This is a genomic window from Streptomyces sp. NPDC107765 (genome assembly GCF_055657085.1).
In genome coordinates this window covers 114946-931642 of the sequence record NZ_JBVKBL010000002.1, presented here as the reverse complement: position 1 = coordinate 931642, position 816697 = coordinate 114946, and the positions used below count along the sequence as shown (strand labels likewise).

Below are 816697 nucleotides of genomic sequence, written 5' to 3'. Positions count from 1 at the left end.
GGTTGATAGGCCAGATATGGAAGCGCCGTAAGGTGTGGAGTTGACTGGTACTAATAGGCCGAGGGCTTGTCCTCAGTTGCTCGCGTCCACTGTGTAGGTTCTGAAGTAACGACCGTTGAGTCATGCTCCGGTTGGTTAACTTCATAGTGTTTCGGTGGTCATAGCGTTAGGGAAACGCCCGGTTACATTTCGAACCCGGAAGCTAAGCCTTTCAGCGCCGATGGTACTGCAGGGGGGACCCTGTGGGAGAGTAGGACGCCGCCGAACAAATTTTGAAATAGCCTCGTCCCGAGTTGAAGTAATTCAACTCGGGACGAGGCTTTTTTGCGTTTCAGGGAGCGTTGCGTGGGTGTGTGACCGTCGGCCGGCGGGCCGGGGCGTGGGGGTGCGGTGGCAGGTCGTGGTGCTGGCGGACGTGTGTGACGTAGATCGTCGTTGTGTTTCTAGGTCGCGTGACCTAGTCTCGGGGTTGTGGACGATGACATCCAGCTTGATGTGACGGGCCCGGTTCTTGTGGTGGGCGGCTACGGGACCGTTGGCGGGGATTTGGCGCGGTTGGCGGCGGGTTCGTGGCCGTTGCTCCTGACGGGGCGTACGCCGGAGCGTGGGCAGGCGCTGGCCGAGGAGGTCGGCGCGTCGGTGCGGCGGTGGGATCTGAGTGATCCGGAGCCGTTCTCGGCGAGGGTGCGGGCCGTGATCAGTACGGTCAACGACCCTGAGGACCGGGTGCTGTTGGCGGCGCTCCGTGGTGGTGTGCCGTATGTGGACATCACGCGGTGGACGGCGCGGTTGCAGCGGGCGGTGGCGGTGGCGGCGGTGCACCCGCCGAAGGCGCCGGTGCTGTTGTCGTCGAGCTGGATGGGCGGGGTGACGGCGCTGGTCGCGGCCGCGCTGGCGGCCGAGGTCGGCGGGGCGTCGGCGGTGGAGATCGCGATCCGGTACGACCTGAAGGACCGGGCGGGCACGGACTCGGTGGAGTTCATGGACCGGCTGGGGCTGGACTACGAGGTGACCGAGGGCGGTCAGCGGCGGATGATCATGCCGTTGTCCGGGGCCGGTTATGTGGCCATCGGGGAGCACCGGACGAAGGTCGCGCGGATCGACACGCCCGAGCAGTTCACGTTGCCGCTGGTGCTGGGGGTGGACACCGCCCTCACGCGGATCGGGTTCAGTGCCAACTCGTCGACGTCGACGCTGCTGGCGCTGAAGAAGACCGGGTTCTTCCGGTGGGGGCGTGGCGAGAAGTTCCAGTCGACGCGGCGTTCGATGCTGTACTCGCCGGGCGAGGGCGGCAGTGCGTGCCTGCGGATCGATGTGCGCGGGCGGGGTGGGCAGCGGCGTACGGCGGTGCTGACGGATCCGGCCGGGCAGGCCCATCTGACGGCGCTGGGCGGGCTGTTGGGGCTGCGCCGGGTGCTGGGTGAGGACGGGGCGGCCGCGCCGCGCGGGGTGGTGTTCCCGGAGATGACGCCGGTGCCGCAGGACGTCGTGGCGGCGCTGGAGAAGGCGGGCGTCGGGGTCGAGCTGTCATGAGCGAGGAGAAGGACGGCGGGGCCGGGAAGGGCTCGACGCTGACGCGGCAGGGGAGCATCCGGCGGACGAGTCTGCTGGACGCGGCCGAGGCCGTGCTGGTGGCCAAGGGGGCGGATGCCTCGTTGCGGGCGATCGCCGGTGAGGCCGGGGTGCGGGTCGGGCATCTGCAGCACTACTTCCCGACCCGGGCCGATCTGATCAAGTCCGTGCTGGAGCGGGCGTTGGAGCGTTCGCTGGAGCGGCTGGCGGAGACGACCGGGCTGCGGATGGTGCGGGACGACCCGTCGGCCATCGAGCTGTCGGAGGGGCACACGAACCCCGACGAGGTGGTCGGGGTGGTCCTGGCCGAGCAGGAGGATCCGCAGCTGGTCCGGCTGTATGTCGAGGTGTGGGCGCTGGCGGCGCGGGACGACGAGATCGCCACCGTGGTGCGGGAGTTCTACCGGAAGTACGTGGCCCATGTGGAGGCGTACGTCCAGCAGGGTCGGCCGGACTGGCCGGGTGAGTTCTGCCGGGCGCGGGCGGAGACGTTCGTGGCGCTGGTGGAGGGGGCGGCGCTGATGCGGTCGGGGATCGCCGGCAGCCGGTCGTCCGCGATGGATGCGCAATTGGCGCAGTTTGCCGTGCAATTGCTCCGGGACTGAGCGTTCCGGGGTCAACCAGGGGGAATCAGGGGGAAGTACGTCATGACCGTAGTGGTGGATCTGGCCGAGCTGGCGTCGACGGCGGGGTTGGAGCAGGAGCTGGACCGGCTGGCGAAGAGCCACGGAATCATCCGTACCCGGCAGTTGAACGGGCAGGAGACCTGGACGGTGCTCGGGGCGGCGCTGACGCGGGAGTTGTTGAGTGATCCGCGGCTGTCCAACGACGTGCACCGGCATGCGCCGCACGGTGCGCTGGTGCCGGGGTTGGCGGTGATGCTGCTGGAGCAGGACGATCCGGATCATGCGCGTCATCGTCGGCTGGTGACCGCGGCGTTCGCATCGCGGGCGGTGCGGCAGTTGGAGCCGCGGATCGCGGAGATCACCGACCAGTTGCTGGACAAGCTGGGGGACCGCGGTACGGCGGACTTCATCGAGGAGTTCACGTATCCGATGCCGCTGGAGGTGATCTGCGAGCTGCTGGGGGTGCCGGCGGAGGACCGGGAGCCGTTCCGGCAGTGGGCGATGGACATCTCGGCGGCGCCGTCGCTGGAGGCGATGCAGTCGGCGGCCGCGGAGCTGTTCGGGTACTGCATCGGGCTGATCGGGGCGAAGCGGGAGCGGCCGACCGAGGATCTGCTGAGTGAGCTGATCGCGGCGCGGTTCGAGGACGGGGGTGCGCTGAGTGATGAGGAACTGTCGTCGTTCGCGGCGGTGTTGCTGATCGCGGGGCATGACACGGTCACGAATCTGCTGGCCAATGCGCTGCACGATCTGCTGACGCATCCGGAGCAGCTGGCGGCGCTGCGGGCGGATCCGTCGCTGGTCGGTGCGGCGGTGGAGGAGGCGTTGCGGTTCCGGGGGTCGGCGATGACGACCGTGAACCGGGTGGCGCTGGAGGACGTAGAGGCGGGCGGGGTGGTGATCCGTAAGGGGGAGCTGGTGCGGTTCCTGCTGAACGCGGCGAACCGGGACCCCGAGGTGCGGGCCGATCCGCATGCGTTCGACCTGGGTCGGGCGACCGCGCAGCATCTGTCGTTCGGGGTGGGTCCGCATTTCTGCCTGGGGCAGCGGCTGGCCCGCCAGGAGGCGACGATCGCGCTCACCGAGATCCTGCGGCGGTTCGGCACGCTGGAGCTGGCGGTGCCGGCGGAGGAGGTGCGGTGGTTGCCGTCGGATGCGATCCGGGGGCTGGTGGAGCTGCCGCTGCGGTATGCGCGCTGACGGGTCGGCGGAGGACGGGAGTGGGAACGGTGGGGGGTAGCGGGATGGTGGAGATCCGGGTCGATCGGGACGTGTGTGACGGGCTCGGGCAGTGTGCGCTGGTGGCGCCCGAGGTGTTCACGCTCGATGACGACGAGCAGCTGGTGGTGGCGCCGGAGGTGCCGGAGGGCCTGGCGGGCAAGGTGGCCGCCGCGGTGCGGGCGTGTCCGGTGCGGGCGCTCGTGGTCGAGGGGGCCTGAGCGTTGCGTGAGGTCGTCGTGGTGGGGGCGGGCCTGGCGGGGGTGCGGGCCGCCGGGGCGCTGCGGGACGGGGGGTTCGACGGCCGGCTGACGGTGGTGTCGGACGAGCGGGAACTGCCCTACGACCGGCCGCCGCTGACGAAGCAGGTGGTGGCCGGGACGATGACCGGGGACGACATCCGGCTGGCGGGCGACGGCGAGTTCGGCGCCCGCTGGATCCGGGGGACCGCGGCCGTCGGGCTGGACCGGGAGCGGCGGCGGGTGCGGCTGGCCGATGGTGCGGAGCTGCCGTACGACGGGGTGGTGCTGGCGCCGGGTGCGAGGGCGCGGGAGTGGCCCGGTGCCGGGGTGCCGGGCGGGGCGCTGACGGTGCGGGGGCTGGCGGACGTCCGGCGGTTACGGGCCGAGGTGGACGGCGGGGCCGATGAGGTGGTGATCGTCGGTGCCGGGTTCGTCGGGGTGGAGCTGGCGTCGTCGCTGAGCGGGCTGGGGGTGAAGGTCACGCTGGTGGAGCCGTTCGGTGCGCCGTTGCGGGCGTTGGGCGGCACGGTGTCGCAGGTGGTGACGGAGGCGGCGGGCCGGGCGGGCGTGGCGTTGCGGCTGGGCGTGGGCGTGCGGGATTTCGCGGCGGCCGGGGACGGCCGGGTGCGGGCGGTGGTGCTGGCGGACGGGGCGGAGGTGTCCGCGGCGCTGGTGGTGGTGGCGATCGGGATGGTGCCGGCCACGGGGTGGCTGGCGGGGTCGGGGCTGGCGTTGCCGTCCGGGCGGATCCACTGTGACGAGCGGCTGTTCGCGCGGGCCGCGGGTGGTGTGGGTGGTACGGCGGGCGCGGGTGCGGCGGATCCGGCGGTGGTGGTGGCCGGGGACGCGGCGTGGTGCGAGGCGGTGCGGACGGCGGAGGGGCCGGTTCCGTTGGAGCACTGGAGCAATGCGGCCGCGCAGGGGGAGCTGGCGGGGCGCAATCTGCTGGCGGGGCCGGCGGCGGCCGAGCCGTATGCGCATGTGCCGTCGTTCTGGACGGCGGCGTTCGGTCTGCGGATCCGGTCGGTGGGGCTGCCGGGGACGGGTGACCGGGAGGTGGTGGAGGCCGGGTCCGCGGCGGAGGGGGCGGTGCTGGTGGCGCACTACCGGGGCGAGCAACTGGTGGGTGCGGTGAGTGTGAACCAGGGGAAGCTGCTGCCGGGGTATGCGCGGCGGTTGAATTAGGCGGCCGGGTCGGTTTTCGGGCGGCGCCCGGAACGGAAAACAGGCCCGCGGGTATGTGAATCCCACGTTAAGTTTTTCATTACCACGGAACCTTTTGAGTTGACCCCGCGGGGAAGAGATTGGGTCACGTGACCTATCGCACATTTCCGTGACGCTTCTGGGGAGCTCTGGTAACGTTTTTATCGCGCCTCCGGGAGAGGCGGTGCAGGTTCTTTCGGTGGGCCACGACGAGGTGGTCGCCGACGTATTGCGGCCTGTTCCTGTGTAAGCAGGTATCGGGGGGATCATTTGCTACGGGGGATGGCATGTGTCACGCGTTCAGCGATGTCTGAAGCGATGTCTGAAGCAATTTCCGTAACGACGTCAGGTGGCCGGGCTTCCCGTTTCCCGGGAGAGTGCCCCGGCGTTCAGCGGCCCAGGGCCGAGTGTGCCGCGCTGCCGGCCGCCGCCTCCTGCCGGGCGTACTGAGCAGAATTTTCCGACGGTTTTCCGGTAATTCATTCCGGCTTTGCGAAGCCGTTCTGCGTAAAACCGCCGTGGGCTCAGTCATGTCCTCTCACCGCACTTTCCTGCCGGTTTTCGGCCGGTCGACGAAACGTGCCGCCAGGTAATTTCCGCTGCCGTTTTCCAGCATTTTCCATGGCCGGTAAAAGGTGGCGTGCAGAGTGCTTACGAAACGAGGAGAGAACCATGCAGAACCCTTACGAGGCAGACCGGATCCACGACATCGTCCGCGAGGGACTGGCGCAGGTGCTGGGCAGCAGCGTCGACGAGATCACCGCGGACGCCACCCTCGTCTCCGACCTCGGGGCCGAATCCCTCGACCTGGTCGAATTCCGCTTCGAGATGGAGACCAAGCTCGGCGTGGCACTGCCCAAGTCCAATGTGCTCGACCAGCTGGCGTCGGCGCTCGGCGGGTCGGAGCAGCTCTACGACGAGCGCGGCGGGATCTCCGAGCTGGCCGCCGAGGTGCTGCGGCGCAGCGCGTTCGGCTACAGCGAGGAGCAGGTGCACGCGGGGATGCGCCCGTACGAGGTCGCCGCGGCGGCCACCAGCGCGCACTGGGCCGCGTTCACCCACCGCATCTTCGACCACCTGCCCGAGGTCTGCACCGAGTGCGCCGCCGACAAGGCGCAGATCGCGCCGTCCGGCAAGGTCCAGTGCGCCGGCTGCGGTGCCGCGCTGGAGCCGGCCGCCGGTGACGAGGTGATGGCCGAGGGCGTCCGTGCGGCGCTGGCCGCCCTGGGGCACGCCCAGCCCGTCGGCTGACCCGAGCCGGCCGCCGCCGAAGCCGTTCGACGTGCGAAAGGAAAGCAAGTGAACCCCCATATACCCACCGGGGCCGGTCATGAGGTCGTGGTGACCGGTATCGGCCTGGTGGCCGGTCGACTGACCGACCCCGAGGCGCTGTTCGACCATCTCGCGCAGGGGAACACCCTCATCGCCGAGCACCCGCTCCACAAGGAGTGGGGCGTGCCCTGCGCCGTCTCGGCCCACATCGACCCCGAGGTGCGGCGGTCCCTGGAGGAGGCGGTGCCGCCGGAGGCGGGCCCGCTGGGGCCGGCCGGCACGCTCGCCTGGCACGCCGCCGCCCAGGCCTGGGAGCGCAGCGGGCTGCCGCGGCGCCTCGTGTCCGAGCGCGGCGGTGTCTTTCTGGCCTGCAACCGCATGGTGATGGAGCCCGCCGAACTCGTCTCGCTGGCCGGTCATGTGGACTTCGAGGCGGGCGCGTTGGACCTGGACGGCTACCTCGACGCGGGCGGGCCGGACCCGCGGCGGTACGAGCGGGTCCAGCCGGACACCGCCACCGCGCGGCTGGCCGACTGGTTCGGTGCGGCCGGGGTGCTGGAGACGCACGCGGACGCCTGTGCCGCGGGCGGGATGGCCATCGGCAGTGCGTACCGCTACATCCGCAGCGGCACGCTCGACGTGGCGCTGGCCGGCGGTGCGGAGAGCCTGACGACGCTGTCCTCGGTCGCCGCGTTCTACGGGATCGGTGCGCTGGCGCCCGCCGGGGAGCGGGACGCGGCGGAGCTCAGCCGACCGTTCGACAAGGACCGTTCCGGGTTCGTCATCGGTGACGGCGCCGCGTTCCTGGTGCTGGAGTCGCGGGCGCACGCCGAGGCCCGGGGCGCCCGGGTGCTGGCCCGGGTCGCCGGTTACGCCGGGGTGACCGAGGCGGTGAAGATGACGTCCAGCTCCCGCGACGGCTCCGACTACGCCACCTGCATCCGGGCGGCGCTCGCGGACGGCGGGCTGACCCCGGACGACATCGACCACGTCAATGCGCACGGCACCTCGACCGAGGCCAACGACACCTGTGAGGCGGCGGCGCTGCACACCGTGTTCGGGGAGCGGGTGGGCAGGATCCCGGTCACCGGCAACAAGTCCGCCATGGGCCACTCGCTGGCGAACAGCGGGGCGGCCGAGGCGGTGCTGTCCGTGCTCAGCCTGCAGCGGCAGGCGGTGCTGCCGACCCTGAACTTCCACGAGCCGGACGAGGTGACAGCCGGCCTGGACATCGTCACCGAGCAGCGGCACACGCCGGTGACGGCGGTGCTGTCCAACTCCTTCGGCTTCGGCGGGCAGAACTGCTCGCTGATCCTGGCGCAGGCGGGGTGAGCGGAGCGATGACGAACCTCGATGCGGTGCGGTTGACCGCACCCGGCTTATACACCGCGGCGGGCGCGGACCCCGCGTCGCTGTGGGAGGCCCTGGTGGCCGGCAAGGACACCGGCCGGCCCTACGAACTGCTCGCGGACGCCTGGCCCGGCGCGGGCACCGCCTTCCTCGTCGACGACCCGGACGCGGCGACGCTCGGGGTGCACCGACGGGTGCTGCGCACCTCCGAGAAGCAGGCCCGGATGGCGCTCTACGGGGCGCGGCTGGCGCTGACCGGACCCTCGGTGACCGGCCCGGTGGGCGGTGAGGGCTGGGGTCTGTACCTGGGACTGCCCACCGTCGACGAGCAGTTGCTGCGGTTCTCCGCCCTCGACGGTCTGCGGCGGGCGGCGGACGACTCGCCCGGTGCCGTCGCGGCGCTCTACGGCCGGGAGGTCCCGCCGTTCAGCGGGCTGTCCCACCTCAACAGCACGGCCGCCGCGCACATTTCGGCGACGTTCGGGCTGACCGGGGCGATGGCCGCGTACTCCCCGTTCTCCGATGCGGGCCTTGCGGCCCTGGTCGACGGGGTGCTCTCGGTCGCCGAGGGCGAGAACGAGGCGGCCGTCATCGGTGCGGTCAGCCCGAAGGTGCATCCGCTGCTGTTCCCGCAGTACGAGGAGCTGGGGTGGACCGGTGCCGCCCCCGGGGAGGGGGCCGCGTTCCTGGTCGCCCGGCGCGCCGAGGACGTACCGGCGGCGCAGGACGGGCCGGCGGTGCGGCTGGCCGGTTACGGGCGCGGGTTCGGTGCGGACGGTGCGGACCGTGCCGAGGCGCTCACCGAGGCGGTGCGGGCGGCGCTGGCGATGGCCGGTACCGACGCCGCGGGGATCGGCTGGGTGCTGCCGGACGCCGGCTGGACGGCGGCCGGCGAACAGGCCCAGCGCGCCGCGCTCGGCCAGGTCTTCGGGCCGGCCGGCGGATGGCCCGCGGTGGGCGGGGCCGAGCGCGCCACCGGTGTGCTCGGGCCCGCCCATCCGCTGGCCCACGGGGTGCTGGCGCTGCACGGGCTGGCCACCGGGCGGCTCCTCGCGGACGACGGGGAAACCGTCCGCGAGGAGCCGCTGCCGGTCTCCCGGGCGCTGGTGCTGGCCTGCGGCGCACGCGGTCAGGTGTGTGCCGTCGTACTGGAAGGAGCCGGATCATGAGCCGCCGCGTCGTGGTGACCGGACTGGGTGCCGTCTGCGGACTGGGGCTCGACTGGCAGACCATGTGGGAGGGCCTGTGCGAGGGCCGCTCGGCGATCCGTGGCTGGCAGCCGCCGGGCGTGGACGACTTCCCGGTGCGCTATGCGGCGCCGGTCGACGACGCGGCGTTCGCGGCGCGGTACGGGGCCGACGCGGACCCGGCGGAGCCGCTGGAGCGGCGGGTGCGGTTCGGGCTGGCGGCGGCCGGCCAGGCGCTGGCCGACGCCGGTCTGACGGCCGGGGACGGTGCGCGGCCGGCGGGCCGGATCGGCACCGCGGTCGGCTCGGGCGTACCGGAACGCGATCCGCTGGAGCTGCTGCCGGCCCTCGGCGAGGACGGGCAGCCCAGCTGGCAGGCGCTGTACGCGCGGCGCGACGAACTGGACCGGTCCAGCGGCCTGTTCTGCACCAATGACGCGCTGGCCGCGGGGATCGCGGCCCGGCACCGGCTGCGCGGCCCGGCGCTGAACTTCAGCACCGCCTGCGCGGGCGCCACGCACGCCATCGGGCACGGGTTCCGGATGATCCGGCGCGGTGAGGTGGACGCGATGGTGGTGGGCGGCGCCGACTCGGTGCTGAACCTGCCCACGATGACCGGGTTGCACCTGCTGGGGGCGCCGTCCACGTCCGAGCTGTTCGGGGACCGGCTGTGCCGGGCCTTCGACCGGGACCGCAGCGGTCTGGTGGCCGCGGAGGGTGCCGCGATGCTGGTGCTGGAGAGCGAGGAGAGCGCCCGGCGGCGGGGCGCGACCGTCTACGCCGAGCTGGCGGGGTTCGGCAGTTCCCTCGACGCCTATCAGGTCACCGCGCCGCATCCGGACGGCGCGGGCGCGGCGCTGGCGATGCGCCGGGCGCTGGCCGACGGCAAGGTGGCCCCCGAGGCGGTGGACTCGGTCAATGCGCACGGCACGTCCACGCCCCTGAACGATCCGATCGAGACCCGGGCGATCAAGGACGTCTTCGCCGGTGGCGAGCACTACCGGAAGCTGGCGGTGACCGCCAACAAGACGATGCTCGGGCATCTGATCGCGGCGGCCGGCGCGCCCGAGCTGATCGCGACGGTGCTGTCCGTGCGCGACGGCATCGTGCCCCCCACGCTCAACCTCACGAACCCGGACCCGGCCTGCGATCTCGATTACGTCCCGGACAAGGCCCGGCACCAGGAGGTGTCGGTGGCAGTGAGCAATTCCTTCGGCTTCGGCGGCCTCAACGCCAGTCTGGTGGTACGCGGTTATGACGACTGACCTCCCGAGTACGAACCCCTCGGACGAGCTCCACGACAACAACACCGACCCCCACACCCCCCACGCCTCCGACACCCCCGACGTCTCTTCTGCGTCCTTCGACCCCGACGCGGTCGTCGTCACCGGCATCGGCGCGGTGCTGCCCACCGGGCGCGGCCCGGAGGCGCTGTGGTCGGCCTGGCGGCAGGCGCAGCCGGCGCTGTCGCCGTACCGGGACCCGTACGTGCGGACCCGGAAGATCAGCCACTTCGGGCATGTGCCCGAGGCGCTCCAGGAGGAGAGCCGGGACAGCGTCCCGCACAAGCTGCGCAAGTTCGGGACGCCGTTCACGTTCAACGCGGTGCTGGCCGCGCAGGACGCGATGGCGGCGGCCGGGGAGAGCTGGCAGCAGGTGCCGGAGGAGCGGCGCGGGCTGTACGTGGCGCAGGACGACTCCACCGACCTGAGCGCGGCGGCGTTCCACAAGGCGCTGGACAACGCCCGGACGGACCACTCGCCGGAGGCGGGGGTGAGCATGACGCGGCTGGTGGCGGAGGCGTTCGGCAACGCGGCCACCTTCAACCCGTTCACCGTCATCCGGGCGCTGAACAACAACACCCTCGCGCTGATCAGCATCGCGCAGCGCTTCCGGGGGGACTGTGCGGCGTTCGTCCAGGACGCCGGGGCCGCGCTGGGCGCGCTGCAGCGGGCCGCCTTCACGCTGCGCGAGGGGACCTGCGACACCGCGCTGGTGGTCGGCGCCGGCAGCTACAACGAGCCGCTGAAGCTGGCCGCGCAGTACCGCGCCGGCCATCTGACGCCCGGTGGCTCCGACGGGGCGGCGCTGCGCAGCTTCGACGCGGAGCGGGACGGCACGGTGCTGGCCGAGGGTGCGGTGGCGCTGGTGCTGGAGCGGGCCGGGGACGCGGTGGCGCGCGGGGCGCGGCCGCTGGTGACGTTCCTGGGGGCGGCGCTGCGGCCGGCGGTGGACAGCGGCGTGGGCCCGTCCGCGCTCGCCGAGGGCCCGCGCGGGCTGCTGGCCGAGCACGGTCTGACGCCCGACACGCTGGGTGCCGTCCTCGCCGACGGCAAGGGCACGGTCCGGCACGACGCCGCGGAGGCGGAGCTGCTGCGGGCGCTGCTGAAGGACAGCGGGGTGCCGGTCGGCTCGCTGCGGCCGGTCACCGGCACCCTCGGTGCCGCCGGGCCGCTGGCCGAACTCGCCCTGGCGCCGCACCTGTTCGCCACCGGGGAGCTGCCGCAGATCGCGCATCTGCGGACCCCGCCGGACGACGGCACCGACTTCGTCATGGGCGCGCCCAGGAAGCGGCGGATCGACTCCGTGCTGAGTCTGCACAGCACCTTCAACGGGTTCGCCGGCGCCCTGCTGGCCCAGCGGCCGCACACGGACTGACGCACGAGGGGACACCAACACATGTCGCAGTTCACCGAGTTCGTGCAGCCTCAGATGGGCCGGATCTTCACCGCCCTGGGGCTGGACGTGGAGTACGTCCGGGCGGAGGGCAACACCCTCCACCACCGTGACGAGCAGGGCGCCGAGGTGCCCGTCCTGGACCTGATGGGCGGCTACGGCTCGCTGATCCTGGGCCACAACCATCCGCAGATCGTCGCCCATGCGCACGAGCTGCTCGACCAGCGGCGGGCCGTGCACGCCCAGTTCTCGCTGCGGGAGGAGGCCGGCCGGCTCGGCGCCGCGCTCAGCGACGTCGTCCGGCGGGAGACTGCCGTCAAGGAGCCGTACGTCGCGACGTTCGGCAACAGCGGCGCCGAGGCCGTCGAGGCGGCCGTCAAACACGCCGAGCTGGTCCGGGTCCGCGCCGTCATGGAGCTCGCCGGGACGGTCGCCGCCAACGTGGAGCGGGCGCGGGAGGCGGTCGGCCGGGGCGAGGCCGTCGTCGACGAGGACGCCTTCCGCGCCGCCGCGGTGCGGGAGCGCGCGCCGGAGGGCCAAGGCATCGAGGCGCTGCTGGCGGCGGTCGGGGCGCACAACGCGGCGGCGCTGGCCACCCGGCCGCTGTTCCTGGCGCTGGAGCGGTCCTTCCACGGCAAGCTCGTCGGCAGCGTCCAGCTGACGTACAACAGCGGCTTCCGGGCGCCGTTCGCCAACCTGGGGACGCGGGTGCGGTTCGTGCCGATGGACCGGCCCGAGCTGCTGGACGACATCGCCGCCGAGGAGCGGGTGACGCTGCTCGACGTCGAGACCGACGGCGGGCGGGTCCACGTCGTCGAGCGGGACCTGCCGGTGATCACCGCGTTCCTGGTGGAGCCGGTGCAGGGCGAGGGCGGCATCCACGCGCTGACCGTCGAACAGGGCCGGGCCATCCGGCTGTTCTGCAACAAGGTCGGCACCGCGCTGATCATCGACGAGGTGCAGAGCGGCCTGGGCCGCTGCGGCGCGTTCCTCGCCAGCTCGCTGATCGGACTGCGCGGCGACTACTACACGCTGTCCAAGTCGCTCGGCGGCGGCCTCGCGAAGATCTCCGCGATGCTGGTGCGGAAGTCGCTCTACCAGGGCGAGTTCGACATCATCCACAGTTCCACGTTCGCCATGGACGACTTCTCCTCGGCCGTCGCCCGCAAGGTCGTCGAGCTGCTGGAGGCCGGCGACGGACAGCTCTACCGGCAGGTCACCGAGCGCGGCGAGAAGCTCACCGCGATGCTGGAGGACCTGAAGGCCGCCTACCCCGACGTCATCGAGGATGTCCGCGGCAAGGGCCTGTTCCTCGGCGTGCAGCTGCGCGACCAGGGCGGGGCCCGCTCGATGGTGCTGCGCGGCAGCGCCTACACCGGGTCGCTGGGCTATCTCCTCTCCGGCTACCTGCTGCGGCAGGAACGCATCCGGATCGCGCCGACCGGCAGCGCCGGCAACGTGCTGCGCATCCAGCCGTCCGCGTACCTCACCGACGAGGAGATCGAGCAGCTGCGCGGGGCGCTCACCCGGCTCTGCCGGATCCTGCGCTACGAGGACACGCTGCACCTGGTCCACCCGGCCAGCGACCGCCGGATCCCCAAGCCGCGCGCCGAGATCCGGGACTTCCGGGGCGCGCTGCCCGGCTACGAGCAGGGTGCGCCGCGGCCGGTGACCGGGCCGGTGCGCAAGGTCGCGTTCCTCAACCACCTGATCGAACCGGCGCACCTGCGGCAGGTCGACCCGGCGCTCGCCGACCTGAGCGACGCCGCGCTGCGCTCGTTCGTGCTGGGCATGGACCCGGTCAAGAAGGCCGCGCCCTATCCGGGCGTACGGATCGACTCGCCGCTGGGCAGCGCCGTGGAGTTCGCGCTGTACCCGCTGATGGTGTCGTCGGAGCAGATGGGCGGCTACCTGGCGTCCGGTGACGTGGCGGGGATCCGCGCGGACATCGAGGAGCGGGTGCAGGCGGCCCGCGAGGACGGCTGCGCGGTGGCCGGCCTGGGCATGTACACCTCGATCGTCACGCACAACTGCACCTCGCTGAAGGTCCCCGGCATCGCTCTGACCAGCGGTAACGCGCTGACCGTGGCGATGGGCGTGCAGGCGATGGAGCGGGGCGCGGCCGACCGGGGCTGGAAGGTCGAGGACGCCACGCTGGCCGTGGTCGGTGCGGCCGGCAACATCGCGTCGGTCTACAGCCAGCTGTTCGCCGAGCGGCTCGGCCGGATCGTGCTGGTCGGCAGCCGCCGCGACGGCTCCGCCCGGCGGCTGGCCCACACGGTGCACGGCATCTACCAGGAGTGCTGGTCGCGGATCGCGGCCGGCGGCGAACTGGCCGGCATCCCGGCGCGGCTCGCGGAGGAGCCGCTGATCACCAAGTGGCTGGCCGAGGGGCCGGGCGGCGACGACGCCGGGCGCGGCCGGGCCATCGCCGAGTACCTGACGGAGCGGTACGGCAGCGACCCGTTCCTGACCGTCACCCAGGACAGCGCGGCGCTGCGCGAGGCGCAGCTGGTGCTGGCCGCCTCCAACAGCCCCGAACCGTTCCTGACCGGCGAGCACTTCGCCGACGGCGCGGTGATCTGCGACATCGCGGTGCCCAACAACGTGGTGCCGGGCGTGCCCGAGCAGCGGCCGGACCTGGCGTACATGCTCGGCGGGATCGTCGCCACCCCGAACGGCGAGAGCCTGCACCCGTCGGCGCGGGCCTTCCTGGAGGCCGGCCAGCTGTTCGCCTGCATGGCGGAGACCGCGCTGATGGGCCTGGCCGGCCTCACCCACCACTACTCGTACGGGAACATCAGCCGCCAACAGGTCATCGACATCGCGGCGCTGGCCGAGGCACACGGGCTGCGGCTGGCCGACTACAAGAGCGCCCACTCGGTCTGAGGACCGGACGTGACGGACCTGCGGGAGGACAACATGGAATTCGAAGGCCAGGTGGCGCTGGTGACCGGCGGCAGCCGGGGCATCGGCCGGGCCATCGCCCTGAAACTGGCGGAGGGCGGCGCGGACATCGCGCTTAACTACCGCAGCGCGACCCGCGAGGCGGAAGCGGCCGCCGAGCAGATCGCCGCACTCGGCCGCCGCGTCGAGCTCTTCCAGGGGGACGTCTCCGACCCCGACGTGCCGCAGCAGCTGGTAGCGGGCGTACGGGCCGCCTTCGGGCGGATCGACGTGCTGGTCAACAACGCCGGCATCACCCGCGACGAGCTGCTGGTCAACCAGAGCCTGAAGGACATCGAGCAGGTGCTGGCCACCAACCTGGTCGCGCCGATGCTCACCGTCCAGGCCGTGGCGCCGCTGATGATGCGTCAGCGCTACGGCCGGATCGTCAACATCTCCTCGTCGGCCGCCTCCAAGCCGGGCCGCGGGCAGTCCAACTACGCGGCGGCCAAGGGCGGCCTGGAGGCGTTCACCAAGGCGATGGCGGTGGAGCTGGCGTCCCGCGGGATCCTGGTCAACGCGGTCGCCCCCGGCGTCATCAACACGGAGATGACCGACGCGATCCGCAGCCACGGCGAGGACGAGATCATGCGCCGGCTGCTGGTGAAGTCCTACGCCGAACCCGAGACCATCGCCGACGCCGTGGCGTACCTGGCCGGCCCGCGCAACACGTACGCGACGGGCGAGGTGCTCCACATCGACGGCGGCCTGAAGATGGCGTGAGGGGACCACGATCATGACCGATGACATGACAACGGCCGGGATCGCCGGCCTGCCGGGCGGCGGCCCGGTGCCCGGCGAACTGGCCGGGAAGACCGCGGTGGTGACCGGCGCGGCCCAGGGCATCGGCCGGGAGACGGCCCTGCTGCTGGCCGAGGCCGGCGCCGCCCGGCTGATCCTCCTCGACCGGGACGCCGGGCAGCTGGAGACGGTCGTCAAGGAGGCCGCCGACCTCGGCGCCACCGCCGTGGCCGTCGCCGCGGACCTGCGCGACCGGGAACTGGTCCGCACCCGGCTCCGCGCCGAACTCCGGGCCGCCGGCACCCTCGACATCCTCGTCAACAACGCCGGCGTGGCCGACGAGAACGGGCCCGACGACGAGACCACCTGGCTGCGGGTGCTGGACATCAACCTGCACGGCACCTTCGCGGTCACCGCGGCCTGCCTGGAGTACCTCGTCGACCACGGGCGGATCGTCAACGTCTCGTCGATCCTCGGCAAGGCCGGCAAGATGCGGAACACCGCCTACTGCGCCTCCAAGCACGGCCTGATCGGCTACACCAAGGGCCTCGCCCTGGACCTCGCGGCCCGCGGCATCACGGTCAACGCGGTCCTGCCGGGCTGGATCGACACGCCCATGCTGCGTCGCGAACTCACCGCGCAGGCCGAGGAGATCGGCGCCGACCCGGCCCGGATGCTGCGCCAGGCCCGCAAAAGCATCCCGCTGCGCCGGCTCGTCGAGGCGCGGGAGGCCGCGGAGCTGATCGGCTTCCTGGTGTCCGGCCGGGCGTCGGCGATCACCGCGCAGAGCCTGACCGTCGACGGGGGCTACACCCGTGGAATGTAGCCGGTGGCTGCGCCGGCTGGGCCCGGCGCCCGCCGCGGACGGGGCACCGCCGGCCGCCCGGGTGGTGTGCTTCCCGCACGCCGGCGGTGGCGCGGCCGCGTTCCGGCCGCTCGCCAAAGCGGTGGCGGCCGCCACCGCCGAGGCCGCGGCCGGCCCGTACGAGGTGCTGGCGGTGCGCTACCCGGGCCGCCACGACCGCCTCCGCGAGGAGCGCCTGGAGGACCTGCGCGAACTGGCGGCCCGGGCCTGCCGGGGGCTGCTGCCGCTCACCGGACGGCAGCCCCTGGTCCTGCTCGGGCACAGCATGGGCGCGCTGATCGCCTACGAGGTGACCCGGTTGCTGGAGGGGGCGGGCGCCGGCCGGCCGGTGCGGCTCGTCGTCTCCGGCGCCTGGGCGCCCTCCCAGGTCCGCGGCGGCACCGTCCACCTGCGCGACGACGACGGGCTGATCGAGGAGATCCGGCGCACCCGGGGCACCGACCCCCGGGTGCTGGACGACCGGGAGCTGCTGGCCATGGCGCTGCCCGTGGTCCGCAGCGACTACAAGGCCGTCGAGACCTACCGGCACCGCCCCGGCCCGCCGCTGGCCACCCCCGTCACCGCCCTGGTCGGGGACGCCGACCCGCTGGTGACGGTCGACGACGCGGCGGCCTGGCGGGCGCACACCGCCGGGGATTTCCGGATGCGGATCTTCCCGGGCGGCGACCACTTCTACCTCACCCGGCACTGGCCCGATCTGGCGCGGGCCGTCGTCGGGGCGCCGGACCCGCAGGCGGCGGACCGGCCGGCTTCAGACCGGCAGGGAGCGGTGCGGCCAGCGGGCCCGGGCCTGCTCCGGGGAGCGCAGGGTCGCGAGTGTCAACAGGCCGCGGGTCCGGCCCGCCTCCAGCAGGTCCGGTAGCGCGGGCAGCGGCGCGAGGGCCGCGATGTCGTCCAGGACGAGGGTGAGTGGTGGGTCGAGCCGACCGGCGGATGACCGTTCGGCCATGCGGCGGCCGTGCTCGACCACGTACGAGAGGAGTGCGGTGAGCAGCGGCATCGCACCCGGGTCGGTACGCGGATCCTCGACGGGCTCGCCTACCACGTAGAGCGTTCCCCCTTCGTCGATGAATGATTCGAGAAGCAGCGAATCGGCGCGCAGCGGATTGCAGGCGTCGCGGATGTGGATCGACGACAGCGCACCCAGCGCCCGCCCGACCAACTCCTTGGCGACCTCCCGGCGTTCGGCGTGCGCGGTGAGCACCGACTCCAGCTCACCGGCCTGCCCGGCGGACGCCTGGGCGCTGGTGCGCAGGATCCGGACCGGCTCCTGCGCGCCGCCCGCGGCGTGCGCCCAGCGGTGCAGCTGCCGGAACGGCCGGCCGTCCACCGCCGCGGCGTGCAGCCAGCAGCGCAGCAGCGTCTGCGCGGCGTCCGCGAGCGCCGAGTCCAGGGAGCCGGCGGGGCGTACGGGGGCCAGCAGGGCGGCGGCGCGGGCGGTCGCGGTGGCGAGGTCCTCGCAGCCGGCGGTGGGCGACCAGCGCATCCGGGCCGGGGTGTCGAGGCGGTGCGTGGGGTCGTAGGTCAGCAGCGGGCCGAGCTTGGCGCGGGCGTCCTTGGTCCCGGCCCACAGGGCGGGGTCCGTGGTGGCCACGACCAGGGCGCCGGGCGCGGCGGCCGCGACGGCACCGGCGGCACTCCGCGCGGCGGCCCGGTCGGCGGTGAACTCGACGCGGGGCAGCGCCGGTTCACCGGGCGCGGCGACCGCACCGGGCGCGCCCGGGGACGCGGTGCGCTGCTCGGGGACCGGGCCGGGCGGGGCGGGGGCCGCCGCATCGGCCGGTGTGACGGGAACGGCCGGCGGTTCCGGAGCGGCCGGTGCCTCCTGGGCGGCCGCGGTCGGTACGGCCGGGGCTTCCGGGGCGGCCGGTACGGGCTGGGCGACGGGGGCGGCCGGGGCGGCCGCCGCGACCGGAGGGGCCGGTGCGTCCTCGACGAGCCCCGCCCGCGCCGCCCTTGCCGCCGCCCGGGCCTTCGCCCGGCGGACGGCCCGTACGGAGCGGTAGCGGGTGACCGTCCCCATCGTGAAGATCGTCAGGACGAGCAGGACCATCAGCTCGCCGATCAAGATGCCCCAGAACAGGCCGTACCCGGAGAGCTGGCCCTTGGGGGTGCCCGGCCAGGCGGCGGCCATGTCGTGCGGCGCGGACACCAGATGGCGCAGGGCCAGCGGGGTGCCGGAGTAGTCCACTCCCCTCGGCCAGGCGCCGTGCGCGAACAGCCCGGCCAGCCCGGTCGCCGTCCACACGAGCAGGGTCAGGCCCAGCAGGAAGGCGAGCAGCCCGACCAGCAGGGAGTCCGGGATGCCCCGCCCCCGCCCGCCGCCGTACCGTTCGCCGTGCCGTTCGCCGTGGCGTCCGTCGTACCGTTCGCCGTGCCGTCCGTCGTAGGGTCCGTCGTCGTCGTATCCGCGCGTCACGCCACCGTCTCGCTCGACTCGTCTCTCCACCGGCGCTCCCTCGCCATCGCCCGGGCGCGCTCCTCGGCCTCCGCGTCCGCCGCCGCGTCGAGGGCGGCCCGGGTGTCGTCCGCCGGCAGCGGGGACGACTCGGTCATCGCCCGGTCGGTGTAGACCAGCGGGCGTTCGGCCTCCGTGATGAGGTGCTTGACGACCTGGACGTTGCCGTTGACGTCCCAGACCGCGATACCGGGCGTCAGGGTCGGGATGATCTCCACGGCCCAGCGCGGCAGGCCCAGCACCCGCCCGGTGGCCCGCGCCTCGTCGGCCTTCTGCGCATAGATGGTCCGGGTCGAGGCCATCTTCAGGATCGCCGCGGCCTCCCGCGCCGCCGCGCCGTCCACCACGTCCGACAGGTGGTGGACGACCGCCACGAACGACAGGCCCAGCCGGCGGCCGAACTTCAGCAGCCGCTGGAAGAGCTGGGCCACGAACGGGGAGTTGATGATGTGCCAGGCCTCCTCGACCAGGAAGATGCGTTTCTTCCGGTCGGGGCGGATCCAGGTGTGTTCCAGCCAGACGCCGACGATCGCCATCAGGATCGGCATCGCGATGGAGTTCCGGTCGATGTGCGAGAGGTCGAAGACGATCAGCGGGGCGTCCAGGTCGATGCCCGCCGACGTCGGCCCGTCGAACATGCCGCGCAGGTCACCGTCGACCAGCCGGTCCAGCACCAGCGCCACGTCCAGGCCCCAGGCCCGTACGTCGTCTATGTCGACGTTCATCGCCTCGGCCGACTCGGCCTCCGGGTGCCGCAGCTGCTCGACGATGTCCGTCAGCACCGGCTGCCGGTCGGTGATCGTCTCATTGACGTAGGCATGGGCGACCTTGAGGGCGAAACCGGCCCGCTCGTCGAGGCCATGGCCCATCGCCACCTCGATGATCGTCCGCAGCAGGGCCAGCTGGCCGGTCGTGGTGATCGACGGATCGAGCGGATTGAGCCGGATGCCGCCGTTGAGCGCGGCGGTCGGGTCCAGCCGGATGGGAGTTATCCCCAGCTCCTGGGCGATCAGGTTCCACTCGCCGACGCCGTCCTCGCCCTGCGCGTCGAGCACCACGACCTGCCGGTCCCGGAACCGCAGCTGCCGCAGTACGTACGTCTTCTCCAGCGCGGACTTGCCGTTGCCGGACTCGCCGAGCACGAGCCAGTGCGGGGCCGGCAGCTGCTGGCCGTACAGCTGGAACGGGTCGTAGATGTAGCCCTTGCCGCTGTAGACCTCACGGCCGATGATCACGCCGGAGTCGCCGAGGCCGGGCGCGGCGGTGGGCAGGTAGACCGCCTGGGCCTGGCCGGTGGAGGTGCGTACCGGCAGCCGTGTCGTCTCCACCTTCCCGAACAGGAAGCTGGTGAACGCCTCGGTGAGCGCTCCGAGCGGATCGAGCATGGCCATGACGTACGCGCCTCCCAGCGGCTTAGCGGCGGATCCCGGTCGCGAACGGCAGGGTGTTGACGAACGCCCGGTGGTGCTCCCGGTCGCACCACTCCAGCTTGAGGTAGGACTTGCCGGCCGAGGCCCGGATGGTCCGCTTGTCCCGGGCCAGTGCCTCCGGTGACCGGGACGAGACGGTGAGGTAGCCGACGAGGTTGACGCCGGCCGCGCCGGACGCCAGGTCCTCGCCGCGCTGGTCGACGCGGCCGTGGTGGGCGACGTCCCGCGGGTCGACCACCCGGTTCATCTTCGCCGCGCGGCTCGCCTCCGCGTCGTCGTTGGTCTTCTCCGTCAGCATCCGCTCGATGGCGACCTCGGTGGGCTCCAGGTCCATGCAGACCGCGACGGTACGGATCACGTCCGGGGTGTGGACCAGCAGCGGCGCGAGGAAGTTGACGCCCACCGGGGTCAGCGGCCACTCCTTGATCCAGGCGGTGGCGTGGCACCAGGGCGCCCGGGTCGACGACTCCCGGGTCTTCGCCTGGAGGTACGTCGGCTCCATGGCGTCGAGCTCGGCCGGCCAGGCGTTGCGCTTGCTCATCGCCTGGATGTGGTCGATGGGGTGGTCCGGGTCGTACATCGAGTGCACCAGGGACGCCAGCCGGGCCTGGCCGAGCGGCTGGCGGACCCGGATGTCGGCCTCGGCGAGCCGGGCGCAGATGTCGGTCAGCTCACGGGCCATCACCACCGCGAGCCCGGCGTCCCGGTCGAGCTTCTTGCGCAGCAGCCCGCCCTGGTGCATCCGGGCGGCCCGCGCCATGGTGTGCGCCTCGGAGGCCAGCTCGCGGGTGTAGTGCATACAGGCGACGAGGTAGGCGCGGTGCTGTTCACTGCTCGTCGACACCATCGACTGGAGCTGGTCGTAGGAGTCCCGCAGCCACTGCGGGGAGGTGCGGTCGCCGCGCTGGGCGACGTCCTTGGCGTGCGCGTCCGGGTCGGCCGGGAGGGTGCGCGCCAGCATCTGCAGCCGCGTCACGAAGCCGTCGCCGTTGGCCACGTGCTTGAGCAGCGTCCCGAACCGGTCGACCAGCGCCTCCTGGTCCTCGCTGTCCCGCAGCCCGACGCCCGGGCCCTCGATCTCGATCGCGGCGGTCACCGTCCGCCGGTCGGCGTGCAGCAGCACCGCGATCTCGTCCGGGCCGAACGGCGCGCTGAGCCAGTTGATCCGGCCGATGCCGGGCGGCGGGCCGATCTCCACCTCGCGGCCGTCCAGCCGGGTGCCGGCCTCCGCCGCGCCGGAGCGGTAGACCGCGCCGCCCTTGCGGACCGTGCGCCGGAAACTGCGCCGGATCTCGAACCACCGGTAGAACGTGCGGCCCTTGTACGGGACGTAGACGGCGGCCAGGCCCAGCATCGGAAAGCCGGTGAGGCTGACGATCCGCAACGGCAGCATCGGGACCAGCAGCCCGCACATCATGCCGAGGAACGCGCCCGCGATGATCAACGCGATCTCGCCGGTCTCGCGGTTCTTGCCGACGATCGCGTTCGGCCGGGCGCGGCCGATCAGATACGTACGGCGGGGTGTGACCGGGTGGGACTGGGTGCTCAACGCCCGTCACCTCCTGCATTCTTGCCGGTGCGGGCGCTGCTGCTCGGGCCGGGGCCGGGATTCGTACGGGGAGCGGGGGCGGCGGGGGACGGGCCGCGGCCGCCGCCGGTGCGGGAGCTGTGCGCGGCGACGCCGCCGGAGACCGCGTCGGCCGGCCGGGACTGGCCGCCCTGCGCGCCCTGCTGGCCGCCGCCGTCCCCGCCGGAGCGGCGGGTGCTGTGCGTCTTGATGCCCTGCGAGACCAGCGCGGCGGGGGAGCTGAGCACCGCGGCGGCGGCGTTCTCCGCGCCCCGGCTCATCCGGTTGTTCCGCGAGGCGGCGATCTCGTCGCCGAACCCCGGGACGAACCGGTAGATCACCGCGCTCGCGAAGATCGCCAGCAGGATGATGGCGAGGCCGGAGACCACCGCGGAGATGGCGTTCGGGCCCTTGTCGCCGGAGAGCGCCCCGGCGATGCCCAGCACGATCACGATCACCGGCTTCACCATGATCACCGCGATCATGATGCCCGCCCAGCGGCGCACGTGGCCCCACATGTTCTTGTCGACCAGCCCGGCGTACACCACCGTCCCGAGCAGCGCCCCGACGTACAGCAGCGCGGCCCGGATCACCAGCTCCAGCCACAGCACACCGGCGGCCAGCACGGAGACCAGGCTGACCACGATCAGCATGATCGGCCCGCCGCCGATATCGGTGCCCTTGGTGAGCGCCTGCGAGAACGACCCGAAGAAGGTGTCGGTCTGCGCGCCCGTCCCCTTCGCGATGATCGCGGTGACCCCGTCCGTCGCCGACACGACGGTGTACAGGATCAGCGGCGTGAACGCCGACGCCAGCACCGTCAGCCACAGGAACCCGACCGCCTCGCTGATCGCCTCCGTCAGCCGCACCCCCCGCACCGCCCGCTTGGCCACGGCGAGCAGCCACAGCACGAGCGTGAGCACGGTGGACGCGGCGAACACCACGGCGTACTGCCGCAGGAACGCCGCGTTCGTGAAGTCCACCTGCGAGGTGGCGGTCACGGCGTCGGACAGCTTGTTCACGATCCAGGCGGCGGCTTTGGCACAGCCTTTGGCCAGGGATTCGAGGGGGTCGAGGGGGTTGGAATCGGTGAGACCACCGCCCCCCGGGTCCGGTGTTCTGCTGCCGCCCGAGCGCTGCTCGCAGAGCTCCTTGGCCTTGTCCGTGAGCAGATTGCAGGCGCCTTCGCTGGGTTTGGGCGAAGGCGCCGCGAACGCCCGGGCGGAGAGGAGCACCAGAGTGACCTGAAGGCCGGTCAGCGCCGAGGTGACCGCGAGAGCCCGGCGTCGGTTGTTACCTCGCATAGGTGAGCCCTCCGAACCCTTGGACCGCCTTGGACATGTCCTTGGCCGTCGAGGCGGTCTGGTCGCCACCGACCGGAGCCGGCCCGTCCTTCTGCGTGAAACCGGCGACCTTCCAGTCGCCGTTCACCCACTGGAGCTGCATCGTGGACGTGTACCAGCTCTCCGCGACCGGATTCTGGGACCCCTGCCCGGCGATGCCGAACAGGAGGGAATACCAGACCGCGACCTCGGCGGTGCCGTCCTTGAACTTCTCCGTCTTCGTACCGACCGGGTTCGCCCGGGAGACGAAGGTCGTCCCGTCCGGCGCGGTGCCGTTCGCCTTGAGCCCGATGCGGCCGAGGAACTTCGGGTCCGTGTAGACCTTGCGCAGGCTGTCCTTGCGCGCCTTGGCAGCAGCGGGGGTGTAGACGGCATCGACGATCGCATCGCGCCGGTCCGACGCGTACATCCCGTTGCCGGACAGCGCCACCACATAATTCGCTGCCGCCGACTGCGCCCCCTGTTCCGTCTTCGGGAAGCCCGCGGCGATGCCGCCGTTCTTCGTGGTGACGGGCTTGGTGCCGGTGGGGGTGGTGGGGCGGGCGGGGCCGGGGGCGTTCTTGGGGGAGTCGGCGGAGGTGTCGGAGCCGGTGCTGCCGCTGCCGCCGCGGTTGGCGAAGGCGATGGCCGCGAGGAGCAGGACGATCACGCCGACGACCGTGATGAGGTTGCGGCTGGACAGCCCGGTGCGGGGCCGGCGCCCCGGGCCGTAGGGGTCGGCGCCGCTGTCGGGAAGTCTGGTGCGGGTCTGGCCCGTCTCGGGGCCGCGGTGGCCGTCGCCGCCGTAGCCTCCGTCGTCGCTGAGACTCATCGCCCCTGTGCCCCCTCTGCCTCGACCGCGGTCGCCGTCCGTGCCGTCGTTGTGCCGCCCTCATATGACCGTAGCCGCGCGGGCGGCAGCTCGGGCGCGGGGATACGAGTACATCTCACGGTGACGATTCCTCAGATGCGGTGCCGCGGAGGCGAATGGGGGACTGTGGGTTATTTGTGCTCATCGCCTCGCTCCGCGTCGGCCGTCGCCCTCTTGCGCCTTTTCGGGCCTTGGTTCCCCCGGATCCACCTGTCCCCGTCCGGCGGGCAGCCCAATCGGCCCGCTGGTGGCGGGGGTGCGAAGGGCGCGCGGCGGGCCCGGCGGGCCGGGGTGAGTGGGCGTCAGCATGGGGACTTCACAGGTGGCCTTCGCAGGGGAGGTACGGCCGGGTGGAAGCGGGCGGGGGCACGGGACGGCGGAGAGAGGACGGGCGGGGGCGCAGGGGGCGGCGGCGGGAACGGACGCCTGCCCGGCTGCGCCCAGGCGTGGCGGTCCGCACCGCTCCAGCCCTGGACCCCGCCCTGCCCCCCGGGGCCTCGCCCCCGGCGCCCTACACCGCCATCCCGTACACGATGGTGAACAGCGTCCCCAGGGAGCCGATGATGAAGACGCCGGTCAGGCCGGCCACGATCAGGCCCTTGCCCTGTTCGGCGCTGAAGGTGTCGCGCAGCGCGGTGGCGCCGATGCGCTGTTTGGCGGCGCCCCAGATCGCGATGCCGAGGCACAGCAGGATCGCCACCGCCATGACCACTTCGACCATCACGCGGGCCTCGTTGCCCAGGCTTCCGAACGGGCCCCAGTCCGGGGCGATTCCGCCGATGATGGTGGTGATGTCGCCCTTTTCGGCTGCAAGGACCATGTGTGACATCTGCGCCATGTGTGAACTCACCGCCCCTTATGGGTTGTTGATGGTGCCACTGCGCCGGCCGGCGCAGGTCGGCCGCTCTCTTCGCCCTCTATCTTCGCTGACAAAGACGCCGTCAGAAGTCGACTTGACGCCTTTCTTCGACGGATCCCATGGGGGTGGCGTGTACGCGCGGGTGCGGGCCACCCATTGAGCCGACGGTTCTCACTGTGTGTATCACGGGTGATAACCGCGAGCAATGATCATCGGTGCGGCGGGGAGGTGCCGCGGACGGCTACGTCGTCGCGTGCGTCATGGCGAAGATCATGACGAGGGCCACCAGGTGGATGGCGAACAGGAAGTACGCCACCCGCCACCACAGGTGACGGTTCATCTGCCGCTGATTGTTCGGGTCCATGGCTCTCGTCCTGGTTCGGGTGTCCTGTGCAGTGTCGCTCATCCGGCGGTGCGCCGGGCGCCGCGAGGGGCGGATGTGAGCGGGATCGCGTCCCGGGCGGCGCGCCCCCTGCGCCGCCGGTGTGACGCGCGACGCGCAGCGCACGGCCGGAAAAAGGCAGTGAACCGGGCCTGGATGGGGGAGGGTTGGAGGGTGCGGAAATTCTGGGTGGCCGGTGGGCTCGGGTCGGGGCTGGTGCTCCTGCTCGGGCTGCTCGTGATCGGTACGTACGTGGCGGCGGCCGGGCTGGCCGGGGTCGGCGGGCGGGCGCTCGGGCTGGCCAAGGGCGCGGTGCCGGCCGCGTACCAGGACCTGGTGCAGAAGTGGGGCACGCTCTGCCCGGCCATAAGTCCCGCGCTGCTGGCGGCGCAGCTCTACCAGGAGAGCGGGTGGAACCCGAAGGCGCAGAGCCCGGCGGCCGCGCAGGGCATGGCGCAGTTCATCCCGGGCACCTGGCAGACGCACGGGATCGACGGGAACGGTGACGGGAAGAAGGACGTCTGGGACCCGGAGGACGCGATCCCGTCGGCCGCCTCGTACGACTGCGAGCTGGCCAGTTACGTGAAGAAGGCGCCGGGCGACGCCACGCACAACATGCTGGCCGCCTACAACGCCGGCGCGTACCGCGTCATCCAGTACAACGGCGTCCCGCCGTACCGCGAGACCCAGAACTACGTGAAGACGATCACGACCCTGGCCAAGAGCTTCGAGGCGCCGCGCGGGCCGGTGGCGCCGTCGCGGCAGGCGGCCGGGGCCATCTACTACGCCCAGGACAAGCTCGGCACGCCGTATCTGTGGGGCGGCACCGGTACGGCCGCGCAGGGCGGGCGGTTCGACTGCTCCGGGCTCACCCAGGCGGCGTACCACTCGGTGGGCATCGAGCTGCCCCGGGTGGCGAACGACCAGTGGAACGCCGGGCCCCACCCCAAGCGCAGCGAGCTGCTCCCGGGGGACCTGGTGTTCTTCGCGTACGACCTGAACGACCCGCGCTCGATCCACCACGTGGGGCTCTACGTCGGTGGCGGGTACATGATCAACGCGCCGTACACCGGGGCGGTGATCCGGTTCGACAAGATCGACACACCGGACTACATCGGGGCGACCCGCGTCACCTCGGATGGCGCAAAAGCGCTCCCCGCTGCGAACGCTGCGTGAACATAGGGCCCTGAACTGCAGTAATGAGTCAAGCTTCGATAACGTCCTGGTGATCATCCGGTGGAGAGTGGAACGACCGGGGCGGTCATCACGTTTCCTGGACGTGGGGACGTAGCAGCTCGCAGCAGCACACGCTCGACGACCACGGGGGTTGGCAGCACACGGACGGCGCACGCGCGCGCGAAAGATAAGGGGCCGCGGTAGATGGCTGGACTCGCATTCGAGGGGCCGAACCCCGACGTCGACGTGCTCGACGGCATCAACGGCCTCGCGAAGGACGCGCCCCACTGGGTCAACAAGGCCATGGAGTACATCGGCGAGTACGGCATCATCGCCGCCCTCGCGGTGCTGTGCCTCATCGCCTGGTGGTCCGCGCGCCGCCGGCCGGGCGCCGCCGGTGCCGTCGCCGGCCTGGTGTGGGCCCCGCTGGCGGCCGGCATCGCCCTGCTGGCCAACATCCCGATCCGCGAATTCGTCGAGCGGCCCCGGCCGTTCAAGGACCACGCCGGACTGGCGGTGCTGATCCCCGGCAAGAGCGACTTCTCGTTCGTCAGCGACCACGCCACGCTGACCATGGCGGTCGGCGTCGGACTGTTCATCGCGCACCGCACCTACGGCCTGATCGGCATCGCCCTGGCGCTCGCGGAGGGCTTCTGCCGCGTCTACATGGGCGTCCACTACCCGACCGACGTGATCGGCGGCTTCGCGCTGGGCACCGCCGTCGCCCTGCTGCTCGCGCCGCTCGCCCAGGCGCTGCTGGTGCCGCTGACCACCGCCGTCGGCCGCTCGAAGGTGTACCGGCTGGTCCGCGCGCCCGGCGTGCCGGTGGACGGCCGTCCGGGCCAGGACGGCGAGGGCAGCCGGGTGGTCGCCACCGGACCGGCGCTGCCGCGCGGCCCCAAGGAGCGGGACAAGGACCTGGCGGCCTGACGGGCGGCCCACCGGCCCGGCTCCCCTCGGGGAACGAAGACCTGGCGGATGAGGACGGCCCGGCCCCGCACGGGGTCCGGGCCGTCCTCATGTCCGCCGGCGGGCTCAGAGCGCCTGCGGGAAGGTGCTGAACAGCCGCTGCGGATCGTAGGTCTTCTTGACCTGGGCGAGCCGTCCGGCGGCCGCCCCGTAGTAGGCGGTCTTCCAGTCGGTCAGGTTCGGGTCGGTGTAGTTCTGGTACGCGGCGCCCGAGGAGTACCGGTGCATCGCGGCATGGAAGGAATCCAGCCACGCTGTGCGGGTGCCGGGCGAGCCGCTCGCCGGCCAGGACGTCAAGTACTGGGCCAGGAACCGCGATCCGCGGTGCACGAACGCGGTGTCGGTGCGGCCCACGCGGTTGACCGCCCCGCCCAGCGCGGTCAGCGCCACGTTCCCGGCGACGCCCTTGCGGCCGCCGCGCTCGATCTGGTCCATCAGGGTCCGGATGCCGGTCGCCGACAGCGAACGGTCGAAGAAGTGCGAGCGGGCGGCGTAGGTCTCGCGGCCCAGCTGGCCGCTGCCGGTGTGCCCGGGCAGCGAACCCGGCATGTGGCACTGCGCGGACGTCTTCGACGAGCAGCCCGCGTAGCTCTCCATGGCGTCCAGATAGCCGATCGGGGTCAGGTGCACGGTGGACGCCGGGCCGGGGCCGCCCGCCTGGTCGGCGAGCCGGTCCACGGCGTTCTTCAGGTCGCCGTACGTGCCCAGGGAGAACGCCGCCACCGACACGGCCGGGGTGCCGCCCGGGCGGGCGTCGAGATGGCAGGCGGACCATATCTCGTCCGCCTGCACTGGCCCCCACTTCTGCCAGGACGCGACCACCTTCGCCGCCTTGGCCCACGGCCAGGTGATGTACGCCATCACCGCGCGCGGCGCCGGATGCGTACGGAAGCGCAGCTCGGTGACCACGCCGAAGTTGCCGTTGCCGGCGCCGCGCAGCGCCCAGAACAGGTCGGCGTGCTGCTTGGCGTCGCAGTCGACGGTCTTCCCGTCCGCCGTCACGACGGTCGCGCCGACCAGGCTGTCGCAGGTCAGCCCGTACGCCCGGGAGACCACGCCGTGGCCGCCGCCGAGCGTGAGCCCGGATATCCCGACGGTGGGGCAGGAGCCCCCGGGTATCGTCACGCCGTGCGCCCCGAGGCCCTGGTAGACGTCGATGAGCTTGGCGCCGGCGCCGATGCGGGTCACGCCGCCGGACGGCGCGCCCACCTTCGCCAGCGCGGAGACGTCGATGATGAGCTTGCCGTTGCCGCTGGACCAGCCCGCGTAGGAGTGGCCGCCGCTGCGGATCGCCACCTGGGTGCCGTACCGCCGGGCGAAGGCCAGGCATTCGGCGACGTCGGCCGGGTGCTTGACGTACGCGATCGCCGACGGCTTCAGGTCGTCGTAGCGGGTGTTGTAGAGCCGCCGGGCGGCCGCGTAGGCGGCGTCCGAGGCGCGGACGAGCTTGCCGTCCAGGCTCTTGCCGAGCGCCGTCCAGGAGGCCGGTGTGGCCCGGCCGGCGGCGATCCGCGCCGGTACGGAGGCCGCGTTGGTCTGCACGGCGTCGGAGCCGGCCGTGGCGGAGGAGGAGGCCGCGCCCGTCCCGCCGCTCTTGTCGTCGCAACCGGTGGCCCAGACGACCGAGGTCGCCGCGAGTCCGCCGCCGGTCTGCAGGAGTGTGCGCCGCTTCACTGGGATGGATCCCCCTCGATGTCGAACGGTCCCGCCCCGTCCGCCGGTGGCCCGGCTGGTCCTGCGGGGCTGTCACGGGACCGCTGTTGCTGCTGCTGCCCTCACTAGGCAGATGCGCAGCGGGCGTTGGGGGTTCCAGGAACGGATTCCCTCATTCCACGGGGTGTCCGGGGCGGGGCCCGTCGCCGGCCTCCGACAGGTGCCGCTCCGCGTCCGTCCGCGCCTGCGAGCGGGCGCGCCGGGCCGGCCCGCGCCAGCCGCACTCGCAGCGGGCCGTGCAGAAGGAACCGCGTTCGGTGGTGGAGGTCGTATGCAGCGCTCGGTCGGGCACCCGCGTCACGCTACGCGCCTTGGATGTCGCCAGCGTGACGAGCCCCCTCAACGGTCGTTGAACGGATCGGTCGACGGAACGTCAGGCGCACACGGGCGGGACGTCGGACCCTCCCGAGCGGACCGGCCGGCCAGGCCGGTCCCGAAGACAGCGGCCGAGGGGGCTCGTACGCGATGGTGGTGCAGGACAGGCGGGGCGGCCGGACGGCCGCCGTGGCCCTGGCGTGCGGGACGGGTCTGGCGGTCGGGCTGCTGACGGCGGGCTGTTCCTCCGAAGGCGCCGCGGCCGACGACCACGAGCCGCCCGGCGGGTCCGCCGCCGCGGTCGCCACCCGGGTCCGCGGCAGCGCCGACGCCCTGCTCCGGGCCCGCTCGGCCCGGGTCCGTACGGCCCTGGAGACGGACAGCGGCGGCACCCGCGTCGCCATCCGGGGCACCGGCGGCTACGACTTCACCACCGGCACCGGACGGCTCGTCGTCGTCCTCCCGGACCCGGCGGACCGGCCCGGCGAGGGCCGCCAGCCGATCACCGAGATCCTCGCGCCCGGCGCGCTGTACATGAAGAACCGGGGGGCCGGGGTGCCCGCCGACAAGTGGGTGCGGGTGGAGACCGCCTCGCTGTCCGACGGCAACCTCGTCACCGGCGGCGCCACCGATCCGCTCGCCGCGGCGGAACTGCTGCGCGGCGCACGGCAGGTGACGTACCAGGGCGAGGAACGGCTGGGCGGTGTGCCGGTGCGGCACTACACCGGGACCACGGACATCGCCGTGGCCGCCCGGGCCGCCTCGGCACGGACGAAGCCGGCGCTGGTCGCCGCGGAGAAAGGCTTCACCACCGGCGCGGTGCCGTTCGACGCGTATCTGGACGACGCGGGCAGACTGCGCAAGGTGCGCGAACGCTTCCATTTCGCCAATGGCGCGCCCGAGGGGGCGTCGGTGACGTCGACCACCGAACTGTCCGGATTCGGGACGCCTGCGGTGGTCCGCCTGCCGGACCGCCGCGACATCTACGCGGGAAAAATCGCGTCCGCCGCCCCGTAGGAGCCCCACCCTTCCGTCCGGCGGCCGGGAGCGGAAATGGTCCTTCCGTGCCATGCGCGCGGTGCGGGCCCGTCCCTACGCTGGCGGTACCACCGCATGCGGGCGAGGCGCCCGGAGGAGGAGGTGTTGTCCGTGGCCGGCCACCGCCAACCGACGGCCTGGGACCACGTGGCCCTCGTGGAGATCGACCTGACCGGTGAGTTGATGATCGCGGCGGCGACCGCGAGCGAGGACCGGCTCAGTCCGGACCGGATCGACGAGGTGCTGGACGTGGAGGCGGACGGGGACGGGGGCGGCGGCGGGCCGTCCGGCGCCGCGGGCCGTGGATAGCCCGCCGTCAGCTCCGCAGCATCCGCTCGATGGCCTTGGTGGCCTCCTGGACCTTGGCGTCGATGGCCTCGGGCCCCTTCACCGCCGCGTCGGCGACGCAGTGCCGCAGGTGCTCCTCGAGGAGCTGGAGCCCGAAGGACTGCAGGCCCTTCGTGCTCGCCGAGACCTGGGTGAGTATGTCGATGCAGTAGACGTCCTCCTCCAGCATCCGCTGGAGTCCGCGGATCTGGCCCTCGATGCGGCGCAGTCGCTTGAGGTGTGCGTCCTTCTGCTGTGCGTAGCCGTGGACGCCGTGCGCCGGGCCGGTCTCTGCGGTATCCGTCACGGTCCGGGGGTCGGATTCCGGCTGCGCGGGGTGGCCGGCCGCGGCGGCTGCGGTGCGGCCGGTGGTGTCGGCGTCCGTGGTCGTCATGGCCGTCTCCCGTGGTATTTAGGCGATCTATATACCCCTGGTGGGTATATGGTACCGAACTTTGCGGGCACTCGCGGTACCCCGTGCAGAGCATGCTGCCCGATGGGCGACACTGAAGGAATGCCGGTTAGCAGTGGCTGGATGATGCGCCTAGCATCAACTCGACCGAATCCGATGCACCCCGAGGATTTCACGTGCGTTTTCGTCTGACCCCCAGGGAGACGAGCTTCTACGACATGTTCGCCGCCTCCGCGGACAACATCGTCACGGGCTCGAAGCTCCTGATGGAACTGCTCGGGGCGGACGCCTCCGCGCGGACCGAGATCTCCGAGCGGATGCGAGCGGCGGAGCACGCGGGGGATGACGCGACCCACGCGATCTTCCACCAGCTGAACTCCTCGTTCATCACGCCGTTCGACCGCGAGGACATCTACAACCTCGCCTCGTCGCTCGACGACATCATGGACTTCATGGAGGAGGCCGTCGACCTGGTCGTCCTGTACAAGGTCGAGGAGCTGCCCAAGGGCGTCGAGCAGCAGATCGAGGTGCTGGCGCGGGCGGCGGAGCTGACCGCCGAGGCCATGCCGAACCTGCGGACGATGTCGAACCTCACCGAGTACTGGATCGAGGTCAACCGCCTCGAGAACCAGGCCGACCAGATCCACCGCAAGCTGCTCGCGCACCTCTTCAACGGCAAGTACGACGCCATCGAGGTCCTCAAGCTCAAGCAGATCGTGGACATCCTGGAAGAGGCGGCGGACGCGTTCGAGCACGTCGCCAACACGGTCGAGACCATCGCGGTCAAGGAGTCCTGAGCCCAGGCATGGACACCTTCGCGCTCGTCGTGACCATTGCGGTCGCGCTCGGTTTCACCTACACCAACGGCTTCCACGACTCGGCGAACGCGATCGCGACCTCGGTCTCGACCCGGGCGCTGACCCCGCGGGCCGCCCTGGCGATGGCCGCGGTGATGAACCTCGCCGGTGCCTTCCTGGGCAGCGGCGTCGCCAAGACGGTCAGCGAAGGGCTGATCGCCACCCCGCACGGTGACCAGGGCATGGGCATCCTGTTCGCCGCGCTGCTCGGCGCGGTGGCCTGGAACCTCGTCACCTGGTACTTCGGCCTGCCCTCGTCGTCCTCGCACGCGCTGTTCGGCGGCATGGTCGGCGCCGCGCTGGCCGGCGGGACCACGGTCATCTGGTCCGGGGTGATCGAGAAGGTCGTCCTGCCGATGTTCATCTCGCCGGTGATCGGCCTGGTGCTCGGCTATCTGGTGATGGTCGTCATCCTGTGGCTGTTCCGGCGGTCCAACCCGCACAAGGCCAAGCGGGGCTTCCGCATAGCGCAGACCGTCTCGGCCGCCGGCATGGCGCTCGGGCACGGCCTGCAGGACGCGCAGAAGACCATGGGCGTGGTCGTCATGGCCCTGGTCATCGCCGACGTCGAGGACAAGGACGCGGCCATCCCGATCTGGGTCAAGCTGGCCTGTGCGATCACCCTGTCGCTCGGCACGTACGCGGGCGGCTGGCGCATCATGCGCACCCTGGGCCGCCGCATCATCGAGCTGGACCCGCCGCAGGGCTTCGCCGCGGAGACCACCGCCGCGTCGGTCATGTACACCGCGTCGTTCATGTTCCACGCGCCGATCTCCACGACCCACGTCATCACCGCCGGGATCATGGGCGTCGGCTCGACCAAGGGCTCGCGCGCGGTCCGCTGGGGCGTGGCCAAGAACATCGTGATGGGCTGGTTCATCACGATGCCCGCGGCGGCGCTGGTCGCGGCGCTCGCGTACTGGCTGATCCGGCTGGTCTTCGGCTGACGCACCGGCCGGTGAACGCACCGGCCACCACACAGCAGTGGGCCCGCCCCCCGGGAAGGAGGGGCGGGCCCTTCGCCTTGCGGTGGCACCGCCATGCAGCACCGCAGGACGCTCGGGGGCGGCCGGCCGGACGGGCCTAGCCGAAGCGGCCGGAGATGTAGTCCTCCGTGGCCTGCACCGACGGGTTGGAGAAGATCCGCTCGGTCTCGTCGATCTCGATCAGCTTGCCGGGCTGGCCGACCGCCGCGAGGTTGAAGAACGCCGTGCGGTCCGAGACCCGCGCCGCCTGCTGCATGTTGTGCGTCACGATGACGATCGTGAAGCGCTCCTTCAGCTCACCGATCAGGTCCTCGATGGCGAGGGTGGAGATCGGGTCGAGGGCGGAGCAGGGCTCGTCCATGAGCAGCACCTGCGGTTCGACGGCGATCGCGCGGGCGATGCACAGCCGCTGCTGCTGGCCGCCGGAGAGGCCCGAGCCGGGCTTGTTGAGGCGGTCCTTGACCTCGTTCCAGAGGTTGGCGCCCTTGAGGGACTTCTCGACGACGTCCTTGAGCTCGCTCTTCTTGTACGAGCCGTTCAGCCGCAGCCCGGCCGCGACGTTGTCGAAGATCGACATGGTGGGGAACGGGTTGGGGCGCTGGAAGACCATGCCGACGGTGCGGCGGACCGCCACCGGGTCCACCCCGCTGCCGTAGAGGTTCTCGTCGTCCAGCATCACCTTGCCCTCGACGCGGCCGCCGGGGGTGACCTCGTGCATCCGGTTCAGGGTGCGCAGGAACGTCGACTTGCCGCAGCCGGACGGGCCGATGAAGGCGGTCACCGTGCGCGGCTCGATCGTCATCGAGATGTCGTCGATGGCCTTGTGGCCGCCGTAGTACGCGGAGAGGCCGCTGACGTCGATTCGCTTGGCCATGGAAATCACTGCTTCTTTCGCGGGGGTACGTCTGGTCGCTGTCTTGGCCGCGTCAGCGACCGGCGTGCTGGGGGGCCTTCCAGCGGGCGATGCCGCGGGCCACCAGGTTGAGGATCATGACGAAGGCGATGAGGACCAGGGCCGCGGCCCAGGCGCGGTCGTAGGAGGCCTCGGAACCCTGCTGCCACTGCTGGAACACGTACAGCGGGAGCGACTGCTGGGCGTCTTCGAAGGGGTTGTTGTTGATCGTCTTCGCGCCCCACACCAGGAGCAGGACCGGGGCGGTCTCACCGGTGATGCGGGCGATGGCGAGCATCACGCCGGTGGTGATGCCGCCGATCGACGTCGGCAGGACGACCTTGAGGATGGTGCGCCACTTGGGGACGCCCAGGGCCAGCGAGGCCTCGCGCAGCTCGTTGGGGACGAGCTTGAGCATCTCCTCGGTGGAGCGGACCACGACCGGCATCATCAGGATGGCCAGCGCCATCGAGCCGGCGAAACCGGACGGGCCGAAGCCGAGGATCAGGATCCACACGGACAGGATGAACAGGCCGGCGACGATCGAGGGGATGCCGGTCATCACGTCGACGAAGAAGGTGACGGCCCGGGCGAGCCGGCCGCGGCCGTACTCGACGAGGTAGATCGCGGTGAGCAGACCGACCGGCGCGGCGATCAGGGTGGCCAGGCCGACCTGCTCCAGGGTGCCGATGATCGCGTGGTAGATGCCGCCGCCGGGCATGGCGTCCGGCAGGGTGCCCATCGAGTGCGACAGGAAGTAGCCGTCCAGGACCTTGCTGCCGCGGGCGACGGTCTCCCACAGCAGGGAGGCCAGCGGGACGACGGCGAGCAGGAAGGCGACCCAGACCAGGCTGGTGGCCAGCCGGTCCTTGGCCTGCCGGGTGCCCTCGACGGCCGCGGACAGCACGAAGGTGCCGGCGATGAACAGCAGGGCGGCGATCAGGCCCCACTGGATGGTGCTGTCCAGTCCGGCGGCCAGCCCGATGCCGCAGCCCGCGCCGACCGCGACCAGCGCGAGCACCGGCGGGGTCCAGCGGGGCAGCCGGGCCTGCTTGAGGGAGACCGGGAGCGGGGTGTCGCCACTGGCGACCGTACGGCGGTCGGTCATGACGCTCATGCCGTTACCTCGCTTCGCGAGGTATCGCATGCGCGAGACACGCACCTCTCGATGATTCGTTCGCTGCGCTCACTCATGCGGCGGCTCCCGAGTACTCCTTGCGGCGGGCGATGATCAGGCGGGCCGCGCCGTTGACGAGCAGCGTGATCACGAAGAGGACGAGACCGGAGGCGATCAGGGCGTCCTGGCCGAACTGGTCGGCCTCGCTGAACTTGCTGGCGATGTTCTGCGCGAACGTGCCGCCGCCCGGGTCGAGCAGGCTGGCGCTGATCAGGAAGCTGGGCGAGAGGACCGTGGCGACGGCCATGGTCTCGCCGAGCGCGCGGCCGAGGCCGAGCATGGAGGCGCTGATGACGCCGGAGCGGCCGAAGGGGAGCACGGCCATCCGGATGACTTCCCAGCGGGTGGCGCCGAGGGCCAGTGCGGCCTCCTCGTGCATCCGCGGGACCTGGAGGAACACCTCACGGCTGACGCTGGTGACGATCGGCAGGATCATGATCGCGAGCAGGATGCCGACGGTGAACAGCGAGCGGGCGGCGCCCTGGGAGTAGCTGAAGATCCCGGTCCAGCCGAGGTAGTCGTCCAGCCAGCTGTAGAGGCCGGACAGGTGCGGGACGAGGAACAGCGCGCCCCACAGGCCGTAGACGATGCTGGGCACGGCGGCGAGCAGGTCGATGACGTAGCCGAGCGGCGAGGCCAGCCTGCGCGGGGCGTAGTGCGAGATGAACAGCGCGATGCCGACGGCGACCGGGACCGCGATCAGCATGGCGATCACCGAGCTGACGACCGTGCCGAAGGCGAGCACCGCGATGCCGAACTTCGGCTCGGTGCCGGTGGCGTTCCAGTCGAACGTGGTGAGGAAGTCGGCCTTGTCGCCGGAGATGGCGAGCACGGACCGGTAGGTGAGGAAGACCGCGATGGCGGCCATGATCACCAGCAGGGCGATGCCGGAGCCCCGGGAGAGCCCGAGGAAGATCCGGTCGCCGGGGCGGACGGCCTTGCCCGAGACGGGGGAACGCACGTCTTCGGGTGGTGGCGGGTTGTCGGCTATGGACGAAGCAGTCATGGATTCTCCGGTCTGCGGAGTCCGCGGGGGACTCCAGGTGCGGCGGTGCACCGGACGGGCGGCGGCCCGGAAGGGGCCCTCGTCAAAGGGCCCCTCGGGTCGTGTGGCGACGGTCGGGCCGCCACCCGGGGTTGGTCAGGAGAGCGTCTTGACGGTCGCGCGGACCTTGTCGGCGATCTCGGTGGGCAGCGGGGCGTAGCCGAGGGCCTTCAGCGCGGCCTGGCCGTCCTTGCTGGAGACGTAGGTCAGGAAGGACTTGGTGGCCGGCAGGGTCTCGGCCTTGTTGCCCTTGTCGCAGGCGATCTCGTACGTCACCAGGGTGATCGGGTAGGCGCCCTCGGCCTTGGTGGTGTAGTTGAGCTGCAGGGCCAGGTCGTTGCCCTTGCCGACCTGCTTGGCCTCGGAGATGGCCTTGGAGGCGTTGTCGACCGTGGCCTCGACCGGGGCCTTCGCGCCGGTGTTCAGCTTGACCGTGGGGATCTTGCCGGCGGTCGCGTAGGACAGCTCGAAGTAGGAGATCGCGCCGCTGGTCTGCTTGACCTGCGAGGAGACGCCGGCCGAGCCGGACGCCGCCTGGCCGCCGGTGCCCTCCCACTTCTTCGCCGGCTCGTGCTTCCAGTCGCCGGGCGCGGCGCCCTTGAGGTACTTGGTGAAGTTGTCGGTGGTGCCCGAGTCGTCGGAGCGGTGGAAGGCCTGGATCTTCAGGTCCGGCAGCTTGGCGCCCGGGTTCAGCTTCTTGATCGCGGCGTCGTTCCACTTGGTGATCTTCGAGTCGAAGATCTTCGCCAGGGTCGGGGCGTCCAGGACCAGGTTGTCCACGCCGGGGACGTTGTAGCCGACCGCGATCGGGCCGCCGACCATGGGCAGGTCGACGGCCTGGCCGCCCTTGCAGACCTGCTTGGACTTGGTGACCTCTTCGGGCTTGAGGGCCGAGTCGGAGCCCGCGAAGGCGGTCTGGCCCTGCAGGAAGGTGGTCACGCCGGCGCCGGAGCCGGTCGGCTGGTAGTTGATCTCGGTGTCCTTGCAGGCGCCCGAGTAGTTCTGCACCCAGACGTCCATGGCGTTCTTCTGCGCGGAGGAGCCGGACGCGAGCAGCTTGCCCTTGCCCTCGCACTTGATGTTCGCGGACTTGGCGGAACCGCTGCCACCGCTGCCGCCGGTGGTGTCGTCGGAGCCGCACGCCGTCAGGGCCAGGGCACCGGAGACGGCGAGAGCGCCAACGGCGAGGGCGCGAACCCGGTTCTTGCGCTGAAGCTTCACTGTCGGGAATTCCTTCCTGGGGCGCGCCGCATCGTCGGCGTGCGAGGTGGTGTGCTGTGTGGTGACCGCCGTGGGGGTGCGGCTGAGGCTTGTTCTGCGCCGTGTCGCGCTTGCCTTCCGGGCATGACGCGCACTCGGTACGGCCGAAATTAGGCAGATGAAGTGAAGCGACCGATGGAGGAGAGTGAACGCACGGTGAACCTCGGCCATCGGCTGGGTGCGTGGAAAGAAGTGCTCGCGCACCCGTACTAAAGGGCCCGTCGCTCTGTTGAATTACCGGCCGGTATGGCAGCATCCGCGCCGGAGAGTTGACGCGAATCGGTGCGGAACGACCGGAGGTGGCTGGTGGGGAGCCAGGGGGCACGGCAGGGCGTTCGGGACGTACGGGGTGAACGGCGTGAACTGGGCATAGAGGGCGAAGCGGCCGGGCCGGCCGTCGCGGGCCGCCGGCTGGCGGTGTGCACCGCCGTCGTCCTGTGTGTCACGGGGCTGCTGGGTGCCACGGCGTCCACCGCGTACGCCGACGACCCGAAGGACCCGCCGGCGGGCTCCGGGCGGGCCTCGGGGGCCCCGGACGACGCGGACGCCGGCGCCCGCCACCTCGACGACGTGCGCAAGAGGATCGACGCCCTCTACCGCCAGGCCGAGCAGGCCACCGATGCCTACAACGCCGCCAAGGAGCAGGTCGAACGCCAGCAGAAGGAGATCGTCAAGCTGGCCCGCACCATCGACCGCACCCAGCACGACCTGGCCGCCCTCAAGCGGCAGGCGGGTGCCCTGGCCAGCGCGCAGTACCGCGGCGGCGGGCTGCCGGCCGAGGCGAAGCTGTTGCTCAACGCCGACCCGGAAGCGTTCCTCGACAACGCCACCCTGGCCCGCAAGGGCCAGCTGGCCGCCAAGCGCGTGATCGGTCAACTCGGCCGTCTCCAGGGCGATTTGCAGAACTATTCCCACGCCGCGACCGACCGCTGGGAACGGCTGGAGGCGAACCGCAAGAAGAAGGACAGCGCCCGCAAGGACATCGAGAAAAAGATCGACGCGGCAAAGGAGCTGGAATCCCGGCTGGCCGCGAAAGAAAAGGCCCGGCTGCAGAAGCTGGAGGACGAAGCGGCCTTCCGGGAGCAGCAGAAGTGGCTCGACTCGGGCGTACTGGACGAGATCAGCAACAATGCGTCGGCGGCCGGCCGCAAGGCGATTTCCTACGCCACCGCACAACTCGGCAAGGATTACGTGTGGGGCGCCGTGGGCCCCAACACCTTCGACTGCTCCGGGCTCACCCTGCGGTCCTGGCAGCACGCCGGGCGGACCATTCCGCGGACCTCGCAGGAGCAGTGGCGGCAGCTGCCGCACGTCGCCGTCCGGGACATGCGGCCGGGCGATCTGATCATTTATTTCTCCGACGCCAGCCATGTCGGGATGTATCTCGGCGACGGCGCGATCGTGCACGCCCCGCGGCCCGGCCGGCAGGTGACGATCGCCGGGGCCGGCTCGATGCCGATCCTCGGGGTGGTCCGGCCGGACGGTGACCCGCATGACGCGGATCACGTCCGCGATAAATGACCGGATTGTTTCCTCTCCGAGAGTTGTCGGCTTGTCGCCGATTGCACTCAAGCGGGGTGATATTCGTCATTCCGCATTCCCCCCGGCCCAGGTCAAATGCCTTATCGGCCGCGGCATATGACGATGGCCGATTGCCGACGGCCATTCCATACCGCTCCGTTCTGGCGCTATGGTCGCCTCTCAGTGCCCGGTGCGTGCCCGTTCGATCGACCGACGAGCGGAGCTCCAGCCGGCACCGTGGTGCGCCGGTCGGCGCCCATGCGCCCCTCGGGGGGAGGGAAGGAAGCAGACCGATGCCCGTACCCGTACCGCACCAGCGGACGGTCGTGCTGCCGCACCAGGCAGGACCGGTGGACGACGCCTGCGCGCGGACCGCGCGGGTCGCCGGCACGCCGGGCGCGGGGGACCCGACGGACCGGGGCCCGGACGCCCCGGAAATCGAACAGCGACTTTCGGCCGATCACGGCCCGGCGCAGCAGGGCCTGACCCTGCTCCTCATCGGCGAGGACCCCAACAGCCACGTCCCCGAGATGTGGGACTGGGCCGGCCGCAAGGTACGGCTGCGCACCGCCCGCAACCTCACCGAGGCCGAGCGGCTGCTCACCGACGACGTGCACTGCATCCTGCTCGACCTGCCGCCGGCCGAACCCGCCGACCGCGCCGCGGGCGAGCGCGGCACCGCCCCTGGCACCGTCCCTGGCGACGCCCTGGGCATGCTGCGCGACGTCCTGCGGATGGCCCCCTCGCACGCCGTCCTCGTCCTCACCTACGAGACGGACGCCGAGCGCGCCGCCGACGCCGTGCGCGTCGGCGCCCAGGACTACCTCTTCCGCGACGAACTGGACGGTGCGGTCCTCAGCCGCGCCGTGCGCTACGCCGTCGAACGCAAACGCGCCGACCTCGCCCAGCGCCAGCTCACCGAATCGCGGATGCTCGCCCAGGAGAACGCCCGGCTGGAGCGCGGCCTGCTGCCCACGCCGCTGCTGGACGGCTCCGACCTGCGGTTCGCCGCCTGCTACCGCCCCGGCCGCAGCCGCGCGCTGCTCGGCGGCGACTTCTACGACACCGTGCGCACCGCCGACGGCACCGTGCACGCCATGATCGGCGACGTCTGCGGCCACGGCCCGGACGAGGCCGCCCTCGGCGTCGAGCTGCGGATCGCCTGGCGTGCGCTGACCTTCGCCGGGCTGTGCGGCGACGAGCTGCTCGCCACCCTCCAGAAGGTGCTGGAACACGAGCGCGCCGACGACGAGATCTTCGCGACGCTGTGCACCGTCGACATCTCCGCGGACGGCCGCCGCGCCGGACTGTGCCTGGCCGGCCACCCCGCGCCGCTGCTGGCCCGGGCCGGCGAGCGCCCGCAGCTGCTGCCGTACGAATGCGGCGGCCCGGCGCTCGGCCTGCTGCCGGAGGCCCGCTGGCCGCGCCGCCAGGTCGAGCTGGGCGGCTCCTGGAGCCTGATGATGTACACCGACGGCCTGATCGAGGGCCGGATCGGCGAGGGCAACCAGCGGCTCGGCCAGGAGGGCATGGCGGAGCTCGTCGGACGGCAGATGGAGTCCGGCCTCCAGGGCGACGCCCTGCTGGACGCGGCCGTCCGGGAGGTACGCGACCTCAACGGCGGCGAGCTGACGGACGACGTGGCCGTGCTGTTGCTGGACCGCCACTGAGCGGCTGGATCAAGGGGGGCGGGACCGGGGCCCGGCACGCGGCCGGGCTGCCGCGGTCGCCCGCGGGGTCGCTCAGCGCCCGCCGTTGAACGGCCCGTACGGCCCGTCCGAGCTGGAACCGCCGCGCCGCGGCCCGCGGCCGCCGCCGCCGGATACCGCACGCAGCGCCGGCCGGACGTCGACGGTGTAGACGATCACCGCGATCACGCCGATGATCGGCAGGAACGACATCACCGGCAGGATGAACAGCAGGGCCGTGGCGATCGCCAGGAAGATCAGCCACATGCCCTTGGTCTGCTTGCTCGCCGCGCGGTAGGCGTCCTCGCGGCGCACCGCGGCGTCGATCAGCATCACGGCGGCATAGATGCCCAGGGCGAGCTGCGCCCAGCTCAGAATCGACTGGAACCCGTAGATCAGCACGCCGTCCTCCGCCCGTTCGCCTGCCGTGTGGTCTGGTGCAGTGGTCTCGCTGCCCGGCCCTCGGGGCCAGGGGGCTGCTGGCTGCGGCCCGTGCCGCCCCACCGTACCCGCACAACGGGCCGGGCACGCCAGGTGTGCCCGGCCCGGCCGTGATCCGCGCCTCAGCGCGCGGTACGCGGCCGTGCGCTCACTTCGCGGACGGCGGGGTGCTCTTCTTCACCGGCGCGGGCGCCGGCTTGCGCTGCGCGACCGGCTTCTTCGCCGCGGCCGGCTTGTTCTGGGCCGAGGGGGTGGCCTTGGCGGACGGGGTGGCCTTGCTCGCCGTCCTGGAGCCGTTGGCCGTGCCGGTCTTCGCGGTGCTGCTCTTGGCGGCGGGCTTGGCGGCCGGCTCCGGCTCGATCGCCACCGCGACGTCCTCGGTGCGGTTGGCCACCTCGCCGCGCCAGGTCGCCACCGCGCCCCGGCCGCGCTCGGCCAGCTCCTCGTAGCCCTCCCGGGCCTTCACCGCGGTCTCGGCGACCCGGCCGACGCCCTGCAGCGCCAGCTCCTGCGCCTGGTCGCGGAACTTCTTGAAGTCGCCGTCGAGCGACTCCAGTAGCTCGGCCAGCTTCTCCTGCGCGTCCTTGGCCTGCTTGGTGACCAGCGCCTGGACCTCCTTGGGATCGGTGCTACGGACGGAATCGAGGCGCTTGGGCGCCTCGGCCTTGAGCCGCTCCACCAGCTGCGGCACCTCGCCGAGCTTCTCGGCGGCCAGATCGATGGTGCCGGCCACGGCGTACAGCGGGGTGGCGTCGGTCAGGACCTTGCGGAGCTCATCGGTGTTGATGGCCATGACGTGGTTCCTCCTGGAACGAATCGGTTGCTCAGGTGGCGTGCGGGCCGTCGTCGGCCTCGGTCTCATGGGCGTCCGCTTCGCGTCCGTCCGCATGGCCGCCCGCTGCCCGGTCCTCGCGGCTGACGAGCCCGTTCTCCTTGCGGAAGGACTCGTAGATCTGCAGCAGGACCTGCTTCTGTCTCTCGTTCAGCGCCGGGTCGGTGAGTATCGCGGTCTGCACCTCGACCCCGTCCAGACCGCGCCGCTCATCCAGGATTCCGGCCTGGACGTACAGCGTCTCCGCGGATATCCGCAGCGCCTTGGCCAGCTGCTGGAGGATCTCCGCACTGGGCTTGCGCAGGCCGCGCTCGATCTGGCTGAGGTACGGATTGGACACCCCGGCGGCATCCGCGAGCTGCCGCAGGCTCAGCTGCGCGGTGCGCCGCTGCTCCCGCAGGAACTCGCCGAGATTGCCGACGTTGAGTGATGCCATACGTCGATGGTGCCTCGCCGTGCTAACTATTGCAAGCAAGCGCTAGCAAAAGTGGTACGTGCGGGAGGACAGCGTTCGACGGCGGACCCGGTCGTTCAGGCTTCCTTGTCAGCGCACCTGGTCGCTCTTCGGCCCGATGCCTTTGGTCCTGGTCGGGGTTCCGTCCGGGGCGAACGAGTCGTGGAAGGTGAAGGCGTGCGGCGCGGAGCCGTGGTCGCGGAGGTGCTCCAGCCGGGAAACCCCGTCCTGCCAGGTGGGTATCACGTCGTCGGGGACCCACCAGAACACGTAGTTCGGGTGTTCCGTCCTCTCGAACCAGTCGTAACGCCTGTTCAGCGCCGCACGGTGCAGGCCGGTGTAGACGGCGTCGAAGGCGGAGCGCGGGTCGGTCCAGAGGGAGAGGGTGGCGGCCAGGGCGGTGGTTTCCGCCGTACGGCCCTTGCCGTACCAGGTCGGTACGGCGAACTCTCCCCATGCACCCCAGTCCGCCCCGAAGAGCAGGCCCCGGTCACCGTCTGCCGCTTCGGCATGTGCGAGGTACCCGGGGTGCTGACTGATCTTCCGGTAGACGGCCTCGCCGATGTCGTAGAACTCGTGCGTGAGAGGTGTGGGATCGGCGAGAGGTGACTTCAGGACGCCGAATGTGTACAGCGCGAGATGGGGCATGCGTCTCTCCCTGGTTGGGGGTGCCTGGTGTGGACCCGGTTCGGCGGCTTACGCACGAAAGAAACCCCTGCGCGACCGTGGGCAACCGCCGAAGACCAGGTGAAGGTAGCTGCCTGTGCGGGCCCTGTCGAAGTTGCGTTTTTCCTGTCCAAGTGGCTTCCCGCACCGGCCATTTGCGGGGGCTGGGTGACTGGGTTCGCTGTCGAAGGACAGCGAAACCAGGACGCACACCGGTCGGGAAATGGCACCCACACCGACCCACACCGGTCAGGAAACAAGAAGCACGGCCCGCCGCCCGCCCGTAGCGTGAGCTGCAGGTCGCAGTACCGCAGCCCCGCAGCCCCGCAGCCCCGCAGTACCGCTGTTCCGCAGTTCCAGCAGATGGAGAGACCGATGAGCATGGCCCCGAGAGCGGACGCGCAGTCGTCGGCGCCGCACGTTGCCGACCGTCACGAGTGGATCCGCGTGCACGGCGCACGCGTGAACAACCTCAAGGACGTCAGCATCGAGATACCGAAGCGCCGGCTGACGGTGTTCACCGGCGTCTCCGGCTCGGGCAAGAGCTCGCTGGTGTTCGACACCATCGCCGCCGAGTCGCAGCGGCTGATCAACGAGACATACAGCGCCTTCGTGCAGGGCTTCATGCCGAATCTGGCCCGGCCCGAGGTCGACGTCCTCGACGGGCTGACCACCGCGATCGCCGTCGACCAGCAGCGGATGGGCGGCGACCCGCGCTCCACCGTCGGCACCGCCACCGACGCCCACGCGATGCTGCGGATCCTCTTCAGCCGGCTCGGCCGGCCGTACGTCGGCCCGCCCGGGGCGTTCGCCTTCAACGTGCCCTCGGTCAGCGCGTCCGGTGCGATCAAGGTGGAGCGCGGCGCCAAGAAGGCGGAGAAGGTCACGTTCAACAGGGTCGGCGGTATGTGCCCGCGCTGCGAGGGCCGCGGATCGGTCTCCGACCTCGACCTCACCCAGCTCTACGACGACAGCAAGTCGATCAACGAGGGCGCGTTCACCGTCCCCGGCTACACCGGCGGCGGCTGGAACTCCCGGCTGTACGCGGAGTCCGGCTTCTTCGACCCGGACAAGCCGATCCGCACGTTCACCAAGCGGGAACTGCACGACCTCCTGCACCGCGAGCCGACCCGGATGAAGATCGCGGGCATCAACATGACCTACGAGGGTCTGATCCCGCGCATCCAGAAGTCGATGCTGTCCAAGGACAAGGAGGCGATGCAGCCGCACGTCCGGGCGTTCGTGGAGCGTGCGGTCACCTTCGCCACCTGCCCCGAGTGCGACGGCACCCGGCTCGCCGAGCACGCCAGGTCCGCCAAGATCAAGAAGCTCTCCATCGCGGACGCCTGCCGGATGGAGATCCGGGACCTGGCCGACTGGGTGCGCGGGATCGCGGAGCCGTCGGTGGCGCCGCTGCTCACCGCGCTGCAGCAGACCCTCGACTCGTTCGTCGAGATCGGCCTCGGCTACCTCTCGCTCGACCGGCCCGCGGGCACCCTCTCCGGCGGCGAGGCGCAGCGCGTCAAGATGATCCGCCACCTCGGCTCCTCGCTCACCGACGTCACGTACGTCTTCGACGAGCCGACCGCGGGCCTGCACCCGCACGACGTCCAGCGGATGAACGGCCTGCTCCTGCGGCTGCGGGACAAGGGCAACACGGTGCTGGTCGTGGAGCACAAGCCGGAGGTGATCGCGATCGCCGACCACGTCGTGGACCTCGGCCCCGGCGCCGGCACGGCGGGCGGCACCGTCTGCTTCGAGGGCACCCTCGACGGACTGCGCGGCAGCGACACCGTCACCGGACGCCACCTCGACGACCGCGCCGGGCTCAAGGACTCGGTGCGCGAGCCCACCGGCACCCTGGAGATCCGCGGCGCCACGGCGAACAACCTGCGGGACGTCGACGTGGACCTCCCGCTCGGCGTGCTCTGCGTGATCACCGGCGTCGCGGGCTCCGGCAAGAGCTCCCTGGTGCACGGGTCGATCCCGGCCGCGGAGGGGGTGGTGGCGGTGGACCAGACACCGATCCGCGGCTCCCGGCGCAGCAACCCGGCGACGTACACCGGACTGCTCGACCCGATCCGCAAGGCGTTCGCCAAGGCCAACGGCGTCAAGCCGGCGCTGTTCAGCGCCAATTCCGAGGGTGCCTGCCCGACGTGCAACGGCACCGGCGTCCTCTACACCGACCTGGCGATGATGGCCGGCGTCGCCACCCCCTGCGAGGACTGCGAGGGCAAACGGTTCGACGCGGCGGTCCTCGACTACCACCTCGGCGGCCGCGACATCAGCGAGGTGCTCGCGATGCCGGTGACCGAGGCCGAGGAGTTCTTCGCCGACGGCGAGGCCCGCACGCCCGCCGCCCACCGGATCCTGCGCCGGCTGTCCGACGTCGGCCTCGGCTACCTCACCCTCGGCCAGCCGCTCACCACGCTCTCCGGCGGCGAACGGCAGCGGCTCAAACTGGCCACGCACATGGCCGAGAAGGGCGGTGTCTACGTCCTCGACGAGCCGACCGCCGGCCTCCACCTCGCCGACGTCGAGCAGCTCCTCGGCCTGCTCGACCGGCTCGTCGACTCCGGCAAGTCGGTCATCGTCATCGAGCACCACCAGGCGGTCATGGCGCACGCCGACTGGATCATCGACCTCGGCCCCGGCGCCGGCCACGACGGCGGCCGCGTCGTCTTCGAAGGCACCCCGGCGGACCTGGTCGCGGGCCGCGCCACCCTCACCGGCGAACACCTCGCGGACTACGTCGGGGGGTGACGGGGGGCGGGCAGAACGGCCGGGACCCTCGCGGGGGCGTGCAGGGGGTCGTGTGGAGGGGGCCGTGTGGTGGGTTCGTGGCACGGCTTCCCGAAGTCTCCAAAACCGCCCGTGACCTGGGCAAATGCTCGATAATGGAGCCCTGCCGACAGATCACGACAACAGGAGTGAACCCTTGGCCACCACCCCTGGCACCACCCCTGACACCACCCCGGAGACCCGGCCGGAGACCCGCCCGGACGCCCCCGCCGCCGGCGCCCGTTTCTCGCCGCTGCAGGACCTGATGTACGGCCACATATACGCCGACGCCGTGCGCGCCGTCATCGTGCACCGCATCGCGGACCTCTTGGCCGACGGCCCGCGGACCGCCGAGGACCTGGCCGAGCGCTCGGGCACGCAGGCCGTACCCCTGCGCCGGATCCTGCGGATGCTCGCCACCCGCGGGCTGTTCCGCGAGGAGGACGGGGCGTTCGCCCTGACGGAGAGCGGGACGGGCCTGTGCGCCGATGTGCCCGGCTCCCAGCGCGCCACCGCCTTGCTGTTCACCGACGAGATGTTCCGCCGGTCCGCCGAGAACATCGCCGACACCCTGAGAACCGGGGAGCCCGGCTTCGAGACCGCCTACGGCGTCCCCTTCTTCGCGCACCTGTCCGCCACGCCCGACAAGAGCCGGCTCTTCGACGCCGCGATGACCTCGCGCACCGGCCAGGCGAACGAGGACATCGCCGGCGCCTACCCGTTCCCCGACAGCGGCACGGTCGTGGACGTCGGCGGCGGCCGGGGCGGCCTGCTCCGCGAGGCCCTCACCCGTTCCCCGGGCCTGCAGGGCGTCCTCTTCGACCGCCCCGAGACCGTCGCCGACCACCTGCTCGACACCGAAGAGCTCGACGGTCGCTGGCGCACGGAAGGCGGCGACTTCTTCACCGCCGTACCGAAGGGCGGGGATCTCTACCTGCTCAAGAACATCCTGCACGACTGGCCCGACGAGGACTGCCTGCGCATCCTGCGCACCATCCGCCGGGCCGTGACGCCCGGCACGCGGCTGCTCGTCATCGACGCGGTCCTGCCCGCCGACGGCTCCCCGCACCCGGCCCTCGCCCTCGACATCGTCATGCTCATGGTCGTACGGGGCCGCGAACGCACCGCCGCCGAGTTCGAGGACCTCCTCACCCGCTCCGGCTTCCGCCTCCGCCGCATCCTGGCGACCCGCGCGATGTCCTCCGTCATCGAGGCCGAGGCCACCGGCGAGGCGGTGCCGGACTAGGACGCGGTGCCGGACTAGGACGCGGCGCCGGACTAGGACGTGGTGCCGGACTAGGACGTGGACAGCGCGGCGAGCGCGGTCCGGTAGGCGTCCAGGGCGGGGCGGGGCTCGCGGCCGAGGAACGTACGCAGCGCGTTCGCCTCTATGCCGGAGCCGTCCAGGAAGCCGCCGGCGATCGCCGAGTACGTGCCCACCAGCATCGGCACCTGATACGGCAGGGCCCCGCCGGACCCGGCGAGCGCCTCCCGGGCCGCGCCGAGCGAGCCGGGTTCGTACGAGCCACCCACCGCGTCCGCCAACTCGGCACCACCCAGCGCACGTTCACCCACCAGCTCGTACACCCGCCCGGCGTGCCGCGCCGGCTCGGTCGCCACCCGTGCCGCCACCGCCGCGAGGTCGGCACGGGCCACCGCGGCCAGCCGGCCCGCGCCCAGCGGTGCCGCGATCGTGCCGTCGGGCCCCGGGGCGGCGATGGCGGCGAGGAACTCGGCGTAGAGCCCGTTGCGCAGCACCGTCCACGCCAACGGGCTGCGCGCGAGGCGGCGTTCGGTCCAGCGGTGGGCCAGCGCGTACGCCAGGTGGTCGCCGTCGCCGCTGAGGCTGGTGTAGACGAGGTGCCCTACGCCCGCCTTCTCGGCCGCCGTGATCGCGGCGTCGTGACGGGCGATGACGACGTCGTCCTCGCCGTATCCGGCGGAGATGAGCAACAGGGTGTCCACGCCGGTGAAGTCGAGGGAGGACGGGTCGTCGAAGTCGATGCGGCGTTGGGTGGGTTGGGTGGCCCGGGTGGGGTGGATGGCGTTGGTGGCCTGGGGGGCGCCGGTGGAGTGGGTGGTGCCGGTGGCGGTGGACCCGTTGACGGCGGACCCGGTGACGGCGGAGCCGGGGGTGCGGGTGCCGAGGACAACGTCGTTCCGGTCGGCCAGTTCCGCGGCGACGAGCCGGCCGAGGGCGCCGTTGGCGCCGGTGATCAGAATCATGGGATCCCCCTCCTGAGCTGTGTGGTCCCATCATCGAGAGGGCAACCCGAGCGCGTAAGGAGGCACTTTGATGTCAGTAGGGCACACGGGGGTAACCACCTCGGCGGAAGCGGAAGCGGACCCGGAACCGGAATCGGAATCGGAATCGGGGTCGGAATCGGGGTCGGTCGGGCCCGTGATCGTGTGTGAGACACCCCAGGACGAGTGCGGGGTCCGGGACGTACTGGACCGGCTCGGGGACAAGTGGTCCGTCTACGTGGTGGTGGAACTCACCCCCGGCACCAAGCGGTTCAAGGAGTTGCAGCGCGCCATCCCCGGCAACATCTCGCAGCGCATGCTGACCCTCACCGTCCGGCGCCTGGAGCGGGACGGGCTGGTCAAGCGGACCGTGTACCCCACCGTCCCGCCCCAGGTCGAGTACGAGCTGACGGACCTGGGCCGCAGTCTCACCCACCTCGTGAAGGCTCTCGCGGACTGGTCGATCGCCCACCGCCCGGCCATCGCTGCCTCCCAGGCGGCCTGGGACGCCGCACACGCCGCACACGCCGCACACGCCACGCAGGACGCACACGCGGATCGCTGAGGTGCCATCGTGGCACCGGTTGACGTCGATTGGCGCTGGTCGGCGCTGGTCGGCGCCGTGATGGCGCCACTGTTGCGCCATGAAGCTTGCGGTGGCGCCACAGTGGTGCCATGATGGCGTCATGGATCTCACGCCGTACGTGGACAATCTCCGGCACGAGCTCGCGGTCGCCGCGGACGCCGGAGGTGACGAAGCCCGGGCCCTGGCCGAGCGGCTCACCGCACCATTGGAGTCGGCCGCCCGGCTCACCCTGCTCAACGCGCTGTCCGCGGCGATGGGCGAGGTCACCCGCGATCTGGCGCCGGGCTCGGTCGACGTACGGCTGCGCGGGCTCGACCCCGAGTTCGTCGTGACCCCGCCGCCGGGGCAGGAATCGTACGCGGATGCCGAGGAACAGGGGGGCGGGCCGGGCGGGACCCCGGCGGCGCCGGCCCAGGTGTCGACGGCCCCCGCAGAGGCGGAGGAGGGGGGCACGGCCCGGATCAACTTCCGGCTGCCCGCCCACCTCAAGACCCGGATCGAGGACGCCGCCGGCCAAGAGGGGCTCTCGGTCAACGCCTGGCTCGTGCGGGCCGCGGCCACGGCGCTGGAGCCGGGCGATCGCGGCCGTCCCGCCGCCCGCCGCCGTCATTCGGGTTCCCAGGGTTACACCGGCTGGGTCCGCTAGCTAGCTAGCCGGCCGTTCGGCGGCCCCTTGCGGCCCCTTGCGGCCCCTTGTGGTCCCTTGCGGCCCGCTGTCCTTGGCGGGTGCCGCGGGCTGCGTCCCTCCTGGGTTCCTCCTGGGTCGATGCTGCCGGGCGCCATGATGACACCACAGTGGCGCCACGCCATGCGCACGTACATCGCTGAGCCTCGCCGCACCTCGCCGCATCTCGCCCGCACTTCGCCCCGCCCCGTCCCACCCATCGGCGGGACACCGCCCCCACCCGCCACACCCACACCCACCCCGCCCACACCAAGAGGACGGAACAGCCATGCCTCATTTCGACTTCGACACGCCCGAACCGGTCTCCGCCACCGTCGAGTTCGACATCGGGACCGTCCGGATCATCGCCGGCAAGCGCACCGACACCGTCATCGAGGTGCTGCCCGCTGACGCGGCCGACGCCCTCGACGTACGGGCCGCGGAGCAGACCAAGGTCACCTGCGCGGGCGGAACCCTGCAGGTCAAGGGCCCTCGCAAGCGCTCCCTGTTCGGCCGGAGCGGTGCGCTCGACGTACGCATCGAGCTGCCCGCGGGATCGGAGGTCCACGGCACCTCCCCCATGGGGGACTTCCACTGCACCGGCCGCCTCGGGGAGTGCCGGATCAAGACCTCCTACGGTGACGTCCACGTCGACGAGGCCCACACCGCTTTCCTGCGGACCGACCTCGGCGACGTCCATGTGAGCCGGGTGACCGGGGACGCCGAGGTCATCGCAGCCGGCCGGATCGAGGTCGGGGAGGTCGAGGGCGCGGCGACCGTCAAGAACGGCAACGGCGCGACCACGATCGGGGAGGTCACCGGCGATCTGACGGCCAACTCGTCCAACGGCCGGCTCTCCGTGGGTGTCGCACACGGCGGCGTCGAGGCCAAGACGGCCCACGGGAGCATCCACATCGGCGAACTGGTACGGGGCCGCTCCAACCTGCTGACCGCCACCGGCGACATCGAGGTGGGCATCCGCGCCGCCACCGCCGCCTGGCTCGATGTGCATACGCGGCTCGGCGGGGTGCGCAACACGCTCACGCCGTTCGACGGCCCCGGCGCGGGTGAGGAAACGGTCGAGGTCCGTGCGCGCACGGGCGTCGGCAACATCGAGATCCGCCGCGCCTGATCACCGGACCTGATCACCGGACCGCTTCCCTCAACAGCGGTTCTCGCTACCGGTTCTCCTCGACGAAGTCCTCCACAACAGAACAGAGAGAGAAGGAAGTGACGTGACATGACGTCCACGCCCCCGATGACCACGGCCCCGATGATCACGGCCCCGGTGACCACCGCCCCCGCGATCACCGCCGCCGGGCTCACCAAGTCGTACGGCGACAAAACCGTCCTCGACGGCATCGACCTCCGCATCCCCGAGGGCACCGTCTTCGCCCTCCTCGGGCCCAACGGCGCGGGCAAGACCACCACCGTCCAGATCCTCTCCACCCTCCGCACCGCAGACGCCGGCCGGGCCCGCGTCGCGGGACACGACGTGCGCGACGCGGCCGACGCCGTACGGGCCGCGATCGGCGTCACCGGCCAGTTCTCGGCCGTGGACAATCTCCTCACCGCCAGGGAGAACCTGCTGCTCATGGCGGATCTGCACCACCTCGACCGCCGGGAAGGCCGTCGGCGCGCCACCGAACTCCTGCGCCGTTTCGAACTGACCGAGGCGGCCGGCAAGCCCGTCGCCACCTTCTCCGGTGGCATGCGCCGCAAGCTCGACCTGGCGATGACGCTGGTCGGCAACCCCCGGATCATCTTCCTCGACGAGCCGACCACGGGCCTCGACCCGCGCAGCCGGCGCACCATGTGGGACATCATCCGCGGTCTGGTCGCCGACGAGGGCGTCACCATCTTCCTCACCACGCAGTACTTGGAGGAGGCCGACCAACTCGCCGACCGTATCGCCGTATTGGACGGCGGGAAGATCGTCGCCGAGGGCACCGCGGAGGAGCTCAAGCGCCGTATCCCGGGCGGTCACATCCGCCTACGGTTCGCCGACGCGCACGCCCTCGAAGCGGCCGCCGCCCTCTTCGACCCCGGCACCGCCGGCTTCAACCCCTCATCCCCTTCCGGTTCCGGCTCCGGTTCCGCTTCCGGTTCCGTCGGCCGGGACGCAGAAGCGCTCACCCTGGACGTGCCCAGCGACGGCAGTGTCCCCGCCCTGCGCTCCGTGCTCGACGCGCTGGACGACGCCGCGATCGAGGCGGAGCGGCTCACCGTGCACACGCCCGATCTCGACGACGTCTTCCTCACCCTCACCGGCCCCGCCGCGTACGGCCCCGACGCCAACTCACAGAAGGAACAGACCCGATGAGCACGCTGTCCTACGCCGCGCGGGACTCCGTGACAATGCTGCGGCGCAACCTCAAGCATGCCCTGCGCTACCCGTCCATGACGGTGTCGGTCGTCGCGATGCCCGTGCTGATGCTGCTGCTGTTCAACTACGTTTTCGGCGGTGCCCTCGGCGCCGGTATCGGCGGCACGCCCACCGGTACCACCGACTACATCGACTACGTGGCGCCCGGCATCATCCTGATGGCGGCGACCTCGGGCGCGGTGGCCACCGCCGTCTCCGTCTGTGTCGACATGACGGAAGGCATCGTCAACCGGTTCCGGACCATGGCGATCTCCCGGGCCTCGTTCCTGACCGGGCATGTCGTCGGCAGCGTGATCCAGACGATGGTCAGCATCGCGCTGGTGGTCGGGGTCGCCCTCCTGATGGGCTTCCGGCCCGACGCCACCCCGGTGGAGTGGCTGGCGGCGGCCGGCATCCTGGCCCTGCTCACCCTTGCGCTCTCATGGCTGGCGGCGGCGATGGGTCTGGTGGCGAAAAATGCGGAAACAGCGAGCAATATGCCCATGCCGCTGACGTTCCTGCCGTTCCTCGGCAGCGCGATCGTCCCGCCGGAGTCGATGCCCACCGGGCTGCGCTGGTTCGCCGAGTACCAGCCCTTCACCCCGGCCATCGAGACCCTCCGCGGCCTGCTGATGGGCACCGGGATCGGCACGAGCGGCTACCTCGCCGTCGCCTGGTGCCTCGGTCTCAGCCTGGTCGGCTACCTGTGGGCGCGTACGGCCTTCAAGCGCGGCGTCGCACGCTAGCCGCCCGCGACACCCGCTGCCCACCCGCCGCGACACCCGCTGCCCACCCGCCGCGACATCCGCCGGGGCCCCTCACCTCACGAGAACTCCCGGAGCACCGCGGTGTACCGCCCCGCAACACACCACCCGTTACGGCACACCACCCCTCACCACAGGAGGACGAAGCCCCATGCACAACGAACCGCCGACTTCCCCCACCGGGCCCACATCGCAGCAGGGACCGGCACAGGAGCCGACCCGGAAACCGGCACAGGAGCCGACCCGGGAACCGGCCCGGGAACCGGAACCGGCCGCGGCGCAGGAACCGGCGCAGATGCCGGCATCCGCCCCCGTCACCCCCGCCCCCGCCCCCGCCTCAGCTCCCGCCCCCACCCCCGCCCCCCTCACCGACCTGCCCCTGACCCGCCCCACCGGCTGTCCCTTCGACCCGCCCGCCGAACTGGCCCGGCTGCGCGAAGAACAGCCGTTACGGCGGATGCGCTACCCCGACGGCCACGAGGGCTGGCTGGCCACCGGCCACTCCGCGGTCCGGGCGATCCTCGCCGACCAGCGCTTCAGCTCCCGCTACGAACTCATGCACCTGCCGATACCGGGCGCGCCCCCGTCACTGCCCCCGGCCCCGGTAGGCGACCTCACCGGGATCGACGCACCCGAGCACACCCGCTACCGGCGGCTGCTGATGGGGAAGTTCACGGTCCGCCGGATGCGTGAACTCACCGCCCGCGTCGAGGAGATCACCGCCGAGCACCTGGACGCCATGGAGCGCCGGGGCGGCCCCCTGGACCTCGTGGAGGCGTTCGCGCAGCCCGTTCCCGCGCTGATGATCTGCGAGCTGCTCGGGGTGCCGTCCGCCGACCGCGACGTCTTCCAGCGCCACACGGCCCTGGTGACCGACCACGGCGTCACCCAGGAGGAACGGGCGGCGGCCTATCAGGCGATCCAGGAGATCCTGCACGAACTGGTGGTGGCCAAACGGGACCGGCCCACCGACGATCTGCTCGGCGACCTGGCGCAGAGCGGCGAACTCAGCGACGAGGAACTCGCCGGCATCGGCACCTTCCTGTTGGGCGCCGGCCTCGACACCACCGCCAACATGCTCGCCCTCGGCACCTTCGCCCTGCTGACCCACCCGGAACAGCTCGCCGCGCTGCGCGCGGACCCGGAGCTCGCCGACCGGGCCGTGGAGGAGCTGATGCGCTATCTGAGCATCGCCGACATGGGGCTCCGCGCGGCCCTGGAGGACGTCGAGGTGGCGGGGCAACTGATCAGGGCCGGGGAGTCGGTGACCGTCTCGCTCCAGGCAGCCAACCGGGACCCGGCGCGGTTCCCCGCCCCCGACACCCTTGACCTGCACAGGAAGGCGACCGGGCACCTGGGCTTCGGCCACGGCAGCCACCAGTGCCTGGGCCAGCAGCTGGCCCGCGTCGAGATGCGGGTCGCCTTCCCGGCACTGCTCACCCGGTTCCCCACGCTGCGGCTGGCCGTCCCACCGGAGGACGTACCGCTGCGCACCGCCTCGAACATCTACGGCGTACACCGGCTCCCGGTCACCTGGGACGAGGACTGAGCCCTCCCCGGCACGTTGCCCGCTCCTGTGGTCCCGGCTTACGGCGGCGCACGCCGGGCCCGCCTTAGGAACCCCTCCCGGCCCGGCATCCCGCTCACTCCGGGCCGGTTGAGGGCCCCTTCCGGCCCGGCATCCGGCTCACTCCTTGAGCCAGAAGCTGGTGGCGTCGAGCCAGGCGTCGAGCAGCGCCTCATCACCGAGGACCTCGACGCCGGCACCGGCGCCCCCGGGGACGAACCGCCGGCCGTAGACGAACAGCAGCAGGTCGGCCAGGGGGCCTTGGGCGGTGGCGGTGGCGGTGGTCGGGCCGCCGCCGCGGCGCGAGGTGAGCGTGTCGCCGCCCAGACCGACCAGCCATTCCGCGCCGGCTTCGGGCGCCGTGTCGGTGGCCCGGAAGCACAGGGTCCGGCCGCCGGCCAGGAGGGCGGGCAGGTCGGGCCTGGTCTCGAATACGGGGGGCAGGTGGCCGAAGCTCATCCACTCGTCCAGGGCGTCGATGGCGACCTCGTCGTCCACGGTGAAATCCGCCCCGACGGCGAACGCCGCGTCCGCGCGGTGCACCACCGTCTCGTGGGTCATACGGCGGGCCCAGAAAACCGGCGTGCCACCGGGGGCCACGGTCCACACCGCGGCCTCCGGCCCCGCTGTCCGCAGCGCGTCCGCCAGTTGCCCGGCGCCCTCGGTGAGCCACGCGGCGAGTTCGGCCGGGTCCTGGTCCGTCGCGTCGGAGACGTTGTTGATCCGCTCCTCGGAGACCGGCCCCACGGCCCGGGTCCGGATGATCGTCTCCACCCAGCGATGCGTTTCGCCGAGGTGGCGCAGCAACTGAGCGAGGTTCCATCCAGGGCAGGCCGGTACGGGGGCGGACAGTTCGGCCCCCTCGACGTGGGACACCAACAGGGCCGTCTGTGCGACGATTTCGGAACAGTGACGGTCAAAACTCATCGAAGCCATCGAAGCCGTCGAAGGGGGCATGGCGCCACGATAGGACGCCACCGGACCGACCCTCACCTGATTTCCCACCGGCGGTCCCGCCGGACGGCGCGGGCACCCGCCCCGTACTCCCGCGCCCCCCGTATCGCCGCGTCTCTTACCCCCGCGCCCCGTATCGCCGTGTCCCCTACGCCCGCGCCCCGTACCCCGGCGCCTGCGTGCCGAGGCACACTCCGGGGGAGAACCCGCAAGGAGGCCCCGCGAGAAGGCCCCAGGAGAAGGCTCCGCGAGGCGACCCCGCGAGAAGGCCCTCAGGGAAGGCCCTCACGAAAGCCCTCTGGGCCAAGCAGCGCGGCGGCGCTATCCCGGCCGGGTCCCGACGATCACCGTGGCGTACAGCTCCTCCGAGCGGACGATCCGCGGGCGCAACCCCGCACCGGTGAACGCCTCGACGGCCCGCGGCGCCTGCCGTTCGCTCGTCTCGACCAGCAGATGGCCGCCGGGCGCCAGCCACTGCGGCGCGGCCCCGGTCACCCGGCGCAGCACGTCGAGCCCGTCCTCTCCGCCGTCGAGCGCCACCAGCGGCTCGTACTCACGGGCCTCCGCAGGCAACAGCGACACCTCTTCGGTGGGTACGTAGGGCACGTTGGCCACCAGGACGTCGACGCGGCCGCGGAGCCCCGGCGGCAGCGGGCGGAAGAGGTCGCCCTCGTAGACCTCGCCCCCGACGGGCCCGACATTGCGGCGGGCACAGCGCACCGCGGCGGGCTCGACATCGGCCGCGTACAGCTCCACCCGCTCCAGACCGGCGGCGAGTGCGGCGCCCACCGCTCCGGTGCCGCAGCACAGATCGACGACCACGGTGGGCCGCCGACGCGCCCCGGACTCCAGGTCGACAGCCGGGCGCCGCAGGTCGAGCGCCTGCTCCACGAGGAACTCCGTACGACGACGCGGCACAAAGACACCGGGGTCGACGGCGATCCGCAGCCCGCAGAACTCCGCCCAGCCCAGGACGTGTTCCAAGGGCTGGCCGAGGGCTCGGCGTTCCACCATGGCGGCGAGCTCGTCGGGCGTACGGGCGGTGTCGCACAGCAGCGCCGCCTCGTCCTCGGCGAAGACACAGCCGGCGGCACGCAGCCTGGCAACAACGTCCGTCCCCGGGCTGCAACTTGGGACCTGTGGTGAGAGGTCAGGACGAGACAAGGGTTCTGACGAAGTGCGTGAGGGGCCTGAAGGATCAGAGAACCGCGAAGAGTCAGCCGACCCTGAAGAGGCTGAAGAGGCTGAAGAGCCGGAAGTACCTGAAGAGCTGGAAGGAACTGAAGGGCTTGAGGGTCGTGACAGATGCTGTGGCGGCATGGGTGGTGAGCCTTTCGGGGCTGCCGAGGGCGGGCCTGGCTCACCTGTGCCGGAAGGTCACCTGAGGCGGTGGACCACGCGGACGGGAGACGGGCGCGCCTGCCTGGACTGGCGGGGTATCGGTCTCACCTCCTCGGTCGCTCCACTGCTGGGACGGCACAGATTACCTGACGGCGTGTGAGCGGGTGTCACCCGTTCGAACTGATTTTCAGGAAAGTACTTGTCAGAATGGAAAGTGCTTGGCACGCTGAAAACACGAAGCCGAAGAGCGTTCGTCGGGGGAGACGAATCCACGACGAGCCGCGACGAACAGCGACGAAGCAACGGCTGACCAACGGGGAAGTACGGGGACGTCAGGGGGGACTGACATGTCGGAGCAGGTATACGCATCCGAGGACGCGGCGGCCGCGCTGGCCCGCGCCAAGGAGTTGAGCAGTACGGTCCGGGCGAGCACGAAGTGGTCCGTCCGCTATCAGGTGATCTTCGGCTGCGGGTCCGGAGTGATGGTGCTGGCCCTCGGGTTGCTGGGACAGCCGTACGGAGTGGCGCTCAGCGCCATCTTCTGGTGCGCCACCGTGGGCGGACTGTCGGTGTACGCCGCCCGGCAGCGGGTCGCCCGGCGCGGCTTCGACCGCTGGCGCAACGGCCTGATCATGGCCTGGGGCCTGCTCTACAACGCAGTGCTGGTGCCGGGCATGATCTGGTTCCAGGGCGTCACGGCATGGTGGGTGGCAGGAGCAGCCCTGGTGGCCCTTCCGGGGCTGATAGGCGGATATGCGGAGGCCCGCCGGTGAGCACCTCGCGGCAGTCGCCCCAGGGAGCCCATCCGCGGCACGGGCTCGACGAGGTCATCCACGCGCCCGTCCGCTTCTCCATCGTGGCGACCCTGGCGCCCGCCGACAAGGCCGAGTTCGCCTTCGTCCGCGATACCGTCGAGGTGAGCGACTCGGTGCTCTCGCGCCAGATCTCCACCCTGGAGAAGGCCGGCTATGTCGCCGTCACCAAGGGATACGTCGGCAAGCGCCCGCGCACCTGGCTCGCCCTGACACCCGACGGCCGCGCCGCGTTCGCCGCCCACTGCCAGGCCCTGCGCGCAATAGCCGAGGGCACCGGCTGACGAGGGAGGCTACCGGTCGACGGGGACAGGTGACGGGTGACGCGCGAGAGGTGACGGGCGACGGGAACGGGTGACGGGCGAGCGGAGACGACCGCTGAGCCGGCACCGCACCCGTGACGCCGCGCCTGTGACTCCGCGCCCGTGGCTCCGCGCCCGTAACCCGGCGTACCTTGCCTGCCCGCGACGCGCTGGCACCGGCCTGGCCCCGCGACCTGGTCCGGCGACCCGGCACCGCAACCTTGCAAGGCCGACACCGGGTCCGGGGCCTCGGACGTGGACGGAGGTCGCGCCCGAGATCGATGCCGCCCCAACGCCGTGTTGACTTGGAGCGCACTCCAACTCCTACCGTCCAGACCGGGATTGATTGCACGACCAGCCCGTCCAGGAGGTACAGCACTATGACCACGACGACCATTCCCCCGCGCCAGCTCGGTGAGCTGGAGGTATCCGCGCAGGGCCTCGGCTGCATGGGGATGAGCCACGGTTACGGGGAGTCGGACGACGCGCAGTCGATCGCCACCATCAACCGGGCCCTCGACCTCGGCGTCACCTTCCTGGACACCTCGGACTTCTACGGCGCGGGGCACAACGAAGAGCTGATCGGCCGGGCCATCGCCGGGCGGCGGGACGAGGTCGTGCTGGCGACGAAGTTCGGGTTCGCCAACCGGCTCGGCGAGCCGACCGCGATCCGGGGCGACGCGGCATACGTACGGCAGGCATGTGACGCGTCGCTGCGGCGGCTCGGGGTCGACCACATCGACCTCTACTACCAGCACCGGGTCGACCCCCAGGTGGCGATCGAGGAAACCGTCGGGGCGATGGCCGAGCTCGTCGCGGCAGGCAAGGTGCGCCACCTCGGGCTGTCCGAGGCGAGCGCGGCGACGCTGCGCCGGGCACATGCGGTGCACCCGATCGCCGCGCTGCAGAGTGAGTGGTCGCTGTGGACCCGGGACTTGGAGCACGAGGTCGCGCCGGTCTGCCGGGAGCTCGGGATCGGCCTGGTGCCCTTCTCGCCGCTGGGGCGCGGGTTCCTGACGGGGCGCTACACCAGCGTCGAGGGGCTGGCCGAGTCGGATGTGCGCCGGACCCAGCCGCGGTTCGCCGACGGCAACCTGGAACACAACCTGGCCATCGTCGAGAAGCTGAACGAACTCGCCGCGCAGAAGGGAGTCACTGCCGGGCAGCTCGCGCTGGCCTGGGTGCAGCACCGCGGGAACGACGTGGTGCCGATCCCCGGCACCCGCCGGCAGAAGTACCTGGAGGAGAACATCGGAGCACTCGCCATCGAGCTCTCCGCCGAGGACCTCGCCGCCATCGACGCCGCGGCCCCGGCCGGCCAGGTCGCCGGAACCCGGTACGACGAGGTGAGCCTGAGCTTCGTAGACGGCTGACCGGTCGGGGGCGGGCGGGCCTCATCCGGCTCCGCACGCTGGTCCCGCAGTCTCTCTACGCCGGCGACATCACCTCGTAGAGGTTGCCGGAGTCGTCGGCGAAGAACAGGCCGCGGGGGCACAGCGGGTGGTCGGTCCGGCCGTTGTCCGGGGTGGCGGGGCCGTTGCCGTAGGGGATGCCCGCTGCCTCGATGCGGGAGAGGATCCCGTCGAAGGTCTCGGGGTCCACGTCGAAGGCGAGATGGTGGCCTTCGGCGTCCGGCACGGTCATGAAGTCGAGGGTGAGCGTCTCGTTGACCCGAACCGGCGCAAAATGCCCCAGCCGCCCGGCCGGCGGAAGCTCCGCCAGCCCCATGACCTGCGCAAAGAACCGAGCAGCCGCCCGGTGGTCAATGGCCGGAACGATCGTGTGGTTGAGGGTCACGGGCATGTGCGGCTCCTGAGAGTCGAGATCGGACGACCGCGGTCGCTGGTCGGTGTCGGGAGCGGTGTGCCCCGTTGGCCGGGGCGGGCGTTACGTGTGGTTGCCGGGGTGGGTGAGGGTGCCGTGGAGGAGGACGGTGATGAGTTCCTCGCTGGTCAGGGGGGTGTCGGCCTCTGAGACGGGGGTGGGGAGGCGGGTGAAGAGGAGGCCCAGGAAGGCACCGGCGACCTTCTCGGGGGCCAGTCGGAAGGCGTCCCGGTCCGGTTCGATCAGCTCGGTGACGGCTTGGCGTAGCGCGGCGGCGGACCGGGCCCTTGGGTCCTCCGGCGGTCCGTCCGTCTTGGCCCCGGCCTCCGGCGCGACGGTCCCGGGCTCGCGGCCGCGGCCGCGGAGGTGACCGGAGGCGTGCAGGGCGCCGACGACCGTACCGATCCGCTCCATATGGGCGCGCAGCGCCTCGGCCGCTTCCGTCAGCCGGGCGGCGAGCGGCTCGTCCAGGGAGACCGAGGCCAGTTCGCGCAGGACGTGGTCCGTGCTGACCGCCTCGCGGACGCAGGCGTCCAGCACCTCGTCCTTGTCCTTGAAGGCCCGGAAGATCGTTGCCTCGCCGATACCCGCTGCGCGGGCGATCTGGCTGGTGGTGACGGCCGCGCCGTACTCCGCCACCAGCGGCAGCGCGGCGGCCACGATCATGGCCCGGCGCTGTTCCACACTCATGCCGGGTGCGCGCCGGCGTGCAGGTTGTGGGGTCATGCGTCCAGGGTACGGAGTGAGTGCTCACTCCGTCAATCGTTCGCCACCCACGCCGGTCCGCGCGCTGCGCATGGTCGCCGTTCGCTCCTTAGACTTCTTGCAGCGGATGTCTTGCAGCTGATGTCTTGCAGCGGATTTCCTGCAGCGGGTCTTGCCGATTGTGGAGTGGGTGCTGCCGGGGCGCCGGGGTGTCCCGGTGTGGGTGTGCTGGCGCGGGTGCTTCGGGGCGGGTGCTCTTGTCGTCGTCGTGCGGAAGGCGGCGTGTCATGGATTGGAAGCTCGAACTGGTGCCGGTTCCGGTGGCCGATGTGGAGCGGGCCAAGCGTTTCTACAGCGAGCAGCTGGGCTTCGCCGTCGACCATGACGTCTCGGTCGGTGGCCAGGCGCGCATCGTGCAGCTGACGCCGCCCGGGTCTGAGTGCTCGATCGTCATCGGTGCGGGTATGGGGGTTACCGACGTGCAGCCCGGTTCCGTGCAGGGCCTCCAGCTGGTGGTGTCCGATGTTGCGGCGGCCCGGGCACAGTTGGTCGAGCGGGGCGTGGCTGCGAGCCCCGTGCAGCACGTCGAGGACGGTGCGTTGGCCGATGGGCCCGGCGGGACGTGGAACTCGTTCGTCTACTTCACCGACCCCGACGGCAACGGCTGGTCGTTGCAGGAGGGGCCCACCGGCGACGGGCAGGGGCTCATCGAGGAGGGGTAGGAGCCCCGGCGGCCGGGAGGGTGCCAGGCGTGGTGCGTGGTGGGAGGGCTCACCGGCGGCCGAGAGGGGGCGTAGGGGGCGGGTGGGCTCACCAGTGACTGAGCAAGGCTCACTGGCGTCACGGCGGGCTCACTGGCGTCCGGGAGGGCCCAGGTGACGGATAGGGCGCCCCGGCAGGCGGCAGGCGGCAGGCGGCAGGCGGCTGCCAGCTGGCGGCTGGTTGGGCTCAGCCCCCTCCCAGCGCCGCGGCTTCCCCCGGGTTTCCCACCGTCCTTCTCACCACCCTTCGCCCCGCCCCTCGACCCACCCTCGGTCCGCCCTTCGATCCGCCCCGCGATCCGCCTCCCCGACCCGCCTTTCCCATCCGAAGTCGTGTCTACGATCGGGGGATGGCGACGGTTCGGGAGCAGGAAGCGTTTTTGCGGGCGTTTCACGCGGCGCACCCCGCGGTGACTGTACGGACGATGGCGCATGGGCGGGCCGAGGACGGGCGGTCGAGTTACGAGATCCTCCGGGACCGGGTGGCGGCCTGCGACAGGGTGCTGGATCTCGGGTGCGGTGACGGTCTGCTGCTCGAACTCCTCGCCGAGCGGGGAGAGCTGGGAGAGCGGGGAGAGCGGGCCGACCGGGAGCTGGCCGGACTCGATCTGTCTGCCGAGGAGTTGGCGCTGGCCCGTCGCCGCCCCGGTGTCCCCCGCGCCGACCTGAGGGCCGGGCGGGCTCAACAACTCCCTTTCGAGGACGGCCGGTTCGACGGCTGTGTGTCCCATATGGCGTTGATGCTGATGGGTGACGCCGAGCAGGTCGCGGCCGAGGTGGCACGGGTGCTCGCGCCCGGGGGCACGCTGGCGGTCGCCCTGGGTGGCGGTGCGGACAGCGACGAGGCGTATGCGGCGTTCCTGCGAGTGGCCCGGCCGCTGTTCGCGGCCGCACCCGCCGACCAGCGGATTCCTTCGCTCGGCGACCGGCGGCTGCGGAACCGCGAGGGGTTCGACGCGGTGTTCGGCCCGGCCGGATTCGGGCCCGTGCGCTGGGAGACCGTACGAATCGATCTCACCACACCGCCGGAGCGTGTCTGGGCGACCATGGGCGGCTTCTACGATCTGGGGCCGCTCGACCCCGCCGTCACCGCGGAACTACGGGCCCGCTTCGAGAGGGAGGCGGCGGCCCTGGCGCTGCCGGACGGCCGGATCCCCTGCGCGATGCGGGTGCATATCGCCACGGCGGTGCGGGGCGCGTGGTGACGTGGGGGTGTGGTGACGTGGGTGTGCGTAGTGACGAGGTGATGTGTGCGGGGCGGTGACGGCTCACCCGGCCCGCGGCGTGCGGGCCTCTGGCCAAGCCCCGGCTACCTGCCGCAGAGTCCCCGGCTGCCTGCCGCGAGCCTCCGCCTGCCTGCCGCCACCCTCCTCACCTCCCGACACCCCAAGGCCCCAACGCCCCCACACCCCCACACCCCAACCGCCCCTACCCCGGATGCCGTTGACCGTAAGTGGCCTCCAAGTGGGGCATGTGGGCGGTGCCCCAGGCGCCGAGGGGGGCGAGGGCCTCGTTGAGGGAGCGGCCGGCCTCCGTGAGGGAGTATTCGACCCTCGGCGGCACCTGGGGGAAGGTCTCGCGGTGCACGATGCCGTCGGCCTCCAGCTCGCGCAGCTGCTGGGTCAGTACCTTCTCGGTGATCTTCGGCAGGCCGCGGCGCAGTTCGCCGAACCGTTGTGGGCGCTCGGCCAGCGCCCACAACAGCAACACCTTCCATTTGCCGCCGATGACGTCCACCGCGGCGTCCAGCCCGCATTCGTACGGCTTGTTGCGTGCGCTCATGACCGGTCCAGCTCCCCCTGATGGCGTTCTGACGAGTTCCGGCGGGTTCTGGCGCGTCCTGAGGTGCCTGACGGTGCCTGGCGGTCGATGCCTGACGGTGCCTGGCGTTCGGTGCCTGACGGTGCCTTGCGGCGCCTGACGGGTCCTGACGAATCCTGGCGTGTCCTGACGCGTGCCGCTCGCCGGAGCAAGTAGCAAGTAGCAAGTATCCAGGACCGGAGGGTGGTTGGTGGGCGACGGTCGGAGTGCCCCTCACAGTCCCTGGGCGGCCATCCACTCCGGGTCCGGATCGATGGTCTGGAGGACCTCGATCAGGGTGCCCTCGGGGGCCCAGACGTTGAAGCGGCGCTGTCCCCAGGGCTCGTCGCGCAGCGGTACGGCGATCGGCACCCCCTTGTCGCGCAGGGTGGCCTCCTCGGCCGCGGCGTCCTCCACCAGGAAGCCGAGGAGGGCGCCGGCGGTCTTCTGGTGGCGGAAGTCCGACGGCATGGCCTCGTGTCCGCGCAGGGTGAAGTCCAATGCGCAGTCGGGGTGTTGGGGGTGCTGAAGGCTGGCGTACCAGTCGAGTTCGACGAGTGGCTGGAAGCCGAAGTGGTCGACGTAGAAGCGGGTGCTGACCGCGACGTCGTCGGTGAGCAGGGCGGTGCCGAACTTGGCGAAGCGCATAAGGATCCTCTCCTGGCGCGGCCGGGCGGTCCGGCGGCGCGGTGGTGTGCCACCGGATCGGGGCGGTCACGGCCACCACCGGTGCAACGACTCCAGTTGTAGTACTCTGGATGTAGTGGTTGCAAGGGGTTTTCGGAAATTCGGTCGGCGACGTGTGAGGTGGGCGAGATGGTGCGCAATCCGGAGCGGCGGGCGGCGTTGGTGGATGCCGCGATCGAGGTGCTGGCGCGGGACGGTGCGCGCGGGCTCACCTTCCGGGCCGTCGACGCGGCCGCGGAGGTGCCCGGCGGCACCGCGTCCAACTACTTCACCAGCAGGGACGATCTGCTGGCCCAGGTCACCGGGCAGATTCACCAGCGGATCGCGCCCGACCCGGACGAGGTCGCCGAGGTGATGGCGGCGCCGCGCGGCCGGGCGCTGGTGGCCGACCTGATGCGGTGGATCAACCGCCGGGTGACCGAGAACCGCACCGGCTATCTGGCGATGCTGGAGCTGCGGCTGGAGGCGACCCGCCGCCCCGAGCTGCAGGCCGAGCTGACCCGGGTCATGCGGGCGACGTTCGACGAGAACCTCAGCTTCCATCTGGAGAGCGGGCTGCCCGGTGACCCGACCGCCGTGACCCTGATGTATCTCGCCATGACCGGGCTGATGCTGGAGCAGCTCACCCTGCCCGGGGTGGTGCCCGCCGAGGAGACCGACGGGCTGATCGCGGCACTCGTCGACCGCACGATCGGGCCGGAGGGGGCGTCCGAATAGCCCCGAGTGGCGGAGTTCCCCAGGCCGGGTCCCTCGGCCCCATGAGGGCGCGCCCTACCCCCGTAAGGGTGCGCCCTGACTCCCGTAAGGGTGCGCCCTGACTCCCGTAAGGGGTGCGCCCCGACTCGACCTAGCCCCCGTAAGGGCGCGCCGTGCGGGCCTCGCGGAGGGCCAGGGCCCACCACTCCAGCTGGCGGAGCAGGGCGCCGGCGGCCTTCTCGGCGGGGGCCGGGTCGTGCAGCCGCCCCTCGTCGTCGAAGAGGTTGCCGGCCAGCGCGAAGCTCACCGTTTCGCGCACCGTCGTGGCGTGCAACTCGGCGAAGACCAGCCGCAGTTGCTCGACGGCGCGGAGGCCGCCGGAGATCCCGCCGTACGAGACGAAGCCGACCGGCTTGGCCTGCCACTGCGGGAACAGCAGGTCGATGGCGTGCTTGAGCGGGGCCGGGAAGGAGTGGTTGTACTCCGGGGTGATCACCACGAACGCGTCCGCCTCCTCCACACGCTTGGCGAAGGACTCGTACTCCTCGCTGCCGTGCCGCAGCTCGTACGGGCGGACCTCGGCCAGATCGATCACGTCGAGGTCGACATGGGCGCGGGTCTCCGCCTCTCGGGTGAACCAGTTCGCGATGACGGGCGCGAACCGGCCCTCCCGGGTGCTGGCGACGATGACTGCGAGGCGGTAGGCGTGCTCAGACATGCGGGTCCTCCGTGGCGGGTGGCCGGGTGGCCGGGTGGTGGACGGCGGGCTCGCCGTCGGGACCCGACGCTAAGACCTCAAGCGAAGTTGAGGTCAAGCGCGCCCGGGACCGCCGCCACGGAGGCTGGGGCTATGGAGGTCGGCGACACGGAGACCAGCGCTACGGGACCGCCGCCACGGAGGCAGGAGCCATGTCCGTGGCGCCATGCAGGTCGGCGCCACGGAGAGCCGCCCGGGGGGCCCTCCCTGCGGCCATTTCCGCGGCCACTCCGCGCGGATCACCCCACGCCGATCGCCCGACGCCGGCAACTCGACGCAGATCACTCCACGCCGAACAGCTTCAGCAGCTCCGTCTTCTGGAACATCTGCGCCGTCTCGATCGCCGACGGCGCGCCCGCCGACGGGTCGGCCCCGTGCGCCATCAGCACCTTGACGACCTCGTCGTCGCCCTTGAACACCGCACCGGCCAGCGGCGTCTGGCCGCGGTCGTTGGGGCGGTCGGGGTCGGCGTCGCGCTGCAGCAGCGCCTCCACCGTCGCCGGGTGGCCGTGGTACGCCGCCAGCATCACGAGCGAGTCGCCCTTGTCGTTCGTCAGGTTGGCGGGCACGCCGGCGTCCACGTACGCGGCGACGGTGTCGGTGTCTCCGTGCCGCGCCAGGTCGAACACCTTGGACGCGAGCTGCAGTACCTCGGGGTCATGCGCATGCTCGATCGACTCGGGCCCCTGCGGCTGGGGATTCGCGTCGCTCATGGTCGCCGGCCTCCTGCTGTCGTGGGTGGTACGTGCATGATCGGTGCGGGACGAGTGCGCGGTACTGCGAGGTGCCTGCGTGGCACCTGCGCGGTACGTCCTTGATACCTGTGCGGTACCTGCGTGCACTTGTTCCTGCACTGTCATCGCCACTTTATGCAGGCCACTGCCCTTCCGGCAGTGCCAGCGCACCCGGCGCCGGCGCCGACCCCAGCAGAGCCGGCGCCAACCCCAGGGGAGCCGGCGCCAACCCCAGGGGAGTCCCCACCAGCACGCCGCGTCAGACGCACCACGTCAGCCCGTTACCTCGGAACGCACCGCGTCATCCCGTTGCGTGAGAAGGCCGCATCAGAACGCCGCGCGGATCTCTCCCACCCGGACCCCGCCGCCCAGCAGCGGGACCTCCGCCAGACGGGAAAGCACCGGCGCGTCGACGCCCATCAGGCGGAGGGTGCGGGCGAGGACCGGGCCGAGGGCGCGCCCGGCACCGTCGTCGATCTTGAATGCCAGCGCCCGGCCGTCCGGCAGGGCCACCGCCTGGACCGCCTCGGCGCCCATCTTCGACAGCGTGCCGGGCAGCTCCTGCATCAGCCAGGTGTCGGGGCGGCGGGTGCCGGCGACGTACTCCGGGTGGGCGCGCATCGCGTCCGCCACCTGCCGCTCCGGCGTGCCGGGGTCCGCCAGTACGAAGTGCCGGAAGGCGCGGGCCAGGCCCGTCAGGGAGAGCGAGAGCAGCGGGGCGCCGCAGCCGTCCGTACCGACGTGCGCGACGTCCTCGCCGCTCGCGCCGCGCACGGCCTCGTCCACCAGTTGCTGCAGCGGATGCGTCGGGTCCAGATACGAGTCCAGCGCCCAGCCGTTGCGCGCCGAGGCGGCGAGCATCGCGGTGTGCTTGCCCGAGCAGTTCATGGCCAGCCGGTCGCGGACCTGGCCCGCGGCGAGGTACGACTCCGCCTCCTCCGGGTCCAGCGGCAGGTCGGGCGGCGTCTGGAGCTGGTCGGCGGTCAGCCCGTGCTCGGCCAGCATGGTCCGGACGAGATCGAGGTGGAAGGACTCGCCGGAGTGGCTCGCGGCGGCCAGCGCCAGCCGCTCGCCGGACAGCTCAAGGCCCGCCCGCAGTACGGCCGCGGCCTGCATCGGCTTGTTCGTGGAACGCGGGAAGACTGGTGCCGCCACATCGCCCAGCGCCGTCTCGACGCTGCCGTCCGCCGCCAGCACCACCAGGGAGCCGCGGTGCCGGCCCTCGACGAAACCGGAGCGCACGACCTCGGCGAGGACCGGGGAGACGTCCTCCGGGGAACGCGGGGTCGGTACGGATATCGGGGTGGGCGAGGACGAGGTCATCGGCAGCCTTCCGGACGGGGACGGGGGCCGACCCGCGTCCGGAAGGCTTGTGGCCCGTCAGGACAGCAGGTCGTCCACTTGTGCTTCGCCTTCACGGTACCTGCGGGCGATTTCCGCACTGCACTCGTCGGTGGTGCGCTGCAGCGACTGCCGGCGCTGCGAGACCTGGCGTTCGTAGCGGATCAGCCGGCCCATCGCCTCGTGCAGCTCCTGGTCGGTCCGCGCGGTGAGGTCGGACAGCTCGACCTCGCCGAGCATCTCGTCCGCCATCCTGCGGTACTCCTCGCTGTGCGGTGTGCCGAGCGTCACATGGCGGGCCGACGAGCGGTGCCGCGACGGCAGGTCCGTCAGGATCTCCGGCAGCCGGTCCAGCAGCGGCGAGTGCTGGGCGGTACGGCGGGCGATCTCGGCCCGCAGGATGTCGATCCGGCCCTGCAGCAGCCGCCGCAGATAACTCAGATCGGCCTCCTCCTGCTGCGAGTCCCGGCGTACGACCCGCAGCTCGGGCAGCCCCAGTCCGGAGAGATCGGGTGTGGTGGCCGGGCGGCAGCGGTCGCGCTGCTGCGGGGGGCGGGGGTGCTGCGCCTGGCCTGCCTGGAGCATGGGGCCGTCCTTGGTGCCGGCCGGCTCACCGGGAGCCGCTGCCGTGGTCGTCGTGGTCGTCGTGGTGGATGTGGTGGCTGCGGGGGCGGTGGTGGGAGATGAGGTGGTGGTCGTTGATGCGGTGGGGGCCGCCGGGGCGGCAGGTGCCGTCCGTCCGGTGCCGGAAGCGGTGGTGGCGGCTGGCGCCGGTGGTTCGGTCGGTTTCGTACGGGCGCTCGGTGTCGTACGGGCGCTCGGTACGGGACCGGGTGTCTGTCCGGCGCCGGCAGTGCTCATAAATGGTTCCGTCCCCTCGTCCGGGCCGCGTCCAGGGCATGTTGTCCATGAAACGCACCACGTGCACGCATCGTGCCACTCTGTGCGGTCCTTCTGCAGGGCCATGGCACCCGAACGGCCCCCGTGGGGGCACGGCTGTCCGAAGCCGTACCGCCGACCGGCATGATGGCGGGTATGCGAGCCGTGGTGCAGAGAGTTGACGGTGCCCGCGTCGAGGTGGCGGGCGAGACGGTCGGGGAGATCGTCGGGGAGGGGCTGTGTGTACTGGTGGGCGTCACCCACGACGACACCCCGGAGAAGGCGGCACAACTCGCCCGCAAGCTGTGGTCGGTGCGGATGCTGCAGGGCGAGAAGTCCTGCTCGGACACCGGGGCGCCGCTGCTGGTGATCAGCCAGTTCACTCTCTACGGTGACGCGCGAAAGGGCCGTCGTCCCACCTGGAACGCCGCGGCCCCCGGCCCGGTCGCCGAACCACTGGTCGACGAGGTCGTCGCCCAGCTACGAGCGCTGGGCGCCCCTGTGGAGACCGGCCGCTTCGGCGCACAGATGAAGGTCTCACTGACCAACGACGGACCGTTCACGGTCCTGGTCGAGGTGTGAGGGCGGGGACCTGAGGGGCGGGCGAGGCCCGAGGGCCCCGGGGGAGGGCGCTCTCAGGGGGCGCCCTTAGGGGTTTCCATTAGGGGCTTCCCTCGGGGGAACGCCCTTGGGGGCGTCCAGCGGGGGACTGGTACCCGTAAGGGGGAGTCGAACGGATTCCCTAGGGGACGCGAGGGCCCCCTGCGGGGCCACAACGTGGCGGGGCGGGCGGCTATTCCCGGGCCGCAGGCGGCGAACGCGGTGGGCCAGGTGGGAAGTTCCCGGGCGCACGCATCGAACGTGGCGGGGAGAGCAGGCCGTTCCTGGCCGCGCGCAGCGAACGTAGCTGGGAAGGTGAGGTCTTCCCGGTCGCCTGGCCGACTCCCCCCTCCGGCAGCCCCTGCAGCCCCCTCAGCCCGCGCAGGCCCGTAGCTCCACGGCCCCCACAGCCCCGTTAGCCCCCGCAGCCCCGCAGCCCCCACGATCCCCACCGGGCCTACTCCTACGTGGTGGGCCGGGTGAGGCATCCCAGGCACCCGACCAGCCCCCTGTAGTCCCGTAGCCCCGCAGCCCCCGGCCCTACGGCTGCACCACCACCTCCTGGGCCGCTGCTGTGCCGCCTGCGGTCAGTTGGGCGTCCACGGGGACGTTTCGCTTGACCAGGGCCAGGGCGATGGGGCCGAGTTCGTGGTGGCGGGCAGAGGTGGTGACGAAGCCGAGTTGGCGGCCCTCCTCGCCGTCGGCGGCGAGCCGGATCGGGGCGCCGTGCGGGGGCAGGTGCACCTCGCTGCCGTCCAGGTGCAGGAAGACCAGCCGGCGCGGCGGCTTCCCCAGGTTGTGGACCCGGGCGACGGTCTCCTGGCCGCGGTAGCAGCCCTTCTGGAGGTGCACGGCGGTGCCGAGCCAGCCGAGCTCGTGCGGGATGGTGCGGTGGTCGGTCTCCAGGCCGAGCCGCGGGCGGTGCGCCTCGACGCGCAGCGCCTCCAGGGCCAGCACGCCGATCGCCGGGCCGTGGGTGTCGGCGAACGCCGACAGCTCCGCGCGCGGCAGGAACAGATCACGGCCGTGCGGCGTCTCGCGGACGACCGTGCCCTCGGGGACCTCGGCGATGGACCCGGCCGGCAGGTGGACCACCGCGATCTCGTCGGTCCGGTCGGCGATCTCGACCCGGTAGAAGAACTTCATGCTTTCCAGGTAGGCGATCAGCGCCTCCTGGCCACCCGGCTCGGTGTGCATCCACGTCGTTTCCCCGTCGTCGACGAGGTACAGCGCATGCTCGATGTGGCCGTGCGCGGAGAGGATCAGCGCCTCCGTGGCGTGGCCGGGCGGCAGTTCGCTGACGTGCTGGGTGAGCAGCAGGTGCAGCCAGCTCAGCCGCTCGGGGCCGCTGACGGTGACCACGCCGCGGTGCGAGAGGTCCACGAAGCCGGTGCCGTCGGCGAGCGCGCGCTGCTCCCGGAACAGGTCGCCGTAGTGCGCGGCAACGCCTTCGTCGGGGGCCTCGGCAGGGACGGCGCCGGGCAGCGACAGCAGCGGGCTGACGGGTGATTGTCGCAGCATGGGCCCAGCCTACGACGCGGTCGCGGCTTTCGGCCGGGGCGGTCTCAGCCCTCGTCGCCGGCGGCCTTGGCGCGGCAGTCCGCGCACCGGCCGAAGATCGCGAAATGCTTCATATCGGTCTCGAAGCCGAACTGTTCGCGCAGCGTCGCGGTGAACGGCTCGGCCACCGACAGGTCCGCCTCGATCACCTCGGTGCAGTCCCGGCACACCAGGTGGATGTGGTGGTGGCGGTCGGCGAGGTGGTACGTCGGCGCGCCGTGGCCGAGGTGGGCATGGCTGACCAGGCCCAGCTCCTCCAGGAGCTCCAGGGTCCGGTAGACCGTGGAGATGTTCACGCCGCCGGCCGTCTTGCGCACCTCGGTGAGGATGTCGTCCGGGGTGGCGTGCTCCAGCCTGTCCACGGCCTCCAGGACGAGCTGCCGCTGCGGGGTCAGGCGGTATCCGCGCCTGCGGAGGTCGCTCTGCCAGTCGGTGGTCACCACACCGCCAGTGTAGGAGGGTGGACGGCGACGGGGTATGCGCCGCCGTCAGCCACCGCCCGCCTGCCTGCCGCGCCGGCCGCCCGCCCGTAGCCGCTCCGGAGGAGATCCCGGGGACGAACGGGTCGGCGAGCGCATTGCCGACCGGTGCCCGGCGCCGACGACCGCGGCCAGGCCGACGTCCGCGGGCGGCAGGGCCCGCGGTCGTCGCAGCGCGTCAAGCTCGTCGTGCGGGCCGGTCAGCCCTGGTACGGAGTGCCGTCGGGGTTGAAGAAGGAGACCCCGTCCGGCATGTCGTCGGGCAGGCTCTCGGCCCACTCCTTCAGGTCGGCGACCTTCTTCAGGTGCGCGGACATGTACGGCCGCAGCGGCACGTCCGGGGTCGACTTCTCGCCGACCCACATCAGGTCGCTGTTGACGTAGCCGTAGAGCCGCTTGCCGCCGCTGTACGGGCCGGCCGAGGCGGTCCGCGCGATGGCGTCGGTGGCCAGGTCGATCTGCGGCTTCTGGTGGGCCAGCTCGCCGTACCAGACCTCGACGACGCCCTGGTCCCGGATCATCACGACCTCGACCTTGCGGTCCGCGTCGACGCGCCAGTAGCCGCTCTCGCTCTCCAGCGGGCGGACCTTGTTGCCCTGGGAGTCGAGCACCCAGCTGTGCGAGTGGTACTCCAGGAAGTCACGGCCGTCGTGGGAGAAGGTGACCTCCTGCCCGAAGTTGCACTTCTCGGCACCGGGGAAGTCGGCGACGCCGGCGCCCTCCCAGTGGCCGAGGAGGAAGGCGAGCGGCACCAGGGCCGGGTTCAGGTCGGAGGGGATCTCGATCATGAGAGCTCAGGCGATCTGTAGAGAGGGGAAAGGGGTGTCCGCGTGCGTCAGCGCTGGCCCTGGTACAGCTTCGCCCAGGTCAGACCGGCGAACGCGATGACGCCGACGGCGACCAGAACCAGCAGGGTGGTGAAGAATGCCTCAAGCACGGGCGCGCTCCTTGGACGGAGTGAGGATGTAACGGACCGCTTGCGAGTCTAGTCGGCGGCATCGGCCACGGCGCTGTGAGGTCTGCCGCCCGCCCGCGCCTACTCTTGGCCCCATGGCGAAGAAGCTCGTGATCAAGGTGACGGCGGGGGCGGATGCACCCGAGCGGTGCTCGCAGGCGTTCACGGTGGCGGCGGTGGCGGCGGCCAGCGGCGTCGAGGTGTCGCTGTGGCTGACCGGGGAGTCGGTGTGGTTCGCGCTGCCCGGTCGGGCGGCGGAGTTCGAGCTGCCGCACGCGGCACCGCTGCCGGAGCTGATCGACGGCATCCGCGCGGGCGGCGGCGCGATCACCGTCTGCACGCAGTGCGCGGCCCGTCGCAACATCGAACAGAAGGACCTGATCGAGGGCGCGGGCATCGCCGGGGCCCAGGTCTTCGTCAGCGAGATCATGCCCGACGACGTCCAGGCGCTGGTCTACTGAGCACGGTCTCCTGACCGCGGTACCGCACGGTCTCCTGGCCGCGGTGCCGCACAGCCTCCTGACCGCGGTGCCGCGGTGTCCTGCCCGCGCGGGAGCGGACGGGACCGCCGAGTGCGCCTGTCCACCGCGGGTGCTTGTGTATCGCCGGTGCCCGGCTACCGCGGGTGCTTGTCGTCGCCGCGGTCGTCGAGTTCGCGCCACCAGCGGTCCGATTCCGGGTCGCCGGACTCGTCCCACCAGCGTTCGCCGGGCTCGCGGCGGTTGCCGATGATCGCCGCGACCGGCGGGATGACCATGGCGACGACGCACATGCCGACCGCGACCGGCACCGACCACAGCCGGACCACGCCCCAGGCCAGCACGAACAGCACGAGGCACACGCCCATCAGCACGAAGTACCGGCGATGACGGCGCTCTGCGGGCGACCGTTGGTGCGCGTACACAACTCCACGGTAAATCCGCGGGGGACCGGAAAGAAGCCGGGGCGCGGCCCGGTTCGTGGCCCGGTTCCGGGCCGGAGCAGCGCGAAGGGCCGCACCCCCGCCAAGGCGTCCAAGCCTCGGGGGTGCGGCCCTCACGGCCGTACGGAAGGTACGGACAAGGGTCGCCGTCAGACGGCGATGGCGACCTCCGCCAGCCCGCCCTTCTGGGCGACGACGGTACGGTCCGCGGTGGCGCCGGGGACGAGCGCGCGCAGCGTCCAGGTGCCCTCGGCCGCGTAGAAGCGGAACTGTCCGGTCGCGGAGGTGGGAACCTCGGCGGTGAACTCGCCGGTGCTGTCCAGGAGTCGGACGTAACCGGTGACGGGCTCGCCGTCGCGGGTCACGCTGCCCTGGATCGTGGTCTCACCGGGCTTGATGGTCGAGGCGTCCGGGCCGCCGGCCTGTGCTCCACACATAGGGGTACTTCCTTGAGGGGTTCGGGGGAGAAGCCTTGTTTACTTGTTGGCGCCGAGCTCGATCGGGACGCCGACCAGCGAGCCGTACTCGGTCCAGGAGCCGTCGTAGTTCTTGACGTTGGTCTGGCCGAGCAGCTCGTGCAGCACGAACCAGGTCAGCGCGGAGCGCTCACCGATCCGGCAGTAGGCGATGGTGTCCTTGGTCAGATCGACCGACTCCTGCTCGTAGAGGGCCGTGAGCTCCTCGTCCGACTTGAAGGTGCCGTCGTCGTTGGCGTTCTTCGACCACGGGATGTTGCGGGCGCTGGGCACGTGGCCGGGGCGCTGCGACTGCTCCTGCGGCAGGTGCGCGGGGGCGAGCAGCTTGCCGCTGAACTCGTCGGGGGACCGCACGTCGACCAGGTTCTTGGTGCCGATCGCGGCGACGACGTCGTCACGGAAGGCACGGATGGAGGTGTCCTGGGCCTTGGCCTTGTAGTCGGTGGCCGGGCGCTGGGGGACCTCGGAGCCGTCGACCAGGTCGCGGGAGTCCAGCTCCCACTTCTTGCGGCCGCCGTCGAGCAGCTTGACGCTGTCGTGGCCGTAGAGCTTGAAGTACCAGTACGCGTAGGAGGCGAACCAGTTGTTGTTGCCGCCGTAGAGGACGACGGTGTCGTCGTTGGCGATGCCCTTCTCCGAGAGCAGCTTCTCGAAGCCCGCCTGGTCGACGAAGTCGCGGCGGACCGGGTCCTGGAGGTCCTTCTTCCAGTCGATCCGGACCGCGTTCTTGATGTGGTTCTTGTCGTAGGCCGAGGTGTCCTCGTCGACCTCGACGATCACGACCTTCGGGTCCTCGAGGTGGGCCTCGACCCAGTCGGCGTCTACGAGGACGTCGCTACGGCTCATGTTCTTCTCCTCCGGGGCAGTTACGGGGGCGGTTGGGGAAGTGGCACGCGGGTACGCCGGGCACGCGCCGGAGGCTTCCGGACGGCCCATGACGATCGTCGGGGCGCCGGAGCGGCGCGGTGCGGGGGACACGCGGGGGATTCGGCCGGAGCGGCCGGCCGGCCGGGCGAGGGGAACACCCCGTGCTCTGACGAGCCTGGGGGAGGGCGCACCCCGTCAGACAGGGCGACAGAGCATGGCGGCGACGCGGCACAGGTCCACTGCCCGCCGCTTCGTGAGGACCGCCAGTCCCCGCGGACGGGAACGGCTCAATGCGCTCTGCATGGCACCGATCGTAGGGACGCGGGGCCGGGCATGTCACCGGCGTGTCGAATGGCGAGACGCGTCTGTCCGTGATGTGGGACGCAGGGCGTGAACGAGCGGCCTCCGGGCGGGCGCCGGAGGCCGTTCGGTGGTGGGGGGTCTGGGGTGCGGACCCGGCTGTCTCAGGAAATGGACGGCCGGGTGGTCGGGCCGGGTGGTCGGGCCGGGTCGTCGGGCCGGGCGGCGGGCCGGTGGGGCGGCCCGCGGCGGGTGCCCCGGGTCAGCCGGGAAGCTTGACGTCCGTACCGGAGGCGGAGATCGACAGCCCGTCGGCCAGCGTCGCCACCTTGTCCAGCTTCAGGTTGCCCGGCAGCTGGTCCAGCTTCCAGTCGTGGTCGGTCTGGGCCCGCACCTTCGACTCGCAGCCCGGCAGCGCCCGGCACATCGCGGGCAGCCCGTCGGCCCGCAGCCGCACGGTGTTGCCGTGGACGATGCTGATCGAGCCGGTCACGTCCAGCGAGCTGAGGAGCGGCAGGTTCGGCGAGATCTTGACCTGGCTGCGGCCGTTCTTCTCCCCGGCGTAGGTGATCTTGACGCCGCCGCCCGCGGCCCTGGTGAGGTCCGCGTAGCTGATCCGGGCGTTGCCGGTGGCCGTGGCCGCGCTCTCGATGGACATGTAGTCGCTGGTCAGCGCCACGTCGTGGAACTGCGCCGACAGCTTGTCGATGCGCAGCGCGTGGCCGTCCGCGCGGGCCTCGATCCCGCCGAGCTCGGCGTCCACCTCCTCCAGGTCACGCCCGACGACCTGGGTCAGGAACGGGAAGCCCTTGATGGTGACGTCCGGGGTCCGGTCGAGTCCCTGGCTGCTGCGGATCTTCTCCGCGGCCTTGTCCTCGACGAGATTCACCGCCACCCGGTCGGCGGCCACGAACAGGCCGCCGAATATGACGACGAGGACCAACAGCACCCGTAGTGCGCGCATCGAACCACTACCCCCACACTGGGCCGGCACTGCCCGGCCGGCCCGTCGCTTGGCGTGCAGGCCCCCTGCCTGCGCTCCGGACGCCTACCCAGGGCCTGTCCGGTGGATCAGACCCTAAACGACGCCCTCCCCAAAGGGGAGCGGCGGCCGCCGGCGGGCGCGAGAAGCGCTCACCGGCGGCCGCCGCCGAGTGTCGGTGCGGCCCCGTCGGGCTAGCCCAGGGCCCGCCCCAGGACGTAGACCGCGGGGGCGGCGAGGGCCAGGGGGAGGGCCACGCCGGCCGTCATGTGGACGAAGCGCGACGGGTAGTCGTAGCTGGCCACCCGCAGGCCGATCAGGGCGCAGCCGCCGGCCGCCAGGCCCAGCACGGCGCCGGACGTGCCCAGGCCGGTCAGCTGGCCGGCCGCGATGCCGGCACCGGCCGCCGCCGCCAGGGAGATCACGACCGAGACGGACGAGGGCAGCGGCAGCGCCCGGGCGAGCGTGGCCACCGCGACCGCGGCGGCGCCGACGACCACCGCGTGCGGGTTGCCGGCCAGGTGGCCGGCCGCGAGCACCGCCAGCGCGGTCGAGGTCAGGCCCGCGGTCAGCGCGTACATCCGCTCGTCCGCGCTGCTGCGGTTGCGCAGCTGGAGGATCAGGACCAGCAGGCACCACACACCGAGCGTGCCGATGCAGACCAGGGGGGCGCTCGCCCGGTCCGTGGCCAGCAGCGCCGCGTCGGTGGCCAGCCCGGCCAGGAACGCCAGCGCGATGCCCTGGCGGGCCGGCCACATGCCGTTCAGCCGGAACCAGCCGGCGGCGGTGACCGCCTGGAGGAGGACCACCGGCACCGCGAGCACCGGCCGGGCCAGCGGCGCGGTCAGGGCCAGCAGCAGCGCGAGGACGGCGGTCAGCGCGGCCGGCTGGATGCCCGGCGGGATGATCGGCGAGCGGCCCTCCAGGCGGGCGCGCTGGTTGGGCGCGAGCGGCGCGGCGGGCAGCGAGGGCGGGGCGGCCGCCATGGTGGCGGTCGCGGCCGGCTGCCGGTCGGGCGGCGGCGCGGCGGGCCCGGGCTGCTCCGGTCCGGGCCGGTCGTGGCCGTAGCCGGGCTGTTCGGGTCGGTACCCGGGCTGCCCGTACGGGTCGCCGTAGGCGGCCTGGTGGGCGTGCGGCGCGGCGGCCGGCTGGGGCGCCGGCTGGTGCCCCGGCTGCCCGTAGGGGTCGGGGCCCCCGTACTGCTGCTGGTAGGGCGCGGGCTGCCCGTAGGGGGCCGGCCGGCCGTAGGCGTCCTGCGGGGCGTAGGGGCCGGACTGCCCGGACTGCCCATAGGGGTCCTGCGGGGCGTAGGGGTCGTGCGGCTGGTACGGGTGGTGGCCCTGCGGCTGGTGGTCGCTCATGATCGGCTGCTCACCCTCCCGCGAACGGCGGCAGGACCTCGACGGTGCCGCCCTCGGCCAGCGGCACCCGGGCGTGGTCGCGGGTGCCCACCGGATCGCCGTCCACCAGGAACGAGCAGCGCATCAGCACGCGCGCGAACTCGGGGTTCGCGGCGTGCGCGGCGCGCGCCGCGTCGAGCGCCTCGGCGAGCGTCGCCGCCGTATAGGGCTCCTCTGCCGTGCCCGCGGCGGCCTTGGCCGCGGCCCAGTAGCGCACGGTGCCAGTTGTTGTCACGGCGGCCTCTTCGTCGTGTCGGTCGGGGGACCGCCCTCGGTGGCGGCGGCCCCGTCGTTGCCGCCTCCATGATGGCGTACGCGGCGGCCGGGGCCGTCCGGGACGAGTCCCGGTGACGGCTTTCGTCCCGCTCCTGGCGGCCTTTCGGAAATTCGATTGCCGAAGGCAAGTGTTCACTTAGGCTCATTGTGTGTTGGTACGACTCGCGCGGGGGCATTTGCGGCCCCACAGGCGCTCGATGACCCTGATCGTGCTGCTCCAGCTGATCCAGACCCTGGCCACCCTCTACCTCCCCACCCTCAACGCCGACATCATCGACAACGGTGTCGTGCGGGGTGACACGGGCTACATCTTCCGTACCGGCGGATTCATGATCGCCGTCACCCTGCTGCAGATCGTCTGCGCGATCGGTGCCGTCTACTTCGGCGCCCGCACGGCCATGGCGCTCGGCCGGGACGTCCGCGCCGCGGTCTTCGACCGGGTCCAGTCCTTCTCCGCCCGCGAGGTCGGCGCCTTCGGCGCCCCGTCGCTGATCACCCGCACCACCAATGACGTCCAGCAGGTCCAGATGCTGGTGCTGATGACGTTCACGATGATGGTCTCCGCGCCGATCATGTGCGTCGGCGGCATCGTGATGGCGCTCAACCAGGACGTGCCGCTGTCCGGCCTCCTGCTGGTCATCGTCCCGGTCCTCGGGATCCTCGTCGCACTGATCGTGCGCCGGATGCGGCCGCTCTTCCGCGGCGTGCAGGAGCGCATCGACACCGTCAACCGCGTGCTGCGCGAGCAGATCACCGGCATCCGCGTGATCCGCGCGTTCGTCCGCGACCGGCACGAGCGCGAGCGGTTCGCCGGGGCCAACACCGGCCTCTACGACGTCTCGCTGCGCGCCGGCCGGCTGATGTCGATGATGTTCCCGCTGGTCATGCTGATCGTGAACCTCTCCAGCGTGGCCGTCGTCTGGTTCGGCGGGCTGCGCATCGACAGCGGCGGGATGCAGATCGGCGCGCTGACGGCCTTCCTCAGCTATCTGATGTACATCCTCATGTCGATCATGATGGCCACGTTCATGGTCATGATGCTGCCGCGCGCCGAGGTCTGCGCCGAGCGCATCCAGGAGGTGCTGGCCACGGACTCCAGCGTCGTCCCGCCGCAGAACCCGGTCACCGCACTGCGCCGCCGCGGCGAACTGGAGCTCCGCAACGTCGAGTTCCGCTTCCCCGGCGCCGAGCAGCCGGTCCTCAAGGACATCTCGCTGACCGCCCGCCCCGGTGAGACCACCGCCGTCATCGGCTCCACCGGAAGCGGCAAGTCCACCCTCCTCGGGCTCGTGCCCCGGCTCTTCGACGCGACCGGCGGCACGGTCCTCGTCGACGGCGAGGACGTCCGCGGCCTCGACCCCGAGACGCTGGCCGGCGCCATCGGCCTGGTCCCGCAGAAGCCGTACCTCTTCTCCGGGACGGTGGCGAGCAACCTCCGCTACGGCAATCCGGACGCCACCGACGACGAGCTGTGGCACGCCCTGGAGATCGCCCAGGCCCGCGACTTCGTCGAGCGGATGGAAGGCGGCCTGGACGCGCCCGTCGCGCAGGGCGGCTCCAACGTCTCCGGCGGCCAGCGGCAGCGGCTGGCGATCGCCCGCGCGCTGGTCCGCCGGCCCGAGATCTACCTCTTCGACGACTCGTTCTCCGCGCTGGACTACGCCACGGACGCCGCACTGCGCGCCGCGCTCTCCCGCGAGACGGACCGGGCGACGGTGGTGATCGTGGCCCAGCGGGTCGCCACCATCCGCGGCGCCGACCGGATCGTCGTGCTGGACGAGGGCCGCATCGTGGGCACCGGCACCCACGCCGAGCTGATGGCCGGCAACGAGACCTACCGGGAGATCGTGCTCTCCCAGCTCACCGAGCAGGAGGCGGCGTGACCACCGCGGACAAGGGGACGGCCACCCGCGCCGACGCCCCGGCGGCCACCGAGGGGACCCCCACGGCGGCCCCGAGACGAGGGCCGGCCCCGGCGGCCGGCCCGGCCCGCTTCATGGGCGGGCAACCCACCGAGAAATCCATGGACTTCAAGGGCTCCGGCACCCGCCTGCTGGCCCAGATGCGGCCCGAGCGCGGCATGATGTCCGTGGCCCTGCTGCTGGGAGTGGCGAGCGTGGCGCTGACCGTCGTCGGCCCCAAGGTCCTCGGCCACGCCACCGACCTGATCATGTCCGGCATCATCGGCCGCCGGCTGCCCGAGGGCATCACCAAGGCCCAGGCGGTGGCCCAGCTGCGGGCGCACGGCCAGGGCGGGCTGGCCGACATGCTGGGCGCCATGCCGTTCGTGCCCGGCCAGGGCATCGACTTCGGCGCGATCGGCGTGGTCCTGCTGTGGACCGCCCTGATCTACGCCGCGGCCTCGCTCTTCGGGTTCGTCCAGGCCCGGATCGCCACCAAGGTCGTCCAGCGGACCGTCTTCCGGCTGCGCGAGCAGGTCGAGGAGAAGCTCGGCCGGCTGCCGCTGAGCTACTTCGACAAGCAGCAGCGCGGCGAGGTCCTCTCCCGGGCCACCAACGACATCGACAACGTCCAGCAGACGCTCCAGCAGACCCTCAGCCAGATCGTGAACTCGCTGCTGACCATCGTCGGCGTGCTCGCCATGATGTTCTGGATCTCCTGGCTGCTGGCCCTGGTCGCGCTGGTCACGGTCCCGGTCTCGGTGGTCGTCGCCACCAGGATCGGCAAGCGGGCCCAGCCACAGTTCGTCCAGCAGTGGAAGACCACCGGCAAGCTCAACGCCCACATCGAGGAGATGTACTCCGGCCACAGCCTGGTGAAGGTCTTCGGCCGGCAGAAGGAATCCGCCGAGCTCTTCCGCGAGCAGAACGAGGCGCTCTACGAGGCCGGCTTCCGGGCCCAGTTCATCTCCGGCATCATCCAGCCCGCGATGATGTTCATCGGCAACCTGAACTACGTGCTGGTCGCGGTGGTCGGCGGGCTGCGCGTCGCCTCCGGGGCGCTGTCCATCGGCGACGTCCAGGCGTTCATCCAGTACTCCCGCCAGTTCAGCCAGCCGCTGACCCAGGTCGCCTCGATGGCCAACCTCGTCCAGTCCGGCGTCGCCTCCGCCGAGCGGGTCTTCGAACTCCTCGACGCCCGGGAGCAGGACCCCGACCCCGAGCGGCCGGCCCGCCCCGCACACGTCCGCGGCCACGTCGGGTTCGAGTCCGTCTCGTTCTCCTACGCCGAGGACAAGCCGCTGATCGAGGACCTGTCGCTGGCCGTCCACCCCGGCCAGACGGTCGCCATCGTCGGCCCGACCGGCGCCGGCAAGACCACCCTGGTCAACCTCCTGATGCGGTTCTACGAGGTGCGCGGCGGCCGGATCACCCTGGACGGCGTGGACATCGCCGCGATGTCCCGCGAGGAGCTGCGCGCCCACATCGGCATGGTCCTCCAGGACACCTGGCTCTTCGGCGGCACGATCGCGGAGAACATCGCCTACGGCGCACCGGCCGGCACCTCGATGGACAAGATCGTGGCGGCCGCGAAGGCCACCCACGTCGACCGCTTCGTGCGCACCCTCCCCGACGGGTACGACACCGTCCTCGACGACGAGGGCAACAACGTCTCGGTCGGCGAGAAGCAGCTGATCACCATCGCCCGGGCCTTCCTCGCCGAGCCCGCCATCCTCGTCCTCGACGAGGCCACCAGCTCGGTCGACACCCGTACCGAGGTCCTCATCCAGCACGCGATGGCCCAACTGCGGTCCGGACGCACCAGTTTCGTGATCGCGCACCGCCTCTCCACCATCCGGGACGCCGACACCATCCTCGTCATGGAGAACGGCGCCATCGTCGAACAGGGCAGCCACGACGCCCTGCTGGCGGCCGACGGGGCCTATGCCCGGCTGTACGCGGCCCAGTTCGCCGAGGCGGTGGCGGAGGCCGACTGACCCGGCCGCGCGCCGACCGCTCCCTTACCGCACCCGCGCCCGTATGACCTGCGAGTAAACCCAACTCCCCCTGGAGATCGCGGATTTATGTGTAGGTCATACGGGCGCGCCGCTATCGTGTGGTCACCACGTGACGCACGGCGACGATGTGCTGCACGGGGTCCGGGAATGATCCTGGACGCCGTTGCCCGCAAGGGAGTTCCCGCAGGGGGGCCGACGGGCGACGGCTGCTGCTTGGGGTGAGTGGTGCCTCCCATGAGGCCGGATCCGCCGCAGAGCACGTACCCGGCCGCCGCCGCCGCGCTGCGCGTGCGCGTGGTGAGAGGGAACGCTCCACGCCAAGAGGGTGCGGACGATGGCGTGCGCACGGCGCCTCAATGCGGCCCGGTACGGGAGACGGCTGTTCATGGCCACCAAGGAGTCCGCCGCGCCCTTGCGGATCATCTACGGCGACGACGCCGGCGACGCCCGCACGATCACGGCGTTCGCCTCACTGTCCGTCCATCTGGACGACCTCGCGGCCGCCAAAGGGGAGCTGCTGCGATTCCGCGCCTCCCTGGAGGAGGACCCCGCCCTGCGCCTGCCGATCCATGCCTCGCTGCACGCCCAGGACCTCGCCGCGGGCCGCGGCCGCCACCTCTACCGCCCCGGACTGACCGGCACCGACCGCGACGCCCACCTGGCCGCCTGCCGCGGGGTGATCCGGCGCGGCCTGGAAACCGTGGCCGCCGTTCCGCGAGCGCGGGTGACCGCCGTGTACCGCGAGACGGACGACTACGGACGCGACCGCCCGGCCCTCCAGCGCGCCTGGCTGGCCCGGGTCAACGCCGAACTCGCCGCCGCGGACGAGTACGGCGTGGTGATCGTCGACGGCGACGGGACCGACACCTGCCTGGTCGACGCCTACCACGCCCTGCCCGAGCGCGACCGCCGCGTCGTGGGCGTCCCGCTCTTCGAGTCGGCCCGGATCAACTACTTCCTGCAGGCCGCCGACCTGCTCGCGTACGCCGCCTACCAGAGCGTCGCCAAGCGCCCGGAGCGGGAGTTCCTGTGGGACTGGTTCGGCGCCGCCCTGCCGTGGGCCGACGGCCCCACCGCCCGGTGACCGGTGCCGCCCGGCCCGCAACCAGCGAAGAACGACGGAGGGTTCATGTCGAAGTCCGAGGCGCGAGCGCCGATCACCGTGGAGTGGGGCAAGGAACAGGTCGTGGTGTCCGACGTCGCGCGGGAGCTGCCGGGCGCCTCGCACGTCGACGACCGGATGAAGCTGGTGAAGGCCGGACAGGAGAGCGCGCTGGCCTCGCTCCCCGAGGACGCCTGGCACGCGCTCGCGCGGGCGTCGGTCGCCCCGGAACTCGTCGCCGTGCAGTTGCGGCAGCCGGGCGGCTCGGACGGCAGCCTGCTCCTGGAGGAGCACGTCGACGGTGCCACCCTCCGCTCCGTGCACACCAGGGTGTGGCTGACCGAGCTGTTCCCGGGCATCCAGCCGCGCACCGGCCAGGAGGTGCTGGACGTCGATGATCCCCAGGTCACCGGCATGGACGCGGACGGGCGGCCGCAGGCGATCCTGCGCTACGAGTACCGGGACCTCGCCCACCTCCGGCAGCACATCTGGCAGACCATCCACGCCACGTTGCACATCAACTCCTACGAGGAGTCGATCCTGGCCCGGCGGGTGACCCGGGCGCTGATCGTGCACCCGGTCGTCATCGCCTTCACCGACGGCACCGAACCGGTGCACGCGCTGGTGGCCAGGGACGGCATCACCCGGCTGGCCAGCGCCTGGAAGGTGATGGCCGGCTCGGGAGCCACGAAGGAAGCCGCGGCCGACGCGGCGACCGAGACGCTGCTCGCCGAGCGCAAGCAGCCGGCCAACGAACCGCTGAAGTCGCGGACCCAGCGGTGGGCGCTGGGCCGGGAACAGCGCCGTGAGCTGCTGCGGGAGGAATTCGGCAAGGAGTCGGGCGGCGAGGTGCCCTCGCTGCGTGCCATCCAGATCGCCCAGACGTACGTGGTGCCGGCCCACATCGTCGTGGGAACCCAGGCGCACGAAGGCGGCATGCTGCCGGCCGCCGATGTCTTCGACGACGCCCTGCGCTCGATCCTCGCCTCGGTCCATGTGGAGTTCAAACCGTGGGACGCGGCGGCCCAGAACCTGGAGGTCGCCACCCGCGCGCTCAAGCTCGTCGTCCAGACCCGGGCACGCGAGTGGGGCAACGAGGAGCAGCTGGGCGAGGTGTACGCGCTCGCGGTGGGCCGCCGCCCGGCCGCCGACACCCCGGCCATCTTCCGCGACCCGGGCATCCCCGGGACGCCGCTGTGGCGCGCCGTCTACCTCCTCCACGTGCTGACCCGGGCGGAGCTCTACGCCGAGCTGCGCGGGCGGGCCAAGGAGATCAAGAACGAGCGGCGGATGACCGCCAAGGGCTATGCGGGGCTCCTGGGCCCGGTGGTGGACGAGCCGTGGCGCGCGGAGAAGAAGGCGGCCGTCAAGCAGGCCCGGAAGGCCTGGAGCAACGGCGGTGTGCTGTGCAAGGCCGTGCTGTCCGGCGGCTGGATCCCGGTGCCCACGGACGACTTCACCAGCCTGGTGGCGCCCGCCTTGAAGGGCGACGTCAACGCCCGCTGCACCCTCGCCCTGGCCGGCGGCACGGCCCTGATCGCGGACAAGCTGATCACCAGCAACGTCGGGTCGGCCCTGGGCACCCGCCGGGAGCCGGGGAAGGTGCCCTTCCGCGCCGATGCCCATCTGGTCGTCGGCGGCCTGGCCGCCGAGGGCAATGAACGGGGCCTGTGGACCCTGGCGCTGGCGGCGCAGCGGTTCGAAGCGGGCCGGCTGCCGCGCAACGCCGGTTCGCGGCAGGAGTTCGGGCTGCCCGAGGAGGAGGCGGGGGACGGGGCCTACCAGCACGTCGCGGTGGACCTGGCGGCGCCGGACCGGATCCGCCGGCACGGCGGGGACGAGGTGCCGCTGCTGCCGTGGGACGTCGTCTACGCGTCGGACGAGGCCAGGGCGCGCAAGACCATCGCGGACTCGATGCCGTCCGCGCCCCGGCCGGGGGAGCGGGCGGACGAGGGGGAGCCCGCGACCGACCCCGCGGCCGAGCCCGCGGCGGGGCCGGATGCCGAGGTGGCGGACGAGCGTCCCGTCGGGGCGCGGATCGCCGATCAGCGCAGGGCGCTGGGACTCGCGCTGAGCGGCGCGGAGCACGCGCTGGCCAAGCTGCGCGAGCTGGGCCAGGGCCGGACCTATCCGCCGCTGTTCACCGACGCCGACGAATGGCACGAGCTGCGCGAGGCCGCCATCCGGGTCCACCACCAGATCGACAACCACCGGCCGCCCTCGGACGAGGAGGAGCCGGCCGAGGACGGCACCGGGACCGACGACTGAGGCGCGGCAGGTGTGCCGTTCCGCGCACCCGTGCGCTCCCCGTGCGCTCCCCGGCCCCGGGAACGGCCGCCCGTCGCCGCCCGTCCGCCGCCCGCCGGGCCCGCCGCGTCCCGCTGCACGGACAGGTCATGTCCGCATGCCGGGACGCCACCGCGGGCGGACCGGGGCGGCTCGGGGGCCGGTCAAGCGCTGGTCGAAGGCGGCGGGCGGGGTGGCGGCGGGGGGCCTGTGGAGCCTGCCAACTCGCCCTCGCGCGGGGCCGTTCAGGGGATCCGGGAGACCGCGGTCCGAGCCCCGGCGGCCGTCAACGGGGACACGCGATGACCACTCGAAGTGATCGACGGAACACAAGAAGGTGCAAAATCGGCCTCGGGTCCGGTACCCATCTGAGCTATTCTGCTGGGCAAGAAGGATCCGGGCAGCGTTGCCCCCGGGTCCTTTTGTGCTTTCAGCCACGTTCCGCGCGGCTGCGAGAACCGTACGAAGCAGTGCCGCAGACACCCGGCAGAGCCGGGAGATGCCCCCCGTCGCAGGGACCGAGGAGGAACCAGACGTCATGGGCGAGCGAAGCAGGCAGAACCGCGAGCAGAAGAGGATGCAACACCCCGAGAACCGGGTAGGTGGTCGCAGGTGAGCTCCCTCCTGCTGCTGACCAATGCACTCCAGCCGTCGACGGAGGTGCTCCCGGCGCTCGGGCTGCTGCTGCACAGCGTGCGGGTGGCCCCGGCCGAGGGTCCGGCGCTCATCGACACCCCCGGCGCCGACGTCATACTGATCGACGGCCGGCGTGACCTTCCCCACGTCCGCTCGCTGTGCCAGCTGCTGCGGTCCACCGGCCCCGGCTGCCCGCTGATCCTGGTCGTCACCGAGGGCGGCCTGGCCGCCGTCACCGCCGACTGGGGCGTCGACGACGTCATGCTGGACACGGCCGGCCCCGCCGAGGTCGAGGCACGGCTGCGGCTGGCGACGGGCCGCCAGCAGATCACCACCGACGACGGGCCGATGGAGATCCGCAACGGCGACCTCTCGGTGGACGAGGCCACCTACAGCGCCAAGCTGAAGGGCCGGGTGCTGGACCTGACCTTCAAGGAGTTCGAGCTGCTGAAGTACCTCGCGCAGCACCCGGGCCGGGTCTTCACCCGCGCCCAGCTCCTCCAGGAGGTCTGGGGCTACGACTACTTCGGCGGCACCCGGACGGTCGACGTCCACGTCCGCCGGCTGCGCGCCAAGCTCGGCCCCGAGCACGAGTCGCTCATCGGCACGGTCCGCAACGTCGGCTACCGCTTCGTCACCCCCGAGAAGCCCGAGCGCTCCGCGGAGGGCGGCGGCAAGGCCAAGGACGACGGGGCGAACGGGACGAAGCCCGCCGAACCCGACCGTACGGCGGGCGCTGCGCAGAGCCGCACCACCGCCGACGACGCGGGCCCGGCCCCGGCCGCCGCCGCGACCGCCGACTCCACAGGCCCACGGCCTGCCCGTAGGTAGTACCACCCGCGTAGACTGCCGCGCGTGGCCAAGGTGACGCGGGATGATGTGGCAAGACTGGCGGGGACGTCCACCGCCGTTGTCAGTTACGTCATCAACAACGGACCCCGGCCGGTTGCCCCGGCCACGCGCGAGCGGGTGCTCGCCGCGATCAAGGAGCTCGGCTACCGGCCGGACCGGGTCGCGCAGGCGATGGCGTCCCGCCGGACCGACCTCATAGGCCTGATCGTGCCGGACACCCGGCAGCCGTTCTTCGCGGAGATGGCGCACGCCGTCGAACAGGCCGCCGCCGAGCGCGGCAAGATGGTGCTGGTCGGCAACGCCAACTACCTCGACGAGCGCGAGGTGCACTACCTCCGGGCGTTCCTCGGCATGCGGGTGGCCGGGCTGATCCTGATCAGCCAGGGCCCCAGTGAGCACGCCGCCGCCGAGATCGACGCCTGGGACGCCCGGGTGGTGCTGCTGCACCGCCGGCCGGACGCCATCGACGACGTCGCCGTGATGACCGACGACATCTGGGGCGCCCAGCTGGCGACCCGGCACCTGCTGGAGCACGGGCACCCGTACGTCGCCTTCCTCGGCGGCACGGAGGAGACCCCCAAGTCCGGCGACCCCGTCACCGACCACGTCGAGGGCTGGCGGCGCGCCATGCTGGAGTCCGGCCGCTCCCCGGACGGCCACTACCACCAGGCCGCCTACAACCGCTACGACGCCTACCAGGCCGCGCTGAAGCTGCTGGCCGGGCCCGAGCGGCCACCGGCCATCATGTGCGCGACCGACGACCAGGCCATCGGCGTGCTGCGGGCCGCCCGCGAGCTGCGCATCGACGTGCCCGGCGAGCTGGCGGTGGCCGGCTTCGACGACGTCAAGGAGGCCGGGCTCACCGACCCGCCGCTGACCACCGTCGCCTCCGACCGCCAGGCGATGGCCCGGGCCGCGGTCGACCTGGTCCTGGACGACGGGCTGCGGGTGGTCGGCTCCCGCCGCGAGCGGCTGCGGCAGTTCCCGTCGCGGCTGGTCGTCCGGCGGTCGTGCGGCTGCGGCGGCTGACCGCGCGCGACGCCGCACCGGGCCTCTTCACACCGGCCCTCTTTATACCGGGCATATCTACTTCTGTCGGGTCTCTCACGGCGTTCTCAGACGGTTCTCATGCACCACACGCACAGTCATCTCATGACCGACAACTACCGCCGAAGCGGCGATGACATCCATCAGCAGGGGTACGCGCAGGGCCACGCGCACAGGTGCGGGCAGGGCTTTCCGCCGCCCCCGTACGCACCGGGGCACGGCGACGCGCCCGGTGCACCCGGTGCGGCCGCGGCGCCCGGTGCGCCACCGCGGGCCCGTAAGCCGGTCGCGCTGATCTCGGCGGTCGCGCTGGCCTCCGGCCTCATCGGGGGCGGCAGCGCGGCGCTGATCGCCGGCGCGACCACGCAGGCCACGCAGAACAGCGTCGGCACCCCGCTCGTCAACGCGGGCAAGAACAGCGGCAGCGGCGTCTCGGCGGTGGCCAAGGCGGTCAGCCCGTCGATCGTGGAGATCAAGGCGCGCACCACCGAGGGGGAGTCCACCGGCTCCGGCGTCGTGCTCACCCGCAGCGGCGAGGTCATCACCAACAACCACGTGGTCGCCGGCGCCGACACGGTCCGGGTGACCTTCAACGACGGCAGCCGGAAGACCGCCAAGGTCGTCGGGACCGACCCGGACAAGGACCTGGCGCTGATCAGGGTCGAGGGCGCCAAGGGGCTCACCCCGGCCTCGCTCGGCGACTCCGACAAGATCGCGGTCGGGGACGGCGTGGTGGCGATCGGCTCGCCGGAGGGCCTGACCGGCTCGGTGACCAGCGGCATCGTCTCCGCACTCAACCGCGACGTGACCGTCCCCAAGCAGGACGGCGGCCGGGGCCGGCAGGGCGCCCCGGACGACGGCGGCGGCTGGCCGTTCGAGTTCGGCGGCAACCAGTACAACGGCGACACCGGCTCCTCCAAGACCTCGTACAAGGCGATACAGACCGACGCCTCGCTCAACCCCGGCAACTCCGGCGGCGCCCTGATCAACTTCCAGGGCCAGATCGTCGGCATCAACTCCGCGATGTACTCGCCGAGTTCGGCCAACAGCAGCACCGCGGGCAGCGTCGGCCTGGGCTTCGCCATCCCGATCAACACCGTCAAGGCCGACCTCGACTCGCTGCGCGGCGGCGGCAGCGGCGGGAGCAACAGCGGCGTCTGACAGGCCGGCCGGCCGCCTGCCGTGCCAGGCTGAGGACCAGCCGTCCGTTTCCGTATCCCAGCCGAGGTATCCACGCACATGAGCCCCGCCGAGCACGGTGACCACCCCGCCCGCATCCTCATCGTCGACGACGAGCCCGCGGTCCGCGAGGCGCTGCGGCGCTCGCTCGTCTTCGAGGGGTACGGGACCGAGGAGGCGGTCGACGGTCTGGACGCGGTCGACAAGGTCGCCGGCTACGACCCCGAACTGATCGTGCTGGACGTCCTGATGCCCCGCATGGACGGACTGACCGCCGCCCGCCGGCTGCGGGCGGGCGGGGTGACCGTGCCGATCCTGATGCTCACCGCCCGCGACACCGTCGGCGACCGGGTCACCGGCCTCGACGCCGGTGCCGACGACTACCTCGTCAAGCCCTTCGAGCTCGACGAACTGCTCGCCCGGATCCGCGCCCTGCTGCGCCGCAGCTCCTACGCGGCGGGGGCCGGCGCGCAGCCCACCGAGGACGAGACGCTGGGCTTCGCCGACCTGCGGATGAACCTGTCCACCCGCGAGGTGACCCGCGGCGGCCGGCCGGTCGAGCTGACCCGCACGGAGTTCACCCTGCTGGAGATGTTCCTCGCGCACCCGCGGCAGGTCCTCACCCGCGAGCAGATCCTCAAGGCCGTCTGGGGCTTCGACTTCGAACCCACCTCCAACTCCCTCGACGTGTACGTGATGTACCTGCGCCGCAAGACGGAGGCGGGCGGCGAACCGCGCCTGGTCCACACGGTGCGGGGGGTCGGCTACGTCCTGCGAGGGGAGGGCGGGGCGGAATGAGCACCGGCCGTCCGGGCGCCAGAACCCAGCTCGGAGCTCGCTTCGGGCGGCTTCCGCTGCGCTCACGACTCACCCTGCTCACTGCCGCTGCGGTGGCGGTGGCGGTGGCGGTTTCTGCGCTGGCCTGCTGGCTGCTCACCCGCGCGCAGCTGCGCGACGAGGTGGACAGCTCGCTGGAGAACGTCACCGTCCCTGTGAACTACCTGCAGGTCACCTACGCCAACTGCCAGCCCACGGATCCGACCGAGAACAAGAACGCCCCACCGTCGTACTACAACGTCCAGATCGTCCAGGTCGACGGTTCCCGCTGTGTGGGGCCGAATTCCCTGCCCGTACGAGTACAGCGTGCGGACCTCGCGGTGGCGCGGGGTATGCAGCGGGACACCCTGCATGACGCCGTCACCACGGACGGCGCGGACGTCCGGGTGCTCACCAAGCACATGAGTGTCCAGGGCGTGCCGTTCGCTGTGTCCGTCTCGCGCCCGCTGAGCGAGACCAACGGCGCGCTGAACACCCTCGCGCTGCTGCTGGCGGCCGTCGCGGGACTGGGCGTGATCGGCGCGGGCACGGCCGGGCTGGTCATCGCGCGCTCCGGCCTCAAACCCGTCGACCGCCTCACCGCTGCCGTCGAGCACGTCGCCCGTACGCAGGACCTGGCCATCCGCATCCCGGTCGACGGGGAGGACGAGATCGCCCGCCTGTCCCGTTCCTTCAACTCCATGACCTCCGCGCTGGCCGCCTCCCGCGACCTCCAGCAGCAGCTGATCGCGGACGCCGGCCACGAGCTGCGCACCCCGCTGACGTCGCTCCGTACCAACATCGACCTGCTGGTGCGCAGCGAGCAGTCCGGCCGCCCGATCCCGCCCGCCGACCGGGCGGCCCTGCTGGCGTCGGTGAAGGCGCAGATGGGCGAGCTGGCGGCGCTGATCGGTGATCTTCAGGAGCTGTCCCGGCCGCCCGAGCCCGGCCAGAGCGCGGTCGGAGTGGTGGCGCTGCACGAGATCGTCGGCTCGGCGCTGGAACGGGCCCGGCTGCGCGGCCCGTCGCTGACCCTCACCGCGGACGTCGAGCCCTGGTACGTACGCGCCGAGGCGGCCGCGCTGGAGCGTGCGGTGGTCAACCTGCTCGACAACGCGGTGAAGTTCAGCCCGCCGGGCGGCACGGTCGAGGTCCGGCTGGCCGGCGGTGAGCTGACCGTGCGCGACCACGGCCCGGGCATCCCGCGGGACGAACTGCCGCACGTCTTCGAGCGGTTCTGGCGCTCGCCGTCCGCCCGCAGCCTGCCCGGCAGCGGGCTGGGCCTGTCGATCGTGGCGCGTACGGCGGAGCAGGCGGGCGGCGCGGTACGGCTGCGCTCCGCCGACCTCGGCGGCACCGAGGCGGTCCTGACCCTGCCGGGCGCACCGACCCCGCCGCCCGGCCCGCCGGAGCCGCCCGCGCCGAGCTGAGCGGGCCGCGCCGAGCTGAGCGGGCCGCCGCCCTACGTCACTTCTTCTTGCCGGCCGCGTCCCCGAACGGCAGGTTGGTGCCCGAGAGCTCGGCCCGGATGCCGTCCCGTTCGACGGAGATGTTGCGCAGCCGCACGTCACCGGGGGTCTTGGGGAGCTGGAAGGAGAGCGACAGCCGGTCCGCGAGCTGCGGCTTGGTCAGGCCGCTCAGCGCCCCGAGGATCTTCGGGTCGATGCCGACCTTCTGCAGCAGCCAGGGGTGGTCCACCACCACGTCGACGAGGTTGACCTTCATCAGCTGGTGGACGAAGCGCGGCGACCCGGTCAGCTGGTGCAGCTTGTCGTCGCTGCGCAGCGCTTCGTCGAGGTACTGCTTCGGGATGCCGATCCGCTCGGCGATCGCCGGGATGCTCAGCATCGCCTTGGCCTTGGCGGCCTGCCGGCTGAGTTCGGCGGCGGCCTTGCGGGTCAGCCGCAGGCCGTCCGCCTTGCCGGTGCCCGGCCGGTAGACGGCGACGTCGCCGATGTCCAGCCGCATCCGGCTGATGTCGGTGGACACCCCGCGGTCGCCGGCCCGCCGGATGCGCGCCTCGGCCCGGACGCGCAGCTCGTGCCCGGCGATCGGCAACTGCCCCTCCGCGCGCACCGCATCGTGCCCCAGCTCGCTGAACTTCACCTGGGACGCACCGAGTTCACGGTTCATGTCGTCGAAGGCGAGCAGTACGTCACCGTGCATCGAACCGATCGTGGCGCCCTTGACGGAGCTGGGCAGATCGCCGTCGAGGCGGACGTCGTGCGCGGTCGCCTCGAACTTCGCCAGCGAGACCCGGTCGGCCGCCAGGTCGGGGATGGTGACCTTCACCTGGTCGACGCGCTTGTCGAGGACCTGGGTGAGGAACGGGAAGCCCTGGATGTCGACTTCGGGCGTGGCGTTCAGATGCAGCGCGGCCTTGAGCTTCTCCGCGGTCTTGTTCTGCGCGTACAGCACCGCGAACCGGTCGAAGAGCGTGAGGAAGGCGGTGCAGACCAGCACCGCGACCAGCAGCTTCACGGTGATCGGGACGGCGGCGAAGCGGCTGATCCCGCGCTTGGCCCGGCGGTGGTTGGGCGGCGACCAGACCTCGTCCTCGTCCTCGTCGGCGCGCAGCCCGAGGCCCAGCGGATCGTCGCTGTCGTCCCGCTCGTTGAGGTACCCGCGGCGGCGCGGGCCGCCGGCGTACGCCGAGGGGTCGTACTCCGGTCCGGTCTCCGCGGCGGGGTCCGGCTCGGGGTCGGCGAGGGCGGCCAGATCGGCGTACGGGTTGACCGGGGAGAGCCTTCTGGTGTCGCCGGCGGGGTCGTCCTGGGCGCCGCTCGTGACGGGGGTGTGGGGGCGGTACGAGGCGGCGGGCTCGGGCGAGGGTGAAGATATGCGTGTGGGGGTTCGCATCCGTACATCCCACCACGATCGGGTCCCTCGAACGCAAGTCGTACCGAAGGTATGTCGGATACGCGAAGCTTGTCGTGGCGATCTTGAGGAAATTTTTCCGCGACCCCGGCTGTTGCTGAACTACCGTCAGCACTCTTGGCAGGCCTGTACTTTCTCCGTACTTCGTCCTGCTTCCCCGCACCTCGTGCGCTTACCGATCTGATCTCCCGAAGGTGGCCCCATGATCGTGGTAACCGGAGCAACCGGCAACATCGGCCGCAGCCTCGTCGACCGGCTCCTCGCGGACGGCGCCGCCGTACGCGCCCTGACCCGCGACCCGGCGCGCGCCCAGCTGCCCGCCGGGGCGGAGGTGGTACGCGCCGATCTCACCGGCAGCGCCGCCGACTTCGGGCCGCTCCTCGACGGTGCCGACGCCCTCTTCCTCAACCTGGCGGCCGGCGGCGACCGGGCCGCGCTCGCCCTCGTCGAGGCCGCGGCCAAGGCCGGCGTCCGCCGGATCGTCCTCAACTCCTCGATGGCGGTGACCGACACCCCCGCCGACGACACCAACTTCATCGCCCGGATGCATGCCACGCTGGAGCGCGCGGTGCGCGACTCCGGCCTGGAGTGGACCTTCGTCCGCGGTGGCAACTACGCCACCAACGCCCTGGCCTGGGCCCCGGCGATCCGCGACTCCGGAGTGGTCCGCGACGCCCACCCGGGGGCCCAGGGCGTGCCCGTCCACGAGGCCGACCTCGCGGACGTCGCCGCCGTCGCCCTCCTGGACCGCACCGGCACCCACACCGGCCAGGCGTACCTCGTCACCGGCCCCGAGCCGCTGACCGTCGCCGACCAGGTCGCCGAGATCGGCCGGGCGATCGGCCGCGAGACCCGGGTCGAGCAGATCACCGAGGAGGCCGCCGCCGAGGCGATGTCCGGCCCCCACCTGCCGAAGGAGGCGGCCCTGGAACTGGTCCGCATGTTCGGCAGCACGGTCGACGCCCCGGCCTTCCCGGTCTCCGACGCGGTCGAACGGGTCACGGGCCGTCCCGCCCGCACCTTCGCGCAGTGGGCGCGGGATCACGTGGCCGACTTCTCCTGACCCCCATGTACCCGGCCGCCCCGCCGCGGGGCCCGCTCGCCGTTGCGCGCGCCCCGCTGGTGGAGCACGGCCAGGGGCAGCATCACCACCGCCCCCACGAAGAAGTACGTGTTGATCGCCATCTCCGTCCAGAACTCCCCGGACGCCGGATCGGCGGGGCGCTCCGCCAGCCCCAGCAGGCCGTACGGGGTGAGCCCGGCCGCCGTCGTGAGGTTCTCGACCAGGCCCGGCACACCCCGTACGACCAGAAGCACGGCGCCGCACCACAGCGGCACCGTCACCAGCCGGCCCGGCAGCCGCCGCCCCCACGGCCGCACCGTCGCCAGACTCACCACGGCGCCGCCCGCCGACATCGCCACGATCAGCCCGTCGTAGGCCAGGAACACCCACACCGGCACGGCGTCCTCCGCGCCCATCGCCGCCCGGTAGTCCACACCCATCCACACGTGCCACACGAACGACGCCACGAGCCACCCGAACGCCCCGTAGGCATTTCGCTGCGCTTTGCGGTGCCTCCCACGTACCTGGCCGTCCCGCCGTGGTGGTTTCTCGTCGTTGCGCTTTGCGGCGCCCCCGCACGTGGCTGTCTGTCCCGCCGTCGGGGTTGTTCGCCGTTGCGCCTGCGGCGGGCTGGTGGGTGTCGGGTGCGGTGACGGGCCTCCGGGGCCGGTTGTGTGGACTGCTGACGCTTTACGCTCCGCTGCGCTCCGCCTTCGCTCTTTATCGAGCCCTCGGATGCGAAGCCCACACAACCGGCCCCTCCGGCCCGTCCCCTCCCGTTTGGGGGAGTGTGCGGGTGAGTGGGGGCGCGCGTCGTTGCCCGCGCACCTGGTGTCATGTGGTCTTGGGAATGCCTCGCCCCGCCCACTGGGTTGTGGCCCGCAGGGGGCCCTCGCGACCCTTACGGGTTCTGTTCGACCATCCCGTAGGGGTACCCAAGCCCCCTTGCATGCCTCAACGTCCACCCCCACGCACCGCATTCCTACTCCCCCAACGGGAGGGGACGGGCCGGAGGGGCCTTGTTCGTGGACGTAAAGCGTCAGCAGTCCACGAACAAGGCCCCGGAGGTCCGTCACCGCACCCGACAACCACCCAGCCCGCCGCAGGCGCAACGGCGAACAACACCCGCGGCGGGACAGACGAGTACGTGCGGGGCGCCGCAAAGCGCAACGGCGAGCGCGCCCCGCGGCGGGACGGCCAAGTACGTGCGGGGCGCCGCAAAGCGCAACGGCGCGCCCCGCGGCGGGACAGACAGGTACGTGGGAGGCGCCGCAAAGCGCAGCGGAACGGCGCCGCAGACAACCACGTGGGAGTTACTTCACCACGTGAATGCGGTCCGCCTTAGGCGGGTTCAACGGGGAGGACGCCGATGAGTGGGCCGTCAGGTATGCCGTGAAGGCGTCCAGGTCGGACGGGCCGACGTACTTGTTCTTGGCTTCCTTGAAGGCGGGGAAGCCGTCGCCGCCGCCGGCGAGGAACTCGTTCATCGCGACGCGGTAGGTCTTGGCCGGGTCGAGGGCGGCGCCGTTCAGGGTGACGGAGTCCTTGACGATGCGGTCGGCGCCCTTCTTGGTCATGTCCAGGGTGTAGGCGAGGCCCGCGGAGACCTGGAGGATCTTGGGGGACGCCTCGTTGGGGCCGCTGACCTGCTGCTGGAGGGCGGTCAGCAGCTGGGCTCCGGTGAGGTCGACGACGTTCATCATGTTGGTGAAGGGCTGGACGGTGAACGCCTCGCCGTAGGTGACGACGCCGTCGCCCTCCGAGCCGGACGCCGGGTAGGCGAGGTCGGAGCGGATGCCGCCGGGGTTCATCAGGGCGAGCTGGGCGCCGCCCTTGTCGGCGGCCTTGGTCGCTTCGAGCTGGGCGTCGGCGATGACGTCGCCGAGCGGGGACTCGGGGGCGTCCGCGCCGCGGCCGGCGATGTCGGCGGCGATGTGGCCGACCGGGCGGCCCGCGACCGGCGCGGCCAGCTTGTTCCAACGGGCGATCAGGGACGTCAGGTCCGCGGCCTTGGGCTGGGTGCGGTCGACCACGTGGTTGACCGCACCGGGCGCCTTGACGCTGGTGCGGACGATGTCGTGGGTGCGCCGGTCGTAGGTCAGCTCGGTGTCGGTGTAGAGCTTGCCGTAGGACGCGGCGGAGGTGACGGTGCGCGGCCGGCCCGACGGGTCGGGGATGGTGCAGGTGTACGCCTGGTGGGTGTGGCCGGTGACCAGGGCGTCGACCTTGGACGTGACGTGCTTGGCGATCTCGGTGATCGGGCCGGAGATCCCGTCGCCGGGGCCCGGGCTGTCGCAGTGGTAGTTGTACGAGGTGGAGGCGGGCAGGCCGCCCTCGTGGATGAGGGCCACGATCGCCTTCACGCCCTGCTTGTTCAGGACCTTGGCGTACTTGTTGATCGTCTCGACCTCGTCGTGGAACTTCAGGCCCTTGACGCCGTTGGCGCTGACGATGTCCGGGGTGCCTTCGAGGGTCACGCCGATGAAGCCGATCTGCACGCCCTTGTGGCGCCAGACGGTGTACGGCTTGAGCAGCGGCTTGCCGGTCTTCTCGTCGGTGACGTTGGCGGTCAGGTACGGGAAGTCGGCGCCGGCGAACTTCTTGCCGTCCTCGTAGCAGCCGTCCTTGGGGTGGCAGCCGCCGTTCTGCAGGCGGGTCAACTCCGCCCGGCCCTCGTCGAATTCGTGGTTGCCGACGGAGGTGACGTCCAGGCCCAGCTTGTTCATGGCCTCGATGGTCGGTTCGTCGTGGAAGAGGCCGGAGAGCAGCGGGCTGGCCCCCACCAGGTCGCCGGCCGCCGCCGTCACGGAGTACGGGTGGCCCTTGCGGGCCGTGCGCAGGGACTGGGCCAGGTACTCGACGCCGCCGGCCGGCACGCTCTTCTTGGTGCCGTCGGGCTGCAGTTCCTCGACCGTGCCGGAGGAGCCCTGCGGCGGTTCGAGGTTGCCGTGGAAGTCGTTGAAGGAGAGCAGCTGGACGTCAACGGTGCGGCCGGTGTGGCCGGAGTGACCGGTGCGGTCCGGGTGCACGGTCTCCGCCCCGGCCGGCAGGGCGGCGACGGTGACGCCGATCCCGACGGCGGCGGCCAGTGCGGCCGAACCGGTCCTCAATCTGCTGATGGCGCGGCGCCGTTGCGGTGTCGCTGGCATGGGTTCCCCTCCTGGATGGTCCTGAGCGGACCGCAGCTTATTGTTGACGCGCGTAGCGCAACAGGGGGTGCCGGGTTACGGGACGGTTGCCGGTGAGCGCCGGACCGGCGGGCGGCACCGGCGTGGCCCGGCAGGCGGCACCGGCGTGGCCCGGCGGGCAGATCGGGGCGGCCGCGCCCTGATGCCACTGCGGGACCCCGGCAGGGTCGTACGCTGCACACATGACTGACGCTGCACAGGAGATGGGCCGGACCGGCCGCAGGATCCAGGTGGTCGACGAGGTCGCGCCGGAAACGGCCGAGGCCGTTCTGGAGCTGATCGAACGGGCCGCGCGCACCGACGGGCAGCCCGCGGTGTCCGAACAGGGACGGCTGCAGCTGCGGGGCGGCAAGCGCCCGGGTGTCGCGCATGTGCTGGTGTACGCGCACGGGGAGGCGGGCGAGGAGCTGCTGGTCGGCTACGGCCAGCTGGAGGACACCGACCCGGTGGAGGCGCCGGCCGCCGAGCTGGTGGTGCACGCCGGGCACCGCGGCCGCGGGCACGGCCGGGCGCTGGGCACCGAGCTGCTGGAGCTGTCCGGGCGCCGGCTGCGGGTCTGGGCGCACGGCGGGCACCCGGCCGCCCGGCACCTCGCGCAGACCCTGGGCCTGACGATGTTCCGCGAGTTGCGGCAGATGCGGCGCTCGCTGGGTGACCTGGAGCTGCCCGAGCCCGTACTGCCCGAGGGCGTGACCGTACGGACCTTCCAGCCGGGCATCGATGACGCGGCCTGGCTGGAGGTGAACGCGGAGGCCTTCGCGCACCACCCCGAGCAGGGCTCGCTGGCCCAGCGCGACCTGGACGACCGCAAGGCCGAGGCGTGGTTCGACCCCAAGGGCTTCTTCCTGGCCGAGAAGGGCGGGCGGCTGGTCGGCTTCCACTGGACGAAGGTGCACGCCGAGGAGGGTCTGGGCGAGGTCTACGTCCTCGGTGTCCGGCCGGGCGCCCAGGGCGGCGGCCTCGGCAAGGCGCTGACCTCGGTCGGGCTGCGCCACCTGGCCGGGCAGGGGCTGCCGACCGCGATGCTCTACGTCGACGCCGACAACGCGGCGGCGGTGAGCGTCTACGAGCGGATGGGGTTCGTCACGCACGAGACGGACCTGATGTACCGGTCGGAGACCTGAGCACCGGCGGGCGGGTGCGCGCGGGCGGGGCGGTCCGACCGGGCGGTCCGGCCGGGGGCCGCCCCGCGCGTCGGGGCTAGCGCCGCTGCGCCCGCCATTCCCGCGCCAGCATCGCGTAGACGACCTCGTCGGACCAATCGCCGTCGAGGAACTCGTTCTCCCGCAGATGGCCCTCCCGGCGCATCCCGAGCCGTTCCAGCAGCCGGGCCGAGGCGGTGTTGCGGCCGTCCAACTCGGCCTGGACGCGGTGCAGCCGCAGCTCCTCGAAGCCCAGCGCCAGCAGCGCCCGGGCTGCCTCGGTGGCGTAGCCCCGGCCGGCGTGCGCGGGGTGGAAGACATGGCCGATGCCGCCCTGGCGGTGCTCCCGGCTTCGGAGGACGAAGCTGACATCGCCGACCAGCGTGCCCGTCTCTCGGACCACCACGGCGAGTTGGAGGAAGTCGCCGGAGTCGCGCAGCGTGGTGCGGCGGGACTTGGCCGCGACCGAGGCCCGGGAGCCGGCCTCGTCCAGGGGGCCCCAGTAGAGGTAGCGGCAGACCTCGGGGAGGCGCTGGTAACTGTGGATCGCCGCGAAGTCGTCCTCGGTGACCGGACGCAGGTCCAGGCGGGGGGCGCGTATCGGGTAGGCGGGCGTGTAGGGGAGCGGTGTGGCCGCGGGCGCGGGGGGCGTGGACACGCCGGTCAGCGTACGGAGCGGAGTCGGCGGTCGCAGCCGGGTTTCCGGGCCGGTGCCTGGCGCCGCTCGGGAAGCGGCCGGGGCCGGCTGCGGGTCGTCCACAGCTGCTCATCACCGCCAGTCAGCACCTGTCCCCGTCGGTAACGGAACGGCCGGAAGACGCAGAACGACCCCCGGACGGCTCTGTGCGCCCGCCTTTTCCCTCTGCCGGGTACGCCGTCATCATCAATCTCGTTTTCTTTCCGGCTCTTTCTCCGGGTCTTTCGGTTGCCTTCGGTGGCCTTCTGCGGTCTTTTCGTGGTCTTCCTTTGCTGGTCTTCCCCGGTTTTCCGGCGCCTTTCCCAGGTGTTTCTCGGTATGCGCCGGTCCGGTCCGGCGATCCGGGACGGGGCCCGGCGCAGCACCGGGGCCCCTCGACTGGCGGCCCGTCAACTGCCGCTCGCCCGGCGGGCCGGCACGGCGTGACGGGCGGGGGCGGCGCGATGACGGCCTTGCGGGAGCTCATGGGTTTCTGCTCGCTCGATGGGTTTCTTTCGCATTTCCCGGTCGCGGCCCTTTCGCCGCGAAGATCTTTCGTTCGAATTCCTTTGCTGTGGCGCGGAAGGGTCTGCGCGAGAAATCGGATGCGCCCTCGACGTGCATGAGGTCGTGCTCAGGGAAGCCGGGGCTATTTCTCCTGGGTAACGGTTGCGGCGACCGGGTGGCGACGTGGTGACAGCGCGACGGTGTGGTGACACAGTGTCGGCGGCACCGCACAGCCCGCCGCCGGGTGCCGCCCGCGGCCCGGCCCCCGGCCCCGCGCCGTAGCGTCCCGCTTGCTTCTGCGCCATATCCGCGTTACCGCTGATTCAAGGTCGGTTGCGAGCATCGCTGAATGCAGCCCGCTGTGCCGAACCTCCCCAACCCGAGGCTCCGTCTCGCGCCGCCACCTCCTGACGCGCCTGGAACCCCCGGAACGCGGAAGAATAAGGCCATGAACCAGCAGCCCAGCGCTCAGGCACCGGTCCAGCCCGAGATGCCGGCCACCAGGCCCCCACAGGCCCCGGCCCCCTCGGCCCAGCCTTCCGTGGGCTCCATCGCCGCGCACCGGCCGCACGCGGTCCGCGGGACGGTGCCGGGCCTGGAACCCGACCTCGACGCCGACCCGGACGCGTACGTGGACCAGGGCGTGGTGGGCGTGGACGGCGCGGAGCTGCCCGCCGACCGCTTCCTGGACCGGGAACGCAGCTGGCTGGCGTTCAACGAGCGGGTGCTCGAACTCGCCGAGGACCCGGCCACCCCGCTGCTCGAACGCGCCAACTTCCTGGCGATCTTCGCCAGCAACCTCGACGAGTTCTTCATGGTCCGGGTCGCCGGACTCAAGCGGCGGATCGCGACCGGCGTCGCCACCCGCTCCGCCTCCGGCCTCCAGCCCCGCGAGGTGCTGGACCTGATCTGGACCCGCTCGCGCGAGCTCATGGCCCGGCACGCCGCCTGCTTCCAGCAGGACATCGCCCCCGACCTCGCCGACCAGGGCATCCATCTGATCCGCTGGCCGGACCTGACCGAGAAGGAGCAGGCCCGGCTGTTCACCCTGTTCCGCCAGCAGATCTTCCCGGTGCTCACGCCGCTGGCGGTGGACCCCGCGCACCCCTTCCCGTACATCTCCGGCCTCTCGCTGAACCTGGCCGTCGTCGTCCGCAACCCGGTCAGCGGCCACGACCACTTCGCCCGGGTCAAGGTCCCGCCGCTGCTCTCCCGCTTCCTCGAAGCCTCCCCGCAGCGCTACGTCCCCATCGAGGACGTCATCGCCGCCCACCTGGAGGAGCTGTTCCCGGGCATGGAGGTGCGCGCGCACCACATGTTCCGGGTGACCCGCAACGAGGACCTGGAGGTCGAGGAGGACGACGCCGAGAACCTCCTCCAGGCGCTGGAGAAGGAGCTGATGCGGCGGCGGTTCGGCCCGCCGGTCCGGCTGGAGGTCGAGGAGTCCATCGACCCCGCGGTGCTCGACCTGCTCGTCCAGGAGCTGAAGATCTCCGACGCCGAGGTCTACCCGCTGCCCGGCCCGCTGGACCTGACCGGGCTGTTCGGCATAGGGGCGCTGGACCGGCCCGAGCTGAAGTACCCCAAGTTCGTCGCCGGCACCCACCGCGACCTCGCCGAGGTGGAGTCGGCCTCGGCGCCCGACATCTTCGCCGCGCTGCGTGCCCGCGACGTCCTCCTGCACCACCCCTACGACTCCTTCTCCACCTCCGTGCAGGCGTTCCTGGAGCAGGCCGCGGCCGACCCCGACGTCCTCGCCATCAAGCAGACCCTCTACCGCACCTCCGGTGACTCGCCGATCGTCGACGCCCTGATAGACGCGGCGGAATCCGGCAAGCAGGTCCTGGTGCTGGTCGAGATCAAGGCCCGGTTCGACGAACAGGCCAACATCAAGTGGGCCCGCAAGCTGGAGGAGGCGGGCTGCCACGTCGTTTACGGCCTGGTCGGCCTGAAGACGCACTGCAAGCTCTCCCTCGTGGTCCGCCAGGAGGGCGACATGCTGCGCCGCTACTCCCACGTGGGCACCGGCAACTACCACCCCAAGACGGCCCGGCTCTACGAGGACCTCGGGCTGCTGACCGCCGACCCGCAGGTGGGCGCCGACCTCTCCGACCTCTTCAACCGGCTGAGCGGCTACTCCCGCCGGGAGACCTACCGCCGCCTCCTGGTCGCCCCCAAGTCGCTGCGCGACGGTCTGATACAGCGGATCACCAAGGAGATCGCGCACCAGCGCGCGGGACGGCCCGCGTACGTCCGCATCAAGGTCAACTCGATGGTCGACGAGGCCGTCATCGACGCGCTCTACCGCGCCTCGCAGGCCGGCGTGCCGGTCGACATCTGGGTGCGCGGCATCTGCGCGCTGCGCCCGGGAGTGCCCGGCCTCAGCGAGAACGTCCGGGTCCGCAGCATCCTCGGCCGCTTCCTGGAACACTCCCGGATCTTCGCCTTCGGCAACGGCGGCGAGCCCGAGGTGTGGCTGGGCAGCGCCGACATGATGCACCGCAACCTCGACCGGCGGATCGAGGCGCTGGTCCGGGTCACCGACCCGGCGCACCGCGCCTCCCTCACCCGGCTCCTGGAGACCGGTACCTCGGACACCACGTCCTCCTGGCACCTGGGCCCGGACGGCGACTGGACCCGGCGCTCCGTGGACGCGGACGGCGCGCCGCTGCGCAACGTACAGGAAATGCTCATCGACGCCCGGAGGCGCCGGCGTGGCCCAGCGACCTGACCAGCGGACCGGGGGGCCGGCCGGTCTCCTCGGCACCGGATGCGAGCCCGGCGGGGCGGCCGGCGCCCGTGCCGCGGTGGTGGACGGACCCTACGGACCCTACGGACCGTACGGACCGTACGATCCATCGGAGCCGTACGACGACCCGGCGGCCGGCACCGGACCCGCCGTCGGCCCGCACCTCGCCGGGCGCACCGCCGAGGACGTGCTCGCCGGCTACCTCCACCAGCAGTCCGCGGACTTCCTGCGCAGTCTGCGGCTGCACCGGGAGAGCGGCCCGGACGCCGAGGGCGCCGGCGCGGCCGCCCGCCGGCTGCGCCGCGCCGCCCGCCGGATCAGCGCCACCCTGCACACCTTCCGGCCGCTGACCGAGGAGGTCTGGGCCGACCAACTCCTCGCCGAACTGGGCTGGTTGTCCGGCACCTTGGCCCGCGAACAGACCTGTGCGGCCCGCCGCGACCGGCTGATGGCCGCCCTGACGCGGCTGACCGGCCGCACCGACCGCCCTGACCGCCCTGAACGCAGCACCGACCGCGCCCCGCGCACCGGCCGCGGCGTACGGACCGGCCGCGGCGCCGAACCGGCCGCCGGGACCCGCTCCACGGGCGTCCGCACGACGGAGGCTTCCGGTACGGACACCGGCTCCGGCACCGGTTCCGACACCGGCTCCCTCGAAGGGCGCGACACCGCCGTCCCGGACGCCGATGCCGTCCTGGCCGCCGGTGCCGCGCGGGCCGGGGCGCTGCTGGACCGCCAGCTCACCCTCGCCCGTACCCGCGCTCACACCGCCGCGCTCCAGGCCCTGGGCTCGTCCCGTTTCCACGCCGTCGCCGACTCCGTCGCCGTGCTCGCCTCCGAGGTGCCACTGACCCGCGCGGCCGCGGACGTCCCGGCCGCCGAGGCGCTGCCGCCGCTCGCCGAGCAGTCCGCGCGCCGGCTCGCCGAGGCGGTCGGCGGGCTGCCGCTGGTCCGCGCCGGACAGCCGTACAACGCCGAGGCGCTGGCCGACGGCGCCCGCCAGGACGCGCCCTGGCACCAGGTCCGGGTGCTGCTCCGGCTGAGCCGCTACGCCCAGGAGGTGCTCGTCCCCGAGTACGCCGACCCCCGCCTGGCGGAGGCGGCCCTGCTCCTGGAGGGCCACCGCGACGCCGCCGAGGCCGCCGCAGCGGCCGCCGCCGCGGCCCGCACCCCCCGCATCGCCCCGGCCACCGCCTACGCCCTCGGCGTCCTCCACGCCGACCAGCGCCACCAGGTCGAGGCGGCCCGCTACGCCTTCGGCCGCGTCTGGCTGTCCCGGGAGAAGGCCCTGAAGGGGGTGGAACGATGACGGGACCTGGAGAGCCCCCGGCCCACAAGCCGGACACCCGCAAGCCGGACGCCCGCAAGACGGTGCAGGCCGCGGGATGTGTGCTGTGGCGCCGCCGCCCCTCCGCCGAGCACGGCCTGGAGATCGCGCTCGTCCACCGGCCCAAGTACGACGACTGGTCCCACCCGAAGGGCAAACTGAAGCGCGGCGAGGACGCCCTGGCCGGAGCGGTCCGCGAGGTGGCCGAGGAGACCGGCATGGACTGCCGCCCCGGCGCCCCCCTGCCGACCTCCTACTACTTCGCCAACGGCCGCCCCAAGCAGGTCCGTTACTGGGCCGCCGAGGCGATGGGGGGAGCGTTCACGCCGACCGACGAGGTCGACCGGCTGGAGTGGCTCCCCCCGGAGGAGGCCCGCCACCGCCTCACCCAGGAACGGGACCGGCCGTTGGTCGACGCGCTGCTCGCCGCACTGCATCTGGCGTGAGGGCGGGCCGGTTCAGCGGCGCCGCAGCGCCGGGTCCGTGACGGCCGGAGGCAGGTAGTAGTTGTCGATGCGGTTGAGGTCGGTGCCCGGGGGGACGATGGCGTCGATCCGGTCCAGGACGTCCGCGTCGAGGGTGATGTCGGCGCCGTCCAGCAGGCTCTCCAACTGGTCGAGGGTGCGCGGGCCGATGATGACCGAGGTCACCGCCGGGTGCGAGCGGACGAACGCGGTGGCCAGGTGGGGGAGGGTGAGGCCGGCGTCGGAGGCGACCTCGGACAGGGCGCGGACCGCCTCGGCCTTGCGGGCGTTCTCCGGGACCGCCAGGTCGAACTTCCGGCTTTCCAGGGCGGCCCGGGAACTGGCCGACAGATCGCGGCCGGAGAGCCAGCCGGCGCTGAGCGGGCCCCAGGTCAGCACGCCCATGCCGTAGCGCTGCGCGGTCGGCAGCACCGCGTTCTCCGCCCCGCGCGCCAGCATCGAATACGGCGGCTGCTCGGTACGGAACCGGACGTGGCCGCGGCGCTCGGCGGTCCACTGGGCCTCGACGATCTGCTCGGCGGGGAACGTCGAGGTGCCGATGGCCCGCACCTTGCCGGAGCGGACCAGGTCCGAGAGCGCGGACAGGGTCTCGTCGATGTCGGTCGTGGGGTCGGGGCGGTGGACCTGGTAGAGGTCGAGGTGGTCGGTGTCCAGCCGGCGCAGGCTGTCCTCCACGGCGCGCACGATCCAACGCCGGGACGCCCCGCCGTGGTTGGCGTCCGGGCCCATCGGGTTGAAGAACTTGCTGGCCAGTACGACGTCGTCGCGGCGTCCCTTGAGGGCCTTGCCGACGATCTCCTCGGACTCGCCCGCGGAGTACATGTCCGCGGTGTCCACGAAGTTGATGCCGGCGTCCAGTGCGCGGTGCACGATGCGGACGCAGTCGGCGTGGTCGGTGTTGCCGAGGGCGCCGAGCATCATCGCGCCCAGCGCGTACTCGCTGACCGAGATGCCGGTGCCGCCGAGGATCCTGCGCTGCATGAGCTGCTCCCTGTCCGTTGTCGGTTCGTTCTGACGACCGCGTGCGCCCCAGACTGCTGGGGCCGGCCGGAGCGGACCAGGCCCGTCGCAGCCTGGGTCCGGCGGAACCACCCATGCGGCGCCGCGCGCATACTGGACGGATGCTGCACGCGGAAATCGAGATCAGCTCGTTCCTCAAGGCGCGCCGCGCCGCGCTGGACCCGGCCGACCTGGGCCTGCCGAGCGGGATCGGCCGCCGCCGGGTGCGCGGGCTGCGGCGCGAGGAGGTCGCCCAGCTCGCCGGCATCAGCGTCGACTACTACACCCGCATCGAGCAGGGCCGGGCGCCCGCCATCTCCGACTCCGTCCTGGACGCCATCGCGCGGGCGCTGCGGCTGTCCGGCGGCGAGGTGACGTACCTGCGCAACATCGCCGTGCCCCGGCGGCGGAGCGAGGCGGACTGCGCGCCCCGGGCGGTCCGCGGCCAGACCGTACGGCCGGAGATCCGGCAGCTGCTGGACGCCATGGCGAGCACCGTCCCGGCCATGGTCATCGGCCGCGGCCTGGACATCCTGGCCTGGAACGCGCTCGGCGGGCGGATCGCCTTCGACCTGGACGCGCTTCTCCCGGACCGGCGGAACACCGCACTGCTGGTCTTCCTGGACCCGGCGGCACGCGCGCGGCACCCCGACTGGGAGGACAAGGCCGTCGAGGTGGTCGGCAATCTGCGCGCCGACAGCGGCCGGCACCCGGACGACCCGCGGATCTGCGACGTCGTCAATGAACTGCTGGCGCGCAGTGCGGACTTCCGGCGGCTCTGGGAGGCCCAGTCGGTGCACGAGTGCCTGCGCGGCACCAAGCGCCTGCGGCACCCGGACGTCGGCGAGCTGGAGATCACCTTCGAGAGCTTCCGGCTGACCACCGACCCGGACCAGGCGCTGGTCACGTACACGGCCCCGCGCGGCTCGACGACCGAGCGGCGGCTGCGCGAGCTGGCGGCCCGGCCCGCCGCGGCCCGCGGGCCCAAGGCCAGGCCGCTGGCGGTGTGACCGCAGCGCCGGGCCTGATGCGCGCGGGTGCTACCCGCGCGGCGCCAGCGCCTCCCAGCGCACGGTGACCTCGCCCTGGCGCCGCCGCCGTGGGTCACCGGCCAGCGGCCAGTCCGCCGCGAGGGACGCCACCGCGGCCCGCCACCGCTGCCGCGCACCGAGCGCGCCCAGCGGGGCGGCGGCCGCCCAGGCCCGGTCGAAGTCGCGCAGGAAGGCGTGCACCGGCTCGCCCGGCACATTGCGGTGTATCAGCGCCTTGGGGAGGCGTTCGGCCAGGTCGGAGGGGGTTTCCAGGGTGCCGAGCCGGGCCGCGAAGGTGACCGTGCGGGGCCCTTCGGGGCCCAGCGCCACCCATACGTGCCGGCGCCCTATCTCGTCGCAGGTGCCCTCGACCAGCAGCCCGCCGGGGGCCAGCCGCGCGCACAGCCGCCGCCAGACGGCGGCCACCTCGTCCTCGTCGTACTGCCGCAGCACGTTCGCGGCCCGTATCAGGAGCGGCGCCCGCCCCCGGTCGCCGGGCAGCGGCACCTCGAAGCCGCCGTGCAGGAAGTCCAGCCCCGGCTTCTCGTACGGGCGGGCGGCCGCCACCCGCGCCGGGTCGATCTCTATGCCGACGACCCGGGCGTCGGGGCGCACCGTGCGCAGCCGGCCCAGCAGCTCGACCGCGGTCCAGGGCGCGGCGCCGTAGCCGAGGTCGACCGCGACCGGGTCGGCCGAGCGGCGCAGCGCGGCGCCGTGTTCCGCGGCGATCCAGCGGTCCATCCGGCGCAGCCGGTTGGGGTTGGTGGTCCCGCGGGTCGCGCTGCCGACGGGCCGGGTCGGCGCGGGGTGAGCGGGGGCGGGGCGGCGGGGCATGGCTTCGAGAGTATGGGGAGCCGGGGACCTCCTTGCCCCGCGGTCACGTGCGATCGGTCACGTGCACCGAACGGTCACACTTTGGCAAAGTGCGACGATGGGCCGCCGGACGGAAATGGATGGCCCTGATGTGTTGTTGCAGCAGGTCGGTGGCGTGCCGCCGCGCCCCGGCTAGGAGGTAGCTCGACGTGAGCCCATATGTGTCCCGGCTCCGCAGCCGTCCCCATGGGCCGTTCCCGGGACCGTCGCGGCTGCGTCTGCCCGGTGGCGCGCGCCGTCCGCGCCGGGTGGCGATGCTCAGCGTCCACACCTCCCCGCTGCACCAGCCCGGCACCGGCGACGCCGGCGGCATGAACGTCTACATCGTCGAGCTCGCCAAGAAGCTCGCCTCGATCAACATCGAGGTGGAGATCTTCACCCGCGCCACCACCGGCACCCTCCCGCCCGCGGTCGACCTCGCCCCCGGCGTCCTCGTCCGCCATGTCGACGCCGGCCCGTACGAGGGCCTGGCCAAGGAGGACCTGCCCGCCCAGCTGTGCGCCTTCACCCACGGCGTGATGCAGGCCTGGGCCGGCCAGCGCCCCGGCTACTACGACCTGGTCCACTCCCACTACTGGCTCTCCGGCCACGTCGGCTGGCTGGCCGCCGAGCGCTGGGGCGTCCCGCTGGTGCACGCCATGCACACCATGGCCAAGGTCAAGAACGCCGCCCTGGCCGTCGGCGACACCCCCGAGCCGGCCGCCCGGGTCATCGGCGAGACCCAGGTCGTCCGGGCCGCCGACCGCCTGATAGCCAACACCGACGAGGAGGCCGACGAGCTGATCCGGCATTACGACGCCGACCGCGGCCGGGTCGCGGTCGTCCACCCCGGCGTCAACCTCGACCGCTTCCGGCCGACGAGCGACGGCATCGCCGAGAGCCGGGCCGCCGCCCGCGCCCGCCTCGGCCTCCCCCAGGACGCGGTCATCCCGCTCTTCGCCGGCCGCATACAACCCCTCAAGGCCCCCGACATCCTGCTGCGCGCGACCGCCGCCCTGCTGGCCGAGGACCCCTCGCTGCGCTCCCGGCTCGTCGTCCCGGTCGTCGGCGGCCCCAGCGGCAGCGGCCTGGCCAAGCCCGAGGGGCTGCAGAAGCTCGCCGCCCGGCTCGGCATCGCCGACCTCGTGCGGTTCCGCCCGCCGGTCGGCCAGGAACAGCTCGCCGACTGGTACCGCGCCGCCTCCGTCCTGGTCATGCCCTCGTACAGCGAGTCCTTCGGACTGGTCGCCATCGAGGCCCAGGCGTGCGGCACCCCGGTCATCGCCGCCGCGGTCGGCGGGCTGCCGGTGGCCGTCCGCGACGGCGTCAGCGGCTTCCTCGTCTCCGGCCACGACCCCGCCGACTACGCCCGCGCCCTGCAGCGCTTCCTCCGGGACCCGGACCTCGCCACCCGCATGGGCGCCGACGCCGCCCGGCACGCCCAGTCCTTCGGCTGGGACACCGCCGCCGCGGCCACCGGCGACGTCTACACCGCGGCCATGCAGGAGCGGCGGCGTCACCTACGATCGGCCCATGGCTGACGACCTGCCCCAGGCTGACGACGCACGACCGGCGGACGACGTACGCCCCGTTGCGGACGTACGCCCCGCGGACGCACGACGGGTGATCGAGACGGCGCTGGCCGACGCCGGCCTGGACTGGGAGTCCCCGTCCGACGGCGCTTACGTCGTCAAGCTCCCCGGGACCCGCAAGCTGTCGACGACCTGCTCCCTCCTCGTCGGCCGGCACTCCCTCTCCGTCAACGCCTTCGTCGTCCGCCGCCCCGACGAGAACCACGAGGCCGTGCACCGGTGGCTCCTGGAGCGCAACACCCGCCTCTACGGCGTGAGTTACGCGATCGACAAGCTCGGTGACATCTACCTCGTCGGCAAGCTGCCGCTCGTCGCGGTCACCCCGGACGAGCTGGACCGCATCCTCGGCACCGTCCTCGAAAACGCCGACGGCAGCTTCAACACCCTCCTCGAAATGGGCTTCGCCACCGCGATCCGCAAGGAGTACGCGTGGCGGGTCTCGCGGGGAGAGCCGACGCGGAACTTGGATGCGTTCACGCATCTCACGCGGGAGCGTTGAGCCCCACGTACCCGTCTCTCCCGCCGCGGGGCTCGCTCGCCGTTGCGCTTTGCGGCGCGCCGCACGTGGCTGTCTGCTGCGCCGCGGGGGTCGCTCACCGTTGCGCCTGCGGCGGGCTGGGTTTGTGGTGGGTGCGGTGACTGGCCTGCGGGGCCTTGTTCGTGGACTGCTGGCGCTTTACGTCCACGAACAAGGCCCCTCCGGCCCGTCCCCTCCCGTTGGGGGAGTGTGCGGGTGAGTGGGGGCGCGCGTTGTTGAGCGAGCATCTGGTGGCGTGGGGTTTTGGGAATGCGTTGCCCGGCCCGGTTGGTTGTGGCCCCGCAGGGGGCGCTCGTAACCCTTACGGGTTCTGTTCGAGCATCCCGTAGGGGTAGCAAGGTCCCCTTGCATGCCTCAACGCCCGCCCCCACGCACCGCATTCCTTCTCCCTCAACGGGAGGGGACGGGCCGGAGGGGCCGGTTGTGTGGACGTAAAGCGTCAGCAGTCCACACAACCGGCCCCGGAGGCCCGTCACCGCACCCACCACAAACCCAGCCCGCCGCAGGCGCAACGGCGAGAAACAACCGCGGCGGGACAGACAGGTACGTGGGCCATTGCCGGAACGGCAACAAAGCTTGCCGGTGCGCCCCAGTCCGCCGCATCGTCGGGCTCGTGGGCGGCTGACCCCACACGACCCGGAGGGACGGAAGCGATGAGTGGCGACAACCACGGGCACCACCACGGCCACAATCTCGGCCACGGCGACGACTTCGACTGGGCCGCGATGGCCGATCTGCTGGAGCTGGAGGGCGAGATCCACAGCCCCTATGTGCGCCAGGCGTTCGAGGAGCTGAAGCAGCTGAGCCCGCGCCGCGTACTGGACATCGGCAGCGGCCCGGGGGTCGCCGCCTGCCGGCTCGCGGCGCTGTTCCCGCAGGCCGAGGTCACCGCGGTGGACGGCACGCCCGAGCTGCTGGTCCGCGCGCGGGAGCGGGCCGAGCGGCTCGGGGTGCCGCTGCGGACCGAGGTCGCCGAATTCCCGGCCGGCCTCGCCGACCTGGGGCCGGCGGACCTGGTGTGGTCCGCTCAGGTCGTGCACCACGTCGGCGACCAGCAGGACGCCCTGAACCGGCTGGCCCGACTGCTCACCCCCGGCGGTGTCCTCGCCATCGTCGAGGGCGGTCTGCCGCCCCGCTGGCTGCCGCGCGACCTGGGTTTCGGCCGCCCCGGCCTGCAGGAACGCCTCGACGGTGCGACCGCGCTCCGCTTCGGCCGGATGCGGGACGAACTGCCCGGCTCGGTGGCGGTGGTCGAGGACTGGCCGGGCATGCTGCGGGCCGCGGGGCTCACCGGCGCCCGGAGCCGGACCTTCCTCGTGGACCGTCCGGCCCCGCTGGCGGACGGCACCCGGCAGTTCGTACGGCGGTCCCTGGAGCGCTGCCGGGACACCCTCGCCGACCACCTGGACGCCGAGGACCTCGCGACCCTGGACCGGCTCCTCGACCCCGCCGACCCGGCGGGCGTCGACCGGCGCCCGGACCTGTTCCTGCTGACGGCGAAGACCGTGCATTACGCGTCGTCGCCGGAGTGAGCTGACGGGAAGAGGCGCTGCCCGGCCGGTCCCCCGTGGCCGGCCGGGCAGCTGAGGTGCGCTCACGGTACGAACCGCACCTCCGGGTGGCGCGCCGACGGCCGGTCCAGCAGACCGCCGTCGCCCCGTCCGCGCAGCCACCGGTCGAAGAAGGCCGAGACGTACGCCCGCTGGGCCGCGACCGCCCGGGCCGGCCGCACCGCCCCGATCATCTTCGCCACCTCGGCCGGGGACAGCCCCACCTGCCGGGCGACCTGCGGGATCAGCGTCTCCGCGTCCGTGTACGTCGCGTGCCGGCTGCCGCGCAGCGTCAGGTCCCGCAGCCAGGCGCCGCCCCTGCCCCGGCTGTGTTCCCAGACCGCGCCCCAGGAGGCCACCGTGTGGTGGGTGTCGCCGTCCATGCCCATCAGCAGCAACGGCCGGTCGACGCCGTCCCGGCCGACCGTCGACGGGTTCGACGGGTCGTCGTCCCGCTGGGTGTAGCCCATCACCCCGTCCAGGTTCGCCGCGGCCCGGATCCGCCGGTCGTCGTGCATCGTCTGCGCGGCGGTGAACCCGCCGGCCGACTGCCCGAACATCCCCACGGCGCCCAGGTCCAGCCCCCCGCGCAGCCCGCGCGGCAGCGGGGAGTCGTCCCCCCGCCGGCCCAACTCGTCGAGCACGAACCGGGTGTCGGCCACCCGCACCGCGCTGACCTTCCGCAGCAGTTCCGTCATCCGCCCGGCCTTCTTCGCCTTGGCCGCCTCCGCCAGCATCACACTGCGGGCCATCCGACCGCCCGGGAACTCCACCGCCGGCGCCTCGTAGGTGTGGTCGACGGTGACCACCACATAGCCGCGGGAGGCCAGTTCGTCGCAGAGCGTGCTGCCGAACCCGCGCGGATCGCCGGCGCCGGGGGAGTAGAGCACCACCGGCAGCCGCTGCCCGGGCCGCCGCGCCGCCACCGGCGCCCCCGTGTGCGCGGCGGTCCGGGTGGCCTGCCAGGCGACCTTCCCCGGCGGTATGTGCTCCGAGAAGCTGTTCATCCGGTCGAACGCGGCCGCCTCACGCGGCGTCAGCTGAGCGGCACGCGGATATCGCCCGGCCCCCGCGCCGGCCGGATACCGAACGCTGACCATCACTTCCCGGTACCGGTGCCCCGGCGTCCCGCCACCCCACGGATCGCGCCGCTGACGGTCGATCAGGTGCAGGGCCACCGTGCCGACCTGCTGCCGACCGGTGGGCGCGGGAAGGGTCATGGGCGCGGTGGAACGACTTCCGCCGGCGCCGGCGGAACGGGCCGCCGCCGTCGGTGGCGCCTCCCCCGGGGCCGTCCCGGCCACCGCGGCCGCCCCTCCGGCCACCAGTGCCCCACCCATCACCAGCACGCCGACCGCCGTGCCCCACCGCGCCACCCGTCGCTCCGCACCCGCGCCCATGCCCCACTCCCCGTCCGTTCCGCCGGATCATCCGTACGCCCGGACCGCTCGCCGGCCCGCCCGTACACACCACCAGCGTCCCGAAAGGTCCCGCCCGGCTCGACCGTGCAGCCACGTCTCTTGGGGGTGGGGCTACCACGAACCTCGCGTGGCCAAAGGCCCGGCGCGCCTCGTCGCCCGGCGCCGGGTCACGGCACCTCGCAGCGCACCAGCGCGCGGGCGAACGGCTCGCCGGTGGCCTTGGCGTAGGCCAAGCGCGCGCGTACTTCGGCGAGGGTGCGGGGGCGGTAACCGGGGCCGCCGCAACAGCTCTTGTGGAACCGGACGCCGGCGTTCAGCAGCACCGAGAGCACCCGCCAGCCCGCGGTGTCACGGCGCTTCGGCGGTGCGAACGCGGAACCGACGTGGATCAACGGCTGTGCGCAGCGCGGACAGCGGCGTTCGTGGTCGCCTGGATACGGCTGCTTGTAGGAGGCCCGGCAGGGGAGGCAGACGTACGACGTCTTGGACCGGGTCATGGCTTCGGCGTGCAACATGGCCGCGACGCTAGCCCCGGAGGGCCAGGAGGAGCGACGGATTTCCGGCGCACCGGCCCGCCGTTACGCGACCTGTTCCCCCGTCGCCGGAGCCGCGGCCGGTGCGGTGGTCGAGGCGGAAGCAGGAGTGGGGGGAGCGGAAGCGGGAGAGGAAGAGGAAGTGCTGGTCGTGGCCGCTTGGGCCGGGAGGCTCCGTAGCAGCAGGCCGTAGCCCAGGGCAGCCACCGTGCCGACCACCGCGCAGCCGGCCCAGAGGGTGTCCGCGCCGTAGTGGTCGATGACCGTGCCGCCGATCAGGGGGGCGGTCAGGGAGGCGACGGACCAGGACAGGGCGTACATGCCCTGGTAGCGGCCGCGGCCGTGTACGGGGGAGAGGCGCACCACCAGGCCCATCTGGGTGGGGGAGTTGATGATCTCGCCGAGCGTCCAGACGGCGACCGCGAGCGCGTACATGGCGACCGAGCCGGCCAGCGCGGTCAGTCCGAAGCCGTAGCCGGCGAGCAGTGCCGAGCCGATGAGCAGCGTCGCGGGGCTGCGGTGCTCGATGAAACGGGTCACCGGGATCTGGAGGAGGACGATCAGGATGCCGTTGACCGCGATGACGGCGCCGAAGTCCGCGCTGGAGAAGCCGTCCCGGCCCATCGAGACCGGCATGGAGACGTAGGCCTGCTGGAAGAGCAGGGCCAGCAGGAGGTTGAGGCCGACGACGGTCATGAAGCGGCCGTCGCGCAGCACGGTCAGCATGGAGACCGGTGCGGCGGACGCGCCCTGACCGGCGGGGTCCTGCGGGCCGGCCGGGGTGTCGGCCGTGGGCCGGGACTCGGGGAGCTTGACGAAGACCACCAGCGCGCAGGTCAGCACGAGCGCCGACTCGCCCAGGAAGAGGGCCAGATAGCCGTGCTGTGCGATGAGGCCGGCGGCGGTGGAGGAGACGGCGAAACCGAGGTTGATGGCCCAGTAGTTGAGCGAGAAGGCGCGCACCCGGTCCTCGGGGGCGACGATGTCGGCCATCATCGCCTGGACGGCGGGGCGGGAGGCGTTGGTCGCCATACCGACGACGCCGGCCACCACCGCGATGGCGACCGGGTCCTCCATGAAGCCGAGCACCGCCACGGACACCGACGTCGACAGCTGCGCGATCAGCATCGTGGGCCGCCGCCCGAGCCGGTCGGTCAGCACCCCCGCGCCCACGGAGGAGATCACCCCGCCGAGCCCGTAGAGCGCGCCGACCAGGCCCGCGTACGAGGCGGAGTAGCCGCGCTCGACGGTGAGGTAGAGGGCCAGGAACGTCGCGACGAACGCGCCCAGCCGGTTGATCAGGGTGCTGGTCCATAGCCACCAGAACTGCCGGGGCAGCCCGGAGACGCTGTCGACGGCGGCTCGCCGGAGGGCGGACCACCGGCCCGGGCGGGACGCGTGGGGTGGAGTGGGCGTGGGCATGACAGTGATCCCCCGAGTGGTGTGCGGCGACGCGTCGCGTGGTGGGTGCGAGGCGGTCGGCGTCCGGCTCATCGCCGGATATGTAAGTGGTGCCGACCGCATGCGCAACCTACATACCGCCACGCCCCGGCCACCAGTCATTTGACGAAAAGCGTCAAACGTCACGCGGAAGACCAGGTCCTGGACCCGGGCAAGGCGGTATCCGGATTTCGATTACGCTCGACGGCATGGCCGACGCACCGTACAAGCTGATCCTGCTCCGCCACGGCGAGAGTGAGTGGAACGCGAAGAACCTGTTCACCGGCTGGGTGGACGTCAACCTCAACGAGAAGGGCGAGAAGGAGGCGGTCCGCGGCGGAGAGCTGCTGACCGAGGCCGGCCTGCTCCCCGACGTCGTGCACACCTCCCTCCAGAAGCGCGCCATCCGCACCGCGCAGCTGGCCCTGGAGGCCGCCGACCGCCACTGGATCCCCGTGCACCGTTCGTGGCGCCTGAACGAGCGCCACTACGGCGCGCTGCAGGGCAAGGACAAGGCACAGACCCTGGCCGAGTTCGGCGAGGAGCAGTTCATGCTCTGGCGCCGCTCGTACGACACCCCGCCGCCGGCGCTCGCCAACGACGCCGAGTTCTCGCAGTTCGACGACCCCCGCTACGCCACGCTCCCGCCGGAGCTGCGCCCGCAGACCGAGTGCCTCAAGGACGTCGTCGTCCGCATGCTGCCGTACTGGTTCGACGGCATCGTCCCGGACCTGCTCGCCGGTAAGACGGTCCTGGTCGCCGCCCACGGCAACAGCCTGCGCGCCCTGGTCAAGCACCTCGACGGCATCTCCGACGCGGACATCGCCGGCCTGAACATCCCCACCGGCATCCCCCTCTCCTACGAGCTGGACGCCGACTTCCGCCCGGTCACCCCCGGCGGCACCTACCTCGACCCGGAGGCCGCCAAGGCCGCCATCGAGGCCGTGAAGAACCAGGGCAAGAAGAAGTAAGCCCACACGATCAAGCCCCCTGCCTGCGGTTTTCCCGCGGGTGGGGGGCTTGTTCGCGTACGGGGGTACGGGGGCGTCGTCAGACGCGCTCGCCCGGCAGGTGGCGGGGGACGGTGACCAGGCCGTAGATGACCAGCAGGGACATGGCCATCACGAAGATCGACCAGTACGGGAACGCCGACAGGAAGATCAGCTGGCCGACGAGGCAGGCGGAGGCCAGCACGATGCCGGTGATCCGCGCGGCCCGCGCCCCCAGGAAGACGCCCAGGCTCGCCAGGACCTGCGCGACGCCGATGACGATCCACACCCAGCCCCAGACGGCGAAGTTGAAGATCAGCAGGCGGTTGCCGTGATTGGCGGTCGTGGAGTAGTAGCCGCGGTCGAGCAGGGCGACGAAGCCGGTGATGAGGTCGAACAGGCCGCTCAGCATCAGCAGGATGCCGGCGAACGCGACCCAGTGGGACCGTTCGGCGGGCGGTACGCGACGGGTTTCCGGCGCGGGCTGACGCGACTCCATGTACCCCATCCCGCCGGGCGGAGGGCGGCGGCGCAACCGGCGGCGAGCCGTTGGGGCGAGGCCCGGGCGGCGCCCCGGGGGACGTCCGGGGCGTGCGGGGGCAGCATGGAAGGGAGGGAAGGGGGTCGGGGGAGGGGCGGGCGGTAGGCATCCGCGACGGGAAGGATGAGAGCGATGCCCAAGTTCATGGACATCCATCGCAACATGAAGGGCCTCACGGCCGATCAGCTCAGAGAGGCGCACCAGGCGGACCTCGACATCCAGGGCGAGGAGGGCGTGACGTTCGAGCACGCCTGGGCCGACACCGACTCCGGTGAGGTGTTCTGTCTGTCGGAGGCGCCCTCGGCCGAGGCCGTCCAGCGCATCCACGAGCGCGCCGGACACAAGGCGGACGAGGTCCACCGACTGACGCTCAGTGTGTGACCCGCACCACGGGCCCCGGCCGGTATCGCTGCCGGCCGGGGCCCGGGTGGCGCCGTGCTGTCGTGATGAGGGGCTGTCGTGACGGGCCGCTAGCAGCCGCCGCCGCACTGGCAGGGGCCGCCCGACTGGCAGCCGCAGCTACAGCCGGAACCGCAGCTGCACCCGGCGAGCAGCGGGAGCTGCGGACGGTCGCCGGCCGTCGGGGTGTGCGGGGACGCGGGGTTCGGAGAGTCCGCCATGAGTGCCATGCATTGCCTCCTAGGGTCACCTGACGCCATTGCATGCCCGCGCGCCGAGGCGCGTCAACGGCGCGTGGAGGCACACCGCAACGGCGCACGGTGGCGCGCGGGCAGACCTACCGGGCGGACCGCGGGCCTATGCGGCCCCGGCCGGCCCGGCAGCTCCCCGCGCCCGACCGGCGTCACGGACTACGCGCCCTCGACCGGCGTCGCCGGGGCGATCTCGTCGGCGTGCTCACCGGTGACGAGGTAGACCACCCGCTTGGCGACGGACACCGCGTGGTCCGCGAAGCGCTCGTAGTAGCGGCCGAGCAGGGTCACGTCCACGGCCGTCTCGATGCCGTGCTTCCAGCGGTCGTCCATCAGGTGCTGGAAGAGCGCGCGGTGCAGCAGGTCCATCGCGTCGTCGTCCTGCTCCAGCTGGAGCGCCAGGTCGACGTCCTTGGTGATGATGACCTCGGCCGCCTTCGCCATCAGGCGCTGCGCCAGCTGCCCCATCTCCAGGATGGTGGCGTGCAGATCGCGCGGCACGGCCGTCTCCGGGAAGCGCAGCCGGGCCAGCTTGGCCACGTGCTGGGCCAGGTCGCCGGAGCGCTCCAGGTCGGCGCTCATCCGCAGCGAGGTGACGACGATCCGCAGGTCGGTGGCGACCGGCTGCTGCCGCGCCAGCAGGGCGATCGCCCGGGCCTCCAGGTCGCGCTGGAGGTCGTCGACCTTCTCGTCGCCGGCGATGACGTGCTCGGCCAGCTTCAGGTCCGCGTCGAGTATCGCCGTGGTGGCGCGCCCGATCGCGGAGCCGACGAGCCGGGCCATTTCGACCAGGCCCTCGCCGATCGAATCCAGCTCCTCGTGGTACGCGTCCCGCATCTGTGTCCTTCTCTCGCGTCGAGTGTCGTGTGTCGCGTGGGGTGGGGGGAGTGCGGCGGTGGGTCCCGGCGGTGGTCCGGTGTCCACGCTCTCACGGTCCGTGTCCGCGCGGGTACGCTCCCCGGGCGGCACCGGCCCGTCACCCGGACCGCACCCTCACCCTGCGGCCGGATCGCGACCTGCGGTCCCACCGGGGGTGAACCGCCGCCGACGCCAAGGTGAACTCTGGGCGACCGGCCACCGCCTCCGGGGCGGCCGCCCGCCCGGCGCCGGCATCCGGAGTGAACCCGCGCGGACGCCACGGTGAACTCTGGGCGACGGCTGCTGGAGCAGCGGCTCGCGAGGCTGGGGGAGTGTCGGACCCGGCACATACTCTGGAGTCATGAACGTGGATGCGGCCGTCGCCGCAGTGGCAGCGATCGCCGGGTTGTGCACCGGTGTCTTCGCCATGCTGGCGTTCCGCTGGAGCGAGCGCGACCAGGCCAAGCCCACCCGCTCCTCGCTCCACACGGACGCGGTGCTGCCGCCCGGCGTCGACACCGTCCTGTCGGTGCTCCGCTCCTCCGCCGTGGTCCTCGACGAGGCCGACGCGGTCGTCAAGGCCAGCTCCGCGGCGTATGCGCTCGGGCTGGTCCGCGGCGGCAAGCTCGCCGTCGAGCCGATGATGCAGATGGCCCGGGACACCCGCAGGGACGGCGAGATACGCCAGGTCGAGCTGGACCTCCCACGCCGGGGCACCGGCCGCGGCGAGGCGCTCGCGGTCTCCGCCCGGGTCGCCCCGCTCGGCTCCCGGCTCGTCCTGCTGCTGGTCGAGGACCTCACCGAGGCCCGCCGCATAGAGGCGGTCCGCCGGGACTTCGTCGCCAACGTCAGCCATGAGCTCAAGACGCCGGTCGGCGCCCTGTCGCTGCTCTCCGAGGCCGTGATGGACGCCAGCGACGACCCCGAGGCGGTCACCCGGTTCGCCGGCCGGATGCAGAACGAGGCCACCCGCCTGACCAACCTCGTCCAAGAGCTGATCGACCTCTCCCGGGTCCAGAACGACGACCCGCTGGAGGACGCCGAGCCGGTCCGCGTCGACGAGCTCGTCGCCGAGGCGATCGACCGCTGCCGCCAGCAGGCCGGCGCCAAGCAGATCACCATGGCCACCGGAGGAACCGCCGAGCTGAGCGTCTGGGGCAACCGCGGCCAGCTCGCCGCGGCCCTGGGCAACCTCGTCGAGAACGCCGTCAACTACTCCCCGGCCCGCACCCGCGTCGGGATCGCCGGCCGGCGGATCTCCGCGCCCGGTGGCGACCTGATCGAGATCGCCGTGACCGACCAGGGCATCGGGATATCCGAACGGGACCGGGACCGCATCTTCGAGCGGTTCTACCGCGTGGACCCGGCGCGCTCCCGCGCCACCGGCGGGACCGGCCTCGGCCTCGCCATCGTCAAGCACGTGGCCGCCTCGCACGGCGGGGAGGTCACGGTGTGGAGCGCTGAGGGACAGGGCTCCACCTTCACCCTGCGTCTCCCGGAAGCCGGGGCCGTACGCGACCGCGAACGGCCCGACGACCTCTCCGCGGAGGGCCTCGACGACGAGGACCGCCCGTACGAGACCTTCAACGATCCGCTCCCTGCCCACCCAGCCCCGGAGGTCCTTCCGTGACCCGAGTGCTCGTCGTCGAGGACGAGGAATCGTTCAGCGATGCACTGTCGTACATGCTCCGCAAGGAGGGCTTCGAGGTAGCCATCGCGGCTACGGGCCCTGACGGACTCGACGAGTTCGAACGCAACGGCGCCGATCTCGTCCTGCTGGACCTGATGCTGCCGGGCCTGCCCGGCACCGAGGTCTGCCGCCAGCTGCGCGGCCGCTCCAACGTCCCGGTCATCATGGTGACCGCCAAGGACAGCGAGATCGACAAGGTCGTCGGCCTGGAGATAGGAGCCGACGACTACGTCACCAAGCCCTTCTCCTCCCGCGAACTGGTCGCCCGCATCCGCGCCGTGCTGCGCCGCCGAGGCGAGCCGGAGGAGGTCGCCCCGCAGGCCCTGGAGGCCGGCCCGGTCCGGATGGACGTGGACCGCCACGTCGTCACGGTCTCCGGCGGCAAGGTCGACCTCCCCCTGAAGGAGTTCGACCTCCTGGAGATGCTGCTGCGCAACGCGGGCCGGGTGCTGACCCGCATGCAGCTGATCGACCGGGTCTGGGGCGCCGACTACGTGGGCGACACCAAGACCCTCGACGTGCACGTCAAGCGCCTGCGGGCCAAGATCGAGCCCGACCCGGGCGCGCCGCGCTACCTCGTCACGGTGCGCGGGCTGGGCTACAAGTTCGAGCCGTAAAGACACCCTCTCGGGGGCGCCGGTGACCGCCGCACGCAGGTGCGCGCGCGGCGGCGTGCCGGAGTACGCGTCAGGGGCGCCCATCCGGGGGGATGGACGCCCCTGACGCGTTGTCCGGGCCCCCGTAAGGGCCGTGGCTCAGTGCGCGCCGTGCACCGAGGCCGACGGCTTGGGGGAGAGGGAGCTCGCTCCGGCCTTGGGCTTGCCGGACTCCGACGGCGAGGCCGACTCGGACGGCGAGGCAGAGCCGGACGGCTGCGGCACCACGGCCGGTCCGTAGCCCTGGAAGTAGCTCTTCGCCGGGACGACGTACGCGCCCAGCTTCACCTTGCCGGCGGAGCTGAAGCTGAACGTCAGCGGCTGGAGGTTGCCGTCCTGGACGGCCTCCCGGCCGCTGGCGAGCACAGCCGAGGCGTTGCCCTGGCCGCCGATCACGACGGAACCCCCGGCGGGCACGGTGATCGCGCCCGCGGAGCCGCCGGCCGGCGTCAGCTTGGCCGACTGGCCGGTGCCGTTGACGGAGATGGCGGTCAGCTTCTGGTCCTTCGCGCCGTTGTTGAAGACCGTCGCGGTGACCACGGCCGGGCCCTTGGCGTTCAGGTCGGGCTGGGTGACCACGGAGGCGTTCTGGATCTTGATGTCGCCCGCGGAGGTCGCGGCGTTGTCCGGCTTGACCTGCAGCGTCTGGGCGTCGTTCCCGGCCCCGCAGGCGGACAGCGAGGCGATCGAGAGCGAAAGGACGGTGGCGGCGAGGACGCCGCGTCGAAGGCTGCGGCTCACGGCGGCGGCATCTCCTTGACGAGCTACGGCGGCCGAACGTTCGTGCCCGGTCGCGGATGGACGGCTGGGGCGGGCCTGCGTACGCGTCATGACGACGGGTACGTAAAGCCGCCCTAAGGGTGTGTCAGCGCCGCTAGGTTACCGAGCCGTCCCCGCGCCGCCGCACCCGACCCGCCCCCAGCGGGATCACGGGCCCCCGGCCCGCGCGCGGCCCGGGCGAAGCCGGCCGTGGATCGGGGCCCCGGCCGGCGAAGGGGCGGGATTCTGCAGCCGCCCGAGCGGAAACACCCGCGCGGGCGCGGAACACCCGGCGACAACCGCGATGAAGGGACACCGACAACACGTCGGAATATCCCGGGCGGCCGTTCGGGTGCCGGCCCGCCGAATCCGCGCCACTTTCCCCGGCCGAAAAGGAGTATTCGAAGGGAATGTGAAGGCCCCGCGGAATTGATCACACTGTTCGGCCGCCGGGCGGTGATCAATTCGGGAATCGGTCGGGAGAGGCCCCGAGCAGCCGAACGGAGTAGCGGAACTCGCTCATGCGGATCCGTGCAAAACGGTACTTTCGACCTGCCGATCAAGGGCTCCCAGGTGTGTGACGGGCACGTTTCCGCCCACCCGAGAAGCCCCTCCGACCTGCGAATTCCCGCGTCCAGGACCCCCTCGAAGCACGTTCCGGTCACTGTTGTCAAGCCCCGAGATATGCCCTGACCTGCGAAAACGCCATTCAGAACGGTCCGTTCCCGTGTTAGCATGGATAGCCACGGAAGGGGTACCTGTCACATGACGTTCAAGGTTGGCGACACCGTGGTCTATCCCCATCACGGGGCCGCGCTGATCGAGGCCATCGAAACTCGCCAGATCAAAGGCGTGGACAAGACCTACTTGGTGCTGAAGGTCGCCCAGGGCGACTTGACTGTTCGTGTGCCAGCGGACAATGCGGAGTTCGTCGGCGTACGCGACGTGGTTGGTCAGGACGGGCTGGACCGGGTCTTCGAGGTGCTGCGCGCACCGTATGCCGAAGAGCCCACGAACTGGTCCCGTCGCTACAAGGCAAATCTTGAGAAGCTCGCTTCCGGCGACGTGATCAAGGTCGCCGAGGTTGTGCGTGACCTGTGGCGGCGCGAGCGGGAGCGCGGACTCTCCGCAGGTGAGAAGCGGATGCTCGCCAAGGCTCGCCAGATCCTGGTGAGCGAGCTCGCCCTCGCCGAGAACACCAACGAAGACAAGGCCGAGGCCCTGCTCGACGAGGTCCTCGCGTCCTGACGACGCTGTCCGGCGCCCCGCCGACGCAGCGACGAGCGACGTAGCAATGCCGCGGTGCCCGAGTGACGACCGTCCCCTGTGGAGGGTCTGTTGCCGGGCGCTGCGGCATATCTGGCGGTGAATGCCGACGGTGAAAGCCGGCTGTGAAGAGCGCGCTGTGAAGATCACGCCATGACGGACCGGCGGTGAAACGGGGCCGGACCGTGAAAGGGCGGGCTGCCGACGGGACGCCGGGCCCACCAGGTGTGCCGGGCCCGGGATCTGCCCCGACCGATGTCACGGAAGGGTCCGGTCAAGGCGTCGTACCCGGCACTCCCCCAGCTCTTACGGGCCGGGGTTCTCCCAGGCCATACCCACCCCGTCCGAGGAAACAAACCTGTCTGCCCCAATTCCGGGCTCGCCCCGGACTCCGGAGCCATCGATGTCAGATCCCACCCGCCCGATCCGCACCGCCGTGGTGATCCCGGCCGCCGGCCGCGGTGTCCGGCTCGGTCCCGGCACCCCCAAGGCGCTGCGCGCGCTGGGCGGCACCCCCATGCTGGTGCACGCCGTCCGCGCGATGGCCGCCTCCCGGGCCGTCTCCCACATCGTCGTGGTCGCCCCGTCCGACGGCGCCACCGAGGTCGACCGCCTGCTGCACGAGTACCCGCTCGCCGAGCGCACCGAGCTCGTCGTCGTCCCCGGCGGGCAGACCCGCCAGGAATCCGTACGCCTCGGCTTGGCCGCGCTGCCCGAGGGCATCGACGTGGTGCTGGTGCACGACGCGGCGCGCCCGCTGGTCCCGGTCGACACGGTCGACGCGGTGATCGCGGCGGTACGCGCCGGAGCGCCCGCCGTCGTCCCCGCCCTGCCGCTCGCCGACACCGTCAAGCAGGTCGAGCCGCAGCCCCAGGGCACCCCCGAGCCGGTCGTCGGCACCCCCGAGCGGTCGCTGCTGCGCGCCGTGCAGACCCCGCAGGGCTTCGACCTCGCGACCCTGCGCAAGGCGCACGACACCGTGGTGGAGGGCGAGGGCGCCACCGATGACGCCGGACTGGCGGAGCGGCTCGGCGTACCCGTCGTGGTCGTCCCCGGTCACGAGGAGGCGTTCAAGGTGACCCGGCCGCTGGACCTGGTCCTGGCCGAGGCCGTACTCGCCCGGAGGAGGGCCACCGATGGCTATGTCTGAGCAGATCCCCGCCGCCCCGCTCGTCCCCCTCGTGGGCATCGGCACCGACGTGCACGCCTTCGAGCAGGGCCGTGAGCTGTGGTGTGCCGGGCTCCTGTGGGACGCCGCGGAGAGCGACGGCTACGGGCTGGCCGGCCACAGCGACGGCGACGTGGCCGCGCACGCCGCCTGCGACGCGCTGTTCTCGGCGGCCGGCGTCGGCGACCTGGGCGCGCACTTCGGGACGAGCCGTCCCGAGTGGTCCGGCGCCTCCGGGGTGACCCTGCTGGCCGAGGCCGCCCGGATCGTCCGCGCCGAGGGCTTCGCCATCGGCAACGTGGCGGTGCAGGTGATCGGCGTCCGCCCGAAGGTCGGCAAGCGGCGCGACGAGGCGCAGAAGGCACTCTCGGCGGCCGTCGGCGCGCCGGTCTCGGTCTCCGGGACCACCTCGGACGGGCTGGGGCTGACCGGCCGGGCCGAGGGCCTGGCGGCGGTCGCCACGGCCATCGTCTTCCGTACTACGGCCTGATCCGGCCACGGTGTCATCGGGAAGGCACGGGTCCGATCGGCCCAACAGCGGCCGGTCGGACCGGTGGCGGCCGGCGGGAATGCCGGGCGGGGCAGGGGTGTTGAGGGAGGATCGGAGTGTTCGTGTCCCTCGGAACGGCCCGCAGGAAGGACCCCTCGTGACTGCCACCCTGTCCGACGACCTCAAGAAGCTCCTTGACACCCCGGTCTTCGTGACCGTGGCGACGATCCAGCCCGACGGCAGTCCCCAGGTCTCGCCGGTGTGGGTGAAGCGGGACGGCGACGACCTGCTGATCTCGACGACCGTCGGCCGCCGCAAGGAGGCCAACGTCCGCCGGGACCCGCGCGTCTCGGTCGTCGTCCAGCCCTTCGACGCCCCGTACACCTACGCCGAGATCCGCGGCACGGTCTCGCTGACGACCGAGGGCGGGCCGGAGCTGATCGACGAGCTGTCGCTGAAGTACACCGGCAAGCGCTATGCCGAGTTCAACCCGGAAGCGGGCAAGGACGCCCAGCGGGTGGTGGCCCGCATCACGCCGCGCAAGGTGGTCGGCAGTATCTGACGCCGCCCGTGGAGGACGGAAGCGCCCGCGGGCAGCCTCGATTTCGGGCCTTACTTCCGGCAAAACGGACGGATATGACGGTTCTGTGTCCCCGTGGCCGATCCGTCGCGGGGCACTGCCGGGTTCCGACTACCCTGGTTCCGTGACGATTCGCCTGTACGACACCAGCGCCCGGCAGATTCGCGACTTCACCCCGCTCACGCCGGGCTGCGTCTCGATCTACCTGTGTGGTGCGACCGTGCAGGCCGCCCCGCACATCGGGCACATCAGGTCGGGGCTGAACTTCGACATCATGCGCCGCTGGTTCGCCCACCGCGGCTATGACGTGACGTTCGTGCGGAACGTCACGGACATCGACGACAAGATCATCGCGAAGTCGGCGGAGCAGGGCCGCCCCTGGTGGTCGATCGGCTACGCGAACGAGGTCGCCTTCAACGAGGCGTACGACGCCCTCGGCTGCCTGCGCCCCACCTACGAACCGCGCGCCACCGGGCACATCCCCGAGATGATCGAGATGATGCGCGGCCTGATCGAGCGCGGCCACGCCTACGCCGCGGACGGCAACGTCTACTTCGACGTCACGTCCTTCCCGGAGTATCTCCAGCTCTCCAACCAGGAGTTGGACAAACTCCGCCAGCCGTCCGGCGAGGGCGAGACCGGCAAGCGCGACTCCCGCGACTTCGCCATGTGGAAGGCCGCCAAGGAGGGCGAGCCCAGCTGGGAGACGCCCTGGGGCCGCGGCCGGCCCGGCTGGCACCTGGAGTGCTCGGCGATGGCCCACAAGTACCTGGGCACCGCCTTCGACATCCACGGCGGCGGCGTCGACCTGGTCTTCCCGCACCACGAGAACGAGATCGCGCAGGCCAAGGCGTTCGGCGACGACTTCGCCCGGTACTGGACCCACAACGCCTGGGTGACCATGGGCGGCGAGAAGATGTCCAAGTCGCTGGGCAACTCCCTGCTGGTCTCCGAGATGGTCAAGCGCTGGCGCCCCATCGTGCTGCGCTACTACCTCGGCACCCCGCACTACCGCTCCATGATCGAGTACAGCGAGGACGCGCTGCGCGAGGCCGAGTCGGCGTTCGCCCGGATCGAGGGGTTCGTCCAGCGGGCCGTCGAGAAGGCCGGCGTCGTCGAGCCCGCGGCCGAGGTCCCGCCCGCCTTCGCCGAGGCGATGGACGACGACCTGGGCGTCCCGCAGGCGCTGGCGATCGTGCACACCACCGTCCGCCAGGGCAACTCCGCGCTGACCGCCGACGACAAGGAATCGACGGTGGCCCGGCTCGCCGAGCTGCGTGCGATGCTCGGCGTGCTCGGCCTGGACCCGCTCGACGAGCGCTGGTCCGGCGGCGGCACCGACCGCGGGGAGGACCTGCACGGCGTCGTCGACTCCCTCGTCCGCCTCGTCCTCGACCAGCGGCAGTCGGCCCGCGCACGCAAGGACTACGCCACCGCCGACGCCATCCGCGACCAGCTCCAGCAGTCCGGCCTGGCCATCGAGGACACCCCCGCCGGCCCGCGCTGGTCGCTGTCCTGACCCCCCGCGCGCCCGTGGGCGGCCCACCGGATTCGCCCTTCCCGGCAGACACGGGCGACACTCATTCCATACGTACGTACCCACTCCACGTCGCGAGACGTCGAGAGCAGTGAAGAAACAGGTGACCCATGGCCGGCAACAGCCAGCGCAGGAACCGCCGCACGTCCAACAAGAAGGGCGCCCAGGTCGGCAGCGGCGGTAAGCGGCGCCGGGGCCTGGAGGGCAAGGGCCCGACCCCGCCCGCCTCCGCGCGCAAGGGACACGTCAAGAACCGCGTCGCCAACGCCAAGGCGAGGCACGAATCCAAGCGCCCGGCCCCGCGCCGGGGCGGCGCCAAGGGCACCGCCGAGCTGGTCGTCGGCCGTAACCCGGTCGTCGAGGCGCTGCGCGAGGGCGTGCCCGCCACGACGCTGTACGTCCAGCAGTTCATCGACAGCGACGAGCGGGTCCGCGAGGCCCTCCAGCTCGCCACGGACCGCGGCCTGAACCTCCTGGAGGCGCCGCGCCCCGAGCTGGACCGGATGACCAACGGCCTCAACCACCAGGGCCTGGTCGCCCAGATCCCGCCGTACGACTACGCGCACCCCGAGGACCTCGCCGCGGCCGCCTTCGACGCCGGCGAGGACCCGCTGATCGTCGCGCTGGACGGGGTCACCGACCCGCGCAACCTCGGCGCGGTCGTCCGCTCCGTCTCCGCCTTCGGCGGCCACGGTGTGGTCGTGCCGGAGCGCCGGGCCGCCGGGATGACGGCCGGCGCCTGGAAGACCTCCGCGGGCACCGCCGCCCGCACCCCGGTCGCCCGGGCCACCAACCTCACCCGCGCCCTGGAGTCGTACCAGAAGGCCGGTCTGACCGTCGTCGGCCTGGCCGCGGACGGCGACACCGAGCTGCAGGACCTGGACGTCCTGGACGGCCCGGTCGTCATCGTCGTCGGCAGCGAGGGCAAGGGCCTGTCGCGGCTGGTCGGCGAGACCTGCGACCTGCGCGTGCGGATCCCGATGCCGGGCGGCGCGGAATCGCTGAACGCCGGTGTCGCGGCCGGCGTCGTGCTGTGGGAGGCGGCCCGCCGGCGCGCCTGACCGGCCCACGGCCCGGGGGCGCGTACCTCTTGCGTACCCGCCCCCAGGGCCCGCGCCTGCGCCCCCCGTCCCCGGCCACCCTGGGGCACGGCCTGACCCTCCGTGGGCCTTTTGCGCGCTCATCCCGCATCCCGTGATCTTTTGACGGGTCTCGGACAGATCGACCCGGTCAAGGCAGTGTCTTAACCGCGGGTCACTCGGTTAGATGAGCGTGGACACCAGAACACCCCGCACGCCTCCGGGGGGACGCTCGCCGGGCTTCGATGACGAGCCGGGCCTGAGCTCGGTCAAGGTGCCGTGCGATCCCGCGCAGGTCATCGTCAACCACGCCAGCTTCCGCGTACAGCTCGCCGCGCCCGCGGCGGGTGACGCCCTGGCCGACACCGCGCGCATCCCCGCCGTCCGCGCACCGTCCTCCGGTGCCAGACGCCGGGCACCCGTGGTGTGGAGCGGCCGCACCACACCGGGCGGCACGGCCGGCGCCACCACCCAACTCCTGCACGCGGTGCGCAACGCGGGCATCGGCCTCGACGGCGGCCCCGGCGACGACGTCGGCACGACCCAGGTCCTGCCGCGGGTCCGGCTCGACGAGTCCGCCCCCGCCCAGCGGACCGTGATCGGCCAGCGCGGCCCCGTCGAACCCGACCGCACCCTGCTGCGCGGCGTACGCCCCGTGGGCAGCGCCTACGCCGACAACAACGGCGAGCCGCCCTACCGCAACGCCTACGGCGGCCGCGGCCCCGCCGAGGATGGCTACGACGACGACCACTTCGAGGCCCGGGACCCGTACGACACCGGGTCCCGCCGTCGTGGCGCCGACTCCGTCCGGCACGCCTACTACCCGGGTCGCCGGATGAACCTCGGCGTGGTCCTCCTCCCGCTGCGGATCTTCCTCGGCCTGATCTCCGTCTACGCCGGCATGGGCAAGCTCTGCGACCCCGTCTACTTCGACGGCGGGGAGCGCGGCTCGATGGTCAAGTGGCTGCTGTCGCTCGACCCGTGGGCGCTGGCCGTACCGCTGCGCGACTTCGCCGTCTCGCACCCCGTGGGCGCCGGTCTGACCGTCGCCTTCCTCCAGGTCGTCGTCGGCGTCCTGACCATCTGCGGACTGTGGCAGCGGCTCGCCGCGTCGATCGGTGCGCTGCTCTCCGCCGCACTGCTGATGACCGTCAGCTGGCGCACGGTCCCCGCCTACGACGCGCCCGACATCATCTACCTCGCCGCCTGGAGCCCGCTGATCATCGCGGGCGCCCCCGTCTACTCCATGGACGGCCGGCTGGCCGGTGAGGCGTGGCGGCGGCTCGGTCCCCGCGTGGAGGTCGCCGACCTGCGCCGCCGGGTGCTGCGCCGCGGCGCGATGATGACCACGATGGTGGCCGGACTGACCCTGCTCATCGGCTCGCTGCTCGGCGGCGCCGTACGGTCCGCGACGGTCACGCCCGTGCCGAGGCCCGGTGAGCCCGCGATCAACAACCTGCCCGGCTCGCCCCTGCCCCGCCCCGGCAAGAACACCACCCGGCCCGGCCGGCACCACCCCGGTAGCGGCGCCTCCCGCGCCGGCACACCGTCCGCGGGCGCCTCGCACAAGGCCCACAAGCCCCGCCCGTCCGCGTCGACGCCGGGCGTCGGCCGCTCGACGGGGGCCACCAGCGGCCTCTCGCAGCAGCCCGGCGCGACCACCAGCGCCCCGCAGCAGACCGTTCCGACCCGCGCCCCCGCCCCGTCCCACGTGGCCCCCTCCGCGGGCGGCACCGGCGGCGGCACGACCGGCACGGGCTCCACGGGCTCGGCCGGCTCCGGCGACTCCGGCGGCCGCGGCAGCACCCTGGGCGGGTTGCTGGGCTGAGCTTCTGGTCAGGGGGCTCCTTGCCGCCCACCGCCCCCTGGGTCTTCGCCGCTGCCCGCCCCCTTCGGGGGGTGGGCAGCGGCATGTGGGGCCGGGATCACGGATCACGGGCCCCTGAGGGCCAACCAGTGGCGGGCTCCCGCGCGGGGAGCCACCGTCCGGACCATCGACGGTCCGGACCATCGACGGCACCGGCAAGCGGCGCACCGCGACCCGGCTGTTCGTGACCGGCGTGTTCGCCTTCGCGTCGAAGAAGAAGACCGGCGCACTGTCCCTCGTGGTCCGTGCAGCGGACGGGAACAGCGCAACGGTGAAGGTCCCGGCGAAGAAGGCGCAGAACGTCATGGCCTGGGCCGTCGCGTTCCACGCCCGGCACGCCTGGTCCGAAGCGAACGGCTGAGGCGCACCGGCCGCCCCGGACAGCTGCGCATGGCCCCGCAAGGCGCCGCGTACGGCCGTCAGGGGCCCGTACGCGGCGAGGGGGAGCCGGGAGTCGACCGGCGGGCGTCAAAGGATGCAGCGGCCGCTCAGGGGTGTTCAGGCCGCGTAAGGGTGCCGTGCGGGTCAGCTGCGGCCTACCGGGCCACCAGCGAGACCCTCAACGCCCCTGCGCGCTCAGCTCCTTGGCGGCCTCGGTGAGGTCCTTGGCCGTGTCGATGGCGCGCCAGTACGCGCCGTGTGGAAGCGGATAGCCGGCCAGTCGGCGTTCGCGGGCCAGGCGCGGGAAGGTCATGCGCTCGTGGTCACCGCGTACCGGCAGCAGGCCCGTGAAGGCGGCGGAGAAGACGTAGACGCCGGCGTTGATGAGGTACGGGGAGGGCGGCGCCTCGATGAAGTCCAGTACGTGTCCGAACGCGTCGGTCTCCACGATTCCCCAGGGAATGCGGGGGCGGGCCAGCGCCAGCGTGGCCTCGGCGTCGCGTTCGTGGTGGAAGGCCGCCATCTCGCGCAGCGGGAAGCGGGTCCAGATGTCGCCGTTGGTGGCGTACCAGGGCTCCTCCGGGCGGGGCAGCGAGCCGGCCGCGTACTTGAGGCCACCACCGCGGCCCAGCGGCTCGTCCTCGACAACCGTCGTGACGCGCAGGGGGAGTTGTGCGTGGTCCAGCCACTCCTGGAGCACTTCGGCGAGGTGGCCGCAGGAGATGACGACGTCCGTCACGCCCTCTTCGGCCAGCCAGTTCAGTTGATGGCCGATGATCGGGGTTCCGGTGCCGGGAATCTCGACCATCGGCTTGGGGCGGTCATCGGTGTACGGGCGGAGACGTGAGCCCTGGCCGCCGGCCAGGACCACGGCCTGCGTGGGGTACGAATGCTGGACGCCTGTCATGCTTCGCACCTTATGGGGTGCGAGGAACGGTCGGTGACTGAGCGGTGCGGGGAAAGGTCAGTGGCTGAGCGGGGTGGGAACGGTCACTGGGCGGCCGCGACGCCGGTGGCGAAGGAGGTGTCGCAGACCGGGCGGGAGTAGGCCTGGGCGCGGTGCGCGGCACCGTACTTGGCGACCGCGGCGCGGCCGAGGTCACGGGCGATCGAGGCGCAGTGCCTGGCGAGCGAGGGGTGCTTGGTGGTCGCCTTCTGGAGGTCGGTGAGGGCGACGCCGGGGTCCTTCTCCTGGAGCTCCACCAGGAGGCGCTTGCGCAGGGCCTCCTGCGGGGCGACCGGGTTGGCCTTGGTGGAGGCGCTCCCGGAGGACGCGGTCAGCATCTGGGAGTCGGTGGCCGTCGTCGCCCACGGGACCCGGGTGACCGCGAGGGTCCCGGAGAGTACGAGGACGACGGGGAGGACGAGGGCGAGGGTTCTGCCGATGCGGCGGGCTGCGGAGTTCACGGTCGTGATGGTAGCGAGGAGTGATGATTTGGCGACATTTGGTCACCTTATCGAGCGACGTAATGCCTCGTCGGTCGAGTAGTGATGTTGACGCACTGGTGCGAAAAGCCCGTTCTGTCCCCACTGGTGCAGGCGCCGTACGGCCGTGAACGCAGCGGTGGCGGTGCCGGGTCCTACCCGCCACCGCCACCACTCACACGCACACCCGCGCCGGGTTCACGGCCCGGTGCGACTCACACGCGTCACACCCGCTCCGGGTCCACGGCCCGGTGCGATCCGCGCGGCGCGTTGCCGCTCAGTCGGACAGGCGCTCCCCGGACGACGTCGAGAACACATGCGTCTCGCCCGGCCGCGGCACAACGTGCAGCTGGGTGCCCTTCTCCGGTACCTGGCGGCCGTTGACGCGGACGACCAGGTCCTTCACCTCGCCGCCGACCTCCGCGGTGCCGTACACATAGCCGTCGGCGCCCAGCTCCTCGACGACGTTGACGGTGACGGCCAGACCGGCCGGGGCGTCCGCGCTCTCCTTGGATAGCGACTTCGCCGCGGCGCCGTTCTGCTCGACGATGTCGAAGTGCTCGGGGCGGACGCCCACGGTCACCGTGCGGTCACCCTTGTCGGCGGCCGCGGTCAGCGCCTCCCGGCTCACCGGTACGACACTGTTGCCGAACTTGACCCCGCCGTCGGTGATCGGCACCTCGACGAGGTTCATCGCCGGGGAGCCGATGAATCCGGCCACGAAGAGGTTCGCCGGCCGGTCGTACATGTTCCGCGGCGAGTCGACCTGCTGGAGCAGCCCGTCCTTGAGGACCGCGACCCGGTCGCCCATGGTCATGGCCTCGACCTGGTCGTGGGTGACGTAGACCGTCGTGATCCCCAGTCGGCGCTGCAGCCCGGCGATCTGCGTACGGGTCTGCACGCGCAGCTTCGCGTCCAGGTTGGACAGCGGCTCGTCCATCAGGAAGACCTGCGGCTCCCGCACGATCGCCCGGCCCATCGCGACCCGCTGCCGCTGACCACCGGACAGTGCCTTGGGCTTGCGTCCCAGGTACTCGGTGAGGTCCAGGATCTTCGCCGCGTCCTCGACCTTCTGCCGGATCTCGGCCTTCGGCACGCCGGCGATCTTGAGGGCGAAGCCCATGTTGTCGGCGACGGTCATGTGCGGGTAGAGCGCGTAGTTCTGGAACACCATGGCGATGTCCCGGTCCTTGGGCGGAAGGTGGGTGACGTCGCGGTCCCCGATGCGGATGGCGCCCCCGTCGACGTCCTCCAGCCCCGCGAGCATCCGCAGGGAGGTGGACTTGCCGCATCCGGAGGGGCCGACCAGGACGAGGAATTCGCCGTCCTCGATGGCGATGTCCAACTTGTCGACGGCGGGCTTGTCGGAACCCGGGTAGATCCGGGATGCCTGGTCGTAGGTGACCGTAGCCATGGTGATGAGTCCCTTCACCGGCAGGAACGTGCCGGACGATCCGAGTAAAAGGAGTGGTTTAGTCCACTGATGCGGACTTCCCCGTGACGCTACCCGCGACGGCCCCCGCTGTCAGTAGTCCAGCCCCACCAAATTAAGGAGCCGGGCACCCGGCCCGCCTGGGTACACTTCTTCCGGCACGCCTCCTTAGCTCAGCTGGTCAGAGCACCGCTCTTGTAAAGCGAAGGTCGTCGGTTCGAATCCGACAGGGGGCTCTGAGTGTGGACGAACAGGGATGAACGGGACGAAGCCCCGGGCCGGTGGTGGCCTGGGGCTTTGTGGTTTTCGTCAGGCGTTCGGGTGCGCTTCCGGAGCCGGCCGGGACGGGGCGTGGGGGCGTTGAGGAGTCGCTCGTTGCGGCGGGTTGTGGGCGGGGTGGCGGGGTGCGCGGCGTAAGTTCGCCGGCATGGTGACTTCGATGACGCATGAGGACTACGAGCGGCGGCTGGAGCGGGCGGGGCGGGCGGCGGCCGTTGCCGGGCTGGCCGGGCTGCTGGTGACGCCGGGGCCGGATCTGGTGTGGCTGTGCGGCTACCGGCCGCCCGCGGTCACCGAGCGGCTGACGGCACTGCTGATCGAGCCGGGGCGGCGCTCGCGGCTGCTGGTGCCCGTATTGGAGCAGCCGGATGCGGAGCACTCCGTCGGGGCGGCCGCGCTGGACGTGTCCGGGTGGAGCGATGGTGCGGACCCGTATGCGGAGCTCGCCAAGTGGATGCGTCCGGAGGGGCGTTACGGCGTGTCCGACGCGACCTGGGCGCTGCATCTGCTGGGCCTCCAGCGGTCGGTGCCGGGGGCGGCGTACGCGGCGCTGACGGAGGTGCTGCCGATGCTGCGCGCCGTCAAGGACGCCCACGAGGTGGCGCTGCTGGCGGCCGCCGGGGCGGCCGCGGACGCGACGTACGAGAAGATCCTGGGCGTTCGCTTCGAGGGGCGGCGGGAGTCGGAGGTGGCCGCCGACCTGGCCCGGCTGCTGATCGAGCACGGGCACAGCCAGGTGGACTTCACGGTCGTCGGGTCGGGCCCCAACGGCGCCAATCCGCACCACGAGGCGGGGGAGCGGGTCATCCAGGACGGCGACATGGTCGTCCTCGACTTCGGGGGGCTGAAGGACGGGTACGGGTCGGACACGTCACGCACCGTTCACGTGGGCGAGCCGTCCGCCGAGGAGCGCAAGGTGCACGACATCGTGCGGGAGGCGCAGCAGGCGGCCTTCGAGGAGGTACGGCCGGGCATCGCCTGCCAGGACGTCGACCGGGTGGCCAGGAGGGTGATCAAGGCGGCGGGGTACGGCGAGTACTTCATCCACCGGACCGGGCACGGCATCGGGGTCACCACGCATGAGCCGCCGTACCTGGTGGAGGGCGAGCATCTGCCGCTCGTACCGGGGATGTGCTTCTCGATCGAGCCGGGGATCTATCTGCCGGGGCGGTTCGGGGTGCGGATCGAGGACATCGTGACGTGCACGGAGACGGGCGGCCGGCGGCTGAATGAGACGGCGAGGGGGATGGTGGTGGTGCGGTAGGGGGAGGGTGGGGCCCGGCGGCCGAGGGGCGGGACCGGGCCCCGTCGGTCTGCGATCTCAAGTTCCCGTGGGGACAACCGTTGGGGGTCGTGGGGACAACCGTTGGGGGTCGGCGGGTGGAGACGGCGGTTGAGGGCGAGGGGGAGGGATGGGCGGGGGCCGATGATCGAGGGGACTTCGCGCTGGTCAGGGGGCGTTGTCAGTGGGGTGGTTCACGATGGGTGGTGACGGGTTCCGGCGGACGGGTTCCGGCGGACGGGTTCCGGTGACGGATTCCGGCGGCCGGATTCCGGTGGAGCGTGACGGGTTGCGTTGCGGGTGCGGGACGGGCGACGCGTAGGCGGTCGAGGGTGAAAGGGGTGAGCGCGTGGCCGGGCGCGGTAAGGAGACGGTGCGGGCGGTGCGGCGTCCGGAGGTGCGGCTGCCGGAGCTGGTGGCGTACGACGGCGGGGAGTTGGAGGAGGACGGGGATTACGACGGGCTGGAGTTCGCGGACGCCGACTGGGCGCGGCAGTCGGCGCGTGGCGCGCGGTTCATGGACTGTGCGCTGCGTCGTTGCGGGCTCGACGAGACGGTGCTCGGCCGGGCGCGGATCATCGACAGTGTGTTGAGTGGGGTGCGTGGGGTCGGGACGGACCTGTCCGGGGCGGCCCTGCGCGATGTCGAGGTCTCGGACGCCAGGCTCGGCGGGACGCAGCTGCACGGGGCGGTCCTGGAGCGGGTGGTGGTGCGCGGCGGGAAGATCGACTTCCCGAATCTGCGGCGCGCGAAGTTGCGGGACGTCGCCTTCGAGGGATGCGTCCTCATCGAGGCGGACTTCGCGGGTGCGGAGCTGGAGCGGGTCACGTTCGACGACTGCACCTTGGCGCGGGTCGATTTCTCCGAGGCGCGGATGAAGGACGTCGATCTGCGCGGCGCGGCGGCGGTGGACATCGCGCGGGGGATCGACCGGCTGTCGGGCGCGGTGATCAGTACGGCCCAATTGATGGATCTGGCCCCGGCGTTCGCGGCGCAGGTGGGGGTGCGGGTGGAGTAGGGGAGGGGGAGGGGAGGGAATAGGGGGAGGGGAAGAGGGGGCGCTGGCGGGCGGGTGTTTTGGGGGACCCCGCGCTCGATGTTCCGTTCGCGTGGCTGGTGGCTGGTGGCTGGTGGCTGGTGGCCGGTTGTCTGGGGCCGGTTCGGGCGGGTTCGTGACCGTTTCGGGTGGCTGGTGTTCGGTCGGTCCGGTGGGGGTCAGACGCGGGGGAAGCGGGACTGGAGGTCCCAGATGGCGGGGTTGTCGCCGAGGCCGTCGTGCATGTCGGTGAGGTCGGCGATCAGGTCGTGCAGGAAGTCGCGGGCCTCGCGGCGGAGCGCGGCGTGGTTGAAGGTGAGCGGGGGCTCGTCGGCCGGCATCCAGTCGGCCTCGACGTCCACCCAGCCGAAGCGCCGCTCGAAGCGCATCCGGTCGGCGGATTCCGTGAAGTCGAGTTCGGCGTGGACCGGGCGGGCCGAGCGGCTGCCGCGGGGGTCGGTGTCGAGCTGCTCGACGATGTCGCACAGCGCCCAGGCGAAGTCGAGGACCGGCACCCAGCCCCAGGCGGTGGACAGTTCGCGGTCCGCCGTGGTGTCCGCGAGGTAGACGTCGCCGCAGAAGAGGTCGTGGCGGAGCGCGTGCACCCCCGCGGTCCGGTAGTCCGTCTGCGGCGGGTCCGGGAAGCGGCGGGAGAGGGAATAGCCGAGGTCGATCACGCCTTGATGGTGTCACGCCGGTCGGGCGGCAAACGTTCGCACCGTACCGACCGGGACCGGCACTGACTGGGACCGCTCGCGGTCCCCGCCCCCGTGCCCGTGAGGCAAGCCAGGGCACCACCCCACAGGTGACATCCGCGCCCAGATGGTCCCGACGTCATCGCCCAAAACGATGGCCGACACCCTGGCCGGACGTCACGGACGCCGTCAGGGAAGCAGGCGTTGTTCCTTGGCTACGGAGACCGCGCCGGCCCGGGTGTCCACGGAGAGCTTGTCGTAGATGCGGCCGAGGTGGGTCTTGACCGTGGCCTCGCTGATGAACAGGGCGCGGGCGATCTCCCGGTTGCTCAGTCCCCGGGCGAGCTGGCCGAGGATGTCGAGCTCGCGGTCGGTGAGGGTGGGGCGCGGGCTGCGCATCTGGGCCAGTACCCGGTGGGCGACCGGCCCGGAGAGCGTACTGCGCCCCGCGGCCGCGGCCCGGATGGCGGCGAACAGTTCCTCCGGTCGCTCCGCCTTGAGGAGATAGCCGGTGGCACCGGCGTCGATGGCGCGGGTGATGTCGGCGTCGGTGTCGTAGGTGGTCAGGACGAGGACGTGGGGGATCGGGCCGGTCGGGGGGACCGGGCCGGTCGGGTGGGTCGGGCTCGTCGAGCCGGTCGGGCGGGGTGGTTTGGGAGAACTGGTCGAGCTGGTCGGCCCGGTTGGGCCGGTCGAGCTGGTGGGGCTGGTACCGGCGGGTGTGGTTTTGGTGGGGCGGGTGGTCGGCGGAGTGTGGGTGGCTGAGGTAGTACCCACGGGGTTGGCGGTTCCGGCGGTTTCCCGGGCGCCCGCTGCCTTTACGGTGTTGCCGCCCTTGGCGTCCTCCCGGGCGCGGGCGGTGATGCGGCGGGTGGCTTCGATGCCGTCGATGCCCGAGCCGAGTTGGAGGTCCATCAGGACGACGTCGGGGCGGAGCGCGGCGGCCAGCGCCACGGCCTCCTCGCCGTCGCCGGCCTCGGCGATGACCTCGATGCCGGGGGCGCTGCTGAGCAGGGCGAGCAGCCCGGCGCGGACGACGGCATGGTCGTCGCAGAGCAGCACGCGTACGGGGGTGGGCGGCGCTTCGCCTGTGGAGGAGGTCGCGGAGGAGGTCATGGCGTGCGCTCCAGGGGAACGGCGGCGGACAGGACGGTGCCCTCGCCCGGTGCGGATTCAATGGTGAGCGTCCCGCCGAGCTGCCGCATCCGGGCGTGCATGGCGGGCAGGCCGTGGCCGCGTCCTTGCGCGGCGGCGGTGGTGAAGCCCCGGCCGTCGTCGGCGATGTCGAGGACGACCTGGTCGTCCAGGTAGCTGAGGGTGAGGGTCACGGTGCGCGCGGCGGCGTGCTCACGGACGTTCGCGAGGGCGCCCTGGGCGATGCGTAGCAGCGCGGACTGGACCCGGTCCGGGAGCGGTACGGGGGTGCCGTCCTGGTGGAAGCGCACGCTCAGCCGCCCGTCGGGCTGCCCGCGGCCGCCCGGCCCGCCCGTAGTGGCGCCGGTCGTGGGCCCCGTCGTGGGAACGGGCGTCGGTCCCGTCGTGGGAGCGGTCGTCGGTCCCGTCTCGTGAACGGACGCGTCGCCGGTCGGGGGACCCGTCGTAGGACCGGACGCGTGACCGTGCGGGGGACCCGTCGTGTGACCAGACGCGTGACCGGTCGTGGGACTGGTCGTGGGACTGGTCGTGCGGCCGGTCGTACGGGTGGCCAGTCGGCGGAGGGCCTCCGGGAGGGGGGTGCCGCCGGCCAGGTCGGCCGGGGCGAGGTCGTGGACGAAGCGGCGGGCCTCGGCGAGGTTGCGGGCGGTGATCTCAGTGGCCGTACGTAGATGACCGCGGGCGGTGGCCGGGTCGCTGTCCCAGGTCCGGTCGGCGGCCTGGAGCAGCATCTGCTGGCTGGACAGGCCCTGGGCGAGGGTGTCGTGGATCTCCATGGAGAGGCGCTGTCGCTCGGCGAGCGTGCCCTCGCGCCGCTCGGTCGCGGCCAGTTCGCGGCGGGTTCGCAGAAGATCGTCGATCAGTGCGCGCTGGCGGGCCGCCTGCCGCTCCATGTGGACGAAGACGGCGGTGGCGAGTGCGGCGACGGCTGGCGGGGCGAGCACCAGGATCGGGTCGAATTCGGCGGACAGCCGGAGTTGGGCGGCCACGACGAACGCGGTGAGCAGGCCGACCAGCGCCGATGCGGCACCGGCCGGCAGCGTCCGCAGGCCCGTGTAGAAGAGCGGCACGGCGCACCAGGCGAAGCTCGGCGCGAGCAGGACCACGACGACCCAGACCGTCACGACCGCAGCCAGCCAGAGCAGCCGGCGGGTCTCGGTCTGCCCGGCGTCTCGCGTAGGGGGCCTACGGGGCCTACGGAGCGCACGGGGCGGGCGAGGTGTATCGGACGTGCGAGGTGTACCGGGTGTGCGAGGTGTACCGGGCGTGTGGGGCGCGCGGGGGCGGTGGCCGAGGGTCGGGCCGAGGACGTGGAGCAGGGCCAGGATGATGCTGAGGGCGATGATCCACGGGGTTCGGGGTTCTCCCGGGTGCCGCAGCAGGAAGCGGGCGAGAGAGGCGGCGAGCAGCAGGAAGAACGTCAGGTGCAGCACCGGGCCGAACCAGCGGGCGTCGGGGTCGCGGCCCGGGTCCGGGGCCCTTCCCGGGACTGCGGTCGAGCCCGGCCCCGGCGCGGCGGTCGCTCCCGCGTCCGGGGCGGCGGTCGAGCCCACGTCCGGCGTTGCGGTCGAGCCCGCGCCCGGGACGGTGGCCGACCCCGGGTCGGGAACGGTGACCGCGTCCCTGTTCGCACCCCCGCCCGGGCCTCGGTGCACGCCCCCGCCCGGGTCTCGGTACACGGCCCTGCCCGGGTCCGGGTCCACGGCCCTGCCCGCTTCCCTCTCCCCGTTCGCGCCCCTGTCCGGCGGCTGCTGAGTGATGTGCACCGTGGTCTCCTCGTAGGCCGACGTCCTTCAGACGGGCCCTGGCCGGGCGCCGACCTCGTGGTCGTCACCCGGGTAGTCGTAACCCGGGTGGAGCGGCGCCCGCATCAACCGATCGGTCGACACCGGTATCCCCCATCATGCACGTCGATCCCGGCCGGACCGCCGATCCGGGCGGGCCGGCCTTCCTCCGACGATGAGGGCATGAATCCGAAAACTCCCTTCCGCTCTCCCAAGGTCTCCCCCGAGGTCTCCGACAAGGTCTCCCGCGAGGTCTCCGACAACGCCTCTCACGAGGTCCCTCGCAAGGCCTCCCGCAAGATCCCTCGTAAGGTCTCCGCGATTGGCGTCGTCGCTGCGGCCGGCGTCGTCGCGACCGCCCTGGTGGGCGCGGGTGTCCTCGGCGGCGCCTCCGCGACCGCCGCGCCCTCGTCCACGCACTCCGCCGCCGCGTCCACGGCTTCCACTGCGTCCTCGACCGCGAACGTCGGCAAGGGCCTCACGCGTACCACCACCCACCTCACCCTCGACGCCGCCACCAAGGCCGCCCAGGCCGCGTTGAAGGCGGCCGAGAAGGCCGGGCAACGGGTCTCGGTGACCGTTGTGGACCGCAACGGCAGCACGCTGGTCGCGCTGCGGGGTGACGGCGCCGGGCCGCAGGCGTATGAGTCGGCGACCCGGAAGGCGTTCACTGCGGTCTCCTGGAACGCCCCCACCTCCGAACTGGTCAAGCGCCTCGACCAGGCCCCGACACTCAAGGACATCCCCGGCACCCTCTTCCTGGCGGGCGGTGCGCCCATCCGGGACGAGGACGCGCCGATCGCCGGGATCGGGGTGGCGGGGGCGCCGAGCGGAACCCTCGACGAGCAGTTCGCCCAGGCCGGTGCGCACGCCCTCGACGGGTAACCAGCCCAACGGGCAGAGCGGCGGGCGGGCCGCAGGGCGGAACGAACCGCCGCGGGGCCACGTCAGCCCCCGCGGCCCCGTGACGACAGCACCAGCACCAGCACCAGCAGCCGCACCCGCCCCCTCGGCCCGGTTACGGCATCGTCAGGACCCGTGGCCCGTCCTCCGTCACCGCGATCGTGTGCTCGAAGTGGGCGGCCCGGCTGCCGTCCGCGGTGCGCAGGGTCCAGCCGTCGCCGTCCGTGACGTAGGCGTCCGTGCCGCCGGCGAGGAACATCGGCTCGATGGCGATCACCAGGCCGGGGCGCAGTACGAAGCCGCGGCCCGGCCGGCCGTCGTTCGGGACCGGCGGGTCCTCGTGCATCTGCCGGCCGATGCCGTGGCCGCCGAAGTCGCGGGAGATGCCGTAACCGGCGGCGCGTCCGATGCTGCCGATCGCATGGGAGACGTCGCCGATCCGGGCGCCCGGTACGGCAGCCGCGATGCCGGCTGCGAGCGCCCGTTGGGTGGTGTCCATGAGCCGTTCGTCCTCGGGGCGCGGGGTGCCGACCGTGAAGCTGATGGCGGCGTCGCCGGCCCACCCGTCCACCACCGCGCCGCAGTCGATGCTCACCAGGTCGCCGTCGCGCAGCCGGTATCCGTCCGGGATGCCGTGCACGATCGCGTCGTTGACGGACGCGCAGATGACGGCAGGGAAGGGCGTGGGCGCGAACGACGGGCGGTAGCCGAGGAAGGGTGAGGTGGCGCCGGCCTCGCGCAGCACCGCCCGGGCGACCTCGTCGAGGTCCAGCAGCCGCACGCCCGGCGCGGCGGCCGCGCGCACCGCGGCCAGTGTGTCGGCGACGACCCGGCCGGTCAGCCGCATGGCGTCCACCGCGGGCTCCGTCTTGATTTCCACCATGGATGACCTCCGCAGGGCAGGGGGTGGCTGAACCGGTATTTCTTTACCGGTAATTGTTTACCGGTATTAGTATCACGGGCATGGTGCGGACTCCACTGACTCCTTGGGAGCGGGAACGCGGTGAACGGCTCGGCGCGCTGCTGCGGGTGGCGCGTGGCGGGCGGAGCATGGTCGAGGTCGCGGCGGCGGCGGGACTGTCCGCCGAGACGCTGCGGAAGATCGAGACCGGCCGGGCGCCCACCCCGGCGTTCTTCACGGTCGCGGCGCTGGCCGGCACGCTCGGACTGTCGCTGGACGAGGTGGCGGTGCTGGCCACGCCACCCGAACCGGCGGAGGGGGAGGGGGACGGACAGGGGGACGGCGCGGCTGCCTGAAAACAGCCGCCTGAAAACAACCGCCTGAAACAGCCGCCTGAAACGCGCGCAGGGCCGGCCCCCCCGAAGGGGACCGGCCCTGAAGCAGGCCCGGATCTGCGCGCCCGTGCGTCCATGCCTCGGGCGCTGACCACTGAGATGCGGACCACTCAGCCGCAGACGCGTGGACGTGCACGTGTACGTGGACGTGGATCACTCAGCCCGTACCGCGCCGGTGTGGACCGCTCAGGCGCAGCCCGCGCGGACGTCTTGAACTCGGACGTTGCGGACGTCTTGAGCTCAGACGTTGTCGACGACTCAGACGTTGACGCCGAAGTCCTTCGCGATGCCGACCAGGCCCGAGGCGTAACCCTGGCCCACGGCGCGGAACTTCCACTCCGCGCCGTTGCGGTACAGCTCGCCGAAGACCATGGCGGTCTCGGTGGCCGCGTCCTCGCTCAGGTCGTAGCGCGCGATCTCCGCGCCACCGGCCTGGTTGACGATGCGGATGAAGGCGTTCCGCACCTGGCCGAAGTTCTGGCTGCGGTTCTCGGCGTCGTAGATGGACACCGGGAAGACGATCTTGTCGATGTCGGCCGGCAGTGCCGCCAGGTTGACGTTGATCTGCTCGTCGTCGCCCTCGCCCTGGCCGGTGACGTTGTCACCGGTGTGGACGATCGACTGGTCCGGCGTGCTCTTGTTGTTGAAGAAGACGAAGTGCTGGTCGGAGTAGACCTTGCCGGTTCCGTTCACCGCGATCGCGCTGGCGTCGAGGTCGAAGTCCGTGCCGGTGGTGGTGCGGACGTCCCAGCCGAGGCCCACCGTGACGGCGGTCAGGCCCGGGGCCTCCTTGGTGAGCGAGACGTTGCCGCCCTTGGACAGGCTTACAGCCATGGGGATGTCCCTTTCCTAGTCAACGCGTCGAGTCGTCGGGCTCCGTGCTGGCACGAAGCTACCGTCACCCACCAGAACGTCGTCGGGGGACCGTGAGGTTCCAGGTCTCTTTACTTTCTTTGCCCAATCCTGATGCCTTGGCCCCATCCTGCTGCCGGCCCCCATGCGCCACCCCGGTGTCCGTGCGGCGCCCTGCGCTGTTTGACCGCTCGTAGGCGGAATCTGATGTGCGGCCAGCTCAAGGCGTGCCAAAAGCGGGTGACGGTGCGGTCGGATCCGCGGGATCATAGGGACATGTCCGGGCCCCATGTCATCCGCGGTTCGGTCGTCCTTCCCGAGGCCGAGCTCGTCTGGCGATTCTCGCGGTCCTCGGGTCCGGGCGGCCAGCACGTCAACACCAGCGACAGTCAGGTCGAGCTGCGCTTCGACCTCGGCAGCACGCAAGCGCTGCCGCCGGTGTGGAAGGAGCGTGCGCTGGAGCGGCTGGCCGGCCGGCTGGTCGACGGCGTGCTGTCGGTACGCGCCTCCGACCACCGCTCCCAGTGGCGCAACCGCGAGACCGCGGCCGTCCGGATGGCCGCGCTGCTCGCCGAGGCCAGCGCACCGCCGCCCAAGCCGCGCCGGAAGTCGCGGATCCCACGCGGCATCAACGAACGGCGGCTGCGCGAGAAGAAGCAGCGCGGTGACACCAAGCGCGGCCGCTCGGGCCGCGACTGGACCTGAGCGGCGGGACCGCCCGCCTGCCGCAGCCCGCCGGCCCGCTTTCCCGGGCCTGCTCTCCCCGGCCCGCCGGGCCCCGCCCCCCTGCCTCCCGACCCGGCCTCCCGCCCCTCACCCCAACTGCCGGTACCGCCCCCGGAAGTACGTCAGCGGTCCGTCGTCCTCGTTCGGGATGCCGGTGGCCAGTACCCGTCCGATGACGAGGGTGTGGTCGCCGGCCGTGACGCGCTGCTCGGTGCGGCACTCCAGGGTCGCCAGCGCACCGCCGATGAGCGGGGCGCCGGACGCTTCGCCTCGTACGTGCGCGATGTCCTCGAAGAGAAGCCGGTCGCTGATGCGGCCCTTCATGGCGAATCGTCCGGCGATCTGCCGTTGATGTCCCGAGAGTACGGAAACGGCCCACAGGGGCTGCTCCGCCAGCAGGTCGTCCATCCGGGAGCCGTTGCGAACGCTCACCATCACGAGCGGCGGGTCGAGCGACACGGAAAGGAAGGCGGTGGCGGTCATGCCGGCGTCTTCGCCGCGCGGCCCGGCTTCCGGGTCGTGGGCGGTGATCAGTACGACGCCGGCGGCGAGCCGGGACAGGGCGGCGCGGAACTCGTCGTCACTCACCCCCACAGCATGCGGGATCGGCGCGCCACCCGGCGCGGAGGCCGGCGCGACGGTGGGGGCGGCGGTGGCGGCGGGCCGGGCGGCCGCCGCATCGACAGGGGTTTCCGTGAACACGCCATGAACGCTAACTTCCCGACGTCCGGGCACGCATCGGACCCCGGGACCACCCGCGTCCTAGGTCCAGCGACGGAGGTCGTATACAGGTGGCATAACCCTCGGAATTTGCGTTCAGAAAGTGTAGAAAGAGTGAAGGCAGGTTCGCTGGGACGGGGTGGTGGGGCAGGGTCAACGCTCGCTCACCGCCTGTGACTTGAGTCACAGCGGCCTCTAATTGTTGACCCTGTGTACCGAGTGAAGAGCTCACTGTGATTCAGTGAGCGTGGAATCGGACGACAAGAATCGTGGAGTCTGCTGTCGAGGTCTCAGGGGAGCGAGCGATGGAGACCGAGTCGGAGCCATACGTCCGTCTTGCGACCCTGCGGCAGCTGCACCGAGTGGTCGCCGAACTGAACACCGCACGCAGCCTTGCGGACACCTTGCAGACCGTCGCCGACGGCGCCGTCAACGGCCTCGGCTACGAACTGTCCGCGGTCAACCTCGTGCGGCCCGACGGCGACCTCGTGGTGGCCGCGGTCGCCGGCAGTGCGGGCGCCGAGGCCCTGATGGCCGGCCGGGTCGGCTCGCGCTCCTCCTGGGACCGCCGGCTGTCCATGGGCGAGCGGTGGGGCGACCTGTGCTTCATCCCGTACACCGAGGGCTGGGTGCTGGACGACGACGACGTACCGCAGTGGCACACGGCCGGGCCGGCACCGCGCTTCCCCGACGAGTGGCACCCGATGGACCGCCTCTTCGCGCCCATGTACACCGCGGGCAACGGCGGCGGCGAACTGCTCGGCGTGATCTCCGTCGACCGCCCGCGCAACGGCCGCCGCCCCGGCCCCTGGGGCCAGGAAGCGCTGCAGATGTACGCCTTCCAGTCCGCGATCGCGATCAGCAACGCCCGGCTGCGGGCGAACATGCAGCGCGCCCTGGTCCGGCTGGAGCGCGAGCAGCAGGCCCTGCGCGCCAGCGAGGAGAGCTTCCGGCAGGCCTTCGAGTACGCGCCGAGCGGGATGGCCGTGGCCGAAATGGGCGGGGACCAGCACGGGCGGCTGCTACGGACCAACGACGCGCTGTGCCGGCTGCTCGGCCGTACGGCCTCCGGGCTGCGCCGCTACTCCTTCTCCGACCTCGTCCACCCCGAGGACATCGGCACCCTGCTGCGCACCTCCGCCGAGGGCGGCCGCGCCGAGCTCCGGCTGGCCCGCCGCGACGGCACGTACGTGTGGGTCTCGCTGCGCAACTCCGTCGTCGCCGACACCACCGACGGTCCCCGCTACCTGCTCACCCACGTCGAGGACATCGAGGAGCGCAAGCGGCACGAGCTCCAGCTCGCGCACCGGGCCAGCCACGACTCGCTGACCGGCCTGCCCAACAGCGCCGAACTGCGGACCCGGCTCGGCGCCCGGCTGTGTTCCCGGCCGGCCGGCTCGCTGGCGGACGCCTACGCCTCCTCGGGCGGCGCGGACCCGCGGGACCCGCACGGCTTCCGGCCGGACGGCAAGGAGCCCTTCGACGGCGTCGACGGCTTCGAGGGCAAGGCCCCGGTCCCGTTCGACCACCATGTCCACCTCGTCGCCCCTGCGGACGGGCCGGCCGACGACGGCTCCAAGGGGCTCGCGGTCCTCTTCTGCGACCTCGACGGCTTCAAGTCGATCAACGACCGCTTCGGGCACAACACCGGCGACGCCGTGCTGATCGAGGTGGCCCGCCGGCTGACCAGCGGCGTACGCGACGGCGACACGGTCGCCCGGCTCGGCGGCGACGAGTTCGTGGTGCTCGCCGACGGTCTCGGCACGGCCGACGCCCAGGACCTCGCGGTGCGGCTGCGGAACGCGATCATCCCGCCGATCCGGGTGGAGGGCCGGGCGGTCCGGGTCGGCGCCAGCTTCGGCATCGGCTGGGCGAGCTGCGGGATGACCGCCGAGGAGGTCCTGGAGTCGGCGGACCAGCGGATGTACGTCGAGAAGCGCTCCCGGTCGAAGGCGAACCGGCGGGCGGCGGGCTGACACCGGACGGCGGGCTGACCCCGACGGCGGGCTGACCCCGGGCGCCGCCCGCGGGTGCCGTGCGGCGGACCGGGCGGGGGCTGTGCGGTGGCACGCGGGCCCCGCGCGGCGCATCTCACATCCGCGGCCCGTCGGCCCCCGCACCAGCAGTTCACCGATCCGTAGCGATCTTGTGGCCCGCCGGGCTCGGTGTGGTCCGGACGCGAGGGGGTAGGCTGCGCCGATGCGGCGCGGCGCCGCCGGGGGCCCGGACCAGGATTCGCGCAGAAGACGTCTGCGCACGCGTACCGACCGACGCGTTCATGACGCGCACACATCGCTTGGGAGTGACACGGAATGACGGCCGGCAACAACGGCGCGGACACGCCGGAGAACGACGACCCCTTCGCCTACCTCTACCGCGCGGAAGGCGGCGAGGGCGGGGCACCGGGCTCGCCGGGCGCCGGCGGGGCGGCCCGGCAGCCGGGAGTGCCGCGTACGTCGTACAACCAGGTGCGGGCGGTCGGCCAGCGCCAGTACGGCCAGCAGGCCCAGCAGCCGGTCAGCTACGGCCAGCAGAACGCGACCTACGCCGCGCCGGAGACACTGCCCGGCGGCGACCGCACCCGTGCCGTGCCGTCGCCCGGCCACGGCGCCGAGCCGGAGCCGCGCCGCCGCAACGGCCTGCTGATAGGCGCGGTCTCGGTGGTCGCGGTGGTCTGCATAGGCATCGGCGTCGCGATGCTCACCAACAACGGCGACGACACCAAGAACGCCAACGCCGGCAAGTCCGGCCCGACGGCCGGCGACACCGTCAAGCCGAGCGAACAGCCCCACAGCAAGCCCAAGCCCGGCGAACTCCCCAAGGAGGACGCCGGCAGCCTGCGACTGGACGGCGGGGCGACCACGGCGAAGGACGTGCCCGGGGCCCGCTCGGCCGGCGGGACGTACATAAGCGGGATGAACACCCCCGGCGCCTCCGCCACATGGACGGTCGACGTGGACACCGCCGGCCGGTACAAGCTCTGGGTCGGTTACGGCGTGCCCGGCAAGGACGCCAACCTCACGCTCGGCGTGAACGGCAAGCCGGAGAGCCGCCCGGTCAACATGGGGAACTTCGCCCACGGCCCCGAGGGCGCCTGGGACAAGGGCTGGACCAGGACCTGGTCGTACGTCCAGCTCAACAAGGGCACCAACACCCTCAAGCTGTCCTGCGAGAGCGGCAACCAGTGCGACGTGAACCTGGACCAGGTCTGGCTGGCCAGGAGCTGACGGGTAGGTGCGGGAGGGGCCAGCCTTCGGCAGAAGGGGACATTCTCCTGTCGAAGGCCGAGCGAGTCGACAACCCTTGACCGGAACCGGTTGACAAGAACGGTTGTCGACGAATTCGAGGCGAGCTAAATGCGGCCGCCCTCAACGCAGGCCGCTGCTACCCAGCCTGGCCTGTTTCCCCAAACCACCTTGAGCCAGTCGTTGTCCCGCGGGCCTCCGGGCCAGCAGGAGTAGGCGCCACCGTTGTGGTTCCTCGTGCACGGCATCGAGGTGCAAGCAACCTTCGCCTCGGGGTTGTTGATGGTGGTGAGCTTCGCTGAAGAGGTGCTTGCGCCGGCGCGGACGGCGAACTCGTGAGACTGCTGCAACCGCGGTGCGTCACGCCACGTGGGGATGGTCCGTCACCACCACGCCCCCCAGCAGCTCCTGATACGTCGCCCGGTCGAACTCGCCGGCTGCCGGGGCCCGGACCGTGGCGGCGGACAGGGCCACCGCGCGGGCGAGGCGTGCGGGCCACGGCAGGTCCTCCACCAGGCCGGACAGCAGGCCGGCGACCGCGGAGTCGCCGGCGCCGGTCGGATTGCCGGCGAACCGCCGGGGCGGGGCGGCCTGCCAGGCGCCGTCGGCGGTGACCGCCAGCATCCCCTCCGGGCCCAGTGACGCGGCCACCGCGTGCGCGCCGCGGCGGCGGGTGTCGCGGGCGGCGCGCAGCGGCTCGGTGCTGCCGGTCAGGGCGGCCAGCTCGTCGGCGTTGGGCTTGGCGAGGTCGGGGCGGGCGGCCAGACCCCGGCGCAGCGGTTCGCCGCTGGTGTCGAGGAGGACGGGGACGCCGGCGGTGCGCGCGGTGCGGGTGAGGCGGGCGTAGACGTCGACCGGGACGCCCGGCGGCAGGCTGCCGCACAGGGCCACCGCCCGGGCGTCGCCCAGCAGTTCGCGGTAGGTGCCGAGGAAGGTGTCCCATTCGGCGGGGGAGACGGTCGGGCCCGGCTCGTTGAGCTGGGTGGTGTCCCCGGTGGTCGCGTCGACGACGGCGACCGTGCGGCGGGTGGCGCCGCCGACCGGGACCAGGGCGTCGGTGACCGCCGTCTCGGCGAGCAGGGCGCGCAGCGCGTCCCCGGTGCCGCCGCCCGCGAAGCCGGTGGCGACCGTGCGGTGGCCGAGCGCGGCCAGCACCCGGGCGACGTTCACGCCCTTGCCGCCGGGGCGCTCGGACACCTCGGTGATCCGGTTCGTGCGGTGCGAACGGAGCCGAGGCACGCGGTAGGTGATGTCCAGGGCGGCGTTCAGCGTGACCGTGAGGATCATGGTCGCCCCTCCGGGCAGTCATGGCCGGGCGGCGGCCTGGGTCGGGCAACCGCGCACGGCGGTGGCATGCGGACAAGTGCGCGAGCGATCATGCCATCGTCGGTGGCGGTTGGCCCAGACCCGCAGCTCACCTCACGCGCTCTGCGGCCGCACCACCCACTCGCCCCGGCGCATGACCCCGACCAGGGCGAACGCCGCGTCCAGCACCACCAGGTCGGCGTCCTTGCCGGCCGCCAGGGAGCCGGTGCGGTCGTCGATGCCCAGCAGGCGGGCCGGGGTGGCCGACAGCGCCTGGACGGCCTGATCCACCGTCAGGCCGTCGACGAGGACGGCGCGTTGGAACGCCCGGTCCAGGGTGAGCGTGGAGCCCGCGATGGAGCCGGCCGTGGGGCCGTCGCTGATCCGGGCCACCCCGTCCCTGACCTCGACCTGCATGGGCCCGAGCGGATACATCCCGTCGTCCATGCCGGCCGCGCCCATGGCGTCCGTGATGAACGCGACCCGGCCGCCGCCCGCCTCGCGGACGGCCAGCTGGAGCATCGCGGGGTGCAGATGGGTGCCGTCGTTGATCAGCTCGACGGTGATCCGCTCGTCCTCCAGGAGCGCGGCGACCGGCCCCGGCGCCCGGTGGCCGAGCGGCGGCATCGCGTTGAAGAGGTGGGTGGCGACGGTGGCGCCCGCGTCGATGGCCTGCCGGGCCGCCTCGTAGGACGAGTCGGTGTGGCCGACGGCGGCGATCACCCCGGCGTCGGAGAGCAGCCGCACGGAGGCCAGACCGCCGGGCAGTTCGGGGGCGACGGTCATCATCGCGGCGGTGCCGTGGGCCGCGTCGAGGAGCTTGCGGACGTCGGACGGGTCCGGGTCGCGCAGCAGTCCCGGCTGGTGGGCGCCGCAGCGCTGCGGGGAGATGAACGGGCCCTCGAAGTGGATCCCGGCCAGCTCGCCCTGCTGGACCAGCTCGGCCAGCACCCCGGCCTGCCGGGCGAGTTCGGACAGCTCGCCGGTGACCGTGGAGGCGACCATCGAGGTGGTGCCGTGCCGGCGGTGGGTCTCGACGACCGTCATGCACTCGCCGGGGTCGGCGGACGAGAACGAGCCGCCGCCCCCGCCGTGCACGTGCACGTCGACGAAGCCGGGCACGACCAGGTGGCCGGTCAGGTCCACGGCGTCGCCGCCGCGGTCCTCGGCCAGGTCGGCGTCGCGGCTGTGGACCGCGGCGATCCGGCCGCCCTCGACGATGATCCGGCCGCGCTCGACGACGCCGGACGGGCGGGCGATCCGGGCGCCGGTCAGGACGGTGCGCCGGGGACCCGCGGCCGGCTGCACGGACAGTTGCTGTGCCATCAGGCGGTTACCTCCGTGGAGAGAAGATCCCGGGCGAGGAGTCCCGCGCCCAGGCATCCGGCGGCGTCCCCGAGGGCCGCCGGAACGATCGAGGGGAGCCGCTGGAACGTAACGCGCCGCCGGACCGCTTCCCGCAGAGGCGTGAACAGCGTGTCGCCCGCCTCGGCCAGTCCGCCGCCGATGATCAGCACCTCCGGGTCGAGCAGGGTCAGCCCGGTGACCAGGCCGTCGGCCAGTGCGTCGACCGCGTCCCGCCACACCGCCAGGGCCCGTTCGTCACCGGACGCCACGGCCTTGGCCGCGTCCGCCGCGCCGGCCCCGGGGTCGCCGCAGGCCGCCGCCCAGTCCCGGCCGACCGCGGCGGCCGAGGCCAGCGTCTCCAGACAGCCCCGCTGCCCGCAGCCGCAGGCCCGCCCCCCGGGCCGTACGACGATGTGGCCGATCTCGCCGGCGCTGCCGTGCGCCCCGGCCTCGATGCGGCCGCCGATGCCGATGGCGCCGGCGATGCCGGTGCCCAGCGGGACGAACAGGAAGCGGCCGGCGTCCCGGCCGGCGCCGATCCGGCCCTCGGCCAGGCCGCCGGTGCGCACGTCGTGACCGAGCGCGACCGGGATCCGGCCGAGCCGCTCGGAGAGCAGCGCCCGCAACGGGACGTCCCGCCAGCCGAGGTTCGCGGCGTAGACGGCGGTGCCCGAGGTCTCGTCGACGATGCCGGGGACCGCGACGCCGGCGGCCTCGGCGGGGGTGCCGAAGCGGGCGGTGCCGAGGTCGCGGAGCTCGGCGGCGAAGCCGAGGATCGCCTCGACCACCGCCTCGGGGCCGCGTTCGCGGCCGGTGGGCCGCCGCGCCTCGTAAAGCAGGGCGGGCGGTGTCTTCCCGGACGGTGCGGGATCCACCCCTACGAGGGCGGCCTTCATCCCGGTGCCGCCCACATCCAGGGCGATGACATGTCTCACGGGAACAGTTTCGCGCGATGCGCCCCGAAAGGTCTAGTCCACTCACCGGTCCGGTCCGGGTGAAGGAAGTGTGGGGAGCCCGATACCGAAGGGCAATCACCTGTGGTGTAGACCTTGTATCGGACGCGGGCGGAAACTCGCTGTTCACGCCGGGCGAGGGCGATCCCCGAGACGGTGTCGAGGAACCCGGCAAGCACGGAATTTCGGGACAGGAAAAGGGCGGTAACAGCGGGTGCAGCGGCGGTACTTGAGCCTGGCGGCGGCAGCAACGGCCACCACCATGACACTGACACTCACCGGCTGCGGCGGCGGATCGGGGGACGGCGACGTCACCCTCAAGCTGATCGCCGCGGACTACGGTGACAGCGAGGCCAACAGCTCCCAGCACTACTGGGACCAGCTCGCCCGCGCCTTCGAGAAGAAGAACCCCGGCATCAAGGTCGACGTCGAGGTCGACAGCTGGACCAACGTCGACAAGCACGTCGAGGACCTGGTCAAGGCGGGCAAGGCCCCCGACCTCGCCCAGATAGGCGCGTACGCCGACTACGCGGCCAAGGGCAAGCTCTACAGCGCCGACCAGCTGCTCTCCATACCGGTCCAGGCCGACTTCACCCCCGCCCTCGCGGAGGCCGGTGAATACCACCGCGTCCAGTACGGCCTGCCCTTCGGCGCCAGCACCCGGCGGCTCTTCTACAACAAGAAGCTGTTCACCCAGGCCGGCATCACCAGCCCGCCGGAGACCTGGGACGACATCGCCCACGACGCCGCCCTGCTGAAGTCACACGGCGTCAAGATGCCCTACGCACTGCCGCTCGGCCCCGAGGAGACCCAGGCCGAGACGCTGATGTGGATGCTCAGCGGTGGCGGCGGCTACACCGACAGCATCGGCAAGTACCAGATCAACTCGTCCGAGAACATCAAGACCTTCAACTGGCTGAAGAACGACCTCGTCGGCAAGGGCCTGACCGGCAGCGACCCCGCCAAGCTCAACCGCGAGGACGCCTTCGCCGGCTTCGCCGCCGGTGACGTCGGCATGCTCAACGGCCACCCCACCCTCATGAAGCAGGCCGAGGCCAAGGGCATCGACTACGGCACCGTCGACCTGCCCGGCGTCAAGGGCCCGGCCAAGACCACCATGGGCGTCGCCGACTGGATGATGGCGTTCAAGCAGAACGGCCACCGCGCGGAGGCCGGCAAGTTCCTCGACTTCGTCTACAGCGACAAGAACGTCGAGAAGTTCTCCGGGCAGTACGGCCTGCTGCCCGTCACCACCTCCGCCTCCCAGGCGATGATGGCCGACGACCACTACGCCAAGCTGCACAGCTTCCTCAAGCAGCTGGCCGGCGCCGAGTTCTACCCGGCGGACAAGACCTCCTGGCCGCTGGTCTCCAAGACCATCAAGGCCAGGATGGGCGCCGCGGTCGGCCCGGACGGCAACCCGTCCGGCGTGCTCACCGACATCCAGAACACCGCGGACGCCGAGGACAACAGCGGCGAGTGACACCGCCCGCGGGGACCGGGCCACCCGCCCGGCCCCCGCCCGTCCGACCGTGCGCTTATCGTGGGAACGTGATGACGAGCGGCACCGGCAGTACGGACGACCCGCAGGCCACCGGCGGCGCGGGCGGGTCCGGGCTGTCCGCCCGGGACGAGGCGGTGCTCGCCGTCGAGCGCCGCTCCTGGCCCGGCCCCGGCCCCAAGGAACGGGCCATCCGCGAACGCCTCGGCCTCTCCCCGACCCGCTACTACCAGCTCCTCAACGCCCTGCTGGACGACCCCCGCGCGCTCGCCCACGACCCGGTCACCATCAACCGCCTGCGCCGGATACGCGAGGCGCGCCGCGCCCGCCGCTGACCGGACCCGCCCGCCGCACCCGCCCGCCGCGGCACGCACACGCTTGACGCGGCACGGACGGCGCCGCGACCCGTCGGCCCGATGCGCCCGTGCACCGGCCGTACGCCCGCCCACCGCCGGTAGGGTCGGCGGCATGGGCAGCCCCCCGAACGTGCCGAATCCCGTCACCCCCGCCGGCCGCGACGGCCTCGCCGCGCTGCTGGCCCACCCGGAACGCGCCGTCGTCGCCCTCGACTTCGACGGCACCCTCGCCGACATCGTCCCCGACCCGGAAAAGGCCCGCGCCCACGACGGCGCGGTCACCGCCCTCGGGCGCCTCGTACCGCACCTGCGCGCCGCCGCGGTGATCACCGGCCGCCCGGCCACCGTCGCGGTCCGCCTCGGCGGCTTCGCCGCCGTCCCCGGACTGGACCACCTCACCGTCCTCGGCCACTACGGCGCCGAGCGCTGGGAGGCGTCCACCGGCACCGTGCACGCCCCGCCGCCGCACCCCGGCGTCGCCGCCATACAGGCCGAACTCCCCGGCGTCCTGGACACCTCCGGCGTCTGGCACGGCACCTGGGTCGAGACCGCCATCGAGCGCAAGGGCGGCCGGGCCATCGCCATCCACACCCGCCGCGCCGACGACCCCCAGGGCGCCTTCGAGCGGCTGCGCGCACCGCTCACCGCGCTGGCCGAGCGCCACGGCCTGATCGTCGAACCGGGCCGCCTGGTCCTCGAACTCCGTCCGCCCGGGATGGACAAGGGCGTCGCGCTCGCCGACTGGATCCGCGAAACCGGCGCCTCGACGGTCCTCTACGCCGGCGACGACCTCGGCGACCTGGCCGCCTTCGCCGCCGTCGAAAAACTCCGCTCCGAGGGCCTGACCGGCCTCCTGGTCTGCAGCGGCAGCAACGAGGTCACCGAACTCGCCGACCGCGCCGACCTGGTCGTCGCCGGCCCGGCCGGCGTCGTGGATCTTCTCGGCGCGCTGGCGAACCGCCTCACCACCGACTGACCCCGGCACCGCCTGACCACCGGCACCGCCGGGGCCCGCCCCGCCGTGCCCCGTCCCGCCATGTCCCGCCCCGCCGGGGCCCGGCCCGCCATGTCCCGCCCCGCCGGGAATACCCCGCCCCACCGCTTCGTTGTGGCCCCGCAGGGGGGCCTCGCGTCCCCTAGGGGATCTGTTCGACCCCTCCCTAAGGGATCCACCTCCCCCGGGGCCGGGCCCGGTGGGGCCCCAGGCCCCACCACGGCTGCCTCGCCCCTACCCCCCGCCCTACCTCCCCGACCGCTCGATCCCCAGCACCGCCTCCGCCGTCGTCCAGTCCCGTGCGATGGCCTGCTGGGCCTTCGTCAGGTCGGCCTTGCCGGCGCAGATCGCGGCCTTGAGGCGGTTCTCCACCGCGTCCTTGGGGTTGTTGGGGCCGGCGCCCGGCCGGTGTCCGGGCGACGGCGGTTCGACCCAGAGGTTGCGCGGATCGTTGGGGTCGCCGCCCAGCTGGAGGCTGATGAGGTGGTCGTACTCGGCGTCGTGCAGCGGGCCGGTATAGCCGTACGACGCGGCGTTGGCGTTCTTCTCCCGGCCGGTGATGTTCACCGGGGGCCGGATGTCCTTGGTGTAGCCGCTCCGGCAGATCGTCGACCTGAGGGTCGCCGCGGTCACCTTGGGGTTCGTCGCGCCCGGTGTGCACTTCGGGTCCGGCAGCGGCTGCCGGCCGGCGGTGTGGCGGACATGACAGCTACCGGGGGCGGGCTGCCGCTGCACGGTGTACGCACCCTGGGGGCCCGGCCCCACGGCTATCGCCCCCGACGGCGCGGCGGGGGACGACGCCCCCGAACTGCCCGAACCCCCCTTGGCGTCGGGATGGGTCCGGGCGGACGAACACCCGCCGGCCGCGAGGACCAGCACGGCGACGGCCGCCAGCGTGGACGTACGGACCGTGGACTTACGGACGGAAAGCGGCAGGGCACGCGCGGAGTTCGGCATGGAGAAAGAACTACCCCACCGCGGCCCACCACAGCCCGCGCCCCGGTGGCACCGACCTGAACAGCGCGTGGTGCGGGCCAGTGCCCGCCGCCCCAGCGCGCCCCGCGCCGCCCCCGCTCACCCCTGCCGCAACGCCCCCAACTGGTCCAGGAACCAGCGGGCCGGCGGCAGCGCGGTGGCCGCCGCGGCCAGCCGCTCGGTGCGCTCCGCCCGCTCCCCGGCCTTCATCGACAGCGCCTCGTGCAACGCCCGCGCCGTACCGCCCACGTCGTACGGATTGACCGTCAGCGCCGCGGCCCCCAACTCCTCGTGGGCGCCGGCCTCCCGCGACAGCACCAGCGCGCAGCCCTCCTCGGACACCACCGGGATCTCCTTCGCGACGAGGTTCATCCCGTCCCGGATCGGATTGACCAGCGCCACGTCCGCCAGCCGGTACGCCGCCAGCGACCGCGCGAAGTCGTCCTTCACGTGCAGCACCACCGGCCGCCAGCCGGCCGTGCCGAACTCGGCGTTGATCTCCTCGGCCAGCCGCCCCACCTCCGCGGTGTACTCCCGGTACACCGCCAGGTCCTGCCGCGAGGGGTACGCGAAGGCGACGTGCACCACCCGCTCCCGCCACTCCGGCCGGTCCACCAGCAGCTCGCGGTAGGCCAGCAGCCCGCGCACGATGTTCTTCGACAGCTCCGTGCGGTCCACCCGCACGATGGTCCGGCGCGCCGCCCCGTCCGGGCCGGTGCCGATCTGCTCGCGCAGCGCCGCCAGTCGCTCGTCCACGTCCGCCCGCCGCGACCGCTCCCGCAGGAACCCGGCGTCCGCCCCCAGCCCGTACACCCCGAGCCGGGTGCCGCCGGTGCCGCCCAGCACCTCGGCGCAGCAGGCGCTGAACGCGTCCGCCCAGCGGTGCGTCAGGAATCCCAGCTGGTCGGCGCCCGTCATCCCGCGCAGCAGCTGCTCGGCGATCCCGTCCGGCAGCATCCGGAAGTACTCCGGCGGCGCCCAGGGGGTGTGCGAGAAGTGCGCGATCTTCAGGTCCGGCCGCAGCGCCCGCAGCATCCCCGGCACCAGCGCCAGGTGGTAGTCCTGCACCAGCACCGCCGCGTCCCGGCCCGCCTCGTCGGCGAGCGCCTGCGCGAAGGCGTGGTTGTACGCCTCGTACGCCCCCCACTGCCGCCGGAACTCCGCGTCGAAGACCGGCTCCAGCGGCGTCTGGTAGAGCATGTGGTGGACGAACCAGAGCACCGAATTGGCGATGCCGTTGTAGGCGTCGGCGTGCACATGGGCCGGGATGTCCAGCATCCGGACGCGCTGTCCGCCGGTGTCGGCCGGGTCCAGCGCGCCCCCGGCCCGCCGCGCCGCCTCCCGGTCGCCCTCACCGAGCGCGGCACACACCCACACCGCATCGGTCTCGGGACCGATCGCCGACAGCCCCGACACCAGCCCGCCCCCGCCCCGCTTCGCGGTCAGCGCCCCGTCGTCGCCCAGGGCGTACGAGACCGGTCCGCGATTGGACGCGACGAGAACCTCGGCACCTGCGTTCACCACACTGCGCTCGGAGACCATGTCGCGAGGTTAACCAGTGACAGATCCGTGCAAACGTGCGACGCGGGTCAGGCCGCCCGCCTGGCCGCGTATTCCGGGATGTCGGCCATGGGCGGCCGTTCCTCGGTGTCCACGTCCGTGGTGCGGGGCACGAAACCCGCGTCGCCGCGGTCGAACTGGGTGAGCCGCGGCCGCACCAAGTGACCGCGCGCGAGCCGGAGTTGGGCGGTGCGGTAGATCGCGGCGGCCATCCGGCCGAGGGCCTGGCCGTCCTGATGGCGGTGCTTGCGTACGCCGACGTCCACCTGGGCGAGCGCGTCCAGGCCGACGGTGTGCAGCGCGTCGACGAGCAGACCCAGTTCGACGCCGTAGCCGACCGGGAAGGGCAGCCGCTCCAGCAGGGCCCGGCGGGCCGCGTACTCGCCGCCCAGCGGCTGGACGAAACCGGCCAGCTGCGGCCAGTGCAGGTTGAGCAGCGGACGCGCGACGAGTTCGGTGACCCGGCCGCCCTGGCCCGGACCCGCGCCCGCGCCCCCGGTCTCCAGCGGGCGGTCGTACATCGCCTTGACGAACTGCAGGTCCGGATCGGTCAGCAGCGGCCCGACGATCCCGGAGACGAAGGTCGCGGAGAACTCGCGCAGATCGGCGTCGACGAAGCAGATGATGTCGCCGGTGGTCGCGAGCAGCGAGCGCCACAGCACCTCGCCCTTGCCGGGGACGGCGGGGATCCGCGGCAGGACCGCGTCACGGTGGACGACCTTGGCGCCGGCCGCCGCCGCGACGTCGGCCGTCCGGTCGGTGGAGCCGGAATCCAGCACCACCAGCTCGTCGACCAGCGGGACGGCGTCGGTCATCAGCTCGGCACGGATCGCCGTCACGATCGTGCCGACGGTGGCCTCCTCGTCCAGTGCGGGCAGCACGACACTGACCGTCCGGCCCGTCTGGCGCTTGGCCGCCAGCAGCTGATCCAACGGGCGATCGGCAGCCGACCAGGAGCGGCTGCGCAGCCAGCGCTCCACCTCTTCCAGCACGTCTACGACTCCTCGGTGGCCGCCGGTGCAGCGGTCGTCAGGTGATCCATTGTGTGATCCATCTCGCGGTTCGGACGACTATCTCAACCGTCAGTTCCTTCGGTTACAGTCTTGAACAACGCGGATGACCCTCGCATGTCGGGGTCGCCACGCGACAAACGCCTGGGTTTCGGCCCAGCGCCATACCGCTCATCCAGAGGGGCAGAGGGATACGGCCCGTTGAAGCCCCGGCAACCCTCCAGTCGGTCTCGGCGTGTGACGCGCGCGAGGCTCCCGGCTAGGGAAGGTGCCAAATCCGTCTCGCGACGAGATGCGCCGCGAGGAAGATGAGGAGAAAGGGCCTCGCCTCCATGGCTGTGCAAGTCACCGAAACCGCCGGAACCGCTGCCACCCCCGCCCCCGTCGCTCTGGGCCCCGCCGTCGCGCTGTCCTGCCGGGAGTGCGGTGAGCGCTTCGACCTCGGCCCGATCTTCGCCTGTGCCAGCTGTTTCGGGCCGCTCGAAGTCGCCTACGACCTGCCGAGCGGCGACCCTGAGGCCCTGAGGAAGCAGATCGAGGCCGGCCCGGACAACATCTGGCGCTACGCCCCGCTGCTCCCGGTCCCCGCCGACGTGGCCGAGAAGCCGAACCTCAACCCCGGCTTCACCAAGCTCGTCAAGGCCGACCGGCTCGCCGCCGAGCTCGGCGTCACCGGCGGCCTGTACGTCAAGGACGACTCCGGCAACCCCACCCACTCCTTCAAGGACCGGGTCGTCGCGATCGCCGTCGAGGCCGCCCGCGCCTTCGGCTTCACGACCCTGTCCTGCTCCTCGACCGGCAACCTCGCCGGTGCGGTCGGCGCCGCGGCGCGCCGCGCGGGCTTCAAGTCCTGCGTCTTCATCCCGCACGACCTGGAGGCCGGCAAGGTCGTCATGGCCGCGGTCTACGGCGGTGACCTGGTCGGCATCGAGGGCAACTACGACGACGTCAACCGCTTCTGCTCGGAGCTCATCGGCGACCCGCTCGGCGAGGGCTGGGGCTTCGTCAACGTCAACCTGCGGCCGTACTACGGCGAGGGTTCCAAGACACTGGCGTACGAGATCTGCGAGCAGCTCGGCTGGCGGCTGCCGGACCAGATCGTCATCCCGATCGCGTCCGGCTCCCAGCTGACGAAGATCGACAAGGGCCTCAAGGAGCTGATCGCCCTCGGGCTGGTCGAGGACAAGCCGTACAAGATCTTCGGCGCCCAGGCGGAGGGCTGCTCGCCGGTGTCGACGGCCTTCAAGGCCGGGCACGACGTCGTGCGCCCGCAGAAGCCGAACACCATCGCCAAGTCGCTGGCGATCGGCAACCCGGCGGACGGCCCGTACGTGCTGGACATCGCGCGCCGTACGGGCGGTGCGGTGGAGGACGTCAACGACGAGCAGGTCGTGGATGCGATCAAGCTGCTGGCCCGCACGGAGGGCATCTTCGCGGAGACCGCGGGCGGCGTGACCGTCGGCGTGACCAAGAAGCTCATCGAGGACGGTGTGCTCGACCCGGCGCTGACCACCGTTGTCCTCAACACGGGTGACGGTCTGAAGACACTGGACGCGGTCGCGCCGACCACCGGGCCCACGGCGACGATCCGTCCGAACCTGGATGCGTTCCGCGCGGCCGGCCTGTCCGGCTGAGCCCGCGCCGCTCTTCGCACCCGTACTCCGTAATCCCTGTCCGGAAGGCAGAACCATGAGCGTCAAGGTCCGCATCCCCACCATCCTCCGCACGTACACCGGCGGCGAGGCCGAGGTCACCGCCGAGGGCGCGACCCTCTCCGAGGTGATCGCCGACCTGGAGAAGAACCACCAGGGCATCGCGGCCCGGGTGCTCGACGACGCCGGCAAGCTGCGGCGCTTCGTGAACGTCTACGTCAACGATGACGACGTCCGCTTCGAGCAGGGCCTCCAGACGCCGACGCCGGAGGGCGCGGGCGTCTCGATCATCCCCGCGGTCGCCGGAGGGTGCTGACCTTCCGTCCCGATTCTTGATCCGCGGCCCCTCCTGGCGCGCGGGATCATCCGGACGTTGATCGAACAGGCGTGGATTTGCGCCATCTCTTCCCCCGCTTGACCGGAATTGCCCCGTCCATCGAAATCGGACGGGGCAATTCCGTTTCGTGAAAGGGGATAGCATTGTGGCGATCTCCTCGGTGTATATGTCCCGGGGTATGCCGAGCGCATAAGAAACCGTGCCGAGTTGTGCTCAAAGTGTGTGCGGCATTTGTCGGTTAGGCACGTCTATGCCCGGCCCGGGTTGCCCGGGAGAATCGCGATTTCGCCGCATATAGCCGATTCTCCGGTGCCAGAATTCTCGTCCGATTGACCTGTTGCGCTGGGCATCGGTCCAGATACATTCAGCGGCGGTCGACGCGTTCCGGCGCACACCCCACGGGCCTTTCGCGGGGTGAGGTCTGACCCGGGTCCGCGGAGTGCGGTCCTGCGCAAGGGCCAGTAATAGGGGAGTTAGGCATGGCTCAGGGCACCGTCAAGTGGTTCAACGCGGAGAAGGGGTACGGCTTCATCGCGGTCGACGGTGGTGCGGATGTATTCGTCCACTACAGCGCGATCCAGATGGACGGCTACCGCACCCTTGAGGAGGGCCAGCGGGTCGAGTTCGAGATCTCGCAGGGCCAGAAGGGGCCGCAGGCGGACATGGTCCGGGTGGCCGGCTGAGGCGCCGACCGACTGCTGCGTTGTGAAGGCCCGTACCCCTGAAGGGGTACGGGCCTTCTGCCGTGCGACCCAAGGGGCGGACCTCCCGGCTGCCGCCCCTCGACGGGTGGCCACGCCCTGAACGGCTTGCACTCACATGCCCCGAGTGCTAATCATTGCGTTAGCACTCTCCCAGTGAGAGTGACAACGAAGGACCGGGTCGGTGAGGCCCGCAGGCCGGGTGGGGCAAGGAACCACACAGGCTTGCAGGTCGTCCGTCGCGGGCGCCAGCGCGGTCCGGAGCAATCCACCCCAGTCCGGGAGGACCACTTCACATGGCCAAGATCATCGCGTTCGACGAGGAGGCACGGCGCGGTCTCGAGCGCGGGATGAACCAGCTCGCCGACGCCGTCAAGGTCACCCTCGGCCCCAAGGGCCGCAACGTCGTCCTCGAGAAGAAGTGGGGCGCCCCCACGATCACCAACGATGGTGTGTCCATCGCCAAGGAGATCGAGCTCGAGGACCCGTACGAGAAGATCGGCGCCGAGCTGGTCAAGGAGGTCGCGAAGAAGACGGACGACGTCGCCGGTGACGGCACGACGACCGCGACCGTCCTGGCCCAGGCCCTGGTCCGCGAGGGCCTGCGCAACGTCGCCGCCGGTGCCAACCCGATGGCCCTGAAGCGCGGTATCGAGAAGGCCGTCGAGGCCGTCTCCGCCGCCCTGCTGGAGCAGGCGAAGGACGTGGAGACCAAGGAGCAGATCGCCTCCACCGCCTCCATCTCCGCCGCCGACACCCAGATCGGCGAGCTGATCGCCGAGGCCATGGACAAGGTCGGCAAGGAAGGCGTCATCACCGTCGAGGAGTCCCAGACCTTCGGTCTGGAGCTGGAGCTCACCGAGGGTATGCGCTTCGACAAGGGCTACATCTCGGCGTACTTCGCCACCGACATGGAGCGTATGGAGGCGTCGCTCGACGACCCGTACATCCTCATCGTCAACTCCAAGATCGGCAACGTGAAGGACCTGCTGCCGCTCCTGGAGAAGGTCATGCAGTCCGGCAAGCCGCTGCTGATCATCGCCGAGGACGTCGAGGGCGAGGCCCTGTCGACCCTGGTCGTCAACAAGATCCGTGGCACCTTCAAGTCCGTCGCCGTCAAGGCCCCGGGCTTCGGTGACCGCCGCAAGGCCATGCTCGGCGACATCGCCATCCTCACCGGTGGCACCGTCATCTCCGAGGAGGTCGGCCTCAAGCTCGAGAACGCCGGTCTCGACCTGCTCGGCCGCGCCCGCAAGGTCGTCATCACCAAGGACGAGACCACCATCGTCGACGGTGCCGGTGACAGCGAGCAGGTCCAGGGCCGGGTCAACCAGATCCGCGCCGAGATCGAGAACAGCGACTCGGACTACGACCGCGAGAAGCTCCAGGAGCGTCTGGCGAAGCTGGCCGGCGGCGTGGCCGTCATCAAGGCCGGTGCCGCCACCGAGGTCGAGCTCAAGGAGCGCAAGCACCGCATCGAGGACGCCGTCCGCAACGCGAAGGCGGCCGTCGAGGAGGGCATCGTCGCCGGCGGTGGCGTGGCCCTGCTGCAGGCCTCCTCGGTCTTCGAGAAGATCGAGCTGGACGGTGACGAGGCCACCGGTGCCGCGGCTGTGAAGCTGGCCCTGGAGGCCCCGCTGAAGCAGATCTCGGTCAACGCCGGCCTTGAGGGCGGCGTCGTGGTGGAGAAGGTGCGCAACCTGGCCGTCGGCCACGGTCTGAACGCCGCCACCGGCGAGTACGTCGACATGGTCGCCGAGGGCATCATCGACCCGGCCAAGGTCACCCGCTCCGCGCTGCAGAACGCCGCCTCCATCGCGGCGCTCTTCCTCACCACCGAGGCCGTCATCGCCGACAAGCCGGAGAAGGCCGCCGCGGCCGCTCCGGGCGGCATGCCGGGCGGTGACATGGACTTCTGATCCACCGCGCCGGACCTCCGGCCCGCTGGACCAGAACGCGCTGATCCTCCCGGATCACCCGTCCTGAACGTCGGGGCGGCACCCTCCTCCCAGGGGGTGCCGCCCCGACGGCGTTTGCGCCCCGGCCCGCCGCCGTGCCCTGAGCTTCTCGGGGTGAGGACGGCACGGCGGTTACGCTGTGCACCGGATCGGCTATGAACAGTCACGGTCAAGGGTCTCGGGGTGGCCGCGCCCCCTGTGATCGCAAACGAAGGAGTGTTCGTGCGAGCCAGGGTGCGTAGAGGTCTGATCAGGTCCGATGTGGGCGGCAACTGATCATGTCCGGGCAGGAGCGGAACGCGAACCGGCAGGGGGGACGGGCGCGAGGCGATGACCATGCGGTGCCGCCGCGGCACGCGGGGGAAGCGGCTCTGCGGTACGCGGGAGAAACGGCGCAGCGGCACGCGGGCCGGTCCGGCGATCCCGGCCGCCGGGACGTGTGGGCGGCCCGGCTGCTCGCCGTGGCCGCCGTGCTCTACAACGGCTGGCTGCTGGAGTTCGTCCTGCCGACCGGCCTCGACCCCCGGCACTCGTACGTCAGTGAGCTGTACGCCGCCGACCAGCCGCTGCGCGGTCTCTTCGGCGGCATCGAATGTGTCTGCGCCGTCCTGGTCGTCCTGGGGGCGCTGCTGGCGTACGGCCCGGCGGCGGGCCGCTGGTCCCGTGCCGGGTGGGCGGCGCTGGCCGGTCTCGGGCTGTCGTCGCTGGCCGACGTGGCGCTGCCGATGCGCTGCGCGCCGTCACTGGAGCCCGGGTGCGAGGCCGTGCATCCCTGGCACACGGCCACCAGCGCCCTGGCCCACTTCTTCCTCTTCGCGTCGATGGCGCTGCTCAGCCGCGCCGCCGTGGCCGAGCGCCCGCACCGGCAGCTGATCCGCCGGTGGGGGCCGCGGGTGCTGGCGCTGGCCCTGCCGGCCGCCGTGTGCACCGTGGGCCCGCTGTTCGGCCGGCCTGGCTGGCACGGCGTCCCGCAGCGCATCCATCTCGTGCTGGTGGGCGTGTGGTTCGCGCTGCTGGCCGCCGAATCACTCCGGTCGGCCGCGGCGGCCCGGGCGTCCGTGGCGCCCCCTGCGGAGATCCCGGCGCCTGCGCCTACTCTCTGAGCGGTCGTCACGCGAGGCCTGGGGAAGGCCGTTGAGCGGCTGGTATGTGAGGGGCGGGGGCGGGGGCGGTACAGGCCGGTTGTCACGCGGCGCCGGGGGCCCCACCGATCAGCCGTCGCGTCGCGGCGGGGCGCACACGTTCTCTTTGCGCCACCTTCACCACTCCACTACAACCCTCTTTCTCCCTCGCGGGTCTCCTCAACGCTCAACGGCGCCACCCCAACTGCCCCCGCACACCTGGGAGATCGAGCCCCGCATGGCCCACCACCTGCGTACGACCCTGGCCGCCGCGGCCGCCACCGCGCTCGCCGCCGGGCTGCTGACCGTCGCCACCGGCACCGCCTCGGCGGCGGGCCGCGCCGACGCTCCCGCCGCCGCTGCCAACGGCCGGCAGGGCGACTTCAACGGCGACGGCTACCGCGACCTCGCCGTGGCCGCGCCCGCCGCGACCGTCGACGGGAAGCAGCGCGCCGGCGCCGTCACCGTCTTCTACGGCTCCGCGCACGGCATCGACGCCGCCCGGCACGCCACCCTCACCCAGAACTCCCCGGGCGTTCCGGGCGCGGCCGAGTCCGGCGACCTGTTCGGTGGGAGCCTGGCCGCCGGCGACTTCGACTCCGACGGCTTCGCGGACCTGGCCGTCGCGGCGCCGTACGAGGACGTCTCGGGCGATGTCGACGGCGGGACCGTTCAGATTCTGTGGGGCGCGTCCGGCGGCCTCTCCGGGAGGGGCAGTGCCACCCTCGCCGACCCGGCCCCCGCGCAGCACGACCGCCTCGGTGCGGCGCTGGCCGCCGGCGACTTCGACCGGGACGGCAGGGCCGACCTGGCCGTCGGCACCTCGTCGTCCAAGCTCCACGTCTTCAAGGGCGGTTTCAGCCGGGCCGGCACGCCCGGCGCCCACACGGCCCTCTCCCTGCCGATCCTCGGCGAGGCCACCAACGGCATCCTCAACCTGACGGCCGGTGAGGTCACCGACCAGGGCTACACCGACCTGGTGGTCAGCGCGTACGACAACCGGAGGCCCTACGTCAACGTCAACTACTACCTGCCGGGCACCCCGTCCGGGCTGTCCGCGGCCGCTGCCAAGCGGCTGCCGGCCGGCCTCATCACGGCCATCGGCGACGTCGACGGCGACGGCTTCGGCGACCTGGTCACCGGGATGATGTTCGAGGACATCCCCGGCGGTGTCACGGGCGGCAAGGTCAATGTCATCCACGGCTCGGCCGGCGGCCCGCGCGTCGACCGGATCGACACCCTCACCCAGGAGTCCGGTGCGATCCCCGGCAGCTCCGAGAAGGGCGACAGCTTCGGCTACGAGGTCAGCCTGGGCGACATCGACGGCGACGGTCGGCAGGACCTGGCCGTCTCCGCCGCGAAGGAGTCCATCGACGGCGTGCGCAGGACCGGCGCGGTCACCGTCCTGCACGGCTCCCCCTCCGGCCTCGACACCGGCCACCGCGTCCAGTACTTCCACCAGAACTCCCCGGGCGTCCCCGGCGCCAACGAGAAGGACGACCTGTTCGGCGGTGAGGTCTTCCTCTCCGACCTCAATGGCGACAAGCGGGCCGATCTGATGGTGGGCGTCACCTACGAGAACGGCGGCGACGGTGCGGTCATCACCCTTCCCTCCGACGGCAGCCGCCTCACCACCACCGGCTCCCGCTACATTTCCCCGTCGGCGGCGGGCGTCTCGACGGCGGGTGCGCCGCAGTTCGGCAGCGTGACGGCGGGCTGAACCTGGCGGACAAGTGGTGGGCGGTGGGCGGTTTCGGCCGGCCGGGCGGTGGGCCGCAGGCAGTGGCGATCGTCAACCGCAGAGGGTGGTCTCACTCCTTCGAGGGTGGCGGATGTCCGGAGCTCCTGGTATTTGACCGAACCGATCGATGACTGCGCGCCGGACGCGTACGCTGCTCCGACGATGACCGAGTTTGTCGAAGAAGTCCGTTCCCGTGTGGTGCGCCTGCTCCGAATGGCCAACACCACGGACGACCGGCTGCGCAAGCAGATCATCGCCTACGCCGACGCGACCCCCGAGCCTCCGCTGATGGGCGCGGACGGGATCGGCACGACGGGTTGCCCCCGCTGCCGCCGCACGATGTGGCAGCAGCGGGACGCCGAAGGGCCCGTCTGGGTCTGCGCGTTCTGCGGCCACGTCGAGGCGGTGGCCTCCCGCACACACGAGGGCTCCGAGGCGTAAGGAAGCTGTCTCCCTCCTTACGTTCCGGCAGTTGCCCGGGTGGTGGCGGACGGCGCGGCGGGGGCCGCAGTCTCCGCAGTCGCCGTTTCCCCTGTTTCTGCTGCTTGCGCTGCTTGCGCTGCGTGCGCCGATTCTGGCGCTTCCGGCACTTCCGGCGCTTCCGGCGTGTGCGGTGGGGCGTTGAGGTCGGTGCGCATCTGCTTGCTGAAGCCGAAGAGGTACGTCGCCAGGAAGCCGGTCAGATAGCCGACGGCCAGCCCCGTCGCGTAGACCGCGAGTGTGGTGACGATGCCGTGGTTGCCCTGGACCAGGGGGGAACAGCGCCCAGCCGGAAGGGCCGATGGCGGTGGCGCCGACGGCGTCGCCGAGCTGGTGGAACAGGCCGATGAACCCGCCGCCGAACGCGCCGCCGAGGCAGGCGGTGACGAAGGGCCGCCCGAGGGGCAGCGACACGCCGTAGATCAGCGGCTCGCCGACGCCCAGGAAGCCCGCGGGCAGGGCCGACTTGATGGTCGTACGGACCGAGCGGTTGCGGGGGAGGCGGACGTAGACGGCGAGGGCGGCGCCGACCTGGCCCGCGCCGGCCATGGCGAGGATCGGCAGCAGGACGGTGTAGCCCTGCTGCTGGATGAGGGTGGCGTGCAGCGGGATGAGGGCCTGGTGGAGGCCCAGCATGACGAGGGGGAGGAAGAGCCCGCCCAGCAGGAAGCCGGCCGCCGCGCCGCCGTGCGCGAGCAGCCAGGTGGCGAAGGTACCGGTGGCGGTGGCGGCCGCACCGGCGACGTACATCAGGCCGAAGAGCGTGACCAGGCCGGTGACCAGGACCGTCAGGGTGGGGGTGAGGAGGACGTCGAGCGCCTCGGGGATTCTTTTGCGGCAGTGCTTCTCCACCTGCACGGCGAGCAGCGCGGCGGCCAGTGCGCCCAGGACGCCGCCCTGACCGGGGGAGAGGTGCCGGCCGAAGGCGGTGATGTGGGCGACGCCGGGGAAGACGATGACCGCGGCGACCGCACCGCCGAGCACCGGTGTCCCGCCGAACTCCTTGGTGGTGTGGTAGCCCACGAACACCGCGATCAGCGACATGAAGCCGGAGGCGATGGCGGTCAGCGCGGGGACGACGGACGGCAGCCAGCCGAGGTTGGTCAGCAGACCGTTGATCCCGGCGACGATGCCGCAGCCGATCAGCGCGGGGATCAGCGGGACGAAGATGTTCGCCACCCGGCGCAGGAACAGCTTGACCGGGGTGGCGTTCCGGGCCTTCCGGCTCGCCTTCAGCGCGGCCCCCTGCGCGGCCAGGTGCTCGGCGGTGGTGGGCGGTGCGGTGCTGGCGAGTTGTGCGGTGCTGGGGGGCCGTGCGTCTGGCGGGGGCAGGGGTTGGGGAGTTGGGGGCTGGGGGGTCGGGGGCTGGGCGGTGGCTGTCGCGGTCTCGGGTTCCCCGGGGGTGGTTTCCGGTTCCCCGGCGTCGGTTTCCGGGTCCGTGGTGCCGCGGGCCTGTTCCAGCAGGGTTTCGAACGCGGGGGTGATCCGGGCGACCGCGCCGGGTCCCAGCACGATCTGGTACGTGGACCCGTCCTCGACCACTCCCATGACGGCGGGCAGCGCCTTGAGGTCCTCGCCCTGGACCAGGGAGCGGTCCCGGATGCCGAGGCGGAGCCGGGTCATGCAGTGGGCGACGGAGGTGATGTTGGGGGCGCCGCCGACCAGTGGGAGGAGCGCGGCGGCGGTGGCGCGGTGGGTCTCTTCGGACATGTGCGGTGCCTTGCTGTGCGGACGAACCGGGGGTGGGGTCGGCGCGGGCGGGGCGAAGGGGCGGACGGGTGACCGGAGGGACGAGGGCGCCCGCTGCCCGGGCGGCGCGAGCCGCCGCCGGAGGGCGGACGGCAGGGGCGCCGGGCGGTGGTCAGCGGGCCCGGGCTGCTTCCAGGGCCGCGCGCAGATGGCCGTCGGAGGCGGCGAGGAGGCGGGCGGCGGTGGGGCCGTCGACGCCGGCGAGCACGGTGAGGATGGCGTTCTTCACCTCGCCGTCCGTTATGGCCAGCGCGGTCTCGATCTCGGCGTCGGTGGCGCCGGTGGCGAGCGCGACGATCCGCCGCGAGCGGGCCCGCAGCTTGTCGTTGGAGGCGCGGACGTCGACCATCAGGTTCCCGTAGGTCTTGCCCAGCCGGATCATGGTGATGGTCGAGAGCATGTTGACCACCAGCTTCTGCGCGGTGCCCGCCTTGAGCCGGGTCGAGCCGGTCAGCAGCTCGGGGCCGACGACGATCTCGATGCCGTGCTCGGCGGCCGCGGCCAGCGCCGAACCGGCGTTGCAGGACAGGCCGATGGTCAGGGCGCCGCGGGCCCGGGCGTGCTCGACCGCGCCGATCGCGTAGGGCGTGCGGCCGGAGGCCGAGATGCCGACGACGGTGTCCCGCTCGGTCAGCCCGATCGCGGTCAGGTCCTCGGCGGCGAACTCCTTGCTGTCCTCGGCGCCTTCGACGGCCTTGACCAGCGCGGACGGGCCGCCGGCGATCAGGCCGAGGACCTCGGAGGGGTCGGTGTTGAAGGTCGGCGGGCATTCGCTGGCGTCCAGCACCCCGAGCCGGCCGGCCGTGCCGGCGCCGGCGTAGACCAGCCGGCCGCCGTGGGCCATCCGGGCGGCGGTGGCGTCGATGGCGGCGGCGATCTCGGGGAGCCGGCGGGCGACCGCGGCGGGGACGGTGGCGTCCTCGTCGTTCATCGTGCGGGCGATGTCGAGGGTGGGGCGGCGGTCGATCTCGGCGAGGTCGGGACGGAACGCCTCGGTGGTGAGGCCGTCCAACTCGGCACGCAGATCGGCGTAGTCGGGGTGGTCGGCGGTGGAGGTCATGGCTCGGCGGCTCTTTCCGGGTCGGGCGCACGCCGCCCCCGTGCGGCGGGCGGCGGTCAGGGCTGGTGGCGGTGGGCCAGCGCCTCGTAGGAGGCGGAGAGGGCGGGGGCGGCGGTTTCGTACGTCCGCTGCGCGACGCCTATGAACAGGCAGTCCACGACCAGCAGTTGACTCGTCCGGGAGGACATCGCGGCCGGGCGCAGCTCGCTCTCGCGCGCGGTGGAGGTGGTCAGGATGTGGTCGGCGTACGCGGCGATCTCGCCGTCCGGGCGGCCGGTGATGGCGATGGTCGTCGCGCCGTGGTCGAAGGCCACCCGCAGTGGCTCTATGACGTCGGTGGTCCGGCCGGAGTGGGTGATCGCCAGGGCGACGTCACCGGTCCGCATCTGCACGGCGTTCGTCACCGCGAGGTGGGGGTCGGCGTGCGCATGCGCGATCAGGCCGATGCGCAGCAGCTTCTGGGCGAGGTCCTGGCCGACGAGGTTGGACGCACCGATGCCGTACACGTCGATCCGGCGGGCGGAGGCGAGCGCGGCGACCGCCGCTTCGAGCTGGGTGACGTCCAGCGCGGCCGCGGTGTCGGCCAGACACTGCTGCTCTTCCTGCGCCAGCTTGGCGACGACGTCGACCAGGGAGTCGTCGACCGCTATGTCGGCGGTCACCGCGGGCGCGCCGCCGGCCGCCTGCTGCGCGGCGAGCGCGGCGAGCGCAAGTCGGAGGTCGCGGTAGCCCGGATAGCCGAGCAGCCTCGACGTGCGTACGACGGTGGCTTCGCTGGTGCCGGTGCGCTCCGCGAGGCCGGTGACGGTCAGTGCGGCGCAGCCGGCCGGGTCGCTCGCGACGGTCTCGGCGACCCGCTGCATGGAGCGGGTCATCGTCGGCGCGAGGGTGCGGACCTTGGCGGCCAGCGCCGCGGGGGCGGGTGGGGCCGGGGCCGGTCGGGTCTCGACGGCCACGTCCTTGAAAGTTTCCTTCAGGCTGCTGCTCACGCTTGAAAAGTAATTTCATCACCGGCGTCGCGTCAATACCCTCCGTGAGGGCTGTGGACAACGCCCGGCCTCCGCCGCCCGGCCTGTGGACAACGCCGAGCGGCGTCCGGCGCACGGGAGACAATGGGGGACATGGAGCTGGAACAGGCATTGCACGCCGCGCGGGCGCTGGTGCTCGCCGACCTGATGGCGGACGAAGTGGCCGACGCCGACATCGTCTCCCTCGTGGAGGATGCGGTCGTCCACCGCCGGTGGTGGGTGGAGCAATGGCCTGAAGGCGCGGCGTTCGTCGCGGGACTGATCGCGCAGGACGTCCAGGACGCCCTCCTGGAGCGGTACGGCCGCTGGCCGCTGTGCCCGGTGTGTACGGAGTCGGGCAACCCCCATGCCCTCGATGTGGAGCCGGAGTTGGGGCCCGACCCGCACTGGGTCTGCCCCAAGACGGCGGTCGCCGTCGCCCCCGTCGGCCGGCTCCGCGCCCCGGCGGAAGGCTGAGGTGGCCGTTGGCGATCTACATAGACCCGCCGATATGGCCGGGGCACGGCCGGATGTGGTCGCACCTGGTCAGCGATGTGTCCTTCGCCGAGCTGCACGCCTTCGCCGCCCGCATCGGCGTGCCCCGGGGCGCCTTCGAGCGCGACCACTACGACCTGCCGGCCGAGCGGTACGGCGATGCGGTGCGCGCCGGGGCCGTGGAGGTCGGCAGCAAGGAACTGCTCCGCCGGCTGACGGCCGCCGGCCTGCGCCGGCCCAAGCACCGGCCGGCGCGCATGCCGTAGGGGCGTGAGGGTCATTCGCACGTGAGCCGTACGGGCGCGAGCCGTACGGGCGCGAGCCGTGCGGAGGCGAACCGTACGGACGCGCGCTGTACGGACCACGGCCCGGCGCGCCTGTCGGTGCGCCGGGCCGTTGGACCGCTGTCGCAGAGGTCCGGAGCTGCCTCGCGGTCTGTCTCCGGAGCCGCTTCGCCGCCCCTGGAGCTGCTGCTGCTCCGCCGTCCCTAGAGCTGCTTCGCGGTCTCCGGGACGGCCGTCGTGGCGGGAGTCGGGTCCGCCGCCCCCGAGGACGTGCCCGCCGCACCCGACGACGCGACCAGCCGTGAATGGCTCGTCGTGCGGTGCAGTCGGAAGGCGACGGCGGTGGTGAGGACCGCGACCGCGGCCAGCGCCGCACCCGTCCAGGCCACGGACGGGTAGCCCCAGCCCGCGCCGATGGCCAGGCCGCCGAGCCAGGGGCCGACGGTGTTGCCGATGTTGAAGGCGGCGGTGGTGGTCGCGCCGGCCAGCGTGGTCGCGGCGTTCGCCACGTTGAACATCCGGGCGTTCAGGGCCGGGGCCGTGGCGAACGCGGTCACCCCGAGCATCAGCGACAGCGCGATCGCGGCCACCGGGCTGTGGGCGGTCAGCGCCAGTACGGCCAGCACCACCGTGGACGCGGAGATGCCGCCGAAGAGCGTCCCGAAGAGGTGCGCATCGGCGACCCGGCCGCCGATGAACGTGCCGATCAGCGCGCCGACACCGAACAGCGCGAGCACCGTCGGCACCCAGCTCTCGGCGAGCCCGGCGGTGTCGGTCAGCAGCGGCGAGAGGTAGGAGAACAGCGCGAAGACCGCGGCGCCGTTCATGGCGGTCGCGGTCAGCGCCAGCCAGACCTGCTTGTCCTTGTAGATGGTCAGCTCGCGGCGCAGCTGCGGGCGGTCCGCGCCCGTCGGCACGCTCGTCCGCGGCACCAGCGCGACGACGCCCAGCAGCCCCACCGCGGCCAGCCCGGCCACCGCCCAGAAGGCGGCACGCCACCCGGCGTGCTGACCGAGGAGGGCGCCGGCCGGGACGCCCGCGATGTTGGCGATGCTCAGCCCGCCGACCATCACGGCCATCGCCCGGGCCCGCGCGGTCACCGGCACCAGCGAGACCGCCACCGCCGCACCGACCGCCCAGAAACCGGCGCAGGCGAGCGCGCTGACCACCCGGGAGGTGAACAGCACGCCGTACGTGGGGGCCAGCGCGCCCGCCACCTGGCCGAGACCGAAGGCCGCGAGCAGCGCGATCAGCGTCGTACGGCGCGGCAGGCGGAGGGTGGCCGCGGCGAGCACCGGCGCGCCCACCACCATGCCGATCGCGAAGGCGGACACCAGGAGCCCGGCCTGCGGAATGGAGACCCTCAGGTCACGGGCCAGGGGCTGGAGGATCCCGGACAGCATGAACTCGGACGTGCCGAGGGCGAACGCGGACCCATCTCTACGTGTCTAAAGCTGCACCTAGAGCTAGCGCTCTGACCTGGGGAAACGTTGGAGGGCCTCACCTTGGGAAGGTGAGGCCCTCGCTTCGTTGACCACCGTCAGCCCATGAATGTGACCACATCAGGACGCTTCGCAGAGAACTCGGTAGATCTCTGGAGCGGGCGGCCGATGGGACGGGTTGCGGCTCATCATCTGTTCGATGAGTGGGCCCAGGGGGCCCGGCACCGTGATCGGCCGGTGTGGTGTGTCCACGATGGCTTGCCGTTGTTCTTCTCGGCTGGCGTCGTCCGGGTAGGGCACGTGCCGCCAACCGGTGGCAGAGATGAAGAACGACGCACCGAGCGCGTACACATCAGCCGGCGCGGTGGGGACAGCGGTTCCGGTCTCCAGGATGCTTCGGGAGATCTCCGGAGCCTCGTAGTGGACCAGGCACCCTCGATAGCTGAAGTCATATCGCTCGGGGATCTTGCCGCCTTGTGCCAACGCCAAATCAATGAGGGCTGTGCGGGTCGGGCCCACCACGAAGTGGTTGGGTTGCACATCGCCGTGCACCCATCCGGCGGCATGGAGGTCGGCCAGGGCCGCGACGCATGAAAGCACTTCGGCAAGGCTGGGTGCGGTGGCCTCACTGGCACGCCGGTGAGGCTCCCAGAGATCAAACAGCGATCGTCCTTTCCGCCAGGGTTGAGCGCTCCATGTGCCCTCTTCCCACTCGCCACAGTGGATTTCGTCAGAGGCGTTGAGCTGGCGAAGGATGGCGGCTTCGCGTGCGGGAGCCAAAGCCGTCCACGCGTGCGTTTGGCTGCGATAGCCGAGTTTGACGGCGAAGCGTCCGGCAGGGGCCTGGACATCCCACACTGTGGAACCCCGCCTGTTGACCACCAGTCGTTGACTTACGGGTGGCACGATGCTTCGGACGTGCTCAGGGAGATCAAATGGCTTTGAGTTAGGCATTGTTGGCCCTCTCAGCAGTCGGGGCCGACCCCAGTAAAAAGAGGGTCGGCCCCACGGGATGAGGAAGACTACCGGCGGTCAGCTGTGGTAGTCGCGTCCGTCGTCAGAGTCGCCGGTCGGCGGGTTACCGCCCTGTCCGTCGTCCTCGTCCCCTCCCCCACGAACGGTGGCAGCGCGCTTCAGTGCTTCTTTGAGCGTCAAGGCTATTTGCCTCCTCGGTTCACCGGGCCGGGGTCTTTCCCTGGCCCGCCGTGCACTTGCTCACCCGCCCGGCCGCGCGTGCCCGAGCAGGAACCACGACCCGCGGAATCCTTGGGTTGGGGGGCGGCAAATTACGTGGGCCGCATCCCGCCAACACAGATCGGGCAGTTGGGGTTATCGCACTTGGGTTGCACTCTATTACCTCTCTTTCTGGCTAGTGGGGCGTCCCTACTGAATGCCTCAATCTGGCTTGTTCTGTAGGGACCGGATCTTCGGCGGTCGCTCAGCAGACTCGACAGCAACACTGAGCGACTGCTTCGCGCTCCCCCTTGCGTCCCTGGCACTACGAGAGACGGGGGCCGGGAGAGTGTGTGGGCCCTCCATGGGGAACGCGCTCGGCTTCAGGCCGAGGGTCTTGGCGGCACTCGATTGCTGAGGAATCGAATGCATTACGGCTCTGGCCTGAGTCGAGCGAGACAGTCAGGTCATGGCGTTCGCACCGGTATTCGCACTCGCCGACCGGGGTTAGATCATGTCCGCCTTTAGGGCACAGCATGGGGTCAGCGCCCCGCACAAAGACTGCCAGTAGCCGCGAGAGTCAAAACGATCACGCTGGAACCCCACGTGAGCAGCACGAAGACGCCACCCCAGAATGTGCCGTCGCTAGTAACTTTCCAGCCCCTCAGCACTTTTTGAGCCCTCGGAAACCAGTGAGGCTTTCAGCCTCGGCCGCAGATGCGGGCCGGCAGGATCCCTGTACGGCGTCCCACGGTGCACCCACCGACCTGCTCAAAACGAGGCACTCGCCGTGTATCGCCCGGATCCGCCCAACCTTGCAATTGCTCATGTCCACTACGACATCGCCGCATGAGAAGGGCTGTTCTGCCACCTCGTTACCTCCTTGGGGCGGATTGCTTGCCCCGCTGGTATTCCGGCGGGGGGCTTGCGGTGGCCCGGAACATCTACGACGGGGGGCGTTTGTGTTCCGGGCCGTGCCCTGACCGTGCCGATTGCCTGTTCGGGGATCGGCCAGGGCGCCCGCCGCAGAGGGATGGCGGGCAGTCTGGTGCCGCTCCGCCCCGTGGGCTGGGCATGGGAGGCATGGCGCCCACGAGACGGAACGGAGGGAAGCCGGCGGCCGGTCGGTGCTGTCCTGGTCCCGTGGACCGCCGGGGTTCAGGGATGGCCGGGTGACCCGCGGGGATCGACGACGCGGAGCAGAGTCTCGATGGCCTCGGCCATCGCCACCAGGCCCATGTCTGCTCGGCCGTACAGAGCCTCGGTGAGGTGCTTCACGGCCAGTGCGACCGATTCGTCATCACAGGCGCCAGCGCGTTGGCGGACTATGGGCACCAGGACGGCGGCATGTACCCGTAGACGGGGGCGTGAGCGGTCGTCCAGGGGCCGGGTTCGATCGAGGACATGCTCGACGGTTTCGCGCGGCACGGACCAGTTGATGCGCATCAGTGCCACCCCCAGGTGTCCGTGTGCTGCTCGGTGTGGCCGATCACCGCGCCGACCGGGGCGGCGGCGGTTGTCCAGCCCGGCGCGTCGGGCTGGTCGATCTTGGACGGAGCGGGCGTGCCGTGGGCGTCTGCGCAGCCAGCGGTGATCGTGACCGGCGGTGTCGTCCACTCAAGGCCGCCACCTTTGGGCCGGGCACTCATCCGCGCGCGGCTTTCTTAGCGGCCTTCCGCTTCTCAATCGCCTGCTCCAGCTGGATGGCGTAAAGCTCCACCTGGCCGGGGGCCATGCGGAGTACCGAGGGCTCGGTACGTCCGTCCTGGTGATGGACGTCCACGGGGAGAAGAGCTAGTTCCGAACGGGAGTCGTAGACGAGGTCCCGGGGCTCGATCGTGATGTGTGAGATCACGGTGTATCTCCTCATCGATAGTGGGGAGGTCCGTCAGTTCGCGGGGGTGCGGACGGGGCGTGTGAGCACCAGGTTCGCCGTCCAGACGGAAACCCTGAAAGGTCAGGTGGGTTACCCAACTTGGGTAACATCAAGGGCGGTTAGGTGCCATCGACGGTCCGTCGGCCAGACTCCGCGGGAGTGTGCCCCATGCCTGAGTCATCTCCTCCGCCGGAGCTCCCTGGTCGGCTCCTCCGTAGCCCAGAGATGATCGACGCTTGCAGACATCGTGACTTCTCTGTCGTCTTCCGCCTGGTCAAGAAACATGCAGGGATCTATCCGTCGATGGTCGCCAGACGGTGTGAGCTGACGCCAAGTCGGGTGGGGGAGGTGATCGCGGGCAAGCGTCGGCTGCAGCACATCGAAGTTGTCGAACGCATCTCAGACGGGCTGCGCATTCCCGGGCACATGCTTGGGCTCGCTCCACGCCCGTGGGAGACGCCCCTGACTCTCTCCGGGGTGGACAGAGAACTGCCGGTAGCAGTCTCGAAGCCACCTCCGCCCCCCTCGCTACCCAGTAGCGAGGTAGACAGCATCCTGGCTCTGGCCGCTAACGGCACTGCCAGTCGATCGACCTTGCAGGCACTCCGGTCGTCCATCCGTGACTACTGGAAGCGCGACGACGAACACGGCGGAGAGGCGCTGCGGCCGGCTGTCTTCGGGCAGCTTCGCTATGTCGAGACCCTGCTACAAGGTGCTGCAAGGGGGCCAGAGACATGCGAATTGCTGAGCGTCGGAGCTGAACTTGCCCGGCTTACCGGGTGGACCCACTTCGACGCCTGTCAGTACAGCCAGGCGAGTGTCTACTTCAGGCGGGCTCTTACGTTCGCGAAAGACATTGACGACCGTCAGTTCATGGCAAATGTCCTGGCCTGCATGAGCCTGCAAGCGACCTACCAGGACCGCCCGGCCGATGCCCTTGCCCTGGCTACCGCAGCCCAAGATCATGCGAGGGCGGCTCAAAGCACTCCGCGGGTGCTGTCCATGCTCGCCATGCGTGAGGCTTTCGCGCATGCCACGTTGGGTAGTCACGACGGCACGCACACTGCCATCTCAGAGGCGCACAGGCAGTTCGGCCAGGTTGGCGATGACGACGCGGATCCGCCCTGGGTGACGTACTTCGACGAACACAAGCTGACCGTGGACACCGGTATTGCGCATGGTCGACTCGGCGAGGCGAAGATTGCGGAGCCGCTCATTGCCCAAGCACTTCGGCGTGAGAGCAGTACGAACCAGCGTGGCCGTGCGTTTCACACGTTCTGGCTCGCTCGAGTCCAGCTGCAACAAGGAAAGCTGGACGAGGCGTGCCACACGGCCATCGACGCACTGACCCCCGCTTCAGCCGTGACATCAGAGCGAGTCACGGGGCATCTCCGAGAGTTCCACGTGCAGTTGTCGCCACATCGGAGGGAGCCTGCGGCCGTGGCCTTCGAATCTCGGCTGCGGCAGTTGTTGCCAACCGGTGTCAGCGGATCGCCTCATCCATGAGGACGTACAGAAGTCCCACCAGGGAGCCGCTGCTGACTACCTCACGACGGTCAATCATGCCGCGCACCTGGTCAAGAGGTACCCATTCGATGCGGTCAGACTCGTTCTTCTCTGTGGGCGGCCCGATGTGGGTCGCTCCGTCTGCTCGAAAGACGTAGTGCTGGGAGTCTGTGATCCCGTTCGCTGGCTCCGCATAGATCAACGGCTTCATAGGGCCGGGACGCCAGCCGGTCTCCTCTTCCACTTCGCGAGCGGCGGCCTGTTCGGGAGTCTCCCCGGCCTCTATCAGGCCCATGGGCAACTCCCAGGCCCATGAATCGGTGATGAACCGATGGCGCCACATCATGAGGACTTCACGGCGAGCATTCACTACGGCAGCAACTGCGAGGTGCCGCAGGCGCACGACGTGATGTTCCCAGCGTCGCCCGTCAGGCTGCTCGACATCAACGAGGCAGAGGTTCACCCACTGGTTGGTGTAGATCTGCCGTTCCCCATGGGTCTTCCACAGCATGGATGCCGCCCCTTCTCGCGTGGTGCCCTAAGCATCCCAGAGCAAGGGCCTGGTCCGGGACGGGATGAGCCCTAGCGCGTTCCGCCGAAAGCAGCAGACTTCAACGACGGTGAACTTATTCGAATAAGAGGTTGTCCGCCGCCCACCTACCACGCATGCTTAGTACTTGTTCGGATGAGTATCGGGCTAGCGGCTCGAACTTGTCGTCAAGCATGCGAAGGAGTCTGGAATGAAGTCTGTGTCTGTGCGTCTGCGGTCGGCACTGGTCGTCGGTGCGGTGACGGTGGCGGGCCTGGGTGTGGGTGCGGCAACTGCCTCGGCGGCTCCGGCCCCTGAGGCGAAGGCGTCTCAGGCTGCGACGGGGGTCGAGGCCGGCTCTACCGCCACGGTGACCGTGGACGGGTTGCGGTTGCGCTCGGCTCCAAGCTTCAGCGGCTACACAAGGGGCTTACTGTTTGGCGGTGATCAGGTCTTCATCCGCACTACGTACGCCTCGGCATACAACCCCAATTGGGTTGGCGTGGTGTTGAGCCAGCGGAGCGCTGGGGGCCTGCCGTATGAGACGCGTGGGTACGTCTGGAAGGGCTACCTGCGGTAAGCCCTATGTGTAACTGCGTGGCCCTCTTCCGCTTCGGCGGTCGGGGGCCACGCCCGCATGACGGATTACCTTCCGGGCGGCCGGTTTTTCAGCAGGTGGAACTTCAGGTGCGGACTATTCTCACTGAGTGGAATGCCCGGGAATAGCCCGTTGGCAAATGCTTGCGAGCCGCTGCCCTGCCTGTTTTGCTTGATAGTTCGCCAACGAGGGCGAGACCAATGGGAGTTGCGCGAGAAGCGGGGGTGGATGGCCGTGAATGCGGCGGAGCGTTGGGGTGAGGAAGACGATGACGCCGTGTGGGTGCGTGGTCAGGATTACCTTACTGGCTTGGGCGATGCGCAAGAGGCTGCTGAGATGTTTAACAAAGCAGCAGCTCAAGCGGGTTACGGCGAGCTGTTGCGGGCCTCCCCGCATGCGGGCCCGCGGGGCGAAGGTCAGGTCTGGATCGCTCCTCGGGCTGCGCGGTTGGTCGCGCGGCTGCTGGTGGAGTGGGACTACGGGGGAAAGCGGTCGGCGTAGCGGGCCCACTGGCGGCTTTGGGGCTAGCCCCCTCAGGCCCGACGGCCGGTCGGCGCGCCCTCGACTGCCCGCGCTGAGCGGAGCGCCCCCACGGTGGCCAGCCACATCGCGGCAGCAGATAGCTCCCCCTCAGCCACGCCAGGGAGTTCGGTCCGCTCACGCTCCTGCATCCGTGACGGTGGCGGTACGGCGGCCCGCCCATTGCCGGGGAGACGGGCGGCGACCGGAGGCGCGGTACCCCACCTCCCTCCCGTAGCCAGCCTCATTTGCGGGACCGCGGAGCCGCTGCGGTCGGCAATGTCGGGGCCACGTAAACCGCTTAGGGATTCCGTTGGCGTGAACCACAGAATCGAGATTGGGGACGAAGTGGCGTTAGGTCGTTCTTTTAAAACTCGGGAGGGCAGTGAGGTGCACGTAGAAGAAGACGCGAGAGGAGTGCGCTGGATTGTCTGCGCAGGGTGCCGCAAACGGATGATCGTCACGGGCTTCGGATCTCCCCGATCAAAAGCGGAGCGGCACGCACGGACGTGCCGCCGCTGAAGCGCGAGAGCGCACTGCTTCGCATGCGGGCTCGCTCGTCCTCCTGGAGCCTCTGCGGGCAGGAAAACGCCCCCGCCGGCTGGTTGCCGGTGGGGGCTTCGTCCGCCTCAAGGCGGCCTCGGCGAAACGGGCGGCGGGCGCCCGGGCGGGACCGGCCGAAGGCCGCACGCCCGGCCGGAGCGCCCGGACCGCCCGGCGCGCCGAAGGCGCGCCCTTGAGTAAGTGAAGAAGATTTACACCGATCAACCGCGAGAGCGGGGGCGCTTACCTGCTACTCGCTCAGGGGCGATCTGGTAGACGAGTCGGCTCCGGGAAGCGGGGGCGTGCAGCTCCTCGCACATCAGCGGCCGGTCATCGGGGCCGTAAGTGACGCGATACGTGACCACGATCGGGGTGGCGTCCGTGAGCGCGAGGACCTCTCGTTCGTCCGGGAGCGGTGTCCGTGCGGTCACGAACTCGCGCCATGTCAGCTCTCCGGCTTCGGCGAGACGGGCGTAGATGTCGGGCAGGGGGGCGTCTGGCGCCTCGGCCAACTCGGGGAAGTCCGAAGCCACGTCCATAGGGATGATCACGCGCTGACAGAAGCGCGTCCCGGTCTCCGGGTCACTCAGCAAATGATCACTACTGAACGCATCGGCAGCGTCCTCCTCCCGCCGCTCGAAAAGCTCCGCATACACGCCTACGAGGTGAGTGCGGGTAACGCCTGGGTCCTCCTTCGTCGTCATCTCTGGGACGCCGAAACGCTTCCCTGATCGCGTGATGGTGCGGGCAAGGGTCGCTGCTGGGGCGCTCTGGGTGCGCACATAGCTCCCTCGGCCGCGGTAGCTCTCTACCAGGCCCATCGTCCGGAGCTCGCTGACTGCCGCTCGCGCCGTGGACCGGCTGATGCCATAGCGCTCCATGATCTCGGTTTCGCTGGGCAGCTTGCTGCCGGGCTCGTACTCGCCCGTCCTGATCGCCTGCGCCAGCCGGTCGGCCACCTGCAAATAGAAGGCCGTAGGTCGGATCAGATCGTCTGGCATCGCTGCCCCCTGCGCCGTTGTGAGTCCTCTATGGGTGCCTATCACTTGTCAGGATAAGGGGTTGCCTACCTTCGTCAAGGTGGCCCATGCTGGCACTTATTCGAATAAGAGACGGGCTAACAGGTAGCCCGTCTCGGAACCAGATTGGAGGCGAACGTCCATGCAGACCATGCCCATTGACGTGGCACGACTCGGCACGTTCCTGTGCGTTGTACCGCCGGAACCCCGGGTGAACCCCGACACGGGAGAGGTGCGCAAAGACAGGGAGGGCAACTCCCTATACGTGGTCGGCGTCGCGGTCCGACAGAAGGAACGGCGTCGGGCGGACGTCATCGAAGTCGTGGTCCCCGGAGAGCCGCGCGGGCTCGCTGAAGGGATGCCGGTCCTGATCACGGACCTGGTGGCAACGTCCTGGGCCATCGGCGACCGGTCCGGCATCAGCTTCCGTGCCTCCGCAATCACCCCGGTCGGTCAGGCCGGCGGTCCTGCGGCCGGAGCTCCGACCAACCGCGGCAAGTCCGGAGGGGACTCCTGATGGCGGTCAGCCACGTGAGCGAGAAGGAAGTCAAGCAACTGATGGCCCACCTGAAGGTACTTGGCGGGGTCACCCCCCTCCTCGACGTGGTGGTGGACCTGCCCACTGTGCGGTGGTTGCTGGGACTGGCAGCGCAGAACGCTGAGTTGGTCGTGAGCCACGCTCGGAACGTTCTGGTGGACCTGGAGCGCGACGAAGAAGGAGGCAAGTAATGCTGGGCTCCTTGATCGTGTGGTTGGCTTCGGCGCTGCTGATCATCGGCGTTCTCACGCAGCGATGGTGGGACCCATTGCTAGCCAGATCGGGGATCGACAGGAAGGCGATACCCCTGCGCTGGTACTTCGTCGGCTTCCCCGCCACGGCGGTACGGATGCGGTGGCGCTGGAAGCAAGTCTGCTTGATCAACGATCTCTCGATCAGTCGGCGGCCCTCGCGCGTGGCTGTGGGTGAGGTGGCGGTCAAGGGCACTGCCCTGCGTCCGATTCCGCCAAGCCTGGGTCTGCCGCGAGTGACGAAGACGGGCCTCGTCGTCCGTGTGCGCCTGAATCCGGGCCAGACTCCGCAGCCGTTCTTGGCGGCGGCTGAGGCACTGGAACACGCATGGCGGGTGCACCGCGTACGGATCACCTCGCCGCGCCGTGGCGAACTGATCGTGACGGTGACAGCCGGCGATTCCCTTCGGGGCAAGGGCCCACAGATCGACCGAACACCGGAACGGCTGCTGGCTGCCCGTGTCGGCCGGATCGAGGACGGCGGCGCATGGATGCTGGATCTGCGGCAGGTGCCTCACTGGCTGATCGTCGGCGCCACACAGTCGGGGAAGTCCACCTTGCTGGCATCCCTCGTGCGCCGTCTGGCACCGCAGCCGGTGGCCCTGGTCGGCATCGACTGCAAAGGCGGCATGGAGCTGGGCTTGTTCGAGTCGCGCCTGTCGGCACTGGCGCGCGATCGGGCCGAAGCCGTTCGGCTGCTCTCCGCCCTGGTGGACGAGATGCAACACCGGATGACGCTCTGCCGGGCCGTACGGGCGCGATCGGTATGGGAGCTGCCAGACAGGGAGCGGCCCGTACCCCTCGTGGTCCTGGTGGACGAGATCGCTGAGCTGTATCTCTCCGACGGTTCCCGCGAAAGCCGTGACGAAGTAGCGCAGTGTTCAACACTTCTGCTGCGCATCGCACAACTCGGGGCCGCACTGGCGGTCCACCTGATCGTCGCCGGTCAGCGTGTCGGCTCGGACCTGGGGCCCGGCGTTACGGCTCTGCGGGCGCAGTTGGGTGGCCGTGTCGCCCACCGGGTGAACGATGCCGCAACGGCGGAAATGGCGCTGGGGGACCTGTCGCCGGATGCCATCGCGGTCTCTCAATCGATCACCCCGGATGAACAGGGCGTCGCCGTGACCACCGTGGGCGCTCGATGGATGCGCGCCCGCTCGGACCTGGTCACCACGGAAGAAGCCCGGTCGGCCGCGGATACCTACGCGGACCTGACGCCAGAACTCCCCGACCTGGTGGACGCCGTGGAAGGAGGAAAGCGGCTATGACACAGAACCAGATCTACGGGACAGCAGTGTTCACCGCGATCATCGTGATCATGCTGGTCCGGTCCGGAGAAGTGCGCTGGTGGCAAGCGTTCAGCGCGGGCCTCCTCGGCTTCTGCCTGGCGCTGACTCCAGTAGGCAGCATGCTCTTCTGGGCCTTCAGCCTCGTGGCGGGACTCTTCGGATGAGGATCACCGGGTTCCTCAAGTTCATGGCAGTGGTCATCTTCATTGGCGTCCTGATCGGGACGCTGCACAAGGGGAGCTGACCAGCACAAGTAGCAGGCTGGGCGGCCGTCCGTCCTTCACGTTCCAGATTCGGCCCGTATGGACTGGCGGCCCCCTGCTCTGACAGCACGTGGCCGGCCTAAGGGTCTCGGCTATAGCCCGGGACAACCCTTCGCCGTCGTCTCCCCTACCTCCCAGGTCAAGGACCCCTCTCCTGTGCCCGAAGCATCAATCCTCCCTTGCCATAAAGAAGTTTTGGCCGGGGCAGCGCCCCTTGGAAGGTCACCTCCATGCGTCACCCGAACACCGCTTCTAACCCCTTCAGCGACGATGACGCGCGCCGCGCAACTCTCGCCCTGGATCAGCGCCTACGCGCCCTGTCTGAGACTGAGCGAGACATGGTGCGACTCGTCACTGATCCTGGTTTCGACCGCTGGTTGCAACAGATCCACAACATCGGTGGCTGTGCTCATCCCATTTACCTCTCAGGACGCACGACCCTCCGGGACGTTGAGACGGGCGAGATCCTGCGCCACTACGACACCAGCGAAGAACCCGGCGGGCGGCTGGCTGTGCGATGCCGAAACCGCCGAGAGACACGCTGCCTGCCGTGCTCGCGCCTCCACGCTGGAGATACGTTTCACCTCGTCCGCTCCGGTCTCTCGGGCGGCAAAGGCACCCCGGAAGCTGTCCGGGATCACCCCCGGCTATTCGTCACCCTCACGGCGCCGTCTTTCGGCACTGTCCACCACATCGTCGACGGAGGGCAGCAATGCCACCCCCGCCGCAACGTAGGCCACTGCGAGCACGGGCGCTCGGCCGGTTGCGGGCTGGTACACGGGGAGCGCGACCCACTGGTGGGACAGCCGTTGTGCCCGGGGTGCTATGACTACACATCCCATGTGCTCTGGCACGCGCACGTAGGACCGCTCTGGAACCGGTTCTGTGAACGGGTCCGGCGCCTATTGGCTAAGTCCATAGGTATCCCACAGACCAAGCTTCGGCATCACGTCCGGGTCTCCTTCGCCAAAGTCGCCGAGTACCAGCAACGAGCCGCAGTGCACCTTCACGCCGTGATCCGGCTCGACGGTCCTACCGGCCCGGACACCTCGCCACCCGGCTGGGCGACACCAGACCTGCTCGAAGCAGCCGTGGACACAGCGGCAAAGACGGTGACGGTGCCTGCTCCGTACTCGGCTGCTGTGGGTGAGTGGACGGCGGAGTGGGGTGAGCAGTTGGAGATTCACGAGATCCGTGCGTTCGGTGACGCCACCCCGATGACCGATGACCGAGTAGCGGCCTACGTCGCCAAGTACGTTGGCAAATCTGTCTCTGATGCCGGCGGGGTAGACACCCGGATCAACTCGGAAGCGGAGATCCCGTACGCGACTCAGAACGCCCACTTACGGGCGCTCATGGGTACGTGCTGGCGCCTCGGCGGCCTGGTTGAACTGGAAGACCTTCGCCTTCGAGCATGGGCTCACACGCTCGGCTTCCGAGGGCACGTACTTACCAAATCGCGGCTTTACTCCACCACTTATGCAGATCTTCGGGCCGCTCGGGCTGATCACGCTTCCGGCGTCGGTGGGCAAGACCTCGTAGCCGACTTCGAGGCTGAGTCTCAGTGGCGATACGTCGGTTCCGGGCACTCACCTGCTGCGGAAGAGATTGCCCGAGGGGTGGCTGAAGACCAAGCGCAACTTAGGGAGATTGCCAGAGAACTTCGCTCGCAGTGGCCGGCAGATGAAGGGGGGTTCACATGACCCAAGTCAAGATCATCTGGACCGTCGGCAAGACCTTCACGGCTGCTGAGCGCGAGCGACTGCTTCGCCTTCTCTTCAAGAGTCGCCAGCGATCCGATGAAGTTTCAGATTCCCAGCAAAACGTCAAACAAGAGGAATAGACTGGCAGTTGAACGTAGGTGCCCCGGCAGCGGCTGCCACCGCCCCGGGGCTGGCCGACTGCGAGGAGTCGACTTGCGTAATTCAAGCACACTTCAGCGCGCTGCCATCGATGTGGTAGAGCAGACCACTCGTCCCCGGCTTCGGGCCGTCGTCTACCTGCGGGTCTCGACTGAACAGCAGACCCGCGGATACGGCATTGCCAAGTCTGAACGGAAGACTGCTGCGTACATCCAAAGCAAGGGTTGGGAGCAGGTCGACAGGTTCGCCGACGAGGGGATTTCAGGCTCCCGAGAGATGGGGAATCGCCCTGATTTCGACGCATTGATGGAACAAGCGGTAAAAGAGCCTCGCCCCTTCGATGTTGTCGTAGTCGAAGAAGGGCGCGCGATCGGGCGCACTGGACGTGCCTTCTGGCGCTGGGTCTGGGCCTTGGAAGACATCGGGATTTACGTCGCCATTGTTGATGGTGATATCTCGAACACGACAGTCGAAGGGCGTCGAGAGATGCGACGCGCGGCTGACTATGCAGAAACTGAGTGGGAGACTATCCGAACTCGCCTACAGGGAGGATTGCAAGAGAAAGCGGAAACCGGGGGGTGGACCGGTGGAACGGTTCCCTATGGCTACCGAATTCACCTGCAAGGTCGAAAAGGGGAGTCCCATCTAGTTATTGATTTCAAGGAAGCCCGTTGCCTGCGCCGGGCTCGGGAGTTGTTCGTTCAAATGCCACTCCCTAGCTGGCGTCAACTGGCCTTGAAGATGAACGCTGAGGGGTGGAGGGACCGTAAGGGGCGGCCCTTCAGGTACACACATCTCCGGGCGCGGCTGCTGTCGGAGACTTTGCTCGAATCCAGGTACGTCTTCCGTAATGTGAAGCGACGCCACAATCGCGCGAAAGTGAATCCTGACGGTACGCCTATGTTCGGCGATACGGTTGCAATTCCGCTAGACCCGATTTTCGCTGCATGGGAAGTCGAGGAATTGCGTCGGGCGGCTGCTCGCTGCGCGTCAAAAAAGACTGGAACTCGGCATGCGTACCCGCTAAGCGGCAGAGTCGTCAATTCCTACGGCGGCTGCGAAAAGGGGTACATTGGCGCTTCGCGTGAGGGTGAAAGAAGCCTGCGTTGGTACCGATGCTCGGGTAAAGATGAGGCGTACGCTGGCGCCGAGGTCTGCAAGTGCTCGATAGTAAATGCGAGCCAGCTTGAGTCGGTGGTTTGGGGGGAGGTGCAGCGACTTCTAGGAGATCCCGCAAGGCTGATGGCTATGGCCGGCGAATGGGAGAGCGTAACAGCCGAACAGCGCGATTCTCATGACAAACGGATCGCTGAGCTGGATCACCAAATCCAGCTGCAAAAGAAGGCGATTTCGGCTGTTGTGGCTGCGGCGGCCAAGGAGGCCGTGAAGAATAACTCTGATCCGGAATCGGAGATCGCGGGTGCCTCGCAGATCTTGCGTGAAGAGTTGAAGAACCTAGAAGCGCTCCGTGAAGAGGCTGTTGAGTGGCGAGGGGAGGTTGTTTCAGCTGAACAGCGTACGGAAGAAATCAAACGTCTGGCTAATGCGGCGCGCGAAAACCTCGCCGACATGACTCCGGGAGAGAAAGAACAGTTCATCGACCTAATGGATCTGCGTGTGTCCTTCACCGGGCCCATCCCAAAGGGGCGAGAAGGGCAACCCTGCAAGTTGGATGCATGGTTCCGTAGTCGGGGCTTCCTGGTTCCCGATCAGCTCACGGACGAGGACTGGGCGGCGATTGAGCCGTTGATGCCGGGAAAGCCTCGGACGTTCTCATACCGTCAGCTCTTTGATGCGGCCTTCTACAAGGCCCGAACTGGAATCCGTTGGGATGAGCTGCCAGCGAAGTACGGGAATCACGTGACGATTCACACGCGGGTGTCCAAGTGGCTGAAGTCGGGGCAGTGGGATCGTGCTGTTGAAAGGCTTGATTTTTCGACAGGTTCGCCCCTGCCTGCCCGCGTGCTGCTGCCACCAATGACGATCACGGGTCGTATCGATCCGCGTGTGATCCCGTGGAGTGCAGGAACTGACACGTCAGGCACGGTTCGCGAAGACGGAGAGGCCGAGGACGTGGACGGCGATGGGCAGTCGGGCACGGTCGGACGGTGCGGGAGCTGGCATGTCAGCTACTAACAACGATAGGACGCCTTACATTCCCGCCGCCGGTGATCGATTGCCCGGGCGGTCCGCCGACGCCGCCCTTCCGGTCAGCCGCCGCCGGACAGCAGGTCCAGCTCCGTCGCCAGGTTGCGGCGGGCCAGGTGTTCCCACCGGTCGTAGCCCTGAGGGGTCCTGAACAGGCGTGGCAGGGCCAGGAGTTGGCGCAGTACGGCGGAGCGGCCGGCCGCGAAGTCCGCGTCGGGCACGAAGGCGTACTCGTCGCGGACCGAGGCGGCGTAGGCGGCGTACGCGTCGGGCGAACCGGCGAGCACCGCGAGATCGGCGTCACACAGCACCTCGCCGTCCGGGTCGTCGGGCGCCGGGTCGTGGGTGACGGTGAGCCGCACCAGCCGGGCCACCTCGGCCGTACGGGCCGCGCCGACACCCAGTTCGGGCAGCGCGCGCTCGGCCAGGGCCGCGCTGCGCTCCTCGTTCTCCGAGCGGTCCGGCCGGTAGACCGCGTCGTGGAACCACGCCGCCAACTGGACGACGGGCAGGTCATCGGCATGCTCGGCGAGTTCGTCGATCCGGTCGAGGACCGCGGCCAGGTGCGCGACGGTGTGGTACCGCCGCTGCGGCTCGCTCCAACGGGAGAGCAGATTGTCCGCGTAGGGGGTGGGGTCGGGCGCCGGGGTGCCTCCGGGCGCGGCGGACCTCCTTGTGCCGCGGGCCGCGGCGACCGTGGCGGCCCAGCGCGTGCGCAGCTCCGGTACCGGGTCGATGGTGCTGCCTGCCGTACGGGACACGGACGTCATGCGAATCATTGTGCCTTGCGCCTGGCGACCCCGTAGGCTGGGAATATTGGACTAGACCTGTTGGGTGGTGTGCGGATGCAGGGCTTCCGCGCCACTTGTCGCCGAAGGATTGGGGTCATATGAGCAAGCGCGCACTCCTTGAGGTGATCGCGCTCGGCCCGCAGGACGCGGTCGCCGCCCAGGAAGGCGGTGCCGACCGCCTGGAACTCGTCACCGACATGGCGGCCGACGGGCTGACGCCCGCGACGGCCACCTTCGCGGGGATCCGGGCGGCGGTGGACCTGCCGCTGCGGGTGATGCTGCGGTTGGCCGACGGGTTCGCTGCCGGCGATCTCCCGGCGCTCTGCGGCCGGGCGGCGGCCCTCCGGGAGGCGGGGGCCGAGGAGTTCGTCCTCGGCTTCCTGACGCCGGACGGGCGGCCGGACCTCGCCGCGGTGACGGCGCTGGCCGACGTGATCGACGGCTGCCCCTGGACCTTCCACCGGGCCATCGACCGGGCCGCCGACCGGGACGCGCTGCGCAAGGAGCTGGCCGGCATGACGAGCGCCGGGCCCGACACGTATCTGACCGCCGGCGACCCCCGGGGCGTGGCGGCCGGTCGGGCGGTCCTGGTGACCGAGCAGGCCCGTACGGCCGCGGGTGAGCCCGGGTACGCGCCGCGCATCCTGGTGGGCGGCGGCCTCGGCCTCGACCACGTCCCGGCGCTGCGCGCGGCCGGCCTCGACGCCTTCCACATCGGCGGCGCCGCCCGCCCCGACGGCTGGTCCGCCCCGGTGGACGCGGCCGCGGTACGGCGGTGGCGCGAGGCACTGGACCAAGAGGCGGAGCGGCCGGTTCCGCTGAGGTGAGCGGAGGGGCGGGGTGAGCGGAAGGGTCCGGGCGAGCGGGCGCACGACTTAAGGGGGTATCCCTTGCGGACGTGCCTCTCGTGGAGGTGCCTCATACGGAGGTGTCGGAGGTGTCTCCTGCGGAGGTGTCTCTTGCGGACGCGCCTCCTAGAGGCGTGCCGCCGGAGCCCCGGCCTCCGACAGGGGAGCGGAACCGGGTGACGGAGCAGGTGCGGCTGCCCCATCCGTCTCGGCCGCGCCGGCCGCCGCGGGTGCCGCCGGAGCCCCGGCCTCCGACAGGGGAGCGGAACCGGGTGACGGAGCAGGCGCGGCCGCCCCAGCCGTCTCGGCCGCGCCGGCCGCCGCGGCCGACCCGGCCGTCCGTCGGCGGGTCGCGACGGCCGCCAGGGCGACCGCCACCAGGCCCAGAGCGGTCGAGGTGAGCGGGAACCACCGGGCGCCGAACGCGGTGAGGGCGAGACTGCCGACGCCGCCCGCGGCCGCCATGCCCAGATAGAGCGCGCTGCTGTTGAGGGAGATCAGCAGCGGCGCGTTGGGCGGGTCCAGGGAGGCGAGACGGTGCGGCAGCGCCACCGAGACCGCCCATCCGGCGAGCGGTGCGAGTGCCGCGTACACCAGCGCGCCGGGCATCGTCGCCGAGACCCAGGGCAGCGTGAGGAAGGCGAGGGCGGCCAGCGAGCCGCCGGTGAGCAGGACGGTCCGGACGCCCAGCCGGTCGACCGCCCGGCCGCCCAGCCAGTTGCCGGCGATCGAGGCGAGGCCGGACACCAGCATGATCAGGCTGAGCCGGCCCGCATCGCCTCCGGTGGCGGGGCGCACCACCGTGCCGAGGTAGATGTAGACCGTGTTGAAGGCCAGGAAGAACACCAGCGTGGTGGCCGCGGCGGCCAGCACGTTCCCGTTGCGCAGCGGTGCGAGGCGGGCGCGCAGGCCGGGTGCGGTGGCCGGCGCCGGCAGGTCGCGCAGCAGCAGGACGAGGCCCAGGAACGCCGCGGCGCCCAGTGCGACCACCAGCCACATGGTCAGCCGCCAGTCCGTCCGTCCTATGTAGGTGCCGAGGGGCACGCCGAGCGCGGTGGCCACCGTCATGCCGCCGAGCACGGTCGCCAGCGCCCGGCCGCGCCGCTCGGCGGGTACGAGCGTGGTGGCCACGGCGTTGGCGGTCGGGGTGTACAGGGCGGCACCGGCCGCGGCCAGCACCCGAGTGGCCAGCAGGAGGGGGTAGTTGGGCGCCAGGGCGCTCAGCGCGTTGGCGGCCGTGAAGAGGGCGAGCGCGGTCAGCAGGACGCGGCGGCGTGGCCACCGGGCGGCGGCGGTGGCGAGCACGGGGGCGAGCACGGCGTAGGAGAGGGCGAAAACGGTGACCATCTGGCCGGCGGCCGGCACGGAAACGCCCAGGTCATGGGCGATCAGTCCGAGGATGCCGGCCATCACCATGGAATCGGTGCCCATGGCGAAGGTGCCGAGGGCGAGCAGGAGCAGGCGGAGACGCACGGGTGTCCTTCCCGGTACGAACGGGGACGTGGGGATGCGTAACTACGCAGCGACCGCACGCGAAGGGACGTGGCGACGTGGGCGCGGCGTGAGTTTGATGTGCGTCAAACACTATTGATTGTTGGATGGATGTCAAACAGATTGGCCGGGGAAATACAGTGGGGCGTGAACGAGCGACGGAAGGAGGCCGGACGGCCGTGGTGAGTGGCGTCGGTACGGACGGCGGTGACGGCACGCTGCTGGCGCAGCCGGAGACCGAGGACATCCAGCTGGTGAAGGTGCTGCACGCGCTCGGGGACCCGGCCCGGCTGCATCTGCTGCGGATCTACGCGAGCGGGCAGCAGTACGACTGCTCGTCGGAACGGCTGGGCCTCGGCCATCTGCACAAGTCGACCGTCTCGCACCACATGCGGACCATGCGCGAGGCCGGGCTCACCTCCACCCGGGTCGTCGGCCGCAACCGCTATGTGCAACTACGCCGCGCCGACCTCGACGCGCGCTTCCCCGGCCTCCTGGACGCGCTGCTCCACTCCGTCGAGGAGGAGGACCTGTTGGGGTCGGGCGACGACGGGGCCTGAAACGAGGACCCGGGCCCGGTGGCGCTGCGGCGGCCGGCCCGGTGCCGCGGTCTGCGTCCGGGGCCGGCCGGAGCCACGGACCGCGCGGGCCGGCCGGTGCCGCGGCGGCCGACCCCGCGGAATCGCCCCTGGGCCGGCCGTCGTGGGGGGCTCTAGGCGGGCCCGTCCGCCAGCTGCTCCGGCAGCGGCGCCGCATGGACCACCGTCAGGCCGGAAACCGGGCGGGTCAGGCAGACGTACAGGCGGCGCAGGCCGGTCCGCTCGTCCGGTTCACCGTCGACGATCGCGGCCGGTTCGTCCAGCACCACGTAGTCGTACTCCAGACCCTTGGCGAGCGTGGCCGGCACCAGCGTCAGCCGGGAACCGGCCGAGGTCTCCTCACCCGGGGCCAGCACGGTCACCCCGTTCGCCTCCAGCGCCGCGCGCAGCTCCGGAATGCGCGCCTCCGCCGCGATCAGGCCGATCGAACCCTCCTTCGTCAGCGCCTCGTCGCAGGCCGCGAGGGTCGCCGCGGTCAGCTCCGCGGCCTCGACCCGACGGATCGCGAAATCGCCCGCCGACTCACGGATCGAGGTGGCCTCCGTCAGATCCGGCGCGATGGCCGGCAGCAGCCGGGACGCGTACGCGATCACCTCGCGCGGCACCCGGAAACCCTGCGTGAGCTCCTCGACCGCCGCCCCCGGCTTGCCCAGATGGGCCAGCGCCTCCTCCCAGGTGTCGGTCGCCCACGGCGTCGTCCCCTGGGCGATGTCACCGAGGATCGTCACCGAACCCGTCGTGCAGCGCCGGCCGACCGCCCGGTACTGCATCGGCGAGAGGTCCTGCGCCTCGTCCAGCACCACATGGCCGAGCGAGTGCGTGCGCTCCACCAGGTCCGTCGCCTCGTCGATCAACACCGCGTCCGCCGCGGACCACTTGGCGCTCTTCACACTGCGCGCCGGTTTGGTCCACAGGATCGTCTTCTGCTCCTCGGGGGAGAGGATCCCCTCGGCCTGCTCGGCGAGGAAATCGGCGTCGCCCAGCAGCCGCAGCACCAGCTTCGCCGGATCGACCGGCGGCCAGACCTCCTTGACCACGGCCTTCACGGCGGCGTTCCGGGCCACCGCGTTCTGCACCCGGTCGTCCGGCGCCTCCCCGGCCTGCTCCATCCGCACCAGGACGGCATGCGCGATCCGCTGCGGAAGCGCCTCCCGGGCCGCGCCGTAGCGGATGTCGCGCGCCATCAACTCCTGCACGATCTCCTGCAGTTCGTACGCCGGTACGCGCCAGTGGCGGGAGCCGCGGACCACCACGCAGGGCTCCTGCGGCAGCGTGATGTGCGAGCGGACGGCCCGCCGCAGGACCTCCGCCATCCGCGCGTCCCCCTTGACCGTCGCCGCGGCCGCCTCGTCCGTACCGCGCACCTCGACATGTCCCACCAGGTCGTCGACCGTGGCCTGCTTGACCTCCAGCTCGCCCAGCGCCGGCAGCACCTGCTCGATGTACTGCAGGAAGGAACGGTTCGGGCCGATGACGAGGGTGCCCGCCCGCGCCAGCCGCTCGCGGTGCGCGTACAGCAGATACGCCACACGGTGCAGGCCGACCGCCGTCTTTCCGGTGCCCGGCGCCCCCTGCACACACACCGAACCGGTGATGCCGGCGCGCACGATCTCGTCCTGCTCGGGCTGGATCGTCGCGACGATGTCCCGCATCGGGCCGACACGCGGCCGCTCGATCTCCGACTGCAGGAGCCGGCTGGTCCGCTCCAGTTCTGCGGGGTCGGTGAGGTGCTCGTCCTCGTAGGCGGTCAACTCGCCGCCGGTGTAACCGAAGCGGCGGCGCAGCCTGAGGTCCATCGGGTCCTTCTTGGAGGCCCGGTAGAACGGCTGGGAGACGGGCGCGCGCCAGTCGATGACCATCGGGTCACCGTCGGCGTCGTGGACGTGCCGCCGGCCGATGTAGAAGTTCTCCCCGTCCGCCCCCTCGGCGAGGTCGAGGCCCGGGGCGTGGAGGTAGTCGAGGCGGCCGAAGAAAAGCGGGGTGTGGGAGAGGTCGGCGAGCGCCTTGATCCGGGCTTCGATCTCGCCCTGGAGCACCTCGGCGTTGACCCAGTTCGCGGTGACGTCCGCGATGTTCAGCGACTCGGCGTCGGCGCGCATGGCACGAAGCGCGGCGCGGGAAGCGGCGAGATGGGCGCGTTCGCGCCGGAGCGGCTCGTCGTCGGACAGGTCGTGGGCGTGCGAGGGCACGGCGTTGCCTCCGGTGGCGGTACTGCGGCGGGCGCGCCATGGTGCGCGGGCGCGGCGGGCCGGGGTCGGTGCGTAGCGCAGGTCATGCGATGCGCGGGTCAGCGGCGTGAAGCGAAGGCCGGCCGGTTTCCGACCGGGCGGCGGCACTCCTCGGCGGGAGGCAGGCAGACGCGCGAGTGTAGTCAGGGGTGGGTGGGGGCGCCAACGAATTATTGCCGAGGGGGAGAGCCAGGGGCTGCGGGGCCGGGGGCCGGGCCCAAGGGACGGGGGACCGAGGGCGGGGGCCGAAGCACGAGGGCGGGGGCAGGGGCCGGGCCAGGGGCAGGTGCGGCGTCCGCGCTGTCCGCGGGGCACGCGTCGGGCGGTCAACGTCGTGCCTCCGGTTGCCGGGTGGTCAACGCCGTACTCCGGGTTGACGACCCCTACAACCGTGGGTCTCCCGTAGGGGTTGGAGTGGGTCTGGAGACTGACGTCAGGCCCGCCGAGGATCGACCCGTGGACCGATGTCCGGCAATCGCGTCGAATTCATCATGGACCCATGAGCAGCGCAACGATTCCACCCGCATCCGTCCCGTCCCTCCCCTCCCTCGCATCCGCCCCTCTCCACCAGGCCAAGGGCGCCACGGCCCTCGGCGCGGCCCCGGCCGCCGGCGCCGCCCCGGCGGCCGGGCACCGACACCTGGTGGGCAACGCCCTCCGCGCGATAAAGGTCTTCGCCACCGCGGCCTTCAGCGTCGTCGTCCTCGGCGAGTACGCGGACGACCACCGGGCCGCGGGCTGAGCACCGGGGGCGAAGCCGCGGGGCGACCCCCGGCCCGGGCTGATCTTGTTCGACGCCGTGACGACATCCGGATGACCGGAAACCGTTACGGCCTGCCGGTCCCGATCCACTAGCGTCGGCGCGGAGTGCGCGCTCAGGGCGACGAGGCGAGGCGACGAGAGGGGACAACGGGTGTCTTCCGCCGACGGTACGCGGACGGAGAGCGAAGAGACCGAAACGCAGGGGGAGGGGAAGGGGAGGGGCCCCCGAACCAGCACCGACGAGACCCCGCCCCCCAGCCCCAACCCCGACCCCAACCCCAGCCCTACCAACACCGGTCCTACCAACCCCACCCCCACCGGTACGAGGCCCAGCCGTACCCCCACGACGCCCACCCCCACACCCAACCCCCGCCACCTCCTCTGCGCCGCCGCCCTGTTGCTCGTCTCGTTCGTCGGGCTGTGGGTGCTTTACGAGGTGCAGCCGCTGCCGATGTCCGACATAGCGGTCTACCGGGCCGAGGGGGAGGCCGCCGCGAGTGGCGGTGATCTCTACGGCTTCACGGTCACCAAGTGGGACCTCCCGGCCACCTACCCGCCCTTCGCCGCTCTCCTCTTCATCCCGACGACCTGGCTCTCCCTCGGCACCCTCAAAATCGTCTGTGTGCTCGTCAACGCCGGGCTGCTCGCCCTGCTGATCCATCTCTCCTGCCAGGCCACCGGTGTGCGCCGGGCCGCGCACACCGCGCCGGCCGTACTGGCCGCCACCGCGCTCGGCCTCTGGCTCGAACCGGTCTTCCAGACGTTCGTCTTCGGCCAGGTCAATCTCGCCCTGACCTGCCTGATCCTCTGGGACCTCGCCCGCCCGGACGGCGCCCGCGGCAAGGGCTTCGCCACCGGCATCGCGGCGGGCATCAAGCTCACCCCCGCGATCTTCGCCGTCTACCTCCTCATCACCGGCCGGGTGAAGGCCGCCTTCAGCGCCCTCGCCGGGTTCCTGGTCTCGGTGCTGCTGGGCTGGCTGGTGCTGCCGGACGCCAGCGTCGAGTTCTGGACCCGGCGGATGTTCGAGACCGACCGGGTGGGCAAGGTCTGGATCGTCGACAACCAGTCCCTCCAGGGCCTGATCAGCCGCGTCCTGCACAACCCCGAACCGGGGCTGTTGTGGGCGGTGCCGGCGCTGCTGACCGCGGCCGCCGGGCTCTACGCCGCACGCCGGGTGTATCTGCGCCGCGGCCTCGACACCTGGGGCGTGCTGTGTACGGCCGTGACGGCGCTGCTGGTCTCACCCATCAGCTGGTCGCACCACTGGGTCTGGTGCGTACCGCTGCTGATCGGCCTCGCCGCCCGCGTCCGTCGGCACCCCTGGCGGCGCGCCCTGCTGGCCGCCGTCACCCTCGCCTTCACGGCCCGCACGATGTGGATCGTGCCGCACCGCGGCGACCTCGATCTGCACTTCTCCTGGTGGCAGCAGCCGCTCGCCGCGCCGTACCCCCTGCTCGGGCTGGCGCTGCTGGCGGCCCTGATCTGGTGGACCCGGCGTACGGGGAACGCGCCGGGAGGGGCGGGAGAGACGGGAGAATCGGGGCAGCCGGGAGCGTCCGCGCCCCGCCACATCCCGTCCCCGCGCGCCGACCAGGATCTGACGGCACGAACCGCCCAGACAGCCCGGACCGCGTGGGCCGCCTGGACCGACCGGCACCGCGCCGCGTGAGCCCGGGCCGGGGGACGCCCCCAGGGACGCCCGAACGTCCTGACCGTCCCCCCTGCCGGTTCCGCCCACAGGTCCTCGCCCCGGCCGGTTCCGCCTACGCGTCCTCGTCCGCCGCCAGCAGTTCGTCCGCGTCGACGATCCGGTACGCGTAGCCCTGCTCGGCCAGGAAGCGCTGGCGATGGGCGGCGAAGTCCTGGTCGATGGTGTCGCGGGCGACGACGGAGTAGAAGCGCGCCTCGTGGCCGTCGGCCTTCGGGCGGAGCACCCGGCCGAGTCGCTGGGCCTCCTCCTGGCGGGAGCCGAAGGTGCCGGACACCTGGATCGCGACCGTCGCTTCGGGCAGGTCGATGGAGAAGTTCGCGACCTTCGAGACGACCAGTACCGAGATCTCGCCCTCCCGGAACGCGTCGAAGAGCTTCTCCCGCTGGGCGTTGCTGGTCTCGCCCTTGATCACCGGGGCGTTCAGATGCTCGCCCAGTTCGTCCAGCTGGTCGATGTACTGCCCGATGACCAGCGTCTGGTCGCCCTGGTGGCGGCGGACCAGCGCCTCGGTCACGTACTGCTTGCTGGCCGTGGTGGCGCAGAAGCGGTACTTCTCCTCGGTCTCGGCGGTGGCGTACGCCAGCCGTTCCGACTCGGTGAGATTGACGCGTACCTCGACGCAGTCGGCCGGGGCGATGTAGCCCTGCGCCTCGATCTCCTTCCAGGGGGCGTCGAACCGCTTCGGGCCGATGAGCGAGAACACGTCCGACTCCCGGCCGTCCTCGCGCACCAGCGTCGCGGTCAGCCCCAGCCGGCGCCGGGCCTGCAGGTCGGCGGTGAACTTGAAGACCGGCGCGGGCAGCAGGTGCACCTCGTCGTAGACGATCAGGCCCCAGTCCCGGGAGTCGAACAGCTCCAGGTGCGGGTAGACGCCCTTCCGCTTGGTCGTCAGCACCTGGTACGTGGCGATGGTGACCGGCCGGATCTGCTTCTTCGTCCCGCTGTACTCGCCGATCTCGTCCTCGGTCAGTGAGGTGCGCCGGACGAGTTCGTGCTTCCACTGCCGCGCCGAGACCGTATTGGTCACGAGGATGAGCGTGGTGGCCTTGGCCTGTGCCATGGCGCCCGCCCCGACCAGCGTCTTGCCCGCGCCGCACGGCAGGACGACGACGCCCGAGCCGCCGTGCCAGAAGCCCTCGACGGCCTGCTGCTGGTACGGCCGCAGTGCCCAGCCGTCCTCGCGCAGCTCGATCGGATGCGCCTCACCGTCGACGTAACCGGCGAGGTCCTCGGCGGGCCAGCCCAGCTTGAGCAGCGTCTGCTTGATCTGGCCGCGCTCGGAGGGGTGGACGACCACACTGTCCGGGTCCAGCCGGGCGCCGACCAGCGGCTGCACCTTCTTGGAGCGGAGGATCTCTTCCAGCACCGGGCGGTCGGTGGTGCTCAGCACCAGCCCGTGCGTCGGGTGCTTGACCAGCGTGAGCCGGCCGTAGCGGGCCATCGTCTCCGCGACGTCGACGAGCAGCGCGTGCGGCACCGGGTACCGCGAGTACTGCACCAGCGCGTCCACGACCTGCTCGGCGTCGTGCCCGGCGGCCCGCGCGTTCCAGAGCCCCAGCGGCGTCACCCGGTACGTGTGGATGTGCTCCGGCGCCCGCTCCAGTTCGGCGAACGGCGCGATGGCCCGCCGGCAGGCGTCCGCCAGCTCGTGGTCCACCTCCAGCAGCAGCGTCTTGTCGCTCTGGACGATGAGGGGTCCGTTCACGCGCCTCGCCCTTTCCGTTCGGTGTGCGGCCCGGGACGGGAGCGTCCTGTGCGGCCAAATCTCCAGTGTGCCCCATCGGCGGGGAAGCGAGGGAGGTGCGGCGACCGCAGGCCGGGCGGCCCGGCCGGTCAGCGGTGGAGGGGTGGGCCCTGGGCGGTGAGGAGGGCCCGCCAGGTGGGGGCGTCGGCGACGCGGGTGGCAGCGGGGCACCGCACCGTGGCCTGATGGCCGCATGCCGGAAGCTCGGCGCGCGGGAGGTCCTCGGCCCGGGCAGCCGGACACAGCACCCACGTGCACTGCGGCTGGTCGCGCTGATCCCCAGCGGCGCTGTTCCCAAGCGGTGCTGACCGAAATGGCGTTGAGCCGACACGGCGCTGATCTGCAACCGTGCTGATCTGCCACCGCGCTGAACCCCAACCGCGCTGAACTGTCTGCCTCACACCACGTCGTCCGCGAGTTCCGCGACCCCGGTGATCCGGTGCAGCGGATAGGTGCGTACCTCGTCGGCGGTGTGGTCGTACGCCGTGACGAAGCCGCCCTCCACCCGCACCGGGGCGATCACCCGCTGGCTGGCCGCACCGTCCGCGTTGACGTAGCCGATCCACAGGGCCGAGTTGGTCAGCACCGCGGCCTGCATCGTGGCGAGGGTCTCGGCGCAGGTGGTGCGTGGGAGCGTGCCGGGGGCCGGGACGGGGGCGTGCACCGGCTTGCGTTCTGCCGTGGCGGCGAGGTCGCCGGCGCGGATGGCGCGCACCGCCGCCTCCAGGAGGGTGCCGTCGGGCGACGGCGGGCCGTCCGGGACGGGGGCCGGGGCGGTCCGCGGCGGGGTGCGGTACGAGTCGGCGCGGGCGATCAGGACGTCGCCGGCGGCGGACTCGGCGGCCGGGGCGTAGCCCATCGCCCGTAGCCCGTCGAGGAGTTGCTCGGGCGCGGTCTGGGCGGCGAGCACGGTGGGGGCCAGCCGGCGCAGGCGGAGCCCGGCCGCGCGCCGGTCGGCGAGGATCTCGGAGAGCAGCGCATCGTCGTCGCAGCGGACGTAGGCGGCGGCCGCGCCGATCCGCAGCCGGCCGTGCTTACGGGCCACGTCGTCGATGAGGTAGGCGAGCGGCTGGGGTACCGGTGTACGGGAGTGGCTGCTGAGGAAGTCCTGCAGTTCGGCGGCGGAACGGCCGGCGTCGAGGGCGCGCCGCACCGAGGCCGGGGTGAAGCGGTAGACCGTCGCACCGCCCTTGGACTCGATGTCCGCGAGGACGTCCAGCGCCTCGGCGAGCGGGCGCTGCAACGGGCCGGGGGCGACCGCGGTCAGGTCCGCCTGGAGGAGGACGTGGTCGAGGGGTTCGGGGAGGAGAGGGGCCAGCAGGGCGGCGGCGCGGGTCGCCGCGGCACCGATCTCGGCCCCGGACGCCACCCCGCCCCCGGATGTCGCTCCGGCCCCGGACGCTGCTCCGGCCGTCAGGGGTGATGCCCCAGCTCCGGCTTCCGTCCACGTGCCGGTTTCCGCCCACGTGCCCGCTTCTGTCCACATGCCGGTTTGCGGCCCCGCCCCGGTTTCCGGTCCCGCCCCGGCCTTCGCTCCCTCCGCGCCGATCAGCGTCCGGCCGTGGGTGGCGAGTGCGCCGCGCCCGGTGATGCCCAGCAACTCGGCTTCCTCCAGGGCCCATTGGGCCAGGCGTGAGCGGAGGTCGTCGGTGCCGGCGGGCCCGGCCTCGGCGGCCCCGCCCGTCGTCGATCCCGCGCCCCCGCCCGTCATCGGTCCCGCAGCCCCGCCCACCATCTGCCCGGCAGCCCCGCCCGCCATCGGCCCCGCAGCCCCACCCGCCGCCGGGCCCGCCCCGCGCAGCGGACGTTCCCAGCGGAGCCGGGAGAGCACCGTCGCCGCCGGTACGGACGTGCCGGGCGGCAGCGTGGCGAGCAGGGTGAGGGCGCGGCGGCGGACCTCCGGGGCCGGGGAGCGGTCCAGGTGCGGGCCGAGGGCGGCGAGCGCGCGCCCCTTCGCGTCGGCGGTGCCGACCACGCCCGAGGTGCGGGTCGCGGCCAGCCAGCCGGCCGCCAGTCGTGCCCACCGCTCGTGATCGGGCAGCTGCCGCCACTCCTCGGCGGCGGGGGTGGCCGCGTACCGCTCGTCGGCCTCGCCGTCGGAGGCGATCAGCCCGGCCGCGTAGGCGAGTTCGAGCCAGAAGGCGGCGAGCCGTTCGGTGGTGTCCAGGGCGGTGGCGGTGCGCTTGAGGTCGCGGACGCTCATCCCGCCGGCGCGCAGTACGGGCGGGCCGCCCAGGTCCCACTCCTTGAGCAGTTCCTCGACGGTCGCCAGGGCGGTGAACGCCTGGCTCGCCGCGGCGTTGTCCACAAGCTGTGGATCGCGTTCCGTCGTGGGCGTGAGCGCCGGCGGGACCGGCTCCGGGCTGCGGTGCGCGCGCCCGCCGCGCAGATGGAGCGCCGCCTCCCGCGGCAGGACGACGTTGCGGGCGCCCGCCGGGAGCAGCAGACCGCGGTCGAGCAGCCACTGCAGATGGGGGGCCGGGCGGTCGGTGACCGCGCCGTACGGCGGGCCCCACAGCAGCTTGTCGAGGACGGCGACGGACTCGGCCGGCGCGGTGTCCAGCAGCGCGGCCATCCGCTCCCGGTCGCGGAACAGCGCGGTCAGCGCGGCGACCGCGGAGACCGGGTCGTGGGTGGTGGGCAGCCCGGCCGCGGCCAGGATCTCCTGCAGCCGCCCGGGCGACATCCCGGCGGCGGCCTCGGCGACGGTCGGGCCCAGACCGGTCGGTGAGGGGCGCGCGGCGCCGGGCGCCAGCAGCTCCCGGGCCGTCCGCACCAGCCGCAGCCGGTCGTCCGGCCCCCACACCAGGGCCTGCCCGCGCAGCTCGGCGACGGCCCGGGGCAGCGCGGCGGCCACCGCCTCGTCCCCGGCGTCCCCGCCCATCAGCGCGCCCAGCGTGTCGTACGGGCACGGGTCGGGCGCCACCGCCAGCGCCTCGGCGGTCTGCAGCGCGAACCGGTCGAGCCGCTCCACCGCGCGGACCACCGATGCCCGGGTCCCGGCCCGGGTCGCCAGCTGGGTGACGTCGCCCGGCACCGGGCTGAGCAGATCGGGCCGGGCCCGCAGCAGCCCGACGAGCCCGCTGTCACTACGGGTCCGCAGCTCCTCGGCGAGGGTGCGGGGGGTATCGGTGGTCATTCGTACAACGTTAGCGGGGCGATCGGGCCAGGGGCAGGGAGCGGCGGCGGGGTACCGGAGGATCCGGCGCCGGGCCGCTCGCGGCGGATCCGCCGGCGCCCCGCCGCCGCTCCGGGCCGGGCGGCGGCCGGCGCGGTACCGTCGGGGGAGCAACCAGCGGACGCCGCAGGGGATTTCGTGGGGATCGAGAGTGAGCAGCTCGTCTTTGACTATCTGAGCCGGGTCGGTGACCTGGCCCAGCAGCGGGGCCTGCCCCCTGCCGCGCGGATGCGGCTGGTGTCGGGGCTCCGGACACAGATCGAGGCGCAGAGGGCCGACTCGGTGGTGGGTACCAAGCGGATGCTGGCGCGGCTGGGCACGCCGGAGGCGTTGGTCGAGGCGGCCGGCGGCGCCCCGGCGGCGGCCGGTACCCCGCAGCCGGACCCGGCCTCGCCCGCCCCGTCCGCCTCGCCCGCCCCGTCCGGCCCGTCCGCCCGGTCCGCCGCCCGCGATCGGCTCGACGCTTTGACGGCCTGGCGCGACGGACTGCTCGCCAAGGCGGCGCCGAAGGAGCGGGCGGCGGACGGCGACGGGACGGCGACCGGCGACGGCGCGCCGCGGAACGGCGACCGGCCGGCGTCCGGCAGGAGAGGTCTCTTCACCAAGGGTGCGGCGTCCGGCAAGGTGCCCGGCCCGCGCGCCGGTGAGCCGGAGTCCGCGCCGTCCGTCGGGCTGCCGCCGCACCTCGCCGGCGCGGACGAGCTGGGTGACGGGCAGGATGTGCCCGACTGGTGGCGGGTGGAGCCGGGGCCGTACGGGCCGGGGGAGACCGTGCCCGGTTTCGTGGGCGGGATCGAGATCCCGGAGATATGGCAGCACCCGAAGGGCGACCCCGCCGGGCGGCGGCCGTCGCTGCGGAAGGACGGCGCGGACGCGGACGACGACGCGGACGGCGGGGACGCCCGGACCCGTACGGAAGACGGTGCGGACGGGGGCGCCGGCGGCGACGGGGAGGCGGTGGAGGCCGTCCGGCCGGTGCCGCTGCGGGCCTGGCTCAGCCCGGTGCCGGCGCTGGCGGTGGTCCTCCTGGTGGCCGGGGCGGTGCTGGGGTCGTGGCTCGCGCTGGCGGGCGGCTGGGGGCTCGCCTACGTGTCGCGGCGGCTCAGTCCGGCCGAGGCCAAGTTCGCGGCGCTCGGCGTGCCCGGGACCGTCGTCGGCGGTCTGCTGGTGTGGCTGTGGGGCCGGTTCGACGGGCGGTGGGGCGAGCCGATCGCGCAGGGCCGGCTGGGCCAGGAGCTGATCGATGCGCTGCCCGGTGTGGTGCGGGTCGCGGCGGTCGCCTCGGCGCTGTTCCTGCTGTGGCGGATGCGGCGGACGGTCCGCTAGCGGCGCAGCGGCCGCCGTCGCGGACCTCCGGCCGGCCGGATCCAGGACGTCGGGGCCGGATCCAGGACGTCAGCTCCGGAACCACGACGTCAGGTGGGGTGAGGCAGCGTGACGCGCAGCCACCGTCCGGCCGCCGCCGGCCCCCGGGCACAATGGCGGGCATGGCTGCGTACCCCTTGACGGTCGGATTCGACCTCGACATGACGCTGATCGACTCCCGCCCCGGAATCAAGGCCGCCTACGAGGTGCTGTCCGCCCGGACCGGCACCCATGTCGACGCCGAGGCCGCGGTGACCCGGCTCGGGCCGCCGCTGGAGGAGGAGATCCGCCGCTGGTTCCCCGCGGAGCGGGTGGCGGAGATCTGCGAGGTGTACCGCGCGCTGTACCCGGAGTACGCCATCACCCCCACCCCCGCGCTGCCCGGCGCCCACGAGGCGATCGCCGCGGTGCAGGCGGCCGGCGGGCGGGCGATCGTGGTGACCGCCAAGTACGAGCCGAACGCCAAGCTCCACCTGGCCCACCTGGGCCTCGAACCGGACGCGGTGATCGGCTCGCTGTGGGCGGAGGCCAAGGCCGAGGCGCTGCGCGACCACGACGCGACGGTCTACGTCGGCGACCACACCGGTGACGTGCGCGGCGCGCACACCGCGAAGGCGCTGTCGGTGGCCGTGGCCACCGGGCCCTGCGACGCGGCGGAGCTGCGGGCGGCCGGCGCCGATGTGCTGCTCGCCGACCTGACCGAGTTCCCGGCCTGGCTGGCGCGTTACCTCGCGGAGGGCGCAGCCGGCGCTGAGCCCTCGGCGGCCGCCACCGCCTGACGCCGCTGGACCACCGCGGAGCGGACCACTCCGCTCGCGGCGACCAGGAAGCCGGCGCCCATCAGCATGCACAGCCAGTAGAAGCCCCACGGCAGCGGCGTGGTCCCGAGGAACAGCGGCGTCACGGTGGCGAGAGTGGCCAGCGCGCCAACTAGGAACATGATCGCGCCGATTCGGACCAGCAGATCCCCTGCGCGGGGCGTTTCGTCAGACACCTGACCAGGGTAAGTCCGCACCGGAAGCACAGAGGATCCACCCGGCGGCGTCTTGTCACCGGCCGGGGGACCATTAGCCTTGGTGGTGGCGGGTCCTGCGGCCCGCTGCATTGCTATCCAGACCGTTTTTTCTTCCGCGCTTCCGCGGCGGACCAGCCCAAGTTTTTTCCAACGAGTACGAGGACGAGGACAGACGTGCCTACCGGCAAGGTCAAGTGGTTCAACAGTGAGAAGGGCTTCGGCTTTCTCTCCCGCGACGACGGCGGTGACGTCTTCGTGCACTCGTCGGTGCTGCCCGACGGTGTAGCCGCACTCAAGCCCGGCCAGCGCGTCGAATTCGGCGTCGTCGCAGGTCAGCGCGGCGACCAGGCGCTGACGGTGACACTCCTCGACCCCGCGCCCTCGGTGGCCGCCGCCCAGCGCCGCAAGCCCGACGAACTCGCCTCGATCGTCCAGGACCTCACCACGCTCCTGGAGAACGTCACCCAGCAGCTGGAGCGCGGCCGCTACCCCGACAAGGTGCACGGCGCCAAGATCGCCGGCATGCTGCGGGCGGTCGCCGACCAGCTGGACGTCTGACCCCGGCGGACCGCCCGGCACACCTCACACGAAACGCAGCGCATCGCGGCCGAGGGGCGGCACCAGCCCCTCGGCCGCGGCGCGCGTGAGCAACCCGCGCACCGCGGCATAACCGTCCTCACCGAGGTCGGCGGTGAACTCGTTGACGTACAGCCCGATGTGCTGGTCGGCCACCTTCGGGTCCATCTCCTGCGCGTGCTCCAGCACGTACGGCCGGGACGCCTCCGGGTCGTCCCAGGCCATCAGCACCGACGTCCGGATCGCCGCCGCGAGTTCCCGCAACGCCCGCTCGCCCAGCGACCGCTTGGCGATGATCGCGCCGAGCGGGATCGGCAGCCCGGTCGTGTGCTCCCAGTGCTCGCCCATGTCCGCCAGGCACACCAGCCCGTAGTTCTGGTACGTGAAACGGGCCTCGTGGATGACCAGACCGGCGTCGACCTTGCCGTCCCGCACGGCCGGCATGATCTCGTGGAACGGCAGCACCACGATCTCCCCGACCCCGCCCGGCACCTCGGCCGCCGCCCACAGCCGGAACAGCAGGTACGCCGTCGACCGCTCGCTGGGCACCGCCACCGTCTTCCCCGCCAGGTCCGCCGCCGCGCCCTGCCCGCGGGTCAGCACCAGCGGCCCGCAGCCGCGCCCCAGCGCCCCGCCGCAGGGCAGCAGCGCGTAGTCGTCGAGCACCCAGGGCAGCACCGCGTACGACACCTTCAGCACGTCGAACTCACCGCGTTCGGCCATGCCGTTGGTGAGGTCGATGTCGGCGAAGGTGACCGCGAGCTCCGGCGCGCCCGGGACCCGGCCGTGCGCCAGCGCGTCGAAGACGAAGGTGTCGTTCGGGCACGGCGAGTAGGCGATGTTCAGCGGCCGGGTCACGGGCCCTCCTCAGGGACGTGGGGGAAGATCCGGAGCCGGCCCGGCGGTGGCCACCAGGGCTCCGGGAAGCGTACGGAAGGTGCCGGTCAGCGCGGTCAGCGCGGCGCCGATGCGCCAGGCGGCCCGGTCGCGCGGGCCGACGGCGTTGGAGACGGCCCGGACCTCCAGCACGGGCACCCCGTGCGCGGCGGCCGCCTCGGCGACCCCGAAGCCCTCCATCGCCTCGGCCAGCACCCCTGGGTGACGCCGTGCCAGCTCGGCGGCGCGGGCGGCGCTGCCGGTGACCGTGGAGACCGTGACGACGGTGCCGGTGACCGCGCCGGCCGCCGCCGCGACGGCCTGCACCAGCGCCGGATCGGGGCGGTGCCGCACCGTCCCGAAACCCAGGTCGGTGACCGGAACGAAGCCGTCCGGGGTCTCGGCGCCCAGATCGGCCGCGACGATCGCCTCCGCGACCACCACCGCGCCCAGCGGCGCGTCAGGAGCCCAGCCGCCGCCGATACCGGCCGAGACCACCAGGTCGTACGGCGCTCCGGCGAGCGCCGCGGCCGTCAGCGCGGTGCCCGTCCCGGCGGCCGCGGCGGCCGGTCCGACCCCCGCTGCCAGCACGTCGAACGCCACCGGCCCGTTGTCCGCCCGGCACAGCTCGTAGCCGCCCGGCAGTACGGCCGGCGCGCCGCACTCCGCCGCGGCGCACACCGCGTCGCGCTCGGCGGCCACCGCGGTGACGGCCAGCACCCGCAGCGGCCGCCCGGCGTCGCTCGGCGCGCTCAGCGGGCTCAGTCCTTCTGCTTCAGCGTGAAGTGCCACATCGTCGTGGGGCCGTCGCCCTCGTGGAGCTCGGCGACCTGCAGGGTGACGTCCTTGGTGTACGTCGTCTGACCGGTCTGCGGGTTCTGCTGCATGAACAGCGAGTCCGCGTCGAAGCTGCGGTACGTCTGCTTGCTCGGCTCGCGCATCACGGGCCCGGCGCCGATGACGATCCAGCCGGACTTGGCGACGTCCGGGTCCACCCCCACGCGCACCTTCTCACCGGGGTGCACGGTGATCGTCTTGCCGCCCTTCTTGGTGATGCAGGCGGCCACGGCCTTCCTGGACAGTTCCTTGCCGTTGCCGTCGCAGCCGGGGGTGGCCTCGGCCGTCACCGTCGACGAACCGACGGTCACGGTCGCGAGCGCGGTCGGCTTCTCGCAGGCGGAGAGGGTCACCAGACCCAGGGACACGGCACCGATGGCGGCAGCGGCGCGGCGGCCCTTGCCCCAGGAGATCAACGCAGCGGTCATACGGGCAGGCTATCTGGCGCCCCGGCCCACGCCACCCCCGGGTGCGGCGTGCCGCGCGGCACGCCGCACCCGGGGGTGCCCCCGAGCACACCGGCCCGGTCGGACAGGCACCCTCTCCCGGTCCGGCCCGCCCGCGCTCAGGCCACCCGCGGCGCCGCCGTACCGCCCCGCCGCGTGGCCTGCAGCAGCCCCCGTACGGACAGCGCCGCACCCACCGTCACCAGGCCCGCGGCCACCGCCATGCCCACCACCCCGACCAGCGGCAGCGCGATCCCGAGCGCGCCGCCCACCACCCACGCCAGCTGCAGCGCCGTCTCCGACCGGGCGAACGCCGAGGTGCGCACCTCCTCCGGCACATCGCGCTGGATCATCGCGTCCAGCGACAGCTTCCCCAGCGCCTGGCACAGCCCCGCGGTCGCCGCCACCGCGGTGACCACGACCACCGCCAGCACCGGGTAGAACACCGCGGCCAGCACCGTCGCGGACAGCGCGAGCCCCAGCATCGCCGCGACGATTCGCTCCGGCCCGCGCGCCCTCAGCCACGCCCCGATCGCCGTGCCCAGCGCATTGCCGGTCCCGGCCGCCACCGCCACCAGCCCCAGCGACGCCGCCGCGCCCAGCCCGTCCAGCGGATGCGCGCGCAGCAGGAAGGCCAGGAAGAACGTCAGGAAACCGGAGAGCGCCCGCAGCGCGGCGTTCGCCTGCAGACCGTGCAGCACGGACGGCCCGACCGTCCGCAGCCCCGGCTTCGGCACCCGCCCCGCCCCCGCCGGCGCGGAACCGTTCCGGGACGCCAGCCGGGCCCGCCGCTCACCCTTCGCCGAGTCGACCTTGTGCGGCAGCGAGAACGACAGCACCGTGCCCACCGCGAACACCACGAACGCCCCGTACAGCGGACACGGCGGCCCCAGCAGATGCAGCCCCGCCCCCGCCGGCGCGGCCAGCCCGGTCGCCAGCAGCCCCGCCAGCGTCACCCGCGAGTTGGCCTTCACCAGCGAGGTCCGCGGCGGCAGCAGCCGCGGCACCACCGCACTGCGCACCACGCCGTACGCCTTCGACGCCACCAGCACGCCCAGTGCCGCCGGATACAGCTCCAGACCGCCGGTCGCCACCGCCCCCGACATCGTCACCGCCAGCAGCGCCCGGGCCAGCATCGACCCGGCCATCGCCGCCCGCCGGCCGTGCGGCACCCGGTCCAGCAGCGGCCCGACCACCGGCGCCAGCAGCGCGAACGGCGCCATGGTCACCGCCAGATACAGCGCCACCCGGCCGCGCGCCTCCTGGGTCGGCACCGAGAAGAACACCGTCGACGCCAGCGCGACGGTGATCATCATGTCGCCCGCGGAGTTCACCGCGTGCAGCTCGATCAGCTTGCCCAGCCCCGACTCGCCCGCGCCGTGCGCATGCGTGGCCCGCCGTACGCCCTGGGCCGCGCCGGTGAACGGCCGGTGCAGCGCCCGCCCGACCGCCCGCGCGGCCCGCCGCCCCCGGCTGCCGCCGAACCCGCCGCGCGTCGGTGCGCGCGGCTTCCGTACCTTCGACGCCCTCGCGGCAGCCACCTGGCCATAGTGCCCCAACTCGCCCAGGAGGGGGCGGTTCCTCCTACTTGCCGCGCGGGGCGCACCGGCCCGCCGTCGCCACCTGCTGCCAATTGCCGCTCCCTCCGAGGAGTCCTACACCGTTGAAGGGGTAGCGTGTCTAGCGCGCCACCGGCGGTCGGTTTTGGCCGCGTGTCTCATTGCGATCCGCGATCCCGCAGAATGGGTTGCAAGAGGTGCGCTCGACCGAACCGATCGGGCGCGGACGTCGACGCGGTCCCCTGGTCCGCTCCGCCCGCCCCGGCCTCCGGACGGACAAGGACAGCTCCGGCTGGCGCACTCGTGAGACGGCGTGGAAGAGAGAATCGATTCTTGTGAGTGCTGCGATGCGAAGCCGTACCCCTGACCGCCTGTGCGCCGAGGCGGTCGACCTCGCCCGGGCGGCAGCGGAGGAGACCGCACTCCCCGGCATGGTCGGCGAGCACATCGACGCCGTGGCCGACGGCGACCGCGTCGTCACCCATCTCTTCGCCTGCAACGAACCCGGATACCGCGGCTGGCGCTGGGCCGTGACGGTCGCCCGCGCCTCCCGCGCCAAGGTCGTCACCCTCGACGAGACGGTCCTGCTGCCCGGCCCCGACGCCCTGCTCGCCCCCGAGTGGGTCCCCTGGAGCGAACGCCTCCGCCCCGGCGACATGGGCCCCGGCGACCTGCTCCCCACCGAGGCCGACGACCTCCGCCTGGAGCCCGGCTTCACCGGCGAGGACGTCCCGCCGCCGAACTCCCCGGTCGCCGAGGGCATGGCCGCCGAGGTCGCCGACACCGAGGAGGCCGACGTCGTCCCCGGCTCGCCCGCCGTCCAGCCCGCCCCCGCCCGCGGCGGCATCGCCGACGTCGCCGAGGAACTCGGCATGCGCCGCGCCCGGGTCCTGTCCCGCTACGGCCTGCACGCCGCCGCCGACCGCTGGGAAGAGGCCTTCGGCGCCAAGACCCCGATGGCCCAGGCGGCCCCCGCGACCTGCATGACCTGCGGCTTCCTCACCCCGCTCACGGGCTCGCTGCGCCAGGCGTTCGGCGTCTGCGCCAACGAGTTCGCCCCCGCGGACGGCCGCGTGGTCTCCCTCTCCTACGGCTGCGGCGCCCACTCCGAGGCCGCCGTCATGCCCAAGCCGCCGCGACCGGCGCCGCCGGTGGTCGACGAAACGGTCGTCGAACCCCTCGCCCTGCGACCGGAGCGCGACGGGGGGTCCGTGGAGGAAGCGGGCCCCGCGGAGGAACTGGGCCACAGCTGAGACCGCACGGGCCGGGGTCCGGCCGCGCCGGGAGCGCGGCCGGACCCCGGCCCTTGTCCTCCCCCTCCCGCCGTGGGCGGCCGCGCCGCCGCGGCCGCCGACGTGGGGCGATACCGTCAGGGCAACCGACGGACACAGAGGAGACGAAGACGTGGCAGCTACGTCGTGGGTGCGAGGCGCAGCCGGCGACCCGTTCGGGACGGCCCGTCTGCGGCGCGGTGTGCTGGACGCCTGGGCCGCCTCGCCGGCCCGCTTCCGGGAGGACGCCAACGCGGAGGAGGACCTCGCGCTCGGCGGCTACCGCGACCGCCTCGCCGTGGAGCTCGCGCAGAACGCCGCGGACGCGGCCGCCCGGGCCGGCGTCCCCGGCCGGCTCCGGCTGACCCTGCACCCGGCCGACGGCGACGCCCCCGCCGTCCTCGTCGCCTCCAACACCGGCGCCCCGATCGACGCCACCGGCGTCGAATCGCTCTCCACCCTGCGTGCCTCCGCCAAGCGGGAGGCCAGCGTGGCGGCCGGCGCGGTCGGCCGCTTCGGCGTCGGCTTCGCCGCCGTGCTGTCCGTCAGCGACGAACCGGCCCTGGTCGGCCGCACCGGCGGCGTCCGCTGGTCGCTGGCCGAGGCCCGCGCGATGACCCAGGAGGTGGCCGCGCACAGCCCCGGCCTCGGCGGCGAGCTGCGCCGCCGCGAGGGCCACGTACCGCTGCTCCGGCTCCCGCTGCCCGCCGAGGGCACCGCACCCGAGGGCTACGACACCGCCGTCGTCCTGCCGCTGCGCGACGGCGCCGCCCAGGACCTCGCCGAGCGGCTGCTCGCCGGCATCGACGACGCGCTGCTGCTCACCCTCCCCGGCCTGGCCGAGGTCATCATCGAAACCCCCGAGGGTGTACGGGAGTTGCGGCAGACCCGGCAGGGGCCGTACCTCGTGGTCGAGGACAGTGAGCGCGGCACCACCCGCTGGCGGGTGGCGTCCGACAGCGGCCGGCTGGACCCCGCACTCCTCGCCGACCGGCCCGTCGAGGAGCGGCTGCGCCCGTTCTGGTCGGTGACCTGGGCGGTACCGGTGGACGCCGACGGCGCCCCGGCGCGCCCGCGGACCGCACCGGTCGTGCACGCCCCGACGCCCACCGACGAACCGCTGGGCCTGCCCGCCCTGCTCATCGCCTCCTTCCCGCTGGAGCCGACCCGCCGCCACGTCGCGGCCGGCCCGCTCGCGGACTTCCTGGTCGGCCGGGCCGCCGCGGCGTACGCGGAACTGCTCGCCGGCTGGCAGCCGGTGACCGTCGGGACCCTCGACCTGGTGCCCGGACCGCTGGGCAAGGGCGGCCTGGACGGCGAGCTGCGCCACCAGGTGCTCGACCTGCTGCCGCGGGTCCGCTTCCTGCCGAGCGCCGCCGCGCCCAGCGCCACCGCGTCCGGCGACACCGCGTTCGCCGCCGACGAGCAGCCCGGGCCCGCGGACGGCGCACCGCGCGACGCCGAGTGGGACGACACCGAGGGCACCGACGACACCCCGCGCTACGTCCTGCGGCCCACCGAGGCCGAACTGCTGGAGGGCGCGGGCGCCGCGACCGTCGCCGTCCTCGCCGAACTCTTCCCCAGCCTGCTCCCCGCCGGCCTCGAACGCCGCCCGGAGCTGCGCTCGTTGGGCGTGACCCGGGTGCCGCTCGGGGAGATGGTCGACCGGCTCGCCGGCGTCGAGCGCCCGCCGGGCTGGTGGTGGCGGCTCTACGACGCGCTGGCCGGCACCGACCCCGACCGCCTCACCGGCCTGCCGGTGCCGCTGGCCGGCACCGCCACGCCCGGCCCCGCCGGGACACACCGCGCGGTACGCACCACCATCGGCCCCCGCCAGGTCCTGCTGCCGCTGCCCGACGCCGGCCCGGACGAGGACGACGGGCCCGCCGCCCGGCACCGCACCCTCGCCCGGCTCGGCCTGAAGGTCGCCCACCCCGAGGCCGTCCACCCGCTCCTGGAGAAGCTCGGCGCCACCCCCGCCGCGCCCCGCGCCGTGCTGACCACGCCCCAGGTGCGCGCCGCCGTGGCGAACTCCCTCGACGCCGACGAGGACGCCTACGACCTCTTCCCCGACGACGACCTCGGCGGCGCCGGCCCGGGCGGCCCGCTCGGCTCCGAGGAACTCGCCGAGACCGTCCTCGGCCTGGTCCGCGACGCCGACCTCGCGCCGGGCGACGAGCCCTGGCTGGGCGCCCTCGCCCTCCCCGACGAGGACGGCGAACTGACCCCGGCCGGCGAACTCGTCCTCCCCGGCAGCGACTTCGAACGGGTCATCCGCGAGGGCGAACTGCCCGCCTGCGACGCCGAGCTGACCGCCCGCTGGGGCGAGCAGCCGCTGACCGCGGTCGGCGTCATGGCCGGCTTCGCCCTCGTCCGCGCCACCGACGTCGTCCTCGACCCGGACGAGATGGAGCCGCGGGACACGGACTTCGCCGAGCCCGACGACGTCGGCCTGCTCGACGCCGTCGACGTCTGGTGCGAGGACGTCCTCGACACCCTCCCCGAGACGCCTGTCCCCCCGGTCGTCACCGAACTGGTCGCCGTCCGCGACCTCGACCTGGTCGACGACGACGCCTGGCCCGAGGTCCTGGCCATGCTCTCCCGGCCCCCGCTCCGCGACGCGCTGACCGCCCCGGTCCGGGTCCTCCTCCCCGACGGCACCACCGAATCCGTCCGCCCCTACACGGCCTGGTGGCTGCGCGGCCACCCGGTCCTGGACGGCCGCCGCCCCGCCGGGCTGCGTTCGGCCGGCGGCGACCCGCTGCTGGCCGGCCTGTACGAGTCCGCGGACGCCGGCGACGTCGACGCCCAGGTGCTGCGCGCCCTCGGCGTCCGCACCTCCGCCGCCGCCCTCCTCGACGAACCGGGCGGCGCCGCGGAACTCCTCGCCCGGCTCGCCGACCCCGACCACCGTGTCGGCGCCGCCCAACTCCACGCCCTCTACGGCCTGCTGGCGACCCTCGACCCCGACCAGGTCACCCTCCCCGACTACCTGCGCGCCGTCGTGGACACCGAGGTCCGGGTGGTGGACGCCGCGGACGCGGTCGTCGCCGACGCCCCCGACCTGATGCCGCTCGCGACCGGCCTGCCGCTGCTCCCGGTCGGCCCGTCCCGCGCCGCCGACCTGGCGGAACTCCTCCAGGTGCGCCGCCTGAGCGAGGCGGTCACCGCCGAGGTCCGCTCCGAGGGCGTCCGCCACGAGGTCCCCCCGGCGGTCCGCACCCTCCTCGGCCCCACCACCCCGCCCACCTACGACGAACACGAGGAACTCCTCGTCACCGCCGCCCCGGACACCGCCGGCGGCCCGGCTGCCACCACCGAACTCGACTGGCGCTGGACCCCCGACGGCACCCTCCACGCCGCGACCCTGGAAGGCGTGGCCGCCGGCCTCGCCTGGGCCACCGCCCAGTGGCCCCGCCGCTTCGAGGTCGCCGCCCTCCTGGAGGACCCCGACCGGGGGGACGAACTGGCACGCGCGCGCTGGTTCGACTGACGGCACGGCGGAGGGCCGGCCCCCGCGTCCGGCCGGTGCCGAAGGCGTCCGCCGGAAGCCCTCAGCCGGCGCCGTTCCCCAGCCCCTCCGCCAGCCCCTCCGCCAGTACCTCCGCCAGGTGCCGCCCCCGCCGGTCGCCGAGCTGCTGGAGCTGGGTGCGGCAGGAGAAGCCGTCCGCGAGGATCTCCGTGCCGGGGGTGGCCTCGCGTACGGCAGGCAGCAGTTGGTCCTCGGCGCAGGCGACCGACACCTCGTAGTGGCCGCGTTCGTAGCCGAAGTTGCCGGCGAGGCCGCAGCAGCCGCCGGAGAGGGTGCCGGTGAGGCCGGCGCGGGCGCGCAGGCGGCGATCGGCGGCGTCGCCGAGGACCGCGTGCTGGTGGCAGTGGGTCTGGCCGGCGACCGGGCGGTCGAGGCGTGGCGGTTGCCAGGTGGGGGCGTACTGCTCCAGGGTCTCGGCGAAGGTGCGGACGGCGGAGGCGAGGCGGGCGGCGCGCGGGTCGTCGGGGAGGAGTTCGGGGAGGTCGGTGCGCAGGGCCGCGGCGCAGCTCGGTTCGAGGACGACGAGGGGGCGGCCGGGCCGGAGGAGGGGGGACAGGGCGTCGACGGTGCGGCGCATGACCTGCCGGGCCCGGTCGAGCTGGCCGGTGGACACGTAGGTCAGGCCGCAGCACAGGGGGCGGTGCCGCCGGAGGCGGAGGCCCGGGCGGAGGGGGGCCGTCGGGGGGAGCAGCGGCCGCAGTCCGGCGGCTTCGAGGACCTGGACGGCGGCGCGGCCGACCTGGGGTGCGAGGTGGTTGGTGAAGGTGTCGGGCCAGAGGATGACGGTGGGACCGCCCGAGCTGACGGGTGCGGAGCCCGCCGCCCCCGCCGTCCGCCGCCTGTCCCACCACCACCGGGTGAACGTCTCCGTGGCCGGTGCCGGCAACGGGCGTTCCGGGGTGAGGCCGGCCAGGCGAGCGGCCAGCGCGGTGGCGAGGGGGGCGCGGGCCAGGGCGTTGACGGCGGGGGCGACGGGCGCCGCGAGGTGCAGCCACTCGGGCAGGCGGCCGAGCGCGTAGTGGGCGGCGGGCCGGAGCCGGCCCGCGTAGTGGTGGTGGAGGAATTCCGCCTTGTACGTGGCCATGTCGACGCCGACCGGGCAGTCGCTGCGGCAGCCCTTGCAGGAGAGGCACAGGTCGAGGGCGTCGCGCACCTCGGGCGACCGCCAGCCGTCGGTGATCACCTCGCCGGCCAGCATCTCGTGCAGGAGGCGGGCCCGGCCGCGGGTGGAGTGCTGCTCCTCGCCGGTGGCACGGAAGGACGGGCACATGACGTCCGGGGAGCCGGGGGCGCCGGCGGCGTTGCGGCATTTGGCGACGCCCACGCAGCGGCGGACGGCGGCGGTGAAGTCGCCGCCGTCGTGCGGGTAGCCGAACGCGACCGGCACCGGCTTCCTGGGGAGCGGGGCGAAGCGGAGGTTGTCGTCGAGCCGGGCCGGGCGGACGAGCACGCCGGGGTTGAGGCCGGCGGCCGGGTCCCAGAGGGCCTTGAACTCCTCGAAGAGGCCGACCAGTTCGGGCCCGTACATCTTCGGCAGGAGCTCGGCGCGGGCCTGGCCGTCGCCGTGTTCGCCGGAGAGCGAGCCGCCGTGGGCGACGACGAGTTCGGCCAGGTCGTGGGAGAAGGCGCGGAAGCGGCGGACGCCGGGCGGGGTCAGCAGGTCGAAGTCGATGCGGATGTGGATGCAGCCGTCGCCGAAGTGGCCGTAGGGGGTGCCGCGCAGGCCGTGCTGCGCCAGGAGGGCGCGGAAGTCGCGCAGATAGGGGCCGAGCCGGTCGGGCGGGACGGCGCAGTCCTCCCAGCCGGGCCACGCCTCCGAGCCGTCCGGCATACGGGTCGCGGTGCCGGAGGCGTCCTCGCGGATCCGCCACAGCGTCCGTTGGCCGCCCGGGTCGGTGACGATCGTGTGGTCGGTGCTGCCGTCCGCGGCCGCCGCCCGGCCGAGCGTCTCGGCGCGGGCAGCCGCCTCCGCGGGACTCGCACCGCCCGTTTCCACGAACAGCCAGGCACCGCCCCGGGGCAGCCCCTCCGCATCACCCACCAGATCGGCGGCCATCCCCTCGACCGTCAACGGCCGGTGGATCAGCAGGGTGTGGGCGGCCTCGGCGGCGGCGCTCTCGTCGGGGTAGCCGAGGACCGCGAGCGCCCGGGCCGCGGGGGTCTCCACGAGCCGTACGGTCGCCTCGGTCAGCACGCCGAGGGTGCCCTCGCTGCCGGTGAGGGCGCGGGCCAGGTCGGTGCCCCGCTCCGGCAGCAGCGCGTCGAGGGCGTAACCGGAGATGCGGCGCGGGAGGTCGGGGTAGCCGGTGCGCAGGAGCGCCAGTTCGCGGTCGACGAGGGCCTTCACGCCGCCTTGGAGGCGCGGCGGCAGACCGGTGGGGGCGCCGGTGGCGTCGGTGCCGCGGCCGGCCCGTACGCCCTCGCCGCCGTAGGTGAGCAGGGCCAGTTCGCGGACGTTGTCGGCGGTGGTGCCCCAGGCGACCGAGTGCGAGCCGCAGGCGTTGTTGCCGATCATGCCGCCGAGGGTGCAGCGGCTGTGCGTGGACGGGTCGGGGCCGAAGGTCAGCCCGTGGGCGCCGGCCGCCGCCCGCAGGTCGTCCAGGACCACACCGGGCTGGACGACGGCGGTGCGCGCCCCGGGGTCCAGGGAAACGATCCGCCGCATGTGCCGGGTGAAGTCCAGGACCACGCCGACACCGGTGGCCTGCCCGGCGATGCTGGTCCCACCGCCGCGCGGCACCACGGGCACGCCGTGCTCCCGGCACACCCGTAGTGCCGCGGCGACGTCGTCGGCGTCCCTGGGGGCCACCACCGCCCGCGGCACCCGGCGGTAGTTGGACGCGTCCATCGTCATCAGCGCCCGGTCGGCCGCGGTGAACGAAACCTCCCCCCGCACCGCGGCCGACATCTCCCGCGCCAGGTCCCGCTGCTCCCTCTGCGTGCGCTCAGCCATGTCTCCAGCCTGCCCACTGGGGCGGGGTCATGCGACGGCCGGTGTGCGCCCGTGCGTGGCGGCCGCGGCCGGGTGGAAGCGGAAGAGGTCGCGCGGGTCGAGGCGGGACTTGAGGGCGGCGAGCCGGCGGTGCGCCTCGGCGTCGTGGACGCTGCGGGCGACCTCCGCGGCGTCCGGCCGCTCCCCGTGGCGGCCGAAGAGGAAGTTCACGCTCCGGCCGAGCCGCCAGGGCTCGACGGCGGCCAGCGCCTCGGCGTGCAGGGCCCGTACGCCCCCCAGGTCGTCGTCGCCCTGGAGCGGCGAGAGGACACGCAGCGCGTAACGGGCGGCGCGGTGGCCGACGGTGCCGGCGGACCGGGCGGCCAGGGCACCGCCGAGGTGGTTGAGCTGGACCACACACATCACCGGCGCGGCCGGCCCGGTGAGCCGTGCCACCCGGCGCAGCGCGGCCGCGTCCAGATCGCTGAGCAGCGCATTGTCGCCGTCGTAGGCGTGCGGATCGCTGGGATCGCGGTGGATGGTGTGCGACTCGGCGTACGGCATCTCGCGCAGGTCGTCGCTGACCCGCGGACCCACCGCCCGCAGCGGCGCGACCAGTTGCCCGCCCCGCTCCGCGCTGCCCGTGTACGCGATGCGGACGTGCACGAGGTGCCGGCCGCGCAGCTGCTCCGGCAGCTGCGGCAGATCGGGGTAGGCGATCAGGGCGACGGAAGAGGTCAGTTCGTCCGGGACGGTCCCGGTCCAGCGCAGGTACGCGGCCAGTACGTCGTCGAGGTGCTCGGCGCCGAAGACCAGCTGGCCGCCGTAGAGCCGGGCCACCGGCATCAGCGCGAACTCCATCGCGGTGACCACGCCGAGCCCGTGGCCGCCGCCGAGCAGCGCCCCGAACAGCTCGGGGTCCCCCTCGACGGTGAGGTGGCGCAGCCGGCCGTCGGCGGTGACCAGGTCGACGGCGCGGACATGGTCGGCGGCGTAGCCGTAGGTGCGGGCCAGCACGCCCACCCCGCCGCCGAGGGTGTACGAGACGACGCCGACGCCCGGGGACGAGCCGTTGAGCGGCGCGAGCCCGTGCGGGGCGGCCGCCTCGACGACCTGGCCCCACACGGCGCCGGCCTCGGCCCGCGCGGTGCGGGCCGCCGGATCGACCGTGACCCGGGCCATCCGCTTGGTGGTGATCAGCAGTCCGCCGTCGGTGCCGGCGGCCAGGCCGTGCCCGGTGGCCTGGACGGCGACCGGCAGGCCGTGCGCGCCGGCGAACCGCACCGCGGCGACCACGTCGTCGGCGTCCGCCGCCCCGACGACGACGGCCGGCCGGTGCGGGTGCGCCAGCTGGAAGCCGGTGCGCTCGGCGTCGTACCCGTCGTCGCCGAGGAGCAGGACGGGGCCACGCACGGCCCGGGCGAGAGCGGCGGTGTCCAGCACGGCGGTTTCGGGCGCGGCGGTTTCGGGCGCGGCGGTGTCGAGGGTGGTGGGTGCCGAGACGGCGGTCTCCGGGGCGAGGTCGTTGATCTCCATGCCCGCACTCTCGCGGCATAAGTTGACACCGGCCGTCATATATAAATCGGGGTGTGAAGTCGGACCGCCTGCTGTCGATCCTGCTGCTGCTCCAGACCCGCGGCCGGGTCCCGGCCAGGGAGCTCGCCGAGCGGCTGGAGGTCTCCCCCCGCACCGTCTACCGCGACGTCGAGGCGCTGTCGGCGGCCGGTGTGCCGGTCTACGCCGAGCGCGGCCGGCACGGCGGCATCGCGCTGCTGCCCGGCTTCCGCACCGACGTCACCGGGATGACCACGGACGAGGCGCGCGCCCTGTTCGTGCTGGCCGCGCAGGGCGCCCACACCGCCCTCGGACTGGACGAAGCGCTCGGTTCGGCGCTGCGCAAGGTGATGGCGGCGCTGCCCGCCCCGCACCGGCCGGCCGCGGAACTGACCGGCCGCCGCATCCTCGTCGACCCGGACCGCTGGCTCGGCGGCCCCCGCCCGGCGGCCGACCTGGACGCCCTGCAGACCGCCGTCTTCACCGACCTGCGGCTGCGGATCCGGTACCGCCACAGCGGCGCGACCCGCCTGCGGACGTACACCGTCGACCCGTACGGGCTGGTCGCGAAGGCCGGCACCTGGTACCTCGTCGCGGACCGGCGCGGCCGGCCGCAGCTGTTCCGGGCCGACCGGGTGGCGTCCGCGGTCGTCACCGACGCCCCGGTGCGGCGCCGGCCGGGCGTGGAGCTGGCCGAGGTCTGGCAGCAACTGCGCCGCCAGGTGGAGGACCGGCCCGCGGACATCCGGGTGACCGCCCGGATCCGCCACGACCGGCTGGACCTCGCGGTACGGATCCTGGGCGGCGCCCTGACCGGCCCACCCCGTACGGGTGCCCCGGCCGGACCGGGGAACGGGCACGCAAACGGGGACGAGGACCGTAACGGAGAGGGCCACGGGGGCGGGCCCGGAAGCGAGGACCGTAACGGGGAGGGCCACGGGGACGGCAACGAGGGTGGGCCCGGGGAGTGGGCCGTCATCGAGGTGGCCTACCCCGTGCTGCGCGCCGTGCGGCAGCTGCTGCAGTTCGGCGACGCACTGGAGGTGCTCGATCCGCCCGAGGCCCGCCGGGAGCTGGCCGAGGCCGCGGCCGGCATCGGCGCCCTGTACGCCGCGGACCCGCCGCCGGGGTAGACCGCAGCCGCCCCGGCAGTCCCACGGCCGTCCGGGCAGCCCCGCCCGCCGTGGCCGTCCACGGACGACGCGCCGCCATCTCACCGTCTGGACGTGCCGCCGGAGTGCGCACGGTGACGGATTAGGCTTCCTCCGTGGCTGATATCCAGATTCCCGCTGACATCAAGCCCGCCGACGGACGCTTCGGCGCGGGCCCCTCCAAGGTGCGGACGGAGGCGCTGGCCGCCCTGGCCGCCACCGGCAGTTCCCTCCTCGGCACGTCCCACCGCCAGGCACCGGTCAAGAACCTGGTCGGCAAGGTGCGCGACGGCGTACGCGACCTCTTCCAGCTCCCCGAGGGCTACGAGGTCGTCCTCGGCAACGGCGGTTCGACCGCGTTCTGGGACGTCGCGACGCACGGCCTGATCGAGCGCAAGTCCCAGCACCTCTCCTTCGGTGAGTTCTCCTCCAAGTTCGCCAAGGCCGCCAAGCTGGCGCCGTGGCTGGACGAGCCCACCGTCATCTCCGCCGACCCGGGCAGCCACCCGGAGCCGTCGGCCGAGCAGGGCGTGGACGTCTACGGCTTCACCCACAACGAGACCTCGACCGGTGTCGCCGCCCCCCTCAAGCGGGTGGCGGGCGCCGACGAGGGCGCCCTGATCCTGGTCGACGCCACCTCCGGCGCCGGCGGCCTCCCGGTGGACATCGCCGAGACCGACGTCTACTACTTCGCCCCGCAGAAGTCCTTCGCCTCCGACGGCGGCCTGTGGATCGGCGTGTTCTCCCCGGCCGCCATCGAGCGCGCCGAGCGGATCCACGCCTCCGGCCGCCACGTCCCGGAGTTCTTCTCGCTCCCCACGGCGATCGACAACTCCCGCAAGAACCAGACGTACAACACCCCGGCGCTGTCCACCCTCTTCCTGCTCAACGAGCAGCTGGAGTGGATCAACGGCCAGGGCGGCCTGGACTGGGCGGTGCGCCGCACCGCCACCTCCTCGCGCACCCTCTACGGCTGGGCCGAGGACGCCAAGTACGCCACCCCGTTCGTCACCGACCCGGCCAAGCGCTCGCAGGTCATCGGCACGATCGACTTCACCGACGAGGTCGACGCCGCCGCCGTCGCCAAGGTCCTGCGCGCCAACGGCATCGTCGACACCGAGCCCTACCGCAAGCTCGGCCGCAACCAGCTCCGGATCGCGATGTTCCCGGCGATCGAGCCGTCGGACGTCGAGGCCCTGACGGCCTGCATCGACTACGTCATCGGCCAGCTGTAACGGCAGTTCCGAGCCGCACCTGACGACAGGCCCCGGCGGGCGACCGCCGGGGCCTGTCGCATGCCCGGCGCCGGTCCGGCGGGGGAGGGCACGACCACCCGAACGGGACGCCGGAACACCACCCGTACGGCGGCATCGCGGAGTGACGAAACCGCCCGGATATGCCTGTATGGGGGCATGACGACTCCCCCGAGCCCCGGCCTCGCCCCCTTCGAGCGGCAAGGGGCGGTCCTGCTGACCACCTACAAGCGGGACGGCACCGGCATCGGCACCCCGGTCAACCTCGCCGTCGACGGGGACCACGCCTACTTCCGCACGTACGGCAGCGCCGGCAAGACCAAGCGGATGCGGAACTTCCCGGACGTGGAGATCCGAGCCTGCACCTGGCGCGGCCGCCCCACCGGCCCCACCGTCAACGCCCGGGTGCGCCTGCTCGACCCGCAGACCCGCGAATACCGCCGGGCCGAGCGCTCCCTGACCCGGAAGTACCCGCTCCTCCACGGCCTGTTGGTGCCCCTGCTGCACCGGCTGAAGCGGGAGCGCACCCTGCACTACGAACTCCGGCCGGCACCGGACGGCTCCTCCCAGGTGTCTTGACCTGGAGCGCCCCGCCTACGAACGCCGCCGCAGCAGCCTGCGCACCACCACGACCAAAGCCGTCGCCACCGCCAGGACCAGCGCCCCCTTGGCATAACCGGGGTCGAGGCCCTTGCCTCCCGAACTCCCCTTCCCCGAAGGGGAGTTGCCCGATCCGTCCGACTTCCCGCCGTCCTCCCCGTCCCCCGACCGGGCCGAGTCCGGCAGCTGGCCGCCGCTCAGACCGACCGGCGTGACGTCACTGTCCCGGCCCTCCGAGCCGTACATCAGCGTCCGGCCGTCCGGGGTGAAGGTGACCGATTCGCCCTGCTGCTGGATCGGCACCCCCACACTGCCGAGGTCCTCGGGACGGCCGTTCGCCCAGCGGAAGATCCGCGCGCCGAAGTAGCCGCGCAGCACCAGCCGGGTGCCGTCGGGGGAGAACGCGCCGTCCGTCACCCACAGCTCGGCCGGCGCGACCTTGCGGAAGGTGTTGGTGCCGGAGGAGGTGAGGTGTCGCGGGCCCTCGTAGAGCGCGCCGGTGCCGTCCTGCTTCTTGCTGGCGAGGTAGACCCGGCCGGTCCGGGGATGCACCATCAGCGCCTCGGCGTCCCGCGGGCCGTCGGCGTACTTCACGGTGTACTGGGTCGCGGTCACCGTCGCGTCGCGCAGCCGCTTCGGCTCCGGGAAGCGGTAGATCCAGACGTGGTTCCAGCTGCCGCCGAGGTTGTCGCCGATGTCACCGAGGTAGAGGTCACCGTCCGGGCCGAGCGAGATCGCCTCGACGTCGCGCGGCGCCCCGATGCCGCGCAGGGTGATCCGGGCGACGGTCCGGCCGGTCCGGCCGTCCACGGCGTAGACGTAGGGGCCGTCGTCGCTGTCGTTGTGGGTCCAGTAGATGCCGGGGTGCGCGCGGCTGGCGGCCAGGCCGCTGGACTCGGTGATCCTCGGATCGCCGATCGTGAAGCCGTCCGGCTCATCGGCGGCGGCCGGCACCACCGCCACCGCCCCCACCCACAAGGCCCCCGCGGCACCGGCCGCGCACAGAAGCGAACGCATGGGCACAGACTGCCATCCGCGGGGCCGGGCGCGGACCCGGGAGGCCGCGGCGGCCGCCCGGGCGCACCGGGCGTGGCCAGCGTCACGTACCCCGCAGTAGGGGTTCTCGGACATCATGACCGGATGAGGATCATGTTCGTCGGCGACTCGATGACGATCGGGAGCGCCGGCGATTACACCTGGCGATACCGGATGTGGCAGCACCTGAACGCCTGCTTCGGCGGCCCGTACCGGATCGTCGGGCCGCGCCGGACGCTCCACGAACCGGCCGAGGACGCCGCCACCTCGCACGCCTACCGCGACCCGGACTTCCCCGAATCCGCCCGCGGGCACCTCGCCGGGTGGGGCGAGGGCTGGCTGCACATGGCGCCGGTGATCGGCGAGACGGTACGCCGGCACCGGGCCGACACCCTGCTGGTCTCGCTCGGCCTGATAGACCTCGGCTTCTACACGAACGCCGCCCAGACGGCGCAGAACGTCCGGGAGTTCGTGGCCGGCGCACGGGCCGCGGCGCCGCACATACGGGCGGTGCTGATGCCGGTCATCCCCAACGTACGGGCCGCGGCGGACCCGGCGTTCGGCGCCGAGTGCACCCACTTCAACGAACTGCTGGCCAAGGCCGTCGCCGACCTCTCCACCCCCACCTCACCGCTGCTGCTGGCCTCCGAGCCGGCCGGCTGGCACATCGACCTGGCCACGTACGACGGCACGCACCCCTCCGAACGGGGCGAACACCTCCTCGCAGCGTCCTTCGCCGACGCGATGCACCAGGGATGGGACCTGGGCCGCCCTTACGGGGTGCTCCCCACGTAGCCGGCCTTCCCGCCGCGGGGCGCTGCGCTGTGCGGCGCCGCGGACGTACTTGGCCGTCCCGCCGTCGGGGTTGCTCGCCGTTGCGCGCTTTGCGGCGCCGCCCACGTAGCTGGCTTTCTCGCCGCGGGGCTTGCTCGCCGTTGCGCCTGGCGGCGGGCGTGGTGTTTTCGGGTGCGGTGACAGCCCTACAGACTTCGTCCTCCGGTCTGTCCCCTCCCGTTGGTGGGGGGAGAGGCCGGTGGGGGTGGGCGTCGTCGTGCAGCAGCACCTCGCGTGGTGGAGGGGGTCGGGAATACCTTTCCGGCCGGTCGTTGGGAATACCTCCCCGGACCGCCGAGTTGAGGCCCTGCAGGGGGCCCTCGCGACCCTTACGGGTTCTGTTCGACCGTCCCCTACGGGTTCCCAGGTCCCCTTGCATGCCTCAACGTCCGCCCCCACGCACCGCATTCCCCTCCCTCAACGGGAGGGGACGGGCCGGAGGGGCCGGTTGTGTGGACGTAAAGCGTCAGCAGTCCACACAACCGGCCCCGGAGGTCCGTCACCGCACCCACCACAAACCCAGCCCGCCGCAGGCGCAACGGCGACCCAGCCCCGCGGCGGGACAGACGGGTACGTACGCGGCGCCGCAAAGCGCAACGGCGACCAACAACCGCGGCGGGAAAGCCAGGTACGTGCGGCGCACCGGGCAACGCCCCTTGCTTAGAGCGCACTTGAACCGCTTGGCTGAACGACCATGAAGTACACGCAGCTCGGACGCACCGGACTCAAGGTCAGCCGACTCGTCCTCGGCACGATGAACTTCGGCCCGCAGACGGACGAGGCCGACAGCCACACGATCATGGACGCGGCCCTCAATGCGGGCGTCAACTTCTTCGACACCGCCAACGTCTACGGCTGGGGCGACAACAAGGGCCGCACCGAGGAAATCATCGGCTCGTGGTTCGCCAAGGGCGGCGGCCGGCGCGACAAGACCGTGCTGGCCACCAAGGTCTACGCGAACATGGCGCCGGACGGCGAGGGGGCCTGGCCCAACCACGACAAGCTCTCCGCCGTCAACATACGGCGCGCGGTGGACGCCAGCCTCAAGCGGCTGGGCACCGAGTACATCGACCTCTACCAGTTCCACCACGTCGACCGGGACACGCCCTGGGACGAGATCTGGCAGGCCATCGACGTCCTCGTCCAGCAGGGCAAGATCCTCTACGCCGGCTCCTCCAACCACGCCGGCTGGCACATCGCCCGCGCCAACGAGACGGCCGCGCGCCGCGGTTCCTACGGGCTCGTCAGCGAGCAGTGCCTCTACAACCTCTACGAGCGGCGTGCCGAGATGGAGGTCATCCCGGCCGCGCAGGGCTACGGCCTGGGCGTCATCCCCTGGTCCCCGCTGCACGGCGGGCTGCTGGGCGGCGCGCTCCGCAAGGAACGCGAGGGCGGCGGCGCCCGGTCGGTCTCCGGCCGCTCGGCCGATTCGCTCGCCGACGCCACGGTCCGCGCGAAGATCCAGTCCTACGAGGACCTGCTCGACAAGTACGGACTGGAGCCCGGCGAGGTCGCGCTGGCGTGGCTGCTGACCCGGCCCGGCGTCACCGGCCCGATCGTCGGCCCGCGCACCTCCGCCCAGCTCGCCTCCGCGCTGCGCGCCGTCGAGCTGGAGCTGCCGGACGAGCTGCTCGCCTCGCTGGACGAGATCTTCCCCGGCCCCGGGCCGTCCCCGGAGGCGTTCGCCTGGTGAACTCCGGTTCGTGCGCGAACCGTGCCAGCAGACGGGATCCGCGCATCCCAACCCGCGCCTCCTGACCCGCGAACCGTAGGCCGCGCATGCCGCGCACGCGCGCAGCTGCGCGCGTGCGGGGCTCAGCGCAGGGCTGCCGCCACGATCACGACGATGAGCAGCACGGCGAGCAGGCCGGACATGACGCGGTTACGGGTTTTCGGGTCCACCCTCTGAGCGTAACCGGGGTGGACCCGAACATTTCACCGGGCCGGACCGTCCGCCCGCCTCACTCGCCCAGCGGCCAGGAGGCGATCTCTTCGTAGTGGGACTGCGCACCGGCCGTGCCGGGCGCCGGCGGATGGCTGCGCATCAGCGAGAGCGTCCCGACCGTCCAGGAGCGGCCGCTGAATTCCTTCAGGGCGGCCGCGTACGGGGCGAGCTTCAGGTGGCCGACGCGATTACGGGCCAGGGTGAGGTGCGGGGTGTAGGGGCGGTGCTCGTCCACGTCGAGGCCCGCCCGCCGGCCCGCGGCCGCCGCCGAGTCGGCCAGCTTGCGCATGGCCGGCCGGTCGCCGTCCGCGCCGGCCCACACCACCCGGTCCGCGAAACGGCCACCGCCGGCGATCCGCAGCTCGTACGGATCCCGGCGGTGGGCCGCCCGGGCCAGCCGTTCCTGCAGCTCGGGCGTGGTGTCGTCGGGCACCTCGCCGTAGAAGGCGAGGGTGAAGTGCCAGCCGTCCCGCGCGCTCCAGCGCAAACGCTCGGCCGCAGGAAGCTTCTTCAGCAGCGCCACCTCGGCGGCGAGTTCGTCGAGCACGGCGGCGGGCGGCAGGACGGCGGCGAAGAGTCTCATGCGGTCAGTGTGGCGCAGCCGGGCGCCGTCCGGCCGCGTTCCGGAGGGGGTCCGGAGGGGTTCCGGAGGGGGCCGGCCCGCGTCCGGGAGGGGGCCCGGCCGCGCCCCGAAAGGGGTCGGCTTCCCGCCCCCTTCGCCGCCGCTCCCGCGACCGTCTTCCGCGGCCGGCCACGGCTCAGCCGCTGATCTCCTTGCGGGACGCGTCCCCGCCGATGGTGATCTTGCGGGGCTTGGCGCGCTCCGCGATCGGGATCCGCAGGGTCAGCACACCCGCGTCGTAATCGGCCTGGATGCGCTCGGTGTCGAGGGTGTCGGCCAGCATCAACTGCCGGGAGAAGACGCCCAGCGGACGCTCGGAGAGCTCCATCTGCACATCGCCGGCCTTGGTGACCGGCCGGCGCTCGGCCTTGACGGTCAGCATGTTCCGCTCGACGTCGATGTCGATCGCGTCCGGCGAGACACCCGGCAGGTCAAGAGCGATCACATACTCGTCGCCCTCGCGGTAGGCGTCCATCGGCATCGTGGACGGCCGCGACCAGGTGCCGGACGTGCCCAGCAGCTGCTGGGTGAGACGGTCGAGCTCACGGAACGGGTCGGTGCGCATCAACATCGTGAAACACCTCCAGGGGGATCAGGCTCTGATGCCTGCCAATGCGCTTCACCTGTCTTCTGTTGTAGCATTGTCATCGGATGGATGACAAGTGGAGCGTCATCGGGGAGTTGACATCTGGCGGACCTGGCCCCTTGAGGCTCCCTCTTGAGATAGGTAGGGACATCTTGGTGTCCCGCGTCGAGACGTCGACGCGTCGCGAAGGAGAGACCCGTGCCCGCAGACGAACGCCCCCAGAGCGCCGCACCCGCGTCCCTCCTCGCCGCCACGGCTGCCCTCCGCACGATCGACGAGGCCCTGCGCGACGCCCGTACGCAGGAAACCCACGCTCCGGCTGACGCACCCACCGACGGCCCGGCTGCTGCATCTACCGCGGGCCCGGCCGACGTGCCCACCGCCGGTCCGGTCACCGCACCCGCCGCCGTTCGGGCCGAGGCACCCGCCGCCGATCCGGTCGCTGCGCCCTCCGGCGGTCCGGCCGGCGGATCTGCCCATGCGGCGGCGCGGGGGGATGCATCGTCGGCGGTGGAGGGCAGCCGTGTTGAGCAGGCGTTGGCCTCGCTGCTGTTGTTGCGGGAGGTGCGTGAGCAGCTCGCCACGTGGGAGACGGGTCTGATCGAGACCGCCCGGGAGGCCGGTGCCAGCTGGGCCGACCTGGCCGGACCGCTCGGGGTGGCCAGCCGCCAGGCCGCCGAACGCCGCTATCTGCGGCTGCGCCCCGGCGCCGCCGGCACCACCGGCGAGCAACGCGTCAAGGCTACCCGCGACCGCCGCGCCGCCGACCGCAGCGTCACCACCTGGGCCCGCCACCACGCCGCCGACCTGCGCCGCCTCGCCGGCCAGATCACCGCCCTGACCGACCTGCCCCCCGCCGCCCGCACACCCCTCGAAGAGCTCGGCCAGGCCCTCGGCGACGACGACGCTGCCCAGCTCGTCGCCCCGCTCACCGCCACCCGCCCCCACCTCCAGCACCGCCACCCCCAACTCGCCGCCCGTATCGACGACCTCACCCGCCACACCGACCGCCTCCGCCAAAACAGCGACGACCAACGCCGCACCACGCCCTGAGGGCGGGGAGGTCACGTCGAGGGCCGGCCGGAGAGGCCAAGTCGGGGCGAACGAGCCGGAGCGGTCGAGTCGGAATGGTCGGGAAGGCCGAATCGAAGAGGCCAAGTCATGGCGATCAAGTCATGGCCATCAAGTCATGGCGGCGACATGGGCGGACCGCAGCTCGCCCTGCCCCCGGTGGGAGGCGCGGACGCCACCGGCGAGCTCCTCACTGTCGAGGGTGCAGCGCACATCGACGTCCACGCCAGGGAAGCGTCCCCCGAGCCGTCACCGAGCTGACCGCCCGGGCCGGGCCGCCCGGCCAACCATCAGCCGCCCGACCACCAGCCGCCCGACCACCAGCCGTTCGACCGGCCTTCGCCTGCTCGGCAACCCGGCAACCGACAACCCGGCGACCCGGCAATCAGTGCCACTCGGCAACCCGGCCGAGCCACCGTACGCCGCGGCCCCTCTACACCGCCGTCCTCTACACCGCCGGAGTCAGTGCCTGCTCCTCGGACCGTGTGCCGCCGGGAGCCCGGGGGATGAACCTGACGTGCGGGTGGCCGGGACGTAGGTCGATCTTGAGGCGGAGGCCGCCGACCCGGGCGAGGATCAGGCCGATGAGGGCCGCGGCCGCCATGGAGATCAGGCCGCCGGTCAGGAAGCCGATCCGGGCGCCGAAGGCGTCGGTGACCCAGCCGACGATCGGGGCGCCCAGCGGGGTGCCGCCCATGAAGACCATCATGAACAGGCTCATCACACGGCCCCGCATCAGCGGATCGGTGGCCATCTGGACACTGGAGTTGGCGGTGACGTTGATCGTCAGGCCGACCATGCCTATCGGGGCGAGCAGCGCCGCGAAGACCCAGAAGGACGGAGCGAGCGCGGCGGTGGCCTCCAGGAGGCCGAAGAGCAGCGCCGCGCCCACCAGCAGCCGCAGCCGCGAGCTGCCCCGGCGGGCCGAGAGCAGCGCGCCGATCAGCGAGCCGGCCGCCATCAGGCCGTTGAACAGGGCGTACGTACCGGCGCCCTGGTGGAAAACGTGGTAGACGAACGCGGTCAGCCAGATCGGGAAGTTGAAGCCGAAGGTGCCGATGAACCCGACCAGGACGATGGGCCATATCAAATCCGGGCGGCCGGAAACATAGCGCAGGCCCTCGCGCAGCTGGCCCTTGCTGCGCGGAACGCGGTCGACCTTGTGGAGTTCGGCGGTCCGCATCATCAGCAGACCGGCGACCGGCGCCACGAAGGACAGGCCGTTGAAGAGGAAGGCCCAGCCGCTGCCGAAGGCGGTGATCAGGACACCGGCCACGGCCGGGCCGATCAGGCGCGCGGACTGGAAGTTGGCGGAGTTGAGGCTGACGGCGTTACGCAGTTCGTCCTGGCCGACCATCTCGGAGACGAACGCCTGGCGGGCCGGGTTGTCGACGACGGTGACCAGGCCGAGCAGGAAGGCGACCAGGTAGACGTGCCACACCTGGACGTGTCCGGTGAGCGTGAGCGCGGCGAGGGCGAGCCCGGTGAGGCCCATCGCTGACTGGGTGAGCAGCAGCAGCTTGCGCTTGGCGAAGCGGTCGGCGATCACCCCGCCGTAGAGGCCGAACAGCAGCATCGGCAGGAACTGCAGCGCGGTGGTGATACCGACCGCGGCGGAGGAACCGGTGAGGCTGAGCACCAGCCAGTCCTGGGCGATGCGCTGCATCCAGGTACCGGTGTTGGACACCATCTGCCCGGTGGCGAAAAGACGGTAGTTGCGGATCCGGAGAGAGCTGAACGTGCCCTTACGCGGTGCGGCAGCGCGGCCGTCGGCTATCCGCGCACCAGCGGCGGTACGAGCGCCAGAGGGCGTATGAGCGTCGGAGGAGGCGGCGGGGTCAGCGATACGCCCGTCACGAGCCCGGCTGCCCGAGGTGGCCTTGGTGGTGTCGGCCCTGGCCGCGTCGACCCTGGTCGCCTCAGGTGTGGCCGTGTCGGCGGGGGTCGCGGTGGCCTCGGTGGGTGCGGTCGCGTCGGCCGGGCCGGAGGCGACCGGCTTCCCGCCAACCGGGGCCGCGTCACCGTGAACCGTGTCGCCGTGAACCGTGTCGCGGTGAACCGTGTGGCTCTGAACGGCATGGCCGTGCACCGTGTCGCCGTGAAGCGCGTGGCCGCGAACCGTGTCGCCGTCAACGGTGTGATCGCCAACGGTATGGCTGTGAAGTGTGCGGTCTTGAAGTGTGTGGCCTTGAACCGTCTCGTCGTGAACGGTGTCGTCGTAGGAGTTCGGTGCGGGGGCGGAGTGTGCTCCGGATCCCGTACTCAAAGTGGGTTCGCCTCCTCGGCCTCGGGTTCTCTACAGCTGTGCCAGCTTCTCCAGTACGGGCGCGGCGGCCCGGAGCTTGGCCCAGTCGTCCTCGTCCAGCCCGGAGGCCAGCTCGGCGAGCCAGGCGTTACGCCGGCGGCGGCTCTCCTCCAGCATCGTCTCGGCCTCTTCGGTCTGGGTGACGACCTTCTGGCGGCGGTCGGCGGGGTGGGGCTCCAGCCGGACCAGTCCCTTGGCCTCCAGCATGGCCACGATGCGGGTCATCGACGGCGGCTGCACATGCTCCTTGCGAGCCAGCTCGCCGGGGGTGGCGTGACCGCACCGGGCCAGCATCCCGAGCACCGACATCTCGGTGGGCGTCAGCGACTCGTCCACCCGCTGGTGCTTCAGGCGGCGGGACAGGCGCATCACGGCGGACCGCAGAGCATTGACCGCGGCCGCGTCCTCTGGGGAGCCCTCCCCGCCTTCCGGCTGGGAGTGGGACAGTTCCGGCATGGTCTTTAGCATAACTCATTACCCTCTCTAAGGAAAGCGGGATGGCGCCGCTCGCCGCAGACCACCCATATGAGTGAGGACGCGGCGGAAAGTGACACACCTGACCGCTCGGAGGCGGGACCGTGTCCGTATGGGATCGCAAGTGCTCAGCCTGCGCGTGGACGGGGAGCTGCTGGAGCGCATTCGGCAGCACGCCACAAAACGCGGAATGAGCGTCCAGGACTATGTCGTCCGGACGCTCATCCGCGAAGACTTCGACGAACGCTTCAAATGCTCGGTCGACGAGACCGAACGCCTCGGCGTGTGGGGAACGGTCACCTAGAAAGTCCAGGCAGTCGCTCCCTGGGCGCCTGGAGTAGCCGTCCCGCCGCCCCCGAAGCGGAAGCGACTACCCAAGCCCTTCACTCTCCGCTACCCTCAGGCAAGAGTTGGTCACTCTCCGTGGAACTAATGACTCTCCGCGTTCGTTGCCGTAGAGGAAGGAGGCGGGCGGCGGGGGAGGCGGCGCCGGCCGGTTACTTGACGCCGAGCGCCAGCTCGATCGGGTGCAGCAGGAAGTACACCAGGAAGCAGAGGCCGACGACGTTCAGCAGCCACGGGATCTGCTTGAAGCGTCCGGTGGCCGTGCGCAGCAGGATGTAGGCGAGCACGCCGATGCCGATGCCGTTGGTGATGCTGTAGGTGAACGGCATCGAGATGATCGTCAGGAACGCGGGGATGCCGACGGTGGCGTCGCCCCAGTCGATGTCCCGCACGTTGGCGGCCATGATCAGGAAGCCGACGACGACGAGCGCGGGGGTGGCGGCCTGTGAGGGCACCACCGTCGCCAGCGGCGTGAAGATCAGCGCCAGCAGGAAGAGGCCACCGGTCATCAGGTTCGCCAGTCCGGTCCGGGCGCCCTCGCCGACGCCGGCCGTGGACTCCACGAAGCAGGTGTTGGCGGAGGCGGAGCCGAAGCCGCCACCGGCGACCGCGATGCCGTCGACCATCAGGATCCGGCCCATGCCCGGCAGATTGCCGTTCTCGTCGGTCAGCCCGGCCTCCTCGCCGACGCCGATGATGGTGCCCATCGCGTCGAAGAAGCCGGAGAGCAGCACGGTGAAGACGAACAGGCAGCCGGTGAGCACGCCGACTTCCTTGAAGCCGCCGAAGAGGCTGATGTGGCCGATCAGGCCGAAGTCCGGGGCGCCGATGATCTTGTCCGGGACGTTCGGGACCGCCAGGCCCCAGGCTGCGTCCGGGGTGTTGGTGACCGCGTTGACGATGATCGCGACGACGGCCATGGTCACCATCCCGATCAGGATCGCGCCCTTGGTCTTGCGTACGACCAGCACGAACATCAGGGCCAGGCCGATGACGAAGACCAGCACCGGCCAGCCCTTGAGCTGACCGCCCTGGCCCAGCCCCATCGGGACGGTGGTGTGCGCAGCGTCCGGGTTGCGGCTGACGAAGCCGGAGTCCACCAGGCCGATCAGCGAGATGAACAGGCCGATGCCGATCGCGATGGCGCGCCGCAGGCCGTTGGGGATCGCGTCCATCACCCGCTGCCGCAGGCCCGAGGCGACCAGGATCATCAGCACCAGGCCGGCGAGCACCACCATGCCCATTGCGTCCGGCCAGCTCATCTTGGGGGCGAGCTGGAGGGAGACCACGGCGTTGATGCCGAGGCCGGCGGCGATGGCGATCGGGACGTTGCCCACCACGCCCATCAGGACGGTGCTCAGGCCGGCCATCAGGGCGGTGGCGGTGACCAGCTGCCCGTTGTCGAGATGGTGGCCGAACTTGTCGACTCCGGAGCCAAGAATGATCGGGTTCAGCACGATGATGTAGGCCATCGCGAAGAACGTGGCGAGCCCGCCGCGGAGTTCACGGCCGACCGTGGACCCTCGCTCGGAGATCTTGAAGAACCTGTCGAAACCGTTCTTCGGGGGCTGCGGGGCCGGGTTCTCAAGGGTGTCGACCGGCGTGGTGGCCGAGGGGGACATACGGGACCTCAGTCGGACGGGCCTGGGTAGGCACAGGGGCCCGAGGGCCCGGAACACGTACAGGAACATCGCTATCCGGATCGGATTGGATGAATCGACGATTCAAAACGGTCAGATCCAGAAAGGTTCAGTATGAATAAACAATGCGGTGATCGCTATCTCCGCGCGTAGACCCTTGGGAGGCAAGGGCCGCACCCGATGGCAACTCTGGTGGAAGGCCGCTCGGCCGGTCCCCGTAAGCTGAGCACCATGTGGAAGAAGTCCGAACTGCGCGAGGCTCCGGCGCCTCTCGAGGGCCCCGTCGTCGGCACGATCACCGGCGGCACCATCATCTGGTTCGTGCTCTTCCTCGGCCAGCTCCCCTTCTACGGCTGGTTCGCCGACCGTGGTCACGCCTGGTGGGTGTGGACGTGCCTGGCCGGCGGCGGGCTCGGCCTGCTGGGTATCTGGTACGTCCGCAAGCGGGATGCCGCCATCAAGCGCGATGCCGCGGCCAAGCGGGCGGCGACCACCACGGACGCGCACTGAGCGGCCGGCGCGTCTTTTCTCTTCCTCTCCTGCCTTTCGCCTTCCGCCTTGTGTCTTCTGCCTTCCGTCCTTGCCTCTTCGGTCGGGCGCTCGGCCGACGGGTAATCCCGGCATTTCGCCCGTAACGTCGAGGGCATGACGGAGCGGGCCCGAACCGGAACCGAGCATCCGGCACCGAGCGGCGTCGGTGAACCGGGTGAACCGGGTGAACGGGGTGGCTGGAAACCGACCGACGGTGAATCGGGCGACGGCGGACGGGATGGCCGGATACCCACCGATGGTGAACTGGACCACGGCGAGCCGGGCGGGCGTGAGCGGGGTGACCGCGAGCCGACCGAACGAGAACCCGCCGACCACGACCCGGGCGACCGGAAGCCGGCCAAGCGGGAACCGGCGGACTCGGAACCCCCCGCACCCGCCGAGCCGGTCGCACCCCCCGCACCTGTCGAACCGGCCGCACCCCCCGAACCGGCCGCCCCAGCCGAGCCGACCGCACCCGCCGAACTGACCGCACCCCCCGCACCCGCCGAACCGGCCGCCCCAGCCGCGCCCGCCCCTGGCCTGACACCCCCCGAAGTCGCTGAACGCGTTGCGCGGGGGGAGGTCAATGACGTTCCCGTGCGGTCCTCGCGTTCGGTTGGCGAGATTGTCCGCGCCAATATCTTCACGCGGTTCAATGCGATCATTGGCGTGCTCTTCGCGATCATTCTTGTCGTCGGGCCGATCCAGGACGGCCTGTTCGGCTTTGTGATCGTTGCCAACACCGGCATCGGCATCGTTCAGGAACTGCGCGCCAAGAGGACGCTCGACAAGCTGGCGGTGATCGGCGAGGCGCAGCCGACCGTGCGCCGGGACGGCACCGCGTCGCGTGTCCCCACCTCCGAGGTCGTCCTCGACGACGTCATCGAGCTCGGCCCCGGCGACAAGGTCGTGGTCGACGGCGAGGTGGTGGAGGCCGACGGGATGGAGATCGACGAATCGCTGCTCACCGGCGAGGCCGATCCGGTCATGAAGAAGCCCGGGGACCCGGTGATGTCCGGCAGCTTCGTCGTGGCCGGCGGCGGCGCCTTCACCGCGACCAGGGTCGGCCGCCAGGCGTACGCCGCCCAGCTCGCGGAGGAGGCCAGCCGTTTCACCCTGGTCCACTCCGAACTGCGCACCGGTATCAGCCGGATCCTCAAGTACGTGACGTGGATGATGATCCCGACCGCGCTCGGCCTGATCCTCAGCCATCTGCTCACCCTCGGGCTGCCCGGCGACGCCGCGATCCGCCGGATGGTCGCCGGTATCGTCCCGATGATCCCCGAGGGGCTGGTGCTGCTCACGTCCGTTGCCTTCGCCATCGGCGTCATCCGACTCGGCCGCAAACAGTGCCTCGTCCAGGAACTCCCCGCCATCGAGGGCCTGGCCCGGGTCGACGTGGTCTGCCTGGACAAGACCGGCACGCTCACCGAGGGCGGTATGGATGTCTGTGACCTGCGCATCCTCGACGCCACTGACGCCACTGACGCCACTGACGCCACCGGCGCCACCGGCGCCACCGGCGCCACCGGCGCCACCGGCGCCACCGGCGCCACCGGCGCCACCGGCGCCACCGACGGCATCGACGACATGGACCAGTCCTGCGGTCGCGGGCCCGCCACCGGCGGCACCGATGACTCCGACGGGCCCTGCGTCCACGAGCCGGCCACCGACAAGCCCCCCACCCGCGACCCCTACATCCGCCAGGTCCTCGGTGCCCTCGGTGACGCCGATCCCCGTCCGAATGCCTCCCTCCAGGCCGTGATCGACGCCTACCCTGCGGACGGGTCCTGGCGTTGCACCCGGTCGCTCCCGTTTTCCTCCGCCCGGAAATACAGCGGCGCGTCCTTCAGCGAGCCGTGCGGCGAATCCAGCACCTGGCTGCTGGGCGCTCCCGACGTCCTCCTGCCGTCGGCGGACCCCAGGCTGACCGAGGCCGACGAACTCAACGCCCAGGGCCTCCGCGTTCTCCTCCTCGCCCGCGCCACCCGTGAGCTGGACGACCCCGAGGTCGCCCAGGGTGCCCGGCCCATGGCTCTGGTCGTTCTGGAACAGCGGCTGCGTCCCGATGCGCCCGACACCCTGCGTTACTTCGCCGAGCAGCGGGTCCGCGCCAAGGTCATCTCCGGTGACAACGCGGTCTCGGTCGGCGCGGTCGCCGGCAAGCTCGGGCTGCCGGGTGCCGACGCCCCCGTGGACGCCCGTGAGCTCCCCCAACTGCCCACCGAACGGGACGCGTTGGCCGCCGCCCTCGACGAGGGCACGGTGTTCGGCCGCGTCACCCCGCGGCAGAAGCGCGACATGGTCGGCGCCCTGCAGTCCCGGGGTCACGCCGTCGCGATGACCGGCGACGGCGTGAACGACGTGCTCGCCCTCAAGGACGCCGACATCGGCGTCTCCATGGGATCCGGCTCCGAGGCCACCCGCGCGGTGGCCCAGATCGTGCTGCTCAACAACAACTTCGCGACCCTCCCTTCGGTGGTCGCCGAGGGCCGCCGCGTCATCGGCAACATCACCCGCGTCGCGACCCTCTTCCTCACTAAGACCGTCTACTCGGTCCTGCTCGCGATCCTGGTGGCCTGTTGCCAGATCCCCTATCCGTACCTGCCCCGCCACCTCACCCTGCTGTCCACACTGACGATCGGCGTGCCGGCCTTCTTCCTGGCCCTCGCCCCCAACACGGAGCGCGCCCGCCCGCACTTCGTGCGCCGGGTCATGCGCTACGCGATCCCCTCCGGCCTCATCACCGGCTTGGCCGCCTTCGCCACCTACCTTCTGGCGCGCGCCCACTACACCGGCCCCGGCTCCCTCGCCGCCGAAACCAGCGCCGCGACCCTGACCCTCTTCCTCACCGCCCTGTGGGTCCTGGCGATCATCGCCCGCCCCTACACCTGGTGGCGGATCGCCCTCGTCCTCGCCATGGCCGTGGCCTTCCTCGTCGTCCTCGCCACCCCCTGGCTCCAGACCTTCTTCGACCTCCGCCTGGTCGGTACGACGATGCCTTGGGCGGCCGTCGGCATCGCCCTCGTGGCCTCGGCCCTCCTCGAACTCACCTGGCGCCGGCTCGCCCACCGCTTCCCCACCTGAGCCCCACCGCTTCCCTGCCTGCGCCCCACGGCTTCCCCGCCTGCGCCCCACGAGTGGGACGCCACGCCCCCCGCATTCCATCCCGGTCACAGAACCCGTGCCACCGTGGCGCCCACCGCTCGCCTCCCCCTAACCTCCGCCCCATGAAGCCGATTACGGGGGACCTCACCTACGAGCTACTGGCCCGTGGCTCCCACCACTCCCACCACTACCACCACACCGGCACCTACGGAGGCGGCGGCGACGGCGTCCTCGACTGGTGGGAGTGGCTCATCCTGGGCATCGGCGTCATCGTCGTGCTCTGGGCCGTGGTGAAGAAGTTCAGCTCGGACTGACGGGACGCACGGCCATGTGTGCCGGGAGGTCGTACGGCCTGACGGGGCGCATCCCGATGAGGAGTCGGCGGCTGCGGTCGGCGCAGCCCGCCACCCCTCCCCGCCGGCGACCATGACGACGTGGACGAGGTGCGGGGATGAACACGGACGGCCGGTCGGCGTTCGTGGCCGCGGTCAAGCGAGGCGAGTTCCGGGCCTGAGTCCGGAGCGCTTCACCCTCCTCATTCCTCACCCCTCAATTCCTCACCCCCCCCGCCCCCTTGTCCCGCTCCGCCCATCACCTCCCGTGCCAGCTGGATCAGGTCCGGGATGCGGGGGTGGCCCGGGGCGTCGCGCCAGGCGAGGAGGACGGGGACGGGTGGGGCGTCGGTGAGGGGGACGTAGGCGATGGTGGGGTGGGGGTGCATGTCGGCGGTGGCGGTGGTGGTGACGCCTACGGCGCGGCCGGCGGTGAGGGCGGCGAACCAGTCGTCCTGGTTGGCGATGGGGAGGGTGGAGGTGGGGCGGGCCGTGGCGGGCCACAGGTCGAGGGTGGTGGTGCCGGAGACGGTGTTGAGGGCGATGGTGCGGGTGGCGAGGTCGGCGAGGGAGAGGGCGGGGCGGCGGGCCAGGGGGTCGTCGGCGGGGAGGCCGGCGACGCGGGGTTCGGTGGTGAGCTGGGCGGTGAGCAGGCCGGGGGTGTGGACCTCGCCGCGGAGGAGGGCCGCGTCCACGTCGCCGCGGGCCAGGCCGGCCGTGCGGTCGTCGATGCGGAGGAGTTCGAGCGGGGTGTCGGGGTGGACCTGGTGCCAGCGGCGGAGCAGGGCGGTGGTGTCCGTACCGGCGGCGGACCAGGCGTGACCCAGGCGGAGGGGCCAGGCGGTGTGCCGGCCGAGGCGCAGGGCGCGGTCGAAGGCGGTGACGGCGATGGCCGCCTGGTCGCGGAAGGCGGCGCCGTCGGGGGTGAGGGCGAGGTGGTGGGTGGAGCGGTCGACGAGCCGGCGGCCCAGTTCCTGTTCGAGCTGGCGGAGCGTTCGGGAGACGGCCGGCTGGGTCAGGTGCAGGCGTTCGCCGGCGCGGGTGATGCTCAGGGTGTCCGCGATGGCGAGGAAGCAGCGGAAATGACGCAGCTCGATGCTCATGCGTGCGGAGCATAACAAGAGGAAGAGCGGCATTTCACGGAGCGGATGGGCGGGCCTTAGCGTGGGGATGTGAACGCTTCGTCCGAGGGTCCTGAGGGACGTATTTCCGCCGCCTCCATCCACGATCCCGCCCAGGGCGGGGAGAGCGCGCAGGGGCATGGTCACGCGCAGGGTGCGCCCGGGCCGGGGATTCCCCGGCCGGTGCCGGCCTCGCCCGAGGTGCTGACGGCGGAGGCCGGGGCCGCGGGTGCCGGCGCCGGCGGGGCGCGCGGGCGGATCGGGTCGGTGGCGCTGGTGGTCGGCGGCATCGTGTCGCTGCAGTTCGGGTCGTCGGTGGCGGTGCTGCTCTTCCCGCGGGCCGGGGCGCTCGGGGTCGTCACGCTGCGGCTGGTCGTCGCCTCGTTGGTGCTGCTGATCGCCTGCCGTCCCAAGGTGCGCGGCCATTCGCGGGGGGACTGGGGGACGGTGCTCGCGTTCGGGGTGGCCCTGGCGGGGATGAACTCGCTCTTCTATCAGGCGATCGACCGGATACCGCTCGGGGCGGCGGTGACGCTGGAGTTCCTCGGGCCGCTGATCCTTTCGGTGGCCACGTCGCGGCGGCTGCTCAGTCTGGTGTGGGCGGCGCTGGCGTTCGGCGGGGTGGCGCTGCTGGGACGGGAGGGGTTCGACGGGCTGAACCTCGTCGGCGCGGGGTTCGCGCTGGCCGCCGGCGGGCTGTGGGCCGCGTACATCCTGCTCTCCGCCCGTACGGGACAGCGTTTCCCGCAGGCGGACGGGCTGGCGCTGGCGATGACCGTGGCGGCGCTGCTCAGTCTGCCGCTCGGGGTGTTCAGTGCGGGTGGTGCGTTGCTCGACCCGGTCACGCTGGGGCTGGGGGCCGCGGTGGCGCTGATGTCGTCGGTGCTGCCGTACACGCTGGAGCTGCTTGCCCTGCGCAAGCTTCCGGCGTCGGGTTTCGCGGTGATGATGAGCCTGGAACCGGCCGCCGCGGCCACCGCCGGGTTCCTGGTGCTGGGCCAGGCGCTGGGGTGGCCGGAGATCGTCGCGATCGGGTTGGTGGTCGTCGCGAGTGTGGGGGCGGTGCGGTCGGCGGCGCGGTGAACCGGCCGGCTCCGCCGCCGGGGCCCGCGGCCGGTGGTGTCCGCGGGTAGCGCGAACCGCGGTTCCGGGCGTTCCCGGGTGATCTTCGGCGTCGGTGGTGCGCCTGATCGTGTAGGAGGGCTGCACCCCCGCGCGGGCGCGGGGGTGCAGGGCTGAGTGGTCATTGCGTAGGCCGAAATCATGCAGGCGTGCTTGATTGTTTCTCGGTGCGCTGGCACGCTCGGACCGCACGTCGTCCAGTCATCACCCGATGAGTCAACGCCCCCTGCCGTGAAGGCAGTTGGGGCCGACGAGGGGAGTGCCCCGTGTCCGACCGTGACCCCGGTGCCGTATGGGCGGACCTCCAGGCCGAGAGCGAGGAGCTGGACGCGCTGGTGGCCGGGTTGCCGGCCGCGCGGTGGGCGGAGGCGACGCCCGCCGAGGGGTGGACGGTCGCCCATCAGATCGCGCATCTGGCCTGGACGGACCGGCAGGCGCTGCGGTCGGCGACCGACCCGGAGGGGTTTGCGCGGGCCGCGCGAGAGGCGCTCGCCTCGCCGCTGACCTTCGTCGACGAGGCCGCCGAGGCGGGCGCCGCGGTGCCGCCCGCGGAGCTGCTCGCCGACTGGCGGGCCGGCCGTGAGCGGCTGCTGCGGGTGCTGGCCGAGCGGCCGGCGGGGGAGAAGCTGCCGTGGTTCGGGCCGCCGATGAGCGCCCTGTCGATGGCGACCGGACGGCTGATGGAGACCTGGGCGCACGGGCAGGACGTCGCCGATGCGCTGGGCGTCACCCGGCTGCCCACCGCGCGGCTGCGGCACGTCGCCCGGATCGGCGTACGCGCCCGGGACTTCTCCTATGCCGCGCACCAACTCGTCCCGCCCGCCGAGGAGTTCAGGGTCGAGCTGCGGGCGCCGGACGGTACGGTCTGGGCGTACGGGCCGGCCGGGGCCGGGCAGCGGGTGACCGCGGACGCGCTGGAGTTCTGCCTGCTGGTGACCCAGCGGGCGCACCGCGACGATCTGCCGTCCGTGCGCGCGGAGGGGGCGGAGGCGGAGCGCTGGCTGGGCATCGCCCAGGCGTTCGCCGGCCCGCCGGGGAAGGGGCGGGCGCCCGGGGCCGGGGGAGCCACCGCGTGAGCGGCGGCGGGCCGCTGCGGATAGGCAACGCCTCCGGCTTCTACGGCGACCGGTTCAGTGCGTTCGAGGAGATGCTGACCGGCGGGCCGCTCGACGTCCTGACCGGCGACTACCTCGCCGAGCTCACCATGCTGATCCTGGGGCGGGACCGGCTGAAGGACCCGTCCCGCGGCTACGCCAGGACCTTCCTGCGGCAGCTGGCGGCGTCCCTCGGGCTCGCCGTCGAGCGGGGCGTGCGGATCGTCACCAACGCGGGCGGGCTCAACCCGGCCGGGCTCGCGGACGCCGTGCGGGAGGTGGCGGAGAAGGCCGGTGTGCCGGTGCGGGTGGCGCATGTGGAGGGTGACGATCTGCTGGGCCGCCGGTCCTGGGGCGACGGGGTGCTCACCGCCAATGCCTATCTCGGCGGCGAGGGCATCGCGGCCTGTCTGCGGGCCGGGGCCGATGTGGTGATCACCGGGCGTGTCACGGACGCCGCGCTGGTCAGCGGGGCCGCCGCCGCGCACTTCGGCTGGGCGCGGACGGACTTCGACCGGCTGGCGGGGGCGGTGGCGGCCGGGCACGTGCTGGAGTGCGGGGCGCAGGCGACCGGCGGCAACTACTCCTTCTTCGCGGCGCACGACGTGCGGCGGCCCGGTTTCCCGCTCGCGGAGATCGCCGCGGACGGCTCCGCGGTGATCACCAAACACCCGGGGACCGGCGGGGTGGTCGACACCGGGACGGTCACCGCCCAGCTGCTGTACGAGACGGCCGGTGCGCGCTACCCGGGGCCGGACGTCACCACGCGGCTGGACACCGTACGGCTCGCCCAGGACGGCCCGGACCGGGTGCGGATCGAGGGGGTGCGCGGCGAGGCGCCGCCGCCGGACCTCAAGGTGGGGCTGACCCGGCTCGGCGGCTGGCGCAACGAGGTCACCTTCGTGCTGACCGGGCTGGACATCGAGGCCAAGGCCGAGCTGGTGCGGACGCAGATGGCGGCGGCCTTCGACGCGGCGGGCCGGCGGCCGGCCGAGGTGCGCTGGACGCTGGCCCGTACGGACCGGGCCGACGCCGACGTCCAGGAGGAGGCCGGCGCGCTGCTGCGGCTGACGGTGCGGGACGCCGACCAGGAGGCGGTCGGGCGGGTGGTCAGCGGCGCCGCGGTCGAGCTGGCGCTGGCCAGTTACCCCGGATTCCATCTGACCGCGCCGCCCGGCAAGGGCGCCCCCTACGGGGTGTTCGAGGCGGTGGCGGTCCCGCGGGCGGAGGTGCGGCAGGTGGCCGTCCTCCCGGACGGGGAGCGGGTCGCGATCCCGCCGGCCGAGGAGTCGGCCGCACCGGTGCCGGTGCCGGAACCGCCGTTGCCCGCGCCGCTGCCCGCCACCGCCACCCGGCGGGCGCCGCTGGGACTGGTCGCCGGGGCCCGCAGCGGCGACAAGGGCGGCGCGGCGAACGTCGGGGTCTGGGCCCGTACCGACGCGGCCTGGCGCTGGCTCGCCCACACCCTCACCGTCGACCGCTTCCGCCACCTCCTGCCGGAGACCGCCGAGCTGCCCGTCGCCCGCCATGTCCTGCCGCGGCTGCGGGCCCTGAACTTCACCGTCGACGGGCTGCTCGGCGAGGGCGCCGCGGCCCAGGCCCGGTTCGACCCGCAGGCCAAGGCCCTGGGGGAATGGCTGCGCGCCCGGCACCTGGACATACCCGAGGAGCTGTTGTGACCGTACTGGGAACCGCACTCGACACCGCCGGCCCCGGCTACGCCGAGCGGCGCACCGCGATGCTCGCCAAACTGGCCGAGGTCGAGGCGGAACACGCCAAGGCCCTCGCGGGCGGGGGCGAGAAGTACGTCCAACGGCACCGCAAGCGCGGCAAGTTGCTCGCCCGCGAACGCATCGAGCTGCTGCTCGACCCCGACACCCCGTTCCTGGAGCTCTCCCCGCTCGCCGCCTGGGGAAGCGATTACGCCGTCGGTGCCTCGCTCGTCACCGGCATCGGCGTCGTCGAGGGCGTCGAGTGCCTGATCACCGCCAACGACCCGACCGTGCGCGGCGGCGCCAGCAACCCGTGGTCCCTGAAGAAGGCCCTGCGGGCGAACGAGATCGCGTTCGCCAACCGGCTGCCCTGCATCTCGCTGGTCGAGTCCGGCGGGGCCGATCTGCCGTCGCAGAAGGAGATCTTCATCCCGGGCGGCGGCATCTTCCGCGACCTCACCCGCCTGTCCGCCGCGGGGATCCCCACCGTCGCCGTCGTCTTCGGCAATTCCACCGCCGGCGGCGCGTACGTCCCCGGCATGTCCGACCACGTGATCATGGTGAAGGAGCAGGCCAAGGTCTTCCTCGGCGGACCGCCGCTGGTGAAGATGGCCACGGGCGAGGAGAGCGACGACGAGTCCCTCGGCGGCGCCGGGATGCACGCCCGCACGTCCGGCCTCGCCGACCACTTCGCCGTCGACGAGGAGGACGCCGTCCGGCAGGCCCGACGGGTCGTCGCCCGCCTCAACCACCGCAAGGCGTACGGCGATCCACCGCCCGCCGAACCACCCAAGTACGACCCGGACGAACTCCTCGGCATCGTCCCCGACGACCTGAAGGTGCCCTTCGACCCGCGCGAGGTCATCGCCCGCATCGTCGACGCCTCCGACTTCGACGAGTTCAAGCCGCTGTACGGGAGCAGTCTCGTCACCGGGTGGGCGGCGCTGCACGGCTACCCCGTCGGGATCCTCGCCAACGCCCAGGGGGTGCTCTTCAGCGCCGAGTCCCAGAAGGCCGCCCAGTTCATCCAGCTCGCCAACCAGCGCGACATCCCGCTGCTCTTCCTCCACAACACCACCGGCTACATGGTCGGCAAGGAGTACGAGCAGGGCGGCATCATCAAGCACGGCTCGATGATGATCAACGCGGTCAGCAACAGCCGCGTCCCCCACCTCTCCGTCCTCATGGGCGCCTCCTACGGCGCCGGCCACTACGGCATGTGCGGCCGCGCCTACGACCCCCGTTTCCTCTTCGCCTGGCCCAGCGCCAAGTCGGCCGTCATGGGCCCGCAGCAGCTCGCCGGCGTCCTCTCGATCGTCGCGCGGCAGTCCGCCGCCGCGAAGGGACAGGCGTACGACGAGGAGGCCGACGCCGCGCTGCGCGCCATGGTCGAGCAGCAGATCGAGGCCGAGTCGCTGCCGATGTTCCTGTCCGGGCGGCTCTACGACGACGGCGTCATCGATCCGCGCGACACCCGCACCGTCCTCGGCATCTGCCTGTCCGCGATCCACACCGCACCGTACGAGGGCGCCCGCGGCGGCTTCGGCGTCTTCCGGATGTGAGGTTCCCGTGATCCGTTCGCTCCTCGTCGCCAACCGCGGCGAGATCGCCTGCCGTGTCTTCCGTACCTGCCGTGAGCTGGGGATACGTACCGTCGCCGTGCACTCGGACCCGGACGCGGACGCCCTGCACGTACGGGAGGCCGACCTCGCCGTACGACTGCCGGGGGCCGCCCCCGCCGACACCTACCTGCGCGCCGACCTCGTCGTGCAGGCCGCCCTGGACGCGGGCGCCGACGCCGTCCACCCCGGGTACGGGTTCCTGTCCGAGAACGCCGGGTTCGCGCGGGCCGTCACCGACGCCGGGCTCGTCTGGATCGGGCCGCCGCCCGAGGCGATCGAGGCGATGGCGTCCAAGACCCGCGCCAAGGAGCTGATGGGCATCACCCCGCTGGGGGAGGTGACCGAGTCCGATCTGCCGGTGCTGGTGAAGGCCGCCGCGGGCGGCGGCGGGCGCGGCATGCGGGTCGTGCGCGAACTGGCCGACCTGGAGGGCGAGTTGGCGGCGGCCCGGGCCGAGGCGCGGTCCGCCTTCGGGGACGGTGAGGTGTTCGTCGAGCCGTACGTCGAGGACGGCCGGCACGTCGAGGTACAGGTGCTCGCCGATGCCCACGGCACGGTGTGGGTGCTCGGCACCCGCGACTGCTCGCTGCAGCGCCGCCACCAGAAGGTGATCGAGGAGGCGCCGGCGCCGGGACTCGCCCCCGCACTCGTCGCAGAACTCCATGAGTGGGCCGAGCGCGCCGTGCGGGCCACCGAGTACGTCGGCGCGGGGACCGTCGAGTTCCTCGTCACCCACGGCGCCGGAGGGCCCACCGCCCACTTCCTGGAGATGAACACCCGCCTCCAGGTCGAGCACCCCGTCACCGAGGCGGTGTACGGCCTCGACCTCGTCGCGTGGCAGCTGCGGATCGCCGAGGGCGAGGCCCTGGACGCCACGCCCCCGGAGCCGCGCGGACACGCCGTCGAGGCCCGCCTGTACGCCGAGGACCCGGCCGCCGGCTTCGCGCCGCAGACCGGCACCCTGCACCGCCTCGCCGTACCGGACTCCGTCCGCCTCGACACCGGGTACACCGACGGCGACACCATCGGCGTGCACTACGACGCCATGCTCGCCAAGGTCGTGGCGTACGCACCCACCCGCGCCGCCGCCGTCCGCACGCTCGCCGGAGCACTGGAACGGGGCGAGGTGCACGGCCCGGTCACCAACCGCGACCTGCTCATCCGGTCCCTGCGCCACCCCGGGTTCACGGCCGCCCGGATGGACACCGGCTTCTACGACCGGCACCTCACCGAGCTGACGGCCCCCGCCGAGGACCCCTACGCGCCGCTCGCCGCCGCCCTGGCCGGGGCCGTCGGGGCGTCCCGCTTCGGCGGGTTCCGCAACGTCCCCTCGCAGCCCCAGCGCACCCGCTACCGCTCCGAGCCGTACGGCACCGTGCACGAGGTCCGCCACCGGCACACCCGCGACGGACTCCAAGCCGAAGGAGTGCGGATCGTGCACGCCGCACCGACCCGCGTCGTGCTCGAAGTCGACGGGGTGCAAAGGAAGTACCGCGTCCACACGTACGGCGACCGCGTCCACGTCAACGACGTCGCCCTCACCGCCCTGCCCCGGTTCACCGACCCCGGCGAACAGCGCGCCCCCGGCTCCCTGCTCGCGCCCATGCCCGGCACCGTGGTCCGCGTCGCCGAAGGGCTCGCCGAGGGCGCCGCCGTCACCGCCGGACAGCCCCTGATCTGGCTGGAGGCCATGAAGATGGAGCACCGCATCGCCTCTCCCGCCGCCGGAACGCTCACCGCCCTGCACGCCGCCGTCGGCCGTCAGGTCGAGGTCGGCGCGCTGCTGGCCGTCGTAGACGTCGCGGACCTCGCCGACGTCGTACAGGAGGGAACGCCCGCATGAGCACCGTCCTCGAAACCGAAGAGCACCAGGCCCTGCGCGCCGCCGTCGCGGCCCTCGGCAAGCGCTACGGCCGCGCGTACCTGACCCGCGTCGTCGGAGCCGGCGGCCACCTCGACGAGCTGTGGACCGAGGCGGCCAAGCTCGGCTACCTCGGCGTGAACCTCCCGGAGGAGTACGGCGGCGGGGGCGGCGGCATCGCCGAACTCTCCATCGTACTGGAGGAGTTGGGGGCGGCCGGCTGCCCGCTGTTGATGATGGTGGTCTCGCCCGCGATCTGCGGCACCGTGATCGCCCGCTTCGGCACCGAGGAGCAGAAGCGGGCCTGGCTGCCGGGTCTGGCCGACGGCTCCCGGACCATGGCGTTCGGCATCACCGAGCCCGACGCGGGCTCCAACTCGCACCGGATCACCACCACCGCCCGCAAGGACGGCGGGGACTGGATACTCAACGGCCGCAAGGTGTTCATCTCCGGCGTGGACATCGCGGACGCCACCCTCATCGTGGGGCGCACGTCGGACGCCCGCACCGGCAAGCTCAAGCCCTGCCTGTTCATCGTCCCGCGCGACACCCCCGGCTTCGGCCGCAGCCACATCCCGATGGAACTGGCCGCCGCGGAGAAGCAGTTCGAACTGGCCCTGGACGACGTACGCCTCCCCGCCGACGCCCTTGTGGGCGATGAGGACGCGGGGCTCCGCCAGCTCTTCGCCGGGCTCAACCCCGAACGCATCATGACCGCCGCGTTCGCCCTCGGCATGGGCCGCTACGCCCTCGACCGGGCCGTCGACTACGCCCGCACCCGCCAGGTGTGGAAGGAACCGATCGGCGCGCACCAGGCCGTCGCCCACCCGCTCGCCCAGGCCCACATCGAACTGGAACTGGCCCGGCTGATGATGCAGAAGGCCGCGCATCTCTACGACGCCGGTGACGATCCGGCCGCCGGTGAGGCCGCGAACATGGCCAAGTACGCGGCGGGGGAAGCCTGTGTGAAGGCCGTCGACCAGGCCGTCCACACCCTCGGCGGCAACGGCCTCACCCAGGAGTACGGCCTGGCCTCCCTGATCACCGCCGCCCGGGTCGCCCGCATCGCACCGGTCAGCCGCGAGATGATCCTCAATTTCGTCTCGCACCAGACCCTGGGCCTGCCCAAGTCGTACTGAGCGGCAATGATCCTGTGCGGTGGGGCGGACCACCGCGACCCCGCCCCACCGCCCCACCGCCCGGCCCCGGAAAGATCCTCAGCCGTGCGGCGTCAACGCACCCGCCCGGGAAAGGAGTTCGACCGCCCGATGACCGACACACCCGTGACACCGCTGGTGACGCGCTCCCACGAGCGCGGCATCACCACCCTCACGCTGGACTCGCCGCACAACCGCAACGCGCTCTCCGCCCGGCTGGTGGCCGAACTGCACCAGGCCCTCGCGGACGCCGCGGCCGACGACGGCACCCGGGCGGTCGTGCTGACCCACACGGGCACGACGTTCTGCGCCGGCGCGGACCTCACCGAGGCCACGTCGGGCGCGGCGAAGGACGGGCCGCTGGAGCTCGCCCGGCTGCTGCGCGCCGTCGTGGCCCTGCCGCGGCCCGTCGTCGCCCGGGTCACCGGCCACGTCCGCGCCGGCGGCCTGGGGCTGCTCGGCGCGTGCGACATCGCGGTGGCGGGCCCGGCGGCCACCTTCGCCTTCACCGAGGCCCGGCTCGGGCTCGCCCCGGCCGTCATCTCGCTGCCGCTGCTGCCCCGCATCGACGCGCGGGCCGCGGGCCGCTACTACCTGACGGGCGAGACGTTCGGCCCGGCGGAGGCGGCCCGGATCGGTCTGGTCACGCTCGCCGCCGACGACGTCGACACCGGCCTGGCCCCCGTACTGGACGGCCTGCGCAAGGGCTCCCCCCAGGGCCTCGCGGCATCGAAGAAGCTGGTCACCGCGGAAGTACTGGCCGTCTTCGACCGTGACACGGACGCACTGGCGGAGGAGTCCGCACGCCTCTTCGCCTCTGCCGAGGCCCGCGAGGGCATGACCGCCTTCCTGGCGCGACGGGCCCCGGCATGGGCGCGCTGACCCCGGCCCGGGACGGCCGGACGGGCAACGAGCCGCGAACCGATGGTCGGCCGCAGGCGGGCGGCCGGCCGCAGACCGGCAAGGAACCGCAGCAGGACCGCAGCCGCGCCACCCGCCGCAAGCTGCTGGAGGCCGCGATCTCCTGCCTCGCCGAACGCGGCTGGAGCGGCAGCACGGTGTCCCTGGTCGCCGAGCGCGCGGGCGTCTCCCGGGGCGCCGCCCAGCACCACTTCCGCACCCGTGAGGACCTCTTCACCGCGGCCGTCGAGCACGTCGCGGAAAAACGCCAGGGCGCCCTGAAGGCGGTGGCGCCCAACCTGCCGCCGGCCGGCTCGATCGCCCGCACCCGGATCATCGTCGAGGAACTCGTCGGCCTCTACACGGGACCGCTGTTCCGGGCGGCCCTGCACCTGTGGGTGGCCGCCTCCGACGAGGAGCAGCTCCGCGAGCGCGTCACCGCCCTGGAGGCACGCGTCGGCCGGGAGGCCCACCGCACGGCGGTCGCTCTGCTCGACGCGGACGAGTCGGCCCCCGGCGTCCGCGAAACGGTGCAGGGCCTGCTCGACATGGCCCGCGGCCTGGGCCTCGCAAACCTCCTGACGGACGACTCGGCCCGCCGGGCGCGGGTGGTGGAGCAATGGTCAAAGATCATCGACGCGGTGCTGTCTGGTTGACGCCCCACGTAGTCGGCTGACCCGCCGCGGGGGTTGCTCGCCGTTGCGCTTTGCGGCGCCCCCGCACGTACCTGGCCGTCCCGCCGCGGGTCGTCTCGCCGTTGCGCGCTTTGCGGCGCCCCGTACGTTGTCGGCTGTTCCGCCGTGGTTGCTTCTCGCCGTTGCTCCCCCACTGCCTAAAGGGCGTGGGAGGTACCCCCAGCGGCGGGCGTGGTGTTGTCGGGTGCGGTGACAGCCCTACAGACTTCGTCCTCCGGTCTGTCCCCTCCCGTTGGTGGGGGTTGGGAGGCCGGTGGGGCTGAGCGTCGTCGTTCCGGGTGTGCCTCGCGTTGGGGGCGTGGGGGGTGCGGAATACCGCCCCAGCCCGTTGCGTTGAGGCCCTGCGAGGGGCGCTCGCAACCCTTACGGGTTCTGTTCGACCATCCCGTAGGGGTACTCAGGCTCCCTTGCATGCCTCAACGTCCACCCCCACGCACCGCATTCCCCCTCCCACAACGGGAGGGGACGGGCCGGAGGGGCCGGTTGTGTGGACGTAAAGCGTCAGCAGTCCACACAACCGGCCCCGGAGGTCCGTCACCGCACCCACCACAAACCCAGCCCGCCGCAGGCGCAACGGCGACCAAGACCCGCGGCGGGACGGCCAAGTACGTACGCGGCGCCGCAAAGCGCAACGGCGAGCGACCCCGACGGCGGGACGGCCAGGTGCGTGGGAGGCGCCGCCAAGCGCAACGTCAGCGAGCCGAAAGGCCCTCGTAGCCGGCGATCTCCCGGGGGCTCCGGGCCCCGGGCCCGACATACCGGGCCGACGGCCGGACCAGTCGGCCCGTCCGCTTCTGCTCCAGGATGTGCGCGCTCCACCCCGCCGTACGGGCGCAGGTGAACATCGACGTGAACATGTGCGCCGGGACCTCCGCGAAGTCCAGGACGATCGCCGCCCAGAACTCGACGTTCGTGGCGAGCACCCGGTCCGGGCGCCGGTTGTGCAGCTCCTCCAGCGCGGCCTTCTCCAGGGCCTCGGCGACCTCGAAGCGCGGGGCGGCCAGTTCCTTCGCGGTGCGGCGCAGCACCCGCGCCCGCGGGTCCTCCGCGCGGTAGACGCGGTGGCCGAAGCCCATCAGCCGCTCGCCCTTGTCCAGCGCCTGCCGGACGTAGGCCGCGGCGTCCCCGGTCCGTTCGATCTCCTCGATCATGCCGAGGACGCGGGACGGGGCGCCGCCGTGCAGCGGGCCGGACATCGCGCCGACCGCCCCGGACAGTGCCGCCGCGACGTCCGCGCCGGTGGAGGCGATGACCCGGGCGGTGAACGTGGAGGCGTTCATGCCGTGCTCGGCGGCCGAGGTCCAGTACGCGTCGACGGCCTTGACGTGCTTGGGGTCAGGCTCGCCGCGCCAGCGCTTCATGAAGCGCTCCACGACCGTCTCGGCCTTGTCGATCTCCTTCTGCGGCACCATCGGCAGGCCCTGCCCGCGCGCCGACTGGGCGACGTACGACAGTGCCATGACCGCGGCCCGGGCGAGGTTGTCGCGGGCGGTCGCCTCGTCGATGTCCAGCAGCGGTTTCAGGCCCCATACGGGCGCGAGCATCGCCAGCGCGGACTGCACGTCGACCCGGATGTCACCGGAGTGCACCGGGATCGGGAACGGCTCGGCGGGCGGCAGCCCGGGGTTGAAGGCGCCGTCGACCAGCAGCCCCCAGACGTTGCCGAACGACACGTGTCCCACGAGGTCCTCGATGTCGACCCCGCGGTAACGGAGCGCGCCGCCTTCCTTATCCGGTTCGGCGATCTCCGTCTCGAACGCGACAACTCCCTCGAGTCCGGGTACGAAGTCGGACATCAGGCGGCTCCTCAAAATGGGGACGGCATACGGTCCGTGACCGGCTGCCGTGCGGTCGTGTCTGCTGCGGTGCCGAAGCGGTTACGCGGCTGCGCCGGGCAGCTCGCGGTCCGTTCCGGTCACCCGGGTGATGCCCCGCCAGGGCATGGGCCACGCGGGGTGCTGCCCGCGGTGGGTCGGGCCGCGGGCCGGCGGACGCGGTGTCGTGCGGTACGGAGGTGCGGTGCGTCCCGTCAGGTGTGATTGCGTCCCGTCAGTCCGGACGGAACACGATAGCTCCCCCTGTCCGGGGGCCACAGTGGGCCGGGCCATGATTTTGGCGGGTCCCCCACCTGCGGGGAAGCGTGAGATCCGGCACACTGGTCGATTTGCCGGCGGGAGGGTTACGGCTGGTCGACGGGGGGCAGACTTCCGCCCCTCCCAGCTGACCGCGTCGCGGCCGATGTTGCAAGATGAGGCCGTGCACCCAGCCGACGCGCATCACGAGATCCCCGATCCCTCCTCCATGCGGGCGCACTACCGCGCCGAGGGACTCGCCGAGTCCGACCTCGCCGCCAGCCCGTACGACCAATTCGCGCGCTGGTTCACGGACGCGACCGTGGCCCGTCTGCACGAGCCCAACGCGATGGTCGTCTCGACCGCGGACGCCGCCGGCCGGCCGAGCTCGCGGACCGTGCTGCTCAAGGGCTTCGACGAGCGGGGCTTCGTCTTCTTCACGAACTACCGCAGCCGCAAAGGCCGCGAACTGGCCGAAAACCCCTATGTGTCGCTGCTGTTCCCCTGGCATCCCCTCGCCCGCCAGGTCGTGGTGACCGGTACCGCCGAGCGCATCGGCCGCGACGAGACCGCCGCCTACTTCCGCACCCGTCCGCACGGTTCCCAGCTGGGCGCCTGGGCCAGCGACCAGTCCGCCCCGGTCGCCTCGCGCACCGAACTGGAGCAGGCATACCAGGAATTGGCGGCCCGCTACCCCGAGGGCGAGCAGGTGCCCGCGCCGCCGCACTGGGGCGGCTACCGGGTCGCGGCCGAAACGGTCGAGTTCTGGCAGGGCCGGCACAACCGGCTGCACGACCGGCTGCGCTACGTACGCGAGAAGGCGGCCGACGCCGGGACGGGAACCGGGACCGCCGAGATCATCTGGCGCGTGGAGCGCCTGGCGCCCTGATGCTCCTGGCGCCCTGACGTCTCCCGGCGCCCTGCTGCTTCCCGCATCCCGACATCTCCTGGGGCCCTGATGCCTCCCGGAGCCCGGAGGCCTCCCGGCTGCCTGACGTCCTGCCTGACGTCTCCTGGCGTGCGCCTTCCGACGCGGGCCCGGCGACGTTCCGGCCCGGTCCCGGGCGGAACGCAGACGACCCGCGGGCTGCTTCCTCCGCGCTTGGTGGCGCAGAGGGCCGGTCGGACGAACCGGCAGCCCGCGGGTCGGGTGACTGCTTGGGATTGGCCGGCTGCGCATCTGCAGTATGCGCTGGTCCGGCGCTGCACTTCGGTGAAGCGTCGGGCCGCTAGCCCGCAGCCACCTCACGCGTCCGGTGCGAAATCATCTGCCGAACCACCTCCCTTCTCGTGTGCTCCACACATTAGGAAGCCGGCCCGCCCGACACAACGGTTTTTTTCCGGGAGCAACGATTTCCGGGAAACGGGCGTGTTGCAGGTCACGTTCCAGTTGAATGTGCGCAGGTGAGGCACGTGCAGCCGGGTTCGTGAGGGGTGCCAGTGACTGCTTCGTCGGCTTCTTCCGGTCTTTCGTCCGGTGCGTCGGTCCCGCCGCGCCGCGCCACCGAGGAGTCCGACGACTCCGGACTCCTCGCCGCCCTCCTGGACGGTATGGACGCCGCCCTGGTCGCCTTCACCGCCGACCGCACGGTCACCCACTGGAACCACGAGGCCGAGCGCATCCTCGGCTGGACCACCGCCGAGGCCGTCGGCCGTACGGGCCTGGCCGGCTGGGCGGCCCGCAAGGAGGACGCGCGGGGCATCGAGACCGCCCTCACGGCCGCGATGCGCTCCCCGGGCCGCCAGGTGCACGAATTCGCCCTGCTGACCAAGGACGGCCACCGGGTGCTGGTGCGCACCCAGTGCTCGGCGGTGCGCGGCCCGGACGGCCGGGTCGCGGGCGCGTACTGCGCCTTCAGCGAGGTGCACGTCCAGATCGACCTGGAGCGTTCCATCGCGCTGAGCGAGGCGCTCTTCGAGGACGCGTCGTGGGGCGTGGTGCTGGTCGACGCCGATCTGCGGCCCGCGGTCGTCAACGCCCACGCCGCCCGCACCCTGGGCGTGGGCCGGACCGCCCTGCTCGGGCGGCCGCTGGGCGAACTGCTCGACCAGGGCGCCGAGGAGCTGGAGTGCGCCCTGCAGCACGTCCTGGGCGAGGGCGCCCCGCCGGCCGTCGCCGAATTCTGGGTCACCCTGCGCTCCGAGGACGCCGAGCATCCGCGCCGCTGCTGGCGCAGCGGTTTCGTCCGGCTGGCCTCCCCGCTGGCGGAGGAGCCGGTGCCGCTCGGCGTCGCCTGGCTCTTCCAGGACGTCACCGACGCCAAACGCGCCGAGCAGGACGCCTCCCTGCTGCGCTTCCGGGCCCACCAGCTGCACCGCGCCGGCCGGGCGGCCGCGGAGTGCCCGGACCCGTCCGAGGCGGCCGCGGTCCACCTCGACTTCGCCCTGGCGGGCTTCGCCGACCACGGCCTGGTGGACCTCGCCACAAAGCCCGCCCCGGCCCCGTACGGGACGGTCACCGCGGACGACACGTACGAGATCGACGACGCGTGGGAGCCCCGGGGCAGGTGCGAGACGGACGGCGCGTGCGAGACCAAGGGCGGGCGCGAGACCGACGGCACGTGCGAGAGCAGTGACGGGGGGCGCGGGGCCGGGGGAGAGGACAGCCGTGACGGGGGACACGGGGTCGGCGGAGAGGGCGACGGGGGGCGGGAGCCTGGTGGAGCGGGCGAGGGGGGCATGGAGCCCGGGGGAGCGGGCATCGGGGGCGGGGAGTCCGTAGGGGAGCGGCGGGCCGGGGCGCAGTGCGGCCTGGTGCGGACGCTGGCCTCCCCGGCCGGTTCCCCGGGGCCCTGCGTGGCGCTCACCGCGACCGGCATCCCCGTGCCCTACGTCCCGGGCCACCCGGCGCTCCAGGCGTACGAGCGGCGCGGTTCGGTCCGTACGAGCGCCGGTGCGGCCGCGCCCGAGAGCTGGGCGGCGGCCCGCCACTGGCCGGACGGCACCGTGCACGGCCTGTGCGTGGTGCTGCGCAGCCGCGGCCGGACGCTCGGGGTGCTGACGTTCCTGCGGTCGCCCGCGCGCCGCCCCTTCGACCGCGCCGACGCCGACTACGCGGAGGAGGTCGCGGCCCGGATCGCCGCGGCACTGGACCTCGCGGGCGCGTCGTCCTGCTGACTTGCTGACCTGCTGACCTGCTGATCGCTTCGAGCCCGGGGTCCGGCTCACTGGTTCGCATTCGCTGGCCGCGGGTCCTGCTGACCGGCTTGCGGAAGCCTTTGGGTCCTGCTTGACCGGCTCGCCGGCCTCGGCGTCCGGCACCCGTTTCAGGTCCGGTAGAAGATCCGGTCCGCGTAGTCGCCCATCACCCGGGCGTTCCAGTCGTGCCCGCCGTCGACATTGCCGGAGCGCAACAACGGCGGATCGATGCCCCGGTCGGCGAGCGTGCCCGCCGCGGTGGCCACCACGGCCTGCATGATCGCGCTGGTGACGACCGTCGAGGCCGGAGCGAACGGTGCGTCGATGCCCGGCAGGGTCAGCTCCGCGTCGCCCACCGGGATCCGGCTGTCCAGGACGAGGTCGCAGTGATCCTTGAGGAAGCCGCCCGACGCGTGCCGCGACTTGGTGGCCGCCGCGTACGCCACCGACGTCACGCCGATGACCTTGATGCCGAGGGCCCGGGCGTTCATCGCCATCTCCACGGGGAGCGCGTTGCGCCCCGAGAGCGAGATGATCACCAGCACGTCACCGGCCTTCAGCGGGCTGGTGTCCAACACGGCCGCCGCCAGCCCGTCGACGCGCTCCAGGGCACTGCCGAGCGTCGCCGGTCGTACGTCCACACCGACGACCCCCGGGACCGAGAGCAGGTTCATGATCGCCAGGCCGCCGGCGCGGTAGACCGTGTCCTGTGCGGGCAGCGAGGAGTGCCCGGCCCCGAAGGAGAAGACCCGGCCGCCCGCCACTACGGTGTCCGCGATCAGCCGCCCGGCCGCGGTGATCCGCTCGCCCTCCTCGTCGCGGACCTGCCGCAGCAGCTCGATCGCGGCGTCGAAGTACGTCCCGGCCAGCCGGTCACTACGGTCGCTGTCAGCCATTGCCGCGGGCCCTCCCTCTCTTGGGGGTCTCGTATGCGTTCTCGTGCTCTCGGTGCGTGCGGTGCGGTGCAGCGCGGTGCCTTGCGGGGTGGTGCTGTGCCTTGCGGGGTGGTGCGGTTCGGCAATGGGGGTGCTGCGCCGCGCCGTGCCGTGCGTGCCGTTGGGTGCGGCCCGTGGACCCGTGGACCCGTGGACCCGTGGCCCCGTGCCCGTGGCCTGTGACTCATGGCCCCTGGCCCGTGACTCGTGGTCTGTGGGCGGCCGCCCTGGCACCGTCCGGCCGACCCCATGCCTCCCTCACCATTACGCCCATCCCGCCCACTCGTGATCAGTGGCGCGGATCACGTTGCGGTCTGGACCAGTGCCCTGTCAATACGGCCGAGCCATACCACCGTGAGGGTCCGGTGGGCGGACGAGGAGGCACCGATGTCAGTGGGATGCGTCAGAATTGAGTCCAGGGCCACCGCACCACACATCGAGGGGCACGCATGTCCGGACTTATCGACACCACGGAGATGTATCTCCGCACCATCCTCGAACTGGAGGAGGAAGGTGTGGTGCCCATGCGCGCCCGCATCGCGGAGCGGCTCGAACAGAGCGGCCCGACGGTGAGCCAGACGGTCGCCCGCATGGAGCGCGACGGGCTGCTGACGGTCGCCGGCGACCGTCATCTGGAGCTGACGGAGGAGGGCCGGCGGCTGGCGACCCGGGTGATGCGCAAGCACCGCCTCGCCGAGTGTCTGCTCGTCGACGTCATCGGTCTCGAATGGGAGCAGGTGCACGCCGAGGCGTGCCGCTGGGAGCACGTGATGAGCGAGGCGGTCGAGCGCCGCGTCGTGGAGCTGCTGCGGCATCCGACGGAGTCGCCGTACGGCAACCCCATCCCGGGCCTGGAGGAGCTGGGGGAGAAGGCCGAGGCCGACCCGTTCCTGGACGCGGGCATGGTGAGCCTGATGGACCTGGACGCCGGGGCGGACGGCAAGACGGCCGTGGTGCGCCGGATCGGCGAGCCGATCCAGGCGGACGCCCAGCTGATGTACACGCTCCGCCGCGCGGGAGTGCAGCCGGGCGCCGTGGTGAGCGTGACGGAGTCGCCGGCGGGCGTCCTGGTCGGCAGCAGCGGCGAGGCCGCCGAGCTCACCTCCGACATCGCCTCCCACGTCTTCGTCGCCAAGCGCTGACACCGTTTCGGCGGACTTCCGACCGACGGTTGCGACAGCCGTTTCGACCGATCGTTGCGGTAGCCGTTTCGGTGGCTGTGTCGGCGAGTTGCTTTGGCGGGCTCTTTCGTCGCGCTTTCTGGGCGGCGGTCAGCGGATCCTTTCGACGGGCCGTCTTAACGGGCTGTCTCGATGGGACGCCTCGACGGACCGTTTCGGCGGGTCGTTTTGGCGGTTCCATTGGGTGGGCTGTCTGAGCGGGCCGGTTCGGCGGTGTGCCGGGCGTGCGGGGCTTTCGGTGGCTGTCTCGACGGGCCGGCTTGGCAGGCGTTGGGTGGCTGAGCCGGTGGGCGGTTTCGACGGGCCTTTGGTGTGGCCGTCTCGGCAAGCTGCGTTGGCGGCCTTCGGTGGCTTCGGTGAGTTGGCTCGGCGGGCCGTTTCCGTGGGCCGTCTTGGTGCGGCGGGGCTTCTGCGGGGCCGGCGGAGGCGCGGTCAGCTACGGCGGGGGCGGACGCTCAGGCCTGGCGGGGGCCGAGGACCGGCAGGCGCCCCCCCGGCGGCGCGCCCGATCAGTCCCTCCCCGCGACTCCCCGCCGCGGAGCACCGCATCCTCGCTTCACGTCCTCATGCCCTCATGTCCCGAAGCTCATAGGACACGGCGCTCTCCGCAGGCCGGGCGCACGCTCGCCCCTCCCCGTAGTTCCCCCTCCGCGCCCTTCTTGACATCCTCCCCGGACTCCCCGATTTTTCCTTCCCGCCCCCACCGGCGTCATCCGCCACGAGCCCGCTGAGCTGCACTGATGCCCCGTTCGATGGGCTCGTCAAGTGATTGCCCGTTGAACGGACTTGTGCGAATCCGTGCGGTTCGGCCGGTTGCATGTCACCCTGGCGCATGGCCCTGCGTGGGCCTGTCCTGGCCGGGGAGGGGGATCGGATGCATCCACTGAGTGCGGGACGGTCAGGGCCCCGGCGCTGCGAGCAGCCGGGGCCCTGCCTCCCCATGTCCCCCACCCAAGACCCGGAGCCCCGAGCTCTCAGGGTCTTCCCCCACGGGCCCCCTTCCCGGTAGGGCCCGCCTCCCGGCAGATGTCTCCCCGTGACGAGCGCGGCCAATCCTTGAGGGAGGTCACTCGAACGAGGGGTGTTGTGCGCTGGAACGGTGCGTTCGAATAGGGGTTCGATAGTGTGGAGCTGCTCAAGGGACGATTGGGGGTGCCAGAGCACATGGTGCGGCGCATCGATGTGACAGGGGCCGATGGCGTACGACTCGCCGCCTGGGAATTCACCGACCCGCCCAAGATCGACGGCGGGCTGGAAGGGGACGAGCAGCGGCCCGGCGTGCTGCTGCTCCATGGCCTGATGGGCCGCGCCTCGCACTGGGCGGACACCGCCCGCCGGCTGAGCGCCCGGCACCGCCCGGTCGCCCTGGATCAGCGGGGCCACGGCCGCAGCGAGAAGCCCGCTGATGGGCCGTACGACCGCGAGGCGTACGTCCAGGACGCCATCGCGGCCATCGAGCAACTCGACCTGGCCCCGGTCGCCCTCGTCGGTCATGCCATGGGTGCGCTGACGGCGTGGCAATTAGCGGCGCGGCGCCCGGATCTGGTCAGTGCGCTGGTGATCTGCGATATGCGGGCCTCCGCGCTGGGCGCGGCCTCGCAGCATGAGTGGACCGAGTGGTTCCGCTCCTGGCCGGTGCCGTTCGCCACGCTCGCGGACGTCCGCAAGTGGTTCGGCGAGGACGATCCGACGCTGGAGCGACCGCGCCCGGCCCGCGGCGAGTTCTTCGCCGAGGTGATGGCCGAGCGCGCCGACGGCTGGCGCCCGGTGTTCTCCCGTCGCCAGATGCTCACCGCCCGCGAGACCTGGGTCCATGACGCCCACTGGGAAGAGCTCGCCCAGGTGACCTGCCCGGCCCTCGTCGTACGCGGCCTGGACGCCGAACTGGGCCGCGCCGAGGCTCAGGAGATGGTCCGCGTCCTCCCGCGCGGCGCCTACGCCGAAATCCCCGACGCCGGACACCTCCTCCCCTGGGAAAAGCCCGACGCATGGTGTGCCGCCATCGAACCCTTCCTCCAGACCGCGACGTTGCCGGCTTGAGCGGGGGATCGACTGCAAGAGGCCGGCCAGGCCCCGAGAAACACCGACCGACCAACGGACCGGTGCTGGTGCCCCCGGCATAAGGAGCCGACGCGTGCACCACGATCATTCGGCTGGCGGCTGGCGGCTGGCGGCTGGCGGCTGGCGGCAGGTGGTAGGCGGCACGAGGCGGGCGGCGGGGGTGCGCCACGGCCTCTGACAACAGGGCCGTGGCGCATACGCAGGCGCGTGCGGGGAGGGTGAGGCTGGGAAGGGGGGAGGCTCGGAAGGAGGCTGGCCGCCTGGCGAGATGCTGCCGGAGGCCAGGTTGGCCGCCGACCGGCAGCGCCAGCCGTTCGCCGGCCCTGACGGCAGCGCTCGCACCACCCTCGCCGGGGCTCCGCTCCGCGGCACTCGCCGGGCCGCGTCAGCACTCCTCGGCACTCGTCGGGGCCGGCCAGTGTCTTCGGGCGCGTCAGGGCTCCTCGGCACTGTCGGGGTCGGGTCAGCGCCTTCGGGCGCGTCGAGGCTCGCCAGTGTCCCTGGGGCGCGTCAGGGCTCGTCAGTGGCCCCTCGGGCGAGCCAGGCTCGTCAACGCTCCTCGACACTCGTGACGGCGGGAGTCAAGGACTCGCCGACCCTCCCCATCAACCACCCGCCAACACCCGCCCCATGGCCGGCCAAGCCGCCCGTCAACCCGCGCTGCTGAACTTCCAGATGAACGGGGACGCGCTCTGACCCTCGCCCGCCCAGTGGACCTCCACGGACTTGGTGCCCTTCGGGAGCATGTAGGTCTGGCAGATTGTGTGGCTCTGCCCGGCCTTCCAGTTCTCGATGTCGATGGTGTCCTCGCAACCGGGACCGTCCTCGGCGGCACCTATCAGCAGGACGCCGGGCCGGCCGTCACCGTAGAGCTCGGTCTCATTACCCACCTTGGGTATCTCCTTGACGACACCGCCGCCCTTGTTCGTGAACTTCACCCAAGCGGTCGCGGCCACCAGCCCCTTGGCGTCCTTCGGATCCGATACCAGCTTCCTGGCCTCCGCCTCGGTGCCCACGTGGACCTTCCGCGCGACGACCTCGTAGGTGATATCCCCGCTCTCCTCCTTGAACCGCCCGGTGCCGGTCTGGCCCGGCTTCCGCTCACCGCCGCCGGTCGGGTCCGACGTCTTTTCCGTCTTGGGAGCGTCAGCGCCGGTATTGCTCTTCTTGCCGTCCTGCGCGGCGGACGTGTCCTTCTTGTCGCCGCAGGCGGTCAGGGCCAGCGCCAGTACGGCGACGGGGCGCGGCTATGCGCAGCCAAGCGGTCTTCGTGTGCAGCAAAACGCTCTCCCAGCAGACGTTCTCCCCCGCGCACCCACACCATTCCAGTGTGTGCGAACGGCTGTTTCGGCGGAGCGTAAGGCTGGGTCGCAAGGCCGTGCAAACAGCTCTGTCGAAACGATTCTGGCAGCGGTCCGCGCGATCAACTGCAGCGGTGTTGCGCCAATTTCCCCAAAGTCGCGGTGCGGTCTAGGCGCAGTCGAGTTGCGGTCAAAGTGTGGGTGCAATGCATTCGCGGCGTTAGCCGCACTTTCTCTCCGTTTACTGGACAACTAGTATCGACATCGACGCGCACCTGTTTTTGATAAAGCGACGCAGTTTTCCCTGGCCCGCACGGGGACGGACGCCCGGACGCGGCTCGTCGCGTCCCGCGTCCTCCTCCCCGGTGGCGGTCAGCCCAACGTGCGGGTGAAGTCTCCGCGTTGGACCCGTCCGGCGAGCGAGTCACCGTCACCGCTCAGCAGCGAGCCGTACCCGGTGGCCGCCCAGAGGCTGTCCTCGGCGGGTATCTCGAAGTACGGGACCGGACGGCCGTCCCGCCGGTCGGTGAGCACTTCGGGGGCGCGCCGGGTCCGTACCGCGCGCAGGCAGGTCTCACAGGCGGCCACCCGCAGTTGCTCACGACGGCCCAGCGGCCGCCAGGGTATGCGACGCACGGCAGGACCGTGCAGCGGGTGGAAGAAGCACAGCGGGAGGGGCGCCGGAGCCTTGGACAGCGCCGCCCGACCCTCAGCGACCAATGCGAACACCCCGGCCAGGTCGACGGCTCCGCGCGCGCGGTCCAGGACCGTACCGGCCGCGGCGTACGCATCGAGGGCCCGCTCGACGGCCGCCGGATCGCCCTGCGCGGCGCGTGCCTCCTCACCCAGGCGCACGACCTCCTCGCCGGCCCGGTCACGCAGCCCGGCCTCGTCGGCCTGCCGGGCGGCGGCGAAGACCGAGCGCGGCAGCGCGAACGGCGTCGTGAGATCACGCAGCCGCGAACGCCGGCGCAACAACATTCCCGCCGCGGCCAGCAGCAACACCGGCCCGACGACCAGGCCCAGTAGCCGTACGAGAGGAGACCCGCCGCTCCCCGCACGGGAGGCAGCGTCCTTGCCCGTCCCGTCGGCCTCACCCGACGGCGTGGGCTTCGGTGTGTTGAGGCTGGCTGTGGCCTCCTCATACACCTTGTCGCCGTTGCCCGCCTTGATGATGCCGATCGCCCGGGAGACGCGCCTGGCCAGCCCCGCGCCCTTCATGTCGTCCTGGAAGAAGACCGCCGCGGCGGCATGCATCGCCTGATGGGCGCCTTCGGGCCATTCCCGGGCGGCGATATCGCCGGGCAGGTCCCCGAGCGTGATGAGGATGGACGGGCCGCCGCCCATCCGGTCGTGCACCACCTCGGCGAGCTGCTCGGGCTTGCCGCCCCAACTGTCACCCTCGACCAGCGGCACCAGCACGACGCGGATCGGCAGCTTGGTCTCCTTGATCTGCGCGACCAGCTCCCGCTTCTGCGCCGCATCAACGGCCGTCGCCAGCGAGGGATCCACATACACGGGCGAACCCTGCAGCGCCTCCGCGATCTTCTTCCCAGGGCTGACCGGGCCGTGGCCGGCCAGCCTCACCCGCCCGGTGGCGGCAACGGACGCGGCCACAGTGGATGTGGCCCCAGGGGACGTGGCCACGGCGGACGCGGCCCCAGCAGCGGGTGTAGCCATGGCGGGCGCGGCCGCACCGTACAGCAGGGTGGCGGCTGCTATCCCGAGCGTGAGAGCGAGCGAGAGCGCGGGCCACATCCGGCGGGTCTCCGGGGGGCTTGGCAGTGCGGCCGGGATGACCGGGCGGGGAGCTGTGATGTCTGACCGTGCGTCCCGGCTGGCGTCGGGTCGGCCGCTCGGATCCCGCCGCTGAGCAGCCTGGCCCGGCTGGGTGGCCTGGCTCGGCTGAACAGCCTGGCCCGGCTGATGAGCGGGTCGGCCACTTGGTTCAGTTATCCGGCCACGTTGTTCAGATATCCGTTCGCGTCGCTGAGCGATCCGGTCGCGGCGTTGGGCGATCTGGCCGTGTCGGTCGGCGGTCCCGTCGCGTCGTTGGGCGGTCCGGTCCTGTCGTCGGGGCGCGCCGGCAGGATCACGAGGGTCAGTGCACACCGAAGTACTCCCGTACATCGCGGGTGAGTTGATCTATTTCGGTGCCGTCGGCGAGCGTGGCCAGCGGCCCGGGCAGGGTGGCATACGGGACGTACGCTCCGCGCCCGTTGCTCTCCTGGGAACGCAGCCGCAGCACGGCCCCAGGCGTCACCCGGCACCCCTCGCACACCGGCAGCGTCCACATCGTGCTTCCAGCACGGGCCCTGCCGGCAGCGTGGCGAGTGCCGGAAGGACCGCCGGTGCCGCGAGTGCCGGCCGCGTCGGCCGTGCTGCGGCTGGTGCCGCCGGGGGTGCCGCCGCCCGGGCGTATCTCTGTGCGCTTACGGGCGGTGCCGTGCAGCGGATTGCGGTGGCAGACGTGGCGGGCCGCGGCCGGCTCGTCGATCGCCCTGCGGCCCGCGCGGGCCAGCACGATGGCACAGGCGAGGACGGCCGGGGTGGCATCCGCGTCGATCCGGCCGTCGCTGTCCCCGTCGATCAGCAACGCGGCCGCGTCCAGGCACTCCCATGCCCGGCGCTGGGCCTCCGCCGGCAGCGCAGCCATCGGTTCCGACGCTCCCCCCACCGGTTCCAGCACGGGCCTCGGTTCCGGCACGGTCCTCGGTTCCAGCGCTGCGGTGAGGGCGTCGAGGTCATGACGGGCGGCCCGCCGCAGCCACCCCAACGAAGGCCGCTCCGGAGCATGCGGGCCATGGGCGGCCCCTGAGCCGCCCCCCGCGCCGTAGCGCCGACGTCGGGCCGTCACGATCACGCGTATCGTCCCGCAACCGGCCGTCACCAGGCCCGTGACCAGGAGCGCAGCGAAGACGCCGAGTATCAGGCCGGGATGGAAGTCCCCGGTGAACAGGTCGGGCAGCGCTTGTTCCTTGACCGGATCGACCGCAGGCGGCGGGTCGTAGGCCAGGGGATCCGACCGGGGGGCATCCGACTTGCTGGTCGGGGCCTTACCGAGGTACGTCAGCAACTGATCGAGACGACGGCCGAGCGCCGGGTCGGCGGACTTGGGGTACTCCAGGTCGTGCGGCCGGTTCATGAGATACGTCGGGTCCACGCGGGTGCCGTAGTTGGCGACCTCGATCGCGCCGTCCGAGGGTTCGGCCAGCACGATCAGGACATGGCGGTGCAACCGGTCGTGCACCGCCTTGATCAGCAGCTCCTTCTCGCCGTCGGACTCGTCGTCCGGATTGCTGGAGACGGCGGCGATCATCACCGGGATGCGCAGCGCCCGCAGCTTCGCGCGCAGATGGGCGCGCTCGGCGGCGTCCATCGCGGGTGGGCTCTCCGGATCGACGTACAACGGGTCACGGCGCAGCCCCGAGGCCACCCGATCGATCCTCGCCCGCATATCGGCGACGGTGGGACGCGCACCGTCCCCACTGGTGGTGTCGTCAAAAACCTGGGATGCGGTGAACGCGACCAGGCCGCCCAGGACTACGGCCGCCGCCACCAGCGGCAGCATTTCCACACGCCGCCTGCCCGATTCCCCGACGCCCCTGGCCTTCGCGCCTTGCCCCGACGCGCTCCCTCCAGCGCCGCCCTTCCCGCTCCCCGTCTTGCCTCCCGACCTGCTTGCCGTCGTGCGTCCCGACTTGCCTTCCCGCGTGCCCTTCGGCCTGCTCCCGGACGGGCTTCGCTTCGCGGATGCCGCCCTCTTGGGGGCGACAGATCCCCTGCCGGGGCTCAGGGGATCGCCTGCCGCCTCAGCGCGCCGTACCCGCCGACGCCGCAAGGCGTACAGGGTGAGCAGCAGGGCCGTCAGTGGGACGCCGGTGACGGCAACGCCGGTCGCGAAGCTTTGGTCCTCGCGGGCGGTCTGGTCGGTGTGCAGGAGAGGCAACTCGTCCACGGAGCCGCCGTATTTGGCGTATGCCGCCTCGGCGCGCTGATGCGCATGGCCGGAGGTCAGCACGTCGACGAAATGCCGGAACACCTCGCGCGGGGTGGCGTCGTACGGCAGCTCGTACAGCGTCGCCCGGCTCGCGTCCTCGGCGCCGGGGAGGCTCACCCCGTACGTCTGCACCGCGTCCAGACCTGTGGGGCTCAGCGTCACATACAGTCCCTTGCGGCCCAGCCGGTCATGGACTCCGGCGAGCAGGCCGGTCGCCTCGGGGCCGTAGTGGGCGTTCGGCAGGACCATGACGTACGTCGGAACGCCCAGCCGCCGGGCTTCCTTGGCGAAGTCCGGCGCGGTCGAACGGGGCACCGCGCGCGGGATCTGGTCGCTGATGAAGACCGGGTTCTTGCGCAACTGCCCGGCGAGATACGCAGTCTGCGTCGGGGTGTCGGCACCGCCCGACGCGGCCTGCACCGCACCGGTGCAGAACAGCACCGCCAACCAGCCCATGACCAGCACAACTCCGGCGCGCAGCACCGCCCCCACCACCCCTCGTTCCTGTCGATGCCACGAAGCTACCGCCCCCGCCCGTCGCCCGCTGCACCCTGTGGATAACTTCACGACCAGCCCCAGCCGTCGTGTCCCGCCGCCTTCTGCATGCCGTGCCCCGCCCCACCGGTGAGGGCGCCAGCACAGCTGCCAACGAGGCCGCCAACGAGTCCCAGGCGCTGGGCTCACTGCGCCGTCCTATCACGCGACTTTGCGTACGCCGAGGCAGCTCAGCCGGGGGAGGGGTGAGCCACGGCCGCCCTCCTTCGGTCGGCCAGCGGCTTGCGCTCAGCGACTACACGGCGACGGCGGGTTGCTTGAGGCAGTGGCAACACGACGGGCTGCCCGAGGCAGCGGGGGCGCCGACTGGGCTGGCTCGCCCGCGGCGGCGTTGGGGGATTGGCTTCGCCCGCGGCGACACCGGCAGGCTGATCTTGCCCGAGGCGTCGCCGGGGGTTCCCCCGCCCCCTCCCCCTCTCCCCCTTCGGGGGAGGGGGCGGGGGGTGGGTTCGGGGGTGGGGGGATACGCGCGAGGCAACGAGCCGCAACCAGGCAACGAGCCGCGTACAGGCAACAGGCTGCACGCAGGCAGCGTCAGCCAGGCAGCGAGTTCAAGCAGCGCCAGTTCAACCAGCCCTGGCCAGGCACCGACAGCCAAGGCAGCCCAGTTCAAGCCCCCAGTCACGCGCTGGCAGCCAAGACACCGGCGAAGCCAAGGCAGCGGCCCCAGGCAGCCCCACCCCATGCAGCACCAGCCAGACTGGACCCGACCGGTCAGCCCGCCCGAGCGAAGGCACCCCAAAAGCCCGGGATGAAGTGGTCAGGCGCCCGCCCGAAGCGGCCCAGACGCCCGACCGAAGTAGCCCAGACACCCAACCAAAACGGCCAGACGCCCGACCGAAGTACTCAGAAAGCCAGCCGAAACGGCCAGACGCCCAGCCCAAGTGGTCAGGCGCCCAACCGGAACGTCCAGGCAGCCAACCGGAACGACCAAGCGGCAAACCCGCCCGGAGACCGCCCCGGTCCACCCACCCCAGCCCGTCCCGGCCTACCCCTCCCTCAGCTCTCCCTCACTCCTCCTCAGTCCCCCTCACCCCTTGCTCACCGCCGCGAGGATTTCCGGCAGGCGCTTGAGGGTGCGTGGGGCCGCCAGGCGGAGGCCCAGTTCTGCTGCGCCGGTGCCGTAGAGGACACCCAGGGGCAGCAGGATCCACAACAGGTGGTGGAGGTCGGCGAGGTGGAGCCAGATGGTGAGGCCCAGGAGAGGCGCGCACAGGACGGCGCCTACCAGGAAGCCGCCGAAGAGGCTGAACCAGGCGATCGAACCCTGGCCCGGGGCCACGTTCTTGTTGCTCTCGGAGGGGATCGAGTACGGGAAGATCGCCGAAGTCAGTGCGCCGGTTCCGATCAACGTGCCCAGCAGGGCCAGGGAAAGGCCGTACACCTGCAGGAAGTCGGACCACGGGCCGATGAACGCGGCGGCGCCGACCGAGACGAGGGTGACGTACGGGACGGCCACCAGCGCGAGGGTGAACGCCCGGGCGCGCAGCTCCTGGTAGGCGTCGCGCGGGGTGGCGAGCGTGGAAGCGACCATCCAGAAGGCCGAGGTGTCCTGGCCGAACTGGTTGTACATCTGTATGCCGAGCAGCGCCGGGGCCGAGAACGCGGTGTAGATGCTGCCGTTGCCCTGGATCGAGGAGACGACCGGGGCCAGCAGGCCGGCACCGAGGGCGGTCGCCCAGGACATCTTCGACTTGGGGTCGCGCCAGGCATAGCGCAGCGAACGGAGCATGACCGGACCCGTGCGGCCGCCGGGCAGCAGGCGTGCGAGCCGGCCCTCACCGTCCCCGGACCGGCGTGCGCTGTCCTTCTCCACCGCTTGGAGGGTGGAGGAGTCGGGGGACGTCATCAGGGCGGTCAGCGAGCGCTGCCACCAGAAGAGGAGGAGGGCCAGGGCTGCCGCCGCGAGGGCTATGCCGGCCACTGCGCGGCCGTAGGCGCCCTGGCCGGTGGCCTCGACCGCGCCGATCGCGGAGGCCGGCGGGAGCCAGCGCAGGACGTCCCCGAGCGGTTCCAGGACGGCCAGGCCGTCCGGGCGGCCGAGTTTCTGGGCGGCGATGTTGACGGCCTGGGCGCCGAGCGCGATGAACAGGCCGCTCAGGACGGCGAGATCACGGCCGCGGCGGCTGGTCAGCAGCCGTACCGACGCCGTGGCGATCGCGCGGGCCAGCGCCACGCACACCAGCACCACCAGGACGACCGCGAGGACGCCGACGAGGGCGGCGGCCGGCCCGTCCGCCAGTGCCACCACCGCGCCGGTCACCAGCGCCAGGGTGACGACCGGGCCGATGCCGATCAGGGACGTCACCAGTAGGGAGCCGATCAGCGGGCGCGGCCGCAGGGGCAGCATCACCAGGCGGGTCGGGTCCAGCGTCTCGTCGCCCGTCGGGAAGAACAGCGGCATCACCGCCCAGCCGAGCGTGAGGATCCCGGTCAACAGCACGGCCAGCGCGCCGACATGGACGTTGCCGCGCAGCGCGATCAGGCCCAGCACGGCGCCGGCCGCGAACAGCAGGCCGACGACGATCGAGCTGACGTACGCGACGGTGCGCCCGGCCGACTGGCGAAGCCCGTTGCGCAGCAGGGTCAGCTTCAGCCGTACGAAGACGGCGGTGAGGTTCGGTGCGGCGGCCGGGCGCGCGGCCCCCGCGGCGGAATCGGTGCTCATCGGGCGCCGCCACCGCCCAGCCAGTCCAGGCTCTGCCCGGCGCCGCGGTCGTTGGCGCCGACGAGTTCGAGGAAGGCGTCCTGCAGCGTGGGTGCGGCGCCGCGGACCTCGGCGAGCGGGCCGTCCGCGCGGATCCGTCCGCCGGCCATCACCGCGACCCAGTCGCACAGCGACTCGACCAGCTCCATCACATGGCTGGAGAAGATCACGGTCGCGCCGGAGGCGGTGTAGCGCTCGAGTACGCCGCGGATGGTCTGCGCGGAGACCGGGTCGACGCCCTCGAAGGGCTCGTCGAGGAAGAGGATCTCGGGATTGTGCAGCAGCGCCGCGGCGAGACCGATCTTCTTGCGCATACCGGTGGAGTAGTCCACGACCAGCTTGTGCTGGGAGCCGGCGAGATCGAGGACGTCCAGCAGCTGGCCGGCCCGCTTGTCGACCTCGTCGCCCGGCAGCCCCCGCAACCGGCCCATGTAGGCGAGGAGTTCACGCCCGGAGAGGCGCTCGAAGAGCCGCAGCCCTTCGGGCAGCACGCCGATCCGGGACTTGACGGCGACCGGGTCACCCCAGACGTCGTGCCCGCCGATCTCCACCACGCCCGAGTCCGGACGCAGCAGACCGGTCACCATGGAGAGGGTGGTGGTCTTGCCCGCGCCATTGGGGCCGACCAGTCCGATGAAGCGGCCCGCGGGGAGCGTCAGGTCGATGCCGTGGACGGCGATCTGCTCGCCGAACTTCTTCCACAGGCCCTGGATGCGGACGGCGGGCGCCCCGTCTCCGGCGCCCGGGGCCGCGGACGGCCCGCCCGGAGAAGTGGCCGATGTCTGCTCGGGCGGCGCCGCACCGGCCCGCACCTCGTTGTGTTCCGGCTCGTTGCCCACCGGTGCTGCCCTCCGACGTCCCCGCAGGAGCCGCCTTGACCCCCGTCCGCGTCCCACGATACGAGCGGCCACTGACAAGCCGGCGGGCGGAGGGCGTGCGGGGCAACAACCGGCCGTGCGGGGCCGATCGGGGGAACGGCGACCCGCCCTCACGGTTCTCAGTCCCCGCGGTTCAGATTCCCCGTGGTTCGCCGCCCCCACGGCTCACCGTCCCCGTAGTTCACCACCCCCGCAGTTCACCGCCCCCGGGCCGCCACCGCGTCCCGGGCGCAGGCGTACGCCAGGGGGCTGATCAGCTCCTCCGCGTCCGGCAGCCAGCGGTTGGTGGCGGTGGGGCGGCGCGCCCACTGCACGAGCCCGTGCGCCCCCACCCGGGTCGGCGGGGCGGCGATGTACTCACCCTCGCCCCGGCAGATCAGGTCGAGCACGGCCGGGGCCCAGCCCAGGCCCCGTACGAGATCGGGGACCTTCGCCGCGGCACCGGGGAGGACGAGGAAGAGCATCCGGCGGTCCGGGGTGCGGGTGACCGGCCCGAGCGTCAGCCCCATGCGCTCCATACGGGCCAGCGCCAGACAGCCCGCGGTCTCGGGCACGTCGAGTACTTCGAAGGTGCGCCCCGTCGGCAGGAGGATCGACGCCCGGGGCTGCTTGCTCCACATACGGCGGACGGCGGTCGCGCTGCCGGTCGCCAGGCCGGCCCAGCCGGGCGCCATGGGGTGCGCACCGGGCGCGGCGCAGTCGTCGGCGTCGCACGAGCAGCGCGGTGTCTGACCGTCGTGCTCCAGCCATGCGCCGGGGAACACGTCCCAGTGGCGTTCTTCCGCGTAACGCACCGCAGTTTCGAGCAGCTGCTCGCCGCGCTGCTTGGGGATCTGCGGGGCTCCTGTGACTCCGATGGTCTCTTCCACGCAGATGACAACTCCCCCTGTCACCAAGGGTTACGGCCAAATGGATGACCTGCCCGGCGCATCGTTCTCGCACGTGGGGCGCATGGGTGCACCCGTGGGGGCGCGTATGTGGACCGGGCCCGGTGGCTGGGTAGCCACCTGTGCGACGGGCGGAGAGGCCGCCCGACGGCAGGCCGCGGTGCACCAGGGGAGCCCTGCACGGCGGCGCCGTTACCAGTGCACGGGCACCGCCGCGCCATTCCCCACCAGCAGCACACGTCTCGTGAACCGACTTCGTGACCGGACAAGCGTGACCGAATCCCGTTACCGGAACCCGTGACCGAAACTCGTGACCGAATCCTGTGGCCGAGGCTCGTGATCCCGGAAGGCGTCTTCGGAAAGGGTCTTCGGAAACCGACTTCGTGCACGATTTCGGAGCACGTCTCGTGAACCCGCGCTTCGCACGCAAGTGCTCCGGATAGCGAGCAAACCGCACAGCATCCGGCATCGGCCTGCAAAGCGTGTATCGCTCAGATCCTTCCTATCGTGCGTATCCCGGATCTCTCGGATATCCGGGATATCCGTGGGGAAGCGATCCCGGGGAACGGCGTTCCAGGTGAACGCGCAGCAAACCAGGGGGTACAAGCATGGCCGCCAGGCCACTCGTCGCGCGGCAGCCCAACGAACGGCTGCAGGCGCTCATTCAGGAAGCCGGGTGCTCCAACGCGGGGCTCGCCCGCCGCGTCAACATGTGTGGGGCGGAACACGGCCTCGACCTGCGCTACGACAAGACCTCGGTGGCCCGCTGGCTGCGCGGACAGCAGCCGCGGGGCCGTGCCCCGGCCGTCATCGCGGAGGCACTGGGCCGCAAACTGGGGCGCACGGTCACCATCGACGAGATCGGGATGGCCGACGGCAAGAACCTCGCGTCCGGGGTGGGGCTGCAGTTCTCGCCGACCGTCCTCGGGGCGATCGAGCAGGTCTGCGAGCTGTGGCGCAGCGACGTCGGGCGCCGCGACTTCCTCAGTGGCTCCACGGTGGCGGCCTCGGCCCTGGTGGAGCCCAGCCGTGACTGGCTCATCACCGGTGCCGACAGCCAGGTCGCACGGAACGCCGGGGCCCGGGTCGGGGTGTCGGACGTCCAGGCGGTACGGGCCATGACCACGGCGCTCAGCGAGCTCGACCACCGTTTCGGCGCCGGGCACGTACGGCCCGTGGTGGTGCACTACCTCAACAGCGTGGTGTCCGGGCTGCTCGCCGGTTCGTACCGGGAGTCCGTCGGGCGGGAACTCTTCGCCGCCGTGGCGCGTTTGACGGAACTGGGCGGCTACATGGCCGTCGACACCGGTCAGCCCGGCCTGGCGCAGCGCTACTACATCCAGGCGCTGCGGCTGGCCCAGGCGGCCGGTGACCGGGGTTACGGCGGCTACGTGCTCGCCGCGAGCATGAGCCACCTCGCGGCCTCGCTCGGCAACCCACGGGAGATCGCCCAACTCGCCCGCGCCGCCCAGGAAGGCGCCCGCGGACACGTCACCCCGCGCACCGAGGCGATGTTCTTCGCGGCGGAGGCGCGCGGGCACGCCCTCATGGGCGACGGCCGGGCCTTCCAGGCGGTGGCCGGGCGGGCGCTCGCCGCGATGGAACGTGCCGACACGGCCACCGAAGCGGGCGACGACCCGGTGTGGATCGCCCACTTCGACCCGGCGTATCTGGCCGACGAACTCGCGCACTGCCACCGCGACTTGGGGCAGCCCGGCCCGGCCGCCCAACGGGCGTCGGAGGCGCTCAACGGGCATCCGGAGGGCCGGGCGCGGCGCCGTGCCATCGGCCTGCTGCTGCTGGCCGGCGCGCAGGCACAGCAGCGCGAGGTCGAGCAGGCATGTCATACGGGCACGCAGGCCGTGGAGCTGCTGAGCGGGCTGCGGTCGGACCGGGGCGCCGAGTATCTGGAGGACTTCCAGCTGCGCTTGGAGCCGTATCGGGATGAACCGGTCGTAAGGGAATTCAGTGCACGACTGGAGCTACCGGCCGTGGCGGCGTGATCCACGCCCGGGGCGCGTCCGGTACGGCACGGAGGCCGCTTTGTCAGGCGGAGTCGGGTTTGTCGCCGGGGTCGTCGCCGGCTTCGTCGCCGTAGTGGCCGCCGGCTTCTCGTAGGACACCGGGCGGGCCGTCGATCACGGCCCGCCCGGTGCGCGCCCCGTTCCCGTCCGGTGCGCGCCCCGTTCCGTCCGGTGCGCGGTGGGGGCGGAAGGGGGTGGTGACCAGGCGACGTGGTCGAACGTTGCTGCGACCCGGTAGCGTGCAGCCGACGATTCCGTAGGTCTGCACGTTGGTAGGAGTCACGGTGACGCAGAGCGGACAGGGTCACGACCCGCAGAATTCTGCGGCCGGTCCCGCGCGAGAGGGCATTGTGCTGCCCGCTAACGGTGAGCCGTACATCCCCGACCAGCAGGCCGCTCCGTCGGCGGGGCAACCCTGGGGCCAGCCCTGGGGCCCCGGCCAGCAGGCCGCTCCCGCACCGCAGAACGCCCCCGCCCCGCAGCCGTACGGGCAGGCACCTGCCCAGGGCCAGCACTACGGGCAGGAGCCGGGAGCAGCACAGAACTACGGCCAGGCCCCCGGACAGAGCTACGGCCAGGCGCCGGGTCAGAGCTACGGCCAGGCGCCGTCGCAGGGCTACGGATATCCGCCGGCGCAGGATGCGGGGGGCCCGGTTCCGGGTGCCCCGGCTCAGGGGGCGCAGGCTCCGGGCGCGCAGGCCCCTCTGCCGCCCCAGCAGCCCGGTGGGCAGGGCTTTCCGCCGCCCCAGGGCCAGCCCCCGGTGCCGCCCATGCCGCCGTCGATGCCGCAGCAGGCGCCCGGCCAGCCGCCCGTCCCGCAGCCCTACGACCAGCAGCCTTACGGCCAGCAGCCCCCGCAGCAGGCCCAGCCCCAGGCGCAGCCCGGGCAGCTCCCGACGTCCTCCGGTGAGCTGGTGCGGGCCACCCGGCAGGCCGGTGCGCCGCTCCCGCCCGCCACGGGCGACGCCGAGGCCACCACGGTGATCCCGCCGTTCGACGCCCGGTCCGGCGGCCCCGGTGGTGCCGCCCCGCTGCCTCCTGAGGCGGCGTCCCGCCCGGAGAGCCCCGACGAGTCCACGACGATGCTCCGGGCCGTGAAGCCGGGCCAGGGCGGGCCGCAGGGCCCGGGCCAGCCGATGCCCGGTGCCGCGATGCCCGGTGCCGGCGGCGGGAGCGACTCCGAGGCCACCCAGCTCATTCCCCCGGTGGGCGCCGGTGTGCCCACCCCGCCTCCTGGCGCGCCGTTCGGTGTCCGTCCTGGGGCGCCCGGCGACCGCCCCACCCCCGCCGAGTTCGACGGCCTGTTCCGTGACGGGCCGGCGGCGGCTTCCCCGGCGGGTGCGCCGGACGCCACCGCGCAGCTGCCCCGTTTCGAGGACCCGGGCCGGCCCCCGTACGGCGGCCAGGGGTACGGCCAGCAGTACCCGTCCGGCGGCTACGACCAGCAGGGCCCGTACGACCCGCAGGGCGCGTACGACGAGGACGGCGGCGGACGGCGCCGGCGGCTGCCCCCGATGGTGATCGTGGGCATCGTCATCGTGGCGCTCGCGGGTGCCGGCCTCGGTGTCGGCTGGGCGCTCAGCGGCGGCAGCAGCGACGACACGGCGCAGAAGCAGGGCTCCGGCGGCAGCAGCAGCAAGGCGGCCAAGGAGTCGGAGGCGCCGAAGGCCACCACGGACCCCGCCCAGGCCCAGGCGAAGGGCCTGGACGCCCTGCTGGGCGACAGCAACAACAGCCGGTCCTCCGTGATCGGTGCCGTCAACAACATCAAGTCGTGCAGCAACCTCGGCAACGCGGCGAAGGACCTGCGAGCGGCAGCCGGACAGCGCAACGACCTGGTCAAGCGCCTGCAGCAGCTGCCGGTCGACAAGATCCCGGACCACGACCGGCTGACCGCGGCGCTGACCAAGGCGTGGCAGTCCTCGGCCGCCGCGGACAACCACTACGCGGCCTGGGCCGGCCAGCTGGGCGGCAAGAAGGGCTGCCACAAGGGGCGGGCCCGCGGCACCAAGCAGGCCGTGCAGGGCAACGTAGCCAGCGGCCAGGCCACCCAGGCCAAGAAGCAGGCGGCGCAGCTGTGGAACCCGCTCGCCCAGAAGTACGGCCTGACGGAACGCCGCCCGGAACAGCTCTGAGCCGGCGGACGGCGCGGGACGGCTCCTGACGTCACCGCACGTGCGAGGTCAGCAGTACGTACGAGGTCAGCACGTGCGCGCTCAGCAGCACGTGCGTGCTCAGTAGTCGTCCGTACGACGGCGTTCCAAGGTCCTGGTGACGTTCACGAACCCGTCCTGCGCGGAGGCCAGTTCGCCGTTCCGCACCACCTGGTACGTCACCATGCCGTTCACGATGCGCGGGAAGTCCTGGACGGCGAGCATGTCGTCGTCGCGCCAGCGCAGCTTCGGGGTCAGGCCCCCGGTGTCGATGGCGTGCTCGCCACGGTCGAGGGTGGCCTGCAGGTCGTGCGAGGTGATGTCGGTCACGCCCGCGTCGTCGAGCTGCTCGATCAGCGAGTGCAGCACCGTATAGGCGATCCAGGTGGTCTGCACCCCTTGGTCGGCCGGATCGATGCGGTTGTCGTCGAAGGCGTAGTCGGTGATGACCTTCCGCATCGGCCGCCAACGGGGGTCGTCGGCCACCGGGTACCAGCCGGTGATGTCCGCGCCCTCCAGCGGGCCCGACGTGCCGCCCGAGCGGTTCACCAGCGCCTGGCCGACGCTGCCGAGGACGGATGCGACCCGCACCTTGGGGCTGGCCTCCTGGAGCCGCCGGAAGGCGTCGAAGAACGCGTCCGTGTGGTCGCCGAGCGACGCGGCCACGCACGCGCCGGGGGCCTTGCCGCCGGCCTCGGCCGTCCCGTAGACGGCCGGGTCCGCGCCCACCTGGCGCAGGGCCTGGGTCACCTGGGGCGAGTAGTCGGTGCCGTCCTCGGGCGCCCTGATGTCCTTGGCGGGGTGCCGGCTGCCGCTCTGCAGGCCGGAGTCGAGCAGGGACGGCATCTGGTCGCCCTGGATGGTGTCCGGGCGAACCAGTGCGACGCGCTTGCAGTCGGCCGCCAGTTGCCGGCCGTTGCCGGCGAGCAGGGACGCCTGGCCGCCGTTCACCGGGTACGACAGCGGGCTCTGGAACTCCTCGTCGGAGGCGCCGTAGCCCCCGATGAACGGGATGCCCTTGACCTCCAGGGGGGACATGAACGAGCGGCCGAACTGGCTGTAGGAACCGACGACGGCGACCGCGCCCTCGTCCACCGCCCGTTGGGCGCACTGCGCGGCGGCCACCGAGTCGTTGCGCTCGTTGCAGGTCAGCACCCGTAGTTGGTGGCCCCGGATGCCGCCGCGTGCGTTGACCGAGCGGGCGTACGCCTGGGCCATGGCCGGCATTCCCGGCATATTGGTCGCCCGGGTGCCCTCCGGTGCCCAGGTCATGACCGTGACCGGCTCCCGCTCCCCGGAATTCCCCACTCCGGGGAGGGAGCCGCAACCGGAGAGCAGCGACGCGATGGCCGCCGTACATGTCACCGCCGCGGAGATCTTGACCGCGGGAGCGTGGGGCAACAAGGGGCGGGGGAAGGAGCGTCGCCGTCCGGTCATGGCACCGCAGCCTTCCGTCCTGCCCGGAACGCCTGAGTGACGAAAGAGCAACGGATGGTGACGTGGCGGTGAACTCCGGGGGGCCGTGCGAGATCGTTCGCGCGGAACGTACGATCGAATGCTGTGCAAGGTTCGGAGAAGTCTTCCCGTCGAGGCCGCCGCTCGACCACCATGGGCGGCATGCCACTCAACGACATGCCGTGGTGGCGCTGGCGCTGCAATGTGCGCTCCGCGCTGCACATGCTCTCCGACCCCGCGTTCCACCAGGAGACCTGGCTGGCCGGACGGCCTGGATACGGGGACGTCACCGACGCCGTCTACCGGCTCGTCGAGGACACCTGGCTGGACAACTGGTCCGCCGACAAGTACGTCGGCACGATCTTCCGGGACGCCCAGGAGGCCCAGCTGGTCGACGCCGCCGTCCTGAGGGTGCTGCGGATCATGCACCAGGTCGGCGCGGACGCCCCGGTCGCCGCCTACATGGCGCACCAGGGCTGGGCCGAGGCCGTACAGGCGGCCCGTGCGGCCCACGTGCACATGGCGACGGCGGACGGCGAGGACCCCGATGCGCCGCCGCGCTCGCTGGAGGTGCTGGCCATCATGACGGGCGGCGCGGACGCCCCGGTCTGACCTGCTCCGCAGGTGTGCGACCCTATGAGGTCATGAGCGAGTCGCAGTCCACCCAGCCCGGTCGAAACGGTCGGAACGATCAAAAAGATCGGAACGATCAGTACGTGCTCACCCTGTCCTGCCCGGACAAGCAGGGGATCGTGCACGCGGTGTCCAGTTACCTCTTCATCACCGGCTGCAACATCGAGGACAGCCAGCAGTTCGGCGACCACGACACCGGGCTGTTCTTCATGCGCGTCCACTTCAGCGCGGACGCGTCGGTGAGCGTGGACAAGCTGCGGGCGAGCTTCGCGGCGGTGGGCGACTCCTTCGGCATGGACTGGCAGATCCACCGGGCCGACGAGAAGATGCGGGTCGTCCTGATGGTGTCCAAGTTCGGGCACTGCCTCAACGACCTGCTCTTCCGCTCCCGGATCGGCGCGCTGCCGATCGAGATCGCGGCCGTGGTCTCGAATCACACGGACTTCGCGGAGCTGGTCGGCTCGTACGACATCCCGTTCCACCACATTCCGGTCACCCGCGACACCAAGTCGCAGGCCGAGGCGAAGCTGCTGGAGCTGGTGCGGGCGGAGGGCGTCGAACTGGTGGTGCTCGCCCGCTACATGCAGGTGCTCTCCGACGATCTGTGCAAGGCGCTGTCCGGCCGGATCATCAACATCCACCACTCCTTCCTCCCGAGCTTCAAGGGCGCCAAGCCATACCACCAGGCGCACGCCCGCGGCGTGAAGCTCATCGGTGCCACCGCGCACTACGTGACCGCCGACCTCGACGAGGGCCCGATCATCGAGCAGGAGGTCGAACGGGTCGGCCACGAGGTCACCCCGGACCAGCTCGTGGCCATCGGCCGGGACGTCGAGTGCCAGGCCCTCGCCCGCGCCGTGAAGTGGCACAGCGAGCGCCGCGTGCTGCTGAACGGCAGCCGGACGGTGGTCTTCGCGTAGGCGGTGCCTTCGCGTAAGCGGTGGCCTTCGCGTAAGGCGGGGTGCGGCGTAACGGTGGTCTTCGCGTAAGGCGGCGTGCGGCGTAACGGTCGTCTTCGGCTGAGCAGGGGCCGTTGGTGTTCACCTAGGGGAGAGTCGAACAGATCCCGTAGGGGATCGACGGGCCCCCTGCACGGGCCACAACGTGGCGGGGCGGGGAGGTATTCCCTGAGCTCGGTGTTCCCTGAGCTCGGTGTTCCCGGAGTCCGGCATTCCCGGAGCCCGGCATTTCCGGAGTCCACCTGTACCGGCGTAGGCGCGGGCGCCTGCCTTCCGGCGCGCGCCCGCGCCATGGGTGATGTCCTCCCGGTCGGGGTTCAGAGGCGGGACAGGGACGCCGTGGCGAAGAGGACCTCGCGGATGGCGTCGCGTTCGCCGTGTTGGCCGGCGGCGGCGTCCTCGGGGGAGATGTGGCCGGCCGCCAGCTGGCAGAACTCCGCACTGTCCAGAGCGATATGGGCGACGGTGTGGTCGGGCGTGCCCAGCGCGGCCGGTGAGTCCAGCGCTATGTACCAGTGCCCGCCGCCGTTGCCCTCGACCTCCAGATGGAGCGTACGGCCCGGGGCGCCGGCCTCCACCAGCCGCTGCGGCGGGGATGCCAGCCCGGCCCGGCGGCGGTCGGCCAGTGCGCTGGGCAGCAGCCGGGCGGCGAGGTCGACCATGCGGTTCAGGTGCGCGGCGGCCGGGGCCTCGTACGGATAGTCCACCGCGTCCGCGATGTCACCGGCGTGTACCCAGCACTCGAAGGCGCGGTCCAGGAACGCGTCGCGCAGCGCGAGCTGGAAATCGCCGTAGGGAACGGTGAGTTGGGCCACCTTGCCGCCGGCGAACGACACCTGTCTCATCAGGGCGTAGCTCTGCTCGCGCCACGGCTCATGGGTGGCGAGCGGGCTGCCCGTGCCGCTGCAGCCGCGCCACAGTGTCTCCGTACGGACCAGCGGGTCCGGGGTGCCCGGCGGAGCCGCCGTGCCGAGCGGGTCGGGGAGCCCGAGCGCGGTGGCGACCAGGCCGTCCACCGCCATCAGATGCCCTATGACCCCGGCGACCGTGGTCTGCCGTTCCACCGGGCGTTCGCCCTCGAACCAGCGCAGCCGCACCGGTGCGCGCCACTCCGCCTCGCCCATGTCGCGCAGCAGGGCGTCCAGTTTCGCGGTCTCCGCGTCGTACGGCGCCGCCCACTCGGGCACCGGGATACGCGCCGGACGGCGGCCCAGGCAGCCCTCCAGCACCCGGGAGCGCAACAGCGGGTCGAGGTCGAGGCTGTCGGCGGGGTGCAGCAGGCCGACCGCGTCCCGCAGTCGCACCGCCTCGTCTGCGCAGGAGGCGCAGTCGGTCAGATGTGCCTCGACGGCGGCGGTCTCCTCGGCGGAGCAGGCTGCCAGCGCCCAGGCGCCGAGCAGCGACTTCAGGACGCGGTGCGGCGGGGCGGGCGCCGGGCCCGGGAGTGGGGCGGGCGGGGCGGCGGGGTCGGTCATGGGCTCGGCTTCCGGGGCACGCGAGGAGTGCTCGCGCGGGGCGTCTGCGCGCGGTGGTTCCGCGGGCGGGGCTTCGGCGTCCGTGGGTCCGCCCGTATTGCCCGTACTGCTTGTCGTGCTTGCCTTGCTCGTAGTGCCTGTGTGGAGCGCACTGTCTGCGGTGGCTGCGGCACCCGCACCGTCACCCGCATCGTCAGCCGGATCGGCCGACGGATCGGCGACCGGGTCGCGGAGCGGTACGGGTGGTACGAGGGGGTGGGACGGTGCGGGAGGGGCGGGGGTGGCGTCGGGGAGCGGGCCGTGGTCCTCGGCGGCGGGGCGCGGTGCCGGTATCCGCGGCCGTTCACCGGGTCCGCTGGGCAGCTCGGGGCCGTCCCACTCGTCCGGGCCGTTCACAGTGCCCGTCCGTGGCCCTGGCCGGGCGGGGCGGCGGTGCCGGGGGCGGAGGACGCGTAGGCCGAGCGGCGGGTGGGCGGCAGGGCGGTGGCGTTGTGGGCGGTGGACAGCAGTTGCAGGCCCAGACGCAGCCGGCGGCGGGCCTCGTCCTCCGTGACGCCGAGGTCGGCGGCGGTCTGGCGATAGTCCCGGCGCTGGAAGTACGCCAGCTCCAGGGCGGCCCGCAGGGGCGCGGGCATGGACGTGACGATGTAGTCGGCGCGGGCGGCGGTGGACGCTTCGCGGATCTTCTGCTCCATATCGGCCTGCGCCGGGGCGTCGTCGCCGTCGCGGGCACCGGCGGCCTCGGTCTGGCGGAGCCGCTGGACGGCCTGATGGCGGGTGAGGCCGGCGATCCAGGAGCGCAGCGGGCCCTGCTTGGGGTCGTAGGAATCCGGGTGTTCCCAGATGGCGGCGAAGACTTCGCGGGTGATCCGGTCGGCGGCGTCCTCGTCCTCCAGGACGCGGTAGGCCAGGCTGTGCACGAGCGAGGCGAAGCGGTCGTAGAGCTCACCGAGCGCGGCCGCCTCGCCGCGGGCGAGCCGCTGCTGCATCCGCCTGTCCCAGCGCGGTGGCGCGTCGTGTCCCATCGGACCCCCATCCCTGCCCGTCGCCTGCGGGCTCACACCTCAGCCGTCACTCCTGCGTATCTGTACACCTTCATGCCCGGAACGGTGGGCACGATCACGGAAACCTCCGTGCCTCGAATGTAATGCGCGGGTCTGACAACACACGCTCCTTTGCGGCAAATCGAACCTTGAGGGGGATGTGGGTGGTAAGGGGCTGACGGCCCGGGCTTGGCGTGAAGCGGCCCCGGAAAACACTCAGGAGAGGCTTGGGAGGAGCTCGGAATGCGCCCGGAAGCGGTAGGGGGGCGCTCGAAGTTGCTCGTTGGTGACCGTTCGTGCGCGTATGAGGCGATGTGTTATCCGGGTGTGATCAGAGGTGGGCGGAAAGTTGCCGCCCCTGGGGCATAGCCTTGGGCGTGAACGGCCTGTTACGTCCCACGGCTACCGCCGGGAACCAGGATGAGTTTCAGGACATCGAGGCCGGGCAGTCGAGCCGGGGAAGGATGAGTTCCGGATGTAACCGGGCGCATCCGGTCCGAAAGCGAGCGAAAGGCTTCGAGCGCGTGTCGTTGAAGGTGGCAGAGGACGCACAGGGCCCCTGGGCCGTACTCCAGGTTTCCGGTGAGATGGACCTGGTCACGTCTCCTGCGGTGCGCCAGCACGTGCACGATGCGGTGGCCGACGGTCGCAGATCCCTCGTGCTCGATCTCTCCGAGGTCCGGTTCTGCGATTCCAGTGGGGTCGGCGTGCTGATCGCCGCCCGCCGGCTGATGCGCTCGTGCCAGGGCCGGCTGCGGCTGATCCTGCCCGCCCAGGGGGCCGTCGACGGCTCGCACGTCAACCGGGTGCTGGCCGCACTCGGCGTCCGCCGGCTCTTCGAGGTCTACCCGGACCTGTCCACCGCCGTCGATGAGGCCGCCGCACCGCTCTCCGCCTGAAGCCCTGCCCCTCGCCTCGCGCCTTCAGCTCCCCCTCACTTCCTCACTCCCGCATTCCCCGTCCCCCCGTTCCCCGGTTCTCGGCCCCCGGTTTCCCCCATTCACCCGCCCCGTACGGGAATTCCGCGCGTACCACGAAGCCGCCGTCGGAGGTGTGCCGCGCCTCCAGCGTTCCGCCCAGGCTCTGGGCGCGCTCGCGCAGCCCCACCAGGCCGTGCCCGCCGCCGGGCAGCACCGGCGCGGTCGCCGTCGCGTCCGGCGGCCCGTTGCGGATCTCCACCCGCAGCCCCGGCCCGGCCTCCCCGCAGACCTCGTCCGCCGGATCGACCCGGACCTGCACCCGCGCCCCCGGCGCGTGCTTGCGGACGTTGGTGAGCGCCTCCTGGACCGTGCGGAAGGCCGCTCGCTCCACGGTCTTCGCACCGCCCGTACCGGCCACCACCCCGTCCTCGTACGTCACGTCCAGCGCGCTCATCTCGATCAGCCGCGGCAGCTCCTCCAGGTCGGGCTGCGGCGCCAGTCCGCTCGCCTCGCCGCCGTCCCCGCCGTCCGCCCGCAGCACCCCCACCATGTGCCGCAGCTCCTCCAGCGTCCGCACGGACAGTTCACGGATCGTCCGGGCGCCGGCCCGCGCCGCCTCGTCCTCCGTACTGACCTGCACGGCACCCGCCTGCAGGCTGATCAGGCTGACCTGGTGGGCCACCACGTCGTGCATCTCCCGGGCCAGCCGGGCGCGTTCGGTCGTCTTGACCCGATCCGCGAGCAGCCGGTCCTCGCGGCGCAGGCTGCGGGTCAGGTCCTCGACCCGGGAGGCGAGTTCGCGGCGGGTGCGCACCAGCAGGCCCAGCGCGATCGGCGCGGCCGAGGTGACACAGGCGTCGATCAGCACCAGAGTGTTCTCGCGGTACGCGGTGAGTTCGAAGTCGGAGATCGGGTACGGCAGGAAGTGCGCGGCGATCAGCAGCACCGCGCAGATCCCCAGCCGCCGCCGGCCGGGGCGCCGGGCCGCCAGGGTGTAGAGCCCGATCATCGGCGCGAACCAGATGTAGCCGATGTACAGGCCGGGCAGCGTCACGAGGAAGACCAGCAGCGGAAAGCGCCGGCGGAGCAGCAGGGCGGCCGCGGCGACCACCGAAACGCCCAGCTCCAGGGCGAGTTCCAGGCCGTTGACCAGCACCGCGTCGGCGATCGCCAGCAGTACCGGTACGACCACGGGCGCGATCCGGCGCAGCCGCCGCCCCCACGTCCCGGCCGCGAACGCCCGCCACCGGGCCGCCCCGCGGGCGAGCGGCCGCCCGCCGCCGGACCTCACCACGCCCCCCGGGGAGCCCCGGACACCAGGCCCGCACGGTCGGCGACGATGGCCGCCTGGATGCGGTTGATGCCCCCCAATTTGCTCAGGACGGCGCGGACATGGTCCTTGACCGTACTGGGCGCCAGTCCCATCCGCCCGGCTATCTGGGCGTTGCCCAGGCCCTCGCCGAGCAGCGAGAGCACCTGCGACTCCCGCGGTGTCAGTCCGCTGACCGCGCGGGCGGCCGCCGCCTGGTCCTCGGCCGTCAGGTAGCCGCCGATCACGGCCCGGGTCACGCCCGGGTCCAGCACGCTGCCGCCCGCCGCCAGCGTCCGTACGGCCCGCACCAGCTGTTCGGGATCGGAGTCCTTCAGCAGGAAGCCGGCCGCGCCCTCGCGCAGTGCCGCGGTCAGGTATTCCTGGGCGTCGAAGGTGGTCAGCATCGCCACCGCCGGCGGCTCGGGCGCGGCGCGCAACTGCCGCAGTACGGTCAGCCCGTCCACGTCCGGCATCCGGATGTCCAGCAGCACCACTTCGGCCGCGCAGCGCAGCACGGTCTCCACGGCCTCGGCGCCCCCGCAGTCCGCGACCATCTCGATGTCCGGGGCGGTCCCCAGGATCATCCGGAGTCCGGATCTGACCAGCCGTTCGTCGTCCACCACAGCGACACGGATCACCGGCCGCCCCTTTCTGCCTTCTGCTGGTTCACACCCGTTCCGGGCCCGCGGAACCGCCCGGCGCTGCGCGACTCCGTACCTCTGTCCCGGTCCCCGCCCTGCGACGGACCCGGACCCCCGCCGAGCGGCGGGGGTGAGCCCGGGACCTCGGGAGGATGCCATGCGGGCCCCCTCACGGGCAGAGTGGTCCACATGCTGCACCACTGAAGAGGCCACAAGCCCAGGACGCGTTGCAGTTCACATCGGCGGCCGCCGCGACCCCCACACGCGGCGGCCGCTGCATGGCGTGGCGGGGGCGGTTCGGAGGGGGATCTCCCCCGCACCGCCGGAAGCCCGCCCCTACGCCCCCTACGCCCCCTGCGCCCTTACGGGCCGTCCTACGGGAACCCCTACGGGAACCCCTACGGGCGTCCCGCCCCCGCCGCCCGGAGCCCCTCCGCCCGCAGTCCGCCGTACGGCCCGAAGCCGCGGCCGGTCGCCAGCACCACCACCGACGTCATCGCCGCTAAGCCGTACGCCGTGGTCGCCATCGACAGCGCGCCCTCGGTGGTCTCGAAGGACCGGTTGAAGAAGCCCGTGACGGTCAGCCACACCACCGTCCGCACGGTCAGATACAGCTCGACCGCCGCGAACATCAGCAGCGCCCCCCGTACGTCGTGCCGCCCCCGGAAGGCCAGCACCCCGAGGACCAGCAGCACGGCGACCGAACCGACGGTGGTGAACTCGATGGACGACTCCAGGTCCAGCGTGCCGTGCACCGATCCGTCCACCACCCCGCGCAGATAGCGCACCACGTCCGTCCCGCCGGCCGTCAGATCGCGTCCGGTCCAGCCCAGTCGGGCCAGGCCCATCAGCAGGAACAGCACCCCGCAGACCCGCGACGGGCGGCGCCACGCTGGGTCCGGGTCGGCGGCCCGCGGACCGGCCCCGGCCCGGCACCGGTCCGTGGCGGGCAACATCACGGCCAGTACGACCAGCGCCACCACCAGCCCCAGCCCGCGGGTGGCCAGCGTCCAGCCGCCCAGGGAGTCGTTGCGGTACTGGTCGCGGTAGGCGGGGTCGAAGAGGCCCACGCCTTCCCGCAGTGACAGGGCGAGCAGCAGGAAGCCGGAGAGCAGCGCCGCGGAGCGGGCCACCCGCCGCTGGGCCAGCGCCAGGCCCGCGACCACGAGGAACACCACCGTGAGCGACCACTCGTAGGGGCCGAGGATCTGCAGGACGGGCGAGGCGCCCGGGTTGAACAGCCCCTCCAGGAAGTCGCCCAGGGTGCCGTCCGACTGGACGATGCCGTAGACGGTCCAGGCGGCGAGCGTGCCGCCGTAGAGCGCCAGGCACAGTGCGGTGGCGAGGTAGGCGCCGCTGTGCTCGGGGGCGGCGCGGCCGGGGTCGGTGCCCGGTCGGACGTCCACCGTTCCGCCGTCCTGCATCATGCTGACCGACCCCCGCTCCGCGTGCCGCAGCCGCCGTACCGGCCGTTCCCGTACGGCAGCCTCACTGTGTCAAGGACGGTGGGAGAGCCGGTGGAGGTTCCACCCCGTGTGTCGTGCGGGCCGGTTGGTGTGTTCAGCGCACTTGTCGTGCGGTCGCCCACGACGAAGTCCCGGATGCCCCGGCGGCCGCGGACCGCGGGTCGCCGGAGGGTGGGTGACGCCGTGACCGGCGGGGTGCCGATGACGGCCGTGATGCGCGCAACGACCGTTCCCGTGACGGAAGTTGATCATGTGGGCGCGCTGCGGCGACCGCCCGCGAGCCCGTCCCACGGGCGGTCGGTGCAGGTCAGCGGCGGAGTGGGCGGATGCCGTCGCCGCGGTGGGGAGCCGCTCCCGCCGGGCGGGTGGCGGTGCGGCAAGATAGGGGGGCATGGGGATCTTCGGGGGCGAGGGCCGGCTGATCGGCGGGCGGTACCGCCTGGGTATACGGCTGGGCCGCGGCGGCATGGGCACGGTCTGGCGGGCCACCGACGAACTGCTGGGCCGCCAAGTGGCCGTCAAGGAACTGCACTTGGACGAGGCCACCGCCGAACCCGAGGCGCGGGTGCAGCGCGAGCGGGCGATGCGCGAGGCGCGTACGGTCGCCGGGATCAAGCATCCGAACGTGATCGTCGTGCATGACGTCGTCGAGCAGGACGGCCGGCCGTGGATCGTGATGGAGCTGGTGGAGGGCCCGTCGCTGGCCGACCGGCTGCAGAGCGGCGGCCCGGTCGCGCCGCGCGAGGCGGCCCGGATCGGCGTGGCGCTGCTGGGCGCGCTGCGCGCCGCGCACGCCCGCGGAGTGCTGCACCGCGACCTCAAACCGGCCAACGTCCTGATGGAGTCCGGCACCGGCCGGGTCGTGCTCACGGACTTCGGCATCGCCCAGGTCCCCGGCGTCACCACGCTGACCGACGCCGGCGGTTTCGTCGGTTCGCCGGAGTACACCGCCCCGGAGCGGATGGCCGGCCGGCAGACCGGCCCCGAGGCCGACCTCTGGTCGCTGGGCGTCCTGCTGTGCGCCGCGCTCAACGGGGAAACGCCGTTCCGCCGCGACTCGCTGGGCGGGGTGCTGCACGCCGTCGTGTACGACGAGATCGAACTCCCCGAGCCCGCCAGGCCGTTGCGGGCCGTGCTCGGCGGCCTGCTGGAGCGCGACCCGGACCGCCGGATGGGGCTGACGGAGACGGAACAGCTGCTGCGCGGCTACCTCCACTCGGGCCGCGCCCCGGAGCGCGACCCGGCCGGCCCGGCCGCCCCCGGCACACCTGCCGCCCCTGGCACACCGGCCGTCCCCGGTACGCCGTTCCCCGGCACCCCCGCCCTCGGCACGCCAGGTGGCGGTCCCGGTGCCCCCACTCCGCCGCGCGACCGCCCCGTCAGCGGCCCGCCCGGTGCGCCGCTGCCCGGCGAGCCCGTGCCCGGTGGCCATCCGCCCGCCGAGGAGCCCCTGGCCGCCGCCCCCGCGCCCCTGGGTCACGCCTCCGGCGGCCCCGGCAGCGGGCGTCCCGGCGGGCGGGCCCCGGGAGCGCCGATCCGCGACGCCCTCGACGAGCGGGCGCTGGCCGCGGCGGCCCGCCCGCACACCGGCCGGACCCGTACGGCGCTGCTGATCGCGCTCGCCGTCGTGGTGGTCGCCGGCGCCGGCGCCGGCCTCACGGCCCTGCTGATGCGGCAGGGCGGCACCGACGAGGCCGCCGGCCGGGGCGGCCGCCCCGGCCACTCCCAGCAGGCCTCGCACACCGGCCCGACGAAGAACGCCCGGCCGGGCGCGCCCCGCCCCACGGCCACCGTCACCTCCGCGCCCTCCCCGGGTGCCACCGGAGGCATCCCGGACGGCTACCGCCTCGTGAAGGATCCGGTCGGCTTCGCGCTCGCCGTACCGGTCGGCTTCACCCGCTCCTACGAACACGACCGGGTCTACTACTCCTCGCAGGGCAGGCGGTTCCGGATCGGCGTCCAGCTGCAGAAGCGGGTGCCGGAGGGGCCGATCGGCGCGATGCGCACCGCGGACGCCGAGGGCCCGGCGAACTACCGCGGATACCGCGCGGGCCAGGTCACCGAGACCACCCACAACGGACTCCAGGCGGGACTCTGGGAGTTCGTCTGGGACGGCAGCGCGGCGGACGGCGGCTCGCGCTACACCTACGACCTCAGCTGGGACGAGAACGGCCGGATGATCGACGTGTGGATCTCCTCGCCGGTCGGCTCGCGCACCGAGGCCAAACGTCACTTCGACACCGCCCTCGACGCCTTCCGGCTGACCGGGACGTGACGGTCGAAGATCTCTCCCGGGGCCGCCGGGCCCGCGGTCGTCCCTGACCAGAGCCCTTACGGCCAGCGGACGCTGGCGCAATGGTGGACGGCCGGTGAAAACCCGTTACTGCCGGGTACACAAAGCGTCCGGGGAGGAATACCCTCGCCGACATGACGGACTCGCAGGACACCGGAACAGCTGCCTCCACCGCCGCCGAGGCCGCCGAGGCCCCCGCGCCCGCCGAGGCCCCCGCAGCGCCGACCGAGGGCAATCCGGTCGCGGCCGCCCCCGCGGGCAGCCGCACCGCCGCCGAGGTGGTCACCCCCGAGATCGCCGCCCGGCTCACCCGCGGCGTGGTCGGCAGTGGCCGTACGGCCAACCACGCGCCGTTCACCGGCGAGAAGCTGGCCGACCTGCCGGAGTCCACCCCCGAGGACGTCGCCACCGCCTTCGAACGGGCCCGGGCCGCGCAGGAGCGCTGGGCCCGGGTCCCGGTCCGGCAGCGTGCCGCGGTCCTGCTGCGCTTCCACGACCTCGTCCTGCGCCGCCAGGCCGAGGTGCTCGACCTGATCCAGCTGGAGACCGGCAAGGCCCGGCTGCACGCCCACGAGGAGGTGCAGGCGGTCGCCGTCGCCGCCCGCCACTACGGCCGCAAGGCCCCCGCCTACCTCGGCCCCAAGCGCCACACCGGCGTCGTCCCGACCCTCACCAAGGTCACCGAACTCCGCCACCCCCGCGGCGTCGTCGGGCAGATCGCCCCCTGGAACTACCCCTTCGAACTCTCCATAGGCGATGTCCTGCCGGCCTTCGTCGCGGGCAACGCCGTGGTGATGAAGCCCGACACCGAGACCGCGCTGACCGCGCTGTGGGCCCGCGAGCAGCTCATCGAGGCCGGGCTGCCGGAGGACGTCTGGCAGGTCGTGATCGGCGACGGCCCGGTCGTCGGCCCCGAGGTCGTCAAGCACGCCGACTACGTCTCCTTCACCGGCTCGACCCGCACCGGCCGCGAGGTCGCCCAGGGCGCCGCCGCCCGCCTCGTCGGGGTCTCCCTCGAACTGGGCGGCAAGAACGCCATGCTGGTGCTCCGCGACGCCGACCTGGACAAGGCCGCGGCGGGCGCGGTCCGCGGCTGCTTCTCCTCCGCCGGCCAGCTGTGCATCTCCATCGAGCGGCTCTACGTCCACGAATCCGTCGCCGACGACTTCCTCGCGCGCTTCGCCGCCCGCACGAAGGCCATGCGGCTCGGCAACGCCCTCGCCTACGGCGCCGACATGGGCTCGCTGGCCGGTGAGCGCCAGCTCCAGGCCGTCGTCCGGCACGTCGAGGACGCCGTCGCCAAGGGCGCCGAGCTGGTCGCCGGCGGCCGCGCGCGCCCCGACATCGGCCCGTTCTTCCACGAGCCGACCATCCTCGACGGCGTCCAGGCCCCGATGGCCGTCTGCGACGAGGAGACCTTCGGCCCGGTCGTCTCCGTCTACCGCTTCCGCGACGAGGACGAGGCCGTGGCGCGCGCCAACGCCACGCCGTACGGCCTGAATTCCAGCGTCTGGACCAAGGACGGCCGGCGCGGCCGGGCCCTCGCCGCCCGGCTGCGCACGGGCACGGTCAACGTCAACGAGTCGTACGCGGCCGGCTACGGCAGCGTGCAGTCGCCGATGGGCGGCATGGGGGACTCCGGCCTGGGCCGCCGGCACGGCTCCGAGGGCATCCTCAAGTACACCGAGGCGCAGACCGTCGCCCACCAGCGGGTGATGCCGCTCGCCCCGGCCTTCGGACTGACCGATGAGAAGTACGCCCGGTTCATGACCCGCAGCCTGCGCGCGATGAAGGCGTTCCGGCTGAGGTAACGACCCCCCACGGCAGCCCAGCCCCTCCGCCCCGAACAGCAGGGAGAGCCAGTGCCCCAGGAGAACTCTGCCCAGAGCCAGGACCCGGACGGCACCCGGACCGACGGCTACGACTACGACGTCCTCGTCATCGGCTCCGGCTTCGGCGGCTCGGTCTCCGCCCTGCGCCTGACCGAGAAGGGCTACCGGGTCGGCGTCCTGGAGGCCGGCCGCCGCTTCACCCGCGAGACGCTGCCGAAGAACTCCTGGGACCTCAAGAACTACCTGTGGGCGCCGGCCCTCGGCCTCTACGGCATCCAGCGCATCCACCTCCTCGGCAACGTCATGGTGCTGGCCGGCGCCGGCGTGGGCGGCGGTTCGCTGAACTACGCCAACACCCTCTACGTCCCGCCGAAGCCGTTCTTCGACGACCCACAGTGGAAGGACATCACCGACTGGCAGGAGGAGCTGGAGCCGTACTACGACCAGGCCCGGCGGATGCTGGGGGTGCGGCTCAACCCGACGATGACGCCGTCCGACGTCCACCTGAAGGCGACCGCGGAGGCGATGGGCGTCGGGGAGTCCTTCCACATGGCGCCGGTCGGGGTGTTCTTCGGCGACGGCGACGACGCCGACGGCACGGCGCGGGCGAAGCCGGGCGAGGAGGTGCCGGATCCGTACTTCGGCGGCGCCGGACCGGCCCGCAGGGCGTGCACCGAATGCGGCGAGTGCATGACCGGCTGCCGGCACGGCGCGAAGAACACCCTCAACGAGAACTACCTCCACCTGGCCGAGAAGGCCGGTGCGGTGATCCACCCGATGACGTCCGTCGTCGCGCTCACCGAGGACTCCCGCGGCGGCTTCGCCGTCCGGACGCTCCCGACGGACGACAGGAGGAAGGGCGAGGGCAGGACCTTCACCGCCCGCCGTGTGGTCCTCGCGGCCGGCACCTACGGCACGCAGACGCTGCTGCACCGCATGAAGGACAGCGGGCTGCTCCCGTACGTCTCCGGCCGCCTCGGCGCGCTCACCCGCACCAACTCCGAGGCGCTGGTGGGCGCCCAGACCGACAACCGCCGCTACCGCAAGCGGCACGGCGCGGAGCGGGCCGACTTCACCAAGGGCGTCGCGATCACCTCGTCGATCCACCCCGACGAGAACACCCACATCGAGCCGGTCAGGTACGGCAAGGGCTCCAACGCGATGGGCGGGCTGACGATCCTCCAGGTGCCGTACCGCCCGGCGGGGCGGGTGCGGGGCTGGCTGGCCCACATGGCCCGCCACCCCTGGCTCGCGCTCCGCGCGCTCTCCAACCGGCGGTGGTCGGAGCGGACCATCATCGGCCTGGTCATGCAGTCCCTGGACAATTCCCTGACCACGTACCGGAAGCCGAGCGGCCTCGGCAAGGGCCTGCTCACCGCCCGCCAGGGCCACGGCGCCCCCAACCCGAACCAGATCCCCGAGGCCACGCGGGCGGCGACCCTGCTCGCCGAGGAGATCAACGGCTTCGCCGGCTCCAACGTCGGCGAGCTGATGGGCACCCCGCTCACCGCCCACTTCCTCGGCGGCTGCCCGATCGGCGACTCGGCCGGGACCGGCGTCATCGACCCGTACCACCGGCTGTACGGGCACCCCGGCATCTCCGTCGTCGACGGCGCCGCGGTCTCCGCGAACCTGGGTGTCAATCCGTCGCTGACCATCACCGCGCAGGCCGAGCGCGCGATGTCCCTGTGGCCCAACAAGGGCGAGGCGGACCCGCGGCCCGCCCCGGGACGGCCCTACGAACGGCTGGCCCCCGTGAAGCCGGTCCACCCCGCGGTCCCGGAGAAGGCCCACGGCGCGCTGAAGCTGCCGTTCCTGGCCGTGCCGCCGGTACCGCCGAAGAAGTCCCTGGCGTAGTACGACACAGGGCCGTTGGGGAGTCGGCTCCCCAACGGCCCTGCGGCTCACGGCCTGTGGTTACGCGGCCGCGGCACCGTTCCCGTCCGTCTTACGACGGCGGACGACGAAGAGCGCACCCGCGCCCACGACCATCGCGACCCCGCCCACGAGGGCGACGGTCGGCAGCGCGGACGAGGAACCGGTCTCGGCGAGCTTGCCGGTGACCGGGAGCTCCTTCAGGTCGCCCTGCGGAGCCGGCTTGTTGGGCTGCTGCTTGCCCGGCTTGCTCTTGGCCGGCGGGACGCTGCCCGGCTTGCTGCCGGCGACCAGGACGTCGAAGTCGTACTCCGCGACGTCGGAGAAGCCGCAGACGTCGTCCTCGTTGTGGTACGCGCCGATGGTGAACGCGAAGCCGTAGCTGCCCGGGGTCTTGGCGTCGACCTTCAGGCGGAGCTTGGCGTCGGCGTACTCACCGGGCTTGAGACCGTCCACGGACGCGAAGTAGCCGTCCTCGTCGGTGATGGCCTCCCAGGAGCGGGAGTCCTCGTCGTACCACTGCACGGTCAGCAGCTTGGAGACGTCGTCGAAGCTGTCGGTGCTGATGGCGTCCAGCGCGACGTACGCGTCGACCGACTTCATCGCCTTGTCGGAGGTGTTGGTGGCGCGGAAGGTGAAGTTCTTCCAGCCGGAACCGGCCACGACCTTGCTCGGCAGACCGCGCAGCTCGGTGCTGACCGCCGTCTCGTCCGACTGCTCGGCGCAGGTGTCGTCGGTCGGCTTCCCGCTCGGCTTGGCGGTGGGCTTGGCCGAGGTGGTGGGCTTGGGGTCGCTGGTGGGCTTGGTGTCGTCACCCGGGGTGCCGGGGCCGCCCGATGCGTCCGCACCACCGTTGCCGGTCTCACCGCCGGTACCGGTCTCGCCACCGTTCGCGGTCTCGCCACCGGTGGCGGACTCGCCGCCGCTACCGGTCTCCTCGCCGGGCTTGGTCTCGTCGCCCGGGGTGGTCTCGTCACCGCCCGCCGGCGTCTCCGGCTGCGTCGTGGTGTCGTCGGTCTGGTCCTGACCGGGGGTGCCCGGCGTCGGCTCGGCGCTCGCGGTGGTCTCGGCGTCGGCGCCGGTCGCGAAGGCGGCGGGGGCCGCCATCAGGGCGGCAGGGGCTATGACGGCCGTTGCAGCGGCAGCCGTCAAGGCACGGCGAAGCTTCATCGAGAAGACCTCTCGGGGTCCAATGTGCCGTGGGTCGGCACCAGTTGATAGCTGGCCGTCGCGTTGGGGGGCGCGGTATGGCCGTGCGATTTCACGTACATGACCGGCGATGGCCGAAAAAGGTTGCCCACTCGAACCGAATTCTTTCGGTGACCCCGGTCACATCTCTCACAGCCGCCACACAGTCGGCCCACAGCTCTCGCACGGTCGCCGCGCAGACGGGGCCGGCGGACGGTGGCGGAACGGACCGGCCGAGGGTGGTCGTGCGCCCGGCGTGCGCCCCCCCTGGCGAGGCTTTCCGGCCCCATAGCGAAGGGCCCCGGATGCCGTCCGCGAGGGGGGTGCGGACGGCCACGGGGCCCTTGGCTTTCGGTGCCGGCGTCAGGGCAGCGCCGGCACCGAGGTGCGGCGCTGGGGGGGGGGTAGCGCCGCTGGCTTACAGGGGTGGTGCGTGGTGCTCGATGGTGCGGTGCGCGCGGTGGTCCGGACCGATGCCGGTGCCGGGTCGTCGCGGTTCGCGGACACGCAGCACGGCAAAAGTCCATACCAGGCGCGGTATGTCGTTCGTCAAGCATCGTCCTGGATACGCCTCACCTGGCGCAACCGTTTCGACCGGATGCGGTCGGTCCCGGGCGTCCCCAGGACCGACCACCCCATCGGATGTGACCGGGCTGCTGTCCCCTGCTGACCGGTCACGGCACCGGAACGAGGTCCCACGACGCGGGCCGCGGAAGGCGGCCGGCGTCTCATCGCTCCGGCTCTTCCGCCCGTGGGGCGGCGTCTACGCGTAGTCCTGCAGGCCGCGCCTGGCTGGCGTGGCACCGGGCACAACGAAGTCCCGCGGCGCCCGGTCACGCGCCGTACGGGTGAGTCGGCAACCGAACTCAGATCCGGCAGCTGCGCCGGGCGCACACTCCTTTGCCCTGCGCCCCGCCTGCGCCCGCAGCCCCCGGAACCGGCAGCACACCGGCACGACGGTGATCGCGTCTCGCCCCGAACCGACCGCCCGCCGGCCGTCCGTCGACCGGAACGGACCCCTTCGGCGCACGAAACCGGCCACTGGCAGGCGCAGGCGGTCCGGCCGGCTCAGATCTGCCCCCGGGAGAGCTCCAGCAGGGTCATCGCCAGTGCGGTGCCCGGCTTGCCGAGCTGGTCGCGGTAGTGGGCGAGGATCTCCATCTCGCGGGAGAGGTTCACCCGGCGCCCGCCGGAGGTGATCCGTTCGCGCTGGATGACGGCCGAGACGGCCATCCGTTCCTGCACGAGACCGATGATCCGGCCGTCGAGATCGTCGATCCGGCGCCGGGCGTCGGCGATGAGCCCGGCGGCCTCCGGCGTATGGGCGCCGGTGTCGGGCGTGGGCGCGGGTGAGGGCGCGGATGAGGTGGCCGCGGTGGGGCCGGTGGTGGGACGGGTGGCCGGGCCGGCGGTCGAGGTGCTCATGTCCGTGTCTCCTGGGGGTGTGGCCCCGGAGCCGATGATCGAGATCCGGACAGACGCAGGCGCCCCGGACCTTGTCGGCCCGGGGCGCCTGGGAAGTTGCTCGTCAGTGGATCAAGCAGCACGACCATGGCAGCCGGACGGGCCGGTGCCATAGGTAAAGACGAAGGTCAGCTGCTGGAACATGGGCCACAGTATGAGCCCGTTAGAATCGAAAGTCCAACCCCGCTCCACACCGCCGGAAGGCCGCCGAAGTGCCATCAGCGCCCCCTGCCGCTGCCCCGGACGTCGTCCTCGTAGTCGACTTCGGCGCACAGTACGCCCAGCTCATCGCCCGCCGCGTCCGTGAGGCCCGGGTCTACAGCGAGATCGTGCCGTCCACCATGCCGGTGGCCGAAATGCTCGCCAAGAACCCCAAGGCGATCATCCTCTCCGGCGGGCCGTCATCGGTCTATGCCGAGGACGCCCCCAGCCTCGACCGTGCCCTGTTCGAGGCCGGTGTTCCCGTCTTTGGCATGTGCTACGGCTTCCAGCTCATGGCCACCACCCTCGGTGGCACCGTCGACAACACCGGCGCGCGTGAGTACGGCCGTACCGCCCTGACCGTCTCCCGTACCGACTCCACCCTCTTCGAGGGCACCCCCGCCGAGCAGTCGGTCTGGATGTCGCACGGCGACGCCTGCTCCGCCGCCCCCGAGGGCTTCCGGGTCACCGCGTCCACGGACATGGTCCCGGTCGCCGCCTTCGAGAACGACGAGCGCAAGCTCTACGGCGTCCAGTACCACCCCGAGGTCATGCACTCCACGCACGGCCAGCAGGTCCTGGAGCACTTCCTCTACCGCGGCGCCGGTCTCCAGCCGAGCTGGACCACCCACAGCGTGGTGGAGGAGCAGGTCGCCGCGATCCGCGCGCAGGTCGGCAGCAAGCGGGCGATCTGCGGCCTGTCCGGCGGCGTGGACTCCGCGGTCGCCGCCGCCCTCGTCCAGAAGGCCATCGGCGACCAGCTGACCTGCGTCTACGTCGACCACGGCCTGATGCGCAAGGGCGAGTCCGAGCAGGTCGAGAAGGACTTCGTGGCCGCCACCGGCGTCCAGCTGAAGGTCGTCGAGGCCGAGGAGCGCTTCCTGGCCGCGCTGGCCGGGGTCAGCGACCCCGAGCAGAAGCGGAAGATCATCGGCCGCGAGTTCATCCGCGTCTTCGAGCAGGCCCAGGCCGAGCTGGTCGCCGAGGCCGGCGCCGACGGCGAGGAAGTCGCCTTCCTCGTCCAGGGCACGCTCTACCCGGACATCGTCGAGTCCGGCGGCGGCACGGGCACCGCCAACATCAAGTCGCACCACAACGTGGGCGGCCTCCCCGACGACATCGAGTTCGAGCTCGTCGAGCCGCTGCGCCAGCTGTTCAAGGACGAGGTCCGGGCGGTCGGCACCGAGCTCGGCCTGCCCGAGGAGATCGTCCACCGTCAGCCGTTCCCCGGCCCCGGCCTGGGCATCCGCATCGTCGGTGAGGTCACCAAGGAGCGCCTCGACCTGCTGCGCGAGGCCGACGCGATCGCCCGCGAGGAGCTGACCGCGGCCGGTCTGGACCGCGAGATCTGGCAGTGCCCGGTGGTCCTGCTGGCCGACGTCCGCTCCGTCGGCGTCCAGGGCGACGGCCGCACCTACGGCCACCCGATCGTGCTGCGCCCGGTCTCCTCCGAGGACGCCATGACGGCGGACTGGACCCGGATGCCGTACGAGGTGCTGGCCCGCATCTCTACCCGGATCACCAACGAGGTCGCGGACGTGAACCGCGTGGTCCTGGACGTCACCAGCAAGCCGCCGGGGACGATCGAGTGGGAGTGATCGTCTGATCTCCCGATGATGTCAACGCAACGCCGTCGCTCATTCGTTTGGGCGGCGGCGTTGTCGTTCCCCCTCGGTACGCTGGCCCCACAGGCGAGACTCCGTCGTATGGGAGCAATCATGAGCGCCGCACCCGAGTTCGAGCTGGACGAGCAGTACAACTACCCCGTCCCGCCGCCGGGCGGCTGGACCGCGGACGACCTCGACCGGCTTCCGGACCTTCCTCCGCATACGGAGCTGATCGACGGGAGTCTTGTCTTCGTGAGTCCGCAGACCACATTCCACATGCGAACCATGCGCCTGCTGGAGAACATGCTCCTGGATCAGGCGCCGGATGACCTGGACGTCTTCCGGGAGTTCTGCATCCGGCTGGACAAGCGAAACAGGCCCGAGCCCGACGTGCTGGTGGTTCCGCTCGGCGTGGACACCGGCCCGAAGGACACCTGGCTCCGGCCGGAAGACGTCATCCTGGCAATCGAGGTCGTTTCGGAAGACTCCGAGGCCCGCGACCGGGACGTCAAACCCCGCAAGTACGCGGCCGCCGGCGTCCCTCACTTCTGGCGGGTCGAGAAGAGCAACGGGCTCCCGGTCGTCTACGTCTACGAGCTGGACCCGGCGACCGGTGCGTACACGCCCACCGGCATCTACCACGACCGCATCAAGGTTCCGGTGCCCTTCCCCATCGACATCGATCTCACCGCGCTCAACAAGCGGCGCTGAGCGGCAGCGGTTGACGGCATGCGGCCCACGACGGAGGATTGCTTTCGTATTGCGGCAGTCTGAATCCGCTATATGGAAGTAAGTGGGCGCAGCTATGAGCACCAGCACGATCGCTTTCCTCGGCCTCGGCATCATGGGCAGCCCCATGGCGGTGAACCTCGCCAAGGCCGGCCACACCGTCGTCGGCTGGAACCGCAGCGCCGGCCGGGCGGACGCGCTGGTCGCGGCGGGCGGCAAGGAGGCCGGATCGATCGCCGAAGCGGTCCGGGACGCGGACGTCGTCGTCACCATGGTCCCGGCGTCCCCGCAGGTCGAAGCCGTCGCCTACGGGCCCGACGGCATCCTGGAGAACGCCCGTCCGGGGACCCTCTTCATCGACCATTCCTCGATCACCCCGCAGACCTCCGTCGACCTGGCGAAGGCCGCCGCCGACAAGGGCATCCGGGTGCTGGACGCTCCCGTCTCGGGTGGTGAGGCGGGCGCTGTCGAGGGCGTGCTGTCGATCATGGTGGGCGGTGCGCGGGCCGACTTCGACGCCGCTCGGCCGGTCTTCGACGCGGTCGGCGCGACCGTCGTCCACTGCGGACCGCACGGCGCGGGCCAGACCGTCAAGGCCGCCAACCAGCTGATCGTCGCGGTCAATCTGCAGGCCCTGGCCGAGGCCGTGGTCTTCCTGGAGAAGTCCGGGGTCGACCTGGCGGCCGCGCTGGAGGTCCTGGGCGGCGGCCTGGCCGGTTCCACCGTCCTGGCCCGCAAGAAGGACGGGATCCTCGCCCGCGACTTCACCCCCGGCTTCAAGCTGGAACTGCACCACAAGGACATGGGCATCGTCACCGACGCGGCCCGCACCGTCGGCGCCACGCTGCCGGCCGGTGCCGTAGCGGCCCAGCTGATCGCCTCCGCGGTGGCGCGCGGCGACGGCGCCCTGGACCACTCCGCGCTGCTCCGCGGCGTCGAGCTGCTGAGCGGCTACGGGCGGGAGCAGGGGCATCACGCGTAACCCGCCCCATCCGGTCATCGGCGGCGGTCAGCTGCTTCCGTCCGCCCGTACGGCCGCTGCCAGCCGCTCCAGCGTCGTGGTCATGGCCGGGCCCATCCGCCGGGGAAAGCCGGGGAGTTCGACCACCAGGCGGGGGAAGCGGGCGCGGGACCAGTCGTAGGTGTGCGTGACCCGGGTGGCGGGTCCGTCCGCCGCACCGTCCAGGGGTGTCAGGGCGTAGCGCCAGCGCTGGCCGCCGACGAGCCGGCGGCCGCGCAGCTCGCCCCAGGTCTCCCAGGCGATCAGCCGGTCCGGCTCGTACTCCACCACGACGTTCACCGACCGGTACGGGATCGGGCCCTGGGCCATCCCCATGGTGAAGCGGTCGCCCGGGCCGAGCGGCGACGGGCCCTCGGGGCGGCCGCGCAGCGTCCCGGAGCCGTCCAGCGCGGCGTGCCGGGCCGGGTCCCGGAGGAGGGCGAAGAGCCGCTCCGGTGCCGCGTCGATGTCCTTGCTGACCGACAGCGTCCTGTGGGCCGTCATCGTCCACCCCCTGTACCGACGCCGTCCGGCGACCGTCGCCGGCACCCGTCCGGTGCCTCACGTCGTGCGCCCATCATGCCGGTGGGCACCGTCCGGGCACGTCGCGGGGCTGGTTACCTGGGGTAGCGGAGGGTAGTTTCCGCAGCGAGCCGCACGAGCCAGGTACATGCCAGAAGGAGAACGGCGATGCCCGAACCGACGCCGATACCCACCGACGAGCTGCAGTTCGCCATGCCGCCGACACACCGGACCGTCGAGGACGAGCGACGCCACCGCAAGGAGCGTCTGGTCGCGGCGCTGCGCCTCTTCGGGCGCTTCGGCTTCGAGGAGGGCGTGGCCGGGCACATCACCGCGCGCGACCCGGAGTTCCCCGACTGCTTCTGGGTGAACCCCTTCGGGATGTCCTTCAAGCACATCACCGTCAGCGATCTGATCCTGGTGAACGCCGAGGGCAAGGTCGTCGAGGGCCGCTACCACGTCAACCAGGCGGCGTTCGCGATCCATTCGCAGGTCCACCAGGCCCGCCCGGACGTCGTCGCGGCCGCCCACAGCCACTCCACCTACGGACGGGCGCTGTCGTCCCTCGGCGAGCTGCTGGAGCCGATCACCCAGGACGTCTGCGCGTTCTACGAGGACCACGCCCTCTTCGACGACTACACGGGCGTCGTGGTGGACGAGGAGGAGGGCCGCCGGATCGCGGCCGCCCTCGGGCCGCACAAGGCGGTGATCCTGCGCAACCACGGGCTGCTGACGGTCGGCGACTCGGTGGACGCGGCGGCGTGGTGGTTCATCACGATGGAACGCTCCTGCCAGGTCCAGCTGACCGCGAAGGCCGCCGGCAAGCCGGTCCTGATCGACCACCACAACGCCGTCCACACCCGCGAGCAGCTGGGCAACGACCTGGTCGCATGGATCAACTACCAGCCGCTGTACCAGCAGATCACGCGCAGCGAGCCGGACCTCTTCGACTAGGAGCCCGACGCGTGAGTGTCCCCCGGACTTCGCCCGGGGGACACTGCGAGCAGCACTTACGCCGTACGGTCAGCCACAGGGCTGGGGGCGCAGTACGAGGCGTGGCACAGGCGCGGTCAAAGGTGCGGGAAGAGGTCCCGGAACGGGTCCGCGCTGGCGGAGATGCCGCGGCTGAACGGCGAGTCGAAGTCCCAGACCAGGAACAGCAGGAAGGCGATCAGCGCGCTGAAGAGGCCGGCCATCAGCATCTCCCGGCCCGACCGCCGGATCTGCAGGGTGAACATGATGCCCACGGAGATCGCACCGCCGGTGATCAGCCCGAACCACACCACCCCCGGAAGCGTCGAATCGGCCGCGTCCGCCCGGGCGTTGCGGGCCCCGTCGGCCACCGAGATCTGGTCGACCAGGGGCTGGTAGGACTGCCCTTCGAAGTCGTTGCGCGGGTGGTAGTCGGTCACGTCGGCACGGACCTTCGTCAGCAGTTCCGTGCCCCGCACGGTGAGTTGGCCCTGGTCGGACATGACCGGCCACTCCTTGTGGACCACGTAGGAGACGTAGGCGTCCACGTCCGAGCGGATCCGGTCCCGTACCGGCGCGGGATAGGCCCGGGCCCGCGCGCTGACCTCGTGCAGCGCCTGCGCCTCGGCCCGTACGGTGTCCTCGGCCGCGCTCCGGGCCTCCCAGACGCCGGCGATGGCCAGGCCCAGCACGATCGCGTAGACCACCCCCACCATCATCGTCAGGTACTCGATCACATCGGGTGTTTCGGACGGGTCGTGGTCGTCGGCGATCCGGCGTTCCTTGAGGACCGTGATGATCAGGACGACGCCGCAGACCGCGGCCATGGCGATGCCCAGCACCAGCCATTGCGACATGGGGACCTCCTACGAGGAACGGCGCCCGGCGGAACCGGACGAGGAGCTCGAACGGGGACGGAGGGCGGCGCCGGCCAGCACGGCCGGGGCGGTGATCAGGAGGGTCGTGGTCACGACCGAGCGCCCGGCGTGCGCCTTGTGGTACGTCCGGGCGTAGTTGCGGGGCAGCACGGGCGCGGGCGAGGCGGGGCGGCGGGGCTCCGGCCGGGGTGAGGGCGGCGGGTCAGGGGCGTGCGTACGGGGGGCCGGTGAGGGGGGAGGGGATGGTGGTGCCGGTGGTGGTGTGGGTGGCGGGGGCGGTGGTGGGGGCGGGGGTGTCGGGGGTGGCGTCGGTCGGGGTGCGGGGGGTGGCGGGGCGGGCTTGGGGTGGTGCGGGCGCGGCGCCGGCGGGCGGGACGGAGCGGGCGGGCGCGTGGCCTTGGTGCAGGGGAAGTGCCAGCCGTGGGGCATGGGGAAGCCGGTCGGTACGTCCACGGGCGGTGCGGTCCCGGCGTAGGCGCAGTTGTCGCCGGCGGCCGGGCGGCCGTACCCGCCCTCGTACCGACTCTCGTACCGACTCTCGTGCCGGCCTTCATATCGGCCCTCGTGCCGGCCCTGGACGGCCAACCGCCCGCCGGCCGCGGCCGGTTCGCCGGCGCTCACCGGGGCCGCGGCGGCGAACAGCGCCACCATCCCCGTCAGCAGGACGGCGGCCGCGGCGGCCAGGCAACCCGCCTGCCTGGCCCTGGGGCGGTCCGGTCCGTGTCGTGGTGCGTGGTGTCGGTGGGGTGGTGCAGTTTCGTGTATTTGGCACACGGCGAGAGCTTGCGCAGCGGGCGAACGACTCAGCCGTCACCGTGCCCCGGTTCGCCCGAATAGGGGAAGTGTCGGCTTTCCGCGGTCGCCCGCCGAGCGGATGTGCGGAAGGCGGGGCGGGGGCCGGGCCGGGGAGGGGAGGGGGAGCGGGGGAAGAAGGGGCGTGGTGCGGGGCGGGAGCGGCTTGTGGTGCGGGCCGGGGGAGGGGAGGTCCGTCGTACGAGCTGGGGAAGGCCGTGTGGCGACGAGGCGGTGGCGAGGTGGTGGCAGGGTGGTGGGCGAGGTGGCGGCGAGGTCTGCGTGCCCTGGTGGGCCGGGCCGCGACGGCGGGGCGACGTGCCGAAGCCACGTCTACGTACCGAGCCCCACGTCTACGTACCGATGCCGCGTCAACCTGCCGATGCCGCTACCACTCGCCACCAACTGGACGTTTGCTGTCCGCCGGCCCGTGTACGGCACAATTCTCCTCCACACACGATGAGTTGATGGCAGCGGTGGCGGGACGGTAACGGACGTGTCGGTTGATACGGCGGGCAGCATGGCCGGAACGGGCGAGCCGGAGGGCGGCGCGGAGCATGCCGATGGTGACGAGTGCCGGTGTGGACGGTGCCCGCACGGCGCCCGGGCGGGCCACCGGCAGGCGGTCGCCGCGTTCGTCGCACTGCGCGAGGACTTCGCCGCCGGGCGCGGCGTCCCGGCCGGGCTCGCGCGCTCGGCCGGCGCCGCCCGGCAGTGGGTCTCCGACGAACTGACCCTGTCGGCACGCGAACTGGCCAGGCGCGGGGCCGCCGAGGGCGTCGCCTGGCTGACCGCCGTACGGTGGCGCACCCTGCTGGTGGTCTGGGGCGCGGTGGTGGCCCTGCTGGTCGGCGAGGCGCTGACCGCGATCGGCACCGGCTGGACGGCGTTCCGTACGGCGGCGCTGCTCGTGGCCGTCCTGCTGGCGCTGGGGCTGACGGCGGCGGCCTGGCTGCACCGGTCGCACGGCGGGGCGCTGGCGCCGCTGATCGGGGAGGACGGCCGGCTGTCCACCTCGCGGACCGTGGCCGCGGCCTGGGCGGCGGTCGTGCTGTACGCCGTGCTGATCATGGCCGTCCGGCTGGCGTTCGTGACCGCCCCCGACGAGCGGCACCACCTGCTCGACGGCCTGGCACTCGCCCACTCCGGCACGGCGCTGGGGCTCCTCGGCCTCGTCTGCGGGGTGGCGGTGCTGGCGTACGGGCTGGTGGCCGTGCGGGTACGGACCGGGTGGCTGCAGAAGGTGCCCGCGGAGCGGCCGCGGGGCGCCGACCTGCTGACCGACGATGCCGGCCGCGGCAGCTTCCTGGACGTCCAGTACGTCCTTGTCAACGCCGCGGTGCTGGCGTTCGCCCTGGTCCGGCTGGCCGGGCAGCCGGGTCAACTGCCGCGGCTTCCCTGGGGTTTGGTGGCCCTGGCGGGCGTCTCCGGGACGGCGTACCTCGCCGGGAAGCTGGTGACGGGCGGGCGTCCGGTGATCCTCTCGGTGGTCCGCGCCCGCGAACTGGGTGATCTCGCGGCGCCGGTCCGCACCGGCGACGACATCGAGATCCGCGGCGCCGGTTTCGTCCCCCCGGGAGCCACCACGCCCGACCGGCTGGCTCGCACCGTCGTACGGATCGGCGCGGTCCACGTCCCCGTGCCGCTGGTTCCGGTGGCCGGCGGCTTCGCCAACCCCACGGATGGCGTGCTCACGGTCCCGGTCCCGGTCGACGTCGAACCCGGCCGGGTGGAGGTCCGGGTCATCACGGCGGCAGGAGTCGAGACGGCGGCCTTTCCGATCGACGTGGCCGACTGAGCGATCGAGGCGGGGGCGGGGGCTACGTGAGTTCCTGGCCGAGGGGCGGGGGGCCTGGCCGATCGATGTGGGGACTCAGCGCGCGGGGCTGTCGAGTGGTGCCGGGCGGGGGTGCGTGGGTGTGCCGGGCTGCGGGCTCGTCTTCCGGGGGAGGGGACGGCGGCGGGATTGGTCTCCCGCCCGCCAGGGAGGGGACGGGCAGCGGGTTCGTCTCCCGCTCGGGAGGGACGGCGTCGGTTCTGGTCTCCCGATCGGGCGTGGTTTCTCTCCGGATCCAGCGCCCGGGTGACGATTCTGTGTGCGGCAGTCGCCGGAAGTGCAGCGGTCCGTTGAACCTCTTGCGCAGGTGCGTACGTACCTCCCTCTGAGGCGCGGGTGCGGGCACAATCGGCGCTCCCGGTGGCAACGGAGAGGCGGACGTCATGGTTCACGCGAATCGCACGATCGGTGCCGACTTGGCGGGCTCGGGCACCGACAGCCCTGCCGCCGGACTGCGTGGACCACTGGCGCGCCACGCGTTGCTCCCGCTGCGCCTCTTCCTGGGCGTCACCTTTCTCTACGCGGGGATCGACAAACTGACCGACCGGGCCTTCCTGGCGGCCGGCGGGTCCGGTTCGCTCGGGGAGATGCTGCGGCAGGTCCATGACGTGGCGGCGCTGCCGCAACTCGTCGATCTGGCAGAGAAGAGCCCGGTGGGCTTCGGTTACGCCATCGCCGCCGGTGAGCTGGCGGTCGGCCTGGGGACGCTGGTCGGACTGCTGGGCCGGCTCGCGGCGTTGGGCGGCGCGCTGATCTCGCTGACGCTGTGGCTCACCGTGAGCTGGGCGACCACGCCGTACTACTACGGCAACGACCTCGCCTACCTGATGGCCTGGCTGCCGCTCGTGCTGGCCGGCACGCCGCGCTTCTCCCTCGACGCGGCCCTCGCCAACCGCCGCAAACGACACGGTGCGCAGCTGTTCGGCTAGGGGCACCCTTGGGGCCCCGGGAGTCATGGGTGCGGTGTCGTGGGTGCCTCCTCGGTGCGGTCGGCGTGGTGGCGGCGGACCGTGGCCCACACGGCGGCGGTGATGCCGGAGAGGAGGAGGCCGGCGGGGAGCGCCAGGAGCAGCCAGGGGCCGGGCGCATCCCAGACGCCGAGGGCGTCGAGGCCGTAGCCCGTGCCGAGGGTGAGGGCGGTGACGCCGGAGATCAGCCGGGCCGGTTCGAAGGGGTGGCGCTTCACTGGGAGGCTCCCTGGCGGGTCGGGACGGCCGGTGCCGCGGCCGGTCGCGGGGCGGCGGGCGCCGTGGGCGTGGTGGCCGGCGGGACGGGCGCCGACGAGACGTACGTTGACGGCGTCGGCGTCGGGGTTGGCGTCGGGATCGGGGTTGGCGTCGGGGCCACGGCCGGCGCCGGGGTGGCGCGTTGGATGTCGACCTGGCCGGCGCCGACGCTGAGGTCCAGGTCGAGCGCCCCGTGCGGCTTCTCGCCCTTCTTCAGGCCCTCGGCGGGCAGCGTGATCGTCTTGTCCTGCCCGCCCGTCAGCAGCTCCACGTGGTCGGCCGCTTCGCCGGGCAGCTGGATGTCGCCCAGGCCGACCGATATGTGCAGACGGGTGGTGACGCCCGGCGGCAGGGTCACCTGGAGGCGGCCGGCGCCCACCTCGGCGCTGGTGTGGACCGTACGGCCGCCCTTGAGGGACAACCCGCCGAGGTCCAACTCGCCCGAGCCGGAGCCGAGTGCGTAGTGCGGCTGCACGGCGGCGACGGTGGTCGGGGCCCAGCTGCGGTCCTGCCAGTCGGCCGTGAAGGTGCGCGGCAGCACCGTCACGCCGGCCAGCGTCAGGGCCGTCAGCACCATCAGGAAGACCGTGCCGCCGCCGGTCCGCCCGAACCAGGCGCTGAGGACCAGCCCCAGGCCGAAGACGACCAGCGCGGCGGCCAGGCCCGCCTGGACGGACGGTACGAAGGTGTGGTGCCGGGCGACGGCGAGGGCGGTGCCGGCGCCGCCGAACAGGGCGAGCAGGAAGGTCCGGCCGCCTATCGGGCGGCCGGGGCGCCGGATTCTGCGCGGGCTGCGGGCAGGGTGGGCGCCGCCCGCCGGCACATGCGGTCCCGGCGGCCGGCCGGCGCCGGACCAGGCGCCCTGACCGGAAGCGGTGGCCGCGCCTGCGCCATGGGTGAAGCGGTAGGTGAGGTCCAGGGGGAGCGGGGTGGTCTCCGGGCCCCACAGGTAGCCCCCGCCGCCCGCGTCCCGCGAGCGCGGATCGCGCCACCAGGAGGGACTGGCGGGCACCGGCGGCGCCTTGGTCTCCGGTGGGGCGTCGGCGACCGCCTGGGCCGTGGCGGCGTCCATCGACTCCGGGCCCTGGGCCACCGCCTGCCGGCGCCGCCGCGACCAGTACGCCGAACCGCCCACCGCCAGCAGCAGCATGATGGCGAACGACATCATGCTGCCCTTGGCGAGCGTGGTCAGGAACAGTCCGCAGCCGACCAGCGCGAAGAGCAGGGCGGTCAGCGCGGAACCCTCGACGCGGCCGGAGAGCAGCCTGCGGCCCTCGTTCTCCTCCTCACCGTCGAGGGGGATGGCCAGCCAGGCGAAGCCGTACAGGATCAGGCCCACGCCGCCGACGGAGAGCACGGCCAGCACGATCCGGAAGATGACCGGGTCCAGGTCCCACTGCCGGCCCAGCCCGCCGCACACCCCGGCAACGACCTTGTGCCGCCGGCTGCGGCGCAGCGGCGGATGCGGTGGGGTGGGGCCGGCGGGGTCGGACGGTGCCGGCTCCGCGACGGGGGCTGCTTCGTTCATGGGCCCATGGTGACAAGATCCACGCGGCCGCGGCATCCGTGAAAACCCTGGCAGATCCCTGAGATCCGTCGCCGGCATCCCCGAGACCTCTCAGGGCCGTGCGGAAATCCCCCGCCGGCGGGCATATGCCACGAGCTCCCGCCCGGACCGGCGGACACGAGCCGGCCTACGGTGGGCCGTGGGCTGACCGCCGGCGCCGGAGACTATGGTTGCGCCTCGGATACGTACGGGTTTCCGGAGGGGCGTGCGGTGACGGAGGCGGCGTCGGTGGACGAGGGGCGACTGGTCGCCGGGCGGTATCGCCTGGTTGAGCGGATAGGCCAGGGCGGTATGGGTACCGTCTGGCGGGCCCGGGACGAACTCCTCGGGCGTCAGGTCGCCGTCAAGCGCCTGCATGTGTCGCCACAGCTGGAGGCGGACGAACTGGCGACCCGCCATGAGCGCACCACCCGTGAGGCGCAGGCCGCGGCGCGCATCAACCACCCCAACGTCGTGGGCGTCCACGACGTCGTGGACGACGCCGGGCTGCCCTGCATCGTCATGGAGTACGTCCCGTCCACGACCCTCGGCGACGCCATCAAGGAGGCCGCGCGGACCGGTGGTTCGGTCAGCCCGCGCGAGGCCGCCCGGATCGGCCGCGGCATGATCGCGGCACTGCGGGCCGCGCACTCCGCCGGTGTGCTGCACCGCGACGTCAAGCCCGGCAATGTGCTCCTCGGCGCGGACGGCCGGGTCGTGCTCACCGACTTCGGCATCGCGGTCGCCTCGGGGACCTCCACCCTCACCAAGACCGGCGAGTTGGTCGGCTCCATCGACTACTTGGCGCCGGAACGCGTCAAGGGCGGCACCCCGGGCCCCGCCTCCGATCTGTGGGCGCTGGGCGCGACGCTCTATCAGGCGGTCGAGGGACGGCCCCCGTTCCGTAAGAACACCGCGGTCGAGACGGCCTACGCGATCGCCATGGATCCGCTCGACCCGCCGCGCAACGCCGGGCCGCTCACCCGGCTCGTCGAGGCGCTGCTCGCCAAGGAACCGGAGGACCGGCCGACCGCCGAGGTCGTCGAGCAGGCGCTGCGGGCCGCCGAGAGCGATGCGGAGACCGCACTGCTCGGCTGGCCGCCGCTCGCCCCCGGGTCGGCGGGCGAGGAACCGACCGCGCCGGACGAGCGCTCGGAGGCGACGACCCGCGCGGTGCCGCACCCGGGCGGCGTGCCGCCCCGCCCGGGCCGCGCGGGAGCAACCACCGGTACCGGGACGGCCCTGGCCGCCGACGGCGGCGTCACGGGCCGGGTGGCCCTCCCGGACGTCGGCCTCGGCGGCCGGCCGGGCGTACGGTCCGGCGCCCCCGCGTCCCGTAAGCGGCGGGGCGGCCGGGTGGTGGCCGTGAGCATCGCCGGGGCGCTGGTCGCCGGTGGCGGCGCCGGAGCGGCCTGGTACCTGACGCAGCGCGAGGAGCCCACCGCGGCCAACAAGGTGGCGGGCGACAAGGTGACGGGCGGCAAGGCGACGGGCGAGAAGGGGGTGCCCGTTCTGCCGGGCGGTCCGAGCAGCAGCATCGGACCGCCGCCGCCCCTCCCGGCCGGCTACCACAAGGCCACCGAATCCGCGGTGGGCGTCACCTTCCCGGTGCCCGACGGATGGCGGCGCCAGGTCAAGGACGGCGGCCGGCAGATCGTCTACGCCTCCGACGCCGAGCGTGCCCAGCTCACCGTCAGCGTCCTGGACTTCTCCTCGGCCGACCAGGTGCAGCACTTCAAGGACGTCGAGGTCGACTTCAGGAAGCTGTACCCGGTGTACACCCGGCTGCGCCTGCAGGACACGGTCTTCCAGGGCGACCCCGCGGCCATCTGGGAGTTCACGTTCGAGGGGCGGGCCCGCACGTTCCGCGGGATCGACCTGGGCTTCGGCCGCGAGGGCGGCAAGGAGTACGCGATCTACGTCACCGCGCCCGCGGCGAACTGGACGAAGTTCGAGAAGGTCTTCTCGGACGTGAAGGACGGCTTCCGCAAGATCGCGCCCAAGAGCTGACCCCTGACCGGCTCAGGGTTACCTCAGGGCCGGTTCAGGGTCGACCCTGATGCCCCGGCCGCCCGGCGCGTGTGACGATCGGGGACATGACCACCGCACCACCGCGCGCCGAGACGATCTACGCCCCGGCGCCGGACCCCGACGAGCCGCCCGTGCGCAAGCTCTACCGCAGCGCCGACGGGCGGCTGCTCGGCGGCGTCGCGCGTGGCCTCGCCGGGCACCTCGGCCTGCCGGTCTCCTGGGTGCGGATCGTCTTCGTGGCCCTCTTCATGGCCGACGGCATGGGCGCCCTGCTGTACGCCGCGTTCTGGTTCTTCGTCCCGCTGGGCTTCGGGGGCGTGGAGCACCGGCAGCCCGCCCCCGGCGACGGCAGGCGGCGGCTGGCCCGCCGGCCCGACCGCGGGCAGGTCTTCGCGTTGATCGCCCTGCTGATCGGCGCGGCCGTGGTCGCCTCCCGCTTCCAGCTCGGCCAGGCAAACGGCTACCTCTGGCCGGTGCTGCTGATCGGCGCCGGCGTCGCCCTGGTGTGGCGCCAGGCGGACAACTCCCGGCGTGCTCAATGGCTGGAGCTCGGCCGCCGCAAGGCGCTGCTGCCGGTGCTGCGCGGCGCGGCCGGGGTGCTGCTGGTCTGCGTCGGCGTGACCGGCATCGTGGTGCTCCAGGGCTCGGTCCGGCACCTCGGCTCGGTGCTGCAGGCCGCGCTCGCCGTCGTCGTCGGCATCGCCCTGCTGGCCGGCCCGTATCTGGTGCGGATGGCCCAGGACCTCTCCGAGGAGCGGCTGATGCGGATCCGCGCCCAGGAGCGCGCCGAGGTCGCCGCCCACGTCCACGACTCCGTGCTGCACACCCTCACCCTGATCCAGCGCAACGCCGACGACCCCCGTGAGGTGGCGCGGCTGGCCCGGGCCCAGGAACGCGAACTGCGCGCCTGGCTCTACAAGCCCGAGGGCCGCGGCAAGGAGGAGGACGAGGAGCCGGCCACGCTCGCGGAGGCGGTGCGCAAGGCCGCGGCCGAGGTGGAGGACCACCACGGCGTTCCGATCGAGGTCGTGGTCGTCGGCGACTGCCCGCTGGACGAGGCGCTGGGCGCCCAGATGCAGGCCGCGCGCGAGGCGATGGTCAATGCCGCCAAATACGGCGGCGAGGGCGGCGCGGTCCAGGTGTTCGCCGAGGTGGAGGGCTCCTCGGTCTTCGTCTCGGTGCGCGACCGCGGTCCCGGATTCGACCTGGATGCCGTCCCCGCCGACCGGATGGGCGTCCGCGAGTCGATCATCGGCCGCATGGAGCGCCACGGCGGCACCGCCCGGCTGCGCTCCGCCCCCGAGGGCGGCACGGTCGTCGAGCTGGAGATGGAGCGCACCGCGCAGGAGCCCGACGCATGACCGGGCCGGCACGGGATGATGACCGGGCAGACAACGAGGGAGGGACGGAAGACATGAGCAGCGAGGGCGTGCAGCAGGACGGCAACGGCGGCGCGGAGGACGGCGACCGCACCGTACGGGTGGTGTTGGTCGACGACCACCGGATGTTCCGTACGGGCGTCCAGGCCGAGATCGGCGAGACCGAGCGGACCCGCGTCGAGGTGGTCGGCGAGGCCGCCGACGTCGACCAGGCGATCACGGTCATCACCGCCACCCGCCCCGAGGTCGTCCTCCTGGACGTCCACCTCCCGGGGGGCGGCGGCGCCGAGGTGCTGCGCCGCAGCGCCACGATGATGGCCGACCCCGAGCACCCGGTCCGCTTCCTCGCCCTCTCGGTCTCCGACGCGGCCGAGGACGTCATCGGCGTCATCCGTGGCGGCGCCCGCGGCTACGTCACCAAGACGATCACCGGCACGGACCTGATCAGCGCGATCTTCCGGGTGGCGGACGGCGATGCGGTCTTCTCCCCGCGGCTGGCCGGCTTCGTCCTGGACGCCTTCGCCTCGACGGACGCCCCGCCGATCGACGAGGACCTGGACCGCCTCACCCAGCGCGAGCGCGAGGTGCTGCGGATGATCGCCCGCGGCTATGCGTACAAGGAGTGCGCCAAGCAGATGTTCATCTCCGTGAAGACGGTCGAGTCGCACGTCTCGGCGGTGCTGCGCAAGCTCCAGCTGTCCAACCGGAACGAGCTGACCCGCTGGGCCGCGGCCCGCCGCCTGGTCTGACGGACGAGGCGGCCCGGGAGACGGCAGGAAGGGCGGGCGGGCGGCGCAGGGACAGCGGGACGGAGGTCACACGGACCTCACCCGCACCACACGGGACGTGAAGGGGGGTGTGAAGAAGGGCGTAAAGAAGGACCAAAGACGGGCAACCAGGACCACGCGGTCGCCATCTAAGGGCGCGGAGAGGCTCACTGCCGAAGGCGGGGCCCGAACCACCCCACCCCACGTCCTTCGCGTCATGCGTTCCTGGAAGCGAGTTCCCGATGAGCCTGACGGGCACGCCCTTCTTCCTCACCTCGATCGCGCTGCTGGTCATCGCCGTTGTGCTGCCGCTCGCCATCTGGAGCCGGATAGCCGGGCCGCCGCTGCTGCGCGCTCTCGCGCGCCTGCTGATGCTGCTGTTCGCCCAGATCACCGCCATCACCGTGGTGTTCGTCCTGGTCAACAACGCGAACAACCTCTACGACACCTGGGGCGACCTGCTCGGCACCGACAGCCATGTCGCGGTCGCCAAGGACCTCGGACCGGACGGCATGGGCGGCCGGCAGATCAAGAACCAGCCCCGGCAGATCCAGCAGTTCCGCCCCGCCGACGACCCGAAGGTGGGCCCCGGCGTGCAGATGACCAACCTCAAGGGCCGCATCTCGGGCGTGGTCGGCGAGGTGTACGTCTGGCTGCCGCCGCAGTACAACGACCCCGCGTTCAAGGACAAGAAGTTCCCGGTCGTCGAGCTGCTGCCCGGGTACCCCGGGTCGGCGAAGGCCTGGTTCGGCGCACTGCACGTCGCGGAGCAGCTCGGCCCGAAGATGCAGCGCGGCGAGGTCAAGCCCGCCATCCTCGTGGCGCCGCGCACCACCCTCCTCACCGGCGCCGACACCGGCTGCGTCAACATCACCGGCAAGGTCAACGCGGACAGCTGGCTGACCGTCGACGTCCGCCAGATGATCGTCGACAACTTCCGGGCCGGCGCCCAGCCGCACTCCTGGGCCCTGGCGGGCTACTCGGCCGGTGCCCACTGCGCCGCCAAGCTGGCCCTGGCCCACCCGGACCGCTACCGCGCCGCGGTCGCCATGTCCGGTTACAACGACCCGGCGCTGGAGCCCGACTCGCTCGCCGGCAAGGACCCCCAGCTGCGCGTGCGGTCCAACCCGCTGCACATCCTGAAGGCCGCCAACGCGGCCGGCCACCCGCCGCGCACCGCCCTGTACGTGTCGGGCGCGGCCGGCGACGGCTATCAGGCGGGCATCGGCCTCCAGCAGCTCGCGAAGCGCCCGACGACGGTCACCGTGCACCAGATAGCGGCGAACGCCGGCGGCCACACCACGGTGGTGTGGCGCAACCAGGTGCCGGAGATCTTCCGCTGGCTGGGCCTGCAGCTGCGGGCCTGACCCGGCAGACCGGACCCCCGGCCACCGGCGCCAGCCGCATGGCCCGCACGCCGGCCGAGCAGCTCCCGCACGCCGGCCGCGTGGCTCCTACGCCGGCCGCGTGGCGCCCGCGAAGGGCATCTGGTCGATCGGCGCGATCCGCACCGGCGCGCCCGGGTGCGGCGCGTGGATCATCTTCCCGTCGCCGATGTAGAGCCCCACATGGCTGACGGCCGTGTAGAAGAACACCAGGTCCCCGGGCGCCAGTTGGGAGCGGTCGATGCGCGGGCCGGCGTTGATCTGGGTGTAGGTCGTGCGCGGGAGGGAGACCCCGCCCGACCGCCACGCGGCCTGGGTCAGCCCCGAGCAGTCGTACGCGGAGGGCCCGGTGGCGCCCCAGACGTACGGCTTGCCGAGTGCGGCGTAGGCGAACGCCACCGCCCGGGCGGCCCGCGCGTTGGGCGCCCGTTGCGCGGAGGCGGTGGCCGCGGCCGCCGAGCCGGTGGGGATCCCGCCGAGCAGACCGCCGTCCCGCCCGCCGTCCCCGCGGTCCGCCCGGCCGCCCGCCGTCCCGGCCCGGGAGCCGTCCCGGGCGGCCATCCGGCCCCGCTGCTCCGCCGTCAGCCGGGCCAGCAGCTGCTCCGCGGCGTCCAGTTTCCGGACGACGGTGACCCGGTGCTTCTTCAGCGTGGCCTCGTTCCGGGTCAGCCGTTCCGCGGTCTCCTCGGCCCGTTGCCGGACCTGCCGCACGCTGCCGAGCCGGCGCGCGTACCCGGCCACCGCGCTCGCCTGCTGGCTGCCCGTCCGCTCCAGCACCGCGGCGCCGTCCAGATAGCGCTGCGGATCGCCGGACAGCAGCAGCCGCACGGTCGGGTCCACGCCGCCGGAGCGGTACTGGGAGGCGGCCAGGGCGCCCAGCCCGGCCCGCGCGGTGTTCAGCTTCTGGGTCCGGCGGGCGGCCTCGTCCTGCAGTCTGCTCAGCTCCTCGCGTGCGGTCTCCGCGGCTTCCTGCGCGCCGTCGTACTTCTGTGTGGCCACCTCTGCCTCCTGGTACAGCGCATCGACCCGGCCCTTGACCTGGGCGGGGGTGGAGAGGTCCGCCGCCTGGCCGGTGCCGTCGAACGCGGTGGCGGTGGCGGCGCCGGCGAGGGCCAGCGTGGCGGCCGTACGGGCGGTGCGCGCGGTGCGCGAGCCGCCGGTGAGCGAGGCGAGCGGATGCTGCCTGGGCTTGCGGTGCGAGGCCACGGTGGCCGTCACTTCCTTCCCTTGCGGCGGGGCGGGAGTCGGCCGCCTGGAGGAGGACGCTAAGCCCGGGTGTCACGGAGGTGGGCTCACTTGCGCGGCATTGTCCGGTTTCGACCACTGCCCGAACGCGGCTGACCGGAGCGTCATCGCCCGGTCGCCGGGGCCGCTCCGCGCTGACCGAAGCGGCGAATGTGGACGCCCTGCCGGAAAGGGCGTGCTATGCGGCGGATACGATCCGACCCCATGGACGTCGTCATCAATATCTTCGTCGCACTGCACATCATCGGCATCGCCTCCCTGCTGGGCGGCTTCCTGACGCAGATGAAGGCGATGGGTGCGGGCACCGCCCGGTTCGTTCCGGCCATGCTGCACGGCGCGCTGACCATGCTGGTCACCGGCATCGTGCTGGTCGGCCTCAACCAGGCGCAGGGCCATCCGGTCAACAACATCAAGATCGGCATCAAGATGGCCGTCCTGGTGGTGATCCTGGCACTGGTCTACGTCAAGCGGGACGAGGAGCAGATCGACAAGGCGCTGTTCGGCGCGGTCGGCGGCCTCACGATGGCCAACATCTTCATCGCGGTCCTCTGGACCTGAGCACGCCGGCTGGTCCGGGGGCGCCGGCCGGACCTGCAGCACACCGCGCGGTCGTCGCACTCCGGGATCCGGAGGCGACGACCGCGCGGTGGCGTGTGGGGGGTGCCGTGGGGGGTGGACGGAGGGGCAGCGGGGCCGGGCGTCAGCCCAGGCGGACGCTCCCGTAGATCGGCATGTAGTAGATCGACTCCTCCCGGACGTTCGCGCCCGGGTGCGGCGCGTGGATCATCTTGCCGCCGCCTATGTACATGCCGACATGGCTGATGTCGTCGAAGAAGAAGACCAGGTCACCGGGTTGCAGGTCCTTGGTCGCCACCCGCTGGCCGACCTTGACCTGTTCCCAGGTCGTGCGCGGCAGATCGACCCCGGCCGCCTTCCACGCCGCCTGGGTCAGCCCCGAGCAGTCGTAGGAGGAGGGCCCGGTGGCGCCCCAGACGTACGGCTTCCCGATCTGGGCGCGGGCGAACGCGAGGGCCTTCTCGGCCTTGGTGGACTGCGAGCCCCCGGTGGAGCCGCCGGTGTCCCCGCCGGTCTGGCCACCGGTGGAGCCGCCGTCCTGCTGCCGCTGCCGCTCGCGCTCCTGCTGCTTGCGCGCCTCCTCCTCGGCCCGGCGCTTGGCCGCCGCCTCCTTCTGGCGCTCCAGTGCGGCCAGCCGCGCCTTCTCCTGGGCGGTCAGCCGGGACAGCAGCTGCCGGGCCTCGGCCAGCTTCTGCTGCACGGAGCGCTTGGACTCCTTCAGGGCGGCCTGCGAACTCTGCAGCTGATCCAGGCTGCGGGACGCCTCGGCCCGCTGCCGGGCGGCCGCCGCGGCCTGCTGCTGGTAGTCGCTGACGGCCTGCTGCTGCCGCCCGGTCAGCCGCTCCATCAGGTGGCTGCGGTCGAAGAACTGCTGCGGGTCCTTGGCGAGCATCAGCTGCGCGGTCGGGTTCATCCCGCCGGTGCGGTACTGCGCCGAGGCGAACGTCCCGAGCTCCCGCCGGGACGCGTTCATCTTCTCGGCCCGCTTGGCCGCGGCGTTGAGCAGTCCGTCCACGGTCTCGCGCTGGTGATCGGCGCGCTCCTTGGCGGCGTTGTACTTCTGGGTGGCCACCTCGGCCTGCCGGTAGAGGCCGTCGACCTTCTGCTTGACCTCTTCGATGGTGGGCCTGGGGGCCCTGGGGGCGGCGTCGGCGGTCTGCGAGAGCAGGGTGACCGAGGCGAGCGCTGCGGTGGTGAGCCCGGCCGCCGTACGGCGGCTCCCGGGCGAGGTGAGAACGCTGGTGCGCGGCTTGCGATGGGACGCCAAGGCCGGCAACTCCTTCCGTGGACCGCCTACCGGGTTAGCTGTCGGGTTCGGGCGGTGTCGCTGACGGAAGGCCGTGCCCTACGGTCCGTACGTCCGCTGGCGTCGGTCGGACGGATCGATTCACCCCGGTGTTGCTGGTGGGTCCCCGGCTCCGGGTGACCCGGGCGTGACCGGAGGGACACGTCGCGGGCAGGGCCGGACTCGGCGTGGGCGGCCCGTGCGGACGCTGTCGTCCGCGGGGAGGCGGGCTGCCCGAGCGAGGACGTTAGCCAACTCGTGTGGCTCCTGTGAAGGCTGATGTTCGATATGCCCGAAACCTTTTCGTGACCTGAGAGATATCGTTCCGCTTTCGGCCGTATCGTGCGGCCGCCGTCCGCACCGCGCGTTCTCCGGCCGTCCCGGCCACTTGTCCACAGTCCCCGGCACGCTGTCGGTGCGGCGGCCTAGACTCGGTGGGCGATGAGCAGCCTCTTTGACGACAGCTTCCTGGCGGACCTCGGCCACAAGGACGAGGAGCCCCCGCCGCCTCCCGAGGACGAGCACGGGCCGGTCCCCGAGGAGATCCCCGCCGACCTGTTCGGCGGGCGGTTCGACGCGCCCGTGCCCAGGGACGCGTACTACCGCGACGGCGCCGCCCGCCCGGCCCTCGACCCCGCCGCGCTGCTCGAGGGGCTCAACGACCAGCAGAAGGCCGCCGTGGTGCACACCGGCGGCCCGCTGCTGATCGTCGCCGGCGCCGGGTCCGGCAAGACCCGGGTGCTCACCCACCGCATCGCGCACCTGCTCGCCGAGCGGCACGTCCACCCCGGCCAGATACTCGCGATCACCTTCACGAACAAGGCCGCCGGCGAGATGAAGGAGCGCGTCGAGCAGCTGGTCGGCCCGCGCGCCAACGCCATGTGGGTCTCCACCTTCCACAGCGCCTGCGTGCGGATCCTGCGCCGCGAGTCCAAGAAGCTCGGCTTCACGTCCTCCTTCTCGATCTACGACGCCGCCGACTCCAAGCGCCTGATGGCCCTGGTCTGCCGCGATCTGGACCTCGACCCCAAGCGCTTCCCGCCCAAGTCCTTCAGCGCGAAGATCTCCAACCTCAAGAACGAGCTCATCGACGAGGAGACCTTCGCCGGGACGGCTGCCGACGGATTCGAGAAGACGCTGGCCGAGGCGTACGCGATGTACCAGGCGCGGCTGCGCGAGGCCAACGCCCTGGACTTCGACGACATCATCATGACGACGGTCAACCTCCTCCAGGCCTTCCCGGACGTCGCCGAGCACTACCGCCGCCGCTTCCGGCACGTCCTCGTCGACGAGTACCAGGACACCAACCACGCCCAGTACACCCTCGTCCGCGAGCTCGTGGGCACCGGCACCGCCGACATCCCCGCCGCCGAGCTGTGCGTCGTCGGTGACGCCGACCAGTCGATCTACGCCTTCCGCGGCGCCACGATCCGCAACATCCTCCAGTTCGAGGAGGACTACCCGGACGCGACCACGATCCTGCTGGAGCAGAACTACCGCTCCTCGCAGACGATCCTGTCCGCCGCCAACGCCGTCATCGAGCGCAACGAGAACCGCCGCCCCAAGAACCTCTGGACCGACGCCGGTGCCGGTGCCAAGATCAACGGCTATGTCGCCGACACCGAGCACGACGAGGCGCAGTTCGTCGCCGACGAGATCGACCGGCTGACCGACGCCGGCGACGCCAAGGCCGGCGACGTCGCCGTCTTCTACCGCACCAACGCCCAGTCCCGCGTCTTCGAGGAGATCCTCATCCGGGTCGGGCTGCCCTACAAGGTCGTCGGCGGAGTGCGCTTCTACGAGCGCAAGGAGGTCCGCGACGTCCTCGCGTACCTGCGCGTGCTCGCCAACCCCGAGGACAGCGTCCCGCTGCGCCGCATCCTGAACGTCCCCAAGCGCGGCATCGGCGAGCGCGCCGAGGCGATGATCGACGCCCTGTCGCTCCGCGAGAAGATCACCTTCCCGCAGGCCCTGCGCCGGGTCGACGAGGCGTACGGCATGGCGGCCCGCTCCGCCAACGCCGTCAAGCGCTTCAACGTCCTGATGGAGGAGCTGCGGACGATCGTGGAGTCCGGCGCCGGGCCCGCCACGATCCTGGAGGCCGTCCTGGAGCGCACGGGCTACCTCGCCGAACTCCAGGCGTCCACCGACCCGCAGGACGAGACCCGGATCGAGAACCTCCAGGAACTCGCCGCGGTCGCCCTGGAATTCGAGCAGGACCGCGGCGAGGCGAATCCGGGCACGCTCTCCGAGTTCCTCGAACAGGTCGCGCTGGTCGCCGACTCCGACCAGATCCCCGACGAGGACGAGGAAGGCAGCGGCGTGGTCACCCTCATGACGCTGCACACCGCCAAGGGCCTGGAATTCCCCGTGGTCTTCCTGACCGGCATGGAGGACGGCGTCTTCCCGCACATGCGCGCGCTGGGCCAGACCAAGGAGCTGGAGGAGGAGCGCCGGCTGGCGTACGTCGGCATCACCCGCGCCCGCGAGCGGCTGTACGTCACCCGCTCGACGATGCGCAGCGCCTGGGGCCAGCCCTCGTACAACCCGCCGTCGCGGTTCCTGGAGGAGATCCCGGACGACTACGTCGAGTGGAAGCGGACCGGCCCGGCGACGCCCTCCGCGTCGATGGGCGGGCTGTCGTCCCGGGGCGGCGGCGGTGGCGGCTTCGGCGGGGGCATCGGCTCCGCGCTGTCCTCCCGCGCCAAGGGGCCGAGCGGATTCGCCACCCGGCGGACCAGCGACCGCCAGGTGGTCTCGCTGGCCGTCGGCGACCGCGTCACGCACGACAGCTTCGGGCTGGGCACGGTCGTCGCCGTCAAGGGCAGCGGGGACAACGCCGAGGCGACGATCGACTTCGGCGGCGAGAAGCCCAAGCGGCTGCTGCTGCGGTACGCACCGGTGGAGAAGCTCTGACGGAGTCCTGGAAGCCCTGACGGAGTGCTGCAGCGCCGGCGGTGGCCGGCGCTGCGGGAACGGTACGCCTGGCGTCAGTTGGGGTTCAGGCCGTGGCTGCGCAGCCACGGGATCGGGTCGACCGCCGCGCCGCCCCCGGGACGCACCTCGAAGTGCAGATGCGGCCCGGTGGAGTTGCCGGAGTTGCCCGAATAGGCAATCTGCTCACCGGCCTTGACCGAACCCGACCGGATCTTGGTGCTGCTCAGATGGCAGTACCAGGTCTCCGTGCCGTCCGGCGCGGTCACGATCGCCATGTTGCCGTAGGCGGAGTTCCACTGGGTCCGGACGGTGCCGTCGGTGGCGGACATGACCGGGGTGCCGTAGCTGACCGGGAAGTCGATTCCGGTGTGCACGGACATCCAGTTCACACCGGCCTGGCCGAAGAGCGCGCTGAGCCCGTGCTGGGTCACCGGCAGGACGAACTTCGGCCGCATCGCCTCCTTGCGGGCGGCCTCCTCCGCCTTCCGCTTGCGCTCCTGCGCCTGGCGTTCCTTGAGGTCGAGCCGTTCCTGGGTGCGGCTGGCCCGGTCGCGGAAGTCGTCGGCGCCCGCGCTGAGTCCGGCGAGCTGGGTGTCGAGCTTCTTGTTGGCCGCGGCCCGCTGGACGCCGCCCGGGTCGGGCGCGGTGGCCTGGGTGGTGGTGTCGTCCTTGTCGTTGCCGCCGAGACCGGCGACGGACGCGGCGGCCACCCCGCAGACGCCCATGGCGGCGACCGACGGCACGGCGACGGTCAGCAGTGCCGAACGCTTCGCCGGGCGGCGCCGGCCGCGGCCGCGGACCGGCTTCCCGGCGGCGGGCCCGGTGACCCGCCGGCCGGCCGGGGCGGGGGCCGGAGCGGTCAGCGGCATCGCCTGGGTCGGGGCCTCGGCCACGGCGGCGGCCTCTTGGCCCGGGGCCTCGTCGGTGGCGCCGGTGTCGTCGCGGTCGTCCCAGGCGGCGGAGTCGGCCGGGGGCGGGCCGGGCTGGGCGGGGATGCCGGTCATCAGCGGCTGGTCGGTGGTGGACCAGATCGCGGTGGCTTCGTAGCTCGCGGTGTCGAGCTGGTCCGGGCGCAGCGCGTCGACGCCGACGGTGTCGAAGGTGGCGGTCTCGAAGGACGCCATTTCGAAGGCTGCCGTATCGAAGGCCGCGGTCTCCTCGACCGCGGTGGCCTGCTGCCCGAGGGCGTCATAGCCGCCCGGCGTCCCGTACGTCCCGGCGGGCTCCTGCGTGCCCAGCGTCTCGTAGGCCCCGGTCGTCCCGTACGCCTCGTACGCGCCGGCGGCGTAACTGCCGGTGTCATAGCCGGTGGTGGGGTGGTTCCCGGTGTCGTACCCGCCGATGCCGTAGACCGTGGCGCCGTGGGCGTCGTAGCCGCTCGGGTCCTGCGCCGGGGTTTCGTAGGCGGTGTGCGCGTACGGGTCGTAGGCGCCGGTGTCCCACTGCGCCGTGGGGTAGCCGCCGGTGTCGTACGTGCCGGTGGCGTAGCCGTCGCCCGCCGTGGGGTACGTGCCCGTGCCGTAGTCGCCGGTGCCGTAGCTGCCCGTGCCGTAGGTGCTCATGTCGTAGGCGCCGGTGTCGTACGTCCCGCCGGGATAGCCGCCGGTGTCGTAACCGCCCGTGGCGTGGGCACCGGTGTCGTATGCGCCGGGCAGCGAGCCGAAGAGGGGGTCGCCGTCGCCGTATTCGGCACCGCCGGCCGGGGCATGCTGCTGTCCGTAGGACTCGTAGGCCGGATAGTGCGCATACGAGGCGTCGGAAGCGGAGCCGGTCGGAAGCGCGGCCTCCGATGGGTGACGGTCGTTCACCAACTTCTCTTTCGCCTCGGCAGCAGGAGAATTAGCGGCGACTGTACCCGGCGGTACACGACGGCGACAATCTTCCACGGGTTTTACGCTTCGCGAGACCGGGCATTTGGCCGCCTTTCGGCAGAGCCCATGCGAGTTCTTGGCGCCCCGTTCGATAGCCGTTCGATCGCCGGTCACGGAGCGGAGCGGCCTCAGGCCACGGATATGGCTCCGCCGGCTCCCTCTTCGGCTGCCGGACCCGCCGCGGCCAGTGCCTCCCGTATGCCGGCCGCGACGGTGCCGTTCACCGGGAGGGCGAGATGTCCGACACCGGCGACATGGACGTTGTGGGCGAGCAAATCCGGGTGATCGATTCTGGCCGCGGTGGCTGGAATCATCACCTGATCCGCCTCACTCCAGAAAGCGACAAATTGCGTCCGGCAATTCGGCGCCGGCCGCGACAACTCCGCTATCACCTCGGAATCGGGGCGCATCTGGCGGACGATCGGGTGCGCCGACATCAAGGGGGCTATGCGGGTGCCGGCGTGCGGGGTGCCGAGGGTGACGACCCTGCGGACCCGGGCGTCGCCGCCGAGCCGCTGGACGTAGTAGCGGGCGATCAGACCGCCCAGGCTGTGCCCGACGAGGTCCACCCGGCGGTGACCGGTCCGCACGCAGACGTCCGCCACGTGCCGGCCCAGCAACTCCGCCGCTTTCCGCAGGTCGCAGGTCAGCGGGGAGTAGTTGAGCGCCTCGACATGGCACCAGCCGTGGCGCAGCAGCGAACGGCGCAGCAGCACGAAGACCGAGCGGTTGTCGATGAAGCCGTGCAGCAGGAGGACGGGCGGATGCGCCCGGCCCTCGGTCGGGAGGAGCGGAGGGGCGTCCTCCGTCGAGCGGGACGGCCCCGGCACGGGACGTTCCCGGTGCATGCCGGTGGGATAGAGGAGCAGATGCCCGGCGAGGACCGCCAGGTCCACCAGCGTGGTGCGAAGACAGGGCAGGGTCTGCATGACCGACCTCCCGAACGGCATGCGGCAGGCGGCGCTGACCCCGATGCCCTCGTGGGAAGCCATGAGCGGCGGCGCACGGGCGCACTCGCCCCGATGCGCGTGACGATCCATGGTGCGGCGGCCCGGCTGCGGCTCCCCGGACGCCCGGCCCGCGCGCACTCCGCCCGGCCCTGGCGGCACGACGCACGGAACGCGGCGCGTAGCGAACGTGTCCCAGGTGTGATTTCCCCCTCGCCGGATGTCACGAAACGGCTGGATACTGGATGCTGGCGATAACGTTCGTTCACGTCGTGGCCGCCGGATCGCGGTCGCGCGCCCGATTGTCGGCTTTGCGGCACCACCGTGCCGTGCAGGGCTTGGAGGCAGTGATGAGTGTGGCTCGGCAGGACGGAGCGCAGGCGGGGACCCCTGGCGTGGCGGGCCGGTCGGGGCCGATCCGTGTCGTGGTGGCCAAGCCGGGGCTGGACGGGCACGACCGGGGCGCCAAGGTCATCGCCCGGGCGCTGCGCGACGCCGGTATGGAGGTCATCTACACCGGGCTGCACCAGACCCCGGAGCAGATTGTCGACACCGCGATCCAGGAGGACGCCGACGCGATCGGGCTGTCCATCCTCTCCGGCGCGCACAACACCCTCTTCGCGAAGGTCATCGCCCTGCTGGCGGAGCGCGACGCGGCGGACATCAAGGTCTTCGGCGGCGGCATCATCCCCGAGGCCGACATTCCCCCGCTGAAGGCCCAGGGCGTCGCCGAGATCTTCACGCCCGGCGCGACCACCGCCTCGATCGTGGAGTGGGTCAACGCGAACGTGCGCCCGCTGGCGGTCTGAGGCCCCGGGGGCGACGGGAGTGATCATGGTGCCGACCCGTCGTCCGGGACGGCGGTAGCGGCAGCCGTATCGACATCGGTGGCAGCAGCGGCATCGGCGGTGGTCGGGCCGCTGCCGTCGGTGGCCTCGGCGTCCGGCGGGAGGAGCTCGGCGTGCATCGTGGCGCGCAGCCGGAGCGTGCCGACCAGCCGCTGGAACGCCTCGGACCAGTAGCCGCCGGAGCCGGGTGAGGCGCCCTCGGGCTCGTCGGTGACCGCGGTGAGCATCGCGAGCCGGTCCGCCGCCGCCGGGTCGAGACAGCGCTCGGCCAGGCCCATCACCCCGCTGAAGCTCCACGGATAGCTGCCGGCGTCCCGGGCGATGTCCAGGGCGTCGACGACGGACCGGCCCAGCGGCTCGGCCCAGGGGACCGCGCACACCCCGAGCATCCGGAACGCGTCCGACAGGCCGTGCGCGGCGATGAACTCCGCCACCCAGCCGGCCCGTTCACCGTCCGGCAGTACGGTCAGCAGCTTCGTCAGGTCCCGTGCGGAGCCGGCCGGTGCGACCTCGCCGGTCCGGGACGGCGCGCCGGGCACGCCCAGCAGGGCCCGCGCCCAGGCGGCGTCCCGCTGGCGCACGGCGGCCCGGCACCAGGCGTCGTGCAGCTCGGTCCGCCAGTCGTCGGCCACCGGGAGCGCGACGATCTCCTCCGGACCGCGGCCGCCGAACCGCTCCTCCCATCCGCCGAGCGGGGTCGCCTCCACCAACTGGCCCAGCCACCAGGACCGTTCGCCCCGGCCGGAGGGCGGCTTGGGCACCACTCCGTCCCGCTGCATCCCCGCATCGCACTCCTGGGGCGGCTCGACCCGGATCACCGCCTCCTGGCCCGTCGAGGGGTCCAGGGTCACGCAGACGTGTGCCCGCTGTGCCATCCGGGCCGCGAGGGCCGAACCGGGCAGCGCGGTGAGCAGCTCGGCGGCGGTGGCCCGGACCGTGCGGCTGCGGTCGGACAGCGCCTGCTCCAGGAAGGGTTCGTCCCCCGCCGTGAGCCGCTCGCGCAGCGAGTCGAGGAACATCAGCCGGTCCTCGGCGCGCTCCGTGGACCAGGTCGTCCGCAGCAGCTCCCGGCCCGCCTCCGGGTCGCGGCGGCGGACCGCCGTCAGCAGGGCCACCCGCTCCGCGAACAGCCCCTCCTCCCACCGCCGCGCGATCTCCTCGGGCGCCTCTCCCTCGGGCAGGACGGCCGCGCCGCCGGTCCCCCGGAGCGCGAACTTCCAGGCGTCGTTGAGCCGCGCCAGCCACAGCGCCCGCGGCCCGGCCAGCGCCAGCGCGGCCGGCCGCAGGTCCGTACGCGCCCGGGCGGCGTCGAGCAGCGCGGGCAGCAGGGCCGCCGGGGCGCGGTAGCCGTACTCGCCGGCGGCGGCCAGCCACTGGGGCAGCAGTTCGGTCAGGTCGGGGGCCGCGCCGCGGCGGCTGCCGCCTCCCGTACCGCCGCGGTCGGCGAGCAGCAGGGCGAGCCGGCGGCGGGCCGCGGCCGGCAGCGGCGGCCGCGGGTCGTCCGGTGCCGGGGCCGGCCGCTCACCGGCCGGGGCGGGGCGCAGCGCGGCGCGCCGCCGCACCGTGCTCACCGCGGCCGCGTCCAGCAGGGCCGCCGCGGCACTCTGCCCGGGCCGTACGGTCACCGGCGGCAGCCGCCGCTCGGTGCCCAGGAGCGCCGCGCTCACCAGATCGGGCCAGGGGGCCGGGGCGGTGGCGGTCGTCGGGGGAGTCGGGGGTGTCGGGTGGGTCTCAGGGCTGGTGGTGGTCGTCATGCTCGTCCTCCAGGCATCGGTGATGGATGGGGTCCTTTGGAGCGCGCGCTCCGGCGCGGCCGGGAATCGGGGTCACAGGGACACCGGGGACGGGTCCCAGGCGGTCAGCGGGAGGAAGCCGCGGTGGCCGCACTCGCCGAAGACCGTGACCGGCGCGCCGCCCGATATGGCGGCCAGCTGCCAGACGCCCGTACCGCCCAGGCAGCGCGGGTCCAGCGGCAGCGCCGACTCGCCGTCCGCGTCGGCCAGTTGCCAGCCCCGGCCGTCGCGGCCCGGTATCGGGGTGACGTCGGCGAGCACCACCGGCCAGGAGTCCAGCCAGGGCTCGTCGCGCAGCGCATCGCCGTACGCGGCCAGGGCGGCGTCGATACCGCAGCCCGGCGGCACCGGGCCCGGGACCGCCGGGGCGTACCGCTCGCCCAGGGTGGCGCGCAGCGGGCGGGCGCCGGGGTAGTAGGCGAGGTCCGCGTCGATGACCAGACCGGGTGGCAGGGCCAGCTCCAGAGGGCGGTTGGCGCCGGCGAACGACAGATGCAGTGCCATCCGGCCGGTGCGCTCGCCGCGCAGGAAGATCCGGCGGGTGGTCAGCCTGCCGTCGTCGCTGTCCTGCTGGGCCAGCACCAGCCAGCGGTCCCGGACCGGCGCCGCATCGGGGCCGGTCAGCAGGTCCGCCGCATCCGTGGTCAGCCCGACGCGGGCGCGGACCGTGGCCGCCAGCGGGGCCGGCAGCCGGTCGAGGCCGAGGAAGCCCTGGTCGAGGAGGTGCAGCAGCGCGCACTCCTCCAGCAGCCGGGCCGGCCAGTCCGCGCCGGACGCCACCACCGGGCCCAACTCCCGCACCCGGGAAGCGAGACCGGGCGCCTGGGCATCGACCATCCGCGCGGCCGTCTCCTCCCACGAGCGTCCCCCGCCGTCACCCGGCGCGCCGCCACCCTCCCGGCCGGCCGTGGCCAGGCCGGACTGCAGCAGATCCGCCAGCCGCTGCTCCAGCTCCGTGGCGCCCGCGCCGATCCGCTGCATCCGGCGCTCCGCCCGGCGCCGAGCGGCCTCCGGATCGGCCGGCGCGCGCGAGGCGGCGGCACCGGACGGCCCGGCCGCCGGCCGCTCCGCGCGCTCCCGGCGCGCGGCCAGCCACTCACCGGCCCACTGCGGCGGCTCACCGGCCGCCACCGCGCCCTCGTCCCCCGCCCAGAGCAGCAGCAGTCCCAGCGCGTGCTTGCACGGGAACTTGCGGCTCGGGCAACTGCACGTGAAGGCCGGTCCCTTGACGTCCACGACCGCTTGGTACGGCTTCTTCCCACTGCCCTTGCACAGCCCCCACACCGCGCTGCCGTCCGCGCCGGTCTCCGACCACGGGCCGGGCGCCGCGAGCTTGCCGCCCGCCTTGCGTGATGCCTCGTCAGGCGCCAGTGCCAGCACCTGATCCGTCGTCCAGCGTTCCCCCTGCGGATTCATGTCTCCGACGCTACGACGGCCCACTGACAATGCCCTTCCCGCTCGGTGAACTCGCAGGTCAGAGACGGTTTTCGGGGCGTTGTCAGTGGTGTGGTGCAGGCTGGAAACAGCAAGCGGCCGGAGGGATTCTTCCCGGGCGCCGGCCGCGGATTCTTGCGACGAGGGGGACCCATGTCCGAGCTCATCAACGACACGACGGACGGCACGCACACGACGGCGGAGGGGGCCGGGGGCGGCCAGGTGCTGCGCCCGCACGCCGAGGACAGTTTCGCCGACGAACTCAAGGCCCTCGCCGCGGCCGACGACCGGCCGCGGCCGGCGCGCTGGCGGCTCTCGCCGTGGGCGGTCGCCACGTACCTGCTCGGCGGCACGCTCGCCGACGGCACGGTCATCACGCCCAAATACGTCGGCCCGCGCCGGATCGTCGAGGTCGCCGTGACGACCCTCGCGACCGACCGCGCGCTGCTCCTGCTCGGTGTGCCCGGCACCGCCAAGACCTGGGTGTCGGAGCATCTGGCGGCGGCGGTCAGCGGCGATTCCACCCTGCTCGTGCAGGGCACCGCCGGCACCCCGGAAGAGGCGATCCGCTACGGCTGGAACTACGCCCGGCTGCTCGCCCACGGCCCCAGCCGGGAGGCGCTGGTGCCCAGCCCGGTGATGCGCGCGATGGCACAGGGCATGACGGCACGGGTGGAGGAGCTCACCCGGATCCCCGCCGACGTCCAGGACACGCTCATCACCGTCCTGTCGGAGAAGACCCTGCCCATCCCCGAGCTGGGCCAGGAGGTGCAGGCCGTCCGCGGCTTCAACCTGATCGCCACGGCCAACGACCGCGACCGCGGGGTCAACGAACTCTCCAGCGCGTTGCGCCGCCGCTTCAACACCGTCGTCCTGCCACTGCCCGCGACACCGGACGACGAGGTGGACATCGTCTCGCGGCGGGTCGGCCAGATAGGGCGTTCGCTGGAGCTGCCGCCCGCGCCGGAGGGCCTGGAGGAGATCCGCCGGGTCGTCACGGTCTTCCGCGAGCTGCGCGACGGCCTCACCACCGACGGCCGGACCAAGCTCAAGTCCCCGTCCGGCACGCTCTCCACGGCCGAGGCCATCTCGGTGGTGACGAACGGCCTGGCGCTCGCCACCCACTTCGGCGACGGCGTGCTGCGCGCGGGCGACGTGGCCGCGGGCATCCTGGGCGCGGTGGTCCGCGATCCGGCCGCCGACCGGGTCGTTTGGCAGGAGTACCTCGAAACGGTCGTGCGCGAGCGCGACGGCTGGAAGGACTTCTACCGCGCCTGCCGTGAGGTGAGCGCATGAGCACGCACGGCACGGGAGCCCCGCCGGACGGCCGTGGCCCGTTCCTGCTGGGGGTGCGGCACCACGGCCCCGGATCGGCGCGCGCGGTCCGGGCCGCCCTGGAGCAGTGCGTGCCCGCCGCGGTGCTGATCGAGGGCCCGCCGGAGGCCGACGACCTGGTGCCGCTGGCCGCGCGGGACGGCATGCGGCCGCCGGTCGCCCTGCTCGCCCATGTACAGGACGATCCCGGCCGGGCCGCCTTCTGGCCGCTGGCCGAGTTCTCCCCGGAGTGGGTGGCGATGCGCTGGGCGCTGGAACACGGTGTCCCGGTCCGGTTCATCGACCTGCCCGCGGCGCACACCCTCGCCATGACGGACGAGACGGACCAGACGGACGAGAGGGACCGCGACCCGGACCGCGACCCGGAGCAGGAGCAGGATCGGGACCGGGTCCAGGAGCAGGACCAGGTGCGGGTCGATCCGATCCGGGTGCTCGCCGAGGCCGCCGGGTACGACGACCCGGAGCGCTGGTGGGAGGACGTGGTCGAGCACCGCGCCGGGACCGGCGCCGCCCGCCCGGGGCGCCCCGACGCCGACGCGCTGGCCCCGTTCGCGGCGCTGGCCGAGGCGATGGGCGCGCTGCGCGAGACGTACGGCGACGGCGGCCATGACCGTGACCCGGTGCGCGAAGCCCATATGCGGCTCCAACTCCACGCCGCGCGACGGGAGTTCGGTGACGCGGTGGCCGTGGTGTGCGGGGCCTGGCACGTCCCGGCGCTGCGCCGCCGCACCACGGTGACCGCCGACCGCCGGCAGCTCAAGGGCCTGCCCAAGGTGAAGACCGCGGTGACCTGGGTCCCCTGGACGCACCGGCGGCTCTCCCGGCGCAGCGGCTACGGCGCCGGCATCGCCTCGCCCGGCTGGTACGGCCACCTTTTCAGCGCCCCCGACCGCCCCGTCGAACGCTGGCTGACCAAGGTCGCCGGGCTGCTCCGCGAGGAGGACTACGCGGTCTCGTCCGCACACGTCATCGAGGCGGTGCGGCTCGCGGAGGGGCTGGCCACGGTGCGCGGCAGGCCGCTGGCCGGGCTGACCGAACTGGACGACGCGGTCCGGGCCGTGATGGGCGACGGCTCCGACGCGCCCTCCGCGCTGATCCACGACCGGCTGGTGGTCGGCGAGGTGCTGGGCGAGGTCCCGGAGGACGCTCCGGCGGTACCCCTCCAGCGGGATCTGGCCCGCAGTCAGCGCACCCTGCGGCTCAAACCGGAGGCGCTGGAACGGGAGCTGGAGCTGGACCTGCGCAAGGAGACCGACGGCGGCCGCAGTCGGCTGCTGCACCGGCTGCGGCTGCTCGGCATCCCCTGGGGCGAGCCGGTCCGCTCCCGCGGCAGCACCGGCACCTTCCGGGAGACCTGGCGGCTGCGCTGGGAACCGGAGCTGGCCGTGCGGGTCGCCGAGGCCGGCATCTGGGGCACGACCGTGCGTGCCGCCGCCACCGCCAAGGCCGCCGCCGAGGCGTCCGGGGCGGCCGCGCTCGCCGAGGTGACCGCGCTCGCCGAGCGCTGTCTGCTCGCCGGGCTCCCGGACGCCCTGCCGGTGGTGATGCGGGCGCTGTCGGACCGTGCGGCGCTCGACGCGGACGTGGGCCATCTCGCCCAGGCGCTGCCCGCCCTCGTCCGGTCGGTGAGGTACGGCGATGTGCGCGGCACGGACGCCGGGGCGCTCCGGGAGGTCGCCCTCGGCCTGGCCGAGCGGGTCTTCGTCGGCCTGCCACCGGCCTGCCACGGCCTGGACGCCGACGCCGCCACGGAAATGCGCGGCCACCTCGACGCCACGCACCGCGCCGTCACCCTGCTCGCCCAGCCGCACGCCACGTCCAAGCCGCACTCTGCGCCGGAGTCGCGGCCGTGGCCGGAACCCGCGGACGAGGAGGGTGCCGGTCTGCGGGGGCGCTGGGCCGGGGTGTTGCGGGCGGTCAGCGGCCGGGAGGCGGTTCCCGGGCTGGTCCGGGGGCGGGCGGCGCGACTCCTGCTGGACGACGGGGGGTTGGGGGCCGACGGGGCCGAGCAGCTGATGGGGCTCGCTCTGTCGCCCGGCACCCCGCCCACCGACGCCGCCGGCTGGCTCGAAGGGTTCCTGGGGAGCGGGTCCGGCGGGGACGGCGGCATGCTGCTGGTCCATGACGAACGACTGCTCGCCCTGGTCGACCGCTGGCTGACCGGCGTGCCGGACACCGCGTTCACGGACGTACTCCCGCTGCTGCGCCGCACGTTCGCGGAGTACGAGTCCGGGGTGCGGCGCACGCTCGGTGAACTGATCCGCCGCGGCCCCGCGGCACCTTCGCCCGGCCCCACCGGACCCGCCGGCCCTGTCACCGACGCCGTGCCCGCGCCCGGCTTCGGCCCCGGTCTGGACCGCGACCGCGCCGCCGCCGTCCTGCCCACCCTCCGCCTGCTGCTCGGCATCGAACAACACGGCTTCGACGAGGAGCGCCCCGGCGCGCACGATGCCCGCAACCGCCTGACAGGAGCCATGAGGTGACCACCCGACTTCCCGGCCCCCAGGCCGGAGCCACAACAGCCTCCACTCCGGCAACCACCGCCGCACCCACCCCGGCAACCACCGCCGCAGTCCCCTCGGCAACCACTCAGCCAGCCACCTCGGCAACCACGGCGGCCTCACCCTCCGCCCTCACCCCCACCCCTGCCCCCACCCCCGTCCCCACTACCGCCCCCACCTCCGAAGTCGAACGCCTCCGTCGTTGGCGGCTGGTGCTCGGGGGTGGCGGCGCGGACGGTACGGGACATGAGCTGCGGGGGCGGGATGCCGCGATGGACGGGGCGCTGGCCTCGCTCTACGGCCGTGAGAAGGCTCCCGGCGGCCGGCCCGCGGACGGCGGCCGGCGCACGGCCGGGCTCGGCGCCTCGGCGCCCGGGGTGGCCCGCTGGCTCGGCGACATCCGGACGTACTTCCCGTCCTCCGTGGTGCAGGTGATGCAGCGGGACGCCATCGACCGGCTCGGGCTCTCCGCGCTCCTCCTGGAGCCGGAGATGCTGGAGGCGGTCGAGGCGGACGTCCATCTGGTGGGCACCCTGCTCTCGCTCAACAAGGTCATGCCGGAGACGACCAGGGAGACCGCACGGGCCGTCGTCCGCAAGGTCGTTGAGCAACTGGAGAAGAAGCTCGCGACCCGCACCCGCGCCACACTCACCGGCGCGCTGGACCGCTCCGCCCGGATCGCCCGCCCGCGCCACCGCGACATCGACTGGGACCGCACGATCCGTGCCAACCTCAAGAACTACCTCCCCGAGTACCGCACGGTCGTCCCCGAGCGGCTGATCGGCTACGGCCGGGCCGCGCAGGCCGTGAAGAAGGACGTGGTGCTCTGCATCGACCAGTCCGGTTCGATGGCCGCCTCGGTCGTCTACGCCTCGGTGTTCGGGGCGGTGCTGGCCTCCATGCGGGCGCTGGACACCCGGCTGGTCGTCTTCGACACCGCGGTGGTCGACCTGACGGACCAGCTGGACGACCCGGTCGACGTCCTCTTCGGCACCCAGCTCGGCGGCGGTACGGACATCAACCGCGCGCTCGCCTACTGCCAGTCCCGCATCACCCGCCCCGCCGAGACCGTCGTCGTGCTCATCAGCGACCTCTACGAGGGCGGCATCCGGGACGAGATGCTGAAACGGGTCGCCGCGATGAAGGCGTCCGGCGTGCAGTTCGTGACGCTGCTCGCACTGTCCGACGAGGGCGCGCCGGCCTACGACCGGGAGCACGCCGCGGCCCTCGCGGCCCTGGGCGCGCCGGCGTTCGCCTGTACGCCTGATCGCTTTCCGGACGTGATGGCGGCTGCGTTGGAGAAACGCCCGTTGCCCATACCGGACATGACGGAGCAACGGTGACAGGCGCGCCGGAAGGAGTTGCAGGGCACCTGGCGATTCATGCAAGGATCAGGACATCGCTCGATCGCCCGCGATGTGGGTGACCCCGAGGCTTATGCCCGGATGTCCCCTCCCCAAGCTACCGCCGGGCGGTTCTTCCAGCCCAGCATCCGTATGGGAAGGCCCCTCCTTGTCTGCTGCGTTCGCTCTGCCCGGACCTGTGCGCCTGTCGCGCACGGTGGCCGTGCGGCGCGCGCTGCTGGCGGGGCTCTTCCTGGTGGGCTTCGCCGTCCTCGGCTTCGCCTTCGGACCCGGCGCCCATGCCGACGACCGTGCGGGCTCGCCGGCGCCGTCCGAAACCACGTCCCCGGCGCAGACCCACGCGCACACGCAGACCCACGCACACACGCAGACGTACACGCAGACCCACGCGCACACGCAGACCTACCCACAGGCACAGACGCCCACGCAGGCGCCGACCGCCTGCGAGCGGACCACCGCGGCCCGGCCCGTCACGGACCGGCCCGTCACGGACCAGCCCGTCACGGGTCGGACCGCCACGGGCGCCACTGACCGGACCGCCGGAGACCGGGCCCGCACGGGCCGGTCGTCCGCGGGCCGGACGACCCCGTACCGGGCCGCCACCCGGTACGGGGCGGCCGAGCGTGCGGACCACGAGTCCTGGGCGCACCGCTCGGCCGGTTCCGGTACGGCCGTCGAGCAGGAGGGCGCCGCAGCCGGCGCCCGGTTTACCGCGCACGCGGACACCGCCGGCAGCGCACTCGCCGACGCCGTACGGCCCGCCGCCGAGCAGGCCGGGCCGGTCGCCGGCACGGTCACCCGCCCGGTGACCGGTGCCGTGCGCGAGATCAGTGACGCGTTCGGCGACGCGTTCGGCGACGCGTTCGGCGGTGCGCTGCCCGTGCAGCTGCCGTCCGTCGAGCGCCCGGGCCGGCCCGGAGCCGGCGGCGGCTCGCCGCACGGCGGTGGCGTGACCGGCGGCGACCGGCCGTCCGGTGCGCGGTCCGTGGGTCCGGACGGCGGTTTCGACGTCGTCCCGCCGGCGTACTGCGTCCAGGGGAAGGCCCAGCAGAACGCCCCGGACCTGCCGTCCACCGTCTCCGGTCAGCGCGACGCGGACCGTCCCGGCCTGCCGGAGCAGCAGCTCCCGCAGGGTCCGACGGCGCCCACCCCGCACTCCGCCGGCGACCAGCAGGGTCCCCGCGGCGGGGACCAGCACGCCGCCGCACCGGCGGACGCACCGCGCTTCCGGCTGCTACCCGGTGGCGTCCGCACGGCCGACGGCGCCCCGACGCGCCGCCGTGCCGAAGAAATCCTCGAATTCCCGGGCTAGGGCAGACCGCTCCGCGTCTCGACCGGACCTGCCGCGCGGGGGCGGGACAGGTCTGCCCTTCACCCTTCTGAATTCAAAGGACTTCATTTCCATGCGTACGAACATTCGTCGCGCCGTCGTCGTCGCCGCTGCCGCCACCGGTCTGTGGGCGCTGGGCTCGGTCGCCGCCAACGCGGCCGAACTGCCCGTCGGCACCCCGGAGCTGCCCGCCACCGCCGCGGCGACCGGCAGCGCCACCCAGCAGCTGCCCACCGGTGACGTGACCGGTACGGCGACCAAGGCCGCGGGCACCGCCACCGGCACCACCACCGGCACCGGCACCGTCACCGGCACCGCGCAGAAGACCGTGGGCGACGTGGCGGGCAAGGCCACCGGTGTCCTCGGCGGCGGGGTGCCCACCCAGGGCCTGCACCTGCCCACGTCCGGCACCGGATTGCTGACCAAGGCCACCGACGCGCAGCCCACCAAGCAGGCCAAGCAGGCCAAGCAGGCCAAGCAGGCCAAGCAGGCCAAGCAGGCCAAGCAGGCCAAGCAGGCCAAGCATGCCCTGAAGGCCGTCAAGAAGACCGTCGGCGGCGCGGGCCGGCTCGCCGGTGACGCGGCAGGCCGGACCGTTCCGTTCGGGATCGTGGTCGGGAGCCGGGCGCAGCTGTTCGCGCAGGGCACCGGCGCGGCGGTCGCTCCGTTCGCCGAGGGCCTGGTCACCGTCGTCGTGGCCGACGGCAGGGCCACCGTCACCCAGGCCGTCGCCGGTGTGCGGGGCGCGGCCCCGGCGCGGGCCGTCCCGGCCGTGCCCGGTGACCTGACCGACGCCGCCGGCGTCCCGGCGCTCCCGGTCCTGCCGGCCCTCCCGGTCCAGGGCGTCTGAGGCTGGTAGGCCGACTACACCGGTTCCGGCCGCGGCGGCGGCCGGGCACCGGAGCACCCGGAAAGCAGCCGGGCGGTCCTCTGTGGGGGAGGGCCGCCCGGCTTCCGTGTGTTCCGGGGTCGGGAAGCTTCGGCATAAACGCCGGTACCGGCGGGTGAGCGCACCGTTAAAGCGAGAAAAAGTTGAGAAAAGGGGAGGAGAGCCGCGAGTGGGGCGAAGCCCCGGCCGCTCGGTCACCGGTCGCGCCTCTCTCTCGCGCGAGCCGCCAACTCACCGATGAATAAGGGGAGTTGAGAGGGCGCGGTGGTCCGGCACCGGGACGGCCCCACTCCATGATCCACGCGCCGAAAACCGGGCGGAGACCGAGCGTGGCCAAAGCATCTGTGACCGTAATCACCGCTGGAGTGTGATCTGCGATTTAGGACCTCAAGTCCTGCGGCGATAACCTGCGAGACGGACATGCCGCGTATCCGGTCACCGTGTATACGCCTCCCCTGTGACAGCGCCGTCACGTTGCCCTTCGCGGCACGCCCATCGCAGACAACGAACCGCGATCACTACGGCGATTCTGAGAAGACAAGGGACGGACGCGCGTGGACCTGTTCGAGTACCAGGCGAGGGACCTCTTCGCCAAGCACGGTGTACCGGTGCTGGCCGGTGAAGTCATCGACACGCCTGAGGCGGCCCGCGAGGCGACCGAGCGGCTGGGCGGCAAGTCCGTCGTCAAGGCGCAGGTGAAGGTCGGCGGCCGCGGCAAGGCCGGTGGCGTCAAGCTGGCCGCGACCCCGGACGAGGCCGTCGCCCGCGCGACGGACATCCTCGGCATGGACATCAAGGGCCACACGGTCCACAAGGTGATGATCGCCGAGACCGCACCGGAGATCGCCGAGGAGTACTACGTCTCGTACCTCCTCGACCGCACCAACCGCACCTTCCTGGCCATGGCCTCGGTGGCCGGCGGCATGGACATCGAGGAGGTCGCCGCGACGACCCCCGAGAAGCTCGCCAAGGTCCCGGTCGACGCCAACGAGGGCGTCTCCATCGAGAAGGCCCGCGAGATCGTCGCCCAGGCGCAGTTCCCGGCCGAGGTCGCCGAGAAGGTCGCCGAGGTCCTCGTCACCCTGTGGAAGACCTTCATCGCCGAGGACGCGCTCCTCGTCGAGGTCAACCCGCTCGCCAAGGTCGCCAGCGGTGACGTCATCGCCCTCGACGGCAAGGTGTCCCTGGACGCCAACGCCGAGTTCCGCCAGCCGGAGCACGAGGCCCTGGAGGACAAGGACGCAGCCAACCCGCTCGAGGCTGCCGCCAAGGCCAAGGGTCTCAACTACGTCAAGCTCGACGGCCAGGTCGGCATCATCGGCAACGGCGCGGGTCTCGTCATGAGCACCCTGGACGTCGTCGCCTACGCCGGCGAGCAGCACAACAACGTCAAGCCCGCCAACTTCCTCGACATCGGCGGCGGTGCCTCCGCCGAGGTCATGGCGAACGGCCTGGAGATCATCCTCGGCGACCCGGACGTGAAGTCCGTGTTCGTCAACGTCTTCGGTGGCATCACCGCCTGTGACGAGGTCGCCAAGGGCATCGTGCAGGCCCTGGAGCTGCTCAAGTCCAAGGGCGAAGAGGTCACCAAGCCCCTGGTCGTGCGCCTCGACGGCAACAACGCGGAGCTGGGCCGCCAGATCCTGTCGGAGGCCAACCACCCGCTGGTGCAGCGCGTGGACACCATGGACGGCGCGGCCGACAAGGCCGCCGAGCTGGCCGCTAAGTAAGAGGGACGAGGACACTAACAACCATGGCTATCTTCCTCACCAAGGAAAGCAAGGTCATCGTCCAGGGCATGACCGGTGCCACTGGCATGAAGCACACCAAGCTGATGCTGGGTGACGGCACCAACATCGTCGGCGGTGTCAACCCGCGCAAGGCCGGCACCTCCGTCGACTTCGACGGCACCGAGGTCCCGGTCTTCGGCTCCGTCAAGGAAGCGATGGAGAAGACGGGCGCCGACGTCTCCGTGCTCTTCGTCCCGCCGGCCTTCGCCAAGGCCGCCGTCGTCGAGGCGATCGACGCCGAGATCCCGCTGGCCGTCGTGATCACCGAGGGCATCGCGGTCCACGACTCCGCCGCCTTCTGGGCGTACGCGAAGGCCAAGGGCAACAAGACCCGCATCATCGGCCCGAACTGCCCCGGCCTGATCACCCCCGGCCAGTCCAACGCCGGCATCATCCCGGGCGACATCACCAAGCCCGGCCGCATCGGCCTGGTGTCGAAGTCCGGCACGCTGACCTACCAGATGATGTACGAGCTGCGCGACATCGGCTTCTCGTCGGCCGTCGGCATCGGTGGTGACCCGGTCATCGGCACCACGCACATCGACGCGCTCGCCGCGTTCGAGGCCGACCCGGAGACCGACCTGATCGTGATGATCGGCGAGATCGGCGGCGACGCCGAGGAGCGTGCGGCCGACTTCATCAAGGCCAACGTCACCAAGCCGGTCGTCGGCTACGTCGCGGGCTTCACCGCGCCCGAGGGCAAGACCATGGGCCACGCCGGCGCCATCGTCTCCGGCTCCTCCGGCACCGCCCAGGCGAAGAAGGAGGCCCTGGAGGCCGCCGGCGTCAAGGTCGGCAAGACCCCGTCGGAGACCGCGCGGCTGGCCCGCGAGATCCTCGTCGGCTGACCTCGGCCGAGCCCGGCAGACGCGCTGCCGGCCTGCGCGGCGTCGGCACCGCCGGACCCGTCCTGCGGCGCAGTGCTCGCCGTGCAACCGGACGCGGGCCCGTACCCCTGGTGGGTGCGGGCCCGCTCCCGTTTCCGGGGGCCGGTCAGCGCACCTCGGGCAGAAGCCGGGCCTGGTCCGGGTGGGTGCGGTGCACGGCCCGGCTCGTGCCGGACCCGGGATGGCGGGTGGCCGGTGCCTTCGCGACGGGCGGTACCGGCGGCGCGGTGTAGTGGTCCGGTGTGGTGACCGCGACGGACAGGGTGACCAGCGCGAACAGTCCGGTCAGCCCGAACGCGGCCCGGGTCGTCCGGCGGGCGCTGCGCTCGCCGCCGGCCCGTACCTGCGCACCGGTCAGCGGCGGCTCCCCGGTGGCGGGTCCGTCGTCCGCCGGGCCGGTGAGGAGGGCGGCCAGCCGGTCCCGCAGGATCGCGCCCTGCCGCGCCGGCGGCTGGCCGGCGAGACCCAGCTCGGGCAGCCGGGCGGCGAGCAGGTCCCGGGCGTGGGTGAGCCGTCCGGCCGCGGCCCGGGTGCTGGCCTCGACCTCGGCGGCGGTCGCGTGGAGGCCGAGCCCGAGGCCGTCGTGGAGCAGCAGCACCCGCCGGTACGGGGCGGGCAGCGCGGTGATCGCCTCCCGTAGCGCACGGTCCGCGTCGTCCCGGGGCGCCTGGTGCTGCGTACGGGCGGCCGTCCGCCCTCCCGGCACCAGGCGGTGCCACGGCCGCAGTGCGTGGTCGTACACCGCGGCCCGTACCCAGCCCGCCGGGTCCGGGGCCACCGCGACCTCCGGCCACCGCTGCCAGGCCAGGTGGAAGCCGTGCCGTACGGCCCGCCGGGCGAGCCGCGGCTGCCCGGTGAGCAGGTACGCCTGCCGGGTCAGCGCGGCGGCGTGCCGGGTGTGCAGCGCGTCGAAGGCGGTGGCGGCGGGGGACCGCCCGGCAGCGGGCGGACAGGCGTGCGCGGTCATGCACAGCAGTGTGGAAAGCGGCGAACCGGCATCAGTCACGACACGTGCGACACGACGATCATTTCGCCGGTACGTGGTGGAAATTCGCTTTCTTGGCAGCATGGCGGCGTGAGCGAGTACCTCGGCAGCGGCCCCGCATGGTCCCCGTCCGGCCGGACCGCGACCCGGCGCTCCTCCGCGCTCGGCGCCGCCTTCCTCGGCGGGGTGACCGCCGCCGGCCTCGGCCTCGGCGCGCTGACGGTCGCGGTGCTGCTGCTGTGGGTCGCCGCCCCCTATCCCGACACCAGCCTGTCGCGGGCGCTGCACCTCGCCGCGGACCTGTGGCTGCTGGCGCACGGCGGGGGCCTCGTACGGGACGTGCCGCACTCGGCCGTTCCGGCACCGGTGGCGCTCACCCCGCTGCTGCTCGCCGTCCTGCCGGTGTGGCTGCTGCACCGGGCCGCCCGGCACACCCTGGCCACCGCGGACGACCCCGCTCCGTCGGCCGGCCCGACCGCGCCGCGCACCCTGCTCGGCGCGCTGCTCACCGGATATCTGCTGGTCGCGGGCGCCGCTCTGGGCTACGCCTCGGTCGGCCGGCTGGCCGCCGACCCGCTCAGCGTGCTGCTGTACGTCCCGGGCACCGCGGTCGCCACGATGGCCGTCACCACCTGGCGGGTCCTGGGGCACGGCGGGGCCGCCCTGCTACCCGAGGGCGTCCGACGGGTCCTTGCGAAGGTGCCGCGCCGACTGCGGACCGCCTTCGGAGGCCACCGCCTCGCCGCCGCCCGCCGGGCCGCCGGCGTGGGCCTCGTGGCGCTGCTGGTGGGCGGCGCCCTGCTCACTCTCGTCGGGCTCGCGGTGCACGGCGGCCGGGTGCGCCACGACCTCCTGACGCTCGCCCCGGACTGGGCGAGCCGCGCCACGGTGCTGCTGCTGTGCCTGCTGCTGCTCCCGAACGCGGCGGTCTGGGGCGCCGCCTACGGGCTGGGGCCCGGGTTCACGCTGGGCGCCGGCAGCACGATCGGCCCGCTGGGCGCCTCGGCGCACCCCCCGGTGCCCCGGCTGCCGCTGCTCGGCGGGGTGCCGGAGGTGGGCCCGGGAACGCCGCTGACCTGGGCGGTGGCCGTGCTGCCGGTGGCCGCCGGGATCTGGCTCGCCCGCTCGGTGGCCCGTATGGCGACGGACCCAGCTTCCGCGGACGGACCCTGGTCGAAGTCCTGGCCTGCGCCCTGGCCGTGGCGGCGGACGGCCGGTGTCGCGGCGTTCGCGGCCCTGCTGTGCGGCGTCGGCGCGGCGGTGCTGGCGGGCCTGGCCGGCGGGGCGCTCGGGCACGGCGCGCTCGCCGCGTTCGGCCCGAGCGGCTGGCGCACCGGCCTCGCGGCGGCCGCCTGGACCGCCCTCACCGGCGTCCCCGGCGCCCTCGCCCTGCGCTCCTGGCAGCTCCGGCGCACCCGGAAAGCGGCACCGGCGGACGGCGTCACCGCGACGACCGACGGGACGGTCGGGGAGACGACCACAGGCGGGGAGACGGCCGCGGACGGGAAGGCGACCACGGACGGGAAGGCGCCGGCAGAGGGAGAGGCGGCGGCCGAGGGCAAGGAGACGGCCGACGGGGAGGCGACGGCCGACGGCAAGGCGGCGGCCGCCGCGGCTCCCGGGGGCTGAGCGACCGGGTCGGCCGCCGTGGTGCGGGGTTACTCCTCCACGCTCAGCAGCGGCCGCAGCTCCCTCGGCAGGAGCTTCTCGCAGGACTTGCCGGACGACTGCGTCAGGGCGTCGTTCACGCAGGTGAAGTAGTCGCGGTAGACGATCTGGACGGTGAACGTCGCGGCCACCAGCATCAGCGCGAGCGAGGCGGTCACCAGGCCCCCGACGGCCGCGGTGACCTGCGGCCGGGTGCCGGCGGCGGCACCGGGGCGCGGGCCCTGGGCGGACGGCCGGTGGGGGGCGGGGCGGCCCTCCATGGCGGCGGTGGTCGCCGATGCGGCGGCCTTCGCCGGGTCCGGCTTGGCGCGCAGCGCGCTGATGCCCCAGTAGATCGCCAGCGCACCGAGCAGCAGCGCGACCTCGGAGAGGCTGAAGAGGACGAAGAAGAACGCCCACATGCCGGCCAGCAGGGCGTAGCGGGCCCGGCGCTGGGCCGGGTCGGTGGGGTCCCAGCGGAGGTTGCCGGGGCCGCCGGGGCCGCCGCCGGGCTGGTTGTTGCGGCTGCCCGGGCGGGTGCCGAAGCCGCCGCTCTGCCGGCCCGGCTGCCGGGGACTCCACTGGCTGCCCCAGCTCGGCGCCGGCTCGTCCGGTCCCGGCTGCGGCCGGTCGCCGCCGTCCTGGCCCTGCCCCTCTCCCTGGTCCTGGTCCTGGCCCTGAGCCTGGTCCTGGCCCTGGGTGTACGGGCCCGGATGGCGGGGCCGCCATTCCTGGTCGGGGGTGCCGGCCGGCGGCGGCGCGAACGGGTTGTCGCGGTCGGGGCCCGGAGAGGAGGGACCGGAGGACGACGTCATGCGGCCGCGCGGCAGCAGCACCACCCCGGGGGCGGTGGCGGGCCGGGGGTGCCTCCCAGCGGTGGCCGGGGGAGGGAGCAGGAGGGCCGCGCGGCGGCGTCGGTCCGTCATCTGGAGTGTGTCTTCCCCTTGTCTCGTCCGTACGCGGGCCTTCGCGACCGGCGCCCGGATACCACGAACTGCGTGCAGTCTCACGCCCGACGCTACCTCCCGTCCCCGCCCCCGTCCCGCGGGGGCCGCTCGGTGTGCCGGTATCGTTGCTGACGGTCGGCGCCTTCGTAGGGTTCCCCGGATTTGCGGTACCCGCGGTCTTGTACGACCACACAAAGCATGTGAGCTCACTGCACGCGAGATCGAGAAAGAGCCCCGCCGTGGCTTCGTCCCCGCCCCCCGCCCCGCCCGCCCGACCCGCCGGGCCCGCCCGTCCGGCGCGCCTCGTCGTGCTCGTCTCCGGTTCGGGCACGAACCTCCAGGCCCTGCTGGACGCCATCGCCGCCCGCGGAGCCGAGGAGTACGGCGCCGAGATCGTGGCCGTGGGCGCGGACCGCGGTGCCATCGCGGGCCTGGAGCGGGCCGAGAAGGCGGGCCTGCCGACCTTCGTCTGCCGGGTCAAGGACCACGGCACTCGCGCGGAGTGGGATGCCGCGCTGACCGCGGCGACCGCCGCGTACGAGCCGGACCTGGTGGTGTCGGCCGGCTTCATGAAGATCCTGGACAAGGAGTTCCTGACCCGGTTCGGCGGCCGCATCGTCAACACCCACCCGGCGCTGCTGCCGAGTTTTCCCGGTGCCCACGGCGTACGCGATGCCCTCGCGTACGGCGCGAAGGTCACCGGATGCACCGTCCACTTCGTCGACGACGGGGTCGACACCGGCCCGATCATCGCGCAGAGCGTGGTCGAGATCCGGGACGAGGACGATGAAGCCGCGCTGCATGAGCGCATCAAGGAAGTCGAGCGATCGCTGCTCGTCGAGGTCGTGGGGCATCTGGCCCGGCACGGCTACCGCATTGAGGGACGAAAGGTACGTATCTCGTGACCGCCGAAGGTACGAAGCGGCCCATCCGCCGCGCGCTGGTCAGCGTCTACGACAAGTCCGGGCTGGAGGAGCTGGCCCAGGGCCTGCACGCGGCGGGCGTCGAGCTGGTCTCGACCGGGTCGACGGCCGGGAAGATCGCCGCCGCCGGGGTGCCGGTCACCAAGGTCGAGGAGCTGACGGGCTTCCCCGAGTGCCTCGACGGCCGGGTCAAGACCCTGCACCCGAAGGTGCACGCCGGCATCCTGGCCGACCTGCGCCTGGACGCCCACCGGCAGCAGCTGGCGGAGCTGGGCGTGGAGCCGTTCGACCTGGTGATCGTGAACCTCTACCCGTTCCGGGAGACCGTCGCCTCCGGCGCCACCCCCGACGAGTGCGTCGAGCAGATCGACATCGGCGGGCCCTCGATGGTCCGGGCCGCCGCCAAGAACCACCCCTCGGTCGCGGTCGTCACCAGCCCGGCCCGGTACGCCGACGTGCTCGCCGCGGTCCGTGACGGCGGTTTCGACCTGACCGCCCGCAAGCGGCTGGCCGCGGAGGCGTTCCAGCACACCGCCGCCTACGACGTGGCGGTCGCCTCCTGGTTCGCCGACGACTACGCGGCCGCCGACGACAGCGGCTTCCCCGACTTCCTCGGTGCGACGTACGCGCGCAAGAACGTGCTGCGCTACGGCGAGAACCCGCACCAGGGCGCCGCGCTGTACGTGACCGGCGAGGGCGGGCTGGCCGAGGCCGAGCAGCTGCACGGCAAGGAGATGTCGTACAACAACTACACGGACACCGACGCCGCGCGCCGGGCCGCGTACGACCACGCCGAGCCCTGTGTGGCCATCATCAAGCACGCCAACCCCTGCGGCATCGCGATCGGCGCGGACGTCGCCGAGGCGCACCGCAAGGCGCACGCCTGCGACCCGGTCTCCGCGTACGGCGGTGTGATCGCCGTCAACCGCCCGGTGTCGGTGGCACTGGCCGAGCAGGTCGCCGAGATCTTCACCGAGGTCATCGTGGCGCCCGGCTACGAGGACGGCGCGGTCGAGATCCTCGCCCGGAAGAAGAACATCCGGGTGCTCCGCGCCGAGGGTGCCCCGGCCGCCCCGGTCGAGGTCAAGCAGATCGACGGCGGTGCGCTGCTGCAGGTCACCGACCGCCTCCAGGCCGACGGCGACGACCCGGCCAACTGGACGCTGGCGGCCGGTGAGGCGCTGGCGCCGGAGCAGCTGGCCGAGCTGGCGTTCGCCTGGAAGGCGTGCCGCGCGGTGAAGTCCAACGCGATCCTGCTCGCCAAGGACGGCGCCTCGGTGGGCGTCGGCATGGGCCAGGTCAACCGCGTGGACTCCTGCAAGCTGGCCGTCGAGCGGGCCGGCGAGGAGCGCGCCCGGGGTTCGTACGCGGCCTCCGACGCCTTCTTCCCGTTCCCCGACGGCCCGGAGATCCTCATCGCGGCCGGCGTCCGGGCGATCGTCCAGCCGGGCGGTTCGATCCGTGACGAGCTGGTCGTCGAGGCCGCCACGAAGGCCGGCGTGACGATGTACTTCACCGGCGCCCGGCACTTCTTCCACTGAGCCGCATCGCGTACGCCGAAGGGCCGCACCCCCGCCTCGGGGGTGCGGCCCTTCGCCGTTGGCGCGGCGCGTCAGTAACGCGGCCGGTTGAACCAGGCGTTGCCCTCGTCCTTGGAGACGAAGACCAGCACCAGGATGCCCAGGACCGTGTGGACCAGGCCGAGCGGGAAGGTGAGCAGGCTCAGGATGATGTTGCCCACGCCGTAGACGATCGTGCCGATGCGGACGCCGGAACCGCCGTTGGCGAACTGCGCGGCCAGGGTGATCGCGGTCACGGTGAAGATCACGATGATCACGATGACCGCGATCAGCACGCCCTTGCCGATGTTCATCGCCGTGATGTCGTCACTGGTGGTGTACGCCGAGGCGCTGTGCGACGCCTTGCTGACGCCGCCCAGCCCCATCACGGCGAGAACCAGGCCGATGAGGTTCAGCCCGGCCAGCACGAACAGCATGACGCGGGCGGCCTTGACGCCACCGGGCATCACCGTCGGGTACTGCGGCTGCATGCCGGGCACCGGGCCGCCCGGGTACGGGCCGTACGGCGAGGGCTGCGGCGGCTGCTGGGGATAGCCGTAGCCGGGCTGGCCGGGCTGCTGGCCCGGAGGCGGGCCGTAGGGGTTGGGGTTGGGGTAGCTCACGAGCGGTGTCCTTCAGGCGACTTGAACGGAGCCGCGAAGGCCCCGATCGCGCTGTTGCGAGGGGGCCTTCGAGGAGTGGCGCACGTCCGTCGGGGCGGTGCCCCGGCCGGAATGCCGGTGCGTTACTGGGACTTGACGACCACCGTGCCGGCGATCTTGTCCGCGAACGTCTGCGACTTCTCGTCCCACAGCGGCCACAGGTAGCCCAGGCAGCAGAACCCGTCGAGGATGTGGCAGAGCTTCCGGACGAAGGCCATGCCGAAGCCGATCGGCTGGCCGGTGGCCTCCTTGACGAGGCGGATGCCCAGGGCCTTCTTGCCCGGGGTCTGGCCGGTGCTGCCTTCCTTGGCGAGCACGAACAGACCGGCGGCCAGGCCGATCAGACCGGCGATCGCGATGAGCACGAACGAGCCGACCGGAGTGGCGGTGTCCGCGGCCTTGTTGTAGGCGTCGCTGATGCACTGGATGTCGCCCGGCGGGCAGGACGAGGTGTCCGGCGTGACCGTCGCCGCGCTGGCGGACATGGCCAGGGCGACGAAGTACAGGATCGTCGGGAGCAGACCCACGATCAGGTAGTCGATGAGGTAGGCGCCCACGCGCGCGCCCCAGCTCGCGTAACCCTGCGGCATGCCCGGCATGCCGTAGCCGGCCTGCTGCGGGTAGCCGCCGTACGGCTGCTGCGGCGGGACCTGACCCTGCTGGGGGTAGCCGTACGGCTGCTGCGGGGCCTGCGGCTGCTGCGGGTAGCCGTAGCCGGGGCCGCCCTGCGGGGGCACCGGGGGCTGCTGCCCGTAGGGCGCCTGCGGGGCCTGCGGGGGCTGGCCGTAAGGGTTGTTCGGGTCGCCGAAGCTCATGTGGTGTTTTCCTCCGTTGGGTCAGTGGGGGACGACGCAGCGTGACTCGGAGGAAAAACAGGTTTCACTGGCCCGCCCCCGACGATGCCTGCGGCACTGCGGCGTCAATCCTTCTAGGTGGGCGTTGACTCTGTCCAGTCAGATAGCGGAGCCGTTGTCCAAGTGCAATGATCACTTCCGGCCATATCATGTCCGGAAAATGCAGGGGCAGATGGGCCCCGGATCCGGCCGGCGCGCCACCGGGCCCGCGGGCGCCGCGCACGCCCTGATTGGAACGTGACCGCCCTCATCCGGGAGTATGGAGACATGACTGCCCAGATTCTGGATGGCAAGGCCACCGCAGCCGCTATCAAGTCCGAGCTCGCCGCCCGCGTCGAGGCCCTGAAGGCCAAGGGCGTCCAGCCCGGCCTGGGCACCCTCCTGGTCGGCGACGACCCCGGCAGCCGCTGGTACGTCAACGGCAAGCACCGCGACTGCGCACAGGTCGGCATCGCCTCGATCCAGCGCGAACTGCCGGAGACCGCCACCCAGGAGGAGATCGAGGCGGTCGTCCGGGAGCTGAACGAGGACCCGGCCTGCACCGGCTACATCGTCCAACTCCCGCTCCCCAAGGGCATCGACGCCCACCGCGTCCTGGAGCTGATGGACCCGGCCAAGGACGCCGACGGACTGCACCCGATGAGCCTGGGCCGGCTGGTGCTCGGCATCGAGGGCCCGCTGCCGTGCACCCCCTTCGGCATCGTCCAGCTGCTGCGCCGCCACGACGTCGAGATCAAGGGCGCCCACGTCGTCGTGGTCGGCCGGGGCATCACCATCGGCCGCCCGATGCCGCTGGTGCTCACCCGCAAGTCCGAGAACGCCACCGTGACCCAGTGCCACACCGGCACCAAGGACCTGTCCGCGCACCTGAAGCAGGCCGACATCATCGTCGCGGCCGCCGGTGTGCCGCACATCATCAAGCCGGAGGACGTCAAGCCCGGCGCGGCCGTCCTGGACGTCGGCGTCAGCCGGGACGAGCAGGGCAAGATCGTCGGCGATGTGCACCCCGGCGTGGCCGAGGTGGCCGGCTGGGTCGCCCCCAACCCCGGCGGCGTCGGCCCGATGACCCGCGCCCAGCTGCTGGTCAACGTCGTCGAGGCGGCCGAGCGCGCGGCCGGCTGAGCCGCCCGTTGCCCGTACCCTCGAAGATGTCAGGCCCGGCCGCGGACGGCCGGGCGGACCGCCGGACCAGGAACCGAAGGGACTGCCAGCCATGCCAGCCGAAGCGCATTCGGACGGCGCCTCCGAGCCGCAGCGCTCTCGCCGCTTCCCGACGCTGACCCGTGACACGGCCCGCCCTGAGGGCGGCGGACGGGCCGCCTCCGGCGAGCACTCCGCGCCCGCCCGGCAGTGGCCGCTGCTCACGGTCATGGGCGGGGTCGCCCTCGGGCTGCTGCTGGTCGCGCTCGACGCGTTCCGCATCGGCAGCCTGGTCGTCGGACTGTCCCTGCTGGCCGGCGCCGCGCTGCGCTGGGCACTGCCGTCGGTGGGCATGCTCGCGGTGCGCTCCCGCTTCACGGACCTGGCCACGTACGGCGTGCTCGGCTTCGTGATCGTGGTGCTGTCGATGATGGTGCAGCCCAAGCCGTGGATCCACGTCCCGTTCCTGGACGACATCGTGCACTTCACCGTGCGCTGACGCGGCGCCGCGACGCACGGCACGACGGCGGCCCGTCCTCTCCCCCGGAAAGGACGGGCCGCCGCCGTGTGCTTCAGGGCCTCAGCACCACTTGTTCGAGTAGAGGGTCATGAGGTTGGCGCCGATGAACTTCCAGCCGGTGCCGCGGTTGAGCTTGGCGTGGTGGCCGCGGAAGTTGGGCTTCTCCCAGACCGTCACGTTGCAGCGGGTGCCGTTGTTGTACGCCGACAGCGGGTAGTTGAAGGCGCCGCCGTAGCGCCGCAGGTCGCGGTTGTTGCCCGCGACCTTCTTCGGGGTCCCCTTGTAGTTGGCCTGCGGGTAGACGCACAGGTAACCGCGGGGACAGTTGCTCGGTGCCCGCAGGACGGTGGCCGAGCCCTGCTTCGCGGGGGCGGGGGCGGCGCTGGCGCTGACGGCCGGGGCCAGCGCGAGCCCTCCGGTGACGGCCGCGGCGGCCGCGGTGAGGGCGAGGCGCTTGCGAGCGTTCATGATCGGGTTCCTCCCCGTAGGTGGTCAGGAGGCGGCGCGGGGTGGACCGCGCCGCCGTGGTGCGTCACCGACTGTGCGCCCCCCGCCGCACGGCCGCCACAGACTCCGGACCGATGGGGACCCTCTGGGACGTCCCAGCCGCTGACCTGCGGGGACGCCGGGTCCGCGGACGCCGCGGTGGGACGGCGGGGCGAGGGGAAGGCAGCGGTACGGATGTCCGGATACCGTGCGGAAACCGTAAAAAGGGCAACCGGAGGGTGCATCCGGGCCATCATCGGTGCGTAGGGGGCTGCTGGCCTCGGGGGAAAAGCAGACGCGTATGGGGTGGAACATGTCGCGTTGGAAAGGGCTGCCCGACACGCTCGACCATCGGGTGCGGCAGCTCGTCGTACAGCTGCGGAGACTGAAGGACCACAGCGGGCTGAGCCTGGCCTCGCTCGCCGCCAAGACCGCGTACAGCAAGTCGTCGTGGGAGCGCTACCTCAACGGCAAGAAGCTCCCGCCGCGGGAGGCCGTGGTGGCGCTGGCGCGGGTCTGCGGCGCCGACGCGACCCGGCTGCTGGCGCTGCACGAGGTCGCGGCGCAGGCGTGGGGCGCGGAACGGGCGGGGGCCGGGCCTGCCGGGCCTTCGGAGCCGGCGGGGCAGTCCCGCTCCCCGGCGGCCGCGGAACGGGCCGGGGCCGCCGCGCCCACGGAGGACACACCCGCGGCGCCCGCGGAGGACGCCCCCGCCGCGCCCGCAAAGGACGCCCCCGCCACCCCGGCACCCGTCCCCTCAACGTCCGCCGCCCCCGCGCCCGTTGCGGTGCCCGGCCGTCCGTGGCTGCGGCGCGGGCCGCTCGCGCTGCTCGGCGGGCTGGTGGTGGTCGCGGTCGCCGCGGTGGTGCTGCTGGCCGTCCGGCCCTGGCAGGACGACGGTGGCGGCGGACGCGGGAACGGCACGGCGGCGGCCGGCCGGACCACCGCCGCCACACCGGCGTTCAGCCACCGCGTGGGGGAGACCTTCCGCTGCCATGTGCGGCGCGCCGCGGGCGTGTTGACCGCCGACCGCAGCCGCAGCACCACGGCGATCCTGGCCAGCGGCGCGACCGGCTGGGAGGTGGTCGAGGCGCAGTGCCTGCTGAACCACCGGGGTTACGACCCGGGCCCGGTGGACGGCATCGTCGGGGAGCACACCATGCGCGCCGTCAAGCGGTTACAGGCCGCCGCCGGGCTGCCCACGGACGGGATCGTGGGCCCCGACACCTGGAAGGTGCTGCGCCGGTGAGCGGCCCCGGCAGCGAGCTGTGCGAGGGCGTCGAGGGCGTCGAGAGCTCCCGACTGGCCGCGGGAATGCGGGAGTTGCGCGGCCGTACGGGGCTGAGCCTGGCCGCGCTCGCGGCCCGCACCCCGTACAGCAAGTCCTCCTGGGAGCGCTATCTCAACGGCAAGAAGCTGCCGCCGCGGGACGCCGTGGAGGCGCTGTGCCGGCTGGCGGGCGAGCCGGCCGGGCGGCTGCTGGCGCTGTGGGAACTGGCGGACGCGGCCTGGAGCGGACGGGCGGCGCCCGCGGCGGCCCGGGCGGAGGCCGCGGCCGAGGCTCACCCCGCGCCGCCGCACCCTCCGCAACTGCCGCAGCAGCCGCCACCCCGCTGGAGGCACCGACGGGTGGTGGCCGTGGTGGCCGGGGTCGGTGCCGGGGTGGTGGCGCTGGTCGTGGCGGTGACGTTCCTGGCGGGGGAGCGGGCGGGGGAGGCCCGCGGTGGCCCGGCCGCGAGCGCCGCGCCCAGCGCCTCGGCGGTGACCGGCTGCCGCGGGCGGTCCTGCGACGGCAAGGACCCGCAGTCGATGTTCTGCGGCGGCGAGGGCATGGTGGACACGGTCATCGAGGCCACCACCGCCCACGGGAGGCACGTCCAGGTGCGGTACGGCACGGCGTGCGCGGCCGCATGGGGACGGCTCCGCGGCGGCCGGATCGGGGACCGCATCGAGGTCACCGCACCGGGGTCGCTGCCGCGGTCGGTGCGGGTCAGGGACCGGTTCGACGCCGAGGGCTACCTCGTCACGCCGATGGCGGCGGCCCGCGGCCCGCGGGGCGTCCGGCTCTGCCTCTACCCCGCGGGCGGCGGCCCCCGCGAGTGCTTCACGCACTGAGCGGACCGCCGGTGCCGCGGACCGCCGGTTGCCGCGGACCGCCGGAGGCGCGGGTGCGGACGGCGGTGCGGGGCGCGTCCGGGAGGCACGGCGAAGGCACGACGACTGCCCGAATGCTCCCGTGCGCCCAGCGGGAAAGGGACGTTCCACTGGATGGCGGTGTCCCTCCTGGGGGTGAATAGGGCGGGTCCGGGGGAGTCGCGCCGCGGTACGGCGCGTGAGTGGGCGAACAGGGGGAGCCATGCCTCGCTGGAAGGCACTGCCGGGAGAACTCGACCCGGCGGTAAGGGAGTTCACGGAACGGCTGAGGGGTCTGGTGGACCGCAGCCGGCTGAGTGTGGCCGCCGTCGCGGACCGCACCGGTTACAGCAAGACGTCGTGGGAGCGCTATCTGGACGGGCGGCTGCTGCCACCGCGCCGCGCCGTCGTCGCGCTCGCCGAGGCGACCGGCACCGACCCGGGACACCTCGTCATGCGGTGGGAACCGGCCGAACGCGCCTGGAGCCGGGCCGAGCTGCGGCACGACGTACCGAGGGAGGCGATACGGGCCGCCCCCGCGTGGGCCGTACGGGAGGCCGCGGCGGCGCCGGGCGCGGTCCGTACCCAGGTCGCGCAGCTGCCGGCCCGGGACGAGGACTGGGGGGAGGGCAGGAGGCAGGAGTGGAGGGCGGAACGGGACGCGGACGCCGGCGGGCCGGGCCGGGCGGCGGCGGTCGCCCCGGAGCCGTCGGCCGGGCCCGGTGCGCTCGACGGCCGGCGGGCCCGTCGCCTGCGGGCGCTGATGCTGGCGGTCGGCGCGCTGGGCGCCCTGCTGATGGCCCTCGCCGCCGTGCTCCTGCTGGCTCCCGGACGCTGACGGTCGGCCCCCGGACGCCGGGGTCGGCCGCGGCGGCGCGGGGCACCCCGCTGGCCGGGAATCGACGGCCACCGGGCGTTCGGTGAAAAAAGGGGGGCATGCACCCGGTTATCCGGGGCAGGCGCCGGTTATCCCCCCACGGGTGTGGCAAAACCCGGCGGCCGCCCGCCTCCCCCCTCCTTGAGCGGGCGGCCGCCGCCACGATCCGTGCGGGCCGGTCGGAGGACGGGCGGGCCACCGTCCGGGCGCCCCGGTACACCCGGTGAGGCGTGCCACACCGACCCGTCACCGGCACCGGGCAGGGGTCCGATAGCCTGACGGCCGGGTCTCTCGATACCAAGAGACCTCGATAGCTGGGCAGGGACACCCACCGCCACCCCTGGTGGTCCAGGGGCTTGCCCCCGGAAAACACCGCGCAGGAGATCGCCATGACCCGCACTCCCGTCAATGTCACCGTCACCGGCGCCGCCGGCCAGATCGGTTACGCCCTCCTCTTCCGCATCGCTTCCGGTCATCTGCTCGGCGCGGACGTGCCGGTCAAGCTGCGCCTCCTGGAGATCCCGCAGGGCCTGAAGGCCGCCGAGGGCACCGCCATGGAACTGGACGACTGCGCCTTCCCGCTCCTCCAGGGCATCGACATCTCCGACGACCCGAACGTGGCCTTCGACGGTGCGAACGTCGCCCTGCTGGTCGGCGCCCGCCCCCGCACCAAGGGCATGGAGCGCGGTGACCTCCTGGAGGCCAACGGCGGCATCTTCAAGCCCCAGGGCAAGGCCATCAACGACCACGCCGCGGACGACATCAAGGTCCTGGTCGTCGGCAACCCCGCCAACACCAACGCGCTGATCGCCCAGGCCGCCGCGCCGGACGTACCGCGCGAGCGCTTCACCGCGATGACCCGCCTGGACCACAACCGGGCCATCTCCCAGCTCGCGCAGAAGACCGGCACCCCGGTCTCCGAGATCAAGCGCCTGACGATCTGGGGCAACCACTCCGCCACCCAGTACCCCGACATCTTCCACGCCACGGTCGCCGGCAAGAACGCCGCCGAGACCGTCAACGACGAGAAGTGGCTGGCCGAGACCTTCATCCCGACCGTCGCCAAGCGCGGCGCCGCGATCATCGAGGCCCGCGGTGCCTCGTCGGCCGCCTCCGCCGCGAACGCCGCCATCGACCACGTCCACACCTGGGTCAACGGCACCGCCGAGGGCGACTGGACCTCGATGGGCATCCCGTCGGACGGCTCCTACGGCGTCCCGGAGGGCCTGATCTCCTCCTTCCCGGTCACCACCAAGGACGGCACGTACGAGATCGTCCAGGGCCTGGACATCAACGAGTTCTCCCGCACCCGCATCGACGCCTCCGTCAAGGAGCTGACGGAGGAGCGCGAGGCGGTCCGCGGTCTCGGCCTCATCTGAGCCACCCCGCTTCCGCGGCGAGCCCGCACTGCCTCAACGGCGGTGCGGGCTCGCCCCGTTGGCGGCTTCTCACGCCCGGTGAGGATGCCGCCGGATCTCGACATTGCAGTCCGACACCTTCGACCGGTCCCCCACCGCATACGCCGCCACCCGCTGCCGCGCCAGCGCCTCACACACATCGCACCCGGCGGCGGGCGCGGGGTCCCGCCACAAGTCCGGCAGTTGAACGGGGTGACCGGCGCCGCCACTCACCACACCACCTCCGGCATGCGGCGCGCGTACTGTCGCCGCTCGTGCGCGATCAGATACGGCCGCACGAGGGCGGAGTCCTCACCCCGCAGCAGCTCCGTGTGCCGTACGGGCACCCATCGGGGCGGAACGACGGGTGGTGGTGCCACCGGCGGCGCCTCCGCGGGCCGGTGACGCCCGCTCCCGGGCAGTAACAGCCGTAGCAGGGGCTCGAAGAGCCGGATAACGTGGTGCATGTCATCAATCTCTCTGGGTTGAAGGCCACGCCCCCGGACGTCTGCCAACGTCGCGGGGGTTCGCCGTTCGTTACTCTGGGTGTGTTCATCGTTGCTCAGCGGGTTGGGTGATGACAACGCCGAGCGCGTGTCAGTGAGCAACTGTCACAAGGGGGTGCCGTGAGGCGGCGCAATGGCACGGGGGGAGTGGCGGCCACGACGGCCGCCGTGTTCGGCGAGGTGCTGAAGCACCACCGGGAGGGGGCGGGCCTCACCCAGGAGGCATTGGCCCGCAAGATCCCGTGCGACCGCTCGCATGTCGCACGCGTTGAGGCGGGCGAGCGCGTACCGCACGACACGTTCGCCGATACGTGCGACGAACTGCTCGCCACGGGTGGGGTGTTGCGGCGATTGTGGGAGCGGATCGACTGGTATCCGGAGGTGCAGCATCCGGACTGGTTCGAGCGCAGGGCCCAGATGGATGCGATGACCGTAGCCCTGCGTGCGTATCAAGAGCGGGTCGTCCCGGGCCTTTTGCAGACGCCTGATTATGCGACGGCGCTGTTCTCGCAGGTCCTGAGCGGGCCCGAGGTCGAGGAGCGCGTTCGCGCCCGATTGAGCCGACAGCAGCGCTTCCTGGCTGATGGCGGCCCGCTGTATGTGGCTCTGCTGGACGAGAGTTGTCTGCGCAACATGGTGGGAAGCGCGGCCGTCATGCGGGACCAATGTGCGCACCTGCTGGAGGCTGGCCGGCGCCCCAACATCCGTATCCAGGTGGTCCCAACGGACCGACCGGACGTCGTGCGCCCCAACGGCTCCATGTCGCTGATCGAGCTTCCCGACGGACATCGGTGGGTGTACTCGGAGTCGTTGGACCGCGGCCATTTCAGCGACGATCCGGCGCTCTTCAGGCGGCACAGCCAGGCTTACGATGTGCTGAGGGCGGACGTTCTGTCAGCCCGTGACTCCGCCGCTCTGATCAGCGACGTGATGAAGGGGTACGAGCAGCATGAACAGCCACGACCTGAGCGCGGCGATCTGGATCAAGAGCAGCTACAGCGGAAACAACGGCGGGGACTGCATCGAAGTAGCCCCCGGTATCCCCGACGTCGTCCCCGTCCGGGACAGCAAGAACGCTGACGGGCCCGTGCTGTTCTTCCCGGTGGGGGACTGGTCGTCCTTTGTGACTGCCGTCAAGAAAATGACCCTGTCGTGACCTTGCGTTAACTCCCTGACACGGAGTGCTTCCCTGGCCTATGCTGCGGCTTCCGTGAGGCTTTATGGGGGAGGCCGATGGTCCGGATGAACGTACCCGCGCAGCTGACGAAGCCCGCCCCGCTCGAACCCGTCCCGCCCGGTGCCAGTGAGGCCACCCGGTTGCTGTGCGCCGGGACGTACCTGGACGAGGGGTTCCGGGACGCGGTGATCGACGAACTCTACGTCCACGAAGAGCGGTTGGCCGCGCCGTCGCTGGGCATCGACGCGGCCCGGGTGCTCGCCCACGCGCTGCGGGCCCGGCGCCTGGAGCTGGGCTGGGCGGCGGCGATCCTCGGATTGTGGATCGTGGCGATACCGCTGTCCGGCGGGATGGTGACGTTCTACCTCCTCCCCGTCATCCTCATGGGGCTGGGCCGTTGGGTGCGCCGAGCGCCCCTGCCGCAGTGGCTGGCCCGCTCGGCGTCCTTCGTGCTGCGGTGGTACGGGCGCCTCTCCCTACTCTTCTTCATGGTGGGGATGCTGGCCGCTGCGTTCACGGTCAGCATCTGGGTGCCGCTGCCCACCCGGCTGATCCCGGACCTGATCTCCCTCTTCCAGTCGGACAGCGGCGGGAGCGACGGCAGCGGCTATGACGGCTCCTCGTCCGGTTTTTCGTACGACAGCGGCGGCTACGGCGTTTCCTCGGCCATCGTGGCCGTGGCGTTCTGGGTGACGTTGTTGCTGCCGTTCGCACTGGCCGTGCTGGTCGGGCTGCAACAGGGGCAGTTCGCCCGTTCGCTGGCCCGGGAACTGTCCAAGGAGCGGTTCCCCGACGTGATGTCCGATCCGGCGGAGCGGGCCGAGGGCTTGCGGTTCCGGCGGTTGCGGGACCGGGTGCGGATCGAGCAGCACGGGCCGCTGGTGATGTACCGGGCGGCCAACCCGTTCTGCGGCGCCGGCTACCCGTACAAGACCTGGTCGCTGTCGGTGGAGCTGGTCCCGCACCCGGACCGGGAGACCGAGCCGCTGGACAACAGCGCGATCCTGGCCCGGATCGTGCCGCTGGTGGAGGCGCTGCGGGTGCCGTCGCCGCACGGATCACCGCAGGCGGCGGCCGCGGTCCGCGACCGGCTGCGCGCCCTGGAGATCGACGAGTGCGTCTTCCTGCCGGTCGAGGGACTGCCCGACCGGGCCGCGGCACCGTACGGGCCGCAGGCGTTCGAGCAGCACCGGGCCGCTGCCGTCGAGGAGGGCGGCGAGACCCGGCGGCACTTCCTGCGGATCCGGGTCGGCGGCTGGAACGAGGGCATCGTCACCACGGTCTTCGTCCGGGTCCACACCCAGGGCGGGATGCTGATGCTGGAGGTCGCGCCGCACGTGCTGTGGCCGCTGCGGCAGCTCTTCCAGGACGCCGACCGGCTCGCCCACCAGTACCGGCACCACCACCACTTCGGCAAGGCGGTCTGGGCGCTGGCCCAGACGCCGCGCTCGGCCGGTAACGCGCTGCTCACCCTGGGGCGCGGACTGCTCTCGGCGTGGCGGCTGGCCACGGCCGGGCACGGCGCGGCGCTCCCGGAGGGCCCGGGCGTCTCCGTGCGCGAACTGGGGTCGTACGGCGAGGCGTCGCTGTTCCAGGACATGGATGTGGCGCGGTATCTGAAGACCGTGCAGCAGCGGGTGACGGCCGGGGTGACCACCGCGCTGCGCGAGGCCGGTTACCAGACCGACGAGTTCGAGCAGCGCATCGTGCACGTCGCCGAGGGCGGCGTCTACGTGGAGTCCGCCCAGGGGGCCGTCGGCATCGGCGACCACAACACGATCACCCAGAACACGACCACCGGTGGCACCGCCCCGAAGGGAAGGAAGAAGAGTGGCAACGGCTGACGCGCGCGGCAACGGCATCCACATCGGCAGCGTCCGGGGCGCCTTCGCCATCGGCGACCACAACACCGTGACGCAGAACGAAGGCGGCGGCGCACCGGCCGCCGACCCGGCGCAGGAGGAACTGCTGCGTGCGGTCAGGGAGTTGCGGGGCGATCTGGCCCGGGCGGTGCAGAGCCCCGAGGTGACCGCCCTGGACGAGGAACTCGCCGGGACCGAAGGGGACATCAGCGACACCGGGGCGGCCGGGGCCGGGCGGCTGGCGCGGCTGCGCGCGGCGCTGACCGACGCCGGCGCGGTGGTCGGGCTGCTGGCGTCCGGGGCCGCGGTGACCCAGGCGGTCGCGGCCCTGGTGGGAGGGTGACGATGAAACGTGGCGGGCCGGCCCGCTGGAACGACGAGACCCAGAGCTGGGAGGACGGCACGCCGGCCCCGGCGGCGTACACCGGGCCGATGCCGCCGCGGCCGTCCTTCGCCCCGAGCGTGGGCGAACCACCGCCCCCCGCCTCACCACCGCAGCCGCCCTCCGGCTGGTTACCCGACCCCGGGGCCCGTCCGGGAGACGCCCCCGCTCCCGGTCCCGTTCCCGGCTCCGGGCCTCGCCGCCGTACCACCGTCGCCCTGATCGCCGGGGCGGCCGTGGCGGCCATCGGTGCCGGTGCCGGTGGGGCCTATCTGATGTGGGGCCGGGACGGCGACGCACCGCCTGCCGCCCGCACCCGGGCCTCCGCCCCGCACACCCCCACCGCTACCGCCACCACCGCGCCCAGCACCGACAGCACGCCGCCCACGGACGCGGTCTCCTCTCCTTCCGTGCCCGCCGGCTACCGCCTCGTCCACGACGCCAAGGGCTTCACCACCGCGGTGCCGGACAGCTGGCAGCGCAGCGAGCGCAAGACCGGCGTGTTCTACACCGCGCCGGACGACCGCGGACTGATGCAGATCTTCGAGATCACCGAACCGGACATCGGCCCGCGCGCGGCACTGGAACAGGCGTCGAAGGGGCTGGCGGGCAACCCGGGATACGAGGAGCTCAGCCTCGGCGCGTTCGACGGCCCGGCGCCCGGCACGGACGCCGCACAGCTGGTCTACGCCTATGACAGCGAACGGCTCGGTACCCGCGTCAAGGTCGTCGACTGTGCCTTCACCACGGATGACGGCCGGCAGTTCGCCGTCCTCGTCCTGGGCACCGAGGCCGACTGGCCGCTCCAGCAGGAGACCCAGCGGATCGCCCTCCAGGCGTTCGCCCCGCGACGCTGACGGTGCGCCCGCCCCCGCCTGCTCGCCGGCCCCGCCTACTCGGCGATCTCGGTGCGCTCCCACCACTCGTAGACCGGCAGCGCGCCCTCGGAGGTGTGCTGCTGGCGGGTGGTGGGCCGGAAGTGTTCGTAGCCGCCGCGGAAAGGGATCTTCAGCTCGCTGCCGTGCGGATCGGCCGGCACGATCCGCGCGGGCAGGTCCGCGGGGCCGCCCTCAAGCACTGCTTTCGCCGCTGTCTGCACCATGTCTGCATTCTCACTCCGTCGGGGACGTCTCGCGCGCCGCGGATCCCTGGCGGGGGAATTCGTCGGTGGCGAGGGTGAGGCCCACGACGGTGCCGGTGAGGTCGATCGGCTCGCCGTACGGCACCGGGAGGTCGCACTTGTACTCGCCGTCCTGCGGCTGGGTGAAGACGCGGCAGCGGCCGATGTAGGGGTCGGCGATCACATAGACCGGGATGCCGGCCTCGGCGTATGCCTTCTTCTTCGCGCCGTAGTCGTTCCCCGCGGTACTCGCGGAAACGACCTCGGCGACGAACTCGATGTCCCGGTAGTGCCAGCGGCCGTTCACGTCCTTGGCCGAGTCCTCGGCGATCGCGAGCACGTCGGAGGCGAACCCGTTCAGCTTGCCCGGGAAGTCGACACGCACGTCGGACATCACGCGCTTCCTCGGATAGCGGGTCCGCAGTTGCTCGACGATGTCCAGGATGGTTTCCCAATGGGCGGCACGCTGCGGCGACATGAAGATGGTTCCCCCGACGATCTCGAACTTGTAGCCCTCGGGGACGGAGTTCTCCAGCCGCTCGAACAGCTCGTCCAAGGTCGGCTCTTCTTGCTCGGCCATCTCCATCCCGTCGATCGTGATCGTTTCGGTCCGCTCAAGGCTGATGGTCATCGTGCCGCTCCTCCCCGCTGCCACGTCGCACGGGCAGCCGCACGGTTCAACGATAGGCATCCGAGCCGGTTACGCGCTGTAGCGGCATATGCCACTCGCGCCGTTCATGCCCCTCACGCGGTGTGCGTCCCCTGTAGCAGGTCCTCCAGGGCCGAGATGTCGACCGTTTCGCCGGGGGCGGGGGTCTTGTCGGGGACCGGGGTGCCGTAGTTGCTCAGGAGGACGGTGCTCTTCTGGTCGTCGGCCTCGGCGGTGAGCTTGAGGGGGTAGTGGGTGCCCTTGATGGCCACGTAGAGGGTCTCGGTGACGCCGTCGGTGTGTTTGACGACGGGGAGAACGGGGGCGCCCTCGTGGGTCGTGGGGTGGCCCTTGGTGAGCTTGGCGGTGGGGGTGGGGGTGGGCTCGCCGGACGGGGGCGGCTCGTCGGGGCCGGCGGCGGACTTCTGGAAGGCGGTGAGGTCGCAGGCGGTGGCGAGGTTCTGGAGGAAGGCGTCGTGGTCGGCGGTGCCGTGCAGGAACGTGTTGCGGTACTTGGCGGCCGCCCGGGCGCCCTCCTCGCCGGGCAGCTGGCTCTTCCAGAACGCCGCGTCCGGTTTCATCCACACCTGGTTGCCGCGCTTGATGATCTCGACGCGGCCGAGCTCGCCCTTGCTGATCGCGCCGGCGCAGTTGCCGGCCTTGTCGAGGGTGATGTCGAGCTTGGTGGGATCGGCGGTGGTCTCGGTGCGCAGGCGCAGGGATTTCGCGGAGACGAGCTGGTGCAGGGCGTCGTCGGAGATCTGCTGGGCCGATTTTCCCGCGAGGTCGCCCTCACCGTCGGGATCACCGGCCGCCGCGGCGGCCGTACAGGCGGCCCCGGCGAGCAGGGCCGCTCCGCAGCCCAGGGCGGTGGCGGTGACGGCACGCCGTCTGGTGGTCATCTCGATACCTCCGGGCGGAGGGGGCGGAGGGGGCGGAGGAGCGGTGTGAGGGACGGCCGCACGGGCCACCTGCTGCCGGCGGGTCGTACGGCGTGATCTCCCCGCTTGGACATACGGCTATTCAGGGTACGTTCTAGGACATTCCGCTGCACACCGAGTGAGTCGGCTCACTTTCCATGAATGTTTGGGCATAGGTCAGGCCGTTCCGGGGAGGGGTCCTCGTTGCTGGTGACGCCAGTGGTTGCACCAGTGGGAACAACTTCGGAAACCGGAAGGCAGAAACAACGTGTCGGCAAGCGAGACCATTCACATAGCCGGGGTGTGGCGGGCCGCCGCGTCCGGGGCCACCCGCGAGGTCCTCGACCCCGCCGACGCGACGACCCTCCAGGTGGTGGCCGAGGGTGGTGCCGAGGACGCGGACGCCGCGGTCGCGGCCGCCGCCGGGGCCTTCGACGGCGGCGCGGGCGCCTGGCCCCGTACGCCGGTCGCCGAGCGCTCCGCGCTGCTGCGCCGGGTCGCCGACCTCCTGCAGCGCGACCGCGAGGAGATCGCGCTCATCGAGAGCCGGGACACCGGCAAGACCCTGGAGGAGGGCCGGGTCGACGTCGACGACGTCACCAACGCCTTCCGGTACTTCGCCGACGTGGTGATGAACGAGAGCGGCGGCCGGGTCGTCGACGCCGGTTCGGCCGATGTGCACAGCGTGGTCGTGCACGAACCGGTCGGCGTCTGCGCGCTGATCACACCCTGGAACTACCCGCTGCTCCAGGCGAGTTGGAAGATCGCGCCGGCCCTCGCGGCCGGCAACACTTTTGTGATCAAGCCCAGCGAGGTCACCCCGCTGTCGACCGTGCACCTGGTCAAGCTGCTGGTCGAGGCCGGGCTGCCGGCCGGGGTCGCCAACATCGTCACCGGTGCGGGCCTCCCGGTCGGACAGCGGCTGGCCGAGCACCCGGACGTCGACCTGTTCTCCTTCACCGGTGGCCTGGTCAGCGGCACGAAGGCCGGTGCGGCCGCGGTCTCCGGTGCCAAGAAGATCGCCCTGGAGCTGGGCGGCAAGAACCCCAACGTGGTCTTCGCCGACGCCTGCGCCACCGAGGAGGGCTTCGACACCGCCGTCGACCAGGCGCTCAACGCCGCGTTCATCCACAGCGGGCAGGTCTGCTCGGCCGGCGCCCGGCTGATCGTCGAGGAGTCGGTGCGCGACCGCTTCGTCGCCGAACTCGCCCGCCGCGCCGAGAAGATCAAGCTCGGCCGGGGCACCGAGGACGGCGTGGAGTGCGGTCCCCTGGTCTCCCAGCAGCAGCTCGACAAGGTCGAGGCGTACGTCGCCTCCGCGCTGGCAGAGGGTGCCCAGCTGCGGTGCGGCGGGGCCCGGCCCGAGCCGTCCGCCGTCCGCCCGGCCACCGGCTACTTCTACGCGCCGACCGTGCTGGACGGCTGCCACCGCGAGATGAAGGTGGTCCGCGAGGAGACCTTCGGGCCGATCCTGACGGTGGAGACCTTCACCACCGAGGACGAGGCCGTCGCGCTCGCCAACGACACCGAGTACGGGCTGGCCGGCGCGGTCTTCTCCGCCGACACCGCGCGCGCCCGCCGGGTCGCCGCGCGGCTGCGGCACGGCACCGTCTGGATCAACGACTACCACCCCTACCTCCCGCAGGCGGAGTGGGGCGGCTTCGGCAAGTCCGGCATCGGCCGGGAACTCGGCCCCACGGGTCTGGACGAGTACCGCGAGAGCAAGCACATTTACGAGAACCTCCGGCCTGCGCCGGTGCGGTGGTTCGCGGGCTGAGCGACCGCCGCTGACCAGCGGCCGCCCGCCCCGATCCCCCCGACCCCCGCACCCCCAAGGTCTTTGCAAGAAGGAGCACCCTCCATGCCCGTGTACGACTACGTCGTGGTCGGCGGTGGTACCGCCGGTTCCGTCATTGCCTCCCGCCTCACCGAGGACCCGGACGTCACGGTCGCCGTCATCGAGGGCGGCCCGTCCGACATCGACCGCGAGGACGTGCTGACGCTGCGCAAGTGGCTCGGCCTCCTCGGCGGCGAGCTGGACTACGAGTACACGACCACCGAGCAGCCCCGCGGCAACTCGCACATCCTGCACAGCCGGGCCAAGGTCCTCGGCGGCTGCTCGTCGCACAACACCCTGATCTCCTTCAAGCCGCTGCCGTCCGACTGGGACGAGTGGGAGGCGGCCGGCGCCACCGGTTGGGGCGCGAAGGAGATGGACCCCTACTTCGGCAAGCTGCGCAACAACATCGTGCGGGTGGCGAAGAAGGACCAGAACCAGATCGCCACCGACTGGATCGAGGCGACCAAGACCGCCCTCGGCGTGCCGGAGGTCGTCGGGTTCAACGACAAGCCGTTCGACGAGGGCGTCGGCTTCTTCGACCTCTCCTACCACCCCGAGAACAACAAGCGGTCCTCCGCCTCGGTCGCCTACCTGCACCCGCACATCGAGGCCGGCGACCGGCCGAACCTCACGCTGATGCTGGAGACCTGGGCGCACAAGCTGGAGCTGGACGGCGCCACCGCCAAGGGCGTCCACGTCCGTACGAAGGACGGCGCGGAGGTCTACGTCGAGGCCGCCCGCGAGGTGCTGGTGTGCGCCGGCGCCGTCGACACCCCGCGGCTGCTGATGCACTCCGGCATCGGGCCGAAGAAGGACCTGGAGGCGCTCGGCATCCCCGTCGTGCACGACCTGCCGGGCGTCGGTGAGAACCTCATCGACCACCCCGAGTCGGTGATCGTCTGGGAGACGAACGGGCCGATCCCGGGCAACTCCGCGATGGACTCGGACGCGGGTCTGTTCGTCAAGCGGGACCCGGAGCACAAGGGCCCCGACCTGATGTTCCACTTCTACCAGATCCCGTTCACCGACAACCCCGAGCGGCTGGGCTACGAGCGCCCCGAACACGGCGTCTCGATGACCCCGAACATCCCCAAGTCCCGCTCCCGCGGCCGCCTGTACCTCACCTCCGCGGACCCCGAGGTCAAGCCCGCCCTCGACTTCAAGTACTTCGAGGACGAGGACGACTACGACGCGCAGACACTCGTCGACGGGATCAAGCTGGCCCGCAAGGTCGCCCAGGCCGAGCCGTTCAAGAAGTGGCTCAAGCGCGAGGTCTTCCCCGGTCCCCACGTGACCGACGACGCGGAGATCAGCGAGCTGGTGCGCAAGGCCGCGCACACCGTCTACCACCCCGCCGGCACCTGCAAGATGGGCGCCGCCAACGATGAACTCGCCGTCGTCGACCCGGAGTTGAAGATCCGCGGTCTGCACGGCATCCGGATCGCCGACGCCTCGGTCTTCCCGACGATGCCGGCCGTCAACCCGATGCTGGGCGTGCTCATGGTGGGGGAGAAGTGCGCCGAACTGCTCCAGAAGATTCCTACCGAGGGAGGTGATGCGTGATGGCTACCACCTCCGCCGGCGCATCCGAGATACCCGCTGCCCGCAAAGCCACCGACGCAGCCGAGGACGGCCGTGAGGTCGTCTTCTCCGTCCGCCACCTGTGGAAGGTCTTCGGCCCCAAGGCCGACAAGATCCCCGATGACGCCTCGGTCGCCGGGCTGAGCGTGACCGAACTGCGCGAGCAGACCGGCTGCACCGCCGCCGTCCGCGACGTCTCCTTCGACGTCCACAAGGGCGAGGTCTTCGTCGTCATGGGCCTGTCCGGCTCCGGCAAGTCCACCCTCGTCCGGTGCCTGACCCGGCTGATCGAACCGACCAGCGGCGACCTGGAGATGGACGGCGAGGACGTCCGCGCCATGGACCGCAACGCGCTGCGCGAACTGCGCCGCCGCCGCGCCGCCATGGTCTTCCAGCACTTCGGCCTGCTGCCGCACCGCACCGTCGTCGACAACGTCGCCTACGGCCTGGAGATCCAGGGCGTCGGCAAGGCCGAGCGGCGCGAGAAGGCCAACGAGATGGTCGACAAGGTGGGCCTGACCGGCCTGGAGAAGCGCCGCCCCGGCCAGCTCTCCGGCGGTCAGCAGCAGCGCGTCGGACTCGCCCGCGCACTCGCCGTCGACCCCGAGGTCCTGCTGTTCGACGAGCCGTTCAGCGCGCTCGACCCGCTCATCCGCCGCGACATGCAGGAAGAGGTCGTCCGCCTGCACCGCGAGGAGGGCCGCACCATGGTCTTCATCACCCACGACCTCGCCGAGGCGCTGCGGGTCGGTGACCGGATCGCCCTGATGCGCGACGGCGAGATCGTCCAGCTCGGCACCCCCGAGGAGATCGTCGGCTCCCCGGCCGACGACTACGTCCGCGACTTCGTCCGGGACGTCCCCCGTGAGCAGGTGCTGACCGTCCGCCGCGCGATGCGCCCGGCCGAGGACGGCGAGGCCGACCAGGGCCCGGCGCTGGCCGCCGACACCCTGATCTCGGACGCCATCGAGGCGGTCGCCCGCTCCGGCGGCGCCGCGCGGGTCGTCGACGGCGGCCGCTGCCTGGGCGTCGTCGACCACGCCTGCCTGCTCAACGTGGTCGCCCGGATCGACGAGGACCGGCCCGGCGAGGTGGCTGCCTGATGATGTACGCCGCCACCGCCCGCCACGGCGCCGTCCGCGCCGTCGGCTCCAGAGCCCCCGTCGCCTCCCGCCGTACCCGGCTGCGGACCGCCCTGCTGCGCCGCTGGCGCGAGGCCCAGCGCGCCGCCGCCCTGGGCGTGCCGACCGGCACCGTGAAGCGGGGCCGCGCATGAGTACCGCATCCGCACCCCCCGCCGTTCAGCGCGGCCTCGGCGCCGACGCCCCCAAGGCCGGCCCGCTCCAGGCCCTGCTGGACCGCCGCGGCCTCGCCAAGCTCCTGCTGCTCGCCGTCGCCGCGGCCGTCCTGGTCCCGCTGGTGCACGCCGCCTGGCCCGGCGCCGCCTGGCCCTCCGCGCTGACCGTCGACGTGTCCGGACCGCTCGGGAAGACCAGCGACTGGATCATCAACAACCGCGACAACCACTGGCTGTTCGTCTACTTCCTCGGCCACCTCTCCAACGCCGTGGTCATCTCCGTCCGCGCGGTCTACCTGCTGCTGCTCGCCCTCGGCTGGACCGGTGTGACCGCCGGCGTCACGCTGATCGCCTGGCGGGTGGCCGGCTGGCGGATCGCCGCCACCGCGCTGGTCTCCCTCCTCGTCAGCGGGGCGCTCGGGATGTGGGTCCCGACCATGCAGACGCTGGCGCTGATGGTCGTGGCGGTCGCCGCCTCGGTCGTCGTCGGCGCACTGCTCGGACTGGCCGCCGGCCTCTCCGAGCGGCTGTTCCGGATCCTGCGCCCGGTCCTCGACACCATGCAGGTGCTGCCGGCCTTCGCCTATCTGCTGCCCGTCGTGCTGATCTTCGGCATCGGCGTGCCGGCGGCGCTGCTGGCCACCGTCATCTACGCCGCCCCGCCGATGGCCCGGCTGACCGCGCTCGGACTGCGCGGCGCCGACCCCGGCGTACTGGAGGCGGTCTCCTCGCTCGGCGCCACCGGACGGCAGCGGCTGCTGACCGCCCGCCTCCCGCTGGCCCGCAAGGAGCTGCTGCTCGGCGTCAACCAGACGATCATGATGGCGCTGTCCATGGTCGTGATCGCCTCGATGATCGGCGCGGCCGGCCTCGGTGACCGCGTCTACCAGGCGCTCGCCTCCGTCGACGTCGGCGCCGCGCTCTCCGCCGCCATCCCGATCGTGCTGCTGGCCATCGTCATGGACCGCACCACCGCCGCGGCCGGCGCCCGGATCGGCGCGACCGGCAGCACCACCGGCCCGGCGTGGCTGCGCGGCTGGCAGGTCTGGACCGGCGTGGCCGCGCTCACCGCGCTGCTGGCCCTGGCCGGCCGGCTGACCGGCTCCGCGGTCTGGCCCGGCGCCTGGTTCGTGGACATCGCCCACCCGGTGAACGACTTCAAGGAGTGGATGGTCGACCACCTCTACTCCGGCGTCCCGGTCATCGGCGGCACCGCCGACTGGGCCGCGCACTTCACCAACTGGGTGCTCAACCCGCTGCGCGACGGCCTGACCGCACTGCCCTGGTACGGCACGCTGCTCGTCGTCGCCGCGCTGGCCTGGCTCATCGGCACCTGGCGCACCGCCCTGACCGCCGTCCTCGCGATGGCCGCCATCGGTGTGCTGGGCGTGTGGAAGCCGTCCATGAACACCCTCTCCCAGGTGCTCGCCGCCCTGGTCGTGACGCTGGTGCTGGGCTTCGGCGCCGGCATCCTGGCGGCCGGCAGCAAGCGGTTCGAGGCGATCCTCCGCCCGGTCCTCGACGTCATGCAGACCATGCCGCAGTTCGTGTACCTGATCCCGGTCGTCGCCCTGTTCGCCGTGGGCCGCGCCCCGGCCGCCGCGGCCGCGGTCGTCTACGCGCTGCCCGCGGTCATCCGCATCACCACCCAGGGCCTGCGCCAGGTCGACCCCGCCGCGATGGAGTCGGCCCGCTCGCTGGGCGCCACCCGCTGGCAGATACTCCGCCAGGTGCAGCTGCCACTGGCCCGGCCGGCCCTGCTGCTCGCCGTCAACCAGGGCGTGGTCCTGGTCCTCGCCGTCGTCATCATCGGCGGCCTGGTCGGCGGCGGTGCCCTCGGCTACGACGTGGTCACCGGCCTGGCCACCGGAGACCTGGCCCTCGGCCTGGTCGCGGGCGTGGCCATCGTGTGCCTGGGCCTGATGCTCGACCGGGTCACCCAGCCCACGGAACGCCGTACGACGGGGAAGGGAGCCTGATCATGTCCCGTACGCGCACAGCATTCCTCGGTACGGCCGTGCTCGCCGGCACGGTGGCGCTCTCGCTGTCCCTGTCCGCCTGCGGCAAGGCCGACATGACCAAGCAGACCTCGCCGTTCGCCGCGGCCAAGGGCTCGAAGTCGGTCACGCTGTCCGTGCAGACCTGGGTCGGCGCGCAGTCCAACGTGGCCGTCGCCAAGTACCTGCTCGAACACCAGCTGGGCTACCACGTCGACACCGTCCAGGTGGACGAGATCCCCGCCTGGGACGCCCTCAGCCAGGGCCGGGTCGACGCGATCCTGGAGGACTGGGGCCACCCGGACCAGGAGAAGCGGTACGTCAAGGACAAGAAGACGATCACCGCGGGCGGCGGCAACGGCGTCACCGGCCACATCGGCTGGTACGTCCCCAAGTACTGGGCCGACAAGCACCCCGAGGTCACCGACTGGAAGAACCTCAACAAGGTCGCCCAGCAGCTGCGGACCTCCGAGAGCGGCAACAAGGGCCAGCTGATGGACGGTTCGCCGTCCTACGTCACCAACGACAAGGCGCTGGTGAAGAACCTCCACCTCAACTACGAGGTAGTGTTCGCCGGTTCCGAGGCGGCCCAGATCACCCAGATCCAGCAGTTCGCCAAGGAGAAGAAGCCCTTCCTCACGTACTGGTACGAGCCGCAGTGGCTCTTCAACCAGGTGCCGATGGTGGAGGTCAAGCTCCCCAAGTACACCGACGCCTGCGCGGCGAAGGGCGCCAAGGACCCGCAGTCCATCGACTGCGCGTACCCCACCACCCCGCTCCAGAAGTACTTCAACACCAACTTCGCCAAGAACGGCGGCAGCGCCGCGGCGTTCCTGAAGAACTTCAAGTGGACCAAGGACGACCAGAACGAGGTCTCCGAATCCATCGCCTCGGGCGGCCTGTCCGCCGACGAGGCGGCCAAGCGGTGGGTGGACAAGCACCCGGACGTCTGGAAGAGCTGGCTGCCGAAGAAGTAGGCGGTCCCCGGCCGGACGTCGGACGAAGGGGGTGCGGGCCCATGGGGCCCGCACCCCCTTCGCGTGTGTGGTCGGCCGGGTGGGGCTCACCCGTTCGGATGGCGGCCGGGGAGTTCCGCCCGGTGGACGGGCGGGGACGCCCGAGGATGCCACCATGCCGCTTCCACCGAAATGCCCCACGACCGACTGTGACGCCTGGTTGTGGAAGGACACCACCCAGACCAGTACCGACTGGGACAACTGGCGTTGGTGGTGCTGCCGTTGCCAGAAACAGTGGTACCCCACGGCGGAACAGCTCGGGGAGTTCCGCCATGGCGCATCAGGCGGCCCGGGGGGACCGGGTGGCCCCGGCCGGCAGCCGCGTGCCGCCGCCTACCGGGACCCGCGGGTGGCCGCCGCCCGCCCGTGACGCGCGGCGGCCCGCACCGGCTCAGGCGTTGTGCAGGCTCGCCCGCCAGTAGCCCAGTACCCCGGCGTCCAGCGCCTGGACCTTGTTGAGCGCCTTGCCGAAGGAGGCGTAGCGCGGGGTGGCCTTCCAGGTGGCGGAGAGGGTGGCCGCCCCGCGGACCAGGTGCGGCGTGCCGCCACCCTTGATGTCCACCGCCGCGTTGACGTTGCTCACCGTGGCGCCGCCGCCCTTGAGGTGGGTGGCCCGTCCGCCGCTGGCCAGATACTGCACCCACACCTTCTCGGCGGTGACCGGGATGCCGAAGATCTCCTCCGACATGGCGAAGGTGACGCGGGTGTCCAGACCGGCGATGGTCCCCTTGGCCGTGACCCGCACCTCCTTCACGAACGACACGTCCGCGTTGTACGGGACGGCGCGGCGCAGGCCCCCGGGCCGGGTGGTGCCCTTCAGCGACGCGGTGAGCGCCTCGTAGACCTTGCGGTTCTGGAGGTAACCGACGAACTTCTGCTGCTTGGCCTTCGGCAGCGCACGGAACGCCTTGAGGGTGCGCTTCGCCTCGGGGGTGTTCCGGGACGCCAGGTACTGCCGGTAGTCCGCGACCGTCAGCTTGCTCCCGAGCGACTGCTCCGCGGTGCCCGCGGGGGCCGCCGCCGACGGCCGGCCGGTGGCCGAGGCCGCGGGCGCCAGGACCGCGAGCGCCGCCGCGCCGGCCACGGCGGCCGACCCGATCCGGCGCATGGTGGAACCGTTGCTCATGGAATCTCCTCTTGCTCTGTTCCGGGGTACGGAGGGGAGACCGAGAGTACGAAGGGGGCCGCGCGGGCGGTATTGAACCTTTGGCCGGTGCCCACCAGGACAGGCCGGGCTCCTGGAGATCCACTTCTCAAACTCGTACCGGCGGTTTAGGAACCCTTTAAGATCTGCGGTAAGTGCTCTTTCCGGCCATGTGGCCTCGCTTTGCTGGGCAGTTACCGACCGTGACGTCGCTCATGCCGGGCCGAGGTCGCGTCGGGCGGTCACCGCGCCCGCCTCCCGGAGTCACCCGCCGGGGGCGGACCGCGGACCGCAGCGCACGATGACGCACGCCCATGTTCGTCCGCCGGACCCCGACTCGACCAACCGGGGAGAAAGCGGCGAGCGTGCCCAGCAGGACTCATAAGCAGAATACGGGGAAGGTAGAACTGCTTTGTCTCAGAGTCATACGTGCAACAAAAGTGAACTATCGGCTGCGCGGATAACCGTGGCGTACCCCACGAGCCCGCGCCCGACACCGGGAGACCCCTCCAGAATCCCTCATCTGACGCCGCGCGAACGCCAAGTGCTCATTCTCATCGGAAAGGCCGCGTCCAACCGGGAGATCGGGCAGCAACTCGGCATCACCGAACGCACCGTCAAGGCTCACCTGGCCAATCTCATGACCAAGATCGAGGTGGCCACCCGCATCGAAGCGGCCATCTTCGCCTACGCCCATCATCACGACATCAGCCCGCCGGACGGGAGTATTCCGGTGGACCGTTCGTAATCCCGGCAGGCCGCCGGAAACCTCCTCGCCCTCGGGACGGGCGAGGAGGTTCCTTTACCTCCGGCGGAATTCCCCCATTCCCCTGCGCACGGCTCCCCTTCGGCCGATGGCCGGAGGTCCGTTGGCCATCCGTCCGATGCCCGAAGAGGCAATAGCGGAATGCCGGACGGCGACGGAAGACTCCTTCCGGCGATCACCGACAACCGGTGCGCCGCGAAAGAGAGAAGAGGAGTTCCATGCGCAAGACGATGCGGATGGCCGCCACCGCCCTCGCCGCAGCGGTCACGCTGGGTATCGCGGCACCCATGGCCAGTGCGGTCCAGCACTCCCGTACCCCGGTCGTCTCCTCGGTCCAGGTGGGCGCGGTCCGCTCGGCCGGTGACGTGAACACCCTCACCGCGGTGACCTACGCGGCCGGCCTCGACAAGGCCCAGGTGCCGGGCATTTCGGGCAAGGACGCCAAGGACCGCGCCAAGGCGATCGTGAAGTTCCTCAAGAAGGTGCTCGGCAAGCACTACAAGGAGGCCCGGGCCGCCGCGAAGAAGGGCGTCGCCGCCTTCCGCAAGTGGGTGAAGACCCTCAAGCCGTCGAGCCCGGTCCGGATCGTCCTGGAGAAGGTCGACACGTACGTGCTGGAGCTGATCGTCAAGCTCCTGCGGTAACGCCCCGCCCACAGGCCCACCTCCAGGAGAGGCTCAGGACCGACCCCCGAGGTCCTGAGCCTCTCCGCCTTCCGTCCCCCGACCGCTGTCTGCCTCCTGTGGGGGGAGTGCGGGCGGCGCCCGGCCCCGTACCGCTGCTGCCGGTGCGGGGCCGTCCGACGTGCGGCAACCCCTCCCGTTATGTCCCCGGCCGCCGGGCCCTGGCCGTCCACCGGGCCCTGCGGCGCGGCATAGTAGGGCCCAGTCCGAGACGGGACATGACACACCACACCATGGCGCCGCGAGCCGCGGCCGCCACGCACCGGGGGGACTTCCGCTTCCATGCCAGCCATCCGCCGTTCCACCGCCGCGGCCGCCGCCGTGGCCGCGCTGCTCGCGGTCACCGCCACCGGCTGCGGCCCCAGCGACGACAAGGCCGCCGCGCCCGGCAGTTCGGCCGCCGCCGACCAGAAGGGCCCGGGCGACGGGGGCCTGAAGCTGCCCAAGGGGATGCCGACCAGCATCGACGGCCTGAAGAAGTGGAAGGACGGCGGCTGGAACGACTGGGGTGACTGGGCCCGCAAGGCCTCGGACTTCGCCAACCCGATCATCAAGGACCACTGGAAGGCCGACCGGCTGGCCAAGGCCAAGGCCGCCCCGGAGATAGGGGTGAACGCCACCGGCGCGGGCAGCGGATCCGCCGCCTCCGACCCCGAGCCGCGGCCGGTCACCGCCGAGCAGGTCGCCCGGCCGTACCACCAGCACATGGCGCCGGTCGGCAAGATCTTCTTCGACAGCCCCAAGGGCCCGATGGTCTGCTCCGGCACGATCGTCGAGGACCCGGCGCACCCGGGGAAGTCCAACCTGGTGTGGACCGCCGGCCACTGCGTGCACTCCGGCAAGCAGGGCGGCTGGATGCGCAACATCGTCTTCGTGCCGTCGTACAACGACAACGGCGTCCCGATGAACCAGGTCGGCAACACCCCCGGCCAGCAGGTCACCCCCTACGGCCGCTTCTGGGCGGACTGGATCACCACCTCCGGTGAGTGGATCAACATGGGCAGCGAGGAGACCGGCAACGGCGGCTCGGCCTACGACTTCGCGGTGCTGCACGTGAAGCCGGAGAACGGCGGCGCCAAGTCGCTCCAGGAGACCGTGGGCGCCGCCGCCCAGGTGTGGTTCAACGCCCCCTCCGCCGACGGCATCAGCTCCCTCGACGCGTTCGGCTACCCGGCCGCGCCCCCGTACGACGGCGCGCGGATGATGAACTGCCCCGCCCGCCCCGGCCGGCTGGTCATGCAGCAGGGCACGCCCGCCATGCACCGCATCGGCTGCACGATGACCGGCGGCACCTCCGGCGGCGGCTGGTTCGTCAACCGCGGCGGCAAGCTGACCCTGGTCTCCAACACCTCCATCAGCTCCAACGCCCACACCTGGCTGGCCGGCCCGCACCTGGGCCCCGAGGCGCAGCGGGTCTTCGACGGCATCAGCCGCAAGTTCGCCGGCCAGTAGAGCCGGTCCGCCTTTGGGGCGGTGCCTTCCTACGGCCCCGGCGGCAGTGCCCGGCACAGCGCCGCCAGGGCCGCCGGGAAGGCGCTCTCGGACGGGGTGGCGTAGCCGACGACCAGGCCGTGCCGGGGCGGCGTCGGGGCGTCCGGATGGCGGTACTCCGACAGCCCGTCGAGGGCCAGGCCCTGCCACCGGGCGGCCCGCAGCGCGGCACGCTCGTCCGCCGCACCCGAGCCGTCCGGGAGTTGGAGGACGGCGTGCAGCCCGGCGGCGATACCGGTGACGCGCAGCTGCGGCGCATGGCCGGCCACCGCCGCGACCAGCTGGTCCCGGCGCCGCCGGTAGCGCTGCCGCATCCGGCGGACGTGCCGGTCGTACGCGCCGCAGATCAGGAACTCCGCGAGGGTGAGCTGGTCGGTGACGCCGGCCCACGCCTCCCGTTCGCCCTTGGCCGCGAGGACGGCGTCGACCAGCCGGCCGGGCAGCACCATCCAGCCCAGCCGCACCGCGGGCGAGAGGCTCTTGCTGACCGAGCCGAGGTGGATCACCCGCTCCGGGTCCAGGCCCTGGAGGGCGCCGACCGGCCGGCGGTCGTAGCGGAACTCGCCGTCGTAGTCGTCCTCGATGACGTAACCGCCGCTCGTCCGCGCCCAGTTGACGACGGCGGCCCGGCGGTCCGGATGCAGCGGGACGCCGGTGGGGAACTGGTGGGCCGGGGTGAGCAGCACCGCCCGCACCCCGTCCAGCTCCGCCAACTGCCCGGCTTCCGCGCCGAGTTCGTCGACCGCCAGGGGGCGGGTGGTGATGCCGGCGGCGGCCAGGAGCTGCCGGTGGAACGGCAGGCCGTACGACTCGACGGCGAGCGGGCCGGCGAGGACGGCGGGGAACAGCAGCCGCAGGGCGTGCGCGAAACCGGAGCAGACGACGATCCGGCCGGGGTCGGTGCGGACGCCGCGGGTACGGGCCAGATAGTCGGTCAGCGCGCGGCGCAGCTCCGGACGGCCGCGCGGATCACCGGGCCCGAACGCGTCGTCGGGGGCGGCGGTCAGCGCCCGGCGGGCGGCAGCGACCCATGCCGTACGGGGGAACGCGGCCGCGTCCGGCTGCCCCTGGAGGAGGTTGTGGCGGGGGCGGGCCGCCGGGGCGCGGTGGGTCACGGCCCCGGTGGGGGCCAGCGGCTGCGCCCGGTGTGCCACGCGGGTGCCGGAACCCTGGCGGGCGGTGAGCCAGCCCTCCGCGACGAGTTCGGCGTAGGCGTCGGCGACGGTGTTGCGGGCCAGACCGAGGTCGGCGGCGAGCGAGCGGTACGGCGGCAGGCGGGTGCCGGGGGCCAGCCGCCCGGACCGTACGGCCTCGCGGAGGGCGCGCAGCAGGGCGGCGCGGCGGCTGCCCGGACCGGTCAGTTCCACATGCAGATCGGCGCCCAGACCCTCGGCGGAATTGACCCATGATTCCGGCATGGAAATGCACCCTACAGCCGGTCGCCCGGGCTCCTAGATTCGAGGCATGACGAACACCGCAGCGCACACCACGACGACCCCCGCACCCGCCGACGACACCACCGGCGCCGCCCAACTCCGCACCCCCCGGGTCAATTTCGCCAAGGCCGCCCCCAAGGCATTCCGCGCGCTGATCGGCTTCGACGCCGCGGCCCGCGAGGGGCTGGACCCGGCCCTGGTCGAACTGGTCCAGATCCGGTCCTCGCAGCTCAACAAGTGCGCCTACTGCCTGCACATGCACACCACCGACGCCCGTAAGGCCGGGGAGAGCGAGGAGCGGCTGCACATGGTCGCCGTCTGGGAGGAGGCGGCGCACTTCTTCACCGACCGGGAGCGGGCGGCGCTGGCGCTCACCGAGGCCGTCACGCTGGTCGCGCACGGCGGGGTGCCGGACGCGGTGTACGAGCGGGCCGCCCGGCATTTCGCGGAGGACGAGCTGGCCCGGCTGCTGGCGCTGATCTTCACGATCAACACCTGGAACCGGATCGCGATCAGCACGGGCAAGGTCCCCGGGACCGACGAACGCTGACGCCGCGTGGGACGCGCGGGGCGGAACCGCCCAGGGCGGGCGACCCCTGTACGCCCGCCCCACCGCGTCCCCGGGCTTCCTCCCGCCCGTAGCGGCTAGCCCTCCGCCGGGCGCCCGCCCCGCAGCCGCTCGGCCACCTCAGCCAGCGTCGCCATCGCCGCATGCTGCAGCCCGCCGCCGAAGGTGATCCGGGCCGCGCCCAGCGCGCCCAGCTCCTCCGGGGTGGGCCCGCCGGGCACCGCGAGGGCGTTCACCGGGCGGCCGACGGCGGTGGCGAGCGCGGACAGCAGCGCGGGCGGGGCGAGGATCGGGTAGACGCAGTCGGCGCCCGCCGCCGCGTAGAGCAGACCGCGGCGCACCGTCTCCGCCGTCTCCCGCTCGCCCTCGACCCCGCGCAGATACGTGTCGATCCGCGCGTTGATCACCAGCGCGTCACCGGCCTCGGCCCGTACCTCCGCCAGCCAGGCGGCCTGCTCCTCGGCGTCGCGCAGGGCGCCGGTGGCGTGGTCGGTGTCCTCCAGATTGCAGCCGGCCGCCCCGGCGTCGAGCAGCCGGCCCACCAACTCCCGTGCGGACAGCCCGTACCCGGCCTCCACGTCCGCCGTGACGGGCACGTCCACGGCCCGCACGATCCGGGCGATCGCGGCGAACATCTCCTCCGGCGGCGTCCGGCCGTCCTCGTGGCCCAGGGAGGCGGCGATCCCCGCACTGGGCGTGGCCAGCGCCGGGAAGCCGGCGTCCGCGAAGACCCGGGCGGCGGCCGCGTCCCACGGGCCGGGCAGGACCAGCGGAAGCCCCGGGCCGTGGTGCAGCGCGCGCAGCGTCGCGGCGGCGCTCACAGCTCGGACCCCGCCGGCTGGCGGACCGTGACGTTGACCCGGTTCCAGTTGTTGATCGCGACGATCACCGCGAGCAGATGGGCCAGTTCACGCTCGTCGAAGTGGGCCGCGGCCCGCTCGTAGACCTCGTCCGGGACGTGCCCTTCGGTCAGCACGGTGACGGCCTCGGTGAACGCCAGCGCGGCCCGTTCACGCGCCGAGTAGAGGTCGCCCGCCTCCTCCCACGCCGGCAGCAGATCGATCCGCTGCCGGCTCACCCCGGCCTCGCGCAGATTCTTCACGTGCATGTCGATGCAGAACGCGCACCGGTTGAGCTGCGAGGCGCGCAGCACCACCAGCTCGGTCAGGACCGGGTCGCCCAGGCCCTTCTTGGCGGCCATGGTGAGCGCCAGCTGTGCCTGGTAGAACGCGGGCTGACGGCCCCAGAACTTCATCCGATGGGTCATCGGTTCAGGCCCTCCCCGGGGTCATGCGGGTGCTCACGCCGAAACGGTTCCAGGCGTTGATGGTGGTGATCAGGGCGATGAGCTGGGCGAGCTCGGGCTCCTCGAAGTGGGCCGCGGCCCGCTCGTAGACCTCGTCCGGCACGAAACCTTCCGTCAGGACGGTCACGGCCTCGGTCAGCGCCAGCGCCGCCCGCTCCTTGTCGGTGTAGTACTCCTCGGCCTCCGCCCAGGCACTCAGCAGATAGATCCGCTCCTCGGTCTCCCCGGCCCCGCGGGCGTCCCTGATGTGCATGTCGAGGCAGAAGGCGCACTTGTTGAGCTGGGACGCCCGGATCTTGACCAGCTCGACCAGCGTCGGGTCCAGGCCCTTCTTCGCCGCCGCGTCCAGCGCGATCATGGCCTTGTAGACCTCGGGCGCGAGCTTCGCCCACTGCATCCGGGGACCGGCGGATCCCGTCGATTCCGTCGCTGCCGCTGCTGTCGTCGCTGTCGTCGCTGTCGTTGTCATGCCTACGAAGCTACGACCGCAGTGGCACACCGGTATGGTCCACTTCCATGGCGGATTCCTGGGCCACTTTCGGTCGCGACCTGCACCTGGACCTCACCGGCCCCGGCGGGCTGCGGGCCGCCCTGATCGGCGCGCTGCGGGACGCCGTACGGACCGGACGGCTGGCCCCCGGCACCCGGCTGCCCTCCTCCCGCTCGCTCGCCACCGACCTCGGCATCGCCCGCAACACCGTCGCCGACGCCTACGCCGAGCTCGTCGCGGAGGGCTGGCTGAGCGCCCGCCAGGGCTCCGGCACCCGGGTCGCCGACCGCGTCGAGCCGCTGGGGGCCGCCCCCGCCCGGGCCCGCCGCCCGCCCGGCCCGGCCACCCGCCCCGGCCGACCGCGCTTCGACCTCACCCCGGGCACCCCGGACGTCTCCGCCTTCCCCCGCACCGCCTGGCTCGCCGCCGCCCGCCGTGCGCTGACCGCCGCCCCCAGCGAGGCGTTCGGCTACGGCGATCCGGCCGGCCGCCCCGAACTGCGCGCCGTCCTCGCCGACTACCTCGCCCGGGCCCGCGGGGTCCGCACCGACCCCGACCGGATCGTCGTCTGCACCGGCTTCATGCAGGGCCTGGCGCTGCTCGCCCGCACCCTGGGCACCGGCCGGCTAGCCGTCGAGTCGTACGGGCTGGACTTCCACCGCGACGTCATCACCCGCGCCGGACTGGGCACCGTCCCGCTCGTCGTCGACGCGCACGGCGCCCGCACCGAGGACCTGTCCGGGCTCGACGACGTCCGCGCGGCCCTGCTCACCCCCGCCCACCAGTTCCCCACCGGCGTCCCCCTGCACCCCGACCGCCGCGCCGCCGCCGTCAACTGGGCGCGGGCCACCGGTGGTTACGTCCTGGAGGACGACTACGACGGCGAGTTCCGCTACGACCGGCAGCCCGTCGGCGCCCTCCAGGGCCTCGACCCCGACCACGTCGTCTACCTGGGCACCGCCAGCAAGAGCCTGGCCCCCGCCCTGCGGCTGGCCTGGATGGTGTTGCCGGACCGCCTCGTCGACCCGCTGCTGGCCGTCAAACGCACCGGCGAATGGTCCTCCGGCCAGCTGGAACAGCTCACCCTCGCCGAGTTCCTCTCCTCCGGCGCCTACGACCGGCACCTGCGCGGGATGCGGCTGCGCTACCGGCGCCGCCGCGACCAGCTCGTCGCGGCCCTCGCCGAGCGGGCACCGCACGTCCACGTCTCCGGCATCGCCGCCGGCCTGCACGCCGTCCTCGAACTCCCGCCCGGCACCGAGCAGTCCATCGTCCAGGCCGCCCGCTGGCAGGGCCTCGCCCTGGACGGCCTCACCCACTTCCACGCCCCCACCGCTCCTGACACCCCCCGAGACGCCCTGGTGGTGGCATACGGCAGGCCACCGGAGCACGCCTTCGCGAACGCACTGGACGCGCTGTGCAGGGCGCTGCCCGGGCATCAGGACTGAGGGCGTCCGTCGTCTGCCGAACGCGGATCACGCGAGGTCACATTCAAGATGTCCAGTCGACCGAATCCACGGCGGAAACATTGCCTTGCGAGAGTTCCAGGAGAAGGGCCACGACGTCGTCCCATGAATCAAGCACGGCCTCGCGAGGCGGTGGCGCGTCCGAGCTTTCCACGTTCTCCCACACCACGGACCGGTCCGGATAAACGCTGAGCGACCAGCCGGACTCGTGGTTCAGGGCGACATCTGCATGCTCGTCATCGGAGTTCTGCAGCTCTGCCAGGATCCGACGAATCCGGGATTCGTCCGGCTCGTCGATGGATTCCCCCATGACGGTGTACATGAAGTAAGACATACAGCTACCTGCTCCTACGATTCGGGGGTGCGCCGTTCGGGATGGCCCACTCAGCGTATCCACCCGAGTTGCCGGGATGCAGGACATCCCACCAGGGTGACCCCGGGGTGTGCTGGTAGGTCGGTACCAGGCGCATCACACCGGTACGGCCACCGGCGTTGGACGAGGGTTCGTGCTGCCACGTGTGCCCCACCGGCGTGCGCCTGCCTCCGGCTGAACTCACTCGTTGTGCGATACCGGGAGAGAACTGGTCCAAATGCCTGCCGAGTTCAGGATCGGCCCGTATTGCGGCGTCGAGAGCTTCGTTGGCCCGGTTGAAGTGCACGCTGCGACTCCGTCCGTAGTCGGCTCTGTCCAGTTCCATTTCGTAGAGCGACGTATACCCGCGTGGGTTGATCGGCCGTCCGGTCTGCGGGCACCTTCCGGGGGAGAGGCCGAGCGTATCGATCCAAAGGAGTGGGTTGTCGACGTACGCGACGGGGTTCGGGGCGGGTGCGAGCCCCAGGGGGTCGGGGCTGAGAAAGCGGGCGCTTTGCGGGTCGTAGGTGCGGAAGTAGTTGTAATGGAGTTCGGTCTCCGGGTCGAAGTACTGGCCGGGAAATCGAAGCGGGGTGTAGGCGCTGGCGTCGGTGTTCCAGGTGGTGGTACCCCACAGAGTGGTGCGGGTGCGGGCGGCCACGGTGCCGTGCTCGTCGAGGAGCTCGGTGGGCGTGCCCACGAGATCGGTGGCGATGGCGAAGAAGCGCTGGTCGATCTCGTGTTGGGGAGTGTGGGCCGCCGTGAGACGCTCGCGCTGGGTCAGGGGCGTATGGCCCTGATGGTCCCAGGTCAGGGTCAACTGGCTGGAGTGCCCGTGGACGAGGGTGGTCTGCTCACACAGGTTGGTACCGTCCCAGGTGAAGACCACCTGCTCGGCGATGTGCTGCCCGTCCTCGCTCAGTCGTAACTTGGCGGTACGGCGGCCGAGGGGGTCGTAGGTGTAGCGCCAGGTGGTGCCGTCCGGGGTGATGCAGCCGATCAGACGGTCTTCGGCGTCCCAGGTGTAGCGCCAGGTGTCAGCTTTGCGGGAGAGACGTGTCGTCCGGCGCAGCGTGGTACGGCCGGCAGCATCGTATGCGTAGCTCACGGCGCCGGCACGGTTGATGCGGGTACCGGTGTAGGTGCGCTCGCCCCGGGCCTCGGGGCCGGGGTGGCGGTCGGGCCACGTGGCCCGGGTCTGGTTTCCGGCCGTGTCGTAAGCGTAGGTCTCGGTCCAGTTGGGGGCGGAGACGGTGGTGACCCGACCGGCGGCATCGAGCTCGAAGCGACGGACACCGTTGAGACGGTCCTCGATGCTGGTGAGGTATCCGTCGGCACGGTAGGTGTAGCCGCGGTGCTGGAGGGTTTCCGATGCCGAGGTGATGTGCTGGTCGATGAGGCGGCCGAGGGCGTCGAAGGTGTGGGCGAAGGCGATGTCGCCGACACTGCGTGCGCGTTCCTGGCCGGCGGCGTCGTGGGCGAAGGCCACGGTCCGGCCGGAGACGTCAAGTTCGCTGCATCGTCCGGCTGCGTCGTAGGTCCACCGGCTCACCGCACCGGTGGGGGTGGTGCGCGATATTCGACGCCCCAGGGGATCGTAGGTGAAGGTCGTGGTACGGCCGTTCACCGTCTCGGCGATCAGCGCTCCGAACTGGTCGTACACAAAGGTGAGTTCGCTGCCGGGGCCGGTGATCCGAGTGGCGCGCCCGGTGGCGTCGTAGCTGTAGGTGGTGAGTGCGCCACCGACGTCCTTGGTGATTCTGCGGCCCAGCGCGTCGTGGGTGAAGCGGATCGTGTGGCCGAGCGCGGTGGTGCGCGAGGTCAGCCGGCTCGCCGCGTCGTAGGTGTAGGTCTGGGTGCGGCTGTCGAAGTCCGTCTCGGATATCAGACGGCCGGCCTCGTCGTACTCGTAGCACCAGGTCAGCCCTTGGGCGTTGGTGGCCTTCGTGAGCCTGAGTTCGCTGTCGTGTGTGAACTCGTGGCGGACACCGTTCGTGTCCGTGCGCGCAGTCAGCTGGTCGAAGTGGCCGTATTCGAGGGTGGTGACCTTGCCCAAGGGGTCGGTGTGTGAGGTGCAGTTGCCCTCACCGTCGTGGACCCAGGATTCCTGGGTGCCGTCCGGGTTCAGGCGGGTCGAGAGGTGCCCCTCCACGGTCCACGTGTAGCGGGTGACGTTGCCGAGGGGGTCGATGACGGACGCAGGGCGACCGAAACGGTCCCGGCGCAGCTGTGTGACGGCGCCCAGGGGGTCGGTGATCGTGAGCGGGAGACCTGCCTCGTCACACACGACCCGGGTGGTGCTTCCCATCGGGTCGGTGACCGCGGTGAGGTTGCCGCGTTCGTCGTAGGTGAATCGCGTGGTCCGGCCGGCGGCATCGGTGACGGCAACCGGATTGCCCCTGGTGTCGTACTCCTGGCGGAAGGTGAGGCCACCGGGTTCCGTGATCTCCGCCGGGAGACCGAGGTCGGTGTAGGTGACGGTGCTGGTGGAGCCGTCCGGGCGGACGGTGGAGACGAGGTGCCCGTCCTCGTCGTAGGTGAGGTGGGTGGTGTTGCCGAGCGGGTCGGTGATCTGGACGGGCCGGTCGCCGCTGTCGTAGGTGGTACGAACCGTGTTGCCGAGCGGGTCGGTGATCGCGGTGACCTGGAGCCGGTCGTTGACGAGGTACCGGGTCGAAAAGCCTTCGCCGTTGGTGCGGGTGGTGGTGCGGTGCCCCGTCTCCGGGTCGGGCTCGCCGTAGGTGAACCGATTGGCCAGGTGACCTTCGGCGCCGGACTGGGCCGTGCAGCGGTGGCGGTGGTCGTAGGTGTACTCGTAGCGGGAGTCGTTGGAGTCGACCCAGGCGACCATGCGGTGATCGCCGTCGTACTCGAATTGGGTTACGGCTCCTGCGGAGTTGGTGACGGCGGTGAGGTTGCCGTCGTCGTCGTGCGCGTAGGAGCGGATCAGCTGGTCCGAGCCGTCGTCGGCGGCGCCGGCAAGGTGGAGGGCAGTGAGGCGGCCGTTCTCGTCGCAGGTCAGTTTCAGCTCGTAGCCGGCGCTGTGGCGGATCGCGTACGGGATGCCGGTCTCGTCCGCGTAGTCGAAGGTGATCCGGTGCCCGTTGCGGTCCGTGATCTCGTCGGGCAGGGCCAGGCCGGGGGCGTGCAGGGCATCGCTGAAGTAGCGGGTGTGTCCGGTCCCGGGGTCGTTGACGGCCCAGTCGCCCTGGAGGGTGCGCATCAGGGGCCAGCGCGGGCCGTGTTGGGGCAGTACGCGCTCGCCTGTCTCCGGGACGGGGTAGCGCAGCAGCATCCCGGCCTCGGTGACGAAGATGACCTCGTCGGCGCCGATCTCCAGGCGCTGGTCGAGGGTGGAGGACCAGGACGGGCCGATATGGCGTCCGATGCGGGTCGAGGACTCGTACTTACGGGAGAAGACCAGCGGAAGGGCGCCGGGCAGAGCGATGTCGGTCTGGGTCAGGAACACCCTGCCCGTGGCGAGGTCCACGGGGTCGGTGCCATCGGTGCACTTGCCCTCGTCCTGGCGGTTCTTGTCGTGGGGGTGGCCGGCGTCGGCCTCCTCGTGGGCCCCGCCCGTCCGGCCCCCGCCCGACGGCCGACCGCCCCCGCCCGTACCGTGCGGCGCGTGCGGCATGCCCTCCTTGTCGCCCTTGAGGTGCTTGCCGAATGCCGCGGCCTGCTTGGCCTCGTTCTCCGCGTGGTTGGTGGCGACCTGCTTCATCCGGTGACCCGTCCCGTGGTACAGGTCCTCGACCGCCTTGCCCGCGTCCTTGCCGAGGGTCTTGCCCAGCTTCTCCGCCGCGTGCTCCAGCGCCTTGACGATCGGATTGCTCATTCGAAGCTCGCCCCCGCAGCCTTCGTCTGGAATTCCGCGGCGTGCGACGCCACCGTCCGCGCATGCTCGTGCAGCTTCTCCGCGCGCGCGTGCAGCGCCTCGGGGTGGATGGAGAAACTCTCCCCCGCACGCCGCCCGGCCCCGCCGGCGGAGACCCCGAGGGCGGACTCGGCGGCCTGGAAGACCAGACCGCCCACCGCCTTGCCGACGGTCTCGATCAGCGGATCGACGGCCGCCTCGATGACCTGGCCGATGATGTACTGCTCCAGCTGCTGGACGAGGTAGTCCATGAGCTTCTCGGCCGCTTCCACCACCAGCGCTTCGGCCGCCTCCGCGATCCCGAGGGTGGCGACCGCGGCGGCCTGGTCGGCGATGAACGTGATGGCCAGCACGGTCAGTTCGGCGATCGCCTCCAGCTTCATCGCCACGATCGTGTCCGCCGCGATGTCCAGCGCGTCGGCCACCACATGGCAGGCGTTGACCAGCTCCGTCATGTGGCTGTCGGACATCTGGCCCCACTTGGCCAGCAGCGCCTCGTAGGACGCGCCCTGGTAGACGTCCTGCAACTGCTTGACCGTGGACGTGGATTCCTTGTGGGTGTCATCCACCTTCTGCGCGAAATCCCGCACGTGAGAGGCGAATTCGCGGACCTTGTCCTCGTCGATGTTCGGCCAGTTCACCCCGATGAACTGGAGGAACGACACCACCTGTTCGGGCAGCTCGATCGCCATACTGCTTCCCCCTTGTCGCAGCCACACAGCAGCTCATCAGACGACGTTCAAGCGGGCGCCAGGGGGAAGCAAACGAATGCCCTAGGCAGGGTCAGTGGTGCGTCTACTGGGCGGGGATTGGCCAGAAACTGCCCCTCTGCGGTCAACTCACCTGATAGCGCTGGGAGTTACAGCTCCCGCACGAACGACACCCGGTCCAGGCCCGGACCGTCGTAATCCGCGTGCACCGGGGTGCCGTGCTCGTCGAGGTGGTCGCCCGGCTCCAGACGGAAGCCCATGCGGGTGTGGTACGCGACGGAATCACGGTTGTTGGGACTGGTGATGCAGCGGACCTGGGTGCGGCCGGCCTCACGGGCGAGGGCGAAGAAGCGCTCGTAGAGAGCCCTGCCGATGCCGGCGCGCTTGCCGTCCGGGCAGACCCCGACGAAGTGGATATAAGCCGCTGCCGAGTCGGTCTGGGACAGAAAGCCGATCAGGAAGGCGTGCAGGGTCCGGTCCGGGCGCTCGACGAGAAAACTGGTGCCCGCGAAGTGCTGCAGGAAGAGCCTCGGCACGAGCAACTTCCGCTGCAACGCGCCCGCTTCACCGCCCAGGCCGCCCCACCAGTCGGCCAGCGCCACCTGGAGGCGTGGGTGGTCCGACGGTGCGGGGTGGCGCAGCGTCAGGCCGCCCGGCATTGCGCCGGGCGAGGGCACCGGAGCGCTTTCAGTCATGGCGTCACCTTTCCGAACGTTTCCGAAGGTTCCCAGAACTTTGCGGGCCCTTGCGGCCCCTTGCGGGCCTTTGCGAACGTTTCCGAACTTTGCCGACCTTTCCGGCTGAGAGGCCGGCCTCGTTGCCCGGAGCCGGCCTCGTTGCCGGGGCCGGCCTCGTTGCCCGGGGGCGGACCCGGCAACGAAATGTACCGACCGCATGTGCCCCCGGTGTGGTCCGCGAAGTGTCCACGCCCGCGGAGTGCGCCGTGCGTGACGCGCGGCCGCCGAGCGCTGCGCTATCCGGGGGAAACGGGGGAGCGGCTATGGCGCGTACGAGTGAACGGCGCGCCTACTGATGCTATCGATCGGCGGTTTGCCACCTGTCGGGGGAGGACACCGGTACGCGGCAGTCCGGGACGCCGGCTGCCCTGACCGCCCACCCCCTCGTACAGGAAGTCGTCGCTCACTGCGGCCTTCCGGGCCAGGTGGGGGCGCACGGCGCCGCCCTCCACGCACCCATCGAAGGGCCGCACCATGGCATTTACCTTCACGTTGGTGTCCGCGGCGCCGAATCCGGCGGTCTTCGGACAACCCGTGACCTTAACCGCAACCGTGATCCCGCTCGGACTGGGCACACCCACCGGCACCGTCACCTTCTCCGTGAGCGGCGGGCCCACCGTGACGGCACCGCTCGTCGGCGGTACCGCGACGGCGACCGTCAACAACGTGAGCGTCGGATTCCACACCGTCACGGCAAACTACAACGGCAGTGTCAATTTCTCCCCCTCCAGCGGTGTCGGCTCGCTCACCGTCGTGCAGGCCTCCACGACCACCACGGTCACCTCGTCCCCCGACCCCTCGCTCTTCGGCCAGACGGTCACCCTCACCGCCCATGTCGCGCCGGTCGCGCCGGGCGGAGGTACCCCGACGGGCACGGTCACCTTCGTCATCGGAGGCGGCGGGGGCGGCACCCTGACGGCGCCGCTCGTGGGCGGCAACGCCAGCGTCACCACCAACACCCTCACCGTCGGCACCCACGCCATCACCGCCACATACAACGGCAGCACCAACTACGCGGCGTCCTCCGGGACCGACACCCAGACCGTCCAGGGCATGGCAGCGACGACCACCACGGTCACGTCCTCGCCCGACCCCTCGGTGTTCGGCCAGCCGGTCACCTTCACCGCCACCGTCGCCCCCTCCCCACCCGGCCCGGGCACCCCGACCGGGACCGTCACCTTCGTCATCTCCGGCGGTCCGACGCTGACGGCGCCGCTGGTGGGCGGTACGGCGAGCGTGACCACCAGCAGCCTCAGCGTCGGCTCGCACACGGTCACCGCCACCTACAGCGGTGATGTCAACTTCACCGGTTCCAGCGGCACGGATACCCAGCTCGTCAACAAGGCGTCGACGACCACGACGGTCACCTCGTCCCCGGACCCGTCCGTCGTTGGTCAGCCGGTCACCTTCACGGCCACCGTGGCACCGGTCTCCCCGGGTGCGGGCACTCCGACCGGCACGGTCACCTTCGTCATCTCCGGCGGCCCGACGCTGACGGCGCCGCTGGTGGGCGGTACGGCGAGCGTGACGACCAGCAGTCTCAGTGTCGGCTCGCACACGGTCACCGCCACCTACAGCGGCGACGGCAACTTCAACGGCTCTAGCGGCACGGACACGCAGACGGTGAATCAGGCGTCGACGACCACGGTCGTTTCCTCGTCCCCGGACCCGTCGCTCTTCGGTCAGACGGTCACCTTCACGGCCACCGTCGCGCCCGTGTCTCCGGGTGCGGGCACTCCGACGGGCACGGTCACCTTCGTCATCGGGGGCGGTGGGGGTGGCACCCTGACGGCGCCGCTGGTGGGCGGTACGGCGAGCGTGACGACCAGCTCCCTGGCCGTCGGTACGCACACCGTCACGGCGACCTACAGCGGCGATGCCAACTTCACCGGCTCCAGCGGTACCGACACGCAGACGGTGAGCCAGGCGTCGACGACCACGGTCGTTTCCTCGTCCCCGGACCCGTCGCTCTTCGGGCAGACGGTCACCTTCACGGCCACCGTGGCACCGGTCTCCCCGGGTGCGGGCACCCCGACCGGTACGGTCACCTTCGTCATCTCCGGCGGCCCGACGCTGACGGCGCCGCTCGTGGGCGGTACGGCGAGCGTGACGACCTCCGCACTCGCCGCCGGCACCCACACCGTCACGGCCACCTACAGCGGCGACGGCAACTTCACCGGTTCCAGCGGTACCGACACGCAGACGGTGAGCCAGGCGTCGACGACCACGGTCGTTTCCTCGTCCCCGGACCCGTCGCTCTTCGGGCAGACGGTCACTTTCACGGCGACGGTCGCGCCCGTGTCCCCGGGTGCGGGCACTCCGACGGGCACGGTCACCTTCGTCATCGGGGGCGGTGGGGGCGGCACCCTGACGGCGCCGGTCGTGGGCGGTACGGCGACCGTCACGACCAGCTCCCTGACCGCCGGTACGCACACCGTCACGGCCACCTACAGCGGTGATGCCAACTTCACCGGCTCCAGCGGCACGGACACGCAGACCGTGAGCCAGGCGTCGACCACTACGGTCGTTTCCTCGTCCCCGGACCCGTCGCTCTTTGGGCAGACGGTCACCTTCACGGCCACCGTTGCGCCCGTGTCCCCGGGTGCGGGCACCCCCACGGGTACGGTCACCTTCGTCATCGGGGGCGGTGGGGGTGGCACTCTGACGGCGCCGGTCGTGGGCGGTACGGCGACCGTGACGACCAGCTCCCTGACCGCAGGTACGCACACCGTCACGGCCACCTACAGCGGCGATGCCAACTTCACCGGCTCCAGCGGCACCGACACCCAGACCGTGAACCAGGCAGCGACCACCACCACGGTCACCTCCTTCCCCGACCCCTCCGTGACCGGACAGCAGGTCATCTTCACCGCTTTCGTGGGCCCGGTGGCCCCCGGCGGCGGCGTCCCGACCGGCACCGTCGCGTTCACCGTCACCAACGGGGTCACCACGGTGAATCTCACCGGCACCCTGGACGGCGCCGGCGTCGCGACCGTCACCACCAACGGGCTGGTGACCACGGGCGTTTACACCGTCACCGCGACCTACGCGGGCGACGCCAACTTCACCGGCTCCAGCGACACCGACACCCAGACGGTCACCCCGGCCTCGACCACCACCACGGTCACCTCCTCCCCGGACCCGTCCGTGGTCGGACAGACGGTGGCCTTCACGGCCACGGTCGCCCCGGTGTCCCCGGGTGCGGGCACCCCCACCGGTACGGTCACCTTCCTCGTGACCAACGGTGTGACCACCGTGAGCCTGACCGGGACACTGAGCGGTGGCACGGTCAGTGTCAGCACCAACGGGCTGGTGACCGCCGGGACGTACTCCGTCACCGCGACCTACAGCGGAGACGGCAACTACACCGGCTCGGTCGGCACGGACACTCAGACCGTCACCCAGGCCTCCACCACCACGTCGGTCACCTCGTCCCCGGACCCGTCGGTCTTCGGCCAGCCGGTGACCTTGACGGCCACCGTCGCCCCGGTGTCGCCGGGCGCGGGCACTCCCACCGGCACGGTGACGTTCGTCGTCGCCGGCGGTCCGACGCTGACCGGCACGCTCTCGGGCGGCACGGCCAGCGTCACCACCAGTGCCATCCCGATCGGTACGCACACCGTCACGGCGACCTACAGCGGCGACGGCAACTTCAGCGGCTCCAGCGGGTCGGACACCCAGACGGTGAGCCAGGCGTCGACGACCACGTCGGTCTCCTCGTCGCCGGACCCGTCCGTGGTCGGGCAGACGGTGACGTTCACGGCCACGGTCGCCCCGGTGTCCCCGGGTGCGGGCACCCCCACCGGTACGGTCACCTTCCTCGTGACCAACGGTGTGACCACCGTGAGCCTGACCGGGACGCTGAGCGGTGGCACGGTCAGTGTCAGCACCAATGGCCTGGTGACCGCCGGGACTTACTCGGTCACCGCGACCTACAGCGGTGACGGCAACTTCACCGGTTCGGTCGGTACGGACACCCAGACCGTCGGCGTGTCGGCGACGACCACGACGGTCACCACCTCTCCCGATCCGTCGGTGTTCGGCCAGCCGGTGACCTTGACGGCCACGGTCGCCCCGGTGTCGCCGGGTGCGGGTACCCCGACGGGTCCGGTCACCTTCGTGGTCACCGGTGGTCCGACGCTGACGGCGACGCTCTCGGGCGGTACGGCGAGTGTCACCACCAGTGCCATTCCGGTCGGGACCAGCAACGTCACGGCGACCTACAGCGGTGACGGCAACTTCACCGGTTCCAGCGGGTCGGACACCCAGACGGTGACCCAGGCGTCGACGACCACGTCGGTCTCCTCGTCGCCGGACCCGTCCGTGGTCGGCCAGACGGTGACCTTCACCGCGACCGTGGCGCCGGTGTCGCCGGGGGCGGGTACGCCCACCGGCACGGTCACGTTCGTCGCTACAGACGGTGTCACGACCGTGAGCCTGACCGGGACGCTGAGTGGCGGAACGGTCAGTGTCACCACCAACGGGCTGGTCACGGCCGGGACTTACGCCGTCACAGCGACCTACGGCGGTGACGGCAACTTCACCGGTTCCGTCGGCACGGACACCCAGACGGTGACCCAGGCGTCGACCACCACGTCGGTCACGACATCTCCGGACCCCTCGGTGTTCGGCGAGCCGGTGACCTTGACGGCCACCGTTGCTCCGGTGTCGCCGGGTGCGGGTACCCCGACGGGTACGGTCACCTTCGTGGTCACCGGTGGTCCGACACTCACCGGCACCCTCTCCGGAGGCACGGTAAGTGTGACGACCAGTGCCATTCCGGTCGGGACCAGCAACGTCACGGCGACGTACAGCGGTGACGGCAACTTCACCGGTTCGGTCGGTACGGACACGCAGACGGTGAGCCAGGCGTCGACGACCACGTCGGTCACCTCGTCCCCAGACCCGTCCGTGGTCGGCCAGACGGTGACCTTCACCGCGACCGTGGCGCCGGTGTCGCCGGGGGCGGGTACGCCCACCGGGACGGTCACGTTCGTGGCCACCGACGGGGTCACGACCGTGAGCCTGACCGGGACGCTGAGTGGTGGCACGGTCAGTGTCAGCACCAACGGCCTGGTGACCGCCGGGACTTACTCGGTCACCGCGACCTACAGCGGTGACGGCAACTTCACCGGTTCCGTCGGTACGGACACCCAGACGGTGACCCAGGCATCGACGACCACGTCAGTCACGACATCTCCGGACCCGTCGGTGTTCGGGCAGACGGTGACCTTGACGGCCACGGTCGCCCCGGTGTCCCCGGGCGCCGGCACTCCCACCGGCACGGTCACCTTCGTGGTGACGGGCGGCCCGACCCTGACCGGCACCCTCTCCGGGGGCACGGCGAGCGTGACGACCAGCGCGGTGCCGGTCGGTACCAGCAACGTCACGGCGACATACAGCGGTGACAGCAACTTCACCGGCTCCAGCGGTACGGACACGCAGACGGTGACGCAGGCGTCGACGACCACGTCGGTCACGACGTCTCCGGACCCGTCGGTGTTCGGTGAGTCGGTGACCTTGACGGCCACGGTTGCGCCGGTGTCGCCGGGTGCGGGGACGCCGACTGGTACGGTCACGTTCGTCGTTTCCGGTGGTCCGACGCTGACCGGGACGCTTGTGGGCGGTACGGCGAGTGTCAGCACGAGTGCCATTCCGGTCGGGACCAGCAATGTCACGGCGACGTACAGCGGTGATGGGAACTTCAGCGGCTCGGTCGGTACGGACACGCAGACGGTGACGCAGGCGTCGACGACCACGTCGGTCACGACGTCTCCGGACCCGTCGGTGTTCGGTGAGTCGGTGACCTTGACGGCCACGGTTGCGCCGGTGTCGCCGGGTGCGGGGACGCCGACCGGGACGGTCACGTTCGTCGTTTCCGGTGGTCCGACGCTGACGGCGACGCTTGTGGGCGGTACGGCGAGTGTCAGCACGAGTGCCATTCCGGTCGGTACCAGTAACGTCACGGCGACGTACAGCGGTGACGGGAACTTCAGCGGCTCGGTCGGTACGGACACGCAGACGGTGACGCAGGCGTCGACGACCACGGTGGTCTCCTCGTCGCCGGATCCGTCCGTGGTCGGGCAGACGGTGACCTTCACCGCGACCGTGGCGCCGGTGTCGCCGGGGGCGGGTACGCCCACCGGGACGGTCACGTTCGTGGCCACCGACGGTGTCACGACCGTGAGCCTGACCGGGACGCTGAGTGGTGGCACGGTCAGTGTCAGCACCAACGGGCTGGTCACGGCCGGGACTTATGCCGTCACGGCGACGTACAGCGGTGACGGGGACTTCGCCGGCTCCAGCGGCAACGACACCCAGACGGTCACCCTGGCCTCGACCACTACCTCGGTCACAACGTCCCCCGACCCGTCGGTGTTCGGCGAGTCGGTGACCCTGACGGCCACGGTAGCCCCGGTGTCCCCGGGCGCCGGCACTCCCACCGGCACGGTCACCTTCGTGGTCACCGGTGGCCCGACGCTGACCGGGACGCTTGTGGGCGGTACGGCGAGTGTCAGCACGAGTGCCATTCCGGTCGGTACCAGCAATGTCACGGCGACCTACAGCGGTGACAGTGGCTTCAGCGGTTCGGTCGGGTCGGACACCCAGACGGTTGCGCCGGCCGTGACCACCACGTCGGTCACGACCTCCCCCGACCCGTCCGTGGTCGGGCAGTCGGTGACGTTCACGGCCACGGTCGCCCCGGTGTCGCCGGGGGCGGGGACGCCCACCGGGACGGTCACGTTCGTCGCCACCGACGGGGTCACGACCGTGAGTCTGACCGGGACGCTGAGCGGCGGAACGGTCAGTGTCAGTACCACTGGGCTGGTGACGGCCGGGGCTTACGCCGTCACGGCGACGTATGCCGGTGACGGGAACTTCATCGGCTCGGTCGGTGCGGACACGCAGACGGTGGCTCAGGCGTCGACGACCACGTCGGTGTCGACGGCCCCCGACCCGTCGGTGGTCGGTGAGTCGGTGACCTTGTCGGCCACCGTTGCTCCGGTGTCGCCGGGCGCGGGCACTCCCACCGGTACGGTCACCTTCGTGGTCACCGGTGGTCCGACGCTGACCGGGACGCTCGTGGGTGGTACGGCGAGCGTCAGCACGAGTGCCATTCCGGTCGGTACGCACACCGTCACGGCGACCTACAGCGGGGACACCGATTTCACGGCCTCCAGCGGGACCGACACGCAGACCGTGACCCAGGCGTCCACGACGACGACCGTCGCCTCCTCGCCCGACCCCTCGGTGTTCGGGGAGCTGGTGACCTTCACCGCGAACGTCGCCGTCAACTCGCCCGGGGCGGGCAGCCCGACCGGCACCGTCACCTTCGTCATCGACGGCAACACGCTGACCGGCACCGTCGTCGCGGGGACCGCGACCGTCACCACCAGCACCCTGGACGCCGGGACACACAACGTCATCGCGACCTACAACGGTGACGCCGACTTCGCCAGCTCTGTCGGGACGGACACCCAGACGGTGAACCAGGCCTCGACGCTCACCACGGTCACCTCGTTCCCGGACCCGTCCACGACCGAGCAGACGGTCACGTTCACCGCCCTCGTGGTGCCGGTGCCACCCGGCAGCGGCGTTCCGACGGGCACGGTCAACTTCACCGTCACCGACGGTGTGAACACCGTGAACCTCACCGGAACCCTGGACGGCAGCGGTGTCGCCACGGCCAGTTCCACGCTGGCCACACCCGGCAGCTACCTGGTCACCGCCAACTACACCGGAGACAGCAACTTCGGCACCTCCACCGGCACCGACACCCAGACCGTCGTGTAACCGTCCACCCCGGCAGTCGTCGGTCGCCGGCACCCACCGGCGGCCGACCATCGGCAACCGTCCACCACCGACCATCCACCGAGGTCACCCACCGATAACCGGCCACTCCGATCCATATCCACTCACTCACTCACCGCACCGTGCCGGGCCGTCCGAAGGGGCGGTCCGGCGCCGTGTCGTGTGCCCCTAAGCTTGCTCCCCGTCGTACAGATGTCCGTCCACGGGGAGACAGAAAATGGCCGAGAAAGCACGCCGTCGGCTGCGGTCGAGCACGGTGATCCTGGGCGGTATGGGTGCCCTGGCCGCCGCCCTGACGTCCTGCGGCTCCGACCCGGACAAGCGCTGCGTGGACCGCAACAGCTACGACCTCGTCAAGGGCTACCGCGTCGTCGACGCCAAGAGCTGCTCGGCCGGCAGCGGCTCGTCCACCGGCAGTTCGGGGACCGGCGGCGCCGGATCCGGTACGTCGGGCCGCGGCAAGCGGCCGGTCGACGCCCAGTGGTACTACGACCCCGACAACGGCGGCGGCAAGTACGCCGACAACGGCACCTTCAGCCGGACCACGGCCGTCAACCGCGGCGGTTTCGGCTGCTCCGGAGGCCACGGCGGGCACGGCAGCCACCACGGCTCCTTCGGCGGCTGAGCGGACACCGTACGGGCATGGAACGCCACACCATCGAGCCCCGCCCCGGCTGGCAGCAGACCGTCGAGGCGCAGGGCCTGATCTACCCGCTCACCCGTTACCCGGACGACTCGCTGCGCCCCTACTGGGACGAGAGCGCGTACTACTCCTTCACCCTCCCGGAGGTCGAGGCGCTGGAGGAGGTCGTCGAGGAGCTGCACGGCATGTGCCTGGCCGCCGCCGAGCACATCGTCGCCCGCGACCGCTTCGCCGACCTCGGGATCACCGACCCCCGGCTGGCCGCGCTGGTCGCCGAGTCCTGGCGCCGGCGCGCCGAACTCCCCTCCCTCTACGGGCGGTTCGACCTGCACTACGACGGCACCGGCCCGGCCAAGATGCTGGAGTACAACGCCGATACGCCGACCTCGCTGGTCGAGGCCGCCAGCCCCCAGTGGTTCTGGATGGAGGAACGCTTCCCCGGCGCCGACCAGTGGAACTCGCTGCACGAGCGGCTGGTCGCGGCCTGGAAGCGGCAGGCCGCGCTGCTGCCGCCGGGTGCCCCGGTGCATTTCGCGCACTCCGCGGGTGACGAGCTCGGCGAGGACCTGATGACCGTCGCCTACCTGGAGGAGACGGCCCAGCAGGCGGGCCTCGCGACGGCCGCCATCCCCGTGGAGGAGATCGGCTGGGACCGGCTCTCGGGCCGCTTCGTCGACCAGCGGCTGCGCTTCGTACGGGCCTGCTTCAAGCTCTATCCGTGGGAGTGGCTGGCCACCGACGACTTCGGTCCGCACGTCCTGGACACCCTCGACAACGGCGGCGGCACCGGCTCCACCCTCTGGATCGAACCCGCCTGGAAGATGCTGCTCTCCAACAAGGCGCTGCTGGCGATCCTGTGGGAGCTCTACCCCGGCCACCCGAACCTGCTGCCCGCCTATCTGGACGGGCCGCGCGAGCTGGCGCACACCCGCGGCTACGCCGCCAAACCGCTGCTGGGCCGGGAGGGCGCCGGCGTCACCCTGCACCAGCCGGGCGACGAGCCGGTGCTGCGCGGGCCCGACGACCCGTGCTGCTACCAGGAGTTGGCGCCGCTGCCGGACTTCGACGGGAACCGGGTGGTGCTGGGTGCCTGGGTCGTCGAGGACGAGGCGGCCGGCCTCGGCATCCGCGAGTCGGCGGGACCGGTCACGGACGAGTACGCCCGCTTCCTCCCCCATGTGATCCGCTGAGCCGGCCTTTCCCCGTGCGACCCGCCGAGCCGGTCCTTCCGCCCTGTGATCCGCCGCGCCGGACGGGCTGGCGCGGGGCTCGGCACGGGCCTGGCCTGGCACAGCGAGCGGCCAGGGCCTCGCGCCCGCCGCCGGCCGCCCGCTGCACGTCCGCCGCCCCCTCGCGCCCCCCGCCACGCCGTTCCTCACACCCTCCTGTCCCTCCCGTCCCGCGCCCTCCGGCAGGCCCCCCGTCACGCCTCCAGGACGTCCCGCAGCCGTTCCAGCCCCCAGTCCAGGTCCTCCTTGCTGATCATCAGGGGCGGCGCGAGCCGGATCGTCGCGCCGTGGGTGTCCTTGACCAGGACGCCGCGTGCCATCAGCTGCTCGGAGACCGCGCGCCCGGTGCCGCGGGACGGGTTGACGTCCACGCCCGCCCACAGTCCGCGGCCGCGCACCGCGTCCACCGTCCCGCCGCCCACCAGCAGCCCCAGCTCGCTGTGCAGGTGCTCGCCCAACTCCGTTGCCCGTTCCTGGTATTCGCCGGTCCGCAGCATCGCGATCACCTCCAGCGCGACCGCGCAGGCCAGCGGGTTCCCGCCGAACGTCGAGCCGTGCTCGCCCGGCGCGAAGACGCCCAGCACCTCGCGGGAGGACACCACCGCCGACACCGGCACCACCCCGCCGCCCAGCGCCTTGCCGAGCACGTACACGTCGGGCACCACGCCCTCGTGCTCACAGGCGAAGGTCCGGCCCGTGCGGCCCAGCCCGGACTGGATCTCATCGGCGACGAACAGCACGTTCCGCCGCCGGGTCAGCTCGCGCACGCCCGCCAGATAGCCGGGCGGCGGCACCCGTACGCCCGCCTCGCCCTGGATCGGCTCCAGCAGCACCGCGACGGTCCGCTCGTCGACCGCCGCCTCCATCGCGGCCAGGTCGCCGTAGGGGACGATCTCGAAACCGGGGGTGTACGGGCCGAAGCCGGCGCGGGCCTCGGGATCGGTGGAGAACGAGACGATGGTGGTGGTCCGGCCGTGGAAGTTGCCGTCCGCGACGACGATCTTCGCCCGGCCGTCCGGGACGCCCTTGACCTGGTAGCCCCATTTGCGGGCCGTCTTCACCGCGGTCTCCACCGCCTCGGCGCCGGTGTTCATCGGCAGCACCAGTTCCATCCCGCACAGCTCGGCCAGCCGGGTGCAGAAGTCGCCGAACCGGTCGTGGTGGAAGGCGCGGGAGGTGAGGGTGACCCGTTCCAGCTGGGCGCGGGCGGCGGCCAGCAGCCGCGGGTGGCCGTGCCCGAAGTTCAGCGCGGAGTACCCGGCGAGCATGTCCAGATAGCGCCGGCCCGTCACGTCCGTCATCCAGGCACCCTCGGCGGTCGCCACGACCACCGGGAGCGGGTGGTAGTTGTGCGCGCTGTGGGCTTCCGCGGCGGCGAGGGCGGCTGCGATGCCGGGTTCCGTGGCGGCTGCGGTGCCGGGTTCCGTGGACGTCACCGTGACTCCGTTCCGGTAGACCGTACGGGGTGTATGGAGTGAGTTTCCCTATATGCCCCTCTATATTGCCCCGCAGGCGGTTCGTCCGGAAGCCGCCAGGACGGTCGGGTGGTGCCGGCACCAGCTTGTGGGGCAGAAGGGGTGTTCCCGGCACCGGGGCGCGCACGGCCGTCTAGACTCGGCGGTGCGCATCGCGACTGGCGTACGGGGAAGCGACCCCGAGGGAGCGCTGCGTGGCCACCACCACGAGGTGTCGCCCCGCCTGGGCACCCCGGGACCACGACCGGACCACCGATCGACCGCCCCGGAGGACGCCATGTCACTTCCGCAGTCCGCGCACGCCCACTCCGCGCACCCGCAGTCCGCATCCCTCTCCCATCCCGCGCTGAGCGCCGCCGACCCCGAACTGGCCGCGCTGGTCGGCGCCGAGGAGCAGCTCCAGGCCGACACGCTGCGGCTGATCCCCAGCGAGAACTACGTCTCCGCGGCCGTCCTGGAAGCCACCGGCACGGTCCTGCAGAACAAGTACAGCGAGGGATACCCGGGCCGTCGCTACTACGAAGGCCAGCAGAACATCGACCTCGTCGAGACCCTGGCCGTCGAGCGCGCCAAGGCCGTCTTCGGCGTCGAACACGCCAACGTCCAGCCGTACTCGGGCTCGCCCGCCAACCTCGCCGCCTATCTCGCGTTCGCCGAGCCGGGCGACACCGTGCTCGGCATGGCGCTGCCGATGGGCGGCCACCTCACGCACGGCTGGGGCGTCTCGGCGACCGGCACGTGGTTCCGCGGCGTCCAGTACGGCGTACGCGCCGACACCGCGCTGATCGACTTCGACGAGGTGCGCGACCTCGCCCGCAAGGAACGCCCGAAGATCATCTTCTGTGGTGGTACCGCCGTCCCGCGCACCATCGACTTCGCCGCGTTCGGCGAGATCGCCCGCGAGGTCGATGCCGTCCTCGTCGCGGACATCGCGCACATCGCCGGGCTGGTCGCGGGCGGCGCCCACCCGTCGCCCGTCCCGCACGCGGACGTCATCTCCACCACCACCCACAAGACCCTGCGCGGACCGCGGGGCGCGATGCTGATGTCCCGGGCCAGCCACGCCAAGGCCGTCGACAAGGCGGTCTTCCCCGGTCTGCAGGGCGGCCCGCACAACCACACCACGGCCGCCATCGCGGTCGCCCTGCACGAGGCCGCCGCCCCGACCTTCCGGGAGTACGCGCACGCCGTCGTCGCCAACGCCAAGGCGCTCGCCGAGGCGCTGCTCGCCCGCGGCTACGACCTGGTCTCCGGCGGCACCGACAACCACCTGGTGCTGATCGACCTCACGTCGAAGGACGTCCCCGGCAAGGTCGCGGCCAAGGCCCTGGACCGGGCGGGCATCGTCGTCAACTACAACACCGTCCCCTTCGACCCCCGTAAGCCCTTCGACCCCTCCGGCATCCGCATCGGCACCCCCGCGCTCACCTCCCGCGGCCTGGGCACGGACCGGATGCCGCAGGTCGCGGAGTGGTTCGACCGCGGCGTCCAGGCCGCGGCGAAGGGCGACGAGGACGCCCTCACGGTGATCCGCACCGAGGTCGCCGAGCTGATGGCGGCCTACCCGGCGCCGGGACTGGCTGTCGGGGAGTAGGCGGCCGTGGGGGAGTAGACGGCCGGGGGATCACCGACCGCCGGGAATCCTCGACCGCCGGGGATCACCGACCGCCGGGAATCCTCGACCGCCGCCGAATCCCCGACCGCCGGGGAATACCCGCCCCCACCTGCACGTTGTGGCCCCGCAGGGGGCCTCGCCATCCCCTAGGGGATGTGTTCGAGAACCCCCTGCGGGATCACCCCTACGAACCCCCACCCTCACCCCCGAGGCCCGCCCCCGCCCCCGCGCCCACCGGACGCCCTACCGCCCCCCGCGACCTGAGACAATCAATCCCATGGCTCTCGAACGTCCTCGTGTGCTCTCCGGTATCCAGCCCACCGCCGGCTCCTTCCACCTCGGCAACTACCTCGGCGCGGTGCGCCAGTGGGTGGACCTCCAGGAGTCCCACGACGCCTTCTACATGGTCGTCGACCTCCATGCGATCACCGTCCCGCAGGACCCGGCGGAACTGCGCCGCAACACCCGGATCGCGGCCGCCCAGCTGCTCGCGGCCGGCCTCGACCCGGAGCGCTGCACGCTCTTCGTCCAGAGCCACGTGCCCGAGCACGCCCAGCTCGGCTGGGTCATGAACTGCGTCACCGGTTTCGGCGAGGCCTCCCGGATGACCCAGTTCAAGGACAAGTCGGCCAAGCAGGGCGCGGACCGCACCACCGTCGGTCTGTTCACCTACCCCGTGCTGATGGTGGCCGACATCCTCCTCTACCAGGCTGATCAGGTCCCGGTCGGCGAGGACCAGCGCCAGCACCTGGAGCTGACCCGCGACCTCGCGGATCGCTTCAACACCCGCTACGGCGACACCTTCGCCATCCCCAACCCGTACATCCTCAAGGAGACGGCGAAGATCTTCGATCTTCAGGACCCGTCGATCAAGATGAGCAAGTCGGCGTCCTCGCCCAAGGGCATCATCGACCTGCTCGACGACCCCAAGGTCACCGCGAAGAAGGTCAAGAGCGCCGTGACGGACACCGACACGGTGATCCGCTTCGACCGCGAGGCCAAGCCCGGCGTCAGCAACCTCCTCAGCATCCTCTCCACCCTCACCGGCACCGCCATCCCGGACCTGGAGAAGTCCTACGAGGGCAAGATGTACGGCGCCCTCAAGACGGATCTGGCCGAGGTGATGGTCGACTTCGTCACACCGTTCCGGGACCGTACGCGGGAATTCCTCGACGACCCCGAGACGCTGGACTCCCTGCTGGCCAAGGGCGCGGAGAAGGCCCGCGCGGTCGCCGCGGAGACCCTCGCCACCACCTACGACCGGCTCGGACTCCTGCCGGCCAAGCACTGACGGAACGGTCCGCGCGGCCCGCCCCGGCCGGCCGCGCGGACCCCGCCGGGGCCGCCGCCCCCACTCACGGGGGCACAACGGCCCGGCCGTCCGAGGGCCGGGGACGCTCCCCGTCAGGGGTGCGCACCCGGCACACTAAGAGGGTGCGCGAGCGCGCCGCACACACGTCAGGAGGGAGAGGCCAGTGGGGACCGTAACGCTGGGCGTTTCGATCGCGGTCCCGGAGCCGTACGGCAGCTTCCTCCAGCGGAAGCGCGCCGGCTTCGGGGACCCCGCCGCACACGGCATCCCCACCCACATCACCCTCCTCCCGCCCACGGAGGTCCAGGCCGACGCGTTGCCCGCCATCGAGCGCCACCTGGCCGGTGTCGCGGCCGCCTCCCGCCCCTTCCCGCTCCGGCTGGAGGGCACCGACACCTTCCGCCCGCTCTCCCCGGTCGTCTACGTGAAGGTCACCGAGGGCGCGGCCGGCTGCACCGCCCTCCAGGCCCGGGTCCGCGCCGCCTCCGGCCCGTGCGCCCGTGACCTGCAGTTCCCGTACCACCCTCATGTGACGGTCGCGCACGGCATCGCCGAGGACGCCATGGATCACGCCCGGGCCGAGCTCGCGGACTTCTCCGCGACCTGGACGATCGCCGGGTTCGCCCTCTACCAGCAGGGCGCGGACGCCGTCTGGCGCCTGGAGCGCGAGTACCCCTTCGGCCCGCAGGCCCCCGCCGTCCCGCGCCAGGCCGTCGACCTCTCCCGCCCGCCGGCTCCCTCCTGCTGACACCGGCGCGCGGTCTGCCGCCGGCCGGATGCACCGGGCCGTTACGGGGCACCGGATGCGCAAAGGCCGTTACGGGGTAGTCGGACCTTAGGGTTCCGGATCACCGGGGTGACCGACTGCTGCACGAGGGGAGCGCCGTGGACTGGTTGAGGAAACTGCCGGTGGTCGGGCCGGCCGTCGGCTGGCTGATGACCACTCACCTCTGGCACGCCTACGAACGCATGCTCCGGGTGCACTGGACCCGGCTCGCCGCCGCGATCACCTTCACCAGCTTCGTCGCCCTCTTCCCGCTGCTCACCGTGGGCGCCGCGATCGGCGCCGCGCTGCTCAGCGACAGCGACCTGCACAAGCTGGAGGGCAAGGTCGCCGAGCAGCTCCCCGGCATCTCCGGGCAGATGGACATCGCCGGGCTCGTCGCCAACGCCACCACGATCGGTCTGGTCGCCGGCGCCGCGCTGCTGTTGACCGGCATCGGCTGGGTCGACTCACTGCGCGACTGCCTGCGCGCCGTATGGGAGAAGGGCGACGACGACACCAACTTCTTCGTCGGCAAGCTCCGGGACGGCGCCCTGCTGCTGGGACTCGGCGGGGTCGCCCTGCTCTCGTTCGCCTGCTCGGCCTTCGCGTCCTCCGCGGTCGGCAAGGCGGCGCACGCGCTCGGCCTGGCGGAGGGCGGCATCGGCACCGTCCTGCTGTCCGCCGCCGGCTTCTGCATCGCCGTCCTCGCGGACTTCCTGCTGCTCGTCTACGTCCTGACCAAACTGCCCGGCGCCCACCCGCCGCGCAGCGCCGTGGTCATCGCCGGCCTCCTCGGCGCGATCGGCTTCGAACTGCTGAAGCTGCTGCTCAGCGGCTATCTGCAGGGCGTCGCCTCACGCAGCATGTACGGCGCCTTCGGCACCCCGATCGCGTTGCTGCTGTGGATCAACTTCACCGCGAAGCTGCTGGTGTACTGCGCCTCGTGGACGGCCACGGCGGGGGAGGAGACGAACGGGGCGACCGGGGCGGAGGAATCCGGCGACGCGGGACCCGGAGCCGCCGAAGCGGCGACGGGAGCCGCATAGCCCCCGCCCCGCCGGCTCACTCGCTCCGCAGGCTCACTCCGCCCCGCCGGCTCATTCCGCCCCCGGCTCACTTCGCGGCGCGGCGCCGCCGCACCACCAGTGCCACCGCGCCGAGGACCACCACCGCACCGCCGGTGATCCCCACCGCGGTCCAGGTGCCGCCCGAGCCGGTGCTGTCCAGCGCCGCCTGGGTGCTCCCCTGCCCGCCCTTGTGGCGCTTGCCCTGGGCGCTCACCGCGCCGGTGCCGTCGTCCTCGCTGCGCGGCCCGACCAGCCGGCCGACCGGCTCGACCTTGTCGGCCGCCGCGAACCCCCAGTCGAGCAGCTTGGCGGCCTCGCGGTAGGCCTCGTTGTGCACCGCCTTCTCCGGGTGCATGACGGTGACCAGCAGCTTGCGGTCGCCGCGCTGCGCCATGCCGGTGAAGGTCGACCCGGCGTTGGTGGTCGAGCCGTTCTTCACGCCCGCGATCCCGGGATACGGCTTGATGTCGTAGTCCCCGCTCAGCAGGCGGTTGGTGTTCTGGATCCCGAACGTCGCCCGCTTGCCGTCCTTGCCCTTGTCCCCGGGGAACTGGGCGCTCGCGGTCGAGCAGTACTCGCGGAAGTCGGCGTTCCGCAGCCCGGCCCGGGCGAACAGGCTCAGGTCGTACGCGCTGGAGACCTGCCCCGGAGCGTCGTAACCGTCCGGCGTGACGACGTGCGTGTCGTTGGCGTTCAGTTCCTTCGCGTGCCGCTGCATCTGCGTGACGGTGGCCTTCGTCCCGCCGTTCATCGCCGAGAGCGTGTGCACCGCGTCGTTCCCGGAGCGCAGGAACACCCCGAGCCACAGGTCGTGGACCGTGTAGGTCAGGTTCTCCTTTATCCCGACCAGGCTGCTGCCCACACCCATGCCTGCGAGATCGGCGGGCTTGACCGTGTACTTCCGGTTCTTCGGGAACTTCGGCATGACGGTGTCCGCGAACAGCATCTTCAGGGTGCTGGCGGGCGCCAGTTGCCAGTGCGGGTTCTTCGCGGCCAGCACCTTGCCGGACGCGGCGTCCGAGATGATCCAGGACCGGGCGGTCAGCGCGTCCGGCCCCGGCAGCTTCGGCGCACCGGGCTTCAGCTGCACCTGTACGCCGGGTGTGCCCAGCCGCTCCCCGCCGATCTGCGACATCTTCGCCGGCGGCGCGGGGGCCTTGGGGTCCTTCTGGTCGGCGTACGCGGTGCCGGCCAGCAGCGGAGAGGCCAGCAGCCCGGAGACGGCCAGTGCGGCGGCGGCACGCAGGGACCGGCCGCGACGCACCGCCGCGCGCCCGACGGCGCCGGAGGCACGGGCGGTACGGGAGGCTCCGGCGGCGGCCGGACCGGACGTGCCGGACGCATCGAGGGCGTCCGGGGCGCCGGGGGACGTGGAGGGACGGGCAGGGACGGAAGCCGTGAAAGCACTGAAGGTCGTCGGCACGTCGCTGAACGTACCCCTCTTCGTCCCGGTCGCCGACAGCACCCCACGGAAGAGTGCCCCTCCCGACGGCCGGATGGAGCCGCTGCCCATACTGGAACCCATGAAGCTCTCTCGCCCCGTCTCCTGGTTCCTGCTCGCCTTCGGGGTCTGGAGCTGGTTCATCTGGATCACTTTCGTCAAAAACCTCTGCAAGGACGGGAGCGGTCTGGCCTTCAACGACGCCGGCGACCCGACCGCATACTTCTGGGTCCATCTGCTGCTGGCCGTGACGTCCTTTCTGTTGGGGACGGCAATCGGCGTGATCGGGTTCCGTGGCGTACGGGCCCTGCGCCGCGCGGCGGCGGACAAGTAGCGGACGGGGCGGCTCCGGCGAACTCCCGGGGGCGGACCGGCTCCTCGGTCCGCGCCGCCCCGCCCGGGCCCCCGTCGCCCCGCCCGGTTCGGCCCGCGGCTTACTCACCCTCCGTAGAACCGCCGTAATCGTCCCGGGATGTGAGCGATTCGTCGCGAGGAATTTTGCTGGGGGGTTTTCCCAGAACCGCTTCCGCCGGTCACAATCACCAGGCGACTTCCCCCGTCTCCTGCGGACCCGGCGCTACCCGGGTGCGGTCACGGCTGCCCTGCCGTGCGCCGCCCCCGGCGCCGGGTGCCGCCCGTGCGGGGTGGGTGCTATCGGATGCGTGAAGGAGATGATCTCCCGTCGAGGAGGCATGTAGGTGGAAGGAAGGCTGTCCATGACGTCGGACGCGCGTGGTGAGGTCGAGGCATTCATCCTGGGGGACCGGTTCTCCTGCCTGGCGGGCCGTTCGGCCTGGCGCCAGGGCGGCATCACACACCGGCACTATGACGTGCTGGGGAGCGAGGAGGCCGCCCGGCTGATGGCGCTCGATCTCGCGGAATTCGTCGGCTCGGCGGATTGGAGCGCCCGGTCCTTCACCAGCTTCATCGCCACCTTCGAGCAGCCCCGCGGCGTGGACGAACTGCGCTTCGAGGAACTCCTCTGGCAGCAGCTCCAGCTCCTCCACGAGCAGGACGCGGAGAACCACCGGTGGGCGACGGGCTATGCCTCGGACCCGCAGGCCAGGGAATTCGCGTACAGCGTGGCCGGACACCCGTTCTTCGTGATCGGCCTGCACGAGACCCACCGCCGCTGGGGCCGCCGCCCGCCCTTCCCGATGCTCGCCTTCAACTCCCACGAGCAGTTCACCCGCATCAAGGGCGCGGGAATGTGGGACCGCCTGGCGGAAAAGATACGCAAGCAGGACATCAAGCTGCAGGGCGATATCAATCCGAATTTGCAGGAATACGAGGAGCTTTCCGAGGCCCGCCGCTATTCCGGCCGTCCCAAGCCCGCGGAATGGCAGTGCCCGTTCGTCCCCGTCCCCGCCCCCGCCCCCGGCGAAGCGGGCCAGGGCCGGGAAGGGGAGCTGGACCGGGACCGGGACCTGGACCGGGACCGGGAACTGACTCCCTCGGGGGCCTGAGCGAGCGAGGCGCGTGGGGGGCCTGAGCGAAGCGCGTGGAGGGCTGAGCCGAAGCGCGTGGGGGCTGAGCGAAAACGCGTGGGGGGCGGGCCGACTGGCTGTCCGGCGGCCTGTGCCCCCACGGCCGGGCGCTGCTTCCCCGTCCCGGTCCGCCCGCCCGATAGCGTGTCCATGCCCACGCCGATTCCCCTGACGGTGCCCGTGCCCAGGGATCGGTGTGTACGGGGGCCGGTGACTACTCGGGAGACGCGGTGATCTTCGCTCTGATCGCGGTGCCGGTCCTCGGCCTGTTCTTCGGCGTGCACCGCTACGTGTGGTGCCGCCTGGTCCGCGACACCACCGCACCCGGCAGCCGGACCCGCCGCGCCGGCACCGCCGCCGCCTTCGCCCTCCCACTGCTCTCCCTCGGCGCCCTCCTCTCCGGCCGGGCCGGCGCCCCCTTCGTGCTCCAGCAGGTGCTGGCCTGGCCCGGGTACCTCTGGCTGGCCCTGCTGCTGTACCTCGTCCTGGCACTGCTGGCCGGCGAGGTCGTACGGGCGGTGGGCCTGCGGCTCCTCCGGGGACGGGAGACACCGGCCACCACGCCTTCTGCCGCCCTCCCGTCCCCGTCCCCGTCTCCGTCCCCGTCCCCCTCGCCCGAGACCCCCGACGGCCCGCGGGCCTCCACCCCCTCCTCCACCCCCACTCCCTCCTCCGCCCCCACCCTCCTGCCGCCCCGCACCCCCGCCCTGCCCCCGCTCCCCACCCCGCCCCGGCGGCTCTTCCTCGCCCGGGCGGTGGCCGCCGGTGCGTCCCTGGCCGCCACGGCCGCCGTCGGGTACGGGACCGCGACCACCTTCCGCGGCCCGTCCGTGAAGCGGGTGACCGTGCCGCTGGCCAAACTGCCGCGCGCCACCCACGGGTTCCGCATCGCCGTGGTGAGCGACATCCACCTGGGGCCGATCCTCGGCCGCGCACACACCCGGCGCGTCGTCGAGACGGTCAACCGCACCTCTCCCGACCTGATCGCCATCGTCGGCGACCTGGTCGACGGCAGCGTCGCCGACCTGGGCCCGGCCGCGGAGCCCCTGCGCGAGCTGCGCGCCCGCCACGGCGCATTCTTCGTCACCGGCAACCACGAGTACTACTCGGGCGCCGCCCAATGGGTGGACCACGTACGGGAGTTGGGCATCCACCCGCTGGAGAACGCGCGGACCGCGCTGCCCGGCTTCGACCTCGCGGGTGTCAACGACCTCGCCGGTGCGACCGAACACGCCGGTCCCGACTACGACCTGGCGCTGGGCGACCGCGACCCGGCCCGCGCCGTCGTCCTCATGGCGCACCAGCCGGTCACCATCCACGACACCGTGCGGTACGGGGTGGACCTCCAGCTCTCCGGCCACACCCACGGCGGCCAGATGTGGCCCTTCACCTACGTAGCCGAGGCCACGAACCCGACCGTGGCGGGGCTGGAGCGCTACGGCAACACCCAGCTGTACGTGACCCGCGGAGCCGGCGCCTGGGGCCCGCCCGTACGACTGGGCGCACCCCCGGACGTCACGGTGGTCGAACTGGCCTCCCTGCGAGCGTGATCAGGAGGCTGTGGGAAGCTAGCGGGCCGATCCGTTGTGCAGGTAGCAAGGAACGCCACGAGTCATGGCTTCTGTGGCCGCCAAGAAGCGGGACCGCAAGCGCTGTGGAAGCATCGAGGTCGCTCGCGAGTGAGGTACGAAGGCAAGTTGGGACAGCTCTTCGTCGCGCGGTCGCGCCCCGGTTGCTTCGTTGGCATCCAACACGCCGCCATCGAAGATGAAGGCGAGCTGATCATCCCAAGCCTCATGGGGAGCCACCCAGTCCACCACGAGCAACCCATGGAGCGTGATGGTCAAGCCCAGCTCTTCTTTGACCTCCCGTACTGCTGCGCAGGCCGGAGGCTCGTTCGCTTCCGCCATTCCGCCGGGCAGGTCCCATCCTGGTTTGTACGTCGGCTTGACCAGGAGGAAGTCGCCGGCCCCGTTCCTCAGCAGCACATCGGCAGCCACCCGTTTGCGGGCTTGCCGTGCGTTGCCCTCAGCCAAGTACGCGTACCAGGCTTCAGGGTCATCAGGTGTGGGTGTCATGAGAGTGTGCCTTCGTTACTGGGCGCCATGATGTCGGCAAGGAGCAGCAGGCGTGTCTTCGCTGCAACGTCGAATCGCTCAAGGAAGTCCCGCACGGGACGATGGGCGCGGTGACTGTCCAGCATGCGCCGAAGATCGGCCAACTGATTGACCACCCGCACCGAGCCGAGTGACGGGTTCGTCGTCAAGAGCATCACACCGAAGTGCAGGACCGCGTCCAGGTCGCCGCGGTCAGCGTGGGTCGCCACCAAGTTGATCTGGCTCATGGCGAGGGAGCGTGCCCGCCCTGACTCCCTGAGCGTCACCGCCCGATCGGCGTGTTCCAAAGCTTCGTCGTAACGCTTCATGTCCCGATACGTAAGGGCGCTCTCACTTGCCAGCGAGGCTTCATCAAAGGGACTGATCCAAGGATGGGTTGCTTCCGCAGAGCCAGCGAGCGCATCGTGGGCCCGCTCCAGTTCCCGCAAGGCCACTGTTCCTTGATCGGCGACAGCGAGTGCCCGTGCGTGCATGGAGTGGAGCCGAGCTGTCAGCGAGGGGATGAGTGGCCCCTGGCCAGCGAACTGAAGGCCGACCTTCGCCCAGTGCACCGCCTCTCCCACTTCTCCCACTTGCAAGGCGAGATGGCTACTACTGGCTGCAACGTTGGCAGCCAATGGCGCGTCCCCTGAAGTCCGCGCCAAGGGCAACGCTCGCGCGAAGTGGCTTTGGGCCCGGCCGTCACGCCCAGAGTCGTGCGCCATCCATCCCGCCATCTCACTGAGGGCAGCGGCAGCAGCAAAGACTTGCGGTTCGCTCCCCGCGTCTACCAGGCGACGCGCAATGTTTTCCTTCAGGTGACGGATCACCGCAGCGTAAAGGCGACCGCCACCCGTCTGCTTGTCTGCGTTTCGGAATGCGTCTATGGCTGCAAGGTCGTTGCCCTCCGGTTCCCAAGCCGGGCCGGCCACCGGTTCGGCCCCCCGAGGTTCCCAAGGCCGCCGGGCCAGCCCCAACATGGCGCCTGGAATGCGCAAGGCATCGGAAATTTGCTCAAACAGGGATAGTTTCTCCACGCGGCTCTTGTTGTTCATGTAGTCGTAGAGTCGCCCCTGCGTGACCCCTACAGCAGCCGCAAGGCGCCGCGTGCTCAAGCCGCGGTGATTCAAGAGCCGGAAAACAGCGCCCATATCGCGCTCAGAGCAGGCGCGTTGGAATCGGACGTCACTTAGTAAGCCGGCTACAGCTGTCTGTAGGTCCTGCTGCTCACGCCCCACTGGTACCACCCCTGCTTCAGCGTAAGTCTCGGCTGGAGGCGTTGTCCGCCGACTGACTCCATCTTGAGGTCACCCGCTGGAGTCCCTTTCCCTGCCCGGACCATCGTTGACTGAGCGTCGCACGCCACGCGAACGATGTGCAGGAGGACCAATGGACTCGCAGGACGGCTATCTGAACCTCAGCGCACGAGGTCGCAGGTTGGCTGCCCGACTCAACACCCAGATGGCGTCGCTCGGCATCCACTTGGAGGCCATGGGTGACGTGCCGTCGGGAACGACCGCGCGTGTACGCCTTGGCACCGTCGACGAGGCCACGGTCAAACGCCTCTTGGCGGTCGCACAGAGCGCACCGCCCGAGCACGACGAGCAGGAGCAGTAATGAGCGACCCGAAGGAGCCCCTCACTCCGCCGCCCCGACCGAGGCCGACGGTTCGCGTATTCCGTGCGAACCGGTACGGCCAGGTCTACGTATGGGAGGAACCGGCCCAAGGCGCGTCGCCTCGGCCTTGCGCTCAGCGGAGAAGCGAGGACTCAAAGAGTGCTGAGGGGCTGGAAAGTTATTAGCGACGGCACATTCTGGGGTGGTGCCTTCGCGCTGCTCACGGGGGGTTCCAGCGTGATTGTTTTGACCCTCGCGGCGACCGGCAGTCTTTGTTTGGGTCGCTGACCACATGCTGTGCCCTAAAGGCGGACATGAGCTCATCCCGGTCGGCGATTACGTATACCGGTGTGAACGCCATGGCCTGACTGTCTCGCTCGGTTCAATCCAGAGCCGAAATCCACTCAGTTCCTCGGCACTCGAATGCCGCCAAGACCCTCGGTCTGACGCCGAGCGCCCCACCCCGCGCGCTCCGCCCCCGGTACTGGCCAGACAACCGGCCGGGGACGGAGCGCCATCACCGCACCAAACCACGAAAGGAAGCACACGGTGACCATCACACAAGAGCACACGACGTTGCCGGAGGTGAAGAGTGCCCGCAAGCTCATCGCTCCCGAGCAGTTCCTCGATGTCGCCAGCACGGTGCAGGGCAACAACGAGGGCATGGCTGCCAACGTCGCGGAACGAATCACCGAGGAGGCGTTGAAGTTCGTCGCAGCCTGCTCGGCGGCACCGCGCGCCCGCCTCAAGCCGTCACGGGTCGTCGATGAAGGCTGGCATGCCCTGATCCTGCACACGGCCGTATACGCCGAACTGTGCCGGTCCCTGCCCCGATTCGTGCACCACGTACCGGAGCGGCCGGACGTCTCCCGGCACGACCCCGATGCGCTGGAGCGGACTCAGGCCGCGATCAAGGCGGCCGGTTACGACCCCGACCCGGCCATGTGGAACGGACCGACCGACAACGCGATCTCCGTCGCTGCCTCCTGCGAGCACTCCGAACCGGCGCCGGCCGGCTGCGGCGCCGATTGCTCCAACACCGGCCCGAACTAACGCTCCCTCTGTCCGCGGACCCCCAACGGCCATACGGTCGTTAGGGAACCGGGAGGCGATGACATGACCGAGTGGACCAACCCCGCACACGCGCAGGCGGTATCGGCGTACCGGGAAGTTGTGAAAGCGGGCGGGCACCCTCGGCCCCCGCGTAGCAAGTGGCGCAAGCACCCGACACGACGGTGCTCCGGTGGCGTGGTCGTAGTCGACCAGGCGACCGGAAAGCCTTACACGCTGCCGTGCGCCTGCCCCGGCCAGAGCGAGTAAGCCCGCACTGAGGGGCCGTCCGCAGCACGCGGGCGGCCCCTCAGTGGGGTGTGCATTCTTTAGCGTGGTTGCCGGCAACCACGAGTACCACTCGGGTGCCGCGCCAATGGGTGAACCACGTACGGGAGTTGGGCATCCACCCGCTGGAGAACGCGCGGACCGCGCTGCCCGGCTTCGACCTCGCGGGTGTCAACGACCTCGCCGGTGCGACCGAACACGCCGGTCCCGACTACGACCTGGCGCTGGGCGACCGCGACCCGGCCCGCGCCGTCGTCCTCATGGCACACCAGCCGGTCACCATCCACGACACCGTGCGGTACGGGGTGGACCTCCAGCTCTCCGGCCACACCCACGGCGGCCAGATGTGGCCCTTCACCTACGTCGCCGAGGCCACGAACCCGACCCCTGATCCCCACCCACCCTGATCGCCTACGGTCAGAGCGGACAGCAGGTTGCGCTCGCAGGTAACAACCCTTCTACAAAGTGCGGCACCATCCTGCGCTAAATCGGACAGATCATGACTTTCGATCTTGCATCGAAGGCACCCAACTCCCTAGTATTTATTGACTTTATGTTGCCCTTAGCGACGGCTTCACGGGGCGGTGCGTGGGGGAACGAGCCGGGGCAGACGGGGAACGGGGAGAAGGAATGAGCGAGCGCTTCAGGGTCGATCTCGACGAGCTGGACAGCGTGGTGCGCCAACTCCGCCATCTTCGGGGCGACATGGACGAACCCAGCCAGAAGGTGAAATACAGCACCACCATTCCGAAATCGGCGTTCGGCGTGAATTTCCTTGAGGCGGGCGACCTCGCGAAGGCCCATGACGACATGCAGTCGTACATGTCGCAGGTCATCGACGCGCTCCAGGACCTCATCCACAAGTTCGGCGAGAAGACGGAAGCCAGCCGCGGCGCGTACGAGGACCAGGAGCACGAGACCAAGACGTCGATGAACGGCTGAGCGGGACGCGACAGTGGGTGCACGAGAGGCGGAGATGAACGCGAAGGGGGGCCTGCATGGTTGACGCCAAGCAGGAGTACGACAGCGCCAAAGACATGGAGCGGCAGCGCAAGGAGCACGAGCGGGATGAGCGGCTGAAGTCGTTCAAGGGCCAGCGCCTCACCCCACGGTCTCCGTCCGACTTCCATCACCACGGGATCAACGCGCTCCGCGCCATGATCGAACACGCCAGCCCCGAGGCGATCGAGACCTCTGGCCACCACTGGCGCGCCTCCGCCGACCGGCTGGGCGGCGAGGACGGCCACGGCGGCATCCGCAAGGCATTCATGGACGCGGTCGACCACGCCTCGGCGCACTGGGAGGGGTCGGCGGCACAGGCGTTCCGCAGGGAAGCCGGCAAGGTGCTGGAGAAGATCGATCGGACGTACCAGCTCTCCCGGAATGTGGAATCCACGCTGATCGGTTCGAGGACATCCGGGCCGGAAGTCGGTGTCGCCCACAATCTTCGCGAAGCCAAGAAAGCCATGTCGAAGATCCATGACCCGGGGGTCGTGGACCGTGCCACCGACGAGAGCGGCGATGACAGCCAGTTCAAGCGGGACATGGCGAACCCCAAGATGGACACCCGCATGGCGCTGGAGCTCAACCGGGACAACCTGTCCCTGAGCAAGGAGCGTCAGGTCGAGGCGGTCATCGTGATGGATGAGCTGGCGGCCAACTACGACGGCCACGGCGGCATCCTCAGGGAGAACACCGACCCCGCCGGCCCCACCGGCGACTGGCCCAAGCAGCCGTCGACGCACACGCCGCCGCCTCCGGTGCGCATGCCCGTCACGGGCGGCACTCACCCGCATCAGTCCGCGATGCCGAAGATGCCGAACGGCGCGGGTGGCGGCGCCGTTCCGGAAGGGTTCGACGCACCCAAGCTGCACCGCCCCGACGTGCCCGTGACCACCGGTCTCGACAGCGTGCAGGGCGGCACCCTCGCCCCGCCGACGGGCGGCGGCACCTTCAGCGGCGGGACGACCGGCGGCAGTCACGGCGTGACCGGCGGCACGGGGGGCTTCCCCGGCGGCGCGGTCCCGCCCGGTGTCGTCGGCATGCCCGGCGGCATGGGCGGATCCCGGGGCGCCGGCGGTGCCGGCGGGATGCGCGGTGGCATGCCGGGCGCCGGAGCAGCCGGCAAGACGGGCGGCATCAAGGGCGCGGCCGGGCGCAGCGGTCCGCAGGCCCGTACCCGCGGCGGACTGGTCGGCAAGCCGGGCGGTCCCGCGGGCGGTGCGAAGCAGGGCGGCTCGGGCCTGCACCGCAGTCGCGGCGGCAAGCAGGCGGGCGTGATGGGCGCCGCCGGAGCGAAGGGCAAGGGCAAGGAGAAGGAGCGCACCACCGGACAGCGCCCCGACTACCTCGTCGAGGACGAGGAGACCTGGAACCCGCAACGTAACGTTGCCCCTCGCGTCATCGAGTAGGCCGACGATAACGTCGCATGCGGCCAACGAGGAAAGGCCCCGCACTCCCATGTGTGCGGGGCCTTTCCTCAGGCGGAACAAGGCCGCCGGACAGCACAGCAAGAAGGAGCGAAGGATGAGGGTCACCCGAACACTGCGCGCGACGGTGGGTGCTGCGCTGACCGGAGCACTGCTGCTGTCCGCGGGCGGGACCGCCTCCGCGGACGAGGTGCGGAAGGCTCAGTGGCCGCTGGAGGCGTTCGGGGCCCAGCAGCTCTGGAAGGAGGCCACCGGCAAGGGCGTGACGGTGGCCGTGCTCGACAGCGGCTTCCGTACGACCCACCAGGACCTGACGGGGCAATTCCTTCCCGGGCCGGACTTCGGAAAGGCGACGGAGGCCGAGGGCGCCAAGTACCTCAAGCCGAACGAGGACATCCGCGACCACGGCACCGCGATGGCCGGGATCATCGCGGGGCACGGCCACGGGCCGGGCGGCTCCGAAGGCGTCAAGGGCCTGGCGCCCGACGCCAAGATCCTTCCTGTCCCGGAGTACAAGAACTCCGGACAGGCCACGCGGTGGGCCGTGGAACACGGCGCAGACGTGATCAACATGTCCTACGGCGGCGACCTGCAGGGCGACACCTGCGAATCCATCCACTACGCCCTCGACAAGGGTGTCGTGGTCGTGGCCGGCGTGGGGAACGACGGCTGGACGCACAAGAGTTACCCGGTCGGCTGCCCCGGGGTGATCGGTGTGGGCTCGGTCGACCAGTACGGCAAGGCGGCCGACGCCAACAACTACAACGCGGACACCGACCTGCTCGCTCCCGGTGAGAAGGTCGCCGTCGCCATGGGCAAGAGCGACCACGACTACGACACCGCAGCGAACGGCAGTTCCGCCGCCACCGCCTACGTATCGGCCGCCGCCGCCCTGCTCAAGCAGAAGTTCCCCGACCTCACCCCCGGTCAGATCGCCAACCGCCTGGTGAAGACCGCCGGTCTCGCGCAGGCCGAGAAGGCCAAGCACCTCAAGCTCCCGGACGCCCACTACGGCTACGGCTTCATCCAGCCCGGTCCCGCCCTGCGCCGGGACATCGCGGCAGGCCCGGCGGCCGGCCCGCTGCCGATGCCGAAGGGCAAGTACTCCGACACGGCCGCCGACAAGCCCTCCGACCCCAATCCCCCCATGGGCGGCAAGCAGACGGCCCTGCTCATCGGCGGCATCGCCCTCGGTGTCCTGGTCGTCGCCGGCATCATCATCGGCATCGTGGTCTCCGTGCGCCGCCGCAACAAGACCGGCAACCAGACCTGGGGCTGAGCCTCCGCTCCGTACCACTGCCGCGGCCGCTCCGCTCCGGAGCGGCCGCGGCGCATGTCTCCACCACTTCTGGCAGTGGCGGCCGCCGCGGCCCCGGAGAGGACGGGCCTGAGGCCGGCGCTCTGCGGCCCGTCGTTCCCGGCAGCGAAGAAATCTGCGAACCGTCGTTCCCGGGGGCGAATAAATGGGACGACGCCTCCGGGCGCCCGCTGTTAGTTTCGTACACCATGGACCCCGTAGGTGAAAAAGCGATACGTGCCTCCTTTGTGAATTGCTCGAAGGGGGAGGCGAGCCGGATCAATCTGCCGGTGGGGCTGGGTGACCTTCGCTGGGAGGATCTCGACTTCCTCGGGTGGCGGGATCCGGGTGCGCCGGACCGGGGTTATCTGGTCGCGCCGCACGGCGACGGGCTCGTCGGAGTGACGTTGCGGGTGCCGCAGGGGGTACGGCGGAGTTTCACCAAGACGACGGTGTGCTCGGTGTGTGTGACCGGCCATCCGGGATCCGGTGTCAGCCTGCTCGCGGCGCGCCGGGCGGGAGCCGCCGGGCGGCAGGGGAACACCGTCGGCGCGTATTTCTGTGCTGATCTGGCGTGCTCCCTCTACGTGCGTGGGCGCAAGCGGTCCCAGCTCGCCGGGCGGCACGAGGAGACGCTGCCGCTGGAGGCGCGGATCGAGCGGACGGTGCGCAACCTGGACGAGTTTCTCGGCAAGGTGCTTGACGGCTGAGCCGGGTGAGCCGGGTGAGCGAGGGCGTGTGGGGGCGTGCGAGGGGACTCCCTCAACGCCCGAGGGCATCCCGCACACCCCCGCCGCACCTCACGGGTTCTGGAACAGGACCTCCGGGTTGGCCGCGGACGGGCCGTTCAGCAGCGGGCGCGGGAGGCCGCGCAGGTGCTGGTCGAAGAAGGCGGTGACGTAGTCGCGGGTGATCTCCCCGGAGCGTTTGCCGGGGAGCGGGGCGGTGGGGTCGGTGACGCCGAGCTGGCCGCCCAGGACCGGGATGTCGATGAAGGTGAAGTGTCCGGCGTCGCGGACCGTGAGCCAGCGCTTCCAGCCGTCCAGCCGCCGCCAGGCACGTAGCCAGCTGGCGTCCTCGTCGTGCGGCGAGTGGCCGTTGAGCGTGCCGAGCATCAGGAACGGTCGGCCGTCGAGCCCGGCGCGGGGGACGGGCGCGGAGAACGTGCCGTCCATGTTGATGCCGGCCCGGATACGGGGGTCGGCGGCCATGGCGGCCGAGGCGGCGTTGCCGCCGATGGAGTGGCCGGCGACGCCGATCCGCCGGGTGTCGATCATGGCGGAGTAGCGCCATGCGGTCCGCTTCCCGTGGCCACCCGGCCTCGTCAGGACGTCGAGCACGAAGCGGATGTCGGCGGCGCGGCCGGTGGCGACCTTGGCCATCAGCCGCTTCTGGGCGCCCTCGGGCGCCTTCTCGACCGTGTCGCAGGCGACACAGGTGAGGGTGCGGCCGCCGGGGAAGGCCGTGCCGAAGGACTCGTAGGCGTGGTCGAGGAGGGCGACGACGTAGCCGTGCGAGGCGAGTTCCTCGGAGAGCAGGGAGAGCGTGGCGCGGTTGAGGGAGAAGCCGGGGGAGAGCACCACCAGCGGATGGGTTCCGGGGGCCGGCCGGGCGTCGGTGCGGGAGTGGGTACGGGTGGCGGCGAGCGCCTTGGTCAGCGGGGCGTCGGCGCGGTGGATGCCCTGGAGGAGGAGCTGGGCCTCCTTGGTCTTCATGTACGGGGCGCTGTGGTGGCCGGTGCCCGGGCGGGCCGGGTAATACACCGAGGCCATCAGCTCCCGTGCGCCCGCGGAGGGCACCCACGGGTCCCGGCGCTGCTTGTCGGTGAGGTGCAGGGTGTCGCGTCCGACGGCGTAGGGGCCGGTGGGGCGCGGGAGGTGCAGGGTGGCGGCCGCCGCGGGAGCCGGGGCGGCGGCCGGAGCCGCCCGGCCCGCGTGGGGGGCGGCGAGGGCGGCACCGGCGAGCGGGAGCGGCAGCGTGGCGGCGAGCGCCAACGCCACCGCCCCGCGGCGGAGTTGGTTGCGGACGTGCTTCCCGTGCTGCAAACGGTTCATGGCGCCCGAGCGTAAGCAGGGCGGTGCGCGGACGGTACTGACGAACGTCAGGGGTCGGCAGATGCGTTCGCGGGTACCGGACCGCCGCCTCACAGCCCGTGCTTGGCCAGGAAGGTGTGGATCAACTCCTGCCATTCCGCCGGACGTTCGACCATCGGGAGGTGGCCGGTGGCGATCTCGGCGTACTCGGAGCCGGGGATGTGGTCGGCCAGGTAGCGGGAGTTGGACGGGTGCAGCAGGGTGTCCAGAGTGGTGGCGATGACCAGCGTGGGCACGGTGATCGTGGGCAGGTCGGCGGTGGTGTCCAGGACGCGTACCAGGGCGGCCTGTTCGGCGGAGCCGGCGGGCGGCAGGGACGGGTCGGGGTCCAGGACGGCCGCGCGCTCGGCGGGGGAGAGGGCGTTGAAGCTCTCCGGGGTCAGGCCGGCCAGGGCCCGCGCCTGGGCGAAGCCGACGTGATCCCCGCGCTCCAAGAGGTGCAGCCAGAGGTCGAGCCAGACCGTGGTCCGGGCGTCCGCCTTGGCGAGGCCGGCGGTCAGGACCAGTCCGCGGACCCGCTCGGGGTGCCGGGCCGCGGCCCGTACGGACACGGCGGTGCCCATCGAGTAGCCGATCAGGGTGAAGGAGTCCATACCGGCCTCGGTGGCCTCGGCGACCAGGGCGTCGGCCAGGGCGTCGAGCTCCAACGGGCCGGTGGCGCGCGGGGTGTTGCCCGAGCCGGGGTAGTCGGGGGCCACGACGTGGTGGCCGGTGGCGGTCAGGGCCGGGATGAGGGCGCCGTAGTTGCTCCCGACGCTGCCGGTCGCGCCGTGGGCCAGCAGGAGGCCGGGCCCGGCGGGGTCACCGGCGACGGTGGTGGACAGTTTCGGAAGGGTGGTCGGCGATGCGGGAATCTGCGTCATGCGGAAGAGGTTGCAGTGTGACACCGGTGTCAAGGTCAAGTCGGTGCCGGGCCGTCCCGTTCGGCCCCGGCGCCTGAAGGGGAATCGGATGCGGATAGGGGAGCTGGCGCGGCGGACGGGAGTCAGTACGCGGGTGCTGCGCTACTACGAGCAGCAGGGGTTGCTGAGTGCCGAGAGGGATGCGAACGGCTATCGGCGCTATCGGGGCGAGGAGGCGGTGGAGGCCGTACGCAGAGTGCGGGAGCTGCTTGCCGCGGGGCTGAACACCGAGGAGATCCGTGGGCTGCTGCCCTGCGCCCAGGGCGGTGGTGGCCTCACCCCGTGCGCACTCTCGGCCGGGATCGTAGAGCGGAGGATGGCCCAACTGGACTCGGAAATGGCCGAGTTGACCCGCCGGCGGGCGGCCCTGACGGCGTATGCGCAGGTCATGCGGAAGCGCCGGGAGGAGGACGCGGCACTGGCGTCGATGGCCCTGCGCTCGGCCTGACGGGACCGGGCGCCCCGCCCCGAAGAAGGCCGTAAAGCTCCTTGCGTTCTTTCCGATCCTTCTTGTGCTTTCCGCTTGCCATGAGCCGCCCGTCCGGCCGATCCTCGTGTGCACGCCGTTCGGGGGAGCGGTGGGGAAGCAGGGGGCTGCCGTGTTACGAGTGCACTTCACCGGGCAGGATCTGGCGCGTACGAGGGTGGCGGAGGGCGCCGACCCGCTCTGGGAGACCGTGCTGAGCCTGCAGATCCTGCGGGAGGACCGCGGCGAGCCGGCGCTGGCCGCCTGGCGGCAGCACGCGGTGCGGCACGGCCCCGGCCCGCTGCGGACCCTGTTCCCGCTGGTGCCGCTGCGCGGCTACTTCCCTGACTTCCTCACGCCCTACGCGGCGCTGGAGGGCGTCGAACCGGGCCTGGAGGCGGTGATGCGCACCCCGCGCACGCGGCTGCGCGCCGAGGTGGCGCTGCTGGCCGGGCACCGGGCGCTGCCGGGCGAGGCGCGCGGGATCGGGGACGGCGAACCGGCCGCGCTGCGCCAACTGGCGCGCAGCCTGCGGACGTACCACCACCTCGCGGTCGCGCCGGCCTGGCCGCGGATCGCCGGGCGGGTGGGCGCGGACCGGGCGTTGCGGGTGCACGCCCTGGCGCAGTCCGGGGCGGAGGCGATGCTGCGGACGTTCGGGCCGGCGATGCGCTGGCGGCCGCCGGTGCTGGAGGTGGCCTACCCGGTGGAGCGGGAGCTGTTCCTCCAGGGGCGGGGGCTGGTGTTCGTGCCCTCGTACTTCTGCCGGGGCGTGCCCATCGCGCTGGTGGACGACGCGCTGCCGCCGGTGCTGGTGTACCCGGCGGCGGAGCCGGAGGCGGCCGGGCACGCCGAAGGGCCCCGCTCCCGTGCGTACGGGGGCGGGGCCCTCGGGGACGTTCCGGCCCCGGCCGGCGTCCGGGCCGGGGCCCGGGCCGCCGTCCGGCGCTGAACGGCGGTACTAGAAGCGCCGGGTGATCAGCGCCCGCTTGACCTCCTGGATGGCCTTGGTGACCTCGATGCCGCGCGGGCACGCCTCGGAGCAGTTGAAGGTCGTCCGGCAGCGCCAGACGCCGTCCTTGTCGTTGAGGATCTCCAGGCGCTGCTCGCCGCCCTCGTCGCGCGAGTCGAAGATGAAGCGGTGCGCGTTGACGATCGCCGCCGGGCCGAAGTACTGGCCGTCGTTCCAGAACACCGGGCACGAGGACGTGCAGGCGGCGCACAGGATGCACTTGGTGGTGTCGTCGAAGCGCTCGCGGTCCTCGGCGGACTGCCGGCGCTCACGGGTCGGCTCGTTGCCGGTCGTGATGAGGAAGGGCATCACGTCGCGGTAGGCCTGGAAGAAGGGCTCCATGTCGACGACAAGGTCCTTCAGCACCGTCAGGCCCTTTATGGCCTCGACCGTGATCGGCTTCTCCGGGTTGATGTCCTTGATCAGCGTCTTGCAGGCGAGACGGTTGCGGCCGTTGATCCGCATGGCGTCCGAACCGCAGATGCCGTGGGCGCAGGAACGGCGGAAGGTCAGCGACCCGTCCAGCTCCCACTTGATCTTGTGGAGGGCGTCCAGGACGCGCTCCTTGGGGTCGATCTCCAGCTGGAAGTCCTGCCAGCTGGCCTCCTCGGAGACCTCCGGGTTGAACCGGCGGATCCGGAAGGTGACCGTGATGTACGGGGAGTCGGCGAAGCCGGGCTCGGGCTTGTCTGCCTCGGCCGCCTTGTCCAGGGTCGGGGTAGCCATCAGTACTTACGCTCCATCGGCTGGTAGCGGGTCTGCACGACCGGCTTGTAGTCGAGACGGATCGACTCGGCGCCGTCGTCGCCCACCTCGCGGTACGCCATGGTGTGCCGCATGAAGTTGACGTCGTCGCGGTTGGGGTAGTCCTCGCGGTAGTGACCGCCGCGGGACTCCTTGCGGGCCAGTGCGGACACGGCCATGACCTCGGCCAGGTCGAGCAGGTTGCCCAGCTCGATGGCCTCCAGCAGGTCGGTGTTGAACCGCTTGCCCTTGTCCTGGATCGACACGTTCAGGTACCGCTCGCGCAGCTCGCCGATCTTCTCGACCGCGGTCTTGATCGTCTGCTCGGTGCGGAACACCATCACGTTGGCGTCCATGGTCTCCTGCAGCTCCTTGCGGATCTCGGTGACCCGCTCGCTGCCGGTGGCGGTGCGCAGCCGCTCGACCTGCTCCTCGACCAGCTTCGCCGGGTCCTCGGGGAGCTCGACGAAGTCGGCGGTGGCCGAGTACTCCGCCGCGGCGATGCCGGCCCGGCGGCCGAAGACGTTGATGTCCAGCAGCGAGTTCGTGCCGAGACGGTTCGCGCCGTGCACGGACACGCAGGCGACCTCGCCGGCCGCGTACAGGCCGGGGACGACGGTGGTGTTGTCCGCCAGGACCTCACCCTCGACGTTCGTCGGGATGCCGCCCATGGCGTAGTGCGCGGTCGGCTGGATCGGGATCGGGTCCGTGTAGGGCTCGATGCCGAGGTACGTCCGCGCGAACTCGGTGATGTCCGGGAGCTTGGCGTCCAGCTGCTCCGGCGGGAGGTGCGTCAGGTCGAGGTAGACGTGGTCGCCCTCGGGACCGCAGCCCCGGCCCTCGCGGATCTCGGTGTAGATGGAGCGCGAGACGACGTCGCGGGACGCGAGGTCCTTCATGACCGGCGCGTACTTCTCCATGAAGCGCTCGCCGTCCTTGTTGCGGAGGATGCCGCCCTCACCGCGGGCGCCCTCCGTCAGCAGGATGCCCATGCGCCAGATGCCGGTCGGGTGGAACTGGAAGAACTCCATGTCCTCCAGCGGCAGCCCGCGGCGGTAGACCGCGGCCTGGCCGTCACCGGTCAGGGTGTGCGCGTTGGACGTCACCTTGAAGAACTTGCCGCAGCCGCCGGAGGCGTAGATGACGGCCTTCGCCTGGAAGACGTGGATCTCGCCGGTGGCGAGCTCGTACGCCACCACACCGGCCGACTTCTTGACGCCGTCGACCTCGGTGATCAGCTGGTCGAGGACGTAGAACTCGTTGAAGAACTCCACGCCCTCCTTGACGCAGTTCTGGTACAGCGTCTGGAGGATCATGTGGCCGGTGCGGTCGGCCGCGTAGCACGACCGGCGGACCGGGGCCTCACCGTGGTTGCGGGAGTGACCGCCGAAGCGGCGCTGGTCGATCGTGCCGTCCGGCGTGCGGTTGAACGGCAGGCCCATCTTCTCCAGGTCGAGGACCGAGTCGATGGCCTCCTTCGCGAGGATCTCGGCGGCGTCCTGGTCGACCAGGTAGTCACCGCCCTTGACCGTGTCGAAGGTGTGCCACTCCCAGTTGTCCTCCTCGACGTTCGCGAGGGCGGCGGCCATACCGCCCTGGGCGGCGCCGGTGTGGGAGCGGGTCGGGTAGAGCTTCGTCAGGACCGCGGTGCGGCTGCGCTTGGTCGCCTCGATGGCGGCACGCATGCCCGCGCCACCGGCGCCGACGATGACGGTGTCGTACTTGTGGATCTTCATGGTTCCAGTCAGCCCCGGCTTCAGGAGATGTTCGGGTCGAAGGTGAAGATCACCAGCGTGCCCAGAAGGACGGTGAACACCGTCGCGGTGTACAGCAGCATCTTCAGCCAGAAGCGGGTGTTGTCCCGCTGCGCGTAGTCGTTGATGACGGTGCGCAGGCCGTTGGCGCCGTGCAGCATGGCCAGCCACAGCATCAGCAGGTCCCAGACCTGCCAGAACGGCGAGGCCCAGCGGCCGGCGACGAAGGCGAAGCCGATCTTGGAGACACCGCCGTCGAGCACGAGCTGGATCAGCAGGTGGCCCAGGACCAGGACGACCAGCACGATGCCGGACAGCCGCATGAACAGCCAGGCCTGCATCTCGAAGTTGCCCCGGGAGGCGCGGCCGGTCTTCTTGGTGCGCTTGCGCGGCGGCTCGATGACCGGGGCCGGGTTGTCCACGTCGTAGAGGCGGACGTCGCTCGCGGTGGCGCCTGCGGAAGTGGTTTCAGCGGACATCTCGCGTCAGCTCCCGAACAGCGTGCGCAGGGTGTGCTGCAGCACGGGGTAGAAGGCACCGGCCATCAGCACGACCCAGACACCCACGACGGTCCACAGCATCTGCTTCTGGTACCTCGGGCCCTTCGACCAGAAGTCGACCAGGACGACCCGCAGGCCGTTGAGCGCGTGGAAGAGGATGGCGGCCACCAGGCCGTACTCCATCACATTGACGATCGGCGTCTTGTAGGTCGCAACGACGTTGTCGTACGCGTCGGGGGAGACGCGGACGAGAGCGGTGTCGAGGACGTGTACGAACAGGAAGAAGAAGATGAGGACGCCGGTGACTCGGTGAGCCACCCAGGACCACATGCCTTCCCGGCCGCGGTACAGCGTTCCAGCCGGCACGGAAAAACCCTCCGGGAGCGGGGATTGGGGCGCCAGCCGGCTTCTCTGTCGGTCGGGCCCGGCCGGGTACGGTCCACCGGCCGCTCGTCATCGTATCGACGAGCTGTCGGTTCCTCGCGCGGGGGTCCTTAGGTGTGATCAAACAGGCACCAACGGGCTATCACACAAGGACGAACCGGACTTTGCGGGGCGTACGGCGTGATTGCCGCGAGCTCGTGCCCGTACCGCGGCGGGCGCCGGCCTCAGGGGGCGAGGTGGCGCAGCCGGCCGCGGACCACCCTCCGGAGCTGCTCCGCGGTGACCGACCGCTCCTCGTCCGGGCCGTTGCCCAGCCGCATGCGGATGCCGAACAGGATCTGGTCGAGCGCCTCCTCCTCCCGGCAGCCGTCCAGGCAGATCACGAACGCATGACGGAAGCGCTGCTCGTAGGCGGCGTAGGCAGCATTCAGGGCGGTACGGGCGGCCGGTGCGCCGGGCCCATGGGTGCCGGCCGGGGGCCGCGGCGGGGACTCGGCGGCGAGCGCCTCGTCCAGACCGGCCGCCGGAAGGCCCGCGAAGGCCCGGTCGGCGGCGGCGAGCAGGGCCTCCGGATCCCGGTACGGGCGCCGGTCGGCGAGCTGGCCGGCCCACTCGCGGCTGCCGCAGCAGCGCAGCAGCGCGGCCAGGGCCCCGTCCCGGTCCAGGGCATTGAGGCGGCGCAGCCCCGTGCCGTCGGGGCGGGGGCGCGGCAGGGCGGCGGAGGGGACCTGCGAAGGTATGCCGCACCGTGCGGACTGGGGGCGCAGCGTCGGCCGGGCGGCCGGGGTGTCACCGGACAGCGTGGGCTCCTCGGACGGATGCGATCGGAACGGTTCGACAGGTGCGGGGCGGGCGACTGACGGAAGCTGAGGGAAGCGGACCGACGCCGGGACGCGGAACGAAGCGGCGACGGGTGTGGCGGTGGTGCGTGGAACACGACACCCCAGCGGTATCCGGCGGTTCCAGTAGGGCCCTGGGAAAGGGGTGACGAACGAGGACGCCACGCTAACGACGCCGGTCGACAGCTGTCCGACGGATGCGCGAATTTCACCCGGAGGAGAGAGTTTCCGCGTATCCGGTGGACGACCGGCCCCGCACACCTGGCAATGCCTTCGCCCCGAAAAGTGAGGATTGCACGATGTCGAACCCGATGCGGCCGTCGCGCGCCGCGCTGCCGGCCGCGGCGCTCACCGGCGCGCTGCTGCTCGCCGGCTGCTCCCACTCCGCCGGCACCGAGTCCCCCGGCAGCACCAGCGCCAAGGTGAACCCCTCGGCCGCAGCGACCCCGAGTTGGCCGCCGGTCACCGGAACGCCGCAGGTCATCCCGGCTGTCCGCAAGTTCCACCGGGCCGAGGGGCGCGGCTGGCGCCCCTCCAAGGGGGCCCGGGTGGTGGTCCCGGCCGGCAAGCGGAGCAACGTCGCCGACGAGGCCGCGCTGATGGCCCGTGACCTGGGCGGCCTGACCGTCGTCTACGGCGACGAGCCGGTCCACCCCGGCGACATCGAAGTGAAGCTCTCCGCGAAGAACGCCACCGAGCAAGGCAACAACCTGCCCGCCCGGAGCGCCGACGACGAGGCCTACACCCTCACCGCCAAAGGGACCCGGCTCACTCTCACGGCCCCCACCGACGCCGGAATCTTCTACGGCACCCGCACGGTCAAGCAGGCCGTACGCGCCGCCGGCGGGCTCCCCGAGGGCAGCATCCAGGACCGTCCGGACCGCCCGCAGCGCGGCATGTCGCTGGACAACGCCCGCAAGCCGTTCACCGAGGCGTGGATCGAGGCGCGGCTGCGGGAGATCGCCGACCTCAAGCTCAACCAGTTCCAGCTGCACTTCTCCGACGACCAGGGCTTCCGCATCCAGAGCGACACCCACCCCGAGGTGGTCTCCGCCGACCACCTCACCAAGGCGCAGGTCCGCCGGATCGTCGCGCTCGCGCGCAGCCTGCACATCTCCGTCGTCCCGGAACTGGACTCGCCCGGCCACCTCGGCGCCGTGCTGGACCACTACCCCGACCTCCAGCTGCGCAACGCCTCGGGCCGGGTGATCCGGGGCGCGATCGACATCTCCAACCCCAAGGCGGGCCCGCTGATCGACTCGCTGCTGCGCGAGATGAGCCAGCTGTTCACCAACCCCAAGGGCGCCCCCGCCTACTGGCACCTGGGCGGTGACGAGTACCAGGCGCTGATGTCGTCCTCGCCGTCCACCTCGTACCCGCAGCTGGCCCGGGCCGCGCGGCAGAAGTTCGGGAGCAACGGCACGATCGAGGACCTGACCACCAGTTGGCTCAACGACCGGCAGAAGACCGTCGAGGGGCAGGGCAAGAACCGGATCGAGGCCTGGAACGACGGCTTCTTCTCCAGCCCCGCGATCAGCGCCGACAAGAACCGGACGGTCGCCTACTGGACCGGCAAGGAGGCCGGCAAGCGTCCCCCCGAGGCGTTCCTGCGCGAGGGCCGCACCGTGCTGAACTTCAACGACGAGTACCTCTACTACGTCCTCGGCCAGCCCAACCAGTTCACCTATCCCACCGGCGAGCGCATCTACCGGGACTGGACGCCGAAGGTCATCCGCGGCACCCGGGCGGTGAACGTCCCCGCCTCCATGACCGGCCCGGACCGGATCCCCGGCGCGCGCTTCGCGATCTGGTGCGACCGGTCGCAGGCGCAGACCGCCCCGCAGGTGGCCGCCGGAATCCGGCTGCCGCTGGCGGCACTGGCGCAGAAGACCTGGGCCCCGGGGACACCGGCGCTGTCCTGGACGGCCTTCAGGGCCCTGGCCAAGAAGGCGGGATTGTCCGGTTGATGAGGAACGCGACCACCGAGCGGGCCGCCACCCGGTAAGAAACGGGTGAGAGAAACAAGCCGGCCGGGGGCCTGAACCCACGAGGACGGCTGGGGCCGCCACCCCCCGATACGGGCTGACATTGCTCTCGACGGGGAGTGGTGGGTTCGGCATCAAGTTCCGTGGCGGCCTGAACCCACGAGGACGGCCGGGGCCGCCACCCCCCACAGGAGAGGCCCCGGCCGTCGTTCGTGGAGGGCCGTTACGGCCCTCTATCCGGTACAGCGCCGGACGGCCCGAAAGCGTCACACGGGGTGCGGGCGGTGGTACGGCCAGTGGTCTGGACGCGGGCCCGGCCAGGCCCGTAACGTGCGCATCCGCGCCGGTGGGCGCACGGTCCCCCGTATTCCGGTCCCGTGCGGTCCGCGCTCCGGCCCGGGTGCGGAGCGGGAGTGCGCACGGGTTACGGTCAGCAGGAACGGCGGGGTTACCGGGGGTTCTCCCCGGAGCCCCGATCCACGGCAAGCGAAGCACTGAAGCAGCAAGGACCGGGCGGCGGACATTCCACGTGCGACAGGATGGACCCGTGCGAGGGGACGACATTCAGCCGGACGACCGCCGGCTGACGGTGGCCGTACAGGCGGCGCAGGACGGCGACGAGGCAGCGTTCCGTACCGTCTACCGCGCCGTACACCCCCGACTTCTGGGGTATGTACGGACGTTGGTGAGCGAAGCGGACGTTGAGGACGTCACCTCCGAGGCCTGGCTTCAGATAACCCGCGACCTCGCCCGCTTCAGCGGCGACGCCGACCGCTTCCGCGGCTGGGCCGCCCGGATCGCCCGCAACCGCGCCCTGGACCACATCCGGATGCGCGGCCGGCGCCCGGCGATCGGCGGCGACGAGAGCGAACTGGCCGACACCCCGGCGACGTCCGACACCGCCGGTGAGGCCCTGGAGGCCCTCGGCACCGGCCGCACCATGCAGCTGATATCCCGGCTGCCGCAGGACCAGGCCGAGGCCGTGGTGCTCCGGGTGGTGGTCGGGCTCGACGCCAAGAGCGCGGCCGAGGTGCTCGGCAAACGGCCCGGTGCGGTACGCACCGCCGCACACCGCGGACTCCGGAAGCTCGCCGAACTGATCGGCGACCCGCAGGGCGCCGGGGACCACGTCCCCGAGCAGCAGCGCACCGGGGACGTGGCGGATTCCCGCCTACGGGGTGTGACGGAATCGGCCGCACGAACGCAGAAGGACATGTGATGGCCGACGATCGGTACGACTGGCTCGACAAGGACACTGCGGAGCGACTGCTGCGTGGTGAACGGGTCAGTTCCCCGTACGACGCCGGCGCACAGGAACTCGAACAGCTGCTGGCGGCCGCCGCCGCGGTCGGCGCGCGGGCCCCCGAGGCCGCGCCGCTGCCCGGCGAAGAGGACGCCGTCGCCGCCTTCCGCCGGCACGTTCCGCACGGCTCCGGTGCCCGTTCGGCGCGCCGCGGCCCCGACGCCGCCGTGTCGACGCTCCACACCGCCGCCGTTGCCGAACGCACCCGGTTCGCCCGCCCCTTCCGGCGCGGCTTCGCCGTCGCGCTCGCGGCCTGCGCCATCGGCGGGGTCGCCGTCGCGGCCGGGGCGGGAGTCCTGCCCGGCCCTTTCCGCGGTGGCGAGGACCCCGGCCCGGGCTCCAGTGCCTCCTCCGCGCGGACGCCCGGACCGGTGGCCCCCACTGACCCCGGCGAGGCCCAGACCGACGGCACCACGGGCCGCACGCCCGACGCCACGCACGGCGGGACGTCCCCCGCGCCCTCCGACACCGCGACGCCCGGGGCCAGTCCCGGCGCGCCCCAGGTGCCGGGCAGCGGTACCCCCGGCAAGAACGGCGGCCAGGGCGGCAAGAAGACCGACCCCGGCCGCGGCGCCAAGAAGAAACTTCTGCTCACTCTCTGTCAGGAGTACGAGTCCGGAAATCGGGACCGCATGGACCGCGACAAGCGGCAGCGCCTCGAACGCCGGGCCGGCGGCGCGGACAACGTGCACACCTTCTGCCGTGCCTATCTGGCGCGCTATCAGTCCGGTGGCGGCTCGGGTGACAACGATGGCGTGGTCGGCAACCTCACCGGCGGCACCGGGACCACCGGCGGCACCGACAGCACCGGCCAGACCGGTGGCTCCGCCGGCTCCGGCGACGAGGAGGGTGACCAGCCCGCCCCGGCCCCCAGCGCCTCCACCCCCGCCCCCACGCCGTCCGTGACCAGCACGGATCCCGCCGGGGCGACCCCGAGCAGCACGGCCTCCGGCGGGGTGTGACGTTTTTCGAGCCGGTGACGCAGTACTGAGTGAAGCCGACTGGTCATCGGCTGCGCGAGAGCCGGGGTTCCCCCCGTACCCACGGCTCAGCGCATTTGGCGCGGGCGGGGCACGTTCCCCCGGCCCTGCCCGCGCCCTTCTCCCTCTTCCCGGCCTTCTCTCCCCAGGGTGGTCCGCCCCTAGTGGTAGACGACCACCTTGGTCCCCTTGTGCACCGCCGCGAACAGCGATGCGATCTTGTCCTTGTCCCGGACGTTGACGCAGCCGTGCGAGGCGCCGCGGTAGCCGCGGGCCGCGAAGTCCGCGGAGTAGTGCACGGCCTGGCCGCCGCTGAAGAACATCGCGTACGGCATGGCCGTGTGAAACAGCGTCGAGACGTGGCGCCGGCTCTTGAAGGCGATGGCGAAGGTGCCCTCCCGGGTCGGGGTGTACTGCGAGCCGAACCGGACGTCCATCGCGGACACCACCCGCCCGTCGACCACCCAGGCCAGCGTGTTGCTCCGCTTGCTGATGCAGACCACCCGGCCCCGCAGACAGCGCGGATCCGGTACGCCGACCGGCCTGGTGGTCGGCGGGTAGAGCTCCGTCCGCGACGGCTCACGCGTCCGGTCCCGCAGCGCACGCCACGCCGCTGGCTGCACCGTCCCCGTACGCGGCAGCCCCTGAGCCTCCTGGAACGCGCGGACCGCGGTGGCGGTGGCCGAGGCGTAGTAGCCCGTCGGGGCGCGGTCGAACAGACCCAGCTGGGTCAATCGCGCCTGGAGTTCGCGGACCTGCCCGCCGCGCGAGCCCACCGCCAGCACCGCGCGCGCGGCCCGCGGCGCCGCATGCCCGGTGCGGTGCGGGCGCGCGGGAGCGGTGTGCCGGGCGGGCGCGGGGTGGGCGGTCAGCGGTGGGGGAGCGGGGGTGGTCGGGGCGTAGCGGACGCCCTTGCTGTCCGGCGCGCCGGTCCGCGTCACCGTCACCGGCCGGCAGCCCACCGCGAGCGCCGCCACCACCAGCACCGCGGCCGCCACCGGCGCCGTACGTCTTCCGCTGCTCCGCCTCATGCGCTACCCCCGGATCTGGGCGGCCCGACCGGCCAGTGGAGATGCTTCCCAGCGCTGCGGCGTGGCGAACCTGCGGGCATGCTGTGAGCAAGGCGTAAAACCGTGACGACGGTGCATCGACCGTCGGAAAAGGACCACCGGATCGCGGTCACCCAGGCGGAGGCGTACTTCCATGGCGCAGGAACCGGGCAGTGTGCGGCACAACGAGAGCGGTCTGCCCATCGAGCCGGTGTACGGGCCGGAGGCGCTGGCCGGCTGGGACCCCGCACGCCGCCTCGGCGCGCCCGGCAGCTACCCCTACACCCGCGGCATCCACCCGACGATGTACGCCGGACGGCCCTGGACGATGCGCCAGTACGCGGGCTTCGGCACCGCCCGGGAGTCCAACGCCCGCTACCGGCAGCTGATCGACCACGGCACCACCGGCCTGTCGGTCGCCTTCGACCTGCCGACCCAGATGGGCCACGACTCCGACACCCCGATCGCCTCCGGGGAGGTCGGCAAGGTCGGGGTGGCCATCGACTCCGTCGAGGACATGCGGGTGCTGTTCGGCGGCATCCCGCTGGACAAGGTCTCCACGTCGATGACGATCAACGCTCCCGCGGCGCTGCTGCTGCTCCTCTACCAACTGGTCGGCGAGGAAGAAGGCGTGCCGCCCGGCCACCTCACCGGCACCGTCCAGAACGACATCCTGAAGGAGTACATCGCCCGCGGCACCTACATCTTCCCGCCGGCGCCCTCGCTGCGGCTGGTCTCGGACGTCTTCCAGTACTGCCGTACCGAGATCCCCCGCTGGAACACCATCTCGATCTCCGGCTACCACATGGCGGAGGCCGGCGCGTCCCCCGCGCAGGAGATCGCCTTCACCCTCGCCAACGGCATCGAGTACGTCCGGACCGCGCTCGCCGCCGGCATGGACGTCGATGACTTCGCCCCCCGGTTGTCCTTCTTCTTCGTCTCCCGCACCACCCTCCTCGAAGAGGTAGCGAAATTCCGCGCCGCGCGCCGCATCTGGGCCCGCGTCATGCGCGAGGAATTCGGCGCACGGAACCCGAAATCCCTCATGCTGCGCTTCCACACCCAGACGGCCGGTGTGCAACTCACCGCCCAGCAGCCGGAGGTGAACCTCGCCCGGGTCACCGTCCAGGCCCTGGCCGCGGTGCTCGGCGGCACCCAGTCGCTGCACACCAACTCCTTCGACGAGGCGATCGCCCTGCCGACGGACAAGGCGGCCCGGCTCGCCCTGCGGACCCAGCAGGTGCTGGCCCACGAGACCGATGTGACCGCCACCGTCGACCCGTTCGCCGGCTCCTATGCGGTCGAGTCGATGACCGACGACGTGGAGGAGGCCGCCGTCGCGCTGATGCGGCGGGTCGAGGAGATGGGCGGCGCGGTCGCCGCCATCGAACACGGCTTCCAGAAGGAAGAAATCGAGCGCAACGCGTACCGCATCGCGCAGGAAACGGACGCCGGTGACCGGGTCGTCGTCGGCGTCAACCGCTTCCTCCTCGACGAGGCGGAACCGTACGAGCCGCTGCGCGTCGACCCCGCGATCGAGGCCCAGCAGGTCGAACGCCTCGCCCTGCTGCGGTCCCGCCGCAGCGGCCCCGCGGTGACCGCCGCCCTCGACACCCTCCGTAAGGCCGCGGAGTCCCCGGACAACGTCCTCCCCCCGATGCGGGATGCGCTCCGCGCGCGGGCGACGGTGGGCGAGGTGTGCGATGCGCTTCGGGAGGTCTGGGGCACGTATGTCCCGCCGGACGGGCTTTAGCCCACGTACTTGGCTGTCCCGCCGTGGGTGTTGCTCGCCGTTGCGCTTTGCGGCGCCCCGCACGTACCTGTCTGCGGCGCCGCGGGTCGTCTCGCCGTTGCGCCTGCGGCGGGCTGGGTTTGTGGTGGGTGCGGTGACGGGCCTCCGGGGCCGGTTGTGTGGACTGCTGACGCTTTACGTCCACACAACCGGCCCCTCCGGCCCGTCCCCTCCCGTTGGGGGAGTGTGCGGGTGGGTGGGCGTGCAGGTAACCAGCACCCGCGGCGCCGTGGACGGGTACGGGGAGGGAACAATGGACGCATGTCCAGTCCGCGTCGTGCGTGCCCCGTCTGTACTCGAGAGATCGCCGTTGTCGGCGGCCGCTTCGCCCGGCATGACCCGCCGGGGCGGCGGACGGGGCTGGAGCTGATCTCCTGCCCGGGGTCGCGGCGGATCGCCCCGTTGATGGCCCCCGCCGAGCGGCTCTTCGACCCCGAGGAGCCGCCGTTCCCGGGCCAGCAGCCGCTGTTCTGACGGGCACCCCTACCGGCCTTTTCCCTCTCCCCAACGGGAGGGGCTGGACCAGAGGACGAAGTCTGGAGGGCCGGCACCGCACCCGACAACCACCCAGCCCGCCGCAGGCGCAACGGCGAGACGCCCCGCGGCGGGACGGCCGAGTACGTACGCGGCGCCGCAAAGCGCGCAACGGCGAGCAACAAGCACGGCGCTGCAGCCGAGTACGTGGGAGGGACCAACTACGGCGCCAGAACGTCCAGTTCGGCCATGGCCCCGGTCGTGATCTCGCGAGTCAGCCGCTCCGCGGCATCCGCGTTGCCCGTGCGGACTGCCTCGGCGACCTGGACGTGGAGGGTGACCGCGGCCGGGTCGGGGTCGGTGAACATGACGTGGTGGTGGGTGCGGCCGGTCAGGACGGCCGCGACGACGTCCGCGAGGCGGGCGAACATCTCGTTGCCGGAGGCGGCGAGGATCACGCGGTGGAAGGCCACGTCGTGGATCAGGTACGCGTCGAGCTGCTGGCCGCGTGAGGTGGCGACCATGCCCATCGCGTGTTCGGTGAGTTCGGCGCACTGGGTGGGGGTGGCGTGCCGGGCGGCGAGGCCGGCGGCGACCGGTTCGACGGCCGAGCGCAGGACGGTCAGTGAGCGCAGCTGGCGGGGGCGGTCCCGGCCGGTCAGCCGCCAGCCGATGACCCGCGGGTCGTAGACGTTCCACTCCTCGGTGGGGCGGACGGTCACCCCCACCCGGCGCCGGGAGGCGACCAGCTGCATGGATTCCAGGACCCGGATCGCCTCGCGGATGACCGTGCGCGAGACGTCGAAGCGCTGCGCCAGCTCGTCGGTGCGCAGGACCGTGCCGGGAGGGTGGTCGCCCGCGGTGATCTCGGGCCCGAGGGCCTCCAGCACGCGGCCGTGCAGGCCCTTCCCCTCGTTCTCCATGGAGTAAGCGTACGTTCCCGCATCCCGGCCAATTAAGTATGACGTTTGCATCACAGACTCTTGAATACGTCGTACCTAATGGGTTTCAGTGGGGGACGCACGGGGTCAAGGAAGACAGCGAGGTAACCCGGGATGAGCACTCCCGACGCCGCCCCTGACGTCATCGTCGTGATGGGCGTGGCCGGCACCGGCAAGACCACCATCGGTCCGCTGGTGGCCGCCGAACTGGGCGTCCCGTACGCCGAGGGCGACGACTTCCATCCCCCGGCCAACATCGCCAAGATGACGGCCGGCGTCCCGCTGGACGACACCGACCGCGGCCCCTGGCTCGATGCGATCGGCGCCTGGGCGCACGACCGGGCCGGGCGGGGTGGCGTGGTCAGCAGCTCCGCGCTGAAGCGGGCCTACCGGGACCGGCTGCGGGCCGCCGCCCCGGGCCTCGTCTTCCTGCATCTGACCGGTGACCGCGCGCTGATCCAGGCGCGGATGGCCGAGCGCCAGGGCCACTTCATGCCGACCGCGCTGCTCGACTCGCAGTTCGCCACGCTCGAACCCCTCGGGCCGGACGAGGCGGGCGTCGCGGTCGACGTCGCCGGTACCCCGCAGCAGATCGCCGGGCGGGCGGTGGCCGCACTGCGGGCGCTGGCCGCATCCGGCGGATAGACCCCTCCCCTCCCCCCTCCCGTCCAACCAAGGGAAGCGCCGTGACACATCTCAGCGTCGAGATGCTCGCAGCGGACGCGACCGTGCCGATCACCTCGGCCGGTCACGCCCAGCTGGGCATCGCCGTCCTGGCCGGCATCGCCGTCATCGTCCTGCTCATCACCAAGTTCAAGCTGCACGCCTTCCTGTCGCTGATCATCGGCTCGCTGGTGCTCGGGGCGGTGGCCGGGGCGCCGCTCGACAAGGTCATCGTCAGCTTCTCGACGGGGCTGGGGACGACGGTCGCGGGGACCGGGGTGCTGATCGCGCTGGGCGCGATCCTCGGCCGGCTGCTCGCCGACTCCGGCGGCGCGGACCAGATCGTCGACACGATCCTGGCGAAATTCGGAGGGGCAGGGCCGCAGGCCCTTCCGGCGAAGGGCGGTGGTGGGCGACGGGCGGGACGAAGGGCGATGCCCTGGGCGATGGTGCTGATCGCCGGGATCGTCGGACTGCCGATCTTCTTCGAGGTCGGCATCGTGCTGCTGATCCCGGTGGTCCTGCTGGTCGCCAAGCGCGGCAACTTCTCGCTGATGCGGATCGGCATCCCGGCGCTGGCCGGACTGTCCGTCATGCACGGGCTGATCCCGCCGCACCCCGGCCCGCTGGTGGCGATCGACGCGGTCGGCGCGAACCTCGGCATCACCCTGGCGCTCGGCGTGGTCGTCGCCGTGCCGACCGCGATCATCGCGGGCCCGGTCTTCTCGCGTTACGCGGCCCGCTGGGTGGACGTCCGCCCGCCGGAGAAGATGATCCCGCAACGGGCCTCGGACGACCTGGAGAAGCGGCCCGGGTTCGGGATCACCGTCGCCACCGTGCTGCTGCCGGTCGTGATGATGCTGGCCAAGGCGCTGGTGGACGTCGTCGTCGACGATCCGAAGGCCGGTGTGCAGCGGGTCTTCGACGTGGTCGGGTCGCCGCTGATCGCGCTGCTGACCGCGGTGATCGTCGCGATGTTCACGCTCGGCCGGGCGGCCGGGTTCAGTCGCGGGCGGACCGCGGCCACCGTGGAGAAGTCGCTCGCCCCGATCGCCGGCGTGGTGCTGATCGTCGGCGCGGGCGGCGGCTTCAAGCAGACGCTGGTGGACTGCGGTGTGGGCCAGATGATCCTGGACGTCTCCAAGGGCTGGCACCTCTCCGCGCTGCTGCTGGCCTGGCTGATCGCGGTCGCCATCCGGCTCGCGACCGGCTCGGCGACGGTGGCCACCATCTCGGCCGCCGGTCTGGTGGCCCCGCTCGCCGCGGACATGAGCACCACTCATGTGGCGCTGCTGGTCCTGGCGATCGGCTGCGGCTCGCTGTTCTTCAGCCATGTCAACGACGCCGGCTTCTGGCTGGTCAAGGAGTACTTCGGGCTGAGCGTCGGCCAGACACTGAAGACCTGGTCGGTGATGGAGACGCTGATCTCGGTGGTCGGCATCGGGTGCGTGCTGTTGCTCTCCCTGGTCCTGTAGTCCCGGTCGGTCGGTCTTTCGGGCGGACCCCTGCCGCCCCGGGCGCCTCACCCCCCTCAGGCGCCCGTTCCCGGCGCGAGGCCGTACGAGCACAGTTCTCGTACGGCCTCGCGCGCTTGTGGAGCGCAGGTCAGGCGGTCGGCTGCGGGGCGGGCACGCCGGTGTACGCGGCCAGGACCTCGGCCACGGCGGTGGTGGCGCCGGTGGCCGGGGCGGCGAGGGCGAGGTAGCCGTCCGGGCGGACGAGGAGGACGGCCGGGCCGTCCCCGTAGGCGGCGCGGAGGTGGCCGTCGGTGTCGATCAGGTCGGGGTCCGGGCCTCCGGCGCGGACGATCCGCAGCAGGGCCGAGTCGGTGGGCAGCGCGGCGGCGTCGAGGTCGGTGTCGCCGAGGACGAGCAGGGTGAAGTGCGGGCCCCGATAGGCGTCGAAGAGCCGGACGGCCTTGCCGTCGGGGGTGTGGCAGGGGGCGTCGGGCGCCCGGTCGCCGGCCCGCAGCGCGTCCTCGGGCAGGCCGGTCCGCAGCTCCCGGGTCAGCGGGCTGTCCGGGTAGCCGATGTCGAGCTGGTGCAGATCGCGGCCGCGGCGCAGCGAACGCGAGCGGTGCAGCCGGGTGCTGGTCTCGAGGATGCGCTCGGCGACCGGGCGGCGCTCGGCCTCGTAGCTGTCGAGCAGGGTGTCGGGCGCGCCGTACCGCAGGACCAGGCCGAGCTTCCAGCCGAGGTTGTAGCCGTCCTGGACGCTGGTGTTCAGGCCCTGGCCGCCGGCCGGTGAGTGGATGTGCGCGGCGTCGCCGGCGAGGAAGACCCGGCCGGTGCGGAAGGTGTCGGCCAGGCCGACCTTGGGCCGGAAGACGGAGGTCCAGACGACGTCGGTGACCTGGTCGGCGGTGAGGTGGGTCTGCGCCGCGATCGCCGCCCGGACCCCCTCGGCCGAGGTGTCCGGGTCCTCGGCGGAGGACCAGATCATGCCCTGGAAGAGGTCGGTGCCGGCGAGCGGGAGCAGGGCGGCGAAACCGCCCTGGGGCGCTTCCCAGCGGTGCCAGTGGTCGCGGTCCAGGCCGCTGATCCGGACGTCGGCGAGCAGCGCGGCGCCCGGCCCCGCTTCCAGTGCCCCCGTCCTGATCATCCTGGTGCCGAGCGCCCGGCGGACGGTGCTGCGCCCGCCGTCGGCGGCGACCAGGTAGGCGGCGCGCACGGAGTGCGGCCTGCCGCCGGCGGTGACGAGACGGGCCGTCACACCGTCCGCGTCCTGGGTGAAATCGGTGAGTTCGGTGCCGAACAGCACGCTGCCGCCGAGCTCGGTGAGCCGTTCGTGGAGCAGCTCCAGGTTGCGGAACTGCGGCACCATCATCGCGTTCGAGTGCGGCGCGGCGGGCGTCGGATCGACCCGCTCGATCATCACCTCGGTGCCGATGATCCGGCCGTCCTCCCAGCGGGCCGTGACCGGGTAGTCGCCGCCGGCCGCGCGGATCGCGTCCAGCACGCCGAGGTCTTCGTAGACCTCCTGGGTGCGCGGCTGCAGGCCGTTGCCGCGGGCGCCGGGGGAGAGGCGGTCCTGGCGCTCGACGATCAGGGCGCGCACGCCGCGGCGGGCGAGGTCGATGCCCAGGGCGAGGCCGGTCGGGCCCGCGCCGGCGATCAGTACGTCGACGGCCGCGGGAAGGGTGTCCGGCTGACCGCTCATGTCCTTAACGTTGTTAAGTTCCATGCTTCCGAGCATCGCCTTAACGGTGTTAAGTTGTCAACATGGTTTCGCGCATCGACCGGAAACAAGTGGTCACCACCGCCCTGCGGCTGCTGAACGAGGTCGGCCTGGACGGCCTGACCCTGCGCCGGATCGCCAACGAGCTGGACGTCAAGGCGCCCGCGCTCTACTGGCACTTCAAGAACAAGCAGGAACTGCTCGACGAGATGGCCACCGAGATGTTCCGGCGGATGACCGCGCACCTCATGGGGAACGGGCCGGCCGGGCCGGGCCCCGAGGGGACCTGGCAGGACCTCCTGCTCGGCGCCTGCCGGGGGCTGCGCCGGGAACTGCTCGGCTACCGCGACGGCGGGAAGGTCTTCAGCGGGACGCGGATGACGGACACCAGCTACGCCGCGCCGCTCGACGGCATCCTGCGCCGGTTCACCACGGCCGGCTTCACGCTCAAGGAGGCGGCGCACGCCTGGTGGACCGCGTACAACTTCACCATCGGGCTGGTGATAGAGGAGCAGTCGGTGCACCCGGAGCCGGGCCGGCCGGAGGCCCGGGACCCGGCCTACGACCTGGACCTGCGCGAGGCGGACCTGGGCGACCGCTATCCGCTCGCGGCGCGCGGCGGCCGGGAGATGTTCGCCGACATCGAGGACAGTTTCGAGGCCGGCCTGCGGATCGTCCTCGCGGGCATCGAGGCGACGGCCGGCCCGGGGGTCCGGGCCGGCCGCTGATCAGCGCCGCGGATCCAGCGCCCGCTTCAGGCGGGGCGTCAGCGGACGCTCCACGCAGCGGTACAGCACCCACGCCAGCAGCAGCATCAGCCCGGTCGTCAGCACCAGCGTCAGGGCGGACGGCACCCCGAGGGTGCGGTGCAGGGCGCCCACCACGACCCAGCCCAGGTGCTCGTGGACCAGGTAGAAGGGGTAGGTGAGCGCGCCGGCGACGGTCAGCCAGCGCCAGTCCGCCCACCGCAGCGCGCCCAGGGCGACCGCCCCGACCAGCACGAAACCGAGGGTGACGACGGCGATGATGCCGGCCGTCGAACGGTAGGAGAAGGCGTGCACCGACGGGGCGTGCCAGAGGCCGGCGACCGCGTGGTGCTGCCCGATGAGCCAGCTGACCAGGACGATCGCCCAGGCGACCGGGTCCCGGGGGCCGTAGCGGTGCAGCAGGTACAGCCCGATGCCGCCGATGAAGAACGGTTCGTACTCCGGCATCAGGACGACGTCCAGCAGCGGCTGGTGCGCGGCCTGGGCCAGCGCGGCGGCCAGCGTCCAGCCGGCGCAGAAGAGGACCACCCGGCCGCGGGTGGCGCCCGGCAGGACCACGCAGAGCGCGAAGAGCGCGTAGAAGCGCATCTCCGCCCAGAGGGTCCAGCAGACACCGAGGACGCGGTGTGCGCCGAGCGGCTGCTGGAGCATGGTGAGGTTCGTCAGCACCTCGCTGGGCGCGAGTGCCTTGTAGGCGACGAAGGGGAGCGCGAAGACCGCGGTGACCAGCAGGATCGCGGCCCAGTACGCGGGGTAGAGGCGGGAGATGCGGGAGGCGACGAAGGCCCGCAGGGTCCGGCCCCAGCCGGACAGGCAGATCACGAACCCGCTGATCACGAAGAAGATCTGGACGCCCAGGCAGCCGTAGGCGAACAGCGGTGCCAGCGTGGGGAATTGATGGGACGGCGAGCCGCCCCAGGCCCCGGCTATCTCGCCGCCGCGCCCACCGTAGTGGTACGCGGCGACCATCAGCGCGGCCAGCAGCCGCAGCCCGTCGAGGGCGCGCAGCCGGGACGGTGCTCCGTCGCGGCTGCGCCGTCGTATCAGGCGCTGCGGGGCGGGGGTGACGAGATCCGGCGCGACGGGTGGCGCGCCGGTCGCCAGCGGCGGGGTCGTCGTCATCCGAAGACGGCCCGCTTCTTCAGCCGCCGCTGCACCGCCCGGGCCCGGCGGGCGACCCGGCGGACCGTGGCGTTGCGCGGGATGAAGGCCAGCTGGGAGGGGATCGCGCCGGGCAGTGCCAGTGCGGTCAGCCGGCGGCGCTTGAAGTAGCGCCAGGTCCGCGCGTCGAGGTGGGCGGCCAGATAGCGTTCGGCGGCCGGCCGCAGCTCCGGGTAGATCTGGTGCTGCATCGCATAGCCGACCGCGGCGACCAGCCCCTCGACGGAGGCCGCGGTGGCGACCGTACGCGGCCGCCCGCCGGTGTCCTCCAGGTCCGGCACCAGGGCGTCCACCAGCGTCACCGGGATGCGGTTGCTGTTCTGATACGGCGTCAGCCGCTCCAGCAGCAGATCGGTCCCGGTGCGGGCGACCGGCAGGCCGTAGAGGGTGGCCGCGGTCAGCAGGGCGGTGGAGAAGCAGCCGACGACCAGCGCGGGCCGCATCCGCTGGTAGACCACCTCGGCCAGCACCGGACTGTCGAGCACCGTCAGTGCCACGTCCAGCTTCTCCGCCTCCCGCTCCAGCAGCCGCGACCAGCGGGCCGGCGCGGACGGGTGCGGCTTGAAGACGATCTCGCGGTGCCCGCGCCCGGCGGCGCCGCGCACCATCCGTACGTGCAGCTCCTCCTCCTCTTCCGGGGTGAGGATGCCCAGCGCGGAGAGGTACTGCCCGAGGAGCAGCGCCCCGCCCTCCGGGACGTCCAACGGGCCGCTGACGTCCGCGAGTTCGGACAGCACCTTGGTGAAGGCGTCGGTCGGGACGGCCTCCGCCGGCACGTCGAACTCGGTGAGCAGCAGCGGCGACAGGCCCGGCACCAGGTCCAGGTGCAGCAGCCGGCCGATCCGGGTGCCGACCAGCGGGTCGAGCTTGTTGCGGGTCGGGCCGTAGCTCATCAGCCCGTCCGCGTAGACCTCGATCGGCGCGTCCGGGAAGAGCTGGGCGATCGCCAGCGCCGGGTTGACCTGGATGGACTCCACGATCAGCTCGACCTGGTCGTCACCCAGGCCCCACAGCAGCCGCAGGTGGCGCTCCCACAGCGGGACGTCGTCCGCGCGCGGGGACCAGCCGCCCGGGTGGAAGGGGCTGATCGTCTCGTTCCACGACAGCACCCGGTCGAAGCGGCCGCGCAGCCGCTCGAAGCCGGGCATGGTGTCCAGCGACGCGGTGGTCTCCGGGGTCGTCGCGTTGTTGCTGAGCAGCAGCAGCCGGCGGCCGGCCGGCGCGAACCGGTCGGCGTCCAGCGCCGCGGCGAGCGTCGCCGCGCCGTACAGCGTGGACGCCACGAAGATCTGGGTGCGGGCTCGGGTGGGCATCAGGCGGCCACCTCGGTGGGGACCGGGCGACGGCGCAGCCGGCGCAGCCGGGACGCGCGCTGCACATCCATCGAATCCAAGGCTTCCTTCAGTACGTCCTGCGGCATGCGTTTCATGGCCGCGGCACTCATCGAACGCAATTTACGGGCCACCTGCGGTTCGAAACGTTCGATCGAACCGAGATGGTGGGAAATGATCGCGCAATAGGTCCGGACCGCTTTCGGAAGCAGCCGGTCCGCATCGCGGTCCTGGGCGGTTTCCTCGATCACCTGGTCGAATGCCCGAATGAAATCCAATTGCCGTACGTCACCGATCTGGGTGAGCGACGAGGCCACTCCGCGCCGGTAGAAAACACCGAGCAGACCGACCACCGCCATGGACTTCGCCTCGCGGTGCAGCCGCCAGATCCACGGCCGGTCCTCGGCGGTGCGCAGCCCGTCCTTGAAATGCAGCACCCCGTCGTCCAGCAGCCGGCGGTGGTACATCCCGGCCCAGGCATAGGCGTAGTCGACCGAGGTGGAGCGGTCCGCGGGCAGGATCACCGCGCGCGGATCCAGCACCACCCCGCGCCGGCCGTGCGGCACGCGGTGCACGGTGCGCGCCCGGGCGGTGCACTGGACGTGGTCGGTGCGGACGAAGTCGCACCCCAACTCCTCAATCGCCGCGAGGAGTTCGGCGAAATAGCCGGGCGCCAGCCAGTCGTCGCCGTCGAGGAAGGTGAGGTACTCCCCGCGGGCCTGGTCCAGGCCGGTGTTGCGGGCGGTGGCCAGGCCGCCGTTCCGTTCGTGCCGCAGCAGTCTGGCGCCCGGCAGCTCACGCTCGGCGCGCGCGAGGATCTCCGGGGTCTCGTCGCGCGAACAGTCGTCGACGAGCAGGAATTCAAAGTCGTCGCGGGTGTTGGCCGCGAGACTTTTCAGGGTGTCGGGCGCGTATGTCTGCACGTTGTAGAACGGCACGATGACGGAGAGCTTAACCACCCGGGTGACGTTAGGTGCCGGTCCGGCATTCGTCTTTACGCGGTGTGGACACCGGGGTGAACGAAGAATGGCGGGATGGTTAACCGGGTCGGTAATCGGGCCGGTTCGCCGTTCGTCGACCCGCTGTTAACCGTTTGTTGCGACCCAGTTGGCCCGCCAAACGGAATGCCTTCCTAGCGTCATCGACGTGCCATCACGTACCGCTTCCTCGCCGCGAGTCGCCGTGCTCGCCGACTCGGATACCCGATGGAAATGGGGCGCTTTGACAGCGTACCGAATCCAATCGGACATCCGGCTCGACGGGTATCTGCTCCGCGGCCGCGCCACTCCCACGGTCCGCCAGCTCGACGAGGTCGGCGCCCGGGCGGACGCGCTGCGCGAGATCCGGGGGGTCGACTTCGTGCGCACCCTCGACCGCACGCGCTACGACGTCGTCGTGCTGGCCTGCGTCGGCGGCGCGGTACAGGCGATGCTGCACGGCCTCGCCCGCGCCTGGGACACGGAGACACCGGCGGCTGCCGCCGCGGGCACCCGGCGGCCCGTGGTCGTCACCGGCTACGTCGGCGTGGTCTACGAGAAGCTCGCCGACGGGCTGCTGCTGCGGCACGGCGCGGACGTCGTCCTCGCCAACTCCCGGCACGACGCCGACCGGTTCCGCGCCGTCTACCGCGGCGTCGGCGCCGACGACGGCAGCGTCGTCGAATGCGCCCTGCCGTTCCTCGGCGGCGACCGGTACACCGCCCCACACGACCCCTACACCGTGGTGTTCGCCGCCCAGCCCTCCGTCCCGGAGAACCGCGCCGACCGCACCTACCTGCTGCGCCGGGCCGTTGAACACGCCCGCCAGCACCCCGGCCGCGAGGTGCTGATCAAGCTCCGCAGCAAGCCCGGCGAACACACCACGCACATCGAGGAACTGCCCTACCAGAAGCTCGCCGCCAAGATCCCCGGCGGACTGCCCGCCAACTGCCGCCTGGTGTACGGCAACATGGGCGAGGTCCTGGACCGCACCGACCTGCTGGTGACGGTCAGCTCCACCGCCGCCCTGGAATCCCTGCACCGCGGCATCCCCACCGCCGTCCTCACCGACCTCGGCATCCGCGAGGTCCTCGGCAACCACCACTTCCTCGGCTCCGGCTGCCTGGCCTCCTGGGACGAACTGGACGCCGGCCACCGCCCGGAACCCGACCCGGACTGGCTGGCCCGCCAGGGAGTCGCCGCCGACGGGGAGTACGAACGCGCCTTCGACGCGGCCCGCGCCCGGGTCACCGCACTCCGCGAGGCCCCGACCCTGCCGCCGCTGCGCCCGTACTACACACCGCGCACCGCCCCCGGCTACCTGCCCGGCATCCTCGCCCGGCACGGCCTGGACCCGCAGGGCGCCCCGCTCCCCGGCCACACCGACACCCCCGAGGAAACCGGCGGACTGCGCCGGATCGCCCGCGAGACCGTCCGCGAGGCCGCCCGCGGCGCCTACCGCCACGGCGTCCAGCGCGTCGCCCCCGCCATCCGCCGCTGGGGACAGCTGTGAGCGTCGCACGGGAGGCCGCCGGTGTGCAGCCGACAACGAAAGCCGCGCTGTCGCCGAGCGGGCGGAGAAGCGAACGATCAACCGCTGTGACGTCCCTCGCCCCCGTCCCCGGCCCGACCAAGGAGCCCGCAATGCCACCCACCGTGGTTGCCGTCATCCCCGCCCGCGGCGGATCCAAGGGCGTGCCCGCCAAGAACCTCGCCGCCGTCGGAGGCGTGCCCCTGGTGGCCCGCGCGGTCCGCGAATGCCGCGCCGCCCGCCTGGTCACCGACGTCGTGGTCTCCACCGACGACGCCGGCATCGCGGCCGCCGCGCGCAGCGCCGGAGCCGTCGTCGTCCGCCGCCCCGGCGACATCGCGGGCGACACCGCCACCAGCGAGGCCGCCGTCCTGCACGCCATGGACGCGTACGAGGCCGAGCAGGGCACCACCGTCGACGCGGTGCTGCTGGTCCAGTGCACCAGCCCGTTCCTGGTCCGCGAGGACATCGACGGGGTGGCCGCCGCGGTCGTCGAGGGCGGCGCCGACAGCGCGCTGACCGTGGCACCCTTCCACGGCTTCGTCTGGCGCGACGCCGAGCCCGCGGTGGGCGGCGCGACCGCCGACGACGGCGGCCACGGCGTCAACCACGACAAGTCCTTCCGCCCGCGCCGCCAGGACCGGCCCCAGGACCTGCTGGAGACCGGCGCCGCCTACGCCATGGACGCGGCCGGCTTCCGCACCAGCGGCCACCGCTTCTTCGGCCGCACCGAACTCGTCCGCACCGACCCGGCCCGGGTGCTGGAGGTCGACGACCCGCACGACCTCGCCCGCGCCCGCGCACTGGCCCCGCTGCTGGACGCCCCCCGCCCCGGCGCCCTCCCGTCACGTGACGACATCGACGCGGTCGTCCTCGACTTCGACGGCACCCAGACCGACGACCGGGTGCTGATCGACGCCGACGGACGGGAGATCGTCGCGGTCCACCGCGGCGACGGCCTCGGCATCGCCGCCCTGCGCCGGGCCGAACTGAAGCTGCTGATCCTGTCCACCGAGACCAACCCGGTCGTCGCCGCCCGGGCCCGCAAGCTGCGGGTGCCCGTCCTGCACGGCATCGACCGCAAGGACCTCGCCCTCAAGCAGTGGTGCGAGGAGGCCGGAGTCGCGCCCGAGCGCGTGCTCTACGTCGGCAACGACGTCAACGACCTCCCGTGCTTCGACCTCGTCGGCTGGCCGGTGGCGGTCGCCGGGGCGCACGACGTGGTGCGCGGCGCGGCCCGCGCCGTCACCGCCACGCCCGGAGGCAGCGGCGCGATCCGCGAGATCGCCGGCTGGCTGCTGGGCCCCTCCCTCTAGCCCACCCCACCCCACCCCACCCCTGAACCCCACCCCGCACACCCTTATCCACACGAAGGAATCTCCCCATGAGCACCAACTCCCGCCTCCGCAAGCTCGGCACCCGCGAGGCCGGCCCCGGCCGCCCCGTCTACGTCACCGGCGAGATCGGCATCAACCACAACGGCGACCTGGAGAACGCCTTCGCGCTGATCGACGCCGCCGCCGACGCCGGCTGTGACGCGGTGAAGTTCCAGAAGCGGACCCCGGAGGTCTGCACCCCGCGCGACCAGTGGGACATCGAGCGCGACACCCCCTGGGGCCGGATGACCTACATCGACTACCGCCACCGCGTGGAGTTCGACGAGGACGGCTACCGCGCCATCGACGAGTACTGCAAGAAGCGCGGCATCGCGTGGTTCGCCTCCCCCTGGGACGTGGAGTCCGTCGCCTTCCTGGAGAAGTTCGACGTGCCCTGCTACAAGGTCGCCTCCGCCTCCCTCACCGACGACGAGCTGCTGCGCGCCATGCGCGCCACCGGCCGCACCGTCATCCTCTCCACCGGCATGTCCACCCCCAAGCAGATCCGGCACGCCGTCGAGGTCCTGGGCAGCGACAACATCCTGCTCTGCCACGCCACCAGCACCTACCCGGCCAAGGCCGAGGAGCTCAACCTGCGGATGATCAACACCCTGCAGGACGAGTACCCCAACGTCCCGATCGGCTACAGCGGCCACGAGACCGGTCTGCAGACCACCCTCGCCGCGGTCGCCCTCGGCGCCACCTTCATCGAGCGGCACATCACCCTCGACCGCGCCATGTGGGGCTCCGACCAGGCCGCCTCCGTCGAGCCCGGCGGCCTGACCCGCCTCGTGCGCGACATCCGCACCATCGAGGAGTCCCTCGGTGACGGCGTCAAGAAGGTCTACGAGTCCGAGCTCGGCCCGATGAAGAAGCTGCGCCGGGTCGCCGGCGTGGTCGCCGAGACGGAGGCCGCCGAGGCCCAGCCCGCGGCAGTCTGACACCGGCCACCAGCCGACGGGAGACAAGGTGAGCTCACCTGAGGGGATCCGCGCCGCCCCGTTCACGCGAGGCGCCGAGGTCCCGCCCCAGGGGACGGCGGGTACTCCCGCCCGTCGTCTCCTGGGGGTGCCGCGGCAGCGCCACCGCACCCGCACCGCAACCACCGGTGCCACCGCCCGCGCCGCCGCCCCCGGCACCGGCACCCTCGCCTTCGTCGAGAGCCCGGTGCAGCTGCTCAACGTCCTGGAATGGGCGCACGCGGCCCTGCCGGACGCCGACGCAGCGGAGGCCGACGCCTCGGACGGCACCGCACCGGACGGGGGCGGCGCCGACCGGGCGGCCACCGAAATCACCGTCGTCGTGCTCTCCCCGCACGACCCGATGACCCGCGGCCAGCTGCGCCGGATGGCCGAACTCGCCCGCGACGAAGGGCACACCGTGCGCTGGGAGGAGGCCCGCGGCGGCCCCACCGCGCCGCTGCGCACCATCGGCGGCCTCACCCCGCTGCTGCGCCGCGCCCGCCGGATCGTCATCGGCGACCCGTTCTCCCGCTACGTCCAGCTGCTGCTCGCCCTCACCGGCGCCCCCGACCTGGTCGTGGTCGACGACGGCACCGCCACCATGGAGTTCATCTCCCAACTCGCCCGCGGCGAACGGCTGGTGCGCTGGCACCGCAGCGGCGGCGGACGCGGCGCCCGGGACCTGGTCTTCGCCCCGTTCTCGGCCACCGCGCGCCGCCGGCTCACCCCGCCGCCCGAGGGCGGCAGGCGCACCGTCGGCGTCTTCAGCTCGATGCCCGTCGAGGCCCCGCCCGGTGTGCACCTCACTCGGAACGACTTCGCCTGGACCCGGGCGCGGTTCGGTCCGCCCCGCGTCATGGGCGCCGCCGACATCGTCGGCACCTCGCTGGTGGAGACCGGGGTCGTCGACGCCGACCGCTATCTGGCGGCGGTCGGCACCCTGGCCCGTACGCACGGCGCCAGCCGCTACTTCGCCCACCGCCGCGAGAGCACCGAGAAGCTGCATCGCCTCGCCGGCGCGACCGGACTGGAGATCGTCCGCCCGGACCTGCCGCTCGAACTGATCGCCCGCCGCGGCCCGGTCGGACGGCTGATCGTCAGCTTCCCGTCGACCGTCGTGCACACCCTCCCGCTCGCCCTGGCCGGTACGGAGGTCCGGGTCGCGGTCTGCGACATCGACCCGGAATGGCTGACGGCCCACGCTTCACCGCGCGCCCAGGGCTTCCTCGACGGCGTCACCGGAACCGCCCGCGACGTGCAACGACTTCCGTTCGGGCAGCGGATGGCCACCGGTTGAGCGGAGCGCGGAGCATGGCGACGCCCGTGGCGGGAAACCGTAGTTCATACCCCTCTCATAAACCGTCCATGCGCCGAGCGGCCTAGATTTTCTTCCCCTAAGGGGCTGAACTTTTGTTGATCGAGGGACAGTTGCCGCATCGGTGGCCCTAATCTTCAACGGGTGAACCAACTGATGTCCCGCGATTCCGACGACGCCGACGCCCCCGCCGACACCGCCTCAGGGGCCCCGCTCCCCGGCACGCTGCCCGAGGCGCTCGGCGGCGAACTCATCGACTTCCGCCGCGACTTGCACCGCCACCCCGAGCTCGGCAACCAGGAGTTCCGGACCACCGCGGCGATCAAGGAGCGGCTGGAGCAGGCCGGACTGCGCCCCCGGGTACTCGCCACCGGCACCGGCCTGATGTGCGACATCGGCACGGACACCGCGTACGGCGACGGAACCGCCCCGCTGCTCGCCCTCCGCGCGGACATCGACGCCCTCCCCATCCCGGACACCAAGACCGCGGACTACGCCTCCGTGGTCCCCGGCCGGGCGCACGCCTGCGGCCACGACGTGCACACCACCGTCGTGCTCGGCGCCGGGCTGGTGCTGGCCGCGCTGGCCCGCAGCGGTGCGCTGCCCCGCCCGGTGCGGCTGATCTTCCAGCCCGCCGAGGAGGTGCTGCCGGGCGGCGCCGCGGACGCCATCGAGTCCGGGGTGCTGGACGGCGTCGGCCGGATCCTCGCCGTGCACTGCGACCCGCGCGTCGACGCCGGCAAGATCGGCCTGCGGACCGGCGCGATCACCTCGGCCTGCGACCGGCTGGAGGTCGAGCTGGACGGCCCCGGCGGGCACACCGCCCGCCCGCACCTGACCACCGACATGGTCACCGCCGCGGCCAGGGTCGCCCTCGACGTGCCGGCGCTGATCGCCCGCCGGGTCGACGCCCGGGCCGGGCTCGCCGTCACCTGGGGCCGGCTGTCGTCCGGGCACATCTGCAACGTGATCCCGCAGCGCGCCGAGCTGTCCGGCACGGTCCGGTGTCTTGATCTCGACGCATGGCGCAAGGCCCCGGACATGGTGCACGCCGCCATCGACGAGGTCGCGACGCTGTACGGCGCCAAGTCGCAGATCACCTACGTGCGCGGGGTGCCGCCGGTGGTCAACGAGGCCGACAGCGTGACGCTGCTCAAGGACGCGATGACCGCCCGGCGCGGCATCCACAGCGTGGAGGACACCGAGCAGTCCCTGGGCGGTGAGGACTTCTCCTGGTACCTGGAGGAGGTCCCCGGCGCCATGGCCCGCCTGGGGGTGCGCCCGCCCGGCGAGTCGAGCCGCCATGATCTTCACCGCGGCGACTTCGACGTCGACGAGCGGGCGATCAAGGTCGGGGTCGAACTCTTCACCGCGGCGGCGCTGCTCTCCGGAGAACTTCTCCCGTAGGGGAACGCGGGGCCCGGCCCCGCGGACAGCTCGACCCCGGCGCGAGCGCCCGCGAGCTTCCTGGGCACCGCGATTTCCGGCCAAGAACCCGGCCGCCGGATCCCCGCCGGGGCCGCCGGGTGCCGCCTCCCCGGCCGCCCGGCCCCCTCGGTGCGATCTTGAAGGTCACCACGGAGGCGGGGGCGCCCGCCCCATCGCGATCAAGGCGCTGAGAGACAAATCGATAACGTCCACACAGTGGAGGCTTTTCCGCCAGGTCTACGCGCGTTAATCTCCGACAAGCCAGCGCCAAAGGAGGCGCTACGAGTCGAAGGGGCCCTCGTGCACCGGGTATCCAAGATCGTTGCCGCGGGCATTGCCACCGCGGCCCTCACGCTCTCGCTGAGCGCCTGCGGCGCGTCGTCCACCGAGTCCGGCGGCCAGAACAAGGGCGTCGGCCTCGCCTTCGACGTCGGCGGCCGGGACGACCACTCGTTCAACGAGGCGGCGGCTCGTGGCGTGGACAAGGCCGAGAAGGACTTCGGCGTGAAGTCCAAGATGATGACCGCCAAGAACGGCGAGACCGAGGCGGACCGCGAGCAGCGCCTGTCCTCGCTGGCCGAGGCGGGTTACAACCCCGTCATCGGCGTCGGCTTCAACTACGGCAAGTCCGTCAACAAGGTCGCCAAGCAGTTCCCGAAGACCACCTTCGGCGTCGTCGACTCCCCCTCCCAGGCCAAGAACGTCTACGGCATGGTCTTCGCCGAGAACGAGGCCTCCTACCTCGCCGGTGTCGCCGCCGCACTGAAGAGCAAGACCCACAAGGTCGGCTTCATCGGTGGCGTGAACAACGCGCTGATCCAGAAGTTCCAGGCCGGCTTCGAGCAGGGCGTCAAGGAGACCGACCCCAAGGCGAAGGTCACCTCCGAGTACCTCTACGCCAACGACGACAAGGGCTTCGACGACCCGGCCGCCGCGAAGGGCAAGGCCAAGGGCATGCTCGACGCCGGTATCGACGTGATCTACACCGCGGCCGGCCAGTCCGGTAACGGTTCGATCGAGACGGTCGCCGGCAAGAAGGGCACCTGGGCGATCGGCGTCGACTCCGACCAGTACCTCCAGCCGGGCCTGGCCCAGTACAAGAACTCGATCCTCACGTCGGTCATGAAGAACGTCGACGTGGCGGTGTACGACCTGGTCAAGAGCGTGCACGACAAGAAGCCGCTGACCGGCAACAAGAGCTACACGCTCAAGGACGACGGCGTGCGGCTGTCCACGTCGGGCGGCTTCATCAAGGACATCCAGGCCAAGATCGACGCGGCCAAGAAGAAGATCGCGTCGGGCCAGGTGAAGGTCAGCGAGACCCCCGCCAAGTAGGGTCTCCCCAGCCCGGCGCGACGGCCACCCGCCGCCGCGCCGGGCCGTTCGCCGGATCGAACCGGCAGGTTTTCGGCTTTTTTCGGCGTCAACACTACGCGCGTAGCGCGGAGTTGGCGCGATATCTTCACCTCCCCGCTCCTTCGTCACCACTCCCTGTCCCCCGAGGAGAGTGCGCCATCAAAGCGTCCAGCAGCCCCCAGGCAGACAGCGCCCCCGCCGCGGCACCGGCGGTGGAACTCCGCGGGATCACCAAGCGGTTCCCGGGAGTCGTCGCCAACCACGACATCGACATCACCATCCACCGCGGCACCGTGCACGCGCTGGTCGGCGAGAACGGCGCGGGCAAGTCCACGCTGATGAAGATCCTCTACGGCATGCAGAAGCCGGACGAGGGCACCATCCGCATCGACGGCGACCAGGTCAGCTTCCACAGCCCGGCCGACGCCATCGCCCGCGGCATCGGCATGGTGCACCAGCACTTCATGCTCGCCGACAACCTCACCGTCCTGGAGAACGTCGTTCTCGGCGGCGAGAAACTGCACGGCATCGGTGCCAAGGCCCGCGCCGAGATCCTCAAGATCTCCGACCGCTACGGCCTCGGCGTGCGTCCCGACGTCCTCGTCGAGGACCTCGGCGTCGCCGACCGCCAGCGCGTGGAGATCCTCAAGGTCCTCTACCGCGGCGCCCGCACCCTCATCCTCGACGAGCCGACCGCGGTGCTGGTCCCGCAGGAGGTCGACGCACTCTTCGACAACCTGCGCGAACTCAAGGCTGAGGGCCTGACCGTCATCTTCATCTCCCACAAGCTGGGCGAGGTGCTCTCGGTCGCCGACGACATCACCGTCATCCGGCGCGGCACCACCGTGGCCTCCGTCGTCCCCGGCGAGACCACGCCCAAGCAGCTCGCCGAGCTGATGGTCGGCAGCGAACTGCCCTCGCCGCAGACCCGCGAGTCCACCGTTACGGACGTGGAGATGCTGAAGGTCGAAGGGCTGCGGCTGACCACCGCCGACGCGGAGGGGGTGGAGCGCACCGTCCTGGAGGACGTGTCGCTGACCATCCACAAGGGCGAGGTCCTGGGAATCGCGGGGGTGGAGGGCAACGGCCAGGCCGAACTGGTCGAGGCGATCATGGGGATGCGCGACCCCGACGGCGGCACCATCACGCTGGACGGCATCGACATCAGCCACCTGCCCACCCGCGCGCGGCGCGAGGACGGCATCGGCTACATCCCCGAGGACCGCCACCGGCACGGCCTGCTGCTGGAGGCCCCCCTGTGGGAGAACCGCATCCTGGGCCACGTCACCCAGAAGCCCAACGCCAAGGGCCGGCTGCTCGACCTGAAGGCCGCCCGCGCGGACACCGAGCGGATCGTCGCCGAGTACGACGTCCGCACCCCCGGCATCGAGGTCACCGCGGCCTCGCTCTCCGGCGGCAACCAGCAGAAGCTGATCTTCGGCCGCGAGATGAGCCACCACCCCAAACTGCTGATCGCCGCGCACCCCACCCGGGGCGTGGACGTCGGCGCCCAGGCGCAGATCTGGGACCAGATCCGTACCGCCCGCCACGAAGGTCTTGCCGTACTGCTGATCTCCGCCGACCTGGACGAGCTGATCGGCCTGTCCGACGGCCTGCGGGTGATGTACCGCGGCCGGCTCGTCGCGGACGCGGACCCCGCCACCATCACCCCTGAGGAGCTGGGTTCGGCCATGACCGGCGCCGCCAGCGGCCATCTCACGCATTCCGACAACGACTCCGCCGCGGAGCAGGAGCCGCGCTCGTCCCAGGAGGGGGAGTCCGAGTGAAGAAGATCGACAAGAACAAGCTGATCCTGGGCATCGCCGCGCCCGTCCTGGCGATCGTCGCGGCACTGGCCATCACCTCGATGATCATCCTGGCCACCGGCAAGGACCCGCTCCACGCCTACCTGGTGATGGCCGACTTCGGCTCCAAGAGCGACAGCCAGGTCTGGATCATCAACAAGGCGGTCCCCTACTACCTGTCCGCGCTGGCCGTCGCCATCGGCTTCCGGATGAACCTCTTCAACATCGGGGTCGACGGCCAGTACCGCATCGCGGCGTTCTTCGCCGCGGTGGTCGGTGGTGCGCTGACCCTCCCCGGCTTCCTCCAGATCCCGGTCATCATCATCGTCGCGATGCTGGTCGGCTCGGTCTGGGCAGGCATCGCGGGTCTGCTGAAGACCACCCGCGGCGTCAGCGAGGTGATCACCACGATCATGCTGAACGCCATCGCGGCCGCGGTCATCGGCTACTTCCTCCAGGACGGCCGGCTCGCGGTCAAGGACGGCAACCTCTTCCACACGCCGAACCTCCCGGCCTCCAGCCACTTCTTCACCATCCCCACCCAGCCCGCTCCCCTCGACGGCTTCCTCGTCATCGCCGTGGTCGTCGGCTTCGTGTACTGGTTCGTGCTCAACCGCACCCGCTTCGGCTTCGACCTCCGCACCGTCGGCCAGTCCGAGTCCGCGGCCGAGGCGGGCGGCGTCAGCGTCAAGCGGATGATCGTCACCTCCATGCTGCTGTCCGGCGCCGCGGCGGGCCTGATCGGCATGCCGACGCTGCTCGGGTCCTCGTACAACTACGGCACCGACTTCCCCGTCGGCATCGGCTTCACCGGCATCGCCATCGCGCTGCTGGGCCGCAACCACCCGCTCGGGATGGCCGCCGCGGCGCTGCTGTGGGGCTTCCTCGAGCGCACCGGCACCCAGCTCGAATTCGAGGACTACCAGCAGGAGATCGTCGGCGTGATGCAGGGCGTCATCGTGCTGTGCGTCGTCGTCGCCTACGAACTCGTACGGCGCTACGGCCTCAAACTCCAGCAGCGGCAGGTCGGCGCGGAGCTCGCCGCCCAGGCCCGTAAGACCGAGAAGGCGGAGGTGTCCTCGTGAGTACGAACCTCACGGCTCCGGTCGACCAGAGCCCCCACCACCACAAGCCCAAGGCCCCCCGGGCCAAGCTCAGCTACCCCAAGGTCCTGCTGATCATCTCGGGCAGCCTGATCCTGCTGTCCCTGCTGCGAGTGATCACCGGCGCCAACAACCTGACCGAATCCGGCCAGTACACCGCCGCGCTCAACGCCGCCGTGCCGATCGGCCTGGCCGGCCTCGGCGGTCTGTGGGCCGAGCGCTCCGGCGTCATCAACATCGGCCTCGAAGGCATGATGATGCTGGGCGCCTTCTCCGCGGGCGCGGTCGGCTGGCAGCACGGCCCCTGGGCCGCGGCGGCGGCGGGCATCCTCGGCGGCGCGCTCGGCGGACTGCTGCACGCCGTCGTCACCGTCACCTTCGGCGTCGACCACATCATCTCCGGCGTCGCCATCAACATCATGGCGCTCGGCCTGACCCAGTTCCTCGCCAAGCTGTGGTTCGGCGCGGACGGCAGTGCGGCGGCGGCCGCCGGCGGCAACGACAAGCAGTCGCCACCGATGCCCGACATGCCGACGTTCACCGTCCCCGGTCTGTCCGACTGGCTCTCCTCCATCGAGCAGCACCACTGGTTCCTGGTCTCCGACGTGGCCGGCATCCTCGGCTCCCTGGTCACCAACGTCTCCTGGCTGACCCTGCTGACCGTCGTCGTCTTCGTGCTCAGCTTCTTCGTCCTGTGGCGTTCCTCCTTCGGCCTGCGGCTGCGCTCCTGCGGTGAGGGCCCGATCGCGGCCGAGTCGCTGGGCGTCAACGTCTACCGCTACAAGTACGCGGCGGTGGTCGTCTCCGGCGCGCTGGCCGGCCTCGGCGGCGCGTTCCTGGCGATCTACGTGCACATCTACCAGGACGGCCAGACCGGCGGCCGCGGCTACATCGGCCTCGCCACCATGATCTTCGGCAACTGGCGGCCGGGCGGCGTCGCCATGGGCGCCGGCCTGTTCGGCTTCATGGACGCCCTCCAGCTGCGCGGCGGCGGCCCCACCGTCCACGCGCTGCTGCTCCTGCTCGCCGTGCTGCTGGTCGGCCTGGCGGTGTGGAAGATGCGCGCCGGGCAGCGCCCCCAGGCCGTGATCAGCCTGGTCGCCGCCGCGCTGCTCACCGTCTGGTACACCACCACCGACACGGTCCCGCTGGAGATCGTCGGTGTCGCCCCGTACATCGCCACGCTGCTGGTGCTCTCGCTGGCCTCGCAACGACTGCGGGCACCGAAGGCCATCGGCAAGATCTACCGACGGGGCCAGGGCAAGTGAGCACAGCTCCCGACTGGGACGCGCTGCGGCGGCAGGCCCGGGACGCCATGTCCCGGGCCTACGCCCCCTACTCCGACTACCCGGTCGGCGCCGCTGCCCTCGTGGACGACGGCCGCACCGTCACCGGCTGCAACGTCGAGAACGCCTCGTACGGCCTCGGCCTGTGCGCCGAATGCGGCCTGATCTCCGCCCTGTTCGCCACCGGCGGCGGCCGCCTGACCGCCTTCACCTGCGTCGACGGCGCGGGCGAACTCCTCGTCCCCTGCGGCCGCTGCCGCCAACTCCTGTGGGAACACGGCGGCCCGGACCTCCTGGTGGACACCCGAGCGGGCATCCGCCCCCTGTCGGAGCTGCTGCCGGATGCGTTCGGGGCAGGGCATTTGGCGGGGTGACGGGCGGGCTGACGGACCTGCGGCGGCAGGCCGCGGTTACGGGGGCGGGCGGACGGGCCGACCGGCTGACGGGCTGAGGGGCCGATGGGCGATAGCTGTTGTGGTACGGCCCTAGGGGTGCCATCGCCCCCTTAGGGCATGGCACCCCCGCCACCCACCCCCGCCCGCATGAAGCGACCCCGGTCTGCCAGTTCGCCACTACAGTCGGCCCATGACTGACTTTCTTCAGGTATCCACCGCAACGGAGAACCGAGAAGCGGCTGTGAAGCTGGCGCAGTCGGTGGTCCTCGCACGGCTCGCAGCCGGGGCACAGATCGTCGGGCCTATCGGGTCCGTGTTCTGGCACCAGGGAGAGTTCGGTTCAAGCGAGGAATGGCAGCTCGTCCTCAAGGTCCGCGCCGACCGGTACGACGAGGTCGAGGCGCATCTGCTCAAGCACCACCCCTGGCAGAACCCGGAAGTCTCCGCAGTTCCGATCGTTGCCGGGGCGGATGCGTATCTGCACTGGCTGGAAACGACCACGGCACCGGACTGACCTCAGGCCCGTGCCAGTTCCAGGACCTCTGCCACTGCAGGCACTTCGCGGTGACCATGGAGGCGGCGTAGAGTCGGTTCGAGGCGCTGACGTGGGCGTACAGATGCCACATCGGCCGCGAGTTCCAGCGAACGTCGGGCGGTGCTGGCTGCTTGCTCGACTTCTCCGGCGGAAACGTACGAATCGGCAAGCCAGGATAGGTACAGGCTTTTGTCTCGGGCGTGGGTGTCCTCATACCTGGCCAGGGCGTCTTCCAGTACGGGCACAGCACGGAGCGGACGACGCAACTCTGTCCAGCAGCGGCCGGTCATGATCCGGAGTTCGTTGTGGTCAACCCACGCTGCCCAGTCACGTTGCGGCATCCCGTCGCTTTCGTTGAGCGCGGTCTCTGCATCGTGGAGAGCCTGTTCCGTCCCCTTGACGTCCCCTGCGACGGCGTAAGCCCACGCAAGGCGTTCATGCAGCAGCGCACGGACGCCGGGTGGGGCGTCGGGGCCAGCGGTGCGGCATGCAATGAGAGCGGTATCTATTCCGGCCTTCCGGTCCTCACTGACCTTTTGATAGGAGAGGAAGGCCAAGGCATTACCTGCGAGGGCGGTATCTCCGGCCTGAGTGGCAGCTTGGTAGCTGGCTTCGTACAGGCTGCGGGCGTCGGCGTGGTTGCCTCCGTCGAATGCGGCCCATCCGGCCTGTTGGGCTTGTTCAGCAAGCACTGAGAGGAGTGCGAGGCCCGTCTCCTCGCTGTATTTGCAGTCTCGGAGCAGGCGTTTGGTGGCCAGTTGCTCCCCGAGGTAAACGCGGTAGGTGTCACCCCCACCCAGAAAGTCGTCAAGGCGTCGCAGACGAGCCGTACGCTTCCGCAGTCGGTCGGGGACATCGCGGCCGATCCGTCGACCGGTGCTGGCCTGACTGAACTCCGGCAGACCGACGGCCAGGCCGGCGCCGGCCGATGCTTTGAAGAATTCCCTACGCCGCACTCTGTCTTCTCCGTTCCCGCGGTCGGTGAGGATATGTGCGGACACGACGGGCGGTCGGCCGGACTGCGTGGTCGACTCCCACACGCGAGGGGCAAGGCCGAGCAAGTCCCCCGGAATGCGCAGCGCATCTGCAATCCGGGCGATCTTTTCGAAGGTCGTCACGCTCCCGTGACCGCGCGCCAGAGCGCCAACACGTTCGGGTTTGATATCGCACTCAGCTGCAATCTTTGAATAGCTGATCCCGGCTTCACTGCGTGCGATGCGGAACACCGTGCCGAAATCATGAGCCGCAATGGCGGCTCTCAGGTCATCCCGGATCAGTAAGTCTCGCGGTAATGCTGTGGCCGGTTGGTATGCCGTCATGGAGGGTCCCGTCGCGCCTGCTGGTGGCAGTGTGCCGCAGTGGTCTGCCGGCAGCCTACCCACGATGGGGATACCCACCGAGGGGAAGACAACTGCTATCCACCGCAGGACAGTTACGGGCGAAGGGCCCCGCGGCCGTATGGGGACGGCCCGGGGAATGGCCAACCTGAGGAAAGCAGGTCGACATGCCGAACTGTATCGTCCGCATTTTCGAGCCGCTGTTGCGGTGGTTACTTCCCAGGCGAGGCCGTCACCGTGCGACCGACGAGCACTTGGTCCTCCGAAGCCACGAGGTACGGGCGTCGACACTGGTCCGCTTCCCTGCACGCGGGGCGTTGTTGCTGAGGGGAGAAGGTGGGGCCCTGGTCCGCCCGTACGTCCTCAGCCCAGAGGAACGGCAAGAGCGACGCTTGCAGCGCGCACAGCAGCGAGGGTGGTGCCTCACCGCGCACGTAGCCGGCGTCGGGCCGCGCTGGGTTCATGATGTGGAGGTGGTGGGCTGATGAGTGCCATGGACACCGCGCGGCTTCTGTCATGGCTGAGCCCGGACGGAAAACCGTGCTTCCTGGCAGGTGATGGGACGGGGTTCGTTTCCCGTCTTGCCGATGACACGGAGGCCGCGCAACTCGACTCGGCCGCAGAGCTTATCGAGGAAGCACGCCATGTATTGCACGCCCGAACGTGGACTTCCGGTGAACTGCACCTGCTTGCCGTCGAATTGACTGCAGCCCTCATCAGCGTGCACCGGGTGGCCGAGAGCCGGGGCGCCCGCCTACTGGTGCCGCACGACAACAGCCGCAAGGTGGACGACGTATCGCACGACAGCGACCGTGGTGGGCCTCGCCTTTCGTGCGGGGCGTGCGGATGAGCTGGGCACGGTGCAGGGACGTGTGGTCGCGGCTGCGCTACGGGGTGGAGGAGACCTGGGGACGGCATGTGAGCCAACGGGAGCTGTACCGGCAGCTCGATCAGATGCGTGCGGAGTGCAAGGCCCGTACCGCATGGATTGATGAGCTGACCGAGGAAGACGGAGCGGCGTTTCAGGCTCGCTGAGCGGAGCGGGGACGTACGAGCACTTCCCGTCCATCGCGAAAGCATCCATCGAGAAAGGGGAAGCAATGCCCATCACAGTTGAGGGGCGTCGGCCTGCTGGGCTGGCGCTCGACGCGCCGGAGCTGCGGCTCCCGTTGAGCACCGACGGGGTCGCATCCATGCCGGAGCTGTCGGACAGCGAGGGACCGGCGCCGTTCGCGTTCCGGTTTCTCACTCCCGTATCGGCAACGGGCGGCATCCTGCCGAGCCAGGTCGAGTACAACGAGGAATCACAGACCGGCGTCTACGAGGACATGCCGCCGGGCGTCTACATGACCAAAAACCCGCCGAAGACCTACGGGCCGACGGCCCCCACAGGCCAGATGGACGCGCCGGACGACCCCGGACCGAGCGACGACTGATGACAGGCGCCGGACAGGTTCTCATCCTGGCGGGTCGGTTCGACCCGACCTGTGATCTGGTGGTTGAGGAATTGAGCCGGCGCGCCGTGCCCGTTTTCCGGGCTGATATGGCCGAGTTCCCGCTGAGACTCACGCTTGCCGCGAGCCTCAGCGGGAACCGTTGGCACGGCACGCTGAACAACGACCGCCGCACGCTCGACCTCGCGTCCGTCCGCTCCGTCTACTACCGTCGCCCGACCCGCCCAAAGTTCCCCGAGCAGCTGACCGCCGCAGCCCGCAAGGTCGCCGAAACCGAGGCTCGGTGGGGCTTCGGTGGATTGCTGACGGCATTGCCCTGTCGCTGGCTTCCCCCGCCTGGCAGGGCGGCGGATGCTGAGTACAAGCCGCTGCAACTGCGCGTCGCGGCTGACGTGGGACTGAGCGTTCCGCGCACCCTCATCACCAACGACCCGTCCGCGGCGAAGGACTTCGCCGACTCGATCGGCGGACCTCTCATGTTCAAGCCGTTCTTTCACGTGCGGGGCACCGTACACGGGCAAACTGCTGCCGTGTACGCGAGCATCGTCGACCCCGACGACCTGCCCCACGCAGACATTGCCACCACCGCGCACATGTTCCAGGAGTGGGTACCGAAGGCGTACGAGGTGCGCCTGACCGTCGTGGACGGTCAGATCTTCGCAGTGGAGATCCATGCCGACTCGGTCGCCGGTCGCATCGACTGGCGGAGCGACTACGACAGCCACACCTACACGGTCTGTGATCCACCGCATGAGATGGCTGCCGGAGTGCTACGGATGCTGGACCGGCTCGGCCTGCCGTACGGCGCGTTCGACTTTGTGGTGACGCCGGACGGGGAGTGGCGCTTCCTGGAGGTGAATCCGAGTGGACAGTACGGGTTCATCGAGCAGGCGACCGGACTACCGATCACGGCTGCGATCTGCGACTACTTGGAGGGGGCCGTCCAGTGACGAGCATCCTTCACGACGAACAGCGCTTGCTGCGGGCGCGCGTCTCGCTCACCCAACAGATCGACCGCGGCAGCGTGGTGCTGTCCTCCCAACTGGCCGGCGTGTTCCTCAATGTTCCCCGGCATCCCTTCGTCCCCGTTTTCTACCGGCGAGAGGGAGAGCGCTTCGTCCCTTGGAGAATCACCGACGGCGATGCAGATGCATGGCTCGACGCCGTGTATACGGACGACTCTCTCATCACCGAAGTGGACGGCGTACACGCTGAGCAGGCCGGTGCCGGTGGAGTGACCGGCGTACCCACGTCATCCTCGACCGCGCCGAGCCTCATGGCGGACATGCTTGACGCCCTCGACGTGCACGAAGGCGACGAGGTGTTTGAGGCCGGTGCCGGCAGCGGCTACAACGCCGCGATGCTGTGCCGCCTCGCCGGGGACGCGCACGTCACGACTGTTGACCGCTCCGGCACCCTCACGAGCATGGCCCGCGAGCGGCTCGACGCCGTCGGTTTCCACCCCCAGGTGATCCACGGTGACGGTGCACGGGATCTTCCGTCCGATGCCATTTACGACCGCATCATCGCTACGGCATCTGTGCGCCGCATCCCACGCTTGTGGCTCGAACGATGTCGCGTAGGCGGCATCCTGGTTGTCCCCATCAAGGGCACCCTGGCCGGGGGAATGATCGCCCGGCTCACGAAGCGGCCGGACGGCACAGCGGCCGGCCGTGTCCTGCACACCCCGGCCGCCTTCATGCCGCTCAAGACGGGCGCCGAAACGGAGGGGCGGCTACCCGAGATCCCTGATGGTCCATGTGACTCTGCCGAGCTCTCCGGGCGTGTGCTGGATGACTGGACGTTCTCGTTCTTTGCTCAGCTCCACATGCCGCACGGCCTCCTTCGTACGTATGGCCAGAATGGCGACGGCCTGCACGTGACCACGCTGTACGACCCCGCGGACGGGTCGGCAACCCGCATCGAGGACCGACCCGAGGGGCCGCCGCTGGTGACCTCCACCGGACCGCGCGACCTGTGGGGGCCGATCGAAGAAGCCCACCGGCGATGGCGGCAACTCAACCGGCCGCGGCGTGAGTGGTTCGGTATCGAAGCCACCCCGACCGAGCAGACCGTGACGTACACCGCACCGGACGGGGAGGTCCACCGCTGGACGATGTAGCTGACACCGGGCCCTCGGGGGATTCGTTCCTCTACCTCCTACGAGCCCTACGTCCCCCGGGCTCCCACACACCCACCCAGCCCACCACCCACACCTGCATGGCAGGACACGGAAAGCCCCGACATCACCGCCGTACACCTCCAGATCGACAACAAGGCCCACACCTATCGGATCGAGGACAGCCCGTCGCTGCGCTGGCACCACCGCCTCGCATGAAAGAGCGCGAAGCGATCAACCCCGATGGCTCCCTACCCTCCTGGGGAGCAGCCGCCGAATCGTAAGGATGCGAGATGGACGACGAACCGTTGTCGGAATGGGCGGAGCGCCGTTACGCGAAGGTCGGACGGCTCCGCGCCATTCCCCTCGTCACCGGTGACGGCCTCAAAGGCGCGCATCTGAACCCGGATGCACCCCGCGCCATCCAGCGATGGAACGGATACTCCTGGGAACCCCACGGTTTCGCGCCCAACCTCGCCGAGGCGAAACAGATCCTGTACCCCGAGGTCATCGAGCCCCCGGCCCCAGGGCCGGCGCCCAAGCTCGGCGCAGGCACCGGCAAGCACCGCAAGCCCCCGGCGCCAAGGACGGAGCGCTAGGGACCGCCCGGCCGCGTGGCCTACACCGCGCCGGCCGGACGGTTCACCGCTGGACGAGGTAGCTGACATCGGAGACAGGGGGGAAGCCCACCGCACCGCAGACGCCGCGCCCCCAGGGCCGCCGCGAGGGTTCGTGGACCCACCCTGGCCACCCCGACGTCTATGCGTGTAGAACGGACCTACCCGTTCGAAAGGAACCGTCCATGGACGCCATCTCCGTCATCCGTACCAAGCGCGACCGCGGCGAGCTGACCCCTGATCAGATCGACTGGGTCATCGATGCCTACACCCGTGGTGAGGTCGCCCATGAGCAGATGTCGTCCCTGGCGATGGCGATCTTCCTCAACGGCATGAACCGCACGGAGATCGCCCGCTGGACGGCCGCGATGATCGCGTCCGGTGAGCGGATGGACTTCTCCTCGCTGCCCCGCCCCACCGCCGACAAGCACTCCACCGGTGGCGTCGGCGACAAGATCACCCTGCCGCTCGCCCCGCTCGTCGCCGCCTGTGGCGCCGCCGTGCCCCAGCTGTCCGGCCGCGGGCTCGGTCACACCGGTGGCACGCTCGACAAGCTGGAGTCCATCCCCGGCTGGCGCGCCCACCTCAGCAACACCGAGATGCTGGACGTCCTCCGCGATGTCGGCTCCGTGATCTGTGCCGCCGGCGACGGCCTGGCCCCCGCCGACAAGAAGCTGTACGCGCTGCGCGACGTCACCGGCACCGTCGAGTCCATCCCGCTCATCGCCTCCTCGATCATGTCCAAGAAGATCGCCGAGGGCACCGGCTCCCTCGTCCTGGACGTCAAGGTCGGCTCCGGCGCCTTCATGAAGCACCTCGACGACGCCCGCGAACTCGCCTCCACCATGGTCGAGTTGGGCACCGACCACGGCGTGAAGACGGTCGCCCTGCTCACCGACATGGCCACTCCGCTCGGCCGCACCGCCGGTAACGCCCTCGAAGTCCGCGAGTCCGTCGAGGTGCTGGCCGGCGGCGGCCCCCAGGACGTCATCGACCTCACCCTCGCCCTCGCCCGCGAGATGCTCGACGCGGCGGGTCTGCCGGACGCCGACCCGGCCAAGGCGCTCGCCGACGGCTCCGCCATGGACCACTGGCGCCGCATGATCACCGCCCAGGGCGGCGACCCGGACGCCCCGCTTCCGGTCGCCCGCGAACAGCACACCGTCACCGCCGTCGCCACCGGCACCGTCACCACCCTCGACGCCTACGCCGTCGGCCTCGCCGCCTGGCGCCTCGGCGCCGGCCGCGCCCGCAAGGAGGACCCGGTCCAGGCCGCCGCCGGCATCGAACTCCACGCCAAGCCCGGCGACCGCGTCACCGCCGGCCAGCCCCTCCTCACCCTCCACACCGACACCCCCGAGAAGCTCCCCTACGCCCTGGAGGCCCTGGACGGCGGAGTGCTGATCGGTGCCCCCGACACCACCTTCACGGCGAGCCCGGTGGTCCTGGAACGCATCGGCTGACCTGCGGTTTCCTCGTACGGGTGAACGGGATCGGCCCGCCGGCGCCGGTCCCGTTCGGATTTCTGTACACGAGCACGTTCCCCGTCGGCAGAGCATGGCAATGAAGCACGACCACGTATGACGACGAAGGGCCCGCCCCACCAGGACAGGTGACGGGACGGGCCCTTCGGCTCGCGGTGGGCGGGGCGCGCCTGCGGTGCCCGGCCCCGGTGGGCGTTACGCCGCCCGGGCCAGGTGGAGCAGGCGGCGTTCGGCGACGGCCTTGCGGGTGGCGTAGAGGGTGATCGACGCGGCGCCGAGCATCGCGGCGAGGCCGAGGAGGACGGTGCCCTGCCAGCCGACCGCGTGGAAGGCGACGGCGCCGAGCGCGCCGCCCAGGCTGCTGCCGACGTAGTACGCGCACTGGTAGAGGGCGGACGCCTGGGCGCGGGCCGTCTTGGCGGTGCGGCTGACCGACGACGAGGCGACCGCGTGGCCCGCGAAGAAGCCGGCGGTGATCAGGACCAGGCCCGCGAGCACCGCGCCCACCGAGTCGGCGAGGGTGAGCAGCAGGCCCGTCGAGGTGGTGCCGACGGCCAGGTAGAGCGCGCCGCGGCGGCCCACCCGGGCGACCAGCTGGCCGGCCGCCGCGGAGGAGGCCGTACCGACGAGGTAGATCACGAAGACCGAACCGACGACGCCCTGCGGGAGGTTGAACGGTTCGGCGACCAGCCGGTAGCCGACGACCGTGTAGACCGCGCCGAAGACCGTCATGAACAGGGCGCCGATGGCGTACAGGCGGCGGAGGAGCGGGTCGGCGAGGTGGCCGCCGAGGGTGCGGACGAGCGCCCGCGGGCCGACCGAACGGGGCGCGAAGTGCCGGGCCTTGGGGACCAGCAGCCGGAACGTCACCGCGCACACCACGGCCATCAGCCCCACCGCGCCGAGCGCGGCCCGCCAGCCCCAGCCCTGGGCGACCCAGCCGGTCACGATCCGGCCGGACATCCCGCCGATGCTGTTGCCCGCCACGAACAGTCCGATGGCCGCCACCAGCGCCTTGGCGCGTACCTCCTCGGCCAGGAAGGCCATCGCCGACGCCGGCAGTCCGGCCAGCGCCACGCCCTGGACGGCGCGCAGGGCGATCAGGACACCGAGCGACGGCGCGAACGGCACCAGCAGGGCGATCACCGCGGCCACCGAGAGCGACGCGGTCATGAGCGTGCGCCGCCCGAAGCGTTCGGACACCGCGCTCAGCGGGATCACGCCGAGGGCCAGTCCGAAGGTGGCCGCCGAAACGGTCCAGCTCGCCTGGTCCGGGGGGACCCCGAGGTCGCCGGAGATGGCGGGCAGCAGTGCCTGGGTGGAATACAGGAGGGCGAAGGTGGCCACTCCGGCGGCGAAGAGGGCGAAGCTCATCCGGCGGTAACCGGGGCCGCCCGGCCGCAGCTTGTCCGACTCGGGGTCGGGCGCGGCGGCGGAGGAAGAGGAGCTGGTGGACGACTGGGGAGAGGCGGCCGCACGGTCGGTGACGGACGCCCCGGTATCAGCGGGAGGCATGCTTCGACCGTAGGACCCGACACTTCATGCGTCCAATGCATGGAAACGGCATAATCGATTCCGTGGTGCATGAGCAGAGGTCAGAAGGGTCCCTGTTGCAAGGTCGCAACAGAAAAGATATTGAGGCCATGGGACGCAACCGGGGAACGGGAGCGGGCCGGGGCCCGAGCGGGGCGGCCGGCCGGGAGTCCGGCGAGGCGGCCGAGCTCGGTGTCGGGTCGTGGGCGGCGGTGCTCGCTCCGCGGCTCGCCCAGTTCACCGCCGTCGCCCGGCACGAACACGTCACCCGGGCCGCCCAGGAGCTCGGCGTACCGCAGCCGACCCTCAGCCGCGCCATCGTCCGCCTGGAGGACGACCTCGGCGTCGCGCTCTTCGCCCGGCACGGCCGTACGCTCTCGCTCACCCCCGCCGGCCGGTCATTCCTCGCCTCCGCCGAACGGGCGCTCACGGACCTGGAGCGGGCCACCGAGTCCGTACGCGCCGACGTCGACCCGGCCGCCGGCAAGGTCGCCTTCGGGTTCCTGCACACCCTCGGGTCGGAGACCGTACCGGGGCTGATCCGCAGCTTCCGCGCCGACCACCCCCGCGTCCGCTTCCAGCTCGTGCAGAACTACGGCGAGGCGATGATCGAACGGCTCCGCGCCGGCGACCTCGACCTGTGCCTGACCTCGCCGGTGCCGGACTACCCGGACCTGGTCGCCCGCCGGCTCGACGAGCAGAAACTGCGGCTGGTCGTCCCGGACGACCACCCGCTGGCCGCCCGCAAACGCATCCGGCTCGCGGAGGCCGCCGGCGAACTGTTCGTGACCCTCGAACCGGGCTACGGGCTGCGCCGGATCACCGACGCGCTGTGCGCCGAGGCGGGCTTCACCCCGCGCGTGGCGTTCGAGGGCGAGGAGGCCGAGACGCTCCGCGGACTGGTCGCGGCCGGCCTCGGCGTGGCCCTGCTGCCGCCACCGGCCGTACCGCGCCCGGGAGTTGCCGAACTGACGGTGACCGCCCCGCGCGCGGTCCGCGAGATCGGCGTGGCCTGGCTGGACGGCCACCCGGACACCCCACCGGTCGCCGCCTTCAAGAAGTTCCTGCTGAGCAGACGGGGACGGCTGCTGCCGCGGTGACGGGGGCCGCCCTAGTCCCGCGGTTCCCGGCACCCGGCCCAGCGCCCCACCGCGCGCTCGATGTCCGCAGGGGAGTGCTCGGAGCGGGAGCCTGAGGACCAGAAGGGCCGGGCGGCCCGGAGCTTGTCCGCGAGTTCCCCGGCACGGCCCCGGCGCCCGTCCGCGGTGGGGGCGGCGGCGATCAGCCGCGCCCAGCGGACGGTGTCCACCACCGCGGACTTCATGCGCTCGAAGGCCAGGTAGAAGGCGAGCGCGTCCTCCCACCCCACCCGGCACTCCGCCGGTGCCACCCGCTGCCAGGCGGCGACCGTCCGGTCCCGCTCGGCGGGCAGGTAGGACATCTTGTGCAGATGGTCCGCCAGGTCGTAGACCGGGTCGCCCCACAGCGCGAGTTCCCAGTCGAGGAAGACCGTGCGATGCCGGTGAGTGATCACGTTGCGCCGGTGGATGTCCGCGTGGAGGAGGCGGAAGGGCCGGCTCCGCAGGGTTCCCGCCCGTTGTTCCAGGAGCGCACACGGGTCTTCCGGAACGCCCAGGTCGCGGTAGAGCTGCCCGGTCGCCTCGTCGCCGTCGGCGCGGATGGTCCGCACCAGACGCAGGAGCAGTGCCACGAACCCGGCGGTGTCGCCGTCCGCGGGCCAGTCGGCGGGCACGCCGGGCAGTTTGGCGGCGGGCACGTGCAGCAACTGGGAGAACAGGGTGCCGATGTCGCGGAGCACACCGGCGGGCAGCGGGGTGCCGGCCGGGCAGACCTCGTCGAGGCAGGTCCCCGCGATGAACTCGTGGATCTGGAACGGGGGGTCCGCCTGTACGTGGAGCAGCTGCGGCGCCGAGGTGACGTAGGGGCGGATGGCTTCGAGGACCGCGTGCTCGGGCCACATCGTCAGGTCCATCGTCGGCGCCCCGCCTGCCGGGATGCGGACCATCACGGGCCCGTCGGCCGAGTCCACGCGGACATTGCTGTTGTAGTACCCGGAAAGCGCGTCCTGCCGTACGCGCGCTTCCTGGTACAAGGCCATCGCGTCCATCCGCCTGTCCACCGCCCTTTCAGGGGCCTGGGTGCGTCGGTCCGTAGCGCAGTCCGGAGCGGATCCGCGCCGGGGTCATGTCGGGAACATGTCCCCACACCAGGCGGGCGGCATTCACCTTCTTCGCCAGGCGGGCGATGAGGTCGTCCCGCACGGCCGGATCGGTTCCGGGAGCGGTCAGCTGCTTGGAGTACCGGACCGTGTCCACGATGGCCGACTTGATCCGCTCGTGCCACAGGTATGTCTCCAGATCGCGCCGCCAGCCGGTGGTGGTCTCCGGGGGGAGGGCGCGGAGCCAGTGGCGCAGCAGGTCCTCGCGCTGGTCGTCCGGGTAGTCCATCTTGTGGAGGTGGAGGGCGACTTCGTAGACCGGGTCGCCCCACAGGGCGAGTTCCCAGTCGATGAACCACGTCGTTCCGGCGGTCACGATCATGTTCTTGCGGTGCAGATCGGCGTGGAGCACGGCGAACGGCCGTGGGGTCAGGGCGCTCCACCGCTCGCTCACCGGGGCGAGCGGATCCGCCGGGAACCCGAAGTGGTCGAAGACCCTTCCGTACGCCGGCAGGTGGTCCGCGTGGATCGTCCGCGTCACCTGCGCCAGGCGCTGCCCGAAGGCCGGTGAGTCCCCCGACGCGGGCCAGCCTTCCGGGAGCGGCGGCATCTTCCCCTGGGGGATCGCCGCCAGCTGCCCCATCAGCGCGACCGTATCGCCGATCACATGGTCCGGTACGGCGCTCCGGCGCGGGGAGAAGTCGTTGAGGATGTCACCCGCGATGAAGCTCTGGACCTGGAAGCGCGGGGCGTGGGAGACATGGCGGAGTTCCGGCGCGTAGTCCACATACGGGCGGACGGCGGCCAGCACCTCCTCCTCGCGCCACACCCGCACGTCCATCACGTCGGCGGCCGCGAGGGGAATACGGACGTTGACCCGGCCGTCCGGGGTGTCCAGCGCGGCATTGCGGTTGTAGTAGCCCGCCGCCGCGTCGGTGCTGCCCAGAGCCGCGTCGTACAGCGCGTGCCAGCTCATGCGGCTGCCCCGAGGAACAGGGACAGGACCTCGTCCGTGCGGTGTTCCAGCGCGTCCAGCGTGCCCAGCGGCCGGAGGCCGGCCCGGGCGCGCAGCGCGGCGTCGGCCAGCCGGCCGTCCTCCTCGCCGAGCCGGACGGCCGCCCGGTGGATGGTCATGACCAGGGACGGGTAGACGTCGCACGCCTCGAACTCGGCCACCGCCCGGTGCCATGTCGACAGCGCCCCGCCCCGGTCGCCCTGCTGCAGCAGCAGGAAGGCCCGGTACATGTCGGCGCGCGCCCTCCCGGAGCGATAGCCGGCCCGGTCGAGCGCCGCGTACGCGCTGAGGAAGGACGAGGAGGCGCGCTCGGGCTGTCCGAGCCGGATCTGCGCCATCGCCATGGCGGTGTACGCCTTGCCGATCTCGTGCTGCGCGCCCAGTTCCCGCTGGACGGCCAGCGCCTCGGCGGCCTCCGCCACGGCCGCCTCCGGATCGGTGAAGGCCAGCAGCTCGGCGCGGTTGGTCCGGATGTTCGCGAGGCCGAAGGGGTCCTCGGCGCGCCGGTATTCCGCCTCGGCCTCCCGCAGCAGGTCCGCCGCCGCGTCGAAGGAGAGGAGGAACCGGTGGCCGAGGTGCAGCAGCCGCTTCACATCGGCACGGACGACGGGCTTGTCCGCCCGGCTCATCCCGTACACGGCCTCGGCCAGGTCGAACGCCTCGGCGAAATCCCCCTGCCACATCCTGATGTCGGCCAGACAGAACCCCGCGGAGACCCGCACGGGTCCGGACTGTTCCTCCCAGACCTGCTGGAAGATACGTGCGGCCGTGCGGCTCTCACCGGCGATCCTGCGGGCATTGGCGGCGGCGAGGGAGAGCCTCGCCGAGACGGCGGTGCCGGCCCGCCGGTCCACCTCGGGGGCGAGCTCGATCACCGCCCGGGCATTGCCCAGCGACAGCAGGGACTCGGCTTCGAGGCAGTCGGCGGCCTCCCGGACGGAACTCTCGCCTCCACGCCGGGCCGCCAGATAGTCCCGCAGGTCCTTCACGATGCCGTCGACCACCTGCCGGCCGCCCAGGGCCATACCGCGGTCGGCGTACTCGTGGATCTTCTCCGCGGTGATCGCTTCCGCGTGCAGACCGTGGTAGACGGCCTCGCGCAGGGGTGACGAACGGGAGACACCGCCACGGCCGGGGCCGCTTTCGAGGCGGTCGGCCACCTCCTCCCAGTAGGCGCGCAGCCGGTCGTGGACCGACCGCTTCACCGCGGGGGAGAGGTGGGACTGCAGAGCGGCCACCATGAGCTGGTGCAGCCGGTACCAGCCCTGGGAGAGCGGATAGGCGAACGAATAGGCGGTCAGCGACTCCCAGGTCAGCAGGTGCGCCGGCAGGTTGAACGCCCGCCCGAGCGCGCGGAACGCCCCGAAGTCGAAGGTGCGGGCCACACTGAGCAGTTCGAGGATCCGCACCTCGTCCGGCGGGACGTGCTGCAGGAACCGCTGCACGATGTGCTCGGAGGTGATCGTCGTCTCCAGCCGGGCGGGGTTCTGCAGGTAGGTGTCGATGGCGAGGTGCAGATAGAACGGCACCCCGGCGCTGGCCTCGGCGATCGACCGCTGCCGGCCTCCCTCGGTGATGCCCGCGGCGGACAGCAGATCGAGCCGGGCGTCCATCGGCAGGCCCTCGACCGGGACGTGCTGGATCACCGAGGCCCAGTCCTCGTCGTACGCCGCCCACTGCAGCGGCTCGCGGCTGGCCACGACGGTCAGTCCGCCCTGCAGCTGGCCCAGCAGATCACGCAGCCAGGCATCGGCGCCGAAGCTCTTGCCACCCGGTAACGGAGTGGGGACCAGCGCCTCGTAGGCGTCCACGTAGAGCACGTAGGGCCGGTCGCCGCTCGCCTCTCGCAGTTCCTCGGCCAGCAGGTACGAAACGGCATAGCCGAGCTCGGCGTTGGTGAGGTTGTCGAGGTCCTGCAGCGTGGGATCGGACTTGATGCGCTGCTTGCGCTGCCGGTTGGACAGCGCCCGGTCCGTCAGCCGGACCAGCCCCGCTGCCGTACCGAACACCGGGAACCCCATGGCGTCGTCGAGGATCTTCGACAGGACGTCGCTCTGCTCGGCGAAGGGCGTACTGGCACGGTCCATCCGCAGCTGGGGGTGGACCCGCTGCCACAGGACCGCGTACGCGATGTCGAAGCGGTCGAACTTCACGCCCTGCGCGCCGAACTCGGTACGGAGCACGGCCAGCGCGTCCTCCTGCTGCCGCAACGCCGGGACCTGCAGGTCGAGTCGGGCCGTACGGAAGCTCTGTCCGGTCCGGTTCCGCAGCTCCTGCAGCAGCCGGGACTTTCCGATCCCGCCGATTCCCACGACGTTGAAGACCTGCGGGTCCGGTCCGGAGGGCAGCCGGTCCAGCGCCGCCTCGTACGCGGCCAGCACCGATTCCCGGTCGAAGAACTGCCGTTGCAGTGCGGAGACCCGTCGGTATCGCGGCCCGATCGGCATGCCGTATCCCCCCGGTTGCTGGTGCTGCCGCGAGGAGGCTACCGGCAACGCGCCGCAGCGGCACCCGGGTTGGTGCCCCGCTCAGTGCCGCAACGACGTCCCGAAGCCGGTGGCCAGGGGCATGCGGAGGCCCAGGGGCGGGGGCGCGGCGAGGGCGTCCTTGAGGGGGCGGGCGTAGTCGCGGGCGAAGAGGGAGCCGAGGAGGAAGTCGGTGGCCAGGGCGAGGACTTCGGCGCGGTGCTGGTGGAGGGAGTGGCCGTCGGAGTGCACCTCGAAGCGGCAGGTGTCGCGGTTGATCTTCTTGGCGCGCTCGGCGTAGCGGTAGGACAGGTCGGGGTCGTGGCGCTCGTCGTTGGTGCCGTGCACGAGCAGTACCTGACGGCCGACGAGCTGCTTCACCGGATCGGGCTGCTCGCCGGTGGCGCGGTGGTCGGGCAGCCACGGTGCGATGGCCAGTACGGAGTGGACGGCGGGGTGGCCGGCGGCGTGCAGGGCGGCGCGGGCGCCCATGCCCGTACCGACGAGGCAGACCGGGACGTCGCCGTAGCGGCGCACCACCTCCTCCAGGGCCCAGGTGGCGTCGCGCGCGGGGTGGGCAGCGGAACCGTTCCAGCCGCGGCAGCGGTAGTGCACCACATGCGAGGCCAGCCCTTCGGGGCGTCCTGCCCGGGCCAGCCGGAGGGCGAGGGGGCGTACCGCGAGCGCGGTCACCGGTGACGGTCGGCGGATCCCGGTCGGTCCGCCCCCCGGCAGTAACAGGGCAACGCCGCTGACCGTCCCCTCCTTGCCGTTCGCTCCCAGCGGTTTTCCCAGCCGGGCCTCGCGCACCGGCAGCGCTTGCTGAGCCATGACCAGAACGATGGCAGAAGGAGACCGGCCCGCCACCCTGTGGACGGGTCACTGTTACGTATCGTTCGGTGAGATCTACGCGCGTAGGGGCTACAGTGCCGAAATGACGAGCGAGACCACCACCCTTCCGAGCAGTGAACAGATCCGCCGCGCCCCCAAGGTGCTGCTGCACGATCACCTCGACGGCGGCCTGCGCCCCGCCACGGTCGTCGACCTGGCCCGCGAGACCGGGTACACCGGTCTGCCCGAGACCGATGCCGAGAAGCTGGGCATCTGGTTCCGCGAAGCCGCCGACTCCGGCTCGCTGGAGCGCTACCTGGAGACCTTCGCGCACACCTGCGCCGTCATGCAGACCCGCGACGCACTGGCCCGGGTGGCCGCCGAGTGCGCCGAGGACCTGGCCGCCGACGGCGTGGTCTACGCCGAGGTCCGCTACGCGCCCGAGCAGCACCTGGAGCAGGGGCTGACCCTCGAAGAGGTCGTCGAGGCCGTCAACGAGGGCTTCCGCGAGGGCGAGCGGCGGGCCCGCGAGAACGGCCACCGCATCCGCGTCGGCGCCCTGCTGACCGCCATGCGGCACGCCGCCCGCGCCCTGGAGATCGCCGAACTCGCCAACCGCTACCGCGACTCCGGCGTCGTCGGCTTCGACATCGCGGGCGCCGAGGCCGGCTACCCGCCCACCCGCCACCTCGACGCGTTCGAGTACCTCAAGCGGGAGAACAACCACTTCACCATCCACGCGGGAGAGGCCTTCGGGCTGCCCTCCATCTGGCAGGCGCTCCAGTGGTGCGGCGCCGACCGCCTCGGCCACGGCGTCCGGATCATCGACGACATCGAGGTCGCCGACGACGGCACCGTCAAGCTCGGCCGGCTCGCCTCCTACGTGCGCGACAAGCGGATCCCGCTGGAGATGTGCCCCACCTCCAACCTCCAGACCGGCGCCGCCCCCTCCTACGCCGAGCACCCCATCGGCCTGCTGCGCCGGCTCCAGTTCCGCCTCACCGTCAACACCGACAACCGGCTGATGAGCGGTACGAACATGTCCCGGGAATTCGAGCACCTGGTCAAGACATTTCGCTACACGCTCGATGACATGCAGTGGTTTACAGTCAATGCGATGAAATCAGCATTCATTCCTTTCGATGAACGTCTGGCAATGATCAATGACGTCATCAAGCCCGGTTACGCGGAACTGCGGGCCGAGTGGCTGTTCCGCCCGATGGGCTGAACACCCCCTCCCAGCAGCGCTTCTGACCGTACGTAACGGGGACGGCGCGAGCATATAGCGCAACGGCCGGTGGAATGTCCACCGGCCGTTTTTTGTTTCCTTCTGGCTGTTTGCGACGCCGGTTGCCGCATCACTAGGTTGATGGGCCGGTCAAGCCCCCATCAATGAGGACGTAATTCGATGAAGCAGGGAACGATCAAGACTCTCGGTGCTGCCGCGCTCGGTGCCGCCATTGCCGTCACCGCCGCGGGCGTCGCCTCCGCCGCCCCGGCGACCGGTGCCGCCGACACCGCCGGCGGTCTGCTGCACAGCGCCACCGACACCGTCTCGGGGGCCACCAAGAGCGTCAACAGCGGCACCAACGCCAAGCCGGGCAACCACAACGTCAAGACGCACCTGAACTCCAAGGGCAACAAGCTCCTCGGCGGCCTGCCCACCGGCGCCGTCAGCAAGGCCCTCCCGCTGGGCTGAGCCCCGCACACCCCGCCGCCCACAGGGGTGCGCGGCGCACCGTCCCCGGCCCGTACGCCTCCGCAGGCGTACGGGCCGTCGGCTTGCTTCGGGTGCGGTGGGTCATGCGGCGGGGTGACCCACGCGGCGCGGTGGGACTACCAGGCGGCGGCGCCGTGTGCCTTCTCCTCCGAAGGGAGGAGTATCCAGAGCGCGAGGTAGACCAGGAACTGCGGGCCGGGAAGCAGACACGACACCAGGAAGATCACGCGCATCGTGGCCGGCGTCGTACCGAAGCGACGGGCCAGGCCCGCGCACACTCCGGCGATCATTCGGTTGCTGCGGGGGCGGACCAGTGCGGCGGCCATGAGAGAGGACTCCTTTGCGACTACGTGGGGCGTTTGCCCGATGTCTCAAAGGTAGGTCCGGCCGCCCGAGAGCACGTCAGCCTGGGGTGTGAGGCCGACCCTGGAGATCTTCGGGGTCGCACCCCCGAGACGCTCGTACCGCCGGCGGAGCCGGCACCGGGCCCCGGGGACGACCACCAGGTGCACCACCGCCACGCCCAGGGTGTTCAGCAGCACCGAGTCGACATCGGGGACGCGTCCGGGGATCCCTGACTGCAGCAGTTCGATGGCCAGCGCGATCATCGCGCCGGCGAAGGCGGTACGGGTGAAGGAGACCAGCGGCGAAACGTTCAGCCGGCCGGCGGAAAGGGGCAGCAGCACCCCCAGCGGCGCGAGCAGCAGCACCGAGCCGCCCAGATGCTGCACGGCCTCCCACGACGCCCCGCGCGCCAGCTCGGCCCGGATGGTCGCCAGCGGTTCGAGGTTCGCCGCCGGGACCCAGGGCACGGTCCGGGGACGCAGCGTGAGCCAGCCGACGATCAGCAGATGCGCCACAAGGAGAAGAAGTCCGGTGACGCGCATACGGGGGGAGGCGGCGGTGCCGTGGCCATGACGCTGCACAAAGCCCAGGACGCCAGGACCGGTGGCCGTGGTTCCGCCCTATTGCACCCGTCTTGGGGCGTGGGGTGTGGCCGGGGGCGTGAGGCGTCGCGGGGCGAGGCGGGCGGGGCCTTGGGGGGTGTGCGGAGGGGCTTCCGGTGGCGGGGGCGGTGGGGCGGCGGGACGGGGCCGGGCGGCGGGGCGGCGGGGCCGTGGAGCTGGGCGGGGACGGCGGGGCCGCGGGGTCGTGGCTCGGGCGCGCTGGCGGGGTCGCGGGCGGGGTGGGCTCGCCGGGGTGGCCGCGCGCGCAGGGGCCGCATCCCCCCACCCCCGAACCCACCCCCCGCCCCCTCCCCCGAAGGGGGAGAGGGGGAGGGGGCGGGGGAAGCCCCGGCACGGCGGGCGAAGCCCGTCGGAGGAGGCGAAGCCCAGGGGAGGCGAGGCCCCAGAGGAGGCGAAGCCCGTCGGAGGGGGAGGGGGCGGGGGAAGCCCCAGGGTCAGCCGTTCCCCGACAACGTGTCCCCCCACCCCGCGTGTTCGGCGATGTCCGGGTTGGAGAGGACGTCGGCGGAGCAGTCGTAGCGGTGGGGGGTGGTGTGGTCGGGGCCGGAGAGGACGGCTGCGTGGGTGCGGCCGAGGGCCGGGCTGGCGCCGTAGGTGCACACCAGTTGGGCCAGGGCGAACGACGGGAGGTCGTCCGGGGGGAGGCTCAGGCGGAAGGCGTCCGCCGGGTCGCCCGGGTGCGGGCCCTCGACCTTCAGGTCGGCGGGCAGTGCGCTGCTGAAGCCCGCCTTCTCCTCGTCGGGGGACGGCGGCTGCTGCAGTGAACGGAGGAGGGCACGGGCGGTCCGCAGGCGGACGTCGGCGCCGGCCGGGGCCTTGGCCGGCGGGACCGTTCGTTCCACCTGGGCCAGGGCCGAGCCGCACACCAGGTACAGGGTGGCCCGGGTGCCCTCGCCCGGCGCGGCCTCGCCCGCCGGTGCCTTGCAGCTGACCCGCGCGGGCGCCCCGCCCGCGTCCACCGGCACGGACGTACCGCGGATCCCGCAGCCGGTCGCCGCCAGGGTCAGCAGCGCGACCGCCCCGGCGGCACGCCGCCACCGGCGTCCGGCCCGGCGTCCCGCCAGCTCTCCCTGCCCCGCCAGATCTCCCCGCCGCGTCATCGCCCGTCCTTCGTGCCGTTGTTGCGGGGCCCGGGGCCGGGCCCGGCCGGGGAGCCGTCGCGTCGGCCGTCGTCGGCCAGGGGGGAGGCGTCCATCGGCAGGCGCAGCGTGAAGACCGCACCGCCCTCGGGGAGGTTGGCGGCGGTGATCTCGCCGCCGTGGATGTGCGCGTTCTCCAGGGCGATGGACAGGCCCAGGCCGCTGCCCTCGGAGCGCGGGCGGGAGGCGCTCGCCTTGTAGAAGCGGTCGAAGACGTGCGGCAGCACCTCTTCGGGGATGCCGGGGCCGTGGTCCCGTACGCGGATCACCAGCTGGCCGCTGCCCGGCCGGTCGCCGCCCGTCGGCTGTCCGGCCCCCTGCGGTCCGTCGGCGGCCTGCTCCGGGCCGTCCGCGGTACGGAACGGGCCCGCCGGGCCGCTCGCCGCCGCGGGAGCCTCCTGGTCGGCGCCGCCCGGCGCCTCCTGACCGGCCGTGCCGTCCGGCTCCTCGCCGGCCGCGTCCTCGGTGCGCACCGACACCCGGACCGGCGAGCCGCCGTGTTTGAGGGCGTTGCCGATCAGGTTGGCCAGGATGACGTCGAGCCGCCTCGGGTCGAGCCGGGCCACGATGCCGCGGTCCGCGTCCAGGTCGACCGCGTCCAGCCAGGCCCGCGCGTCGATGCACGCCGTGACCTGGTCCGCGACGTCGACGTCGTCCAGCACCAGCCGGGCCGTTCCCGCGTCGAAGCGGGTGACCTCCATCAGGTTCTCCACCAGGTCGTTCAGCCGCCGGGTCTCGCTCACCACCAGCTGGACCGCGGGCGCGATCATCGGGTCGAGGGACTCGGCCTCCTCCTCCAGCACCTCGGAGACCGCGGTGATCGCCGTCAGCGGCGTGCGCAGCTCGTGCGACATGTCCGCGACGAAGCGGCGGGAGGCCGCCTCCCGGCCGCTCAGCTCCTCGACCCGTTGTTGCAGCCGCTCCGCCGTGCGGTTGAAGGTCCGGGAGAGATCCGCGAGTTCGTCGGTGCCGGTCACCCGCAGCCGGGTGTCCAGCCGTCCCTCGCCGAGCTGCCGCGCCGCGTGCCCCAGCCGCTGTACGGGCCGCAGCACGGTCGTCGCGGCGGCCTGCGCCAGCAGCGCCGAGCCGACCAGCGCGAGCGCGGTGGCGATCCCCAGCGACCAGGCCAGCGAGTTGAGGTCCTGCCGCTCGGTGGCCAGCGACTTCATCATGTAGCCGGTCGGCCCGCCGCCGATCACCTTCGCCCCGGCGACGAGGTACGGGGTGTCCCCGATCTGTTTGCGCTGCCAGTACAGGTGGTGCGCATAGCGGTTGGACTCGTCGACCGGACGGACCTCGTTCACCGCCTTGCGCAGTGAGGCCGGCACCGTCGCCAGCGTCAGCAGGTCCTTGTCCGTGGTGGCCGCGCAGTCCTTGCCCGACCGGTCCACGCCGATCAGCAGCACCGCGTAGTTCTGCGGCCCGGCCGCCATCTGCCGTGCCGCGTCCTGGAGTTCGGCGCACCGCGGACGCAGCGGCAGCGACCGCGTACTGTCCTCCAGCGCCTTGCGGAAGTCCTTGAGCACCGCGTTCTGGGTGCGGTCCAGCACCGTGTTGCGGTTCAGCCAGTACGCGATGCCGGACGCGGACACCGCCGCGGTCAGTGCCACCAGCGCGAAGACCACCACCAGCCGCAGCCGCAGACTCGTCCAGCGCAGCAGCCCCGGCGCCCGGCCGAGCAGCCGCAGCAGCCGACTGCCCGGCCCGGGCGTGGCCGTGGGCGCGTCGGGGCCGCCGGCCGGGCCCTGCGCGCGCTCCTGCGCCGGCCCGCCGTCCGTACCGCGTTCCCTCACTGCGGCGAGTCCAGCCGGTAGCCGACGCCGCGGACCGTACGGATCAGGGTCGGCGAGGACGGCACGTCCTCCACCTTCGCCCGCAGCCGCTGCACACAGGCGTCCACCAGGCGCGAGTCGCCCAGGTAGTCGTGCTCCCACACCAGCCGCAGCAGCTGCTGCCGGGACAGCGCCTGGCCGGGCCGCCGGCTCAGCTCCAGCAGCAACCGCAGCTCGGTCGGTGTCAGTTGCAGATCCTCGCCGTTCTTGGTGACGGTCATCGCCGAGCGGTCGATGACCAGCGAACCGAAGGTCGCCGAGTCACTGGACTCGCGCTCCCCGCGGCGCAGCACGGCCCGGATCCGGGCGTCCAGCACCCGCCCCTGGACCGGTTTGACGACGTAGTCGTCCGCCCCGGACTCCAGTCCCACCACGACGTCGATGTCGTCGTTGCGCGCGGTGAGCAGGATGATGGGCAGCTGGTCCGTACGCCGGATCCGGCGGCACACCTCGAAACCGTCGATGCCCGGCAGCATCACATCCAGCACGATCAGGTCCGGGCGCTGCTCGCGCAGCAGCTTCAGACCGTCCTCGCCCGTCGCCGCGGTCACCACACGGTGACCCTGGCGGGACAGCGAGAGTTCGAGGGCCGTGCGGATGGCGTCGTCGTCCTCGATCAGCAACAGGAAAGGCACGGCAGCCATTCTGGCCCATGGGACGCCGGGACATCGACCAGTGGCCCCGGCCTACCCGGACCGCCGTCCCCGCGAACCGTCCGCCGCGCCGGACCTGCCCCTGTGACAGGGCTGTGACAGTCGGCGGACAACGCGATGAAACTGCGTTGGCAGGCTTTGGGTCACCGGGAGAGATCAACACCGATCACCGCCCGGGACACCGAAACGGACCGAACGAGCCGGCTCTACGACGGGGGGCGCGAGATGACCACACTGCACGGCACCACTTCCAGCGCAGTTATCACGCGACTCCACGACGTGGTGCGGACACCGGAGAAGTCCGGTGCCGTGAGCCTGCGGGGGTGTGCTCGCGGCATCGGGCGTCAGCGGCCGCCGTACATGGTGGCCATCGACGCGACGACGGTGGAGATCGACGGGGGAACGGGACGGCACGGGGGAAGCGCCGTCCACGGGGGGAACAACGGGGGAGCGGAGTACGGGGAGGGCACGGGGGAACGGCGTTCCGCGTCGGAGGCGGCCGAGGCCGAAGCGGCCTTCACCGCCTACGTCCAGGAGCGCCGCGCCTCCCTGTACGCCACCGCCTACCACCTGACCGGCGACCGCCACGAGGCCGAGGACCTGCTGCAGAGCGCACTGTTCTCGACCTACCGGGCCTGGGACCGGATCAGCGACAAGGCGGCGCTCGGCGGCTATCTGCGCCGCACCATGACCAACCTGCACATCAGCGCCTGGCGCCGGCGCAAGCTCAACGAGTACCCGACGGAGGAGCTGCCGGAGACCGCCGGCGACGTCGACGCGATGCGCGGCACCGAGCTGCGCGCCGTGCTGTGGCAGGCGCTGGCCCGGCTGCCCGAGACGCAGCGCACGATGCTGGTGCTGCGCTACTACGAGGGCCGCACGGATCCGGAGATCGCGGACATCCTCAACATCAGTGTCGGCACGGTGAAGTCGAGCATCTGGCGCGCGCTGCGACGGCTGCGCGACGACGAGGTGCTCAGCTTCGGCCGTGACGAGGAAGAGTCCTTCGGCGAGCTGGTGGCCTGAAGGATCGGCGCGGCCCGACGGGGGAACGGGCCGCGCCAACGGGGGAAAGGCCCGAGGGGGACCTGAAAGGGACGCCCGAGGGGGGTAGGCCCGAGGGGGATCGGGTTACGGGGGAAGTACGGGGGAAATCGCGGGTTCGGGCGGCCGGGGGGTCTGCCCGAGCCCGCTTCCGTGCGTCCGCCGCCCGCGCGGCTACGCGTCCCGCACCGTCACCACCGGCTCGTGCCGGACCGGGAAGTTCACCGAGTTGGCGATGAAGCACTTCTCGTGGGCGTCGTGGTGCAGCGCCCGGGCCCGTTCGACGTCGTCCGCCGAGGCGACCTCGACGCGCGGCCGCAGCACCACCTCCGTGAAGTTGCCGCCGCCCTTGCCGTCCTCCGCCATCGTGCCCGCCGCGTCGTCCGTGTACCCGGTCACCACCACGCCGGCCAGCGCGCACAGCGCCAGATAGGACAGCATGTGGCACTGCGCCAGAGAGGCGAGCAGCAGCTGCTCGGGGTTCCAGCGGTCGGCCGTCCCGCGGAACGCCGGGTCCGCGGTGCCCGGCAGCGGCGGCAGCCCCTCGGCGCTGACCTCGTGGTCCCGGCCGTACACCCGGTAGTTGCTGGTCCCCGTGCCGTTGTTGCCGGTCCAGGTGACCGTCGTGCGGTAGTGGTGTTCCCTCGGCATCGGTACGTCCTCCCCTGAGGCGCCGGGCACCCGACGTGCCCGGCCGGCGGTCAGGAGCCTACGGCCGCCCGTTCCGCACCCACGGGACGGACCGCACCCGCGGCGGAAATACGGGCCAGCGCCTCCGGCCGCGCGCACGGGTGGGCGCCCAGCGCCGTGTGGCGGGCCACCACGGACCGCTCGGCGCGCAGCAGCCGCAGCCCCCGGCGTATCAGGTACGGGACCGGTTTGCGGGCCTCTTGCAGGTCCCGCTGCAGCCGCCGGCGGAAGGTGGTGACCGGATGCCCGCGCAGACACAGCGCATCGGCCAGCAGGCCCGCCGCCCGGCACGCCGCGATCACATCGGCGGCGAAGATGCCCTCGGCGATGAACAGCGGGGCACCCCGGAGATCGAGTTCGACGGCGCCGACCCGGGCGCTGAGCGAGATGTCGTACACCGGAACGTCCGTGCGCCCCGTGCGGCACAGCGCCTCGATCGCGGCGACGGCGGCACCGGCGTCCCAGGAGAGCGGCGAGTCCCAGTCCGCGCCGCCGCCGTCCGGCAGTTGGGGCAGCGTCGGGTCCGTCCCCTCCTTGTAGAAGTCGTCGAGACGGAGGACGGGCAGCCTGCTGTGGGCGGCCAGGGACGTCTTGCCGGTGCCGGACGGGCCGGTCAGCAGGACGACGCGGGTGCGGGCACCTCCCGGCTCGACGGTGGTCGAGGGCTCGGAGGAGGGCGGCCGGGCGGCGGAGTCGGTGGTCACGGACAGCCATTGTCCCGCATTGCGCCGTGTGGGCTACCCCTGGCGCGCGAGGTGGCCCGCCCACCCGCAGCTCAACTACGCTACGCGGTCAGACGATTACCCAACCCCCCTGGACGCCGCACGCTTCCGACGTATTCCGACGCATTCCGATGCTTTTCGAACCACAGGCAGGTGGCAGATGCCCTCCCACGCACGTCCCAAGCCCAGCCGCGTCCCGCGCACCCTGCTGCGCGCCGGCCTGGTGGTCTCCGCGGCCGGCGCCGCGCTCGCGGGGGGCGGTGCGGCGACGGCAGGCGCGGCCCCCGCGTCCACCCCGCACCACACTCCTGACCACAGCCCTGACCACGGCACCGACCGGCACGGCACCGACCGGCACAGCACCGACACCGGCGCCACCGCCCACGCGTTGACCGGCGCGCTGCTGACCTCCGCGGCCGGCGGCGTCGGGCCGCTGAAGAACATCCAGGTGGACCCTCTGGCCAACACCGGCGTCGACCCGCTCGCCAACGCCGTCGGCACCCAGGTCGCCGACTTCAAGCCGCTCAGCACCACCCTGGTGACCGGCAGCCTCTCGCACGGCGCGGCGATCCGCGACGTCCCGCTGGTCAACAAGGTCGAACGGATCCTGCCCGGCTAGGTGAATCCAGGGGCGAACTCCCGTCCCTCTTCGGGCACACCACCGCCCCGGGTGCCGCGGCACCCGGGGCGGTGGTGTGTCGTGGACGCGCCGGTCAGACACCCATCGGGTGCCAGACCGTCTTCGTCTCCAGGAAGGCCAGCAGCCGGTCCGTGCCCGGGTCGGCGCTCCAGTCCTCCGTGCGCGGGCGCAGCACCCGCTTGAGGTTGTCGGCCGCCGCGGTCTCCAGCTCCTTGGCCGATCCGGCGTCCGCACCCGCGAGATCGAGCGCGTTGACGTCCTGGTGGGCGGCGAGCGGCGCGGCGATCTCCGCCGTACGGCCCGAGAGGACGTTGACCACCCCGCCCGGCAGGTCGGACGTGGCCAGCACCTCACCCAGCGACAGGGCGGGCAGCGGGGACTTCTCCGAGGCGATCACCACGACGGTGTTACCGGTGACGATGGCCGGCGCGATCACCGAGACCAGGCCCAGGAACGACGACTCCTGCGGGGCCAGGACCGCGACCACACCGGTCGGCTCGGGCGAGGAGAGGTTGAAGTACGGGCCCGCGACGGGGTTGGCGCCGCCGGCGATCTGCGCGACCTTGTCGGACCAGCCCGCGTACCAGACCCAGCGGTCGATCGCCGCCTCCACCTGGGCGGTGGCCTTGGCCCTGGACAGCCCCTCGGCGTCGGCGACCTCGGCGACGAACTGGTCGCGGCGGCCCTCCAGCATCTCGGCGATGCGGTAGAGGATCTGCCCGCGGTTGTACGCCGTGGCGCCCGACCAGCCACCGAACGCCTTGCGGGCGGCGACCACCGCGTCCCGCGCGTCCTTGCGGGAGGACAGGGGTGCGTTCGCCAGCCAGTTGCCCTTCGCGTCACTCACCTCGTACACCCGGCCGCTCTCGGAACGCGGGAACTTCCCGCCCACGTACAGCTTGTAGGTCTTGAAGACCGACAGACGCTCAGACATCGAGGTACGCCTCCAGACCGTGCCGGCCGCCCTCGCGGCCGAAGCCCGACTCCTTGTAGCCGCCGAACGGCGAGGCCGGGTCGAACTTGTTGAACGTGTTGGACCAGATGACACCCGCACGGAGCTTGTTCGCCATCCACAGGATGCGCGAGCCCTTCTCCGTCCAGATGCCCGCGGAGAGGCCGTACGGGGTGTTGTTGGCCTTCTCCACGGCCTCGGCCGGGGTGCGGAAGGTCAGCACGGACAGCACCGGGCCGAAGATCTCCTCCCGGGCGATCCGGTGGGCCTGGGTGACGCCCGTGAAGAGCGTGGGCGCGAACCAGTAGCCGGCGGAGGGGAGTTCGCAGGACGGGGCCCAGCGCTCGGCGCCCTCGGCCTCGCCCGCGTCGGCCAGCTCGGTGATCCGGGCCAGCTGCTCGGCCGAGTTGATCGCGCCGATGTCGGTGTTCTTGTCGAGCGGGTCGCCCACGCGCAGGGTCTGCATCCGCCGCTTGAGCGCGTCCAGCAGCTCGTCCTGGACCGACTCCTGCACCAGGAGGCGGGAGCCGGCGCAGCAGACGTGGCCCTGGTTGAAGAAGATGCCGTTGACGATGCCCTCGACGGCCTGGTCGATCGGGGCGTCGTCGAAGACGATGTTCGCCGCCTTGCCGCCCAGTTCGAGGGTGAGCTTCTTGTCCGTGCCGGCGACCGTACGGGCGATGGCCTTGCCGACCTCGGTGGAGCCGGTGAAGGCCACCTTGTTGACGTCGGGGTGGGCCACCAGCGCCGCGCCCGTCGAGCCGTCCCCGGTGAGGATGTTGACGACGCCCTTGGGCAGGCCCGCCTGACGGCAGACGTCCGCGAAGAACAGGGCGGACAGCGGGGTGGTCTCGGCCGGCTTCAGCACGACCGTGTTGCCGGTCGCCAGCGCCGGGGCGATCTTCCACGCCAGCATCAGCAGCGGGAAGTTCCACGGGATGACCTGGCCCGCGACGCCCAGGGGGCGCGGGTTCGGGCCGTAGCCGGCGTGGCCGAGCTTGTCGGCCCAGCCCGCGTAGTAGAAGAAGTGCGCGGCGACCAGCGGCAGGTCGGCGTCGCGGGACTCGCGGATCGGCTTGCCGTTGTCCAGCGACTCCAGGACGGCCAGCTCGCGCGAGCGTTCCTGGATGATCCGGGCGATCCGGAACAGGTACTTGGCGCGCTCGGCGCCCGGCAGCGCCGACCACTTCTCGAACGCCTTGCGGGCGGCCTTGACGGCCCGGTCGACGTCGTCGGAGGTGGCCTGGGCGACCTCGGACAGGACCTCCTCGGAGGAGGGGGAGACGGTCTTGAAGACCTTGCCGTCGGCGGCCGGGGCGAACTCGCCGTCGATGAACAGTCCGTAGGACGGCGCGATGTCGACGACCGACCGGGACTCGGGTGCGGGTGCGTATGCGAAGGTCATGGGTGCCTCAGTCCACCGTGACGTAGTCGGGGCCGGAGTAGCGGCCGGTGCTGAGCTTCTGGCGCTGCATCAGCAGGTCGTTCAGGAGGCTGGAGGCGCCGAAGCGGAACCAGTCGGCGGTCAGCCAGGGCTCGCCGAGCGTCTCGTTGACCATCACCAGGTACTTGATCGCGTCCTTGGTGGTGCGGATCCCGCCGGCCGGCTTCACGCCGACCTGGACACCGGTGGCGGCGTGGAAGTCGCGGACCGCCTCCAGCATCAGCAGCGTGACGGGCGGGGTGGCGTTCACGGCCACCTTGCCGGTGGAGGTCTTGATGAAGTCGGCGCCGGCCAGCATCGCCAGCCAGGACACCCGGCGGACGTTGTCGTACGTCTGGAGCTCGCCGGTCTCGAAGATGACCTTCAGGTGCGCGGCCGAGCCGTCGGGCCGGGCGCAGGCCTCCTTGACGGCCTTGATCTCCTCGAAGACCTCCAGGTAGCGGCCGGAGAGGAAGGCACCCCGGTCGATCACCATGTCGATCTCGTCGGCGCCGGCCGCGACCGCGTCCCGGGTGTCGGCGAGCTTGACCGGCAGCGCGGCGCGGCCGGCCGGGAAGGCGGTGGCGACGGACGCGACGTGGATGCCGGAGTCGCCGAGCGCCTCCTTGGCCGTCGCGACCATGTCGGGGTAGACGCAGATCGCCGCGACCTTGGGGGTGGTGCGGTCGGTGGGATCCGGGTTGATGCCCTTGGCGCACAGCGCCCGGACCTTGCCCGGGGTGTCCGCGCCTTCGAGGGTGGTCAGGTCGATCATCGAGAGGGCGAGGTCGATGGCGTATGCCTTCGCCGTGGTCTTGATCGAGCGGGTGCCGAGGGTGGCGGCGCGGGCTTCGAGGCCGACCGCGTCGACGCCGGGGAGGCCGTGGAGGAAGCGGCGCAGCGCACCGTCGTCGGCGGTCACGGCCGCCATTGACGCCAGACGCCCCGCGGCTTCCTTGCCGTATGCGGGAACAGTGATGGGCATGGTCACGAGGGGAGCATATCTACGCGCGTAGCGCAATGTCATCCCCCTGGATGCCGCCATTCCGGCCGTCGGCCCGAATGATGCCGTAACGCAATGTCCGGCATCCGGACGGTCAGGCAGAATCGGCGGCATGACGCGCCAGGACCGGACCACCCCGCCACCGCAGCAGTACGCCGAGCGCAGCTACCGCTCGCCCGCGGCCCTCGTCGGTGGCGTCCTGCTCCTGCTGCTCGGCGGCTGGCTCGGTGCCGACGCCCTGCTGCACGGCAGCCCGCACGCCAGGCTGACCACGGTGTTCGCCCTGCTCCTCGGCGTCCCGCTGGTGGCCGCCTTCACCCTGCGGCCGCTGGTGCGGGCCGGCGACGAGCGGCTGACCGTGCGCAATCCGTTCCGTACGATCACGATGCCCTGGGGCGCGGTCGAGGAGCTGCGCGCCTCGTTCTCCACGGAGGTGTTCACCACCGCCGGGAAATTCCAGCTGTGGGCCATCCCGGTCTCCCTGCGGCAGCGCAAGAAGGCGAACCGGCAGGCCCTGCGCGGCGCCGGCGCGGACACCCCCCGGTTCGGCCCGGACGCCGGCGCCGGACCGGCCCCGCGCGCCCTGGCGGACCAGGCCCTCGACGAACTGCGCGAGATCAAGGAACGCGTCGGGGACCGGGCGGACGCCCAGGGCGAGCCGGTGGTCCGCTGGTCGTACGGCATCCTCGCGCCCCTCGTGGCGGGCGCGGTCGGCCTCGTCGTGACGCTCGCGCTCTGAGACACCCGGACCCCGGCTCTGACCGGACCCCGGCTCTCCTACGGGAAAGGCCCCCCGCCCGAGGGCGGGGGGCCTTTGCCGTAGGTGGCAGGGGGCCGTCAGATCCCGGCCGCCGCCGACACGTCCTTCTTGATGGCGGCCAGGGTGGCGGCCGCCCTCGTACGCGCCGCGTCGAGCGCCTCCGGCCCGGACACCGGCGCGACGACCTCCAGGTAGCACTTCAGCTTGGGCTCGGTGCCACTGGGGCGCACCACGACGCGGGCGGACTCGACACCGGCCTCCGGGGAGCCGGAGAGGTAGTAACGCAGCCCGTCGGTCGGCGGGAGGGCGTCGGTGCCCTGGTTCAGGTCGTCCGCCCGGGTCACCGCCAGACCGGCCAGCGCGGCCGGCGGCTGCTCGCGGAGCCTGCGCATCGCGTCGGCGATCAGCGTCAGGTCCTCGACCCGCACCGACAGCTGGTCGGTGGCGTGCACCCCGAACTCCACCGCGAGGTCGTCCAGCAGATCGGCGATCGTCCGGCCGGCCCGCTTGAGCTCCGCGGCCAGCTCGGTGACCAGCAGGGCGGCGGTGATGCCGTCCTTGTCGCGGACGCCCTCCGGGTCGACGCAGTAGCCGAGCGCCTCCTCGTAGGCGTACCGCAGACCGTCCACCCGGGCCAGCCACTTGAAGCCGGTCAGGGTCTCCTCGTAGGGCAGCGCGGAGGCCGCGGCGATACGGGACATCAGCTGCGAGGAGACGATGGTCGTCGCGAACGTGCCGGACGCCCGCTTGCTGACGAGGTGGGCGGCGAGCAGCGCGCCGACCTCGTCACCGCGCAGCATCCGCCAGCCCTCGGGGGTGCCGGGGGCCGGGACGGCGACGGCACAGCGGTCCGCGTCCGGGTCGTTGGCGATCACCAGGTCGACGTCCGCGCCCCGCGCCCGGGCGGTGGCGAACGCGAGGTCCATCGCGCCCGGCTCCTCCGGGTTGGGGAACGCGACCGTCGGGAAGTCCGGGTCCGGCTCGGCCTGCTCCGCCACGACCGTGGGGGCCGGGAAGCCGGCCCGGGCGAAGGCGGCGACGAGCACGTCCCGGCCGACGCCGTGCAGGGGCGTGTAGACGACGTTGAGGTCCCGGGCCGAGCCGGGCGTCAGTACCGCGTCGGTACGCGCCAGGTAGGCGTCCAGGACCGCGTCGTCGAGGGTCTCCCAGCCGGACCCGGGCCGCGGTACGTCCGCCAGCGAGCGCACCGCGGCGATCTCCGCGGCGATCTCCCCGTCGGCCGGCGGCACGATCTGCGAACCGTCCCCGAGGTACACCTTGTAGCCGTTGTCGCGCGGCGGGTTGTGGCTGGCGGTGACCTCGACGCCGGCCACCGCGCCCAGGTGCCGGATGGCGAAGGCCAGGACGGGGGTGGGCAGCGGACGCGGCAGCAGCGCGGCGCGCAGGCCGGCGCCGACCATGACGGCCGCGGTGTCCCGCGCGAAGTCGGCGCTCTTGTGGCGCGCGTCGTAGCCGATGACGACCAGGCCGGAACCCTCGCCCTTCGCCCGGAGGTACGCGGCGAGGCCGGCCGCGGCCCGGATGACCACCGAACGGTTCATCCGCATCGGGCCCGCGCCCAGCTCCCCGCGCAGCCCGGCCGTGCCGAACTGCAGGGTGCCGGCGAACCGGGCCGCCAGCTCGTCGGTGTCCTCGGCCGCGATCAGCTTGGACAACTCGTCCCGGGTCTCCGGGTCGGGGTCCTCGGCCAGCCAGGCCCGGGCCCGGTCGATCAGCTCCGCGGAGTCGGTAGCCACGTCATGCTCCTGCCTAGTGGATGCGGTGGGTGAGGTGGGTGCGGGGAACCGGAGCCGGCCCCGGACCGGCCACGGCCGGGCCCCGGTGGTCCGGCCAGGGCGGCGGCGTGCGGCCTTGGCCGGTCCATCGGCCGGGTCTCAGATCTTGCTGAGGACCTGTCCGAGCAGGGTCCCCATCCGGGACGCGGAGTCGCGGCCGGCCTGCAGGACCTCTTCGTGGTTGAGCGGCTCACCCGTCATGCCGGCGGCGAGGTTCGTCACCAGCGACAGCCCGAGCACCTCCGCACCGGCCTCGCGGGCCGCGATGGCCTCCAGGACGGTGGACATGCCGACCAGGTCGGCGCCCAGGGTCCGGATCATCTTGATCTCGGCCGGGGTCTCGTAGTGCGGGCCGGGGAACTGGACGTAGACGCCCTCTTCCAGGCTCGGGTCGATCTCCTTGCACAGCGCGCGCAGCCGCGGGGAGTACAGGTCCGTCAGGTCGACGAAGTTCGCGCCGACGATCGGGGAGGTGGCGGTGAGGTTGAGGTGGTCGCTGATGAGGACCGGCTGGCCCGGGCGCATGCCCTGGCGCAGGCCACCGCACCCGTTGGTGAGCACGACGGTCTTGCAGCCGGCGGCGACGGCGGTGCGGACGCCGTGCGCGACGGCGGCGACGCCCCGGCCCTCGTAGTAGTGCGTGCGGCCGAGGAAGACCAGGGCGCGCTTCTCGCCGACCTGGTAGGAGCGGATCTTGCCGCCGTGGCCGGCGACGGCCGGGGGCGGGAAGCCGGGCAGCTCGGTGACGGGGAATTCGTGCTCGGGCGCGCCCAGGGCCTCGGCTGCCGGCGCCCAGCCGGAGCCCATCACCAGGGCGACGTCGTGGGTCTCGGCGCCGGTCAGCTCGCGCAGGCGGGCGGCGGCGGCGTCGGCGGCGCCCTGGGGGTCGCGCGCGATGTCCGGGGTAACAGATGCGTTCACGCGGACGAGGGTAGCCGGTATTCCCCTACGCGCGTAGATGTCGCTGCTCACGGTGCTGGGAACGTTCTCTTGTGGCTTCTGACGAACGACCGGCCCGGGACATGCCGCGGTCCCGGCCCGGACGGGAGGCGTGCACGGCCGGGTATCGGCACGGGCCGGCGGCCGGCGGGACCGACCGCCCGCCCCGTCAGCAGGGCCGCTTGCGGAGTTCCATGACGTAGTCGTGGGGGGCGCCGGCGGATTCGGCGGCGTCGGCGATCTCACCCAGGTAGCGGGCGGAGGGGAGGCCGCCCTCGTAGCCGTTGAGGACGTAGATCCAGGCGGTCTCGTCGCCTTCGAGGGTGTGCACCCGGACCCGCATCCGGCGGTAGATGCCCATGCCGACGCCCTCCCAGCGGTCCAAGGACTCCTCGTCCATCGGGGCGATGTCGTAGAGCGCGACGAAGAGCTGAGAGTCCGGGTCCTCGACGACCGTCGCGAGGGCGCCCTCCCACCCCATCTGCTCGCCGCCGAAGGTGAGCCGCCAGCCGCTGAGCCAGCCCGTGCCGCGCAGCGGCGAGTGCGGTGCGCGGCGGGACATCAGCCGCGCGTCGAGGTTGCCGGCGTACGCGGCGTAGAGCGACATGGTTCCGAGGGTACGGGAGGATGCCCGTCGGGCTCGTGGTACCGGAGGTTCGCACAAGGGCGGGGCAGCGCGCGCCCCGGCGCACGTGAGGGCCACACTCCGCCCCCGGGCGCGAGGGACGTACGGGCGTGCGGGACAATGGAGTACGTGACTCGGATCGTGATCATCGGTGGCGGACCCGGCGGATACGAAGCGGCCCTGGTGGCGGCCTCTCTCGGCGCGGAGGTGACCGTCGTCGACTGCGACGGTCTGGGCGGGGCGTCGGTGCTCACCGACTGCGTGCCGTCGAAGACCCTGATCGCGACGGCCGAGGTGATGACGACCTTCGACTCGTCCTACGAAGAGCTCGGCATCATCGTCGAGGACGACACCCCGTACAACGAGCGGCCGGCCCGCGTCGTGGGCGTTGACCTGGGAAAGGTCAACCGACGGGTCAAGCGGCTCGCGCTAGCCCAGTCGCATGACATCACGGCGTCGGTGACCCGCGCCGGCGGCCGGGTCATGCGCGGCCGCGGCCGGCTGGAGCCGGGCCAGGCACCGGACGGTTCGCGCAAGGTGACGGTGACCGCGGCGGACGGTACGACCGAGGGCCTGATCGCGGACGCGGTGCTGATCGCCACCGGCGCGCACCCCCGCGAGATCCCGGACGCCCTGCCCGACGGCGAGCGGATCCTGAACTGGACGCAGGTCTACGACCTCGACGAGCTGCCCGAGGAGCTCATCGTGGTCGGGTCGGGTGTCACGGGCGCCGAGTTCGCCGGTGCCTATCAGGCGCTCGGCTCCCGCGTCACGCTGGTCTCGTCCCGGGACCGGGTGCTGCCGGGTGAGGACCCGGACGCCGCCGCGGTCCTGGAGGACGTCTTCCGGCGGCGCGGCATGAACGTCATGGCGCGTTCGCGCGCGCAGTCGGCCAAGCGGGTGGGCGACCGGGTCGAGGTGACGCTGGCCGACGGCCGGACGATCTCCGGTACGCACTGCCTGATGGCGGTCGGCTCGATCCCCAACACCGAGGGCATGGGCCTGGAGGGCGCCGGGGTCAAGCTGAAGGAGTCCGGCCACGTGTGGACGGACAAGGTCTCGCGGACCAGCGCCCCGGGTGTGTACGCGGCGGGTGACTGCACCGGCGTCTTCGCGCTGGCGTCGGTCGCGGCGATGCAGGGCCGGATCGCGATGTACCACTTCCTCGGTGACGCGGTCGCGCCGCTGAATCTCAAGACGGTTTCCGCGAACGTCTTCACCGACCCGGAGATCGCCACGGTCGGTTATTCGCAGGCCGACGTCGACGGCGGGAAGATCGACGCCCGGGTCGTGAAGCTTCCGCTGCTGCGCAATCCGCGGGCGAAGATGCAGGGCATCCGCGACGGTTTCGTGAAGCTGTTCTGCCGTCCCGGTACGGGCATCGTGGTGGGCGGCGTGGTCGTTTCCCCGCGCGCCAGCGAGCTCATCCACCCGATCTCGATCGCGGTCGACAACAATCTGACCGTCGAGCAGATCGCCAGCGCGTTCACTGTGTACCCGTCGCTGTCCGGTTCGATCGCCGAGGTCGCCCGGCAGCTGCACGCGCGGAAGACGGGCAGCGAGTAGACGGGGCGGAGGCCGGCCGGGCCGCGCGGTGAACAACCGATAAAGGGCCGATATGCGGCCGGCCGGCGGCGATTGAAAACTTTGTGCTGCCGGTGAGCACTTGGGATGAAACGTCCCTGCAGCCCGCTCGGGAAGGGCCGGGCGCGCGGGCGGCGCAGGCTTCCGCCGCCCGCCGGTCGCCAGGCCGGTTGACCAGGCAGCAAGCGGTCTGCGGGGCAAGGGAGTTCGACGTACGCGCGACATATGCACCGCGCATACCACGTCACGCTGTGCGGCATGAACAACTTCCGTTAATTGGTGCAACCTGCTGAAAACAGACGGTCGTTGGCGTTACTGTCAGTTTCGTGTTCGCTGCAGAACGTCGCCAATTGATCCTAGAAATGGTGCGCGCCAACGGAGCGGTTTCGCTCCGGGAGCTCGCCCGCGTCGTCCAGACCTCCGAAGTGACCGTACGGCGGGACGTGCGGGCGCTGGAGGCAGAGGGACTGCTCGACCGCCGGCACGGCGGCGCGGTCCTCCCGGGAGGCTTTACCCGCGAATCCGGATTCCCGCAGAAATCCCATCTAGCGACCGCGGAGAAAACGGCCATCGCCGATCTCGCGGCCGGTTTCGTCGACGAGGGCGAGGCCATCGTCGTCGGCGCCGGAACGACCACCCAGGAACTGGCCCGCCGGCTCGCCCGGGTGCCCGGGCTGACCGTCGTCACCAACTCCCTGCTGGTCGCCCAGGCGTTGGCGCACGCCAACCGCGTCGAGGTGGTGATGACCGGGGGCACCCTGCGCGGCTCCAACTACGCGCTGGTCGGCAGTGGTGCCGAGCAGTCCCTCCAGGGCCTGCGGGTCTCCCGCGCCTTCCTTTCGGGCAGCGGGCTGACCGCCGAGCGCGGGCTGTCCACGTCCAACATGCTCTCCGCGAGCGTCGACCGGGCGCTGGTGCAGGCGGCGGGGGAGGTGGTGGTGCTCGCCGACCACACCAAGCTCGGTTCGGACACGATGTTCCAGACCGTGCCGACGGATGTGATCACCCGCCTGGTGACGGACGAGCCGCCGGCCCACGACGACCGTGCCGCGACGGAGCTCCAGGCACTGGCCGACCAGGGCGTCCAGATCGCCGTCGCCGGCGGTACGGGTGCCGGGCACGGTACCGGTCAGCCGGGCATGGACGGCGGGGCGGGTGACCGCCGGGGCCACCGGCGGGACGTCCCGCTGCCGGGCCAGCGGCGCAGCCACGGGCCGGGCGGGGGCGGGGGACCGCAGCTGCGGTCGGCCCCCTCGCTGTCCGAGGCACCGGGCGGCCGGGTCGCGGACCTCGCCCCGCGGCGGCGCTGACGGCCGCGGGCACCACAGTTCCGGCCCGGTCGGCGTGCCCGCCGGGTCAGGGCCTCCACCCGGTCGGCGTGGCCTGCCGGGTCAAGGCTTCCACCCGGTCAGGGCTTCAAGCCGGTCAGGGTCAGGGTCAGCAGCCGGTCGGCGAGTTGCGGGTCGTCCGGGGACTCCTCGACGGCCAGCGCGATGCCGTTGGTCAGCTGCATCAGATCGCTGATGTTCACGTCGGGCCGTACCGCCCCGGCCTGCTGGGCCCGGGTCAGCAGCGCGCCGCCGGCCTCCCGCATCGGCACGCTGCACCGCGCCATCCCCGAGCTCTCGTCCGCCGACGCCGTCATCAGGGCGCGGGACAGTCCGCGGTAGGTGCTGGCGTGGGTGATGATCGCGCGCAGCCAGTCGACCAGCGCGGCGCACGGCTGGGGGGCGTCGGCGAGCTCCCTGGCGTAGGCGAGCAGGGCGTCGACCTCGCTCTGGAAGACCGCGCCCATGAGGGCGGTGCGGTTGGGGAAGTGCCGGTAGAGGGTGCCGATGCCGACGCCGGCGCGGCGTGCGATGTCCTCCAGCGAGGTGTCCGTGCCGTGCTCGGTGAAGGCCGTACGGGCCTCGGTCAGCAGCCGTTCGTAGTTGCGGCGGGCGTCGGCCCGCATCGGTCGCACGTCCGGTGACCGCACCGCCGCGGTCGCCGGCGGCCCGCCCACCTGCCGCTGCCCTGCCGTCTCGGTCGCCATCGCCGTCCTCCCTCGACCCGGCCGGTTGCGGCCCGGTGGCTCCAGGATGCCATTGCCGGATTGCGGGGTGATCCGGTGCGGTGCGCAAGGATTTCCCGGCCGGCGCGGAGGGGTCCTCCGGTTGTCGTCGCGAGGACTTCGCCGGCCGTCGCACGGTCCCCGCCGGCCCTCCCTCCGCCCCCGGCGCCCGCCCCCCTCGTGGCCCTCCGGCGGCCTCCGTGTGAAGTCCCGGCGTACCGCAGTGGTCGCGCGGCCGAACTCCTGCGGGGGCCCGCAACGCCGGGGCGTCAAGGGACATCAAACCTGGCGCAATGAGGTCTTCCGGGCTCTTCCGGAGGACCGCGGAATACGCCGTGGCGGGCCGCCGGGGGAGTGGCGCACGGCGCGGGACGTCTGGGGAAATACGTCATGGGACTGACCAGCCGGTCGCTGTTGTACGCCATGGCCGCGGTCGCCGTGGTCTGTGTGGCGCTCACGCTCTGGCTGTGGCCGCGGTTCGCCGGGCGCGGCCCGCGGGCGATGCTGGGGCGGCTCGGTTCGATCGTGGCGACCCAGCTGGCCGTCGTTTCGGCACTCGGCCTGGCGGTGAACGCCAACTTCCAGTTCTACGCGTCGTGGCACGAACTGCTCGGCCTGTACGACGACGCGCCGGCCGCGCTCGGGAAGTGGGGCGACGGCGGTGCGGCGGGCCCGGCCGGCGATCCGTCGAAGGGGCTGGTGCAGACGTCCGGTCCGGACGGCCTGGACAAGGTGCACGGCCTGCCGAAGGGCCGGCCGGAGCTGGTGGGCCGGGTCGAGTCGGTGCGGATCGTCGGGCGGCGGACCCGGGCGGTGGACCCGGCGTACGTCTATCTGCCGCCGCAGTACTTCCAGCCGCAGTACGCCCGCCAGCGCTTCCCCGTCGTCGTCGCGCTGAGCGGCTACCCGGGCGGTACGTTCCTGCTGGGGCAGCACCTGCGGCTGCCGCAGACCGCCGCCGCGATGATCCGGTCCGGCCGGATGCAGCCGACGGTCATCGTGATGCTGCGGCCCACGATCGCGCCGCCGCGCGACACCCAGTGCGTCGACGTGCCCGGCGGCCCGCAGGCCGAGACGTTCTTCGCGCGGGACGTGCCGGAGGCGCTGAAGTCGCACTACCGCGTCGGCCACGACCCGGGCGGCTGGGGCGTCCTGGGCTACTCCTCGGGCGGCAGCTGCGCCCTTCAGCTGGCCATGCGGCACGACCGTACGTACACCTCGGCGGCCGCCCTCTCGCCCGACTACAGGGTCAGCAACGACCCGACCACCGGCAATCTCTTCGGTGACGGCCGGGACCGGGCCCGGCGGCGCCAGGAGCACGATCTGATGTGGCGGCTGCGGCACCTGCCCGCGCCGCAGGTGAACGTGCTGATCGGTACGAGCCGTACCGGCGAGAAGAACTACCCGGCCGCGCGGGCCTTCCTGGCCGCGGTGCGCCCCCCGATGAAGGCGGACTCGGTCGTCCTCGACCACGGCAGCCACAACTTCGCCACCTGGCGGCGCGAACTGCCCGCCGCGCTCACCTGGATGAACGAGCAGCTGACGTTCCCGGAGGACGTGGTGGGGAACTCGTAGCGGCGGGGCGGAAAGCGCGCGGGGCTCCCGGCATCGCTGCCGGGAGCCCCTTACGCGTCGTGCGGACCGCTGCCGCGGATCAGTCCTTGATCTCGCAGATCACCGCGCCGGACGTGAGCGCGGCGCCGACCTCGGCGCTCAGGCCCTTGACCGTGCCGGTGCGGTGGGCGTTGATGGGCTGCTCCATCTTCATGGCCTCCAGGACGACGACCAGTTCGCCCTCGGTGACCTGCTGGCCCTCCTCGACGGCGACCTTGACGATGGTGCCCTGCATCGGGGAGGCGAGGGCGTCGCCGGAGGCGGCGCTACCGGCCTTCTTGGCGGCCTTGCGCTTGGGCTTGGCACCGCCGGCGACCGCGGCGCGGGCCAGCGGCATCCCCAGCGAGGACGGCAGCGAGACCTCCAGCCGCTTGCCGCCGACCTCGACGACCACCGTCTCGCGGGCGTCGGTCTCGGCCTCCTCGCCGCCGGGCGCGGCGAACGGCGGGATCTCGTTGACGAACTCGGTCTCGATCCAGCGGGTGTGGACCGTGAACGGGTCGGCGGAGCCGGTGAGTTCGGGCGCGAAGGCGGGGTCCTGGACGACCGCGCGGTGGAACGGGATGGCGGTGGCCATGCCCTCGACGGTGAACTCCGCCAGCGCCCGGGCGGCCCGCTGCAGGGCCTGCTCGCGGGTGGCGCCGGTGACGATCAGCTTGGCCAGCAGGGAGTCCCAGGCCGGGCCGATGACCGAGCCGGCCTCGACACCGGCGTCCAGCCGGACACCGGGGCCGGTCGGCGCGTCGAACCTGGTGACCGTGCCGGGCGCGGGGAGGAAGTTGCGGCCCGGGTCCTCGCCGTTGATGCGGAACTCGAAGGAGTGGCCGCGCAGCACGGGGTCGCCGTAGCCGAGCTCCTCGCCGTCGGCGATCCGGAACATCTCGCGGACCAGGTCGATGCCGGTGACCTCCTCGGTGACCGGGTGCTCGACCTGGAGGCGGGTGTTGACCTCCAGGAAGGAGATGGTGCCGTCCTGGCCGACGAGGAATTCGCAGGTGCCCGCGCCCTCGTAGCCGGCCTCCTTGAGGATGGCCTTGGACGCGCGGTACAGCTCGGCGTTCTGTTCGGCCGTCAGGAACGGCGCGGGGGCCTCCTCCACCAGCTTCTGGTGGCGGCGCTGGAGCGAGCAGTCACGGGTCGAGACGACGACGACGTTGCCGTGCTTGTCGGCCAGGCACTGGGTCTCGACGTGCCGCGGGCGGTCCAGGTAGCGCTCGACGAAGCACTCGCCGCGGCCGAAGGCGGCGACCGCCTCGCGCACCGCGGAGTCGTACAGCTCCGGGACCTCGTCGAGGGTGCGGGCGACCTTCAGGCCGCGGCCGCCGCCGCCGAAGGCCGCCTTGATCGCGATCGGCAGGCCGTGCTCCTTGGCGAAGGCGACGACCTCCTCGGCGCCGGAGACCGGGTCCGGGGTGCCGGCGACCAGCGGGGCGCCGGCGCGCTGGGCGATGTGCCGGGCCGCGACCTTGTCACCGAGGTCGCGGATGGCCTGCGGGGGCGGGCCGATCCAGGTCAGCCCCGCGTCGAGCACCGCCTGCGCGAATTCGGCGTTCTCGGAGAGGAAGCCGTAGCCGGGGTGGATGGCGTCCGCGCCCGAATCGGCGGCCGCAGCCAGGACCTTGGCGATGTCCAGGTAGCTGGTGGCAGGAGTGTCACCGCCCAGGGCGTACGCCTCGTCTGCCGCGCGGACGTGCAGTGCGTCCCGGTCGGGGTCGGCGTAGACAGCGACGCTGCCGATCCCCGCGTCCCGGCATGCACGGGCAACGCGAACAGCGATTTCGCCACGGTTGGCGATGAGCACCTTGCGCACGATGGGTCCTTCCTTGGCGCTTCGCCGCAACTATCGGATGCGGCGATTTTAGGGACTGGCGACACCGCGTGCCGACCCGTTCCCTGGGGTGAGCTTTCCCACACGGAGTGTGCTCGGGGCGCCAGTGGGGGACCTAAGTCCCCTGGTGTCCCAGGGTAGGCCCGGATTCCCGGGCTCCGGCGCGGGACGCGGTGTGGCCTAGATCTCGAACGTTCCGCATCCAGCGGATCGTCAATTCTTTGTGGAGTCCCTACGAATGGGCGAAGGAAACTTTGCGGGCCGCTGTGTCCGCCGGGCGCGCCGGGAGCGGCCGGGGGCCGTGGTCCGCGCGGCGTCCCGCACCCACTCGTGCAGAACCCTTGCCCCGGCTATTACCCATTAGTAGCGTGCGCGATGCCCTTCTTGGTCTCCGGGCGACGGCTGTGCGCGCGGCACCGGCATCGGGCCCGGCACTTGGCGGAAGTGGGTGGATGTGGTGGCGCGACGACCGGTGGCCCTGGTCGCGGCGGTGGTACTGGTCCTGGAGGCGTGCGGCATCGTGCTGCTCAACTGGATCCTGAGCATCGTCGTGGACAAGCAGCAGATGTCGCTGGCGGGCCTCGACCCACGGGCGATGTCCGCCGGCTCCTGGATAGCCGGTGCCGTCTTCGGCCTCTATCTCCTGTTCTGCGCGGGCATCCTGGTCCGCACGGCGGTCCGCGACCGGGCCCCCGGCGGCTTCACCCGGATCGCCCTCATCAGCGCGGCGGTGGTGCACGGCGTCGTCGGCGCCCTCGCCGTCGGCCTGGCCGGCTGGCCCGCGTTCCTCGTGCTGATGGTGGTCCTGGCGCTCCTGGTGCTGACGCTGGTGGCGTACGGGGAGGGGCGCGCCCCCGCGAACGGCGACCCGGCCGTCGAACCGCCCGCCGGCGGTCCGTCCGCGGGCGGTCCCCCGAACGGACCGCGACCGGCGGCACCGGGCGCGCTCTGACGTCCGCGACGTCTGACGACGCCTGACGACGTCTGATGCGGCGTCACCCGCATGGCACGGCACGGGCGGAGCGAGCCGGCCGCCGGCGCCGGCGCAGGGGCGTTCAGGTGCGGTCAGCGGCCCGGGAGGAATCCCGGGCCCCTGACCTGGGTCACCTGCTCACCCCTTCACCGGCACATGCTCCCGCAGCACCTCCATGAAGGCGCGCATCCATTCCGGGTGGTCGTTCCAGGCGCGGGCGGAGACGATCTTGCCGTCGACGACCGCGGAGGCGTCGACGAAGGTGCCGCCACCGAGGTCCACGTCGGGCGCGCAGGCGGGGTAGGCGGCGGTGCGGCGGTTCTTGAGGACGCCGAGCGGGGCCAGGGTGATGGCCGCGTGGCAGATGTGGGCGACGGGCTTGTCGGCGTCGAAGAAGTGGGTGACGACGCGGCGGTAGTCGGTGTCGTTGCGGAGGTATTCGGGGGCCCGGCCCCCGGGGAGGACCAGCGCGGCGTACTCGGCCGGGTCGACCTCGGACAGGGCCACGTCGGACGGCCAGGAGTGGCCCTCGCGTTCGACGTAGGTGTCGAAGTCCTCGACGAAGTCGTGCACGACGAACCGCAGCTTCTTGCGGGCGGGGGCCGCGACGTGGACCTCGTAGCCCTCCTCCAGCAGCCGCTGGTACGGGTAGAAGAACTCCAGGTCTTCGGTGGCGTCACCGGCGATGAGCAGGATCCGGGGCATCTGCGCGCTCCTTGGGTGGACGGACCCGGCCCGGTCGGACCGACCGGGCTTATCGGGTCAATCGGTTCCCCAGGACGTGACGTCGAATGCGTCGCCGACCGCCAGCTTTCCGGTGGCCGTCACGGAGAACTTCGCGCCGAAGGCGACGCCGCCCTCGGGCACCCGGCGGTACCCGGCGAGGGTGCGCAGGGGCTCGGGGCCCGCCTTGGTGCCGGTCGCCGGGTCGACGAGGGTGACCGCGCAGCGGATGGCGAGCTTGGTGAAGCCCAGCTCGCCACCGCCGACCGTCACCCGCCGGGCACGGTCCTCGGTCTGCGGGGCGTCCCAGCCGTCCACCACGATGTTGGGGCGGAAGCGCGTCATCGGAACCGGTGCGCGGCCGGCGGCGGCGATACGGGAGTTGAGGTCGTCGAGGGAGGCACGGGAGAGGACGTGCACGGCGCTCGAATCGGCGAAGCCGGAGGTGCCGGGGGTGAGGCCGTCGGTGACCCGGTCGTGTTCCGGCGGTACCCGGACCAGCCGGCTGGGCGCGCCGAGGACCTCGGACAGCCACCCGGCGGCCGCCTCGCCCTGGTCGACGGCCCGGTAGGGCGCGCCGAACATGGTCACGTCCGCCCTGGCGGGCGAGGAGGTGCCGTCCTCGATGCGGCAGTGCAGCGGCTCGGCGCCCGGGGCGGAGAGGGTGAGGTGGGTGCCGTCGGCGCTGACCTCCGGGCGGATCACCGCCAGGCCCGGGTCGGTGCGCTGGCTGCGGAAGACGCCGTCCGCACCGACGACCAGGAAGGTGCGGTCATGGGCGAGTCCGGCCTCGGTGAGCTCCGTCCCGTCCGCCGGCACACCGGCGCAGCCCTTGACGGGGTAGCTGATCAGTTCGACGACAGTTGCCATGGGGGCAGAGTAGGGGCCGGACGGCTGTCCGGGCGCCCGGATATCAGCGCCCGGGGACCCCCGCGACGGCCGCGTCACCCCGGCAGTTCGGCCGCCCGCCGGCGCACCACATGGCCCTGCACGCCGTACGTCACGCACAGGTAGAGGTAGAGCGTCGAGAAGCCCAGCAGGCCGGCTGCCGCGGTGTGGTCGATCCACTCCGCCATGCCGGCGTGCACGGCGGCGGACACCAGCCACAGGGCGGTGGTGATCAGGGTGCCCTTGCGCAGGACGCCGCGTTCCGGGTCGTGCCAGACGCGTACCGTCGTCGCCCGGACGAGGCCGAGCGGCACCCCGATGACCAGGGTGGCGACGACCAGGGCGATGGTGGGCGGGGTCAGCGGGTGCTCCTTGACGACCGAGGCCACGCCGAAGGCCAGCGCGGCCACGCCCAGGACGCCGAGCACGGCCGGGCCGATCAGCGACGCCCGGGGCCGCACCGGACGCGTCCGCAGCTGGCGGCGGATGATCAGGGCGACGATGAGCAGCCCGATGAGCAGGCCGACGTTGTGACTGAGCGCGGTGTGGGCCGTCGCGGCATGCGCCGGCGTGTGGTCGTTCATGTTCCCCCCCGTGTGATGCGTTCCCCCGTGACGAGCCGCCGGGTGCCCGGCGGCTCAGGTCCACAAGTCGGTGATCGCCACGTCCAGTTCGGCCAGCAGGCGGCGCAGCAGCGGCAGGGACAGGCCGATGACGTTGCCGTGGTCGCCGTCGATGCCGTCGATGAAGGGCGCGGAGCGGCCGTCGAGCGTGAAGGCGCCGGCGACGAAGAGCGGTTCGCCGCTCGCCACGTAGGCGGCGATCTCGGCGTCGGTCGGCTCGCCGAAACGGACCGTGGTCGAGGCCGTGGCGGAGACCCGGCGGCCGCCCGCCGCGGTGTCGATGACGCAGTGGCCGGTCTGCAGCACGCCGGACCGGCCGCGCATCGACTTCCAGCGGGCGGTGGCGTCCTCGGCGTCGGCCGGCTTGCCCAGCGCCCGGCCGTCCAGCTCCAGGACCGAGTCGCAGCCCACGACCAGCGCACCGGCCGCCTCCGGCCGGTCGGCGACCGCGGCGGCCTTGGCCTCGGCCAGGACCCGGGCCAGCTCGGCGGGGCTGTCGGCGGTGACCGCGTCCTCGTCGACGCCGCTGACGATGACCTCCGGCGCCAGCCCGGCCTGGCGCAGCAGGCCCAGCCGGGCGGGGGACTGGGAGGCGAGGACGAGACGGCGGGGGTGCGGCTGTTCGGTCATGCCCGCCATCGTACGGAGCCGGGCCGGGCCGGGGGCGGGCGGACTACTTGCCGAGGACGGCCTGCATGACCTGCTTGGCGATCGGGCCGCCGAGCTTGCCGCCGGCGATCTCGGAGCGCGGGATGTCCATGTCCTTGGGGTCGACGAAGACGGCGACCGCGACGGGGGAGGAGCCGTCGCTCTGCTTGGCGTAGGAGACGAACCAGGCGTAGGGCCGCTCGTCGTTGACGTTCGCGCCGTGCTGGGCGGTGCCGGTCTTGCCGCCGACCGTCACGCCGTCGATCTTGGCCTTTTCGGCGGTGCCGTCCGAGACGGTGTACTCCATCATCTCCTGCACCTTCTTCGCGGTGCCGGCGGAGACGGCCTGGGACATCGTCTTCGGCTCGAACTTCTGGATCGTGGTCAGGTCGGGGCCGCGCAGCTCGTCGACGATGTGCGGCGTCATCAGCTTGCCGTCGTTGGCGATCGCCGCGGCGACCATCGCCATCTGCATCGGGGTGCTGGTCAGGCTGCCCTGGCCCATGCCGGTGAGCGCGGTCTGCGGCTTGTCGAGCTTGTCCGGGTAGAGGCTCTTGGTGGCCAGCAGGTCGCCGAGCTCCTCGTCGTACACGTGGGAGTTGAAGCCGAACTTCTCGGCGGTCTCGCGCATCTTGTCCTTGCCGACCTTCAGCGCGGTGTCGAGGAAGACGTTGTTGCAGGACCACTGCATACCGGTCTTCAGGGACGCCTTGTCGCAGGGCGCACCGGCCACGTCGTTGCCGATCTTGGTGGTGCTGAGCGGCAGCTGGTACGGGGCGGGGGCGCCGGTGTGGGCGTCGATGTCGGTGATCACGCCGTGCTCCAGGGCCGCGGCGGCGGTGACGATCTTGAAGGTGGAGCCGGGGGCGTAGGTCTCGCGCAGGGCCCGGTTGCTGAGCGGCTTGTCCTTGTCGGCGTCCAGCGCCTTGAACTTCTGCGCCTCGGAGTTGGAGATGCCCGAGAAGACCGAGGGGTCGTACGAGGGGGTGGAGGCCAGCGCGAGGACCCGGCCGTTGCGCGGGTCGAGGGCGACCACGGCGCCCTTGGCGTTCAGCTCGGTCAGCCCCTTGTAGGCGGCCTTCTGCGCCTTGGGGTCGATGGTGGTGATGACATCGCCGCCGCGCGGCTTCTCGCCGGTCAGGATGGCCTGGGCCCGCTTGAGGGCGAGCTTGTCGTCCTTGCCGCTGAGGAGCTTGTTGTAGATGCCTTCGAGGAGGGTGGTGCCCTGGGCCTGGGAGGCGAAGCCGGTGACCGGGGCGTACATCGGGCCGTCGGTGTACGTCCGCTTGTACTTGAAGTCGCCGGAGGTCGCCACGGAGCCGGTGACCGGCTTGCCGCCCACGATGATGTTGCCGCGCGGGTAGGAGAACGCCTCGATCTTCACGCGGCGGTTGTTCGGATCGTTGGCCAGGTCGTCGCCCTGGACGAACTGGACCCAGGTCGCCCGTACCAGCAGCGCCAGTACCAGTACCCCGCAGAAGACGGCTATGTGTCTCAGCGGCCTGTTCATCGCTCTCCCACTCCCCGTCGGCGGCCGGTCCGGAGGCCGGGCGTCCGAATTGCGCTGTCAGGAGGGAAAGATGCGAAAGGCGGGGGGATGGTTGCGGTCGGGAACAGTCGGGGGGTGTGACTGTTACCTCCCCGGGGCGGCCGCCCGCGGGTCCGACGCGGGTCCGGCGCGGGTCCGGCGCGGGTCCGGCCGGGTCAGCGTTCCGAGAGCATGACCATCAGCAGCACCGCGGCGACGGCCAGCACGATGCCCAGCCGGCGGAGCTTGGCCTGCGCGGCGCGCAGCTCCTCGGGCGGTTCATCGGGCGGATCGGACCACAGCATGTAACGATCCTGTGCCCATGACGCTCGTGGCGCCTGAGTACGCGTACTCAGGCGCCACGGTCCGAAGGACTAGTCAATGCATCATGCATCGATCAGCCGGAGGGGCCGGCCGGCACGCACCGGCCGGTGAGCCGGTCAGCGCGGCCAGTAGCTCGTCCGCCAGGCCCGCGGGCCCGGGTGCGGCAGCCGTGACCGCGCCGGGACCGTGGCCGCCGGATCGGCCCATTCGGTCCGGCCGCCCTCGCCGTCCCCGGGCCCGGCGGCAGCGGCCGCCGCGGCCCGGGCCTGCACCACCGCCAGTGCGGCGGCCAGCTCCTCGGGTGTCGGATTGCCCCGTACGACCTTGATCATCGAGACGGCTCCCTTCGCCGGTCTTCGCAGGTCCTCGCCGTGTACTGCCGGTCTCGCCGTGGAGGCCGGTCAGAGCGGGATGTTGCCGTGCTTCTTCGGCGGCAGCGACTCGCGCTTGTTGCGCAGCGTGCGCAGCCCCCGGACGATGTGCCGGCGGGTCTCGGACGGCATGATCACCGCGTCGATGTAGCCGCGCTCGGCCGCCACGTACGGGTTGAGCAGGGCGTTCTCGTACTCCTGGATCAGCTCCTGGCGCCGCTGCTCCTGCGCCGCGGGGTCCTCGATCGCGGCGAGCGTGCGGCGGTGCAGGATGTTGACCGCGCCCTGGGCGCCCATGACCGCGATCTGCGCGGTCGGCCAGGCCAGGTTGAGGTCCGCGCCCAGGTGCTTGGAGCCCATGACGTCGTACGCGCCGCCGAACGCCTTGCGGGTGATGACGGTGATCAGGGGGACCGTCGCCTCGGCGTACGCGTAGATCAGCTTGGCGCCGCGCCGGATGATCCCGTCGTACTCCTGGTCGGTGCCCGGCAGGAAGCCCGGCACGTCGACGAAGGTCAGCACCGGGATGTTGTACGCGTCGCAGGTCCGCACGAACCGCGCGGCCTTCTCGCTGGCCTTGATGTCCAGGGTGCCCGCGTACTGCATCGGCTGGTTGGCGACCACGCCGACCGAGTGGCCCTCGACCCGCCCGAAGCCGGTGACGATGTTCGGGGCGAAGAGCGCCTGGGTCTCCAGGAACTCGCCGTCGTCCAGGACGTGCTCGATGGCCGTGAGCATGTCGTACGGCTGGTTGGCCGAGTCCGGGATCAGCGCGTCCAGTGCGCGGTCGGCGTCCGAGAGCTCCAGGTCCGCCTCCTCCGGGAAGACCGGCGGGTCGGAGAGGTTGTTGGACGGCAGGTACGACAGCAGGCCCTTGACGTACTCGATGGCGTCCTTCTCGTCGCCCGCCATGTGGTGCGCCACGCCGGAGGTGGTGTTGTGCGTCCGGGCCCCGCCCAGCTCCTCGAAGCCGACGTCCTCGCCGGTGACCGTCTTGATGACGTCCGGTCCGGTGATGAACATGTGCGAGGTCTGATCGACCATGACGGTGAAGTCGGTGATCGCGGGGGAGTAGACCGCGCCGCCCGCGCACGGGCCGACGATCAGGCTGATCTGCGGGATCACGCCCGAGGCATGGGTGTTGCGGCGGAAGATCTCGCCGTACATGCCGAGCGAGACCACGCCCTCCTGGATGCGCGCGCCGCCGGAGTCGTTGATGCCGATGACCGGGCAGCCGGTCTTCAGGGCGAAGTCCATCACCTTGACGATCTTCTCGCCGAAGACCCCGCCGAGCGCCCCGCCGAAGACCGTGAAGTCCTGCGAGAAGACGGCCACCGGGCGGCCGTCGACGGTGCCGTAGCCGGTCACCACGCCGTCGCCGTACGGGCGGCTCTGCTCCATCCCGAAATTGGTCGAACGGTGCCGCGCGAACTCGTCCAGCTCGACGAACGAGCCCTCGTCCAGCAGCAGATCGATGCGCTCACGCGCCGTCAACTTGCCCTTGGCGTGCTGCTTTTCCACTGCGCGGGCGGAACCGGCGTGGGTGGCCTCTTCGATCCGCCGCTGCAGATCCGCCAATTTGCCCGCGGTGGTGTGGATGTTTGCTTCCGGCTCGGACATCGGGATGCGGCTCCTGCTCGTCCTGGACTGGTGCTCGTACTGAGGGTGGTACGGGTGTGGCTACCAATCCGTAGCGTATCGGCGGGACTGCTCAGCGGCACTGCGTCGTTGACCACACCTAGGCTGGTGGCATGACGCCTCAACCACCGGGAAACCGGGACAAAGACGCCGGCCGCTGGAGCGATCTGGGCCGGCCCCCGCTGAACGTCGCCGACCTGCGCCGGGCGCTGGTGCGGCCCGGCGGCCTGTGGACCGGTCTGGACGTCGTGCCCGCCACCGGCTCCACCAACACGGACCTGGCGGCCCGGGCCGCCAAGGGCGAGGACGAGGGCGCCATTCTGGTGGCGGAGGAGCAGTCCGCGGGCCGCGGCCGGCTCGACCGCGTCTGGTCGGCGCCCCCGCGCTCCGGCCTCTTCTTCTCCGTCTTCCTCACCCCCCGCGTCCCCATGGAGCGCTGGGGCTGGCTGCCGTTGCTGGCCGGCGTCGCCACCGCAACGGCCCTGTCCCGCACGGCCGGCGTCGACACGGCACTCAAGTGGCCCAACGACCTGCTCGTCACGGTCGACGGCCAGGAACGCAAGACCGGCGGCATCCTCGCCGAACGGGCCGGCTCCGGCGTCGTGGTCGGCATCGGCCTCAACGTCTCCCTGACCGCCGAGGAACTCCCGGTCCCGACCGCGGGCTCGCTGGCCCTGGCCGGCGCGCGGAACACCGACCGCGACCCGCTGCTGCGCGCCGTGCTGCGCTCCCTGGAGCAGTGGTACGGCCGGTGGCAGGAGGCGAACGGCGACCCGGACCGCAGCCGTCTGCAGGAGACCTACGCGGCCGGCTGCGCCACGTTGGGCCGTTCGGTGCGCGCCGAATTGCCGGGCGATCAGGAGATCACCGGCGAGGCGGTCGCGATCGACGGTGACGGGCGGCTGGTGCTGGCCACCGCCGACGGTGTGCAGAAGCCCGTGGGAGCGGGTGACATCATCCATCTGCGCCCGGCGGACGGCTCCTGATGAGCCCCTTCCCGGACCCCGGCATGCGCCCCCCGGTGAGCCCCCGCGCCGGGCGGGCCGACCGGCCCCACCGGGCGGCGTGTCCGCACCTCTTCCGTGGTCAGGGCCGACATGTGAGAGTGAGCCAGAGCACACCTGCCGTATCGTTGAGGCGGTCCGCCGGGGAGCGGGCCACGGGCGAGCAGTGATCGGAAGGGCAGTGCGCAGGGATCGGACAGGGAGCGGCCGGTGAGTGCCGACGACTCGGGCGCCACCCCGCGCGACGTGGCCACCGAGGGCGATGCCGTACGCGACGTCCCGGCCGGCGACCCCCCGGGGGCCGGCGACGACGGCGACGAGAACACCATCGCCATCCGCCTCGAACAGCTCATCCTCGGCGCCGACCGCCGGTACACGCCGTTCCAGGCGGCCCGCAGCGCCGGGGTCTCGATGGACCTCGCGTCCCGCTTCTGGCGGGCCATGGGCTTCGCCGACATCGGCCAGGTCAAGGCGCTCACCGAGGCCGACGTGCTGGCCCTGCGCCGGCTCGCGGGTCTGGTCGAGGCCGGTCTGCTGAGCGAGGCGATGGCCATCCAGGTCGCCCGTTCCACGGGCCAGACCACCGCCCGGCTGGCCGACTGGCAGATCGACTCCTTCCTGGAGGGCCTCACCGAGCCCCAGGACTCCGGCCTGACCCGCACCGAGATCACCTACCCGCTGGTCGAGCTGCTCCTCCCCGAGCTGGAGGAGTTCCTGGTCTACGTCTGGCGGCGCCAGCTCGCCGCCGCGACCGGCCGGGTCGTCCGGGCCCAGGACGACGCCGAGATGGTCGACCGGCGGCTGGCCGTGGGCTTCGCGGACCTGGTGGGCTTCACCCGGCTGACCCGGCGCCTGGAGGAGGAGGAACTCGGCGAGCTGGTCGAGGCGTTCGAGACCACCTGCTCCGACCTGGTGGCGGCGCACGGCGGCCGGCTGATCAAGACCCTCGGGGACGAGGTGCTGTTCTCCGCCGACGACGCCGGTGTGGCCGCCGAGATCGGGCTGCGGCTGATCGAGACCATGACCCATGACGAGACCATGCCGGAGCTGCGGGTCGGCATCGCCTTCGGCACGGTCACGACCCGGATGGGCGACGTCTTCGGTACGACCGTCAATCTGGCCAGCCGGCTCACCTCGATAGCGCCGAAGGACACCGTGCTGGTGGACGAGGCGTTCGCCGAGGAGCTGGGCCGGATCGGTGACGCCCCGGTGTCCGAGGCGGACGCCGCGGCCGCGGAGAAGGCCGCCGAGGAGGGCACCGGCGAACCGCCGCCGTCGTACCGCTTCGCGCTTCAGCCGATGTGGCAGCGCCCGGTGCGCGGACTGGGCGTCGTCGAGCCCTGGCTGCTGACCCGCCGCACCTGAGCCTGCCGCTTTTCCGCCGCGCGCGTTCCGGCATGCCCCTTCCGGCAGGTCCGTCCGTTCCGTGCGCGGCCGGCCCTGGTCCGCGGAGCGCCCGCCTGGCATGATCCCAGCAGTCCGTCAGGTCAACGCTCGTTAACAGGGAGGGCCGGATGCAGGGTCAGGAAGAGGAGCGGCGGTTCGGCGCGGACGGCTGGGTCGCCGTCCGCCGCCACGGCTTCGCGGCGGAACTGGTCATGGACCGGCCCAAGGCGATGAACGCGGTGTCCACGGCCATGGCCGACGCACTGGCCGAGGCCTGCGCCGAGCTGGCCGCGGACCGCTCCGTACGGGCCGTGGTGCTCAGCTCCACCCATGACCGGGCGTTCTGCGTGGGCGCCGACCTCAAGGAGCGCAATTCCTTCACGGACGCGGACCTGATGCGCCAGCGTCCGCACACCCGCGCCGCCTACACCGGCGTACTGGAACTGCCGGTGCCCACCATCGCCGCGGTGCACGGCTTCGCGCTCGGCGGCGGCTTCGAACTGGCGCTGGCCTGCGATCTGATCGTCGCCGACGGGACCGCGGTGGTCGGCCTGCCGGAGGTCTCGGTGGGCGTCATTCCCGGCGGCGGCGGGACGCAGTTGCTGCCGCGCCGGGTGGGTGCCGCGCGCGCCGCCGAGCTGGTGTTCACCGCCCGGCGGGTGCCGGCGCCGGAGGCCGCGGAGCTGGGGCTGGTCGACCAACTGGTCGCGGACGGGCAGGACCGGGCCGAGGCGCTGGAGCTGGCGGCCCGGATCGCCCGTAACTCCCCGGTCGGGCTGCGCGCCGCCAAGCGGGCCCTGCGGCTGGGGCACGGGCTGGACCTGCGGGCCGGACTGGAGGTGGAGGACGGCGCCTGGCGCAGCGTGGCCTTCTCCGGGGACCGTGCGGAGGGCGTCGCGGCCTTCAACGAGAAGCGGGATCCGGAATGGCCCGGGGAGTAGCCGTCGGTAACTCTCGGTAGTCGCACGGCCCTCATGCGCCCCCCCTGCCGTCACCAGCAACGAAGCGGATAACGCCCAGGTGTTGCTTGCACACTTAAAGGGGGCGAAACGGGTTAAACATTCCTACGCTGTAGTACGGAGCGTGCGCTCGGTGACGGAATGTGAGGGTCCGGTGGCGGCTGAGGGCGAGGGCGATGCGAGGCTGCGGGCCGTGGTGGAGCTGGCGCAGGCGATGGCGGCCGCGCACACGCCGCGCGAATCGGCACACGCCGCGGCGCAGGGCGTGCGCCAGGCCCTGGCCGGGTCGTTCGCCGCGATCTCGAAATGGGAACGCGAACTGGGGCAGCTGCGGGTGCTCGTCAACGTCGGTGAACTCGCCGAGGACGAGGAGGAGTTCCCGGACGACGAGGCCTATCCCGTCCACGAGTTCCCGGAGATCGTCGGCTTTCTGCACGAGCAGTGGGCCGGCGGCGGCGAGCCCAGCGCCTGGGTGGAGACCGTCGACCCGCCGCCCGGCGCCCCGGAGGACTGCGGGGGCGGCGCCGCCAACCGGCAGCGGGTGGCCGCGTTGCGCCGCCGGGGCCGCGGCGCCTGCGTGGTCGCCCCGATCGTGCTGCACGGCCGGGCCTGGGGTGAGCTGTACGTCGCCCGGCCCGTCGGCGCACCCGTCTTCGACCGGGCGGACGCCGACTTCGCGAGCGTGCTGGCCGCGGTCACGGCCGCCGGGATCGCCCAGACCGAGCGGCTGGCCGAGGCCCGTCGGCTGGCCTTCACCGACGCCCTGACCGGGCTGGCCAACCGCCGTGCCGTCGACATGCGGCTGGACGAGGGGCTGGAACTGCACCGCAGCGAGCGGGCCGTGGTCAGCCTGGTGGTCTGCGACCTCAACGGGCTCAAGCGGGTCAACGACTCCCGGGGGCACGCGGTCGGCGACCGGCTGCTGGAACGGTTCGGCTCGGTGCTGTCGTTGTGCGGGGCGATGCTGCCCGGCACGCTCGCGGCCCGGCTCGGCGGCGACGAGTTCTGCCTGCTCGCGGTGGGGCCGCCGGCCGACGAGGTGGTGAAGGTGGCCGGTGAACTCTGCGAACGGGCCGGGGAGTTGGAGCTCGGCGAGGGGGTCGCGGTGGGGGTCGCTTCGACCGGCGACCCGATCGGCCCGGTGCACAGCGGCCGCCGGCTCTTCCGGCTCGCGGACGCCGCGCAGTACAAGGCCAAGGCGGCGCGGTCGGGCGAGCCGGTGGTCGCCGGGCGGCACGGCGGCAAGGACGATCCGGTGGTCCGGCTCGCGGACGCCCCGGACCGGCGGCCGGGCCCGGAGCGCCGGCGCTTCCGGAGATGAACCGGCGGTTCCGGCCGGGCGGCTGCGCGGCCGGGCGCACGGAGATCCGTAAGGGGTGATCGCAAAACTCGGTGGTGACATTCGGCGATTCAGTCTCTAGGGTGCCTGAATATGGATATGCACACTGTGGTGCTGGGGACGTCCGGCACGACCGCACAGGACGTCATCGCGGTGGCCCGCGGCGCGGCCCGGATCGAGCTGTCCGAGGAGGCCCTCGCCGCCGTCACCGCCTCCCGCGCCTTCATCGACGAACTCGCCGCCAAGCCCGACCCGGTCTACGGCGTCTCCACCGGCTTCGGCGCCCTCGCCGTCCGCCACATCAGCCCCGAACTGCGCGTCCAGCTCCAGCGGAACATCGTCCGGTCGCACGCGGCCGGCATGGGCCCGCGGGTCGAGCGGGAGGTCGTCCGGGCGCTGATGTTCCTCCGCCTGAAGACCCTGGCCAGCGGCCACACCGGCGTCCGCCCCCTGGTCGTCGAGACCATGACCGCGATACTCAACGCCGGCATCACCCCGGTCGTGCACGAATACGGTTCGCTCGGCTGCTCCGGCGACCTCGCCCCGCTCTCGCACTGCGCGCTGACGCTGATGGGCGAGGGCGACGCCGAGGGCCCGGACGGGGTGGTCCGGCCGGCCGGCGAACTGCTGGCCGCGCACGGCATCGAGCCCGTCGAACTCCGCGAGAAGGAGGGCCTGGCGCTGCTCAACGGCACCGACGGCATGCTCGGCATGCTCGTCATGGCCTGCGCCGACCTCGCCCGGCTGTTCACCTCCGCGGACATCACCGCCGCCCTCTCCCTGGAGGCGCTGCTCGGCACGGACAAGGTCCTCGCCCCCGAGCTGCACGCCATCCGCCCGCACCCCGGCCAGGCCGCCTCGGCCGCCAACATGCACAAGGTGCTGGCCGGCTCGGCCCTCACCGGTCACCACCAGGACGACGCCCCGCGGGTCCAGGACGCGTACTCCATCCGCTGCGCCCCGCAGGTCGCCGGCGCCGGCCGGGACACCCTCGCGCACGCCCGGCTGGTCGCCGACCGTGAGCTGGCCGCCGCGGTCGACAACCCCGTCGTGCTGCCCGACGGCCGGGTCGAGTCCAACGGCAACTTCCACGGCGCCCCGGTCGCCTACGTCCTGGACTTCCTCGCCATCGCCGCGGCCGATCTCGGCTCGATCGCCGAGCGCCGCACCGACCGCCTCCTGGACAAGAACCGCTCGCACGGCCTGCCCGCCTTCCTGGCCGGCGACCCGGGCGTCGACTCGGGCCTGATGATCGCCCAGTACACCCAGGCCGCGCTGGTCAGCGAGCTGAAGCGGCTGGCAGCGCCCGCCTCGGTGGACTCCATCCCGTCCTCGGCCATGCAGGAGGACCACGTCTCGATGGGCTGGTCGGCGGCGCGCAAGCTGCGCACCGCCGTCGACAACCTGACCCGGGTCGTCGCCGTCGAACTGTTCGCCGCGACCCGCGCCGTCGAACTGCGCGAGGGCCTGACCCCGGCGCCCGCCACCCGCGCGGTGCTGGACGCGGTGCGTGCCGCGGGCATCCAGGGCCCCGGCGAGGACCGCTTCCTGGCGCCCGACCTGGAGGCCGCGTACGCCTTCGTCCGGGACGGGAAGCTGGTGGCGGCCGTGGAGGCGGTCACCGGAGAGCTGGCCTGACACGGTGCGGGGCGCCCGGTGCGGGATCATCCCCGCACCGAGCGCCCCGTGACGTTCCTGGGGCCCGCCCTTGTCGGACGGCTCTCAGAGGGCTCTGGCGTCGCCGCCGTCGCCGCGGCGCACGGAGTAGCTGACCAGCCCCGCGCCGAGGGCGAGACAGGCGGCGCCGCCGAACACGTACGGCGTGGTGTCCGGGCCGCCGGTGTCGGCGAGGGAGTGCGCGGGGGCCGCCGGGGACGTGGTCCCGCGGCCCGGCTGTGTACCGGCCACCCCCGGGCCGGCCGGCGCGGACCGCGTCCGCTGGTCCCGGTCCGCCGCGGAATTCTTCGTTCCGTCGAGCCCCGAGGCGCCGACGATCGCATGCGCGGAGGGGACGAACCACAGGGCGAACAGCACCGATCCCGCGGCTGCGGCGGTCAGCAGTGGTCGTCGTGCGGTCACGGCGAACGATCCCCCTTGTGGGTTCGACCTTGTGGGTTCGACGAATTGGCCGTTGACCTCAGATGTTAATGACCGCCGCGGGTCGCGGGGAAGTCAGGAGCCGGTCATGCCTAACCTCCGTGCTATGAGCAATGGTGAGACATCACGTTTTGTGCGGCTTCATGTCGAACTGATCATGGAAGTCACGGACCCGGACCTGCTGACCGGCGCCGCCCTCACGCGTATCGACGGGGACCCGTCGCTGCCCGAGGAGGAGCGCCGGCAGTCCCAGGAGACCGTCCGGGAGGAGCCGGCCGAGGCGCTGGCCCAGCTGGTCGACCCGTTCGACCTCGTCGCCGCCGTGCCGGGCGCCGAACTCGCCCAGGCGTCGTGGAGCAGCGAGGAGCTGACCGACTACGACCCGGACGCCGAGTGGGAGGCCGCGGAGTGGGACCTGGCGGACGACTCGGAGGGAGCCGGCTGACCCCGGGCACCGCATCGAGTCCCCCGACCCTGGCCCCGGCCCCCGTACGGTCCCCGCCGTACGGGGGCCGATGACGTGGGTGGGCCGGTGGCCCGGGCGTCGGCAGCCCGGGAAGCCGGCCGGGGGCGGGCCGCGAAGTGCTCCCCACATGTCTGAGAAGTTCTCTTAGTGGCCTACCCCACACTTTGCGGAGGAATGGAACGGGCGAAACGGAAAAGGCGTTCATATGGCGTCGGCCGGAATGGCTGCGTCCAGATATGCCTGCGTTCAGTTGGCGCTCGCTCGGGGAAACGTGCGAAACCGGTAGCAATGGAGATGCGTGTGATGACGGACAGCAAGCGCCGCAAGGGCCTCATAGCCAGTGCCGCGCTGCTCGGGGGCGTACTCACGCTGGCAGCGTGTGGCGGCAGCAATGCGGCTGAGGGAGGCAGTGGCGGTGCGGGCAGCACCCGTCACGAGAACATCAAGCAGGTGGACGAGGCGGCCGCCAAGGACGCCTCCGACGCCACGATCACCGTCTCGCCCAAGGACGGGGCCACCGACGCGGGCATCAACAGGGACGACGCCAAGGTCACGGTCAGTGGCGGCAAGCTCACCGACGTCACCCTGACCTCCGTCGACTCCCGGCAGACCATCGACGGCACGCTCTCCGCCGACGGCACCTCCTGGCAGCCGAACCAGCCGCTGCAGCGCTCCACCACGTACAAGGTCACCGCCCACGCGGTGGACTCCCAGGGCCGCACGGCGGTGGAGAACTCCCGCTTCACCACCGTCGCCCCGGCGCACAGCTTCATCGGGAACTTCACGCCGGAGGACGGCTCGACCGTCGGCGTCGGCATGCCGGTGTCGCTCAACTTCGACAAGCCGGTCACGAACAAGGCCGCCGTGGAATCCGCGATCAAGGTCTCGTCGAGCAGCAACCAGCAGGTCGTCGGCCACTGGTTCAGCGACACCCGGCTGGACTTCCGCCCGCAGGAGTACTGGAAGGCCCACTCCAAGGTCACCATGACCCTCGACCTGGACGGCGTCCAGGCGTCCCCCGGCATCACCGGCATCCAGAACAAGACCGTCAGCTTCACCGTCGGCCACTCGCAGATCAGCACCGTGGACACCAAGCGCCACAAGATGACCGTGGTGCGCGACGGCCGCCCGGTCAGGACCATCCCGATCTCGGCCGGCAGCGACGACCACCCGACCTACAACGGCAAGATGGTCATCTCGGAGCGCTTCAAGCAGACCCGGATGGACGGCTCGACCGTCGGCTTCAAGAAGAAGGACGGCAAGGGCGAGTACGACATCCCCGACGTCCCGCACGCCCAGCGCCTGACCTCCTCCGGCACCTTCATCCACGGCAACTACTGGGGCAAGGGCATCTTCGGCACCGCCAACACCAGCCACGGCTGCATCGGCCTGGAGGACGTCAAGGGCGCCGACAACCCGAAGACGGACGGCGCCTGGTTCTTCACCCACTCCCAGACCGGCGACGTCGTACGGGTGATCAACTCCCCGGACCGCACCATCAAGCCGGACAACGGCCTGAACGGCTGGAACATGGACTGGTCCCAGTGGGTGGCGGGCAGCGCGGTGCAGTGACCCGCCACACTCGCCACTCCCACCACACCCGCCACTCCCGCAGTACCGCGGCCTGACTAGGCCGGGCCGCCGCCGAAGGGGCTGTCGATCAGATAGCGCCAGCGGCCGTCCGGCCCCCGCCGGGCCACATCCGTGGCCGTCCCGCACACCGGGCCGGCCACGGCGCCGTCCGCCCCGCGGCCGTCGGCTCCCTCCCCCTCCCCGGCGCCGATCTCCCAGTCGACGACCAGGAGCGCCGTGTCGCCGGCGACCCGCACCTGGCGCGGCCGCACGGTGATCGGCAGGCCGAGCGCGAGGAAGCCGGCATTGGCGCGGCGGATCTCCTCCGGCGTGGTGGCCGGCACGCCGTCCGGCGGCACGAAGACCGCGTCCGGCGCGTACATCTCCTGCACCGCGTCCGCATCCCCCGCGTTGAACCGCGCCGCGAAGACGTGCGGCACGTCATGAGCGCTACGCGGCAGGCCGGGCGGGGTGCCCGGCGGCGTGCCCGGCGGGGGCGCGGCCGGCGCGGCCGGTGCCGTGGCGGTCGGGGACGTAGGGGCCGGTGACGTGGCGGGCCGATCAGTATGGTGGGGCACGGTTGTCGCCTCCTCGGTTGGTGGTCCGGTGATCCGTGTGCTCGGCGGCGGCCCGCGGAGCGCGGGCGCAACCCTAGGAGGCCCCCTCGTGACTCACCGAACGGTTCGGCACGGACCGCAGCCCGGCCTGCCCGGCCTGCCCGACGACGACCGGGCAGCGGTGCGTGCGCCCTCGCCCGACTGCCCCGTGGAGATCGCGCTCGGCGCGCTCCGCGGCCGCTGGACCACGCTCGTCCTCCGCGAACTGCTGCGCGGCCCGCACACCTACAGCGAGCTCGCCGCCGCCCTCCCCGCGCTCTCCGACAAGGTGCTCACCGACCGCCTCGGCCAGCTCGTCGCCGACGGCGTCGCGCACCGCGACCGCACCCCCGGCTGGCCGCCCACGGTCCGCTACGAACTCACCGAGCGGGGCCGCGCGTTGGGCCCCGTCCTGCAGTCCCTCTGGGACTGGGGAGCGGCCACCGCCGACCACCGGGACACGGCGCGGCCCGGCCCCTCCGTAGAGTGAACGGGTGAGCGAGCGCGGAAACAGAGGGCGCGGCGGGCCGCGGCGCCCGACGGCCGACGAACTGGTCGCCGAGGTGCTCGGCCGGGTCCGTTACGCGCCCGACGGCCCGGACGCCGAGGACGCCATCGAGGCGGGCGCCTCGGTCCTGGCCGCCGCGGAGGACGAGCCGGGGCCCGGACCGGCTTCCGGATCCGCTTCCCGATCCGCTTCCGGATCGGCTTCCCGATCGGCTTCCGGATCGGCTTCCGGGTCGGCTTCCGGCCCGGAGGCGGTGAGCGCGGCGCTGGTCGCGGCCGCCGTCACGGCCGTACGGCAGTGCTGGGCGGGCGGCTGGCACCCCGCCGACCTGGAGCGCATCGTCCGGCGGGAGGCCGACGGCCGCACACCCGTCGCGATCGTCGTGGACGCCATCGCCGCCGAGGCCGCCCGGCCGGGCCGTGGCCGCGGTGGGAAGCCGTCCGGGACCGGCCCGGCACGCGATCCCCGCTGGCAGGAGCAGCTGCGCCGGATCGGCGCCGAGGTTTGGTGGGACGGCGACCGCGGCTACCTGGACGCCCTCGCCCGGCGCGGCCGCACCTCCCGCTTCGAGGCCGTGCACGCCGTCCTGGCGGCGCTGCGCCTGCTCGCCCGGCTGCCCCGCATCACCCCGCTGCCGCCGCCCCCGCCACCGTCCGGGCCGGCCGCCGGCTCCCCGTCGGGCACCGCCCGCACCGCCGCCTCCCGGGCGCTCGGCCGGATCCGCGCCCTGCTCGCCAAGGCCGAGGCGACGACCTACGCCGAGGAGGCCGAGGCGCTCTCCGCGAAGGCACAGGAACTGATGGCCCGGCACAGCATCGACGAGGCGCTGCTGGACGGCGGACACGGCTCCGCGGCCGGTCCGGCCGGTGGCCCGTCGGCGGTCCGCATCGGCATCGAGGGCCCGTACGAACAGGCCAAGGCGCTGCTCCTGGACGCGGTCGCGGCCGCCAACCGCTGCCAGGCCGTCTGGGCCGCCGAGGCCGGCTTCTCCACGGTCGTCGGCTTCCCGCCCGACCTGGAGGCGGCCGAACTCCTCTACACCTCGCTGCTGTTGCAGGCCACCACGGCCATGAACCGCGCCGGCGACGACCACCACGCCCGCGGCCGCGCCCGCCGCACCCGGGACTTCCGCCAGACGTTCCTCGTCGCGTACGCGGACCGCATCCGCGACCGGCTCGCCGCGGCGACCGCGGCCGCCACGGCCGCCGCCACCGCCGAGTCCGCCACCACCGCCCCGGACCTCCTCCCCGTCCTCGCCGCCCGCGAACTCGCCGTCGAGGAAACCACCGGCGCCCTCTTCCCGGACACCGCCCCGGTCCGCCTCCGCGGCATCCGCGACGAGGCCGGCTGGCACCAGGGCCGCGCGGCGGCGGACCGGGCACGGCTGAGGGGGGAGTGAGGCCCCTCCCTCAACGGCGGACAGAGCGCGGCTGCGGGGGAACGAGGGGAGCGCAGCGGTAGCGAGGGGGCGCGCCCTCACCCACACTCGGCAACGACGCGCGGCCGACCACGAAAACCCGTCACACACATCCCGCAACGACGCGCGGCCGACCGCGAAAAACCTGGTCCGTGTGCCACGCGATGTGCTCGCTCGCGACCCGCTCACTGCCGCTCTGCGGACCGATCAGCGTCCGCCCCGTGAGGTCCAGCACCTGCCCCTTCGCCGTGTCGCTCCGCCCGACGAACTCCCGGGAGACCGTGATCCGCCGCCCGGCATCCAGCCCCAGTACCCCCCTGTCGAACAGCTTGTGGTGCAGCGAGCACAGACACAGGCAGTTCGCGAGGTCGTCCGGCCCCTGGAAGGCCCACCACCGCACATGGGCCGCCTCCAGTCCGACCGGCACCCGGCCCATCGCCCCGTCGAACCCGCAGAACGCGCAACGGAATTCGTAGGCGATCAGTACCTGCCTGCGCAGATCCTCCGCCCGCCGCCGTTCGGGCCCCGCACCGCCGCCGGGCAGCACCGCCCCACCGCCCGTCTCAAGGTCGAGCCCCACGGCGGCGGCGATGTCCCCATGGATCGACGGCGGAAAATGAACGTCCAGCAACACCTGCGCCAGCCGCCCGAGCAGAGCCGGATCCTCGGACAACGCGGACCGCAACCCGGGCGCCAACTGCCCCCGCGCCCCACTCGCCCGCAACACCTGCACCCCGGTCCCCGGACTCCCCGCCCCGCTGTCCGTCCGGACCTCCCACACCCCGTCACTCACCAGATGGTGAAACGGGTACGCCGGCGACGTCTGATGCGCCGGCCCGTAATCCGCCAGCAGATCCCGCAGGTCCCGCTCCACGTCCGAGTACCGCATGACCCCGTCGGGCTGCCGCCGGAACCGCCCCAGCGCGTACAACATCAACAACGGCTTGTGCGGCGCCCGAGCCCCGTTCCGCGACCACTGCCGCAGCTTCCCCACCCGCTCGATCCAGTCCATGACAGCCGACTGTAGGACGAGCCTCCGCCCGGTTCACGAGGACCAACACCCAAGTAGGCGCCCAGCACTACAAGTTAACGGTCCGATCGTCCCCGCACATACGCCCCGACGCCCATCGACGCCCATCGGAGCCCATCGAAGAGTCCTAGCTCTGGGCGGCGGGCCGCACCACGATCTCGTTCACGTCGACGTCCGCAGGCTGCTCGATGGCGAACGCGATGGCCCGGGCGATCGCGTCGGGCGGAATGGCGATCCGGTCCCGCATGGCCGTGATCTCCGCCCTCACCCGGCTGTTGGTCGACGCCTCGGCGAAGTCGGTCGCGATGGGGCCGGGCGAAACGGTGGTCACCCGCAGCCCCTCACCCGCTTCCTGGCGCAACCCCTCGCAGATCGCCCGGACGGCGAACTTGGTACCGGCGTAGACCGCCATGGTCGGCACGACACGGAACGCGGCCGTGGAGGCGGTGGTGATGAAGTGACCCGTGCCCTGCGCCCGGAAGACGGGGAGCGCGGCGCCGATCCCGTGCAGGACCCCCTTCACATTCACATCGACCATGTGATCCCACTCCTCGACACGCAGATCGTCGAGCGGCGAGATCGTCCCGACCCCGGCATTGCCGACGAGTACATCGAGGCGCCCGAAGCTCTCAACTGCCAGCGCAACCAAGCCCTTCAGATCCTCCCTCCGAGTCACATCGGTACGGATCTGCACGGCCGAGCCACCCGCCTCCTCGATCCGCCCCACCAGGTCCGCAAGCCGCTCGGACCGACGAGCCCCCAACACGAGCCGCGCCCCCCGCTCGGCCAGCAGCAACGCCGTCGCCTCCCCGATGCCACTGCTAGCTCCCGTGATCGCCACGACTTTCCCCTCGATACCGGACATGGTCTCCTCCCCTGCCGCACGGGCCAGTTGCCCGACAACGTCAGTCTGAAAGAGCCTCACCCTGGTATCCAGACCGCACTTATTCTGGAACCAACGGTGCCAGCGCCACACGAGAGGTGAGAGGTGCCACACGAGAGGCGCCTGTAACCGAGCGACGCCCGCAACGGAACGGCACACGTAACCGAGAGCCGCTCGCCACCGAGAGGTATCCGAAACCCGGAGGTGCCACCCGCATGTCGAAACAGCAGCCGGACCAACTACGCCGCCAACTCGGCACGTTCCTGCGCACCCGTCGGGAGCGCCTCACCCCCGACGAGGTCGGCCTGCCCCAGACCGGTCGCCGCCGGACGCCGGGACTCCGCCGCGAGGAACTCGCCCTGCTCGCCGGAATCAGCGCCACCTGGTACACGTACCTGGAGCAAGGCCGCAAGATCCGCGCCTCCGAGCAGGTGCTGAACGCCCTCGCCTCGGCCCTACGACTCGACCGGCACGAACGGGACCACCTCTTCCACCTCGCCGGCCACACCCCCGAACAACCCGAGGCCGAGAAACCCGAACCCCTCACCCCCGAGGCGGCGGCCGTCCCCCTCCTCCTCCAGCCGCACCCGGCGTACCTCATCGCCGGCAACTACGACGTGCTCAGCCACAACCAGGCGGCCGCCCAGCTCTTCCCCCACCTCACCACCGAAGCGAACCGCCCGCCGAACCTGGTCCGCTGGGTCTTCCTCGAACCCGCGGCCCGCGAGGTCCTGGTCGACTGGGAACCCGAGGCCCGCGCCCTCCTCGCCCGCCTCCGAACCCTCTCCACCCGCCACCCGGACGACCCGCGCTACACCCACCTGATCGACGAACTCCACACCCGCAGCCCCGAAGCCCGCACCTGGTGGCCCCACTACGAACTACAACCCCGCCACAGCGGCCACAAACGCCTCCACCACCCCACCCGCGGACCGGTCAATTACCGCTACACGGCCTTCCACCTGGCAGAACAGCCGGAACAAACCCTCGTGATCTATTTCGAGGGGAGCGCAACGGCTGATGCCGGCGGGGCGTCGCGGTAGACGACCCACTGCCGGGAGGAAAGTCCGGCCCCGGCGCCTTCCAAGCCAGCGCGAGCAGTGTGCAGGCGGGTTTCCTCTGCTGGGAGATCGCCACTGGCAGGTGAGCTGCGATCCGCTCACCCTCGCGCTGCATGGCCTGCCGAGAACGGTCCGTCGGACATTTCGAGCTTCCTGGCCGCAGTGCACGAGCCCGATCTGGCCGATGTACGCGATGCCCTGGGGCTGATAGCGAAATCCTGCGGCAACTACCAGATCGAGTACCGCATCACCTCCGACGACGGCCGGCACCGTTCTCTGGAAGCCCGGGGCCGCGTCCTGCCCGGCGCCGACGGGCGGCCGGTCCGCATGCCGCAGACGCAGGACCGCTTGGTACCTGATCAGCCCTTCCGGCGCTGGCAGCTATGGCGCGGTCGGCTGCGGGCGGTGGGTGGCACGGTGCAGTGCGCCCTTGGGTGTCTCGAACCTCAGGTCATTGAACTTGTCCCGCAGTTCCCGCCACCGCTTCCCAAGAAGGGCTTGTCATGGGCGGGGACCACTGCACGCTCCAAGCGCGTTCCTGCCTATCAAAGGCATCGAAGGCCGGCAGCTCGAGGCCAGCGGGGACAGGCAGCGCGTGCAGGTCGCGCAGCACACCGCCCCGCTCCCCGTACGTAGCCTTCCGGGCCCCCTCAATGATCACGTGCCAGAAGGTCACGGGTGGCCGTCTATCAGGAACGGTTGCTCCAACCCCTCGATGATGCGAGCAGCAGGGAACCCTTCGGCCTGCAACCACCGCGAAACGGCCACCTCTGTACGAGCTTTCGGCAACCACTCTTCACCACGCGCCACGCGGACGATCACCGGCGCTGACGCCAGCAGAAACGGTCCGTTCCCGCCGAAGCGGATCAACTGCGTCCCTCTGTCGTCGAGCTCAGCAGCCCAGCAGCCCGGCATGCAACAGCCATCACCCACGCCGCCCCCGTCGACGTGAACCCCTCTTCCGCACCTCGAGCAGCGGCAACCGCTGTGCTCGAACCAGCCCCCTAGTCGCGCGCGATCAACCGGCGCACGCCATGGCGACCGACCCACATGCGCCGGACACGACCACGACCGTACCGAGGGGAGCCCATAGAGAACGCGAGGGGCAGTGGGTCGCGTAGTGGCGAGACAGGTAACAGCAGCCAGAAACAGGTAGGCCGAAGGCCCCTCGAAACCCACTCAACCTCTGGGTGGATGTTTGAGGGGCCTCCACCGCGACGGCACCCCGACGCTCCCTACGAACAACCCAGGCGTTCAGCAAGTCAACGAACACGTCCGGGACACAACTGCACGAGACGGCGAGTAGCCGTGCGGCGGGTTCAGCGCCGGACCGCGCCCACCGCAGTCAAGCCCTGGGACTGTGCAGCGTCGAGCAACTGGTGTCTGCCCCGGTTGTTCAGCCAGCCTCTGGATCGTCGTCTCCGAGCGTCGTCAGCTGATAGTCGAAGCGTGCCAGATCGAGAGACGTTCCAGTGAGCCGCTCCAGAAACAAAGCCTGAGCAGGTCCGATGTCGTGCACGTAATCGATATTCTCCACATTTACTTGAAAAACATCGGCAAGGATCTGTGGCGAAACCTCAGGTACCTGAATTTCATTTACAAATGACTCGTCTTCTTTGCTGAATGCGTAGATTTTCCTGTTGACCATCATCACTTCTCTACGTGTCGCGACGGATCGCCGGGCTTCGTTTGCTCGCCGGTCGTGGTGACGACCCCGCTGGCGGTGACATGGCAGCCCCGCACGATCTTCCAGTTCTTGTTGCTCTCTTGCCAGCCCAGGAGCCGGTCCTGTCCGGCCTGGCCCGGTGGGGCATGAGTACTCCAGTGCCCTCGTAGCCGCCGTCGGCGATGACGGCCGTTGCCGCACGCGCCCTTGAAGCCGGACTCAGCGAGGCGGTGCAATCGTTGGAATTGCTAGGCAGAGGTCGGCTGAGGGCCAGCAGGAGCCGGTCTCTGCTGCTCCTTGGTGAGGCGGCCGGGTGACCAACCGGCGCCACACGGCAGCGAGCTCCAAGGGATTACCCATCCGCAAGAGATCAGCCGCTCGCTCTGTCCGCCCCAGCCGCCTCATCCTCGCTCGGGGCAGGGGCGATGTCCGTCGGGCAGAGGGCGCCCCAGTCCGTTTCGGAGGGCGCTCAGCTTGACCCCGTCCCCCCCGATCCCGCAGGGCTCACCCGGGTTTTTGGCGTCCGAAAGGTGCTGCTGGTGGCAGTGCTCAATCGCCAAGAGGGGCCTTCGTGGCGTACGCGAGGAGGTGCGCGAAGCGCAGCCAAGGGAGCAGGTATGTGTTCAGCGGCGCGTAGCCCGGACGAGTAAGGCTGCGGATGCCATGGACGGTGTCGGTCAATTCCTCTGATGCCGGGGCGTCGAGGCGGCCGAGGGCTCTGAGGTACGAAGAGGCGCAGGTGTCGAGCCGGGTGTGCAGGTCGGCGAGCGCCCGCACCTGGGCGTCGGGGGAGAGCGTCTCGTCGGGGTAGGGGAGGCGTTGGAACGCCGAGTGGCGGTTCGCGACGGCGGCGATCAGCCCCAGTCTGGAAGGCGCTGTTTCACTCGGCCAGTGAGGTCCACGCAGGCCGGCCGCGTCGGAGGCCCGCGGGGTTCGTCGGCCGGCCGACTTCTCCGCATGACGGCGAGCAGCGAAGGTCGCCACGTCATTGAGTCGGACTGCTCGGCTCTCCTCCAATGTCTCCAGCGCGCGCAGCAGCGCCGCAGGATCTCTGCGCAGGTCGGGAGCGGGATACGCCGTCGCGGCCAGATATGCCCAGGTCGCGTGGAAACCGAGTGGGCAGTACTGCCCGACGGCACACCTCAGTGCGGTGTGCCGTCGGGCGAGTGGCAACTGCTCGTTGCGCACTCCGCGTGCGTACGTTCCGAAGCCCACCCGGTGACGTCAGCCGTCGGCCTTGGCCACGCCCACCGGGCACGAAACACCGGTCCCCCCGATCCCGCAGTACCCCGTCGGGTTCTTGTCCAAGTACTGCTGGTGGTACCCCTCCGCGGGGTAGAACGGGCGGGTGTGGTCGGCGGGGAGGATTTCCGTGGTGATGTCGGTGTAGCCGGAGTTGTGGAGGACGGTGCGGTAGGCGTCGCGGGAGGCTTCGGCGGCCTGTTGTTGGGCGGGGGAGTGGGTGTAGATGGCGGAGCGGTACTGGGTGCCGACGTCGTTGCCCTGGCGGAAGCCCTGGGTGGGGTCGTGGGACTCCCAGAAGAGCTTCAGGAGGGACGCGTAGGGGACCACTGCCGGGTCGTAGACGACGCGGACGGCCTCGGTGTGGCCGGTGTGGCCGCTGCAGACCTCTTCGTAGGTGGGGTTCGGGGTGTGGCCGCCCTGGTAGCCGACGAGGGTGGTCCAGACGCCCTCGGTCTGCCAGAACTTCCGCTCGGCGCCCCAGAAGCAGCCCAGGCCGAAGTCGGCGACCTCCAGGCCGTCCGGGTACGGGCCCAGGAGCGGGTTGCCGAGGACGGTGTGCCGCTCGGGGACGGCGAAGGCCGGTTCGGGGCGGCCTTCGAGCGCTTCCTCGGGGGTCGGGAGCTGGGTCTTGAAGCGGGAGAAGAGCATGGGGCGGCTCCGGGGTCGGGTGGGCGGGCGAGTGGGCGAGTGGGCGAGTGGGCGGGAGGTAGGGGGTAGGGGGCGGGCCCTTCTGACAACGTCGGCTGGCGCGATCACATTCCTGGCGCCGACGTGACCGTCGGGCTGTCCTTGCAGGCCTACCCGGCCTATCCGGCTTACCCGGCCTATCGGGCCTACCCGGCCTACCCGGCCTACCCGGCTTACGGGCTTATGTGCTCACGGGGCTCACGCCCCCACCCGTTCACGGCCGGTCCTGCGGAAAGCCCGTCGACGTGCCGCCCAGTTGTTCCCAGCCGGCGATGGCCAGGGCGCGGTAGGCGGCGTACTCGGCGGCCGGACTGCGGCCGTACGACCAGGGCACGGCGCCCACGTGGCCGTCGACCAGGCGCAGCTGCTCCATGGCCTCGGCGTAGCGTTCGGCGCGGACCAGGAACCAGATCAGCAGGTGCCGGACGTGCGGGGCCATGGGGTGGTCGGCCGGGGCCTCACGGAGGGCGAAGTGGGCGCCCTCGATGGCGCGCTCGACGACCGCGCTCTGGTACAGGCTGCGGACCATGTTGGCCTCGGGCAGGTGCTCGTAGACCGCGAAGAGGGGAAGGGCCGGGAGGAGGGAGCCGGTGGGGGCGCCGGCCGCGGCGCGTGCGGCGAACGCCTCGGCCTCCGTGCGGGAGCCGTGCCACTTCTGGGACCAGTAGGGGAGGGCCGCGAGGTGGGCGCCCATGTGGTGCGGGGCGCGCCGGTCGGCCTCCGACCACAGCTCCTCGTAGTCGGCGGGCCGGTCGTGCAGCCCGCGGGCCACGGCCAGCTCGACGAGGTACGGGATCGGGCTGCCCGGTGCCAGCAGGCGCGCCTCCCGGCAGACCGTACGGGCCTCCTCCAGGATCATCCGGAAGTCCTGCGAGCCGGGGTCGCGCAGCGCCTGGACGACGAGGAACTGGGCGTGCGTCTCGGCGCCGCCGGGATCCTTGGGCGCCTCCGAGCGCCAGATGCGCAGCCAGATGCCGCCGGTCCGCTGCCCGCCCTGCTGCTCCGGTCCGCCCGCCGCCAGCTCGAACGCGGCCGCGCCGGCCAGCGTCTGCACCCGCTGCCAGCGGCGCTCCCAGTCGTCACCGGTGGACTTCAGCAGCTCGGCCGCCGGGCGCCAGTCGTGCGTACGCCGCACCGCGTCCAGCGCCTCCTCCAGTGCCCGGTCGGGTCCGGGCAGTCGTACGTCGAGCTCCTCCAGCGGGACGAAGCCGTAGCCCGCCATCGGGTCGGAGGCCACCGCGAGCCCCTGCTGGGTTTGCTGGACGGCCCGCCGTCGGCGCATCCAGGGCAGGAAGACGAGCCCGCCCAGCGCGAGCGCGGCGAGGAGAACCAGCAGAGCGTCCATGGGGTGTGTGTCCTGTGTCCTGTACCTGGGGTGGCGGGGTGGCGGTTCGGGGGCGGCGGGTGGGGTCGGGCGGGGCTGAGGGGACGTGGCGGGAACCAGTGTGCGACCCCTCGTACGTATCCACTACCAAGCGAACCAGAAAGTTCCGGGAACGCCGGCCGCGCGGCCGACTACCCTCGGCAGGCATGAGCGATCAGCGCGAACAGCGACACCAGCATTTCGAAACCCTTGCCATCCACGCAGGTCAGGAACCCGACCCCACGACCGGCGCGGTGGTTCCGCCCATCTACCAGGTCTCCACTTACAAGCAGGACGGTGTGGGCGGGCTGCGCGGCGGTTACGAGTACAGCCGCAGCGCCAACCCGACCCGTACCGCCCTGGAGGAAAACCTCGCCGCCCTCGACGGCGGCCGCCGCGGGCTCGCCTTCGCCTCCGGCCTCGCGGCCGAGGACACCCTGCTGCGCACCCTGCTGGTCCCCGGTGACCACGTCATCATCCCCAACGACGCCTATGGCGGAACGTTCCGTCTGATCTCCAAGGTCGTCGAGCGGTGGGGCGTGGAGTGGTCGGTGGCCGACACCTCCGACCCGAAGGCGGTGCGCGAGGCCCTGCGGCCCCGTACGAAGCTGATCTGGGTGGAGACGCCCAGCAACCCGCTCCTCGGCATCAGCGACATCGAGGCGCTGGCCGCCGTGTCGCGGGACGCCGGGGTCCGGCTCGTCGTCGACAACACCTTCGCCAGCCCCTACCTCCAGCAGCCGCTCGCCCTCGGCGCGGACGTGGTGGTCTACTCCACGACCAAGTACATGGGCGGCCACTCGGACGTGGTCGGCGGTGCCCTGGTCGTCAACGACGACACCCTCGGTGAGGAACTCGCCTACCACCAGAACGCGATGGGCGCGGTCGCCGGCCCGTTCGATGCGTGGCTGGTGATGCGCGGCATCAAGACCCTCGCCGTACGGATGGACCGGCACAGCTCCAACGCCGAGCGGATCGCGGAGCTGCTGACCTCCCACAACAAGGTGACCCAGGTCTACTACCCGGGCCTGGCCGAGCACCCGGGGCACGAGGTCGCGGCCAAGCAGATGCGGTCGTTCGGCGGCATGGTGTCGTTCCGGGTCGCGGGCGGGGAGCAGGCCGCCATCGAGGTCTGCAACCGGTCGGAGCTGTTCACCCTCGGTGAGTCGCTGGGCGGCGTCGAGTCGCTGATCGAGCACCCGGGGCGGATGACGCACGCGTCGACGGCCGGCTCGCAGCTGGAGGTCCCCAACGACCTCGTACGCCTCTCGGTCGGCATCGAGTCCGGCGAGGACCTGCTGGCCGACCTGGCGCAGGCGCTGGGCTGACGCCTACCGCCCACCGCTTGCGGCCTGCTGCCGTCTGCCCGTCACCACCCCTGTGCCGGTCTGCCGGAGGGGCCCGTCACCACCCCTCGACGGGAGGGGTGGTGCGGGACGGCGGCGGGACCCAGGGCTGGGCCGCGGCCGTATAGGTCAGCGCCGCCACGGCGAGCAGCGCCAGCAGCCAGCCGAGGCGGCGCCGCAGCCGGCGGTGCGTACGCAGCCGCCGGCCGCGGGCGAGGGCCCGGGCCGCCAGGTCCGGCGGTACGGGCGGCAGCGGCAGCCCGGCCAGCAACCGCCGGGCCTCGGCCTGCTTGCGGTCGGGGACGCCCGGGTCCGGCACGGCGGCCTCGGGGTAGAGGTTCATGGCGCTTCGCCACCGCGGACCCGGCGCGCCGGCCGGTGGCTGCGGAACGCGGCGACGGCGTGCAGGTACAGCGCGCGCACCCGCTCGGCGGGCAGGCCGAGTTGGGCCGCGGCCTGTTCCTCGGCCAGCCCCTCGTGGAGCCGCAGCACGAGGACCAGGCGCTCTTGGGGGGTCAGCCGGTCCAGCGGTCCGCCGCGCGGCCGGCGGTGCCGCCGGGCGGTGCGGGCGAAACGTTCGGCGAGCTCCCGGCGGGTCCGCTCGTACGGGTCCTCGCCGCGCAGCCGGTCCCAGTCGGCGTACGTCCGGGCCAGCGCGCGGACCAGCAAGTCCTCGGCGGCCGGGGCGGGGTGGGCGGCGGGCTCGCCGGTCAGGAGGGTGGCGGCGTGGAACAGCCGTCCCGCCGCGCCCGCCACGAACGACTCGAACTCCCGGGCGTGGCGGCGCTGCTGCGCCGGCCGCCGCTCTCGCACCGCGCCTCCCGGATGACGGACGCCCGACCCCCTGGGCTCCTATAGCACGGCAGCGCGGCCACCCGGTCAAGAGGCGCGACGACTTACCCGGGTCCGGGCCGCGGCGTGCCGCGGCGTGCCGCCGGCCGGGCCTGCCGGTGTCAGGAGGCCGGGCCCGTAGGCGTCAGGGACGCGGTGATGTCGGAGAGGGAGGCGTTGAAGCGGGTCAGCAGGGTCGTGAACGCCTCGCGCTCCTCGTCGCTCCACTTCTCCGTGACCAGTGCCATCAGCGCACGGCGCGAGGCCCGCACCTCGTCCAGCCGGGCGTGACCGCGCTCGGACAGTTCGAGCACCACGGCGCGGCCGTCCTCCGGGTGGGTGGCCCGGCTGACGAGCCCGGAATCGACCAGCGGGGCGACCTGCCGGGTGACCGTGGAGGAGTCGATGCCCATGCCGGCGGCCAGGGCCTTGACCCCCATCGGGCCTTCCTGGTCGAGGCGGTTGAGCAGCAGGTAGGCGGCGCGGTCCATGGAATTGCGCGCCTGCCCGACGCCGCCGAGCCGGCTCTGTTCGGCGCGGCGGGCGAAGACGGCCACTTGGTGCTGCAGCGCGTCGAGGAGAGCGGGGTCGGTGTGGGTCGTCATGTCCGAAGAGGTGGGCATGGCCGGGAGCTCGCTTCGATGGAAGTGCGTATGGATGGGAGGACAGCGTACGCGGACCCGGCGCACGGCGTACCTGCGCCGTCCATTCCGATAACGCGCCGTCCCCCTCGTTCGTGCCCGTGGGCGGGCGGGCCCGCGCACCGTCGAACTGCGAGACTGACGGTATGGCTGCTCATACGCCTCATCCGCCTCATCCGCCGCGTCCGCCGCACGAGCCCCGCCCGGACGATGCCCGTCGTGCCGACCTGTCCGACGTCGGCCCGGTCACCATCGAGGACGTCCGGGAGGCGCACAAGATGCTCTCGGGCGTCGCACGGGCCACCGCGATGGAGGGCAGCCGCTACCTGTCCGGGCTGGTCGGCGCCCCCGTCCACCTCAAGTGCGAGAACCTCCAGCGCACCGGTTCGTTCAAGATCCGCGGCGCCTACGTAAGGATCGCCGGGCTCTCCGCGGAGGAGCGGGCGGCCGGCGTGGTGGCCGCGAGCGCCGGCAACCACGCCCAGGGGGTGGCCCTCGCGGCGTCCCTGCTCGGCGTGCGGTCCACGGTGTTCATGCCGGTCGGCGCCCCGTTGCCGAAGGTCGCGGCGACCCGCGAATACGGTGCCGAGGTGCGGCTGCACGGCCACGTGGTGGACGAGACGCTGGCCGCTGCCCAGGAGTACGCCCGGCAGACCGGCGCGGTCTTCATCCACCCCTTCGACCACCGCGACATCATCGCCGGTCAGGGCACGGTCGGGCTGGAGATCCTGGAACAGTGCCCGGAGGTGCGCACCATCGTCGTCGGTGTCGGCGGCGGCGGGCTGGTCGCGGGGATCGCGCTGGCGGTCAAGGCGCTGCGGCCGGACGTGCAGGTCGTCGGCGTGCAGGCGGCGGGCGCGGCCTGCTATCCGCCGTCGCTGGCGGCCGGGCACCCGGTGGCGGTCGAGGGGCTGTCGACGATGGCGGACGGCATCAAGGTCGGCCGGCCCGGCGACGTGCCCTTCGGCATCGTCGAGCGGCTGGTGGACGAGGTCCGTACGGTCTCCGAGGACGACCTCTCCAGTGCGCTGCTGCTCTGCCTGGAGCGGGCGAAGCTGGTGGTGGAGCCGGCCGGGGCGAGTCCGGTGGCGGCGCTGCTCGCGGATCCGGGGTCGTTCGAGGGACCGGTGGTGGCGGTGCTGTCCGGCGGGAACGTCGATCCGCTGCTGATGCAGCGCATCCTGCGGTTCGGCATGGCCGCCGGGGGCCGGTACCTCTCGCTGCGGCTGCGGCTGACGGACCGGCCGGGGGCGCTGGAGACCCTGCTCGGCGTGCTGACGGTGGTCGACGCGAACATCCTCGACGTGGGGCACGTACGGACCGATCCGCGGCTCGGGTTGACCGAGGTCGAGGTGGAACTGCACCTGGAGACCAAGGGCCCGGAGCACTGCGGCGAGGTGCGCACGGCACTCGCGGAGGCGGGTTACGTCGTCCTGGAGTGAGGCGGGCACGAGCTCCGGCAGGAGCCGGGAACCGATCTGATTATTTGTATCGCGATGTATCGCGTTTCGGAGTAGCATCCCGGGTGCGGGGTGCCGGCGCGCCATGCGCGCCCTGGTGCCTCGTTGCGGACGAATGCCCTGAAGCGGGCATTGGCCGCCGAACGTAACATTCGACATATTTCGACCTGGAACTCACCCAAGCCATGGGGGTACCCATATGCCAGGCGCCATTTACGCCGAAGGGCTGGTGAAGACCTTCGGCGACGTGAGGGCACTGGACGGCGTCGACCTGGACGTTCCCGAAGGAACCGTCCTCGGCATGCTCGGCCCTAACGGTGCCGGCAAGACCACCGCCGTACGTGTCCTGACGACCCTGCTCCGACCCGACCGCGGCAAGGCGGAGGTTGCCGGGATCGACGTGCTCGCCCATCCCGACAAGGTACGCCGGTCCATCGGTCTCTCGGGCCAATTCGCCGCTGTGGACGAGTACTTGACCGGTCGGGAGAACCTGACGATGGTCGGGCAGCTCTACCAGATGAGCGGCCGGGACGCCAAGCGCCGGGCCGCCGAGCTGCTGGAACGCTTCCACCTCGGCGATGCGGCGGACCGCACCGCCAAGACCTACTCCGGCGGGATGCGCCGCCGGCTCGACCTCGCGGCCGCGCTGGTCGTCAGCCCACCGGTGATGTTCATGGACGAGCCGACCACCGGCCTGGACCCGCGCAACCGCCAGGCGCTGTGGGACGTCATCCAGGAGCTCGTCGCGGGCGGCACGACCCTGCTGCTCACCACCCAGTACCTGGAGGAGGCCGACCGCCTCGCGCACGACATCTGCGTCGTCGACCACGGCAAGGTCATCGCCCGCGGCACCTCCGACCAGCTCAAGGCGCGCACCGGCGGCGAGCGCGTCGAGGTCGTGGTGCACGCCCCCGAGCACCTCACCGTCGCCGACGAGGTGCTGCGCGGCTTCGCCAAGGGGGAGGGCACGGTCGAGCCGCACATCCGCAGGCTGACGATCCCGGTCGCCGGCGGCGCCAAGCTGCTCGCCGAGGTGATCCGCGAACTGGACGTCCGCGGCGTGGAGATCGACGACATCGGACTGCGCCGCCCGACCCTCGACGACGTCTTCATCGCGCTGACCGGGCACGCCGCCGAGTCCGCGGACGGCGACGCCGGCGGCGGTGGTGGCGCCGGCCCCGGTGGCGGCGGTACGGAACGGAGCGGGACCACGGGCGGCAGTCGCCCGGCGAGCGCCGGGCACCGTAAGGAGGGCGTGCGATGACCGCGGCGAGTACGGCGAGCACCGCGACCGGGGGTGCCGGCGGTACGCCGCTCGGAGCCCCGCCGCCACGCGGCGGCATCAGCCGGCTGGTGCGCGACTCCCTGGTCGTGGCCAAGCGGAACCTGATCCGGATGGTGCGGATTCCCGAGGTGGTGATCTTCGGGCTGATCCAGCCGATCATGTTCGTGGTGCTGTTCAGCTATGTGTTCGGCGGCTCCATCAGCATCCCGGGGGCGGGCATCTCCCCCTCCGGATATCGCGAGTTCCTGATGGCCGGGATCTTCGCGCAGACCGTCACTTTCGCCACGGCGGGCGCCGGCGCGGGCATCGCGGACGATATGCACAAGGGGCTCATCGACCGGTTCCGCTCGCTGCCGATGTCCCGGGGCGCGGTGCTCACCGGCCGGACCCTGGCCGACCTCGTCCAGAGCGCGCTGACGCTGGTGGTGCTGGCGGTCGTGGCGCTGCTGATCGGTTGGCGCACGCACGAGAACATCGCCAAGGTGCTGACGGGTTTCGCGCTGCTGCTCCTGCTCGGCTACGCCTTCTCGTGGATCGGCGCGCTGATCGGCCTCTCGGTGCGGACGCCGGAGGCGGCCACGTCCGGCGGGCTGATCTGGCTCTTCCCGCTGACGTTCATCTCCAACGCCTTCGTGCCGTCGGAGAACATGCCGTCGTTCCTGCAGACCATCGCGGACTGGAATCCGTTCAGTGCAACGGTCATGGCCTGCCGCGACCTCTTCGGGAACCTGCCGCCGCACTATCCGGTGCCGGACGCCTGGCCGATGCAGCACCCGGTGCTGGCCTCGGTGATCTGGTCGGTCCTGATCATCGCCGCGTTCCGGACGCTGGCGGTCCGCAAGTACCGCTCGGCGACGGCCTGAGCGGTACCTCTGGTTCCGGGGGCCCGGGGGCCGCTGGACACGGACACACAGGACCCACGAGACACGCTGGACACACGGCGAAGCGGCCCGGAGCGCGAGGCTCCGGGCCGCTTCGTACCGTCTGCGGGCGTCCCGCCGACGAGCCGGAACGGGGCCGGAACAAGGCCCGACCGGCCGACTCGGTCCGGATCAGCCGGTGTACGGCTTGGCGTCGAGGATCTTCACGCTCGCCTTCTTGCCGTTGGGGAGCTCGTACTCCGCGTCGGCGCCGATCTTCTTGCCGTTCACACCGGTGCCCAGCGGCGACTGCGGGGAGTAGGTCTCGATGTCCGAGCTCGCGTACTCGCGCGAGGCCAGGAGGAACGACAGCGTGTCGTCCGGGTCCCCGTCGAACGCGATGGTGACGACCATGCCGGGAGCAACGACGCCGTTGGCGGCGGGGGCCTCGCCGACCTTCGCGGTCTGCAGCAGCTGGGTGAGCTGCCGGACCCGAAGCTCCTGCTTGCCCTGCTCTTCCTTGGCCGCGTGGTACCCGGCGTTCTCCTTCAGGTCACCTTCCTCGCGGGCCGCCTGGATCTTCTCGGTGATCTCGGCGCGTGCGGGACCAGACAGGTACTCCAGCTCGGCCTTGAGCTGGTCATACGCCTCCTGGGTCAGCCAGGTGACGTTCTCGCTGGTCTGGGTCACAGGTGCTCCTCGTCGGTACTGGGGATAAATCAAACGCCCTACCAGGAAGGTTTGCGCCTTCACGGGTGGGCGAAACCACGAGCCTAACAATTCCGGCACAAAACGGGGAAGAGGAAATTCACAGTGACCGCACAGGAACGCATCATCGCTGATCAGAGGCGGTCACGACACGCCATGCCGGAGTACGGCGCGCGAGGCACCCAAGGGGCGGACGGTGGCGGAGGGTAGCTGCGGCGGCACTGGTGCACCCCGCGCGTACCTCGGCCCGCCCCTGGACGGGGAAGGGGCCGGGGGCTACGACTTCCCTGGATCTACGGCTCCCAGGTTCTGCGACTCCCAGGGTTCTGCGACTCCCCGGGTTCTACGACCCTACGAGGGCGAGGGCGAGGACTAGGACGAGGCTGATGATGAGGAGGCGGACGAAGACGTGCAGCCGACCAGCACCGCGTTGGTCGCGCGCTTCGTCGTCCGTACCGTGACCTCGGTGTCCACCTGGCCCGTGCGCTGGTCGACGGTGACGTCCTTGCGGCCGACCTCGGAACCGTCCGCCGCCTGCGAGCGCAGCGTGCACACGCCCTTGTCGTCGGCGCCCTTGACGACTTCCAGATGGACCTTGACGGCGTGGTCGGACACCGCGTCCCAGCTGATCACCCGGCCGCTGAGGTCCTGCCCGGAGATGTACGACACACCGGCCCAGCCGACCACGCCCAGCAGCCCGGCGCCGAGCACCGCGCCGATGATCTTGAGCTTGCGGTCCGCGCGCTGGTCCGCGGAGCGGCCGTAGCGTCCGTCGGGGAGCCCTTCGCGCACCGCGGCCATCGATCCATCCTCCTGGTACGGGGACCTGGACCCGGCTCGGGAACCCCCGGGGGGTCCCCGCCCCAGGGAATACAGTGCCCCCTCGCTTCGGTCACTATAGGAGGCATCTTCTCCGGCCCTTAACTGAGGATCGAGTCTTGACTGAGCAGCTGCGTTTGATGGCGGTGCACGCCCACCCCGACGACGAGTCGAGCAAGGGTGCGGCCACCATGGCCAAGTACGTGTCCGAGGGGGTGGACGTGCTGGTCGTCACCTGCACAGGCGGTGAGCGAGGTTCCATCCTCAACCCCAAGCTCCAGGGGGACCCGTACATCGAGGAGCACATCCACGAGGTGCGCAAGAAGGAAATGGACGAGGCCCGGGAGATCCTCGGCGTCAAGCAGGAGTGGCTGGGCTTCGTCGACTCCGGGCTGCCCGAGGGCGATCCCCTGCCGCCGCTCCCGGAGGGCTGCTTCGCGCTGCAGGACGTCGACGAGGCGGCCGGACGCCTGGTCAAGCTGATCCGCGAGTTCAAGCCGCAGGTCATCACGACCTACGACGAGAACGGCGGCTACCCGCACCCGGACCACATCATGACGCACAAGATCACGATGGTGGCCTTCGAAGCGGCCGGCGACCCGGAGAAGTACCCGGAGGCCGGTGAGCCCTGGCAGCCGCAGAAGCTCTACTACAACCAGGGCTTCAACAAGCCGCGCACCATCGCGCTGCACGAGGCCCTGCTGGCCCGCGGCATGGAGTCGCCGTACGGGGAGTGGCTGGAGCGCTGGAAGCAGTTCGAGCGCCGCGAGCGCACGCTGACCACGTACATCCCGTGCGACGAGTTCTTCGAGATCCGGGACAAGGCGCTGATCGCGCACGCCACCCAGATCGACCCCGACGGCGGGTGGTTCCGGGTGCCGATGGACATCCAGCGCGAGGTGTGGCCGACGGAGGAGTACGAGCTCGCGAAGTCGCTCGTGGACACTTCCCTCCCCGAGGACGACCTCTTCGCGGGCATCCGCAACAATTGACCCCATGATGAGCGCGACCAGCACCCTCGCCCTGACGCACTTCGTCACCCTTGCCGACAGCTTCGACAAGGACAAGGTGACCCCCGGCGTCCTCGGCTTCATCGTCTTCGCGGTCATCGGCGGCGCCGTGTGGCTGCTGATGAAGTCCATGAACAAGCAGATGAAGAAGGTCAACTTCGAGGAGCAGCCGGAGGAGGGCGAGGCGGGCACCGCCGCCTCCGCCGCCCCGTCCGCCGCGAAGCCGAAGACCGGCTGAGGACGGCCGAAGACCGGGCGCGGTCGACGGCCGGTCTCCTGGCAGCGACCGGCTGACCGCCCCGGCGGCTCGCCGACCCAAGCGGCCGGCGAGCCGTTGCGTGCGGCGACGGGCTGTTGCTGTGGCGGCGCGCTGTTGTGCGCGGCCGCCGCTCGCCGCGGCACGGTCTTCCGCGGGCCGGTTCGGTGCTGCGGCCCTTGAAGGCTGGGGCTGAGGCCGGGCCCTGCCGGGAACGCCGGTTGGCGTACGCTCCCGGCGGGTGCCGTCAGTCCTCGACTGCCTCAGGCCCCGGCAGCCTCAGGCCCCGGCAGCCTCCGTCTCCGGCCGCCTCCGTCGCCGACTGCCTCAGTCCCCGACCGCCGGAGTGGCCAGGACGCCCATGACCTCGCGGGCGTGGCGGTCCGGGACCATGCCGAGCCGCCAGGCCTGCCAGCCCGTCTCCGGCTCCACGCCGCGCTCCAGCAGCAGGGCGAACGCCTCCGCGCAGTCCTCCAGCTTCGCGTCGCGGGTCGGGTGCTTGTCCCGTATGAGCCCGGCCAGCTCCTCCTGCGCGACGGCCGTGCCCACCACCGAACCGCCCGCCGAGGCGAACGGCAGCAGTGTGCAGCGCAGGAAACGCGCCCAGTCCTCGCCGCGCCGGTCGCCGTAGCCGGCGAAGGTCCCGGCCGCCTCGTCGGCCAGCTCCAGCGCCTGGGCCGCCCGCCCGTTGCCCGCGTCGATGATCACCAGCTCCAGGCAGGACCACGCCTCCCCGTGCGGCACCCCGATCCGTGCGAAGTCCTTGCGGGCGTCCTGCAGCAGCTGCCGGGCGAAGCCGCTGTTGCGCAGCGAACCGGTCTGCTCGGCCCGCAGATCGCGGGTGACCCGCCCGGAGTGGTGCCGGGCGCAGGCCAGGCCGTAGCCGTCCTGCATCCGGGAGAACATCGTCCGCGAGCGCTCCAACTGCCGCAGCGCCGCGTCCCGCTCGCCGCGCTCCTCCAGCGCCTGGCCGAGGTAGTACATCGTCCACGCCTCACCACGGGCGTCCTCGTGCTGGTGGTGCAGCGGCAGCGCCTGCCGCAACTGGTCGGCCGCCGGCCCCGGCTCGCCGGCCACCAGCCGGGCCCGGGCCAGCTGGGTCATCGCCCAGGCCGCGCCGCGCTCGTCCTGGGTACGGCCGTACAGCTCCAGCGCCGCGTGCAGCGCCTGCTCGGCGCGCGGTACCTCGCCGGTGCGCAGATACACCTGGCCGAGCTGGAAGTGCGCCCACGCCTGGCCGTGCAGGCTCTCGCTCTCCTCGTGCAGCTCCAGGGACTCGCGCAGCATGGCGAGGGCCTCGGCGAGCTGCGCCCGGTCCCGCTCCACGGCCGCCAGGGCGTGCAGCGTCCAGGCCCGGTCGCCGTGCATGTCCGGACCGGACTGCAGCTCCAGCGCCTCCCGGAGCTTGACCGCGGCCTCCTGCAGGTTGCCCTGCTGCTGGAGGGTGATGCCAAGATCGCGCAACGCCCGTGCGGCGCCCGCCGGATGCTGCGCCTCGAAGTAGAGATCGACCACCGACGACAGGGTCGTCCGGGCCTTGTCCAGCTCGCCGAGCTGGCGGGCCGCCACACCGGTGCGCCACTGCACCGAGCGGACCAGCAGGCCCTGGCCGACGGCCCGGGTGAGCTCGCTCAGCTCCCCGAGGCGGTAGAGGTCACCGCGCAGCAGGCAGTAGTCGGCCAGGGCGCCCAGCAGGTGCGAGACCGCGGCCTGGTCGACGTCCTGGTCGGCGTGGCGCAGTGCGGCCGTGATGAAGCTGGACTCGTCGTCCAGCCACTGCAGGGCCGCGTCCAGGGACGTGAAGCCGTGCGAACCGAAGCGGTCGGCGCGGGTCGACGTACGGCCGTCGACCAGCCGGATGACGGAGTCGGCGAGCTCCGCATAGCCGCGGATCAGCCGCTCCTGGGCCGCGCCGCGCTCGCCGGGCTCCTCCTCGTCCACCAGTCGGGCGTGCGCGAAGGCGTGCACCAGGGTGTGCAGGCGGTACCGCTCGCCGCGGACGTGCTCGATGAGGCCGGCCCGGGCCAGGGCCGTCAGCTGCCGTTCGGCCTCGGCGGTCTCGACGCCGAGCAGCGCCGCGGCGGCCGCCGCCCCCAGGCTGGCCCGACCCACCAGCGCCAGCCGGCGCAGCAGCCGCCGGGCCGGCTCGGGGCGGTCGGCGTAGCCCAGCGCCAGCGCCCGCTCCACCGGCGGGGCCGGGGGACCGGACGCCAGGACCGCGGCCAGCTCGGCGGGGGTGCGCGGGCCGAGGGCGGAGCCCGCCACCCGCAGGGCCAGCGGCAGGCCGTCGCACAGCCGGGAGATCTCGTCGAGCGCCCGGGCGTCGTACGGCTCCGCCGGGACGTCCGCCGGCCGGGCGCGGGAATCCGGCGCGCCCGCCGTCCCCTCGCCGGCCGCCGCGGCGGCGCGCAGCAGCTCCTCGGTGCCCGCGGTGTCCAGCGGCCCCACCGGGAGGTGGTGCACCCACGCCTCCAGGTCCTCGGGCAGCTTCAACGGCTCCCGGGACGTCACCAGCACCAGGCTGTCGGACCGCTCCGGCACCAGCGTGCGCACCTGCTCCGGGTCCGCGGCGTCGTCCAGCAGGACCGTCACCGGCAGGCCCGTCAGATGCTGGTGGTACAGCTCCGTGAGCCGCTTGACGTGCTGCTCCTGGGAGGGGCGCTCGCGGAACAGCAGCTGCTCGCGCGGCGCGCCGAGACGGTTGAGCAGATGCAGCAGCGCGTCCCGGGTCGGCAGCGGCACCTCGCCCGGGGTGTCGCCGCGCAGATCGACCACACAGGCGCCGCGGAACTGGTCGCGCAGCTGATGGGTGGCCCGCACCGCCAGCGCCGTACGCCCCGATCCCGGCTCGCCGTGCAGCACCACCACGGTCGGCCGGGTCTCCGTGGACGCGCGGGCCGCGTGCACCCACTGCGCGATCCGGCCCAGCTCGGCCCGCCGGCCGGCGAAGGGGCCGTCCGATTGCGGCAGTTGGGAGAACGAGTGCTCCAGTACGGACCGCTGCCGGGCCGCCGCGCTCCGGTCGGCGCCGCGCAGCTGCGGCCCCCGGGTGGTCTTCGCGGCCGCCGCTTTGTCCTTCGTGCCGCCGTTCCGGGCCGCCGCTGCCAGCATCCGCTGCTGGTCCAGGAACGGCCGGATGCCCCGCACCTCCAGCGCCGTCAGCCACTGCAGCCGCAGCTGCTCCGCACCGCCGGGCTGCCCCCGCCGCCCCGCCTCACGGTGCGCGGCCGGCCAGTGGCCCGCGGTCAGCTTCAGGACCGTCGCGGCCGCGCCCGCCACCAGCACCGCGGCCCCGGCCCCCAGTGCCGCGCCGCCGCCCGTGCCGTACGCGAGGTCCGTGCCGAACGCCGCCACCGCCGCGACGGCCGTCGCGACCGCGGGCGTGCCCAGCTCCTTGGGCGCCAGCCGCCGCCCCAGCGACGGCCGGCCGGCGGCCGCCTCGTCCAGCGCCCGGACATAGGCGGTGTACTCCTCGGCGGCACTGCCCGCCAGACCGTCCAGCTCCGCCCGCGCTCTGCCGAGCAGCGCCGCCCCGTCCAGCCGCCCGCCCGAGCGGCGCACCTCCTCCTCGACGGCCCTGGTCAACAGGGCCTCCACGTCCGCGCGATGGTCCTCGCGCAGCGCAGCCAGTGAGACCGGCATGACGTCCCCCTCCGCAGTTACCGCAGTCTCCGGCGGCGATCTTCGCCGTACGCACAGTGTTCCGCCTCCGCGCGGATTCCGGCAGGCTTGTGGATAACTCCCTTCGCTCCCGTCACGGCGGGCCCCGGTGGGAGAGGATGGACTCATGCCGAACCGCCTGGCCCAAGAGACTTCCCCGTATCTGCTCCAGCACGCAGACAACCCCGTCGACTGGTGGCCGTGGTCCGCCGAGGCGTTCGACGAGGCCCGCCGGCGCGGTGTGCCGGTGCTGCTCAGCGTCGGCTACAGCTCCTGCCACTGGTGCCACGTCATGGCCCACGAGAGCTTCGAGGACGCGGACACCGCCGCGCTGCTCAACGAGCACTTCGTCGCGGTCAAGGTCGACCGCGAGGAGCGGCCGGACGTGGACGCGGTGTACATGGAGGCCGTGCAGGCCGCCACCGGCCAGGGCGGCTGGCCGATGACCGTGTTCCTCACCCCCGACGCCGAGCCGTTCTACTTCGGTACGTACTTCCCGCCCGAGCCGCGACACGGCATGCCGTCGTTCGGACAGATCCTCGAAGGGGTGCGCGCCGCCTGGGCCGACCGCCGGGACGAGGTCGGCGAGGTCGCCGGGCGGATCGTGGCCGACCTGGCCGGCCGTTCGCTGACCGAGTCGCTGCCCGCCGACCGGCGCCCGCCCCGGCCCGAGGAGCTGCACGCCGCCCTGATGGGCCTGACCCGCGACTTCGACGCGGTGCACGGCGGCTTCGGCGGAGCGCCCAAGTTCCCGGCGTCCATGGTGCTCGAATTCCTGCTGCGCCACCACGCCCGCACTGGTTCGGCGGGGGCCCTGGAGATGGTGCAGGCGACCTGCGCGGCGATGGCCCGCGGCGGCATCTACGACCAGCTCGGCGGCGGCTTCGCGCGCTACGCGGTGGACGCCACCTGGACCGTGCCGCACTTCGAGAAGATGCTCTACGACAACGCCCTGCTGTGCCGGACCTACGCGCACCTGTGGCGGACCACCGGCTCGGACCTGGCCCGCCGGATCGCCGTGGAGACCGCCGACTTCATGGTCCGCGAACTCCGCACCGACCAGGGCGGCTTCGCCTCGGCCCTGGACGCCGACAGCGACGACGGCACCGGCCGGCACGTCGAGGGCGCCTACTACGTATGGACGCCGGAGCAGCTGCGCGCCGTACTGGGGGAGAAGGACGCGGAGTTCGCCGCCACGTACTTCGGCGTCACCGAGGAGGGCACCTTCGAGGAGGGCGCCTCGGTGCTCCAACTCCCCGACGCGGATGGGCCGGTCGACGCCGAGCGGGTGGTGTCCGTCAGGCAGCGGCTGCTGGCGGCGCGTGACCAGCGGCCGCGCCCCGGCCGGGACGACAAGGTCGTCGCCGCCTGGAACGGCCTGGCCATCGCCGCACTCGCCGAGACCGGCGCCTACTTCGACCGCCCCGATCTCGTCCAGGCCGCCACCGACGCCGCCGACCTGCTGGTCCGCGTCCACATGGACTGGCACGCCCGGCTGCACCGCACCTCCCGCGACGGGGCGCCCGGAGCCAACTCCGGCGTCCTGGAGGACTACGCCGACGTCGCCGAGGGCTTCCTCGCCCTCGCCTCGGTCACCGGCGAAGGCGTCTGGGTGGACTTCGCGGGGCTCCTGCTGGACACCGTGCTGTTCCAGTTCACCACCGAGGACGGCGCCCTCTACGACACCGCCGCCGACGCCGAGTCGCTGATCCGCCGCCCCCAGGACCCCACCGACAACGCGTCGCCCTCCGGATGGACCGCGGCCGCCGGTGCGCTCCTCTCCTACGGGGCGCTGACCGGCAGCGACCTCCACCGGAGCGCGGCCGAACGCGCCCTGGGCATCGTCACCGCGCTCGGTGGCCGGGCCCCGCGCTTCATCGGCTGGGGGCTCGCGGTCGCCGAGGCGGCGCTGGACGGACCGCGGGAGATCGCGGTCGTCGGCCCGCAGGGGGATCCGGCCACCGCCGCCCTGCACCGCGCCGCGCTGCTCGGCCCGGCACCGGGCGCGGTCCTCGCGCTGGGCACACCCGGGACCGAGGAGGCCGACGCGGTGCCGCTCCTCAAGGACCGCCCCCTGGTCGACGGCAAACCCGCCGCCTACGTGTGCCGTCACTTCACCTGCGAGCGGCCCACGACGGACCCGGAGGAGCTGGCGGAGCGCCTCCGGGGGTGACGCCATGCGCCGGGGCCGCCCAGGGGCGGCCCCGGGCCCGGTCGTTCGGTTCACGCGCCGGGACCACCGCCCCAAGTCCTAGGACCCATGACCGGTTTGACCTTGACGTGCGCGTCAAGTTTTAGCCTCGGGTCATGACGAACCGCACATACCGTGAAGTCCGCCTGGCCGCCCGCCCCACAGGGCCGGTCACCGACGACCTCTTCGAGATCGTGGAGGTGCCGGTCCCCGAGCCCGGGCCCGGCCAGGTGCTGGTCCGCACCACCCATATGGGACTCGGCGCCGTGATGCGCAGCCTGATGGACGAGCACAGCGACGTGCCCATTCCCTCCTACGAGGTCGGGGCACCGCTGCACGGCCATGCCATCGGCGAGGTCGTGGCCGCCCCCGGTACCGGCCTCAACCCCGGTGACCTGGTGGAACACCAACTCGGCTGGCGTGAGTACGCGCTGCTCGACGCGGATGCGGCGACCCGCCTCGACCCGGATCTGATGCCCGACCCCGCCGCGTACCTCTCCCAGGGCTCCACCGCCCTGATGGGCATCGAGCGCGGCGCCGAAGTGCGTCCCGGCGACACCGTGTTCGTGACCGGCGCGGCCGGCGGCGTGGGTACCCTGGCCGGCCAGGTCGCCCGCCAGTTCGGCGCGACCCGGGTCATCGGCAGCACCGGGTCACCGCAGAAGGCCGACCGCCTGATCAAGGAACTGGGCTATGACGCGGTGGTCATCCGCGGCGCGGGCCCCATCGAGGAGCAGCTGCGCGAGGCGGCCCCGGACGGCATCGACGCGGTCTTCGACAACGTCGGCGGCGAGCAGCTGGAGGCCGCCCTCGCCCTCGCCAACCGCAACGCCCGGGTCGCCATCGTGGGCGCCCTGGCCAGCCAGCTCGCCCAGGACGGCCCGACCGCCGTCAAGGTGGAGGTCGACAGCCTCTCGCTGCTCATCAGGAGCATCACCCTGCGCGGCATCGCCCTCTACAACCACCTGGACCTGATCCCCCAGTGGAACCGGCGGTTCGCCGCGGGCCTCCGGGACGGCAGCCTCACCTTCCCGCACGTCCGGTTGCAGGGCATCGAACAGGCACCGCGGGCGCTGCGCGAGCTCACGGAGGGGCGCCACCTGGGCGCCGTCGTCGTCGAGTTGTGAGAGCGGGCGGCGGTCCGGGCGCGGGCCGTCGCCGCGGTCGTCGCCCAACCGGCCGTTGTCAGCGGCCGGTTGTAGCCTGCAGGCGTGACGACCTTGCTGGGGCACCGGCCCCTCGTCCAGGAGGCCGCGGCGCTGCGGTCCGGCGCGGACGACCCCGTCGACGCGGTGCGGCGCACATGCGACCGCATCGACGCCGTCGATCCGCAGGTGCGGGCCTTCGTGCCCGAGGACGGGCGGCGCACGCGGCTCCTGGAGGCGGCGCGGGAGCTGGCGGCGGCCGCTCCGCCGGACCCCGCAGGGCGGCCCGCGCTCTACGGCGTACCGGTCGGCATCAAGGACATCGTGCGGGTGGCCGGCCTGCCCACCCGCGCTGGATCGGCCCTGCCGCCCGAGGTGCTGGCCGGTGCGCAGGCCGTGGTGGTGGACCGGCTGCGCGCGGCCGGCGCCCTGGTGGCGGGCAAGACCGTCACCGCGGAGTTCGCCGTGACGGCGCCCGGCCCGACCCGTAATCCGCACCACACCGCCCATACGCCCGGGGGTTCCAGCAGCGGTTCGGCGGCTGCGGTCGCGGCCGGCATGGTGCCGCTGGCCATCGGGACGCAGACGGTCGGCTCGATGATCCGGCCCGCCGCCTTCTGCGGCGTGGTCGGCTTCAAGCCCACCTACGGGCGGATACCGCTCGACGGAGTGATCCCCAACGCCCTCAGCTTCGACACCCTGGGGTGGTACGCCACGGACGTGGCAGGCGTCGCCCTCGCCGCCTCGGTGCTGCTCGACGGCTGGCGCGGCGGGCGTGGCGGCCCCGGACGTCCGGAGACGGCCCCGCGCCCGGTGCTGGGCGTGCCGGTGGGCCCCTATCTGGAGCGGGCCGGCGAGGAGGCCCGGCGCGCCTTCAAGGAGCAGCGCGGGCTGCTGGGCGCCGCCGGGTACGAGGTCCGCGAGGTCCCGGTGATGGACGATTTCGACGCGGTCGTGGAGCAGTTGTTCACGATGAACCGCTACGAGGTCGCCCGGGCCCACGCCGACTGGTTCGCGCGCTTCGGCGACCGCTACCGCGAGCAGACCACGGCGGCCATCCGGCAGGGCCAGGCGATCGGGGACGCCGCCTACGAAGCGGCCCGGGCGCAGCGGGCCGCGTTCCGCGCGGAGCTCGCCGCGGCGTCGGCCGGGGCCGGCATCGACCTGTGGCTCGCCCCGGCGGCCACCGGCCCGGCCCCCGCCGACCTCACCACCACCGGTACGTCGATCATGTGCCTGCCCTGGAGCAACGCCGGTCTGCCGTCCCTCAGCCTGCCCGCCGGACGCGCCGCCGACGGGCTGCCGCTGGGGCTCCAACTCGTCGCCGCCGAAGGTGCGGACGAGGCCCTGCTGGAGGCGGCGGCCGGCATCGAACGCGTCCTGGACGGGGCGGCTGGCGAGGGGGCGAGCGGGCGCTGAACGACGGGACGGGGGACCACGAGGGAGCGGGCGGCCGGGCGAGCCCGCGGGACGAGAGGCAACCGGCCGTCCCGCCACGGGAGACGCCGATGCGGATCGGGGACGCCGCGGCGGCCGCCGGGATGACGCCGCGGGCGCTGCGCTACTACGAGCAGCAGGGCCTGGTGACGGCCCGGCGGACCCCCTCCGGGCACCGGGTCTACGACGCCGAGGACATCCGCCGGCTCCGGGCCGTCCGCGAACTGCGGGAAGCCGGGCTGACGGTGGGCGACGTACGGGCCTTCGCGCATCTGCTGCGCACCGTGCCGCCCGAGGGTGTGCCCGCACTGATTCCCCAGGACCCGGGCGCGGAGCGGTGTGCGACGGCCGAAGCGGTGGCCCGGCGCCGGCTCGCCGACCTGGACGAGCGTATCGAGCGGCTCTGTGAACTACGGGCGCGGCTCGCGGCACGCCTGGGCGAGCCGGTGGACGGTCCGGGCGCCGCGGCGCCGCCGGAGGCCCCCGTCGCTACGGCGTGAGCCCGCGCGCCAGCACGTCCATCGTCTGGTGGATCAGCCGCACCAGCTCCTCCAGACCGGGTGCCCGGTCCTTCCCGGGTGTTCGGCCTCCCGCGGGCGCTCCGGTCGCCGCCACCCAGGCCAGCATCGCCTCCTGGAGGGCGGCCAGGACGGCCGCGCTGATGACCCGTAGTTCGAGGTCGTCGGACGGGCGGCCGGTGCGCTCGGCCAGGACGGCGCTGATCGTGGCGGTGTTCCGGGCGGTGTTCTCCGCCGTACGGCCGCGGATGGCGGGCACTTCGCGGACCAGCCGGACGCGCTGGACGAGGTCGGTGCGGTCCTCCGGGGACAGCTGGTGCAGCGCCTCGATGGTGACCTGGCGGACCGACTCGACGATCGGCTCGTCCGCCGGCCGGGACCGCAGCCCGGTGGCCAGCACGGTGTCGTACTCGTCGGTGAGCACGAGGTCTTCCTTGGTGGGGAAGTAGCGGAAGACCGTGCTCGGCGAGACGTCGGCGGCCTCGGCGATCCGGTCGACGGGGGTCGCGTCGTAGCCCTGCTCCGCGAAGAGCCGGTACGCGGCCCGCCGGATCGCCTGCCGGGTCTTGATCTTCTTCCGTTCCCGCAGCCCGGGTTTCGGCGTTCCGGTGCGGGTGGCGGCGGTGCGTGCGGAGACCATGCACAGCATTCTCGGGCACCGGTCGTCCGGCGGGCCACGGTCCGGACCGGGCCCGCGCCGCGGCCGAGCCGCCGCCGTTGTCAGTGCCGTCTGTCACTCTGTGGAGCGAGGTGGTTCACGGAGCGTGAGTCGGGAGCCGGCTGCGCTCCGTGAACTGCGGGTGCTGCGTGGGGTGCCGGCGTCCGGGGCGTGTGTGTCAGGCGTGCGTGTACGCCACCAGCGAGATGCCGACGTAGTGGACGACGAAGGCGGCGAGCGTCAAGGAGTGGAAGACCTCGTGGAAGCCGAACCAGCGGGGGGAGGGGTTGGGGCGCTTGATGCCGTAGATGATGCCGCCGGCGCTGTAGAGCAGACCGCCGACGACGACGAGTACGAGGACGGCGACCCCACCGGTGCGCAGGAAATCGGGGAGGAAGAAGACGGCGGCCCAGCCCATGGCGATGTAGCAGGGCGTGTACAGCCAGCGGGGCGCGCCGACCCAGAAGACGCGGAAGATGATTCCGGCGAGCGCGGCCGCCCAGATCGCCCAGAGGAGCAGCTGCCCGCGTGATCCGGGCACGAGCAGCATGGTGAAGGGGGTGTAGGTGCCGGCGATGATCAGGAAGATGTTGGCGTGATCGAGGCGGCGCAGTACGCGGTCGGCGCGCGGGCCCCAATTGCCGCGGTGGTAAAGGGCGCTGACGCCGAAGAGCAGGCAGGCGGTCAGGGTGTAGATGGCGCAGGCCAGGCGGCCGCGGGGACTGTCGGCGAGCGCGGTGAGGAAGACCCCGGAGAGCAGGACGGCGGGGAACATCCCGGCATGCAGCCAGCCACGGAGTTTGGGCTTGAGCGGTGCGGCCGCAGCGGCGACCGTCGCGATCGCGGGGGACGCGGTGGCGGGCCGGTTCTCGGCGGCGTCGGGCGCGGAAGTCATGGCGCAATGCTAGCTACGCGACCGTAGGTTACCGGTTCGTCCACGAGTGGTGACGGTCACGAAGGCGCCCTCTGGACAGATCGGTATTCGGGTCGGATGATCAAATGAGTGCGGACGGCACCGGATGAGCGGTCACGAAGCATCCGGGTCGCGGCCCCCAAGGGGCAACAACTAAAAGATGCGGATTTTCCCGGCACGCCGGGCATATATCCGTCCACACCCTCATCTAGGAGCGATCGTGGCGCGCGACAACGCGGCTCCCACCGTCCCGACCCGTCACCAGGGCCTCATTGCCTGGGTCGACGAAATTGCAGCGATCACCCAGCCCGAGCGGGTCGTCTGGTGTGACGGCTCGGAGGCGGAGTACGAGCGTCTGTGTGAGGAGCTCGTCGACAAGGGCACGTTCAAGAAGCTCGACCCGATCAAGCGCCCCAACTCGTACTACGCCGCCTCCGACCCCTCGGACGTGGCCCGCGTCGAGGACCGCACCTTCATCTGCTCCGAGAAGGAGGCGGACGCCGGCCCGACCAACCACTGGAAGGCCCCCGCCGAGATGCGGGAGATCTTCACCGGTGCGGGCGGTGAGGGCGGCATCTTCCGCGGCGCGATGAAGGGGCGGACGATGTACGTCGTTCCGTTCTGCATGGGCCCGCTGGGCTCGCCGCTGTCCGCCCTCGGCGTGGAGATCACCGACTCCGCGTACGTCGCGGTCTCCATGCGCACCATGACGCGTATGGGACAGCCGGTGCTCGACGAGCTCGGCGAGGACGGCTTCTTCGTCAAGGCGGTGCACACCCTCGGCGCCCCGCTGGCGGAGGGCGAGGCCGACGTTCCGTGGCCGTGCAACTCCACCAAGTACATCTCGCACTTCCCCGAGGACCGCGAGATCTGGTCCTACGGTTCCGGCTACGGCGGCAACGCCCTGCTCGGCAAGAAGTGCTACGCGCTGCGCATCGCGTCGGTGATGGCCCGCGACGAGGGCTGGCTGGCCGAGCACATGCTGATCCTCAAGCTGACCCCGCCGCAGGGTGAGCCGAAGTACGTGGCCGCCGCCTTCCCGTCCGCCTGCGGCAAGACCAACCTCGCCATGCTGGAGCCCACGATCTCCGGCTGGACGGTCGAGACCATCGGCGACGACATCGCCTGGATGCGCTTCGGCGAGGACGGCCGCCTCTACGCCATCAACCCCGAGGCCGGCTTCTTCGGCGTCGCGCCCGGCACCGGCGAGCACACCAACGCCAACGCCATGAAGACCCTGTGGGGCAACTCCGTCTTCACCAACGTGGCGCTGACGGACGACGGCGATGTGTGGTGGGAGGGCATGACGGAGGAGACCCCGGCCCACCTGACGGACTGGAAGGGCCGCGACTGGACCCCGGACTCCGCCGAGCCCGCCGCGCACCCCAACGCCCGCTTCACCACCCCCGCCTCGCAGTGCCCGATCATCGCGCCGGAGTGGGAGGACCCCAAGGGCGTGCCGATCTCGGCGATCCTCTTCGGCGGCCGGCGCGCCAGCGCGGTGCCGCTCGTGACCGAGTCCTTCGACTGGAACCACGGCGTCTTCCTCGGTGCCAACGTGGCCTCCGAGAAGACCGCCGCCGCCGAGGGCAGGGTCGGCGAGCTGCGCCGCGACCCGTTCGCGATGCTGCCGTTCTGCGGCTACAACATGGGCGACTACATGGGCCACTGGGTCGACGTCGCCAAGGACAAGGACCAGTCCAAGCTGCCGAAGATCTACTACGTCAACTGGTTCCGCAAGAACGACGAGGGCAAGTTCGTCTGGCCGGGCTTCGGCGAGAACGCCCGCGTCCTGAAGTGGATCGTGGAGCGCCTGGACGGCAAGGCCGAGGGCGTCGAGACCCCGATCGGCGTGCTGCCGGCCAAGGGCGCGCTGGACACGAACGGCCTGGAACTGTCCGAGTCCGACCTGGACTTCCTGCTCACCGTCGACAAGGACGTGTGGCGCGAGGAGGCCGCGCTGGTCCCCGAGCACCTCAACACCTTCGGTGACCACACGCCGAAGGAGCTGTGGGACGAATACCGCGCGCTGGTGAAGCGGCTCGGCTGACCGTCGCCGACGCTCGCCGCCGGACATCCGGCCGGGGCCCCGCACCGATGGTGCGGGGCCCCGGCTCGTTCGACCAGGCCAGGCGGAGGCCGTCGCGGGCCGGCCGTGAAGCGGGCCGGGCCCGATGGGCCGGTGGAGTGAACCGGCCGCCGCACACCGGCTCAGGTCGTGGCGAGGTCGCGTACCGGCCCCGAGTGGGCCTCGATGCGCTCGGCCGCCAGGGCGATGACCGCGGTGTCGCCCCGGGACGTGGCGACCGCCAGGGCGTTGCCGGCCAGGGTGCGGGCGCGCTGCTGGAGTGCCGCGGCGCGGGACGGAGTGCCGGCGTCCGAGGGTTCGGCGCGCAGCGGGTAGTGGCCGCCGCTCAGCCGCGCGACCTGCTCGGCGATGCGCTCGGCGGCGTCGGCCAGTGCGGCGGCGTCCAGGGCCGGCCCGGTGCCGGGGTCGCCGGCCGGGCGGGCGCCGGGGCGCCGCGCCAGGGCGTGCAGCTCGTCGGTGACGGTGAGCAGCGCGGTCAGCTGTCCGGCGAGCCGGATGTCCAGCTCCTCCTCGCGGGAGCGGTGCGGGAACTCCGGGGCGGCGGCCATGGTGTGGACCGACTTGGTGCGGATCGGTTCGTACATGGGACGGCCTCCTGAGAAAAGTCCAGGAAGCCATCCTAGCTTAGACGCTGTCTAAAGTTGTGGGTCGTATAGAAGTCGGCCCGGCTCAGTACTGTCCGTAACCGTCGAGGAAGGTGCCGATCCGGGTCACCGCGTCCGCCAGATCGTCCTTGCTGGGCAGGGTGACCAGCCGGAAGTGGTCCGGCTCGGGCCAGTTGAAGCCGGTGCCGTGCACGATCATGATCTTCTCGGCGCGCAGCAGGTCCAGCACCATCTGCCGGTCGTCCTTGATCTTGTACACCGTGGGGTCCAGCCGCGGGAAGGCGTACAGCGCGCCCTTCGGCTTCACGCAGCTGACCCCGGGGATCTGCGTCAGCAGCTCGTACGCGGTGTCGCGCTGCTCCAGCAGCCGGCCGCCGGGCAGCACCAGGTCGTTGATCGACTGCCGTCCGCCGAGCGCCGTGGCGACCGCGTGCTGGGCCGGCATGTTGGCGCACAGCCGCATGTTGGCGAGGATCGTCAGGCCCTCGATGTACGAGGAGGCGTGCGCCTTCGGGCCGCACACCGCCAGCCAGCCGCTGCGGTAGCCGGCGACCCGGTACGCCTTGGAGAGGCCGTTGAAGGTCAGGGTCAGCAGGTCCGGGGCGAGCGCGGCGAACGGGGTGTGGGTGACCCCGTCGAAGAGGATCTTGTCGTAGATCTCGTCGGCGCAGACGATCAGGTTGTGCCGCCGGGCGATCTCCGCGATGCCCTGGAGCAGCGCGTCGTCGTACACGGCACCCGTGGGGTTGTTGGGGTTGATGACGACGATGGCCTTGGTGCGGTCGGTGACCTTCCGCTCGATGTCGGCCAGGTCGGGCATCCAGTCGGCCTGCTCGTCGCAGCGGTAGTGCACGGCGGTGCCGCCGGACAGTGAGACCGACGCGGTCCACAGCGGGTAGTCCGGGGCCGGCACCAGCACCTCGTCGCCGTCGTCCAGCAGCGCCTGCATCGACATCTGGATCAGCTCGGAGACGCCGTTGCCCAGGTAGATGTCGTCTACGGAGAGCTCGATGCCCTTGGTCTGGTAGTGCTGCATCACCGCGCGGCGGGCGGACAGCAGGCCCTTCGCGTCGCCGTAGCCGTGCGCCGTCCCGACCGTGCGGAGGATGTCCTCCAGGATCTCGGGCGGGCACTCGAAGCCGAACGCCGCCGGGTTGCCGGTGTTCAGCTTGAGGATGCGGTGACCCGCCGCCTCCAGCCGCATGGCCTCCTCGAGCACCGGGCCACGGATTTCGTAGCAGACGTTGGCGAGCTTCGTTGACTGGATCACCTGCATGTCCGCCACCTTACGGGCGTGTTTCGCCGCCCGCCCGGTGTTTTTCCCCACGTTGATCAGCACAGGGTGTGGGGTTCCTCACGCCCGGTGATGGCCGGAGGGGTGGACGCCGGCCGGCCGGCAGGGTCGGCCGGCGGGGTCGCTGCTGATTCCGCGGCGGGGTGCGCGGGCGCACGGCCGCCCCGGTACGCTCCGGGCGCATGCCCACCTCGGCCCCGTTACCTCCCGCCGCGCCCGTCCCTGCCGCGCCCGCACCGGCCGTCACCGCGCCTTTGCCGCACGGCCCGTTCGCCCTGCTCAACGACGAGCCGGTGGCCGAGTCCGGCGCGGATCTGCTCGGCGCCGGACGCGCCGCCCGCCAGCTCGCCGGCCTGCTCGTCGCCTCCCGGCGGTCCACCCCCTTCACCCTCGCCGTCGACGCCGGCTGGGGCATGGGCAAGAGCAGCCTGATGCGGCTGGTCGACGCGGACCTGGCGCACGCCCCCGACGTCCACACGGTCTGGTACAACGCCTGGACCTCGACCGGCGCCGACGCACTGGAAGGGCTGATCAAGTCCGTCCTGATGCGCTTCGACCGGCGGGTGCTGCGCCGCGGCCTGGCGCGGGTCAGCGAGCGGCGCGCCCTGCTGCGGGCGGCCCGGGCGCTGACCACGGTCGTCGCCGGGCCGCTCGGGGTGGCCGGTCTCGTCGACGAGCTGTGGAAGAGCCTCTCGGTCAACTCCCAGGCGCGCAACGAGATGCGCGGGGCGATCGGCGAGCTGGTGCAGGAATGGTCGCAGAACACCGACGACCGGCCGCGCCGGCTCCTGGTGGTCTTCATCGACGACCTCGACCGCTGCTCGGAGGAGACGGTGCTCGCGGTCTGCGAGGCGGTGAAGGTCTATCTGGACGTGCCCGGGCTGGCGTTCATGATCGGCTGCGACCGGTCGGCACTGGGGCCCAACGGACTGCTGCGCGATCTGTCGCCGGCCGGCTCGGCGTTCATGGAGAAGATCTTCCAGACCAGCTACCGGATCCCGGCCCCCGACCACCACGGGGTCAAGGACTACATCCGGTGGTGCGCCCGGACCGCGGGCATCGAGCCGCTGCTCGACGACGCCCTGGTGGATCTGCTGGTCCAGCGCTCGGACCGCAACCCGCGCCGGATCAAACGCCTGGTCAACGGCTTCGTCCTGGAAGCGACCCTGAACCCGGTCTGGCGTGACTTCGGCCCCGACGCGGTGGTCAGGACGCTGCTGCTGCAGTACTTCTATCCCGACTTCTACCGGATGATGACCGGCCCGTCCGGCACGGTGGACGGCGATGTGGTGGCCGAGTTCCGCACCTACCGCGAGGTGCGGCGGACGCTGCTGTCCGCGGCCGCGGCCCCGGTCCCGATCCAGGAACACGACGCGGTGCGGAACTTCCTGGCCTCGTACGACCTGCCGACTCCGGACCAGCTCGGCGGGGCGGGCGAGGCGGTGCTGGCCGCGCTGGAGCGTCAACTCCCCACGGAATTCCCGGCCTTGGTGATCAACCCGGCGTTCACCTCGCTGGTCGACGAGCTGACCGCCCGCCCGGACGCGGACCGGCTGCTGCAACGGCTGCGCGAGGGCCCGCAGGGGGCGGGCGGCGAGCCGACCCGGATGTCCCGGGAATGGGCGCCCATGTGGCAGAGCCTGCCGGACGTCCAGGTGGACGGCTACGCCACAGGGTTCGGCCCGCCGCTGGCCTGGCCGGGCGGGGAGCCGTACCCGGGGTTGGGCGGTTACGGGCAGCAGCCGGCCTACCCGGTGCCGCCGCAGCCGGCACCGGCGGCCCGGCAGCAGCCCCCCTCGCCGTACGGGCAGGCCGGGTACCCGGTGCCGGGGCCGCAGGGCGGCTACGACTACCCGCCGCCGATGCAGGACCCCGTGTACCCGCCGCAGATGCAGCAGGGCGGGTATCCGCAGCAGGGCCGCGGGTACCAGGGACCGCCGCTGCACGTCCTGTGGGTCGACGACCAGCCGGACCGCAAGGCCGTGGTGCGCACGGTGCTGGAGGGGCTCGGGGTGCAGGTGACGCACGTCGAGAACAGCGCCGACGCCGTCCAGGCCCTCCGGACCCGCACCCCCGACCTGCTGATCTCCGACATCAGCCGGGGGCGGGACCACACCGCGGGCTTCGCCATGGTGGAACGCCTCAAGGAGGACGGGCACTACAGCGGGCCGGTGGTCTTCTTCACCATCCGCCGTTCCCCGGACCGCGAGGAGCGCGCCACGGCCCTGGGCGCCTCGCTCACCAACAACGCGCAGGAGCTGTCGGACCTCGTCCTGGCCGCCCTCACGGAGCCGGCCCGGCGCGACCGGGACGCTCCCTAGACCGTCCGCCGTACCGCCCGTCCCGCCAGGACGTCCGTGCGGCGGCCGTCCTCGATGACGAAGCGGCCGTCGATCAGGACGTGCGGGATGCCGACGGGCAGCGCGCGCGGGGCCTCGAACGTCGAGCCCGCCGCCACCGTGTCCGGGTCGAAGAGGACCAGGTCGGCGCGGTGTCCCTCGCGGATCAGCCCGCGGTCGGGCAGCCGCAGCCGGGCCGCCGGACGGCCCGTCAGATGGGCCACGCACTCCTCCAGGGACAGCACGCCCAGCTCGCGGGCGTAGTGGCCGAGGTAGTGCGGGAAGGTGCCGTACGCGCGCGGGTGCGGCTTGTCGCCCTGGAGGATGCCGTCGCTGCCGCCGGTGTGCACCGGGTGCTTCATGATCGCGCGGACGTTCTCCTCGTGGCCGACGTGCTGGAGGATCGTCGGGCCGAGGCGATCGTCGAGGAGGAGGGCGCGGGCCGTGGTCCAGGGGGTCTCGCCGCGTGCGGCGGCGGCCTGCGCGATCGTCTTGCCGACGCAGGGGGCGAGGCCGGGGTCGGTGACGCCGGAGATCTCGATGGTGTCCCAGGCGATCGGCACGCCGTGGCAGCCGTCCGAGCCGAGCTCCTCGATGTGGTGGCGGATGCGCTCGGCGGCCTTGTCGTCCCGGAGCCGGGCGAGGGTGGCCTCCGGGCCGCCCTCGTTGGCCCAACTGGGCAGCATCGCCACGAGAGTGGTGGAGCCGGGGGTGTACGGGTAGGTGTCGAGGCTGATGTCCGCGCCCGCGGCGATCGCGTCGTCGAGGAGGGCGAGGAGGTCGCCGGCCCGGCCCTCGTTCACACCGAAGTTCATGGTGGCGTGGGCGAGGTGGAGGGCGCAGCCGGCGGTGCGCGTGAGGTCGACCATCTCCTGGTACGCGTCCAGGGCGCCCGCCCCGTAACTGCGGTGGTGGGGACAGTAGTAGCCGTCGTACGCGGCCACCACCCGGCACAATGCGGTGAGTTCGGCGTCCTTGGCGTACATGCCGGGGGTGTAGGTGAGGCCGGACGACATGCCGACGGCGCCCTCCTCCAGACCTGAAGCGACCAGGCGCTTCATGTGGTCGAGCTCGGCCGGGGTCGGGTCCCGGTCGTCCCAGCCGACCGCGTACATCCGGACCGTGCCCTGCGGGACGAGGTAGGCGGCGTTGACCGCGATGCCCTGTCCGTCGAAGCCGCGGTCCAGGCGGTCGAGGTACCCGCCGACCGTCCGCCAGTCGAAGTCGAGGGACGGGTCCCCGGGGCCGCCGCCGTTCCAGCCGGTGATGGCCTGGCGGACCTGGGCGAGGGTGCGGTCGTCGACCGGGGCGTACGACAGGCCGTCCTGGCCCAGGACTTCGAGGGTGACGCCCTGGGCGGTCTTGGCCTCGTGCGCCGGATCGCGCAACAGCGCCAGGTCGCTGTGCGCGTGCATGTCGATGAAGCCGGGGGAGAGGGCGAGGCCGCCGGCGTCCAGGGTGCGGCGGGCGGTGGGGCGGTGGCCGTCGGCCTCGCGCACGACGGCGGCGATCCGGCCGCCGTCGAGCGCGACATCCGCCCGGTAGGAGGCGCCGCCGGTGCCGTCGAGGACGCGTACGTCGCGGATGACCAGGTCCATGGCGGGTCCTCCGGGGGCGGGCGGAAGGGGAAAGCAGAGCTGGGGGTCGGCGCGGACGATCAGAAGAAGGTGCGGACGAAGTCCACGACCGTGCCGTCCCGTTCGACGAGCGGGATCAGCTGCCACTTGTCGAACGACGTGCACGGGTGGGACAGCCCCAGCCCGACCCAGTCGCCGACCTCGACGTCACCGGCGCGTTCCGTCGCCAGCCAGGCGTGCTGGTCGGACAGCCCGGTGACGGTGATCCCGTCGGCCGGCCGCTCGGTGCCGTCCCGGCCGGACCGCACGACCTGGGCCCGCGGCAGGTCCAGGTCGTGGGCCGCGTCGCGCTTGCCCGCGTTGAGGAACGCCTGGCCGGGCGTGGGGCGGGAGACGACCTGCGCCCACAGCCGGAAGGCGGGCTGCAGATCGCCCTCCTCCGGGACGCGGTTGAAGGGGGTCAGCCGGCGGTAGTGGCCGTCGTCGTGCGAGACGTACGCGCCCGAGCGCAGCAGCTTGAGGACCGGCGCCGACAGCGCGGGGATCTCCTCGAAGACCTCGGCGACCGCGTCGAACCAGGCGCTGCCGCCGGCGCTGACGACGATCCGCTCCAGGTCGGCGAACCGGCCGGCCTTGTCGAACTCCACGGCCAGTGCGACCAGTCGGCGCAGCCAGGCGCGCACCCGCTCGCCGTCGGCGTCCGGCACCTCGCCCTCGTACCCGGCGACGCCCACCAGCCGGAGGGTGTCCACGCCCGCGATGGCGTCGGCGAGTTCGAGGCACTCGGCCTCGGTGCGGACGCCGGTGCGGGCGCCCTCGCCCGCGCCCAGTTCGATGACCACGTCGACCGGGCGGGTGGCGCCGGCCTCCCGCAGCGCGGTGTCCATCAGCGCGATGCCGGGCAGTGAGTCGACGTAGCAGACGAAGCGGAAGTCGGGGTCGGCGGCCAGCTCACCGGCCAGCCAGCGCAGCGCGGCGGCGTCCACCAACTCGTTGGCCAGGAAGATTCGTTGGATGCCGTACGTGCGGTAGACCCGGGCCTGGTGCGGGACGGCCGCGGTGATGCCCCAGGCGCCGTGCTCCAGCTGGCGGGCGAAGAGCTGGGGGGCCATACAGGTCTTGCCGTGCGGGGCGAAGGCCAGGCCGTGCCGGGTGGAATAGGTCTCCAGGGCGGCCAGGTTGTGCTCGACGGCCTCCGCGGACAGGGCCAGGACGGGGGTGGTGAATCCGCCGTCGAAGAGGTTGCGGCGCTCGGCGGCCAGCTCGCCGACGGTCAGCCCTTCGGCGTCCGGGGGAAGCCCCTTGAAGCGGTGATCGACGCGTTCGTCGGCGAGTTCCGCAAGTCCCTGCGCGAGCCGCTCCCCCGTCATGGGGCCTCCTCAAAGATCGTGTTGCATGCTCTGCAACGACCATTGCGCATATCGCTGAGAGCTGTCTAACATCCGGGCCATCGCCCGGTCAATGGTGGAAAACACGGGGGCAACGCAGCACGAAACACGCCGGGAAACCGCAGGTGACCGCAGGAAATTGCGGCCGCCGCCGGGACAACCTCCGGGGCCGGCGGGCTGCGCACGGCCCGCCCGGGCAAGCCCAGCGAAGGAGTGCACACGATCGTGACCACGACCCCGGACGGCAGCGGCACCCACGGCCCGGGCGGCACCCCCGCCCCGGCCGCCGACGTCGTCTGCCTCGGCGAGTCCATGGTCACCTTCCTGCCCGGCCGGCCCGGACGGCTCGCCGACGTCCCCTCCTTCGACCGCGCCATCGGCGGTGCGGAGTCCAACGTCGCCTGCATGCTCGCCGCCGCCGGCCACCGCACGAAGTGGGTCAGCCGGGTCGGCGCCGACGGCTTCGGCGACCACCTCGTGGCGACCATCGCCGGCTACGGCGTCGACACCTCCGGGGTGCGCCGCGACCGCGACCGCCCGACCGGCATCTACTTCCGCACCGCCGGCGACCGCGCCACCGACGCCCACGAGGTCGCCTACTACCGCGCCGGTTCCGCGGCCTCCGCCATGTCCGTGACCACCCTGGACACCGGCGCCCTCCAGGACGGCCGCATCCTGCACCTCTCCGGCATCACCGCGGCCCTGTCCACCGACTGCCTCGACCTGCTGCGCACCCTGACCGCGCGCCGCCCCGGCCGCCCCCTCGTCTCGTTCGACGTCAACCACCGGCCCGGCCTGTGGCGCGGCTCCCCCGAGCTCTCGGCTCCGCCCCCGCTCTCCCCTTCGTTCGAGCGGGGGCGCCCCCATGAGCAGGGAGGTACCCCCATCGGCCCGCGGGTCCTGCTCGACCTGGCGCGCGGCGCCGACCTGGTGTTCGTCGGTGAGGACGAGGCCCGGGACGCCTGGGGCCTCACCGGCAGCCGGGCGATCCGCGCGGCCCTGCCCGAGCCGGAGGTCCTGGTGGTGAAGCAGGGTGCGGGCGGGGCCGTCGTCTTCCACGACGGGGGCCCGGGCGGTGCCACCGCCACCGCCGTCCGCTCGCTCGACGTCGAGGTGGTGGCCGCCGTCGGCGCCGGTGACGCGTTCGCCGCCGGATTCCTCTCCGCCACCCTCCGCGGCCTGCCGCTGCGCACCCGCGCCCGGTACGGCCACCTCTTCGCCGCCGCCGCCCTCACCGTCCCCGGCGACCTCGCGGCCCCACCCGGCCGGGCCCTCGCCGACGGGCTGGCCGCGCTCGACGACGCCGCCTGGGGGAAACTGCACCTCGGCCCCGGCTGGACCGTCGCAGCCGACCGCAGGGCCGCCGAGGAGGTACCGAGCCCATGAGCCAGACCGTCGACCGCGCGCTCAGCATCCTGCCGCTGCTCGCCGAAGGACCCGCCGACCTCGGCCAGGTCGCCGACCGGCTCGGCGTGCACAAGTCCACCGCCCTCCGGCTGCTGCGCACCCTCCACGACCACGGCCTGGTCCACCGGCAGGCCGACCAGCGCTACCGCCTCGGCGCCCGCCTCTTCGCGCTCGCCCAGGAGGCCGTCGAGAACCTCGACGTACGCGAGATCGCCCACCCGCACCTCGTCGAACTCAACGAGAAGTGCGGACACACGGTCCACCTCGCCGTCCACGAGGAGAACGAGGTCCTCTACATCGACAAGGTCGACAGCCGCTACCCGGTCCGGATGTACTCCCGGATCGGCAAACCCGTCGCGATCACCGTCGCCGCGGTCGCCAAACTGCTCCTCGCCGACCTCCCGGAAGCCGAGCGCCGCACCCTCGCCGCGACGCTCGACTACCCCCGCTACACGGCCCGTTCCACCCCCGACGCCACGGCCTTCCTCGCCGAACTGGCCAAGGTCCGCGAACAGGGCTGGGCCACCGACCTCGGTGGCCACGAGGAGTCCATCAACTGCGTCGCGGCTCCCGTCCGCGGCACGGACGGACGCGTCGTCGCCGCCATGTCGGTCTCCGCACCGAACGTCGTCGTCTCCGCCGAGGAACTCCTCACCCTGCTCCCCCTGGTGCGCCGCACCGCCGACGCCATCAGCCGGGAGTACTCCGGCAGTCCACCGACCAAGGAAGCATGAGCATGAGCGAGAAGACCGCCCTCACCCCGGCCACCCACACCACCCCGCCCGCAAAGTTCTCCCACGGCGTCAAGAAGGGCAACATCCTCCAGGTCGCGGGCCAGGTCGGCTTCCTCCCCGCGGCCCCGGGCCAGGCCCCCACCCCGGCCGGCCCCACCCTGCGCGAGCAGACCCTGCAGACCTTCGCCAACGTCAAGGCGATCCTCGAAGAGGGCGGCGCCACCTGGGACGACGTGATGATGATGCGCGTCTACCTCACGGACACCGACCACTTCGCCGAGATGAACGAGATCTACAACCAGTACTTCGAGGAGCAGGGCCTGGCGGAGGCCCCGGCCGCCCGCACGACCGTCTACGTCGGTCTGCCCGAGGGCCTGCTCATCGAGATCGACGCCCTCGCCGTCCTGGGCTGACCCTCCCTCACACCACCGGCAAGCCGTACGTCGTCACGGCCCGACACACCAGCGCGGTGTGCCGTGCCGCGATCCCTCCTGCCCTGAAAGTCTCATGCACTTACGAGGTCAACGATGTCCCCGTTCGCCCCCCTCGCGGCCGCCACCCCTGCCGAACCACCACCGCACACCGGCGGCATACTCCCGCTCCTCGGCGGCACCGCCGGACTGCTGACCGTCGCCGCGCTCGGCATCGTGCTGCTGCTCTTCCTGATCATCAAGGTCAGGCTCCAGCCGTTCGTGGCCCTCCTGGCGGTCTCGACAGCCGTCGGCCTCGGCGCCGGCCTGTCCGTCACCGAACTCTTCGGCACCGTCCAGAAGTCCGACGCCGTCTCGCTCATCGAGTCCGGCATGGGCGGCACCCTCGGCCATGTCGCGATCATCATCGGCCTCGGCACCATGCTCGGGGCGGTGCTCGAAGTCTCCGGCGGCGCCGAGGTGCTGGCCTCCCGCCTGCTCCACCTCTTCGGCGAGCGGCGGGCGCCGCTCGCCATGGGCCTGACCGGCCTGATCTTCGGCATCCCGGTCTTCTTCGACGTCGGCATCTTCGTCCTCGCACCGATCGTCTACGCGGCCGCCAAGCGGGGCGGCAGGTCGATCGTCCTCTACTGCATGCCACTGCTCGCCGGCCTGTCCATGACCCACGCCTTCCTGCCCCCGCACCCGGGCCCGGTGGCGGCGGCGGGGCTGCTCCACGTCGACCTCGGCTGGGTCATCCTCATGGGCGTCGTCTGCGGCCTCCCCGCCGTGCTCGCCGCCTGGGGCTGGGCCGCCTGGATCGGCAGGCGGATCTTCGTGCCCGTACCGCAGGACATGGTCGAGGCCGCACAGGAGGCGAAGGCCGCGCTCACCGAGGAGCAGCGGAAGGCCGGCGTCACACCGACGGAGAAGCCGGTCCCGCTCGGCACCGTCTTCGCCATCATCGGCACGCCGCTGGTGCTCATCCTGCTGGCCACCTTCTCCTCGATCGCCTTCGCCCCTTCGACGGGCCGCTCGGTCATCGAGTTCTTCGGACACCCCTTCGTCGCCCTGACCCTCGCGCTGCTGCTCGCGTACTACCTGCTCGGCATCAGCCGCGGCTGGTCCCGCAAGTCCCTGGAAACGGTGTCCACCGCCTCCCTGAAGCCGGTCGGCAACATCCTGCTGGTCGTCGGCGCGGGCGGGATCTTCGGCGCGGTCCTCAAGGGCAGCGGCATCGCCCAGGCGCTCTCCGACACCTTCAAGGGCATCGGCCTGCCGGTGATCGTCCTGGCGTACCTGATCTCCCTCGTCCTGCGCGTGGCCCAGGGCTCGGCGACCGTCGCCATCGTCACCACGGCCGGCATCGTCTGGCCGCTGATCGAGGCGGGCCACCACTCGCAGCCCTTCGCCGCACTCGTCATCATGGCGATCTCGGCGGGCTCGATCTTCGCCTCGCACGTGAACGACGGCGGTTTCTGGATGGTCAGCAAGTACTTCGGCATCACCGAACGCGACACGCTGAAGACCTGGACGGTGCTCGAATCCGTCCTGTCCGTCGCGGGGTTCGCGGTGGCGGCCCTGGTGAGCCTGCTGGTGTGACGGACCCGGGCCGCCGCCCGCGCGCAGCGCCGCGGCGGCCCGTGCCTGCGTGGCGTGTCCGGCTCACCTGCCCTTGCAGTACTGCCCTTCCTTGCCGATCACGCGGTACACGCAGTCCGCGGTCTCCAGGAACTGGAGCACCGCCTCACGGTTGCGTGCGGTCTCCTTCGCGATCACCGAGTCCTTCGGATAGAAACCGCCGTGGCCGGCGGACGGATACATCTCGAAGGTGTACGCGAAGACCTTCTGGTCCCCCCACAGCCAGTCGTCGATGGCGCCGTCGGTGATGTAGAGCTCGCTGGACTGCTCCGGCGTGTAGCCGTTGGTGGCGGCCATCTTCTTGCCGAGGGTGGCGAAGGTGGCGTGCTCGTCCTGGGTCATGCCCGGGCCCGTGGGGTCGTTGGTGAACCCGAAGGGCCACAGGACGAGTTCGCTGTAGGTGTGGAAGTCGATGGCGGCCTTGATCTGCTGCACACCGCCGACGACGCGGCTGCGCACGAACTTCGAGACGACCTGCACCTCGGGGGCCGAGGCGGGGGAGGCCCCGCGGTAGGTCTCGTCGCCCGGGTCGTCCGAGGAGCCGTTGCAGCAGCCCCACTTGAAGTCCCAGTTGCGGTTGAGGTCGGTGCCGACCTCGCTGCTCCCGGCGTTGGGCTGCCGGTTCTTCCGCCAGCTGCGGAACGACCCGGAAGCGATGTCGTACTCGCCCCCGTCCGGGTTCAGGTCCGGCACGATCCAGATCTCACGGGAATCGAGGATCTTCGTGACGCGCGGATCCGACCCGTACTTCGAGGTCAGCTCGTTGAGGAGGTAGAGGGCCATCTCGACGGTGAGGTGTTCCCGGGCGTGCTGGTGGGCCGTGAAGAGGACCTCGGGTTCGTTCTCGTCCTTGGTGACGTTCTTGCTGAGTTTGAGGGCGAGGATGGCGCGGCCCTCGTGGGACGTGCCGATGACCTGCTTGGACAGGATCGCCGGGTACTTGGCGACGAGCGTGTCGATCTCCTTCGTGGCCTCGGCGTAGGTGTGGTAGCCGGTGTAGCCGGGCGGGAAATCCTTGACGCGGGCGCCCGGAGCGGCCGGGGCGGCCGCGGGAATGTCGGGCAACTGCCGTACGTGATGGCCCAGTTGGCGCAGGGTGTCGGCCTGGGTCCGGTCGGCCGTGATGACGACGGACCGGGCGTGCACCTCGTCGATGCTGACACCCGTCGCCGCGAGCGCGGTACGGGCCGCCGGCGTGGCCGGCCCGGTCACCTCGTACTGATGGGGCTGCTGGTCGGGGTTCGTCCGGTCCGCGCCACCCGTGGCCGGGGCACCGGCGGCGGCCCCGGCCGGAGAGTCCAGGGCCTGCGCGGCGGTGATCGGGGCGGCGAGCGCGAGGGAGAGCAGCGCGGCGAGGACGGTCGACCGTCCGCCGCGTATCCGTGGTCGCATGCGGTCTCCTGTGGGGTGTGAGTCGAAGCGACGCCGCCAGTGTTTGGGGTTGGCATGGGCGGGTCAAGGCGGCGGACGGCCAGATGTGGCGGGGGCGGAAGGGCCCGGGTTGACTGCCGCGTCCCTCAACTTCCCATCGATTTCGGCGGATTGGTTGCCCCGGCGGGGTGCGGCACTGACAATGCGCACGACAAAACCGAGGGTTCGTGCGGACTCTCGGTGACAGAAGCTGAGAGGACCCCCACATGAACAGACCTCTCGTCGGCACCCTGGCCACGGCCGTACTGGGAGCCGCAGCCCTGGTGGGCACCGCCCCAACGGCGCAGGCCGCGCCCGAGCGGGCGGCGTCGCACCACGGGCAGTTCACGGCCAAGGCGGTGAACTTCGCCGGCACCGTGGCGCTGAGCAACTGCTCCGGCTCGGTGGTGCGGATGCCCACCTCGCAGGCGAACGACCCGGCCCTGGTGATGTCCAACGGTCACTGTCTGGAAAGTGGTATGCCCGGCCCGGGCGAGGTGATCGTCGACCAGCCGTCCAGCCGCAGTTTCACCCTGCTCGACAAGTCGGCGCGCGGCGTGGGCACCATCAGGGCCGCCAAGGTCGCCTACGCGACGATGACCGACACCGACGTCACGATCTACCAGACGAGGTCCACGTACGCCCAGATCGAGCAGAAGTACGGGATCAAGCCGCTGGAACTGGCCACCGAGCACCCGGCCAAGGGTGCCGGGATCAGTGTGGTCTCGGGCTACTGGAAGAAGATCTACACCTGCAGCATCGACGGGTTCGTGCCCACCCTCAAGGAGGGCGACTGGACCTGGAAGGACTCGGTCCGTTACACCCCCGAGTGCAAGACCATAGGTGGCACGTCCGGTTCGCCGGTGGTCGACACCACGACGGGCAAGGTCGCGGCGATCAACAACACGGGCAATGAGGACGGCGAGAAGTGCACCGTCAACAACCCGTGCGAGGTCGACGAGAACGGCAACGTCACGGTGCACCAGGGCACCAACTACGCCGAGGAGACCTACGGGATCCCGAAGTGCTTCGGCGCCGGGAACAAGCTGGACCTGAGCGCGGCGGGCTGCGCGCTCCCGAAGCCGGCGGGCGTGCGGAAGTGATCTGCCGCAGGCACTGACGGAACGGAACGGAGCCAGGTCCCGTGCACGGCGTGCGCGGGACCTGGTCTCTTTCCGGCGGCCCTCCCTACGGCAGGCCGTGCACGTGGGCGCCCACCTGGTGGGCGAACTCATTGCCGTTGCCGGCGTCCCAGTTGGTGGACCAGGTCATCGCGCCGCGCAGCCCCGGATAGTGCTTCGACGGCTTGAACGAGCCGCAGCCCGTGCCCTTGGTCAGGCAGTCGAGTGCGTCGTTGACGACGGACGGGGCGACGTGGCCGCTGCCGGCCGCGCGGTCGGACGCCGGCACGCCGATGCCGACCTGCGACGGGTCCAGGCCGTTCTCCAACTGGATGCAGGCGAGCGAGGTCAGGAAGTCCACCGAGCCCTGGGCGTAGACCTTGCCGTCACAGCCGTTCATGGAACCGCTGTTGTAGTACTGCATGTTGACGGCGGTCAGGAAGTCCTTGATGCCCAGCGCCGTCTTGAAGTACTCGTTCTGCGGTGACTGCATGTCGACGGTCTGCGGGGCCATGGTCACCACGACATTGCCGTGCGCGGCGTGCAGGGCCTTCAGGGCCTGGGTCATATAGGTCGAGTTGAGGCCGTTCTCCAGGTCGATGTCGACGCCGTCGAAGCCGTACTCGTCCATGAGCGTGCCGACCGAGTCGGCGAAGTTCTTGGCGGAGGCGTCGTCGTTGACCGAGATCGCCCCCTTTTCTCCGCCGACGGAGAGGATCACGGACTTGCCGGCCGCCTGCTTGGCCTTGATGTCCGCCGTGAAGTCGTCGACGGAGCCGTAGCCGACGGCCGGGTCGAGGTGGAAGGCGACGGCCCCGGGCCGGTCGGTGGCGTCGGCGAACGACACCGCGATGATGTCGTAGGCGTCGTCGACGTCCTTGAGTTTCTGCACCGTGGCGCCGTTGTTGAAGTTCTGCCAGTAGCCGGTGAGGGCGTGGGCAGGGACGGCGGCGGGGTGCGCCGCGGGGCGGGCGGCCCGGGCGGCGGCCGCGGCCGGGTGCTCCGGCGTGGCCTGGGCGGTGCCGGCGGCGACGAGGCCGCCCGAGGCCAGCACCGCGGCGGCCAGTCCGGCGAGCAGCCTCCTCCTGACCGTGCGTGCGTCCGGACCTGACCGGGCGCCAAACGCGCCCGCCCGGGGGCCGGGAGAGCCTGACCGGCCGCGAACCGCATCTGATCGTGCGCGAACCACGACTGCCTCCGTGGGGGGAGTGGGGGAAGTGAGACGGGTGGTACGGACGCGCGTCCAGGGGCCCCTGTGTGTGCGTGCCGTACAACGTGGTCCAGACCAATACTCCTGTCAAGACCCCCGCCGGAAGCGTGAGTTGGCGTTCTCGCCGTTCGGGGCGGTATGCGGGGTTTGCCGCCGGCCGGTGGGCATCGCGAAGGTCATCGGGAAGGTCATCGCGTGGGTCATGGCGGCGGTCGCCACTCCGACCGTCGCGATGGTCATGACGAGTAGCCCAGAACGTGTTCTCCGGGACGTATCTCTGTGGATAAAGTGCTGAGCGTATGGCGCCGATGGCGCAGAGCTGTGCCGATCCGCGGTCCCGGGACCCCCGGCGGCCGGAGGGAGTGGGGGAGCGACGTGCCGACCGCGATTGCAGTCACCAGCCCTGACCTCACGCTGCCCTCCCCCCTGCTCTCCACGTCGTTCGAGCGGGGAGATGCTCCGCTCGACCGGCAAACGCCCGCCGCCGTCGTCCTGTCCGCCCCGCATCTGACGCCCCTGGACGACGCGCTGACGGAGACCAGCGCGGTGCTGGAGCACCACGGCCATCTGGTCGTGCTGTACTCCTCCGCCTGCCCGCCCGAGCACATCCGGCGGCTGCACACCCTCCGCGCCGTCCTGGAGAGCGACCGGATCGCCATCGTCCCGGTGTCCCTGCCGCCGCTGGGCGTCGCCGTGCTGGCCCGTCAGCTGCGGCAGTTGTCCCTGTACGACTTCAGCCCCGGCGTCCTGGCCAGCGCGGCCCGGCTGCTGAGCCATTACGTCCATGCCGGTGCCCTGCTGGGCAGCGTCACCGGGCTGGATCACATCGAGGTCGATCTGCGTGCCCATGTGAAGTCCTGGTTGCCGGGCGCCCACTTCGCCGTCCTGGCCCACCCCGCACCGCAGTTGGTGCATCTGGACCGGCACGCCACCGAGGCCGGCCTGCGGCCGCCCGGATTCGCCACCGAACTCGCCGTGGCCCGCGGGCAGCTCACCGCGGACTGGGTCACCGGCACCCTCGCCCCGGCCTGGCAGGTGCAGGGGGCGTACGAGGTGCGGCTGCCCGCCGAGTCCGCGCGCTGGTGGGGCACCCAGAAGCTGATCGAATTCGCCGCGGGCATCCCGGACCCGGCGGTCCTCTGCCAACTCGTCGCGTCGGTACGGCGCGAGGAGTGCGGCTGGTGCGGGCTGGAAGTGCTGGGCGACCGGTGCGCGTTCTGCACGGCACCACTGGCCAGGGACCGGTCGCCGCGAGGCGGCGGCCCGGCCGGGCGCGGCCCCGCGGCCATAGCCGGGCCGGGAACGTCGGCGGGAGCGCAGGAGGCCGCCGGGACGGCGAACGCCCCGCACCCGGCGGCGGACCGGCCCTCCGCCCAGGGCCCCGGCCCGCAGCCGCTCGCGGCCCCGGCCTCGCCGTCGCCCCCCGCCCCGGCCCCTGATCCTTCCCCGGCACCGCAGCCCGGCCCGGCGCCGGCCGCGCCCTGGAGCGAGCGCGGTCTGTCACCGGTCTCCCCGGCGAGCGCCCCGGCCCACGGAGTTCCGGCCACCCCCTACGGAGTCCCGGGCGCCCCCTACGGGCCCGGCCGCCCCGTCCCGGGGAATCCGTACGCGTCCGACGCCCCCCGCGCCCCCGGCCCTCCGTATCTGCCCGGCCACCCCGACTACGCCGCCGAGGTCCCGGACGTCCCCGGTGCCCCACGGACGGTGGCCCGCGCCCGCTGACCCCGACCGATCCGCCCCCCTCGCCCACCGCACCGCCCGGAGAACCGCCCCGAACCGGCCCACCGAGCCGGCCGACCCACCGAACCGCCCCCGCCGACCCGACCGCCCCGCCCCCGCCCCGCCCCACCCCCGTCCCGATCGAGGTCCCTCCCCCATGAACTCACGCCAGCGCCGCGGAGTGATCCTGCTGCTCCTGTCGGTTCTCTGTGCGGTCGGCGCGTTCGTCGGCGTGCTGTCGGTGATCAGGAACGTCGAGTCCAAGGTCGGTCCCGAGAAGACCGCGTACCGGCTGAAGACGGACGTCGCGGCCTATAAAGCGCTGGATCCGGGGCAGTTCGAGAAGGTGAAGATGCCGCAGCGCTGGCTGCCGCCCACCGCCGTGACCGATCTGGACCAGGTCAGCGGCAAGATCGCGGTGACCCCGCTGAAGAAGGGGTCGCTGCTCCAGGACGACATGATCGTCGAGCGGCCGGCGCTGAAGGCCGGGCAGCAGGAGATCGCCATCATGATCGACGCCGCGACCGGTGTGGCCGGCAAGATCAACCCCGGTGCCCGGGTGAACATCTACGCCACCTTCGAGGGCAAGCGCCCCGAGGACAAGCCGGTCTCCAAGGTGATCGTGTCCGGCGCCCAGGTCATCGACGTCGGCAAGCTGACGCCCCTGGAGGCCAAGGACCCCGGCGACACGAACGCGGCCGGCCGGCAGGCCGGCGAGGCCGTGCCGATCACCTTCGCGCTCAACACCCAGGACGCCCAGCGGGTCGCGTACGCCGAGTCGTTCGCCTCCCACGTACGGCTGGCGCTGCTCGCGCCCGGCAGCGAGGCCACCGTCCCGCCGAGCCAGCGCACCTACACCCTCGACGGCGACAAGTGACCCGGAGGCCCAGGTGACCATCCGCATCCTCCCGGCGATCGGCGACCCGGACGCCGCCCGCGCGGTGACCTCGCTGCTCCACCAGCTGCCGGACGCCGAACCGGCGCCCGTGGTCGCCGACGGCACCGCACTGCTCGACGCCCTGGCCGGGGCCGCGGCCCAGCCCGCCGGGGACACCGGCCCGGGCCCGGCCGTCGAGGCGCTGCCCGAGGTCGTCCTGGTCCACGAGCGGATCGGGCCGACACCGGCGCTGGAGCTGATCCGCGAGATCGCGCTCCGCTTCCCCGCCGTCGGCGTCGTACTGATCACCACCGACGCCGGGCCCGCGCTGTTCTCCGCGGCGATGGACGCCGGCGCCCGGGGCGTCGTCGGACTGCCGCTCGGCTACGACGAGTTGGCCGCCCGGGTGCAGGCCGCCGCCCAGTGGGCCGCCGGCGTACGGGTGCACCTGGGGGGAAACCCGGAGGCCCGGCCCGGACCGGCCGGCCGGCTGGTGACCGTGACCGGCGCCAAGGGCGGGGTCGGCACCACCGTCGCCGCCGTCCAGCTGGCACTGGCCGCCCGGGCCGCGGGCCGCAGCGTCGCGCTGGTGGACCTCGACCTGCAGTCCGGGGACGTGGCCTCCTACCTGGACGTCCAGTTCCGCCGCTCGATCGTCGACCTGGCCGGCATCCAGGACCTGTCCGTACGGGTCCTCCAGGACGCGGTGCACGACCACCACACCGGCCTGGCGCTGCTGCTGGCGCCGGAGGAGGGCGAGCGCGGCGAGGAGGTCGACGACCGGGCCGCCCGGCAGATCCTCGGCGCGCTGCGCTCCCGCTACGAGGTCGTGGTGGTCGACTGCGGCTCCCAGATGCAGTCGGCGAACGCCGCCGCCGTCGAACTCGCCGACGTCGCCCTGCTGGTGACCACCCCGGACGTGGTCGCCGTACGGGCCGCCAAGCGGCAGGTGCGGCTGTGGGACCGGCTGCAGATCCGCAAGGCCGAGGACACCACCACGGTCGTCAACCGGCTCACCCGCAGCACCGAGATCCAGCCGCCGGTGGTCGCCAAGGCCACCGGCACCCGGACGGCCCGGGCGCACGTTCCGGCCGCGTACAAGGAACTCCAGCCGTGTGTGGACGCCGGCCGGATGCAGGACCTGGACGCCCGGTCGACGGTCAAGCAGGCGCTCTGGGCGCTCGCCGGTGAGCTGGGGCTGGTCGAGTCACCGGCCGCGCGGCAGGGCCGGGGCAGCCACCGGGCGCGTCCGTCGTTGACGGGGCGCAAGCGCAAGGCGCTCACGACGGGGGCAGCTTCCGGTTCCGGGACGGGTCCGGGTACGGCCTCCGGGGCCGCGTCGGGGTCGGTACCGGGGTCGGGCGCCGGACGGTTCGGCGTCCGGCGGGGGCAGGCGACGGCGGCCGGCGGGCCCGGGCCGTTCGACCCGGCCGGCCCGTACGAGGAGGGCTGAGCGGTGCGGCGCCCACTGGGCGGCGACGACCGCGGACAGGTCTCCGTGGAGTTCCTGGGACTGCTGCCGCTGATCCTGCTGGTCCTGGTGCTGCTCTGGCAGTTCGTGCTGGTCGGGTACAGCTACTCGCTCGCCGCGCACGCCGCCGACCGGGGCGCGCGGGCGGCCACCGCCACCCGGGACGGCGGTGCCGGCGCCTGCCGCACCGCCGCCGAGGACCAGCTGCCGCCCGCCTGGCAGGCGGGTTCCTCGGCCTCCTGCACCACCGAGGCCGGCCTGTGGAAGGCCACCGTCCGGATCAGCGTCCCGGTGCTCTTCCCCGGCGTGGCCAGCTTCCCGGGCCACATCACCGGCTCGGCCGGCGCGGCGAAGGAGGACAGCCGATGAGGACGCTCAGCCGCCCCGGGGGCGTTCCCCGTCGGCGGGCCGCCGGGGCTTCCGAAGGGTTCCGCGGTCCCTCCCGGCGGCTCCGCCACGGCCGCGACCGGGGCCAGGCCTCCATCGAGTTCCTCGGCTTCCTGCCGATCCTCCTGCTCGTCGCGCTGGCCGTGGTCCAGCTCGGCCTGGCGGCCTACACCGTCCAGCAGGCCGGCACCGGCGCGCGGGCCGCGGCCCGTACCGCCTCGATGGACCGGGCCGACCGCGAGACCGATCCGCGGTCCGCCGGCCGGGCCGCGATGAGCGGCTGGGTCGCGGACCGCGCGACCATCTCCGTCAGCGAGGGGGGCGACGCGGTCAGCGCCACGGCGCGGGTCCGGATCCCCTCGATCATCCCCGGCGTCGACGACTTCGGCTCCGCCAGCCGCAGCGCCACCATGCCCCGCCCCGCCGACCCGCAGGGCGCGGCAGCAGCGAGCACGTACGAAGGAGCGCCCCCGCGATGAGTCTGAAAGCCCGGATCGTCGCGCCCGAGCCGGCCGCCGAACCGCGCCACGACAGCCACCTGGTCGCCACCTACCGCGCCAAGCTGCTGGAGGAGATCGACCTCGCCGAGATGTCCTCGCTGACCGCGGCCGAGCGCCGGTCCCGGCTGGAGCGCGTCCTCGGCCACATCATCAGCCGCGAGGGCCCGGTGCTCTCCACCGCCGAACGGTCCCAGCTGATCCGCCGGGTGGTCGACGAGGCGCTGGGCCTGGGCGTGCTGGAACCGCTGCTGGAAGACGCCTCGGTCACCGAGATCATGGTCAACGGGCCGGACCAGGTCTATGTCGAACGCGCCGGCCGGGTCGAGCTCGTCCCGGTCCGCTTCGCCTCGCACGAACAGCTGATGCAGACCATCGAGCGGATCGTCTCCACCGTCAACCGCCGCGTCGACGAGTCCAATCCGATGGTCGACGCCCGCCTCCCCTCCGGGGAGCGCGTCAACGTCATCATCCCGCCGCTCGCCCTGAACGGTGCCACGCTCACCATCCGCCGCTTCCCGCGCGCCTACACCCTCGCCGAACTCATCGGCCGGGGCACGCTCGACGAGCAGATGCTGATGCTGCTGGCCGGGCTGGTGCGCGCCAAGTTCAACGTGGTGGTCTCCGGTGCCACCGGCGCCGGCAAGACCACCCTGCTCAACGCCCTCTCCGGCCTCATCCCGGAGGGCGAGCGGATCATCACCGTCGAGGACGCCGCCGAGCTCCAGCTGCAGCAGACCCACGTCATCCGGCTGGAGGCCCGGCCGCCCAACGTGGAGGGCAAGGGCCGGATCACCATCCGCGACCTCGTACGCAACTCCCTGCGCATGCGCCCCGACCGCATCATCGTCGGCGAGGTGCGCGGCGGGGAGACCCTCGACATGCTCCAGGCGATGTCCACCGGCCACGACGGCTCGCTGGCCACCGTGCACGCCAACAGCGCCGAGGACGCCCTGATGCGGCTGCAGACGCTGGCCTCCATGTCGGACGTGAAGATCCCCTTCGAGGCGCTGCGGGACCAGATCAACAGCGCCGTCGACTGCATCGTCCAGCTCACCCGGCACGCCGACGGCACCCGCCGGATCAGCGAGATCGCCCTCCTCGACTCGCGCGGCCACGAGGACTACCGGATCGCGACGGTCTGCCGGTTCGACGCCGAACCGATGGGCGCCGACCGGATCGTGCACGGCCGCTTCCGCTACTTCCCGTTGCCCCGACGGGTGGCCGAGCGCCTCTTCATGGCGAGCGAGCCCACCCCGCCCGCCTTCGGCGTGGCGGCCACCGACGACCAACTCGCCACCCGGAAGGCCACCTCATGACCGGCCGGTCCCTGACCACCGCCGCCGGGGGGCCGGCCACGGCCTCCCTGAGCCCCCTCGTCCAGCTCACCATCGGGGCCACGCTGCTGTGCGCGGTGCTCGCCGTCGCCGGCGTCCGCAGCTACGCGGCCGGGCGTGCCCAGCGGCAGGCCGTCGTCGACCGCCTCGCCGACGAGCACGGCCTGCCGGCCACCGGGAAACGCCGCCGCTTCCCGTCCGTGGACCGCGCCCTGCGCGGCACCCGCTTCGGCCGCCGCCTGGAACTCCGGCTGGCCGCCACCGGCCTGGACATCACCCCCGGTGAGTTCTTCGTCGGCATGCTCGTCGCGGTCGTCGCCCTCTGGCTGGTCGCGCACGCCGTCCTGGCGCCCTTCTTCGGGCCGATCGCCGCGCTGGTCGCCGTCTGGGCGGCCTTCGCGTTCCTCAACTGGCAGCGCCAGAAACGCATCGAGAAGTTCATCAACCAACTCCCCGAACTCTCCCGGATCCTGGCCAACGCCACCCAGGCCGGGCTGGCGCTGCGCACGGCCCTGGGGATGGCGGCCGAGGAACTGGAGGCACCGGCCGGCGAGGAACTGGCCAAGGTGGCGGCCAAGCTCGCCGTCGGCCACTCCATCGACGAGGCCCTCGGCGAACTCGCCGAACGCCTGCCCTCCCGCGAACTGGTCGTCCTCGTCACCACCCTCGTCCTCTCGAACCGCGCCGGCGGCACCGTCGTCGGCTCGCTGCGGAACCTCACCACGACACTGGAGGAGCGCAAGGAGACCCGTCGCGAGGTCCGCACCCAGCTCTCCCAGGTCACCGTCACCGCCTACGTCGTCCCGCTCCTCGGCGTCGGCACCCTGCTGCTGATGAACCGCATCGCCCCCGGCGCCATCGACCGCATGACGTCCTCCTTCCTCGGCCAGCTCGCGGTCGTGGTCGCCTTCGTCCTCTACGGGCTGGGCTTCTTCTTCATCCGCCGACTGTCCAAGATCGACGTCTGAGGACCGGAGGGGAAACGGGATGGACATCGGAATTCTGCTGGCCGCGGCCTTCGCCCTCGCGGTCGTCGGCATCGCGTGCGGGGTCGCCCTCTACCGCCGCGAGGCCCGGCTGCCGCCCGACCTGGCGTTGTCGCTGGAGGTCGGTGCGACCCGGACGACGGTCGTCGGCTCGGCCGTGGACCGCCTCGGCATGCGCTACGCCCCGCTCGTGCTGCGCCTGATGGGCGAGAAGCGCACCGCCCGGATCCGCCGCCGGATCGACCTGGCGGGCAACCCCGGCGGCCTCACCGTCGACCGCTACGCCGCCCGCCGGGCGGTCTACGGCGCCCTCGGCTTCCTCGGCGCGCTGGTGATGTTCCTGCGCGGTCAGCCGGTTCTCGGCGTCCTGATGGTGCTCTTCGGCCTCTTCTGGAACGAGGTCGGCATCTGGGCCGCGATCCGCCAGCGCAAGGACACGATCGAGCGGACCCTGCCGGACTTCCTGGACGTGCTCGCGGTCGTGGTCAGCGCCGGGCTGAGTTTCCGCCAGGCACTCGACCGGGTCGCGGACAAATACGAAGGCCCGTGGGCCGATGAACTCCGGATCACCCTGCGGCAGATGGACATGGGCGTCAGCCGCCGCGCCGCCTTCGAGGAACTGCGCAAACGCAACGACTCCGAACAGGTCGCCCAGTTCGTCACCGCCCTCCAGCAGGGCGAGGAACTCGGTTCCCCCATCGTCGACACCCTCATCCAGATCGCCAACGACATGCGCCGGACCGACGCCCAGAACGCCCGCCGGCGCGCCGCCCGGGCCGTCCCCAAGGCCACCATGGTCGTCACCACGTTCATGGTGCCGGCGACGATGATCCTGCTCATCGCGGGTTTCTTCCTCGGCTCGGGCACCAATTTCGGCTCGTTGATGGGGGATTGAGGAAGCGTCCGCACGACGCCGTGGAAGCGCACGGCCCGAGTGCCCGGCGCTCGGCGGATTGCCGTGCCGGGCCCGGCCGGATGCGTGCGGTGCACGGCCCGCTTTCCCGTCAACGCCTTCGCAACAGCAACGAGTTGTGTCACAGTGGGTGGACCGGCGGTCACCGCCGCGCTCGGGCGCGGGGAGGCCGGCCGGTCCGCATGGGCATCGGCGCCGGGACGCGGTCCGGAGGGGGAACGGGGGTGGACGAGGTGCATGAGCGTGGCCGAAAGGCGCCGTTGTATCTTCCGCCCGTGTCCCCGAAAGAGGATTGGGTACGGAATCCCTGTCCGGGGAACACCGTTCCGGCGTACTTTTCTGGTGTCATGAGCGCGGCCGACCGCGCCGACACCACGGGGGCAGACCAGCCGGACCAGAGCGGTGCGGCCGCCCATGGAGGGGAAGACGATGGCGAAGCGGTTTTTGGGCAACGACCGGGGACAGACCTCGATCGAGTACCTCGGCATCATCGCGGTGGTCGTGGCGATCGTCCTGGTCCTGTCGACCACGGACTTCGGCAGCCAGATCGCCAATGCCATCGCCAACAAGATCTCCGACGTCGTCGGCATCTAGGGCCACGGGCCGCCACCGCCATGACGGTCGCCGAACCGCGCCGCGGCGCGCGTGACGCCGGGCAGGCCTTCCCGCTCTACCTCGTGGCGGTCGCGAGCCTGCTCTTCCTCGCGCTCGCCTTCTTCGCCGTGGGGCAGGCGGCGGCCACCCGCAACGGTGCCCAGACCGCCGCCGACGCCGCCGCGCTCGCCGCCGGGCAGAAGTACCGCGACCTGCTGACCAAGGGCGTGCTCGACGGCGTCCGCGACGGCAGCTACGCGACCCACAAGGCCGCCTGGGAGGAACTGCTGAAGGGGCGCGGGGTTCTTTCCCCGGCGGCCTGCGCGAGCGCGGACTGGTTCGCCGGGCGCAACGACGCCGAGGTCTCCGGCTGCGTCCCGGACTCCTGGCCGACCTCGTTCGCGGTGACCGTCAGGACCCGGAACACCGTGGGGGCCTCGGTCATCCCCGGCACCGCGGGCAAGCACGCGTCGGCCGAGGCCACCTCGGTGGTCGGCCCGCGCTGCGCCCCCGCACCCGCCGGCAGCGACGCCGGCGGCAAGGGCGGCAAGGACGACGGCCGCGGCAAGGACGGCAAGGACGGCGGAGGGGGCAAGGGCGGCGGCAAGGACGACCCCGGGCCCGCCCCCGTCACGATCACCTGCGACGGCAAGGAATGGACCCTCGACGCCGGCGACCCGACGCACCTCCCCGACGCCTCCGACCTCTTCTCCGTACGGCTGGCCCACTGACTGCCAAGGCCACCACACCGACCACCACACCGACCCGCACCGGGCACCCGACGATCGAAGGAATCGCATCCATGAGCATTCGGCGCACCACGAAGGCCGCCAGGGGAGCGGTCGCCATGGCGAGCGCTGTCGGCCTGGCTCTCGTCGTGTCCGGCTGCGGTGGCGGTGGCGGGGACGGCGGTGCGGGGGCGGACGACAAGAAGCCGCCGGCCCGTAGCAGCACGCCCAAGGACGGCGGCCCCGGCACCCCGGCGGCCGACTCCAGCAAGGTGATCGGCGAGATGAAGGGCCCGGACGGCATCGTGGTCACCCTGAACTCCGTGGTCCGCGACTCCGGCGGCTTCGTCACCGTCAACGGCACGGTCAGCAACCACGGCAGCCGCGCCTTCAACGCCATCGACTGGCGCTCCAACGAGACCGAGCTGCGGTCGCGTTCGTCCATCTCGGGCGCCACCCTGGTCGACAAGGCGGGCAAGAAGCGCTATCTGGTGCTGCGCGACACCAACGGCGAGTGCCTGTGCACGACGGGCCTGAGCGGGCTGATGCCGGGGGCGAGCCGCCCGATATTCGCGCAGTTCCCGGCGCCACCGGCCAAGGTGACCGAGGTCGACTTCCAGCTGCCGACCCTGCCGCCGGCGACCGTGCAGATCACGGACTGAGCGGGCCGCCCGATGACCGTGAACCCCACGCCCCTTTCCCTACGTTCGCGCCGGATGCCCCGCGGCGCCGTCCCGGCCGTCGTCGCGCTGCTGCTGGCCGCCACGCTGTCGGCACCCCCCGCCCACGCCGATCCGCCGGGGGTGACCGAGGACTCCGGCCCACCCGTCCGGATCGACCCCCACGACCCCGATCTGCGGATGGTGCAGGGGGCCAAGCTGGCGCCGGCGAAGGTGCTGAACATCAAGTCGATCGTGGAGACCGACGACGGCTCGGAGCGGCGGCAGGACACCAACGACAACGTGACGTTCGCGCTGCAGGCCGAGGTGCTGTTCGGCAAGGACAGCGCCGAGCTGACGGGGGACGCGCTGTCCCGGATCGGCGCCATCGCCGACGAGGTCAGGAAGCAACACGCCACCAGCCTGCGGGTCTTCGGTTTCACCGACAACCTCGGCTCGGCGAGCCACGGGCTGGTGCTGTCCAAGAAGCGGGCCACCGCCGTCCAGGAGGAGCTGGCCAAGGACCTCGGCTCGGAGGTCGGCTTCCAGATCCGCGGCTACGGCGAGCAGTACCCGATCGCGGACAACACCACCGAGGAAGGCCGCAAGAAGAACCGCAGGGTCGAGGTCAGCTTCCCGCGGGCGGGTTCGTAGCCGCGGGCGGGAAGGGCGCCGGGGGCGGACAGCCGCCCGGCGCGGGCCGGTTGCCCGGGGGCGGGTACGGCGACTGGAGGGACGGGGCGGGCACGCGGGTGCGCAGGACCAGGGTGCCCACGGCCTTGTCGTGCAGACACTGCCGGTACGGCCGGTCCCACAGGCAGAACAGCGCGTCGACCTGGCTGAGCACCGGCACCGCCCACATCCCCAGGTGCGCGAGATGCCGCGCCAGGGCCGTCCCGTAGGGCAGCCGGCGGCCGTCGGCCACCCGGACGACGGTCAGCCCGCAGATCAGCTTGCCCACCGTGCCCCCGCAGGTGGCCGTCAGCAGCGGCGAGTAGAGGAACACCATCGCCACGGCCGTCACGAGGGTCAGGTAGAAGGGCGAGTTGTCCGCCGAGCGGCCGAGGGTGACGGCCAGGCCGATGGCCGCCGATATGCCGGACAGCGCGACGGCGGCGATCACCACGTCGATGACGACGGCGAGCAGCCGCCGGCCCGGGTTGGCGAGGACGGGAGGGCGTGCGTTCATCCGCGCATGTGATCACTCGGGGACGGGGGACGGCAAGCCGCCCGCAGGGCCGGCCGGACAATATTGGACCGAGCGATTCAAATCGTGCTACGTTGATGTCATGGCGCGACCCAGGCAGTTCGACGAGGACCGGGCGCTCGACGCCGCGATGGAAGCGTTCTGGGTCACCGGCTACGAGGCGACGTCCACCCAGGACCTCTGTGACGCCACCGGGCTGGGACGCAGCAGCATCTACAACACCTTCAAGAGCAAGCACGACCTGTTCGAACGGGCCCTGGCCCGTTACATGGAGCGCAAGAACGCCGAGATGTACGCGCTGCTGGAGAGCGAGCTGCCGGCCCGGCAGAAGATCCGTGCACTGCTCCAGCGGACGATCGACGACGAGTGCGCGCCCGGCGCGGACGGCCGCGGCTGTCTGGTCGTCAACACCTGCATCGAGGTGTCGGCCCACGACCCGTCGGTCGCGGCCACGCTGGAACGGGACTACGGCGCACGGCTGGCGGCGCTCCGGGCGATGATCGAGGCGGGGCAGCGGGCCGGCGACCTCACCTCGCGGACGGACGCCGGTACGCTCGCCCACCTCCTCATCGCCACGATCGGCGGGCTGCGGGTCTCGGCCCGGGCCGGGATCGGTCGCGCGGCGCTGGAGGGCGTGGCGGACGCGGCGATGAGCGGGTTCTGAGCGGCCGGCCGGATGCCGGGGCGGTACGGGCCGGGAGCCCGGACCGCCCCGCCCGCTACCGCGCCTGCCCGCCCCGCAGCGCCACCAGCACCACACCTCCCGCGGCCAGCGCGGCGACGGCGAGGCCGAAGGTGGTGGCGGCCGCCGGGAGGCCGATCGCGTCGCTGAGGTAGCCGTCGGCGACCGGGAGGGCGCCCGCCAGGAAGTAACCGCCCGCGTTCAGCGCGGCGTTGGCCTCCGCGCGGCGGGTGGCCGGGACCTCGCGGCTCAGCAGCGTCAGCCCGCCCAGCTGGCCCGCGCCCTGGCCCGCCCCGGCCAGCAGCACCGCGATGACGAGCGGCGCCAGGGTGCCGGTGTGGATCGCGGTGACCAGGGCGAGCGTGCCGGTGACGGTGGCCGCGCCGGAGGCGAGCAGGACCGTACGGACCGCGAGGCGGCGCAGCGCGAACTGCACGCCCGTGGCGGACAGGAACATCGCCAGCGCCAGCCCGCCCGCCAGCGCGCGGTCGGTCGTGCCGAGCAGTCCGGCGAGCAGTGACGGCCCGAGCGACAGCACGAAGGCGGTGGCGCTGATGCCCGGTGCGAACGCGGCCAGCCCCAGGGCGAGATGGCGTCGGTTGGCGCGCGGCACGCCGGGCACCCGCACCCAGCCGCCCGGCGCGGTGCTCACCGCCCCGTCGCGCCCCGGCAGCGGCATCCGAACCACCACCGCGAGCGCCGTGGCCAGCAGGACGCCCTCGACGACGAAGACCGTGACGGTCGGCGCCGGCGCGGTCTCCGACAGCACCCCGGCCAGTACGGGGCCGATGCCCGCGCCCAGCACCATGGCGGTGGAGGCCAGCAGCGGGCCGATCCGGCGGCCGGCCGCCAGGTCGGTGACCGCGGCCATCCCGGCCGAGACGGCGGCGCCGGTCGCCACGCCGGTCAGCAGCCGTGCGACGGCGAGCGCGGCCACCGAGGGCGCGGTGGCGTAGACGAGGCAGGCGACGAGGGCCAGCAGCAGCGCCGGGACCAGCACCGGCTTGCGCCCGAGCCGGTCCGAGGCGACGCCCGCCACCAGCAGCGCGCCCAGCAGGCCGACCACGTACGCGGCGTAGATCAGCGTCAAGGTCCCGGAGCTGAAGCCGAGTTGGCGCTGCCAGACCGCGTACAGCGGCATCGCCGCGTTCGACAGCACGAAGATCGCGACCACCGGCCAGGCGGCGAACCAGACCTCCCGCACGGGCGGTACGGCGGGGGCCGCGGCCGGCGCCGGGCTCGTGGTGGGTGTGGTCCCGGGCGGCGCGGTGGGTGTTGCGGGCATGGGTGTCCCCTCCTCATCGGCCTGTACGAGTCGAGTCGTACAAGCAGTACGAAGAGATTCGTACAGCCATACCGCAGTACGATGCAAGTCGTACTGCGAAATGGGCTGTGCAGGGGCGGCGGAGCGGCCGCCCGCCAACTGCCGCCCGACCGCCCCGAACCGGAGGAGCGCCGGATGTCGTCCACCCCACCTGCCTGGACCGAGCGGGCGCAGCGGCCGGTGCCGGCCGGCGCGCCCGAACCGCTGCCGGAACCGGCGCGGGACGCGCTGCGGCTGGAGGTCGTCATGGGCGCGCTGAGCGATCCGCTGCGGATGCACATCGTGCGCACGCTGCTGCTGGAGTCCGAGGAGTTCGACCACACCTGCGGCTGGTTCGGCCTGGACCGGCCCAAGTCCTCGCTCACCCACCACTTCCGCACGCTGCGGGAGGCCGGTCTGATCCGGCAGCGGCAGTACGGGCTGGAGCGGCGCAGCCACGTCCGGGTGGACGACCTTGAGGCCCGCTTCCCCGGACTGCTGGCACTGGTGGCCGCCTGGCAGCAGTGACCCCGCCCGGCGGAACGGGACCCGGCGCCCGGCGGTACCGGGCTCAGCGCCCGGCGGCCTCCGGCGCGGGCGTCGGCTCGACGCGCAGCCGCATTCCCGGGCGCAGGCCCCAGTCCGCCATCGCACCGGCCGCCGCCTCCAGGACGTGCCGGGCGCGCAGCCGCGGGCGGCCCAGCCGGCCCGGCGGCATGGTGCGCACCGCCAGCACGCGGAAGTCCCGGCTCAGATAGGCCACATCGATGGCGAACCGCATCCGGAAGGTGTGCACCCCGCTCGCCGGGGTCAGCAGCAGGGCCCCCTCGACGCCGTCGCGGCCCAGCAGACCGCGGGCCCGGGCCCGGTACGAGGCCGCGATCTCCACCGGCACCGCGCGCTCCGCGCCGTACAGCACCCCCGGTCCGTTCCTCCAACGCGCCATGCCCCGCGTTCTATCAGCTCCCGGCGTGCCCCGGGAGACGCCCCCATAGGGTCGGACCGTGTCAGTGATGCTGATGGTGCTCGCCGCCGCCTACGGGGCCGGGGCCGGGCTGCTCATACCGCGGCCCGCCCACCGGATGGCCGTCGGCCCCGAGGAGGAGTGGCGCGCGCAGTGCCCGGGGGGACACCCGATCACCGGCGCGGCGCGCGGCTGGCTGGGGCCGGGGCGCTGCCCGGCCTGCGGGGCGTACGGGCCCGCCGGGGTGCCGACGGCCGTGGTCACCGCGCTGGTCTGCGCGGCCCTGGCGGCGGCCACCGGGCCGCGGCCGGAACTCGCCGCCTGGCTGCTGGCGGCGCCGGCCGCGGTGCTGCTGGTGATCGTCGACTGGCGGGTACGGCGGCTGCCGGACGTGCTGACGCTGCCGCTGGCCGCCGTCCTCGCGGCGGCACTGGGCCTCGCCGGCCGGTTCACCGGCGACACCGGCGCCTGGTGGCGGGCCCTCCTGGCCGGTCTCGTGCTCGCCGCCTGCTACCTGGTCCTGCACCTCGTCAACCCGGCGGGACTCGGACTGGGTGACGTCAAGCTGGCGCTCGGACTGGGGGTCGCCCTTGGGTGGTACGGCTGGCGGACCCTGGTCACCGGCGGCGCGGCCGGGGTGCTGCTCGGCGGGTTCTACGCCGCCGGGCTGCTGATCGTCCGGCGCGGCGCCCGGAAAACCGCCGTACCGCTGGGGCCCTTCCTGATCGCCGGGGCGTTCTGCGGGCTGTTGCCGGCCGCGCTGGCGGCCCGCTGACCCCTCTCGCCGGGGCGCCTGCGGGCCCGTACGCCCGCGCGGGCGCAGGGGCGCACGGCCCGCCGTCCACCCCGGTCGCCGCGCCGGAGCCACGCCGCCGCGCGCGCCGGTGCACACAGCACCCCTTCCGCGGGGTTATGGTGGAAACCCCCCCTCGGGCCGGTCCGTATCCCCCCCACGGACCGGCCCGCTTTTCTTTGCGGCCCGCGGGAGGGTCGCGGACCCCTTGCGGAGATGGCCGGAAAGCAGTGCTTCCGGGCGCTGGTCCGCCGGCCGGGTCAGCCCCGGCGGGCCCAGATGTTGACCCCGTCCGTGGTCGTCGCGAAGCGATCGATCTCGGCGAGTTCGTCGTCCGTGAGGGCCGGGGCGTCGAGGGCCGCGACATTGGCCTCCAGCTGGGCGACGCTGCTGGCGCCGATCAGTGCGGAGGTCATCCGCTCGTCGCGCAGCACCCATCGCAGGGCCAGCTGGGCCAGCGACTGCCCGCGCCGGCCGGCGATCTCGTTGAGGCCGCGCAGCCGGCGCACGACGTCCTCGGAGAGCAGGTTCGGGTCCAGGGACTTGCCCTGGGAGGCGCGCGAGCCCTCGGGAATGCCGTTGAGGTACTTGTCCGTGAGCATGCCCTGGGCCAGCGGCGCGAACGAGATGCAGCCCATGCCCTCGTCCTCCAGGGTGTCCAGCAGCAGGTCGTCCTCGGTCCAGCGGTTGATCATCGAGTACGACGGCTGGTGGATCAGCGGCCGTACACCCATTTCGCGCAGTATGCGGGCGGCGTCCCGGGTCTGCTCGGCGTTGTAGGAGGAGATGCCGACGTAGAGCGCCTTGCCCTGCTGGACGGCGGAGGCCAGTGCGCCCATCGTCTCTTCCAGCGGGGTGTCCGGATCGAAGCGGTGCGAGTAGAAGATATCGACGTAATCGACGCCCATCCGCTTCAGTGACGCATCCAACGACGAGAGGAGATATTTCCGCGAACCCCATTCGCCGTAGGGGCCCGGATGCATCAGATATCCGGCCTTCGTGGAGAGAATCATCTCGTCGCGGTAGCCGCGGAAGTCCTGCGCGAAGATCTTTCCGAAGTTCAGCTCCGCGGAGCCGGGCGGCGGGCCGTAGTTGTTGGCCAGATCGAAGTGGGTGACACCCAGGTCGAAGGCGCGTCGCAGGATGGCCTGCTGGGAGCTCAGGGTGCGGTCGTCCCCGAAGTTGTGCCACAGTCCAAGGGAGATAGCGGGGAGTTTGAGTCCGCTGCGGCCCGTTCGCCGGTACTTCATCGAGTCGTAGCGGGAATCCGCGGCGCGGTAGTCGGTGCCAGTCATGCTCATCTCCCTATCACGTACCTGTGACCTACCTGATGGGGCTGTCTCGACAGCCGAGAAGTAAAGTTGCCCACTTGAGGCGACGGGGCGACCGCCATTGGCACGGAGGGGCTGGACCACACATGCTGCGATCTTCCGGGATGCGCATCCCGTATCCGCCTGCACTGCGGAATCTGGTTTACCGGCTTTACGCGCGGCGGGTGGAGGGTCGCCTGGATCACACCCAGGTGCCCAAGCACATCGGCGTCATCCTCGACGGCAACCGGCGCTGGGCGCGGGCCGACGGGCGGACGACCGAGCAGGGCCACCAGGCGGGCGCGGCCAAGATCGGCGAGCTGCTCGGCTGGTGCGCGGAGACCGATGTGGAGGTCGTCACGCTCTGGCTGCTGTCGACGGACAACCTCGACCGGCCCGAGGCCGAGCTGAAGCCGCTGCTCGCCATCATCGAGAACACCGTGCGGGACCTGGCCGCCGACGGCCGCTGGCGGGTGCACCACGTCGGCAACCGCGACCTGCTGCCCGAGGCCACCCAGACGGTCCTCAAGGAGGCCGAGGCGGCCACCCTGGACAACAAGGGCATCCTGGTCAACGTCGCGGTCGGCTACGGCGGCCGGCAGGAGATCGCGGACGCGGTGCGCTCGCTGCTGCTGGAGCACGCCGAGCGCGGCACCTCCTTCGAGGAACTGGCCGAGATCGTCGACATCGACCACATCTCGGAGCACCTCTACACCCGCGGCCAGCCCGACCCGGACCTGGTGATCCGGACCAGCGGCGAGCAGCGGCTGTCGGGCTTCATGCTGTGGCAGAGCGCCCATTCGGAGTACTACTTCTGCGAGGTCTTCTGGCCGGCGTTCCGGAAGGTCGACTTCCTGCGCGCGCTGCGCGACTACGCGGCCCGGCACCGCCGCTACGGCTTCTAGCAGGCCGCACCCTCCTCCCGGCGAAGCCCCCGCCGGCCCGAACGGGCCCCGGCGGGGGCTTTTCTGACGGCGTCTTCGCCGAAAACCACCCGGTCGGCCCCTCTTCCGCCGCCCGCGCCGGCCGGCCCGGCGGAGCGATCACGCGTAACCCAAGGTTCATCGACCGTGCGTCATATGCCGTGGCATGGCGACGGGGGTTCGAGGGAATATCCCATCCAGGTCGGCGTCCGGAACAAGCCATCGGGCGCCGCATCTCAGCGGACGGCACGGTGCCGTCCGCCCGGGAGGCCCTTTGCACATCACGGAGATCCGTGCGCACCGCACGGGCGACGCGAGGGGCCGGCGCTCGGCCCGCGCATCGTGGCCTGAGCCCGGTCCGGTCCTGAGATGGCCGGGGGTCCCGAGGGCGCTGCCCAGCAGCCGCTGGGCGCACCGCGTCCCCGGGAGCACACCGCCCCGCGACGCCGTCGCACCCCAACCTCATCCGAGGGGGTTCGTCCACCCGTGGTGAACAGCAAGCAGCGCCGTGCCAACGACCGGCGCACTTATGTCCTCGACACCAGTGTGCTGCTGGCGGATCCAGGCGCCATGGCCCGCTTCGACGAGCACGAGGTCGTGCTGCCGGTCGTGGTGGTCACGGAACTGGAGGCCAAGCGGCACCATCCCGAGCTCGGCTACTTCGCCCGGCAGGCGCTGCGCCGGCTGGACGAGTACCGGGTGCAGTACGGGCGGCTGGACTCGCCCATCCCCATCGGAGAGCTCGGCGGGACGCTCCGGGTCGAACTGAACCACTCCGACACCGGCATCCTGCCTCCGGGCTTCCTCAACGGGCACAGCCGGCTGGGTGACAACGACTCGCGGATCCTCGCCGTCGCGCGCAACCTCCAGGCCGAGGGGTTCGACGTCACGGTCGTCTCCAAGGACCTGCCGATGCGCATCAAGGCGTCCTCGGTGGGCCTGCTGGCCGAGGAGTACCGCGCCGAACTCGCCATCACCGAATCCGGGTGGACCGGGATGGCCGAGGTGGCCGTCCCCGCCGACCAGGTCGACGACCTGTTCTCCGCCGAGACGGTGTACGTACCGGAGGCGGCCGGGCTGCCGGTGCACACGGGCCTGGTGCTGCAGTCCGAGCGCGGCAAGGCGCTCGGCCGGGTCACCGCGGACGGCACGGTCCGGCTGGTCCGGGGCGACCGGGAGGCGTTCGGCATCCACGGGCGCAGCGCCGAACAGCGGATCGCGCTGGACCTGCTGCTCGACCCGGACGTCGGCATCGTGTCGATGGGCGGGCGGGCCGGCACGGGCAAGTCGGCGCTGGCGCTGTGCGCGGGCCTGGAGGCGGTGCTGGAGCGCCGGCAGCACCGCAAGGTGATGGTCTTCCGCCCGCTGTACGCGGTCGGCGGGCAGGAGCTGGGCTATCTGCCGGGCAGCGAGGCGGAGAAGATGAGCCCCTGGGCGCAGGCCGTCTTCGACACGCTGTCCGCGGTGACCACCAAGGACGTCATCGAAGAGGTGGTGGGCCGCGGCATGTTGGAGGTGCTGCCGCTGACCCACATCCGCGGGCGGTCGCTGCACGACGCGTTCGTCATCGTGGACGAGGCCCAGTCCCTGGAACGCAATGTCCTTTTGACGGTTCTGTCCCGTATCGGGGCCAACTCCCGGGTCGTGCTGACCCATGACGTCGCCCAGCGGGACAACCTCCGGGTCGGGCGCTACGACGGAGTGGTCGCGGTCGTCGAGAAGCTGAAAGGACATCCGCTTTTCGCCCATGTCACCCTGAACCGCTCGGAACGGTCGCCGATTGCGGCACTGGTGACCGAAATGCTGGAGGACGTCAGGATCTGATCCACCAGACCTGGACAACCGCTCGGATCGGGCCAGTTGTCCGGATCTGACCCGCTGTAAGGCGGTGCCGCCCGGCGAAGCGAAGGAGCTTAGCCGGGCGGCGTTCTGCTGCGCGCCGATATCCGAAAATACTCGGGGGTAAACGAGGTGTGAGCTTTCACACCCGGCCGGGAATTGATTCCCGGTGTGTCGTTCGGGCAGAGTCTGGGTCCTGTCAGGCCCCGCATACGGCATCCGCACCCCCAGCGGTGCAGAACAACCGAACTTCATAGTGAGTTGCCGTATGCCGCCCGAGCACCACGCGGACCCCGAGGGGGACGTACCGGGCCAGTGCCTCCCGTGACCAGCCGGTCCCGCCCGCTCAACAGGGCCCGGAACAAGGGGAGACCAGCGCCAGGGGCACGATTGCGTCCGCGAGGTCACCTAAGCGGGCGATGCTGGAAGGAAAACGTGTGAGCCGGATCTCGGTCCGGGGATTCGCCGTGGCATCCGCCACCGCGGTCACCACCGTCGGCGCCGTCGTCGGCGTCGCTGCAGGGCAGCCCGCCACGGTCAACGCCGAGGCCACCGCTGCCGATGCGACGACCATTGCCGACATCCCCGCAGGCGCACAGGCCCAGGTGCAGACGGCTTCCCTGACGCAGCAGGCGGACCAGGCGTCCACCCAGGCGGACGCGACAGCCCTCAAGTCTGCGCAGGAGGCCGCGCGCAAGGCCGCCGCGGAGACCGCGCAGAGCAAGAAGGACGCCGCGGACCAGCAGGCCAAGAAGGAAGCCGACGCGCGCAAGAAGAAGGAGCTGGCCGCGTCCCGCTCCTCCTCTCGCACCGACCTCGGCGACCTGGTCGGCAAGAGCTCGTACACGATCGCGGAGACGCAGGCCATCGCGCGCCAGATGATGGCGGGCGACCAGTTCCAGTGCTTCAGCAACATCGTGAGCCACGAGTCCGGCTGGAACTACAAGGCCACCAACGCCGGCTCGGGTGCCTACGGCCTCGTCCAGGCGCTGCCCGGCTCGAAGATGGCCTCCGCGGGCTCCGACTGGCAGACGAACCCGGCGACCCAGATCAAGTGGGGCCTGAACTACATGAACGACCGCTACGGCAGCCCCTGCGGCGCCTGGTCGTTCTGGCAGGCGAACAGCTGGTACTAGGCCCATCGGCCGCACACCGCGCCTCTCGAAACCCCCGAACGCACCGCGTCGGGGGTTTCGTGCGTTGCGCACGGGTAACGTCGTGCCCGTCAACGTGGCGCACGGGAGGGGAAGAGGAAGGCAGATGTCCAGATTGCCTCAGTGGGTCGGCGGCCTCGGCGCCGGTCTGACGCGGCTCTCGCAGCGGCTGGAGGAACAGCGCCGCCGCGCCGAGGCCGCCGCCGCAGCAGCCGAGGACGCGGACGAGCTGGGGCGTGCCGAGCGCTCGGCGTCGTCGTCGCTCGACGGGCCGGTGGCCGACGCACCGGTGGCGGACGGTCCGGGGGCCACGCTCACCGTGCCCCGCACGCAGTTGCCGGGGGCCGGGGACGGCGTACCGCATCCGGGCACGGGCGCGGAGGACGCGGCGCCGTCGGCCGCTTCGCGGGCACCGGACTCGGTGCCCGCGCCGCCGTCGTACGCGCCGGCCGTGGCGGCCCGGCCCGATCCGGTCGACGCCGTGCCGTGGGGCGTCCGGGTCGCCGCCGAGGCGGGCTGGCGGCTGCTGGTGCTGGCCGCCACACTGTGGGTGCTGGCGCAAGTGATCACCAGCATCCAGCTGGTCGTGCTGTCCTTCATCGCGGCGATGCTGATCACCGCGCTGCTCCAGCCGACGGTCGGCTGGCTGCGCCGGCGCGGGCTGCCGCGCGGACCGGCCACCACGCTGACCTTCATCGGCGGCTTCGTGATCATGGGCCTGGTCGGCTGGTTCGTGGTGTGGCAGGTCCAGGACAACATCGACTCGGTCTCCAGCCGGATCCAGGAGGGCATCAGCGAGCTCAAGGGCTGGCTGCTGAAGAGCCCGTTCCATGTGACCGAGAGTCAGATCAACAGCATCGCCAAGAACCTCCAGGACGCGATCGGTGCCAACACCGAGGCGATCACCTCGGTCGGCCTGGAGGGCGTCACCGTGGTCCTGGAGGTCCTCACCGGCATCCTGCTGGCCATGTTCACCACCCTGTTCCTGCTCTATGACGGGCGGCGGATCTGGGAGTGGGTGCTCAAGCTCGTCCCGGGCGCGGCCCGGGAGGGTGTGGCGGGCGCCGGGCCGCGGGCCTGGCGCACCCTGACCGCCTATGTGCGCGGCACGGTGCTCGTGGCGCTCATCGACGCCATCTTCATCGGCATCGGGCTGTACTTCCTCAACGTCCCGCTGGCCGTCCCGCTCGCCGTCTTCATCTTCCTGTTCGCCTTCATCCCGCTGGTCGGCGCGGTGGTCTCGGGTGCGCTGGCGTGCGTGGTCGCGCTGGTCACCCAGGGCGTGTTCACGGCGCTGATGGTGCTGGCGGTGGTGCTGGCCGTGCAGCAGATCGAGGGCCATGTGCTGCAGCCGTTCATCCTGGGCCGGGCGGTCCGGGTGCACCCGCTCGCGGTGATCCTGTCGGTCGCGGCCGGCGGACTGATCGCGGGGATCGGCGGTGCGGTCGTCGCGGTGCCGCTGGTGGCGGTCACCAACACGGTCGTCGGGTATCTGCGCTCGTACTCCCGGGAGCAGGCGCTGCGGATGTCGGTGGCCCCGCGCGGCGCCACCGCCATCGGGGTGGCGCCCACCCCGCCGCCGGTCCGGCGGGCCCGTCACGACGGTGACGGAGACCAGGAGTAACACGAACAATGCGAGAACCCCGCGGACGACGGAACGTCCGCGGGGTTCTGGCGTTTTTCGGGCGCCGTACGGCTACCGGGTCACTCGGAGAGTGCGGCCTCGGCATCCAGGGTGGCGCCGACGGCCTGCAGCACGGAAGCGATCTTGACCGCCTCCTGGATCGTCTCGCGCGCCACACCGGCCTTGCGCAGCACCTGCTCGTGCGAGTCCAGGCACATGCCGCAGCCGTTGATGGCCGAGACGGCCAGCGACCACAGCTCGAAGTCGACCTTGTCGACGCCCGGGTTGCCGATGACGTTCATCCGCAGGCCGGCGCGCAGGTTGCCGTACTCCGGGTCCGACAGCAGGTGCCGGGTCCGGTAGAAGACGTTGTTCATCGCCATGATGGCGGCGGCCGACTTGGCGGCGGTGTACGCCTCGGCGGAGAGGTTCGCCTTCGCCTCGGGCTCCAGCTCGCGCAGCACCTTCGGCGACCGGGAGGCGATCGCGCAGGCCAGGACCGTGCCCCACAGCTGCTGCTGCGGCAGGTCGCTGTTGCCGATCACCGAACCGAGGTTCAGCTTGAGGTCCTTGGCGTAGTCCGGGACCGCGGACTTCAGGTCATCGAGGGCCATGGGTGTCACTCACCGGCCAGCAGCGAGACCGGGTCCAGGGTGTCCTCGCCCTTGCTCCAGTTGCACGGGCACAGCTCGTCCGTCTGGAGGGCGTCGAGGACCCGCAGGACCTCCTTGGGGTTACGGCCGACGGAGCCGGCGGTCACCATCGTGAACTGGATCTCGTTGTTCTGGTCGACGATGAAGACGGCGCGCTGCGCGAAGCCGTCCTCGCCCTCGATGCCGAGGTCGCGCATGAGCTCGTGCTTCGAGTCGGCGAGCATCGGGAAGGGCAGGTCGGTCAGGTCCGGGTGGTCCTTGCGCCAGGCGTGGTGCACGAACTCGGAGTCGCCGGAGAAGCCGAGGATCTGCGCGTCACGGTCGGCGAACTCCTCGTTCAGCTTGCCGAACGCGGCGATCTCGGTCGGGCACACGAAGGTGAAGTCCTTGGGCCACGCGAAGACGATCTTCCACTTGCCCTCGTAGGTCTTGTGGTTGATCTGCTCGAACTCCTTGCCCTTCTCCAGCGAGACACAGGCAGTCAGGTCGAACTCGGGGAACTTGTCACCGACAGTGAGCACGCGCTCTCCTTGTTGCGTAGAAAGTCCCTTTTGGGGCTTTCCTTGAGGCTTGGACGGAACTCACAGTGCCACAGGAGGCATTGATCAGGGAAATAGCTAGACTGGTTGATGTTGATCGGAGGTGGTTATCAGTGGCTTCCCCAGCCAGCCATGGAGGCCGGCCCCGCCAGCCCAGCCTGGCCCAGCTGCGGGCGTTCGCGGCGGTGGCCGAGCATCTGCATTTCCGCGAGGCGGCGGCCGAGATCGGCATGAGCCAGCCCGCACTGTCCGGCGCGGTCTCCGCGCTGGAGGAGGCCCTCGGGGTGCAGCTGCTGGAGCGTACGACGCGCAAGGTGCTGCTGTCGCCCGCGGGGGAGCGGCTGGCGGCCCGGGCCCGTACGGTCCTGGAGGCCGTCGGCGACCTGATGGAGGAGGCCGAGGCGGCCCGCGCGCCCTTCACCGGCGTCCTCCGCCTCGGCGTCATCCCGACCGTGGCGCCGTACCTCCTCCCGGCCGTGCTCCGCCTGGTCCACGACACCTACCCCGACCTGGACCTCCAGGTCCACGAGGAGCAGACCGCGTCCCTGCTCGACGGCCTGGCGCACGGGCGCCTCGATCTGCTCCTGCTCGCCGTCCCCCTCGGCGTCCCCCAGGTCACCGAACTCCCGCTCTTCGACGAGGACTTCGTGCTCGTCGCACCCAAGGACCACTGGCTCGGCGGCCGCGGCGACATCCCCCGCCAGGCGCTCCAGGAACTCGACCTGCTGCTGCTCGACGAGGGCCACTGCCTGCGCGACCAGGCCCTGGACATCTGCCGGGAGGCCGGCCGTGATGAGAACACCCCGGTCACGACGAGCGCGGCGGGCCTCTCCACCCTCGTCCAGCTCGTGGCCGGCGGCCTGGGTGTGACCCTGCTGCCGCGCACCGCCCTCCGCGTCGAGACCGGCCGCAACGACCAGCTCACCACCGGCTACTTCGCCGACCCGGCCCCGTCCCGCCGGATCGCCCTGGCCATGCGCACGGGCGCGGCCCGGCAGGACGAATTCGAGCAGTTCGCCGAGGCGTTGCGGGGGGCGCTGCGGGGGCTGCCGGTGCGGATGGTGAAGGGGTGAGGGTCAGGGGCGGGCGGTTTCGAGGATCGCCTCGACGTCGAGGATGATGTCGGCGCCGATGGTGCCGGGGAGCGCGACGTGCTGGCCGCGGGCGTGGACGCTGTGGCTGCGGTACTCGTTGGCGAATGGGTCGGTCAGGACGTGGATGCGGTCCTTCCGGCGGTCGACGACGACATAGACCGGGATCTTCGCGATCGCGTAGGCGGCGACCTTCGTCTTCAGGTCGGTGGCGTAGTTGGACGACGTCACCTCCAGCACCATGCGGAAGACCGCCGGGTCGTAGCAGTTGTTGGCGATGAAGTGGTCGCGGTAGTCGGCCTCGACGACGGCGAGGTCGGGGATGGCGTAGTCCTCGGGGCCGTCAGGGAGCCAGACGCCCATGGCCTGGGTCACCCGGGTCTCGGCACCGTGCGCAGCTGCGAAGGCGAAGGTGAGGTCGGTCAGTGAATCAGCGTGCGGGCCGTCGGCGGGTGGCGTCACGGTGAGGTTTCCCCCGAGGATCTCGATGCGGTACCCAGGGAGCTTCTCGATGAGCTCTTCGGCCACCTCAAGCAGGCTGGGCAGCCTGCCGTCGTGAGGGAGCTCGACTGCTGCGGCAGACATGAAGTGCCTCCTGGTGGCTCGTGTCGAGGTCATCATCGTAGGCCGCGGGACTCGAACCGGCCCTGTTCCGCGCCTGTTCACCCGTTCGAGCTCACCGCCCCCTCACTCCGCCCGCAGTCCCTCCGGTCGCATCATGCGCCACAGGGGCGGCAGGCTCAGGGCGGTGACGAAGAGGATGACGGCGGCGCCGGTGGCGGTCATGGCGAGGATGACCGGCCAGTCGACGGTGACGGCGCTGTCGATCATGGTGAGGAGCAGGGCGCCGAGGGAGAGTCCGCAGGCCAGGGCGAGGGCGAGGCCGAGGAGGACGGGGAGGGCGGTCTGCCAGAGGAGCGACCGGCCGAGGGTGGCGCGGCGGATGCCGTGGGCGTCGAGGGTGGAGAGCAGGCGGCGGCGCTCGTGGAGCTGCTCGACGGTGGTGATGATCAGGCCCGCGCCGATCAGCAACAGGGTGACCACGGCGCCCGCGAACAGGGCGTTGCGGACGCTGGAGTACTGGCCGTCGTGCGGGTTGTCGACCGCGGACGACTCGTTCATGGTCGGGTCGAGTCGGAACGCGGTGGTGCGGATCCGCTCCACCGCGTCGGGGACGGAGCGGTCGAAGTCGACCTGGAGCTCCATGCTGGGGCCGTTGAGCCGCGCCGGGGCGAGCGCGGACGGCGTGACCAGCAGGTCGTAGGAGAAGCGGCCCGGGCCGTGGCCGGGGGCGAGCAGCCGGGCGGTGCGGGCGGACCGGGGGATCGTCCAGGGGTGCGGGTCGAACCGGTCGCCCCGCACGATCGGCGGGTTGAGGTCGAGCCGGGCCCCGGGCACCAGGGCCGGGTCGCGGTCCGGGGTGTTGGCGGTGAGGAAGACCTCGCCGTCCCGGCAGGAGGGCAGCTGGGCGAGCCGGCGCAGTTCGGCGCAGCTGCCGATGGCCAGGGGAGAGGGGCGCGCGGGGGCGGCGGCGCGGCCGGCGGGGAGCGGGCCGGCGAGGCCGTCGATGGTGCCGCGGGCGTCCGTCACGCCGCGGGTGGCCCGCAGCGCGGTGAGCGCCCGCTGGGCCGTGGGCCAGTCCTTCGCGTTGCCCCACAGGCCGATCCGCGGCAGCTTGCCGGACTCCGCGTAGGCCGCGGCGTATCCGGCCTGCATTCCCGTCATCAGCATGTGGACGGCGATCGCGCCGGCCACCGCGACGGTGATCCCGCTGACCGCGCGGGTGGCCGAGCCGCTGCTCAACTGCAGGCGGCGGACGGCCAGTTGCCAGGAGACGGGCCCGCCGTGCAGCCGGCCGACCACCGCGTCCAACAGCCAGGGCAGCAGTGCGGTGACCCCGAGCAGCAGCAGCATCGCACCGGCCGCGAGGCGGGCGGTGTGGAGCGGGTTGCCGGTCCACGGCCCCTCCCAGGCCAGCGGCACGAGCAGCAGCGCACCGACGGCGGGCAGCGCCGGCCGCCACCACAGCCGGCGGCGGACCGGCCGGCGGTGGTGGACGACGCCGAGCGGATCGACGGTGACGGAGCGCTGGGCGAGCAGGGCGACCAGGACCGCCGCGGCCGGGACGAGCAGTGTGATCAGGGCGGCGGCGAGCGGGCCGGGGGTGAGGTCGGCGGGGAAGACGTTGATGTCCCACAGCGTGATCAACGGGGCCAGCCCGCGGGCGGCCAGGAACAGCACGGCACCGCCGGCCACCCCGAGCAGCGACCCGAACAGCGCCTCCCCCGAGGCGATCCGGCGGGTCGTCGGGACGTCGGTGCCGACCAGCCGCAGTGCCGCCAGCCGCTCCTCGCGCCGCTCGTTGCCGAACCGCACCGACGTGCCGATGAAGACCATCACCGGCGTCATCAGCGCCACACAGGTCATGATCACCAGCAGCACGGCCGGGGAGCTCATCGGCCGCGGGTCCCAGCTCTTGCCGAAGTGGTCGATGCGGTAGCCGTCCGGTGCGGCCAGGGTGGCGCTCTGCGCGACGTACGTGAGCTCCTTCGGGCCGAGCAGCCCCGCGTCGCCGATGGTGCCGGCGATCTCGTACGGCAGGCGGTCGCGCAGCAGGGCACCGCCGGGGGAGCCGAGCAGGTCCTTGAGGGCGGGGGACACCAGCATCCGGCCGGGGCCGGGGAGGCGGTCGACGCCGGGCGGGACGGGCGGGTGCGTGCCGTCCGGGCGGACCAGCCGGCCGCGGACCTCGGCGCCGTGGAAGGTGGTGTCGGCGGAGGTGTAGCGCAGGGTGGTGTCGGAGGGCCGGGGTGGGTGCTGTTGGCCGAGGTTCTCGCGGGCCTTCTCCCGGCCGTGCCGGGCGTCCATCAGGTGCGGGACGGACGCGCCGAGCAGCAGGACGGCCACGCCGAGGGCGACCCCGGCGGCGGTCAGCGCGGTGCGGATCCAGCCCTCGCGGCCGCCGCCGGCCGCGAACCGCATGCCCATCGCGAGGTCGCGGGCCCAGGCGCCGGGGGCGAAACGGGCGGCGCCGAGCGGTCCGCGGCCGTCGCCGCCCGCGCCGCAGGTGCCGGTGCGGGGGCGCGGCGGGCTCATATCACGCCCGCCAGCATGTCCTTCACCTTGCCGTCGCGCACGACGACCTCCCGGTCGGAGTACGCGGCCACCCGGGCCTCGTGGGTGACCAGGACGACGGCGGCACGGGTGTCCCGCGCGGCATCGGTCAGCAGGGTCAGCACGCGCTCGCCGTTGAGCGAGTCCAGCGCGCCGGTGGGTTCGTCGGCGAAGATCACCCGGGGCCGGGTGACGAGCGCCCGGGCGACCGCGACCCGCTGGCCCTGACCGCCGGAGATCTCGCCGGGCCGCTGGCCGGCCACCGCCTCGACCTCCAGCCGCTCCAGCCACTCGCGGGCGCGGCGTTCGGCCTCCTTGCGCCGGGTGCCGTTCAGCCGCAGCGGCAGCGCGACGTTCTCCAGGCAGGTCAACTCCGGGACCAGACGGCCGAATTGGAAGACGAAGCCGAAGTCGGTGCGGCGCAGGGCGCTGCGCCGGGCGTCGGTCAGGCCGGTGAGGGTGTGCGGGCCGTAGTGGACCGTGCCGGAGTCGGGAGTGATGATCCCGGCGAGGCAGTGCAGCAGGGTCGACTTGCCGGAGCCGGAGGGGCCCATCACGGCGACGACCTCACCGGGGTGGATCGAGAAGTCCGCGCCGACCAGGGCCGGTGTGCGGCCGTAGGTCTTGTGCAGCCCCTCGGCGGCGAGCAGGGAGCCCTCGGGCGTCATGCCCGGACCGCTTCCGCCAGCTTCTCCAGCCGGGCGGCGGTCAGCTCCAGCCAGCGCAGATCGGCCTCCAGATGGAACAGCGCGTGGTCGCAGATCAGCTGGTCGGCGAGGTCGCCGGCGCGCTTGCGCTCGGTCAGTCCGCGCATCATCCGCAGGTGCTCGGCCCGTTGGGCGTCGAGGAGTTCGGCGGCGTTACGGTCGGTCAGCAGGGCCAGCACCACCTTGGTGTAGAGCGCCGACTGCAGGTACGGCTCGGGCTTCTCCGGGCGGCCCAGCCACTGCGCGACATCGGTGACGCCGGCGTCGGTGATCGCGTACCGCTTGCGCTCCGGGCCGGCGCCGGGCTCCACCGCGTCCACCTCGACCAGGCCGTTCTTCAGCAGCCGGGACATCGTGGAGTAGACCTGCCCGTAGTGCAGCGGGCGGTCCTGGCCGAAGTGCTCGTCGAAGGCCCGCTTGAGGTCGTAGCCGTGGCGGGGGCCGGACTCCAGGAGGCCCAGCAGCGTATGACCGATTGACATGCCGACCACCTTACTGGCGGTGTAACGCCGGTGTATACGCCAGGTGTATAGGTGGAGGAAGCGGCGCCGCACGCGGTGGCGTGCGGCCCTACTGCTGGTCGTCCGGCTTCTTCGGCGGGCGGCCCCGGCGCGGGATCGCCCCCGCGCCCCGGGGCAGCCGGCCCGCCTCGGAGAGCGCCTTGCGGAGCAGGAACTCGATCTGCGCGTTGGCGCTGCGCAGTTCGTCGTCCGCCCAGCGGGTCAGCGCGTCATGGATCAACGGGTCCAGCCGCAGCAGCACCTGCTTGCGCTGCTGCGGCCGTCGCGCGGGGGTCCGTCCGCCTTCGGCGCCGGACTCCTCCGGGGTCCCGGTGCTCACTGGTACAGCGAGCCCGTGTTCAAGACCGGCTGGGCGGCCCGGTCGCCGCACAGCACCACCATCAGATTGCTGACCATGGCAGCCTTCCGTTCCTCGTCGAGTTCGACGATGCCCTGCTCGCTGATCCTCGCCAGCGCCTGCTCCACCATGCCGACCGCGCCCTCGACGATGTGCTGGCGGGCCGCGACCATCGCCCCGGCCTGCTGGCGCTGGAGCATCGCCGAGGCGATCTCAGGAGCGTAGGCGAGGTGGCTGAAGCGGGACTCGATGATCCGCACACCGGCCGCCTGGACCCGCGCGGTCAGCTCCAGGGCCAGCTTCTCGGTGATCTCCTCGGCGTTGCCGCGCAGCGACAGCGCGTTCTCGTCGTGTGCGTCATAGGGGTACTCGATCGCGATGTGCCGGACCGCCGCCTCGGTCTGGGTGGCGACGAACTCCAGGAAGTCGTCGACCTCGAACAGCGCCTGGGCGGTGTCCTCCACCTGCCAGACCACGACCGAGGCCAGCTCGATCGGGTTGCCGTAGGCGTCGTTGACCTTCAGCACCGCGGTCTCGTGGTTGCGCACCCGGGTGGAGATGCTGCGGGCGGTGGTCAGCGGGTTGACCCAGCGCAGGCCGTCGGTGCGGATGGTGCCGACGTACCGCCCGAAGAGCTGGATGACCCGGGCCTCGCCGGGGGCCACCATCTTCACGCCGGTCATGCAGAAGAGGGAGCCGAGCAGGACCGCGGCCCCGGCCAGGATCAGGGGTATGCCGGCCGCCTTGTTGCCGCCGTCGGCGAGGAACCCGCCGACGGCGATCCCGCCGACGCCCACCGCCACGCCGAGCACGGTCAGCAGCAGGGCGAGCCCGCCCGCGATGCTGTGCGCCCTGACCTCGCGGATCTGCGGGCGGGGCATCTCGGGGGCGGTCACGGCGAGGTCGTCGCCGGTGGTGGGACGTGAGGCGGGGCCGGTGAGGTGGTCGGCCGCTGGCTTCTCGGACATGAAGATCCCCGTTTCTCCCGATGCGGCGCGTGATGTCCGCCGCATTCGATGATGTCACTGGTCTAGCAAAGTGATAGCAGATTAACGGACGGGCGGCCGAGTCGTCCAGTCCCGGCGCCGAGCCCGATTTACGGCAAGTGCGCAGGTGAGAGCCGGGCGACGCAGAACACCCACCCCGTGGTTCCGTCGGGCCGGGTGCTCTTTGTCACGTCGGGAAAAGCCTTGATCGATGAGTATTTGTTGACAGATGCGGTGTTAGCTTCAACAGCTGAGTTAGCTGGGGGCGGAACGACTGGAGTTGTCGAAGCGATGGGCCGAGCGGAAGCGAGAAGGGCGCAGCAGGGGAGCGCCCGCCGGGCCAGAACGAAGCAGAAGAAGTCCGGCATACGCCGCCTCTTCACCTGGAAGAAGATCCTCGGGACCTTCCTCGGGGTGTGCCTGCTGGGCATGGCCGGCTTCATCGGGCTGTACCTGTACGTGGACATCCCCGCCAAGGGCAACGAGGACTCGGGCAAGCAGGCCAACGTCTTCAAGTACGCCGACGGCTCCGTCTTCGCCCGCGGCGGCAAGCTCAACCGCGAGGCGATCAGCCTCAGCCAGATCGACACGAGGGTGCAGCACGCCTTCGTCGCCGCGGAGAACAAGAGCTTCTACCACGACTCCGGCGTCGACCTGTGGGGCACCGCCCGCGGCATCTTCAACACGCTGATGGGGCACGGCAAGCAGGGCGGCTCGACGATCACCCAGCAGTACGTCAAGAACTACTACCTGAGCGACGAGCAGACGGTCAGCCGCAAGCTGCAGGAGATCGTCATCTCGCTCAAGGTGGACGACAAGATGTCCAAGAGCCAGATCCTCGAGGGCTATCTCAACACCAGCTACTACGGCCGCGGCGCCTACGGCATCCAGGCCGCCGCCCAGGCGTACTACCGCAAGGACGCCGAGAAGCTGACCGTCTCGGAGGGCGCCTACCTCGCCTCGCTGCTCCAGGCGCCGAGCCAGTACGACTGGCAGAACGCGACGCCCACCGGCCAGAAGCTGGTCAAGCAGCGCTGGGCGTACACGCTCAACAACATGGTCGAGATGCACTGGCTCTCGTCCGAGCAGCGCGCCCGGCAGCAGTTCGAGAAGCCCAAGCCGCCCAAGCCGATGCCCGGTGTGACCGGCCAGAAGGCCTACATCCTCGAAGCGGCCAAGCAGGAGCTCTTCGCCCAGGGCGTCGACCCGAAGCAGTTCGACGCCGGCGGCTGGACCGTCACCCTCGGCATCGACCCCAAGAAGCAGAAGGCGCTGGAGAAGTCCGTCCAGCGCAAGCTCACCGACGACCTCAAGCCCGAGAAGCGCAAGGTCGACGGCGACGTCCAGCTCGGCGCCACCTCCGTGGACCCCAAGACCGGTCATGTCGTCGCGATGTACGGCGGTGCCGGCTATCCGAAGCACTACCGCAACAACGCGACCCGCTCCGACTACCAGCCGGCCTCCACCTTCAAGCCGCTGATCCTCGCCTCGGCGATGCAGAACAGCGCGAAGACCCAGGACGGCGTGCCGATCACCCCCAACGCGATCTACGACGGCCACAACCGCCGTCCGGTCGTCGGCGGCACCATCCCCTTCGCGCCGCCCAACGAGGACGAGCACGACTACGACAAGATCACCGTCCAGACCGCCACCAACAACTCCGTCAACGCGGTCTTCGCGCAGATGGGCGCGGACGTCGGCCTGGACAACGTCAAGAAGACCGCGGTCAGCCTCGGCATGGACGGCTCCAAGATGGACGTCAAGCCGGCCATGACCCTGGGCACCATGGGCGCCAGCCCGCTCCAGATGGCCGGGGTCTACGCCACGCTCGACAACCACGGCGTCAAGGTCACCCCCACGATGGTCACCAAGGCCGTGCACAGCGTCGACGGCGTGGAGAACGAGCTGAAGCTCAAGGACCCGATCGGCCAGCAGGTCCTCGACCGCACGACCGCCGACACCGTGACCTCCGTCCTCACCGGCGTGGTCAACGACGGCACCGCCTCGGAGGCCGTCAAGAACACCGCCTACAAGGCGGCCGGCAAGACCGGCACCTCCGACGACAACAAGTCGGCCTGGTTCGTGGGCTACACGCCCAAGCTGGTCACCGCGGTCGGCATGTTCGGCGAGTCGCCCAACGGCGGCGCCCAGGTCACCCTCAAGGGCGCCGGTGGCGGCGGCCGGGTCAACGGCGGCGGCTACCCGGCCAAGGTGTGGGCGGACTACACCGCGAACGCGCTCGGCGGCAACACCGGCAGCGACTTCGACCTGGAGACGGACATGGGCGCGGCGGTCCCGCCGACCACCAGCCCGACGCCGACCGCCACCCCGTCGACGCCCCCGACGCCGACCGGCACCCCGAGCAGCACCCCGAGCGGCACCCCGTCGTCCCCGTCCGGCCGGCCGTCGCACACCCCGAGCGGCCGCCCGAGCAGCCCGACCACCCCGAGCGACACGGCCTCCCCGCCGGACGGCGGGGTGGACGGCGGTGACACCGGCGGCACCACCAGCGGTACCACCGACGGCACCACCAGCGGCAACGGCAACGGCGGCACCAAGGGCGCCAACAGCATGCCGGGCTTCTACTGACGCCGGCAGTGCCCCGGAACGCACCACAGCGCGGCCCCCGCCGAAACCGGCGGGGGCCGCGCTGTTGCCGTACGGGCCCAGGTCAGCGGCGCGGCGTCCCCGGCGGCATGCTCAGCTCGAACCAGACCACCTTGCCCATGCTCAGCCGGGTCGCACCCCACCGCCGGGCCATCCGGTTGACGAGGTAGAGCCCCCGCCCGCCCTCGTCCGACGGCCGGGCCTGCCGCAGCCGCGGCAGCTGCGGCACATCGTCCCCGACCTCGCAGCGCAGCACGTCCGTGCGCAGCAGCCGCAGGGTGATCGGCCGCTCCGCGTACCGCACCGCGTTCGTCACCACCTCACTGACCAGCAGCTCCAGCTGATCGGTGAGGTCGTCCAGACCCCAGCGCGCCAGCGCCCGGCGGGCCAGCCGGCGGGCCTGCCCGGCGGTCTGCGCCTTCGGGTCCAGGTACCAGTACGCGACGTCGCTCGGCGCGATCCCGTCGAACCGGGCCGCCAGCAGCGCGATGTCGTCGTCCCGGTCGCCCGGCCCGAGCATGTCCAGCACCTCGTCGCACAGCGGCTCCAGCGGCGGCGGATTCGGACCCGTCAGCCGGGCCGTCTCCGCCAGCCGCTCCCGCAGCTGCTCGATGCCGGTCCACACGTCCCGGATCCGCGACTCCACCAGACCGTCGGTGTACAGCACGAGCGTGGCCCCCGCCGGGGCGTCCAGCTCCACCGCCTCGAAGTCCACCCCGCCGACGCCGATCGGCGCGCCCGGCGGCACCCGCAGCACCTCCGCGCGCCCGCCGCGGTGCAGCATCAGCGGCGGCGGATGGCCGGCGTTGGCGATCGTGATCCGGTGCGCGACCGGGTCGTACACCGCGTACAGGCACGTCGCCATCCGGTCCGAACCCAGCCGCTGGGCCTGCTCGTCGAGGTGGTGCAGCACCTCCTGCGGCGGCAGGTCGAGACCGGCCAGGGTCTGCGCGGTGGTGCGCAGTTGGCCCATGATCGCCGCCGAGGTCATCGAATGCCCCATGACGTCACCGACCACCAGCGCCACCCGGCTGCCCGGCAGCGGGATCGCGTCGTACCAGTCACCGCCCACCCGGGCCGTCTCGGCGGCCGGCAGATAACGGCTGGCCAGCCGCACCCCGGTCGGCTGCGGCAGCGAGTCCGGCAGCATCGTGCGCTGCAGCGCATCCGCGATGTACGCCTCCCGGCCGTACAGCACCGCCTTGTCCACGCCCAGCGCGGTGTGCGTCGCCAGCTGCGCCGCCACCAGCAGGTCGTCCGGCTCGAACGCCGGCCGGTCGGGCCGGCGCAGGAACACCGCCGCACCGATCACCCGCCGCCGCCCGCGCAGTGGCGCCAGGATCACCCGGTGCCCGCCGGGCAGCCGCGGATCGGGCCCCAGCAGCTCGGGCAGCGCGGTCCGCGCCGCCTGCGCCTCGCCGAACAGCGGCCGTACGCCCCGCAGCACCTCCGCCAGCGGACCGCCGGGCCGCACCTCGGCCAGCTCCGCGGCGCTGCCGCCCATCGCCGGACCCAGATCGGGCTGCGCCGGCAGCACCGGCAGCCGCCCGCCGTTGGTGTCCGGCTCCTCCGGGATCCGGTCGGTACGCCGCAGCCGCAGCACCACCGGCCCGGTGGGCCGCTCGTCGCCCACCGGCAGCGGATCGCGCAGATACACCAGGATCGCGTCGGCGAAGGTCGGCACCGTCGCCCGGCACAGCCCCAGCACGATCTCGTCGAGGTCGATGCCGCGGGCGATCCGCCGGGTCGCCGCACCGATGAAGCGCAGCCGGTCACCGCCCGCCTGCCGGGCCGCCGCGACCTCACCGCTCTCGCCCGGGTGCGCCGAACGCGCCGGGCCGGCCGGCGGCAGCGGAGCGGGCGGCGGGCCCGGCGGCGGCCCGGCCGGCGCCGGCACCTGTGCCCCGGTCGCCTCCCCGGCCGTCGCCCGGGACCGTCCGGCGCCGCCGTCCCGCGGCCGCCCGATGCCCTCGCCGCCGGGCCGCGGATGCTCGCCGCGGTGCGGCTCCTCGGCCGGATCCGGCGTGCCCGCGCGGCCCACCGCGCCCTGTGCCACCCGCCGCCGCGCCGGGGCCGCCTCGCGCTCCCCGTCCGGTGCGCCGCCCGGCCGCCCGCTCGCCGGCATGGCCACCTCCCCGTAAGAGTCGGCGCCCCAGGGGTCGCCGCCGTAAGTGTCCGCGCCGCCACAGGCGTTCGCGCCGCCGTACATGCCCGCGCCACGGTACGCGCCCGCGCCGCCGAAGGTGTCCCCGTACGCCTCCCCGTACGGAATCGCCGCGTCGTCCCGGGCCGCACCGTGGTCCGCCGGCGGCTCGCCGTCGGCCCGGCCGGCCGGCGGCCCCGCCGGGACGAAGCCGGCCGCGGCGGGCTGCTGCAGGGCGCCGCGCGGGTCCGGGACGGCGCCCAGCGGCGGTGTCCGGCCCGGCCCCCGCGCAGGGGACGCCGAGGGCGCGGCGGTCGGGGCCGACCGTCGCGATTCGTGGGAGGTGGGATGCTCCGTCACGCGTGGGATTCCATCCGTCCGGGGCTGCGCGTCCGACGCGCCGCGTTCCGGGCGCGCAGCCCGTACGGGACGCGCCCGACGCGCTGCGTTTCAGGCGCGTCGCAGGTGCAGAAAGAGCTGGATCTCGGGTGGTACGTCCGTGCTCGCCGGGGCGTAGGCGTAGGCGTCCTCCCCGACGACGTCGAAACCCGCGTCGTGCACGACCCGGCGCAGGTCGTCCCGCAGGTAACCCGATACCCGGATCGTGTTGCCCAGGAACGGGATCGGGAAGTCGTCCACGTCCGCCTCGACCATCGACAGGGCCATCAGCCCACCGGGTCGTAGCAGATCATGCAGCAGGCCCAGTGCGTAAGGGATTTCCGCACGGGGCAGCATCAACAGCGAGAAATAAGCGGCGACACCGTCGAAGGAACCGGGGCCGCCGAGCCGGCCGCCCCGCAGATCGGCGATGTCCAGGCGGTGGAACTCGGCACCCGGGGCGTTGTCCCGGGCCAGTTTGACCATGGAGGGGGAGAGATCGATTCCGACCACGCGGTGCCCGGCCGCGGAGAGCTGACGGGCGGTCGGCAGGCCCGTACCGGACCCCACGTCCAGGACGCGGGCGCCCGCGGGCAGTGCACCGGCCAGCCAGGCGCCCGAGGACACCTGGCCCTCCTTGTGCGGAAAGGCGTCGTTGTACCGGTCGCCGATCGCGTCGAAGGCGTCGGCCTGCCCGGCCCGGTCCAGCGCTAACCGGTTCAGGCCCTCGTATGCGTCGTAGCTCTTCGCGCTCACGACCTCGCCCCTCCTGCGACCGCGGTCAAGTTCGTTTTCCAGTTCTGGAGTTGCGCCTGTGCAGTCTTGCGGAGGACGATCCTACGTTTGAAGACCCGGGGCGCAGCAAGGGGGCTCGGACCGGCTCCTCGCCCCGCGAGGAACAGCTTTGCCCAAAGGCGCACCTTTCCACGGCCCGCCCCCTTCACTCCCACTCGGTGTACCCGATTCACTTCGCTCCCTCACGACCGCAAACACTCCGGTGGGCGGTCCCAGTCCTCCGGGAGCGGGGGGACCTGCCAGGCCGGGTCGGGCCGCCAGTCCTCCCACCCGTCCGAGTACGGTTCGCGCCAGGCCGAGATCTGTGCGATCGCGGCCCGTCCGGCGGACCGGACCTCCGCGGCCCGCGCGTCCGTCATCAGCCCGTCCCGCTGCGCCTGTGCGAATTCGTCCTCGTCCCGCCACTCCCAGTGCCGGTCCGGATAGACACAGATGTCGAGGAAGTGGTCCTCGGAGTCAATTCCCCCTGACCAACGACGGCGCGGCTGCTCCAGGTTGACGTACCAGTTCTTGAACTGCCAGCCCTGCTCCCAGAAGAGCCAGACCGACCAGGGGTCGCCGGGCCGCGCGAGCTTCAGCACGCCGGTGCCGAACCAGTGGTCGCGGGTGGTCCGGCGGGGTTTGGTGTAGCGGGTGGCGAGCGGCTCGCGGTGCACCGGCGTGCCGTCGGCCAGCACCGGCTTGATGCACGCGGTCCCCGGCGCCATCCACACCGCCAGCAGCTCTTCGGTGTCCTGGACGACGGTCATCGGCCGGCAGATGTGGAAGCGCCCCGGGTCGGCGTTGTCGCGGTAGCGCCACAGGACGTGGTCGCCCGGCGCCCAGCTGCCCGCCGCGCCGTCCGCCGCCACCTGCCGCACCCCGGACGTCCCGCGTCCGCCGGCCGTGCCGCCTTCCGTCGTGTCCACCATGTCCGCTGTCATGGGCAGATTTTAGAGGTGCCGTATGACGCCCACCGTGACATGGGACGCAGCGGGCGTTACGGGCGCGGTAACGTACCTTGCTTGCGGTGTTACGGGCGGGGCACCCTCACGGGTGGGACACCGGTCACGGCCGGGTCATGCGCAGCACGTCCAGCGCCTCGTCCAGCTGCTCCTCGGTGAGCAATCCGCGCTCCACGTACCCCTCGTCCAGGACCACCTGACGGATCGTCCGCTGCTCGGCGAGCGATTTCTTCGCCACCTTCGCCGCCTCTTCATAACCGAGGTACTTGTTCAGCGGCGTGACGACGGACGGCGACGATTCGGCGTATTCCCGGGCTCGTTCCGCATTGGCCGTGATGCCGTCGACCGTACGGTCCGCCAGCAGCCGCGCCACATTGCCGAGCAGCCGGATCGATTCGAGGACGTTCCGCGCGATCACCGGGAGCATCACATTGAGCTCGAAATTGCCGGCCGCGCCGGCCGCGGCCACCGTCGCGTCATTCCCGGTGACCTGTGCGGCGACCATCAGCACCGCCTCCGGAATCACCGGATTGACCTTCCCCGGCATGATCGACGAACCGGGCTGGAGGTCCGGCAGGTTGATCTCGGCGAGCCCGGTGCGCGGCCCCGACGCCATCCACCGCAGGTCATTGGCGATCTTCGTCAGGCCGACGGCGATCGTCCGCAGCTGCCCGCTGGTCTCGACGATCCCGTCCCGCGCGCCCTGCGCCTCGAAATGGTTGCGCGCCTCGGTCAGCGGCAGTCCGGTGGCCCGGGCCACTTCCGCGATCACCGCGGCGGAGAATCCGGGCGGCGTATTGATGCCCGTCCCGACGGCCGTACCGCCGAGCGGCAGCTCCGCCAGCCGCGGCACCGCACCGCGCAGCCGCTCCACGCCGTACCGCACCTGGGCGGCATATCCGCCGAATTCCTGGCCCAGGGTCACCGGCGTCGCATCCATCAAATGCGTCCGCCCCGACTTCACGACGTCGGCGAATTCCTCCGCCTTCCGCTCGAACGCCGCCGCGAGATGCTCCAGCGCCGGAATCAGATCGTTCAGCACCGCCGAAGTGGCCGCGATGTGGATCGAGGAGGGAAACACGTCATTGGACGACTGGCTCGCATTGACGTGGTCGTTCGGATGGACGTCCCGCCCCAGCCGCTCGCTCGCGAGCGTGGCGATGACCTCGTTGGTGTTCATGTTCGACGACGTCCCGGAGCCCGTCTGGAACACATCGACCGGGAAGTGCGCGTCCCACTCGCCCCCGGCGACCGCCGCGGCCGCCTCCTGCACGGCCTCGGCGACGTCCTTGTCCACCACCCCCAGCTCGGCGTTCACCTTGGCGGCCGCGCCCTTGATCCGCGCCAGCGCCTCGATGTGCGCCCGCTCCAGCCGCTGCCCGGAAACGGGGAAGTTCTCCACCGCCCGCTGCGTCTGCGCCCGCCACTTGGCCCCCGCGGGCACCCGCACCTCCCCCATCGAGTCGTGCTCCACCCGGAACCCGCCGCCGTCACCCACTGCACTCGTGTCACTCATACCTATGACAGTGCCCGGCGGAGGGGATCTGTTCCCGGCCCGACGCACTCCGCCCCGCCGGCGGTTCGCCCGGCGGGGCGGTGGTGGGGTGCGGCGGCCCGGGGGAGGGCCGGGCGGGTCAGGCGCCCTGACGCACCGGAATGCTGGTGCATAGGAGAAAGCCCCGTCCATCTGCCACGGGGGTTGCAGACGGACGGGGCCGGTCTCAATCGACCGCAGGGGCTGTCAGAGGGTTACTTGCCGTCGCCCCCCCCTGCGGGGCAGGATCGCGAGGAGCTTCCGGGGGCATAGGTCCTCCGTCGTGCTTGCCTCCGTCGTCCTGCGCGGCTACCTCCATGTCTCGGGGGCTCCGGAAGGGGATTCCGCGCCATCCTTCGGCGTCGGGCGTGCGCGTCTCGTACGTATCGACGGCCGCAACACTCATCTACCAACCTCCTCTGTCGTGAGGGCCCTGCCGCCGTACCGTCGATGGCATGGCCCGTGGGTCGCAGAGGGGATTCCTCTGCGGTTGGGTCACCCGCCTCGGCTGCTCGACTGTCCAGGTTTCCGCCGCCGGGGTGGGCGTTACGCCGTCCCTATCGGGATCCCGAACGGGCTACGGAGGGATCCCTAGTTCGGTCACGTCCGACAGGGACGGGGATCAGGGGGCGGGTCCTGTTGGCCCCTCAGGCAGGCAGGGCAATTCACGTTGCGCGCCCACTCATAGACGGGATCACCTGGGGTGCCAGCGCCGCACTTCGGCTTCAAGTCCTCGCCGGATAGCTTGAGCTCGTGAACGGTCTGGTCCGCAGTGCCCACCGTTCCCGTCCTCACGTAGGTGTCTCCTTCGATCCTGGCTCGCATACGTACCGCCAAAGTCACCTTTTCCGTGAATTGTTTGTTCCTGTTCAAGTCGTGCTTGCTGCACACCGCGTCCTTCTTCGCGTCCCCTTTGGGTTTTCGCGCGTGAAGCGGCCTGCTCATCTACAAACTCCCAGACGGTTAGAGATCGCCGGTTGCGGCAAGGGCGATGATCAGACCGCAGGAAGCGGCGACTGTGAGGACGAAAGACAGCCAGAAGATGCGGCCGAGAAATCGCTTCACCATCTGATCGGCTCCAGGGTTCCGCCCGCACATGTAGGGCACGGCACGTTGCACATGAAGGCGCAGGTGTCGCAGCCTTCGAAGCCGCAACATTCCGGACACCAAATGCCCTTGTGGTCCGCGCGGAGTTCGCAGTACGCAAACAGCTCGGGCGCCTTGGTGCCTTCGTTCTGGACTTCGAGCGGCGCTTTCTTCGTACGGACTTTCCGGCTCGACGCTGTTTTACCAGTGCGGTACAGACGCCGCATCCCTTGGCCAGTTCGGGAGCGTCGGGAGGGAGCGGCAGATGAACGGGCGGTGCCAGCGTCGTCTTAGTGTCGCTCATCGCATTGCCTCCCCGGCTCGGTTGCTCGGTGAGAAGCAATAATCCACCCGGTGACAGGCTCCCCCTAGCCGGTTTCTTGTTCGCGCAAGAATCCGTTCCTGATGTTCTCCAGCATTGAGCGCGCGTCGTCGCCAGAAAGTGCCATGGCCGCGAACCCTTCGAACTTGCGGACGTAGAGTGCAACGTCCCGCGGGTCGGTAACCACTAGTTCAGCATGGACGGTCTCGACCGTCACCGTTCGGTCGTCCCGGATAACAAAGGCGTGATTGGCTATGTCGTGCTGCCGCGCGGACAGGGGAACGATGCGAATGTCAATGTGAGGTAGGCGGGAGAGAGACACGATCCTGTCTATTTGTTCTGCCATCCTGGAGGGGGTGACGATCTGCCACCGCAGTACAGGTTCAGTGATGACGAACTGGAGTTGCTTGGCCGAGTCGTAGAGCGCCTGTTGGCGTTCTATGCGGGCGCTGATGGTCTTATTGAGGGAATCTTCGCCAAGGTCGTGCCGGGCGAGAATCGACCTGATGTATTCCGGCGTTTGCAGTAGGCCGGGGACCAATGCCGGCTGGAAGAGCCGTAGCAGCGTCATCCGAGACTCTAGGTCTCTTGTCTGCTGCTGAGCCTTGTGCACGCCCATACGGCGGATAAGGCGCCATGCTGTGGCTTCTGTCGCCGCTGCCCTGACGGCCTCTAGATATTCTTCCTTGACCTCATCAGATACGCCGATAGCCGTAAGGATGCGCTCAACATCGCCAATCGACGGAGCGGCCTTCGCGGTCTCGATCTTGCTCAACTTGCTCGCGGACATGACGGCACTGCGGGCTACAGCCTTAGCTTCCTTCCCGGATGCTTGCCGTAGAGCCCGCAGCGCGGCCCCCAACTCTCCTCTGTTCACTCGCCGTGCTTCGCCCACCATTCGGAGAACGGCACGGCGTGAGCCATAGCCGTATCTCGATATGCGCGGAACTCTTCCGCCTGTTCCGGGGACAGCACATCGGCTCCGAGGAAAGCCCCCTCCGCCGAATAGTTCATGACTCCTGGTGTCAGGCTGTCCATCAGCCAGAAATCGGGAATTCCTTCCAAGGGGTTCGACTGGTCGGTGATGTCGAGGATGAAGAACTCTTCACCGCCTGTTGCGTTCTTCTGGTACCCCCAACCCAGCTCGAACCGCAGGTACGGGGTGAGAGGCCGAGAGAGAATGTGCACGCGATAGATGCGCTTGCCCTGGCTGGTGTGAGAACGGAGTTCTGACACCCATGCGTTGTTGTAGTCGATCGGTTGGTTTTCCCCGGCGAGGAATGCTTGATAAGCGTCCGCGTTTCCCGACTTGCTGTAGTCATCCAGGGTCTCTAGTCGGAATGCCTCTCGCTCGAAGGTGTCGAACAGTTCACTGAGAGTCTTAGGCGCCACGAAGACCCTTCCGGATCAGGTCAAGTACCAGTCCTTCCGGGATCTCCACCACGGTTTCGTGTGCGGGAATCTGAAGCCCGTGGTCTGTAGGAGTTTCCCCCTGCACCAGCAGGGTGCCCCTGTCGGTGGCGTAGATGCTTGGGCAATCCTTGATGTCACATGTGCTGACAAGCTTGGTGACCTTCACCGCGTTCCCTTCCTGGCCTGTGGTGTCGCGTTGTGGTCGATGCTCGCGAGCAACTGGCCAGAGGCGCAAGGGGTTCGAGTTTCCAGAACAGGAAACCGGGTGCACCCCTCAGGAGGTCCATTACTTCCCTTCGTGAGTCTGAAACACCGGCGCGGCGCCGGAACGTCGCCAGGCTGCGAGAGGCGCGCCGTAGGCGCCGCTACAGGCTCCATGGCACTACAACAACAAGAGCCCCCGGCGGGTGCCGAGGGCTCTGTGAGGCTGTCAGGGGATGACTTAGGCCAGGCCAGGGCCCCGCACCGGAATGCTGGTGAACGTCGGGGCCGGGGCCGGGTCCTGGAAGAAGTCGTTGCCCTTGTCGTCGACGACGATGAAGGCGGGGAAGTCCTCGACCTCGATCTTCCAGACGGCCTCCATGCCGAGCTCCTCGTACTCCAGGACCTCGACCTTCTTGATGCAGTCCTGGGCCAGGCGGGCGGCCGGGCCGCCGATGGAGCCGAGGTAGAAGCCGCCGTGGGCGGCGCAGGCGTCGGTGACCTGCTGGGAGCGGTTGCCCTTGGCGAGCATGATCTTCGAGCCGCCGGCGGCCTGGAACTGCTCGACGTAGGCATCCATCCGGCCCGCGGTCGTCGGACCGAACGAGCCGGAGGCGTAGCCCTCGGGGGTCTTGGCCGGGCCCGCGTAGTAGACCGGGTGGTTCTTGAGGTACTCCGGCATCTCCTCGCCAGCGTCCAGGCGCTCCTTGATCTTGGCGTGCGCGATGTCGCGGGCGACGACCAGCGTGCCGGTCAGGGACAGCCGGGTCTTCACCGGGTGCTTGGTCAGCTCGGCGAGGACCTCGTCCATGGGACGGTCGAGGTTGATCGCGACCGCGTCGAGGTCGGGGCCGGCGCCCTCGGTCAGTTCCTCGTCCGTCGTCTCCGGCAGGAAGCGGGCCGGGTCGGTCTCCAGCTGCTCCAGGAAGACGCCCTCGGCGGTGATCTTGGCGACGGCCTGGCGGTCCGCGGAGCAGGACACCGCGATGGCGACCGGGCAGGAGGCGCCGTGCCGGGGGAGGCGGACCACGCGGACGTCGTGGCAGAAGTACTTGCCGCCGAACTGCGCGCCGATGCCGATCTTCTGCGTCAGCTCGAAGACCTTCTCCTCCAGCTCCTTGTCCCGGAAGCCGTGGCCGGTGGGCGAGCCCTCGGTGGGCAGCTCGTCCAGGTAGTGCGCGGAGGCGTACTTGGCGGTCTTGAGGGCGTACTCGGCCGAGGTGCCGCCGACGACGATCGCGAGGTGGTACGGCGGGCAGGCGGCCGTACCGAGCGAGCGGATCTTCTGCTCCAGGAACTTCATCATGGAGTCCTCGTTGAGGACCGCCTTGGTCTCCTGGTAGAGGAAGGACTTGTTGGCGCTGCCGCCGCCCTTGGCCATGAAGAGGAACTTGTAGGCGCCACCGTCGGTCGCGTACAGCTCGATCTGCGCCGGGAGGTTGGAGCCGGTGTTCTTCTCCTCCCACATGGTCAGCGGGGCCATCTGCGAGTAGCGCAGGTTCAGCCGGGTGTACGCGTCGAAGACGCCGCGGGAGAGCGCTTCCTCGTCGCCGCCCTCGGTGAGCACGTTCTGGCCGCGCTTGCCCATCACGATCGCGGTGCCGGTGTCCTGGCACATGGGCAGCACGCCGGCGGCCGCGATGTTGGCGTTCTTCAGCAGGTCGAGGGCGACGAACTTGTCGTTGGCCGAGGCCTCGGGGTCGTCGATGATCTTCCGGAGCTGGCCGAGGTGCTCGGGGCGCAGGTAGTGCTGGATGTCGTGGATCGCCGCTTCGGCCAGCTTGCGCAGCGCCTCCGGCTCGACCTTGAGGAACGTCCGGCCGTCGGCCTCGAAGGTGCTGACACCTTCCGAGGTGACGAGGCGGTAGGGGGTGGTGTCCTCGCCGGTGGGGAGCAGGTCGGTGTAGGCGAATTCCGGCATGGTGGCGGTTCATCCTTACTCGGAGGGGTCTGGCTGGCTTCTACGGCAGCGCCCCAACAGCGTAGAACCCTGGCGCGCGGGCGGGGCTGTGAGGTAGGGCTCAGTCGGCGGCAGGCTCCGGTTCGGCGGCGGTACGGGCTCCGGTTCGGGCGGATGTGCGGTCCGCCGCAGCAATCCCTAGTCGCGATCTATCGCGTTTCGGTACGCTGGGCCGGTGGATGCAGACAACGGGGGACGAGCGGGCCCCGAGACCCCGCGAACGGTGGACCTGACCAAGGCCGCGACCAGGCCCGCGGGCGCGCCCGTGGCCGAGGCGGACATCCGGGCGTCCGACGCGGACCGCGACCGGATCGCCGCGATACTCCGGGAGGCGCTGGCGGAGGGCCGCCTCGATCCCGAGGAGCACGCCGAGCGGATCGACACCGTCTACCGCGCCAAGACCCTGGGCGAGCTGGAGCCGGTCGTACGCGACCTGCCGGCGGCCGGCGGCCGTCCGCAGCCGGGACCGGGCGCGTCGGCGACCGCGTCCGGCACCGGGGCGCCGCTCCCGGACCAGAACCTCGTCGCGATCTTCAGTGCCGCCTCCCGCAAGGGCCGCTGGCACGTCCCGGCGCGGATCAACGCCGTCGCGATCTTCGGTTCCGTCGAGATCGACCTGACCGAGGCGGTCTTCCCGCAGCAGCAGGTCCAGATCACCGTCACCTCCCTCTTCGGGAGCGTGGAGATCCGGGTGCCGGAGAACGTCACGCTGCGCAGCAGCGGCTCGGGGATCCTGGGTGCCTTCGAGATCGACACCCACGAGGCGGCGGACGGCGACGCCCCGCAGATCCAGGTCAACGGCTACGCCGTCCTGGGCAGCGTGGAGGCCCGGCCCAAGCGCGGGGCACTGATCAGCGACCTGCGCGACCGGGTGTGGGATCACCACCGCGACCTGCGCCGGCAGCTCCGCGACGAGCACCGTGAGCGGCACGAACGGCTGCGCCTGGAGCGGCATGAGCGCCGGGACCGCTTCCGCGGGAGGCTCGACGGCGGCCGGTGACGCACGGACGTCCCCGGGGCGGCGGTAGGACTTTTCGCCTTGTCGCGTGATCTCGTTTCCGCACGATCGCCACGGTGTGCATAAGCGTGCGCACAGCGGGTAGGGCTGGTGCATCGTCTCTCGTACGGCTGCGGGGTGCGGAAAAAGGCCGTGCGCAGCGAGACGGGCAAGGGTGATTCTCGCGCCGAAGCCGTCGTCAGGAGTAGACCGTGCTGCTACCGCATCAGCCCCTGCAGGATGCCGCTGTCCTTCCGTCCCCGCGAGTGCCTGCGCGCGACGAGGCCGGTCCCTGGCATTCCGAGGCGGTGTGCCGCCGGGACGAAGCCGGGCTGTTCTTCGCCCCGTCCAAGGAGCCGACCGCCGCGCGGCTGGCCAGGGAAGAAGCCGCGAAGCGGGTCTGTGCCCGCTGCCCGGTGATGGTCGAGTGCCGGGAGCACGCGCTCCTCCAGCCGGAGCCGTACGGTGTCTGGGGCGGGCTCACCGCGGCCGAGCGCAGGGTCGTGCTGACCCGGCGCCGGCGCCGGGAGTCCGAGCTGCAGCGTGCGGCCCATATGCCCGCGGCCGGCTGACCGACCGCGCGTATGGGCCACTTCGCCCCCGCCGGAGCCTCTCCGGCGGGGGCGAAGTGCGTGTGCGGCCGCCCCGGTGGGAGCCGTCAGCTCGGGCGCTCGAAGTCCACCGAGCTGTAGGCGCGCAGCTTCGACAGCCGGTGCTGCGAGTCGATCTGCCGGATCGTGCCGGACTTGGACCGCATCACCAGGGACTGGGTGTAGGCGGTCTCGGCGCGGTAGCGCACGCCGCGCAGCAGCTCGCCGTCGGTGATGCCGGTGGCGACGAAGAAGACGTTGTCGCCGCGGACCAGGTCGTCGATCTCCAGCACCTTGTCCAGGTCGTGACCGGCGTCCAGGGCGCGCTGCCGCTCCTCGTCGTCCTTGGGCCACAGCTTGGCCTGCAGGGTGCCGCCCAGGCACTTCATGGCACAGGCCGTGATGATGCCCTCGGGCGTACCGCCGATGCCCAGCAGCAGGTCGACGCCGGTGCCCTCGCGCGCCGCCATGATCGCGCCCGCGACGTCGCCGTCGGCGATGAACTTGATCCGGGCGCCCGCCTCCCGGACCTCCTTGACCAGGCCCTCGTGGCGCGGCCGGTCCAGGATGACCACGGTGACGTCCTCGACCGCGGACTTCTTCGCCTTGGCGATCCGCTTGATGTTCACCGCCACCGGAGCGGTGATGTCGACGAAGTCCGCCGCCTCCGGGCCGGTGGCGAGCTTGTCCATGTAGAAGACCGCGGACGGGTCGAACATCGACCCGCGCTCGGCGACCGCCATCACGGACACCGCGTTGGCCATGCCCTTGGCGGTCAGCGTCGTACCGTCCACCGGGTCCACGGCCACGTCGCACTCCGGGCCGGTCCCGTCCCCGACGCGTTCGCCGTTGTACAGCATCGGGGCGTGGTCCTTCTCGCCCTCCCCGATGACGACGACCCCGTTCATGGACACGGTGTGGATCAGGGCGCGCATGGCCTTGACCGCCGCGCCGTCCGCGCCGTTCTTGTCACCTCGCCCCACCCAGCGGCCCGACGCCATGGCACCGGCCTCGGTGACCCGGACGAGTTCCAGGGCGAGGTTGCGGTCCGGGGCCTCGGGGCTGACCTCGAGTTGGGACGGGAGATGATGCTCGGTCATCGAGCGCACCTTTCTGTACGGCGACGGCCGTGGAGGAGTGAGGGTGGCTGTGCGGGGGCGCGGGGGTCTCCCCCAGAGGTTCACAGTATCCGCACGTCGCCAAAATGAGCAGGGGGCCCTTCGCATGAGCGGCCGACCGGGGGATGCGCGACACGGCGTTCGCGCAGGTGACGGGCGTCACCGGGGGGCCTGTCGGGGCCGGCGCCGGGATGGGGGACCATAGGGGCGTGGCAGGTATGCGAGGCAGGCAAACGGTGCGGGACATGGTCCTGTCGCTGGCAGTGATCGGCGTCCTGGTCGGGGCGATCTACATCTTCATCCCGCACGACGAGAGCGCGGACGCGGCGAAGAACGCGGTGAAGGCGGTCGACTACCGCGTCGAGCTGATCACCGCCCGGCGGGCGGCGCCCTATCCGGTCGCCGCGCCTCAGGGGCTCCCCAAGACCTGGCGTGCCACCTCCGTCTCCTACAAGGCGAGCGACGACGGCAAGGGCGGTGCCTGGCACCTGGGCCTGCTCGACCCGGAGGAGCAGTACGCGGCGGTCGAGCAGAGTGACGCGCCGGCGCGGAAGTTCATCCGGGAGGTCACGCTCGGCGCCACCAGGACCGAGGGCAAGCAGGCCGTCGGCAGCAAGAAGTGGGACCGCTACCAGGGCGACAAGTACAGGGCGCTGGTCCGCGAGGAGAAGGGCGTGACCACGGTCGTCACCGGTACCGCGCCGTACGGGCGGCTGGCGGACCTGGCGGCCGCGCTGGTGGCGAAGTAGGGCCGACCTCAGCGAAGTGCGCAGGGGCCGCCGCACCCGGGCTGGGTGCGGCGGCCCCTGCGTGGTTTTCCGACGGCCGTCAGACGGTGGTGACGGCGGTCAGAGGGCGGTGACGGCCGTCAGACGGTGGTGACGGCGTCGTCGAAGGTCAGGCGCGGCGCGCGCGGGAAGAAGGCGTCCGGGCCCGGCTTGCCGATGTTGATGACGAGGAAGGACTTCTGCTTGCCGTCGCCGAAGAACTCCTTGTCGATGCCGGTGAAGTCGAAGCCGGTCATCGGGCCGGCGGCCAGGCCGGCGGCGCGGACGCCGACGATGAAGTAGCCGGCCTGCAGGGTGGCGTTCTGGGTGCCGGCGACCTCGCGGACGGCGGCCTCGGCGAAGAAGGTGTCCTTGATGCCGGGGGCGTGCGGGAAGAGCTCCGGCAGCTTCTCGTGGAAGTCCAGGTCGACGGTGAGGATCGCGGTCAGCGGCGCGGTCAGGGTCTTCGGGCCGTTGGCGCCCATGGCGTGGTTGACCAGGCGCTGCCGGGCCTCGGGCGAACGGACCAGGGTTATCCGCAGCGGCGACTGGTTGAAGGCGGTCGGGCCGAACTTCACCAGGTCGTAGATCGCCTGGACCTGCTCGTCCGTCACCGGCTCGTCCGTGAACGTGTTGGCGGTCTGGGCCTCGCGGAACAGCAGGTCCTGGGCGGCGGCGTCAAGGGCGAGAGACATAAAAGGGCACCTCGGTGGTCAGCTCGGTGGTCAAACGGGTCTGCGGTAGCCGCCGCGGAGGCGGCGAGTACCACGATGCGGATACCGCAGTCCACATACTGCACGGTTCTCCGTGCTTTCCACTCTAAAGCAGGTAGATTAATGTTCAACTAAATTGAGGGGGTTGTGAGCCGGTTCACGTGTGGACGGGGGCGTGAGGGGACGCCTACGTCGCGCGCGGCCCGGACCGCCGCGCCTACCGCTCCTCGGCCAGCGCCGCGTCCAGCCGGGCCCGGGCGCCGTCCAGCCAGCGGCGGCACACCTTCGCCAGCGCCTCGCCGCGCTCCCACAGCGCCAGCGACTCCTCCAGCGTCGTACCGCCCGCCTCCAGGCTGCGGACGACCTCGATCAGCTCGTCCCGCGCCTGTTCGTAGCCGAGCGTGGACTCCACCGAGGGCACCGCGTCCGCCGCGGGCGCGCCCGGCTGCGGTCCGGCGGCGTCCGGACCCGGCTCCGCGGCGGGCTCCGCGCTCTCCGCGGTCCGCGCGGCGGTCTCCGCGCCGGCCGCCGGGCCCTGCTCCGTCTCCGCCACGCCGTCCGTCTCCCGCTCCGTCTTCGCCTGCGCCTTCGCCATGTCTCCCACCCTATTCGGGGTCACTGACAGCGCCCTGGACGCCGCCGACCCGGACCCGGAACTCGCCCGCGGACACCCGGGCCCGCAGCTCCTCCCCGGCATCGACCTCCCCGGGGGAGCGCACCGCCGCCCCGTCCGCCTTCTGGAGCACCGCATACCCGCGCTCCAGCGTCGCCCTGGGCGAGAGCGCGACCACCCGCGCGAGGGTGTGCATCAGCTCCGAGTCGGCCCGGTCCAGCAGATGCCCCAGCGTCCGCCGGCCGCGCTCCACCAGGGCCGTGACCTGCTCCTCGCGCTCCTCCACCATCCGCTGCGGGCGCTCCATGCACGGCCGCTGCAGCGCCGCCGCCAGCCCCCGCTGCTCCCGCTGCAGGAAGCCCTCGACCGCGCGCAGCGCCCGCTCCCGCAGCTGCTGCACCCGGGCCAGCTCCTCGCCCACGTCCGGCACCACCTTCTTCGCCGCGTCCGTCGGCGTCGAGGCGCGCAGATCGGCCACCAGATCCAGCAGGGGCGTGTCCGGCTCATGGCCGATCGCCGAGACGACCGGCGTCACCGCCGCGCTCACCACCCGGACCAGCTGCTCGTCGGAGAACGGCAGCAGGTCCTCCACGCTGCCGCCACCGCGGGCCACGATGATCACGTCCACCTCGGGCAGCGCGTCCAGCTCCTGCACCGCCGCGATCACCTGCGGCACCGCATGCACGCCCTGCACCGGGACGTTGCGCACCTCGAAGCGGACGGCCGGCCAGCGGTGCCGGGCGTTCTCCAGCACGTCCCGCTCCGCGGCGCTCGCCCGCCCGCAGACCAGCCCGATCAGCTGCGGCAGGAACGGCAGCGGTTTCTTGCGGTCCGCCGCGAACAGCCCCTCCGCCGCCAGCGACTTCTTCAGCTGCTCCAGCCGCGCGAGCAGCTCACCGACCCCGACCGGCCGGATCTCCGCGGCCCGCAGCGAGAGTTGACCGCGCGGGGCGTACCACTCCGGTTTGGCGTGCACCACCACCCGGGCGCCCTCGCTGATCACGTCCGCGACCTTGTCGAAGACCTGGCGGTAGCACGTCACGCGGAGCGAGATGTCGTGGGACGGATCGCGCAGCGTCAGGAAGACCACGCCCGCGCCGGGGCGGCGGGAGAGCTGGGTGATCTGCCCCTCGACCCAGACCGCGCCGAGCCGGTCGATCCAGCCGCCGATGAGCCGGGACACCTCGCCGACCGGGATCGGCGTTTCGGGGGACGTGGAGACAGCCATACGAGCGAGCGTAGCGGCGGCCACCGACAGCGCCGGCCGCCTCGCCCTCAGCCCGCCGCCCCGCCCTCCCCGGTCCCCGCCCCACCGGCGCGCGACCGCCGCCCGTACTGCACCGCCAGCCACACCAGCCCCACCGCCAGCCAGCACCCGCCCACGGCCCGCGCCGTCGGCGACGCCGCCACGAGCACCGCGACCACCACCGCGAGCCCCAGCAGCGGCACCACCACGTGCCGCAGCACGCCCGGCACTCCGGCCCGCTCCCGCGCCCGGAAGCGGAACCAGCCGATCACCGAGGCGTGCAGCAGCCCGAACGCGGTCAGCGCCCCCACGTTCACGACCGACGACAGCTGCTCCAGCCCGTCGTCCCGGCGCGCCGCCCACACCGCCGCCACCAGCATCACCCCCGCCGCGCCCAGCAGCGCCCGGCGCGGCACCCCGCGGCGGGCGTCCACCTCGGCCATCGCCCCCGGCAGCCGCCGGTCCCGGGCCATCGCGAACAGCAGCCGCCCGGCCGCCGCCTGCCCCGCCAGCGCCGCGAACGCCGCCCCGACCGCCTTGCCGGCCGCCACCAGCTGCCCCAGCCACGGCCCGGCGGCCGCCTCCGCCGTCACGTAGAAGGCGCTGCCCTGCTCACCCGGTCCGGCCGCCAGTCCGGCCGCGGACACCGGGGCGAGCAGCGCCGCGAGATACGTCTGCACGGCGAACAGCACCCCCGCCACCGCCAGACAGGCCAGCACCGCCCGCGCGACCCGCCGGGGTCCGCCCGCCGACTCCTCCGCGAACGACGCGATCGCGTCGAAGCCCAGGAAGGACAGGACCGCGACCGACACCGCCGCGAGCACCGCGCCCACCGAGAACCCGCCCTCGCCGGTGAACGGTTCGCTCCAGCCGCGCCGCGCCCCCTGGGTGACCAGCACATACCCGGCCGCGCCGACGAAGACCAGCAGCACCGCGAGCTCCAGGGCCAGCACCGCGAAGCCGACCACCGCCGCGGTCCGTACGCCCCACAGGTTCAGCAGCGTCGTCACCACCACGGCCAGCGCCGTCCACACCCACTGGTGCACCGACGGCACCAGGGCGTGCAGCGCGATCCCGGAGAACAGATACGCCACCGCCGGGATCAGCAGATAGTCCAGCATCGCCATCCACCCGGCCACGAACCCGGCACCGTCACCCAGCCCCACCCGGGCGTAGGCGTAGACCGACCCGGCCCGCGGCGCGACCCGCACCATCTGGGCGTACGAGTACGCCGTGCACGCCATCGCGGCCGTCGCCACCACGTAGACCACGGTGATCGCGCCGTGCGACCTCGCCAGCAGGGTGCCGAAGATCCCGACCGGCGCCATCGGGGCGATGAACAGCAGCCCGTAGACGACCAGGTCCCGGAACGTCAGCGTCCGCCGCAGCGCCGCCGGCCCCGCCCCCTCCGCCGCGCCGGCCCGCCGCCCCGACCCCATCCCGGCCTCCTCGGTAGTTCCGGCCTTCGCAGTGGCCTCCCAGTCTGGGCCAACGGCGGATCTTCGGGCGCCGGGCACGGCCCTTACGATGGGACGCATGACTTCCCGCCCGTCGCCCACCGCCGCCCCCAGTGGAGACGCTGCGCGTCCCAGTGACATCCGTCCCCCCGCCGGCCGCAAGGTCCTGCTCGCCGCCCCCCGTGGCTACTGCGCGGGCGTGGACCGCGCCGTGATCGCCGTCGAGAAAGCCCTGGAGCAGTACGGCGCGCCCGTCTACGTACGCCACGAGATCGTGCACAACAAGTACGTCGTGCAGACCCTGGAGAAGAAGGGCGCGATCTTCGTCGAGCGCACGGAGGAGGTCCCGCCGGGCAACATCGTGATGTTCTCGGCACACGGTGTCGCCCCCGTCGTCCACGAGGAGGCCAAGCAGGGCCGCCTCGCCACCATCGACGCGACCTGCCCCCTGGTGACCAAGGTCCACAAGGAAGCCGTCCGCTACGCCAAGGAGGACTACGACATCCTCCTGATCGGCCACGAGGGCCACGAGGAGGTCATCGGCACCTCCGGTGAGGCCCCCGACCACATCCAGCTCGTCGACGGCCCCGAGGACGTCGACAAGGTCGAGGTCCGCGACCCGTCGAAGATCGTCTGGCTGTCGCAGACCACCCTCTCCGTGGACGAGACCATGGAGACCGTCGACGCCCTGAAGACCAAGTTCCCGGGCCTCATCTCCCCGCCCAGCGACGACATCTGCTACGCCACCCAGAACCGGCAGCTCGCCGTGAAGCAGATGGGCGCCGAGGCGGACCTGGTCATCGTGGTCGGCTCCCGCAACTCCTCCAACTCCAAGCGGCTCGTCGAGGTCGCCAAGCTCGCCGGCGCCCGCGCGGCCTACCTCGTGGACTTCGCCGACGAGATCGACGAGACCTGGCTGGAGGGCGTGACCACGGTCGGCGTCACCTCCGGCGCCTCCGTCCCGGAGGTCCTGGTCGAGCAGGTCCTGGAGTGGCTCGCCGAGCGCGGCTACGGCGACGTCGAGATCGTCAAGGCGGCCGAGGAGTCCATCATCTTCTCGCTGCCCAAGGAGCTCCGCCGCGATCTGCGCGCCGAGGCCAAGGCCGCGACCGAGGACACCGACGCCTGACGCCCCGGCCCGACGACGAGCGCGGCCCCGGCGGACGAAAGCGCCGCCGGATCCGCGTTCCCTGGGCGGCCGGGCCCGTCCGCGCCTAGCCTTTTCCCATGAGGGTCTTCGGTGTGGACATCGGCGGATCGGGCATCAAGGGCGCCCCGGTGGATCTCGAACGCGGCGAACTCGCCGACGAGCGCCACAAGGTGCTGACCCCGCATCCGGCCACCCCGGACGCCGTCGCGGACGGCGTCCGCGAGGTGGTCGCGCACTTCGGATGGACCGGCCCGGTCGGCGCGACCTTCCCCGGAGTGGTCACCGGCGGGATCACCCGCACCGCCGCCAACGTCGACAAACAATGGATCGGCACCGACGCCGCCGCCCTGTTCACCGACCGGCTCGGCGGCGAGGCCGGCGGCTGCCCGGTCACCCTCCTCAACGACGCGGACGCGGCCGGCCTGGCCGAGATGCGCTTCGGCGCCGGCCGCGGCCGCACCGGCACCGTCATCGTCCTCACCCTCGGCACCGGCATCGGCAGCGCCGTCTTCACCGACGGCCGGCTCCTCGCGAACACCGAGCTCGGCCACCTCGAACTGAACGGCCACGACGCCGAGAAGCGCGCCTCCACCAAGGTCAAGGAGGACGAGGACCTCAGCTGGCAGCGCTGGGCGCGCCGGGTCCAGAAGTACCTCGCCCATGTGGAGATGCTGTTCTCGCCCGAGCTGTTCGTGATCGGCGGCGGGGTGAGCCGCAGGGCCGAGAAGTTCCTGCCGCTGATCGAGGGCATCAGGGCCGAGATCGTGCCGGCTCAGCTTCAGAACAACGCGGGGATCGTGGGGGCTGCGATGGCCGCGTACGCCGCTCGGGCTGGCGCGCCACCTGCCGCGGCCGTGGCCCCGGGCGGGCCCGGCCGGCCTTCCGCGCCGCCGCCCGGTCCGCCGGCCCGGGCTCCCCGTTCCGCGGTCGCGTCACCGGTCGGCTGGCCCGACGCCGGGCGCTGACCGCCGCCCACCGGACGACCGCGATCAGCGCGCAGACCAGCGTGCCCGCGTAGAGCCAGCCGGCGTTCAGCGCCAGGACGGTGAAGACGCCCATCAGCAGCCCGCCGAAACCGTCCCCGCCGCGGTGGATCGGCACCGTGCCGAGCGTGAAGGCGATCGGCAGCGTGACCGGCGCGCAGATCAGGTCGTACGGCCGCACCCACACCGCCGCGCCGACGCCCACCAGCAGGAAGAACACGCCGTACGGGGTCTGGGCGCCGCCGAGCAGCAGCTGGTCCAGGCAGGCGAAGGCGAGCAGCGCGAGGGTCGCCAGCAGCCAGCAGCCCAGGCCGGTGAGCTTGGCCGCGGGCAGCCGGCGCCGCAGGCCGTCCGGCGCCGCGGGCAGCGGACGCTGCGGACGCGCCCGATAGACGGCCGAGGACTCCGGGCCCACCGGGGGCGGCACGGCCGCCCGCTCACCCACGGGGCCCGCCACGGCCGCCGCGGTGGGCCCCCGGGCGGCCCACGCCTGCGCCGGGCCGCGCGCCGCGGCCCGTGCGGGCGCGGGCGCGGTGATCGGGACGGACGCGAAGCCGGAGGCCCGCATCGCGGAGAGGAAGTCGTCGTCGGGGTCGGGGGCCACGGCCTCCGCCGGGCGCGGGAGCCGGGCGTCGTGGTCCGCGGCCGGGCGTCCGGACCGCGGCGGGCCGTGCTGGGGGATACGCGCTTCGTGTTGCTCCACTCGCCAACGGTAGGCCGCTAAGTGGTATTAACCGGTTACGGGACACGCCCTTTGGTCGAGCTTGGGACTGCGTTCGACGCGAGCGGGTGCGGGCCGGGCAAAGAGAGGGCCGGAAGGCGGGACGCGGCGGTGGGGCACCGGCCCGGGCTGGGGCGGCCGGGCGCCGCCGCCCGCCCCGTAGACTGGTGGATCGGCCCCTCACGAGGCCGTTGCCCACCCCACCACTCTCCCTTCGGAAGTCGAGTCGCCACCGTGTCGCTCACGATCGGAATCGTCGGTCTGCCGAATGTCGGCAAGTCGACCCTGTTCAACGCCCTGACCAAGAACGACGTGCTGGCGGCCAACTACCCGTTCGCCACCATCGAGCCGAACGTCGGTGTCGTCGGCGTCCCCGACCCCCGCCTGGCCAAGCTCGCGGAGATCTTCTCCTCCCAGAAGATCCTCCCGGCCACCGTCGACTTCGTCGACATCGCCGGCATCGTCCGCGGCGCCTCCGAGGGCGAGGGCCTGGGCAACAAGTTCCTCGCGAACATCCGCGAGTCCGACGCGATCTGCCAGGTCATCCGCGCCTTCAAGGACGAGAACGTCGTCCACGTCGACGGCAAGGTCTCGCCCAAGGACGACATCGAGACGATCAACACCGAGCTGATCCTCGCCGACCTGCAGACCATCGAGAAGGTCCTGCCGCGCCTGGTGAAGGAGTCGCGGATCAAGAAGGACGTGGCCCCCAAGGTCAAGGCCGTCGAAGAGGCCAAGGCCATCCTGGAGAAGGGCGACACCCTCTTCGCCCACGGGATCGTCCAGGGCAGCGAGCGCAACGAGCTCCTGCACGACCTCCACCTCCTCACCACCAAGCCGTTCCTCTACGTCTTCAATGTCGACGAGGACGAGCTGACCGACGAGGACTTCAAGAACGAGCAGCGCGAACTGGTCGCCCCCGCCGAGGCGATCTTCCTCAACGCCAAGCTGGAGGCCGACCTCGCCGAACTGGACGAGGACGAGGCCCTCGAACTCCTCCAGTCCGTCGGCCAGGAGGAGCCCGGCCTCGCCACCCTCGCCCACGTCGGCTTCCGCACCCTCGGCCTGCAGACCTACCTGACCGCCGGCCCCAAGGAAACCCGCGCCTGGACCATCAAGCAGGGCGCCACCGCCCCCGAGGCCGCGGGCGTCATCCACACCGACTTCCAGAAGGGCTTCATCAAGGCCGAGGTCATCTCCTTCGCCGACCTGGTGGAGACCGGCTCGGTAGCCGAAGCCCGCTCCGCGGGCAAGGCCCGCATGGAGGGCAAGGAGTATGTGATGCAGGACGGGGATGTGGTGGAGTTCCGGTTCAACGTGTGACGCGTTCGAAAGCGTCAACGTAGCGACCAGCAACCGCGCCAGGTCAAGCGGGGTCGATCCCATGACGGGTCGACCCCGTTGTCGTTTCCGTTGCTGGCTCCGTGCGAACGGTCCGGGCCGGGCTGCCCTGAGGGTCCTCGGCCTGAGTGCGGGCGCCGCCACGCCTCTCGACGAGCGCCGCGAAGCCGTCGAGTACGCACCGCAGTCCGAACTCGTAGGCGTGGTCGGGGTGGTACGCGCCCTGGTGGGTCTCGCCCGCCGCGCTGCCCACGCGGGTGGCGAGCGGGTAGCGGTCGGGGTCGAAGACACGGGCGAGGAGGGGGGCGTTGGCGGCCCACCACTGCTCGTCCGACATGGCGCTGTCGCGGTCGGCGGCCTGGGCGTCGAGTGCGGTGCGGGCGGTGGACTGGACGAAGGCGAGGAGGTGGGTGAGCGCCGCGTCCATCTCGATGTCGTCGAGCCCGATCCCGTCGAAGGCCCCCAGCTCATGCTCGTACTTGGCCATCAGGCCGGGCCCGAGGGCAGGGCGCGTGATGGGCAGGGTGGCCACCCAGGGGTGTCGCCGTAGAAGGGCCCGGTTCTCGTGGGCGACGGTCGTGGCACGGGCGCGCCAGCAGGCACCCGGAAGATGCTCGGTGCGCGGCATCTGCTGGTAGACGGTGTCGAGCATGAGGTCGAGCAGCTCGGCCTTGCCCGGGACGTAGGTGTAGAGCGTCATCGGCGTGACGCCGAGCTCCTGGGCGATACGGCGCATGGTGAGCGTGTCCAGGCCGTCGCGGTCGGCGAGCTCGATGGCGGTCTGTACGACGACGTCGAGGCTGAACTGCTGCTTCGGCCCGCGCCTGCCGGACTTGTGTCCTCCCTCGCGCCACAGCAGTTCAAGCGTGCGCGCCGGGTCGCCTGCGCCGGTGCGGTCCTTCGCCTTTGCCATGGCTCACATTCTCCCGCACGCCTCTTGCGTGCAGCGCGGAGCCTGACCCCTGACTCTCTACCACTCCCTAAACTCTCTACGCAGTATAGAATACAACGTATAGAGTTACTCGCATGCGGCCGGCTCGCCTGCCGGATCCGTCGACCCGCGTCCACCCTGGAGAGAGAACATGCAGGTCACCGCCACTGCCATTTCCCTGAACGTCGACGATGTCGCCGTCTCCGCCCGCTTCCTCACCAAGCACTTCGGCTTCACCGAGGCCGCCGGCGCGGACGGCTTCGCCTCCCTGGTCCGCGAGGACGCGGCCAACGTGATCTTCCTGCGGCGAGGGATCGAGGTCCTGCCCGAGGGCTTCCGGGAGCAGCACGCCGCCGGGCTCATCGTCGCCTTCACCGTGACTGATCTGGAGGCCGAATACGAGCGGCTGCAGGGCGAGGGAGTCACCATCACCATGCCGCTGCGCGAAGAACCGTGGGGCGAGCGGCTCTTCCAGGTGACCGACCCGAACGGCGTGATCATCCAGCTCGTCGACTGGGTCACGCCGGCCCGGTGACCAGGGGGTCGATGAGGAAAGGTTCCGGCGGCGTGTCAGGGCGCGGGCGGGGGTCGGTGAGTGCATCGGGCAGGTTCAACGTGCAGCGAGCCACGTAACGCCGCCTGGGTGACCCCACGTCACCTCGTTGTGGATTTTCAGGGTGGGCGTGGCGACGACTTGATCCAGCCGAGGGAGCGCTCGACCGCCCGCTTCCAGTCCTCGTACTCCGCCTCCCGCCGCTCGGGGGACATGTCCGGCAGCCACTGGGCGGCCCGGTGCCAGTTGTGGCGCAGGACCTCCATGTCGGGCCAGTAGCCGGCGGCGAGACCGGCGGCGTAGGCGGCGCCCAGGGAGACCGTTTCGACGGCCATGGGGCGCACCACGGGCACGTCGAGCACATCGGCCAGGAACTGCATGAGCAGGTTGTCCGACGTCATCCCGCCGTCCACCTTGAGCACCTTCAGCGCGAGCGAGGAGTCGGCGTTCATGGCGTCGACCACCTCCCGGGTCTGCCAGCCGGTGGCCTCCAGCACGGCCCGGGCCAGGTGCCCCTTGGTGATGTACGAGGTGAGGCCGACGATGACCCCGCGGGCGTCGCTGCGCCAGTGCGGCGCGTACAGGCCGGAGAAGGCCGGGACGATGTAGCAGCCGCCGTTGTTCTCGACGGTGCGCGCGAGCGTCTCGATCTCGGGGGCGGTGCTGATCAGCCCCAGCCGGTCGCGGAACCACTGGACCAGCGCGCCCGTGACGGCGATCGGGCCTTCGAGCGCGTAGACCGCGGGCTGGTCCTCGACCTTGTAGGCGACCGTGGTGAGCAGTCCGTGCCGGGACCGTACGAGGTCGGTGCCGGTGTTGAGCAGCAGGAAACTGCCGGTTCCGTAGGTGCACTTCGCCTCGCCGGGGGCGAAACAGGTCTGCCCGAAGAGCGCCGCCTGCTGGTCACCGAGGGCCGCGGTGATGGGGACGCCCGGGATGACGGCACGGGCGGCCCCGTAGCTCTCGGCCGAGGCGCGGATCTCCGGGAGCATCGGCCGGGGGACCCCGAAGAACCCCAGCAGTTCCTCGTCCCAGTCGAGGGTGCTGATGTTCATGAGCATGGTGCGGCTGGCGTTGGTGACGTCGGTGAGGTGCACGCCGCCGGCCGGCCCGCCGGTGAGGTTCCAGATCAGCCAGCTCTCCATCGTGCCGAACAGCACCTCGCCGTCCTCGGCGCGCTGCCGCAGCCCGTCGACATGGTCGAACAGCCAGCGGATCCGGGGCGCGGAGAAGTACGCGGAAGGGGCCAGGCAGCAGCGCCGGAGGAAGAACTCGTCCCCGGGCCGGCTACGGAGGTCCTCCACCAGCGGAGCCGTACGGGTGTCCTGCCAGACGATCGCCCTGCCCAGCGGGGTGCCCGTACGGGGGTCCCACAGCACGGTCGTCTCGCGCTGGTTGGCGATCCCGACGGCGGCGACCTCGTCGGCACCGACATCCGCATGGGAGAGCGCCTGCGGCACCACGCGCTGCAGGGTGTGCCAGATCTCGACGGCGTCGTGCTCGACCCACCCGGGCCGGGGGAAGTACTGCTGGTGCTCCCGCTGGGCGACCGACACCAGCCGCCCCTGGTGGTCGAACAGGATGCATCGGGTGGAGGTGGTGCCCTGGTCGATGGACATCACATACCGCTTAACCATGATCAACCTTCCGTTGCGGTGCACGAGGGCGGTGGCTCACCAGCGGGCGGCCCCAAGATCTCTGGAGATCGCCCGGGCGGCGTGGCGGACCTGGGTGACCAGGGCCGGCTGCGGGACCCCTTTGGCGTCACAGATCCGCTCGACCGTGCCGGAGACCCCGATGGCGCCCACCACGAGGCCGCCGTGTCCCCGGACCGGCGCGGCGATGCCGGCCTCCCCCGTGATCATCTCCTGGACTTCGGCCGCCCACCCGAGCTCGCGGACCTCGGTGAGCGCCCGGGAGAGGCTCTCGCGGTCGACCAGGGTGTGCCGGGTGTACGCCTCCAGCCCGGCCTCCACGGCCGGCTCCAGCGGCACACTGCCGAAGGCCAGCAGCACCTTGCCGAGCGAGGAGGCGTGCAGCGGAAGCAGCGCGCCCACGTCGAGGGTCTGGAGGGTGTCGTCGGGGCGGAAGACGTGGTGGACGATGAGCACCTTGCCCTCCAGGGGCGCGCCCAGGCGGACCGCCTCCCCACTGCGGGCGGCCAGGGCATCGGCCCAGTTGATGGAGCGGGACCGCAGCTCGTTCACGTCGAGGTAGCTGGTGCCCAGGTGCAGCAGCGCGGCCCCGAGCTGGTACTTTCCGGTCGCCGGGTCCTGCTCGACGAAGTCGATGTTCTGCAGGGTGCGCAGAATGCCGTGGGTGGTGCCCTTCGCCAGTGCGAGGGACGCGGCCACCTCACCCAGCCCGAGCCGACGGGGCCCACTGGCGAGCAGACGCAGGATTGCCGCCGCCCGTTCGATCGACTGGACCGGGCCGGCCATGAGGCAATCGTAGTCCCGCGGATCGTAGTCCCGCGGTCGGCATCTGCCCGAAGGAACGGGCCTTCGCGGGGAGCGTTCGGTAATGCCGACCGCCGTTCATTGACCGTCTCCACCGTCCCCCATAGCGTCCCTTCAAAGCCCGGCATCCAGCCGGTAGGGGGGCCTGGGAGGAGGCGGCATGACGGCACAGCTCGGAGCGGTGGTCGGGGAGGCGGTCGAGCACGTCTGGCCGCTGCCCCACATCCCCGAAGCCGTCTCGGTCGTACGCCGACGGGTGCGTACGGTCCTGGCCGGCTGGAACCTGACCCCGGACCTCGCCGAGGACGCGCTCCTCGTGGTCTCCGAACTCGTCACCAACGCGGTCGTGCACGCCCGGCCACCGGCGGTGCTGCGACTGTCGCGGAGCGTCGACGGGCCCAACGCCCTGCGCGTCGAGGTCACCGACACCGGGTCCGCGACGGCGGACGGGCAGCCGGTCGTCGAGCGCCGCGCGGGCGAACACGGCCGCGGGCTCGGCATCGTCACCGCCCTGGCGGCCGAGTGCGGCACGCGGGTCCACGCGGGCCGCACCACCCGGTGGGCGGAGCTCCACGGCGCGTGAGTCGTTGAATCGCCGTCGGTGACCAGGGGATTCCTTGGAATCCTTGGATTCCTCCGGCGGCCGGCGGCCGCCGTTCGCTGGCGCGGGGGTGTGCTGCCGTAGTGCCGCGTGCACCGGTCGAAGAGGGTCCGGCTCCTGAGGGGCGGGGCCCGCTTTGCGTGCCGTCTCCGGGGACGTACCGGCGCCGGGGACGTACCGGCGGCTCCCGGGCCGTGCCGTCTCCCTAGACGTACCGGCGCCGGGTGGAGGGGGATGATCCATTCTCTCCCGGAAAGGGAGTCCGGCGCATCGACTTCGCGGATGATCTTGAACGCGTTCGGCGGCCCTAGCGTGAACGCATGACACGAAGCGCGCGGAATGCGGGCCGGGACCTCGTGTGCGAGGCCGGCGACGGGGTGGAGCTGGCGGTACGGGATCACGGCGGGGCGGGGACGGCCGTGCTGTTGCTGCACGGGGCCGGGCGGACGCTCATGGACTGGGAGCGGGTGGCGCCCCTGCTGGCCGCCGGGCACCGGGTGCTGGCGATGGACCTGCGCGGCCATGGGCGGTCGGGGGACGGGGCGGTGCCGTGGACGTTCGAGGTGGCCGTCGAGGACGTACGGGCGGTGCTGACGGCGTGCGGGATACCGCGGGCCGTGGTGGTCGGGCACTCCCTCGGCGGGATGGTGGCCGTACGGTGCCTGGAGGCCCTGGCGGACGTCGTGCCCGCGGCGGTGAACCTCGACGGGCACGGGATGGGGCGGCCCGAACAGTATGTGGGGCCGGACCCGGAGTGGGTGCGGGAACGGCTCGCCGAGGCACGGCAGTTCGCCGAGGAGGCGGGCGGACGGCCTTTCGAGGCGGCGGCGTTGGCGGGGGTGATCGGTTATCAGACCCGCATGGCCGCGGAGTTGGGGATTCCCGCCGACGTGATGGAGGCCGGGGTGCGGCGGTCGCTGGCGGAGGCCGGGGACGGGCGGCTCTTCCTGCGGCCCGGGCGGCAGCAGGCCAGGGAGCTGCAGGAGGCGATGGCCGTGATCGACCTGTTCGGGCACTACCGGAACGTCTCCCGGCCGCTGCTGATCGCCCGGGCGCTGCGCCCCAACCCGCCGGTGCCGGGCGTGCCGTCGTGGTTCGACGACCTGATGGCGGCCTATACGGAGGGCCTGCGGCGCGATCTGGCGGAGCTCGCCCGGACCCAGCCGTACGTGACCGTCGCCGGGGTGGACGCCACCCATGCGATGGTCCTGGAACGGCCGGAGGAGATCGCGGAGCTGGTGGCCACATTCGCGGCGGGCGCGGTGAACGGGCGCGGGGCGCGGTGAACGGGGGTGGGGAACGATGAACGGGGGCGGTGGCGCGGTGAACGGGGGTGCAGGGTCGGTGGCTTGGGGTTCCTGACCGTACGGGGGCCTAGCGCGGGAACAGCTCGAACAGGGTTGCCGGGCGGCCCCGGTGACGTTCCCCGCCGGTGCGGAGGGCCTGCTCGATGAAGGTGCGGGCGTAGGACTGCGCGTCCTGACCGCGGCCGCGCAGGCCGTTGATGTACGTACTGTGCGCCGCCAGCGAGGCCACCGCGCGGTCGATGCCGGGGCCGACCTCGGCGGCGTGCGTGGGGTACGGCGAGCCGGCCACCGCCACCCAGCGGACGCCGTTCCAGGGGGCGAGGCCGAGCGCTTCGGCGAGCTCCGGGAAGATCCAGCGGTTGCCGGCGTCGCCCGCCGCGTCCAGGACCGCCCGGCCGACCACCCGGTGGTCCGGGGTGTTCCAGTGCACCCCGGCCCATGTGTCGTGGTGGTTGAGGGTGATCAGGAGCTCCGGGCGGTGGCGGCGGATGGCCGCCGAGAGGTCGCGGCGCAGCGCCGTCCCGCCCTCGATCGTGCCGTCCCGGTGGTGGTCGAGGAATTCCACGGTATGGACGCCGACGAGCGCGGCGCCGGCCCGCTGTTCGGCCTCGCGCACCCGGGCGCATTCGTCGGGGGCCAGCCCGTCGATACCGGCCTCGCCGCGGGTGACCAGGAGGTAGCTCACCTCCCGCCCGGCGGCGGTCCATTCGGCGATGGCTGCCGCGGCGCCGTATTCGAGGTCGTCGGGGTGGGCGGCGACGGCGAGGGCCCGCTGCCAGTCCTTGGGCATGGGGGAGAGGTGGGACTCGGCGGGCATGGGCGCCTTCCTTCCTGCTCCGGGTGATCGTTCCTGTTCGGGCGATCGTGATTGCTCGGGGTGGTCGTTTCCGTTCCGGGTGGTCGTTTCCGTTCCAGAGTCGTCCGGCACGGTCGTTTTTCGGTCGTTTTTCGTTCGCTTTTCCGGGCGGTCGTCCGGATGTTCCGTCGGGGCGGCCGTCGGACCGTCCCGTTCGTCGGGGTCGCCGTCAGCCCCCGTCATGGGGGCGTGGGGACGCCGTGTGGACGATCGTGACACGACGAGGTGGCGCGTGCGGGTGTGACGCCGGAGGTGGGCGAGGCGGAAGATGCGGAATGCCGGTGCGAGCACGGACAGTCCCCAGGTGGCTGAGCTGGGTTTCATCACAACAGGTGAATATCTGGCCCGAGGTTGCGGTCGACCACGCGCGGTTGCCACGCTGTTGCTGACTGTCAAGCTGTTGGGAGGGGCACGTGCCTTTCGGTGAGCAGCCCGCGTACCTCCGCGTCGCCGGCGACCTGCGCCAGAAGATCGTCGACGGGGTGCTGCCGCCGCACACCCGCCTCCCCTCCCAGGCCCGGATCCGCGAGGAGTACGGCGTCTCGGACACCGTCGCCCTGGAGGCCCGCAAGGTCCTGATGGCGGAGGGGCTCGTCGAGGGCCGCTCGGGGTCCGGGACGTACGTGCGCGAGCGGCCCGTTCCGCGGCGTATCGCGCGGGTCGGGTTCCATGCGGCGGGTGGGTGTACGCCCTTCCGGCAGGAGCAGACGGACGAGCGGGTGCGCGGCACCTGGGAGTCCAGCAGCGAGCAGGAGGCGGCCAGTTCGGCGGTGGCCGGCCGGCTGCGGATCCCGCCGGGCGGCCGGGTCATGCGGACCCACTACCTCTTCCGCGCGGAGGGCGAGCCGGCGATGCTCTCGACGTCCTGGGAACCGCTGGACGTGACCGGCCGGACGCCGGTGATGCTGCCCGAGGAGGGGCCGCTGGCCGGGCGCGGTGTCGTCGAGCGGATGGCGGCCATCGATGTGGTGGTGGACAACGTCATCGAGGAGGTCGGCGCGCGGGCGGCCCTGGCCGAGGAGGCCATGGCGCTGGGCGGGGTCCCGGGCCATGCGGTGCTGGTGATCTCGCGGACGTACTTCGCGGGCGGCCGCCCGGTCGAGACGGCCGACATCGTCACGCTCGCGGACCGCTACCGGGTCGCGTACCACCTGCCGGTGAAGTAGGTGAAGTAGGCGTCGGGGGCGGGGTGGGCGGGCGCTGGGCCGGCCCTCGCTGGGCCCCGCTGCGCCCCGTAGAGCCGCTGGTCCCTGTCCCGTGCAGCGGCTGACTTCCGGGCGCGTAAGCCGCCGGCCCCTAGGGCCGGGTCGAACAGATCCCCTAAGGGTTGCGAGCACCCCCTGTGGGCCGACAACGGCGCGAGGGACGGCGGTATTCCCGCATGACAGCCGCTATCCCCCCAGACGCGCAGGCCGGAACCCCCGGCCGGAAGCCCCTCTTGAAGCCCCACCGGAACCCCCACCTGAAGCCCCCGGCCCCCGCCTCGTGCGAGATCCGTAGTTACTTTCAGCCTCAAGTCCGGTGTCCGTTTCGCCCCCGTACGTACGTAAATGTTGGCCGGATCTTGGTGTTGGAAAACTCACAGAGGCTCAACTGGGCGGCTGTTTTGGCCGAGAGCGGGAAGCCGATCTTCGGATTCGCTCTTACGATGGCGAAGTTTGTGCACGGCACGGGGGAAGACCAGGAGACCAGCACGTGAGCACGACGAAAAACCCGGGTGCGGAGCAGGGTGCGCATTCGCATTACCGTCGGTCCCTCGGGACCATCGCCCTGACCGCCACGGGTCTCGGGTCCATCATCGGCTCCGGCTGGCTCTTCGGGGCCGAGCGGGCCGCCGCCATCGCGGGACCGGCCGCGATCATCGCCTGGATCATCGGCGCACTGGTCGCACTCACCATCGCCCTGACCTACTCCGAGCTCGGCGCGATGTTCCCGAAGGCCGGCGGCATGGTCCGTTACGGCCAGTACTCGCACGGCTCGCTCGCCGGCTACCTCGCCGCGTGGGCGAACTGGATCGCCATCGTCTCGGTCATCCCCGGCGAGGCCACCGCCTCCGTCCAGTACATGAGCTCGTGGGACTTCGGCTGGGCGCAGGCGCTCTACGACGGCAAGGAGCTGACCGGCACCGGCGTCGGGCTCGCCAGCATCCTGCTGATCTTCTACTTCTTCCTCAACTGGTTCGCGATCTCGCTGTTCGCGAAGACCAACACCGCGATCACGGTCTTCAAGGTCGTCGTCCCGGTGCTGACCGCCAGTGCCCTGATGCTGGCGCACTTCGACACCGGCAACATCGTGCACCACGGCGGCTTCACCCCCAACGGCTGGAGCTCGGTCTTCACCGCCGTCGCGGTCTCCGGCATCGTCTGGGCCTACAACGGCTTCCAGTCCCCGCTGAACCTCGCCGCCGAGGCCCGCAACCCCGGCAAGTCGCTGCCCAAGGCCGTCATCTCGTCGATCATCATCGCGCTGGTGATCTACGTGGCGCTGCAGGTCGCGTTCCTGATGGCGGTCCCCGGCGACAAGCTGGGCGCCAACGGCGGCTGGGCCGGCCTCGGCTTCAACTCGCCGCTCGCCGACCTGGCCGTGGCCTGGGGCCTGAACTGGCTCGCGCTGCTGCTCTACGCGGACGCCTTCGTCTCGCCGTCCGGCACCGGCATGATCTACGCCGCCACCACCTCGCGCATGATCCAGGGCGTGCAGGAGAACGGCCACCTGCCCGGCGTCTTCGGCAAGGTGGACAAGAAGACCGGTGTGCCGCGCCCGGCGCTGCTGCTCAACCTCGTGATCGCGTTCCTCTTCCTCGCGGTCTTCCGCGGCTGGGGCTCGCTGGCCGAGATCGTCTCGGTCGCCACGGTCATCTCGTACATCACCGGCCCGGTCGCCGTGATGTCGCTGCGCCGGCTTTCGCCGGACCTCAAGCGCCCGGTCAAGCTGCGCGCCATGCCGGTCATCGCACCGATCGCGATGATCTTCGGCTCGCTGGTCCTCTACTGGGGCCGCTGGCCGCTGACCGGCAAGGTCATCCTGATCATGGCCGTCGGCCTGCCCGTCTGGGCCTGGTACGAGATCGGCAAGCCGCTCACCCAGGGCCGCAAGCCGTGGGCCGCGCTGCTTCCGCACCTGAAGGCCGGCGCCTGGATGGTGGCGTACCTGCTGGTCATGGCCGCCGTGTCGTACCTGGGCGGCAAGGACTTCGGCGGCAAGGGCTACCTGCCCGAGGGCTGGGACATCCTCCTGGTCGCCGCGATCGCGCTCGCCTTCTACTACTGGGGCGTGCGCAGCTCCTGGCGCAACCCGTCCCTGGTGACGGTCGAGGACGAGCTCACCGCCGAGGCCCAGAGCCGTGCGGCGGACGAGACGGGAGAGGCCGAGGGGGCCAAGGCGTCCGTAGGGGCGTAACCCGGACTTCCGTCCTCGGGGCGGCCGGGGACCGGTCGCCCTCCCTCACCACCCCACCTGCCCGGGCCCTCCGGGCCCCACCGGCCACTCGCGGGCCGCCTCGGTACGCCGGGGCCCGCGGGTGGCCGGTTCGGTATCTCTTTGTGAAAATCCATATCCGGTGAGTAAAGGTCGGGCGTACGCTCGGGCATATGCGGATTGCGATTTCGGCATCAGCAGACCAGGGGCGCGCCACGGCGCGCTGTCCGGCGGACGGAGGGGCGCAATGACCGACAACGGAGCCGTGCTGCCCTGGCTCGTCATCCGCCAGGACGAAGGCGGCAACCGGTATCGCGTGGGCCGTTATGCCACCCGAGCGGAGGCGGAGCGGGTGGCCGAACGGCTCGATACCCGGGGCAGCCGGCGGCTCTACGTGGTCGAGAAGGCCGATCGCGCGACGACCTGAGGGACGCCGCGCAGAAGCGGGACGAGGACGGGGGACGTAGGCTGCCGCGCATGACGACGGTGCACGTAGTGGTGGGCGGAGCGGTGTGCGAAGGCGGGCGGCTGCTGGCCGCCCGGCGCAGTGCACCGCCCGCGCTGGCCGGCCGCTGGGAGCTGCCCGGCGGCAAGGTCGAGGACGGCGAGACGCCCGAGCGGGCGCTGGAGCGCGAGCTGCGCGAGGAGCTCGGCGTCGAGACCGAGATCGGGGACCGCATCCCGGGGGAGTGGGTGCTGCGGCCCGGCTACGTCCTCCAGGTGTGGACGGCGCGGCTGGTGTCCGGGGTGCCGCAGCCGCTGCAGGACCACGACGAGCTGCGCTGGCTGCGCCCCGGGGAGGAAGAGCAGGTCGACTGGCTGGACCAGGACCGGCCGGCGGTCGCCGAGGCGATGCGACGGCTGGCTGTCGCGGCCGCCGGAATACCGGGCGTACGCCGCTGAGGGGTCCGGGCCCGTGCCCGTACGCCGCTGAGCGGTCCGAGCCGGTGCTGTTGCGCCGCTGGTCGCCGAGCGGTCCGGATCCCTGCTGCAAGGCCGCTGAGCGGCCCCCTGAGGGCGTGCGGTTGCCCGTCCGCCGGCCGGCGCGCCCGGCGCATCGCGGACCCTCCGGCGCGCCCGGCGCATCGCGGCCCCTCTGCCGCGCACGCACGCCCGCCCACCAGGCATCCCCCGCGTCACCGCAGCCATATGCGCCATTTGTGGCACAGTACACGGTTGCGGGAGGTGCTTCGCCCTCGATATCGGGTATGTCCTGATTGAGCCCTTGAATGCGGGTAATCCGACGGGGATGCCTCGGCTGGGATGTGATCGGCGTGAGCGACAGCGCAGCGGAAGGCGTCCCGGCACCCGACACCGGCCCCGCCCGCAAGCGCGGCAGAGCCACCGGTTCACCGATCGCCGAATGGAGCTTCCCGGCCGATCCGGGCGCCGTACGCACCGCCCGCACCGTCGTGCGCCGGGTGCTCAACGACTGGGGCCTGAACGGCGCCGCCGACATGGCCGTACTCCTCGTCAGCGAGCTCGTCACCAACTCCCTGCGCCATGCCACCGGACCGATCGGGGTGCGCATGGTCCTGCTGAGCGCCGGCGAGCTGCTGGTCGAGGTCTCCGATCCGCTGCCCGACCCGCCGCAGGAGCGCACCGCCGCCCCCGACGACGAGGGAGGACGCGGATTGCAACTGGTCGCCTGCAGTTCGCGGCGCTGGGGGACCCGGCGCGGAAAGAGTGGCAAGACAGTGTGGTTCGAGCTGTCGGTGGCTGGTTAGGAGACAGGTGGGATCCTGATCGTTGCCATTTCATCGACATTCTGTCGATGGCCTGCGATCGAGACTGTGCTGTGATCGTGAAGACCGTGTTCCGGATAGCCGAGGTGCTGGATACTCAGGTTGGTCCGGTCCGGGCACGATGAGCTGGAGGGGACGGGGCTCGTGAGCGAGATGACATCTGGCGGGGCAGAACCCGCGCAGGCCGATGGCCAGGGCGGTGCGGACGGCCCCGGCGGCCCAGGTGCCCGTTCGCACGCGCGCGAACCGCAGGGCCCGCCCGTCTGGCAGAGCAGCCGCCCCGGCTCGATCTACGACTACATCCGGGTGGCCTCCTTCTCCCTCGGACCCGACGGCCGCATCGACCAGTGGAGCGAGCGCGCCGAGCAGATGCTCGGCATCCCCGCCCGCTACGCCCTCGGCAAGGACCCCGTAGCGGCCTTCGTACCCAGCGAGTTGCGCGAAACCGGGCGCCGCAAGGTCTCCGAGATCCTCGACGGCCGGGAGTGGACCGGCCTGGTGCCCTACCGCCGCAACGAGGACGGACCGGCCGACGGGCTCGCCGAGATCTACGTCATGCCTTCCCGCAACGAAGAGGGTGAACGCGCCGCGGTCTGCGTCGTCGTGGACGTCCGGGCACTACGCGGCATCGAGACCGACCTCGCCGCCTCGCAGGCCGTTTTCGGTCAATCTCCCATGGGCTTCACGCTGTTCGGGACGGACCTGAAGCTGCTGCGCGTCAACGAACGCTTCGCCACGGTCTTCGGCGGCCCGGCGAGCAAGTACCGCGGCTGCACCCCGCACGACTTCCTGCCCCGCCCCGAGGCCGAGCGGATGACCGTCGCACTGCGCCGCGTCCTGGACACCGGCGAACCGGTCACCGAGATGCAGCTGGTCGGCGCGGTGCCCGGCGAGGACGAGCGCCGCCGCTGGTCGATCTCGCTGTACCGGCTGCACGGCGCCAGCGGCCGCCCCATCGGCGTCGCCGCGCTCGCCGCCGACGTCACCGGCCGGCGCCGGGCCGAGCGCGAGGCCGCCAACGCCCGCCGCAACCTCGCCCTGCTGAACGAGGCCGGTGCCCGGATAGGCAACTCCCTCGACCTGGAGACCACCGCCCGCACCCTCCTCGACGTCGCCGTCCCCCAGTTCTGCGACCTGGCCTCCGTGGACCTCTACCAGGGCCTGCTGTCCGGCGACGAGGCCCCGCCCGGCACCAGCGACGGCAGCGCCGAGCTCCGCCGGGTCGCCTTCGCCAGCGCCGTCTCCGACGCCCCGCTCGCCGGGGCCCCCTGCTGCGAGCCCCCGGACGCCCCCGGCCCGGTCGCGGTCGGCGCCGTCCACCGCTACCCGTTCAACTCCCCCTGCGCCGGCGCCCTGCGGACCGCCCAGGCGCAGATCATCCCCGGCCGGGAGAGCGACGACGGGCCGGAGCTGGGCGCCGTGGTGCACTCCACCCTCGCCGTCCCGATGGTCGCCCGGGACACCGTCGTGGGCCTGGTGCAGTTCTCCCGGACGAAGGGCAGCGAACCGTTCGGCGAACGCGACACCGCACTCGCGGTCGAACTCGCCGCGCGCGCCGCGGTCTGCATCGACAACGCCCGCCTCTACCGCCGCGAACACGAACGCGCCCTGATATTGCAGCGCAGTCTGCTGCCGCCCGGCGACCCGGAGGCGGCCGGCCTCGACATCGCCTGCCGCTACCTGCCCGGCACCACCGCCACCGAGGTCGGCGGCGACTGGTTCGACGTCATCGAACTCCCCGGTCACCGCACCGCGTTGGTCGTCGGCGACGTCATGGGCCGCGGACTGCGCGCCGCCGTGGCCATGGGCGAACTGCGCACCGCCGTACGCACCCTGGCCCTGCTGGACCTGGAACCGGCCGAGGTGCTCTCCGCGCTCGACGAGATCGCCCGCGGGCTCGGCGGCGACGGCGACGGCCGCGCCAAGGGCCGGGGCCCGCGCGGCCGTTCGGGCACCGCCGGCTCCGCCCCGGAGCCGAGGCGCTCCGCCCGCACCGCCGACCTCTCCGAGGTCTACCTCGCCACCTGCGTCTACGCCGTGTACGACCCGGTCACCCGGCGCGCCACCTTCGCCAACGCCGGGCACCTGCCGCCCGTGCTCGTCGAGGAGGGCGAGGACGCGCTGCTGCTCGACGTACCGCCGGGGATGCCGCTGGGGGTGGGCGGCGAACCGTTCGAGGAGATCGAGGTCGAGCTGCCGGACGGGGCGCTGCTCGCGCTGTACACCGACGGACTGGTCGAGTCCCGCGAACACCCGCTGGACGAGGGGCTGCAGGCGTTCCGCCGGGCGCTGTCGGGCGCCGACCGCCCGCTGGAGGACGCCTGCGACCACGTGCTCAGCGCCCTGGACACCTCGCACGGCGAGGACGACATCGCGCTGCTGATGGCGCGGGTGCACGGGCTGCCCAAGGACGCGGTGGGCGACTGGAGCCTCGCACCGGAGGCCCGCTCGGTGTCCCGGGCCCGCGAACTGGCCCGCGACCAGCTGACGGACTGGGGCCTCGCGGGCCTGGTCGACACCACGGAACTGCTGGTCAGCGAGCTGGTCACCAATGCGCTCCGGCACGGCCACGGCGAGATCCGGCTGCGGCTGCTGCTGGACCGCACGCTGGTCTGCGAGGTCTGGGACGCCGACCTCGCCCAGCCGCGCCGCCGCCGGGCCCGCGACACCGACGAGGGCGGCCGCGGGCTGCAGCTCGTCGGCCTGCTGAGCGAGGGCTGGGGCAGCCGCCGCACCCCACGCGGCAAGACGGTCTGGTTCGAACTCGCCCTGCCCGACGGCGAGTCCACGGCACCCGACCCGACGGAAGCCCTGCTGAGCCTCTTCTGAGGGGCACGCGCCCCCTGGGGGCCGCCCCGGGTCCGGGGCAGCGGCCGGTCGTCCACAGGCCGGTGCGGGCCCTGGGGACACGGCCTACCCTGGGTCGAACCGGGGGCCCGTCGATCCCCTAGGGGACGTGCCTTAGGGGACGGACCGCACCCGCCTCAAGCCGCCCGCCTCAGGCCGCCCCCCGCGCCGCCCCTGCGCGTCGCCCCCCCCCAACGCCCCCTCACGCCGCCCCCGTTGCAAGCGTCCGTGTAGGGGCAGTTGAGAGGAACGTCTCGGGCCTGCGGGCAGGGGGGCCGGTCGTGGCGGTGGTCATTCGGTGCGGCGCCGGATCTTGTTTCCGAGCCACACCAGCGGGTCGTACTTCCGGTCCGCGGCGCGTTCCTTGAGCGGGATCAGCGCATTGTCGGTGATCTTGATATTTTCGGGGCAGACCTCGGTGCAGCACTTGGTGATGTTGCAGTAGCCCAGCCCGTGCTCGTCCTGCGCGGTGCGCTTGCGGTCGATGCCGGACTGCGGTGCCGCGTCCAGCGGATGCATGTCCAGCTCGGCGATCCGCATCAGAAACCGCGGACCGGCGAACGCCGCCTTGTTCTCCTCGTGATCACGGACCACATGGCAGGTGTCCTGGCACAGGAAGCACTCGATGCACTTGCGGAACTCCTGCGAGCGGCCCACGTCCTCCTGCTGCATGCGGTACTCGCCCGGCCCCAGCTCCGGCGGCGGCACGAACGCCGGGACCTCCCGGGCCTTGGCATAGTTGAAGGAGACGTCGGTGACCAGGTCACGTACCACCGGGAACGCCCGCATCGGCGTCACCGTGATCGTCTCCGTACGCTCGAACACCGACATCCGGGTCATGCACATCAGCCGCGGCCGGCCGTTGATCTCCGCACTGCACGAACCGCACTTGCCCGCCTTGCAGTTCCAGCGGACCGCGAGGTCCGGGGCCTGGGTGGCTTGCAGCCGGTGGATGATGTCGAGCACCACCTCGCCCTCGTGCACCTCGACCGTGAAGTCCGAAAGCGCCCCGCCGTCCGTGTCGCCCCGCCACACCCGGAAGTGCGCCTGGTAGGCGCCGGACGCTCCCGGCTGCTTCGCCACGTGCTGCGCTGTCTGCTGCTCGGTCACCGGGTCAGCTCCTCGTCGGTCAGGTACTTCGCCAGCTCGTCCTTCTCGAACAGCTCCAGCAGGTCGCGGCGGATCGGCGGGGTCTCCCGCCGGGCCAGCCGGATCTGGCCCAGCGACGGGTCCGCGGCCCGGGCGTCGCCCTGCGGATCGGCCAGTTCGCAGACGAGGTTGATGTTGCGCCAGCTCCGGTCCATCGCCGGGTGGTCGTCGCGGGTGTGCCCGCCGCGGCTCTCCTCGCGCTCCAGCGCCGCCCGCGCCACGCACTCGCTGACCAGCAGCATGTTCCGCAGGTCGATGGCCAGGTGCCAGCCCGGGTTGTACTGCCGGTGGCCCTCGACGCCGGCCCGCCGGGCCCGCACCCGCAGATCGGCCAGCCGCTTGAGCGCCTCGAACATCTCGCTCTCCTTGCGGATGATGCCGACCAGGTCGTTCATCGCCTGCTGGAGCTCCTGGTGCAGGGTGTACGGGTTCTCCGCCGGGCCGCGCTCGGCGGTGCCCTCCCGCTCCCCGCCCTCGGCGCTGAACGGACGGAGCGCCTCCGCCTCCGCGGCGTCGATCTGCAGCGGATCGGCCGCCGGCCGCGCGGTCAGCCCGCTCACGTACTCGGCCGCGTACAGGCCCGCCCGGCGGCCGAAGACCAGCAGGTCGGAGAGGGAATTGCCGCCCAGGCGGTTGGAGCCGTGCATGCCGCCGGCCACCTCACCGGCGGCGAACAGCCCCGGTACGCCGGTCGCCGCCGCGGTGTCCGGGTCCACGTCCACCCCGCCCATCACGTAGTGGCAGGTCGGCCCGACCTCCATCGGCTCCGCCGTGATGTCGACGTCCGCCAGCTCCTTGAACTGGTGGTGCATCGACGGCAGCCGGCGCTTGATCACCTCGGCCGGCATCCGGGTCGAGACGTCCAGGAAGACGCCGCCGTGCGGGGAGCCGCGGCCCGCCTTGACCTCGGCGTTGATGGCCCGGGCGACCTCGTCGCGGGGCAGCAGCTCGGGCGGGCGGCGGTTGTGGTCCGGGTCCTCGTACCAGCGGTCGCCCTCGTCCTCGGTCTCGGCGTACTTCTCCTTGAAGACGTCCGGGATGTAGTCGAACATGAAGCGCTTGCCGTCGCTGTTGCGCAGCACCCCGCCGTCACCGCGCACCGACTCGGTGACCAGGATGCCCTTGACCGACGGCGGCCAGACCATGCCCGTCGGGTGGAACTGCACGAACTCCATGTTGATCAGCGGCGCCCCGGCCAGCAGCGCCAGCGCGTGCCCGTCCCCGGTGTACTCCCAGGAGTTCGAGGTCACCTTGAAGGACTTGCCGATGCCTCCGGTGGCCAGCACCACCGCGGGCGCCTCCAGCACGAAGAACCGGCCGGACTCCCGCTCGTAGCAGAAGGTGCCGGACACCGCGCCGTCCGTCTTGAGGACCCGGGTGACCGTGCACTCCTGGAAGACCTTCAGCCGGGCGTCGTACGCTCCGAACTCCTTCTCGTCCTGCTGCTGCAGCGAGACGATCTTCTGCTGGAGGGTGCGGATCAGCTCCAGGCCGGTGCGGTCGCCGACGTGCGCCAGCCGCGGGTACTCATGGCCGCCGAAGTTGCGCTGGGAGATCCGGCCGTCGGGCGTCCGGTCGAACAGCGCGCCCCAGGTCTCCAGTTCCCAGACCCGGTCCGGCGCCTCCCGGGCGTGCAGCTCGGCCATCCGCCAGTGGTTGAGGAACTTCCCGCCGCGCATGGTGTCGCGGAAGTGGACCTGCCAGTTGTCGTGCTCGTTGGCATTGCCCATGCTGGCCGCGATACCGCCCTCGGCCATCACCGTATGGGCCTTGCCGAACAGGGACTTGCAGATCACGGCCGTCCGCATGCCTGCCTCGCGGGCCTCGATGGCGGCGCGCAGCCCGGCGCCGCCCGCGCCCACCACGACCACGTCCCATGTCTGCCGGTCCACATGCGCCATCGGGGGGCACAACCTTCCTTGGAGAACTGTCGTAGGAACAGGAGTTGTTGAGGGGGAGGGGGTTCAGGGGAGGGGTACGGGTTCGGGCCGCGGCGCGTCAGAAGAAGCGCGGGTCCGCGAACGCCCCACTGGCCAGCAGGAAGACGTAGAAGTCCGCCAGCGCCACGCTGATCAGCGACGACCAGGCGAGCAGCATGTGCCGCTCGTTGAGCTTGCCGATCCAGCCCCAGAGCCGGTAGCGCACCGGGTGCTTCGAGAAGTGCCGCAGCCGGCCGCCGACGATGTGCCGGCAGGAGTGGCAGGAGAGGGTGTACGCCCAGATCAGCACGATGTTGGCGAGGAACACCAGGGTGCCCAGGCCCATGTGGCCCCAGGCGTAGTGCTCGTCGCGGAAGGTGAGCACGGTGTCGTAGGTCAGCACGCCGGCCACCAGCACCGCGAAGTAGAAGAAGTAGCGGTGGATGTTCTGCAGGATCAGCGGGAACCGGGTCTCGCCGGTGTACTTCTTGTGCGGCTCGGCGACCGCGCAGGCCGGCGGCGAGGCCCAGAAGCCCCGGTAGTAGGCCTTGCGGTAGTAGTAGCAGGTGAGCCGGAAGCCCAGCGGGAAGATCAGGATCAGCAGGGCCGGGGACAGGCCCCACCAGCTCCCGAAGATCTCCCAGTTGGGCCCGCCGCGCATGGTGTGGCAGTTCTCCGCCAGGCACGGCGAGTAGAACGGCGAGACGTAGGGCGCGCTGTAGTAGTCGGCGTTCGCGAACGCCCGCCAGGTCGAGTAGACGATGAACGCGAGCAGCCCGGCGGCGGTGGTGGCAGGTGCCAGCCACCAGCGGTCGGTCCGCAGATGGCGGGCCGGGATGGCGGCGCGCGACGGGGTGTGCACGCCGGTCGTGCCCGTTGGTGAGGTGGGTTCGGTGCCAGTGGCCAACGTCGGTCTCCGTGAAGGGCGCTCCGTCGGGGCGCGGCGGAGCGGGATGAGGGGCGGACGGGAAGGTGCCCAGGGGGAGGTCTCCTCCTGCGGCCCGGTCCGTCAGGGGGCGTGCCCGTGTCTCGACCCGAGGCCCTCGTCGTCGGCGCCGGCCCACAGCGCGGAGTTGTAGGGCGCGTCGGAGATCGTGACCATCTCGGCCGCGACGGCCTGCCCGCGGGCGGCCGGGCCGCCGGCCGCGCTCTGCTTGAGCAGGGCGAGGCTCTGCCGCAGGTGATCGGTGTCGCTCCGGACCCGGCGGATGTCCAGACCGCCGCCGAGCCGCACCTCGAGCCTGCCCACCGACCGGACCAGGTCGTCCAGGTTGCGTTCAACCGCCGTCAATTCGTCCTGAAGGGACATAACGTGCCCTCACTTTTGAAGGTGTGCTGGGCGATCTCATGCGCCCGAGAGTGTCGCGCGTCACAGTAGGGCTTGGGAAGGGGTGCAACGCGATTACGACTCGAACCGGTGCGTTTCGGAACCCATGCGCCGCGACGGGGGTCGAACGCCATTGCGGGAAACGGCGGATGTGGCGCCCCGCGCGCCCCCCTCGTGCGCCGGCCCCCACTCCGCCGTACGGGCCTGAGGTTGGGCCGGGCGGGTGGCCTTGGCGGGGCGGTCGCCGTGTCGGGATGCCGGTCCGTCTCCGGTCGCCTTCAGTAGGGATGCCATAGATGTGATGAGCCGCAAAGTCGGCCGAACGTGGTGCGCCGGTCAGCACCAGCGCGGTGCTCGGCGCGGCGCGGGCGAGCCCGGAGGTAACCGTCATGACCGACCACGACCACCCCTCAGGCCGCCGCTCGGCGGGCCGCAGACGCCGCTGTGCCGCCCTCGTCGCGGCGGGGGTGCTGCTCCCCCTGCCGGCCCTGGCCGGATGCAGCAGCGACGACCGGGAGGCGTCCGCCGAGGCGTCCCAGGACATCGCCCCGGCGTCGCGCGGCGAGCTCAAGGACGGCGGCACCCTGCGCTGGGCCGTCGACGCGATGCCCGGCACCTTCAACGCCTTCCAGGCCGACGCAGACGCCACCACCGCCCGGATCACCGCCGCGGTGCTGCCCAGCATGTTCACCGTCGACGCCAGCGGCACCCCGCAGCGCAACGCCGACTACCTCGACGCCGCCGACGTCAGCGCCCGCGACCCCAAGCAGGTCGTCACGTACAAGATCAACCCCAAGGCGCGGTGGAGCGACGGCAAGTCGATCACCGCCGCGGACTTCATCGCCCAGTGGACCGCGCTGCGCGGCAAGAACAACGCGTTCTGGACCGCCCGCAACGCCGGTTACGACCGGATCGGCAAGGTCGAACAGGGCGCCGGCGCCCACGAGGTCAAGGTCACCTTCGCCCGCCCCTACGCCGACTGGCGCTCGCTGTTCACCCCGCTCTACCCGCAGAGCGTGATGGGCAGCCCCAACGCCTTCAACGACGGGGTGCGCGAGCGGCTGGAGGTCGGCGCCGGCCCGTTCCTGGTGCAGAAGCGCGACGCCGACGAGGGGCGGGTCGTCCTGGTCCGCAACCCCTCGTGGTGGGGCGACCGCGCCAAGCTGGCCAAGATCGTGCTGCAGGCGTTGCCGGCGGACAAGCGGGCCGCGGCACTGGCCGACGGCTCCATCGACGTCGCCGCGGTCGACCGGACCGCCGCCAAGCGGGTCGAGGCGGCCGGAAAGGCGGACGGCAACGCCGGCCCGCAGCCCGGCCGGGCGGCCGGCGCCCACGCCAAGGCCGCCGCCGGGAGCAAGGCGCTGCGCGGCTACGTCATCCACAAGGCCCTGGAACCCGCCTACACCCAGCTGGCCCTCAACGGCAGCAGCGGGCCGCTGGCCGACGACCGGGTGCGCCGCGCGGTGGCCCGCGCCATCGACCGGCAGGCCCTCGCCGACACCGTACTGAAGCCGCTCGACCTGCCGTCCAAACCGCTCGGCAGCCATCTGCTGATGGCCGGGCAGCCGGGCTACGAGGACCACAGCGACGCGCTCGGCGACCAGGACGCCGGCGCCGCCAAGGCGCTGCTCGCCGACGCCGGCTGGAAGCCCGACGGCGCCGGCCACCAGCAGGCCGGCGAGAAGGCCGGCGCCCCCGCGCCCGGCGGCTGGCTCGGCGCCCGCGACAACGGCGACGAGGACGAGGACGAGCGCTCCGGCGACCGCCCGGACGACGGGGACGGCGACGAGGGGGGCTACGACCCGGACGCCGACGGGGCCGCCGACGGCCGCAACCCCGGCCGCCCGGTCCCCGCCCAGGCCCTCCGCCCCGCCAAGGGCGACCACGAGCAGGGCGCCCGGCCCGCCGCGGCCGAGGCCCCGCTGTCCTTCACCGGCGCGGTCGGCTCCGAGGTCCAGCAGGCCGCCCTGCTGCGGCAGAGCGCCGCCTTCTACAAGGACGCGGCCGCCGCCGAGAAGGAGGACGCCGACGGCGACACCGACTCCGAGGCCTACGCCAAGTACAAGCGGTACAAGAAGCGCGCCGCCCAGGCACTGAGCGCCGCCGAGGTGATCGAGACCGGACAGGGCCACGACCTGCCCGGATCCGGCGGCCACCCGGGCGCCGAGCACGCCGCCGCCCCGCGCTCCTACGACGCCCCGCTCGCCGCCGCCCCGCCGGCCGGCGACAAGGCCGGCCGGCGAAACGGCGGCCTCGCCGTCAAGAAGGACGGCAAGCCGCTCACCCTGCGCTTCGTGCTCCCCGACGGCGCGGCCTCCGAGCAGCTGCGCACCGTGGGCAGCCGGATCGCCGCGATGCTCGCCAAGATCGGCGTGCAGACCTCCCTCCAGCGGGTCTCCGACGCCAGCTACTTCCAGGACCACGTGGCCTCCGGCGACTACGACCTGGCGCTGTACTCCTGGCCCGGCACCGCCTACCCGGCCACCGACGCCCGGCCGATCTACGCCAAGCCGCAGCCCGCGCCGGACGGCTCGCTGACCGTCGAGCAGAACTACACCCGGGTCGGCACCGACCACATCGACCAGCTCTTCGACCAGGCCGCCTCCGAGCTGGACGAGGACTCCGCGCGCACGCTCGTGGAGCAGGCCGACGCCCGGATCTGGGCGGCCGCCGGCTCGATCCCGCTCTACCAGCGGCCCGAGCTGGTAGCCACGAAGAAGTCGCTCGCCAACGTCGGCGCCTTCGGCTTCGCCACCCCCCGCTTCCAGGACATCGGGTACCGGAGATAAGGCGCTGCGCAGACCCCGTGCAGCCCCTCTTTTCGAAGGGAAAGCGCAGGTCAGCGGTGCTGTGTACGGGCTGGGGCGGCCTTTGTCGCCCCAGCCCCGTACCATGGGGTGAGGCCGTGGCGTCTTCATGCCCGGCGGGCGCGCGTACCGGTCCGTACGCGCTGCCACCCACGATTCCGGGAGAAGCACCGCTAGTGCCCACGCGCCACGACATTCGTAACGTAGCCATCGTCGCCCACGTCGACCACGGCAAGACGACCCTCGTCGACGCCATGCTGAAGCAGGCCGGCGCGTTCGCCGAGCACGCCGCCGAGAAGCTCGACGACCGGATGATGGACTCCAACGACCTGGAGCGTGAGAAGGGCATCACGATCCTCGCCAAGAACACGGCGGTGAAGTATCACCCCAAGGACGGCGGGGAGCCCATCACGATCAACATCATCGACACCCCCGGCCACGCCGACTTCGGCGGTGAGGTCGAGCGCGGCCTGTCGATGGTCGACGCGGTCGTCCTGCTGGTCGACGCCTCCGAGGGCCCGCTGCCGCAGACCCGCTTCGTGCTCCGCAAGGCGCTCGCCGCCCGGATGCCGGTCATCCTGTGCATCAACAAGACCGACCGCCCGGACTCCCGCATCGACGAGGTCGTCAACGAGACCTACGACCTCTTCCTCGACCTCGACGCGGACGAGGACCAGATCGAGTTCCCGATCGTCTACGCCTGCGCCCGCGACGGCGTCGCCTCGCTGACCAAGCCGGAGGACGGCACGGTCCCGGCCGACAGCACCAACCTGGAGCCGTTCTTCACCACGCTGCTGGAGCACGTCCCCGCCCCCGAGTACGACGAGACCGCCCCGCTGCAGGCGCACGTCACCAACCTCGACGCGGACAACTTCCTCGGCCGCATCGCGCTGCTCCGCGTCGAGCAGGGCGAGCTGCGCAAGGGCCAGAACGTCGCCTGGATCAAGCGCGACGGCTCGATCTCCAACGTCCGCATCACCGAGCTGATGATGACCGAGGCGCTCACCCGCAAGCCCGCCGAGAAGGCCGGCCCGGGCGACATCTGCGCGGTCGCCGGTATCCCCGACATCATGATCGGCGAGACGCTGGCCGACCCGGAGAACCCGATCGCCCTGCCGCTGATCACGGTCGACGAGCCCGCGATCTCGATGACCATCGGCACCAACACCTCCCCGCTGGTCGGCCGCGGCGGCACCGGCAAGGGCGCGGACGCCAAGGCCGCGGTCAAGGACCGCAAGGTCACCGCCCGCCAGGTCAAGGACCGTCTGGAGCGCGAGCTGATCGGCAACGTCTCGCTGCGTGTCCTGGACACCGAGCGTCCCGACGCCTGGGAGGTGCAGGGCCGCGGTGAGCTGGCGCTGGCCATCCTGGTCGAGCAGATGCGCCGCGAGGGCTTCGAGATGACGATCGGCAAGCCGCAGGTCGTCACCAAGCAGGTCGACGGCAAGACCTACGAGCCCGTCGAGCGCATGACCATCGACGTGCCCGAGGAGCACATGGGCGCCGTCACCCAGCTCATGGGTGTCCGCAAGGGCCGGATGGACAACATGTCCAACCACGGCTCGGGCTGGGTCCGGATGGAGTTCGTCGTCCCGTCCCGCGGTCTGATCGGCTTCCGTACGGAGTTCCTCACCAACACCCGCGGCACCGGTATCGCGCACTCCATCCACGAGGGCCACGAGCCGTGGTTCGGCAACCTCCAGACCCGTAACAACGGCTCCCTGGTCGCCGACCGCGCCGGTTCCGTCACCGCCTTCGCGATGACGAACCTCCAGGAGCGCGGCGTGCTCTTCACCGAGCCGGGCACCGAGGTGTACGAGGGCATGATCGTCGGCGAGAACTCCCGCGCCGACGACATGGACGTCAACATCACCAAGGAGAAGAAGCTCACCAACATGCGCTCCTCCTCCGCCGACTCCTTCGAGGCGATCGTGCCGCCGCGCAAGCTGTCGCTGGAGCAGTCCCTGGAGTTCTGCCGCGACGACGAGTGCGTCGAGGTGACCCCGGAGGCCGTGCGCATCCGCAAGGTCGTCCTGGACCAGAAGGAGCGCGGCCGGACGGCTTCGCGCGCCAAGCGCTGAGGTCTTACCCCACGTACTCGGCTGCAGCGCCGTGGTGGTACCTCGCCGTACCGCCTGCGGCGGGCGTGGAGTGTCGGGTGCGGTGCCGCTCCTCCGGACTTCGTCCTGCGGCGCGGCCCCTCCCGTGAGTGGGTGAAGTGAGGCCGGTGGGGGTGCACGTGATCACTTGCGTGCACCCCCACCGGCCTTTTTCCTTGCACCCGACGACCACTCGGAGTAGCGATGGCCGCCGCTGACGTGCGGTACGTCCCGGTTTGCGATCTTATGTGGCTAGGCTTGATCGCGGACCTGAGGAGGCGTCATGCGGGTTGTGCGCGCACGGGCCGGCGTCCTCCTCGCGGCCGTCGCGCTGGCGGCCACCGCCTGTGGGGGCGGAAACGCCGGCCAGGCCGGTGTGGTCAGTGCTTCCTGGGGGGATCCGCAGAACCCGCTGGAGCCGGCGAACACCAATGAGGTCCAGGGCGGGAAGGTCCTGGAAATGCTGTTCCGGGGGCTCAAGCGCTACAACCCGAAGACCGGTGCGGCGGAGAACGTGCTCGCCGAGCGGATCGAGACGGCGGATTCGCAGAACTTCACGGTGACCCTGAAACCGGGCTGGACCTTCAGCAACGGGGAGAAGGTCACCGCCAAGTCCTTTGTCGACGCCTGGAATTACGGCGCGTTCATCGGAAACAAGCAGAAGAACGCACCGTTCTTCCAGTACATCGACGGCTTCGACCGGGTGCACCCGGAGAACGGGAAGCCCACCGCCCGGACGCTGTCCGGGCTGGTGGTCAAGGACGACAAGACCTTCACCGTCCGGCTGAACCAGAAATTCTCCAGCTGGCCGGACACCCTCGGCTATTCCGCGTTCATGCCGCTGCCCCGGGCGTTCTTCACCGACCACGACGGCTGGCTGCAGAAGCCGGTGGGAAACGGGCCGTACCTGGTGGACTCCTACGAGAAGGGGTCCGTGCTGCGGATGCGGAAATGGGAGAAGTACCCGGGCAGTGATCCGGCGCGCAACGGCGGGATCGATCTCCGGGTCTACACGGACAACAACACCGCCTATACGGATCTGCAGGCGGGGAATCTGGACCTGGTGGACGATGTGCCGGCCTCGCAGCTGCGGCATGTGGCATCCGACCTGGGCGGCCGATATATCAACCAGCCGGCCGGGATCATCCAGACGCTCACCTTTCCGATGTACCGGAAGGAATGGTCACGGCCGGGGTCGGACAAGGTCCGGCGGGGGCTGTCGATGGCCATCGACCGGAAGCAGATCACCAAGGAGATCTTCGAGAACACCCGCACCCCGGCGACCGACTGGACCTCGCCCGTGCTGGGCGCCGACGGCGGCTACCGGCCCGGGCTGTGCGGTGCGGCCTGCACGTTCGACCCGGCGAAGGCGCGGCAGCTGATCAAGGAGGGCGGGGGGCTGCCGGGCGGCCGGATGACCCTCGCGTACAACGCGGACACCGGGTCGCACAAGGACTGGATCGACGCGATCTGCAACAGCATCAACCGGTCACTGGGAAACGACCGGGCCTGTGTGGGCGATCCGGTCGGCACGTTCGCCGACTTCCGGAACAAGATTTCGGCGAAGGCGATGAACGGGCCGTTCCGGGCCGGCTGGCAGATGGACTACCCGCTGATCCAGAACTTCCTGCAGCCGCTCTATTACACCAACGGCTCCGCCAACGACGGCAAGTTCAGTGACAAACGGTTCGACACGCTGGTGAACGAGGCGAACGCCGCGACGGACCGGGCAAAGGCCGTGGCGACCTTCCAGGACGCGGAGAAGATCCTCGCGCAGCAGATGCCGGCGATCCCGCTGTGGTACCAGAACGGCAGCGGCGGCTATTCGGAACGGATCAGCCATGTCTCGCTGAATCCGTTCAGCGTGCCGGTCTACAACGCGATCACGGTCAACTGACAGGACGAGAGAGGCGGGGCGCGCATGGGACGTTATGTGGTCCGGCGGCTGCTGCAGATGATCCCGGTGTTCATCGGCAGCACCTTCCTCATCTTCTTCATGGTGTACGCCCTGGGCGACCCGGTCGCGGCCATGTTCGGCGACCGGGCGCCGGACCCCGCCACCGCCGCGCAGATCCGCCGCGACCTCTATCTCGACCAGCCACTGGGAAAGCAGTACCTGCACTACATGGGCCAGATCTTCCAGGGGAATTTCGGCACCGCGTTCAACGGGCAGTCGGTCACCGAACTCATGGCGTCCGCCTTTCCCGTGACGCTCCGGCTGACCCTGGTCGCCATCGTGCTGGAGATGCTCGTGGGCATCACGCTGGGGGTGTTCAGCGGGCTGCGGCGCGGCCGGGGCATCGACACCAGTGTGCTGCTGCTGTCGCTGGTCGTGGTGTCCGTCCCGACGTTCGTCAGCGGCTATCTGCTGCAGTTCGTGTTCGGCGTGCGATGGGCCTGGGCGGCGCCGTCCGTCGCCCCGGAGGCGCCGCTGAACGAACTCCTGCTGCCCGGACTGGTGCTGGCCCTGGTCTCGCTCGCCTACGTGACCCGGCTGACCCGTACCTCCATCGCCGAGAACGTCCGCGCCGACTACGTCCGCACCGCGCTCGCCAAGGGCCTGCCCCGCCACCGCGTCATCACCCGCCACCTGCTGCGCAATTCGCTGATCCCGGTCGTCACCTTCATCGGCACCGACATCGGCGCCCTGATGGGCGGCGCGATCGTCACCGAGCGGATCTTCAACATCCACGGCGTCGGATTCCAGCTCTACCAAGGCATCCTGCGCCAGAACTCGCCGACCGTGGTGGGCTTCGTGACGATCCTGGTCCTGGTCTTCCTGCTCGCCAACCTCCTCGTCGACCTGCTGTACGCCGTCCTCGACCCGAGGATCCGCTATGCCTGAGCCCTACGTCCCCAAGGAAGCCATCGGCCACGGCGACGGCGGTACCGCCGCGCTGGCCATCGGCGAGGCGGAGTCGCTGGAGCGCCGGCCGTCCGCCGCACCGCCGTCCGCCGGCCCGCCCGGCGCCCCCGTCGGCAAACCCCGCAGCCTGTGGAGCGACGCCTGGCACGACCTGCGCCGCAACCCGGTCTTCGTGCTCTCCGCGCTGGTCATCGTCTTCCTGGTGGTCATCGCGATCTGGCCGCAGCTGATCGCCACCGGCAACCCGTACCGCGCCGACCTCGCCAAGGCGCAGCAGGGCTCCCAGCCCGGCCACCCCTTCGGCTTCGACACCCAGGGCCGGGACGTCTACACCCGGGTGGTCTACGGCGCCCGGGCCTCCATCACCGTCGGCGTCTGCGCCACCACCGGCGCGGCGCTGCTCGGCAGCCTGCTCGGCGGGCTGGCCGGGTTCTTCGGCAGCTGGGGCGACACCCTGCTCTCCCGGCTCGCCGACATCTTCTTCGGCATCCCGGTGATCCTCGGCGGCCTGGTCTTCCTCTCCGTCGTCACCAGCACCACCGTCTGGCCGGTGGTCGGCTTCATCGTGCTGCTCGGCTGGCCGCAGGTCTCCCGGATCGCCCGCGGCTCGGTCGTCACCGCCAAGCAGAACGACTACGTCCAGGCCGCCCGGGCGCTGGGCGCGAGCAACCGGCGGCTGCTGCTGCGGCACATCGCGCCCAACGCGGTGGCGCCGGTCATCGTCGTCGCCACCATCGCGCTCGGTACGTACATCGCGCTGGAGGCGACGCTGTCCTACCTGGGCGCGGGCCTGAAGCCGCCGACCGTCTCCTGGGGCATCGACATCTCCACGGCCTCCACCTACATCCGCAGCGCCCCGCACATGCTGCTGTGGCCCGCCGGCGCGCTGAGCATCACCGTCCTGGCCTTCATCATGCTCGGCGACGCGGTCCGCGACGCCCTCGACCCCAAGTTGCGCTGAGGAGACGGCAGATGACGAACGACGGGCAGAGCGAGGAGGGCGGCGGGACGGCCCTGCTGGACGTACGGGACCTGAAGGTGGAGTTCCGGACCCGGGACGGGGTGGCGCACGCCGTCAACGGCGTCAGCTACCGCGTGGCGCCGGGGGAGACCCTGGCGGTGCTCGGCGAGTCCGGCTCCGGCAAGTCCGTCACCGCCCAGGCCGTGATGGGCATCCTCGACTCCCCGCCCGGCCGGGTGACCGGCGGCGAGGTGCTCTTCCACGGCCGCGACCTGCTGACCCTGCGCAAGGAGGAGCGGCGCCGGATCCGCGGCGCCAAGATGGCGATGATCTTCCAGGACGCGCTGTCCGCACTGAACCCGGTCCTCAGCGTCGGGGCCCAACTGGCCGAGATGTTCCGCGTCCACGAGGGCACCTCCCGCAAGGAGGCCCGCGGCCGGGCCGTGGAGCTGATGGAGCGGGTCGGCATCCCCGCCGCCCGGGCGCGGGTGGGCGACTACCCGCACCAGTTCTCCGGCGGGATGCGCCAGCGCATCATGATCGCCATGGCGCTGGCCCTCGGCCCCGACCTGATCATCGCGGACGAGCCGACCACCGCACTCGACGTCACCGTCCAGGCCCAGGTGATGGACCTGCTCGCCGAGCTGCAGCGCGAACTCACCATGGGACTGATCCTGATCACCCACGACCTCGGGGTGGTCGCGGACGTCGCCGACACCATCGCGGTGATGTACGCGGGCCGGATCGTCGAGACCGCGCCCGTCCACGCCCTCTACCGCGCGCCCGCCCACCCGTACACCCGCGGGCTGCTGGAGTCCATCCCGCGGCTGGACCACAAGGGCCGCCGGCTGCACGCCATCAAGGGACTGCCACCCAGCCTGACCGCCATCCCGCCGGGCTGCCCCTTCCACCCGCGCTGCCCGCTGGCCCAGGACGTCTGCCGCACCGACCCGCCGCCGCTGTACGAGGCCGGCCCCGGCCGGGCCAGCGCCTGCCACTTCTGGAAGGAGACCCTCGATGGCGCCCGGTGAACCCCTCCTCGAAGTGCAGGACCTGGTCAAGCACTTCCCGCTCACCCGGGGCGTGCTCTTCCGGAAGCAGATCGGCGCGGTCAAGGCCGTCGACGGGGTCTCCCTGACGCTCCGTAAGGGCGAAACGCTCGGCGTGGTCGGCGAATCGGGGTGCGGGAAGTCCACCCTCGCCCGGCTGCTGGTCGGCCTGGAACGCCCGACGTCCGGCCGGATCCACTACCGGGGCGAGGACATCACCGCCCTTTCGGGCCGCGCCCTGACCGCCGTGCGCCGCAACATCCAGATGGTCTTCCAGGACCCCTACACCTCCCTCAACCCCCGGATGACGGTCGGCGACATCATCGGCGAACCGTACGAGATCCACCCGGAGGCCGCCCCCAAGGGCGACCGCCGCCGCCGGGTCCAGGAACTCCTCGAAGTCGTCGGCCTCAACCCGGAGTTCGTCAACCGCTACCCGCACCAGTTCTCCGGCGGCCAGCGCCAGCGCATCGGCATCGCCCGCGGCCTGGCACTGCGCCCGGAGATCATCGTCGCCGACGAACCGGTCTCCGCGCTGGACGTCTCCGTCCAGGCCCAAGTGGTCAACCTCCTGGAGCAGTTGCAGGACGAGTTCGACCTCTCGTACGTCTTCATCGCGCACGACCTGTCCGTCGTCCGGCACATCTCCGACCGGATCGCGGTCATGTACCTGGGCCGGATCGCCGAGACCGGCACCGACGAGCAGATCTACGACCATCCCACCCACCCCTACACCCAGGCCCTGCTCTCCGCCGTCCCCGTGCCCGACCCGGAGGCCCGCGTCCACCGCGACCGCATCCTGCTCAGCGGGGACGTCCCCTCGCCCGCCGACCCGCCGTCCGGCTGCCCCTTCCGCACCCGCTGCTGGAAGGCCCGCCCGCTGTGCGCCGAGGTCGTCCCGCCGCTCGACGTCCCCCCGGAATTCCGGGAGTCGACCGGACCCGCCCACCACGCGTCGGCCTGCCACTTCGCGGAGGAGCGGCACGTCGTGCCGAGCGAGTAGCCGGCGCCTCAGGCCCGGACGCCGCCGCGCACGACCGCCAGGTACGCGCCGATGGCGTCCCGGTTGCGGCACAGGGTCTCGATGCGTTCGGTCATCCGGTCGCGCTCCTGCTCCAGCGTGGCGAGCATCTCCGGGGTGGCGTCCGGGAAGTGGATCGCCCGGGGCCGGTCCAGGCAGGGCAGGATCTGCCGGATGATCCGGGTCGGCAGCCCGGCGTCCAGCAGGCCGCGGATCTGCAGCACCCGGTCGACGGTCGGCTCGTCGTAGGCGCGGTAGCCGTTGGCGCAGCGGTCGGAGACGATCAGCCCCTGCTCCTCGTAATACCGCAACAACCGCCGGGGCGTGCCCGTACGCTCCGCCAGCTCCCCGATCCGCATCGGCACCCACCTCCTGTGGAAACGACAGCGCCGCCGTGGCGGGAATCATTCCCGCCACGGCGGCGCCGGGCCGTCGCGTCCGCGTTACTCGGTGGACTCCGACTCCGCCGCGGCCTCCTCGATGGCCACCAGCGCCGGGTCGAGGATGATGTCCTCGTCGCGGGCCGCGGTCGTCGGCTCCTCGGGGAAGTGGCAGGCCGTCAGGTGGCCCGCCGCGTTGCCGCCGAGCTGGATCAGCGGCGGCTCCTCGGTCGCGCACTTCTCCTGCGCCTTCCAGCAGCGGGTGCGGAAGCGGCAGCCCGAGGGCGGGTTGACCGGCGAGGGCACGTCACCGGCGAGGCGGATGCGCTCGCGCTCCTCCTCCTCGCTCTCCACGAACTTGGCCTCGGGCACGGCCGAGAGCAGCGCGTGGGTGTACGGGTGGCGCGGCCGGTGGTAGATCTCGTCGCGGCTGCCCACCTCGACGATCTTGCCGAGGTACATCACCGCGACCCGCTCGCTGAAGTGCCGCACGATCGCCAGGTCGTGGGCGATGAACAGGAACGCGATGCCCAGCTCGCGCTGGAGGTCCTGGAGCAGGTTGACGACCTGCGCCTGGATGGACACGTCGAGCGCGGAGACCGGCTCGTCGGCGACGATCAGCTTCGGCTCCAGGGCGAGCGCCCGGGCGACGCCGATGCGCTGCCGCTGGCCGCCGGAGAACTCGTGCGGGAAGCGGTTGTAGTGCTCGGGGTTCAGGCCCACGGTCTCCAGGAGTTCGCGGATCCGCTTCTCCCGGCCCCCGGGCGGGTTGATCCCGTTGATCTCCATCGGGCCGCCGATGATCGTGCCGACCGTCTGCCGCGGGTTGAGCGAGGCGTACGGGTCCTGGAAGATCATCTGGATCTCGGAGCGGATCGGCTCCAGTTCCTTGCGGCCGGCATGGGTGATGTCCCGGCCCTGGTAGGTGATCTTGCCGGAGGTCGGCTCCATCAGCCGGGTGAGCAGCCGTCCGGTGGTGGACTTGCCGCAGCCGGACTCGCCGACCAGGCCGAAGCTCTCCCCGGCGTGCACGGTCAGGTCGACGCCGTCGACGGCCTGCACCGCGCCGACCCTCCGCTTGAACGGAAAGCCGCCGTAGATCGGGAAGTGCTTGGTGAGGCCCTCGGCGGTGAGCAGCGGCTCGCCCTTCGCGGGCACGGCGTCCCGGGGCGCGGGGAGGGTGACGTTGTCGGTCATGGTGGTTCTCCCTAGCCCAGCCGGGGCTTGATCTGCTCGATGAAGAAGGTCTGCTTCTGCTCGGCGCTCAGGTGGCACGCGGCGGCGCGGCCCGGCGCCAGCGGCGGCCGCTCGTCGGTGCAACGGCTGCCGCCGACCTCGCCGGTGAAGCCGCAGCGGGGGTTGAACGGGCAGCCGGACGGCGGGTTCAGCAGGCTCGGCGGGGAGCCCGGGATCGGGTGCAGCGCCTCGTTGACGTCCGAGGAGAGCCGCGGCATCGAGCTGAGCAGGCCCCAGGTGTACGGGTGCCGCGGCTCGGTGAGGATCTCCTTGACGGAGCCCCGCTCGACCGCCCGGCCCCCGTACATCACCAGCAGCTTGTCCGCCGTGTTGGCGACCACGCCGAGGTCGTGGGTGATCAGGATGATGGCGGAGCCGAATTCCTGCTGGAGGTCCTTGAGCAGGTCGAGGATCTGCGCCTGGACGGTGACGTCGAGGGCGGTGGTCGGCTCGTCGGCGATCAGCAGCTGCGGGTTGCAGACCAGCGCCATGGCGATCATGGCGCGCTGGCGCATACCGCCGGAGAACTGGTGCGGGTAGTCGTCCACCCGCAGGTTGGGCTGCGGGATGCCGACCTTGGTCAGCATCTCGATGGCGCGCTGCCGCCCCTCGCGCTTGCTGGCGCCGGTGTGCTTCATGAACGGCTCGGCGATCTGCCGGCCGACCGTGTAGTACGGCGACAGCGCGGTCAGCGCGTCCTGGAAGATCATCGCCATCTTGTTGCCGCGGAGCTTCTCCAGGGTCCGCTCCTTGGCCCCGGTGAGCTCCTGGCCGTCCAGGTGGATCTCGCCGCCGATCTCGGTGGCCTTGGGGTTGTGCAGACCCAGGATCGCCAGGTTGGTCACCGACTTGCCGGAGCCCGATTCGCCGACGATGCCGAGCGTTTCGCCGCGTTCCAGATCGAAGGAGAGACCGTCGACCGCCTTGACGATGCCGTCCTCGGTGGAGAACCGCACGTGCAGGTCACGAACGGACAGGAAGGGGTCGGACCCGGCCGGCACGGTGGTGCCTTCGGTCTTGGTGAGTGTGGTCACTTCAGGCTCTCCTAGGACAGGCGCACGCGCGGGTCGATGAAGGCGTACGTCGCATCCACGATGATGTTGAACACCAGGATCAGGGCGGCGCTGAAGACCAGCACGCCCAGGACCATGGGCAGATCCAGGGTGATGACGGAGTCGATCGCGAGCCGTCCGACGCCGGCCAGCTGGAAGGTGAACTCGGTGATCATCGCGCCGCCGAACAGCGAGCTGAGGTCCATGCCGAGGATGGTCACGATCGGGATCAGCGAACCGCGCCAGGCGTAGCGCAGGAAGACGTAACTGCTGGACATGCCCTTGGCCTTGGCCGTCCGGACGTGTTCCTCCTGCAGCTGCTCGATCATCGTCGAGCGGGACATACGGGTGTACTGCGCGGTGAAGATCGTCGCCATCACGGTCCAGGGGATCAGCAGGCCCATGAACCACCCGGCGGGGTTCGAGGTGAAGTCCACGTACTTGGGCGAGTCCATCAGGCCGCTGTACACGAACAGACCGAGCGCGATCGGCCCGAGGATGTAGATCTGCGCCGAGCTCAGCACCATCGAGATCGAGGTGAGCACCTTGTCGAGCATCGAACCGCGCTTGTAGGCGGCGAGCAGGCCGGTGCCCAGACCGACGGTCAGGAACACCGCGGCACCGCCGATGGCCAGCGAGGCGGTGGTGGGCAGCCGGTCGAGCAGCGTGGACCAGACGTCCTGCTTGGTGGCGAAGGAGTAGCCGAAGCAGGGGGCGTTGCAGTGGCCGATGGAGTAGTCCCGGCCGGCGAAGATGCCGACCAGCCAGTCCCAGTACTGGGTGGGCAGCGGCTTGTCGAGGCCGAGGTTCTGGTGGATCAGCGCGATGTTGTCCGCGGTGCAGTTCTTGCCGCAGGACATCGCCGCCGGGTCACCGGCGCCGAAGAACACGAAGAAGGTGAAGGCACTGAGCAGGAGAAGGATGACAACAGCGCCGAACGTCCGGCGAAGTAGGAATTGAAGCATGGCAGTTCGCTGCTCTCAGGACGGCGGCGGCAGTGGGCGTGAGGGGTGGCGGACGAAGGCCCCGGAGAGCGCGCGTTCCGCCGTGTGCGCGCTCTCCGGAGTGCCTTCGTCAGGCGATTGCCTGAGGGGCAACCGCTCGTGTTACTTCTTCAGGTACAGCGTGTTCGGGTCGAGGTAGCTGACGTCCAGGTTGTAGCGGATGCCACCGACGTTCGAGCCGTACAGCTGGAGCACCTTGGTGTAGAAGGCCGGCGCTGCCGGGTTGACCTTCTCCACGATGTACTGGTGCAGCTTCTGCCACTCCTCGGTCGCCTTCTTGACGTCGGTGATCTCGGAGATCCGGGCGATCTCGGAGTTCACGTGCTTGTCGTTGACGTGGGAGTAGTTCGAGGCGCCGTCCTGGATCGTGGTGCCGTCGTACGACGGCGGGATCACGGTCGAGGCGTCCGGCCAGTCCTGGCCCCAGCCGGTCATGTAGATGTCGAAGCCGTTGTCGACCTTGCCCATCTGCTCGTACCAGGAGGCCGCGTCGACCTCCTTCTTCTGCACGTTGAAGCCGGCCTTGGTCAGCGCGTCCTCGATGGCGACGGCTTCCTTCTGGCGGGACTCGGTGTTGGAGAAGGCGTAGACGAGCTTCATGCCCGTCTTGCCGGCCTCCTTGAGGAGCTTCTTGGCCTTCTCCGGCTCGCCGTTGGGGTGCGAGAGCTTGCCGTAGGGGTCGTAGCCCTTCTTGTAGCCCGCCACGGTCGGGGCGAGCAGACCGCCGGCGATCTCACCGCCGTAGCTGCCGCCGTTCAGGCGGACGAGCTGCTGGTCCGGCAGCGCGTAGGTGATCGCGTCACGGATCCGCTTGTCCTTGATGCGGTCCATGTTGAAGTTCATCTGCCAGACGTAGGGCTGGTAGCCCTGCACCATGCGCTTGCTGGCGCTGGCGTTGTTCAGCACGTCCTTGGTCAGCGTGGGGTCGACCGCGTTGGTGAAGCTCACCGCGTTCTTGGCCTCACCCTGGTCGGCCATCAGGCGCTTGGTGGAGTCCGACGCCTGGTGGTTGAAGGTGATGTTGAAGCCGTCCGGGTACTGGTGGTGGACCGGGTCGGTCTTCGCGTCCCAGTTCTTGTTGCGCACCAGCTGCATGGACTTGCCGGACTTGAACGACGCGATCTTGTACGGACCGGAGCACACCGGCGCCACGTCGTAGGCGTCCTTGGTGTCCTTCGCGCTGTCCGGGACCACGCTGTAGCCGGGCATCGTCAGCGCGTACGGCAGCTGCGACTGCGGCTTCTTGAAGTGGAAGATGACGGTCTTGTCGTCCGGCGTGTCCAGGACGCTCTTGGGCAGGTGGTCGCCCTTGTACGGACCGTCCGGCAGCGCCTTGCGGTAGGTGGTGCCGGCGCCCGACAGCCAGGTCTGGACGTAGGTCGGGCCGTCGGTGATGAACTTGGCGTACAGGCGCTCTATGGAGTGGCGGATGTCCTTCGAGGTGATCGGCTTGCCGTCCTCGAACTTGATGCCGTCCTTGAGCGTGTACTTCCAGGTCTTGCCGCCGTCGGACATCTGGCCGGCGTCGGTGGCGAGGTCACCGACGACCTTGGCGTTGCCCTGGTCGTCCTGCTTGAAGGCGGTCAGCCCGCGGAAGATCAGCTGCGACAGCGCCTTCATGTCGCTGACGTACATCTGGCCCGGGTCCAGGTGGTTGTAGCTGTCACGCTGGTACACGCGGATGGTGCCGCCGTTGCGGGCACCCTTGACGGCGACGGCCGGACCGGTGGAGTCGGCGGCGGTGCCCATCGGGATCGTCTTGGCCTGGGCCGCGGCGTCCGCGTCGGTCTGCGCCTTGTCCTTGTTGTTGTTGCTGCCGCCGCTGCAGCCGGTGAGCGCGAGCGATCCGGCCGCGAGGGCCACGATCGCCGCGCGTGCTCTGCGCGTAGAAAGTGCGTTCATGGGGTTCCAAGCACCTGCCTGTCAGTTGGTGGGTCCAGATGTGCTGTCTGACGCATCCCGGGACAGGCCCGGACGGGTGGGGTGACAGCAAGCCCCCTCAAGTGGACGATCAGCGCCCGGACTTGGGATCGAAGGCGTCGCGTACCGAGTCTCCGAGCAGGTTGAAGCAGAGCACGAAGACCACCATGGCCACGGCGGGGATGAGCAGGAACGTCGGGTCGTTCTCGTAGAAGCGCGCGCCCGCCTGGAACAGCGCACCCCAGTCCGGGGTCGGCTCGACGATGCCGACGCCCAGGAAGGACAGACCCGCCTCCGCGGTCACGAAGAGGGGCAGCATGTAGGTGCCCTGCACCAGCACCGGAGTGACGACGTTCGGCAGCAGCTCCTTGCGGATGATCCGCCAGGGCGAGGCGCCGGTGATCTTCGCGGCCTCGACGAACTCCCGCTCGCGCAGGGAGAGCACCTGGCCGCGGAGCAGTCGGGCCAGACCCATCCAGCCCAGGGACCACTGCACGATGATCAGCGCGCAGACCCGCACGTAGGTCGGGGTCTCGTCGCCCGGCGGCACGAAGAGCGCCACCACGACCGGCATGAAGGCCACGAAGGTCAGCTGGCTCGGGAACGCCAGCAGGAAGTCGATCACCCGGCTGAGGAAGTAGTCGGTCTTGCCGCCGATGTAGCCGGCGGTGATGCCGATGACGATGCCGGTGAGCACGGTCAGGATGGTCACCGCGACGGAGATGCCGAGCGACATCCGCATGCCGTAGACCAGCCGCATGAACACATCGCGGCCCAGCTGCGGCTCGATGCCGAACCAATGCTCCGGGGAGATTCCGCCGTTGGGGCCGGCCGGATAGCCGAATTCATCGAGGAGATTCGGGTCATCGCTGCCGTAGAGGGTGTACGGGTCCTTGCCGTACAGCGCACTGATCACCGGGGCCAGCGCCGCGATGACGAAGAAGGCGAGTACGACGATCGCGCAGATCATGCCGGTGCGGTCGCGCTTGAAGCGCGTCCACATCAATTGGCCGGGGGAACGGCCGACGAGCTCACCGCCCTTGCCCTTCTTTTCCTTCTTCAGGCCGCCGGATCCAAGTCCTGGGGTGTCGGACCTGTCAGCGGCGGTCTGGGATGGACTAGTCATCGCGAAGTGCCCCCGCGCCGAGTTCTCTTGGAACGTGAAGCGGTGTCGATTCGCACCGCTGGATGTGCGGACTTTCGCAAGTGATTTATGGCGGAGTCAAGGGGATCGGGTGTGCTCGCGAACAGGTCGTCTACTTCTTGAGCGAACATTGCGCAGATCGACGCCAGTGCGTGCTTGACAGGTGGGCGGGATATCCGGCATGGGGGACATATCGCCACCAACCGCTTTAACATGAAGGCAACTTCACTGTCGCAACACCGATATACGGACGCGCCATGATGAACAACGTACGGCCGTGCGGGTGCCGTGGACCGGCCGGGCCGCCAGGTGGCGGCCCGGCCGGTTGCCGTTTCAGGGGGTTTTGTCCACTCGGTGCGACGGCCCGCCCACCCCGTACCCCGTCCCGGTCTGTTGTGCCCGCGCCGGTACTGGAGTAGATCTGCGGTGGACGCCGCGTCCCCGCGGCGCCCCAGGCCACCCGGCACACCGACACGGACGGGGGACGGGCCGTGTCCACAGAGCGGGACGGCTTTCTCACCAACGGCATGCGCCGCACCGCCACTTGGCTCTGCGTGCTGCTCGCGCTGACCGGCGCCGGCTGGATCGTCCGGGACCTCGTCGTCGCCGGGCAGGGCGCGGACCTGTGGCGGCACTGGTCCGGCGCGGACCTCCGCCCGGGCCGCGACACCGTCTGGGCCACCTCGGCCCTGGACCCGCTGCTGGTGCTCGGCGCGCTCGGTGCCGCGGCGGTCGTACGGCGCCGGGCCCCCGCCCCGGCCGTGGCCGCCGGCGCCCTGAGCTCCCTCGCGGCCGGTGTTGTCCTGCTGCGGCTGCCGGTGCTGTGGACACCGGCCGCGGCCCGGCTGCCCGGCACGGACGACGCGTTGCTGACGTGGGCGTGGGGGACCGCCGCGGCCCAGTTCGTGGCGGCCGCGCTGCTGCGCGGGGTGGCGGCCGGTGCGGTCCGGCGGCGCGGGCGTCGGGGCCGGCCCGGCGGACGCCGGGCCGACGCCCTGCCCGAGGTGGCGTCCTCGGCCTACGGGGTCGTGCGTGCGGTGCCGTACGGGGCGGGCCCCGGCCCGGCCGGCCGCCCGTACAAGGGGCCGGCGGTCCTCGCGGGCGTCCTCCTGGGCGCCGCCGGACTGGCCTTGACGGCTCGTGAGGTCCACCAGTGGGTACGGCTCGGCGGCGAGGCGTACGGCAGGCGGCTGACCGGCGGGGCGGGCGCCGTACGGGCCCTGCTGGAGCCCCCGGCCGACTGGCAGACGGCGGTGCTGGCACTGCTGGCGCTGGCCGGCGCGGCGGCCGCGTTCCGCCGGGCCGCCCGGGCCCGGCCCGCGGCGGGCGCCGCCGGGGCGCTGCTGGCCGTGCACGGCGCGGTGACGCTCGCCCTCGCCGTGCGCGCGGGGCAGTTCGGGCGGCTGGCGGTGCTGCCGGGCGGGGCCCAGCTCGGGCTCGCCGCGGCGGCCCTGTCGGCGGCCGCGGGCCCGGTCGTGCTGATCGCCGCGGCCCGGCCCGGTCTGCCGTCGCCCGCCGCGGACCCCGACGAGGTGCGCGCCTACGGCTCCGCCCCGGGCGAGGCCCGCCCACCACACGCCCCGCCCCCACCGACCACTCTGCCGCCGGGGTGGTGACCGGGGGGCGGAGGGAGCGGGGGGAGTAGGTGGGGCGGGCGGGGCCCCCATTAGGGGGTGGTCGAACAGATCCCCTAGGGGACACGTGCCCCCCTTGGGGGCCACAACGGGGCGGCGGACGGGCGTATTCCCGCGGGGGCGGGGGCGGGGCGCAATCCTTTCCTCGGACCTCGTCAGGACGGCCCCGCCGGGACGGCGACCTCAGGACCGCACCCTCAGGACCGCATCCCCAGCGACCGCTTGAGGAAGTCCACCTGGAGGAGCAGCAGGTTTTCGGTCACCTGTTCCTGGGGCGTCATATGGGTCACCCCGGACAGGGGCAGGACCTCGTGCGGGCGGCCGGCCGCCAGGAGGGCCGAGGACAGGCGCAGTGAGTGGGCCACGACCACGTTGTCGTCCGCCAGGCCGTGCACGATCAGCATCGGACGGTGCGGCTCCCGCGCCCCGGTCAGCCCCTCGTCGGTGACCAGCGAGTTCTCCGCGTAGACCGCCGGTTCCTCGTCCGGGTGGCCGAGGTACCGCTCCTGGTAATGGGTGTCGTACAGCCGGAGGTCGGTCACCGGGGCGCCGACCACCGCGGCATGGAAGACATCGGGCCGGCGCAGTGCGGCCAGCCCCGCCAGATAGCCGCCGAAGGACCAGCCGCGGATCGCCACCCGGTCGAGGTCCAGGGGAAAGGATCCGGCCAGTGCCTGCAGGGCGTGGACCTGGTCGTCCAGGGTGATCTCGGCGAGCCGCCGGGAGACCGCCTTCTCCCAGGCGGGGGAGCGGCCCGGAGTGCCCCGGCCGTCCGCGACGATCACCGCGAAGCCTTGGTCGGCGAACCACTGCGAGGTCAGATGCGCGTTGTGCGCGGCGACCACCCGCTGGCCGTGCGGACCGCCGTACGGGTCCATCAGCACCGGCAGCGGACCGTCGCCCTCCGCATAGCCGTCGGGCAGCAGCACCGCGCACGGGATCTCCCGCTCGCCGGCCAGGACCAGCCTCGGCCGGGCGGTGAGCGCCGGCTCCTCGGCGTACGAGCCGATCGTGGCGAGGGTCTTCTCCCCGCCGTCCGGGTCCAGCCGGACCACGTCCACCTGGGTGCCGGGGCGCTCCAGCGACGTCTGGGAGAGCACGGTCAGCGCGCCGCCGCGCACCGCGGAGGACACCGTCGGGTAGGGCCGGTCACCCACCCGCTCCCAGCCGCCCTGGTCGCCGCTGCCGCGGAACCAGGCGCGGTAGACGCCGATGTCGTGCATGTCGGCGCCGCTCGCGGAGAACAGCACGTCCTCCTCGCCGATGTCCAGCACCGCCCGGACGTGCAGCGGCGCCCCGGTCAGCGGCCGGTCGCCGACGAACAGCTTGCGCGCGCCGCCCTCGTCGGCGATCCGCACCAGCCGGCCGTCCGGCGTCCAGGCCGGCACCCCGGGGAACGGCTCGACCCATGCCTCGTCCTCGTCCTCGTGCACCGTCCGGGTCGCACCGGTCGCGGGGTCGACCGTCAGATAGCGCTGGTCGCGCTGGTCCCGCGCCTGGACGAGGAGCAGCGGCGGACCGGCCGCTGACCAGTGGACGCGGGCGAGATAGGGGTAGCGCCCGCGGTCCCAGTCGATGTCGGTGCGCGAGCCGTCCAGACCGAACAGGGTCAGCGAGACCTCGGCGTTGTCGGTGCCGGCGGCCGGGTACGCGATCCGGGCGGGCTCGCGGTCCGGGTGTGCCGGGTCGGAGATCCACCAGCGCCGCACCGGCGCCTCGTCCACCCGTGCGGCCAGCACCGCGTCGCTGCTCGGGGACCACCAGAAGCCCCGGTACCGCCCCATCTCCTCGGCCGCGATGAATTCCGCGAGGCCCCAGGTCACCTCGGGCCCGTCCGGCTCGGCCAGCACCCGGTCGGCCGTCCCGCCGCCGTCCGACGTCGTCGCGCTGTCCACCGCGACCACCCGCAGCCGGCCCTCCGCCACGAAGGCCACGTGCTGGCCGTCCGGGGAGGGGCGGGGGTCCACCACCGGGCCCGGCACCGGGAGTTCCCGCGTGGTGCCGGCCCGCAGCTCGGAGACGAACAGCCGGCCGGAGAGCGGGAACGCCGCCAACTCCACGGCGGCGTCCGTGGCATAGCCCACGATGCCCGCCGAACTCTCCCGGCTGCGCTCGCGGCGGGCCCGCTCCTCGGGGGAGAGGTCCTCCTCCGCACCGGCCAGCAGCGCCTGCGGATCGGCGGCGGTGAATTCCCGCCCCTCCTCCAGGTCCAGCACCCACAGCTGCTGGCTGCGCTCGGTGCCCGAAGGGGAACGGAGGAAGACGATCCGGGCGGCGTCGGGGGAGACGGTGTAACTGCGCGGGGCGCCCAGGGTGAAGCGCTGCGTACGGGCGTACTGCCGCGGGAACGAAGGCTGTCCGGTCATGGGCCGAGCCTAGGCGAGGTGTCCCCGGATCGGGCCGGTTCGGGAGCGGGGGATTGCCCGGCTCACCGCGTCGCGCTCGTGAAGATCGTGTGCGCCCCCGCTCTGCTTCCGTGCTCCGACTTATGCGCTTGGACGGAAAGTTATGATCCCTTGCGCGTAGTGGGTACGGGGTAAAGAGCCCTTGGCATACCCCGGTGCACGGGTCCGCGACGGCGGTCGGTGCGCCATCAACTCTGTTCGGACCGTGGATACTTGGAGGTGAGCCGCCGTGGCACTCTCGATTTCGGCGGTGGTGCTGCTGGCGATCATCGTCTTCTTGCTCGTCAAGAAGTCCGGGCTGAAGGCCGTGCATGCCTTCGTCTGTATGTTGCTGGGCTTCTATCTGGCCAGCTCGTCCATCGCACCGTCGGTCAAGCAGCTGACGACGAACGTCGCCAGCATGATCGGCGGCATCAAGTTCTGAGCAGCGGGTTCTGAGCGGCGGCACGTCCGTACCCGGGCGGCGGCAGGTCCGGACCCGAGCGCGGGGTGAGGGTGTCGGCGGCGGCTCGTAGGCTTGTCCGCATGACCGCGCACCCTCCCTCCGCCCGTCGTCTCCTGCTGGTCCACGCCCATCCGGACGACGAGTCGATCAACAACGGCGTGACCATGGCCAAGTACGCGGCCGAGGGCGCGCTGGTCACCCTCGTCACCTGCACGCGCGGCGAGGAGGGCGAGGTGATCCCGTCCGAGCTCGCGCACCTCGCGCCGGACCGGGACGACGCCCTCGGCCCGCACCGCGTCGGTGAGCTGGCCGCGGCCATGGCCGAGCTGGGCGTCACCGACCACCGCTTCCTCGGCGCGCCGGGCCGGTACCGCGACTCCGGCATGATGGGCGCCCCGCAGAACGACCGGCCCGACTCCTTCTGGCAGGCCCCGCTCGACGCGGCGGCCGCCGATCTGGTGGCCGTCATCCGTGAGGTCCGCCCGCAGGTCCTGGTCACCTATGACCCGAACGGCGGATACGGCCACCCCGACCACATCAAGGCGCACCGCGTGGCCATGCGCGGCGCCGAGCTGGCCGCGCGGGCGGATTTCCGGCCGGAGCTGGGCGGCGCGTATGCGATCGGGAAGATTTACTGGAACTGCAACCCCCGTTCCGTGGTCGAGGAGGGCTTCGCGCGGCTGCAGGCGGCCGGGCACAGCTTCCCCGGCGTGGCCACCGTCGACGACGTACCGGGGGTGGTGCCGGACTCCGAGGTCACCGCTTCGATCTCCGGCGGCCCGGCGTACGCCGCTGCCAAGGCGGCGGCGATGCGCGCCCACTACACCCAGATCGCGGTCGACGGGCCGTTCTTCGCGCTCTCCAACGACTTGGGGCAGCCGCTGTTCGGCACCGAGCACTATCGGCTGGTGCACGGAGTTCCGGGGGCAGCGGCCGGGGACCGTGAGGACGACCTCTTCGCGGGTATCGGCGAAATGGTGGGTATGGAGGAGAGTGCCCGGATTGAGGAGGCGGCGGAATGAGTACGGCGAAGGGCGGCAACGGCGGCGCGGCCGCTGACGACGGCAAGGGTGGCGCGGCCAAGGGGCAGCGGTCCCGCGCGACGTCCGGTGGCGGGTCCCGGCCCGGCAGGCGGTCCGGCGCGCCCGCCGCACCCGCGGCCGGGCCGGCACCGCTCACCGCCGGCCGGATCGGCATATACGTGCTGCTCCTGGTCGCGGGCGTGCTGGTGGCGCTGGCCGGGACGCTGGTGCAGGCCGCCTGGTTCCCGGGCGGACTGGTGCTGGCGCTGGCGGCCGTCGGCGGCCTCTTCTACGGCGGCACCCTGGCGAGTGGCACCACCGCCGGCGCGCTGGTGCCCGGCGCGGCCTGGCTGGTGACGGTCTTCCTGCTGCTGAGCGACGTCCGGCCGGAGGGGGACTTCCTCTTCGGCCCCGGCGTCGGCTCCTACATCTTCCTGCTGGGCGGCATCGTGGTGGCTGTGATCTGTGCCACCGCGGCCCAGATGCGCACGACGGGCGCCCGGCCCGGCCGAGTTGGCGGATGACGTGGTGCATACCAGGACGAATGCCGCGCGGGTCCGGGCCAACGGCCCCGGTGCGGGGGGTTCGCCCATGGCGGCGGTGTTCGTAAGCTCCCCGGGTGTCCGCCTGCGGCGGACAGTATGGTGGTGCGCGCCGTCGCGCCGCCCTGGGGGCACCCTCCGGTCCTGAGGCCGGGGATCATCTCTGACGAGCGGCGGAGCGCCAACCGGGAGAACCTGCTTTGAGTCGTGAATCTGACAGTTCGTCCTCCGGCCCGCGGGGCCGTGGCGGAGCCGCGTACCCGTCGGGGACGCCGCCGTACGGCTCGCCCAGGGGAGACGCCGACGAGGGGCTGGCGCCCGGTGCCGCGGCGCAGCCGGAGGAGCCCAAGACCGAGACCACGCTGACGACGCGGATCAAGATCAACATTCCGGGCTCCCGCCCGATCCCGCCGGTCGTCGTGCGCAAGCCCGTCGGTGAGGAGTCCGGTATGAACGCATCGGCCGCATCCGGCGGTTCCCGCGGCGCCCCGCGCCCGGCGCGCGGTGCCGAGCGCGGTGCCGAACGCACCGGCAGCACCCCCCGCCCGGAGGCCGCAGCGGACGACGCCACCACGGGCGGCCGCGGCGACAAGACCAGCGACTGGTTCGCGCCGCGCAAGCCGCAGGCCGGGCCGCCCCCGGCGGCCGGTTCGTCGTCGAGCACCGGATCGCACCCCGCGCCGCCCGCCCCGGGCGGCACGACCCCGCCGCGCGGCCCGTCGGGCACCGGCGCGCCCCAGCGCCCCGACCTGCCGTACTTCTCCGACGCCCCGGCGGGGCAGGGCGGCGGCTCGCCGTTCGACGAGGGCGGCAGGGCCGGTGGCGGCTCGCCGTTCGACGGCGGGCAGCCGGACGCCGGTTCGCCCTTCGACGGCGGCCCGCGGGACGCCGGCTCGCCGTTCGACGGCGAGGGGCACGGCAGCGCCTCGCCGTTCGACGCGCCCACCGGCGTGGCCCCGGACCATAGCCCCTTCGACGCCCCGGTGGGCGGCCCGGGCGGACCCGCCGGCCCCACCACGGGTCCGGCCAAGGGCGACTCGGCGCTCAACCTCCCGCCCGGCTTCGGCGGTCCGGCACCGAAGATCGACGACACCGCCGAACTCACCCCGCAGGCCCCCGGACCGCTGACCGGCCCGGGCAGCGGCCGCGGCGCCGGCGGCATCTCGGGAGGTCTGCCCGGCTCGCAGGCCGGCCCGGCCTCCGGCGGCCCGAAGGGCGGCACCCGGGGCCAGGCCCCCGGCCGTCGCGACCGGGTGTCCGGCGACACCCTGGTCAGCGGCATCCCGGCGGTCCCCGGGGCCGACGGCCCGTCGGCCCCCTCGCCGTTCGCCTCCGCACCGGGTGACGGCGACAGCGCGGCCCCCAAGCCGCGGCCCAAGATCCCCGAGCCGATCAACCCGCCCAAGAAGGGCCGCAACAAGCTGGTCCTGGCGGGCGTCGCGGTCGTCGTCCTGGCCGGCGTCGCCTACGGCGCGGGCCTGCTGCTCGACCACGCCGACGTGCCCAACGGCACCACCGCGCTCGGCGTGAACATCGGCGGCACCACCAAGGAAGAGGCCGTCAAGAAGCTGGAGTCGGCGCTCAAGGACCGCCGCACCGCGCCGCTCAAGCTCACCGTCGACGGCAAGGCCGAGACCCTGCTGCCGGCCAAGGCGGGCCTGGACATCGACCCGCAGGCGACGGTCCGCGACGCGGCCGGCCGGGACTACAACCCGGTCTCCGTCATCGGCTCGCTGTTCGGCGTCGACCGGACGGCCAAGCCCGCCATGGTCGTCGACGACGAGAAGCTGGCGGTCGCACTGGAGAACATCGCCGGGCCCGGCGGTGCCTCCGAGGACGGCGGGATCACCTTCGAGAACGGCAAGGCGGTGCCCCACTACGGCGTTCCGCACAAGGCGATCGACGTCAAGGCGTCCCGCCAGAAGGTGGCCGACGCCTACCGCGAGCGGGTCACCAACGGCACCGACGCCCCCGTGGTGCTCGCCGCGAGCACCCAGCAGCCGCGGGTGAGCAAGGCCGCGGTGGACCGGGCGATGAAGCAGTACGCCGAGCCCGCCATGTCCGGCCTGGTGACGGTCCGTTCGGGCGCCCACGCGGTCTCCTTCAGCCCGCAGAAGTCCATCCCGAAGTTCCTGTCGTTCAAAATCGGCAGCAACGGCGAGCTGGTGCCGTACTACGACCGGGCGGCCCTGAAGCAGCTCTACGGCGACACCTTCAACGGCGTCCTGCTCACCAAGGGCGACGGCTCGAAGAAGCCGGTCACCGTCGAGGAGGTGGCCAGCGCGGTCGCCAAGGCGCTGCTCGGCCGCACCCCCGCCGAGCGGGTCCAGACCGTCGGCGCGGACGGCTGACGGCGGACCGTACGCACCCGGCCGGGCGACCGTCCGGCCACCGGCCCCCTGGAGGCTCTCCCGGCGCACCGCCCCGGGAGAACCCCTAGGGGGCCTTCCCCATGACAGATGTCATGCCGGAGTGCGTACGTCCGACACTGCCGGGCACCGGGACGCGCCCGGGAAGCTGGCACCATGACGACGACAGCGACCAGCACAGTCACCGCCGCCCAGGAGGCGGACCGGGCACCGGTGGTCAGCTTCCGTCAGGTCAGCAAGAGCTACGGCGCGGTACGCGCGGTCGCCGACCTGAACCTGGAGCTGCATCCCGGCGAGACCGTCGCCCTCCTCGGCCCGAACGGCGCCGGCAAGTCCTCCACCCTCGACCTGCTGCTCGGCCTGCGCAGCGCCGACGCCGGCACGGTGACCCTCTTCGGCACCACCCCGCAGCGCGCCATCGAACAGGGCAGGGTCGGCGCGATGCTGCAGAGCGGCGGCCTGATGGAGGGCGTCAAGGTCCGGGAACTGGTGAAGCTGGCCCGCGACCTGCACCCGCGCGGCTGTCCGCTCGACGAGGTCCTGGCCACCGCAGGCATCACCGGGATCGCCGACCGCATGGTCGACAAGCTCTCCGGCGGCCAGGAACAGCGGGTCCGCTTCGCGCTCGCCACCGCCGGCGCCAACGACCTGATCGTGCTGGACGAGCCGACCACCGGCATGGACGTGACGGCCCGGCAGACCTTCTGGGACGCGATGCGCCAGCAGGCCCAGCAGGGCCGCACGGTGTTGTTCGCCACCCACTACCTCGAAGAGGCCGACGCGATCGCCGACCGGGTGATCGTGCTGCACCGCGGCCGGGTGCTGGCCGACGGCACCGCCGCCGAGATCAAGGCCCGGGCCGGCGCCCGCCGGGTCACCTTCGACCTCGACGGGCCGGTCGACCACGACGCGCTGCACGGCCTGCCGCACCTGACCTCGCTGACCGTGTCCCACAGCGGCTCCGCCGCGGGCTCCCGCCGCACCGTCCGGATCCAGTCCCAGGACGCCGACGCCACCGTGCACGCCGTCTACCGCCTCGGCCTCTACCCGCACAACCTGGAGGTCTCCGGCCTCGGCCTGGAGCAGGCCTTCATCGCCCTGACCACCGCGTCCGACCAGAGCCCCGCCACCGCCGAGGAGGCGGCCCGATGACCACCCTGATCAAGCTGGAGATCGTCCGCGCGCTGCGCAACAAGAAGTTCATGTTCTTCTCGGTGATCTACCCGCCGGCGCTGTACCTGATCATCGCCGGCGGCGCGGACAGCACGCCGATCCCCGGCATGAAACTGAACATGGGGCTGTACTTCATGGTGTCCATGGCAGCATTCGGGGCCATGACCGCCGTGCTGCTGGGCAACAGCGAGCGCATCGCCAAGGAGCGCGAGAAGGGCTGGGTGCGGCAGCTGCGGCTGACCGCCCTGCCGGGCCGCGGCTACGTCGCCGCCAAGATGGCCGCCGCCGCGACCGTCAGCCTGCCGTCGATCGTGCTGGTCATGCTCGCCGCCGCGGTCGTCAAGGGCGTCCGGCTGGAAGCCTGGCAGTGGCTGGCGATCGCCGCCGGCACCTGGCTCGGCAGCTTCGTCTTCGCCGCCCTGGGCGTCGCCATCGGCTACCTGGCCACCGGTGACGCGGTCCGCCCGATCGCCATGCTGATCTACTTCGGCCTGGCCTTCCTCGGCGGCCTGTGGATGCCGCTGACGATCCTGCCGCAGTGGGTGCAGGACATCGCCGAATGGCTGCCCACCCACGCGTACACGGCACTCGGCACCGCCGTCGAGGCCGGTGGCGCACCGCACGTGAAGGACATCGCCCTCCTCGCCGGCTACCTGGTGCTGTTCGCCGGTGGCGCGGCCTGGCTCTACCGGAAGGACACCCGCCGGGCATGAACGGAGCGGAGACCGACGACAACCCGGTGATGATCGGCGCCCCGCCGCGCACCCGCCGCCAGGCACTGGTGAAGTCCGCCTGGATCGTCATCTGGTTCGGGTACCTCGCGGGCCCGATCGGGAGCCTCGTCGAGGGCGGGATGTCCCCGGCCCACGAGGCGCTGGGCTGGGTCGGTTTCCTGACGTTCGTCGCCGTCTACTTCGCCCTGGTCTTCCGGCACATGGCCCACCGGCCGCTGCCCTCGGTCGCGCTCCGGGCGTGTGTGGTCTTCCTCGCGGCACTGGCCGTGCTGCTGTCCTGGACGCTCGGCCCGAACTGGCTGGTGCTCTTCACGTTCGTGTCCGTCGCGGTCGCGGTCACCCAGCCCTTCCGGACGTCCCGGTGGGCCATCCCGGCGCTGACCGCCACCCTCGTCCTGATCGGCACGCGCTACCCGGACGTCCGGTCCTACCTCTTCGCGTACGCCCTGCCCTGCCTGCTCAGCGGGTTCGCGATGGTCGGCGTGCAGCACCTGATCCGTACGACCCAGGAGCTGCGCGCCGCCCGCCAGGAGGTCGCCCGGCTCGCCGCCAACGAAGAGCGGCTGCGGCTCGCCCGCGATCTGCACGACCTCCTCGGCCACTCGCTCTCCCTGATCACGCTCAAGAGCGAGCTGGCCGGCCGGATGCTGCCGGACCGCCCGGACGACGCCGCCCGCCAGGTGGCCGACATCGAACGGGTCAGCCGGCAGGCGCTGGTCGACGTGCGGGAGGCGGTCACCGGCTACCGCCGCCCCCGGATCGCCGTCGAGCTGGCCGGGGTGCGGGCCGCGCTGCGCACCGCCGGCATCACCGCCGCCGTCGACCCGGCGCTGGACGACGAGCACCGGGGCCTCGCGGCCGACGAGGAGAGCGCGCTGGCCTGGGCGCTGCGCGAGGCGGTCACCAACGTCGTCCGGCACAGCGGCGCCGGCCGCTGCGAGGTGCTGCTGACCGAGGAGTGGGAGGCCGACGAGCGGCGCTACCTGTGCCTGGCGGTCATCGACGACGGCATCGGGCCGCCGCGCGGCGGCGGACACGACGGCAACGGCCTGACCGGCCTGCGCGAGCGCCTGGCCCTGGCCGACGGCCGGCTGGAGACCGGCCCGGCCCCGCGCGGCCACGGCTTCGCCCTGCGCGCCTACGTGCCGCTGGCCGCCCCGGCCCCCTCGCCGCCCGCCGCCGAGCCCTTCCCGGAGCCGCTGCCGGACCAGGCGTAGCCACCGGCCGTACGCCCGCCCGGCGGGCCGCGCGCACGCTCTAAGCTGACCGGCATGATCAGGGTGTTGCTGGCCGAGGACCAGTCGATGGTCCGGGAGGCGCTGGCCGCGCTGCTGTCGCTGGAGGCGGACCTGGAGGTCGTCGCACAGGCGGCGCGCGGCGACGAGGTGGTGGCCACCGCGCGGGCGCACGAGGTGGACGTCGCCCTCCTGGACATCGAGATGCCGGGCCTCACCGGCCTGGACGCGGCGGCCGCGCTGCGCCGCGAGCTGCCCGGCGTGAAGATCGTCATCCTCACCACCTTCGGCCGCCCCGGCTATCTGCGCCGCGCCATGGAGGCCGGCGCGGACGCCTTCCTGGTCAAGGACGCCCCGGCGGCCCGGCTCGCGGACGCGGTGCGCCGGGTGCTGCGCGGCGAGCGGGTCATCGACCCGGCGCTGGCGGCGGCCGCGCTGGCCGACGGCGCCAGCCCGCTCACCGAGCGCGAACGGGAGGTGCTGCGGACCGCCGCGGACGGCTCCACCAACGCCGAGATCGCCGCCGCCCTCCACCTCTCCCAGGGCACGGTCCGCAACTACCTGTCCACCGCCATCCAGAAGACCGGCGCCCGCAACCGCGCCGAAGCGGTCCGCACGGCCCGCGACAAGGGCTGGCTCTGAGCACCCGGGGCACCGGCCCCGCGCGCCCGGGCCGCCGGCCCCGGGACCTTCTCCCCGGTGCGCCGTCGGGTGCCGTCCCGCAGGCTTGAAGTGTTATGCCCCTCAACCGCGCCCCGGAGGGCGGCCGCGGCACCACCGTGGTGCTGATCCTCGTGATCGTCGGCGTCACGGTCCTGGACGCGGTCGACATCGGCCCCGAACTGCACCAGTCCGCCTTCCTGGGCATCGCCCCGCTGTACGCCGCGCTGCGCTGCTCCCTCCGGCGGACCGTCCTGGTCGCGGCCGTCTACCTGCTGTGCCTGGTGTACGTGGACCTCTTCACCGTCGCCGACTGGGCCCCGGTCAGCCGGATCACCGCCGTCTTCGGGGCCTGCCTGGCGGCGGCCTTCTCCGTGATGCTGTGCCGCGTCCGGCTCCAGCGGGAGGCGCTGCACGCCCGGACCAGCCTGGTGGCCGACACCGTCCAGCGGGCCATGCTGCGCGAGCTGCCGCTGCGCGCCGGCCCGGTCGAGGCGTACGGCTTCTACGTCTCCGCCCAGGAAGGCGCCCGGGTCGGCGGCGACATCTACGAGGCCGTCGACACCCCCCACGGGCTGCGGCTGATGATCGGCGACGTCCAGGGCAAGGGCATGCCGGCGATCGGCGCCGGGCTGGAGGTGCTGGCGGCGTTCCGGGAGGCCGCGCACTACCATGACGCCCTGGAGACGGTGGCCGACCGGATGGAGCAGGCGCTGGCCCGCTACAACACGCGCTCGGCCGAGCAGGGCACCGACGAGCGGTTCGTCACCGCGCTGCTGATGGAGGTGCGGGACGGCGGGGCCGGGCCGCCGCGCGGCCGGGTACTGTCCTGCGGCCACATCCCGTACTACCTGATCCGCGACGGCGCGGTGTACGAGCGCCGGGACGGCGAGGGCGGACTGCCGCTGGGCCTGGGCACGCTCGGCGGCGAACCGCGGCGCGGGGTGCCGGTCCGCCCGGAGCCCGGCGACCGGATCGTGCTGTGCACGGACGGCGTGACCGAGGCGCGCGGCCCGGACGGCACCTTCTACCCCCTGGGCGAGCGGCTGGCCGGCTGGACCCGGCTGGAGCCGCCCGAACTGGCCCGCACGCTGCGCGCCGACCTGGAGGGCTACACCGGCGGCGACCTCAAGGACGACGCCACGGTCCTGGTCGTCGGCCGCCGGGCGGAGACGCCTCAGTTGAGCATCGCGCGGGCCGCCGCGGCCTGACGGCGGATCGCCTCCGCACCGGCCGGGTCGACCGCCGCCACCACCTCGGCGTACTCCGTCAGCTCCGCCGCCCCTTCGAGGAACTGCCCCCGCCGGACCAGGAGCTGGGCCCGTTCGAGGCGCAGCCGCGCGGGACGGCTGGGCAGCAGCAGCGACAGGTCCAGCGCCCACAGCTGCACCGCGCTGTGCTCGGGCCGGGCCTCGGCCCAGGCCCGGATGTTGTTGAGCACCCGCAGCACGATCTCCAGCGGATCGGCCGGGGTCGTCATCGGCCGGGTCAGCTGCCCGCCGGTCGCCCCGGCGACCAGCAGTGCCGCGTCCTCGTCGGTGAGCAGCCGCCCGCCGGCGAACGGATCGGCGAGCACATGCGCCCCGGCCGGATCCCCGAAGCCGACGACGAAATGCCCCGGCAGCGCCACCCCGTACACCGGCGCGCCGGCCCGCCGGGCGACCTCCATCCACACCACCGACAGCAGGATCGGCAGACCGCGGCGGCGCCGCAGCACCTCGTGCAGCAGCGAGGATTCCAGCCGCCGGTAGTCGGCGGGCGAGCCGCCGAAGCCGCAGCGGGTGCCGAGCAGCTCGGCCAGATTGCGGGCCCAGGCCCCCGGGCCGCCCGCCGGCTGGTACGGCAGCAGCCCGGCCAGCCGGTCCAGCTCGATCTGCGCGGCGTCCAGGCCCGCCTCGTCCAGCCCGGGATCGGCCTCGGCCGCCACCAGCAGGCAGAGCAGGGACAGATCGGGCCGCTCCTCGCGGGCGGCCGCGGCGAACCGGCGCCGCCGCGCGGCCCGCGCGTCCGGCTCCGGCCCGGGTTCCTCCGGCGTACCGGGTGCCATGTCCGACCGGTCCCGTTCAGCGCCCGCCGGGCAGGGCCCGGCGGTAGTGGTAGCCGTGGTGGTCGGTGAAGCCGAGCCGCTCGTAGAGCGCCAGCGCGCCCGCGTTGTCGGCCTCGACCTGGAGGTACGCCGCGGAGGCGCCCTCGTCCAGCGCCCGTTCGGCGAGCGCGGCCATGACCAGTGAGGCCAGCCCCTGCCGCCGCTCGGCCGGAGCCACCTCGATCGCCGCGAAGCCGGCCCACCGGCCGTCGACGACCAGCCGCCCGATGGCCGCCGTGCCGCCGTCCTCGCCCCGTACCGTCGCGAACCACACCGACGGGCCGCCGGTCAGCACCTTCCACGCGGTCGGGGTGGGGCCGCCGGCGTCGCCGGTCCGGTTGTAGAGGGCCAGCCAGGCGTCGCCCGGCTCCCGGGACAGCGTGACGCGGGCCGGGTCCGCGTCGGTGTCGGCCAGCGGGGCCAGCGCGGAGATCAGGACCCGGGTGTGCGCCTCGGCGGCCCAGCCGCGCCGCTCCAGCTCCGCGGCCAGCGCGTCGTCGGCGTCCGGGCGGCCGGTGGCGACCGTGATCACCGGCGGCAGCCCGCGCGCCGCGTACCACTGCGCGATCCGCTCCAGCGCGGCGTCCAGCGGCATCCCGGGATCGCCGAGCGGCAGTACGGAATTGCCCCGCCTGGTGAAGCCCACCCGTCGCCCGGCCACCACCCCTCCGGGACCGGCTTCGCCGGGCACCTCCTGCACGCTGGCCCGCAGCGTCCACTCCCCGAGACGCTCGGTCTCGGTGGCCGGCCAGCCGCGCGCCGCGACCTGCTGGAGCTCGCGCGCGGTCGCGGAGGGGACCTTTCTGCGGGGCCGGGCCGCGGGAATGACCTTCGCGGCGACCAGCGAGGACTCCGCGATCCGTACGCACTCGCCCGAGCGGCGTGTGATGCTCAGCACACCCTCGTCCCACGATGTGAGCACCCCGACCGCGTCCGTGAACGCCGCTCCCCCCTCCCGGTCCCCGGTGAGGCGCCGGACGGATACCCTTTTGCCCACGTCAGCACGGGTGATGCGGACCTCCGCGCGACCGCCGGCCAGGAATTCCATCGCTCAAACCGCCCCTCTTGTTCGTCTCGTGCCCGGGAACGGAGATACTAGGTGGCGGGCATCGACGACGCCGCGCTCCCGCGCGCCCTGCGGCGGTACCGCCAATCGGTCCGCCGGCCCTAACGAGGAGGAACGACAGCGTGACCTACGTCATCGCGCAGCCTTGTGTCGACGTCAAGGACAAGGCGTGCATCGAGGAGTGCCCGGTCGACTGCATCTACGAGGGCTCCCGGTCCTTGTACATCCACCCGGACGAATGCGTCGACTGTGGCGCCTGTGAGCCGGTCTGCCCGGTTGAGGCCATCTTCTACGAGGACGACACCCCGGAGGAGTGGAAGGACTACTACAAGGCGAACGTCGAGTTCTTCGACGAGCTGGGCTCGCCCGGTGGCGCCAGCAAGCTCGGCCTGATCGAGCGCGACCACCCCTTCATCGCAGCGCTGCCGCCGCAGAACCAGTAACCACCCGGGCGGAGGGAGCCGGCCGGCTTCCCCTCCCCGGCGTCATCAGCGGCCGCACGGCGCCGCCACGGTCCCGTACGGCCCGATCACCTTGATCGCCGCCGTACGGGACCGTGGCGTTTGCCGCCCCGAGGAAAGTGAGCCACCCCGTGTCCGCAGTCTCCCAACGCCTTCCCGTCTTCCCCTGGGACAAGCTGGAGCCGTACAAGAAGACGGCCGCCGCGCACCCGGACGGGATCGTCGACCTCTCCGTCGGCACCCCGGTCGACCCGGTCCCCGGGCTGGTCCAGAAGGCGCTGATCGACGCGGCGGACTCCCCGGGCTATCCGACGGTCTGGGGCACCCCCGCACTGCGCGACGCGATCACCGGCTGGCTGGAGCGCCGTCTGGGCGCCCGCGGGGTCACCCACCACCACGTCCTGCCGATCGTCGGCTCCAAGGAGCTCGTCGCCTGGCTGCCGACCCAGCTGGGCCTCGGCCCCGGTGACAAGGTCGCCCACCCGCGCCTGGCCTACCCGACGTACGAGGTGGGCGCCCGTCTGGCCCGCGCCGACCACGAGGTCTACGACGACCCGCGCGACCTGGACCCGACGCACCTGAAGCTGCTCTGGCTGAACTCGCCGTCCAACCCGACCGGCAAGGTCCTGTCCAAGGACGAGCTGACCGGCATCGTCGCCTGGGCCCGCGAGCACGGCGTGCTCCTCGTCTCCGACGAGTGCTACCTCGAACTGGGCTGGGAGGCCGACCCGGTCTCGGTCCTGCACCCGGACGTCAACGGCGACTCGTACGACGGCCTGGTCGCGGTCCACTCGCTCTCCAAGCGCTCCAACCTGGCGGGCTACCGCGCGGCCTTCCTGGCCGGCGACCCGGCCGTCCTCGGCCCGCTGCTGGAGATCCGCAAGCACGGCGGCATGATGACCTCGGCGCCCACCCAGGCCGCGGTGGTGGCGGCGCTCGGCGACGACACGCACGTCCAGGAACAGCGCGAGCGCTACGCGGCCCGCCGTACGGCGCTGCGCGAGGCGCTCCTCGCCCACGGCTTCCGCATCGAGCACAGCGAGGCGTCGCTCTACCTGTGGGCGACCCGCGACGAGCCCTGCTGGGACACCGTCGGCGCCCTCGCCGAGCGCGGCATCCTGGTCGCCCCCGGCGAGTTCTACGGCGCCGCGGGCGAGCGGTTCGTCCGGATCGCGTTCACGGCCACCGACGAGCGGGTGGCCGCCGCGGTGAGCCGCCTGGCGGGGTGACCGCCGCCGACGCCACGCAGACAGGGGCCCGGGGAGACACTCTCCCCGGGCCCCTGCGCGTCGTGCGCGCGTCGTTACGCCTTGCCGCCGAGCGGCAGCCCGCCGAGCAGGCCGCCCGGAGCCTGCCCGCGGAGCCCCTGCTGGCCGAGCAGTCCGGTGGCCTTCCCGGCCAGCGCCTCGGGCGAGCCGAGCACCCCGGCGGCCTTCCCGGCCAGCGCCTCCGGCGCGCCGAGCAGACCGCCGGCCGCCTTGCGCGGCAGCGAGTCGGTCGAGACCCCGTCCTTCGCGACCGGGCGCACCACCTTCTCGGCCTTGTCCGCCGCGCCCTTGGTGAGCGGCATGGCCTTCTTGACGACCGGGCCCGCGGTCTCGACCAGCGCCGGGGCGAGCTTGGTCGCCGCCTTGTTGCCGGCCTCGTTCAGCACGCCGACGCCGTGGTGCGCGGTGCGGTCGAGGGTGTCGCCGGTCCGGTGGGAGTCCAGGGGCGCCGTGAGTCCGCCGACCAGGTCGGGTGCCTTGACAGGCAGGTTCGCTGCGCTCGCGGTACCGGCCGCAGCGACCACGGGAGCGGCGCCTGCTGCGACGAGCAGGGCGGCTCGGGCGATCCGACGCGTAACGGGGAGGGACATGGTGCTCCTTTTACGGAGAAGGACTCGGACTTCTGACAGATGTGCTGTGCCATGTCCGCCGGGCGGACGCATTGACTACCGCGTCAGGTCCCCGAAGGTTGCGGTGAACTCCGGTAAAGAGTTGGTAACGCATCGCATAATCGGGCGTGCCGAAAGAAGGGCGATATGGACACGCATCCGCGGGTGCGGAAACGTCACAGCCCTTGTCCGGCAAGGGAATTGACGGAAAAGACATTTCCCCGGAGGCCAACTGCCGCCCTTTCCAAGGGAATTGCCGCCACTGTCACTCCCGGGAACCCTTACGGGCGATGCCGCAAACTATTGCGCGGTGATGATACGAACGCCGCGCCCGTCCGCCGCGGAACCACCCGGCCGGTTCTGCCAGCCCTTCCCCGAATCGGCCGCCGTCCACGTCCGGCCGGCGTAAGAGATCTGTTCGATGCGCAGCTCCGCGGAGTGCGCCATCGCCCAGGTCGCCAGCTCCCAGCCGCGCCGGGCGCCCCCGGACCCCGGGGCTGCGCCCTGCCCCACCGGCACCGTCACCCCGCGGCCCCCGCCCGCGTCGCGGCCCCCGCCCGCGTCGCGGCCCCCGGCGGCGTCCGTCCGCGGCAGCACCCCGGCCCCGAACTCCCGCACCAGCTTCTCCCGCACCACCGCGGCGCCGCCCGCCCGGCTGTCCTCCGGCCGGCTCTCCGTACAGGTCATCGCGCCCGGGTCGCGCCCGGTCAGCGCGCCGGTCAGCCGCGCGGCGTTCGCCTCGTGCTTGGCGTACGCCTGCGGATAACCGCTGCGCTGCACCTTCTGCGCGGCGACGGTCAGCGGCAGCCGGGAGTAGCCGGGCACCTTCGCCAGATGCCGGTAGAACTCCCCGGCCGAATAGACCGGGTCCATGATCTGCCGCACCGTGCCCCAGTCCTGGGACGGCCGCTGCTGGAAGAGCCCGACCGAGTCCCGGTCGCCGAATTCGATGTTGCGCAGCCCGGACTCCTGCATCGCGGTCGCCAGCGCGATGGTCACCGCACGCTCCGGCAGTCCCCGCGAGGACGCCACCGCCGAGATCGTCGCGGCGTTCGCGGCCTGCTCCGGCGACAGCTCGTACGCCTCCTCGTCCCCCTCGGCGCGCACCGTGCAGTGCGGCGCCCCGGGACCACCGGTGATGTACTGCACCAGGAGGTAGCCGGCCAGCCCGAGCAGTACGGCGAAGGCGGCGGCGAAACGCCACAGACGCGTGCGGCGGACGGCGAAGGCGGGGCGGGCGGACACGAGCCCACCGTACTGGAGTGCTGCCGATAGGGTCGGAACCATGGAGCGCACCACACACCCACCGGTCCTCGACCTGTCGCTCGACGCCGCCGCGCTCACCGCGCAGCTGGTCGACATCCCCTCCGAGAGCGGCAACGAGAAGGACCTCGCCGACGCGGTCGAGAACGCCCTGCGCGCCCTGCCGCACCTGACCGTCGACCGGTACGGCAACAACGTCGTGGCCCGTACGCAGCTCGGCCGCGACGAGCGGGTGGTGCTCGCCGGACACCTCGACACCGTGCCGATCGCGGACAACGTGCCCTCCCGGCTCGACGAGGACGGTGTCCTGTGGGGCTGCGGCACCAGCGACATGAAGTCCGGCGTCGCCCTCCAGCTGCGGATCGCCGCCACGGTCCCCGCGCCCAACCGGGACCTCACCTTCGTCTTCTACGACAACGAAGAGGTCGCCGCGCACCTCAACGGCCTCGGCCACATCGCCGACGCCCACCCCGAGTGGCTCGCCGGTGACTTCGCCGTCCTCCTGGAGCCCTCCTACGGCCAGGTGGAGGGCGGCTGCCAGGGCACCCTCCGGGTCCTGCTGCGCACCACCGGGGAGCGCGCGCACTCCGCCCGCAGCTGGATGGGCGCCAACGCCGTCCACGCCGCCGCCCCGATCCTGGCCGAGCTCGCCGCCTACGAGCCGCGCCGGCCGGTGATCGACGGCCTCGAATACCGCGAGGGCCTCAACGCCGTCCGCATCGAGGGCGGCGTGGCCGGCAACGTCGTCCCCGACGCCTGCACGGTCACCGTCAACTTCCGCTACGCCCCCGACCGGACCCCGGAAGAGGCGATCGCCCACGTCCGCGAGGTCTTCGCGGACTGCCCGGTCGACGAGTTCGTGGTCGACGACCACTCCCCGGGCGCGCTGCCCGGGCTGTCGCACCCCGCGGCCAAGGCGTTCATGGCGGCCGTCGGCGGCACCGCGATGCCCAAGTTCGGCTGGACCGACGTCTCCCGTTTCAGCGCCCTGGGCGTCCCGGCCGTCAACTACGGCCCGGGGGACGCGCTGCTCGCGCACAAGAAGGACGAACGGGTCGAGACCGAGCGCATCGCGCACTGCGAGGAGCGGCTGCGCGCCTGGCTCACCGCCTGAAATGCCGCGGACGTCCACGGGACCGGTCGCCGACCTCGGGCGGACCAGCCGAATTCCCCTGCGCTTCAGGCCGTCGGATCTACGCTGAAACGGCAAACGATCGTCAGCGGAGGGAGCATGTCATGGCCAGTCCCGAGGGAGCACCGGCCCCCGGTGAGCAGCGGCTGGGTCGCGTTCTGCGCCGCCACGACCAGGTGCAGGCGAGCACCACCGACCAGCGGCTGCTGGACTCCGCAGGCCCCTCCGAGTGGGTGCACACCGACCCCTGGCGTGTGATGCGCATCCAGTCGGAGTTCGTCGAGGGCTTCGGCGCGCTGGCCGAGCTGGGCCCGGCCGTCAGCGTCTTCGGCTCGGCCCGTACGCCGCGCGACTCCAAGGAGTACGAGATCGGCGTGCGGATCGGACGGGCCCTGGTGGAGGCGGGCTTCGCGGTGATCACCGGCGGCGGTCCGGGCGCCATGGAGGCCGCCAACAAGGGCGCCCACGAGGCCGGTGGCACCTCCGTCGGACTGGGCATCGAGCTGCCCTTCGAGCAGGGCATGAACCCGTACGTGAACCTCGGTGTCGACTTCCGGTACTTCTTCGTCCGCAAGACGTGTTTTGTGAAGTACGCCCGGGGATTCGTGGTGCTGCCCGGTGGGCTGGGCACCCTCGACGAGCTCTTCGAGGCGCTCACCCTCGTCCAGACCCGCAAGGTCACCCGCTTCCCGATTGTGCTGTTCGGTACCGACTACTGGTCCGGGCTGGTCGACTGGCTGCGCGACACCCTCATCGCCCAGGGCAAGGCGTCGATGCACGACCTGGAGCTGTTCCACCTCAGCGACGACGTGGACGAGGCGATCACGTTGGTGACCAAGGAGGTCGGCATCCAGCCCTGAGCCGGCCCTGAGCCGGCCCGGTCGGGCGGGCGCCCCTCAGGCCAGGCCCCGGCGGGCGACCGCCGGGGGCCGGTGGCCGGCGATCGAGGAGACCATGTCGAGGATCTGGCGGGTTTCGGCGACCTCGTGGACGCGGTAGACCTGGGCGCCCAGCCAGGCCGAGACGGCCGTGGTCGCGAGGGTGCCCAGCAGCCGTTCCTTGACCGGCCGGTCGAGCGTCTCGCCGACGAAGTCCTTGTTGGACAGCGACACCAGCACGGGCCACCCGGTCGCGGTCATCTCGTCCAGGCGGCGGGTCGCCTCCAGGCTGTGCCGGGTGTTCTTGCCGAAGTCGTGCCCCGGGTCGATCAGGATCGCGTCCCGCCGCACGCCCAACTCCACGGCCCGCTCCGCCAGTCCGAGGGTCACCCGCAGGATGTCGGCCATCACGTCGTCATAGGCGACCCGGTGCGGGCGGGTGCGCGGCTCGACCCCGCCGGCGTGGGTGCACACCAGGCCGACGCCGTACCGCGCGGCCACCTCGGCCAGCAGCGGATCGACCCCGCCCCAGGCGTCGTTGAGCAGGTCCGCGCCGGCCTCGCAGACCGCCTCGCCGACCTCGTGCCGCCAGGTGTCGACGCTGATCACCACATCGGGGAACCGCTTGCGCACCTCGGCCACGAAACCGACCGTGCGGCGGGCCTCCTCCTCGGCGCTGACCTCCTCGCCGGGCCCGGCCTTGACGCCGCCGATGTCGATGATCGCGGCGCCCTCGGCCACCGCCTGCTCCACCCGGGCCAGTGCGGGCTCGTCATGGAAGGTGGCGCCCCGGTCGTAGAACGAGTCCGGAGTCCGGTTGACGATCGCCATGATCACCCGCTCGTCCGGTCCGAACTCGCGATTACCCAGCCGCAGCATTCCCTGACTTCCTCTCCGTGGTCCGGGAGCGACCCTAACTGTCACACCCGCATGGCACGATCGGAGCAGGCACAAGTCCGGGGAGTTGGTCGTGTTCTGGTTCTTGCTGATCGCGATGGTCGTGGTGGTCGCCGCGGTCACGCTCGTGGTCGTCGGCGGTGACGGCGGTGGCCTGCGGGACGCGGAGCCGGACCGGCTGTCCGACCCGCTGCCCGTGGACCGCCCGCTGGGCCGTGCCGACGTGGACGCCGTCCGGCTGCCGGTGACCGCGCGGGGCTACCGCATGGACGACGTCGACGGGGTCCTGGACCGGCTGGGTGCCGAGCTGGCCGAGCGGGACTCCCGGATCGCCGAGCTGGAGGCCGCGCTGGCCGGGGCGCACGCCGCGGCGATGGGCGGCCCGGGGCTCATACAGGACGGCCCGGCCGCGCCCGGACCGGTGCCGGAGACGCGGCCGGGGGCCGGCGACGGCCGCTCGGGGGACGCGTACGGGACCGGGGCGCCGCGCGGCCCGGAAGAGGGGGAGGGCCGATGAGCGGTGTGGTGACGGAGCCGGACGGGATCCCGCGCTGCCCGTGGGGCATGGAGTCGGCGCAGATGGCGGACTACCGCGCCTACCACGACACGGAATGGGGCCTGCCGGTCCACGGCGACGACGCGCTCTTCGAGCGGATGAGCCTGGAGGCGTTCCAGTCCGGTCTCTCGTGGATCACGATCCTGCGGCGCCGCCCCGGGTTCCGCGCCGCGTTCGCCGGATTCCGGATCGCCGAGGTGGCGGGGTTCACCGAGGCGGACGCCGAGCGGCTGCTCGCCGACCCCGGCATCATCCGCAACCGCGCCAAGATCGCCGCGACGATCAACAACGCCAAGGTCGCCGCCGCGCTGGCCCCCGGCGAGCTCGACGAGCTGATCTGGTCCTACGCCCCCGCCCGGGCCGGCCGCCCGGTGCCGCGCACGGTGGGCGAGGTGCAGTCGGTGACCCCGGAGTCCACGGCGCTCGCCAAGGACCTCAAGAAGCGCGGCTTCCGCTTCGTCGGCCCGACCACGGCGTACGCGATGATGCAGGCCTGCGGCCTGGTCAACGACCATCTGGCGGACTGCCATGTCCGGGCGGCGGTGGAGGCGGCGGCCGGCTGACCCGGTCCGGCCGGTGGGCGGCCCCGGCCCGCGGGGCGGCCCGTTCGGCCCGGCCGGCCGGCTGTGACGGTCAGCGGCCGAGGAAGACCGGCTTCTCCTTCTTCACGAACGCCTCGACCGCGATGTGGTGGTCCTCCGAGGCCCCGGCCCGGCCCTGCAGCTCGTCCTCCTTGCCGAGGGTCTCGGTGAGCGAGTGCCCCGCCCCGTAGGCCAGCGACTCCTTGATCGCGGCGTACGCGGCGGTCGGCCCCTGGGCCAGCCGGCGGGCGACCGCCGCGGCCTCCTCGGCCAGCTCGGCGGCGGGCACGACCTTGTTGGCGATGCCCAGCTCGTACGCCTCCTGGGCGCTGATCGACCGCGGGAAGAGCAGCAGGTCGGCGGCGCGGCTGTGGCCGATCAGCCGGGGCAGGGTCCAGGACACCCCGGAGTCGGCGGTCAGCGCGACGCCGGCGAAGGAGGTGTTGAAGGAGGCGGTGTCGGCGACGACGCGGTAGTCCGCGGCCAGCGCGAAGCCCGCCCCGGCGCCCGCGGCGACCCCGTTGACCCCGGCGACCACCGGCTTGGCCATTCCGGTCAGCGCGGTCACGATCGGGTTGTAGTGCTCACGCACGGTGTTCATGGTGCCGCCGGAGCCGGTGGCCCGGTCCTCGGCCAGCAGGCCGATGTGCTCCTTGAGGTCCTGGCCGACGCAGAACGCCCGCCCGGTGGCGGTCAGCAGCACCGCGCGGACGGCGGGATCGGCCGCGGCCTCCTGGAGCGTGTCCCGCAGGAGCACCTTCGCCTCGACGTTCAGCGCGTTCATCGCGTCGGGGCGGTTGAGCGTGATCGTCGCGAGTCCGTCGGTCACGTCGTAGAGCACGGTGTCGGCCATAGTTGGGAATCCCCTCCGTCGTGGCTCGGCACTGCCCGTGGCGGGCAGTCAGCGCTCAGGATGCCGGAGATCATCAGCGGTTCCCATGTGACGTACATCAAAGATTGCGGGCGCGTCGGGAGTCGGCGGGCGGAGAAGTATCGCAGCCCGCTCCCCGAATTGGGTGGGTTTGCGGGTGCGAGTTGCCGAAGGGATGCTGCCCGATGTTGGTCATCGGGTCGTTCGATGCGGGATAATGGCCTGGAAGCAATGTGTTCGATGCCGGTGACACGTGCCTATTCGGGCCGTCGGCTGAGATGAGCTGGTTTCAGGAAGGGGAACGAGCATGGCGGCCATGAAGCCGCGGACGGGTGACGGCCCGCTCGAGGTGACCAAGGAGGGGCGGGGCATCGTCATGCGCGTTCCGCTCGAAGGCGGCGGGCGGCTCGTCGTCGAGCTGACCCCCGACGAAGCCAAGGCCCTCGGAGAGGCGCTGGAGAAGGTCACCGTCTGACAAGGGTGTGACACCGGCGGATGCCCGGGCCCGAGTGAGCCCGGTACCCGGCCGAGACCCCGGCCCCGGCAGGCGGCGCGCAGTGACGGCGCGCCGCGTGCCGGGGCCGTTCGCATGTCCGAAGACCGCCGTGCCTGATGACCGCACGCCCGAAGGCCGCGTGCCCGAAGACGGCATGCCCGAGGACCGCGGCCCGAAGTGACGTGGTGCGGATAAGGGGGGCGCTCAGCCGCGCTTGACCGCGCAGAGCAGGCCGTCGCCGACCGGTAGCAGGGACGGCACCAGCGTCGTGCTCTCCCGCACCGTCCGCAGCAACTCGCGCAGCCGCAGCACCTCCGCGGGCTGCACCGCCGAGTCCACCGTCCGGCCGTCGGCGAAGACGCCCTCGAAGCACACCAGACCGCCGGGGCGCAGCAGTCGCAACGATTCAGCGAGGTATTCCAGGCACTCCATCAGGTCGCCGTCGCAGAAGACGAGGTCGTACCCGCCGTCCGCCAGCCGCGGCAGGACGTCCAGCGCGCGGCCCGGGATGAAGCGGGCGCGGTTGCCGGCGAATCCCGCGGCGCGGAACGCCTGCTTGGCGAAGGTCTGCCGCTCGGGCTCGCAGTCCACAGTGGTCAGCACGCCGTCCGGCCGCATGCCGTGCAGGAGGTAGATGCCCGACACGCCCGTGCCGGTGCCGATCTCGGCGACGGCCTTGGCGTCGACGGTGGCGGCGAGCAGCCGCAGGGCCGCGCCGGTGCCGGTGGTCACCGTGCGGATGCCGGCCTCGCGTGCGCGGTCCCGGGACCAGCGCAGGGCGGCCTCGGTGGTGCCGTCGATGGTCCCGGCGCCGTACGCCTCGGCGAATGCCAAGCTCGTCTGCCGGTTGCCGGTAATGGCCCTCTCCTGTCCCCGTAGTTGACGCAACCGTGACTGTATCCGCTGCGTGCGGGAACCCGCAGATGGGACCGGGCGTTAAAGAGGGGGAGGAGGAAGAGGGGGGACGCAGTGGTGAAGACCGCGCGAGACGCGAATCAAGGCCAGAAGCAGGACCAAATGCAGGTCAAATCTGCTTATCCGGAGCTAACGGGCGAGGTGGATATGGTAGGGGCCCTACTGGACACCACCAGAGCCACCAGGGGAGGTGCGGCCACGACGGGTGACCGAGGGGTGCTGAGGCGCTTCAAGAGGTCGTCCGCCGAGCCGAAATCCGTGACAAACACTGCTGACCGTTTCCGCACTGACTCCGCACGTACCGCGACCTTCGCCGCAGACGCGGATGCGGAGGCGTGGACTCCGCCCACCTGGGAGGAGATCGTCAGCACCCACAGCGCACGGGTCTACCGCCTCGCCTACCGCCTCTCCGGCAATCAGCACGACGCCGAGGACCTCACCCAGGAGGTGTTCGTCCGCGTCTTCCGCTCGCTGTCGACGTACACCCCGGGCACCTTCGAGGGCTGGCTGCACCGCATCACGACCAACCTCTTCCTGGACATGGTCCGGCGCCGGCAGCGTATCCGCTTCGACGCGCTCGGTGACGACGCGGCCGAGAAGCTCCCCAGCAAGGAGCCCGCGCCGCAGGAGCACTTCGACGACACCCACTTCGACGCCGATGTCCAGCAGGCGCTGGACACCCTCGCGCCCGAGTTCCGCGCCGCTGTAGTGCTGTGCGACATCGAGGGGCTGTCCTACGAGGAGATCGCCGCGACCCTCGGGGTCAAGCTCGGCACGGTCCGCAGCCGGATCCACCGCGGCCGCTCGCACCTGCGCAAGGCCCTCAAGCACCGCGCGCCCGCGTCTCGCGGGGCGGAGCGCGAGCAGCGGCGGGCGCTGGCCGTGGTTCCCACGGGGGAGGTCGGGATCGCGTGAGCCTCCGTGGCGGTCCGTCCCCCGCCGAGCAGCATCTCGGCGACCGCCTCGCGGCCCTGGTCGACGGCGAGTTGGGGCATGACGCGCGCGAGCGGGTGCTCGCGCATCTCGCGACCTGCGCGAAGTGCAAGGCGGAGGCCGACGCCCAGCGTCGGCTGAAAAGCGTGTTCGCCGAGGCGGCGCCGCCCGGTCCCTCCGAGGGACTGCTGGCCCGGCTCGTGCAGCTGCCCGGCGGCGACCCCGGCGGTCCCGGCAGCCGGCTGGGCAACGGCGCCCTCGGGCGCACCGAATTCGCCCGCGGTGGGGGCGCGTTCCGTTATGTCCCCGCCGACGACCACTCCCGCCGTGCCATGGCCGCGGTCCCCCCGCAGTCCCGGACGCGCGGCTTCCGTATCCAGGAGGACGGGCGGCCCGCGCAGCGCCGCCGGTTCGCCTTCGCGGCGGCCGGTGCGGTGTCGCTCGCGGCGTTCGCGCTCGGCGGTGCCCTCCCGCTGGAGGCGGCCGTCGACCCGGCCGGCGGACGGACCGACGGCGGCGGTACGGCCGTCACCCCGCTCACCGGCAGCCCCGCGGCGGACGGCGCCGCCCTGATGCGCGGCGCGGAGTTCGTCCCCACCGCCGGGTCCCGGCCGGCCACCTGGCCGCCGTCCGGTGCGCCGACCCTGGCCCCGGCGCCCAGCGCGATGAGCCTGGACGGTGCCGGCGCCGCGCCCGCCTCCCCGTCGATGTCGTGGACGCCGGACCAGCCCGCCGGCCACTTCGGCCTGTCGCCGCTGATCGCCGCGACCGGCCCGGCCCCGGCGTACCGTCTCTCGCCGCTGACCGTCGCGACGGGCAGCGGCCCGGTGCGCAAGAACCCACCGCCGCTTCCCCCGCTGGAGCCGATGCGGCCGTTGCACGGCTCCGCCGCGAACGGCCCCGCCGCCGACCGCCGCTGACCGCCCGCTGCACGGCCCCGGGCGGAACTGGTTGAATCCCCCTGGGGCGGCGCACCCCTGACCGGGCGCGTGCCGCGAGGTGGTGGTGGCCCGCGGGGTCGCGGGCGAAGTAGGGGAGAGCATGGACGACGGTAAGGCCGCCGGGCCGAAGCTGAAGTGGTGGAGCCGCCCGGGAAACCCCCCGAGCCCGGAGCGATCCGCCGAGGCCGGCCTGCCGGCGGGTCCGCCCGCCGGCCACCCGGCGGGTCCGTCGGGGACGGGGGAGCCGTCCGGGCTGCCCGGAATGTCCGGCGATTCCGGTGACACTGCGGTGCAGGAGCCGGAGGACTGGATCGTGCGGCCCCCGGAGCGCCCCGCGGGCGCGGAGGCGCCGGGTGCGGGCGCGGGAGAAACCCTTGCGGGCCCGTCGGCCGAACACCCCGACGGCGCCCACGAGTTGACCTCGGCCGCTTCGGCCGCTTCCGCCACCTCGACTGTTTCGGCGGCGACCGGGCAGGCCCCGGACCGTACCGGCGCCGAAGCCACCGCGCCCACCGAGCCCACTGCGGCCGCCGGGGCCGCCGCACCCGCACCGCCCGGTGGAGCGCCGTCCGGTGCCGCCACCGTGACACTCGGTCAGGTTCCCCCGCACGGGGCGCCCGAGAGTGCCCAGGCACCGACGGGCGCGGCGTCCCACACGTCCGCGCCCGCCCCCGCCGAGACGCCCGGCACACCGCCGCAGCGTCGGCCGCTGCATGCCGAGGACCCGTACGGCACCCCGCCCTACGGCGGACCCGGGCCCTGGGCGCCCGCGCCGCCCGTGCAGCGGCCGGTGACGACTCCCGCACATGGCACCGTCCTTCCGCCGTCCGCCGGGCCGATGCCCCCGTACGGCGCCCCGGCCGCCCCGGGTGCGGGCTACCCCGGTCCGCCGCAGTCCCCGCCGCCCGCCGCACTCGGCGACCAGCCGCACCCCGCCGCCCCCGACGGCACCGGGCCCGCACAGCCAGCCCCTTCCGCCGGTCCGTCCGCCGGTCCGGTCGTCCCTGCGGGCGCCGAGTCCGGCGTGCCCGGGCAGCCGGACGCCGCCGCCCTGCCGCCGGCCCCGGCCCCCGCGCACGACCGCCCCGGCGCCCCGCACGGGGCCTGGCAGCAGTACGACCCGTGGCGCGCACCCCTGCAGGGCGGCCCCCTGCCGCCGCCCGCTGCCCGGCGGACCCCACGCGGTGTGCTGGTGGCGGGCGCGGTGGCGCTGGCGCTGCTCGCGGGCGGCGTCGGCGGTGGGATCGGCGCGTACGTCGAGCGCTACGGCGGGATCAACGACATCAAGCTGCCGCAGTCCGCCGGGGATTCCGGCGGCCGCAAGCCGGACAGCGTGGCCGGTATCGCCCGGGCCGCGCTGCCCGGCGTCGTCACGATCCACGTCCGCGGCAACGCCGAGCAGGGCACCGGCACCGGCTTCGTCCTCGACCGCGAGGGCCACATCCTCACCAACAACCACGTCGTCGAACCGGCCGGGACCGGCGGCGAGATATCGGTCACGTTCAGCGGCGGGCAGACCGCCAAGGCCAAGATCGTCGGCCAGGACGGCGGCTACGACCTCGCGGTGGTGCAGGTCGAGGGCGTCACCGGACTGCGGCCGCTGCCGCTCGGCAACTCGGACTCGGTGCAGGTCGGCGACCCGGTCGTGGCCATCGGCGCACCGTTCGACCTGGCCAACACGGTCACCGCCGGGATCATCAGCGCCAAGCAGCGCCCGATCACCGCGGGCGGCCAGAAGGGCGACGGCAGCGACATCTCGTACGTCGACGCGCTGCAGACCGACGCCCCCATCAACCCCGGCAACTCCGGAGGTCCGCTGGTGGACGCCCGGGCCCGGGTGATCGGCATCAACAGCGCCATCCGCGCGGCCGACAGCGGCAGCGGATCGGACGGCGGCAGCCAGGGCGGCAGCATAGGGCTGGGCTTCGCCATACCGATCAACCAGGCCAAACGGGTGGCCGAGGAGCTGATCAACACCGGCCGGGCGACCCATCCGGTCATCGGCGTCACCCTGGAGATGGAGTACGCCGGCGACGGGGCGCGGGTCAGTGCGCACAGCAAGGGCGGCAAACCGCCGGTCGTCCCGGGCGGGCCCGGCGCCAAGGCGGGCATCCGGCCCGGTGACGTGATCACCGCGGTGGACGGCGCCCCGGTGCACAGCGGTGAGGAGCTGATCGTCAAGATCCGCAGCCACCGGCCCGGCGACACCCTGGCGCTCACCGTCCAAAGGGACGGCAAGGAGCGGTCCGTTCGGCTCAGGCTGGGTTCCTCCACCGCGGGTTGATCGTTTGCACGGTGTTGGCACGGTCGACTCCCGTCCGACGTGCGGGGCCAGGTACGGTGAGAGGCGGCCTGGCCCATAGGCCGACGAAGGCCGCGGATGACCCAAGGAGCTGCAAGGTGTTCTTCGACATAGGACCCCTAGAGCTGGTAGCGATCGTCGTCCTGGCGGTGCTCGTCTTCGGGCCGGACAAGCTCCCCAAGGTCATCCAGGACGTGATGGGGGTCATCCGCAAGATCCGGGAGTTCTCCGACAGCGCCAAGCAGGACATCCGCAACGAGCTCGGCCCGGACTTCAAGGACTTCGAGTTCGACGACCTCAAGCCCAAGAACTTCGTCCGCAAGCACGTCCTGGAGAAGGACGAGTACGGCCTCAAGGACCTCCAGGAGATCCGGAACGGCTTCGACTTCCGCACGGAGATGGCCGAGGTCACCGACGCCGTGCACAGCCGCGAGAGCGGCTCCGCGGCCGCGCACCCGAACGGCTCAGGGATCTCCCTCTCCAAGGAGTCGCCGGCCTCCTCAGGCGGCCCGGACCTGCTCAAGAAGCCCGTGAACGGGCAGCCGGACGAGCGTCCGCCGTTCGACGCCGACGCCACCTGACACACTGCGGTATGACCGGGCAGTATTGACCCCTATGGCTATGCTCCGGTTGTCCGGGGTTTGGTCGCCTGAGGGGGGCGGGCCGCCCACGACGCAGGGCAACAAGGAGGCTCCGCTCAGATGGAGACGACGAGTCGGACAGCGGCACAAGAGGCGCCCGCCACGGTCGACCGGAAGGCCGACGGCTATCTGCTGGCCGCGTTCCCGTGGTACGGCCTCGACGAGGCGTTCACCGGTCCGCGCTGGCTGATGCAGGTCGGCGCGGCCGCGGACGGCACCGTCGAACACGGCGCGACCGGGCACGGTGAGCAGCCCACGATCAAGGTGGAGTCCCCGCAGGACGAGCGGTTCGCGGTGGTCGTGACGGTCGCCAGCCGCCCCGTCCGGCGCAGCGCCGACGGCACCGGCGTACTGGAGGCCACTTCCGTCTCCACCGCCGCCTGGCTCGCCGGTTCCGGCCTGCTCAACCACACCTGGCCGACCCAGATGGACCGCACGCTGCGCCAGGCCTGGCTGGACCAGCAGACGATGCTGGCCTGGGAACTGGCCGACGACCTCGGGGGCGGGGCCTGGAGCGAGCTGATGCTGCCGGTCGACGGCGTCCCGACCTCGTTCGCCTACCGCGAGTCCGAGTACGGCTGGGTCCTGGCCGGCTCGGCGGGCGACGGCCCGGAGGCAGTGCACCTGGGCGCCTACGGGCGCGGAATGAGCGCCTACGGCCTGGGATTCTCGGTCGTCGAGGACATCAGCTCGTACGCCGGCTGAGCGCGCCGCCGAACGAGGAAGGGGGCGGGCCCACGGGCCCGCCCCCTTCCTTGTACCACGTGGCGCCCTTCTCAGGACCCCTTGAAACTCAGAACTTGTTGCGCGGGGTGATCCCCAGCGACATGCCGGACAGGCCGCGCTGGCGGCCGCCGAGCTTGCCGGCGATCGCGCGGATGGCCGCGCCGGCGGGGGAGTCCGGGTCGGTCAGCACGACCGGCTTGCCCTCGTCGCCGCCCTCGCGGAGGCGGACGTCGATCGGGATGGAGCCGAGCACCGGCACCTGGGTACCGGTGGTCTTCGTCAGGCCCTCGGCGACCCGCTCGCCGCCGCCGGTGCCGAAGACGTCGACCATCTCGTCGCAGTGCGGGCAGGGCAGCCCGGACATGTTCTCCACCACGCCGACGATCTTCTGGTGGGTCTGCACGGCGATGGAGCCCGCGCGCTCGGCGACCTCGGCCGCCGCCTGCTGCGGGGTGGTGACGACCAGGATCTCGGCGTTCGGGACGAGCTGGGCGACGGAGATCGCGATGTCACCGGTGCCCGGCGGGAGGTCCAGGAGCAGGACGTCCAGGTCGCCCCAGTACACGTCCGCCAGGAACTGCTGGAGGGCGCGGTGCAGCATCGGGCCGCGCCAGACGACCGGGGCGTTGCCGGGCGTGAACATGCCGATCGAGATGACCTTCACGCCGTTGGCCGACGGAGGCATGATCATGTTCTCGACCTGGGTGGGCCGGCCGTCGGCGCCCAGCATGCGGGGCACGGAGTGGCCGTAGATGTCGGCGTCCACGACGCCGACCTTCAGGCCGTCGGCCGCCATCGCCGCGGCGAGGTTCACCGTCACCGACGACTTACCGACGCCGCCCTTGCCGGAGGCGACCGCGTAGACGCGGGTGAGGCTGCCGGGCTTGGCGAACGGGACCTCGCGCTCGGCGGTGCCGCCGCGCAGCGACGCCGCCAGCTCCTTGCGCTGCTCGTCACTCATCACTTCGAGGTCCACCCGGACGCCGGTGACGCCCTCGACCCCGGCGACCGCGTCGCTCACGTTGCGAGTGATCGTCTCGCGCATCGGGCAGCCGGAGACGGTGAGGTAGACCACGACCGCCACCGCGCCGTCCGCCGCGATGTCCACCGATTTGACCATCCCCAGTTCGGTGATGGGGCGGTGGATCTCGGGGTCGTTCACCGTCGCGAGCGCGGCGCGGATCGCGTCCTCGCTCGGGGTGCTGGGGGCAGTTTCGTGAGCCATAGCCCGATGGTACGGCGCATGAGGCGGCCTCCGGAAAGGTCGTCGGCGGTCGCGTTCGTCACTCTCCGCGGCGGCCCTCCGGCATCGCCTCCAGATCCCGCAGCAGGTCCTGCAGTTCGGAGCGGATCCAGTCCCGGGTGGCGACCTCGCCCAGCCCCAGCCGCAGCGCCGCGATCTCCCGGGTCAGGTACTCCGTGTCGGCGATCGACCGCTCGTTGCGCTGGCGGTCCTGCTCGTGGGTGACCCGGTCCCGGTCGGCCTGGCGGTTCTGCGCCAGCAGGATCAGCGGCGCCGCGTACGACGCCTGCAGCGACAGCGCCAGGGTCAGGAAGATGAACGGGTAGCCGTCGAACCGCAGGTGGTCCGGTGCGGTCACGTTCCAGGTGATCCACACGATGATGGCAACGGTCATCCAGACGATGAAGCGCCCGGTCCCCAGGAAGCGGGCGATCTTCTCCGACAACCGCCCGAACGCCTCCGGGTCGTACTCCGGCAGGAACGTCCGGCGCGGCGTGCGCGGCACGTCCAGCCGCACCCGGGACCGTTCGGCGGCGCCGCGCCGCACCGCCGAGGCGCCGTTCGCCCGGGCGCGTTCGCGCGCGCCGTCCCGCTCCTCAGCGCCCATCCGGTGCCTCCGCCGGGCTCCCGGCGCCGGTCAGCCCGGCCGCTCCACCGGCGTACAGCTCGGACTCCCGCCAGTCGTCCGGCAGCAGGTGGTCCAGCACGTCGTCGACGGTCACCGCGCCGAGCAGGGCGCCGCTCTCGTCCACGACCGGCGCGGCGACCATGTTGTACGCCGCCAGATAGCCGGTCACCACCGGCAGCGGGGTGTCCGGCGGCAGGGGTGGCAGATCGGTGTCGACGATCGAGCTGACGAGGGTGAACGGCGGATCGCGCAGCAGCCGTTGGAAGTGCACCAGGCCCAGGTACTTGCCGGTCGGGGTCTCGTCGGGCGGCCGGCAGACGTACACCTGGGCGGCGAGCGCGGGGGAGAGGTCCGGGTCGCGGACCCGGGCCAGCGCGTCGGCGACCGTGGCGTCCGGGCGCAGCACGATCGGCTCGGTGGTCATCAGCCCGCCGGCGGTGCGCTCCTCGTAGGACATCAGCCGCCGCACGTCGGCGGCCTCCTCCGGCCGCATCAGGTCCAGCAGCCGCTCCTTGTCCTCGTCCGGCAGCTCGGAGAGCAGGTCGGCGGCGTCGTCCGGGTCCATCGCCTCCAGGACGTCGGCGACCCGTTCGTCCTTCAGCTTGCCGATGATCTCCAGCTGGTCGTCCTCCGGCAGCTCCTCCAGCACGTCGGCGAGCCGGGCGTCGTCCAGCGCCGCGGCGACCTCACCGCGCCGTTTGGCGGACAGGTGGTGCAGCACACCGGCGAGGTCGGCCGGCCGCAGCTGCTCGAAGGTGGCCAGCAGGCTCGCCGCGCCCTGGCCGTGCTCCTCCAGCGAGAAGCCGGTCACCGCCGACCACTCGACGGTCAGCGTCTCGCCCTTGCGGCGCAGCGCCCCACCCCTGCCCTTGCCCTTGCGGACGAAGACCTTCTCGATCTCCCAGTCGCGGCGGGCCGGCAGCCGGGTGATGCCGATGTCGAGGACGGTGGCCTCCTCGTCGGTCTCCACCAGCCGCACCCGCCGGTCCAGCAGCTCGCCGAGCACCAGGGTCTCCGAGGCCCGCTGCTCGAACCGCCGCATGTTGATCACTCCGGTGATCACGATCTGTCCGGACTCGATACCGGTCACCCGGGTCATCGGCACGAAGATCCGGCGCCGGCTGATCACCTCGACGACCAGCCCGAGCAGCCGCGGCGGGCGGGCGCCGACCCGCAGCAGCGCGACGAGGTCCCGCAGCCGGCCGACCGGGTCGCCGTTGGGGTCGAAGACGGCACTGCCGGAGAGGTGGGAGACGAAGACCCGGGGAGTCACCACTGCCATGCAGAGCGCCGCCCTTTCTCTCCCGTTTTCGCCGGAAACAAGGCATCAATTCGGGTTCAGGCTAACGCGCCCCGGCCCGCGCCGCCCCGGTGGAGGACGCCGTAGGGTGACCGCCACGCATCCCCCCGACGCACCCGTACGTCCCAGGTACGCTGCCGTACTGCTGTCGAGGTCACCCGCATCAGGAGGCACAGCCGACGTGAGCGCATTCCCCCCGGGGGCCCGCCCCCGACGCCTGCCCGGAGCCCGCCGTACGGGGCGCGCCGCGCTCGCGGGGGCGGTCTGCGCGGCACTGGCCGCGGGGCTGGCCGGCTGCGGCGCGGACGAGGACCCGGACGCCGGCACCAACGGCGTGGGGAAGCTGCCCCCGGCAAAGGTCCAGGCCAGGGCCCGGACCGCCGCCGAGCACGCCGGCACGGTCCACCTCACCGGCAACGTCGTCAGCAAGGGCCGTACGTACAAGCTCGACATGAGCCTGGCCGAGAACGGCGCCAAGGGCGAACTGACCACCCAGGCGGCCGCCTTCCAGCTGCTGCGGGTCGGCAGCGCGCTCTACCTCAAGGCGGACCCGTCCTTCTGGGCGGGCGAGAAGGGCGGCGCTTCCGGTGCGGCGCAGAAACTCGGCGGCAAATACGTCAAGGTGCCCGCCTCCGACCCGGTCTACCGGAAATTCAGCGGCTTCACCGACAAGGACACCCTGCTCGCCAGCCTGCTGGGGCTGCGCGGCAAGCTGACCGCCAAGGACCGCTCCACCGTCGGCGGCGTCCGCACCGTCCGGCTGGCCGCCGGGGCCGGCGCCGGCGGCGTCCTGGACGTCTCCCTGGAGGGCACGCCGTACCCGCTGCGGCTGCAGCGCGCGGGGGACGCGGGCGTGGTCCGGTTCGGCGACTGGGGCCGGCGGGTGGACCTCCAGGCGCCGGCGAAGGACCAGGTCGTCGACTACGGGTCGCGGATCTCCGGCGCGCACTGAGCGGCCGGGCCCGGACCGCGCCCCGGTGCCGTCCGGTCAGCCCTTGCGGCCGCGGCGCAGCAGCTTCGGCAGCGCCGCCGGGATCGGCCGGCGGGTGATCGCGGGGCTCGCCAGCGGCGGCGCGGCGTGCGAGTCCTCGGGCATCCGGCCGGGCCGCTGCTCGGCCGGTGCGTCCGCCGGCTCCAGCCGCAGCACCCGGCACTCGCGGGCCCAGCGCTCGGTGAGGGTGTCGGCGTCCGGTGCGTTGAGCCGCTTGCCCTTCAGCTCCTCGACGGCGGACTGCCAGACGTCGCCCTCCGGCGCCGCCTCGACGACCCTGGCCTGCCAGGCGACCAGCCGGCCGCCCTTGTCCTTGCTGCGTACGGTGACCGTCGCCGGGCCGCCGTCGGTCAGCCCGAGGTCCGCCAGCGGCTGCTCGCCGCTGCCGTCGCCCACGAGGCAGGCCGCGCCGTCGTGCCAGACGTGCCACAGCGCCCGGGCCGGGCCCGTCGTCCCCCGCACCCAGATGAGGCCGGACTTCTTCGTGGCCTCCTCGATGAGCGCCCGATCCTGCAGGGCCTGCGACACGGTCTCCGTCATACGACTCAGCCTAATGGGCCGTGCGGAACCCGCCGGTCCGCGCCCAGCTGGTGGAACGCGGGTGCGTCACAGCCACCCGTTCCGCTTGCTGTGCCCTTCGGGGGACAACCCCCGGACCCCCGGCGCTTACAGCCACCCGTTCCGCTTGAAGCCGCGGTGGATGCCGACGCAGATCGCGACGGTGACGACCAGCACCGCCGGATAGCCGTACTTCCACTTCAGCTCCGGCATGTAGGTGAAGTTCATGCCGTAGATGCCGGCGATCATCGTGGGTACCGCGAAGATCGCCGCCCAGGCCGTGATCTTGCGCATGTCCTCGTTCTGCGCCACCGCGGCCTGCGCGAGGTTGGCCTGCAGGATGGAGTTGAGCAGGTCGTCGAAGGACAGCACCTGCTCGTTGACCCGCGCGAGGTGGTCGGCGACGTCCCGGAAGTACTTCTGGATGTCGCAGTCGACCAGCCGCATCGGCCGCTCGCTGAGCAGCTGCATCGGCCGCAGCAGCGGCGACACCGCGCGCTTGAACTCCAGTACCTCGCGCTTGAGTTGGTAGATCCGCCCGGCGTCGCCGCCCTTCGCGGAGCTCTTGGTGCCGGTTCCCTTGCCGTTGGTGCCCGAGCTGAAGACGTCGATCTCCACCTCGTCGATGTCGTCCTGGACCGCGCCGGCCACCGCCATGTAGCCGTCGACCACCTGGTCGGCGATGGCGTGCAGGACCGCGGACGGCCCCTTGGCCAGCAGCTCCGGGTCGTCCTGCAGCCGGTGCCGCAGCGCCCGCAGCGAGCCCTGGCCGCCGTGCCGCACGGTCACGATGAAGTCCCGGCCGGTGAAGCACATCACCTCGCCGGTCTCCACGACCTCGCTGGTGGCGGTCAGCTCGGCGTGCTCGACGTAGTGGACGGTCTTGAAGACCGTGAACAGCGTGTCGTCGTAGCGCTCCAGCTTGGGCCGCTGGTGGGCGTGCACGGCGTCCTCGACGGCGAGCGGGTGCAGCCCGAACTCCTTGGCGATACCGGCGAATTCGGCCTCGGTGGGCTCGTGCAGCCCGACCCAGATGAAGCCGCCGTCGGCGCGTACGGAGGCCATCGCCTCGGCCGGGGTGACGTGGTCGCTCACCCGGCGGCCCTCGCGGTACACGCCGCAGTCGACGATGGCGCTGTTGGCGCAGGCCGGGGCGTTGCTCTCGGAACGGTACGGGGCGTCGTCGCGGCGTCGGGACGGGCGGACGGCGGCACGCAGGTCACGGATCATCGACATGGGCGGGCTCCTTCACGGGCCGGCCGTCAGCGCGGGGCGCGGGGGGCAACGCTGCCCGGAAGGTGGACGTAACCCGGGTCATCGGCGGTACGTCCGCAAAGCGGGCGGCGCTCCGTGCGGATGCTGACGGCGATTCGCAGAACACGGAACAAAGAGGCGAAGGCGCTCTTCCGTCATCTACACCCGGCGCAAAGGCGCTTTCCCGGTTTCGCCGCTCGGCGGCGGGGTACGGAAGCTCTCGATCAGGAGAGTGACTGAGCGAGGGGGATGACAGGAGAGCTATCGGTACTGCACGGTCGACTCGGATCCACCGCAGCCCCACCTCCTCCGGCCGGTCCCCGTTGGGGGACGAACGTCATTCCCTGACCAGACGGCAAGGCTATCAGCCGCCTGGCGCTGAACGGTGCCGCTTTGCCTGTTCCATACGAACAACGAAGCTGCCGCGCAGCGCAGTCACCGAGCGACGGTGGTCTGCCCTGCCCTGCCCTGCTCGAACGGAGCGGAGAGCTCGGCGCGAGCGGGGCGGCGGGCCGGCCATATGCTCGCGGCATGTCTGATGTTCTTGAGCTGGTCGAAGCCCGCCTGCGGACGAGCCTGGGCGAGCCGGACGCGCGCGCCGCCGTCACCTTCCTCGGCACCGACCGTATCGAGGTGCTCCGCTTCGTGGACGACCAGGTGGTGCGCTACGCCACGCTCGGGATGTCCGCCCAGCCGATGGCCGACCCGACGGCGGTGGTCGCGGATCCGCTCAAAGGCCCGCGCGCCGAGCTCGTGCTGTCGGTGAAGGCGGGCCGCGCCGACACCGACCAGGTGCTCCGCCCGCTCGCCGTGCTCGCCGCGTCCCCGCAGGTGGAGGGCGTGGTGGTGGCCCCCGGCGCCTCCCTCGACGTCGGTGAGCCGCTGTGGCCGGGCGCGCCCTTCACCTCGGTCCTGGTGGGCGAGCCGGGCGGGCTCGTGGAGGATCTGGAGCTGGACGCTCCGCTGGATCCCGTACGGTTCCTGCCGCTGCTGCCGATGACGCCGAACGAGGCCGCCTGGAAGCGGGTGCACGGCGCCCAGGCCCTCCAGGAGCGCTGGCTGGCGAACGGGACGGACCTGAGGGACCCGGCCCGTAAGTCCGTCCCGCTGGACGCCGCCCCGGAGTGAGCCGAGTGGGCAAGCTCACCAAACCCCGGTCGGCCGCGGTCAGTTGGCGAAGACCGTGACGCCGTCCTCGGTCGCGTGCTGCGGCTGGTGCTCCGCCGCCTCGTGGGTGAGCGCCCTGCGCCGTACGACGACCACCAGTGCGCCCAGCACCGCGGTGACCGCGGCGACCACGAACGGGATGTGGGGGTTGCTCCACTCCTCGATCTTCGGCGCGAAGTAGGGCGCTGCCGCGGCCGCGAACCAGCGGACGAAGTTGTAGCCGGCGCTCGCCACCGGGCGCGGGGCGTCCGACACGCCGAGGGCCAGTTCGGTGTAGACGGTGTTGTTCACCCCGATGAAGGCGCCGGACAGGATCGTGCAGACGACGGCCGCGGTGTGGTTGCCGTAGCCGAGGACGAGGACGTCCACGGCGAGCAGCACCAGCGAGCCGCCGAGCACCTTCAGCGAGCCGAACCGCGCCTGCATGCGCGGGGCCACGACCACCGAGAAGACCGCGAGCAGCACGCCCCAGGCGAAGAACACCGCGCCCGAGCGGTACGGCGTCATGTTCAGCACGAACGGCGTGAAGGCCAGCACCGTGAAGAACGCGTAGTTGTAGAAGAAGGCGGAGATCGCGGCCGAGGCGAGGCCGCCGTGGCCGAGTGCCTTGACCGGGTCGAGGAGCGAGGTCTTGCGGGCGGGCTTCGGCTGCTCCTTGAGGAACGCCGTGATGCACAGGAAGCCGATCGCCATGAGCGTGGCCGTGCCGAAGAAGGGGTAGCGCCAGCTGGCGTTGCCGAGGGCCGCACCGAGCAGCGGGCCGCAGGCCATGCCGAGGCCGAGCGCGGACTCGTAGAGCAGGATCGCCGCCGCGCTTCCTCCGGTCGCCGCTCCAACGATGACCGTGAGGGCGGTGGAGACGAAGAGCGCGTTGCCCAGCCCCCAGCCCGCCCGGAAGCCGACCAGTTGGCCGACCGAGTCCGACGTGCCGGCCAGGCCCGCGAAGACGACCACGAAGGCGAGGCCGAGCAGCAGGGTCCTGCGGCCGCCGATCCGGCTGGAGACGAAGCCGGTCAGCAGCATCGCGACGGCGGTGATCAGGAAGTACGAGGTGAACAGCAGGGAGACCTGGCTGTTGGTGGCGTGCAGGCCCCGGGCGATCGAGGGGAGGATCGGGTCGACCAGGCCGATGCCCATGAAGGCCACGACCGAGGCGCCGGCCGTGGCCCAGACGGCCTTCGGCTGGCGCAGCAGGGAGGTGCCGCCCTCGTCGAACGGATCGGCCGTCGTGCCGCCGCCGTGGCCACTGCTCGTGGTGCCGCTCATGCCGCGGTTCCCCTTCCGTTGCCGGAGATCGTTGACGTTTACATATATTAAGTTAGAAGCCCTAAAGGGTGCAATGGGCAACTAGTTTTTCGCGGGTGGGTGCGCGGGGCGCCGGAGCGGTCAAGTCCGGGGCGTGGCAAGTGATTCCGCCCACATCGGTCGGGTGATCGTCCTTGACGCGGCGGCGGGCCTGGAGGACCGTGGGTCCTTATGAGGGGCGAACCCAGTTGTCCGAAGTGCGGAGGCCGGGTGCGGGCGCCCGGTCTCTTCTCCGACACCTGGCAGTGCGCCCTGCACGGCACCGTGCATCCGCTCCAGCCGGTCGTCCCGCCGAGCGTCGAGGCGCTCGGCGTCGTCGTGCACCGCGCCCAGGTCCCCGTGTGGATGCCCTGGCCGCTGCCGGTCGGCTGGCTGTTCACCGGCGTGGCCTGCGCGGGCGACGACCGCAGCGGCGGCCGGGCGACCGCGGTGGCCTGCTCGGGCCCCGGACCGCTCGGCGGACCCGGTGAACTCCTCCTGGTCGCCGAGGAACTGGGCGTCGGACTCGGCGCGCGCTACGCCGGCATCGACGGCCCCGACCCCGGCCCCCACATGTCCGACGGCAAACCCGCGCACGGGAAGGTGCTGGCCGCCGGCCGCCCCACCCCGCTCTGGCACGTCGACGGTGCGCCGCCGGACCGCGCGGTCTTCGCCGGCGAGGCGCGCGGGCTGTGGCTGTGGGCGATCGCCTGGCCCGAGCAGTCCGGGCTGCTGATGTACGACGAACTCGTGCTGACGGACCTGCGCGAGGCGGGCGCCGAGGTGGACCTGCTGCCCTGCGGGGCGCTCTCCCCGCGCATCCTGAGCTGACCGGGCCGGCCGTCCGGGGAGGGGCGCCGCCCGGCGGCGCGGGCCGGGCCGTCCGCGGCCCGGTTATCCTTCTGAGGTCCCCCGTCCGTCCCGCAGCAGTCTGGAGTCCGCGTCGTGCGCATCGATCTGCACACCCACTCCACGGCTTCCGACGGTACGGACACCCCGGCCGAGCTGGTGCGCGGCGCCGCGGCCGCCGGGCTGGACGTGGTCGCACTGACCGACCACGACACCGTCGCCGGCCACGCCGAGGCGCGGGCCGCGCTGCCCGAGGGGCTGACGCTGGTCACCGGCGCCGAACTCTCCTGCCGGCTCGACGGCGTGAGCCTCCATATGCTCGCCTACCTCTTCGACCCCGAGGAGCCCGAACTCGCCCGCGAGCGGGAGCTGGTCCGCGACGACCGGGTGCCACGGGCCCGGGCCATGGTCGGCAAGCTGCGCGAGCACGGCATCCCGGTCACCTGGGAGCAGGTCGCACGGATCGCCGGCGACGGCGCCGTGGGCCGTCCGCACCTCGCCACCGCCCTCATGGAGCTGGGCGTCGTCGACTCCGTCAACGACGCCTTCGCGTCCTGGCTCGCCAGCGACGGCCCGGCGTACGTGGAGAAGCACGAGCTCGACCCGTTCGACGCGATCCGGCTGGTCAAGGCCGCGGGCGGGGTCACCGTCTTCGCGCACCCGCTGGCCGTCAAGCGCGGCAGGTGCGTACCGGAGAGCGCGATCGGCGAGCTCGCCGCGGCCGGGCTGGACGGCATCGAGGTCGACCACATGGACCACGACGCGCCGACCCGCGCCCGGCTGCGCGGGATGGCCGCCGACCTCGGTCTGCTGACCACCGGCTCCAGCGACTACCACGGCAGCCGCAAGACCTGCAGCCTCGGTGACTGCACCACCGACCCCGAGGTCTACGGGGAGATCGTGCGCCGCGCCACCGGCGCCTTCCCCGTCCCCGGCGCGGGCGGCTGAGCCCGCCGCGGAACGCCGGCCGCCGCGCCGCACCGACCGCGCGCGACGCCGTTCCGCGGGTCCGCGGGCCGGCCCCCGCCGCCCGGCCCGCCAACTCCTCCCTTCCCCTCCTCCTTCCGTTTCCGCTTCCTGGCGCCCTCCCGGACCCGCGCGCGCCGCGCGCCGGCCCGTGGCCGTCCCGATCCGCTCGTCCGTACCTCCTCTCGCAAGGCCAGCACCATGTTCGACGTCGCCGTCTTCAGTACCCTTTTCGTCACGCTTTTCGTGATCATGGACCCGCCGGGGATCACCCCGATCTTCCTCGCCCTCACCTCCGGCCGGCCGGCCAAGGTCCAGCGCCGGATGGCCTGGCAGGCCGCCGCCGTCGCCTTCTGCGTGATCGCCGTCTTCGGGCTCTTCGGCCGGCAGATCCTCGGCCGGCTGCACATCTCGACGCCCGCGCTGATGATCGCGGGCGGGCTGCTGCTCCTGCTGGTGGCGCTGGACCTGCTGACCGGGAAGTCGGAGGAGCCGACCCAGACCAAGGACGTCAATGTCGCGCTGGTGCCGCTGGGCATGCCGCTGCTCGCCGGGCCCGGCGCGATCGTGTCGGTGATCCTCGCCGTGCAGCACGCCCACGGGTTCGCGGCCCAGCTCTCCGTATGGGTGGCGATCGCGGCGATCCATGTGGTGCTGTATCTGGTGATGCGGTTCTCGCTGGTGATCATCCGTGTGATCAAGGACGGCGGAGTGGTCCTGGTGACCCGGCTGGCGGGCATGATGCTGTCCGCGCTGGCCGTGCAGCAGATCATCAACGGCGTGCTGCAGGTCGTCCAGGCGGCCTGAGCGGCGGCCCCCTACGGCAGCGCCCCCGTACGGCATGTTCCGTACGGGGGCGGTGCGGCATCGGTGGCCTGTCGGCGGCCAGGGTTTAACGGGCGATGGTGTCGGCCGGGCGGATGTAGATGCGCTGGCCGGTTGCGGCGGCCTGCTGCACGATCCGGTTGACGGAGGCGGCGTCCACGACGGTGCTGTCCACGGCCGTGCCGTCGACATCGTCCAGGCGCATGATCTCGAAGCGCATCAGGCTTCTCCCTTCGTCGGAATCCTCCTGCGGAGAACGTGAGTGGTGCGGATCGCCAGGCCTCGTCGCCCGCCGTCCGTACAGGTACAACGACCCGCACCCTGCAATCATTCCCTACGCTAAAGAAATTTTTTGACGGTCTAAATACTCGCAGGTAGAGCGGTTGTGCCCGCCGAGCCGACGCCCGGACAATGGGTCCGGTATGAACGACCTCCAGCCCCCGGGCCCCACCGACCTCGCCGCGCTCGCCGCCGGGATGGCGCGCACCAACGAGCTGCTCGCCCGGGTCCTCAGGAAGGTCGGCACGACCCCTTCCGTGCATGCCGCCTTCGTCGACGCCGGCTACGTCTACGCCGCCTCCGGGAGGCTCGTCGCCGGCACCGAGGACCGCAAGGGCTTCGAACTCGACGCCGAAGGGATCATCGAGGCCTTCATCGACCGGGCCCGGACGATCTTCCCGGACAGCCGGCTGCTGCGGGTCTACTGGTACGACGGCGCCCGCCGCCGCCTCCACACCCCCGAGCAGCAGCGGATCGCCGAGCTGCCGGACGTGAAGGTCAGGCTCGGCAACCTCAACGCCAACAACCAGCAGAAGGGCGTCGATTCCCTGATCCGCTCGGACCTGGAGTCGCTGGCCCGGCACCGGGCGATCACCGACGCGGTGCTCATCGGCGGCGACGAGGACCTGGTCTCCGCGGTCGAGGCGGCCCAGGGCTACGGCGCCCGGGTCCACCTGTGGGGCATCGAGGCGCCGGCCGGCCGCAACCAGGCCGAACCCCTGCTGTGGGAGGCCGACAGCACCCGCGTCTTCGACCTGGACTTCTGCAAGCCCTACGTCACCCGGCGGACCGGCATCGACGCCGCCGAGCAGGCCGGCGGCGAGAGCCCGGCGCCCGGCCGGGAGGAGGTCCGCTTCGTCGGGGCCCGGGTCGCCGCCCAGTGGCTGTCGGAGCGCGGCCGGGAATGGGCGGTCGGGCTGCTGCCCGGACATCCCTACCTCCCCGGGTCCGTCGACCAGGAGCTGCTGACCGCCGCCGAGGCACTGCTGCACCACTCCCTGCGCGGCCACGCCGACCTGCGCCGGGTGCTGCGGGACGGCTTCTGGGAGCACGTACAGGGACAGCTCTAGACGAGCCCCCGGGGTGGCCGAGGGCGGTTCAGGCCCGGGCGAGGAGTCCCGCCAGCCGGTCGAAGAAGCTCGTCCAGCCCGCCTCAGCCTGCTGGTACTGCTCCGGAGTGAGGTTGCCGCCGAGCTGCCGGAAGGCCATCTCCGTCCGGTCCCCGAGATCGCTCAGGGTCACCCTGATCAGCTCGCCCTCCGAACTGCTCGGCGCATAGGCGTCGTTGAGCGTGAACTCCAGCGCCTCCGGCGGCACGACCTCCCGGTACACCCCGGAGAACGGCAGCTCACTGCCGTCCGGGGAGTGCATGACCAGACTCCACGACCCACCCGGCCGGACGTCCATCGTCATCCGCTCGACCGGCACCGTCAGCTCCCCGCCGAACCAGTACGCGAAGTGCGCGGGCGTGGTCCAGGCCGCGAAGACCAGGTCGCGGCGGGCGTCGAAGGTGCGGGTCAGCGCGATGCCGTGCGGGTCGTCCTGGGGGTTCTCGGTCATGTCGGGCCCTTCGTCGGCAGCCGGTGCCGGACGGGCCGCACCGGCCCGCCCGCTTCCTTTCGATGCTCGCCGAACCGTCCGGCGCTGTCCCGACGACACCCCGGGGGCGCCAGGGCCCGTCCGATGGGTCGGGCCCTACCCCACCCCGCTCCAGAAACCCGTCAGCGCCTCGGCGGTCTTCTCCGGGCGTTCGACGTTGGGGGAGTGCTCGGCGCCCTCGATGACGGTGCGCCGGGCCGACAGCCGGCGCGCCATGTCGTCCATCGACGGCACCGGCCAGGCGTAGTCCAGCGCCCCGGAGACGACGTGCACGGGAAGCCCGGTACGGGCCAGCTGCGCCACCCGGTCGGGCTCCGCCAGCATCTGCCGGCCGGTCGCGATCAGCTGCTCGGGGACGGTGTTCAGCCAACGGCGGTGCAGGAACGCGCCGATCTCCGGCGGGGTCTCCGCGTCCGCCGCCTCCGGCGGGTCCAGCTCGCGCATCGCCCGCCAGACGTCCTCCATGCCGAGCGACCCGAGCGCGTCGATCAGCATCCGCACCCGGACCTGCTGGGACGTCTCGATGGCCGCCGGACCGGAGCTGAGCGCGGTCAGCGAACGGAACGGGGTGGCGTCGAGCAGCACCGCGGCCCGGGTGATCAGGCCGCCCAGCGAATGCCCGAGCAGATGCAGCGGGCCGTTCCCGGCCTGCTGCACGGCCCGCGCCTGGGCCAGTACGTCGAGCGCCAACTCCCGCTGCGCGTAAGCCCGTTCGTCCCGCGGGCCGGAGGACTCGTGCTGGCCGCGGCCGTCCAGCGCGACCGCCCGGAACCCGGCCGCGGCGAGCGGCGCCAGCAAGGCGATGAAGTCCTCCTTGCTGCCGGTGAAGCCGGGCACCAGCAGCGCGGTCCCGATCGGCGCACCGTCGGGCCGGGCGTCGTGCACGGCGAACTCGCCGCGGTCGGTGTCGAGTCGGTACGCGCGGGCGCACGGGGGCAGCGTGAGGGTGGGCGGCCTGCTCATGGGGTGAGGTTAACCGGACCGGGCCGGAAAACCGGGCCGGGACGCCGAACGACCCGGCACCCGCGGGGAGCGGGGCCGGGTCGTCCGGTCGATCGGGTCGTACGGCGTCAGTCGGCCGGCTGGGCGGCCGCGGCCTTACGGGTCCGGGTGCGCTTCGGCTTGGCCGGAGCCTCCTCGCCGTCCACGGCGGCGGGGGCCGCGGCCGCGGTCTTCTTGGCGGCAGCGGTCTTCGCCGCCGTCTTGCGCGTCCGCTTCGGCTTGGCCGGCACCTCGTCCGCGGCCTCGGCGGTCACCGCCGCGGCCTCGGGGGCCTCGGTGGCGGCCGGCTTGGCGGCGGCCTTGCGGGTGCGGGTGCGCTTCGGCTTGGCGGGGGCCTCGTCGGTGCCCTCGGCGGTGTCCACCGCGGCCTCGGCGGCCTCGGCGGTGGTGGCCTTGGCGGCGGCGGCCTTACGGGTCCGGGTGCGCGTCGGCTTGGCCGGAGCCTCCTCGGCCCCCTCGACGGTGTCCACCACGGCCTGGGCGGCTTCCTGCGCGACCGGCTCGGCCTCGGCGGCCTTGCGGGTCCGGGTACGGGTCCGCTTCGGCTTGGCCGGAGCCTCGGTCACCTCGGGCGCCGGGGCGACCGGGGCGGCCTCGGCCACCTCGACGGCGGCTTCCGCGGCCTCGGCCGGGGCGGCGCCCGCCACCGGGATCGTCGCCGCGGCCTGCCCGCTGCGGGTCCGCCGGCGCCGGCGCGGCTGGCGCGGCCCTGCGGACTCCTCAGCGGCCTCCGCGGTGCCCTCGGCGGCGTCGAGCGACCCGGTCGCCTTCGCCTCGGAAGCAGCCGGGCCGTCCAGCGACGCACCGCCGCGGGTACGGCGGCGCTGCCGCGGTGCACGGGTGCGCGGGGGACGCTCCTCCTCGACGGCCGCGCCCCGGCGGGGCCCGCGGCCGCGGCCGCCGGTCTCGCCCAGGTCCTCGACCTCTTCCGCGGCGAGCCCGGCCCGGGTGCGCTCGGCGCGCGGCAGCACGCCCTTGGTGCCCGCGGGGATGTGGAGCTGCTCGTAGAGGTGCGGCGAGGTGGAGTAGGTCTCCTCCGGCTCGTCGAACGGCAGGTCCAGCGCCTTGTTGATCAGCTTCCAGCGCGGGATGTCGTCCCAGTCGACGAGGGTGACCGCGGTGCCCTTGGCGCCCGCCCGGCCGGTGCGGCCGATGCGGTGCAGGTAGGTCTTCTCGTCCTCGGGCGACTGGTAGTTGACGACGTGGGTCACACCCTCGACGTCGATACCGCGGGCGGCGACGTCGGTGCAGACCAGGACGTCGACCTTGCCGTTGCGGAAGGCGCGCAGCGCCTGCTCGCGGGCGCCCTGGCCGAGGTCGCCGTGGACCGCGCCGGACGCGAAGCCGCGCCGGGAGAGCTGGTCGGCGATGTCGGCGGCGGTCCGCTTCGTCCGGCAGAACAGCATCGCCAGACCGCGGCCCTCGGCCTGCAGTATCCGCGAGACCAGCTCCGGCTTGTCCATGGAGTGCGCGCGGTAGACGTGCTGGGTGATGTTGGCGACCGTCGCACCCTCGTCGTCCGGCGCGGTGGCGCGGATGTGGGTCGGCTGCGACATGTAGCGGCGGGCCAGCGAGATGACCTGGCCGGGCATGGTCGCGGAGAACAGCATGGTCTGCCGCTTGGCCGGCAGCAGCTGGATGATCTTCTCGACGTCCGGCAGGAAGCCCAGGTCGAGCATCTCGTCGGCCTCGTCCAGGACGAGGGAGCGCACCTGCGAGAGGTTCAGCTTCTTCTGGCCCGCGAGGTCCAGCAGCCGGCCGGGCGTGCCGACGACCACGTCGACGCCCTTCTTCAGCGCCTCGACCTGGGGCTCGTAGGCCCGGCCGCCGTAGATCGCCAGCACCCGCACGTTGCGGACCTTGCCGGCGGTGAGCAGGTCGTTGGTGACCTGCTGGCACAGCTCACGGGTGGGGACGACGACGAGGGCCTGCGGCGCCTCGGTCAGCTGCTCGGGCTGCGCCCGGCCCGCCTCGACGTCCGCCGGGACGGTGACCCGCTCGATGAGCGGAAGTCCGAAGCCCAGGGTCTTGCCGGTGCCGGTCTTGGCCTGGCCGATGACGTCGTTGCCCGAGAGGGCGACGGGGAGCGTCATTTCCTGGATGGGGAAGGGGGAAACGATGCCGACAGCTTCCAGGGCCTCGGCGGTCTCGGGAAAAATCCCGAGGTCTCGGAACGTAGACAGAATCTTGCCTCTTCTGTGAGACGCGGCGTGAGGCGGCGAAGGGGGTCGTACCGCACCGTCGCACGGTTTCGTACGGGGCCGGCCAGATGGGGCCGGTGGCGCGGGACCACTGCCAACGCTCAGGCGCTCCTGCCGCGAGCGGTGTGCCTCCTGCTGTGCGTACGTCTCGTACGCGCCGCGGGGGAGGTCGGTCGGTTTGGAGCCGATCGGGCCACCGACCGGGCATCCGCTTCGTGGAACGACCCACCGATACTCGGCAGGTCCAATACCACTGTACCCCGGATACGGCGCCCCCATCCGAAGGCTTGTATGAGTGAGGAATACGTCACGTCCCCGAGCGGCGCCCGGACCCCGCTCCGGCGGACCGGTCGTACGGGTGAACGGAACTGGCTGACCAGGACCTTCCCCGAACCGCCGAGCGGGCTATTGTGCCGCCATGGGAACGCCTGACAACGCCGCGGCTGACGCGCAAGAACACACCGGGATCGCCGCCCAGGACTGGGCGCAGGCATCCGCCGACCCGCACTACCGGGCCGCCGTGATCGATCTGCTCGGCGCGCTCGCGTACGGCGAGCTGTCCGCCTTCGAGCGCCTGGCGGAGGACGCCAAGCTCGCGCCGACGATGGACGACAAGGCCGAGCTGGCCAAGATGGCCTCGGCCGAGTTCCACCACTTCGAGCGGCTGCGGGAGCGGCTGGCCCAGATCGAGGCCGAGCCCAACGAGGCCATGGAGCCGTTCGCCGCCGCCCTGGACGAGTTCCACCGCCAGACCGCACCGTCGGACTGGCTGGAGGGCCTGGTCAAGGCCTACGTGGGCGACTCGATCGCCAGTGACTTCTACCGCGAGGTCGCGGCCAGGCTGGACGCCGACACCCGCGATCTGGTGCTGGCGGTGCTGGACGACACCGGGCACGCGACCTTCGCCGTGGAGAAGGTGCGGGCGGCCATCGAGGCCGAGCCGCGGGTCGGCGGGCGGCTGGCCCTGTGGGCCCGCCGGCTGATGGGCGAGGCACTCTCGCAGGCCCAGCGGGTCGTCGCGGACCGCGACGCGCTCTCCACGATGCTGGTGGGCGGGGTCGCCGACGGCTTCGACCTGGCGGAGGTGGGCCGGATGTTCTCCCGGATCACCGAGGCGCACACCAAGCGGATGGCGGCGCTGGGCCTGGCGGCCTGACACACGGCGTACGAAGGAGGGGCCGCCGGGCGCTTCAGGCCGTCCGGTGCCCCTTCAGCGTCGCGGCCGGCCGCCGAAGACGGCTGCGCGGCGGGCGCACCAGGACCGACAGCAGCGCCGCGCCCAGGGCGACCGCGGCGAGCATCACCTGGACGGGATGCCCGGGGCCGAGGATCGAGCGGGTCAGCAGCGCGCCGAGCAGGGCCGCGACCGGGCCGGTGGCCAGGGTGAGACCGCGCGCGGGGAAGCGGTCGGGCAGTCGGCGCATGGCGAAGACCGCGATGGCGAGGCCGATGGCCACAGCTCCGAGCGCTTCGAAGATCATGCTCTTCCCTTCCACGATCCGTGCGGGCTTCGGGCACCACGCGGCTGGCGCGGTGCGCCGATCCGTCGGGCGAACAAATCGGTCGTAGGCGGTCGTACCCAGGGGGCGGCGGCAGCAACCCTCGGCGCGCCGGCCCGCTGCCCGATCAGCGCAGCGGGCCGGCCGGGCGCCGACCAGGACGAACGGGAAAAGGCGGCGGCCCGGGGGAACGCGTCCCCCGGGCCGCCGCCCTCTTCGCTCCGCGGGCGCCGCGCGCGGCGCCCGTCGATCAGAGCGCGCCGAACCCGACCTTGCGGCCGGCCGGCTCGCCGATCTCGACATAGGCCAGCCGGTCCGCCGGGATCAGGACCTTGCGGCCGTGTTCGTCCGCCAGCTTCAGCAGCTCCGACTTTCCGGCCAGCGCCTCGGCCACCGCCCGCTCGACCTCTTCAGCAGACTGCCCGCTCTCGAGAACGATCTCGCGGGGCGCGTGCTGCACGCCGATCTTGACCTCCACGGCTTATGTCCCTCCGACGGTCTGCAGGTCCCCCAGCACCGCTGGGGGGAGGATGCGCGGCCATCCGCGCCGTACGCAGCACACATTAGCCCGGTACGGGGACGCACAGGACGCCGTGGACCACGCCCGCAGCGAACAGGGTCAGTGCGTGTCGCTGCCGTGCAGCGGGAAGCCGGCGATGCCCTTCCAGGCGAGCGACGTCAGCAGCGCCACCGCGGTGTCCCGCGGGACCGTGCTCCCGGAGGAGAGCCAGTACCGCGCCACCACCTGGGAAACTCCGCCCAGGCCCACCGCGAGCAGCATCGACTCGTCCTGCGACAGGCCGGTGTCCTCGGCGATCACCGCGCTTATGGCCTCGGCGCACTCCAGCGACACCTTGTCCACCCGCTCGCGGACCGCCGGCTCGTTGGTCAGGTCCGACTCGAAGACCAGCCGGAAGGCGCCGCCCGGATCCTCCACGTACGCGAAGTAGGCGTCCATCGTCGCCGCGACCCGCTGCTTGTTGTCGGTGGTCGACGCCAGCGCCGAACGCACCGAGTGCAGAAGCGCCTCGCAGTGCTGGTCCAGCAGCGCGAGGTAGAGCTCCAGCTTCCCGGGGAAGTGCTGGTAGAGCACCGGCTTGCTGACGCCGGCCCGCTCGGCGATGTCGTCCATGGCCGCGGCGTGGTAGCCCTGTGCGACGAAAACCTCCTGGGCCGCACCCAGAAGCTGGTTCCGCCGGGCGCGGCGTGGCAGGCGTGTGCCCCGCGGGCGCGCCGCCTCGGTCTGCTCGATGGCGCTCACGCTGCCTCCCAGAAATCGTTCCGTACGCGGCCAGTACAAGGTGGTGCACCGCGCCCGCCATCGTACTTTTGGGTAACCCGCCTGTGCGCGGTCCGGGCCGAGAATTTCTCTCCGGCCCCGGCGTGCCAATGCGACATAACGCCCCAGGTCATCGGTATTCGTCTTCGTTCAGTTCGACGACCCGGGCCTGTTCGGCGAGGTCCGCCTCGTTCGCGACGGCCGGGTCGATGCCGTTCAGCGCCTCGTCGCGCTGCGGTGCGAGATCGGCGTACTGCTCCTGGGCGTCCGCCTCCGGCGCCTCCACGTCGAATTCGGCGGTGTCGCTGTCGTCCACGAAAGTGTCCGGGTCTGTCGGGTCGACACGCATGATGACTGCCTTTCTCGGTGCTTTCTCGCGTGCTCGTTGGTCGGCTGGTGCCTGGCAGGAAAGCAGGGTCAGGGGTGGCCCGCCCCTGCCTACGAGCGTAGGAGAGCGGCCGCGACGGCGCGATGCGGTGTGTGACCGCGAACACACGATCGGGGGTGTGATCGTCTCGTAACATCGACTCCATGTCTTCGACCGAGTCGCCGGACACCGCCACCACCGCCCTCCCGGTGCCCCCCGCCGGCCCCGGTCGGCCCGGCGCGGCGGAGACGGTGCGCACCGTGATCCTGCCGGACCTGACGCTCACCGTACGGGCGCCGGAAGGGCGGCCCGAGGGCCGGGGTGCCGGCGGGGCGGGGGCGGCCCGGGACCGCGAACCCGCGCTCTACGTCCACGGCCTCGGCGGCTCCTCGCAGAACTGGTCGGGGCTGATGCCGCTGCTCGCCGACCGGCTGGACGGCGAAGCGCTCGATCTGCCCGGCTTCGGGCACTCCCCGCCGCCGGGTGACGGCAACTACTCCGTCTCCGCGCAGGCCCGCGCGGTGATCCGGTACCTCGACGCGGCCGACCGCGGCCCGGTCCACCTCATCGGCAACTCCATGGGCGGCACGACCGCCACCCGCGTGGCCGCCGCCCGGCCGGACCTGGTCCGCACCCTCACGCTGATCTCCCCGGCCCTGCCCGAACTGCGGCCGCAGCGCACGGCGGTGCCCACCGCACTGCTCGCCGTGCCCGGCGTCGCCACCCTCTTCGCCCGGCTCACCCGCGACTGGACCGCCGAGGACCGCACCCGTGCGGTGCTGTCGCTCTGTTACGGCGACCCCGGCAGGGTGACCCCGGAGGGGTTCGACACCGCGGCCGCCGAGTACGCCCGGCGGCTCGAACTCCCTTATTTCTGGGAGGTGATGGAGCGCTCGGCGCGTGCGCTGGTGAACGCGTACACGCTCGGCGGGCAGCACAATTTGTGGCGGCAGGCCGAACGCGTGCTCGCCCCCACCCTTCTCGTCTACGGTGGACGCGACCGCCTGGTCTCCCTCCGGATGGCCCGGCGGGCGGCCGCGGCGTTCCGCGGTTCACGGCTGCTGACACTGCCGGAGGCGGGGCACGTGGCGATGATGGAGTACCCGGAGGCGGTGGCGCGCGCCGTCCGCGAGCTGCTCGATTCCGGGATGACCGAAGTGACCGCTGAACCGGGCAGGAGCTGACACGCCCCGTGGGACGTCATAGCCGCCGAGACCGGCCGGAGGCCGAAGACCCCTCGCAGTCCGCGGCGCCGCCCGGCCAGAGCCCGCCGGCCGGCCGGGCACCCGCCCCCGGCCCCGGCCCGGGGCGCCGCCGGCGCGAGCCGGCCGGAGGCGACACGGTCCGCGGCGGCCACCCCGAACAGCGCGAACCGGGCGGTGCCTGGGGCGCGTTCCCGGGCGTACCGGTGTCCCCCAGGACACCCGGGACGGCAGCCGGACGCACCGCACCCGGGGCGCCCGGGCAGGCCGCGCCGCGCATTCCCCGGCCGCGCGCGGAGATGACCGGCGCACCGCAGATGGCCGTACCGGGCACCGGGCACGGCCCGCGGCGGGATTACGTGGACGCCTTCGACGCGGGATCGTTCCCCCGGCGGCCGGCCGGCCCCGGCGGCGCTCTCGACGCGGACGGCGCCGACGGCGCTGACGACGACGTGTTCCGGGCCGGCGCGCCCGGCGCCGTCCGTACGCCCGCCGCATCCGTGGCGTACGGCCGGCCGAACGCGGCGGGCGGCGCGGCGGGCGCACGGGTGCCCGAGCCCGCCGGGCCCGCGGACGGCGACCCCGACGACGACTTCGCGGGTGCGGACGCCGCCTTCGACGAGCCGCGGCACGGCGCCCGGAAGGGCGGCAAGAGCCGGACGTTCACCGGTGCGGCGGCCGCCGCGGTCACCACCGTGCTCGCCGTCGTCATCGCCGGCCAGGTCGCCGAGCAGCACAAGGACGGCGGCGACCCGCAGCCGCGCAGCGGCAACGACCGTACCGACGCGGCCGGTGACGAGGCCTCACGGTCGCAGTCCCGGCCCACCCAGGACGCCAAGCCCGGCGGCTACGACGAGCAGATGGCGCAGGTCTTCCCGCTGGACGCGCACGTCACCGCGAGCGGACGCTTCAAGCCGGTCGGCGGGAACGCCGAGGCGCCCGGCCGCGGCAAGGTGCTGCGCTACCGCGTCGACATCGAGGAGGGGCTGCCGCTGGACGGCGCGCTCTTCGCCGAGGCGGTGCACAAGACCCTGAACGACGACCGGAGTTGGGCGCACGGCGGACAGCGGACGTTCCAGCGCGTGGCCTCCGGCCCGGCCGACTTCGTGATCACCCTGGCGAGCCCGGGGACCACCGCGAAGTGGTGCGCCAAGTCCGGTCTCGACACGTTCGAGGAGAACGTCTCCTGCGACTCGGCGGCCACCGACCGGGTCATGATCAACGCCTACCGGTGGGCGCAGGGCGCGAAGACCTACGGGCGCGACAAGATGCACGCCTACCGCCAGATGCTGATCAACCACGAGGTCGGCCACCGGCTCGGGCACAACCACGAGAGCTGCCCCCGGCAGGGCGCGCTCGCCCCGGTGATGATGCAGCAGACGAAGTTCCTGACCACGGACGGCGTGACCTGCCGGCCCAACTCCTGGCCGTATCCCACCGCGCACTGAGCGGGCGCGCGGCGGCGTAGCGATCACATAGCGCGTCGAAACGCCCCAAGACGCGGAAAGTTACGTGCTTTCACCCCTTCCGGTGGCGCGACGGACAACCGTCCATCGCGCCACCGGGCCTTTTGCATACCGTCTCCCTGCAGCTCGACGGCCGTGCGGCCGTCGCGTCAGGGAAGCCGACATGGGAGGACGGGGGTGCCGTCGTGCGCATTGGACTCCTCACCGAGGGTGGCTACCCGTACGCGCCGGGTGAGTCGCACGCGTGGTGCGACCGGCTCGTACGCGGGCTCACCGGCCACGACTTCGAGATCTACGCCCTGCGCGCCGACCCCCGGCGCGAACGCGGCCGGCCGGTCCTGCCCGGGCACGTCCGGGTGCACGACGCCCCCCTCTGGGGCGACTTCCCCGCCGGGCACCACCGGGCCGCGGGCGAGCGCCGCGGCCGGGCACCCGGACGGCGGGCCCGGCGCCGCTTCGCCGAGCACTTCGGCGACCTGCTGACCGCGGTTGCCTCGGCATCCGCCGAAAACGCTGTGACCAGGAAGGCGGACCGTTTCGCCAGCGGGCTGTACGGACTCGCCGAACAGGCCCGCGACGACGGCGGGCTGCCCGCCCTGCTGCGCTCCGAGGACGCCGTGCGCCGGCTGGAATCGGTCTGCCACGGCCCCCGGGCCCTGCCCGCGGCGCACGGCGCCCAGGTGGGCGACCTGCTGACGGTCGCCGACCGGCTCGAACGCACCCTGCGCCCGCTCTCGCTGGACTGGTACGGCGACGGGGACACCCCCGGCCTCGACGGCGCCGACCTCTGCCACGCCACCTCCGCCGGCGCGGCCGCCCTCCCCGGCCTGCTGGCCAAGCGCTTCTTCGGCACCCCGCTCCTGGTCACCGAGTACGGCGTACGGCTGCGCGAGCACTACCTCGCGCGCGCCGCGGCGCCGTTGAGTGCCCCGGTGCGCGCCCTGCTCGCCGCGTTCCAGGGCGCGCTGGCCGCCGAGATCTACGCCCAGGCGGCCCTGATCACTCCCGGCAACGCGCACGCCCGGCGCTGGCAGGAGCGCTGCGGCGCGGACCGGGAACGGCTGCGCACGGTCCACCCGGGCATGGACGCCGCGCCGTTCGCCGCCGTCGCGGACGCCCCGGCCGACGACTCCAAGACCCTGGTGTGGGTCGGCGCGGTCGAGCCCGCCAAGGACCTCGTCGCGCTGCTGCACGCCTTCGCGGAGGTCCGCCGGGCCGAGCCGGAGGCCACCCTCCGGATCATCGGCGGCCTCGGCCGGGACCCCCGGGCGGCCGGCTACCTCGCCCACTGCCGGGCGCTGGCCGCCCAGCTCTTCCCCGACGAGGCGGCCGATGCCGTCACCGTCGGCGAGAACCCGGTCAGCTTCGAGGAGATCGGCAGTCCCGACGCGCCCACCCTGGCGGACGCCTATGCCTCCGCCTCCGTGGTGGTGCTCTCCAGCGTCGTCGAGGGCTTCCCGCGCTCCCTGGTGGAGGCGATGTTCTGTGGCCGCGCCACGGTGTCGACCGACGCCGGTGCGGTCTGCGAAGTCATCGGCGGCACCGGGCTGGTGGTCCCGCCGCGCAACCCCCGCGCCCTCGCCGAGGGCTGCGGCGCGCTGCTCGGCGACCCGGACCGCAGGGCCCGGCTGGGCGCGGCCGCCCGGGCCCGGGCGCTCGAACTGTTCACCGTGGAGCAGAACACCGCGGCATTTCGTGGCATCTATCTGGAGCTGATCTCGCACGCCCCGGCCCGCCCGGCCGGCGCCCGGGAGCGGGACGCGTGCGGCGTACCGCAGCCGTTCGCCCACCCCGCCGAATCCCATGTCCCCGGCCGCTGGGCCGGCACCGGCACGGCCGGCCGGCCCGCCCCCGCACCGGCCGGCCGAACGCCGAGCTGGGCGGGGCCATGAGGCGACGAGGACTGAGGGCGAAGCGGCCTGCGGACCACCAGGGCGAGAGGCAGCCGTGGTGGGCGCGACGGAGAGGAAAGGGGTGGCGGCAGTGGTGACAGGTGTCCTGGACGTGATGTGTGCGATGGGGGTGGTGGGTGTGGCCCTGGTGACGGGCATGGCCGACGTGGCCCACGCCGGCAACCGGGACGGCCTCCGCCGCCGCCCACCCCGGGACCGCGCCGCGGGCCCTCGCCCGGTACGGGTCCGCCCGGCGGCCCCGGACAAGAGGGACGAACGATGACCACCCCGGACCGCGGCACCACCGGCGCCCTCCACAACGGCGCGGCGGACGGCCCTACGGCGTCCGCCCCCGCACCCCGCAAGGCCGCCACCGCCCGCGCCGCCCGCCGCGGCCCCGCCGACCCCGTCCGCGCCCTGATGCACCGTCACCACGCGCTCTGCGCCCACGCCGTCGACCCGCTGGAGATCGCCGCCGGACTGGAGGCCCACGGCGTCACCGACCGCACCGCCGCCCGCTTCCGGCACCGGGACGTCTTCTCCCTCGCCGAGGAGCTCTACGCCCGCGTACCGCGCGCGGAACCCGGCACGGTGCACCTGGGCGCGAGCCCGGGAGAGCGGGCCCTGGACGGCACGGCGGGGGAGTGGGAGGCGGACGGCGGGACTGACCGTGGGGCGGACGGCGGGGTGGGGGGTGACCCGCTGGGCGATGCGGGTGGGGCGTCGTACGCCGGTGGTGGGGCGTCGTACACCGGCGACGGGGCGTCGTACGCCGGTGGCGGGGCGGGGCAGCCGTACGTGGGTGGGGCGGCGGGTCCGTCGTACGCCGGCGGGGCGGCGGGGCGGCCCTGTTCCCAGGGCGGCGGCAGGCCGCGGAACTTCTCCCCCGCCCCCTCCCCCCTCTCCCCCTTCGGGGGAGGGGGCGGGGGGTGGGTCCGGGGGTGGGGGGGACGCTGCGGCGCCGCGCTGCACCTCCTCCCCGGCGCCCTCTGCGCCGCCACCCTCGCGGCCCTCGCCTCCGTCGGCGGGGCACCAACGCCCCTGGCACGCACGGCTGTTGGTGCCACGGGTCTGGTACTGACCGCCCTCGCCGTCCGGCTGGCCGTACGCATCGGACCGCTCCGCGCCCGCCACCCCGGCACCGGCCCCCGCGCCGCCACCCTGTGGACCTGCTGGACCGTCAGCTGCACGCTCGGCGGTGACCGGCTGCTCGGCCGGCTGCTGCCCGGCGGCCCCGGCCTGACGGCCGCCCACCCCCGCCCCGCCCTCGCCGCCGCCCTCGCGCTCGCCCTCGCCGTGCTCCCCGCGGCCGGCTGCGCCCGCTGGTTCGCCGTACGCGGCCGCCGGGCCCTGGCCGCCAGCCGCGGCCTGGGCGAGTTCGCGGCCCGCATCCGGCCGCTGCTGCTCGGCACCACCCTGCTCTTCCTGGCCACGCTGACCGCGCTGCTCCTCGGTGCCCGCGCGGCCCTCGACGGGAGCGACGGCGGCGTGCTCCCCGCGGTGTCCGTCGTCGCCCTCGGGCTGCTGCTCTTCCTCGCCCGGCTGCTCACCGTCCACGGCTTCCCCAAGCCCGCCGCCGTCGGCCTGGCCTCGGCCGCCGCCCTGGAGGCGCTCGTCCCCGCCCTCGTCCTGATCGCCCGGCTCCCCGGCGCGCCCCCGCTCGGCACCCCGGTCCGGGCGCTGGCCACCGCCGTCGGACCGGCCGCGGTCCCCGCCCTGGCCTGCACCGCCGCCGCGCTCGGCCTTCTCGCGTACGGCCTGCGGGCGCTCACCGGCGCCTGCGCGCACTCACCCGCCCCCGCCGGCCCCCCGAAGGCGCCCCGGCCGTGACCCGCCCGACGGCCACCGGGCCGCACCACCACGCCGCCCCACCCGGGCGCCCGCACCACGCACCACCGCCGCAGAGGCACCCGGCAACGGCCTCTCCGGCACCTCCGGCCGCGGTGGCCCGCCCGCCGCGGACCACACCCCCCACGCGGCACCCGTCCCCACGACGGACGCCGACCCCCCGGCCGGAGCGCACGCACTTCCCACCATCCGCCTTAGGAGCACGACACATGAACGTCCAGCCGACCGAAGCCCGACGGCACCGGGGGGTCGCACGATGAGGGTGCTGCTCATCGGCGCCAACGGCTACCTCGGCCGTTACGTCGCCGACCGCCTGCTCGCCGACCCCGCCGTCCAGCTCACCGCCCTCGGGCGGGGCGACGACGCCGACGTCCGCTTCGACCTGGCCACCGGCAGTCCCGGGGCGCTCACCCGCTTCCTCGACGCGGTCCACCCCGGCGTGGTCGTCAACTGCGCCGGCGCCACCCGTGGCGGAGCACGCGAGCTGACCCGGCACAACACCGTCGCGGTCGCCACCATCTGCGAATCGCTGCGCCGCAGCGGCTGCGGCGCACGCCTGGTCCACCTCGGCTGCGCCTCCGAGTACGGGCCCTCGCAGCCCGGTTCGTCGACCGCCGAGGACGCGGTGCCGCGCCCCGGCGGGCCGTACGGCGTCAGCAAACTGGCCGCCACCGAACTCGTCCTGGGCTCCGGCCTCGACGCGGTCGTGCTGCGGGTCTTCTCGCCGGTCGGCCCCGGCACCCCGGCCGGCTCCCCGCTCGGCCGGCTCGCCGAGGCCATGCGCCGCGCCATGCAGTCCGGCGACAACGAACTCAAACTCGGCGGGCTCGGCGTGCAGCGGGACTTCGTCGACGTCCGGGACGTCGCCCGCGCCGTGCACGCCGCCTCGCTGTCCGCCGCGCAGGGCGTCGTCAACATCGGGACCGGCCGCGCGGTACGGCTGCGCGAGGCCGCCTCGGTGCTCGCCCGGGTGGCCGGCTTCGGCGGCGCGCTGCACGAACTCGACTCCCCGCCGGCCCGGCTCGTCATCCCCGGCCCGGCCGGCGACCACCCGGTCGGTTCGCCGCCCGCCACCTACCCCTACCCGGACGGCTGCGGCACCTGGCAGCAGGCCGACGTCCGCACCGCCCGCGACCGGCTCGGCTGGCGCCCCCGGATCGTCCTGGAGGAGTCCCTCGCCGACATCTGGATGGAGGCCGCATGTCGCATCTGACCACGCCCGCCGGCCCCGCCCGCGCCCCGACCGGCGCCGCCCCGCTCGGCCTGGGCGTGCCCGGCTTCGCCCATCCGCTGCTCGCGCCCGCCGAATGGGCCGGACTGCTCGGCTGCGGGCCGGGCCTGGTGCACTGGGCGGTGCTCGACGTGTCCAACGGGCCCGGCGCCCGCCCCGACCCGCACTGCGTCCCGGCCGCCGCCCGCCTCCGTGAGACGGGTGTCCGGGTACTGGGACACCTCGACCTCGGCCGGGGCGCCCGTCCCTTCGCCGAGCTGCTCTCCGACGCCCACCGCTACCTGGAGTGGTACCGCGTCGACGGCTTCTGGCTGGACCGCACCCCCACGGACCGGCCCCTGCTGCCCGCCACCCGGCGGATCGCCGCCGCCCTGCGCGGCCTGCGCCCGGACGGCCACCTCGTCTTCGGGCACGGCAGCCACCCGCACCCCGGCTACGCCGAATCCGCCGACCAGCTCGTCACCTTTGCCGGCCGGTGGGCCGATTACCGCTGGTCACAGGTGGCGGAGTGGACCGCCGACCACCCGCCGGAGCGGTTCTGCCACCTCGTGCACAGCGTGCCGCGCACGCACCTGGACGAAGCGCTGCGGATCGCCCGCTGGCAAGGGGCGGGCACCGTGTACCTCACCGACCGCCGGGCCGGGGCCGCGGATCCCGCCGGAAGGGCCTGGGAATCGCTGCCCGGCTACTGGGACGAATTCGTCTCGCGCATCGGACCGGGTGTCTCGGAATGAAGAAGGGCGTGGCAGTGTTACGGGAAGACAACCAGTCCTCAGATACCGACCAACCCCCTTGTTGAGGTCATCCGTGTCGCTGCCACCCCTGGTCGAGCCCGCTTCGGAGCTCACCGTCGACGAGGTCCGCAGGTACTCCCGCCACCTGATCATTCCCGATGTCGGAATGGACGGGCAGAAGCGGCTGAAGAACGCCAAGGTGCTCTGTGTCGGCGCCGGCGGCCTGGGCTCGCCCGCGCTGATGTACCTGGCCGCGGCCGGCGTCGGCACCCTCGGCATCGTGGAGTTCGACGAGGTCGACGAGTCGAACCTGCAGCGCCAGATCATCCACAGCCAGGCGGACATCGGCCGCTCCAAGGCCGCGTCCGCCAAGGACACGGTGCTGGGCATCAACCCGTACGTCACGGTCAACCTCCACGAAGAGCGCCTCGACTCCACGAACGTCATGGAGCTCTTCGCCCAGTACGACCTGATCGTGGACGGCACCGACAACTTCGCCACCCGCTATCTCGTCAACGACGCCTGCGTGCTGCTGAACAAGCCGTACGTCTGGGGCTCCATCTACCGCTTCGACGGCCAGGCGTCGGTCTTCTGGTCCGAGCACGGCCCCTGCTACCGCTGCTTGTACCCGGAGCCCCCGCCGCCGGGCATGGTCCCCTCCTGCGCCGAGGGCGGCGTCCTCGGTGTGCTGTGCGCCTCCATCGGCTCCATCCAGGTCAACGAGGCCATCAAGCTGCTCGCCGGCATCGGCGACCCGCTCGTCGGCCGCCTGATGATCTACGACGCGCTGGAGATGACGTACCGTCAGGTCAAGGTCCGCAAGGACCCCGACTGCGCGGTCTGCGGCGAGAACCCGACCGTCACCGAGCTCATCGACTACGAGGCGTTCTGCGGCGTCGTCTCCGAGGAGGCCCAGGAGGCGGCGGCCGGCTCGACGATCACTCCGCTGCAGCTCAAGGAGTGGATCGACGCCGACGAGAAGATCGACATCATCGACGTCCGCGAGCCGAACGAGTTCGAGATCGTCTCCATCCCCGGCGCCCGGCTGATCCCCAAGAACGAGTTCCTGATGGGCAACGCCCTCCAGGACCTCCCCCAGGACCGGAAGATCGTCCTGCACTGCAAGACGGGCGTCCGCTCGGCCGAGGTGCTGGCCGTCCTGAAGTCCGCGGGCTTCGCCGACGCCGTCCACGTGGGCGGCGGCGTCATCGGCTGGGTCAACACGGTCGAGCCGGAGAAGCCGGTCTACTGATCAAGGCCGGTGTGCTGAGCACCGAGCCGTAACCGAAGGCGCCGGTCCGTATCACCACGGACCGGCGCCTTCGCGTTGCCCGGCTGCCCCGGCCGCCCCAGGGCCCGGGGCACCGTCGCGGGTCAGATCTCGCCCTTGCGGGTCAGATACGTGAAGGCCAGCCAGCCCGGCAGGACCGGCAGCCAGAAGACCATCAGCCGGAAGAGCAGCACCGCCGGGAACGCGGTGTCGCCGGGGAGCCCGGCGATGGTCAGCGCGGTGATCAGCGCACCTTCGACGGCGCCCACGCCGCCCGGAGTCGGGGCGGCCGAGCCCAGCGCGTTGCCGGCGAGGAAGGCCACCGCGATGCTCGCGTAACTGATCTTGTCGCCGCCGCCGAACGCCCGGATCGACGCGTCCAGGCACATCACGTTCGCCGCCGTCAGCAGCAGCATCCCGCCGATGCCGGTGACCAGCTTCCGCGGCCGCTGCAGGATGTCCAGCATCCGCGGCACCACACCCGCGAACAGCGACCGCACCCGCGTCGAGACGAACTTGCGCAGCACCGGCACGGCCGTGACGACCAGGACCAGCACGGCCACGGTCAGCAGCCCGGCGATGACCGTACGGGACGGCGAGATGTCCTGGGTCTGCTCGGTGCCGGTCAGATAGCCGAAGGCCAGCAGCAGCAGGATGTGGCTGCCCAGCCCGAACAGCTGGGAGGCGCCGACGCTGGCCACCGCCAGACCGGGCCGGACCCCGGCGCGCTGCAGGAAGCGGGTGTTGAGCGCCACCCCGCCGATCGCGGCGGGCGCCACCAGCTTCACGAAGTTGCCCGCGATCTGCGCGATCATGGTCCGGACGAACGACACCTTCTCCGTGACGAACCCCAACAGGCTCATCGCCGCCGCGATGTACGTCGTCGCCGAGAAGAACATCGCCACCAGCACCCACACCCACTGGGCCTCGCTGACCACGTCACCGAGGTTGAAGTTGGTGAGCTGGGACAGCAGCAGGTACACCGCGAAGGCACCGGCGATCCAGCTGATGAGGATCCGCGGGCTGAGCCGCTCCAGCTTCGCCGGCTCGATCACCGCGGTGGGCCGGATCAGCAGCACCTGCCGGCGGATCTGGGCCAGCAGGTCCTCCTCGCGGGCCTCCTCCGACGCCTCGTCCAGCGCCCGCTTCTCGGCGTTCTTCTCCGCGTGCCGCTCGGCCCGCAGCGTCCTGCGGTCCTTCGGGGCCGCCTCCCGGGCCTCCCGGGCCTCCTTGGCGGCCTGCGAAGCCGCCAGCACCGCCTCCCGCTCCCGCTTGGCGCGCTCACGGGCCAGCTGGCGCAGGGTGGCCCGGGTGGTGCGGCTCAGCGCGATCGGCTGGAGCAGTGGGAGGCTGTCCGCGACCGCGTCCGGGCCGAGCACCTCGACGGCCGCCGCCACCGCCCGTTCGGCGCCGACCCGCAGGCCCAGCGTGACCAGCAGCTGGGCGATGTCCATCCGCAGCACGAGGTCACCGGCCGCGATCTCGCCGCCGCGCAGCTCGGTCAGCACGATGTTGCCGGAACGATCCACCAGCAGCGCGTCGCCGACCAGCCGCCGGTGGGCGATCCGCCGCGACTGCAGCGCGTCGACCTGCCGCCAGGCGCTGTGCATCAGCGCGTCGGTGATCTCCTCGTCGGCCAGCGAGTCGAAGGTGCGGCCGCCGATGTGCTCGTAGACCAGCATCACCGCGTCCGGGCCGAGCTCGGAGGTCGCGATCAGCTTGGGGGCGTTGGCGCCGGCCGCGATGGCCGCGTACGCCAGCAGCGCCTCCTGCTCCAGGGCCTGGCGCAGCGACTGCAGGCTGCGGCGCTGGTTGATGCCGCCGCGCAGCGACAGCCGGCGCCAGACCCGGTAGAAGAAGCCCTGGGCCTGCTGCTCGCGGTCGACCACGGTGACGTCGATCGGCGGGCCGTCCTCCAGGGTGACGAGGTAGCGGCGGCCGCGGTCGGCGTGCTCGTTCTGCTCGGGGCCGGCGGTGTGCTCGGCGTTGACGGTGTCCTCCGCGCGCATCGCGCTGACCGGGCGGAAGCCGACCCGGCGCAGCCCGGCCAGGAGGTTCTGCCCGGTGGGCCGGACGTTGGGGGAGCCGACGGCGTAGAGGGTGCCGAACGCCACCGTCCAGCCGATCAGCACCGTCGTGATGATCGCGAACGGTGTGGTGTAGCGGCCGACCAGCACCGCGAACGCGTCGAGCAGCAGCACGCCCCACATCGCGACCCGCCAGCGCGGCCGCCGGGACATGCCCACCGCCGTCATGTAGGCGATCACCGGCGCCAGATAGCTGTGCACCGGCGCGGAGAGCGAGCCGTTCGGCAGCGGCTGGGTCAGCGCCACCCTGATGGAGGCCGGGGCGGACTCGGCCACCCACAGGTCGGTGGCGAGCGACACCCCGTGCGCCAGGACGGCGGCGAGCACGCCGTCCGCGATCCGCAGCCCGTCCCGCTTGATCAGCCGCTCGACGGCGAACGCCACCGGCACGATCAGCACCGCGACGCTGGCGCTCAGCCCCGCCAGGTTGATCAGCAGCGGGGGAGTGGCCCGCGCGCCCGTTCCGATGTCCCGGGCCAGGCCCGCGGTGGTGCCGTGCGCGAACGTGGCCAGACCGAGGACCAGGGCGATGCCGGCCATGCCGAGCAGCAGCCGCAGCAGGTCGGAGGGCCGGTGCACCCGGGCGGGCAGCAGCGGCTCGTCACCGGAGACCCGGTCGACGTGGACCTCGCCGCACGCGTCGGCGGCCGCCCCGTCACGGTGCGAACCCGTCCGGGACGTACCGCGGGCCGCGGCCGGGCCGGGCTCGGCGCCCTTGCCGTGCTCCACGTGCGCGTCGTCCGGTGCCTGCCGGTGTTGCCGGTCGCTCCTCGGCTCCTCCTCGTGTCCCTTGGGTGGTGCGGGCTCCTTGGGCCCTTCCGGCCTCTGGGACGCCCCCGGTCGTTCGGCCTTCTTGATCGTGCTCGCCTTTTCGGTAGCGGAAGCCGTGGCCGGCCTCCGTTGGTGCTTCCCCTCGACGGGCAGCGCTTCAGGGGCGCCCGCCTCCCGCGGAGGCGCCGCGCCCTGCTGCTCGGCCGTCTCTTCTTGATCTCGTATCACCAGTCACCGTCCGGAAGATGGTGGCACGGCCGACCGGTGGAGGGGGGCATCAGGGTGCATTTCGGGGTGACGGGAAGCGGAACCTCCGCCACCGCGCCGGGTCCGGTGGCGGCCGCCGCCGGTGTTCCGAAGGGTGGTGGACCATGTGTCCGCTCCCATTGTCGGTGCCGTGCGGCAGGATGGACCGAATGAGTGGTACCGCAGACACGGCGCCCGGCGCCGACGCCGGGGAGCTGCCCGCCTATGCCGAGCGGGTGCTCTCCGTCGCCGAGCTGATCCCGGCCGGCCGGGTCATGACGTACGGAGATGTCGCGGAGTACCTGGACGAGGGAGGCCCACGGCAGGTCGGGCGGGTGATGGCGCTCTACGGCGGCGCGGTCCCCTGGTGGCGGGTGGTGCGCGCCGACGGGAGGCTGCTGCCCGGCAGCGAACTGCGCGCCCTGGCCCACTACCGCGACGAGGGCACCCCGCTGCGGACGGCGTCGGTGGCGGCGGACGACCACATACCCAGGCTCGACCTGCGGCAGGCCCGCTGGAACGGCCGGCCGGACGACCCCGACGGCCGCCCGGACGACCGCGACGACCCATGCGACGGGTGAGCCGCCCGGCACCGGCGTCGGCCGCGGCCCGGCCCGGCGGCCCCCGGACCGGTCCCCGGGCCGGGCGCCGACTGGCGTAGCGTCGGGCACTGCCGTCCCGGCGCCGGCCGCCACCACGGCCCCGCCGCCCGGCCCCCGGCCACCCCCGCACCGCATCCGCACCACGACCAGCACCCTCCTCAGGACCGGCGATCCACGTGAGCTCCTCCTTCTCGGCCGTCCCGCCGACGCAGCCCCGCCGGGCGGCGCGGCAGGACGCCTCCGGCGCGTACCGACTGGTCCGCACCCCGCCGGAACGGGTGGACCCTCCCACCTTGGACGCAGCCCAGCGCGCCGTGGTTGACCACCGCGACGGCCCGCTGCTGGTCCTCGCCGGCCCCGGCACCGGCAAGACCACGACCCTCGTCGAAGCCGTCGCCCGCCGGGTCAGGGAGGGCGGCGACCCCGAGCGGATCCTCGTCCTCACCTTCAGCCGCAAGGCCGCCGTCGACCTCCGCGACCGCCTCGCCCTCCGCCTGCGCGCCCTGGAGAAGCCGCGCCGGCGCCCCGGGAAACACGGCGAGGGCCCGGGGACACCGCCCGCACCGGCCGGCCTCCCGCAGGCCACCACCTTCCACTCCTTCTGCTACGCCCTGGTCCGCGCCCACCAGGACGCCGACCTCTTCGCCGACCCCCTGCGGCTGCTGTCCGGCCCCGAGCAGGACCTCGTCGTCCGCGAACTCCTCCAGGGCCAGGCCGACCTCGCCGCCGAGGGCCGGGCCGCGATCAGCTGGCCCGACGACCTCCGCGCCTGCCTGACCACCCGCGGCTTCGCCGACGAGGTCCGCGCCGTGCTCGCCCGCAGCCGCGAACTCGGCCTCGGCCCGGACGCCCTCGGCGCCTTCGCCCGCCGCACCGGCCGCCCCGACTGGCACGCCGCCGCCGGCTTCCTCGCCGAATACCTCGACGTCCTCGACGGTCAGGGCATCCTCGACTACGCCGAACTGGTCCACCGCGCCGTGCTCCTGGCCGAACGCCCCGACGTCGCCACCGACCTCGCCGCCACATATGACGCCGTCTACGTCGACGAGTACCAGGACACCGACGCCGCCCAGGTACGGCTGCTGCGCGCGCTCGCCGGCAACCACACAGCGGCCGCCGCCCCCGGTACCCCCGGCCGCACCCTCGTCGCCTTCGGAGACCCCGACCAGTCGATCTACGCCTTCCGCGGCTCGGACGTCAACGGCATCCTCGACTTCCCCGAAACCTTCCGCCGCGGCGACGGCACACCCGCCCCCGTCGCCGTCCTCGGCACCTCCCGCCGCTCCGGCGCCACCCTGCTCGCCGCCACCCGGCAGCTCACCCACCGGATGCCGCTCACCCGCCTCCCGGCCGCCAAGGTCCGCGCCCACCGCGAACCCACGCCCGTACGGGACGGCGGCCGCGTCGAGGCGTACACCTACCCCACACCCGGCGCCGAGCTCGACAACGTCGCCGACATCCTGCGCCGCGCCCACCTGGAGGACGGCGTGCCCTGGCGCGACATGGCCGTCCTCGTCCGCGCCGGCGGCCGTTCCATCCCCGCCGTCCGCCGGGCCCTCACCTCCGCCGGCGTCCCCCTCGACATCGACGGCGACGAACTCCCGCTGCGCCACGAACCCGCCGTCGCCCCCCTGCTCACCGCCCTCCGCGCCGCGGCCCGCGCCGCCCTCGCCCCGGAACCGGACAGCGCCGAACCGGACGCCCCGGCCGCCACCACCCCGGGCTGGCTCGACGCCGAGACCGCCCTCGACCTGCTCGTCTCCCCCCTGGGCGGCATGGACTCCGCCGACCTGCGCCGCCTCGGCCGCGCCCTGCGCGAGGAGGAACGCGCCGCCGGCGCCCCCCTGCCGCCCCCCTCCGACACCCTGATCGCCCGCGCCCTCGCCCAACCCCAGCGCCTGGTCGCCCACGACCCCGGCTACGCCCGCGGCGCCCAGCGGCTCGGCCTGCTGCTGCGCAAGGCTCGCGAACTCCTCGCCGGCGGCGGCACCGCCGAACAGGCCCTGTGGGAACTGTGGGACGGCACCCCCTGGCCGCAGCGCCTGGAACGCGCCGCCCGGCGCGGCGGCGCCGCCGGCCGCAACGCCGACCGCGACCTCGACGCCGTGGTCGCCCTCTTCGAGACCGCCGCCCGCGCCGAGGAACGCACCGGCGGCCGCGGCGCCCTCAATTTCCTGGAGGAACTCGACGCCCAGGACATCGCCGCCGACACCCTCACCCGCCGCACCGTCCGCCCCGACGCCGTCCGGCTGATGACCGCCCACCGCGCCAAGGGCCTCGAATGGCGGCTGGTCGTCGTCGCCGGCGTCCAGGAAGGACTCTGGCCCGACCTGCGCCGCCGCGGCTCCCTCCTCGAAGCCGACCGGATCGGCCGCGACGGCCTGGCCGAACCCCTCACCCCCGGCGCCCTGCTCGCCGAGGAACGCCGGCTGTTCTACGTGGCCGCGACCCGCGCCCGCGACCGCCTCGTCGTCACCGCCGTCAAGGCCGCCGCCGACGACGGCGACCAGCCCTCCCGGTTCCTCACCGAACTGGGCATCACCCCCCAGGACGTCACCGGCCGCCCCCGCCGCCCCCTCTCCGTCGCCGCACTGGTCGCCGAACTCCGCGCCACCACCGTCGACCCCGCGGCGAGCCCCGCCCTGCGCGACGCCGCCGCCCAGCGCCTCGCCCGGCTCGCCGCCCTGCACGACGACGACCACCGCCCCCTGGTGCCCGCCGCCCACCCCGACACCTGGTGGGGCATGAACGACCCCACCCACAGCCGGGTCCCGCTGCGCGACCGCGACCTGCCCGTCGTCCTCTCCGGCAGCGCCCTCGACCAGCTCGCCAACACCTGCTCCCTCCAGTGGTTCCTCGGCCGCGAGGTCAAGGCGGACAGCCCCGCCACCGCCGCCCAGGGCTTCGGCAACGTCGTCCACGTCCTCGCCGACGAGGTCGCCTCCGGACGCACCCCCGCCGACCTCACCGTCCTCATGGAACGCCTGGACTCCGTATGGGACGCGCTCGCCTTCGACGCCCCCTGGAAGTCCCGCCAGGAAAAGGACCATGCCCGCGCCGCCCTCGAACGCTTCCTGCGTTGGCACGTCATGGAACGCGACACCCTCGGCCGTGACCCCGTCGCCACCGAGCACCCCTTCGACGTCACCCTCCGCGCCGGCACCTACGAGGTCCGCATCCGCGGCAGCATGGACCACGTCGCCAAGGACGAACAGGGCAGGGCCTACGTCGTCGACTTCAAGACCGGCAAGCAGAAACCGACCGGTCCCGAGGTCGCCCGCCACCCCCAGCTCGCCGTCTACCAGCTCGCGGTCCGCGAAGGCGCGGTCGACGACCTCTTCGACGGCCGCACCCCCGAACCCGGCGGCGCCGAACTCGTCCACCTGCGCATCGGCGCCCCCCAGAAGGAGGGCGGCGACGCGCTGCCCGCCGTACAGGCCCAGCCGCCGCCGGACGGCGACTGGGTGGGCGACCTCCTCGCCACCGCCGCCGGCCGCGTCCTGGAGGAACGCTTCACGCCGGCCGCGGGCACGCACTGCACGCATTGCGCGTTCCGCGCTTCTTGCAGTGCGCGGCCGGAGGGGCGCCACGTGGTGGAGTGACCGTTCGCTGCGCTTTGCGGCGCCTCCCACGTAGCTGGCTGTCCCGCCGCGGGGCGTCTCGCCGTTGCGCCTGCGGCGGGCTGGGTGGTTGTCGGGTGCGGTGACGGACCTCCGGGGCCTTGTTCGTGGACTGCTGTCGCTTTACGTCCACGAACAAGGCCCCTCCGGCCCGTCCCCTCCCGTTGAGGGAGTGTGCGGGTCAGTGGGGGCTGGCGTATCGACGCCTGCCGAGCGCCGTCACCGCAGTCGAATACGTGGGGTGTCAGTGGGGGCCGTTACCGTCTAAAGCGTGAGACCGCGTATCACCGACCCCGAGCAGCTCAAGGAGCTGCTCGGGATCCCGTTCACCCCGGAGCAGACGGCGTGCATCACCGCGCCGCCCGCGCCGCAGGTCATCGTGGCCGGGGCCGGGTCCGGCAAGACCACGGTGATGGCCGCGCGCGTGGTGTGGCTGGTCGGCACCGGGCAGGTCGCCCCCGAGCAGGTCCTCGGTCTGACCTTCACGAACAAGGCCGCCGGCGAGCTCGCCGAGCGGGTCCGGGCCGCCCTCGTCAAGGCCGGGGTGACCGACCCGGAGCCCGTGCCGGGCGGCGTCGAGGCCGTCGCCGGCGAGCCGCGCATCTCGACGTACCACGCCTTCGCCGGCCAGCTCCTCAAGGACCACGGCCTGCGCATCGGCCTGGAACCCAGCGCCCGGCTGCTCGCCGACGCCACCCGATTCCAGCTCGCCGCCCGCACCCTGCGCAGCGCCCCCGGCCCCTACCCGGCGCTCACCACCTCCCTGCCCTCCCTCGTGGAGGACCTCCTCGCCCTGGACGCCGAGCTCGCCGAACACCTCGTGGACCCGGCCGAGCTCCGCCGTTACGACACCGGCCTGCTCGCCGCCCTCGACGGGGTCAAGCTCACCAACGCCGACCTGCGCAAGGTCCCCGACACCGCCCGCGCCCGACTGGAGCTCCTCGACCTCGTCGCCGCCTACCGCAGCGAGAAGCGCCGCCGCGATCTGCTCGACTTCGGTGACCAGATCGCCCATTCGGCGACCCTCGCCACCACCCGCCCCGAGGTGGGCCGGATCCTGCGCGACGAATTCCGGGTCGTCCTGCTCGACGAGTACCAGGACACCTCCGTCGCCCAGCGGCTGCTCCTCTCCGGCCTCTTCGGCGCCGCGAACGGCACCCCCACCGGCCACGCCGTCACCGCCGTCGGCGACCCCTGCCAGGCCATCTACGGCTGGCGCGGCGCCTCCGTCGCCAACCTCGACGACTTCCCCGCCCACTTCCCCTTCGCGGACGGCACCCCCGCCCACCGGTACGCCCTCAGCGAGAACCGCCGCAGCGGCGGCCGCCTCCTCGACCTCGCCAACGGCCTCGCCGCCCCGCTCCGCCGCATGCACCAAGGCGTCGAAGCGCTCCGCCCCGCCCCCGGCGCCGAACGCGACGGCACCGTCCGCTGCGCCCTGCTGCCCACCCAGGCCGAAGAACTCCGCTGGCTCGCCGACTCCCTCGCCCACCTCGTGCGCACCGGCACCCCGCCCGGCGAGATCGCCGTCCTGTGCCGCACCGCCGGCGACTTCGCCCACATCCAGGGCGAACTCGTCGCCCGCGACATCCCCGTCGAGGTCGTCGGCCTCTCCGGGCTGCTGCACCTCCCCGAGATCGCCGACCTCGTCGCCGTCTGCGAAGTGCTCCAGGACCCCACCGCCAACGCCTCCCTCGTCCGCCTCCTGATCGGACCCCGCTGGCGGATCGGCCCCCGCGACCTCGCCCTCCTCGGGCGCCGCGCCCGCACCCTCGTCCACCACGGCGGCCCGTCCGACGACCCCGCACAACGCCTCGCCGAAGCCGTCGAAGGCACCGACCCCGCCGAGACCCTCTCCCTCGCCGACGCCCTCGACACCTTCCTGGAGGCCGACGGCACCGACGACGGCCTGCCGTTCTCCCCCGAGGCCCGGGTGCGCTTCGCCCACCTCGCCGCCGAGCTCCGCGACCTCCGGCGCTCCCTGGGCGACCCCCTCATGGACGTCCTCCACCGGGTGCTCGCCACCACCGGCCTCGAAGTCGAACTCTCCGCGTCCCCGCACGCCCTCGCCGCCCGCCGCCGCGAAACCCTCGGCACCTTCCTCGACGTCGCCGCCGGATTCGCCGCCAAACAGGGCGGCGAATCCCTCGACGGCGAAGCCACCCTCCTCGCCTTCCTCGGCTTCCTGCGCACCGCCGTCCAGTACGAGAAGGGCCTCGACAGCTCCCTCCCCGGCGGCGACAACACCGTCAAGGTGCTCACCGCCCACAAGTCCAAGGGCCTCGAATGGGACGTCGTCGCCGTCCCCGGCCTCGTCGCCAAGCAGTTCCCCAGCGAACAGTCCCGCGAGTCCTGGACCAGCCGCGCCAAGGTCCTGCCGCACGCCCTCCGCGGCGACGCCGCCACCCTCCCCGACGTCGAGGAATGGGCCGCCCGCGGCATCAAGGACTTCAAGGAGGCGATGAAGCACCACCAGCAGACCGAGGAACTCCGCCTCGGCTACGTCACCTTCACCCGCCCCCGCTCCCTGCTGCTCGGCTCCGGCCACTGGTGGGGCCCGCACCAGAAGCGGCCGCGCGGCCCGTCCGCCTTCCTGGAGGCGCTGCGCGAGCACTGCGAGGCCGGCCACGGCGAGATCGAGCACTGGGCCGACCCGCCCGAGGAGGGCGCCGAGAACCCCACCCTCGCCGAGGCCGCCGCCGAACAAGCCTGGCCGCTGCCGCTCGACCCCGCCGCCCTGGCCCGCCGCCGCACCGCAGCGGCCGCGGTCCGCACCCACCTCGCCCGCCACCAGGCCCCGCAGCCGCCCGCCACCGTCCCCGCGCCGTCCCCCGCCCACGACCCCGAGTGGCCGCCGGCCCCACCGGAGGAGGAGTGGGAGGACGACCCGTACGGCGTGCCCGAGGACGACGAGGCGTATGCGTACGGCGTGCCCGAGGCGGACCCCTTCGCCGACCCCTTCGAGGAACGGGACCCGTTCGGCGAAGGCGAGCCGTTCGAGGAGCCGGACGCGGGCGCGATCCCGGAGGCGGGCCCGCGCGACGACGTACCCGGTGCGGCCGCCACGATCCCGCGGCCCCGTACCGCCGACACCGGCCCCGACCCGCTGCTCCCCGAGGAGCGCCGCATCCTCGGCTCCTGGGACCGCGACCTGGAAGCGCTCGCCGACGAGCTGCGCCGCTCCCGCGCCACCGTCCGCGAGGTCCCGCTGCCCGCCGCCCTCAGCGCCACCCAGCTGCTCCGCCTCGCCGCCGACCCGGACGGCTTCGCCCGCGAACTGGCTCGCCCCATGCCGCGCCCGCCCCAGCCCGGCGCCCGCCGCGGCACCCGCTTCCACGCCTGGGTCGAGTCCCGCTTCGAGGAGCTCGCCCTGCCGCTGCTCGGCCCCGACGAGCTGCCCGGCGCCGACGAACCCGACGCCGACCGGATCACCGACGAACACGACCTGGAAACCCTCAAGGAGGCGTTCGCCCGCACCCCCTACGCCCACCGCACCCCCTACCGCGTCGAGGAGCCGTTCGAGCTGATCCTCGCCGGACGCGTGATCCGCGGCCGGATCGACGCCGTCTACAAGGAGCACGGCCCCGACGGCGACCGCTACGAGATCATCGACTGGAAGACCGGCCGCACCCAGAACGCCGACCCCCTCCAGCTCGCCGTCTACCGCCTCGCCTGGGCCGAACGCCACGGCCTGCCCCCGTCCGCCGTCGGCGCCGCCTTCCTCTACGTCCGCACCGGCGAGATCGCCCGGCCCGCCCGCCTCCCCGGCCGCGCCGGAATCGAACGCATCCTGCGGGGCGAGACCGACGACCGGCCTCCCCCGGAAGGCCGATAGGCTCGGTCGTATGAGCACAACCCCGGACAGCGCCGTCCGCGCGTACCTCGACAGCCACCGCGACGCCTTCCTCGACGACCTCGCCGAGTGGCTGCGCATCCCGTCCGTGTCCGCCGACCCGGACCGCGCCCCCGACGTACGCCGCAGCGCCGAATGGCTCGCCGCCAAGCTCACCGCCACCGGCTTCCCGACCGCCGAGATCTGGGAGACCGAGGGCGACGGCCTGCCCGCCGTCTTCGCCGAATGGCCCGCCGGCGACCCGTCCGCACCCACCGTGCTCGTCTACGGCCACCACGACGTACAGCCCGCCGCCCGCGAGGACGGCTGGCACACCGACCCCTTCGCGCCGCAGGTCATCGACGGCAAGCTCTACGCCCGCGGCGCCGCCGACGACAAGGGCCAGGTGTTCTTCCACACCCTCGGTGTCCGCGCCCACCTCGCCGCCACCGGCCGCACCGCGCCCGCCGTCAACCTCAAGCTGCTGATCGAGGGCGAGGAGGAGTCCGGCTCCCCGAACTTCCCCGCCCTGATCGGCAAGCACGCCGACCGCCTCGCCTGCGACGCGGTGATCGTCTCCGACACCGGCATGTGGTCCAGGGACACCCCCACCGTCTGCACCGGCATGCGCGGACTGACGGACTGCCAGATCGTGCTGTACGGCCCCGACCAGGACATCCACTCCGGCTCCTTCGGCGGCGCGGTGCCCAACCCCGCCACCGAGGCCGCCCGGCTGGCCGCCGCCCTCCACGACGCCGACCGCCGGGTCGCCGTCCCCGGCTTCTACGACGGCGTGATCGAACTCACCGACCGCGAACGGGAACTCTTCGCCGAGCTGCCCTTCGACGAGGAGGAGTGGCTGCGCACCGCCCACTCCCACGCCACCCTCGGCGAGGCCGGCACCACCACCCTGGAACGCCTCTGGGCCCGCCCCACCGCCGAGGTCAACGGCATCGGCGGCGGCTACCAGGGCCCCGGCGGCAAGACCATCGTCCCGTCCACCGCCCAGCTGAAGCTCTCCTTCCGGCTGGTCGCCGGCCAGGACCCGGCCACCGTCCAGCAGGCCGTACGCGACTGGGTCGCCGCACAGCTCCCGCCCGGCATCCGGCACGAGATCACCTTCTGGGGCGCCACCCGCCCCTGCCTCACCCCGCTCGACCACCCCGCGCTCCAGTCCGTCGTCCGCGCCATGGGACGCGCCTTCGGCCGGAAGATCCGCTTCACCCGCGAGGGCGGCTCCGGCCCGGCCGCCGACCTCCAGGACGTCCTCGGCGCCCCCGTCCTCTTCCTCGGCATCTCCGTCCCCTCCGACGGCTGGCACGCGCCGAACGAAAAGGTCGAACTCGACCTGCTGATGAAGGGCGTCGAAACCGCCGCCCACCTGTGGGGCGACCTGGCGGAGACCTGGCAGCGGACCTGACCGCCCCGCGCCCCGCCGCACCGTTCCGCGCCCGTACGCAGCAATCACCCACGCCACAGGGGGAGTTGGAAACAGCAGTGACCACCTGGACCGAGCACACCGCCGACCGGCCGATCACGTTCAGCGCGCCGAGCGGTATCGACCGCTCCGCCCACCACCGTCTCGACGAGGCATGGCTGGCGGCGGCCTGGAGCCACCCGACGACGCGCGTCTTCGTGGTGTCCGGCGGCCAGGCACTGATCGACGACACCCCCGACGGCCGCACCGAACTGATCATGACGCCGTCCTTCGAGGCGCCGCTGACCGAGGCCCACCGCTACTACCTCGGCACCGACGAGGAGGGCGTCAGCTACTTCGCCCTCCAGAAGGACAGCCTCCCCGGCCGCATCGACCAGTCCGCGCGCCCGGCTGGCCTGCGTGAGGCGGGCCTCCTGCTGTCCCCCCGCGACGCCGGCCTGCTCGTCCACGCCGTCGCCCTGGAGAACTGGCAGCGGCTGCACCGCTTCTGCTCCCGCTGCGGCGAACGCACCGTGATCGCCGCCGCCGGCCACATCCGCCGCTGCCCCGCCTGCGGCGCCGAGCACTACCCCCGTACCGACCCGGCCGTGATCATGCTCGTCACCGACGAGGAGGACCGCGCCCTGCTCGGCCGCCAGGTCCACTGGCCCGAGGGCCGCTTCTCCACCCTCGCCGGCTTCGTCGAGCCGGGCGAGTCCATCGAGCAGTCGGTGGCCCGTGAGGTCTACGAGGAGGCCGGCGTCGTCGTCGGGGACGTGGAGTACGTGGCCAGCCAGCCCTGGCCCTTCCCGTCCAGCCTGATGCTGGGCTTCATGGCCCGCGCCACCTCCGCCGAGATCCAGGTGGACGGCGAGGAGATCGAAGAGGCCCGCTGGTTCTCCCGGGAAGACCTCCGCGCCGCCTTCGAATCCGGCGAGGTCCTGCCGCCCTACGGCATCTCCATCGCCGCCCGCCTGATCGAGCTCTGGTACGGCAAGCCGCTGCCGAAGCCGTGACGGGGCGAGGCGGGCCCGGTGGGCCGGCCTCATGCGCACAGAGGGCCGCCGGCCGGTTCCGTCGTTGCTCGACGGAACCGGCCGACGGCCCTCAGCTGCGCGTGCATGTGCCCGTCGGTCCCTCACCGGGACCGGAGGCGGCGGGCCTCAGGCGGCCCGCCCGGGCGGCCGTCAGGCCACGCCCACCTTCTGCTTGACCTGCGCCAGGGACGGGTTCGTCAGCGTCGTGCCGTCGGCGAAGAGGACGGTCGGCACGGTCTGGTTGCCGCCGTTGGCCTTCTCCACGAACGCCGCGGAGTCCGGGTCCTGCTCGATGTTGATCTCGGTGTACGCGATTCCCTCACGGTCCATCTGGCTCTTCAGCCGACGGCAGTAACCGCACCAGGTGGTGCTGTACATCGTCACAGTGCCCGCCATGCGCCCCGCGCTCCTTCGTCAGTCGTTCTTCGTCGGTCGTCTGTCTCGTACCGCCCACTCGGGCGCGGTTCGTACCGCCCACTTGGCGCGGCCATGGGACACAACGCTTGGGAGGGGCGGGCAATTCCCGGGGGTTTCCTCGGGGCGGGGGGCCGCCCCCCGGCCCCCCGCCCCCACCCCACCCCCTCACCCACCCCGCACCAGCCGCCCCCTGACGTCACCGCTCCCAGTCACCCCAGCCCAGCCCCAGCCCGCGCCCGGGACCCAGCCCGCGCCCGAGCCCCAGCCCGCGCCCACGAACCCCAGCCCAGCCTCCCCAGCCTCCCCGCTCCTGCCCCGTTCGGCCGTTGGATCAAGCAAAGCACTCATCGTCGGTATGCGTCGGCGGCTGTCCACAGGGGCGGTGATGCGTACGACAGGGAGAGGGAGGCTGTGGACAGGCTTCCCAGGTGTCTCGGTGGACCTGGCAGCATGGCGGGGTGACAGCAGCAACGGACTCCTCTCTCTTCCCGCCGGCCCCGGACTCGGCCGACGGGGTGCTGGACGGGCTCGACCCGGAGCAGCGGGAGGTCGCGACGGCGCTGCACGGTCCGGTGTGCGTGCTGGCCGGTGCCGGTACGGGCAAGACGAGGGCGATCACCCATCGGATCGCGTACGGGGTGCGGGCCGGGATCCTGCAGCCCGCGAGTGTGCTCGCCGTCACGTTCACCGCGCGCGCGGCCGGCGAGATGCGCGGGAGGCTGCGCCAGCTCGGGGCGGGCGGGGTCCAGGCCCGGACGTTCCACTCCGCGGCGCTGCGGCAGCTGCAGTTCTTCTGGCCGAAGGCGGTGGGTGGCGAGCTTCCGCGGCTGCTGGAGCGGAAGGCGCAGCTCGTGGCCGAGGCGGGTGCGCGTTGCCGGATCCGGCTGGACCGCAATGAGCTGCGCGACGTCACGGCCGAGATCGAGTGGTCCAAGGTCACCCAGACCGTGCCGGCCGACTATCCGGCCGCGGTCGCCAAGGCGGGCCGGGAGGCGCCGCGCGACCCGGCCGAGACGGGGCAGATCTACGCCACTTACGAGCAGCTCAAGCGTGACCGGGGCGCCATCGACTTCGAGGATGTGCTGTTGCTCACGGTCGGGGTGCTGCAGGACCGGCACGACATCGCCGAGCAGGTCCGTGCCCAGTACCAGCACTTCGTCGTCGACGAGTACCAGGACGTCAGCCCGCTCCAGCAGCGGCTGCTGGAGCTGTGGCTGGGGGACCGCGACAATCTGTGCGTGGTCGGTGACGCCAGCCAGACGATCTACAGCTTCACCGGCGCCATCCCCGACCACCTCCTGAACTTCCGCACCCGCCATCCACACGCCACCGTCGTCCGGCTGGTCCGCGACTACCGCTCCACCCCGCAGGTCGTGCATCTCGCGAACGGTCTGCTCTCGCAGGCCAAGGGACGTGCGGCCGAGCACCGCCTGGAGCTGGTCTCGCAGCGCGAGCCCGGTCCGGAGCCGGTGTACACGGAGTACGCCGACGAGCCCGCGGAGGCGGAGGGCACCGCCCGCCGGGTCCGGGACCTGATCGCGTCGGGGGTGCCGGCCAGTGAGATCGCGGTGCTGTTCCGGGTCAACGCCCAGTCGGAGGTCTACGAGCAGGCGCTGGCCGATGTCGGCGTGCCGTACCAGCTGCGGGGTGCCGAGCGGTTCTTCCAGCGTCCGGAGGTGCGCGAGGCCGGCATCAAGCTGCGCGGCGCCGCCCGTTTCGGGGCGAACGACGCGCTGCTCGACGATGCGCTGGATCTGCCCTCGGAGGTGCGGGCGGTGCTCAGCGACATGGGCTGGAGGAGCGAGCCGCCGGCCGGTTCGGGTGCGGTGCGGGACCGCTGGGAGTCGCTGGCGGCCCTGGTGCGGCTCGCCGAGGAGTTCGCCGGGGCCCGGGCCGGGGCCTCGCTGGCGGACTTCGTCGCCGAGCTGGACGAGCGGGCCAACGCGCAGCACGCGCCGACGGTCGAGGGGGTGACGCTGGCCTCCCTGCACGCCGCGAAGGGCCTGGAGTGGGACGCCGTGTTCCTGGTGGGGCTGACCGAGGGCATGATGCCGATCACCTACGCCCGGACGGACGAGCAGATAGAGGAGGAGCGCCGGCTGCTCTATGTGGGCGTCACCCGTGCGCGGCGCCATCTGGTGCTGTCGTGGTCGCTGGCGAGATCGCCGGGGGGCCGGGCTTCCCGGAGCGCCAGCCGCTTCCTGACCGGGCTGCGGCCCGGTTCCGGGGCGGTGGCGGGGCGTCGTGCGCAGGGCGCGGTCCTGCGGGGCGTGGAGCGCGGCGGGGCGGCGGCTGCGGTGCCGCGGCGTCCGCGGGAGCGCCGTCCGGCCCGTTGCCGGGTGTGCAACCGGACGTTGACGGACGCGGGTGAGATGAAGCTGATGCGGTGTGAGGACTGCCCGTCGGAGCTCGACGAGGCGCTGTACGAGCGGCTGCACGCGTGGCGGGCGGAGGAGGCCGCCCGGTCCCGGCAGCCGGCGTACTGCATCTTCACGGACAAGACGCTGATGGCCATCGCCGAGGCGGTGCCGGGAAGCGAATCGGAGCTCGCGGTCATCTCCGGTGTGGGGCGGCGCAAGTTCGACCGCTACGGCAGCGACGTGCTGGCGATCTGTGCCGGCGGGGAGCTCTCGGGAGCCTCGGGCGAGGCGTCCGAAGGCGCCGCGGAAAACTCGTCGGAAAAATAGTTTGCGCGCGCGGAGCGCATCCCCATAGCCTTCGTGAGCAACGGAGACAACGGAACTTTCCGAGATCCGATGGATCCGTGCTGTACTTGAATGCCTGGAACGGGTTTTTCCGTTCCACCGAGACGCCGAGAGGAGGCGAGCCCAGTGATCAGCTTCATCGAGACGAACAAAATGACCGATCGCTCGGTCGTCGCCACCTGCCCGCTCGGCTCCTCGCTCCCTGGCACCGGTCTGTCCGGCTTCGGCCGCCTGTCCGGTACCGAGGTCGCGCGCCCCGAGTCCCTCGCTGTGCTGACGCGCAGTGAGCGCACCGCGCGACCGACCGAGGCACCTGCGGCAGTAGCAGTCGTGGCCAAGGCGAATGCCTTTGCCTTCGCGGCGGCGGCCAACGGTGCCGAATCCCGGGAGCAGTACCAGACGCAGCATGAGATGTGGGCCTACCGCGGCCTCGAACCCTGGAGAGATCCAGCCTGATCGGCAGATCAGGTCGGCACCTTCCAGGGCCGCGGAACCCACACCGGGATCCGCGGCCCTTTTGTTTGCCCCACGCGCCCGCCACCAGCGGGCCACACAGACGAGGAACACACACCGTGCAACTGCAGACGCACACCCCGTCCGTAGCAACCGACCTGATCCCTCCGCCCGACCCCCAGGAGAACTCCTTGCTGCCCCTCACCGAGCTCGACGACGAGATCGACCGCCTCGGCGCCGCTGTTCCGTGCCGCACCTACGACCCGGAGGTCTTCTTCGCGGAGTCCCCGGCCGACGTCGAGTACGCCAAGACGCTGTGCCAGTCCTGTCCGGTGCGTGAGGCCTGCCTCGCCGGCGCCAAGGACCGCCGTGAGCCCTGGGGTGTCTGGGGTGGCGAGCTCTTCGTCCAGGGCGTCGTGGTGCCGCGGAAGCGTCCGCGTGGCCGTCCGCGCAAGAACCCGGTTGCGGCATGAACACCATCAGCGCAGGAACGATCGACCGTCCCGTCACACGGGATCCCAAGAAGCAGGACCAGACGATGAATCCGACCTTCACCGACACCCCCGTCCCCGCGAACGCCGATGCGATCGAGTCGCGTCAGAACAGGAACCTCGCCATGCAACTCATCCCAGAAGCCCTGGCACGTGCGCATATGCATGAACGCCTGCGGGAGGCCGAGTCCGAACGCAGGGGGCACCGGCTCGCCGCCGCGCGGCGGATGCAGCGGCGTGCCGAGCGCGCGTCGCTCCGTGCCCGCCGTGCGCTGGCCATGGCCGTGATGCAGTAAGGCGGTGGGCAGGTCCGCGCGTCCGGCAGGGGGCGCTGACACCACCTTCCACGGGGTCCGTCCGACAGGACGGGCCCCGTGGTGCGTTGCGCGCCGGTTCATGTGGTTGACGGGGATATCGTCGGATGGTGAACCAGAAGACGCATCACGAGGCGGAGTTGGCCGACGGGACGACGCTGTGTGCCGGCTGCGGCGCCGTCGCCGAGGGCACACCGCCGACCTGGACCTGTTCCGTCGAGAACGGTGAGCGCCGTTACTTCTGCGACCGCTGTGCCCGGGAGAACATCCGGGCCATCGAGGGACGCCTGGACTCCAGCTGGTGGTGAGGTACGGCCGGCGGGAGCTCAGGCGGTGGTTTCTCGGGCGGCCTCCTCGTCGATGTCCGTACCGGGGCCGGCGGGGTCCTCGTCCGGGTCGGGGTCGCTGCCGGTGAGGTCGCTGCCGGCCGGCTCGTGTTCGGGGACGAAGCCGGGCATCCATGCCTCCAGTTCGTCCCGCAGCCGTACGGTCGCGCCGAGCTGGCACAGCACGCCGATGGTGCTCAGGGTCACCCGGTGGATCAGCAGGTACGCGGGCGGCAGGTTGAGCTGCTTGCCCAACTGGTGGGCGGGGGAGCGCGGATCGCCGACCCGGGCGGCCTGCCGGCGCATCCAGCCGCGGGTGAAGGTGAACGCGTCGACCTGCGCGGGCTCGATGATCGGCAGCAGATACTCCAGCACCGCGTCGGGGTCCAGCTCGATGGACTCCTTGACGAAGCCCTCCTCGCACAGCAGCTGGTAGACCGCGTCCGCCTCGCCGTCCAGGGTCATCCGCAGCGAGGCGCCGATCGTGGCCGGCAGTCCGTCGGGCAGCCGGTCGACGGTGCCGAAGTCCAGCACGCCCAGCCGCCATTCCTCGGCCGGCCCGTCGGGGGAGTCGCCGGCCAGCAGCCGGAAGTTGCCCGGGTGCGGGTCGGCGTGCAGCAGCCCGGTGCGGGCCGGGCCGGAGAACAGGAACCGGGCCAGCAGCTGGCCGGCGCGGTCCCGCTGCTCGTCCGTGCCGTCCGCGATCACCTCGGACAGCGGCACGCCGTCCATCCACTCCGTCACCAGCACCTGGTCGCGCTGGTGCACCACGGCCGGCACGACGACGTCCGGGTCGTCGGCGAACTCCTCGGCATGGGCCCGCTGGGCCTCCGCCTCCAGGGAGTAGTCCAGCTCCTCCGAGACCCGGTCGCGCAACTCGCTGATCAGCGGTTTGATGTCCATACCGGGCACGAGCGGGCCCAGCAGCCGGGCGAACCGGCTCAGCTGCGCCAGGTCCGACAGCAGCGCCTTGCCGGCGCCGGGGTACTGCACCTTGACGGCCACCTCGCGGCCGTCGTGCCAGACGGCGCGGTGCACCTGGCCGATGGAGGCCGCCGCGGCAGGCTTGTCCTCGAACTCCTCGAAGAGCTCCCGCCAGTCCTCGCCGAGCCGCTCCGCCAGGACCGCGTGGACCGTGCTCGTCGGCATCGGCGGCGCCGCTTCCTGAAGCTTCGTCAGGGCGGCGCGGTACGGGCCGGCGATCTCCTCGGGGAGGGCCGATTCGAACACGGACAGTGCCTGCCCGAACTTCATCGCCCCGCCCTTCAGCTCACCGAGGACCTTGAAGAGCTGTTCCGCGGTGCGCTGTTGGAGCTCCCGGCCGACGATCTCGGCGGATCTGCCGCCGATCCGTTTGCCCAGGCCCCAGGTGGCGCGGCCGGCGAACCCCAGTGGCAGCGCGGCCAGCTTGGCGGTGCGGGTGACCGCCTTGCGGGGAAGATCAGACATGCGCCCCTCCAACTCACACTGTCCCCCAACCGGGGTTACCCCGTCATTGTGGCGTGTCATGGCCGAGGATCCGAGGCGCCTGCCGCACACAGCGAAGCGGCAGCCCCGCAGCCGCACTCCGGATGCGGCTCGATCCGCACCGTGCGCACGCCCGCACACGGCAGCGCCAGCTCCATCCGCGCCCCCGTGCACGGCGGCAGGTCCCCGTCGAGGAACGCCAGCGCCTGGACGGCGGCGAGCCCGGCGACCGTGGTGGCCAACGCGGTGTCGCAGGCCGGTACCGCCGGGGCGGCGCGGCCCGAGCGCCACTGGGCGAGCAGCCGCGGCCAGGCCGGTTCCGCGTCCGTGCGGCGCAGTTCGTCGCAGCGGGCGCAGGCCGAACCGCCGGGCAGCACCAGCGGTCCCACCACACCCGTGCCCTCGATCACGCCCGCGTAAAGGTGCGGGATGCCGGCGCTCAGCAGCGGCTCGGACAGTACGGGGTCGGGGGCGTAGGCGCCGAGGCCGTCGCGGGGGGTGAGCACCACCAGGGACAGGCCGGGTTCGCCGGACTCGCTGACCGGCACGCCCGTCGGCCGCTGCCGGCGGCTCCACGGGGAGGCGTGGTGGACCAGCCGCTCCACGGCCTCCTTGCGCGGTTCGCCGATCCGCTCGGCGGGCAGGCCGCCGGGCGTCACGTCCCACGGCGCGACCTTGCCGCCGTCGAACACCTCGACCCACCCGATGCCGGCGGCCGCGAGCTGCGCGGCCACCGCCGCGCCCACCTTCCCCAGTCCCTTGACCCGCGCCCGGACCGCCCGCCGCGCCGCCATCCGCCCCAGGGCGCCGGCCGGCTCCGGGTGCTGCACCGACAGGGAGGCCAGGTCGGCCCGCAGCCGCTCGTGGGCGGGCCGGTCGGTGCGTACGGCGTCGGCCGCCGGGCCGCCCGCGGTGGGCGCCTCCAGCAGTCCGGCTGCGCCGAGGCGCCCGACCACACCCCGCGCGTGCTCCGGCGGGAGGTCCAGTAACGCGGCCTCGTCGATGAGTTGCTGCATGGTGCGGGTGCCGTCGATCAGGGTGAGGAAACTGCCGGTGGCCGTGTCGAGCGGCCCCAGCACCATCGCATGGGCCGGCGCCACGCCGAACCGCACCGTTTCCCGGTCCCGCCAGCCGCGCCGCAGCGCGGGCTTGAGCATCGGATGCATGTCATCCGCCCCCGTCCTTCGTCGTCCGGCCTTCAGCATGGGCCCTGTCGCGGATCGGGCCCGAAGTTATCCACAGGCCGGGGAAGGATTTGTCATACAAGCAGTGCCCGCCATGGAGTGGTTCGCCGGCGAACCGACCGCGGGTCGGGACTTCCCGCCGGGCCAGCGGGTAACGTCGGGCGCGTGCCCGCCGACCCTTCCGCCCACGGCTCCGGGGAGACGCCCCTGCGCCGCGCCGCTGACGCCTCGCGCGGGGCTTCCCCGACCCCCAAGGCCCGCAGCTCGGGCACCAGCGCCGTCGAGGTGCGCCGCAGCTCGCGGCGGCGCCGGACGGTCTCCGCGTACCGCGAGGGGGACCGCACGGTCGTGCTGATCCCGGCCCGGATGTCCGAGGCCGAGGAGCAGCGCTGGGTGACGGTGATGCTGGACAAGCTCGCCGCCCAGGAGAGCAAGCGGATGCTCGGCGACCGCGAGCTGGCCGAGCGCGCCGGGCGGCTGTCGGAGCAGTTCCTCGGCGGCCGGGCCCGGCCGGCGTCGGTGCGCTGGGTGACCAACCAGAACACCCGCTGGGGGTCGTGCACCCCGGCGGAGGGCAGCATCCGCCTGTCGCACCGCCTCCAGGGCATGCCGGAGTACGTCATCGACTACGTCCTGCTGCACGAGCTCGCGCATCTGCTCGTCCCGGGCCACGGTCCGGAGTTCTGGCGGCTGCTCACGTCCTATCCGCGTACGGAACGGGCCCGCGGCTACCTCGAAGGGGTGGTCGCGGCCGACCGGCTGCCGCATCTGCCCGCCGCCCGCCGGGAATAGCGCTCCGGCGGGCGATATCCGCGCGCGCCCCGGCATCGCCCGCTGTCACCGCCAGCGGTTAGCCTTGGCCGCCCAGGGACTCACTGCGGGAGCGGGGGACGGGCGTTACGTATGGCCAGGGAATTCCAGCGGGGCCACAAGGCCAGGATCGGTGATCTCACGGCGGGGACGGACCTGTACGTCGGCGTGCAGATCGGCGGACCGGGCCTGACCTTCGACATCAGCTGTTTCGGCCTGGACGCCGACGAACGGCTCTCCGACGACCGGTATTTCGTCTTCTTCAACCAGCCGAAGTCGCCCGAGGAGGCCATCCAGCTGCTCGGCGCGCAGGCCGGCGACAACGAGTCGTTCCGGGTCACCCTCGACAAGATCCCGCCGCACATCCGGAAGTTGTCGTTCACCGCCGCGCTCGACGGCCCGGGCCAGGTCTCCCACATCGGCCCCGGCTACCTCCGGATCGTGGCCGGCGGCGAGGAGGTCGCCCGCTACTCCTTCACGGGCAGCGAGTTCAGCACCGAACGCGCCGTCATGCTCGGCGACTTCTACCTCAAGGACGTGTGGCGGTTCGCCGCGGTCGGCCAGGGCTTCGACGGCGGTCTGGAGGCGCTGCTGAAGAACTTCGGCGGCGAGGTCGCCGAAGAGGCGGAGGAACAGCAGGCCGCGGCGCCCGCGTCGGCACAGGAGGCGCCCGGCTTCGCCCCGCCGCCCGGGCCGGCCGCCCCGGCGCCGTCCTTCGGCGCACCGGCCGCGGCCCCCGTGCCCGGACAACCCGCCCCGTCCTTCGGCCCGCCCCAGGGCGCAGCCCCCGCCGCGCCCCCGGCTGCCCCGCAGCCGGCACCCGCGCCGCAGGCCCCGCAGGTCCACAACGCGCCCACCATCGCCGCGCCGCTCGCCCCGCCCGCCGGCCCCGGAGTGCCGCCGCCCGGTATGCCCGCGCCGCCGCCCCCCGCCCCCTACGGCCAGCCGGCGCCCGGCCAGAATCCGTACGGTCCGCCGCAGCCGCCGCCCGCCGGATTCCCCGGCCATCCGGCCCCGCCGGCACCCCCGTACGGCGGCCAGGACCAGTTCCCCGGGCAGCCCGCCCCCTACGGTCAGCCGGGCGCGCAGCCCCCGGGCGCCCCGTACGGCGGCGGGCAGGCACCCGTCCCCCAGGGTGGCGGGCCCGGCCTCGGCGTCGTCCTGGAGAAGTACAAGGAAGCCCCCACCGGGCAGCGCTGGACGCCGCAGAACGGCAAGCTGATCCGCGCCGACCTCGGCGTCGACGGCCAGCCGGTGCTCGCCCGCCAGGGCAGCATGGTGCTCTACCAGGGCAAGGTCGACTTCAGCTACAAGGGCGCCGGCTTCCGCGGCCGGATCGTCGGCAACGCCACCGGCCAGGAGATGCAGCTGATGCGCTGCACCGGCCAGGGCCAGGTGTTCTTCGCGGAGAACAGCGCCCATGTCCACCCCATCGAGCTGCAGGGCGAGGCGATCTGCGTGTCCGCCGAGTCCGTCCTCGCCTTCGACGAGTCGCTGCAGTACGAGGTCCGCCGGATCGAGGGCCACGGCATCCCCGGCGGCGCCCTGTTCACCATGCAGTTCCAGGGCACCGGCACCCTCGTCGTCACCACCCACGGCACCCCCGTCGTGCTGCCGGTCACCCCGACCACCTTCGCCGACGCCAACGCCGTCGTGGCCTGGTCCGCCGGCTCGCAGGTGATCATCTCCAGCCAGGTGAGCCTGCGCCGGCACGCCTATCCGGGCCACTCCGGCGAGACCGTGAACCTCCAGTTCCGCGGTGCGCCCGGCAATTTCATCGTCGTCCAGCCCTACGAGGTCTGAGGGAGCCCGCGCGTCATGAACCAGCAGCAGCTGTCGGGCTACGTCCCGACCCCGCCCGCCGCCCGGATGGAGAACCACGGCAGCTCCATGGTGAAGATCGCCATGCAGAGCGGCCAGGACGTCTTCGCCCGCACCGGCTCGATGATCGCCTACGAGGGCTTCGTCCAGTACGAGCCCAACCCGCCCGCCGTCCGCCAGATGGCCTCCCAGTGGCTCACCGGCGAGGGCGCGCCCCTGATGAAGTGCTCCGGCGACGGTCTGCTCTACCTCGCCGACTACGGCGCCGACGTGGTCTGCATCAACCTCAACGGCGACTCGCTCTCCGTCAACGGGACCAACCTCCTCGCCTTCGACGCCCACCTCCAGTGGGGCGTGCAGCGCGTCAAGGGCATGGCGAAGTTCGCCGGCCAGGGCCTGTTCAACGTCGGGATCTCCGGCACCGGCTGGGTCGCGCTGACCTCCCGGGGCACGCCCGTCGTCGTCGACTGCGGCCGCGGCGAGGACGAGACCTACGTCGACCCGGACGCCCTGGTCGCCTGGTCGACCCATCTGAAGATGAAGGGCAAGCGCAGCTTCAAGGCGTCCTCGATGATCGGCCGCGGCAGTGGCGAGGCGTACCAACTCGGCTTCTCCGGCCAGGGGTTCGTCGTCGTCCAGCCCAGCGAGGACAGCACCGACCGGCTCCGGGCCCGGGGCTGAGGGGGAGGACCGAACACGTCATGCAGAGTCCGCTTTTCGCCTTCACCGAGGCCCAGACCCAGGACCGCTACGCCCTGCAGAACAGCCAGCTGCTGCGGGTCGCCCTGACGGGCCACGACGACGTCCTCGCCCGCAAGGGCAGCATGGTCGCCTATCAGGGGCTGCTGGAATTCGACGGCAACTACACCACGCCCGGCCAGCAGCGGGCCCGCGCCCACTCCGGCGAGGGCCTCGACCTGATGCGGGTCTCCGGTCAGGGCACCGTCTATCTGGCCAACCTCGCCCAGTACGTGCACGTCGTCGACGTCGACCACGACGGCCTGACCGTCGACAGCTCCTACGTCCTGGCGCTGGATTCCGGCCTCCACTGGGAGGTCGTCTCGGTCGACAGCCAGTACGGCATCTCCGGCACCGGCAAGTACCAGCTCAACATCACCGGGCACGGCAAGGTCGCCCTGATGACCTCCGGCCAGCCGCTGATGCTGCAGGTCACGCCCGACAAGTACGTCAACGCCGACGCCGACGCGGTGGTCGCCTGGTCGGCGTCGCTGCGCGTCCAGATGCAGGCGCAGACGCACTCCTCGGGCGTCTGGCGGCGGCGCAGCAGCACCGGCGAGGGCTGGGAGCTGAGCTTCCTCGGGCAGGGGTACGCGCTGGTCCAGCCCAGCGAACTGCTGCCGCCGCAGAACGCCGATATCGGCGCGGGTCTGGCCGCCCAGTTCGGGATGGGCCAGCAGGGCGCCCGCGGCGCCAACCAGGGCAACATCTTCACCAACTGAGGCCCGGATTCACCAACTGACGCCCGGGGAGCGTCGGTCCGGCGCCCGCCCTCACGGGGCGGGCGCCGGCCTTAGCGGTCCTTGACGGCCCGTCAGAGCAGTGCGCGGGCGCGCTCCACCAGGCGCACCACCGAGGTGTCGGCGACGGCGGGCACCTCGTCGTAGCCGAACCACCGCAGGTCCAGCGACTCGTCGCTGATCGCCGCCACCGCGCCCTCGGGCGCCAGCGCCGCGTACTGGACGTCCAGATGCACCGCGCAGGGCGTCCGATGGCGGTCCAGCCGCACCGGGCCGCCGGGCAGCAGCGTCAGCCCGCGCGTGATCCCGGACTCCTCCCGGGCCTCACGCAGCGCCGCGTCCGCCAGCGAGGCGTCCTCCGGCTCGCAGTGGCCGCCCATCTGCAGCCACATCTCCAGCTTGCGGTGGAGCGTGAGCAGCACCCGGCCGCCCGCCGGGTCGATCACCAGCGCACTCGCAGTGAGGTGCCCGTCCTTGCAGGGCTTCCACATGCCGTCCTGGTGGGCGGCGAGATGGTCGAGGTAGGCCAGCCGCAGCTGCTCCTGGTCGGGCGAGGGCGCGGGCCACTCCTTGAGCACCCGCGCCGCATCGGCGTGCAGACTCACCGGTCGCTGTCACCCTTGCCCTCGCCGGGGGCGGCGTCCGGGCCGTCGCCCTCCTCGGGGGTGGGCCCCGGTCCGGTCTTCCCGCCACCGCCGGCGGCCTCGCCGAGCATCTTGTCGAGCTCGGAGAAGTCCATCTGCTCGTGGTGGACGAACCCGTCCGGGTCGTCGAGGTCGGCCGCCGTCGGCAGCATGTCCGGGTGCTCCCACAGGCCGTCCCGGCCGTCCAGGCCCCGGGCGTCGGTGAGCGACGCCCACAGCCGCGAGGCGTCCCGCAGCCGGCGCGGACGCAGCTGGAGACCGATCAGCGTGGAGAACGTCTGCTCGGCGGGGCCACCGCTGGCCCGGCGCCGCCGCAGGGTCTCGCGGAGCTTGTCCGCGGACGGCAGATGCGGCTTGGCGGCGGCGTGCACCACCGCGTCCACCCAGCCCTCGACGAGCGCCAGCGCGGTCTCCAGACGGGCCAGCGCGGCCTTCTGCTCCGGGGTGTCCTCGGGCTGGAACATGCCCTGCTGCAGGGCGTTCTGCAGCTCCTCGGGGTGCTGCGGATCGATCTGCCCGACCACGTCCTCCAGCTTGGTCGTGTCGACCTTGATGCCGCGCGCATAGCCCTCGACGGCGCCGAAGAGATGCGAGCGCAGCCACGGCACATGGGCGAAGAGCCGCTGGTGGGCGGCCTCCCGCAGGGCCAGGTAGAGCCGCACCTCCTCCTCGGGCACGCCGAGGCCCTCACCGAAGGAGGCGGCGTTCTTCGGCAGCAGCGCCGCCTTGCCGGCCGGGCCCAGCGGCAGGCCGATGTCCGTGGAACCCACGACCTCGCTCGCCAGGACGCCCAGCGCCTGCCCGATCTGGGTGCCGAACATCGCGCCGCCCATGGAGCGCATCATCCCGAGCAGCGGGCCCGCCATGGCCTGCATCTCGCCGGGCAGCACCTCGCCCATCGCCGACCCGACGCGCTCGGCGAGCGGATTGACCAGGTCCTTCCACACCGGCAGGGTCTCCTCGACCCACTCGGCGCGGCTCCAGGCCACCACCGAAGCGGAGCCCGACGGCAGGGACGTCACTCCGTCCAGCCACAGGTCCGCCAGCCGCACGGCTTCCTCGACGGCACTCCGCTCGCCCGGCGAGACGCTCGCGTCCTTGCTGCCGTCCTCGGCGCCCTGTGCGACGGTCTGCCGCGCGATGTCCTTGGCCATGTCCCAGTTCACCGGGCCGCCCTCGTAGGAGAGCATCTGACCCAGCCGCTGGAAGGCGGCGCCCAGGTCGCCGGGGTTCATCTCGCCGCCGGGGCCACCCATGCCGCCGAAGAGCGCCGCGAACGGGTTGTCCGCGCCGCCGCTCCCGCCGCCGAACCCGAACGGGTTCGCGGGGTCCTGGCTACCTCCCTGGCCGCCCTTCTGCTTGCCGTTGTCGCCGTCCTCCGGCTCCTCCGGCGGAAGGCCGAATCCGAATGGGGTGTCACTCACGGGTTTCCTCGGCTCGTAGGGCCGCCGGCCAGGTGGCCGACGGCGGCTGCCCGACATCACCTCCAGCGTAGACACCCGGACCGCTTCGGGGCTCGGTGCTTCGCTGTCCCGGTGGCTGGGGCAGGATGGACGCCACCTGGTGCGACCGCGTCAGCACGCGCCCGCACTGAAGACAACCGCTGGAGACGCCCGGTGAGTTCCCCAGATCCGACCGTTCGCGCAGCGCGAAACGCTGCCGCCCCGACCGAGAAGACGGACGACGCCCCCGGCGGCGCCGCGGACCGACCGCTGCGCCGGCCCGTCGTCGCCGTCACCGGAGCCGCGTCCGGGGTCGGCGCCCTGCTCACCCGCGCCCTCGTCGCGTCCGACGAGGTCAAGGAGGTGGTGGCGATCGACGAACGGCGCGGCGACGTCGCCGAGGCGCAGTGGCACGTCCTGGACGTGCGCGACCCGGCCATCGCCGACAAACTGCGCGGCGTGGACGTCGTCGTCCACCTCGCGCTCGACCTCGACCTGGAGACCGACGCCACCGCCCGCACCGCCTACAACGTGCGCGGCACCCAGACCGTGCTCACCGCCGCCGCGGCCGCCGGCATCCACCGGGTGGTGCTGTGCACCTCCGCCATGGTCTACGGGGCGCTGCCCGACAACGACGTGCCGCTGGCCGAGGACGCCGAACTGCGGGCCACGGCGGACGCCACCGGCGTCGGCGACCTCCTGGAGATCGAGCACCTGGCCCGCCGCGCCCCCCGCGCCCACCCCGGCCTGAACGTCACCGTGCTGCGCCCCGCCGTCCTGGTCGGCGGCACCGACACCGCGCTGACCCGGTACTTCGAATCGCCCCGCCTCCTGGTCGTCGCCGGATCGCGGCCCGCCTGGCAGTTCTGCCACGTCGAGGACCTGGTCAGCGCGCTGGAGTACGCCGCGCTGGAGAAGGTCGACGGCGAGCTGGCGGTGGGCTGCGACGGCTGGCTGGAACAGGAGGAGGTCGAGGAGCTCTCCGGTATCCGGCGCATGGAGCTGCCCTCCTCCGTGGCGCTGGGCGCCGCGGCCCGGTTGCACCGGATCGGGCTGACGCCGTCGCCCGCCGGGGACCTCGCGTACACCATGCACCCCTGGGTGGTCAGCGGCAGCCGGCTGCACGAGGCGGGCTGGCGGCCGCAGTGGACGAACGAGCAGGTGCTCGCCGAGCTCCTCGAGGAGGTCGCGGGACGGCACACCGTCGCCGGCCGCCGGCTGGGCCGCAAGGACGCCACCGCCGCGGGGGCGGCCGGCGCCACCGTCGCCCTGCTCGGCACCGCCGCACTGGTACGGCGCGCCCGCAAGGCCCGCCGCCGTATCTGACACACCCGGACCGGCCGCGCACTGGAGGAGTCTCCATACCGGTGCCGGGACGACCGGCGGATCCGGCCATTTCCCGGCGCTCCCCGGGTACGGCACGATGGGGGTATGTCTGGCACGCCCTCTCCCTCGACGCCCGGCCGCGACCACCCCGGTGAGCGCGCCGCGGCGGACCCGATCCGGCTCCTGGCGATCCGCGACACCCCGCTGTCCGTGGACGAGGTGTTCGCCGCCGTGGGCGACGCGGCGGCCGGCGGGACCGCCCTGTTCGTCGGCACGGTCCGCTCGCACGACAACGGCGCCGACGTCGACGCCCTGGGCTACTCCGCGCACCCGACCGCCGAGGCGGAGATGCGCCGGATCGCCGAGAAGGTGATCGCCGACCACCCCGTGCGGGCGCTGGCCGCGGTCCACCGGGTGGGCGATCTGCGGATCGGGGACCTGGCGGTGGTCGTCGCGGTGTCCTGCCCGCACCGGGGCGAGGCGTTCGACGCCTGCCGCAAGCTGATCGACGACCTCAAGCACGAAGTTCCCATCTGGAAACACCAGACCTTTGTGGATGGAACCGAAGAATGGGTAGGCGCCTCTTAGAGCGCGTGAGGTAGCGGTCGTCCCGGGGAGCCCGAGGCCCGGTCGTCCTCGAACACGGGGACGAAGCGGCGCCGTGGGTTCCGGTTGCGTAACCCGCCCCCTCGCGTGAGCGTTGACCTGGCAGATGGTTAATCTGCTTATTCGTCGATTGCGGTCGTGCAAGGGGTAGGGAGGTAGCTGATGGGTGCGCTCCTCTGGTTGCTGATTCCGGTGGGTGCCGGGCTGGTCGCCGCGGTGTGGAGCACCTGGGCCCTGCGGAACCGCAAGACCGGGGACGTCGCGGAACTCGCCGGCTACGCCCGGTTCCGCGACGCGATGGAGAAGCAGCATTCCGTTCCGGACCCCGCCCCGGCCGCCTCGGACTCGGCCTGAGCCCCCTCACCCGTACGCAGTAGCAAGCACCGCCGCGCCTGTCGGCCCCGCGTACGCACGCGCGTTCGGCCTCGTACGGACGGCCCCGCGGGCCGGTTGTCATACTCGTCCCGTACTGTCGTTCCATGCCACGCCGCACCGCGACGCTGCTCGCCTCGACCCTGATGCTGATCGCGCTGCTCTGCGCGGGGGTGCTGATCCCCGTGCCGTACTCCGAGATGTCGCCCGGCCCGACGGTCAACACGCTCGGTGAGCACAACGGTGAGCCGGTGCTGCAGATCTCCGGACGGAAGACGTACCCGACGACCGGTCACCTCAACATGACCACGGTCCGCGTCACCGGCCCCGACTACCGGATGAACCTCCTGGAGGCGGTCTACGGCTGGCTCGACCACGACAACGCCGTGGTCCCGCACAAGACGCTCTACCCCGAGGGACAGACGGCCGAGCAGGCCGACCAGGAGAACGCCGAGGAGTTCACCCAGTCCCAGGAGAGCGCCAAGACCGCCGCGCTGGCCCAACTGCACGTCCAGGTCGCCACCCAGACCGTGGTCGCCTCCGTCGTCAAGGACAAGCCGGCCGACGGACGGCTGCACGCCGGCGACGTGATCAAGGCCGTGGACGGCACCGAGGTCAAGCAGACCGGCGACGTCGCCAAGCTCGTCACCAAGCACAAGCCGGGCGAGAAGGTCGTCTTCACGATCATCCCCGCCAAGGACGCGGCGGCGGCGGAGAAGCAGGGCAAGAAGCCGGCGGGGGGCGCCCGGCAGATCACCCTCGCGACGCAGAAGGCGGACGACGGCCGGGCGATCGTGGGCATCCAGGCCGGCGTCGACCACATCTTCCCGTTCCCCATCGACGTCAAGCTGGCCGACGTCGGCGGGCCGAGCGCCGGGCTGATGTTCGCGCTGGGCATCGTCGACAAGCTCACCCCCGGCAACATGACCGGCGGCCGGTTCGTGGCCGGCACGGGAACGATCGACGACCACGGCAAGGTCGGCCCGATCGGCGGCATTTCGATGAAGACGGTCGGCGCCCGCGACAAGGGCGCGGAGTTCTTCCTGACGCCCAAGGACAACTGCGCCACCGCCGCCAAGGACATCCCGGCCGGCCTGCGCCTGGTCAAGGTCGGCACGATAGGCGACGCCGTCAAGGCACTGCAGAAGATCAGCAAGGGCGACACCGCCGGCCTGCCGAGCTGCAGCCCGGCAGGCCGGTCCTAGGGCGTCCGGCCCCGGGGCCGCCCGCCGGGGCCGCCCGCCGGGTCAGCCCTCGAAGGTCGCGGCGAGCGCGTCGGCCAGGCCGGGCACCAGCGCCGAGCCGGTGAGCACCTCGGACGCGGAGTCCTTCGCGCGCAGCCGCAGCGCCGACTCGCGCCGGCCGTCGCGCAGCACGGCCACCGTCATCCGGACCTCCTCCCGGTCCGGATGCCGGGCGACCCACTTGGCGAGCTGCGCCTCGTCCATGCCCTCGGGCTCGGCGTCCTCGGCGGACGGCGGCAGCATCAGCCGTTCCACGGTCAGCGCGCAGCCGGTGACGGCGTCCGGCCAGGCGATGGTGGCGAGGAACTCGTCCAGCGGCACGTCCGCGGGGATCTCGTCCTGCTCCACGGGGGTCAGGGAAGCGGTGGTGGTGTCGTCGATGCCGAGCTGCTCGGCGAGCGAGGGCTCCTGTGCGCGCAGCTTGGCGGTGTCGACGAGGGCGAACAGTCGGGCGGGCTGGTCCCAGCCGAGCCCGGCGCTGTACTCGTCGATCTCGAGTACCGCGCGGGTCAGCGGGTCGGCGGCGAGGGGGGTGCCGCCGACGGGAGAGCCGGGAAAGTCAGTCATGCTCAACATCGTGCCTTGTCCACCCCCGAAATCGGGAACCGGGTAAAGCCTTCGTAAGTTGCATCACTGGGTCCTACTATCGCCGGGCCTGCTCCACACGACAGCGAAACTTCGAGGTGCGCACCTTGGCTTTCCAGATGCCGGACCGCGGCGGAGGCCCGTCCGGGCCACGGATCAGAGTCGGCCGACCGTCGCGGCGGATCCGGACCCTGCTCATGACCTTGGGCGTGCTGGCCGTGCTGGCCATGCTCTTCGTGATGTTCGCGGGGTTCTGGACCGACTGGCTCTGGTACCGCTCGGTCCGTTACTCCTCGGTCTTCACCACGACCCTGTGGACCAAGATCGGTCTGTTCTTCGCCTTCGGCGTCGTGATGGCGGTGGCCGTCGGCGTCAACATCTGGCTGGCGCACCGGCTGCGCCCGCCGCTCAGCGCGATGTCCATGGAGCAGCAGAGCCTGGACCGCTACCGCATGGGGGTCGCGCCCTTCAAGAAGTGGGCGCTGATCGCGATCGCGGCCGTGGTCGGCCTGATCGCCGGCGCGTCCGCGTCCGGTGAGTGGCAGACGTGGCTCCAGTGGGTCAACGGCGTGCCGTTCGGCAAGAAGGACCCGCAGTTCGGCATGGACGTCGCGTTCTACGCGTTCGATCTGCCCTGGTACCGCTTCCTGTTGAGCTTCGGCTTCGCCGCCGCGGTGCTGTCCCTGGTCGCCGCGGCGCTGACGCACTACCTCTACGGCGGGCTGCGGCTGACCAGCCCCGGCTCGCGCGCGACCGCCGCCGCCACCGGCCATCTGTCGGTGCTGCTGGGCATCTTCGTGTCGCTCAAGGCGATCGCGTACTGGCTCGACCGGTACGGCCTGGCGGTGAAGTCCAGCGGCCTGAAGTCGGCCGACAACTGGACGGGTCTGCGGTACGTGGACGCCAACGCCTATCTGCCGGCGAAGACCATCCTGTTCTTCATCGCGGCGATCTGCGCGGTGCTGTTCTTCGCGACCCTGTGGCGGCGTACGTGGCAGTTGCCGGTGATCGGCTTCGGCCTGATGGTGCTCTCCGCGATCCTGATCGGCGGGCTGTATCCGGCGATCGTGCAGAAGTTCCAGGTCCAGCCCAACGAGCAGGCCAAGGAAGCGCCGTACATCAAGCAGAACATCAGGGCGACCCGGGACGCGTACGACATCCAGGGCTCGGAGGTCACGCCGTACAAGGGCAATGACAAGCCCACCGGCAAGGACGACAGCCAGCGGCTGCGCGACGACGCCGACGCCACGGCCAGCATGCGGCTGCTCGACCCGAACGTGGTCTCGCCGGCCTTCCAGCAACAGCAGCAGGTCAAGGGGTACTACCAGTTCCCCTCCACGCTCGACGTCGACCGCTACAAGGACCAGGACGGCGCCGAGCAGGACACCGTCATCGGTCTGCGCGAGCTGAACATCGCCGGCATCCCCGAGCGCAACTGGATCAACGACCACTTCAAGTACACCCACGGCCACGGCGTGGTCGCCGCCAAGGGGACCGAGACCGGTGAGGGCGGCGGCCCCAGGTACACCGAGTCCGGCCTGCCCGCCAAGGGGCAGCTGAGCAGCACGAAGCCGTACCAGCAGCGGGTGTACTACGGCGAGAAGACCACGCAGTACTCCATCGTCGGCGGTCCGCAGCAGGAGCTGGACTACTCCCACGACGGCACCGAGAAGAGCTACAGCTACCGGGGCAACAGCGGCGTCAGCCTCGCCAACCCGATCAACCGCGCGGCCTACGCCGTGGCCTTCGGGGAGCCGCAGATCCTCTACTCCGGCGCGATCGGCGACCACTCGCGGATCCTGTACAACCGCACGCCGAAGGAGCGCGTCGAGTCCGTCGCCCCGTGGCTGACCATCGACGGCGACGCCTATCCGGCGGTCATCGACGGCCGGATCAAGTGGATCGTGGACGCGTACACCACCAGCAACGGCTATCCGTACGCCTCGCGCACCACGCTCGGGGACACCACGGCCGATTCGCTCACCGACGGCCAGCGGGCGGTGGTGGCCCAGCAGAACCAGGTCAACTACATCCGCAACTCCGTCAAGGCGACGGTGGACGCCTACGACGGCTCGGTCAAGCTCTACCAGTGGGACGAGAAGGACCCGGTCCTCAAGACATGGATGAAGGCCTTCCCCAACACGGTCGAGAAGAAGAGCGCGATCAGCCCGTCGCTGAAGGAGCACCTGCGCTACCCGCAGGACCTGTTCAAGGTGCAGCGCCAGCTGCTGACCACGTACCACGTCACGGACCCGAACACCTTCTACACCGGGTCCGAGCGCTGGCAGATCCCCAGCGACCCGACCACCAAGTCGGGCAACGCGGTACCGCCGTACTACCTGAGCATGAAGATGCCGGACCAGAAGGACCGGGCCTTCTCGCTGACGACCACCTTCACGCCCAACAAGCGGGAGAACCTCGGCGCGTTCATGGCGGTCGACGCCGATGCGACCAGCGGTGACTACGGCAGGATCAGACTGCTGAAGCTGCCGTCGGAGACACCGGTGCCCGGCCCGCAGCTGGTGCAGTCGAAGTTCAACTCCGATCCGGTCATCGCCAACGAGCTCAACATCCTCAAGAAGTTCGGCGACTCGGAGATCGAGTACGGCAATCTGCTGACCGTGCCCCTGGACGGCGGACTGCTCTACGTCGAACCGGTGTACCTGCGCGGCGCCAACACCAACTACCCGTTGCTGAAGAAGGTGTTGGTGAGCTACGGCGACAGCAAGCCGGTCCTGGAGGACTCCCTGAAGGACGCGCTGGACGTGGTCTTCGGCAAGAAGGCGGCCAGCTCCGGAACGGAGAACCCGCCGGGCGGTGAAAAGGGCAAGCAGCCGCCGTCCGACCAGACCGTGCAGCAGGCGCTGTCCGACGCCGAGAAGGCGTACGAGGAGGGCGAGAAGGCCCTCGGACAGCGCGACCTGGCCGGGTACGACGAGGCGAAGAAGAAGCTCAAGGCGGCACTGGACCGGGCCGCCAAGGCCGCCCAGAAGGCCGGCAAGCCGGGCAGCTGACCTCCCGGCGGTGCAGGGGCCCCGCGGCAGCCGGTGCGTACCGGCCGCCGTGGGGCCGCGCCGCTTCCTGGGGCGGTGCGGCGGCCCCGCGGGACCGTGATAGATTGACGGCACAACGACGCGGGGTGGAGCAGCTCGGTAGCTCGCTGGGCTCATAACCCAGAGGTCGCAGGTTCAAATCCTGTCCCCGCTACTGAAGGTCGAAGGCCTGGATCCTCAAGGATCCGGGCCTTCGTCATGTGTACACACCGATCCGGAAAAGAAAGCCGGGTCGTGCGGCTCGTGCGGGGAACCTGTGTGCTTGAGTTTGACATGTCGTCGTGTCGGGAAGTCGACAAACCGCTGAAGTGACCTCACTGGCTGCGGTATACCAGGTGTACGCGGGTTACGGGTGATGCGACGATGGGTCTTATGGGGGACAAGGCAAGGTTGTTGGAGACGGACCGGTTTGTACCTGCGCCCGACGACGGGCGCGAATCCGAGCTGCAGATCGACGCGATGGAGGCCGCGGAGGCCGCCGAGGCGTCCGATGCCGTGACCGAGTCCGGCCACCGCCGGGCCGCCGAGGCGGGCGACCCGGCCGCGATGAGCGCCCTGGGCGCGATGCTGCTGCGCCGCGGTGACCTCGACGGCGCCGAGCCGCATCTGCGGTCCGCGGCCGCCACCGGCGACCGCGCCGCGGCCAACAACCTCGGCGTCCTGCTCCACCAGCGCGGCTACGCCGACGAGGCGGCCGGCTGGTGGCGGATCGCCGCCGTCGCCGGTTCCGCCGCCGCCGCGCACGCCCTCGGCCGGCACTACCGCGAGCGCGGCGACGAGCCGGCCGCCGAGTACTGGCTGCGCCAGTCCGCCGAGTCCGGCCACTGCCTGGGCGCGTACGCCCTCGCCGACCTGCTCGAACACCGCGGGGACGCCGGGGCCGAGCGCTGGTTCCGGGCGGCCGCCGAGCGCGGCCACCGCGAGGCCGCGTACCGCCTCGCCCGGCTCGTCGAGGACGGCCGCGAGGCCGACCGCCGGGCGGTGCCCGCGTACGGTGAGCTGACCCAGCAGGAGGAGGCCGAGCAGTGGTACCGCCAGGCCGCCGCCCGCGGCCACCGCAGGGCCGCGCTGCAGCTCGGCGCGCTCCTGGAGGACCGCGGTGACATCCAGGAGGCGGGCCGCTGGTACCTGTCCGCCGCCAAGGACGGTGAGGCGCGCGCCGCCTGCGCGCTGGGCTACCTGCTGCGTGACGCCGGTGACGAGGACAGCGCCGCGGAATGGTGGCGGCGGGCCGCCCAGGACGGCGACGGCAACGCCGCCAACGCGCTGGGCGCGCTGCACGCCGACCGCGGCGAACTGCAGACCGCCGAGCGCTGGTACCGCGTCGCCCTGGACGCCGGGGACGTCAACGGCGCCTACAACATCGGGCTGCTCTGCGCCGAGCAGGGCCGTCCGGGCCGCGGCGAGCAGTGGTACCGCCGAGCCGCGTACGCCGGGCACCGGGAGGCCGCCAACGCGCTGGCGATCCTGCTGCTCCAGCGCGGCGACGCCTCGGGGGCCGAGCCGTGGTTCTCCAAGGCGGCCGAGGCGGGCAGCGTGGACGCCGCGTTCAACCTCGGCATCCTCTACGCGAGTCGCGGCGACGACCGGACCGCGCACACCTGGTACGAGCGGGCGGCCGCGGCCGGGCACACCGACGCGGCCCTGCAGGTGGCCATCGTGCAGCTGCGGGAGGGCCGGCTGCAGGACGCCGAGCGCAATCTGCGCTGCGCGGCCGACGGCGGCAGCGCGGAGGCGGCCTTCCGGCTCGCCGACCTGCTCGACCGCCAGGCCTCGGCGGCCGGTGCGGGGCAGGCGGACGGCGACCGTACGGCGGAGGACGAGAGCACGCAGTGGTACGAGCGGGCGGCCCGGCAGGGTCACCGCCGCGCCCAGGTCCGGGTCGGCATGTTCGCGGCGGCCCGGGGCGACGTCGTCGAGGCCGCCGACTGGTACCGCACGGCCGCCGAGGCGGGCAGCCGGAACGGCGCCTTCAATCTCGGGCTGCTGCTGGCCCGCGAGGGGAGCCTGCCCGAGGCGGCGCTGTGGTGGCAGCGCGCAGCCGAGGCCGGGCACGGCCGGGCCGCCCTGCGGCTGGCACTGCTCGCGGCCCGCCGCGGAGCCCTCGCCGAGGCGCAGCGCTGGTGCGCGCACGCCGTCGAGATGGGCCCGCCGGAGGTCGCCGAGCGCGCCGCGCGGCTGCGCACGGCCCTGCAGGACGAGCTGACGGCGTAGCGACGGGCCGGTGGACCGGTGCGGACGGCCTGGTGAAACGAATTTGCACCGGTCGTCCGGCGGGGGTTAGAGTGTGGACACAACGACGCGGGGTGGAGCAGCTCGGTAGCTCGCTGGGCTCATAACCCAGAGGTCGCAGGTTCAAATCCTGTCCCCGCTACTGAAAGACGAAGGCCCGGATTCCCAGGAATCCGGGCCTTCGTCGTGTGCGCACCGCCGTGCGGGCGGCCACCGGCAGGCCGGCAGCCGCTGCGCGGTCAGGACGAGGTGCTGCTGCAGTTGGGGCAGATGCCCCGGTAGGTCACGGTGACCTCGGAGACCTGGAAGCCGTACCGCTCCGGCTCGGGGAGGGCGGTGAGCGGGTCGCCGTGGACGTGTACGTCGCGGATCATGCCGCACTGCGAACAGACCAGGTGCTGGTGGTCGTGGTGGGCGTTCGGGTCGTAGCGCTTGGCGCGGCCGTCCGTGCTCACCTCGATGACCTCACCGAGCGAGACCAGCTCGCCCAGGGTGTTGTACACCGTGGCGCGGGAGATCTCGGGAAGCCGGCCGGCCGCCAGGGCGTGCACCTCGTCGGCGGTGTAGTGGACGTGGTCCCCGTCGAGGACCTCGGCGACGACGCGTCGCTGCGCGGTCAGCCGCCAGCCGCGTCCCCGGAGTCGTTCCAGCAGGTCGCTCATGCCAATCACCTATCAGTCAGATAGTGCCAGGGTACCAGCGGTCGTCCATCGTCGGATCGGGTATGAGTTTCGGGTTCTTCTTGACTTAGACATTGTCCAATGTAGGATCGGGTACGGCGCAAGCCCAGGGCAGGTGGAGAGACTTTCAGGAGGCGCACGTGTCGGTAGAGAGCATCACCGGACCGCTGACCACGGAGGCCGGTGCTCCGGTCGCGGACAACCAGAACAGCGAGACGGCGGGCATCGGCGGCCCCGGCCTCATCCAGGACCAGCTCCTGATCGAGAAGCTCGCGCACTTCAACCGCGAGCGCATCCCGGAGCGCATCGTGCACGCCCGCGGCGCCGGCGCGTACGGCACGTTCACGGTCACCGCCGACGTGACGCCGTACACGCGCGCCGCGTTCCTCTCCGAGGTCGGCAAGGAGACCGAGGTCTTCCTCCGGTTCTCCACCGTCGCGGGCAGCCTCGGCTCGGCCGACGCGGTGCGTGACCCCCGTGGCTTCGCGCTGAAGTTCTACACGGAGGAGGGGAATTACGACCTCGTGGGGAACAACACCCCGATCTTCTTCATCAAGGACGCCATCAAGTTCCCCGACTTCATCCACACCCAGAAGCGCGACCCGTACACCGGCTCGCAGGAGGCGGACAACGTCTGGGACTTCTGGGGTCTGAGCCCGGAGGCCACCCACCAGGTGACCTGGCTGTTCGGCGACCGCGGCATCCCCGCCTCGTACCGCCACATGGACGGCTTCGGCTCGCACACCTTCCAGTGGAACAACGCCGCCGGTGAGACCTTCTGGGTGAAGTACCACTTCAAGACCGACCAGGGCATCAAGAACCTCACCCAGGACGAGGCCAACAAGCTCGCCGGTGAGGACCCGGACAGCCACCAGCGGGACCTGCGCGAGTCGATCGAGCGCGGCGAGTTCCCGACCTGGACCGTCGGCGTGCAGATCATGCCCGCCGCCGAGGCCGCGCACTACCGCTTCAACCCGTTCGACCTGACCAAGGTGTGGCCGCACGCGGACTACCCGGTCATCGAGTTCGGCAAGCTGGAGCTCAACCGCAACCCGGAGAACATCTTCGCCGAGGTCGAGCAGTCGGTCTTCTCGCCGCACCACTTCGTGCCGGGCATCGGCCCGTCCCCCGACAAGATGCTCCAGGGCCGGCTGTTCGCGTACGGCGACGCGCACCGCTACCGCGTCGGCATCAACGCCGACCACCTGCCGGTCAACCGCCCGCACGCCACCGAGGCGCGCAGCCACGGCCGGGACGGCGCGCTCTACGACGGCCGCCACGGCCGGCAGAAGAACTACGAACCCAACAGCTTCGGCGGTCCCGCCCAGACCGGTCTGCCGCTGTGGCAGCCGGCCGCGGTCACCGGATCCACCGGTGAGCACGCGGCGCCCTCGCACGCCGAGGACGACGACTTCGTCCAGGCCGGCAACCTCTACCGCCTGATGTCGGAGGACGAGAAGGAGCGCCTGATCAACAACCTGGCGGGCTTCCTCGCCAAGGTCTCCCGTGACGACATCGTCGAGCGGGCGATCGAGAACTTCCGCACGGCGGACGCGGACTACGGCAAGCGGCTCCAGGTCGCGGTCCAGGCCCTGCGCGGCTGATCACCGGACGGCCCCTCGGGGCCGCTCGGCGGCCGCTTGCCGTAACAGCCGAAGAGGCCGGACGCCAGTGGGCTCCGGCCTCTTCGTGCGCCCGGCTCCAGGAGCCCGGCGCTTCCTCGGGTGCCGTTCTGACCAGGCGTCAGGCGGGGACGGCGCCGGCCCGTACGCCGGCCGTCGACCAGCAGCGGATGATGTCGCGGACGGAGACCACGCCGACCGGTCCGTGGTCGTTGAGCACGATCAGGTGGCGGAAGCCGCCGCGCACCATGGCGTCCGCGGCGTCGTCGAGGGTCCAGTCCGGAGCGGCGAAGACCACGTCCGGGGTGGTGTGGGCGTGCACGGTTTCCCGGTCGGGATTCTCGCCCGCGCCGAGGGAGTTGAGGATGTCGCGCTCGGTCAGGATGCCGATGCCGCTGTTGTCGTTGTCGAGGACCACGGCCGAGCCGATGCGGCGGGCCGCCATCAGCCGGGCCGCCTGGCGGAGGGTGTGAGCGGGACCGATGGTGAGGACCACCGTGCTCATGGCGTCCTTGACGTACATGGGCATGGAGTGGAGCCACCTCCTTGGTGAATGTGCCTTGCGAACACGTTCACAAGTTCACAAACTTGGGGATTCTCATGTTCACATGCCCTCGCGCGCGGTCACAAGGGGCAAGCGTTGGACGGATGTCCGAACACCCGCCCCCGGAGGTGCTGCGTCACAGGTCAGCGCGGTGTGCGGCGGGGAAAAGCCGTCAGAAAAGCGGGCGTTCCCGGCGGGTCAGTGGGCGGCGTCGCCGAGGTAGCTCAACAGGTCCTCGTGCAGCAGACCGTTGGAGGCCGCCGCATTGCCGCTGTGCGGGCCCGGCCTGCCGTCCAGACCGGTGAACTGCCCGCCGGCCTCGTTGACCACCACCGCGCAGGCCGCCATGTCCCACAGCGACAGTTCCGGCTCCGCGCAGATGTCCACCGCGCCCTCGGCGACCAGCATGTACGGCCAGAAGTCGCCGTACGCCCGGGTGCGCCAGCAGTCCCGGCTCAGGTCGAGGAACCCGGACAGCTTGCCGCGCTCCTCCCATCCCGTGAGCGAGGAGTACGCGAACGACGCGTCCTGGACCCGGCCGACCCTCGACACCTGCAGCCGGGTCGCGGAGGTCAGGCTGCGGCCGGTGAACGCCCCCAGGCCCTCCGCCGCCCACCAGCGCCGGTGGAGCGCCGGCGCGGAGACGATGCCGACCACCGGGCGGTCACCGCCCTCGCCGCGCTCCATCAGCGCGATCAGCGTCGCCCAGACCGGCACGCCGCGGACGTAGTTCTTGGTGCCGTCGATCGGATCGATGATCCAGCGGCGCGGTCCGGCGCCCTCGCTGCCGAACTCCTCGCCGAGCACCGCGTCCCGCGGCCGGGCCCGCTGGAGCTGGCCGCGGATGAGCTCCTCGGCGGCCTTGTCGGCCTCGCTCACCGGCGTCATGTCCGGTTTGGTCTCGACCTTCAGGTCGAGCGCCTTGAAGCGCTCCATGGTGGCGGCGTCCGCGGCGTCGGCGAGGACGTGGCCGAGGCGAAGATCATCGTGATAGTCGGGCATGTGCGAACAGTATCCATTGGTATACCTGCGGGCCACACGACCATGCCCGGCGGGCGTGTGACGCCCTCCGTCCGGCGGGTGCCGGCCTCGCCGCGCCCCCTCGGGCCCGGCGGCGGACCGGTCCCGCCACGCCGGGACGAGGACGCCGCGACGCCTCTTGACAGCCTCTGACGCCGCCTCAATTCTGTGCGCAAACCGGCCACCTGGGCCGGCGGCCGGGGAGGCGACGGATGCCCGCAGCGCGTGAATCCTTGCTGGACGCCGCCTACACGGCGCTGACCGCCCGGCCCTGGTCCGACATCCGGATGGTCGAGGTCGCCGCCGCGGCCGGGGTGTCCCGGCAGACGCTCTACAACGAGTTCGGCAGCAAGGACGGACTCGCCCGGGCCCTGGTGCGCCGGGAGACCGACAACTACCTCGCCGGGGTCGCCAGGGTGCTCGCCCGGGGCGGCACCGGGAGGTCCGGCACGCGCCGTGACGGCGCCGCCCGGGTGGTCGCCGCGGCCGCCTGGACGCTCCGGACCGCACGGGCGAACCCCCTGGTCAGGGCGGCGCTGACGGGCTGCTGGGGGGACCGGCTGCCGGCTCCTCCGGCGGCCGCAGAGCCGGCGCCCGGCGAGCTGGTCGGCCGGTTCTGCGCCCAGGCGGTCGCGGCCCTGGAGCCCGACTGGCCCGCGGAGGAACTGCCCGCCCTGGGCACCGCCTGCGAGACCGCGGCCCGGCTGACGCTGTCCTGCGTGGTGGCCCCGCCCGTGCCGGCTCCCCCGGGGACGGCACCGCCGGGACGCGTACCGGCGCAGCGGGCGCGGCGGGACCAGGAGGCCGAGGCGGTGTCGCGGCTCGTACGGGGGGCGTTCGGGCGTCTGGCCGGGGACGGCGGGCGGAGTGCGGCCGGCCTTGGTTGATGGACCGTCAGGAACGTCGCCCGGTCAGTGGGCGCCGCCCGACAGCTGGAGGCCGACGATGCCCACGATGACCAGCGTGATGGAGACGATCTTCAGGGTGGAGACCACGTCACCGAGGAAGACCATGCCGTAGACCGCCGTCCCGGCCGCGCCGAGGCCGGTCCACACCGCGTACGCCGGTCCCACGTCGAGCTTGCGCAGGGCCAGGGTCAGCAGGCCGAAGCTGGCGAGCGCGAAGGAGCAGAAGGCGATGGTCGGCAGGAGGCGGGTGAAACCGTGCGAGAGCTTCAGACAGACCGCGAAGCCGGTCTCCAGCAGCCCCGCCACCACGACCAGCAGCCACGCCATGTCCCATTGCCTCCGTCAGCCGGACGAGTGACGACGGGACTGCAGCCTCACTCCGCTGGGGCCCCGCCTGGCGGTCAGCGGCCGGTGACGAGCGCCAGCCTTGGTGTGATTATGCAGTTGTCCCGGGTGGACGGCAGCGACATCCGGGAGATCAGTCGCCCTCGCGTCGTTCACGGGTGGACAGCAGCCGGCGCAGCGAATGCAGCCGGGCCGGGTCGGCGTGGCCGTCGGCGACCCACTGGTCCAGGGCGCAGTCCTGCTCGTCGTGGCTGCAGGCGCGCGGGCAGTCGACGGTGCCCGGCTCCAGGTCGGGGAAGGCGTGGATGACCCGGGACGGGTCGATGTGCGCCAGCCCGAAGGAGCGGACGCCGGGGGTGTCGATGACCCAGCCCGCGTCCCCGGGCAGCGGCAGCGCCAGCGCGGAGGTGGTGGTGTGCCGGCCGCGGCCGGTGACCGCGTTGACGTCGCCGGTGGCCCGGCGGCGCTCCGGGACCAGCGCGTTGACCAGGGTCGTCTTGCCGACGCCGGAGTGCCCGACGAACGCCGTCATCCGGCCCTTGAGCGCCTCGCGGACCCGCTCGGCGGCGGCGCCGTCGGTGAGCTCCTCGCGGTTGGTGACGATGGCGGGGACGCCGAGCGTGCCGTACGACTCCAGCAGCGTGTCGGCGGACGCCAGGTCGGACTTGGTCAGCACCAGCAGCGGGTCCAGGCCCGCGTCGTAGGCGGCGACCAGGCAGCGGTCGATGAGCCGGGGGCGCGGCTCGGGGTCGGCGAGCGCGGTGACGATCGCGAGCTGGTCGGCGTTGGCGACCACCACCCGCTCGTACGGGTCGTCGTCGTCGGCCGTCCGGCGCAGCGTGGAGGTGCGCGGCTCGACCCGGACGATCCGGGCGAGGGTGTCCTTGGCGCCGCTCAGGTCGCCGACGACGGCGACCCGGTCGCCGACCACCGCGCTCTTGCGGCCCAGTTCGCGGGCCTTCATCGCGGTGACCGTCCGGCCCTCGATGAGGCAGGTCAGCCGGCCCCGGTCGACGGTCAGGACCAGGCCCTCGGCCGCGTCCTCGTGCTTGGGGCGGATGTTCGTACGGGGCCGGTTGCCCTTGCGGTTGGGGCGGACGCGGACGTCGTCCTCATCGGGGTTCTTGCCGTAGCGGCGCATGGCGGCCGGATCCCTCAGGCTCTCCGGGCCGGGCCGGGCGACGGGGCGAGCATGTCCGTCCACAGTGCGGGGAAGTCCGGCAGGGTCTTGGCCGTGGTGGCGACGTTCTCCACCTCCACGCCCTCGACCGCGAGGCCGATGACCGCGGCGGCGGTGGCCAGCCGGTGGTCCTCGTAGGTGTGGAAGATCCCGCCGTGCAGCGGGCGCGGCCGGATGTGCAGACCGTCCGCGGTCTCGGTGACGTCGCCGCCGAGCTCGTTGAGCTCCTTGGTGAGGGCGGCCAGCCGGTCGGTCTCGTGCAGCCGCAGGTGCGCCACGCCGCGCAGCGTGGAGGGGGAGTCGGCGAGCGCGGCGACCGCGGCGATGCCGGGGGTCAGCTCGCCGACCTCGCCGAGGTCGACGTCGATGCCGTGGATGCGGCCGCTGCCGGTGAAGGTCAGGCCCTGGTCGGTCAGCTCGCAGGAGCCGCCCATGGTGGTGAAGATCTCACGCAGTGCGTCACCGGGCTGGGTGGTGTGCTCGGGCCAGTCCGGGATGGTGACCCGCCCGCCGGTGACCAGCGCGGCGGCCAGGAACGGCTGGGCGTTGGACAGGTCGGGCTCGACGACCAGGTCGCGGCCGAGCAGCGCGCCCGGGGTGACCCGCCAGACGTTGGGCTCGCCGCCCGCCTCCGGGGTGTCCACCTGCGCGCCGACACTGCGCAGCATGTCGACGGTCATCCGGATGTGCGGCATCGACGGCAGGGCCGCGCCGACGTGCCGGACCTCGACGCCCTGGTTGAAGCGCGGCGCGGACAGCAGCAGGGCGCTGACGAACTGCGAGGACGAGGAGGCGTCGATCTCCACCGCGCCGCCCTCCAGGGCGCCGCTGCCGAAGACCGTCATCGGGAGCGCGCCGCGGTTGTCGTCGTCGATCCGGGCGCCCAGGGAGCGCAGCGCGTCGATCACGCCGCCGAGCGGGCGCTCGTAGGAGCGCGGGTCGCCGTCGAAGCGGACCGGGCCGTCGGCGAGCGCGGCGACCGGCGGCAGGAAGCGCATGACCGTTCCGGCGTTGCCGACGTCGACGGTGGCCGGGCCGTGCAGTCCGGCCGGGATGATCCGCCAGGCCTCGCCGCCGCCGGGTTGGTCCACGGCGTCCGCGGAGCCGGCGGAGCTGGAGGAGGCGGTCTCCTCGATGCCGACGCCCATGGTGCGCAGCGCCTCGGCCATCAGGAGGGTGTCGCGGGAGCGCAGCGGGCGGCGCAGCCAGCCGGGCTCGGAGGAGAGGGCGGCCAGGACCAGGCCGCGGTTGGTGACCGATTTGGAGCCGGGCACGGTGACGGTTGCATCGACGGCCCCGGGGGCGACGGGGGCGGGCCACAGGGCGGGATGTGCGGGGCTCTCGGTCATGCCCTTACTTTAATGGCTGGGCAAGGGTGCCGATCTTGATCAAAAGTGGCGCAACCCATCCGAAACATGGCACTGGTAATGCGCTCGCGTGTCGGAAGTGCGGAGCGGGCGGACGTACGGACCGCACACGGCGGACGTACGGGGCGCTCGGGACATACCGGGCGGGAGTACGGGGCGTGCCGCCGTTGACGGCCGGGGCCCGCCGGCGACCTCAGAGGCCGAGCAGCCAGCGCCCGCCGCCCATCAGGGAGCACAGCGTCACCACGTGGAAGAGACCGAGCCACAGCGCCGCCGGAACGTGGGTCAGCCGCGCCAGCTGGTCCGGGTCGGAATCCACCGCTCCACCCCGGCGCCGCTTGCCCATCAGCTCGAAGGGCGGCCGCACCCCGCCCAGCAGCAGGAACCACACCGCCGCGTACCCGAAGCCGGCCTGTACGTCCGGTGTGGTCAGCCAGGAGACCAGCAGGAACGCGGCGCCGGCCAGGACGACGGTGAGCACGCCGTAGGCGTTGCGGATCATGACCAGCATCGCCAGCAGCAGTGCGGTCGCGCCCCACAACAGCGCCGTGATGTGCCCGGCCGCCAGCAGGGCGGCGCCGGCCAGACCGAGCAGGGACGGTGCCACATAACCGGCCGCAGCGGTCAGCACCATGCCGAGACCGGTCGGTTTGCCGCGGGACACGGTCAGTCCGGAGGTGTCGGAGTGCAGCCGGATGCCGTCCAGCCGCCGCCCGCTGACCAGCGCGATCAGGCCGTGCCCGCCCTCGTGGGCGATGGTGATCGCATTGCGCGACAGCCGCCACGCGGTGTGCGGGACGACGGCGGCCAGGGCGAGCACCGCCGTGGCGATCACCAGCCAGAGCGACGGGGCGGGCTGGGTCCCGGTGACCCGGCCCCATATGTCGGTGAGGTGGTCGGTCTCCATGTCTCCCCTTCGTGTGGCATGGCAGTGTGGCATGCATGTGCGGGAGGTATGCAGCGAGTCGTCGCCCCGAGGACCTGGTCGGCCTGTTCGGGGTGCAGCAGTGGGAGCCCGAGGAGACGCTGGCGCCCAGTTGGAACGTGGCGCCGACGGCCACCGTGCACGCGGTGCTGGAGCGTCCCCTCAAAGGCGAGGGGGCACCTGACGGGCCGGTGCGCCAGCTGCGGCCGCTGAAGTGGGGGCTGGTCCCGTCGTGGTCGAAATCACCCGACGGCGCGGCAAGAATGATCAATGCGCGGGCGGAAACGGTCCACGAGAAGCCGTCGTTCCGGCGGGCCTTCGCGACCCGGCGCTGTCTGATCCCCGGTGACGGCTACTTCGAGTGGGTCACCGACGCCGCCGAGCGGGAGCTGGAGGAGCAGGGCCGGAAGAAGCGGCCCCGCAAGCAGCCCTACTTCGTGACGCCCGCGGACGGCTCCGTGATGGCGATGGCCGGGCTGTACGAGTTCTGGCGGGACCGCACCCTCCCCGCGGACCACCCGATGGCCTGGTGGGTGACCTGCACGGTCGTCACCACCGCCGCCGAGACCACCCCGCTGGCCGGGGCGGACGGCGGCGCCGGCCCGCAGTCGCTGGCCGAGATCCACCCCAGGATGCCGCTGGTGCTGCCCCCGGACCGCTGGGACGCCTGGCTCGACGCGGGCCGTACGGACCCCGACGAGCTGCGTGAGCTGCTGGCGCCCCCGCCGCCCGGGCTGATGCGGGCCCATCCCGTACCGACCGACGTCAGCAACGTCCGCAACAACGGGCCCGAGCTGGTCACCGAACTCGACGGGCCGGAGGTCGGCACGCTGTTCTGAGCCGGTGTGCACCCGGTGGCGTCCGGCCCGGTGGCCCCGGCGGCGGGCGTGGGGCGGTGCCGTTCGGGTCCCGGCGCGGGCAGGATGGGCGTATGAGCACAGGGGCGAAGGAGACCGAGACGGTCGGGACGCCGGCGGGCGAGGCCCGGATCACCTGGTACCGCGAGGCGACGCCGGCGCGGGCCGTGGTGGCGGTGAGCCACGGCGCCGGCGGCGGTATCGAGGCGCGCGACCTGCGGGCCCTGGCGGCCGCGCTGCCGGCCCGCGGCTACCCCGTGGCGCTGGTCGAGCAGCCGTGGCGGGTGGCCGGCAAGAAGATGGCACCGGCGCCGAAGACCCTGGACGCCGCGTGGACCGCGCTGTGGCCCGCGCTGGAGAAGCCGGGGCTGCCGGTGGTCGCCGGCGGCCGGAGCGCGGGCGCCCGGGTGGCCTGCCGTACGGCCCGTGAGCTGGGCGCCGGGGCCGTACTGGCGCTGAGCTTCCCGCTGCACCCACCGGGCAGGCCGGAGAAGTCCCGGGTGGACGAGCTGACCGGCGCCGGGGTGCCGACGCTGGTGGTCCAGGGCGGCCGGGACCCCTTCGGCCGGCCCGACGAGTTCCCGCCGGGCACGGAGCTCGCCGAAGTGCCGCACGGCGACCACGGCTTCGCGGTCCCGAAGAGGGCGGGCGTCGACGAGGCGGCGACGATGGCCGTCCTCACCGACGCGGTACTCGCCTGGCTGGACGGGCTCTTCGGCTGAGAGCGGCCCCGCGCCGCACCGGCCAGGGCCCGCGCACCCGCAAAGGCCCCGCCGCCGTTGGTTCAGTCGCCCTGCCCGCGCGGCCGGGCCCGTACGTGCACCCGCTCGCCCTGCCGCCCGAAGAGGCTCAGCACCTCCACCGGCGTCCCGTCGGCGGGCCCGAACCAGTGCGGCAGCCGGGTGTCGAACTCCGCCGCCTCCCCGGCCCGCAGCACCACGTCGCGGTCGGCCAGCAGCAGCCGCAGCCGTCCGGACAGCACGTACAGCCACTCGTAGCCCTCGTGGATCCGCTGCTCCGGCGGGCCGGCGACGGGATCGATCACCAGCTTGAACGCCTGCAGCGCGCCCGGCTGGCGGGTCAGCGGCACCACCGTCATACGGCCGCGCCGCTGCGGCACCGCGCGGATCCGGGGATCGCCCACCTCCGGGGCGCCCACCAGCTCGTCCAGCGGCACCTGGTGTGCCTGGGCCAGCGGCAGCAGCAGTTCGAGGGTGGCCCGGCGGCCGCCGGACTCCAGGCGCGAGAGGGTGCTCACGGAGATGCCAGTCGCCTCGGACAGCGCGGCCAGGGTCACCCCGCGCTCCTGCCGGATCCGCCGCAGCCGGGGCCCCACCTCGGCGAGGACCCGGTCGTACACCTGGTCCGGCGCCGGGGCGCGGTCGCGGGAGGCGCCGGCCGCCGGGGCGTCCACCGTGCGGTCCGGCGGGGGGCCGGCAGTGTCGTGGTCCACGGTTCCATTGCCGGACCGGCAAACGCCTTTGTCAACCCCGGGACGGGAAACCGTGCGGGAAACCGGACGGGAAACCGCCGGAAGAAGATCGTGCGGAGCGGGAATGCCGGGGCCGGGGCGGCTGTTGTGGCTTTCGTACGGACGCGCGTACGTACAGCGAAGCACGAGGAATGGGAGTCCGCCGCATGGGAATCGCTTGCCCGGCCCGCCCGGCCGCTGACCTGCCGTGGTCGCAGATGCAGGTGGCACAGCCCGCCCTGGCTGGAGCGGCGGCGGCACCGGATCGTCGTCTATTCTCCGAATCGAGTGGGTCCGCTTCCGGATCCGTGACGGTGTTGGAGGAGGTGGGTCCGGTCACCGGTACCGACGCAGGGACCGACGGCTCGGCCGAGGAGATGTCCGACCGCCGGCAGGAGGGTGCGGCCGAGCGCAACGCGCGCTTCGAGAGGGACGCGCTCACCTTCCTTGACCAGATGTACTCCGCCGCCCTGCGCATGACGCGCAATCCGGCCGACGCGGAGGACCTCGTCCAGGAGACGTACGCGAAGGCGTACGCGTCGTTCCACCAGTTCCGCGAGGGCACCAACCTCAAGGCGTGGCTGTACCGCATCCTCACGAACACCTTCATCAACTCCTACCGCAAGAAGCAGCGCGAGCCGCAGCGCAGCGCCGCGGAGGAGATCGAGGACTGGCAGCTGGCGCGCGCCGAGTCGCACATGTCGACGGGGCTGCGCTCCGCGGAGTCCCAGGCGCTGGACCACCTCCCCGACTCGGACGTGAAGGCCGCCCTGCAGGCGATCCCGGAGGAATTCCGCATCGCGGTCTACCTCGCCGACGTCGAAGGGTTTGCGTACAAGGAGATCGCGGACATCATGGGGACACCCATCGGCACGGTGATGTCCCGTCTGCACCGCGGCCGCCGCCAACTGCGCGGCATGCTGGAGGATTACGCCCGCGAGCGCGGGCTGGTTCCGGCGGGTGCGGCCACTGCGGACCCGCAGGCCGCGCGCACGTCGGAATCGCACGACCGGAAAGGCTCGGGATCATGAGCTGCGGAGAGCCGCACGAGAAGGACTGCTCAGAGGTCCTTGACCACCTTTACGAGTATCTCGACCGGGAGATGCCCGCCGGGGAGTGCGCGGAATTCCAGGTGCATCTCGACGAATGCTCCCCGTGCCTGGAGAAGTACGGCCTGGAGCAGGCCGTCAAGAAGCTCGTCAAGCGCTGCTGCGGCCACGACGACGTCCCCAGCGACCTGCGCTCCAAGGTCATGGGCCGGATCGACCTCATCCGGGCCGGCGAGGCCGTGCCCGAGGTGAGCGTCCTGGAGCAGGCCCGGCACGAACAGGCCCAGCGGGAGCAGGAGGCGCGTGAGGCGGAGGCCGGCGGCGGCTCCGGCCCGGCGGCCGACTCCCGTACCGCCGACGCCTGAAAGCCCCCGCCCGCCAGGGCCTCCCGGGCGGCCGACCCCCCGCCACGTTGCACGGACCGCGGCCGTGCGGGCGAAGACCGCGGCACATCACCCCAATGAGTGAGGGGCGGGGCGATTCCTCCCGCCCGATCCGCTGATGCGCCTTCCCGGGCGCGCCAACCCCTCTATTCTCACCGACCCGAGCGCGCTGCGGATGCGGCGTGCCGAGGGCCGTCCCCGCCCCCGGAACGGGGCGGAGCCGGCGGGCACGGTGAGGAGGGCGCGATGCGGGAACTTCCGGCGGCCGCGCGAGGGTACATCGGCGGCACGACCCTGGCCGCCGCGCTGTGCACCGCTGGGGCCTTACGGCTGGGTCCGGGTGCCCCCTGGGGCACCGCCCTCGCCCTTGCCGCCCTCTACGCACTGGGCGAACGGCTCCCCCGCTGCCCGCTCCTGGGCCGCCGGCTGCCGGACCGGACGCGTTCCGACGGGGGCACGGGCTGGACCAGCCCGCTGGTCCTCGCCGGGGTCTTCCTGCTCCCGCCGCCACTGGCCGCGCTCGCCGCCGTCCCCGGAGCGCTGCTCGCCCCGGTCCGGCCCCGGGCGGCCACCGCCCGCCGGATATGGCACGCCGCCGAGCAGGCCCTCGCCTGCGGTGCGGCCGCCGCGGCCTTCCGGGCCCTGGGGCACCCCGCGCTCACCACCCCGCGGTTCCCCCTCCTGCTGCTGCCGGCACTGGCCGCCGCGGCCGTCTGCTGCGCGGTGCTCGCGGCGCTGGACGGCGGCATCCTGATCGCCGCCGAACGGCACCCGGTACGCACCGCCTGGCGCGGGCTGCTCGCCCGCGGCCAGGCCCGGTACCTCGTGCACGGCCTGGCCGGACTGATGATGGCCGTCCTGTGGCGCAGCTCGTACGGGCCGCCGGCGGCGCTGCTGGTGCTGCTGCCGATGTGCCTCTCGTGCTGGGTCTTCGACCGCTGCCACCGCGAACGCGCCGCCCACCGGGCCACCATCCGGGCGCTCGTGACGGCCGTGGACATCAAGGACCGCTACACCCGCGGGCACGGCGAACGGGTCGGCCGCGCCTCGGTGATGATCGCCCGCGAGCTGGGCATGGCGGAGGACCGCACCGAGGCGCTCCGGTTCGCCGGCATCCTGCACGACGTCGGCAAACTCGGCGTGCCCACCCGGTTGTTGCGCAAGGACGGGCCGCTGACCCCGGAGGAGCGCCGGGTGATCGAGCTGCACCCGGAGTACGGGCACGAGATCGTCCGCGGCATCGGCTTCCTGGGGGAGGCGCGGGCGGCGATCCTGCACCATCACGAGCGGCTGGACGGGCGCGGCTACCCGTACGGTCTGCGCGGCCACCAGATCCCGGAGTTCGCCCGGGTGGTGGCGGTGGCGGACGCCTTCGACGCGATGACCTCCACCCGGTCCTACCGCCGGGCCCGGCCGGTGCCGGTGGCCGTCGCGGAACTGCGCAAATGCGCCGGCACGCAGTTCGACCCGCGGATGGTGCGGGCGCTGGCGGCGGCGCTGCACCGGTACGGCTGGGACCCGGACCTGGTCACCGCGGCGGACGACGGGCCGGGCACGACCCGGAGCGGAAACGTCACGCCTGAGCGGGTGGCGGGCCGGGCCGGGGAGGCCGGGGGAGCGGCGGGCCCCGACCCGGAAGGCCGCGGTGACCGGCCGGCCGGCGCGGTGCCCGAGCCGGTGCCCGGGGCCGCCGGCAGCGCCCGGTGGGGCGGTGGTCCGCGATGAGCGGCACCCGTGCGGAGCCCCCGGATCCCGGGCGGAGGGGCCGTCCGGCGGCCGGCGGCCGGCCCACCGCCGTACCGGACGGGCCGCGTACCGCCGCCCGCCACCCCGGAGGCCGCGCCGTCGTCGTCGCCGTCCACACCGCCGCCGCCGTGCTGGCCTGCTGGTCCCTGGGCCGGACCCTGTGGTCCGGGCTCGACCAGCCGGGGATCGCGCTGGCCTTCGGGGTGCTGATCGCGGTCGGCGAGCTGGCCGCCTGCGGCCCCGCGCCCGCCACCGGGCCGGGGCGGGCGCCGGACGACCGAACGGCGGCCCCGCTGGCCGCGGCCGGGGCGCTGGCGTACGCGCTGCTCGGCGAGGCGGGCGGCCGGCCGACGACGCACGGTGTCCCCCAGACCGTGGCCGTGGTCCTGGCGGCCGCCCTGATCGGCGTCGTTCCGCAGGTCGCGCGCGGCCGGGGCACGGCGCCGGACCGGCTCGCCCGCCGGGTGCTGACCACGGGATTCGCCGCCACCTGCTTCCACCCCCTCTACAACACCGGCACCCTGGACAGCTGGGTGGCGAACGGGCCGGCCTACCCGTTCTTCCTGATCGGCCTGCTGGCGCTGACCACGCTGTGTGACGCGGTGCTCGCCGCCACTCTGGCGCACGCCCGCACCGGCTGGCCGTACGGGCCGCTGCTGTGCGACGAGTTGCGGGCGCTGCCCGGCATCGGCACGGCCGTCTGCGCCACCGGCGTGGTGATCGCGCTCGCCACCGCGGTCGCCGGCCTGTGGGCGCTGCCGGTGTTCTGTCTGCCGCTGCTGCTGACCCAGTTCGCCTTCGGCCGTTTCGCGGCGGTGCGCGGTACGTACCGCCAGACCATCGCCTCGCTGGCCCGCGCCACCGAGATCGCCGGGTACACCCCGCACGGTCACGCCCGCCGGGTGGCCGCGCTCAGCCGCGCGGTGGGCCGCGAACTGGGCCTGACCGAACCGGACTTGGACGTCCTGGAGTACGCCGCGCTGATGCACGACATCGGCCAGCTCTCCCTCCTGGACCCGGTGCCGGACGGTGCCACCGCCCCGCTGCCGCCCGCCGAACAGCGCCGGATAGCCCTGCTGGGCGGCGCGGTTGTCCGGCAGACCGGGGTGCCCGCCGAGGTCGCGATGATCGTCGAGCGGCAGGCCGACCCGTACCCGGACCAGCCGGTCACCGCGCGGATCGTCCGGACCGTCAACGCCTACGACGACCTGGCGGGCGGCGCCGGCGGGCCGGGCGGCCGGCTGCGCGCCCTGGAGCGGCTGCGGCTGGCCACCGCGCAGGACTACGAGCCCCGCGTCGTCGAGGCGCTCGCCCGGGTCCTGGCCCGCGGCGGCCGGGAGGTGTGAGAAGGACCGCACCGGCGCGGCCCGGCCCCGGTGCCGCCCTTCGGTTCCCTCCGCTTGCGGAATTCCTCCCGGAGTGCCAGAACCCATGGGTAATGAGCGGCCTCCGAGACGGGCATGGTTGGATGCGAAGGAAGCCCCTGTGAGGAGAGTCCCAGGGGGTTCAGGGGGTCGGTGAAGGGCATCAGCCGCAGGGGGAGCAGCAAACCAGGCTGAGCCCGACGGCAATCTGTGGCAGGTTGTCGAGTGGGCCCCCCGGAAGGGCCCCGGGAGCCGCCCGGGAGACCTCCCGGCGGCATCGAGAGCAACCAGCAGGCGGGAATCGTGAGGATCTTCGGCAAGGTACGGCACCGGCCCTCCGCCTCGTGGCGGCAGGCGACCGACCGCGCTTTCACGCTGATCGGTGACGGCCGTTACGAGGACGCGGGGGCGTTGCTGACCCGTGCCGCGGACATGGAGCCGTGGCTGTCGGAGTCCTGGTTCAACCTCGCCCTGCTGCACAAGTTCCGGCACGACTGGGAGCAGGCCCGGGCCGCCGGTCTGCGCGCGGTGGCGCTGCTCGACCGCGAGACCGGGGCCCCCGACTGGTGGAACGTCGGCATCGCCGCCACCGGCCTCCAGGACTGGCCGCTGGCCCGCCGGGCCTGGCAGGCGTACGGCCTGAAGGTCCCCGGTGAGGGCTCGCCGTCCGGCGAACCGGTCGGGATGGCCCTGGGCAGCGCCGCGGTCCGGCTCTCCCCGGAGGGCGAGGCCGAGGTGGTCTGGGGCCGCCGGCTGGACCCGGCCCGCATCGAGGTGCTGTCGATCCCGCTGCCGTCCTCCGGGCGGCGCTGGGGCGAGGTCGTGCTGCACGACGGCGTCCCGCACGGCGAGCGGACGACGTCCGACGGGCAGGCCTACCCGGTCTTCGACGAGATCGAGCTGTGGGCGCCCTCCCCGGTCCCCACCTGGGTGGTGCTCCTGGAGGCCGCCACCGAGGCCGACCGGGACGCCCTGGAGCGGCTGGCGGCCGACGCCGGCTTCGCCGCCGAGGACTGGTCGTCCTCCGTACGCCTGCTGTGCCGTACGTGCTCCGAGAGCCGGATGCCCAGCGACGAGGGCGACGGCGAGCACCTGGACCCGCACGACCACAGCGAACCGGGCCACCCCGGCCCGCTGGGCCACCGCACCGCGGGCTCCGGCTCGCTGTGGGTGCCGGAGCGCGAATGCGGTATCGCGGCGCCGTCCGCGCTGGTCCGCGGGCTGCTCGACGGCTGGGTCGCGGACAGCCCGGACACCCGCGAATGGCGTGATCTGGAAGAGGTCTGCTGAGCGCCGGGCCGCCCCCGTAGGCTGTAGGGCGTCCCATCAGGGTTTTGAGGAAGGCGTACGGCGGAGATGGCCCAGCAGGACAGTGATCAGCAGGAGAGCGTCGAGTTCATCGTCGACACGGAGGACTGCGAGGAGCGCGAGCGTGCCCACCGGGAGCGCGGCACCTCCCGCCCGATCACCGTGGTCGGCAACCCGGTGCTCCACAAGGAGTGCAAGGACGTCACGGAGTTCGACGACAGCCTGGCCCAGCTGATCGACGACATGTTCGCCAGCCAGCGCACCGCCGAGGGCGTGGGCCTGGCCGCCAACCAGATCGGTGTGGACCTGAAGGTCTTCGTCTACGACTGCCTGGACGACGAGGGCGTCCGGCACGTCGGCGCGATCTGCAACCCGGTCCTGGACGAGCTCCCCGTCGAGCGCCGGGTGCTGGACGACTCCAACGAGGGCTGCCTGTCCGTGCCCGGCGCGTACGCCGAGCTGGCCCGCCCCGACTACGCCGTGGTGCGCGGCCAGAACGCCAAGGGCGAGCCGATCGCCGTGCAGGGCACCGGCTACTTCGCGCGCTGCCTCCAGCACGAGACCGACCACCTCTACGGCTACCTCTACATCGACCGGCTCTCCAAGCGGGACCGCAAGGACGCGCTGCGGCAGATGGCCGAGCGGGAGCCGCGCTACCCCGTGGTCGCCAACGACTGAGCGGACGCGACACGACCGGCGCGCGGGCGCCCGTCCCCTGGTGGGGGCGGGCGCCCGCGCGCGTCCATGAGGCGTCCTGGCGGCCGGTCCCTGGGGCGTACCGGCGGCCGGTCTACGAGGCGTCCTGGTAGGCGCTCCAGACCTTCGGCGGGAGGGACGTCCCCAGACCGGTGCGGGGGCCGCCGACGCCCTGCAGGCCCAGCAGTTGGGGCGCGCCGGGCTGGTTGCGGAACATGGTGACGGCGGTGGTCGGCTCGTCACCGGCGCCCGGCGCGGTGCCGGGGCGGACGCCGCCCCAGTTCCCGCCGCCGGTGCCGGGCCCGGTGCCGACCGGGGCGGGCGCCGGGCTGCCGATGAACCACGCCGACTTCATCCGGTCACCCGGCTCGGTACGGCCGGCCGCCACCGGCGGACCGGCCGGCTTGGCGTCCGGCAGGCCCAGCGTGCGCCGTCCCACGCCCTCCAAGGCGCCGGTCACCTGCTGGGCGACCCCGGCGTCGAGGACCTGCTGGGGCACCGCCCGCTCGAAGCCGGGGACCGTGCGGCCGTCGTGCGTCATGGACGACACCGCGTAGGGATCGGCGTGCAGCCCGCCGTTGGCGAAGGTGGTGTAGGCGCTCGCCATCCGTATCGCGCTGGGCGCCGAGGTGCCGAGCGGGAAGGTCTGCTCCAGGCGCGCCATGCTCTCCTTGCGCAGCCCGGCGGCCACCGCGAGGTCCCGGATCCGTTCCAGCCCGATCCGCTGCCCGGCCTGGACGAACGGCGGGTTCTGGGCCTTCACCAGGGCGCTGCCGAGGTCCGCGGCGGCCCGGTCCGGCCGCCAGTCCACCGGGACGGCCCGGCCGGCCCCCTCGGGGCGGTCGGTGGGCTGCGGGGTGGCGTCGACCTGCTGCTGGAGGGCGGCGGCGAGCACGAACGGTTTGAAGGCCGAGCCGGCCGGGACCGCCGTGGTGTCCGCGTTGTTGCTGAAGTGCCGGGTGGCGTCGGCACCGCCGTAGAGCGCGACGATCGCGCCGTCCCGGGGCCGCACCGAGGCCGCCCCGAATTCCACGAAGGTGTCGGCGGTCCGCTCCTTCGGGTCGAGGTTCTCCCGGCGGACGGTGTTCACGGCCGCCTCCAGGTGGCGGGTGCGGTTCTTGTCGAAGGTGGTGTGGACGCGGTAGCCGCCGCGCGCCAGGTCCTTGTCGGTGAGCCCGGTGTCCGCCTTGATGAATTTGTTGGCGATGTCGACGAGATAGCCGATCTGGCCGGCCTGGCTGGTGGGTTTCGACGGCGGCCGGGGCTCGGGGAACGTGCGGTATTTCGCGCGTTCCTCCTCGCTCATCTTTCCGGTGGCGACCTGCCGGTCCAGGATCCACCGCCACCGCGCCTCCGCCCGCCGGTGATTGGCCTCGCTCAGCCCCGGGTCGTACTGGTCGGCACCCTTCAGCGTGGCCGCCAGCAGGGCGCCCTGGCTGGGGCTGAGGTTCTTGGCGTCGATGCCGTAGTACGCGTGGGCGGCGGCCTGGATGCCGTACGAACCGCGGCCGAACCAGCTGGTGTTGAGATAGCCGCGGAGTATGTCGCGCTTGGACTTCTGGTTGCTCACCTTCAGCGCGATGATGAATTCCCGCAGCTTGCGGGTGACCGTCTGGTCCTGCGAGAGATAGGTGTTCTTCACGTACTGCTGGGTGATGGTGGAGCCGCCCTGGGTCTCCTCGCCGGAGACCATGTTCACCACGGCCCGGGCGATTCCCTGGACGGATACCCCGGGGTCGCTGTAGAACGTGGCGTTCTCCGCGGAGATCACCGCGTTCTCGACCGAGTCGGGGACCTTGTCGAGGGTGATGTTCTGCCGGTTGACGGCGCCCACGCTCACCATCTGGCTGCCGTCCGCCCAGTAGTAGACGGTGGCCTCCTTACCGGCGAGCTCGTTCTCGTCCGGTATGTCGATCTTCGCGTACACGAACGCGAACAACCCCGCCAGGGAGAGGATGCCGAACGAGAGGGTGCCGAGCCACAGCCGCCATGACGGCAGCCATCGGCGCAGCCCCTCCCGTCCCCGGCGCGGATAGTCGATGAACCGGCGACGCCCCTTCGTGCCCTTCATACCCCGATAGATGTGGCGGCCCCGCCCCTGGTTGCCGAGGTAACAGAACGCGCACAATCGCAGATGACCGGGGTGAACGGGCGTCGCCGGCACGGACGTCGGGGCGCCGGCCTAGAAGTCGTCGTCGAAGGAGACCGAGCCCTCGACGGCGACCTGGTAGGCGGAGGCCCGGCGCTCGAAGAAGTTGGTCAGCTCCTGGACGTTCTGCAGCTCCATGAAGGAGAACGGGTTCTCCGAGCCGTACACGGGCGCGAAGCCGAGCCGCTGCAGACGCTGGTCCGCGACGCACTGCAGGTACGCGCGCATCGACTCGGTGTTCATCCCCGGCAGGCCGTCGCCGCACAGGTCACGGCCGAACTGCAGCTCGGCCTCGACGGCCTCCTTCAGCATCTCGGTGACCTGCAGCTCCAGCTTGTCGTCGAAGAGGTCGGGCTCCTCCTCGCGGACCGTGTCCACCACCGAGAACGCGAACTCCATGTGCATGGACTCGTCGCGGAAGACCCAGTTGGTGCCGGTGGCCAGGCCGTGCAGCAGCCCGCGCGAGCGGAACCAGTAGACGTAGGCGAAGGCGCCGTAGAAGAACAGGCCCTCGATGCAGGCCGCGAAGCAGATGAGGTTGAGGAGGAAGCGGCGGCGGTCGGCCTTGGACTCCAGCCGGTCGATGCTCTCGACCGAGTCCATCCACTTGAAGCAGAACTGGGCCTTCTCCCGGATGGACGGGATGTTCTCCACCGCGGCGAAGGCGGCGGCGCGGTCCTCCGGGTCGGGCAGATAGGTGTCCAGCAGCGTCAGGTAGAACTGGACGTGCACCGCCTCCTCGAAGAGCTGACGGCTCAGATACAGCCGCGCCTCGGGGGAGTTGATGTGCTTGTACAGCGTCAGGACCAGGTTGTTCGCGACGATCGAGTCACCGGTCGCGAAGAACGCGACCAGCCGGCCGATCATGTGCTGCTCGCCGGGCGAGAGCTTGGCGAGGTCGGCCACGTCGGAGTGGAGGTCGACCTCCTCCACGGTCCAGGTGTTCTTGATCGCGTCGCGGTAGCGGTCGTAGAACTCCGGGTACCGCATGGGACGCAGGGTGAGTTCGAAGCCCGGGTCGAGCAGGTTCTTGTTCTTGTTGGCGTCGGTGGACATCACTGGCAGGCCTCGCAGGACTCGGGGTTTTCCAGGGAGCAGGCGACCGCCTCGGGGTCGGTCACCGGCAGTTGCGGCGCTTGCTGGGCGGGGACGGACGCGGCGCGCGCCGACTGCGCGATCCGCGTCGCCGGGCGCGACCGCAGGTAGTACGTCGTCTTGATGCCGCGCTTCCAGGCGTACGCGTACATCGAGCTGAGCTTGCCGATGGTCGGCGACGCCATGAAGAGGTTCAGCGACTGGCTCTGGTCGAGGTACGGCGTACGGGCCGCGGCCATGTCGATCAGGGCGCGCTGCGGGATCTCCCAGGCGGTGCGGTAGAGCGCGCGGATGTGCTCGGGGATCCACGCCACGTCCTGCACCGAGCCGTTCGCCTCGCGCAGCGCGTCACGGGTCCGCGCGTCCCACAGGCCCAACGCCTTGAGCTCCTCGATCAGATAGGCGTTGACCTGCAGGAACTCACCGCTCAGCGTCTCGCGCTTGAAGAGGTTGGACACCTGCGGCTCGATGCACTCGTACACGCCGGCGATGGAGGCGATGGTCGCGGTCGGCGCGATCGCGAGCAGGAGGGAGTTGCGCATCCCGGTCTTCGCGACCCGGGCGCGCAGCGCGGCCCAGCGGTCCGCCCAGCGCGGCTCGGCGTCCGGGTAGTGGTCGGGGTGCAGCACGCCGCGGGCGGTCCGGGTCGCGGACCAGGCCGGGTGCGGGCCGTGCCGGTCCGCGAGGTCGGCGGACGCCTCGTAGGCGGCGAGCATGATCCGCTCGGAGATACGGGTGGACAGCTCCTTCGCCTCGGGGGAGTCGAAGGGCAGCCGCAGCCGGAAGAAGACGTCCTGCAGGCCCATCAGGCCCAGACCGACCGGACGCCAGCGGGAGTTGGAGGCGGCGGCCTGCTCGGTGGGGTAGAAGTTGATGTCCACGACGCGGTCGAGGAAGGTGACGGCCGTACGGACCGTGGCGTCCAGCCGCTCCCAGTCCATCGCCTCCTCCCAGCCGTCGGCCTCGTTGCCAAGATGCGCGGCGAGGTTGACCGACCCCAGGTTGCAGACCGCGGTCTCCCCGTCGTCGGTCACCTCCAGGATCTCCGTGCACAGGTTGGAGGAGTGCACGACCTTGCCCGGCTCGGCGGTCTGGTTGGCGGTGCGGTTGGCGGCGTCCTTGAACGTCATCCAGCCGTTGCCGGTCTGCGCCAGGGTGCGCATCATGCGGGAGTACAGCACCCGGGCCGGGATCTGCTTGAGCGCCCGGCCCTCGGCCTCGGCCTTGCGGTACGCGGCGTCGAACTCCTCGCCCCACAGGTCCACCAGCTCGGGGACGTCGGAGGGCGAGAACAGCGACCAGTCGGCGTCCGCCTCCACCCGGCGCATGAACTCGTCCGGGATCCAGTGCGCGAGGTTCAGGTTGTGGGTGCGGCGGGCCTCTTCGCCGGTGTTGTCGCGGAGCTCCAGGAACTCCTCGATGTCCGCGTGCCAGGTCTCCAGGTAGACGCAGGCCGCGCCCTTGCGCCGGCCGCCCTGGTTGACCGCCGCGACCGAGGCGTCCAGCGTGCGCAGGAACGGCACGATGCCGTTGGAGTGCCCGTTGGTGCCGCGGATCAGCGAACCGCGGGCCCGGATCCGGGAGTACGACAGCCCGATGCCGCCGGCGTGCTTGGAGAGCCGGGCGACCTGGTGGTACCGGTCGTAGATCGAGTCCAGCTCGTCCAGCGGGGAGTCCAGCAGGTAGCAGGACGACATCTGCGGGTGGCGGGTGCCGGAGTTGAAGAGCGTGGGGGAGGAGGGGAGGTACGACAGCGAGCTGGTGAGGCGGTACAGCTCGGCGACGTCGTCCAGCGCGCGGGCGCTGCCCTCTTCGGAATCAGCGGTCTCGGCGAGGCCGCAGGCCACCCGCAGCAGGAAGTGCTGGGGCGTCTCGACGACCTGACGGGTGGTGGGGTGCCGCAGCAGGTAGCGGGAGTGCAGGGTGCGCAGGCCGAAGTAACCGAACCGGTCGTCGGCGCCGTCCGCGAGCGCCTGCTCGACCAGCGCGTCCAGCCGCGCCGCGTGCGCCCGGACGAACTCCGCGGTCTCGTCGGCGATCAGGCCCTCGCGGTGGCCGACCTCGATGGAGGCGGAGAAGGCGACCGCCCCCTGTTCGGCCGCCTCCTCCGAGATCGCGAGGGTGAGCAGCCGCGCGGCGAGCTTGGAGTACTCCGGCTCGTCACCGATCAGGCCGGCCGCGGCCTCGGTGGCCAGCGCGCGCAGTTCGGCCTCGTCGGAACCCGCGTGCCGGCCGCGCAGGGCGGCGGCGGCCACCTTGCCGGGGTCGGTCGCGGTGAGGTCCGCGGTCAGGTCGGTGAGGGTGCGCAGCAGGGCGACGCCCGGACCGTCGGAGGCGGGCGGCGTGGCCACCGCGGGCGGCACGACCTCGGCGTCTGACGCGGGTTCCGTTGGCGCGATGGTCACGTGATGCTCTCCCTCACTCGGCGGGGGCCGGGAGGGACGCGGGCGCGACGGGCGCACGCGGGCATGCGGCACCCCGTCAGGTCAGGGGTGCGCGGGCACACCGCGCGGCGTCCACCGGCCCTCCCTCGGGGCCCGGACGTATCGACGTCCGCACCGATGGCGGTGCGGGCGTGCCGTCGGCAGGTCCTCGGACTTCCGGGCGCACGGCGGCCCGTCGACAAAGGCGGGCGGGTGCGCTCGTACACCGTTGCGGGACAGTCCCGGATTCCCACCGGGTTCCCCTGCGGCGACAGCGAGGACGAGCATACATGTGGTGGTGACCCCTCAGGTGCACCCCCACATCTAGTGTGTCGCGAGTGATCAACGAGTGATCGGGCGGTGCCTGTCAGTGGTCTCGGCTAGCGTCGGTGGCACGTTCCTTGCTCTGCCCGATGCCAGAAGGAGGAGGCCCATGCCCGCGCTCGCTGACCGGCCGCATATCGCGACAACCGACTTCGAAGAGGCTGCCCGGATATTCGCTCGATTGGAGCGTGGTGCACGTCTGGAACTCATCGATGGGAAGGTCAGGAGCAAGCCCATGCCGGACGGGGACCACGGGCTGATCATCGAGTGGCTGACGCGTATGTGCATCCAGTCGCGCCCCGAACTGTGGCTCTATCCGGACCAGGGAATAAAGGTGCAGACCTATCGGGCCGGCCGCGCTCGCCCGGATGGGGCGCTCGCTCCCAGCGGCGCTATCGGGGGCCAAGGGGAATGGGTAGACCCCGACCCCGTGTTGATGGCCGTCGAGGTCACGTCGCATGACTCGGACACCGACCGGTGCGACCGGGTGGAGAAGCCCCGCGCGTACGCCGAAACAGGCATTCCGGTCCACCTGCTCATCGATCGCGACAAGTGCGAGGTGGCGGTCTACAGCGAGCCGAACGGTTCCTGGTACGAGAACGTGCACACCGTCCCGTACGGCAAGCCCCTCCACCTCCCGGACCCCGTCGGCATCACCCTCGAAACCGAGCCGCTCAAGGACTGGGTGAACTGACCGGGTGCACGCAACGGGCCGCTGCCTCCCCAAAGAGGCAGCGGCCCATGGCGTCGGACGCGGGGTGGCTCAGTGCCCCGCCGGTGCCCCCGCCGTGGCCGGTGGGAGGTCGGCGAGGACGCCCTTGTCGCCCGCGTCGGCGGTGTAGTCCGCGGGGCTGGTCTCGTCCGTGCCGTCGGGGGCGTTGAAGGCCCGCAGGACGACGGTGAGGACGACCGCGATGACGACGTTCAGGACGAACGCGGTCAGGCCGATGTAGCCGATCTCCCCGAGGCCGGGGATCTCCGTGCTGGGGCCGCCGAAGTGCTTCTGCTTCGGGGTGGCCACGCCGTACGCCGCGAGCGTGCCGTAGAGCATGCCGGCCGCCCAGCCCGCCAGCAGTGCCCAGCGGTGGAACCACCGGGTGAACAGGCCGCCGACCAGGGACGGCAGGGTCTGCAGGATCCAGATCCCGCCGAGCAGCTGGAAGTTGATGGCGACGGTCTTGTCCATGGTGAGGACGAAGACCAGGGCGCCGACCTTGACCAGCAGGGAGACCAGCTTGGCGACCTTGTGTTCCTGCTCGGGCGTGGCGTCCTGCTTGAGGAAGTCCTTGTAGACGTTCCGGGTGAAGAGGTTGGCGGCCGCGATGGACATGATGGCCGCCGGGACGAGGGCGCCGATGCCGATCGCGGCGAACGCCACGCCGGTGAACCAGCTCGGGAACATGTCCTCGAACAGCTGGGGGATGGCCAGTTGCGGGTTGCCCTGGATGTCCGTGCCGGCCTTGATCGCCATGAAGCCGAGCAGCGCCAGCAGGCCCAGCATCAGCGAGTAGAGCGGCAGGATCGTGGTGTTGCGGCGGATCACGTTGCGGCTGCGCGAGGACAGCGTCGCGGTGATCGAGTGCGGGTACATGAACAGCGCCAGGGCCGAGCCCAGGGCCAGAGTGGCGTACGCCCACTGGGCGTTGGGCCCGCTGGTGACTTCGCCGCGTGGTTTGCCGGGGACGGCGCCCGGCTGGGCGAGCGCCTTGCCCGCCGCGTGGAAGATGCTGTCGAAGCCGCCCAGCTTGATCGGGATGTAGATGATCGCCACGCCGATGACGAGGTAGATCAGGCCGTCCTTGACGAACGCGATCAGGGCGGGCGCGCGCAGACCGGAGGAGTAGGTGTAGGCCGCCAGGACCGCGAAGGCGATCAGCAGCGGGAGGTCCTTGACGAACCAGTTGGTGTGCTCGCCGCCGCCGATGCCCATGACGTCCAGCACGGCCTGGATGCCCACCAGTTGGAGCGCGATGTACGGCATCGTGGCGAGGATGCCGGTGAGCGCCACCGCCAGCGACAGGCCCTTGGAGCCGAAGCGGCCGCGGACGAAGTCGGAGGTGGTGACGTAGCCGTGCTTGTGCGAGACCGACCAGAGGCGGGGCAGGAAGAGGAAGATGAAGGGGTAGACCAGGATCGTGTACGGCACGGCGAAGAAGCCGGAGGCGCCCGCCGTGTAGACCGCCGCCGGGACGGCCACGAAGGTGTACGCGGTGTAGAGGTCACCGCCGAGCAGGAACCACGTGATCCAGGTGCCGAAGCTGCGGCCGCCCAGGCCCCATTCGTCCAGGTTGGCGGACTGTTCGGCCTTGCGCCAGCGGGCGGCCAGGAAGCCCATGACCGTCACGGCCAGGAAGAAGAAGACGAAGACGGCGAGGGCGACGCCGTTGACGCCGTGGGTCTGGGAGGCGGCCAGCCGGACGGTCTCCGGGGCCGCGGTCACGAGGGCGCTCATCGGCCACCGTCCTTGCGGAGGCGCTGCTCACGCCGGACGAGCTTGTACGCGACGGTGGTCAGCACCGTGGAGATCAGCACCCACGCCATCTGGTACCAGTAGAAGAACGGGATCCCGATCAGCGTCGGCTCGATCCTGGCGTACGAACTCACCCACAGCATCGAGACGAACGGAGCCAGCAGGCACAGTCCGGCCACTATGCGCGTCGGGGTGACGACCTGTCTTCTGGTCGGTGATTCGGCTGGCTCTGGCATCAGCGTGGCTCCGTCCCTGGCTGTCTCCTGTGCAATCGGCTGGAAATCTATGGCAGGGCCGTGGCGCGCGTCACTAGGTGTCCGCATATCGGTATGGACACTTCGCGCGGAAAAGGGCGGCGGGCGGCGGGAGTTCCGCCGCCCGCCGGCGGCCGTTCGGTCCGCGGGGAGGGCCCGCTTCGCGGGCGTGTCCGGCCCGTGGGGCGTGCTCGGTCCGTGCGGCGTGCTCGGTCCGTGGGGCGTGCTCAGTCCGTGGGGCGCTGCAGCCGGGCGACGAACTTGTAGCGGTCGCCGCGGTAGACCGAGCGCACCCACTCCACCGGCTGCCCCTGGGCGTCGAGGGAGTGGCGGGAGAGCATCAGCATCGGCAGGCCGACGTCGGTGCCCAGCAGCCCGGCCTCGCGCGGGGTGGCGAGCGAGGTCTCGATGGTCTCCTCGGCCTCGGCGAGCCGGACGTCGTAGACCTCGGCCAGCGCGGTGTACAGCGAGGTGTACTTGACCAGGTTGCGGCGGAGCGCGGGGAAGCGCTTGGCGGACAGGTGGGTGGTCTCGATCGCCATCGGCTCACCGCTGGCCAGCCGCAGCCGTTCGATGCGCAGCACCCGCCCGCCGGGCGCGATGTCCAGCAGTCCGGCCAGCCGGTCGTCGGCGGTGACATAGCCGATGTCCAGCAGCTGGGAGGTCGGTTCCAGCCCCTGGGCGCGCATGTCCTCCGTGTAGGAGGTCAGTTGCAGCGCCTGGGAGACCTTGGGCTTGGCCACGAACGTGCCCTTGCCCTGGATGCGTTCCAGCCGGCCCTCGACGACCAGTTCCTGGAGGGCCTGGCGGACGGTGGTCCGCGAGGTGTCGAACTCCGCGGCGAGGGTGCGTTCGGGCGGGACCGGGGTGCCGGGCGGCAGGGTTTCGGTGATCTCCAGCAAGTGCCGCTTGAGGCGGTAGTACTTGGGCACGCGCGCGGTCCGCGTGCCGGCGCCGCTCTCGGCGCTGCCGCCGTCGGTCTCCATGACCCGCCTCTCCGACCCCTGTCCTGCTGCCGTCACCGGCTCCTCCGTACGTAGCGGCTCACATCGTGGCACGGAAGGGTTCCCCGCGCGCTCTCGCAGGTCCCGGCCCGCCAGATGTCGGTCCGGTAACGGACCTGACAGCGACTCTTATACACCCTTGACACCCCAAAAGGTCTAGGCCAAGCTGCGGGAACTGGTCTAAACCATTAAAGACCACACCCGGCCTTTAGGGGAGAGCGCAATGAAGCGTGGGCTCATAGCAGCGACGGCCGTCGCGGGAATGCTGGTGAGTGTCGCTGCCTGTGGGTCCAGCGACGGCGGGAAGACGGGGGCGGACGGCTTCAAGGGCCAGAAGCTGACCGTATGGGTGATGAGCGGATCGAACCCGGAACAGTGGACCAAGCAGGTCTCCGAGCAATTCAAGAAGAAGACCGGCGCCACCGTCGAGTTCAAGGTCCAGCAGTGGAACGGCATTCAGCAGAAGCTGAGCACCGCCCTTTCCGAGGACACCCCGCCGGACGTCGTGGAAATCGGCAACACCCAGACCGCCGCCTACGCCAAGGCGGGCGCCCTGGCCGACCTCGGTGACCTGAAGAAGGACATCGGCGCCGACTGGAACGACGCGTTCAACAAGGCGTCGGTCGTGGACGGAAAGCAGTACGCACTGCCGTGGTACGCCGGGAACCGCGTGGTGATGTACAACAAGAAGATCTGGGCGAAGGCCGGTATCAAGGGTATTCCGAAGACCCGCACCGAGCTCTTCAAGGACTTCGACACCCTCAAGAAGAAGACCGACGCCGAGCCCCTCTACCTGCCCGGCCAGAACTGGTACTTCTTCGACGGCCTGACCATCGGCACCGGCGCCGACCTGGTGAAGAAGCAGGGCGGAAAATGGGTGTCCAACCTCGGCGACCCCAAGGTCTCCAAGGCCATGGACATCTACCAGCAGTACCAGTCCTTCAGCGCCGCCCCGAAGAACAAGGACGAGGCCACCCCGCAGCAGGCCCAGGTCTTCGCCAAGGGGAAGACCGGCGCCATCATCGCCATGGGCTACGAGGCCGCCGAAGCCGTCAAGACCAACCCGGACATCAAGCAGGACATCGGCTTCTTCACCATTCCGGGCGAGACCGCCGACAAGCCCGAGGGAGTATTCCTCGGCGGCTCCAACTTCGCGGTCGCCGGAATGGGCAAGAACCAGGAACTCGCCAAGGAATTCCTGAAGGTCGCCCTCTCCAAGGAGAACGACGGGCAGATGGTCAAGGAGGCCGGCTGGACCCCGAAGTCCGCCGACCTGGCCGGCGCCGCCAAGGAGAACCCGGCCGCCGCGGCCGCCGCACCCGCCGCACAGAAGTCCGGCGGCACCACTCCGCTCATTCCGCAGTGGGCCGCCGTGGAGAACGTCCCGAACCCCCTCAAGAACTACATGACGGCCGTGCTGAACGGTAAGTCCCCGGCCGACGCCGCCAAGGACATCGAATCCGAGATCAACTCGCGACTCGCCAAGGAGTAACCGCACCGGCTGCGTACGGGGCCGGCCGTCCCCGGCCCCGTACGCGCGTCAGCAGGTGCACACCGACCTTCACGGCAACCCGGCGACAACAAGGGGGAACAGGGGACCATGGCAGTGCAGCTCGACGCCGCGGACGAAGAGACCGCACCGGGCACCGGCAAGGGGGGAGCCCCGCCCGCCCGCGGCACTGGCGGCAGACGGACCGCCCGCCGCGCCTCCTCCTCTCCCGCCCGCCGCACTCCTTCCTCTCCCGCCCGCCACACCCCGTATCTCCTCCTGCTGCCCGCCCTGCTCGCGACCGCCGTCTTCCTCGGCTGGCCGCTGGTCCGCAACCTGCTGCTCTCCTTCCAGAACCTCAACATGAAGGAGCTCATCCAGCACCTCACCGACTGGCGCGGGACGGGCAACTACCAGGAGGTCCTGGGCAGCGAGCAGTTCTGGCGGGTCACCGGCCGGACCGTCGTCTTCACCGCGGTCAACGTGGTCCTGATCATGGTCCTGGGCGTGCTGATCGGACTGCTGCTGGCCCGGCTCGGCAAGAAGATGCGGCTGACCCTGTCGCTCGCCCTGGTCCTGGCCTGGGCGATGCCGGTGGTCGCCGCCACCACCGTCTTCCAGTGGCTCTTCGACTCCCGCTACGGCGTCGTCAACTGGCTGCTCGACAAGCTCGGCCGGCACGGCATGGCCCACTACGACTGGGTCGGCACCCAGCTGTCCACCTTCTTCGTGATCACCGTGCTGATCGTGTGGCAGTCCCTGCCGTTCGTGGCCCTCAACCTCTACGCCGCTACCACGACCATCCCCCGGGAGCTCTACGAAGCCGCCCGGATGGACGGGGCCGGCACCTGGAAGGTCTTCACCTCCGTCACCTTCCCCTTCCTCAAGCCGTTCTTCCTGGCCACCACGTTCCTGGAGATCATCTGGGTCTTCAAGGCGTTCCCGCAGATCTTCGCGATCAACCAGGGCGGCCCGGACCGGCTCACCGAAACCCTGCCGATCTACGCCTTCACCGAGGGCGTCGGCAACCTCCACTTCGGCATGGGCGCCGCGATCTCCCTGCTGACCATCGCCGTGCTGCTCGTGATGACCGCCTACTACCTGCGTCTGACGCTCAGGCAGGAACAGCAAGAGGAGAACGAGCTGTGAAGCGCACGGCCCTTTCGACGGCCGGCCGCATCTGGCCCAACGCCACGGCCGCCCTGCTCGCCCTCGGTTTCGCCTTCCCCGTCTACTGGATGTTCAGCACGGCCTTCAAACCGACCCGGGACATCATCACCGAGGACCCGGTGTGGTTCCCCTTCCACGGCACCGTCGAGCACTTCGCGACGGCCGTGAACGCCCCCCACTTCTGGGCACTGGCCGGCAACTCGGTCGTCGTCACCGTCCTGGCCGTCGGGCTGTCCCTGGTCATCGCGCTCTGCGGGGCGTTCGCCCTCACCCGGATGCGCTTCAAGGGCCGCCGCGGCATCCTGTTGACCTTCATGGTCGCCCAGATGGCGCCCTGGGAGGTCATGGTGATCTCCATCTACCTGATCGTCCGGGACGCCGACCTGCTCAACAGCCTGGTACCGCTCACCTGCTTCTACACGCTGATGGTGCTGCCCTTCACCCTGCTGACACTGCGCGGCTACGTCGCCGCGGTGCCCAGGGAACTGGAGGAGTCCGCGATGGTCGACGGCTGCTCCCGGCGGCAGGCGTTCCGCAAGGTCGTCCTCCCGCTGCTGGCACCCGGCCTGATGGCCACCTCCCTGTTCGGCTTCATCACCGCCTGGAACGAGTTCCCGCTCGTGCTGGTCCTCAACAAGGAGCCGGGCACCGGCACGCTGCCGCTGTGGCTCTCGCAGTTCCAGACCCAGTTCGGCGACGACTGGGGCGCCACCATGGCCGCCGCCTCGATCTTCGCCGTCCCCGTCCTCGTCCTCTTCCTGTTCCTGCAACGCAAGGCGGTCGGCGGTCTCACCTCCGGCGCAGTGAAGGGATAACGCACGCCATGCCACCTCTCGTCCGCCCGGTAGGCCCCACCGACACCCTCACCCGCGACGCGCTCGCCGTCCTCCAGCCCGGCTTCACCGGCACCACCGCCCCCGACTGGCTGCTGCGCCGGCTCGGCGAGGGCCTGACCACGGTCGGCCTCTTCGGCCGCAATGTGGCGGACCCCGGCCAACTGGCCGTGCTGACCGACCGGCTGCGCACCGAACGCCCGGACGTCCTGGTCGCCGTCGACGAGGAGGGCGGCGACGTCACCCGCCTCGAAGTGCGCGGCGGCTCCTCCTTCCCCGGCAACCACGCGCTGGGCGCCGTCGACGACCCGGCCCTGACCCGCGCGGTCGCCCGGGAACTCGGCCGCCGGCTGGCCGAGTGCGGCATCACCCTCAACTGGGCACCGTCCGCCGACGTCAACTCCAACCCGGACAACCCGGTCATCGGCGTCCGCTCCTTCGGCGCCGACCCGCACCTGGTCGCCCGGCACACCGCCGCCTACGTCGAGGGCCTGCAGTCCGCCGGCGTGGCCGCCTGCACCAAGCACTTCCCCGGCCACGGCGACACCGCCGTCGACTCCCACCACGACCTGCCGCGGATCGCCGCCGACCTGGCCACCCTCCAGGAGCGCGAACTCGTCCCGTTCCGCGCCGCGGTCGCGGCCGGCACCCGCGCCGTGATGAGCGCCCACATCCTGCTGCCCGCACTGGACGACGCCCGCCCCGCCACGCTCAGCCCGGCCGCCCTGCACGGCCTGCTGCGCGCCCCCGCCGCCGAGGGCGGCCTCGGCTTCAACGGCCTGATCGTCACCGACGGCATGGAGATGCAGGCCATCTCCGCCACCTACGGCATCGAACGCGGCAGCGTGCTCGCCCTCGCGGCCGGCGCGGACGCGATCTGCGTCGGCGGCGGCCTCGCCGACGAGGACACCGTGCTGCGGCTGCGCGACGCCCTGGTGGCGGCGGTACGCGACGGCGAACTGCCGGAGGAGCGGCTCGCCGACGCCGCGGCACGGGTGCGCGCCCTGGCGCGCTGGACCCAGGCCGCGGGGGAGGAGGCCGCCGGGGAAGGCGTCGCGCCCGCGCCGGGGATCGGCCTGGCCGCAGCCCGGCGCGCCCTGCGCCGCACCGCGGGCGAGCAGCCCTACGCACCGCTCACCGGCGCCGCCTACGTCGCGGCGTTCACCCCGCTCGCCAACATCGCGGTCGGCGACGAGACGCCGTGGGGCGTCGCCGCCGAACTGGCCCGCCTGCTGCCGGGCACCGACACCGGCACCTACACCGCGGACGCCGCCGCCACGGCCGGCATCCCGGCACTGGTCGAGGGCCTGCTCACGGCGGCCGCCGGCCGCCGGATCGTGGCCGTCGTCCGCGACGTCCACCGCCACCCCTGGATGGCCGAGGCCCTGGCCGCGCTCCTGGCCGCCCGCCCCGGCACCGCCGTCGTCGAAATGGGCGTCCCCCAGGCCCCGCCCCGGGGCGCCCTCCACCTCGCCACCCACGGCGCCGCCCGGGTCTGCGGCCGGGCCGCGGCCGAGGCCCTCACCGGGCGCCTCTGAAACACGGCCCGGCCGACACACGGACCGGCCGGGAAGCGGACCGGCCGGGAAGCGGACCGGCCGGGAGACGAACCGGCCGGGGCGCTCCCCGTAGGAACGCCCCGGCCGGGCCGTGCGCGGGCGCGGACCCGCGGGCCGATCAGATGCCCTGCCACTCCGGCTTCGCCGCGTAGGTGGCGCGGAAGTAGTCGGCGAGCTTCAGCTTGCCGGCCGCGGCCTCGTCGAGGACGACCGTGGCGTGCGGGTGCAGCTGGAGCGCGGAGGCCGGGACCAGCGCGGCCACCGGGCCCTCCACCGCACGGGCCACCGCGTCCGCCTTGCCCTCACCGGTGGCCAGCAGCACCAGGTGCCGGGCCTCCAGGATGGTGCCGATGCCCTGGGTGATGACGTGGTGCGGGACCTCGTCGAGGCTGTCGAAGAACCGGGCGTTGTCCTCCCGGGTCTGCCGGGTCAGCGTCTTGATGCGGGTCCGCGACGCGAGCGAGGAACACGGCTCGTTGAAGCCGATGTGCCCGTCGGTGCCGATGCCGAGCAGCTGGAGGTCCACCCCGCCGGCCTCGCCCAGCGCCCGGTCGTACGCCTCGCAGGCGGCCTGGACGTCCGCCGCCGTGCCGTCCGGCCCCATGAACGCGCCCTCGTCCAGACCGAGCGGCTCGACGACCTCGCGCAGCACCACCGAGCGGTAGGACTCGGGGTGCCCGGCCGGCAGCCCGACGTACTCGTCGAGCTGGCAGATCCGGGTCCGCGAGGCGTCCACCTCGCCGGCCCTGACCTTCGCCGCCAGCGCCTGGTAGATGGGCAGCGGGGTCGAGCCGGTGGCCACCCCCAGCAGCGCATCGGGCTTACGCCGCACCAGGGTGGCGATGGCCTCCGCGATCAGCTCGCCGCCTGCCGTGGCGTCCGGAACGATGACAACTTCCACGCTTGGCCTGCCGTTCTGGAGAAGGGTCTGAAGGGGCTGAGGGCCTAATTGGTCCATGAAGTCGATGTGGTATAGACCAATCTATCAGAGGGCGGGCGCCCGGACCGGGTGGCGGCGCGGAACGGCGGACGGCGGCTTTCCGTCGGTACGGTGACCGGCGGGTGAGGCGGCGTCAGAGCAGGCCGCCACCCGTCGCGTCGATCCACTGCCCGGTCACCCACCGGCTGTCGTCCGAGGCCAGGAAGGCCACGATGTCGGCGATCTCCGCGCCGCCCGCGACCCGGCCCAGCGGCGACAGTCCGCGCAGCCGCTCCCGGGCCGCGGCGTTGCCCTCGCCCCGCAGCCAGCCGGCGTTCATGTCGGTGTCCACCGCCCCCGGCGCCACCGCGTTGACCGTGATGCCGCGCGGCCCGAGGTCCTTGGCCAGCGTCGAGGTGAAGACGTCGACCGCCCCCTTCGACATGGCGTACGCGATCAGCTCCGGCTTCGCGGCGCCGCGGGTCAGGCCGGTGGAGACATTGACGATCCGCCCGCCGTCGCGCAGCCGGGACAGCCCCCGCTGCACCAGGAAGAACGGCGCCTTGGTGTTGACCTCGAAGAGGCGGTCGAAGTCCTCCTCGGTGAGCGCGCCGATCCCCTTGAGCGTCCCGTCCACCGCCTTGTTGATCCCGGCGTTGTTGACCAGGACGTCCAGCCCCGCGGCCTGCTCGTCGAACGCGGCCCACAGCGCCTCGGTGTCCCCCGGCACGCCCAGTTCCGCCCGCACGGTGAAGGCCGTCCCGCCCGCGGCCTCGATCGCCGCGACCGTCTCCTTCGCCGCCGCCTCGTCGCGGCCGTAGTGGACGGCCACCCGGGCGCCGTCCCGCCCCAGCCGTTCCGAGATCGCCCGGCCGATCCCCCTGCCGCCGCCGGTGACCAGTGCCGTCCTGCCGCTGAGCGCACCCATGGAAACGTGCCCCTCCCCATCCGTGTCCGGCGCCCCCGCCGCGCGGGCGCACCGCTCCGTTGGCCGGGCGAAGTTTTGTATCGCTCGGTCCAGAACGACCGTAGCACGCATCCCTGGTCACGTCGTACGGAAATCGTGGATCACCGAGCCGTCACCGACGGCCCCGAAAACACCCGCGGGCCGCGGCGCCGGGACAGGACCCTCAACCTGTCATCGGCACCGCAGCCCGGAGCTGACATCGGCCGGCCCCGCCGTACGGACGGTGGGCTCCCCCTTGTGCGGTGGGGTCGCCGTCCCGTCCTGGGACCGGTCGATCGGAGGCCTCGGCGCAGTCAGGGCAGAGAGCGCTTCCGGCCTCGTTCCGTCCTCCTGTGCGGGGAGGGCGGAGGTCTTTGCTGAATTCTGGACTAGACCATTCTCACTTGTCCATGCCCTTGCGGGGAGAACACTCATACCGTACGCCGGTAGGCTCCAAGACGTGCCCTCCATGAACGATCTCGTACGCCAGCACACCGCTCTGAGCGACTCCGACCTCGAGTGGCTCCACCTGCTGGTCTCGGAGTGGCAGCTGCTCTCCGACCTGTCCTTCGCCGATCTCGTCCTCTGGGTCCCGACGCTCGACGGCACCCGTTACGTCTCGGTCGCCCAGATGCGTCCCAACACCGGCCCCACCTCCTACCAGGACGACATGGTCGGCCACCTCGTTCCCCGGGGACGCCGGCCGATGCTGGATTCCGCCTTGGACGAGGGCCGCATCGTACGCGAGGGCGACCCGGAGTGGCGAGAGGAAGTTCCGGTCCGGGTCGAGTCCATCCCGGTACGGCGCGAGGGCCGGGTGCTCGGCGTGATCGCCCGGAACACCAACCTGCTGACCGTACGCACCCCCAGCCGGCTGGAGCTCACCTACCTCCAGAGCGCCTCCGATCTCGCCCAGATGATCGCTGCCGGAACGTTTCCGTTCCCCGGCCAGCAGGTCGACATGGACGCCTCGCCGCGCGCCGGCGACGGGCTGATCCGGCTCGACGCGGACGGCGTCGTCCAGTACGCCAGCCCCAACGCGCTCTCCGCCTACCACCGGCTCGGTCTCGCCGCGGACCTCGTGGGCCACCACCTCGGCCAGGCCACCGCCGAACTGGCCCCGGCCCGCGGCCCGGTGGACGAGGCCCTGGTGAAGCTGGCCAGCGGCTGGGCGCCCCGGGAATTCGAGGTCGAGGGCAATGACGGCGTGATTCAATTGCGCGCCATTCCGCTCAAACCGAAGGGAACCCATATCGGTTCCCTGGTGCTGCTGCGGGACGTCACCGAACTGCGCCGGCGCGAACGGGAACTGATCACCAAGGACGCGACCATCCGGGAAATTCACCACCGGGTGAAGAACAATTTGCAGACCGTAGCCGCGCTGCTACGGCTGCAGTCCCGCCGGATGGATTCCGAACAGGGCCGCGAGGCGCTCAACGAGGCCGTGCGCAGGGTGGGTTCGATCGCGATCGTGCACGAGACGCTGTCCCAGAACCTCGACGAACGGGTCCAGTTCGACGAGATCGCCGACCGCGTGCTGGCCATGGTCGCGGAGATCTCCCCGGGCAAGGTGACCACCCGCCGCACCGGGCGCTTCGGCATCCTCGACGCCGAGGTGGCCACCCCGCTGTCGATGGTCCTCACCGAAATCCTGCAGAACGCCCTGGAGCACGCCTTCGACCAGGCCGAGCAGGGCATCGTGGAGGTGGGCGCGGTGCGCGGCGGCAGCCGGACCGACCCCCGGCTGATCGTCACCGTCCAGGACAACGGCCGCGGCCTGCCCGAGGACTTCGACCCGCAGCGCGCCGGAAACCTGGGCCTGCAGATCGTACGGACCCTGGTGGAAGGGGAGTTGGGCGGCACCTTCGACATGGTGCGGGCACCCGAGCGCGGCACCCGGGTCCTCCTCGACATCCCGGTACGGCCGGAGAAGCCGCACTAGGCAGAGTCGGGGAAGCCCGCCGGGGGAGTCCCGCCGGCCCGGTGCGGTGGCCGGCCCGGGCCCGTCGTCGGGGCCGGAACAGCAACAAGCCCCGGACCGTTCGGTCCGGGGCTCAAAGCTATTGCGATGCGATAACGACCGGGCTTCTCAGCGCCGTGCGTGCATCGGGGGTACTGCGCGCTGCGGCTCGGGGGCCACGGGGCTGCTGGCTCAGGCGCTGGCGTTGCGCGCCCGGTTGCGAGCTGCACGGCGCTTCATCGCGCGGCGCTCGTCCTCGCTCAGACCACCCCAGACGCCGGAGTCCTGGCCGGACTCAAGCGCCCACTGCAGGCACTGCTCCATGACGGGGCAGCGGCGGCAGACGGCCTTGGCTTCCTCGATCTGCAGCAGCGCAGGACCGGTGTTGCCGATAGGGAAGAAGAGCTCGGGGTCTTCCTCGCGGCAAACGGCGCGGTGACGCCAGTCCATGGCTGCTCCATCTCCTCGTGTGACGGGATCGTTGCTTGTGAATGTGAACGCTTTCACGAATCCCCCAACAAGGGAAGGGCCGAACTCCAGTTACGAACTGGTGCGGTCCTGGGAATGAGGAGGAGGATTCGGGCTCTCAAGGGGGCCGGTAAAGCGGCCGTCCCGATCGCCATGAAGAGACTCGCAAACCTCGGCGGCGGATACAACCCCTTCCGGAAACTTTTTTTTGATTCCTTGGTGTCGCCTCGGTCACAGCCGTCATTCCAGGGGGTGGGAACCAGCCTAAACGTTCGAGTGAAAGGACTTTGGGCCCTACTGCTCACACAATCACACGCAGTGCACGGCGAACGCCTGTGAACGTCACACTCGTGCGCAGCCCCAGGTGGTCACCGTCCATCTGGAAGGGCAGCGGCACCTGCGAATGCAAGGTGAAGTTAGTGAGGTCGTGAAGTGAGAGCGCATGCTTGCCATGGGGGCCGCGCTCCGGGGTTGACGTGAGCAGCTGCGTGGCATAACGGGCCACCGCCGAGGGGGACAGCTTGCTCAGTGCGAACAGATCGAGGGCCGTGTCGAACGAGGCGTCCGGGGACGGATAGATCGGCCGGTTGCCCAGGTAGGACCACGGAGCGGTGTTGCAGATTATGGCCAGCGCCAGGTTCTCGACGATCTCCGCCGCACCGTCCGCGCCGTCCCCACCGCCCGGGCGTTCGAGGGTGATGACCCCCCGCCGGCGGTTCGCCTCCCCCAGGAACTGCCGTACGACCTGTCGCATGTACAGGGCATGCGTCGAACGCTTGCCGCGTTCCCGCTGCTGCTCGACCCGGCCGACGACCCCGGCGTCGAAACCGAAGCCCGCGCAGAAGGTGAACCAGCGCTCCGGTACGCCCTCGTCCTCCGTACCCGGGGTGCCCGCGGCGAGCCCCAGGCCGATGGTGCGCTCACTGCCGTCGCGCAGCGCGTCCAGGAGGGCGCCGGTGGCCTCCACCACATCGTTGGGCAGCCCGAGGGCCCGGGCGAAGACGTTGGTGGAGCCGCCGGGAACCACGGCGAGCCGGGGGTGCGACTCGGGATCGGGTCCGTTCGCCAGCAGACCGTTGACGACCTCGTTGACCGTGCCGTCCCCGCCCAGCGCCACGACCAGCTCGGTCTCCCCGCCCTCGGTGGCCTGCCGGGCAAGATCCCGGGCGTGCCCGCGGTACCGGGTCTCGGCGACCTCCAGCTTGAGGTCGCTGGCGAGGGCATGGGCGAGGACCTCGCGGGTGCGCGCACTGGTGGTGGTAGCAGCGGGATTGACCACGAGGAGAGCGCGCATGTGCAGCAGCGTACCTACCTGCCGGTACCGGGCTCACGCCCCGTCCGCATCCAGGGCGTTCCGGGGAGCGGGAGCCGCCGGCGCTACCCTGCTGGGGTGAGCAGTCAGCAGAAGCAGTCCGTGAAGCGCGCCGCCGGCGCCCCCGCCGCGCCCGCACCGGCCGGTCCGCGGCCCGCCCGGCTGAGCGCCGCCGCGGCCCTCACCGGGATCGAGGGCCTGGCTCTGGCCGCCCTCGGTACGTACATGCTGATCATGGGGCTCACGGGCTCGCCGGACAGCCCGCAGCAGGCGGAGATGGGCGGGGTGACGGTGCTCGCGCTGGCCGTGCTGCCGCTGGTCGCCGCGCGCGGACTGTGGCTGCGCCGCCGCTGGAGCCGGGGCCCCTCACTGATCACCCAGATCGTCGCCCTGCCGGTGGCCTGGACGCTGGTCCACGGCGGCGGCGCGCTGATCGCGGGCGGCGTCGCGCTGGCGCTGGCCGCGCTGGTCGTCCTCGTCCTGCTGGTCAACCCTACGGCTACGGAGGCGTTGGGGATCGGTCCGCGGGAGTAGGGGCTTCCCACGTACTTGGCTTTCCCGCCGCGGGTGTTGGTCGCCATTGCGCTTGGCGGCGCCCCGCATGTGCCCGTCTGTCCCGCCGCGGGGCTTGGTCGCCGTTGCGCTTTGCGGCGCCCCGCACGTGCCCGTCTGTCCCGCCGCGGGGCTTGTTCGCCGTTGCGCTTTGCGGCGCCCCCGCACGTAGCCGTCTTTCCCGCCGCGGTTGCTTCTCGCCGTTGCGCCTGCGGCGGGCTGGGTGGGTGTCGGGTGTGGTGACGGGCCTGCGGGGCCGGTTGTGTGGACTGCTGACGCTTTACGTCCACACAACCGGCCCCTCCGGCCCGTCCCCTCCCGTTGGGGGAGGGGAATGCGGTGCGTGGGGGCGGGCGTTGAGGCATGCAAGGGGGCCTGGGGACCCTTACGGGACGGTCGAACGGATTCCCTAGGGGATCCGAGCGCCCCCTACGGGGCCACAACGTGGGTGGGGTGGGTGGGTATTCCCGTGGTTACGGGGGGTCACTCCTCCACGAGGAGCTTGTCGCGGAGTTGGGCCAGGGTGCGGGCCAGGAGGCGGGAGACGTGCATCTGGGAGATGCCGACCTCCTGGGCGATCTGGGACTGGGTCATGTTGCCGAAGAAGCGGAGGAGGAGGATCTTCTTCTCGCGCGGCGGGAGGTCCTCCAGCAGCGGCTTGAGGGACTCGCGGTACTCGACGCCCTCCAGTGCCTCGTCCTCCGCGCCGAGGGTGTCGGCGACGGCCGGCGACTCGTCGTCGGTGTCCGGGACGTCCAGGGACAGCGTGCTGTAGGCGTTGGCCGACTCCAGGCCCTCCAGGACCTCTTCCTCGGAGATCGACAGGTGCTCGGCCAGCTCGTGCACCGTGGGTGCCCGGCCGTGCCGCTGGGAGAGCTCGGCGGTCGCCGTCGTCAGGGACAGCCGCAGCTCCTGGAGGCGACGCGGGACGCGGACCGCCCAGCCCTTGTCGCGGAAGTGCCGCTTGATCTCGCCGACGACCGTGGGCGTGGCGTACGTGGAGAACTCCACGCCGCGCTCCGGGTCGAAGCGGTCCACCGACTTGATCAGGCCGATCGTGGCGACCTGGGTCAGGTCGTCGAGGGGCTCGCCGCGGTTGCGGAACCGGCGGGCCAGGTGCTCGACGAGCGGGAGGTGCATGCGGACGAGGGTGTTGCGCAGCTCGGCGCGCTCCGGTGAGCCGTCGGGCAGCTTGCGCAGCTCGTAGAACATCGCCCGGGCGCCGTTGCGGTCCTGCGGCTCCTGGGAATGCTGTGGTTCCTGCAGCGTCTCGTCGGGAGCCGGAGCATCATGCCGATGCGCCTGCTGCCCCTGCTGCTCGCTCTGGTCCATGTGGTCCGCCCGCTCTGCCTGCTCCGCCGCGTCCAACCGGCCGCCGTGGTCGTCTACGCCCACCGGATGCGGCCGGGCCTGCTGACCGGGGATGGTCGCACTGGACGCCATCCGCCCGCCGCGTTCGAGATCTTTCACGGGGCCCCCTGTTCGGTCATGACGGTCCGGGACCGGCGCCGCGCTCCTTGTACAGACTGATGGTGACCGTACGGTCCTCGGCGACGGTGGAATCCACCTTGCCGGCCAGTGCGGAGAGCACCGTCCAGGCGAAGGTGTCGCGCTCCGGGGCGCGGCCGTCGGTCGTCGGGGCGGACACGGTCACCTGCAGTGCGTCGTCGATCAGACGGAAGACGCAGCTCAGCACACTGCCGGAGACGGCCTGTTGCAGGAGGATCGCGCAGGCCTCGTCGACCGCGATGCGCAGATCCTCGATCTCGTCGAGGGTGAAGTCCAAGCGGGCTGCGAGCCCGGCCGTGGCCGTACGCAGCACGGACAGGTAGGCACCCGCAGCGGGCAGACGGACTTCCACGAAGTCCTGAGTCCCGGGCTCGCCTGCGATCTGGGACACCCTCACCTCCAAGGTGGCACAAGCTGGTTGAGCTGGAATGCGCGATATTCGCGTGGTTGGGGATATTTCGCGCCGGTCCTTTCTCCCCTCGGATGAAAGGAGAACGATCCGGCGCGGCACATGGTTCGGCTGCGACGCTATCGCGATCTGCGGGCCGATGTCGCCCGGAAGAGGCACGACTGCTCTCCGGGCGGCGAACGGCCCGTTTCACCGGACCTCCCCGCTGTCACTGATTGTAAATCCACGGGTACGGACAGTGGCTAGGGGTGTGCACTGCCAAATCGCGGGTGATTACCCTGCGTTGACGCGTGAGGCGCCCGCGAGGTTGTGCAGCACCTCTCCAGTGAGCCGGAAGACCGTCCATTCGTCCATGGGCCGGGCACCGATCGACCGGTAAAAACCGATGGACGGTTCATTCCAATCCAGGACTGACCACTCGAAACGCTCATACCCGCGGGCCACGCAGATCTCCGCGAGGGCGGCCATCAGCGCCTTGCCGTGGCCGCCGCCGCGCGCCTCGGGGCGGACGTAGAGGTCCTCCAGATAGACACCGTGCGTGCCCGTCCACGTCGAGAAGTTCCGGAACCACAGGGCAAAGCCCACCGGAGCGTCGTCGGCCTCGGCGATCAATGCGAAGGCCGCCGGCTGCGGTCCGAACAGTGCCTCCTTCAGCTGCGGCTCGGTGGCCCGGGCGGCCTCGGGGGTGCGTTCGTAGGCGGCCAGCTCGCGGATCATGGCGAGGAGGACGGGGACGTCGTCGGGGGTTGCTTCGCGGATCATTCTTGAAGGCTAAACAGACGCCGCGGAAGACCTCACACCGGTTTTCCCGCACCCGGCTTTCGCCTCAGACCAGTTTCTGGTCGACGAAACACCACCGCCAGGAGTCGCCCGGCTCGAAGGTCCGCATCACGGCGTGCCCGGTTTCCCGGAAATGGCCCGTGGCATGCCGGTACGGCGAGGAATCGCAGCAGCCGACGTGCCCGCAGACCAGGCACAGCCGCAGCTGTACGGGATGGCTGCCGACCGCCTCGCACTCCCGGCAGGTCGCGCTCAGCGGCGACGGTTCGGCGCGCGGAAGTCCGGCAACGTGCGTGCACTCGCTCATGATGGCCAGGTTAGATCGCCGGGACGGACGGCGACGGGGTGAGGGGACGGAACGGGCAGATGGCTGTGATGGCGCTGTTCTTGCTGGTCGCGGGCAGTGCGGCGGTCGCCGGGCTGGCGCGCAGGACACCGGTGCCGGCGCCCCTGCTGCTCGTGGCTGCCGGGCTCGCCGCGTCGTACATCCCCGGCCTGCCGGACTACACCCTCGATCCGCACATCGTGCTCCCGCTCGTGCTGCCCCCGCTGCTGCACACCGCGGCACTGGACAGCTCCTATCTGGACCTGCGGGCCAATCTGCGGCCGGTGGCGCTGCTGTCGGTGGGCTACGTGCTGTTCGCGACGCTGGTGGTCGGGTACGCGGTCTACCTCCTCGTCCCGGACCTGCCGCTGACCTCGGCGCTGGTCCTGGGAGCGGTCGTCGCGCCGCCGGACGCCGTCGCGGCCACCGCCATCGCCCGCCGGCTCGGGCTGCCGCACCGGATCACCACGATCCTGCAGGGCGAATCCCTGGTCAACGACGCCACCGCGATCACCGCCTACAAGGTGGCGGTGGCCGCGGCCGTCGGCGCCGGCGCCACCTGGAGCGACGGGCTCAAGGAATTCGCCCTGGCGTCCCTGGGCGGCATCGGCATCGGGGTCGTCCTGATGGTGCCGCTGCACTGGCTGCGCGTCCGGCTGCGGGAGTCCGCGCTGCTGGAGAACACCCTCTCGCTGCTCATCCCGTTCGTCGCCTACGCGGCGGCCGAGCAGGTCGGGGCCTCCGGGGTGCTCGCCGTCGTCGTGGTGGGCCTCTATCTGGGGCACCGGTCCTGGCAGGTCGACTTCGAGACCCGGCTCCAGGAGGACGCCGTGTGGAAGGTGATCTCCTTCCTGCTGGAGTCCGCGGTCTTCGCGCTGATCGGCCTCCAGCTGCCGGTCGTGCTGCGCGGCCTGGGGGCGTACGGGGCGGGCCCGGCGCTGGCCTACGCGGCGGTGGTGTTCGTCGTCGTGGTCGGGGCCCGCTTCGTCTGGGTCTTCCCCGCGACCTTCCTGCCGCGGCTGCTCTCCGCCCGGATCCGCGCCCGCGAGCCCGAAGTGAACTGGACCGCGCCGGTGATCGTCGGCTGGGCCGGGATGCGCGGGGTGGTGTCGCTGGCCATCGCGTTCTCGGTGCCGGCCACCGTGCACGGCGGCGGGCCCTTCCCGGGGCGCGACCTGGTGCTCTTCCTGACCTTCAGCACCGTCATCGGCACCCTCGTCGTCCAGGGCCTGACCCTGCCCGCACTGATCCGCGCCCTGCGGCTGCCCGGCCGGGACGCGCAGGCCGAGACGCTCGCCGAGGCCGAGGCCCAGAACGAGGCGTCCCGGGCCGCCGAGGAACGCCTGGCGGAACTGCTCAGGGACGAGCGCAACGCACTGCCCGGCCCGCTCTCGGACCGGCTGCGCACCGTCATGGAACGCCGCCGCAACTCCGTGTGGGAGCGGCTCGGCGCGGTCAACGAGGTGACCGGGGAGTCCGCCGACGAGACCTACCGGCGGCTGGCCCGGGAAATGATCGACACCGAGCGGCGGGTCTTCGTCCGGCTGCGGGACGCCCGGCGGATCGACGACGAGATGCTGCGCACACTGCTGCGCCGGCTCGACCTGGAGGAGGCGACGGCGTACCGGGAGGGCGCCTCCTGACGCCGTTCGGCCGGGGCTCAGGGCGCCCCGGTGATCACCGCCGCGACCGTGCTGCCGGCCGGGAACGCGCCCTCCCCGGCCAGCGTGGTCAGCCCGTACAGCAGCTTCGCGACGTACACCCGCTCCAGCGGCAGCCCGTGCCGCCGCTCGAAGGCGTCCGCGAACGCGTCCAGTTCGGGCGTGCGGCGGGCGTAACCGCCGCAGTGGAAGCGGTCCTCCACCCGCCAGTCGCCGCGCGGCCCGCCGAACGCCGCCCGCTGCAGCTCCTCGACCGTCCCCGTCAGGAAGTGCGGGCGGCCGCCCTTCAGTACGGCGAAGCCGAGGGCCCGCCGGCCCGGGCCCAGCCCCGCGGCGAGACCGGCCAGCGTGCCGCCCGTGCCGCAGGCCACCCCGACCGTGTCCGCCACCCCGCGCAGCTCCCGGCCGAGCTCCGTACAGCCTTGTGCGGCAAGGGCGTTGCTGCCGCCCTCCGGGAGGACGTGGAACGCGCCGAACCGGTCGTGCAGGGCGGCCAGCACCTCCGGCTCGCACGTGCGCCGGTAGCGGTCCCGGTCGAGGAAGTACAGCCGCATCCCGTCGGCCGCGCAGCGGGCCAGCGACGGATTGAGCGGCGCCCCGGCCAGCTCGTCACCGCGGACCACACCGATGGTGCCGAACCCCAGCAGCCGGCCGGCCGCCGCGGTCGCCCGCAGATGGTTGGAGTACGCCCCGCCGAACGTCAGCAACGTCCGCGCCCCCGCCGCGGCGGCCGCCCGCAGATTCGGCTCCAGCTTGCGCCACTTGTTCCCCGGCAGATCCGGATGGATCAGATCGTCCCGCTTGAGCAACAGCCGCACCCCGCGCCGAGCAAAGACCTCGTCCTCGACCTCCTGGAGGGGGGAGGGGAGGCGGGGGTGGAGGGCCCGGAGGCCGGGCAGCGGGTCGGGGGCGGGGTCGGTCACAGGGCCCATTGTCGCTCGGGCGTGCGACACCGGCCCGGCCCCCTGCTCGTGCCGGGCCGGGCACCCGGCTCGTACCGGGGCGGCCCGTCGGCCGGTCACTTCAGCCGGGCCGCGATGTGGTTGCGTAGGGAGTGCATGGTGAAGCCGCGGGGGTCGATCTTGCCTGGTTGCCATTCCAGGTGGCCGATGACCGAGCGTTCGGTCCAGTGGTGGGCCCGGCAGACGGCTGCCGCGGCTTTTTCCAGGGCCTCCATCTGGGCCTGGGGCCAGGGGTCGTTGCCGTCGCCGAGGTTTTCGCACTCGAAGCCGTAGAAGGCGCGGTTGCCGTCGGTGTCGGCCTCGTTGTCCGGGGGCAGGCGCTTCTCGGCGATCACCGCGCGCAGGACGTCGCCGTCGCCCAGGCCCGCGTGGTTGGCGCGGCCGTAGCCCACCAGGTGCACCGTGCCGTCCTTGGTGATCACGCCGTGGCACAGCGGCCCCGGCAGGTCCGGCCGGCCGTCGTGGCAGACCTTGACGGTGTCCTTGGAGCCCGAGGTGCCGGTGTGGTGCACCATCACGCCGTGCACCGGGCCCCAGGGCCCCTTGCTGTTGCGGTTGTGCGTCTGCCAGCCGTCGATTTCGACGACCTTGAGGTCCTCGGCCTTGAGCGCCGCGAGGAAGCGGGCGGCGGACAGCGGTTCGGACATGGCCACTCCGATACGGAACACGGCGGCCGCCGTCCGCGCACCGCCTGCTGTCTCGCTTGTACGGGATGGCGGCGCGGAGGTGGAGGGGAACGCAAATAAACGGATCGGTCGTTCGGTGGTTGTACGAGCGGTTTCGGCCGAGGGGTTCCCAGGGCCCGGGGCCTGGGCAGGCCGGGGCCCGGGCAGGCTTCGGCCTCCGCCTTGTTTTTCGCGTTCCGCTCCGAGCTGTCCGTTGTCCGCCGGCCGTTGGCGGTTGGCGGTCAGCCGTGCAGGAACGCGTCCCCGTGTGCGTTGATGTGTGCTTCGAGGGCGTTGAGCGCCTTCTGGGTCGCCTCGGGCGTACCGCTGCCCCGCTTCTCGGCGTAGTACGCGGCGCCCAGTTTCTTCAGCAGGTCGCCGCCGAGGCGGTGCTGCTGCACCTCTTCGACCTTCTGCTTGCCCTGGTTGAGCGCGCTCTGCGCCTGCTCCTTGGCGCGGTCCAGAAACCCTGACATCTGCCACCTCCGTGCGGTCCGTGTCGTAAGGGATCAACGGCGCGGACGGCCGTGGGGTTCCCGTGCCAGGCTGGGGGACGTGGGCGAACGGCGCGAGACGGATGAGCCAGCCGGTCTACCCGGGGCACCCGGGGCACCAGTGGTACCAGTGGCACCCGGCGTACTCGATGTGGCCGATGTGGCCGACGCGCCCCGGGGGTACCGGGAGCGGGCGTCGCGGGTGGCCGGTGCGGTGCTGTGGACCAACGCCACCGGGCCGTCGGCGCGCCCCGTACTCCCCGACGGCTGCACCGACCTGATCTGGAGTGAGGGCCGGCTGCTGGTGGCGGGCCCGGACACCGGGCCGTACCACCCCGGTGGCCGCCCCGGTGGTGTGCCACCCGGCACCGGCTACACGGGGCTGCGGTTCGCGCCGGGCCAGGGCCCCGCCGTCTTCGGCGTACCGGCGCACGAACTGCGCGACCGGCGCGTCCCGTTGGCGGACCTGTGGCCCGCGGCGCAGGTACGGGAGCTGACCGAGCGGGCAGCGGAGCAGGCGGCGGCGCGGGTGGCGGCGGGGGTGGGCCGGGTGCTGGAGGAGGCCGCCGGGGCGCGGCTCCGGCAGGCCGCGGCGGGCCCCGCGGGGGACGCCCGGACCGCCGCCGTCGCCGCGGCGCTGGCCCGTGGCCGGCCGGTGGCCGAGGTCGCCCGGGCGGTCGCGCTGAGCGAACGCCAGCTGCACCGCCTGAGCCTGGACGCCTTCGGCTACGGCCCCAAGACGCTCGCCCGGGTGCTCCGCTTCGTGCGGGCCCTGGACCTGGCGCGCACCGGGATGCCGTACGCCGAGGTCGCGGTGCGCGCGGGATACGCGGACCAGGCCCACCTCGCCCGCGAGGTGAAGTCGCTGGCGGGGGCCCCGATGGGGGCGCTGCTCGGCTCGGGTTAGCGTGTGCGCATGGACTACCAGGCCGTTCTCGAGGAGGTAGCGGCCTACGCCAGGCCGTATGTGGGACAGGGGCAGGTCGCCGACTACATACCGGCGCTGGAGCGGGTGTCCGCGGACCGGTTCGGGATCGCGGTCGCCGACATCCACGGCGCGGTGCACGGGGTCGGTGACTGGGAGGTCCCGTTCTCCGTGCAGTCCATCTCCAAGACCTTCTCGCTGGCGCTGGTGATGGCCCAGAGCCACGGCAGCCAGGGCGGTAACGGCAACCACGGCGGCTACGGCGCGCCCGGCGGTGGCAGTGCTTCCGGTGGTCCCGGCGGGGACGACATCTGGCAGCGGGTCGGCCGCGAGCCCTCCGGCACGCCGTTCAATTCGCTGGTCCAGCTGGAGGCGGAGAACGGCATTCCGCGCAATCCGTTCATCAATGCGGGCGCGCTGGTCGTCACCGACCGGCTGCAGACCCTCACCGGCGACGCCAGCACCTCGATGCTGCACTTCCTGCGCGAGGAGAGCGGCAACCCCGATCTGGCCTTCGACCAGGCGGTGGCCGACTCCGAGGCCGCGCACGGCGACCGCAATGCCGCGCTCGCCCACTTCATGGCGTCCTTCGGCAACCTGGAGAACCCGGTCCCCAGCGTCATCCAGCACTACTTCTGGCAGTGCTCCATCGAGATGAGCTGCCGCGACCTGGCCGTGGCCGGCGGCTTCCTGGCCCGTCACGGGCTGCGCGCCGACGGCAGCCGGCTGCTGGAGGCCCGGGAGGCCAAGCGGATCAACGCGGTGATGCTGACCTGCGGCACGTACGACGCGGCCGGGGAGTTCGCCTACCGGGTCGGGCTGCCCGCCAAGAGCGGTGTCGGCGGCGGCATCTTCGCCGTGATCCCCGGCCGCTGCACGCTGTGCGTCTGGAGCCCGGGCCTGGACGCCCGCGGCAACTCCGTCGCGGGCGCCGCGGCGCTGGACCACTTCACCACGCTGACCGGCTGGTCGGTGTTCTGAGCACCGGACGGACCGTCCGCACCTGCCCGGTTCCGGGCACCGGTCTGCCGTTCCGGCTGCCGTTGTGGCCCCCGACCCGCTGGCGCATCGTAAGGGTAGGAGGTGGACCGCCATGGAGCACGAGATCCGCGCCGAGTACGAGGAAGGTCTGCTGCCGCACGAGGACACCCCGGTCAAGCTCTGGCACATGACGCGCATCGGCAGCACCACCGCGATGTGCGGACGGGACCTGGCCCCGGCCGCCGCCACCCAGACGGCCGAAGCCTGGGGCACGCCGAAGGCCGAGCCGTTCTGCTTCCTGTGCGGCGCGCAGTACCTGCGGGAGCAGCCCGGGCACTAGGGGCGCTGCCCAGGGGACTGGTCACCGGACACGTTCAGGCGCCCTCCGGCCCGTCGCCCGGCTGCTGCGGCAGCGGGGCGAACAGGTCCACCCCGTGGCCGTCCGGGTCCTGGACGACGGCGTAGCGCTGGCCCCAGAAGGCGTCCCACGGCGGCTTCTCGCCCCGGTGGCCGGCGGCGGTGAGGTCGGCGTAGAGCGCGTCGACGCCGGCCGGGCCGTCGCACTCGAAGGCCAGCCCCGTCGGGGTGCCGGCCGGCGGTGGCGTCCAGTCCGGATCGATGGCGCGGGCGGTCGCGTACGAGTCCCACATCAGCCGCAGGCCGCCCGGCAGCTCGGCCTCGGCGTGCGGGGCGGTGTCCGATCCCGCCGGGACCGCCAGGCCCAGCCGGCGGTAGAAGGCGAGGGCGGCGGCCATGTCGGCGACCACCATGCCGAAGGCGGCACAGCGCGGTGAGCCGGGGGAAGGGGGAGGAGTGCTGGTCATGCGGCGAGCGTAGGGAGGCCGCCGGGCCGGGGTCTTGAACGAATCGGACACCGGGCCGGCAACCCGTACGGCCGAAGCCGCCGGCCGCGTCGTACGGCCGGGGCCGGGGGACCGCTGAGGGTCCGCCGGCTCTCCTCCGGCCGCCCCTCAGGGGCAGCGGATGATCTGCCCCGCGTAGGAGAGGTTGCCGCCGAAGGCGAACAGCAGCACCGGGGCGCCGGACGGGATCTCGCGGCGTTCGACCAGCTTGGACAGTGCCAGCGGGACGGACGCGGCGGAGGTGTTGCCGGAGTCGACGACGTCCTTGGCGACCACCGCGTTGACCGCGCCGATCCGCTCCGCGACCGGCTCGATGATCCGCAGGTTCGCCTGGTGGAGCACCACCCCGGCGAGGTCGGCGGGGGCGATCCCGGAGCGTTCGCAGACCTGGCGGGCGATGCCCGGCAGCTGGGTCGTCGCCCAGCGGTAGACGGTCTGCCCCTCCTGGGAGAACCGGCCGGGCTCGCCCTCGATGCGGACCGCGCCGCCCATCTCGGGCACCGAGCCCCACAGCACCGGCCCGATCTGCGGCTCGTCCGCCGCGGTGACCACGGCGGCGCCCGCCCCGTCGCCGGCCAGGACGCAGGTCGTCCGGTCCGTCCAGTCGATCACGTCGGTGAACTTCTCCGCGCCGATGACCAGGGCCGTGGTCGCGGAGCCGGCCCGGACGGCCTGGTCGGCCAGGGCCAGCGCGTGCGTGAAGCCGGAGCAGACCACGTTGATGTCCATCGTGGCGGGCGAGCCGAGACCGAGCCGGGCGGCGACCCGGGCCGCGGCGTTCGGGCTGCGGTCGACGGCCGTGCAGGTGGCGACCAGCACCAGGTCGACGTCGGCGGGGGCGACCCCGCCGGCGGCCAGGGCCTTCGCCGCCGCGGCGGCCGCCATCGAGTCCACGGTCTCGTCCGGGGCCGCGACGTGCCGGGTGCGGATGCCGACCCGGCTGCGGATCCAGGCGTCGTCGGTCTCGACCATCGTGGCGAGTTCGTCGTTGGTGAGCACGCGGGAGGGCTGGTAATGGCCGAGAGCCAGGATGCGTGACCCGGTCATGAGGTCTCCCTGTACGTGGAGCGTGGATACGCGGATCGGGGGTGCGCCGACGGCCGGTGCGCGGGCGGGCCGGTGGGGACCGTCGGCGCGTGGACTGTCGGTACGCGGATGTTCGTTTCCGCACCAGTCTCACCCGCCGGCGCCGGACGGCGGGTGAGCGATCCGCCAATGTTCCGGCGCCAGAACTGGAGACTGGCGCCAGAACCGGGACGTCGGGGCAGGCCAGGGCGGTCGCGGGCGTCCCGGGACACCCGCGGAGGGTCCGTCGGTCAGCCGCGGGCGGCCGCGCCGTCCAGGGCCCGGAAGCGGCGCAGCCGGAGGCTGTTGCCGACCACGAAGACCGAGGAGAAGGCCATCGCGGCACCGGCGATCATCGGGTTGAGCAGCCCGGCCGCGGCCAGCGGCAGCGCGGCGACGTTGTAGCCGAAGGCCCAGAACAGGTTGGTGCGGATGGTGCCCAGCGTGGCCCGGGCCAGCCGGATCGCGTCGGCGGCGGTGCGCAGATCGCCGCGGACGAGGGTGAGGTCGCCGGCCTCGATGGCGGCGTCGGTGCCGGTGCCCATGGCCAGGCCCAGGTCGGCGCGGGCCAGGGCGGCCGCGTCGTTGACGCCGTCGCCGACCATGGCGACCGAACGGCCCTCGGCCTGCAGCCGGGCGACCACGGCCACCTTGTCCTCGGGCAGCACCTCCGCGATCACCTCGTCGATGCCGACCTCGGCGGCGACCGATTCGGCGACCGCCCGGTGGTCGCCGGTCAGCAGCACCGGCGTCAGGCCCAGCGCCCGCAGCCGGCGGACCGCCTCCGCGCTGGTGGGCCGGACCGCGTCGGCGACCACCAGCACCGCCCGCGCCGCGCCGTCCCAGCCGACGGTGACCGCGGTACGGCCCTCGGCCTCGGCCGCGGCCTTGGCGGCGGCCAGGCCGTCCGGCAGGGCCTGGGACCACTCGTCCAGCAGCTGGGCGCGGCCCACCAGGACGGTGTGCCCGTCGACGACCCCGCGGACGCCGAGGCCGGGGACGTTCGCGAACTCCTCCGGGGTGGGCAGGGTGCCGACGCGGGCCGCGGCGCCGGTGGCGACGGCCCGGGCGATCGGGTGCTCGGAGGCGTGCTCCAGCGCCCCGGCCAGCCGCAGCGCCTCGGCCTCCGGCACGCCCTCGGCCAGGTGCACCTCGGTCAGCGTCATCGTGCCCGTGGTGACCGTGCCGGTCTTGTCCAGCACGATGGTGTCCACCGTGCGGGTCGACTCCAGCACCTCGGGCCCCTTCAGCAGGATGCCCAGCTGCGCGCCGCGCCCCGTGCCGACCATCAGCGCGGTCGGGGTGGCGAGTCCCAGGGCGCACGGGCAGGCGATGATCAGGACGGCGACCGCCGCGGTGAAGGCGGCCACCGCGCCCGCGCCGGTGGCGAGCCAGTAGCCGAGCGTGCCGACGGCGAGCGCGATCACGACCGGGACGAACACGGCGGAGATCCGGTCGGCCAGCCGCTGCGCCGCGGCCTTCCCGTTCTGCGCGTCCGCCACCAGCCGCGCCATCCGGGCCAGCTGGGTGTCCGCGCCGACCCGGGTGGCCTCGACGACCAGCCGGCCGCCCGCGTTGACCGTCGCGCCGGTGACGGTGTCGCCGGGGGAGACCTCGACCGGGACGGACTCGCCGGTGAGCATCGAGGCGTCCACGGCGGAGGCGCCCTCCACCACCTTCCCGTCGGTGGCGATCTTCTCGCCGGGCCGTACGACGAACCGGTCGCCCACCCTCAGCTCGGCCACCGCAACGCGCACCTCCCGGCCGTCCCGCAGGACCGCGACGTCCTTGGCGCCCAGCTCCATCAGGGCCCGCAGCGCCGCCCCGGCCTTCCGCTTGGCACGCGCCTCGAACCAGCGCCCGGCCAGGATGAACGTGGTGACGCCGGCCGCGGCCTCCAGATAGATGGCGCTGCTGCCGTCGGTGCGGGTGATGGCCAGCTCGAAGGGGTGGGTCATCCCCGGCATCCCGGCGTCACCGAAGAACAGCGCCCACACCGACCAGCCGAGCGCCGCCAGGGTGCCCATCGAGATCAGGGTGTCCATCGTGGCGGCGCCGTGCCGCAGGTTCGTCCAGGCCGCCCGGTGGAACGGCCAGGCACCGTACGCCACCACCGGGGCGGCCAGGGTGAGCGAGAGCCACTGCCAGTTGGTGAACTGCAGCGGCGGCACCATCGCCATCAGGACCACCGGGACGGACAGCGCCAGCGAGACCAGCAGGCGGTGGCGCAGCAGGGCGAGGGCGCCGTCGGGCTCCTCGTCCGCCCCCGCCGGCCTGCCGTCCGGCCCCTCGCCGGGCGGCTCGGCGGCCGCCGGGGGCTCGGGGACCGCGGCGGTGTAGCCGGTCCGCTCCACGGTGGCGATCAGGTCCGCGGCGGTGACCCCGCTGCCCTCCGCGACCGCGACCTGCGCCTTCTCGGTGGCGTAGTTGACGGTGGCGGTGACCCCCGCCATGCGGTTGAGCTTCTTCTCGATGCGGGCGGCGCAGGACGCGCAGGTCATCCCGCCGATCTCCAGCTCGACGCCGTGCTCTCCGATCGCGGTGGTCATAGATGCTCCTCGGTGTGCCTGCGACTGCGTATCACGCCTGCGCGTTCCCCGTACGGAACGTTATACCCCCCTAGGGTATTCCGGCCGAGGATATCCCCTCATGCCGCACCCCCCTCCGCCGGGTTCCCGCCCGCGGCGCCCCCGTCCCCCGGGCCCGCGTCCGGCCCGCTCCCGGCCGCCGCCCGGCTCACCCGCTCGCCCATCGCCCGCAGATACGCGGACAGCTCCGCCGGTTCGTGCACCGCGAACGCGCACCCCAGCAGCGCCAGCCGCATCGCCAGCCACTCCAGCGAATCGGGCGCGCTGTGCCAGCGGCACGAACCCTCGTCCAGCGGCACGACCTCACCCGCCGCCGGCCCGCCCAGCCGCGCGGTCACCTCGCCGGCCGGTGCGTACACCGTGGCCACCGCCCGGTGCGCCGGGGCCATCCCCTGCATCCGCTCCCGCACGTACGCCCCCGCGTCGGCGGCCGGCAGCTCGCGCGGCGCGGTCCGTACGCCGGTGGGGAACGGCTCGCTCAGCCGGTCCACCCGGAAGATCCGCCAGTCCTCCCGGTCGTTGTCGTACGCCACCAGGTACCAGCGCCGGCCCGCCGCCACCAGCCGGTGCGGCTCCACCAGGCGTTTGCTCCGCTCCCCGGCGCCCGCCCGGTAGGCGAAGCGCAGCCGCTCGTGGTTGGCGATCGCCGCGGCCAGCACGGTCAGATGCTCCGGATCGACCCTCGGGCCGTCCCCGGCCGGCATCGGGACGGTGGCCGTGCCCAGCGTGCCCACCCGGCGCCGCAGCCGGGCCGGCAGCACCTGTTCCAGCTTGGCCAGCGCCCGTACGGACGCCTCCTCGATGCCCGCGATGGTGTGGCCGGCCGCCGACCGCAGGCCCACCGCGATGGCCACCGCCTCCTCGTCGTCCAGCAGCAGCGGCGGCATCGCGGTCCCCGCCGCCAGCCGGTACCCGCCCACCGCTCCCATCGTGGCGTGCACCGGATACCCCAGGTCCCGCAGCCGCTCGACGTCCCGCCGGATCGTACGGGAGGTCACCCCCAGCCGGTCCGCCAGCTCCGGCCCGGGCCATTCGCGCGGGGTCTGCAGCAGGGACAGCAGATTCAGCAGACGTGCCGATGTCTCACTCATGCACCGATGATGCCGCAGGTAGTAGGACGGGCTCTGTCCTACATGGCCCCTAGTCTCGTCGGAGACGTCCCCGCACCACCGTTCGCGGACGCCGCACCACCGACCACGGACCCGGAGTACCCATGACCACGCCCGCCCCCGCCGCGCCCGACCGCAGACGCTGGACGGCGCTCGCCGTCGTCCTCACGGCCGCCTTCATGGACCTGGTCGACGCGACCATCGTCAACATCGCGCTGCCGAGCATCCAGCAGGACACCGGCGCCACCTTCAGCTCCCTGCAGTGGGTGACCGCCGGCTACGCCCTCGCCTTCGCGCTCGGCCTGATCACCGGCGGCCGGCTCGGCGACATCCACGGCCGCAAGCGGCTGTTCCTGCTCGGCATGGCCGGCTTCACGCTCGCCTCCGCACTGTGCGGATGCGCCGCCGGCCCGGGCATGCTGATCGGTGCGCGGGTGCTCCAGGGCGCGATGGCGGCGCTGATGGTGCCGCAGGTGCTCGCGATCATCCACGTCACCTTCCCCGCACACGAACGCGGCAAGGTCTTCGGGATGTTCGGCGCGGTGATCGGCCTGGGCGCGGTCTGCGGGCCGCTGATCGGGGCGCTGCTCACCCAGGGCGACCTCTTCGGCCTGGAATGGCGCCCGATCTTCCTGATCAACCTCCCGGTCGGGGTGGCCGGCATCCTGCTCGGCCGCCGCTTCATCACCGAGTCCCGCTCCCCGGGTGCGCTGCGCCTCGACCTCGTCGGCACCGCACTGGCCACCGTCGGCCTGCTGATGCTGCTCTACCCGCTCACCCAGGGCCGGGAGTCCGGCTGGCCGCTGTGGGGCTTCGTCTCGATGGGCGCGAGCCCGCTCGTCCTGGCCGGCTTCGTCCGCTACGAGCGCGCCAAGGCCCGCAAGGACGGCTCGCCGCTCGTCGAACTCTCCCTCTTCCGGGTCCGGTCCTTCGCGGCGGGCGCCGCCGTCCAGCTCACCTTCGGCGCGGTCAGCGGCCTGTTCTTCCTGATCTGGACGCTGTTCATGCAGCTGGGGCTGGGCTGGGGGCCGCTGCACGCCGGGCTGACCGGGGTGCCGTTCTCGCTCGCCTGCTCGGTGGCGGCCGGCATGTCGGTGCAGAAGCTGGTGCCGCGCTTCGGCCGCGCGGTCCTGCAGGCGGGCGCGCTGATCATGCTGTCCGGCGCACTGCTCTACATCTGGGAGGCCGGCCACTACGGCACCGCCCTCACGTCCTGGCAGATGGCGCCGGCGATGCTGCTGATGGGTGGCGGGATGGGCCTGATCGTCGCGCCGGTCACCGATGTGGCGATCTCCGAGGTGCCGGCCGCGCACTCCGGCTCGGCGTCCGGCATCTTCAACACCACCGGCCAACTCGGCATGGCGCTCGGCCTGGGGCTCTCGTCGGTGGCCTTCTTCGGGGCCGTCGGCGGGACGGCGGAATCCGGCGGCGGGGCGGCTGCGCCCGGCGCCGCCCACCCCGCGTTCATCGCCGCCACCACCCACGCCCTGTGGTGGGTCTCGGCCGGTCTGCTCCTCGTCCTGGCCCTGCTGTTCCTGCTCCCGCGCCGGGCCCGCACCGTGCAGACGAAGCCGCAGGACGCACCGGAGAGCGCGGCGGAGGAGCGCCCGCAGCCGGTCCCCGTCCCCTGACGCGCGGCCCGGGGGCGGCGTCTGCGGGGAGCAGAAACACCCGCTTTGGCATACCGTTCCCGGGCGCCCGCAAGCCATACTGGCCGGGTGTCGATGATCAGCAACCTCCGCAAGGCCGTCCGGCTTCCGCAGCCGCGTACGCGCGGGGTGGACCTCAGCCACCCCGCGCGCTCGCCGCTGGGCACCGCCGTGGTCAACTGCGCGGTGTACGTCGACGGCGTGCGGCAGGACGGCAACCAGCCGGCCGATGTGGCGATACGCCGGGTACGGGAGTCCGGCAGAGGGTTCGTCTGGATCGGGCTGCATGAGCCGTCCGAGAAGGAATTCGCCGGAATTGTCGACCTGTTCGGGCTGCATCCGCTCGCCGTCGAGGACGCCGTGTACGCCCACCAGCGCCCCAAGCTGGAGCACTACGACGACTCGCTGTTCACCGTGCTGAAGACGGTCCGCTACGTCGAGCACGACCGGCTCACCGACAGCAGCGAGGTGGTGGAGACCGGCGAGATCATGGTCTTCACCGGCATCGACTTCGTGATCACCGTCCGGCACGGCGGACACGGCTCGCTGGGGCCGCTGCGCGAGCAACTGGAGCGGGCGCCCGAGCAGTTGGCGCTCGGCCCGTCCGTCGTCCTGCACGCCGTCGCCGACCTCGTCGTGGACGACTACCTCGACGTCGCGGCCGCCGTCCAGGACGACATCGACGACGTCGAGAGCGAGGTCTTCTCGGAGCGCGGCAGCGGCGGCGCCGGCCGGATCTACCAGCTCAAGCGCGAGCTGCTGGAACTCAAGCGCGCGGTGGCCCCGTTGGACCGGCCGATGCGGGAGCTGGCGACCCGGCCGATGCGGCAGGTCGACCCGCAGATCAAGACCTACTTCCGGGACGTCGCCGACCACCTCGCCCGGGTCACCGAACAGATCACGGCCTTCGACGAACTGCTCAACTCCATACTCCAGGCCCATCTCGCCCAGGTCACGGTCGCGCAGAACGAGGACATGCGCAAGATCAGCGCCTGGGTCGCCATCCTCGCCGTACCGACCATGGTCTGCGGCATCTACGGCATGAACTTCGACCACATGCCGGAAAAGCACTGGACGTTCGGCTATCCGCTGGTGATGGCGCTGACCGTGGTCATCTGCTGGGTGATCCACCGCGGGTTCAAGCGGAACGGGTGGCTCTGAACGGGGGGACCCCGGGAGGCGCATGAACGAGCGAGGCCGCCGGCCGACGCCCTGGCGGGGGCAGTGGCCGGTGATCGGTGTGGTGGCCGTGGGCGGTGTCCTCGGCGCCGCGGCCCGGTACGGGGCCTTGCTGCTCCGGCCCGGCGGACCCGCCGCGTTCCCCTGGACGATCCTGGCCGTCAACGCGGTCGGCTGTGCGCTGATGGGCGTCCTGATGGTGCTGATCACCGAGGTCCGGACCGCGCACCCGCTCGTCCGCCCGTTCCTCGGCACCGGCGTCCTCGGCGGGTTCACCACCTTCTCGACCTACGCGGTGGACGTCCAGCGGCTGGTCGCCGCCGGGCGGCCGGGGGCCGCGGCGGCGTACCTCGCGGGCACCGTGCTCGTCGCGCTCGTGGCCGTGTGGGGCGCGGCGGCCGCCACCCGCGCTCTCCTCGGATCCGGCCGCCGGGCGGTGTGACCGCGGGCACGGAAAAGCGGTGGGGCTCCGAGGGAGCCCCACCGCAAGGGCGGCGCAGGAAATGCGAGGGCTGGTGGGGATACGAGAGCCGGCCGCCAGGTTCCGGTACTCGTCAGCCCTAGGCCGTTGTCACGGACCGGCCACCGTCAGCGCGGTCACGGTCCGCCGGCCACCGCCGAACTCGTGGTGCGAACCAGCGTCAGGACGCCTTGCCGAAGTGGACGCCCGCCAGGCCGTTGGCCCACAGCTGCTCCACCTGGGCGCGCTCGTTCGCGTCCGGCTGGGTGTTCTGGCAGGACGTGCCGGGGCCGCCGCCGGACATCAGCTCGCTGCACGGACCCTCGTAGTGGTCCGGCAGACCCAGCACATGGCCGGTCTCGTGGGCGGTCACGCGGGTGGAGTTGTACTCCTGGTTCTGCTGGTAGTCCAGGAACACATAGCCCTTGCCGTGGCCGTCGGTGCTCGCGTACGAACCCCGCGAGTCATTGCCCTCGCGGTACTGGAAATCGCCGCCGCTGCCCTCCTTCAGCTGCACGTTCTTGACGGCGCTGTTCCAGATGGACGCGGTCTCGGCTATCTGGCTCTTGAAGGTCGGGGCCGCGCTCGCGTCGTAGGTCACGGTGACCGATTCCGCGTGCGGGTGGGCCTTCAGCTTGGCCCGCGCCGACTTCATCACGGCCTCGAAGAACGCCTTGGTGTCCGCCTTCTCGGCCGCCGAGCCGTTGTAGGCGGCGATCGAGGCCGGGGTGCTGAAGTGGGAGGAGTGGGTGGGGGAGGGGGAAGCTGCCGAAACCGGCGCCGCGACTGCGAGCGCGGCGGCGAGGCCCAGACCGAGCGCCGCCGACAGCGCCGTCTTGGGAGATCTCATGTGGGGGCTCCTTCATCTCCGAGGGCCGTACGGTCGCCGTGTGGGGCGGCGACCGGGGCCCTGCGGATTTCTCGTGCGTTGAGTCTGGACGGAGTTCACCCGCAAGGCGGAGATGTTAGGTGGCGATAGCTTGGCGCAATACCCTCGCGAAAAAGGCGCGTTCCGGCGGGTTTGAGAGCCTGGTGTGACGGATGCCCTCGTCGTTATGCTCCCCGCGTGGAGCTAGAGGTACGGCATCTTCGCGCACTGTGCGCCATCGCGGACTCCGGCAGCGTACGCAAGGCGGCCCGGCAACTCGGCATGACCCAGCCCTCCTTGACGACACAGCTCCACCGCATCGAGAAGGCCCTCGGTGGCCAGCTCTTCTTCCGCGAACCGACCGGCAGCCGGCCCACCCCGCTGGGCCATGCGGTGCTGTGCCGGGCCCGGCCGATAGTGGCCGAAATGCGGGCGCTTGTCGACGAGGTCGCGTCGGTCTCGCACCGTGCGCAGGGCGCCCGGCTGCACATCGGCAGCACCAACAGCCCCGCCGTCGCCGGCTGGCTGCGCCGGCTACGGGTCCGGCTGCCCGAAACGGACACGACCATACGTACCGATGTGTCCGCCAACGCCCTGCTGCACATGGTCGCCACCGGCCAGCTCGACGCCGCGTTCGTGCACGAGGTCGAGGGCGCCCCGCTGCGCGTCCCCGACGGCCTGGTCGAGCACGAACTCATCGCCCGCGAGCCGCAGTTCATCGCCCTGGCGGAGGGCCATCCGGCGGCCGCGCAGGAGGTCGTACGGGTCGCCGACCTCGCCGCGGACCAGTGGATGGTCGACCCGACGGTGGACGGAGAATGGGCCGGTTTGCGCCGTATATGGGCGGCGGCCGGTATCAACCCCCGGGTGGTGCACGGCGATTACCTCACCACGGTGGACCTGGTCACGGCCGGCGAGGTGGTCACCCCCTGCCAGCCGACCGCCCGCCCCCGGCACGGCATGGCCATCCGCCCCCTGTACGGCGACCCGCTCGCGGTCCGGCTCTTCATGGCCTGCCGCCAGGACGGCACCCCGGCCGGCACCCCGGACGAGCTGTTCGCCGACCTGACCGCCTCCTACATGGAGATCGCCTGGGCGAGCGACGCCTACCGCGCCTGGCTCGCCCGCCACGACCCGCCGCTGCCGGTGGCCACGTAGGGGACTCCCCGGGCGTTATCCCCCGACGGCCGCCGGCTCGTCCACCTGCCGGATCTCGGCGGTCAGGGTCCACGCGTCCCCGTGCACCCCCAGGAAGCGCTCGGCCCACCCGACCGCCTCCGCTTGCGAGCCGGCCCGGATCAGCGCGTACCCGCCGATCACCTCTCCGGTCTCCGGGAACGGCCCCTCGGCCGCGGTGATCCGCCCGCCCGACAGCTGCAGCCGGGTGCCCTGCGCGCTCGACGTCAGCCCCGCGGTGTCCAGCAGCACCCCGGCCGCGGTCATCTCGTCGAGGAGCTTGCCCATCCGCTCCATCAGCTCCGCGCCGGGCCCGCCGGCGGGCATCGCGTTCTCGTCGGTCCTGAGCAGCATCATGAAGCGCATGACGGCCTCCCGTGTCCGTGTCGCGTCGTCCGTACGGCGCCCGGCCGGCCTCTGCGAGGTGACCGGATCGCCCCCTTACTAACCCGGCGAACTGCCCCGTGGGGGACCGACACCACCCGGAATGCGCTTTTGCGACAAAGAAGGTGCTTACGCACGGGCCGAGGTGGTCGTGTGATGCAGCTCACTCCCGACGAGTGCATAGCGGGACGTGGGTCAGCGCCTTTGTAGGGACGTAGGCGAGTGATCGAGGGGAGGGACGGCGTTGATGGGGCAGATGCGGGCCGATGCGTTCGACCGGTTCGTCGCGGCTCGTTGGTCGGCACTGCTTCACCTGGCGCATCTGCTCACCGGTGGAGACCGGCATCGGGCCGAGGACCTGCTGCAGGAGGCGCTGGTCAAGCTGTGGTTCGCGTGGCCGAGGGTGGCCGAGCAGGCGCCGGAGGCGTACGTACGCCGGGTGCTGACCCGTGCGGCGGCCCGCTCGGCGCGACGTCGCTGGTGGGGCGAGCGTCCGGTGGAACGACTGCCGGAGCTTCCCGCGGCCGGCGATGTGGCCGCTGCCGTGGAGGAACGGACCCGGCTGGAGGCCGCGCTGGCCTTGCTGCCGGTACGGCAGCGCGCCGCGGTGGTGCTGCGCTACTACCAGGACCTGTCCGAGGTGCAGGTTGCCGAGGCGCTGGGCTGCCCGGTGGGCACCGCCCGGTCCCTCACGTCACGGGGCGTGACGCGGTTGCGGCAGTTGCTGGGTGACGCCGTCGAGCCGGTGAAGTGAAAGGAGACGTCATGGAAGACTTCGAACACGAACTCGCGCGGATGATGCGCGCTACCCAGGCAGACACCCCCTTCGAGGACCAGCACCGGCAGCGGCTGCAAGCCGGGGTCCGGGCCCGCCGGCGTGCTCGTACGGTCTGGATGGCCACCGGCTCGGCGCTGACGATCGCCGGGCTCGGCGTCGGGCTGGAAGTCCTGCCGAGCGCTTCCGCCCAGGGCGGGCCCGCCGTGCCTCATCACCGACCCACCTCCACGACCGCACCGGTCCCCCTCCCGACCCGCACCTGCACGACCGTGCCGGGCCCGATGCCGACCCACACCTCCACGACCGTGCCGGTCCCGCTCCCCACCCGCACCTGCACGACCGTGCCGGCCCCGGTCCCGACCCCCACCTCAACGGCCAAGTAGCGCCGGCCGAGGGGGCAGCGGGAGTGCGGTAAGCACGAGGGCCGGCCCCCGACGCTGCCCCGGCGCCTATGACCCCATCTGCCCGGCAGCCCGGGCTTCCTCACTTCACGTCAGTTCTTGGCGGCACTCAGAAACCCACTTCCGGCAAGCGATGACGGCTGCCCGAAAACGGGACTTGAGGCGTATTCAGGTCAACAGAATTCATGGGCGATCACTCCGCGAAGACAGCCGTGCTCCCCTGTCACGTTATTGCGAGATGAAGGACGATTGGAAAAGTGCCTACCGTATTCGTCAGGGTTTTCAAAGAGCCCGGTCTTCGCAAAAAGATACTCTTCACGCTGGGAATGCTGCTTCTCTACCGGCTGGGGCAGAACGTCCCGGTCCCCGGGGTGAATTACCGGTACGTGATGCAGTGCGTCAAGGAGGGCGCCGGCAACGGCGGCCTCTTCGGCCTGATCAACACGTTCAGCGGCGGTGCGCTGCTGGAGCTCACCGTCTTCGCCCTGGGAATCACGCCGTACATCACGGCGAGCATCATCCTTCAACTGCTGACGGTGGTCATTCCGCGCCTGGAGGCGCTGAAGAAGGAGGGCCAGGCGGGCACCGCGAAGATCACCCAGTACACCCGGTACCTGACGCTGGGCCTGGCGGTGCTCCAGGGTGCCGCCCTGGTGGCCAAGGCTCAAAGCGGTGGGCTCTTCCCCACCTGCCAGGTCCGCGCCCAGATCGTTCCGGACGCCTCGCTCGTGCGGACCTCCGTCATGGTCATCACCATGACCGCCGGCACCGCCGTGGTGATGTGGCTCGGAGAGCTCATCACCGACCGCGGCATCGGCAACGGCATGTCCCTCCTGATGTTCACCTCCCTCGCCGCCAGCTTCCCGGCCAACCTGTGGGGGATAAAGAAGTCGGGGGAAATCCTGGGCGGCTGGGGCGAATTCGCCATGGTGATCGCGGTCGGCCTCTGCATGGTGTGCCTGGTGGTCTTCGTCGAGCAGGCGCAGCGCCGTATCCCGGTCCAGTACGCGAAACGAATGATCGGCCGCCGTTCCTACGGCGGCACGTCGACCTACATTCCGCTGAAGGTGAACCAGGCGGGTGTCATTCCCGTCATCTTCGCCTCGTCCGTGCTCTCCGTCCCCACGTTGATCGATCTCGGCGGTAATTCGGCGTCCGGATGGGGCCGGTGGATCGCCACGAATCTCGCCAGGGGTGACCAACCGATCTATCTGACCCTTTACTTCCTGCTGATCGTTCTCTTCGCGTTCTTCTACGTCGCCATCTCCTTCGACCCCAAAGAAGTCGCCGACAACATGAAGAAGCACGGCGGGTTCATCCCCGGTGTCCGGGCCGGCCGGCCCACGGCCGACCACCTGGGCCATGTGCTCAACCGGATCACCTGGCCGGGAGCGCTCTACCTGGGGCTGATCGCCCTCGTACCCACGGCGGCACTGGTGCTGTTCAACGGCAGCAATTTCCCGTTCGGCGGCACGAGCATCCTCATCATCGTGAGCGTCGGGCTGGAGACCGTGAAGCAGATCGAGAGTCAGCTCCAGCAGCGCACCTACGAAGGGTTCCTCCTGCGCTGACGCGCATCGGCCTGGCCGCACTGGCCGCACTGGCCGCGATGGCCGCGGATGCCCGCGCGCTGTGGCCGGGCAAAGAAGACCGCACCCGCTCCGTCATGGACGCCGTGTTCGGCGGCATGCGGACCGGGTGCGGACAGGTAGGCGAGGCCACCCGCAAAATGCGGGTCAGGCCGCCTGGTCGAGAGTCAGGCCTTCTTGGTCTCCCAGAAGATCTTGTCGATCTGGGCGATGTAGTCGAGGGCCTTCTGGCCGGTCGCCGGGTCGTTGGAACCCTTGGCCGCGCTGAGGGCCTTGAGGGTGTCGTTCACGAGCTGGTGCAGCTCGGGGTACTTCTCGAAGTGCGGGGGCTTGAAGTAGTCGCTCCACAGCACCGAGACGTGGTGCTTGGCCAGCTCCGCGCGCTGCTCCTTGATCAGGACGGCGCGGGTGCGGAAGTCAGGGTCCTCGTTGGCCTGGTACTTCTCCTGGACGGCCTTGACCGACTCGGCCTCGATGCGGGCCTGGGCCGGGTCGTAGACGCCGCAGGGCAGGTCGCAGTGGGCGCTGACCTTGACCTTGGGCGCGAACAGGCGGGAAAGCATGTGCAGTCCTTCCTCGTGATCGTCTTCTCAGGTGCGAGATTACTCGGTGCGGGAAGGCTTTTCTCGGGCGGCCCGGGGGTCTTAGGGCAAAAGTCCGGTGCCGGGCCGGGACTGTTGGAGGATGGACCTGGGGGTGCCCCCGGACGGAGTCCGGGGGCGGGTCGTACCGGGGCTGGACCGGGAGGTAAGGGATGCCGGAGCGGGTGGACGAGCGCGGGCCGGAGCAGGGCGAGGGCGCGGAGCCGGGATCGGAGCGGGCCGGGCTGCTCCGGGCGTTCGGCCTGGCCGAGGTCTACAACCCGTCCATGGTGCCCACGCTGAACCCCGGTGATCAGCTGGTGGTGCAGTACGGCGCGGTGGTGCGGCCCGGTGACGTGGTCGTGCTGCGGCATCCGTTCCGGCAGGACCTGCTGATCGTCAAGCGGGCCGTGCGGCGGCAGGACGGCGGCTGGTGGGTCCAGGGGGACAACCCGTTCGTCGAGAACGACAGCCGGGAATTCGGGGTCGTTCCGGACGAACTGGTCATCGCCCGTGCCCGGCTGCGGCTGCGGCCGCCGCGCGGCGTTCAGCGGTCGGTGCCCGCGCTGCTCTCCTGGGCGGCGTCCGCGGTCCGTCCGGTGCGTGCCGAACGCTCGCTCTCCAGGCGCTTGCGGGCGCGGTAGGCGGCGACGTTGGCGCGGGTGGCGCAGCGGTCGGAGCAGTAGCGCCGGGAGCGGTTGGTCGAGGTGTCCAGGTAGACGTGGCGGCAGGGGGCCGCCTCGCAGATGCCCAGCCGGTCCACGCCCAGTTCGGTGAGGTGGAAGGCCAGCCCCATACAGGCGGTCGCGGTGAAGCCGGCCGTCGCGTTGGCGGCCTGGTCGGCGATGTGCATGTGCCACTTGGGCCGGCCTCCCCCATTCTCGGCTCCGCTCGAGCGGGAGGTGCCCCCACCGTCCCGGTATTCGTGGCCGGAAATCTGCGGGCTGACCGGGAACTCCATCATCAGCGCGTTGAGCAGGTCCACCGCCAGGACCTCGTCGCCGGCGGCGGCGGCCTCGAAGACCGCCCGCAGCCGGGCGCGCACCGCCCGCAGCCGGGTGACGTCGCTGTCGGTCGCCCGCCGGGCCGCCTGCTGGGCGGGCCCGAAGAGCTCGCGCACGGCCTCGACCGAGGTCAGGCTGTCGCTGCCGCGCTCGGGCTGCTCGGTGTTGACCAGTCGCACGGCATAGTCCGAGTAATAGGCCAGTTCCACTTGTAGTCCTTACGGGCGGTGGATAGGGTGCGGGCGTGTGGGTGCAGTAATGGGTAGACCCACTGCTAGGGTATTACGGCCTGGAGGGGAAGCGATGACCGAGACCGTCGTCGGTGCCGATTGGCAGACGTGGCAGGACAGTTGGGACCGCCAGCAGGAGTGGTACCTCCCCGACCGCGAGGAGCGGTTCCGGGTGATGCTCGACATGGTCGAGGCGCTGGTGGGCCCCGCGCCCCGGGTGCTCGACCTCGCGTGCGGTACGGGCAGTATCACCGACCGGCTGCTGAAGCGGTTCCCGGCGGCCGAGAGTGTGGGCGTCGACCTGGATCCCGCGCTGCTGGCCATCGCGGAAGGGTACTTCGAGAACGAGCGCCGGGTCAGGTTCGTACGGGCCGATCTGAAGGACCCGGACTGGACGGCGAAGCTGCCGCACGACTCCTACGACGCGGTCCTCACCGCGACCGCGCTGCACTGGCTGCACTCCGAGGACCTGCGGGCCCTCTACGGCCAGCTCGGCGGGCTGGTCCGGGACGGCGGGGTGTTCCTCAACGCCGACCGCATGCCGGAGGGGTCCACCCCGCGCATCGACGCCGCCGAGCGGGCCTTCCGGCACGCCCGGATGGACGAGGCCAAGGCCGCCGGCGCGGTCGACTGGGCCGAGTGGTGGCAGCTGGCCGCCGCCGACCCGCGGCTGGCCGGACCGACCGCCGAACGCTTCGAGATCTACGGCGAGCACGCCGACGGCGACACCCCGTCGGCGGCGTGGCACGCGGCCGCCCTGCGGGACTCGGGCTTCGCGGAGGCCCGGACGGTGTGGTCCTCGCCCACCGACGCGCTGGTGCTCGGGCTGAAGTAGCCCCGCCCGTACACAGCAGCGGTGGGCCGCTCCCCCGGGGAGCGGCCCACCGTGCCGTACCGCGCGTTCGGCGGATACGGCCTTACAGCACCTTCGACAGGAACGACTTCGTCCGCTCGTGCTGCGGGTTGCCCAGGACCTCGCGCGGGTGGCCGGACTCGACGACCACCCCGTTGTCCATGAAGACCAGCGAGTCGCCGACCTCGCGGGCGAAGCCCATCTCGTGGGTGACGACGATCATCGTCATGCCGTCCGCCGCCAGGTCCTTCATGACGTCCAGGACGTCACCGACCAGCTCCGGGTCGAGCGCCGAGGTCGGCTCGTCGAAGAGCATCAGCTTCGGCTCCATGGCCAGGGCCCGGGCGATCGCCACCCGCTGCTGCTGGCCGCCGGAGAGCTGCGAGGGGTAGTTCCCGGCCTTGTCGGCCAGCCCGACCCGGTCCAGGAGCTTGGTCGCGCGCTCCCGGGCCGCGGCCTTGGACTCGCCCTTGACCTGGACCGGCGCCTCCATGACGTTCTCGATCGCGGTCATGTGCGGGAAGAGGTTGAAGCGCTGGAAGACCATGCCGATGTCGCGGCGGCGGGCGGCGACCTCGCGGTCGCGCAGCTCGTAGAGCTTGCCGTTGCTCTCGCGGTAGCCGACCAGTTCGCCGTCGACGGACAGCCGGCCGGCGTTGATCTTCTCCAGGTGGTTGATGCAGCGCAGGAACGTCGACTTGCCGGAACCGGACGGGCCGATCAGGCAGAAGACCTCCCGGGGCGCGACCTCCAGGTCGATGCCCTTGAGGATGTGCGCGGCGCCGAAGGACTTGTGGACGCCCTCGGCCTTGACCATCGGGCCGCCGCTGCTGCCGGCGGTCTTCGTCGTCAGCTTGCTGGTCATCCGACACCTCCGGCGGAGCGGTTGAAGCCGCCGGACAGCCGCGCCTTGGCGCGCTGGAGCGGAGTGGGCGGGAGCTGGCGGCTGGAGCCCCGCGCGTAGTAGCGCTCCAGGTAGTACTGGCCGATGCTGAGCACCGTGGTGGCGATCAGGTACCAGGTCGCGGCGAGGATCAGCATCTCGACCACGACGCCGGAGTCCCGGCCGACATTCTGCGCGGCCTGCAGGAGGTCGTAGTACTGCACGGCGATGACCAGCGAGGAGGTCTTCAGCATGTTGATGACCTCGTTGCCGGTCGGCGGCACGATCACCCGCATCGCCTGCGGCACGATGATCCGGCGCAGCGTCCTGCCGTGGCTCATGCCCAGCGCGTGCGCCGCCTCGGTCTGGCCCTCGTCGACGGCGTTCAGGCCGGCCCGGCAGATCTCGGCCATGTACGCGGCCTCGTTGAGGCCGAGGCCGAGCAGCGCGCACAGGAACGGGGTCATGAAGTCCGACCACTCGTCCTTGTAGATCGGCATGATGTCGATGTACTGGAAGACCAGGCCCAGGTTGAACCAGAGGAACAGCTGGACGTACACCGGGGTGCCGCGGAAGAACCAGACGTAGAACCACGCGACGGTCGACGTCACCGGGTTCTTGGACTGGCGCATCACGGCCAGGATCACGCCGAGCACGATGCCGATGATCATCGACAGGACGGTGATCAGCAGGGTGTTGCGCAGGCCCTTGAGGATGTCCCCGTTGAACATGTACTGGGGAATGGCGCCCCAGTTGACGTTCCCGGAGGCGAAGGCCCGGAACAGCAGCGCGACCAGCCCGACGACCACGAGCGCCGCGACCCAGCGCCCGTAGTGGCGGACCGGGATGGCCTTGATGGACTCGGGCGGGGGCGGGGCGTCCGCCGGCGGCTGGGCCGGCTTGTCGACGTCAACTGACACGGAGGTTGCCTTTCAGCATTCGGCGGGAGGACCTGAGGGGACGGGACGGCTGCCGGCGGCTCAGCTGCCGCCGTTGAGCTTCACTTCCTTGACCGCCGCGTCCTTGACGTCCCACTTGTCCAGGACCTTGGCGTACGAGCCGTTCTTGATCGCGAGTTCCACCGCCGCCTTGAGGGCGTCGCGGAGCTTCTCCTGGCCCTTGGGGACGGCGATGCCGTACGGGGCCGCCTTGAGGGGCGCGCCGCCGACCATCTGGAAGTCCTTGCCGTGCCCGGAGACCTTCACCGCGTAGGCCGCGACCGGGTAGTCGCTGGAGACGGCGTCCACGCCGGCGGTACGCAGCCGGGTCTGGGCCTCGGAGTCGTTGTCGAAGGCCTCGATGGCGATCGGCTCCTCGCCGTTCTTCTGGCAGGCCTTCGACTTGTCCTTGGCCAGGTCGTGCGAGACCGTGCCGCGCTGGACCGCGATCTTCTTGCCGCACAGCGTTTCCCAGCCGTCGACGCCGTTGGTCTTGCCCTTCTGGGTGTACAGCGAGACGCCGACGTTGAGGTAGTCGATGAAGTCGACGCCCTGGCCGATCTTCTTGCCGGTGTTGCTGTCGATGCCCTCCTGGCGCTCCTTGGTGTCCGTCATCGCCGACATCGCGATGTCGTAGCGCTTGGACTTCAGGCCGCCCATGAGGGTGTCGAAGGTGGCGTTGTTGAAGTTGAGCTTGATGCCCAGCTCCTTGCTCATCGCCGCCGCGAGGTCCGGGTCGATGCCCTCGATCGCGCCGTTCGAGCGGAATTCCACCGGCTTGTAGGTGATGTCCGACCCGACCTGGAGGAAGCCCTTTTCCTGCACGTCCTTGGGCAGCAGCTTGAACAGCGGCGCATGAACGTTCCGGCTCTTCTGCGCCTCACGCCGGGCGACGGCGGCGTCGGTCTGGTCGCCGCAGGCGCTGAGCACCATCAGCGAGGCGACGACCGCGGCCGCGGCGGCCACGGCTTTACGGTGCCTGCCGGCGGCCGGGCGGCGCGTGGTGCTTGCGGTCATGCTGATCCTCCTGCGGGTGGAGAAGCCGACGTGACAAAGACATGACGAAAGGGCCGTGCGCACCCCTTCGAGCGTCGCGACCTCGGTTGGTGACGGAATCTTGCCATCCGGACTCCGGTATTCGGACTGTCGTACAGGTCAAAATCGGATAACGGACGGGGAAGCGGAGGTGACGGCCCTGTGGCAGAAGTGAAAGCAGCGTCCAGTGGGGAGCCAGGGGCGTTAGGTTCGCTCCAGGCGTCTCGAAATCCGGACAGCGGACTCATGGCTCTTCTGCCTTTTTCGTCCATTTCGCCGTTATTGTCGGGCCTCTCAACCCGAGGGTAATGAATCTGACTCGTCGGGGCCCGCGCCCGTCGGGTAGAAAGGTGCGTTACACCCCTCATCCGGGGCTCAGGGCGCGTGTGCGGCGCGCCCGGCGTCCGTACCTCCCCCCGCGCGGCGGCCAACCGTCACGCAGGGCGCGGACGCGGTGCCCGCCCACCCCTTAACCAGGGAGTGGTCACCCTCAGCAGATTTACGAATAAAAGGGGTAAGACAAGTGGCAGCGGAGATCGTCAATCCCGCCAGCGACGGCAATACCGGCGCGGACGAAGACCCGGGCACAGCGCCCGACGGCACCTTCGATCCGGCCTTCGCGCTGCATCGCGGCGGCAAGATGGCCATTCAGGCAACCGTCCCGGTGCGCGACAGGGACGACCTGTCCCTCGCGTACACGCCGGGCGTCGCCAAGGTGTGCAGCGCCATCGCCGAGCAGCCCGAGCTCGTGCACGACTACACGTGGAAGTCCCAGGTCGTCGCCGTCGTCACGGACGGCACCGCGGTGCTGGGCCTGGGCGACATCGGCCCGGAGGCCTCCCTCCCCGTGATGGAGGGCAAGGCCATCCTGTTCAAGCAGTTCGGCGGGGTGGACGCGGTGCCGATCGCGCTCGCCACCACCGACACCGACGAGATCATCGAGACCGTCGTCCGGATGGCACCGTCCTTCGGCGGCGTCAACCTGGAGGACATCTCGGCGCCGCGGTGCTTCGAGATCGAGCGCCGGCTCCAGGAAGCCCTGGACATCCCGGTCTTCCACGACGACCAGCACGGCACGGCCGTCGTCACGCTCGCCGCGCTGCGCAACGCCGCGAAGCTCACCGACCGCTCGCTGGGGCAGCTGCGCGCGGTCATCTCCGGCGCCGGCGCGGCCGGGGTCGCCATCGCCAAGATCCTCGTCGAGGCGGGCATCGGCGACGTCGCGGTCTGCGACCGCAAGGGCGTGGTCTCCGCCGACCGCGAGGACCTCACCGACGTCAAGCGCGAGCTGGCCGGCTTCACCAACAAGGCCGGGCTGACCGGATCGCTGGAGCAGGCGCTGGACGGCGCCGACGTCTTCATCGGCGTCTCCGGCGGCACGGTGCCGGAGGCGGCGGTGGCGAAGATGGCGAAGAACTCGCTGATCTTCGCGATGGCCAACCCCACCCCGGAGATCCACCCCGACGTCGCGCACAAGTACGCGGCCGTGGTGGCCACCGGGCGCAGCGACTTCCCCAACCAGATCAACAACGTGCTCGCCTTCCCCGGCATCTTCGCCGGCGCCATGCAGGTGCGCGCGTCGCGGATCACGGAGGGCATGAAGCTCGCCGCCGCCGAGGCACTGGCCGCCGTCGTCGCCGACGAACTGAGCGCCGACCGGGTCATCCCCTCGCCGTTCGACGAGCGGGTCGCCCCGGCCGTCACCGCCGCCGTGGCCGCCGCCGCCCGCGCCGAGGGCGTGGCGCGCCGCTGAGCCCCGGGCGGCCTTGACGCCCCAGAGCAACGGGCCGGGCCCGCACCTCCCTCAGGGTGCGGGCCCGGCCCGTCGCGATGTGCGGCCTGGTGAGGTGCGCGGCCGTTGTGCCGGTTTGCGGCCGGGTGGCGCGGTGCGTGTCACACCCGTACGCGGTACCGCGGCGCCCGCCCGCGGCCTACGTTGGGATCATGTTTGCTGCCTATGCCGCCCGCATCGACCGTGACCAGCCGCTGACCGGCCTCGAGTTGGGGGACCGCCCGGCCCCCGACGTACGCCCCGGCTGGACGACCGTCAACGTCAAGGCCGCCTCGCTCAACCACCACGACCTGTGGACGCTGCGCGGGGTGGGCATCACCGAGGACGCGCTGCCGATGATCCTCGGCTGCGACGCCGCCGGGATCGACGCGGACGGCAACGAGGTCGTCCTGCACTCCGTCATCGGCCAGACCGGTCACGGCGTCGGGCCCAAGGAGAAGCCCTCCATCCTCACCGAGCGCTACCAGGGCTCCTTCGCCGAGCAGGTCACCGTCCCCGCCTGGAACGTGCTGCCCAAGCCGAAGGAGCTGTCCTTCGAGGAGGCCGCCTGCCTGCCGACCGCCTGGCTGACCGCGTACCGGATGCTGTTCACCAACGGTGGCGTACGGCCCGGCGACAGCGTGCTGGTGCAGGGCGCCGGCGGCGGCGTGGCGACCGCCGCGATCGTGCTGGGCGCCGCGGCCGGACTGCGGGTCTTCGCCACCAGCCGGGACGAGGCCAAGCGCAAGCGTGCCCTGGAGCTCGGCGCCGAGGCGGTGTTCGCCAGCGGGGAGCGGCTGCCGCACCGGGTGGACGCGGTCATCGAGACCGTCGGCGCCGCCACCTGGTCGCACTCCGTCAAGTCGCTGCGGCCCGGCGGGACGCTCGTCATCTCCGGCGCCACCAGCGGTTTCACCCCCAAGAGCGGGGAGCTCAACCGGATCTTCTTCCTCGAGCTGAAGATCGTCGGCTCGACGATGGGCAGCAAGGAGGAACTGGCCGGCCTGCTCAGCTTCTGCGCCGCGAAGGGGATCCGTCCGGTGATCGACTCCACCCTGCCCCTGGACCGGGCACGCGAGGGCTTCGCGAAGATGGCACAGGGCGACCTCTTCGGCAAGATCGTCCTCACGGTGTAGGTGTTTGCCCCACGTGGTCGGCTGCGGCGCCGTGGTGGTGCCTCGCCGTTGCGCTTTGCGGCGCCGCGCACGTACTTGGCCGTCCCGCCGCGGGTGTTGTTCGCCGTTGTGCTTTGCGGCGCGCCGGCACGTGGCTGTCTGTCCCGCCGCGGGACTTGTTCGCCGTTGCGCGCTTTGCGGCGCGCCGCACGTACCTGGCCGTCCCGCCGTCGGGGTTGGTCGCCGTTGCGCCTGCGGCGGGCTGGGTGCGTGTCGGGTGCGGTGACTGGCCTACGGGGCCTTGTTCGTGGACTGCTGTCGCTTTACGTCCACGAACAAGGCCCCTCCGGCCCGTCCCCTCCCGTTGGGGGAGTGTGCGGGTGAGTGGGGGCGCGCGTCGTACCGCGCACACCTGACGTCGCCGGTCAGCGGGAATAGCTCCCCCCGCCCGCTGGGTTGTGGCCCCGCAGGGGGCCCTCGCGACCCCTAGGGGATCTGTTCGACCCTCCCCTACGGGTCTGCAGAACCCCTTGTACCCCCAACGCCCACCCCCACCGCCCTCTTCCCACTCCCCTCACGGGAGGGGACAGACCGGAGGACGAAGTCTGTAGGGCTGTCACCGCACCCGACACCCACCCAGCCCGCCGCAGGCGCAACGGCGAGACGCCCCACGGCGGGAAGGAAAGCCACGTACGCGGCGCCGCAAAGCGCAACGGCGAACAAGCCCCGCGGCGGGAAAGTCGGCTACGTGCGGGGCGCCGCAAAGCGCAATGGTGAGCAACCCCGACGGTGGGAGAGACGGGTACGTGGGAGGTCAAAGGCACCGCAAAAGGTGGGCCAGGCGGTCGGCGCGGGAGTGGCCCAGGGCGCGCCAGGGGCCGGCGGCCAGGTGGTCCGTCAGGCGCTCGATCGCCTGGTGTTCGTCACGGCCGCGGGCGGTCGCGGTGCCGTCCGGGGTGATCCAGCCGCGTGCGGCGAGGCGATGGTGGGCGTCGCGCCGTTCCTGTGCGCTCCAGCCGCGCCCGGCGAACTCGGTGTCGGACGCGGCCCCGATCGCCGCGACCGACACCAGGGCCTCGCACGGGTCCAGCCCGCAGGTCAGCAGCGCCGCCACATGGCCGTCACCGCGGTGCTCCCGGATGACGGTCGCGGCCTGCCAGAGGACCAGGTGGGGGGCCTCCGGCCAGGGCAGGTCGAGGTTGGCGGCGGCCAGCGGGTGGCCGGCCGGGCCGGCGTTCTCGGCGGCCTGGCGCGCGAGCCGGGCCGCCTCCGTGAGCTGAGCGGTGGTCAGCCGGCCGTCGACGAGGGCGGTCAGCGCGCGATCCATGGCCAGCAGCCGGGCGTCCAGCACCTTGGCAGGTTCCGCGACCGTCCAGATCTGCGGGACGTGGCGGGCGACCAGGCGCGGGCTGAAGGTGTAGAACGTGGCGGTCACCAGCTCGGGCCCGGCGGCCCCGAGGGGAGCCGTCCGCCAGGCGAAGTAGCTGGGCCAGCGGGAGGCGACGTCGTAACCGAGGTCCGCCGCGACCTGACGGGCCTCGGGCGCGAAGTACAGCAAGGCGTGCAGTGGCTCCAGCAGATGCCACATCCGGCGGGCGACCGAAAGGTATTCCGACATCGCGTTACCTCATGGGCTACAGGTGCGCGCAGACAGGGAGTTGACCGGGGCCGGTCCATCGGGGCCGGGGCGCGGCCGCCGGCCGGCGGCGTGGGGAGGGGTCCGTCGGAACCCCCGTGCCGGACGAAAAGCCGTGCGAAATAGTGACTTCCCCGATTACGGCGCGTGAATCCAGCACGCAGAAGGCAACTCTGTGTAGTGGGCGGTGCGTTGGGGTCGCGCTGCGGGCCTGGTGGGCTCGGTGGGTGGCGGTGGGGGCCGGGGTGTGCTTTCGGCCGCGGGTGCGAAGGAGGCGGCGGCGGGCTCCCGGGGCCGGTGTTACGGCCATCCCGGGCGCGCCGCCGCCGTGGGCTTCGGGTGGGCTTCGGTGGGCTACCGCTCCGGGTCCGTCGTGGGCGGGTGCTGGTCAGGGTGCCGGAGCAGGGCACCGATGTGGGCGGCGGCGTCCGACAGGCGGCGGCGGGATGCGCTGAGCTGCTCGGGCGTGACGCCGTGGTCGCGGGCGGCGTCCCGCAGGTCGTCGCGGAAGCGGTCCAGCAGCCGGTCGAAGTCGCGGGCCGGGTCGCCGCTGACCGGCTCCTTCGCCCACTCGGGGGCAGGCGGCGCCGCGGACGCGGGGGGCTGCCGGGGGTGCTCGGTGTCCTCCTTGGTGAGGTCGATGCGTTCGACCGTCACCTCGGAGCCGTCGTCGGGGGACGGTCCGGCGGGGCGGTTCTCCGCGGGCCGCTCGCCGGTGAACCGGCCGACCTCACGGGACACCTCGGACAGCGCCTCCCGCACCACGCCCGACCAGTCGCCCGACCGCACCGCCCCCTGGGCCTGGTCCTGGACGCGCTTGATGACCCGCTGGATCTCCTCGCGCGCGAAGACCTGTGCGTCCCGGGCCTGCTTACGGGCGCGCTGGGCGTCCTGCCGGGCCCGCTTGCTCTCCTCCTTGGCCCGCCGGGCCTGTTCCTTCCACTCCTCCTTGGCGCGCCGGAACTCCTCCTTCGCCTGCCGCCAGGCTTCCTTGTCGCCGAAGGCGCCGTCGAAGTAGTCCGCCGCCTCCGGGAACGGCCGTCCGGCGCCGCCGGGTCCGGTGCCCCCCGTGGCGCCGTTCTTCGCGCTGCCGCCGGGTCCGCCCCCCGTGGACGCGCCCGCACGGGCCTGCTGGGCGGCCTCGCGCATCTCGCGGCGCAGGTCGCGCGCCGAGCCGTTCACGTCCTCGCGGATGTCGGAGGCCAGCGCGGCGACCGACTCCCTTATCTCCAGTTCCAGATCGGCCAGTTCGCCGCCGCGGTCGGCGAGCTCGGCCCGTCCGGCGTCGGTGATCGAATAGACCTTGCGGCCGCCCTCGGTCGCGTGCGTCACCAGGCCCTCGGCCTCCAGCTTGGCCAGCCGCGGGTAGACCGTGCCGGCGGAGGGGGCGTAGAGGCCCTGGAAGCGCTCCTCCAGAAGGCGGATGATCTCGTAGCCGTGCCGCGGGGCCTCGTCCAGCAGCTTGAGGAGATACAGGCGCAGGCGGCCATGGGCGAAGACGGGGGGCATGCTCAGAGCACCTTCTTCTCGGCGGGCGGGTCGGCGGGGGAGTCCTCGTAGACGGGGCGGCGCAGCAGGGCCAGTCCGCCGGAGATCGTGGTGACCTTGAGGCGGCCGGTGCCCGCGCCCAGCGATCCGGTGATCCTCTTGGCGCCCCACTGGCCGCTGACCCGGAGGTCGTCGAAGGCGTTGGAGACCGTGCCGGTCGTGGTGTTGGCCTCGACCCTGGCGTCGGCCGGGTCGGGCAATCGGATGGCGACCTCGCCGGAGACCGTGGTGAGGGTGATGTCGGCGCCCTTGCCGGGGTCGAGGTCCAGGACCATGTCGCCGCTGACGGAGTCCGCGCGCACCGCGCCGCCCGCGCCGTCGATCACCGTCAGGTCGCCCGAGACGGAGTTGAACCGCAGCTCCCCCTGGAGCGACTGGACCTCGACGTTGCCGGAGACCGTGTCTGCCCGGACTCCGCCGGTCAGGCCGACCAGCGTGATGTCGCCGGAGATGCCGCGGACGTCCGTACGCCCCGAGATCCCGGAGACCACCGCACTGGCGCCGATCACCCCGACCTCGACCCGGGTGCCGGCCGGCACCGCCACCGAGACCACCGCGCTGCGCTGCCACCCCTTGCGGTCGAGGAACTTCATGAACCCCTTCCAGGGCAGGTCCTCGTACGCGACGGAGAGGGTGCCGCCGTCGAAGGAGACGGTCAGGGGCGGGCCGTGCAGCTCGCTGATCTCCAGGCGTGGGGGGCTGCCGTCGGAGGTGCCGACGACGTTGACCGTGCCGCCCACCAGGCGGACGTTGAGCCCGCGGACGGAGTCCGGGATCTCCAGCGTGCGCGGTGCGGTCACCTCGATCGGATTCTCCGACCACGCGGTCCGGGCTGACATTCCTGGCCTCCCCTGGATAGCCGTGCAACGCAACATATCGCGTCCTCAACAGACACGATATATCGCGGCTTGGGGAAGTCAAGCGGCCCCGACCCTGATCCGTCCCCTACTCGCCCCCTACGTCATCCCTGGGATTCGTCCCCTACGTCGCCCCTGGTCTTGGTCCCTCACGGCGTCCTCTGCGGCGTGCTCTGATCTCTGCGGCGTTCGTTGCGGAGTCCTCTGCGTCGTCTGCGGCGTTCTCGCGCCGTACGGCCTTGCCGTGCGTGCCGTACGGCGCCCCGCCCCGCCGCTCCTCTTCCTCGTCCGCCGGTCGTTCCTCGTCCGCTACTCGTCGTCCTCGTCGTCCAGCCGCGCCAGCCAGGTGGCCAGCCGCTCCACCGGAACCTCGAAGTCCGGGTTCAGGTCGACGAACGTGCGCAGCTGATCGGCCACCCACGCGAGGGTGACCTCCTCCTCGCCGCGCCGGTTCTCCAGCTCCTCGATGCCACGGTCAGTGAAATACACGCGCTCTCCACCAGGGGTCATGGGTCATTCCCGGCCAGGATAGGCAGGCCCACGGACCTCTCGCGCCCCAGCCGCCCGGGGGCTAGCCTGATCACCTGTCAGCGGTCCTGCGGCAATCGGGGAATTGCCGTCCAGGGGGAGCAGGAGGCCGTGATGCAAGATCGCGCACAGCGCATCGAACTGCCCGACGGGACGGAGGTCTGGGCCCGGGTCTCCCGGCTGGACGCCCCCGGGCTCGACGGGGCCGACCCACTGCACGGGTACGGGGACGAGGAAGGGGACTTCGAGGACGTCGGCGCCTGGGACGCGCTGGGCGCCCGGGTGGAGGGCCTCCGCGAGGTGATCGGCGGGGTCGCCGCCAGCGTCCGCCAGGCCACCGCGCGGGTCGCGCCGCACGAGACCAGCGTGACCTTCGGTGTGGAACTGTCCGCGAAGCCGGGCAAGGCGGTCGCCCTGCTCGCTGACGGGGAGGCCAAGACCAACCTCTCCGTCACCCTCACCTGGCGGCAGGACCGGCCGGGCGACCAGGACCGGCAAGGTGACCAGGACCGCCCGGACGACCAGGACCGGCAGCCCGGACGGGACCACGGCCGCGGCGCACCACAGACGGAACCACAGACGGAACCACAGACGGAACCACAGGCCGCACCTCCGGCGGAACCTCCGGCCGCACCACAGGCGGACCCTCCGGCCGGCCGCCGGGAGCCCGATGACGCGGGCCGCTGATGGCGACCGCCGAGGGACGTACCGCTGACCGCGGCGACCGCGCCCGGTACGCCCAGCTCCTGGAGCACGCCGGCCGCACCACCGTCGCCCTGCGCGCGGCACCGGGCGCAGTCGACGCCCGGCTGTGGGGCAGTGGGGTGCTGATCGCCCCGGGGTGGGTCCTGACCTGCGCACACGTCCTCGCGGCGAGCGACGGGCGGCGCCGCGAGACCGGTCCGGACGGGGTCTTCGGGGTGGCGTTCGGCGGCCGGGTGGAGCCCGCGCACCTGGTGTACGACCTGAGCCGGCCCGCCCCGGAGGCCGGACCCGGCGCGGCGCGCGCCGATCTCGCCCTGGTGCGGCTGCTCGACCCGGAGGCCGACCATCCGTGCGCCTGGCTGAGCGACCAGCCGGCGACGCTCCTGGAGGACGCCTACATCTTCCGCGGACACGACCGGTCCGGCGGGCCGGACCCGTCGGCGGCTGCCGGTACCGGACCCGGCGACTCACGTAGTACGCGTTCCTCGGCCGGGGCGCCGGGCCCGTCCGCCGCGGGGGACTCGTTCATCGCCGTCCGTTTCGGTGCCCGGGACGCACGGGGGCTCCAGTTCGGCAGCGATGTCCGGGTCAGCCCCGGGGCGTCCGGCGGGCCGCTGATCGACTGTGACCGCGGTGAGGTCGTCGGCATCGTCAAGGGCCGCCACCAGCAGGACCACGTCGGCCTCGCGGTGCCGGTCACCGCGCTGCGCGGGCTCGGCCCGGAGCATCTGGTGGCCGGCGCCGAGGGGCTCGGGCCCGAGCCGTACCACGCGCTGATGGGGCTGCACGACCGCTGGCACTGGACCGGACAGGACCTCGCCCGGGCCGGCGGGGCCACCTGGTTCGACGCGCAGCACGCCATCATGGCGGGCCGCGGCCGCCTCTGGGGCGTCCAGGAGCGGCTGCAGGCCCTGGACCTGCTCGCCCGGCTGCCCGCACCGCGCGACCCGCTGCTCGTCGAGGCGGCAGTCGACGAGGCACTGGAGCGCGGCGAACGGCCCGGCGCCTGGTCGCTGCGCACCTGGCGGGACGGGCACGGCGCGCTCTATCAGGGCAGCGACCCGTACACGGAACTCCGCGCCTTCGTGCACTACCTGCGGATCGTGGCCCAGCGGACCGCCGACGAGGTGCGGGACGTACCGGGCGAGGAGGCCGCCGCGGTGCGTGAAGCGACGGCCAGGCTCGCGGAGTTCGTCCAGGCCAGGGCGGTCGTCCTGCAGCCGCAGGACCGCCGCCGGATAGGCCCGGTGCGCCGCCGCCCGCGCTCCGTCCTCGTCGAGTTCGAGCCGCTCTTCTACGACGAGAACGGCCATGAGCTCTACAACTGGTCGGTCAGCGAGGGCTACGGCCGGGGGCAGTGGTTGCGGGTGGACGTCCAGGAGTCGGCCGGCGGGGTGCCGTTCGAGGAGGCGCGCGAGCAGGTGCTGCAACGGCTCGGCGGGCGGCTGCTGCGGGCCGACGGGGACGCCGGGCCGGGCGCCCGGGTGCGGCTGGAGGTCGCCGTCCCCGAAGGGCGCTGGCACACCGCCGCCGGCCACTGGGAGGTCGCCGCGTCGACCCGGCGCACCGCCCGGCGGCGGCCGGTCGGTCCCGGCCGAGCCGTGGTCCTGCGCGACCAGGGCCGGCGCGAGGAGGTCGATCCGGCCTGGCTGCGCCGCTGGCAGGGCATGGCCGCCGCCCCCGCACTGACGGCGTTGCGCATCCCGCCCACGGGCGCCGGCGTGCGCCCCGGTGGCTCCGCCGAAGCTGTCTGGCGGCTGCTGGAGACGGCGGAGGACGGGGCGCTGCCCGCGCTGTGCCGGACCGTCGCCGACGGGTTCGGCCGGGACGCGGTCGGGGTGGCCCTGGACACCGGCTTCCCGGCCGGGCTGTGGCCGGCCCGCGGCCACGCCGAGGAGCGGGAGTGCGACGCCGCCTGCGAGGAATTCCACCGCGGCGTACGGGAGTTGCTCCAGGGCTCGGGCGGCCTGGTCCGGCTCCCCGAACTCGTCCGGCAGCTGCGCGCCAAGGCCGCCGAGGCGGCGGAGGAGGGCAGTCACTGGGCCCGGGACCTGATCCTCCTCTACGACGACCCGGAGGACCCGCTGCCCCCGCTCTTCCCGGACCGGCCCCAGGTGTCCCCGGGGTGAGCGGGGGAGCGCGCGACGGCGTGCGCCGGGTGGCCGATGCCGTACCCCCCTTCCGTGCTCCCGCCCGGCGCGCAGCGCCCCGCCTGCGACCCGCGAGACCGGAAACCGCCCCGTGCGCTTCCGTAGGGATGGGTACTGTCATAGCTTCGTGGAAGACTTGTTCGTGGACGATGTGGCGCAACGACGCGACGGCGGACGGGAGTTCGGCGTGGCCCGGATGCGTGCGCGTGACGATGTGAGCGGGACGACGTGAGGGTGCGCCGCGCGGTGGCGCGATGACGTGACCGAAGGTACCGACCCGGTCCGGCGACGAGGAGTTCCGACGTGAGCGACTGGCTCATCTACCGTGGCGCGGGAGCACCGCACGACGGCATTGAGCACCTTCCGCCGCCACCCCCTTGGCGTGATTTCGACGGCGGCCCCCTCGTGGCGCCGCCGGCCGCGCTCGACCCCGCCTCCGAGCGCAGGCTCGGCGTGCAGTACCGCGAGGCCAGCCACCACCGCCCCGGCGAGACCGAGCGCGAGCTGGTCAACGCCGCGCTCTACCTGCGCCGGCCGCTGCTGGTGACCGGCGCCCCGGGCAGCGGCAAGAGCACCCTCGCGCATTCGGTCGCGTACGAGCTCGGCCTCGGCCGGGTGCTCAGCTGGCCGGTGGTCAGCCGCAGCACGCTCCGCGACGGCCTGTACGACTACGACGCCATCGGCCGGCTCCAGGACCTCCAGATCGCCCGGGCCGCCCCGTCGCCCGCCGCGGACGGCGGCGCCGCCGGAGGGGCCGGCGAGGACGGCACCGGCGAACCGGGCGGCGGGATCGGCCGCTACATCCGCCTCGGCCCGCTCGGCACGGCCCTGTTGCCGGCAGCCCGGCCCCGGGTCCTGCTCGTCGACGAGCTCGACAAGAGCGACATCGACCTGCCCAACGACCTCCTCAACGTCCTGGAAGAAGGGGAGTTCCGGATTCCGGAGCTGGAGCGGCTGGCCGGATCCGCGCCCGAGGTGGCGGTGCTCACCGACGACGGCGCGCGGGTGACGGTCCGCGGCGGCCGGGTGCGCTGCCACGCCTTCCCCTTCATCGTCCTCACCAGCAACGGGGAGCGCGACTTCCCGGCGCCCCTGCTGCGCCGCTGCATCCACCTGCACATACCGGCGCCCGACAAGGAGCGGCTGGCCGCCATGGTGCGGGCCCACTTCGGCGAGGGCGCGGCCGAGCGCTACGCCTCCGTGATCGACCGCTTCCTGGACCGCGAGCCCGGTGACGTGCGCGCCGTCGACCAGCTCTTCAACGCCATCCACCTCACCCAGAAGGCCGGTTGGACGGACCAGGACGAGGAGGAGACCCGGCGGCGACTGACGGCGGAGCTGATGCGGCCTCTCGATCGGACGAGGTGAGTGCGGTGCCCCTCGGGGAGCCCGGTCCAGGTCCCCTCGACGAGCTCGTCGCCCGGCTGACCGCGGCGGGGCTGCCGCCCGATGCCCGGGGCATGGCCGACGCCCTCTGGCTCGCCCAGTGGATCACCCCGGATCCGTCGCCCGCCGAAGGGACGGACGAGGGCGGCGGGACGGGTGGGACCGGAGCTGCCGACGGGGCCGGAGCTGCCGGTGCCGACCGCCGTCCCGACCGTGCGGATCCGGCCACTTTCCAGGTGGGTCCTGCCGTATCACCGGGCCTGACGGGCGGGACGGGAGCGTCCTTCGACGGCGACCGCTCCCCGGATCGGGACGCCGGCGGGGACGCGTCCGCCGCCGCCCTCCGGGAGGCCGCCCGGCGCCGCGTCGCGGAGCTGCTGCCCGCCCGGCACGAGTGGAGCACCGCCCCGGACCGGTACCGCCTCGGCGAGATCGCGGTCCCGATCGCCTCCGCGTTTCCCGGACTCCTGCCGCTGCAGCGCGCCCTGCGGCCGGTCCAGCGCTACCGCCCGCCGGCCGCCCCGGCCCGCCGCGAGCTGGACGAGCGGGCCACCGCCGAACTCTCCGCGCACGCCGAGACGGTCATCCCGGTGCTGCGCGGGGTGCACCGCCGCACGGCCGGGCTCCGGCTGCTGATGGACGGCTCGTCCTCGATGGCCGTATGGGAGCAGATGCTGCACGACCTGCGCCAGGTCTGCGAGCGGGTGGGCGCCTTCCGGGACGTCACGGTCCACTACCTCCATCCGCACGGCGCGGACGTCGGCGTCGCCACGGCCCCCGGCCCGGGCCGTCCGCTGCGCCCCGCCGACCAGCTGCACGACCCGACGGGCCATCACCTCACCCTCGTCGTCAGCGACTGCGCTGGCCCCCTCTGGCGCGACGGCCGGATGCAGCGGCTGCTCTACCGCTGGGCGGCCGACGCCCCGCTCGCCGTCGTCCAGCCGCTGCCGCAGCGGATGTGGGGGCGGACGCTGCTGCCCGCCGTCGCCGGCACCCTGGTCCGGCGCCAGGGCCCGTACCAGCCCCTCGACTTCCGGCCCGCCCGGCGCCGTCGCCGGCCCGCCCCGCCCCCGGGCACGGAGACCGGGCCGCCGCGCGAGCGCGCCGTCCCGGTGCTCGCCGCCACCCCGTCCGCGCTGGGCTCCTGGGCCCGGCTGGCCGCCGCCGACGCCGGTCTCTCGCTGCGCGGCGCGGCCTCCGTCGTCCGCGCCGACCACGGCGCCGAACCGCGCTCCGGTCCGCCGCCCGCGCCCGGGGGAGAACCGTCCCGGATGGTCCGGGAGTTCGACCGGCAGGCGTCGCCGGCCGCCCGGCTGCTCGCGGTGCATCTCTCGGCGGTGCCGCTCGCGCTGCCCGTCATCCAGCTCGTACAGCGCGCGATGCTGCCGCAGACCGGGCCGGCCGAGCTGGCAGAGGTGCTGCTCAGCGGGCTGGTCACCCAGGTGCCGGCGGAGGAGTTCCCATTGGGGGAGCGCGCTCCGGGCGCCGGACCGCCGGACGAGCAGCTCGCCGCGACCGGCCCCTGGTACGACTTCGTGCCCGGCGTACGGGACGAACTGCTCGCCCGGCTCAGCGCGGGCGAGGCCGCGCTGGTGCTCAAGCACTGCTCGCTCTACATCGAGCGCACCTTCGGCCGCAGCGCCCGCAATTTTCCGGCGGTCGCGGTGGCCATGCTCTCCGGCAGCGGCCGGGAGCCGGAGACCGGCCGGCGGGCGGTCCCCGAACCGTTCGCCCGGGTCTCCGAACGCGTACTGCGCCGCTTCGAACCGGCGCTCCGCCCGCCCGACCGGCGGCCGTACGCCTCCGACGGCCCGGCGGCGGAGGGCGCCGCCCTCCTGGAGCGCTACGAACAGGACCGCGCCGTCCGCGATCTGATCGAGGCGGTCCGGCTGCTGCGGGCCGCCGCGGAACGCCTCCCTCCGGCCGGCACGGACCTCGCCCGGGCCCTGTTGCACGCCTGGGCGGAATGGCGCCAGCCGGACGCCCTGGAGGAGGCGGAACGGGCGGTGCGCGCGGCGGAACGGGCCCTGGGCGCGGCGTCCCCCGCGGACACCGCGGAACGCGACGGCTCCCGGCACGACTCCCGGGACGACGACGCCGGTGCGGCGGAGCGGACCCGTGTGCTGATCGTGCTCGGCCGGGTCGCCCACGCCCGCGCCCGGGAGCGCCGCGCCGCCGGTGACCCGGTCGGGGAGCGCACCGCGCTCGCCGAGGCCGCCCGCCAACTCGACGCCGCCTGCGGGCTGATGGGCCTGCTCGACCCCCGGGTGCTGGAGAGCATGGTGCTGCGCACCGAGGTCCTGCGCCGCCTGGCCGCCCTGCCGGGGACGGCTGAGGTGCCGGACACGGCCGTCCTGCCGGACACGGCCGCGGTGCCGGACGCCGCACCCGAAACACTTGCCGCACCCGAAACACCCGCCACCCCGGAGCCCGGCGCGACCCCGGGACAGCCGCCGCCCCCGGACCCGCTCGACGAGGCCGAGCGCTCCCTCACCACGCTCCTCGACCGCTGGCCCAGCGGGGAGCCGGTCCCCGGCGAGGTCTACGCCGCCCGCGGCGGGGTGCTGCTCGACCAGGCCCACCGGGCCGCCGCCCGCCGGCCGGAAGAGGCCGGCGCGGCCCGTCCCGCCGAGGCGCTCGCGGTGCGCGCCGCCGACGACCTCGACACCGCCACCGTCCTGCTGCGCCGCCGCGGCAGCGACGCCGACCGCCTGGTGTGCGAGACGCTGCTCGACCTCGCGGCGGCCCGCCGGCTGGGCGGCGGGGCGGGGCTGCCGTCCGTGCTCCCCACCCTGGAGCGGGCCCGGGCGATCGCGCAGGCCCTCGGCGACCCGGTGCTGGAGGCCGACAGCCTGCGCCGGATCGCCGCCGCGCAGCGCGCCGTGCACACCCGTACGGGTGCCCTCGCGGCCCTGGACGCGGCGACCGACGCGCTGGCCGCCGCGCTCCGGCTGACCGCCCCCGACACCCCCGTCCACAGCTCGCTGCTCGCCGAACGCGGTGCCGCGCTGCTGCTGCGGGCCCGTCAGGAGCCCGCCGGGGAAGCCGGCCGGCGGCTGGCCGACGAGGCGGTGCACGTCCTGCGCGAGGCGCTGGCCAGGGTCGCGCCGCAGGACCCCGACCTCGGCAGTCACCGCCTGCTGTTCGGCCGGGCGCTGCGGCTGCGTCACGAGCGCCGGCCCTCGGTCGCCGATCTGCACGAGGCCGACTGGGTCCTGGAGCTGGCCGCCCGGGGCGCCGGGGTGCCGGACGTGGTGTGTGCCGAGGCGTGGATCGAGGTCGGCGACGTGCAACTGCTGCTGGACCGCCGGTTCGGCTCCCGCGAGCGCCACGACCGCGCCGCCGCCTGCTACCGCCGCGCCGCCGCGGCCGCCGCCCGGGCCGGCAGCGCCCTGCTGGCCGCCCGCGCCCACCACCGCCGGGGCGAGGTCCTCGAAGTCACCGCCGGCTCCCGGCCCGCGCTCCAGGCATACCGCGAGAGCTGGGAACACTGGCAGCGCACCGCCGCCGACCCCGGCCCCGAGGCGCAGCGCACCCGCGCCCGGATGCGCGCCCTCGAATCCCCCGCCTGAGCCCCCGGCACCCCCGGCCGGCCGCCCGGCCGCCGCCGCCCGAACGTGTTTCCGTGGACCGGAGTCCGGGAACACCCCCGTCCAGCCGGCCAGAGGAGAGCAGCGTGGCGAACACCCCCCGCACCGAACCGGCTGCGGCCGCCCCGCCCGGGCCGTCGGCCGAGCCGCTGCCGGATTTCGCGGCGGTCGATGTGGGTTCCCTGGCGGCGCGCACGGACCACGCGGTGCTCGGCGAGGTCGCGGCCCTGCTGCTGCGCAACTGGCCCAGGGGGGACGAGGCCGTGGCGTATTACGAGGACGGCCCCGGCAACTGGCTGCGCTGAACGGCCGGGCGGCATCCGCCGCGCCGTCCGGGCGCGCGGGCACCGATTTTTGGGCAAACGCGCACGGAATCCGGCCAGTTGTCCGGACGATTCGATTCTTCGATCGAGGGCTGCGCCATGTAGCAGGAAGTGGACGGGAACTGACGGCCGGGTTGCGCCGGTCCCGTACCTCGGCGCAGGCATACGGGCAGGGGGGCGACGCCGTGGCGGGGGAGACGACCGGCCGGACCACCGTCGTGCCGTTCCGGCAGTTCGTCCTGAAGGTCCACAGCCGCTGCAACCTCGCCTGCACCTACTGCTACATCTACGCCGGCCCCGACCGGAGCTGGCGCGAACGCCCGCGGACCGTCCCGGCCGCCACCGTGCGGCAGACCGCCCTGCGCATCGCCGAACACGCCCGCACCCACCGGCTCCGCGAGATCCGCGTCGACCTGCACGGCGGGGAGCCGCTGCTCACCGGCCCCGGCCCGCTCCTCGACCAGGCCGCCGCCGTCCGCGCCGCGCTGCCCGCCGGCTGCGCCGTCCACTTCGGCGTCCAGACCAACGGGACGCTGCTCACCCCGGACACCGTCGACGCGCTCGCCGGCGCGGGCTTCCGCATCGGCCTCAGCCTCGACGGCGGCACCCCCGGCCTCAACCGCCGCCGCCTCGACCACGCCGGCCGGCCCTCGTGGCCCGCGCTCTCCCGGGCCGTGGCACTGCTCCGCGGCCGCCCGGACGTGTTCGCCGGGATCCTGTGCACCATCGACGCCACCGCGGACCCCGCCGAGGTCTACGGCTCGCTGCGCGCACTGGACGCGCCGATGCTCGACTTCCTGCTGCCGCACGCCAACTGGTCCAGCCCGCCCCCGGCCGCCCTCCCCGGCGACGGCCCCCGGCCCGTCCCGCCGGGACCTGCCGGCCGCTCCCCGTACGGCGACTGGCTGTGCACCGTCTTCGACCTGTGGTGGGACGGCGGCCCCGGGCCCCGGGTGCGGGTCTTCACCGAAATCCTCGGCCTCCTGCTGGGACGCCCCAGCACCAGCGAGTCGGTGGGCCTCTCCCCGGTCGTCGCCCTGGTCGTCGACACCGACGGCGCCATCGAACAGGTCGACTCGCTCAAATCCGCCTACGAGGGCGCCGCCGCCACCGGCCTCGACGTCTTCCGCCACAGCTTCGACCAGGCCCTCACGCACCCCGGCATGGCCGCCCGCCGAAGCGGCCGGGACGGGCTCGCCGCCCAGTGCCGAAGCTGCGCCCTCGTCGAGGTCTGCGGCGGCGGCAACTACGCCCACCGCTACCGCGCCGACACCGGCGGCTTCACCAACCCGTCGGTGTACTGCGCCGACCTCGAACGCCTGATACGGCACATCGCCGCCCGGCTGGACGCCACCGTTTCGCTCAACTCACGGGCCACCCACCTGACCTGACGCACTGTCGTCATCCGGAGCACCACTTCGGCTATCGTGCGAAAGAACCAGGGCGTGCCCGATGCCCCCGCCGCACGCGCGCACCATCGCATCTCAGGGAGACGGTCGCATGGTCGATCAGTCCATTTCTGCTGGTTCTGCTGGTTCTGCTGGTTCCACTGGTTCCGCCGGTTCCGCCGGCCCGTCCGGTGCCGCCGTTTCCCCCGGCCCGTCCGGCCCGGCCGAGCACATCACCATCAGCTACGCGGGCTTCGCCCGGCCCTGGGCCGCGTGGATCTCCCACCAGCTGGAGCAGCAGGGCCACGGCACGACACTGCTCCGCTGGGACCCGCACGTCGACACCGCCCTGGTCGAGGAGCTGTCCGGCCTGCTGGAGGCCGAGGGCCGGCTGCTGATGGTGCTCGACGACTGGTACTTCCGGCTCGGCCCCAAGACGCAGGACGAGTGGACCGCCGCGCTGCGCGAGGTGGTGCCGCCGCACGCCGACCGGTTCGCCGCGGTGAGCGTGGCCACCCAGAGCCTGCCGGCCACCGCGTCCCTGCTGCGGCCCACCGATCTGCGCGACCTGGACGCCCAGGAGGCCCACCGCCGGGTCCTCACCCGGCTGGGCATCGCCGCCCCGCCGCGCGCCGTGGACGAGAACGCCCCCGGCGAGCCGCGCTTCCCCAACAACCCGCCCGAGGTGTGGAACATCCCGCGCCGCAACAACCGCTTCACCGGCCGCGACCACGTCCTCGAAGAGCTCTACGGCAAGCTGGCCGGCACCGCGGTGACCGCGGCGCCGCCGCTGGAGACCCGGCTCGCGCTGTACGGCACCTCCGGCGTCGGCAAGAGCCAGATCGCCGCCGAATACGCCCACCGCTTCGGCAACGACTACGACGTCGTGTGGTGGATCAGCGCCACCAACCGCGGCGCCGCCCGCGAACAGCTCGCCGAACTCGCCACCCGCCTCGGCCTCCCCGTGGGCCGCGAGCTGGGCGACCGGATCCGCGCCGTCCACGAAGCCCTGCGCATCGGCCGCCCGTACCGCCGCTGGCTGCTGATCTTCGACAGCGCCGACGACATGGAGCAGATCGAGGACCTGATCCCGGACGGCCGGGGCCACGTCCTGATCACCACGCTCACCCGCGACTGGTCCGGCTCCGGCAGCGCCCAGGAGATCGAGGTGCTGCCGTTCAGCCGGGTCGAGTCCGTCGCCTACGCCCGCCGGCGGGCACCGCGGCTGACACCGGTCGAGGCCGACATGCTCTCCGACGCCGTCCAGGACCTGCCGCTGCTGCTCGCCCAGACGGCCGCCTGGCTCGACGCCAACCCGATGTCCCCCAAGGAGTACATCGAGCTGATCCGGCGCGGCGAGCCCAGCCTCGTCGGCATCCGGATCTCCTCCGACTACCCGATGGCCTTCCAGACCAGCTGGGCCATAACTCTCAACACGCTGCGCGAGCGCAGCCCCGCGGCGGTCGAACTCCTCAAGCTGTTCGCCTTCTTCGCCCCCGACGCCATCCCCGTCCCGATGCTCGCCAAGGCCCGCCGCGGTGACCTGCCCGAGCACCTGGCCGACCTGGCCGCCGAGCCGATCAGCTGGAACACCGCGCTGCGCCGGCTGACCGAGTCCACCGCGGTACGCCTCGACTACCAGGTCTCCGAGGACTCCGACCCGGCCGTGGAGACCGCGCTGATGCACCGGCTCTACCACCGGTTCCTGCGCAGCGACATGACCGAGGACGAGCGCGACCTGATGGCCGCGACCGCCTGCCGGGTGCTGGTCACCGCCGACCCGCAGAACCCCTCCGACACCCGCTACTGGGAGCGCTACGCCGAACTCATCCCGCACCTGGAGCCCGCCGGGGTCCTCGACAGCGCCGATCCGGCCGTCCAGCAGCTGCTGCTCAACTGCGTCGAATACCTCCGGGTCCGCGGCGAGTACCGGATCGGACTGCGGCTGTGCGAGCAGTTCATGTCCCGCTGGCAGACCCGCCTGGAGCCCACCCAGCGCACCATGCTCGTGCTCACCCACCAGCACGCCAATATGCTGCGCAGGCTCGGCCGCTACCGCGAGGCCGAGGCGGTCGGCAGCGCCGTCGTCGACCAGCTCACCGCCGAGCGCGACCCCTCCGACGCCGACCTGCTGCGCGCCCAGGACGGCCTCGCCGGCACCCTGATCGCCCTCGGCTCCTACGAGCAGGCGTACGAACTCTTCGACGCCGTCTGGCGGGCCTACACCGCTCTGCTCGGACCCGAGGCGCCGCGCACCCTCTCCTCCCGGCACAACCTCGGCAACGTCCTCGCCCTGCTCGGCCGCTACGAGGAGGCCCTGGTCACCCACCGCGAGGTGCTGGCCTTCCGCGAGCGTGCACTGCGCGCCCGGCACCACCTCACGCTCAACGCGGGCACCGCCTACGCCCGGATGCTGCGCCTGCTGGGCCGCTACCGCGACGCCACCTCCAGCCAGGAGCTCAACGCCCGGCTGCACCTGGCGGTGATGGGCGCGCACACGCCCCAGACGCTGCGCGCCGAGCACAACCTCGCACTGTGCTGGCGCCGCTCCGGCGAGGTCACCAAGGCCGCCGCCCTGATGGCCGACCTCGTCGAGCGCTCCCGCCGGGTCCAGGGCCCCCGCCACCCGGAGACCCTGATGGTCCGTGCCGACCACGCCACCTTCCTTCGGGAGCACGGCGACCTCGGGCAGGCTCGTGACCTCGCCGAGGAGGTTGCCGAGCGCTATCAGGCGCTGGCCGGCGAACGGCACCCGTACACCGTCGGCACGCTGGGGAACGTCGGGCTGGTCCGCGCCGGGTTCGGGGAAGTGGCGGAGGCGCTGGACCTCGCCGAGCGGGCCCTTGCCGGGATGACCGCGGCCATGGGCCCGGACCACCCGTGGACGCTGGGCTGTGCGCTGAACGCCGCGGCCGCCCGCAGCCGGGCCGACGACGAGGAGGGCGCGGTGGAACTGGGCCGCGACATCCTGGAGCGGGCCAAGGCGACGCTGGGCGACCTGCACCCGCTGACCCTCTCCGCGAAGACGGCGCTGGCCGAGGACCTGCGCGCACTGCGCCGCCGGGGCCAGGAGGCGGCGAAGCTGGAGCAGGAGGCCATCCAGCAGCTCTCCGAGACGCTGGGCGCCGATCACCCGCACACCCTCTCCGCCCGCCGCCGCCGGCGCCCGTACTGGGACTTCGAGCCGCAGCCCGTGTGACGACCCTCCCGGTACGGCGAAGGGCCCGCCCCCCGAGGGGGACGGGCCCTTCCGCCTGTGCCTGTCGGTCCGGTGACGCTACGCGTCGAAGACCTCCGCGACCAGCTGGGCCTGTTCGGCCTGGTGGCGCTTGGCGGAGCCGACGGCCGGGGACGAGGAGTGCGGGCGCGAGATGCGCCGCAGCCGCTCGCCGTGCGGGACGTCGGCGCCGACCGCCAGGTCGAGGTGGTCGATCAGGTTGAGGCCGAGGAACGGCCAGGCACCCTGGTTCGCCGGCTCCTCCTGCGCCCACAGGTACTTCTCGGCGTTCGGGAACTTGGCGATCTCCGCCTGGAGCTCCTTGCCGGGCAGCGGGTAGAGCCGCTCGATGCGGACAATCGCCGTGTCGTTCGCACCGCGCTTCTGCCGCTCGGCGTCCAGGTCGTAGTAGACCTTGCCGGAGCAGAAGACGACCTTGCGGACGTCCTCGGGCCTGACCGTGGAGTCGCCGATCACCGGACGGAAGCCGCCCGAGGTGAACTCCTCCGTCTTCGACGCCGCGGCCTTCAGACGCAGCATCGACTTCGGGGTGAAGACGATGAGCGGCTTGTGGTGCGGGTTGTGCACCTGCCAGCGCAGCAGGTGGAAGTAGTTCGAGGGCAGCGTCGGCGCCGCCACGGTCATGTTGTTCTGCGCGCAGAGCTGCAGGAACCGCTCGATCCGGGCCGAGGAGTGGTCCGGGCCCTGGCCCTCGTAGCCGTGCGGCAGGAGCAGGGTGACGCCGGAGGTCTGGCCCCACTTCTGCTCGGCCGAGGAGATGAACTCGTCGACGACGGTCTGCGCGCCGTTGACGAAGTCACCGAACTGGGCCTCCCACATGACCAGCGCCTCGGGGCGGGCCAGCGAGTAGCCGTACTCGAAGCCCATCGCCGCGTACTCGCTCAGCAGCGAGTCGTAGACGTTGAAGCGGGCCTGGTCCTCGGAGAGGTAGAGCAGCGGGGTGTAGTCCTCGCCGGTCTCGCGGTCGATGAGCACCGCGTGCCGCTGGCCGAACGTACCGCGGCGGGAGTCCTGGCCGGCGAGCCGGACCGTGGTGCCCTCCATCAGCAGCGAACCGATGGCGAGGGTCTCGCCCATGCCCCAGTCGATGGCGTTGTCCTCGATCTGGGCCGCGCGGCGCTGCAGCTGGGGCAGCAGACGCGGGTGCACGGTGATGTGCTCGGGGATGTTGACCTGCGACTCGGCGATCCGCTTGACGACCTCCTGGGAGATCGCGGTGTCGACGTAGACCGGGAACTCCGCCTTGGGCTGCGGCACCTCGGGGGCGGCCGGAGCCGTCGTGGCGTCGCGGACCTCGGTGAAGACCTTCTCCAGCTGGCCCTGGAAGTCCTGGAGCGCCTGCTCCGCCTCTTCGAGGGTGATGTCACCACGGCCGATCAGCGACTCGGTGTAGAGCTTGCGCACCGAGCGCTTCTTGTCGATCAGGTCGTACATCAGCGGCTGGGTGAAGGCCGGGTTGTCCGACTCGTTGTGGCCGCGGCGGCGGTAGCAGATCAGGTCGATGACCACGTCCTTGTTGAACGCCTGGCGGAACTCGAAGGCCAGACGGGCGACGCGGACGACGGCCTCGGGGTCGTCACCGTTCACGTGGAAGATCGGCGCCTCGATCATGCGGGCCACGTCGGTGGCGTACATGGAGGAGCGCGACGACTCCGGGGCGGCGGTGAAGCCGACCTGGTTGTTGATGACGACGTGCACCGTGCCGCCGGTGCGGTAGCCGCGCAGCTGGGACATGTTCAGCGTCTCGGCGACCACGCCCTGGCCGGCGAACGCCGCGTCACCGTGCAGCTGGATCGGCAGGACGGTGAAGTCCGTGCCGCCCTTGCCGATGATGTCCTGCTTGGCGCGCGCGACACCCTCGACGACCGGGTCCACGGCCTCCAGGTGGGAGGGGTTGGCGGTCAGCGAGACCTTGATCTGCTCGCCGTCCAGGCCGGTGAAGGTGCCCTCGGCGCCCAGGTGGTACTTCACGTCGCCGGAGCCGTGCATCGACTTCGGGTCGAGGTTGCCCTCGAACTCGCGGAAGATCTGCGCGTAGGACTTGCCGACGATGTTGGCGAGGACGTTGAGGCGGCCGCGGTGGGCCATGCCGATGACGACCTCGTCCAGCCGCGACTCGGCCGCGGAGTCGATGACCGCGTCCAGCAGCGGGATGACGGACTCGCCGCCCTCCAGCGAGAAGCGCTTCTGGCCGACGTACTTGGTCTGCAGGAACGTCTCGAACGCCTCGGCGGAGTTCAGCCGGCGCAGGATGCGCAGCTGCTCCTCGCGCTCGGGCGACTTGTGCTGGCGCTCGACCCGGTCCTGGATCCACTTGCGCTGCTTGGGGTCCTGGATGTGCATGAACTCGATGCCGGTGGTGCGGCAGTACGAGTCACGCAGCACGCCCAGGATGTCGCGCAGCTTCATCATGGACTTGCCGGCGAAGCCGCCGACCGCGAACTCCCGCTCCAGGTCCCACAGGGTGAGGCCGTGCTCGGTGATGTCGAGGTCGGGGTGCTTGCGCTGGTGGTACTCCAGCGGGTCGGTGTCGGCCATGACGTGGCCGCGGACCCGGTAGGAGTGGATCAGCTCGAAGACCCGGGCGGCCTTGGTGACGTCGTCGTCGTGCGACGCGTCGATGTCGCGCATCCAGCGGATCGGCTCGTAGGGGATCCGCAGCGACTTGAAGATCTCGTCGTAGAAGTCGTTCTCGCCGAGCAGCAGCTGGCTCATGATGCGCAGGAACTCGCCGGAGGCGGCGCCCTGGATCACGCGGTGGTCATAGGTGCTGGTCAGCGTCATGACCTTGGAGATGCCCATCTTGTTCAGGGCGTCCTGCGAAGTGCCCTGGAACTCGGCGGGGTAGTCCATCGCGCCGACGCCCATGATCATCGACTGGCCGGGCATCAGGCGCGGCACGGAGTGGACCGTGCCGATGCCGCCGGGGTTGGTCAGCGACGCGGTGACTCCGGTGAAGTCGTCCATCGTCAGCTTGTTGTCCCGGGCCCGGCGGACGATGTCCTCGTAGGCCTGCCAGAACTCGAAGAACGAGAGCGTCTCGGCCTTCTTGATGGCGGCGACGACCAGCTGGCGCTCGCCGCTCGGCTTCACCAGGTCGATGGCCAGGCCGAGGTTGACGTGCTCGGGCTTGACCAGGGTCGGCTTGCCGTCCTTCTGCGCGAAGGAGTAGTTCATCGACGGCATGGCCTTGAGGGCCTGCACCATCGCGTACCCGATGAGGTGGGTGAAGGAGACCTTCCCGCCCCGGGCGCGCTTGAGGTGGTTGTTGATCACGATGCGGTTGTCGAAGAGCAGCTTCACCGGGACCGCGCGGACGGACGTGGCCGTCGGCAGCTCCAGGGAGGCGTTCATGTTCTTCGCAACGGCGGCCGACGGGCCACGCAGGGTGACGAACTCGGGACCGGCGGCCGGGGCCTCGCCGTCGGCCTTCGCAGCCGCCGGCTTGGGCGCGGGCTTTGCGGCGGCGGGCTTGGCGTCGGCGGCCCGGGCCGGCGCGGGCTTGGCGGGGGCCGGGGCGCTCGCGGCCGGGGTGGCCGGCGCGGCGGCGGGCTTCGGCCCGTCCGCGGCGGGGACCGCGGGGGACGACTGGGCCGGGGCGGCCGCAGCGGGGGCGGGGGCCTCCGCCGGCGTGCTCGGCGCGGTGGCGCCGCCCGGCTTGTAGTCGGCGAAGAAGTCCCACCAGGCTCGGTCTACCGAGTTCGGGTCCTGGAGGTACTGCTGGTAGATCTCGTCGACGAGCCACTCATTGGGGCCGAACGCAGCAGCAGGGCTCTTGCCCTGCCCCGCTTGATCGGCCTCGTTCGAGATGCTCGAAGTGTTGGGGGACTGTAGCGACACGGCGGCAACCGCCCTCTTCCGCTTCCTAAGGTGGTGGACAGCGGGAATAAAGGCTACGCCTCTTGTGACCTTTGGTGCAGTCCGGGAGGGCCACTCGTCGCGCACGTCACATTCACCGAAGGGTTTCAGGGCATGACTTGGCGGGAAACACACGAAGTTTGCCCGCGTGCGGGTAGCACTCACCGTCGTCGCACCCACGGGGTGAGTGCTCCTACCACCGACCCTACGCCAGCGACCGTCCGTACGGTCGTCAGCTCCGTGCTGACTCCTGCCCCGGAAGAGTGACCCGGATTCGGCAACCCCGTGCCGATTCGGCCACACCGATCCGGCCGCCGTGCAGGTCCACCGCCCAGCGGGCGATCGCCAGGCCCAGGCCCGTACCGCCGTCCGTCCCCGGGCCCGAGGGGCCCGGGCCGCCGCGGTTGAAGCGCTCGAAGACCCGGTAGCGCTCCGACTCCGGGATGCCGGGACCCTCGTCCTGCACCTCCAGCACCAGGCCCTCCGGGCCCTCGCCGCGCCGGGCACGCACGGTGACCCGGCCGTGCCGGGGGCTGTGCTTGATCGCGTTGTCGATGAGATTCGCCACGACCTGGTGCAGCCGCTCCGCGTCCGCGTACGCGGTGAGCTCCGGCGGCGTGACGTCGAGGTGCAGATGGACGTCCGTACGGGTGTGGGTGCCGGAGCCGGTCAGCCCGGAGAGCGTGGAGGCGCCGCGGCTCATATTGGCCTCCTTGAGCACCCCGGACAGATACGGCCAGACCTCGAAGCGCCGGGCGTGCAGCGGCACCACGCCGTTGTCCAGCCGCGACAGGTCGAGGAGGTGCTCGACCAGGCGGCCCAGCCGCTCGGTCTGCTTCAGGGCGGTCCGCATCGTCTCGGGGTCGGGCTCGCAGACGCCGTCGACGACGTTCTCCAACACGGCGCGCAGCGCGGCGATCGGCGTGCGCAGCTCGTGCGAGACATTGGCGACCAGCTCCTTGCGGTGGGTGTCCACCGCTTCGAGGTCGGCCGCCATCCGGTTGAAGGCGGTGGCCAGGTCGCCGAACTCGTCCCGGCGGGCCGAGCGCACCCGGCGGGTGTAGTCACCGTGCGCCATCGCGCGGGTGACGTCCGTCATCTCGCCGAGCGGGGCGGTCAGGCTGTTCGCCACGAACTGGGTGATCAGCAGCGAGGCGATGATCGAGAAGATCGTGATCACCCGCAGCTCGGTCGCCGAGTGCATGGCGACGAACACCAGCAGTGTGGTGATGATCACCGAGACGCTGACGAGCGCGCCGAGCGCGGCCTTGACCGAGCGGTACGGATCCAGCGGGCGCAGCGCCTCCCAGACCCGTTTTCCCACCTCACGGACGGGCGTGCGCCACCACCGGCGTTTCGGGAGCGGCCAGGAGCGCAGGCGCCAGGGGCTCATGCCGGCGGGGTCTCCAGGGCGTAACCGACACCGTGGACCGTACGGATCCGCTCGGCGCCGATCTTGCGGCGGAGCGCCTTGATGTGGCTGTCGACCGTACGGGTCCCGGAGGCGTCCGCCCAGTCCCACACCTCGGCCAGCAGCTGCTCGCGGGAGAGCACCGCGCGCGGGGTGTTCGCCAGGCAGACCAGCAGGTCGAACTCGGTCGGGGTCAGATGGACGTCGGCCCCGCGGACCCGGACCCGGCGCTGGGCGTGGTCGATCTCCAGCTCACCCAGCCGGAGGATGCCGCTGCGCGGGGTGTGCGCGGCCAGCGCGGCGCGCTCGACCCGGCGGAGCAGCACGTGCACCCGGGCGGCCAGCTCGCGCATGGAGAACGGCTTGGTCATGTAGTCGTCGGCGCCGACGCCGAGGCCGACCAGCATGTCCGTCTCGTCGTCCCGGGCGGTGAGCATCATCACCGGAACGGGGCGCTGGGCCTGGACCCGGCGGCAGACCTCCAGGCCGTCGAAGCCCGGCAGCATCACGTCCAGGACCAGCAGGTCGGGCTGCCATGCCTCGGCGGTGTCCACCGCGGCCGGGCCGTCCGTGGCCGTCTGCACCTGGAAGCCCTCGGCGCGCAGCCTGGCCGCGATGGCTTCGACGATCGTGGGGTCGTCCTCCACCACCAGTACCCGGCGCTGGGCGCCCGGCGTGGCAGCGGCGGTGCCGCCCTGCGTTGTCTGAGTCTGGTCCATCGCCCGCCCCTGCATTCCCTGCGTGGTCGCGTCTTGCTGGGCAGCAGCGTACGGGCATGGTGTGACTGTCGGCTACGCAGCCTTCCGAGCGAGGTGGACCACGTCGGGGACTCCTCGGACAACCGGGATCTCTTCCGTACGCACCCCCTGGAAACCGGCATTTCGCAGCGCTTCCTCGAAGGCCGGGGAAGGCTGCGCGGACCAGACGGCGAGCACTCCGCCGGGGGTGAGCCGGTCCCGGCAGGCGGCGAGGCCGGCGGGGGAGTAGAGGCCGTTGTTGTCCTCGGTGACGGTCCAGTCGGGGCCGTTGTCGATGTCGAGGCAGAGGGCGTCGTAGGCGGCGGGCCCGCTGCGGGTGCCAGGGTCGTCGTCACTGTGGGGAGGGGTGGTGTCCGTGCGGAGGTGGGCGACGAGGTCGGTGTGCAGGATCTCGCTGCGCGGATCGGCCAGCGCCGCGGCCGAGATCGCGGACAGCGGGCCGGTCCGGTGCCAGTCGATGACCGCGGCCTCGCGTTCGACGACCGTGATCCGGCCCCAGCGCGGCTGCTCGGCCGCCCGGGCCAGCGAGAAGCCGACGCCCAGGCCGCCGATGAGGACGGCGGGCCGCGGCCGGTCGGCCGACAGTTCGCCGAGCGCGGCGTCGATCAGCAGGCGCTCGGAGCGGCCGTCGGAGGTGTCCATCAGGAAGCAGCCGTTGGCGATGATCTCGTGGATGACGGGCGGGCCGCCCGGGGACCCGGTCCGTTCCCGCAGGACCACCTCGCCGTACGGGCCCTCGCGGCGGTCGAGCGTGCGCGGGGCCTCGGGGAGCTCGGACGGGGTCTGCGGCGGGGTAGCGGGAGCAGCCATACGGCCATGGTGGCCAAGAGGGAGCCCGGCGGTCCAACGGCTTAGGGGGCGTGGGGGGTGAGGGGCGGTGGGGTCGAGGGGCGGTCGCGTGCGGGCAGGCCGGGCCGCGCTCGGTACGCGGCGGTGCCGGGGGCGGGGGTCCGGGGAACGACGGCGCGGGCGGATGGGGCGGGCGGGTGGAACGTGGCTCCTCGGAACCGTGGGCGTCCCGTGAGGGTTGCTTCGTGTGATGCATCTCACTCTCACAGCTTCTTCATGGGTTGAGCGTGCAGGCTGGTCCGCGACGTTGTGCAGGGCGGGCGGACGTGGTGCACGGCGGAGCACTCACGCACGGCCCAGGACTCCGGGCGTGGCTCGGTGGACGTGTCAAGACGGAAGGGGCCGCG

Annotated in this window: 718 protein-coding genes, 3 tRNA genes, 1 rRNA gene, 6 pseudogenes and 4 riboswitches; of the genes and pseudogenes, 403 read left to right on the top strand and 325 right to left on the bottom strand. The window is 72.1% G+C overall.

The genetic code is table 11. The features are described 5' to 3' along the window. Positions 1–150: 150 nt before the first annotated feature. The 15 genes from rrf to ACZ7MX_RS08550 all read left to right on the top strand — a co-directional run bounded on the left by rrf (position 151) and on the right by ACZ7MX_RS08550 (position 16760). Positions 151–267 (top strand): 5S ribosomal RNA (gene rrf, locus ACZ7MX_RS08620). Positions 268–471: 204 nt separating this feature from the next. Further along, complete coding sequence (locus ACZ7MX_RS08615) at positions 472–1533, top strand: saccharopine dehydrogenase family protein (RefSeq protein ID WP_472130539.1); 1062 nt, start codon at positions 472–474, stop codon at positions 1531–1533. After that, positions 1530–2177 (top strand): TetR/AcrR family transcriptional regulator, encoded by a 648-nt coding sequence (locus ACZ7MX_RS08610; RefSeq protein ID WP_472130537.1) that lies wholly within the window; start codon positions 1530–1532, stop codon positions 2175–2177. The genes ACZ7MX_RS08615 and ACZ7MX_RS08610 overlap by 4 nt, the downstream gene beginning before the upstream one ends. A 42-nt stretch (positions 2178–2219) precedes the next feature. After that, entirely contained in the window at positions 2220–3398 is a 1179-nt protein-coding gene (locus tag ACZ7MX_RS08605; protein WP_472130535.1) for a cytochrome P450 family protein, read from the top strand. 44 nt (positions 3399–3442) lie between these two features. Then, entirely contained in the window at positions 3443–3637 is a 195-nt protein-coding gene (locus ACZ7MX_RS08600) for a ferredoxin (protein ID WP_199816484.1), read from the top strand. Positions 3638–3640: 3 nt separating this feature from the next. Then, entirely contained in the window at positions 3641–4843 is a 1203-nt protein-coding gene (locus ACZ7MX_RS08595; protein ID WP_472130533.1) for an NAD(P)/FAD-dependent oxidoreductase, read from the top strand. A gap of 690 nt (positions 4844–5533) precedes the next feature. Further along, positions 5534–6112 carry an acyl carrier protein gene (locus ACZ7MX_RS08590; protein ID WP_472130531.1) on the top strand — a complete coding sequence of 193 codons (579 nt, stop codon included), beginning with the start codon at positions 5534–5536 and terminating at the stop codon, positions 6110–6112. A gap of 48 nt (positions 6113–6160) precedes the next feature. Then, positions 6161–7465 carry a beta-ketoacyl-[acyl-carrier-protein] synthase family protein gene (locus ACZ7MX_RS08585; RefSeq protein ID WP_472130529.1) on the top strand — a complete coding sequence of 435 codons (1305 nt, stop codon included), beginning with the start codon at positions 6161–6163 and terminating at the stop codon, positions 7463–7465. 8 nt (positions 7466–7473) lie between these two features. Further along, positions 7474–8652, top strand: a complete 1179-nt coding sequence (locus tag ACZ7MX_RS08580) for a beta-ketoacyl synthase N-terminal-like domain-containing protein (RefSeq protein ID WP_472130527.1) — start codon at positions 7474–7476, stop codon at positions 8650–8652. Then, positions 8649–9935: a beta-ketoacyl-[acyl-carrier-protein] synthase family protein gene (locus ACZ7MX_RS08575; RefSeq protein ID WP_472130525.1), complete on the top strand. Its 1287-nt coding sequence runs from the start codon at positions 8649–8651 to the stop codon at positions 9933–9935. The genes ACZ7MX_RS08580 and ACZ7MX_RS08575 overlap by 4 nt, the downstream gene beginning before the upstream one ends. Further along, entirely contained in the window at positions 9925–11328 is a 1404-nt protein-coding gene (locus ACZ7MX_RS08570; protein WP_472130523.1) for a beta-ketoacyl synthase N-terminal-like domain-containing protein, read from the top strand. The genes ACZ7MX_RS08575 and ACZ7MX_RS08570 overlap by 11 nt, the downstream gene beginning before the upstream one ends. A gap of 21 nt (positions 11329–11349) precedes the next feature. Continuing rightward, a complete protein-coding gene (locus ACZ7MX_RS08565) occupies positions 11350–14235 on the top strand; it encodes an aminotransferase class III-fold pyridoxal phosphate-dependent enzyme (RefSeq protein WP_472130521.1) in 2886 nt (961 codons plus the stop codon). Between the two features lie 9 nt (positions 14236–14244). Further along, positions 14245–15015 carry a 3-oxoacyl-ACP reductase family protein gene (locus ACZ7MX_RS08560; RefSeq protein ID WP_472130519.1) on the top strand — a complete coding sequence of 257 codons (771 nt, stop codon included), beginning with the start codon at positions 14245–14247 and terminating at the stop codon, positions 15013–15015. A 13-nt stretch (positions 15016–15028) separates the two neighbouring features. Continuing rightward, positions 15029–15859, top strand: a complete 831-nt coding sequence (locus ACZ7MX_RS08555) for an SDR family NAD(P)-dependent oxidoreductase (protein WP_472130517.1) — start codon at positions 15029–15031, stop codon at positions 15857–15859. Then, a complete protein-coding gene (locus ACZ7MX_RS08550; protein ID WP_472130515.1) occupies positions 15849–16760 on the top strand; it encodes a thioesterase II family protein in 912 nt (303 codons plus the stop codon). Before ACZ7MX_RS08555 ends, ACZ7MX_RS08550 begins: the two co-directional genes overlap by 11 nt. On the opposite strand, the gene ACZ7MX_RS08545 is transcribed toward ACZ7MX_RS08550, so the two are convergent. From ACZ7MX_RS08545 to ACZ7MX_RS08515, 7 genes are all read right to left on the bottom strand, one after another. Continuing rightward, positions 16650–18317, bottom strand: a complete 1668-nt coding sequence (locus ACZ7MX_RS08545) for a type VI secretion protein (RefSeq protein WP_472130513.1) — start codon at positions 18315–18317, stop codon at positions 16650–16652. The genes ACZ7MX_RS08550 and ACZ7MX_RS08545 overlap by 111 nt on opposite strands. Then, complete coding sequence (locus ACZ7MX_RS08540; protein ID WP_472130640.1) at positions 18314–19741, bottom strand: ATP-binding protein; 1428 nt, start codon at positions 19739–19741, stop codon at positions 18314–18316. Before ACZ7MX_RS08540 ends, ACZ7MX_RS08545 begins: the two co-directional genes overlap by 4 nt. A gap of 28 nt (positions 19742–19769) precedes the next feature. Next, the gene (locus ACZ7MX_RS08535) at positions 19770–21335 is read right to left on the bottom strand and encodes an SCO6880 family protein (protein ID WP_472130511.1); all 1566 of its coding nucleotides are present in this window, start codon (positions 21333–21335) and stop codon (positions 19770–19772) included. Then, on the bottom strand, positions 21332–22657 hold the full coding sequence (locus tag ACZ7MX_RS08530) for a hypothetical protein (protein WP_472130509.1): 1326 nt from the start codon (positions 22655–22657) through the stop codon (positions 21332–21334). Before ACZ7MX_RS08530 ends, ACZ7MX_RS08535 begins: the two co-directional genes overlap by 4 nt. Beyond that, positions 22647–23507, bottom strand: a complete 861-nt coding sequence (locus tag ACZ7MX_RS08525) for a DUF8175 domain-containg protein (protein WP_472130507.1) — start codon at positions 23505–23507, stop codon at positions 22647–22649. The genes ACZ7MX_RS08530 and ACZ7MX_RS08525 overlap by 11 nt, the downstream gene beginning before the upstream one ends. Positions 23508–24057: 550 nt before the next feature. Next, positions 24058–24366, bottom strand: a complete 309-nt coding sequence (locus ACZ7MX_RS08520) for a hypothetical protein (protein ID WP_030415911.1) — start codon at positions 24364–24366, stop codon at positions 24058–24060. A gap of 280 nt (positions 24367–24646) precedes the next feature. Then, positions 24647–24769, bottom strand: a complete 123-nt coding sequence (locus ACZ7MX_RS08515; RefSeq protein WP_472130505.1) for a hypothetical protein — start codon at positions 24767–24769, stop codon at positions 24647–24649. Positions 24770–24961: 192 nt separating this feature from the next. Between ACZ7MX_RS08515 and ACZ7MX_RS08510 the strand changes: the two genes are divergently transcribed. Together ACZ7MX_RS08510 and ACZ7MX_RS08505 are read left to right on the top strand one after the other, a co-directional pair. Continuing rightward, complete coding sequence (locus ACZ7MX_RS08510; RefSeq protein WP_472130503.1) at positions 24962–25963, top strand: bifunctional lytic transglycosylase/C40 family peptidase; 1002 nt, start codon at positions 24962–24964, stop codon at positions 25961–25963. Between the two features lie 204 nt (positions 25964–26167). Then, a complete protein-coding gene (locus ACZ7MX_RS08505; RefSeq protein WP_472130501.1) occupies positions 26168–26893 on the top strand; it encodes a phosphatase PAP2 family protein in 726 nt (241 codons plus the stop codon). Positions 26894–26998: 105 nt separating this feature from the next. Here the strand turns inward: ACZ7MX_RS08505 and ACZ7MX_RS08500 are convergent, their stop codons facing one another. Continuing rightward, on the bottom strand, positions 26999–28606 hold the full coding sequence (locus ACZ7MX_RS08500) for an FAD-binding oxidoreductase (protein ID WP_472130499.1): 1608 nt from the start codon (positions 28604–28606) through the stop codon (positions 26999–27001). Between the two features lie 151 nt (positions 28607–28757). Then, complete coding sequence (locus tag ACZ7MX_RS08495) at positions 28758–28937, bottom strand: hypothetical protein (protein ID WP_472130497.1); 180 nt, start codon at positions 28935–28937, stop codon at positions 28758–28760. 173 nt (positions 28938–29110) lie between these two features. Between ACZ7MX_RS08495 and ACZ7MX_RS08490 the strand changes: the two genes are divergently transcribed. Together ACZ7MX_RS08490 and ACZ7MX_RS08485 are read left to right on the top strand one after the other, a co-directional pair. Next, complete coding sequence (locus tag ACZ7MX_RS08490; RefSeq protein WP_472130495.1) at positions 29111–29977, top strand: SCO4651 family lipoprotein; 867 nt, start codon at positions 29111–29113, stop codon at positions 29975–29977. 96 nt (positions 29978–30073) lie between these two features. Next, positions 30074–30307, top strand: coding sequence for a hypothetical protein (locus ACZ7MX_RS08485; RefSeq protein WP_472130493.1), 234 nt, complete (start codon positions 30074–30076; stop codon positions 30305–30307). 7 nt (positions 30308–30314) lie between these two features. Here the strand turns inward: ACZ7MX_RS08485 and ACZ7MX_RS08480 are convergent, their stop codons facing one another. Beyond that, positions 30315–30719 (bottom strand): metal-sensitive transcriptional regulator, encoded by a 405-nt coding sequence (locus ACZ7MX_RS08480; RefSeq protein ID WP_472130491.1) that lies wholly within the window; start codon positions 30717–30719, stop codon positions 30315–30317. Between the two features lie 194 nt (positions 30720–30913). Here ACZ7MX_RS08480 and ACZ7MX_RS08475 point away from each other — a divergent pair, with 194 nt between their 5' ends. Next, positions 30914–31534 (top strand): DUF47 domain-containing protein, encoded by a 621-nt coding sequence (locus tag ACZ7MX_RS08475; protein WP_030809303.1) that lies wholly within the window; start codon positions 30914–30916, stop codon positions 31532–31534. A gap of 8 nt (positions 31535–31542) precedes the next feature. Beyond that, complete coding sequence (locus ACZ7MX_RS08470; RefSeq protein ID WP_472130489.1) at positions 31543–32541, top strand: inorganic phosphate transporter; 999 nt, start codon at positions 31543–31545, stop codon at positions 32539–32541. A 136-nt stretch (positions 32542–32677) separates the two neighbouring features. On the opposite strand, the gene pstB is transcribed toward ACZ7MX_RS08470, so the two are convergent. The 4 genes from pstB to pstS all read right to left on the bottom strand — a co-directional run bounded on the left by pstB (position 32678) and on the right by pstS (position 36915). Then, positions 32678–33454: a phosphate ABC transporter ATP-binding protein PstB gene (gene pstB, locus ACZ7MX_RS08465; RefSeq protein ID WP_472130488.1), complete on the bottom strand. Its 777-nt coding sequence runs from the start codon at positions 33452–33454 to the stop codon at positions 32678–32680. Between the two features lie 52 nt (positions 33455–33506). Then, positions 33507–34589, bottom strand: a complete 1083-nt coding sequence (gene pstA, locus ACZ7MX_RS08460) for a phosphate ABC transporter permease PstA (protein WP_472130487.1) — start codon at positions 34587–34589, stop codon at positions 33507–33509. A 73-nt stretch (positions 34590–34662) separates the two neighbouring features. After that, positions 34663–35655 (bottom strand): phosphate ABC transporter permease subunit PstC, encoded by a 993-nt coding sequence (gene pstC / locus ACZ7MX_RS08455; protein WP_472130485.1) that lies wholly within the window; start codon positions 35653–35655, stop codon positions 34663–34665. Between the two features lie 135 nt (positions 35656–35790). Continuing rightward, a complete protein-coding gene (pstS, locus tag ACZ7MX_RS08450) occupies positions 35791–36915 on the bottom strand; it encodes a phosphate ABC transporter substrate-binding protein PstS (RefSeq protein WP_472130483.1) in 1125 nt (374 codons plus the stop codon). Positions 36916–37260: 345 nt separating this feature from the next. Here pstS and ACZ7MX_RS08445 point away from each other — a divergent pair, with 345 nt between their 5' ends. Both ACZ7MX_RS08445 and ACZ7MX_RS08440 read left to right on the top strand, forming a co-directional pair. Further along, positions 37261–38475: a C40 family peptidase gene (locus tag ACZ7MX_RS08445; protein WP_472130481.1), complete on the top strand. Its 1215-nt coding sequence runs from the start codon at positions 37261–37263 to the stop codon at positions 38473–38475. A 293-nt stretch (positions 38476–38768) separates the two neighbouring features. After that, on the top strand, positions 38769–40145 hold the full coding sequence (locus tag ACZ7MX_RS08440; RefSeq protein ID WP_472130479.1) for a PP2C family protein-serine/threonine phosphatase: 1377 nt from the start codon (positions 38769–38771) through the stop codon (positions 40143–40145). A 72-nt stretch (positions 40146–40217) separates the two neighbouring features. On the opposite strand, the gene ACZ7MX_RS08435 is transcribed toward ACZ7MX_RS08440, so the two are convergent. From ACZ7MX_RS08435 to ACZ7MX_RS08420, 4 genes are all read right to left on the bottom strand, one after another. Beyond that, positions 40218–40565 carry a DUF2516 family protein gene (locus tag ACZ7MX_RS08435; protein WP_030415896.1) on the bottom strand — a complete coding sequence of 116 codons (348 nt, stop codon included), beginning with the start codon at positions 40563–40565 and terminating at the stop codon, positions 40218–40220. A gap of 187 nt (positions 40566–40752) precedes the next feature. Beyond that, positions 40753–41397, bottom strand: a complete 645-nt coding sequence (locus tag ACZ7MX_RS08430; RefSeq protein WP_472130477.1) for a hypothetical protein — start codon at positions 41395–41397, stop codon at positions 40753–40755. A 31-nt stretch (positions 41398–41428) separates the two neighbouring features. Next, entirely contained in the window at positions 41429–41872 is a 444-nt protein-coding gene (locus tag ACZ7MX_RS08425) for a helix-turn-helix domain-containing protein (RefSeq protein ID WP_030415894.1), read from the bottom strand. Between the two features lie 108 nt (positions 41873–41980). Further along, the gene (locus tag ACZ7MX_RS08420) at positions 41981–42538 is read right to left on the bottom strand and encodes a DUF3291 domain-containing protein (RefSeq protein WP_472130475.1); all 558 of its coding nucleotides are present in this window, start codon (positions 42536–42538) and stop codon (positions 41981–41983) included. A gap of 393 nt (positions 42539–42931) precedes the next feature. Here ACZ7MX_RS08420 and ACZ7MX_RS08415 point away from each other — a divergent pair, with 393 nt between their 5' ends. Beyond that, positions 42932–45319: an ATP-binding cassette domain-containing protein gene (locus ACZ7MX_RS08415; RefSeq protein WP_472130473.1), complete on the top strand. Its 2388-nt coding sequence runs from the start codon at positions 42932–42934 to the stop codon at positions 45317–45319. A gap of 175 nt (positions 45320–45494) precedes the next feature. After that, on the top strand, positions 45495–46583 hold the full coding sequence (locus ACZ7MX_RS08410; protein ID WP_472130471.1) for a methyltransferase: 1089 nt from the start codon (positions 45495–45497) through the stop codon (positions 46581–46583). A gap of 50 nt (positions 46584–46633) precedes the next feature. Here the strand turns inward: ACZ7MX_RS08410 and ACZ7MX_RS08405 are convergent, their stop codons facing one another. Further along, positions 46634–47563 carry an NAD(P)H-binding protein gene (locus ACZ7MX_RS08405; protein ID WP_472130467.1) on the bottom strand — a complete coding sequence of 310 codons (930 nt, stop codon included), beginning with the start codon at positions 47561–47563 and terminating at the stop codon, positions 46634–46636. A gap of 70 nt (positions 47564–47633) precedes the next feature. On the opposite strand from ACZ7MX_RS08405, the gene ACZ7MX_RS08400 reads away from it, so the two are divergent. The 6 genes from ACZ7MX_RS08400 (at position 47634) to ACZ7MX_RS08375 (ending at position 53509) form a co-directional block, all read left to right on the top strand. Next, positions 47634–48146: a winged helix-turn-helix transcriptional regulator gene (locus tag ACZ7MX_RS08400; protein WP_472130465.1), complete on the top strand. Its 513-nt coding sequence runs from the start codon at positions 47634–47636 to the stop codon at positions 48144–48146. Positions 48147–48267: 121 nt separating this feature from the next. Beyond that, a complete protein-coding gene (locus ACZ7MX_RS08395) occupies positions 48268–48813 on the top strand; it encodes a hypothetical protein (RefSeq protein ID WP_472130463.1) in 546 nt (181 codons plus the stop codon). Positions 48814–49120: 307 nt separating this feature from the next. Then, complete coding sequence (locus ACZ7MX_RS08390) at positions 49121–49963, top strand: DUF4097 family beta strand repeat-containing protein (protein WP_472130461.1); 843 nt, start codon at positions 49121–49123, stop codon at positions 49961–49963. 108 nt (positions 49964–50071) lie between these two features. Further along, positions 50072–51154 (top strand): ATP-binding cassette domain-containing protein, encoded by a 1083-nt coding sequence (locus ACZ7MX_RS08385; protein ID WP_472130459.1) that lies wholly within the window; start codon positions 50072–50074, stop codon positions 51152–51154. Then, a complete protein-coding gene (locus tag ACZ7MX_RS08380; protein WP_472130457.1) occupies positions 51151–51942 on the top strand; it encodes an ABC transporter permease in 792 nt (263 codons plus the stop codon). Before ACZ7MX_RS08385 ends, ACZ7MX_RS08380 begins: the two co-directional genes overlap by 4 nt. Positions 51943–52255: 313 nt before the next feature. Beyond that, positions 52256–53509 (top strand): cytochrome P450, encoded by a 1254-nt coding sequence (locus ACZ7MX_RS08375; RefSeq protein WP_472130455.1) that lies wholly within the window; start codon positions 52256–52258, stop codon positions 53507–53509. A 138-nt stretch (positions 53510–53647) separates the two neighbouring features. Here ACZ7MX_RS08375 and ACZ7MX_RS08370 read toward each other — a convergent pair whose 3' ends face one another. Further along, positions 53648–54454, bottom strand: coding sequence for a maleylpyruvate isomerase family mycothiol-dependent enzyme (locus ACZ7MX_RS08370; protein ID WP_472130453.1), 807 nt, complete (start codon positions 54452–54454; stop codon positions 53648–53650). A gap of 348 nt (positions 54455–54802) precedes the next feature. After that, on the bottom strand, positions 54803–55645 hold the full coding sequence (locus tag ACZ7MX_RS08365; RefSeq protein ID WP_472130451.1) for a putative protein N(5)-glutamine methyltransferase: 843 nt from the start codon (positions 55643–55645) through the stop codon (positions 54803–54805). A 524-nt stretch (positions 55646–56169) separates the two neighbouring features. On the opposite strand from ACZ7MX_RS08365, the gene ACZ7MX_RS08360 reads away from it, so the two are divergent. From ACZ7MX_RS08360 to ACZ7MX_RS08350, 3 genes are all read left to right on the top strand, one after another. Then, the gene (locus tag ACZ7MX_RS08360) at positions 56170–56595 is read left to right on the top strand and encodes a hypothetical protein (RefSeq protein ID WP_472130449.1); all 426 of its coding nucleotides are present in this window, start codon (positions 56170–56172) and stop codon (positions 56593–56595) included. After that, positions 56592–56918: a winged helix-turn-helix domain-containing protein gene (locus ACZ7MX_RS08355; protein WP_472130447.1), complete on the top strand. Its 327-nt coding sequence runs from the start codon at positions 56592–56594 to the stop codon at positions 56916–56918. The genes ACZ7MX_RS08360 and ACZ7MX_RS08355 overlap by 4 nt, the downstream gene beginning before the upstream one ends. A 398-nt stretch (positions 56919–57316) precedes the next feature. Further along, complete coding sequence (locus ACZ7MX_RS08350) at positions 57317–58309, top strand: aldo/keto reductase (RefSeq protein WP_472130445.1); 993 nt, start codon at positions 57317–57319, stop codon at positions 58307–58309. A gap of 55 nt (positions 58310–58364) precedes the next feature. On the opposite strand, the gene ACZ7MX_RS08345 is transcribed toward ACZ7MX_RS08350, so the two are convergent. Both ACZ7MX_RS08345 and ACZ7MX_RS08340 read right to left on the bottom strand, forming a co-directional pair. Continuing rightward, a complete protein-coding gene (locus ACZ7MX_RS08345) occupies positions 58365–58739 on the bottom strand; it encodes a VOC family protein (RefSeq protein WP_030414774.1) in 375 nt (124 codons plus the stop codon). 84 nt (positions 58740–58823) lie between these two features. Beyond that, positions 58824–59486, bottom strand: a complete 663-nt coding sequence (locus tag ACZ7MX_RS08340) for a TetR/AcrR family transcriptional regulator (protein WP_472130443.1) — start codon at positions 59484–59486, stop codon at positions 58824–58826. Positions 59487–59752: 266 nt separating this feature from the next. Between ACZ7MX_RS08340 and ACZ7MX_RS08335 the strand changes: the two genes are divergently transcribed. Together ACZ7MX_RS08335 and ACZ7MX_RS08330 are read left to right on the top strand one after the other, a co-directional pair. Further along, complete coding sequence (locus tag ACZ7MX_RS08335; protein WP_472130441.1) at positions 59753–60187, top strand: VOC family protein; 435 nt, start codon at positions 59753–59755, stop codon at positions 60185–60187. Between the two features lie 464 nt (positions 60188–60651). Continuing rightward, positions 60652–61431, top strand: a complete 780-nt coding sequence (locus ACZ7MX_RS08330; protein ID WP_472130439.1) for a class I SAM-dependent methyltransferase — start codon at positions 60652–60654, stop codon at positions 61429–61431. Between the two features lie 223 nt (positions 61432–61654). On the opposite strand, the gene ACZ7MX_RS08325 is transcribed toward ACZ7MX_RS08330, so the two are convergent. Then, positions 61655–62008, bottom strand: a complete 354-nt coding sequence (locus ACZ7MX_RS08325; RefSeq protein ID WP_472130437.1) for a winged helix-turn-helix transcriptional regulator — start codon at positions 62006–62008, stop codon at positions 61655–61657. 252 nt (positions 62009–62260) lie between these two features. Beyond that, entirely contained in the window at positions 62261–62674 is a 414-nt protein-coding gene (locus ACZ7MX_RS08320; RefSeq protein ID WP_472130436.1) for a VOC family protein, read from the bottom strand. A gap of 168 nt (positions 62675–62842) precedes the next feature. Here ACZ7MX_RS08320 and ACZ7MX_RS08315 point away from each other — a divergent pair, with 168 nt between their 5' ends. After that, entirely contained in the window at positions 62843–63430 is a 588-nt protein-coding gene (locus ACZ7MX_RS08315; RefSeq protein WP_472130434.1) for a TetR/AcrR family transcriptional regulator, read from the top strand. Between the two features lie 130 nt (positions 63431–63560). Here ACZ7MX_RS08315 and ACZ7MX_RS08310 read toward each other — a convergent pair whose 3' ends face one another. The 5 genes from ACZ7MX_RS08310 to ACZ7MX_RS08290 form a co-directional block, all read right to left on the bottom strand. Beyond that, the gene (locus ACZ7MX_RS08310) at positions 63561–64127 is read right to left on the bottom strand and encodes an NADPH-dependent FMN reductase (RefSeq protein ID WP_472130432.1); all 567 of its coding nucleotides are present in this window, start codon (positions 64125–64127) and stop codon (positions 63561–63563) included. 320 nt (positions 64128–64447) lie between these two features. After that, positions 64448–64879 (bottom strand): ankyrin repeat domain-containing protein, encoded by a 432-nt coding sequence (locus tag ACZ7MX_RS08305; protein WP_265361589.1) that lies wholly within the window; start codon positions 64877–64879, stop codon positions 64448–64450. 348 nt (positions 64880–65227) lie between these two features. Beyond that, positions 65228–66223, bottom strand: coding sequence for an asparaginase (locus tag ACZ7MX_RS08300; RefSeq protein WP_472130430.1), 996 nt, complete (start codon positions 66221–66223; stop codon positions 65228–65230). A gap of 57 nt (positions 66224–66280) precedes the next feature. Then, positions 66281–66826, bottom strand: a complete 546-nt coding sequence (locus ACZ7MX_RS08295; protein WP_472130428.1) for an RsiG family protein — start codon at positions 66824–66826, stop codon at positions 66281–66283. Between the two features lie 25 nt (positions 66827–66851). Next, positions 66852–67151 carry a hypothetical protein gene (locus ACZ7MX_RS08290; RefSeq protein ID WP_472130426.1) on the bottom strand — a complete coding sequence of 100 codons (300 nt, stop codon included), beginning with the start codon at positions 67149–67151 and terminating at the stop codon, positions 66852–66854. Positions 67152–67276: 125 nt separating this feature from the next. On the opposite strand from ACZ7MX_RS08290, the gene dtd reads away from it, so the two are divergent. Continuing rightward, positions 67277–67702, top strand: coding sequence for a D-aminoacyl-tRNA deacylase (gene dtd / locus ACZ7MX_RS08285; RefSeq protein WP_472130424.1), 426 nt, complete (start codon positions 67277–67279; stop codon positions 67700–67702). Between the two features lie 558 nt (positions 67703–68260). On the opposite strand, the gene ygfZ is transcribed toward dtd, so the two are convergent. The 3 genes from ygfZ to ACZ7MX_RS08270 form a co-directional block, all read right to left on the bottom strand. Then, complete coding sequence (ygfZ, locus tag ACZ7MX_RS08280; protein WP_472130422.1) at positions 68261–69241, bottom strand: CAF17-like 4Fe-4S cluster assembly/insertion protein YgfZ; 981 nt, start codon at positions 69239–69241, stop codon at positions 68261–68263. Positions 69242–69285: 44 nt separating this feature from the next. Continuing rightward, positions 69286–69723, bottom strand: coding sequence for a Fur family transcriptional regulator (locus ACZ7MX_RS08275; RefSeq protein ID WP_030812671.1), 438 nt, complete (start codon positions 69721–69723; stop codon positions 69286–69288). Positions 69724–69959: 236 nt separating this feature from the next. Continuing rightward, positions 69960–70547 carry a heme-binding beta-barrel domain-containing protein gene (locus tag ACZ7MX_RS08270; protein WP_472130420.1) on the bottom strand — a complete coding sequence of 196 codons (588 nt, stop codon included), beginning with the start codon at positions 70545–70547 and terminating at the stop codon, positions 69960–69962. Between the two features lie 262 nt (positions 70548–70809). On the opposite strand from ACZ7MX_RS08270, the gene ACZ7MX_RS08265 reads away from it, so the two are divergent. Further along, positions 70810–71175, top strand: a complete 366-nt coding sequence (locus ACZ7MX_RS08265; protein ID WP_030414758.1) for a DsrE family protein — start codon at positions 70810–70812, stop codon at positions 71173–71175. 155 nt (positions 71176–71330) lie between these two features. On the opposite strand, the gene ACZ7MX_RS08260 is transcribed toward ACZ7MX_RS08265, so the two are convergent. The 7 genes from ACZ7MX_RS08260 to ACZ7MX_RS08230 form a co-directional block, all read right to left on the bottom strand. Further along, complete coding sequence (locus tag ACZ7MX_RS08260; protein ID WP_030414757.1) at positions 71331–71618, bottom strand: DUF3099 domain-containing protein; 288 nt, start codon at positions 71616–71618, stop codon at positions 71331–71333. Positions 71619–71785: 167 nt separating this feature from the next. Then, positions 71786–72073: a DUF1416 domain-containing protein gene (locus tag ACZ7MX_RS08255; RefSeq protein ID WP_030286290.1), complete on the bottom strand. Its 288-nt coding sequence runs from the start codon at positions 72071–72073 to the stop codon at positions 71786–71788. Between the two features lie 39 nt (positions 72074–72112). After that, positions 72113–72958 (bottom strand): sulfurtransferase, encoded by an 846-nt coding sequence (locus ACZ7MX_RS08250; protein WP_472130417.1) that lies wholly within the window; start codon positions 72956–72958, stop codon positions 72113–72115. A gap of 216 nt (positions 72959–73174) precedes the next feature. Beyond that, a complete protein-coding gene (locus ACZ7MX_RS08245) occupies positions 73175–73282 on the bottom strand; it encodes a putative leader peptide (RefSeq protein ID WP_351531855.1) in 108 nt (35 codons plus the stop codon). Positions 73283–73541: 259 nt separating this feature from the next. After that, positions 73542–74243 carry an LmeA family phospholipid-binding protein gene (locus ACZ7MX_RS08240; protein ID WP_472130415.1) on the bottom strand — a complete coding sequence of 234 codons (702 nt, stop codon included), beginning with the start codon at positions 74241–74243 and terminating at the stop codon, positions 73542–73544. Between the two features lie 212 nt (positions 74244–74455). Further along, the gene (locus ACZ7MX_RS08235) at positions 74456–75622 is read right to left on the bottom strand and encodes a hypothetical protein (protein WP_472130413.1); all 1167 of its coding nucleotides are present in this window, start codon (positions 75620–75622) and stop codon (positions 74456–74458) included. Positions 75623–75632: 10 nt separating this feature from the next. Continuing rightward, a complete protein-coding gene (locus ACZ7MX_RS08230; protein ID WP_030414753.1) occupies positions 75633–75878 on the bottom strand; it encodes a MoaD/ThiS family protein in 246 nt (81 codons plus the stop codon). Between the two features lie 208 nt (positions 75879–76086). Here ACZ7MX_RS08230 and ACZ7MX_RS08225 point away from each other — a divergent pair, with 208 nt between their 5' ends. The 9 genes from ACZ7MX_RS08225 (at position 76087) to ACZ7MX_RS08185 (ending at position 89204) form a co-directional block, all read left to right on the top strand. Beyond that, positions 76087–77820 (top strand): ABC transporter ATP-binding protein, encoded by a 1734-nt coding sequence (locus ACZ7MX_RS08225; protein ID WP_472130411.1) that lies wholly within the window; start codon positions 76087–76089, stop codon positions 77818–77820. A 113-nt stretch (positions 77821–77933) separates the two neighbouring features. Continuing rightward, complete coding sequence (locus ACZ7MX_RS08220; RefSeq protein WP_472130638.1) at positions 77934–79835, top strand: ABC transporter ATP-binding protein; 1902 nt, start codon at positions 77934–77936, stop codon at positions 79833–79835. A gap of 406 nt (positions 79836–80241) precedes the next feature. Then, on the top strand, positions 80242–80940 hold the full coding sequence (locus tag ACZ7MX_RS08215; RefSeq protein WP_472130409.1) for a hypothetical protein: 699 nt from the start codon (positions 80242–80244) through the stop codon (positions 80938–80940). 45 nt (positions 80941–80985) lie between these two features. Beyond that, entirely contained in the window at positions 80986–83226 is a 2241-nt protein-coding gene (locus ACZ7MX_RS08210) for a hypothetical protein (RefSeq protein WP_472130407.1), read from the top strand. 630 nt (positions 83227–83856) lie between these two features. Further along, entirely contained in the window at positions 83857–84711 is an 855-nt protein-coding gene (locus tag ACZ7MX_RS08205) for a response regulator transcription factor (protein WP_472130405.1), read from the top strand. A 24-nt stretch (positions 84712–84735) separates the two neighbouring features. Further along, the gene (locus tag ACZ7MX_RS08200; RefSeq protein WP_030414747.1) at positions 84736–85761 is read left to right on the top strand and encodes a LacI family DNA-binding transcriptional regulator; all 1026 of its coding nucleotides are present in this window, start codon (positions 84736–84738) and stop codon (positions 85759–85761) included. A gap of 123 nt (positions 85762–85884) precedes the next feature. Then, on the top strand, positions 85885–86940 hold the full coding sequence (locus ACZ7MX_RS08195) for a S1C family serine protease (protein ID WP_472130402.1): 1056 nt from the start codon (positions 85885–85887) through the stop codon (positions 86938–86940). Between the two features lie 78 nt (positions 86941–87018). Next, complete coding sequence (locus ACZ7MX_RS08190; RefSeq protein ID WP_472130400.1) at positions 87019–87756, top strand: response regulator transcription factor; 738 nt, start codon at positions 87019–87021, stop codon at positions 87754–87756. Further along, positions 87753–89204 (top strand): HAMP domain-containing sensor histidine kinase, encoded by a 1452-nt coding sequence (locus tag ACZ7MX_RS08185; RefSeq protein ID WP_472130398.1) that lies wholly within the window; start codon positions 87753–87755, stop codon positions 89202–89204. Before ACZ7MX_RS08190 ends, ACZ7MX_RS08185 begins: the two co-directional genes overlap by 4 nt. Positions 89205–89241: 37 nt before the next feature. On the opposite strand, the gene ACZ7MX_RS08180 is transcribed toward ACZ7MX_RS08185, so the two are convergent. Beyond that, complete coding sequence (locus ACZ7MX_RS08180) at positions 89242–90633, bottom strand: LmeA family phospholipid-binding protein (RefSeq protein WP_472130396.1); 1392 nt, start codon at positions 90631–90633, stop codon at positions 89242–89244. Positions 90634–90853: 220 nt separating this feature from the next. Between ACZ7MX_RS08180 and ACZ7MX_RS08175 the strand changes: the two genes are divergently transcribed. Further along, on the top strand, positions 90854–91714 hold the full coding sequence (locus ACZ7MX_RS08175; RefSeq protein WP_472130394.1) for an NAD(P)H-binding protein: 861 nt from the start codon (positions 90854–90856) through the stop codon (positions 91712–91714). Here the strand turns inward: ACZ7MX_RS08175 and ACZ7MX_RS08170 are convergent. Together ACZ7MX_RS08170 and ACZ7MX_RS08165 are read right to left on the bottom strand one after the other, a co-directional pair. Next, positions 91693–92181, bottom strand: a complete 489-nt coding sequence (locus ACZ7MX_RS08170) for a DUF3995 domain-containing protein (protein ID WP_472130392.1) — start codon at positions 92179–92181, stop codon at positions 91693–91695. The genes ACZ7MX_RS08175 and ACZ7MX_RS08170 overlap by 22 nt on opposite strands. An 846-nt stretch (positions 92182–93027) precedes the next feature. Beyond that, positions 93028–94863: a bifunctional metallophosphatase/5'-nucleotidase gene (locus tag ACZ7MX_RS08165; RefSeq protein WP_472130390.1), complete on the bottom strand. Its 1836-nt coding sequence runs from the start codon at positions 94861–94863 to the stop codon at positions 93028–93030. A gap of 242 nt (positions 94864–95105) precedes the next feature. Between ACZ7MX_RS08165 and mshD the strand changes: the two genes are divergently transcribed. After that, positions 95106–96026 (top strand): mycothiol synthase, encoded by a 921-nt coding sequence (mshD, locus tag ACZ7MX_RS08160; protein ID WP_472130636.1) that lies wholly within the window; start codon positions 95106–95108, stop codon positions 96024–96026. Between the two features lie 76 nt (positions 96027–96102). On the opposite strand, the gene ACZ7MX_RS08155 is transcribed toward mshD, so the two are convergent. Further along, positions 96103–96702, bottom strand: a complete 600-nt coding sequence (locus ACZ7MX_RS08155; protein ID WP_472130388.1) for a GNAT family N-acetyltransferase — start codon at positions 96700–96702, stop codon at positions 96103–96105. A gap of 973 nt (positions 96703–97675) precedes the next feature. On the opposite strand from ACZ7MX_RS08155, the gene ACZ7MX_RS08150 reads away from it, so the two are divergent. From ACZ7MX_RS08150 to ACZ7MX_RS08140, 3 genes are read left to right on the top strand one after another with little or no spacing between them, the layout of a single operon-like run. Beyond that, positions 97676–99958, top strand: a complete 2283-nt coding sequence (locus ACZ7MX_RS08150; RefSeq protein WP_472130386.1) for an RNA degradosome polyphosphate kinase — start codon at positions 97676–97678, stop codon at positions 99956–99958. Then, positions 99942–101285: a CHAD domain-containing protein gene (locus tag ACZ7MX_RS08145; protein WP_472130384.1), complete on the top strand. Its 1344-nt coding sequence runs from the start codon at positions 99942–99944 to the stop codon at positions 101283–101285. The genes ACZ7MX_RS08150 and ACZ7MX_RS08145 overlap by 17 nt, the downstream gene beginning before the upstream one ends. After that, positions 101282–101749, top strand: coding sequence for an NUDIX hydrolase (locus tag ACZ7MX_RS08140; RefSeq protein WP_472130382.1), 468 nt, complete (start codon positions 101282–101284; stop codon positions 101747–101749). The genes ACZ7MX_RS08145 and ACZ7MX_RS08140 overlap by 4 nt, the downstream gene beginning before the upstream one ends. Positions 101750–101761: 12 nt before the next feature. Here ACZ7MX_RS08140 and ACZ7MX_RS08135 read toward each other — a convergent pair whose 3' ends face one another. Then, the gene (locus ACZ7MX_RS08135; protein WP_472130380.1) at positions 101762–102769 is read right to left on the bottom strand and encodes an aldo/keto reductase; all 1008 of its coding nucleotides are present in this window, start codon (positions 102767–102769) and stop codon (positions 101762–101764) included. 140 nt (positions 102770–102909) lie between these two features. On the opposite strand from ACZ7MX_RS08135, the gene ACZ7MX_RS08130 reads away from it, so the two are divergent. Further along, positions 102910–103797 carry a helix-turn-helix transcriptional regulator gene (locus ACZ7MX_RS08130; protein WP_472130378.1) on the top strand — a complete coding sequence of 296 codons (888 nt, stop codon included), beginning with the start codon at positions 102910–102912 and terminating at the stop codon, positions 103795–103797. A gap of 30 nt (positions 103798–103827) precedes the next feature. Here ACZ7MX_RS08130 and ACZ7MX_RS08125 read toward each other — a convergent pair whose 3' ends face one another. Next, positions 103828–104652 (bottom strand): class I SAM-dependent methyltransferase, encoded by an 825-nt coding sequence (locus ACZ7MX_RS08125; protein WP_472130376.1) that lies wholly within the window; start codon positions 104650–104652, stop codon positions 103828–103830. A gap of 188 nt (positions 104653–104840) precedes the next feature. Here ACZ7MX_RS08125 and mshA point away from each other — a divergent pair, with 188 nt between their 5' ends. The 3 genes from mshA (at position 104841) to ACZ7MX_RS08110 (ending at position 108332) form a co-directional block, all read left to right on the top strand. Further along, positions 104841–106211, top strand: a complete 1371-nt coding sequence (gene mshA / locus ACZ7MX_RS08120) for a D-inositol-3-phosphate glycosyltransferase (RefSeq protein WP_472130374.1) — start codon at positions 104841–104843, stop codon at positions 106209–106211. Further along, positions 106204–106761 (top strand): type III secretion system chaperone family protein, encoded by a 558-nt coding sequence (locus tag ACZ7MX_RS08115; protein ID WP_472130372.1) that lies wholly within the window; start codon positions 106204–106206, stop codon positions 106759–106761. The genes mshA and ACZ7MX_RS08115 overlap by 8 nt, the downstream gene beginning before the upstream one ends. A gap of 692 nt (positions 106762–107453) precedes the next feature. Further along, positions 107454–108332: a class I SAM-dependent methyltransferase gene (locus ACZ7MX_RS08110; RefSeq protein WP_472130370.1), complete on the top strand. Its 879-nt coding sequence runs from the start codon at positions 107454–107456 to the stop codon at positions 108330–108332. A 62-nt stretch (positions 108333–108394) separates the two neighbouring features. Here the strand turns inward: ACZ7MX_RS08110 and ACZ7MX_RS08105 are convergent, their stop codons facing one another. The 3 genes from ACZ7MX_RS08105 to ACZ7MX_RS08095 form a co-directional block, all read right to left on the bottom strand. Further along, positions 108395–109750: an alpha/beta hydrolase family protein gene (locus ACZ7MX_RS08105; protein ID WP_472130368.1), complete on the bottom strand. Its 1356-nt coding sequence runs from the start codon at positions 109748–109750 to the stop codon at positions 108395–108397. A 188-nt stretch (positions 109751–109938) separates the two neighbouring features. Beyond that, positions 109939–110268: a deoxyxylulose-5-phosphate synthase gene (locus ACZ7MX_RS08100; protein WP_472130634.1), complete on the bottom strand. Its 330-nt coding sequence runs from the start codon at positions 110266–110268 to the stop codon at positions 109939–109941. Positions 110269–110349: 81 nt separating this feature from the next. Then, entirely contained in the window at positions 110350–111726 is a 1377-nt protein-coding gene (locus ACZ7MX_RS08095; RefSeq protein ID WP_472130366.1) for an MDR family MFS transporter, read from the bottom strand. Between the two features lie 227 nt (positions 111727–111953). Here ACZ7MX_RS08095 and ACZ7MX_RS08090 point away from each other — a divergent pair, with 227 nt between their 5' ends. Then, entirely contained in the window at positions 111954–112715 is a 762-nt protein-coding gene (locus ACZ7MX_RS08090; protein WP_472130364.1) for a phosphoglyceromutase, read from the top strand. 79 nt (positions 112716–112794) lie between these two features. Here the strand turns inward: ACZ7MX_RS08090 and ACZ7MX_RS08085 are convergent, their stop codons facing one another. Continuing rightward, positions 112795–113232 carry a DUF7144 family membrane protein gene (locus ACZ7MX_RS08085; RefSeq protein ID WP_472130362.1) on the bottom strand — a complete coding sequence of 146 codons (438 nt, stop codon included), beginning with the start codon at positions 113230–113232 and terminating at the stop codon, positions 112795–112797. Between the two features lie 174 nt (positions 113233–113406). Here ACZ7MX_RS08085 and ACZ7MX_RS08080 point away from each other — a divergent pair, with 174 nt between their 5' ends. Beyond that, on the top strand, positions 113407–113655 hold the full coding sequence (locus tag ACZ7MX_RS08080) for an SCO4226 family nickel-binding protein (protein WP_030414360.1): 249 nt from the start codon (positions 113407–113409) through the stop codon (positions 113653–113655). Positions 113656–114083: 428 nt separating this feature from the next. Here the strand turns inward: ACZ7MX_RS08080 and phoU are convergent, their stop codons facing one another. Next, positions 114084–114761, bottom strand: a complete 678-nt coding sequence (gene phoU / locus ACZ7MX_RS08075; RefSeq protein WP_472130360.1) for a phosphate signaling complex protein PhoU — start codon at positions 114759–114761, stop codon at positions 114084–114086. A gap of 382 nt (positions 114762–115143) precedes the next feature. On the opposite strand from phoU, the gene phoR reads away from it, so the two are divergent. Next, entirely contained in the window at positions 115144–116412 is a 1269-nt protein-coding gene (phoR, locus tag ACZ7MX_RS08070; protein WP_472130358.1) for a two-component system sensor histidine kinase PhoR, read from the top strand. 5 nt (positions 116413–116417) lie between these two features. Next, a complete protein-coding gene (gene phoP, locus ACZ7MX_RS08065) occupies positions 116418–117089 on the top strand; it encodes a response regulator transcription factor (RefSeq protein WP_466419800.1) in 672 nt (223 codons plus the stop codon). Positions 117090–117227: 138 nt separating this feature from the next. On the opposite strand, the gene ACZ7MX_RS08060 is transcribed toward phoP, so the two are convergent. Further along, entirely contained in the window at positions 117228–117869 is a 642-nt protein-coding gene (locus tag ACZ7MX_RS08060) for a copper chaperone PCu(A)C domain-containing protein (RefSeq protein ID WP_472130356.1), read from the bottom strand. Between the two features lie 783 nt (positions 117870–118652). On the opposite strand from ACZ7MX_RS08060, the gene ACZ7MX_RS08055 reads away from it, so the two are divergent. From ACZ7MX_RS08055 to ACZ7MX_RS08020, 8 genes are all read left to right on the top strand, one after another. Next, on the top strand, positions 118653–119135 hold the full coding sequence (locus tag ACZ7MX_RS08055; RefSeq protein ID WP_003953493.1) for a CarD family transcriptional regulator: 483 nt from the start codon (positions 118653–118655) through the stop codon (positions 119133–119135). A 421-nt stretch (positions 119136–119556) separates the two neighbouring features. Next, positions 119557–120303, top strand: coding sequence for a 2-C-methyl-D-erythritol 4-phosphate cytidylyltransferase (gene ispD / locus ACZ7MX_RS08050; RefSeq protein ID WP_472130354.1), 747 nt, complete (start codon positions 119557–119559; stop codon positions 120301–120303). Beyond that, on the top strand, positions 120290–120811 hold the full coding sequence (gene ispF, locus ACZ7MX_RS08045; protein WP_472130352.1) for a 2-C-methyl-D-erythritol 2,4-cyclodiphosphate synthase: 522 nt from the start codon (positions 120290–120292) through the stop codon (positions 120809–120811). Before ispD ends, ispF begins: the two co-directional genes overlap by 14 nt. Positions 120812–120968: 157 nt before the next feature. After that, positions 120969–121373: a PPOX class F420-dependent oxidoreductase gene (locus ACZ7MX_RS08040; RefSeq protein ID WP_472130350.1), complete on the top strand. Its 405-nt coding sequence runs from the start codon at positions 120969–120971 to the stop codon at positions 121371–121373. Positions 121374–121515: 142 nt separating this feature from the next. Then, on the top strand, positions 121516–122910 hold the full coding sequence (gene cysS / locus ACZ7MX_RS08035) for a cysteine--tRNA ligase (protein ID WP_472130348.1): 1395 nt from the start codon (positions 121516–121518) through the stop codon (positions 122908–122910). 128 nt (positions 122911–123038) lie between these two features. Next, entirely contained in the window at positions 123039–123989 is a 951-nt protein-coding gene (rlmB, locus tag ACZ7MX_RS08030; protein ID WP_472130346.1) for a 23S rRNA (guanosine(2251)-2'-O)-methyltransferase RlmB, read from the top strand. A 205-nt stretch (positions 123990–124194) separates the two neighbouring features. Further along, positions 124195–125835: a DoxX family protein gene (locus ACZ7MX_RS08025; protein WP_472130344.1), complete on the top strand. Its 1641-nt coding sequence runs from the start codon at positions 124195–124197 to the stop codon at positions 125833–125835. Between the two features lie 223 nt (positions 125836–126058). Next, positions 126059–126235 carry a hypothetical protein gene (locus ACZ7MX_RS08020; protein ID WP_472130342.1) on the top strand — a complete coding sequence of 59 codons (177 nt, stop codon included), beginning with the start codon at positions 126059–126061 and terminating at the stop codon, positions 126233–126235. A 198-nt stretch (positions 126236–126433) separates the two neighbouring features. Here ACZ7MX_RS08020 and ACZ7MX_RS08015 read toward each other — a convergent pair whose 3' ends face one another. The 3 genes from ACZ7MX_RS08015 to ACZ7MX_RS08005 form a co-directional block, all read right to left on the bottom strand. After that, positions 126434–127162, bottom strand: coding sequence for a nucleotidyltransferase family protein (locus tag ACZ7MX_RS08015; protein ID WP_472130340.1), 729 nt, complete (start codon positions 127160–127162; stop codon positions 126434–126436). A gap of 83 nt (positions 127163–127245) precedes the next feature. Then, positions 127246–127662 carry a hypothetical protein gene (locus tag ACZ7MX_RS08010; RefSeq protein ID WP_472130338.1) on the bottom strand — a complete coding sequence of 139 codons (417 nt, stop codon included), beginning with the start codon at positions 127660–127662 and terminating at the stop codon, positions 127246–127248. Between the two features lie 295 nt (positions 127663–127957). Then, on the bottom strand, positions 127958–129094 hold the full coding sequence (locus ACZ7MX_RS08005) for an ABC transporter ATP-binding protein (RefSeq protein WP_030414373.1): 1137 nt from the start codon (positions 129092–129094) through the stop codon (positions 127958–127960). Between the two features lie 180 nt (positions 129095–129274). Between ACZ7MX_RS08005 and ACZ7MX_RS08000 the strand changes: the two genes are divergently transcribed. From ACZ7MX_RS08000 to ACZ7MX_RS07990, 3 genes are all read left to right on the top strand, one after another. Beyond that, positions 129275–129348, top strand: a tRNA-Thr gene (locus tag ACZ7MX_RS08000). A gap of 203 nt (positions 129349–129551) precedes the next feature. Continuing rightward, on the top strand, positions 129552–130655 hold the full coding sequence (locus ACZ7MX_RS07995; RefSeq protein ID WP_472130336.1) for a M24 family metallopeptidase: 1104 nt from the start codon (positions 129552–129554) through the stop codon (positions 130653–130655). A gap of 391 nt (positions 130656–131046) precedes the next feature. Then, on the top strand, positions 131047–131691 hold the full coding sequence (locus ACZ7MX_RS07990; protein WP_472130632.1) for a pentapeptide repeat-containing protein: 645 nt from the start codon (positions 131047–131049) through the stop codon (positions 131689–131691). A gap of 197 nt (positions 131692–131888) precedes the next feature. Here ACZ7MX_RS07990 and ACZ7MX_RS07985 read toward each other — a convergent pair whose 3' ends face one another. The 3 genes from ACZ7MX_RS07985 to ACZ7MX_RS07975 all read right to left on the bottom strand — a co-directional run bounded on the left by ACZ7MX_RS07985 (position 131889) and on the right by ACZ7MX_RS07975 (position 134992). Continuing rightward, positions 131889–132386 (bottom strand): hypothetical protein, encoded by a 498-nt coding sequence (locus tag ACZ7MX_RS07985; protein WP_310727139.1) that lies wholly within the window; start codon positions 132384–132386, stop codon positions 131889–131891. A gap of 207 nt (positions 132387–132593) precedes the next feature. Further along, a complete protein-coding gene (locus tag ACZ7MX_RS07980; protein WP_472130334.1) occupies positions 132594–133520 on the bottom strand; it encodes a response regulator in 927 nt (308 codons plus the stop codon). Beyond that, positions 133517–134992, bottom strand: a complete 1476-nt coding sequence (locus tag ACZ7MX_RS07975; protein ID WP_472130630.1) for a sensor histidine kinase — start codon at positions 134990–134992, stop codon at positions 133517–133519. Before ACZ7MX_RS07975 ends, ACZ7MX_RS07980 begins: the two co-directional genes overlap by 4 nt. A 534-nt stretch (positions 134993–135526) precedes the next feature. Between ACZ7MX_RS07975 and ACZ7MX_RS07970 the strand changes: the two genes are divergently transcribed. Continuing rightward, positions 135527–136228: a GlcG/HbpS family heme-binding protein gene (locus ACZ7MX_RS07970; protein WP_472130332.1), complete on the top strand. Its 702-nt coding sequence runs from the start codon at positions 135527–135529 to the stop codon at positions 136226–136228. Positions 136229–136361: 133 nt separating this feature from the next. Here the strand turns inward: ACZ7MX_RS07970 and map are convergent, their stop codons facing one another. Further along, a complete protein-coding gene (map, locus tag ACZ7MX_RS07965; RefSeq protein ID WP_472130330.1) occupies positions 136362–137129 on the bottom strand; it encodes a type I methionyl aminopeptidase in 768 nt (255 codons plus the stop codon). Positions 137130–137209: 80 nt separating this feature from the next. Between map and ACZ7MX_RS07960 the strand changes: the two genes are divergently transcribed. Beyond that, positions 137210–137503, top strand: a complete 294-nt coding sequence (locus ACZ7MX_RS07960; RefSeq protein ID WP_472130328.1) for a helix-turn-helix domain-containing protein — start codon at positions 137210–137212, stop codon at positions 137501–137503. Positions 137504–137800: 297 nt separating this feature from the next. Here ACZ7MX_RS07960 and ACZ7MX_RS07955 read toward each other — a convergent pair whose 3' ends face one another. Then, positions 137801–138376, bottom strand: a complete 576-nt coding sequence (locus tag ACZ7MX_RS07955) for a TerD family protein (RefSeq protein ID WP_472130326.1) — start codon at positions 138374–138376, stop codon at positions 137801–137803. 294 nt (positions 138377–138670) lie between these two features. Here ACZ7MX_RS07955 and arfB point away from each other — a divergent pair, with 294 nt between their 5' ends. Beyond that, complete coding sequence (gene arfB, locus ACZ7MX_RS07950) at positions 138671–139099, top strand: alternative ribosome rescue aminoacyl-tRNA hydrolase ArfB (RefSeq protein WP_310727133.1); 429 nt, start codon at positions 138671–138673, stop codon at positions 139097–139099. 108 nt (positions 139100–139207) lie between these two features. Here the strand turns inward: arfB and ACZ7MX_RS07945 are convergent, their stop codons facing one another. Further along, positions 139208–139822, bottom strand: coding sequence for a flavin reductase family protein (locus ACZ7MX_RS07945; RefSeq protein WP_472130324.1), 615 nt, complete (start codon positions 139820–139822; stop codon positions 139208–139210). A gap of 323 nt (positions 139823–140145) precedes the next feature. Here ACZ7MX_RS07945 and cdgB point away from each other — a divergent pair, with 323 nt between their 5' ends. Then, a complete protein-coding gene (cdgB, locus tag ACZ7MX_RS07940) occupies positions 140146–141816 on the top strand; it encodes a diguanylate cyclase CdgB (RefSeq protein ID WP_472130322.1) in 1671 nt (556 codons plus the stop codon). Positions 141817–142152: 336 nt separating this feature from the next. Further along, a complete protein-coding gene (locus ACZ7MX_RS07935) occupies positions 142153–143067 on the top strand; it encodes a carbohydrate-binding protein (protein WP_472130320.1) in 915 nt (304 codons plus the stop codon). Positions 143068–143445: 378 nt separating this feature from the next. Here ACZ7MX_RS07935 and ACZ7MX_RS07930 read toward each other — a convergent pair whose 3' ends face one another. From ACZ7MX_RS07930 to ACZ7MX_RS07920, 3 genes are all read right to left on the bottom strand, one after another. Next, on the bottom strand, positions 143446–144372 hold the full coding sequence (locus tag ACZ7MX_RS07930; RefSeq protein ID WP_472130319.1) for a 1-phosphofructokinase family hexose kinase: 927 nt from the start codon (positions 144370–144372) through the stop codon (positions 143446–143448). 132 nt (positions 144373–144504) lie between these two features. Then, positions 144505–145716: an N-acetylglucosamine-6-phosphate deacetylase gene (gene nagA, locus ACZ7MX_RS07925; protein ID WP_472130317.1), complete on the bottom strand. Its 1212-nt coding sequence runs from the start codon at positions 145714–145716 to the stop codon at positions 144505–144507. Then, positions 145716–146672, bottom strand: coding sequence for an ROK family protein (locus ACZ7MX_RS07920; protein WP_472130315.1), 957 nt, complete (start codon positions 146670–146672; stop codon positions 145716–145718). The genes nagA and ACZ7MX_RS07920 overlap by 1 nt, the downstream gene beginning before the upstream one ends. A gap of 232 nt (positions 146673–146904) precedes the next feature. On the opposite strand from ACZ7MX_RS07920, the gene ACZ7MX_RS07915 reads away from it, so the two are divergent. From ACZ7MX_RS07915 to otsB, 3 genes are all read left to right on the top strand, one after another. Continuing rightward, positions 146905–148173, top strand: a complete 1269-nt coding sequence (locus tag ACZ7MX_RS07915; protein WP_472130313.1) for an extracellular solute-binding protein — start codon at positions 146905–146907, stop codon at positions 148171–148173. A gap of 71 nt (positions 148174–148244) precedes the next feature. Then, the gene (locus tag ACZ7MX_RS07910; protein WP_030810538.1) at positions 148245–148526 is read left to right on the top strand and encodes a DUF3263 domain-containing protein; all 282 of its coding nucleotides are present in this window, start codon (positions 148245–148247) and stop codon (positions 148524–148526) included. Positions 148527–148659: 133 nt separating this feature from the next. Continuing rightward, entirely contained in the window at positions 148660–149523 is an 864-nt protein-coding gene (gene otsB, locus ACZ7MX_RS07905; RefSeq protein ID WP_472130311.1) for a trehalose-phosphatase, read from the top strand. Between the two features lie 264 nt (positions 149524–149787). Here the strand turns inward: otsB and ACZ7MX_RS07900 are convergent, their stop codons facing one another. The 3 genes from ACZ7MX_RS07900 to ACZ7MX_RS07890 form a co-directional block, all read right to left on the bottom strand. Beyond that, a complete protein-coding gene (locus ACZ7MX_RS07900; RefSeq protein ID WP_472130309.1) occupies positions 149788–150498 on the bottom strand; it encodes a hypothetical protein in 711 nt (236 codons plus the stop codon). Positions 150499–150615: 117 nt separating this feature from the next. After that, positions 150616–152058, bottom strand: a complete 1443-nt coding sequence (locus ACZ7MX_RS07895) for an alpha,alpha-trehalose-phosphate synthase (UDP-forming) (RefSeq protein ID WP_472130307.1) — start codon at positions 152056–152058, stop codon at positions 150616–150618. A 47-nt stretch (positions 152059–152105) separates the two neighbouring features. Beyond that, entirely contained in the window at positions 152106–153068 is a 963-nt protein-coding gene (locus tag ACZ7MX_RS07890; protein ID WP_472130305.1) for a glucosyl-3-phosphoglycerate synthase, read from the bottom strand. 186 nt (positions 153069–153254) lie between these two features. After that, a riboswitch (SAM riboswitch) is annotated at positions 153255–153401 on the top strand. 17 nt (positions 153402–153418) lie between these two features. Between ACZ7MX_RS07890 and thrC the strand changes: the two genes are divergently transcribed. The 6 genes from thrC to ACZ7MX_RS07860 all read left to right on the top strand — a co-directional run bounded on the left by thrC (position 153419) and on the right by ACZ7MX_RS07860 (position 160575). Beyond that, the gene (gene thrC / locus ACZ7MX_RS07885) at positions 153419–154720 is read left to right on the top strand and encodes a threonine synthase (protein ID WP_472130303.1); all 1302 of its coding nucleotides are present in this window, start codon (positions 153419–153421) and stop codon (positions 154718–154720) included. A 55-nt stretch (positions 154721–154775) separates the two neighbouring features. After that, positions 154776–155054 carry a MoaD/ThiS family protein gene (locus tag ACZ7MX_RS07880; protein WP_067348001.1) on the top strand — a complete coding sequence of 93 codons (279 nt, stop codon included), beginning with the start codon at positions 154776–154778 and terminating at the stop codon, positions 155052–155054. Between the two features lie 500 nt (positions 155055–155554). Beyond that, positions 155555–155758 carry a cold-shock protein gene (locus ACZ7MX_RS07875; protein ID WP_003986833.1) on the top strand — a complete coding sequence of 68 codons (204 nt, stop codon included), beginning with the start codon at positions 155555–155557 and terminating at the stop codon, positions 155756–155758. A 314-nt stretch (positions 155759–156072) separates the two neighbouring features. Continuing rightward, on the top strand, positions 156073–157695 hold the full coding sequence (gene groL, locus ACZ7MX_RS07870) for a chaperonin GroEL (protein WP_030414913.1): 1623 nt from the start codon (positions 156073–156075) through the stop codon (positions 157693–157695). Between the two features lie 380 nt (positions 157696–158075). Continuing rightward, positions 158076–158837, top strand: a complete 762-nt coding sequence (locus ACZ7MX_RS07865; RefSeq protein ID WP_472130301.1) for a DUF998 domain-containing protein — start codon at positions 158076–158078, stop codon at positions 158835–158837. A 256-nt stretch (positions 158838–159093) separates the two neighbouring features. Next, positions 159094–160575: an FG-GAP-like repeat-containing protein gene (locus ACZ7MX_RS07860; protein ID WP_472130299.1), complete on the top strand. Its 1482-nt coding sequence runs from the start codon at positions 159094–159096 to the stop codon at positions 160573–160575. A gap of 72 nt (positions 160576–160647) precedes the next feature. On the opposite strand, the gene ACZ7MX_RS07855 is transcribed toward ACZ7MX_RS07860, so the two are convergent. The 3 genes from ACZ7MX_RS07855 to ACZ7MX_RS07845 form a co-directional block, all read right to left on the bottom strand. Continuing rightward, positions 160648–162786, bottom strand: coding sequence for a PTS transporter subunit EIIC (locus ACZ7MX_RS07855; protein WP_472130297.1), 2139 nt, complete (start codon positions 162784–162786; stop codon positions 160648–160650). Positions 162787–162937: 151 nt separating this feature from the next. Continuing rightward, the gene (murQ, locus tag ACZ7MX_RS07850) at positions 162938–163885 is read right to left on the bottom strand and encodes an N-acetylmuramic acid 6-phosphate etherase (protein ID WP_472130295.1); all 948 of its coding nucleotides are present in this window, start codon (positions 163883–163885) and stop codon (positions 162938–162940) included. A gap of 56 nt (positions 163886–163941) precedes the next feature. Further along, positions 163942–164874: a MurR/RpiR family transcriptional regulator gene (locus ACZ7MX_RS07845; protein WP_030810494.1), complete on the bottom strand. Its 933-nt coding sequence runs from the start codon at positions 164872–164874 to the stop codon at positions 163942–163944. A gap of 132 nt (positions 164875–165006) precedes the next feature. Between ACZ7MX_RS07845 and ACZ7MX_RS07840 the strand changes: the two genes are divergently transcribed. Both ACZ7MX_RS07840 and ACZ7MX_RS07835 read left to right on the top strand, forming a co-directional pair. Further along, entirely contained in the window at positions 165007–165369 is a 363-nt protein-coding gene (locus ACZ7MX_RS07840; RefSeq protein WP_472130293.1) for a hypothetical protein, read from the top strand. 8 nt (positions 165370–165377) lie between these two features. After that, positions 165378–165653 carry a DUF4031 domain-containing protein gene (locus tag ACZ7MX_RS07835; protein WP_030810488.1) on the top strand — a complete coding sequence of 92 codons (276 nt, stop codon included), beginning with the start codon at positions 165378–165380 and terminating at the stop codon, positions 165651–165653. Positions 165654–165874: 221 nt separating this feature from the next. Here the strand turns inward: ACZ7MX_RS07835 and ACZ7MX_RS07830 are convergent. From ACZ7MX_RS07830 to ACZ7MX_RS07810, 5 genes and pseudogenes are all read right to left on the bottom strand, one after another. Further along, positions 165875–167104 (bottom strand): annotated as a pseudogene (locus ACZ7MX_RS07830) (Cmx/CmrA family chloramphenicol efflux MFS transporter); the annotation flags it as partial. 129 nt (positions 167105–167233) lie between these two features. Beyond that, on the bottom strand, positions 167234–167971 hold the full coding sequence (locus ACZ7MX_RS07825; RefSeq protein ID WP_472130291.1) for a protein kinase domain-containing protein: 738 nt from the start codon (positions 167969–167971) through the stop codon (positions 167234–167236). Between the two features lie 1473 nt (positions 167972–169444). Then, on the bottom strand, positions 169445–169732 hold the full coding sequence (locus ACZ7MX_RS07820; RefSeq protein WP_472130289.1) for a hypothetical protein: 288 nt from the start codon (positions 169730–169732) through the stop codon (positions 169445–169447). Continuing rightward, positions 169732–169935, bottom strand: coding sequence for a hypothetical protein (locus ACZ7MX_RS07815; protein WP_472130287.1), 204 nt, complete (start codon positions 169933–169935; stop codon positions 169732–169734). The genes ACZ7MX_RS07820 and ACZ7MX_RS07815 overlap by 1 nt, the downstream gene beginning before the upstream one ends. Next, on the bottom strand, positions 169932–170141 hold the full coding sequence (locus ACZ7MX_RS07810) for a hypothetical protein (RefSeq protein WP_472130285.1): 210 nt from the start codon (positions 170139–170141) through the stop codon (positions 169932–169934). The genes ACZ7MX_RS07815 and ACZ7MX_RS07810 overlap by 4 nt, the downstream gene beginning before the upstream one ends. A gap of 189 nt (positions 170142–170330) precedes the next feature. Here ACZ7MX_RS07810 and ACZ7MX_RS07805 point away from each other — a divergent pair, with 189 nt between their 5' ends. After that, entirely contained in the window at positions 170331–171668 is a 1338-nt protein-coding gene (locus tag ACZ7MX_RS07805; protein WP_472130283.1) for a hypothetical protein, read from the top strand. On the opposite strand, the gene ACZ7MX_RS07800 is transcribed toward ACZ7MX_RS07805, so the two are convergent. Then, complete coding sequence (locus tag ACZ7MX_RS07800; RefSeq protein ID WP_472130281.1) at positions 171646–172179, bottom strand: NUDIX hydrolase; 534 nt, start codon at positions 172177–172179, stop codon at positions 171646–171648. The two genes, ACZ7MX_RS07805 and ACZ7MX_RS07800, sit on opposite strands and share 23 nt — an antisense overlap. Positions 172180–174078: 1899 nt before the next feature. Beyond that, complete coding sequence (locus tag ACZ7MX_RS07795) at positions 174079–174858, bottom strand: GntR family transcriptional regulator (RefSeq protein WP_472130279.1); 780 nt, start codon at positions 174856–174858, stop codon at positions 174079–174081. Positions 174859–175018: 160 nt separating this feature from the next. Between ACZ7MX_RS07795 and ACZ7MX_RS07790 the strand changes: the two genes are divergently transcribed. The 7 genes from ACZ7MX_RS07790 (at position 175019) to ACZ7MX_RS07760 (ending at position 181215) form a co-directional block, all read left to right on the top strand. Further along, complete coding sequence (locus tag ACZ7MX_RS07790) at positions 175019–175393, top strand: SCO3933 family regulatory protein (protein WP_472130277.1); 375 nt, start codon at positions 175019–175021, stop codon at positions 175391–175393. Beyond that, positions 175393–175605, top strand: coding sequence for a hypothetical protein (locus tag ACZ7MX_RS07785; protein ID WP_472130275.1), 213 nt, complete (start codon positions 175393–175395; stop codon positions 175603–175605). The genes ACZ7MX_RS07790 and ACZ7MX_RS07785 overlap by 1 nt, the downstream gene beginning before the upstream one ends. Next, positions 175605–176933, top strand: coding sequence for an FtsK/SpoIIIE domain-containing protein (locus tag ACZ7MX_RS07780; RefSeq protein ID WP_472130273.1), 1329 nt, complete (start codon positions 175605–175607; stop codon positions 176931–176933). The genes ACZ7MX_RS07785 and ACZ7MX_RS07780 overlap by 1 nt, the downstream gene beginning before the upstream one ends. Continuing rightward, on the top strand, positions 176930–177118 hold the full coding sequence (locus ACZ7MX_RS07775) for a hypothetical protein (RefSeq protein WP_472130271.1): 189 nt from the start codon (positions 176930–176932) through the stop codon (positions 177116–177118). The genes ACZ7MX_RS07780 and ACZ7MX_RS07775 overlap by 4 nt, the downstream gene beginning before the upstream one ends. 329 nt (positions 177119–177447) lie before the next feature. Continuing rightward, entirely contained in the window at positions 177448–178920 is a 1473-nt protein-coding gene (locus ACZ7MX_RS07770; protein ID WP_472130269.1) for a replication initiator, read from the top strand. Continuing rightward, positions 178917–179060: a hypothetical protein gene (locus ACZ7MX_RS07765; RefSeq protein WP_472130267.1), complete on the top strand. Its 144-nt coding sequence runs from the start codon at positions 178917–178919 to the stop codon at positions 179058–179060. The genes ACZ7MX_RS07770 and ACZ7MX_RS07765 overlap by 4 nt, the downstream gene beginning before the upstream one ends. 73 nt (positions 179061–179133) lie before the next feature. Continuing rightward, a complete protein-coding gene (locus ACZ7MX_RS07760; protein WP_472130265.1) occupies positions 179134–181215 on the top strand; it encodes a recombinase family protein in 2082 nt (693 codons plus the stop codon). 74 nt (positions 181216–181289) lie between these two features. Here the strand turns inward: ACZ7MX_RS07760 and ACZ7MX_RS07755 are convergent, their stop codons facing one another. Beyond that, positions 181290–181997 carry an HD domain-containing protein gene (locus ACZ7MX_RS07755; protein ID WP_472130263.1) on the bottom strand — a complete coding sequence of 236 codons (708 nt, stop codon included), beginning with the start codon at positions 181995–181997 and terminating at the stop codon, positions 181290–181292. Between the two features lie 119 nt (positions 181998–182116). Between ACZ7MX_RS07755 and ACZ7MX_RS07750 the strand changes: the two genes are divergently transcribed. Then, positions 182117–182845 (top strand): copper homeostasis protein CutC, encoded by a 729-nt coding sequence (locus ACZ7MX_RS07750; RefSeq protein WP_472130261.1) that lies wholly within the window; start codon positions 182117–182119, stop codon positions 182843–182845. Positions 182846–182992: 147 nt separating this feature from the next. Here the strand turns inward: ACZ7MX_RS07750 and ACZ7MX_RS07745 are convergent, their stop codons facing one another. After that, the gene (locus ACZ7MX_RS07745; protein WP_472130259.1) at positions 182993–184339 is read right to left on the bottom strand and encodes an MFS transporter; all 1347 of its coding nucleotides are present in this window, start codon (positions 184337–184339) and stop codon (positions 182993–182995) included. A gap of 197 nt (positions 184340–184536) precedes the next feature. On the opposite strand from ACZ7MX_RS07745, the gene ACZ7MX_RS07740 reads away from it, so the two are divergent. Next, on the top strand, positions 184537–184917 hold the full coding sequence (locus ACZ7MX_RS07740; RefSeq protein ID WP_472130257.1) for an ArsR/SmtB family transcription factor: 381 nt from the start codon (positions 184537–184539) through the stop codon (positions 184915–184917). A 152-nt stretch (positions 184918–185069) separates the two neighbouring features. Here the strand turns inward: ACZ7MX_RS07740 and ACZ7MX_RS07735 are convergent, their stop codons facing one another. Continuing rightward, on the bottom strand, positions 185070–187145 hold the full coding sequence (locus ACZ7MX_RS07735) for a HelD family protein (protein ID WP_472130255.1): 2076 nt from the start codon (positions 187143–187145) through the stop codon (positions 185070–185072). Positions 187146–187683: 538 nt separating this feature from the next. On the opposite strand from ACZ7MX_RS07735, the gene ACZ7MX_RS07730 reads away from it, so the two are divergent. Both ACZ7MX_RS07730 and ACZ7MX_RS07725 read left to right on the top strand, forming a co-directional pair. Further along, positions 187684–187926 (top strand): hypothetical protein, encoded by a 243-nt coding sequence (locus ACZ7MX_RS07730; RefSeq protein WP_472130253.1) that lies wholly within the window; start codon positions 187684–187686, stop codon positions 187924–187926. A gap of 471 nt (positions 187927–188397) precedes the next feature. Then, a complete protein-coding gene (locus ACZ7MX_RS07725; protein WP_472130628.1) occupies positions 188398–189618 on the top strand; it encodes a glycosyltransferase 87 family protein in 1221 nt (406 codons plus the stop codon). 94 nt (positions 189619–189712) lie between these two features. On the opposite strand, the gene ACZ7MX_RS07720 is transcribed toward ACZ7MX_RS07725, so the two are convergent. The 3 genes from ACZ7MX_RS07720 to ACZ7MX_RS07710 all read right to left on the bottom strand — a co-directional run bounded on the left by ACZ7MX_RS07720 (position 189713) and on the right by ACZ7MX_RS07710 (position 194543). After that, entirely contained in the window at positions 189713–191365 is a 1653-nt protein-coding gene (locus ACZ7MX_RS07720) for a DNA repair helicase XPB (RefSeq protein ID WP_472130251.1), read from the bottom strand. Between the two features lie 128 nt (positions 191366–191493). Next, complete coding sequence (locus ACZ7MX_RS07715; RefSeq protein ID WP_472130626.1) at positions 191494–191580, bottom strand: hypothetical protein; 87 nt, start codon at positions 191578–191580, stop codon at positions 191494–191496. Between the two features lie 221 nt (positions 191581–191801). Next, entirely contained in the window at positions 191802–194543 is a 2742-nt protein-coding gene (locus ACZ7MX_RS07710) for a helicase-associated domain-containing protein (RefSeq protein ID WP_472130249.1), read from the bottom strand. Between the two features lie 177 nt (positions 194544–194720). On the opposite strand from ACZ7MX_RS07710, the gene ACZ7MX_RS07705 reads away from it, so the two are divergent. Then, complete coding sequence (locus ACZ7MX_RS07705; protein ID WP_472130247.1) at positions 194721–195908, top strand: hypothetical protein; 1188 nt, start codon at positions 194721–194723, stop codon at positions 195906–195908. Positions 195909–196069: 161 nt separating this feature from the next. Further along, a complete protein-coding gene (locus ACZ7MX_RS07700) occupies positions 196070–196726 on the top strand; it encodes an HAD family hydrolase (RefSeq protein ID WP_472130245.1) in 657 nt (218 codons plus the stop codon). Here the strand turns inward: ACZ7MX_RS07700 and ACZ7MX_RS07695 are convergent. Continuing rightward, positions 196672–196941: a hypothetical protein gene (locus tag ACZ7MX_RS07695; RefSeq protein WP_472130243.1), complete on the bottom strand. Its 270-nt coding sequence runs from the start codon at positions 196939–196941 to the stop codon at positions 196672–196674. The two genes, ACZ7MX_RS07700 and ACZ7MX_RS07695, sit on opposite strands and share 55 nt — an antisense overlap. Before the next feature lie 195 nt (positions 196942–197136). Between ACZ7MX_RS07695 and ACZ7MX_RS07690 the strand changes: the two genes are divergently transcribed. Beyond that, positions 197137–197520, top strand: a complete 384-nt coding sequence (locus tag ACZ7MX_RS07690; RefSeq protein WP_018089689.1) for a cold-shock protein — start codon at positions 197137–197139, stop codon at positions 197518–197520. Between the two features lie 24 nt (positions 197521–197544). On the opposite strand, the gene ACZ7MX_RS07685 is transcribed toward ACZ7MX_RS07690, so the two are convergent. The 4 genes from ACZ7MX_RS07685 to ACZ7MX_RS07670 all read right to left on the bottom strand — a co-directional run bounded on the left by ACZ7MX_RS07685 (position 197545) and on the right by ACZ7MX_RS07670 (position 201256). Next, on the bottom strand, positions 197545–198396 hold the full coding sequence (locus ACZ7MX_RS07685; RefSeq protein WP_472130240.1) for a 1,4-dihydroxy-6-naphthoate synthase: 852 nt from the start codon (positions 198394–198396) through the stop codon (positions 197545–197547). A 9-nt stretch (positions 198397–198405) separates the two neighbouring features. Beyond that, on the bottom strand, positions 198406–199140 hold the full coding sequence (locus tag ACZ7MX_RS07680; RefSeq protein ID WP_472130624.1) for a futalosine hydrolase: 735 nt from the start codon (positions 199138–199140) through the stop codon (positions 198406–198408). A 35-nt stretch (positions 199141–199175) separates the two neighbouring features. Then, positions 199176–199679 (bottom strand): hypothetical protein, encoded by a 504-nt coding sequence (locus ACZ7MX_RS07675; RefSeq protein ID WP_310728822.1) that lies wholly within the window; start codon positions 199677–199679, stop codon positions 199176–199178. A 137-nt stretch (positions 199680–199816) separates the two neighbouring features. Then, complete coding sequence (locus tag ACZ7MX_RS07670; RefSeq protein WP_472130238.1) at positions 199817–201256, bottom strand: MFS transporter; 1440 nt, start codon at positions 201254–201256, stop codon at positions 199817–199819. A 347-nt stretch (positions 201257–201603) separates the two neighbouring features. Between ACZ7MX_RS07670 and ACZ7MX_RS07665 the strand changes: the two genes are divergently transcribed. Then, entirely contained in the window at positions 201604–202509 is a 906-nt protein-coding gene (locus tag ACZ7MX_RS07665; protein WP_472130236.1) for a DUF3027 domain-containing protein, read from the top strand. A 151-nt stretch (positions 202510–202660) separates the two neighbouring features. Continuing rightward, positions 202661–206020: a sacsin N-terminal ATP-binding-like domain-containing protein gene (locus ACZ7MX_RS07660; protein ID WP_472130234.1), complete on the top strand. Its 3360-nt coding sequence runs from the start codon at positions 202661–202663 to the stop codon at positions 206018–206020. Between the two features lie 61 nt (positions 206021–206081). Here ACZ7MX_RS07660 and ACZ7MX_RS07655 read toward each other — a convergent pair whose 3' ends face one another. Both ACZ7MX_RS07655 and ACZ7MX_RS07650 read right to left on the bottom strand, forming a co-directional pair. Beyond that, positions 206082–209012, bottom strand: coding sequence for an FAD-binding and (Fe-S)-binding domain-containing protein (locus ACZ7MX_RS07655; RefSeq protein WP_472130232.1), 2931 nt, complete (start codon positions 209010–209012; stop codon positions 206082–206084). Between the two features lie 27 nt (positions 209013–209039). Further along, positions 209040–210527 (bottom strand): FAD-binding oxidoreductase, encoded by a 1488-nt coding sequence (locus tag ACZ7MX_RS07650; protein WP_472130230.1) that lies wholly within the window; start codon positions 210525–210527, stop codon positions 209040–209042. A 53-nt stretch (positions 210528–210580) separates the two neighbouring features. Between ACZ7MX_RS07650 and ACZ7MX_RS07645 the strand changes: the two genes are divergently transcribed. From ACZ7MX_RS07645 to ACZ7MX_RS07635, 3 genes are all read left to right on the top strand, one after another. Then, entirely contained in the window at positions 210581–211678 is a 1098-nt protein-coding gene (locus ACZ7MX_RS07645; RefSeq protein WP_472130228.1) for a helix-turn-helix transcriptional regulator, read from the top strand. A gap of 134 nt (positions 211679–211812) precedes the next feature. Beyond that, the gene (gene serC / locus ACZ7MX_RS07640) at positions 211813–212931 is read left to right on the top strand and encodes a phosphoserine transaminase (RefSeq protein WP_472130227.1); all 1119 of its coding nucleotides are present in this window, start codon (positions 211813–211815) and stop codon (positions 212929–212931) included. A 177-nt stretch (positions 212932–213108) separates the two neighbouring features. Then, positions 213109–213528: a PPOX class F420-dependent oxidoreductase gene (locus ACZ7MX_RS07635; RefSeq protein ID WP_472130225.1), complete on the top strand. Its 420-nt coding sequence runs from the start codon at positions 213109–213111 to the stop codon at positions 213526–213528. Between the two features lie 15 nt (positions 213529–213543). On the opposite strand, the gene ACZ7MX_RS07630 is transcribed toward ACZ7MX_RS07635, so the two are convergent. Next, positions 213544–214566, bottom strand: a complete 1023-nt coding sequence (locus tag ACZ7MX_RS07630) for an SdiA-regulated/phytase-like domain-containing protein (protein ID WP_472130223.1) — start codon at positions 214564–214566, stop codon at positions 213544–213546. Positions 214567–214698: 132 nt separating this feature from the next. Here ACZ7MX_RS07630 and ACZ7MX_RS07625 point away from each other — a divergent pair, with 132 nt between their 5' ends. Both ACZ7MX_RS07625 and ACZ7MX_RS07620 read left to right on the top strand, forming a co-directional pair. Beyond that, positions 214699–215379, top strand: coding sequence for a GDSL-type esterase/lipase family protein (locus ACZ7MX_RS07625; RefSeq protein ID WP_472130622.1), 681 nt, complete (start codon positions 214699–214701; stop codon positions 215377–215379). A gap of 733 nt (positions 215380–216112) precedes the next feature. Next, the gene (locus ACZ7MX_RS07620; RefSeq protein WP_472130221.1) at positions 216113–217111 is read left to right on the top strand and encodes an aldo/keto reductase; all 999 of its coding nucleotides are present in this window, start codon (positions 216113–216115) and stop codon (positions 217109–217111) included. A gap of 268 nt (positions 217112–217379) precedes the next feature. Here ACZ7MX_RS07620 and thpR read toward each other — a convergent pair whose 3' ends face one another. Together thpR and ACZ7MX_RS07610 are read right to left on the bottom strand one after the other, a co-directional pair. Next, positions 217380–217946: an RNA 2',3'-cyclic phosphodiesterase gene (thpR, locus tag ACZ7MX_RS07615; protein WP_030415714.1), complete on the bottom strand. Its 567-nt coding sequence runs from the start codon at positions 217944–217946 to the stop codon at positions 217380–217382. Between the two features lie 175 nt (positions 217947–218121). Next, positions 218122–218556 carry an Hsp20/alpha crystallin family protein gene (locus tag ACZ7MX_RS07610; protein ID WP_030814331.1) on the bottom strand — a complete coding sequence of 145 codons (435 nt, stop codon included), beginning with the start codon at positions 218554–218556 and terminating at the stop codon, positions 218122–218124. Between the two features lie 387 nt (positions 218557–218943). On the opposite strand from ACZ7MX_RS07610, the gene ACZ7MX_RS07605 reads away from it, so the two are divergent. After that, on the top strand, positions 218944–219624 hold the full coding sequence (locus tag ACZ7MX_RS07605) for a type III effector protein (RefSeq protein ID WP_472130620.1): 681 nt from the start codon (positions 218944–218946) through the stop codon (positions 219622–219624). 466 nt (positions 219625–220090) lie between these two features. Here ACZ7MX_RS07605 and ACZ7MX_RS07600 read toward each other — a convergent pair whose 3' ends face one another. Together ACZ7MX_RS07600 and ACZ7MX_RS07595 are read right to left on the bottom strand one after the other, a co-directional pair. Further along, entirely contained in the window at positions 220091–221488 is a 1398-nt protein-coding gene (locus tag ACZ7MX_RS07600; protein WP_472130618.1) for an MFS transporter, read from the bottom strand. A 450-nt stretch (positions 221489–221938) separates the two neighbouring features. Beyond that, positions 221939–222403 carry a MarR family winged helix-turn-helix transcriptional regulator gene (locus tag ACZ7MX_RS07595; protein WP_472130218.1) on the bottom strand — a complete coding sequence of 155 codons (465 nt, stop codon included), beginning with the start codon at positions 222401–222403 and terminating at the stop codon, positions 221939–221941. Positions 222404–222533: 130 nt separating this feature from the next. Between ACZ7MX_RS07595 and ACZ7MX_RS07590 the strand changes: the two genes are divergently transcribed. After that, the gene (locus ACZ7MX_RS07590; RefSeq protein WP_472130216.1) at positions 222534–222725 is read left to right on the top strand and encodes a hypothetical protein; all 192 of its coding nucleotides are present in this window, start codon (positions 222534–222536) and stop codon (positions 222723–222725) included. A 193-nt stretch (positions 222726–222918) separates the two neighbouring features. Here ACZ7MX_RS07590 and ACZ7MX_RS07585 read toward each other — a convergent pair whose 3' ends face one another. Continuing rightward, entirely contained in the window at positions 222919–224388 is a 1470-nt protein-coding gene (locus ACZ7MX_RS07585) for an NCS2 family permease (RefSeq protein ID WP_472130215.1), read from the bottom strand. Between the two features lie 249 nt (positions 224389–224637). Between ACZ7MX_RS07585 and ACZ7MX_RS07580 the strand changes: the two genes are divergently transcribed. The 3 genes from ACZ7MX_RS07580 (at position 224638) to ACZ7MX_RS07570 (ending at position 228359) form a co-directional block, all read left to right on the top strand. Continuing rightward, the gene (locus ACZ7MX_RS07580) at positions 224638–224916 is read left to right on the top strand and encodes a DUF2530 domain-containing protein (protein WP_201806804.1); all 279 of its coding nucleotides are present in this window, start codon (positions 224638–224640) and stop codon (positions 224914–224916) included. 504 nt (positions 224917–225420) lie between these two features. Further along, positions 225421–228024, top strand: a complete 2604-nt coding sequence (locus ACZ7MX_RS07575; protein ID WP_472130616.1) for a cation-translocating P-type ATPase — start codon at positions 225421–225423, stop codon at positions 228022–228024. A 143-nt stretch (positions 228025–228167) separates the two neighbouring features. Next, a complete protein-coding gene (locus tag ACZ7MX_RS07570) occupies positions 228168–228359 on the top strand; it encodes a hypothetical protein (RefSeq protein ID WP_472130213.1) in 192 nt (63 codons plus the stop codon). Between the two features lie 221 nt (positions 228360–228580). On the opposite strand, the gene ACZ7MX_RS07565 is transcribed toward ACZ7MX_RS07570, so the two are convergent. Next, positions 228581–229480 (bottom strand): LysR family transcriptional regulator, encoded by a 900-nt coding sequence (locus ACZ7MX_RS07565; protein WP_472130211.1) that lies wholly within the window; start codon positions 229478–229480, stop codon positions 228581–228583. A 219-nt stretch (positions 229481–229699) separates the two neighbouring features. Here ACZ7MX_RS07565 and ACZ7MX_RS07560 point away from each other — a divergent pair, with 219 nt between their 5' ends. The 8 genes from ACZ7MX_RS07560 to ACZ7MX_RS07525 all read left to right on the top strand — a co-directional run bounded on the left by ACZ7MX_RS07560 (position 229700) and on the right by ACZ7MX_RS07525 (position 239622). Then, positions 229700–230581 (top strand): EamA family transporter, encoded by an 882-nt coding sequence (locus tag ACZ7MX_RS07560; protein ID WP_472130614.1) that lies wholly within the window; start codon positions 229700–229702, stop codon positions 230579–230581. A gap of 305 nt (positions 230582–230886) precedes the next feature. Next, positions 230887–231696, top strand: coding sequence for a TIGR03084 family metal-binding protein (locus ACZ7MX_RS07555; RefSeq protein WP_472130209.1), 810 nt, complete (start codon positions 230887–230889; stop codon positions 231694–231696). Continuing rightward, on the top strand, positions 231693–233393 hold the full coding sequence (locus tag ACZ7MX_RS07550) for an acyclic terpene utilization AtuA family protein (RefSeq protein ID WP_472130207.1): 1701 nt from the start codon (positions 231693–231695) through the stop codon (positions 233391–233393). The genes ACZ7MX_RS07555 and ACZ7MX_RS07550 overlap by 4 nt, the downstream gene beginning before the upstream one ends. Continuing rightward, positions 233390–234988, top strand: coding sequence for an acyl-CoA carboxylase subunit beta (locus ACZ7MX_RS07545; protein ID WP_472130205.1), 1599 nt, complete (start codon positions 233390–233392; stop codon positions 234986–234988). The genes ACZ7MX_RS07550 and ACZ7MX_RS07545 overlap by 4 nt, the downstream gene beginning before the upstream one ends. 7 nt (positions 234989–234995) lie before the next feature. After that, complete coding sequence (locus ACZ7MX_RS07540; protein WP_472130203.1) at positions 234996–236891, top strand: acetyl/propionyl/methylcrotonyl-CoA carboxylase subunit alpha; 1896 nt, start codon at positions 234996–234998, stop codon at positions 236889–236891. Then, positions 236888–238048, top strand: a complete 1161-nt coding sequence (locus ACZ7MX_RS07535) for an acyl-CoA dehydrogenase family protein (RefSeq protein ID WP_472130201.1) — start codon at positions 236888–236890, stop codon at positions 238046–238048. Before ACZ7MX_RS07540 ends, ACZ7MX_RS07535 begins: the two co-directional genes overlap by 4 nt. A gap of 129 nt (positions 238049–238177) precedes the next feature. Beyond that, positions 238178–238948 carry an enoyl-CoA hydratase family protein gene (locus ACZ7MX_RS07530; RefSeq protein ID WP_472130199.1) on the top strand — a complete coding sequence of 257 codons (771 nt, stop codon included), beginning with the start codon at positions 238178–238180 and terminating at the stop codon, positions 238946–238948. Further along, entirely contained in the window at positions 238936–239622 is a 687-nt protein-coding gene (locus ACZ7MX_RS07525) for a TetR/AcrR family transcriptional regulator (RefSeq protein WP_472130197.1), read from the top strand. Before ACZ7MX_RS07530 ends, ACZ7MX_RS07525 begins: the two co-directional genes overlap by 13 nt. Before the next feature lie 731 nt (positions 239623–240353). On the opposite strand, the gene ACZ7MX_RS07520 is transcribed toward ACZ7MX_RS07525, so the two are convergent. Continuing rightward, a complete protein-coding gene (locus ACZ7MX_RS07520; RefSeq protein WP_472130195.1) occupies positions 240354–241457 on the bottom strand; it encodes a citrate synthase 2 in 1104 nt (367 codons plus the stop codon). Positions 241458–241899: 442 nt separating this feature from the next. Here ACZ7MX_RS07520 and pdxH point away from each other — a divergent pair, with 442 nt between their 5' ends. Then, positions 241900–242622 carry a pyridoxamine 5'-phosphate oxidase gene (gene pdxH / locus ACZ7MX_RS07515; RefSeq protein ID WP_472130193.1) on the top strand — a complete coding sequence of 241 codons (723 nt, stop codon included), beginning with the start codon at positions 241900–241902 and terminating at the stop codon, positions 242620–242622. Positions 242623–243173: 551 nt separating this feature from the next. Beyond that, the gene (locus tag ACZ7MX_RS07510; protein WP_472130191.1) at positions 243174–244850 is read left to right on the top strand and encodes a PAS domain-containing protein; all 1677 of its coding nucleotides are present in this window, start codon (positions 243174–243176) and stop codon (positions 244848–244850) included. Positions 244851–244999: 149 nt separating this feature from the next. Here ACZ7MX_RS07510 and ACZ7MX_RS07505 read toward each other — a convergent pair whose 3' ends face one another. After that, positions 245000–245767 (bottom strand): SIS domain-containing protein, encoded by a 768-nt coding sequence (locus tag ACZ7MX_RS07505; RefSeq protein WP_472130189.1) that lies wholly within the window; start codon positions 245765–245767, stop codon positions 245000–245002. A gap of 488 nt (positions 245768–246255) precedes the next feature. Between ACZ7MX_RS07505 and ACZ7MX_RS07500 the strand changes: the two genes are divergently transcribed. Continuing rightward, the gene (locus ACZ7MX_RS07500) at positions 246256–246948 is read left to right on the top strand and encodes a metal-dependent transcriptional regulator (RefSeq protein ID WP_030415691.1); all 693 of its coding nucleotides are present in this window, start codon (positions 246256–246258) and stop codon (positions 246946–246948) included. Positions 246949–248151: 1203 nt separating this feature from the next. Continuing rightward, positions 248152–249027 carry an alpha/beta fold hydrolase gene (locus ACZ7MX_RS07495; protein ID WP_472130612.1) on the top strand — a complete coding sequence of 292 codons (876 nt, stop codon included), beginning with the start codon at positions 248152–248154 and terminating at the stop codon, positions 249025–249027. Between the two features lie 671 nt (positions 249028–249698). Here the strand turns inward: ACZ7MX_RS07495 and ACZ7MX_RS07490 are convergent. The 6 genes from ACZ7MX_RS07490 to ACZ7MX_RS07465 all read right to left on the bottom strand — a co-directional run bounded on the left by ACZ7MX_RS07490 (position 249699) and on the right by ACZ7MX_RS07465 (position 259358). Then, a complete protein-coding gene (locus ACZ7MX_RS07490; RefSeq protein ID WP_472130187.1) occupies positions 249699–250064 on the bottom strand; it encodes a hypothetical protein in 366 nt (121 codons plus the stop codon). A 657-nt stretch (positions 250065–250721) separates the two neighbouring features. Next, positions 250722–252029, bottom strand: coding sequence for a hypothetical protein (locus ACZ7MX_RS07485; protein WP_472130185.1), 1308 nt, complete (start codon positions 252027–252029; stop codon positions 250722–250724). Positions 252030–252450: 421 nt separating this feature from the next. Further along, positions 252451–254844 carry a hypothetical protein gene (locus ACZ7MX_RS07480; protein ID WP_472130183.1) on the bottom strand — a complete coding sequence of 798 codons (2394 nt, stop codon included), beginning with the start codon at positions 254842–254844 and terminating at the stop codon, positions 252451–252453. A gap of 1090 nt (positions 254845–255934) precedes the next feature. Next, a complete protein-coding gene (locus tag ACZ7MX_RS07475) occupies positions 255935–257572 on the bottom strand; it encodes a transporter (RefSeq protein WP_472130181.1) in 1638 nt (545 codons plus the stop codon). Then, positions 257569–258450 carry an ABC transporter ATP-binding protein gene (locus ACZ7MX_RS07470; RefSeq protein ID WP_472130179.1) on the bottom strand — a complete coding sequence of 294 codons (882 nt, stop codon included), beginning with the start codon at positions 258448–258450 and terminating at the stop codon, positions 257569–257571. The genes ACZ7MX_RS07475 and ACZ7MX_RS07470 overlap by 4 nt, the downstream gene beginning before the upstream one ends. 236 nt (positions 258451–258686) lie before the next feature. Next, positions 258687–259358, bottom strand: a complete 672-nt coding sequence (locus ACZ7MX_RS07465) for a bifunctional DNA primase/polymerase (RefSeq protein WP_472130178.1) — start codon at positions 259356–259358, stop codon at positions 258687–258689. A gap of 626 nt (positions 259359–259984) precedes the next feature. Here ACZ7MX_RS07465 and ACZ7MX_RS07460 point away from each other — a divergent pair. Then, positions 259985–261379: a transcriptional regulator gene (locus ACZ7MX_RS07460; RefSeq protein WP_472130176.1), complete on the top strand. Its 1395-nt coding sequence runs from the start codon at positions 259985–259987 to the stop codon at positions 261377–261379. A 43-nt stretch (positions 261380–261422) separates the two neighbouring features. On the opposite strand, the gene ACZ7MX_RS07455 is transcribed toward ACZ7MX_RS07460, so the two are convergent. Next, entirely contained in the window at positions 261423–261683 is a 261-nt protein-coding gene (locus ACZ7MX_RS07455) for a hypothetical protein (protein ID WP_472130174.1), read from the bottom strand. A 1-nt stretch (position 261684) separates the two neighbouring features. On the opposite strand from ACZ7MX_RS07455, the gene ACZ7MX_RS07450 reads away from it, so the two are divergent. Next, complete coding sequence (locus ACZ7MX_RS07450) at positions 261685–263535, top strand: hypothetical protein (protein WP_472130173.1); 1851 nt, start codon at positions 261685–261687, stop codon at positions 263533–263535. 99 nt (positions 263536–263634) lie between these two features. On the opposite strand, the gene ACZ7MX_RS07445 is transcribed toward ACZ7MX_RS07450, so the two are convergent. Beyond that, on the bottom strand, positions 263635–264990 hold the full coding sequence (locus ACZ7MX_RS07445; protein WP_472130172.1) for an ABC transporter substrate-binding protein: 1356 nt from the start codon (positions 264988–264990) through the stop codon (positions 263635–263637). A 171-nt stretch (positions 264991–265161) separates the two neighbouring features. On the opposite strand from ACZ7MX_RS07445, the gene ACZ7MX_RS07440 reads away from it, so the two are divergent. Together ACZ7MX_RS07440 and purU are read left to right on the top strand one after the other, a co-directional pair. After that, complete coding sequence (locus tag ACZ7MX_RS07440) at positions 265162–265620, top strand: SCO4402 family protein (protein WP_030812750.1); 459 nt, start codon at positions 265162–265164, stop codon at positions 265618–265620. 32 nt (positions 265621–265652) lie between these two features. Next, positions 265653–266561 (top strand): formyltetrahydrofolate deformylase, encoded by a 909-nt coding sequence (purU, locus tag ACZ7MX_RS07435; RefSeq protein WP_472130171.1) that lies wholly within the window; start codon positions 265653–265655, stop codon positions 266559–266561. A gap of 356 nt (positions 266562–266917) precedes the next feature. On the opposite strand, the gene ACZ7MX_RS07430 is transcribed toward purU, so the two are convergent. Both ACZ7MX_RS07430 and ACZ7MX_RS07425 read right to left on the bottom strand, forming a co-directional pair. Continuing rightward, positions 266918–268471, bottom strand: coding sequence for a zf-HC2 domain-containing protein (locus tag ACZ7MX_RS07430; RefSeq protein ID WP_472130169.1), 1554 nt, complete (start codon positions 268469–268471; stop codon positions 266918–266920). Further along, complete coding sequence (locus ACZ7MX_RS07425; RefSeq protein WP_467566070.1) at positions 268468–269100, bottom strand: sigma-70 family RNA polymerase sigma factor; 633 nt, start codon at positions 269098–269100, stop codon at positions 268468–268470. The genes ACZ7MX_RS07430 and ACZ7MX_RS07425 overlap by 4 nt, the downstream gene beginning before the upstream one ends. A 542-nt stretch (positions 269101–269642) precedes the next feature. Between ACZ7MX_RS07425 and ACZ7MX_RS07420 the strand changes: the two genes are divergently transcribed. Further along, positions 269643–270017 (top strand): STAS domain-containing protein, encoded by a 375-nt coding sequence (locus ACZ7MX_RS07420; RefSeq protein WP_030415409.1) that lies wholly within the window; start codon positions 269643–269645, stop codon positions 270015–270017. Positions 270018–270060: 43 nt separating this feature from the next. On the opposite strand, the gene ACZ7MX_RS07415 is transcribed toward ACZ7MX_RS07420, so the two are convergent. The 3 genes from ACZ7MX_RS07415 to ACZ7MX_RS07405 all read right to left on the bottom strand — a co-directional run bounded on the left by ACZ7MX_RS07415 (position 270061) and on the right by ACZ7MX_RS07405 (position 273397). Beyond that, positions 270061–271332 (bottom strand): sensor histidine kinase, encoded by a 1272-nt coding sequence (locus ACZ7MX_RS07415; protein ID WP_472130166.1) that lies wholly within the window; start codon positions 271330–271332, stop codon positions 270061–270063. Then, positions 271326–271988, bottom strand: a complete 663-nt coding sequence (locus tag ACZ7MX_RS07410) for a response regulator (protein WP_030812766.1) — start codon at positions 271986–271988, stop codon at positions 271326–271328. Before ACZ7MX_RS07410 ends, ACZ7MX_RS07415 begins: the two co-directional genes overlap by 7 nt. 401 nt (positions 271989–272389) lie before the next feature. Next, positions 272390–273397, bottom strand: a complete 1008-nt coding sequence (locus ACZ7MX_RS07405) for a hypothetical protein (protein WP_472130165.1) — start codon at positions 273395–273397, stop codon at positions 272390–272392. Between the two features lie 451 nt (positions 273398–273848). Between ACZ7MX_RS07405 and ACZ7MX_RS07400 the strand changes: the two genes are divergently transcribed. The 3 genes from ACZ7MX_RS07400 (at position 273849) to ACZ7MX_RS07390 (ending at position 279439) form a co-directional block, all read left to right on the top strand. Continuing rightward, the gene (locus ACZ7MX_RS07400) at positions 273849–275732 is read left to right on the top strand and encodes a serine/threonine-protein kinase (protein WP_472130163.1); all 1884 of its coding nucleotides are present in this window, start codon (positions 273849–273851) and stop codon (positions 275730–275732) included. Positions 275733–275884: 152 nt separating this feature from the next. Then, on the top strand, positions 275885–277561 hold the full coding sequence (locus ACZ7MX_RS07395) for a succinic semialdehyde dehydrogenase (RefSeq protein WP_472130161.1): 1677 nt from the start codon (positions 275885–275887) through the stop codon (positions 277559–277561). A 51-nt stretch (positions 277562–277612) separates the two neighbouring features. After that, the gene (locus ACZ7MX_RS07390) at positions 277613–279439 is read left to right on the top strand and encodes a GMC oxidoreductase (protein WP_472130159.1); all 1827 of its coding nucleotides are present in this window, start codon (positions 277613–277615) and stop codon (positions 279437–279439) included. Positions 279440–279499: 60 nt separating this feature from the next. On the opposite strand, the gene ACZ7MX_RS07385 is transcribed toward ACZ7MX_RS07390, so the two are convergent. After that, the gene (locus ACZ7MX_RS07385; protein ID WP_472130157.1) at positions 279500–280627 is read right to left on the bottom strand and encodes an LAETG motif-containing sortase-dependent surface protein; all 1128 of its coding nucleotides are present in this window, start codon (positions 280625–280627) and stop codon (positions 279500–279502) included. A gap of 1086 nt (positions 280628–281713) precedes the next feature. After that, complete coding sequence (locus ACZ7MX_RS07380) at positions 281714–282070, bottom strand: chorismate mutase (RefSeq protein WP_472130155.1); 357 nt, start codon at positions 282068–282070, stop codon at positions 281714–281716. A 251-nt stretch (positions 282071–282321) separates the two neighbouring features. Here ACZ7MX_RS07380 and guaA point away from each other — a divergent pair, with 251 nt between their 5' ends. The 3 genes from guaA to ACZ7MX_RS07365 all read left to right on the top strand — a co-directional run bounded on the left by guaA (position 282322) and on the right by ACZ7MX_RS07365 (position 285628). After that, positions 282322–283908: a glutamine-hydrolyzing GMP synthase gene (gene guaA / locus ACZ7MX_RS07375; protein WP_472130153.1), complete on the top strand. Its 1587-nt coding sequence runs from the start codon at positions 282322–282324 to the stop codon at positions 283906–283908. A 120-nt stretch (positions 283909–284028) separates the two neighbouring features. After that, a complete protein-coding gene (locus tag ACZ7MX_RS07370; RefSeq protein WP_472130151.1) occupies positions 284029–284628 on the top strand; it encodes a Uma2 family endonuclease in 600 nt (199 codons plus the stop codon). Between the two features lie 94 nt (positions 284629–284722). Beyond that, entirely contained in the window at positions 284723–285628 is a 906-nt protein-coding gene (locus ACZ7MX_RS07365) for a 2-hydroxy-3-oxopropionate reductase (RefSeq protein WP_472130149.1), read from the top strand. A 27-nt stretch (positions 285629–285655) separates the two neighbouring features. Here the strand turns inward: ACZ7MX_RS07365 and ACZ7MX_RS07360 are convergent, their stop codons facing one another. Then, the gene (locus ACZ7MX_RS07360; protein WP_472130147.1) at positions 285656–286150 is read right to left on the bottom strand and encodes an SRPBCC family protein; all 495 of its coding nucleotides are present in this window, start codon (positions 286148–286150) and stop codon (positions 285656–285658) included. Between the two features lie 180 nt (positions 286151–286330). Here ACZ7MX_RS07360 and ACZ7MX_RS07355 point away from each other — a divergent pair. Next, positions 286331–287122: pseudogene (locus ACZ7MX_RS07355) on the top strand (class II aldolase/adducin family protein); the annotation flags it as partial. A 116-nt stretch (positions 287123–287238) separates the two neighbouring features. Here the strand turns inward: ACZ7MX_RS07355 and ACZ7MX_RS07350 are convergent. After that, entirely contained in the window at positions 287239–287997 is a 759-nt protein-coding gene (locus ACZ7MX_RS07350; RefSeq protein WP_472130145.1) for a bestrophin-like domain, read from the bottom strand. A 9-nt stretch (positions 287998–288006) separates the two neighbouring features. Then, positions 288007–288669: a hypothetical protein gene (locus tag ACZ7MX_RS07345; protein WP_472130143.1), complete on the bottom strand. Its 663-nt coding sequence runs from the start codon at positions 288667–288669 to the stop codon at positions 288007–288009. 661 nt (positions 288670–289330) lie between these two features. Between ACZ7MX_RS07345 and ACZ7MX_RS07340 the strand changes: the two genes are divergently transcribed. Further along, positions 289331–290608 carry a hypothetical protein gene (locus ACZ7MX_RS07340; RefSeq protein ID WP_472130610.1) on the top strand — a complete coding sequence of 426 codons (1278 nt, stop codon included), beginning with the start codon at positions 289331–289333 and terminating at the stop codon, positions 290606–290608. Between the two features lie 422 nt (positions 290609–291030). Then, positions 291031–291576, top strand: coding sequence for a TQO small subunit DoxD (locus ACZ7MX_RS07335; protein ID WP_472130141.1), 546 nt, complete (start codon positions 291031–291033; stop codon positions 291574–291576). A 23-nt stretch (positions 291577–291599) separates the two neighbouring features. Here ACZ7MX_RS07335 and ACZ7MX_RS07330 read toward each other — a convergent pair whose 3' ends face one another. Next, positions 291600–291833, bottom strand: coding sequence for a hypothetical protein (locus ACZ7MX_RS07330; RefSeq protein WP_472130139.1), 234 nt, complete (start codon positions 291831–291833; stop codon positions 291600–291602). Then, positions 291830–293401, bottom strand: a complete 1572-nt coding sequence (locus ACZ7MX_RS07325) for a PspC domain-containing protein (RefSeq protein WP_472130138.1) — start codon at positions 293399–293401, stop codon at positions 291830–291832. The genes ACZ7MX_RS07330 and ACZ7MX_RS07325 overlap by 4 nt, the downstream gene beginning before the upstream one ends. A gap of 249 nt (positions 293402–293650) precedes the next feature. On the opposite strand from ACZ7MX_RS07325, the gene ACZ7MX_RS07320 reads away from it, so the two are divergent. The 4 genes from ACZ7MX_RS07320 to ACZ7MX_RS07305 all read left to right on the top strand — a co-directional run bounded on the left by ACZ7MX_RS07320 (position 293651) and on the right by ACZ7MX_RS07305 (position 298963). Then, positions 293651–295429 (top strand): serine/threonine-protein kinase, encoded by a 1779-nt coding sequence (locus ACZ7MX_RS07320; protein ID WP_472130136.1) that lies wholly within the window; start codon positions 293651–293653, stop codon positions 295427–295429. Between the two features lie 86 nt (positions 295430–295515). Continuing rightward, on the top strand, positions 295516–296811 hold the full coding sequence (locus ACZ7MX_RS07315) for a PspC domain-containing protein (protein WP_472130134.1): 1296 nt from the start codon (positions 295516–295518) through the stop codon (positions 296809–296811). A gap of 53 nt (positions 296812–296864) precedes the next feature. Further along, entirely contained in the window at positions 296865–297578 is a 714-nt protein-coding gene (locus ACZ7MX_RS07310) for a LuxR C-terminal-related transcriptional regulator (RefSeq protein ID WP_472130132.1), read from the top strand. Between the two features lie 260 nt (positions 297579–297838). Next, positions 297839–298963, top strand: a complete 1125-nt coding sequence (locus ACZ7MX_RS07305) for an alpha/beta hydrolase (protein WP_472130130.1) — start codon at positions 297839–297841, stop codon at positions 298961–298963. An 87-nt stretch (positions 298964–299050) separates the two neighbouring features. Here ACZ7MX_RS07305 and ACZ7MX_RS07300 read toward each other — a convergent pair whose 3' ends face one another. Next, positions 299051–300199, bottom strand: a complete 1149-nt coding sequence (locus tag ACZ7MX_RS07300) for a C40 family peptidase (protein ID WP_472130128.1) — start codon at positions 300197–300199, stop codon at positions 299051–299053. Positions 300200–300430: 231 nt separating this feature from the next. Between ACZ7MX_RS07300 and ACZ7MX_RS07295 the strand changes: the two genes are divergently transcribed. Next, positions 300431–300784, top strand: a complete 354-nt coding sequence (locus tag ACZ7MX_RS07295; RefSeq protein WP_472130126.1) for a hypothetical protein — start codon at positions 300431–300433, stop codon at positions 300782–300784. A gap of 142 nt (positions 300785–300926) precedes the next feature. On the opposite strand, the gene ACZ7MX_RS07290 is transcribed toward ACZ7MX_RS07295, so the two are convergent. Then, a complete protein-coding gene (locus ACZ7MX_RS07290) occupies positions 300927–302069 on the bottom strand; it encodes a C40 family peptidase (protein ID WP_472130125.1) in 1143 nt (380 codons plus the stop codon). A 7-nt stretch (positions 302070–302076) separates the two neighbouring features. Then, positions 302077–302246: riboswitch (cyclic di-AMP (ydaO/yuaA leader) on the bottom strand. A gap of 282 nt (positions 302247–302528) precedes the next feature. Here ACZ7MX_RS07290 and pcrA point away from each other — a divergent pair. Further along, a complete protein-coding gene (pcrA, locus tag ACZ7MX_RS07285; RefSeq protein ID WP_472130123.1) occupies positions 302529–305003 on the top strand; it encodes a DNA helicase PcrA in 2475 nt (824 codons plus the stop codon). Positions 305004–305077: 74 nt separating this feature from the next. Here pcrA and ACZ7MX_RS07280 read toward each other — a convergent pair whose 3' ends face one another. Beyond that, a complete protein-coding gene (locus ACZ7MX_RS07280; RefSeq protein ID WP_472130121.1) occupies positions 305078–306832 on the bottom strand; it encodes a M23 family metallopeptidase in 1755 nt (584 codons plus the stop codon). A 191-nt stretch (positions 306833–307023) separates the two neighbouring features. Next, complete coding sequence (locus ACZ7MX_RS07275) at positions 307024–307845, bottom strand: esterase/lipase family protein (protein ID WP_472130608.1); 822 nt, start codon at positions 307843–307845, stop codon at positions 307024–307026. 347 nt (positions 307846–308192) lie between these two features. On the opposite strand from ACZ7MX_RS07275, the gene ACZ7MX_RS07270 reads away from it, so the two are divergent. Further along, on the top strand, positions 308193–308651 hold the full coding sequence (locus ACZ7MX_RS07270) for a cobalamin B12-binding domain-containing protein (RefSeq protein ID WP_472130120.1): 459 nt from the start codon (positions 308193–308195) through the stop codon (positions 308649–308651). 23 nt (positions 308652–308674) lie between these two features. Here ACZ7MX_RS07270 and ACZ7MX_RS07265 read toward each other — a convergent pair whose 3' ends face one another. After that, positions 308675–310444 carry a DUF5691 domain-containing protein gene (locus ACZ7MX_RS07265; protein WP_472130118.1) on the bottom strand — a complete coding sequence of 590 codons (1770 nt, stop codon included), beginning with the start codon at positions 310442–310444 and terminating at the stop codon, positions 308675–308677. A 72-nt stretch (positions 310445–310516) separates the two neighbouring features. Next, a complete protein-coding gene (locus tag ACZ7MX_RS07260) occupies positions 310517–311899 on the bottom strand; it encodes an SWIM zinc finger family protein (protein ID WP_472130116.1) in 1383 nt (460 codons plus the stop codon). A gap of 171 nt (positions 311900–312070) precedes the next feature. On the opposite strand from ACZ7MX_RS07260, the gene ACZ7MX_RS07255 reads away from it, so the two are divergent. From ACZ7MX_RS07255 to sucD, 7 genes are all read left to right on the top strand, one after another. Next, positions 312071–313213 (top strand): ATP-binding protein, encoded by a 1143-nt coding sequence (locus ACZ7MX_RS07255; protein WP_472130114.1) that lies wholly within the window; start codon positions 312071–312073, stop codon positions 313211–313213. Continuing rightward, entirely contained in the window at positions 313210–315735 is a 2526-nt protein-coding gene (locus ACZ7MX_RS07250) for a DUF5682 family protein (RefSeq protein ID WP_472130112.1), read from the top strand. Before ACZ7MX_RS07255 ends, ACZ7MX_RS07250 begins: the two co-directional genes overlap by 4 nt. A 227-nt stretch (positions 315736–315962) precedes the next feature. Further along, on the top strand, positions 315963–317096 hold the full coding sequence (locus ACZ7MX_RS07245) for a VWA domain-containing protein (RefSeq protein ID WP_472130606.1): 1134 nt from the start codon (positions 315963–315965) through the stop codon (positions 317094–317096). 199 nt (positions 317097–317295) lie between these two features. Further along, positions 317296–318429: a hypothetical protein gene (locus ACZ7MX_RS07240; protein WP_472130110.1), complete on the top strand. Its 1134-nt coding sequence runs from the start codon at positions 317296–317298 to the stop codon at positions 318427–318429. Between the two features lie 91 nt (positions 318430–318520). Beyond that, positions 318521–319297, top strand: a complete 777-nt coding sequence (locus tag ACZ7MX_RS07235; RefSeq protein WP_472130108.1) for a hypothetical protein — start codon at positions 318521–318523, stop codon at positions 319295–319297. Positions 319298–319890: 593 nt separating this feature from the next. Then, entirely contained in the window at positions 319891–321066 is a 1176-nt protein-coding gene (sucC, locus tag ACZ7MX_RS07230) for an ADP-forming succinate--CoA ligase subunit beta (protein ID WP_472130106.1), read from the top strand. A 23-nt stretch (positions 321067–321089) separates the two neighbouring features. Beyond that, on the top strand, positions 321090–321974 hold the full coding sequence (gene sucD, locus ACZ7MX_RS07225; RefSeq protein WP_030413993.1) for a succinate--CoA ligase subunit alpha: 885 nt from the start codon (positions 321090–321092) through the stop codon (positions 321972–321974). A gap of 145 nt (positions 321975–322119) precedes the next feature. Here the strand turns inward: sucD and ACZ7MX_RS07220 are convergent, their stop codons facing one another. Then, positions 322120–322980: a SigE family RNA polymerase sigma factor gene (locus tag ACZ7MX_RS07220; RefSeq protein ID WP_472130104.1), complete on the bottom strand. Its 861-nt coding sequence runs from the start codon at positions 322978–322980 to the stop codon at positions 322120–322122. Between the two features lie 108 nt (positions 322981–323088). Here ACZ7MX_RS07220 and ACZ7MX_RS07215 point away from each other — a divergent pair, with 108 nt between their 5' ends. Beyond that, the gene (locus tag ACZ7MX_RS07215; RefSeq protein ID WP_472130102.1) at positions 323089–324627 is read left to right on the top strand and encodes a cell division protein PerM; all 1539 of its coding nucleotides are present in this window, start codon (positions 323089–323091) and stop codon (positions 324625–324627) included. A gap of 29 nt (positions 324628–324656) precedes the next feature. Here ACZ7MX_RS07215 and ACZ7MX_RS07210 read toward each other — a convergent pair whose 3' ends face one another. Then, positions 324657–325571, bottom strand: coding sequence for a hypothetical protein (locus ACZ7MX_RS07210; protein WP_472130100.1), 915 nt, complete (start codon positions 325569–325571; stop codon positions 324657–324659). Positions 325572–325831: 260 nt separating this feature from the next. Between ACZ7MX_RS07210 and purN the strand changes: the two genes are divergently transcribed. Further along, entirely contained in the window at positions 325832–326497 is a 666-nt protein-coding gene (purN, locus tag ACZ7MX_RS07205) for a phosphoribosylglycinamide formyltransferase (protein WP_472130098.1), read from the top strand. Continuing rightward, positions 326494–328056, top strand: a complete 1563-nt coding sequence (gene purH, locus ACZ7MX_RS07200) for a bifunctional phosphoribosylaminoimidazolecarboxamide formyltransferase/IMP cyclohydrolase (protein ID WP_472130096.1) — start codon at positions 326494–326496, stop codon at positions 328054–328056. Before purN ends, purH begins: the two co-directional genes overlap by 4 nt. Before the next feature lie 71 nt (positions 328057–328127). Here the strand turns inward: purH and ACZ7MX_RS07195 are convergent, their stop codons facing one another. Continuing rightward, positions 328128–328697 carry a hypothetical protein gene (locus tag ACZ7MX_RS07195; RefSeq protein WP_472130094.1) on the bottom strand — a complete coding sequence of 190 codons (570 nt, stop codon included), beginning with the start codon at positions 328695–328697 and terminating at the stop codon, positions 328128–328130. Between the two features lie 122 nt (positions 328698–328819). Further along, positions 328820–329551, bottom strand: a complete 732-nt coding sequence (locus ACZ7MX_RS07190) for an RDD family protein (protein ID WP_362139577.1) — start codon at positions 329549–329551, stop codon at positions 328820–328822. A 306-nt stretch (positions 329552–329857) separates the two neighbouring features. On the opposite strand from ACZ7MX_RS07190, the gene ACZ7MX_RS07185 reads away from it, so the two are divergent. Beyond that, positions 329858–330712 carry a bifunctional methylenetetrahydrofolate dehydrogenase/methenyltetrahydrofolate cyclohydrolase gene (locus ACZ7MX_RS07185; protein ID WP_472130092.1) on the top strand — a complete coding sequence of 285 codons (855 nt, stop codon included), beginning with the start codon at positions 329858–329860 and terminating at the stop codon, positions 330710–330712. 91 nt (positions 330713–330803) lie between these two features. After that, positions 330804–331229 carry a DUF3017 domain-containing protein gene (locus tag ACZ7MX_RS07180; RefSeq protein ID WP_472130090.1) on the top strand — a complete coding sequence of 142 codons (426 nt, stop codon included), beginning with the start codon at positions 330804–330806 and terminating at the stop codon, positions 331227–331229. An 81-nt stretch (positions 331230–331310) separates the two neighbouring features. Here ACZ7MX_RS07180 and ACZ7MX_RS07175 read toward each other — a convergent pair whose 3' ends face one another. Beyond that, positions 331311–331718, bottom strand: coding sequence for a peptidase inhibitor family I36 protein (locus ACZ7MX_RS07175; RefSeq protein ID WP_472130088.1), 408 nt, complete (start codon positions 331716–331718; stop codon positions 331311–331313). Positions 331719–332049: 331 nt separating this feature from the next. Here ACZ7MX_RS07175 and ACZ7MX_RS07170 point away from each other — a divergent pair, with 331 nt between their 5' ends. From ACZ7MX_RS07170 to ACZ7MX_RS07155, 4 genes are all read left to right on the top strand, one after another. Next, complete coding sequence (locus tag ACZ7MX_RS07170) at positions 332050–332985, top strand: peptidoglycan-binding protein (RefSeq protein WP_472130086.1); 936 nt, start codon at positions 332050–332052, stop codon at positions 332983–332985. Beyond that, positions 332982–333851: a helix-turn-helix domain-containing protein gene (locus ACZ7MX_RS07165; RefSeq protein ID WP_472130084.1), complete on the top strand. Its 870-nt coding sequence runs from the start codon at positions 332982–332984 to the stop codon at positions 333849–333851. The genes ACZ7MX_RS07170 and ACZ7MX_RS07165 overlap by 4 nt, the downstream gene beginning before the upstream one ends. Positions 333852–334092: 241 nt before the next feature. Further along, positions 334093–334707, top strand: coding sequence for a helix-turn-helix domain-containing protein (locus tag ACZ7MX_RS07160; RefSeq protein ID WP_472130082.1), 615 nt, complete (start codon positions 334093–334095; stop codon positions 334705–334707). Positions 334708–335135: 428 nt separating this feature from the next. After that, positions 335136–336125 (top strand): malate dehydrogenase, encoded by a 990-nt coding sequence (locus tag ACZ7MX_RS07155; RefSeq protein WP_472130081.1) that lies wholly within the window; start codon positions 335136–335138, stop codon positions 336123–336125. Positions 336126–336373: 248 nt separating this feature from the next. Here ACZ7MX_RS07155 and ACZ7MX_RS07150 read toward each other — a convergent pair whose 3' ends face one another. Next, positions 336374–336610 (bottom strand): hypothetical protein, encoded by a 237-nt coding sequence (locus ACZ7MX_RS07150; protein WP_472130080.1) that lies wholly within the window; start codon positions 336608–336610, stop codon positions 336374–336376. 207 nt (positions 336611–336817) lie between these two features. Between ACZ7MX_RS07150 and ACZ7MX_RS07145 the strand changes: the two genes are divergently transcribed. The 5 genes from ACZ7MX_RS07145 (at position 336818) to ACZ7MX_RS07125 (ending at position 340927) form a co-directional block, all read left to right on the top strand. Beyond that, positions 336818–337729, top strand: coding sequence for a helix-turn-helix domain-containing protein (locus ACZ7MX_RS07145; protein WP_472130605.1), 912 nt, complete (start codon positions 336818–336820; stop codon positions 337727–337729). Further along, positions 337671–337805 (top strand): DUF397 domain-containing protein, encoded by a 135-nt coding sequence (locus ACZ7MX_RS07140; RefSeq protein ID WP_472130603.1) that lies wholly within the window; start codon positions 337671–337673, stop codon positions 337803–337805. The genes ACZ7MX_RS07145 and ACZ7MX_RS07140 overlap by 59 nt, the downstream gene beginning before the upstream one ends. Positions 337806–337882: 77 nt before the next feature. Beyond that, positions 337883–339670, top strand: a complete 1788-nt coding sequence (locus tag ACZ7MX_RS07135) for a hypothetical protein (RefSeq protein WP_472130078.1) — start codon at positions 337883–337885, stop codon at positions 339668–339670. Continuing rightward, complete coding sequence (locus tag ACZ7MX_RS07130; RefSeq protein ID WP_472130076.1) at positions 339657–340031, top strand: hypothetical protein; 375 nt, start codon at positions 339657–339659, stop codon at positions 340029–340031. Before ACZ7MX_RS07135 ends, ACZ7MX_RS07130 begins: the two co-directional genes overlap by 14 nt. A gap of 2 nt (positions 340032–340033) precedes the next feature. Continuing rightward, complete coding sequence (locus ACZ7MX_RS07125; RefSeq protein ID WP_472130074.1) at positions 340034–340927, top strand: hypothetical protein; 894 nt, start codon at positions 340034–340036, stop codon at positions 340925–340927. A 35-nt stretch (positions 340928–340962) separates the two neighbouring features. Here ACZ7MX_RS07125 and ACZ7MX_RS07120 read toward each other — a convergent pair whose 3' ends face one another. The 3 genes from ACZ7MX_RS07120 to ACZ7MX_RS07110 all read right to left on the bottom strand — a co-directional run bounded on the left by ACZ7MX_RS07120 (position 340963) and on the right by ACZ7MX_RS07110 (position 342741). Further along, positions 340963–341172, bottom strand: coding sequence for a DUF5988 family protein (locus ACZ7MX_RS07120; protein WP_472130072.1), 210 nt, complete (start codon positions 341170–341172; stop codon positions 340963–340965). Positions 341173–341182: 10 nt separating this feature from the next. Further along, the gene (locus tag ACZ7MX_RS07115; protein WP_472130070.1) at positions 341183–341821 is read right to left on the bottom strand and encodes a Uma2 family endonuclease; all 639 of its coding nucleotides are present in this window, start codon (positions 341819–341821) and stop codon (positions 341183–341185) included. Positions 341822–341934: 113 nt separating this feature from the next. Next, complete coding sequence (locus tag ACZ7MX_RS07110) at positions 341935–342741, bottom strand: hypothetical protein (RefSeq protein ID WP_472130068.1); 807 nt, start codon at positions 342739–342741, stop codon at positions 341935–341937. 286 nt (positions 342742–343027) lie between these two features. Between ACZ7MX_RS07110 and ACZ7MX_RS07105 the strand changes: the two genes are divergently transcribed. The 6 genes from ACZ7MX_RS07105 (at position 343028) to ACZ7MX_RS07080 (ending at position 350451) form a co-directional block, all read left to right on the top strand. Further along, positions 343028–344536: an aldehyde dehydrogenase family protein gene (locus ACZ7MX_RS07105; protein WP_472130066.1), complete on the top strand. Its 1509-nt coding sequence runs from the start codon at positions 343028–343030 to the stop codon at positions 344534–344536. Between the two features lie 84 nt (positions 344537–344620). Continuing rightward, positions 344621–346162, top strand: a complete 1542-nt coding sequence (locus ACZ7MX_RS07100; protein WP_472130065.1) for a GMC family oxidoreductase — start codon at positions 344621–344623, stop codon at positions 346160–346162. Continuing rightward, a complete protein-coding gene (locus ACZ7MX_RS07095; RefSeq protein ID WP_472130063.1) occupies positions 346162–347283 on the top strand; it encodes a quaternary amine ABC transporter ATP-binding protein in 1122 nt (373 codons plus the stop codon). Before ACZ7MX_RS07100 ends, ACZ7MX_RS07095 begins: the two co-directional genes overlap by 1 nt. Next, positions 347283–347456, top strand: a complete 174-nt coding sequence (locus ACZ7MX_RS07090) for a hypothetical protein (RefSeq protein ID WP_472130061.1) — start codon at positions 347283–347285, stop codon at positions 347454–347456. Before ACZ7MX_RS07095 ends, ACZ7MX_RS07090 begins: the two co-directional genes overlap by 1 nt. Further along, entirely contained in the window at positions 347453–349456 is a 2004-nt protein-coding gene (locus ACZ7MX_RS07085; protein ID WP_472130059.1) for an ABC transporter permease, read from the top strand. The genes ACZ7MX_RS07090 and ACZ7MX_RS07085 overlap by 4 nt, the downstream gene beginning before the upstream one ends. Before the next feature lie 2 nt (positions 349457–349458). Next, complete coding sequence (locus tag ACZ7MX_RS07080) at positions 349459–350451, top strand: ABC transporter substrate-binding protein (protein ID WP_472130058.1); 993 nt, start codon at positions 349459–349461, stop codon at positions 350449–350451. A 430-nt stretch (positions 350452–350881) separates the two neighbouring features. On the opposite strand, the gene ACZ7MX_RS07075 is transcribed toward ACZ7MX_RS07080, so the two are convergent. Then, the gene (locus tag ACZ7MX_RS07075; protein ID WP_472130056.1) at positions 350882–351616 is read right to left on the bottom strand and encodes a hypothetical protein; all 735 of its coding nucleotides are present in this window, start codon (positions 351614–351616) and stop codon (positions 350882–350884) included. 484 nt (positions 351617–352100) lie between these two features. Between ACZ7MX_RS07075 and ACZ7MX_RS07070 the strand changes: the two genes are divergently transcribed. From ACZ7MX_RS07070 to ACZ7MX_RS07060, 3 genes are all read left to right on the top strand, one after another. After that, entirely contained in the window at positions 352101–352382 is a 282-nt protein-coding gene (locus tag ACZ7MX_RS07070) for a response regulator transcription factor (RefSeq protein ID WP_267887910.1), read from the top strand. A gap of 236 nt (positions 352383–352618) precedes the next feature. After that, entirely contained in the window at positions 352619–353044 is a 426-nt protein-coding gene (locus ACZ7MX_RS07065) for a hypothetical protein (protein ID WP_472130054.1), read from the top strand. Between the two features lie 321 nt (positions 353045–353365). Beyond that, entirely contained in the window at positions 353366–354535 is a 1170-nt protein-coding gene (locus ACZ7MX_RS07060; RefSeq protein WP_472130052.1) for a trypsin-like serine peptidase, read from the top strand. A gap of 29 nt (positions 354536–354564) precedes the next feature. Here the strand turns inward: ACZ7MX_RS07060 and pdxR (ACZ7MX_RS07055) are convergent, their stop codons facing one another. After that, complete coding sequence (gene pdxR / locus ACZ7MX_RS07055) at positions 354565–355992, bottom strand: MocR-like pyridoxine biosynthesis transcription factor PdxR (RefSeq protein WP_472130050.1); 1428 nt, start codon at positions 355990–355992, stop codon at positions 354565–354567. 46 nt (positions 355993–356038) lie between these two features. Between pdxR (ACZ7MX_RS07055) and ACZ7MX_RS07050 the strand changes: the two genes are divergently transcribed. After that, on the top strand, positions 356039–356560 hold the full coding sequence (locus tag ACZ7MX_RS07050) for a carboxymuconolactone decarboxylase family protein (protein ID WP_472130048.1): 522 nt from the start codon (positions 356039–356041) through the stop codon (positions 356558–356560). A 95-nt stretch (positions 356561–356655) separates the two neighbouring features. Here the strand turns inward: ACZ7MX_RS07050 and ACZ7MX_RS07045 are convergent, their stop codons facing one another. Genes ACZ7MX_RS07045 through ACZ7MX_RS07035 form a run of 3 tightly spaced genes read right to left on the bottom strand, consistent with a single transcriptional unit; the run spans position 356656 to position 358353 of the window. Beyond that, positions 356656–357399, bottom strand: coding sequence for an isocitrate lyase/PEP mutase family protein (locus ACZ7MX_RS07045; protein WP_472130046.1), 744 nt, complete (start codon positions 357397–357399; stop codon positions 356656–356658). Continuing rightward, positions 357396–357845 carry a carboxymuconolactone decarboxylase family protein gene (locus ACZ7MX_RS07040; protein ID WP_472130044.1) on the bottom strand — a complete coding sequence of 150 codons (450 nt, stop codon included), beginning with the start codon at positions 357843–357845 and terminating at the stop codon, positions 357396–357398. The genes ACZ7MX_RS07045 and ACZ7MX_RS07040 overlap by 4 nt, the downstream gene beginning before the upstream one ends. A gap of 4 nt (positions 357846–357849) precedes the next feature. Next, positions 357850–358353: a carboxymuconolactone decarboxylase family protein gene (locus ACZ7MX_RS07035; protein ID WP_472130042.1), complete on the bottom strand. Its 504-nt coding sequence runs from the start codon at positions 358351–358353 to the stop codon at positions 357850–357852. A gap of 47 nt (positions 358354–358400) precedes the next feature. Here ACZ7MX_RS07035 and pdxR (ACZ7MX_RS07030) point away from each other — a divergent pair, with 47 nt between their 5' ends. Beyond that, the gene (gene pdxR, locus ACZ7MX_RS07030) at positions 358401–359822 is read left to right on the top strand and encodes a MocR-like pyridoxine biosynthesis transcription factor PdxR (RefSeq protein ID WP_472130040.1); all 1422 of its coding nucleotides are present in this window, start codon (positions 358401–358403) and stop codon (positions 359820–359822) included. A gap of 43 nt (positions 359823–359865) precedes the next feature. On the opposite strand, the gene ACZ7MX_RS07025 is transcribed toward pdxR (ACZ7MX_RS07030), so the two are convergent. From ACZ7MX_RS07025 to ACZ7MX_RS07010, 4 genes are all read right to left on the bottom strand, one after another. After that, the gene (locus tag ACZ7MX_RS07025) at positions 359866–360174 is read right to left on the bottom strand and encodes a hypothetical protein (RefSeq protein WP_472130038.1); all 309 of its coding nucleotides are present in this window, start codon (positions 360172–360174) and stop codon (positions 359866–359868) included. Between the two features lie 4 nt (positions 360175–360178). Further along, entirely contained in the window at positions 360179–364030 is a 3852-nt protein-coding gene (locus ACZ7MX_RS07020) for a DUF6531 domain-containing protein (RefSeq protein WP_472130037.1), read from the bottom strand. Continuing rightward, a complete protein-coding gene (locus ACZ7MX_RS07015) occupies positions 364027–364761 on the bottom strand; it encodes a WXG100 family type VII secretion target (protein WP_472130035.1) in 735 nt (244 codons plus the stop codon). Before ACZ7MX_RS07015 ends, ACZ7MX_RS07020 begins: the two co-directional genes overlap by 4 nt. Positions 364762–364928: 167 nt before the next feature. Next, positions 364929–365474, bottom strand: a complete 546-nt coding sequence (locus ACZ7MX_RS07010) for a GNAT family N-acetyltransferase (protein WP_472130033.1) — start codon at positions 365472–365474, stop codon at positions 364929–364931. A 516-nt stretch (positions 365475–365990) separates the two neighbouring features. Between ACZ7MX_RS07010 and ACZ7MX_RS07005 the strand changes: the two genes are divergently transcribed. The 3 genes from ACZ7MX_RS07005 (at position 365991) to ACZ7MX_RS06995 (ending at position 375161) form a co-directional block, all read left to right on the top strand. Then, the gene (locus tag ACZ7MX_RS07005; protein ID WP_472130031.1) at positions 365991–373310 is read left to right on the top strand and encodes an Ig-like domain repeat protein; all 7320 of its coding nucleotides are present in this window, start codon (positions 365991–365993) and stop codon (positions 373308–373310) included. Between the two features lie 235 nt (positions 373311–373545). Then, positions 373546–373953, top strand: coding sequence for a hypothetical protein (locus ACZ7MX_RS07000; protein ID WP_472130030.1), 408 nt, complete (start codon positions 373546–373548; stop codon positions 373951–373953). Positions 373954–373970: 17 nt separating this feature from the next. Continuing rightward, positions 373971–375161 carry a glutathionylspermidine synthase family protein gene (locus ACZ7MX_RS06995; RefSeq protein ID WP_472130028.1) on the top strand — a complete coding sequence of 397 codons (1191 nt, stop codon included), beginning with the start codon at positions 373971–373973 and terminating at the stop codon, positions 375159–375161. Positions 375162–375394: 233 nt separating this feature from the next. On the opposite strand, the gene rocD is transcribed toward ACZ7MX_RS06995, so the two are convergent. Then, positions 375395–376636 (bottom strand): ornithine--oxo-acid transaminase, encoded by a 1242-nt coding sequence (rocD, locus tag ACZ7MX_RS06990; RefSeq protein WP_472130026.1) that lies wholly within the window; start codon positions 376634–376636, stop codon positions 375395–375397. A gap of 183 nt (positions 376637–376819) precedes the next feature. After that, a riboswitch (ZMP/ZTP riboswitch) is annotated at positions 376820–376911 on the top strand. 41 nt (positions 376912–376952) lie between these two features. On the opposite strand from rocD, the gene ACZ7MX_RS06985 reads away from it, so the two are divergent. The 4 genes from ACZ7MX_RS06985 to ACZ7MX_RS06970 all read left to right on the top strand — a co-directional run bounded on the left by ACZ7MX_RS06985 (position 376953) and on the right by ACZ7MX_RS06970 (position 381414). Further along, entirely contained in the window at positions 376953–378269 is a 1317-nt protein-coding gene (locus ACZ7MX_RS06985) for a serine hydroxymethyltransferase (RefSeq protein WP_472130024.1), read from the top strand. Between the two features lie 298 nt (positions 378270–378567). Next, complete coding sequence (trpS, locus tag ACZ7MX_RS06980) at positions 378568–379581, top strand: tryptophan--tRNA ligase (protein ID WP_472130023.1); 1014 nt, start codon at positions 378568–378570, stop codon at positions 379579–379581. A 184-nt stretch (positions 379582–379765) separates the two neighbouring features. Beyond that, positions 379766–380350 (top strand): 2'-5' RNA ligase family protein, encoded by a 585-nt coding sequence (locus ACZ7MX_RS06975; protein WP_472130021.1) that lies wholly within the window; start codon positions 379766–379768, stop codon positions 380348–380350. 137 nt (positions 380351–380487) lie between these two features. Continuing rightward, positions 380488–381414 carry a YihY/virulence factor BrkB family protein gene (locus ACZ7MX_RS06970; RefSeq protein WP_472130019.1) on the top strand — a complete coding sequence of 309 codons (927 nt, stop codon included), beginning with the start codon at positions 380488–380490 and terminating at the stop codon, positions 381412–381414. Positions 381415–381481: 67 nt separating this feature from the next. Here the strand turns inward: ACZ7MX_RS06970 and ACZ7MX_RS06965 are convergent, their stop codons facing one another. Then, complete coding sequence (locus ACZ7MX_RS06965) at positions 381482–382948, bottom strand: D-alanyl-D-alanine carboxypeptidase family protein (RefSeq protein ID WP_472130601.1); 1467 nt, start codon at positions 382946–382948, stop codon at positions 381482–381484. A 10-nt stretch (positions 382949–382958) separates the two neighbouring features. Between ACZ7MX_RS06965 and ACZ7MX_RS06960 the strand changes: the two genes are divergently transcribed. From ACZ7MX_RS06960 to ACZ7MX_RS06950, 3 genes are all read left to right on the top strand, one after another. Further along, positions 382959–383210: an SCO4848 family membrane protein gene (locus ACZ7MX_RS06960; protein ID WP_030417175.1), complete on the top strand. Its 252-nt coding sequence runs from the start codon at positions 382959–382961 to the stop codon at positions 383208–383210. 382 nt (positions 383211–383592) lie between these two features. Next, complete coding sequence (gntA, locus tag ACZ7MX_RS06955) at positions 383593–384342, top strand: guanitoxin biosynthesis heme-dependent pre-guanitoxin N-hydroxylase GntA (protein ID WP_472130017.1); 750 nt, start codon at positions 383593–383595, stop codon at positions 384340–384342. Positions 384343–384593: 251 nt separating this feature from the next. Continuing rightward, positions 384594–385913 (top strand): metallophosphoesterase, encoded by a 1320-nt coding sequence (locus ACZ7MX_RS06950; protein WP_472130015.1) that lies wholly within the window; start codon positions 384594–384596, stop codon positions 385911–385913. A gap of 18 nt (positions 385914–385931) precedes the next feature. Here the strand turns inward: ACZ7MX_RS06950 and ACZ7MX_RS06945 are convergent, their stop codons facing one another. Together ACZ7MX_RS06945 and ACZ7MX_RS06940 are read right to left on the bottom strand one after the other, a co-directional pair. Then, positions 385932–386441, bottom strand: a complete 510-nt coding sequence (locus tag ACZ7MX_RS06945; RefSeq protein WP_466972328.1) for an NUDIX domain-containing protein — start codon at positions 386439–386441, stop codon at positions 385932–385934. Then, positions 386438–387514, bottom strand: coding sequence for an alpha/beta hydrolase family protein (locus ACZ7MX_RS06940; RefSeq protein ID WP_472130014.1), 1077 nt, complete (start codon positions 387512–387514; stop codon positions 386438–386440). Before ACZ7MX_RS06940 ends, ACZ7MX_RS06945 begins: the two co-directional genes overlap by 4 nt. Before the next feature lie 334 nt (positions 387515–387848). Here ACZ7MX_RS06940 and ACZ7MX_RS06935 point away from each other — a divergent pair, with 334 nt between their 5' ends. The 7 genes and pseudogenes from ACZ7MX_RS06935 (at position 387849) to ACZ7MX_RS06905 (ending at position 393850) form a co-directional block, all read left to right on the top strand. Next, a complete protein-coding gene (locus ACZ7MX_RS06935) occupies positions 387849–388076 on the top strand; it encodes a hypothetical protein (protein WP_472130013.1) in 228 nt (75 codons plus the stop codon). 549 nt (positions 388077–388625) lie between these two features. Further along, positions 388626–389129: a glycine-rich domain-containing protein gene (locus ACZ7MX_RS06930; RefSeq protein WP_472130011.1), complete on the top strand. Its 504-nt coding sequence runs from the start codon at positions 388626–388628 to the stop codon at positions 389127–389129. A gap of 334 nt (positions 389130–389463) precedes the next feature. After that, positions 389464–389800 (top strand): annotated as a pseudogene (locus ACZ7MX_RS06925) (metallophosphoesterase); the annotation flags it as partial. Positions 389801–390044: 244 nt separating this feature from the next. Further along, positions 390045–390356: a hypothetical protein gene (locus tag ACZ7MX_RS06920; RefSeq protein WP_351534083.1), complete on the top strand. Its 312-nt coding sequence runs from the start codon at positions 390045–390047 to the stop codon at positions 390354–390356. 56 nt (positions 390357–390412) lie between these two features. Further along, on the top strand, positions 390413–391825 hold the full coding sequence (locus ACZ7MX_RS06915) for a hypothetical protein (RefSeq protein ID WP_472130009.1): 1413 nt from the start codon (positions 390413–390415) through the stop codon (positions 391823–391825). Between the two features lie 115 nt (positions 391826–391940). Next, the gene (locus ACZ7MX_RS06910; protein WP_472130008.1) at positions 391941–393122 is read left to right on the top strand and encodes a S8 family serine peptidase; all 1182 of its coding nucleotides are present in this window, start codon (positions 391941–391943) and stop codon (positions 393120–393122) included. A gap of 227 nt (positions 393123–393349) precedes the next feature. Further along, positions 393350–393850, top strand: a complete 501-nt coding sequence (locus tag ACZ7MX_RS06905) for an FBP domain-containing protein (RefSeq protein WP_472130006.1) — start codon at positions 393350–393352, stop codon at positions 393848–393850. A 90-nt stretch (positions 393851–393940) separates the two neighbouring features. Here ACZ7MX_RS06905 and ACZ7MX_RS06900 read toward each other — a convergent pair whose 3' ends face one another. Together ACZ7MX_RS06900 and ACZ7MX_RS06895 are read right to left on the bottom strand one after the other, a co-directional pair. Next, positions 393941–395194: an alpha/beta hydrolase family protein gene (locus ACZ7MX_RS06900; protein WP_472130004.1), complete on the bottom strand. Its 1254-nt coding sequence runs from the start codon at positions 395192–395194 to the stop codon at positions 393941–393943. An 89-nt stretch (positions 395195–395283) separates the two neighbouring features. Continuing rightward, the gene (locus tag ACZ7MX_RS06895; RefSeq protein WP_472130002.1) at positions 395284–396096 is read right to left on the bottom strand and encodes an alpha/beta fold hydrolase; all 813 of its coding nucleotides are present in this window, start codon (positions 396094–396096) and stop codon (positions 395284–395286) included. Between the two features lie 88 nt (positions 396097–396184). Here ACZ7MX_RS06895 and ACZ7MX_RS06890 point away from each other — a divergent pair, with 88 nt between their 5' ends. After that, positions 396185–396583 carry a MerR family transcriptional regulator gene (locus ACZ7MX_RS06890; RefSeq protein ID WP_472130001.1) on the top strand — a complete coding sequence of 133 codons (399 nt, stop codon included), beginning with the start codon at positions 396185–396187 and terminating at the stop codon, positions 396581–396583. A 151-nt stretch (positions 396584–396734) separates the two neighbouring features. Further along, positions 396735–397553, top strand: a complete 819-nt coding sequence (locus ACZ7MX_RS06885; protein WP_472129999.1) for a hypothetical protein — start codon at positions 396735–396737, stop codon at positions 397551–397553. A 9-nt stretch (positions 397554–397562) separates the two neighbouring features. Here the strand turns inward: ACZ7MX_RS06885 and ACZ7MX_RS06880 are convergent, their stop codons facing one another. The 5 genes from ACZ7MX_RS06880 to ACZ7MX_RS06860 form a co-directional block, all read right to left on the bottom strand. Continuing rightward, the gene (locus ACZ7MX_RS06880) at positions 397563–398339 is read right to left on the bottom strand and encodes a succinate dehydrogenase iron-sulfur subunit (RefSeq protein ID WP_030416512.1); all 777 of its coding nucleotides are present in this window, start codon (positions 398337–398339) and stop codon (positions 397563–397565) included. Beyond that, positions 398339–400093 carry a succinate dehydrogenase flavoprotein subunit gene (gene sdhA, locus ACZ7MX_RS06875; protein WP_201801825.1) on the bottom strand — a complete coding sequence of 585 codons (1755 nt, stop codon included), beginning with the start codon at positions 400091–400093 and terminating at the stop codon, positions 398339–398341. Before sdhA ends, ACZ7MX_RS06880 begins: the two co-directional genes overlap by 1 nt. Positions 400094–400113: 20 nt before the next feature. Then, positions 400114–400590 carry a succinate dehydrogenase hydrophobic membrane anchor subunit gene (locus tag ACZ7MX_RS06870; protein WP_472129996.1) on the bottom strand — a complete coding sequence of 159 codons (477 nt, stop codon included), beginning with the start codon at positions 400588–400590 and terminating at the stop codon, positions 400114–400116. Positions 400591–400596: 6 nt separating this feature from the next. Continuing rightward, the gene (gene sdhC, locus ACZ7MX_RS06865) at positions 400597–400977 is read right to left on the bottom strand and encodes a succinate dehydrogenase, cytochrome b556 subunit (protein WP_261956047.1); all 381 of its coding nucleotides are present in this window, start codon (positions 400975–400977) and stop codon (positions 400597–400599) included. Positions 400978–401219: 242 nt separating this feature from the next. Continuing rightward, positions 401220–401999: a 2-oxo-4-hydroxy-4-carboxy-5-ureidoimidazoline decarboxylase gene (locus ACZ7MX_RS06860; RefSeq protein ID WP_472129994.1), complete on the bottom strand. Its 780-nt coding sequence runs from the start codon at positions 401997–401999 to the stop codon at positions 401220–401222. A gap of 134 nt (positions 402000–402133) precedes the next feature. On the opposite strand from ACZ7MX_RS06860, the gene ACZ7MX_RS06855 reads away from it, so the two are divergent. From ACZ7MX_RS06855 to ACZ7MX_RS06845, 3 genes are all read left to right on the top strand, one after another. Continuing rightward, a complete protein-coding gene (locus ACZ7MX_RS06855) occupies positions 402134–403801 on the top strand; it encodes a beta-N-acetylhexosaminidase (protein ID WP_472129992.1) in 1668 nt (555 codons plus the stop codon). Positions 403802–404366: 565 nt separating this feature from the next. Beyond that, on the top strand, positions 404367–405038 hold the full coding sequence (locus ACZ7MX_RS06850; RefSeq protein WP_472129990.1) for an RNA polymerase sigma factor: 672 nt from the start codon (positions 404367–404369) through the stop codon (positions 405036–405038). Then, positions 405038–406084, top strand: a complete 1047-nt coding sequence (locus ACZ7MX_RS06845) for a hypothetical protein (RefSeq protein ID WP_472129988.1) — start codon at positions 405038–405040, stop codon at positions 406082–406084. The genes ACZ7MX_RS06850 and ACZ7MX_RS06845 overlap by 1 nt, the downstream gene beginning before the upstream one ends. Before the next feature lie 179 nt (positions 406085–406263). On the opposite strand, the gene ACZ7MX_RS06840 is transcribed toward ACZ7MX_RS06845, so the two are convergent. After that, entirely contained in the window at positions 406264–407133 is an 870-nt protein-coding gene (locus ACZ7MX_RS06840; protein WP_472129986.1) for a L,D-transpeptidase family protein, read from the bottom strand. Positions 407134–407305: 172 nt separating this feature from the next. Here ACZ7MX_RS06840 and ACZ7MX_RS06835 point away from each other — a divergent pair, with 172 nt between their 5' ends. Together ACZ7MX_RS06835 and ACZ7MX_RS06830 are read left to right on the top strand one after the other, a co-directional pair. After that, complete coding sequence (locus ACZ7MX_RS06835; protein WP_472129984.1) at positions 407306–408904, top strand: acyl-CoA mutase large subunit family protein; 1599 nt, start codon at positions 407306–407308, stop codon at positions 408902–408904. Positions 408905–409204: 300 nt separating this feature from the next. Next, a complete protein-coding gene (locus ACZ7MX_RS06830) occupies positions 409205–409417 on the top strand; it encodes a hypothetical protein (protein WP_030416522.1) in 213 nt (70 codons plus the stop codon). A gap of 221 nt (positions 409418–409638) precedes the next feature. On the opposite strand, the gene ACZ7MX_RS06825 is transcribed toward ACZ7MX_RS06830, so the two are convergent. After that, positions 409639–410340, bottom strand: coding sequence for a FadR/GntR family transcriptional regulator (locus tag ACZ7MX_RS06825; RefSeq protein ID WP_472129982.1), 702 nt, complete (start codon positions 410338–410340; stop codon positions 409639–409641). A gap of 132 nt (positions 410341–410472) precedes the next feature. Here ACZ7MX_RS06825 and ACZ7MX_RS06820 point away from each other — a divergent pair, with 132 nt between their 5' ends. Both ACZ7MX_RS06820 and ACZ7MX_RS06815 read left to right on the top strand, forming a co-directional pair. Next, on the top strand, positions 410473–411003 hold the full coding sequence (locus ACZ7MX_RS06820; RefSeq protein ID WP_472129981.1) for a gluconokinase: 531 nt from the start codon (positions 410473–410475) through the stop codon (positions 411001–411003). Positions 411004–411044: 41 nt separating this feature from the next. After that, positions 411045–412496 (top strand): GntT/GntP/DsdX family permease, encoded by a 1452-nt coding sequence (locus ACZ7MX_RS06815; protein WP_472129979.1) that lies wholly within the window; start codon positions 411045–411047, stop codon positions 412494–412496. A gap of 130 nt (positions 412497–412626) precedes the next feature. Here the strand turns inward: ACZ7MX_RS06815 and ACZ7MX_RS06810 are convergent, their stop codons facing one another. Next, positions 412627–414180 (bottom strand): FAD-dependent monooxygenase, encoded by a 1554-nt coding sequence (locus ACZ7MX_RS06810; protein ID WP_472129977.1) that lies wholly within the window; start codon positions 414178–414180, stop codon positions 412627–412629. Positions 414181–414242: 62 nt separating this feature from the next. On the opposite strand from ACZ7MX_RS06810, the gene ACZ7MX_RS06805 reads away from it, so the two are divergent. Continuing rightward, positions 414243–414926, top strand: a complete 684-nt coding sequence (locus ACZ7MX_RS06805) for a TetR/AcrR family transcriptional regulator C-terminal domain-containing protein (protein ID WP_472129975.1) — start codon at positions 414243–414245, stop codon at positions 414924–414926. Here the strand turns inward: ACZ7MX_RS06805 and ACZ7MX_RS06800 are convergent, their stop codons facing one another. The 3 genes from ACZ7MX_RS06800 to ACZ7MX_RS06790 are packed head-to-tail and all read right to left on the bottom strand — an operon-like array spanning position 414927 to position 418416. Continuing rightward, positions 414927–416087, bottom strand: a complete 1161-nt coding sequence (locus tag ACZ7MX_RS06800) for an acyltransferase family protein (RefSeq protein ID WP_472129973.1) — start codon at positions 416085–416087, stop codon at positions 414927–414929. Next, positions 416084–417439 carry a polysialyltransferase family glycosyltransferase gene (locus ACZ7MX_RS06795; RefSeq protein ID WP_472129972.1) on the bottom strand — a complete coding sequence of 452 codons (1356 nt, stop codon included), beginning with the start codon at positions 417437–417439 and terminating at the stop codon, positions 416084–416086. Before ACZ7MX_RS06795 ends, ACZ7MX_RS06800 begins: the two co-directional genes overlap by 4 nt. Beyond that, positions 417439–418416 carry a glycosyltransferase family 2 protein gene (locus tag ACZ7MX_RS06790; protein WP_472129970.1) on the bottom strand — a complete coding sequence of 326 codons (978 nt, stop codon included), beginning with the start codon at positions 418414–418416 and terminating at the stop codon, positions 417439–417441. Before ACZ7MX_RS06790 ends, ACZ7MX_RS06795 begins: the two co-directional genes overlap by 1 nt. A gap of 187 nt (positions 418417–418603) precedes the next feature. Between ACZ7MX_RS06790 and ACZ7MX_RS06785 the strand changes: the two genes are divergently transcribed. The 11 genes from ACZ7MX_RS06785 (at position 418604) to cutA (ending at position 431505) form a co-directional block, all read left to right on the top strand. After that, positions 418604–419947 carry a DUF6716 putative glycosyltransferase gene (locus tag ACZ7MX_RS06785; RefSeq protein ID WP_472129968.1) on the top strand — a complete coding sequence of 448 codons (1344 nt, stop codon included), beginning with the start codon at positions 418604–418606 and terminating at the stop codon, positions 419945–419947. A 131-nt stretch (positions 419948–420078) separates the two neighbouring features. Further along, positions 420079–421281, top strand: a complete 1203-nt coding sequence (locus ACZ7MX_RS06780) for a cytidylyltransferase domain-containing protein (RefSeq protein WP_472129966.1) — start codon at positions 420079–420081, stop codon at positions 421279–421281. Positions 421282–421349: 68 nt separating this feature from the next. Beyond that, on the top strand, positions 421350–422282 hold the full coding sequence (locus ACZ7MX_RS06775) for an N-acetylneuraminate synthase family protein (RefSeq protein ID WP_351531316.1): 933 nt from the start codon (positions 421350–421352) through the stop codon (positions 422280–422282). A gap of 127 nt (positions 422283–422409) precedes the next feature. Continuing rightward, entirely contained in the window at positions 422410–423600 is a 1191-nt protein-coding gene (locus ACZ7MX_RS06770; protein ID WP_472130599.1) for a hypothetical protein, read from the top strand. A 174-nt stretch (positions 423601–423774) separates the two neighbouring features. Further along, positions 423775–425025 carry an amidohydrolase gene (locus ACZ7MX_RS06765; protein ID WP_472130597.1) on the top strand — a complete coding sequence of 417 codons (1251 nt, stop codon included), beginning with the start codon at positions 423775–423777 and terminating at the stop codon, positions 425023–425025. Between the two features lie 321 nt (positions 425026–425346). Continuing rightward, a complete protein-coding gene (locus ACZ7MX_RS06760; RefSeq protein ID WP_472129964.1) occupies positions 425347–426381 on the top strand; it encodes a BMP family lipoprotein in 1035 nt (344 codons plus the stop codon). Between the two features lie 179 nt (positions 426382–426560). Beyond that, positions 426561–428189: an ABC transporter ATP-binding protein gene (locus ACZ7MX_RS06755; protein WP_472130595.1), complete on the top strand. Its 1629-nt coding sequence runs from the start codon at positions 426561–426563 to the stop codon at positions 428187–428189. Next, positions 428186–429292 (top strand): ABC transporter permease, encoded by a 1107-nt coding sequence (locus ACZ7MX_RS06750; RefSeq protein ID WP_472129962.1) that lies wholly within the window; start codon positions 428186–428188, stop codon positions 429290–429292. Before ACZ7MX_RS06755 ends, ACZ7MX_RS06750 begins: the two co-directional genes overlap by 4 nt. Then, positions 429289–430578, top strand: coding sequence for an ABC transporter permease (locus ACZ7MX_RS06745; protein ID WP_472129960.1), 1290 nt, complete (start codon positions 429289–429291; stop codon positions 430576–430578). Before ACZ7MX_RS06750 ends, ACZ7MX_RS06745 begins: the two co-directional genes overlap by 4 nt. Then, positions 430575–430970, top strand: a complete 396-nt coding sequence (locus ACZ7MX_RS06740) for a cytidine deaminase (RefSeq protein ID WP_472129959.1) — start codon at positions 430575–430577, stop codon at positions 430968–430970. Before ACZ7MX_RS06745 ends, ACZ7MX_RS06740 begins: the two co-directional genes overlap by 4 nt. Positions 430971–431181: 211 nt before the next feature. Beyond that, positions 431182–431505 (top strand): divalent-cation tolerance protein CutA, encoded by a 324-nt coding sequence (gene cutA, locus ACZ7MX_RS06735; protein WP_472129957.1) that lies wholly within the window; start codon positions 431182–431184, stop codon positions 431503–431505. Between the two features lie 2 nt (positions 431506–431507). Here the strand turns inward: cutA and ACZ7MX_RS06730 are convergent, their stop codons facing one another. After that, on the bottom strand, positions 431508–432845 hold the full coding sequence (locus tag ACZ7MX_RS06730) for an XRE family transcriptional regulator (RefSeq protein ID WP_472129956.1): 1338 nt from the start codon (positions 432843–432845) through the stop codon (positions 431508–431510). 502 nt (positions 432846–433347) lie between these two features. Between ACZ7MX_RS06730 and ACZ7MX_RS06725 the strand changes: the two genes are divergently transcribed. The 6 genes from ACZ7MX_RS06725 to ACZ7MX_RS06700 all read left to right on the top strand — a co-directional run bounded on the left by ACZ7MX_RS06725 (position 433348) and on the right by ACZ7MX_RS06700 (position 438516). Beyond that, positions 433348–433713 (top strand): hypothetical protein, encoded by a 366-nt coding sequence (locus ACZ7MX_RS06725; protein ID WP_472129954.1) that lies wholly within the window; start codon positions 433348–433350, stop codon positions 433711–433713. A 250-nt stretch (positions 433714–433963) separates the two neighbouring features. Beyond that, positions 433964–434299, top strand: a complete 336-nt coding sequence (locus tag ACZ7MX_RS06720; RefSeq protein ID WP_472129952.1) for a hypothetical protein — start codon at positions 433964–433966, stop codon at positions 434297–434299. After that, positions 434299–435267: an ATP-grasp ribosomal peptide maturase gene (tgmB, locus tag ACZ7MX_RS06715; protein WP_472129951.1), complete on the top strand. Its 969-nt coding sequence runs from the start codon at positions 434299–434301 to the stop codon at positions 435265–435267. Before ACZ7MX_RS06720 ends, tgmB begins: the two co-directional genes overlap by 1 nt. Next, the gene (locus ACZ7MX_RS06710) at positions 435264–436439 is read left to right on the top strand and encodes a methyltransferase domain-containing protein (RefSeq protein ID WP_472129949.1); all 1176 of its coding nucleotides are present in this window, start codon (positions 435264–435266) and stop codon (positions 436437–436439) included. The genes tgmB and ACZ7MX_RS06710 overlap by 4 nt, the downstream gene beginning before the upstream one ends. Before the next feature lie 290 nt (positions 436440–436729). After that, positions 436730–437035 carry a DUF6087 family protein gene (locus tag ACZ7MX_RS06705; RefSeq protein WP_472129947.1) on the top strand — a complete coding sequence of 102 codons (306 nt, stop codon included), beginning with the start codon at positions 436730–436732 and terminating at the stop codon, positions 437033–437035. 203 nt (positions 437036–437238) lie between these two features. Continuing rightward, the gene (locus tag ACZ7MX_RS06700; protein ID WP_472129945.1) at positions 437239–438516 is read left to right on the top strand and encodes a thymidine phosphorylase; all 1278 of its coding nucleotides are present in this window, start codon (positions 437239–437241) and stop codon (positions 438514–438516) included. 216 nt (positions 438517–438732) lie between these two features. Here ACZ7MX_RS06700 and ACZ7MX_RS06695 read toward each other — a convergent pair whose 3' ends face one another. After that, positions 438733–440052 carry an MFS transporter gene (locus ACZ7MX_RS06695; protein ID WP_472129944.1) on the bottom strand — a complete coding sequence of 440 codons (1320 nt, stop codon included), beginning with the start codon at positions 440050–440052 and terminating at the stop codon, positions 438733–438735. 128 nt (positions 440053–440180) lie between these two features. Here ACZ7MX_RS06695 and ACZ7MX_RS06690 point away from each other — a divergent pair, with 128 nt between their 5' ends. Then, entirely contained in the window at positions 440181–441170 is a 990-nt protein-coding gene (locus tag ACZ7MX_RS06690; RefSeq protein WP_472129942.1) for a LysR family transcriptional regulator, read from the top strand. Between the two features lie 11 nt (positions 441171–441181). On the opposite strand, the gene ACZ7MX_RS06685 is transcribed toward ACZ7MX_RS06690, so the two are convergent. From ACZ7MX_RS06685 to ACZ7MX_RS06670, 4 genes are all read right to left on the bottom strand, one after another. After that, positions 441182–442198, bottom strand: coding sequence for an aminoglycoside phosphotransferase family protein (locus ACZ7MX_RS06685; protein ID WP_472129941.1), 1017 nt, complete (start codon positions 442196–442198; stop codon positions 441182–441184). Positions 442199–442217: 19 nt separating this feature from the next. Then, positions 442218–443225, bottom strand: a complete 1008-nt coding sequence (locus tag ACZ7MX_RS06680; RefSeq protein WP_472129939.1) for a phosphotransferase family protein — start codon at positions 443223–443225, stop codon at positions 442218–442220. Continuing rightward, positions 443222–445711, bottom strand: coding sequence for a hypothetical protein (locus tag ACZ7MX_RS06675; RefSeq protein ID WP_472129937.1), 2490 nt, complete (start codon positions 445709–445711; stop codon positions 443222–443224). The genes ACZ7MX_RS06680 and ACZ7MX_RS06675 overlap by 4 nt, the downstream gene beginning before the upstream one ends. An 81-nt stretch (positions 445712–445792) precedes the next feature. Continuing rightward, positions 445793–446560, bottom strand: coding sequence for an alpha/beta fold hydrolase (locus tag ACZ7MX_RS06670; RefSeq protein WP_472129935.1), 768 nt, complete (start codon positions 446558–446560; stop codon positions 445793–445795). Between the two features lie 103 nt (positions 446561–446663). On the opposite strand from ACZ7MX_RS06670, the gene ACZ7MX_RS06665 reads away from it, so the two are divergent. Together ACZ7MX_RS06665 and ACZ7MX_RS06660 are read left to right on the top strand one after the other, a co-directional pair. Beyond that, positions 446664–447788: an adenosine deaminase gene (locus ACZ7MX_RS06665; RefSeq protein ID WP_393565610.1), complete on the top strand. Its 1125-nt coding sequence runs from the start codon at positions 446664–446666 to the stop codon at positions 447786–447788. Positions 447789–447968: 180 nt separating this feature from the next. Further along, entirely contained in the window at positions 447969–448259 is a 291-nt protein-coding gene (locus ACZ7MX_RS06660; protein ID WP_472129934.1) for a hypothetical protein, read from the top strand. Positions 448260–448396: 137 nt separating this feature from the next. On the opposite strand, the gene ACZ7MX_RS06655 is transcribed toward ACZ7MX_RS06660, so the two are convergent. The 5 genes from ACZ7MX_RS06655 to afsQ1 all read right to left on the bottom strand — a co-directional run bounded on the left by ACZ7MX_RS06655 (position 448397) and on the right by afsQ1 (position 452854). Further along, the gene (locus tag ACZ7MX_RS06655; RefSeq protein ID WP_472129932.1) at positions 448397–448606 is read right to left on the bottom strand and encodes a PspC domain-containing protein; all 210 of its coding nucleotides are present in this window, start codon (positions 448604–448606) and stop codon (positions 448397–448399) included. Positions 448607–448651: 45 nt separating this feature from the next. After that, positions 448652–449206, bottom strand: a complete 555-nt coding sequence (locus ACZ7MX_RS06650; RefSeq protein WP_472129930.1) for a VanZ family protein — start codon at positions 449204–449206, stop codon at positions 448652–448654. 476 nt (positions 449207–449682) lie between these two features. Beyond that, on the bottom strand, positions 449683–450348 hold the full coding sequence (locus tag ACZ7MX_RS06645; protein ID WP_472129928.1) for a hypothetical protein: 666 nt from the start codon (positions 450346–450348) through the stop codon (positions 449683–449685). After that, complete coding sequence (locus ACZ7MX_RS06640; protein ID WP_472129926.1) at positions 450345–452180, bottom strand: ATP-binding protein; 1836 nt, start codon at positions 452178–452180, stop codon at positions 450345–450347. The genes ACZ7MX_RS06645 and ACZ7MX_RS06640 overlap by 4 nt, the downstream gene beginning before the upstream one ends. After that, on the bottom strand, positions 452177–452854 hold the full coding sequence (afsQ1, locus tag ACZ7MX_RS06635) for a two-component system response regulator AfsQ1 (protein WP_026169550.1): 678 nt from the start codon (positions 452852–452854) through the stop codon (positions 452177–452179). The genes ACZ7MX_RS06640 and afsQ1 overlap by 4 nt, the downstream gene beginning before the upstream one ends. Positions 452855–453097: 243 nt before the next feature. On the opposite strand from afsQ1, the gene ACZ7MX_RS06630 reads away from it, so the two are divergent. Further along, positions 453098–453898: a SigE family RNA polymerase sigma factor gene (locus tag ACZ7MX_RS06630; protein WP_472129924.1), complete on the top strand. Its 801-nt coding sequence runs from the start codon at positions 453098–453100 to the stop codon at positions 453896–453898. Between the two features lie 192 nt (positions 453899–454090). Here the strand turns inward: ACZ7MX_RS06630 and ACZ7MX_RS06625 are convergent, their stop codons facing one another. Beyond that, positions 454091–454567 carry an OsmC family protein gene (locus ACZ7MX_RS06625; protein WP_472129923.1) on the bottom strand — a complete coding sequence of 159 codons (477 nt, stop codon included), beginning with the start codon at positions 454565–454567 and terminating at the stop codon, positions 454091–454093. 50 nt (positions 454568–454617) lie between these two features. Continuing rightward, the gene (locus ACZ7MX_RS06620) at positions 454618–455310 is read right to left on the bottom strand and encodes an ATP-binding protein (protein WP_472129921.1); all 693 of its coding nucleotides are present in this window, start codon (positions 455308–455310) and stop codon (positions 454618–454620) included. Positions 455311–455488: 178 nt separating this feature from the next. On the opposite strand from ACZ7MX_RS06620, the gene ACZ7MX_RS06615 reads away from it, so the two are divergent. Continuing rightward, the gene (locus ACZ7MX_RS06615; RefSeq protein ID WP_472129920.1) at positions 455489–455947 is read left to right on the top strand and encodes a hypothetical protein; all 459 of its coding nucleotides are present in this window, start codon (positions 455489–455491) and stop codon (positions 455945–455947) included. 94 nt (positions 455948–456041) lie between these two features. On the opposite strand, the gene ACZ7MX_RS06610 is transcribed toward ACZ7MX_RS06615, so the two are convergent. From ACZ7MX_RS06610 to deoC, 3 genes are read right to left on the bottom strand one after another with little or no spacing between them, the layout of a single operon-like run. After that, the gene (locus ACZ7MX_RS06610) at positions 456042–456902 is read right to left on the bottom strand and encodes an aldehyde dehydrogenase family protein (RefSeq protein WP_472129919.1); all 861 of its coding nucleotides are present in this window, start codon (positions 456900–456902) and stop codon (positions 456042–456044) included. Then, positions 456895–458325, bottom strand: coding sequence for an aldehyde dehydrogenase family protein (locus ACZ7MX_RS06605; RefSeq protein ID WP_472129917.1), 1431 nt, complete (start codon positions 458323–458325; stop codon positions 456895–456897). The genes ACZ7MX_RS06610 and ACZ7MX_RS06605 overlap by 8 nt, the downstream gene beginning before the upstream one ends. Positions 458326–458332: 7 nt before the next feature. Further along, complete coding sequence (gene deoC / locus ACZ7MX_RS06600) at positions 458333–459328, bottom strand: deoxyribose-phosphate aldolase (protein WP_472130593.1); 996 nt, start codon at positions 459326–459328, stop codon at positions 458333–458335. 130 nt (positions 459329–459458) lie between these two features. Here deoC and ACZ7MX_RS06595 point away from each other — a divergent pair, with 130 nt between their 5' ends. Next, a complete protein-coding gene (locus ACZ7MX_RS06595) occupies positions 459459–460085 on the top strand; it encodes a PH domain-containing protein (RefSeq protein ID WP_472129915.1) in 627 nt (208 codons plus the stop codon). Between the two features lie 98 nt (positions 460086–460183). Here ACZ7MX_RS06595 and ACZ7MX_RS06590 read toward each other — a convergent pair whose 3' ends face one another. The 3 genes from ACZ7MX_RS06590 to ACZ7MX_RS06580 form a co-directional block, all read right to left on the bottom strand. Next, positions 460184–461863, bottom strand: coding sequence for a phospho-sugar mutase (locus tag ACZ7MX_RS06590; RefSeq protein WP_472129913.1), 1680 nt, complete (start codon positions 461861–461863; stop codon positions 460184–460186). A gap of 138 nt (positions 461864–462001) precedes the next feature. Next, the gene (locus ACZ7MX_RS06585; RefSeq protein WP_472129911.1) at positions 462002–462823 is read right to left on the bottom strand and encodes a purine-nucleoside phosphorylase; all 822 of its coding nucleotides are present in this window, start codon (positions 462821–462823) and stop codon (positions 462002–462004) included. A 187-nt stretch (positions 462824–463010) separates the two neighbouring features. Further along, a complete protein-coding gene (locus ACZ7MX_RS06580) occupies positions 463011–463448 on the bottom strand; it encodes a gamma-glutamylcyclotransferase family protein (protein ID WP_030801033.1) in 438 nt (145 codons plus the stop codon). Between the two features lie 138 nt (positions 463449–463586). On the opposite strand from ACZ7MX_RS06580, the gene ACZ7MX_RS06575 reads away from it, so the two are divergent. Continuing rightward, positions 463587–465032 (top strand): NAD(P)H-quinone dehydrogenase, encoded by a 1446-nt coding sequence (locus ACZ7MX_RS06575; RefSeq protein WP_030801032.1) that lies wholly within the window; start codon positions 463587–463589, stop codon positions 465030–465032. 344 nt (positions 465033–465376) lie between these two features. After that, positions 465377–466360 carry a DeoR/GlpR family DNA-binding transcription regulator gene (locus ACZ7MX_RS06570; protein ID WP_472129909.1) on the top strand — a complete coding sequence of 328 codons (984 nt, stop codon included), beginning with the start codon at positions 465377–465379 and terminating at the stop codon, positions 466358–466360. 98 nt (positions 466361–466458) lie between these two features. Here ACZ7MX_RS06570 and ACZ7MX_RS06565 read toward each other — a convergent pair whose 3' ends face one another. Then, positions 466459–467004: a TetR/AcrR family transcriptional regulator gene (locus ACZ7MX_RS06565; RefSeq protein ID WP_472130591.1), complete on the bottom strand. Its 546-nt coding sequence runs from the start codon at positions 467002–467004 to the stop codon at positions 466459–466461. 489 nt (positions 467005–467493) lie between these two features. Between ACZ7MX_RS06565 and ACZ7MX_RS06560 the strand changes: the two genes are divergently transcribed. Continuing rightward, positions 467494–468678, top strand: a complete 1185-nt coding sequence (locus ACZ7MX_RS06560; RefSeq protein ID WP_472129907.1) for an alpha/beta hydrolase — start codon at positions 467494–467496, stop codon at positions 468676–468678. A 79-nt stretch (positions 468679–468757) separates the two neighbouring features. On the opposite strand, the gene ACZ7MX_RS06555 is transcribed toward ACZ7MX_RS06560, so the two are convergent. Continuing rightward, entirely contained in the window at positions 468758–470527 is a 1770-nt protein-coding gene (locus ACZ7MX_RS06555) for an acetyl/propionyl/methylcrotonyl-CoA carboxylase subunit alpha (protein ID WP_472129905.1), read from the bottom strand. Between the two features lie 475 nt (positions 470528–471002). On the opposite strand from ACZ7MX_RS06555, the gene ACZ7MX_RS06550 reads away from it, so the two are divergent. Beyond that, entirely contained in the window at positions 471003–471497 is a 495-nt protein-coding gene (locus tag ACZ7MX_RS06550) for a hypothetical protein (protein WP_472129903.1), read from the top strand. A 159-nt stretch (positions 471498–471656) separates the two neighbouring features. On the opposite strand, the gene ACZ7MX_RS06545 is transcribed toward ACZ7MX_RS06550, so the two are convergent. The 8 genes from ACZ7MX_RS06545 to ACZ7MX_RS06510 all read right to left on the bottom strand — a co-directional run bounded on the left by ACZ7MX_RS06545 (position 471657) and on the right by ACZ7MX_RS06510 (position 478243). Next, a complete protein-coding gene (locus tag ACZ7MX_RS06545) occupies positions 471657–472223 on the bottom strand; it encodes a DJ-1/PfpI family protein (protein ID WP_472129901.1) in 567 nt (188 codons plus the stop codon). Positions 472224–472280: 57 nt separating this feature from the next. Beyond that, positions 472281–473111 carry an MOSC domain-containing protein gene (locus tag ACZ7MX_RS06540; protein WP_472129899.1) on the bottom strand — a complete coding sequence of 277 codons (831 nt, stop codon included), beginning with the start codon at positions 473109–473111 and terminating at the stop codon, positions 472281–472283. 74 nt (positions 473112–473185) lie between these two features. Further along, entirely contained in the window at positions 473186–473713 is a 528-nt protein-coding gene (locus ACZ7MX_RS06535) for a hypothetical protein (protein ID WP_472129897.1), read from the bottom strand. A 54-nt stretch (positions 473714–473767) separates the two neighbouring features. Further along, complete coding sequence (locus tag ACZ7MX_RS06530) at positions 473768–474382, bottom strand: nucleoside triphosphate pyrophosphatase (protein WP_472129895.1); 615 nt, start codon at positions 474380–474382, stop codon at positions 473768–473770. A gap of 43 nt (positions 474383–474425) precedes the next feature. Next, a complete protein-coding gene (locus ACZ7MX_RS06525; RefSeq protein ID WP_472129893.1) occupies positions 474426–475910 on the bottom strand; it encodes a peptidoglycan D,D-transpeptidase FtsI family protein in 1485 nt (494 codons plus the stop codon). A 194-nt stretch (positions 475911–476104) separates the two neighbouring features. Beyond that, positions 476105–476233, bottom strand: a complete 129-nt coding sequence (gene mmpB, locus ACZ7MX_RS06520) for a morphogenic membrane protein MmpB (RefSeq protein ID WP_472129891.1) — start codon at positions 476231–476233, stop codon at positions 476105–476107. Positions 476234–476368: 135 nt separating this feature from the next. Beyond that, positions 476369–476584, bottom strand: a complete 216-nt coding sequence (locus ACZ7MX_RS06515; protein WP_030801005.1) for an acyl-CoA carboxylase epsilon subunit — start codon at positions 476582–476584, stop codon at positions 476369–476371. Between the two features lie 69 nt (positions 476585–476653). After that, positions 476654–478243, bottom strand: a complete 1590-nt coding sequence (locus ACZ7MX_RS06510) for an acyl-CoA carboxylase subunit beta (RefSeq protein WP_472129889.1) — start codon at positions 478241–478243, stop codon at positions 476654–476656. A 131-nt stretch (positions 478244–478374) separates the two neighbouring features. On the opposite strand from ACZ7MX_RS06510, the gene ACZ7MX_RS06505 reads away from it, so the two are divergent. The 5 genes from ACZ7MX_RS06505 (at position 478375) to hutH (ending at position 484587) form a co-directional block, all read left to right on the top strand. After that, entirely contained in the window at positions 478375–479247 is an 873-nt protein-coding gene (locus tag ACZ7MX_RS06505) for a biotin--[acetyl-CoA-carboxylase] ligase (RefSeq protein WP_472129887.1), read from the top strand. Between the two features lie 228 nt (positions 479248–479475). Further along, complete coding sequence (locus tag ACZ7MX_RS06500; RefSeq protein WP_472129885.1) at positions 479476–480630, top strand: adenylate/guanylate cyclase domain-containing protein; 1155 nt, start codon at positions 479476–479478, stop codon at positions 480628–480630. 149 nt (positions 480631–480779) lie between these two features. Continuing rightward, positions 480780–481592 carry an enoyl-CoA hydratase/isomerase family protein gene (locus tag ACZ7MX_RS06495; RefSeq protein ID WP_030413125.1) on the top strand — a complete coding sequence of 271 codons (813 nt, stop codon included), beginning with the start codon at positions 480780–480782 and terminating at the stop codon, positions 481590–481592. 232 nt (positions 481593–481824) lie between these two features. After that, positions 481825–482931 carry a GGDEF domain-containing protein gene (locus ACZ7MX_RS06490; protein ID WP_472130589.1) on the top strand — a complete coding sequence of 369 codons (1107 nt, stop codon included), beginning with the start codon at positions 481825–481827 and terminating at the stop codon, positions 482929–482931. Between the two features lie 111 nt (positions 482932–483042). After that, on the top strand, positions 483043–484587 hold the full coding sequence (hutH, locus tag ACZ7MX_RS06485; RefSeq protein ID WP_051823328.1) for a histidine ammonia-lyase: 1545 nt from the start codon (positions 483043–483045) through the stop codon (positions 484585–484587). A gap of 84 nt (positions 484588–484671) precedes the next feature. Here hutH and ACZ7MX_RS06480 read toward each other — a convergent pair whose 3' ends face one another. Beyond that, positions 484672–485028 carry a hypothetical protein gene (locus ACZ7MX_RS06480; protein WP_472129882.1) on the bottom strand — a complete coding sequence of 119 codons (357 nt, stop codon included), beginning with the start codon at positions 485026–485028 and terminating at the stop codon, positions 484672–484674. A 124-nt stretch (positions 485029–485152) separates the two neighbouring features. Between ACZ7MX_RS06480 and ACZ7MX_RS06475 the strand changes: the two genes are divergently transcribed. Together ACZ7MX_RS06475 and ACZ7MX_RS06470 are read left to right on the top strand one after the other, a co-directional pair. Further along, entirely contained in the window at positions 485153–485491 is a 339-nt protein-coding gene (locus tag ACZ7MX_RS06475) for a hypothetical protein (protein ID WP_393565565.1), read from the top strand. 324 nt (positions 485492–485815) lie between these two features. Continuing rightward, a complete protein-coding gene (locus tag ACZ7MX_RS06470; RefSeq protein ID WP_472129880.1) occupies positions 485816–487084 on the top strand; it encodes a L,D-transpeptidase in 1269 nt (422 codons plus the stop codon). Between the two features lie 56 nt (positions 487085–487140). Here ACZ7MX_RS06470 and ACZ7MX_RS06465 read toward each other — a convergent pair whose 3' ends face one another. Beyond that, a complete protein-coding gene (locus ACZ7MX_RS06465; protein WP_472129878.1) occupies positions 487141–487662 on the bottom strand; it encodes a YybH family protein in 522 nt (173 codons plus the stop codon). 88 nt (positions 487663–487750) lie between these two features. On the opposite strand from ACZ7MX_RS06465, the gene ACZ7MX_RS06460 reads away from it, so the two are divergent. Both ACZ7MX_RS06460 and ACZ7MX_RS06455 read left to right on the top strand, forming a co-directional pair. Continuing rightward, entirely contained in the window at positions 487751–488170 is a 420-nt protein-coding gene (locus ACZ7MX_RS06460; protein ID WP_472129876.1) for a winged helix-turn-helix transcriptional regulator, read from the top strand. Positions 488171–488243: 73 nt separating this feature from the next. Beyond that, positions 488244–489587, top strand: coding sequence for a DUF2786 domain-containing protein (locus ACZ7MX_RS06455; RefSeq protein WP_472130588.1), 1344 nt, complete (start codon positions 488244–488246; stop codon positions 489585–489587). A gap of 121 nt (positions 489588–489708) precedes the next feature. Here ACZ7MX_RS06455 and ACZ7MX_RS06450 read toward each other — a convergent pair whose 3' ends face one another. Together ACZ7MX_RS06450 and ACZ7MX_RS06445 are read right to left on the bottom strand one after the other, a co-directional pair. Then, the gene (locus ACZ7MX_RS06450; protein WP_472129874.1) at positions 489709–490617 is read right to left on the bottom strand and encodes a phosphorothioated DNA-binding restriction endonuclease; all 909 of its coding nucleotides are present in this window, start codon (positions 490615–490617) and stop codon (positions 489709–489711) included. A gap of 145 nt (positions 490618–490762) precedes the next feature. Then, a complete protein-coding gene (locus ACZ7MX_RS06445) occupies positions 490763–491500 on the bottom strand; it encodes an SDR family oxidoreductase (RefSeq protein ID WP_472129872.1) in 738 nt (245 codons plus the stop codon). A 233-nt stretch (positions 491501–491733) separates the two neighbouring features. On the opposite strand from ACZ7MX_RS06445, the gene ACZ7MX_RS06440 reads away from it, so the two are divergent. After that, complete coding sequence (locus ACZ7MX_RS06440) at positions 491734–492561, top strand: helix-turn-helix transcriptional regulator (protein ID WP_472129870.1); 828 nt, start codon at positions 491734–491736, stop codon at positions 492559–492561. Between the two features lie 57 nt (positions 492562–492618). Further along, complete coding sequence (locus tag ACZ7MX_RS06435) at positions 492619–493215, top strand: PAS domain-containing protein (protein ID WP_472129868.1); 597 nt, start codon at positions 492619–492621, stop codon at positions 493213–493215. A gap of 760 nt (positions 493216–493975) precedes the next feature. Here the strand turns inward: ACZ7MX_RS06435 and ACZ7MX_RS06430 are convergent. The 4 genes from ACZ7MX_RS06430 to ACZ7MX_RS06415 form a co-directional block, all read right to left on the bottom strand. Continuing rightward, positions 493976–494230, bottom strand: coding sequence for a DUF7683 domain-containing protein (locus ACZ7MX_RS06430; RefSeq protein ID WP_472130587.1), 255 nt, complete (start codon positions 494228–494230; stop codon positions 493976–493978). A gap of 564 nt (positions 494231–494794) precedes the next feature. Beyond that, complete coding sequence (locus ACZ7MX_RS06425; protein ID WP_472129866.1) at positions 494795–495433, bottom strand: hypothetical protein; 639 nt, start codon at positions 495431–495433, stop codon at positions 494795–494797. A gap of 36 nt (positions 495434–495469) precedes the next feature. Beyond that, entirely contained in the window at positions 495470–496138 is a 669-nt protein-coding gene (gene msrA / locus ACZ7MX_RS06420; RefSeq protein ID WP_472129864.1) for a peptide-methionine (S)-S-oxide reductase MsrA, read from the bottom strand. A 253-nt stretch (positions 496139–496391) separates the two neighbouring features. Beyond that, positions 496392–497522, bottom strand: a complete 1131-nt coding sequence (locus ACZ7MX_RS06415) for a hypothetical protein (RefSeq protein WP_472129862.1) — start codon at positions 497520–497522, stop codon at positions 496392–496394. Between the two features lie 185 nt (positions 497523–497707). On the opposite strand from ACZ7MX_RS06415, the gene ACZ7MX_RS06410 reads away from it, so the two are divergent. Next, complete coding sequence (locus tag ACZ7MX_RS06410) at positions 497708–498868, top strand: cystathionine gamma-synthase (protein WP_472129860.1); 1161 nt, start codon at positions 497708–497710, stop codon at positions 498866–498868. A 76-nt stretch (positions 498869–498944) separates the two neighbouring features. On the opposite strand, the gene ACZ7MX_RS06405 is transcribed toward ACZ7MX_RS06410, so the two are convergent. From ACZ7MX_RS06405 to ACZ7MX_RS06395, 3 genes are all read right to left on the bottom strand, one after another. Next, positions 498945–499229, bottom strand: a complete 285-nt coding sequence (locus ACZ7MX_RS06405; protein ID WP_472129858.1) for a hypothetical protein — start codon at positions 499227–499229, stop codon at positions 498945–498947. After that, complete coding sequence (locus ACZ7MX_RS06400; RefSeq protein WP_472129856.1) at positions 499226–499699, bottom strand: sigma factor-like helix-turn-helix DNA-binding protein; 474 nt, start codon at positions 499697–499699, stop codon at positions 499226–499228. Before ACZ7MX_RS06400 ends, ACZ7MX_RS06405 begins: the two co-directional genes overlap by 4 nt. Positions 499700–499839: 140 nt before the next feature. After that, positions 499840–500340 carry a MarR family winged helix-turn-helix transcriptional regulator gene (locus tag ACZ7MX_RS06395; protein WP_030414706.1) on the bottom strand — a complete coding sequence of 167 codons (501 nt, stop codon included), beginning with the start codon at positions 500338–500340 and terminating at the stop codon, positions 499840–499842. A gap of 164 nt (positions 500341–500504) precedes the next feature. Between ACZ7MX_RS06395 and ilvA the strand changes: the two genes are divergently transcribed. The 3 genes from ilvA to ACZ7MX_RS06380 all read left to right on the top strand — a co-directional run bounded on the left by ilvA (position 500505) and on the right by ACZ7MX_RS06380 (position 503966). Next, complete coding sequence (gene ilvA, locus ACZ7MX_RS06390) at positions 500505–501800, top strand: threonine ammonia-lyase (RefSeq protein WP_472129854.1); 1296 nt, start codon at positions 500505–500507, stop codon at positions 501798–501800. Between the two features lie 217 nt (positions 501801–502017). Next, positions 502018–503082, top strand: coding sequence for an ATP-binding cassette domain-containing protein (locus tag ACZ7MX_RS06385; protein WP_472129852.1), 1065 nt, complete (start codon positions 502018–502020; stop codon positions 503080–503082). Then, positions 503079–503966 (top strand): ABC transporter permease, encoded by an 888-nt coding sequence (locus ACZ7MX_RS06380; protein ID WP_472129850.1) that lies wholly within the window; start codon positions 503079–503081, stop codon positions 503964–503966. Before ACZ7MX_RS06385 ends, ACZ7MX_RS06380 begins: the two co-directional genes overlap by 4 nt. A 189-nt stretch (positions 503967–504155) precedes the next feature. Here the strand turns inward: ACZ7MX_RS06380 and greA are convergent, their stop codons facing one another. Continuing rightward, positions 504156–504653 carry a transcription elongation factor GreA gene (gene greA / locus ACZ7MX_RS06375; RefSeq protein ID WP_030800956.1) on the bottom strand — a complete coding sequence of 166 codons (498 nt, stop codon included), beginning with the start codon at positions 504651–504653 and terminating at the stop codon, positions 504156–504158. A gap of 390 nt (positions 504654–505043) precedes the next feature. Then, positions 505044–505472: a DUF4307 domain-containing protein gene (locus ACZ7MX_RS06370; protein WP_472129848.1), complete on the bottom strand. Its 429-nt coding sequence runs from the start codon at positions 505470–505472 to the stop codon at positions 505044–505046. A 137-nt stretch (positions 505473–505609) separates the two neighbouring features. Between ACZ7MX_RS06370 and mca the strand changes: the two genes are divergently transcribed. Together mca and ACZ7MX_RS06360 are read left to right on the top strand one after the other, a co-directional pair. Then, positions 505610–506482 (top strand): mycothiol conjugate amidase Mca, encoded by an 873-nt coding sequence (gene mca / locus ACZ7MX_RS06365; protein WP_030414700.1) that lies wholly within the window; start codon positions 505610–505612, stop codon positions 506480–506482. Between the two features lie 4 nt (positions 506483–506486). After that, positions 506487–506738, top strand: a complete 252-nt coding sequence (locus ACZ7MX_RS06360) for an RAMP4 family protein (RefSeq protein ID WP_201801771.1) — start codon at positions 506487–506489, stop codon at positions 506736–506738. A 345-nt stretch (positions 506739–507083) separates the two neighbouring features. Here the strand turns inward: ACZ7MX_RS06360 and ACZ7MX_RS06355 are convergent, their stop codons facing one another. Then, on the bottom strand, positions 507084–510398 hold the full coding sequence (locus ACZ7MX_RS06355; protein WP_472129846.1) for a tetratricopeptide repeat protein: 3315 nt from the start codon (positions 510396–510398) through the stop codon (positions 507084–507086). 145 nt (positions 510399–510543) lie between these two features. Here ACZ7MX_RS06355 and ACZ7MX_RS06350 point away from each other — a divergent pair, with 145 nt between their 5' ends. The 4 genes from ACZ7MX_RS06350 to ACZ7MX_RS06335 all read left to right on the top strand — a co-directional run bounded on the left by ACZ7MX_RS06350 (position 510544) and on the right by ACZ7MX_RS06335 (position 515689). Continuing rightward, entirely contained in the window at positions 510544–512589 is a 2046-nt protein-coding gene (locus tag ACZ7MX_RS06350) for a thioredoxin domain-containing protein (protein WP_472129844.1), read from the top strand. A gap of 134 nt (positions 512590–512723) precedes the next feature. Further along, positions 512724–513734, top strand: a complete 1011-nt coding sequence (locus ACZ7MX_RS06345) for a zinc-binding dehydrogenase (RefSeq protein WP_472129842.1) — start codon at positions 512724–512726, stop codon at positions 513732–513734. Between the two features lie 84 nt (positions 513735–513818). Next, a complete protein-coding gene (locus tag ACZ7MX_RS06340) occupies positions 513819–515171 on the top strand; it encodes an amidase (protein ID WP_472129840.1) in 1353 nt (450 codons plus the stop codon). An 89-nt stretch (positions 515172–515260) separates the two neighbouring features. Then, positions 515261–515689 (top strand): MerR family transcriptional regulator, encoded by a 429-nt coding sequence (locus tag ACZ7MX_RS06335; protein ID WP_472129838.1) that lies wholly within the window; start codon positions 515261–515263, stop codon positions 515687–515689. Here the strand turns inward: ACZ7MX_RS06335 and ACZ7MX_RS06330 are convergent. Both ACZ7MX_RS06330 and trhA read right to left on the bottom strand, forming a co-directional pair. Further along, positions 515679–516347, bottom strand: coding sequence for a TetR/AcrR family transcriptional regulator (locus tag ACZ7MX_RS06330; RefSeq protein ID WP_472129837.1), 669 nt, complete (start codon positions 516345–516347; stop codon positions 515679–515681). The genes ACZ7MX_RS06335 and ACZ7MX_RS06330 overlap by 11 nt on opposite strands. A gap of 196 nt (positions 516348–516543) precedes the next feature. Then, entirely contained in the window at positions 516544–517260 is a 717-nt protein-coding gene (trhA, locus tag ACZ7MX_RS06325) for a PAQR family membrane homeostasis protein TrhA (RefSeq protein ID WP_472129836.1), read from the bottom strand. 238 nt (positions 517261–517498) lie between these two features. On the opposite strand from trhA, the gene ACZ7MX_RS06320 reads away from it, so the two are divergent. Next, positions 517499–519328: a phosphoenolpyruvate carboxykinase (GTP) gene (locus ACZ7MX_RS06320; protein ID WP_472129835.1), complete on the top strand. Its 1830-nt coding sequence runs from the start codon at positions 517499–517501 to the stop codon at positions 519326–519328. 161 nt (positions 519329–519489) lie between these two features. Here the strand turns inward: ACZ7MX_RS06320 and ACZ7MX_RS06315 are convergent, their stop codons facing one another. Both ACZ7MX_RS06315 and ACZ7MX_RS06310 read right to left on the bottom strand, forming a co-directional pair. Continuing rightward, positions 519490–519951, bottom strand: a complete 462-nt coding sequence (locus ACZ7MX_RS06315) for an SCO4983 family protein (RefSeq protein ID WP_472129833.1) — start codon at positions 519949–519951, stop codon at positions 519490–519492. Between the two features lie 85 nt (positions 519952–520036). Further along, positions 520037–521248 (bottom strand): pyridoxal phosphate-dependent aminotransferase, encoded by a 1212-nt coding sequence (locus tag ACZ7MX_RS06310; RefSeq protein WP_472129832.1) that lies wholly within the window; start codon positions 521246–521248, stop codon positions 520037–520039. Between the two features lie 200 nt (positions 521249–521448). On the opposite strand from ACZ7MX_RS06310, the gene ACZ7MX_RS06305 reads away from it, so the two are divergent. Then, a complete protein-coding gene (locus tag ACZ7MX_RS06305; protein WP_472129831.1) occupies positions 521449–523587 on the top strand; it encodes a P-loop NTPase fold protein in 2139 nt (712 codons plus the stop codon). On the opposite strand, the gene ACZ7MX_RS06300 is transcribed toward ACZ7MX_RS06305, so the two are convergent. Beyond that, positions 523584–525203 carry an N-acyl-D-amino-acid deacylase family protein gene (locus tag ACZ7MX_RS06300; RefSeq protein ID WP_472129830.1) on the bottom strand — a complete coding sequence of 540 codons (1620 nt, stop codon included), beginning with the start codon at positions 525201–525203 and terminating at the stop codon, positions 523584–523586. The genes ACZ7MX_RS06305 and ACZ7MX_RS06300 overlap by 4 nt on opposite strands. Positions 525204–525262: 59 nt before the next feature. Then, positions 525263–526552: an amino acid deaminase gene (locus ACZ7MX_RS06295; RefSeq protein ID WP_472129829.1), complete on the bottom strand. Its 1290-nt coding sequence runs from the start codon at positions 526550–526552 to the stop codon at positions 525263–525265. A 330-nt stretch (positions 526553–526882) separates the two neighbouring features. On the opposite strand from ACZ7MX_RS06295, the gene ACZ7MX_RS06290 reads away from it, so the two are divergent. From ACZ7MX_RS06290 to ACZ7MX_RS06275, 4 genes are all read left to right on the top strand, one after another. Next, complete coding sequence (locus ACZ7MX_RS06290) at positions 526883–527956, top strand: sugar kinase (RefSeq protein WP_472130585.1); 1074 nt, start codon at positions 526883–526885, stop codon at positions 527954–527956. Further along, positions 527953–528711: an IclR family transcriptional regulator gene (locus tag ACZ7MX_RS06285; protein ID WP_472129828.1), complete on the top strand. Its 759-nt coding sequence runs from the start codon at positions 527953–527955 to the stop codon at positions 528709–528711. Before ACZ7MX_RS06290 ends, ACZ7MX_RS06285 begins: the two co-directional genes overlap by 4 nt. Positions 528712–528713: 2 nt before the next feature. Continuing rightward, entirely contained in the window at positions 528714–529124 is a 411-nt protein-coding gene (locus tag ACZ7MX_RS06280; protein WP_472129826.1) for a RidA family protein, read from the top strand. 114 nt (positions 529125–529238) lie between these two features. Continuing rightward, positions 529239–530723, top strand: coding sequence for a GntP family permease (locus tag ACZ7MX_RS06275; RefSeq protein WP_472129824.1), 1485 nt, complete (start codon positions 529239–529241; stop codon positions 530721–530723). A gap of 63 nt (positions 530724–530786) precedes the next feature. Here the strand turns inward: ACZ7MX_RS06275 and ACZ7MX_RS06270 are convergent, their stop codons facing one another. After that, positions 530787–532154: a M14 family metallopeptidase gene (locus tag ACZ7MX_RS06270; RefSeq protein WP_472129822.1), complete on the bottom strand. Its 1368-nt coding sequence runs from the start codon at positions 532152–532154 to the stop codon at positions 530787–530789. Positions 532155–532399: 245 nt separating this feature from the next. Here ACZ7MX_RS06270 and ACZ7MX_RS06265 point away from each other — a divergent pair, with 245 nt between their 5' ends. Beyond that, positions 532400–533275, top strand: a complete 876-nt coding sequence (locus ACZ7MX_RS06265) for a S1 family peptidase (RefSeq protein ID WP_472129820.1) — start codon at positions 532400–532402, stop codon at positions 533273–533275. Between the two features lie 85 nt (positions 533276–533360). Here ACZ7MX_RS06265 and ACZ7MX_RS06260 read toward each other — a convergent pair whose 3' ends face one another. Together ACZ7MX_RS06260 and ACZ7MX_RS06255 are read right to left on the bottom strand one after the other, a co-directional pair. Further along, positions 533361–534347, bottom strand: coding sequence for a chitinase (locus tag ACZ7MX_RS06260; RefSeq protein ID WP_472129818.1), 987 nt, complete (start codon positions 534345–534347; stop codon positions 533361–533363). Between the two features lie 243 nt (positions 534348–534590). Then, positions 534591–534743 (bottom strand): hypothetical protein, encoded by a 153-nt coding sequence (locus ACZ7MX_RS06255; RefSeq protein WP_472129817.1) that lies wholly within the window; start codon positions 534741–534743, stop codon positions 534591–534593. A gap of 135 nt (positions 534744–534878) precedes the next feature. Here ACZ7MX_RS06255 and ACZ7MX_RS06250 point away from each other — a divergent pair, with 135 nt between their 5' ends. The 12 genes from ACZ7MX_RS06250 to ACZ7MX_RS06195 all read left to right on the top strand — a co-directional run bounded on the left by ACZ7MX_RS06250 (position 534879) and on the right by ACZ7MX_RS06195 (position 545325). Beyond that, positions 534879–536225 carry a hypothetical protein gene (locus ACZ7MX_RS06250; RefSeq protein ID WP_472129815.1) on the top strand — a complete coding sequence of 449 codons (1347 nt, stop codon included), beginning with the start codon at positions 534879–534881 and terminating at the stop codon, positions 536223–536225. 154 nt (positions 536226–536379) lie between these two features. Continuing rightward, the gene (cpaB, locus tag ACZ7MX_RS06245; RefSeq protein ID WP_472129813.1) at positions 536380–537099 is read left to right on the top strand and encodes a Flp pilus assembly protein CpaB; all 720 of its coding nucleotides are present in this window, start codon (positions 536380–536382) and stop codon (positions 537097–537099) included. A 13-nt stretch (positions 537100–537112) separates the two neighbouring features. Next, positions 537113–538552: an AAA family ATPase gene (locus ACZ7MX_RS06240; protein ID WP_472129811.1), complete on the top strand. Its 1440-nt coding sequence runs from the start codon at positions 537113–537115 to the stop codon at positions 538550–538552. Positions 538553–538555: 3 nt separating this feature from the next. After that, the gene (locus ACZ7MX_RS06235) at positions 538556–538939 is read left to right on the top strand and encodes a TadE/TadG family type IV pilus assembly protein (protein ID WP_261955939.1); all 384 of its coding nucleotides are present in this window, start codon (positions 538556–538558) and stop codon (positions 538937–538939) included. Continuing rightward, positions 538936–539436: a TadE family protein gene (locus ACZ7MX_RS06230; RefSeq protein WP_472129809.1), complete on the top strand. Its 501-nt coding sequence runs from the start codon at positions 538936–538938 to the stop codon at positions 539434–539436. Before ACZ7MX_RS06235 ends, ACZ7MX_RS06230 begins: the two co-directional genes overlap by 4 nt. Next, positions 539433–540773, top strand: a complete 1341-nt coding sequence (locus tag ACZ7MX_RS06225; RefSeq protein ID WP_472129808.1) for a CpaF family protein — start codon at positions 539433–539435, stop codon at positions 540771–540773. Before ACZ7MX_RS06230 ends, ACZ7MX_RS06225 begins: the two co-directional genes overlap by 4 nt. Further along, the gene (locus tag ACZ7MX_RS06220) at positions 540770–541759 is read left to right on the top strand and encodes a type II secretion system F family protein (protein WP_472129806.1); all 990 of its coding nucleotides are present in this window, start codon (positions 540770–540772) and stop codon (positions 541757–541759) included. The genes ACZ7MX_RS06225 and ACZ7MX_RS06220 overlap by 4 nt, the downstream gene beginning before the upstream one ends. Positions 541760–541778: 19 nt before the next feature. Continuing rightward, positions 541779–542672 carry a DUF5936 domain-containing protein gene (locus ACZ7MX_RS06215; protein ID WP_472129804.1) on the top strand — a complete coding sequence of 298 codons (894 nt, stop codon included), beginning with the start codon at positions 541779–541781 and terminating at the stop codon, positions 542670–542672. Between the two features lie 447 nt (positions 542673–543119). Then, a complete protein-coding gene (locus ACZ7MX_RS06210; protein ID WP_006603411.1) occupies positions 543120–543284 on the top strand; it encodes a hypothetical protein in 165 nt (54 codons plus the stop codon). A 20-nt stretch (positions 543285–543304) separates the two neighbouring features. Next, on the top strand, positions 543305–544015 hold the full coding sequence (locus ACZ7MX_RS06205; protein WP_472129802.1) for a pilus assembly protein TadG-related protein: 711 nt from the start codon (positions 543305–543307) through the stop codon (positions 544013–544015). Between the two features lie 71 nt (positions 544016–544086). After that, positions 544087–544674, top strand: a complete 588-nt coding sequence (locus tag ACZ7MX_RS06200; protein WP_472129800.1) for a hypothetical protein — start codon at positions 544087–544089, stop codon at positions 544672–544674. Between the two features lie 54 nt (positions 544675–544728). Further along, positions 544729–545325 (top strand): OmpA family protein, encoded by a 597-nt coding sequence (locus ACZ7MX_RS06195; RefSeq protein WP_472129798.1) that lies wholly within the window; start codon positions 544729–544731, stop codon positions 545323–545325. Here ACZ7MX_RS06195 and ACZ7MX_RS06190 read toward each other — a convergent pair. Then, entirely contained in the window at positions 545300–545860 is a 561-nt protein-coding gene (locus ACZ7MX_RS06190) for an RDD family protein (protein ID WP_472129796.1), read from the bottom strand. The two genes, ACZ7MX_RS06195 and ACZ7MX_RS06190, sit on opposite strands and share 26 nt — an antisense overlap. A 100-nt stretch (positions 545861–545960) precedes the next feature. Between ACZ7MX_RS06190 and ACZ7MX_RS06185 the strand changes: the two genes are divergently transcribed. Further along, the gene (locus tag ACZ7MX_RS06185; protein ID WP_472129794.1) at positions 545961–546542 is read left to right on the top strand and encodes a TetR/AcrR family transcriptional regulator; all 582 of its coding nucleotides are present in this window, start codon (positions 545961–545963) and stop codon (positions 546540–546542) included. Between the two features lie 55 nt (positions 546543–546597). On the opposite strand, the gene ACZ7MX_RS06180 is transcribed toward ACZ7MX_RS06185, so the two are convergent. After that, a complete protein-coding gene (locus tag ACZ7MX_RS06180; protein ID WP_472129792.1) occupies positions 546598–547845 on the bottom strand; it encodes an MFS transporter in 1248 nt (415 codons plus the stop codon). Positions 547846–548019: 174 nt separating this feature from the next. Between ACZ7MX_RS06180 and ACZ7MX_RS06175 the strand changes: the two genes are divergently transcribed. Further along, positions 548020–548391 carry an ArsR family transcriptional regulator gene (locus ACZ7MX_RS06175; RefSeq protein ID WP_472130583.1) on the top strand — a complete coding sequence of 124 codons (372 nt, stop codon included), beginning with the start codon at positions 548020–548022 and terminating at the stop codon, positions 548389–548391. Positions 548392–548434: 43 nt separating this feature from the next. Here ACZ7MX_RS06175 and ACZ7MX_RS06170 read toward each other — a convergent pair whose 3' ends face one another. Beyond that, complete coding sequence (locus tag ACZ7MX_RS06170) at positions 548435–548809, bottom strand: DUF192 domain-containing protein (protein WP_472129790.1); 375 nt, start codon at positions 548807–548809, stop codon at positions 548435–548437. A gap of 58 nt (positions 548810–548867) precedes the next feature. Between ACZ7MX_RS06170 and ACZ7MX_RS06165 the strand changes: the two genes are divergently transcribed. Continuing rightward, complete coding sequence (locus ACZ7MX_RS06165) at positions 548868–549602, top strand: prepilin peptidase (protein WP_472129788.1); 735 nt, start codon at positions 548868–548870, stop codon at positions 549600–549602. A 278-nt stretch (positions 549603–549880) separates the two neighbouring features. On the opposite strand, the gene mgrA is transcribed toward ACZ7MX_RS06165, so the two are convergent. Next, positions 549881–550915, bottom strand: a complete 1035-nt coding sequence (gene mgrA / locus ACZ7MX_RS06160; protein ID WP_472129786.1) for an L-glyceraldehyde 3-phosphate reductase — start codon at positions 550913–550915, stop codon at positions 549881–549883. Positions 550916–551055: 140 nt separating this feature from the next. On the opposite strand from mgrA, the gene ACZ7MX_RS06155 reads away from it, so the two are divergent. From ACZ7MX_RS06155 to ACZ7MX_RS06140, 4 genes are all read left to right on the top strand, one after another. After that, positions 551056–551835, top strand: a complete 780-nt coding sequence (locus tag ACZ7MX_RS06155; protein WP_472130581.1) for an isoprenyl transferase — start codon at positions 551056–551058, stop codon at positions 551833–551835. Positions 551836–552339: 504 nt separating this feature from the next. Then, positions 552340–553677: a PhoH family protein gene (locus ACZ7MX_RS06150; protein ID WP_472129784.1), complete on the top strand. Its 1338-nt coding sequence runs from the start codon at positions 552340–552342 to the stop codon at positions 553675–553677. 452 nt (positions 553678–554129) lie between these two features. Further along, the gene (locus ACZ7MX_RS06145) at positions 554130–554828 is read left to right on the top strand and encodes an aggregation-promoting factor C-terminal-like domain-containing protein (RefSeq protein WP_472129782.1); all 699 of its coding nucleotides are present in this window, start codon (positions 554130–554132) and stop codon (positions 554826–554828) included. Between the two features lie 124 nt (positions 554829–554952). Further along, positions 554953–556470, top strand: coding sequence for an AI-2E family transporter (locus ACZ7MX_RS06140; RefSeq protein WP_472129781.1), 1518 nt, complete (start codon positions 554953–554955; stop codon positions 556468–556470). An 80-nt stretch (positions 556471–556550) separates the two neighbouring features. On the opposite strand, the gene ACZ7MX_RS06135 is transcribed toward ACZ7MX_RS06140, so the two are convergent. After that, on the bottom strand, positions 556551–557084 hold the full coding sequence (locus ACZ7MX_RS06135) for an alkyl hydroperoxide reductase (protein WP_472129779.1): 534 nt from the start codon (positions 557082–557084) through the stop codon (positions 556551–556553). A 5-nt stretch (positions 557085–557089) separates the two neighbouring features. After that, the gene (locus tag ACZ7MX_RS06130; RefSeq protein WP_033266177.1) at positions 557090–557644 is read right to left on the bottom strand and encodes a peroxiredoxin; all 555 of its coding nucleotides are present in this window, start codon (positions 557642–557644) and stop codon (positions 557090–557092) included. Between the two features lie 131 nt (positions 557645–557775). Between ACZ7MX_RS06130 and ACZ7MX_RS06125 the strand changes: the two genes are divergently transcribed. After that, positions 557776–558735 carry a LysR substrate-binding domain-containing protein gene (locus ACZ7MX_RS06125; RefSeq protein ID WP_472129777.1) on the top strand — a complete coding sequence of 320 codons (960 nt, stop codon included), beginning with the start codon at positions 557776–557778 and terminating at the stop codon, positions 558733–558735. Positions 558736–558738: 3 nt separating this feature from the next. On the opposite strand, the gene ACZ7MX_RS06120 is transcribed toward ACZ7MX_RS06125, so the two are convergent. From ACZ7MX_RS06120 to ACZ7MX_RS06095, 6 genes are all read right to left on the bottom strand, one after another. Beyond that, on the bottom strand, positions 558739–559338 hold the full coding sequence (locus ACZ7MX_RS06120) for a Uma2 family endonuclease (RefSeq protein WP_472129775.1): 600 nt from the start codon (positions 559336–559338) through the stop codon (positions 558739–558741). Positions 559339–559440: 102 nt separating this feature from the next. After that, a complete protein-coding gene (locus ACZ7MX_RS06115; protein WP_472129773.1) occupies positions 559441–561849 on the bottom strand; it encodes an FtsX-like permease family protein in 2409 nt (802 codons plus the stop codon). Then, a complete protein-coding gene (locus ACZ7MX_RS06110; protein WP_472129771.1) occupies positions 561846–562535 on the bottom strand; it encodes an ABC transporter ATP-binding protein in 690 nt (229 codons plus the stop codon). Before ACZ7MX_RS06110 ends, ACZ7MX_RS06115 begins: the two co-directional genes overlap by 4 nt. After that, positions 562532–563056 (bottom strand): PadR family transcriptional regulator, encoded by a 525-nt coding sequence (locus ACZ7MX_RS06105; protein WP_472129769.1) that lies wholly within the window; start codon positions 563054–563056, stop codon positions 562532–562534. The genes ACZ7MX_RS06110 and ACZ7MX_RS06105 overlap by 4 nt, the downstream gene beginning before the upstream one ends. 88 nt (positions 563057–563144) lie before the next feature. After that, the gene (locus tag ACZ7MX_RS06100; RefSeq protein WP_472129767.1) at positions 563145–563414 is read right to left on the bottom strand and encodes a type II toxin-antitoxin system antitoxin; all 270 of its coding nucleotides are present in this window, start codon (positions 563412–563414) and stop codon (positions 563145–563147) included. After that, complete coding sequence (locus ACZ7MX_RS06095) at positions 563411–564313, bottom strand: SPFH domain-containing protein (protein ID WP_472130579.1); 903 nt, start codon at positions 564311–564313, stop codon at positions 563411–563413. Before ACZ7MX_RS06095 ends, ACZ7MX_RS06100 begins: the two co-directional genes overlap by 4 nt. Positions 564314–564709: 396 nt before the next feature. Between ACZ7MX_RS06095 and ACZ7MX_RS06090 the strand changes: the two genes are divergently transcribed. Continuing rightward, on the top strand, positions 564710–567007 hold the full coding sequence (locus ACZ7MX_RS06090) for a transglycosylase domain-containing protein (RefSeq protein ID WP_472129766.1): 2298 nt from the start codon (positions 564710–564712) through the stop codon (positions 567005–567007). An 82-nt stretch (positions 567008–567089) separates the two neighbouring features. Here the strand turns inward: ACZ7MX_RS06090 and ACZ7MX_RS06085 are convergent, their stop codons facing one another. From ACZ7MX_RS06085 to ACZ7MX_RS06050, 8 genes are all read right to left on the bottom strand, one after another. Continuing rightward, a complete protein-coding gene (locus ACZ7MX_RS06085; protein WP_472129764.1) occupies positions 567090–569528 on the bottom strand; it encodes a SpoIIE family protein phosphatase in 2439 nt (812 codons plus the stop codon). A gap of 90 nt (positions 569529–569618) precedes the next feature. Then, positions 569619–570302: a class I SAM-dependent DNA methyltransferase gene (locus tag ACZ7MX_RS06080; RefSeq protein ID WP_472129762.1), complete on the bottom strand. Its 684-nt coding sequence runs from the start codon at positions 570300–570302 to the stop codon at positions 569619–569621. A gap of 221 nt (positions 570303–570523) precedes the next feature. Next, positions 570524–571264 (bottom strand): cytidylyl-2-hydroxypropylphosphonate hydrolase, encoded by a 741-nt coding sequence (fomD, locus tag ACZ7MX_RS06075; protein ID WP_472129760.1) that lies wholly within the window; start codon positions 571262–571264, stop codon positions 570524–570526. Between the two features lie 124 nt (positions 571265–571388). Beyond that, the gene (locus tag ACZ7MX_RS06070) at positions 571389–572801 is read right to left on the bottom strand and encodes a class II fumarate hydratase (RefSeq protein WP_472129758.1); all 1413 of its coding nucleotides are present in this window, start codon (positions 572799–572801) and stop codon (positions 571389–571391) included. Positions 572802–574273: 1472 nt separating this feature from the next. Continuing rightward, positions 574274–575104: a helix-turn-helix domain-containing protein gene (locus ACZ7MX_RS06065; protein WP_472130577.1), complete on the bottom strand. Its 831-nt coding sequence runs from the start codon at positions 575102–575104 to the stop codon at positions 574274–574276. Beyond that, positions 575101–575619, bottom strand: a complete 519-nt coding sequence (locus tag ACZ7MX_RS06060; RefSeq protein WP_472129756.1) for a DUF6879 family protein — start codon at positions 575617–575619, stop codon at positions 575101–575103. The genes ACZ7MX_RS06065 and ACZ7MX_RS06060 overlap by 4 nt, the downstream gene beginning before the upstream one ends. Beyond that, positions 575609–575806, bottom strand: a complete 198-nt coding sequence (locus ACZ7MX_RS06055; RefSeq protein ID WP_472129754.1) for a hypothetical protein — start codon at positions 575804–575806, stop codon at positions 575609–575611. The genes ACZ7MX_RS06060 and ACZ7MX_RS06055 overlap by 11 nt, the downstream gene beginning before the upstream one ends. A gap of 276 nt (positions 575807–576082) precedes the next feature. Further along, entirely contained in the window at positions 576083–577762 is a 1680-nt protein-coding gene (locus ACZ7MX_RS06050) for a fumarate hydratase (protein WP_472129752.1), read from the bottom strand. 262 nt (positions 577763–578024) lie between these two features. On the opposite strand from ACZ7MX_RS06050, the gene ACZ7MX_RS06045 reads away from it, so the two are divergent. Further along, a complete protein-coding gene (locus ACZ7MX_RS06045) occupies positions 578025–578801 on the top strand; it encodes a DUF1707 SHOCT-like domain-containing protein (protein ID WP_472130575.1) in 777 nt (258 codons plus the stop codon). A gap of 209 nt (positions 578802–579010) precedes the next feature. After that, positions 579011–579370, top strand: coding sequence for a WhiB family transcriptional regulator (locus ACZ7MX_RS06040; protein WP_030412196.1), 360 nt, complete (start codon positions 579011–579013; stop codon positions 579368–579370). 86 nt (positions 579371–579456) lie between these two features. Here the strand turns inward: ACZ7MX_RS06040 and glpX are convergent, their stop codons facing one another. Then, a complete protein-coding gene (gene glpX / locus ACZ7MX_RS06035) occupies positions 579457–580488 on the bottom strand; it encodes a class II fructose-bisphosphatase (RefSeq protein WP_030412197.1) in 1032 nt (343 codons plus the stop codon). A 236-nt stretch (positions 580489–580724) separates the two neighbouring features. Between glpX and ACZ7MX_RS06030 the strand changes: the two genes are divergently transcribed. Continuing rightward, the gene (locus tag ACZ7MX_RS06030; RefSeq protein ID WP_472130573.1) at positions 580725–581255 is read left to right on the top strand and encodes a DUF4245 domain-containing protein; all 531 of its coding nucleotides are present in this window, start codon (positions 580725–580727) and stop codon (positions 581253–581255) included. Positions 581256–581374: 119 nt separating this feature from the next. Here ACZ7MX_RS06030 and ACZ7MX_RS06025 read toward each other — a convergent pair whose 3' ends face one another. The 4 genes from ACZ7MX_RS06025 to ACZ7MX_RS06010 form a co-directional block, all read right to left on the bottom strand. Further along, a complete protein-coding gene (locus tag ACZ7MX_RS06025; protein WP_472129750.1) occupies positions 581375–581968 on the bottom strand; it encodes a malonic semialdehyde reductase in 594 nt (197 codons plus the stop codon). 235 nt (positions 581969–582203) lie between these two features. Beyond that, on the bottom strand, positions 582204–582407 hold the full coding sequence (locus ACZ7MX_RS06020) for an exodeoxyribonuclease VII small subunit (protein ID WP_037838208.1): 204 nt from the start codon (positions 582405–582407) through the stop codon (positions 582204–582206). Between the two features lie 184 nt (positions 582408–582591). Continuing rightward, on the bottom strand, positions 582592–583827 hold the full coding sequence (xseA, locus tag ACZ7MX_RS06015) for an exodeoxyribonuclease VII large subunit (protein ID WP_472129748.1): 1236 nt from the start codon (positions 583825–583827) through the stop codon (positions 582592–582594). A 47-nt stretch (positions 583828–583874) separates the two neighbouring features. Next, positions 583875–585284 (bottom strand): APC family permease, encoded by a 1410-nt coding sequence (locus tag ACZ7MX_RS06010; protein ID WP_472129746.1) that lies wholly within the window; start codon positions 585282–585284, stop codon positions 583875–583877. 88 nt (positions 585285–585372) lie between these two features. Between ACZ7MX_RS06010 and ACZ7MX_RS06005 the strand changes: the two genes are divergently transcribed. Both ACZ7MX_RS06005 and ppgK read left to right on the top strand, forming a co-directional pair. Next, positions 585373–586431: a 4-hydroxy-3-methylbut-2-enyl diphosphate reductase gene (locus tag ACZ7MX_RS06005; RefSeq protein ID WP_472129744.1), complete on the top strand. Its 1059-nt coding sequence runs from the start codon at positions 585373–585375 to the stop codon at positions 586429–586431. A gap of 98 nt (positions 586432–586529) precedes the next feature. Continuing rightward, complete coding sequence (ppgK, locus tag ACZ7MX_RS06000) at positions 586530–587417, top strand: polyphosphate--glucose phosphotransferase (RefSeq protein ID WP_472129742.1); 888 nt, start codon at positions 586530–586532, stop codon at positions 587415–587417. Between the two features lie 13 nt (positions 587418–587430). Here the strand turns inward: ppgK and ACZ7MX_RS05995 are convergent. Beyond that, a pseudogene (locus tag ACZ7MX_RS05995) lies at positions 587431–588003 on the bottom strand (DUF6542 domain-containing protein); the annotation flags it as partial. Between the two features lie 387 nt (positions 588004–588390). Here ACZ7MX_RS05995 and ychF point away from each other — a divergent pair. Continuing rightward, positions 588391–589479 (top strand): redox-regulated ATPase YchF, encoded by a 1089-nt coding sequence (gene ychF / locus ACZ7MX_RS05990; protein ID WP_472129740.1) that lies wholly within the window; start codon positions 588391–588393, stop codon positions 589477–589479. A 43-nt stretch (positions 589480–589522) separates the two neighbouring features. On the opposite strand, the gene ACZ7MX_RS05985 is transcribed toward ychF, so the two are convergent. After that, positions 589523–590410, bottom strand: a complete 888-nt coding sequence (locus ACZ7MX_RS05985) for a TetR/AcrR family transcriptional regulator C-terminal domain-containing protein (RefSeq protein ID WP_472129738.1) — start codon at positions 590408–590410, stop codon at positions 589523–589525. A gap of 169 nt (positions 590411–590579) precedes the next feature. On the opposite strand from ACZ7MX_RS05985, the gene ACZ7MX_RS05980 reads away from it, so the two are divergent. Continuing rightward, positions 590580–590963 carry a VOC family protein gene (locus tag ACZ7MX_RS05980; RefSeq protein ID WP_472129737.1) on the top strand — a complete coding sequence of 128 codons (384 nt, stop codon included), beginning with the start codon at positions 590580–590582 and terminating at the stop codon, positions 590961–590963. Between the two features lie 137 nt (positions 590964–591100). Here ACZ7MX_RS05980 and glpK read toward each other — a convergent pair whose 3' ends face one another. After that, positions 591101–592618: a glycerol kinase GlpK gene (glpK, locus tag ACZ7MX_RS05975; protein ID WP_472129735.1), complete on the bottom strand. Its 1518-nt coding sequence runs from the start codon at positions 592616–592618 to the stop codon at positions 591101–591103. Between the two features lie 36 nt (positions 592619–592654). After that, positions 592655–593422, bottom strand: a complete 768-nt coding sequence (locus ACZ7MX_RS05970) for an IclR family transcriptional regulator (protein ID WP_472129733.1) — start codon at positions 593420–593422, stop codon at positions 592655–592657. Between the two features lie 178 nt (positions 593423–593600). On the opposite strand from ACZ7MX_RS05970, the gene ACZ7MX_RS05965 reads away from it, so the two are divergent. Together ACZ7MX_RS05965 and ACZ7MX_RS05960 are read left to right on the top strand one after the other, a co-directional pair. After that, on the top strand, positions 593601–594023 hold the full coding sequence (locus ACZ7MX_RS05965) for an ATP-binding protein (RefSeq protein ID WP_472129731.1): 423 nt from the start codon (positions 593601–593603) through the stop codon (positions 594021–594023). 338 nt (positions 594024–594361) lie between these two features. Continuing rightward, positions 594362–595327 (top strand): alpha/beta fold hydrolase, encoded by a 966-nt coding sequence (locus ACZ7MX_RS05960; RefSeq protein WP_472129729.1) that lies wholly within the window; start codon positions 594362–594364, stop codon positions 595325–595327. A gap of 88 nt (positions 595328–595415) precedes the next feature. Here the strand turns inward: ACZ7MX_RS05960 and ACZ7MX_RS05955 are convergent, their stop codons facing one another. Beyond that, positions 595416–596165 carry a PIG-L deacetylase family protein gene (locus ACZ7MX_RS05955; protein WP_472129727.1) on the bottom strand — a complete coding sequence of 250 codons (750 nt, stop codon included), beginning with the start codon at positions 596163–596165 and terminating at the stop codon, positions 595416–595418. A 452-nt stretch (positions 596166–596617) separates the two neighbouring features. Between ACZ7MX_RS05955 and ACZ7MX_RS05950 the strand changes: the two genes are divergently transcribed. From ACZ7MX_RS05950 to ACZ7MX_RS05925, 6 genes are all read left to right on the top strand, one after another. Then, on the top strand, positions 596618–597370 hold the full coding sequence (locus tag ACZ7MX_RS05950; RefSeq protein ID WP_472129725.1) for a GntR family transcriptional regulator: 753 nt from the start codon (positions 596618–596620) through the stop codon (positions 597368–597370). A gap of 529 nt (positions 597371–597899) precedes the next feature. Beyond that, entirely contained in the window at positions 597900–599603 is a 1704-nt protein-coding gene (locus tag ACZ7MX_RS05945; RefSeq protein WP_472129724.1) for an APC family permease, read from the top strand. A 265-nt stretch (positions 599604–599868) separates the two neighbouring features. After that, entirely contained in the window at positions 599869–600048 is a 180-nt protein-coding gene (locus tag ACZ7MX_RS05940; RefSeq protein WP_030412215.1) for an SPOR domain-containing protein, read from the top strand. 50 nt (positions 600049–600098) lie between these two features. Continuing rightward, complete coding sequence (locus ACZ7MX_RS05935; RefSeq protein WP_472129722.1) at positions 600099–600524, top strand: (deoxy)nucleoside triphosphate pyrophosphohydrolase; 426 nt, start codon at positions 600099–600101, stop codon at positions 600522–600524. Positions 600525–600886: 362 nt separating this feature from the next. Beyond that, a complete protein-coding gene (locus tag ACZ7MX_RS05930; RefSeq protein WP_472130571.1) occupies positions 600887–601348 on the top strand; it encodes an ATP-binding protein in 462 nt (153 codons plus the stop codon). A 171-nt stretch (positions 601349–601519) separates the two neighbouring features. Further along, positions 601520–604195 (top strand): SpoIIE family protein phosphatase, encoded by a 2676-nt coding sequence (locus tag ACZ7MX_RS05925; protein ID WP_472130569.1) that lies wholly within the window; start codon positions 601520–601522, stop codon positions 604193–604195. A 309-nt stretch (positions 604196–604504) separates the two neighbouring features. Here ACZ7MX_RS05925 and ACZ7MX_RS05920 read toward each other — a convergent pair whose 3' ends face one another. From ACZ7MX_RS05920 to ACZ7MX_RS05905, 4 genes are all read right to left on the bottom strand, one after another. Then, complete coding sequence (locus tag ACZ7MX_RS05920) at positions 604505–605323, bottom strand: succinate dehydrogenase/fumarate reductase iron-sulfur subunit (RefSeq protein WP_472129720.1); 819 nt, start codon at positions 605321–605323, stop codon at positions 604505–604507. Continuing rightward, the gene (locus ACZ7MX_RS05915; RefSeq protein ID WP_472129718.1) at positions 605320–607263 is read right to left on the bottom strand and encodes a fumarate reductase/succinate dehydrogenase flavoprotein subunit; all 1944 of its coding nucleotides are present in this window, start codon (positions 607261–607263) and stop codon (positions 605320–605322) included. The genes ACZ7MX_RS05920 and ACZ7MX_RS05915 overlap by 4 nt, the downstream gene beginning before the upstream one ends. A gap of 97 nt (positions 607264–607360) precedes the next feature. Continuing rightward, positions 607361–608188 (bottom strand): hypothetical protein, encoded by an 828-nt coding sequence (locus ACZ7MX_RS05910; RefSeq protein ID WP_472129716.1) that lies wholly within the window; start codon positions 608186–608188, stop codon positions 607361–607363. A 102-nt stretch (positions 608189–608290) separates the two neighbouring features. Then, positions 608291–608590 carry a hypothetical protein gene (locus tag ACZ7MX_RS05905; RefSeq protein WP_030804820.1) on the bottom strand — a complete coding sequence of 100 codons (300 nt, stop codon included), beginning with the start codon at positions 608588–608590 and terminating at the stop codon, positions 608291–608293. Positions 608591–608997: 407 nt separating this feature from the next. Between ACZ7MX_RS05905 and ACZ7MX_RS05900 the strand changes: the two genes are divergently transcribed. The 7 genes from ACZ7MX_RS05900 (at position 608998) to ACZ7MX_RS05870 (ending at position 619393) form a co-directional block, all read left to right on the top strand. Continuing rightward, positions 608998–611397 (top strand): ABC transporter family substrate-binding protein, encoded by a 2400-nt coding sequence (locus ACZ7MX_RS05900; RefSeq protein WP_472129714.1) that lies wholly within the window; start codon positions 608998–609000, stop codon positions 611395–611397. Positions 611398–611591: 194 nt separating this feature from the next. Beyond that, positions 611592–613496 (top strand): translational GTPase TypA, encoded by a 1905-nt coding sequence (gene typA, locus ACZ7MX_RS05895; protein WP_030412224.1) that lies wholly within the window; start codon positions 611592–611594, stop codon positions 613494–613496. A 301-nt stretch (positions 613497–613797) separates the two neighbouring features. Beyond that, positions 613798–615411, top strand: a complete 1614-nt coding sequence (locus ACZ7MX_RS05890) for a peptide ABC transporter substrate-binding protein (protein WP_472129712.1) — start codon at positions 613798–613800, stop codon at positions 615409–615411. A gap of 24 nt (positions 615412–615435) precedes the next feature. After that, positions 615436–616359 (top strand): ABC transporter permease, encoded by a 924-nt coding sequence (locus ACZ7MX_RS05885; RefSeq protein ID WP_310722718.1) that lies wholly within the window; start codon positions 615436–615438, stop codon positions 616357–616359. Next, positions 616352–617341, top strand: coding sequence for an ABC transporter permease (locus ACZ7MX_RS05880; RefSeq protein WP_472129710.1), 990 nt, complete (start codon positions 616352–616354; stop codon positions 617339–617341). Before ACZ7MX_RS05885 ends, ACZ7MX_RS05880 begins: the two co-directional genes overlap by 8 nt. Before the next feature lie 11 nt (positions 617342–617352). Continuing rightward, positions 617353–618372, top strand: coding sequence for an ABC transporter ATP-binding protein (locus tag ACZ7MX_RS05875; RefSeq protein WP_472129709.1), 1020 nt, complete (start codon positions 617353–617355; stop codon positions 618370–618372). After that, positions 618359–619393 carry an ABC transporter ATP-binding protein gene (locus ACZ7MX_RS05870; RefSeq protein ID WP_472129707.1) on the top strand — a complete coding sequence of 345 codons (1035 nt, stop codon included), beginning with the start codon at positions 618359–618361 and terminating at the stop codon, positions 619391–619393. Before ACZ7MX_RS05875 ends, ACZ7MX_RS05870 begins: the two co-directional genes overlap by 14 nt. Before the next feature lie 8 nt (positions 619394–619401). On the opposite strand, the gene ACZ7MX_RS05865 is transcribed toward ACZ7MX_RS05870, so the two are convergent. The 6 genes from ACZ7MX_RS05865 to ACZ7MX_RS05840 form a co-directional block, all read right to left on the bottom strand. Further along, entirely contained in the window at positions 619402–619770 is a 369-nt protein-coding gene (locus tag ACZ7MX_RS05865) for a MerR family transcriptional regulator (protein WP_472129706.1), read from the bottom strand. Positions 619771–619854: 84 nt separating this feature from the next. Beyond that, positions 619855–620988: an ABC transporter ATP-binding protein gene (locus ACZ7MX_RS05860; protein ID WP_472129704.1), complete on the bottom strand. Its 1134-nt coding sequence runs from the start codon at positions 620986–620988 to the stop codon at positions 619855–619857. An 11-nt stretch (positions 620989–620999) separates the two neighbouring features. Beyond that, entirely contained in the window at positions 621000–622061 is a 1062-nt protein-coding gene (locus ACZ7MX_RS05855) for an ABC transporter ATP-binding protein (protein WP_472129702.1), read from the bottom strand. Between the two features lie 11 nt (positions 622062–622072). Next, a complete protein-coding gene (locus tag ACZ7MX_RS05850; RefSeq protein WP_472129701.1) occupies positions 622073–623044 on the bottom strand; it encodes an ABC transporter permease in 972 nt (323 codons plus the stop codon). 141 nt (positions 623045–623185) lie between these two features. After that, on the bottom strand, positions 623186–624985 hold the full coding sequence (locus tag ACZ7MX_RS05845) for an ABC transporter substrate-binding protein (protein ID WP_472129699.1): 1800 nt from the start codon (positions 624983–624985) through the stop codon (positions 623186–623188). 109 nt (positions 624986–625094) lie between these two features. Continuing rightward, positions 625095–626129, bottom strand: coding sequence for an ABC transporter permease (locus ACZ7MX_RS05840; RefSeq protein WP_472129697.1), 1035 nt, complete (start codon positions 626127–626129; stop codon positions 625095–625097). A 509-nt stretch (positions 626130–626638) separates the two neighbouring features. Here ACZ7MX_RS05840 and ACZ7MX_RS05835 point away from each other — a divergent pair. Next, entirely contained in the window at positions 626639–627763 is a 1125-nt protein-coding gene (locus tag ACZ7MX_RS05835; protein ID WP_472129695.1) for a hypothetical protein, read from the top strand. Between the two features lie 215 nt (positions 627764–627978). Here the strand turns inward: ACZ7MX_RS05835 and ACZ7MX_RS05830 are convergent, their stop codons facing one another. Beyond that, entirely contained in the window at positions 627979–630147 is a 2169-nt protein-coding gene (locus ACZ7MX_RS05830; RefSeq protein ID WP_472129693.1) for a S9 family peptidase, read from the bottom strand. Positions 630148–630415: 268 nt separating this feature from the next. Here ACZ7MX_RS05830 and ACZ7MX_RS05825 point away from each other — a divergent pair, with 268 nt between their 5' ends. The 9 genes from ACZ7MX_RS05825 to ACZ7MX_RS05785 all read left to right on the top strand — a co-directional run bounded on the left by ACZ7MX_RS05825 (position 630416) and on the right by ACZ7MX_RS05785 (position 639577). After that, positions 630416–630610, top strand: a complete 195-nt coding sequence (locus ACZ7MX_RS05825) for a hypothetical protein (RefSeq protein ID WP_030804865.1) — start codon at positions 630416–630418, stop codon at positions 630608–630610. Positions 630611–630711: 101 nt separating this feature from the next. Further along, complete coding sequence (gene mshB, locus ACZ7MX_RS05820; RefSeq protein ID WP_467701868.1) at positions 630712–631653, top strand: N-acetyl-1-D-myo-inositol-2-amino-2-deoxy-alpha-D-glucopyranoside deacetylase; 942 nt, start codon at positions 630712–630714, stop codon at positions 631651–631653. Further along, positions 631650–632177: a DUF6113 family protein gene (locus ACZ7MX_RS05815; protein ID WP_472129690.1), complete on the top strand. Its 528-nt coding sequence runs from the start codon at positions 631650–631652 to the stop codon at positions 632175–632177. Before mshB ends, ACZ7MX_RS05815 begins: the two co-directional genes overlap by 4 nt. Before the next feature lie 218 nt (positions 632178–632395). Then, positions 632396–634546 carry a hypothetical protein gene (locus ACZ7MX_RS05810; RefSeq protein ID WP_472129688.1) on the top strand — a complete coding sequence of 717 codons (2151 nt, stop codon included), beginning with the start codon at positions 632396–632398 and terminating at the stop codon, positions 634544–634546. Between the two features lie 174 nt (positions 634547–634720). Continuing rightward, positions 634721–635716: an ABC transporter ATP-binding protein gene (locus tag ACZ7MX_RS05805; RefSeq protein WP_472129686.1), complete on the top strand. Its 996-nt coding sequence runs from the start codon at positions 634721–634723 to the stop codon at positions 635714–635716. Continuing rightward, on the top strand, positions 635713–636450 hold the full coding sequence (locus tag ACZ7MX_RS05800; RefSeq protein ID WP_393570592.1) for an ABC transporter permease: 738 nt from the start codon (positions 635713–635715) through the stop codon (positions 636448–636450). Before ACZ7MX_RS05805 ends, ACZ7MX_RS05800 begins: the two co-directional genes overlap by 4 nt. After that, positions 636447–637688 carry a sensor histidine kinase gene (locus ACZ7MX_RS05795; protein ID WP_472129684.1) on the top strand — a complete coding sequence of 414 codons (1242 nt, stop codon included), beginning with the start codon at positions 636447–636449 and terminating at the stop codon, positions 637686–637688. Before ACZ7MX_RS05800 ends, ACZ7MX_RS05795 begins: the two co-directional genes overlap by 4 nt. A 54-nt stretch (positions 637689–637742) precedes the next feature. Beyond that, complete coding sequence (locus ACZ7MX_RS05790) at positions 637743–638348, top strand: response regulator (protein ID WP_472129682.1); 606 nt, start codon at positions 637743–637745, stop codon at positions 638346–638348. A gap of 95 nt (positions 638349–638443) precedes the next feature. After that, a complete protein-coding gene (locus tag ACZ7MX_RS05785; protein WP_472129680.1) occupies positions 638444–639577 on the top strand; it encodes a PP2C family protein-serine/threonine phosphatase in 1134 nt (377 codons plus the stop codon). Here ACZ7MX_RS05785 and ACZ7MX_RS05780 read toward each other — a convergent pair. Both ACZ7MX_RS05780 and ACZ7MX_RS05775 read right to left on the bottom strand, forming a co-directional pair. Continuing rightward, positions 639544–640413, bottom strand: a complete 870-nt coding sequence (locus ACZ7MX_RS05780) for a transglutaminase family protein (protein WP_472129678.1) — start codon at positions 640411–640413, stop codon at positions 639544–639546. The genes ACZ7MX_RS05785 and ACZ7MX_RS05780 overlap by 34 nt on opposite strands. A 16-nt stretch (positions 640414–640429) precedes the next feature. Next, a complete protein-coding gene (locus ACZ7MX_RS05775; protein ID WP_472129676.1) occupies positions 640430–641500 on the bottom strand; it encodes a GNAT family N-acetyltransferase in 1071 nt (356 codons plus the stop codon). Between the two features lie 140 nt (positions 641501–641640). Here ACZ7MX_RS05775 and fdxA point away from each other — a divergent pair, with 140 nt between their 5' ends. Together fdxA and ACZ7MX_RS05765 are read left to right on the top strand one after the other, a co-directional pair. Beyond that, positions 641641–641961, top strand: coding sequence for a ferredoxin (gene fdxA / locus ACZ7MX_RS05770; protein ID WP_018089397.1), 321 nt, complete (start codon positions 641641–641643; stop codon positions 641959–641961). A 149-nt stretch (positions 641962–642110) separates the two neighbouring features. Next, positions 642111–643208, top strand: a complete 1098-nt coding sequence (locus tag ACZ7MX_RS05765; protein ID WP_472129674.1) for a bifunctional succinyldiaminopimelate transaminase/glutamate-prephenate aminotransferase — start codon at positions 642111–642113, stop codon at positions 643206–643208. Positions 643209–643282: 74 nt separating this feature from the next. Here the strand turns inward: ACZ7MX_RS05765 and ACZ7MX_RS05760 are convergent, their stop codons facing one another. Together ACZ7MX_RS05760 and ACZ7MX_RS05755 are read right to left on the bottom strand one after the other, a co-directional pair. After that, complete coding sequence (locus ACZ7MX_RS05760) at positions 643283–643837, bottom strand: ATP-binding protein (RefSeq protein WP_472129673.1); 555 nt, start codon at positions 643835–643837, stop codon at positions 643283–643285. A 318-nt stretch (positions 643838–644155) separates the two neighbouring features. After that, a complete protein-coding gene (locus tag ACZ7MX_RS05755) occupies positions 644156–645100 on the bottom strand; it encodes a VldE C-terminal domain-containing protein (RefSeq protein WP_472129672.1) in 945 nt (314 codons plus the stop codon). Positions 645101–645140: 40 nt separating this feature from the next. Between ACZ7MX_RS05755 and dapE the strand changes: the two genes are divergently transcribed. Together dapE and ACZ7MX_RS05745 are read left to right on the top strand one after the other, a co-directional pair. Continuing rightward, positions 645141–646232 (top strand): succinyl-diaminopimelate desuccinylase, encoded by a 1092-nt coding sequence (dapE, locus tag ACZ7MX_RS05750; protein WP_472129671.1) that lies wholly within the window; start codon positions 645141–645143, stop codon positions 646230–646232. A 122-nt stretch (positions 646233–646354) separates the two neighbouring features. Further along, entirely contained in the window at positions 646355–647110 is a 756-nt protein-coding gene (locus ACZ7MX_RS05745; protein WP_472129670.1) for an LOG family protein, read from the top strand. Between the two features lie 36 nt (positions 647111–647146). Here ACZ7MX_RS05745 and folP read toward each other — a convergent pair whose 3' ends face one another. Beyond that, positions 647147–648007, bottom strand: a complete 861-nt coding sequence (gene folP / locus ACZ7MX_RS05740) for a dihydropteroate synthase (RefSeq protein ID WP_472129668.1) — start codon at positions 648005–648007, stop codon at positions 647147–647149. A gap of 91 nt (positions 648008–648098) precedes the next feature. Here folP and ACZ7MX_RS05735 point away from each other — a divergent pair, with 91 nt between their 5' ends. Further along, positions 648099–648542, top strand: coding sequence for a DivIVA domain-containing protein (locus tag ACZ7MX_RS05735; RefSeq protein WP_472129667.1), 444 nt, complete (start codon positions 648099–648101; stop codon positions 648540–648542). Further along, complete coding sequence (locus ACZ7MX_RS05730) at positions 648539–649144, top strand: DNA-3-methyladenine glycosylase I (protein WP_472129665.1); 606 nt, start codon at positions 648539–648541, stop codon at positions 649142–649144. The genes ACZ7MX_RS05735 and ACZ7MX_RS05730 overlap by 4 nt, the downstream gene beginning before the upstream one ends. A 70-nt stretch (positions 649145–649214) precedes the next feature. Here ACZ7MX_RS05730 and chcB read toward each other — a convergent pair whose 3' ends face one another. Beyond that, complete coding sequence (gene chcB, locus ACZ7MX_RS05725) at positions 649215–650015, bottom strand: 2-cyclohexenylcarbonyl CoA isomerase (RefSeq protein ID WP_472129663.1); 801 nt, start codon at positions 650013–650015, stop codon at positions 649215–649217. Positions 650016–650340: 325 nt separating this feature from the next. On the opposite strand from chcB, the gene ACZ7MX_RS05720 reads away from it, so the two are divergent. Beyond that, positions 650341–650508, top strand: a complete 168-nt coding sequence (locus ACZ7MX_RS05720; RefSeq protein WP_003985072.1) for a DUF3117 domain-containing protein — start codon at positions 650341–650343, stop codon at positions 650506–650508. Between the two features lie 225 nt (positions 650509–650733). On the opposite strand, the gene ACZ7MX_RS05715 is transcribed toward ACZ7MX_RS05720, so the two are convergent. Further along, entirely contained in the window at positions 650734–651417 is a 684-nt protein-coding gene (locus ACZ7MX_RS05715) for an O-methyltransferase (RefSeq protein ID WP_472129661.1), read from the bottom strand. Positions 651418–651591: 174 nt separating this feature from the next. Between ACZ7MX_RS05715 and sigE the strand changes: the two genes are divergently transcribed. The 5 genes from sigE to ACZ7MX_RS05690 all read left to right on the top strand — a co-directional run bounded on the left by sigE (position 651592) and on the right by ACZ7MX_RS05690 (position 656966). Beyond that, on the top strand, positions 651592–652359 hold the full coding sequence (gene sigE / locus ACZ7MX_RS05710) for an RNA polymerase sigma factor SigE (RefSeq protein ID WP_472129659.1): 768 nt from the start codon (positions 651592–651594) through the stop codon (positions 652357–652359). Next, on the top strand, positions 652356–653297 hold the full coding sequence (locus tag ACZ7MX_RS05705; RefSeq protein WP_472129658.1) for a zf-HC2 domain-containing protein: 942 nt from the start codon (positions 652356–652358) through the stop codon (positions 653295–653297). The genes sigE and ACZ7MX_RS05705 overlap by 4 nt, the downstream gene beginning before the upstream one ends. A 121-nt stretch (positions 653298–653418) precedes the next feature. Continuing rightward, positions 653419–655602, top strand: a complete 2184-nt coding sequence (locus ACZ7MX_RS05700) for a S1C family serine protease (protein WP_472129656.1) — start codon at positions 653419–653421, stop codon at positions 655600–655602. Positions 655603–655718: 116 nt separating this feature from the next. After that, on the top strand, positions 655719–656201 hold the full coding sequence (locus ACZ7MX_RS05695; protein ID WP_201801668.1) for a sec-independent translocase: 483 nt from the start codon (positions 655719–655721) through the stop codon (positions 656199–656201). Positions 656202–656321: 120 nt separating this feature from the next. Next, positions 656322–656966 carry a hypothetical protein gene (locus ACZ7MX_RS05690; protein ID WP_472129654.1) on the top strand — a complete coding sequence of 215 codons (645 nt, stop codon included), beginning with the start codon at positions 656322–656324 and terminating at the stop codon, positions 656964–656966. 88 nt (positions 656967–657054) lie between these two features. Here the strand turns inward: ACZ7MX_RS05690 and ACZ7MX_RS05685 are convergent, their stop codons facing one another. From ACZ7MX_RS05685 to ACZ7MX_RS05675, 3 genes and pseudogenes are all read right to left on the bottom strand, one after another. Next, the gene (locus tag ACZ7MX_RS05685; RefSeq protein WP_472130567.1) at positions 657055–658212 is read right to left on the bottom strand and encodes an Mrp/NBP35 family ATP-binding protein; all 1158 of its coding nucleotides are present in this window, start codon (positions 658210–658212) and stop codon (positions 657055–657057) included. Between the two features lie 45 nt (positions 658213–658257). Then, a pseudogene (locus ACZ7MX_RS05680) lies at positions 658258–658837 on the bottom strand (DUF1003 domain-containing protein); the annotation flags it as partial. Beyond that, positions 658827–660140 (bottom strand): magnesium transporter MgtE N-terminal domain-containing protein, encoded by a 1314-nt coding sequence (locus ACZ7MX_RS05675; protein ID WP_472129652.1) that lies wholly within the window; start codon positions 660138–660140, stop codon positions 658827–658829. The gene ACZ7MX_RS05675 and the pseudogene ACZ7MX_RS05680, both read right to left, overlap by 11 nt. A 199-nt stretch (positions 660141–660339) precedes the next feature. Here ACZ7MX_RS05675 and ACZ7MX_RS05670 point away from each other — a divergent pair, with 199 nt between their 5' ends. Further along, positions 660340–661110: a hypothetical protein gene (locus tag ACZ7MX_RS05670; RefSeq protein ID WP_472129651.1), complete on the top strand. Its 771-nt coding sequence runs from the start codon at positions 660340–660342 to the stop codon at positions 661108–661110. Positions 661111–661146: 36 nt separating this feature from the next. Here the strand turns inward: ACZ7MX_RS05670 and ACZ7MX_RS05665 are convergent, their stop codons facing one another. Then, positions 661147–661689 carry a hypothetical protein gene (locus tag ACZ7MX_RS05665; protein ID WP_472129649.1) on the bottom strand — a complete coding sequence of 181 codons (543 nt, stop codon included), beginning with the start codon at positions 661687–661689 and terminating at the stop codon, positions 661147–661149. A gap of 126 nt (positions 661690–661815) precedes the next feature. Beyond that, positions 661816–662943 (bottom strand): magnesium and cobalt transport protein CorA, encoded by a 1128-nt coding sequence (locus tag ACZ7MX_RS05660; RefSeq protein ID WP_472129647.1) that lies wholly within the window; start codon positions 662941–662943, stop codon positions 661816–661818. A gap of 549 nt (positions 662944–663492) precedes the next feature. On the opposite strand from ACZ7MX_RS05660, the gene ACZ7MX_RS05655 reads away from it, so the two are divergent. Beyond that, positions 663493–664089, top strand: coding sequence for a suppressor of fused domain protein (locus tag ACZ7MX_RS05655; protein ID WP_472129645.1), 597 nt, complete (start codon positions 663493–663495; stop codon positions 664087–664089). A 39-nt stretch (positions 664090–664128) separates the two neighbouring features. Here the strand turns inward: ACZ7MX_RS05655 and ACZ7MX_RS05650 are convergent, their stop codons facing one another. Continuing rightward, complete coding sequence (locus ACZ7MX_RS05650; protein WP_472129643.1) at positions 664129–665394, bottom strand: MFS transporter; 1266 nt, start codon at positions 665392–665394, stop codon at positions 664129–664131. Between the two features lie 210 nt (positions 665395–665604). Between ACZ7MX_RS05650 and ACZ7MX_RS05645 the strand changes: the two genes are divergently transcribed. The 3 genes from ACZ7MX_RS05645 to ACZ7MX_RS05635 all read left to right on the top strand — a co-directional run bounded on the left by ACZ7MX_RS05645 (position 665605) and on the right by ACZ7MX_RS05635 (position 668034). Then, a complete protein-coding gene (locus ACZ7MX_RS05645; RefSeq protein ID WP_030413919.1) occupies positions 665605–666243 on the top strand; it encodes a DUF6758 family protein in 639 nt (212 codons plus the stop codon). Between the two features lie 114 nt (positions 666244–666357). Then, the gene (locus ACZ7MX_RS05640; RefSeq protein ID WP_472129641.1) at positions 666358–667209 is read left to right on the top strand and encodes a PHP domain-containing protein; all 852 of its coding nucleotides are present in this window, start codon (positions 666358–666360) and stop codon (positions 667207–667209) included. Between the two features lie 219 nt (positions 667210–667428). Continuing rightward, positions 667429–668034 (top strand): MarC family protein, encoded by a 606-nt coding sequence (locus ACZ7MX_RS05635; protein WP_472129639.1) that lies wholly within the window; start codon positions 667429–667431, stop codon positions 668032–668034. An 85-nt stretch (positions 668035–668119) separates the two neighbouring features. On the opposite strand, the gene ACZ7MX_RS05630 is transcribed toward ACZ7MX_RS05635, so the two are convergent. After that, positions 668120–668272: a hypothetical protein gene (locus ACZ7MX_RS05630; protein ID WP_472129637.1), complete on the bottom strand. Its 153-nt coding sequence runs from the start codon at positions 668270–668272 to the stop codon at positions 668120–668122. Positions 668273–668474: 202 nt separating this feature from the next. On the opposite strand from ACZ7MX_RS05630, the gene ACZ7MX_RS05625 reads away from it, so the two are divergent. Then, complete coding sequence (locus tag ACZ7MX_RS05625) at positions 668475–669401, top strand: NYN domain-containing protein (RefSeq protein WP_472129635.1); 927 nt, start codon at positions 668475–668477, stop codon at positions 669399–669401. 28 nt (positions 669402–669429) lie between these two features. Here the strand turns inward: ACZ7MX_RS05625 and ACZ7MX_RS05620 are convergent, their stop codons facing one another. The 3 genes from ACZ7MX_RS05620 to ACZ7MX_RS05610 form a co-directional block, all read right to left on the bottom strand. Further along, entirely contained in the window at positions 669430–669891 is a 462-nt protein-coding gene (locus tag ACZ7MX_RS05620) for an SRPBCC family protein (RefSeq protein ID WP_472129633.1), read from the bottom strand. Between the two features lie 135 nt (positions 669892–670026). Further along, positions 670027–670893, bottom strand: coding sequence for an alpha/beta fold hydrolase (locus tag ACZ7MX_RS05615; protein WP_472129631.1), 867 nt, complete (start codon positions 670891–670893; stop codon positions 670027–670029). Positions 670894–671000: 107 nt separating this feature from the next. Further along, positions 671001–673025 carry a DEAD/DEAH box helicase gene (locus tag ACZ7MX_RS05610; RefSeq protein ID WP_472129629.1) on the bottom strand — a complete coding sequence of 675 codons (2025 nt, stop codon included), beginning with the start codon at positions 673023–673025 and terminating at the stop codon, positions 671001–671003. A 526-nt stretch (positions 673026–673551) separates the two neighbouring features. Here ACZ7MX_RS05610 and ACZ7MX_RS05605 point away from each other — a divergent pair. After that, the gene (locus tag ACZ7MX_RS05605; protein ID WP_030804981.1) at positions 673552–674289 is read left to right on the top strand and encodes a ferritin-like fold-containing protein; all 738 of its coding nucleotides are present in this window, start codon (positions 673552–673554) and stop codon (positions 674287–674289) included. A 34-nt stretch (positions 674290–674323) separates the two neighbouring features. Here ACZ7MX_RS05605 and ACZ7MX_RS05600 read toward each other — a convergent pair whose 3' ends face one another. From ACZ7MX_RS05600 to ACZ7MX_RS05585, 4 genes are all read right to left on the bottom strand, one after another. Next, a complete protein-coding gene (locus tag ACZ7MX_RS05600; RefSeq protein WP_472129627.1) occupies positions 674324–674614 on the bottom strand; it encodes a hypothetical protein in 291 nt (96 codons plus the stop codon). Positions 674615–674882: 268 nt separating this feature from the next. Then, entirely contained in the window at positions 674883–675110 is a 228-nt protein-coding gene (locus tag ACZ7MX_RS05595) for a DUF3107 domain-containing protein (protein WP_362140972.1), read from the bottom strand. Positions 675111–675251: 141 nt separating this feature from the next. Further along, complete coding sequence (locus ACZ7MX_RS05590; RefSeq protein WP_265361239.1) at positions 675252–675893, bottom strand: TetR/AcrR family transcriptional regulator; 642 nt, start codon at positions 675891–675893, stop codon at positions 675252–675254. Between the two features lie 148 nt (positions 675894–676041). Further along, positions 676042–676260, bottom strand: a complete 219-nt coding sequence (locus ACZ7MX_RS05585; RefSeq protein ID WP_362140974.1) for a hypothetical protein — start codon at positions 676258–676260, stop codon at positions 676042–676044. Between the two features lie 182 nt (positions 676261–676442). On the opposite strand from ACZ7MX_RS05585, the gene ACZ7MX_RS05580 reads away from it, so the two are divergent. The 8 genes from ACZ7MX_RS05580 to moeZ all read left to right on the top strand — a co-directional run bounded on the left by ACZ7MX_RS05580 (position 676443) and on the right by moeZ (position 685903). Beyond that, on the top strand, positions 676443–677462 hold the full coding sequence (locus tag ACZ7MX_RS05580) for an alpha/beta fold hydrolase (RefSeq protein WP_472129625.1): 1020 nt from the start codon (positions 676443–676445) through the stop codon (positions 677460–677462). A gap of 8 nt (positions 677463–677470) precedes the next feature. Continuing rightward, positions 677471–678928 carry a DUF3152 domain-containing protein gene (locus ACZ7MX_RS05575; RefSeq protein WP_472129624.1) on the top strand — a complete coding sequence of 486 codons (1458 nt, stop codon included), beginning with the start codon at positions 677471–677473 and terminating at the stop codon, positions 678926–678928. Positions 678929–679131: 203 nt separating this feature from the next. Then, positions 679132–680838 carry a DUF3492 domain-containing protein gene (locus tag ACZ7MX_RS05570; protein ID WP_472129622.1) on the top strand — a complete coding sequence of 569 codons (1707 nt, stop codon included), beginning with the start codon at positions 679132–679134 and terminating at the stop codon, positions 680836–680838. 91 nt (positions 680839–680929) lie between these two features. After that, entirely contained in the window at positions 680930–681121 is a 192-nt protein-coding gene (locus ACZ7MX_RS05565) for a hypothetical protein (RefSeq protein WP_472129621.1), read from the top strand. Beyond that, positions 681118–682668, top strand: coding sequence for a hypothetical protein (locus ACZ7MX_RS05560; RefSeq protein ID WP_472129619.1), 1551 nt, complete (start codon positions 681118–681120; stop codon positions 682666–682668). Before ACZ7MX_RS05565 ends, ACZ7MX_RS05560 begins: the two co-directional genes overlap by 4 nt. 274 nt (positions 682669–682942) lie before the next feature. Beyond that, positions 682943–683899, top strand: coding sequence for an NAD-dependent epimerase/dehydratase family protein (locus ACZ7MX_RS05555; RefSeq protein ID WP_030417022.1), 957 nt, complete (start codon positions 682943–682945; stop codon positions 683897–683899). After that, entirely contained in the window at positions 683887–684651 is a 765-nt protein-coding gene (locus ACZ7MX_RS05550) for a spherulation-specific family 4 protein (RefSeq protein ID WP_472129618.1), read from the top strand. The genes ACZ7MX_RS05555 and ACZ7MX_RS05550 overlap by 13 nt, the downstream gene beginning before the upstream one ends. A 73-nt stretch (positions 684652–684724) precedes the next feature. Beyond that, positions 684725–685903 (top strand): adenylyltransferase/sulfurtransferase MoeZ, encoded by a 1179-nt coding sequence (moeZ, locus tag ACZ7MX_RS05545; protein ID WP_472129616.1) that lies wholly within the window; start codon positions 684725–684727, stop codon positions 685901–685903. Between the two features lie 122 nt (positions 685904–686025). Here the strand turns inward: moeZ and ACZ7MX_RS05540 are convergent, their stop codons facing one another. Next, positions 686026–689007, bottom strand: a complete 2982-nt coding sequence (locus ACZ7MX_RS05540; RefSeq protein ID WP_472129614.1) for a lysylphosphatidylglycerol synthase transmembrane domain-containing protein — start codon at positions 689005–689007, stop codon at positions 686026–686028. Between the two features lie 188 nt (positions 689008–689195). On the opposite strand from ACZ7MX_RS05540, the gene ACZ7MX_RS05535 reads away from it, so the two are divergent. The 5 genes from ACZ7MX_RS05535 (at position 689196) to nudC (ending at position 699512) form a co-directional block, all read left to right on the top strand. Next, a complete protein-coding gene (locus tag ACZ7MX_RS05535; protein WP_472129612.1) occupies positions 689196–689606 on the top strand; it encodes an MGMT family protein in 411 nt (136 codons plus the stop codon). A 197-nt stretch (positions 689607–689803) separates the two neighbouring features. Continuing rightward, positions 689804–693229, top strand: a complete 3426-nt coding sequence (locus ACZ7MX_RS05530; RefSeq protein ID WP_472129610.1) for an ATP-dependent helicase — start codon at positions 689804–689806, stop codon at positions 693227–693229. A 289-nt stretch (positions 693230–693518) separates the two neighbouring features. Continuing rightward, on the top strand, positions 693519–697082 hold the full coding sequence (locus ACZ7MX_RS05525; RefSeq protein WP_472129608.1) for a UvrD-helicase domain-containing protein: 3564 nt from the start codon (positions 693519–693521) through the stop codon (positions 697080–697082). A 10-nt stretch (positions 697083–697092) separates the two neighbouring features. Continuing rightward, on the top strand, positions 697093–698499 hold the full coding sequence (locus tag ACZ7MX_RS05520; protein WP_472129607.1) for a dipeptidase: 1407 nt from the start codon (positions 697093–697095) through the stop codon (positions 698497–698499). Positions 698500–698576: 77 nt separating this feature from the next. Continuing rightward, entirely contained in the window at positions 698577–699512 is a 936-nt protein-coding gene (nudC, locus tag ACZ7MX_RS05515) for an NAD(+) diphosphatase (RefSeq protein WP_472129605.1), read from the top strand. A 171-nt stretch (positions 699513–699683) separates the two neighbouring features. Here the strand turns inward: nudC and ACZ7MX_RS05510 are convergent, their stop codons facing one another. After that, positions 699684–699929: a mycoredoxin gene (locus ACZ7MX_RS05510; RefSeq protein ID WP_472129603.1), complete on the bottom strand. Its 246-nt coding sequence runs from the start codon at positions 699927–699929 to the stop codon at positions 699684–699686. A gap of 479 nt (positions 699930–700408) precedes the next feature. Between ACZ7MX_RS05510 and ACZ7MX_RS05505 the strand changes: the two genes are divergently transcribed. The 5 genes from ACZ7MX_RS05505 (at position 700409) to ACZ7MX_RS05485 (ending at position 704221) form a co-directional block, all read left to right on the top strand. After that, positions 700409–702637, top strand: coding sequence for an ATP-dependent DNA helicase UvrD2 (locus tag ACZ7MX_RS05505; protein ID WP_472129601.1), 2229 nt, complete (start codon positions 700409–700411; stop codon positions 702635–702637). A 144-nt stretch (positions 702638–702781) separates the two neighbouring features. Beyond that, complete coding sequence (locus tag ACZ7MX_RS05500; RefSeq protein ID WP_472129599.1) at positions 702782–703111, top strand: hypothetical protein; 330 nt, start codon at positions 702782–702784, stop codon at positions 703109–703111. A gap of 116 nt (positions 703112–703227) precedes the next feature. Then, on the top strand, positions 703228–703581 hold the full coding sequence (locus tag ACZ7MX_RS05495; protein WP_030413462.1) for a WhiB family transcriptional regulator: 354 nt from the start codon (positions 703228–703230) through the stop codon (positions 703579–703581). Then, positions 703578–703895: a hypothetical protein gene (locus ACZ7MX_RS05490; protein WP_472129597.1), complete on the top strand. Its 318-nt coding sequence runs from the start codon at positions 703578–703580 to the stop codon at positions 703893–703895. Before ACZ7MX_RS05495 ends, ACZ7MX_RS05490 begins: the two co-directional genes overlap by 4 nt. 125 nt (positions 703896–704020) lie before the next feature. Beyond that, positions 704021–704221, top strand: a complete 201-nt coding sequence (locus ACZ7MX_RS05485; protein ID WP_472129595.1) for a hypothetical protein — start codon at positions 704021–704023, stop codon at positions 704219–704221. Positions 704222–704239: 18 nt separating this feature from the next. Here the strand turns inward: ACZ7MX_RS05485 and ACZ7MX_RS05480 are convergent, their stop codons facing one another. Both ACZ7MX_RS05480 and ACZ7MX_RS05475 read right to left on the bottom strand, forming a co-directional pair. Next, positions 704240–705688 (bottom strand): ABC1 kinase family protein, encoded by a 1449-nt coding sequence (locus ACZ7MX_RS05480; protein WP_472129593.1) that lies wholly within the window; start codon positions 705686–705688, stop codon positions 704240–704242. 56 nt (positions 705689–705744) lie between these two features. After that, positions 705745–706863 (bottom strand): ThiF family adenylyltransferase, encoded by a 1119-nt coding sequence (locus tag ACZ7MX_RS05475; protein WP_472130565.1) that lies wholly within the window; start codon positions 706861–706863, stop codon positions 705745–705747. Between the two features lie 192 nt (positions 706864–707055). Between ACZ7MX_RS05475 and ACZ7MX_RS05470 the strand changes: the two genes are divergently transcribed. The 4 genes from ACZ7MX_RS05470 (at position 707056) to ACZ7MX_RS05455 (ending at position 710981) form a co-directional block, all read left to right on the top strand. Then, a complete protein-coding gene (locus tag ACZ7MX_RS05470; protein ID WP_472129591.1) occupies positions 707056–707682 on the top strand; it encodes a M48 metallopeptidase family protein in 627 nt (208 codons plus the stop codon). 111 nt (positions 707683–707793) lie between these two features. Beyond that, positions 707794–709503, top strand: coding sequence for a TerD family protein (locus ACZ7MX_RS05465; RefSeq protein WP_472129590.1), 1710 nt, complete (start codon positions 707794–707796; stop codon positions 709501–709503). A 15-nt stretch (positions 709504–709518) separates the two neighbouring features. Then, entirely contained in the window at positions 709519–710202 is a 684-nt protein-coding gene (locus ACZ7MX_RS05460) for an AIM24 family protein (protein ID WP_030806226.1), read from the top strand. Between the two features lie 20 nt (positions 710203–710222). Beyond that, complete coding sequence (locus ACZ7MX_RS05455; protein ID WP_472129589.1) at positions 710223–710981, top strand: AIM24 family protein; 759 nt, start codon at positions 710223–710225, stop codon at positions 710979–710981. A 92-nt stretch (positions 710982–711073) separates the two neighbouring features. Here ACZ7MX_RS05455 and ACZ7MX_RS05450 read toward each other — a convergent pair whose 3' ends face one another. Beyond that, the gene (locus ACZ7MX_RS05450; protein WP_472129587.1) at positions 711074–711604 is read right to left on the bottom strand and encodes an NUDIX hydrolase; all 531 of its coding nucleotides are present in this window, start codon (positions 711602–711604) and stop codon (positions 711074–711076) included. Further along, entirely contained in the window at positions 711601–713067 is a 1467-nt protein-coding gene (locus tag ACZ7MX_RS05445; protein ID WP_472129585.1) for a zinc-dependent metalloprotease, read from the bottom strand. The genes ACZ7MX_RS05450 and ACZ7MX_RS05445 overlap by 4 nt, the downstream gene beginning before the upstream one ends. A gap of 192 nt (positions 713068–713259) precedes the next feature. Between ACZ7MX_RS05445 and ACZ7MX_RS05440 the strand changes: the two genes are divergently transcribed. From ACZ7MX_RS05440 to ACZ7MX_RS05425, 4 genes are all read left to right on the top strand, one after another. Further along, positions 713260–714411 (top strand): SDR family oxidoreductase, encoded by a 1152-nt coding sequence (locus tag ACZ7MX_RS05440; RefSeq protein WP_472129583.1) that lies wholly within the window; start codon positions 713260–713262, stop codon positions 714409–714411. Positions 714412–714516: 105 nt separating this feature from the next. Next, on the top strand, positions 714517–714999 hold the full coding sequence (locus ACZ7MX_RS05435; RefSeq protein ID WP_362141026.1) for a molybdenum cofactor biosynthesis protein MoaE: 483 nt from the start codon (positions 714517–714519) through the stop codon (positions 714997–714999). A gap of 180 nt (positions 715000–715179) precedes the next feature. After that, positions 715180–715371, top strand: a complete 192-nt coding sequence (locus ACZ7MX_RS05430; protein WP_472129581.1) for a hypothetical protein — start codon at positions 715180–715182, stop codon at positions 715369–715371. 125 nt (positions 715372–715496) lie between these two features. Continuing rightward, positions 715497–716594 carry a YlbL family protein gene (locus ACZ7MX_RS05425; RefSeq protein WP_472129579.1) on the top strand — a complete coding sequence of 366 codons (1098 nt, stop codon included), beginning with the start codon at positions 715497–715499 and terminating at the stop codon, positions 716592–716594. 42 nt (positions 716595–716636) lie between these two features. Here ACZ7MX_RS05425 and ACZ7MX_RS05420 read toward each other — a convergent pair whose 3' ends face one another. Beyond that, a complete protein-coding gene (locus ACZ7MX_RS05420) occupies positions 716637–717209 on the bottom strand; it encodes a PPA1309 family protein (protein WP_472129577.1) in 573 nt (190 codons plus the stop codon). 128 nt (positions 717210–717337) lie between these two features. On the opposite strand from ACZ7MX_RS05420, the gene ACZ7MX_RS05415 reads away from it, so the two are divergent. The 4 genes from ACZ7MX_RS05415 to ACZ7MX_RS05400 all read left to right on the top strand — a co-directional run bounded on the left by ACZ7MX_RS05415 (position 717338) and on the right by ACZ7MX_RS05400 (position 722645). After that, entirely contained in the window at positions 717338–720232 is a 2895-nt protein-coding gene (locus tag ACZ7MX_RS05415) for a UPF0182 family membrane protein (protein ID WP_472130563.1), read from the top strand. Positions 720233–720351: 119 nt separating this feature from the next. Beyond that, a tRNA-Met gene (locus tag ACZ7MX_RS05410) sits at positions 720352–720425 on the top strand. 209 nt (positions 720426–720634) lie between these two features. Beyond that, a complete protein-coding gene (locus tag ACZ7MX_RS05405) occupies positions 720635–722485 on the top strand; it encodes a tetratricopeptide repeat protein (protein ID WP_472129575.1) in 1851 nt (616 codons plus the stop codon). An 86-nt stretch (positions 722486–722571) separates the two neighbouring features. Continuing rightward, a tRNA-Met gene (locus tag ACZ7MX_RS05400) sits at positions 722572–722645 on the top strand. A 97-nt stretch (positions 722646–722742) separates the two neighbouring features. Here ACZ7MX_RS05400 and ACZ7MX_RS05395 read toward each other — a convergent pair. Beyond that, positions 722743–723165, bottom strand: a complete 423-nt coding sequence (locus tag ACZ7MX_RS05395) for a Fur family transcriptional regulator (protein ID WP_472129573.1) — start codon at positions 723163–723165, stop codon at positions 722743–722745. A 158-nt stretch (positions 723166–723323) separates the two neighbouring features. Here ACZ7MX_RS05395 and ACZ7MX_RS05390 point away from each other — a divergent pair, with 158 nt between their 5' ends. Then, positions 723324–724787 carry a catalase gene (locus ACZ7MX_RS05390; RefSeq protein ID WP_472129572.1) on the top strand — a complete coding sequence of 488 codons (1464 nt, stop codon included), beginning with the start codon at positions 723324–723326 and terminating at the stop codon, positions 724785–724787. Positions 724788–724926: 139 nt separating this feature from the next. Here ACZ7MX_RS05390 and ACZ7MX_RS05385 read toward each other — a convergent pair whose 3' ends face one another. Further along, complete coding sequence (locus ACZ7MX_RS05385; protein ID WP_030413482.1) at positions 724927–725328, bottom strand: CBS domain-containing protein; 402 nt, start codon at positions 725326–725328, stop codon at positions 724927–724929. A gap of 219 nt (positions 725329–725547) precedes the next feature. Next, complete coding sequence (gene hisN / locus ACZ7MX_RS05380; protein ID WP_472129570.1) at positions 725548–726351, bottom strand: histidinol-phosphatase; 804 nt, start codon at positions 726349–726351, stop codon at positions 725548–725550. A gap of 230 nt (positions 726352–726581) precedes the next feature. Between hisN and ACZ7MX_RS05375 the strand changes: the two genes are divergently transcribed. Next, the gene (locus tag ACZ7MX_RS05375; protein ID WP_472129568.1) at positions 726582–727256 is read left to right on the top strand and encodes a TetR/AcrR family transcriptional regulator; all 675 of its coding nucleotides are present in this window, start codon (positions 726582–726584) and stop codon (positions 727254–727256) included. Between the two features lie 24 nt (positions 727257–727280). On the opposite strand, the gene ACZ7MX_RS05370 is transcribed toward ACZ7MX_RS05375, so the two are convergent. The 4 genes from ACZ7MX_RS05370 to ACZ7MX_RS05355 form a co-directional block, all read right to left on the bottom strand. Beyond that, positions 727281–727604 carry a DMT family transporter gene (locus tag ACZ7MX_RS05370; RefSeq protein WP_030413485.1) on the bottom strand — a complete coding sequence of 108 codons (324 nt, stop codon included), beginning with the start codon at positions 727602–727604 and terminating at the stop codon, positions 727281–727283. A 151-nt stretch (positions 727605–727755) separates the two neighbouring features. Continuing rightward, positions 727756–728763, bottom strand: a complete 1008-nt coding sequence (rsgA, locus tag ACZ7MX_RS05365; protein ID WP_472129567.1) for a ribosome small subunit-dependent GTPase A — start codon at positions 728761–728763, stop codon at positions 727756–727758. A 14-nt stretch (positions 728764–728777) separates the two neighbouring features. Continuing rightward, the gene (aroA, locus tag ACZ7MX_RS05360; protein ID WP_472129565.1) at positions 728778–730151 is read right to left on the bottom strand and encodes a 3-phosphoshikimate 1-carboxyvinyltransferase; all 1374 of its coding nucleotides are present in this window, start codon (positions 730149–730151) and stop codon (positions 728778–728780) included. A gap of 211 nt (positions 730152–730362) precedes the next feature. Beyond that, positions 730363–731076: a M50 family metallopeptidase gene (locus ACZ7MX_RS05355; protein WP_472129563.1), complete on the bottom strand. Its 714-nt coding sequence runs from the start codon at positions 731074–731076 to the stop codon at positions 730363–730365. Positions 731077–731111: 35 nt separating this feature from the next. Here ACZ7MX_RS05355 and ACZ7MX_RS05350 point away from each other — a divergent pair, with 35 nt between their 5' ends. Further along, complete coding sequence (locus ACZ7MX_RS05350; RefSeq protein ID WP_472129561.1) at positions 731112–731933, top strand: SOS response-associated peptidase; 822 nt, start codon at positions 731112–731114, stop codon at positions 731931–731933. Positions 731934–732025: 92 nt separating this feature from the next. Continuing rightward, positions 732026–732673, top strand: coding sequence for an alpha/beta hydrolase family protein (locus ACZ7MX_RS05345; protein ID WP_472129559.1), 648 nt, complete (start codon positions 732026–732028; stop codon positions 732671–732673). Between the two features lie 62 nt (positions 732674–732735). Here ACZ7MX_RS05345 and ACZ7MX_RS05340 read toward each other — a convergent pair whose 3' ends face one another. Further along, entirely contained in the window at positions 732736–733311 is a 576-nt protein-coding gene (locus ACZ7MX_RS05340; RefSeq protein ID WP_472130561.1) for a helix-turn-helix domain-containing protein, read from the bottom strand. A gap of 437 nt (positions 733312–733748) precedes the next feature. Here ACZ7MX_RS05340 and ACZ7MX_RS05335 point away from each other — a divergent pair, with 437 nt between their 5' ends. The 6 genes from ACZ7MX_RS05335 (at position 733749) to def (ending at position 739950) form a co-directional block, all read left to right on the top strand. Next, positions 733749–734453 (top strand): sigma-70 family RNA polymerase sigma factor, encoded by a 705-nt coding sequence (locus ACZ7MX_RS05335; RefSeq protein WP_385862501.1) that lies wholly within the window; start codon positions 733749–733751, stop codon positions 734451–734453. After that, entirely contained in the window at positions 734450–734836 is a 387-nt protein-coding gene (rsrA, locus tag ACZ7MX_RS05330) for a mycothiol system anti-sigma-R factor (RefSeq protein WP_472129557.1), read from the top strand. Before ACZ7MX_RS05335 ends, rsrA begins: the two co-directional genes overlap by 4 nt. 264 nt (positions 734837–735100) lie before the next feature. Next, the gene (locus tag ACZ7MX_RS05325; RefSeq protein ID WP_472129555.1) at positions 735101–736579 is read left to right on the top strand and encodes an HD-GYP domain-containing protein; all 1479 of its coding nucleotides are present in this window, start codon (positions 735101–735103) and stop codon (positions 736577–736579) included. Beyond that, positions 736576–737946 carry an HD-GYP domain-containing protein gene (locus tag ACZ7MX_RS05320; protein ID WP_472129553.1) on the top strand — a complete coding sequence of 457 codons (1371 nt, stop codon included), beginning with the start codon at positions 736576–736578 and terminating at the stop codon, positions 737944–737946. The genes ACZ7MX_RS05325 and ACZ7MX_RS05320 overlap by 4 nt, the downstream gene beginning before the upstream one ends. 321 nt (positions 737947–738267) lie before the next feature. Continuing rightward, complete coding sequence (locus tag ACZ7MX_RS05315; RefSeq protein WP_472129551.1) at positions 738268–739254, top strand: tetratricopeptide repeat protein; 987 nt, start codon at positions 738268–738270, stop codon at positions 739252–739254. A 66-nt stretch (positions 739255–739320) separates the two neighbouring features. Further along, on the top strand, positions 739321–739950 hold the full coding sequence (def, locus tag ACZ7MX_RS05310) for a peptide deformylase (protein ID WP_472129549.1): 630 nt from the start codon (positions 739321–739323) through the stop codon (positions 739948–739950). A gap of 112 nt (positions 739951–740062) precedes the next feature. Here def and ACZ7MX_RS05305 read toward each other — a convergent pair whose 3' ends face one another. The 3 genes from ACZ7MX_RS05305 to ACZ7MX_RS05295 form a co-directional block, all read right to left on the bottom strand. Next, positions 740063–742039, bottom strand: a complete 1977-nt coding sequence (locus tag ACZ7MX_RS05305; protein WP_472129547.1) for a transglycosylase domain-containing protein — start codon at positions 742037–742039, stop codon at positions 740063–740065. Between the two features lie 111 nt (positions 742040–742150). Continuing rightward, entirely contained in the window at positions 742151–743173 is a 1023-nt protein-coding gene (locus ACZ7MX_RS05300) for a ribonucleotide-diphosphate reductase subunit beta (RefSeq protein ID WP_472129545.1), read from the bottom strand. Continuing rightward, a complete protein-coding gene (locus tag ACZ7MX_RS05295) occupies positions 743173–745617 on the bottom strand; it encodes a ribonucleoside-diphosphate reductase subunit alpha (RefSeq protein WP_472129543.1) in 2445 nt (814 codons plus the stop codon). The genes ACZ7MX_RS05300 and ACZ7MX_RS05295 overlap by 1 nt, the downstream gene beginning before the upstream one ends. 182 nt (positions 745618–745799) lie before the next feature. Next, positions 745800–745898: riboswitch (cobalamin riboswitch) on the bottom strand. Between the two features lie 170 nt (positions 745899–746068). Here ACZ7MX_RS05295 and ACZ7MX_RS05290 point away from each other — a divergent pair. Then, positions 746069–746653 carry a Uma2 family endonuclease gene (locus ACZ7MX_RS05290; RefSeq protein ID WP_472129541.1) on the top strand — a complete coding sequence of 195 codons (585 nt, stop codon included), beginning with the start codon at positions 746069–746071 and terminating at the stop codon, positions 746651–746653. A gap of 69 nt (positions 746654–746722) precedes the next feature. Here ACZ7MX_RS05290 and mctP read toward each other — a convergent pair whose 3' ends face one another. From mctP to ACZ7MX_RS05275, 3 genes are all read right to left on the bottom strand, one after another. Beyond that, entirely contained in the window at positions 746723–748411 is a 1689-nt protein-coding gene (gene mctP / locus ACZ7MX_RS05285; RefSeq protein WP_472129539.1) for a monocarboxylate uptake permease MctP, read from the bottom strand. Continuing rightward, positions 748408–748665, bottom strand: coding sequence for a DUF3311 domain-containing protein (locus ACZ7MX_RS05280; protein ID WP_472129537.1), 258 nt, complete (start codon positions 748663–748665; stop codon positions 748408–748410). Before ACZ7MX_RS05280 ends, mctP begins: the two co-directional genes overlap by 4 nt. Positions 748666–748910: 245 nt before the next feature. Further along, positions 748911–749669, bottom strand: a complete 759-nt coding sequence (locus ACZ7MX_RS05275; protein ID WP_472129535.1) for a GntR family transcriptional regulator — start codon at positions 749667–749669, stop codon at positions 748911–748913. Between the two features lie 241 nt (positions 749670–749910). On the opposite strand from ACZ7MX_RS05275, the gene ACZ7MX_RS05270 reads away from it, so the two are divergent. From ACZ7MX_RS05270 to ACZ7MX_RS05255, 4 genes are all read left to right on the top strand, one after another. Beyond that, the gene (locus ACZ7MX_RS05270) at positions 749911–751179 is read left to right on the top strand and encodes an extracellular solute-binding protein (protein WP_472129534.1); all 1269 of its coding nucleotides are present in this window, start codon (positions 749911–749913) and stop codon (positions 751177–751179) included. Between the two features lie 108 nt (positions 751180–751287). Further along, positions 751288–752325 (top strand): carbohydrate ABC transporter permease, encoded by a 1038-nt coding sequence (locus ACZ7MX_RS05265; RefSeq protein ID WP_472129533.1) that lies wholly within the window; start codon positions 751288–751290, stop codon positions 752323–752325. After that, positions 752322–753161 carry a carbohydrate ABC transporter permease gene (locus tag ACZ7MX_RS05260; protein ID WP_472129532.1) on the top strand — a complete coding sequence of 280 codons (840 nt, stop codon included), beginning with the start codon at positions 752322–752324 and terminating at the stop codon, positions 753159–753161. The genes ACZ7MX_RS05265 and ACZ7MX_RS05260 overlap by 4 nt, the downstream gene beginning before the upstream one ends. 8 nt (positions 753162–753169) lie before the next feature. Continuing rightward, positions 753170–754717, top strand: a complete 1548-nt coding sequence (locus ACZ7MX_RS05255; protein ID WP_472129531.1) for a glycoside hydrolase family 3 protein — start codon at positions 753170–753172, stop codon at positions 754715–754717. A 139-nt stretch (positions 754718–754856) separates the two neighbouring features. Here ACZ7MX_RS05255 and nagB read toward each other — a convergent pair whose 3' ends face one another. Together nagB and ACZ7MX_RS05245 are read right to left on the bottom strand one after the other, a co-directional pair. Next, positions 754857–755639 carry a glucosamine-6-phosphate deaminase gene (gene nagB / locus ACZ7MX_RS05250; protein ID WP_472129529.1) on the bottom strand — a complete coding sequence of 261 codons (783 nt, stop codon included), beginning with the start codon at positions 755637–755639 and terminating at the stop codon, positions 754857–754859. 172 nt (positions 755640–755811) lie between these two features. Then, positions 755812–756585 (bottom strand): SDR family oxidoreductase, encoded by a 774-nt coding sequence (locus ACZ7MX_RS05245; protein WP_472129527.1) that lies wholly within the window; start codon positions 756583–756585, stop codon positions 755812–755814. A 487-nt stretch (positions 756586–757072) separates the two neighbouring features. Between ACZ7MX_RS05245 and ACZ7MX_RS05240 the strand changes: the two genes are divergently transcribed. Beyond that, positions 757073–758545: a sensor histidine kinase gene (locus ACZ7MX_RS05240; RefSeq protein WP_472130558.1), complete on the top strand. Its 1473-nt coding sequence runs from the start codon at positions 757073–757075 to the stop codon at positions 758543–758545. Between the two features lie 210 nt (positions 758546–758755). On the opposite strand, the gene ACZ7MX_RS05235 is transcribed toward ACZ7MX_RS05240, so the two are convergent. Both ACZ7MX_RS05235 and ACZ7MX_RS05230 read right to left on the bottom strand, forming a co-directional pair. Then, positions 758756–759013: a WhiB family transcriptional regulator gene (locus ACZ7MX_RS05235; RefSeq protein ID WP_003983230.1), complete on the bottom strand. Its 258-nt coding sequence runs from the start codon at positions 759011–759013 to the stop codon at positions 758756–758758. 319 nt (positions 759014–759332) lie between these two features. Continuing rightward, the gene (locus tag ACZ7MX_RS05230) at positions 759333–760325 is read right to left on the bottom strand and encodes a diacylglycerol/lipid kinase family protein (protein ID WP_472129525.1); all 993 of its coding nucleotides are present in this window, start codon (positions 760323–760325) and stop codon (positions 759333–759335) included. Between the two features lie 96 nt (positions 760326–760421). Between ACZ7MX_RS05230 and ACZ7MX_RS05225 the strand changes: the two genes are divergently transcribed. Beyond that, positions 760422–760877: a hypothetical protein gene (locus ACZ7MX_RS05225; RefSeq protein ID WP_472129523.1), complete on the top strand. Its 456-nt coding sequence runs from the start codon at positions 760422–760424 to the stop codon at positions 760875–760877. 501 nt (positions 760878–761378) lie between these two features. Here ACZ7MX_RS05225 and ACZ7MX_RS05220 read toward each other — a convergent pair. From ACZ7MX_RS05220 to ACZ7MX_RS05205, 4 genes are all read right to left on the bottom strand, one after another. Beyond that, complete coding sequence (locus ACZ7MX_RS05220; protein ID WP_030413514.1) at positions 761379–762338, bottom strand: RNA polymerase sigma factor SigF; 960 nt, start codon at positions 762336–762338, stop codon at positions 761379–761381. 43 nt (positions 762339–762381) lie between these two features. Continuing rightward, positions 762382–762795 carry an ATP-binding protein gene (locus ACZ7MX_RS05215; protein ID WP_030413515.1) on the bottom strand — a complete coding sequence of 138 codons (414 nt, stop codon included), beginning with the start codon at positions 762793–762795 and terminating at the stop codon, positions 762382–762384. Positions 762796–763086: 291 nt separating this feature from the next. Continuing rightward, a complete protein-coding gene (locus ACZ7MX_RS05210; RefSeq protein ID WP_472129521.1) occupies positions 763087–763575 on the bottom strand; it encodes a GNAT family N-acetyltransferase in 489 nt (162 codons plus the stop codon). Between the two features lie 64 nt (positions 763576–763639). Next, complete coding sequence (locus ACZ7MX_RS05205) at positions 763640–763900, bottom strand: UBP-type zinc finger domain-containing protein (protein WP_472129519.1); 261 nt, start codon at positions 763898–763900, stop codon at positions 763640–763642. Between the two features lie 59 nt (positions 763901–763959). Here ACZ7MX_RS05205 and ACZ7MX_RS05200 point away from each other — a divergent pair, with 59 nt between their 5' ends. Further along, positions 763960–765561 carry a Na+/H+ antiporter gene (locus tag ACZ7MX_RS05200; RefSeq protein ID WP_472129517.1) on the top strand — a complete coding sequence of 534 codons (1602 nt, stop codon included), beginning with the start codon at positions 763960–763962 and terminating at the stop codon, positions 765559–765561. A gap of 17 nt (positions 765562–765578) precedes the next feature. On the opposite strand, the gene ACZ7MX_RS05195 is transcribed toward ACZ7MX_RS05200, so the two are convergent. The 3 genes from ACZ7MX_RS05195 to ACZ7MX_RS05185 form a co-directional block, all read right to left on the bottom strand. Then, entirely contained in the window at positions 765579–766511 is a 933-nt protein-coding gene (locus ACZ7MX_RS05195) for a 1-aminocyclopropane-1-carboxylate deaminase/D-cysteine desulfhydrase (protein ID WP_472129515.1), read from the bottom strand. A gap of 86 nt (positions 766512–766597) precedes the next feature. Next, positions 766598–767188 carry an N-acetylmuramoyl-L-alanine amidase gene (locus tag ACZ7MX_RS05190; RefSeq protein WP_472129513.1) on the bottom strand — a complete coding sequence of 197 codons (591 nt, stop codon included), beginning with the start codon at positions 767186–767188 and terminating at the stop codon, positions 766598–766600. A 260-nt stretch (positions 767189–767448) separates the two neighbouring features. Further along, complete coding sequence (locus ACZ7MX_RS05185; RefSeq protein ID WP_472129511.1) at positions 767449–767682, bottom strand: hypothetical protein; 234 nt, start codon at positions 767680–767682, stop codon at positions 767449–767451. A 139-nt stretch (positions 767683–767821) separates the two neighbouring features. Between ACZ7MX_RS05185 and ACZ7MX_RS05180 the strand changes: the two genes are divergently transcribed. The 3 genes from ACZ7MX_RS05180 (at position 767822) to ACZ7MX_RS05170 (ending at position 769946) form a co-directional block, all read left to right on the top strand. Further along, positions 767822–768607: a helix-turn-helix transcriptional regulator gene (locus tag ACZ7MX_RS05180; protein WP_472129509.1), complete on the top strand. Its 786-nt coding sequence runs from the start codon at positions 767822–767824 to the stop codon at positions 768605–768607. Positions 768608–768616: 9 nt separating this feature from the next. After that, complete coding sequence (locus ACZ7MX_RS05175; RefSeq protein WP_472129508.1) at positions 768617–769606, top strand: glutaminase; 990 nt, start codon at positions 768617–768619, stop codon at positions 769604–769606. Positions 769607–769718: 112 nt separating this feature from the next. Beyond that, a complete protein-coding gene (locus ACZ7MX_RS05170) occupies positions 769719–769946 on the top strand; it encodes a hypothetical protein (RefSeq protein ID WP_030415993.1) in 228 nt (75 codons plus the stop codon). A gap of 34 nt (positions 769947–769980) precedes the next feature. Here ACZ7MX_RS05170 and ACZ7MX_RS05165 read toward each other — a convergent pair whose 3' ends face one another. From ACZ7MX_RS05165 to ACZ7MX_RS05150, 4 genes are all read right to left on the bottom strand, one after another. Then, positions 769981–770430 (bottom strand): VOC family protein, encoded by a 450-nt coding sequence (locus ACZ7MX_RS05165; RefSeq protein ID WP_472129506.1) that lies wholly within the window; start codon positions 770428–770430, stop codon positions 769981–769983. A gap of 147 nt (positions 770431–770577) precedes the next feature. After that, the gene (locus ACZ7MX_RS05160) at positions 770578–771516 is read right to left on the bottom strand and encodes a beta-ketoacyl-ACP synthase III (protein ID WP_472129504.1); all 939 of its coding nucleotides are present in this window, start codon (positions 771514–771516) and stop codon (positions 770578–770580) included. Between the two features lie 269 nt (positions 771517–771785). Beyond that, positions 771786–774083 carry a heavy metal translocating P-type ATPase gene (locus ACZ7MX_RS05155; protein ID WP_472129502.1) on the bottom strand — a complete coding sequence of 766 codons (2298 nt, stop codon included), beginning with the start codon at positions 774081–774083 and terminating at the stop codon, positions 771786–771788. A 98-nt stretch (positions 774084–774181) separates the two neighbouring features. Then, positions 774182–775213, bottom strand: coding sequence for a helix-turn-helix transcriptional regulator (locus tag ACZ7MX_RS05150; RefSeq protein WP_472129500.1), 1032 nt, complete (start codon positions 775211–775213; stop codon positions 774182–774184). Between the two features lie 122 nt (positions 775214–775335). On the opposite strand from ACZ7MX_RS05150, the gene ACZ7MX_RS05145 reads away from it, so the two are divergent. The 3 genes from ACZ7MX_RS05145 (at position 775336) to crcB (ending at position 778501) form a co-directional block, all read left to right on the top strand. Further along, positions 775336–776862 carry an MFS transporter gene (locus tag ACZ7MX_RS05145; RefSeq protein ID WP_472129498.1) on the top strand — a complete coding sequence of 509 codons (1527 nt, stop codon included), beginning with the start codon at positions 775336–775338 and terminating at the stop codon, positions 776860–776862. 93 nt (positions 776863–776955) lie between these two features. Then, positions 776956–778041 carry a magnesium and cobalt transport protein CorA gene (locus tag ACZ7MX_RS05140; RefSeq protein ID WP_472130556.1) on the top strand — a complete coding sequence of 362 codons (1086 nt, stop codon included), beginning with the start codon at positions 776956–776958 and terminating at the stop codon, positions 778039–778041. Positions 778042–778063: 22 nt separating this feature from the next. Then, a complete protein-coding gene (gene crcB, locus ACZ7MX_RS05135) occupies positions 778064–778501 on the top strand; it encodes a fluoride efflux transporter CrcB (RefSeq protein WP_472129496.1) in 438 nt (145 codons plus the stop codon). Between the two features lie 199 nt (positions 778502–778700). Here the strand turns inward: crcB and snpA are convergent, their stop codons facing one another. Further along, positions 778701–779369, bottom strand: coding sequence for a snapalysin (snpA, locus tag ACZ7MX_RS05130; RefSeq protein ID WP_472129494.1), 669 nt, complete (start codon positions 779367–779369; stop codon positions 778701–778703). A 216-nt stretch (positions 779370–779585) separates the two neighbouring features. On the opposite strand from snpA, the gene ACZ7MX_RS05125 reads away from it, so the two are divergent. Continuing rightward, positions 779586–780545, top strand: a complete 960-nt coding sequence (locus tag ACZ7MX_RS05125) for a LysR family transcriptional regulator (protein ID WP_472129492.1) — start codon at positions 779586–779588, stop codon at positions 780543–780545. A gap of 15 nt (positions 780546–780560) precedes the next feature. Here the strand turns inward: ACZ7MX_RS05125 and ACZ7MX_RS05120 are convergent, their stop codons facing one another. Further along, complete coding sequence (locus tag ACZ7MX_RS05120; RefSeq protein WP_472129490.1) at positions 780561–780929, bottom strand: YciI family protein; 369 nt, start codon at positions 780927–780929, stop codon at positions 780561–780563. Positions 780930–781194: 265 nt separating this feature from the next. On the opposite strand from ACZ7MX_RS05120, the gene ACZ7MX_RS05115 reads away from it, so the two are divergent. The 3 genes from ACZ7MX_RS05115 to secY all read left to right on the top strand — a co-directional run bounded on the left by ACZ7MX_RS05115 (position 781195) and on the right by secY (position 783697). Then, complete coding sequence (locus tag ACZ7MX_RS05115) at positions 781195–781701, top strand: SigE family RNA polymerase sigma factor (protein ID WP_472129488.1); 507 nt, start codon at positions 781195–781197, stop codon at positions 781699–781701. 11 nt (positions 781702–781712) lie between these two features. Beyond that, positions 781713–782108: a cellulase gene (locus ACZ7MX_RS05110; RefSeq protein WP_472129487.1), complete on the top strand. Its 396-nt coding sequence runs from the start codon at positions 781713–781715 to the stop codon at positions 782106–782108. Between the two features lie 275 nt (positions 782109–782383). Continuing rightward, the gene (gene secY, locus ACZ7MX_RS05105; protein WP_472129485.1) at positions 782384–783697 is read left to right on the top strand and encodes a preprotein translocase subunit SecY; all 1314 of its coding nucleotides are present in this window, start codon (positions 782384–782386) and stop codon (positions 783695–783697) included. A gap of 185 nt (positions 783698–783882) precedes the next feature. On the opposite strand, the gene sodN is transcribed toward secY, so the two are convergent. Further along, the gene (sodN, locus tag ACZ7MX_RS05100; protein WP_030811304.1) at positions 783883–784278 is read right to left on the bottom strand and encodes a superoxide dismutase, Ni; all 396 of its coding nucleotides are present in this window, start codon (positions 784276–784278) and stop codon (positions 783883–783885) included. 191 nt (positions 784279–784469) lie between these two features. On the opposite strand from sodN, the gene sodX reads away from it, so the two are divergent. Then, positions 784470–784940, top strand: coding sequence for a nickel-type superoxide dismutase maturation protease (gene sodX / locus ACZ7MX_RS05095; RefSeq protein WP_472129483.1), 471 nt, complete (start codon positions 784470–784472; stop codon positions 784938–784940). On the opposite strand, the gene ACZ7MX_RS05090 is transcribed toward sodX, so the two are convergent. Continuing rightward, the gene (locus ACZ7MX_RS05090; RefSeq protein ID WP_472129482.1) at positions 784844–785509 is read right to left on the bottom strand and encodes a CGNR zinc finger domain-containing protein; all 666 of its coding nucleotides are present in this window, start codon (positions 785507–785509) and stop codon (positions 784844–784846) included. The genes sodX and ACZ7MX_RS05090 overlap by 97 nt on opposite strands. Before the next feature lie 94 nt (positions 785510–785603). Between ACZ7MX_RS05090 and ACZ7MX_RS05085 the strand changes: the two genes are divergently transcribed. Then, positions 785604–786365, top strand: coding sequence for a class I SAM-dependent methyltransferase (locus tag ACZ7MX_RS05085; RefSeq protein WP_472129480.1), 762 nt, complete (start codon positions 785604–785606; stop codon positions 786363–786365). Between the two features lie 82 nt (positions 786366–786447). Here ACZ7MX_RS05085 and ACZ7MX_RS05080 read toward each other — a convergent pair whose 3' ends face one another. Genes ACZ7MX_RS05080 through ACZ7MX_RS05070 form a run of 3 tightly spaced genes read right to left on the bottom strand, consistent with a single transcriptional unit; the run spans position 786448 to position 789221 of the window. Continuing rightward, positions 786448–787200: an amino acid ABC transporter ATP-binding protein gene (locus tag ACZ7MX_RS05080; RefSeq protein ID WP_467567197.1), complete on the bottom strand. Its 753-nt coding sequence runs from the start codon at positions 787198–787200 to the stop codon at positions 786448–786450. 44 nt (positions 787201–787244) lie between these two features. Then, positions 787245–788186: an amino acid ABC transporter permease gene (locus ACZ7MX_RS05075; RefSeq protein WP_472129479.1), complete on the bottom strand. Its 942-nt coding sequence runs from the start codon at positions 788184–788186 to the stop codon at positions 787245–787247. A 60-nt stretch (positions 788187–788246) separates the two neighbouring features. Further along, positions 788247–789221, bottom strand: coding sequence for an ABC transporter substrate-binding protein (locus ACZ7MX_RS05070; RefSeq protein ID WP_472129477.1), 975 nt, complete (start codon positions 789219–789221; stop codon positions 788247–788249). Between the two features lie 541 nt (positions 789222–789762). On the opposite strand from ACZ7MX_RS05070, the gene ACZ7MX_RS05065 reads away from it, so the two are divergent. Beyond that, positions 789763–790992, top strand: a complete 1230-nt coding sequence (locus ACZ7MX_RS05065) for an NAD(P)-dependent malic enzyme (protein ID WP_472129475.1) — start codon at positions 789763–789765, stop codon at positions 790990–790992. Positions 790993–791183: 191 nt separating this feature from the next. After that, positions 791184–792146, top strand: coding sequence for a zinc-binding dehydrogenase (locus tag ACZ7MX_RS05060; protein WP_472129473.1), 963 nt, complete (start codon positions 791184–791186; stop codon positions 792144–792146). A gap of 805 nt (positions 792147–792951) precedes the next feature. Here the strand turns inward: ACZ7MX_RS05060 and ACZ7MX_RS05055 are convergent. From ACZ7MX_RS05055 to ACZ7MX_RS05040, 4 genes and pseudogenes are all read right to left on the bottom strand, one after another. Then, positions 792952–793743 (bottom strand): annotated as a pseudogene (locus ACZ7MX_RS05055) (SCO6745 family protein); the annotation flags it as partial. 372 nt (positions 793744–794115) lie between these two features. Further along, positions 794116–795270, bottom strand: a complete 1155-nt coding sequence (locus ACZ7MX_RS05050; RefSeq protein ID WP_472129471.1) for a PadR family transcriptional regulator — start codon at positions 795268–795270, stop codon at positions 794116–794118. Between the two features lie 2 nt (positions 795271–795272). Continuing rightward, positions 795273–796148, bottom strand: a complete 876-nt coding sequence (locus tag ACZ7MX_RS05045) for a DUF4097 family beta strand repeat-containing protein (protein ID WP_472129470.1) — start codon at positions 796146–796148, stop codon at positions 795273–795275. 327 nt (positions 796149–796475) lie between these two features. Further along, positions 796476–796655 (bottom strand): DUF6104 family protein, encoded by a 180-nt coding sequence (locus ACZ7MX_RS05040; protein WP_030415955.1) that lies wholly within the window; start codon positions 796653–796655, stop codon positions 796476–796478. Between the two features lie 153 nt (positions 796656–796808). On the opposite strand from ACZ7MX_RS05040, the gene ACZ7MX_RS05035 reads away from it, so the two are divergent. The 7 genes from ACZ7MX_RS05035 to fxsT all read left to right on the top strand — a co-directional run bounded on the left by ACZ7MX_RS05035 (position 796809) and on the right by fxsT (position 809435). Then, positions 796809–797381: a CU044_2847 family protein gene (locus tag ACZ7MX_RS05035; protein WP_472129468.1), complete on the top strand. Its 573-nt coding sequence runs from the start codon at positions 796809–796811 to the stop codon at positions 797379–797381. Further along, the gene (locus ACZ7MX_RS05030; RefSeq protein ID WP_472129466.1) at positions 797381–799528 is read left to right on the top strand and encodes a VMAP-C domain-containing protein; all 2148 of its coding nucleotides are present in this window, start codon (positions 797381–797383) and stop codon (positions 799526–799528) included. The genes ACZ7MX_RS05035 and ACZ7MX_RS05030 overlap by 1 nt, the downstream gene beginning before the upstream one ends. Positions 799529–799852: 324 nt before the next feature. Then, positions 799853–800917: an AAA family ATPase gene (locus tag ACZ7MX_RS05025; RefSeq protein ID WP_472129464.1), complete on the top strand. Its 1065-nt coding sequence runs from the start codon at positions 799853–799855 to the stop codon at positions 800915–800917. 5 nt (positions 800918–800922) lie between these two features. Further along, positions 800923–804507, top strand: coding sequence for an SAV_2336 N-terminal domain-related protein (locus tag ACZ7MX_RS05020; protein WP_472129462.1), 3585 nt, complete (start codon positions 800923–800925; stop codon positions 804505–804507). A 104-nt stretch (positions 804508–804611) separates the two neighbouring features. After that, positions 804612–804830 carry a YxD-tail cyclophane-containing RiPP peptide gene (locus ACZ7MX_RS05015; protein ID WP_467701989.1) on the top strand — a complete coding sequence of 73 codons (219 nt, stop codon included), beginning with the start codon at positions 804612–804614 and terminating at the stop codon, positions 804828–804830. A 203-nt stretch (positions 804831–805033) separates the two neighbouring features. Further along, positions 805034–806239: an FxsB family cyclophane-forming radical SAM/SPASM peptide maturase gene (locus ACZ7MX_RS05010; protein ID WP_472129460.1), complete on the top strand. Its 1206-nt coding sequence runs from the start codon at positions 805034–805036 to the stop codon at positions 806237–806239. A 109-nt stretch (positions 806240–806348) separates the two neighbouring features. Continuing rightward, positions 806349–809435, top strand: a complete 3087-nt coding sequence (gene fxsT / locus ACZ7MX_RS05005; RefSeq protein ID WP_472129458.1) for an FxSxx-COOH system tetratricopeptide repeat protein — start codon at positions 806349–806351, stop codon at positions 809433–809435. Between the two features lie 78 nt (positions 809436–809513). Here fxsT and ACZ7MX_RS05000 read toward each other — a convergent pair whose 3' ends face one another. From ACZ7MX_RS05000 to ACZ7MX_RS04985, 4 genes are all read right to left on the bottom strand, one after another. Further along, a complete protein-coding gene (locus ACZ7MX_RS05000; RefSeq protein ID WP_472129456.1) occupies positions 809514–813314 on the bottom strand; it encodes a multifunctional oxoglutarate decarboxylase/oxoglutarate dehydrogenase thiamine pyrophosphate-binding subunit/dihydrolipoyllysine-residue succinyltransferase subunit in 3801 nt (1266 codons plus the stop codon). A gap of 250 nt (positions 813315–813564) precedes the next feature. Next, positions 813565–814725, bottom strand: a complete 1161-nt coding sequence (locus tag ACZ7MX_RS04995; RefSeq protein ID WP_472129454.1) for a HAMP domain-containing sensor histidine kinase — start codon at positions 814723–814725, stop codon at positions 813565–813567. Next, positions 814722–815462 (bottom strand): response regulator transcription factor, encoded by a 741-nt coding sequence (locus ACZ7MX_RS04990; RefSeq protein WP_030415965.1) that lies wholly within the window; start codon positions 815460–815462, stop codon positions 814722–814724. The genes ACZ7MX_RS04995 and ACZ7MX_RS04990 overlap by 4 nt, the downstream gene beginning before the upstream one ends. Positions 815463–815534: 72 nt before the next feature. Further along, positions 815535–816311 (bottom strand): spermidine synthase family protein, encoded by a 777-nt coding sequence (locus ACZ7MX_RS04985; protein ID WP_472129452.1) that lies wholly within the window; start codon positions 816309–816311, stop codon positions 815535–815537. Positions 816312–816697 lie beyond the last annotated feature (386 nt).

Coding starts and splice junctions, on each gene's coding strand:
- ACZ7MX_RS08610 (WP_472130537.1), top strand. CDS start 1,530: ATGAGCGAGGAGAAGGACGGCGGGGCCGGGAAGGGCTCGACGCTGACG.
- ACZ7MX_RS08605 (WP_472130535.1), top strand. CDS start 2,220: ATGACCGTAGTGGTGGATCTGGCCGAGCTGGCGTCGACGGCGGGGTTG.
- ACZ7MX_RS08600 (WP_199816484.1), top strand. CDS start 3,443: ATGGTGGAGATCCGGGTCGATCGGGACGTGTGTGACGGGCTCGGGCAG.
- ACZ7MX_RS08590 (WP_472130531.1), top strand. CDS start 5,534: ATGCAGAACCCTTACGAGGCAGACCGGATCCACGACATCGTCCGCGAG.
- ACZ7MX_RS08580 (WP_472130527.1), top strand. CDS start 7,474: ATGACGAACCTCGATGCGGTGCGGTTGACCGCACCCGGCTTATACACC.
- ACZ7MX_RS08575 (WP_472130525.1), top strand. CDS start 8,649: ATGAGCCGCCGCGTCGTGGTGACCGGACTGGGTGCCGTCTGCGGACTG.
- ACZ7MX_RS08570 (WP_472130523.1), top strand. CDS start 9,925: ATGACGACTGACCTCCCGAGTACGAACCCCTCGGACGAGCTCCACGAC.
- ACZ7MX_RS08565 (WP_472130521.1), top strand. CDS start 11,350: ATGTCGCAGTTCACCGAGTTCGTGCAGCCTCAGATGGGCCGGATCTTC.
- ACZ7MX_RS08555 (WP_472130517.1), top strand. CDS start 15,029: ATGACCGATGACATGACAACGGCCGGGATCGCCGGCCTGCCGGGCGGC.
- ACZ7MX_RS08540 (WP_472130640.1), bottom strand. CDS start 19,741: ATGCTCGATCCGCTCGGAGCGCTCACCGAGGCGTTCACCAGCTTCCTG.
- ACZ7MX_RS08530 (WP_472130509.1), bottom strand. CDS start 22,657: ATGCGAGGTAACAACCGACGCCGGGCTCTCGCGGTCACCTCGGCGCTG.
- ACZ7MX_RS08525 (WP_472130507.1), bottom strand. CDS start 23,507: ATGAGTCTCAGCGACGACGGAGGCTACGGCGGCGACGGCCACCGCGGC.
- ACZ7MX_RS08520 (WP_030415911.1), bottom strand. CDS start 24,366: ATGGTCCTTGCAGCCGAAAAGGGCGACATCACCACCATCATCGGCGGA.
- ACZ7MX_RS08515 (WP_472130505.1), bottom strand. CDS start 24,769: ATGGACCCGAACAATCAGCGGCAGATGAACCGTCACCTGTGGTGGCGG.
- ACZ7MX_RS08505 (WP_472130501.1), top strand. CDS start 26,168: ATGGCTGGACTCGCATTCGAGGGGCCGAACCCCGACGTCGACGTGCTC.
- ACZ7MX_RS08490 (WP_472130495.1), top strand. CDS start 29,111: ATGGTGGTGCAGGACAGGCGGGGCGGCCGGACGGCCGCCGTGGCCCTG.
- ACZ7MX_RS08485 (WP_472130493.1), top strand. CDS start 30,074: ATGCGGGCGAGGCGCCCGGAGGAGGAGGTGTTGTCCGTGGCCGGCCAC.
- ACZ7MX_RS08480 (WP_472130491.1), bottom strand. CDS start 30,719: ATGACGACCACGGACGCCGACACCACCGGCCGCACCGCAGCCGCCGCG.
- ACZ7MX_RS08470 (WP_472130489.1), top strand. CDS start 31,543: ATGGACACCTTCGCGCTCGTCGTGACCATTGCGGTCGCGCTCGGTTTC.
- pstB (WP_472130488.1), bottom strand. CDS start 33,454: ATGGCCAAGCGAATCGACGTCAGCGGCCTCTCCGCGTACTACGGCGGC.
- pstA (WP_472130487.1), bottom strand. CDS start 34,589: ATGAGCGTCATGACCGACCGCCGTACGGTCGCCAGTGGCGACACCCCG.
- pstC (WP_472130485.1), bottom strand. CDS start 35,655: ATGACTGCTTCGTCCATAGCCGACAACCCGCCACCACCCGAAGACGTG.
- ACZ7MX_RS08440 (WP_472130479.1), top strand. CDS start 38,769: ATGCCCGTACCCGTACCGCACCAGCGGACGGTCGTGCTGCCGCACCAG.
- ACZ7MX_RS08430 (WP_472130477.1), bottom strand. CDS start 41,397: ATGGCCATCAACACCGATGAGCTCCGCAAGGTCCTGACCGACGCCACC.
- ACZ7MX_RS08425 (WP_030415894.1), bottom strand. CDS start 41,872: ATGGCATCACTCAACGTCGGCAATCTCGGCGAGTTCCTGCGGGAGCAG.
- ACZ7MX_RS08420 (WP_472130475.1), bottom strand. CDS start 42,538: ATGCCCCATCTCGCGCTGTACACATTCGGCGTCCTGAAGTCACCTCTC.
- ACZ7MX_RS08415 (WP_472130473.1), top strand. CDS start 42,932: ATGAGCATGGCCCCGAGAGCGGACGCGCAGTCGTCGGCGCCGCACGTT.
- ACZ7MX_RS08405 (WP_472130467.1), bottom strand. CDS start 47,563: ATGATTCTGATCACCGGCGCCAACGGCGCCCTCGGCCGGCTCGTCGCC.
- ACZ7MX_RS08400 (WP_472130465.1), top strand. CDS start 47,634: ATGTCAGTAGGGCACACGGGGGTAACCACCTCGGCGGAAGCGGAAGCG.
- ACZ7MX_RS08395 (WP_472130463.1), top strand. CDS start 48,268: ATGGATCTCACGCCGTACGTGGACAATCTCCGGCACGAGCTCGCGGTC.
- ACZ7MX_RS08390 (WP_472130461.1), top strand. CDS start 49,121: ATGCCTCATTTCGACTTCGACACGCCCGAACCGGTCTCCGCCACCGTC.
- ACZ7MX_RS08385 (WP_472130459.1), top strand. CDS start 50,072: ATGACGTCCACGCCCCCGATGACCACGGCCCCGATGATCACGGCCCCG.
- ACZ7MX_RS08380 (WP_472130457.1), top strand. CDS start 51,151: ATGAGCACGCTGTCCTACGCCGCGCGGGACTCCGTGACAATGCTGCGG.
- ACZ7MX_RS08375 (WP_472130455.1), top strand. CDS start 52,256: ATGCCGGCATCCGCCCCCGTCACCCCCGCCCCCGCCCCCGCCTCAGCT.
- ACZ7MX_RS08370 (WP_472130453.1), bottom strand. CDS start 54,454: ATGAGTTTTGACCGTCACTGTTCCGAAATCGTCGCACAGACGGCCCTG.
- ACZ7MX_RS08360 (WP_472130449.1), top strand. CDS start 56,170: ATGTCGGAGCAGGTATACGCATCCGAGGACGCGGCGGCCGCGCTGGCC.
- ACZ7MX_RS08350 (WP_472130445.1), top strand. CDS start 57,317: ATGACCACGACGACCATTCCCCCGCGCCAGCTCGGTGAGCTGGAGGTA.
- ACZ7MX_RS08345 (WP_030414774.1), bottom strand. CDS start 58,739: ATGCCCGTGACCCTCAACCACACGATCGTTCCGGCCATTGACCACCGG.
- ACZ7MX_RS08340 (WP_472130443.1), bottom strand. CDS start 59,486: ATGACCCCACAACCTGCACGCCGGCGCGCACCCGGCATGAGTGTGGAA.
- ACZ7MX_RS08335 (WP_472130441.1), top strand. CDS start 59,753: ATGGATTGGAAGCTCGAACTGGTGCCGGTTCCGGTGGCCGATGTGGAG.
- ACZ7MX_RS08330 (WP_472130439.1), top strand. CDS start 60,652: ATGGCGCATGGGCGGGCCGAGGACGGGCGGTCGAGTTACGAGATCCTC.
- ACZ7MX_RS08325 (WP_472130437.1), bottom strand. CDS start 62,008: ATGAGCGCACGCAACAAGCCGTACGAATGCGGGCTGGACGCCGCGGTG.
- ACZ7MX_RS08320 (WP_472130436.1), bottom strand. CDS start 62,674: ATGCGCTTCGCCAAGTTCGGCACCGCCCTGCTCACCGACGACGTCGCG.
- ACZ7MX_RS08315 (WP_472130434.1), top strand. CDS start 62,843: ATGGTGCGCAATCCGGAGCGGCGGGCGGCGTTGGTGGATGCCGCGATC.
- ACZ7MX_RS08310 (WP_472130432.1), bottom strand. CDS start 64,127: ATGTCTGAGCACGCCTACCGCCTCGCAGTCATCGTCGCCAGCACCCGG.
- ACZ7MX_RS08305 (WP_265361589.1), bottom strand. CDS start 64,879: ATGAGCGACGCGAATCCCCAGCCGCAGGGGCCCGAGTCGATCGAGCAT.
- ACZ7MX_RS08300 (WP_472130430.1), bottom strand. CDS start 66,223: ATGACCTCGTCCTCGCCCACCCCGATATCCGTACCGACCCCGCGTTCC.
- ACZ7MX_RS08295 (WP_472130428.1), bottom strand. CDS start 66,826: ATGCTCCAGGCAGGCCAGGCGCAGCACCCCCGCCCCCCGCAGCAGCGC.
- ACZ7MX_RS08290 (WP_472130426.1), bottom strand. CDS start 67,151: ATGGACAACATGCCCTGGACGCGGCCCGGACGAGGGGACGGAACCATT.
- dtd (WP_472130424.1), top strand. CDS start 67,277: ATGCGAGCCGTGGTGCAGAGAGTTGACGGTGCCCGCGTCGAGGTGGCG.
- ygfZ (WP_472130422.1), bottom strand. CDS start 69,241: ATGCTGCGACAATCACCCGTCAGCCCGCTGCTGTCGCTGCCCGGCGCC.
- ACZ7MX_RS08270 (WP_472130420.1), bottom strand. CDS start 70,547: ATGATCGAGATCCCCTCCGACCTGAACCCGGCCCTGGTGCCGCTCGCC.
- ACZ7MX_RS08265 (WP_030414758.1), top strand. CDS start 70,810: ATGGCGAAGAAGCTCGTGATCAAGGTGACGGCGGGGGCGGATGCACCC.
- ACZ7MX_RS08255 (WP_030286290.1), bottom strand. CDS start 72,073: ATGTGTGGAGCACAGGCCGGCGGCCCGGACGCCTCGACCATCAAGCCC.
- ACZ7MX_RS08250 (WP_472130417.1), bottom strand. CDS start 72,958: ATGAGCCGTAGCGACGTCCTCGTAGACGCCGACTGGGTCGAGGCCCAC.
- ACZ7MX_RS08245 (WP_351531855.1), bottom strand. CDS start 73,282: ATGCAGAGCGCATTGAGCCGTTCCCGTCCGCGGGGACTGGCGGTCCTC.
- ACZ7MX_RS08240 (WP_472130415.1), bottom strand. CDS start 74,243: ATGCGCGCACTACGGGTGCTGTTGGTCCTCGTCGTCATATTCGGCGGC.
- ACZ7MX_RS08235 (WP_472130413.1), bottom strand. CDS start 75,622: ATGAGCGACCACCAGCCGCAGGGCCACCACCCGTACCAGCCGCACGAC.
- ACZ7MX_RS08220 (WP_472130638.1), top strand. CDS start 77,934: ATGGGCGGGCAACCCACCGAGAAATCCATGGACTTCAAGGGCTCCGGC.
- ACZ7MX_RS08215 (WP_472130409.1), top strand. CDS start 80,242: ATGGCCACCAAGGAGTCCGCCGCGCCCTTGCGGATCATCTACGGCGAC.
- ACZ7MX_RS08210 (WP_472130407.1), top strand. CDS start 80,986: ATGTCGAAGTCCGAGGCGCGAGCGCCGATCACCGTGGAGTGGGGCAAG.
- ACZ7MX_RS08195 (WP_472130402.1), top strand. CDS start 85,885: ATGACCGACAACTACCGCCGAAGCGGCGATGACATCCATCAGCAGGGG.
- ACZ7MX_RS08190 (WP_472130400.1), top strand. CDS start 87,019: ATGAGCCCCGCCGAGCACGGTGACCACCCCGCCCGCATCCTCATCGTC.
- ACZ7MX_RS08185 (WP_472130398.1), top strand. CDS start 87,753: ATGAGCACCGGCCGTCCGGGCGCCAGAACCCAGCTCGGAGCTCGCTTC.
- ACZ7MX_RS08180 (WP_472130396.1), bottom strand. CDS start 90,633: ATGCGAACCCCCACACGCATATCTTCACCCTCGCCCGAGCCCGCCGCC.
- ACZ7MX_RS08175 (WP_472130394.1), top strand. CDS start 90,854: ATGATCGTGGTAACCGGAGCAACCGGCAACATCGGCCGCAGCCTCGTC.
- ACZ7MX_RS08165 (WP_472130390.1), bottom strand. CDS start 94,863: ATGCCAGCGACACCGCAACGGCGCCGCGCCATCAGCAGATTGAGGACC.
- mshD (WP_472130636.1), top strand. CDS start 95,106: ATGGGCCGGACCGGCCGCAGGATCCAGGTGGTCGACGAGGTCGCGCCG.
- ACZ7MX_RS08150 (WP_472130386.1), top strand. CDS start 97,676: ATGAACCAGCAGCCCAGCGCTCAGGCACCGGTCCAGCCCGAGATGCCG.
- ACZ7MX_RS08140 (WP_472130382.1), top strand. CDS start 101,282: ATGACGGGACCTGGAGAGCCCCCGGCCCACAAGCCGGACACCCGCAAG.
- ACZ7MX_RS08135 (WP_472130380.1), bottom strand. CDS start 102,769: ATGCAGCGCAGGATCCTCGGCGGCACCGGCATCTCGGTCAGCGAGTAC.
- ACZ7MX_RS08130 (WP_472130378.1), top strand. CDS start 102,910: ATGCTGCACGCGGAAATCGAGATCAGCTCGTTCCTCAAGGCGCGCCGC.
- ACZ7MX_RS08125 (WP_472130376.1), bottom strand. CDS start 104,652: ATGCCCCGCCGCCCCGCCCCCGCTCACCCCGCGCCGACCCGGCCCGTC.
- ACZ7MX_RS08115 (WP_472130372.1), top strand. CDS start 106,204: ATGGCTGACGACCTGCCCCAGGCTGACGACGCACGACCGGCGGACGAC.
- ACZ7MX_RS08110 (WP_472130370.1), top strand. CDS start 107,454: ATGAGTGGCGACAACCACGGGCACCACCACGGCCACAATCTCGGCCAC.
- ACZ7MX_RS08105 (WP_472130368.1), bottom strand. CDS start 109,750: ATGGGCGCGGGTGCGGAGCGACGGGTGGCGCGGTGGGGCACGGCGGTC.
- ACZ7MX_RS08100 (WP_472130634.1), bottom strand. CDS start 110,268: ATGACCCGGTCCAAGACGTCGTACGTCTGCCTCCCCTGCCGGGCCTCC.
- ACZ7MX_RS08095 (WP_472130366.1), bottom strand. CDS start 111,726: ATGCCCACGCCCACTCCACCCCACGCGTCCCGCCCGGGCCGGTGGTCC.
- ACZ7MX_RS08090 (WP_472130364.1), top strand. CDS start 111,954: ATGGCCGACGCACCGTACAAGCTGATCCTGCTCCGCCACGGCGAGAGT.
- ACZ7MX_RS08085 (WP_472130362.1), bottom strand. CDS start 113,232: ATGGAGTCGCGTCAGCCCGCGCCGGAAACCCGTCGCGTACCGCCCGCC.
- ACZ7MX_RS08080 (WP_030414360.1), top strand. CDS start 113,407: ATGCCCAAGTTCATGGACATCCATCGCAACATGAAGGGCCTCACGGCC.
- phoU (WP_472130360.1), bottom strand. CDS start 114,761: ATGCGGGACGCGTACCACGAGGAGCTGGATTCGATCGGCGAGGGCCTG.
- phoR (WP_472130358.1), top strand. CDS start 115,144: ATGAACGTGGATGCGGCCGTCGCCGCAGTGGCAGCGATCGCCGGGTTG.
- ACZ7MX_RS08055 (WP_003953493.1), top strand. CDS start 118,653: ATGACGTTCAAGGTTGGCGACACCGTGGTCTATCCCCATCACGGGGCC.
- ispD (WP_472130354.1), top strand. CDS start 119,557: ATGTCAGATCCCACCCGCCCGATCCGCACCGCCGTGGTGATCCCGGCC.
- ispF (WP_472130352.1), top strand. CDS start 120,290: ATGGCTATGTCTGAGCAGATCCCCGCCGCCCCGCTCGTCCCCCTCGTG.
- rlmB (WP_472130346.1), top strand. CDS start 123,039: ATGGCCGGCAACAGCCAGCGCAGGAACCGCCGCACGTCCAACAAGAAG.
- ACZ7MX_RS08025 (WP_472130344.1), top strand. CDS start 124,195: ATGAGCGTGGACACCAGAACACCCCGCACGCCTCCGGGGGGACGCTCG.
- ACZ7MX_RS08015 (WP_472130340.1), bottom strand. CDS start 127,162: ATGACAGGCGTCCAGCATTCGTACCCCACGCAGGCCGTGGTCCTGGCC.
- ACZ7MX_RS08005 (WP_030414373.1), bottom strand. CDS start 129,094: ATGGCTACGGTCACCTACGACCAGGCATCCCGGATCTACCCGGGTTCC.
- ACZ7MX_RS07995 (WP_472130336.1), top strand. CDS start 129,552: ATGACGCATGAGGACTACGAGCGGCGGCTGGAGCGGGCGGGGCGGGCG.
- ACZ7MX_RS07980 (WP_472130334.1), bottom strand. CDS start 133,520: ATGACCTCCTCCGCGACCTCCTCCACAGGCGAAGCGCCGCCCACCCCC.
- ACZ7MX_RS07970 (WP_472130332.1), top strand. CDS start 135,527: ATGAATCCGAAAACTCCCTTCCGCTCTCCCAAGGTCTCCCCCGAGGTC.
- map (WP_472130330.1), bottom strand. CDS start 137,129: ATGGTGGAAATCAAGACGGAGCCCGCGGTGGACGCCATGCGGCTGACC.
- ACZ7MX_RS07960 (WP_472130328.1), top strand. CDS start 137,210: ATGGTGCGGACTCCACTGACTCCTTGGGAGCGGGAACGCGGTGAACGG.
- ACZ7MX_RS07955 (WP_472130326.1), bottom strand. CDS start 138,376: ATGGCTGTAAGCCTGTCCAAGGGCGGCAACGTCTCGCTCACCAAGGAG.
- arfB (WP_310727133.1), top strand. CDS start 138,671: ATGTCCGGGCCCCATGTCATCCGCGGTTCGGTCGTCCTTCCCGAGGCC.
- cdgB (WP_472130322.1), top strand. CDS start 140,146: ATGGAGACCGAGTCGGAGCCATACGTCCGTCTTGCGACCCTGCGGCAG.
- ACZ7MX_RS07935 (WP_472130320.1), top strand. CDS start 142,153: ATGACGGCCGGCAACAACGGCGCGGACACGCCGGAGAACGACGACCCC.
- ACZ7MX_RS07930 (WP_472130319.1), bottom strand. CDS start 144,372: ATGATCCTCACGGTCACGCTGAACGCCGCCCTGGACATCACCTACCGC.
- nagA (WP_472130317.1), bottom strand. CDS start 145,716: ATGGCACAGCAACTGTCCGTGCAGCCGGCCGCGGGTCCCCGGCGCACC.
- ACZ7MX_RS07910 (WP_030810538.1), top strand. CDS start 148,245: ATGACGAGCGGCACCGGCAGTACGGACGACCCGCAGGCCACCGGCGGC.
- otsB (WP_472130311.1), top strand. CDS start 148,660: ATGGGCAGCCCCCCGAACGTGCCGAATCCCGTCACCCCCGCCGGCCGC.
- ACZ7MX_RS07900 (WP_472130309.1), bottom strand. CDS start 150,498: ATGCCGAACTCCGCGCGTGCCCTGCCGCTTTCCGTCCGTAAGTCCACG.
- ACZ7MX_RS07895 (WP_472130307.1), bottom strand. CDS start 152,058: ATGGTCTCCGAGCGCAGTGTGGTGAACGCAGGTGCCGAGGTTCTCGTC.
- thrC (WP_472130303.1), top strand. CDS start 153,419: ATGGCTGTGCAAGTCACCGAAACCGCCGGAACCGCTGCCACCCCCGCC.
- ACZ7MX_RS07880 (WP_067348001.1), top strand. CDS start 154,776: ATGAGCGTCAAGGTCCGCATCCCCACCATCCTCCGCACGTACACCGGC.
- ACZ7MX_RS07875 (WP_003986833.1), top strand. CDS start 155,555: ATGGCTCAGGGCACCGTCAAGTGGTTCAACGCGGAGAAGGGGTACGGC.
- groL (WP_030414913.1), top strand. CDS start 156,073: ATGGCCAAGATCATCGCGTTCGACGAGGAGGCACGGCGCGGTCTCGAG.
- ACZ7MX_RS07860 (WP_472130299.1), top strand. CDS start 159,094: ATGGCCCACCACCTGCGTACGACCCTGGCCGCCGCGGCCGCCACCGCG.
- ACZ7MX_RS07855 (WP_472130297.1), bottom strand. CDS start 162,786: ATGTCCGAAGAGACCCACCGCGCCACCGCCGCCGCGCTCCTCCCACTG.
- murQ (WP_472130295.1), bottom strand. CDS start 163,885: ATGACCTCCACCGCCGACCACCCCGACTACGCCGATCTGCGTGCCGAG.
- ACZ7MX_RS07840 (WP_472130293.1), top strand. CDS start 165,007: ATGGAGCTGGAACAGGCATTGCACGCCGCGCGGGCGCTGGTGCTCGCC.
- ACZ7MX_RS07820 (WP_472130289.1), bottom strand. CDS start 169,732: ATGCGCATCAACTGGTCCGTGCCGCGCGAAACCGTCGAGCATGTCCTC.
- ACZ7MX_RS07815 (WP_472130287.1), bottom strand. CDS start 169,935: ATGAGTGCCCGGCCCAAAGGTGGCGGCCTTGAGTGGACGACACCGCCG.
- ACZ7MX_RS07805 (WP_472130283.1), top strand. CDS start 170,331: ATGCCTGAGTCATCTCCTCCGCCGGAGCTCCCTGGTCGGCTCCTCCGT.
- ACZ7MX_RS07800 (WP_472130281.1), bottom strand. CDS start 172,179: ATGCTGTGGAAGACCCATGGGGAACGGCAGATCTACACCAACCAGTGG.
- ACZ7MX_RS07795 (WP_472130279.1), bottom strand. CDS start 174,858: ATGCCAGACGATCTGATCCGACCTACGGCCTTCTATTTGCAGGTGGCC.
- ACZ7MX_RS07790 (WP_472130277.1), top strand. CDS start 175,019: ATGCAGACCATGCCCATTGACGTGGCACGACTCGGCACGTTCCTGTGC.
- ACZ7MX_RS07785 (WP_472130275.1), top strand. CDS start 175,393: ATGGCGGTCAGCCACGTGAGCGAGAAGGAAGTCAAGCAACTGATGGCC.
- ACZ7MX_RS07780 (WP_472130273.1), top strand. CDS start 175,605: ATGCTGGGCTCCTTGATCGTGTGGTTGGCTTCGGCGCTGCTGATCATC.
- ACZ7MX_RS07775 (WP_472130271.1), top strand. CDS start 176,930: ATGACACAGAACCAGATCTACGGGACAGCAGTGTTCACCGCGATCATC.
- ACZ7MX_RS07770 (WP_472130269.1), top strand. CDS start 177,448: ATGCGTCACCCGAACACCGCTTCTAACCCCTTCAGCGACGATGACGCG.
- ACZ7MX_RS07765 (WP_472130267.1), top strand. CDS start 178,917: ATGACCCAAGTCAAGATCATCTGGACCGTCGGCAAGACCTTCACGGCT.
- ACZ7MX_RS07755 (WP_472130263.1), bottom strand. CDS start 181,997: ATGACGTCCGTGTCCCGTACGGCAGGCAGCACCATCGACCCGGTACCG.
- ACZ7MX_RS07750 (WP_472130261.1), top strand. CDS start 182,117: ATGAGCAAGCGCGCACTCCTTGAGGTGATCGCGCTCGGCCCGCAGGAC.
- ACZ7MX_RS07730 (WP_472130253.1), top strand. CDS start 187,684: ATGAGCAGCGCAACGATTCCACCCGCATCCGTCCCGTCCCTCCCCTCC.
- ACZ7MX_RS07725 (WP_472130628.1), top strand. CDS start 188,398: ATGTCCGACATAGCGGTCTACCGGGCCGAGGGGGAGGCCGCCGCGAGT.
- ACZ7MX_RS07710 (WP_472130249.1), bottom strand. CDS start 194,543: ATGACCACCGATACCCCCCGCACCCTCGCCGAGGAGCTGCGGACCCGT.
- ACZ7MX_RS07700 (WP_472130245.1), top strand. CDS start 196,070: ATGGCTGCGTACCCCTTGACGGTCGGATTCGACCTCGACATGACGCTG.
- ACZ7MX_RS07675 (WP_310728822.1), bottom strand. CDS start 199,679: ATGACCGCTGCGTTGATCTCCTGGGGCAAGGGCCGCCGCGCCGCTGCC.
- ACZ7MX_RS07665 (WP_472130236.1), top strand. CDS start 201,604: ATGCGAAGCCGTACCCCTGACCGCCTGTGCGCCGAGGCGGTCGACCTC.
- ACZ7MX_RS07655 (WP_472130232.1), bottom strand. CDS start 209,012: ATGGCTGAGCGCACGCAGAGGGAGCAGCGGGACCTGGCGCGGGAGATG.
- ACZ7MX_RS07650 (WP_472130230.1), bottom strand. CDS start 210,527: ATGGAGATCAACGACCTCGCCCCGGAGACCGCCGTCTCGGCACCCACC.
- ACZ7MX_RS07635 (WP_472130225.1), top strand. CDS start 213,109: ATGACGACTCCCCCGAGCCCCGGCCTCGCCCCCTTCGAGCGGCAAGGG.
- ACZ7MX_RS07630 (WP_472130223.1), bottom strand. CDS start 214,566: ATGCGTTCGCTTCTGTGCGCGGCCGGTGCCGCGGGGGCCTTGTGGGTG.
- ACZ7MX_RS07625 (WP_472130622.1), top strand. CDS start 214,699: ATGTTCGTCGGCGACTCGATGACGATCGGGAGCGCCGGCGATTACACC.
- ACZ7MX_RS07620 (WP_472130221.1), top strand. CDS start 216,113: ATGAAGTACACGCAGCTCGGACGCACCGGACTCAAGGTCAGCCGACTC.
- thpR (WP_030415714.1), bottom strand. CDS start 217,946: ATGAGACTCTTCGCCGCCGTCCTGCCGCCCGCCGCCGTGCTCGACGAA.
- ACZ7MX_RS07610 (WP_030814331.1), bottom strand. CDS start 218,556: ATGTTGATGCGCACCGACCCGTTCCGTGAGCTCGACCGTCTCACCCAG.
- ACZ7MX_RS07595 (WP_472130218.1), bottom strand. CDS start 222,403: ATGCCGGAACTGTCCCACTCCCAGCCGGAAGGCGGGGAGGGCTCCCCA.
- ACZ7MX_RS07590 (WP_472130216.1), top strand. CDS start 222,534: ATGGGATCGCAAGTGCTCAGCCTGCGCGTGGACGGGGAGCTGCTGGAG.
- ACZ7MX_RS07585 (WP_472130215.1), bottom strand. CDS start 224,388: ATGTCCCCCTCGGCCACCACGCCGGTCGACACCCTTGAGAACCCGGCC.
- ACZ7MX_RS07580 (WP_201806804.1), top strand. CDS start 224,638: ATGTGGAAGAAGTCCGAACTGCGCGAGGCTCCGGCGCCTCTCGAGGGC.
- ACZ7MX_RS07570 (WP_472130213.1), top strand. CDS start 228,168: ATGAAGCCGATTACGGGGGACCTCACCTACGAGCTACTGGCCCGTGGC.
- ACZ7MX_RS07565 (WP_472130211.1), bottom strand. CDS start 229,480: ATGAGCATCGAGCTGCGTCATTTCCGCTGCTTCCTCGCCATCGCGGAC.
- ACZ7MX_RS07535 (WP_472130201.1), top strand. CDS start 236,888: ATGAGCACCGTCCTCGAAACCGAAGAGCACCAGGCCCTGCGCGCCGCC.
- ACZ7MX_RS07530 (WP_472130199.1), top strand. CDS start 238,178: ATGACCGACACACCCGTGACACCGCTGGTGACGCGCTCCCACGAGCGC.
- ACZ7MX_RS07525 (WP_472130197.1), top strand. CDS start 238,936: ATGGGCGCGCTGACCCCGGCCCGGGACGGCCGGACGGGCAACGAGCCG.
- ACZ7MX_RS07520 (WP_472130195.1), bottom strand. CDS start 241,457: ATGTCCGACTTCGTACCCGGACTCGAGGGAGTTGTCGCGTTCGAGACG.
- pdxH (WP_472130193.1), top strand. CDS start 241,900: ATGTTGCAAGATGAGGCCGTGCACCCAGCCGACGCGCATCACGAGATC.
- ACZ7MX_RS07505 (WP_472130189.1), bottom strand. CDS start 245,767: ATGGCTGACAGCGACCGTAGTGACCGGCTGGCCGGGACGTACTTCGAC.
- ACZ7MX_RS07500 (WP_030415691.1), top strand. CDS start 246,256: ATGTCCGGACTTATCGACACCACGGAGATGTATCTCCGCACCATCCTC.
- ACZ7MX_RS07495 (WP_472130612.1), top strand. CDS start 248,152: ATGGTGCGGCGCATCGATGTGACAGGGGCCGATGGCGTACGACTCGCC.
- ACZ7MX_RS07485 (WP_472130185.1), bottom strand. CDS start 252,029: ATGGCTACACCCGCTGCTGGGGCCGCGTCCGCCGTGGCCACGTCCCCT.
- ACZ7MX_RS07475 (WP_472130181.1), bottom strand. CDS start 257,572: ATGAGCACCGATTCCGCCGCGGGGGCCGCGCGCCCGGCCGCCGCACCG.
- ACZ7MX_RS07460 (WP_472130176.1), top strand. CDS start 259,985: ATGGCCGCCAGGCCACTCGTCGCGCGGCAGCCCAACGAACGGCTGCAG.
- ACZ7MX_RS07445 (WP_472130172.1), bottom strand. CDS start 264,990: ATGACCGGACGGCGACGCTCCTTCCCCCGCCCCTTGTTGCCCCACGCT.
- ACZ7MX_RS07440 (WP_030812750.1), top strand. CDS start 265,162: ATGGGCGGCATGCCACTCAACGACATGCCGTGGTGGCGCTGGCGCTGC.
- purU (WP_472130171.1), top strand. CDS start 265,653: ATGAGCGAGTCGCAGTCCACCCAGCCCGGTCGAAACGGTCGGAACGAT.
- ACZ7MX_RS07425 (WP_467566070.1), bottom strand. CDS start 269,100: ATGGGACACGACGCGCCACCGCGCTGGGACAGGCGGATGCAGCAGCGG.
- ACZ7MX_RS07400 (WP_472130163.1), top strand. CDS start 273,849: ATGGGGATCTTCGGGGGCGAGGGCCGGCTGATCGGCGGGCGGTACCGC.
- ACZ7MX_RS07395 (WP_472130161.1), top strand. CDS start 275,885: ATGACGGACTCGCAGGACACCGGAACAGCTGCCTCCACCGCCGCCGAG.
- ACZ7MX_RS07385 (WP_472130157.1), bottom strand. CDS start 280,627: ATGAAGCTTCGCCGTGCCTTGACGGCTGCCGCTGCAACGGCCGTCATA.
- ACZ7MX_RS07380 (WP_472130155.1), bottom strand. CDS start 282,070: ATGAGCACCTCGACCGCCGGCCCGGCCACCCGTCCCACCACCGGCCCC.
- ACZ7MX_RS07370 (WP_472130151.1), top strand. CDS start 284,029: ATGAGCGCCGCACCCGAGTTCGAGCTGGACGAGCAGTACAACTACCCC.
- ACZ7MX_RS07365 (WP_472130149.1), top strand. CDS start 284,723: ATGAGCACCAGCACGATCGCTTTCCTCGGCCTCGGCATCATGGGCAGC.
- ACZ7MX_RS07360 (WP_472130147.1), bottom strand. CDS start 286,150: ATGACGGCCCACAGGACGCTGTCGGTCAGCAAGGACATCGACGCGGCA.
- ACZ7MX_RS07350 (WP_472130145.1), bottom strand. CDS start 287,997: ATGTCGCAATGGCTGGTGCTGGGCATCGCCATGGCCGCGGTCTGCGGC.
- ACZ7MX_RS07345 (WP_472130143.1), bottom strand. CDS start 288,669: ATGGTGGCGCTGTTCGCCGCCGCGGCCCCGGTGAGCGCCGGCGAACCG.
- ACZ7MX_RS07340 (WP_472130610.1), top strand. CDS start 289,331: ATGGCCGGAACGGGCGAGCCGGAGGGCGGCGCGGAGCATGCCGATGGT.
- ACZ7MX_RS07335 (WP_472130141.1), top strand. CDS start 291,031: ATGGTTCACGCGAATCGCACGATCGGTGCCGACTTGGCGGGCTCGGGC.
- ACZ7MX_RS07325 (WP_472130138.1), bottom strand. CDS start 293,401: ATGAACGAAGCAGCCCCCGTCGCGGAGCCGGCACCGTCCGACCCCGCC.
- ACZ7MX_RS07315 (WP_472130134.1), top strand. CDS start 295,516: ATGACCACCGCACCACCGCGCGCCGAGACGATCTACGCCCCGGCGCCG.
- ACZ7MX_RS07310 (WP_472130132.1), top strand. CDS start 296,865: ATGAGCAGCGAGGGCGTGCAGCAGGACGGCAACGGCGGCGCGGAGGAC.
- ACZ7MX_RS07305 (WP_472130130.1), top strand. CDS start 297,839: ATGAGCCTGACGGGCACGCCCTTCTTCCTCACCTCGATCGCGCTGCTG.
- ACZ7MX_RS07295 (WP_472130126.1), top strand. CDS start 300,431: ATGGACGTCGTCATCAATATCTTCGTCGCACTGCACATCATCGGCATC.
- pcrA (WP_472130123.1), top strand. CDS start 302,529: ATGAGCAGCCTCTTTGACGACAGCTTCCTGGCGGACCTCGGCCACAAG.
- ACZ7MX_RS07275 (WP_472130608.1), bottom strand. CDS start 307,845: ATGCCGTTCGGGAGGTCGGTCATGCAGACCCTGCCCTGTCTTCGCACC.
- ACZ7MX_RS07270 (WP_472130120.1), top strand. CDS start 308,193: ATGAGTGTGGCTCGGCAGGACGGAGCGCAGGCGGGGACCCCTGGCGTG.
- ACZ7MX_RS07265 (WP_472130118.1), bottom strand. CDS start 310,444: ATGACGACCACCACCAGCCCTGAGACCCACCCGACACCCCCGACTCCC.
- ACZ7MX_RS07260 (WP_472130116.1), bottom strand. CDS start 311,899: ATGAATCCGCAGGGGGAACGCTGGACGACGGATCAGGTGCTGGCACTG.
- ACZ7MX_RS07255 (WP_472130114.1), top strand. CDS start 312,071: ATGTCCGAGCTCATCAACGACACGACGGACGGCACGCACACGACGGCG.
- ACZ7MX_RS07250 (WP_472130112.1), top strand. CDS start 313,210: ATGAGCACGCACGGCACGGGAGCCCCGCCGGACGGCCGTGGCCCGTTC.
- ACZ7MX_RS07235 (WP_472130108.1), top strand. CDS start 318,521: ATGCGTACGAACATTCGTCGCGCCGTCGTCGTCGCCGCTGCCGCCACC.
- sucD (WP_030413993.1), top strand. CDS start 321,090: ATGGCTATCTTCCTCACCAAGGAAAGCAAGGTCATCGTCCAGGGCATG.
- ACZ7MX_RS07220 (WP_472130104.1), bottom strand. CDS start 322,980: ATGACCGCGCACGCCTGTCCGCCCGCTGCCGGGCGGTCCCCCGCCGCC.
- ACZ7MX_RS07210 (WP_472130100.1), bottom strand. CDS start 325,571: ATGACGGACCGACGCCGCCGCGCGGCCCTCCTGCTCCCTCCCCCGGCC.
- ACZ7MX_RS07190 (WP_362139577.1), bottom strand. CDS start 329,551: ATGAGCTTCGGCGACCCGAACAACCCTTACGGCCAGCCCCCGCAGGCC.
- ACZ7MX_RS07185 (WP_472130092.1), top strand. CDS start 329,858: ATGACTGCCCAGATTCTGGATGGCAAGGCCACCGCAGCCGCTATCAAG.
- ACZ7MX_RS07180 (WP_472130090.1), top strand. CDS start 330,804: ATGCCAGCCGAAGCGCATTCGGACGGCGCCTCCGAGCCGCAGCGCTCT.
- ACZ7MX_RS07175 (WP_472130088.1), bottom strand. CDS start 331,718: ATGAACGCTCGCAAGCGCCTCGCCCTCACCGCGGCCGCCGCGGCCGTC.
- ACZ7MX_RS07170 (WP_472130086.1), top strand. CDS start 332,050: ATGTCGCGTTGGAAAGGGCTGCCCGACACGCTCGACCATCGGGTGCGG.
- ACZ7MX_RS07160 (WP_472130082.1), top strand. CDS start 334,093: ATGCCTCGCTGGAAGGCACTGCCGGGAGAACTCGACCCGGCGGTAAGG.
- ACZ7MX_RS07155 (WP_472130081.1), top strand. CDS start 335,136: ATGACCCGCACTCCCGTCAATGTCACCGTCACCGGCGCCGCCGGCCAG.
- ACZ7MX_RS07150 (WP_472130080.1), bottom strand. CDS start 336,610: ATGCACCACGTTATCCGGCTCTTCGAGCCCCTGCTACGGCTGTTACTG.
- ACZ7MX_RS07135 (WP_472130078.1), top strand. CDS start 337,883: ATGGTCCGGATGAACGTACCCGCGCAGCTGACGAAGCCCGCCCCGCTC.
- ACZ7MX_RS07125 (WP_472130074.1), top strand. CDS start 340,034: ATGAAACGTGGCGGGCCGGCCCGCTGGAACGACGAGACCCAGAGCTGG.
- ACZ7MX_RS07120 (WP_472130072.1), bottom strand. CDS start 341,172: ATGGTGCAGACAGCGGCGAAAGCAGTGCTTGAGGGCGGCCCCGCGGAC.
- ACZ7MX_RS07115 (WP_472130070.1), bottom strand. CDS start 341,821: ATGACCATCAGCCTTGAGCGGACCGAAACGATCACGATCGACGGGATG.
- ACZ7MX_RS07110 (WP_472130068.1), bottom strand. CDS start 342,741: ATGACCACCAGACGGCGTGCCGTCACCGCCACCGCCCTGGGCTGCGGA.
- ACZ7MX_RS07100 (WP_472130065.1), top strand. CDS start 344,621: ATGCCCGTGTACGACTACGTCGTGGTCGGCGGTGGTACCGCCGGTTCC.
- ACZ7MX_RS07095 (WP_472130063.1), top strand. CDS start 346,162: ATGGCTACCACCTCCGCCGGCGCATCCGAGATACCCGCTGCCCGCAAA.
- ACZ7MX_RS07090 (WP_472130061.1), top strand. CDS start 347,283: ATGATGTACGCCGCCACCGCCCGCCACGGCGCCGTCCGCGCCGTCGGC.
- ACZ7MX_RS07085 (WP_472130059.1), top strand. CDS start 347,453: ATGAGTACCGCATCCGCACCCCCCGCCGTTCAGCGCGGCCTCGGCGCC.
- ACZ7MX_RS07080 (WP_472130058.1), top strand. CDS start 349,459: ATGTCCCGTACGCGCACAGCATTCCTCGGTACGGCCGTGCTCGCCGGC.
- ACZ7MX_RS07075 (WP_472130056.1), bottom strand. CDS start 351,616: ATGAGCAACGGTTCCACCATGCGCCGGATCGGGTCGGCCGCCGTGGCC.
- ACZ7MX_RS07065 (WP_472130054.1), top strand. CDS start 352,619: ATGCGCAAGACGATGCGGATGGCCGCCACCGCCCTCGCCGCAGCGGTC.
- ACZ7MX_RS07060 (WP_472130052.1), top strand. CDS start 353,366: ATGCCAGCCATCCGCCGTTCCACCGCCGCGGCCGCCGCCGTGGCCGCG.
- pdxR (WP_472130050.1), bottom strand. CDS start 355,992: ATGCCGGAATCATGGGTCAATTCCGCCGAGGGTCTGGGCGCCGATCTG.
- ACZ7MX_RS07050 (WP_472130048.1), top strand. CDS start 356,039: ATGACGAACACCGCAGCGCACACCACGACGACCCCCGCACCCGCCGAC.
- ACZ7MX_RS07040 (WP_472130044.1), bottom strand. CDS start 357,845: ATGACCCATCGGATGAAGTTCTGGGGCCGTCAGCCCGCGTTCTACCAG.
- ACZ7MX_RS07035 (WP_472130042.1), bottom strand. CDS start 358,353: ATGACAACGACAGCGACGACAGCGACGACAGCAGCGGCAGCGACGGAA.
- pdxR (WP_472130040.1), top strand. CDS start 358,401: ATGGCGGATTCCTGGGCCACTTTCGGTCGCGACCTGCACCTGGACCTC.
- ACZ7MX_RS07025 (WP_472130038.1), bottom strand. CDS start 360,174: ATGTCTTACTTCATGTACACCGTCATGGGGGAATCCATCGACGAGCCG.
- ACZ7MX_RS07020 (WP_472130037.1), bottom strand. CDS start 364,030: ATGAGCAATCCGATCGTCAAGGCGCTGGAGCACGCGGCGGAGAAGCTG.
- ACZ7MX_RS07015 (WP_472130035.1), bottom strand. CDS start 364,761: ATGGCGATCGAGCTGCCCGAACAGGTGGTGTCGTTCCTCCAGTTCATC.
- ACZ7MX_RS07010 (WP_472130033.1), bottom strand. CDS start 365,474: ATGACTGAAAGCGCTCCGGTGCCCTCGCCCGGCGCAATGCCGGGCGGC.
- ACZ7MX_RS07005 (WP_472130031.1), top strand. CDS start 365,991: ATGGCATTTACCTTCACGTTGGTGTCCGCGGCGCCGAATCCGGCGGTC.
- ACZ7MX_RS07000 (WP_472130030.1), top strand. CDS start 373,546: ATGGCCGAGAAAGCACGCCGTCGGCTGCGGTCGAGCACGGTGATCCTG.
- ACZ7MX_RS06995 (WP_472130028.1), top strand. CDS start 373,971: ATGGAACGCCACACCATCGAGCCCCGCCCCGGCTGGCAGCAGACCGTC.
- ACZ7MX_RS06985 (WP_472130024.1), top strand. CDS start 376,953: ATGTCACTTCCGCAGTCCGCGCACGCCCACTCCGCGCACCCGCAGTCC.
- trpS (WP_472130023.1), top strand. CDS start 378,568: ATGGCTCTCGAACGTCCTCGTGTGCTCTCCGGTATCCAGCCCACCGCC.
- ACZ7MX_RS06965 (WP_472130601.1), bottom strand. CDS start 382,948: ATGGGCAGCGGCTCCATCCGGCCGTCGGGAGGGGCACTCTTCCGTGGG.
- ACZ7MX_RS06960 (WP_030417175.1), top strand. CDS start 382,959: ATGAAGCTCTCTCGCCCCGTCTCCTGGTTCCTGCTCGCCTTCGGGGTC.
- gntA (WP_472130017.1), top strand. CDS start 383,593: ATGACGTCGGACGCGCGTGGTGAGGTCGAGGCATTCATCCTGGGGGAC.
- ACZ7MX_RS06945 (WP_466972328.1), bottom strand. CDS start 386,441: ATGACACCCACACCTGATGACCCTGAAGCCTGGTACGCGTACTTGGCT.
- ACZ7MX_RS06940 (WP_472130014.1), bottom strand. CDS start 387,514: ATGAACAACAAGAGCCGCGTGGAGAAACTATCCCTGTTTGAGCAAATT.
- ACZ7MX_RS06935 (WP_472130013.1), top strand. CDS start 387,849: ATGGACTCGCAGGACGGCTATCTGAACCTCAGCGCACGAGGTCGCAGG.
- ACZ7MX_RS06920 (WP_351534083.1), top strand. CDS start 390,045: ATGAGCGAGCGCTTCAGGGTCGATCTCGACGAGCTGGACAGCGTGGTG.
- ACZ7MX_RS06915 (WP_472130009.1), top strand. CDS start 390,413: ATGGTTGACGCCAAGCAGGAGTACGACAGCGCCAAAGACATGGAGCGG.
- ACZ7MX_RS06910 (WP_472130008.1), top strand. CDS start 391,941: ATGAGGGTCACCCGAACACTGCGCGCGACGGTGGGTGCTGCGCTGACC.
- ACZ7MX_RS06905 (WP_472130006.1), top strand. CDS start 393,350: ATGGACCCCGTAGGTGAAAAAGCGATACGTGCCTCCTTTGTGAATTGC.
- ACZ7MX_RS06900 (WP_472130004.1), bottom strand. CDS start 395,194: ATGAACCGTTTGCAGCACGGGAAGCACGTCCGCAACCAACTCCGCCGC.
- ACZ7MX_RS06895 (WP_472130002.1), bottom strand. CDS start 396,096: ATGACGCAGATTCCCGCATCGCCGACCACCCTTCCGAAACTGTCCACC.
- ACZ7MX_RS06890 (WP_472130001.1), top strand. CDS start 396,185: ATGCGGATAGGGGAGCTGGCGCGGCGGACGGGAGTCAGTACGCGGGTG.
- ACZ7MX_RS06880 (WP_030416512.1), bottom strand. CDS start 398,339: ATGGCTACCCCGACCCTGGACAAGGCGGCCGAGGCAGACAAGCCCGAG.
- sdhA (WP_201801825.1), bottom strand. CDS start 400,093: ATGAAGATCCACAAGTACGACACCGTCATCGTCGGCGCCGGTGGCGCG.
- ACZ7MX_RS06870 (WP_472129996.1), bottom strand. CDS start 400,590: ATGTCCGCTGAAACCACTTCCGCAGGCGCCACCGCGAGCGACGTCCGC.
- ACZ7MX_RS06855 (WP_472129992.1), top strand. CDS start 402,134: ATGTCGAACCCGATGCGGCCGTCGCGCGCCGCGCTGCCGGCCGCGGCG.
- ACZ7MX_RS06845 (WP_472129988.1), top strand. CDS start 405,038: ATGGCCGACGATCGGTACGACTGGCTCGACAAGGACACTGCGGAGCGA.
- ACZ7MX_RS06840 (WP_472129986.1), bottom strand. CDS start 407,133: ATGAGGCGGAGCAGCGGAAGACGTACGGCGCCGGTGGCGGCCGCGGTG.
- ACZ7MX_RS06835 (WP_472129984.1), top strand. CDS start 407,306: ATGGCGCAGGAACCGGGCAGTGTGCGGCACAACGAGAGCGGTCTGCCC.
- ACZ7MX_RS06830 (WP_030416522.1), top strand. CDS start 409,205: ATGTCCAGTCCGCGTCGTGCGTGCCCCGTCTGTACTCGAGAGATCGCC.
- ACZ7MX_RS06825 (WP_472129982.1), bottom strand. CDS start 410,340: ATGGAGAACGAGGGGAAGGGCCTGCACGGCCGCGTGCTGGAGGCCCTC.
- ACZ7MX_RS06820 (WP_472129981.1), top strand. CDS start 410,473: ATGAGCACTCCCGACGCCGCCCCTGACGTCATCGTCGTGATGGGCGTG.
- ACZ7MX_RS06810 (WP_472129977.1), bottom strand. CDS start 414,180: ATGAGCGGTCAGCCGGACACCCTTCCCGCGGCCGTCGACGTACTGATC.
- ACZ7MX_RS06805 (WP_472129975.1), top strand. CDS start 414,243: ATGGTTTCGCGCATCGACCGGAAACAAGTGGTCACCACCGCCCTGCGG.
- ACZ7MX_RS06800 (WP_472129973.1), bottom strand. CDS start 416,087: ATGACGACGACCCCGCCGCTGGCGACCGGCGCGCCACCCGTCGCGCCG.
- ACZ7MX_RS06795 (WP_472129972.1), bottom strand. CDS start 417,439: ATGCCCACCCGAGCCCGCACCCAGATCTTCGTGGCGTCCACGCTGTAC.
- ACZ7MX_RS06780 (WP_472129966.1), top strand. CDS start 420,079: ATGCCACCCACCGTGGTTGCCGTCATCCCCGCCCGCGGCGGATCCAAG.
- ACZ7MX_RS06775 (WP_351531316.1), top strand. CDS start 421,350: ATGAGCACCAACTCCCGCCTCCGCAAGCTCGGCACCCGCGAGGCCGGC.
- ACZ7MX_RS06765 (WP_472130597.1), top strand. CDS start 423,775: ATGTCCCGCGATTCCGACGACGCCGACGCCCCCGCCGACACCGCCTCA.
- cutA (WP_472129957.1), top strand. CDS start 431,182: ATGACTGACTTTCTTCAGGTATCCACCGCAACGGAGAACCGAGAAGCG.
- ACZ7MX_RS06730 (WP_472129956.1), bottom strand. CDS start 432,845: ATGACGGCATACCAACCGGCCACAGCATTACCGCGAGACTTACTGATC.
- ACZ7MX_RS06725 (WP_472129954.1), top strand. CDS start 433,348: ATGAGTGCCATGGACACCGCGCGGCTTCTGTCATGGCTGAGCCCGGAC.
- ACZ7MX_RS06720 (WP_472129952.1), top strand. CDS start 433,964: ATGCCCATCACAGTTGAGGGGCGTCGGCCTGCTGGGCTGGCGCTCGAC.
- tgmB (WP_472129951.1), top strand. CDS start 434,299: ATGACAGGCGCCGGACAGGTTCTCATCCTGGCGGGTCGGTTCGACCCG.
- ACZ7MX_RS06705 (WP_472129947.1), top strand. CDS start 436,730: ATGGACGACGAACCGTTGTCGGAATGGGCGGAGCGCCGTTACGCGAAG.
- ACZ7MX_RS06700 (WP_472129945.1), top strand. CDS start 437,239: ATGGACGCCATCTCCGTCATCCGTACCAAGCGCGACCGCGGCGAGCTG.
- ACZ7MX_RS06695 (WP_472129944.1), bottom strand. CDS start 440,052: ATGCCTCCCGCTGATACCGGGGCGTCCGTCACCGACCGTGCGGCCGCC.
- ACZ7MX_RS06690 (WP_472129942.1), top strand. CDS start 440,181: ATGGGACGCAACCGGGGAACGGGAGCGGGCCGGGGCCCGAGCGGGGCG.
- ACZ7MX_RS06685 (WP_472129941.1), bottom strand. CDS start 442,198: ATGGACGCGATGGCCTTGTACCAGGAAGCGCGCGTACGGCAGGACGCG.
- ACZ7MX_RS06680 (WP_472129939.1), bottom strand. CDS start 443,225: ATGAGCTGGCACGCGCTGTACGACGCGGCTCTGGGCAGCACCGACGCG.
- ACZ7MX_RS06675 (WP_472129937.1), bottom strand. CDS start 445,711: ATGCCGATCGGGCCGCGATACCGACGGGTCTCCGCACTGCAACGGCAG.
- ACZ7MX_RS06670 (WP_472129935.1), bottom strand. CDS start 446,560: ATGGCTCAGCAAGCGCTGCCGGTGCGCGAGGCCCGGCTGGGAAAACCG.
- ACZ7MX_RS06665 (WP_393565610.1), top strand. CDS start 446,664: ATGACGAGCGAGACCACCACCCTTCCGAGCAGTGAACAGATCCGCCGC.
- ACZ7MX_RS06660 (WP_472129934.1), top strand. CDS start 447,969: ATGAAGCAGGGAACGATCAAGACTCTCGGTGCTGCCGCGCTCGGTGCC.
- ACZ7MX_RS06655 (WP_472129932.1), bottom strand. CDS start 448,606: ATGGCCGCCGCACTGGTCCGCCCCCGCAGCAACCGAATGATCGCCGGA.
- ACZ7MX_RS06645 (WP_472129928.1), bottom strand. CDS start 450,348: ATGACGCGGCGGGGAGATCTGGCGGGGCAGGGAGAGCTGGCGGGACGC.
- ACZ7MX_RS06630 (WP_472129924.1), top strand. CDS start 453,098: ATGACCACACTGCACGGCACCACTTCCAGCGCAGTTATCACGCGACTC.
- ACZ7MX_RS06625 (WP_472129923.1), bottom strand. CDS start 454,567: ATGCCGAGGGAACACCACTACCGCACGACGGTCACCTGGACCGGCAAC.
- ACZ7MX_RS06615 (WP_472129920.1), top strand. CDS start 455,489: ATGCCCTCCCACGCACGTCCCAAGCCCAGCCGCGTCCCGCGCACCCTG.
- ACZ7MX_RS06610 (WP_472129919.1), bottom strand. CDS start 456,902: ATGTCTGAGCGTCTGTCGGTCTTCAAGACCTACAAGCTGTACGTGGGC.
- ACZ7MX_RS06605 (WP_472129917.1), bottom strand. CDS start 458,325: ATGACCTTCGCATACGCACCCGCACCCGAGTCCCGGTCGGTCGTCGAC.
- deoC (WP_472130593.1), bottom strand. CDS start 459,328: ATGCCCATCACTGTTCCCGCATACGGCAAGGAAGCCGCGGGGCGTCTG.
- ACZ7MX_RS06595 (WP_472129915.1), top strand. CDS start 459,459: ATGACGCGCCAGGACCGGACCACCCCGCCACCGCAGCAGTACGCCGAG.
- ACZ7MX_RS06580 (WP_030801033.1), bottom strand. CDS start 463,448: ATGTCGCTCTACGCCGCGTACGCCGGCAACCTCGACGCGCGGCTGATG.
- ACZ7MX_RS06575 (WP_030801032.1), top strand. CDS start 463,587: ATGGAGTACGTGACTCGGATCGTGATCATCGGTGGCGGACCCGGCGGA.
- ACZ7MX_RS06565 (WP_472130591.1), bottom strand. CDS start 467,004: ATGCGGGCCGACGCCCGCCGCAACTACGAACGGCTGCTGACCGAGGCC.
- ACZ7MX_RS06560 (WP_472129907.1), top strand. CDS start 467,494: ATGGGACTGACCAGCCGGTCGCTGTTGTACGCCATGGCCGCGGTCGCC.
- ACZ7MX_RS06545 (WP_472129901.1), bottom strand. CDS start 472,223: ATGCCCCGGATCCTGCTCATCGCCGGTGACGCCACCGAAGACCTGGAG.
- ACZ7MX_RS06540 (WP_472129899.1), bottom strand. CDS start 473,111: ATGGCAACTGTCGTCGAACTGATCAGCTACCCCGTCAAGGGCTGCGCC.
- ACZ7MX_RS06535 (WP_472129897.1), bottom strand. CDS start 473,713: ATGAACGACCACACGCCGGCGCATGCCGCGACGGCCCACACCGCGCTC.
- ACZ7MX_RS06530 (WP_472129895.1), bottom strand. CDS start 474,382: ATGACCGAACAGCCGCACCCCCGCCGTCTCGTCCTCGCCTCCCAGTCC.
- ACZ7MX_RS06525 (WP_472129893.1), bottom strand. CDS start 475,910: ATGAACAGGCCGCTGAGACACATAGCCGTCTTCTGCGGGGTACTGGTA.
- mmpB (WP_472129891.1), bottom strand. CDS start 476,233: ATGCTGTGGTCCGATCCGCCCGATGAACCGCCCGAGGAGCTGCGCGCC.
- ACZ7MX_RS06515 (WP_030801005.1), bottom strand. CDS start 476,584: ATGATCAAGGTCGTACGGGGCAATCCGACACCCGAGGAGCTGGCCGCC.
- ACZ7MX_RS06510 (WP_472129889.1), bottom strand. CDS start 478,243: ATGTCCGAGCCGGAAGCAAACATCCACACCACCGCGGGCAAATTGGCG.
- ACZ7MX_RS06505 (WP_472129887.1), top strand. CDS start 478,375: ATGACGCCTCAACCACCGGGAAACCGGGACAAAGACGCCGGCCGCTGG.
- ACZ7MX_RS06495 (WP_030413125.1), top strand. CDS start 480,780: ATGCAGGGTCAGGAAGAGGAGCGGCGGTTCGGCGCGGACGGCTGGGTC.
- ACZ7MX_RS06490 (WP_472130589.1), top strand. CDS start 481,825: ATGGCGGCCGCGCACACGCCGCGCGAATCGGCACACGCCGCGGCGCAG.
- hutH (WP_051823328.1), top strand. CDS start 483,043: ATGGATATGCACACTGTGGTGCTGGGGACGTCCGGCACGACCGCACAG.
- ACZ7MX_RS06475 (WP_393565565.1), top strand. CDS start 485,153: ATGAGCAATGGTGAGACATCACGTTTTGTGCGGCTTCATGTCGAACTG.
- ACZ7MX_RS06470 (WP_472129880.1), top strand. CDS start 485,816: ATGACGGACAGCAAGCGCCGCAAGGGCCTCATAGCCAGTGCCGCGCTG.
- ACZ7MX_RS06450 (WP_472129874.1), bottom strand. CDS start 490,617: ATGGACTGGATCGAGCGGGTGGGGAAGCTGCGGCAGTGGTCGCGGAAC.
- ACZ7MX_RS06445 (WP_472129872.1), bottom strand. CDS start 491,500: ATGTCCGGTATCGAGGGGAAAGTCGTGGCGATCACGGGAGCTAGCAGT.
- ACZ7MX_RS06440 (WP_472129870.1), top strand. CDS start 491,734: ATGTCGAAACAGCAGCCGGACCAACTACGCCGCCAACTCGGCACGTTC.
- ACZ7MX_RS06430 (WP_472130587.1), bottom strand. CDS start 494,230: ATGATGGTCAACAGGAAAATCTACGCATTCAGCAAAGAAGACGAGTCA.
- msrA (WP_472129864.1), bottom strand. CDS start 496,138: ATGCTCTTCTCCCGCTTCAAGACCCAGCTCCCGACCCCCGAGGAAGCG.
- ACZ7MX_RS06415 (WP_472129862.1), bottom strand. CDS start 497,522: ATGGACGCTCTGCTGGTTCTCCTCGCCGCGCTCGCGCTGGGCGGGCTC.
- ACZ7MX_RS06410 (WP_472129860.1), top strand. CDS start 497,708: ATGAGCGATCAGCGCGAACAGCGACACCAGCATTTCGAAACCCTTGCC.
- ACZ7MX_RS06405 (WP_472129858.1), bottom strand. CDS start 499,229: ATGAACCTCTACCCCGAGGCCGCCGTGCCGGACCCGGGCGTCCCCGAC.
- ACZ7MX_RS06395 (WP_030414706.1), bottom strand. CDS start 500,340: ATGCCCACCTCTTCGGACATGACGACCCACACCGACCCCGCTCTCCTC.
- ilvA (WP_472129854.1), top strand. CDS start 500,505: ATGGCTGCTCATACGCCTCATCCGCCTCATCCGCCGCGTCCGCCGCAC.
- ACZ7MX_RS06385 (WP_472129852.1), top strand. CDS start 502,018: ATGCCAGGCGCCATTTACGCCGAAGGGCTGGTGAAGACCTTCGGCGAC.
- ACZ7MX_RS06380 (WP_472129850.1), top strand. CDS start 503,079: ATGACCGCGGCGAGTACGGCGAGCACCGCGACCGGGGGTGCCGGCGGT.
- ACZ7MX_RS06370 (WP_472129848.1), bottom strand. CDS start 505,472: ATGGCCGCGGTGCGCGAAGGGCTCCCCGACGGACGCTACGGCCGCTCC.
- ACZ7MX_RS06360 (WP_201801771.1), top strand. CDS start 506,487: ATGATGAGCGCGACCAGCACCCTCGCCCTGACGCACTTCGTCACCCTT.
- ACZ7MX_RS06355 (WP_472129846.1), bottom strand. CDS start 510,398: ATGCCGGTCTCACTGGCTGCGCTGCGCGAGGACCATCGCGCGGACGTG.
- ACZ7MX_RS06350 (WP_472129844.1), top strand. CDS start 510,544: ATGCCGAACCGCCTGGCCCAAGAGACTTCCCCGTATCTGCTCCAGCAC.
- ACZ7MX_RS06345 (WP_472129842.1), top strand. CDS start 512,724: ATGACGAACCGCACATACCGTGAAGTCCGCCTGGCCGCCCGCCCCACA.
- ACZ7MX_RS06335 (WP_472129838.1), top strand. CDS start 515,261: ATGCGGATCGGGGACGCCGCGGCGGCCGCCGGGATGACGCCGCGGGCG.
- ACZ7MX_RS06330 (WP_472129837.1), bottom strand. CDS start 516,347: ATGGTCTCCGCACGCACCGCCGCCACCCGCACCGGAACGCCGAAACCC.
- trhA (WP_472129836.1), bottom strand. CDS start 517,260: ATGACTTCCGCGCCCGACGCCGCCGAGAACCGGCCCGCCACCGCGTCC.
- ACZ7MX_RS06315 (WP_472129833.1), bottom strand. CDS start 519,951: ATGTACGAACCGATCCGCACCAAGTCGGTCCACACCATGGCCGCCGCC.
- ACZ7MX_RS06310 (WP_472129832.1), bottom strand. CDS start 521,248: ATGCAGGTGATCCAGTCAACGAAGCTCGCCAACGTCTGCTACGAAATC.
- ACZ7MX_RS06305 (WP_472129831.1), top strand. CDS start 521,449: ATGCCCACCTCGGCCCCGTTACCTCCCGCCGCGCCCGTCCCTGCCGCG.
- ACZ7MX_RS06300 (WP_472129830.1), bottom strand. CDS start 525,203: ATGGACCTGGTCATCCGCGACGTACGCGTCCTCGACGGCACCGGCGGC.
- ACZ7MX_RS06295 (WP_472129829.1), bottom strand. CDS start 526,552: ATGACGGGGGAGCGGCTCGCGCAGGGACTTGCGGAACTCGCCGACGAA.
- ACZ7MX_RS06290 (WP_472130585.1), top strand. CDS start 526,883: ATGGTCACCTTCCTGCCCGGCCGGCCCGGACGGCTCGCCGACGTCCCC.
- ACZ7MX_RS06285 (WP_472129828.1), top strand. CDS start 527,953: ATGAGCCAGACCGTCGACCGCGCGCTCAGCATCCTGCCGCTGCTCGCC.
- ACZ7MX_RS06280 (WP_472129826.1), top strand. CDS start 528,714: ATGAGCGAGAAGACCGCCCTCACCCCGGCCACCCACACCACCCCGCCC.
- ACZ7MX_RS06275 (WP_472129824.1), top strand. CDS start 529,239: ATGTCCCCGTTCGCCCCCCTCGCGGCCGCCACCCCTGCCGAACCACCA.
- ACZ7MX_RS06270 (WP_472129822.1), bottom strand. CDS start 532,154: ATGCGACCACGGATACGCGGCGGACGGTCGACCGTCCTCGCCGCGCTG.
- ACZ7MX_RS06265 (WP_472129820.1), top strand. CDS start 532,400: ATGAACAGACCTCTCGTCGGCACCCTGGCCACGGCCGTACTGGGAGCC.
- ACZ7MX_RS06255 (WP_472129817.1), bottom strand. CDS start 534,743: ATGACCATCGCGACGGTCGGAGTGGCGACCGCCGCCATGACCCACGCG.
- cpaB (WP_472129813.1), top strand. CDS start 536,380: ATGAACTCACGCCAGCGCCGCGGAGTGATCCTGCTGCTCCTGTCGGTT.
- ACZ7MX_RS06230 (WP_472129809.1), top strand. CDS start 538,936: ATGAGGACGCTCAGCCGCCCCGGGGGCGTTCCCCGTCGGCGGGCCGCC.
- ACZ7MX_RS06225 (WP_472129808.1), top strand. CDS start 539,433: ATGAGTCTGAAAGCCCGGATCGTCGCGCCCGAGCCGGCCGCCGAACCG.
- ACZ7MX_RS06220 (WP_472129806.1), top strand. CDS start 540,770: ATGACCGGCCGGTCCCTGACCACCGCCGCCGGGGGGCCGGCCACGGCC.
- ACZ7MX_RS06215 (WP_472129804.1), top strand. CDS start 541,779: ATGGACATCGGAATTCTGCTGGCCGCGGCCTTCGCCCTCGCGGTCGTC.
- ACZ7MX_RS06210 (WP_006603411.1), top strand. CDS start 543,120: ATGGCGAAGCGGTTTTTGGGCAACGACCGGGGACAGACCTCGATCGAG.
- ACZ7MX_RS06205 (WP_472129802.1), top strand. CDS start 543,305: ATGACGGTCGCCGAACCGCGCCGCGGCGCGCGTGACGCCGGGCAGGCC.
- ACZ7MX_RS06200 (WP_472129800.1), top strand. CDS start 544,087: ATGAGCATTCGGCGCACCACGAAGGCCGCCAGGGGAGCGGTCGCCATG.
- ACZ7MX_RS06195 (WP_472129798.1), top strand. CDS start 544,729: ATGCCCCGCGGCGCCGTCCCGGCCGTCGTCGCGCTGCTGCTGGCCGCC.
- ACZ7MX_RS06190 (WP_472129796.1), bottom strand. CDS start 545,860: ATGAACGCACGCCCTCCCGTCCTCGCCAACCCGGGCCGGCGGCTGCTC.
- ACZ7MX_RS06185 (WP_472129794.1), top strand. CDS start 545,961: ATGGCGCGACCCAGGCAGTTCGACGAGGACCGGGCGCTCGACGCCGCG.
- ACZ7MX_RS06180 (WP_472129792.1), bottom strand. CDS start 547,845: ATGCCCGCAACACCCACCGCGCCGCCCGGGACCACACCCACCACGAGC.
- ACZ7MX_RS06175 (WP_472130583.1), top strand. CDS start 548,020: ATGTCGTCCACCCCACCTGCCTGGACCGAGCGGGCGCAGCGGCCGGTG.
- ACZ7MX_RS06170 (WP_472129790.1), bottom strand. CDS start 548,809: ATGGCGCGTTGGAGGAACGGACCGGGGGTGCTGTACGGCGCGGAGCGC.
- mgrA (WP_472129786.1), bottom strand. CDS start 550,915: ATGACTGGCACCGACTACCGCGCCGCGGATTCCCGCTACGACTCGATG.
- ACZ7MX_RS06155 (WP_472130581.1), top strand. CDS start 551,056: ATGCGCATCCCGTATCCGCCTGCACTGCGGAATCTGGTTTACCGGCTT.
- ACZ7MX_RS06140 (WP_472129781.1), top strand. CDS start 554,953: ATGTCCAGATTGCCTCAGTGGGTCGGCGGCCTCGGCGCCGGTCTGACG.
- ACZ7MX_RS06135 (WP_472129779.1), bottom strand. CDS start 557,084: ATGGCCCTCGATGACCTGAAGTCCGCGGTCCCGGACTACGCCAAGGAC.
- ACZ7MX_RS06120 (WP_472129775.1), bottom strand. CDS start 559,338: ATGTCTGCCGCAGCAGTCGAGCTCCCTCACGACGGCAGGCTGCCCAGC.
- ACZ7MX_RS06115 (WP_472129773.1), bottom strand. CDS start 561,849: ATGAGCCCGCCGCGCCCCCGCACCGGCACCTGCGGCGCGGGCGGCGAC.
- ACZ7MX_RS06110 (WP_472129771.1), bottom strand. CDS start 562,535: ATGACGCCCGAGGGCTCCCTGCTCGCCGCCGAGGGGCTGCACAAGACC.
- ACZ7MX_RS06105 (WP_472129769.1), bottom strand. CDS start 563,056: ATGTCAATCGGTCATACGCTGCTGGGCCTCCTGGAGTCCGGCCCCCGC.
- ACZ7MX_RS06095 (WP_472130579.1), bottom strand. CDS start 564,313: ATGCCCCGCCCGCAGATCCGCGAGGTCAGGGCGCACAGCATCGCGGGC.
- ACZ7MX_RS06090 (WP_472129766.1), top strand. CDS start 564,710: ATGGGCCGAGCGGAAGCGAGAAGGGCGCAGCAGGGGAGCGCCCGCCGG.
- fomD (WP_472129760.1), bottom strand. CDS start 571,264: ATGACAGCGGACATGGTGGACACGACGGAAGGCGGCACGGCCGGCGGA.
- ACZ7MX_RS06070 (WP_472129758.1), bottom strand. CDS start 572,801: ATGAGTGACACGAGTGCAGTGGGTGACGGCGGCGGGTTCCGGGTGGAG.
- ACZ7MX_RS06050 (WP_472129752.1), bottom strand. CDS start 577,762: ATGCCGGAATTCGCCTACACCGACCTGCTCCCCACCGGCGAGGACACC.
- glpX (WP_030412197.1), bottom strand. CDS start 580,488: ATGACCGAGCATCATCTCCCGTCCCAACTCGAGGTCAGCCCCGAGGCC.
- ACZ7MX_RS06030 (WP_472130573.1), top strand. CDS start 580,725: ATGCGAGGCAGGCAAACGGTGCGGGACATGGTCCTGTCGCTGGCAGTG.
- ACZ7MX_RS06025 (WP_472129750.1), bottom strand. CDS start 581,968: ATGTCTCTCGCCCTTGACGCCGCCGCCCAGGACCTGCTGTTCCGCGAG.
- xseA (WP_472129748.1), bottom strand. CDS start 583,827: ATGGCTGTCTCCACGTCCCCCGAAACGCCGATCCCGGTCGGCGAGGTG.
- ACZ7MX_RS06010 (WP_472129746.1), bottom strand. CDS start 585,284: ATGGGGTCGGGGCGGCGGGCCGGCGCGGCGGAGGGGGCGGGGCCGGCG.
- ACZ7MX_RS06005 (WP_472129744.1), top strand. CDS start 585,373: ATGGGACGCATGACTTCCCGCCCGTCGCCCACCGCCGCCCCCAGTGGA.
- ppgK (WP_472129742.1), top strand. CDS start 586,530: ATGAGGGTCTTCGGTGTGGACATCGGCGGATCGGGCATCAAGGGCGCC.
- ACZ7MX_RS05985 (WP_472129738.1), bottom strand. CDS start 590,410: ATGGCAAAGGCGAAGGACCGCACCGGCGCAGGCGACCCGGCGCGCACG.
- ACZ7MX_RS05980 (WP_472129737.1), top strand. CDS start 590,580: ATGCAGGTCACCGCCACTGCCATTTCCCTGAACGTCGACGATGTCGCC.
- glpK (WP_472129735.1), bottom strand. CDS start 592,618: ATGGTTAAGCGGTATGTGATGTCCATCGACCAGGGCACCACCTCCACC.
- ACZ7MX_RS05970 (WP_472129733.1), bottom strand. CDS start 593,422: ATGGCCGGCCCGGTCCAGTCGATCGAACGGGCGGCGGCAATCCTGCGT.
- ACZ7MX_RS05965 (WP_472129731.1), top strand. CDS start 593,601: ATGACGGCACAGCTCGGAGCGGTGGTCGGGGAGGCGGTCGAGCACGTC.
- ACZ7MX_RS05960 (WP_472129729.1), top strand. CDS start 594,362: ATGACACGAAGCGCGCGGAATGCGGGCCGGGACCTCGTGTGCGAGGCC.
- ACZ7MX_RS05955 (WP_472129727.1), bottom strand. CDS start 596,165: ATGCCCGCCGAGTCCCACCTCTCCCCCATGCCCAAGGACTGGCAGCGG.
- ACZ7MX_RS05940 (WP_030412215.1), top strand. CDS start 599,869: ATGACCGACAACGGAGCCGTGCTGCCCTGGCTCGTCATCCGCCAGGAC.
- ACZ7MX_RS05935 (WP_472129722.1), top strand. CDS start 600,099: ATGACGACGGTGCACGTAGTGGTGGGCGGAGCGGTGTGCGAAGGCGGG.
- ACZ7MX_RS05925 (WP_472130569.1), top strand. CDS start 601,520: ATGACATCTGGCGGGGCAGAACCCGCGCAGGCCGATGGCCAGGGCGGT.
- ACZ7MX_RS05915 (WP_472129718.1), bottom strand. CDS start 607,263: ATGGCGCATGTGGACCGGCAGACATGGGACGTGGTCGTGGTGGGCGCG.
- ACZ7MX_RS05905 (WP_030804820.1), bottom strand. CDS start 608,590: ATGTCCCTTCAGGACGAATTGACGGCGGTTGAACGCAACCTGGACGAC.
- ACZ7MX_RS05900 (WP_472129714.1), top strand. CDS start 608,998: ATGACCGACCACGACCACCCCTCAGGCCGCCGCTCGGCGGGCCGCAGA.
- ACZ7MX_RS05890 (WP_472129712.1), top strand. CDS start 613,798: ATGCGGGTTGTGCGCGCACGGGCCGGCGTCCTCCTCGCGGCCGTCGCG.
- ACZ7MX_RS05885 (WP_310722718.1), top strand. CDS start 615,436: ATGGGACGTTATGTGGTCCGGCGGCTGCTGCAGATGATCCCGGTGTTC.
- ACZ7MX_RS05880 (WP_472129710.1), top strand. CDS start 616,352: ATGCCTGAGCCCTACGTCCCCAAGGAAGCCATCGGCCACGGCGACGGC.
- ACZ7MX_RS05875 (WP_472129709.1), top strand. CDS start 617,353: ATGACGAACGACGGGCAGAGCGAGGAGGGCGGCGGGACGGCCCTGCTG.
- ACZ7MX_RS05870 (WP_472129707.1), top strand. CDS start 618,359: ATGGCGCCCGGTGAACCCCTCCTCGAAGTGCAGGACCTGGTCAAGCAC.
- ACZ7MX_RS05865 (WP_472129706.1), bottom strand. CDS start 619,770: ATGCGGATCGGGGAGCTGGCGGAGCGTACGGGCACGCCCCGGCGGTTG.
- ACZ7MX_RS05860 (WP_472129704.1), bottom strand. CDS start 620,988: ATGACCGACAACGTCACCCTCCCCGCGCCCCGGGACGCCGTGCCCGCG.
- ACZ7MX_RS05850 (WP_472129701.1), bottom strand. CDS start 623,044: ATGCTTCAATTCCTACTTCGCCGGACGTTCGGCGCTGTTGTCATCCTT.
- ACZ7MX_RS05845 (WP_472129699.1), bottom strand. CDS start 624,985: ATGAACGCACTTTCTACGCGCAGAGCACGCGCGGCGATCGTGGCCCTC.
- ACZ7MX_RS05840 (WP_472129697.1), bottom strand. CDS start 626,129: ATGACTAGTCCATCCCAGACCGCCGCTGACAGGTCCGACACCCCAGGA.
- ACZ7MX_RS05830 (WP_472129693.1), bottom strand. CDS start 630,147: ATGACCGGACAGCCTTCGTTCCCGCGGCAGTACGCCCGTACGCAGCGC.
- mshB (WP_467701868.1), top strand. CDS start 630,712: ATGACCGCGCACCCTCCCTCCGCCCGTCGTCTCCTGCTGGTCCACGCC.
- ACZ7MX_RS05815 (WP_472129690.1), top strand. CDS start 631,650: ATGAGTACGGCGAAGGGCGGCAACGGCGGCGCGGCCGCTGACGACGGC.
- ACZ7MX_RS05805 (WP_472129686.1), top strand. CDS start 634,721: ATGACGACGACAGCGACCAGCACAGTCACCGCCGCCCAGGAGGCGGAC.
- ACZ7MX_RS05800 (WP_393570592.1), top strand. CDS start 635,713: ATGACCACCCTGATCAAGCTGGAGATCGTCCGCGCGCTGCGCAACAAG.
- ACZ7MX_RS05795 (WP_472129684.1), top strand. CDS start 636,447: ATGAACGGAGCGGAGACCGACGACAACCCGGTGATGATCGGCGCCCCG.
- ACZ7MX_RS05790 (WP_472129682.1), top strand. CDS start 637,743: ATGATCAGGGTGTTGCTGGCCGAGGACCAGTCGATGGTCCGGGAGGCG.
- ACZ7MX_RS05785 (WP_472129680.1), top strand. CDS start 638,444: ATGCCCCTCAACCGCGCCCCGGAGGGCGGCCGCGGCACCACCGTGGTG.
- ACZ7MX_RS05780 (WP_472129678.1), bottom strand. CDS start 640,413: ATGGCACCCGGTACGCCGGAGGAACCCGGGCCGGAGCCGGACGCGCGG.
- ACZ7MX_RS05775 (WP_472129676.1), bottom strand. CDS start 641,500: ATGGAATTCCTGGCCGGCGGTCGCGCGGAGGTCCGCATCACCCGTGCT.
- ACZ7MX_RS05760 (WP_472129673.1), bottom strand. CDS start 643,837: ATGTCCCTCCCCGTTACGCGTCGGATCGCCCGAGCCGCCCTGCTCGTC.
- dapE (WP_472129671.1), top strand. CDS start 645,141: ATGGAGCGCACCACACACCCACCGGTCCTCGACCTGTCGCTCGACGCC.
- ACZ7MX_RS05745 (WP_472129670.1), top strand. CDS start 646,355: ATGGCCAGTCCCGAGGGAGCACCGGCCCCCGGTGAGCAGCGGCTGGGT.
- folP (WP_472129668.1), bottom strand. CDS start 648,007: ATGCTGCGGCTGGGTAATCGCGAGTTCGGACCGGACGAGCGGGTGATC.
- ACZ7MX_RS05730 (WP_472129665.1), top strand. CDS start 648,539: ATGAGCGGTGTGGTGACGGAGCCGGACGGGATCCCGCGCTGCCCGTGG.
- chcB (WP_472129663.1), bottom strand. CDS start 650,015: ATGGCCGACACCGTGCTCTACGACGTGACCGACGGACTCGCGACGATC.
- ACZ7MX_RS05720 (WP_003985072.1), top strand. CDS start 650,341: ATGGCGGCCATGAAGCCGCGGACGGGTGACGGCCCGCTCGAGGTGACC.
- sigE (WP_472129659.1), top strand. CDS start 651,592: ATGGTAGGGGCCCTACTGGACACCACCAGAGCCACCAGGGGAGGTGCG.
- ACZ7MX_RS05700 (WP_472129656.1), top strand. CDS start 653,419: ATGGACGACGGTAAGGCCGCCGGGCCGAAGCTGAAGTGGTGGAGCCGC.
- ACZ7MX_RS05690 (WP_472129654.1), top strand. CDS start 656,322: ATGGAGACGACGAGTCGGACAGCGGCACAAGAGGCGCCCGCCACGGTC.
- ACZ7MX_RS05685 (WP_472130567.1), bottom strand. CDS start 658,212: ATGGCTCACGAAACTGCCCCCAGCACCCCGAGCGAGGACGCGATCCGC.
- ACZ7MX_RS05675 (WP_472129652.1), bottom strand. CDS start 660,140: ATGGCAGTGGTGACTCCCCGGGTCTTCGTCTCCCACCTCTCCGGCAGT.
- ACZ7MX_RS05665 (WP_472129649.1), bottom strand. CDS start 661,689: ATGACGGAGACCGTGTCGCAGGCCCTGCAGGATCGGGCGCTCATCGAG.
- ACZ7MX_RS05660 (WP_472129647.1), bottom strand. CDS start 662,943: ATGTCGATGATCCGTGACCTGCGTGCCGCCGTCCGCCCGTCCCGACGC.
- ACZ7MX_RS05655 (WP_472129645.1), top strand. CDS start 663,493: ATGTCTGATGTTCTTGAGCTGGTCGAAGCCCGCCTGCGGACGAGCCTG.
- ACZ7MX_RS05650 (WP_472129643.1), bottom strand. CDS start 665,394: ATGAGCGGCACCACGAGCAGTGGCCACGGCGGCGGCACGACGGCCGAT.
- ACZ7MX_RS05645 (WP_030413919.1), top strand. CDS start 665,605: ATGAGGGGCGAACCCAGTTGTCCGAAGTGCGGAGGCCGGGTGCGGGCG.
- ACZ7MX_RS05635 (WP_472129639.1), top strand. CDS start 667,429: ATGTTCGACGTCGCCGTCTTCAGTACCCTTTTCGTCACGCTTTTCGTG.
- ACZ7MX_RS05630 (WP_472129637.1), bottom strand. CDS start 668,272: ATGCGCTTCGAGATCATGCGCCTGGACGATGTCGACGGCACGGCCGTG.
- ACZ7MX_RS05625 (WP_472129635.1), top strand. CDS start 668,475: ATGAACGACCTCCAGCCCCCGGGCCCCACCGACCTCGCCGCGCTCGCC.
- ACZ7MX_RS05620 (WP_472129633.1), bottom strand. CDS start 669,891: ATGACCGAGAACCCCCAGGACGACCCGCACGGCATCGCGCTGACCCGC.
- ACZ7MX_RS05615 (WP_472129631.1), bottom strand. CDS start 670,893: ATGAGCAGGCCGCCCACCCTCACGCTGCCCCCGTGCGCCCGCGCGTAC.
- ACZ7MX_RS05610 (WP_472129629.1), bottom strand. CDS start 673,025: ATGACGCTCCCCGTCGCCCTCTCGGGCAACGACGTCATCGGCCAGGCC.
- ACZ7MX_RS05605 (WP_030804981.1), top strand. CDS start 673,552: ATGGGAACGCCTGACAACGCCGCGGCTGACGCGCAAGAACACACCGGG.
- ACZ7MX_RS05600 (WP_472129627.1), bottom strand. CDS start 674,614: ATGATCTTCGAAGCGCTCGGAGCTGTGGCCATCGGCCTCGCCATCGCG.
- ACZ7MX_RS05585 (WP_362140974.1), bottom strand. CDS start 676,260: ATGCGTGTCGACCCGACAGACCCGGACACTTTCGTGGACGACAGCGAC.
- ACZ7MX_RS05580 (WP_472129625.1), top strand. CDS start 676,443: ATGTCTTCGACCGAGTCGCCGGACACCGCCACCACCGCCCTCCCGGTG.
- ACZ7MX_RS05560 (WP_472129619.1), top strand. CDS start 681,118: ATGACCACCCCGGACCGCGGCACCACCGGCGCCCTCCACAACGGCGCG.
- ACZ7MX_RS05555 (WP_030417022.1), top strand. CDS start 682,943: ATGAGGGTGCTGCTCATCGGCGCCAACGGCTACCTCGGCCGTTACGTC.
- ACZ7MX_RS05550 (WP_472129618.1), top strand. CDS start 683,887: ATGTCGCATCTGACCACGCCCGCCGGCCCCGCCCGCGCCCCGACCGGC.
- ACZ7MX_RS05535 (WP_472129612.1), top strand. CDS start 689,196: ATGAGTGGTACCGCAGACACGGCGCCCGGCGCCGACGCCGGGGAGCTG.
- ACZ7MX_RS05520 (WP_472129607.1), top strand. CDS start 697,093: ATGAGCACAACCCCGGACAGCGCCGTCCGCGCGTACCTCGACAGCCAC.
- ACZ7MX_RS05510 (WP_472129603.1), bottom strand. CDS start 699,929: ATGGCGGGCACTGTGACGATGTACAGCACCACCTGGTGCGGTTACTGC.
- ACZ7MX_RS05490 (WP_472129597.1), top strand. CDS start 703,578: ATGAACACCATCAGCGCAGGAACGATCGACCGTCCCGTCACACGGGAT.
- ACZ7MX_RS05485 (WP_472129595.1), top strand. CDS start 704,021: ATGGTGAACCAGAAGACGCATCACGAGGCGGAGTTGGCCGACGGGACG.
- ACZ7MX_RS05480 (WP_472129593.1), bottom strand. CDS start 705,688: ATGTCTGATCTTCCCCGCAAGGCGGTCACCCGCACCGCCAAGCTGGCC.
- ACZ7MX_RS05475 (WP_472130565.1), bottom strand. CDS start 706,863: ATGCTCAAGCCCGCGCTGCGGCGCGGCTGGCGGGACCGGGAAACGGTG.
- ACZ7MX_RS05465 (WP_472129590.1), top strand. CDS start 707,794: ATGGCCAGGGAATTCCAGCGGGGCCACAAGGCCAGGATCGGTGATCTC.
- ACZ7MX_RS05460 (WP_030806226.1), top strand. CDS start 709,519: ATGAACCAGCAGCAGCTGTCGGGCTACGTCCCGACCCCGCCCGCCGCC.
- ACZ7MX_RS05455 (WP_472129589.1), top strand. CDS start 710,223: ATGCAGAGTCCGCTTTTCGCCTTCACCGAGGCCCAGACCCAGGACCGC.
- ACZ7MX_RS05435 (WP_362141026.1), top strand. CDS start 714,517: ATGTCTGGCACGCCCTCTCCCTCGACGCCCGGCCGCGACCACCCCGGT.
- ACZ7MX_RS05430 (WP_472129581.1), top strand. CDS start 715,180: ATGGGTGCGCTCCTCTGGTTGCTGATTCCGGTGGGTGCCGGGCTGGTC.
- ACZ7MX_RS05425 (WP_472129579.1), top strand. CDS start 715,497: ATGCCACGCCGCACCGCGACGCTGCTCGCCTCGACCCTGATGCTGATC.
- ACZ7MX_RS05420 (WP_472129577.1), bottom strand. CDS start 717,209: ATGTTGAGCATGACTGACTTTCCCGGCTCTCCCGTCGGCGGCACCCCC.
- ACZ7MX_RS05415 (WP_472130563.1), top strand. CDS start 717,338: ATGCCGGACCGCGGCGGAGGCCCGTCCGGGCCACGGATCAGAGTCGGC.
- ACZ7MX_RS05405 (WP_472129575.1), top strand. CDS start 720,635: ATGGGTCTTATGGGGGACAAGGCAAGGTTGTTGGAGACGGACCGGTTT.
- ACZ7MX_RS05395 (WP_472129573.1), bottom strand. CDS start 723,165: ATGAGCGACCTGCTGGAACGACTCCGGGGACGCGGCTGGCGGCTGACC.
- ACZ7MX_RS05385 (WP_030413482.1), bottom strand. CDS start 725,328: ATGTACGTCAAGGACGCCATGAGCACGGTGGTCCTCACCATCGGTCCC.
- hisN (WP_472129570.1), bottom strand. CDS start 726,351: ATGCCCGACTATCACGATGATCTTCGCCTCGGCCACGTCCTCGCCGAC.
- ACZ7MX_RS05375 (WP_472129568.1), top strand. CDS start 726,582: ATGCCCGCAGCGCGTGAATCCTTGCTGGACGCCGCCTACACGGCGCTG.
- ACZ7MX_RS05370 (WP_030413485.1), bottom strand. CDS start 727,604: ATGGCGTGGCTGCTGGTCGTGGTGGCGGGGCTGCTGGAGACCGGCTTC.
- rsgA (WP_472129567.1), bottom strand. CDS start 728,763: ATGCGCCGCTACGGCAAGAACCCCGATGAGGACGACGTCCGCGTCCGC.
- aroA (WP_472129565.1), bottom strand. CDS start 730,151: ATGACCGAGAGCCCCGCACATCCCGCCCTGTGGCCCGCCCCCGTCGCC.
- ACZ7MX_RS05355 (WP_472129563.1), bottom strand. CDS start 731,076: ATGGAGACCGACCACCTCACCGACATATGGGGCCGGGTCACCGGGACC.
- ACZ7MX_RS05350 (WP_472129561.1), top strand. CDS start 731,112: ATGTGCGGGAGGTATGCAGCGAGTCGTCGCCCCGAGGACCTGGTCGGC.
- ACZ7MX_RS05345 (WP_472129559.1), top strand. CDS start 732,026: ATGAGCACAGGGGCGAAGGAGACCGAGACGGTCGGGACGCCGGCGGGC.
- rsrA (WP_472129557.1), top strand. CDS start 734,450: ATGAGCTGCGGAGAGCCGCACGAGAAGGACTGCTCAGAGGTCCTTGAC.
- ACZ7MX_RS05325 (WP_472129555.1), top strand. CDS start 735,101: ATGCGGGAACTTCCGGCGGCCGCGCGAGGGTACATCGGCGGCACGACC.
- ACZ7MX_RS05320 (WP_472129553.1), top strand. CDS start 736,576: ATGAGCGGCACCCGTGCGGAGCCCCCGGATCCCGGGCGGAGGGGCCGT.
- def (WP_472129549.1), top strand. CDS start 739,321: ATGGCCCAGCAGGACAGTGATCAGCAGGAGAGCGTCGAGTTCATCGTC.
- ACZ7MX_RS05305 (WP_472129547.1), bottom strand. CDS start 742,039: ATGAAGGGCACGAAGGGGCGTCGCCGGTTCATCGACTATCCGCGCCGG.
- ACZ7MX_RS05300 (WP_472129545.1), bottom strand. CDS start 743,173: ATGTCCACCGACGCCAACAAGAACAAGAACCTGCTCGACCCGGGCTTC.
- ACZ7MX_RS05290 (WP_472129541.1), top strand. CDS start 746,069: ATGCCCGCGCTCGCTGACCGGCCGCATATCGCGACAACCGACTTCGAA.
- mctP (WP_472129539.1), bottom strand. CDS start 748,411: ATGAGCGCCCTCGTGACCGCGGCCCCGGAGACCGTCCGGCTGGCCGCC.
- ACZ7MX_RS05280 (WP_472129537.1), bottom strand. CDS start 748,665: ATGCCAGAGCCAGCCGAATCACCGACCAGAAGACAGGTCGTCACCCCG.
- ACZ7MX_RS05275 (WP_472129535.1), bottom strand. CDS start 749,669: ATGGAGACCGACGGCGGCAGCGCCGAGAGCGGCGCCGGCACGCGGACC.
- ACZ7MX_RS05270 (WP_472129534.1), top strand. CDS start 749,911: ATGAAGCGTGGGCTCATAGCAGCGACGGCCGTCGCGGGAATGCTGGTG.
- ACZ7MX_RS05265 (WP_472129533.1), top strand. CDS start 751,288: ATGGCAGTGCAGCTCGACGCCGCGGACGAAGAGACCGCACCGGGCACC.
- ACZ7MX_RS05255 (WP_472129531.1), top strand. CDS start 753,170: ATGCCACCTCTCGTCCGCCCGGTAGGCCCCACCGACACCCTCACCCGC.
- ACZ7MX_RS05245 (WP_472129527.1), bottom strand. CDS start 756,585: ATGGGTGCGCTCAGCGGCAGGACGGCACTGGTCACCGGCGGCGGCAGG.
- ACZ7MX_RS05240 (WP_472130558.1), top strand. CDS start 757,073: ATGAACGATCTCGTACGCCAGCACACCGCTCTGAGCGACTCCGACCTC.
- ACZ7MX_RS05235 (WP_003983230.1), bottom strand. CDS start 759,013: ATGGACTGGCGTCACCGCGCCGTTTGCCGCGAGGAAGACCCCGAGCTC.
- ACZ7MX_RS05230 (WP_472129525.1), bottom strand. CDS start 760,325: ATGCGCGCTCTCCTCGTGGTCAATCCCGCTGCTACCACCACCAGTGCG.
- ACZ7MX_RS05220 (WP_030413514.1), bottom strand. CDS start 762,338: ATGGCGTCCAGTGCGACCATCCCCGGTCAGCAGGCCCGGCCGCATCCG.
- ACZ7MX_RS05210 (WP_472129521.1), bottom strand. CDS start 763,575: ATGATCCGCGAAGCAACCCCCGACGACGTCCCCGTCCTCCTCGCCATG.
- ACZ7MX_RS05205 (WP_472129519.1), bottom strand. CDS start 763,900: ATGAGCGAGTGCACGCACGTTGCCGGACTTCCGCGCGCCGAACCGTCG.
- ACZ7MX_RS05200 (WP_472129517.1), top strand. CDS start 763,960: ATGGCTGTGATGGCGCTGTTCTTGCTGGTCGCGGGCAGTGCGGCGGTC.
- ACZ7MX_RS05195 (WP_472129515.1), bottom strand. CDS start 766,511: ATGGGCCCTGTGACCGACCCCGCCCCCGACCCGCTGCCCGGCCTCCGG.
- ACZ7MX_RS05190 (WP_472129513.1), bottom strand. CDS start 767,188: ATGTCCGAACCGCTGTCCGCCGCCCGCTTCCTCGCGGCGCTCAAGGCC.
- ACZ7MX_RS05185 (WP_472129511.1), bottom strand. CDS start 767,682: ATGTCAGGGTTTCTGGACCGCGCCAAGGAGCAGGCGCAGAGCGCGCTC.
- ACZ7MX_RS05175 (WP_472129508.1), top strand. CDS start 768,617: ATGGACTACCAGGCCGTTCTCGAGGAGGTAGCGGCCTACGCCAGGCCG.
- ACZ7MX_RS05170 (WP_030415993.1), top strand. CDS start 769,719: ATGGAGCACGAGATCCGCGCCGAGTACGAGGAAGGTCTGCTGCCGCAC.
- ACZ7MX_RS05165 (WP_472129506.1), bottom strand. CDS start 770,430: ATGACCAGCACTCCTCCCCCTTCCCCCGGCTCACCGCGCTGTGCCGCC.
- ACZ7MX_RS05160 (WP_472129504.1), bottom strand. CDS start 771,516: ATGACCGGGTCACGCATCCTGGCTCTCGGCCATTACCAGCCCTCCCGC.
- ACZ7MX_RS05155 (WP_472129502.1), bottom strand. CDS start 774,083: ATGACCACCGCGATCGGAGAGCACGGCGTCGAGCTGGAGATCGGCGGG.
- ACZ7MX_RS05150 (WP_472129500.1), bottom strand. CDS start 775,213: ATGAGTGAGACATCGGCACGTCTGCTGAATCTGCTGTCCCTGCTGCAG.
- ACZ7MX_RS05145 (WP_472129498.1), top strand. CDS start 775,336: ATGACCACGCCCGCCCCCGCCGCGCCCGACCGCAGACGCTGGACGGCG.
- ACZ7MX_RS05140 (WP_472130556.1), top strand. CDS start 776,956: ATGATCAGCAACCTCCGCAAGGCCGTCCGGCTTCCGCAGCCGCGTACG.
- crcB (WP_472129496.1), top strand. CDS start 778,064: ATGAACGAGCGAGGCCGCCGGCCGACGCCCTGGCGGGGGCAGTGGCCG.
- snpA (WP_472129494.1), bottom strand. CDS start 779,369: ATGAGATCTCCCAAGACGGCGCTGTCGGCGGCGCTCGGTCTGGGCCTC.
- ACZ7MX_RS05120 (WP_472129490.1), bottom strand. CDS start 780,929: ATGCGCTTCATGATGCTGCTCAGGACCGACGAGAACGCGATGCCCGCC.
- ACZ7MX_RS05115 (WP_472129488.1), top strand. CDS start 781,195: ATGGGGCAGATGCGGGCCGATGCGTTCGACCGGTTCGTCGCGGCTCGT.
- ACZ7MX_RS05110 (WP_472129487.1), top strand. CDS start 781,713: ATGGAAGACTTCGAACACGAACTCGCGCGGATGATGCGCGCTACCCAG.
- sodN (WP_030811304.1), bottom strand. CDS start 784,278: ATGCTTTCCCGCCTGTTCGCGCCCAAGGTCAAGGTCAGCGCCCACTGC.
- sodX (WP_472129483.1), top strand. CDS start 784,470: ATGCCGGAGCGGGTGGACGAGCGCGGGCCGGAGCAGGGCGAGGGCGCG.
- ACZ7MX_RS05085 (WP_472129480.1), top strand. CDS start 785,604: ATGACCGAGACCGTCGTCGGTGCCGATTGGCAGACGTGGCAGGACAGT.
- ACZ7MX_RS05080 (WP_467567197.1), bottom strand. CDS start 787,200: ATGGTCAAGGCCGAGGGCGTCCACAAGTCCTTCGGCGCCGCGCACATC.
- ACZ7MX_RS05070 (WP_472129477.1), bottom strand. CDS start 789,221: ATGACCGCAAGCACCACGCGCCGCCCGGCCGCCGGCAGGCACCGTAAA.
- ACZ7MX_RS05060 (WP_472129473.1), top strand. CDS start 791,184: ATGTTTGCTGCCTATGCCGCCCGCATCGACCGTGACCAGCCGCTGACC.
- ACZ7MX_RS05050 (WP_472129471.1), bottom strand. CDS start 795,270: ATGCCCCCCGTCTTCGCCCATGGCCGCCTGCGCCTGTATCTCCTCAAG.
- ACZ7MX_RS05045 (WP_472129470.1), bottom strand. CDS start 796,148: ATGTCAGCCCGGACCGCGTGGTCGGAGAATCCGATCGAGGTGACCGCA.
- ACZ7MX_RS05035 (WP_472129468.1), top strand. CDS start 796,809: ATGCAAGATCGCGCACAGCGCATCGAACTGCCCGACGGGACGGAGGTC.
- ACZ7MX_RS05030 (WP_472129466.1), top strand. CDS start 797,381: ATGGCGACCGCCGAGGGACGTACCGCTGACCGCGGCGACCGCGCCCGG.
- fxsT (WP_472129458.1), top strand. CDS start 806,349: ATGGTCGATCAGTCCATTTCTGCTGGTTCTGCTGGTTCTGCTGGTTCC.
- ACZ7MX_RS04995 (WP_472129454.1), bottom strand. CDS start 814,725: ATGAGCCCCTGGCGCCTGCGCTCCTGGCCGCTCCCGAAACGCCGGTGG.
- ACZ7MX_RS04990 (WP_030415965.1), bottom strand. CDS start 815,462: ATGGACCAGACTCAGACAACGCAGGGCGGCACCGCCGCTGCCACGCCG.
- ACZ7MX_RS04985 (WP_472129452.1), bottom strand. CDS start 816,311: ATGGCTGCTCCCGCTACCCCGCCGCAGACCCCGTCCGAGCTCCCCGAG.